This window comes from Photobacterium kishitanii, from assembly GCF_000613045.3.
GTDB classification, from domain to species: domain Bacteria; phylum Pseudomonadota; class Gammaproteobacteria; order Enterobacterales; family Vibrionaceae; genus Photobacterium; species Photobacterium kishitanii.
The window spans coordinates 457,837-1,380,582 of record NZ_LN794352.1 but is presented as its reverse complement, the minus strand read 5'-3'; the positions used below and the strand labels follow the sequence as shown (position 1 = coordinate 1,380,582).

Sequence of the window (922,746 nt, the reverse complement as noted above, 5' to 3'; positions counted from 1 at the left end):
GCATTATTTATCTTACTTACAACCCACTCTTTTCTCTAAATATTCATCAACAATAAAATATTTACTCGCATTTTATGGCTGATAACCGCAAAAAAAGCCTCTAATTACTATTTTGTACAATGTTTAATAACTTTTTTTGTCATTTTTATACTTTTTTTTCAAAGCCTAATTAATATGGTACTCACCAAAAATAGACCTTTCTCAAATTATGAGAATTAAGACTTTTTTTTATATTACATTCTCGACAACTAAATTTTCAATTTAACCTTTGCATTACAGCCTTTAAATAAAAGGAATGCTGTACCCTATACTGAAAAAAGGCTTAGAATAAAATATAACGCTTTGATTATAAAAAATTAACCTCACTAAAGAAGCAAAAAAACGCCCATTAAAAAATGTTTATATCGCCAATAAACACCAAAACATAATAAACACTAAAAACCAACAAAATAAATCAATTATTTAACAATAAACCATATAAAAAAACGACTACTCAATAATATCTAAATAGATAAGCTCTAAAAACAAGAAGTGGCTACCACAACAACATAATAATGGCAATATGGTAAGAATGTCTTTTTGGGGTTAAAATTAGCGTCAAAGAAGTAAAAAAGAAGATTTTAAATGACCACAACTATTCATGTTAATGAGCTCGAATCATTGCTCATCGCAATAATCGTGCTTTTTCTTGGCTACTTTATTAATAGTAAAGTCAAGATTTTAAGAAAGTATAATATTCCTGAGCCTATTGTTGGCGGACTTGTCGTTGCCTTTATTATTACCTTTTTCCATTTCCAAGGTTTTGACATTAGTTTCAAGCTAAGTATGCAAGACTCGTTAATGCAAATGTTCTTTGCTACCGTAGGTCTTGCTGCTAGCTATAAACTGCTAATGAAAGGCGGTTCACGTGTATTTCTATTTTTAGGAATAGCTACAGTCTTCATCATTATTCAAGATGCTGTTGGCGTAGGTATGAGTAAAGCTTTAGGCTTAGATCCATTACTTGGCCTTATTGTTGGTTCAATCACTCTTTCAGGCGGTCACGGCACTGGCGCGGCTTGGTCACAAACTTTTGCTACCGACTATGGTCTAAATACATTAGAACTATCAATGGCTGCAGCAACGTTTGGCTTGATCATGGGTGGTATTATCGGTGGGCCGATTGCCCAGCGTTTAATCAACAAACATAATCTAAAATCTGATTTTGGTGAAAGTGGCAATCATCATATTGAACACCCAGATCTGATCACTTATAGCGATCGTGAAGAAGACCGTATAACGTCTAAAAATACTATTGAAGTATTATTTATTCTATTGGTTTGTGTTGCCGGTGCATCACACTTTAAAGACTTTGTAGACGGTCTTGGTATCAGCGCATTACGTATTCCTGAATTTGTTTATGCGTTGTTTATTGGTGTGTTTATTACTAACGTCTGTGAAGGAACTAAGTGCTATAAAATCAACAAAGAGACAGTTGATGCTCTTGGTACCATATCATTGTCCTTATTCTTAGCAATGGCACTTATGAGCTTGCATCTATGGGAACTTATGGACTTGGCAATGCCAATGTTGATTATTCTCGCTGTTCAGACGGTTGTGTTAGGGCTGTTTACCTATTTTGTTACTTTCCGGGTTATGGGAAGCAACTATGATGCAGCTATCATTGCCGGTGGCCACTGTGGCTTTGGTATGGGCGCAACACCAACAGCGGTAATGAATATGGGTTCATTAGTGTCTCGAAATGGTCCATCACCACAAGCTTTTATGGTTGTACCAATTGTTGGCGCTTTCTTTATTGATATTACTAACCTGCTAGTTCTTCAGGGCTACATTAGTTTCCTTGGTCACTAACCGCTAGTTTTAATACCAAGCTACAAAGGGGAAGATACTTTACTATTTATAGTTAAAGCATATCTTCCCCTTTTTGTTTTAAACTTGTGAATCTCTATCTCGTTTATAAAAATTTTTCCTGACTTAATTGCTGTTTTGTAACAAGGAATGTCTGACCAATACCATATTTTTTTTATATTGTTACACTCCGCGCTCTTTCTAAAGTTTGACTTTAGTCATCATACTAAATCATTCACTTATCGTTGTTTGCCTTTGTATTTAGCATCAATGCTAAGAATAAATTAATTGAGTTCTCTATGAAAAAATTTGATCGAGCTATGCAGATCCTAGTAGCAGGTTTCTGTATCAACTTATGTATGGGTATCCTTTATGCTTGGAGTGTGTTTAAAAAAGCACTCGTTGTTGATTTAGGCTGGTCGAATGCTGACGCATCACTGCCTTATACTGTTGCAATTATTACTTTTGCTTTATCACTATTAGTCGCTGGTATTCTTCAAGATCGTATGGGCCCACGTCGCGTACTGATTCTTGGTACCGTAATGGTTGGTTTGGGCATGATCATCTCAAGTTTTGCAACTACACCAATGATGCTAGTACTAACATTTGGTGTCATGACAGGTAGTGGTATCGGTTTTGGCTACGCTTGTTTAAGCCCGTCAGCAATGAAATGGTTCCACCCATCAAAAAAAGGCTTGGTGAACGGCTTAATTGCAGCAGGTTTTGGACTTGCCGCAGTTTACTTAGCACCACTAACTTCAACGCTTATAGCTGAATATGGTATTAATACTAGCTTCCTTGTTTTAGGTCTTGCGGTACTGGTTATTGCAGTTCCATTAGCATTTACAATTAATAACCCACCAGCGAACTATGTACCTGAAACGCCTGCTGGTTATAAAGCAACATCAGCTAAACCTGTTGATATTAATTGGCGTGGAATGCTAAAGACACCACAGTTTTACTCACTGTGGGTAATGTACGCATTTGCTTCAGCTGCAGGTTTGATGATTATTGGCAACATTACTTCTATCGCTGCAACACAAGCAAATATTACTGATGCTGCTTATCTCGTTGTGATTCTAGCTATATTTAACTCAGGCGGCCGTGTTGTAGCTGGTATTCTGTCAGACAAGATTGGTGGTGTTAAAACACTGATGATCGCCTTTGTAATGCAAGGCATCAATATGGTGATGTTCGCAACATTTGAATCTGAGTTCACGTTGATTATCGGTGCTGCAGTTGCTGGTGTTGGCTACGGTACATTATTAGCGGTTTTCCCATCAATTATTGCTGACTTCTATGGCCTTAAAAACTATGGCGCTAACTATGGTGTACTTTATACAGCATGGGGCGTAAGTGGCTTTATCGGTCCTGTTGTTGCCGCATTTGCTGTTGATACTACTGGTACTTACACATTGGCTTATACAGTGTGTTCTGTAATGATCGCTGTTGCGGTTGTGTTATCCGTTATCACTAAGAAAGTAGATGCAGAAGCACTTGAGAAAAAACTTGCTACTGCATAATAACTCTTTAGCTTAAAAACAAGGCCCAGCACCACGCTGGGTTTTGTTTCCCATCTCTCTTCTCTCCTCGATAATATTCATTTTTACTCCCTTGTATTGCAAACTTAGTGGTCTTATCTCTCATAATCATCATCTGAATCAATTTATTTCCTACAAAACTAGACCTTTATATATATTTTCCTATACTTGTACTTGTTAATGTATTGTTAATAACTTATTAATAATTAAGTTATTGCGACATATCGCTTTAACTATTGACCAGACAAGGAAGGTACTAATGGCTAAAAAAATAACAGGGGTGTTGGCTGTACTTGCTGCATCTGCCACTCTATTTGCAGTTAATGCAAACGCCGCCGACAGCACACTCGATAAAGTAAAAAAACAGGGTTACGTCCAATGTGGCGTCAGTGCTGGCTTACCTGGGTTTTCAAACCCCAATGCAAAAGGTCAATGGGAAGGTCTTGATGTTGAATTCTGTCAAGCAGTTGCCGCTGCAACATTAGGAGATAAATCCAAAGTTAAATATATCCCTCTCACTGCCAAAGAACGTTTTACCGCCTTACAATCAGGTGAAATTGATATTTTATCGCGTAACACAACCTGGACACTACACCGTGACACCTCACTTGGCCTTAATTTTACTGGTGTAAACTACTACGATGGTCAAGGTTTTATGGTTAAAAAAGACATGGGTATAAAAAGTGCAAAAGAGCTCGATGGTGCTGCTGTTTGTGTGCAGTCAGGTACCACAACCGAGCTTAACTTAGCCGATTACTTCCGTGTTAATAACATGAAATATAAACCTGTCGTGTTCGATACAGCACCCCAAACATCCAAAGGTTTTGATTCTGGGCGTTGTGATGTACTCACCACAGACCAATCAGGCTTATATGCGCTGCGCTTAAATCTTAAAGATCCAACCTCAGCGATTGTTCTACCTGAAATCATTTCTAAAGAGCCTCTTGGTCCTGTCGTTCGCCAAGGTGATGATCAATGGTTCAATATTGTACGCTGGACACTGTTTACAATGATTAACGCCGAAGAATTCAATGTAACTTCGGCCAATGTCGACCAACTTAAAAAAGAATCAAAAGATCCTCATATTCGGCGCTTAATTGGTCTTGATGGACCAAAAGGTAAAGGACTAGGATTAAACGATGATTGGGGCTTCCAAATAATTAAGCAAGTCGGTAACTATGGTGAAAGCTTCCACCGTACCGTAGGCCTAGGTTCACCACTTAAAATTGAACGAGGTTTAAATGCTTTATGGAGTAACAGTGGTATTCAATATGCCCCACCTATTCGTTAATAACATCGTTTAATTACTATAAAAGGGAGCTGTTATGGCTCCCTCTGTACATCTCAATGGATATGAGGGTGTTGTATGGCATTACCCACTAATACGGATAGTTCACAGACAAGATCTAGTAATAAGAATCTGTTCTATAATCCCACTTTTCGCGCGGTAATATTTCAAATTATTGCGGTCGTTGCTCTCGTTTTTTTCTTTTATAGCATCATAAATAATGCATTAACCAATCTTGAAACCCGTGGCATTGCTACCGGTTTTGATTTTCTTAATCAAGAAGCTGGGTTTGGTATAGGTTTGACTCTTATCGATTACGATGAGACCTTTAGTTATGGTCGAACATTTTTGGTTGGTCTACTCAATACCGCATTAATTGCCGTCCTCGGTGTTATTCTCGCCACAATATTAGGATTTATAATTGGAGTCGCACGCTTATCTCCTAACTGGTTAGTTAGTCGTTTTGCTGCTTTTTATATTGAAATTTTTCGAAATATTCCACTATTACTGCAAATTTTCTTTTGGTACTTTGCTGTTTTACAGGTACTACCATCACCAAGGCAGAGTCTTCAATTTGGCGATAGTATTTTCCTTAATGTACGCGGATTATCGATACCTAGCCCTATCTTTGAACAAGGCTCGGGGTTTATTTTGATAGCACTGATTATTGCCTTTATCATTGCGATGAGTTACCAATATTACGCTAAGAAAAAACAACAAAATACAGGTCAACAATCTCCAGTACTTCTCGTTAGCCTCACAATTATTGTCTTACTACCATTAATGGCTTTTTTTATAAGTGGTAAACCGATTAGTATCGATTATCCCTCCCTTAAAGGTTTTAATTTCAGTGGTGGTATTACCGTATTACCTGAACTTGCAGCGCTTCTGCTAGCATTAAGTATTTATACTGCCGCGTTTATTGCTGAAATTGTCCGTTCAGGCATTAATGCGGTAAGTCATGGTCAAACTGAGGCCGCAGAAGCATTAGGATTAACCCGTAACAAAACCCTCCGTTTAATTGTGCTCCCCCAAGCGATGCGGATTATTATTCCTCCTCTTACGAGTCAATATTTAAACCTAACCAAAAACTCCTCCCTCGCAATGGCAATTGGTTATCCTGATCTTGTATCTGTATTTGCCGGTACAACCCTTAATCAAACAGGACAAGCTATTGAAATCATAGCGATGACAATGGCTGTTTATTTAAGCCTAAGTTTAATCACATCATTGCTAATGAATATCTATAACAAAAAAATGGCTCTGGTTGAGAGGTAAACATGAGTAAACATCAATTTCTTCCCGATTTACCGCCACCAGCTAACACAGTTGGTATGATTGGATGGTTACGACAACATCTTTTTTCTTCAGTCTTCAACACTATTATCACCCTTATTTTAGGCTACTTTGCCATTATAGGTATCTGGGGCATCCTTGATTGGGCGTTCATCAATGCCAACTGGCAAGGAGACTCTCGTGATGCCTGTACGCTAACAGGCGCATGTTGGACTTTTATTAAGGTACGCTTCGATCAGTTCATGTTTGGCTTCTATCCGAATACCGAATTATGGCGACCTAAATTATTTTATGCCACCTTAGCGATTTTTATTGCTTTATTAGCCTATGAAAAAACACCTTATCGCGGCTGGATTTGGTTATTTTTCGTTAATATTTATCCATTCATAGCTGGTTTTCTTTTATATGGTGGCATAGCAGGATTACCTATCGTCGAAACCCACTTATGGGGTGGATTACTAATTACCTTAATCATTGCTATTGTCGGCATCGTGGTATCGTTACCTATTGGTATTATTCTAGCGCTTGGACGACGCTCAGAAATGCCAATTATTCGCAGTATTTGTACGGTATACATTGAAATTTGGCGTGGTGTACCTTTAATTACAGTACTGTTTATGGCATCAGTAATGTTGCCGCTGTTTTTAAGCTCTGAGTTAGAAACCAATAAACTTATCAGGGCATTGATTGGGGTGGTAATGTTCAGTGCCGCCTATATGGCAGAGGTCATCCGTGGTGGTTTACAAGCTATCCCTAAAGGACAATATGAAGCAGCAGACTCATTAGGATTAAGTTATTGGCGTAAAACATACCTTATTGTATTACCACAAGCGTTAAAAATTACGATACCTTCAATTGTAAATACCTTTATTGGGTTATTTAAAGACACCAGTCTAGTGCTGATTATTGGTATGTTTGATGTTTTAGGTGTAGGACAAGCCGCTACAAGTGATCCTGAATGGTTAGGTTTTGCAACTGAAAGCTATGTCTTTGTCGCTTTCGTTTTCTGGATTTTTTGTTTTAGTATGTCTAGATACAGTATCTATCTAGAAAAAAAATTACATACTGGACATCAACATTAGCAAGGACTGCATAATGAAAAATACCAATGACACCACAGTTAATCATGATGATACCCCGTGGGTTATCGAATTAGTCGATGTAAACAAATGGTACGGTCAATTTCATGTACTTAAAAATATTAATTTGAAAGTACGTAAAGGTGAAAAGATAGTGATTTGTGGCCCTTCTGGATCAGGTAAATCAACCATGATTCGCTGTATCAATTATTTAGAAGAACACCAACAAGGAAAGATTTCAGTCGCAGGAAAAGATATTACCGGTGATTTGAAAAACATTGAGCTCATTCGTAAAGAAGTCGGCATGTGCTTTCAGCATTTTAATCTTTTCCCTCACCTCACCGTGTTAGAAAACTGTACCTTAGCGCCTATTTGGGTCAAAAAAATGCCCAAGAAAGAAGCCAATGCACTCGCGATGCAATATTTAGAACGGGTTAAAATTACAGATCAAGCCCACAAATACCCAGGTCAGCTTTCAGGGGGTCAACAACAACGAGTCGCGATTGCACGTTCGTTATGCATGAATCCACAAGTTATGTTATTTGATGAACCCACTTCCGCACTGGATCCTGAAATGGTACGTGAAGTGTTAGATGTGATGGTTGAACTTGCCAATGAAGGTATGACAATGCTATGCGTGAGTCATGAAATGGGATTTGCCCGCCAAGTAGCAGATAGGGTAATATTTATGGATGAAGGGGAAATTATTGAAGAGAATAACCCTCAAGATTTCTTTGATAATCCCAAATCTGATCGAACTCAACTTTTTTTACAACAAATATTGCACTAACAGCTAAAAATGCCACCATTAATGTAGATATAAGCTATGTAATATTTGGTTACAACTTAATGATAAATACTGATTGATGCTGTAAGTATTTTAATGTTCAAACACTTATAATGTGCTTCATGGCAAACAAATCAATCTAAAGCTTAAGGTTACGCTTGCAATTCATATTGTTTAGCCTCATATATAGCTTTAATAGAATTAACATAACTACCCTAAGGGGAATACTTATGAACGAACGTATAGTCAATCGTGACAACGGTTACGACGGCGTACTGTCAACCAATAAGGTTTTACGTAACACTTATTTCTTACTATCGCTAACGTTGTTGTTCTCTGCAGGTGTAGCTGGCGTAGCAATGGTTATGAATGTTCCACCTGTACACTGGATCATTCTTCTTGTTGGTTTTTACGGTTTAATTTTCTTAACTGAACGTAACCGTGATAGTAGCCTCGGCCTTGTGTTTGTATTCGCATTAACAGGCTTTATGGGTTATACCCTTGGCCCGATTTTAAATATGTATGTCGGTGCAGGCATGGGTCATGTGGTGATGACTGCTCTTGGCGGTACAGCACTAACCTTCTTTGCCTGTTCTGCTTACGCATTAACAACCAAGCGTGATTTATCGTTCCTTAACGGTATGTTGATGGCTGGTTTCATTGCGATTATCGTTGCAGTTGTAGCAAACATCTTCTTAAAGATGCCAATGCTATCATTAGCAATTAGCGGTATGTTTGTATTGTTCTCATCAGCAGCGATTTTATTGACAACTCAATCAATCGTACGTGGTGGTGAAACAAACTACATTTCAGCAACCGTTACTTTGTACGTTTCTATCTATAACCTATTCTTAAGCTTGCTTCAGATTCTAGGTGTAGTGAACAGCAACGACAACTAATCATCAGCGATTAATTAGCTCATGTTTAGTCATGGAAACGAAAAAAGCCTGCCTTGATGCAGGCTTTTTGTTTTTTACTTGCAGGCAGACCTATGAATCACTATTCTTGCTGCGTTAGTAATAAAGAGGTCTACTATGCTTGAATTTAACGGTGTGCAAATCGACACTGATGCCCAAGGTTATCTGAAAAATGTTGATGATTGGTCAGAAGATCTAGTCACACTACTTGCAGCAGAAGAAGCTATCGAATTGTCTGAAGCTCATTGGGAAGTCATTCGTTTTGTTCGAGGCTTTTATCTTGAATTTAATACTTCACCAGCAGTACGCATGCTTGTAAAAGCGATGGCAAAACAATACGGTGAAGAGAAAGGTAGCTCACGTTATCTATATCGCCTATTTCCAAAAGGTCCCGCAAAACAAGCAACTAAACTGGCTGGATTACCCAAACCAGTTAAGTGTATTTGAGGCTTAATAATGAAAACCAAACATAAGTAACTAATAACTTTATGTTTGGTTTTCCTTTGATGGCTATCAATTCATTTTAAACCCATTCAAATGTTGCCAAGCTAATGTCTCACTTGTTAGCCATTCAACAGTCGCGGTCTTAGGCCCATGTTGTAACCAAGCAATTAGCCTATCGATATTTTCTTGATCTCCACAAGCAAGAACTTCAACACTGCCATCAGCCAAATTTCTAGCATACCCCGTTAAATCAAGCATCAATCCTTGATGAGCAGTATGAAAACGAAAACCGACCCCTTGTACATGTCCTATTACTCGCGTTTTTACACAACATCGTGCCATGATGACCCCCATTGTTTTTATATTATCTACAGGATTATTTTAGCTAAATAATGGCAATAGACTGCTCGTTAACCCACAAAATCTCTCGATACTATTGCGAAGTAGCATAGTTTATTTAACATCCAATCGTGGTTTTATATGCTGACTTAGACTTTTTCATTTGATTTTACGTAGCCAGAGCAACATAATACGCCCCCACTCGAACTCCATACTGGGCATGTCATGACAGCTTCTATTTATTTGGTAAAAGGCCGTGAAAAATCACTACGCCGTCGCCACCCTTGGATTTTTTCTCGCGGTATTGATCGTGTTGAAGGAAAACCAGAACTAGGCGAAACCGTTGATGTTTACGATAACAAAGGCGAATGGCTAGCACGCGGAGCTTACTCTCCACAGTCTCAAATTCGCGTTCGCGTATGGACATTCAACAAAAATGAAGCCATTGACGTTAACTTCTTTGTTAACCGCCTTAATACAGCACAAAGTCTGCGTGATATTCTAGCAGCTCGCGATGGCCTTACAGGTTACCGTCTCATTGCTGCAGAGTCTGATGGTCTTCCTGGCATTACTATCGATCGCTACCAAGATTATTTAGTCTGCCAATTACTGAGTGCTGGTGCTGAAGCACAGCGCGATGTGCTTATTGAAGCATTAAAGCAGTGTTACCCAAGCTGTAATATTTATGAACGCTCAGATGTTTCTGTTCGTAAGAAAGAAGGTTTAAAACAACGCACAGGTGTTCTACACGGCGAAGAGCCACCTAAGTTTGTTACTATCGAAGAAAATGGCGTTAAAATTAACGTTGATATCGTTGGTGGTCACAAAACAGGTTTCTACCTTGACCAACGTGATAGTCGCGAAGCATCGGTTAAATATGTTAACGGTAAGCGTGTTCTAAACTGCTTCTGCTACACTGGTGGCTTTGGTTTATACGCTCTAAAAGGCGGTGCAAGTGAGGTTGTCAACGTTGATGTTTCTCAACCAGCGCTTGATACAGCACAACTTAACGCAGAAATTAACGGTTACCCAATTGAAAATGCACAGTTTGTAAATGCTGATGTGTTTAAATTACTGCGTGAATACCGTGAGCGTGGCGAACTATTTGATGTCGTTATCATGGATCCACCTAAATTTGCTGAATCTAAATCTCAGCTAGTGGGTGCTTGTCGTGGCTACAAAGATATCAACATGTTAGCCATGCAGATCCTAAAACCAGGTGGTATGTTATTAACATACTCTTGCTCAGGTTTGATGGATAACGGCTTATTCCAAAAAATCATTGCTGATGCCGCACTTGATGCTCACCGTGACGTACAGTTCATTGAGCGTTTTAGCCAAGCTGCTGATCACCCTCTAGATAGTGCTTATCCTGAAGGTTTCTATCTTAAAGGTTTTGCTTGTTACGTAAAGTAACCAGTCATCAAACTTAAATGCATATAAAACCCAGCCTACGCTGGGTTTTTTTATACCAACAAAACAGTTATTGGATAATAATTTCGATAGTTATTTGTCAATACAGTGATTATCAGAATACAATAGTGCCACTATACCTAATACACATTATTCACCCTACGCACTCAAAAGGAATCGACATGAAACTACGTACAGCCCTGCTCTCTTTAGCTATGTGTGGCATCAGCTTTCCATCATTTGCTGATGTAACACTTAACCTACCACAATCTGCTGAACTGGTTCTCGTCAATGGCGTTAATGCTCAAGGAAATGCGCCCCAAACATTAAATAACGGTAGTAACCAAATTGCTTTTCGTTATGATAAAAACTACCGCGAAAATGGCGATACTCACTTGTTTCATTCTGAAGTGGTTGTAATGACATTTTCAGGTAATGATGCGACATATACGCTACAGTTACCTAATATTTCAAGTGCTTACCAAGCTCAAAAATTCAACCGTCAACCGACAATGAGCTTATTAACTGCAAATGGTACAGAAGTACCTTTTAAACATGATGTATTGATTAAAGATGGCATTCAAATTAATCGTGATTTCCAGCAAGAAATCGCACAATACAACTTAAGCAAAGCACCAGCAGCACTAACAACAGCAATTGCTGCAAATGAAATGCAACGTGCGCAACAGCAAGTTAGCCCTGCAGAAAAAGACGGCCAAATAGATCAAGCCTATGTGACTAAAATGCTAAATTACTGGTATAACAAAGCTAATACAACGACTCAGCAACATTTTAAAGCCAGCATCAACAACTAATATTGTCTTTAATAAATATCGATTGATCATTAATCTACTTCCCTTATTATGCATATCAACATCTAGTAATAAGGGAAGTAATCATTACCCTCACCATAAGTACATGATCTCTTAACTGTTTTATCATCTTGCTAGCGCTACACCTACTCTGTCTCATTCAAATAATCTACAACGATATAATTTACAAAACGACAGGCCTACCACTCAATTCCAGAGCAGATACCAGTAAGAGTAAAGTTGGTAATATTTAATCTATAAAATAACGCAGATATTATTAATAATATCTGCGTGTTATTTGTCTTGAAAAAATATTAGTAGATAATATTTATTTTCCTTCATCTTATATTCAGGTTTATTTGTTTCTGTTTTACTTTCAGCCTAAATAAACTATCTTAATAGACCTATTTCATTATTATTTTCATGATATTTTAAATATTTAAAAATAAAAAACAAAAATAAAAATACAATTATAAATCAACACATTAAAAACAATCTTACCGCCCATAAGCGAGCTTTTTTTAGCTTCAGATTAATCTAACTTACTTTAGTTAATTAAATGATGTTCATATTAATAAGTCATTGTTATCCATAATTATATTGAACATTGCTTTAGCAAATATCATATTCGTAATGCTCATAAACAACTTATGCAATACCATTTAAATGTTCTTTTTTAATTCTTATTTATGATAAAGTGTATCCTCGCTTAATTGCTAATAACCTCTGCAACCTGTTTAAGAATAGAACGAATCAGATGAAAAAAGTTATTTACCTATTTCTATTAATGGTATGTCTTTTACCGTTAAGTGCGTCTGCGCATGTTGTCAATACTGAACGTAAAAATGCAGATATTGTTGCTGATTATGTATACCAAAAAGCCGATTTAAAAGGCAAAATTGATTACAATGTCTTCAAACAAGCATTTATTGCTTATAACAAAACTCGTGGAAAAAAGAAATCGCTACTAACCATTATTGATTACAGCATGCCTTCCACTGAAAAACGATTTTATGTTATTGACTTAAAATCAAATAAATTACTTTATCGCACCTATGTATCACATGGTGAAAATAGTGGTCGTTTAATTGCAGATGCGTTTTCTAACCGTGTGAATTCACATAAAACGTCATTAGGTACATTTTTAACAGAAGGTACATACAATGGCGGTAATGGTTACTCATTAAAACTTAATGGGCTAACTAGGGGTGAAAATGATAATGCTTTAAAACGTTTTATTGTGATTCATGGCGCTAAATATGTATCTGAATCATTCATAAAGCATTATGGTTATCTTGGTCGTAGTTGGGGTTGTCCAGCAATACCAACAAACTTAGCTAAATCGATTATTGATACAATTAAAGGCGGTAGTGTTATTTTTGCTTATGCTAAATAACCTCCTTGATAAAAAAGCTTTTAGTTGCAAGACTAAAAGCTTTTTTATATCTAAGATTTCATAATATTAAATTTTAAGGTTTGATCGTATGCTTATTAGCATCGGCTAAAAGTAACATCAGTTCTTAAAGGAAATAACATGACTAAAGCCTTAGTTATCATTGACTTCATTAATGATATTGTCGACAAAAATGGCAAAATACCTAGCTGTGCTGAACAAGTTAGTGCTCATCATGTCATTGACAATGCTAATATTGCCATTCAATGGGCAAAAAACAATAACTTGCCTTGTATCTTTGTCAAAGTAGGCTTTCAATCTAGCTATCTTGAATTACCGCACCATTCACCAATGTTTGGTAAAGCACAGCAATATCGTGCCTTAGAATTAGGCCAATGGGGAACAGAGTTTCACCCAAATCTTAATGTCACTACCGACGATATGGTAATTGTAAAATCACGGGTAAATCCATTTTATAACACCGCATTAGATAGCGTTTTACGAGCTAATGCCATTACAGATGTTTATTTTTGTGGTGTAAGTACTTGCTGGGCTATTCAATCTGCCGTTCGAGATGCCCATGATCGTGATTACTGCGTGCATATTGTTAGCGATGCTTGTACCTCAGCGACAGAACAAGATCACCAGCGTTCTTTAGCTATACTCGCAAGAATCGCAACCTTGCACCAAGCAAAAACACTCGCGAACGCTTAATTTATAAAGGCTTACTTAAGCCAATTATTATCTAGCCTTCGTACTCACTTATAGCGTGTTCTGCCGTTATATAAGGATAATCTAATGCTTGAGCAACACTATAATTAGTCACTTGGCCGTAATACACATTTAGGCCATTTAACAAATGCTTATTACTCATAAAGGCTATTTTATAACCGAGATCGGCTAATTGTAAAATATAAGGTAATGTTGCATTATTAAGCGCAAATGTCGATGTTCTAGCAACCGCACCAGGCATATTAGCAACACAATAATGTACGACATCATCAACAATATAAGTAGGGTTATCGTGAGTGGTTGGATGCGATGTTTCAATACATCCACCTTGATCAATCGCGACATCAACAATCGCACTACCAGATTTCATACGCTGAATCATATCTTTTGTAACTAATTTTGGCGTTTGTGCGCCAGCAATTAACACACTCCCAATCACGAGATCAGCAGCAAGCACATACTTTTCAATGCTATCACGAGTGGAATAAATACAGGTAATAGCTCCTGAAAATAGCTGGTCAAGACGACGTAGTACCTCTAGGCTACGATCGATAATCACTACATTAGCCCGTAAACCAACCGCCATCTGTGCTGCATTCAAGCCTACAACACCACCGCCGATAATCACGACATTCGCTGGCGCTACACCAGGGACACCGGCTAATAATACGCCGCCACCACCACGATAGTTTTCAAGTGCAAATGCTCCTGCTTGTAATGCCATTCTCCCTGCAACTTCTGACATAGGAGCAAGTAACGGTAAGTGGCCATTATCATCTGTTACTGTTTCATAGGCGATGCATACGGCTCCACTGTTAATCAAATCTTCAGTCTGTGCTCTATCAGGCGCTAAATGGAGATAAGTAAACAATATTTGTCCTTTACGTAACAACATCCGCTCTGTTGCTTGTGGCTCTTTAACTTTAACTATCATATCAGCTTGAGCGAAAACAGCTTCTGCGGAAGCAACAATACTCGCTCCTACTGCAATATAATCATCATCACTACAGCCAATACCCACACCAGCATTGGTCTCAACATAAACTGTATGACCATGTAATACCGCTTCTTTTACTGAAGCGGGAACCATGCCAACGCGATACTCGTGAATTTTAATTTCTTTAGGAATACCAATTTTCATCGTTACTTCCTTACCTATCTTCACCAGTCATATATAGACAATAGTTAACAACAATAGATATTTCTCACTATTTTTTATCATCAAGATAGACGTTAATACCCAATATAAACCGAGCAACCAAATAATAATTCGCAAACAATAGACATAAAAAAAACCGTGACCTTATATCACGGTTTTTTTATAGCTACGGACATGAATTAGATATCATCTTCCCAAGGCATATCAGGTAAAGCCACAAGGTTTTCACGATAACGTTTTAAGTCAAACTTACCGTCATTTTTCATTACATCAAAGACTTCAATAGATAAAGCACAAGCGATCATCTGAACTGCTTCGTCACGAGCTGTACCTGTCATCATTAAGCGCATTAAGGTTTCTTTAACCACTAATGGATTACCGTCAGCTAGCTGATTCTCCACTGTCTCAACTAGCATATCACCAGTCATGATTTCTTCGTTTTCCATCATAAACCTATTCGAGTTATTTCAATCAAGCGTAATTTAGCATAACGTATAACGACTGCAAAATAATTGCCTGCTCTATGCCAAACCAAACAATAATTTGTCTTTAAAAAGCAAATCTAACAGAGGTTTTGCAGCAACCATTGAAGCAAATGTATGATCAGCATCGGTATCTTTTAATGAAGGATGCTCATTAATCAGTAAGCAACAAATCTCAGCATTTTTCGCTGATTGCAATCCAGTACGACTGTCTTCAACAGCAACAACTTGATGTGATTGAACCTTCATTGCTTGGCAAGCATGTAAATACACGTCAGGGGATGGTTTATTATTTACCACCTCATAGCCACTAAACACCTGCTCAAATAAATCGAACCAACCATGTTGCTTTAATACGCCTTCAACATAATCACGCGGTGCACCTGTCACAACAGCCATTGGAACTTTTCCAAAAAAATCTTTAAGTAGCGCATCAACACCAGGCAATGCAGGAATTCCATACTGCCGAATCTTAGCTTCTGTTAAAGCTTCCATATCTGTTGTAATGGTCACAACATCAACACTCAGCTGGTAGCTATCAATAAAATGCTTAGCTATCTTTGGCCATGTAACACCAGCATAATATTCAATAAAATCAGCAGCTGTCAGCGTAACACCGTAGGTTGCTAAATAGGCACTCCAGTTATCAGCATGAAACGTTTCAGAATCAACTAATGTGCCGTCAAAATCAAAAAAAAGAGTTTGCATTACTTACCAAATAACGTTGTATAAAATAAAGAACTTCACTTATAACATTTCAATTTTACGAATAAAAGTAATGATAAATTTACTGTAGGAGCTTGGTATCGATATTATCTATACTTATATCGCCATTACGTGCTTTAAGTATCATAATAGCATCATCAATTGCGACTGCTGGACTATAATAATAACCTTGAATATAGTGACAAGACATTGATGACAAAATATCTAATTGTGCTTGTGTTTCAACCCCTTCAGCGACAACCTCAACATTTAATTTACAACTTAGGTCAATCACCAGTGATACCAACATTTGGCTTTCTTTACTATGCTCAATATCAACAATAAAACTGCGATCAATCTTAATAATGTCCGGTTTTATATCAATAATTGCAGCTAATGATGAATACCCCGTACCAAAATCATCTAATGAGATTGCAATCCCTCGCTCTCTAAATGCAGCTAGAATCTCAAGAATATTTTTACCATCATCAAGTGCTGTTGACTCGGTTATTTCAATCATAATTGCACTATAGGGTAAATTGTAGTTATTTATTATCTCAAAAATATATTCTTGATTATGTTGTGAAAACTCTTTCACCGAATGATTAATAGAAAAAATAACATCTCTAAAACCACAACGATGAATACGATCTAAATCGGCACAAGCTTTTTCAAAAACTTGCTGGCCTAACATACCAATTAAACCATAACGTTCAGCAATTGGAATAAAAACACTTGGAGGAATGAAACCATCGTGTTCATCATACCATCGCGCTAGTGCCTCAAATTTACACACTGTTCCCGTTTTATTATCAATAATCGGTTGATAATAAACTGATATTTTTTTGTCTTTGATAGCGTGTTTTAATTTATCGCGTAATTTTAACTTACGAATATATTCATGTTGTAATTGTTGGTCATAAACACAAACACCATTTCGACCTAACCACTTTTGCTCATACATTGCATAATCTGCATTTTTTAATAATGCTTGATGCGTCGTTCCACTTTCAGGATATGATGATATACCAATACTGATCGTTAGATTTATCTCAATATCATTACACTTTATTGGCTTTGATATGATATCGACCAATTTAGCTGCAATATTTTGGGCGTAATTAACATCTTTGCCTTTAATCAATACCGCATACTCATCGCCGCCATAGCGACAAATAATACTATGTTCACACACGGTATCTCTAAGAATAGAGGCAACTTCTTTTAAAACATTATCACCAAAGTCGTGGCCATAAAGATCATTAAATATTTTGAAATCGTCAAGATCAATGAATAACAGAGAACATACAGAAGTAGATGAAATATCTTCAATATTATTATTTATTTTTGCTATCTGTTTTTCAACTTTTTCAATAAATCGACGGCGGTTCATTAATCCCGTTAGCATATCGTTGTCAGCTAATAACCTTAATTTTTTCTCAGTTTGCTTTCTAGAACTAATATCATGAAATACACCGACATAATTAATAACATTATGATCATCTTCAATTTTATTAATCGTCATTTCTTCTGGATAAATAACACCGTCACTACGCCGATTATGTAGTTGTCCTTGCCATGCTCCAGTCGTTTCAAGGCTATGCCACATTTGCTGATAAAATTCTAAATTATGGTAGCCAGATGCTAATATACGAGGGTTTTTACCTATAATATCTGCTTGATTATAACCAGTAACAGTTTCAAAGGCTTTGTTAACTGATATTATATTATTATCTTGATCGGTAATAACAATACATTCAGAGGTATTATCAAACACTGTTTTTGCAAGTGTTAATTTTTGTGCCGCTAACACCGTAGCGGTTATATCAATCAATACACCAACAATACTATCACTACGATTACTATTATTTGATTCTATGATATTGCCTTTACAATTAAACCAACGGCATACTGTGTGCTTATTTTTTGGTTGTAATCTAAACTCTACATCGATGGATATTGCATCACCATTACGTAATTTTGAAAAAGACTCAATAACGGCTAGTCGATCATCTTTATGGACCATTGCCAACCAATCATTAAGATTATTAACACTACTTTTACTAACCGATAATATTTCCCAGAATTTAGGTGATGTTATTAACTTTTGCGTTTCTAAATTATATTCCCATATACCTTCAGCAACGGCATTATAAGTCATTGTTAATTTATTTGATGCTTGATTCAACTTATTAGAAATATGATAGAAATCAGTGATATCTTGTAAAATACCTTTAATTAATGTTGCCACACCATTTATATCTCGTAGAATATGGCAGTGCTCTCGCAGATATTTAACATCACCTTCAGGTAAAACAATACGATATATAATGCTATAACTCATATTCGTGCTATTTATCATTTCATCTTTTAGTTCAGAAACTCTGACACGATCATCTGGATGAATAAAATCATTAATAACGTCATTATTAGGTACAAAAGTATCAATATCGCATTGAAAAATACGATAAATTTCTCGACTCCAATAATAACAATTTATCACTAAGTCTAACTGCCAATTACCCAACTTAGCTTCTTGCTGACACTCTTCCATTTCCCGAAGTAATTTTTTCTGTGATGACAATAGTGCAAGATACTCTACGTCTGAACCAAGAATATCGCCAAGAACGTTACACCACTCTCCATGTAAGTCTTTAGAGAATAAACTGGAAGATTCAAATAAGCATCCAATAACACCAATGACCTCTCCTCGACGAGAAAATATGGGTAATCCTAAATAATATTGAAACAGCTGATGAGTAATTATTTGATTAAATGGGTATATCTGAGATATATTTTTAGAAAAATAGCAAGGCTTACCCGATAATATCATTTTCTTACAAAGAGTATTATCAATAGAGTAAGTAAATATTGTATTCGAAACATGACCATCAATATAATAGGCTAATGATGTCGCTTTGTGATGTATCTTATCGAAGTAAGCAATATAACAATGTGCAGGCTTAAACATATCGTAAACACTATGAAGAGCTTCTTGTATAAACTCACGACCATAGCTATTTCTTTTTAGGGCTTTTAGTGTTGTAACCATAAGTAATCAGCGGCCTAAGCAATATATCTAGACAAATAATTATCTTTGATACAATATTAAAATAAGGATTGTACAATATACCGTACATCATAGTTTAATTAAAGAACACCTCTATTGATAAATATCGTTATTGAATATCTTTTGATAAATATCACTTTCGCCCTAAAAGCCCCTATTAAATGAGTTTAAACCGACACAATTCTAGTATTTTTACGCGGTAACCATAATGAAATAATCGTCGTTAGTACAATAAAAGCAAACGCAATCCATATGCACATAGATAATCCATAAAGTTGATAAACCGCACCAGAAAGTAATGTTCCTATTAAGCGTCCCATAGCATTAGCCATATAATAAAAACCAACATCTAAACTTACACCATCGTCTTTAGCATAACTAACTATTAAATAAGAATGTAATGAAGAGTTAATAGCAAAAATAGCGCCAAAAATCATTAATCCAAGAATAATGATTAATTGAGGGTACCAATTAAGTTGTAATGCTAATGCAATTCCACCAGTCACAGCAGCTAATACACTGGCCCATAACAAAGCTGCCCGTCCATCAGGTATAATACCTTCAGCCTTACCGGTAATTTTAGGGGCAATGCTTTGCACTAAACCATAGCCAATAACCCAGACAGCCAGAAAGCTACCAACAAGTAAATAATCCCAACCAAAGACTTGGCCTAAGTACAAAGGTAACGCAATCACAAACCACACATCACGTGCACCAAAGAGAAACATTCTTGCTGCTGAAAGTATATTAATACTACGACTTTTTGAAAATATTTGACTAAATTTTATCTTATTCTTAGCCTTACCTAAGTCTTTATCAAGCCACAATAAACTGCAGATGAACACGCTACTCAATACACAAGCCATCGCGACAACCGCACCTTGGAACCCAATTAACGTTAATAATGCCCCACCTAAAAAGAACCCAACACCTTTTAGAGCATTCTTTGAACCCGTTAGCAATGCAATCCACTTATATAACGAACTTTGTTGATCATTAGGTACTAACGTTTTAATCGCACTTTTAGCACTCATCTTATTTAAATCTTTTGCAATACCAGATAATGCTTGTGCAAACATCACCCATATAACCGTTAAATTCGCTGATGGTACAGCAAGCATTAACAAAGCAATGACTTGCATGAATAAACCGATATTCATGGTGCGGTTCAAGCCTAATCGAGCTCCAAGCCAACCACCAATTAAATTAGTTACTACCCCAAAAAATTCATAAAACAGAAATAATGATGCGATTTCTAATGGGCTATAACCTAGTTGGTGAAAATGTAATACCACCAACATCCGCAATGCGCCGTCAGTCAAAGTAAAGTTCCAATAATTGAACGTCACTAACATATATTGACGCACGCCACTGGGTAGTTGACTCAGTTTCGCTAACATAAAATACTCACTTACCTACTAACAATATTGATTACCAAAGATTAACAACCAACTTTACGAATTAATTCCGCAGTTCGCGTGGCATAGCCCATTTCGTTGTCATACCACGCATAAATCTTCACCATTCGTTGATTAACCACCATCGTTGATAGCGCATCAATAATGGTTGAACGTTGATCTCCACGGTAATCAACTGACACTAAAGGCCTTACTTCAAAACCTAAAATACCCCTCAGTTCTGTTTCAGATGCTGTTTTCAATAATTGGTTAACTTCCTCAATAGACGTGTCACGCTCGACATCAAAAATAATATCCGTTAGTGATGCATTGGCTAAGGGGACACGCACAGCATGGCCATCAATTTTACCAGCTAGATCTGGGAAAATTTCTACAATCGCTTTAGCAGAACCCGTCGTTGTTGGTATTAAACTCATACCGCACGCGCGAGCACGACGTAAATCTTTATGCGGTGCATCTAAAATAGTTTGGGTATTGGTTAAATTATGAATAGTTGTAAATGAAGCCTGCTTAATACCAAGATGTTCATGAATGACTTTAACAACCGGTGCAATACAGTTGGTAGTACAAGATGCTGCAGTAACAATACGGTGTTTTTCAGCATTAAATAAATGATCATTAACACCAACGACAACATTCAATACTCCCTCTTCTTTCACTGGCGCAGAAACGACAACACGCTTTACGCCCTGTTGTAAGTATTGATTAAGATATTGAGTATCACGGTGAACACCCGTTGCTTCTAATACGACATCACAACCAGACCAATCAACATCTTCGATTTTCGATTGCTGACAATACTCAATAGATTGGCCATTAATCACTATTTGACCGTTATCAACAGTAACCGCATGTGACCAGCGTCCTTGAATAGAGTCAAATTCAAGTAGGTGAGCCAATGTATTAACATCACCGGCAACATCATTAATTAATACAAACTCAATTTCAGACCAATCAAATGCAGCCCGTAATGCTAAGCGACCAATTCGGCCAAATCCATTAATTCCAACTTTAATTGCCATCGTCATCTCCTTGTTGTGAACAGCCAATACATTCGATATTCCATATATATGGAATATCGAATGTATCAGCCACAAAAAAGAAAATAAACCTTTTTTCTATTAAATAATTTTAAGAGAGCCTAAAAGCAAAAAACCCCGCATCAGCGAGGTTCATAATAAATTCTTATTGGCAATTAACGCCCTGCAGTGTCATTCCACTGAGCAATATAATCGATATGAGGCTGACGCGTAAAAGCAGCTGGCCGCTGTGCCTGAATTGCTGCAATTGTCTCTTCAAAAGGCTTACCACGAGCAAGTAAAATACGTGCGGCTAATAATCCTGTACGACCTGATCCGCCCTTACAATGCGCAACGACAAACTCGCCATTATTAAGTGCTATTTGCGCCGCATCATTAGCGCGTTGCCACTTAGGTTCAAATTCAGCGGTAGGTGCACAGTCATCTTCAATAGGTACATGAAACCATTGCATACCTAATAATTTACACGCTTCGGCTAATAATTCGACACCTTGATCAGGTAAATCACCATCTTCTAATGCAGTTAATACTACCGTTGCTCCTGCTGCTTTCAGCTGACGCAAGCTCGTGATTGCATTAACTCCTTTTGTACCTGGGCATGGTGTTAATAGTAAACCACCTTTTGTAGGGGTAGCTTCATTTAATGGTAGTGTCCAAACGGGATGTTGATTATCCATAACTGTAACAACTCCTACTCTTTTATAACGTTAATTAATTGTGGTATTTTTCTATTTTTTATTGCACTTAAACGTATTTTTTCTTGATTAATCAATGCTGGTTGCCCATTACGTACCGTATCGAACGTATGGCGAATCCATAACGGTAAATCAGAAGGAAAATGATAAAAAATCCATACCCCTTCACGTTGATCATGTAATACACCACTGTCACGTAATAATGCTAAATGACGAGAAACTTTAGGCTGACTAACCTGCAATGCTTTGGTTAAATCTCCTACAGATAAAGCAAGTTCATCATGAATCAGCATCAAAATACGTAATCGTAATGGATCACTCATTATTTTAAATAATTCAACCGCACCAATAGTACCTGATTGGTTATCACCATTAAGCATTAAAAATAATGCTATCTTAGCTTTTAAACCATCAAAGACATCATAAAACCCTTGAGCCCCTGATTGTGGCTTAGGATCTTTAAAATCCCAGTGAATTAACGCATCAGAATCAGGAAAGAGCGCACATTCTTTACTGGCTTTATCGCACAACGTTATCACAACATCAAAATGTTGATTTTGTAAGCTTGATGCTGAAACACTGGTTAAATTATCCGCATTAACATTATGATAATTAAGTACTTCATATACTCGAGGATCAACACTTTCAGGTGCCATCCCCGCGCTCATTATTTCAAATTGGCCAATGGTGGCTGCACTGTCTCGGCACATATGACGCATCAAAGCTTCTGCAAGTTGCGAACGAGCGGAGTTACCAGTACAAAGAAACAAAATACGTTTCACAGTACACCTTCTGAATAACCGTTGGAAACAACATCATATACGACAAAGCATATATAACAACCTCAACTGTTAAAAAAGTGCCTCTTCTTGATTAGATTATTTATTTAACTCTATATTAACGAGCGATATCTAATTGATTACCACTCACACCGTTGGTTCTAAACCAACCAGCGATACTAAAACGTTGCTGTGTAACAGGTAGTACTTCATGTGGAAACAATTCAGATAAGAACACCACTAACCGACCCGCCTTCGGATCTAAAGTTGCTAATTCGTTATCGTCTAAATCATACATTTTAATACGACCACCATGTTCTGGTTGCCAATCATTATTGAGATAAAATACCGTCGTTAATTTACGGTTTTCTTGGCCACGGAAACAATCTAAATGCTTTTGATAAAAATCACCTTGCTCATATTTAGCAAAGTGCGCTTCATACTCAAATAAACCTAAGAAAAGATGACGATTAACTTCCATACGAATCTCGTCCATACGTTGTAAAAAGTCAGTAACAGGCTGGCCCATATCAGATGATAACCATTGAATTTTATCACTTCTAATCGCTTTTTTAGTCATATATTCATCATTACGACCGATACCAGCTTGACTCCAGTCAGCTGGAATACATGCTTTTAGTTCAATGACTTCATCCTGAGTTAAAAAGTCATCCCAAACAAACCACCCCTGGGTGAATAAAGCATCAATAAGTTTGCCGTCGTTCATAATCATTCTAATCCGAAAGAAAAAAACGTTATAAGGGCAGACACATCTTACGACAAATCACAAAAATCATCATAACTATGAAATTTTTTTCTTAAATAGACTATGACATATACAATATTAGATTCAGCTGTTGATTAATCCAAACAGATAGTGATTAATACGATATAAACATAAAGTTTATTAAACGCTCATCACGTATTCGACAAAAAATATTGATTAATACGTTAATTTACTGGTTTAAATTTATGGGAAACCTTTGTTATGAGCGATAAAAATCGCGGATTATTATTGGCTTTTATTGGCATAATGATACTGAGCTTTGATAGCTTATTTGTAAAATTATCCGACTCCAGTGCATGGAATGTACTTTTTTGGCGCGGCGCATTTCAATGTATCGTCCTTGTGATTGTTCAACTGCTTTATAATCGGAAGCAATTTACAGCTGAAATCTCACGTCCTTCTTTATCACTTTTAGGATTAGGCTTTATTTTTGCAGCCTCAACAGTCTGTTTTATTGAGTCATTACATTACACCCAAGTAGCAAGTACACTGGTTATTATCAATACTGCGCCTTTCTTTACTGCTATTTTAGGTTTCTTAATCTTAAAAGAAAAATTGAAATGGCCAACATTACTGGCTATCGGTGTCGCTACCAGTGGTATTTGGATTATCTTTGCTTTTGCTCCTGCTGGCGGACAATGGGTAGGTAATCTACTCGCATTAATTACCGCATTAGCAACCGCAATCTATTTAGTTGCTATGCGTAAAACTAAAGGTGAGCAAGCAGTAAATATATTGATTGTGGCCGGATTTATGATCGCTGTATTTGCTTACATCAAAGGGGCTCAACCTTTTTCGCTATCACACATTCAAATGATCTACCTGCTAATATTAGGCGGTGTCATCGTACCTGGTTCTTATCTATGTATCTCAAAGTCAACTGCCTATATTCCAGCAGCTCAAACAAGCTTAATTTTGCTGATGGAAATTTTATTAGGCCCTTTATATGTATTTTTAGTGATTGGAGAACAACCATCTTTAAATGATATTTTAGGTGGCGCAATTATCTTAGTGACACTGGGGATCTATACTATGTGGGATATTAAGCAGTCGGCGTAATATATAAAACACCGTAATCAAATTACCGCCGTTCGTATTTACAACGGCGATAATCTATCGGACTTTTTATAACAATATTATTTAACACTTACACGTAGGTTATTTTTATTATCACGATTTTGGCGAATATGTTCATCACTCTGTGTAATATTTTCTTGTTTTGCAAGACGATCATATAAAACAACATTTACTGATGCGGCTAAATTCATGCAACCTACAGTGGGTACATAAACAACATGATCGGCTCTATCTGCCACATCTTGTGAAATTGAACCATCTTCAGGTCCAAAAATATAAATCGCTTTTTCTGGATGTTGAAAATGTGGTAATAATGTTGCTCCTTCTGCAAAGTCAACACAAACAATCTTCATATCTTGTGGCAGATCATCAAGCATTGATTCAACACCAGACAACGGAATAGTCTGTGCTACTTTCTTAGTATCTGTCTGAAACTTTGCAGCTTTATCGTAACGGGTTCCCGTATAAATAACAGCATCGGCTTTATAACAACCAGCAGCTCTGAGCACAGCACCGATATTGGTTGGACTTTTAGGATTACTTAATCCAATGATGACTGATGCATCTTTCATGTCAGGAATACCTTATTTTTTTAGCTTAACCACAAATATAAAGAAGGGATCATTATACTGAAATTGCTACTTTACAGAAAGAAGTAACAAAACTTAGCGTTATGATAACCGTTAGATTAGGGCTTTATCGTGTATGAGCCTCAATAAAGGTAGTGTGCCTAACACCACCTTATACCATCAAAACTAACGGCTAAATTTCAGTATTATCTATCAACCGCTTAAACAGCCAGCCTTGTGCTAAGCTGTCTATTGTTTGTTGTATCGATTCATCTATAGCTTGGGCTTCTTCCCCACTATACATATCAAGGATGGTAGTAAAAAACGGCAGATATGGAATAATTGATACATAAAGTTTATTACTCTCAGGCTCTACTTTTACTTCAATATCATAAGCCTTTAAATTACGAGACTCTTTATCGATAATATGTACCAAATTAAAACGAATGGTATTAGGATCTTTGTCATCGATAGTCGCACGATACCCGACGAGTTTGTCACTATCTCCCATCGAATGATACTGTCCTTCAGCAAGATCTACCCCCTCTTCTATCAACATTGCTAACATGTCTGCCCGCTCGAAAGGCACATCCGTTACAAATGATGATTCGTCAGAAAAGTCTTCAATAGAACCATCTTCAATATCGTCATCAAATATAGATCGGGTATAAGTTGTTACGACATGATTTGTCATACTTGCAGTCCTAATGTTCGGTTTATTATAAATAAAGTAAGAGAGAAGATAGGGTTATACGGGATTACATTTTATCTGCAACACAAATTATAAAATCCATCAATAAACCCACTGATTCTTCTCTCTACATTATTTCAATATACCCTTTATTTTAAAGACTTACGGGTAGTATTTTTGTTTCATTTTCAGCGCAACATTCACTAAAGCAATTAACACAGGCACTTCAACCAAAGGACCTATTACACCCGCAAATGCTTGATCTGAATTCAATCCAAACACTGAGATAGATACCGCAATCGCTAACTCGAAATTGTTCCCTGTCGCTGTAAAAGCAATAGAGGCATTCTTGTCATAAGGAATACCCATTCTCTTACCAGCAAAGAAACTAATAAAAAACATTAAAACAAAGTAAATAACGAGTGGTACAGCAACACGAAAAACATCCATTGGTAAGGCTAAAATCATATCGCCTTTAAGACTGAACATCAGCACAATAGTTGCTAGTAGCGCAATGAGTGTTATCGGTGAAATACGAGGAATAAAGACCTCGTTATACCAACGCTCACCTTTCTTAGCGACAAGCCACTTACGGCTAACAAAACCAGCAAGAAAAGGAATACCAAGATAAATCAACACACTTTCTGCGATATCAATAATAGATATATTAATAGCAAAACCCTGATAACCAAATAATGGTGGCAATACAGTAATAAACAACCACGCCATAATACTGTAAGTCAAAATTTGAAATACACTGTTTAATGCAACCAATGTAGCGCCATACTCTTTATTTCCGCCACCAATATCATTCCAGACTAATACCATCGCAATACAACGAGCCAAACCAATCAAAATAATACCGACCATATAGCCAGGATGATCGCCGAGAAATATGAGTGCAAGGGTGAACATTAAGATCGGACCGATAATCCAATTCATAATCAAAGATAACGTAAGAGCTTGCTTATCTTTGGTCACACTCCCCATTAAGCTGTAATTCACTTTAGCAAGAGGAGGATACATCATAAGAATTAAACCAATCGCAAGGGGTACATTAGTACTACCAACAGACATCGCCTCATTCCATAGTGCTACTTCAGGGAAAACGGCCCCAATACCAACACCAATGATCATTGCAATAAAGATCCAGACCGTTAAGTAACGGTCGAGAAAACGTATTTTATTATTAGAACGCTTTAAAACTTCAGTCGCCATAGTAACTTTCCACCCCGTTAATCGTTAATCGTCGAATTACGATTAATATTCATAGCTTAGTCCAATTTTACTTACAAAACCTTTAATTAAAAATTAAGACAAGAAATCTGAGAATTTAGTGTTGAACTTGTTGAGCGCTTCACGATTAATGCGATAACACACTTTAGGAGGGTTTGGCTCTGCTGTAATGAAATTAGCTTGCTTTAATATACGTAAGTGTTCAGAAACAGTCGATTGCGCTAAACCCAACTCAGAAACAAAATCACTGTTCAAACAACCATCCATTGCGTCTAAAGTATGCAAAATATGCAGAATGCGCAAACGAGCTGGGTGTGATAATGCTTTAGCTTGAGCGGCTAAAATCTGTTCATCATTAAATTGTTGGTCTGTTGCTACAAAAGAAATACGGGAAGAATCAGAGCATTTATTATTCATTTGTTTACACCAAAATCGCTTATCGTCGATTTACGATACTATATGTTCGACTATGAAGCAAAATAAATTAACATCGAATCTTTCAAATTCGAACAGCCTTTAGTAAAAAACCGCCCATAAAAGCATACTCTCAACGGTATATTTAGCTAAAATACTAGCAATACTGTATTAAGATAATACTTACTTTATAGGATTAATTCATTGAATTTTGTTTTGGATAATATCGGCACAATAACGTTATTTTTATTAGTGTTTACTGTTGTTGTTAGTTGGTTATTTCACTCTAAAGAGTTTGCCATCATTAGAGGCGTTATTTTAACGGTTTATAGTTTAGTTTTTGTTACTATATTTGACACCTTGGTTAGTTTCATCCCTCCTTTGCTTATATTGTTGTTATATAGTTTAGTATTTATAGACACCTTGCTTCTTATTCGACCAAAGATGCAACCTTTTTGGGTTCGCGTTGTGATAAATTGGCCTGGACAATGGTTTTTAGGTGCAACAATAATCGCATTTCCTTGGGCACTATGGCTACTATTTTTTAACAGTGCTGATTTTTTGTATATCCCTTATATACTTGGTTTAATCGGTATATTACAAAATTTCCGTATTTCTGAAGAATGTATTGTTATCGATCTCAATGATAACGCACAGCCATCACAACTGAGTCGCTTAGAGTTAGCGCCACCAAGTTCAAATAATAACGACACACTGCAGATTATCCAGTTAACCGATCCGCATTTAGGCCCATATATGTCGGTTGCCCGTCTTCAACATATTTGTAAAAACGCAGTCAATAAACAACCGGATCTTATTTTATTAACGGGCGACTTTTTGACCATGGAGTCAAAAAGCTCACTACAAATACTGTCGCAATCACTCCAGCCATTAAAAGACTATAGCGGCAAAGTATTCGCTTGTATGGGTAACCATGATTACGAAGCACCAGAAATAGTAAAGACAGCCTTGGCTAACAATAATATTACTTTGTTGATAGATGAAGCGCAGATAGTACAAACTCAACTTGGCCCAGTTGAAGTTATTGGCTTTGATTCTCACGCTAAAGATAGAAAACTTAAACTCAGCAAAGCAATTAAAAGCTTACCGAATGAAAAGAATATCATCGCAAGTATTGCTATGCTGCATGATCCAACTCACCTTTCAGATCTACCTCTAATGAACCACCCTATTGATTTATACTTAAGTGGTCATACACATGGTGGTCTTATGGGATTAGTCAGTTTAGGATTAAAAACGACGGTAATTAGTCTATTTTCGAAGTCACCAGATCATGGCTTATGGGGAATTGATGATACCAAGTTATATGTCCATCGAGGTACAGGGCATTATGGCTTTCCTTTTCGATTAGGCGTACCAACAGAGCATAGTGTTATCAAGGTTAGATTAAAGAAATCAAAATAATAGTAATAGTACAGTGATAATTTAGGCTTCGATTCACTGTACTATTACTGCCATCAACTCATCACCATCAGATAAATTATTAGCATAAATATGAGTAGCAACAACCGTTTTACGAAGTCATTTTAACGGAATGGGACAGGAAGTTGACCAGAAAAAGACAGGATTAAGCTAATGAATAGAAACAAAAAAAGCCCCACTCTTTCGAATGAGGCTTTCTCTTGAAAATGGTGCCCGAGGACGGACTTGAACCGTCACTCCCGAAGGAAACGGATTTTGAATCCGTCGTGTATACCAATTTCACCACTCGGGCTTGTATTCTCATAAGAGAATGGAGGCGCGTCCCGGAGTCGAACCGAGGTACACGGATTTGCAATCCGCTGCATAGCCACTCTGCCAACGCGCCAATGTTGCTAGATTTCTCTAGGCTGTTGTTAATTACTTAACAACTAAATAGATGGTGCCCCGGGCCGGACTTGAACCGGCACAGCGCGAACGCCGAGGGATTTTAAATCCCTTGTGTCTACCAATTCCACCACCAGGGCACGCAATTTCTTGCGATGGGTAAGACACCATCTGTAAATACCGCCTAAGCCGTATCTTTTAATTTGNTGCCCGAGGACGGACTTGAACCGTCACTCCCGAAGGAAACGGATTTTGAATCCGTCGTGTATACCAATTTCACCACTCGGGCTTGTATTCTCATAAGAGAATGGAGGCGCGTCCCGGAGTCGAACCGAGGTACACGGATTTGCAATCCGCTGCATAGCCACTCTGCCAACGCGCCAACGTTGCTAGATTTCTCTAGGCTGTTGTTAATTACTTAACAACTAAATAGATGGTGCCCCGGGCCGGACTTGAACCGGCACAGCGCGAACGCCGAGGGATTTTAAATCCCTTGTGTCTACCAATTCCACCACCAGGGCACGCAATTTCTTGCGATGGGTAAGACACCATCTGTAAATACCGCCTAAGCTGTATCTTTTAATTTTGAGCAACACACGAGGTTCCCGATCTTGTAAACTCAGGCGTGACCTCAACATTGTTGAGTCACCTCTTGTATTGCTGAATACTGACAACATCAATATTCTTAAATTGGAGCGACACACGAGGTTCGAACTCGTGACCTCAACCTTGGCAAGGTTGCGCTCTACCAGCTGAGCTAGTGTCGCATATTCTCATAAGAGAATGGAGGCGCGTCCCGGAGTCGAACCGAGGTACACGGATTTGCAATCCGCTGCATAGCCACTCTGCCAACGCGCCAACGTTGCTAGATTTCTCTAGGCTGTTGTTAATTACTTAACAACTAAATAGATGGTGCCCCGGGCCGGACTTGAACCGGCACAGCGCGAACGCCGAGGGATTTTAAATCCCTTGTGTCTACCAATTCCACCACCAGGGCACGCAATTTCTTGCGATGGGTAAGACACCATCTGTAAATACCGCCTAAGCCGTATCTTTTAATTTGGAGCGACACACGAGGTTCCCGATCTTGTAAACTCAGGCGTGACCTCAACAATGTTGAGTCACCTCTTGTATTGCTGAATACTGACAACATCAATATTCTTAAATTGGAGCGACACACGAGGTTCGAACTCGTGACCTCAACCTTGGCAAGGTTGCGCTCTACCAGCTGAGCTAGTGTCGCATATTCTCATAAGAGAATGGAGGCGCGTCCCGGAGTCGAACCGAGGTACACGGATTTGCAATCCGCTGCATAGCCACTCTGCCAACGCGCCAACGTTGCTAGATTTCTCTAGGCTGTTGTTAATTACTTAACAACTAAATAGATGGTGCCCCGGGCCGGACTTGAACCGGCACAGCGCGAACGCCGAGGGATTTTAAATCCCTTGTGTCTACCAATTCCACCACCAGGGCACGCAATTTCTTGCGATGGGTAAGACACCATCTGTAAATACCGCCTAAGCCGTATCTTTTAATTTTGAGCAACACACGAGGTTCCCGATCTTATAAACTCAGGCGTGACCTCAACATTGTTGAGTCACCTCTTGTATTGCTGAATACTGACAACATCAATATTCTTAAATTGGAGCGACACACGAGGTTCGAACTCGTGACCTCAACCTTGGCAAGGTTGCGCTCTACCAGCTGAGCTAGTGTCGCATATTCTCATAAGAGAATGGAGGCGCGTCCCGGAGTCGAACCGAGGTACACGGATTTGCAATCCGCTGCATAGCCACTCTGCCAACGCGCCATATCGTAAAGAATTATATTCTTCACTAACCTTAGCGAGTAACCCGCTGCGGTATGTGGTGTAATTTACTGATTTTACGGACTGAGTCAACGAAAAATTATGACTTTTTATTTAAGTGGTCATTTTCCGTTACATCCACCTAAAAATCAGCCCATTTCTGATCAAAATCCACTCGCATCAAAATAATCACGATAAATTTAAAGGTTATCATCTCTTCTTAACTGCAATTGGTGTTTTATACTAAACCCCGATAATTATCTTTATTCCCACTTAAATTGCATCTTGCTATTCACTATACCTACTAAAAATAAAGCCACCACCGTATTACCCCTAAAAATACAATCTCTAAAACAAAGCCACCTACTATACATAAGACCAAACCAATAAGAGTTAATATTTACCTCTAATTATTTGATTTTAAAGCATACCCCTTTAGGGTTATTTAAAGTTGGATTTGATTTGCATCATATTTATTCTACTTAACTATCAATAAGATTATCGTAATTCACGATGTTGTTAAGAGGATTTATGAGCAAAGTCAAAATAGCGATTATTGGTAACGGTATGGTTGGTCACCGCTATATCGAAGAACTAATCGATAAAGCTGACATGGATAAATACGACGTTACTGTCTTTTGTGAAGAACCACGCGTTGCTTATGATAGAGTTCATCTCTCATCTTATTTCTCTCACCACACGGCAGAAGAGCTATCACTCGTCAAACACGGTTTTTATCAAAAACATGGCATTAATGTCTTATTAGGCGAACGCGCCATTACAATTAACCGTGATCAAAAACTCATTTACTCTAACAGTGGTCGTGAAGTTCATTACGATAAATTGATCCTAGCAACGGGTTCATACCCTTGGGTTCCACCCATTAAAGGTAATGAATCAAAAGACTGTTTTGTTTATCGCACCATTGAAGATCTTAAAGCCATCGAAGCTACCGCTAAACACAGTAAAAGTGGTGTTGTCGTGGGGGGTGGTCTACTCGGGTTAGAAGCTGCTGGCGCACTAAAAGCATTAGGGGTTGATACTCATGTGATTGAGTTTGCACCGGTACTTATGGCTGAACAGCTTGACCCACATGGCGGCGCACAACTTCGAAAAAAAATCGAACAACTTGGGGTTGTGGTTCATACAGGTAAAAACACTCAAGAAATTATTGCTAAAGGTGAACATGCCCGTAATACATTAGCATTTGCCGATGGTACCTCCCTTGAAGTCGACTTTATTGTTTTTTCTACTGGTATTCGGCCACAAGATAAGCTTGCCCACCATTGTGGTTTAGGATTAGGTAATCGTGGCGGTATTGCGATTAATGACCACTGCCAAACATCTGATAACGATATTTACGCTATTGGCGAGTGTGCCTCATGGAACGACACGTTTTTTGGCTTAGTCGCTCCTGGTTATAAAATGGCTCAAATTGCTGTTGGCCATTTACTTGGCGAATCTCACACCTTTGAAGGCGCTGATATGAGCGCTAAATTAAAATTACTCGGTGTTAAAGTCGGCAGCATTGGTGACGCTAATGGTCGTACCCCCAACAGCAAAAGCTATGTATACCTAAATGAGCAGCAAGATGTTTATAAACGTATTATTGTTTCAGAAGATGGCAAACAACTTTTAGGTGCTGTCTTAGTTGGTGATACCGCTGACTATGGTAATTTACTGCAACTTAAATTAAATAATATTGAGTTACCTAAAAACCCGGATAGCTTAATTTTACCAGCCCATGCAGGTGCAGATAAACCCGCAATGGGAGCAGATGCACTACCTGATAGTGCTGTAATGTGTTCATGCTTTGATGTAACCAAAGGCAAGATCGCAGCTGCGGTTGCGGAAGGCCATACAACACTTGGAGAGATAAAAGCCGTCACTAAAGCAGGAACGGGGTGTGGTGGTTGTGTACCGTTGATTACTCAAGTCCTCAACAGCGAACTTGCTAAAGCCGGTATTGAAGTTAAAAATCATCTTTGTGAACACTTTGAATATTCTCGCCAAGAATTACTTCACCTCATTCGCGTAGAAGAAATCACCTCGTTTGAGGCTTTGCTTACCAAATATGGTAAAGGCTATGGCTGTGAAGTTTGTAAGCCAACGATCGGTTCAATCCTTGCTTCGTGTTGGAATGAATACGCCCTCACCCCTCAAAATACACCATTGCAAGATACCAATGATATTTTCCTTGGCAATATGCAAAAAGACGGTACCTACTCAGTCATTCCTCGTATGGCTGGCGGTGAAGTCACTCCTGCGGGATTATTAGCCTTAGCACAAATCGCTAATGATTATCAGCTTTATACCAAGATCACAGGTGCACAGCGTATTGGCCTTTTTGGTGCTCAAAAAGATGATTTACCACAAATTTGGCAACGTTTGATTGATGCAGGGTTTGAGACTGGCCAAGCCTATGCCAAAGCACTACGCATGGCAAAAACATGTGTCGGCAGTACTTGGTGTCGTTTTGGTGTGCAAGATAGCGTCGGCTTAGGTGTCCAGCTTGAAAACCGTTACAAAGGTATTCGCACCCCACATAAGATGAAATTCGGCGTTTCAGGCTGTACTCGCGAATGTGCCGAAGCACAGGGTAAAGATTTAGGTATTATTGCTACCGATGCAGGTTGGAATATGTATGTCGGCGGTAATGGCGGTATGAAACCACGCCATGCTGATTTATTTGCAGCGGATCTTGATACTGCAACCTTAATTAAATACATCGATCGCTACTTAATGTTTTACATTCGCACAGCCGACAAATTACAACGTACTTCAACTTGGCTAACGAGCTTAGAAGGCGGCGTTGATTATCTTAAAGAAGTTATTATCAACGATAAGTTAGGCCTTAACCAACAACTTGAAGCGGATGCAGAAAGGCTAATTGCCAGTTACCACTGTGAGTGGAAAACCACCCTTAGCAATGAGCAGCAGCTAAAACGTTTTGCCCACTTTATTAATAGTACTAAGCGTGATGACAACGTTATTTTTGTGTCTGAACGTGAACAACATCGTCCCGCTACTATTCATGAAAAAGCAATCAGTAATAAACAAGAAACAACCGTTACTCTCTCATTGGAGGAAAAAGCATGAGTCAGTGGATTACTGTATGTAGCCTTGATGATTTAATTCCTGGCACTGGTATTTGTGCATTAATTGGCGATCAACAAGTAGCAATTTTCCGTCCAGATCATAGTGAACAACTTTTTGCTCTCAATAATAAAGATCCGTTTGCACAATCAAATGTCCTCTCTCGTGGAATTATTTGTCAACATCAAGATCAACTTTGGGTCGCAAGTCCACTCAAAAAACAACGCTTCTCGTTAATTGATGGTCATTGTTTAGAACAACCTGAAATCAAAATCACTTGTTATCAGATCCAAGTACAACAAGGTCAAGTACAAGTAAGTTTGTAATTAGAGCAGTAATGAGTTTGGCAGAAGTTGCCAAACTCTTTTGCCATAGGTTGAGGCGACAAACTGTCATTAACCTATGACAAACAGTTTTAATTATTACAGGGAAAACGTATGTACACTGATACCATCAAAAAATGTTCAGCAAATGCTGCTCGTATTGTTGAATTTGCACAAAAAGAAAAATTAGGCTTCTGGCTAAGTTCAGCGATGGCGGGCGCCTATGTCGGCTTAGGCATTATTTTAATTTTTACGCTAGGTAATATGGTTGATCCAAGTATTAGGCCTCTTGTTATGGGAGCCACATTTGGTATCGCCTTAACATTAGTCATTATCGCAGGATCTGAACTTTACACCGGACACACTATGTTTTTAACTTTTGGTGTAAAAACGGGTCAAATTACCGTTGCAGATACAATGCGTGTTTTACCTCAAACATGGATGGGTAACTTATTAGGATCTGTCGGTGTTGCGCTACTTTTCTTCTATGCTGGCGGTGGTAACCTTTTAAATGATAGTAACAGTCTATTAAACAATGTTGCGCTAGCAAAAACGACCGCTCCAGCTTCAGTATTACTGTTTAAAGGTATTCTTTGTAACTGGCTTGTTTGTTTAGCCATTTGGATGTGTCAACGAGTTGAAGGCTCTGCGAAATTCATCGCTATTTGGTGGTGTTTATTAGCCTTCATCGCTTCAGGCTATGAGCACTCTATCGCGAACATGACTATTTTTGCACTATCTTGGTTCGGTGTACATAAAGAGGAATTATCCCTTGCAGGTATTGGTCATAACCTCCTTTGGGTAACAATCGGTAATACTATCTCTGGCGTAGTATTTATGGGATTAGGTTATTGGTTCACCACACCAAAATCACAACGTCCGATCATTCAACCGACATCAACAGACACTCAACCGCAACCACAAACAGTGTAATCATACCGATAATAATGACACAGCCTTGGAGCAAATGTATGCCACAACAAGACGCCTTATATACTTTATCTACTTCAAAAAATATCGGTAAAGTGATCCTTGTAGGTGCTGGACCTGGTGATCCTGACTTGCTAACAGTAAAAGCAATGCGTTTGATTCAACAGGCTGATGTCATTGTTTATGATCGTTTAGTCTCTGATGAAATCGTTGCAATGTTCCCACCTCATAGCCATCTTATTTTTGTCGGTAAAGAAGCAGGAAATCACTGTGTTCCCCAGCAGCAAATAAATAGTTTATTGGTTGAGCATGCACTTGCAGGTAAACAGGTAATACGCCTAAAAGGTGGTGACCCGTTCATTTTTGGTCGTGGTGGTGAGGAATTAGAGGCATTACTGTCATTCAATATTCCTTTTGAAGTTGTACCAGGGATCACCGCAGCATCAGGTTGTGCCGCCTATGCTGGCATTCCATTAACCCATCGTGATCATGCCCAAAGTGTACAATTTATTACTGGGCATTTAAAACAAGGCCAAGATCAAATTGATTGGTTATCACTAGCGCGAGCTAAACATACGTTAGTGTTTTATATGGGATTAAATCAAAGCAGTATGATTCGCCATAAACTCAGTGCTTATGGTATGTCACTCACAACACCCATCGCAATTATTGAGCGTGGCACAACCGCCCACCAGCGAGTTTTAACGGGAGAATTAGCCCAAATAGAAACACTCGCAAAACAAGCTGCTAGCCCAGCTCTCATTATTATAGGTAGCGTAACCCAGTTATCACAACAACTGAATTGGTTTAATCAACAAACAGATTCAATCATCAATATTGAACAAACTATGCAACGTTACGGTTAATCAATACGAATTTATCTAATACTAGAAACAAAAATGGCGAGCTAATTAGCTCGCCATTTCTTTATCTGTTAACCAACCAAGATTTTGTTAGTGATTATCTGCATTTAACAAATCACCTTTAGCGGCTTTAAGATATTGCACCATTGACCAGTAAGTTAACACCATTGCAATATAAAGCGATGCATAACCTAACCACACAACATATTCATGCGGATGCCATAGTAGTAATAATAATGCGAACATTTGAGAGGCTGTTTTAACTTTACCCACCCATGAAACCGCTACACTTGCACGTTTACCTAGTTCAGCCATCCACTCACGCAGTGCTGAAATAATAATTTCACGTCCAATCATAGTAATCGCAGGTACTGTCACCCACAACGTATGATAATGTTCAACCACTAGCACCATTGCGGTTACGACCATTAATTTATCCGCAACAGGATCAATAAAGGCACCAAAACGGGTCGTTTGGTTGAGCTTACGCGCAAGATAACCATCAAACCAATCAGTTACACCTGCAATCCAAAAGATTAACGCAGTAGCAAACGCCGACCATTCATACGGTAAATAAAAGGTAATAACAAAAAATGGGATAAGAATGAGCCGGATAAAACTTAAAATATTTGGGATTGATAAACGCATAATTTTATTCTTATGTTCAAGATCTGGGCCTAACATACAATCTAGACTACTCTAAAAAAACTAAAAGAGTGTGCCTTTTCTGTAAATTCAACCAATTAAAGTACTGTAGCAATGATGACCTTCAAAGCGACAGACTAACCATGTTGCAATGCATCGACTATTTTTTCCGCTAAAGCTAAACTGATACCAGGCACTTTAGCAATTTCTTCTTTATTTGCTTTTTTCAGTTCTTGCATTCCACCCATGTATTTTAATAAAGCCTGACGTCGTTTAGGTCCAACTCCCTCGACATCTTCAAGTGTACTACGTTTTCTTACTTTTGCTCTCTGGGCACGGTGACCACTGATCGCATGATTATGACTTTCATCGCGAATATGTTGTATTAAATGTAACGCGGGAGAATCACTTGGCATAGAAAATTCTTCACCAGTCACGAAAATTAAAGTCTCAAGCCCTGGTTTTCGCGTGGTTCCCTTTGCAACACCAACTAACATTGGTCGTTTTGGCCACTCAGCAATATATGATTTTATAACATCATACGCTCTTGAGAGCTGACCTCTACCCCCATCTATGAAAATTATGTCTGGAATTTTATCTAATTCCATGTTTTTACTATATCTGCGCTCCAATACTTGTGCCATTGCAGCATAATCATCGCCACCAGTGATACCACTAATATTATACCGACGATATTCTTGCTTTAATGGGCCTTCGTGATTAAAGACCACACAAGATGCCACGGTTTTTTCGCCCATGGTATGACTAATATCAAAACATTCCATGCGTGAGATAGGTTTTAAATTTAAAGCTTGTTGTAGGGCAAAGAAACGTTCTTGAATCGTCATGCGATGATTCAATTTACTGGTTAGCGCCGTTGCAGCATTAGTTTGTGCTAATTTCAGATATTTTGCTCGCGTACCCCGAGGATGGTATTTAATCGTGATTTTGCGCCCAGCTAACTCTGACAGTGCAGTTAAAATTGCATCACTATCATCCCCTAGTTCCTCACTCAATAAAATAATACTCGGAATAACACGTCCTTCCGCCTGATTAAAATAAAACTGAGTTACAAAACTTGATAATACTTCTGTCAGCGAAGCATCTACTGGCATTTTAGGAAAATAACTGCGACTGCCTAAAATTTTACCCTGACGAATATATAAACCATGAATACACGCCATTCCATTTTGGTGAGCAATACCAATAACATCTAAATCGTCTTGATTATCTTGACTAACAAATTGTTGTTCTTGAATGCGACGTAAAGCTTGGATCTGATCGCGATAAACAGCTGCTCGTTCAAAATCGAGTGCCATACTGGCCTGCTCCATTTTTTCGACCATGGTGTTGATCACTTGGCGATCTTTACCTTGTAAGAATAAACGCACCCATTGTACTTGTTGCTGGTAATCCTCATCAGACACTAGACCGGCAACACAAGGGCCTGAACAACGACCAATTTGATACATTAAACAAGGACGACTACGGTTAGCATAAACCGAATCTTCACATTGACGGATAGGAAATATTTTTTGCATTAGATGCAAACTTTCACGCACAGCAGAAACATCAGGATAGGGACCAAAATATTCACCTTTACGACGCTTTACACCGCGATGAATAGATAGTCGAGGATGTTTACTAGCACTTAACAAAATATAAGGATAAGACTTATCATCACGTAATAAGACATTATATTTAGGTAAATACTGCTTAATATAATTGTGTTCGAGGATTAATGCTTCTGTTTCTGTATGGGTTACAGTCACATCAACTTTACAAATATTTTTAACTAACGCGCGCGTTTTTTCACCGCTAACATTAATACGGAAATAGCTGGATAAGCGTTTTTTAAGATCTTTTGCCTTACCAACATAAATTACATCACCGCTGGCGTCATACATACGGTAGACGCCAGGTTGGTGAGTGACTGTTTTGAGAAAACTTTGGGCATCAAAAACAGTACCATCATCCACATGCTCAGACACTACAAGGTCTCAGTATCAAGCATACCATGACGAATCGCTAGATGTGTTAATTCAACATCGCCACTAATATTTAACTTATTAAATAAACGATAACGATAACTATTCACAGTCTTAGGACTTAAACTCAATTGTTCTGATATATCGGTAACTTTTTGGCCTTTAGTGATCATCATCATGATCTGTAATTCACGCTCTGACAGTTCTTTAAATGGATTTTCTGAATCGGGCGCGAACTGACTTAAAGCCATTTGTTGAGCAATTTCAGATGAAATATATCGCTGACCACTGTTAACCATACGAATGGCGTTAACCATTTCATCTGGCCCAGCACCTTTAGTTAAATAACCCGAGGCGCCGGCTTGCATAACTTTAGTTGGAAACGGATTTTCCGTATGTACCGTTAATACAATAATTTTAACATCCGGGTTGAAGCGCAAAATTTTACGGGTAGCTTCAAGACCGCCGATGCCTGGCATATTCATATCCATAAGAATAATGTCTGCATGATTGCTACGACACCACTTTACGGCTTCCTCACCACTGATGGCTTCCCCTACCACTTTTATACCACGGACATCTTCAAGAAGACGTCGGATCCCTGTGCGAACCAGTTCGTGATCATCTACAAGGAATACATTAATCAAGCTGTATCTCCAATGATTTGGCTCTGCACCCTGCCACTATGGCGGGATAGCTAACTCACTAATACTTATAATTCTACCTCAACTTCAAGATTAACCTCATACTGATTCTGTGTCTCAGTGCAAAGTTTCACATAAAGTTAAGACTTGACAGTTTACGGTTATCTATTTTTTACACACTGCAAAATAATGACCGTTGTTCGATTATTGTCTATTTTATAATAAAAATAAAGCCCCAAAAAATGAGTATATTTATATGGTTAAAATACCATGATAAAAAATAACCAAATCAGCAAGCTATAACAGTTTATTAACCTAATTTTGGTAACAAAAACTAATGCTGATTATTCTTTAGCCGTCTAGATGTAAAGCATTCCTTTCCGAGAAAGATTACGTTATCATAGCGCCGCTTTTGGTTTTACATTTTACTATATACTACGTTTTCATACTGAAAAGACTTATAACGCTCTTACTTAATAATGGATTATTAGTGCTGAGTTGCCCTTGAAGATGGTTCCAACTATCACAGTGCACTCTGCTAATTGGCATGGCCTGTCTAATCTGTAACATGACGATTACAACCATAAGCATTTGTATATCCAATTATTGCATTTCATCGATGACTGAATGTCTCGATGGCTGAGTTAACAAGGTTAAGTTATGAGTCTTTCTGCTAAAACAGTTGTTGTTATTGCAATTGGTGCAGCCTTATATGGCATAGGTGGTTTACCTATGTTCGGTATTCCTGTTTTTGCCAATACTACCCTTAAACCTGCAATGGCTGTATTAGCCTTATTTGCAGTTCTCTTCGGCCCATTGGTTGGATTTCTGGTTGGTATTATTGGTCACTGGGTGACTGATCTCTTTGCAGGCTGGGGAGTATGGTTCACATGGGAACTTGGCTCTGGCATTGTTGGCTTAATTATTGGTCTCTATCCTATTCTCACTCGTGGCCGCTTAGAAATGGGACTATTTTCTAAACTTGATTTTAGTCTATTTGTGCTACTTGCATTCATTGCCAACGTTGTCGGCTATGGCTGCTCTGCTTTCCTTGATGCTGTACTTTATGCCGAACCTTTTACTAAGGTACTGGTGCAACTCGTTATTATTGCATTAAGTAATACCGTTATTATTGCCTTTGTCGGTCATTTAATTCTGACTTCGGTGGCTAAGCGTAAGCAGCAAAGCTTCAACCTAAAAGAGGCTTATTAATAATGAGTATCGTCTTTAATAACTTTTCGTTTAAGTATTGGGCTCTTGAAAACCCCACTCTCAAAAATATTAATCTAACCATCAATAAAGGCGAAAAAATTGCCATTATTGGTCCAAGTGGTTGTGGTAAATCGACCTTAGGCCAATGCCTGAATGGGCTTATTCCTCATGCGATTAAGGGAGATTGTAGTGGCGAGTTATACATTAATGGTAAAAACACCCGCACCTTAGATCTTGATCACTGTACCAGTATGGTCGGTACTGTATTGCAAGATACTGATGGTCAGTTTGTAGGATTAAGTGTCGGCGAAGATATTGCTTTTGCACTTGAAAACCAAATGATTCCGCAACAAAAGATGCGTGAAATTGTACAAGCCACCGCGAATATGGTCGATTTAAACAGTATTTTATATCACTCCCCTTTTGATTTAAGTGGCGGCCAAAAACAACGTGTATCCCTCGCTGGTGTGATGGTGGATGACGTTGATATTTTATTATTTGATGAGCCTCTTGCTAGCCTCGATCCTAAAACAGGTAAAGCAGCAATTGAAATCATTGATAATTTGCATAAAGATTCTGATAAAACGGTCATTCTTATTGAACACCGTTTAGAGGATGTATTACACCGCCCGATCGATCGTATTATTATGATGGAGCGTGGTGAAATCATTGCAGATATGACACCAGATGAGCTGTTAGCCAGTCCGTTATTACAACAACATGGTATTCGTGAGCCGTTATATATTTCCGCAATCAAAGCCGCGGGATGCACGATCACTGCTGAAGATAAGCCGGCTTATTTTTCCACGATTAAGCTTGATAAATTCAAACCTCAAATCGAAGATTGGTTCCATCAAGTTAAACAGCCACAAGTAGAACCAATAAACGATGTGCTACTAAGCGTTAACAACCTTAGCTATTCTTATGATGGTATTCGCAACACACTAGATGATGTCAGCTTTGATATTCATAAAGGTGAGTTTGTTGCCATTATGGGAAAAAATGGCTCTGGTAAATCAACCATCACCCGTTTGATTATGGGTGTATTAGAAGCCGATAACGGTACTATCACTCTCGATGGTAAAGATTTAGCTAACCAATCTATTTTTGAGCGTAGCCAGCATATTGGTGTCGTAATGCAAAACCCCAATCATATGATCTCACATCATATGATTTTTGATGAAGTTGCATCGGGTCTACGTAACCGTGGTATGGATGAGGCACAAATTAAGATAAAAGTAGAAGCGACGCTTAAACTTTGTGGTCTGGGTCGCTATCACCACTGGCCAGTCGATGCCTTAAGCTTTGGCCAGAAAAAGCGCGTCACCATTGCGACAATGTTAGTCCTTGAACCTGATTTGCTCATCCTAGATGAACCAACTGCAGGCCAAGATTACCATCACTACACTGCTATGATGGCCTTTATTCAAGAGCTAAATCAAAAGCTAGGACTTACGATTGTGATTATTTCACATGATATGCACTTAGTACTTGAATATACCCAGCGTGCTATTGTGATTGCCGATAATCGCTTACTTACCGATGATAAGGTCAATCATATTTTTAGCCAGCCAGCATTACTGGATCAAGCCAACTTAACCGTTACGAGCTTATATTCACTCGCTCAAGCAATCGGAATTGAGCAGATTGATCAATTTATTCGCTGTTTTATCGCCCACGAAGTAAAAAATAAATAACCATGAAAAGCAAAAATTTAAAATTTGGCATTAGTTATGTCAACACTAACTCTTGGCTACATGCCTTAAACGGTATTACCAAGTTTGTGTTATTTATGGCGTGGGTAACCATGGTGTTACTCACCTTTGATCTGCGTGTTATTTGTGGATTAATCATTGTTGGGTTATTGCTATTAAAAGCCACTAAAATTCCATTTGCTGTCTATAAACCACTATTAGTGGGTACCGCGGTGGTGTTACTCATGAATGCTTTATTTATGTTTTTGATTGCCCCTCAGCAAGGCACTGACTACATGCATTCAACCACCGTATTAGTACATCTTTTTGGCCACTATAATATTACTCTTGAAACGGTATTTTACTTACTTACCGTCACCCTTAAATATTTTAGTATGTTCCCGATTGCGTTAGTGTTTGTTTTCACGACTCATCCAACGGAATTTTCAGCCAGTTTAAATAAACTTGGTGTACCTTATCGTATTGCTTATGCGGTAAGTTTAACCTTGCGTTATTTACCTGAGGTAATGAAAGACTTCACCAACATTATGCATGCTCAACAAGCGCGTGGGGTTGATATTTCAAAGAAAGCACCAGTAATGACACGTATTCGTAATGTTGCCAAGATTCTGGGGCCGCTGATATTCTCAAGCTTAGATCGTGCAGATGTGATTTCTAATGCGATGACATTACGTGGTTTCGGACGTAATAAAAAGCGTACTTGGTATAGCTTAAAACCGATGACAAAAAATGATGTGATAGCTTTAGTCATTATCGCGCTCGTACTTGGACTCGGTATTCTGCATCGTTATCAATCAACGACTCTATTCTGGTACCCTTTTCATTAAGACTTCATAAAGCATAATTAAAAACCGTCATTTATTGGCGGTTTTTTCATTTAAGCCGCTGTAATTCCTACCTTCATTACTTTCTTATTAGCCTTATTTTCATTTTATCCCTCGTTAACAATATTAACTGCTTTCTCACACAACAAGAAAAGCAGTTTTTTACTCATTGTCACATTCATGATTTAACCGTACCTTGGGTTAACAAAAAATACACTTACTGTTTACTGGTTGAACAATTATTCGCATTTTGATAACTAAAAATCGTAAAAAACACCAGATAAATACTTACTGATACAAATACAACAGTAACTATATCGTGACCAAAGTAACACCAATTATCACTCTGTAATAATCATTGAAAGGATTTTAAAATGAAACTACTCGCTATTATTGTTAGTGCGCTGGGAGGTGTATTTTTCTCATCTTTCGCAACAGCGGCTAACAACTTTATTTCTATTGGTACAGGTGGCCAAACGGGCGTTTATTACATTGCTGGACAATCTATTTGTCGATTTGTAAATCGCACCACAGATACCCATCAAATAAAATGTAATGCCCCAACCAGTGGCGGTGGGGTTGCTAACGTCAATGGCCTACGCAGCCACGAATATAATTTTGGTATTATGCAGTCGGATCATCAATTTAAAGCCCTTAACGGCTTAGCCCCTTTTCAAGATCATGGCAAAATGTCCGATATTCGTGCGGTCTTTTCTCTTCAAAGTGAGGTATTTACTATCCTTGCTCGTGAAGACTCTGGAATTCACTCCTTTGACGATCTTAAAAACAAACGGGTGAATTTAGGTAACCCAGGTTCAGGTCAGCGTGATACTTTTGAACAAATTTTAGCAGTCAAAAACTGGAACAGTGATGTGTTTAGTCTGGTATCTGATCTTAAACCAGCAGAACAAGCGCCAGCGATGAGCGATAATAAAATTGATGCTATGAGCTATTTTGTCGGCCACCCTAATGGGGCAATTCAAGAGGCATCAACAACAACAGATACGCGCTTAATTCCTGTTGTTGGTCCTGAAATTGACGCGTTATTAAAAGAAAAAAGTTATTTTACTAAAGCGATTATTCCCGGTGGTATGTACCGCGGCAACCCCAATGATACCGTTTCTATTGGCGGTAAAGCAGTACTGTCTACCAATGCAGCAACAGATCCTGAAATGGTATATCAATTAGTGAAGTCAGTATTTACTAACATTGATCGTTTCAAGCGCCTACACCCAGCTTTTGCCGATCTAAAAGAAACTGACATGATAAAAACAGGCTTAACAGCACCATTGCACGATGGCGCTATTCGTTACTATAAAGAACGTGGTTGGATGTAACCGCACTGCCAAGCGAGATATATTGTTATCTCGCTTGCCCTCTTTTTTACTAATGAAAAGACACAACATCCTATTACTTTAATTACGTTTCCTGTTTTCATTAGTACCAATCTGTAAGTGAATACATATGGCTCAACAACATATAACGCTAGATACCCCTCTTTCTACAGAAGATCTAATAGCTAAAGATGTTGGTGCACGTTTACCAACAGGAATGATGGCCAAAATCATTACATTTTTAGCCATTTCATGGTCACTGTTTCAGCTATGGATAGCATCTCCGTTACCTTTTATTATTGGGATTGGGGTATTTAATGACACCGAGACTCGTGCAATCCATTTAGCTTTTGCTCTTATTCTTGCTTTTTTAGTTTTCCCTGCGAGACACTCTTCAGCTACCGATCGTGTCCCTTACAGCGATATCGCATTAGGTATGATTGCAGCAGCAACCTCATTGTATTTATTTGTCATGTACAATGAATTAGCTCAACGTCCAGGAAGCTTAACCCAATTCGATTTAGTCATCGCGTGTATTGGTTTACCATTACTTCTCGAAGCTGCTCGACGCGTATTAGGTCCAGCCTTGCCTCTCATTGCCCTTGGCTTTATTGGCTATAGTTTTGCAGGTCCTTGGATGCCGGGGCTACTTGCTCACCGTGGCGTCCAGTTTTCATCATTAGCTAACCATCAATGGATCACCACCGAAGGCGTATTTGGAATTGCCCTTGGTGTATCCACCAGCTTTGTATTTCTATTTGTACTTTTTGGTGCCTTACTTGAACGAGCCGGCGCAGGACATTATTTTATTCAATTAGCATTTAGTTTATTAGGCCATCTTCGAGGAGGACCGGCAAAAGCCGCGGTGGTCGCATCAGGGTTAACTGGCTTAATCTCTGGCTCATCAATTGCTAATGTCGTTACAACTGGCACATTTACCATTCCTATGATGCGTAAAGTCGGTTTTAGCAAAGAAAAAGCTGGTGCGATAGAAGTCGCTTCATCGGTGAACGGCCAAATTATGCCTCCAGTAATGGGCGCCGCTGCTTTTTTAATGGTTGAATATGTGGGTATTCCTTATATCGATATTATTAAACATGCGTTTTTACCGGCGGCAATTTCATACATCACCCTATTATATATTGTTCACTTAGAAGCCTTAAAACTAGGCATGGTGGCAATTGAGCCTAAGCACCACAAACCGTGGCTAGTACGCTTAACCAGTTTTAGCTTTGGCTGTTTATTAATTAGCGGCTTTTCTTTAGCTATCTATTATGGCTTAGGGTGGATCAAACCATTACTCGGTAATTATGCTGGGTATGTAATTGGAGGATTATTAGTCGCGGTATATATAGGGTTACTCAAAGTAGCGGCCACCCACCCACCACTACCAAATGATGATCCTGAAGCTCCACTGGATACATTACCCGAAACACACAGTGTCTTATTAGCAGGATTACATTTTATTCTGCCAGTCGTGGTCTTAGTATGGTGCTTAATGGTGGAGCGTCTATCTCCTGGATTATCTGCTTTTTGGGGATCAGTGATGCTGGTTGGCATTATTATTACTCAACGTCCATTACTGAGTTTATTACGTAAAGATGGGTATCATTACGGCAATTTTAGTGATGGAAAGAACGATCTGATTGAAGCTTTAATTGCGGGTTCACGCAATATGATAGGGATAGGTATCGCTACAGCGACAGCTGGTATTATTGTCGGTGCAGTATCTCAAACTGGCGTTGGCTTAATTTTGGCTGATTTAGTTGAAATGCTGTCAATGGGCAACCTGATGTTAATGCTAATTTTATCTGCATTACTCAGTCTTATTCTTGGTATGGGATTACCGACAACGGCTAATTATATTGTTGTTTCAAGCTTGCTCGCACCTGTAATTGTCACCCTCGGCCAACAAAATGGCTTAATTGTACCGCTAATAGCAGTGCATTTATTCGTATTCTATTTTGGTATTATGGCTGACGTAACGCCTCCAGTCGGATTAGCTTCCTTTGCTGCAGCGGCAGTATCAAAAGGCGATCCAATAAAAACGGGAATCACAGCGTTTTATTACAGTTTACGAACAGCAGCATTACCATTCTTATTTATCTTCAACACTGATTTACTACTCATCGATGTTAGTGCTACTCATGGAATTATTATTTTTATCATTGCAACCATTGCAATGCTTATTTTTGCGATGGCAACCCAAGGCTGGTTCATTACCCGCAATCGATGGTATGAAAATATTGCACTGTTATTGATTTCGTTTACTTTATTTCGACCGGGATTTTGGCAAGATTTAATCGTTGAACCTTATCAGAATATTGCACCAACGCACTTGGTGAGTACCCTTGATAACCTCCCTGCTGGTGATGTTATTCGAATGCGGATTGCTGGCGAAGATGCTATCGGTAAACATCGAGAGTTTAGCGTGCTATTTACGGTTCCTAAAGGAGAAAATGGTCAACAAAAACTCGCACAAATAGGTATTGAAACCTACCAAAGCCAAGGTAAAACACTCATTGATATGGTGACATTTGGAAGTCCAGCTGCCACCGAACAATTACAGTTTGACCAACAAATTGTAGATATTCGAGTTCCTGTTGAACGCTGGCGTAAAGAATGGTTATGGCTGCCCGCTATTTTAGCGTTTGGTATCATAATTCAAAACCAACGCCGCCGTTTACGATCAATATCGACACCGAAAACCACTGTCATCGCATAAATAAAAAAGCCGATCATCTGATCGGCTTTTTATTTTTATATCTCTATAATTATTGATTAATTATTTTTAGCTCGCTGTAAACTTCGCTCTCTTTGGCCTTTAATTACCAAATAAATACCAACCAAAATAAATGGGATACTTAATAACTGACCCGTATTAATTACCATATCGGTTGAGTAATCAGCTTGATGTACTTTAATAAACTCTAATAAGAATCTTACTGTCATCACTAATACTAAGAACCAACCAAGCAGTAACCCTTTATACTTACCAATATCGGTTTTACGGTATAAAGCAAACAATAAGAAGAATATTGCCAGATAAGAGAAACCTTCGTAAAGCATAACTGGATGACGTGGCACTAAATCAACACGTTCAAACACAACCGCCCATGGTAAGCTACTTGGAGTACCTAAAATTTCCGAGTTAAAGAAATTACCGAAACGAACAAAGAAACCAAAGAGTGCAGTTGCAATCGCTAAACGATCGAGTAGCCACATACGGTCAATAGCATACTTTTTACTGTAGTAGTAAACCGCAATGATTAAGCCTAAACCACCACCATGACTTGCTAATCCACCTTCCCATACAGCAAAGATTTTCGCAGGGTGTGCCCAGTAATAATCTGGATCATAGAACACTACATGAAATAATCGAGCACCAACAATGATACCAACAACAGCATACATAAGTAATGAATCTAAACTTTCAACAGGTTTATTTTCACGTTGATAAATTGACTTCATAACTTGGAAGCCAAACGTAATAGCGAGCGCAAATAGCACGCCATACCAATGTATCTTTAAACCAAAGAATGACACTAGTATTGGATTAACATCCCAAACAAAATGATTCAAACAAGATTACCTTCTGAGTGAACAATAGCTAAAACAATAGACGCTATCGATAATAGTCACAGATTAGCAAGAAAAACCAGTGGGGTGAATAAACAGCAGCTTAATTTATCAAACTATTTCTAATAAATACGGTTAATAATTCATCAAACAAAATCTATTTAGCAAGCTCTTAAACATATTAATGCATCATATTTGTAATTTTATGTCCTAATAAGACTTCACATAATAATTAATACTTGACGTCAAATAACAATAATTGCATATAATAGCCTCTAAATTTAATTAAAGGCTTAAGATGTATATCAAACGTCTTCGCACAATTTGGATTACAAGCTTTACACTTATAGCATTATTGTTATCAAGTGTTGCAGCCAGTGCGCCTTTAAGGTCAGTAAAAATGCTCGGTATGAATAATACGATGACGACAATGTCATCAACGATGGATTGTTGTGATGATGAATCTATGACTTCTCATCAACATCATCAAGCACCAAAATCTACTACCCATTGCGATAAAATGGGTGGAATCGACAAATGTTGCTCCGTCGCATGCTTTACGGGTGTTGCCTTTTTGCCCAGCCCGTTTAGTCGTATCTTCCAGCAATCAACCCGTACGTTAATTACCATAGAAAAAACACACCATTTAAATACCACCACGCCAACACTATATCGCCCTCCAATAGCGTAAATCCTTTTAATCTACTTTTACTCACGACACTTTTATTGTTCGTGATAGGTTAATTGCATCTTACGATCTGTATTTAATTATTTTGCAGCAGATCTAAGATCACCATAAGCCTTATCCAATTCAATCACTGAGCTATACCATTACTACTTAATTACATTAGTAATGGTCATTAGCTCATTGATAAAATTGGCCTATATGCTTATGGAAGATTGGATTACGTTATGAACGTTACAACTTCTATGCTAGCGCTAACTATCAGCGCAGTAGCCATCATGCCGTCAGCACTTTTCGCGGCACCCACAACAGCATCAGTTGAAAAAACCTCGCCACAACAATTGGCGCAATTGATCACAATGGCACTTAAGAGCGATGCCAATATCGCGCAAATTAAGGCTCAACAACATGCCATGCTAGAAACAAGTTTAGGGGCTAATAGCTTACCCGATCCTAAACTAAAGCTCGGTATTGGTGGTCTACCCACTGACAGCTTCTCTGTTAACAAAGATCCAATGACCACCTTATCTATTGGATTAATGCAGCAATTCGACCGCGGTAATACCCTTGATTTACAACAACAAAAAGGCAATATTCAAGCTAATGCTATTGGTATTCAACAAGCTGTGCGTGAACTGGATATCACGACGAAAATAACCCAATTATGGTTAGAGCTTGGTTATCAACAATATACTTATCGCACCTTGCAACGTAGCCATCGCCTAATCACTGAATTGGCTAACTTCACTAGCACTAACTACGGTATTGGTAGTGGTGAAGCTCAAGATCTCCTGCAAGTTAAACTCCAATTAGTAAAAATAGAAGATAAATTACAGGCTAACCAACAAACACAACGCCGTATCATGGCACAACTATCCGAATGGCTTGGCGCTGATTGGCTAACAAACCAAGTGATGATCCAAGCATCAAACCAGTTACCTTGGCAACAGCTAAATAAATTAATGCCACGTTTAACCGCTACAACGCAGCATTATCAACTACTTAAAAACCATCCGATGATACAGATAGCCAATGGCACTATCTCCGCAAATGAAACCCAAGTTGCCATCGCTCAACAAGCTTACAAACCTCAATTTGGTATTGAAGTCATGTATGCCTCTCGTCAAGCTAATGCAATGTCTGGTAAGCCTGCATCCGATCTTGTTAGTGCTTATCTGACAATGGATTTACCGCTGTTTACTGATAATCGTCAAGATCATCATGTTGCGGCAGCACAATATCAAGTGGGGGCCGCAAAGTCTCAACGTGACCTGCTATTGAATCAAATGAATGCCAAAGTAAATGCCCTACTGGTTGAACAGGATAATTTACGTCAACGTCTAGCACGCTATAAAAACACCCTACTTAACCAAGCAAAAGCACGTACTCAAGCAGTAGAACGTGGTTATCAAAACAATACCGCGCAATTTAATAATGTTATTGCAGCAGCAACTGATGAGCTCACATTAGACATCGAGCAAGCTCGTATAACCACAGATTTAAATATTACCAACGCGAACCTCGCAGCATTAGTTAATGGTTTTGATATTCAACCACTTTCGCTACAGCTTCAACCATCAATAAGTAGGTAAATCATGTCTTCAAAAAATACAGTTAAAATCGCCACCGTTGCGTTACTTATTGGTACGGCTATTGGTGTAGCAGCAACCCGTTATATCTCCAGTAACTCAACATCTATGACAGCTATTACAGCAACGGCGACAGACAAGGAACCGTTATATTGGGTGGCTCCGATGGATCCTAATTATCAGCGAGATAAACCAGGTAAATCACCAATGGGGATGGATTTAATTCCGGTCTATGCTGAAGATTCTCCAGCAACCACTGTTGCCGGCACAGTCACCATTAACGCTGCAGTAGAAAATAACCTAGGTGTAAAAACAGCAGCAGTTATTAAACAAAAGCTATCTCCGCAAATAGATACCATCGGCTATGTTGCTTTTGATGAAAGTCATCTGTGGCAAACGAATATTCGAGTCAGTGGTTGGGTGCAAAAATTGTATGTTAATGCTGTGGGCGAGCAAGTTCATAAAGGCGATGTACTATTTACACTATATTCACCTGAACTAGTTAAATCCCAACAAGAATTACTCAATGCCTATCGGACTGATCGCAGTGGCTTAATGCGAGGTGCGCGTGATCGCTTAATGGCTCTTGGAGTAGATAAACAGCAAATTGAACAAATCATTAAAACGGGCAAAGCGACTAAAACAATCGAAGTAAAAGCCATCGCCGATGGTGTTATTGCCAGTTTAAACGTGCGCGAAGGAGGATATTTATCTCCGGCACAAGTCGCTATAAGTGCAGGGCCTCTAAATGAAGTTTGGGTTAATGCCGAAATATTTGAACGCCAAGCACACTGGATAACCACGAACAGTAAAGCCACCATGGCATTAGATGCCATCCCTGGTCAGCAATGGCAAGGCAGCGTGGATTATGTTTATCCAATTTTAGACCCTAAAACGCGTACATTACGGATGCGGTTAAAATTTGCCAACCATAACGGTCAATTAAAACCGAATATGTTTGTCAACATCACTCTCACTCCTACCACTGATAAAGCTGTACTCACCGTGCCAACCCAAGCCGTTATCCGCTCTGGTGATATGACCCGTGTCGTATTAGCTGAAGATAATGGTAAATATCGATCAGCAAGGATCAAGATTGGTCGAGAAGCCAATAATCGAGTTGAAGTGTTAGCAGGATTAACAACAGCAGATCGTATTGTCACTTCTGCACAATTTTTACTTGATTCAGAGTCAAGTAAAAGTGCTGATCTGTCTCGCATTAATGGTGTCGACAATGTCGATAAAACCCCTATCGTCACTTGGGCCAAAGGTGAGATCACCGCGATCAATGCCGATCAGGGTGTACTAACAATCAACCACCAGCCCGTGAGTGCTTGGAATTGGCCTGCGATGACAATGGATTTCAACGTCAATAAAAAGCTGGCTATCAATACGTTAACTGTAGGTCAACCACTTAAATTTGAAATCAAAAAAACAGCCAACAATCAATATCAAATTATTGATTATAAGAAAGATACCAAGAAGGCTATTAATGAAGTTTGGGTCAATGGTGATATTTCAATGTTAATGGCTGATTTCAATATGATCACCGTTAACCACCAGCCTGTTCCTGCATGGCAATGGCCCGCAGGTGAAATGAACTTTACGGTTAATGACACCATTGCTTTAAACCATTTTAAACAAGGCCAGTCCGTTCGATTTAAACTGGTTAAAAATGGCAGTGATTACACGCTACAAGATCTTCAACCAATGGAGAGTACACTATGATCCCTGCTATTATCCGGTGGTCAATCAACAACCGTTTATTAGTCTTGATTGCCGCATTATTTTTAACGATTGGTGGTTTATACAGTGTTAAAAATACGCCAGTTGATGCCCTACCCGATCTTTCCGATGTTCAGGTAATTATTAAAACCAGCTATCCCGGTCAAGCACCACAAGTGGTTGAGGATCAAGTCACTTACCCATTAACAACCGCTATGTTAGCCGTACCAGGCGCCGAAACTGTACGTGGTTATTCCTTCTTTGGGGATTCTTATGTCTATATTATCTTTAATGATAATACCGATATGTATTGGGCTCGTTCACGAGTACTGGAATATTTAAGCCAAGTTGCGCCTAAATTACCCGCCAATGCAAAACCTACCTTAGGCCCAGATGCAACAGGGGTTGGCTGGATTTATAGCTACGTATTACAAGACAAAACCGGCAAACACGATCTAGCAGAACTACGTAGTTTACAAGATTGGTTTCTAAAATATGAACTCCAAACCGTCGCTGGCGTCTCTGAGGTCGCAACTGTTGGTGGTATGGTTAAACAATACCAAGTTCAAATAGATCCCTCCAAATTACGGGCATATAACCTGACGTTACAGCAAGTCAATATGGCGATTCAAAACGGTAACCAAGAAACAGGTGCCTCTGTTATTGAAATGGCTGAAGCTGAACATATGGTGCGTACCACTGGTTATTTAACCAATATTGAAGATATAAAATCATTACCGCTAAAAGTCACGGAAAATGGTACTCCATTATTATTAGGCGATATTGCAGATATTAACCTTGGCCCACAAATGCGACGTGGTATTTCTGAATTCAATGGCGAAGGTGAAGCCGTTGGTGGCGTGATTGTGATGCGCTTTGGTGAAAATGCCAGTCAAGTGATCACTAACCTCAAAACAAAACTGGCACAATTACAACGAGGATTACCTGAAGGGGTGGAAATTGTTGCCACCTATGATCGCTCAACGTTAATTGATCATGCTGTTAAAAATCTTTGGCAAAAACTTGCTGAAGAATTTCTAGTGGTAGCCATCGTTTGTGCCCTCTTTTTATTCCATATTCGTTCTTCATTAGTAATAGCGATTAGCTTACCCATTGGGATTTTATCGGCTTTTATCATCATGCATTGGCAAGGTATTAATGCCAATATCATGTCATTAGGTGGTATTGCAATTGCCATCGGTGCCATGGTTGATGGGGCTATCGTAATGATAGAAAATGTTCATAAGCATATTGAACGCACACCACTAACAGATAAAAATCGTTGGCAAGTGATTGGCAAAGCCGCTGAAGAAGTTGGTACCCCACTATTTTTCTCATTACTGATCATTACCTTAAGTTTTGTGCCAGTATTTGCTCTCGAAGGGCAAGAAGGAAAAATGTTCTCGCCATTGGCATTTACCAAAACCTATGCCATGGCGGCGGCGGCAGGTTTAGCGATAACGTTAGTACCCGTACTAATGGGCTATTTTGTTCGAGGTAAAATTCTACCTGAACATAAAAACCCAGTTAACCGAGCAGTGATAGCTCTTTATCGACCATTATTAAATTTAAGCCTCAAATTCCCAAAAACAATGATTATTGTGGCTATCTGCTTAATGGCTTCTTCGTTGTACCCATTAACCAAGCTTGGTAGTGAATTCATTCCACCGTTAGATGAAGGTGATTTGATGTACATGCCAACAACCTACCCCGGTATTTCGATTGGTAAAGCACGCCAGCTGTTGCAACAAACCAACAAACTGATCAAAACCGTTCCTGAGGTCGCTACCGTTTGGGGTAAAGTCGGCCGTGCAGATACTGCAACAGATCCAGCGCCTTTAACCATGATTGAAACGGTGATCCAATTAAAACCACGGGATCAATGGCGAGATGGTGTTACCACTGAATCTTTACGCCAGCAATTAGATCAGTTGATCCAATTTCCAGGGCTAACTAACGCTTGGGTAATGCCGATCAAAACTCGAATTGATATGTTAGCGACAGGCATTAAAACACCGATAGGGATCAAGATTGCAGGCCCCGATCTTAAAGTGATCGAAAAGATCGGTGCTGAGCTTGAACCTATCCTCAATAATATTTCAGGTACTACATCTGTCTATGCTGAGCGCGTCGCTGGTGGCCGCTATATCACGATTGATATTAATCGCCGTCAGGCTGCTCGTTATGGACTAGCAATTAAAGACGTTCAACAAATCGTATCTACCGCTGTAGGCGGAATGACTGTTGGGGAAACTATTGAAGGATTAGAACGTTATCCAATTAATGTCCGTTACCCGCAAGCTTATCGAGATTCAGCGGTTAAATTACAAAATTTACCGTTAATTACCCCTAATGGTGCACGTATTGCTTTGGCTGATATAGCTGATATTCGTTATGAAGATGGTCCACCGATGATCAAAACCGAAAATGCGCGTCCAAATGGATGGGTATTTGTCGATATTGAACTGCGAGATTTAGGTTCTTATGTTAGCGAAGCACAGCAAGTAGTTGCAGAACAATTACAGCTCCCAGCAGGGTATTCATTAGCATGGTCAGGTCAATATGAGTACATGGAACGAGCAAAAGCCCGTTTAAGCATTGTTACACCCATTACTCTTGCCATTATTATGCTGCTGCTCTATTTCAGTTTTCGCCGTCTACAGGAAGTGTTCATTATTATGGCGACACTTCCCTTAGCAATGGTCGGTGGTTTATGGCTGATGCTCATTCTTGGCTTCAATTTCTCTATTGCTGTTGGCGTGGGCTTTATCGCTCTCTCTGGTGTCGCTGTTGAAATTGGTGTGATTATGCTGGTGTACCTCAATCAGTCATGGGCATTTAAAAAACAAGATGCACAAAACCAACAACGCCAGTTAACTGCTGATGATTTACAGCAAGCGATTAGCGAAGGGGCTGGATTACGCGTACGCCCAGTAATGATGACCGTATTAACCGTTATTATTGGTTTGATCCCAATCATGTATGGCTCAGGTACTGGATCTGAAGTGATGCAGCGTATAGCTGCCCCTATGATTGGCGGTATGGCCTCCGCACTGTTACTTACCCTATTAGTACTTCCGGCAATTTTCAAACTTTGGAAAAGCCGTGAGCTTAAAACCACGACAACAACACCCGCAAATTAATCATCAATAACAAGGAATGAACCATGAAAAAAATACTGTTTACTTTAGTACTGGTCTTAACAACCCCCCATGCCATCGCTGCTATGGATCACTCAACGATGGATCATGCTGTAATGGATCATAGTACGATGGATCACTCACAAATGGATTCCAATAAAATGGACCATCAGATGATGAATATGAAAAGTATGTCTGATGTAGGGATGCCAGCAACAGGTTCAAAACCCGATAAAGTGGCTTATGTCATTCTTTCTGATGACATGAAAATCACCTTTAAAAAACCCGTCGATATCAAGCCTAACGACGTGGTGCAGTTTGTCATTATTAACCAAGGAAAGATGGCGCACGAGTTTTCAATTGGCTCTCCCCAAGAGCAAGCACAATACCGAACAATGACTAAAGAGCACCAAGCTGATAATGGTAATAGCGTTATAATAGCCCCTGGTACAGCGAAACAAGTATTATGGCATTTCCATGGTAGTAACAAAGTTGAACTTGCTTGTAATATGGCGGGTCACGCACAAGCTGGAATGACGAAAGAAATAACACTATAACGGAAAAAATAATCACCAGAGGTAGATAGTTTTATCTACCTCTTTCATCTGAAAATTAAATAGTTAAAAGTCAGAATAATAATAGGCTAATTTATCCATGATAATGTTATCTAATATATTAATATTGCTATAAACGTTAATATCTAACGCCAATAACTTTTGCTCAATATCTGTTGCTGATTCAGAAAAGAATAATGTTGGTAAATGGAAGTAACTGCCAGCAAGACACTGATTACGATCAGTTAAATAATCTACTGTATACTCAAAAATACGCTGCTGAATAAGTACGCTTTGGGCTAATGAGTTAACTTTAAAAGCCAGTGGTGTCGACCAATCTAAATATTGTCCTTGATAAGAGGCCAAAGGTTGGATTAATGGCTCGCTTGTTCCTTGATATGATACTAACGCTTGTGCCAAAGCCATCGACGCATCAATCACCTCAACGTTAGCAGGTAACATACCTTCTACTTTAAATCGCAGACAACTTGTCGCCGTTAATGCCAATGGTAATTCTGTACAACCTAATACGACTTTGGTGCATCCTTGTGTTGCAATTTCATCAGTGATCACTTCACATAACAATAACTCTGCTTGCTTGGTAATTTTAGCCGTTTTAATGCCAAAACTTGGATTGTAAATCGCTTCCATAATCTTCGCTTGATTAACGACTGATGGCTGAGTGGCTGTAATTCCCTTTGCTGTTAATGCCGTTTGATACAGTCCTGACTCGACTAAACTATTCACTCCCATCACTAAGACCGTATCTTGACAACCTTGTAATGAGGTTGCTGTTTGATTAATCATATCGACAAATGCTACAGGGATATTCGGTAATATACGCCGAAATAATTCATGGGCGCTATTACACGCTAAGCCAATATGATCAACGTCTAAATACTGCATTAATCGTAATGTATAAGCTGCGGTATCAAATTTACGTAATTCAGGTATATCAGTCGATAACCATTGTTGCATCACTTCTTGAGGCTTATAAGCTAAACGAGCATTTCCAAAAGCAACAAATTGATAGTCTCTATCCACTGCCAGCGAAGTCATTTTTAGCATCAAATCGACCATTGCCTCATTGCCCATACCACCAATGATACCAATACGTGGTTGTTTAAAATTATCCTTAATTTTCATAAGCTCACCGACTCAATATTTATGACTGAAGTTGATAGCTTACAAACTAACCAATTTTTTTCTTTGATTAGTACAATCAATACCACGAATAAATTGACAAATATGTTAGTAAATATTTCAAGAACTAACGCCTAAATATCTATTTACCAAACAGTAGCCAATAAAAAAGCAGCTTCAATAGAAGCTGCTCTTAATATTTCATTTCAACGAAGACGAATTACTTTTCGTCAGTTGTTTCTTCTAATGATTCTACACCACGAAGGTTAATCTGTAGTGCTTGTAAAAAGTTACGTAATACTTGATCTTTACACTCACGGTAGTGTTTATGATCCACTTTACGGAAGAAAGCACTTAATTCATGCTTGCTTAAACGAAAATCAACTAACTTCAACAAATCAAGCACATCTTCTGCTTTTAGATTTAGTGCAATCTGCAATTTTCTAAAAATAATATTATTTGTGATTTTTTGCTCTGGCGCAGGCTGTTCGCCTTCTTTTTTGCCACGCTTTTGATTAATAAAACCATTTAAAAAAATAGCAACTTGCTCATCAGAACAACTTTTATAACCTTCTGCATCGTCAGCTTTTAACCAACTGCACACTTGCTCACGCGTTACTTCACAGTCAGCCGCAGCAAAAATAGCGATCATCTCACTATCATTTAAATCAAAAGTATAGCGAACACGGCGCAAAACATCGTTATTAGTCACAATTTATCCAACTTAGTATGCTGTGGTTGCAATAATCACAGCGAAATTATCGATAAATAATAACAGATAATTCATTGCTATTCACCCGTATCTAGTAGCTTTTGTACATCAACCGTACCGATCATAGCTTTATTTAACGGATTTTTCTCAGCCGTAATTAATAATTTCCCAGCACCATACCAATGAATAGCTTCCCATTGCGAATAAATACCTAACCGCTTATAAATACCAGTCGACCAATCTGGCTTATTATTCTTCACTTTGACTAACCAAATGAATGAATATCCTAAATACAGATTTCGACGATATCCAAGGAACGCTAATGTCGCTGTTTTGGGATCATAATCAACACTAGTAATTAACCCTTTACTCGCATATTCAGCAATCGGTTTCACATGTTGAACTTGATCTACTTTTGATTTATTCAACTGATAAAGCTTTGTTTTTTCATTTTTCCAATTCTTGGTAAACAGCCAGATTTGATCACCAACCACTGTAATCGCTTCACTATCGAAATTGTGCTTATTAAACCAACCTTTCTTAAAATCAGTATATTGATATTTTAACGCCGCTGTCGGGGTTACTACTCGCTGTTGGTTAAGCTGGTTTCGATCTATTTTATAAATCACACCACCTTCACGGTTTGCTAGATTATTGCCAATGTCGCCAACATATAAAAATTGCTGATCTTCCGCTAAATCTTCCCAATCTCGATTACGACTCTTATCAACTTTTACAATTTGTGCCACCCCCTTAAAATCATGATCTAACCGATAAAGCTTATTTTGACCGTAGGTATCATTGTGAGTCCAAACATCACCATCAATAATGGCTAAACCCGATGTCTCGCTTAGATTTTTAGGCATATATGTCAAAACATCTACATAAAGAGTATTTCGCACAAAATATGTGGCTGCCATACTACATGATGACAGTAATAATATAGCTATCAACCCTGCTAGAATTCTCTTCATTATTAATTAGTTATCCATAAAATTCACAATAGAAAAAAGCACTAATTAACTATCATATCATTATCTTTAATATATGAAAAATCACTATAAATCATACAAAATCACGATATAAATAGGAAAATTTCTCCATTCACAGCCATAATTAGTTCCAAACATATTAATTTACGTTTCCTTCGGCATGGCAGACAAATAATGACGAATATTCCGCACCTCATTAAATATAAACGCAGACTCCTTGCTTTGTGTTTACTATTAATAAGTTTCCATGCCAATTCAATTCAGCTTACACCTCTAAGTGGAACTGAATATGTTGGCGATTTAGCGGAACTGGAAAAAAAGCGAGTACTGAGAGTACTCGTAGCTGCGGATCTAGGCTTCTATTACATCGAAGATGGTATCACCAAAGGAATTATTGCTGACTTATTGCAACACTTTGAAAAAGATATTCATAAGAAGCACCCTTCACTACACCTACAAATTATTCCTGTTCATCGTGATAACTTACTACCTTATGTCATTAATGGTTTAGGCGACTTAGCAGTTGCTAATATTACTATTACAGCCGAACGGAAAAAAAAGGTCGCCTTTAGCCAACCTGTACTGAGTAATATTTCAGAAATCCTTATTAATAATAAGAAACAGCCACCATTTACCAAAGTAACCGATTTAAGTGGTCAAACAATATGGATCAGAAAAAGTTCAAGTTACTATCAAAGTTTACTCAAACTTAATAATAAATTACGGATGCAAAACTTACCGTTAGCATCAATATTATTTATAGACGAAACTCTACAAGACTATGAATTACTAGAACTTATTAATTTAGACTTACTAAATGCAACTGTCATTGATGATCATAAAATAAAAATTTGGCAACCGATTTTAAAAAATATTCGTATAAATAATAGCTTTGTTTTACGTAACAATGGCCAAATTGCATGGGCAATGCGTAAAGATAGTCCTAAATTAATGGCATTAGTTAATCAATATATTAATACCGTAAAAGAAGGAACTTTAATCGGTAACATGATTTACAACAAATACCTTGAAAATCATCGTTGGCTTCATACCCTACTTGATCCTAATAATATCGATAGAATGGAAAAACTATCACATATTTTCTTTCGCTATTCAAAGCAATATGATTTTGATTACTTAATGTTAATGGCGCAAGGATTCCAAGAATCTGGCCTTAATCAACATAAAGTATCCAACAAAGGTGCTGTAGGAATCATGCAAATATTACCCAGTACTGCACGTGATCCTAATGTTGATATCCCTAACATTTATACCTCAACGAATAATATTCATGCTGGTATAAAATATATGCGTTACCTGCAAGATCAATATTTTAGTAGTGATGATATAGATTATGATAATAAAATCTATCTTTCATTAGCCGCTTATAATGCAGGCCCAGGAAATATTAATAAAATGCGTCGATATGCAAAAGAACAAGGCTATAACCCTGATGTTTGGTTTAATAATGTTGAACTTATTACTCGCAAACACATTGGGATACAGCCTATTGTCTATGTTAATAATATTAATCGTTACTTTATTGTTTATAAGCAAATAATGAAACTAAAACGCTTTCGCGATTCAGGTATTCGACCGTTTATTCCACCGTATCGATTTGATGCTTCAGTATTATTCAAATAACGACTATCACAGCAGTATCATATAAGTTATTAAAAGCATAACTTCACACTCAGTATTATATTATGCTTTTAAGTTAGGTGAAGATAAATGCTTCGTGCGACGATCTTGTTTCTGGAAATACCATAATTTACGGTTTTTAGATGACTTTTTCATTACGCTACCAATAAAAATATGAATAGAACAAATATCATCCTATTTTTTATCTTTAATGTAAATTACAGCTACTACTAATCAGCACTCACATTTCCAATATTAAATTGTAATATTAGTACTGTAAATCAATCCAACCCTGTGAAATAGCGCTATCACAATTTCAAACCCAACCCCTTAGTTACAACAAATATCACTCATAACCTACGATAATAATTAAACAAAATAGCTTAAAAACGACAATTAATGAGAATTAAGTCACAAAAACGTTCAGTTATAATAATTCACACAGACGATAAAAATCATTTTTTAACATTTTCAATAGTCAGATTCAAATAAATAGCAAGCGATTGCGTAAATTTGAGAAATTAGTTCTTGTCAATTACAAAAAAAACCACTGGATTAAAAGTGCGATATATATCACTTTATCTAAGAATGAAATCGTTCAGCATAACCGCATAAACAGATAATAATCACACTGAGCACAATCCAATATGGTCTATCTACACTTTATACTCGGGCTAGTCGTTATTGCAGTATTAGCTTTACTCGCCAGTAATGACCGAAAAAACATTAAATATCGATATATTATTCAACTGCTTATTATTGAATTAGCATTAGCTTACTTCCTACTTAATTCTTCAGCTGGTACAGGTATTGTTAAAGAGTTTGCTGATGCCTTTAATGGCTTGCTTGCATTTGCAGCAGAGGGTACTAATTTTGTGTTCGGTAATTTATCGAATAATAATGATTTTAACTTCTTCCTTAGTGTATTGATGCCAATTGTATTTATTTCTGCATTAATTGGTATTTTACAACATATAAAAGTATTGCCATATATCATCAAAGCTCTAGGCTTTTTACTCTCTAAAGTTAACGGTATGGGTAAACTAGAATCATTTAACGCGATCAGTGCATTAATGGTTGGACAGTCTGAAAACTTTATTACTTATAAGAATATTTTAGGCGGTATGTCTGAACGCCGTATGTATACCCTTGCAGCAACGGCAATGTCGACAGTTTCGATGTCTATCGTCGGCTCATACATGAAACTTATCGATCCTAAATATGTTGTAGCGGCATTGTTCCTTAACATGTTTAGCACCTTTATCATTCTTTCCATTATCAATCCTTATGATCATGAAGCTGAAATGGATATTGATGAGATGATGGCAGCAGAAAGTGGCGAAACATTAACTTTCTTTGAAATGCTAGGTGAATACATCTTAATGGGCTTTAAAGTTGCGGTTATTGTTGCAGCAATGCTTATTGGTTTCATTGCCTTAATCTCCATGATTAATGCTGGCTTTAGTGCTGCTTTTGGTATCAGTTTCCAAAACATAATCGGTTACTTGTTCTACCCTGTCGCATGGCTAATGGGCGTACCTGCTCATGAAGCATTACAAGCTGGTAGTATCATGGCGACCAAACTTGTTACTAATGAATTTGTTGCAATGATGGATCTACAAAAACAAATGGGTAGCTTATCAGCACACACTGTTGGTACTGTTTCTATCTTCCTTGTTTCATTCGCGAACTTTAGCTCTATTGGTATCATTGCCGGTGCAGTTAAAGGGGTAAACGAAGAAAAAGGTAATATGGTTGCTCGTTTTGGCTTACGTCTACTTTATGGTTCTACCTTAGTCAGTGTTTTATCAGCCTTGATTGCTAACATCATGCTATAACAACATTAATAAATTGCAGGGCCTCATTTGAGGTTCCTGCATTTTTGTTTATAGATAAATCGATACACTCCCCATCGCCCCCTAGTACATCCAGTTTCACTTCATTAAGCAATCAATCCCACCACCATCATTTAAATAAGTAATATTAACTTCCAGTTTTAGCCTCTTTAATTTGTATGATAAATAATTTATTTTTGTGCTACTCATCACATAAAATTCGATTTAGCGAAAAATGTTCTGAGCCGATTAATAATCATAACCATGAGGCTTATATGTCAAATAAAACCATTTCAGGTGCAGAGCTTGTCGTTGCAACCCTAAACGCACACGATGTTCCGCATATTTTCGGTATTCCGGGCGCTAAAATCGATTCAGTCTTTGATGCTGTATGTGATAACGGGCCTGAAATCATTATTTGTCACCATGAACAAAATGCAGCTTTTATGGCGGCAGCAACGGGACGTTTAACAGGAAAAGCAGGTGTTTGTCTGGCAACATCAGGACCTGGCGCATCTAACCTTGTTACAGGTGTTGCAACAGCAAACAGTGAAGGTGACCCTGTTGTTGCGCTGGCTGGTGCGGTCCCGCTTTCGATGTATTCTCATAATACGCACCAATCAATGGATACACGCTCTCTCTTTAATCCGATTAGTAAATTTTCCGCAGAAGTCATGGACAGTGCTTCTGTATCTGATGTGGTTCACAAAGCATTTCGTATTGCAGAGCAACCTACTCAAGGAGCAAGTTTTGTCAGCCTACCTCAAGATGTATTGACGAATCAGATCCCTTTTATTCAGGTACAGCAACCTAAACCAATTTTATTTGGTGGTGCTCATCCACAAGCCATTCGCCAAGCAGCCGATCTTATTAATGCCGCTAAAAACCCAGTCCTATTATTAGGTATGGATGCAAGCCAACCATTTGTTACTGCGTCTATTCGTCAGTTGCTAGAGCAAACTAAAATTGCAGTGGTTAATACATTTGCAGCTGCTGGTGTAATTTCACATGATTTATATGATTGTTTCCTAGGCCGTGTTGGTTTGTTTAAAAACCAGCCAGGTGATATTGCATTAAATAATGCTGACTTAATTATCACCATTGGTTACAGCCCAATTGAATACGATCCTATTTTATGGAACAAAGATGGTAAGACTCCGATTATTCATATTGGTTATCAACAAGCTGATTTAGAAGCCAGTTATAATCCTGTTGCAGAAGTTGTTGGTGATGTTGCGGTCTCTGTTAAGTCAATTTCAGCAGAATTAGATCAGCGAGAGCCTCTTGAGAATAATCAAAAACTTCAAGACTTACGCCAAGACTTACAACATATTATGCGCATGGGTATTAACAAAACATCGTCAATGGGTGTCCACCCACTACGTTTTGTGCATGACCTACGTCGTTTTGTAAGTGATGATACGACTGTATGTTGTGATGTAGGTTCCATCTACATTTGGATGGCGCGCTACTTCCACTCTTTTGAGCCTCGTCGCCTACTGTTCAGTAATGGCCAGCAAACACTTGGGGTAGCTTTGCCTTGGGCTATTGCTGCATCACTACTAACACCAAATGAAAAAGTTATCTCAATGTCAGGCGACGGTGGCTTCTTATTTTCATCAATGGAATTAGCAACAGCTGTACGTCATAAGTGTAATATTGTTCACTTTGTTTGGACAGATCACAGCTACGATATGGTTAAAATTCAGCAACTTAAGAAATATGGTCGTGAAAGTGCCGTGAGCTTTATGGGCCCAGATATCGTTAAGTACGCAGAAAGCTTTGGTGCGCATGGTCTAGCAATTAATACTGCCGATGATATTGAACCTGTACTACGAAAAGCAATGGCATTAAGTGGCCCAGTACTGGTGAACGTTAATGTCGATTACCGTGATAATAGTCGTCTACTTGATCAACTTCACCCTTGCCAACAAGATTAAGAGGAAAACATCATGAGCCATAAAAATAACGAAAAAACTTTCTACCAAACCTCAATGATGAGTGCCTTGATTGCAGGTTTATACCAAGGTGATTTTACAATTGGTCAATTGCTTAATCATGGTAATTTCGGTATCGGTACCTTTAATGATCTTGACGGTGAAATGATCGTTTTAGGCGATGACGTATATCAACTTACTAGTACTGGCGAAGTACATTTAGTTAATCATGATATTACGACGCCCTTTGCTTCAGTAGTCAACTTTGAGCCTACAGACAAAGTGAGTCTTATTGAGCTAACTAAAGCAGAATTTGAAGCATGCTTAGAAAAAGATTTTGTTGCCAACAACGCAATTAATGCAATCCGTCTAACGGGTAAGTTTTCATACGTTAAAACACGTACAGTGCCTGCACAGCATCGTCCTTATCCACCAATGGTAGAGGTGGTTAAACACCAACCTATCGCAGAAATGACCCATGTTTCAGGTGTAATGATTGGTTTCAAAATCCCAGAATACATGATCGGCATTAATGTACCTGGGTTCCACTTCCATTTTATCAGTGATGATCGTACTCAAGGTGGTCATGTTAGTGATTTTATTTTAACTGAAGGTACCGCTGAAGTTGAAATCTTCAAAGATTTCCACCTCCGTATGCCCGCTTCCCAAGAATTTGATCGCGCAGATTTAAACCCTGAAGATCTTAAAGCGGCCATTCATACTACAGAGAAATAATTTTAATTAAATATTCCCTCAAGCTCTACTCCTCATAAGGATAGAGCTTTTTTTTATGGTTTTTAAAAACATTATTGACAAAGCCAATAACTGCCTTTATTATCCGCGCCAACTAAAGCAATCGATTACATTTACAATTATCTTTTATATTGTAATGCCTTAAGCGAAAACATCCGCACTACAATGCAGCTGATCCCCATCAGTTGTCTTTCTATTTTTATAAGTATTAGAGACTTTGATTTTGGGATTGATTATGCAAACTAACACATTAAACACCACTAACCCTGCACGCCATTCTAATTGGCAAAATAAAGCAATTTTAAGTGTTGCTTTTTTAATGGCTACGACCTCTGTCGGCCCAGGCTTTTTAACGCAAACCGCGGTGTTTACCAATATCTATAATGTTGATATGGCTTTCCCTGTTTTCGCATCAATGTTTATTACTTTTGGGATAGTGATGAACTTATGGCGTATCGTTGCCGTTTCAGGGTTACGTATTCAAGATATTGCCAATAAAGTTGCACCAGGGATGGGATACTTCATTGGTATTCTATTAGCTCTGGGGGCTGTTGCTTTCAACTTTGGTAACGTCAGTGGCTCAGCACTTGGTATGAATGTTCTAATAGGATTGGATACTACTTGGGGGGCAATTTTTACTGGTGTTATTGGTAGCCTACTTTTTATTGTTCATAACGCTTCCAAGCGAATGGATCAAATGGCGCGTTACTTAGGTTTGCTAATGATAGTATTAATTGCCTATGTCGCCCTCACTAATTTACCGCCATTAGCACCCACAGTAATAGCAGCTATTGCCCCTTCTGATTTTTCAAACCTTTTATTACCAACGTTAACCATCGTCGGAGGTGCTGTTGGTGGCTATTATACTGGTGCGCAACGATTAATTGATGTGAAGTTAACGGGGAGTGAAAATATACACAATGTAACCAAAACGGCATGGGCGGGTATATCTATTGCTGTTATTATTCGAATCTTATTATTTTTCGCGGTATTAGGTGTTATTACCACAGGGGTAACATTAGATCCATCAAACCCGGCGGCAGATGCATTTCGTCATGGCGCAGGTGATATTGGTTACTTTATTTTCGGATTAGTATTATTTGTCGCTTCAATTACTTCTGTTGTTGGCAATTCATACATGGCTATATCATTAATAAAAACCCTTTTCCCTATTGTTGCCCGTAATGAAAAGTCATGGTGTGTAGGCTTTATAATACTAACTACTTTAGGCACGGTACTAATGAACATGCCGATCTTATTGCTTATGCTAGCAGGTCTAGTTAACAGTATCATTTTACCAATCGTACTCGCGACAGTACTTGCAGCCACACGCAAAAAAGATATTGTTGGCGACTACAAGCACCCACTTTATCTTACAACCATTGGGGGAATTATCGTGATTATAATGATTCTTGCGAGTATTTCTAATATCAGTGGCTTTGTTACTAAATTTATCGGGTAACATCGAAACTATGTCTACAAATATACCTTTAGCGACTGATTTATATGCGTGTTAAACAAAAACATTCATAATATAAAGAGTTATCTCTACATGTGGAAACTAGAAAATATAATAAATATCAATATAAAAACCACTAATAGTTGTCTTTAGGTATAGGTTTTAGTTATATTAGAGATACACCATTACAGTCATTCTTATGTAGAACGGTAGGATATGACCGACACTCATTATAATAAATAAGATGAATCGTTAAAAAATGAATATAAAGATTGAAACTCTTAGCTCATTTATTGCTGCTGCCGAATATGGTTCGTTTAGTGCAGCTGCACGACAGCTAAATAAAACACAAGCAGCAGTTAGCCTTACTATTCAAAATTTTGAAATTGATTTAGGATTTCAAGTATTTGATCGCTCAAGTAAATGCCCTCGTCTAACAGAAAAAGGCGAGCATGTACTCAAAAATGCCAAAATAATGATGGCGCAATATCAAACATTCCTTGAGCGCTCGTTATCTATCTACCACATGAATGATGTGAAAATCAAGGTAGGTATTGATCCTCTTGTCTGTAATGACAAAATACTATCAATAATCAAAGAGTTATCATCCGATTTACCTAATATTGAATTGTTTATTATGCAACAAAATAGTAAACGTTTAGCTGAAGAGATCAAAGCTAAAAATCTAGATATTGCACTGGGTATTTTCGACCACGAAAACAAAATTAATCTAGAGTACACTCAAGCATTCAATATCAATGTCAGTTGGGTCGCAACTCAATCTTATCTTGATAAGTTTAATGCTGGCGCAACAACGTTAAGTTATCAAGATTTTTGTCAACAGCGCCTATTAATCCCTGCTTCTTTAGATTCTTTACCCTTTGAAGAAGCAAAAGCAGCGTTGCAATTGTGGCATGTTGAAGATATCCATACTATTTTGTCTTTATGCCGTGAAGATATTGGTATTTGTTGCTTACCTGACTTCGTATTACAACATGACCTTAAAAATGAGATGGTAAAAAAACTAAACCTTTCATTCAGTAAAATCACTAGCAATGTATGGTCAGCATCACTTATTTATCCAATTGGATCTCAATTAAGTCCGGCTATTCACTGGCTTCAGGGACAATTTACTGATATCGAATCGTTTTAAATTATTATTTTTAGCATGAGCTTCCCAGTTCATGCTACCTCCTTCCTTTATAGTATTTCGAACATTCTTACCCTATAAGAAAGTAGCCATTCTCTAGGATAGCTATATCTGCTCATTTATATAGCCATAATTGTATACTTATTCATATCCCACAAAGACACATAACTTATAAGTTTACCAGTAAATTATTGTTACTAATTTTTACAAGTAGATTTTTATACCTCTTATTATTACCAGTCAGTAAAGGTTATTTGTTTTTTTACATCATTGTCCTTAAATGAGTTTGCAATATAATGGTCACCACTAGCACAACAGCGATATTTTAAAAAAAATACCCGTGTTGAGTTCACAGAACTTGAATTTTGATTGATTTAATTGTCTTATATCAAAGAAATTCATCACATATAAGATATCAGGTAGCCGCCCTGCGTGTTGTGGCTAATAAAAAGTCATTTTGTAGCAACGGATCAGCTCATAGATTTAATGATGGAAAGACCATCCCCTGAGAATGATGTCTAGGGTTCACTTTTTTGAGGTATTCGTTATGTCACGAATCGTTATTGTAGGTGGCGGTGCTGCCGGTATAGAACTATCAACTTTATTAGCAAAAGCTAATCGAAAAAAACATGAAATTATTCTGGTTGAACCAGAAACAGATCACTATTGGAAACCACGTTTGCATGAAATTGCTGCTGGTACCTTTGACCGCGAGCTAGATTCAGTTTGCTATTTCACCCATGGCGCAATCAATGGTTACCAACATTATCAAGCAGCAATGACTGATATTGATCGTGAAAACAAGATGCTTAGCGTTCGTCGTAATGATGGTACAGATGCTGCGGTTAAATATGATTACCTTGTTGTTGCCGTTGGCGCAGTGAGTAATGACTTTAATACTAGCGGTGCTCGTGATAATTGTATTTTCCTTGATTCAGCAAGCCAAGCTCGTCATGCATGGAACAAAATCAGTCAATTGCTACGCGAAGGCAGTGATCGTACCGTTAATATTGTAGGTGCTGGCGCAACGGGTGTTGAACTTGCAGCTGAACTTGCGCGAGTAAGTCACAAATTACAACGTTACAATGCAGCAAAATTGACAATCAACTTAATTGAAGCAGCAGATCGTGTGTTACCAAATAGCCCACAAAAAATGTCTGCTAAAGTATTAAAAGAGCTACAACGTACAAATATTAATGTGCTCTTAAATACACGCATCAGTGAAGTATCAGACCATGGCATGGTCACAGCTGATAATCAACCACTAGAGGCTGATATTCAATTTTGGGCTGCTGGTGTGAAAGCGCCTGAATGGCTAAATGGACTGGGTGGTTTAGAATATAACCGCATGAACCAAATTATCGTTAATGCTAATTTAACGACTACTATTGATGATAGTATTTTCGCTTTAGGTGATTGTGCGTCAATTCCACAAGCTGACGGTAGTTTTGTTCCACCAAAAGCACAAGCGGCTAACCGTGCTGCAGTACATTTAACCAAAAGTTTAACTGGGTTATTACGTGGCAAAGAATTGACTGATTTTGAATTTAAAGATGGTGGTATGGTTGTTGCTGTCGGGCATCACTTTGCCGTAGGCTCATTTGCACCTAATTCAAAAATGGCAAATAAATTAGTCTTTAAAGGGCGTCTTATTCGTCGTCTTTACGATACTATTTTCCGCCTTCATCAACGTACCGTTGAAGGAATGTTTACTGTATCGCGTTTAATTATTACTAAACGATTAAAGGCACTATTCCAGCCTAACGGAATGTAGTAAACCAACATAATATATTCGGTTAATATTATTAGCCGAATATAATTACCTAATACCTAATACCTAATACCTAATACCTAATACCTAATACCTAATACCTAATACCTAATACCTAATACCTAAATATATTACTGATAATATTTTTATCACAAGTATTTAATACTCTTACTCTACATATAATATAAGACTAATATAATGAAAAAATTCTTTGCTAAATTATTCGGTAATAATACTGAAGGTTCAACTACACATTTTATTAAATTACACCCTGCAATTGATAATGGAATTAAACCAACTAAAAATACATTTAAAGGTGGTTTAATTAGCTGTCATTGCCGAATAAATAAAGTAAATATTAAATTAAGCGGACAAACCGCTCATAACCATGCTTGTGGTTGTTCTAAATGTTGGAAGCCTAAAGGTGCATTATTTTCACAAGTAGCCGTAATTTCACGTGATAATGTTGAAATTATAGCGAATGCTAAAAAACTGATTGTCATCGATGAAACTGCAACTATTCAGCGTCATGCTTGTAAAGACTGTGGCGTTCATATGTATGGCCGTATTGAAGATACTAACCACCCATTCTACGGATTAGACTTTGTTCACACCGAGCTTTCTAATGAACAAGGCTGGTCTGCTCCTGCATTTGCTGCATTTGTATCGTCAGTAATTGAAACGGGTACCGATCCTAAATCAATGGCTGCAATTCGCGAACGCTTTGAATCATTAGGTTTAGAAGCTTATGATTGCTTATCTCCTGATTTAATGGATGCAATCGCAACTCATATTAGTAAAAACAAATAAAATATCCGTTATTTTATTTCATTGTAATGATGCCCTTTTAAGCTGTGCCTTATTAGGGCTATCCTTTATTTTTGATTGTTCCTATTTGGTAATAATCAATTACTGTATTCGTTATTGTGAAAAATAAAATTAAGCATAGAATATATTACACCAACACAATATATGTTTCGTTGATTCTTATTATAATTAATTTTTCATTTTGATCGCACTTGTACTACGTTAAATGTAGCACTTTAAAATGTCCTTTATAATTAATTATAATAAACCTACAAAATAAATATTATCTAATAACAATCCAATAAGAGAAACATTATGTCTATATCTCTACACCCTGCAATTGATAACGGTTTCGCTGCTACTAAAGAAAACTTCCAAGGTGGCGTATTAAACTGTAACTGTGAATCAAATACTGTGCGTGTAAAACTATCAGGTCAAACTGCACATAACCACGCTTGTGGTTGTTCTAAGTGCTGGAAACCAGAAGGTGCTGTATTCTCACAAATCGCTGTTATTTCACGTGACAACGTTGAAGTAATTGCAAATGCAGACAAGCTTGTAGTGATCGATGAATCTGCAGCAATTAAACGTCACGCTTGTAAAGAATGTGGTGTTCACATGTATGGTCGTATCGATAATACTAACCACCCTTTCTTTGGTTTAGATTTTGTTCATACTGAGCTATCAACTGATGAAGGCTGGTCAGCACCTGAATTTGCTGCTTTTGTTTCATCAATTATTGAAACAGGTACAGATCCTAAAGATATGACAGCAATCCGTGCTCGTCTAAATGAACTAGGTCTAAATACTTACGATTGCCTATCTCCAGCACTAATGGACGCAATCGCAACACATGTTTATGCTCAGAATCACCCACAAGCATAATACCTACACTTATTTAGTGTGAAACTCTAAAGCAATATCCTATTTGGGTATTGCTTTTTTTTTATTGGTATTTTAGATAATCGGATAATGAAAAATAACAAATGCGAGGGATATCACATTTAGATGATAACACCTCATATAATTAATGATATTAGTCTACCCTGACTACAAATTTTAGTAGCCATCTAATACTATATTTATTCCTAAAAAAGAAGTTATTGTTACACTGGTGTAATAATGATTTTCCATTTTTAGGGATTATCAATCTTTAAGAAATAAATATAATAGCTGCATCAAGTCACAATGACGATATCAAATCGGTGACTATAATTAACAACGAACACCATGTTTGAACATGGGTCATAACTATATTAAGAGAGCGAACGATGACTGACAAATTTATCAAATCAAAAGCTGCTATTGCTTGGGGTCCTAAACAACCACTTTCTGTTGAAGAAATTGATGTAATGTTACCTCGTGCTGGCGAAGTATTAGTTCGCATCGTTGCAACTGGCGTATGTCACACTGATGCATTCACATTATCAGGTGACGATCCAGAAGGTATCTTCCCTGCGATCCTTGGTCACGAAGGTGGCGGTATCGTTGAAATGGTTGGTGAAGGCGTTACAAGTGTTGAAGTTGGCGATCATGTTATCCCACTTTACACCGCTGAGTGTGGCAAGTGTAAATACTGCCTATCTGGTAAAACGAACCTTTGTCAGGCAGTACGTGAAACTCAAGGTAAAGGTCTAATGCCAGACGGCACGACCCGTTTCTACAAAGACGGTCAACCAATCTTCCATTACATGGGCTGTTCTACCTTCTCTGAGTACACTGTGCTACCAGAAATTTCTTTAGCTAAAATTAGCAAAGAAGCACCGCTTGAAGAAGTATGTCTATTAGGTTGTGGTGTAACAACCGGTATGGGCGCAGTACTTAACACAGCTAAAGTGCAAGAAGGCGACACTATCGCAGTCTTTGGTCTTGGCGGTATCGGTCTTGCAGCAATCATTGGTGGTACTATGGCTAAAGCAAGCCGTATTATTGCAATTGATATCAACGAAAGTAAGTTTGACCTAGCACGTAAACTAGGTGCAACTGAATGCATCAACCCAATGAACTACGATAAGCCAATTCAAGAAGTGATTGTTGAATTAACTGATGGCGGCGTAGACTACTCTTTTGAGTGTATCGGTAACGTTAACGTTATGCGTTCAGCACTTGAGTGTTGTCACAAAGGTTGGGGCGAATCAGTTATCATCGGTGTTGCTGGCGCTGGCCAAGAGATCTCTACCCGTCCATTCCAACTTGTGACTGGTCGTGTATGGCGTGGTTCTGCATTCGGTGGCGTTAAAGGCCGTTCAGAGCTTCCTGGTATCGTTGACCGTTACATGGCAGGTGAATTCAAGCTTGATGACTTCATCTCATTCAACATGGGCCTAGATGACATCAACAAGTCATTCGACCTATTACACGAAGGTAAGAGTATCCGTACGGTTATTCACTTCGATAAGTAATTACCAGCCTTAATAGGCTCTATTCCCAGCGCATAATAATATGCGTTGGGAATTATTTATTTTATGTTCACTTGTTCAATACCATACGCTAATGGATTAGCAATTAACTCATTAACGATATTATATTTTTGTTTTACCTAAACCTTATTTTAGATACTGATCTAAATCATCGTTAATTGAGAATGGCATTTGCCACGCTCTGGCATTCTGTGTCAGAGCGTTTTTTATTCTCCACCAATTAAATTTAACTACATATTATACTTCTTGGATAAGGCCACTCTAATTATTAATAAGCCTTTTTAATACCAAGTCTTTCTTTTTATATTCTCGTTACGAAACGAACACCGAACAGAGACCTTTTTCATGAACCGTCATCTATTCAAATCGTTACCTTTTCAATTAATGATCGCAGCCCTATTAGCTTGGAGTCTCGCCTCTTTTTTACCATTACAATCTGGTTTTGAGCACTCCACGACGTTCAAATTATTGATGTTAACTAAAACAACCTATATCGGCTTACTCAAAATGCTGGTTGGTGTGGTGGTATTATTATCATTGCTGCAAGGGATCACGAGTATTGGCTCAACTTCACGTTTAAAAACGTTGGGGTATAAAACAATAGCCTTCTATAGCCTTACTTCTACACTTGCAATCTGCTTAGGGTTAGGAGTCTCTCTAGCTATTCCTCAATGGCCACATTTAATTGATACTGCACAAGTAACTGTCGGTAGCCATGTTCAATTAATTGATAATAGTGCCTCTTCTGGTGGCGCTATTGCAGAAAAATTATTTAACATGGCATTAGTTAATCCTTTTCAAGCACTCGCAACAACAAACTTATTAGCTATTGTTGTTTTTGCACTGTTACTCGGCATTGCATTATTAGCCAGTTTACCGTCTAAACATCCTATTTTTGAACTTATTTCAGGACTTAATATTGCAATTAACCGAGTGGTGTCTGCGGTTATAAAATTAGCGCCTTTAGCTGTATTTGCCATTGTGTTTCAATTTACAGCTCAAAGTGGCAATAGTATTTTTGGCGAGTTAGCACTGTTTGCTTTATTAGTATTTTCGCTTACTTTGGTTCATGGTGGGGTTGTATTACCACTACTTGCTAAAATATTTACGGGTATTAAATATTCAACCTTATTTAGAGCACTATCCGCTCCCATGGCAATGGCATTTGCAACTTCATCAAGCTCCGCGACTTTGCCACTTTCACTGCAAACAGCTCAAGAAGATTTAGGTATATCACAACCAACCAGCAGTATGGTATTACCGTTAGGTTCAATCATGAATATGGATGGTACAGCACTGTTTGAAGGTGTGGCTGCGATTTTTCTCGCTCAACTTTATGGTATCGAACTTGGAACATCAGGACTGATCATGATTTTTATCATGGCAATGGTGTCATCAATTGGTGCTCCAGGCATGCCATCAGGTTCAATGTCAGGCATGCAACTGGTATTACTTGCGGTAGGTATTCCACTTGAAGCTATCGCGATATTGCTTATTATCGAGCGTCCATTGGACACTTTTCGTACCGCAGTCAATGTTGAAGGAGATTTAATCGCCGCTTTAGTCGTTGATAAATGGCAAAACCAGTCAACAAAAGTGTGATCTAAGTCTTTTTTAGCACGTTATCGCCTTCTACTATAGAAGCTTGATATTGCTTTGACAGCAATGAAACTGTGCCATAACATTACATACGAGCATAACGAATCAATATTAATTTATTCGTTATGCTTACCATACTTTTAACATCCTTTATATCAATATGGATACTGTGTACATTAGCAGCGATATAATGAAGCAATAGGAAGCTCAAAGATGATGTTAATTCACTAAAAATTAAATAATAATCAACCCGTGAAATGGCCGATCTATTATTTAACAATGAGTTAATAGGTCATATTATGGTCAGAAAATTATTGCAAGCATTAGGCTTCAAACATACTGAAACAAAATCTCGCCAATTGCGTGAGCGTCTTGAATTCGCAGTTCAACAAAATCTAGGCCAACGAGAAGCACGAGCTAATCGAAGTCATCAATAATAATCATTCAACGATACAAAGACTTAATTATATTTACGGGCCTTGGCACGAGCGACAACAATAAGACGATTGAGCAATACTTTCTGTTTTACTGCATCAGCTTGTTTCAATTCTCGTATAATACGTATTACTTCTGTTTCTAAATACTTCGCCGTTTTGGTTTGTACCATACTACGAATAAGTTTTTCTGCATTATCTGGTATTGGTTGCTGTAGTGCCCATTCATAGCTGTAAGCACACTTCCCTGTTTCATCTGGATCAGGTAGAGAAATAACAGCGGCTTTAGGTGGTGATTGCATATCATCAATACGTGCAAGACGACGATAATATCCCTGAACCACTGATGACTTGTGGTATGGTAATTCGCCATCATGATATAGCCTCGGCCCTATTTCCTGAGCAACATCCGCCTTTGATTCAATAATAAATTGGCTGGCATTTTTGTCCTTACGAACATACTGATCTTTCTTAGCTGCTTCAACCGTATAATATATTTTCGCGCTATGTTTAGCCCGAGTCATTGCTACATAAGCAAGTCGACGCTCTTCTTCGGTATCAGCTGAAATACCTAATGCCGAACGGTTCACATAAGGAAAAGCATCTTTATCCCAATAAGGTAAATGTACTTGGCTGTACTCACAACCTTTAGCTCTAAAAATAGTGGTTAATTGAACACTGTTATTATTATTTTGTGATTGATTTTCAGCCGCTGACTGTTGCGTATAATATTCAAAATACTGCAATGCTTTATCACAGTTTTGATCCATTGATTCCAATACCGTTTCAACACTGTCTAAACGTTCAACAGCCTCTTCTATTTCAGTCGCCGTCGCTTCTGTTTTCCAAATCCAAGTATCAAGCTCACTATCACGACGATACTGTCTATAAACAGCTAAGGCTTTAAAATTACCCTTACGTTGTAACATTAATAATAACTCAACCCGATCTTTAAACGTTTCTAAATTTAACGTCGGTTGAATTTTTTCAGTTTGCTTTATTAAGCTAAGCCATTCATTACTTGGTCGCTGAGCCAAAGTTTCACACAACGGACGTAAACTTTTATTAGGAACATAACAGTGTGGGAATGATAATAAATTAAATAATAAATTCGCTTTATCATTATCGGCTAACGTTAAAAATCGTCCAGTAGCTAACACCATGATATCCATTAGTAATTTAACTTCACGACTATGGGTGAGCACTGATCCTATCGGCATATGATAAGGTATTTTCTTGGTTAAAAACGCTAACTCAAATAACATCGCTTGTGACCAGCGTCTAACTAAAATAGCCACCTCAGCAGGTTGTCCACCTTGCTGAATAAAATCAGCGACTGATTGTGCTATTTCACCTACTTGACGTGACGTACCAACCACTTCAACGGCTGTATCCGCGATTGACTCATGAGCAATGGTCTGAAAATCATGAAAACGGTGCTTATTATTTGAGATTAAATGACTCGCGGCTAACGCTAAGCTATGACCAAATCGAAACGTATTTGACAAGGTATATGTCGTCGCTGGCGAAAAATCTTGCTCAAAATTAAGCATAAATTGTGGTGCACTACCGCGCCATTTATAAATACACTGATCAACATCCCCCACAGCCACTAATTGTGCTTGTGGTGACAACAGCAATTTTAATAACTGATATTGGGCAGTATTTATATCTTGAAACTCATCCACCATCATAAATTTAATCTGTTGATGGTAATAATTACGAAGCGCATGATCATTTTTTAATAACTGGATTGTTTCCACCAGCCAATCATCGAAAAACAATTGTTTACGCTCTTTACGTACGGTTTCAAAATTCCAAAACGCTTCAACAATAAAGGCATATTCGCTATTTATTTCAGATAGCTCAAACACTTCTTTCGGCGGCAACATATGCGCTTTTACAAGCCCAATAAAGCTTATTAGTAGCTCAATAGTACGCGGATCTTTAAACGTCTGTTGTTTTTGATAAGATTTTTCTTGGGATGCCATTTGTCGTAATACAAATTTGGCAATACTTTTATCGCTATCACCATTATTAAAATCAATTTGATAACCTGTCGTCGACAAATAGCCGGATTGTCTTAACAACTGAAAACAAAAACTATGAAAAGTATGAACGGGGATTCGCTCAGCTAACGGAATATGTACTAACTTTGTCTTAAAATCAGTACGAATATCGCGATTAAACATTAATACCAGCATATTATCAGCAGCTATAGTCTGTAATTTATATTCAACAACCCCCACTAAAGTCGTTGTTTTACCCGTCCCAGCGCCCGCCACGCACAGCGCATTGCCCGCCTGATGGTGAATAAAAGCAGTTTGTTCAGCAGTAAAACGGGTCATTAAAAATACTCAGTAAGACAATAAATGCATAGCAGGCGAGTATAACAATTGCCACCTTAAGTTTAAATCGTAAACCAACGATTACGGTGAGCTAACACAAATGTAGCGTTGGTCTGTTTCTATTGTTAGAATTTGGCTTAATTATGGGTAGCAAAACGCTATTTACTGACTCTATGACCGTGCCTATCGGTGTTATAACTACTAAGAACTACCACATGTTAAAAAACAAAAGCTTCATGACAAACGCCCTTTCTCTTCTACTTTTATTCATTGGTTATATTAGCGATCAGCATATTATTCTTTATTGTGGTTTATTTGCCTTTTCGGGAGCATTAACTAACTGGCTTGCCATTTATATGTTATTTGAAAAAGTACCCGGCCTTTATGGCTCAGGGGTTATACCGGCTCGCTTTGAGGCCTTTAAAGCCGCAATAAAAGCATTAATGATGGAACAATTTTTCACCGAACAAAATATCAGCCGATTTTTAAATCAAGATGATAACCAAGCCGCTGCATTAGATATGCAACCGATTATTAGTAAAATAGACTTTGCACCAACATTTGATTCATTATTAGATGTGATAATGAAGTCATCATTTGGTGGCATGATTACTATGATGGGTGGCGCAGAGGCGATGCAACCGTTACGAGAACCATTCATTGCAAAAATGCAAGAATCCGTAATAGATATTAGTCAGCAAGATAATTTTAAAACAGCGCTGAAACAACAATTAGTTCAGCCTGAAACATTACATGATATTGAAAATAAAATTGAAGATATTATCGACCAACGTTTAAATGAACTTACCCCAAAAATGGTTAAAGAGATGGTTCAAAAAATGATCAGTGAGCATCTTGGGTGGCTGGTTATTTGGGGAGGTGTCTTTGGTGGTGTTATCGGTATTATTTCAGCACTAATTACAGGCTAACATTTATCTACATTCAGTCGTATTTCTTGATATTAAAGCAATACGACTGTAACAACACTTTTCTCCTAATATTACCAAGAATCACAGCTCTTACCCCGCGTATATTTCTGCAATAGCAACTAAAATGATTCTTTTTCACTCAATTAATTTCATAAATTACACTAAAAGTGTGATAAATGTTGAACTATGATAACTAACAGTGATAAATACCTGTATATGTATCCAGTTGGAATTCATTTTTCTTGGCAAATTTCTCAACCCATTTCACGGTTGCAGCAATTGTTAGTGGCTTAACAGCAACCACACTTTTGTCTGCTGACCATATTAGCCCCAGCATCGCACTATGGATGACCTTTTTTGGCACCACTGGTGGGCTTCTTCCTGACATTGATTCAGACCATTCAACATCAATGAAAGCCTTATTCACACTCTTGGCTGGCTTTTGTTGCTTTATACTCGTCAGTCATATTTACACCCAAGTGGCAATGCTAGAACTGATTCTTTACGTTGTATCATTATTTGTCACCATACGTTATTTTGGAAAAACTGTTTTTGATCGCTGCACCGTACATAGAGGTGCATGTCATTCCATAGCATTTGTAACGCTAATTGCTTTATGTTGTGTACATATTTGCGTGTTACTTGGCCACACTGCAACTGATAGCTGGTTAGCTGGCGGATTTGTTTTACTCGGTGGCATCGTACATTTAGCATTAGATGAAATATATAGCGTCGATCTGTCAAATAAACGCTTAAAATCATCTTTTGGTACAGCACTCAAGCCATTTGCTTTTACAAAACCATTTATCAGTCTTGCTCAAGTTATAGCGATTGTTATTCTGTTTGATATTGCACCAAGTTATGATGGCGCTTTACAAGTCGTCACTAACTGGAATCATTTCAAATTTACTCCGGTATGGTTCAATATTGATGATGCAAAGCAATGGTTAATACATATGTTTTATATTACACCACGTGATTTGCATGCTTTTTATCAACGGTTTTAATCCCCACTAAATTTCTTACCGATAATGTAAAGTATGGTCTTTCACTACTGTACTTTACATTTATTACACCGACATGATCACAAGGCAATCGTTTGCTTTTTTGCTGGTAGTCCAAGAATGAACCTAGTATTATGCTCAATAAGATGAGTGATTAAGGTGACTTCTATCTAAAGCACTCTGTATTTCGATGTCTTCATTTTGAAATAGGAATTTCACCATGAGCCTTGCCGATCAAGTTCTTGCCGTCAATGACGACCTTCCAATTCGTACTGAAAAACCTGTTCACAGTGGTAAAGTACGCTCCGTTTATTGGTTAACAGAAGCAGACAGTCGTCGCCTTATTCAACAAAAAGGCTACAATGTTCAACCTGATGCCCCCTTAGCAATAATGATCATTAGCGATCGTATATCTGCATTTGATTGTATTTGGCATGGTGAAGGTGGCTTGAAAGGCGTTCCAGGTAAAGGAGCTGCACTCAATGCAATCTCAAACCATTGGTTTAAACTATTTAGTGATAATGGTTTAGCTGATAGTCATATTCTTGATATTCCCCACCCTTTCGTATGGATAGTACAAAAAGCCAAACCGGTAATGGTTGAAGCTATTTGTCGTCAATATATTACTGGCTCAATGTGGCGTGCATATAATCAAGGGGAACGTCAATTCTGTGGTATTCAACTGCCAGAAGGATTACAAAAAGATCAGAAGTTACCACAATTACTGATGACACCCTCAACGAAGGGTATTCTAAAAGGTATTCCTAATGTCCCTGAAGCTGATGATGTTAACGTCACTCGTGAAGATTTAATTAACAATTACCAAGCATTTAATTTCCGCAATATCGACGATATCAATTATTACGAAAAGCTATTAGCAGATGGATTTAATGTTATTAGTAACGAGCTATCAAAATTAGATCAAATTTTTGTCGATACTAAATTTGAATTTGGTTATGTCACAGATGCTAATGGTAATGAAAAACTAATTTACATGGATGAAGTTGGTACGCCCGATTCATCACGTATTTGGGATGGCGCAGCATACCGCGATGGACAGATTATTGAAAATTCCAAAGAAGATTTCCGTCAAGTTTTATTAAACTATTTCCCTGACCCAGATATTTTATTAAATAAAGAACGTATGCCTGAACGTTTTGCTCTAGCTGCAAATAACGATCTTCCTCAAGAGCTACTAATGCAGATATCTAAAATCTATACGAGCATTGCTGAAAAAATCACAGGTAAGCCAATTACACTAAGCCAAGATCCTAAAGCCGAAATTATTGATATTTTACAACGGAAATATCAGTTAATTGATTAATGAAATCCAGAGAGCTATTTAATTAGCTCTCCACCTTAAATGTGAGCATCTGTTCATATTTAAAACTTAAATATTACATAACAAGCCCCCCTTCTTCATATTATTCTTCAAAGGAATAACATCAAGCAAGCTTATTCCCCTCATAAAAATAAACATATAAAACAAATAAAGCCACACAAACCAACAATAACCTCAAAAGCACAAACAAAAAACCAACATAAAACTCATTTTACACCCATTGAATATTGACACATCTTGTTTTAAATATTCATTTAATTATATGTATCAATATTTACTGTTAATAATTAGGCGTAATCTCAAAAAGTCACAATTTTAATAGTGAAATAGTGCATTTATTAATTGAATAAGCACAGGGGTATAATTTATGATCACATCGCAATTAGAATTGATATAAATATTTATAAGAACTCATTTTTTACATTTAACAATCTCAGGAGGTTTTATGAGCAGTATTACTGATCCTACTGCCAAGAAAACACGCAGCCGCGAATGGAAAATGTTCCTTTTTATTACCATTTTTCTTTTCCCTATTTTAAGCGTCATTTTCGTTGGTGGTTATGGTTTCACCGTATGGATGTTGCAATTGTTTGTCTTTGGCCCTCCCGGTCACGGTGGTTGATTCCCTACTTCACGCTGCAAGCATCATTTAAAGAGAAACAATAATGAAAGCATTTTTAAAAAAAGCTTGGCTAACCCTATCACGCCCAAGCGTTCATATTAGCCTTGGTGTCCTAGCCCTTGGCGGCTTTGTTGCGGGTATTATTTTCTGGGGTGGGTTTAACACCGCACTTGAAAAAACCAATACCGAAGAATTTTGCGTAAGCTGCCACGCCGACAATGTCGTGCCTGAATACGTAAATACCATTCATGATAAAAACCGTTCAGGTGTTCGAGCAACGTGTCCAGATTGTCATGTACCCCATGATTGGACAGATAAGATCTCACGTAAAATACAAGCAAGTAAGGAAGTATTTGCTCACTTCGCTGGTTTTATTGATACCCCTGAAAAATTTGAAGATCGCCGTATTGTGCTTGCTCAGCATGAATGGGAACGCTTTAAAGCTAATGGCTCACAGGAATGTCGTGATTGTCACGACTACAAAGGCATGGATTTCGAAAAAATGTCTCCTGTTGCTCGTGTACAAATGAAAAATGCCGCAGAACGTGATCAAAGCTGTGTCGATTGTCATAAAGGTATTGCCCACCACTTACCAAAAAATATGGACACCAGTGGCGGCATGATTTCCGAACTTGTCCAACTATCGCATGGTACCGACTACAGCAAAGGCGAAGAAATCTATAGCGTCCGCTTCCTTCCTGTTTATGAAGATAAAGCGATGAAAGTTGAGGCAGGTATTTTAAATCCAGCTTCTGGCGTGAAAGTAATTGATGAAACTGATGATGCAGTAGAAGTTGAAATTGCAGGTTGGCGTAAAGACAAAGGTTACGGCCGCGTGATTCAGGAAGATTTTGGTATGAATATTCCGGTTGCTTCTCTACTGAAAGAATCTGCACAAAATGACAAAGTGGTTGATAAATACGAAGAGAAAGTCGATGACTTAACGGGTCTTCCTTGGCAACGTGTAACCGCAAAAGTATGGATGCCTAAAGATTCATTAATTAACGACATTAGTCCGGTTTGGGCACAAGCAAAAACAGCTTACACCACCAACTGTTCAGTGTGTCATACCCAACCAGCAGAAGGCCACTTTGATGCCAATACATGGCCTGGAATGTTTAACGGTATGTTGGCATTTGTAAACTTTGACCGTGATAGCGAAGCCATTGTGTTGAAGTACTTACAAAAGCACTCTTCTGACTTTTCTAATGGCCAACACTAAGCATTGATGGAGTAAATACTATGTCTGTATCAAGACGCTGTTTTCTAAAAGGCATTGCAACAACAAGTGCGGCTACTGTGATTGGTCCAAGTCTACTCGCCTCTGCAAAAGTATTTGCTAGCGATGAGATTGGTCAAGGTACTTGGCGTTATTCTGGTTCTCACTGGGGTGCTTTCCGCGCTCAGATCTATGCCGGAAAAGTGCAACAAATTGAAGCCATTGAAATAGATAAAAACCCAACTGAAATGCTAAAAGGCATTAAAGGTATTATCTATAACCCATCACGCGTTCGTTACCCAATGGTACGCCTAGACTGGCTCAAAAAGCATAAGTTTAGTGGCGAAACTCGTGGTAATAATCGCTTTGTGCGTGTGACATGGGATGAAGCATTAGATCTGTTCTACCGTGAACTTGAGCGTATTCAAAAAGACTACGGTCCATGGGCATTACACGCAGGTCAAACTGGCTGGCGTCAAACGGGTCAATTCCATAGCTGTACTAGCCACATGCAACGTGCTGTAGGTATGCATGGTAACTACATCACCAAAGTTGGCGACTATTCCACAGGTGCAGGTCAAACCATCATGCCTTATGTGCTTGGTTCGACAGAAGTGTATGCTCAAGGTACGTCATGGTCTGAAATTTTAGACAACAGTAAGAACATTATTTTATGGGCTAATGATCCCGTTAAAAACTTACAAGTTGGTTGGAACTGTGAAACCCACGAATCCTACCCTTACCTTGCACAGCTAAAAGAAAAAGTAGCTAAAGGTGAAATTAATGTTATTTCGGTTGATCCCGTTAAAAACAAGACTCAACGTTACTTAGAAAACACTCATCTTTACATTCATCCACAAACCGACGTGCCGTTTATGTTGGGTGTGGCACACACGCTTTACACTGAGAATCTTTATGATAAAGAATTCATCAAGATGTACTGCTTGGGCTTTGATGAATTTATTGGCTACGTAAAAGGCGAAACCAAAGATAACGTAGAGAAAACCCCAGAATGGGCAGCTGAAATTTGTGGCGTGCCTGCAGATCAAATCCGTGAATTTGCCCGTATGCTGGTTAAAGAGCGTACTCAAATTCTGTTTGGTTGGTGTATTCAACGTCAAGAACATGGTGAACAACCTTATTGGATGGGGGCAGTTATTGCAGCCATGGTTGGCCAAATTGGCTTACCTGGTGGTGGTATCTCTTACGGTCACCACTATTCTGGTATCGGCGTTCCTTCAACAGGTTTTGCTGCTCCAGGTGGTTTCCCACGTAACGTTGACGAAGGTCAAAAACCGAAGTGGGATAACAATGATTTTAACGGTTATAGCCGTACTATCCCTGTGGCACGCTTTGTTGACTGTATTTTAGAACCAGGTAAAGAAATTAAGTACAACGGTTCTAAAGTCATTTTGCCTGACTACAAAATGATGGTAATCAGTGGTAACAACCCTTGGCATCATCACCAAGATCGTAACCGTATGAAACAAGCATTCCAAAAATTGCAAACAGTGATCACTATTGATTTTGCATGGACTGCTACTTGTCGTTTCTCTGATATCGTACTGCCAGCATGTACTCAATTTGAACGAAATGATATTGACGTAATGGGTTCATACAGTGGTCGTGGTTTAATCGCGATGCAAAAATTGGTTGATCCGTTATACCAATCAAAAACTGACTTTGATATTTTCACTGAATTATCACGTCGTTTTGGTAAAAATAAAGAATACACTCGTGATATGGATGAAATGCAGTGGGTACAATCACTGTATAACGATTGTCGTAAAGCGAATGCTGGCAAATTCGATATGCCTGAGTTTGACGTATTCTGGCAACAAGGATTTTTAGATTTTGGTACGGGCAAACCTTGGGTTCGTCATGCTGATTTCCGTCAGGATCCTGAAATCAATGCACTTGGCACGCCTTCAGGTTTCATTGAAATATCAAGCCGTAAAATTGCGCGTTATGGATATGAACACTGTCAAGGCCACCCAATGTGGTTTGAAAAGACAGAACGTTCTCATGGTGGTCCAGGCTCTGATAAACACCCATTCTGGATGCAATCTTGTCACCCAGACAAACGTTTGCACTCACAAATGTGTGAATCAGATGAATTCCGCGCAACTTATACTGTTCAAGGTCGGGAGCCGGTATACATAAACCCTAAAGATGCTGCTGCTAAAGGCATCAAAAACGGTGATGTTGTACGTGTGTTTAACGATCGTGGTCAATTGCTTGCGGGTGCCGTACTGACAGATAGTTACCCACAAGGCGTGGTACGAATCGAAGAAGGCGCATGGTATGGCCCATTAAATGAAAAGATTGGTTCGATTGATACTTATGGCGATCCAAACACATTGACAATGGATATTCCAACCTCTGAATTAGCACAAGCAACCAGCGCCCAAACCTGCTTGGTTAGCATAGAGAAATTCAAAGGCGAGTTACCACCAGTGACAGCATTTGGTGGACCTATTGAGGTAAGTTAATCATATAATATTACCCAATATTTAAGCCCTCGTATTCTTAACCGATGCGAGGGCTTATTATTTTCGGCGACTAATTATATTGCTTAAGCGCAGAGTCATGCGGTAAAACCAAAAGCCTACATTGTGCAATCTTTGAGGGATATAGATAAAGATCCAAGCCACACAGATATTCACCATCAGCAGTATTTAACATGAACTGCAACTCATGCCCACTCCAACTAAAGCGCTCAAACCACGTATCCCCTATGTTATCTTTACTGACATCAATAATATGTTTATCTGCCATCAATACACGACAAAATTTATGTGAAGAGGTTAAAGAGCCACTAGTACCCTCTTTATAATTTTCTAAAATAAAACAAGGATCGTCTTCAGAATTAAAAACAATAACTCTAAATGTTCCTTTTGTATCGACCCATTTCGTTGATACAAAATCAATATTTTTAGAAATCGTTTCTAAACCTTTAGCTAATACAGGAAATGTCGTACATAACAACGCCCCTAAAAATAACAGTACCTTCAAGCTACCCTCTTACTATTTAGTGGCTAATCGCATTAATAATTAACGCTAATTATAGATTAGATCACGCTCTCTAGCTGCTTTGATACTTTCTAATAGCTAACTAAAAGCGACATTTGTTTGTTTTTTGTCAAACTTATTGTGCACATATTGATCAAATTAAACACATAAGCGAAAATTAACTTATAGGCACGGAGGTTTATAACAATTATATGATTATGGATATTTGACTTTAAAGGTACATTATATGTCAGGCTTCGCCTACCCTTACACTTGCCCATTAATTGATACACAAATAGGTCGAGCAAAAGGTGATTTAACGACTTATGCTCGCGATTTATTACGTTCTTACAACGTGGAAATCAGTGGTCAAGAAATGCTGCTCGCAGGTGAGGAATTATTTAGTGCGCTCAGTGATATTTTTGAAAAAACACGTACAGCAAATGAAGATATGCGCACAGCAGCTCACAAACAGATTGTGGCATTAGAAGCAGAAAATATGGAATTACGTGCATTACTATATTGCCAACGCATGGCGAGTTAAATTTAAATGAACCATAAAAAAAGCCACCAAAGACGGTGGCTTAGTAATATTTACAACTTACATATTAAACATCGTAAGTGGTAGAAGCTGTGTCACCACCAGTACCAGTCCAATTAGTATGGAAGAACTGTCCACGAGGCTGATCAATACGCTCATAAGTGTGAGCACCAAAGTAGTCACGTTGCGCTTGGATCATGTTCGCTGGTAGGTTTGCAGTGGTGTAACCATCGAGGAAGGTTAATGCAGACGTCATTGTTGGCATTGGTAAACCAATTTCCATCGCTTTTGATGCAACTTTACGCCATGCTGGCATGCTGCTTAGCAGAATATCTTTGAAGTATGTATCTGAACCAAGGAATTTAATCTCTGGGTTCGCCTCATATGCATCACGGATATTACCAAGGAATGCACTACGAATAATACAACCACCACGCCACATTAGCGCCACGTTGCCGTAGTTAAGATCCCAGTTAAATTCCTCTGAAGCTTCACGAATTAACATAAAGCCTTGTGCATAAGAGATGATCTTAGAAGCAAGTAGTGCTTGACGTAATGCATCAACCCACTCTTTTTTATCACCATCAATCTTAGCGATTGTTTTACCAAATAAGCTTTCTGCTTCAACACGTTGATCTTTCATTGAAGATACGCAACGAGCGAATACCGCTTCAGTGATCAGCGTTAGTGGAATGCCTAGATCAAGAGCATTAATACCTGTCCACTTACCTGTGCCTTTTTGGCCAGCAGTATCAAGGATTTTCTCAACTAATGGTTGACCATCTTCATCTTTATAGCCAAGGATATCAGCTGTAATTTCAACTAAGTAGCTATCTAGTTCAGTATTATTCCACTCTTGGAAAATCGCTTGCATCTCATCATGAGACAGCGCTAAGCCTGATTTCATAAAGTGGTATGCTTCACTGATTAACTGCATGTCACCATATTCGATGCCATTGTGAACCATTTTAACGAAGTGACCAGCACCATCTTTACCTACCCAATCACAACAAGGCTCACCAGCAGCTGTTTTAGCTGAGATCGCTTGGAAGATAGGTTTGATTGCAGGCCATGCTGCTTCAGAGCCACCAGGCATGATAGAAGGACCAAAACGCGCACCTTCTTCACCACCAGAAACGCCAGAACCTACGTATAATAAACCTTTAGCTTCAAGCTCAGCAACACGACGGTTAGTATCAGGATAGTTTGAGTTACCACCATCAATAATGATGTCACCTTTATCTAGCAGTGGTACAAGTTGATCGATAAATGCATCAACAACATCACCAGCACGGACCATTAACATGATTTTACGTGGTGCTTCTAACTTAGACACTAAATCTTCTAGTGATGTTGCACCGATAATATTAGTACCCTTTGCAGGTCCTTCTAAGAACTCTTCTACTTTAGAAACAGTACGGTTAAACGCAACAACTTTAAAGCCATGGTCATTCATATTAAGGATCAAGTTTTGACCCATAACAGCTAAACCAATTACACCGATATCGCCTTTCATATTATTCTCCTTGTGCAAGCAGTTTTGCTGCTGCTGCATCTAAATACCATTCTGTTTCGCCATGAGAGGCTTTAATTTTTGCCGCCGGATAAGCTAACTCTTCCGCCGGTGTACTATTTATTTCATGTAAGACTTCAGCCTTACCTTCACCCAATACCAAATAGGTAATACGATCAGCATTTTCAAGTAAACGTGCTGTTTTTGAAATGCGCTGTTGACCGCTTTGTGGTTGAGTCGCTATCACTGCTAATGCAGGATCATCAAAGTTGGTTTGATTTGGAAATAAAGAAGCAGTATGACCATCGCCACCCATACCTAATAAAATCCAATCAAACGCAGGCAAACCATGCTTGTGTGGAATCACTGCATCCATTTCTGCAGCAAAACGGGCACATTCAGCAACAGGTTCTGCTTCACCACGAATACGATGAATATTCGCAGCAGGAATCGCAACATGCTTGAATAATAACTCATTCGCTTCACCGAAATTACTTTCAGCATCAGTCGGTGCTACACATCGCTCATCACCCCACCAGAAGTGAAGGTTATTCCATTGAATACTGTTAGCAAAAGGGGCTTGCGCCAATGCTTTAAACAATAATTTAGGCGTACTCCCTCCTGACAATGAAATATGGACAGCTTGAGCTTGTAGGCTCATCGCTCGCATGGTTTCAGCTAGAGAAACGACCACATCCTGAGGGGTATCAAACACTTTATAATTAATCATGCTTATAACTCACAATAATCCGTATTGGCTAAGTTTTTACATGGGAAGCGCCATTGACGGCCATCATTAGTTAATAGCTCATCCGCTTCTTTAGGTCCCCAAGTACCAGCAGCGTAACCAAATAGGTGCTCTGGTTGCTCTTTATGATCAAGAATTGGCTGTACGAATTTCCAACATGCTTTCACTGCATCAGTACGCGCAAATAACGTTGCATCTTGTTTCATGCAATCTAATAATAAACGCTCATAAGCAGTTAGCATATTCATAGATTCAAGTTTATCGTAATGGAAATCCATTGATACTTCTTGAGTTTCAAAACCCGCTCCTGGCTTTTTCAAACCAAAGCTCATCAAGATACCTTCATCAGGTTGAATGCGAATAATCAACTTGTTCTCAGCCGATTTAGCTGCAAACACTGGGTGAGGTGTTTTCTTAAAATGAATAACGACTTCAGTAACACGAGTAGGCAATCGCTTACCGGTACGTACATAGAACGGTACACCATTCCAACGCCAGTTTTCGATAAACATCTTCATGCCCACGTACGTTTCAGTTCGTGATTCATCATTAACACCATGCTCTTGACGATAACCAGGTAAATGTTTACCACGAACATCAGATTCAGTGTATTGACCTAAAACTAAGTTTTTATGTAAATCTTCTTCTGATAAAGGTTTAAAGCTTTGCATCACTTTAACCACTTCATCACGAATAGAATCAGCATTAATTGCTGCTGGTGACTCCATACCAACCATTGCTAATACTTGTAGTAAATGGTTTTGGAACATGTCACGTACAGCGCCAGCACCATCGTAATAGCCGCCGCGATCTTCAACACCCAATGATTCAGATGCAGTGATTTCAACGAAATCAATAAAGTTACGGTTCCATAATGGCTCAAACATGCCGTTAGCAAAGCGGAAAACTAATAAGTTTTGTACCGTTTCTTTACCTAGGTAGTGGTCAATACGATAGATTTGATGTTCTTGGAAGCAAGCGTGAATTTGTTTATCTAAAGCAATTGCAGACTCAAGATCATAACCAAATGGCTTTTCAACAATCAGATTTTTCCAACCGTCAGCTTCATCATTAAGACCATGAGCAGCAAGGCATTCTGGAATTACACCATAAAGGCTAGGTGGTGTTGCAAGATAAAATACTGCATTACCACGAGTATGGTGAGTATCTTTAAATATATCTAAACGCTGCTTTAATACTGCATATTGTTCAGTATCAGAGGTGTTTAAGGCTTGATAATATAAGTGCTGACAAAACTTCGTCAATGTCGCTGCATCTGTTTTTTCATTTTCTTCTAATGCAGAACGAAGCTTGTCACGAAACTCCTGATCGCTATATGCCGTACGACTAACACCTAAAATTGCGAAATCTTCTGGCAATAAACCATTAGCGTATAAGTGATAGAACGCAGGGATTAATTTTCGATGAGTCAAATCGCCTGACGCACCAAAAATCACAATTGCGTTATTTTCTGGTTTAACCATGTAATGTTCCCATTTATTTACAGATCATTCGATCTGGTACAGCAATCAATTGCTTGGTATAACGAGCATTATTATGCCGTAATTTTAAATTTGTTATCTGCTTTTCGTGATAAAAATTGAAAATTTTTGTTATACCTTAATTATCATTTCAGTCGATTAGCGCATCAAATCTGTAGCATTTATCGCTAATACATTAACATACCAGATAATTTAGTGCTGTTTGCTATTTTCTATGCTGTGTATGTTAACAATTATTGACAACAGTGGTAGACGAAAAAACCTATTAGTTTGATAGGTTTTTCCATCAACATAATTGATTTTTGCAACTAACCATTACTCTACCAAGTTCTATTAAAACCGTCTAAGTGTGAAGATAAAATTCGACCAATGCAATCGATTACTTGACTACAACCAGAGAATCAAACACTGTCTGCTATATTTTTAATCATATTCTGTGGCTATTTTTATACCCCAGCATTAGCTCAACGCTTGATAAGCTACACGATGGCGGTTATTATGCCCGCAATTTCAGCCACCTAATTTTGGTGGTTTTTTCGTTATAAAGCGTATCCATTCAATAATGGTCACGCTAATATTTCATAGCAAACAGGTTATCCCATGTCTAAATTTTTCTATAAAGGTCGCATCGAAAAAAAGCCAAAACACAGCAGCTGTGGCTACAACACGAAGCGCGAAACTAAGCTTGGCACGGAAACCAACCCACTCACATTGATTGTGAACACAGAAGAACGTCAACAAGAACTAGAAGTACAACTTGCAGAACACCAGCTTTTTGCAACCATCACAGTAGATACTGACGCTGTAGAAGACATTGCAGAACTTACTGCAACATTAAATAAGCCAACCACGACAACATTTGATAAAACACCTAATCGAAATGATCCTTGCTCATGTGGTAGCGGTAAGAAATACAAAAAATGTTGCGGTAAATAATTTCACTAATAAAGAACAGGAGCTGAAGTTCCTGTTTTTCCCCTCGAATCACTATACCTACTGCAAAAATATTACTACTAGGTATACAATCTCGCCTCAATTTCTAAAGTAGATATCCATATGAGCAAAAAAAGTCAGGGTTACTCTTGCGTAGGCCTTTTCAATCCCAAAACACCTGAAAACGTCGGTTCTGTTATGCGTGCAGCTGGCTGTTATGGCGTGAACTCTGTCTTTTATACTGGTACTCGTTATGATCATGCTGCGCAATTTTGTACTGACACCAAAAATGTAGCGCTTGATATTCCTTTAATTGGCGTTGAAGATCTAAAAACAATCATTCCTGTCGGCTGTGTGCCGGTCGCAGTAGATTTAATTGATGATGCCAAACCATTACCAGAATATAAACACCCCCGACGTGCATTTTATATTTTTGGTCCTGAAGACGGTACATTAAAAAAAGACATCACTGATTTTTGTCGTGAAACAATTTACGTACCAACTAAAGGCTGTATGAATTTAGCCGCGGCTGTAAATGTGATTTTATATGATCGCATGGCGAAAGGTGATAACTACTCGAACCATAAATAGGCTCACTGCAGTTAAACCACTGCAATATCTATGACATTGCAGTGGCTCTATTTTTATCGTTTAAGGCCTGTTTTCTCATAGAAACGACGTTTATCTTTATACATCGCTTTATCTGCAATTAAGCAAACTTGATCGGCTGGGTTTTGATCAGTGCTAGCATAACCAACAGCAAAATGTACCTCAACTTGTTCACCATTCGGTAAACAAGCGTAATTGATTTTCTCTCGAACCTTTTCTAATCGGTGCCATAAAACAGCACAACTCTCTTGATCACCAGCTTCGAGAATAATAGCAAATTCATCTCCTCCTAAACGATAAACTTTATCGGTTATACGGCATGTTTCTACCAGAAGCTGACTGGTTTTAATTAATAAAGCATCGCCCATATGATGCCCATAATTATCATTCGCTCGTTTTAATCCATTAACATCTAACATAAATAAACCAAAATGACGTTTTGGATAACGATTGAATAATTGAATATGCTCTTCTAAATCATGATCAAACGCTTTTCTATTAGCAATTCCAGTAAGTGAATCTGTTATAGCAATACGAGCCAATTCACTATTTAATAATCGGCCTTCTAATTCAGCTGATAACTGTCGAATAAATAGTGAAATAACTTCAAAATCATCTCGCTTTAATTTGGCATATTGCATCACAATAATACCCACGATTTCATTCTGACTATTTTTTACTTTAAAACAATGTAAATATTCGTTACCATCCGGCAAGCAGTAATAATCACTATAATGTTCTTCTGGTCGTATTTCATTCTCTTCTAGGCGTGCTTTATCAATATTCTCGCATGCCCATTGATTTTTGTTATCGGCATAAGTTTTCATTGCCCACCCGGCAGTAGGATATAAAGCGACAACTTGCGTCATCACCGTCTCAATAATATCACCGGTTTGAAGATCATGACTGAATGATAACAATGACTGTAACATTGAGCGTCGATGTTCTTCTCTAAATAATGAATTGCTGAGTGCTAAGGTCTTTTCTGCAACCTTGCGCTCTAACTCATCATTAAAATTAACTAATTGTAAATTTGCTTTTTCTTTCTCTAAATATGCAGTATTCAATTCACTATTAGTAACGGCCAAATCAGCAACTTGAGCTTGAATCGTTTTAGCCATATTACGAATTAACCTGTCTACCATAAAGAACTCAGCAAAGCGCAATTCTCGTCCTGAACGCTGGTATTCTCCGCGTGAATATGCCCGTACAGTTTCCATTAATCCACCAAGAGGCCGAGCTATCCAGCGATATGTTAACCCTGCACTAAAAAAAGCCAATAAAACAATCATGACCCCAAAAAATGTAATATATTTCAATGATTTGATATATGGATTTACACCCAAATACTTATCCATATACACTTTCATGGTGTACTCAATCGGCTTTGAAATATATTTATTATCCAGTTTTATTTTTATAACTTTACTTATTGTTGGTACATGAAGGTCTACTTTGCTACTAGAGATAACAATATCATTCATTTCATTATTTTGAAAAACAACTCGTTCCCCGTTTTTCAAATAAGGCTGTAATACCTTAATAATATTTTCTATTGGAACAACTACAATTAAATATCCCAGCGGTACTCGCTTCAAGCCATTAGTCATAGATTGAAAAATAGGCACACCAATAACAATACCACGACGACTTGGGTTATACTTTAATGGCATCAGGTTTTCACCATTATAATAAAATACCCATTGGCGACCTTTCGCTTTATTTTTTGATATTCGATGAAGAAGTACATCTTTTAATTTAATAAAAGATGATAAACCATGAATACCGTTATAACTTTCAATTTCAGACCATTGATCATCAATTAAATAAGCAGCCTGAACTAAAGGTGTATTCTTAACTAACGATCCTAAAGAAGCATTAACATGACCCGCAAGAAAAAAGTTATCAATAGCTTGAACAAATAATCGATCACGTGATAATACATCTAAGCTTGTTGATAATAATGAAAAACGATAATCAAATTCTTGTTCAATAGTATTAGATAGTCTTGCAAGCATATCAATACGGTAATTAGCTTCAACATCTGACTGTTGTTTTAAAAGCAGTCCACCAACAATTGTAGCAGGTAAAACTGCTATTGTTAGCATTAGTAACGCTAACGAGGACTTTAAGCGTAACTTCATCATTTCTTATCCAACTTTTCAAGCTGTTCAATCGCCATATTCTGCATATGTGTTGCTGAATATTCAGCAGTGGCTCCTGCTTGATAGCGTTGAAATCCAATCGCAAGGGCTTGCCAAGCAATTGACATATTCAATACTGATGGCATCGGTTCTGTTAATGCCATTTGTTGAAACATAACCAAACTATCTCCCTTAGCTTTTTTGCTAAGTTCTTGAAAATATGCTCTGGAAATAGGTAGTAACTGTGTTTTCTCATACACTAACTGCTGATTATCTTGTTGTTGAACAAATTCGGAAAACTCTTTAATTAAATGCTGCATTATTTTCGCATGTTGCGTGTAATTAGGAAGAGCCAGTACAAATGTGCTTGACATCGGGTGCATGACTTTACCATCAACTTTCGGTAATAAAGCCACACCTAAGTCACTACCCAGCATATTTTTCAAATCATGATACGCCCAATCGCCATTGATAGAATAAGCACTTTTACCATTCACAAAATCCAATTGGGAACAACGATAGTCGCACTCTGGATTAACAATTCCTTGATCAGCTAAATAATGATAATACTTTAACGCTTGAATCATCGCTGGTGTATTAAGTGTGATTTTACCATTCGTGATAGGTTTTCCATCAAATGCAGATAAAAATGGCATAAAATAATACATATCATTGTAGTTCCACCCCATTGGCATAATATTTTTTTTAATAAATTGATTTTTAGCTAAAATAATATCGTTAAAATCGGTCGCTGGGTGTTGTACATATTTTTTATTATAATATAACAATAGAAAATTACCTTGAATAAGAGGTATTCCCCAGTAAGATCCTTGTAGTTTAACCGTATCCCTTACCGTTGGTGTAAGATTTTCGCGATACCACCGTTGAGGAATAGGATATAATTTCATCAACTTGTGCATACCCAAAAAATCAGAGGGAATAATAATAATATCAGGTAACCCTCCATCTTCAGCACTTAATAATATTTCAGCTTTTATCTCTGAGGGATCAAGCTGAATAACAGATATATTAACATCATGTTTTTTTTTAAATTTATTGGCCATTATCGTCATAAAGTCACGATTTTGATGAGATGACCAAATTGTTAGTGTTTGTGTTTGTGTCGCGAATATAGTTTTAGAAAATAGTAATATACTTAAGAGAATAACTCGATTAATAGTCTTTAATAGTTTGTCAGACATAGTATTAATTAAACCTAAATATTTTTATATTAATAATTTTTTGCTATAACATTGTCTATATGACAAACATAGATTGAATAACAATTGTCAACCTAATATTTTCTTCAAAAAAACTATCGTTTAAATATGATTTAAAATAGTATACCTCAAAAAGGTGTCACTAGTTGATATGAATCAATAATAATATTATTCAATATCCATTGTAAGCTAAAAATAAACAGTTATTATAAAATTAATTACCCATAAAGCTTAGCAAAACTGAAACATAAAGACCATGACTATAAAAACACACCTTAAACGCATTTTTCCGTTATCCTTTTTTCTATTAGTTGCTTGTGAAACACATGTTAATGCAGCACCACAAGTCACTAAAGAAATGATCAACAAACCGATGAGCTATTCTCAACAACACCCTGATATAAATCAATCTAAAGGAAATATAGAACAAAAGAAAATGGTTGATTTTGCTAGAAAGTATATTGGTACACGCTACGTTTGGGGAGGAATTACACCGAAAGGATTTGATTGTTCAGGATTTATTAAATATGTCTATAACCATTTTAATATTGCCATTCCAAGAACAACAGCACAGTATATACAACTATTTAAGCATTCAATAGCGTTGAAAGAGGCAAAAGTTGGTGATCTCATTGTTTTTACTGGCACCAATTTAAAAATAAGAAAACCAGGTCATGCCGGTATTATTACCGAAATAAAACCAGGGTTAGTGAAATTTATTCATAGTTCATCATCTAAAAAACACTTTGGCGTCACAGAAACGAGTTATTATCAAAGTGGTTACCCAAAACGTTATTTAACGGTTATACGAATGCCAAATCCATCAAAAAAGGAGTAATAATACTCCTATTAATTGTTATGTTTATGGCGCTACACATTCAGTGAGTAACCGTAAACAACCATAATCAACTAGCCAATCATGTTGTTGTTGATCTTTTACTAAAAAACAGCCTGAATAATTTAAAGCATTAGCAAAAATATCACCAACATGGTTAGTTAGCCGAGGGATCACTAGCATCCAATTTTGAGTTAATAGAATATTATAAGGTAGACATTCTATGGGCTCATTGATATTTAGTGTGACATTTTGAGGGGTTAGACCTAAATCATGCATTGCCGCTAAATAGCAAAAATAGGCTTTCTCACTATTAATACGATCAAACGTAAATAGCTTATGTCTGAATGGTAACTTACCAGACAAAATCATACTCTCTAACGGCACCGTCGTTTTCATTAACTGCATATGTCGGTGGCGCTGACTTGCTCCAGCTTCTGATGCTGAATTAAAAAAACCTAATACATCAGGGTAAGTAACACCTTGGATCCAAGCTGAAAAATCTTGCAAATCAAGTAGAGATGATTGGCTCACAAACGCTTTACTACAAATAAGTAAATGAGGCTCACCTACAGGATACTTATTTAATAAACACACATGATCATGACCTACAGTATCCACAAACATTTGCTCATCATAAGGCAAAAAAGGATTTTGCTGTATATGCCCTTGTTGCATTTTTTTATTAAGATTATCATTCATGATCTTAATAAAAAAATCAATTCCCTGCTCAGAGACGACTGAGCTCATGGTTGCTATTGGCAACAATACTTGCGCCTCACTTGCATTTTTAGCAACTGTTAAAGCTTTATCCCATAACATCTACAATACCTGCAACCATTATTATTACTAGAAAATAAAACAACAATAATCACTCACCTAACAAAAAAAAAGCAACATTAGATACCAAAAATGAGGTGTAATTTAAAGTTTACACTTTTAGCAAGAAATCACTATCGCTAAAAACAATGAGAGGATAGCCCTCACTGCTGAAAGTTTGTATTATCGTATCAGTTAATTCTATCGTTTACTTACAATATCAGTTCGTACTCCAAAGTAGATTATAGATTCTAATGATTAAACTTTATATTGGTCCTATAAAGTGCTTTAACAGGGTATTCCAGATCGGTCAATCTGTTACCCTACTCTCTTTTTATTTCTACTCTAATTAGTTAAAAGATAAAAAAAACGCCCATCGAAGATGAGCGTCCTATTTACACGTTTATCATACTAAATCAGCTGCGCACCTATTAAGAAACAGCCAAAAGCTAAACTCAATAGCATTGCGACAGATCCACCTGCCACTTGATAATCAGAACTTGTCGTTGCTGGAGCAGATTTTCTTATATTATGGATCATCCACATCGGTATAAACACTGCGATAAATACTAATATCAATCCTGCATAGCTCAAAACAGATAGGAATTGGTTTGCGGCAAAGATAGCCCCTAACAAAGGTAGAATAAATGTTAGCACATAAGTCACTGCACGATTTTTTCTAAATAAATCAATATTTTGATCAAACAGCGACATTGCCACGCCTAAGAACGACGTTAATAACGCTAAGCCAGTAAAAATAGAAAGAATAATATGTATGCCAGCAAAACGCGTACTCAATGCATCTATCAGTACAGAAACATTATCAAATTTAATTAATTGCTCTGCTGATAGACTACCAACAACAGCATATAGCCATAATAAGTAACAACCTAATGGAATCAATGAGCCTAATAGCACCATATTTCTTAATTGCTTATGGCTTGCTTTATCATTGTACGACACTAATGAAGGAATAACGGGAAAGAAACCGAAACTGGTGAACAATACTGCACTAGTTTTAATTAAATCAACTTGGCTGTTATTGCTCGCTTCAAAGAAATGATTAAAGCTCATACCCGGTATTAAGGCAAATAACGTAATAATTAGCACTGCAATCATGATTAAAAATAACACACGATTGAGCTTATCAACGACGCCTGTTCCAGCAGCAACAATACAACCAGCTAACACTGTAAAGATGATCTGACTGTGTAGCATTGATAACTCAAACCCAAACCCTGTTACCAATTTCTGTAGTAAATCGCCAGCACCGATGATGTAAGCCATTAATAAACAAACTAATAAAGCATAAAGCAATCCATTTGTTACTAATTGTCCCCCCTTACCTAATGTTTTTCGTGCGATGGTATTCATACCAAGACCACCGCCAACTTTGATACTTGCTTCTAATAACAATAAAGCGGCATATGTCGTACCACTCCAAATAAGCAGCATCAATAATGAGCCAGATAGTAAACCGAACTGTGCTAATACCATCGGGATGGCAAGCATGCCAGCACCCAATGCTGTGCCCGCAATAATCAGCGAACTTCCTAATAATTTAGTATTCATATTTCCCTTGTTCTTATTGTTAAATAATAGCAATCCATATATCTATTTATAGATATATTAGTAATAACATGTGATTTGTCGTCAATAACAGTACGGTTACAAAGAACCGTTACTAAATCGGAAGCTAAAATAAGAGGCAGAGGAAAAGGTCATTGCTATGCATACTGCATTAGCAAAAAAAGTATCTAGTACCAACGATGAGGGGGGTTGGTATTGTTTATTTCGAGGGTAATGCGTCATTATCGTACTCCAAAACGATGAATCCCAGTCTATTAGCTCTATTCGGTCAGAACTTGATTCCTGCTTCGGTCAAAACAGTTCACTCAGCTAATAGCATCATACTAAAACACATTTATCTGGAATGGAATGAATGATTCTATTTCTATTCAACAAATTTGATTGCTGAAATCAAGCTTAACTAACGTCAAGCAATTAAATGCTGTCGGCTTCACCGCAATAACGCTGCCATCAGCAAACTGTATACCATCATAATACTGACGCCCCCATTTCACGCGCTTGAAATGTGCGTAACCTACTTGCTCATAAATAGACTCCAAGACATTAACAGCACCATCTCGTTTTACTTGAGCTACTATATTTATATCCAATAATTTATCAGCAATCGACATAATGATCCTCACTTTACCTTTACTGCTTTTTGCTTTATTTACCTTTTCTATCAAATTACAGACAACAATCAAGGCTCAATAAGTAAAATGCGATCTTTATCACTATTCAATATAAAATTAATAAAAAAAACCCAATCCGAAGATTGGGTATTATTGATAACAAGAATAATCAACTAAAAATTATACATTAAACGTTGCATCACTGTGCTCTTTGGGATTCGTACCAAAACGGTTTACCCCTGATGTACTGTCCTGAATCATAAAGTAGAGCAGTACTAACATGCCAACAATAGGAATTAACATTATCAGTGCCCACCAACCCGTACGATCTTGATCATGCAAGCGTCGTACTGTCACAGCAACTGTTGGTATAAAAGCGAAAGCCGCATATAGCGCAGCTAATACACCATAACCTTCAACGAGCGTTGGTAACTGTAATGTACTATCCACTAGACCACAGGCCATACTGATAAGTGCGTTAATTAAAGTGAAATACCAAAATTCTTTTCTGCGTGAACGCCCTTGAAATTGAGCATATTTACGAAGAACAGCAAAGTACCAATTCATTATTTTTCCTTGTTAATGTTAATAACGTTTAATGCGGACTACTTTCATCATTTCAAATTCTAAACCAGCTACTGTAATCATATCAGCATAATAAGTCATATTTACTTTTGCACCAGTAAGGCTTTTATATTTTGATTTCCGTTTAAATTTAAAGGGCACATTATAGCCGTCGATCATCAATGAATGCTGTATCCACTCGCCATCATCTCGCTGAGTATGAGAACACACAGTTAAGCCTTCGCTGTGAATTAATTGTGCATGTTTAGCGATAAGTTTATCACTATCAGACTTCATTGATCATCCCCCATTATTAATGCTTTTTCTAGATACAAAAACAGAGAGCTGAGCTCTCTGTTTATTTTTAATCATTCAGCGTTAGTATACTACCTCTAAAGAGGAAGAAATAAACCAGCCAATGTCGCACTCATTAAATTAGCTAAAGTCGCTGCAAAAATAGCTTTCATCCCTAAACGCGCAATTTCAGGACGACGTTGAGGTACAATTCCACCTAACCCCCCCATTAACATGGCAATAGAGGTTAAATTAGCAAAACCACACAATGCAAATGTCACTATCGCTTGTGAGTGTTCACTAAGCTTAGCTATTGTTTCTGGTTTCATTAGTTCAGCAAACGCTATAAATTCATTCACAGCAATTTTAGTACCAATGAGGCTAGCCGCTGTTGTTGCTTCTGACCAAGGCACACCAATTAACCATGCAACAGGAGCAAATACGTAGCCAAAAATCATATTAAGGCTAAGATCATTAATTCCAATCCAATGACCAATATGGCCTAAACCACCATTTACCATTGCAATTAAACTAATAACAGCCAATAAACTTGCACCAACAGCCATTGCAATTTGTAAGCCACTCAATGCACCACGAGAAGCTGCATCGACTAAGTTAACGGGTTCATCTTCTTCACCGTCATCTTCCTCTTCCATGCTATGCACGCCTTCGGTTTGCGGCACGATCAATTTCGCCATCATCAATCCCGCAGGTGCTGACATAAAACTAGCAGCAATCAGATATTTCAACTGCACACCAAGTCCTGCATAACCAACCATAGTACCACCAGCAACAGAGGCTAATCCGCCAACCATTACTGCAAATAATTCTGAGCGTGTCATCTTTGCTAAGAACGGACGTACAACTAATGGTGCTTCTACAGAACCAACAAAAATATTAGCCGTTGCAGACATTGATTCAGTACGCGTAGTACCTAATAGGCGTTGTAATAAGCCACCAATACCACGGATAACCCATTTCATCACACCAACATAATAGAGTACGGAGATTAATGCCGAAAAGAAAACAATAGAAGGTAAGACATTAACCGCAAAAATAAAGCCTAGTTTAAATTGAGCTAGCTGGCCAAACAAAAATGATGTGCCTTCATGACCATAATCAATCACACCAGATACAGCACCAGAAACACTATTTAGCACTACCCGACCAATAGGCACATAAAGAATAAAGGCCGCAAACACAACTTGAATACAAAAAGCGCCTAAAACACTGCGCCAATTAACTGCTGAACGGTTTTCTGAAAATAAAAAACCTACTGCAAAAATAGTAATAATACCGAGCATGCCAACAAGATAATGCAAAGTCATTCCCCAATGTATGGTGTAGTAAACGATTGCGGAAAGAGTGTATTCATAAAAAAAAGTGTGACAAGGATCAAGTTGTTATTACGAACAACAACAATTTAACAAACTGACGCGATATTGGGTAATTTTTAGCCTAAGCAAACGAAAATCATCGGATTAGTTCCTATAGGGAATACTATTAACCCCTAGGGTTACAATTTGAAACACTTACCTCTCACTTTTAGCCAACCGTTTGCGTGTGATCGCTGTTTTTTACATCATTACCATTTGCACAAAATATTACCCGCTTCTATATGGCGGCGAATAAATTCAATAAATAGATTCACTTTATTAGGCAAAAATTTATGTCTTGGATAAACCGCATATAACGGCATATGCTGTGTTAACTGCCAATCTGGCATAAGTCGAATCAACTTACCTTGGCGGATTTCATCCGTTAACAAGTACGTCGCTAAATAGCCAATACCATTGCCTGCAATCGTAGCATCACGAATTGCATCAGCAGAATCGACGCGGTAATTACCCGTGACTTTAATATCCTGATTATCATTTTGCTGACTAAAGCTCCATACATTATCTTTACGCTCACGGCTAAAATAAATAATACAATTATGCGCAGTTAAATCACTGGGTTGATAAGGTACACCATGAGTCGCTAAATATTCAGGACTTGCCACCAGCACAAAATCACAATTACTCAAATGACGTGCAACAAAACCTTCTGGAGGCGAATCCATAAATCCAATCCAAAGATCGAGTTGCTCTGCAATCAAATCAACACGGTGATCAAACAAACTCAATTCTAAATTGAGTAATGGATATTGGGCATGAAACTCATTGATATAAGGTGCTACATGATTAGAAGCAAAAGATTGCGCAATCCCAACTCGCAGTAGACCTTGTGAGTTATCTTCATTTATCAATAATTCACTTTCTGCTTCATTTATTTCTTCCACCACTTTTTCACAATGCTTCGCAAACAAACGCCCCGCTTCTGTTAATGCAAATGATCGCGTTGTGCGTTGTACCAATTGCACCCCAAGGCGCTGTTCAAGTTGCTGAATCAATTTACTGACTTGAGTTCTAGAGATATCAAGTAGCTGTGCTGCCTTGGTAAAGCTTTGTTGTTTAGTGAGAGCATTAAAAACTATCATTTGCTGTGCTTTTTTTAACATCGACAACCTTTTATTTTTGATAGAAAAACAATTACAACTAAAAATACCTCAATACTGGTGCGATCGTAATATTATTTATCGTTGTAAGTATATGGCATCAAGGTATTTAGTGAGTATTCCATTACCATTTATGACAACAAATAATAAAAGAACCTTTTTATACATTCTTATTAAGCATTTGTTACAGCATTCATAGAGTGTTCAAACTTCTGAAATATTACTGTCACATAACTTTTTTAATCTTTGTCGTGTTCATTCAGACCTATTGGCATTTTGCCTAACAAGAAAGGATTATGAAAATGAAGACAAAGATTATCGGCGCAGTTGTTGTTGCAAGTTCACTTGCTGTTAGCTCTGCAGCGTTCGCTGGCGAGACTATCTCTGTTGTAGGTTCTAGCTCTGTTTCTCCCCTCATGGAAGTATTGGGTGAAACTTATGCAAAATCTAACGATGTAACGGTAGAAGTTCAAGGACCAGGATCATCAGCAGGTATCCGCGTTGCTCACGATGGTTCAGCGGATCTTGGTATGTCATCTCGTGCCTTAAAAACATCTGAAGAATCGCCACAAATAAAAGAAATCGTAGTTGCTCGCGATGGTATCGCCGTAGTGGTTAATAATAGCAACCCAGTAACTGATTTAACCAAAGAGCAAATTACTGAAATCTACAAAGGTAATGTGACTAACTGGAACCAGGTTGGTGGCGAAGATAAACCTATTGTTGTCGCAACCCGTGATACAGCATCAGGTACTCGTGGTGCATTTGAAGACATCATGTCGTTAAAGAAAAAAATTAACAATATCGAAGTCTCTGCAATATCGCAAAAAGCACAAGTTGCAAGTGGCAATGGCCAATTAAAAACAACCGTTGCAAATAACCCATTTGCTATCGGTTATATTTCACTGGGCTCAGTTGATAACACAGTGAAACCCCTAACTATTGATGGTCATAAACCATCCGTCGAAGCGATTAAAGCGGGTGATTATAGCGTTCAACGTCCATTTATTGTGGTTTACAAAGAAGGCCATCCATCAGCTGAAGCCTTGGAGTTCCTAACGTGGGTTCAATCACCAACAGCACAGAAAATCGTTGCCGATAAAGGCTTCATCTCAGTTAACTAATTTTTATTTTAGCGCTCAACTATTTGAGTTGAGCGTTTTTGACTTCTCAGAAATAGGTTACTCATTGGTAGCCTTTCTGGAGTGTAGATTATATGACCATCGCAAATATTGAGAAATCAACTAAGGATACTCCGTTGCTTAAGTCGAAAAAGCGTATCGACTGGCGCGAAATGTTCTTTAAATACCTATTTATGCTCAGTGCAGCAATCGGTATTTTATCGCTCGTTACTATTGGCTACTTTATTTTCCGTGAAGGCTATGCGGCCTTTGCCTACTCAGGTGTTACAGGGATTATACTTGGCACTGATTGGTTGCCACCTGCACTTTACGGTATTGCACCGATGATTGTTGCTTCACTTGTCTCAACAGCAGGTGCAGTAATGATTGGTGTGCCTATTGGCGTATTAACCGCTATATTTATCGCAGAAGTTGCACCAAGACCACTAGCCAGTTTTATTCGCCCAATGATTGAACTGTTAGCAGGTATTCCATCGGTTGTTTATGGCTTCTTTGGTTTAGTTATTATTGTTCCGTTGATCCAAGAAATATTCAATGTTCCTGCAGGTAATACAATTTTAGCTGGAATCATTGTCCTTGCAGTAATGATTTTACCTACCGTAATTACCATTTCTGAAACATCTATCCGTGCTGTACCACGTGCTTATAAAGAAGGTTCTTTAGCACTTGGCGCATCACCAATGTTTACTATTTTTAAACTTATCGTTCCTGCGGCACGCTCAGGCATTATGACGGGGGTTATTTTAGGTGTTGCACGAGCACTTGGGGAAACAATGGCAATCATTATGGTAATGGGTAACTCCCCAGCAATGCCAGAAGGTTTACTTGAGTCAGCTCGCACATTAACAGCCAATATCGCAATTGAAATGTCTTACGCAACAGGCATTCACGCAAGCGCATTGTATGCTACGGGTATTGTACTGCTGGTGTTTATTATGACACTAAACGGCGCGCTTCTTTATCTAAACCGTGAGCGGGCGAGGTAACTAACAATGACCACTAATAACTCTTTATCTACTCAAACTAGTCGATTAGAAAATGCGAACCCAGCAGCACAAAAACTAAAAGATCGCCTATCAGTCACTATTATTTGGTTATCTGCAGGTGTCACTGTTGGCTTTTTATTATGGGTAATATGGTACATTCTCAGCAATGGCCTCTCCCATGTCGATTGGTCTTTTATTAGTTCAAACTACACCACTATTGGCAAAGAATCTGGCATTTGGCCAATGATTGTTTCGACACTTTATATGGTGTTTGCATCAATCGCTGTAGCTGCACCATTAGGGATAATGACGGCAATTTATCTGACTGAATATGCCAAAGTTGGAAGTCGTTTAGTTAAAGTTATTCGTTTTTGTACTGAATCTTTAGCGGGTATCCCTTCGATTATTTATGGCCTTTTCGGTATGACCTTTTTTGTGGTTATTCTAGGCTTTGGTTACTCTATTTTATCAGGTGCATTAACCTTAAGTATTTTGATTCTTCCGGTGATTATTCGTACCACCGAAGAAGCATTAATGGCTGTACCACAAACTTACCGTGAAGGTTCATATGGTTTGGGTGCATCTAAAATTTATACCATCTGGCGACTCATTCTTCCTAGTGCAATGCCTGGAATTGTGACCGCTATTATCCTCAGCGTGGGTCGTGTTATTGGTGAATCAGCACCAGTATTTATGACAGCAGGCATGGTAGCGCGTATTCCTGACAGTGTCTTTGACTCAGGACGTACGCTTACTGTTCACCTGTACAAGCTAACGCAAGAACTCTACACCGTACATGAATGGAACCAAGCTTATGGTACGGCGACAGTACTTATCATTGTTGTTCTTGTAATTAACCTAATAACCAAGCTTATCGCTAGCCGTTTTAATACTGCGACTTACTAAATTCTGAGGATACATACATGAACAAATTTAACATTGAAAACCTAGATCTTTTTTACGGCAAAAACCAAGCACTAAAGAAAATTAATTTGTCGATCCCTAATCGTCAAGTCACTGCTCTAATTGGGCCGTCAGGATGTGGTAAATCAACGTTATTACGCTGCTTAAACCGCATGAATGACTTAATTGAAGGAGTAACGATCAAAGGATTACTTACTATCGATGATGAAAATGTCTACGGTAATATAGATGTTGCTCAATTACGGATTAAAGTTGGCATGGTATTTCAAAAACCAAATCCATTTCCGATGAGTATCTATGAGAATGTCGCTTATGGTTTACGTGCTCAAGGCATCAAAGATAAAAAAACGTTAGACACTATCGTAGAACAATCACTGCGTGGCGCAGCGTTATGGGATGAAGTCAAAGATCGTTTAAAGTCACATGCATTTGGTCTTTCTGGTGGTCAACAACAGCGTCTATGTATAGCACGTACCATTGCGATGAAACCTGAAGTGATCTTAATGGATGAACCGACATCAGCGCTTGATCCTATTGCCACTAAAAAGATTGAAGATTTGATGGAAACACTCAAAAAAGAATTTACGATTGTTATCGTTACTCACTCAATGCAACAGGCTCGCCGTATCTCAGATCGTACAGCGTTTTTCTTGATGGGCGAGTTAGTTGAGCATGATGAAACCCAAAACTTATTTAATAACCCAGCGGATGATCGCACCCGTGGTTATGTAAATGGTGACTTTGGTTAACCCCATATTTACAGAATAATAATAGCGATGGTACAACTTGCCTCTTCTTTGCGAAGGGGCTTTTTTTTAATTAAAATACTTTTATATCAATAAATAACATAAAATCACATGACAATATTAACAGAATTGATTGCGGCCCTACCATTAAACATGTATTTTATAGTTATGTTTAATGCAGTATCAGCAATTAAGGATATCATCATGGCAACCATTCCGAGTGATTATGTTAATTATAAATCTACCCCGATCTTTACGCCTGAAAATATTCCGAAGATGTTTCTTCACCTCCACAATACCCGTGTTGGCGTCTATGGAAAAATATGTGTCTTACAGGGGCAACTAAAATTTTATGGCTTTCGTGATCGTCGTGGAGAAGTTGAACAAGAAATTATTATCAATGCTGGTGATATAGCTATTAGCCCACCGCAATACTGGCATAAGGTTGAATTTTTAACTGAAGAAACACAATTTCAAGTACGCTTTTATGCTCAAAATAATAGTCAAATCGTACGTGAGAATCTCAACGAACGCTCATCAGAGTTATAGCAACACCAATAGCGCATACTCACAATCATTACCTTATAGTTACTAAATTAACTCTATAATGACAGTATTTAAAAGAGTATCAGATAGTCTTGGCCGCATTGACAACTAATCACTGATAATCAGTATTATGGGAGATGTGATAATGCGCTATAAACAACAAATTAGACAAGTTACATCATGGATAGACGTACTTACATCAACCAATATCCCGATAAAATCAGCTGCAGTATTAATTAATAACTCACCGCTTAAAAAGTTATTTGCATATCAACTTAATCACTGCAACATTAAAACATATAAATTAATCAAAGAAGTACCCCCAAAAATATTAATTAATGAAATAATTAACAGTGACTGTAATATCATTATTGCCGATAAATCTAGTTACATCCTGCTGCGACAAATAATTCCCTACCTACGACGCAATGTTGTCATCGTACTTACTCAAGAGTATTGGGTACCTGATTGGGCATGGGCTTTTACTCAATATTATTTTTTATGCCAGCAAGATTTACCATAAAATGATCACGGTCTTAGATACTGCAACAAATTGATAATTAAAAAGATAATTATTATCTAAACCGCTTTAGAAGCATTTGCTCTATTTTAAATTGAATATTTATAGCAGCGGACGCCAATTTAGATATAATCTGCGCACACTTGTCTAATGACAATAAATAGCTCGTTATCAATAGCCATTATAAATACTGATAACTTCATATTTTCTCATATCACCAGCAGGAGTTTATCGCAACATGCGCTTACTGGTATTAATGCTCATTTTCGTTTCTACGCTAAGTTTTGCTAACACAAAACCACAGCCTACAAACCCTCAACAAACAAATGTTGAGTATCAAAAACTTCAAAAACTTAACACTGAATTAAACGTATTAGCAAAAGAAGCGACATCAACAACAGGTTCATCGCTTGACGTTATTCGCTTACAACTACTCAATAAAAACAAAGAATTAAGAAGTACACTAACGGATTTAATTGACGATAAAAAAGCAGACAAAAAACTTTTATTAAAACAAGTTGAACAACAAATAAAATTTGCGGCTGAAGCTGAAAAGTTTTTACAAACCAAAGTTGAACGCGATCAAAAAGATCTTGATAACGCGAAAGACACTGACAAATTAGTGGCTTTAAAGGCGCTATCTGAAAGCCGTGATTTTATCATTCTGGTTCTTAATGAAGAATGGGAAAACTACCAATGGATGGAACGTTTAGGTAAACCTCAGCCTAATGCGATAAAAACACTCAAGAGTAATATTGAGCATCGCCTTGACTTCATGTCAGCATCACTCACTTTTGGTAGCCAAGCACTAGATTTAAACGATAAACAACTAAAGTCAGCAACAGGTGATGAACTAAAAACACTACAAGTCACCCAAGTTTTAGCCCAACGTCAAGTTGATAGTGACACTAAAAATCTAACTGATTTAGTCAAACTTGCAGATAATATGGGACTAGATACCGCTGAATATAAACGTTTACTATTTGAACAAACGGGTAATGTTACAGATGACCTACTAAATAGCAAAGTTATCTGGTCAATCGTTACATCATGGACGACTGAATTTGGATCGTGGTTGTTTGAAAATCTCCCACAGATGATCTTTAAAGTCTTTATCTTTATTTTTATTATCTTTGCCTTCAAAGCATTAAAGAATATTGTCCGTAAAATGGTAACACGAGCCGTATCGACAAAAAACTTGAAGATGTCGATGCTAATGCAAGAATTCTTTATTTCTATGTCGGGTAAGGTTGTGTTTGCAATCGGTATCTTAATCGCGCTCTCACAAGTAGGTTTAAATCTTGCTCCAATTTTAACCGGTTTTGGTGTTGCCGGTATTATTGTTGGTTTCGCACTACAAGACACACTATCTAACTTTGCCTCAGGCATGATGCTATTAATCTATCGTCCATTTGATGTCGGTGATTTAGTAGAAGCAGGCAGTATTACTGGCAAAGTAAGTCATATGAGCTTAGTTAATACGACAATCAAAACATTTAGTAATGAGATAATTATTGTACCTAACAGTAAAATTTGGGGCGATATAATTAAGAACGTTACTCACGAAAAAGTACGTCGTATTGATATGATTTTTGGTATTGGATACAGCGATGATATCGAAAAAACAGAACGAGTATTACACGATATCGTTGACTCTCACCCTTCTGTTTTACGTAGTCCTGAGCCAACAATCAAACTGCACACTTTAAACTCATCATCGGTTGATTTTATTGTGCGCCCTTGGGTTAAGACTGACGATTACTGGGATGTTTACTGGGATATTACTCGTGAAGTTAAAATGCGCTTTGATCGAGAAGGTATCTCTATCCCATTCCCACAACAAGACGTCCATTTACATATGGTTGAGAAAGCTATTGAATCAAAATAAATTCAATTAACAATACAGCCTTTTGAAAATTAATTCCCTTAAAGTCAGTGATTTTGAAAAATATTGCTGACTTTTATTTATCTAATGAAAATTTAACCTACTATTGTCATATTTTAACAAAATCAACCCAAAACAAACGCAGCAAGATCACAATAATCACTCAAACTGATTACTTTTTATAAAATTAACTATACTTTATAGATACAAGAGCTGACTTTGAATATTACTAATTCATATATGGTTAGATCTAAAAATAACTCGTTCTCAGCAAGTGTAAATAAAGGAAAACTCATGCGTTTAATCCTACCTCTCTTATTGATGTCTATTAACTGTTTTGCAGGAAATATAGGCAATAAGGATGATCTCCTTTTAATAACAGAGGAAAAAAATAGTCAATATAATAAAACAAAAAATACAACGTCGATAAGAAAAGAAGTAGAAGAAAGCATTAGTCATCTAAATATATTAAATGAAAGAATAGATGAATTGATGAAAGAGTCGATGACATTAACAGGCTCAAAACTAGATGTTATAGCGCTTCAGTTGATACATAAAAATCAAACACGAAGAAGCTTATTATCCTTTCTTATACAAAAAAACAATAAACCTTATGTAGATGAAACTTTTCTTTTAAATCAAGTTAATCAACAAATAAGCTTTATAGAAAAAGAAGAAAACTTTTATAATAAAAAGATTGAACGTGACTTAATTTCTTTAGATAAAGTAAAATCATCTGAAAAATTTAATGCATTAAAAGTACTCAATGATACACAAGTCAATATTATTAGAACTCTCAATAATGAGCTAATTAATTATCATTGGTTAAAAAAACTCAATCAACCCACATTACAAATAACTGATAAATTCGATAAAGATCTTAATAAACATTTAGAATTCACAAAAACATCACTCATATTAAATCATAAAACAAAAGAAATTAGCGAGCGTCAGTTTAAAAAAGCGACAGCAGATACTAGTAGTGACCTTGAATTACAAGCATTAGTCGCATCAAGAACTGCAGAAATATACACAAACCACCTTAATGAATTGATTTCACTCGCAGAAAAAACAAATATTGATACTACAGAATATAAAAAAATATTATTTGAATATACAGGTGTTTTTACTGACCAGTTACTTGATAAAAAAGTTATTATGTCAATGGCAACATCTTGGTTTAATAATTTAATACATTGGTTTGTTAATAATGGCCCACAATTATTATTTAAAATATTTATTATTTCTTTAATATTGATGCTATTTACTCATTTACGTAAACTTATAAGATTTATTATTAATCATATTGTATCTTCGAAAAATTTTAATATTTCAATGGTCATGCAGAATTTTTTAATTTCTATCTCTGGGAATATAATTTTAACGGTTGGGATTTTATTCTCACTATCCCAACTAGGAATAAATCTCACACCATTATTAACCAGCTTTGGTATTTTAGGTCTTATTATAGGTATTGGGCTGCAAAACATTTTAGCTAATTTTGCATCTGGTGTTATGTTACTAATTTATCGTCCATTTGATATAGGAGATTACGTACAAGCTGGACAAGTTATAGGGACAGTAAATAAAATGAGTCTAGTGAATACAACCATAAAAACGACTACAAATGAAATTATTATTATTCCCAATAATAATGTCTGGAATAATACAATAACCAACATTACTCAGGAAAAAGTTCGTCGTGTTGATCTTCTTTTTCATATTGAGCACTCTAATGACATCAGTAAAACTGAAAATATTCTGTATGAGATTACTAATAAACATAATTCTGTCCTCAAACTACCGGAAGTAAAGGTAAGATTAAATGCATTAACCTTGCACTCTACTGAATTTATTGTCCAAGCATGGGTCAAATCAGAGGATTATTGGGATGTTTATTGGGATATAACAAAAGAAGTGAAAATAAAGTTTGATGCGGAGAATATATCACTTCCATCAATTCCATCCATGCCTATACATAACTCAGCGACAGCTTAAACCAATAGCTGAGTATGAAATAAACAAAAAGTGGCTTCTCATATATTTATTTACAAATAACAATGATTTTTATGTCTATATTTATTGAATTTATACGCATTTTTACTCAATATAAGTAATCCAAAGATAATAGAAAAATTATCATGATTTCTATTCATCTGTTGCTAAGTTTTATTATCTTTAATTTAATGTTAGGAATAACTACAATGAAAAAGCGTCTATTATCAGCACTGGTACTTCCTATGATGTTAGCTGCATGTTCAACTACAGGTATCACCACTCAAACACCACACCAAGTAACAGGCAGTGAGCTTGCTAATGGTAGCTGGTCATTAGTGAAAATTGATAACCAAGATCTTTCTCAACCAGCACCAACACTAGAGTTAGCTACTGATCTTGCTGCAAATGGTCACGCTGGTTGTAACCGTTACTTTGGTCAAGCTGAAGTAAAAGACGGTCAATTCCGTATTGAAAAAATGGGTATGACGATGATGCTATGCCCAGATAATGAAATGAAGATTGAACAAACCTTTTCACAATCTCTTTCTGAGTGGAACAAAGTCAGCATTTCAGGCGATACCATGACAATGACTAACACCAACCATACCTTAACATTTGCACGTGATGTTGCGGCACCTAACGCACAATAATCGTTCATAGATTAACAAATAAAAGCGGCTACATTCTTTCAACGAGAAAGAGAAATATGTAGCCGCTTTTTTATTGATTGCTCATTATGCGGCGATAACCTTATGGTATTTTTCACGCAAAATATTGGCAGCCGTCACCATATTTGTTAATGCTGCTTCAGTTTCTTCCCAATTACGGGTTTTTAAACCACAATCGGGATTAATCCACAAACGTTCAATCGGAATCAGCGCCGCAGCTTTATCAATTAACGTTGTTATTGTGTCAACCTCAGGAATATTAGGTGAATGGATATCATACACACCAGGACCAATTTCATTCGGATAATCAAATGCCTCAAATGCTTTAAGTAATTCCATATCTGAACGTGATGTTTCAATGGTTATTACATCGGCATCTAACGCTGCCACAGACGCTATAATCTGATTAAACTCGCTATAACACATATGAGTATGAATTTGTGTCTGTGGCTCAGCCCCTGCTGCAGAGATCTTAAACGCCTTCACTGCCCAATCGAGATACGCTTGCCACTGACTCTGCTTTAACGGCAATCCTTCTCTTATTGCAGGCTCATCAATTTGAATAATACGAATCCCTGCAGCTTGTAAATCTGTCACTTCATCACGCAAAGCTAACGCAATTTGATTAGCAATATCTTCTCGCGATAAATCTTCACGAGCAAATGTCCACCCCAAGATAGTTACAGGTCCGGTCAGCATCCCTTTAACTAACTTAGTGGTTAATGATTGTGCATAACGGATCCATTCGACAGTCATAGGTTGAGCGCGATAAATATCTGCCACAATGATCGCTGGTTTTACACATCGAGAACCGTAACTTTGCACCCAACCATATTGAGTAACGGCAAACCCTTCTAACTGTTCAGCAAAATACTCCACCATATCATTTCGCTCAGGTTCACCATGTACTAACACATCAAGCCCCAAATTATGCTGACGCGTGATCGCCTCTTGAATGTGCGTTTGTAATGCTTGGTTATAATCAGACTCGGTTATGCGCCCAGCCTTAAAATCACTGCGCTGACTACGAATTGTTGCTGTTTGTGGAAATGAGCCTATGGTCGTTGTTGGCAATAATGGTAATTGCAACACACATTGCTGTTGAATAACACGCTCGGCATAAGGAAGCTCTCGCTCAGCCAATTCGAAAGTGATTGCCGCAGTACGTTGCTGTACTTGCAGATTATTCACTCGCTCACTGCTAAGGCGATCTTTGATGCTGGCACTGTAATCCTCACATTCAGAAATCGCATCCTGATCACCATCAAGAGCCTGTGCTAATAAGGTAACCTCACCACATTTTTGTTTGGCGAATGCTAACCATTGACGGACATCGGCATCAAATTCTGTTTCATGATCTAAATCTATTGGGCTATGCAATAATGAACATGAACTTGCCAACCATAACTTTGCGCCTAATTGTTGCTTAAGTGGCTGTAAGTTAACCAGCCATTCCGCGAGATCTGCCCGCCACACGTTACGTCCGTTAATCACGCCAGCTGATAATACCCAATGCTTAGGTATCGCCTCTGCAACAGCGGCCAATTGCGCTGGTGCTGCCGATAAATCAATATGTAAGCCATCGACATTAAGTTGAGAAATAATCTCTAATTGGTGGCTTATATCATCAAAATAGGTAGTCAGTAATAACTTTGGTCTACCATGCAGAACTTGATAGGCTAATTTAAAACTCGCTTTCCACTCGCTCGGTAATTCAAGTGCTAGCGCAGGCTCATCAATCTGTACCCACTCAACCCCTAATGCGGCTAATTTAGTTAATATTTGCTGATAAGCCGTAAGTAAGCGTGGTAATAATGTCAATCGATCAAACCCTTGCTGTTTCTCTTTACCTAACCATAAATAAGACACAGGCCCTAATAATACCGGCTTAACGTTATGACCCGCTTTTTTTGCCTCTGCTACTTCTTCAAACAATTGTTGCCAGCTGACATTAAAACTGTCTTCTGACGTAAACTCTGGCACGATGTAATGGTAATTAGTATTAAACCATTTAGTCATATCAGCAGCAGCACAAGCACACCCTGTCGGCGCTTTACCACGCGCAACGCTGAACAAGGTATCTAAGTCAGGAAAATCTTGTTGATGACGAGTTGGAATGTGACCAAGCAGCATACTGGTGCCTAATACATGGTCATACCAAGCAAAATCCCCTACTGCAACATAATCAAGTCCAGCGCTAACTTGGTCATTCCAATGGCGATGACGTAATCGCTCCCCAACCTGTTTAAGCTGTGCTTGATCGCTCTCACCACGCCAATAACGTTCTTGAGCAAACTTTAACTCACGCTGACTACCTATTCGTGGATAACCTAAAATATGGGTAACTGTTTTAGTTAAAGTCGTGGTTTTATCTGATAACGCTGTCATTGTCATATTCCTTTAATTCAATATGTTATCAATCATAAAGCCACTAAAAACAATGGCTAAAATGATTCAGGTTGAATAACACAGTGACGGACAACAACACCGACAACAAGATGATTTATCTCATAATGATCATGAATTTATTTCACGTTAAAATCCTAGTCATTCATAAAGTTAATAATTAAAATGGCCGTTTAGCCATCTGGATGTTTACAATTGCAACTTAACTGCGTAGATTAAAAAACAATCAACAGATACATCAGTGAGCCAAGGATGGAATATGATTGAACTGAAACATCTCAAAACATTAACTGTACTAAGAGCTACAGGCTCACTCACCGCAACAGCAAATAATTTGTATTTAACGCAATCCGCGCTGTCTCACCAATTAAAGGATCTTGAACAACGTCTAGGTAGCCCGCTTTTTTTACGTAAAACACGTCCGGTAAGGTTTACAACAGAGGGTAAAGTTCTACTGGATTTAGCTGATCAAGTATTACCAAGAATACAAGCAGCAGAACAAGAACTCGCCAATAGTAAACACCAAACTACGGGTAGATTACAGATGGCGATTGAGTGTCATTCTTGTTTTCAATGGCTAATGCCAGCACTAAAGCAATATCAAGCATTATGGCCAGACGTAACTGTCGACTTTTCATCAGGATTTAGTTTTGATCCAATCCCTGCACTTGCAAAAGGCGAATTAGACCTAGTGATTACAGCAGACATTCAACCACGTCATGAAATTCATTATGAACCATTATTTGATTTTGAAATGTGTTTGATCGTGGCGCCACAATCACTACTAGCGACTAAATCACATATTGTCGCGACCGATCTTATTGATCAAATCCTACTCAGTTATCCCATTCAACGAAATAGACTAGATGTTGTTAAACACTTTCTGCAACCAGCAGGTATTGAACCATTAGCATGGAAACAAGCAGATAATAGTTTAATGTTAATTCAAATGGTTTCTGCGGGGATGGGAGTTGCAGCATTACCTAATTGGGCTGTTGATAATTTCGTCCGTCAAGGATTAATTATCAGCAAGCCACTAGGTAAAGGATTATGGCGACGCCTCTTTGCTGCAGTACGGGCTTCTGAATACAAACATCATTATTTAAATGCTTTTTTTGCAACGGCGAAACAGCAGTGTCAGCAACATTTACAAGGCATTAAAACAGTTTAATGCCTTGCTAGAATTAAATGCGGATTTACTTAAACTGATTATTTAATGGATCGTAATAATAACCTTGCTGAGCCAGTTTTGTGGTCAGTTCAGTTTCACTTAATTCATACCGAGATGCTAACTCTGCCATAGAGTTACACTCTAATCGCAAACGCTCATTAACGATACCAATCACAATATGGGTATCCATACCAAGTAAGTTATTAATTTCCATTATTTCCCCCTTACTATTCAATGATCACAGTCATTAGTGTACGTAACTCATTAAGCATAGACGATATGTTATTAGTTCTCCTGTTAGTAATTTTCAGATATAAAAAAGCCTTTATCTCAAACAAGATAAAGGCTAACTAATATCTAAGCTAATGACTTAAAATAAGGTCAATTGCATTACGGCAGAAAATGTTAGTAACGCTGCAGCCGCTAATAACTGCCATTTATTTACCGTTTTATGTAATAAAATATGCCCTGACCATAGCAACATTGCAACGACTAAACACAATAACGAAATAACAATTTCTACGGTGTAAGGTGCTGTCGCCGCCTCACCCATGAAAATAATTTTCCAGACTAATAATAGTACCGAAACAATCGCACTTATAAAGCCAACAAACGGTAAAATGCGGTGAAAAGCCTGTAACCGAGTTCGTGAAAAAGTTAATAGAACATGGGCAAGTAAACCACCATACAGTGCCATTGCCACTAAGCTCAACAACACTTCAGGCATGTCCATCATCGGCAATAACATGATCCAACAAATCAAACCCAATAAATTAGCACCATAAAGGACTATTAGAGGTCCTGAATCTCGCGTTTTACTGGTTTTCACTTTGACAGTAAAAAACAGCAAACTCAGTAAAGGAAGCACTGCCCAAACTTGGCTAATCGCAGCTAGCAGCCACCCAACAAGCAATACTGGTAGCATCTTATGTACTCGACCTCGTTGACCAGGGCAAATCTCCCCTTTGGTAAGTACTAAAGTCAAAATACATTGCGCACCAAGCAGTGCTGGAATTAAAAATGCGAGATAGCCGATCATAATATGCATCATAAAAAATAAAGGGAGCACAATTATACTCAAGTCACGTCAAGATGCGAATTTGCCCCTCTATATTACAATTAATCACTCTTTAACATGATTAACCGACTTAATATTATCAAGACCATCTCGTTATGAACCAAAATGAACGTCAAAAATGTTCGTTCGCTCATTTATGTGCGTTCGCTCAACAAATATAGTCTAATTTAGTGGCATATTAACCCTACTATAATAGTGGGCGTTAGAAGCGCTAATACTGTAATCAATAACGATAAGCGAAACGAACATGACGACTTGGTTAGAAACAGAGGTTGTGATCATCGGTGGTGGCGCAACAGGTACAGGTATAATGCGTGATTGTGCCCTCCGTGGCATAAAATGCATCTTAATTGAAAAAGACGATTTAGCCTCTGGTACAACTGGTCGTAATCATGGCTTGCTTCATTCTGGTGCTCGTTATGCCGTTACTGATCCAGAATCAGCCAAAGAATGCATTATTGAAAATCGTATTCTTAAAAATATTGCTCGCCACTGTGTTGAAGACACACAGGGACTGTTTATTTCTCTACCCGATGACGATCTCCAATTTCAACAACAATTCATTGGTGCTTGCCAAGGGGCTGATATTGACGTTGAGCAATTAACCCCCCAACAAGCCCTACGATTAGAACCTAACTGTAACCCACAGTTAATTGGTGCAGTAAAAGTGCCCGACGGTACTATCGATCCTTTTCGCCTTGCCTCTTCTAATGCACTTGATGCTATCGAACACGGCGCACAACTTTTTAATCACACTTTTGTGACGGCCCTTATTCAAGAAAACGGCACTGTAAAAGGGGTTAAATGCTTAAACTTAAAAACTAATACCCACTTTGAGATTCGAGCACAGCAAGTTATTAATGCTGCAGGGATCTGGGGACAACAAATATGTCACTACGGCGATCTTAATATCACTATGTTCCCCGCTAAAGGATCATTATTGATCTTGGATTACCGAATTAATAACTTAGTGATCAATCGCTGTCGAAAACCTTCTGATGCGGATATTTTAGTACCTGGTGACACTATTTCACTGATCGGTACGACCTCTGAACGCATTGATTATAAAGATATTGACGATCTCCATGTCACCAGCAAAGAAATTGATATTTTATTAAAAGAAGGCGCCAAACTTGCGCCAATTATGGCAAACACACGCGTATTACGTGCTTATGCTGGCGTTAGGCCATTAGTCGCTGTCGATGGTGATACTAGCGGCCGTAATATTAGCCGTGGCATCGTGCTACTCGATCACGCTGAACGCGATAGTATGGACGGATTTATTACTATCACCGGCGGTAAGTTAATGACATACCGCATGATGGCAGAGTGGGCCACCGATCTTGTTGCAAAAAAACTCGGTAATACCAATCCTTGCATTACCCACCAGCAACCACTACCAGGCTCTGAACAACCAAAAGCAATTAAACACACAGCCAGCTTAGCCAAGCCTGTCTATCAATCGGCTTATTATCGACATGGTGAACGCGCTCAACAATTTTTAACTGACAGCAAAAAAAGCCAAGCGATTATTTGTGAATGTGAAATGGTAACTTGTGGCGAAGTTGAATATGCGATCAAGCAATTAGATGTCCATAACTTAGTCGATTTACGGCGTCGTACTCGTGTAGGAATGGGACCTTGCCAAGGTGAACTCTGTTCTTATCGTGCTGCTGGTTTATTTGCTGAATATGGCAACACTGATGGCAACAGTGCGAGTCATATTCTTAGTGATTTTCTTGAAGAACGTTGGAAAGGCATTAAACCGGTATTTTGGGGTGATGCGCTACGTGAAGGCGAGTTTTCTTATTGGATCTATGAGGGTCTATTTGGCGTAAGTGATATTCCACCAACATCTACCATTGCTATCAATCCAAGCTGCGAGGAAAAATAATGAAATTTGATAATATAATTATTGGTGGTGGTGTTGCAGGTTTAACGTGTGCTATTCGTTGCGCTCAAGCTGGACTTAAAACAGCCGTTATTGCCGCAGGTCAAAGTGCGCTCCATTTCTCTTCTGGCTCAATTGATGTGTTAAGCCGTTTACCTACAGGTGCTGTAACCCATTACCCTTTTAATGAATTTGAGACTTTAGCCAATCAATCCCCCGATCATCCTTATAGTAAATTAGGTGTTGATGTTACTCATCAAGCTATTGATTGGTATCAACAAACAATGAAAAATATTGGCATTGAACTACACCATCAACCTGATGACTGTAATCATTTACGTATTACACCAATGGGAACATTTAAGGCCACCTGGTTATCACAATCAACCGTCCACCCTTTTCCAATGTTTGAACCCGCTAAGGCATTACATAAAATAGCATTAGTAACCATTGATGGATTTCGTGATTTTCAACCGCAATTAGCTGCTGATAATTTACGTTTATTACCTCAGTTTGCCAATGTTGAAATCACAACCGCTGCGGTTGCATTACCTAACGTTGAATTAATGCAACGTAACCCTTGTGAATATCGCTCAATTGATATTTCCCGTGTATTAGCTGATGACAACAAACTGCAACGTTTCGCATCAGCAATGAAAAATGCCATTGGAGAAACCGATTTGGTGGTACTGCCAGCGGTATTTGGTAACGGCTCCGGTATCAAAGTCATTAAAAAATTAGAACAATTAACTGGCTACCAATTATGTGAAATTCCAACAATGCCACCATCATTACTCGGCATACGTTTAGAAGATGCGATGAAAAGCTATTATAAATCGTTAGGTGGACTGATTCTTGCGGGCGATGAAGTGACTCATGGTGAGTTTGAAAATAATCAACTCCAACGTATTTTTACTCGTCATCACGGCGACATGCCATTAATGGCTAATAATTATTTACTTGCCAGTGGCAGCTTCTTTAGTCGAGGCCTACATGCTGAACGTCACCATATTGAAGAGGCTATTTTTGGATTAGATATCGCGCCATTAATATCAACTAACCACCAGCATTGGTATCAATCACAATTTTTTAGTGAGCAACCACATCAATTCTTAGCCATGGGCGTTGAAACCAATCAACACTTTCAACCAAGCCTTAACGGCAACACCATCACTAACCTCTATTGCGCAGGGGCTATTTTAGCGCATTACAATCCTATTTTTGAAGGTAGTGGCAGTGGCGTTGCTATCAGTACTGGTTATCATGCTGCACAATCAATGATCGCATTACGCGATAACTACACATCAAGCGCTATTTTTCCATCATTAGCAGAGGGCAATATCTAATGCTCAAGCAAGATACCAGTTTTGACCAATGCATTAAATGCACCGTATGTACCGTTTATTGTCCTGTTGCTAAAGCAAACCCTAATTACCCCGGCCCAAAACAATGCGGCCCTGATGGCGAACGCTTACGGATTAAAAGTGCCGAATTTTATGATGATATGCTCAAGCTCTGCACTAACTGCAAACGCTGCGAAACCGCTTGTCCTTCAGGGGTAAAAATTGGTGATATGATTGCTGTTGCGCGCAGTAAGCATGCTAAACACGATATTAATATTAAAACAATTCGTGACTTTGTATTAAGCCATACTGATTTAATGGGAACTGTCGCGACACCTTTTGCTCCGATTGTAAACGCAGTAACAAGCATGAAACCCGTAAAAAAAATCATGCATAAGACCATTGGTGTCCATGATCATAAAAGTTTACCTAAATATTCTCACGGTACTTTCCGTCAATGGTATAAAAAACACTGTCAGCAACAAACTAAATATCCACAACAAGTGCATTACTTCCATGGCTGCTATGTTAATTATAACCATCCACAATTAGGTAAAGATTTCATTAAAGTCATGAATGCAATGAATATTGGAGTACAATTACTTAAAAAAGAAAAATGCTGCGGTGTACCGCTAATTGCTAATGGTTTCTTTGATAAAGCTAAGAAAAACGCGTTACTCAATACTCAAAATTTTGAAGCGGTTATTGAGCAATATAATTCAACTATTGTATCAACCTCTTCAACGTGCGCGTTTACTTTACGTGAGGAATATCCTCATGTTTTAAAAGTTGATAATGCCAAAGTTGCCGATAAAATCGAATATGTCACCCGTTTTTTACTCAAAACTTTTATGAATGGTAATACCCCTAAACTCAAGCCTCTTAATAAAAAAGTGGTCTACCATACTCCTTGTCATCTTGAGCGTACGGGAGGAAGTTTGTATACCATTGAATTACTCAAAATGATCCCAGGCTTAGAACTAGAAGTATTAGATAGCCAGTGTTGTGGCTTAGCGGGTACTTATGGCTTTAAAACTGAAAATTATGATACTTCAATGAAGATTGGTGAGGACTTATTTCAAAAAATACGCCATGCCAAAGCAGATTATGCGATAACTGATTGTGAAACGTGTAAATGGCAAATTGAAGAAAACGCTGATTTAACAACGATTCACCCAGTAAGTTTACTGGCAATGGCATTAGCAGACTAAACACAGCTTTACCAATCCGCTCTTTTTGATAATACTAATTAAAGTACGCAGTATTTCCCCCGATTAAATATTGCGTACTTTTAACTTGCTCAATAGCTAGCAAAATCGGTTTATCTAAAATTTGAGTCGTCGCATTATGTTATATATAAAACCACTAGGGTTACTTTTTGCCGCACTAATTTTAAGTAGTTGCTCTTTCATGGCAATAGCTGCAGATAGCAATGAAACTGTTCACTTTAAGACTGACACTAGCAGTAGTCAATATACGGCAACAGCTGCTAACTATGATGTCAATAATTATGTTTTTTATGCAAAAAAAGACCAGCATTTAAAAGTCACATTAGACACTAAAAGCACTAAGCTATGGGTGATTTTATTAAACTCAAAACTTGAGCGTATCGCTGATTTAAACCCTTTTTCTGCAGATATCAATGATAACGGTGAATATATATTACCTTATAGTGGTAAATACAGTATCCGTATCGGTCAATATCGTGCTTTTGCTCGTCGCGGCGAAAGTAGTCATTACACATTAACCATTGCGATCGATTAACCATTTTAAGTCAATATAACAATGTTGTTACTTTATAGCTTTCCATTATAAAACTAACACCATTGTTAAATAACGATTATTGACTTAATTCGGTTGTAAAACAGGCTGTTGTTTAGTCGATTTTATTAGGAAGCCGCACAATATAAACATAATCAAATATAATGCTGTTCCTCCCGCAACTACAGTATCCCAACCGCCATGCTGCCAACAATAAATTAATAAGAAACCACCTAAACTACCGCCAACATAATAATGAACTAAATAGAGCGCTGTTGCGGTAGCTTTAGCGACTTTGGCATGCTGGCTCACCCATGCATAAGCTAATGAATGAGTGAAAAATGCCCCTGAACTCAATAATAATAAACTTATTAAAATAGCAATGCGTGATTCAATTAACCCTAACCACATTCCCACAAGACTTAAAACACCGCCTAAAATCATACCTGATATTGGATTAAACTTACTTACCCAACGTCCGCTTAAACGTGATGTTACTGTACCACTCAAATAACAAAGAAAAATTAATGATGCCCAACTTAACGGTAAATTAAATGGGGCGGCAACTAATCTAAAACCCGTTACTGAATAAAGATTAATAAATAACGCAAAATTCAATCCACCAATTAGCATTGCTAGCCATAATACTGGTTGTTTCAGATGCGCGCATAACTGGCTACCATGTACTCGCAGTTGATGGTTATGACGAATAAAGTGTTGCTGTGGTGGGAGTAATTTAATCACCACAACAGCACCAATTAAACTCATTATAGCCATACCTAGCACAGCCCAATGCCAGCCTAATTGTTCTCCTATAATCCCACCATATAATCGCCCAGCAATCCCTCCTAATGAATTAGCACTAATATAACTACCCACCGCTAACATTAATGCTGTGTGGCTAAATTCCTCTGCCATATAAGCCACAGCGACAGCAACGTAACCTGCAACAGAAATCCCCATAACCGCTCGTGCTAAAGTTAAGGTCAATAAATCCTGAGTGAAAACCATCGCAATGCCAACAATGGGCATCAAACATAAACTGATCACCATGATTAACCGTCGCCCTACTATCTCTGATGCAATAGCCCATGGGATTAAACATAACGCGAGCATTAATGTTGTCGCCGCTAATACCCAATTAATTTGAGTCGCAGAAACAGCAAACTCAGTCGCCATCAGTGGCAACATCGGCTGAAATAAATACAAATTACAAAAAACGATAAATGACCCTAATGCCAATGCAAAACTGGTTTTCTTATAGGCTGATGTGTTTATTTCTATCATGATTTCACCATTAAAAAGATTCATGCTTAGCTAAAAGGGGAGCAATTATTATTTTTCGACACTAAACATAGCGTGACAAGACGATAGCAGTAGCCACATAATAATGAAAATATATAAATAATATCGCAGTGATAAACAAAAACTATACCTATGGATACTCGTCTACTTACTTACTTCACCAAATTAGCTGAAACAAAAAACTTCACTCGTGCAGCTGAGCAACTTCATATTGCGCAACCAGCACTCAGTGTTGCGATCAAAAAACTCGAACAACAATTAGATCTCACCCTCTTTTATCGTAATGAGCGCAAAGTCACCCTCACTCAAGAAGGTGAAGTATTGCTAATACACGCTAAGCAAATTTTACAGAAAATAGCAGATGCAACCTTAGCAATGAAAGAATTACGCGGATTAGAAAAAGGGGAAGTGCGGCTTGGTGTACCGAGTATGCTAGGGTCATATTTTTTCCCTCAAATACTAATGGGTTTTAAAAGTCACTACCCCAACCTTAAATTAACCATTGTTGAAGCAGGTACTCAATCTATTCGACAAATGTTACTTGATGGTGAATTAGATCTCGGAGTCATTATTAATCGTAAAGTCCCCTCAAGTTTACAAATCGAACACCTGTTGAGATCACAAATGGTGGCAGTAGTCAGTGAACAACATAACTTTGCTACAAAAAAAAGCTTAAGTTTTGAGGATTTTTTTGGACAAGAATTAGTGGCATTTAAACCAGGATACTTTCATCGAGAGATGTTAGATCACGTCTGTGAGCAACATAATTTAACCTCTAATATTTCATTTGAAACTAATTTATTACCAATGATTTTACAGATCGTTCGACATGATTTTGCCATCACCGCATTGCTTGAATTAGTCACAGAACATGAACCTCATCTTATTCCCATCCCTTTTACAAAACCGATTCAATTAGATCTTGCCATGGCATGGCGCAAACAAGGTTATCTATCACTTGCTGATAGAACATTTATTGAATATGTAAAACAGCAATGCCAACAATAAATCATTAAAAATAACACCACAACTCGCACGGGTAACAATTATTAAACATTTTAAAATCAACAATCATTAATAACAAAATCAAATCATTAACATTATCAATAAAAGCATGGGCAAGATCATATCTTTAACTGTTAATGGTCGTTCATAAGTTTATTTTTAGTTACATTACTCGCGTAATTTATGAAGAATATGCAGCAATAGATCATAAATGCATATTTATTTGATTTTAGGAGAGGACTTTCCATGACGGAATTATTAATTGGGTTGGTGATCACTGTTGCCGTTGGCTATTACATAGTAAAGGGATATAAAGCTGCGGGAGTACTTCTTGTTGCCGGTCTACTACTATTAATCTTAGCGGGCTTTTTAGGCCATACAGTATTACCCAAAGCAGTAGCATCAACCGGTAATTTACTGACAGACTCACTTGAATATATTAAATATATGCTGCAATACCGCAATGGAGGCCTAGGTCTACAAATTATGTTGCTATGTGGTTTCGCAACTTATATGACCCATATTGGCGCTAATAATGTTGTCGTAAAACAGTTTTCAAAACCTCTTTCTTTTATTAAATCACCTTATGTTTTATTAGTTGCTGCTTATATTGTTGCATGTTTAATGTCACTCGCTGTCAGTTCTGCCACAGGGCTTGGGGTGCTATTAATGGCAACGTTATTCCCAATGATGACGGCGATGGGTATTTCTCGTCCAGCAGCAGCCGCAGTATGTGCATCACCAGCAGCAATTATTTTATCACCGACTTCTGGTGATGTGATTGTAGCTGCTGAAAAATCAGGCTTACCTTTACACGTTTTCGCAGTAGAAACCGTACTACCCGTTTCTATCTGTGCAATTATCGTCATGGCAGTCGCTGCGTTTTTCTGGAACAAATACCTTGATAAGAAAAATAATACGCCAATGGAAAAGCTTGATATTTCAGAAATTGAAGTAAAAGCCCCTGCCTATTACGCTATTTTACCTTTCTTGCCGATTGTGGGTGTTTTCCTCTTCAACGGTGAAACTATTCCAGGCTTAACTCTAGATATTTATACTATCGTTGTACTTTCTATTGCCATTGGTGCTGTAGTTGATTTCCTTACTAGTCGCTTCAATGGTAAAGAAACCCTTGAAAATCTTGAAGCATGTTACGCGGGTATGGGCGATGCTTTCAAAGGCGTAGTGATGTTATTAGTCGCAGCTGGCGTATTCGCTCAAGGCCTAATGTCCATTGGTGCGATTGATAACCTACTTGCACTGGCTGATAAAGCAGGCGCTGGCGGTGTGGCATTAATGCTCTTACTAACAGCTCTAACAGTTGCTGCTGCAATAGCAACAGGCTCAGGTAATGCTCCTTTCTATGCCTTCGTTGAATTAGCACCACAGCTAGCGGTTAAACTTGGTTTAAGTCCTGCATTCTTAATTATTCCAATGCTACAAGCATCAAATTTAGGTCGTACTATTTCACCTGTTTCTGGTGTTATTGTTGCAACATCAGGTATGGCACAAATCAGTCCGTTTGAAGTAGTTAAACGTACGGTAGTTCCTGTGGTGTGTGGCTTGATTACCGTTATTATTGGTACTGTAGTATTAGTCCCTATGTACGCTTAATCATGCTATTGAGAGCATTGGCTACTTAAAAATCCCAAGCCCATTAAGAATAATAATCTTAGTGGGCTTTTTTTATGTCACGGTTCGCGGCACAATCATAGCCATTGATTCAAACCTTAATTATTCGTCTATGAACAAACAACAAGCTCTTCATCAAATATTAACCTTTGGTCCTCAGCGAGACTCTGCTTTTTCCGTGTACGTAAATGCTGATATTGAGCCTAATGAAACGCCATTTGAGGTTAATCACCAACATTTAATCATGGTGTTAGAAAAATACCTTGCTGATGAAATTGACGCCGATGATATTGAACAATGGGCAAATTTAATCGATTTTAGAGCAGATATTGATGGTAGCAGTATCGATGGATATTTATACGCCTTAGCTAATCCAGACATGATGGGCGATGGTGAAAATAAAACGAACATTTTACGAATGCTCGCTGTATTGACCCGAAACTAACCGTCTAACCTGCGCGAAGTGCAAGTAAAGCAGCTAAATCATAAGGCGGTTGGTATAAACAAAAATCGACGACTTTAGTATCGACCGCTAAAATAGACATTCGATCGGCTAATTCATTGCCTTCAATGCCAACATGACCATTAACATGGTGGATCACAACTTGCGACTTTAATGCTTGGTAACGCGTAAACATTTGTTGAATCAACGCTAAATTTTTAATTTCACCACCCGCTTTTTTCCAACCATTTTTCTGCCACGTTACAGCCCACTGGGTAATACATTGAATCGAATATTTCGAATCACAAAAAATAGCCACAGTCGTTGCTTGAGCTAATGCTTTTTCAGCTAATATCAGTGCTTGGTTAAGTGCATTTAACTCTGCGGTATTGTTAGTTCCCATTGGATCATACAAGCCATACCATAGTTCATTCAGTTGGTTATTTCGGTATAGTGCCAATCCCGATCCGGCTTTACCTGGATTAGGATCACACCCACCATCAGTAAAAATTTTTATTTCCGCTGTAAGTGCATGCACCTGCTCACTGGTCAATGATCCTTTGCTGGTTGTTGTACGTTTTGCTGACGTTTTATTAGCACTCGTGGATGAACGAACAGCTCGAGGCTGTTTACCAAAAGCTGCCATTGCTTCTGCTTGAGTTGGAAATGATTTATAGCGTGCTCCTGCAAATTTATCTACTTGCTGCTTACAACTTGCCCAGTCACTATAAATGCCAGGTTCACGACCTTGCCACACCACATAAAACTTTTTGGCCACCATCATCTCCATACTATCTTTAATATCGTATTTATCGTTCAAACAAATATACATACTTGGTATTCTAAGATTCTACCACTAATGTAGCTTTCTGATTATGCTAAGATAAACACCACTATTAAAATATACTCGCATTCACTGTCAATTGTGTCTCTAAACCAATGACGATATCGAGCAATCTACATTTATTTATTCACAGTGTGAGTTTGGAGTTCGATTTTGGGCCATCATAAAATACGCTTAGACATTGCTAATGGGATGTCACAACTGGGGATTAATGTTCAACCACAAGATAATATCTCAACCGCTATTTTTATGGTGCTTTGTTGTGGAGTAGCATTCCTATCTTATGTCTTTGTTCGCTGGGGATTACTCGCACTATTACGATCTGCAATTAAACGTTCCCAAGCTACATGGGGACACGTCATGGTACGACACAAAGTATTTGAAAAACTATCACTAACTATCCCCGCAATGGTGCTCAATCTACTTATACCGTTAGTATTAGATAAGCACGCTATTCTCAGCAGCTTTATAGATCGTACATTAAGCTTATGGCTGATTATAGTGTTAGTAAGAAGCTCCTATGCGTTTCTTGATGCTAGTAATGACATGGCCGATATTAATCAGATCAGTCGCAACCTACCGGTAAAAAGCTTTGTTCAGCTATCCAAACTAATTATCTTTTTTATTGGATTCATTATTGCAATTTCAGTACTTGCCAACCGTTCGCCTATTTTCTTCTTAAGCGGGTTAGGTGTTGCTACTGGTTTAGTGTTATTGGTTTTCCGCGATACCATTTTAGGCTTCGTGGCGGGTATTCAGCTATCAGCAAACCAAATGGTCAAGGTCGGCGATTGGATCCAAATGGATAAATACGGTGCTAATGGCAGTATTGACGAAGTTTCTTTAACAACCGTTAAAGTAAAAAACTGGGATAATACTGTGACCAATATTCCTGCTTATGCGTTGGTACAAGACTCCTTTATTAACTGGCGCCAAATGCAAGAATCTGGTGGGCGACGTATTAAACGTTCAGTATTAATTGATATTGAAACCATTAAATTTATCGATGAGCAGCAGCAGCAAAAATTAGCACAGATCCCTTATGTGGCTGATTTTATAACTAAAAGAAATGCAGAAATCGCCACAGGTGATGCGCATGCATTACAAATTACTAATATTACTGTATTTCGCGCCTATCTAGAGGCTTACCTAAAACAAAACAGTAAAATTCGTCAAGATATGACTTTTATTGTGCGTGAATTAGAACCAACAGCCCAAGGTCTACCCGTGCAAATTTACGTGTTTGCCAATGATACTCGCTGGGCTTTTTATGAAGCGATTCAATCAGACATTTTTGATCACGTGCTAGCGATTTTGCCTCAATTTGGTCTTGCGGTGTATCAAAGTCCTGACGGATCAGATTTACGTAGTTTGCAACCAACCATCACACAGTCTTAACTCATTTAACTATCGGCGTATTGAACGGTTATTTGTTAATCGTCAATACGTCATTTATTTAAAAATAATCCTCATTTACAGCTTCGTATCACCCAATACGCCACTATAGTTAAGAGTCCGATAACGATTCATTTAAAAACCCTGTTTTAGATCAGGGTTTATAATCACTAGCCAGCCTTTTTATGAGCCGCTATAATTCCCGCCTCAAAATATAGAGGTCAAAACATGCACACGAAAGTAACTCCTATTGATAGCTATCCTAAGTATTGGGCTGAATGCTATGGCACTTCCCCATTCTTGCCAACATCTAGAAAAGAAATGGATGCACTTGGCTGGGACAGCTGTGACATTATCATTGTTACTGGTGATGCCTATGTTGACCACCCAAGTTTTGGTATGGCCGTTATTGGCCGCTTACTTGAATCTCAAGGCTTTCGCGTTGGTATTATCGCGCAACCTAAGTGGGACAATAAAGACGACTTTATGGCACTGGGTAAGCCAAATCTTTATTTCGGTATCACATCCGGTAATATGGATTCGATGATCAACCGCTATACTGCTGACCGTAAACTTCGTAAAGATGATGCCTACACACCGAATAACGAAGGTGGTAAGCGTCCAGATCGCGCGGTGTTAGTTTATTCACAACGTTGTCGTGAGGCTTATAAAGAAGCGCCTATTGTACTTGGTGGTATTGAAGCTAGTTTACGTCGTCTCGCTCATTACGATTACTGGTCAGATAAAGTCCGTCGCTCAGTGTTAATGGATGCCAAAGCCGATATCCTACTATTTGGTAACGCTGAACGTGCGCTAGTCGAAGTATCACACCGTATTGCCAATGGCGAAGATATTAAGTCATTAACTGACATTGCTGGCACTGCGGTAATGATCAAGGACATTCCTGAGCGTTATCAAGAAATCGATTCGTCACGCATTGAAAAACCTGGTCGTCCGATGGTGATGCAAAATCCATATGCGACCGAAGAGACTTGTGCATCCAATAAAGAAGAAAAAGAAAAACAACCACAAGTTGTTCATGTTCGTCCGTCACGCCATGATGCTGAAAATACAGTCGTCCGTTTGCCATCATATGAAAAGCTAGCTAATGACCGTATTTTATATGCCCATGCAAGCCGAGTAATGCACTTAGAAACAAACCCATATTCTGGCCGCGCATTAATCCAAAAACATGCAGATCGTGAATTATGGATCAACCGTGCACCAATTCCATTATCGACTGAAGAAATGGATTTTGTGTTTGGATTACCTTTTGCTCGTGTACCTCACCCAAGTTACGGCAAAGCAAAAATTCCAGCTTATGACATGATTAAAACCTCGGTTAATATCATGCGTGGTTGTTTTGGTGGTTGTTCATTCTGTTCAATTACTGAACACGAAGGCCGTATTATCCAAAACCGCTCCAAAGAATCGATCCTTAATGAGCTGGAAGATATCCGTGATAAAGTACCAGGCTTTACCGGTACTATCTCTGATTTAGGTGGCCCAACAGCGAACATGTATCGTCTTGGTTGCTCAGATCCACGCGCAGAAGCGAACTGCCGCCGTCCATCATGTATCTTCCCTAAGATTTGTGAGAAGCTAAATACCGATCATCAACATCTGATTGATTTATACCGTAATGCTCGTAACGTTAAAGGCATTAAGAAGATCATGATTGCATCAGGTGTTCGCTATGATTTAGCGGTAGAGTCACCTGAATATGTGCGTGAGCTTGTTACTCACCATGTTGGTGGTTACTTAAAAATCGCACCTGAACACACAGAGAAAGGCACACTTGATCTGATGATGAAACCAGGTATGGGCACTTATGATCGTTTTAAATCAATGTTTGAGCAATACAGTCAAGAAGCAGGTAAAAAACAATACCTTATTCCTTACTTTATTTCAGCGCACCCAGGCTCAACGGATGAAGACATGTTGAACCTTGCACTATGGCTTAAGCAAAATGATTACCAATGTGATCAGGTACAAAACTTCTACCCATCACCGATGTGTAATGCAACAGCAATGTACCATTCTGAAACGAATCCGTTGAAGAAAGTAAAGTACAAAGGTCGAGAAGATTTATTTGTAGCTAAAGGTGAACGTCAACGTCGCCTGCATAAAGCACTATTGCGTTACCACGATCCTGTAAACTGGCCTCTTATCCGTGATGCTTTAATCACAATGGGCAAGAAATACTTAATTGGTAATCGCCCTAATTGTTTAGTACCAGAAGCGGGTAGCGAAGCTGAAATGACACCAGCCGAGCGTCGAGGTTCAGGACGTCATGGATCTAAACGTTTTGCGACTAAAAATCCAAGCCAACCAGATATTCGTACTGATGGTAAGCGCCCTCAAAGTAACCGTAACGGTAAACCAGTTGGGAATGGTAAACCACAACCTAATGGCTCACGTAACGGCAATACTACGAAAGCGAGTACAAACACTAATCGTAGTGGCAGTAATAACACGACTAGTGCTAATGGGAAACCAAATAGTCGCCCAACTAACCGTAATGGTAAGCCTAGTGGTCAACGACCTAATGGCAAACCAAACCGTAGTCGTGCCGGCGCGTAACTCACGCAGCATAGAACTCTGACTGTTAAACAATAAAAGGCCGTCTTATCTAAGACGGCCTTTTTTACAACTATTTGACTTAATATTAATAATATTGATAATTAATTAGATACACTCATGGCAATATAAAAACATACAAATAATAATTAGCCCCCTTTATTTTCACATCACTTTCAAGGATTATGAATTATTGTGAGATATATTTATACTTTTTGCCTTACAACATCAGTACTGATTTCTGGCACTGTTTTAGCAAATACACCTCAAGATTATGAGACTTGCCTACTTAATGCCGTTAAAACTCTGAGTGGTAACCTCACTCTTGAGGAGATACGTTCACACTGTAATGATACGGTTATTGCCACTAAACCAACGCCAGAAACAGCACATCCAGCTCTTATTTCTCAGCGCCTAAAATATGAACGTGAGACAGCTTTTCATCGCTTTGTCATAACTCCTCACCGAATGAATTACTTTCTACCAATAGTAATGACAGACAGTATTAATAACGCTGCTTACGAGGATAGTCCTTGGGCTGGTAAAATGAAAAATGCCGAAGCTGAATTTCAAATCAGCTTTAAAACACCATTAAACTATGGTGACCTACTGATCCATGATGATGGTTTATTTGTCGCCTTCACATTAGAATCATACTGGCAAGTATATGCTGCTGATATTTCTCGTCCGTTTAGAGAAACTAACTATCGTCCCGAAATATTTTATCTTGCACCAACACCATGGACGCCTTTGGGTACAAATACATGGATGACTGTTGGTATTGAGCATCAATCTAATGGCCGTACTCAAGGATTATCCCGTAGCTGGAACCGCATCTACACCGATATTATTTTTGAAAAAGGTAATTTCGCCTTCTCATTACGTCCATGGTGGCGTATTCCTGAAGATAAAAAACAAACACCATCATCACCTACTGGCGATGATAACCCAGATATCATTGATTACATGGGACACTATGAAGTCAATGCTGCATATAAATGGCAAGATTATGAGTTCACTTTTACTGGGCGCCATAATTTTGCCAGTCATAAAGGTTATGGAGAAATAGGTTTAACATTCCCGCTCTGGGGTAAATTACGCGGATATACTAAATACTCTACTGGCTATGGTGAAAACTTAGTTGATTACAATCACAAACAACAGCGACTAGGTGTCGGTATTGCATTAACCGATTTACTCTAACGGAATAATTCAATACCAATAAAAATGATCGCCGCAGAACCCAATACTGCGACCAAACCAGTCACTATCTGATTTTGTTGTGACTTTGATAAATAACGAATAACCCAATATGCAAAGGCTAATAGCCCAAAAATAATCAATAACTTTAACATTCGCACTCCTTTGACTTTTGTTAACAACGATATGCATATCGATACTAGTGATAATCTACAGACTTATGCGTATATCTTCTTTACCAAGTGTAGGTGGTAATACCAATAAAAATAGCACCCTTAAGTGCTATTTTTAACTATTGTTTATATTTTTCTGTCATTACATTTTAAACATAGGTATGTCTTGCAATTGTGGAATAATTTGTTGAAGTTGTTGTTCTTGTTTTGCTAACCCTTCAATTGAGCCACATAAATCATTGGCTTTCACTTTCATTTCACCGCTATGCTGAGTAACGGTATTAGTGATCTGAGTCTTTAATTGTGCAAATTTAGACTGCATCTGACTAAAATCCAGATCTCCATTTTTCATTTCCTCACCCAGTGCTGTTAATACACTCGATATTGACTCTACTGTTACTTGCTGCATTGCATTTTCAAATTCAGTTTTCCATGTCGTGTCCATACTGCTAAACACATCAGCTGGCATCACAAATTCGCCCTGCTGATTATAAAATTTATGTTGAGCTTGCTCACTTAATTGATTAACGAGAGTTTGAACTTTTAAAAACGCGGCTTGCGAATCAAAATTACTAGAAACATCTTTCAATACAGCCAATGCAAGTCCTGTCCCCTGTTGTGCTAAGGCTGCCATTTGTGGCAGATAGGTCTGCATATTGTCGCTATAAGCAGTTAATGCTTTTTGTTGGATCGTATTAAGATCAACCTGCTGACCATTAATGAATAAATTATTATTATCATCAATTAATAACTTCGGCTTTCCTGCCTCATAAACGGATACATTACCTTTATCAATATGAATAGGGTTAGGGATATCAACAGGGCAACTTTGCGCATATACAGCACTTGAACCTAATAAAAGAAGACTGCCAATTAGCCATTTTCTCATCATTCTTTCTCTTTCTATTTGATCTAAAAAAGCAGCTATCTAAAGCTGCTTTTTTAGTTTAATTATTTATCAATGCGTATTATCAACTTGAAATGCATTATGACTAAATAAGGATGACACAATGTCAGCAGAAGATGCTCCATCAGCTAAACCTAAGTCATTTTGTGGATTAACATTTTCTAACACAATATGCTGTGACTGTCCTTCACGGCTATTTACCTCAAGGTTTATATTGCCTTTACCATCAACATCAGCACTAACATGTTTTAATAAATCATCCATATTTAAGCTGCTGTTATCATCAGTCAGTAAATTACGGATATTAATTTGATCTTTATCCAATTCAAAATCAGTGATCGTGTCAGTATTACTTACGGTGGAAAGTGACGTTTCATGCCATGTGAACACATCATCACCGTTACCGCCCGTCAAAATATCATTGCCTTGTCCAGCAACAAGAATATCATTACCATCAAAACCAAATAGAGACTCGCCTTGATTATCAGCAACTAGCGTATTGCTCTGTTGATCACCAAAGTTATCACCTAACTCAAGATTGCCGCTATTAATCAACGAGTCCAACTTATCTTCGTTGCTCATGTTGAGCGCATTATCACCAAAGAGGTCATTATGACTCACACCTTCTAAAATAATATTTTGCACGACTTGATGCTGATCATCAAAGATTTGAATCTCAGTATTACCTTGTTGCTCAATAATATTTAGACGATTATTTAAATCATCTAATGACTGAATATTTTGACTATGAAGCGCATTACCAAGGCTAATGGTATCAATACCGACTTCAAAATCCATAATGGTATCCGTTGCTGGTGCATTAGCCGTACCAAAGTCGGCTTCAGACCATAAGAAAGTATCTTTAACGCCATCACCATGGCCATCCAGATCTCCTCCCCACAGAATATCATCACCTCGGCCACCGACTAAAATATCAGACGCTAATCCCCCAACAAGAATATCATTACCATCACCACCAAACAGGGTTGCTTCAGCAGTACTATCAATCACCAAATTAGCTTGGTCGGAAGCAGTATTCTGTCCAATAACATTCTTCGTTTCGGCAAGATTATCGACGATAACATTTACAGCTATTGGTTGTGACTCTGCTTGATCACCATCAGGTACTATTGATACCGCTTCAATATTGATCTTATGGGTACCTTGTTCTAAGCCTTTAATGTAAACATTATCCAAATCTTCTGCTGGGATTTGCCAATGCCCATTACCAAAATCAATACCTATCTGTTGACCATCCTTATTTACCACTTGCGCAGTACCTAAATCAGCCAAACGTATAAATAGCTTTTCTGATGCATTAGCATGTACTGATGCGGCTGCAATCAAACCAATTAATGGCAACATTGTACCTAATGAACTTTGAATTGCCGCTGTTTGTAAGTGCTCTGGACTTAATGTTAATGACGGCGCATCTGGTTTTGGCATCACCGTAATATCAACCTTATTGGTTGTTGTTTGGCTACCACCAGACCCAGTATTACCACCATCATTCGTCGTCATCGTTAACGTATCATTACCACTGAAATCAGCTGCGCCAGTATAGCTAACGCCACTATTTAATACCGCATCAATATCAGCCAATGAACCTTTAATCTCAACGTTACCGCTACCATTATTAATCACCTGAACGGTGCTGTTTTCAGGTAAGGTAATCAATAATGAGCCATGTTCTACCGATAAATTAACCGACATCGTTTCATTATTTTTAGCTTCATCAAAATCAACATCACTAACCCCTAAACCACGAATAACGGTTGCTGTATCTTCATCCGCATTAATCGATGTAGGCACTTCATTTATAGGCGCATCATTAACTGCAGCAACAGTAATATCAACCGTACTCACATCAGTTAATACACCACCACTGCCAACATTACCATTATCTGATGTTGTCATTGTTAGCTGATCGCTGCCATTAAAGTTTTCATCGCCAGTATATTTAATACCGCTATCTAACAGAGTATTAATCTTATCAAGATCGCCACTTATCACCAGTTTTCCATCACCATTATTCGTAATAGTTAACCCTTGTGTATCAGCCGCTATAATAGATAACAACCCATGGTCAACGCTTAGCTCAACGGTCATTTGCGCTGATGTACCACCTTCTTTGGCCTCAACATCCGCAATTTTCAATCCAGTAATAATATGACTACTGTCTTCATCTACATCAAACGCTGCTGGCACGGTATTAATCGGCGCATCGTTAACGGGTGTGACTGTAATATCAACCGTACTCACATCAGTCAATACACCGCCACTACCAACATTACCGTTATCTGATGTCGTCATCGTCAACTGATCACTACCGTTGAAATTTGCATCTCCGGTATATTTAATGCCGCCATCTAGCAAAGTGTTAATCTTATCAATATCACCACTGATCACGAGTTTACCATCACCATTATCAGTAATGGTTAACCCTTGTGTATCAGCCGCTATAATAGATAACACTCCATGCTCAACGCTTAACTCAACGGTCATTTGACTGGATGCACCACCTTCTTTAGCATCAACATCCGCAATTTTCAATCCAGTAATAATATGACTACTGTCTTCATCTACATCAAACGCTGCTGGCACGGTATTAATCGGCGCATCATTAACTGGCGTGACTGTAATATCAATGCTATCAGAGTCTGTTAATGCACCGCCAGCCCCTGAGTTACCATTATCATTAGTGGTCATCGTTAGGCTATCAGTGCCATTAAAATCTTTATCACCAGTATAATTAATGCCATGATCCAGTAACTGATTAATCAGGTTTAAATCACCTTTAATGACCAATTTACCGTCACCATTATCAGTAATAGTTAGCCCTGAAGTATCAACACCCGCAGCAAGAGCAAGTTGACCATGCTCAACACTTAACGTGACGGTCATATCCATGACGGCATTATGATCACTGCTATCAACATCAGTGATTTGCAGATCTTTAATCACTAAAGTGGCATCTTCATCTACTGTTAATTTATCTGAAGGCAAGTGGTTTACTGGTGCATCATTATCTGGTGTGATATCAACGTGAATTGTTTTATCAACCGCAACACTATCAGTACCAACAACACCGTTATCAACGGCACGAATATCTAGATTTAAATCGCCATTCCAAACATTACCATCAATTACCGTTTGATTATTTGCATCACCTGGATGGAAAATCAGCGTATCAAGATCAGAACCAGTAACCTTAATGATCCATGAACCATCGGCTTGTTTTTCAGCACTCCCGGCCACACCATCTGGCAAAGTAAATGAACTTGAATCTGGTACATTTGTAATGATGATTTGTAATGATTCAGCACCATTTTCGTGGACATTAACCCCCGGATTATTAATGGTGTTTTTGTCATCATAGGCTTTAATACCCAAATCAAGCGTTATGGTACTATTTTCATCACCAGCCGCATTTGGGTTAACATCTGTATCAACTTTATCAGCGATAGGTGTGACATCAATAGTGATCGTTTCACGATTTTCTGCTGGTTTATCTAATGATTCTTCTTTTGAATAAACTACAATATCAATATCAACTTTACCGCTAAAATCATGCGGTGGTTGCACTTTAACCGAGCTCAAATCAAATGATTCACCGGATGCGGCAATAGTCCACACACCATGACCATTATTAACCGCACCTTCAATAATAAAACCATCAGGTACATTTTCTAATTTAATCGATACAATATGCTCAGAACCATCAATATCTTCTAGAGAGCCACTAATACCAGCAAGTGAAATAGATGTATCTTCATCACCTACTATTGGTTTATCAACGCCTTGCCATTTAATTTCATCATTCACAGCAATAACATCAAAACTAACGCTACTATCAAATGATTTAGTATCAGTTACCGTCGCACCAGTCGTATCATCATAAATAGCGCTATCAACAACCGTTGTAGTAACGTTAATATCTACCTTACCGCTAAAGTCTTGTGCAGGACGGAAATGGATATTATCCAGCTGACTTTGATCAATCGTAATCGATGTTCCAAGCACGTTACCATGAGCATCAATGAACACCCCATCACTACTATCAGCCAATATCAGTGTCACTGATTGGACTGTTTCTTTACCACTCGTTTCAGAGGTATGAGAGTCCTTTAAACTAACAGACAGATCAAGTTTAATATTGCCATCTTCATAAGCAACATTATCGTAAACCTGCTCTTGTTTATCATCTGAGGTTGAAATTGGCTGTTTATCAGCATTCAAACCATCCGTTTCAACAACGGTAATAGCGACATCTTTAGGACCATCCACTTGTGGCGCAACTTGAACGGTAATGCTGTCCGTTTTAGTTACAACATCACCACTATCAGTATCTGTCGTAACATAAGTAACATCGAATTTAAAATCACCCGCATAGTCGGCAGGTAAATTTAATTTAATACCTGAAAGATCAACCGTACCATCAGCAGCGACTGGAACTTGTAACACATACTCGCCAGTTATATGGTCAAACGCCGCCCCTGAAATTGATGCGCCATCAGGTAAGTCCTTAGCACTTATTACTAAGGTAAAATCATCATGACTTTGGTTACCATTCGCAGTACTAACAGTAACGATATGATCCATCATCTGCTGGCCAAGATTGACACTATGATCTTCATTACCCGTTACGATATAACTCTCATCAACAATAATATCAGCGGCTTTTTCAGTATGACTTTCAGTATTCGCGCTGAAATCCAACGTGATTGTGCCTTGTTCTTTAACTTTCGCACTGACATCACCGTCATCACTCATATCTTGAACAAGCGCATTAATATTAAGCTTTAGCTCACCTTTAAAACCTTCTGGCGCAATAATTTTTAGATCATTTAAAGCAGATTGCGGTACGGTCCAACTACCATTACCATTATTAATACCACCAATAATGACAAATCCTTCAGGGATTGGCTCCAAAACTATCTGAGTGATCACTTCAGTGCTTGAACTATCATTGTTCTGCCACGTGATTTTACCGTCAGAACCAGCATCATTAGAAAAATCAATAACACCATCCGTGCCAGAGGCGATTGTGGTTACAAGTGTGCCATTATCATCAACAACTAAGTGGCCATTAGCTTCAACAACCGCAGTTATATCAACATCCAACGTACCAGTAATATCTTTAGTTACGGTTTCTTTATTACCGTCAACATCCGTTTGGGATATTGTTACTGTTGACGTTAACTGGATATCTTTATCTGAATCTTGTGGTGCAGTAACCGTTAATTTACCGCCATCTAATAATGTTTGTAGTTGTTGCGAGGTCAACTCAACGTTACCACTACTATCGGTATCAAGCAGAGCACCATTAATAAACAGCTGATAACCGGCAGGCAATCCAGCTAAGGCTAATCCTGTGATATGCTCTTGAGTATCCGTAATCATCGGTTTCCAATTAATAACGGTCGCCTGATCTTCTAAGCCTTCGGAAACAGTGCTGTAATTACCCGCATCAATTTCTGGCGTGATGTGAATAACTAACTCACTATTAAAACTTGCACTCGCACCATCATTTTCAGTCACCACCGTCCGTACATCAAGATGAATATCTTCAGTACTATTGTGTGGCGGCTTAATCGCAATATTCGTTAATGAATCAAGGTTAACTTGATAAATTGGCTGGCCGTTACTGTCTTCACCTGCATAAATTAATGTTTGCAGATTACCCTCGGAGTCATAAACTTCAGTACCTTTTGGTATCCCTGAAATAACAACACTTAATGTTTCTGAACCATCAGTTTTACCATCAGCATGAACATGTTCGCCTGAGATCACTTTAAAATCGAATTTTGCCTCACCATCTTCTTTAATCGTGGTTTGTAAACCATCTCGACCATCATCCAATGGTGTCCAATCTGAGTTTTCAGCCACAATTTCAGGACGATCAACCACGCCAGTAAGTGCAACATCAATCGTTTGAGGACCAATCACTTTTTCACTGGTTTCAGTTGTAACATTACCGTTAGCATCAGTAATTTGTGCCACATCACGAATAACGCCATTTACAGTAATACTAAAATCGACATTACTATCTAATGGCGGCTGTAGCGATAAACCGTTCAGATCTTGGTATGAAATTTCATACACACCATCAGCATTTGGGGTTAATAGTTGATCGTTAAGATACAACACGGCTCCGTCAGGCAACGCTGAAATTTGCAAGAATAAATGCTCAGAGTTATCCGTATTATCATCCAATGACGTTAAATCAATATGGCCTGATAAATCAATCCGCTGATCTTCATTTGCTTCAACACGCGTTACTTTAAGCACACCATCATCAGCATCAGGATTAACATTAATAATCACTGTCTTCTCTGCAGAATCAGCGGTTTGATGCCCATCAACAAAGTTCTTTTTCTCTTTGCTTTGTGCCTGAATAGTTAGCTTAATATCACCACTGAAGTTATCAACTGGATTAACTTCAACAGAACCCATCTGCTTCGCTGTCACTTTATAAACACCAGAACCTGGCGAAGTCTCAGTTAATAACTGTCCACCAATTTCTAAAGTACACTTGTCCTGATATTCTGCAGGTACCGTAATGAAATAGAACAACCTTTCTGAACCATCAGTATCTTGTAAATCAGCGACAACATTAAGTAATACATTATTCTGATCTTCTGTAGTGACATAATGATCAACTGAGCTTGCATTCCAAGTAGGCGTGTCAGCAATACCTTGAACATTAACTGAAAACTCACCATTCATTACTGGATGATTACCACCATCAGTGGTATTTACTTGTGCTGTTACATCAAATTTAATCCCAGCGGCTGAGGTTGAATAATCAGCATCAGGAACAAAAGTAACCCCCTGTAAGGTAAAGTTCTCATTCGCAGCATCGGCTTTAAATGCACCAGCAGGTAAGGTAATACTACCATCACTATTTACGGTTAATGGCTGACCGTTATACATAAATACGCCATGCGCTTGAGTCTGGGGCTGAATAGTTACCGTACCAATATGTTCGCCACGATCATTATCACCAACATCGATGGTCATATTAATTGCAATACCATCACGACTTGGATCAACATTATCTGTTGCGTCAGTTGAGTGACGGCCGTCGTCTTCTTCACCAATGCTATTTTCGGTATGAAGAATTGAATCTTGGTCTGATAACTCAATCGTGATCGTACCTTGAGCTGTATCACCATCGCCATCAGTGACCTCAAAACCAATTTGTTTAATAATTTCTTCTTGGCTATGAGTAAGATCAGCACTTGCTCTAAAGATTGTTTGGCCATCTGGTTTTATAAACAACTGACCTAATAATTGATTACCATCATAAATATTAAATTCATGGAAACCATCGTGACTTAAGTTTTGATCACTTAGCGCAACTTCTTTGCCATCAATGGTTACAGAAGTAACTTGTGCACCATCAGCACCTGTACTATCGATAACGTAGCCATAATTAGTATCACTTACATGATCAGTTGTACTTTCAACCGCAGTTAACACCACGTTTTCGACGGTAGGAATATCATCTTGAATAGTGACATCAATATTAACACTTGCACTCACGTCACCATCTTTATCGACAGCATAGACAGGGATTTCAACGGTTAGTTGATCTTCACCTTGAGTCGAATGATCAATTGTGCCGTGCAATTGGAAGATATAACGCCCTGTTGGTAGCAGGTAATAAGTAAAGACAACATTACCATTAGCAATACCTTGATAAGTACCTTCACTTGATTGCGATAACGTTATTTTATGACCTTGCGAGGTTATATCATTTTGTTGATTAAATGATTCAACATCAACTTTGAAATTTACCACATGATCACTGCCAGAATTAACAATAATGTCACCTAAAGCAGATTCACCATTACCGGACGGTGTAGTACCTGAAGCTAGATCACTTTCCTCTACTGTCAATGCCGGTGCCGCAATGATCACAGGTCCAGTACCGTCTTCTATGGTAATTTGAGCATTAACATCATTGTCTAATAAATCACCATCAGTATCTTTAACTTGTACAGGAACATCGATAACGATCTTATCGCCATCAACAGTCACTAATCCGCCATTAGCATTACCACTATGATCAAGTGGTGAGTACTGAGTAATTGATACTTTAATATCAGCATCATGACCATTAGTCGCTTGAGTAGCAGTTACTGTTACCGTAAGCACGACTTTTCCGTCAGCAGTACCCGTTAGTACGCCTGTATTATGATCATAAACAAAGCTAATCTTAGCGCCATCTGCCGTTAATTCTGATTGTAACTCATCAATTAATGCCGTCAGCTTAGCGTTATCGATTGTTGCCGAGGTTGGATCAAGACGATCGACACCAGCAGTAACTGCAATATCAGTATTACCTGATACTGGATATCCTTGCTGACCATCTGTTGGCGTTAAATCACCTTCGGTTATCGTAATCGTTCCACTTTCACCGCCAGCCGCATTAACACCATCATGAATATTAATCGTAATTTGACCAGGTTTACTCACATCACCATCATGATCTTGCGCATAAACATCTAAGTTGATTTTTTCATTATCTGCTGCTTTATCATCAACTTGATCAATCGGCAATTGCTGATTAATCGTATAATGACCATTAATATCAATGCTTACTTCCATCACCACTTGAGACGGATCGCTTTGTAGCACCACGATTACACTCGTGCCATCAGCACTTAAATGGTACGTCGTCGCATGACCATTACTGGTTAAGCCATTTAATGATGCTTGATCACTGCCAAAATACACTTTTTCTATTTGGTCACTGCCTGTATCAACACTAATCGTACCTGATGCCGTTGCTTGACCTGATGCTCCTTCGTTTAATGTTGCCGAAGTATCATGACCAAACGAAGGTAGTTGGCCATCGTTAATCGTAATATTGACATCAACAGGTTGTTGTAAACTATCACCGTCAGTATCTTGCATTTGAACAGGAACATTAATCGTGATATTGCCGCCATTAACATCAACATAAGTACCATCTGCACTCAAATGATCTAATGGTAACTGCTGGGTAATCGACATCTCGACACTGACATCACCATTCGCTTGCGCTGTTGGCGTTAAAGTAATAGTAACGGCTTCTTGCGCGCCCGTTGCTGTTATACCGGTAATCGTGATGACACCATTAGCATCAATATTAATGCTAAAGGTCAATGCTTCCCCATCGGAAGTAAGGCCATTTAACTCTTGTAATAATGTGGTTTTAACACTGTTAGTGATCGTTAATGAGTTTGCAACTAACGCATCATCTGTTGCATCAACAGTAAATTGTCCAGTACCTACAACAGGATAACCTTTTCCTGGTTGAGGATGCTCTAGATCGCCTTCCGTAATAGTGATACTGGCCTGAACACCTGCGCCGGTTGGGTCTAAACCATCTTTAATATGGATATCTAATTGACCAGTATTACTCGTATCACCATCATCATCAGTAGCAACAACAGATAACGCAATATCAACGCTATCACCCGCGGTATTGCTTTGCTCGATTGGTTGATGTTGATCAACCACATAACTACCATCATTACCAATAGTGATAGTTAGAACCATTTCGCCATCATTGGCGCCGCCATCAATCACTACACGAATTTCATTACCATCAACGATATAACGCGTGGCTTGGTTATTAGATACAATACCGTCAAGTGATGGTTGCGAAGCCAGAAAATGAATGTGGGCAATATCATCTGAACCAACATCTAATGCGATTTTACCGCTAGCAGTCGTGCCATTTTCAGTTTCAATAATGGTTGTGCCTTTATCTTGACCAAAGACAGGATTTTGACCATCAATAATATCAATATAAACATTGGCAGGATTAGTTAGACTATCACCATCAGTATCTTGCGCTTGAACTGGCACATTAATTGTTATCTTGCCATCATCTATAGTGACAAAACCTGATGAACTCTGTGACTGATGGTGATCTAAGGGTATATTTTGAGTGATTTTTATATCAATCGTAACATTATTGCCAGTTTGGGTTGCCGTCAAATCAACACGAATAGCGACCGTATCACTACCAGCAAGTTTACCGATTAAATTACCGTCACTATCGATACTAAATATCAGCGGCTGACCACCAGAAGTTAACTCTGCTGTCAGTTCATTAATCAAGGTTTGCTGTTGGCTTGGATCAATTTTTGCTGTTGATGCTAAAATACGATCGTCATCAGTACGTAAAATTAACTGACCTGATTGCTCAACAGGGTACGGTAGATCTCCAGCCCCTTGCATAGGGTCAAGGTCACCTTCCGTTAAGATGATTGTTACTCGATCAACATTGATAGAATCACCACCATCTTCAATAGTAATATTCAGTTCTCCTGAAGTACTATCACCATCATTATCGATCGCAGTGACATCTAATTTAATATCAACTAAATTATCTATTGGTTGATCAAAAGGTCCTGTGACTTCAACCGTGTAAGAGCCATCAATAGCAATCGTCACTACCATCAATGGCTTGTCGTTACTATCCATCACAGTTAACACGTTACCTGCCACAGTAAAGGTGGTGGCTTCGCCATTACTAGTGATAGTGCTTAAACTTGGCTGCTCAGCGTTGAAATCAATCTGATGAATCGCATCTGAACCAACATCTAGCGGTATGTCACCATGAATAATCTGACCTTTTTGACTTGATTCATTAATGGTCACCCCAGTATCGGTACCGAACTCTGGGTTAGCGCCATCTTTAATTGTGATATCAACATTGGCCGGTTTTTGCAGCCAGTCACCATCGGTATCTTGTACCTGAATTGGCACATCGATGGTGATCTTATCATTCACACTATCAACTAACCCTTGGTTACCGTTATCGGTATGATTTAACGGTTTTTCTTGAGTGATAGTGACATTAACCGCCACATCGTGACCATTCGCCGCTTGTACTGCTGACAATGATACCGTCACAACCTGCTCGCCATTGGCTGTTAAACCAATTAACTCACCCGTCGCACTGTCATAATGAAAACTGATCGCTTCATTATTACCAGTGGTTAACTCTGACTCTAACTCAGTGATTAGCGATGTCAGTTGTTTTGGATCGATGGTCACTTTTGTTGGATCGAGACGATCTGTACCAGCTTCAATCGCAATGGTGGTAGTGCCAGATACTGGGTAGCCGTGTTCGCTACCCTGCGGAGTTAAATCCCCTTCAGTGATCGTCACTTGACCCTGCTCATTACCTGCAGCATCGCTACCATCTTTAATGGTGATCACTACTTGGCCGCTGGCGGTATCGCCATCGTTATCAGTCGCCGCCACGCCCAAGCTAATATTGGCAATATCAGCCGCATCTTGGTCAATCGAACCGGTAACTTCAACCGTGTAAGAGCCATCGGTGGCAATCGTTACCACCATCACGGGCTTATCGTGGCTATCAACCACGGTTAGCACATTGCCTGCCACAGTAAAGGTGGTGGCTTCGCCATTGCTCGTTATACCATCAAGGCCTGGCTGCTCAGGATTGAAATCAATCTGATGAATCGCATCTGAGCCAACATCTAATGGCACTTCACCATGGATAATTTGACCTTGCTGGCTTGATTCATTAATCGTAGTGCCAGTATCAGTACCGAACTCTGGGTTAGCACCGTCTTTAATCGTGATATCAATATTGGCCGGTTTTTGCAGCCAGTCACCATCGGTATCTTGCACCTGAATCGGCACATCAATGGTGATCTTATCGTTCACACTATCAACTAAACCTTGGTTACCGTTATCGGTGTGATTTAATGGTTTTTCTTGAGTGATGGTGACATTAACTGCCACATCATGACCATTCGCCGCTTGTACTGCTGACAATGATACCGTTACAACCTGCTCGCCATTGGCTGTTAAACCAATTAACTCACCCGTTGTACTGTTATAATGAAAACTGATCGCTTGATGATCACCAGTGGTTAACTCTGATTCTAATTCAGTGATTAGCGATGTCAGTTGTTTTGGATCGATGGTCACTTTTGTTGGGTCGAGACGGTCTATACCGGCTTCAATCGCAATGGTGGTAGTGCCAGATACAGGGTAGCCGTGTTCGCTACCCTGCGGGGTTAAATCCCCTTCGGTGATCGTCACTTGCCCCTGCTCATTACCTGCAGCATCGCTACCATCTTTAATGGTGATCACAACTTGGCCGCTGGCGGTATCGCCATCGTTATCAGTCGCCGTCACGCCCAAGCTAATATTGGCAATATCAGCCGCGTTCTGGTCAATAGAACCGGTGACTTCAACCGTGTAAGAGCCATCGGTTGCAATCGTTACCACCATCACGGGCTTATCGTGGCTATCAACCACGGTTAGCACATTGCCTGCCACAGTAAAGGTGGTGGCTTCGCCATTACTGGTGATAGTGCTTAAACTTGGCTGCTCAGCGTTGAAATCAATCTGATGAATCGCATCTGAGCCAATATCTAATGGCACTTCACCATGGATAATCTGACCTTGTTGGCTTGATTCATTAATCGTAGTGCCAGTATCAGTACCAAACTCTGGGTTAGCACCGTCTTTAATCGTGATATCAACATTGGCCGGTTTTTGCAGCCAGTCACCATCGGTATCTTGCACCTGAATCGGTACATCGATAGTGATCTTATCATTCACACTATCAACTAACCCTTGGTTACCGTTATCGGTGTGATTTAACGGTTTTTCTTGAGTGATGGTGACATTAACCGCCACATCATGACCATTCGCCGCTTGTACTGCTGACAATGATACCGTCACAACCTGCTCGCCATTGGCTGTTAAACCAATTAACTCACCCGTTGCACTGTTATAATGAAAACTGATCGCTTGATGATCACCAGTGGTTAACTCTGATTCTAATTCAGTGATTAGCGATGTCAGTTGTTTTGGATCGATGGTCACTTTTGTTGGATCGAGACGGTCTGCACCGGCTTCAATCGCAATGGTGGTAGTGCCAGATACTGGGTAGCCGTGTTCGCTACCCTGCGGGGTTAAATCCCCTTCGGTGATCGTCACTTGACCCTGCTCATTACCTGCAGCATCGCTACCATCTTTAATGGTGATCACTACTTGGCCGCTGGCGGTATCGCCATCGTTATCAGTCGCCGTTACGCCTAAGCTAATATTGGCAATATCAGCCGCATCTTGGTCAATCGAACCGGTGACTTCAACCGTGTAAGAGCCATCGGTGGCAATCGTTACCACCATCACGGGCTTATCGTGGCTATCAACCACGGTTAGCACATTGCCTGCCACACTAAAGGTAGTGGCTTCGCCATTGCTCGTTATACCATCAAGGCCTGGCTGCTCAGCGTTGAAATCAATCTGATGAATCGCATCTGAGCCAACATCTAATGGCACTTCACCATGAATAATTTGACCTTGCTGGCTTGATTCATTAATCGTAGTGCCAGTATCAGTACCAAACTCTGGGTTAGCGCCGTCTTTAATCGTGATATCAACATTGGCTGGTTTTTGCAGCCAGTCACCATCGGTATCTTGCACCTGAATCGGCACATCGATGGTGATCTTATCATTCACACTATCAACTAACCCTTGGTTACCGTTATCGGTGTGATTTAACGGTTTTTCTTGAGTGATGGTGACATTAACTGCCACATCATGACCATTCGCCGCTTGTACCGCAGACAATGATACCGTCACAACCTGCTCGCCATTGGCTGTTAAACCAATTAACTCACCCGTCGCACTGTCATAATGAAAACTGATCGCTTCATTATTACCAGTGGTTAACTCTGACTCTAACTCAGTGATTAGCGATGTCAGTTGTTTTGGATCGATGGTCACTTTTGTTGGATCGAGACGATCTGTACCAGCTTCAATCGCAATGGTGGTAGTGCCAGATACTGGGTAGCCGTGTTCGCTACCCTGCGGAGTTAAATCCCCTTCAGTGATCGTCACTTGACCCTGCTCATTACCTGCAGCATCGCTACCATCTTTAATGGTGATCACTACTTGGCCGCTGGCGGTATCGCCATCGTTATCAGTCGCCGTCACGCCCAAGCTAATATTGGCAATATCAGCCGCATCTTGGTCAATCGAACCGGTGACTTCAACCGTGTAAGAGCCATCGGTGGCAATCGTTACCACCATCACGGGCTTATCGTGGCTATCAACCACGGTTAGCACATTGCCTGCCACAGTAAAGGTGGTGGCTTCGCCATTACTGGTGATAGTGCTTAAACTTGGCTGCTCAGCGTTGAAATCAATCTGATGAATCGCATCTGAGCCAATATCTAATGGCACTTCACCATGGATAATCTGACCTTGTTGGCTTGATTCATTAATCGTAGTGCCAGTATCAGTACCAAACTCTGGGTTAGCGCCGTCTTTAATCGTGATATCAACATTGGCTGGTTTTTGCAGCCAGTCACCATCGGTATCTTGCACCTGAATCGGCACATCGATGGTGATCTTATCATTCACACTATCAACTAACCCTTGGTTACCGTTATCGGTGTGATTTAACGGTTTTTCTTGAGTGATGGTGACATTAACTGCCACATCATGACCATTCGCCGCTTGTACCGCAGACAATGATACCGTCACAACCTGCTCGCCATTGGCTGTTAAACCAATTAACTCACCCGTCGCACTGTCATAATGAAAACTGATCGCTTCATTATTACCAGTGGTTAACTCTGATTCTAACTCAGTGATTAGCGATGTCAGTTGTTTCGGATCGATGGTCACTTTTGTTGGATCGAGACGGTCTATACCGGCTTCAATCGCAATGGTGGTAGTGCCAGATACTGGGTAGCCGTGTTCGCTACCCTGCGGGGTTAAATCCCCTTCGGTGATCGTCACTTGACCCTGCTCATTACCTGCAGCATCGCTACCATCTTTAATGGTGATCACTACTTGGCCGCTGGCGGTATCGCCATCGTTATCAGTCGCCGTTACGCCTAAGCTAATATTGGCAATATCAGCCGCGTTCTGGTCAATCGAACCGGTAACTTCAACCGTGTATGAACCATCGGTGGCAATAGTTACCACCATCACGGGCTTATCGTGGCTATCAACCACGGTTAGCACATTGCCTGCCACAGTAAAGGTAGTGGCTTCGCCATTGCTCGTTATACCATCAAGGCCTGGCTGCTCAGCGTTGAAATCAATCTGATGAATCGCATCTGAGCCAACATCTAATGGCACTTCACCATGAATAATTTGACCTTGCTGGCTTGATTCATTAATCGTAGTGCCAGTATCAGTACCAAACTCTGGGTTAGCGCCGTCTTTAATCGTGATATCAACATTGGCTGGTTTTTGCAGCCAGTCACCATCGGTATCTTGCACCTGAATCGGCACATCGATGGTGATCTTATCATTCACACTATCAACTAACCCTTGGTTACCGTTATCGGTGTGATTTAACGGTTTTTCTTGAGTGATGGTGACATTAACTGCCACATCATGACCATTCGCCGCTTGTACCGCAGACAATGATACCGTCACAACCTGCTCGCCATTGGCTGTTAAACCAATTAACTCACCCGTCGCACTGTCATAATGAAAACTGATCGCTTCATTATTACCAGTGGTTAACTCTGATTCTAACTCAGTGATTAGCGATGTCAGTTGTTTCGGATCGATGGTCACTTTTGTTGGGTCGAGACGATCTGCACCCGCTTCAATGGTAATGGTGGCGGTGCCAGNTTCACACTATCAACTAACCCTTGGTTACCGTTATCGGTGTGATTTAACGGTTTTTCTTGAGTGATGGTGACATTAACCGCCACATCATGACCATTCGCCGCTTGTACTGCTGACAATGATACCGTCACAACCTGCTCGCCATTGGCTGTTAAACCAATTAACTCACCCGTCGCACTGTCATAATGAAAACTGATCGCTTCATTATTACCAGTGGTTAACTCTGACTCTAACTCAGTGATTAGCGATGTCAGTTGTTTTGGATCGATGGTCACTTTTGTTGGGTCGAGACGGTCTGCACCGGCTTCAATCGCAATGGTGGTAGTGCCAGATACTGGGTAGCCGTGTTCGCTACCCTGCGGGGTTAAATCCCCTTCGGTGATCGTCACTTGACCCTGCTCATTACCTGCAGCATCGCTACCATCTTTAATGGTGATCACTACTTGGCCGCTGGCGGTATCGCCATCGTTATCAGTCGCCGTCACGCCCAAGCTAATATTGGCAATATCAGCCGCATCTTGGTCAATCGAACCGGTGACTTCAACCGTGTAAGAGCCATCGGTGGCAATCGTTACCACCATCACGGGCTTATCGTGGCTATCAACCACGGTTAGCACATTGCCTGCCACAGTAAAGGTGGTGGCTTCGCCATTACTGGTGATAGTGCTTAAACTTGGCTGCTCAGCGTTGAAATCAATCTGATGAATCGCATCTGAGCCAATATCTAATGGCACTTCACCATGGATAATCTGACCTTGTTGGCTTGATTCATTAATCGTAGTGCCAGTATCAGTACCAAACTCTGGGTTAGCGCCGTCTTTAATCGTGATATCAACATTGGCTGGTTTTTGCAGCCAGTCACCATCGGTATCTTGCACCTGAATCGGCACATCGATGGTGATCTTATCATTCACACTATCAACTAACCCTTGGTTACCGTTATCGGTGTGATTTAACGGTTTTTCTTGAGTGATGGTGACATTAACTGCCACATCATGACCATTCGCCGCTTGTACCGCAGACAATGATACCGTCACAACCTGCTCGCCATTGGCTGTTAAACCAATTAACTCACCCGTCGCACTGTCATAATGAAAACTGATCGCTTCATTATTACCAGTGGTTAACTCTGACTCTAACTCAGTGATTAGCGATGTCAGTTGTTTTGGATCGATGGTCACTTTTGTTGGATCGAGACGATCTGTACCAGCTTCAATCGCAATGGTGGTAGTGCCAGATACTGGGTAGCCGTGTTCGCTACCCTGCGGAGTTAAATCCCCTTCAGTGATCGTCACTTGACCCTGCTCATTACCTGCAGCATCGCTACCATCTTTAATGGTGATCACTACTTGGCCGCTGGCGGTATCGCCATCGTTATCAGTCGCCGTCACGCCCAAGCTAATATTGGCAATATCAGCCGCATCTTGGTCAATCGAACCGGTGACTTCAACCGTGTAAGAGCCATCGGTGGCAATCGTTACCACCATCACGGGCTTATCGTGGCTATCAACCACGGTTAGCACATTGCCTGCTACAGTAAAGGTGGTGGCTTCACCATTACTGGTGATAGTGCTTAAACTTGGCTGCTCTGCGTTGAAATCAATCTGATGAATCGCATCTGAGCCAATATCTAATGGCACTTCACCATGGATAATCTGACCTTGTTGGCTTGATTCATTAATCGTAGTGCCGGTATCAGTACCAAACTCTGGGTTAGCGCCGTCTTTAATCGTGATATCAGCATTGGCCGGTTTTTGCAGCCAGTCACCATCGGTATCTTGCACCTGAATCGGTACATCGATAGTGATCTTATCGTTCACACTATCAACTAACCCTTGGTTACCGTTATCGGTGTGATTTAACGGTTTTTCTTGAGTGATAGTGACATTAACCGCCACATCATGACCATTCGCCGCTTGTACCGCAGACAATGATACCGTCACAACCTGCTCGCCATTGGCTGTTAAACCAATTAACTCACCCGTCGCACTGTCATAATGAAAACTGATCGCTTCATTATTACCAGTGGTTAACTCTGATTCTAACTCAGTGATTAGCGATGTCAGTTGTTTCGGATCGATGGTCACTTTTGTTGGATCGAGACGGTCTATACCGGCTTCAATCGCAATGGTGGTAGTGCCAGATACTGGGTAGCCGTGTTCGCTACCCTGCGGGGTTAAATCACCTTCGGTGATCGTCACTTGCCCCTGCTCATTACCTGCAGCATCGCTACCATCTTTAATGGTGATCACTACTTGGCCGCTGGCGGTATCGCCATCGTTATCAGTCGCCGTCACGCCCAAGCTAATATTGGCAATATCAGCCGCATCTTGGTCAATCGAACCGGTGACTTCAACCGTGTAAGAGCCATCGGTGGCAATCGTTACCACCATCACGGGCTTATCGTGGCTATCAACCACGGTTAGCACATTGCCTGCCACAGTAAAGGTGGTGGCTTCGCCATTACTGGTGATAGTGCTTAAACTTGGCTGCTCAGCGTTGAAATCAATCTGATGAATCGCATCTGAGCCAATATCTAATGGCACTTCACCATGGATAATCTGACCTTGTTGGCTTGATTCATTAATCGTAGTGCCGGTATCAGTACCAAACTCTGGGTTAGCGCCGTCTTTAATCGTGATATCAACATTGGCCGGTTTTTGCAGCCAGTCACCATCGGTATCTTGCACCTGAATCGGCACATCGATAGTGATCTTATCGTTGACACTATCAACTAAACCTTGATTACCGTTATCGGTGTGATTTAACGGTTTTTCTTGAGTGATAGTGACATTAACCGCCACATCGTGACCATTCGCCGCTTGTACCGCAGACAATGATACCGTCACAACCTGCTCGCCATTGGCTGTTAAACCAATTAACTCACCCGTCGCACTGTCATAATGAAAACTGATCGCTTCATTATTACCAGTGGTTAACTCTGACTCTAACTCAGTGATTAGCGATGTCAGTTGTTTTGGATCGATGGTCACTTTTGTTGGATCGAGACGATCTGTACCAGCTTCAATCGCAATGGTGGTAGTGCCAGATACTGGGTAGCCGTGTTCGCTACCCTGCGGAGTTAAATCCCCTTCAGTGATCGTCACTTGACCCTGCTCATTACCTGCAGCATCGCTACCATCTTTAATGGTGATCACTACTTGGCCGCTGGCGGTATCGCCATCGTTATCAGTCGCCGTCACGCCCAAGCTAATATTAGCAATATCAGCCGCATTCTGATCAATAGGACCGATGACTTCAACGGTGTAAGAGCCATCAGTTGCAATCGTCACCACCATCACTGGCTTATCGTGGCTATCAACCACAGTTAACACATTGCCAGCCACAGTAAAGGTGGTGGCTTCGCCATTACTGGTAATGGTGCTTAAACTTGACTGCTCAGCGTTGAAATCAATCTGATGAATCGCATCTGAGCCAACATCTAATGGCACTTCACCATGGATAATTTGACCTTGTTGGCTTGATTCATTAATCGTAGTACCGGTATCAGTACCAAACTCAGGGTTAGCGCCATCTTTAATACTGATATCAACATTAATTGGCTTATCAAGTGGATTACCATTGGAATCAGCTCCTTGAATAGCAACATCAACCGTAATCGTATCGCCATCACGAGAAACTAAACCATTATCATTACCTTCAGCATGATCAATAGGCTGATTAATGGTTGTTGTCATACTAACAGTAACATCACGTCCATTATTCGACGAGGCATCAAGAGTAATTGACATTACTGTCTCACCATTGAGCCTGCCAATAATTGAATTAGTTTGCGTATCGTAAACAAAGCTGACAGCTTGGCCACCAGCAGTGATTTCATTATTTAATTCAGTAATCAATGCATTGACAGAAAGAGGATCAAAGACGAAAGAACCACTTTCAAGTGGTAATGTTGCCGCCTCAACAATAATTGATGTTGAGGTTTGAACAGGATAGCCATGTTCACCCGTTTGTGGAGATAAATCACCTTCCACAATCGTCATTGAGCCTGACTCACCGCCATCTGCCGCTAAAATTACGTTAGGATCGATAGCTTGCGTTGTACGATGAGGATTATAAGCGGTATCAAAACCAGCCTCAGCTAGTACAGAGTTATTATCATAATTAATCGTAATAAAACTTGCAGTGGCTGACGATCCATTCAACCCTACAGTGCCAGCTGCTGATTCATTACCAGCAGCAGGTGCTTCAAATAATGTGGTTGGATCTTGTCCTGCTAAAATAGCATTTTGAAGAGACTCAATATCATCAGCCGAAAATGAAGCATTATCTGTAGCCTCACCATTAAAAGTAACGCGATTATCTAATTCAACAGTTTCAATACCTTTTGGCGTTAATATAGAACAACTAGGACAAGAAAGATTAACAACTTGTTCTACACCATCTTTAATGAAAATAAATTTAGCATCGCTATTGGTAACAATAATCTCATTACCCTGAAGAGTGTGAGCATCTATTACAGGTATAGGCTGCTGATTAGGCTGGATAACAAAACTTTCGCCAGTAACAAGTTTAAACTCTTCAACGTTATTATTATCATTCTTAACCATTAGATCCCCAACCCTTCAACTTTTAGATAGCATAATAGCCAAACCGCATAATTAAAAATCGACATTACTATGTTTTAATTACTATTAATTATTCATATAACTAAACCAATCATATACTTAATGTATACGTCGATATTAAAAACAACTTTACCTCAATACTTCCGCAGCTTATCATTAGTCATAATTATAAACAAACAACTCATTAACATATAAATATGGTTGATATGTTGTATTGTTATTATTTATACTTTGATGCAGCACACACCAATATAAACATCCTTTATTATTATTTATGCCAAATATAACAATGGATTTTATTATTAATGCAGCTCACACCACCGAAATTAATACATTGTTTTTTATGAAGAAAATTAACATCTTTATAACTCGCACTTCTAGATACATAGGTTTTATATGAGTAAAAAAGCCATCTCGATATCAACCCATGATCTCGAATTTATTGATGATAAATCAGCTGCATTACTGCTTAACACTCCTAAAAGTGCCAGAGTGATTTTATGGGTAATGGTGCTATTTTTCTTTATAGCGTTTATTTGGGCTTATTTTGCAAAACTAGATAAAGTAACAACTGGTTCGGGAAAAGTCATTCCGTCATCACAACTACAAGTAGTACAAAATCTCGAAGGTGGTATTGTTAAGCAAGTTCTCGTAAAAGAAGGTCAACAAGTTAAAAAAGGCCAGACGTTACTACTTATAGATGACACTCAATTTAAATCTGACTTTGAAGAAAAGACCCAAAGTCTTGCAGCAATGCAAGCTGATTCGCTACGTCTTAACGCCCTACTTGAAAGCGTCACCGTTAATAAAAGTACTAACAAGACTGAATGGCGTCAGAGTGTTCATGTTACTAACACTCCTCCTGTTTTTACGGCTGCCTTTAAAGAAAAGCATCCTCAATTAGTACGTCGACAACTGAACCAATTTACAGGTAAATTAAATAATTTAGAAAACCAACTTTCGGTTGCGTCACAGCAGGCATCACAAAAAGAAAGAGAACTAACCGAAACTCAAGCACGAGTGACCAATATTAGAAATAGCTACAACATCGCATTGAAAGAATACAATATTACCAAGCCATTAGCTGATGAGGGTGTTGTTCCTCGTATTGAGTTATTAAAATTACAACGTTCACTTAATGATACTAAACGAGACCTAAACTCAGCCAAACTACAAATTCCGGTAACCCAAGCAGCTATTCAAGAAGCAGGCTTTAAATATATTGATATTGCTTTGCAATTTCGTTCAGAAATTCAATCTAAACTGAATGAAACCAGTGACAAATTGTCGAGTATGACAGAATCACAGGTAGGGCTTGAAGATCGCGTAAAACGTACTACGGTGGTATCACCAGTTAATGGCACCATTCAAACAATTTATGTCAATACCGTTGGTGGTGTTATTCAACCAGGCATGCCATTGGTAGAAATTGTACCTACTGAAGATACACTTTTAATCGAGGCAAAAATAGCGCCTCAAGATATTGGTTTTTTAAGACCTGGATTACCAACAATCATAAAATTTAGCGCCTATGATTTTACTAATTATGGGGGTTTAAAAGGAACATTAGAAACTATCAGTGCTGATACGATTCAAGATAAAGAAGGCAATAGTTTCTACCAAGTAAAAATTCGTACAGATGCAAGTAGTCTTAAAGGACCTAATGGCGAAGCATTACCTATCATTCCAGGAATGACAGCATCAGCAGATATCATTACAGGCAAACGTTCTGTACTTGATTACCTATTGAAACCTGTCCTCAGAGCGCGTCAAACGGCGTTAAGAGAATAATATAATGACAAAAAAACACATTTTAAAAAAAATCACGCTATTGATTGGCCTGCAATGTTTGGCTACTCCTGTAATGGCACAATCTTTAGAGCAAGCGATAGCAGAAACATTATCGACTAACCCTGATATAAAAAGTGCTTACAATGAGTTTCAAAGTAAGAACCAATTAATCAATGCTGCTAAAGGTGATTATTTACCCTCTGTTGATCTAGAAGCAGGTATTGGCCATGACGATTACAAAGCCAAAAGTCCTTCAGGTCAATATCGTCCGCAAAGTGCTCAAATAAATATTCGTCAATTGATTTGGGATGGATCGATTACCTATAACGATATTCAACGCAATAAATCAGAAACAGAAGCACAACGCTACCAACTATTATCCGACGCACAAGATAAAGCCCTTAAAGCAACGGAAGCTTATCTTAATGTGCTGCATGCGCAGGATGTGCTAACACTGTCTAAATCTAACCTCAAAGTGCATCAAAAAATGTACGTTGATATCAAAAAACGTGCTGATGCAGGGATTGGATCAACCGCTGATTTGGCTCAAGTTGATGGTCGTTTAGCTAGCTCCAACACTAACCTATTGGCAGCAGAAAGTAATCTTCAAGATAAAATCACTGCTTTTGTACGTATTGTTGGTGCTTATCCAACCGATCTTGTTAAACCTGAAGTTGATCGTAATTATCTGCCAACCTCTTTAGATGATGCTCTGGCAAAAGCAGAAAAAAACAATCCAGTGGTTTATATTGCATCAAATGATATAAATGCCGCTGAATATCAATACAAACAAGCAAAAGGCACCTTCTACCCTTCTTTTAGCATTGAAGCTTCACAAGAGTGGGGAGAAGATTTAAACGGCTCAGCGGGTGATACCGATGAACTTAAAGCCGTGCTAAAAATGCGCTATAACCTCTTTAATGGTGGTAGTGACGTTGCCAAATCCCGTCGTGCTGCATACCAAATCAATAAATCCAAAGATATTCGTGATCGTGCTCATCGCATGTTAGAAGAAGGAACTCGCCTTTCTTGGAGCGCATTATCGTTATCGAAAAAACAAAAAATATTTTTGCAAGAACACGTTGACGCATCTGCGCGCACTGTTATTGCCTATGAAAAACAATTTAAAATCGGTCAACGTTCTTTACTGGATGTATTAAACACTGAAAATGAATTGTTTGAAGCTCGTAAAGCATATTTAACCGCTGAATATGATGGCATTTTAGCTAAATATCGAGTGTTAAACGCCACTGGACTTATCCTCAGCGAAATGCGGGTTGAAGTACCTCAATCTTGGGCGCAGTCGGTTAAATAAAGGAACATAATATGAAATACGTAGTTACTGGTTTACTCGCACTATCATTATTTGGCTGCTCACTTTCAGTGCCTCAACCACCCGTTGCTAAACAAACCAAAAATCTATTTGATAATGATAGCGATGGCGTTATTAATCAACGTGACCATTGTCCAAAAACACCCATTGATGCTGTTGTCGATAATAATGGTTGTCCAACTTATGTTGATAGCTCAGAAGAAAATAAAATCCATGTTCTCTTTGCTAATGACTCTTCAGTAATCCCTGAAAGTTACATGCAAAATATCAGTGATATGAGTGCTTTTTTATCTAAATATCCAAAAACGCATATTGAACTCAAAGGCTATGCTAGCCCTGTTGGTAATGCCGCCTACAATGTTGCCTTATCAGAACGCCGAGCAAGCGCAATTCGCCAAGCATTAATCAATGACGGTGTTACGCCATCTCGGATTAAAACGGTTGGCTTTGGTGATACTGATCCCGTAAAAGCACCAGATGTTGAAGAGAGTAATACATTAAGTCGTCGAGTAGTAGCACAAGTTATTGGTTCTCAAGGTAATGTTGTGAAAGAATGGACTGTCTATACCGTCCGTGAAAACTAAGCAGAAAATTGCCCTTTGAAAAAGATAGCTTTTTGTCTACTTTGTTCATTACTAGCAGTAAATGTATTTGCTGCTAGTAGTGCTCAACAAATAGAAAAAATAACCCAATTTTATGGTGATCGCGCTGGCAAACGAGCAACAGCTTGGCGCGAACTCATCAAAAATTCGCAACATTTAACTGAGCCTAAAAAGCTCATGGTTGTTAATGATTTTTTTAATCAATTTATCTTTATTAGCGATCAGAAGCTATGGGGAAAAGAAGATTACTGGGCAACACCTTACGAGTTTGTTGGCGTCGGTGCAGGAGATTGTGAAGATTTTAGCATCGCCAAATATCAAGCGCTGATTGAGCTTGGTATTGATGATAGTAAGCTTAGGTTAGTGTATGTAAAAGCACTTGAACTTAATCAGTTCCACATGGTTGTTGCCTATTACTCTACACCATCAGCTATACCGCTTATTTTAGATAATCTTAAAGGTAGTATTTTACCTGCAACCGAGCGTCACGATTTATTACCGATATATAGTTTTAATGGTAGTAAGTTATGGTTAATGAAACAAAAAGGCCAAGGCCAAGTGGCTGGTAACGCTTCACGTCTAAGCCTTTGGAACGATCTACGTAATCGTTCACAAGATATAAAACTCAACCAACCACGAAACATTTTTTAATGAGTAAATTACAATGACTCTTTACCGACAACTACTTCTGTGGATGCTAGTCGTATTATTTTCACTGACCGGTGCTGTATTTGCGATTCAATTTAATACCACCAAAAGCTATTTAATTGAGCAGCAATCAACAGAACTTAATAATGTTGTCAGTTCAGTTGGGTTTGCGCTATCTCCATACTTAGAAGCAAAAGATCTTATTTCAGCTGAGTCAGTTATCAATGCTACCTTTGATTCTGGTTATTATAGCCAAGTAAAACTGGCTTTATTGGATTCTAAAAAAGAAATTATTCGCCAATATCCACAACTAGTACAAAGCGTTCCTAATTGGTTTCAATCCTTAGTTCACATTGAAGCAATTACTCAAACAAGAACATTGACCAGTGGTTGGTTACAACTTGCAGACCTTACTGTTACCAGTAGCCCTGCTTCAGCATATATCCAACTCTGGAAAGCAACTATTCAGCTAGTATTTGGTTTTATCACTTGCCTATTATTAGGCGCAATTGTGCTGTCACTGGTACTTAATAAAGTACTAAAACCATTAAAACAAATTCAAAAAAGTGCTCAAGAAATGGCCCTCAACCATTTCACGCCCTCACTACCAACACCTCATACTCGTGAATTAGCCGATCTAGTTACTGCTTTTAATTCAATGAATATTCAGTTACAACAGCACTTTGAACAACAAGCTCAGGAAGCTGACACATTACGAATTCGCGCTTATCAAGATCCGGTATCTGGCTTAGCTAACCGTAGTTACTTAATGACGAAGCTTTCATCATGGCTATCAAGTAAACCAAGCGGCGGTATCATCTTATTAAAGTCTGATGCGATTGAAGATAGCTATCAACAATCAGGCTACGAATCAGGCGACCAATTAGTCCTAAAACTTGCGGAGCGCTTAAAAGATCTTTCTGCTGATGACATTACGATCGCTCGCTTAAACCAATCTGAATTTATGCTTATCGCTCCTAATGTATCTGAGGATGACCTTCTTGATACTGGCCGTATTATGCTGGACATGACCTCAGAGCTAAATTCAGATCCACTTGGTATAGCACCGCTCCAGGCTGCTGTCGGCATTGTTATGTGTTCAGATACTCTAACGATAACCGCCCTACTCGCTCATGCTGACAATGCATTGAATAAAGCACGTCAACAAGTTAAAGAGCCCATTGCTTTATTAGAAACTAACGATAACAAAACAATACCAGCAATGGGTAAACAACACTGGAAAGCATTAGTTGATGAGGCTATTGCAAATAACCTTATTCATTTTACATTTCAAAATGCCATTAATACTGATAACGATATCATTCACAAAGAAATGTTCGCTTATATTGAAAAAGGACAACAACGATTTAATGCTGGTCAATTCTTATCAGCAATCGAAAAGCTTAATGAAGGCACAAAATTTGATTGCTATATTATTGAAACGATTTTTAATCAATTAACAAAACAAAAAAAATCAGTTCCTGTCGCAATAAACATTACTCAAAGTAGTATTAATGACACAGGCTTCATTCGTTGGCTCAACAGCAAGCTGCAGTCTTGCCCACAAATGAAACAACATATTTTATTCGAATTACCTGAAATTTGTTTTATTAAAAACATTGATAATACAAGCTTACTTTGTGAAATTATTCGCCAAAATGGATTCCAGTTTGGCATTGATAATTATGGCCACAATTTTAGTTCAACGGGTTACCTCAATAAATTACGCCCTAGCTATGTCAAACTAGACTTTGCTTATACATCACAACTAGATGATCAAGTAAAAATGGATGTTTTAGAATCGATAACACGCAGTGCCAATAACCTTTCAGTACTCACTATTGCATCTCGCGTAGAAACTATTGAACAAAAAGAAAAATTAACATTGCTAAAAGTTCAGGGTTTCCAGGGTTATGTCACGGCTCAGCTAGTTAATGGGAAATAACATGAAAGATCCATTGCTTCAATCACTTGTTTATATTAGCCGCTTCTATGGTCAAGCTAATTCACCTGATGCTTTAATTGCAGATTTACCGCTCACAGATGGTTTACTGACACCATTTTTATTACCTCGAGCAGCAGAAAAAGCAGGGCTTCAAGCTAAGCAAACGCAATTAGCATTCGATAAGTTATCGCCATTACTATTTCCAGTAATAGCCATACTAAAAGGAGGCGATGCGTGTGTTGTGCTTAGCCTTGATAAAGAGAAAGGCGAAGCTGAAGTTGTTCTGCCACAAAGCGATGGCTCAGAGCAATGGATCAATATTGATGAATTAAATACTCAATATAGTGGTTATTTATTCCTAATAAAAAAACGTTTTCGCTATGATGAGCGTTCTCCTGAAATTTTAAAAAATCGGGATGGGCATTGGTTTTGGAGTACATTATGGGAATCACGTAGTATTTATCGTGATGTCTTTATTGCTTCAATTTTAATTAACATGTTCGCCATAGCTGCGCCACTATTTACCCGCTTAGTGTATGATAAAATCGTACCGAACCTCGCATTTGATTCTTTATGGGTACTTGCAGTCGGTATTACTATTATTTTTATTTTTGATTTTATATTAAAAATATTACGTAGTTATTTTATTGATTTAGCAGGTAAAAAATCAGATCTCCTCATCTCAGCTAAAATATACAGTAAAGTGATGGGTATAAGAATGGAAGCTAAGCCAGCTTCTGTTGGTGCCTTTGCTCGTCATTTACAAGAATTCGAATCAATTCGTGAATTTTTCACATCAGCGACGGTTTCATCATTAATCGATTTACCGTTTGCACTACTTTTCTTATTTATAATCTATGTGATGGCAGGGCCTTTAGCTTTAGTGCCACTTATTGCGGTATTAATTTTAGTTATTTATAGCTATCTAATTCAACGACCATTACGTCGCACAATTGAAGAAGGCTCTCGCTTAGCATCTCAAAAACATGCCAACTTAATTGAAAGCTTATCCGGTTTAGAAACCATCAAAATGTTTGGTGCCCAAAGTCAGTTTCAATATCGCTGGGAAGAAGCCGTTACTCATATTTCAAACTGGGGATTAAAGTCTCGTCGCTTAACAGATTCGGTTCAAAATACCGCAGGATTCCTACAGCAATTTGTCTCTGTTGCGATGATTGTTGTCGGTGTATATTTAATTTCTAATGGTGATTTAACCATGGGCGGATTAATCGCATCAACCATGTTAAGTGGTCGTGCTGTCGGTCCTATGGTGCAACTTGCATTACTATCAACTCGCTATAATCAAGCTAAATCAGCCATGACCATTATTGAACAATTAATGGCGATGCCACTCGAGCAGGAAGACGGTAAACGTTATATTCATCGTCCAATTATTCGTGGCAAAATAGAATTTGATAATGTCACTTTTTCCTATCCTAATGCGACTCAACCAGCACTAAAGAATCTTAGTTTTACTATTAATCCCGGTGAAAAAGTTGCCATTATTGGCCGTATTGGTTCAGGTAAGACAAGTCTTGAGCGTATTTTAATGGGCTTATATCAGCCACAACAAGGCTCTGTCCGCATTGATGATACAGATATCAATCAACTGCATCATATCGACATTCGCCGTAATATTGGCTGTGTCCCACAAGATATTACGCTATTTTTTGGCTCTATTCGCGATAACATCATACTTGGACGCCCTTTAGCTACAGATAAAGAAATTTTATTGGCCGCTGAACGTGCAGGGGTAACTGCATTTACCCAACATGATGCCGCTGGTTTAGAAAAACAAATCGGGGAAGGTGGACATGCACTTTCTGGAGGCCAACGTCAAGCAATCGCTATTGCGCGTGCATTTCTAAGTCAGCCACCAGTACTGATTATGGATGAGCCAACAAGTAGTATGGATAATCGTTCAGAAATGTACATAAAACAGCAATTAAATAGAATGAATAAAGATGAAACACTCATTCTAATCACTCATAAAACAGGTATGCTTGATGTCGTTGATCGTTTGATCGTTATGGAACATGGCCATATTGTTGCTGATGGTCCTAAAGATCAGGTATTACAAACATTACGTAACGGTAATATTAATCAATCACCAACAAATAAATAATGGTTGTGATAACACGCATTATTATTTAATTAATAATAGTTGTAATATATCGCCAGTTTGTCCACCATAACAAACTGGTTATTTAACTATTTAGGATTCTCGTGGAAAAAGTTGCTATTTTTGTCGATGTCCAAAACATCTATTATACCGTCAAAGAAAAGTATCATTGTAATTTCGATTACAATGCTTTTTGGGCAGAAGTATCACAAGATCGTGAGATTGTTGCTGCTTATGCTTATGCCATTCATAAAGGCGATGAAAAACAGCGGCAATTCCAAAACATCCTGCGAGGGATTGGGTTTGAAGTCAAACTAAAGCCATTTATTCAACGTAGTGATGGCTCAGCAAAGGGTGACTGGGATGTTGGTATTACTATCGATGTACTAGAACATGCAGCTGATGTTGATCGTATTATTTTATTATCCGGTGATGGTGATTTTGATTTATTGGTTGATAAAGTACAAACCAAATATAACACTACCGTTGAAGTCTATGGTGTTCCAGGATTAACCGCGACTTCATTAATTAATACAGCGCAATATTATCGTGAAATTGAAAAAACCTTACTTCTTGGACGTTAGTGTTATAAAAAAAGGCCAACAATATATTGTTGGCCTTTTTTTGTTTATCTGATTTAATTTTTATTTTATATGCTGTGCATGAACAAGATCTGCATGACTATAAATATCTATTAGCTCACTTGCTGCTTGGCGTACCATTTTCACAGGAACAATAATGAAATAGATAGACGCTAAAATCACCATTGTAGGATCTGCATAAACAGCTAAATGTGAATATTGAGTCATCATCAAAATTTTCGCGACTACAAAGCCCATTAACACAGCAGCACTGATAACAGTATCCATTACCCACTGTTTAGCTTCAGCATCAGCCAATGCAGATGAAATATTTTGACTTTTGGCTTTGATATAACGATATGTGCCATAACAACCCACAACACTGATCATACCAAAGGCTAAAGCCACGCCTGCATTAATATCACGACCACCTGCTAAAATAGCTTCAATTGCTGAATAAAATGACCACATACACATTAAAGCAATCACTAAGCCTTTAACGGCAATAACAGCTGGAGCTATCATTGCTACTTGCGAACTATCTTTATCTATTTCAGGTTTATGAAGATAATGCGCAGCCCCTAAAGACAACATAGTTAACGCCAAGCTTACTAAAGAATATGCACCATCAAAAATAATCACTAAAGAACCAACAAGTGATCCAAGTACAATCCCCAAAATAGCAAAAGTAAACGATGACACGGTAGACAACAGGAGTAAACCGCGCTCTTGTTGCATTGAACTAGACATATAGACCTCAATCGACAAATTTTTCGTCGTTTTTTTGTTTAATTGTGAAACTAATGAGATGATACAACCACTTCTATTAATACTATAATCACTGAGCGTCAGGTTTATCGTCGCTAAAAAGTATTATTACACTTCATTGTGCTTTCACATTTAACCTATCGGTACCATCAATGAAAATAGCTCAAATTGAAATGTTTCTATCAACGTTAAAAACAGGCTCAATTGCCGAAGCAGCCCGTCGGCATGGTAAAAGTCGAACGACTGTTAGCGCATCATTAAGCGCATTAGAGGATAATTTAGGGGTTGAACTTCTGAACCGTAGCGGAAATCGCATTACACCAACGGTTATAGGTGAAGCAACTGTCAATGATTTCGAGCGCATCGTCTTAATTGCGAGAGATATCCATACTCGATGTGAACAATATAATGTTGGCGTTGAAGCGAGTATACGTATAGCACGAGATGATTCCTTACCAGAAGCATTATGGCGTCAATTATTACGTCAAATTCGCACTCAATTTCCACAAACAAGTGTCTCTATTTATAGTGCCCCAACTCAAGAACTTGAAGAAATGGTGGCACAAAATTTAGTTGATGTTGCTTATGGCTTATTACCTGATACCCATCTTTTTTCACGACTACAACAAACAGACTTAGGTCAAATACGTATGATGTCTGTCGCCCATAAAAATCACCCTCTTAGCCAACTTCGCAAAGTTAATGATGCTGATCTAGAGCGCTACACTGAGATAGCTGTTGCTTATTTTGATGAAGAAAGTTTACGTATTGTGACCCCTAAAGCTGGCAAATATATCGCGTTATCTTTTTATGAGCATTTACGGGATGCAGTACTTGATCAAACTGGTTGGTCATCTTTACCCGCCATCTTAATTAAGCAGCATTTACGAGAAGGAACGCTTAAAGTCATTAAGTACAATCGAGCAATGAATTGGCAATCATATGGTGAAGTTGTTGAAAATGAAGCTCGTCGCGGTACTGTCGTAAAATGGCTATCAGAGCAATTAGAAAATTACTTATTTGATGAAAGCGACTAAGATAAAAACAGTATCTTATTGATATTATTAAATTAATTAAATAAATTTAACTTAAAATTTAATTTATAAAATAATCACATTTTAATAATAATCCGTAAATTAACAGCAAATAGATCTGACAAATAGCCATTTGTTGCTAAACTTATTTTCATCTATGAAATAATTATTCAACTAACATCTAATATTCGTGAGAATAAATTATTATTTAGAAAAATAATTTATGGTTAAAGTTTTAGATGGAGGCTAGATTGCACAACGTTTTTAATTCAGTATATGCGCCACAAATTAGGAACGTCTAGCACCAGTTTGATGATGATAAATACAACTATTACAACAATGATTAAAAGTAATATTGTTATCAATAATCAACCAGGTATAAGCATTCAGCCATTACGAGAATAAATTAAAGAGTCTTATCAACTCATTATTGATACTTTCTAAACGTAATCTGGATCGCAATTTAAAAGGAAATAAGCTTTATGATGAGAAAATTAGTTGCTGAGTTTATTGGCACCGGTTGGTTAGTTTTAGGTGGTTGTGGTAGTGCGGTATTAGCTGCAGCATACCCAGATTTAGGTATTGGCTTTTTAGGTGTGGCGCTCGCATTTGGTTTAACCGTTGTTACTATGGCATACGCAATTGGTCATATCTCAGGTTGTCATTTAAACCCAGCAGTTACTGTTGGTCTATGGGCTGGCGGTCGTTTCCCTACAGGTGACGTTATCCCTTATATTGCATCACAGGTACTCGGCGGTATTGCTGGCGCTGGCGTGTTGTATATTATTGCAAGTGGTAATGCTAGCTTTGATCTTGCTAATGGTTTTGCTTCTAACGGTTACGGTGCCCATTCTCCTGGTCATTACTCACTACTGTCTTCATTTGTTACCGAAGTCGTAATGACGTTCATGTTCTTATTCGTAATTTTAGGTGCAACGCATAAGCTTTCTTCACCACAAATGGCTGGTCTTGCTATTGGTCTTGCACTAACACTTATCCACTTAATCAGTATTCCAGTAACAAATACGTCAGTTAACCCTGCTCGTAGTACTGGTCCTGCATTATTTGTTGGCGACTGGGCAACATCACAACTATGGATGTTCTGGGTCGCACCGCTTATTGGTGCTGTACTTGCAGGCCTTGTTTACCGCTGGTTATGTCCTGACAACGAATACCGTTCAGTAAGCTAAGCTACAGATTCAATGTCCCATATAAAAAAACGAGCTTAATTATTAAGCTCGTTTTTTATTGTTAATCACATAATCTTGCTTATCAATAATAAGCTATTGTATATCAACCAATTGCAATAAAGCCTGTACTGGATGTTTAAATTGGATATGTTCTAACCGCTTTACTTGACTACGACATGAATACCCGGTTGCCATACAACGTGCGGGATCATATTGCTCAACATTTGTTTTCCAGCTCAAATTATACACCTTTTTAGAGGCTTCAAACTTATCAGCTTCATGTCCAAAAGTCCCAGCCATTCCACAACAACCAACCGCTACTGATTCCATTACACCGCCAAAGTGACTAAAAATAGTCCCCCACTGCTTTTCAGCATTCGGCATTTTTGTTTTTTCTGTACAATGAGCAAATAAGTACCATGGATTATCATTCAACTGTTGTTTTTGAGGCAACTGCGGTAATAACGGTAATAGCCATTCATGTACGGCTAGCACTGTAAATTTACCTCGTCGTTGCTGTAATATTTCAGCATACTCATCGCGATAACACAGTACTAAAGCGGGATCTACGCCTACCATCGGAATATTTAACACGGCTAATTGATTTAAAAAATCGGCCGTTGACGTTGCTGTTTTCGCAAAGGCTTTTAAAAAACCTTTAACATGCTGTGCCTTACCGTTAGGTTTAAATGGCAATAAAATTGGCTTTTTACCTAGTTTTTCAATTAAATGAATAAAGTCACGTACAACCTGAGCATCATAAAAACTAGTAAACGGATCTTGCACAATTAATACATAATTTTGACGTTCGTTATCCGATAAAGCTTGCAACCACTGCATGTCAAAACACAATGCATGATGACCATCAAGGCTTTCTACTAAAGTGGGTACTGATAGTAATGGCATATCAACATAGCCAATGGTTTTTAATGTTAAATTTTTTGACCATTGTGGGCGAATAAGGCTATTAACTATTACTGGTGCTTTCACCATTAATGGTAAGACGTTTTCAACATAAGCGACTAAATAATCTTTTGCTGGGCGCTGATAACGACTGTAATACATATTCATAAACCGAGCACGAAAACTAGGAACATCAACTTTAATCGGACACTGACTAGCACAGGCCTTACACGCTAAACAGCCATTCATCGCATCCATCACTTCATGTGAAAAATCATATTGATGACGATTAGTGCCATACGTATTCTTTAAACGGTCAATAATCTGTTTTACTGTTGGCGATGTCGTTAATAGTCGCTGCTCTAGTTCATCAGCATTGATTCCCTGCTCAGCTAATTGTCTTAACCATTCACGTACCAACCCTGCTCTCCCTTTCGGTGAATGACGACGATCAGCCGAAATCTTCATCGATGGGCACATTGGTGAACTGGTATCATAGTTAAAACACAAGCCATTACCATTACACTCCATAGCTTGCTTAAAACTTTCTCGAGTAGTAATCGCTATCTGACGATCATAAAAACCCCTTTTAACACCATCAACTTTAACCAATTCACTATTATTACCAAGCGGTGTACAAATTTTACCCGGATTCATACGATTGTAAGGATCAAATGCGGCTTTAATACGACGTAACTCGGTAAATAATTCCTCGCCAAAAAATGCAGGTCCATATTCAGAGCGAAATCCTTTACCGTGCTCACCCCACATTAAACCGCCATATTTAGCGACTAATGTAACCACCTGATCAGACACCTGTTTCATTAGCAACTCTTGCTGAGGATCACACATATCTAATGCCGGACGCACATGTAATACGCCAGCATCGACATGACCAAACATGCCATAATTTAGTGATTTTTCGTCTAATAACTGTCTAAATTCAGCAATAAAATCTGCTAAATGTTCAGGTGGTACACAGGTATCTTCTGCAAACGCAATCGGCTTTTTAGTGCCTTTGGCTGCCCCTAATAAACCGACAGCTTTTTTACGCATAGTGTAAATTTTTTGAATGCTCGCTAAATCATTGCAGACTTGATAACCAATAATTCCTGCTTGTTGATCGGCAATCAGTTGATCGAGTCGCTGACAGAGTGCGGTAACCTGCTGTTGATTATCGGCAATATCATTACTAGCATACTCAACCATATTGATACCCAACATGGTTTTGCCAGGTACATCCATTAATAGATCTTCAACAGTATTCCAAACAATATCCTCTTTGGCTAAATTCAATACCTTAGAATCAATTGTTTCGACAGATAATGCATGCGCTTCAACCATCATCGGTGCATTACGTAATGCAGAATCAAAGCTATCATATTTAATATTAACGAGGGTGCGAGATTTAGGAATTGGGGTAATATTTAACTTAGCTTCCGCTATAAACGCTAATGATCCTTCAGCTCCACATAAGAGGCGTGCAATATCAAACTGTTGAAGTTGATCATCATAAACATTTTTTAAATCATAACCCGTAAGAAAGCGATTAAGTTGGGGGAATTTAGCCAGTATTGGTTGGCGCTTATCTCGACAAATTTGAGCTGTCGTTTGCAAGGCATTACCAACAAACGAAGTACTATTTAATCTCTCTAATTGTTCTGATGTGAGAGGTTCAGTATTTAATACTGAGCCATCAATCAATACTGCGGTAAGCGCCAAAACATGATCAGAGGTTTTACCATACTTTAATGATCCTTGACCAGAAGCATCAGTATTAATCATACCTCCGATAGTCGCTCGATTACTGGTTGAAAGATCTGGCGAGAAAAAATAGCCATGAGCACGTAACGCATCATTAAGTTGATCTTTAATCACACCACTTTGTACTCGAACCCAACCTTCTGTTGGGTTTACTTCAAGTATCTGATTAAAATAACGAGAGAGATCAACCACGATACCTGAGGTAAGTGACTGCCCATTAGTTCCTGTGCCACCACCACGAGCAGAAAAGGTGACAAGTTGAAACTCACCACGACTACCTATTTTTCCTAGCAAAGTTAAATCGTCAATATTACGCGGTAACACTACCGCCTGTGGTAGCTGTTGGTAAATACTATTATCCGTCGCTACAGCCAAACGGCTGGCATAGGTTTTTTCAATATCACCTTGAAAACCAGCGTTCGACAATGCTGCTAAATACGACAATACAACGTCATCAATACTGCTTTGATAGGTTAATGCTGGTAACATTATTTTAACTCCCTCTCCAGTCGCTACGCAATCATGCACTGCCGCTTCCCACGACAACTGGTTTACTATTTATAATTAATCGTTTTAACAATATGTTAAAAGTTTATCGTTTCACTTTACTCTACCTAGAAAATAAACAAAACTATTTCTAAGTTAATATCCCTGCATCTACGAAGCTATTAACATGTTAAAACGACTAATTATAATCGATATTAAATACCACCCATAAGGGTATATTTCATTTCGGTATACTCTTCTAAACCTTGATGTGCCCCCTCTCGACCTAACCCTGACTCTTTTACGCCACCAAATGGTGCCAGTTCAGTTGAAATAAGTCCTTCATTAACACCAACCATGCCATATTCTAATGCTTCACTAACATTAAATGCGCGCGAGAGTGATTGCGTATAAATATAAGCAGCCAAACCTGAATCAGTATTATTGGCGCGAGTAACCACCTCTTGATCATCACTAAAACTAAAAAGAGCCGCTAATGGTCCAAAGGTTTCTTCCGTTGCAACAAGCATGTCATCATTAACATCACGAATAATAGTCGGTGTAACAAAGCAGTCACTCGATGCTTGTTGGCGACCTAAAACTAAACGAGCACCTTTTAGTATCGCATCATGAATATGGCGTTCAACTTTTTCAACTGCAGCTCGGTTAATCAATGGTCCCATAGTAACGTCAGCATCAAGTCCATTACCGATCTTTAATAACGCTACCTGTTTCTTTAATCGCTCAACAAATTGTTCATAAATACTATCATGGACATAAATACGATTAGCACATACGCAAGTTTGACCAGCATTACGAAACTTAGCAATCATCACACCATCAATTGCACGATCAATATCAGCATCATCAAAAATAATAAACGGTGCATTTCCACCTAACTCTAATGAAACTTTTTTAACGGTGGTTGCCGCTTGTGCCATTAATAGTTTGCCTATCGCCGTAGAACCAGTGAAAGATATCTTTTTAACCTTCTTATTACCGGTTAATTCTGTACCAATCTTAACGGCATCACCTGTCACCACATTAAATAAACCATCAGGAATACCAGCCTCTTGAGCTAATGCTGCAAATGCAAGAGCTGTAAAAGGAGTATCAGGAGCAGGTTTCAATACCACTGCACAACCAGCTGCAAATGCAGGACCACATTTACGAGTAATCATTGCTGCTGGAAAATTCCATGGTGTAATAGCTGCCACGACACCAACAGCTTGGCGTGAAACTAAAATACGCGCATCAGCTTTATGGCTTGGAATTATTTCACCATTCATGCGCTTAGCTTCTTCAGCATACCATTCAATAAAGCTAGCAGCGTACGCAATCTCACCTTTCGCTTCATTAAGAGGCTTGCCTTGCTCTAAAGTTAAAATAGTTGCTAACTCAACGGTATGATCAATAATCAGCTGATACCATTGACGTAAAACAGTGGCTTTATATTTAGCTGTCGTTTTTGACCATTGTCGATACGCTCTATCTGCACCTTCTATCGCAACCCGTGTTTCTTCCACCCCCATCAAAGGCACATTGCCAATGACTTCAGTTGTGGCTGGATTAGTAACAACAGTAGATTTTCCTGAATAGGCATTTACCCACTCACCATTAATAAACGCTTGTTGCTTAAACAAACCACCTAGAGATAATGTCATTACGGTACCCTACTTTATTTTTTCAATGAATTAGGTATGAAAAGGCTAGAATAAAAACTACTCATTGAAATATATAACTGACTAATTGGATATTATATTACAAGCCTATCAATATAACAGCTTAGGTAGGCATTAGCTCCGACTCAGTAATTAGAAATAAAATCACAAAAATCATGCTATTCATCAGCAAATAATCGTTATTGCGACTACGCTTTAGATAATAAATGTATTAATAGTTATCTTAATGAGAACATAGGTAAAATTGAATCATTAAGCATAACCATAGCTTTACTTTCGTTTATAAAGTGGAAATAAATGTAGCTTATGCAGACAAGTAGACAGCTTATTCATATTCGCCATGGCATAAAAAAAGGCACTACCACTTCCTTTATCCATGAACAGCATTTTGCAACTACAAATCCATTTGTTTTATGGGAACACTTTACGTCAAAGATACCAACAAACCATAGCTTAGATTTTCATGGCCATTCAGGAATAGAAGCGATTAGCTACCCACTAACGGGGATTATTTCGCATCATGACTCAACACAACAGCATCATATGATTAATAGTGGCGATATTCATATAATGACCAGTGGCCAAGGTGTTATTCACAAATCAACCTTCTTACCCCAACAATCAACAAGAGAATCGATACAATTATGGACAGCGTTACCGACTACTGATAATCAAGAAATGTGTCAACCTATAAGCCAATTATTCCCTAAGGAACAATTACCCCTTGTTGAAGATAACCATTCAACAACTAAAGTACTCATTGGAAGCTATCACCAACATACTAGCCCTGTAATCAATCATTGCGAGTTAATTTTTCTCGATATTATAATGACCTCTTACAGCAGATGGTACTTTACCCCACCTAAGCAATATCTATCAGGCTTTATCTACTTAAAATCAGGAATTGCTTATAGTGCTAATAACAAACTAACACCATTTCAAATGGGGTTATTTGAGCCTACCTCTGCTCCTATAATCATTACGACAACAAATCAAAGCTCGCGTTTTTTTATCGTTTGTGCTGTTCCATTAAAACAACCATTAATAACTAACCAACATTCTGTTCATTCCAATGAAAATAACATCAAAAAAAGCAAAGCAACAATTGATCAATTAATATTAAGCATAAACGAATAAACTATAAAAGTAGATACAAATAAATAGTGATACATATATCAATAAGAAATACTTATAAGTTTGATATGCGCAATTAAGTTAATACCATGATATTATTTTCGACTATCCTTATACTAAAAATAAATCATTAAGGTGTAATAGACATTATGGCTAGTATTGTTATTACACCATTAGAATTAATGTCCAAAGGTGTTTTCCATGCTAACCTTAAAAGGGTTTTCTTCAAACTACTCAATATATAGAAATATCGCTCTTCAATTAACTGTTTGTTTCTCTTTAATTTACTTTATTTTTCAAATACTTATTGAGATACATTTCTTTGGCAAAGATACTTTGAATGCCATTCATAATCACAGCATAAAAATAAATATTCTATTTGTTTTTACTCTTTTATTTGTTTTTTGTTATCTTATAAATTGTATAAATAAATGGTTTATAAGCCCATTAAACCAATTAACAGAAGTGATCAATGATAGAAATAATATATCAAACAATACAATCATTCATGAGACTAATATAAATAACACCTTTGAATATTATTGTATGATGATAAAAGAGATTGCAGAGAAAGATTCTCAAATAGATTTAGAAATATCTATACTTACTAAAGAAAAACAAGCCGTCATGCGTCAAAAACAATTAACTTCAAGTATTTTCAATAATAGTCAGGATGTAATTATCATTATCGATAGTTATGGTATTATTAAGCAAGTTAACCCTAGCTTTTGCCAGTTAATTGGGGTTGAATATGAAAATATCATTCATCAACCTTTAATAAAATTTATCAACACAGCCGCATACAAAAACATTAAAGCCTCCCTTTCTCATGAGCTGAATAACTCTCATCAGTGGCAAGGTGAATTTAATGTTCAGCACGCTATTAACAAAAAAAACATTCCTGTATACGTAAAAATAAACAAATTCACCGATCATAATAAAAACAATAATATACAATATTCAATTATTGCAACCGATCTTACAACAATAAAAGAAATTGATCGCCTTATTCATATTAATCATCATGACCCATTAACAGGATTACCCAACAGAACAGCTCTTAATAACCGCTTAAACTGTGAACTTAAAATGCAACATACAGCACAGCATAAATTTGCCGTGCTGTTTATTGATCTAGATAACTTTAAACGAATAAATGATAATTACGGCCATCAAATGGGTGACCAAGTGCTCAAAATCACAGCAAATAAATTACGTAACTCTGTGAAAAAAAGCGATATGATAGCACGTCTTGCTGGTGATGAGTTTATCGCAATCATTAACCCCGCAGCTGGACATGACGATGTTCTCCAAACATGTGAGCGCATACTAAGCGTATTACAACAACCGATTATCATTGAGAAATACCGTTTAACGGTTAGTGCTAGCCTTGGCTGCTATTACGCTCATCCGAACAAACAACAAACAATTGATGAAATTTTATCTCAAGCAGATATTGCTATGTATAAAGCAAAAATAGCAGGAAAGGGATGTATTATAGAATGTAATTCATTTTAATAAAAATGCCGTCTAAGTAATTATTTAGACGGCATTTAAAATTAATTTACGGGCGAGTTGCTAATTGAAATGTACCATTTGATTGAAACCAAACTACTTGATTTTGTTTACGTCCAAGCAATAATGGGCCATCATCAAAAAACAAAAAATTCTTCCAGTTACGTTTAAATACGCCCCATTTAGTTTCAATGATATTGTATTTTTCATAGCAAAAGAAAATAGTGGTATTATCTTCCCACTTAATATCTGCCAACAATTCCGCAGGTAACTCAGGCTCATCACTGTCCCAAGCTTGTTGCCAATCTATCGCGTCTGACCAAATTTTTTTATCGAACGCCCAATCACCTTTTTCAAAATGATCAGCATCAGAACTTTGGCTACTCACGTGTTCACACCACAATTGCGCCGAACGAGCTTGAGTAAATGGTTTTATCTGTACTAAATCAGCTTCAGCAACAGGCATTGAAGCATGAGTGAAAATCCATTTACGTATGTAACTATCAAATTCGGTATAATTCATTTGTCAGCCTAAAAAAATAAAGACGACGCAATGTACATCAGTGCAGATATTTGTTCCAGTCTCTCACTAACAATTTTTATACTTCAGATTTAACAACAGCACAAAAGATACGAGTAATATCGTATCTTTTAAAATAAGATGACCCAATTAATCGCTATTATTTACTTATTTGGTTGCCACAGATCACTGACCCAGCCACCTATATGATCATCATAATGGTTATCCAAAAAAGTAGGCGTTGTTCTTATTGGTGCATCATGATGGCAATCAAGGAGTTCAGATATATGCCTCGCCATCGGATCATCGGTGGACTGCATTTGCCTTTTCTGGGCAATTTCCTTAATAATCTGTAATCGATATGACGAGTTCATCTTTTTCATTTCCAACTCCTCTCAGTAAAATACATAAATAACAACCAAATAAAAATAGGCCTCTCTACGGATTACGTCAAATGACTGACTTTAAACTGCCACATAATTAGGTTATGGCGAGTTAAATTTACTATTTTAAAAACAATAAGTTATCATATTTAATATTAATTTTTAAAATACACCATTCATAACGTCTTCTTAACCTACTGATTATAAGTAACTTTAAAAAAATTTATTTTTTTATTTAATTGTCAATTATTCACACTGTTATCTCAATATTGCAGCGTAATTAACAGCGTTAATTTTATGATACATCTGCTAGACTATTAACATTCATTATTAACATCGTTATTTTTAATTGCTTCAGGAGTGTTCGTGCGTTTATTGCCTATTATTACTTTTTCTTTGGTGAGTATATTTAGCTCCATCATTTATGCTAACGCAAACACATTAGCGACCCCATCCACTATGGATAATACTCCCACTCAATTATTACCTGACAAGCACAACCAATGTAATAAGACATTGAATTACAAGATTTTTTTCGAAGGTCATCATATTGGTAATTATCAACGAAATTTAGTTTGGAATGGTACTCAGGCTAATGTTTATACTAATAGCACAGTCAGCGTGTTAATTACTAAGGCAAAATTGAGCCAACATTCAAAATTTCATTGGTCACTACAACGTCAAAGTTTTGTGACTGATTCTTTTGAGCGTAATATAAAAGGTTTAATGACCGGTAAAGTATCAGCTACTTTTAGCGATAACGGCGCAAAATCAACAGTGATTGAAGATGGAAAATCACACCAATTCAGTGAAGCCTTATTACCAATACTTGATGGTGATACAATCAGTGCACAGATGCGATTGGATATTATGCTAGGTAAGAAAAATTTTGACTTTATTTTACAAAATAGCGATGACACCAGCCATTACTACTTTAAAGTTATCGGCGAAGAGACCATAGCGACTAATTTTGGTGAGCTAAAAGCAATTCGAGTTGACCAAATAAAGAAAAGTGATCGCCAACTTTCATTATGGTTTGCTCCTTCGATTGATTACCAACTAGTTCGTGCAACCTATAAGCGTAAGCTGCTAGATTTAAAGGCAGTATTAATCAGCAAAAAAATAAATTGTCCGCAGCCAATTGTACTTAAGTAATATAAATGGCATTAAACAATCATGAAAACAAATGCTGTTTAATGCCCTTTTATTTCGCTATCGCTTTACCGCCAATAATTTTATATGCCGGCGTCCCCCTCACCAAGGTTTCACGAGCAAATACCGTATTGCATTCGGGACAAGTGCACGCTTGGTGAGTAAAATCTTTACTAATCCTTTCCTTGAAACACTTCACTAGCGCTCCTTTACCACCTTTACGATATTTAAATAGCAGCGTTTTACAGCGACAACATAGCACATCAACCGTTTTAATCGGTCCTTTCTTATTGGGCTTGGCCATAATTCTATCTATTCTTATAACAACTGCTGAGATCGTATTATTGCCAATTGAACTAATTGGTCAATTACGTGCTTATCTTGCTCAAATACATGCGCTAAATTACCGTATTTTGGTTGATGTCGATCATTTTCATAAGCATGTTGCCATCCCTTTGTTGTTGACATAAACAGTTCTGCAAACTGGGGAGAAATAGCTAAACACCCAGCTAAAACAGTATCAACATAGCTTTGAATGATGGGTTTTTGACAACATGGAGAACAAAAATCGTCATTAACATATACCCATACAGGGCCTTTTAGTTCTAAAGACTGGTTACCTACACAAGTAATATTATCCCATTGGATTTCTACTCGCTGATAACCATGTTCACGCTTATCAAACTCAGCGAGTGCTAACGCATCAACCTTCACAAGTACACCATTGCACTGGCCTTTTTGTTGTACAACAACTAATGGCGAAATAGGATAACTACCTTCTATTTTTCCCCAATGCCGTTGTAAGCCATCAACGACAACAGGTATAGCTTCACCAGTATTACCTGTACGTTGACGTGAGTAAGCATTGATCAGACTTCCATAACCAAAGATATACATAACACTCCCTCTTATTATTATATTACTTATCTAGCCTATCATTTTCTAAAAAGGTAATGTGAAAAAATGGCAAAAATCCATCCATTGCTGTTGGTAATACTTCAATAATTGCGCATCTACGACTTTAAATTGTACTTTATCATTAGGCTTAGCTTGAGCAAGACGCAATAAATCCATTCGAGTAATACAGCCTAAAATAGGATATCCTCCTAATGTTTGACGATCATTCAGTAATATTATCGGTAACCCATCTGATGGAATTTGAATCGCACCAGCAGCAATAGGCTGTGAAATTAATTCCGTTGCTAGCCCTTTTATTCTCGTTCCCTGCAAGTGACACCCCATTCGATCTGACGTTGACATTACTTGATAAGGGTTATGATAAAAAAGCGTTTTTTGCTGAGGAGTAAAGCTCTCTGCTTGATAGCCTTCAATAACATGTAACACTATATCGGCACTATAATCAGGAATATATTCACTGGGTACGGTTGAATATGTCGTCAATAGCGGTGCATGATAACGATTAAGAACATCATTCTTCGCCAATGGCTGTCCAGGGATTAACCCACCTAATTGTTCCCGCATAACAGTCGCTGCACTACCTAATACTTTGGGAACATCAAAGCCACCTCGAATCGCAAGATAAGCGCGTAAACCATGTTTAGCCGCACCAAACTGTAATCGCTGGCCTTTATTAAGTGAAAATGCCTGCCATGGGGAAATTGGTTGACCATCAATTGTTGCAGCCATATCCGCACCAGTTAGCGCGCATTGGCAGTCATCAAGAGCTTCAAAACAAGCGAGACCAACAGTTAATTCTAATTGCGCTGCATTACTATCGTTAGATAATAGGTAATTCGCCCAACAAAAAGCATGTAAATCCATAGCCCCACCTTGAGTAACGCCTTGCTGAGCAACACCATAGCGACCAACATCTTGTATTAACGATAATATTCCTGGGTTTATTACTATCAAACTGGACATATCACTCCCCCAAGCTCCAAAAATCTCGAGCGACCAATAGGATCAAATTTCACTTTATCGCCAATGGCAAAAAAAGATTGTGGATAAGATTGCGCTTCAAATACTGACTGAGGACAATTACCAATAATATGCCAACCACCAGGACTTTTTTGAGGATAAATGGCCGTTTGTTGATCAGCAATACCCACGCTACCAGCAGGAACACATTGTCGAGGGGTCGAATGCCGAGGTACAGCAATAGCCTCATCAACGGCCGATAAAAATGCAAAGCCAGGAGCAAAGCCTATCGCGCCAACATCATAAAATTGGCGACTATGTAACTTAATCACAGCCTCAATACTTAACTGACGTAACCTTGCTAAAGCTTGTAAATCTGGACCAACCTCAGGATGATAATAAACCTCCAAATGGTGCACCTTAGCTGATATCGATTGCCGCTTAATATTATAACCTTGATACCATTTCAAACTAATTTGTTGCAATTGAGTAAAGTCACATTGACTCAACTTATATTGCAACATCACCTTGGTATATGAAGGCACAACTTCGACGATAAATGGGGCATATTGTTGCTGAATATAGTCGACAAAAGCCGCAATACATTGGGTTGTTTCAGCGCTAATAATCTCGCTAAATTCAACCATCAATATTCCTTCTGAAATTAGGGAAATTTTCATATTATTTCCCGCTATCAGAGCAATGTTTGGCTGGAGAAATTAACGTTGCTAACACTTTGACTAATTGAACAGCTTGCGGAGTATCACTATGTACACATACCGAATCAACTTCCAATAACAACCAATCCCCTGCTTGGGTTCTCACTTTTCCCTGCAGTAATTGCTGCATTTGTTGTTGGACTGCAGTTACAGTATTTAACACTGCATTTGGTTGATTACGAGGCACAAGCATACCTGAAGCTAAATAGGCACGATCGGCAAAAGCTTCAAGTATTAATGTTACATTATAGTCATCAGCAATAGCTTGATAGCGATAATTATCTTTCCGTGAAAGTACCATTAATGACAATGGTTGCTGGCGATAACGGTTTAGTTGATTTATTGTTTTTACAATAACAGTAAAGATCTGTTCATCCATCATCATATCGTGATAAAGCGCACCATGAGGTTTAACGTAATGCAGCGTTGAAGCCTGTAATTGACACAAACTTTCTAATGCCCCAATTTGATACGCAAGCAAATTAGCAATTGCGGTTAAAGAGTGATCAATATGACGTCGCCCAAAACCTAACTTATCATCATAGCTAGGATGTGCTCCTAACATTACTGCATGTTGATTAGCTAAACGAATTGTTTCCGCCATCGTATCAGGATCTGCGGCATGAAAGCCGCACGCAATATTCGCCATCGAAATTGAAGCCATCACATCGCTATCATTGCCCATTTTCCATTCGCCAAAACTTTCACCCATATCGCAATTTAATTTCATTCGCCCTCCTAGCACTAACAACATAGGTATAAATATAATGTCGTTATTCCTAACTGAGTGTAGTATTAAATAGCTAAGGTAATGATTTAAATTACCTTAGTTGTAATCATGATCAAATAATTACTCAACTTAATGCACGTAAAAAAAGGATTTAAATGAAAACAATTTTAATTTTATTAGGTGCTGTATTTTTATTATCAGCATGCTCACCAACTGTTGGTAGCGAAAAATGGTGCAAACAGCTAAAGGAAAAAGCTAAGGGAGAATGGACTGCAAATGAGGCTGTTGAGTTTACCAAGAACTGCATTATTCGCTTAGATGACGATAAGAAATAATGTTAACGCACTATTTTAATCAATATCAAATCAACAATTATATATTCAGTAATCATCAGACGAAAAAAAAGCTCATCTAATGATGAGCTTTTTTAAAAGATGGTGCCCCGGGCCGGACTTGAACCGGCACAGCGCGAACGCCGAGGGATTTTAAATCCCTTGTGTCTACCAATTCCACCACCAGGGCACGCAATTTCTTGCGATGGGTAAGACACCATCTGTAGATATCGCTATTAAAGCCATACCTTTTAATTTTTAATAACTATTTCATTTATAATTTACAAATGAAAAGATGGTGCCCCGGGCCGGACTTGAACCGGCACAGCGCGAACGCCGAGGGATTTTAAATCCCTTGTGTCTACCAATTCCACCACCAGGGCACGCAATTTCTTGCGATGGGTAAGACACCATCTATAAATACCGCTATTTAGCCATATTTTTTAATTTGGAGCGACACACGAGGTTCGAACTCGTGACCTCAACCTTGGCAAGGTTGCGCTCTACCAGCTGAGCTAGTGTCGCAAGAGGAAGTATGGAGGCGCGTCCCGGAGTCGAACCGAGGTACACGGATTTGCAATCCGCTGCATAGCCACTCTGCCAACGCGCCATATTTCCTAACCAGCAAGACGTTGATGTCTCGTGGTATGGGATGCATTGTACGGATTACAGGGGGGGAGTCAACCGCATTTTTTAATTTTCTGATTGTTTGCTTATTTTACATACAAAACAAACTGTTCCGACTATATGGCATACAACCTACTACATAATATCTCGCATTGAATCAGAAGGAATAATTGCATCAGAGCATGTTGTCACTCGATGGCTCAGTTTTTGTGCCAATAACAATGACTGTGTGATGGTTTGCTTATTCATCCTCTCAGCAAGATACCCCGCAACAAAAGCATTATCTGCAATATGATCGCCATATTGCACCGCCACTTTAATGCTTGTCACTCTTAAAAGAGAACTCGAAGTAATCACTAAGCTACATACTGTACATTCATTTTTTTTTGCTTGCTTAAACACAACTTCACGACAGCCCCATTTAATATAACGTTGGGTTAAATAACGAGAACTTCCCCAGATTCGCATTTCATCGTTTAAATCAACAAAAGCAATATCAACATAAGGAAAGATCTTTTCATACCAATATTGTGCCTGTCTTGTTGACCATAAATCATCTCGAAAACTATTGTCTAAATAAACCTTACCCCCTCTTTTTTTATGTGCATCAAGTAACGTTAACAGTAATGTTTTGTCGTCATCCGTTAACACTGCAATACAGCCACCGCTAATATAAATAGCACCATAGTCATTATTAATCAGAGCATGGTTTAATAATGCCGGACCATAAGAAAAATAATACCGCATCGCATTATCTTTATTCCAATAATGATAATGACGCTGACCATGATTATCCGTTTCAATAAAGCATAAATTAGGGAATTTAGTTGCAAGGCATTTCACTAAACTAGTATCGATGTTTTCTCGTTGCCAACACTGCAACATTTTCATCGATACCTTTTCAATACCTATGCAAGTTGCATAACTAACATTAATGGCACGAGAGCCGCCTAATCGCGCTAGGTATAAAGCACGATTAACAATATTACCGCCATATGTTTGATGCCGAGGCGAATGATTAAGCTCAACTAATGCTTCACCCAAAAATACAATCTTCATATCTTCCCTCGCTATAGATAGCGCTAGATGACAATACGCATATAGATACTGGCTAATTAAAAGCGTAATACATTCTGTTTTATCTCCATCCTTACAATGCTCTAGATTTTCACTTATTTCAGATTAAAATATTGTTTAACACCTAATAATAAAACATCACTAACTATCAATATTTTTACGCTATTTTATGCTGTCAATTTAACGATCTAGATCGCTTAAATCAACGCGAGTACTCATTGACAATAACCAATAACCATCAATCTATCTTCCCTATGAATATTATTATTAACACTTACACCTGTAATTGTTAATAACTAACAATATATGATTTCCATTCGAGCATGAGTTACAATTCCTCAAGTGATAGCTATTTATAATTACATGACATCTATCGCTCTCTAATTATTATCTGCGGAGCCTTGCTCCTGTTTTTTATTGATATGGAATGAGATATGGAAGCAGAACAAATAGAAATACTCAATTTTATCAGCCAATATCCACCTTTCGATTTGCTGCCTGAAGAGCAACTAAATGAATTAGCTATCGAGATTGAAGTGGCCTATCACCGTGCAGACAGCATGATCTTAAACTTAGGTGATAGTATTAATGATTTATTTCTCATTCGTAGTGGTGCAGTTGAAGTTTACCGCCGTAAAGGGGAATTATATAACCGTTTAGATGAAGGTGATATTTTTGGGCAAATGGGATTATTGATGAATAATCGCGTCAGAATGCCAGCAAAAGCCTTAGAAGATACTCTACTCTATTGTATTCCTGATAGCCTCTTTACCAAACTCTGCGACGACTACGATAGCTTTGCTGACTTTGTTGAAGTCGATGATGGTTCTCGTTTACGCCATGCCGTATCCCGCCAGAATGATGAAAATGATTTAACGACATCTAAAGTTCGTACATTACTCACTCGTGATGCCGTGATCCTTGATCAAAATGCAACTATTCAAGTAGCTGCTCAAACAATGGCAGAAGAAGGCATATCTGCATTGTTGATCAGTGATGAAACAAATATTGACGATGACGATGACAATGACTTAATAGTCGGTATTATAACCGATCGTGATTTATGTACTCGAGTATTAGCTCAAGGGGTTTCGACCTCAAATCCCGTCTCTGATGTTATGTCGGCAGAGCCGATTACACTCGATCATAATGCTTATGTGTTTGAAGCGATGCTAACCATGCTGCGTTATAACATTCATCATTTACCAGTATTACGTAACAAGCACCCTGTTGGAGTTATTAGCGTCTCTGATATTGTTCGTTATGAATCCCAAAATAGCCTATTACTCGTTAGTAGTATCTATCAGCAGCAATCAGTAGAGGAATTAACAGTACTATCCGCGCAGGTTAAAGACTGTTTTGTTCGAATGGTTAATGAAGATGCTAATTCTCATATGATAGGTAGTGCTATGGCTGAGATCGGCCGTAGCTTTAAGCAACGCCTACTTGAACTCGCCGAAGAAAAGTATGGTCCGCCTCCTGTACCTTACTGTTTCCTTGCCTTAGGCTCTATGGCCCGCGACGAACAACTTATTGTCACCGACCAAGATAATGCCATTATTCTTGATAATAATTTCAATCATGATAAACATAACGCCTACTTTGAAAATCTAGCCAAATTTGTCTGTGATGGCCTTGCTGAATGCGGCTACACCTACTGTACTGGCGATATTATGGCAACGAATCCAGAGTGGCGAAAAACACGCCAGCAGTGGGAAGACTGTTTCGCTGACTGGATTGATAACCCTAAACCCGTAGCATTACTTAACAGTTCAATATTCTTTGATCTTGGTGGTGTATGGGGTAAAACCAAATGGGCTAAACAACTCAACGGTTTTATTGTTCGTCGCGCACGTAACAGTCCTCGCTTTTTATCTTGCCTCGCGCGTAATGCTCTAAACCGTACTCCGCCATTAGGTTTTTTCAAAGATTTTGTAATGGAAAAAGATGGTCGACATAATAACTCGATTAATCTTAAACGCCGTGGTACAGCTCCCTTAGCTGATTTAATTCGCGTACATGCGCTTGCGGTTGGCTCACGTTCACAAAACTCTCTTGAGCGTCTTGATGATATTATAGATAGCGGCATTCTACCGCCAGGACGCGCCCAAGATTTACGTGATGCGATGGAGTATATTTCTTTAGTTCGTATTCGTCACCAGGCACTGGATATTGAAGCTGGCATTGAACCAGATAACAGTATAGAACCTGAAAATATGTCTGATTTTGAACGCCGTAACCTCAAAGATGCCTTCCAAATTTTGAGTAAAGCACAAAACTTTGTCAAATTTCGTTATCAGTCAGCACGCTAATAAAAAGAGCAGTTAATGTTTCATAATGAATCAAAACAATCAGCCTCTGCACATTTTGTTCGTAATATACCAGTACCAGACTGGCATTTACGTTTTAAAACATTGGCACTAGAAGCACAAGATAGACGTATAAAATCTTATTATCAGGCTGGCATTATTACCGAAGACACGCCACTGAGTAAGGTACCTTTTGTTGCACTTGATTTTGAAACAACAGGACTTAATCCGGACAGTGACGATATTGTCAGTATCGGCTTAGTTCCATTTGATCTTCATCGTATTTATTGCCGCGAATCACAACACTGGGTAGTAAAACCTAAGGTTAAATTAGAAGAAGATTCAGTGGTTATTCATGGCATTACTCACTCAGATGTTCAGCAAGCACCTGATTTACGCCGTATTCTTGAGGCCGTATTAGATGCACTAGCTGGAAAAGTTGTCGTTGTGCATTACAAAAATATCGAACGCCAATTTATGGATCGAGCTTTAAAAATTCGCTTAGGTGAAGGTATTCAATTTCCAGTTGTTGATACCTTAGCGATTGAAGCAACCATCCAACAACAACAATTTGGTGGTCTGTGGAATAAATTAAAAGGCAAACGTCCAGGTTCCGTACGACTAGGCAAGTGTCGTTCTCGTTATGGTCTGCCGGCCTATCAGCCACATCATGCTTTAACTGATTCTTTAGCAACTGCTGAATTACTACAAGCACAAATAGCTTACCACTTTAGTCCTGACACCCCGATTAGTCAGCTTTGGGAATAAAGTTACGGTTCTCAAAAAACGATGTAATAAAAAAGCAGCTATTCAGAGGTTATTCTGAAAGCTGCTTTTTATTACGCTAAATTTATTTCTATTAATTAACTGATGAGTTATTTATAACGCTCAGTTCTAAAGCCCATTAATAAGCTAATACACATAATAATCAAAATAAACGTAAACGGTAATGCTGTTGAAATAGTACCCGCTTGCAATGCTTGAATGGCTTGCGTACCGCCAACCCATAATAATGCAATCGCAATCAAACCCTCAATTGAAGCCCAAAAAACACGTTGTGGAATTGGAGCGTCAATTTTACCACCAGCAGTAATACTATCGATAACCAATGATCCTGAATCTGATGATGTTACAAAGAACACTAAAATCAGAATTACAGAGATAAACGATAAGATACTACCAAATGGTAATGCATCATACATTTGGAACATTGCTAGTGGTACTTCCGTAATACCCTTCGCACCTAGCGTACCGATATGATCCATAATTTGATGAATTGCTTGCCCACCAAAAACAGACATCCAAACTGATGTAACAACCGTTGGCGTAATAATAACCGCAATTAAGAATTCACGAACGGTACGACCTTTTGAGATACGAGCAATAAATGAACCAACAAATGGTGACCATGAAATCCACCATGCCCAATAAACAATTGTCCAAGCATGCATCCATTTTTCATCAGGACGATTATAAGGGTCACTTAATGGAATAAAGTTTTCAATATAACCCATAATTGTTTTTGGTAAGGTATCCATAGAAACGGAAAAACCAACCAAAGCCACAAAAACAAGTAACACTACCGCTACCAGCATATTAATGTTACTGAGTAATTTAACTCCTGAATCAATACCCTTAACCACTGAATAAATAGCAGCCATAGTAACAACAACGATAATTGTTATTTGAAGACCTAAACCACCATGCATCCCAAATACATGGTTAATACCACTTGCAGCTTGCTGAGCACCTAAACCCAATGAAGTAGCCAAACCAAACAATGTGGCTAAAACAGCAAGAATATCAATGATATGTCCAGCCCAACCCCATGTACGATCGCCTAAAATAGGGTAAAACACAGAGCGAATAGAAAGCGGCAACCCTTTGTTATAGCAGAAAAATGCCATAGACAGACCGACAACAGCATAAATTGACCATGGGTGTAAACCCCAGTGGTACATCGTCGCGCCCATAGCAACTTTAAATGCTTCTGGTGTACCCGGTGTTACGTTTAATGGTGTTGAGCCTCCCCAACCAGTGAAGTAAGCTGCAGGCTCGGCAACACTCCAGAACATTAAACCGATACCCATACCGGCAGCAAAAAGCATCGATAACCATGACAATGTTGAATGGTCTGCTTTTGCTTTTTGTCCACCAATACGAATACGACCATAAGGTGAAACAATTAACGCTAAACAAAAAAGGACAAAGAAGTTACCAGCCCATATAAATAAAGAAGCAAATTGATTAACAATCGCTCCTTTTACGCTGTCTAATGCTGCTTTTGCTGTTGCTGGATCTGAAACTAGAATCGCAACTAAAAAAATGATTATAAGTCCAGCACTCACACCAAAAACGGCGTTATGCACATCGAATCCCCACTTTTGGACATTATCTTGACCAATCGTGTAATCCGTATTATCTATACTATATTTATCGTGTTTACTCATTTATTACATCCTGTTAGATATCGCCTCAACTATAATATTTAGTCATGTAAACAAAAATTGAGACGCCATTATATAACCATTAGTAGACGAGAACTGTCAATAGAGAGACAAAACAGCCAGATAGCTGAAATTAACATTTCCCTGATATCAATATATTCACTGTTATTGATTGATTTTAATCACAACAATCTTCTTTTTATTTGTACTCTAACTATCCATTGCTACAACTTTAGTTCATTTGAAATTTTTAACTGTTTTTTATATGCAACGGTAATAAATTACATTTAATTTTATGATGTTTAATCAATAGATTAGAGACAATACTTACAAATAATACGAGAAGTCATATTTAGTATAAATAAAGAAGGAATAATTGCGATTATTTATCATATTACAGAGGTGAATAAGTCTTTATTTATTCATACCTTTTTATCGTGAATAAAAAAGCTTAGCAAGATATGCAAACCATAAAAAACGTTCTATAATTAATTATTAAGTTTGCATAAATCAAAGAAATCTGATTATTTTTCGCACAAAAAATTCAGAATATCAAAACTAAAAATCGATTAACCAAACTCAAGAGAGATAAAAGTACAGCCTTTTAAGCAACCAATACCTGGCTGCTCACTCTGTTCCGGCGTAATAAGAACCAAAGGTTGTTGGCATTGTTCGCAAGCAACAATTTTACCTTGCATAACCTTTTTAATTACAGCATGTTGATCACTAAATGACTTTTTAGTTTGCTTATTCAATTGCGAAAAATCTAATTTCATTGTCTGTATCTCTAGTATTAATACATAAAAAGGGCTATTCACCCTTTTTAGTTTATTTTTGGATCACTTTATAATTCAAAATCATCAAAATCATTATTATCAATTTGACGATCAAGATATGCGACTAAATCATCATGACCGCCAATATAGTGTCCAGCTAAAATAATCTGCGGTACAGTTCTTACATTTACATTGGCAATATGCTGAATAAAATCAACCATGACGGTTTTGGTTAGCTGTTGTCCTAGTACTAATGTTGAATACTCTGTGCCTTGTTGGTTAAGTAATGCTTTTGCTTTTACACAGTACGGACAATTAGGCTGCGTGATAACTACATTTTGGTATTCACTTAGCTGCTCTATTGTCAAACTTTGCTCACTGCTCATCGACTAATTTATCTTCTACATTAAAAATGGCATTAACGATAAAACAATCTGAGTTACGAGTAAAACCTATAACCAATACAATCTAAAAAATAGCGCTCAAAAGCACAAATATTACCCACATGATTCAGGTTACACATTCAAATAAAGAAAAATGACAAACTGTATAAATCTGACAAACAAGTTAACACTTTTTAGCCTAGCAAATGTTGAATAATCGTCAAAAATAGATGATATTAATCCTGACAGTGAAATAAGTTATTGCCAGTACAAGGTTTGTTATCACTAACGAAATCACTGACAAACATTTTATAAATACCTATTTTCGAACGCTTTCGTCATTCATTACCCATATACGGACGTATTGATACTTTATAATATTCAAAAAGGAGAGCACTGGTGGATATTTCAACTGTCACACATCAAACATATAATAAAGGTGAACTTACGCAGTTACTGGATATTGCCCGTGATGCAATTCGAGGCCATTTTTCAGAAAAAGCAATTTCTACCTCGGCACCTAAACTTGATCACTACACTCGTAAAATGCTACAACCTGCGGCATGTTTTGTGACTTTAGAAGTTAATGGTCAGCTACAAGGCTGCATTGGTTCAACCATTGCAACAAGACCTTTAATCTTAGAGATGCATAATAAAGCAATCGCCAGCGCTTATGAAGATCGCCGTTTTATGCCTCTTGCCGAAGATCAACTTGATGATTTAAGCATTGAGGTGGAAGTACTATCACCACTAGTTATCCAACCATTTAATACTGAAGCTGAGTTATTTGAATATTTATCTCACCATAAACAAGGCGTACTATTAACTGATAGACATGTACAAACTGTAGTATTACCAAGTGCATGGCGTCGAGGGTTATCAACGCCTCAGTTTATACAGCTACTCAAACAAAAAGCAGGATGGTCAACTAATTATTGGTCAGACACTATGGTAATTAAAACTTTTACCACCTGCGCGCTTAAAGAAAACTTCAATACTATTCGCGGTAAATATTTCTAATATCGCAATTAACTTTCCTCAGACAAAACAGCATATTCTCTGACGCTGTTTTGTCGACAAGTTAACATATCACTATCTCGCTCATGACATAGTCAGCAACGTCGAAAATCTAAGATGATTAAATCTTTCATTTATATAGTGATAACATCGAATGAATACCCTACTACGTTGTTGTGGTGTAATTGTATTGCTGTTTAGTTTAAACAGTTGTGGAATACTCACCACGAACAAATCCTCACCATGGGTGAGATTAACCACTCAAACTGCTAATTTTAATACTGATAACGACAATGTCACTCTGGATGGATTATCAGCAAAAAAATTCTATAACCATCTTCGTGTTACTTGCGCACGGGGAACAGTCAACATCAAAAAGATTAAAATAAATTATGAGAATGGCGAGTTCCAGCAATTTAGAACTGCTGGATTGATGACTAAAGATAGTATCAGCCCACCACAATTACTTGATTATGCTGATAGTAAAATTACTGCAATTGAAATCAACTATCATAGCTTAGGTAATAAAAAGTTATTAACCGCAGGTATAACCCCCAAAGCCATTATTGAAGTTTGGGGGAAAGAACAACAACCAATCGTATTCAGTTAATGTCTATGATCACAATAACGCGCCAACCGAGTTAGATTCATGACGTTACTATACTGCGCTTGGTGCGATATCAACCCATACTAAACGATGATCAGAACCCGCTATAGGCTTTTCTCGTCCTTTATCATCAAGCATTAAATGTCGTAATGGATGATCCTTCTCAGGCCAAAATACGCCCGTTTCTAGCGTAATTAGATTAGCTGATGGTAAAACATAATCTAAACGCATACCGCCTAAATGTGTCCACTCATTGCTGCGTCCTTTGCGTCTCTGCCATGGTCGATATTCACTGCCCCCCATACTTTTTGGTGTTAATGGCCCATGACTTACCTGCTGATTAATCCGTGTATGGCTAAGCAAATGTTTAATTGGTGCTTTCAATCCGTCACCATCAATCACATCAGCATTAAGATCACCCAAGACGATAAACGGTTGCTCATTACTCAAACCTCCCGTTTTTCCACTATCATCTTTTAAATACGCCGCATTATCGATAATGTCACAAACTAATTGAATTTCGTCATTATTACGCTTGGCATTTCGACGTTCAGGGCCATCAAATACTGGCGGCGTTGGATGACAGCACACAAGATTAATAACTTGCTGCTCAAATTGGATAGGTATAACAATATGATTTTTAGAGGATAATCGTAATATATTTACCGCTTCAGGGCTGTAAAAATCACGGGGAATTAATGACTTGGGCATATTATTCCACAGCATATGCTGCCATGAACGAATATTATGATCCTGTATCGGGTACTTAGATAATAATACAAAACCAAAATTACCATGAAAATGACCAAACCCCATTCCATCTGCTGGTAATGAAATTATACCGTCATTATTTAAATCAACCCCAGTAAGTAAACCGGTATTGGTAGCAGGACACAAACGATAGGGATATTCGATAGGAGCTTGATCATATTGAGATACAGATAAGTAATTAGCACAGAAATTGGCTAATGAGCCATCATCGCCACCAGCACCTAAATGATCAAATTCACACAACAAGATAACATCAGGAGCAACATGCTGAATAATGGCAGCTAGACGTTGTAAACGAGTAATATTAGGGTTAGCCGTTAATGCTAATATTTTTTCTGATTCGCTGTCAGACATCGAAATATTAAACATTGCGACGCGAAGTGATGGGTTACGACTAGACGCAGATTTCACACAAGATTCTCATATACTTATTACTTTGATAGCGCACATTGTAATCGGCATTGTCTATCCGACCAATAATAAACGCAATAATTATCCAGATATTAAACTTAGCGATTACCAACTAATGTATCAAGTGCCAAACGAATTTGTTTAGCATCATAACTTGCGCGATGTTTAACAGGACCTTGTCGCTCAAGTGCTAACTGAAAATGCACACGATCCATTCCATTATGTTGCTTTAGCCAACAACATACCTCAGTCAGCATAAAGGACGGCCGCATATGAGCAGCATGGTATAATCTTCCCAGCCAAAACAAATCCCATTCACTATCGCAAAAAACCAGTTCATATTGCCCCAAAATAGCATTAAGATGCCGACAAACATCAACCACTTGTTTTCCGTTATTTTCTAATTCATGACGGGTAATTTTATGAATATGAGACTCTGAAAAAGCATCCCAATACACCCACTCGTCACTTGCTGACAAAGGGTTAATTAGCAAACTATTATCGGTACCATTAGGCAATGAATACCCTACCTCAATCGGATAAGAAAATTCCGAGAGTCCTGATGCTTCAAAATCTAACGTTGCCCACATTACACACTCCCTGTTAGGAAAGATTGTATTAATCACCTGTATCTATAATTTTCACAGTCTTCATTAATGACAATAAACTCAATACAAACTAAATGTAGCCCGCTACATCATTATCATCAAAAAAATACGCGCACTATTTTTCACTCAGCACTTAAAATCAAGTTTACTTGAATAAACCCCTTATATATCAATAAATACGCACTGTAGATAGGTGTTCAGTTTTGTTAGGTATATAATAGCAAAAGAATCAATATCAACGGGTCTCATAATGATTACATCTCCTACACCGATACTGGGTTTCGCTGGATTTAGCGGTTCAGGAAAAACCACTCTTCTTGAGCAACTTATCCCTCTACTTAAACAACACAACTTACGGATAGGATTACTCAAGCACAGCCATCATGATATTGAGCCAGATACACCAGGAAAAGATAGCTACCGATTACGTCATGCTGGGTGTAGTCAAACGTTACTCGCAACAAAATCACGCCATATGCTGTATTTTGAATACCCGCAAACAGAGCGCCAAGATCCAGAATTAAATCATTGCCTAAGCCAGCTTAATCATGACTTACTTGATCTTATTTTAATTGAAGGGTTTCGTGATCAACCTTTCCCAAAGATAGAAATTCATCGCCCAAGTTACGGCAAACCATTGCTCTATCCAACAGATAAAACTATTTTAGCGTTTGCGAGTGATCAAGTTGCACCTAATGACTGTTCTTTACCACAATTAGATTTAAATAACCCACACGATATCTGCCAATTTATTATTGAGTGGTTACAACAATAATAATATTAATGCCATAAAAAACACCGCTACTTAATCTTGCTAAGTAGCGGTGTTTTAAATTTCATCGAATAATATTATTAACTAAACCTCATGGCTTAGTTTGTACTGCTGAAAAAATCATGACCCCCGTATAATGATTAAGCTGATAAGTCAGCGCCAATTTGCCAGCAAAATAAGTAAATTGAGTCACGCCAGCTAATTGTTCAAAATAACGCTTTTGACGGTGAGGAGCTAAAGGATCATCACATTTTCGTTCAGTAATCGCAGCATGTTGCTCTAATATATCAATAAAGCCAGGCTGTAATAACGGCTTCACTGTGACCGTATAATTATTACAGTCAACCATCCCAACAAAGTGCCCGTTAATATAGCGTAAATTAATATTGCTGCCATTCATAACAGGATCACCATAACGCCAGCTTTCAAGCTGCCATTCTGTATTTGCTAAAATAGCAGGAGTTAACCTAACAATCGCTTGATGACTAGGTATTTCAACCAATTTGTCTTGTTCTAAACGCCAAATATGACGAGCAACATCGCCAGGGCAACACGTAGAATCCCCCTTCCCTGGCTGAATAACATCTAATATTATTTGATGGTTTTTGATCACCAGCCCTTTAACACGCACTCTGTCACCAATATATTGGGTCGCAATATTGACGAGCTGATGGTGTCGATAAGCCATCACCGCAATATATAAATATTGTCCACTACCACCGGGAGAGTAATTTAACAGTACGACAGCCATCGGATCATTATCAGCATTCAATGTACCAATAACTTTCAAATCACTTAATAGCATCACTTGTGGCATCACATCGCCACCGGGTTGATAGGGATCTCCAGCCCACAGGCCTTGCTGTAAATGAATCGTGCTACCAATGTCATCAATCCCATGATAATAGGCTTGCTGTAGTGCAGATAGTGGGTAATCGTACCGGTGGGAATCCACAACGGGAGCGAGATGAATATCTTTGGGGCTTACAGGCAATAAGGATGATTGATCTTTATGTAATGAAGTTACATGAGGTGTTGTTATCTCTGCAGCCATTAACGTTGAACTACAGACCGTTAATAAGCTTATAAATACAAAGATAAAACGTTTCATAGATACTCCTCATTGAATGCTTTAACACGATATCTAATGGTTTGATCATGCCGTAATGTATTTCTGACACAAAAGTCTCACAATAGTTCCTCAATAAATACTAACGTGATATTTATTAAGTCATTATCAACAACAAACATATTATCAATTAAAAAAGTCAATTGTATTACCTTTCGAAACCGTTAGAATGCGCGCTTGTTTTTGACTATCACTAAGGTGATTAGGTTTCACTATGCTCATTAAAATAACCGCTATAGCTGTATTGTTACTAACATCAAGCATGTCATTTGCCAGCACTTCAGCGCCTTCAAAGACGGCAACATTTGAGCAGTTAGCTCAGCAACAATCACAAAAAGTCCCCCTACAAATTATTGATTGCCGCAACAGTAACTTCTATAACGGCTGGCCAGAACCTCAACAACAACTAGGTGGCCACATTGCCGGCGCGGTTAATATTGATTCAAGTTGGCTAAAAATGCTTGATAGTTCAGCTTTTGAAACACTATTACGAGATAAACACCTTAAACCTAACCTCCCTACTTATTTATATTGCTCCGCCGATAAAGCTCAGCAATTAACAACAGCCTTACAAGAGCAAGGTTATCACTCACTAATAACTATCAATCAGCCGCTTAATCACTATCATGGTCAACTCAGTGCTTTACCTGACTTTCAGCAATTAGTACCAGCATCATGGCTGTATGATCTGATTAACGGCAAACATCCCCGTTATGCGCCAACACACGGCTATAAAGTAGTTGAAGTTGAATGGGGACCACCTGCAAAATATTTACTGGATCATATTCCAGGTGCTTTATACGTTAATACCAATACGATTGAGTCAAAACCATGGTGGAATAAAGTCAGTAATCAAGCATTAACAAAGGTTATTGCTAATCTTGGTATTCGTTATGACACTACCGTAATATTGTATGCACGCAATAATATGTCTGCCGCACGTTTTGCCAATTTCTTAATGTATGCTGGTGTTAAAGATGTACGCTTATTAAATGGCGGTTGGACAGCATGGTCTAATGCCGATTACCCTACCGAACATTTACCAAACTATAATCAAGACCCAGTAGATTTTGGCAAGAAAATACCAGCAAACCCACAATATCTGATTGATACCAACCAAGTAAAAGCACTATTAAAGAAACCAGTTAATCAGCAATCAGTGGTAAGCGTGCGTACATGGCCAGAATATACCGGTGAAACCAGTGGCTATAGCTACATTAAGCCGAAAGGACGTATAGAGGGTGCAAAATGGGGTCATGCAGGCTCTGATTCTTACCACATGCAAGATTATCTCAACCCAGATCAAACCATGAAAAGTGGTAATGAAATTACAGCCCAATGGGCACAATGGAATATTAAACCGCATCAAGATGTGGCATTTTTCTGTGGTACGGGTTGGCGAGCATCGGAAGCCTTTTTCTTTGCGCATATTTTAGGCTGGAAAAACATTAGTGTTTACGATGGCGGTTGGTATCAATGGAGTGCCAATAAAAACAACCCAATAACAGAAGGGACTATTACTCCCGCTAGCGTCCACTAAACACAATAACGGCAGTGCAATACACCTTACTTGTTAAGGGTATTCCCTGCCGTTTTGAATGGTCTTAAAATATTAATACAATTTACGGCACACCATGACCTTTTGAGGCCACCCATACTCGATAAAATTGCTCACGTGATAACGTAAAATCAAGTGCAGCAACCGCAGATCTTACCCGCTCAATATTCCCCGACCCCATAATTGCAATCGGATTTGAAGGCAAACGACGAATCCATGCATAAATAACTTGATCGATACTGTCAGCACCAATCTCAGACGCTATCTCAGTTAACGTCGTACGCACTCGCACATGCTGTTCGCTATTACCACTAAAGATATCCCCACCAGCCAAACACGACCATGCCATCGGGTGAATACGCTTCATTTGTAATTGATCAAGCGTACCGTCATGAGCGACTTCAAAATGAAGCGGATTAATCTCAACTTGGTTAGTCACTAACGGCTGCTCAAGGCGAGATTGCAGTAAATCAAATTGCGCTGGCGCAAAATTTGAAACACCAAAATGATTCACTTTTCCTTGTTGCTTCAACTCGGTAAACGCCGCAGTTACTTCATCAGCATCCATAAGTACATCAGGACGGTGAATTAATAACAGATCGATATTATCAACCCGTAAATTTGCCAGTGAGTTATTTACAGAATCTATAATATGCGACTTACTCGTATCATAATGGTTAATATTACGTTGAGGATATTTAGGATTACAAAGATTAATATCGCACTTAGTCACTATCTGTAATTGCTGACGTAAACTTGGCTTTAACGCTAACGCTTCACCAAATAATGCTTCACATTGATAGCCACCATAAATATCCGCATGATCTACAGTTGTAATTCCTAATTCAAGATGCTGCTCTAAAAAAGCTAATCGTTGCTGTGCAGTCATACCCCATTCAGCTAAACGCCAATACCCTTGCACTAATTCTGAAAATTGTAATTGCTGTGCAACCATTGCGACTTGATTAACCATTGAACCATCCTTTGTCGAGTAATAGTAATTATCAACTATCCTAAAGCCTCAAATCACTGCCGCAAACGAATTAATTAAAAACAAAGTATGCAGACTAAAAACTATGACTTAGGCAGCAATTTATCAATAAACACCTTGCTAATTTAACGTTTAACACAAATAGCCGAACGAACGGGTTGTTGATTAATCGCAGCCATCACCCGTTGTGGGTTAGCACTATAGGCTTGATGTAATGATTTCACGGATAACTTATTTTTTAAATATTCGGTGTAATCATTGAATTTATAATGACTATAAGCCGTTGGGTACATTTTGCTACAACTGTCATACCATGCAACATAACGCTTAAAAAATAATGTTGCTTGAGCTGGCGTCATTTTGCTCATCGTTAACGCCATATCTTTAGTTAACTGAAAATGCTGATAATCAATTGGAGAATCCCAAAAACCGCCCCAATATTGAAAACCATTACGAGCAAATATATCAATCACAGCCTCAGCCATACCTCGACTATCAGGCTTACCATAACGATAAGTGGCTCGATTGGCATAGCGAGTACCCTGCACAGGGCTAAATTTGACATTGCCATTACCACTAAAGGTCACAAACGGATTTTGAAGAGGATTCAGATCTATTGCGGCACCATAAGCATGTAAAGACAAACTGCTAGTACCCGCAACCGGACGATAGTTAAATGCTGAAGTATTATTGGCCGTCATAGAGCGAGTATCATCACCACCATACACTTCGATGGGAACCGCTTTATGGATAGGAAAACCTTGCTGATATAGGGCGTCAAAAATATTACCAACATACGGCGCCACTGCATCCATCACCACAACTTGGCCATTTGAATGCGCTTTACCAGCAAAATCACGGTAATTAAAAGTGACTTTTTTTAGACGTTGACAAGGAACAGGTGCATCAGCAGCCATCACCCCGACTTTAGTCATGGCTTGGCATTCAGTTGCTGATAATGTATTAATTTGAGCAGCAGTGGCTGAAAATGCCACGCTACATGTCAAAACCAAAAACAACGGCATATACATATTACGAGAGTTGGTTATCATCCTGACACCTGTCTATAAAATGCGATAAAAAAGACGTGCTATAGCACGCCTATATATAGAACTAATCAATTAAAAACTTATCGGTTTACGACCAGTCGCAGTATCTGCTTTCTTATCCGCTTTTTCTGCTTCTTTTTTAGTTACAGAACGATTTTTACTGGTTGCTGGCGCTGCTTTATTTTTCTTTGCTTTTGGCGCTGATACTTTTTTATCTTTTTTGGTAACTTTAGCCGCAGACTCTACTTTATTTGCTTGCAGCTCTCGTGGCGGCGCTTCTTGCACTGGTTGGTCACAAATAACCACAAAATACTCACCATTAAACTCGATTACGTCACCATCATAGATTTTACAACGCTTACGCAATTCAATTTCACCATTTACAGCAACATAACCTTCGGATATAGCATATTTGGCTTCACCGCCCCCACTTACCAAATTAGCAATTTTAAGGACTTTATATAGTTCAATCGGTTGAACGGATACTTCAACTTCCAGAGCTTCTACTTCTATTTCTTCAGACATTTTGCATACTCAAATAATAAAACAGGAACTTATTTGAATTCTACCTCACTAATAAACAGAAAGTGAAACAAATGACAGATTCTAGTTTACTTACTATTTTTTCAAGTCTAACCCGTTAAAAATCGGTTTTGTCCATTTTTATGGACACTTTATCGCTGCTATCATTCATTCGAATAACATTAAAAGATCATAAAAATATCCTTTAATCGACTTACAATAATAATCAACCTCGACTAATCTTGGTTTTTATCAGCGTTATTTGCTCGGATCTTCGTCAACAGGTATGTCACCTAGGGCAAAAAGCAAGCGAATAACTATTTTATTACACATGGCTATGTTCTGATTAGCACAAGTAGTGCTATAATCCGCGACCTCACATGTGACAGTAATTGTTTATAGAGAAAAACAATGACAGATTTATCTAAATACAGAAACATTGGTATTTTCGCGCACGTTGATGCGGGCAAAACTACTACAACAGAGCGTATCCTTAAGCTAACTGGCCAAATCCACAAGATTGGTGAAGTTCATGACGGTGAGTCAACAACTGACTTCATGGAACAGGAAGCTGAGCGCGGTATTACTATCCAGTCTGCAGCAGTAAGCTGTTTCTGGAAAGATCACCGTTTCAACGTTATCGATACTCCTGGACACGTTGACTTCACAGTTGAAGTTTACCGTTCACTTAAAGTACTTGATGGCGGCATCGGTGTATTCTGTGGTTCTGGTGGTGTTGAACCACAATCAGAAACTAACTGGCGTTACGCTAACGAATCAGAAGTTGCTCGTATCATCTTCGTTAACAAACTAGACCGTATGGGCGCAGATTTCTTCCGCGTTACAGATCAAGTTAAGAAGGTACTAGGCGCTACTCCACTAATCATGACACTTCCAATCGGTCGTGAAGATGATTTCGTTGGTGTTGTTGACGTTCTAACTCGTCAAGCATTCGTATGGGATGACTCAGGTCTTCCAGAAAACTACGAGATCCTACCTGTTCCTGAAGATATGGTTGATGATCTTGAAGCTTACCGTGAAGAAATGATCGAAACTGCTCTTGAGCAAGACGACGATCTTCTAGAAGCTTACATGGAAGGTGTTGAACCTTCTATTGAAGAAATCAAGCGTTGTATCCGTGCTGGTACTCGTACTTGTGATTTCTTCCCAACGTTCTGTGGTTCAGCATTCAAAAACAAGGGTATGCAACTTGTTCTTGATGCGGTAATTGATTACCTACCTTCTCCAACAGAAGTAGACCCACAGCCGTTGACTGATCCAGAAACTGGTGAGCCAACTGGTGAAGTTGCAACAGTATCTGTTGACGAACCATTCAAAGCTCTTGCATTCAAAATCATGGATGACCGCTTTGGTGCTCTAACATTCGTTCGTATTTACTCTGGTAAGCTAAACAAGGGTGACACCATCCTTAACTCTGCTACAGGTAAAACTGAGCGTATCGGCCGTATGGTTGAGATGCAAGCGAACGACCGTAACGAACTTACTTCAGCACAAGCTGGTGATATCATCGCTATCGTTGGTATGAAGAACGTTCAAACTGGTCACACTCTTTGTGATGTTAAGCACGAGTGTACTCTTGAGCCAATGATCTTCCCAACTCCAGTAATCTCAATTGCTGTAACGCCTAAAGATAAAGGCGGTTCTGAGAAAATGGGTATCGCGATCGGTAAAATGGTTGCAGAAGATCCATCTTTCCAAGTTGAGACTGACGAAGAAACTGGCGAAACAATCCTTAAAGGTATGGGTGAACTTCACCTAGACATTAAGGTTGATATCCTTAAGCGTACATACGGCGTAGACCTAATTGTTGGTCAACCTCAAGTTGCTTACCGTGAAACAATCACGAAAGCAGTTGAAGATAGCTACACGCATAAGAAGCAATCTGGTGGTTCTGGTCAGTTCGGTAAGATCGACTACGTAATGAAGCCAGGTGAAGTAGGTTCAGGCTTTACGTTCACATCATCAGTAATTGGTGGTAACGTTCCTAAAGAATTCTGGCCTGCAATCGAGAAAGGCTTCAAGGGCATGATGAACACTGGTGTTCTAGCTGGTTTCCCTGTTCTTGACGTTGAAATCGAGCTTCTTGATGGTGCATTCCACGCAGTCGATTCATCTGCAGTAGCATTTGAAATCGCAGCGAAAGGCGCATTCCGTCAATCAATGCCTAAAGCTGGTGCGCAACTTCTTGAGCCTATCATGAACGTTGACGTATTTACTCCAGAAGATCACGTTGGTGATGTTATCGGTGACCTTAACCGTCGTCGTGGCATGATCAAAGACCAAACTGCTGGCGTAACTGGTTCTCGTATTAAAGCTGACGTACCACTTTCAGAAATGTTTGGTTACATCGGTACTCTACGTACTATGACATCAGGCCGTGGTCAGTTCTCTATGGAGTTCTCACACTACGCACCTTGTCCTGCTAACGTTTCTGAAAAAGTAATCGCTGAGCAGAAAGAACGCAACGCTAAGAAATAATTTTTAAATTACTCTAAGTGAATACGTTAACCCCGAGGACTTTGTTCTCGGGGTTATTTTTTATTTCTATGTTTGATGTTTGATGTTTGATCTTTTATTTTCCCCAACTACCCACGTTTCACTATCACATCCGCCATTAAAACTACTTGGTAAAATAGCCTCTACGCCGTAAAGTAATATTTTTATTCACGGCAATATCTATGAATATCATTATTGATGATTTACAGGGACAAGCAATCCAAGCATTACTACAAGCACACTTAGTCGATATGAATGCAACAGCACCCGCTGACAGCGTTCACGCATTAGATCTTACAGAGCTTCAACATCAGACTGTCACTTTTTGGTCTATTTGGGATCAACACCAACTAGCAGGTTGTGGTGCCATAAAACGTCTCGATGCAACCACCGCCGAAATAAAGTCGATGCGAACAACCAATGCATTTCGTGGGCAAGGTATTGCATCACAATTACTTCAGCACATCATCTCCCATGCCAAAGCACAAGGATATCAACAATTGAGCTTAGAAACAGGTTCAATGGCTTTTTTTATACCTTCACACGCGTTATATGCCAAACACGGTTTTATCGAATGTCCACCATTTGCTGACTACCAACCAGATCCTCACAGTATTTTTATGACCCTCAATCTACTCCCATAAAAAAAGAACGCCGAAGCGTTCTTTTTTATATTACTAAGAGTAAAGCGTTAATTATCAAGAAAGGTCGTTGCTAAAGCTGCTACAGAGGCATCAAACACTTGCTGCAATGGTGCTACATCAAGCCCAGCAATAGAACCTTCTTGGGCTGATTTTTCAAACACTAGGCATAACTGGTGCAATTGCATTAATCCCATCGTACCAGCAGCACCTTTAAGCGTATGCGCTTGCTTAGCAACTTCGGGGAAATCATTAGCTGCAATTGCTTGGTGTAACGTCACTAGTGTTTTACTTGCAGACTCACCAAATAAACTAATTAACTGCTTCACCTGCGCAGAACCAAGTACTTGTAAATCACTCCCCAATACAGATTCTTTTACTAAGGGTAATAACTCTTCACTCTCAGTAAGTTGCGGCTTTTCTTCACCAGCTCCTTTTTCAATAACCACTCGCTTATCTCCTTTTAAAATACTGTTCATAGTATCAATTAGTTGCTTCTCAACCAGAGGTTTAGGTAAGAAGCCAGCAAAGCCTGCATTTAAATAAATTTCAACTTCTTCCCTAAATACGTGAGCAGAAAAAGCTACCATAGGTGTCGGTTCTTGCCATGCTTGCTTATTGGTACTATCAATACGACGTAATTGATGCAGCAGTGTAATTCCATCAGTATCAGGTAAATTAATATCAAGTAACGCTAAATCAAACTGCTCTTTGCGATAACACGCTTCAGCTTGTGCACCATCTTCAGCAATAACTACCGTATGACCTAGTCGCTTGAGAAACCCTTCAGCAACCATACAGTTTACCGGGTTATCCTCAACCAAGAGAATATGCGCTGCCGGCACTATTATTTGATCAATATCCGTATTTAATGACGCTTGTCCTCGTTCTAAAGGTAAGGCAAACCAGAAGCAGCTACCAATACCGATAACCGAATCAACCCCTATCTCACCGTCCATCGCCGCAACAATATGTTTACTGATTGCTAAACCAAGTCCTGTACCTTCAATCGATTTACGTCCAGCTTCTGCTTGTTGAAATGCACTAAATAATATCGCGTGTTCAGTAGTATCAATGCCTATACCAGTATCTTGGACAGAAAACAGTATTTCATCAGGCATATCAGGGTGTGGTCGGACACTGATCGTTACTTTACCTTTATCTGTAAACTTAATCGCATTACCAACTAAGTTTACTAACACCTGCCGAATTCGGCTTTCATCGCCAACCCAAATAGCATCAACAGCAGGATCAATGTAATAGTCAAACCCAATACGCTTAGCCATTGCTCGTCCATAAAGCATATTAAATACATCGGCGACCATACGTTTTAACGCAAAATCGCTAGGTCTAATATCTAAATGTCCAGCTTCAATTTTAGAGTAATCCAAAATATCATTAAGAATATCGAGTAAGGTTTCACCACTGCGGTTAATCACATCTAAATAACGCTTTTGCTGCATACTTAACTCTGTATCAGCTAACAACGATGCTGTACCTAGTACACCATTCATAGGCGTTCTAATTTCATGACTCATGGTCGCCAAGAAAGCAGATTTAGCACGATTAGCTTTTTCAGCTTCATCACGGGCTTTATAATGGTTATATACTTCTTCGTTTAAACGACTATTAATGCGCTCTAACTCAGCTGTTCGTTTTGCGACTAAGCGCTCCAAACTTGCTTTGTGTTGTTGTAGTTCTTGCCGAATTTTAGCTTCCGTTTGTGCTAATCGATACCGTTCATTAGCCGTATCACGCGCGACTAAAATAGCACGCCCCATTTGGGCTAATTCATCATCACCATCAACATCTAATTGAATACATAAATCACCGCGAGTCAGTGACAATAATGCACGACTGTAGCGATTAATACGGCAAATAACCTGCATGTAAACAATGCGCCACATGATCAATACCAAGGCCAATAAACCAATTGCAGAAATCACAATTAGCGTATTACGCGCAACAGTCAATGTTTGATCAACTTGCTTAACTGCACGTTGAGTATTGTCATTAGCCGCAGCAATAATATCGTCAACAGTGTTATTTAATTGTTGAAATAATACTAAATTTTGTTGATCTAATCGCTGCACATCTTGCTTGGCATAAATCAATTGTTCACTAACACCAAACAATAAATTACCACGTTCGAGTTTTGCAGCTTGCTTCATCAATTGTTCAGAACGACTAGGATCTTCAACAGATTTAACTCGGTGACTGATAATATTAACCGCATTGTTAAACCGTGTTTTTAATGCCACCAACGATTTAATATCAATAATACGTTCAGAATCATCTAACATATTAATCACTTGCAATGATAAAAAACGCAATTCAAATAAACGTTCAGATAAGTCCATATCGACTTCAACTAAACTATCAAGGGCATTATAAACAGCAGGTTTATTATTTTCCGCCACGAGATCATAAATACGCGACACATTAGCCACTGCAATGGTATTTGCATTAGCCACTTGCGATTGTGATAAATTATCAATTTGGTGGGTCGCCTTAGTCATTGCTGCCGTTAATTCATCTAACTGACTTTGCAGATCTATTTGACGGCCAACTAACAATCCCAGTAAGGCTAAATTATCAACAATACGTTTTACATCACCTTCTAATTTCAGCATTAGCGGCTGATCAAACGAATACTGCTCTAACGCATACAAACTACGATTTAATGCTTCAATATGAATCGTTAATGCTCGCCCCTGCTGCATCCGTTCTGACTCAAGTTTCGATTTGGCCAAAACTTGAGCATTAAAAATAATTCGCGAACTCAAATCTGATAGCTTCCGCGCTTCAGCTAATGCTGGGACCGCAGAATTAATCACTGTACGCTCTGTTTTAGCAACTAACGAAAAGCCTGCCACACCAATCATAACCGCAATAATCATCAAACCAGCCATAGCAGAAAAGGCTAGTAACAGTTTGGCTCCGATACCTTTTCGGGTAAACGTCATAAATCGTCTCTATATCAATAATCTGGTTTAGAATAGTTAATAACCCGCATTAATATGCCTTGTTGGATACTGGCTATTTCACCAAACACAATAAAACGGTACTATTTTGCCAGCTATATGGCTTTAGACCTAAATAATGTTGGTAACAATGCGCATTTTATTTTTTATTTTGATGATTTTCTCTGCTCAATCTGCGTTTGCACTTGAGGTAATTTCCTATCAACCGCCTTTTCAAACGGACAAAAAACCGACAAAAATTCAATACTCTTTTCTAACCTCGGTGACTAAACCTTGGAAAGTATGTGCAGTGTACCCACATTTAAAAGATTCTTATTGGTTGTCGATCAATTATGGAATGGTTGAGCAAGCTAAAAAACTCGGTATCACGCTCAAAGTGCTTGAAGCTGGCGGTTATAGCAACCTTGATAAACAGCAAAGTCAATTAATTGCTTGTCGCCGTTGGGGAGCGGATGCCATTATTTTAGGTACTGTCGATGCGCAAGCTTATAACGGTAAACTATCAACATTAATTGGCAATATTCCTGTTTTTTTAATGACGAATAATATTGATTTTACAGATCCTGATATTCGTCAACATGTAAAAGCAAAAGTCGGGGTTAATTGGTATCAAATGGGGAAAGCTGCTGGCACTTACCTCGCTAAAAAACACCCGAAAGGTTCAGGTAAAGTGCGAATTGCATGGCTACCAGGGCCACAATTACGCGGTGGTACTAAACCTGTCACTAAAGGTTTTAAAGCTGCGATCGCCAATAGCGATGTTGAAATTGTGACGACATTATGGGATGACAACAGCAAAGAGCTACAACGAAATTTATTACAGCAATTATTTACCGACTATAAAAACATTGATTATATTGTTGGTGGTGCAGTTGCCGCTGAAGTGGCAATCAGTGAATTACGTACCAATCATATTACTGACATAAAAATTGTATCTACTTATTTAAGTCATGGGGTTTACCGTGGCTTACGTCGCGATAAAATATTATTTGCGCCAACAGATAAAATGGCAGAACAAGCTCGACTATCTGTCGATCAAACGGTGCGCTACCTTGAGAAAAAGCCAATGGTGCTAGATATATCACCATTAATTGTTGATTTAACCCCACAACATTTACCTTCGGCTGTCATTCGTAATTCATTATCGCCGGCAGAATTTAGACCGTCATTTTACGTTAATGATCACCAAATCAGTCGATAAGCATTAATTAATGTGGTGCCTATAAAGATGAATATCAATTATTTATGGGTTACCACAAAATTTTAGCCTAATCTGATTTACACTCTGTATAGTCTTTGCTACTTATAACCGTTATCGCCTAGCTTCATCAAGATTAACTTGATATTAAAAAGGAAGATCATGATTACCACAACACGCAAAATGGCAGCTAAAAAACACATCGCTCTCGTTGCTCATGATAATTGCAAAACAGCTTTACTTCGCTGGGTGAAAGAACACCAACATAAGTTAGCTAATCATGTACTTTATGCAACAGGTACGACTGGGCATTTACTAGCAAAAGAAACTGGATTACCAATCACCTGCTTAATCAGTGGTCCTATGGGTGGCGATCAACAACTAGGAGCATTAATTTCAGAAAGCAAAATTGATATTATGATTTTCTTCTGGGATCCACTTAATGCAGTACCACATGATCCTGATGTAAAAGCATTATTACGTATATCTGCTGTGTGGAATATTCCAGTAGCAACCAATCGTGCCAGTGCTAACTTTATTATTACTTCACCACTACTTGATAAAGAAATTGATATTGAAATTCCAGACTACGAAGCTTATCTCAAAGAGCGTCTAGATTAAGCACTCAAACGCTACAATTAATTCAATAAATAAGCCTTCATTAATATCGAAGGCTTTTTATTATCACTATTTACATAATAAATTTAAGGTAAAATAAATAATTCGTTATATGGTTATAAGTAGTGTATCAAGGAGTCGCTTATGCAAGCATGGATATTACAACAACCTGATGGGCTACAAGCCTTATCACTTATGACGACCGCTAAACCCGTTCCCGCCGCAGATGAAATTTGCGTAAAAGTCGCAGCTGTAGGACTAAACCCCATTGATTACAAACTGACCGAGTGGGGTTACGCAACATGGGATTATCCGCAAATAATCGGCCTCGATGTTGCCGGTAGCATTGATAGTGTCGGAACGAACGTACATCAGTTCAAAATTAATGAGAGAGTCATCTTTTTTGCCGATCCTCGCACTGCGAGTGGGTTTGCTGAATATGTCTGTGTTAAAGCCATTGCGGTTAGCCGTATTCCATTAACGTTATCATTTACCGATGCAGCTGCTTTACCCTGTGCAGGTTATAGTGCATGGGTAGCAGTACACGATAAATTACAAGTCGTTGCTGGGCAGCATATTGCAATTACAGGTGCAGGAGGTGGTGTGGGTGGGTTTGCAGCACAATTAGCAAAGCTTGCAGGTGCCCATGTCTATGCCATTGCAGAACGGCAACATCATCCTCGACTACTTAGCTATGGTATTGATGCCGTTATTTGCCCACAGCAAAATGTGGCACTTGAACTCATAAATCTAACTGAAGATAGGTTATTACATGGGGTTATTGATTGTATTTCCGCACAATCAGGCAGTATGATGAGCGCGTTAGTTCGTTATAATGGTCATATCGTCATGGTAGCCAATCAATTTGATCAAGTACCTCTACTTGCAACAACTAAAGCTCTCAGCATTCACGAAGTTGCCCTTCATGGAACCTATGCCCACGGTGGACCTGAACATATTACTCACCTCGCTGATATTGGTAACAATTTAAGTAATTTAGTGGCGGATGGGCGCTTATATAGTATGGTCGAGAAAATTGTGCCATTTGAAAAATTGGATCTTGCACTTACTAAATTAAAAAATCAGACCCATTCGGGAAAAATAGTCGTCCACATAAGTAAATAACATCATATTACTAATAATAAAAAACCCCGCTTTCATTTATCACTATAACTAATGATAATAGCGGGGCTTTCAGGTATTAATAATATTTATTTAGTCCGTTTTATTTTATTATTAACTGGATATTTATCTTCAATTAATTCATTAATAAACGGCGATGTTTTATCGGGGTCTGCACAAACCCAGACATGTTTTTTAGCTCGAGTTAATGCCACGTAGAATAACCGACGTTCTTCAGCATCATTATAAGTTTCAGTACGCGATTGCATTATTGCAGCTAAACCCGTTTCACGGTCTGGTGAAGGGAAAATACCCTTATTAACATCAACAATAAATACATAATCCGCCTCACGACCTTTGCTTGAATGACAAGTCATATATTCCAAGTTAAGTTGTGGCCACTGATTTTTCCAGGTTTCAAATTTCTCTGGTCTTTGCTTATTATTACGTCCAAGAATAAGTACTTTAGTCGTCTTATTTTCGTAATGTTTACTCAACCTAATTAATTCTTGTGGTAATAAGTCAGTTGCCAATAAAGTAACCGCCTTTTTACTCTGCTTAGTGAAACTCGTTAGTTGCTTCTTAATTTGACTTGGGTTTTGTTGAATAAATACGTTCGCTACTTCACCAATCATGCTATTAAAACGATAGGTAGTGGAAAGCTCAGTAGTACAACTATTACCAAAGCGACTTTCAAAGTCAGTGGTTAAATTAACATCTGCGCCGGCAAAATGATAAATAGCCTGCCAGTCGTCCCCAACAGCAAATAACGTTGGCGTAGTATGGCCTGCCACTTTTTGATGGCATAGTGCCTCAATTAACGCCAATCGCTGTGGTGATATATCTTGATATTCATCAACCATAATATAACGCCACGGAGAGATAAACTTACCGTCTTTAACATACTCCGTTGCTACTTCAATCATGCTATTAAAGTCAATTTGCTTTTTCACTTTTAAGTGCTGCAAATAAGCCTGATAACACGGCCATAACAATGTTAACTCACTTTTCATTCGCGGCCGCATTGCTGGGTTATTATTGTTTATAATCGCCTCAATCAACTCTTCTTTCTTCATCCCTGATTGGCCTAATAACTCAATGTGACGCCACACCCAAGCTTGTAATTGTTCATTTTCAGCTTGTTGTTCCATTGAGTTTTCTTTACTAAACCCGGGTACACGCCATTGTGTAAGGTGGCGCTGCCATTTATTAGCTGACGTTGAATTATTCCATTGTTCAATCAGCATGCGCGCCAACCATGCACTACGTGCACGGGTATCTAAAGTAATCGAAGCAACATTAGGCTTATCGTGTTCAACATCACGAATAATTTGTGAACCAAGGCTATGGAATGTCGCCACTTTAACCCGATCACTAACCTTTTCTTTTAGCCTATCAGTCATCTCTTCAGCCGCTTTACGCCCAAATGACAACATTAAAATATCTTCCGGCACTGCCGCTTGACTGGCAATAAGATAGCCCGCACGTGCGATCAATACACTGGTTTTTCCCGTACCCGCACCTGCAAGTACTAAGTTATAATCTTGATCAATTAGCGCTGCTGTACGTTGTGATTCATTTAATGGCGATTTCTCAAAGCTATCAAACCATGAACTCCATTTCTGTGATTGCTGAGTTAACCATTGCTGATTATGCTCTTCAACCCATGCCTGATGCTCACCTAGCCAAGGAGAAATTTTTTCGAAACTACGCGGTCTAAACGTTGCAGCAAGCTCAGGATTTAACTCTGAGTCTTTTAAGCCATCATTAAGAAACTGATGTAACTCATGATGCTCAGAACGACGTAAATAGCCTGATTTATTTGAAAACAATGCAATACGTTGCAACATTTCTGGCAACATTGCATCTAATTTATCAACTCGGTTTTGCGCCCAATCTTGATAACTACGAATTAAAAATGCAGCGAAAGATTTACATTCGTGCCAAGGCAAGCCATGAACGGTCCAACAGTATTGTTGGTTTGAAGACGTAAGCTCAAGCGCGCCCCATAATACACCACGATGGATTTCAATCGAACCATCCCAGTCATCAAAAGAGATAACGTCAGAAGTGGTCTGACTGTCTAATACCAAGCTATTACCGTCTAAAGCGATACTGTAATAATCACCTTGAACTAGCCATTGTGCTAGTCGACTGGCACTTAATTGCATTGTGATTCCACCAATTGTTCCATGCTTTAATTAGGCTGTAACACTCATTACTGGCTGGTAATCTTGTTACCAAACCTCAATTGAATCATTACTTGTCACCCGTTTATCGGGATAATGTCGCTTAGAGTATCAATAACTCTCGTGTAGCCATAGTATTGAAACGTCTATTTGGCTAAATATTATTCCACGAGGTAAAGTTAATTTTTTTGATCAGCAATAACAATATTTCTGTTATCTTTAGTGACGTTTTTATAACGTTAGATAATTCTATCGTTTTCTATACTCATTATTATCAGAAGATTGTTAATATCCATGCAAACTAAAGAGTTACATGTAAACTTCCGCAGCTACTGGGTCAATGATCGCATCAATTACTCAATTCGAGTATTCATTGCTTTAGTTGGTGCAGTGTTGCCATGTTGGTATCTTGGAGAAAACCACGCGGTCACGCCATTAGTGCTCGGTATTATTGCAGCAGCACTTGCTGAGTCTGATGATAATTTAACCGGTCGCATTAAAGGCCTTACTATTACACTCGTTTGTTTTTTGATTGCATCCCTTTCTATTGAAGTCTTATTTGACTACCCCATTTTATTTGCAATCGGTTTATTTTGTTCGACTTTTGGCTTTATTATGCTGGGAGCGATGGGGCCTCGTTATGCCAACATCGCTTTTGCCTCATTACTGCTTGCGGTTTACACCATGTTAGGTGCAAATAGTAGCTCTGAGCTTTGGTATCAGCCAATGCTACTTTTAGCTGGTGCGTGCTGGTATGGGATCTTATCGCTGCTATGGCATGTTTTATGGCCCAATCAACCCGTTCAACAAGGTCTAGCTAATGTATTCACTGAGTTTGGCTATTATCTCGATAATAAAAGCAAACTCTTTGAACCGGTAACTGATCTCACTTCACACCCAGTTCGCATTCAAGCCGCCAAGCAAAATGCCAAAGTGGTTAACGCCTTAAACGCGGTAAAAATGACCCTCCTGCATCGTGCGGGTCGTGGCCAAAGTGATAAATTTCTTAAAATTTATTTTATCGCACAAGATATTCATGAGCGTGCAAGTTCATCCCATTATCGTTACCGTGAACTCGCATCAGCCTTTCGGCGCAGTGATGTCTTGTTTCGCTTTCAACGCTTATTACATGTGCAAGCCATAGCCTGCCATGGCATCGCCGAAGCGCTCAAACAAGGTAAAGCTTATAACCATGGCTCTGACTCAATCAATGCCTTAGATGAACTGCAACAATCACTGAATTATCTAAAACAGCAAAATAACCCCCAATGGTGGCTTCTCCTTAATCAGCTTGATTATTTATTTAATAACCTTGCTACGGTAGAACGCCAATTACAAAATATTAACAATCCAGATGCTGAAAATGTTGAGCAGCATACGGATATTGAATTAGTTGACACCGAAGCGCACGGTATAAAAGAAATGTGGAAACGTATCTCTTCCCAGCTTAATACTGACTCGATGTTATTTCGCCATGCGATTCGATTAGGGATCACGCTGATTGTTGGCTATGGCTGTATTCAGGTATTTGATCTTCAACGTGGCTACTGGATCCTATTAACCACTCTATTTGTATGCCAACCTAACTACAGTGCAACCCGTCAGAAATTAGTACAACGGGTTATTGGTACTTTAGGCGGTTTACTTGCAGGTATACCGCTCTTGTACTTATTTCCAGGACAAGAAGGTCAATTAGTACTGATGGTCTTAATGGGAGTATTATTCTTCGCATTTCGAACCGTTAAATATGACTGGGCAACGGCTTTCATTACCCTGTTAGTGCTCTTTTGTTTTAATCAGCTAGGAGAAGGATTTGCGGTTATTTTACCGCGCCTTGGTGACACCTTGCTCGGCTGTTTATTAGCAGTACTTGCGGTAAGTTTTATTTTACCGGATTGGGAATCAAAGCGATTACATAAAGTAATGGCTGACGCGATTAGTGCCAATAAAGATTATTTAGCGCAGATTATTGCCCAATATCGCATCGGTAAAAGAGACAATATGAATTATCGTATCGCCCGTCGCGATGCCCATAACAAAGACGCGCAGCTAAGTACGGCTATCAATAATATGCTAGCGGAACCTGGAAAGTATCAAATAAATACTGATGATAGTTTTCGTTTTCTAACATTAAACCATGCCATGCTAAGTTATATATCAGCGTTAGGAGCACATCGCACTCAACTTCAAGATGATCAAACTCATCAATTAGTATCAGAGGCTCACCGCATTATTCATAATCATTTAGAATGTATTTCAGCGCAACTTAATGGTGCATTGGTCGAAACATCACCATCATTAAACCTCAACTTAGAACAACGATTAGGTCAATGGCGAGAAGAAGATTGCACCTCGATTAGAATGGTATTACAGCAACTTCATTTAATTCACTGTATGTTACCTGAGCTACATGGCTTAGGAGATAACCTTGCACCTAAAACGCACCCAACTGTAGCGGCTGTTTAATTACAGGATTTCACATAGTCATTAATGAGCAAGAAAACTAGATAGCTCAACTTGACGTTCAATTGTGGAATAAATGGGTCACAGATAAGTTTATTATTCACTTCCCGAGATGGCGTAATACAGGCTTCCATATTACGCCTTCATTTCGAGAGACTACATGCTACGCTCTCACTATTGTCACTCTCTAACAAACGCTTATACCACGACCATTGCTTACCAACACAGTCTTTTCCAGCGTTATTACAGCAAAGTTTCGAACCCAATTAAGAATCTATATGTGCTTATAAACTTAATCAACACTATGCTTTTTAATAACTAAAACTGACTCCCACAAAAAAGCCTGCGCTAAACGCAGGCTTTTTTAATCACTCAAATAATTGAGAGTTTATATATCAATGCTTATTGTGCAGTTTGTGGTGCTGCCACAGGTGCATCTTTTGCATTATCTTGAAGGTACTTCAACAAGGTACGCTCTTCATCTTTATTCAGCATGTAATATTGCTGCATTGCTTTTAGACCTTGAACCCAACCATTTGCAGTTAAGTGCTTCGGATCTGGAATTGCGTGACATTGACTACATGTAGCATCAAGAATTTCTTTACCGTAAGCCCAGATAGGTTTAATGCTTGCTAGCATATTACGTTGCGTAATCCATGCAGATACTTGTACTTGTTGCCATGTCTGACCATTGTCAGCTTTCACTGTATTTAAAATAGTCGCTGATTTTTGTAAATCGGCATTCAATGATACTGTTTGAATTTGCTTAGCCATATCTTGAACAAGCATACCTGTTGTTGAACCTTGTTGCTGCCAACCAGTCATTTGTACTTTAAGCATGTCGCCGCTAGTACCAAGTACTTGTACTTCTGATGCAGGGTATAACTGGCCTTGTTCATCGCCTGATGCTGAATCAGTGGTGTACAATTTCTTAGATGCTAATGTGTAAAGCGTCTTAGTTGCAGGTGCTTCACCAGCGTTAATTGTTAACTGTTTAAACGTCGCTTGGAAATCATTATTGATATGCGGCAACTGGTGCGCAATACCTTTATGACACTCAATACAGTTCATATTTTTTGCTGCTGCGCCAGTCATTGCTGCTGCTGCTGCTGGAGACTGTTTAGCGTGATCCATTGCAGTGTATGAGTGACAACTCTTACACGTTGCTGAGTTTGTTTCCGCCATCATGCGCCAAACATTTTGCGCCATGCGTAAACGGTTTGCTTCAAACTTCGCCGGCGTATCGATATCTTTACTGATAAATTCGCTGTAAATATCACCAACGCCACCCAATTTCGCTTTCATGAAAGCAATTGGATCGTTTTCTGGAATATGACAATCACGACATTCGGCACGTACGCCGTATGCATTTTTATAGTGGATACTGGTTTTATATTCGTTGTAGTTTTCTTTCATTGAGTGACATGAAGTACAAAACTCTGTAGTCGAACTAAACTTTATCGATTCGTGGAAGGTAAACACGCCTGCCAGTGTGATAATCACACAGACAACAGCAATCGCTAGAACAGAATAGCGACTACTTGGCTTTACTAAAAAACGCCATAGCTTCTTCATGGATGGTCCAAAATGAATTAAACGTCAAAACAACGTTAAAAAAAGTGTTGCGCACAAACTAACATTTGAATATGAACAGGGCAACGCGACAGATTCACATAAATAAATATATTAGACACAATTAGACATATTGACCTAATGCTATCGATATAAGCATACATTTATTTAGTACACTAAATATAGTTATTACGTAAACAGTGTTTTCCAATAAGAAACACAATCAACAATAATCAAAATTGAAAATTACAAATACATTATAAAACAAAAGCATACCCACACCAATACCGTTGACCATACTGTATAATATGCATGTAAATTTCAGTATCGATAATAGTTATCAGTTAGCATAATGATTATTGTGCTAATCATTATGCTATTTACATTGAACATTAAACATTAAACTTCTAAGTACTTTTTTGTGGTAACTTATTTTCCATTTAGCAACCTAATATATTTTATATTTACGTGTAGCCTATCAAGAAATAAGTCAAATAATAGATCACTATACCGACTAATATTTAGATGGTTATTATGCCGCTTAAATGCTTACTCATTCGGTTTGTCTTCGGAATATAAACATGACCCTATCACGTCGTAACTTTTTAAAAGGTTCAGTAGCAACGGCCATCGCTGCTAACGGACTCACCCTTTTCCCTGCTGGCAAAGTATTTGCTTCTGATACAATTACTATTCCATCAGCTACCCACTATGGTCCTTTTAAAGCAGTCGTTAAAAGCGGTACGTTAATCGGTGTTCAACCAATCAATGATGTTGACCCATTTCCAACAGAAATGTTAACTAAAGGCGTATTAAGCCGTACCTATAGCGATACTCGTATTAAATACCCAATGGTACGTAAATCACTATTAGAAGATCCATTAGGCAATCATAATCCTCACCTTCGCGGTAAAGAACCCTTTGTACGCGTCGATTGGGATACTGCGATTGCATTAACTGCTTTCTGTATTGCACGTACCGTTGAAAAACATGGTAATGAAGCACTATTCAGTTCTTCATATGGTGGTTGGTCACATTGTGGTGTTAACCGTCCTCAGACACTACAAGGTCGCTTCTTTAACCTTATTGGTGGTCAAAGTATCTGTGCAGGCGACTACTCTGCAGGTGCTTCAGAAGTTATCCTTCCACACGTTATTGGTGACATGGAAGTATATTCTCCACAAACCGCATGGGAAATTGTTGAAAAGAACACTGAAGCAGTGTTGTTTATTGGCTGTGATCCTTGGAAAACTAACCGTGTAGAATTCCGTGTAGCTGACCACTCAATGCAAAAGCACTGGGAAGCGTTTAAGGCGAAAGGGATTAAATTTATCTCTATTAACCCACAACAAACCCAAACAGATAAAGCTGTTGGCAGTGAAATGATTAATATCCGCCCTAACACGGATACTGCACTCTTTACTGCGATGTCTTACCACTTATGTAAGACTGGCCAAAACGATAAAGCTTACTTAGCAAAATATACCGTTGGCTTTGATAAATACCTTGCTTATTTAGACGGTACTGAAGACGGTGTTGAAAAAACACCTGAGTGGGCTGAAGAAATTACAGGTCTACCAGCGGCGAAAATCAAAGAATTAGCTGAATTGTGTGTGACAAAACGTACTCAAATTGCAGCGGGTTGGGCGCTACAGCGTGCAGATCACGGTGAAATGATCCACTGGTCTATTATCAACTTTGCGGCAATTGCTGGTAAAATTGGTAAGCCAGGCGAAGGTGCTGGCTTTAGCTGGCACTATGGTAACGGTGGTATGCCAGCATCTGGTAAACGTATGCCTATTGGTTTATCCCAAGGTCGTAACCCAATCACTAAGACGTGTCCTGTAGTCATGGTTTCAGACATGCTGAAAAACCCAGGCAAAGCATACACACGTGACGGTTCAAACCTAACCTTGCCAAAAGCAAAGCTTATCTACAACGCAGGTAATAACTTACTGTCTCACCAACAAGATACCAATGAGTTAATCAAAGCGATTAACGATAATATTGATACCATCATTTGTCATGAACCTTGGTGGTGTGCGACTGCAAAATACTCAGATATCGTACTACCAACTACAACAACTCTTGAGCGTGATGATATTTCATCTGGCGGTACTTACAGCAATAACAAAATCTACGCAATGCGTCAGGTTATTGAGCCTGTAGGTGAGAGCTTAGATGATTACGAAATCTTCTCACGCCTTGCTTTCATGTTTAACGTACATAAAGAATTTACCGAAGGTAAAACAATGTACCAACATGTTAAAACCTCTTACGAAGCATCTGATGCGACAGAAGATTTTAAAACATTCTGGCAAAATGGTATCACTCACGTTTCAACGCCTGACGTTGCTAACAGCTTTGTTCGTCACGGTGATTTTTATGCAGATCCTGATAAAAATCCATTGCATACACCAAGTGGTAAAATTGAGCTTTACAGTGAAACACTGGCTGGATTTAAAGCAAAAGATTGTCCACCGATGCCACAATGGATTCCACCATTTGAATGGCTAGGTAATGCTAAGAAAGGTCAAGTTCACGTACTAAGCCCACACCCATGGATGCGTCTACACTCACAAATGGCAAATGCTGATGTCAACAGCTATGAATCTGTTGACGGTCGTCAAATCGTTCTTATTAACAAAGACGATGCTAAAGAGCGTGGCGTAAAAGATGGCGATGTAGTCGAAGTATATAACGAGCGTGGTACTCTGCTTGCTGGTGCGCGTATCACTGATGAAGCAATGCCTGGTGTTATCTACATTCACGAAGGTGCATGGCTACAACTTGATAGCAAAGGCCGCTGTAACTCTGGCTCAATCAACATGCTAACAAGTAGTCAACCAACCAGTGGTTTAGCACAGGCAACCAGTGCAAATACTTGTTTGGCTTACTTTAAGAAATGTACTGACGCGGAAACTCCAAACCAAGCTTACATGCCACCTAAGATTGTAAAATCAGACTTTAAAGTTGATATCTGGTCACTACAACTTGGTAAGCGCTTGAAAGCTGTTGCCGCAGAACAAGGTCCAGCTCAAACGCCAGGTGAGAAATTATTCTATGGTAGCTGTACTCTTTGTCACGCAGCACCACATCCAAGTGATTTCACTTACAAGCAGTGGAAAGGTATTACTAACAGTATGTTCCCACGTGCAGGTCTAAATGAAAAAGATCGTCAACTTGTACTTGATTTCCTACAAAAGAATGCGAAAAAAGGCTAATAACTCATAGTTGTAGCCCACAAAAAAGCCCCGTAGGAAATATATCCTACGGGGCTTTTTATTGTCACAAGAATTGATTACAAGCCTTTGGTGTACTGATTACAGGTATGACCAATAATGGCAGCTTCAATTTCACTACGCGTAAGTTCATTATTACCCACAAGATACTGATTAAATAACGTCGTCAATTCCGCTTTAGTTACTGTCACTTGGGTATCAGTTTTAATATCGCGTAAATCCACCATAAAGCCAGTAAACTTATCTTTAACCTCAGCCACAATATCCAAGTTTAAAAAGTTCTCAGGGTTATATAACGCATTGTGATCACCACGCTGTTTATCAACCACAAACGACGCTTCAGTAAGATTAATGATCGATGCAGACTTATCACATTTGCGTAAGCATTTATCGTCAAAACGCTTCTTTTTACAGCCAACGGTTTGATGGAATAAACATTGACGGCTCATTAACAGCATCATTGGATGATAAATACTGTAATAGACCTCAAATCCAGTCGGTACTGTTATTGGTTTGATCTGAGAACGTTTGATCTCATTAGAAATAAACGCCCCGACACAACCAAATTCCTGCTGTAAACATTCAAGGCTCAAACCATTACTGATATTCATTTGTGGGCCAGCTACCCACTCTAAACCTAATTGATGTGCAGCATAACCGACACCACTATTGTTAGTCACAATACGTGATGGCTTTACTTGCTCTAGAAACGTCACTGCTGCTTGGTAATTGTCACCAATCAAAATTGCTGGGAACCAAGGGACCAAATGCGGATTTTGTTGGAACAAAGAAACTAACTTTAGCCCTTCCATCGCCATAGCTTCTGGCAACTGATAATACACCGCAGTATTTGGTTGGCTCACCGCGTCAATATCAGCAGGATTAGCAATCAACACTGATAGCGACGGTGTTAGTGCTGGTTGTGGCGCTCGCACAGCTTTTGGTAATTCAAACGGCTCCACTAGTGGTTGATCGCCATTTAATACACACGTAATCTGATCGCGCATCATCGTTAGTTCTTTAAACGGCACCACTACATTATCTGCTAACTGGGTTAAATTCATCGGTGTTAGCAAGTATTCGCCGTTATTTAAGCTACGGAAGCGTTTTTCAAAGCAATCACTATCAAGCACAGTATTCTCAGACTGTCGTAATAACGATATTGATGCTACTTCAAACTGCTGCAATGGCGTTGTTACGCGAATAACCAGCGGTTGTCCTACCTGACCTATAATCGTCAACTCTAAGGCTAATAAGCTAATGTCTAAATCGGCAATTCGCTCTTCAACAGTTTGGATGATAGTCGTTTTATCGTCATATAATTTTTGCTTAACCGCCTGAATTGCAGTCTCTGATTTAGCATCAGCAATCTGTGCAAAGTGATCGACAGAGTTATCTCGAGGATTATCAATAAACATCGCTTTATTGATATCACCCATTAAATATGAGTTTGAAAAGTCACGGTTAAATACCGTATATAACTCACGTGTATCTGCCAATAATGGTTTTTGATTACAATAGTTGTCTAACTGGCGGCTCCAATTATCAACCACAGTATACACATAGTGAGATTTTTTAATCCGCCCTTCGACCTTTAATGAATATACACCAGCATCTGCAAGTGCTTCTAAATTTGAAAATGCCGAGTTGTCTTTCATATTAAGCGGGTAATCTTTTCCCACCGCAGTTGTCTGATATTGATCACGACAAGGCTGACTACAACGACCACGGTTACCTGAATTACCATTTTTAGCCGAACTGATATAGCACAAGCCTGAGAAGCCAATACAATATGAACCATGCACAAACACTTCCATCAGTACGTTATGCTGATGACCAAACTGCGCTAAATGTTTTATTTCTTTAATATTAAGTTCACGCGATAAATTTACACGGCTCGCATTAAGCTGCCCCATAAATAAAATTTGGCCTTCATTATGGCTATTAACTTGAGTAGACGCATGAACATCAAGCGTTGGAAAATGCTGCTTGATTAAGTGAAATAGCCCTAAGTCCTGTAAAATAACACCATCAATTTTAGTATTAACCAGTTTATTCAATAACCGAATAACTGCCGGAATCTCACTTTCTAAAATCATAATATTTAGCGTAAGAAAGATCTTACAATCACGTTGATGCGCTACGCGAACAATACCGTTCAAATCTTCAAAAGTAATATTGGTTGCACGATTACGGGCATTAAAATTATCTAGGCCACAATAAATAGCATTCGCGCCAGCTACAATTGCCGCTTTAATCGACTCTATATCGCCACCTGGAGCTAACAACTCAAAGTTACTTCTCATCGCGTTATTACCCATTTATAACCGTGCCTTTAAAAACGTATCAATCTAATGGACGGTTATTCTACCCATGCGCACGATGAAGTCCAATTTTGAGAACTGAATCACACCTTATAATGCGCTTTAACCATTTTTATCTGTAAACAATTTTTGTAAATATTCCTTCTTTAAATAAATATCGATACTATGCATATATTGAAATATTTTACTAATCCATCGTAACCGTTAAGGATAAAAACAAAAATGACAACTCAACAACCACAGCTAACAGAAACACAAAAATCAGCCATCGAAGAAATGGTCATTAATCGCGTTAATGCCATGAACAATGATGCTGTTTTATGTGAAGCAATTGATAATAAAGTCCACAATATGGAAGAGCATTTAAAAGCTTACTTTCATGAGCGATTTCATTTTCACAGCAATAAAGCATAATAAAAAACAGTCAAGATAGATCAAAAAACAGCCATTAATTGATCACTCTATTGGGTTGCACCTTCGCTCATCAGTGATCAGTTTTCTAAACATTCATACCTCATTGTCCTCTTTTTACCTCCACAGCCCCTGCTTCAACCCGAGACTCTTACGACTAAACAACTAAAAACAGACAATTAATACACATAAACACCACAATGAAGCAAAAAACACCAGCTATTACTTATAAGCCATAGAATCAAACTTTTTATTGTGTAAAATATAGACTTCTACACTCCAATATTGTTTTTACCATGATTGATTTAAATATATTACCTCTCTACTTAACTGCTGTGATCGCCTTACTGCTTATCCCTGGGCCAGACATGCTGCTAATTGCAAGTTCAAGCTTAACTTATGGCCGTAAAGTCGGTATTTATGCGAGTCTAGGTAATGCTACATCCGGTATTTTATTAACTATTTTAGCTGCACTTGGGGTATCTGCTCTTATCGCAATGAACCCAATCGCATTACATGTTTTACGTTTAGTCGGTGGTGCTTACTTATTGAAAATGGGGTGGGACTGTATGCGCAGCCACCCTAGTGATGCACCTCAAGAACTAGAACAATCTAATAAAATGGCATCAACATTATATCGCCGCGCAGTATTTACTAACCTGCTCAACCCTAAAGCATTAATTTTCTTTGTACTGTTCTTACCACAATTTGTTTCAACTCATGTTGCGACTTCATCCGGTGAACAAATGCTTGTGCTTGGGTTACTGCTTAATGTTTTAGGGCTATTATTTAATCTATTTCTAGTGACGACCATTGGCGTTTTTGGTCAATCATTACTAAAAAGTGAAAAATTCCGTAATAACCAACATAAATTTATGGGATTAATCTTCTTCGTACTCGCTATTTGGCTGTTAGCTTCACAGCTACCAGCACCACCGAGCATGTAAGCCATTATTGATAACTATGTTTTCACCAAAAAAAATGCCATTAATTGCAATGGCATTTTAAAAAATCTCATTAATTATATAAAAAAAATGACTAAAAATAGTGTATTAAAGAAAATAAATGAATAGGTAACAATCCTAATTTATATGAGAATAATTAGTCTATAAATTTTGACTTGAATTTCACACTAAAAAACCTCATATACATACCTTATAGATGTGCTGCGCACGCTTACCTTTTCATTTCTTTTATTTAATGCGCATCACAACATTACGCCCCGTATGTAGGGCGCATTAAGGATTATTATGATTACTCACGTTGGCATTATTGATCAGGATCCAGTCCGCCTGATCACTCCATTATTAGACGAAGCAGTACCTGCCGATAAAATGGTATTTATTGGTACTGAAAAACAACAAAAACAATACGACCGACTTGCTTCTATTTTGATTCCACGTAACATTATTGTTGAATTTTTCGTTATTCCCGACATTATTAATGTCACTCAAATTCGACAACGTCTTAACCAGCTTGCTGACCAGTTAAAGCAAGACAGTCGTGATGTGTGGTTTAATGCAAGTTGTGGTTTGCGTCACCGTCTATTATCAGCTTATGAAGTCTTCCGCTCTTTCCATTGGCCTATCTATGTCATTGAACCTTTCAGTGATGAAATGTGTTGGTTATTCCCCAATGACCGCGAGCAACAACAAGTTCAAGATCGTATCCAAATTACTGACTACCTAACAATCTTTGGCGCCCGCTGTGAGTTATCTGATAATCCAATGCCAGAATCGCTTAACGACCAGCTATGGGAATTAGGCCAACGTTGGGCAAGCTCTGCATTAGAATTAGGCCCAGGTTTAGCCACCCTTAATTACCTCGCAACAACATGCCGTAAAGAGCAAATATTACATGTTGAGCTCAGTGAGAAACAACAAGGTTATAAAGAACTTGGTACGTTACTAACCGATCTAGAAGAAACAGGCCTTGCGACATACCACGATGGTATTTTGACATTCAAACATGAAGAAGCACGTCGATTTGCGAATGGTGAGTGGTTAGAAAGTTTAGTTCACAGTACAGTTCGTGCAATTCAAAACGAATTACCAACCATTCAGGATCACTCATTAGGCGTACAGGTTTACCGTAAAATTGGTGAGCGTGAGGTACGTAATGAGCTAGATGTAGCAACAATTGTAAATAATAAGCTCCATATCATCGAATGTAAGACCAAAGGTATGCGTGATGATGGCGATGATACCTTATATAAACTTGAATCATTACGTGACCTACTAGGTGGGCTACAAGCACGTGCAATGCTAGTCAGTTTCCGTCCTTTACGTCATCACGATTTAGTACGCGCACAAGATTTAGGCTTAGCGATTATTGGTCCAGATCAACTCGGTGATTTATATACTCACCTTTATGATTGGCTTAAAGGTGCCGGTGGTGAAGCACATAACCCAGCATAAGTATTAGCATTAAAAAAAGGCCTTCTATGAAGACCTTTTTTTTACTTAAATATTGATTATCGCTTAATGCTGTTTGACACCACTTATCCAAGCCGATTAAAAACAATCCCTGCAGCTTGTGGCTTCTGTGTATGATGCTGACCATCATCTAATACTAAAGTAACAGTAGTTGAATTTTCATTCACTGTGGCAATAATATCTCTTACAACAAACACATCATCTAAATAGGCAATTTTCATCTGTAATACAGGGTGAATAGGCAATGCCACGGTATCTTGACGTCCATTCGGAAATGTAATTTTATAATCAATCATATTTATAATTTCACTCAGCAAAACGAATCACTATTCTACATTAAATAGAAATGAATGGTTAAATTCCTAACTCATTAATATATTAGTAGTCAATTACTACTATAACAATATTTCTATTTCGATATTAACCATACCACCAGCGCTATTGATAAAACTGAACCACAAAAAAAGCCGATGCTCTTTATCATAAGCATCGGCTTTGTAAGCTATTGGTACTGTTAATTAAATACAGTACCAATACTGCCTTATTTAGTTAGCATCTGACGTGCAGCTTCAACCACAATCTTAATTGAACGAGCTTCTGTTTCTTTCAAGGTTGCATGATCAGGAATTTCTTTTTGTGTACGGTTAATAATAACACCAGCTACACAACCAGCACGTAAACCAGAACTTGCACACATAGTTAATAGTGTTGCTGACTCCATTTCGAAGTTTAGAACACCCATATCTTGCCACTCTTTCATTGAGCCTTGGAAGCGACGAACAACGCGACCAGAGAATGTGTCATAACGCTCTTGTCCAGGGTAGAAAGTATCACTTGAAGCAGTAACGCCAGTATGTACTGTTGCACCAGCATCATCACACGCTTGCTTCATTGCTGTTGCTACTGTGAAATCAGCAACTGCTGGGAATTCCATTGGAGCAAAGTGAAGACTTGCACCATCAAGACGAACAGAAGCGGTTGTTACAATCATATCGCCAGGATTGATATTCGGTTGGATAGCGCCTGTTGTACCTACACGAAGGAAAGTGTTAACACCAAGTTGTGCTAACTCTTCTACTGCGATAGATGTTGAAGGACCACCAATACCAGTAGAACAAATAACTACAGGCTTACCATCTAGTTGCGCACGGTATACTGTGTATTCACGCGCACTTGCTAGAAATTCAGGGTTTTCCATTAGGTTGGCAATTTTTTCTACACGAGCAGGATCACCAGGGATAATCGCTAATTCAGCGCCGTTAAGATCAGCTTTATTAACACCAAGGTGGAACACTTTATTGTCAGACATAATGATACCCTTTAAATTTAATCGCTCTGATTGTAGGAACAGAGATGGATAATTATCGTTAATTTTTGTGGTTTGACAGCAAACCTAATGCGCAACGTAACAATAACGTCGGTCAAAATATGCTGTAACGATAGCGGAAGCTGAAACTGTTTTTAGTGAGTTGAATCACATTAAATGAAAGCAATGAAATTTTTCGTTACAAATTAACAAGACGCAGATCACAACAAAACGTTTCCCTATCGACCGCATCACAAAAAAACAGCAACGTTACCCTAACGTTTAGCATACTGATTACCGTTTCAATATTGTTATAAATAAAAAAGCAGAATGGTGTTTAACCCATCCTGCTCATTATTGTTACGTTAATAATATGAGTTTATTAACTCAGTTATTTTTTTGGTTTAAAGCGTAATAACCGCAAAGCATTCAACGTTACTAAAGCTGTTGCCCCACTGTCAGCTAATACTGCGACCCATAACCCGGTCACACCAAGTATAGTTGTCACTAAGAAGATACCTTTTAAACCCAGTGCTAGACCAATATTCTGGCGGATATTATTTAAGGTTGCTCGTGATAATTCGATCATTACTGGCAATTCAGAAAGACGATTATGCGTAATTGCAGCATCTGCAGTTTCGAGTGCTACATCAGTACCGCCCCCCATCGCAATACCAATAGTCGCTGTTTTCATGGCTGGTGCATCGTTAATACCATCACCGACCATAGCAACGCTATGTACATCATTCAACTTTCGAATTTCAGTCACTTTATCTGCTGGTAATAAGCTAGCGCGGAAATCAATATCGATTTCTTTAGCAATCGCGGCGGCTGCGCGCGCATTATCACCAGTAAGCATCACTGATTTAATACCTAATTTATTAAGCTTTTCAATTGCAACTAATGCGTCTTCACGTAAATTATCACGCCATGCAACTAAACCCACTGGCTGTGCATTACGAACTGCAACCACCAAGGTTTTACCTTCATTTTCTAAATCTGTTGCTTGTTGCTGTTGCTCAGCAGTGAGTACAATATCTTGTGGCAAACGATCTGCGGCACATAATAAGAACTTATCACCTTCAGTTATGCCTTGAATACCCCGCCCAACTAAGGTTTCACGTTCGGTTGCTTCAACAATGGTAAGCTGCTTTTCTTGAGCACGATTAACAACTGCTTTTGCCAGTGGGTGTAACGAACCTGCTTCAATCGCAGCAGCTTGACGTAATAATTTATCGCCATCGTTATCCCAACAAACCATATCGGTAACAACAGGTTTACCTTCAGTTAGCGTACCTGTTTTATCAAACGCAACAACTTCAATATGACCCAGTTGTTCTAACGCTGCACCACCTTTAATCAATGCACCACGACGTGCAGCAGCTGCTAAGCCTGATGTAATCGCTGCGGGCGTTGAAATAACCAACGCACATGGACAAGCAATCAAGAGTAAAGCGAGGCCTTTATAAATCCATTCATCCCAAGATTGACCAAACACCAATGGTGGAATAACAACCACTAACGCCGCTAATAAAATCATGCTTGGTGTGTACCAACGGCTGAATTTATCCAGAAAACGCTCTAATGGTGCTTTGCGTGATTCTGCATCTTCAATCATATGTAAAATACGATCTATCGCATTATCACCTTGAGCTGAAATAATGGTTAAGCGCACCACTTTATCTGATGCCATACTACCCGCCATGACTTTTTCACCGGGAGTACGCTCAACAGGTACCGATTCACCTGTTAATGCACTTTCATCAAAACTAGCGATAACATCAAGTACTTGACCATCAGCAGGTAAACGCTCGCCTGGCACAACTTCAATCACATCGCCAGGTTTTAATTCAGAGGCTGATATTTTGGTTTTGGTACCATCAGCCAAAATAACCGTTGCTTCTTCTGGCACTAAATCCATTAATGCCTTTACGCCACTACGAGCACGTGAAGCAGCATACCCTTCGAGCTGTTCACCAATAAGGAACAGTAGAATAACCATCGCAGCTTCAGCTGTTTCACCAAGGTATAAAGCACCAATAGCAGCAACAGACATTAATGTTTCAATCGAAAACGGCGTTCCTGACTTAGCTAAAATAACCGCTTTTTTCAAAATAGGGAATAAACCGACAATCGTCGTCAGCGTAAAGGCTAACAAGCCTGCTTCTGCAGAAACCGTTTTATTTAATACAAAAGAGATCACCATCATCAAAGCAATAACAATTACTGATAGATGTTGAATAAAGAAAGATTGAGTCGGTATATCGGCGGCTTTCGTTGTAGTAGAAACTAACGTGAAACCGGTTTTTTTGGATTTATTTTCTATCTCAGACTTTATTTTTTCAGGATCAAGCTGTTGATTATCATTGATATTAACAATCAATTTTTCAGTCGCAAACATCACTTTTGCAGTATCTACGGCAGATAATGACATTATTGCTTTTTCAAGTTTAGCCGCACAGCTAGGACAGTCCATGCCTAACACTTTCCAGCTAAATGTTTTGCCATGAGCATTGTTTGTTAGAGAGGCTTCTAACGCTAATTCTTGTTCTTTGCTCATTGTTGGTGCAGAGCAACATTGTCCACTGTGCTCATGGTTACTGTGATCATGACCACTATGACCGTGATCATGCACATCATTCAAATCTGAATTGTGATCATTACCACCGCAATGGGTATCACCATGCTGATGGTTATTGTCTAATGCAGCTTTATCACTGGCTGAAACATGTGCACCAGTAATGGTAAAGGTACTTTTTTTTGTTACTGAATGGATAGCATTTTTTGCCGTGGCTGAACAACAACCACCGGCTGCGGGGCCTTCAGTATCATTATCATTCCCCCCTTCAGAATCTTTATTACTAGAACAACAATCAGCAGTTACACTTGAGCAACAATCAGTCGCTGCTGCAACCACGGTAACGGTCGCTTTATTAGCAACCGTTGATTTTGAAGTATGGATATGATCTTTTTTATTATTACATTGAGCACACATCATCGTTCTCCTTGGGTGCTATTTGGTTTTGCTAATGATAACTATAAACCTTTGAGTTAAGACCAAGGTCAAGAAAAATAGCAATAGATCCTTACTTACAACTGATAATAATTATCAAATATAAGTACACATCCCCTTACACCCTTAGAGATTAGTTAACGTAAACGTTGTAAAATAGTTGTGTTATCAAGCACATCGCCCCACTTCGTATAATCTAACCCCATATCGAAAATATATTCAGTAACTAATGTTCGCACACAGTTAGTGAGCACTTCGGCATCCCATGGTTTTTCAAAGTAACTTTCAATACGTGCTTGGTTGATTGCTGCAATAGTATCTTGATGAGTCGCCTGCCCTGTTAATAACACCTTTTTAGTATGGATAAAGCGGCTATCGTTTGCCACTAGCGTCAATAACTCAACCCCAGTTTTACCAGGCATCACATGATCTGAAATAATAAGGCCGATAAACTGGCCTTCAGCATCAAGTTCATCCATTAATGCGAGTGCTTCATCTGCTGATTCGCAATCTTCCAATAAAAAAGATGGCTCAAATTCCACTAAATCTTTTAATACTGCACTTAATACTTCGCGCTGATCATCAACGCAAATAATCGTGATTTTTTCCATCATAACCATCCTTTACGTTATCGGTAATTTGATTCTAAATGTCGTACGCTGATAATCACTTTTCACCGCAATCGTACCGCCATAGCTCGTCACAATACGTTGTACTATTGCTAACCCCAGCCCTAAACCAAACGATAATCCCCCTTTTTTAGTACTAAAATTAGGATTGAAAATTTTACGCCGCGTCGCTTCATCAATCATAGGACCATTATTAGTAATGGTGACTAATAATTTATTTTTTACACACCGCGTAACAATTTCAATTTGAGGTGACGAGGTGTTTTCCATTGCATCGCAGGCATTCTTAATCAGATTAACCCATATTTGCACCAATTCGGTAACACTTGCCGTTAATGGCGGTAAAATTGCAGGACGTAATACCACCTCAACGTAACGTAAATTACTTTGCAATAGCACCAAAGATTTATGTAAGGTGTCATTAATATCGACATCAGGTATACGTGCGTGATCTCCGCCCCCTAATTGCTTGACTGAACGAACAATACTAGCCGCATGCCGTGCTGCCAGTCGAATATCCCGCAAATCACGACCGCAATCCCAACAAATTAATGCAGCATCAATATCTTCCAACCAATTAGCTGCTATATCTCCCTCAGGTAATGCTCGTGCAAGAATTCGAGCTTGTTCACGACTCAAGCGATACTGTTGCTGTAGTACTTTGGTTCTCTCACGTACTTGCGCTGAACTGACTGTTTGTCCATGAACGATTCCATGCTGTAAAAATGGTGTCATTTGCGGCTGATTATCATCAATAAATTGACTGAATGCTGTTTGTATATTTTCGGTCTTACTGCTAATTACACCAATCGCATTATTGAGTTCATGTGCAATACCGGCAGCTAATTGACCTAAGGTTGTCATTTTTTCAGTGGCATACAATTTTTGAAGTGCTTTTTCTTTTTCTAATGCGGCAATCCCTGTTAGCATCTGGCGCGTTGCTAACTCATGCACCATTACTGGCATAAACTGCTCAGCTAATGATCCATAATGTTCGGGATCAATGGCTTTAGTCGATAAATCAATCCAAGCAATCTCACTGTTTTTTTCTGCTACCACAGTTGTTGAAGCAACGAGTGTTTGGGCAAAGAAGCTATGCACACCAAAAAACATCCCTTCTTTGACCACAAAGACCTGCGCACTCAAGCCATTCTCTTTACTTTTTAAGTAACCAGATAACTCTCCTTGCTTCACCCAATATAAACGATCGTTATATCCCCCTTGGCGTAATACTTCAGTGCCCGCAGCAACTGCAATCGTCGTGGCAGGATCTTGAAAATAAGTATTAATGATCCGTCTCAGTGCTTTAGGTTGATTCATAGCCTTATCCTCATTCACCCCTATTTGCTTAAATATGACCGATTAATTGTAATCCCCAAATCATCACAAAACTCAATGCAACACCAACCACGCCAACAATAACTCCAACCCGCGCCATTTGATTACTTTCAACATGACCCGTAGCATGCGCTAACGCATTTGGTGGCGTACTAATCGGTAATGACATCCCTAACGATGCAGCAAAAGTAACCACTAAGATCAACGTCACTTCCCCACCTAATGGCGTTAGTGACACCATCGAGGTGCCCAGAGCAGCCATGATAGGCATTAATAAGTTAGCAGTTGCAGTGTGCGACATAAAATTAGCCATTAATAAACACAGCAGAGCCGCACCCAATAAGACGACATACGGTGAAAACACATCAAATGGAATACTATGCACAACCAATTTAGCTAAACCGGTTTTATCTAAGGCCAAACCAAGCGCAATACCACCTGAAACTAGCCACAGTACATCCCAAGATATTTTCTTAAGATCTTCTTTATTAATGATCCCTGTTAACGAGAAGATTGCGACAGGAATTAATGCGACGGTATAAGAGTTCATGCCATGCATAGAACCCATTAGCCATAGAATAATGGTAATAGCGAATGTCACATAGACAGTGATCGCTTTAGGGGTTTTGAGAAACTTACCTTGAATTTCGAGTTTAATCGATTGCTGAGTTGCAGGGTAAAATGCATTAATTAACCACCATGCAAACACTAATAATACCGCTACAAATGGCACGCCAAAAAACACCCACTCACCAAAGGTGATCAAGTTTTCGCCAGTAAGATATTTTAATGCGATTGCATTTGGCGGCGTACCGATCGGTGTACCAATTCCGCCAATATTTGCTGCTACAGGAATACATAATGCAAATGCTATTTTACCGGGATCTTTAGCGCCAAATAAAGTGATCACTGGCGCTAAAATAGAAAGCATCATTGCCGTCGTCGCCGTGTTTGACATAAACATTGAGAAAATAGCGGTAATCAACATTAAACCAAACATCACATATTTAGGTTGATGCCCAAACGGTTTAAGTAACACCCGTGCTAAGTTAACATCTAAACGGTATTTCGTCGCAGCCATTGCTAAAAAGAAACCGCCTAAGAACAACATAATAATAGGACTAGCAAAGGTCGCCATTATCTCGCTATAACTCATTAAATTGCCAAAATGAGGTTGTCCTTGATCAAGCCTAAATAGATATAAACTTTTATCTGACAATAATAATAATTCCAGCACAATGATAACAACTGAGGTTGCGTAAATAGGAATAGGTTCCATTACCCAACATAACGCCGCCAATAAAAAAATAGCAATAACACGCTGCTGAATTACCGTTAACCCATCAATAGGGAAAGCTGATGCTGGTAATAACAAAATAATTAATGGGATCAGAATAGGTATGATGTAGCGAAGATTTTGACGCATAGAACATTATTCCCTTAAACAATAAATACGCCATCACCTTTATTTTCCTTAAACTAAAGGTGAAGTGAATGGCTAAACTAACACTACTCGCTGGTCGTTAATGACGATGGTTGCTATTAACACGCAGGCTTATGCTTATCAGTGGAATTATTGTCTATGGCTATTGATCTTATTTCATCGTGTTAGATCAATAAAGAAGTGAAATAATCGCTACTTAGATAAAATAGCGATCATAGTTCGACAAAAAGATTGTCGTTTGTCTGTCAGTTAACATTGATAAAGTGATAGACATCACATCAATTAATATCACTCAAGCGCTTACTCTTTGATCAGTCATTTTTAGTCGCTGTTATATTACTGCTGTGTTCAACGTCAACCGCTAAAGTTTCTTCCAACACATCTTCTGTCCCCATATAGGTGCGAGAAGAACAAAATGGTGCAACTGGTACTGATGGCGTTAATATTTCATGGCTCTCCAGCGATTGCTGCTCATGAGCCCGTCCCATTTTCTTAACTTGATAGATGACTAAACTAAAGCCAATAATACCAAATACCACCGAACCAACCGCTTGCCCAATTAATACCCCACTCGCCCCCGCTAGGTGGCCTCCTATCAATACAAATGGAATCGTACCTAAGGTTGCTTTACCCATATTTAAAGCTGTTGACCATGTTGGTCGGTTAAGATTATTAAATGCTGCATTGGCCACAAATAATGCGCCGTTGAAAATAAAGGTCACGGCAATCAAACTACAGAATACACCAACAATTTCAGCGGCATCACCAGTAAGGCTAAACATCGCTACCAATAAACCTTGTCCAAACCACAGTAATACCGATATGCCAACACAATATGCCGCCGTAAATAGCATTGCATCTCGTAATATTTGATTAATTCTATCCCAACGTTCAGCACCAAAATTTTGACCAATAATTGGCCCAACAGCCCCTGATAATGAAAAAACTAATGCAAAACAAACCGGCATTATTCGCCCAATCACCGCATAGCCAGCAACAAAGCTCTCACCAAACTGAGCAATATTACTGGTGACAACAGCATTACCAATAGGTGTGGCTGTATTGGTTAATATTGCTGGTAACGCAATTTTAGCAACTGTCGGGAGCGCCAATTTAAAGCTAGTTAAATCCGGTTTAGCAACCAATTGATGTTTATATACCACGGCATATAAAGAAAAACACATCACAGCTAATCGAGCAAAAACAGATGCAATCGCAGCACCTTGCATTCCCATTGATAGTCCAAAAATAAGTAATGGATCTAATACCGCATTTACACCACCGCCAATTAATGTTGCAACCATTGAACGGCGAGCATCACCCACTCCTCGCAATGCAGCACTCGCTGACATAGAAACTGCAATCAAAGGAGCACTCGGCAATAAAATCACTAAATATTGCGTTGCAGCCTCAGCAACCGCTCCCTTAGCACCTATCAAATCCAATAGTAATGGTAATTGCCATAACATTAGTCCGACAACAACGACACTAATTAATACCGCAAAAATCATCACATTGCTGGCCATAATACGTGCCTGTTGACGATCATTTTTACCCAAAGCACGTGATACTAGTGCTCCAGCAGCAATAGATGTGCCGATAGAAATTGAAGTAGAAAAAAAGACTAACGTTCCGGCAAAACCAATCGCTGCAGCAAGTTCTATTTGCCCCAACATACTAATAAAAAACATGTCAAGTAAATCGACTAAAAACAATGCCATTAGACCAATAGCACCGGTTCCTGACATCACAACAATGTGTCGCATTGTCGAACCAGTTAAGAATTTAGCCTGACTATTTTCAGCTGAATTTTCTTTATTCACAACATCTCCAAGCAGGCATTATCATGCGATTAAATATGAATATGATAACAAAAAATAAAGGCGCCCAAGGCGCCTTTCATTATCAATAAATTCAATAACTATTTTTATATCTTGATCATAATGGATGCTTAAAGCAAGCACCAATTTGATTACTGATTGCCGTTAATACATCCCGACGCGTAATCACTCCCACTAAGCGCCCATCATCAACAACAGGATAGATTTTTGGCTTTTGCCCTGTCATGGTTTCAGCTAGTACAATAATAGTGTCATCGCCTGAGACGGTTAATACATCAGATCGCATACACTCACTAACGGTATGACTATCTTGGCAGTGATAACCCACTTTAAGTAGTTTATGGATCATATCTTGTTCAGATATAAAGCCAACAACTTGTTTATGCTCATTAATTACCGGCCCACCAATCTGTTTTGCCGTTAACAGTTTATCTAGTGCCGCAGACAATGGCATACTTTCAGTAAATGTAACCGGACGAACATTCATATAGTCTTTTACTTTTAATGACTCCATAGCTTCCCCCAACGTACTTTATATTGTCGTCGATCAGGTTTAATCCATTGAAATCTTAATTAAAAAAAACCTGTTCCTATAATATTAAGTTAAGTCTAAATATTTAAATTTACTCAATATGAATCGTTAATTTGGAACATATCTATCATAAAAAAACATAACCACATGATAAATATTGCTTTTATTTGTTAAATTAAAAACGCTTGCTCAAATGACAAGCGTTTTATTATAACTTGCACATCACACTAAAATTAATGCAGTAATAGTGCCATCATTGCCAAAGGCAATTTTGCACCAGACGAAAATTCTAATTGATCAGCAACAATCTTAACCTGAAGTTGATAGTTACCATTTTGTTCAGTGATAATTTTTTGATTAACTAATACCGGTAACTTCGCCGCTAACAGTGGCTCTTTAGCCACTAATGCGGCAGGAATAACAATATTAATGTTACCACTCAATTGATCAGTAACAGCAGTAAGGTTAGTTGATGCATGCTCTAACCCTGGCTTAATATTTAGCAATACTTGAGCATTAACCGTTCCCTGTGGGGTCTTAACACTTAACTGTGATAAATCAACACTTGCACCATGAGCGATCAATAAATCCAACGCTAACATCGCTTGCTTAATTTGAGCAGGATCTTGCGCGGCTTGCGGAGATTGTTCCATCGCAGCTAACTGACTAATTGCTTTATAATTTAAGTCCTTAAGCGCTAACTTAAAGGCAATATCTTGATAATGTTGGCCATCAAGAGTCGTTAATTTCGCAACCTGAATAGTATTGGTATTAGTAACTTGTTGAGTCGCTTCGGTTGGATTTTTCTCACCAATAGGCTGACTTAATGCATTATTCATTGCCACGTTAACACCATTAATTGCAATAAATTGGTGCTGATCAGCTGCAGTGAATTTTGCATTCTCAAGACTAAATGTCTGATGCCCAATCCAAAAATTACCTTGCATTTGGCCTTGGCCTTCACCATTAATATTATTTACGACCATACTTTCTTTATCAGGTGTAGTAATCGTTAATATAGGTAAGCTGTAACTAAACTGACTCTTACTATTTTCAGGATCAAATTCACCCGTTATGACAAATTTATCGCTAATAGCAGTCACACCCTCTTTATGAGTGTAATCCATTGGGTTTACTGTCATAGTGAAATGAGTTGTTCCCGTAAAGCCGGAATCAGTCACAACTTGCATTGGTGCAACATTTTTACCCCAAATTTGATTCACCAACGGGGCAATTTGTTTATCAATCACAAACTCACTGGTTGATTTTACGCCTAAGAAACCATTATCAATATGATGTTTCACCAACCATACTGTTGGTAACCCTTGCTCTGCAAACTCAGCTTTCAATTGATTTTTAAGCTCAATACGAGAAACAGCATTAGAGGAAAAATACCCACGTTCAAAACTTTTTGTAGTAATAGACAGATAAGGGCTATGGTAATTTTTAACCGCTCCCGTATAAATACTCTGCCCAATTTGACCCGTTGCTAACGGTCCACAAGCAATGATTGCAACAGCACCAGCACTGGCAAGAATTTTTTTCAACATATTGAATCCCAAAAATAAAGTAAGTTGCAATAAACAATCTAAATCATAGCATGAACCACTTAGCCACAGCAGCACAACTATAACCGTTATTTTAGTGTGCTTATTTTGTCATACAATTTGTTTGCTATTTACAACAAAGTTGTTATCTTGATCACATAATAACCGTATAAGTTAGTCAGATATTAACGTCTTATACTTAATCATGACTGAATAACAGACTGTGTTTATGGAGTGATATTATGAAAATAGCTGTTTTTAGCACCAAAGGATATGACCAAAAATCATTTGCTCATACAAATAAAAAATTCCATCAGCAGCTTACTTATTTTGATTTTCAGCTCAATCACCACACAGCAAAAATGGCCGAAGGTTTTGACGCTATTTGTGCATTTGTTAATGATGATCTTAGCGAACCCGTACTCAAAATATTAGCCGAGCAAGGGGTAAAGATTATTGCCATGCGCTGTGCTGGTTTTGATCGCGTTGATCTTGATGTGGCAAAAGCCTTAAATATACAGGTTGTTACTGTTCCCGCTTATTCTCCAGAATCTATTGCCGAACATACTTTAGGCCTGATGCTAAGCCTTAACCGTCGCATTCACCGCGCATACCAACGGACTCGAGATGCAAATTTCTCATTGGAAGGTTTAACGGGTTATAACTTCCATGGCCGGACTGTAGGTGTCATCGGCACAGGTAAAATTGGTATTGCCACCATTCGAATTCTAAAAGGCTTAGGCATGACTATTCTTGCTTATGACCCTTATCCAAACCCAATAGCGCTAGAGCTAGGTGTTACTTACACCACTCTTGATGAAATTTATGCAAAATCAAATGTAATCACCCTCCATTGCCCTATGAGCAAAGAAAATTATCACATGCTTAACCGTAAAGCGTTTGCAAAAATGCGTAAAGGAATGATGATAATTAATACCAGTCGTGGTGGCTTACTTAACTCTAGTGATGCAGTCGAAGCACTTAAAAGTGGTATTATCAGTGCACTCGGAGTCGATGTTTACGAAAACGAAAAAGATTTATTCTTCCAAGATAAATCAAACGACATTATTCAAGATGATGTATTCCGTCGTTTATCGTCATGTCATAACGTACTATTTACAGGCCATCAAGCTTTTTTAACTGAAGAAGCACTTGGCAGTATTGCTCAAACTACCTTAGAAAATTTAGCCAGCTTTGAAAAAGGTGAGCTATCAGGTAATGAACTTATTAAATAAACCGAATGGTTAATAAGTAATGAAAGAAGGCGCACTAAGCGCCTTTTTTGATCATGACTGCACAGCTTATTCGCTATTAAGTATTGATCTCATTAAGAAGCCAATCTTTAAATGCTTTGATTTTTGGTGAGGTTTGCATATCTTTACGGCAAACAACGTAATAACTATGTGCCGAACTTACTATCATATCAAAAGGTGAAACCAAACGAGATGTCGCTAACTGTTCAGCAACAAATGACTGTCTTGCCATCGCCACCCCCATACCGGTAGTTGCCGCTTTAATAGCTAAATCAGCTCGATCAAAAGTACAGCCATTCTCAGGTAATACAACCTTAAAATGTTGTGCCCAAAATTGCCATTCATCATTACGCCCAGCTCTTGCCCACGGGGCTGCATCGTGCAGTAATAAACAATGAATTAAGTTTTCAGGCTGATGATAAAGCTGATGTTTAACCGCATACTCATGACTACATACTGGAAACATACTTTCTTCAAGTAGTTTATCTACAGCTAAATTAGGGTAGACACCATTACCAAAATAAATAGCACAATCATAACTTTCGGTTTGAAAATCGACGAGATCATTTCGCGTTCGTAAATGAATCCGTAAATTAGGATATTTATCAATAAAAGAAGCTAAACGAGGAACTAACCATGTTTGTGCAAAAGTTGGTGGCACTGATATTGTCAAATCACCGCTTAATTCAGCACTTTTCAAATCACGAATTTCATGAATAATATCACCGAAATTGGATGCTAATACTTGTTTTAAACGCAAGCCCTCATCAGTCAATACTAACTTGCGATGTTGTCGAATAAATAATTGGACGTCTAAAATATCTTCCAAATTTTTAATTTTATGACTTACAGCACTCTGGGTAAGGCATAAAATTTCAGCAGCACGAGTAAAACTCATTTGATCTGCTGCAATCAAAAAACAATGTAATCCCGAGAGAACAGAACCTGACAATTTAGATAATTGCATAATTGAGCCACAACAACATAATTGCTATCAGCATAACAAAAAAATCACTTCTTCTCAGCAACATCCCCTAAGTAGACTTATATTATCAATTAGCTATGCATTTAATGAACTTGCTGATGATATTCATCTAATAACTGTTGCTTATGATCTTCGCTTAATAACTGCCAATGCCCGCCATGAATAGCACCAGCAAATATCCATAATAATTTATGATCTAATTCTTGGCCATTATGTTCGCATACACGCCGAAATACATTAACAGCACCAACCTTAAAAAAAGTATCAACGTCTAGTACACCTGCTTTTTTTACCATACGTTCAAGTGTCAAACGCATATTGGGTAAATCACGCAAACGACGATTTGACTCGGAAGATTTAAAAGATTTATCGCGGCAGGAAAAAGCAATCGACGCTTTCACAAACCGATCACATTTAGATTGATCCGTTAAGAATAAATTTTTGATTTCATAATAATTAACCGTTGCTGTTTTACTTTTTTTTACATGTCTAAACTTTTCACAACCAGAGTTAGCTAATTCCTCATCAAGACTATCCCCTCCACGTATATACATTGAGGTTGGTGTTACGATAGCAAACATCGCGCAATTAATAAAAATGCCAGTGCCACCAAACATTGATCTTTTTTCTTGTCGGCCAAATTTATATAAATAATTTAAATAGTCATCTTTTATTGACGTCATAACTTATGCTCCAGATATTATCCATAACAACTAAAAACACATTAAAAACGGCTTATTTTCAGTGTCAATGATTTGACGAGCTATTTTATGCTCATAGCAATAATAGATGATACAGCTAGCATTCGAATATGAGATTATTCGCATATTTTTAGTCGAAAATTTATGAAACGAATTAACAATTAGCCGTTTTTTATACTTACTCTCAATTAAATATATCGTGCTAACCTTAGTAGGGTTTCTTATAAGCAGATCAAAAATGGCAAGGATAAAATATGAATACCATCGCATTATTACCTCATAGCAAACATTTATTGCCCGGTGGGCGACTAAAATTGGTAACTTCAAGAGTATGTGATGTTCGAATGGTAACAGAGGCAATGGCTAACAATGATCCATTCGCATTAGGGATGATCGCTCCAAATAGCTCACCAGAAACCATCACCAATATTCCCGCCATCGCCACAACGGTTACTATTATCGATTTTAATTGCTGTGATGGTGGATTATTAGAAATTATAGTTGAAGGCACTAATAAAATTTCAATTTCAACACTCTCAATGGCTTATGACAATTTACTTACCGCCACTTATGAACCTTGCTCCAATTGGCCAGCTATTGCGATGAGTCCAGATAACCAAATATTAGCTACTAAACTTAAACTCTTGTTTGCATCAATGCCAGAACTTAGTCAGCTTTATCAGCAACCTAACTATCAAGATGCGACATGGGTTAGCCAACGTTGGTTAGAAGTATTACCGATAAATATAAAACATAAACAATCTTTAATTTATTATCCAACCGCAGATATGACAATTAATTTTCTATTACAGTTGCTGCAAGATCACTACTTAATTAATAATTAAAAATAATGCCATTATTCAGCCACTCAAGCGTTAACTGTGTCAAAAAAACAACAGTTTACGCTTTGTACATTCACCAACAGTGAGTACACTCATAACACCTCTTACCACTGTAATTATTCGATGCCACATTTATCATTTTTTTGGCTGGAAGCTAATAACCACCATCATATTCGTGCTATTCAGTCAGATCTTTTCCATTCCATAAAAAAAGCAGCACGCTATAACAGGCTAACCTTACCATCCATTCCTGAGACACTATTAACCCTGAATAGATTGTGCGAAGATCCTGAAACAACAGTTCATGATGTTGCTAACTTATTAATAGATGATCCAGTATTAACAGCCAACATTATTCGAGCTGCCAACTCTGCAATATTTAATCGTCGTAATATTATCTGCCACGATATTCTTACTGCGGTATCACGCTTAGGCATCATTCGAATTAGAGATATCATTACAGCTCAAACAATATACTCATTAAAAAATACCACTATTGAAAACATTGAATGTAACCAATTACTTAAAAATAGTGCATTTCATTCGCGTCAATTTGCAACAACAATGGCACTTATTTGTCAAAAAATGCATATCTATAGTAATAAACCTCTCAAACTTGAACCAGAAAAAGCACTACTAACAGGCCTCTTGGCTGATATTGGTTTATTTGGATTAATTAATGAGTATTCTCATTTTATTGAGCAAGGTAATTATCTTGATTTTAATATTGCTAAATATATTTTCCAAGAGAGCTGCGCGCTAGCCAGTAAGATTGTCCTCAGTCAATGGGGATTTGATAGTGACTATATTGCCGTCGCTACTAATCCAATAACCACCAATCATGATAGTGATATTAGCTATTTAACTATCGCTCGCATGACACATCATTTTTTATTGTTTAAAACTAATAATGCCGCAGCAATGAATGAACATGAAGTTGAATTAGATCTTGCTGGAGCAGAAGTGATGTATGAATTAACTAATATGTCAGAACTTGAATTTAATAATCAATTAAAACAGATCACTCATAGCTATGGCATTTAATCCTCTGAGCACTTTTCTTGTTAAATGGCAGCGTTCGTCTAACTCCCCCCGTTAGACGATACGTTTTGACACATATATATACACTTTTTCCGCTAGTTTAATCAGTATCATTCCTATTGATATCTATATTCTTTCTACTACTTTATGTTATATTCGTCACAAATTTAATGCTTAATCTTTAATCACTTATGATGTTGTGAAGCTGCATTATATTAAGATATTTACAATTTCACTTTCACGCTGTTTATACATAATAGGGATAAATATGTTATCGGGGATTCTACTCATTTTTTTACCATTGGTACTGGGATATTTAATCCCGATAAAAAAAACCAATATTCTTGAGTTTATTAATACCCAAACCAGTCGCTTAGTACTAGTAATCTTAGCATTAATGGGATTAAGTTTGGCAGGGCTCGATAACCTTAGTCAGAATTTAGGCCAAATTCTGTTATATACCTTTACCTTTTTTATCTCAATTTCGGTATGTAACCTACTCGCTTTACCATGGCTAGATCGTTTATGGCCAACGCCCACATCACATGTACATCGTAAATTACCATTAGCTAAAATGTTACTGGAATCTGGAAAATTAGTCATTGTGGTTGCACTAGGATTAATTATCGGATTACTGTTAAACGTTGATCTGTCATGGGTAGAGCAAGCCAGCGAAAACATCTTATTATTACTGCTATTTTTTGTTGGTATTCAACTACGCAATAGTGGCATGACTCTTAAGCAAATTATACTCAATAAAAAAGGCGTCATTATTGCGGCAGTGATTTTGGTGACATCCTTACTTGGCGGTATTATTGCAGCATTATTACTCGATATTCCAATTAATAATGGCTTAGCAATGGCATCAGGGTTTGGGTGGTATTCATTAGCAGGAATATTAATTGGTGACGGCTTAGGCAGTATTTATGGTGGGGCTGCATTCTTAAATGAACTACTTCGTGAAATACTAGCACTGATCATGATTCCACTCTTTATTAATCGCTATCCAAACACCGCGATTGGTTATGCTGGTGCTACCGCTATGGACTTTACGTTACCCGTAATTCAAAATTGTGGCGGTATTCGTTGTGTACCGATTGCAATCGTTAGTGGCTTCATTTTAAGTTTATTAGTACCGGTTTTAATTCTGTTCTTTATCTCTTTATAACCCCCCTACTTCAGTCCTCATAGCCAGCCTAGTGCTGGCTTTTTACTCTCTAATAATTATATATCATTACTGCTAACGCTAATTGTTTATCTTACAGTGTGTAAATATTCTATCTATAGCTGCTATTACCTTATTTACTTCTTTCCACCATAAAAAAACCGCAGCACTATGGCTGCGGTTTCTACGTTCAATCTAAACCCAGACGGGATTAAATCAACCCTCAATAACAGTCGTATGATTAGTACGATCATGCATTGGTGGATTTGAAAAAGCTAAATATTGAGCACCACTATAAAGTGGATATAACCCCAACGTTGCGACACAAAGGTAAATTTTATTAAACTCACGCTTTAAGTAACGTTGCTTCGTTAATGACTTATCATCTGTCGAAACCACCTGCACACTCAATAAATAACGTGATAATGACGTTCCTAATAAGCGATAACAGATCCATTGATAACCCATAAAGACACCAATAAATAACAACATTAAACCAATAAACAATAACAATAATGCGGGTAACGCTATGCTATCGTTTAACGAAAGCGTCATTCCAGTACCATCAGAAATATAAGCAATCACTCCAAGGTAGATGTCGCGACCAACCATCGCGAACATCTGAACAATTGCCATATCAATCATGAAGGTACCGATACGCCGGTATTTCAATTTAAAGCCCATTCGTGTTCTTACTTACCTAGTTTAGCGTTAATCTGCGCTTTAAAGCCTGCAGCTTGTGCACCGTAGATAGCTTGAATACCTGTATTACCAATCTTCACTAAACCTTTTGCACCTAAATGCTCTGTCCAGTATTTATTGTCTTTTACTAAATCGCCATTTTTAACAGTGATACGTAAACGAGTAATACATGCATCTACATCAACAATATTATCTTTGCCACCTAGAGCGTTAATCATCTCATCAGCTTGGGAGTCATTTGCACCGCCAGCAGCTTTTGATGCGTGGTAATCTTGCTTGCGAACAACAGCAACAGCACTACCCTTACGGCCTGGAGTTTTAATGTCATACTTCAGAATGAACCAACGGAACAATAAGAAGTATACTGGACCATAAATTAGGCCTAGTAGTGGAATATAGTACCAATGGTTTTCAGTACCCGTTAGACCTGGCAACATACCAAACAATGAGAAGTCAATGAAGCCACCACTGAATGTCATACCAACTTTTACGTTTAACAAGTCCATTAGCATAAATGATAGACCTGCTAGTGGCACGTGAATAAAGTAGTAAAGAGGTGCAGACAAGAATAAGAACGTAAATTCAATTGGTTCTGTAATACCAGTTAGGAACGCTGTTAGTGCAACAGAGAACAATAAACCACCAACTTCTTTCTTATTTTCTTTATCAGCAACAGTGTACATTGCGTAAGCTGCAGCAGGTAAACCAAACATCATGAATGTAAATTTACCGCTCATGAAGTTAGTTGAAGAGAATTGCGAGTAATCGCCGTTAGCTAGAGAGCCAAAGAAAATGTTCTGAGTACCCTTGTATACATGACCTGCGATTTCAGCTGTACCACCAATCTCTGTCTGCCATAGTGGAAGATAGAACACATGGTGTAGACCAACAGGGATCAATGCACGTTCAATAATACCAAAGATAAACGAAGCAATGTAACCGTGACCAGAAGCTGTCATTTCACCTAGCATTGCACCGATAGAACCAAATGCTGCACCAATGTAAGGCCATACAAATACTAGTACAATACCGTAGAATAATGCTGAGAATGCACTAATAATCGGTACGAAACGAGCGCCACCAAAGAAGCCTAAGAATTCAGGTAACTTAATATCATGGTATTTATTGTGAAGTATAACAGTGATACCACCAGCAATAAGACCACCAAACACACCCATACTCAGCGTATTATGAATGCCAAGTACATCCGCAAGTACGCCCGCATAATGATTGCCCATTAGTACAACAGTGTTGTTGGTAGTATCAACCATACCCGCAACAGTCAGTGTTTTGGCAATAGCAACGTTCATTACAAGGTATGCAATCGTAGCAGCAAGTGCAGCAGCACCCTTTTCTGCACGCGCAAAACCAATAGCAATAGCAAGTGCGAACATTAATGGTAAGTTTGCAAAGACGATACCGCCAGCTGCGGTCATAACCTGTAGGAAACTATTTAAAAGTGTTCCGTCTTGCAAAATACCAATTTGGTACGCATCAATCATACTTTGGTTAGTAAAACTACCACCAAGCCCTAGCATAATACCAGCAGCTGGTAGCAAGGCTATCGGTAGCATTACCGCCTGAGATAACTTACTAAAAAAGGCTTTCATTACCTTCTCTCCTTGAGATGGACTCTAAACTTGTCAATGAAATAAATATAAGACTTTAATTACGTCTTTTTTCTAAATCATTTTTAAAAACAAATAAGCATTTGGTGAACACTTTCGCAGTTAGAGACCAGCTCCAATTACCAATGGTAATTGCGTTAGTGAACATTGCTTGCTCCTGAGTATAAAAATTCAAAATAAGACTAAGTATTAGCGACATACCCCCGTAGTCATTTGCTAACACTTCTTTAATGTCTATTTCGAGCATTAGTATAAAATGCGGTGGATAATATAACTTGATGGCTGTCAAAGTTACAAATAAGTAATTAATTATAATTTCAAATTATAATACAGATCACAATGAAACAAATGTATTTAACCATAACAAAGAAAAGATAACGCAATGATAACAAAGGATAAAAACAACAAAATCGCACCATTTTAAACAATTTATTTAATCTCTAATAAGTAACCTTTGTAACCTATGTAACATGAAAAACAAGTGATATTTGTTAATCAGTTGTAATATTAATATAATATTTAACTTTGAATAGAATAAATCGGACAAACTACACGCTTAATTTATAAATTATAATAAACGATAAAACCCATCCTCTAATTAAAAAGTCCTAAACCATAATTAATATTTCTATTAAAATAATCCCTAAGTAATACTTTCGTTTGGCCATTTACTAAGATTGTTTATACTCAACTTTTGATAACCTATAAAAATAGCAGTCATCTCGAACAGAAAATAATCTCAAAAGATAATAACAAAAATTAAGCACTCGCTATTTTATAGATAAAAAAATCCCGCGATTTTCATCACGGGATTTTTGGATTAATGAATAAAAATAAACTTATTCTTTATGCTCTGCTTTTTCTTCTGCTGTTCGATAATCAAACAGAACAATCAGTACCATTGGCACTACAAAAGCAACCGCGATTGAAATTGCGTAAATCCACATTGGGTGGAACACAGGAATCGTTAATAGTGACGTAAATGCAAACGCTTGAGTTTTAACACTACCATACATTGAGCTAAGAACAGCTAGCGTTACACCACCGGCTAAACAACCTGCAAGTAAACGTGGGTAGACTTTCTTAAAGCGTAAGTGAATACCGTATAATGATGGCTCTGAGATACCACCAAATAAACCGGCAGCTAAAGCACCAGAAGCGGTCTGACGCATTGTTGCATCTTTTTCACGAAGAGAAATCAGCAACACACCTGCCGTTGCACCGAAACAAGCGAAGTTCCACACACCCATAGGGCCTTGAATGAAGTCGTAACCTAATGTTTGAATGTTCATTAACATTAGTGCGTTTAGCGGCCAGTGTAGACCCAATGGAACAAGGAATGGGTACAATAACGGGATTAGAATCGCGAACACAAACGGTGCATGCGTATTTAACCAAGCTAAACCAAGACCTAAATAAGTACCAATCCATACACCTAGTGGACCAATCAAGAACGCTGTTAGCGGAATCATGATGATCAAAGAAAGGAATGGTACAAATACCATGTGTAGGTTTTCAGGAATAATTTTCTTTAAGAAGCGATAAACAAGCGCTAATACAGCAACCATGATCAACGGTACGAATACGTTACCAGAGTAATCATTAAGCTGCATTGGTAAACCAAACACGTGAGCGACGTGAGAGACAGTACCTAGTGTTGCATCTTTAATTGATGATGTAGATGCTAGCGATGTTAGCTTTTGGAAATCAGGTGTCATTAATGCACCCATGATCGCCGCACCTAACCAAGGGTCAACCTTAAGTTTTTTCGATGCGTTGTAAGCAACCATGATTGGCAAGAAGTAGAATACAGAATGCCACATTGAATCGACAAAAACCCAACCTGCAGACTTATCACCACGGAAATCAACAATGTGTAGCGCATCTAATACCGCACATAATGCAATAATTAATGATGCACCAAGTAAAATACCTAAAATGGGACGGAACGAATCTGAAAGGTACTCAAAGAAACCATCAACCCAAGCTACTTTACCTCGAACACCACTTGAACGTAGCGAGGCTTTTACATCATCATTTGATGCCGCTGCTTTAGTTTCAGTTTTGGTGTTATCAGCACTACCACTTGCTTTGCTCTGTTCCAGTAATTGTTGCAGTGCACTATGCATCGTCGCAACACCGCCACCAACAACAATTTGGTAGCGCTCACCACTTTGAGGAACACAACCCATTACTTCAGGAATAGCATCTAATGCGGCTTTATCTACAATTGAATTATCGTTTAATTCAAAACGTAAACGCGTTGCACAGCACGTCAGAAACTTAATGTTACCAGCACCGCCAATCCCTTCAAGGATCTTTTCTGCTGAAGATTTATTGCCATTCGACATGATTTTTACCCTTTATATCCAAACAAATACCAGTGAATATAATCTCCCCTCACTGGTACATATATAATAAGTTATTAATTTAATTGGTATAATTTAGGATTTATATAACGTGTTTATCTACTTTAATAAATTTAACTTGAGCTAATTGTAATAATAAATTGATTAAAGCATTCCCAACAAGTATATCCCCGATAGTAATATTGCTCGCTTTTGACCGATTTTTCCAGAATATACTTAAATAACATGCAAAATATAGAACATTGATCACATAGATCGAACTACGAGCCGTAAATTACTGATAATAAAACCAAAAAAAAGTAATTCTAATAAAACTTTCATTACAGTAAAGAAACTTAAGTAACACAATGTAACTCAAATAATTTAATTAATAATACAAGTTGGGCTACAGCGTAATATTTAACGTAGTTAAAACAACAAATACTCTTTTCTTATTAGTTGGAATCGCGAATACAACTATCGACCACGTTCAAAAAACAATCAAACTGTTGAGTTTATATTTGTTTAACAAACCAAAATTAATTCACTAACAGTTATAAATAAAAGAGTCGGTCACTTACCTAATGATAGTTTTATAAATTAACGCTCAATTTTTTTCTCGTTCAATGTTGATGTTATTTTCAGGTTTATTAATTGTGGCTTGTTAAATGCAGCAATGCGGATTGAGGGGTATCAAAACCCTATTATATTGAGTGAACAATATGAATATCTTGTTTAGAAATAATTTTATCGGCCTCAGACTCTGGAATCCAATACTGAAGTTTTTGCATCAGTTGTTGGCGAGTAATGGGTTTCATCAAATGCGCATTCATGTATTGACTGATTTCTTTCGTTACTTCATTACAGCATTCACCTGACAGGGCAATAATCGGTATGTTACAGCCTCTTTGACGAAGAATTCGAGTCACTTCCAGTCCATCCATTTCTGGCATGTGAATATCCATCAAGATGAGATCCGGTCGTTCTTGTTCAGCGATACACAATGCAACACTTCCATTGTGAGCCTGTAGCACGGTGATCCCTTCTTGGGCCAGATAGCTCTGTACCAGCATACGGTTAATTTGCATATCGTCGACAACTAATACACGCTTTCCAATCAAGTGCCCAAGAGGTTTGAGCGATCCACTATCGATCAGTAATTTTAGTGATTGAGCAAATAACGGTAGGCTATCACTGATCCTAAACTCGCCCTGAAAGACGTTAGTATCAAAGCGGGTACTTCTTGTGTTTTCATTAGACAAGGCAATCAATGGGATTTTCTGTGCGTTAGCGCCAAAATCACCCGAACGGATCTTCTTCAATGCTTCAAACTGGGTTGGAGATAAAGAAAGATCATAAAAAGCAAAATCTACGTTGTTATTACCGATATATTTGGCAGCACTCTTCCCGTTGTCGACGGTAGATACAATAATATTAAAACCAGAAAGTAGAGATGAAATGAGTGTGGTATTCTCTTTGGGGCCAATCACAAGAACTTGTTTTCCGGTCAATGCTTCTTTTAGTTCATTGAACAAGTTATTTGGGATGTGTTCTTCATTGATGATAGGAAAAGTTAATGTGAAACGAGTATAACTGCCGTATTTTGATTGGCAGTGAATGTTGCCCCCAAACGCATTAATTACGCGACGGCAGTATGCCAGCCCGAGTCCACTACCATCACTTTTTCCTAATGTATAAAACTCATCAAAAATATGTGGGATGACATTGTCAGCAATGCCAGGCCCCGTATCGGTAACAATGATGCAGTTTTCTGATTCGCCTCGTTCAAGGTGGATAGAAAGTGTGCTCTGTGGATATTGTGAAAAATAATGCAGCGCATTTTTGACCAGATTGAACATCACAAAGCTGAATAGGGTCTCATTTCCCCAAAATTGAAAATCATTTTGGGTATTGGCTATTATTCTGGCTTGGTAAGTATTTCCAACGAAGCCATATTCACTCAGTGCTTGTTCTGTTAATCGACCAGCTGAGTGCGAACTGAATGTCTGCGAGTTAATGCTATTACCTTTGATCTCATCAATAATAATATCGATAAATCGGGTACCGAGCTGGACAGCTTTTTTACTTTCAGTTAGTTCTTTATACAAACCTTTCATTTGTTCGCTGAGAAAAGGATGCGCAGAGTTGTTATTGACATCAAACAAATCAGCATCGATACGCTCAAAGTGGTATTGGATTTTTGACAGTGGATTTCTGATCTCATGGGCGATAGAACCCGCTAATACTTGTGATTTCCTAACCTGTTCTTCTGAGCGGATGTATTGGTTGGCTTGTTCAAACAATACTTGTAGCGCATCAATTTCCTCACTGGAGAACAAACCGTCACGATCCTTTTTCGACACCATAAAAAGGTGAGATATATCGCCATTTTTGCTCACGATAGGTAAAACCAACGCAGAATTGTTAGCATCCATGTTTTTCTTGAGCCAGCTGATGTTACTGAGCTCTGTATGGGTTTCATACTGGATCTGAAATTCCAGCTCATCTTTTACCAGTACGGAGTGTTTACCTTCGAAATAGATCTTTAGCGCGGCAAGATCAGAATGGGTATTAATATTGAGGATCTGTCCACTGCGAGTATTGAGCAATTCATTCAGTTTACCAAGACCGTATTCTGTTGAGTACTGAAAATGACCAATAACACGTTGAATATTTTCCGATGGACTGCCATTTTTCCCATAGAGTAGTCGATTAGTCCCCCGCTTAATTTGAATCAGCGATGATTTCCAGCCAAGTCCGATCAGAGCGATCCAAAGTCCAATTAGCAGAGGGTTATCTTCATAGCCAATGGCTATTATCAATAAGTAGGGTGACAGATAAAGCGTCACATTAACCAGGTGACTGATAAATTGGGAAATGATATATCGCGGCGAGTAAAACCGATTGAACAACAAAGCATAACCAATTAACAGTGTCTCAAAAATTGCCAGTGCCGGTGGAACCCACGTCAGAGAAAAGTCATCCAGCATGAATGGGATGATCAAATGAACGATAAGCGTAGATAGCATAAAGATGATCACGCCCAATATCATATACTGAGATTTTTTCTGAATAAGCGGTGAGCCTGCTTTTTTGTATATTAAAAAATTGTGGAATGTAAGAAATACCGCCGACATCAAGCACAGAAAAAACCACGATGTTTGCGGGCCAAATATAATGACAAAGTCACCCGGTGCCACAATATCTACATGCTTAACGGTTAGACCTGGAGAGCTGTTTATAATCAAAGCATAGAGCGATATGATGCTAATGAACAGTTTCTGGTATAGCGATAAATTAGAATCTGGCTGTGTTGAAATTAAGCGGCATGAAAAACTGTATGCGCTAATAAATGCACAAAAAGAGACTAGATTGGCGAACAGCGCCATGGTAACTGCAGTTGATTCACTATAGTAAGTGAGCAGTGGCGACTGAAAATATGCGTTAGACAGTATCCATAAAAAGATTGATACCGAGTAGGCTAAGTAGGGGTAATACACATTTCGGTTTGCTCCCGGTCGAGATGTGAACAAAGTAAAGCTGAAATACCCTAACCAAGCTAAAATAATCCCAGCCGCGAAAAACAGTAATGCTCCCCGTGGTTCGGAAAACAAAAGGAGAGGTAAATCAGGCATTAGTTGTTTCTCTTACTGCTCTACGCATGCCGATAACTTTCTTTTTATAGTCTTTAAAACTATTCTGTTTGAAAAGTTCGCTGAGATGCTTAGTCAGCCAGAATCCCTTGTAAGTGACCAGTCCACTTGCGTTAACATCTTGATACGCAGTGTTGATGTAAGGGAGTTCAGTATGACTGTCACGATTTAGTGCTTGATAAAATAAGATCATTGAAGGTTGTTCAATGATCGTGAATACGATGGGCTTACCCTGCTCATGCAGTATTTTCATGAGCATTTTCTGGCTCTGATATAAGAAAAATTGACGTTTGGCCGAAGGTCCACTAACCGTCAATCGTAACACTTCACAAATGGCTTTATCATCAATTAATGTATCTGCTAATTGAGTTTCAAATTCCAAAATACTAAAAGGGTGGTAGGTAAAACTAAGCGCGTCAGAAAAAATTCCGGTCTGGCGTAGTGCATTTAGTTTCTTTTCATTTACATCAACCTGCCAGTGGCTATTTTGGAAGAACGGATTAAATGTTAGCCAATTATCTCTCAGTTCCCAACCTTGAATCAATGCTGTCGAAGTGATGGTTGCTAAACCGTCTTCATCACCTTGTAGCATAATGAAATGCTGACCTTTTTGCGATAGGTTTAAATAGTACAACATTTCATACCAATGCTGTTCTTTTATGAACGTTTCAATATTTGTTAAGACAATCGCATCAGATAGCAGCATAGGTTTATTATAATGATGAGTCATAAACAGACGTTCATCTTTTTCAATATGCATGACAATTTCTGAAATAAACTCATTTGGCGCACATGTATGTACTCTATTTAGAGCCGCCATATGGTTATTTTGATAATGTTGTACTCGTCCAAGAATTTTATACGACTCATATTCAGCCCAGCAGGATAAAATATTACCAAATAAAGAAATAGCGAGTTTCTCTATATCAAGATAAATTTCAGGTAGCCCATCTAAAAGGCTATGACCGCAGATTTGATTAGCTATATCACTGGTGAATGTTTGGTGTAAATTTCCGCGATAATTCTCGCAGGTTTGGATTTGCGCTATACGATGAGATATTATTTTCGAGAAAATATCGTATTCACCATGTTGATGAATATAAGTATGAATAAAATTTAATCCTCGCTGCTTTTGAGACAACGAAGGATAATCAGCTGATCTTTTCGGAAAAGAAGTAATTAAATCATCAAGACAATTCATAATTGATATATATAATGTAGTAAAAATATGCATCAATTCTATTAGTGTTTTCTCTTTTGACAATCTTATTTATTAACCATTAGTGGTATTTATTAAGCAGTTTAATTTTATGTGACTCAGATCACCAAATATGAACACTATTGCATCGCTATGTTTCTACATTTTTATCTTTATGAACTTGCATAACGTTGAATCTAATTAATTTCACACAATATCTGCTATATAAATTTATAGTTCTCCCTCTTGCCACCAACAAAAAAGAGAAGCCGAAGCTTCTCTTTAATGTCATATCAACAATAGCTGTTACTGTTTCGCTAATGAAAACAACGTAAAGAAGTTTTTAGTGGTTGCTTGCTCCACTTCCTCAACAGATATGCCTTTTAATAACGCAATATATTGAGCAACTTCACGAGTATAAGCTGGTTGATTTTGCTTACCACGGTAGGGAATTGGGGCTAAGAATGGTGAATCTGTTTCAACTAATAAGCGATCTAGCGGTAACTTACTTACTACATTCTTCAAATCACTCGCAGTATTGAACGTCACAATACCTGAAATTGAGATATAGAAGCCTAGCTCAATTGCCGCTAATGCCATATCTAAATCTTCAGTAAAGCAGTGTAATACACCGCCACACTTCTCAGCACCTTCTTCACGTAAAATACGCATTGTATCTTCACGCGCCATACGAGTGTGGATAATCAACGGCTTATTTAATTCCACCGCAACACGCGCTTGCTCACGAAACAATTTTTGCTGTAATTCAGCAGTCTCAGGCTGATAGTGGTAGTCAAGACCCGTTTCACCAATCGCGACCACTTTTTCATGGCGAGCATAGGCTTTAAATTGCTCAGAGTCATAACCTGACTCAACATCTAATGGATGAATACCACATGATGCAAATACGTTATCGTAAGGTGCAATCATTTCCATCATTTTAGGAAAGGCGGCTAATGTAACCCCTACTGACAGAAAATATTCAACGCCACGTTCCTTGGCCTTATTTAATACATCATCAATCCCTGTATGTAATTTGTCATAATCAAGTTTATCAAGATGACAATGTGAATCGACTAACACAGGCTTTCCTCTTGTTTATTCTAATTCTTCATTTCATAACTGCGATGGAACATCGTTATTGACTAAGATCACTTACCAATAAACCCAGTTAACCATTCAACAACTAACAACTCAATATTTAGCCCTGTATGTTTGGCTAATTGACGATGTAAGTTATTAATATTACGTATTTGTTCTAACAGCAGCGCTGTTGGTATTGTAGCTGCAATAGCTTCAACTGCTGGCAACGACTCTTGGTGAACAAGATACTGGGTTACCCCTTGCTGCCATTTTAAGCAATCAACTAAAAAGTAACTTAATAATTGCAACGTCACAATACCATCGGCGCTACACATCGCCGCCACATCATAAATACCGATATGGGGCGGTTGCACAAACGCTGTAAATGCAGTTACCAAATGGCCATAACGTATATCTAACCCACTTTCAATAAAAGCTAAGGTTGCTAAGGGTGCGCCATTATTAAGTCGTACACTTTCTAATAAAATAGACTGCTGCAGCTGACTTTCAACCCAATTTTTGACATTTGCTTCATCGGGTGGATTTAACCGCCATTTATTACAACGGCTCACCACCGTCGGTAATAACCGATCTAAGCTTTGTGCTGTCAGAATAAACTGACATCCAGCAGGCGGCTCTTCTAATGTTTTTAGTATCGCATTCGCACCAGCTTCACCCAATGCATCAGCGTGTTCAATTAAAATAACCCGTTGACCATTTAAGTGTGAGGTTTCTACTGCCCAACGATTACATTGTCGTACAGCATCAACACCAATTTGCTTACCATCTTGTTCGGGCTTAATGACATGAAAATCTGGATGGTTTTCTGCATCAAATAATTTACAGCTATGACAAACATCACAAGGTTCAACTTGTGAATTTTGGCAAAGTACGGTTTTAGATAATTGTCGAGCTAGTACACCACGTCCACTACCCTTTGCCGCTAATAACAAAATAGCATGGTGTAAACGTCGTTGCTCAAGCAACTGCTGCCAGTTGTGCCACAAAGTTTGTTGCCATGGATATATCATTATTATTGTTGCTCCAACCAAGACTGCAATGCTTGGGTTAAATCGGCGGTAACTTGTGTCAATGTTTGGCTAGCATCAATAATAATCACATTAGGTTGATTATTACATAATGCTAAAAATCGCTCACGGGCACGCTCAAAAAAAGCGATATCCATTTGCTCTATACGATCTAACTCACCACGGCCACGGGCACGCTGTAAGCCTAGTACCGGATCAATATCCATATAAATAGTCAGATCAGGACGAAAATCGCCAAGTACGGTATCACGTAAATTTTCCATTAATGCTTGATCAAAACCACGACCACCACCTTGGTAGGCTTGTGATGACATATCATGGCGATCGCCTACCACCCACCGTCCTTCGGCAAGGGCTGGCTTAATCACATTATCGACTAATTGGATTCTTGCCGCATAAAGCAATAGCAATTCAGCCATATCCGTTAAAGGCTCATCTGGATGTCCTTGCTTAACCAAAGCGCGCATTTGCTCTGCTAGCGGGGTACCGCCAGGTTCGCGTGTCGATTGTGGATTTTCAATACCATGCTGAGCTAGTGTCGCTATAACTTGTGCAATCGCTGTACTTTTACCAGCCCCTTCAAGGCCTTCGATGACAATAAATTTACCGATCATTTCTGTGTTCTTAATATTTTAAGGTAGGCACGAACCGCGCGGTTGTGCTCGACTAACGTAGTTGAAAATTTGTGGCCGCCTTTGCCATCTGCAACAAAATAATAATAATCACTGTCATCAGGATCAACAGCAGCCATAATAGATGCCTTACTTGGCATAGCTATCGGTGTTGGCGGTAAACCACGCATGGTATAAGTGTTGTAAGCCGTTGGCGTACGCAAATCTTTTTTAGTGATATTACCATCATACTTATCACCCATGCCGTAAATAACTGTAGGATCAGTCTGTAACGGCATATTAGCCCGTAAACGATTCATAAAGACTGATGCAACTAAACCACGTTCACTCGCAACTGCAGTTTCTTTTTCAATGATCGATGCCATGATCAGGACTTGATAAGGGGTCTTTAATGGCAAATCTTTTTCACGTTGCTGCCATGCGATATCTAATTCTTTCATCATCGCAGTATGAGCACGCTTTAAGATACTGATATCGCTCGTTCCAGCGGTAAAATGATAGGTATTAGGTAAGAAATAACCTTCAATCTTATCATTATCAATCCCAACCGCTGTACCAATTTGCTGCTGAGTCATATCATCAGTGGTATGAGTTAAATTCGGATTTGTTTGTAGTAACTGACGCCACTCACTAAAACGCTCACCGTCGACAAGCGTGATCGCATATTGGTATTCTTTACCTTCGGTGATCATTTCCAACACTGAATGCAATGTTTCTTGAGGTTTTATCGCATAAGTGCCCGCTTTAATATCTGTTAATGTCGGTTCTAAATACCCCACCCACCGTAGCCATGGTGATAAAGTAATAATTTTTTTATTACTTAACTGGGCTAATAATCCACGGAAAGATGTTCCTGACTTCACAGTAATAAACGTTTGTTGTTCAATAAGTACCGGTTTATCAAGCGTAGATTTAACTTGAAAAAAGCCCCACCCTGCAGCACTTGCTGTTAACAAGCCCAACATGAACATCACAATAATCAACTTCTTTAGCACGAATGTAACCTCTTCCATAGTGTTTTGAACATTGTACGTTCACAATATTGTGCGGTGTATATTTGATTTACAGGCACTAACGTCATCAGTGCATTAGTAATAAAAACTTCATCAGCAGCTAGTAACGAAACAAGCTCAAAATCTCCTACCTGATAATCATAATTAAGCTCATCAAGCAGATTAAGAACATGCTGCCGCATAACCCCCGCAACACCAGCACGCTGTAGAGCAGGAGTATATACAGTATTGCCGTGACGCCAAAACAGATTTGCAACCGTAGTTTCAATTACGCGCTCATCGCAATCTAATGCAATCGCATCCACCCAGCCTGCAGTTTCAATTTCTTGTTTCAACAATACTTGTTCAAGGCGATTTAAGTGCTTCATTCCTGCAAGCATCGGACTATTACCCATTCGCTGCTGGCACACCCCTAATATAATCCCTTGTTGTTGCCATTGCTGATAATGTAATGGCCACTCAAAATGGGTAATAATAACTTGAGTATCATTGCAGCCAATAGGATTATAACCTCGACCACCACTACCACGGCTGACTAATATTTTAATACCGCCTTTGTGCGGATATTTCAGTGCTAGTGCTGCGGCATCAGTATATACCTGCTGCCAATCTGGTGCAGCAATCGCCAACCGCTGTAAACTCAGTTCTAAACGGGCTAAATGTAATGGCCACAGTTGGATCTGTTGTTGCTCAACCAACATCGTAGTAAAACAACCATCACCGTATTGCGTTGCTCTATCTGTAATAGCAAGTCTCTGTTGCTCACAACCATTGACTGAAGCCATTATAATTCCCTTTTTCATAGCTAAAAAAATAGCCCGATATCGAAATATCAGGCTATCTAATTGTATCAGGTTATAGCACTTATTACTCAAGACACAAGAATCGAATTAAATCTTCTTAAACAATAGCGAGCCGTTAGTGCCGCCAAAACCGAATGAGTTACATAATGCATATTCTAGGTTAGCTTGACGCGCTTCACCTGGAACATAATCAAGATCACAACCTTCACCTGGATTATCCAAGTTAATTGTCGGCGGTACGACTTGATCAACCAAGCTTAGAATAGTAATGATTGATTCAACAGAACCTGCTGCACCTAACAAGTGACCAGTCATTGATTTAGTTGATGACACCATAACATTATCAACAGCCGCACCCATAGCGCGTTTAATACCTAATGTTTCAGCTTTATCACCAGCTGGGGTTGATGTGCCGTGAGCGTTAATATAGCCAATCAGATCAGCATTGATACCCGCATCGCGAATACATGCTTCCATTGCTAACGCACCACCAGAGCCATCAGCACTTGGTGAAGTCATGTGGTAAGCGTCACCACTCATACCAAAGCCAACAAGCTCAGCATAAATCTTAGCGCCACGTGCTTTTGCGTGTTCGTACTCTTCTAGCATGATTACGCCAGCGCCATCGCCTAATACGAAACCATCGCGATCTTTATCCCATGGACGAGAAGCGGCTTGAGGATCATCATTACGGGTTGATAATGCTTTCGCAGCAGCAAAGCCGCCCATGCCTAGCTCTGTTGATGCTTTTTCTGCACCACCAGCTAGCATTGCGTCAGCATCGCCGTACGCAATCATACGTGCAGCATGGCCAATGTTATGAAGGCCTGTCGTACACGCTGTTGAAATAGCGATATTTGGACCACGTAGACCATACATGATTGACATGTGGCCAGCGATCATATTAACAATTGTTGATGGTACAAAGAACGGACTGATTTTACGTGGTCCTTTGTCGATCAAAGTTTGATGGCCAACTTCAATTAAGCCTAAACCACCAATACCAGAACCAATAGCAACACCGATACGTGGTGCATTTTCTTCAGTAACTTCAAAACCAGAATCTTTGAATGCTTGTACGCCAGCTGCAACGCCGTATTGGATAAATAAATCCATTTTGCGTGCATCTTTCTTAGACATGGAATCTTCGCAATTGAAGTCTTTGATCATTCCGGCAAATTGAGTAGCAAATGCGCTTGCATCAAAATGTTGGATGGTACTGATACCACTAATGCCAGACTGTAAAGCTTTCCAAGAAGATTCAACAGAATTACCAACCGGGGTAAGCATACCCATGCCAGTTACAACTACACGACGCTTAGACACGATTAATTTCTCCGGGAATTGAGGATAAAACAGGAAGTGAAAAAAAACAGGCGGTCATAATGACCGCCTGGAGATATTAAATTTTTATATTACTGTGCGCTGTTTACGTAGTCGATTGCAGCTTGAACAGTAGTAATTTTTTCAGCTTCTTCGTCAGGGATTTCTGTATCGAATTCTTCTTCAAGAGCCATTACTAGTTCAACTGTATCTAGTGAATCAGCACCTAGATCGTCAACGAAAGATGCTTCGTTCTTAACTTCTGCTTCGTCTACGCCTAGTTGCTCAACGATGATTTTTTTTACGCGTTCTTCGATGTTGCTCATACTAATATATTTCCTTTAACAAGAATTCGCTAATGCGATTTGTTGTAGTTTATTCATTACAGCAAAAGTTGCAACACTCATAATGCTGGTCAAACCACGATTTAACCAGAAAAATTGTTCAATTTGACTTGAATCATGAAGTATTACAAAGAATTTGCTTAAATCATATACATGCCGCCGTTAACGTGCAATGTTTCGCCTGTTATATAAGCAGCTTCATCAGAGGCTAAAAAAGCAACAGCCGCTGCTATTTCACGCGGATCGCCTAAACGACCAGCAGGAACATTTGCTAGTGTTGCAGCGCGTTGATCATCATTTAACGCTTTTGTCATATCAGTTTCAATGAAACCTGGCGCAACAGCGTTGACTGTGATTCCACGAGAAGCAACTTCACGTGCCATCGATTTTGTAAAACCAAGCAAACCAGCTTTAGCCGCTGCATAATTTGTCTGACCTGCGTTACCCATAGTACCGACAACAGAACCGATGCTAATGATACGACCATGACGTTTTTTCATCATCGCGCGCAATACCGCTTTAGACAGACGGAAAACCGAAGTCAGGTTGGTATCCATGATATCTTGCCATTCGTCATCTTTCATACGCATAAGTAGATTATCACGAGTAATACCAGCGTTATTGACTAAGATGTCAATATCGCCATATTGTTCTTTAATTTGCTTTAGTGTGGTTTCAATTGACTCTGGCGAGGTCACGTTTAACGCAAAACCTTTACCATGATCGCCAAGATACGCACTAATCGCATCAGCACCACTCTCTGATGTTGCTGTACCAATAACGGTTGCGCCACGCTCAACCAAAATCTCAGCAATTGCACGACCAATACCGCGACTCGCACCTGTAACTAGTGCAATTTTACCTTCCAGACTCATTGTAAATCCTCTTTGTAAGCTTCATTATTTCGCTAGTGCTGCGGTTAATGATGCAACATCATTCACTGCTACGCTGCTAAGTTCACGATCAATACGCTTTGTAAGACCCGTTAATACTTTACCAGGACCCATTTCTAGCAACTCTTCAACGCCTTCAGCTGCCATACGCTCTACAGACTCAGTCCAACGAACTGGATTGTATAGCTGCTTAACAAGAGCAAGTTTAATTGCCACAGGATCGATTTCAGTCGCCACATCAGCGTTATTGATCACTGGGATAGCAGGAGCGTTAAATGCTAAACCTTCTAATGCAATTGCTAATTTATCAGCTGCAGGCTTCATTAACGCACAATGTGAAGGAACAGACACTGGTAATGGTAATGCACGCTTAGCGCCTGCTTCTTTACACAATACATTTGCACGCTCTACCGCTTCTTTATTACCCGCAATAACCACTTGGCCTGGCGAGTTAAAGTTAACTGGAGAACATACTTGATCTTCCGCTGCTTGTGCACATGCAGTCGCAATTGCATCATTATCTAAGCCGATAATTGCAGACATTGCGCCAACACCAGCAGGCACGGCTTCTTGCATTAACTTGCCACGTAGTTCAACTAACTTAACCGCTGCTTGAAAATCAATCACACCTGCACAAACAAGCGCAGAGTATTCACCTAGGCTATGTCCCGCTAAAACAGCTGGCTGTTCACTGCCCTGTTGTTGCCATACACGCCAAATCGCCACAGATGCTGTTAATAGTGCAGGTTGTGTACGTTGGGTTTGGTTTAGATCTTCAACAGGACCATTTTGTACTAGAGCCCATAGGTCATAACCTAGAGCATCAGAGGCTTCAGCAAACGTCTGCTTAACCACATCAAATTGCTCAGCTAAATCAGCAAGCATGCCAACAGTTTGAGAACCCTGTCCAGGGAAAACAATCGCGAACTTAGACATTTGAGAATCCTTATTCTTTATATACTGATAGTTCAGTAAATTAATAGGCTAACAAGACAGCGTTAACTATATTCAACCTTCTGTCTTATCGCAAAATTCTTTTAGCAAGTAAAACTAAACCATAATTTGATTTAGCTTAAAATTTCACGAGTGCAGAGCCCCAAGTGAAACCGCCACCAAACGCTTCTAATAATAGCGTTTGACCGCGTTGAATACGGCCATCACGTACCGCTTCATCTAATGCTGTTGGTACTGTTGCCGCAGAGGTATTACCATGGCGATCAAGTGTTACAACCACTTGATCCATCGACATTGATAATTTTTTCGCTGTCGCTGAAATAATCCGCATATTCGCTTGATGTGGCACCAGCCAATCAAGTTCAGACTTATCCATATTATTAGTCGCTAGCGTGTTTTTAACCAAGTTAGACAGTTGAGTCACTGCAACTTTAAACACCTCATTACCAGCCATGTAAAGCCATGTATTAGCATCAAAATCTTTACCGCGCTCTGGCACAGCAAGGCTTAATAAACCACCAAAATGGCCGTCAGCATACAAATGCGTTGAAATGATCCCTTGCTCTTCACTTGCGCCAAGAACCACCGCACCGGCTGCATCACCAAATAAGATAATGGTTGAGCGATCTTGTGGATCACAACAGTGAGAAAGCGCATCAGAGCCAATCACTAGTACATTTTTCGCCATACCAGTTTTGATATGTTGATCAGCGACACTTAAGGCATAAACAAAGCCAGTACATGCAGCAGATAAATCAAAAGCGGGACAGCCTTTAATGTCTAACATACCTTGTACTTGGCAAGCAGCTGATGGAAATGAATGGCTTGTACTAGATGTCGCAACAATAATAAGATCGATATCTTCTTTATTGATACCCGCCATTTCGATAGCGTTTAAAGATGCATGATAACCCATTACTGCTACAGTTTCGTCAGCGGATGAAATACGACGCTCACGAATACCAGTACGAGCAACGATCCATTCATCGCTAGTCTCTATCATTTTTTCTAAATCCGCATTGGTGCGAACTTGAGTTGGCAAATAGCTGCCAGTTCCTAAAATTTTGCTATACATGAAGACTAATAATGCCTCTCTAGTAAGACCTCTTCCAGACGGTCACTGATTTTCATCGGTATTTGGCGTTTAATCTCATAAACCGCTTGGCTTATGGCATTCTCCAAAGCTGTGGTGTCTGCACTGCCATGGCTTTTCACTACAATACCACGTAATCCTAACAGACTTGCGCCATTATACTGGTCGGGGTTCAATTGCTGTAAGCTATTAAATAGCTCACGAAACAACCATTTAGCAATCAACCGCTTAAATGGGTTACGACCAATATTACGCTTAATACAGTCAATGAATAGGTTAGCCACCCCTTCACTGGTTTTTAAACTCACATTCCCGACGAAACCATCACATACAATCACATCCGCTTTATCTGAATACAATTGATGGCCTTCAATATAGCCAATGTAATTAATATCGGGAGATTGACTCAACATTTCAGCACAACGTTTAACCAGATCATTACCTTTAATGGATTCTTCACCAATATTAAGTAATGCTACTCGTGGTGCAGAGCCTAATGTTTGTTCGGCAACAACTGAGCCCATGACAGCAAATTGAAATAGAGTATCGGCATCACACGAAACATTGGCACCTAAATCTAATAACCAAGTATGGTTGGCATTACGATTAGGTATTTCTGAAATTAATGCAGGACGTTCAACACCAGGAAGTTGTTTAAGCACATAACGAGATAAAGCCATTAGCGCTCCCGTATTACCGGCGCTAACACAGGCATCGGCATCACCGATGGCAACAGCATCTAATGCCATGCGCATTGAAGAACCTTTGCTATGACGTAATGCTTGTGATGGACGTGTTTCATTGGCTATAACATTATCGCAATGAACGATAGACAGCCGAGGATGGTTGAGCTTATTGAGAAGAGTTAGCTGGGTAGTGATAGCACTAATATCACCAAAAAGAATGAGTTTGAGCTCAGGCGAATGCAACAGTGCCTGCACGGCGGCAGGCACTGTTACTTGAGGACCGAAATCCCCGCCCATTGCATCAAGTGCAACGGTAAGACCCATCAAGGTTCAACCTTACTTGTTGATAACCTTACGGCCACGGTAGAAACCGTCAGCTGTCACGTGGTGACGTAGGTGAGTTTCACCTGATGCTGAATCTACAGATACTGCTGCTGTAGTTAGCGCATCATGTGAACGACGCATACCACGTGCTGCACGTGATTTTTTGCTCTTTTGTACGGCCATTAACCCTACTCCTGTTAAATTTAACTTTTAAGATTTTTCAATACTGCAAACGGATTCGGACGCTCATCAGCAACGGGGATATCACCAAAAGACAAGTTATGTGTGCCGATCTTGCAATCGTCATCATCATGTCTTGCTACTTGCGGTAACTCTAACATCAATTCATCTTCGATGATTTCAATTAGATTAATATCACCATTTTCGTCGACAATTGTCGGCTCATAGGCTTCCGGTAACTTGTCAATAGCCTCTTCATCACGAACCGGACTATAACAGAATTCAACACTAATTGTGTGTGGAAATTCTTCCTGGCATCTCTGACAGGTCAACATCACATCTACACTTGCGTTTCCGCGCATGAAAGGAATACGACGTTGGTCAAGGTCAAAAGACAAGTTGACGTTTGCATCACTTATTACGCTCTGGGTTGAACCAGCGAGACGAGACAGAAGATCCGCTTTGATGATGCCATCATAGTCGAGTCTTTTCTGTGCAGTGCGTACTGGATCTACCTTTAGCGGCAATTTTACCTTTTGCATAGGGCGCGAATATTAGCCTTATAGTCTGGTTGAGTCAAAGGAAATGTGCCTGAATTAACGGCTTTTGAGTAATTCTCATGCTGCCATGAAAATTCATTCCCCCTCCTCATTAAAAAGTTTTTATTTCTCCGTCACTCAATCACTTGATGATTGCTGATAAAATGACAAGAGATCACTTAATCATCGTTTAAATGATAGCCAATAATGGTTCCATTTAAATTAAAATCAATGATTGCCGCTTATAATACCATTGTGCTGTAACGATGACATCGTCTGTCTGCATTGAAACTCAAACAATCACAAAACTATGCTCACTAGCATTGAACCTCAGTGATGGTTACACTCATACTACTTCTTCATTTAGATAAATAAATAGCCTATGAACCAGTCACTTATTCTTGCATCTACCTCTCCATTCCGTAAAAGCCTACTGGAAAAATTACAGCTGCCTTTTACAGCGGCCAATCCAAATGTGGATGAGGCGATACTCATTAATGAATCAGCGCCAGCGTTGGTGATGCGATTAGCACAAGCGAAAGCACTTGCCTGTGCCGAAGATTATCCTCACCATCTGATTATAGGTTCAGACCAAGTGTGTGTCATTGACGATAAGATTTTAGGCAAACCCCATACCGAAGCGAACGCTTGCGCCCAGCTTCGAGCGGCAAGTGGCAAGGTGGTTACTTTTTACACGGGCTTGTGCTTATATAATGCGCGCACCGAAACGACTCAAGTTATTTGCGAGCCGTTTCATGTCCATTTTAGAACGCTAACCGAAAATGAGATTGTACATTATGTTACTAAAGAGCAGCCGCTTTACTGTGCCGGCAGTTTTAAAAGTGAAGGCTTAGGGATTGCGTTATTTGATAAGTTAGAGGGACGAGATCCAAATACATTAGTCGGATTACCCCTTATCGCATTACGTGAAATGCTCGCTAATGAACAGGTCTCCGTTCTGTAAACCAGAATCAGCATGATAAAAAATAAACGACTTCTTATAAAAAAGGCGAGCTCAATGCTCGCCTTAATATTTACACTACGATTAAAATGTTCGAAGTTTTGCTAAGCAACGCTCTAGCACTGGTTCCATCGGCGCACTAATATCCATTAACTCATCAGTATTTGGATGGGTAAATTTAATATTCGCAGCATGTAAGAACAAGCGACTTAAACCCGTTTTTTTAGTGTAAGCATCAAAACGTGGATCGCCATAACGATCATCCCAAGCAATAGGATGGCCTTCATATTGACAATGCACACGAATTTGGTGAGTACGGCCTGTTACTGGGCTTGCTTGTACTAGTGTCGCCTGCGCAAAGCGCTCCAGAACTTTAAAACGCGTATCTGATGCTTTACCTTGCGGGTTAACCCGTACAATGCTATTTATTTCATTTTTCAATAACGGTGCAGTCACTCTCTTACAACTTGCCTTCCATTCCCCCATCACTAAGGCAAAATAATATTTCTGAACCGTTTTTTCTCTAAATTGCTCTTGTAGTTTACGTAACGCTGAGCGTTTCTTAGCAACTAACAAAATACCAGATGTATCTCGGTCAATACGGTGGACTAATTCAAGATATCTAGCATCAGGTCGTAATGCACGTAGCGCTTCAATCGCACCAAACTTCAACCCACTACCGCCATGGACAGCTGTACCTGATGGCTTATTTAAAATCAAAACATGATCATCTTCATAGATTATGCATGATTCAAGTTCAGCCACTTTATTAAGCTTGGTGCTAATCGGCGCTTGTTCATCCTTTTCAGGAACAAACACCGGCGGGACACGTACAAGATCACCATCCTGCAATTTATATTCAGGTTTAATACGTTTTTTGTTTACTCGCACCTCGCCTTTACGCAAAATACGGTAAATCATACTTTTTGGTACATTTTTAAGCCTAGCACGGAGAAAATTATCGATCCGTTGGCCAGCAAAATCATCGGTAATATCGATGAATTGCACTTTAGGTTTATCTTCTGTCATAAGTTTGATTGTACCATGCAAATAAAGCAGATTGCCGCAAAAAAGTGAGCCTGCTATGATTGCATTCTAGAATAAGTTTTTTTGCTTATTTTACTGACAAGGTGAGCAAGCTCTCACCGTTTCGGCTATTTTATATACAACTCAGGTGATAAACGCAGCACGTGGCGTAAGACGTTATGGTCATCGGAGTTTTTTTTAGCGCGTCAGATTACAGATTTTTTTGATGTAACAGATACAACCACACCTCGATGTGGTGATACCAGCTGTGTGTTTCAGATCTAACCATCTCTACACAGTTGGCTAATACGTGTGGCCATAGAGCACTCCTGCATTCCAACCGTGAGGTTGCACCCGTACATCAGACTTGGAGTCAGGCACCATCAAAAAATTGATGTAATTAGCTGTGCTAATACAACAACAATAATGAGTACAATATAATGAAGAGAATGTTGATTAACGCGACTCAGAAGGAAGAGTTGCGCGTCGCATTAGTTGATGGCCAAAAGCTATTTGATCTTGATATCGAAAGCCCTGGTCACGAATCTAAAAAAGCAAATATCTACAAAGGCCGCATCACTCGTATCGAACCAAGCCTGGAAGCTGCGTTCGTTGATTACGGTGCTGAACGCCATGGCTTCCTCCCTTTAAAAGAAGTTGCCAAAGATTACTTCCCGTCAAATTATTCTTATCAAGGTCGTCCTAACATTAAGGAAGTCTTGAAAGAAGGCCAAGAAGTTATCGTCCAGGTTGATAAAGAAGAGCGTGGCAACAAAGGTGCTGCACTTACAACCTTTATCTCATTGGCTGGTAGTTACTTAGTGTTAATGCCTAATAACCCTCGTGCTGGCGGTATTTCTCGTCGTATCGAAGGTGAAGAGCGTACACAACTTAAAGCTGCATTAAGCACATTAGAACTACCTCACGGTATGGGACTAATTGTACGTACTGCTGGTGTGGGTAAATCAGGTGAAGAACTCGAGTGGGATTTAAACGTTCTTCTTAATCACTGGAGTGCAGTGAAAGAAGCCGCTGAATCTCAAGCAGCTCCATTCTTGATCCACCAAGAAAGTAATGTTATTGCACGTGCTATTCGCGATTATCTTCGTCGTGACATCGGTGAAATTCTTATCGATAGTCCACAAGTATTTGACCGCGCACGTGATCATATCAAATTAATTCGCCCTGATTTCCTATCGCGTATTAAGCGTTATGAAGGTGAAGTACCACTATTTAGTCACTACCAAATTGAAAGCCAAATTGACTCTGCGTTCCAGCGTGAAGTTCGTTTACCTTCAGGTGGCTCGGTAGTTATCGATCCAACAGAAGCATTAACCTCGATTGATATCAACTCAGCGCGTGCAACGAAAGGCGGCGATATTGAAGAAACGGCACTGCAAACTAACCTAGAAGCAGCAGATGAAATTGCACGTCAATTACGTCTTCGAGATCTTGGTGGTCTTGTGGTTATTGATTTCATTGATATGACACCTGTTCGTCACCAGCGTGAAGTAGAAAACCGTTTACGTGAAGCTGTTCGTGTTGACCGCGCTCGTGTACAAATTGGTCGTATATCTCGCTTCGGTTTGCTTGAAATGTCGCGTCAACGTTTAAGCCCTTCTTTAGCAGAAGCAAGCCATCACGTTTGTCCACGTTGTACAGGTACAGGCGTTATCCGTGATAATGAATCACTGTCACTGTCAATCCTACGTTTAATCGAAGAAGAAGCACTAAAAGATAACAGCTCACAAGTTGTTGCAATTGTACCTGTTCCTGTTGCCTCTTACTTACTAAACGAAAAACGACCAGCAGTACAGCATATTGAAAAATACCACGATGTGCGTGTTGTTATTGTGCCAAACGCTGATATGGAAACGCCACACTTTGAAGTGTTACGTATCCGTGAAGGTGAAGAACAAGATACACTTTCATACCATCTTCCAAGCACTATTGATGCATTGAGAGAAGCAGAAGCAACTGAAACGCCACAACAAGAGCGTACCGCTAAAAAACGTGAAGAACCTGTTCTACACGGTTTTGCAGCACCAAAACAACCCGCTCCTGTAGCTAAAGCGCCAGAAGTTCAACCTGTAGCGAAACCACAAACAATTATTGCTCAAGCACCAAGTATCTTTAGTCGTATTTTTGCTGCAATATCATCTTTCTTCAATAACACTACCGAGCAACCGGCTGCAGTTAAGCAAGAAGTTGAAACACCAGTAAAAGAGCAAACAAATAACAATAATCGTCGTAACAACAATAACCGTCGTCCTGATAATCGTCGCAATGACCGTCAAGGTAATCGTGATAACACTCGTCGTAATACCCAAGAGAGTGATCAAGACAGCAACGCTGAACAACAAGATCGCAACAACGAGCAGCGTCAACCTCGTCGTCGTAATGAACGTACGGATAAGAACCGTCAATCTCAAGATCGTCCAGCGAAACAACCGCGCCAACCTCGTTCTGAAGAAGCGAAAGAGCAGCAACGCCAATCTCGTAAAGAAGAGATTCAAGCGCAAAAGCAACAACGCCAACAAGCAGACGAAGTGAAAGCAAAAACAAATGATACCGTTGCTGTTGAAGCACCAGTAGAAGACAAAAACGTTAAGGTGAAACAACGTCGTCAACGTCGTCAGTTACAGAAAAAAATCCGTTTCACTGATAACGTAGAAGCTGCTGTTGAAAGCCAACCGATTGTTGAAGCTGTTGCTGATGTTATCGAAAAAAACCCATCACCATTAATGGAAATAGGTACAACGATAGCGAAAGAAGCACAAACAACTCAAGCTCAGCCTGCTACTGATGAGCAAGCTGAAAACAATGAGCAGGATAACAATCAACGTCGTAACCGTCGTTCACCACGTCACCTACGCGCTAGCGGTCAACGCCGTCGTCGCATTCGTGACACTCGAGTTGAAAAACAAGAGTATGAACAGCATGAAGATCCAAGCTGTTACAACGTGGCAGATGCGGTTGAGCAAGCAGCAGTTGATGATGCTACAGATACAATTAGCGATATGGTTAATGTTGTTTCTATTGTCGAGAAACCAAAAGCACTACGTCCAGCATCAGGTGTAGCAGCACCAGAAATGGCGATGGGTAAAGTATGGTCTCGTATCAAGCCAACAATTGAAGTACCAGTAGTCGCAGCGGTAACTGAGTCAGCATCTGAAAATAACGATGATATTGTCATTGTTAATCACTCAGCAATCGCTCAAGCATTACCAAAGGTAGCGTCACAACCCGCTTTAGGTGGTGTTGCGATGCCTGAACTTGCAATGGGTAAAGCTTTCCCATTACGTAATGCAATGCCAGTTGTTGAAGCACCTGTTATTGAAACGCCAGTTGTTGAAGCACCGATTGTTGAAACGCCAGTTGTTAAAGCACCTGTTGTTGAAACGCCAGTTGTTGAAGCACCTGTTGTTGAAACGCCAGTTGTTGAAGCACCTGTTGTTGAAACGCCAGTTGTTGAAGCACCTGTTGTTAAAACAGCATCAGCACCAATGACAAAGATTGTCACTGAAGCTATGCCGGTAACAGCAACGTCTCCACGTGGTTTCCATGCGGTTGCGGCAATGACTAAAGCACCAGCGCCTGTTGAAACAGTAGCAAAAACTCATGTTGAAGCTGCACCATTACGTGAACGTGCAACGGCACGTGCCGCGGGTAGCCAAACAGCAACCAATAGTGCAGTAGCACCAATGACTAAGCCATCTTTTGACTAAGTTGTTATAAACTGCCAATAAAAAGCCATGCTTCTGCATGGCTTTTTTATTACTCTTTTTTGAGTCAAAAACAACCACAAAATTTAACAATCTTATTGCCTAACTTAATTAATATACCCAAAAAGCACATATTTACACCATTTAGCGGGTTAAGTTGATGCACTGTAAATCTTTCGGTAACATTCTGTTAATCAATATCTTTAATTATCCATTCATTTTAGCGAAGAGAAGAACGCCTAATATATGTCTGAATTTCCTCAAGTATCAAAACAATCAGTCAAAAACGACATCCTCTCTGGATTAACTGTAGCGCTTGCTCTAGTACCAGAAGCTGTTGCTTTTGCCTTTGTCGCAGGTGTAGATCCTATGGTTGGTCTATACGCTGCATTTATTGTCGGTTTAATAACGGCTATTTTTGGCGGACGCCCGGGTATGATTTCTGGTGCTACTGGAGCAATGGCCGTCGTTATGGTCAGCCTTGTAGCCCAACATGGTATTCAGTATCTATTTGCTGCCGTCATGTTAGCTGGTGTATTTCAAATATTGGCTGGTATCTTCCGTCTCGGTAAATTTATTCGCATGGTACCGCACCCTGTTATGATAGGTTTTGTGAACGGTTTAGCGATTGTTATTTTTCTCGCTCAATTAGGTCAATTTAAGGTGCCATCACTAACTGGCGGCCTTGAATGGATGCATGGTACTCAGCTATATATCATGCTGGGATTAGTGCTGTTAACCATGGCTATCATTTTCTTTTTACCTAAACTCACCAAAGCGGTCCCCTCTTCGTTAGTTGCCATTTTAACCGTAACAGCGTTGGTGCATGTATTAGGCCTTGATTCACGTACCGTGGTTGATTTTGTTCGTACCATGAGTGGTGACGCTAACGCAACATTGGCAGGATCTCTGCCAACATTTGCATTACCAGATGTTGGCTTTAATCTAGCCACCCTTAAAATCATTTTACCTTACTCTCTTATTCTTGCTGCTGTCGGCCTCATTGAGTCATTACTGACATTGACCGTTATTGATGAGATGACCAATACTCGTGGTCACGGTAATCGTGAATGTGTCGGCCAAGGTATGGCAAATATAACCTGTTCAGTGTTTGGTGCTATGGGTGGTTGTGCAATGATTGGTCAATCAATGATCAACATTAACTCCGGCGGTCGTGGGCGTTTATCCGGTATTACAGCAGCAATAGGTTTATTAGTATTTATTCTGTTTGGATCGGCATTCATTGAAATGATCCCATTAGCAGCATTAGTTGGTGTGATGTTTATGGTGGTTATCGGTACCTTTGAGTGGGCCAGTTTACGCATGATCCGTAAAGTCCCTAAACATGACTTCTTTACCATTATTCTTGTTACCTGTGTGACGGTTGCTGCCGATCTTGCTGTGGCGGTGTTTGTTGGTGTTATTTACTCGGCATTAGTCTTTGCTTGGAATCACGCCAAACAAATTTATGCGAGTTCGCATATTGATAACGATGGCACCAAAGTTTACCAAGTTAATGGTCCACTATTTTTTGGCTCTGCATCGCATTTTCTTGAGCTATTTGACGCGACCAATGATCCAAAAACAGTCATTATTGATTTTGCACATTCTCGAGTCGCTGATCATTCTGCTATTGAAGCAATTGATACGCTTGCAGAACGCTATGCAAGCCGTAATAAAACCCTTCATATTCGCCACTTAAGCCCTGAGTGTCGTCGATTACTGCAAAAAGCAGGTAATTTAGTCGAAGTGAATATGTTAGAGGATCCAACTTACAAGGTCGCAACAGACGTTCTAGGTTAATAATTTCAACAATATAAAATAAAAGCCCGTGTTGTCCTTTGACTACACGGGCTTTCGTTTATAATCACTGCTGAGCTATATTACCAATACGACAATGCTTTCTAAGAGGAAATTATGGTTGATAAAACCACCAAGGATGATCGCCACCAAGCTCGTCAACAACGTCTAAAACAACAGGTTGATAATAAAATCAATGCCGCCCAACAAGAACGAGGACTGGTGCTGGTTATTACGGGAAACGGGAAAGGCAAATCAACCTCAGGCTTTGGAATGATCGCTCGTGCAGTCGGTCATGGACAGCAATGTGGTGTAGGACAATTTATTAAAGGTACTTGGGATTGCGGCGAACGTAACCTTTTACAACAACACGGCGTTAAATTTTCCATTATGGCAACAGGCTTTACATGGGAAACTCAAAATAAAACCGCAGATACACTCGCAGCACAAACAACATGGGCTGATTGTAAAGCGATGCTAGCCGATGAACAATTAGATGTGGTTCTACTTGATGAGCTCACTTATATGGTGACTTACGACTATATTGATTTAGATGAAATTATCAATGCAATCAATTCTCGACCACCACAGCAAACGGTAATAATTACGGGTCGTGCTGCCCATCGCCAATTAATTGAAATTGCAGACACTGTCTCTGAAGTTCGCAATGTTAAACATGCATTTGAACAAGGAATAAAAGCACGTAAAGGTATTGATTGGTAAAACAGCGCCACAAATAACGTGCTCAATAACCACTCAAACAGTACAATAAAGTAACACTCATTTAAATTAAATGAAATTTTACTATTAGAATAAGCATTACATCTTACAATAAAGAAATGCTTAATAAGAATACGAACAGCGTTAAAGCTGGAGAAAATATGCCTTCCCATTTACCCCGCTCATTTAGTAAGCCTTTTCTAAAAGTATTTCATCTTTTAGAAGCGGTATTATTAACTGCCATTACCTTAGCTACCGTTGTCGCAATGGTAAATGAATTTATCCATGTCTTTGTTAACCGTAATATTCAGTTAACAGACATATTATTAATGTTCATCTATCTCGAAATTCTAGCGATGGTGCAGCAATTTGTCGCCCACGGTAAGATCCCTGTACGGTATCCTCTTTATATTGCCATTATGGCTATTGCTCGCTATATCACCCTCGGAATGAAAGAACTCGATGGTACATTTATTATTTGGTTATCACTCGCAGCGTTCATTCTCGCAGCAGCTACTGTAATGATCCGTATTGGCCATCACTACTGGCCTTATGAAGATCCAGAAGCACCAGAACTACCTAAAATAAAGAAATCCGACAATTAATCACAATCGACTAACCATAAAAAAGGCGAATCAAATGATTCGCCTTTTTGAGCATAATAATAGCTAACGTTTAAATGAAACTTGTTCTACTTCATTCAAATGAATCTGAGTTATTGCTGGTTGAGTTGTCGCAATAACTTTACCGTGACGAATAGAGTAACGGACAGGCACTTGACGACGAACCGCATCAAAACCATTTTCTGCTGGTAAAATTAATAAGCTTCCTGGCTTACCTTGCTCAATACCATAACGATGTTGAATATTTAGCGTACGAGCTGAATTTTTGCTGATCAAATCCAATGAATTATTAATTTGATCATAGCCCATCACTTGGCATACATGCAGCCCCATATGCAGTACTTGAAGCATATTCGCCGTACCCAATGGATACCATGGGTCAAATACATCATCATGACCAAAACAAACATTGATATTAGCATTAAGCATTTCTTTTACGCGAGTTACACCTCGACGTTTAGGGTAGTCATCAAAACGCCCTTGCAGATGAATATTAACCAAAGGGTTAGCAACAAAGTTAATACCTGACATACGTAATAATCGGAATAAACGCGATGCATAAGCACCATTGTACGATCCCATTGCCGTGGTATGACTAGCAGTAACCTTTTCACCTATCTCATATTTATGAGCTAATGCTGCTACTGTTTCAACAAAGCGTGATTGCTCATCATCAATTTCATCACAATGAACGTCAATCAAACAATCGTACTTACGTGCAAGTTCAAACACGTAATGTAATGATTCAACCCCATACTCACGAGTAAATTCAAAGTGAGGAATAGCACCAATAACATCGGCCCCCAATTGAACGGCTTGTTCTAATAATTGCTTACCATTAGGGTACGACAAAATACCTTCTTGAGGAAAAGCAACAATTTGGATATCAACCCATTGCTTCATTTCTTCACGCACTTCTACCATGGCTTTCAATGCCACCAGCGTTGGATCTGACACGTCAACATGAGTACGTACATGTTGTACGCCATTAGCAATTTGCCACTTCAGCGTCTGTTTCGCACGTGATTTTACATCTTCAATCGATAGTGTTTGCTTACGTTCAGCCCAGCGTTCAATACCTTCAAATAAAGTACCTGAAATATTCCAACTTGGCTCACCTGCTGTTTGGGTTGTATCTAGGTGAATGTGAGGTTCACAAAAAGGGGCTACAGCCAAGCCACCTTCTGCATCAAGGATCTCACCACAGTAATCAAAATCAACGTTATTATCTTCAATACGTTTAAATTGGCCATCTTCAATGAAAATTTGCTTTAAGGAGCTCTCACCTTGCAGCATGGCATTTTTAATCAATAAAGTTGTCATGATATATCCTTACGCCGGCTGAACGTTAGCCACGCGCTTTTTATTAAGAATGGGATTAATAATTAAATAACTTAATGCGCCGCCTAAAACAGCATTTAGAGGTACAACCCCTGGTAGGAAATGTCCGCAAGCAACACCAATAGCAACAGCTATAATTCCAGCCCAATTTACAGTTTTAAATTCAGCTTTTGCAAAATCTTTATAACGATTTCGGTTAACCATAAAATCAGCAATGATCACCCCGCCAATCGGTGGAATAGCCAAAGAAAGAAAAGTTAACCAACCAACAAAGTTATTGTATAACCACAATGCGCACAACGTACCAATGACACCATTAACCATTGAAATGTATTTACTTGGTAAGCCAGTAATATTAGAAAATCCCAGCCCGGAAGCATATAAAGCGTTATCGTTGGTCGTCCAAATATTTAATCCCAACACAATAATCGCTGGGATCAGTAGCCCTTGTGCAATCATTACTTCTGAAATATCAGCTTGACCAGTAGCTGCCGCGCCTGCAGCACCAAAAATAAACATCAATGAGTTACCGATGAAGAATGCGACCATCGTGACTAAAACTGCATTCGCTGGCTTTTTACCAAAGCGAACAAAATCAGCCGTTAAGGTTCCGGCACTAACAAAAGATCCTACCACCATTGCCACAGCAACAGAGAAATCAATTGTCACTTCAGGCTCTACCGCTTTAATCGCAGTAACACCGCCAACACTGGCGATAGCATCAATAACCGAATAGCCTCCCAATATGGCAATAGCAGGGACAGCAATGGCAGATAAAATCATTAATGCTGACATACCAAAATATACCGTTACCGTCATTAATAGGCCAGAGACAACAATCAGTATATTGGTATCAATACCTGTGGCTTTATGAACTGGAATCGCGAACATCGCTACCCCAACACCAAACCAACCAACTTGGGTACCACCTAATAATGCTGATGGTAACCAAGAGCCTTTAACACCAAAAGAGAAACGAGCAAGAAGATGTGTAGAAAGACCAGTTGAAGCGCCAATGTAACCTAGAAATGAAGTGTAAATACCGAGGATAAGATTGCCGATGACCACAGCAAGGAAAAAGTCATCAAAGGAGAGCCCAATACCTAAAGAGCCGCCAGTCCACATGCTTGCAGAAAAGAACGTCAACCCCAGCATGACCATAGTTAACGATACCACGCCTTTTCTTGCTGCCATTGGAACAGGCCCAAGACTATAATTATTATCTGCTGCCATTTTTACCACCACAATCTAATACAAACATTAAAATTAAGCTCGATGCTATGGATAAACGGCGCGTATTATGATTGTAAAAAAAAGATAGTCAACAACATATAATTAAAGCAAACGTTAATATTTAAATTTAATAAAAATAAACATTACAAAACAAAGGAATAAAAAATAATAATTACCATAAAGATCACATTTTGAAACAAATTATCACAAGAAAATACCATCAACAATCAACTCTAACCAATATATTCAAGTAGATGCTTATTAATCTCATCTATCTCTATTTTTACAATAAAAAAGGCACTAAATGTGCCTTTTTTATTTACAATGATCTGTTCGTTAAATGATAATTTGTGCAAGTGTATAACCAATACAGCACGCAGAGATAACACCAATCAAACCTGGCATCATAAAGCTATGGTTAAAATACCACTTACCTATTTTAGTGGTACCTGTCACATCAAAGTTAACTGTCGCAATATCTGATGGGTAATTAGGTATAAAGAAGTAACCGTATGTTGCTGGCATTAAACCAATTAATAATGCAGGGTTTAATCCCATTGCTAAGCCTACTGGTAACATCATCCGTGCGGTTGCAGCTTGTGAGTTTACCACCACTGAAACGGTGAATAGAGCTAACGCAAAAGTCCATGGATAGCCTTGTACCATCTCTGTAATACCAGATTTAAATGATGGCATTGCATATTGAAAATAGGTATCACTCATCCACGCAATACCAAAAATAGCGATTGCCGCTACCATACCAGATTTAAAAACCACCCCTTCCGGCACTTTCTGCACATTAGTACGCGTAACTAATAAAATTAAACCACCAAAACCAAGCATCATCATTTGAATAATCAATGACATCGAAATAGGTTTAGCATCACCAATGGTACGAATTTCTGGCACCATTGCCACAATGACAATCGTCACTAACGCAAGTACAAACAACATAACCGCATGCATTGCTGAGCGAGGTAATTGTTCGTTGAGTGAGGTTTTAGTGGTGTGGAGAATTTGGTCACGCCACACAGGATCTTGTAAGCGGCGTTGGTATTCAGGATCATCGGCTAATTCTTTACCACGACGTAAGCTATACAGTGATAATAATAAAGTGCCGCCTAAGGTTGCTGGAATAGTCACCATTAAAATCGACAGCAAATGAATAGATTCAGTGATCGTCGACAACTGAGCGAGATAATACACCACTGCAGCTGAAATTGGGCTGGCAGTAATCGCAAGTTGCGACGCCACAGATGAGGCTGCCATTGGTCGTTCAGGGCGAATACCATTTTTAAGCGCAACATCGCCAATAATCGGCATAATTGAATACACCGCATGGCCAGTCCCGAGCATAAATGTCATCACATAAGTCACTAACGGACCAACAATAGTGACACGTTTAGGATTACTACGTAAAATACGCTCCGCAACTTGCAGCATGTATTTTAAGCCACCAGCAGCTTCTAAAATTGAGGCGCATGTGACAACGGCAAGAATAATCAACATCACGGTGATCGGCGGTGAAGTTGGTGGCATACGGAAGATAAATACTTCTACCAATAAGCCTAGCCCCGAAACAACCCCTAGCCCAATACCACCAAAACGACTACCTGCATACAGCACCAATAACAGGAATAAAAACTCCAAATACAACATGACTTACCTCCCTATATATCACTGATACTTTGGTGACCAAAGTACCTATCATTGAGAGTAAAGTGCCCGTTATATCAACATGTCATCTTGATAAATATCAAACTAATTAATAGCAATAAAAGCCTTATTCCACTAATGAGAACAACGGCTAATAATCACCATTACAACAAAACAATAACACTACCATTTCAACCAAAATAAATTACATTTCAGCATCAAATAATAAACAACACCTCATTAATGATGACTAATTGATCGACGAGTTGTTTTAAGCAACACAAATATACTCACCATCTTGCATTTAATAAATGAGTCTCAAGTGCTTTATCACCAACAACTATAATTACATTGTTGTAAATAAGTTAACGCGTAGCATTTATCTATATTGCTATAACAAACTCAGCGTTATATATTGCCGCTACTACAAAAAAGGGCAGCAATAATGCTACCCTTTCTAAGAACCAATCCAATTGATGATGCTATCTGATATTATTCTTCTATATCATCATCAGCAACGACACCATAATCAGGACGATTTTCTTTAGCGGTGGCTATCCACGCAGCGCAAAACAAAGTTAAACGCGCAAAGAAATAGAAGAAAGCCATCAAACCTATAATAGAACCAAACGCAGCGCCAGATGGTGAAGTCGCTAATTTAGGCAATAAAAATGTCATTGCAAACTTAATTGCTTCAAAACCAATCGCTGCTAATAAAGTTCCTTGCATCAGTGTCTTACGATTAAAGCGACGGCGTGGCAACATCCAGAATATCCATAAAAACATCAGATAATTTGCCAAAATAGAAATTGTTAATGCGATAGTTGTTAATACTGGACGTAACCAAGTGATACCGCCAAGCCCTAACGCATCGACAATGGTTGCCTGCGCCGAACCTGCGACAGAAGTTAACACTACGGTGAAAATCAATGCCGCAACCAAGCCTGTTAAGCCAATAAAATCTTTACCGTATTGCAATAATATATGCTCTTTGTCTTCAGGTTTACGTTCCCACACATCACGAGTTTGTGCTCGTACAGCCTCACGTAAGTTCCCCATCCAACTAATGCCAGAATAAAGTGCAATGGCTAAACCACTTAAACCAACCGTAGTACGCTGACTAATCGCTGTTTTTACCATATCCTTTAACGTCTTGGCTAAACTCGGATCAGTTACACCAGCAACAATTTTATCAATAATATTGGTCAACAACGCTTGATTTGATGCCAAGATAAAACCAGCAGCAGCAAATAACACCATTAAAATAGGGATAAGTGATAAAAATGAAAAATAGGTAATTGCTGCACCAAACTGACTGCCTAAACGATCGTTAAAGCGATCTGCAGCACGTATAAAATGATCAATCGGGGGTAACGCTTTAATTGCATTACCAACGGTGGTTAATATCCCCATCATTTTAGAGATTAACGTCGATTTTTCAGAAGATGTTGTTTTGTTAGTCATAATTTTATTGATGCGTCATGAAAATACTCAACAATATTAGCAATGGATAAAAAATAAACCCAATCTAATAATAACAAAGCACTAAATGCCTGCTACTTAATTGATTATATAGTTAAAAAATAAAAGGTTTGCCGATAACAGCAAACCTTTTTTATCATAATTTACGTTAGTAATGCCACTAGATAGTAAATGTTAATTAAACAATCCTTTCAGTAACTTATCTGCCGCATTTTTAATATTGTCATCTTTTGCTTTATCACCAAAGAGTTTTTCTAAACCACGATTGATTTCTTTCTTGGCTTTGCTCTCTAGTGCTGCATTATTTTTAAATAAATCTTTAATATTTAAGCGGTATTTAGGCTGCTGCCAATATCCACTCACATGGATAGGAACACTAATACCTTTAATTTCATCAAGCCCTTTACCACTGGCAACAATCTTTGTATTAATTGTCAGATCAATACCTTCATCAATTAGGTTAGTTTGGCCTTGACCATTAATAGCCAGCAGTGGTGAAGCTAACTGGAAATTATTGGTTGATGCAATCCCTTTACCTAACATTAAGGTTGTAGTTAAGGCTGAAAAATCAGTCTTCTTCGCAGTGTCAGTTCCGCTATCTGCTTGGCCTTTTAATTTAGCTTTCGCATTGCGTAGCATATCGGCAATATTAACCCCATACACTGCACCATCTGAGATATTTACTTTAATAGAGCCTGCAATATTATGACGAATATTGGCTTCTGATAATCCACGTCCATTTAGATCAGCGGTGATATTAGCTTTACCTGCGAGTTGTTGATTATTCGCTACCGCTTTTAATAGCGGTAACATAGCCACATTTGAAATAGTATTTTTTAAGCGATAACTTGGTAATGCACTATTAACATTCACAGAAGCACTACCAGTGATCTTACCGTCATATAGAGAAGCTTCAAAACGATTAATTGTCGCAATGCCCTGCTTAATCGACGTAACTATTTTAACATTTGATACTTCAGCATTGGCTACTTTTAACTGTTTAATCGCAATCACACCAGCGACATTGATATTTTTCAGCGCACTAAGATCAGGTTCTTGGGCTGAAATATCACTCTCAGCTTTTGCGGCTGAGGTATTTGTTGTAGGTGTTACTGTGGTATTTGTAGAATCCGTTGAGGCTTTTTTCTTAGGTAACCAACTGTCGAGATCAATATTATCACTTGATAGCGCAAAACGAATATCAGGGATTGTCGCCGCTAAATATGAACCAGAACCCGATACTTTAGTACCATCCGCATTAATATTAATACTACTCACTAAAGCAAGCTTTTGGCTAATATCATAACTAGCATCAGTATTAACCACGATGTTCATGTTTGAACGAGGTAAGGCTTTACCCGCTAAATCATTAGTGATCTTTAGCCCTTGCACAGTAACAACATTATGATCTGTAGCTAGTTTTACTTTAGCTGTACCATGAGTATCAAAACTTAAATCAGGTACTTGTCCGTTAACAGCAAAAGTGACATTTGACCACTGACCAAGGGTAAACTGATCAAGCCCTAGTTGAGCATTTTTAATCTCAGTGTCACCATCTTTCATGGTCATTTTAGCAGTGAACGCTTTTAACTTAACATTGTTATAATTAGCAGCAAGATTAATATCCGTACTACCTTGAGCACTAAAGGTTAATGTATTCACTTTACCTTGAACATCAAAGGTCGCTTTAGTCCATGTTTGCGGCTTAAAACTATCAAGGGTGAAATTAATGTGATTAAGTTGTGCTGTCATCTTAGTCTGATCATTAAGTATTTCAGCACTTGCATTAACTAATTCAATTCCTGCAACGGATACTTTCCAATGCGATTTTTTAGCACCATTATCATGATGTTGTGCTGGTGTATCTGTCGCTGTTTTGTCTGCAATGGCTTTTTTACCCGTCAGACCATCAAGGTTAGTAACACCATCTTTTAACGTTTGAACAAAAACATGCGCCCCTTCTAAACGCATATCACCAATATCAAGTTGTTGTGATAACAACGGTAAAACTGATACTGATAAATCTGCTTGCTTAAATTGGACTAAATTAGGTTGTGCAAATCCTACTGGATTGCGAAATGCTGTTTCGCCAACACTTAACCCCAGTGTAGGGAAAAAACGCCAGCTAATATCACCCTTAATGACTAAATCACGCCCAGTCATTTTTTTAACTTGTTCAGTTAGCAGTGGCTTAAACTGATTGGGGTTAACAAAGGTTACCAGTGCACCAATACCAATCACGACTAATAAAATCAGCCCGAGTAAGATATAAAGTATTTTTTTCATTATGTCCTCGGCTATGCATATAACACCACAATTGATCGAGCGTTATGCAAAAATAATTTGTTGAGAATTAACCTTAAAAATCAATGTTATTAAGACCATTAACTCCAAGATTAGTTCACCAGAAACGTAATAGCTAAACAAAAGGCAACCCGAAGGCTGCCTTTAATGGTTCTTAAGCAATAACAACCGCTCTAGCATCTAACAAGATTAACTTTGCTTGTCATCTTCATTAATACGACTAGCTACTGCACCTTGCTGATTTTTATATTTTGCATCAACACGCTTGTTATAGGGTTTTTCCGCAGGGCCTGATAAGGTTTCAAAACTTAACGCACCTATTGGCATATGTGGACGTAATGCTAACGGTAAACGGCCCGAGTTATAAAACTCAAGTACAATACGTCCTGACCAACCGGGATCAATACGATGTGCCGTTACATGTACCATTAAGCCTAGGCGAGCTAATGATGAACGTCCGTCAAGCCAACCAACGATATTATCAGGTAATGTTACTGACTCATGAGTAACCGCTAATGCTAATTGACCAGGATGAAGAAAAAATGCTTCATCTTCCGCAACTACAATCTCATCACTCATTACTTTATCAAGCTGAGCGGCAACATCTTCTTTCTTACCTGATAAATCAATAAATGGTGCACCATGATCATTAAAGACTCGGAAATTATTCCCAAGGCTTACATCAATGGTTAAGCCGCTAATACAATCATCAGATGGTCGCGGTTCAATGCTGATTTTACCTTCATCAAGGTAAGCTCTGATATCTCTATCACAAAGTCTCATTCAAGCTCTCTCCTGCGTAATACGCACTCTATCCTATCAGTGCCCAGCACATGAGAGTGGTATAATAAAACACATCAATAAGACTCAGTGTCGTTGATGGGTCAGCAACGGTTAATGGGGAATCCCCAACAATAATAGCCATAAAAATAAGGCTGACATATTGTCAGCCTTATTCATTTTAAATCATTATGAACGCAGCAATTTAGCGATATGTGCTTTTAACACATCGATTGCAATACGATTCTTACCACCACGAGGAACAATAATATCTGCATATTGTTTTGATGGTTCAATAAACTGCATAAACATTGGACGTACCGTTTTTTGGTACTGAACCAAAACTGATTCCATAGTACGGCCACGTTCTGCAACATCACGCTGCAAACGGCGTAGCAGACAGATATCAAGTGGAGTATCCATAAATACGCTAGCGTGCATAATTTCACGTAGGCGAGGATCTGTTAACAATAAGATACCTTCTAAAATGATCACTTTTTTCGGTGTCATCGTTGTACTTTCTTGTAAACGAGTATGCTCACTGTAGCTATATTGTGGTACTTCTACTGCTTCACCTTTCATTAACTGCTCTAAGTGATCACACAATAAATTATGATCAAGCGCGTTTGGATGATCGTAGTTAGTTTTAACGCGATCCTCCATTGTTAGGTGACTTTGATCGTTATAGTAACAATCTTCCGTGATTACACCGATCTGGTGATCGCCTACTTTTTCTTTTAACTCTTTATAAACTGTACTGGCAATCAGACTTTTACCGGAAGCAGAAGCGCCTGCAATACCGATAATAACGCATTGGTGTGAAGTTTCAGACATATCAGAAAGTACCTATTAGACCACGTAGCAAGGCGAATATGGATAAATTAAACCCTCTGATTATAAGCAGTTGCTATGGCAGATACCAGCAAAAATGAGGTATCTGACATATATGGTTATAATCTCAGCGAATTTTGTTTTATGAATAACTACATTGTACGAATAGTAATCTGCTCTGCCACTGTTTCACCCTGCCAATATAATCGGCTGGCAATATTTGCAGCTAACATAATGTATGCTGTAGCTTGTTCTGATTCCGGTGATGTAATAACTGTTGGGGTACCATTATCAATATCTTCTCGAATCTTGATATCTAGTGGTAATTGAGCCAATAGTGGTACTGCATAATCTTGGGCCATTTTCGCCGCGCCGCCAGTACCAAAAATATGCTCCTGATGACCACAATTACTACAAATGTGATAACTCATATTTTCAACAATACCCAACACTGGCACATCGACTTTATTAAACATACTGATGCCTTTAATCGCATCAGCTAAAGCGAGATCTTGCGGTGTTGTCACCACGATCGCGCCTGTCACTGGAATTTGCTGCGATAAGGTTAATTGAATATCACCAGTACCAGGTGGCATATCAATGACTAAGTAATCAAGATCTGGCCACCAAGTTTCACTGATAATTTGTGCCAATGCTTTAGATGCCATTGGCCCACGCCAAATAGTTGCACTTTCAGCTGGAACTAAATAGCCAACTGAGTTGGTGTATAAACCATGTGCCTCAATAGGCAACATCATTTTACCATCGGGAGATTGAGGCTTTTGATCCATTGTACCTAACATCATTGGTACTGAAGGACCATAAATATCAGCATCTAATAGCCCAACTTTCGCTCCTTGTTGTTGTAAACCAAGTGCTAAGTTAACTGATGTTGTTGATTTACCCACACCACCTTTAGCAGAACTCACTACGATGATGTTTTTGACACCATTAAGGGGTTGCTTATCAGCAACAGCGAGTGTTGCTACTCGACAGCGAACATCAAACTTTAAACCACCATTTACGAGGCCTTGTTGCTGTTGATCTGCAATCCATACTCGTAATTGTTGGGCTAGTTCATTGGCCGCAAATGGGATCGTGATAATGATAACGCCTTCTGCCGACACCGAGACAAAGTGAGGGACATCAGCCCATCCCGCACTCAAAAGCGGATGTTCAAACTGATTCAGCCATTGGCTAATATCACCAACACTGTCGAAATGGTTTGTTGTTGTTGCCATAAATTAGCGCTCCACATAAATGTCATAGCCTATTAGCAACATCTGCGTCACAGTATTAGTATAGAAAACAACCAGTAACGTTGATGTTGCAGGGTAATATCTACCTCTTTTTCCTAATGCTACCACCAAAGTGCCCTTCCTGCCCGATTTCCCCAGTCCAAAAACGGATTAATCAGTATCCGATGCTAGTCAATATGCTGTCCATCAGGTAGTATTTGCAGCTATGTTTTTTTACCCATCATGAGCGAAAGAAGTAATTATGGCTGCTAATCCAAGAAAAATTCTGGTGACCTGCGCCCTGCCGTACGCTAACGGTTCTATCCACTTAGGTCACATGCTAGAACATGTTCAAGCGGATATTTGGGTGCGCTATCAGCGCCTTCGTGGTAACGAAGTTCATTTCATCTGTGCAGACGACGCACACGGTACTCCAATTATGCTTAAGGCCCAGCAGATGGGTATGGAACCTGAGCAAATGATTGCAGAAGTGAGCAAAGAGCACCAAGCTGATTTTGCTGGCTTTGATATTGATTTTAGCAATTACCACAGCACACATTCACCTGAAAACCGTGAACTTGCTTCTTTTGTTTACACCCAACTAAAAGACAAAGGCTTTATTACTAGCCGTACTATTTCTCAGTTATTTGATCCTGAGAAAGAAATGTTCTTACCTGATCGCTTTGTAAAAGGCACCTGCCCTAAGTGTAAAGCAGAAGACCAATACGGCGATAACTGTGATAACTGTGGTGAAACCTATAGCCCGACAGATCTGATTAATCCAAAATCAGCAGTGTCTGGTGCAACACCAATCATGAAAGATTCAGAGCACTTCTTCTTTGATCTGCCACAGTTTGAGGACATGTTAAAAGCATGGACTAAATCTGGTGCGCTTCAAGACGAAACATCAAACAAGATGCAAGAATGGTTCGAATCTGGCTTACAGCAGTGGGACATTTCTCGTGATGCACCTTACTTCGGATTTGAAATTCCAGGTGAACCAGGCAAATTCTTCTACGTATGGTTAGATGCACCAATCGGCTACATGGGTTCATTTAAGAATCTATGTGATAAGCGTGATGATCTTGATTTTGACGAGTTTTGGAACAAAGACAGCTCAACAGAGCTTTACCACTTTATCGGTAAAGACATTGTTTACTTCCACAGCTTATTTTGGCCAGCAATGCTAGATGGCGCTGGTTTCCGTAAGCCAAATAACGTGTTCGTACATGGTTACGTAACAGTTAATGGCGCGAAAATGTCAAAGTCAAAAGGCACATTCATCAAGGCGGGAACTTACTTAAACCACCTTGATCCAGAATGCCTACGTTACTACTACGCAGCAAAGCTGAATAACCGCATTGATGATCTCGACCTTAACCTTGAAGATTTCACTCAACGTGTAAACAGCGATGTTGTGAACAAGATTGTTAACCTAGCATCACGTAATGCTGGCTTTATTGCTAAGCGTTTCGACGGCATGTTATCTGAAAATTTTGCTGAGCCTGAGCTTTATGCTGAATTTGTAGCAGCGGCAACACGTATTGGCGATCTTTATGAGAGCCGTGAATACAGCCGTGCTATTCGTGAAATCACCGCTCTAGCTGACAAAGCTAACCAGTATGTTGATGAAAAAGCACCTTGGGTTGTTGCTAAACAAGAAGGTAAAGATCAAGAGCTACAGGAAATCTGTACTGTTGGTATCAACCTATTCCGTGTATTAATGGCATACCTAAAGCCTGTAATGCCAAAACTTACCGAGCGTACTGAAGCTTTCTTAAATGAAACGCTAACATGGGAAGGAATCGAGACACCATTAACAAACCATGAAGTTACTAAGTTCAAGGCATTGTTTAATCGTATCGATCCTGCGCACGTTGCTGCTATGGTTGAAGCATCAAAAGAAGAAGCTGCTGCTGATAAAGCGGCACTTGAAGCTGCACAACCTGCCGTTAGCCCATTAACAGCTGAGCCTATTGAAGCTGAAATCGAGTTTGATGATTTCGCTAAAATCGATATGCGTATCGCTAAAATTGTTTCTTGCGAAGCGGTGCCAAAAGCAGACAAGCTATTGAAGTTCCAATTGGATATCGGTGGTGAAATGCGTCAAGTATTCTCTGGTATTAAATCTGCTTATACACCAGAAGAATTGGTTGGCAAAATGACTGTAATGGTTGCTAACCTGAAACCACGCAAAATGAAATTTGGCATGTCTGAAGGTATGATCCTTGCAGCGGGCCCTGGCGGTAAAGATCTTTGGATCTTAGAACCCCATGAAGGTGCTCAACCAGGTATGCGTGTAATGTAATTTACACCACGTCTTAATTTCAAATGCCGATAACGTTGTTGTCGGTATTTTTTTGACTTTTTTTTATTTATTTCCGCGTAAATCATCCTTTATATATCAGCTTATTATTATTTGTTAATGGGTTGTTGAATATTGATCCAAATCCGCAGCTAACTCTAATTTTACCGTTAAATATTCATCTCATATTCATAATTAGCGATCTTGATCGTTTTTACGGGTTTCAATATCCCTTACATTAAATGCGTTAATTTGCTCTTAACTGATAATTAAACCAGCAAAATTTAACGTTCAATATATAGGAACGATAAAAATTTCCCGCTTTTTTATTTGATATGAAGGATTCATGATGACCTTAGGTATTGTAACGAACCTCGCCATATTTGTTGGCTTGATTGCCTTTCTTTATCACATGCAAAATAAACATTATAGCTTTACTAAGCGTGTGTTTGCCGGCTTAGGTTTAGGCATTGCATTTGGCGCAGCTCTGCAAATTTTCTATGGTGCAGGCTCTGAGGTTATCAAAACATCAATTGAATATTTTGATATTGTGGGCGTAGGTTATGTCCGTTTGCTACAAATGATCATCATTCCATTAGTAATGGTGTCAATCATTTCAGCCATTCTAAAACTTAATGGTGGGACTTCATTAGGTAAAATTAGTAGCCTAACCCTAGGTGTACTTATTGTTACCACCATGATTGCTGCTTGTGTTGGTATTCTAATGGCGCAACTGTTTGGTCTTACTGCTGAAGGATTAACCTCTGGTGCGGCTGAGATGGCACGAGCGAAAAGCCTTGAATCAACCCTATCAAATGTTGAAGCAATGTCGTTTGCTAAATTAATGATCGAGTTTATTCCTGCTAACCCATTCTTAGATATGACCGGATCTCGTCGTACTTCTACCATTGCAGTGGTTATCTTCTCTATCTTTATTGGTCTATCTGCAACGGGGATTGCCAACAAAAAACCTGAAATTTTTGCCCAATTTGCAAGTTTCATTAAAGTTGCTCAAACCATCGTTATGCGTATGGTGACATTAGTTTTACGCTTGACACCATTTGGTGTTCTAGCACTAATGACAAAAGTCATTTCAGGCTCTAACTATACTGATATTGTTAATCTTGCGAACTTTGTTTTTGCATCATACGCTGCGTTAATTTTAATGTTTATCATTCACTTATTACTTGTTGCGATGGTAGGTATTAACCCATTACGCCACTTAAAAAAGATTATTCCTGTTTTAGCTTTTGCCTTTACCTCACGTACTAGCGCAGGTTCAATTCCAATGAACGTGCAGACCCAAGAAAAGTGCCTTGGTATTCCATCTGGTATCGCTAACTTTGCCGCATCTTTTGGTTCAACCATTGGTCAAAATGGCTGTGCGGGTATTTATCCTGCGATGCTGGCGGTAATGATTGCACCAACAGTGGGTATTAACCCTATGGATATTGGCTTCTTATGTACCTTAATCGCTATTATTACGGTGAGCTCTTTTGGCGTCGCAGGTATTGGTGGTGGTGCAACATTTGCGGCACTGATTGTACTGTCAGCAATGGATATGCCAGTAGCCCTTGCTGGTTTATTAATCTCAATTGAACCCTTAATTGATATGGGACGTACTGCACTAAACGTATCAGGTTCAATTACCGCTGGTACGATTACCAGTAAAGTAATGGGCGAGACAGACATGACTATTTTTAACAGCAATGATGTTGTTAACTTAGATGGTGAAGAATCTGCCGCCTAAGCTGTATTAAACACCAAATTAAGGGAGGCCTATGATTACCTCCCTATTACTTTTCAAGGATATAGACAAAAGTATGAAAATTATCATTATTGGCGGTGAAGCCGCAGGTATGAGCGCTGCAGCAAAAGCTAAACGCATTGATCCCACCGCTGAAATTGTTGTTTATGAAGCTTCCGAAGTGATCTCTTTTGGTGCCTGTGGCCTACCTTATTACATTGGTGATGAATTTTCTGATCATAACTTTATGGCGGAATTTACGCCGGCGCAATTTGCCGAGAAAGGTATTACCGTTCTCACTCACCATCGCGTAATACAACTTAATACTGAGCAACAGCAACTCACGGTTGAGCATCAAGGTGAAACACACACGGTTAATTATGATCGTTTAATGATAGCAACAGGCGCAAAAGAAGTATTACCGCCAATTAAAGGGTTAGACAAACGAGGCGTTTATTCATTACGTCGTATGCAAGATGGGTTGAATATTAAAACGGCATTAGCCGATCCACTCTGTCACCATGTCACAATTATTGGATCGGGCTTTATCGGCCTAGAAGTCGCTGAAGCGATGATTCATCAAGGAAAAACGGTACGTCTGATTGAACGTGCTAAATGCTTAATTCCTGATGCATTTGATGCTGAAATTAGCCAACATATTCAACCCGAACTTGAACGTGCTGGTGTACAGATCCACCTACAAGAATCGGTGTGTGAAATTATTGGTGATGGACATGTTACTAGCATCAAAACCGACAAAGAAATATATACCACTAACATGGTAATCTGTTGCACGGGCGTAAAACCAAATACTCATTTTATTGCTGAAACAGGCATTGAACGGTTAGCTAATGGTGCAATTATCATTGATCAGCAAGGAAAAACATCCATCGATAACATCTGGGCAGCAGGTGATTGTGCCACTATTTGGCATGCACAATTACAGCAACCGGCTTATATTCCACTCGCAACGGGTGCTAATAAAATGGGTCGCTTAGTTGGTGAGAATATCGCAGGGAAAAATCTAAGTTATGACGGCACATTAGGCACAAGTTGTGTCAAAATTTTAGGATTAGAAGCTGGTCGTACAGGGCTATCTGAACGTGAAGCTCAGCAAGCGAATATCGATTATCGCACCGTTTATATCAGTGATAAATGCCACACCAATTACTGTGAAGGCCAATCACCACTATATATTAAATTGATTTATCGTGCAGATAACAAAAAATTACTGGGTGGCCAATTAATTGGTAATAAAGGTGCAGTACACCGTGTGGATGCGTTAGCTGTTGCGATCAGTCTTGGCGCGACTACCGAGCAATTAGGCATGATGGATTTTGCCTACGCTCCGCCATTTGCTCGTACATGGGATATTATGAATGTTGCTGGTAATGTCGCTAAATAAATCCAGCGGTAATTAATACATAACCGCAGGCCACGTATTTTCAATCACAATAAGAGTACGTGGCTTTGCTCTCTCATACCGCCCAACAATGTTTATTCCTGACTCATTCATCAAACGATCATTTATCGAAAATTCCGACAATACACCTCGTAAAAATCACAATTAACAAACTATTTATGATTTTAAAACGCATAAAATGTTAATTAACAGTTAAAAATAAACATCCCAAACATGAAATCAGTATAAAATTTGTGAGTTAACTCAAGCTTTAGCCATTAACAATAATTATTACTTCGCATTAACAGACGAATAACTGCTACTCTCCGAATGCACTCTGATTACTGAAGGACAGAGTGAATAAACATAAGGATAAGTTTTGATGACCACAGAAAAGAAAAAAATGTCACTAACTGGCCGAGTCATTCTTGGTATGGTTTTAGGTATTCTGACAGGATTTATGATCCGTTCCCTTTTTGCTGATATTGCTTTTATTCATGACTATATCGTAAATGGCCTGTTTGATGTCGGTGGTAAAATCTTTATTGCCAGCTTAAAAATGTTAGTTGTTCCTCTTGTTTTTGTATCACTAGTTTGTGGTACTAGTTCACTAAAAGATTTAGCAACACTGGGCCGTTTAGGTGGTAAAACTTTAGCTTTTTACCTAACGACCACAGCCTTAGCAATTACCCTTGCGTTAACAATGGCCAATATCTTCCAGCCAGGAACCGGTGCCGATTTAACTGCAGCAACAACCTTTGCATCGAAAGAAGCGCCATCGCTAGGTAGCGTTATTGTTGGCATGTTCCCAACGAACCCAATCAGTGCAATGGCAAGTGGCAATACACTCCAGATTATTGTGTTTGCAGTATTATTTGGTATTGCAATCAGTGCAGCTGGTAAGCCAGGAGAACGTCTAGCTGGAGTATTTGCAGACTTAAATGAAGTGATCATGAAACTGGTGGCTTTATTGATGAACATTGCTCCATACGGTGTGTTCTTCTTGATGGCTAAATTGTTTACAGGTTTAGGCATTGATGCGATCTTTAGTCTCATTAACTACTTCTTAGTACTCGTTGCAGCACTATTAATCCATGCCCTAGTAACCTACAGCGTGATGCTAAAAGCATTTACTGGCCTAAGTCCAATTACATTCCTGAAAAAAATGGAAGACGCGGTGATGTTTGCTTTCTCAACAGCATCGTCAAATGCGACTATTCCTGTAACGATGGAAACAGCAACGAAGCGTTTAGGGGTAAATAATAAAATTGCTTCATTTACGGTACCACTCGGCGCAACCATTAACATGGATGGCACTGCAATTATGCAGGGTGTGGCTACGGTATTTATTGCCCAAGCGTTTAATATTGACCTAACCATGACTGATTACCTCATGGTTATTCTAACTGCGACCTTAGCATCAGTCGGTACTGCGGGTGTTCCTGGCGTTGGTCTCATCATGCTAGCAATGGTACTTAACCAAGTTGGTCTACCCGTTGAAGGTATCGCACTAATCATGGGTGTTGACCGTCTACTTGATATGGTACGTACTGCAGTTAACATTACGGGTGATAGCGTCGTAACCTGTATTGTTGCGAAATCAGAAGGTGAAATGGATGTTGAACGTTTCAACGATCCACTAGCAGCGACAGAAGATGAAGTCGTTCGCTTCCACCCTCTGCCTCAACAACAGAAATCATAACAGCGAGTAAAAACTTGCGAACACAACATAATTCAAGGGCACATCATGTGCCCTTTTTTTGGTTTAGAAAAAAGTATAAATGGACGAGGTATTAGGGACGAGGAACTGCTACTTCCTGATTGATGGTTGTGCTGCTGATATAAAAATACCGCCCCCGATGGGTGGTATTTAACATCACAGGTTTTATGTGATCCGATACGCTGTAACGCCCAGATGAAACAAAGGTCGCCTAAGCGACCTTAACGAACATTATGTTTAATGCGGATTATTTTAATGATCGGCAACTAGGATCAAGCCCCATTAGCCTCAAAATCCAATTAACTAGAAAACCAGCAGCTAACGGCCACCATTGGACTAAAACAATTGCGGTAAGACTAAACCCTATAGATACCAAAGACGATAATAACAATCCTATATGTTTTGAATCTCGATAAGCTTGAAAACCACCTAAAGATAGAAGTATAGAAATACCCGCAAGTGCATATATTATATAATTCACATTCTACCTCTTATACTGGAAGATCGCCTTTCTTACTAAAATATGCCAACTGATTACTAAACAAATCCATTAGTTCAGTATCAATCTCAGCAGCAGCTCCTACCCACATCTTAAATAGACTAAAACCTAAAAGAGTATGATGGTCTCCCTTTTCAGCTAATTTATTCTCCATGTCAGTTAGTTTTCTTATATACAAAACTCGTTCATTTTTTGGTAACTGTTGAAATTCACTTAAACTAGAATATCTTTTCACAAAAATGCTATTAGCAATATTAATTGAATGACCAACAGCCATTTGAACTAAGTCATCAGTAGCCCTCAAAGCTGTAGTGGTAGCCTCAAATTGTTCGCGTAAAATTTTACGATTAGGATCTTCTTTCTTATTAAAAAAACCAAACATATGAATACCTTGTTATTTTCATTAACTATATAGCTATCATTGATTATTTTTTGTGATTTCCTTTAAGAAATTTAGGTAGTCATGCTTAGAATTATATTTTTTATGTATAGAGAGGGGAAATATAAGCCCAAATTAAAGCGACGGGAGTTTCCCATAAACACATTTCTTTGAAAAGAAAATATGCACCTTTATTAATATATGATAACAAAACATAATTAATGAGAGTTGATACTCATCTTTTAGTAAAATAGCCCGTATTTAACAGTATGCATCTAATCCGTACTATACGATCTCTATTTATATAAAAAGTATCGCTTAGGTCTTGTTTTGATAAGTTTTATTCAAAATAATTAATCAAAACATGGTGTGTTTAATTTGTTGCTGATGTTAACAACAATGAAAATACCTAGTTGGCGATGCTTAACGGTCATAAGCCCTAAAATAGATAAAATTAACCCTACAACACGTAGCGAGTAGATTCCCTATCGCGTTCGTAACCTCACTGTAAGGAATGACGGGGGTTGGAGGTTTGGCATTCATGATAGAGAATCGCGATCGTTAGGCTTGGGGCATTTACTTAGCCGAATATCCATCATCTCGGAAGTTGAGGAACGAAGCTATCCGTGATCTACTCACCGCGTGATTGAGCCTAAAAGACACCAGTGAAAATAGAAATTCCACAGTGTGCGGAAAGTAGATTCCCTTTCGCGTCCGTAACCTCACTGTAGGGAATGACTGGTTGAAGGTTAGCATTCACTGGAGGGAATAACTGGAATGGTTGGCGTATTGACGATAAAACAAGACCGCTATAAAGCGGCCTTGTGTGATAGCGAGAAAAGACAGATTAACAACTACAATCTACTTCTTTTTCACCACAATTATCACAAGTTACACATGCGCAGTCTGCTGCTGTTTTATTACAAACAGCACAATTAACACAAGTACATTCATTCTGTGGCAGCGCACAATATTGACATTTCTTATCCATGAAATTCTCCATAAAACCAAGAGTAAATATAACGCCCAATCATTATATAAATAAATGAATAATAGAGATAATACCCACTGTCTCAAAAGTGCTTCACATTGTTAAATAATATTGAATATTTTTAACAAACATTACACAGAACATAATAAACACAACTCATTATCTACCATTTCGAACCTCAACACTCGCTAGCTAAACCCTCGCCTCTTTAAAGCTCTCTACCTTCCACCCATAAAAAAACCCAGCCGATAGACTGGGTTTTTAAACTAACTGCTTATCGCAATATCAGTGATTAACCGATGTGCGTTTCGTTACGCATGTACTTACGTAGTACTTCAGGGATCATAATACGGCCATCTGCTTCTTGGTTATTTTCAAGAATAGCAACCATAGTACGACCAACAGCAAGACCAGAGCCGTTTAGAGTATGTAGTAGCTCAGGCTTCTTCTCACCTTTACGACGGAAACGTGCTTGCATACGACGCGCTTGGAAATCCCACATATTTGAACATGAAGAAATTTCACGGTAAGTTTCTTGAGCAGGAACCCACACTTCTAAGTCGTAAGTTTTGCAAGAACCAAAGCCCATATCGCCAGTACAAAGTACCACTTTACGGTATGGAAGCTCTAGAAGTTGTAGTACTTTCTCAGCGTGACCTGTTAGTTCTTCAAGTGCTGCCATTGAATCTTCTGGGCGCGTGATCTGAACTAGCTCAACTTTGTCGAACTGGTGCATACGAATAAGACCACGAGTATCACGACCGTAAGAACCCGCTTCAGAACGGAAACATGGTGTGTGAGCCGTCATCTTGATTGGCAAATCTGCTTCATCAGTGATGGTATCACGCATCATGTTAGTAACAGGCACTTCTGCTGTTGGAATCAATGAAAGCACACGAGGCTCTTCATCGTTCACTTTTTCAGTTAGCGGCTGAGTGTGGAACAGATCTTCACCAAACTTCGGTAATTGACCAGTGCCAAATAGGCTGTCAGCGTTTACTAGGTACGGTACATACATTTCAGTGTAACCGTGCTCTTCGGTGTGAAGATCTAGCATGAATTGTGCAATTGCGCGGTGTAGACGTGCAAATTGACCTTTCATTACGATGAAACGTGCGCCAGTAATTTTAACCGCACTTGCGAAATCTAGACCACCAGCCATTTCGCCAAGATCAACGTGATCTTTTACTTCAAAGTCGTAAGCTTTTGGCTGACCCCAACGTAAAACTTCCACGTTTTCTGACTCATCTTTACCTGTTGGTACTGACTCATCAGCAATGTTTGGTAGCATTTGAGTGATAGTATCAAGTTGACCTTGAAGCTCAACTAATGCAGTTTTCGCTTCATCAAGCTCAGAACCTAGGTTGCCGACTTCAGCCATAATACGTTCAGCTTCAGCGTGATCACCTTTCGCTTTTGCCTGACCAATCGACTTCGATCGCGAGTTACGCTGTGCTTGTAGCTCTTCTGTTTTTACTTGAAGAGATTTACGTTGCTCTTCTAAGTTGCGTAAAGTTTCTACATCAAGGTTAAAACCACGACGCGCGAGTTTTGCAGCTGTTTCATCCAGCTCAGTTCGAAGTAATTTAGAATCTAGCATGCTAATCCTGTGCTCTTAATAGTCTGAAATGCACGTTATTTAGGCATTTCTTATTAAAATAGTTGTAGTTGGGAGGCAATAATAACGAATTGTTGCCAATCACTTAACGATACCCAAAAAGCCTTATTATTGGTAGCGCTTTAGCGGGCTTTTTGCATCTAAAGAAGCCAGATAATCCAACTTTTCTGATATTTTTATCTCTAAGCCCCGTTTTGATGGCTGATAATAAACGCGATCACGAATTTCACGCGGTAAATACACCTCACCGGGAGCATAAGCACCTGGTTCATCATGAGCATAACGATAACCGTCGCCATAACCTAACTCTTTCATTAGTTTGGTCGGTGCATTACGCAAGTGCGGCGGAACTTCAAAATCAGGAAATTCACGTGCATCGGCTTTAGCTAGATTAAACGCCACATACACAGCATTACTTTTAGCAGCACACGCTAAATAGACTATCGCTTGAGCAATAGCACGTTCACCTTCATACGCACCCACACGGGTATAACAATCCCATGCTGACACCGCAACTTGCATCGCTCGTGGATCAGCATTACCAATATCTTCTGAAGCTATCGCTAATAATCGGCGGGCAATATAAAGTGGATCACACCCAGCTTGGAGCATACGTGCAAACCAATACAAAGCACCATCTGGATTTGAACCACGAATAGACTTATGTACTGCTGAGATCATGTCGTACCAAAGATCACCTTTGTTATCAAAACGAGCAACCTTCTCACCGGTGACTTCCGCTAATAATTCAACTGTGATTTGTTTGATACCTTGATCATCTTCTTCAGCCATATCAATCAGCTGTTCGAGATAATTAAGTGACATCCGCGCATCACCACGCACAAACTCGGCTAACTGCTGTTTCACTTCATCAACAAATACAAAGTTGGTTTCGTTAATACCGCGTTCTTTATCTGTTAGAGCTTGATCTATCACTTCAAGAATTTCATCATCCTCAAGTGATTTTAATTTATATACTCGTGCTCGTGATAATAGTGCGTTATTAAGCTCAAACGACGGATTTTCAGTGGTTGCCCCAATAAAAGTTACCGTACCATCTTCAATATGCGGCAAAAAAGCATCTTGCTGACTTTTATTAAATCGATGGACCTCATCGACAAATAAAATAGTCCTTCTGCCAGCCATTTTATTATCACGCGCTTTATCTATCGCCGCTCGAATATCTTTAATACCTGAAGTTACTGCTGATACACGCTCAACTTCAGCATTAGCATAATTAGCGGCGACTTCGGCTAAGGTTGTTTTTCCGGTACCAGGAGGGCCCCACAGAATCATCGAGTGCAGTTGACCGGCTTTTAATGCTCGACGTAGTGGCTTACCTTCACCAAGAATATGTTGTTGACCAATGTATTCCTCTACCGTACGTGGCCGCATTCTTGCCGCCAATGGTCTAAAATCCGAGGAAAAATCTAGGCTGAAATTATTCAATATAATGACTCCCCTAAGACAGAAAAAGGTGGCTTATTCGCCACCTTTTCATGAAAATAAAATAGAATAACAATTAGTTACGTTGGTCATCTAACTCCACACCTTTAGGCGGTGTAAAGGTAAATAAACTCGCAGCTGGTGTAGTACGTTTAAAATCACTTAATACGTATTTACTGCGTTGACCATCGGTTTCAATCACCGAGAAATTACGTACAGCACCCGCTTTAGATACTGTTACAACAAACTTATCCATCGATGACGTTTTATCTTTTGGTGTTAGCGTAAACGTATCGGCTAATTGAGCAACATTATACTTCGACCAATCGCTAGCACTATTGCGAGTTAATAATACAAATGGCGTTTGTTCAGTCGCATCTTTCAGCCACATTGCGGTCACTTGTTCAACAAAAGGACTGTAATACCATACAGTTTTGCCATCTGAAACCAATAGGCTTTCATCTGGTGTTGCTGTTTTCCAGCGGAATAAGTTAGGGCGTTTAATCGATAAATCACCAGTACCATTCACTAAAACTTCACCATCTGGACTGGTGACTTTTTGAGTAAAGTTAGCGCTAAATGCATTCACTTTATCGAGACGACTGCTTAATGCTTGTTGCGGCGTTGCAGCCCATGCACTTGACGCTACCAACATTGGAGCGGCAACCAACATGCTCATCACTAGTTTCTTCATCATATTCGCTAACCTCTTTGGTATTAAACTGCTGTGACAATCACTACCACAGCAGTTTTTAGTTTCACTTTAGCGTTTCATAGCAAGTGAGTCGTTATTTATTGCTATTTATTAATCATGATTTTGTACAGGTGGTGGTGCTAATACTTCACGATTAGCATTGTGTCCTGGGGCACTCACAATGCCATGCGCTTGCAATTGATCCACAATACGCGCAGCACGGTTATAGCCAATCTTAAAGCGACGTTGTACGCCAGAAATAGAAGCACGACGCGTTTCTGCCACAAAGGCTGCAACTTCATCAAATAACTGGTCTAAATCATCATCACCTGCTGGTGCTTCACCAGGTAGCAAGCTATCTGCACCTTGATCGGTATTAAGAATGCTGTCTATATATTGTGGTCTACCACGCGCTTTCCAATCATTAACCACATTATGAACGTCATCATCTGAGGCAAATGCGCCATGCACACGAATAGTATGACTTTGACCTGATGGTAAGTACAACATATCACCCATACCTAATAACGTTTCAGCACCACCTTGATCCAGAATAGTCCGTGAATCTGTTTTGGTAGATACCGTAAATGCCATACGAGTAGGAATATTAGCTTTAATTAAACCAGTGATAACATCAACCGAAGGACGCTGAGTTGCTAATACTAAGTGAATACCTGCAGCACGCGCTTTTTGAGCCAAACGGGCAATCAGTTCTTCCACTTTTTTACCAACGACCATCATCAAGTCAGCAAATTCATCGACAATAACCACAATACTTGGCATTTTTTCCAATAATGGTGGGTATTCATCCATGGTATCGCCTGGTTTCCACAATGGATCGTGGATAGGATGACCCGCATCTGCTGCTTCTTTAAGTTTAGCGTTATAACCTGCAAGGTTACGTACACCACAAGCGGCTAACACTTTATAACGACGTTCCATTTCTCCAACACACCAACGCAATGCATTACCTGCGTCTTTCATGTCAGTAACAACTTCTGTTAATAGGTGCGGAATACCTTCATAAATCGATAATTCCAACATCTTTGGATCGATCATAATAAAACGACAATCTTCAGGTTTACACTTATACAGTAAACTTAAAATCATCACGTTAACACCAACAGATTTACCTGAACCAGTAGTACCTGCGACTAATAAATGCGGCATCTTACTCAGATCAGCGACCACTGCATCACCGGCGATATCATTACCAAGCACGATAGGTAACGCTCCACCGACATTTTGGAATTGTTCACTGGCAACCACTTCAGACATATATACTGTTTCGCGGCTTTTATTCGGCAGTTCTAAACCAATATATGGTTTACCCGGAATCACTTCCACGACACGAACAGATGTCGTTGATAACGCACGTGCTAAGTCTTTTGATAGCCCTGAAATACGGCTTACTTTCACTCCAGGTGCTAAATCTAATTCATAACGGGTGATAACAGGCCCTGGATAAATGCCTTTAACTTGTACTTTAATTTTATAATCTGCAAGTTTTGACTCAATCAAAGCGGCAGTTGCTTGTAACTCTTCATCAGATGCCTTTTCAACCGTTTTACGCGCTGGCTGTAATAGATCTAATGTTGGCATAGGTGATGTCGGCACTGGAAGATCAGGCTCTTTCTGCATTAAGAACGGATTATCTAACCCTGCAAGGTGTGCTTGTTCTTTTTGCTTATCACGAATACGTTTTAAAAATATTTCATCATCAGTTAAGCCATCTTCTGAGCTATCAACTTCCGCGGCAGGCGTAACTGCTGCTGCATATGATTGTGGCATCTCAGGCTGTTGGCTTACTGCAGCATCAATCACCGTCTGTGTTTGTTGATCAACAGCAACAGTAAAATCTTCATTTTTTTCAAGCTCACGCTCAAGCGCTGAAACAGACAAGCCCTGCATAGCCGCTGTAGGTTCAGCAGAATAAGAGTGCGACTCTTGTTGCGGTTGAGCATGTTCAACAGGTGCTACGTACGATTGAGACTCTACTTGCGGTGCAACATGTTCAACTGGTGCGACATACGGTTGAGGCTCTACTTGTGGCGCAACATGTTCAACTGGTGCTACATACAGTTGAGGCTCTACTTGTGGCGCAACATGTTCAACCGGTGATACATACGGTTGAGACTCTACTTGCGGCGTAACTTGTTCAACAGGTGCGACATACGGTTGAGACTCTACTTGCGGTGCAACATGTTCAACAGGTGCTACATACGGTTGAGGCTCTACTTGTGGCGCAACATGTTCAACAGGTGCTACATACGGTTGAGGATCTACTTGCGGCGCAACATGTTCAATCGGTGCTACATATGGTTGAGGCTCTACTTGCGGTGTAACATGTTCAACAGGTGCTACATACGGTTGAGGCTCTACTTGCGGCGCAACATGTTCAACCGGTGCGACATATGGTTGAGGTTCAACTGGTAATGAAGTTGCGGTATCCATTAATGGATCAATAGTCGCTGCAGTTGAAGCTGAACGAATAATCGGTGTTGAATTTGCTGCTGTATAAACTGGATCTTTACGTTCAAACGCGGGTGTATGCGACCGTTCTAAATGTGAGGAATCTTTATAAGATGATAGTAACAAATCATCTTGATCATCATTATGAAGATGTTCAGCATAAGGCATATCAGATTCAGCAACGATCTCAGTAGCAAATGGACGCATGATTTCGTGTTTATCTGAACGCAGTTTATTTAATATCCAGGTCAAACTTGATAAGGTTTTTTCACCTAATTTATCGACAATCGTTGCCCATGAAACACCAGTAAATAGTGTAAAACCAATCGCCCATGAGAACATGAGTAGCAACGTTGCGCCTAATACATTCAGCAGTGGTAACGCTATATTAGCAACAACATCACCAATCACACCACCAGAAGAGAAATACCAAATATCATCAAAGTTAAGATCAGCCAAACCGCAGCTACTTAGAATTAATAACATTAATCCCAACCAACGCGTGCCGTAAACCATATAATCCAGTGACAGTATCTTTGATCGGCGATGATAAATAAACCAACCTAATGACACTAAAATAACCGGAATGATGTAAGCCAGTGACCCAAAAATAAAGAACAGAGTATCTGCCACCAAAGCGCCAAATGAGCCCGCTTTATTCTGAACAACACCTTCCCAGGCGGTCTGCGACCAAGATGGATCGGCAGGATTAAATGTGACTAGCGCAACCATCATATAAATGGCAACTAAAATACTGATGATCAAAAAACCTTCAATAATGCGTTGCCCACCTGATAAACGCATTTTGGGCAGTTTTTTACCTTTAAACTTCCTCAAGAATAACTCCGGTGTTTCTATCAAATTCGAATATTTTACCAAAATGCTGATATTTTCAGCGACCAAAGCTAATACTTTGCTGCTAATAGCAACGCAGCATCAAATACCAAGCGATATCGTTGGCAAACTCACAAATATAAAGTAAATGTCTTAATGCCATCATTCTATACTAAAAGACCACATTGTCTGTGTTCGTCGCCCTTTAAAACAAAAATTTTTTTAATGGTAAGCAATAAAAGCTAACTATCTCAAACGGCTAGTCATTACTTATTTTAGACGTTCAGTTATGAAATAAATTCATCATTATGTCAATTCATGAACTCATTTGAGTGATTAAGCAGCAATTATCAATTTTACAGTACATAAACAAATACACCCTGAATAACAATAACGTCATTCAGGGTGTATATTTTACAATTCTACATCGATTAAGACGTGAATCTTTATCGAGTCTTGATAACCAAGTTATTGCTTTGCTTAACTTCTTCCATAACAACATAGGTCCGAGTATCATTAACACCCGGAAGACGTAGTAAAGTTTCGCCAAGCAATTTACGATAAGCTGACATATCTGATACGCGTGTTTTCAATAAGTAATCAAAATCACCAGAAACTAAGTGACACTCTTGAATGTCTTCTAATTCTTGTACTGACTTATTAAACTGCTCAAAAACATCAGGGGCGCCACGGTTCAACGTGATCTCAACAAATACTAATAATGAGGCATCAAGAAACTGTGGATTCAATAGTGCTGTATAACCACTAATATAGCCTTGGCGCTCTAAACGACGTACACGTTCTAGACACGGTGTTGGCGATAAACCAACGCGCTTTGAAAGCTCTACGTTTGAAATTCGACCATCTTTTTGAAGTTCATTCAAAATATTACGGTCAATGCGATCCAATTCCTTGGATGGTTTCTTTTTGGTATCTACCATTTTTTATTCCACCTTCTCACTTCCTTGCAAAAAAATATACTACATCTTATCTATTTTTAGAATCAAATACTCTAATAGTCAAACAATCAGTGATAAAGATCAGACGATAATGCTATTTATTCTCAAAAATTGTTTGATTCTATTTCAGAACAGTGACAATTATTACACTCAAATATCCGATGATTGTCCTAAAAGCAGTCAATCAAAAACAAATATTTAACTATTTGTACCAAAACAAAGCGGATTATCAAAGTAAATTAATCACATCAACACAAATATATTAACACAATTTAACAAACTCGCATTTTTGGTATATCAACCGGTTAAACCCATCGCCATCCCCCCGTTATCCGCAAAATTAAAATGAGACTTATTAGGTGTTTTTCTTGATGAAGCTTGTGCTAGATCAAAAAAACACGATCTGACTTTTCACTTTTAGCGCTTCAAAAAAAACCACTGCTACGGTACTTTTGTGATCAATGTAACATCTATCGTTTAATGCCATTCAAGCGCTATTAAACCTTTGTTGGTCAGATTCAACAGCGCTAACAAATTATTGATTGTCTTACATCCTCTTCCTTTACGACTGCAATTTACCTACAATCAGTCTTCCATAATAATAATATTCAGCCTGGAGAAAAAATGAGTAACGTAAAACATTGTGAACTACTCATCCTTGGTTCTGGACCTGCAGGTTACACCGCGGCTGTTTATGCTGCGCGTGCAAACCTCTCACCAGTAATGATCACTGGTATGCAGCAAGGTGGTCAACTTACCACTACCACAGAAATTGAAAATTGGCCGGGCGATGCAGATGAGCTAACAGGCCCTGCATTAATGGATCGCATGAAGGCGCATGCAGAAAAGTTTGATACTGAAATTATCACGGACTTCATTAGCGAAACTGATTTCAGCCAACGCCCATTCCGTCTTAAAGGTGAAAATCACGAATACACTTGTGATGCGCTGATTATCTCAACTGGAGCGTCTGCTAAATATATTGGCTTAGACTCTGAAGAAGCGTTTAAAGGCCGTGGCGTATCAGCTTGTGCTACTTGTGACGGTTTCTTCTATCGAAACCAAAAAGTAGCGGTTATTGGTGGCGGTAATACCGCTGTTGAAGAAGCGCTATATCTGTCAAATATCGCAGCTGAAGTACACCTTGTTCACCGTCGTGACAGTTTCCGTTCAGAGAAGATTTTAATCAATCGCCTGATGGATAAAGTGGCAAATGGCAACATTATTTTGCACACTGATCGTACTCTTGATGAAGTATTAGGTGATGAAATGGGCGTAACGGGTTTACGTCTTAAAGATACTCAATCAGATGCTACTGAAGAACTTGAAGTGATGGGCGTATTTATTGCTATTGGTCACCAACCAAATACAGCAATATTCAACGGTCAACTTGATATGGAAAATGGCTATATTAAAGTCCAATCAGGCATTCACGGCAATGCAACTCAAACCAGTGTTGAGGGTGTTTTTGCCGCTGGTGATGTTATGGATCATACTTATCGTCAAGCCATCACTTCTGCAGGAACAGGTTGCATGGCAGCACTCGATGCAGAACGTTATTTAGATGCATTAGCAGATCAAAAATAAATAACATAAAGCTACTGTTTAGGCAGTGGCTTTTTTTCCTTACAGCAATGTGAATCTCAACCATAAAGCTGTAAGAGCGACTCACCATAAATACCGTAATGAAACCTTATTTATATGGATAAAGAATTACAACGCGATTTGACCAAATGGTTAAAATCTCAGAGTAAACTCGCCAAACGCTGGATGATGTTCAGTATTGGTTTAGGATTTATTTCTGGATTATTGCTTATCGGGCAAGCGGCTTTATTAGCCAATATTCTGCACCAACTGATCATCGAGCACACCGATAAATACCAACTCGTAAATCAGTTTGTTGGCCTCATTGTTATTATTGGTTTACGTGCATTATGTAGCTGGGGGCGAGAAGTTTGCGGCTATCGTTGCGGTGAACAAATTCGACTCCACATTCGCCAATTAATACTCAACCGCTTACAAAACCTTGGTCCGGCCTATATTAAAGGCAAACCAGCGGGTGTATGGGCAAGTTTAGTGCTTGAACAAGTGGAAGAAATGCAGGATTTCTTTGCTCGTTACTTACCACAAATGTCACTCGCGGTGTTAATTCCGGTGGTTATTTTAGTGGTGGTATTCCCACTTAACTGGGCCGCAGGCCTAATATTCCTGATCACTGCCCCTTTAGTTCCCTTTTTTATGGCGTTAGTTGGTTTAGGTGCTGCTGATGCTAACCGTCGTAACTTTAAGGCCTTACAACGTTTATCTGGTCACTTTTATGACCGTTTGCAAGGTTTATCAACCCTACGCTTATTCAATCGTGTTGATGCTGAAGCTGAAAACCTCGATGCCGCTTCACATGTTTTACGTAAGCGCACCATGGAAGTACTACGCTTAGCCTTTTTATCATCGGCAGTATTAGAATTCTTCTCCGCAATTTCGGTTGCGATTGTTGCGGTCTATTTTGGTTTCGCATTCATTGGCGAACTCAACTTTGGTAACTACGGTGTACCTGTTTCGCTATTTACAGGTTTATTTGTATTAGTACTTGCACCTGAGTTTTATCAACCATTGCGAGATCTTGGTACTTTCTACCATGCAAAAGCCCAAGCCATTGGTGCCGCTGAGTCGATTGTTGAGTTCTTAAACATTGAAGCAGATGAGATGAGTAGTGGCGAAAAGCCGTTACCTACCCCTAATGCGATTCACATTACCGTTACTGATCTCGAAGTCCTTAGTCCTGAAGGGCAAGTGTTAGCTGGACCATTAAGCTTTACCATTAACACCAATGAACATGTGGCGTTAATCGGTCCTAGTGGTGCAGGTAAAACCAGTTTACTCAATGCCCTACTCGGATTTTTACCCTACCGCGGTAGTATTAAAATTAACGATGTTGAACTCAATGAACTTAAACATGATCAATGGCGACAAGCAATCAGTTGGGTCGGTCAAAATCCGTTATTAGTCCATGGTACGGTGCGCGATAACATTACGCTCGGAAACCCAAGTGCCAGTAATAATGATGTCGATCAAGTCGCTCGCCAAGCTTATGCAGATGAATTTATTCAACGTCTTGAGAAAGGCTATGAGCATCATGTCGGTGATCGCTCTGGTGGTTTATCCGTTGGCCAAGCACAACGTATTGCTGTTGCTCGTGCAATGCTACAAAACGGGGCTTTTTGGCTGCTCGATGAACCTACCGCTAGCCTTGATGCTAACAGTGAACGCTTAGTACTTGAAAGTTTAGCTCAAGCTGTCACTAACCGTACCACATTAATGGTTAGCCACCGCCTTGATCAACTGCATGCGATGCATCGTATTTTGGTTATGGATAACGGTAAATTAGTCCAGAACGGTAACTTTGAGACTATTAGTCATCAAGGTTTACTCGCTGATATGCTCACTCATACTGATAAGAGGGATCTCGATGCGTGATTTAATCCCTTACCTTAAACTCTACCGTAAGCACTGGTTCGGTTTAACCTTAGGCATGATTTTAGGTTTATTAACACTATTGTCTGCGATTAGCCTACTGACCTTATCCGGTTGGTTTATTGCCGCTTCTGCGGTTGCAGGCCTCAGTGTTATTACTCGTCAAACCTTTAATTACATGTTACCTGGCGCAGGTGTACGTGGCTTTTCAATGTCACGAACAGCTGGGCGTTGGGGTGAGCGGGTGGTTAGCCACAATGCCACCTTTAAGCTACTGGCTGATTTACGATTATTCTTTTTCCGTAAGCTAACACCGTTAATTCCTGGCCGCCATGCTAATTTACGTGATGCCGATTTACTCAATCGCTTAGTCGCTGATGTTGATGCGATGGATCATATTTATTTACGTTTAGTCAGCCCGCTGGTGATCGGTATCTTAGGCATTACCATTGTCACCGGTTTTCTGGCTTGGTTTGATCCCACGATTGGTTTTACCCTTGGTGGCATTTTACTGGCGTTAATGATTATCTTGCCGATTGTGTTTTACCGTTTAGGTAAGCGCAATGGTGAAACACTTACGCACGCTAAAGCCAACTACCGTATCACGCTGTTAGACTGGATTCAGGGACACGCTGAATTATTACTGTTTAATGCCGAACAACGTTACCGTCAACAAGCTGAAGCAGAGCAAGATAAACTGCTTGATGCGCAGCGGAAAATGGCGAGCTTAACCGGTATTGCTAATGGTCTATTAATGGCAGCAACAGGCTGGACATTAGTACTGATTATGTGGATTGCAGCCAACGGTATTGCGGGTAACGCACCCGATCCTTTCGTGGCAATGGTCGCATTTACCACAATGGCTAGTTTTGAAATGATGATGCCAGTAGCCGGTGCTTTCCAATACTTAGGTCAAACATTATCGTCAGCAAAACGTCTTAATGAAATTATTGACGCAACCCCTGACACGGTATTCGATCCTAACGGTCATACCGCGGTTGCTAACGGTGATATTAGCCTTAATGATATTAGCTACACCTATTATGGCAGTGATCAACCGGTTGTTAAGCACTTATCGCTTGAGATTAAACGCGGTGAAAAGCTAGCGCTACTTGGCCGTACTGGCTGTGGTAAATCAACGTTACTGCAATTACTAACACGTAGCTGGGATCCTCAACAAGGCCAAATCCTACTTGACGGGGTTGATCTTACTCGTTGGAGTGAACCCGCACTGCGTAAGGCCATTACCGTTGTAAGCCAACGGGTTGATGTCTTTAATGGCTCATTACGTGAGAATTTAATTTTGGCTAAAGCTGATGCTAGCGATGAACAATTAGTCGCAGCACTGGATAAAGTGGGTCTTAAGAGCTTACTTGATGATAAAGGCTTAGATACTTGGCTTGGTGATGGTGGTCGTCATATTTCTGGTGGTGAGCGTCGCCGTATTGGTATCGCTCGTGCCCTACTTCATGACGCACCGATTCTATTATTAGATGAACCAACTGAAGGGCTTGATCGTCGAACTGAACAGCAAATACTGAACTTATTACTTAAGTTTGCCAAAAATAAAACGGTGTTATTTATTACTCACCGTCTTGTTGGTCTCGATAGTATGGATCAAATTTGCTTAATGGATGAAGGTGAGATCATTGAACGTGGCCAGCACCAACAATTGTTAGCACAAAATGGTCGATACGCTGAATTATGTCGTCGCATTTAACGACAGATTAATTCACTAACACAAGTATAACGCCAATAATCAGTTGTGATTATTGGCGTTTTTTTTGTCGGTTGTTAAATGTTATATTGGCACCAATAGCCTTTTGACCCGTGTGTATTGATAGAAAATGACGATTTATATAGCTGAAATTGATCCATCATCATTACAATTTCCTAATCCTAATAGCGCCCAAATTGATCCAAATGGTCTACTGGCTTTTGGTGGTGATCTCAGCCCACAACGCCTGCGCCAAGCATATCGGCATGGTATTTTTCCATGGTACTCACAAGGTGAACCTATTTTATGGTGGAGCCCAAATCCACGTGGTGTCTTTATTCCACAACAATTTTCACCAAGTAAAAGTTTACGTAAATTTATGCGTAAATCGTCCTATTCTGTTACGCTCAATTATGCATGCCATGCAGTGATCCGCCAATGTGCTGAATCTCGAGGCCCAGAGCAAACATGGATCACTGAAGCAATGATTAACGCTTATCAAAAATTACATGATGAGGGAGATTGTCACTCAGTCGAGGTATGGCAAGATCAACAATTAGTCGGTGGATTCTATGGTGTCGCCGTCGGCAGTATTTTTTGTGGTGAATCAATGTTTTCTCTGGCAGATAACGCCTCGAAAATTGCCTTATGGTATTTCTGTCATCATTTCAATCGACATGGTGGCCAGTTAATTGATTGCCAAATGATGAACCCGCATCTAGCTTCTTTAGGTGCTAGTGAATTAGGACGGCAGACCTTTTTAACACAACTACATCAACAGCGAGATACTGCATTAGCTGCGGCGTGCTATCACCCTCAAACTTTAGTGCTATAAACGAATTGATGATGAAAGAATTAACCTTACAACTGGGTCTTACACCTGAAAGTGACTGTAATTATTTACCACACCAACGTGATCAACTTGGTATAGTGATGGACCAACCATGGTTAAATCCAAATGGTTATGATTTATTAATTAGTTCAGGGTATCGCCGAAGTGGTAGCGTGATCTATAAGCCGATGTGTAAACATTGCAATGCCTGTACTCCATTACGGATTGATTGCAGCCAATTCACCCCTTCTAAAAGTCAAAAACGCCAACAAAACCAACTCAAAAAACTGCAGTGGCAATTTAAACAACAATTAGACCCAGATTGGTTTGATTTGTATGAGCGTTATATTAATGTCCGTCATGCTAGTGGCTCAATGTTTCCCGCGAATAAACAACAGTTCTTTGATTTTATTAGCGCACCATGGATGAACACCGCATTCTTACATTTATATCAAGATAATCAATTGATTGCGGTTGCGATTACTGATGTTTTCCCAGACTCACTCAGCGCTGTTTATAGCTTTTTTGAACCAGAACATAAGTTATCATTAGGAACATTATGCGTCCTATTACAAATTGAAGTTTGCCGTCAGACACAACGTCAATGGCTCTATCCTGGCTATCAAATAGATCAATGCCGTGAGATGAATTACAAAGTTCGCTTTACACCACATCAGAAATTAATTAACGGTGAGTGGATCAGTGAAACAGTAAAAAACACCCAAAACGGTTAAATTCAACGCAACACAAGAACGCTTTGCATTAGCTTTTGTTAATTTACTGAGAAAAAATGGATTAATCGCGAACAATAGCTGACAAAAACGACTAGCGAGGGTAAAATTACGTCCTAAACTTTACACTCAGATAGTTTCAAGGCATTATCCAGCCCGATCAAGATGAATGGCTGGTAGCCTAAGAGGATTCAATGGCAAAAGAAGACGTAATTGAAATGGCTGGTACTGTACTAGATACACTACCAAATACTATGTTCCGTGTTGAGCTGGAAAACGGTCACGTTGTTACTGCTCACATCTCTGGTAAGATGCGTAAAAACTACATCCGTATCCTTACTGGCGACAAAGTAACAGTGGAACTGACTCCTTACGATCTAACTAAAGGTCGCATCGTCTTCCGCGCACGTTAATCTTTCTCTAAAAGATTAGTGCTGCAAATAAAACCCAGCCTCTTTGCTGGGTTTTATTTTAGCGAAGATAATAACAAGTAGTCACCACATAAAAACGCCGCAGATAGTTGTTACTATCTACGGCGTTTTTGTTTATTGCGATAAAGCTAACACATTAGCCTTAATGGGCGGCTTCCATCTCACTGCTGAATTGGAAATCTAACTCGCCATTAATATAATCAACGCGTACTGAACCGCCATTAACTAAAGAACCGAACAACAATTCATTCGCAAGTGGCTTTTTAAGGTTCTCTTGAATCACACGAGCCATTGGACGTGCGCCCATCGACTTATCATAGCCTTTGTCTGACATCCACTCACGTGCCCGCTCAGACACTTCCATAGAGACACCACGTGCATCTAGTTGTGCTTGTAGTTCTACAATAAACTTATCAACCACTTGGCCAATAATGTCTTTCTCAAGATGATTAAACCAAATGATATTATCAAGACGGTTACGGAATTCTGGCGTAAATACTCGTTTGATCTCTGCCATCGCATCATGGCTATGATCTTGTTGAATAAGACCAATTGATTTACGTACTGTTTCCGTTACCCCGGCATTGGTTGTCATTACAAAAATAACATTTCGGAAATCAGCTTTACGACCATTGTTATCAGTTAGCGTACCGTTATCCATTACTTGTAGTAGCAAGTTAAACACATCAGGGTGTGCTTTTTCGATTTCATCAAGCAATACAACTGAATGAGGGTTTTTAATAACTGCATCTGTCAATAATCCGCCTTGGTCATAACCTACATAACCAGGAGGTGCACCAATCAAACGACTGACGGTATGACGCTCCATATATTCAGACATATCAAAACGTAGTAACTCAATACCCATCGTACGGGCTAACTGCACCGTAACTTCCGTTTTACCCACGCCTGTAGGTCCTGCAAATAAGAACGAACCTACCGGTTTATTATCAGCACTTAACCCTGCACGGCTTAACTTGATTGCTTCAGTTAATACATCAATCGCGCTATCTTGACCAAAGACTAACATCTTTAATCTACTATCAAGACTTTGTAATACGTCACGATCACTACTTGATATTGATTTCTCCGGAATACGTGCCATTTTAGCGATCATAGCTTCAATATCACCAACATTTACCGTTTTTTTACGACGACTTGCAGGTGCTAAACGACAACGTGCGCCAGCTTCATCAATAACATCAATCGCTTTATCAGGTAAATGACGTTCATTAATGTATTTTGCAGATAATTCAACTGCTGCGCGAATAGCTTTATTAGTAAAACGTACTTCGTGGTGAGCTTCGTATTTTGATTTTAACCCCATCAAAATTTTGGTGGTGTCGTCTAACGATGGTTCAACAACATCAATTTTTTGGAATCGGCGTGATAGTGCGCGCTCCTTCTCAAAAATATTACTGTATTCTTGATAGGTTGTTGAGCCCATGCAACGCAACTTACCACTACTCAATAATGGCTTAAGTAAGTTGGCAGCATCAACTTGCCCACCAGATGCAGCACCAGCACCAATGATGGTATGGATTTCATCGATGAACAAAATCGCATGTTCTTCTTTTTCAAGCTGCTTTAAAATACCTTTAAAACGCTTCTCAAAATCACCACGGTACTTAGTACCCGCTAGCAATGAACCAATATCCAGAGAATAAATTACGCAGTCTTGAATAATTTCAGGCACTTGACCTTCAACAATACGCCACGCAAGCCCCTCTGCAATAGCCGTTTTACCGACACCAGCTTCACCCACTAATAACGGGTTATTTTTACGACGACGACAAAGAACTTGTACTGTACGCTCAAGTTCTTTATCTCGACCAATCAGGGGATCAATACCACCTGATTTCGCTAATTGATTAAGGTTAGTTGCAAAGTTCTCAAGTTTATCTTCAGAACCTTGTTCAGTACGTTGTTCTTCTGTATTACCAATCTCAGATGGGTTAACGTCATCATTATCACTGCCTTTAACAGTGCCATGAGAAATAAAATTCACCACATCAAGACGGCTAATATCACTTTTCTTCAGTAGATATGCAGCATGCGACTCTTGCTCGCTAAAAATAGCAACCAATACATTAGCACCAGTTACTTCGCTACGGCCAGAAGACTGCACATGGAACACAGCACGTTGCAGCACTCGTTGAAAACTCAATGTTGGTTGAGTTTCACGGCTCTCATCATCCACTGGAATTAAGGGTGTTGTCTGTTCAATAAAAGAATCTAGCTCTTTACGCAATACATCAAGATCAGCGCGACACGCTAATAATGCTTCTTGCGTGGCTACATTATCTAACAGAGCCATCAATAAATGTTCTACCGTCATAAACTCATGACGCTTTTCTCTTGCGCGTGCAAATGCACCGTTCAGGCTCGCTTCAAGTTCTTTATTTAGCATAAGGCACCTCCCCTAAAAACCACTCAATATGGCGTGCCGGAAAAAGATTATGCTTTTTCCATCGTACATAACAACGGGTGTTCATTTTCCCGTGCGTACATCATTACTTGCGCAACTTTCGTTTCTGCTACTTCTGCGGTGAAAGTGCCACAAATAGCTTTACCTTCATAATGTACCGCAAGCATCAACTGAGAAGCTTTCTCCAGATCCATGGAAAAAAAAGTTTGTAACACATCAATCACAAAATCCATCGGTGTGTAATCATCATTGTTTAAAATTACTTTATACATCGATGGCGGCTTAACTTGGATTTCTTCCTTATCCAGTACATCAGATTCAGGATTCATCCATTCGTATAACTTACTCATAGTTTTATCTTAGTTCATTCATTCGTGAGCTGGCTATAGCCAAGTTAATAAAAGATTTTATCAAAATGTTACAAACAATACTTGACTGACTAGTTTATTTTACTACATTGTAAATTGTAGTAGATATAATCTGCATCAAAATCGCATTAGTATGCAATCAACATTACTGAATGAGCAGCTAATGTCAAATGGAACTTGAATGCAAAAAGGATGTATAAGCATGGCAACAGGTACAGTAAAATGGTTCAATAACGCCAAAGGATTTGGCTTCATCTGCCCCGAAGAAGGTGAGGACGATATTTTCGCTCACTATTCAACGATTCAGATGGATGGTTACCGAACACTTAAAGCAGGTCAACAAGTGAACTACGAGGTTCAAACTGGCCCTAAAGGTTACCATGCAAGTGCTATTGTTCCCGCAGAGGGCGATGAAGCCAAATAAGTGGATCCAATATTAATAGCACATTAAAAGGTGAGATTATCTCACCTTTTATTTGAGAAATCGAAACCAAATTTTTAATAACTGATACAATATACCAATTACCTACCGACTTCGACAGTCATCTGAGGTTATTAGTTGCCCGCGTCTAAATTTTATCTAGTGATACTCATCCGCAACAAAAAAAACTTCTTTCCCTTCAGCTAAAGATGAATAAAATACGCATAAAAAAAACACAGTTAATCATTCTTTAAAATGCGACAACAAAACGTATAATAATTAACAAAAAATACACATTTGTTTTATTAAACTATCCTATGCCAAATTTAATTCACTGCCTATATCTAGATAGTTTTCTTCTTCTATGTTTGAGAGTTAGCGCACGAGAGTATGATGCAGTTGATTACTTTACCTACATTTATGCTCCCTTTGTCGAATATAGTTTAATTTTTATTACCCTCTTATACTCAACAATAAAAAAGGCCCAGCGAATGCTGAGCCTTAAGATATTTATTATATTTATCTAATAGTTACATTTGCTCAATCATATCATCAGCAAATTCAGAACATTTTCGCAAGTTAGCACCGTCCATTTGACGCTCAAAATCATACGTTACTGTTTTATTACTAATAGCAGCTTCCATTGAGCTAATAATTAAATCGGCCGCTTCTGTCCAGCCCATATGGCGTAACATCATTTCAGCAGAAAGGATTAATGAGCCAGGGTTTACTTTATCTTGGCCTGCGTATTTAGGTGCCGTACCGTGAGTTGCTTCAAACAATGCCACACCGTCACCAATATTCGCACCAGGTGCAATACCAATACCGCCAACTTGTGCTGCTAATGCATCTGAAATGTAATCACCATTAAGGTTCATGGTTGCAATCACATCATATTCTTCTGGACGTAGTAGAATCTGCTGTAAGAAGGCATCTGCAATACAATCTTTAATCACAATCTCTTTGCCCGTTTTTGGATTCTTTAATGTCATCCAAGGGCCGCCATCAAGTAATTCAGCACCGAATTCTTGTAGCGCAACATCGTAACCCCAATCTTTAAACGCACCTTCAGTAAATTTCATGATGTTACCTTTATGCACTAAGGTTAACGAATCACGGTCATTATCAATGGTGTACTGAATTGCAGCACGTACTAGACGTTTAGTTCCCGCTTCTGATACTGGTTTAATACCAATACCACATTGTTGTGGGAAGCGAATTTTAGTCGCGCCCATTTCTTGTTGTAGGAACTGAATCACTTTATCAGCTTCTGCAGTACCCGCTTGGAATTCAACGCCAGCATAAATATCTTCTGAGTTTTCACGGTAAATGACCATGTCAGTTAACTCAGGACGTTTAACTGGGCTTGGTACGCCATCAAAATAACGTACAGGACGAACACAGATATAAAGATCAAGCTCTTGACGCAATGCTACGTTAAGAGAACGAATGCCGCCACCAACTGGGGTAGTTAACGGGCCTTTAATTGCAACTTTATATTCACGAATAAAATCAAGAGTTTCTTGTGGAAGCCATGCGTCATCGCCGTAGACTTGGGTTGATTTCTCACCGGTGTAGATTTCCATCCACTCAATTTTACGATCGCCGGCATACGCTTTCTTAACAGCAGCATCCACAACTTTAATCATTGCTGGACTTACATCGATACCGATACCGTCACCTTCGATGTACGGAATAATCGGGGTATTAGGAACAATCAATTTACCTTCAGCGTCTACTGTGATTTTCTGACCCGCTGTTGGTACAATTACTTTACTATCCATTTTAAATCTCCTGGCATCCATTTGTTATCATTTTGTAAGAGGCGAGCAAATCATACTTTAAATTTTATCAATACGTCAATTATGTAATTTTTCACGTATAATATGTCTGTCTAAATCATCAACTCTTACAACAGCACGTATTTATGAATCCAAACACCACAAATCGTCAACCTCTTCGTGCCAATAATGAGCGTAGAGCGTCAAGAAAAATAAATAAACCAAAGCGTCCCCGTGGCCCACAAAAAGTTATTTTATTTAACAAACCTTATAACACCTTAACCCAATTTTCAGGTGAACCAGGCGACAGTACTTTAGCTGATTTTATTCCAGTGAAAGATGTCTATCCTGCTGGACGATTAGATAAAGACAGTGAAGGATTACTGGTACTAACCAATGACGGTATTTTGCAAGCTCGACTGACACAGCCTCAATCAAAGCAAGCCAAAGTCTATTGGGTGCAAGTTGAAGGAATCCCGACAGCAGAAGATTTACAGCAACTACGTGATGGAGTGACGTTAAAAGATGGCCCAACATTACCTGCTGGAGTCGAAGTCATCGAATCACCACAAATATGGGATCGCACCCCACCCATTCGAGAGCGTAAAAATATTCCAACAACATGGTTAGCGATTACCTTACGTGAAGGTCGAAATCGTCAAGTTCGTCGTATGACCGCCCATATTGGTTTTCCGACATTACGTTTGATTCGCTATCAAATGGCGCAATGGACTGTTGCAGATTTAGCGCCAGGCGAGTGGAAAGAAATTACCCTTCCAGCGCCAATTCAAGCTTAATTTAGCCAGCATCCTATCAGCGCTCTATGGTTAACATCAGAGCGCATTATTACCTTCAGTACAGTAAAACTATTTTCCCCAACAAAAAACTACACATTTTTAGCTACATCCTCTATCATTGCGACAAATAGCAAACGTTTGCTATTTGATTTAATCTAGACGATAATTATAAAAAACATTGCTATTTTTTATCTATATTTCAGTTTTTAAATACTTTTTTTAATAACTCTTGTATTTATTTACACCATCGCTACCGTTAATGACTATTTATTGGAGTGTGATTCTGCTCCCGATCTGTTTCAGGCGCTGGGTTTCTGTTAGAATTACGCTCTTAACACTAAATTAGCGACAGTAGAGAAATATGTCTGATAACAGCCAAAAGAAAGTCATTGTCGGCATGTCCGGCGGTGTAGATTCATCGGTATCCGCTTACCTGCTCCTTCAACAAGGTTATCAAGTTGAAGGCTTATTTATGAAAAACTGGGAAGAAGACGATAACGACGAATACTGCTCTGCTGCAGAAGATCTCGCTGATGCACAAGCGGTATGTGACAAACTTGGTATTACACTGCATACCATCAATTTTGCAGCTGAATACTGGGATAACGTGTTTGAATACTTCCTTGCTGAATATAAAGCGGGTCGTACGCCAAACCCAGATATTTTGTGCAACAAAGAAATCAAATTTAAAGCCTTCCTTGAATTTGCCGACGAAGTACTTGCAGCCGACTATATTGCAATGGGTCACTATACTCGTCGCAGTTTCCCGACAATTGAAGGTGAAAAACCTCAAATGCTGCGCGGTGTCGATAACAACAAAGATCAAAGCTACTTCTTGTACACCTTAGGCCACGAGCAGATTGCACGTAGTTTATTCCCTGTTGGTGAACTAGAAAAACCAGAAGTTCGTCGTATTGCTGAAGAGCAAGGTTTGATCACGGCAAAGAAAAAAGATTCAACGGGTATTTGTTTCATCGGTGAACGTAAATTTACTGAGTTTTTAGGTAAATACCTACCCGCTCAACCAGGTAAAATTGAAGTTGCTGATACCGGTCTCGTTATCGGCGAACACCAAGGCTTGATGTATCACACACTAGGTCAACGTAAAGGCTTACACATTGGAGGCCAAAAAGGCGGTAATGGTCTTGAAGACGCATGGTATGTCGTTGATAAAGATTTAGAACGCAATGTGCTTATTGTTGGCCAAGGTAAAGATCATCCACGTCTAAAATCAAACGGTCTGATTGCCTCTCAACTACATTGGGTTGATCGTCAACCGATCCGTGAAACAATGGCGTGCACGGTAAAAACACGTTACCGTCAGCAAGATCTTCCTTGTACTATCATCCCAATGGATGATGAAACTATTAAAGTAATTTTTGATGAGCCTCAAATTGCAGTAACGCCAGGACAATCAGCTGTGTTCTATAACGGTGAAATCTGTCTTGGTGGCGGCATTATTGAAGAGCGAATTTAAAGGAGTTTTTGCGCGTGGCTTACTCTATTTATGATCGAACGATTGCGTTTGCAGGCATGTGCCAAGCAGTCAAATTAGTTCAAGACGTTGCCCGTAATGGCAATTGCGACTCAGCAGCATTAACCACAATGCTTAATAGCATTATGGCAACAGATCCAAGCAATACTGTAGGCGTCTACGGCAGCGAAGCTGATTTACGTGTCGGTTTAGAATCGATGGTGCGCGATATTGATGGTTCATCATCAGGCAGTGAAATCACTCGCTATCTTGTTGGCGTAATGGCACTTGAACGTAAATTATCAGCGCGTCGCGATAGCATGGCACAACTTAGTGATCGAGTTGACACATTGAAGCGTCAAACAACTCACTTTGAAATACTTGATGAACAAATGTTGAGTAATATTGCCAGTATTTACTTGGATATTATCAGTCCATTAGGACCACGGATTCAAGTATCAGGTACGCCAGCGCAATTACAACTGCCCCATGTTCAGCATCGAGTGCGGGCATTATTACTTGCAGCTGTTCGCAGTGCCGTACTTTGGAGCCAAGTCGGCGGTAAACGTCGCCATTTATTATTTGGTCGTAAGCAAATGCTAGAACAAGCAAAAATTCTGCTCGCTCGAAACTAAATTAACGCATTGCTAACTCCAATTCAGCCTGAAAAATCAGGCTGAATATCAATTTTGTTTTAACCCTCATAAACCAGGAGAGATCAACATGGAACTGTCAGCACTGACAGCTGTTTCCCCAGTAGATGGCCGCTACGGAAGCAAAACAAGCGTACTACGCAGTATTTTTAGTGAGTTCGGTTTACTAAAATACCGTACTATCGTTGAAATCCGTTGGTTACAAAAATTAGCCGCTACTGATGCTATCGTGGAAGTTCCTGCATTCAGCGCAGAAGCGAATGCTTTTCTAGATCGTATTGCTACTGAGTTTAGCGAGCAAGATGCACTTCGTATTAAAACAATCGAACGCACAACTAACCACGATGTAAAGGCAGTTGAATACTTCCTGAAAGAAAAAGTGGCAGAGATACCTGAATTACATGCAGTAAATGAATTTATTCACTTTGCATGTACATCAGAAGATATTAATAACCTATCACATGCATTAATGCTAACAGAAGCACGTAAAAACGTAATGCTGCCTGAAGTGCGTAATGTTATTGATGCCATTAAAGCACTAGCAAACGAATACCGTGATATGCCAATGCTAACCCGTACTCACGGTCAGCCAGCTTCTCCATCAACAATGGGTAAAGAAATGGCAAACGTAGCGTACCGTATGGAACGTCAATACAAGCAAATCGAAAACGTTGAAATTCTTGGTAAGATCAATGGTGCTGTAGGTAACTACAACGCTCACCTATCAGCTTACCCTGATATTGATTGGCACCAATACAGTGAAGAATTTGTGACATCATTAGGGATTACATTTAACCCTTACACAACCCAAATTGAACCACATGATTATATTGCAGAATTGTTTGATGCCTTTGCGCGTTTCAATACTATTTTGCTTGATTTTGATCGTGATATTTGGGGTTACATTGCTTTAGGTCACTTTAAGCAAAAAACAATTGCTGGCGAAATTGGCTCTTCAACGATGCCACACAAAGTTAACCCAATCGACTTTGAAAATTCAGAAGGCAACCTAGGCCTTGCTAATGCAATCTTCAATCACCTAGCACAGAAACTGCCTGTTTCTCGCTGGCAGCGTGACCTAACAGATTCAACCGTACTACGTAACTTAGGTGTTGGTTGTGGTTATGCAATTATTGCTTACACATCAACCCTAAAAGGCATCAGCAAGCTTGAACTAAACCAAGCAGCACTAGAAGCTGAATTAGACCGCAACTGGGAAGTACTTGCAGAGCCAGTACAAACAGTAATGCGCCGTTACGGCATTGAAAAACCTTATGAGAAGCTAAAAGAGCTAACTCGTGGTAAGCGTGTTGATGGCGAAGGTATGCGTACATTCATTGATGGCCTAGAATTACCAGAACATGAAAAAACACGCCTTAAAATGTTGACACCAGCTAACTATATTGGTGACGCTGTAAAGCTAACTGATCAGCTATAATATCCTCAGATATAGAGCCAGTTAACGATAAAGGACGTTATTTATATAACGTCCTTTTTTATTAACCTGAAACTGACAATTTATTGACGCTTCAATGACGATACAAATAGAACTATCTCTTATACTTTTAACGACTAACTAAAGACATTATGATGATCGTAATCGGAATATTGAAAGGATGCTTTCCTGAAATATACATAAAAATAGTAAATAAAAACCTACCGGAGTCAATCCTCTTAATAAACAAAAACCAACACATTCCTCCTGCGAATATATAACCTATTTCATATTCACTTTGTTATAAAACAATGACCTGTAACTATATAAAAAATAATAAATCAAGCCTGATTTAATTTTTTATTGTTTTCATAACTCTTCAGAAGCATCTCTGATTTGTTTTTGCTATCTTAAATACGACAATTGGCAAATAAAAATAAGAGTAGAGTTATTCCATCGTGACTATCAGACGTCCTTCAATTTCATTATATAGTATTGCATTAGTGATTTTACTTATCGCTATAGGTTTAGTGACGTTAGCACTTACTTCACAAACCGTTGGGCGTCAGCTGTTTAAATATAATCTCGAATCGTTTGAACACCAACGGTCAGAAAACTATTTACAAAGCATCCAATCTACTTCTATTTTACTTGATAACCTTCAATATCATCTTTCTTATACCTGTGATAAAGAGGATATTTCAGAACTCGAGCGTGTAAGCTATTATTCATCACATATCCGTAGCATTAGCTTAGAAACCAACTCAGGTAAGGTTTGTGGTGATCACACTAACCTCAATCAACTTTATGGCTCACCAACAAATAAAATACCGTTAAATAATGAAGTTGTCGTTGTGGCAAATACCGATAATAGTGAATCAATTATTCAATACCGTAAAAAGGTTGTTGGCGGCACTATTACTGTTGATATAGCAAAACAACCAACTAACGCCTTGCTAGCAGAAGCTTGTGATGAATGCTGGTTACAGGTTATCGAAGGTAATGGAGTATCGCTATATACCGGTAATACTGAAAATGCTTCAAAGACTATCTTTTCACGTCCATTTACACAGAACCATGCCCTAAATAATATGGTTAAGCCTATTTTATCAATGCCATTCCATAATAAGGCTTGGATAAAATATTACGTTACTCCAAGTGTAGTTGCTGACTATCGGGCTCATATTAAGCCTTTTTTACTGCTTATTTTAAGTGGCTTAATTTTTATTATATTAGTGATGTTGTATCGTCGTTATCACAGTACCAGTATCATTAAGTTCTTAATGCTCAATGCAATAAAACAAAACCATTTAGTGCCTTATTACCAACCTATTATTGATGCAGAAAAGAACATTACCTGCGGTTATGAGGTACTCATTCGTTGGGAAACTAAAAAAGGTAAAGTTATTCTACCTGATGAGTTTATACCTCAATGTGAAGCTAATGGTGTCATTACACCATTAACATTCCAATTAATTAATACTGTTGCACGTGATATTCGCAAACTAGAAATGCAACATGGTAAAGTACTACCCTATTATTTCAGTATCAATATTAGTGCTAGTGTACTTCAAGACCCTGAGTTGATTGATATTACACGTTCAGCGTTGGCTCACTATCATATTGCTCCGCATAATATTGCATTTGAATTAACTGAACGTTCACCCATTGATAATATTGAGCAAGCAGAGCATAACTGTGCAAAACTAAATGCGATGGGTATTCAAATTAAATTAGACGATGTTGGTAATGGCTACTGTGATTTCTTAGCATTACAAAAACTACAAGCTACAACGATTAAAATAGATAAGGTTTTCATTGATGATATTAACTCTTTAGCGGCAAACACTATCGTTAAATCATTAATTGCATTCGCCGAGAAGGCCGAGGTAGAAGTTATTGCTGAAGGTGTTGAAACAGAACAACAAGCTAAAATATTGACTGAGTTAGGTATTCGCTATCACCAAGGATTTTTGTATAGCAAACCAATGCCGTTTGATTCATTAGCCAATGATAAAAACTTTAATGTCTAAACCTGAACAACATATATTGAAAAGTCGTAGTTCAAAATGGCAAACTGATCATATCCTGTGCAAACATGATACGATCAGACGCTGCTTAATTCTTTTTTTTAATTTACTTATACTAACATTAATCGTTGGTTTTAGTTTACGTCAAGAAATAAACGAAACACGTTCATACGTGCAAGCAAACCTAAATCAAATAAAAAAATCAACAGATTCATTAGCATATAGAAACAAACGTTATGCGAAAACAGCAACTAAAGCCATTGCTAATTTTGATAATCGATATCAAAAGCTACATGTCCTTGCTGACATTCATTATTACCCTAAATTAAGAGAATTTGGGTTTAATCGCGGCATTTATCCAAATAACTTATTCAATGGTAGTTTAGTTGGTCCAGGATTTCCTAACCAGTTAATCCAAAAAGATACCCATTTATTTGCGGTATTAGATGAACTATGGGCTGAACAACAAACTCATCCGATTGTTTATAATTACTACTATGTTTCTCACGCATTAAAATACTTCTATCTATCATCTAAACTGCCATCAGATCAATTTAACACTACCAAAGAATTTTTTTCGACAGATCTTTACCGTAATCAACGCTCAACATCTCAACCACTAAACGAATTACAAAAAGGAATGTATTACACCTATCCTTATTTAGATTTTTTCTCTAAGGAAATGGTTGTCACTATTAAATCTCCAGTTTATAAAAATAATAAAATAGTAGGCGATATCGGTGTTGATATTCCAGTAAAATCCCTTATTAAATCAATTACATTACCGCCTAAATTAAAATCATCACTCAATTTCTATCTTTATGATAGTAATACAGAACAAAAATTTGAAATCTATAATGGCTATAGCAACTATCTATTACCATCGATTCCTGTACATACTAGTTTAAATAAACATACATTAATTTTTGCTGATATCTCACCATGGTTTTTTGTTAGCTTTGCGATAAAAATTATGATGTTAAGCATTTTGCTACTCATCACCTTAAATTACATGAATGTAATATTAAAACGGCATAAATTTCAAAAACAACGTTATCAATTAGAAGCTTATACTGATTTACTCACTGGATTATTTAATCGGCGCGTGATGGATAGTATTGTTAAAGATATCGTTACTGAAAATAATAAAAATGCACAGTCCACTGCGATAATTGTGTTTGATGCCAATGATTTTAAAATAATTAATGATACTTATGGCCATGACATTGGCGACTTAGCATTAAAACATATTTCATCAACAATCAACGACATGACACGAGACAGTGATGTTTGTATTCGACTGGGCGGGGATGAATTCTGTATTGTTTTACCTAGTGCCGATTTAGAACAGGCATTATTAATGGCCGATCGATTAGAGTTAGCTATTTTTAGCGGATATTTTTGTCATTATAATATTAAAGTTTCAATTTCAACAGGTTGCACTGTTATTGAAGCAAACGAAAACTTACATGATGCTTTAGTGCGTGCCGATCAAATTCTGTATAAAAATAAAGAAAATAAAGCTGAAAATAAAAAAGCGCTACAACAACAACTAAAAAATTATATTTTCAAATCACCGCCAAACTTTCCTAAAAATGAATAACGCACAGTTAATCGCTGTACGTTATTCATACTTCAATATTAAACCTCTAAGCATGCAACAGCATGTTGATAGGTACCCTGTAGATCTGGCTTTTGCTCGGCACAAATAGCAACAGCTTTAGGGCAACGAGTACGGAATACGCATCCCGATGGTGGATTCATCGGCGAAGGTAAATCCCCTTCTAACAACTCAATATGTTTATTCCGTTCCAACTTCGGATCAGGAATAGGAACTGCCGACATTAATGCTTTAGTGTAAGGATGCTGAGGATTAGCAAACAGTGCCTTACTGTCCCCCATTTCAACTGCATTGCCTAAATACATTACCAAAACACGATCAGAAATATGTTTAACAACAGATAAATCGTGGGCAATAAAAATCAAACTTAATCCCATTTCTTTTTGTAATGATTTAAGCAAATTCACCACTTGTGCTTGAATCGATACATCCAAGGCAGATACTGGTTCATCACAAATAATCATCTTAGGCTTTAAAATCAGCGCCCGCGCAATCCCAATTCGCTGACATTGACCACCTGAAAACTCATGCGGATAACGATTGATAACGTTCGGTAATAATCCGACTTTAGTCATCATCGCTTGCACTTGTTGTTTCACTTCATCAGCAGTTAATTGGCTATAAAATGCCTTTAATGGCTCAGCAATAATTTCCCCCACAGTCATACGCGGGTTTAACGATGCTAATGGATCTTGAAAAATCATCTGAATTTGTTTACGTTTTTCACGTAACGCACTGTGATTAAGTTTAGTTAGATCTTGTCCTAGCCATACCACTTTCCCATCAGTTGCTTCCACTAAGCCAATGATCGCACGCGCAAACGTCGATTTACCGCAGCCAGACTCGCCAACAACACCTAAAGTTTCACCTTCATAAACACAGACATTGATCCCATCAACGGCTTTTAATTTTGAAGGTTGGCTCCAAGGCCATGCCGATTTAGAAGCAATATTAAAGTGTACTTTGAGGTTAGTAATATCTAATAATAATTTCTTTTCAGTCTGCATGACTACGCTCCCATATCAGCAAAACAAGCACGTAATCTATCTTGTGCAAACGGCATTAATATTGGTGATTCTTGCTTACATTGAGACAATACACGATGGCATCGCTCTTGATATGGACACCCAACAGGCAGACGTAATAAATTAGGTGGATTACCTGGAATCGTCGGTAGATCTTCACCTTCAGTATCTAAGCGTGGAATCGCACGTAACAATCCTTCAGTGTATGGATGGCTAGGACGATAAAAAATATCATTAATATCGCCATATTCCATGGTACGTCCAGCGTACATCACCAATACTTTGTCACAACTTCCCGCCACCACACCTAGATCATGAGTGATCATAATGATCGAAGTATTAAAGTCCGATTTAAGATCATTTAATAACTCCATGATCTGTGCTTGCACAGTAACATCAAGTGCCGTTGTCGGTTCATCAGCAATTAACAACTTTGGTCGACATAATAATGCCATAGCAATCATTACACGTTGACGCATACCGCCTGAAAACTCATGGGGATACATTGTCATCCGCTGACGTGCTTCTGGAATTTTAACCGCATCCAGCATTCTTACTGATTCTTCAAATGCTTGAGATCTGCTCATACCTTTATGTAACATCAGCACTTCCATCAATTGCTCGCTGACCTTCATATAAGGGTTTAATGACGTCATTGGATCTTGGAAAATCATCGCTATTTGTTCAGCACGAATACGATTTAATTCTTTTTCCGATAAATTTAAAATCTCACGGCCTTCAAATTTAGCACTACCACTAATAATGCCGTTCTTGGCTAATAAACCCATAATCGCAAACACGGTTTGACTCTTACCTGAGCCTGATTCCCCAACAATACCTAAGGTTTGGCCTTGTTCTAATGAGAAATTTAAATCATTTACCGCAGTAACATTGCCATCAGGAGTGGTAAATTCAACTCGTAAGTCTTTAACTTCTAATAAACTCATACTACTTCCTTGTTCTCAACAATAAGCACCGTACATTCGCTTCGGTTATTATTTATTATCAAGTGAATGATGTTGGCGATACCCATTCTATTACTATAATTAACAATAAAATGGGTCGCTGCTTATTTCTATCTATCTTTAGGATCTAACGCATCACGCAAACCATCACCGACATAGTTAAAACAGAACAACGTGATGACCATAAATCCAGCAGGAAATAATAGCTGCCAAATCGCAACTTCCATCGTTTGTGAGCCTTCATGTAGTAGTGCCCCCCAGCTTGTCATCGGCTCTTGTACCCCTAATCCAAGGAAGCTTAAGAAGGATTCAGTTAAAATCATAGCGGGTACAAGTAAGGTGGAATAAACGGCAACAATACCTAAAACATTTGGCACAATATGACGGGTAATGATTCGCCAGCGACTAACACCACACACATGCGCTGCTTCAATAAACTCTTTACCGCGTAACGACAAAGTTTGACCGCGAACAATACGCGCCATATCAAGCCAAGAAATAGCGCCGATAGCGATAAATATCAGCATGATATTACGACCAAAAAAGGTCACTAATACAATCACAAAAAACATAAATGGAATCGAGTACAGAATTTCCAATATCCGCATCATTATTCGATCAGTTTTACCACCAATAAAGCCAGATGCTGCACCATAAAGTGTGCCGATAACCACCGCAACTAAAGCGCCTAATAAACCAACCATCAGTGAAATTCGACCACCGACTAATGTACGGGTATAAAGATCTCGCCCCAGACTATCAGTACCGAAAAAGTGCCCCTCAGCCCCTAATGATGGTGCGGCATGCAACGCATACCAATCGGTATCATCAAATGCATATTGGCTCACCATTGGACCAAAAATCACTGCCAGTGTAATCAATCCTAAAATGACTAACGACACCATCGCTGCTTTGTTACGAAAAAAACGTGAACGCGCATCTTGCCATAAACTACGTCCTTCAATTTCAAGGCTTTCTGAAAATTTCTCAAGCGCTTCAACATTATCTTTTTTTGTTAAAATCATAATTATCAGCCTCTTAATAACGAATTTTAGGATCGATCATCGCTAACACAATATCGACAATGGCATTGAAGATAATCGTTAACGAACCAATCAAAATCGTAATTCCAAGCACTAACGAGTAATCACGATTAAAGGCCGCATTGACAAATAGCTTACCGATACCAGGTAAACCAAAAATAGTTTCAATAACAACAGAGCCAGTAATAATACCGACGAAAGCCGGCCCCATGTATGACACCACGGGTAAGAGTGCTGGACGTAAAGCATGCTTTAAAATAATGTGTCGATAACTCAACCCTTTTGCTCGCGCAGTGCGAATAAAGTTACTGTTTAAGGTTTCAATCATGCTGCCACGAGTAATACGCGCAAACGTAGCGACATACAGTAAAGCCATACCTAACATTGGCAGAATAACAAATTTTAATGATCCATCTTGCCAACCACCTGCGGGAAGCCACTGTAAGTTAATCGCAAAAATATAAATCAATACTGGTGCGAGGATAAAAGAAGGCATAACCACCCCCGCCATCGCGGTAGACATAATGGTATAGTCAAGCCAAGTATTTTGTTTTAATGCGGCAATTGTGCCAACCGTTACTCCCATCACCAATGCAAAGATAAACGCAAAAAATCCAATTTTGGCAGAAACAGGTAAAGCTTTAGAAACTAATTCGTTAACTGTGAAATCTTTATATTTAAATGAAGGGCCAAAATCTCCTTGAACAATGTTACCTAAATAGGTGGTGTATTGTTCAAACACTGGTTTATCTAAGCCATATTTTGCTTCAATATTGGCAAGTACTTCCGGTGGTAAAGGGCGATCTGAAGTAAAAGGGTTACCAGGGGCGAAGCGCATTAAAAAAAATGAGATGGTGATCAATACCAAAAGTGTCGGTATCGCTTCAAAAATCCTTTTAGCAATGAATTTAATCATATAAAGCTACCGTATTTGCTGTGCATGCGAGTGCTGCCTTCATGATAGAAGGCAGCTAATTATTATTATGAAAGGTGTACTATTTAGCGATGAAGTACATATCTTTAGAATAGATATTATCTTCAGGGTTTTTCATTGGGTAACCGCCTAATTGAGGGTTAACCAAACGCGCATTTACATAGTGATAGATAGGCATTATTGGCATATCTTGCGCTAGGCTAGCTTCTGCACGTTTATAATCTGCGGCACGCTCAGCAGCTGTTGGAGCAAGAATTGCGTCATCAATTGCTTTGTCGTAATCAGCGCTAGCGTATTTAGGATAATTCTGTGTGTGACCTGTACGCATAATCGCAAGGAATGTTGACGCTTCATTATAATCGCCACACCAACCAGCACGAGACACATCAAAGTTACCTTGACGCTTACTGTCTAAATAGCTCTTCCACTCTTGGTTTTCTAATTGTGCTTCAACACCCAAACTTTTTTTCCACATAGATGCAATTGCAACAGCAATCTTCTTATGGTTTTCAGAGGTGTTGTACAACACTTTAAACGTCAGCGGGTTATCTTTGCTATATCCGGCAGCTGCTAATAATGCTTTCGCTTTTTCTAAGCGCTGCTTTTGATTTAATTGCGCATACTCAGGCATATCAACATCAAGCCCGTTAGTTGCTAATGGGGTAAAGTTATATGCAGGAGTTTCACCTTTACCTACAATAAATTTCGCCAGTACATCACGATCAATCGCGTAAGATAATGCTTTACGTACATCACTATTATCAAATGGCTTACGCGCTGTATTAAATTCATAGTAGTAAGAACATAAGTAAGGCGTCACTTTCACATCTTGCGGATATTCTTTAGTTAAACGCTTGAAATGCTCATTTGGCATTTCATAAGTCATATCCACTTCACCGGCAAGGAAACGGTTCATTGCAGCAACTTGGTTTTCAATCGGTAAAAATGTCACTTTATTGATAACCGTATCTTTATTATTCCAGTAATTATTATTACGGGTTAATACAATACGTTCATTTACAACCCAGTTATCTAATTTATAAGCACCATTGGAAACATAATTACCAACCTTGGTCCACTGATCACCAAATTTTTCAATGGCATTTTTATTAACTGGTTTCATTGATGTATGTGCAAGCATTGCCGCAAAATAAGATAATGGCTTATCTAATGTTACTTTTAAGGTATGAGCATCAACAGCTTCAACACCTAATTTCTCCGATGATTGTTTACCTGCAATAATATCTGTGGCATTTGCCATGGTGGTCATTTCAAGATATGACGCATAAGGAGAAGCTGTTTTTGGATCAGCCAGACGACGCCATGTATAGACGAAATCATCAGCTGTTACTGCATCGCCATTCGACCACTTAGCATCATCACGTAGATGAAAAATCCACGTTTTGTTATCCGTTGTTTGCCACGATTTAGCCACACCAGCAACCAAGTTACCTTCAGCATCTTGATTAACTAATCCTTCAAGCAAATCACGAATAACATTAGATTCAGGAACCCCTGATACTTTTTGTGGATCAAGAGATTCTGGCTCAGTGCCATTAGCACGTACCAACTCTTGTTTATCAGCTAATTTAATATCTGCGGGAACTTGCGCTGCAAAGGTTGAAAAAGAAGGAAGAGCAACAACTAAACCTACACCGAGTAACAAAGCTTGAGTAATTTTATTCTTATACATGCATTAACTCCAATACATCAATTTATAACATCCATGACATTCTCAGCAGGTCATATTAATTAATAACAAAATAGTTGTTCTCAATCCTAGAGAACAGCCATCAAACCGAAGAATTATCTAAAACATTAACAGGAGTTATATTAATTTGCCACAAACAGACAAATAAAACACATTTCATACTAAACATTTAGTTAACAACAGCTAACATTGACTAGATCAATGTCACATTCATAGGTTTTTACACCTATTATCAGTAAGGTTAAAGCTATTAATATTATCAAAAAATGCTCAGAAGTAGTTTTTTACGGTTATAATTTACGCATCGACACTAAATCAGAATATAAAACCAGTAAAACCCTGCATAACCAAACACAATCTAAACGATATCGTTACAAATTAGACACAAAAAAGGCACTACCTAAGTAATGCCTTCTTATATGATGTCGCATAATGTTTACTTACTTTCGCTATCTAGTTTAATTAACTGCTTATCTTGACTCACAGCTTGCTCTTTTTGTTCCAGTAATAACTGTTCTTCATTGTCATGGTTATTATCATTAATTCCAATATCAGCCATCATCTGTTTGATTCTTTTGCAAGGTATACGTTTATGCATTGCCAACCTCTCCGCTGTTAAATGATGCCAGCAGACCTTCCGCTATCACTTCAACTACTTGGCCTTATACCAGCTAAAATACGTTACTTTTTAAATATGGCACATCAACCGTAATCTCACCGCGTAATTAACCATAATTTCTCGCATTAATAACAAAAGGATCTTAAAAAGATAACAGATAGATTATTTTAGCAAACAACATCATAAGCTAGTAAAGATCCTATAACTTAGCCAATAAGCTCGCTACTATTTAGCCACTAAGAAATATATCCTGTAATAAGGCATATTTATTAGTAATACCTCTGTCATTTCATACGGTGAGAATAAGAGTACATTTATGAGACCCACAGGCTGCATTTCACGACCAAGTCCATCCCGTTTTCGCACGAGTTACGTTCCGACTACAACGGCAAATCGAGATAAGAATAAAAATAAAAAATAGTATTTATCGTTAATGTTTACCTATAAAAAAAGGAGCTAATACTAGCTCCTTTTTTATATAAATCATTACGTTATTATGACCATCTATCCGCGGCAGAATTATCGGTTTCACGAGCATCCACCCACCGACTTTCCAACGGCGTCTGTTCTTTCTTCCAAAACGGTGCGCGTGTTTTTAAATAATCCATGATAAATTCGCAAGCTTCAAATGCAGCACCACGATGAGCACTTGTTACACCAACAAAAACTATTTGGTCACCTAAATCGAGATCACCTACGCGATGAATCACCCGTGTTTGCAATAACGGCCAACGGCTACGCGCTTGAACAACAATTTCTTGTAAGGCTTTTTCTGTCATACCAGGATAATGCTCTAACGATAAACCTGTAACAGTATCACCTTGATTAAAATCGCGAACTTTACCAATAAATGTAACGACTGCCCCTGCTTCATTACCTTGACTAAGCTTGGCATATTCGTCAGCAACAGAGAAATCGTCATGCTGTACTGAAATCATATTAACCCCCAGTTACTGGCGGGAAAAAAGCAACTTCATCACCGTCTTTAATGGCTGTGTCTAAACGACAAATAGTTTGATTAACGGCAACCAGTAATTTTCCAGACTCTAATGCTAACTGCCATTTATCACCACGAGCTAATAACGCTTGACGTAGATCATCAGCCGTTGCAAATTCCGCTGCGACCTCAAGTTCGGCCACACCGACTAACTCTTTAATTTGAGCGAAAAATAATACTTTAATCATGCTTCAACCTTAAAGTGGCCAGATTTACCGCCTGTTTTCTCAAGTAATCTTACTTGGCTAATGATCATATCTTTTTGAACGGCTTTACACATATCATAAATAGTTAATGCTGCAACAGATGCCGCAGTTAACGCTTCCATTTCAACACCTGTTTTACCCGTTAGCTTACAGCAAGATTCAATCCGAACTTTATTTTCAGCAGGAATTGCTTCTAATTGAACTTCTACTTTAGTCAGTAGTAATGGATGGCATAGCGGAATTAAATCCCATGTTTTCTTCGCCGCTTGAATGCCTGCAATACGTGCTGTTGCAAACACATCACCTTTATGATGCTGACCTGAGACGATTAATGCTAATGTTGCAGGTGCCATATGCACAAATGCTTCTGCGCGTGCTTCGCGTACAGTCTCAACTTTTGCGGATACATCAACCATGTTAGCTTCGCCTGAAGCATTAATATGGGTAAACTGATTCATTTTTTATTCCCAATAAAAGCGATAATTTAAGCACAATCGATAATTATTTCTCGACTGCTAATTTATTATTTCTCATCGTTCTTCGTACAATCTAGCCGCCGATGGATGCAAGATTTGGTGTCATTCCTGTTTTACCTTCATCTAAGAAGTGGCTGACGGCTTTAGTATTTAAACTCGCTTGAATACGCTCAATAAGCTGTGGTTGTTGGCTATCATCAGCCAGTAAGTCACGTAATTCGACACCATCCTCACCAAAGAGACATAGATGTAACTTACCTTTCGCCGAGATACGAAGACGATTGCAGCTTTCACAAAAATTCTTTTCATACGGCATAATCAGCCCTATTTCACCAATATAATCAGGGTGATAAAAAACTTGTGCCGGGCCGTCATTATTGCTTTTTACTTTTAGTAGCCATCCATTAGCAATGAGATGGTTACGAATGCTCACACCAGAGACATGATGCTTACTGAAAAGGCTATCCATTTCACCAGTTTGCATTAACTCGATAAAACGAAGCTGAATCGGACGCGTTTTAATCCACTCTAAAAACTTAGGCAGTTCTTGAGAGTTCAAATCTTTAAGTAAAACAGTGTTGATCTTTACTTGTTCAAAACCTGCATCAAAAGCAGCGTCAATGCCTTCCATTACCTGATGAAACATATTTTCACCGGTAATTTGATAAAACATTTTAGGGTCTAAGCTATCAACACTGACATTAATGTGAGTTAATCCAGCTTGACGCCATTCATGAACATGCTTTGCCATGCGGTAGCCATTGGTGGTTGTCGCCACCTTGGTGATACCAGGCTGGCTCGCAACAGTACGAATAATATCGGTAAAATCACGACGTAAACTAGGCTCACCACCTGTAATACGTACTTTAGTTGTACCACAATCAGCAAAAGCAGCCGTAACCCGATGAATTTCATCCAAAGTTAAAAAAGAAGGTTTCTTTTTTTCTGTTGGTTGGTAGCCATCAGGCAGACAATAAGTACATTTGAAGTTACACACATCGGTAACTGAGAGTCGTAAATAATAAAATTTACGATGAAAACTATCTTCTAATTGTTTGGCCATGGAACACCTTTCCAAATACGGGAGGCCAGTTCATTTCTAAACCAACCCTGGTGACATTATGTCACTGGCGTTAATCACTTATTGACTATTGATTCTTCCCTTATGGATCAATCAAACAGCGCGTAGCAACTTAGTGAAAAAAGCTCGGAGTTATGGCAGTTATGCACATCAGTCGTTGATGAACTATTAATGTTACACAACGGCATTTCTTATTTAAAAGTATCAGAGTTTTTCGAAAATTGACAAATAACTGAAAAAAACAGGCTGACATTCTACCTTTCGAGCAGAAACACGACAATACTAGTTAGGTATTTAACGTTAAAATGATCTCAATAGTGGAGGATTTATGTCCAATATAATCGAATCTGCGACATTGAATGATATTGCACTTTATCTGCAACGAGAAGAAAGTCTTGATTCAGATTCTGCTCAGGCAGCAGCTCAACAAGTATTAACTAACTTCATCGAAATGCGCAATAAAGGCTTAATTAAGGGATGGTACTTTGATGATTTAGGCCATTTAGAATTATTGCCCACCGACAGTATTCAATCGTGGATTGATCAAACTAAGTAGTCAACTAAGCATAATGGTTTTTATTTTGCGCATAAATATGGTCGAGGAGTGATCACTTTTTAGCAAGAATAATCAAATTATGATTGTTTAATTATGTACAATCAGTTAGTTGATTCATTCATGGGTTTTTTATACGACTTCGGCACCAGACTTGCTCGCCTACAAAAGAAGACATCTAATAAAATAGTGCCCATGACAACTTTAAATATCCCTTTGTTATTTCAAAAACGTCATATCCTTCCTACAGGGCGGATGCCGCTTTATTTATCTACAATTACGCACTCAACGACACTGAAAGCCATTTTATTATCAAAAATAGGCATCGGTATCTGCATGTTTAGCAATAAATCATCGCAGCAAAGATTATATCATATAGGCACTAGGGTTACGATTGAAGACTTTAATCATGAACCTAGTAACCACTTAATTACATTGCATGTTTACGGACAAGATCCCTTTAAAATTGCGACAATTGAACAAGATAACAACGATATTATATGGGGAAAATGCCAACAACTACCTCGATGGCCCCAACAAGAAATAACCATTGAACAACAGTTACTATCAACACGATTACAACTTATGTTTCACAAGCACCCAGATCTACACAAATTACATCATCAACAAGAATTTGATAATTTAAGTTGGTTATGTCAGCGTTGGCTTGAAATATTACCCGTGCCAACACAAGAAAAACAAACCTTACTCAACCGTCCTGATTGCCTTCATGCCAGTGACTACCTAATGAGTATGATTAAAACCCACCATTAACTCACCCCGTCAATAATTAATCACATTACTCATGTTTAAATGAATATTAACCAATAAATGCACTAACGCGTATCATTTGTTAAAATATATTCATAAAATAATAATTAGAACAAATATTATGTCTACAAAGAGTACAACAACACGTATTGTTGCTATTGGTGGCGGTCATGGACTAGGTCGTGTTTTATCATCCCTATCCGATTATGGTTCACAAGTAACAGGCGTAGTAACAACAACGGATAACGGTGGCTCTACGGGTCGTATTCGCGCTTGTCAGGGAGGAATTGCATGGGGAGATATGCGTAATTGCATTAATCAATTAATTACAGAACCATCAATTGGCTCCATGATTTTTGAATATCGTTTTCGAGGTAATGGCGAACTTAATGGCCATAACTTAGGTAACTTGATGCTGACAGCACTTGATAATCTTTGTATTCGCCCTCTTGATGCCATTAATCTTATTCGCGATATGCTGCACGTGAAGCCGCATATTATTCCGATGTCTGAGCACCCTTCTGATTTAGCAGCAATCACTTACGATGGTAAAATCATTAATGGTGAAACCAGTGTTGATGAATTAGCTGAAATTCCGAAACGACTTTATTTAGAACCAGCCGTACCTGCAACTAAAGAAGCAGTAAATGCTATTATGGAAGCAGATATCATCCTCTTAGGTCCTGGCAGTTTTTTAACCAGCATTATGCCAGTATTACTGCTGCGTGAGATCGAGCAAGCATTGAAAGTAAGTACGGCAAAGATTGCTTTTATTACCAATCTAGATAAAGAAAAAGGCCCAGCCGGAGAGATGAGCCTTGAAACCATGTTACATTGGTGCGAACGTGCAATGGCTGGAAGAATAATTGATACTATTATTACTGATGAACATCAGCCACAGCTCGCACCTCATTATCAACAAATGGTATTAGATTTAGCCTCTAATAATCATGAATGGCGCCATGACCGTAACAAATTAAAGCATGCGGTTGATCGTCTCATTACTACCTGCTAATTGCTTATATTCTACTGCCATCCCTTCGACCATTTGTCTAAATTGAGGCAAATGGTCAATCATCCAGTCATCTTGACCTTGTCTAACTCGGTATTCACATTCTTGTGCCATTAATGCCAAATTATCTGCGCCAAAACTTGCTGCACTACTTTTAATAGCGTGACTAATTTCTCCGATTTGATTTACTGATGGCTGACTTGATAGTTTTTGAAAATACTGCTCAAGTTCATCACTAAATACATTCAGTAGTATCACTACTGTTTCTGCACCGACCTCATCAGCCAATCTTTTCAATGTTTCAGCATTTATATTGGTTGCCATTAATCAATCTCCCTACTACCCGCAGTCTCTTGCCAAGTTTGTAACTTACGATAAATTGTCGATGGACTGACTTCTAATAATCCAGCAGCGCGAGGAATATTACCGTCACAAGCATCAATTGCCCATTGAATAGCGCGTTTTTCTACTATCCAAAGTGGTTCAATCTTATCTTTCTGTATTTCATCAACAAATGACGTACTCACTGTCGATGTTAACGTATTCAACTGTGGATAGATCGACATAGGAGATGCAAGTTCTGCACCAAAGATAGCATTTATTGGAGGGGGTACCATCTCTTTAGTCACTTCTTCTGCAGTATTTAATACGACAATATTACGAATAATATTTTGCAGTTCACGTACGTTACCAGGCCAAGAGTAGGACTCAAGTAATTGTAAGACCTCTTTTGAGAAACGACTAAAATTTTTACCTTCCTCTAACGACATTAACCCAAGCAATGCATGGGCAATTTCTATTATATCGTCACCACGATCACGCAAAGGTGGTAACGTAATCGGTATTACATGCAGCCGATAATAAAGATCCTCTCGAAAGCGTCCCTCTTGTACTTCTTGCCATGGATTCCTGTTCGTGGCACAAACAAAACGTACATCGACTCGAGATGTTTTTGATGAACCGACTTTTTGGTATGTTCCTGTTTGAATAAAGCGCAACAATTTACTTTGTAAGTCCAAATCCATTTCACAAAGCTCATCCAACATTAAGGTGCCATGATGTGCCATTTCTACCGCACCTTGACGCTCTGTAGATGCACCAGTAAATGCGCCTTTTACATGACCAAATAATTCACTTTCAATCAACTCTTTAGGGATCGCAGCACAATTTAAAGCAATAAATGGTTTATCGTGTCTAGGACTCGCGGCATGAATAGCCTCTGCACATACTTCTTTACCCGTTCCACTTTCACCCGTAATAAATACCGTGGCTTTACTTGATGCTGCTGATTCAATAACACGATAAACGGCTTGCATGGGTAAACTGTTACCAATAAACCCTTGATATTGCGCGCCATCAGATTGTTTAGAAGGAGTATTAGGCGATGATTTAGTATTACCTTTAAATACATTATTAACTGTTATTCGTAGGCGATCAGCTTCACAAGGTTTAATTAAAAAATCTTGAGCTCCTTGTCGAATAGCATCAACTGCAATATCGATTGACCCGTGGGCTGTCATAATAACGATAGGAATATTGCCGTGTTGTTGTCGAACTTGTTGTAATACCTCCATGCCTGTCATGTCTGGTAAACGAAGATCTAATAAAATTAAATCTGGAATAATATCTTTTACAAAACTAAGTGCTTCTTTACCTGTCCCCACAATACTAACATTGAGTCCGAGGGGGTTTAGATAAGATTTATATAAGGCAGCCACTGACGCAGTATCTTCAACCATTAACACTTGGCGTTGTCGTGTAATGCTTTCCATCGCTCCTCCAAAAACGAACCCCTTAAACTAATTGTAATCAATACAACAGAAACTGGGTTCCTAATTTGTATTTTTTATATTATGCCAGATAGCCTTGCATAATGATTCGCATTTTGCGAAACCATTCGTTTTATGCACATCTAAAACGATAAATAAAGACAACAAATTCAGTATAACTCCACAAAAAAAGCCTAATATATGGACTTGAAAAAGTTGGCACAGAGTATGCTATATAAATAGTGACTCTTATCTTAGGGGTCAACCTAGCCAACTGACGTTGTTTGTGGATTCTTTCACGTAACAATGAAGCCAACCGAACCTCTTTATCGGCTGGCTTTTTTTTTATCTCAACATTCAATCTAAAGACATTTGATTAACTATTAGCAATAAACTGTTGCCTTAATTGATGAATTTTGTCTCGCGTATCAGCAGCTTGTTCAAACTCTAAGTTTTGTGCAAAATCATACATCTGTTTTTCTAAACGCTGAATTTCAAGCTCTAATTGCTGTGGTGTTAATACCGAATAGGTCCCTTTCGATTCAGCCACTTTGTGCAAATCAGCCGCTTTATTACGTGATTTTGAACGTCCACTTGGTGCACCGAGTTCTAATAAATCACCAATTTTCTTATTCAATTTTTGAGGAATGATATTGTGTTCTAAATTATAAATAATTTGCTTTTCACGACGACGTTGAGTTTCATTAATTGCACGTTCCATGGAGCCAGTAATACGGTCACCATATAAAATAGCTTTACCTTCAATATTACGTGCAGCACGCCCCATCGTCTGAATCAAAGATCGTTCTGAACGTAAAAAGCCTTCTTTATCCGCATCTAAAATAGCCACTAAAGAGACTTCTGGTATATCTAACCCTTCCCGCAATAGGTTAATCCCCACCAGCACATCAAACTTACCTAAACGTAAATCACGAATAATTTCAACTCGTTCAACTGTATCAATATCAGAATGAAGATAACGTACTTTCACGCCATGTTCGGTTAAATATTCAGTCAAATCTTCTGACATCCGCTTAGTCAGTGTCGTCACTAATACCCGTTCTTGTTTTGCCGAACGAATATGAATTTCAGATAATAAATCATCAACTTGGGTTGCAACGGGTCTTACTTCAATTTCAGGATCGAGCAAACCTGTCGGACGTACTACTTGCTCTGCAATATCGCCACCCGACTTTTCAATTTCATAATTACCTGGTGTCGCAGAAACATAGATAGTTTGTGGTGCTAAAGACTCAAACTCCTCAAACTTCATTGGTCGATTATCAAGAGCCGAAGGTAATCGAAAACCATATTCAACCAAATTTTCTTTACGCGAACGATCGCCGCGGAACATCGCACCAATTTGAGAAACAGTAACGTGTGATTCATCAATAATTAATAAACCATCAGCGGGAAGATAATCAAACAATGTTGGTGGTGGCTCACCCTCGGTACGTCCACTCAAATAACGTGAATAGTTTTCAATACCAGAACAAAAACCGAGTTCATTCATCATTTCAATATCGAACTGAGTCCGCTGAGAAATGCGTTGTTCTTCAACTAATTTATTATTATCCAATAATTGTTGCTTACGCTGGGTTAGCTCCAACTTAATCCCCTCGATAGCGTCTAATATTTTTTCTCTTGGCGTTACATAGTGAGTTTTAGGATAAATAGTTGTACGTGCTAAATTACGTTGAATTATGGCACCGGTAAGCGGATCAAATGATGAAATAACTTCCACTTCGCCATCAAACAACTCAAGTCGAATAGCTTCTTTTTCTGATTCTGCCGGAAAAATATCAATAACTTCCCCACGAACACGGAACGTACCACGTTCAAAAACAGCATCATTACGTTTATATTGAAGTTCAGCTAAACGGCGTAGAATATCACGTTGATCAAGCACATCACCTCGACGTACGTGGAGCATCATTTTCAAATAGGATTCAGGATCACCTAAACCATATATAGCGGAAACTGAGGCGATAATAATAACATCACGTCGTTCCATTAATGCTTTAGTTGCTGATAGCCGCATTTGTTCGATATGAGCATTTACCGACGCATCTTTTTCAATAAAAGTATCAGTGGTAGGTACATAAGCTTCAGGTTGGTAATAATCGTAATAAGAGACAAAATACTCAACCGCATTATCGGGGAAAAAATCCCTCATTTCGCCATATAACTGCGCAGCTAAGGTTTTATTAGGCGCCATAATAAGAGTGGGACGATTGGCTTGAGCAATGACATTTGCAATCGTAAATGTTTTCCCAGATCCCGTAACCCCAAGCAACGTTTGTTGTGCGAGACCAGAATCTAATCCATCCATTAATTGTTCTATTGCTGTGGGTTGATCACCCGCTGGAGAATAATCAGATACAAGGTTAAACAGCTTACTCATTACATATATCCGTAATAACAATACTGTCTATCATTGTGAGCACCCACTCAATAATGTCAATACTGGTTTGGATAAGTTAGCGCATACTGAAGGTGTGGCTTGTTACACAAAAAACACTTTTTAATTATATTACGTTATAAATATTCAACAGATCTCATCACCTTTATCACCAGATGCGTATTTTTTGCTTCTTTAATTGCGCTACCTTATTAGTAAGATTCATTAGTAAAACGTTAATATCATCCACAGCTTTTCCAAAAGCATATAGTCTTTAACATCACCCTACAGATAGTTATTTTCATTCATTATTGGTCACAAAATTATATTTATTTCCTCTAATAACACTTTATTAGCGTTACTTATAGAGTCACGGCTATCATTAGAAACCTTATCAACATCAATCTAAAAAATAACTCACCCCAGTATAGTTATCCACAGAAATTGTGGACAACAGCCAAAAAGCCTTGTCATTAGGCGCTTCTTAAAAATCAAGTCTTTTTTATCTAAATTAAAAAAAAGCCAACCAAAATGGCCAGCCTTTTATTTGTATCAATTGTTACCATCAAAAGCTTAGTAATTAAGATCCATTAAGAACTGCACATCATCTCCTGGTTGGTAATACATTGGTTCATTACCATATCTGAAGAACTTTAATGGTTTACCGTTAGCTGCATGATAACTAATGTTATTATCCGTTATAGCTAACCATGTACCTTCAGGAATACCTATCACTGGCTCATGTTTATTTACTTCAAGAAACTCTTCAATACGTTCATCTCGGGTTTCGCCCATATGACCTTCAACAGATGCTTCTAAGTAATGGGGATTTATTTGGAACGGCACAAAATTTAATGACGATAAAATAGCGCCTGTGACAATTGGCATATCATTCGTTGTACGAATAGTTGGGCAGGCAATATTAGTACCTGCACTCCAACCAATATAAGCCGTACCTTGTTTTAATACCGCTTTACGAATTGGCCCGACTAAACCTAAATCATGTAAGGTTTTATTTAAAACCCACGTATTACCACCACTCACAATAATACCGTCAGCTTGTTCGATTGCCGCTACCGGATCATCTGCACGGTGAAGACCTGTCGCGATACAATCAAGTCCTAATTTATCAAATGTTGCTTGAACTAATGCAACACGATCATCATGGCTTGAACGAATAACAGCGTATGGGATCACGACAAAATGCTTAGCCCCAGTACGTTTTACTTGCTCAATAATTGCATCAGCTGCAAATTCCATTACATGGGTATTACCTGCAATTTTACCGTTACTAAGTAATAAAATATCCATTGTTCCATCCTATAAACTTATGTTTATTCTTTATACGTGTCATCACTAACACTATTTATATTTAATTCGGTTACATCAAACGCATAATTAGCTAAATTTACAACCGACAAAATCACAATTTAAAAAACTCTAACAAAAAGTAACTATCAATTGATGACTTTCACCAGATTGATTACCTAATTAAAACACCTACCACACAATAGCAGTTCAAAACAAACACATTTAATCAACAACTCAATCTTAAAAATAAGGCTAAAATAAGAATTACATTTAACTAAAATCTTATTTTTCAATCAACTAGCAAAATTAAATACTATTAATAGGTAAAACCCTACCCTGGAGGAGTTGTTATAGGACACACAAAATCAGATAATGTGAAGATCTCTTGCAATGATAATGAACTCGGTATGACTGAATACCTGTTACTCCTCATCGGGACAGTGTTGGTTAACAACTTTGTACTCGTTAAATTCTTAGGTTTATGTCCTTTTATGGGCGTGTCTAAGAAACTAGAAACAGCAATCGGAATGGGCTTAGCAACAACATTTGTGCTAACCCTTGCTTCTGTGTGCGCGTATCTTGTCGAAACCTACATTTTGGTACCATTAGGTATCCAATATCTACGCACTCTTAGTTTTATACTCGTGATAGCGGTTGTAGTGCAATTTACCGAAATGGTCGTGCATAAAACTAGCCCAACCCTTTATCGTTTATTGGGTATTTTCCTGCCTTTAATTACCACTAACTGTGCAGTATTGGGTGTCGCTTTATTAAATACCAATGAGCACCATAACTTCATTCAATCCGTTATTTATGGCTTTGGTGCTGCAGTGGGCTTCTCATTGGTATTAGTATTGTTCGCTTCTATGCGTGAACGTATTGCTGCTGCTGATGTACCAGCACCGTTTAAAGGTGCATCGATTGCAATGATCACAGCAGGGCTTATGTCTCTTGCCTTTATGGGCTTTACTGGATTGGTGAAATTGTAATGAGCGGAATCTTAATTGCTGCCATTGTGCTCGCGGTTTTAGCTGCAATATTTGGCATTATTTTAGGTTTTGCTTCAGTACGTTTCAAAGTTGAAGCCGATCCGATTGTTGAGCAAATTGATGCTATTTTACCGCAAACACAATGTGGTCAATGTGGCTATCCTGGTTGCCGCCCTTATGCCGAAGCAATAGCGAATGGTGAAATCATTAATAAATGCCCACCTGGCGGCCAAGCAACCATTGAAAAACTGGCTGATTTGATGGGTGTCGAAGTGCCTCAGGCTTCTGACGAAGTAACCAACAGCATTAAGAAAGTTGCTTTTATTCATGAAGATATGTGTATTGGATGCACTAAGTGTATTCAAGCATGTCCGGTTGATGCAATTGTTGGTGGCACAAAAGCAATGCACACGGTAATAAAAGACGAATGTACAGGCTGCGACCTTTGTGTTTCTCCTTGTCCTACAGACTGTATTGAAATGATCCCAGTTGAAGAAACACCAGATAACTGGAAATGGCAACTCAACCAAATACCGGTTGTTAATATTGCTGCGACAGCGAATGTAGAAAAGGTTAAGCCGTAGTCATGCTCTCAATTATTGAACAAATTAAACAAGGTAAGCTATGGGATTTCCATGGCGGTATTCATCCAGCTGAAAACAAAGAATTGTCAAGTAAGCAGCCAATCAAAGCCGCGGGCATTCCTCATGAATTAGTCTTACCTTTAAAACAACATATCGGCTCTCGTGGCGACATTATCGTCAATATCGGTGATCACGTACTGAAAGGTCAACCACTAACGCAAGGTGATATTGCGATGTGTGTGCCTATTCACGCGCCGAGCTCGGGTACTATCACTGCGATAGAGCAACGTACCACCGCTCACCCTTCTGGTTTAACTGATCTGGCTATTGTTATCTCAACCGACAATCAAGATACTTGGTGTCGTGGCAAACAATATCCTGATTATCAAGATCGTGATCCTGCTGAACTTATTGAAGCTATTCGTCTTGCTGGTATTGCAGGCTTAGGCGGCGCAGGTTTTCCTACTGCACGTAAACTTCAAGGTGGTTTAGGTAACGTTGATATTTTAATTATCAATGCAGCTGAATGTGAACCTTATATCACCGCTGATGACAGATTAATGCAAGACTATGCCGATGAAGTCATTGAAGGTATTCGTATTTTACGTCATATCATCGCGCCTAAATTAACCATCATTGGTATTGAAGATAATAAACCTGACGCCATTAAGGCATTAGAAGCCTGTGTCAGCGACGATGATAATATTATTATTCGCGTGATTCCGACCAAATATCCATCAGGCAGCTCCAAACAATTAGTTAAGATCTTAACTGGCCGCGAAGTACCAAGCCAAGCACGTTCAACCTCAATTGGGGTTATTATGCAAAACGTAGGTACCGCTTTTGCTATTAAACGTGCGATTGTGAACGGTGAGCCATTAATTGAACGCGTAGTAACATTAACGGGGGAAGCTTTTAAACAACGCGGCAATGTGTTTGCGTTACTAGGAACCCCAATTGCGTACTTGCTTGAGAAATTTGGCTATCAAGCCGATAAAAAATATCCGCGAGTAATTATTGGTGGCTCATTAATGGGCTTTACTCTGCCACATGCAAATGTCCCAATAACTAAAATTACTAACTGTATTTTAACGCCTAAACGTAAAGAATTACCGTTACATACCTATGAAATGGCTTGTATTCGCTGCTCTGCATGTGCTGATGCTTGTCCTGCTTCATTATTACCGCAACAATTACAATGGTATGCCAAAGATAAAAACTACGACAAATGTGAAGAATATAATTTAAGTGACTGCATTGAATGCGGCGCTTGTGCTTATGTTTGTCCGAGTGAAATTCCGTTAGTACAGTATTACCGCCAAGCTAAAGCTGAAATTTGGGAACGTAAACAAGACGAAATGAGCGCGGAACGTGCTCGGCAGCGTTTCGAAGCCAAACAACAGCGGATGGAACGCGATAAAGCTGAACGTGAAAACCGCTTTGCTAAAGCAGCAACCGATCGTCGCCAGCAAATGGCAACAACAGGTGGTGACGATGCCGTTGCAGCGGCTATCGCCCGTGTTAAAGCTAAACAAGCAGCCGCAACCGACACTGCACCTGCAGCGGTTAAACCCGCGGTAGCCGCAGCGATAGCAAAAGCAAAAGCCAGACAAGCAGCTTCTGTATCAGAAGCAAATGCAGTACCAGATAACAGCGAGATGGCAGCACTGCGAAAACAACGTAAACTGCAAGCTCGCGAACAAAAAGCGGCTAAACATGCAGAGTTAATGCAGCAACAAACTGATGCTGATCAACCTGCAGAGCAAGTAACAGATAAAAAAGATGCTGTCGCCGCAGCCGTTACACGTGCTAAAGCTCGTAAAGCTGCTCAGCAAGCACAATCAACACCAGACGCTCAGCCTACCGCTGAAGTGAACACTGACGTTGAAAGCGATCCTAAAAAAGCCGCGGTCGCCGCAGCCGTCGCACGTGCTAAAGCACGTAAAGCTACCCAGCAAGCACAATCAACACCAGACGCTCAGCCTACCGCTGAAGTGAACACTGACGTTGAAAGCGATCCTAAAAAAGCGGCGGTTGCCGCAGCAGTAGCACGCGCTAAAGCTCGTAAAGCGGCTCAGCAAGCACAATCAGCGCCAGACACTCAGCCTACCGCTGAAGTGAACACTGACGTTGAAAGCGATCCTAAAAAAGCCGCGGTTGCCGCAGCCGTCGCTCGTGCTAAAGCTCGTAAAGCGGCTCAGCAAGCACAATCAGCGCCAGACACTCAACCTACCGCTGAAGTGAACACTGACGTTGAAAGCGATCCTAAAAAAGCCGCCGTTGCCGCAGCCGTCGCTCGTGCTAAAGCTCGTAAAGCTGCCCAGCAAGCACAATCAACACCAGATGCTCAGCCTACCGCTGAAATGAACACTGATGTTGAAAGCGATCCTAAAAAAGCCGCGGTCGCCGCAGCAGTCGCTCGTGCTAAAGCTCGTAAAGCGGCCCAGCAAGCACAATCAACACCAGACGCTCAGCCTACAGTTGAAGTGAACACTGACGTTGAAAGCGATCCTAAAAAAGCCGCGGTCGCCGCAGCAGTCGCTCGTGCTAAAGCCCGTAAAGCGGCCCAGCAAGCACAATCAGCGCCAGACACTCAGCCTACCGCTGAAATGAACACTGCCGTTGAAAGCGATCCTAAAAAAGCCGCAGTTGCCGCAGCAGTGGCACGTGCTAAAGCCCGTAAAGCGGCTCAGCAAGCACAATCAGCGCCAGACGCTCAGCCTACCGCTGAAATGAACACTGCCGTTGAAAGCGATCCTAAAAAAGCCGCAGTTGCCGCAGCAGTGGCACGTGCTAAAGCCCGTAAAGCGGCTCAACAAGCACAATCAGCGCCAGACGCTCAGCCTACAGCTGAAGTGAACACTGCCGTTGAAAGCGATCCCAAAAAAGCCGCGGTTGCCGCAGCAGTGGCACGCGCTAAAGCACGTAAAGCTGCCCAGCTTGCGAATAAAGTACAACCTAACATCGAGGAAGAATAATCGTGGCTTTTAATATTGCCAGTTCACCCCATGCACATAACCGTCGTAGTACGAGTGCAATCATGCGTACGGTTATTTTATGTGCGATTTTTGGTGTTATTGCTCAATGCTATTTTTTTGGTCTCGGCACGCTGATCCAAATTGTTTTCGCATCAATATGCGCGATTGTATTTGAAGCTATTGTATTAAAATTACGCAAGCGTCCATTAGCGCCCTACTTACGTGACAATACCGCATTGTTAACTGGCGTATTGATTGGTATTTCAATTCCACCATTAGCACCATGGTGGATCACCGTGATTGGAGTATTCTTCGCTATCGTGATTGCAAAACACCTCTATGGTGGCATGGGACAAAACTTGTTTAACCCAGCCATGGTTGCTTATGTGGTGTTACTAATATCCTTCCCTGTTCAGATGACAACCTGGTTACCACCAATATCATTAAGTGCTAATCCAGTTACCTTTATGGATAGTCTATCGGCCATTTTCACTGGCTTCACGCCTGATGGTTTCAGCGTCCAACAACTAAAAATGTCAGTCGATGGCTATACGATGGCAACACCATTAGATACGCTAAAAACATCGTTAAAAACAGGTATGACAGTTGCGGAAGCAATGAAGCAACCGGTGTATGGTACGCTGGCTGGTGTGGGTTGGGAGTGGGTTAATATCGGCTTTTTATTAGGTGGTTTACTACTGCTAAAATTACGCGTGATTCAATGGCATATCCCTGTTGCAATGTTAGCGTCATTATTCATTATTAGCAGTATCATCTATGTTATGGATCCAAGTGTTGCAGCCTCACCGTTATTACATATGTTTTCTGGTGCAACTATGCTTGGGGCATTCTTTATTGCAACGGATCCAGTAACTGCATCAACAACCATAAAAGGTCGGCTGATCTTTGGTGCTTTTATCGGGATAATGATCTATCTGATTCGTACTTGGGGCGGCTTCCCTGACGGTGTCGCTTTTGCGGTGTTATTGGGTAACTTATGCGTACCTATTATTGATTACTACACCCGTCCACGCACTTATGGACACTAATAATGAGTATGCCCATGTTTAAATCAATGAAAAAAAACGGTCTGATTCTAGCCGTTTTTGCTTTGCTATCAACAGCACTAGTTTCTCTGACTCACTATTTCACTGCCGATCGTATTTTTGAACAACAGCAGCAACAATTACTGGATACTCTCAACCAAGTTATTCCGGTTACTAGCCATGACAACTTGCTCTATAAAAGCTGTACTTTAGTAAAAAATCTACAATATATCGGCACTAAAACAGCTATGCCTGCTTATATCGCGACTAAAGATGGCAAACCAACAGGGATTGCTATTGAAGGTATTGCACCCGATGGTTATAGCGGTGCGATTAAACTGATTGTCGGACTTGATACGAAAGGCGTTATAACAGGTGTGCGTATTTTAGAGCAGCATGAAACACCAGGACTTGGTGATAAAATTGAAACCTCTGTCAGTGATTGGATCTATAGTTTTACTGGTAAACGCGTTAATGGTGCTAATGATCCTAAATTTCATGTACGTAAAGATGGCGGTGAATTTGATCAATTCACAGGCGCGACTATTACCCCGCGTGCTGTTGTAAAAGCAGTGAAAAATATCTCGTTGTACTGGCAAGATAATCAACAGCAAATTCTGAGCCAGCCACTAGACTGTCCGAGTGAGTAATTATGACCACATCCTATAAAGAGTTGATGAAAAATGGCTTATGGTACAACAACCCAACAGTGGTACAACTGTTAGGTTTATGTCCATTATTAGCGGTATCCTCAACTGCAACTAACGCGCTAGGGTTAGGGCTTGCCACTACTATGGTATTGGTAATGTCTAACTTTACTATTTCTGTCATTCGAAAATGGGTGCCGTCAGAAATACGTATTCCTGTATTCGTAATGATCATTGCCTCATTGGTAACCTGCGTGCAGTTATTGATGAATGCGTATGTTTACGGCTTGTATAAGTCATTAGGTATCTTCATTCCTTTGATTGTAACTAACTGTATTATTATCGGTCGAGCTGAAGCCTTTGCATCTAAAAATAAGCCATTACCTGCTGTTTTAGACGGCTTATGGATGGGGCTAGGCATGACATCAGCCCTGTTTTTACTGGGTGCGATGCGTGAGATTTTAAGTAAAGGCTCATTGTTTGATGGTGCAAACCGCTTATTAGGTGATTGGGCATCAGTACTGCATATTCAAATATTTCATTTTGACAGTAGCTTTTTACTGGCGATGTTACCACCAGGTGCTTTCCTTGGTGTCGGCTTCATGATTGCTGTGAAAAATGTTATTGATAAACATAAAGCCGATAAACAATCAGCGTTAGAACAGCAACAGCCAAAAGTAGAACGTGCTCGTATTACTGATGTTAAGTAATATTGCTGTTGTCATGTACAAATAATAAAACTGGCTTTCGGGCCAGTTTTTACTATTGATATATCTATAATTATAATTGTAACTATTACCGTTCGGTGCTCACCCTCAACAATCATGGTGATATTTACACTACGTTTTGTCAGGAAAGACTATGAATAATCAAAAACGGGTTCAGATATTAGAACGATTACAAGCTGAAAATCCACACCCACAAACTGAACTTCATTGGACAACACCGTTTGAGCTATTAATCTCGGTGTTGCTATCAGCCCAAGCGACTGACGTCAGTGTCAACAAAGCCACAGATAAGCTTTACCCTATCGCTAATACGCCCCAAGCTATCTTTGATCTTGGGGTTGATGGTGTTAAACAATATATAAAAACCATTGGGTTATTTAATTCTAAAGCTGAAAACGTCATCAAAACTTGCCGTATTTTACTCGATAAACATCAGGGTGAAATTCCTGAAAATCGCGAAGCATTAGAAGCGTTACCCGGTGTCGGACGTAAGACTGCAAATGTGGTATTAAACACTGCTTTTGGTTGGCCAACAATTGCTGTTGATACCCATATTTTTCGTGTTTGTAATCGCACCAAATTTGCTATGGGAAAAAATGTTGAACAAGTAGAAGAAAAACTGCTAAAAGTAGTACCCGCTGCGTTTAAAGTTGATGTCCACCACTGGCTTATTTTGCATGGACGCTATACTTGTATTGCACGTAAACCCCGCTGTGGTAGCTGTATTATTGAAGACTTGTGTGAATATAAAGACAAAGTAGAAATCTAAAATTAACACAGTCAGTTAAGAGTAATAAATGTCACGACAATAAAAAAGGAGCATCAATATGCTCCTTTTTTTAATATTTATTATCAATTAATTACAATGGCTGACAGTCAATATTAAAGCCGTTTTGTTTACGCTTAGCTGCTAGCTCTGCCGCACCTTTCGCTAACCCTTGCAATAATTCATCACGCTGTTGAGGTGATATTTTTTTACCACTGGCATCTAACGATTGTTGTAATTCTATTTGTGCTTTTTGCTTATCGTCTTGCAAATAACTTTCTTGGGCTAATGCGATATAGGCCATACTTCGTGCTAAAGGCTGACCTTCATGTCCAAGTGCTTGTAATGCGGTAGCAGCCCCAGGCTTACACTGTTGCTGATTCTTTATCGCTTCCGCAACTGGTTTCAAATTAGCTTTAACTACTTTGTTTAACACCTCTTTAGTGGTATCTGTCGCCGCTTTTTCAACACCCGTTGTACACATTTTAATGCCAAGAATAGCAACGATAATAATCACGATACCAATGAGCAAACGCTTATTCATACCCAAGTCCTTATTCAATAATTAACTTCACCATCATAAAACGTTATCAGTAATATAATGTCAACGGAGGATTAACATTGCAATAATAAACAACTTATACTTCACTACGTCCTAACGAAATAACGACTCGACGGTTTTGATTGCGACCAACAGGGGTTGAATTATCAGCAATCGGACGCCGCTTACCGTGCGCCTCTACTTGAATTCGGTTTTCGGGCAAACCTAAGCCTTTAAAGTAACTTTCGATTTTAGCGGCTCGTTGCTCAGATAAACGTAATCCTTCCGTTGTACCCTGTGCTGAATCACTATAGGCAGCCACTAATACTAAATCTATATCATCAGAATAACGCACATAATCCGCAATTTGCGCCAATCGCTTTTGCGACATATTATTCAATTCATCACTGTCGGACTTATAGTGCAAAATAGTAAATGCTATATCATCAAAGCTAAATGGCATTAAATTATTCAGACATTGACTAAAGAGTTGATACGATTTATTAAAATTCACCGCTGACAAACCAACTTCTAACTGACGTTGCTGCTGCACTGGCCAATTTTTATAGTTAAAAGTAGGATTACGTCCATTTTCTAATTCAGCTAACATTCTCCAAGCGGTATTACCTTCAATATAACCATCGAATTGCTTAAAAAACTTTAAATTAACCATCGCATAAGCCGCATCCCCCGGCATCCATGATGGAGGCATCGATGTGAGCTTAACATTACGTGTAGCCCCTAGCTGACGATTCATTTTCAACTCAAAATGAAGGTTTATTTTTTTACTGGAAAAGGCTGAAAATTGCGCATTACCGTAGCCTGGAATGACATGGTTTAGACGACACTCTAAAGGGCTATCAACAACCAACTGCCACTGTGATTGATTTGGTAATGCTAGATAGTTTTTAGCCACCGCTGTCGGCATTATGCACAGCAGGCTCATCACCAATCCAATTCGTAACCAAGGTGTTAGTAATTCAATTGAATTCATTTTATAACCAAACTAAAAGAAAATAATACAACGACGATTACAATGTTATACCTCTATATCGGCATAAATGATGTGAGCTTTAGACTTCTCTTAACCTATCGAATTATCGACTCATCAAATCGAACTTCAGTGGTTTAACAGCAATGAAATTAGGTCGTTAATCTGCCATAATATCTAATCCTATTATTTTGACAGCAGTACTATGAGCCAAGATAACCAATTCAATACCTTAAAAAGTCGCTTTCGCGGCTACTTTCCTGTCGTCATTGACGTTGAAACTGCAGGTTTTAATTCAAAAACAGATGCCTTATTAGAAATTTGTGCTGTCACTTTACAAATGGATGAAGATGGTTGGTTAAAGCCGGCAACGACCATTCACTTTCATGTCGCCCCTTTTGAAGGTGCTATTTTACATAAAGAAGCACTAGAATTTAATGGTATCCGTGACCCATTTAGCCCATTACGCGGTGCGGTATCAGAAGAAGTTGCACTCAAAGAAATTTATAAGCAAATAAGAAAAGAACAAAAAAACACTGACTGTACACGAGCTATCATGGTGGCACATAACGCTACCTTTGATCATAGCTTTGTGATGGCAGCCTCAGAGCGCGCTAAATTGAAACGCAATCCATTCCATCCGTTTGCGACCTTTGATACTGCAGCATTAAGTGGGTTGGCATTTGGACAAACAGTACTTGCCAAAGCTTGCCAAACAGCAGAAATTCCATTTGATAATCGTGAAGCGCACTCTGCTTTATACGACACTGAACGTACTGCAGAACTATTTTGCAAAATCGTCAATAAATGGAAACAGTTAGGTGGTTGGCCACTGTGCACACCTCACACTGAAGAGAATGACGCTGAGTAAACACAGTAACGCCTCACTGTAATGGCAAGCATAAAAGCCCATCATAAATGGGCTTCTTACCAAAATAACAACAAATACTCATAAAATTTAACACATTGCCAATATGGACTTATACTTTCTCTACATAATATTTTTATATTCATACATAGAATATTTTTATTTTGAGAGAGGCAATGTAAATGTTAATAAACAAAACACACCTTACCCTCACAATCATCGCAACCCTTACTTCTCTACACCTACACGCAGCTGGATTTCAATTAAACTCACAATCAGCCACAGGATTAGGACGCGCATTTTCTGGTGATGCGGTTATTGCAGATAATGCATCTGTGATGGCAAAAAACCCAGCCGCCATGACTTTGTTTACCACCCCGGCTTTATCTTTAGGCCTCATTGCTATTAATTCAGATATCAATATTCAAAACACCAGTATCACAACCCCAACACCGGCAGGAATAATGTCATTTCCCGTTGAAAATGCATCTATCGGTGATGTTAGCTATGTACCTAATATTTACTATATCCATCCTGTAAATGAAAATATTGCGCTCGGTGCATCACTCTATTCAAACTTTGGAACCCTAACTAAATTTCCCAATAATTATGGAGGGAATTTACCTGGTACATTGAAAAATAGCGCTGATATTTATGGTGGAACGACAGAAGTTAAAAGTATTAATTTAGGTTTAAGTGCAGCTTATCGGTTTAATACTCAATTTAGTATCGGAGCGGGGATTGATGTTATCTATGGGCACGGTAAATTTACTCGAGGACGTGATTTATCGCCATTGCCTAGTGCACTAACAGGTACAACTAATCTCGTAGACATTGATGCTGATGGCTTTGCCGTCGGTTTCAATCTCGGTACGGTGTATGAAATAAACCAGAACCACCGCTTTGGTTTAAGTTATCGCTATAGCCCAACATTAGAAGCCGACGGTGATATCACTTATATTCCTAATGCATCCCAAGGTAAGCCTTTTAATTTAAACAATGAAAAATTGAAAATCCCATTACCTGATATCATCGAGTTTTCAGGCTTCCACCAACTCACGAATAAATTTGCTTTGCATTACAGTATTCAATGGATAGGTTGGGATAGCTTCACCCAGTTAGAAACGACTGGCAATACCACTATTAAAGAATATCAATGGCAAAATGGTTGGCACTATGCTGTTGGTGGAACTTACGCTTTAAATGAAAAATGGGTTCTACGTGCAGGTTATATGTATGATACCAGTGCTCAAGATCAACTAACTTCAATCTCAGTACCTGATTCGGATCGTAATTGGTTTTCCAGTGGTTTCAGTTACCATCTTAATCCACACGCCAATATCGATTTTGGGATCACTTATTTAACGGGTAAAGATGTTAATGTCACCGAATTGTCTACTGGAGCCCCACAACTGAATGCCACCACCCATGCCGATGCATGGCTATATGGCCTGCAATATAGTCTCACTTTTTAAGTTCCCCCTTTTATACTCTGATTATAAAAGCCGGATGTTAAGCGTAACGTCTGGCTTTTATTTTATAAGTATTTGATAAAAACCGTAAAAGAACGATTATTTTTTAAATAACATCACTTCAATTATAAAGTATTAAAAAATCATTAAAACAACCATAGAGGATTGCTGTCTTAGTGCATTTATTCCTCGACAAATACAAAAAATCAAGCAAACTGTGATTATTGAGATATAGATCTCATTTACCTTATGTTGAATGTTTCATTGATTTTAATAGTAACAACAGAAGCAGCAACACAACCAAACACAACAGACGGATAAAATGTTTTATGAACCCTGTCGTTATAGCAGTATGTATCATGCTTGTACTCGCCTTAATGCGAGTCAATGTTGTGGTCGCACTTACATTTAGTGCCATTATTGGCGGTCTCATCGGTGGTTTATCTCTTACCGATGCTATTTCTGCTTTTGAAGGTGGATTAGGTGGTGGTGCAACAACAGCATTAAGCTACGCCATGTTAGGTGCTTTTGCCGTCGCAATTTCGCGTTCAGGCATTACTGATGTCCTTGCTCAAAAAGTTATTAAACGCATCAGCGGCCATGAAAATATCGCGGCGGCTACAGGTGTAAAATATAGCGTTCTTATCATTTTAGTATTGCTTGCCATTTCTTCTCAGAACGTTATCCCTGTCCATATCGCCTTTATTCCGATTGTTATTCCACCGCTATTACATGTCTTTGCCAAGCTTAAACTTGATCGTCGTTTAATTGCCTGTGTATTAACCTTTGGTTTAGTGACACCTTACATGGTACTACCTATCGGTTTTGGTGGAATATTCTTAAATAATATCTTACTTAAAAACTTACATGACAATGGCTTAGATGTTGTCGCAAGCCAAGTGCCTGTAGCAATGATATTACCTGCTTGTGGCATGGTATTCGGTTTATTAACTGCTATTTTTGTAAGCTACCGCAAGCCACGTGAATATTCAGTAGCAAAAATTCTTGCCAGTGAGCCAGAGAAAAAAGTCATCGATATGCGCCATGTTTATGTCGCTATCGGTGCAATTTTTGCTGCATTAGGGGCACAACTTTACAGTGGTTCAATGATTGTCGGTGGTCTAGTCGGTTTTATGGTGTTTACCTTTACTGGCGTTATCAAGTGGAAAGAAACCCACGATGTGTTCACTAAAGGTGTCCACATGATGGCGATGATTGGCTTTATTATGATTGCAGCGGCAGGTTTTGCGGCAGTAATGAAAGCCACCGGTGGCGTTGAAACCTTAGTTAACTCACTTGAAGCAATTATTGGGAACAACAAACCTTTAGCATCATTATTAATGTTAGTCGTAGGTCTATTAGTCACCATGGGGATTGGTTCGTCATTCTCGACTATTCCAATCTTAGCCACGATTTATGTACCATTATGTTTATCTTTTGGTTTCTCACCAATGGCAACCATTGCTATCGTTGGTACTGCTGCAGCCCTTGGTGATGCCGGCTCTCCAGCTTCTGATTCAACCTTAGGTCCAACTTCAGGTCTGAACGCAGATGGTCAACATGATCATATTTGGGATTCTGTAGTACCTACGTTTATCCACTACAACTTGCCATTGATTGCCTTTGGTTGGTTAGCCTCAATGGTTCTATAACTATTTACGGCTAAAAATTAAAACAAAAAAAACCGCCAACTTAAAAAGTGGCGGTTTTTTTATAAGTGCTAAATAACACACTTAAAGGACAAACTTACTCAGCTGCTTGCGCATCACGACGAGCTGCAGATTCTTTAATTAAAGCCTGCAACTCACCTTTTTGGAACATTTCCAAAATAATGTCACAACCACCAATTAGCTCACCGTCAATCCATAATTGTGGGAATGTTGGCCACTGTGCGTAGACTGGTAATTCTGCACGAATATCAGGATTTTGAAGAATATCTACAAACGCAAATTTTTCACCACAATTCATTAACGCTTGTGATGCTTGTGATGAGAAGCCACAGCTTGGCAATTTTGGAGAGCCTTTCATGTACAACAAAATAGCATTATCTGTAATTTGTTGTTTAATTTTATCGATAGTTTCCATAGCTTCCTCGTTCGATTCTAATAATCATTTGTTATAAACCCTACCATTCTACTTGGTTATCGTCACCAATAAAAATACTTTCAAATTATGTTGAGCAACTCTTTTAAGCAATAAAGCGCAATCTTAGTTATATTGATATCTATTAAGTGGTTATTGACGTTGCCAATAACGAGGTATAGGGTATTTTTTTAAGCTTAATGCTTTTAATAAACTAAAAACTTGCTAAAATAAAACGGTCAGATTCAAATAATAAGTAGCCGTCAACGTCTACTAGAAGTAATGTCGTGGGTATAAGCCCAAACAACTAAAATTAAAATGGAGAATTGAGCAATGGCATTTGAATTACCAGCTCTACCGTACGCAATCAACGCTCTTGAGCCACATATCTCTCAAGAAACGCTAGAATACCACTACGGTAAGCATCACAACACTTACGTTGTTAAGCTAAACGGTCTTGTAGAAGGTACTGACCTTGCTGAAAAATCTCTTGAAGAAATCGTACAGACTTCTACTGGTGGTGTTTTCAACAACGCAGCTCAAGTATGGAACCATACATTCTACTGGCATTGCCTAAGTCCAAATGGTGGCGGTGAGCCAACTGGCGAATTAGCAGATGCAATCGTTAAAGCATTTGGTTCTTTCGCAGAATTCAAAGCTAAATTCACCGACTCTGCAATCAATAACTTTGGTTCAGGCTGGACATGGTTAGTTAAAACTGAAGATGGTTCATTAGAAATCATTAACACTTCAAATGCGGGTTGCCCTATTGCAGAAGAAGGTCTAAAAATGACTCCACTTCTAACAGTAGATGTTTGGGAACACGCTTACTACATTGATTACCGTAATGTTCGCCCTGATTACATGGCTGCATTCTGGGCACTTGTTAACTGGGATTTCGCAGCTAAAAATCTAGCAGCGTAATATCTTAGATTAACAAAAAACCCGTTTCATTATTGAAGCGGGTTTTTTTATAGCATCATGATCATAAATATATATCAGTCACTCCAGCAGTAACATTTCCTCTCATAATGAAACATATAAAACACCAATACTTTACTTATAATACATTTAGTTGTTCATACTTTTAAACAATTAACTCAACTTTGACATGCTTATTATTGCTTCTCTGTATGATTGTTCATCACTCATAATCCAAGCGAGAGTTACTAAGCGTGTATTATAAAACGTTCCCCATCGCAGCACTCACCGTCGCCATCTTAACTTTCAGTGGTATTGCTTATGCTAAAAACGAAACAACTAAACCGCAAGCAATCCCTGTCACTGTTGAGCCTATTTCGACTAAAGAGTTCGTAACGACCCTTGATGAAGTGGGTAAAATTAATGCCACAGAGTCAGCAGAACTCACGTTTAGTACCGCTGGAAAACTGATTGAAATTAATTACCAAGATGGTGATACCGTTACTAAAGGTCAGCAAATAGCTAAACTTGATAGCAGTAAACCCAAAGCCGATCTCGATAAAGCCCGTAGCTCATTAAATACCGCCCGTAATAAGGTAAAACGAGCGCTAGCATTAGAGAAGAAGCAACCTGGAGCACTATCAAAACAAGATATTGAAGGCTTGCAAGACGAAGCGAATCTTGCCGCTGCAGACTATCGTCAACAACAAGCAATACTAAAAGATTTTATTATTAGCGCTCCCTTTGATGGCCAACTCACTACCTTCTCCCGTTCAGCGGGCAGTATGATTGATCCAGCCACAACCTTAGTCAGCCTCTATAATTTAGATCCGGTCGAAGTTACCTATACCATTAGTCAAAATGATCTTGGTAAAGCCGTAAAAGGCCAGCCTGTAACGATTACGGTTGAAGCCTATAAAAATATGAGCTTCCCTGGTGTGGTTGATTACGTCGCCCCTGCCGTTAATAAAAGCTCAGGTCGAGTCGCTATTCACGCCTTAATTAAAAACCCTAACCATGTTCTCGCACCAGGAATGTTTGCCAAAATCAGTCAAATGGTAAATGGTCGTACTGAACGCATTGTCGCACCACAAAATGCAATTATGGCACACAACGACGAGCGCTATGTGTGGCTAGTTGATGATAACAATATCGCAACCAAGCATTATATTACTCTTGGTGACAATATTAATAACGGTTATGTCGTCGTAGAAAAAGGCCTTAACGTTGATGATAAAGTTATCGTTACTGGGCAACAAAAATTAGATAACGAAGCCTTAGTCAATATAATCAAAACTCAACAATCTACTGCTGATGCTCCGGCACAACCACCCAAAAAGAAGGTCACTGATCCTTCAAAACCTATCACTCCAGTAGTAGAAGCAACAGATAAACAAGCAACGGACAAGCCAGTAACGGAGTCTAACAATGAAACTACCTGAGGTTTGTATTAGGCACCCTGTTTTTGCTTCGGTGCTCAGTATTGCGATTGTACTCATTGGTCTATTTTCATTCCAAAAATTAGCGATTCAATATTTTCCTGAACATAATTCGCCACAAGCAACTGTCAGCGCAAAAATTGATGGGGCTAGTGCTGATTTTATGTCGCGTAACGTCGCTACACGCTTGATCAACTCGGCAACAGGATTAGAAAATGTTGAGACCATGACCACTGATTGTGTTCAAGGTGGCTGTACGCTAAAAGTAAAATTTGATGACAGCATTAGTGATGTAGATTACGCCAACTTAATGAATAAATTGCGTAGTAGCATTGAGTCTATTGTTGATTTCCCACCAAGTATGGTCGATAAACCCACCGTCACTGATGACTCATCAGATAAAAGTTCAGCCAGTAATATTATTACCTTTATCAATAAAGGCGATATGACCCCCCAGCAAATGTTTGACTACATTAGCCAACAAATTAAACCTCAATTTCGCCACGTCGAAGGTGTCGGTGCAGTATATGGGCCTTATGGTGGAGCATCTAAGGCGGTGCGTGTTTGGCTCAATCCCGATCGTATGATGGCACTCAATGTCAAAGCTGCCGATGTTGTCACCACGCTCAGCTCTTACAGTTCATCATTTACTGTCGGTCAAATTATTGGTGAGGCGCGTAATTTCCAAATTAACCCAGTCACTCAGGTTAAAAGTGTTAAAGATGTGCAAGATCTAGTGATTCGAGTTGATGATGGCAATATCATTCGAATTAAGGATATTGCTGATGTCAAAATGGGTGAAAATAGTCTAACGCCAAGTGTGCTGAAAGTGAATGGCGAAACCGCAATGTCACTGCAAATTTTGCCACTCAAAAGTGAAAATCCGGTTGATGTAGCAGCACGAGTAAAAGCTGAAATTACCAAAATGCAGCAACATTTACCGCAAGGTTTAACCATGGAGATGGTGTATAACCAAGCCGACTTCATTCAAGCTGCAATTGATGAAGGTTTTCATACCTTAATTGAAGCGGTGTTTTTAGTATCAATTATTGTGGTGCTCTTTTTAGGTTCGCTGCGCATTGCATCTATTCCAATAATTACTATTCCAGTATGTATTATTGGTGTATTTGCGGTGATGTCATACCTTGGCTTTACCATTAACGTATTAACTATTCTCGCCATTATTTTAGCTATCGGCTTAGTGGTCGATGATGCCATTGTGGTAGTTGAAAACTGTTATCGTCATATTGAAGAAGGTGACACTCCATTTAATGCCGCCATTAAAGGCAGTCAGGAAATCATCTTCCCAGTTATCGCAATGACGATGACGTTGGCTGCGGTTTACTTACCTATCGGTTTAATGTCAGGCATGACCGCCGATTTATTCCGTCAATTTGCCTTCACGTTAGCAGCCTCAGTCATCATTTCAGGCATTGTCGCGCTAACACTATCACCAATGATGTGTGCTTATTTAATTAAGCCTATCGCTCAACAGCCTAAATGGTTTGTTAAAGTTGATACCAAGCTCCACCAGCTTTCAGAAGCTTATGTCAAACAATTAGCGAAGTGGTTTGAACGTAAAAAAATCATGGCAGCAATGGCATTAGCATTAATTGCACTCTCAGGAGCTGCTATTTGGTCAATGCCACAAGTGTTATTACCCACTGAAGATACAGGTTTTATTGATGGCAGCTCAGAATCACCAACCGGTGTAGGTCGTCGTTACCATGTTAAGCATAATGCCGAGCTAAATACGGTTATGGAAGGTAATGACAGCGTTGCCGCGAATTTATCTTATATTGAAGCACAGCCAACGAACCATATCTTGTTAAAGCCGTGGGGAGAGCGCACTAAAACCGCAGCGGAAGTGGTGGCAGAGCTAACGGATAAAGCATCTAAAACATTATCAGCATATAGCATGTCATTTAGTGTTCGTTCTGCTGATGGTTTAAATGCTGCTACCAACTTAGTATTAGAAATAAAAACAGTTGATCGTGATAAAAAGCAGCTAACCGATACAGCAAATACGATTGTGAAAAAGCTTAATGATTACCCAGGTTTAACCAAGGTTAAGAGTTCATTATTACGAGATCAGCTTCGCTATGATCTGACCATTAACCGTAATGCGATTATTCTATCAGGTGTCGCATATACGGACGTTACCAATGCACTATCAACCTTCCTTGGTTCATTAAAAGCGGCTGACTTACAAGCAGATGATGGTTATACCTACCCGATTAGAGTGCAGGTAAATCGTAAAGACTTAGGTAACTTTGATATTATTGATAAGTTATATGTTGCTTCAGAATCTGGTCAGAATATTCCGCTGTCAGAATTTGTTTCTATCAAACAAGTCACATCTGAATCGACCTTTAAAACTTATATGGGACAAGATAGCGCCGAGATCACAGCCACCCTAATGCCGGGGGTGACCGCTGGTGAAGTACGCGATTTTGTTGATGCTAATATTCCGTCGTTACTGCAAGACTCACAAAGCTATGCTTATGCTGGAATAGTAAAAGAACTCACTGACTCTCAAGCTGGAACCCAAACCCTGTTCTTGATGGCATTGGTGTTCATTTATCTAATATTAGCAGCGCAATTTGAAAGCTTTGTTGATCCATTGGTGATCTTATTAACAGTTCCTTTGTGTATTGTCGGTGCGGTTTTAACCTTGTGGGCATTTGGGCAAAGTCTTAATATTTATTCACAAATAGGCTTATTAACCTTAGTCGGATTAGTCACCAAACACGGTATTTTATTAGTAGAATTTGCTAACGAACAACGCAAGCTGGGCAAATCAGCAATTGAATCTGCTTGTCATAGTGCACAATCCCGTTTACGGCCGATACTGATGACATCACTGACAATGATCTTAGGAGCATTACCGCTAGCGTTTGCTTCCGGTCCTGGTTCATTAGGTCGAATTAATATTGGCTTAGTGTTAGTCGGAGGCTTAATCGCAGGTACTTTCTTCTCATTGTTTGTCGTACCCGTGGCTTATGTTGGTATGAGCAAATTAAGAGAGAAAGATGTCCTAAACTCACTACTATCGGGTCGAGGTTGGCGTAAGAAAAACCATTAAGAGGCGCGAATAAAATAACCTCTTACTCATAAAAACGCCTGCATCATTGCAGGCGTTTTTTTATCTCTTAATTAGAGCTCAATAATAACTAACCTTTTTCGGCCAGTAAAATACGCAACGTTCGACGTAATGGCTCCGCAGCCCCCCAAAGTAACTGATCGCCGACAGTAAATGCATTCAGGTATTCATCACCCATTGCTAATTTACGCAAGCGACCAACTGGGACTGATAATGTTCCTGTTACTTTTGCTGGACTTAATTCTTGAACGGTAATCTCACGCTCATTAGGGATCACTTTTACCCAATCATTATGGGATGCAATAATCGCTTCAACTTCATCAAGTGGTACATTTTTCTTGAGCTTTAATGTTAACGCTTGGCTATGACAACGCATCGCGCCAATACGCACACAAGTACCATCAATTGGAATCGGACTATCTTGCAACCCTAAAATTTTATTGGTTTCAACAGATGCTTTCCATTCTTCTTTGCTTTGACCATTATCACGCTTCACATCAATCCATGGAATCAATGAACCAGCCAATGGCGCACCAAATTCTTGAGCAGGAAAATCTGCAGCACGCAATGTTTGCGCGACTTTACGATCAATATCTAAAATCGATGTGGCGGGATTAGCTAACTCGCTAGCAACAGAATCATTAATCACCCCCATCTGGCTAATTAGCTCACGCATATTCTTAGCGCCAGCACCTGATGCTGCTTGATAAGTTTGTGATGTCATCCACTCAACCAGTCCGGCTTTATATAAGCCACCAACAGCCATCAACATCAAACTCACAGTACAATTACCGCCAACATAAGTATTGGTACCGGTATGAATACCTTGCTGGATCTGATCAAAGTTAACCGGATCAAGAGTAATAATTGAATCTGGCTGCATACGTAGTGTCGATGCTGCATCAATCCAATAGCCTTTCCAACCCGCTTGACGTAATGCTGGATACACTTTTTCAGTATAACTACCGCCTTGACATGTAATCACAACATCAAGTCGCTTTAATGCTTCAATATCAAACGCATCTTGTAGTACACCAGCATCTTTACCAAAATTAGGGGCTGCTAAACCGACCTGTGATGTAGTAAAAAATACCGGATCAATAACAGCAAAATCACCTTCCTCTACCATGCGCTGCATTAATACTGAACCGACCATGCCGCGCCAACCAACTAAACCTACTGTCATCATTTGCAACTACACTCCCTGTGGTATTGAAATTTCTTTATCCATCTATAGAGATTAATGGGATTAAAAACAAGCATAATTTTCAATTATAAATAAAAAAATATCGATGCTTAAACCTAACCATATTTTATCGTTTGATTATCATTTGAGTTTCTTATCAGTCACATTAGGTTTTATTATCATGGTCTAAGCCTTAAATAAACGCACAAAAAACAACCAAAAACCATTCAAAAACAAGCTTTAATGTATAATTAAAGAGCTTATTTCTAAAATATGCAATCAAACTAGTAAAAAGTTAGTGTTGGCATAACTTTGAAAAAAAAGCCTTTCCCTGATAATCTTCACCATCGTGAGTAAGTGGTTAGATAATTCGTAACTATTATAATTAATAGATTTTTGTACTTTATCTATCGCTTTTTGTGAGATTTTTATAGATACACTACGACTTTACAAAAAACATAAAACACAACATATGAACCATCAATTAACACGAAAAGAACAACTAAAGTCAGTGTTTTACGAAAGATCTGTAGCAAAAAGACTTAGATCACAGAAAGAAACATTATTTATCACGGTGATAAATCAATTTGCTAAAGTAACGCCGCTTCAGTCGCTGTCTTTTTCAATCCGATTTAAAAACCAATGATAAATAGTATTGATTGGTTGGGTTGGACCCAATTTCAACAAGCTCGATAAAACAAGGTTAGAAGTATGGAAAAACAGACAATAGTGAAACTACCCTCAGTAATGCAAGTCATTATTGCCCTAGGTATTTTCCTTGCCCTTGCATTCTCTTTTACCTCAAAATTGAATTTGCCAATCCAACTGGCGCTGTACATCGGTTGGTTTGTGATTATTGCATTAGGTATTAAACTCGGACACGATTATAAGTCGTTAGAAAAAGCAGCAACAAAAGGCATTGCTAACGGTTTAGGTGCGGTACTGATCTTATTAGCCGTTGGTTCACTCGTCGGTACTTGGATTGCTGGCGGCATTGTACCAACCATTATTTACTATGGCCTTGAAGCTATCCACCCTTCCATTTTCTTGCTTGCAACAATGATCATCTGTTCATTAACGGCATTAGCAACAGGCACATCTTGGGGAGCTGCAGGTACTGCTGGTATAGCAATGATGGGGATTGGCCAAGGTCTTGGTATTCCAGCACCAATGACTGCAGGTGCGGTACTTTCAGGCTGTTATTTTGGTGATAAAATGTCACCACTCTCTGATTCAGTGATCCTTGCTTCTTCAATGTCTAACGTTGAAATCATGGAACATATCAAAGGTATGTTACCAATAGCACTGATCAGCTATATCATCACTGCTATTTTATTTACTGCTGTTGGTTTCCACTACGCTGGCAGTATTGATATGTCACAAGTAGATTCTGTGATTGCGGCAATGGATAAACAATTTGTTATTTCACCATTATCGTTTATCCCTGTCATTATCGTACTCGTATTATTAGCTTTCCGTTTACCGTCTTTCCCTGTGATTTCATTTGGCTCACTACTAGGTATTGTATGGGCGGTTATGGTGCAAGGTATGGATCCGCTTAAAGCTATCAACGCAGCTTGGGCGCCATTCTCTATTAGCTCTGGGGTTGAGTTTATTGATGCAATCTTGAACCGTGGTGGCATGTCATCAATGCTAGGTTCAGTAGCGGTAATTATTTTTGGTCTAGGTTTTGGTGGCTTACTTGATAAAGTCGGCGTATTGCAAACCATCGCACGCTTATTTGAACGTAAAGTAAAATCTGCAGGTAGTCTTGCAGTATCAACCATTGCGACCGCTTTCTTAGGTAACGTATTTGGTTCAGCAATGTACGTATCATTAATTCTAACGCCTAAGATTTGTGCTAAGAACTATGACCGTTTAGGTTATCAGCGTAAAAACCTATCGCGTAATGCTGAGTTTGGTGGCACGCTCACCTCAGGCATGGTGCCGTGGAGTGATAACGGTATCTACATGGCAAGTATCTTAGGTGTTGCTACCTTCTCTTACGCACCATTCATGTGGCTAAGCTTTGTATGTATTATCGTGACGATTGTAACGTCTTACATGGGCTGGTTTGTGGATCGCTGCCCACCAGCAACCGCAGAACAATTAGCACAAGATGACGAAGATGAATTAATGACCGTGAAGAAACTCACCTCATAATTAATTATTCAAGCTAAACAATATAACGAACCCCTTTATTTTATCTAGAGTAACTTAAAGGGGTTCTTTTTTATTTCTGCAAGGTCAACATTCCCTGAGTCAGAATAAAATCAATAATAGTATCGAGGCCTTGAGCTTGTTTAAGGTTAGTAAATACATAAGGTTTTGTAGGTCGCATTCTTTGAGTATCGGCTTCCATAACCTCAAGTGATGCACCAACATAAGGCGCTAGATCTATTTTATTAATCACTAATAAATCGGAACGGGTGATCCCGGGCCCACCTTTGCGAGGGATTTTTTCGCCCTCAGCAACATCGATAACATAAATCGTTAAATCAGCCAGTTCAGGGCTAAATGTCGCACTTAAATTATCACCACCACTTTCAATAAATACCACATCTAAGTTCTGATGCCGCTGGGCCAGTTCTTCCACTGCGGCTAGATTCATTGATGCATCTTCACGAATAGCAGTATGCGGACAGCCCCCTGTTTCAACACCGATGATCCTATCTGGTGCCAATGCTTGAGCTCGAGTTAATATCTTGGCATCCTCTTGGGTATAAATATCATTGGTCACCACCGCTATATGTAATTTATCACGAATGGCTTTACATAATACTTCTAGCAACGCTGTTTTCCCTGAGCCTACAGGCCCACCGACACCAATACGTAATGGTTGTTTATATTCCATCATCATCTTCTCCCTAAGATTATTATCACCACATAAATAACAACTATGAACGAAATAAACGGGTATATTGAGTTTCATGGCGACTACTTGCAATGGCACCAGCTGGTAGATAGCTGCCAATATCATCATCTTTAATTTTTTCGGCTTGCTGTAAAGCTAAAGGAAAATGATCGGTTAACAGTAATAATGTTCGTTGCCCTGCCGTCTGCCCTAATGGCACTAACTTAACCCCTGCCATCACCATGTTTTCTGCCCAGCTCCACATATATCCTTGTAATAACTTATCCAACGGTATATGCCAGTAAACAGCAGCAATAGCTAATCCTAATAATTGATTCGTATGAGTTAATTGATATTGTAATGGCACGCTTTGTAATACATCGAGTTGCTTTAGCAAGGTAAATAATGCCTGACCTCGCTGTCGTTCTTCTGCTCGTAACTCTTTGGTTTCTCGACATGAATAAAAATAATCATTCCAACGCTCAATAGCCTTAATATCGCCACCGGTTACCGCTTGATAATATCGGCACAATAATGGCAGTTCTAAGGTTGTAATACTTTGTTCAAGCACGACAACCAACCAATCAACTAAACTCTGTTGTGAGTTAACCCATTGCGCTTCAACTGCCCACTCAAGCCCTTGAGAGTAAGTAAAACCACCAATCGGTAGCGACGGACTCATTAGCTGAAATAAGCGGTACTGAGCTAAAGAGTCATTTATTAGTGCTTTATTTTTTAACATAGGCATATACCGAGTAGCCAACGAGCATCATTAGCAAAATACTCAATATTAATAAATTGGTATGACTCAAAAACGAATAATGTTGCACTTCTGCCGCCAATGAGTAGCTATGAGGATTAGATACAATATTATGCCCACTATGGGCTAAAGCTGATGGCGAGATAAATAACATTACAATAAGCAACATGCTAATTTTCATAATTAATATCCTTATTTTTCAAATAAACATTTTATTAATGATTATGATGTTCAGTCATCACAGCACCATAAGCTCCTGCTTCTGGCTCAAATGGTTTAATTTCTTTTTTTACATTACCTCCTAATCCAAATACCATTTGATCTAAAACATGGTCATGCTGATAACGCAGCCACTGCAGTGTAATTTGTAAGGGCACATGACGATTTCCTAAATGGTAAGCAATTCGACTCAATAACAATGGATCACGACAATAAACCGTTGATACAGATTCAGGAGCTGCTTTTATTTCAACAGTTAATCCACATCGACTCAGTAATTGTTGCCCATCACGTAATATATGTCCTCGCGGTAACAACACCCCACCAGAACGGCCATCATCTAGCGTGACTTTTAAGCGGCTTTTAATTCTACTATCAATGGGTAAACTCAAATAAGCATGAGGCTTACCGATGCTATTAACTTTAATTGCAACTAATTCAATCATATTTATCTCCTTTAATATGACGATAAATAACAATATCTAATGCATTAAAATAAAAAATACCGTTGTGCCATTGGTAATATTTCTGCGGGTTGGCAAACTAATAACTCGCCATCAGCACGTACTTGATAAGTCTGAGAATCAACTTCTATACGTGGCTGCCAACTATTTAAACGCATATCAGTTTTAGAAATAGACCGGCACTGACTAACTGTGCCAATTAAGCTCTCTAAACCTAACTCTTGAGCTAATTGTTGTTGGTGGGCTTGTTGCGAAATAAATAACATCGAAGTCTGTTTATTCGCTTTACCGTAACTACCAAACATTGGTCGGTAATGCACGGGTTGTGGCGTTGGTATCGAAGCATTAGCATCACCCATTGATGCCATTGCAATCATGCCACCTTTTATGATCAAACTCGGTTTTACGCCAAAAAAGGCTGGCTTCCATAAGACTAAATCGGCTAATTTGCCGACCTCTATTGAGCCGACTTCATGTGCCATACCATGGGTAATTGCCGGATTTATCGTATATTTAGCGATATAACGTTTCAGACGGAAATTGTCATTATCATCACTGTCTTCAGCTAAAGGTCCTCGCTGGATCTTCATTTTATGTGCTGTTTGCCAAGTACGTAAGATCACTTCTCCCACACGTCCCATAGCCTGAGAATCAGAAGCGATCATCGAGAAAGCACCCAAATCATGCAAAATATCTTCAGCTGCAATGGTCTCACGTCGTATTCTTGATTCGGCAAATGCAACATCCTCAGCAATCGACGGTGACAAATGATGACAGACCATCAACATATCAAGATGTTCATCAACGGTATTGATAGTGTAAGGGCGAGTAGGATTTGTCGAGGAAGGTAAAATATTGGCAGAGCCGCACGCACGAATAATATCAGGAGCATGACCGCCCCCCGCCCCCTCAGTGTGATAAGTGTGGATCACTCGATTACCAATAGCATCAAGGGTCGATTCAACAAAACCAGATTCATTAAGGGTGTCAGTATGAATAGCGACTTGAACGTCCATTTCATCAGCAACAGATAGACAAGTATCAATGGCCGCAGGGGTTGTGCCCCAATCCTCATGGAGTTTTAACCCGACAGCACCCGCCACGACTTGCTCGCGTAGCCCTTGTGGTTGACTGCTGTTACCTTTACCTAATAATCCAAAATTCATAGGAAAATGATCAAGGGATTGCAACATTCGATGCAAATTCCATGGCCCCGGAGTACAGGTGGTTGCATTTGTTCCTGTTGCAGGTCCTGTTCCACCACCTATCATGGTTGTTATTCCTGAAGCCAACGCCTCTTCAATTTGTTGCGGGCAAATGAAATGAATATGTGAATCAATTCCTCCTGCGGTAAGAATATTTCCTTCACCTGCGATGATCTCAGTTCCAGGACCAATAACAATCGTTACTTCTGGTTGAATATCAGGATTACCTGCTTTTCCTATCGCAGTAATACGGCCATTTTTTACCGCAACATCCGCTTTAACGATCCCGCAATAATCTAAAATAACGGCATTGGTGATCACTAAATCTGGGGTTTCTGCACTCGGTCGTTGGCTTTGTCCCATTCCATCCCGAATCACTTTCCCACCACCGAACTTAACCTCATCACCATAAACGGTATAGTCATGTTCCACGCTAAGCCATAAATCGGTATCTGCTAAACGCATTTTATCGCCAACGGTGGGACCAAACATTTCTGCATATGCTTGTCTTGATATACTCGCCATCACTCATCCTTAAGGCACGCTACATCACCCATTATTTTTCCTTGAAAACCAAAGATCTGTTTTGTTCCAGCATAAGCCACTAATTCAATCGTTCGTTTTTGTCCTGGTTCAAAACGAACAGCAGTCCCTGCAGCTATATTTAATCGGTATCCGAGAGTTGTTTCACGGGTAAAAACCAACGCATCATTCACTTCATAAAAATGATAATGAGAGCCAATCTGAATCGGTCTATCGCCGATATTAATCACACTAACTTTGACCGTATCACGATGTTGATTTATTTCAATTTCCCCCGCAGCAACACAAATTTCACCCGGGATCATTGCTCTCTTTTCAATCGCCATCACTCACCTCACACTATCGGCTCATGGACGGTAACGAGTTTAGTGCCATCGGGAAATGTAGCTTCAACTTGAACATCTGGAATCATGGCTGGAATACCCTCCATAACATCAGTCGCCGTTAAAATGGTTCGTCCATAATCCATTAATTCTGCAACAGTTTTACCAGCCCGTGCGCCTTCCATTATTTCAACGCTGATCAAAGCTACCGCCTCTGGATAATTAAGTTTAACGCCATGTCGTAACCGCTGTTTAGCGACTAATCCAGCACAAAAAATAAATAGTTTATCTTTTTCTCTCGGGGTCAATTCCATAATGATCTCCTGATTTAATTAACAACTATATAAAATGATAATCTGCACTATGTCGCCCAAATGCGCGGAACAACAGGCGTATAACCGAGCCATTGTTCACGGACTTGCTGCCAAACTTTAACAAAAACAGCCATGATCGTTTCACTCCAATGAGCTAATGCTCTAACAACAAGGATGCCCTCTATTTGAGTAACCGCGACAATTAACTGTTGCGATGAATAATACTGTTGTTGTTGATCCAGCAAGGCCTGTACCAAAGCTAAAAGTTCAGGAGAATCACTGGTAATAAAAAAACTAGCCGTTAAACTGAATTTTTGTAAGCCATTAATAAAAAAGCGTTTATCTTGACCATTAACAGCCAACCTCTCAGTTAAAATTGGTTTATTTGCGATCCATATTTCTGTTTTCCCCGTAACGCTACCATCACCTAAGCCCTCATTCAGTGCAGGTCGTCCAAAACAGTGCAGCTCCCATCCCATAAATCGCGCTGTTGATGCCAGTTCAATCCGTGTCGTTAGAGACACCTTCGCGTCAGTAAAAAAAATATTTTCTTGAGGTAACCACTCTAAATAACTATTTTCTTCAACCACTAATGTCTGGCTCTGCTGCGCAATTTTTCCTTCACCGCTACGGTAAAATTTCGTCGCACCAGGGGTCGTTATTAAACTATGAGCGCAAGGTGCTACTCGCGTAGAAATCGTTAAGCTATCACCACCAACAACCCCGCCAGGAGGGTGCAATAAGTAAGCATGACAAATATTGCCTTCCGGATAAAACGGCCGCTGAACAGCCAGTGGACCTTGTTGTTTTTTATGTAATAAAATGGTTTTATTGCCGCGCGGATAGAAACTTAAATTGAGTTGAGCTTGCCAGCCTTGAGTCATCGCCGTGGCTAATGGTGAAAAGGAAGTCCTTTGAGGTAACTGAGGATTTATCATACTGTGAGATACTCCGTAATCAGCGCTTTATTCAATGTTGCCATTGCTCCTGTAGCCACATTACGACCACGATCCAACAAACAAAAATGATCCCCAACCTTACGAGCAAACGGTAGTTTTTGCTCAACTAATAACACCGTCAAACCATACTGTTGGTTGAGCATTTGAATAATATCGCCAATTTCATGCACAACATTAGGCTGAATGCCTTCGGTGGGTTCATCAAGAATGAGTAGACTAGGATTAACAACTAATGCTCTAGCAATCGCTAATTGCTGCTGTTGACCACCAGATAAGTCGCCACCATAACGAGATTGCATTTGATGCAAAACAGGGAACAGTTCATAGATAAAGTCAGGTACCGTACGATCACCTTTCGTTCTCGCTGGTAATCCTATCGCTAAATTTTCCCATACCGTTAACATTGGAAATATCTGTCGACCTTGAGGTACATAACCTATCCCTAAATGTACCCGCTCTTCTGCTCGACAATGACTAATGTCTTTTCCACTCAGTTGGATATGACCATTTTTTGTGGCTAACAATCCCATAATACATTGTAATAGCGTGGTTTTTCCTACACCATTACGCCCCATAAGCACAGTACATTCCCCTTTCGGCACATGAAGATCAATATCCCATAAGGTGTGACTTTCTGCATAATATTGATTTAAGCACTTAATTGTCAGCATCATGATCCTCCAAGGTAAACATCAATAACCTGAGGGTGTTGCTGAATTTTACTCATTGTTCCTTCAGCTAATACATGCCCTTGATGCATCACCGTCACTTGACTATCAATCGAACGTACAAAATCCATATCATGTTCAACCACCACCACGGAGTGTTTTCCGGCTAACCCTATTAGTAATTCTGCGGTACGATCCATTTCTTGATGGGTCATTCCCGCCACGGGTTCATCAACCAATAATAATTTCGGATTTTGCATCAATAACATACCGATTTCTAACCACTGCTTTTGCCCATGCGATAAATTACCAGCTGCAATATTGGCATGATCGTGTAATTGAATAAGAGTTAGAATTGAAGCCAGTTTGTCTTTCTGTTCGCCGGTTAATTTGGCACGGAATGTCGCCCAGACAGAACGGGGGCCTGCCATTGCTAATTCTAAATTGTGCCATACTGATAAACAGCCAATCACTGTGGGTTTTTGAAACTTACGTCCAACACCAGCATTCGCAATCTGCGCTTCAGTCATGGTCAATAAATTTAACCGAGAACCAAGCCAAACCTGTCCAGAGTCAGGACGTGTTTTACCGGTAATAATATCCATCATGGTTGTTTTCCCAGCCCCATTAGGGCCAATAATGCAGCGCAATTCCCCTTCTTTGATATAGAGATTAAAATCATCAATTGCTTTAAAACCATCAAAGGTTTTATTTACCCCTTCAAGATAAAGTAAAATATTATGTCGAGTATCAATTAACGGATGTTGCTGAGGTTGCATAAAACCAAAAACTTTATCTCTGGCAATTAATTCTTTAATTGGCAATCTAAATTTAAATTGATTGGTAATAATAGTCATTGGGTTAACTCCTTTATATTTACGTTTTAAACCCTCGCTTTAGCCATCCTTTTACTATTTTTGGTGAATGATTAAATAAACCAGTTACACCGTGTGGTAAATATAAAGTCGATAAAACAAATAAACTACCAAGAGCAAATAACCAAACTTCTGGTAATGCTACTGTAAACCAACTTTTAGCATAATTAATAATAACGGCGCCAATAATAGCGCCAAATAAAGTCGCTCTTCCTCCTAATGCCACCCAAACTACCACTTCAATAGAATTTAATGGCGAAAATTCACCTGGATTAATAATCCCTACTTGAGGAACATAAAGAGCACCCGCAATTCCCGCAATAACAGCAGATAAAACAAATATCCATAATTTAATATTATCAACGTCATAACCCATAAATCGGGTGCGTAATTCTGTATCTCTAATCGCGACAGCCACTCGACCTAATCGACTATTAATCACCGTTTTACATCCTATATAAGCGATAATTAAAGCAACTGCAGAGCACACAAATAGCATTACTTTGGTAGTATCATTTTGCAAACTAAACCCAAGAATTTCTTTAAAATCAGTTAAACCATTATTACCACCAAAACCCATTTCATTACGAAAGAAAGCTAACATTAAAGCGTAAGTTAATGCTTGAGTCATAATCGATAAATACACACCAGAAACTCGAGATCGAAAAGCTAATCGTCCAAACAAATATGCTAATGCTCCTGGAATAAGAATAACCATTAGACAAGCAAACCAAAATTGATCAAAGCCATGCCAAAACCACGGTAATGATTGCCAATTGAGAAAGACCATAAAATCCGTCAATACTGGATCGCCATAAACACCACGATCACCAATTTGACGCATTAAATACATTCCCATCGCATAGCCGCCGAGTGCAAAGAAAGCACCATGCCCTAAACTAAGAATCCCTAAATATCCCCAAACTAAATCGACTGCTAACGCCAATAAAGCATAACTTAAATATTTTCCTAATAATGAAACTGTAAATGTATCAATATGTAATGGATGGTGATTGGGAATAACTAGATTACAAAATGGTACAATAACAGCGATGAAGAATAAGACACTCAGAGTAATCGTTCCTCCTCGGTCTTTAGTCAATATCGAACGAAAAAACATAACTACTCCTTAGTTTATTAACTATCGGCAGCTCGACCACGTTGGGGAAATAAACCTTTTGGCTTTTTTTGAATAAATAAAATAATAAAAATAAGTACCATTATTTTGGCTAATACCGCCCCAAACCATGGTTCTAAGAATTTGTTAAATATACCTAAACTTAATCCTGCAACTAACGTTCCCCATAAATTACCAACCCCACCAAAGACAACGACCATAAAGGAATCAATAATATAACTTTGTCCCATATTGGGGCCCACATTTGTCAACTGGGATAATGCCACTCCTGCAATCCCTGCAATCCCTGAACCTAAACCAAACGTTAAAGCATCAACACGTTGCGAATGAATCCCCATGGCCCTTGCCATCGGTCTATTTTGAGATACAGCACGAACTTGTAAACCTAGTGATGTTTTCTTCAAAATAGTAAGTAAGACTAAAAACACCGCTAAACAAAAGAAAATAATATAAAGACGATTATAAGTAAGGAGTAGCATCGGATTTAACGTCAATGAACCTGACATAAATTCGGGTGTTATTACCGAACGATTTAGCGGCGAAAATACCGAGCGTACAGCTTGTTGTAAAATCAAACTAATACCAAATGTCGCTAATAATGTTTCTAATGGTCGTCCATATAAATGCCTAATAACACCTTGCTCTATCATTATTCCAACACAACCTGAAACAATAAACGCTGCAGGTATAGATAAAATTAAGGCAGCAGCTAAATGATCTGGCATTAATTGCTGTAAAACATAAGTGGTATAAGCGCCAAGCATAATCAACTCACCATGCGCCATATTAATTACGCCCATAACACCAAACGTAATTGCTAAACCAATACCGGCTAGAGCCAATACTGAGCCTAAACTCAAGCCAAAAAATACAGTTTCTATACCAGCATAAATACGTTGTTGTTGTTTATAAGCATCTAAACCATATTGGGCAGCTGCAATCACTTGTGGATTTTGGCTTGCCGTTACAATTTTGGTTAAAGTTTGATAGACAATTGGATGTTTATTTTTACCTAAAATAGCAATGGCATGAAGTTGTTCTTCACCACTGCTATTGCGCGCCTGATAGTTAGCAAAAGCTAATTGATATTGTTGTTTAACCTTATCATTACTTTCTTCTTCAGCATGCTTTTTCATTAAGGAATATAACGGAAAGTCTATTTTATCAATTAATACTGTTATCGCTTTATCACGTAACGCTGGATTATTATTAGTTAAATCTATAATTGCGATTTGTTTTTTTATTTCATTCCGTAAATTATTATTAACGCGTATTTTTTTAAAGTGACGTTTATTAGCAATCGTTATGATTTTTCCATCATCAATTGCAAAGCCATTTAGATCTGGCTTTAATTTTTCAATTCTATATAAAATCTTGTCTTTTTTATTTATATATAATTTTCCGTTTATCCAACTCGTAAATATCGCTTGCTTACGTTCAATATTATCGGTATTAGATAGCCATTTAATGGCATTGATTTTTTCTGTATTATTTTTACCAGAAATTGTAGAAACAAAAGAACTATAAGAATTAATTTCAGTAGCGTGTACCTTTATGCTTATTAAACAAATAAACAAACTAATATATAAAATGACTTTCATGGCATAGCTCCATTGCAAAGTGAAATAACTAAGCCTCCCGAAAGAGGCTAGGTCATTCTATTAATGGGTATTGCCAGCACATTTCTTATCGATCACATTATAACTACCGCAAGCAAAAGGCTTACTCCAACTAGAAAATAAATCACGAGAGCCGGGTAAATAGTTCGACCACGCATCACCATTTACAAGTCCCGTCGTTTCCCATACCACTTCAAACTGACCATCATCTTGTATTTCACCAATTAATACTGGTTTAGTTATATGATGATTGGGCAACATCGTTGAAAGACCACCAGAAAGGTTCGGTACAGATACCCCAATTAACGCATCTTGAACGGCTTCAGGATCAGTTGTCCCAGCATTAGTTACCGCCTGTGCCCACATATTAAAGCCAATATAATGCGCTTCCATAGGATCATTGGTGACACGTTTTTCATTTTTAATATACTTTTGCCAAGTCTCTACAAATTCAGAATTTTTCACGGTATCAACACTCATGAAATAATTCCATGCCGCTAAATGCCCAACCAGCGGTGATGTATCCATACCTGATAATTCTTCTTCACCGACAGAAAAAGCAATAACAGGTATATCATCAGATTCAACCCCTTGAGCGCCTAATTCTTTATAGAAAGGAACATTTGCGTCGCCATTAACAGTTGAAATAACTGCAGTTTTTTTACCTTGCGCACCAAACTTTTTAATATCAGACACGATTGATTGCCAATCTGAATGACCAAATGGCGTATAGTTAATCATTATATCTTCAGCTTTTACGCCTTTCGCTTTTAAATAAGCCGCTAATATCTTATTCGTTGTTCGAGGATAAACATAATCAGTCCCCGCCAGTACCCAACGCTTAACGCCTAACTCATTCATTAAATAGTCAACGGCTGGAACGGCCTGCTGATTAGGCGCAGCTCCGGTATAAAAGACATTTTTTGATGATTCTTCACCCTCATATTGTACGGGGTAGAATAAAATACTATTAAACTCTTCAAATACTGGCAGCATCGATTTTCGAGAAACAGATGTCCACCCACCAAACACAACATCTACTTTTTCTTTTTCAATTAACTCTCGAGCTTTTTCTGCAAATAACGGCCAATTAGATGCCGGATCAACCACAACGGCCTCTAACTTTTTACCTAACAAGCCTCCTTTCTTATTTTGCTCATCAATTAACATTAATACTGTATCTTTCAAGGTTGTCTCACTGATTGCCATCGTGCCTGACAATGAATGTAATACCCCAACTTTAATTGTATCTTCTGCTGCAATGGTGATCTGAGAGAAGCATGTAAGAACAGATAGTACACTCAGCTTTATCAGCTTAGATTTGATTTGCATCTTTTACTCTCCTTGTTGTGAATAATTATTTAATCCAATATGCATACCATAAATAAGAAACAATCAAATAATTCTCAAACCACTAATTTATAATGATATATTTTTTCATCGTTAGATTTTCTTATATTAAAACTGATAGAAGATGGTGCAACTTTCTGTTGATATCACACTAATGGTGCAGTCTTTTATTTATTAATAAACAACTAAATACCAGTAACTCCCTTCACTGACTCATTCATAGCAGGTATAGATTGACCCAAAATATCGGCCAATATCGATATCGGTCACAAATACGAAACTTCGATTTCATCAAACTAACTTTTCAATCCAAGACCTTGACCCCAATCAATATTGCAAATTCATTTTTAATGAAAATACCGCTATTACCGAATTAATCACTACACGCACAATTTGAAAACATAGCCACAAAATAATCATCGGCATTCATTTGGTGAAACCATTTTTTATTTTATAAGGATATATCTATGAGCAACAACGCAATAGAAGGTCGTAAAGTTACCATTGGCAGCTACCTTGCCCTCGCTTTTGCTGTCATTTTCTTTTCAGGGGCGCTGCAATCTAATCAATGGTATGGCGTATTTGACTTCACGACGCTAAACGGATCATTTGGTAATGTGGTTTATTCGGTAAACGATACTGCAGAAGGTGTTGAAGCTGCTTCAACCTCATTTCGTGGTAAAGGCGGTAATGGTGCACGTGATGGCTTTATTTTTGCGTTAACGTTAATCCCAACCGTAATGTTTGCCTTAGGTATGATCAATGTACTTGAGCATTACGGTGCGCTAGATGCAGCTCGCAAATTATTAACCCCATTACTGCGCCCATTAATGGGTATTCCTGGTAACTCAGGCTTAGCCTTAATTGCATCGCTACAAAGTACCGATGCCGGAGCAGCAATGACCCGTCAATTAAATGATGAAGGTCATTTAACCAAACGAGAGACAGATATTTTCACCATGTTCCAATTCTCAGCGGGTGCTGCCATTGTTAACTTTTTCTCATCCGGTGCCGTGCTGTTCACATTAACCACAGCATCAGGTGAACCCGCAGTAAGTTCTTCTATCGGTCTTGCCGTTGCGATTATGTTTATCTTCAAATTTGTCGGGGCTAACATTTTCCGCGTGTATTTAAATATCACCGAAGGCAAAGAAAATAAAGACCCTAAACCAACGACTGCTGCTCAGGAAAACGCATAATGACTATTACAAAAAAACCAATGGTTACTGATATTTTTGTTGAAGGCGCAAAGAAAGGTTGGGTAATTGCAACAACCTCAACCGTTCCTAACGTATTAATGGCTTTCGTGATTATCAAAGCGCTGCAAATCACTGGCGCACTTGATGCTATGGGCACCCTATTTTCACCTATCATGGCGATATTTGGACTTCCTGGTGAAGCCGCAGCAGTATTGATTGGTGCATGGATGTCAATGGGCGGTGCTGTAGGCGTGGTAATTACTCTGTTTGACCAAGGTATTCTTACTGGCGAACACATTGCTATTCTAGCGCCTGCGATTTACTTAATGGGCTCACAGGTTCAATACATGGGTCGTATTATGGGTCCTATCCGTACTGAAGGTCGTTATATTCCAGTAATGATTGCAATTTCAGTACTCAATGCCTTTGCCGCAATGTTCGTAATGAATGTATTAGTGTAATAATTTAACGCACTACAACGTCTTAGTTGTAGTGCGTACTCTGTGTTTATTATCACTGAGCCATAAACAGCTCTGGAGTCATTAAAATGTCTTTTTCTCTTAATAATTATCTTGAAGAACTACGTCCTCTTATTAATCTCGATTGTGGCACATTAACCGTTGATGGCATCGAAGTCGTTGCTTCGATCATGGCACAAAAATACCTTGATTTAGGTTGGGATGTTAAACGTATTGATTGTGGTATTGCTGGCACGGGTTTAGAAGTACGTAATAAACCACAAGCAGATCATATTGATGTGATGCTCATTGGTCATATGGATACCGTTTTCCCTGTCGGTACTGCGGCAGCTCGCCCGATGACACACGATAATGAGCGTGCTTATGGCCCTGGTGTTTCAGATATGAAATCAGGCCTGTTAAGTGTTGTTTATGCACTGCGTGATCTTGATTCGACAACATTAGATACTTTATCTATTTGTGTGTGCATGAACCCAGATGAAGAAATAGGCTCACTGCACTCCGAATCATGGCTAAAAAGCGTTGCGATTAATGCTAAACATGTTTTAGTCGCAGAAGCAGCACGTGCTGATGGTTCATTGGTTAAAGCACGTAAAGGCATGGCACGTTACCGTCTAAACTTCCACGGTAAAGCAGCCCATGCAGGTAATGAACCACAAAATGGTCGCAGTGCTATCACTGAAATGGCACATTGGATTTTAGCGATCAACACGATGACTGATTTTGAATCAGGCACCACCTTAAATGCAGGTGTTGTAAGTGGCGGCGCTGGCGCAAATATTGTCCCTGATTTTGCAGAAGTAGTGGTTGATGTTCGTTTCTGGGATAACGATGAGTATGCAGCCGTTGATGCGAAAATTCGCGCATTAACAGAAACACCGTTTGTTGATGGTGTCGTTATCACTGCTGAGCGAGAAGCACATAAGCCGTCCATGACACCAAGCCCACAAACTAAAGTGTTAATGGCGCAAATAGAAGCAGTCGGTAAAGAATTAGGGATTGATATTACTTGGCAAGCTGTTGGTGGTGGTTCAGATGCAAACCTAACCGCAGTATTAGGTATTCCAACGCTTGATGGTTTAGGGCCTATTGGTGCTGGTTTTCATAGTGAAGATGAATGGTTAGATTTAGCATCTATTGAGCCTCGTATCCGTTTATTGCAACAAGTACTCGTGAAAATTGCTCAGTAATAACCAATAAAAAACATTAAAAAAGGCTGCATTTCTGCAGCCTTTTTCCTTTTAAATAATGCTCATAGCATTACCAAAGGAAGGACAATCTATTTCAGTTGTTAGGTTAAATCAATATCGGTTTAACTCAATAAATAGAGATTTAACTCGTTTTTGCGATAATATTAGCTTTATCGGCTGACATTTGGACACTACGTAAATTGTCTAACTTAAATTGTATAGCCCGAAATGGATGACGCCAAAAATAACGCGGATATGTCCAGCGTAAAACATGGATCATCTGAAGACGCTTGGCAGATTGATAGCAATGCCCAATACAATGCATACAACTTGGCTTCTCTTCACCAAGACGACAACCTGTTACTCTCTCTTCAACATACTCGATAAGACTTTCACATTCAGAGCACATTACGGCTCCACGGTGCAACGTTTTACAATATAGGCGAATCATCGCTTTCACTGTATTCAGTTCACGCTGCGAACGAACTGAATGATTGTTAATAACTATCATAGTTGCGCCATTATCCATCCATCTTGCGCAGTGCCAATGATAAAGATCAAATTTACACCCAAATCAGAACCTAATGGGCAAAAATCATAATAGCGCTCATACTGATGGTTATTAATTACACTTTAATACATTGTTCGAATAAATTTAGAACAATGTACAAATAAACTTAAGCAATAATAATGTCAGTTGTTGATCACTAAATAACAAAAAGCCACCGTCAAATATACCTCATCACAGAGTGCATACTTCACAGTGGCCTTATAAGATCATCAATCACGCAGCTCATCAGCTGCTAGCATTAATTATCGCTATTTAAACGACGTAATAGCTGGTCTTTCAAATTAGGTGGCGTACCTTTAATCGTCAGAGTATCGGTTTCCGCATCATAGAAAATACGCTCACCTAACAGCATGCTGTCAAAATTAAGCGTCATACCACCGCCAGAACCAACAAACTTGGTCAATTTACGCATTGCTGTACGATCAGCTGGAAAACTTTCTTCTAATTCATAACCTTGTTTAGAGGTAAAATCATAGAAATTAGTGCCATCATCAGCAGCGGGTAGTTCACCAGACAATTCTTTTACAGTAACTTCATCACCCGCTTGAAGTTGGCCATTACAATAGTCATAAACTTGTTTACGATATTGCTGCTTTTCTTCTTTATCTAAGCGCGAATCTGCACAGAAATCTTCTACTGCTTGCATCAGTACTTGGTTCTGAACTTTTACGTCTAAACCTACTTCCGCTTGCATAAAATCAAGGAAGAAATCAGCAATTTTACGGCCAACTCGTCCTTTAGCAAAAGTTAGGTAGCGTGTTGATTCAGGATTAGTTTCCCATGATGACAAATCAATCCGCGCCACAATATCCATCTTATTAATATCAAGATAATCGGTAGCGCTAATGCCTAGCTGATCGGTCACTTTCATACTGTGGCAAGTCGGTAACATACCAATAAACAAATAATCGGTCGCTAATGACTGATATTCAGCCATCACTAATGTACCCGCTTCAGCAAACGGATATTTTGCTAATTCAGCTTGTAAACGTTGCACTGACTGGTTAGAAAATGTCAGGAAATCTAGCTCTCCTTGACGGAATTGTTTTAACCAGTGCGCAAACTCACTATCTACAGCAAAATGAGCAAAGCCTTTTGTGCCCTTACTGCTATAAATTCGATGTAATTCAGCAACGAGATCCTCAGTCGCAGAATCATTATCAAGGGTTTGATTTCTAAGATGAATTTCTAGCTCATCTTGGTCGTTTTTTACTAATTGGTGTAGAATGACGTTCGAAAGTGTAAGACTCATAATGGAAAAGGTTTTCAGGAAAACTGAACTCTAGGTTATCATAAGTCGTTATCCTAAACATTAAACAAGATTTCTTATGCCAATTACCTCAAAATACAGCACTAAAAAAGTTGAACAAATCATTGATGATGTGTTCGATGTTCTTGACAAACATAATACATCACCAGAATTAGCCCTTATGGTTGTTGGTGATATTGCTACTAATATTATCAATGCTAATGTGCCTGTTGCACAACGTGAAGTTCTTGCACAAAAATTTGCAAAAGCACTACAGGCCTCAATTAAAAAAGATTAAGTTTGACTTGTTAAAGTTAGACATAGCATTGAAGACTGAGAAGAATTGACATTTATGGTCGCCAGCACATACAAAGACAAAGTTTCCCAGCTTATTAGTTGGGGACACTGGTTTAGCTTTTTCAATATCATCGCTGCCATGCTACTTGGCACGCGTTATATTATCTATTCAGAATGGCCGACGACAACGATCGGACAACTGTATCTAGGATTAAGCTGGATCGGACATTTTGGTTTTCTTGTCTTTGGTATTTATATACTAATCCTCTTTCCTGCAAGTTTTCTTATCCCTTCACAGCGCTTAATGCGAGTGTTTGCGGTATTAGTTTCAACCGTAGGACTGACCACGCTACTGCTCGATACTTATGCATACCAAAGTGTTGACTTACATTTAAGTCCACTGGTATGGGATTTATTATTAAGTGGCGAAAAAACAGAGTTAAATACACGCTGGCAATACCTCTTTATTGTCGTTCCCGTCATATTCCTCATAGAGATGATATTCTCAGAATGGATCTGGCGTAAACTTAGAAAGCTAACCCGTAAGAATGTTGGTGGCCCTATCGCTATCATGTTTGGCTTATGCTTTCTAAGTAGCCACATTATTTATATCTGGGCGGATGCTAATCTTTATCGCCCAGTTACAATGCAGCGCTCAAATTTTCCATTGTCGTACCCTATGACAGCAAAAACCTTTATGGAAAAACATGGCCTATTAGATCGTCAAGAATATGCCAAGCGTCAAGTCCAGCAAGGTATTAATAATAGTGAAATGATGCGCTACCCAATTGATAAAATTAGTTTTATTGATAAAGGAACCAAGCAAAATCTGATGATTATTATGGTCGATAGTTTACGTAGCGATATGGTAAACACCGACACGATGCCGAACCTTACCGCTTTTGCTAATAATAATATTAATTTTACTGATAACTACAGTACCAGTAATAATAATAGCGGTGTGTTTGGCTTACTGTATGGTCTGCCTAGTGGATATGCCAACAGTATTCGAGCAGAAAGTAAATCACCATTACTATTAGACACTTTGCAAAATCGTGACTATCACTTTGGTTTATTTAGTGGCGAAGGTTTCGAACAGCCAATTTATCGCGATGCTATTTTTTCTAAAACTCAACTGGCCACAATTGATAACCTCGATAACGGCAAACGCACACCGAGCGATCGCTTAGCCTTTAATGATTGGCACCGTTGGCTAGAAAAACAAAAAGTTAATGACCCATGGTTTAGCTTGCTTGAACTAACGTCAGTTGACCAATATGAAGAAAGTAGTGATTACCCAACCAAATTCACACCATCTTTGGGCAGTAATCTACTCCATGATAAAAAAGTAAATTCCAGTATATTACTCAAAAATAGCTACCGTAATGCGGCTTATCATATTGACGGTATTTTAGGTAAGGTGTTTGCACAGCTAAAAGCTCAAGGCATGATGGATAATACGATTATCGTTGTGACCTCAAATCATGGCACTGAGTTTAATGAAACGGGTAATAATAGTTGGGGTTCTGACAGCAATTACAGCCAATATCAAATAAAAGTACCAATGATTATTCATTGGCCACAGCATGAGGCTCAAGTTGTAACCCGTCCTACGAGTAATCTTGATTTAGTACCAACATTGATGGAATCATTATTCAATGTCGCTTCTAAACCATCAAATTACAGTTCAGGAATTAGTCTGTTTGATAATGACAGTGATCGCCGTTGGATCTTAGCTGGTAATAATAATGATATTGTTGTGATTCAAAAAGGTACCACAACTGTCGTCGATAAATATGGTAACTATCGTGTTTATAATGATAACTATCAATTAATGGATCAAGATAAGCCTAAGCTTTCAACATTAATGCAAGTTATGCACGAGTTAAAACGTTTTTACGTACCTAATAGTAATAACGATTAATCGCTAATAGTATTTATCAAAAAAGCAGCTTTCGAGCTGCTTTTTATTTATCAGGGCTAATTAAAGGCTATCTAAATTAAAGATAGTTATCACGATCAGCATAGCAATGTTCAAATCCATCCTGCCAGCCTCGGCGATATTTATTCACTGTTATTGAGCGTTCAGGATCACGTCGAAACCCTTCTTGATGAGTGGTACCTGCCACAGAGCGGCTATAGCAACCATCTTGATAACCATCGAGATAAGCTCGTTCAAAACCCAGTTCAGCTAATTGTTGATGGCGACTACTACACCCGCTCAATAGACTAAGATAAATCATCACCATTAATATTGTTATCTTCATCTTCGCGCCCCCTTATATAGCACGAATACTATGTCGCTCGATTTTGATTCAATATAATAAAAATAGGTAATTTCCATTAGACTAAACTGTAAAATTAATGGGAATAACGACTATAATTAATATGCGTCAGATCTCACTTTTTAGTGTAAAAAAGAAGATATCACTAACTTGTGGTATATATCCTGCTAATTTTTAAAGGAATAGTTAACAATAGCCACGCCACTCGCAAACAGACTCATGGAATAGAGTATTAATGAACGAACAGGTTGCACTTTTCTACCAAACAATCGCTAAACAATGTAGTAATGCTCACGGTCTCAGAACTATTTGTGAATTAATCTGCCGCAATCTTATTCAGTTTTTTAGCGTTAATCATCTCCAACTCATTATTAAATATAACAATGAGTGGAAATTATTATTAGATCTCAACTCAAAAGGGATCCAATATCATTTTCCGCCAATAGCAACAACGCAAAAAAATGAACACTACTATAAGAATATTCATTATTACGCTAATAAAACAACCGCTTCTATTGATATATTACCCAATTATCGCTATATCTTAATACCACTGAAACACCGCTCAGTCATTATTGGGCATCTGACCGTTGCGGTGTCATTAACATCTCATCTCGCCCCTAAACACCTCGCAATATTGGCATCATTACTTGCTACTGAAATTAAAACTGGCTTAGAAAAACAGACAAACAAGCATCATAACCTCAGTCTAATAAATACAGAAAAAGAATTACTCTCAACTAAAGAGCAGCAACAAGCTCTATTGAACCAACTCCAAAGTATGCATGATATTTCTTTTCAATTATGGCGCTGCAGTTCAATGAGAGACATGCTATTTATCGCTATTGATGAAGGTAAGAAACAACTTCATATCGATAGAATGGCTATTTTTTTATTTGATGAACAACAAAACATGCATGGGACATTTGGCACCGATATTCATGGTGAGACCGTGGATGAATTTTATTTTAGCTCACCTATTCCTAATCAATGGTATGCATCTAAAACGTTAAAAGATAAAGAATATATTGCGTTCCAAGAAAATACACCATTATTTCATGATTTAAAACAAATCGGCTTTGGTTGGAGTGCCTATATTGCTTTATGGGACGAAGATACTCCGATAGGATGGATTGCTTGTGATAATTTACTGACAGGACAACCCTTGCGTAATTATCACCACCAACTCCTAAAGCAATATGGTTTTATTGTTTCCCAACATATTTTGCGACTGCAAGCAGCAGATAACCTAATAAAACTCAATCATGATTTAGAACAACGCGTACAAAGTCGTACTGAAGCACTCAATAAAGCCAATGAACAACTGCAAAAATTATCGCGTATCGACTCTTTAACTAATATAGCTAATCGACGAGTATTTGATGAAACAGTCGTTACAGAATGGCGACGAGCGAGTCGACTCGCTCTGCCTGTATCATTACTTATACTCGATATTGATAACTTTAAAACTTATAACGATAAACTCGGCCATGCCGCCGGTGATCAATGCTTAAAAACCATTGCAACTGCGCTTTCGAAAGTTGAACGTCGAGCAGGAGCATTATTTGCACGCTATGGCGGTGAAGAGTTTGTACTCTTACTGCCAGGACAAGATCAACAAGCAGCTATTGAGAATGCAAAACGTCTGATTGATGCCATTCATCAACTGGCTCTGCCTTTTCCAAGTTTGACATCTGATGATAACCTCCCCGCGATTGTCACTATTAGTATTGGTGTTAGTACCGTTATCCCATCGAAAAAAACCACCTATTGTGATTTTTTCCAACAGGTGGATACCGCACTTTACCAAGCTAAAGCCGACGGTAAAAATTGTTATCGCGTACTTTAACTATAATATAAAACAATAAATTATCGATTAACGATAATTTATTATTGTAAATAATGATTCTATCCTCTATTCTAACCTTCTTAAATTAGAGGGATAATCTCAATGCAAAAGATTCAACAGCAAAGTCATAGAGTAAGAGTTCTATTACAACTATTATTAATTTTAACGCCTGTTTTAGTCGGTTATTTTTGGTTAACGGTTGAAACACCCTATGACTTTTTAAGAAATACCGGCATCGTACAAACATCTTTTGATATCAATCAATTAGCAGAAACACCATTAACATTAAGTACTCGCTTACTCGCAATGTTAACCAGCATGATCTATTGCTCGATAATTATGTATGCGTTGAAAATTCTAATCCAACTCTTCCGTAACTATGAAAATAGACAAATATTTACTTTGGAAAATGCAACTTGCTATCAAAAACTCGGCTATAGTGTTTTTTATTGGGTTGGAGGATCTATTTTCTATCAAGCATTAATGACACTTATATTAACTTTTAATAATCCGCCTAATCACCACATGATTGCGTTTGGCTTTGAAGGTATTGATTTTTTAACCTTATTAATAGGCGCGATTATTGTTATAATTTCGTGGATTATGAAAGAAGGTTATCTCCTCGCCGATGAACAAAATTACACCATTTAAGAGTTTATTATGACTATTGTTATTAATTTAGACGTAATAATGGCGAAAAGAAAAATACGCTTAAAAACATTAGCTCAAGCAATGGATATGACAGAAGCAAATTTATCTATACTGAAAAATGGAAAAGCGAAAGCGGTTCGATTTTCGACTCTTGATAAACTTTGCGAGACACTGAATTGTCAGCCAGCGGATATTCTTGAATTTCAAAAAAATGATGATAATTAATTTAGTATCTGATTTTTATAATAAATATCGCTTTAAGTCATAAAAAAGCAGCATTTAAGCTGCTTTTTTGTCGCCTCTAATTATCAATGAGATTATTGCTAACTCTTACTTTTTGGTACTGATTTCGTTTTAGCTGAGGCGCCTTTCTTGGCATAACTGCGCTTTTTAGCTCGCGGTTTAAATTCCGGTGAGGTTAGTGAGCGCAAACTTGGTGGTACTTCACTCACTTTTACCTGCTCCATCAATGCCGTTACTTGTTGTTCTAGTGCTGCCATAAACGGTTGATAGGCACATTTTCTCTCTGCCATATCATGCAGTTGGTGTTCCCAGTGGGCGGTCATATCAGGATAAGTTGATGTATTAGGTAGCGCATAAATCAATCCTTTACCTGCTTCAGAGGCGTGAATCGCTTTACCTTGACGTTGCAATAGCTGACGCTTAAACAACATTTCTAAAATTCCAGCACGAGTCGCTTCAGTGCCTAAACCATCGGTATCACGCAAAATTTTCTTAAGTGAGGCATCAGAGACAAAACGTGCGATGCCTGTCATTGCCTGTAATAGTGTCGCTTCCGTAAATGCTTTTGGTGGCTCAGTCATCTTATCTTTGATTTCACCGTCACGGCACACTAATACAGTCCCCTTATCTAACGGTGGTACTTTATCCGCTAAATCATTGTCCTCTTTTTTATCATCACGCCCAAGTAATGCTCGCCAACCCGGTGACATTAATTGTCGTCCTTTAGCGATAAATAGGCCATTAGCAATAGTGAACACTAACTTAGCATCTGCATATTCAGCCGCGGGGTAAAATTGCATTAAGTACTGCCGCGCAATTAACTGATATATTTTAACTTCATAGCCAGTTAATGCTGATGATGATTTAGGGGTAGGTATAATAGCGTGGTGGGCATCAACCTTTTTATCATTCCATGCTTTTGATTTTAAGGAAGTATTAGCATTATCTACCGCAGTTGCTAACTGATTATCTGTTGCTGCAATTGAGCGACACACATCATTCGCTTGTTTGAAATGATCTAACGGTAAATGACGGCTATCAGAACGAGGGTAAGTGATCACTTTATGTTTTTCATACAGTGACTGACAAGTCGATAAAACATCAGCCGCACTCATTCCAAACCGTTTAGCAGCATCAATCTGTAACGCTGACAAAGAGTATGGCAACGGCGGCGCTTGTTTCGTTTGCTTACGTTCAGATTCAGTCACTTCCGCTGGCTGGCCTTTAATACGTTCAACTACGTTTTCACACAATTTACGGTGTAGTACGCGTCCTTCTGAATCTTGAAATGGCTCACACGATTTACTCGGTTGCCATTTGGCATAAATAATCTGTTCGCCATAAGCGATAAGCGCCAGTACCTCATAAAAAGGTTTAGCGACAAAATTGGCAATTTCATCATCACGTCTGACAACTAACCCTAAAATTGGGGTTTGTACACGCCCAACGGATAGCACCCCTCGATAGCCACCCTTTTGACCTAATAAAGTATAAGCTCGAGTCATATTCATGCCATATAACCAGTCGGCACGTGAACGCGCTAATGCAGATACTGACAACGGAATAAAATCGCGGTTACTACGCATAGTTGCCAAGGCTTTTTTAACTGCGGCAGGGTTTAGATCAGAGATCAATAATCGTTGCGCAGATTCTTTTTTAGCTTTTGAGATTTTAACGTAATCAATCACTTCATCGACTAGCAATTGCCCTTCTCGATTAACATGTGATATGGAATATTGACCGATTACATGCATAAATTAAGATTGACACTATAATTTATAAAAAGGAAAACTTTTATGATTCTAGAAAAAAAAAGGCGAATAGTTTCAATAGAGAATTTTGCTTATCAAAGTAAAATTATAAGTTCAGATAAATTGATCTCTGAAACCCAACAAGGACTCCTAAAGGATTACAAATTTTATACTACACAGCAAATAGATGACTATTCAGTCGACGATGAACCTTTTTACTATTTTTCTGTATTACTAAATAATGATCGCTCCCCATGGTACGAAGCTAATCTGTTTTTATTACATATAGCCAATTCACCAGAATTTGAATATACGGCAGCAAAGATTGCTAGAAAAGCATCACAACTTTTAGACTATAAATTATGGTGTGAACAGAACAACATTAATATGTTTGATTTTACAGCCAGACGCCCTAAAAATAGACCAACCTATTGCTATTTTACATATCTACACGAAAGTGGTATTTCAGCTGGAAATCTAAATCAAAGAACATCTCTAATCTATAAGTTCACCCGATATTTTAGTAAAAAACACCAAATAGACACGAATAGAATCGATCAAGTCACAACTGCATTTATTCATTTTAAAAACAAACAGGGCTATTCAACTACACTCAAAGTTAACAAGCGAAAATTAACTAAGTCAGTACCTAAGTTATCTAAACATATAATAGGTAAAGTTATAGATGAAGGAGAATATTTACGTCCATTAATAAAATCGGAACAAGAATTACTTATTAATGCACTTAAAAATCCACGCTATAAAAATGACGAACAGTTGATTTTTAATATCGCAATAGATACAGGGGTTAGAAAACAAACAATATTAACGTTACGGTTAAAACACATAAAATTATTTACTAAAAATAATTTATCACCTGATGGTAGCTACAAGATATCAGCTGGTCCCGGCACAGGTATAGACACTAAATTTAATAAAATATTGACTATATCAATACCAGAGTCTCTAGGTGAGAAGTTAAAGATGTATGCGTTCAGTAAAATCGCGCAGCAGAGACGAGAAATTTTCACAAAAAGATTCGGAAACATATTCAAATATAAAGACGACATTTATCTTTTCTTATCCTCTAGAGGCGATTGCCGCTATATGGCAAAAAGTGATCCTAGATTCACAAAGACTAAGATACCTCCTACTGGAGGCTCAATTCAAACTATCGTAAAAAAACTATTCACATTTGATTTACCTGACACATTCCCCAAGGACTATACATTTCATTGGAACAGAGCCTCTTATGCATTTAATTATTATTTATTTCTAAAGCCTTTAGTTGATAACAATAAAATTTCACATCAAGACCTAATCGCATTTATTCAACATGCCCTTAGTCATGAACATCCTGAGACTACAGAAAAATATTTAAACTTATTCACTGATCATAAGAAATTATACGAAATGCAATCTCAATGGGAAAACAATTTTTTCAATCGCTCTATTTTTGATACATATTCCAATAGGATAATTTAATGGAAATGATATTGAGGAAAACTACAGTGCTTTCTATTGATGAATTTACTAAATTAGATGTTATGGACTTTTCAACATTAAGGTTACAGCACCCTACTAAGCCTAATACCGGACGTCCAATAGATCTTGGTGCAGTCGCTTATAGTGACAGACAAAGAACCTCAACTATTAGCTCAAAAGATGGTATTAACCCAACACTTGTTAACAAAGCTTCATATAGAAAAGAAAGGCTTTTCTGTATCTCAAATTTTGCCACGGAAATAGCAAATAAAAAGCCTGATGGTGTTAAAACTATCTTAAAAGAAATACTTCCAATATTTGATTGGATGGATATGAATAATCATGAAGATTTTCTAATTAGCCCACAACACTTCCGCGAAGCATATTTATCATATACAAATCATTTAATAGAAAGGCTAAAAGCTAAAATTAAACCGATCAAACCTCGAGTGGCTAAAGATAAACAGTGGATGTGTCGAAAACTGATCGGTATTGCGTTTCCAGATAACGTAAATTCGATCATTGCTGGAATTATCACTTTGAAAAGCACGGTTGAAAGACCAGAGCCCATATTAGATAGTTACCTCGGTGAATATTGGGATATTAATCTTGAAATATTCACGAAATTTTCAAATCAATGCTATTCAACATCAAATCTTTCACCTATACGTATAAAAACACATGCAGTCGATATCTACTACAGCCCACGCAGAGCTAAGACTAATATCCATTTATTAGAGAACTCACCACCAAATCCAAGAGATTCACATCGTATAAATTTAGCAATGAGAGCACAGTCTGCTTTCATTCAACTCTTTAGGATCCTAACAAAATGCAATAATGCCGAATTAAGAAAACTAGGATATTCAGAACTATTTACCAAAGAACGAGATAAATTATCTAAAGAGTTTTATGAAGTAAAGTTTAGAGCGAATAATCGCCCTATAGTATTACGCATAGAGAAAAACGGGTACAAAATATTTAAACAATTCTTAACATTAAGATCATGGATTTTAGATAATCAATCTTGTCAATTTCTATTTTTTTCACTTGGTCAAAATCATGCCGAAATACCACAGCAAATAAGCCGTCAACAAACAGATATACATCATAATTTTTTAAAAAAAGCCAAGTTTCTTCCTTCATCATCATCAGCACTGAAAGATCAGCAGATACGAAGCGCTAACACCCATTTCTTACGTAAAGCAGGTCATTCATCAAAGCACGTTGCGGATAATAACAATCATACAGTTGCAGTATCAGAAGCTATTTATTCCACGCCACCTATTGAACAACAAATTAGTGAGCTGGATAATTTTTGGAATGCTTGTGAAAATGCTATCAATACAATCGTGGAAACACGAACTAAACAAGACCAAATGAATACAATAATATCAGGGTCTTGTAGTACAAATAACGATATTCCTATATCGATAATCGATGAACCGCCTATAACCCCTGACTGTAACACTCCTCAGGGATGTCTATTTTGCATTTATTATGTTTGTCATGCCGATGAAGAAGATTTGAGAAAATTATTGAGCCTATTATTTGTCATTCAAATGATAATGGATAAAGCTATTGATTTTGAATTTGCAGATCAAACATATAGCTTATTGATAGTAAGAATTGAATATATTTTAGATAAAGTCAGCACAATCTCAACATTCCACAACAAGCTAGTAGATCAGCTCAAGATCGAAATCTTGAATGATGGAGTACTAACTGAATTTTGGGATCAGCGACTTGATTATTACGAAACAATGGGGCTAATTAATAAATGAAATCAACATACCAATCAATTTATTATCAATACATTATAAATAATAATTTACCTAAGATAGATACTTACCTCTTTAATAATAGTACAAAGAATATCATGCCAAATGATAATTTTGTATTGTGCCGTAATCAAAAGGGTGAAGCGACTGCTATTTATGGGAAAATGACGTGGAACTTTAAACCCTATGCAACATCAAAAAATGCTTCTTACATTTTTAATTTTAATTTTTTTAATGACAGCGCTGTATTGGAAAACAGTGAAAATTTATCTATTATTCATGATATAAAAAAAACATTATTTTTATTACTTTATTTTTTACCAGACGCTGGCAGAACAGGAACTATATCAGTAAAAATATTAGGTAATAGATTTCAAATTCTGAAGAGTATTGCACTGTACGCAAAAAACACACAAAATAAATTATCGCAAGGTAATATCACATTACGCGATATTCTATCAAATGAAATGCTCTTAATTGGCTACATTAATACATTATCCGAGCATAAGAAAAGTGAACTTTCCAATTTACTTGAAAACCTCCAACGAGTTGACCCAAAACATCTCGGATATAAATTAGTTCAATATCATAAAGCTAGACCAGATTCACAGCAAACGTCAATAATCCCTTTTCGTATCTACCTACAAACATTTTCCATATTAAAAGAGGAAGTCGATCGGTTTTGGACAATAAAAGACAACCTTACGAGATTAATCAAAGAATTTACTAATAAAGATGTAGGCAACAAAAAAATAACCCAAGAAAAACAAGGAAAAATTAACCATTTTCAGCCAGAACTAACAACTCTAATAATAAAACATAAGCTGAATGATTTTTTTAAAGGCGATTATTCCTTAAAGGATAAGCGTACCTTAATTACAGTACTCATTAATATTCAAATCACCTGTAAGTATTATATCCACCAATACACTGCGATGAGAGATAATGAAGTGCTACAAATAAGATATCAGTGCATTAACAAGATTGATCTCAATACCAAGAAAAAAGAACAATTAAACGATCTCTTACCTAAAAGGTTTATAAACGTTATTTCAAGTACAACTAAGTTAGCAGGTTATCATCAAAAAGTCGGTTGGCTAGCACCAGAAGCCATTAATAAGGGAATTGAAGTACTTCAAGCAATAACAAAGGGAATAGCTTTTTTATTAAATACCCCATTTAAAGATCTGCCTTTATTTCAAAACGTAAGCATTATTACGCGTGCTAAAAATAATTCTGAAGAGATATCTAATTTTGGTAAACATATACCTGTATGTTTGAAAAACATCGTGATAACAAAGGCGGATAGGCAAGAGTTAATAAATTCTGATCCCAATAGAACTTTTGATGAATTAGAATTTCAAGTCGGGCAATCTTGGAAATTTAAAAGCCATCAATTCAGGCGAAGTCTGGCCTTTTTTGGTGCTAATTCTAATCTAATATCTGAATCTACTGGTGCGGTACTTTTCAAACACCTTAATAATGAAATGCAGAGATACTATCGAAAAGGATTTAATAAAATAATTAGCGTTCTCGGATATTTAAATAAGGAAACAGGTGAAATTGAACTACCTAAAGATCATTTTATGATTGAATTTCAAACAGGAATATCTATCGAACAAGCCAGAGAAATCATTAACTTATTATTTAAAGATAATGATATTTTATATGGTAAGAAAGGTAGTTACATTGATAGACAAAGGGCAGATCTAAAAGGTGATGAAACAAAAATATTAAAGGAAAAAATCAGCACTCAACGTAAAGTCTTACAGGGAGAGCTTAGTTATAAAAAAACCCTATTAGGTGGGTGCATGAAGAACTCTCGATGTACTGATTATATGTTAGGAAACTTCACCGCATGCATTGACTGTGAAGACGCAGTTATTGAACCTAACAAGTTAAATCACGTAGTAAAAACGATGGAAAGTGAATTAACTAAATACGATGCTGAATCTGGTGAATATCAATTTACAAAATCTGAATTAGATAAATTGATTATTTTTCAAACTAAAGAAAAGGTTAAGTTAGATTATGACAAATAAGAGTGGTATTGAGCTTTGTAAACAAGCTTTTCAGCGTTTAAAAGCAGGTAAGCCTAATGATCAACGCTTAATAGGAAAACTGATAACACCGTCGCTCGTTTCACGAGAAGCTGGATTTGATAATGGCTATCTAAAACCTTTACGCCCAGCACACAGATCATTAGTCGATGAAATAAATCAATACAAAGAAAATGCGCAGGCTGGTAGTTTAAAATCACAAATAGCAGCACTAGAAAGCAAAGTTAAAAAATTAACGATTGAAAAAAATGAATATAAAAAAGAACGCGATAACGGGTTAATAAGAGAATTACAGCTATTCAAAGAGCTAAGTAAATTGCAGAAAATACTCAACGATAATGTTATCTCACTTAATAACAAATGATAGCTAAAGTTATCATTAACTTCATAACTAAAAGGTTAAGCTTACCCTCGTAATCCGCAGATAATATGACTTTGATATCATAACGCAAACTACATATACAAAATGCTGAATAATTACATTATTTGTCCATTATTCTATTCAAGCACTTCAATATATGCAATGAAAGATAGATTAGATTTTCTTTTCATCATTTCATGATGAATTATGGTGAAAATAAAAAAAATAAGACTCAAGCAACTGATAAATATTGCAAAAAAAACATAATATCAAATTCACTACATTAGTTTTTGTAAGGTTAGAGTAGAGCACCCTTGAAATTAGATCAATTTTTATATCAGCTCTACTAGAACCAAGTGAAAAATTCACCAATAGCCAGTAACACAAATAAGATTATTAATATTGGAGGATTTTAATGTATTAAAAATATAACATTAAAGGTAAATAATATACTTAATGTGATGTTTTTAATACATTAAACAATAAATGCTACGGGTTTTATTACTTTCAATATATAGAGTGAAGCGTTATAAATACCTATTATTCTATTATTGATGACGGTAATCGTATGATTAATCTAATAGTTCGTAGACAAAACAATGGTATTACATACATTTCAAAACTAGATTTCATTCTAGCCGTATCAAAAAAACTTGGAGAGAAACAAGCGGCTGTAATTTGGTCTAAATTTGAAAAAATAATGATCGGTTCAGCAATTCCAACGATTTTAGAATGCCCATTAGATCTCGCCATCTACCCTATTGATATGTATACAGCAACAAAACGCTTAGATCTGTCTATACGGTTTATAGATGATTCTGGTGTAGAAATTAGAGTTGTCAAATAGCTTGAGAACTTCTTTAGCCATGGCAAACTTCATCAAATATTGATGAAGTCGCCATCGACATGACATCTAACTCATCTAAAAGCCACTGCTATATAGTAAATATGATGCTTATCAACTTCGTTAACTTTTACTATCTTATCCCTTACTTTTTATCTTTAGTTGGCAAAGGCTAGTTCAATTGTAATATCATGAAGGTAAGCGTTATGTAGCCACACTTGAAAAGAGTTAAGACTGTAGTCCGTGAGGCACCTCGTAGCTAACAAGCTTTGGGGCATTTTTTAGTTAGCCGTCCTGACTAACTAAAAAGTGGACAATTATTAGCTACCTCATAATCACAAATAACACCTCAATACATGAGCATTTCTAATGATACATACGATTTCTAATTGAACTGATAGAAAAAAGGCAAGGTATCAAACCTTGCCTTTATACTTAAACCTTACTTATACCAACCGTCAGCCAATACTTCTGCTTGCTCAAGAATGAGCTTAATAGCTTCGTCTGCTTTATCTGGCGGGTACTTCCAGCGACGTAGCAGACGACGAACAAGGTTGCGCATTCTTGCTCGAACGCTTTCTCGTTTTTGCCAGTCTACTGTTGCTGACTTACGTAATTGTTGCGTTAACTCAATAGCTAGATTACGTAAAATATCATCCCCCAGTTCACGTACAGAGGCTTCATTCACCACTAACGCTCGATAGAAAGCGATTTCATCAGGAGAGAGGTTTAACCCAGATGCCATTTCGGCATCAGCAGCCATCTCTTTCGCCCACTTGATCAACTCTTCGATTACCTGAGCCGTTTCAATACTACGGTTATGATACTTTTGCAGTGTGGTCATAATGCGATCTGAATATTTCTTTTCTTGAACTACATCGTTCTTCATTCGTGCTTTAACTTCATCACGCAAAAGCTTTTCAAGTAGTTCAACCGCAAGGTTTTTCTCTTTCATGTTCTTCATGTCTTCCAAGAACTCATCAGAGAGTAAACCAATATTGGGTTTATCAAGCCCAACCATAGAGAATATATCATCTACACCATCAGCAATAATGGCATTATCCAGAATCTGCTTTAACGCACTATTTCGCTGTTCATCACTACGTTTTTTATCAACCGTTGAGTGTTTAACAAATGCCGTCTTAATTGCTGAATAAAAGGCTATTTCGTTTTTATAACCTTGAGTTTCATCCATCGTATTGCAAAGTGAAAAAGCTTTGGTCATCGCCGCCATTACATCTAAGAAACGACGCTTACCATCGCGTTCTTCTTTACCATTGTTATTGGTATGAGATAAACCCGATAAGTGGTTTACCGCGCCCGGTAACAAACGCAGAGCATTGGTTTCAAAATCAGGTCGATAGTTAAAGACATTTCCATCAACTGGCGTTGCAAACATACCTCGAACAATATCAATTTTTTCCATTAATACAGCAAAGGCTTCGGCGGTATCGACGGTTGGCTGTCCTTTACCTTGACTGCTGGTATAGGTTTTAAGGGCTTTTTTAAGCTCACTCGCAATACCAATATAATCAACAACCAAACCACCGGGTTTATCTTTGAAAACACGGTTAACACGGGCAATCGCCTGCATTAAGTTATGACCTTTCATTGGTTTGTCGATATACATGGTATGACAACATGGTGCATCAAAACCTGTTAGCCACATATCACGTACAATCACCAACTTCAGTTCATCGTTAGTGTCTTTATAACGTTTCTCAAATAGCTTTTTGGTCTTCTTATCATGAATATGGGGCTGCATCTTCGCTTTATCAGACGCTGATCCCGTCATTACTATTTTAATTGCGCCCTTATCGGGATCGTCATGATGCCATTCTGGTTTGATCGCAATAATTGCGTTATACAGATCGACACAAATCTCTCGGCTCATCGCTACAATCATAGCTTTGCCGGGAAATGTTTCAGTACGAGTGGTGAAATGTGTAACAAAATCTTGTGCCACTTGAGCAATGCGCGGTTCAGAACCAACCAACTTTTCTAATGTTGCCCATTGCGATTTAATTTTCTCACGAGTATCAGTTTCATCTTCCTCGCTAATTTCGTCGTCAACCAGATCATTAAGTTCTTCAATTTCATCTTGGTTGATGTTTAATTTTGCTAAGCGAGATTCATAATAGATGGGTACTGTTGCACCATCATCGACGGCATCTTGAATATCGTAAACAGAAACATACTCACCAAATACGCCACGGGTGTCTTTATCATCCATAGCAATGGGTGTGCCTGTAAAACCAATAAAAGATGCATTAGGCAGCGCATCACGCATGTATTTCGAATACCCAAACACATACTTAGAACCCGTAATATTGCCCTCAGCATCTTTTACGGAGACTAACTTAGATTTATTACCATATTGGCTGCGGTGTGCTTCATCTGATACCACAACAATATTGGCGCGTTCAGATAAAATAGGATGCTCTGTTTCTTCTGCTAATAACGCAAACTTCTGAATCGTGGTAAAAATAATCCCACCAGATTGACGACCTAATAACAGTTCTCGTAATTCATCTCTATCATCTGCTTGCTGAGGAATTTGCTTTAATGTGCCACTTGCCATACCAAAGGTATTAAACAGTTGGCTATCTAAATCATTTCGATCGGTCACAACAACAATGGTTGGGTTATTCATCGCAGGCTGTTGCAGCAGTTTACTGGCGTAACACACCATTGAAATACTCTTACCACTGCCTTGGGTATGCCAAACTACGCCTGCTTTGCCGCTACCAGCTTTGATCTTATCCAGTCCCTTCGTTGCTTGAACTTGATATTTTCCCATGCTTTCAGCCACCATAGGCAGATCAGCATCAGCCTGTTTAGCTTTCACCGTAGCCTCTACTGCCGCACGAACGGCATGGAATTGGTGATAACCCGCAATCTTCTTAATAATGCTGTCGTGGTCAGTTTCAAACAAAATAAAATAGCGAATGTAATCAAGCAATAAATCAGGTTTGAAGAAGCCGCGAACCATGGTTTCTAATTGAAACTCTAGCAATGGCTTATCATCTTCACCTGTTACGGTTTTCCATGGTAAGAAACGTTCTTTATTCGCCGTTAGAGAACCGACACGCGCTGTCCAACCATCACTGACTACCAAGGCTTCATTAAATACAAACAGGTCTGAGATTTCTTCTTTGTAGGTTTGAAGCTGGTTATACGCATTCCAAATATCAGCATGTTCATCGGCTGGATTTTTCAGTTCAATCACAGATATAGGTAAACCATTAATAAATACCACCACATCTGGGCGTCGATTGCCTTTTTTACCCGTAATAGTGAATTGATTAACTACCAAAAATTCGTTGTTATCAGGTTCGTTAAAATCCATCAAACGAGCGTGAGTATGCTTGGTTTTGGTTTCACCATCTTCAAACACGCTGTAATCAACAGGTACACCTTCGATCAGATATTTGTGAAATGCTTGGTTACTTTTAATCAGTACAGGCGTATCTGGCGTACTGACAGTATTTACAACCACACTTAGGCTGTCAGACGGTAAATCTGGATTGAGAATTTCTAACCGTTCAAGTAAGCGCTGTTTAAGCACAACTTGGTGATAATCATTACGCTCAGGCGAGTCACCATCAGGGGCAATGTCGTAGCCATTTTTATAGAGGTAGCCTTGGTCTGCAAACCAATCAAGGCAGAGCTGTTCTAGTTGGTCTTCTGTGATCATGACCACTATCTTCCTTATTATTTATTCCAAGCACTATGAATCAAGCGACCAGTCTGGTTATAGATCCCGACCTGTTCGATGTAGTGGTGAAAATCACGGTTCTCCGCGACAATCCTATTAGCCGACTGCCAATCCACGTTATTGCGTTCTTGAGCTGGAATGAGAATTTGGCTATCAAAAAGTGACTCGGTGTCGAGAATAAGCACACCAATGCCATGTAAGCTTGATAACATTTGGAGTTCTGCTTCGACATCACTGTTTAAGCCAGTTGCAACTAAATAACCAAAGTTTGCCCAGCTAGAATTTGAAACGGCTTGAAAGAAGTATTTGCGCACGTTTCCTTTAGTAAGGTGTTTTTTGACTTCAAACGACCATAAACGAACCGAGCTATGATTGCCGCTACGTACACAACTGCGCACTATTTCGTCCCAACCTTGGTCGAGAGGCTCAAGTGCCACCACATCAGGATGCAACCAATGGTTGCCGCCATTTCCATGTGAGTTTTTCGACTTTCGTTCATCAATGCGTTGACAATACAGCCCAAGATCTTTATTCAAAAATTCGATTAACAATGGATACAAATCATATTCATTGAAGTTTTGAACAACGAGAGGCGAATTCACTTCTGGAATATCAGCATCTTCACTATCCGTCAATAAGCAGACCGTGTCCAGCTCAGGATTATCATTCCAAAAATAAATACGAGGTCTCGGTTTATCCCGTGTTGCCACATTCGGACAAACTTTTTTTGCTGCAACTGTGCGTTCACCACCTATTTCTGCCGCAAGTTGTGCGATTAACTTTTCAGTGGTGTCATATCTTGGGTTAGTTTGCTTTTCTGCCATCTCGGTTGGATAGTGTTCAATGAATACTTTAGCTAAATCCCGAGCAGTAAATTTTTGCTCAGGATGCGCCTTAAGCGTTTCTATAATCATTTCTACTCGGGTAGCCATTAGATTGCCTCAACCAACTCTTCGCTTGTCCCTAACTCGATTTCGCCGGAAAGCAATTTAGGAAGCAAGGTGTCTCGTAGTTCTGATAACGTTGTATTCTCTAGTTGATTCGCCAACATTTTCTCCATTAAACCACCTACGGTTTTGTGAAATGCTTCAAGCACATCAGCCGTTGGGCGAACTAGAGCCACCTTAGAAAAGGTACTTGTGTTCATGTTTAATGTTGCGCTACCACCACTAGCCAAATCATGGAAGTGTTTATTCAAACCCTTGAATTTAAAAAGTAGGTAGTAGAGCGAGTTCTGATCGTAAGGAACAACAGAGTTAATTTGTTGATTTGTATGGCTTGGTTTCGTTGTTATAAAAACTTGTCCAACAGTAGCAATACAGCTCACACAGATACTATTTTCTGGTATACGTTTCTTCGGTTGTGATTCATCCCCAGCCTTCGTCAATGTATCCGAAGTTTCAGTGATAAATACCTTGCCATGCGTATCAGGAATCTTGATAAATGGAACATCACCACCGTAAAAATCAGCATTTTTCTTTGATGGTGTTTTTCCACAGATAACGTTACCAAAATCTTTAATTGACTCGATATTCCAACCATCAGGAATCAAGCCTAACTCAGACTCAACGAGCTTTTCTGGGAATAGCGAGGCAGTCACCGTATCCATACCCTCTGGTTGCTCACCATTCATCTTGGCTTTGACTGGATCGAAATCGACAAACCACGACTTGAAGATCGCTTGCGCCATTTGCTCTAATGATTGGTTTATCGAGGTATTAATAGCAACTTTATCATCAATACTAATCGCTTGTTTCGCGATTAAAGATTGCTCATTAAGTGGAGGGACTGGCACTTCAAGTTTTGCTAAATCTGACCCTGTAATACCAGATACAGCCACTTGCCTTAGGATTGTTCCTAATAACCACTTACCAAATGGAGAGTTAAATAGATAATAGAAATACTCTGGATCAGCCTTAGTCTGATCTAGTCTAGCTCTAATGATGGATGACTCAAATCCAGTTGGTTCACTTAGTTTCCTTATTATTGAACATTTACCTGCACCCTCAGCAGTAAGAGAGCGTCGTGCAAAAATCAAATCGCCACAAACCAACTGGTTTTTATCCAATTCTTTTTCTGTCAGCTCTACTCTTTTAAGTTCACAAGAACCATCAAAGCGCGGATATCCAAAAAGCTCCCCCATATTTATAATGGGAGTCCCTCTACCATGAAACTCCTTCTTTTTGTATATTCCGTTCCTTAAAGGCTCCGATAATAAACTTTCAAACGGAAGCCATTTCCAGTGATGTGGGATTTTAGATCTCATAACCCAACCCCGCTAGGTTGTTCTTGATCTCAGCCTCTAGCGTTGCTGATTCTGCAAACTGCTCGCTCAATTTAGTCGTTAGCGTTGCCATTTTCTCGCCAAATGGAATGCCATCGTCTAGCTCTTCAGTCGCACCTACATAACGCCCCGGAGTTAGCACAAAATCGTGTTTAGTGATTTCTGCTAGCGTTGCTGATTTACAAAAACCAGCTTGGTCTTCATAAGCGATACCATTTACTTCAGCGCCTGTTTTCCATGCATGGTAAAGGTCTGCTACTTTCTCGATATCATCACGAGTAAAGTCACGTAATACACGGTCTTTCATGTAACCCAAGTTACGTGCATCAATAAACAGCACTTCACCTTTGCGATCACGTAGTTTACGACCAGCTTTATCTGTGCGCGCAGTTTTGTTCTTAGTTAGGAACCAAATACACGCGGGGATCTGGGTGTTGGTAAACAGTTGACCCGGTAGTGCCACCATACATTCAATCAAATCATTCTCGATTAATGCCTGACGGATAGTACCTTCGTTGTTGGTACTTGAACTCATTGAACCATTAGCTAATAACAGCGCTTGAGAGCCATCAGCAGACAGGTGATGAAGCATGTGCTGCATCCACGCAAAGTTAGCGTTACCTGCTGGCGGTTGACCGTATTTGAAACGTGGATCGTTATCATCAACGCCCGTATTCCACTCTTTCATGTTGAATGGTGGGTTAGCCATGATGAAGTCAGCACGTAAATCAGGATGCTGAACGTTGGTATAAGTGCTTGCTGGCTCTTTACCGAAATCGTAATCCAAACCACGGATCGCCATGTTCATCGCAGCAAGTTGCCATGTGGTGTGGTTGTATTCCTGACCGTAGATAGAGATCTTTTGCTTTTGAGTGATTGGATCAATCTCGTTTTTACCCGCGTAACGCTCGATAAATTTGTCTGATTGAACAAAGAAACCACCAGAACCCATCGCAGGGTCATACACACGACCTTCAAATGGTTCAATCATTTCAACGATAAGCGTTACGATAGAGGCTGGCGTGTAGAACTGACCACCTTTTTTACCTTCAGCCAGTGCAAATTGACCCAGCATGTATTCATATACGTGACCAAGGATATCTTTACTGTTTAGATCAGCATGAACAAACGGAATAGTCGCAATTAAGTTGATTAGCTCATTTAACTTAGCTTGGTCAATTTGTAAGCCAGAGTATGACTTGTTAAGTGCACCTTTAATCTTTGTATTATCACGCTCAATAGCCTCAAGCGCGTTATCGATTAAGTGACCTACAGAGGTGATCTTCTTAGTTTTCCCACCAATATCGAGATCGGCACCACCAATAACAACAGGGCCATTGTCTTGCAAGAACTGCCAACGTGACTCAATTGGTAACCAGAACACGTTTTTCTCAGTGTAATAATCACGTTGCTCAAGCTCGATAGCTATTTCTTCTGCTAACGCTTCTTCTGAAAAATCAGCAGGATCTAAATAATATTCATGATCAGGATTAGCTAGGTCAGCTTTGATTTCTTCTTGACGTAATTTGAATGCATCAGAAACGTATTTAACGAAGATTAAGCCAAGTACAGCGTGTTTGTACTGTGAAGCATCAAGCGATGAACGTAGCTTGTCTGCCGCATTCCACAGCTTGCTTTCAAGCTCTTTTAAGAATTGTTGTTCTGTTTGTTTCATGGTGGGTTTCTTAATTACGAAATATTGCGCATATTCTACCAGTAATTACGTAGTTTTCATTATTCTCTGCCTTACTTAATAATGAATTTATGACGTAAGGAGCACATTATGAGTGCTTGGAATAAAGGTAAGCGTGTTGGGCAGAAGAAAGCGTTTAAATTGGAGGATATTTGGCGTATCCGTATTCGCTTAGAACTTGAGGAACGTTTGTTTGAATTAGCTCTGTTTAATCTAGCCATTGACTGTAAATTAAGAGCATGTGATTTACGAAACTTAAAAGTTCAAGACGTTAGTCGTAGTGGTTGCGTGATGTCTCGAACCATTGTTAAACAGCAGAAAACACAGCAAGAAGTTCATTTTGAGATCACACCAAAAACGCAGCAAACACTGTCACAGTGGATCATTCAAAATGCGTTGGCACCAACAGACTTCCTATTTCCAAGCCCACGCCGTGAGGGACAACCGATTTCGTACCATTACTACACCACACTGGTTAATCGTTGGGTGACCGATATTGGGTTAGATAAAACCCAATATGGCACACATTCCCTACGTAGAACGAAAGCTTCTTTGATCTACGCCAAAACCAAGAATCTTCGCGCTATTCAGTTACTTCTGGGTCATGCTAAGCTCGAAAGCACGATTGAATACCTTGGTGTTGAGATTGAAGATGCACTAAGGATTTCAGAGAGTTGTGAGACGTGAGGAACAACCATGCAATGCCCTGAATGTGAGAACCACTTTGGTTGGGATTGGACTGAAGATGAATGCATTGAGCCAAATGAAGAATTTGATTGCCCAAGTTGTGGTGTGACACTGCGTTATACCATTGATGAGGGCACCTATTATGGCGCTCAGCACAAGACCGTTGAGGTTGTTGATAATTGATACGAACAGTTGAACGCCAAGCCTCACCTAATTAGCCAATTTGAAAGAGAATTTAAATGCAAGAACATCAGCAAAAAATCTACGCTCTCAGAAAGCGTATAGTTGCAATCGAAGGGTTTGACCAAGCAGATTGGGTCACTATTGGAGATGCAACTGATTGCCAGCACATAATTGAACGCCATCCTCGCTTACTGCGAGCACTGAGTTTTGGTGATTCTGACTATCCTGCTGCTGTAGGTAACGTTCTGAAAAGTATGTTTACCTATCATAGGGATTCTCTTGATGATATATCGAACTTCTTAGATAGGAACTACCCGTTAACAAACAACGTGTCAGTTTCTACAGCTCCAACAGAGTCAACAAAGTCTATTGTTTTTACTCCAAATATTTTTCAAATACCGGGCACTGAAGTTGAAAATGATCTAGTGTCAATAATGATGCCATTTGCTGGTTTTGACGATGTTCACCAAGGTATTGTTCGAGCATGTAAACAGGCAGGTTACCGCTGTCAGAGAGCTGATGACATTTGGGAAAATTCGACAATTCTTCAAGACATCTTTTCCTTAATCTATCGCTCTAAGATTGTCATTGCCGACTTCTCTGGACGTAATCCTAATGTGATGTACGAGGTCGGAATTGCACACACTTTAGGCAAGATAGTAATACCTATCAGCCAAACATTAGAGCATATCCCGTCAGATCTTCACGGACACAGAATTCAAACATATTTAAAAAATGGGGAAGGTATAGATAAATTAGAAACAGCTTTAGTAGCTAAGTTAAAAATTATCTAAACAAAACAATCTAGAGAGCGCCGAATACCCTAAGGCGCTTTTGTCCCAAACTTATTCTAGGTTCGTTATTAAGCTTTCTAATTCAGAAATACTTTTACCTTCATATCTGGTGTATAACTGCTTCGTATTAATTGATGCATTTGAGGTATTGTTTATACCTGCAACAGACTTGTAATTACATATTTTCGCAATAACATTACCAACCTCAAGTCCAGACTTTTGAGAAATTTCACGAGAAAGTTCACTTTGCTTTCCTCTAGGAAAACCTAATTGTTCCAACTTTTTTAATGCTAGTAAGCAACGTAATTCGTTAAGTTCATTCCAAAGAGAGGTTTCACGGTAAGACATAGGAGTCTCCTTGTTTTTTATTAAATGCAGTTCATTGAGTCGCTTTTTGTCCCAAAACGAGCGAGTCATTTTGGCTAGCTTATGTCTTGGCAACTTATATATTATGGCTAGCTTACTGATATCTGTATTGGAATTGAGATTAGTCTCACTTTTCTTTTAAATCACGCGCGCATTCCCGGCAGCCCTATTCTTGTAGGATGGAGCTCAGTTTCGTTCATCTGTTCCAATTAGGCAATGTGGCTAATTTCGGTTATTGCGGTAATAGCCAGTAGCCCTTGTTCGTTAAATTTGCTTTATTCCATTTATTGGAGTAATTACCTGTGGCACAGAATAACTACTTAAACTGATGGAAGTACATACAGAACGTTTGAAGTTTTTGAGTGGAGTATCATTTTTGTCTAGAAAGTTAGACTAAAATCACTTCGATTCGCTAATGTGCCATTAACTAAGTTATACGGATAACAATAATGAATATTCAAAATTTGAAGATTCACAATTTCAGAAGTATTTCAAAGCTTGACTTGAGCTTGGACACTGAAAACAGAGTTGTGTGTTTTGTTGGTGAGAATGGGAGTGCTAAGACGTCGGTTTTGAGTCTTATTGCAGAGGCGGTAGTATCTCAGACAAAATTAACGTTTCCTAACTTTAAGCCAAACGATGGCAAAAGATATCGATCGCTTAATACCTCTGAAATAAATATAGCCAGCAGTTTTTATTCGGTAGAGCTACACTATTCAAGCATAGACAACCGCTCTTACCAGTTTAAAAAACTTTTAGGGCGTCAGAAAAACCTTCCTATAACTGAATATCAGGAAATAATTCAGGGGATAAACTTAACTAGAGAACATTATTCAGAATACTCGAATCTATCTAGCTTAGAGGCTAGTCAGGATTATCTTGTATCAAATGTATTTCTTATCAGGCCAAGCATAAGATACGAGATGGATGGCTTGGAAGTTTCTAAAATTGGTACTAAAACACCTGAGTATTCTGTACGTGAGCGATATTTAAATGAAATGCCATATCCGTTTACAGTAGCGCATATAGGCGAAAGCATTCAGTCAATCGTTCTTGACATGATTATCGATGCAACAATTGGTTATGAAGATGCTGGTAAGGCTTTCAATGCAATTACTCTTATATTAAACAGAATTACAGGCAAGGAATTCGGTCAATTACAGGTATCACAGTCACCTTATAGAGAGGTTGTGTCTTCAAGTATGGGGCCAATAAGAACCTTCTCTCAAGGTGAGCTCGATCTACTTGTTACAGTGTCTTCGATTCTTTCTAGGCAAATATTTCATTTTAAAAGTTATACCGAGGACCAAAAGAGAAATTTAGGATTAAATAGTTTATTTGATGTCCCCGGTATCGTTTTGGTTGATGAGATAGATCTACATCTTCACCCAAGAGCCCAAGAAAATTACATAAAAAGACTCACAGAAATATTTCCTAATATTCAATTTATTATTACCACTCATAGTCCCTTTGTGGTTCGAGGGCTTCCAAAACATTCAAAAGTTGTCAATTTACCATCAGGTAGAGTATTTGAAGAGAACTTCGAAGCAATGGATATCGATAGCATTACCAATATCATTTTTGGCTACGATGGTGGTTTTTCCGAAGTAGTAAAAGATAAGCTAAGTCAGTTTAAGAAAGCGCTAGTGTCAGAAGAGCCGAATATTCATTTTTTGCAACAGTTATATCGTGAGTTAGCTTCATCAGACTCAGCAAAAGAGGAATTGGTGTTATATCTTGCTTCGTATGCCGATGAGGAGTTAATTAGTATAGTAAAAGGGGGGGAAGATGCGGAAAGTCGATAGAGCCTCTGTTCCTATTCCAAATAGGCTGCAAAATCTGACGGACGATAATTTATCCCATTTAGAAAACTATAAACAGATTAGCGGGAGCATCTACGGTCATCAAGATGTCAAAGATAGCTTACAAATGCTATATTTTGAAAAGTGCTATATCTGTGAGGGCGATATCAGTTCTGGTGATTATGACGTTGAGCACTATCTTCCTAAAAAGCATTTTCCACAACTAGGCTACACTTGGCAAAATCTTCACAAAGCATGTGCTGGCTGCAATTTAGCAAAAGAAAATAAGAGCTTTTTCGTTACTGATGAGGAAGGTAATGTAACTGATATCAAATTGCTAGATCCATCAAGTGAGAACTATGATGTCGCTGATTATGTATGTTTTGATATAGACTCAAAGGCAGAACTAGTAAGTCGTGGTACAAATCCGACCGTTATTATGAAAGCTCAAAATACAGTTCATTACTTAAATGGTAACTATAAATCTGATTACGGAAAAGAACTTTGCTACTTGCGAAGTAATAAGACGTCTGGCTTTCTTCGTTTCTGTAGCAACAATCTAGTTGAACACCGAAATAGACTAAGACAAATTAAGCTTACTATCGAAAATTATCAAATTCCAGAAGACTCTGAGCTGCTAGAAATGGATCAAAATATCTGTCAAAGCCTTATAAATGCTGATAATCATTACTTATCTGATAAAGCGCCATTTAGCACTTCTACCAGAGTTCAACTATTCCCTACGTTAAAGATAACTTATGCTGAATTGGTAAGGATAAAGAATCATATGAAGCAGATTCTTGGTATGTAAATATGAAGGGGACTAAAGCCCCTTTTATTTATGGTAATGGTTGTTATTAGATCATTAACACCTAACAAGCTTTTGTCCCTTACTTAACATTAGAAGTTCTCACTAGATAGCCTCTCAAGTAATTCATTCTGTCCACTAAGCCGCACGCAATGTATCCATTGGCTACCAACAATAGCGAAGACCACAACAGCACAGCCATCATTGATAAAGTCTTCATCGGGTATATATTGTGCTTTGAGATTTCCGGAAGAAAAGGAGATGCTAGGGTCTATTCCATGAATAGCGTATTTCCTTAAAAGCTTTTTTGCGTCACTTAAATCAACCAAAAGGTCTTCCACGCAACACCAGCGGTCACCTTGATGAAAATAATGATTGTCTTGTGCTGTAGGGGTTGTGATTAGCCTCTCGATGAATCGATGATCAAGGGCGTCATTCGCTAATGTTTCCAAAAATTCAATAAAAGTCATAACTTCCCCAAATACAATCTCAAAAAAGATACACACTGCCTAGTATGGAGATATAGTGGATTGTAAGTAAAGGAGTTTGTACCACACGCACTGAATTGCTTTTGACCGAGAGCATTTTATTACTTGTTTTTTGGTCGTATATTACTAGATCATAAATAATACTTAATCATCTAAATAATAATGAAAATAATATCTAACATAACTGGTTCTCACCATTATGAGTTACAAAAATTACTCACCAAAGGCGGAGATCGACTACTGATAACGTCTCCATTCTTAGCATCTAATATAACTGAGTTTCTAGCTAGTTTTAACTTCAAAGGTATAAAGTGCATAGAGTTAGTAACCACATTTAAAGCAAACAACCCAGAGCAGCTAACTAAACCGAAACAGTTATTAGATTTCCTTGAGTATTTCCACGTAAATCTTCCAACAGTAAAAGTAAAGGTACACATCGATAACAGTCTTCACGGAAAACTCTATATCGTTACCAACTCCCAAGAGCATCAAGCAATAATAACATCAGCTAATTTCACGAATAACGGTCTAAAGCACAACCATGAATGGGGTTTACTATCTGACCATAGCGAACACTTAATCAACCTTATTGATGAGATCTACGAAGCAATCGAGTATAGAGAGTTAACACTAACTCAACTAAGAAAAGCAGTAATATTTGCCGAACATTATCAGTCTTCCAATGTATGGGAAACGAATCAGCCTCAAGCGGATATTGATATACTGCCACGAGTTTACTCATCTGAATGTGAAGTAGACAAGGAACCTCTTTACTTTCTAAAGCCTATTGGTACGAGTGAAGATCCAATACTCGTTGAAGATCGTCATGACTTCTCTGATCTCCACCAAAACTTACACTTTTCCAAGAAAAAGCCTAAAGGCGTAACAAAAGGCGATATAGTTATTACAACAGGAGTTGGGTCCGGTTCTTTACTTAGTTACTTTAAAGTCACAGGAAGTTTATTTGAGGTTACTGAGGAAGAAATAAAACAAGAGTCATGGAAAGAACGATGGCCTTGGTATATGGAAGGACAAAATCGTAGTTGCTCTTTTGGCAGTTCTTGGTGGGAATATGATATTAAGCGTAATGATGTATTAGAAGAATTCCGACAATTATACCCGGACACACCAGTAACCACATCAGGAAACTTTAGCCTTGGCACACTTAATTTTGGCAACGATAAGGTACAGATAACCAAAGAATTTGGAGAGTTTCTAATTAACAAAATAGAGACCTGTATAGAGCAATCATCTTAAGTCGCTTTTGTCCCAAAGCCTGTCACATAAACAGATTGCATTACTTGCCCATGTCTTGATATTAAGTGTTGGTAAAGGGATTCACTAGTAATTCCTTCTACATCTGGTTTTATTCGAACAATAGCAAATACTTACTTATAAGTACCAATGGGAAATTTACAAAAATTCAACTCATTGATATTTAGGTGAATTATAATGGTTAAATTCCCGATAACTTATTCATAAGTACTTAATAACGCTGCCAGCATTATTCACCGATGGAAGATCTTTGAGTCAAGAGTATATCCCTTGGACTTTTCCCTCGCCATTTTGCTACGTAAAAAGTAAATGGATGCTCTCAAGCGTAAGCAGATATCAGGCATTTCAACTAAACAAACAGAAGCTAGATGTAAGAGGCGAGATATAAACGGTAATTATGGTTGAGAGAGTCATTTTGCGTGGTTAATATGATGAAGATTAAACGCTTTTAGATACTAAAATACACCAGTAACCACATTAGTAAATTTCATCCTTAGTACGCTTAATTTTAAATTATTTACCGTCTAATTACATTTCACACCACGGATCTCAGGTAAAAGCTCACTTAAAGGACAATCCAATGCTGCTGCTAATGCGTATACTTTATCTAAGGTTAATTTGTTTTTTCCGCGTTCAACTCTACTCAAATAACTTCTGTCCAAGTTAGCCATAGCGCATAAATCTTCTTGTTTAATGTTCCTTTTTAACCGAGCCATCTTTAAATTCAGACCAAAAAGTTTCGCTAAATCATCCTCTAACACTGCATACAACCTTTTTAGCAAAAGCTTGTATGATCCCACGTTGTTAAGATTTACTGTATAGCGTATAATCCCCTTAATTGGCATATAATCCTCAAAGATGATATTGTATCTCTCACTTGATAACGAGTTTGGTTAGTAATGATTAATAAATTTGTAGGTCACATAATATCTCTTAGTAATATTAACTATTTTTCGGCGGTAGAAATCAGAACCGCATACATAGCAATTAAACGAAATGAACAATTAGACGCTTCAGAAGTAAGACGTTTTGTTTATGAAGAACTATTAAAACTTGTTAATAAAGGCTGGTTAAGAACTCGAAAATCAAAGAAGAAATCAATCACTCGGTATATTAAAACAGATTTATTTGATCGTGATTATTTCTTAAATCCACTTGAATTCGATTGTGGTGCAACCGCTAGCAAAACTATTCCATGCGATATACAGCAGACATTTACAATGCGAATCAATCAATACAACAGTGAGCTTTTAGAAGGTTTGGGGGCCATAAAGGAATATGATGCACTCAAAGAAATCAATCCCAAATTACATGCATCATTTAAGCAGCGATATTTATCATTAGAAGAAAATAATCATATTTTAAAAGGCAAAATTACAGCCCTCAATGAATTTATCGCATCAGATAAATGAAAATATATTAGCTTGTTCTAAATGGTGATAAGTATCAATAAACAAGTTATCGGGAATTTTTAAGTTTGTGTTAATTAAACATCAATAACTTAGTTATAAATAATTTACCGTTAACTACTTACAAAGCCTAATACTGGTTAAGAATCTTTTATCTTTCATAACAAAGTACTTTTCCATGAATTCAAATATCATTAAAAGACAGCTAAAAATATTACAAGAACTCACAAAACAGGAATCAAACGGCTTTTTTGGTGACCGAAGATATCAGGAGTTAATCAGTCTGAGTCACCAACTTCAGGCCGCAGATAATAAAACGGTATTCACATTGAACACCATTAAAAATTTAATTATTAGTGCACTTATCAGAAAAAGTAAATTATCAAGCTCTAATTCATTGACATTTTAATAAACACAAACTAAAAAAACCCTCTATAACTTATTTATTAGTACTTAGCTCAGATTATAAATATTGAAATAAACAATAAAGCATGTTGAAATTTAATTGTTCTGGCTGGCGCTGTTCTTTAACGCACAGCCAGCTAAAATTATTATTTTTTTACTACTCTAGGTTTAGCTTTTCTTTGATATACCTTTTTACTCGTTTGAGTTGGTAACCCAATAAAATTGATATTTTTAACCTCATCAATAAGCAGTTCTAAGCTTCCTTTAACACCATCTATAAATGATTGATAGCTCATAGATCTCATAGAGATAGATTCTAGCTGAGACTCCCACATAGCGGTCATATCAGGTTGAGATATTTGCAAAGGGAGCGCTGTTATTAATTTCACCCCCACATCACTTGCATGTATCTCTTTGCCTTTTCTTATTAAATATTCACGCTTAAACAAAAGTTCAATAATACCAGCCCTCGTTGCCTCCGTGCCCAAACCATCAGTTTCTCTTAATGCTTTTTTGATTTCAACATCAGTAACAAATCTAGCAATACCTGTTAATGCTCCTAATAACGTAGCATCAGTAAAGTTCTTAGGTGCTGATGTGTTTTTTTCAATTAAATCCCCACTCAAACACTGAACTAAATCTCCTACTTTAACTTCGGGTAAATTAACAACCGAGAACTCAGATTGATTTTTACTTTTACTTGATGAAGGAAATAAATTTTTCCATCCATTATTTATAATATCTTTTTGTTTACTAATAAAAAGACCTGAAGATATTTCAGTGTTAATTTGTTTATCCAAAAATTCAAAAGTAGGATAAAATTGTGCTATATATTGACGAGCAACTAGTTCATAAACTTTTTCTTCGTCTACTGACAATACACCTGTCGGTTTATTTTTTGATGTCGGAATAATTGCATGGTGCGCACCAACCTTATTATCATTCCATACCCTACTTTTCATTTTCAAATCAGCATGTTTAAGCATATCGGCGGATTTTCTTGATACAGCACTAATGGCCTTAGTAACAGCTAGAACATCATTTAAATGTTCTTTAGGTAAATACTGACAATCTGATCTTGGGTAAGTGATCAGTTTATGTTTTTCATAAAGCTGCTGACAGATATCAAGAACCTTTTGTGCACTCATACCATAAGCTTTAGCCGCTGCAATTTGTAAGTCAGATAAGCTGTATAATAGAGGGGCCGGTTGTTGTTTTTTATTCTGAGTAACTTTGACAACCTTCCCTGATTGGCCATTTATACGTTCAATAACCTTCATGGCTAACTCCCTCAATACAACTCTATTCTCGTCATCCATATATGGCAGACAAGCTTCACTAGGCTTCCACTTTCCTTTATATTTTTCACCACTGTTTGTTTCTAAATTCGCGATGACTTCATAAAATGGTTTAGACATGAAGTTTTTTATTTCAAGATCTCGATTAACCACTAATCCTAATATTGGCGTTTGCACACGACCAATAGACAGAACACCTTGATAACCTGATTTTTGTCCTTGTAACGTACAAAGCCGAGTCATATTTAATCCATATAACCAATCAGCTCTTGCTCTTGCGAGAGCTGATATCGCCAATGGAATATAATCTCGATTCGGTTTCAAGTTATTTACAGCTTTTTTAACCGCAGCTATATTCATATCGCTAATGAGACAGCGCTGAGCATTCGCAATCTTCGATTTAGAAGCCCCACAATAAGCAACAACCTCGTCAACCAAAATTTGACCTTCACGATCAATATCACCTGCATTAACAATTGTAGTAGCTTGTTTAACTAGCTTTTTAATAACAGCAAGCTGTTTTTTGGTTTTTGTCTTAGGTTTTAACTGCCATTGACTAGGTATAATAGGTAAATGTTCAATCGTCCATTTTTTATATTTTTCATCATATACTTCTGGCTCAGCCTGTTCCAACAGGTGCCCCACACACCAAGTAACAATATCACCATTACCAGCTTCAATATAACCATCATTAGTTTTAAGTGGTTTTGGAAGAGCTTCAGCTAAAGCTCTTGCTAAACTAGGTTTTTCTGCAATAAATAGTTTCATGATGACAGTCCTCTGAAGTCATTGACATTAAGAGGGCTGAAATATAAAAAATTATGATCCCTCCTTATAAAAAGAGTTATTCGTTTGATGGCTGAACAGTCAAGAGTGATCAATATTGAGTCAATAAAACACCTTAATTTTGTCAAACATCTACCCATTTTTACACTGTCAAATAGTTTACAAGAATAACAATCTAAGTCATTTGAATTATAAGTAATAAATATATTGTCAAACTGTTGACAATTAATTGTTACCGCATCAGGATCGCCTGCATGTACCACTGAGGTCGCCGTTTTTGCTAATTTTTTGATTACTGCCAATTGTTGCTTTGCGGCTTTACGGGGAATTAATTGCCATTGCTGAGGCACAATAGGTAAATCTTCTAAGTGCCATTTTTTATAACGAGCATCATAAGCATCAGGTTCGACTTGCTCTAACAAATGGCCAATACACCAAGTAACAATATCGCCATTACCTACTTCAATATAGCCAGTATTATTTTTATGTGGACGAGGTAGCACAGCCGCAATTGCTCGACCTAAGCTTGGTTTTTCAGCTATATATAAGCAGCTCATGGGGATCTTTATCTGAAATAATTAATGCTATGACTGTACCGAAAACTGATGCTAACGGCAAGATTACACTGGATATAAAACCAGTAATGATGGCGTATAATTGCTCACACTTAACAATCAGGTTACCATTATAGACTGTATTGAATACTAAACATTAGAGGTTAAATGATTAATAAACATCAAATAATTAGCCTAATCGTTATACTTTCATTGGTTACCATTGGATATAAATTCTTTTATAATCAATCTGATAAAGTAAAACCACCGATTACTATTACTAAACCTGATTTTAATAAAATTATCGATACCAATGATAAGAAAACCGCTTTTTTCGCTTACTTATCGCCTTATATTGATTACATTAATCGCCAGATCTTGGCGGATCGACAACAGCTCCTCACCCTTGCCAATGATCCATCCAAGATCAATCCGAATAGCAAATTGATCCAACGTTTAGTCTCCCAATATCAATGGCCAATACCTAAAACAGGAATAAATAACGCATGGTTATCACAACTATTGCAACGAGTTAATATACTTCCACTACCAATGGTACTTGCTCAGGCGGCAATGGAATCATCATGGGGGACTTCGCGTTTTGCCACAGCAGGTAATAGCTACTTTGGTCAATGGTGCTTTACCAAAGGCTGCGGTATTGTTCCGCTTAAACCTGATCCTCAAAATTATCATGAGGTGCAAAAATTCCCATCAACTCAAGCTGCGATACAAGCCTATTTTGATAATATCAATACCAACCAAGCTTATGCTGGCTTACGTGCCACACGCGCAAAACTCCAGCAACAACAGCAGCCAATCAGCGCGCAATCTTTAGTACAGGGCTTAGACCAATATTCACAGATTGGCCATCAATATATTCGCCAGTTACTTGAACTGATTAAGACGAATAAACAGTTTATGCCACAGCAATATTTTACACATAACGAACCATAATCAACAAAAAAGCCGATTTAACAATCACTGTTAAATCGGCTTTTTTATTTAGACGGGTATTATAATAACCCCATGATCCATTACTCTATTATCGAGCAGCTAACCACGCTTGTACTTGGTGGTAATCACCTCTAAATACAATTCGATCAGCTTTTTTATCTAATTGATAAGTATACATAGGATCATAATACTGCTCTAATAACGGTGCTAACCAAGCATCATGCTCAACTAATGAACCGCTAGCTTGCATCATTTTCACTGCATGTTGCTGCGCTTTAAGCATCACTTCATAACGTTCAAAACCGAGACGTTTACGAATATTAAACATGCCCTTTTCTAAATACTCAGCAAATAAAATCCAACCCTGTTCCTCACCATAATGAGCCACATAATCGCGTTGCATCTTAATCACATAATCATCCAATAGACGCGCTAAACGCACATCAACAGGATCATCAATCACGGCAATATCTGCTTCTTGCATGGCTCGGTTAATAGAGAGAGGTACAGTTGCACAACCAATATTTTTACCTTCATCTTCAAACACAAAGTGTTCAATACCACGATCTAATTTCTTGAGCATTTGAATAGCAAGATCATTTTCAAATGCAATCTGAGTTCGCTGCGGTGTTACATAACGACCAAATGATGAACCTCGATGGTGAGCGGCACCTTCTAGATCGAGGCCATTAGCAAGTACGTTAACCATAATGGTTTTACCGCTACCTGTATTACCAGCAACAATTGACATTGGCTTAGTGGCAACATCATCAATCGTATCGACTAAATAACGACGTAATGCTTTATATCCACCAGTAATAAACGGATAATCAATTCCCGCTTCTTTTAACCACTGCTGAGTAACTTGTGAACGCAAACCACCACGGAAACAATATAAATAACCATTAGGATTAGCTTCACAAAATGCTTTCCATTGCGCTACACGCTCTGCTTTTATTTCGCCATTTACCAACGAGTTCCCTAATTCGATCGCAGCTGCTTGACCTTTATTTTTATAGCAAGTACCTACAGCAGCGCGCTCATCATCGGTCATTAATGGCTGACTCGTTGATGTAGGGAAAGCACCTTGTTGAAACTCAATCGGTGCTCGCATATCCATTAATGGCGTATCATTGACAAACAAAGAACGAAAATCATCGCAATTGGGACGTTGCATTAACAAACCTCAATAAAGGTATCGCCATCCATCGGCACAAGTTCACCAATCGCTTCCAGCAAAATGTTATGTTTTTTAGCAATAGCTTGTACTTCGGCATCACTACTTGGATCAACCGCTAATAATAAGCCGCCAGATGTTTGAGGATCGCACAATAAGGCTTTTTGAAGATCAGTCATTTGACCAACTTTATGACCATAGCTCATAAAGTTACGCTCAGTACCACCAGGTACACAACCTTGAGCGATATAATCATACACGCCAGGTAGTGTTGGGATCTTATCAAACCAAATGTTAGCTTTCAGGTTACTACCTTCACAGATCTCAGTTAAGTGACCCATCAAACCAAAACCTGTCACATCAGTTAATGCTTTCACACCTTCAACATCAGCAAAATCTGCACCGGGTTTATTGAGCTTACACATCCAATCACGTGCCAAACCTTTATGCTCATCAGCCAACTTAGATTGTTTTTCAGCTGTAGTTAACACGCCGATACCTAATGGTTTAGTTAGGTATAAATGACAACCTGCTTCTGCACTGTCATTACGCTTAACACGATCAGTACTTACTAACCCTGTTACTGCAAGTCCGAAAATTGGCTCAGGAGCATCAATAGAGTGACCACCAGCAAGAGAAATACCCGCTTCACGGCACACAGAACGGCCACCATCAATAACTTTTTGAGCAATTTCAGGGGCTAAAACATTTACTGGCCAACCTAAAATAGCAATTGCCATAATCGGTTTACCGCCCATAGCATAAATATCACTAATCGCGTTAGTTGCCGCAATACGACCAAAATCAAATGGGTCATCAACAATTGGCATAAAGAAGTCAGTGGTACTGATCACAGCTTGGCCATTACCGATATCATAAACGGCAGCGTCATCTTTACTCTCATTACCAACCAGTAAATTAGGATCAGCAAAAGGTGCTAATTGAGTACGAAGAATAGTATCAAGTACTTGGGGAGAAATTTTACAACCACATCCGGCACCGTGGCTGTATTGTGTTAGGCGAACATTTTCCATGACACGCTCCAAAATATAGAAAGAACCAGCGATTCTACTCCTGCCCTCGACAACTGTCATCTTTCCAACTAAAAAGCCGCTATTTTCCGTTGATACAAATCAACATTGGCAGAAAAAGTCATCAATTTACGACAAAAAAGGTGACGTCATTCACGGTTTAAAACCATAAAACAACTATCACCTTGTATTTTTAACTGCTGATTTACATCTATTTAGACTAAAACACGAGTTAACGTTACATCTGTTGTGATGCTACCGTTACAAATACTCAACGAATTGTGTAAGATCACGCTCATGGACTTTCGCCTCACGACAACCGATCGAACCTAGATATAAAAAGCCAACAATCATATCTTCATCTTTGACACCTAATGCTTCACGCACAACAGGATGATATGCCCAAGAGCCTGTGCGCCAAAAACCAGAATATCCTTGTGCTACCGCCGCCATTTGCATCGCTTGTACAGCACAACCCGCAGAAAGATGTTGTTCGATAACTGGCACTTTATGATCTGATGTTACTTTACTCACAACCGTGATCACCATCGGTGCTCGAAAAGGTGCTTTTGAAGCTTTCTCAATCACAAAATCATCTAAATTATCAGCTTTAGCTGCAGCAACCAGAATATTGGCAAGCTTCGTTAAACTCTCACCTTGAGACACAATAAAACGCCACGGAGTTAAACCGCCATGATCGGGAGCACGTAACCCGGCACGAAAGATATTCTCAAGAACATCCCCTGCTGGTGCAGGCTCTACCAATTTAGGTAATGAGCGACGATTAAGCAGAAGTGATAGCGCGTCCATAACAACCTCAAAATGAAAATAATTATTGTTTAGCGTATAATAAGATAGTTAAAGCAACGAACACAAGCGACAGCTGTTATAACTTCGCAGCTAGCTCAACCCCTTGACGGATCACCCGTTTGGCATCAACCTCTCCTGCTTCTTCTGCTCCACCAATGACATGTACAGAAATATCTTGCGCTGTTAATTGTTGTGATAGGTTATCGACCGAGGTTTGACCTGTACAAATGACAATATTATCAACATCAAGCGTATAAGCTTGCCCATCAACAATAAGATGTAATCCTTGATCGTCGATAGCTTGATACTGCACACCGGCCCATAATTTAACCCCACGTTTTTCTAAAGTTCGACGATGGATCCACCCCGTTGTGCGACCTGGTCCTTTACCAACTTTTCCTTGCCGGCGTTGCATTAGCCATACTTGGCGAGGGCTAATATAATCATCACTCGGTAACAAGCCACCACTGTAATTCAAGCTTTTATCGATATCCCATTCACGTAACCAACTATCAAGATCGTTTTCAACTGGCTCTGTTAGCATGGTTGCGACATCAACCCCAATTCCACCAGCACCAATAATGGCCACTTTTTGCCCAAGTGACACCTTATTGCTAATCAAGGTTTGATAATCAATAACTTTAGGGTGTTCAATACCCGCAATTGGTGGTATTCGTGGTTGAACACCCGTTGCAATAACCACTTCATCATAATCCAATAATTGATCAATCTTCGCCTCAACACCTAATCGTACCTTAACCCCCGTTTGTGCTAATCGGCGCGTAAAATAACGAATAGTTTCTTTGAATTCTTCTTTGCCCGGGATCTGCATTGCCAAATTAAACTGGCCGCCAACATGGTTATTTTTTTCAAATAAATCAACCTTAAAACCACGCTCCGCAGCAGCAACGGCGCATGCCATTCCAGCAGGGCCACCACCAATTACTGCCACTTTTCGCGATGTCGAAACCGCCGTTAGCACCAATTCAGTTTCATAGCAGGCTTGAGGATTAACTAAACAACTCGCGCGCTTACCAACAAAAACATGATCCAAACATGCCTGATTACATCCAATACAGGTATTAATATCATCAGCTCGATTTTGCTCAGCTTTTAAGACAAACTCTGGATCAGCTAAGAATGGCCTTGCCATCGATACCATATCAGCTTGTCCTTGAGATAAAATATTTTCAGCCACTTGCGGGGTATTAATACGATTACAGGTCACAATCGGAATCGACACCTGTTGCTTAATTTTTTCAGTTACCCAAGCAAACGCCGCCCGTGGTACTTGAGTTGCAATAGTGGGTATTCGCGTCTCATGCCAACCAATGCCTGTATTTAAAATTGTCACTCCTGCAGCTTCTAATTCAGTCGCGAGCTGTACCACTTCATCATAGGTGCTACCTTGCTCAACTAAATCCAACATCGACAATCTAAAAATAATAATAAAATCACGACCAACACTTGCCCGTACAGCACGTACTATCTCAACTGCAAATCGAATTCGATTGTCATAACTTCCCCCCCAATCATCGTAACGCTGATTAGATCGCTGACAAATAAATTGATTAATGAGATAACCTTCAGAACCCATCAATTCAACGCCGTCGTAACCCGCCTCACGTGCAAGTTCAGCACTATGCGCAAAATCATTAATGGTATTCTTAATCTGACGATGACTCATTTTAGAGGGAGTAAATTTAGAAATAGGAGAACGAATAGCAGAAGCACTCACTGCAAATGGTGACATTGCATAGCGCCCAGCATGCAATAGTTGCAATGCAATTTTACCGCCTTGCTGATGCACAGCAGTCGTAATAATTTGGTGTTTACGCACATGACGACTATTACTAAACTCAGCGCTTAATGGATGTAGTCGACCGCGAAAATTAGGTGAGAAACCACCAGTAACAATTAACCCAACCCCAGCCTGAGCTCTAGTGGCATAAAACGTGGCCAGTTTATGAAAACCACCGCGTTCTTCTTCTAATCCAGTATGCATTGAGCCCATCAATACACGGTTACGTAATTGAGTAAAACCAAGATCCAGCGGTGCCAATAAAAATGGATATATTTTATCGTCCATGAGCTGCTCCTAACCGTTATGGTCTGACCAGTATATTTCAGCTTACTGAATAACACCACTACCATTTAACAGATCAGCAACATTTACATGATCCGACTCACTATTTATAATCAATCGCATACTTTTATTTTATCCTTGCTAACAATAACACCCTAAAAAAACTGTATTTCAGTAGTGACTACGCTACGATATCGCAATCATCATTATCAGGAATTTTCATGAAAGCCATATTCTCAAGGATTGGAAAATTCGTCCTTGCTATCGGGAAGTTAATTAACTTTACTCGCAAATTTGTCCTCAACATTTTGTTCGTTTTTATTATTGGCGCGATCATTTTTGCATTAACAGATGAAGATAAAGCTACCGATACCACTGAACCCTCAGCATTAGTACTCAACCTATCAGGCCCGATTGTTGAACAAAAGAACTATGACAATCCACTTGATAGCGTTATGAGTGAGGCACTAGGCAAACCCGAAGTACAGCAAAATGTATTATTTGATGTTGTCGAAACTATTCGTGCAGCCGCAACAGATAAAGACATCACCGGCTTAGTACTCAATCTCAAAGGCATGTCTGAAACCAGCTTAACTAAAATGCGATACATTGCGAAAGCAATCGAAGAGTTTAAAGCCACAGGTAAACCAGTTTATGCTTATGGTGATAATTACAGCCAAAGCCAATACTACCTTGCAAGTTACGCCGATAAGGTATTTTTATCACCCGATGGTGGTGTAATGCTAACAGGCTATGGTACTTACACTCTGTATTATAAGAGCTTATTAGCTAAATTAGACGTCACAACCCACGTTTTCCGTGTCGGTACCTATAAGTCATTTGTTGAACCTTATATTCGTGATGGCATGTCAGCGGCAGCGAAAGAAGCCAATACAGTATGGTTAACCCAATTATGGAGCGCATTTAGTGACGATATCGCTAACAACCGCGATATTAAGCCACAAACTCTAACCCCAAATATTGATGAATTTGTTACCCAACTAGAATCTGTCCATGGTGATTTTGCTCAGTTAAGTAAAAAGTTAGGCTTAGTTGATTCACTGGTTACCCGTGATCAAATGACGCAATTTTTGATCAAAAAATTCGGCGCTAACGACAAGCATAGCTTTAAACAAATTAGCTATTACGATTACCTACCACTCTTAGTCGATAATCAGCAACCATCGACAAATAAAGTGGCCGTTGTTATAGCAAGTGGCGCGATTGTTGATGGCAAAAGCAGCCAAGGCTCAGCTGGCGGTGACACTATTGCGGCACTATTACGTAAAGCACGCTTTGATAAACAAGTGAAATCAGTGATCCTACGCGTTGATAGCCCAGGAGGCAGTGCTTTTGCTTCGGAGATTATTCGTAATGAAGTTGATGCACTGAAAAAAGCAGGCAAACCCGTCGTGGTTTCAATGTCAAGTGTAGCCGCATCTGGTGGTTACTGGATCTCATCCAGCGCCAGCGAAATCATTGCTCAACCAACAACAATTACTGGCTCAATTGGTATCTTTGCCATTTTAACAACATTTGAAAAAGGCTTAGAGAAACTAGGCGTTTACAGTGATGGTGTCGGTACGACTCCCTTCTCTGGGGTTGGTGTCACCCGTGCACTGCCAGAAGGCGTTGCGAAAGTGTTCCAACTTGGAGTTGATAATGGCTATCAACGTTTTATTGGCTTAGTCAGTAAATACCGTCATATGTCATTAGCTCAAGCTGATAAAATTGCCCAAGGCCGTGTATGGACAGGTAAAGATGCCCAACAACGTGGTTTAGTGGATAAATTAGGTGATTTTGACACTGCAATAACGGCAGCGGTTGAATTAGCAAAACTAAAAGATTACCAACTCGTGTGGATGCAACAACCACTATCACCAGTACAACAATTCTTTAAAGAACTGTCAGGTGAAGTGAAAGTTCAAATTGCGAGCATGGTATTTGGTGATATGCCATCAACCTTAGCGCCAGTGACTAAAGTAGCAAAAGATCTAACCTCACTGACCAATTTTAATGATCCCAATGGCCGCTATGCCTTCTGCTTAAACTGCAGTACGGTTAATTAACCATAATAGTGCATACTAACCCGACCATGTTTATTGGTCGGGTTGTTTGCTTTGTCATTACTTCCATTTAGAGTAAAAGCAGTAATTTACACCATCACAGCTCAATTAATCAGCACAGTTAACTACGATCACATTTTAACTCACACAATCGCACTACAAATCTAACTAACCTCGCATCTTCATATAGTTTGCGTATAATACGCGCACTCATTCGTTCATTCTGAGCTTCAAAATGGAAAGAAAACACATTTACATCGCTTACACTGGCGGCACTATTGGTATGCAAAAATCGGATCATGGCTATGTTCCTGTTGCTGGTTTTATGCAGAAGCAATTGGCAAGCATGCCAGAATTCCATCGTTCAGAAATGCCAGAATTTACTATCAATGAGTATACTCCGCTCATCGATTCGTCAGATATGACACCGATGGATTGGCAACGAATTGCTGATGATATTAAAGCTAATTATGATAAATACGATGGCTTTGTTATTTTACATGGTACCGATACCATGGCTTACACCGCATCGGCATTATCATTCATGTTTGAAAATTTAGATAAACCCGTGATTGTGACTGGCTCACAAATTCCACTGGTTGAATTACGCTCTGACGGCCAAAGTAATTTACTTAATGCGCTTCATATTGCGGCTAATTATCCAATCAATGAAGTCACAGTGTTTTTCAATAATCAATTGATCCGTGGTAATCGCAGTACTAAAGCACATGCTGATGGTTTTGGAGCATTTATTTCACCAAACTTACCACCACTGTTAGAAGCTGGCATTAATATTAGCGTTAATAGCATTGCTCAAATAGATAAAAAGCCCGAAGGTGCTTTTAAAGTTCATACGATTACACCTCAACCTATTGGGGTCATCACTATGTACCCTGGTATTTCTTCTGAAGTGATTCGTAATACTTTACGCCAACCAGTCAATGCCATGATATTACTAACATTTGGTGTTGGTAATGCGCCACAAAATAAACAACTACTTGAACAATTGAAAGCTGCAACAGATCGCGGTGTTATTGTTATGAACTTAACCCAATGTCTATCAGGCAAAGTGAATATGGGTGGTTATGCGACAGGCTGTGCCCTTGCAGAGGCTGGAGTATTAAGTGGTTATGATATGACGCCTGAAGCGGCACTGGCTAAATTACATTATCTATTAAGCCAAAATCTCTCTACAGAAACTATCCGTAGCATGATGCAGCAAGATTTACGTGGTGAGCTAACCCATTAATGGGCTCTAAATCATCCATTCAGCAGTATTACTAAAAAGAGCCCTATGGCTCTTTTTTAATCATGACTTTCTATTACTGATAGCAACAAAGCAACTACACTTATTGCAATACTATCGCTCATTGAGCCAAGCAATAAGTAATCATTATGATTTTACACGGCACATCAATCTCACCTTCCGTACGCAAAATAATGTTAGCGCTCAATTACAAAGGTATTCGTTACGAGCTGCAACCACTCAATCCCTATATCGAAAAAGAACTCGCGCACAAACGCCATCCTATGGGAAAGGTCCCTGTACTTGAACATGAAAAGCTAACCATTCTCGATTCTACCGTTATTGCGCATTATTTAGATGATGTCTACCCGATTCCACCGTTGTATCCCGGTAATGCACACCAACGCGCTCAAATACGCTGGCTCGAATCATACGCTGCAACCCGAGTAACCTCTTTAATTGGCGGCGTGTTATTTTATCAAAAAATATTACGTCAAAAAATGCAGGATAAAACCTGTGATGAAGAAGCCGTTAATCAATGTTTAACTCACCACCTGCCTGACGTATTGCACTACCTCAACCAGCAAGTCCCACCGCAAGGCTATGTAAGTGATCATTTTTCAATAGCAGAAATCAGTTTATGGAGTGTATTTCGTAGTGGCTGGATGAGTGGGCTACGTCTACAGCCACACTATCCACAGTTACATGCTTATCTACAACGGATAGAGCTTGAACCATGGATTGCAAATTTTATTGCAGAAGAAGATCATCAATTACAAGATTTTTATTGTGAACCAATGATTTTGCCGCACTCATCAACACAACATAATGATTACAACTGATCATGCTCAAAACGGGCAATATCATTATCACTAATGGCGGTATCAGCATTACAAGTTGTCGCGGAGGAGTTAACTGCAAAATCCCGTTTCAATTCAGCTTTAGATTTAAATTTAATCTCACCACCAGCGGCTACCGTCATATGATCAGCATTAATATTATGTCGTGATTGGTATAGCATCACGGCTTGCATCGCACTATCACGTAATTGTGGCGTCAAGACTGAGCCATCGAGCCACTTTCCTGTTTCAACCGCAGTTAAAATACGCTGATAAACCTCAGGCGTCATCGCTGTTAATAACTGACTAATATCCATATTATTACCTCCTACCATAATGATTATGATCATATTTACTACTAGCATACAAAAAAATGTGCTGCTGAATTGCGTTGGTGTCACGCTAACTTAAGTTACTAAAAACAAGTCATTTACAAAACAAAATATAATGTTAAATTTAAGCTTCTATCTTTTAATGAGTTCATATTTTGGCCATCGTCTCATTACCAGCGGCTACCACGCCTCGTTATAATGTATATAACATTAAGGTAATAATATTACTGCCACTATTACTTAGTGGTTGCTTTGATCGTTACCGTACAACAGATAGCTTATGTAATGATAACCCTAGTCTATGCCAACCATTAAATCTTAATGATGGACAATGTCGAATTCAACGTACTAACCTCATATGGCAACGTTATAACACGTTACAAATGCCCACCGATGAACACAAATTTAAAGAGTTAAAAGCAACGAAAGAATACCAATTCTGTCTTGAATATGCCGCGCGCATTGAACCAACAGAATTAAAGCAGCGTAAAACTAAGCGGATGCAAGCGCTCTATCATAGCTATGAAAGTATTGAGCGACTTAACCAAGAATTACTGTCATCTCAAGACCCCCATATTATTTATTATCGTTGGGGTCAGGGAGACAAAAAAGCTAAACAACAATTTCTCGCCCTTGAAGGTAATAAAAAACTTGAACACCCTGAATTGCAGTTAGCGCTTGCTAGTTATTATATCGGAAAAAACACCGTTAAAACGTTGGATATATTGCATCACAGTCTTAGTCTTTATAAACCCAATGATGAGGTCAATATCAATATATTACACTCACTTGCGACATTATATTATCAACAAAAAGACATCTCTGCGGCATATGTATGGACAAGCGTAGCGAGTAATCATAACCAGAATAAAAAACAAAAAATGGCAAGTCCATTAATTAAAAATCAATTTATTTTAACGAGTAAAGAACGACAGCGGTTAGATAAAATTGCACTCAATATAATCGCTGCATTAGAAAATGGGCAATATACTCGAATAGAATCACTGCCCAATATTAATAACTGATACAACTATTAGTAAATTTATATTTAAGTATACCCATCACTATCAATCGTGATGGGTACAAACCATAGCCACCGATATTAATCATCTTTTGAGAAAAGTAGTGAGATTGAATTTACACAAAACCGTTCACCCGTTGACGGCGGGCCATCGGGAAAAATGTGACCTAAATGGCTATCACATTCAGAACAGCGGATCTCAGTACGCACCATACCGTGACTATTATCATTCAAATAGCGGATACATTCTTTGGTAATTGGAGCATCAAAACTTGGCCAACCACATCCAGAATCATATTTATTAGTAGAAGCAAATAAAGACTGACCGCAACAGGTACATGAATAGATACCCGTTTCACGATTGTGTAGCAATGTACCACTAAATGGTGCTTCAGTTGCTTGCTCACGACAAACTTGATAAGCATCAGTAGATAACTTATCCCGCCAATATGCATTATCTTTTTTATTCATTCTTTGTTGCCTTTTGTTGTGTTTTAAGTAAACCGAATAAATATATTTGCTATTTAGGTCCACTGTACCACATACTTCCTGTGCAAAAAGTCACATAGACTCAAAAACAGATTTTTGTTTTTGTAAATATGATTAAAAGTTAACAATTACTGTGACGGTAATTTAAACAATATTTGTACAAATTACCGTCGTTGTAGTGTAAATGTAAAAAAGATCCGAACTTTTTTTTGACCTTAAGCAATTTAAACGATTTTTTTGCTTGCAGGCTTACAAAGGATTCTGTAATTTTACTACCAGTTATATTTCATTAGAAATTAAGTTGTGGAGCAACTGTAATGACAATTAAAGTAGGTATTAACGGTTTTGGCCGTATCGGTCGTTTTGTTTTCCGTGCAGCGCAAGAGCGCACTGACATCGAAGTTGTTGGTATCAACGACCTAATCGACGTTGAATACATGGCATACATGCTTAAGTACGACTCAACTCACGGCCGTTTCAACGGTACCGTTGAAGTTGAAGGCGGTAACTTAATCGTTAACGGTAAAACTGTACGTGTAACTGCTGAGCGTAACCCTGAAGATCTTAAGTGGGATGCAATCAACGTTGACGTAGTAGCTGAAGCAACTGGCCTGTTCCTAACAGACGAGACTGCACGTAAGCACATCACAGCTGGCGCTAAGAAAGTTGTTCTTACTGGCCCATCTAAAGATGCTACTCCTATGTTCGTAATGGGTGTTAACGACTCAACTTACGCTGGTCAAGATATCGTTTCTAACGCTTCTTGTACTACTAACTGTCTAGCGCCTATCGCTAAAGTTCTTAACGACAACTTCGGTATCGTTTCTGGTCTTATGACAACAGTTCACGCTACTACAGCAACTCAAAAAACTGTAGATGGTCCTTCAGCTAAAGACTGGCGTGGCGGTCGTGGTGCTTCTCAGAACATCATCCCATCATCAACTGGTGCTGCTAAAGCAGTAGGCGTTGTTCTTCCAGAGATCAACGGCAAACTAACTGGTATGGCTTTCCGCGTACCAACTGCTAACGTTTCTGTAGTTGACCTAACAGTTAACCTAGAGAAAGGCGCTTCTTACGAAGCTATCTGTGCTGCAATGAAAGCTGCATCAGAAGGCGAACTAAAAGGCATTCTTGGTTACACTGAAGATGCAGTTGTTTCTACTGACTTCAACGGCGACACTCGCACTTCAATCTTTGATGCTGCAGCTGGTATCGCACTTAACGATAACTTCGTTAAAGTTGTATCTTGGTACGACAACGAAATCGGTTACTCAAACAAAGTTCTAGACCTAATCGCTCACATCTCTAAGTAATGTAAGCAATTAACTGACTTTCTTTGAAAGCTGATAGTAAGAGGCGACGCTTAAGGGTGTCGCCTTTTTTATACCTAAAATATATCAACTCACTAATAATGCCGTACTTTATCTCTTTGCCGTAAGTCAGCATGTTATAAAACAAGCAACCAAACACGTTTAAACTATAAATCATGAAATATCTCGATCAAATCCGTTACAAAAATAACAAATAAATTTTTATATTCTTTGATATTTTAAAACGAAAAATAAGTTTCCATTGTTTATATTTTTGGACTAAATACACGCGAAAACATAAAAATGGGCGCTTTCGCCACCTAACATTAAGGAAAAGAAGATGGATTTACGTCAACTTTCGACAATCAATGCATTATCTGATGCTGTTACCGTATGCGAATATCAAGGTGTGAAGATTATTCGTATCATTCATCCGATGGTAGAAGCGGGTATTTCTCTCCATGGTGGTCATTTACTTTGGTTTAAACCCGCAGGCGAAAAAGACGTTATTTGGTTAAGCGAAAAAGCTGAATTTGATCTAACAAAAGCGGTTCGAGGCGGAATTCCAGTTTGTTGGCCATGGTTTGGCAAAGCTGCAACACCATCACATGGATTCGCACGTACTAGTGAATGGACGCTATCACAACACCGTGAAAATGATAACGGCGTTATTGTCACTTTAACGCTCGAAGATAATCAAGATACACGTGCAATTTGGCCGCATAAATTCCATAACCAAATGACATTTGAAATGAGTTCAGAGCTCAATGTAAGCCTAACCTCAACCAATACAGATACTCAGCCTTGGTCATACGGCGGCGCATTACATACCTACTTTGATATTGCTGATATCAATAACACTTCAGTTACAGGTATGGGTAGCGAATATTTAGATAGTACCCAAGCAGGAAAAGAGTGCCATGGCACAGATGTGTTAACTTTCGAAGCTGAAACAGATCGTGTTTATACTCATCCCTTAGCAACAATTACTATTGATGATAAAAATAATCAGCGGGCTATTTTAGTAACAAATCAAGGCCATAACGCTGCAGTTATTTGGAATCCTTGGCAAGAATTATCGATTAATATGGCTGATATGGCAGATAACAGCTATGAAACAATGGTGTGTGTTGAATCAACTATTCATATTCCAACCATTGAATTACAACCAGGTCAAACACATACGCTTTCAACTCGTATTGCCGTTCAACGCTAATTTTAAAAACTCATCACTAGCAAGGTAACTATCTTGCTAGTGATTTATGCCAACATCGTACCCGTTGATTCAATAAGTACCCAGCCATTACCATCAGGATCATTAAAAGTCGCAAATCGCCCTTCCATCATGGTAATAATTTCAGATAACGCCACCCCTCGACCACTCAGCTCCTGATGTGTTGATTGAATATCATATGTTTGAACCACTAATCCCTGAACACCCCCCGCTTCCATTCCCGCAAAGGGTTTGACTAAGCTAATCGTTGTTTCTGCACCTTTAGGCACAAGTTGTACCCATCGTGTTTGTTGGCTCTCAGTATGATCTCTAATCAATTCAAAACCTAAAACATCACGATAAAATTGCAGTGCTTGATTTTGATCAGAGACTGGAATCGATACTGTATCAACACGACAAATAGACATAAGATCTTACTCCATACTCTAAACAACAATCATTACTTATTGAGGTTAAATCAGCAGCAACACTTTTGTGTTAAAAAGTAAGTTCAGTAACGTAAATTCTTACAATTTGTCATTTACTCCTAATCCTGAGACAGGATAAAAAACACTCGATAACAAAAAAACACAATAAAACTGGCATCAACTTAATACTCAATTATTTAATTCAAATTAAAATCAATAACCAGATATAAAAACTGACAAGATCATAATATTAAGCATTTTAACTCAACTGACAGAATTGTTACTTACAATCACAAAAAATACACATATGCAATAACTTTGTAGCATTTTAACTTGCGAAAGCCTTTTAATTAAAGGATAGTGGTCAATATCGGTTATTTAATCAGCAATTACATCCTATTTATTAACAAAAAATTTATTTACCAATCAGTGACTCTGCAATACAAAATGATGAGTTCAGACTAGGCTTAAATAAGTAAGCAATGTAGAAACACTCTGTTTTTCATTAATTACTCTTAAATATAAGAACGATTGAGGGGGCATACTATGAGTATTTTTGACCACTATCGTCAGCGCTACGAAGAAGCTAAGGACGAAGAGCTTTCATTACAACAATTCCTTGATATCTGTAAAGACGACCGTAGTTCTTACGTCAACGCAGCAGAGCGTCTTCTAATGGCCATTGGCGAGCCAGAAATGATAGATACCGCGCAAGATCCACATCTTAGCCGCTTATTTTCAAACCGCGTAATATCACGCTATGACACGTTTAAAGATTTTTATGGCATGGAAGAGGCCATTGAGCAAATCGTGTCCTATCTTAAACACGCGGCGCAAGGGCTCGAAGAGCGTAAACAAATTCTGTATTTATTAGGCCCAGTTGGTGGTGGTAAATCATCATTAGCTGAAAAACTAAAAAGTTTAATGCAAAAAGTACCTATTTATATTCTTACTGCCAATGGTGAACGTAGCCCCGTCAACGATCATCCTTTTTGCTTATTTGATAAACAAGAAGATGGTAGCTTGCTTAAAAATGAATATGGTATTCCAAGCCGTTACCTTAATACTATTATGTCACCGTGGGCTGCAAAACGATTACATGAATTTGGCGGCGATATTACCCAATTTAAAGTAATTAAAATTCGCCCATCAATTATTGATCAAATCGCAATTGCAAAAACGGAGCCCGGTGATGAAAACAACCAAGATATTTCATCATTAGTAGGTAAAGTCGATATTCGTCAGCTTGAGCATTTTTCTCAAGACGATCCAGATGCATATAGCTATTCAGGTGCCTTATGTAAAGCTAACCAAGGTGTAATGGAATTCGTCGAGATGTTTAAAGCACCACTAAAAGTGCTACATCCCTTATTAACAGCGACACAGGAAGGTAACTATAACGGTACGGAAGGGTTATCAGCCTTACCTTTTGACGGTATGATTTTAGCGCACTCAAACGAATCTGAGTGGCAAACATTCCGTAATAATAAAACGAATGAGGCCTTCCTTGATCGGGTCTATATCGTTAAAGTTCCTTATTGTTTACGCGTATCGGAAGAAATGCGAATTTACGAAAAATTACTACAAAACAGTGAGTTATCATCCGCACCATGTTCACCAAGCACGCTCGAAATTCTAGCACGTTTCACTGTGTTATCTCGTCTTAAAGAGCCTGAAAACTCCAGTGTATATTCAAAAATGCGTGTTTATGATGGTGAAACACTTAAAGATACCGATCCTAAAGCAAAATCATATCAAGAGTACCGTGATTATGCTGGTGTTGATGAAGGTATGAATGGGCTCTCAACCCGTTTCGCCTTTAAAATCCTCTCGCGAGTATTTAACTTTGATCATGCTGAAGTTGCTGCAAACCCAGTTCACCTTTTCTACGTTCTTGAACAACAAATTGAGCGTGAACAATTTCCACAAGACATCGCCGAGAAATATCTTGAGCACCTTAAGGGGTTCTTAACGCCTAAATATGTCGAATTTATTGGTAAAGAAATTCAAACCGCTTACCTTGAGTCTTATTCAGAATATGGCCAAAACATCTTTGACCGCTATGTAAGTTATGCTGACTTCTGGATTCAAGATCAGGAATACCGCGATCCTGATACTGGCCAATTATTTGACCGTTCGGCTCTCAATAACGAACTAGAAAAAATTGAGAAGCCAGCTGGCATCAGTAATCCAAAAGATTTTCGTAATGAAATCGTCAATTTTGTACTTCGTGCTCGTGCTAATAATGCAGGTAAAAATCCAAATTGGACTAGCTATGAAAAACTACGCACCGTGATTGAGAAAAAAATGTTCTCTAACACCGAAGAACTACTACCGGTTATTTCCTTTAATGCCAAAACCTCAACCGATGAGCAGAAAAAGCACGATGATTTTGTCGCTCGTATGATGGAAAAAGGCTATACCCGTAAACAAGTGCGTTTATTGTCTGAATGGTACTTACGCGTACGTAAGTCGTCGTAACCGACTGACAACGAAGGGGGGAGCTATGGCACATTTTATTGATCGAAGGCTCAACGGTAAAAATAAGAGCACCGTCAATCGCCAACGTTTTTTACGCCGTCATAAACAGCAAATAAAAGAGTCTATTGCTGATGCGGTAAATAAACGTTCGATTACTGATGTCGATAGTGGTGAGGATATAACCATCCCCTCTCGCGACATTAGCGAACCAGTATTTCATCAAGGTAAAGGGGGACAACGAGAAGTCGTCCACCCCGGTAATGACCAATTTATCCCAGGAGATCGTATTGAACGTCCACAAGGAGGTGGCGGTCAAGGTGGTGCAGGCGAAGGTCAGGCAAGTCCTGATGGTGATGGTCAGGACGATTTTGTCTTTCAAATATCGAAAGATGAATATCTAGATTTATTATTTGAAGATTTAGAGCTGCCTAATCTACAGAAAAATGCCATTAGTCAGATCGTAGAATGGAAAACATTTCGTGCAGGTTATAAATCACAAGGCGTACCGTCAAATATTGCGATTGTAAAATCATTACAAAATTCGCTCGCAAGACGAACAGCAATGACCGCAGGTAAACGCCGAAAAGTACGTGAACTTGAACAAGCCCTTGAATTACTGTTCACAACCGAACCTGCTCAACCTTTTGAAGAGGAACGCATTAAACAAGAAATTACCGTGTTAAAGAAAAAAATTAATAGTACGCCTTTTATTGATACTTTTGACTTACGTTACAAAAACTATGAGCGTCGTCCACAACCATCAAGTCAGGCTGTCATGTTCTGCTTAATGGATGTATCAGGCTCGATGGATCAAGCCACTAAAGATATTGCTAAACGGTTTTATATACTGCTGTATTTATTTTTAAATCGTACTTACAAAAATGTTGAAGTGGTGTTTATTCGCCATCACACCCAAGCTAAAGAAGTTGATGAACATGAGTTTTTCTATTCTCAAGAAACTGGCGGCACTATAGTTTCAAGCGCATTAAAAATGATGCATGACATCGTTAAACAACGTTATCGCCCAGAAGAATGGAACATTTATGCAGCACAAGCTTCTGATGGTGATAATTGGGCGGATGACTCCCCTGGTTGCCGTGAATTACTTGATAAGCACATACTGCCAGTAACACGCTATTACTCATATATTGAGATCACTCGTCGCGCACATCAAACTCTGTGGCGAGAGTATGAATCCTTACATAGCGGCCATGAAAATTTCGCAATGCAAAATATTAAAACAGTCGATGATATTTTCCCGGTGTTTAGGGAGCTATTTAAAAAACAAGTCAGTTAAATTAACGCTATTCCACGGTACTAAATATAATCGGTACAATCGTAAACCTGTGCCGATTATGATTATTTATTCGTTAAATAGTGAATAACATGGGGAGATTGAGTGATGGCAATAATGACAACAACAAAACCACTCAGTGATGGACCAGATTGGACTTTTGATTTGCTTGAACAATATCATGTCGAAATCAAACGTGTAGCTGCACACTATCGGCTTGATACCTACCCAAATCAAATTGAAGTTATCACTGCCGAACAAATGATGGATGCTTATTCCAGTATCGGAATGCCAATCAACTATCACCATTGGTCATTTGGTAAACGTTTCATTGAAACTGAGCGGGGTTACAAACATGGGCAAATGGGTTTAGCCTACGAGATTGTTATTAATTCGAACCCTTGTATCTCTTATCTGATGGAAGAAAATACCATTACCATGCAAGCATTAGTGATGGCGCACGCATGTTATGGGCATAACTCTTTCTTTAAAAGTAATTATCTTTTTAAAACTTGGACTGATGCCAGTTCGATTATTGACTACCTATTATTCGCTCGCAAATATATAACTGAGTGCGAAGAAAAATATGGTGTTGATGATGTAGAAAAACTTCTCGACTCTTGTCATGCGCTAATGAATTACGGCGTTGATCGCTATAAACGTCCACAAAAAATATCCTTAGTCGAAGAAACTGCACGCCAAAAAGCGCGTGAAGATTACCTTCAGTCTCAAGTAAACTCTCTATGGCGAACCATTCCACAACACCACACAAAAGAAACTGTTATTGAAGAAGAGCGTTTCCCTACTGAGCCTCAAGAAAATATTCTGTATTTCTTTGAAAAACACGCCCCATTACTTGAGCCTTGGCAACGAGAGCTCGTTCGTATTGTACGTAAAGTTAGCCAATATTTTTATCCACAAAAACAAACCCAAGTAATGAACGAAGGTTGGGCCACATTTTGGCATTACACTATTTTGAATCATCTTTATGATGACGGTTTAGTGACTGATAGATTCATTATGGAATTTCTGCATAGCCATACTAATGTTGTCGCACAGCCTGAATATAATAGCCCTTACTATAGCGGAATTAATCCTTATGCATTAGGCTTTGCAATGTTCCAAGACATACGTCGTATTTGCGAAAATCCTACTGCCGAAGATAAGTATTGGTTTCCAGATATTGCCGGCTCGGATTGGCTTGAAACGCTACATTTTGCGATGGAAAATTTTAAAGATGAAAGTTTTATTAGCCAATTTTTATCACCAAAATTAATGCGTGACTTTAAATTCTTTGCTGTTGACGATGATGATCGTCATAACTATGTCGAAGTCAGTGCAATACATAATGAAGAAGGCTATCGCGCTATCCGTGAGAAATTATCATCACAATATAATCTCAGTAATAATGAGCCAAATTTACAAATATGGAATGTGGCTTTACGCGGGGATCGTTCATTAACGTTACGCTATATTCCTCATAATCGTATTCCTCTCGCAGAGAGTCATACTGAGGTCATTAAGCACTTACATCGATTATGGGGATTTAACGTAACCCTAGAAGAAGAATTGCCTGATGGTCGTGGGAAAATTATTGCAACCTGCCCTGCCAATACACAATATAATACCGATATATAATTAATAAAAACCGCCTTGTTTGTTATATCAAGGCGGTTTTATTATATTATGATAAATTTAATAATTTAGAATTTATATGTAGTACCAACATACCAGCTACCAACTGATTGATCATAATCTTTATTATTATATTTATCTTCAAGAGTATAGAAGTCTGCCTCATAAGCCACACGCATACCTAAGCCTGGAACTTGTTTAATTTGATACTCTAAACCTGCACCTAAACGAACTAAACCACCATCATCATTAATCATTGGTGATTTAACGGAAATTTGACCTAGACCAGCGGTTACAAAAGGACGTAAACCATTATCAAACGTATAACCAATATTCGCTGCAATACTGTATGACTGTTGTTTAACCGTCATATTCGCTTTCTGATCATTCTTTATGGCACTATATTTAGTATCACCATAAGAAGTATATTGAGCTTCAATAGAAACAATACGGTTAAATTGGTAACCCGTAATTAGTTTATATGCTGTATCCGATTTACTTGAAATACCGATATCAGTTCTCTTAGAAGCTTCTGACATTAGATCATCATGAAAATCTGTTGTACCTACACCGCCACCAACATAAAAACCTTGATACTTATTTGTGGCTATACTATTTTCGCCAGCTACTGCATATGAAGATAATAATGAACACATCACTGCCGCTACTGCTAATTTTTTCATGAGATATAAATCCAAATTGGGTGTAAAAAAGAGGTGACAGAATACAAATTTATATCGAAAAAAAACAAACCAAAAAAAAACCATCACCAAATAAAATACAAAGTGATTAAAAATTAAAACAAAAAGTTTCAAATAAATTTAATAAAAACAATAAAAATAATTTTATACATCCAATATTATCAAAATTAAATCGTTAAAACATTAAAATATCGATTCTTTTTAATCGATTTATAAAATACAGCCAGACTAATTTTTATAACAAACCATATCAAAAACATCATTTTTACTCATTGAGTATAAGTACATTTTATTACCCAATTGCTTATAAGCGTACGATATACTATAGCCTTGATAATCTTGATAACTCTTATTTATATTACTGTCTTGATATTTTTTAAGTAATCTCACTCGCTCAAATTTTAACGTTAATTCATTCTTTCTTTGGTTGTATTTACCCTCATAAAACACCTCAATTGGAGATCTATTACCATTATTTTTCTCTACTGTAATATATTCATGAATCATAAAGCTATCTTCAGAACTAAAGGTAAAAATCATATGTTCAGTAAAAGTACGATATTCAGAGTATGCTTTAGATATAAAGCTATTTTTTGATTGATCACAATACCACCGCGTTGTAACAAGGCGATCATCTTTAACATTGAAAATAAACAACCCAAGCAATACAATAATAACAATTATCGATAAAGTAATATTTACGATCTTTAACATGCAACACTTTTCCCCATCAAATAATAATTCAACCTCTCACCTAAATCATCATTTGTATATTCAGACATTCTAAAATTAAAAGCCCTCCCATCGTTGGTAATAATAAAGATAACTAACCCTACATGGTTCTTTATTCTCGTATTATTATAAAACCTCACATAAACCTCAGCATTACAGATTGAAGATATTCCTTGTTTTATCTCTTCGATAATTTTACTCGAATCTAATTCAGCGTTATTTACTGTATGGATATAAACAATATTATTACGTATATTAACTGCTTCAGAATAACTCGATTTATTAATAAAATAAGGTCGTGATTTTATTTCATAATAGCTATAAGTAATTAAAACTAGTAATACACCTAAAAAAAAGATCAATAAAATAGTTATTCTATTACTACTTAACCAACTCGCTTTAGCTCGGTCACTCTCGAAAGGTATAGCAGCAGTACTATTATTAATAGTTTGCTCTTTAACAATAAACGCAGTAACGTCATAATCATTAATATCGTCTTCTTTTTGTACACTACCAACAACCTCAAGCAAATAACCTGATTTACTTACGGTGGTGATAGTTAAAATATCTGGACAATTTTTATGCAGTATCTTTCTTAATTTAGAAATAACATTCGTCAGCGCCTGCTCAGAAACAATAACATTCCCCCAGCATTGAGATAATAATAAATCTTTCTCAACACATTGTCCTTGATACTCTAACAATAATAAAAAGACATCACTCACTCTCGGCGTAAAATACTCGGTATAGCCATTTTTATGTGTCAACACTCGCGTTGAACTATCGTAGTGAATAGGGCCAATTTGATATATTTTACTGCTGATCATTTTAATATTTACTTTTAACATAACGTATAACTAATTATTAGTTATGTTAACATCTTTATCCAATAAGATACGATGTTTATAAAAAAAGAGAGCTAATAAGCTCTCTTTTTTATTTTTATATTAGCAATGTATTTACTGCTCTTCTTCATATAAATATTTAGAGATTTTAACGCGATGGGTATACCAAATCGCACCACTTTCTCGGCCATATTTTTTAATACGATCAGCAACTAACTCTGCTTGATGACCATCACAATATGCTTGCAGGTCACTATAAAAATTCAGCGCTAATTGGCATGCTTCCGGATTCATAAAATAATAACCACCAACGCGGGTATAAATTTTACGCAGTCCATTGATTGTCAGCACATAAAGCGTGTTACCTGATTTTCCCGCCATTCCTTGGAACAAACGGTAATCATAATAATTAAAAGCGCGTGCACGACAAATTTCCTCGCATAGCTGAGGATCATTTTTACCGTATTTATCGACGATTTTCTTTACTTCTTGGAGTAAGTTTAATCGGTCATCACTATTTTCAATAAACTCAGCAAAACTCTCTGCAGCTAATAATCGCTGACATGATTCAATAACATGTTGAATTAATTCGCTGGAGTTTTCTGGATTACCTTTGACAGCATAGCGCATAAAAACACTACTAATATCCGTACGAGCAGCTAATAAATCAGCTAATACTCGTTGGACATCCTGTCCATCTAGTGTGATTAACGTATCTAAAATGCTTAAACCAGATGTATCCATGTAATTATTTACACGGGTCGGTTTACCATGTTGAATCGTTAACCAGCCATCTCGTGCTAAACGCTGCAATACTTCACGTAATGTTGTTCGAGTTACGCCAATCAGTTCCGAAAGTTCACGCTCAGCAGGAAGAATAGAGCCCTGAGGAAAGTGATTATTCCAGATACTTTCAATAATGTATTTCTCAGCAAACGTCGCTGGGCTATCTGCCTTAATAACCATCTAAGTTCAATCCAATTCGCTTCTTGCTTATGTTATTTATTAACACTCATCATACCACTAGTTCTTCAATAGCTGAAATCTAGTACACAAGTCTGACACTAAGCAGATAGATATGTACAAAAATAAACCATCTATACCTTCAAAGATTGCCTTAGTTGCATTATTTTATCAGCTTGCGATATTTTGCCTGCAATATTCTGTATATTGTAGCGCTAATATCTAAGGTACCAGCCTCAATTTGTGATGAAAACGTTACAATTTATTTGCATGTATGTGTATGCGGTTGACTAATAAAATTCAATCGGTAGAGTTATCATTAACAAACTGGGAGCAAATGGACGTTGCTGCCTGCTTTAAGTTAAATGTCATTATTTATGATGTTTATCTTAAAGAACTCAATCACTCCTGAAAATTTTTAGCATGATGCGATTAATTATCAGCTGATTAGTCCTCGCACGCATTCGTACCATTTCATACCTTCAAACTTGCACTAATTTAAGAGATTTAAACATGGCTATATCGCTAGGGAATGCTTTTATAAAAAACTTTTTAGGTAAGGCACCTGACTGGTACAAAATTGCAATCATTTCTTTTCTTATCATTAATCCATTGGTTTTCTTTCTCGTCGATCCTTTTGTTGCTGGGTGGTTACTGGTAGTAGAGTTTATCTTTACTCTTGCAATGGCACTTAAATGTTATCCTCTTCAGCCTGGCGGTTTGCTCGCCATTGAAGCTGTTGCAATTGGCATGACCAGTGCAGAACAAGTGAAGCATGAGCTGGTAGCAAATATCGAAGTACTATTACTATTAGTCTTTATGGTTGCTGGCATCTACTTCATGAAGCAGCTGCTACTGTTTATTTTCACCAAAATATTAATCAGCATTAAATCTAAGATACTGCTTTCTCTTGCTTTTTGCATCATGGCCGCTTTCCTATCAGCATTTCTTGATGCACTAACCGTTATTGCGGTGGTTATCAGCGTTACTGTTGGTTTCTATAGCATTTATCACAAAGTCGCTTCAGGACAAGATCCTAATGCTCATCATGATCATACTGACGATGATCATGTCCAAGAACTAAGCCGTGATGATCTTGAAAACTATCGTGCTTTTTTACGCAGCTTATTAATGCATGCAGGTGTCGGTACTGCACTTGGCGGTGTAATGACGATGGTCGGTGAACCACAAAACTTAATCATTGCCGACCAAGCTGGCTGGCAGTTTGGTGAATTTATTATTCGTATGTCACCAGTCACTATTCCGGTGTTCATTTGTGGTCTTTGTACTTGTGTTCTGGTTGAGAAATTCAAAATTTGTGGTTATGGAGCGCAATTGCCAGAAAATGTTCGTGCCATTTTGGTAGACCTCGATAACGAAGAACGTAAACGCCGCACTAATGTTGATTATGCAAAGTTTATCGTACAAGGCATTATTGCTGTTTGGCTGATTGTTGGTCTAGCAATGCACTTAGCGGCTGTTGGATTAATTGGTCTAACCGTTATCATTTTTGCGACGGCATTTACGGGAATCACGGAAGAGCATGCCTTAGGAAAAGCGTTTGAGGAAGCATTACCCTTCACCGCATTATTAGCAGTATTTTTCTCTGTAGTTGCTGTGATTATTGATCAACAGTTATTTACACCAATTATCGGTTGGGTATTAACACTTGAAGGTAGCTCTCAATTAACCATGTTCTATATTGCCAATGGTTTATTGTCGATGGTATCGGATAATGTTTTTGTCGGTACGGTATACATTAACGAAGTTAAAGCTGCATTAGTCAATGGTGTCATCGATCGTAATCAGTTTGATATGTTAGCCGTTGCTATCAATACAGGTACCAACTTACCTTCAGTTGCAACGCCTAATGGCCAAGCAGCATTCTTATTCGTACTCACATCTGCGCTTGCTCCTCTAATTCGTCTTTCTTACGGACGTATGGTCTATATGGCCTTACCTTATACTATCGTTTTAACCTTTGTTGGTTTAGCGGGTATTGAATTGTTACTCGTACCAATGACGGATTGGTTCTACAGCATGAACTGGTTAACTCAAGCAACAATAGACGCAGCTGCATCAGTTCCTGCGGTAGGTCATTAAAATAACACAACGGACTTATATGAAGATTTACTTATCTTTAGAGCTATGCTTGAATAACGAATCGTAATAAATGCCATATATCTTTTCAACGCCCTGATGTTCAGGACGTTGTTTTGTCCAGTTAGTTATTAGAGTACCGATAATGCAAGTGCTTAATTCTTTTTCAAAAACACGTTTAGCTTGGTTGCTACTACTACTCTCAATTATTTTCTTTGAAAGTTCGGCGCTCTTTTTCGAACACGTCATGAACCTTGCACCTTGTGTGATGTGCGTTTATGAACGTGTCGCAATGATGGGGATTGGTATTGCAGCTCTAATTGGTTTAATGGCACCTAAAAATGGTCTATTACGCTGGTTAGGTTTAGCTGGCTGGGGTTATGGTGCATACCGTGGCTTAGAGCTGGCATATCAACACGTTGGTTTTCAATTTAATCCATCGCCATTTGCAACCTGTGATTTATTCGTCAAATTCCCATCATGGGCTCCCCTTAACCACTGGGCACCATGGATGTTTGAAGCTTATGGTGATTGCGCTAAAATCGTATGGGGATTCCTTGGCCTTTCAATGCCACAATGGCTAGTAATTATTTTTGCAGCCAATCTTATCGTATGGGCTATTATGGTTATCGCACAATTTTTTGGTAATAAGCGTTAAGCTGATACGCCAATACATAAAAAAGCGAAGCACTATGCTTCGCTTTTTTGATCTGCCAATTTAATATACAACTATATATTTACCCTTTGGCGTTACTCATCTGCGTCATATGATTATGTAAGGCAGTGATAATTGGATAGTCGGCCGCACAAAAACGATAATTATCTAATTGTGATAATGAAACCCACGCCATTTGTTGATGACTATTTAATTGGATCTCACCTTGCTGCCAGTGACTTAAATAACCTTTAAGTTCAACGATTTTATCACCATAATCAAAGACACTATCAGCCAGCCATACTCCTGTTGTCGTACCAATAGACAACTCTTCACGCAATTCACGTTCGAGAGCTTGTGCTGGCGTTTCATCAACTTCAACTTTACCGCCAGGAAATTCCCACAAACCACCCTGACTTGCACTCTCTAACCGCTGTGCAATGAAATAATAACCTTGTTTTTCAATCACGCCGGCAACGACAATCAAACGTGGTTTATTCACTAACATTACAGTGTCTTACCACAGCATTGTTTAAATTTCTTACCACTTTCGCACGGACATGGATCATTGCGTCCAATACCTTTAAACGGATTAATTGCCTGTGCGCCAGAACCTATCTGCAATTGATCTGCTGCCATCATCACTTCGGTTAGCATTAATGGTAATTGTGCATATAACTCACTCGCCGCAGGCATGCCCGTTACACCCGCTTGTTCCATTTGAGCTAACGTTTCAGCTTCATCCACCAGCAACATTAATGTCGTTAATAACGCAGATAACATCCGCATGGTGCCATCTGATACTGTTTGTTGCTGCCAGTTAGGCTCAATGAATACCCATACAGCTAAAAAGCCTTGAGCAAATTCACGCAATGCAACCTCTGTACTGCCATCTTGTTGCCACAACAAACACTCAGGTAATTGATATTCACCCGCCTTTACCATTCGATATTGCATTTCAAAATGATTAAGAATAGGCATTTTATCAGCCTCATCGACCATCACTACTGCTACTTCATCGCCGCCGCCATTTATTAACACAGGTAACCATACTTCTGGCTCCATTGGCTTAGGGTTAGCATTTGCTGCAAATAAAGCGCCTTCAATAAAAGCGGCCGACATACCTTGCCAATGTGGAGGCAACATGATTAATGTGTTCATAGGGTGTCCTAGTTAATTCTTTTGATTCACTTTAACGCTATTATACGTCGAATATGAGTGATGATAGCCATAACTGCACCATAAATAGCCCCTAATGAGTGAAATTTGATGCACTTAAAAGCAAATTAGATAAAAATACGCTATCTATAGCCCTCGACTTATTATGATGGATACACTTATGTCACCCCATTCACTGAATGCGATTATTGCTGGAGCCAGCGGCTTAATAGGTACTGAGCTATTACATCAATTACTCGATCACCCTCGTTTTAATCACATCTACGCCCTGACTCGTCGACCATTACCTTTTCATAGTAAGAGATTACATCAAATTATAGACAGTCAATTACGTATTATTACTTGGGAAAACGATCAACCCATACCTGAATATGGCTTTATCTGTTTAGGCACCACTAAAAAAGAAGCCGGTAGCAATCAGGCTCTTGAAGCTATTGATGTCGATTTAGTCAAAAATGTTGCTATTACCATGAAGAACCTCGGCGTAAAACACCTTGTCGTTGTATCAAGCTTAGGTGCATGCCAACATTCTCCTGCTCATTATTTACGCTGTAAAGGTAAGATGGAACAAGCATTAACAGCGCTTGCGTTTGAACATTGTGTTTTTGTTCGCCCAGGACCACTTAAAGGGGAGCGTAATAAACCTCGTAAAAATGAATTAGCCATTCAACGTATTTTTGAAATTATTCATCCAATAATGATTGGCCCCCTAAAACACTTCACTCCAATTCCAGCAGAAGATGTTGCGACTAGCATGTTAAAAATGGCAATCGCATGTGATAAGCATCACTTACAACCAACCACCATTATTTCAGGCCATCATCTACGTTCAATATAAAAACAAAGATGACAAACTAGCCAACTCGCACTAGACTCTTGCCCCTTAGCGTATTTACTGAGTAGAGCAACCACCCCTATGCGAGTTATTTTAGGCCCGATGGAAGGCGTATTAGATCACCTAATGCGCGAGATGCTAACCGAAATTAATGACTATGATCTTTGTGTCACTGAATTTGTACGTATCATTGATAGCCTATTACCTAATAGTGTTTTCTATCGTTTATGTCCTGAATTGCACCAAGGCGGTAAAACACGCTCAGGTACCCCCGTTCGTGTGCAATTGCTAGGTCAATATCCACAATGGATGGCTGAAAATGCCCATCGTGCTTGTAATCTTGGTTCAGCAGGCATAGATATTAACTTTGGTTGTCCAGCCAAAGCAGTTAATAAAAGTCGCGGTGGCGCAGTATTGCTCAAAGAGCCTGAATTAATCTATCAAATTGTTAAAGCAACACGGGAAGCTGTAAATCCGACTAAACCTGTAACGGCAAAAGTACGCTTAGGCTGGGATGACCCACAACAATGTTTTGAAATTGCAGATGCCATTGCTCAAGCGGGTGCTGACGAAATGGTGATCCATGCGCGGACTAAAGATGATGGCTATAAAGCAGAGACCATAAAATGGGATTACATTCGCCAACTTCGCCAGCATGTTAAATTACCAATTATTGCCAATGGTGAGGTTTGGAACCATGCTGATGGCCAAGCCTGTTTAGCTGCAACGAATACTGATGCGTTAATGGTTTGTCGTGGCGCATTGAACCTACCCAACTTAGGTAATGTAGTAAAACATAACCAAGATCCAATGACTTGGGAGCAAGTATTAGCACTGCTACTTACTTATTCTCAATTCGAAATTAAAGGCGATAAAGGCTTATATTATCCTAATCGGGTTAAACAATGGTTTGCTTACCTGCGCCATCAGTACCCACAGGCTAAAATGCTCTTTACTGATATTCGCTGTCTCAATAAAGCCGCACCGATTATTGAGCGTTTAGAACAAGCCCAACAGCAATTGTAATATCGCTTCATCTCCCCTTTACTGGTTATAGTACGAGGGGAGATAAATTTCTCACGACCACACACTCTAATAATCCTCGTTGAAGAAAAAGATCCCACGCGTCCCAAATTTTGAGCCATTATTGAATCATCGACTACCCATAATGAAGGAATGATAATGCGTTGGAAGAACTCTCGCCAAAGCTCAAACATTGAAGATCGACGTGGCGATAGCCCGACTCAAGCAAGAACACCCATTGCAGGATTATTACGCTTCGTTCCATTACTGATGCGCAGTAAAATAGGACGAATTATCTTAGTGGTTGGTGGATTATTCTTTGCCTATCAATATTTTACTGGCGGTGGCACCTCACTCGGAATCCAGCAATCACACGCCCCCACAACAGCGCCTTTACAACTCAATGATGAGAATAAACAATTTGTAGCCGCTATTCTTGGCTCAACAGAAAGTGTATGGGATAAACAACTAGCGGGAAAATACCAACCGCCAACATTAGTATTATATAACGATATTACTCACACAGGTTGTGGCACAGGATCAGCCCAGTCAGGACCTTTTTATTGCCCCGCAGATCAAAAAATCTATCTTGATCTGGGCTTTATTAACGAACTAAACAAATTAGGCGCATCGGGTGATTTTGCATTTGCATATGTCATTGCCCATGAAGTTGGTCACCATGTTCAAAAACTACTTGGAACCAGTGATAAAGTTCATCAACTACAACAGCGTAGCGATGAGATCACCGCCAATAAACTCAGTGTAAACTTGGAGCTTCAAGCTGACTGTTACGCCGGCGTATGGGGCTATTATGTGAATCAGCAAGGCATGCTTGAGGCTGGCGATATTGAAGAAGGAATTAATGCCGCCAGTGCTGTCGGTGATGACAGATTGCAAAAACTCGCAGGTAAAGCAGTCCAACCGGATGCGTTTACTCATGGTAGTTCACAGCAACGTATCGCATGGTTTCAAAAAGGATTTAAAACAGGTAACCCTAGTGTCTGCGATACATTTACTCGTCCATAATCAAGACGAATAGCCTCCCTAGCAATAGAATAATGTCGGATCATATATAGCTATAAGGTCCGTTTTTATTCCGATTGCCCACAAATAACATTTTTTTACAATTATACGTATTCTCTAGCGCAACAATCCGTTATAACGTCGTATTATTCAGCAAAACAATCAAATATGAACGCTATTGCTGTTATTTCTATAGGGAAAATAGAATGTTCAAAAAAAGTCTTTTAGTCTTACTATGCTCTTTTTCAGCTTATGCGCAAGCTGGATTTGATGTTATCACTTTAGGCAGTAAGGGAGGCATTCAGGATGGTAATTTAACCGCATTTCTTATCAAAGACACTCATGACACTAATTATGTCACCCTTGATGCAGGAACCGTGGTTAATGGCCTTATTGTGGCCGATGAAAAGCAAGCTTTTAAAGACATTAAACTCCCCAAAGACTCGCCTTATACTAAAGTTGGTTATGTGCTACGTGAGAAAATTAAAGGTTATTTAATCAGTCACGCACACCTAGATCATCTCGCTGGAATGATCATTACCTCACCGGATGATAGTCGTAAATATATCTATGGTTTACCGTCAGTCAATGGAACCATTACCGAGACTTATTTTAATTGGCAAGCTTGGCCTAACTTTGGTAATCGTGGCCAAGGTTATCAATTAGGTAAATACCAATATCGTGATTTATCGGCTCAAAAGTGGCTGCCAATTAAAGACACTTATTTACACGCTAAAGCACTACCATTAAGCCATGCTGGTATTGAATCCTCGGCATTTCTTATTAAGAATAATCATAAACAAGTGATGGTCTATCTTGGTGATACCGGTGCTGACAGCGTTGAGCAAAGCGACCATCTAAATAGTTTATGGTCGACATTGGCACCTTATATTAAAAACAAACAATTAAAAGGGATCATGATTGAAACGTCCTTCACCAATAAAGTACCTGAACGCTCGTTATATGGCCATTTAACGCCTAAATTATTATTAGAGGAATTAGCTGTACTTGAATATAAAGCTGGCGGTAAGGGAAGTTTAACTGGACTGCCTATTGTTATCACTCATATAAAATACAGCTTGCTTAAAAATATCGATCCACAATCGATTATTAAGCAGCAACTTAATGCAGGTAATACCTTTGGGGTGACATTCCATTTCCCTGTTCAGGGTGAACGTTTTATCTTATAACGTGTTACTGGTTATAAACAACAACGCCTCCGTTTCGTAACGGAGGCGTTATTTATTCAACAACCACAAGTTAATCGTTATTATTCACTAATACGATTAGGGTGATTCAAAATGTGATCTTCCCAATCAATCACATCGATTTCATACACAATCTTATTACGTACTGATTCATCCGCTTTGTGCATAGCCTCTTTAGAGCCGGTGAGCAAAGGATGCCACTCAGGTAACGGTTTACCTTCCGCAAGTAAACGGTAAGCACATGTTTCAGGTAACCATGCAAACTCTTCAATTCGCTCACGAGTCAGCTTAAGACACTCTTCACCAGACTCAAATCGATTAGGATAATCTTTACATGAACATGTTTGGTTATCGAGTAAGCTACAAGCGACATTGGTGTAATAGATATCGTCAGTATCATCATCAATTAACTTATGTAGACAACATTTTCCACAGCCATCACAAAGTGATTCCCACTCTTGATCTGTCATTGTCGTTAAGTCTTTCTGTTGCCAAAAATGGGTCATGATACTTACACCAGTATTGTTATTTGTGTCGCTCAATACGCCACAATAATGAATGAGCTTATCAAAAAATAAAGCAGGCGGTTTTTATAGCGATCAATACGGTAAACTGCAAATTAAAAATACCTATTAATCGTTAATATCGACAGAAATAATAGCCATTATCATTTAGCGTAGAAATAAAGAGCCGATCTGTAAATGATCACGACGAATAAAGTCGATAACTAAATTTGGCTTTTAGGATTAACAATGGTAATTTGCGCAACCGATTTACAAAGCAAAAAGAGAGAAGAGTGATGGAATGTCGTTTAGGTTGTGGAGCATGTTGTATTGCCCCAAGTATATCATCATCCATTCCAGGAATGGTTAACGGTAAGCCTGCAGGTGTTCGTTGTATTCAACTAAATGAAAACAATCTCTGCCAATTATTTGGTAAGCCAGAGCGCCCTGCTGTATGCCACAATTTTAAAGCTTGCTCTGATATTTGTGGTAATACCAATGAGCAAGCCTTAACAATTATTACCGAACTTGAGCAAATAACATAATCGTTATTGCCGTTCGTTTACTGGAGAATAGAACTATTCTTTGACTGCGCCAGTAAGGATACGTAATGCACTTTTAGCATTTTCTACAACTTGATGGCCAGAATATGTCAAGTATCCTCCATCCTCTTCAGTCACTAATCCTTTCGCATACAAACGTTGCGCTGCAGAGATAACAGCAGGACTTGCATCGCTATGAACCTTAATGCCTTCCATATTGCTATGCATAGGGAATTTTACCAGTAGATTCATTTCATCAACGATATCGGGAGTGTACGGCATAGTCACCTCTTTATGGAAAATTCCAACGGGATAAATAATCTATTATTAATATTAGCGTTTGTTGGTAAGAAAACTAGGTGCAGAGATCAATATCTGAAGATCTTTCTCTATCAGGGTGAGATCTGTGTCAAAAATTTGAACATCTATCAGTCATTCAGTTTCAAAACTGTATAAAAAACGACCCAAGCTATTGAGAGATATAAAAAAGCCGCTTAGAAAAGAGTTCACATAATATGAAATCTTTTGCTATTAGCGGCTTTTTTGACTGCGATTTATCGCGATTATGCTTGAATACCAACAATTAACCATGGCGCATTAGGTTTACGTAAATCACGCTCCAAATGCCATACATCATTAATGTCTTCTTCCACACCTTCAGCGCTATCTTTATAACGGCCACTAAACTTAATACTTAGTTGTGCCATATTAGCGTCATAATCTGCACGTACTAGTTCAGCATCAACATACATCACTTCAGTATGCTGTTCACCGACCAGTTTTGCACGCTCAGCGGTTAAATCAGCCATCAACGCTGGCGACACATACTCACGAATTTTTTCCAATTCGTTATGATTCCAAGCGCCTTGAATAACACGGTAATGATCACGAGAACCATTTAAAAATGCATTCATATTAAAGTTTGGCGGCAAGTTAAACGGCACATCACTGTCTGTTGATTCATAACCAGACGATTGCTGCTGTTGTGCTGCTCCTTGACGAAACTGCTGTTGCTGACGTTGCTGTTGCTGAGACTGACGAGGGGAATTGCCCGCATAAGACTCACGGTGCCCCATAGGAGTACCTTTATTAGCACGCATTGCTTTAAATAGCTTAAACAATACAAAGGCAATGATACCGATGATAAGAATATCCATAAATTGGATACCATCAAATGCACCACCAAAGAAAGCAGCTAACAGACCACCAGCAAGAAGACCACCTAACAAACCACCCATTAGGCCTTTTTTCGCTGATGACGCTGCGGTAGGATTTTGTTTACGGATAGTATCAGTCTGTTGCGGTTGCTGCTTACGAACCGGAGCGGTTTTAAAGCTTTTACCAAACGACTTACCACCACCGAATTTTTTTGCTTCTGCATGTGGTGCTGTAAACGACACCGCCACAATAAGAGCAAATACGGTAAAAAAGCGTTTCATGATAATAGATATACCTTTGTCATTAACTCTAAGCATCGTAGCCATTCGCTACAGAATGTCAATTTAATCACCCATCAAAATTGTTACTAACGTTTAACATTGTTGTAATTATCTAATATAACAAATTAAAAGCCTAACAATCATACATCTAACACTAACAATATAGACATTAACAATTGTGATTCTCTATATAATTAAACATAAATAGCTTTAATATGCATGTTTATGTGTAATAAATTGAACTAATACAACCTAAAAGGTGAAAATTATCAGATCATTCCATATATTATCCGCAGTAAACGTTTATTATTATATACTGTTTTTTATGCCATCAACGAAAGTGAACAATACCGGCTCAAAAGCGGGACTTTCCTTGATTATTATCATATTTCTCAATGGGGATATCTATGCAAGAGAACAATACACATAGTAAATTTGTGGGTTATCTATTGTGGATTTTTGGTTTTACCGGTGCTCACCGTTTTTATTATGGTAAACCTGTCACAGGGACAATTTGGTTTTTAACGTTAGGTTTACTCGGCATCGGCTGGTTAATCGATTTATTTTTGATCCCATCAATGAACCGTGAATCTGATTTACGTTTCGCTAGTGGTGAAATCGATTACAACATTGCATGGCTATTACTGACTTTCCTTGGAATATTTGGTGTTCACCGCATGTATATGGGGAAATGGCTCACTGGTATCCTTTACTTATGTACGTGTGGTTTCTTCCTCATCGGTATTCTTATCGATTTTTGGACACTAAATGATCAAGTATCATTAGAAAATACCAAGAAACGAAACGCTTAACATATCAATTTATGGATTCGTATTATGTCTGATTTATGTTATGCATAATGCCTCATGGATGATAATTATTAAAATAATTAAAAAAGCGGCCTATAGCTAGGCTAATTACGACAATTGCAAACATATTTAAAAGAGTATAACTCCATGGCAAGAAGAAATGACCACACCCGCGAAGAATTGGTAAATATGACTCTTGAGCAAGTAAAAAACTTTCTCGATGAGCACCCACATCATGAACTGAGCTTACGTAAAGTCGCAGCGATGATTGGCTATGTACCAAGTACTTTAGTTAATGTGTTCGGTAACTATAATCTATTACTCCTTCATGCCGTTGCTCAAACACTTGACGAATTATTCCAACAAGCTGAACTTTGTGTCCGTGATTCAACGTCCTCACAACAAGCATTGCGTAATCTTGCTTTCTGCTATCTTGATTTTGCAACAGCACATCCTTACCGTTGGCAGTTAATTTTCCAACATACAATGAATGGTGAAGATCTTCCTGAATGGCAAACAGATCGTATTGATAATATGACAGGCATGCTAGAAGCATTAATTGGTCAAATTAATAGTGATATGAGTGATGAGCAAGTACTTGAAGCAAGCCGTGTTATTTGGGCTGGTGTACACGGTATTACCTTACTAACAGTAGATGATAAATTGTTTACCTCATCCCCAGTTGACGGAAAAGCATTGATCAATAATTTATTAGATACCTACTTAAATTCATGGCACAAGTAATTTAACGAGAACAACAGAATGTCCCCTAAGTCTCAATCAAGCCTGTTAACTAAACGCCGGTTTTTACCTTATTTTCTTACACAGGCCTTAGGGGCATTTAACGATAATGTTTATAAGAACATTCTACTTATTTTTATTGCTTATGCCTCAGTACATACGCTTCCACTTAACGCTGATTTATTAATTAATTTAGCTGCTGGATTATTTATCCTTCCGTTTTTCTTATTTTCAGCCTCTGCCGGTATTCTTGCTGATATTTATGATAAAGCTAAAATCATGCGTATGGTTAAACTGGCAGAAGTCATTATTATGTCTTGTGCGGCCATCGCCTTTATTTACCAAAGCTATTTATCATTACTGTTTTTACTGTTTCTAATGGGCACTCAATCTGCTTTCTTTGGGCCGGCTAAATATGCTTTATTACCGCAACACCTTAAAAAAAGCGAATTAGTCTCTGGTAATGCACTGGTTGAAACAGGTACATTCCTTGCCATTTTGCTAGGTACAATTATCGCTGGCGTGATCGCTAATAGTGATAATGGGCGTTATATTGCCGCCATTAGTGTCATTATCTTTGCTATTTTAGGCTATCTCGCATCGCTAGCTATTCCAGCGGCACCACCAAGTCAACCGCACCTTAAATTTCATTGGCGTCCATGGCAGCAAACACGCCACACCATGAAAATTGCTCAACAAGATAAAATCATTTTCCAATGTATTCTTGGTATTAGTTGGTTTTGGTTCCTTGGCGCTTGTTACTTAACCCAATTCCCAAATTTTGCGCGCACCAATTTAGGCGGCCAAGCATCATCTGTCTCTTTTTTATTAACCTTGTTCTCTATCGGCATCGCTATTGGATCAATGCTATGTGACCGTCTATCACAGCACCGAGTTGATCCAGGGATTGTACCTATTGGCTGTTTTGGGATCAGTTTTTTCGGTTTGGGGTTATACGTTATGACACCCAATGTGATTCCCGTCAGCAACTCAATAATGACATTCATTGCCCAACCATCATTATGGCCGGTCTTTATCTCGTTATTATTGCTTGGCGTGGCCGGTGGTATTTTCATTGTGCCGCTATATACCCTTATGCAGCAACGGGCTAAAGAAGATCAACGCGCTCAAATTATAGCCGCCAATAATATTTGGAATGCGGTCTTTATGGTGATTAGTGCCATTGCAGCAATTGTTTGCTTATCTTTATTACAATTATCTATTCCACAATTTTTCTTATTACTGGCAGGATTAAACGGACTTGTCTTAGTTTATATCTATTTCCAAGCTCCTGACTTTTTCTGGCGCTTTATCGTATGGATTGTGACTCACACCATGTATCGTGTCCGTCATAAAAACCTAAACAATCTGCCTCAGCGTGGCGGAACGTTATTAGTGTGTAATCATGTTAGTTATATGGATGCGCTATTATTAGCTGGCGCTTGTCCCCGCCCAATTCGATTTTTAATGGATAAAGATATTTACAATCTCCCCGTTATCAATGCCTTTTGTCGTGCTTGCAAAGCAATACCTGTCGATGCCAATGATCGTAAATCAGTACGAACGGCATTTGCTCAAGTGGCAACATATTTAGAAAATGGCGATATTGTGTGTGTATTCCCTGAAGGTCACCTAACTCAAGATGGCGAAATTGCTCCCTTTATGCGTGGTATTGATTTAATTATTAAACGCTCAAACGTTCAGGTTATTCCAGTAGCTTTACAAGGCTTATGGGGCAGTTATTTTAGTCGTGAGGGTGGGCATGCTTTACTTAAATGTCCTACTCGTTTTTGGTCTAAAGTAACCATAGTTGCAGGTAATTGTGTACCTTCAGAGGAAACTAATAGTCAATTACTGCGCCAGCAAGTGATAACATTACGTGGTGACCTGCGCTAGTCAATAAACAGCCCAATGGGGTTTAACCGATAATAAAAAGGCGAAGCTATTATGCTTCGCCTTTTTATTAATATTAGCATTGCTTTTATGCTTGTGTCGCTAACCACTGCGCTAACTCTGTGCGTGAAATTTTCACACTTTGCGTAAAGCTCTCAGGTAATTCAATATAGCGAATTGGGCGCTTATAAGGTGCCACGTTTTGCGATATATAAGTGACTAATTGATCTATCAAATAATTATCTAACGGTTGAGCGGTTGTTAATATAGCTACTGGTCTAGCACCAAAATCATGATCCGCAACCGGTAACACAATCACTTGGTTAACCGCAGGATGTTGTAATAATACCTGTTCAATATCTTCTGGCTGTACATTTTCACCACCAGAAATAAACATATTATCAGCTCGACCACGAATAAATAACTCGTCATCATGCCACTCACCTAAATCTTTGGTTGCAAACCACTCATCGTCGTCATTACATCCTACCAAAGAGAAAATAGTACGATTACGGTAATACCCCAAACATAACACTTTACCACTCACCCAAATTTCACCATCACGTAAAATAAGCTTGCGGTAAGGTAAAACGGTACCGACACCAGGACTACTATTAGCGCGTTTAGCCGTTATCGTCGACGCCATTTCTGTCATCCCATAGCCGCTCCAACATTCAATACCGACTTGTTCAGCTGCCGTAGTTAAACTGACTGGAATCGTCGCGCCACCTAATAATACCTGCTGTAGTTGATGTTGCTGTGCGTATTCAGAATCAAGAAAACGTTGCAGCTGTGTCGGCACTAATGACGCATGACTGACCCATTGCAAGGCTTGTTGTTGCAATTCTGGCTCAACCACGACAATTCTTGCACCACGGTATAACCACCGCCAAACAATGGCTAAGCCTGAAATATGGAATAACGGTAATGACAGTAACCAGCTGTCATCAGCGGTAAATGTCATTTGTTTTAATAATCCACTCGCACTAGCTAAATGTGACTGCGCATGATGTACCACAGCTTTAGGAGCGCCCGTCGAACCCGATGTTAATGTCAACGTAACTGGACGATGCTCTTGCCACATAACAGGAATAAGACGATTAGACGTCGTATCCATCATTAATGAGATCACTTTCCCTGGTAATTGTTCAGCAAGCTCCGCGCTTGAGCACCAAAGATAATCATTACCTAATAGTGCTAATTGCTCCGTAAGTGCTTTGGAGGGCAATTTAGGATTAAGGCCCACATAACGCGCACCAACACGAATTATTGCCAGTAATAGCCATAGTAAATCAATACTATTCGGTGCAACGACTGCAACTAATTGATCGCGCTTTACACCTTGAGCAACTAACCGTTGCGCATATTTTTCAATATTCGCTGTAACTTCAATCCAATTCCACGAAACAGCGTCTGCATTTACATCACCTAATGCAATCGCAACCTCTGTTGGTCGTTGCTCGGCCCAATATTGCCAAGGCCACATCTGAAATGCTGCTTTTATTTGTGCCATACTACGTCTAATTCAGATAAAGGGATCACCGGCAGTTCACAGCCCGGCCATGACTGCATTAATTGAGCTTGAAATAATTGCATTGTATCTAACCCAGGGATCACATTAGGGGTTTGCCATTGTGCTAAACGTGCCAACTGATTTAAACCTAAACTTGATTCAATACTTGAGCTAATTACAGCAATTAATCCGGCAGCATGTGCTTGCTCGATCAATGAAATACAACGTTCAAGCGAACCTATCAATGTCGGTTTAATAATAATAGCTGCAACACCTGGCTCTGCTTTTACTTCAAACCCAGCATCGCGTACTGTTTCATCCCAAGCAATATTAATTCCAGTTTGTTGTGCAAATGCCAAACTATCGCTAGGTTCACGACAAGGTTCTTCTAAAAAGGCAATACCAGCGCGGTGTTCAGGTTTAACATATTTAGCAAATTGTTGCGCTTTTAACGGCGTCCATTGGCGATTAGCATCTAGTCGTAATCGCATATCGGGAATGGCTTCAAGAAGCATATTGGCAACAATACCATCACGTACTGCTTCATACATTCCGACTTTAATCTTAGCGACTTTATCACCAGGCATTTGGTTCAAACGTACCACCAAATCATCAGGATCCCCTGAACATAATGGTGCAACCAAATAATTACCAGTAACGGGAAGTTCAGCCGCTAACTCCGCCATTGCACAACTAATACCAAAAGCGACTGATGGAAATGCAGTATCAAGCTCAAGCGCTTCACCCGCAACCCATTGTGAAAGTAACTGTTGTGCTTGCGCCCCCGCTTCTGCGGTCGTCTCAATACTAAATTCAGGTAATGGCGCAATTTCACCATAAGCCCGTTGTTGATCTTGGCATAACTCAATCACCCAACCTTCGCGTGTAACCAAACGTTGATCACGCAAAATAACCCCAGAATCCATTGGGAGTTGGTATTGAAATAACTTAGCGCTACGCATTACATTTCCCTTATAATTCACTATCACTTTGCGACGACATTACTTATCAATAAACGCTAATAACGCCGTTGTAAAAGCAATAGGTTGTTCAATATGAATATTATGACCAGCATTATCTATAACAGTAACATTTAACCCACAAGCCGATGCTAATTGACAAAACTTAGTATCACGCTCACCACATAGATAATGTATAGGTAAAGAAAGCTGTTGTAATTGAGGCAATAACTGTGGCTGTTTAGCAAGTGAAGTTGCTAACATCATTTGTGCAATACCAGAACCTAAATTATCACTCCGTTTCACCACTAATGCTTGTTGTTGCGCCACCGTCAATGAACTAAAAACAGGTTGTTGATACCAGTCTTGTAGTACCTCAACTAATGGCTGTTGCGCAAAGCGAGCAGCCCAGCGCTGATCATGCTGATAACGGGATTCACGTTCGGTAACAGGCAACCCAAAATGGCCGCCTTCAAGTAACACTTTCATTAATCGTGGTGAATTAACCGATGATATTGAGTGATTTGCCAACGCACAAGCATGATACATAGCCAATCGTGCGCCCATTGAATAGCCAATCAGCACATAATCACCCACCCCACGCTGCTTTAATGTTGCAATTAACGCTTGATGAATAGCCTCAAAACCACCATCAATTGCCTCAGTTGTCATTTCAGCATTAACAAAAGCACTCAAACCATGGCCTGGTAAATCGATAGTAATACATTGTTGAGTGGCTGCTAATTGACTAATCACATACCGCCAATCACGGCCATTACCTAGTAAGCCATGTAGAAAAACCAGTGTCGGCTGGGAAACGCTAGTTTTAACGCCAAAGGTTTCAGAATAAAGTAGCATGCTCTACCTCAGCAAATAACACTTTAAGCATCTCACCTGCTTCACCCGCTGGTGTTTTGATCTCAACTAATGTGGTACCAACTTCAAGTTGACCGTCACGAATTGCAGTTTCAGCCGCCATCAATGATGTTGGTGCACAATAATTTAACCCAAACATCGCTGCAGCATGACTAAATTCAAAACCATGAGGCATACGATAAAAATCATCTTTTTGCTGAGCAGGTACCGGTAACATATCAAAAATACCGCCACCATCATTATTCGTTACAATAACAACCAGCGGATATTGTTGTTGCTTCAATAATGCCAATGAATTGAGGTCATAAAGTAACGAGGTATCACCAATTAAGCACACTAAAGGTGCTTTTCGAGCTCGTTGCACACCCGCCGTTGTCGCGATTAAGCCATCAATACCAGATGCACCACGATTAGCAAATGTCGCTGTTGGTGGTAATTTAGCGCACATATCCAATAAGCGAACAATCATACTATTGCCCAAAAACAATTCAGTTTGAGGTGTAATCCAATTCATGACGTGCGCAGCTAAACCTAGTTCTGAAAAATGTCTACTGTGGCTCATCACAATATCAAAATAACGCTCAGAGGCCTCAGTCAATGGTTGTGCCCATTGTGAATGAGGAGAATCAAGCGTTAATGACAGTGCAGTTTGTGCCCACAGTTCAATATTTGCTTGAATACGTTGACTACGACGGTGATTAGGATCTAATCGACCAGCTAGTGGGTCTATCAATAAAAAAGACTGCCATGTCTGATTGCTAATCAAGTGTAATAAACGTTTGGAAACTAAACGGCCACCAAATTGCAATAAGACCTGTGCTTGTTGAAGATACTGCTGACTGGCGCTATTTTGTAACCAACCGTCAAAACCTGCATAGTCACTACTGCCACCCGCTTGCGGATCCACCAGCAATGGCCAGCCTAACGCAGTCGCTAATTGTTGCACGGCATTAAGTTCATTCGCGGCGAGTCGACCTGCAACAATCACCCCTTTTTGCGCACATAATGCTTGCCACTGCAAATGGTTAATATCGGCAGTAGTTGCAGAAAGTAAAGCCTGATGCTGACAATACGGGCTATGATCCTGTTGCCACTGTAAAATAGGCATCAAATAGTCGCTAAAATCGACATCATCGCCATATAACGGCTCAGGATAATGACAATTAAAATGAACCGAACCACCACGAAGTTGCTGTTGCTGCATCACATCATCAACAGCACACAATAACCAATTCGGGCTAATGTCTAAACTTGGGCTCGGTATATCTAAAAAGTGGCTAACATGATCAGAAAAGATACCATGTTGTCGAATCGCTTGGTTGGCACCACATTGAATCAATTCTGCAGGACGATCAGAGGTTAATAACACCAGCTTCTCACCAGTAAGTCCTGTTTCTGCCACCGCTGGTAATAAATTCGCAACAGCCGTACCAGAGGTCACTATAACGGCAACTGGAGATTGGGATGCTTTGGCTATCCCTAACGCTAAAAAACCTAGCCCTCGTTCATCAAAATGAGTATGAATAGTGAGTTGGGTTAATTTTGCTGCCGCCAAAGTCAGTGGTGTAGAACGAGAGCCAGGCGCAATACAGACATGCTGAACCCCAAGTCTCACTAACTCTTCAAGTATTAAACTAGCCCAGCAGCCATTCAATGCTGCACGGTAGGATTGGCTAGTTATTAATGATGGCTGCATCATGCGCTTTTGTATCCCATATTATCCATAACTTTACTATTATCAAAATCAGGCTGCTCAAACAAACTACATAAAGTTGACGTTTTACGGTCAAGCTCTTTCCATTCACTATCGGCAACCGATCCCGGCACAATACCTGCACCAGCAAATAAATGTAAATCATCACCGCTAATCATGGCACTACGAATTGCAACACAAAACTCACTGTGTTTTTGACCAATATAACCAACAGCGCCACTATACCAACCACGCGCAAAAGGTTCATGATCAGCAATAAAGTTTAACGCTGCATCGCGGGGTAAACCGGCAATAGCTGCCGTTGGCTGTAAACTATCAAGCAAATTAGCACTAAACACATCATTATTAAGTTGACCATCAATGCTACGTTTCAAATGCTGCACTTTACGCAACTGCACTAATTCAGGCACAGGGGCAACATTCATAGATTCACATTGCGGCACTAAACGTTCAACAATATCATCAACAACTAAACGATTTTCATAACGATTTTTAGTATCTGCTAATAGCCATTGAGCCAATTGTTGGTCTTCTTGGCTATCGACTCCACGACCAATCGTGCCCGCAAGCGCTTCCGTTTGTAAAACACGATCATGGCGCTGAAATAACCGTTCAGGCGTTGAACCGATAAAGCAATGTTCAGCATCTAATGCCATCAAAAAATGAAAGCTATTACTGTTACTTGCACGACTTGCTTTAAGTAATTGTGCTGGTAATACTGGATGATCAAGCTGTAACGTTGTCCGTCGAGCTAGCACTACTTTTTCAAACTCATCATTAGCAATGCCTGTTAATGCTTGTTCAATCATCGTTGACCAGCCCGCAAAATCAGGACTATAGCTGCGACTTAAAATACGGCTATCAATATCCGTCACCACTTCAGGTTTAGTCGCTATTTTTTTCAACATATTTAACATCAATGACTTATCATCACTCATGTTCGCTGCAAGATGCCATTCACCATCAAAACGAATGATTTCAAGCAGTGGCAAAAAGAAAAAAGAGGATAGACAACGACGATTACGATCGGTGCGACCATCAAACGAGCGTCCTCCCCATACGCGCTGATCATCACTAATGACTTTTTCAGCCGTTAATGGATCAGTAAACGTTCGAATTTGCCCTAATGCCACTACTTCCTCACGACAATCTCGGGATTGCCAGTAAAATTTAGGAAATAAAGGTTGTGCATCCATCCAATCAATTAAATCAGTATTTGCAGGTAATTCTAGTTTCACTAGTAATCGTTGTGTTGTTACTGATGCTTGTTTAATTTTAGCAACCAATAATTCAACAGCTTGTTGTAACGCAGTCAAGATAACCTCGCTCAGCTCAATATCACCAATACGGCTCATCCCTGGCTGAAAGATAAAAATATGCCAATCATGGACATACTTGATTCTTTGCTAAAAATAGTCATTATTTCAACGCTTACCTAATGAGGCAAATCATTGATTATCAGCAAAGAAGAATGATCCGTGTATTCTACCTCACTCAATAGCATCTGACTAATGAAGTAAACATCATTCCTTTTGGGGATATTTCAGCACAAATAGCTAAACCTTAATGGTAACTCTAGTTAATACCGCAGCTACTATGGGTTCTTAATAACACAAAACACTATTTTTCCAAATATTGTGCTAAAAGGTGTTCCTTTAAACCAGTTTTATAGTGTAATTTGTGGGTATACCAAAAATTATCATCAGGAAAGTATTATATGCAAAATTTCGGGATGTCATCCAAGCTCAATAATGTTTGTTATGACATACGTGGTCCCGTTCTTAAGCATGCTAAGCGCATGGAAGAAGAAGGCCAAAAAATACTTAAACTTAATATTGGCAACCCTGCCCCATTTGGGTTTGATGCCCCTGATGAAATTCTGGTTGATGTGATCCGTAACTTGCCAACCTCGCAAGGTTACTGTGATTCAAAAGGTATTTACTCTGCGCGTAAAGCCGTTGTCCAGCATTACCAAAAATGTGGCTTATTAGATATTGATGTTGAAGATGTTTTTATTGGTAATGGCGTATCAGAATTGATTGTGATGGCGATGCAAGCATTGCTCAATCATAAAGATGAAATTTTAGTGCCTTCGCCTGATTATCCATTATGGACAGCCGCTGTGTCACTCTCTGGTGGTACCGCAGTACACTATACCTGTGACGAGCAATCTGATTGGTATCCTGATCTTAATGATATCAAGAAAAAAATTGGCCCACATACCCGCGGTATCGTGCTGATCAATCCCAATAACCCAACAGGTGCAGTTTACAGTCGTGAATTTCTATTAGAAGTCGTTGAAATCGCCCGTCAGCATAATCTGATTATTTTTGCCGATGAGATCTACGATAAAATTCTTTATGATGGTGCTAAACACACCTCGATTGCGCCGCTAGCACCAGATGTATTCTGTATTACCTTCAACGGTCTCTCTAAATCATACCGCGTTTGTGGCTTCCGCGCTGGCTGGATGGTGTTATCTGGTGCCACACATAAAGCCAAAGGCTACATTGAAGGCTTAGAAATGCTTTCTTCAATGCGTTTATGCGCCAATGTACCAATGCAGCATGCGATTCAAACCGCACTTGGTGGCTATCAAAGTATCAATGAATTGATCTTACCTGGCGGACGCTTATTAGAACAACGCGATAAAGCTTATGATTTATTAACTCAAATTCCGGGGATTTCATGTGTAAAGCCAAAAGGGGCGTTATACCTATTTCCGAAATTAGATCAGAAAAAATTCAAAATTGTCGATGACCAGCGCTTTGCAATGGACTTCTTACTTCAAGAAAAAGTATTAGTAGTTCATGGTACTGGCTTTAACTGGAAAAAGCCGGATCACTTCAGAATTGTAACGCTACCTCGAGTAGATGATTTGGAACAAGCAATGACCCGCTTGGAACGCTTCCTGCATACTTATCGTCAATAACGACTAAGTCAATAACAGCACTGAGCAGTAAAATATACTCAGCCTCGGTTCCCCCGAGGCTTTTATTTATCTGCACTAAAATGCTTACCAAGTAATTCCCCTATCATCCCCACACACTTGGTATACTCAATCCATCAATATTTCGCTATGAGGGACCATCCCATGGAAAAAAGCCACTTTTTTGCTCATTTAGCACGAATGCGTTTAATTCAACGCTGGCCATTAATGCGCAGTGTTGAAACTGAAAACATTTCAGAACACAGTCTGCAAGTTGCTTTTGTCGCCCATGCGCTAGCATTAATTAAAAACCGCAAATTTGCAGGTAATGTCAATCCTGAACGCATTGCTCTATTAGGTATGTTTCATGATGTCAGTGAAGTCATTACTGGTGATATGCCAACGCCGATAAAATACTTCAACCCAACGATTGCTGAAGAATACAAAAAGATCGAGCTTGCCGCCGAGCAAAAACTGCTGTCGATGTTACCGCAAGAATTTCATGATGATTATGCGCCGCTCCTTGATAGCCATAAGCTCGATCCTGAAAATGCAGCTATCGTCAAACAAGCTGATACCTTGTGCGCTTACCTTAAATGTTTAGAAGAATTAAGTGCAGGCAATCATGAATTCACTAAAGCAAAAAAACGCCTTGAAGAAACCTTAGCTGAGCGTAGAACACCAGAGATGGATTATTTTCTGGCCACTTTTGCCGATAGTTTTAATCTAACACTCGATGAGATCAGCTAATGGAAAACTTTACTCTTGATCCTCGTTGGCAGCAGCGTCATAGCAACGAGCAAAAAATGCGTCGAGATGATCACCGTTCAGCCTACCAACGTGACCGAGCTCGAATCCTACACTCGGCAGCATTTCGTCGCCTGCAAGCAAAAACCCAAGTCCACGGCGCAGGTAACCATGACTTCTATCGTACCCGTTTAACTCACTCGCTTGAGGCCTCACAAATCGGCACTGGCATTGTGGCACAATTAAAATTAAAACAGCCCCAATTCCATTCGCTATTATCATCAACCAGCCTGATGGAAAGTATCTGTTTAGCCCACGATATTGGTCATCCGCCATTTGGTCATGGTGGTGAAATCGCACTTAACTATATGATGCGTAATCACGGTGGTTTTGAAGGTAATGCGCAAACATTTCGTATCGTAACGCTATTAGAACCTTATACCGAACATTACGGAATGAACCTCTCACGACGGACCTTATTAGGGTTACTAAAATACCCCGCATTATTGAGTCAAACTACTGCTACAAAGCGAGCGGATGACGTTACTAACTTTCGCCATTTAAAAGCCAAGCTATGGTATCCCGCCAAAGGTATCTACGATGATGATAAAACTGTCTTTGATTGGGTATTAGCGCCACTTTCAGAACATGATCGCCAGTTATTTAAACAAATGCGTAGTCACAGCCATTTACCTCAGCAACACCATAAAACACGCTTTAAATCACTTGATTGTTCAATCATGGAATTGGCTGATGATATTGCTTACGGTGTCCATGATCTTGAAGACGCTATCGTGATGGGCATCGTTAATCGTGATCAATGGCAAGAAGCCGTTGCATCAAAAATCGCCGAATGTGGTGATCCTTGGCTAGAACAGCGAATTGGTGAGATCAGTGAGCATATGTTTGCCAGTCATCACCAACGTAAAGATGCTATCGGCGCGCTCGTTAATGCCTTACTGACTTCAATTAAAATCGCTCCGACACTGCAAGACGGTATCCATAGTTTTGAAGAACCACTATTAAAATGGAACGCATACCTGTCACAACCAATGGAAAATGCACTTAATGTGCTGAAGCAATTTGTCAGCGATTATGTGGTTAAAAAACCTGAGATTCAGTTATTGGAATATAAAGGTCAGCAATTAATCATGGAATTATTTGATGCTTTTGCATCAGATCCTGAACGCTTATTACCGGAAGCAACTCGTAGACATTGGCAAAGCGCGGTTGATAAAGGTGACAATGAAATGCGAATTATTGCAGATTATATTTCAGGCATGACTGATGGTTTCTCGCAGCGACTGTACAATACCCTATTTCAGCCATCGATTACGCTGGAAATAGGTAATGAAGGGCATGGAGTGTAGAGGTTCGAGGGGTCGAGGGTTCGAGGGTTCGAGGGTTCGAGGGTTCGAGGGTTCGAGGGTTCGAGGGTTCGACATTCTCAATACCCTCAACTCATAGTCAAGTATCAATAATAAATTCTCGTTACTTACTGTTGCAAACTCGTTCCTACTCTTCCTCGCCACTCGCAAACTTATCCCTGTTCTGCTCTTCCCTTCCTTCTCACAAATAATTCTTCTCAAACACCCCTTGCGGCATTTGCTTAATTTGAAAATCTATCATGTGATTAAAAGTCGTCAACAAGGGACTAAATTTATCATTATCGGCCTCAAAAGCAGACAAGGCTAAATAACCGGCTTCTACTGTTGATACTCCCTGCTCTTTAGGGGATTTACGAATACGATAATTACCACTATCAGCATTATCTAGATTCACCAAAGGCAGATGGTGTAAGTTAGTTGCCAATTGCCACATTTTATAAGCTTTTTTCCAAGTACCATCTAATACAATAACCGTTTGCAAACGATCATTACTTGCTGTTGCAGCAACACTTGATATTGGCACCGCCCCCTCTCCTGGGTAAACGATATACACATCACGTTCAGGCTCAGCAAGTAAGCGATTGAGCTCATCATTAGTAGAAAAATCTTCTCCTACCCAAAGTCGGCTATTTGGTAGAGAAAGTGATAATATTCTTGCGGTACCTATCGCACGTTTAATTTCTGATGGGTGCTGTAAGATCCAAATTTCAGTTGTTGCTGTGATGGTTTCAATCCAGTGACAGATACAGGCTTTTTTTGCCTTACCACAGTATTCACAATACCGACTCATTGAGGTTGCCTTGTCTATTCGCAATTACATTATTATCGCATTAATTGTAGGAATTATTGCCCAAATTCCACAACTTCAGCCAGTGCTAGTTTGGGATCGCCAAGCAATTCTAAATGGTGAAGTATGGCGGATCCTAACAGGAAATATCACCCATACCAATTGGATTCATCTTTCCATGAATGCTGGTGCATTTATTATTATCAGCTTTATTTTTCGAGCCCACTTTAATGCGACCCGCTATAGTTTATTAATCATCACGATTAGCCTGATTATTGGGCTAGGTCTTTTTGCGACTCATATCGGCTGGTACGCGGGCTTTTCAGGCGTATTACACGGCTTATTTGGTTGGGGAGCTATTCGTGATATTCAGACCAAAACTAAAGGTGGTTGGTTATTACTATTGGGATTAATCGCTAAGATAAGCTGGGAACAATGTTTTGGTGGCTCAGTTAGTTCAGCTGAACTAATTGGAGTACAAGTCGCAACGCAAGCACATTTAATTGGGGCTGTCTCAGGAGTAATTATTGCTCTTAGCATTACCCCTAAAAAAATAAACGCACTCTAATATGCAAAAAACGACAGGCTAAAGCCTGTCGTGATAGATAAAACCCAAACCATTAATGACTACAATTTAATTCTATTACGATTTTTATCCACCGTTGACGCCCCAATACCTTTCACTTTGGCAAGATCATCAACTGATACAAATTTGCCATACTTAGTTCTATATTGAATAATATTTTCTGCCTTGTCAGGTCCAATCCCTACCAATAAGTTATCAAGCTGCTCGGCATTAGCATCATTAATATTTACTATAATATCAATGCCTTTATGTTGGTCTGAATTTGCATAAACCGCAGGTGCTAACACTAGCGTACCGGCAACAACGATAGCTTTAAACAGCTGATATTTTACTGTCATTTTCATTCCCTTAATAATTAACTAGAGCACAAATGATATGCAACAACGAACCATTAATGACAGCAACCAAGACTATTTTAAGCAAAAAAAAAGACGAGCCGCACAAGACGGCTCGTCTTTTTACATTACCGTTTCAATTAATCTTTCGATGAGTCTTGCATTGGGTAGCTAATCTCTGCTGATTCACGCAATGTTTTCAACGTGGCAGCAAGATCTTCTTGAGCAAACATTTGCCCAATTTGCTCTTCAAACTGACTATTTACTTTATCGCCAGCCAACTTCATATTTACAACTTTATCCAGTGCAATGATTTCAACATTACCGTTGTTATCACGTGCCATACCGTAAGTTGCTTTACCTGCTGTTGGCTTAGGTAAGCTAAACGCTACATTTGAAATATTAGCGTCTGGGCCTGAACGATTAATTGTTTGTTCACCAGAGAAGCTTAAGCCATCTTTAGCGACAATATCGTCCTTACCTTTACGTAAGTCTGCAATAATCTCATCAGCTTTCGCTTGTGCTTGCTGCTCACCTTTTTGGCTAGCAACCATCGCATTTACTTTCGCTGTTACATCTTTAAATGGCAGTACTGCTTGTGCACGAGCATCATCAACACGTACAACAATTACATGTTCAGGACCTAACTCAATCACATCTGAGTTCATACCATCATCATGAACTTCTGGACTTTGCAGTGTCTCTTGAACTTGCTTATTCGCCAATACACCTTTTTCTGCTGCAGGTGTGATGTAATCAGTATGAACAATTTTTGCATTTACAGCTTTAGCTGCTGCATCTAACGAATCAGGTGATTCAAAAGCAACTTCTGCTAACTTACTTTTCAGCTTATAGAACTCATCTGCTGATTGTTGTTGCTGTAATTCGGCAACAATTTTTGCTTTCACATCAGCAAATGGTTGTACTTTTCCAGGTTTAATACCATCAAGTAAAATGATGTGGTAACCAAATGATGACTTCACTAGACCTGACATATCACCCGGTTTTGCAAGAGCAAAAGCTTCTTGTTCAAACGCTGGGTCCATCATACCTTTCGTGAACCATTCTAGTTTACCGCCATCTTTCGCACTGAATGTGTCGTCAGATGATTGCTTAGCAACTTCAGCAAAATTAGCGCCATTTTGTAGCTTCGCCAGTAATGCTTCTGCTTTAGCTTTCGCAGCTGCTGTATCGCCTTTCACTAATATATGGCTAACTTCACGCTCTTCTGCAGTGCTGAACTTAGCTTGATTATCTTTATAGTATGTTTCAGCAGCTTGCTCTGAGATTTTAATATCTTTGGTTAAGCCTTTACCTGATAGCTCAATGTAAGACACTTTGATTTGTGCAGGTCGAGTGAACAAGTTCGGATTTTGGTCGTAAAAATCTTGCGCTTCTTTATCTGTCACTTTCACTTTTTGAGTAAAATCAGCTAAATTCAGCGTTAAAGTACGTACAACACGTTGCTGTGATTCAAGTTTACGTAACTCGTCAGCTTCATCACTCAGTACAAAATCACTACCTTGTAATGCTGATAAGAACTGTTGACGCAGCATGTCTTTACGGATTGTTTCAGCAAACTGATCCGGTGTAAAGCCCGCACGGCGTAGTGCCATGTTGTATTGCTCGTTATTAAATACACCATCAACGGCAAATGCTGGCATCGCAAGAATTTCTTGTTTAACTTGGGCATCACTAACACTAAGGCCAAGCTTATCAGCACGTTGTTGAATCAGTTCATCATTGACCATACGATCTAATACACTTTGACGGAATTGCTTCACATAAGCAGGATCGCTCATCAAAGTTGAAAAGTAATCGCCCATACGCTGTTGCATACGGTTACGTTCATTTTGGTAAACTTGCTCAAACTGACGTTGGCTAATTTCTTTACCATTAATCTTTGCTGCAACTTGCTCATTACCACTCGCCAGATAACTGCCGACGCCAGCAAATACAAAAGATAAAATAATTAGGCTTAGAATAATCTTAACCCAGATGCTGTTAGCGCCTTCGCGCAATCGCTCCATCATAATCTGCCGTCTCTCCTACTGTTCGATCTGGCTCGGTTTCGAACTACTATCAAATTTATGCATAATGCTACCGGCATCACCATGATGACCGCACCATACTATTTACTACATGTTATATAACAACAACTGAATAGCTACTGCTATATCGATAACCAAGTCTTAATTAACCTAGTCTTATCAATATAGATAACCTGCGACCGATAAGCCACACACAGCACAGAGAATTGTTACATAAACTCAATTAAACAACATTATAATGAATATCACATTTAATATCCGTCATAATACGTTGTCTATCAGGCTCTTTTATAAGTAAAAAAAGCGCATCAACCGATGCGCCTTTATCGTACCGAAATAAGTATACTCTTTCCGGTAGCAATTTTTAAGCCATGCAAACATGACAAAACAATGGGCTTACACCCATTACTTTTAGTTTACAGAATCTTTAAGCGCTTTACCTGGCTTGAAACCAGGAACTTTTGCTGCTGCAATTTGAATCTCAGCACCTGTTTGTGGGTTACGGCCTGTACGTGCAGCACGCTCACGAACAGAGAAAGTACCAAAACCAACTAATGCAACCTGATCACCCTTTTGTAGGGTCTCAGTAACAGTTTCAATGAATGCATCAAGAGCACGGCCAGCAGAAGCTTTAGAAATATCAGCACTTTCTGCGATTTTATCAACTAGTTGAGTTTTGTTCACAATTAGATCCTCTTAATGAACCTTGATTACAACGCTATGTTTAGATAGATACGTCACGTAATAGTAATCAAATAGAAAAACATTATTGCCTTAATAGCCCACTATAAATGGCTATCAACGCTTAAAATCAGTTCGCATGATGCGGATTAGATGTACCTTATAGCCACACAAAAAAACGCTGACAAGGTTTTTAGCCTTGAAAGCGTTTTTTCTTTAACTAATTTTGCTATAGGTCACTATTTTGCGCATTGACTAACTCAATACCTGCTGGATTATTCTGCAATGCTATCGTTAGCACTTCATCAATCCAACGTACAGGTCGCACTTCCAAGTCAGCAATCACATTCTCTGGAATTTCTTCTAGATCACGCTCATTTTCTTTGGGAATTAACACCGTCTTAATACCACCACGGTGAGCTGCTAATAGCTTCTCTTTTAAGCCGCCAATCGGTAATACTTCACCACGTAATGTGATTTCACCTGTCATAGCAACATCAGCACGTACTGGATTTCCCGTTAAGCTAGATACCAAGGCAGTACACATTGCAATACCTGCACTTGGGCCATCTTTTGGCGTTGCACCTTCAGGAACGTGAACATGAATATCGCGTTTTTCGTAAAAATCGCTCGCAATGCCCAAACGTTCAGCACGACTACGTACTACTGTCATTGCCGCCTGAATAGACTCTTGCATCACATCGCCCAAAGAGCCAGTGTATGTCAGTTTACCCTTGCCTGGCATAGATTCAGTTTCGATAGTTAATAAATCACCACCGACTTCAGTCCACGCAAGACCGGTTACTTGACCAACACGGTTACTTTCATCAGCTTTACCATAATCGCAACGCTGTACACCTAAATAATCTTTAAGGTTATCTTGGCTAATAGAAACGTGCTTGATGTCTTTGTTCAATAAAATTTCTTTTACTGCTTTACGGCATAGCTTAGAAATTTCACGCTCAAGACTACGTACACCCGCTTCACGAGTGTAGTAACGAATAATGCCAATTAATGCTGAATCTTCAATCGTCAACTCGCTAGGCTTTAATCCATTACGCTGGATTTGCTTATCAAGTAAATGATTTTTAGCGATGTTCAGTTTTTCATCTTCGGTATAGCCAGAAAGACGAATAACTTCCATACGATCAAGCAATGGACCTGGAATATTCATTGAGTTCGACGTTGCCACAAACATCACATCAGATAAGTCATAATCAACTTCTAAGTAATGATCGTTAAACGAACTATTTTGCTCAGGGTCTAATACTTCCAATAATGCTGATGCTGGATCGCCACGCATATCGGAAGACATTTTATCAATTTCATCTAATAGGAATAGTGGGTTTTTCACTTCCACTTTTGCCATTTTCTGAATTAACTTACCTGGCATAGAACCAATGTAAGTACGACGATGACCACGAATTTCCGCTTCATCACGCACACCACCTAATGCCATGCGCACGTACTTACGTCCGGTTGCAGCAGCAATAGATTGACCTAGAGAGGTTTTACCCACACCAGGAGGACCCACAAGACAAAGGATTGGACCCTTAAGCTTATTAACTCGACTTTGAACGGCTAAATATTCAAGAATACGTTCTTTAACACGCTCTAAACCATAGTGATCAGCGTTAAGAATTTCTTCCGCTTTAGCGAGGTTCTTTTTAACTTTAGAGCGTTTATGCCAAGGCACACTTAGCATCCAATCAATGTAGCCACGAACTACCGTTGCTTCAGCTGACATCGGTGACATCATCTTCAGTTTCTGTAATTCTTGCTCGGTTTTCTCACGAGCTTCAGTAGGCATCTTAGATTCTTCAATCTTCAGCTTTAACGCTTCAAATTCATCAGGTGCATCATCAAGCTCACCCAGTTCTTTCTGGATAGCTTTCATTTGTTCGTTAAGATAGTACTCGCGCTGACTCTTCTCCATCTGCTTTTTAACGCGTCCACGGATACGTTTTTCAACTTGCAGTAGATCAATTTCAGATTCCATCATCGCCATCAAGAACTCTAATCGTTCTGTGATATCAACAATTTCTAGTACTTTTTGCTTATCGGCTAATTTCAGAGGCATGTGCGCTGCGATAGTATCTGCAAGGCGCGCTGCATCATCAATGCCATTAAGGGATGTTAATACTTCTGGTGGGATCTTTTTATTAAGTTTAATAAAGCCTTCAAACTGACTAATTGCAGTTCGAACTAAAACTTCCTGCTCACGCTCATCCATTGTTGGCGTAACCAAAAATTCAGCATTAGCAGTAAAAAACTCATCATCAGCAAGATCTTCAACTTTTGCTCGTTGCTGGCCTTCAACCAACACTTTTACCGTACCATCCGGTAATTTCAATAGTTGAAGAATCGTTGCAACAGTACCAACATCATAAAGATCAGTGATCGACGGTTCATCTGTGGAAGCTTCTTTTTGAGCAACCAGCAGGATCTGTTTATTGTTTTCCATTGCCGACTCAAGGCAACGAATTGATTTTTCCCGGCCCACAAACAATGGAATAACCATATGAGGGTATACCACTACATCACGTAGAGGTAGAACCGGGATCTCAAGGCGCTCAGAACGCTCCAGGTTCATATTCTTCTCTCTTCCTGTCCATACTAATCGTATTAAATAACCCAACTGGATACAGTACAGTTACTTAATACGATTAGAGTTAGCTTATATTGAGTATATGGGGGTGAAGCATCAAGTTTCAATGTATGAAATGTCAGAAAATAGAAAAGGAGGCAAAAGCCTCCCTTTTTTAGCTTTTATGTGCAGATATTAAGCACTTACTCAGCACTTGCCGCTTCTTGTGTTTCTGTATTTTCGAAAATCAGTAATGGTTCTGACTCACCGTTAATTACAGACTCATCAATAACAACTTTACTAATACCTTCTAGAGACGGAAGCTCATACATGGTATCAAGTAACACTGCTTCAACAATAGAACGTAGGCCACGAGCGCCTGTTTTACGATCCATTGCTTTTTTAGCAATTGCAATCAAAGCATCATCGCGGAATTCTAACTCAACGTTTTCAAGTGCTAGTAATGCTGCATACTGTTTAGTAAGGGCATTCTTAGGCTCACGTAGAATTTGAACTAGCGCTTCTTGATCAAGTTCACCAAGCGTTGCTGTAACAGGTAGACGACCGATGAATTCAGGAATTAAACCGTACTTCACCAAATCTTGTGGTTCAACTTTCTTAAACAAATCACTTAATGTATCTGTTTGGTCTTTTGAACGTACATCAGCAGCAAAACCGATGCCAGTACCTGTTGCTACACGTTGCTCAACAACTTTATCTAGACCGGCAAATGCACCACCACAGATAAATAGGATCTTAGAAGTATCAACTTGCAAGAACTCTTGTTGAGGATGCTTACGACCACCTTGTGGCGGAACAGAAGCAACAGTACCTTCGATCAGTTTCAGCAATGCCTGCTGAACACCTTCACCTGATACATCACGTGTAATTGATGGATTATCTGACTTACGTGAGATTTTATCGATCTCATCGATGTACACAATGCCGCGCTCGGCTTTGGCTACGTCATAATCACATTTTTGTAGCAGCTTTTGAATGATGTTTTCAACGTCTTCACCAACATAACCAGCTTCAGTTAAGGTGGTTGCATCAGCCATTGTAAACGGTACATCAAGCATACGCGCTAATGTCTCTGCTAATAATGTTTTACCACTACCAGTAGGACCAATAAGTAGGATATTACTCTTACCTAATTCAACGCCATCACTATTCTTGTCGCCATTACGTAGACGCTTATAGTGATTGTATACAGCAACAGCCAACACTTTTTTAGCGTGTGATTGGCCGATGACATAATCATCTAAGTTGTTACGAATTTGTTGTGGAGTAGGCAGCTCGTCGCTATCGCTTTTCGTCATCACTTCTTTGATTTCTTCGCGAATAATGTCGTTGCATAAATCAACGCACTCATCACAAATATAAACAGAAGGACCGGCGATTAGCTTGCGAACTTCATGCTGACTTTTGCCACAGAAAGAGCAGTAAAGTAGCTTGCTACTACTTCCCTCTTTTCGCTTATCTGTCATTCGCTAACCTCTTTATTGGGGTATCCCATCATTGTCTTGTCTTGAGTGTATAACAAGTCGACTTATTTTGCTTTACTAAACCCGCATCGCGAATTGCAAAATAAAACTGTTTTAGTCGCGCTTACTCAATACCGCATCAACAAGACCATACTCTACTGCCTGATCTGCAGACATAAAGTTATCACGATCTGTATCACGCTCAACAATTTCTAATGGTTGGCCAGTATGTTCAGCCAGTAACCCATTTAAACGTTGTTTAATTGTTAAAATTTCTTGTGCATGGATTTGAATATCCGATGCTTGGCCCTGGAAGCCACCAAGAGGTTGGTGAATCATAACGCGTGAATTAGGTAGACAGTAACGTTTACCCTTAGCGCCGCCAGCCAATAGGAATGCACCCATTGAACATGCTTGACCCATACATACTGTACTTACATTTGGTTTAATGAACTGCATGGTGTCATAAATTGACATACCTGCAGTTACAGAACCGCCTGGAGAGTTAATGTAAAGGAAGATGTCTTTGTCTGGGTTCTCAGACTCCAAAAATAGCAACTGGGCTACAACTAAGTTAGCCATATGATCTTCAACCTGACCGGTTAAAAAGATCACGCGCTCTTTTAGGAGACGGGAATAAATATCGTAAGAACGCTCACCACGAGAAGTCTGCTCGACCACCATAGGTACCAGCGCATCCATAATCGGTGACATGCCGTTTTGTGCTTGGTAGCTCATAATCTTATTTCCCTAAAATAAATGGCCCGAATGAAAGTATTCACACGGACCATTGTTAGCAGAAGACTTGAGAGAATGTCAAATCTCTACAGTAATTTCAGTAAATTAAGCAGCAGGATTCATTAGATCGTTGAAGCTAACTTCTTTATCTGAAACCTGAGCTTTAGCTAGAAGTGCGTCAATTGCTTGCTCTTCTAGAGCAACGTTGCGCATATTATTCATTAGCTGCTCGTTGCTTTCGTAGTATTTAACTACTTCTGTTGGATCTTCGTATGCAGAAGCCATTTCAGCGATGATTGCGTTAACACGCTCTTCGTCTGCTTTTAGCTCTTCTGCTTTAATTACTTCACCAACTAGTAGGCCAACAACTACACGACGCTTAGCTTGCTCTTCGAACAATTCACGTGGTAGTTCAGGCATGTTCTTAGCATCGCCGCCAAAACGTTGTGCAGCTTGCTTACGTAGTGCTTCGATTTCTTGATCGATAAGCGCTGTAGGAACTGCGATATCGTTCTGCTCAACAAGACCGTTAAGAACTTGATCTTTGATGCGACCTTTAACAGCTTGCTTAAGCTCACGTTCCATGTTCTTACGAACTTCAGTCTTAAGACCTTCAACAGAACCGTCTTCAACGCCGAACTTAGCAACGAACTCTTCAGTTAGTTCAGGTAGCTGTTGTGCTTCAACTTTATGAAGAGTGATAGCAAACGCTGCAGATTTACCTTTTAGGTTTTCTGCGTGGTATTCTTCAGGGAAAGTTACTTCTACAGTAAACTCGTCGCCTGCTTTATGACCAACAACGCCTTCTTCGAAACCAGGGATCATACGACCTTGGCCCATAGCAAGTGCGAAACCTTCAGCTTTACCGCCTTCGAATTCTTCGCCATCGATAGTACCAACGAAATCGATAGTTACACGGCTATCTGCTTCAGCTGCTGCTTCAACATCAGTCCAAGTTGCTTGCTGCTTGCGTAGTGTATCTAGCATGCCGTCAACGTCAGCATCAGTTACAGTTACAACTGGCTTCTCAACAACAACTTTATCTAGACCCGCTAGTTCGATCTCAGGGAAAACTTCAAAAGAAGCTTTAAACACTAAATCTTTACCTTCAGCAATTTCTACTGGAGTGAAAGTTGGTGCGCCTGCTGGATTGATCTGCTCTTTAACGATAGCTTCGATAAAATGACGGTGCATTACTTCACCTAGGATGTCTTGACGTACAGAAGCGCCAAACATTTTAGCAACCATCTTCATTGGTGCTTTACCTGGGCGGAAACCGTCGAAACGACGAGTTTTAGCAATTTTACGTAGTTCAGCAGCAACTGCATCTTCGATGTTTGCAGCAGGAACTGTAATAGTTAGGTGGCGTTCTAGACCTTCAGTGGTTTCAACGGTAACTTGCATTATATTTAACCTCAAAACTTAACTCAGCGTTTTCTGAGTGGTGTTGCCGAACAGCCATTTACTGACGGTGGCATCCTTTCGTGTTACAGCTCGAAAACCATAACGCCTAAATTCTTTCTTAAAGAGTCTGATACGTAGAGTACCTACTTATCAGAGCGCGCTATTATAACGGCACGCAAGCGCGGCGTCGAGGTAGATACCTTACAACGCGAACAATCTCTTTAATAACTGCATTACAAGATAGGGCCTAGAAATATCATTTCAAGGGGAAAAATGAAAAAAATCGCCTTTAGACGTTTTTTTTTAGTTTAAATGTTGGAAAAACGAGCTAATTAGAAAAATTTTCAGCAGTCGTGTATTAGAAAAATGGGCTTGGAATAATAGTAATAGTAGAAAAAGGGAGTTTTATTAATTAGGAAAATTACAGCAAGAGAAAGGAAAAGATGGTACGCCCTGCAGGATTCGAACCTGCGACCACATCCTTAGAAGGGACGTGCTCTATCCAGCTGAGCTAAGGGCGCATCATGGTGTAACTGAGGTTATGAGGCAAGATTATACGTAGCTATAAGGTAAGGTCAATCCCTTTACTTCATTTTTCATGCTTCAAACAACTGACTGGTTAAAGATACAACAAAAAATACATTTTTAAGGATATTTTTAAGATAAACAAAGGCTCAGTACGACTATTTAACCTAATTACTACCACTGTATTTTTATCGTTGAGCGCCACTTAGGTCGCCAAGTCATAGCAATGCCATAACATAAAATAAAATAGCAATCGTTTGCTTAATAGCTATTCCATTTATAATCTGCCACAATATTGGCGTTGATACGTTCAACCAACACAACAAGGATCACCATGAGCGCTCAAATTATTGATGGGAAAATCATCTCCCAAACTGTACGACAGGAAGTTGCCGCGAGAGTAAAAGCTCGCACCGATGCCGGATTACGCGCACCTGGATTAGCTGTTGTTCTTGTAGGTCAGGATCCAGCCTCGCAGATCTACGTTGGTAGTAAACGCAAAGCGTGTGAAGAAGTTGGCTTTATTTCAAAATCATTTGATCTACCAAGCTCTGCATCTGAACAGCAACTACTCGATTTAATTGATGAACTAAATCAAGATCCGACCATGGATGGCATTTTAGTTCAATTACCATTACCTGCGGGTATGGACTGTACGCGTATTCTTGAACGCATCGATCCAGAAAAAGATGTTGATGGCTTTCATCCTTACAATGTCGGTCGCCTTAGCCAGCGTATTCCCAAGTTACGTTCATGTACACCTAAAGGCATTATTACGCTACTTGAGCGATATAATATTGAAGTACGTGGTAAACATGCGGTTATTGTTGGTGCGTCAAATATTGTCGGACGTCCGATGACACTCGAGTTATTATTAGCTGGGGCAACGACAACAACCTGCCACCGCTTCACACAAGATCTTGAGGGTCATATTCGCCAAGCTGATATTTTAGTGGTTGCCGTTGGCAAACCTAATTTTATTCCAGGAAGCTGGATTAAAGAGGGAGCGACTGTTATTGATGTGGGCATTAACCGTCTTGAAAATGGCAAATTATGCGGAGATGTTGAATTTGACGTGGCTTGTCAGCGCGCAAAATATATAACGCCAGTACCTGGAGGCGTTGGGCCAATGACAGTAGCCAGTTTAATTGAAAATACCTTGCTTGCCTGTGAGCAATACCATTCAGCATAAACCAAACGTATATAATTAATAAATACCGTTAATGAAAATTCAAAAGCGAGTAATGGCATACTCGCTTTTTTATTGAACTAAGCTTTATTTTTAACTAAATCTGTATTCTCAACACTGACCTTCACTTGTTTACCAAGCAAATTAATCAGCATAAATGAACGTTTTTCGCCATCAGGCTCCTGATAAATAGCATCAAGACCTTTAAATTCACCTTGTTCTAAGATTAATTTATCACCTTGCTGAGGTAATGACTCAAACATATGATCATATGAGTTATTAGCTTCATTGGTCATCAAATTATAGATAAGTTCTTCACTAACAATTTGCGGCATCGCTCCCTGACGAATAAAGTCAGCCACTCCGCGAGTTGAACGCACAGTCGTAAAGCTCAATTGTTCAGGATCAAACGTCACAAAAACATAGCTAGGAAATAACGGCTCATAGCATTCACAACGTTTGCCGCGCACAATTTTTTCGACTACGACCTGAGGGTAATAACATTCGGCCCCTTGACGATCAAGATTGATCACTGCGCGCTCTTGTTCACTACGCTTACAATAAAGTAAATACCAATCTTTCATCATCGACCCCAATAAAATCTTACCTTTAGTTAGTATATACAAAATTAACCGTGATTTATATCTTTGCCTAACCGCTCTATTTTTAATACTGAGATCTATTTTTATATTCTACAGTTATAGGTTTTAGCAATACTATTGACCAATATACTGCTTAGAATTTGTAACATGTATGAATATTCTCAAGGAGTGATATAAGCAACTAACATGAACTTCAAGAACAATATAAAAAACCAAATAAGAGCTAATAAATAGTGTAAGATATACTACAGAGTGATGAAATTTGATTTTTCATAATTGATCAAAAAAAACACAAACTCTTACTTATCAGTTGTTTATAATGTTTTATCATTGTTTGTTAAATGTAAAAACTTGCAGTTAAATATATTGTGCTTTATAAACCTACATGAATGAGCAAACACACAAATTAAAATAAAATAGAGAATCCTATGAGTCATAATAGTAGTGGTACCCTTCTGGGCCACCCAAAAGGCTTGTTCCTTTTATTTGGAACTGAGCTATGGGAACGCTTTTCTTATTACGCGATGCGAGCTATCTTGGTTTTATATTTAACAGATAAAACCATTAACGGCGGCCTCGGCTGGACCACAGAAGAAGCACTTAACTTATACGGTATCTACACTGGCTTAGTTTACTTTACTCCTCTTATTGGTGGTTGGATTGCCGACAACATTTTAGGTCAACGTCGCTCAATTATTATTGGTGGCGTATTAATGGCTATAGGTCAATTTACGCTAGCCTTGCCTCACAGTGTCGTTGATCCACATGCTGTTAGTGCTTTTTATATCGGTTTAGCCTTCCTTATTGTAGGTAACGGTCTATTTAAACCAAACATTTCAACCATGGTAGGAGACTTATACCCAGACGGTGATAATCGTCGTGACGGTGCATTCACTATTTTCTACATGGGTATTAATATCGGTTCATTACTTGCGGGTGTTATCGCGGGAACAGCATCAGCAGTTTATGGCTGGAAAGCAGGTTTCCTATGTGCCGGTGTTGGCATGTTAATGAGCTTACTTATCCAAGTATTCTTCGCCCAACGTTATTTAGGTGATATTGGTACTGTACCTGCTGCTGTGCGTGATGCGGAAAACAATGCCAGCGGTAAGAAAGAACCATTAACTAAAATTGAGCGTGATCGCTTAAAAGTAATTTTAGTAATGTGTACTTTTGTTATCGTATTCTGGGCAGGCTTTGAGCAAGCCGGTGGCCTAATGAATATTTACTCTCAAGAATATACCAACCGCATGATCGGTAATTTTGAAGTACCAGCAGCATGGTTCCAATCTTTGAACCCATTCTTCATTATTATCTGTGCACCAATTTTGGCAGCACTTTGGGTTCGTATGGGTAAAAGTGAGCCTAACTCACCGGTTAAATTTGCTTTAGCGATGTTCTCTCTTGCACTTGGTTTTGCTTGTATGATCGGTGCCGCTTTAGAACAAAACGGCGATGTAACAGTGAAAACATCAATGATGTGGCTGGTCGGTGCCTACTTCTTCCATACTATTGGTGAGCTATGCTTATCACCTATTGGTCTATCGATGGTAACCAAATTAGCGCCGCTACGCCTAGCGTCACTAATGATGGGTGCATGGTTCGGTGCCAACGCTATTGCAAACTACATTGCAGGTGTTGTTGGTGCAAGTATTGGTGAAGCTGGTCCATTAGCTATCTTCTCAGGTATTGCCATTACTGCAGTTATCGCGGGTGTATTACTACTGTTGTTCTCAAACAAATTAATTTCGTGGATGCACGGTGCTGAAGGCGCTGTCGATAACAATGATAGTGATACCAAACCACAACCAGCAAACGCTTAATTGTGGCTTAAAATAAACGAAGGGGATGCAGTGTATGCATCCCCTTTTTATCTCTCTCGTCTTAATATAATACTTATATCACTGTTTCAAAATTAACACTAAAATTAGCATGATTGATATCACTGAGTGATAACCGCCCACCATCATCAGACATAGGTAAAATGACTAATGGGTTATTACATGCATCATCACCAAGCCATTGCCCTGCGGTTATCATTGCACATTGCTCACTAACTTGTAGTTTACCGCCAATACCAGCAGCAATCAGATGTAGTTGCCTCTCTGCAAGATTAAATACCCCAAATAGCCCCTTCACTGGGGTGGCATAGCCTGAATACTTTAAACCTAATTCTATTTGCGCCACTAAATGTTGAACACTGCTTAAGTAATTGCCTTGGCGACGTAAAAAGTCATTAAAACATGCTCTGATCAATAATGCTGTTGCAGTACTATTTTCGCCACCAGAGCTAGTATCAACCATATAGAATGCTAATTGGCCATCGATTAACCAGATGTAATCAAAGATAACCGGTGACATATCTGCCGACTGTAAAGCACGGTAGCTGAGTTTCCAACGCCCGCAACGTGATTGGAGATCTGGCATTAACCCCATCAATAACTCGCGTGCGGCTTGAGGGTCATTTTTTAATTCTGAAATGTGCCATTGTAGCTCTTCTTCGACTAAGCCTGAATCATCACCGTCCGTTACCCATCGCTGAGAAAAGTCTTGTTGTTTCTGCTGAGCACTATCTTGCATTTTTAGCACTGATACAATCGCAGATTTAAGCGTCATAATGTTATCAATTGGCTTAATTAAGAAGTCTTTAACACCTAAGCGTAATGCTTGAGCGACATCAGTCATGTTTCCAGTGCCAGAAATGACAATCACAGGGATCATTGGATACTGTAAGGCAACCTCTTCAACAAACTCCATTCCCGTCATGATCGGCATCGCCAAATCACATAGTAATAAATCTGGAATATCGTCTTTTAAGGCTTTTAATCCAGCCAAGCCATCTTCCGCCTCTCTCACCTGACAACCTTGGCTATTTAAAAAGCCAACAATCATGGTTCGGAACACAGGATCATCTTCTACGATAAGTATATTTTTCCCTGCAAGCAAAAGTCTCTCCTTTTCATAACTACGTCTATGAGTGTATAAGCTAAAATTAGCAAGACCAACTCTAGATCACCAAACTTTGTTGTCACAAGGTGATTTAAAGCTGTGGCACCACTAAGCATAGATAAATAATGACAGCTAATAATTCTTTTCTAGGTAATATCAAAAAATCTGTTCTATAAATATAGACGAGTTCAAACTCTTCTAATATTTATAGAGAAATAGAGCCTAGCTCAATAAATATTAGGCCTAACATATTTTTATTTTAAATTCATAACAAAAAGGGGTGATTTTGACTCGTTTTGTTATACAATTACCCATTATCAGTTTTCACAAATGACTTTGATATGAAACTTGACGATCTAAACCTATTCCGCATGGTTGTGGAAAATGGTAGTTATACTGCCGCATCACGAAAAACGCAGGTACCTGTTGCAACGCTAACACGTCGTATCCAGGCACTCGAAGAAGGCCTTAACATTCGCCTTTTAAATCGTCATGCTCGTAAACTGTCTCTGACTGAAGCCGGTCAGAAGTTTTATCAGGATTGCGCGCCGTTATTACAGCAGCTACTTGATACGACTGAACACATCAGTGAAGAGTGTAAAGGCGCTGCAGGTAAATTGCGTATTGCTGCACCGACAAACATTACTAAAGTAATGTTACAGCCGTTGCTAACTGCATTTATGCAAGAACACCCTGCAATTAGCATTCAGTTGTACATGAGCAATGAACCCGATCAACTTGATCCAACAGATTGGGACGTTATGTTCCGTGTTGGCCCTCAACGAGATTCAACACTTATTGCACGTCGTATTAATGAAGTAAAAGATATTTTGGTCGCAAGCCCTGATTATCTAAAGAAAAACCCAGAACCTAAGCATGCTCAGGATCTACATGAACATACGCTATTAAAAGGTAATCCACTTTTACGCTGGCGTTTAACCAATCAAAATGGCGAAACAGTTACGATTAATGAACGCGCCCGTTTTGAAGCTAGCGAACTTAATGTAATTCGTAAAGCATGTACCGCTGGTCTTGGTATCACATTAATGCCCAATGTAATGTTAGAAAAATACATTGCAGCAGGTGACGTGGTACAAGTGCTTAAAAATTGGTCGGCAAACCCGCGTGATGTATATTTGATTTACAACCACCGTGATTACCAACCAGAAAAACTACGTCTATTTATTGATTTTGCAAGTCATTACTTTGATCTTGAAAAACACTAATTAGTTTAGAACAAAAACAGAGAAAAATGCCGCCAAATAAATTAGGAGCGGCATTTTCATTTATCCTCGCTACAACTTACCTTATTCAGTCAAACCTCTCATCACAGTAACTCACATGACTTTAGCCCACCGATAAACTGCCCTTTTAATACACCACCCAAGCTAACGAACGTCATGCTATCCATTATCGATACCAATAAAAAAGCGGCAGGTATCAACCTATCGCTTTAGTCGTTAATTAGTCAGTCCTTGCAATTACATCCCTTCGTTATACAACTCAAGGTTAGCTAAATCTTGCTGTAATTCCACCTGTAACTTTGAATCTTCATTGCGTAATGCATCGAGGTAATCGAGATATTGTTGATCAACATCACCAGTAACATAATTACCATTGAACACCGAGGTTTCAAATAAGGTTATATCAGGGTTACCTTCAGCAACCGCTGCCACCAAATCAGTCAGATCTTGGAAAATCAGACCATCGGCACCAATCAATTTGCCAATTTCATCCACTTCACGGCCATGAGCAATCAACTCATTAGCACTTGGCATATCAATGCCATACACATTAGGGAAGCGAACCTCAGGAGCAGCAGAAGCTAAGTAGACTTTATTTGCGCCAGCATCACGTGCCATCTCAATAATTTGCTCAGAGGTAGTACCACGGACAATAGAATCATCCACCAGCAATACATTCTTGCCTTTAAATTCAGAACGAATCGCATTCAATTTGCGGCGAACTGATTTACGGCGCATTTGCTGACCGGGCATGATAAAAGTACGGCCAACATAACGGTTCTTAACAAAACCTTGGCGATAAGGCTTATTTAGCGTACGTGCAATTTCAAGTGCACTATCGCATGAGGTTTCAGGAATCGGGATCACCACATCAATATCAATATCAGCCCACTCACGCTTGATCTTTTCACCAAGTTTTGTGCCCATCGCTAAACGTGCGCCATAAACCGAGACTTTATCAATAAATGAATCTGGGCGTGCAAAGTATACAAATTCAAATATACATGGATTTAGCTGTGGATTAAGGGCGCATTGCTGAGTGTAAAGCTCACCATCAAAGGTAATATAAACCGCTTCACCAGGTAATACATCGCGCATAAAGTCGAAACCAACAGCATCTAATGCCACAGATTCTGACGCTACCATGTATTCGATTTTGCCGTTTTCTTCACGTTTACCTAAACATAATGGACGAATGCCATTAGGATCACGGAAAGCAATTAGACCGTGGCCAATCACCAAAGCAACGACAGCATAAGCACCTTTAACAATGTTATGTACTTCGCTAACCGCTTTGAAAATATCGTTAGGACTGATTGGATAACTTTGACTATGTGCAAGTTGGTTAGCAAGCACATTCAATAAAACTTCCGAATCAGAGGTAGTATTTACATGACGCTTTGTTTGTTCAAATAAGGTTTCTCGAATATCAGCCGCATTGGTTAAATTACCGTTATGCGCTAAAGAAATACCGTAAGGAGAGTTAACATAAAACGGCTGGGCTTCTGAAACACTTGAGCTTCCTGCCGTTGGGTAACGTACATGTCCAATACCCACATTACCCTGTAAGCGCTGCATATGTTTAGCTTCAAAGACATCACGTACTAAACCATTCGCTTTACGCAGACGGAAACGATTGCTTTCTAAGGTGCAAATACCAGCGGCATCTTGGCCGCGATGCTGTAACACTGTAAGTGCATCATAGATAGACTGGTTTACCGGGGTTGAGCCCACGATTCCAACAATACCACACATTTCCTAAGTCCTCGTCCTGCATAAAATAACAGCTGCTAACGTCACTATTATGAACAATAACGCTAGCAACCGCGGTTAATCTTGCACTATTTAATGCTATGTAAAAAACTAGAGCTCTCTTTGATGTATTCGAAGAACCATTCTATTACAGCACCAAATTGAGGTATCAACTCAGACTTCTTCCACCATTCTGAGTCCGACAAACCCGTAAAGGTATCAATAAAGAACAATACCGCAGCAACAATAAGCACGCCACGAACCGCACCAAAAACAACTCCTAAAACACGATCTGTACCAGACAAACCGGTCTTCTGCACTAATTGACCAATAACGTAGTTTACTACTGCGCCAACAATCAATGTCGCTACAAACAGTACTGCGATAGCACTACCATTACGTAACATTTTGTCATTAAAATTGGTAAAATAAACCGCCAATTCCGTATAAAAGTTACTAGCAATAAAAAATGCTGTGAACCAAATCACTAATGACAGTGCTTCTTTAACAAAACCACGGACCAAACTTACCATTGCTGAGAAGCAGATCACGCCCAGTATTACATAATCAATCCAGATCATTTTTGTTATTGCTCGTTTTGTTGATGGGTATTCTAACAGAAAAAATTCTAACGCAAACGTTTACCTAAGGATTTATTGCATCAAATCGGTTCAATTTGCCGTTTAAGCCAGTAATTTTTTTCAATTCTGCAATTTGCCCCGTTAGCTTATCTTTTGATACATCAGGCCCAACAACAACCTTTACGTATTGACCAGGTTTAGCATTACGTGGAATTAATTGTGCCTGATAACCGTTCAATCGTAATTTTGCGACTAACGCATTAGCATTATCGAAATTCCCAAAAGTCCCCATTTTAATTACCCATGCTGAACTTGTTGTTGCTGGCACTGGTTTTTTAACCGCAGGCGTTGGTACATTTGGTTTTACCACCGGTTGAGCAACTACAGGTTTTGCAGCAACGGGGTGGGGTTTAACAACAGGCTCAGCCGTTGCACTATGATCAGCTTCAATAGTGTATGTTTCATCACCCGTTGATGTTGATGCTTGGCTATCTGTCGTCGCCGTCACAGGCTCTTTAGGTAACACAACGTCGGCATTTTCAGGTTCAGGAATTGTTTTAGCTTCACTTTGTCCGTCCATCTTTGGCTGCAACGGAATACTCGCAAACTCTTCCTTATAATGTTCTTTCTTACCATCGAAAAAATCGGGTAGAAAAATCACCCCTATCGCGACTAAAATAATGGTTCCAATTAGTCGGTTTTGAAATTGACTAGCCACAATGACTCCTGTTGATATCTAAAACGAAAACGGCACAATATGTGCTCTGTTTAACGTTCTACAGCTTTAAATGAGTGGTTATTTGGCCAACAGTGTAAAACGAGCCAAACACGATTACCACATCGTCAGCACTTGCTTGTGTTAAGGCTTGGTCAAAAGCTAATTCCGGACTATCAAAACCACTGCAACCTGTTGGTAAATGCAGCAATATCTCTGCAGCAACAGCAGCACGCGGGCCTTGTAGCGAAGCCGGATACCAACAATCAACACTATCACGCATCGCAGCAACGGTTGCTGCGATATCTTTATCATGCAGCATTGCCACCACGGCATGGACTTTGTTTTTCCCTTCTTGGGCTTTTATTTTGGCAAGCTGAGTCGCAAAATATTGAGCTGAATGTGGATTATGTGCCACATCCATAATAATTAATGGTTGCTCACTCACTCGTTGCATTCGCCCCGGTAAGCGTGCATTACGCAGACCTTCAACAATGTCTTTATCACTAATATCAAGCTCAGCAACAGATAATGCCATCAATGCAGTTGCAGCATTTGGTAACGGTAAGCTCGGCAAAGGTAAATCACTCAGCGCAAAGGCACCTGCTTGCCAATGCCAGCAGTCAGCCTCTACTTGATAATCAAACTGATAACCGACTTGATAAAGCTCGGCACCAATATCATCGGCATGCGCTGGTACAGTCGCTGGCGGGTGTGGTTGACCACAAATGGCTGGTTTACCACTACGGAAAATCCCTGCCTTCTCATAGCCAATAACATCGATGTTATCGCCTAACCAGTCAACATGATCAATGGCTAAACTGGTGATAACACACACATCATGATCAACTATATTCGTCGCATCTAAACGTCCGCCTAAACCGACCTCTAATACCACCACATCAACCTGATGCTGCTTAAACAATGTCAACGCAGCTAAGGTGCCGAATTCAAATAGACTTAAACTGGTTTCACCACGAGCAACTTCCACACTTGCGAAAGCACCACAGTGCTCACTATCATCAAGTTCTTGGTTATTAATGCGTACTCGCTCGTTATAACGTACTAAATGAGGAGAACTATACACACCCACTTTATAGCCAGCAGCCAATAAAATAGCTTCAAGCATGGCGCAGGTCGAGCCTTTACCATTTGTGCCCGCTACCGTAATAACACATGGCGCAGGTTTAAGCAGATCTGCTTGTTCAGCCACCAGCCGAACCCGATCGAGTCCTAAATCAATAGCACTAGTATGGAGTTGTTCAAGATATTTCAGCCATGTTGAAAGCGCGGCTGTCGCTTGCGGAGAGGTCAATCCTGACATTAAAAATCATTCACTTGTAGTAACAAACTGAATCATTAATTTACCACTGAATGACCAATAACTTAATCATCAAGCACAATAAATTCGTGATTCGGTCTAGAAAACAAAAAATGCCACCCTAATTAAATCAATTAGAATGGCATTTATTAACATTAATCGTAGTAACTACCACCGGTAAATACACTCGATTAAAGATTACGTTTTTAGTCTAGCTTTGCTGCTTCAGGTTGTGGCTCTACTTCAGGCTTACTATCAACAGAAACAACCAATGGTGATGCTTGGTTGGTCATTTTTGCCATTAAACCAGCAATACGTTGACGCATTTCACGACGATCAACAATCATGTCAATCGCACCGTGTTCAAGTAAAAACTCACTACGCTGGAAACCTTCTGGTAGTTTCTCACGCACAGTTTGTTCAATAACACGTTGACCAGCAAAACCGATAAGTGCTTTTGGCTCACCGATATTAATATCACCAAGCATTGCGAGTGATGCCGATACACCACCCATAGTTGGATCCGTCAGTACAGAGAAGAACGGCAAACCTTTAGCAGATAAACGCTCTAAAGCAGCACTGGTTTTCGCCATTTGCATTAGTGACATTAATGCTTCTTGCATACGGGCACCGCCACTAGCAGAGAAACAAATCAGTGGGCAGTTATTCTCAATCGCAGAGTCAACCGCACGCACAAATTTAGCGCCAACAACTGACCCCATAGAGCCGCCCATAAAAGAGAATTCAAAGGCGCAGGCAACGACAGGCAGACCAAGCAGCTCACCATTCATAGCAATTAAGGCATCTTTCTCACCGGTTGCTTTTTGGGCTGCGTATAAACGATCTTTATATTTCTTAGAGTCGCGGAATTTAAGCTTGTCTTGTGGCTCTAGCTCAGCGGCAATTTCCACTTGCGTACCAGCATCAAGAAATGTTTCAAGACGACGACGTGCTTTCATACGCATGTGGTGGTCACATTTAGGACAAACTTCAAGATTGCGTTCGAGATCTGCGTGATACAGTACCTGATCACAGGACGTACATTTCGTCCATACACCTTCAGGAATAGATACCTTACGCGAAGATACGATGTTACTTTTTGTTAGAATCTTTTCAAGCCAGCTCATGAATGACCTTTCTTTTTTATTCTTCCGCCAATAGACCGAAGAGACAAATTCATTAAATATTATTTAAGATTAAAACATAATCTTATTAATCTGTAGATAAAAAACTGGTATTACCTTTGTCAGTCATTAGGGTGTTTTTAAACAAAAATACCAGTACACGTTAAAAACAGTCATAATCGCGATCATTTAAACGTAAGTTTTTACCTGTACAAAAAAAATGACTTACAAAAATAATGGACCAAGTACCGAACGAGGCAAATTATGTTCCGCAGGATAATCAACATCAACTAAATAAAGACCCGCAGATTTTGCTGTTGGACCAGCAATACGACGATCTTTTTGCTCAAGTACCCACTTAATCCAATCAGGTTGCTTTTCACCTTTACCAACTTTAATCAGGCTACCTGCAATATTACGCACCATATGGTGTACAAATGCATTGGCCTTAATATCAATCACAACAAAGTCACCTTTACGAGTAACCGTTAAATGCTCAAGACGACGCCATGGACTCCGTGATTGACATTGGGTTGCACGAAATGAAGTATAGTCGTGTTCACCAATTAAATGTTGAGCGGCTTCATGCATTTTTTGCTCATCAAGGTGACCATGGTAATGGCTAACACCATGTTGAAAAATAGCCGGACGCACCGCATGATTGTAAATCACATAACGGTAACGACGCGCTGTTGCTGAAAAACGCGCATGAAAATCTTCACTCACTTCATGTGCCCAACGTACAGCAATATCTTTAGGAAGATAGGCATTTACACCCATTGTCCATGCTGCCATTTTACGCTCAATATCAACATCGAAGTGAACCACTTGTCCTGTACCGTGAACCCCTGTATCGGTACGTCCGGCACAAAAAACAGCAATGGGTTTATTCGCAATATGTGACAGTGCTTTTTCTAAGCGTTCTTGAACACTATCTACATCTACTTGACGTTGCCAACCACAATATTTAGCACCATCGTACTCGATACCTAAAGCTATTCGCATAATCTCACTTCGACTTAATTCAGCATAGACACACAGGCGATGTTATTAAAGCGCCTGTTCAAAACAGAGGGGAAGTATAGGGGATGGCGCAACAAAGGGGAAGAGGAGGGATTTCGAGGAGCGAGGAAAAGCAGTGCGAGGGGCGAGAAAAAACGGGGCGAGTTTCGAGATTATTAGTGTCGAGACAGCCTAATATACGTCATCTCAGAAGTTGAGGCACGAAGCTATCCGTGATCTACTCAACGCGTGATTGAGCCTTAAAGAAGCCAGTGACTCCACAACGCGCGAATAGTAGATTCCCTATCGCCCTCGCGGGCATTCACTGTAGGGAATGACGGGAGTTGGATACAAAAAAGCGACAGGCTTTCACCCATCGCTTCTTATTTATACTGTGAACTCTCAAAGCACGAAATCTCGCTACTCGAAACCCCGCCTCTAGAAACTTCCCTATTTCTGCGCTTTAAACTTCTCAAGTAAGGCCTTTGCTTCAGCTTGGGTCTCACCCTCACCTTTTAAGGCTATATCCTGCAGTAAGTCGACTGCGCCGCCAATGTCATTCATTTCAAGGTACGCTTTAGCCAAATCCAATTGGCCTGCATATTCACCAGCACTATCAACATCAAATTGACGAATATTAGCAAACATATCAGGGAATTCCTTTAAACCAACATCAAGGTTTAATGGCTTCTCATCAGGATCTTCTTGATGATAATTAGGATCATCGGCTAATAACTCATCGATACTAATGTAAGTCGATGATGTCGTCGTTGCCGCTTTAACATCAGCTTGTGCAAGATCCGGTTGTTTAGACCAATCTTCCTGCTCAAGTTCAGGCTCTGCAACGACTCCTCGCCATACCGCCGCTTCATCTTCTGCTAATACATCTTCGTTATCAGCAATAGAACTATCATCGGCTGTTGAAGCTAATAACTGCTCACGCTCATCATTATTAAGACCACGTTGAGGCGTTACTGTTGTTGGTTGTGAGTCATCAAACAGTAATGCATCCATATCTAAGCCCGCAGAATCAACCCGATCTTGCTCAGCTTCTGGGGAACGATCAACCGTGGTAATACCCGGAGACGATGGTTGCGGTTTAAGACCTTGTTCAATGGCGTATTGCTCTAACTCATGCTGCTCTTCAAATGATGCAAATAAAGCTTCATCTTCATCAAACTCAGGTAAAGCTCTGACATCAATATTATCAAACGCATATTCTAAATGACGCGCTGTATCAAACGGCGAGTAATCAGGCTCAACATTGGCACTCGCATTATCAACCGCTGCTGGCTGACGTTGCTCTGCTGCTTGGGCCGCTTGTTGTAATTGACGAGTAACATTATCAATCGCAACTTGCTCATCAATTTCTGAACGCTCATCCATCTGTTCTAAGGGTGATGCTTGCGGATCATCCAATGCTGAATTTTCATCAAACTCAGGCAAATCATCAAGGCTTAAAGGCTTATCATGGACCGCATCCGCTGCTGGTAGAGCTGACATTTCATCGTCATAATGATCAAATGCTGCTTGCTCATCAAACTCAGGCAGGTCATCAACACTAAAGGTTGTCGGTGCCTGATCATCAGCCATTAGCTCATCCAATAACGCAGTACTATTTTCGTCCAGCTTAATATCAGAGGTTGTTGCTAAATTATCATTTTCATCCGCAAGCAATTCATCTAATAAATCAGTACTATTTTCAGCTAATTCAATCTCGCTACCCAATGCGTTATCGGCATCATCTGCGACTAAATCATCTAATAATTCAGTACTATCTTCAGCAAATAATGATTCATCATCATTCGTATCTGTTTGAGTCGTCGCAGGCGTTATCTCAGGTAAGTCATGATTAAACTGAGAAAACAATTCATCAAGTTCATCTTGAGAGTTTACGTTGCTATCCTCTAACGTCGGCTCAGTAACCTTTTCCTGATCAGAAGTCTCTGAGGTTGATGCTTGAGCTTGTTGTAGGATCTCATCTAATAGCGCTTGGTCAGATAACTGTGTTTCAGCATCTTTGTCATTTTCTGTTGTTGCTGTTGCTGAAGGAGTCGCTTCATCATATTCAGACAAGTCAAAATTAGCTTTATCTTCTTCGCTAAGAGATTTTTCCCACAACGCCGCTAATGCTTCATCAGCACTTGGCTCAGCTTTTGTGTCAAGCTCATCTAACGCACGCTCCATGTCCTCAAGACCGATAGCATCATCGTGAGTGACCGAAATAGTGCTAAGACTATTATCAAAGCTGCTATCATCAAAATCAGTATCAGACAATGTCACTAACGCATTATGCTCATTACTCTGTGGTGATTTATCTTCTTCAACGGCAGAGTTAAGCTTTGGGTCTTGATTTTTATCTGTCGATTTAAGCTGATCTATATCCGCAAACAAATCATCGTCTGCAAATAAATCATCAAGATCGTCATCATGTTCACTACCCACCAAGTCAACTGGCGGCGTAACAGTGACATTATTATCATCATCAGCCACAGGAGCTGGTAACGATTGTGGTTCAGGATCATTTTTCTTACGGCGGAACAGTAGTAGTGCTAATAATGCGGCAATTAAACCACCAGGAATAATACCTGCCGCAGCTAATGCCCACGGATTATTGGTTAGACGTTCCAACCATGTTTCAGGAACAGGGTCTGCAACTTGCTTTTGTTGTTCTAAAAACGACACCATTTGTTGACGAATGCTATCACTTTCAGTGACTTGATTTTTCAATGCAGCCATATCTTGCTGCATCTCAGATAACCGTAACCGTAAAGCATGGTTACTTTCTACCAATGCATTCATCTTTACATGAGTAACATCAACCTGTGGCTGTACTGGTTTCGCTGGAATAATTGTATTGTTATCACCATCAACCACCTCTGCTGATAGCGCTTTTTTTACTGCCGCCGCTACTGCTGTTGGTGCCGTTGCAGGCTCAATAGTCGCTGCAACATCAGTATTTGATGTTTCTGTAGGCGCGACATCAGCCGCTGGTGTGTTTTTAGTCGCTGGTGATGATTCTGTTGCTGTTGGCTGTGGCGAGGTTTTTTTTGCCTCTATCGGAGCAGCAGCCGTTGTTGCCTGTTGCTCAGCCAACCGTCGTTTTTCTAATTCAGTCGCATAAGGAGCACGTAATTGATCAGCCGCTAATTTTCGACTAACAGCGCTAATACGTTGCTGCTCAATTTGATCCATTGTCGGCAGTTTTAAATAACTTCCAGGCAATAGTGAGTGAATATTATTATTTTCAAAGGCATCATGGTTGAGATTATAAATAGCACCTATGACTTTAAAAATAGACACATTTTTATTGGGTAAATGACGAGACGCAATAGCCCACAACGTTTCGCTTTCATACGTCGGGCCATAGCTACGTGCCATCAATGATGATGTCGAAAACTGTTTTGTAGGTACGTTCAACTGGCTCGTGGCTGGCTCTCGATTAAGCGTCACGTACGAGCTGTCTTCATTCGCTGGGCCGACGATACGTATAGTATTTGCATGCACTACCGGTAAGTAGGAAGAAATAGTAACGAAAGCCACCGGAAGTACCATACGTTTTAGTATTTTTGGGATGTCAGACACTGCCTACATTCCTCTTTGGCAGAGATAAAATTGCCCGAAATCGTCGCATCGCAACAATTTCGAAATAATAACTTCTTTGTTATAACGACTAATATAAGCAAAGCTTGAATGGTTATATTCAATCACAATAAGCAGCATATTATGTCAAGTTATCAGCAAAAGAAAAGCTAGTCGCTAACGAAATAAAAAAGCGACAGGCTTTCACCCATCGCTTTGTTATTTTGTTAGCAAGTTTACTCGTACTATTGTGCCACTAGACACTAATAGCGCGATCTAATCCTTACTTTAAATAAGGTTGATTACAAATAATCTGCAATCAATTTTTCCGCAATTTGAATACTGTTAGTTGCTGCGCCTTTACGAACGTTATCAGCAACAATCCACATGTTAAGCCCACATGGATGACTAATATCCTCACGGATACGACCAATCATTACATGATCTTTACCCACTGCATCAGTAACTTGAGTTGGATATTCATTACCAGGGAACACTTCAAGACCATCAGTGTTTTCAAGCAAGTTGATCACATCTTCTAATACAATCGGTTGATGCGTTTCAACATGCACCGCTTCGCCATGACCAAAGAATGATGACACACGAACACAGGTTGGATTCACACGAATAGTTGAATCGCCCAAAATCTTCTGTGTTTCCCACACCATTTTCATTTCTTCTTTGGTGTAGCCGTTATCCATAAACTCATCAATCTGCGGAATACAGTTAAATGCAATCTGCTTATCGTAAGCTTTTTTCTCAATCGGTAGACCATTAAGCAGTTTTGCTGTCTGTCCAGCTAACTCATCAATACCTTTACGGCCTGAACCTGATACTGACTGGTAAGTTGCCACATTAATGCGATCAATACCGTAGGCATCTTGAATCGGCTTAAGTGCAACTAACATTTGAATCGTTGAGCAGTTAGGATTGGCGATAATGTTACGGTTACGGTAATCCGCAATCGCTTCTGGGTTCACTTCAGGAATAACCAACGGCACATCATATTCGTAACGGAATTCAGAAGTATTATCGATAACCACCACACCCTGCTCGGTAGCAATTGGCGCCCAATGGCGTGATGCTTCAGCACCAGCAGAGAACAAAGCAATTTGCACTTGGCTCCAATCGAAATCTTCAACATCACGAACGCGCGTTGATTTACCTTTAAAACGTAACGCTTTTCCTGCGCTACGATCACTTGCTAACAAGTAAAGATTGCGAACAGGAAAATTGCGAGCTTCTAGTACTTCAACCATGGCTTCGCCCACTGCGCCTGTTGCGCCGAGTATTGCGATATCATATTCCTGAGTCATTGTGTAACCTCTACTACTGTAAAACCTAATTTAGCCAGCGACTCTACCGCAAACTCGGCCTTCGCCGCTACTGTAATCGCACTATATTCACGTCGATCCCAGTAATTTTTACGCATTAGATCAAAAGCGGTCGCCATTTTGCTGTTATCGTCACCAGCGACTAACATTTTACGGCGGAAAATAGCATCATCTTTGCGAACATCATAAATCAACTGCGTCAGACTAAATAAGCTCGCTTCATCCCATTGCTGGCTTAATTGTACTAATGGAATCGGCGCGATGGGTAATAAATCACTTGCCTGTACTTGCTGATCATTATTCAAGAATTGGCAATAACGGTTAAATACCATCGTTGTACCGCGCGCTTTACCTTCGAGACCGTAACCTGCAATATGCGGCGTCGCAAAAGCTAACAACGGCAATAACGCTAGATCAACCACTGGCTCTTGTTCAAACACATCTAATACTGCAGTTAACGCTTTACCTGAGCCATTAGCAGCTGCTTGTAGTGCCTGTTTTAACGCTTGATTATCGACCACAGGGCCACGGGCAGCATTAATTAAAATCGCATTAGGCTGCATTGCTGCGATAAAATCGGCATCAATTAAATGGTGAGTTGGGTAATCACCCGTACGTGTAATTGGCGTATGCGCGCTGATCACATCACATTCTGCCAATAAGGTTTCAAGAGAATGAAACTCACGGGTATCACCTTCAGCTTGTTTTAAGGGATCGTTGAGCAAATAACGGATCCCTAACGCATCAAGGCATTTAGCTAAATAAGTACCCACATTACCAGCACCAATGATCCCCACAGTACGATCAAAGATAGAAAAATCGTGAAGCTGCCCTAACACCATTAAACTACTTAATACATACTCAGCAACACCGACCTTATTACATCCAGGAGCTGAGGTAAAAGTGATTCCGCGCTCACTTAACAATGGTTGATCAACATGATCTTGACCCGCAGTGGCAGTACCAACAAATTTTAATTTATTCGCTTTCGTCAATAATTCTGCATTCACTTTAGTTACCGAGCGAATCATCAAAGCATCAATATCTACTAAATCATCAGCAGTCAATGTTCGCCCAGGCTTAGCAATTACCTCACCGAGTTGGCTAAATAATTGTTGCGCGTAAGGCATGTTTTCATCGATAAGAATTTTCATATACGTCCTGTAGAGAGAATAAAAAATAAAGGATCGTGCTGATAAATATTATATAGGAGAACAATACAAGAGAGTAGTAAGGAGGATTTAACTCACCATTCACAAAAACAAGGCTATCTTCGTTCTCTCGAAAGTAAAACTATCCTCGTCATCCCGGAAGTGAGACACGAACTATCCGGGATCTACTCACCACCTGATAGAGTACAAAAGATATCAGTGGAATTATTAGCTCTACAACCCGCGGATAATAGATTCACTATCTCGTTCGTAACCTCACTGTAGGGAATAACTGGGTCGTGTATTCGTTGTGGAAATTACAAAATAACGCTTCAACTAGTAACTATTTAATGCCACACATATGTGATAAACCTCTTATTTATTCACTTTATCAATATATTTAGTTACACAAATAGAGCTATATCCTGTTTTTCTCTGATTGTTGGAGCTAGTGTGCCTACCTCAGTTTTTACTCGATGGACATTTTTATATGCAAAAGACAGCGATTGCAGTGAATACAAAAAAGACCAGATGGGCCTATAAAGATTTCACATGGGCGCTATCATTATTTGGTACCGCCGTGGGTGCTGGTATTCTTTTTCTACCCATAACAGCTGGCGCAGGTGGCTTTTGGCCATTGGTTATTTTGGCATTGATTGCCTTTCCAATGACATGGTTTGCACATAAAAGTTTGGCACGCTTTGTCCTTTCTTCATCAAAAAAAGATGCAGATATCACAGATGCTGTTGCAGAGCACTTTGGAAAAACAGGAACGAACATAATCACTGTTGCTTATTTCTTTGCTATTTTCCCGATTGTTTTAATTTACGGTGTAGGTATTACCAATACGGTCGATTCCTTTATGATCCACCAATTGGGGATGGAATCAATTCCACGGTGGTTACTATCCGGCATCCTGATTGGGTTAATGACCGCCAGTGTTATCTTTGGTAAAGAACTAATGTTAAAAGTAACATCAGTGCTAGTTTACCCCTTGGTTATTATTCTATTAGTACTTTCCATCTACCTAATTCCAGACTGGAATATGTCAATGATCCATACTAATACTGATTGGTCATCAATGCCTCTCATTGTTTGGTTAGCTATTCCAATCATTGTGTTTTCGTTTAACCACAGTCCAATTATCAGTCAATTTTCTAAAGAGCAGCGTCGTGTCTATGGTGACGAGGCAATGAATAAAACCGATATGATCACTGGCGGTGCCGCGATGATGCTAATGGTGTTTGTGATGTTCTTTGTATTCTCGGTAGTATTATCGATGACACCAGAACAATTAAGCACAGCAAAATCAGAAAATATTTCAGTTTTATCGTACTTAGCTAACATCAAAGCCTCACCGATCATTTCATACTTAGGGCCACTAATTGCTTTAGCTGCGATCATGTCAAGCTACTTTGGCCACTTTTTAGGCGCTCATGAAGGTCTTACTGGTTTAATAAAATCTCGCTCTAAAATGCCAGTTAAAACCATCGAAAAATTTTCACTTGCTTTCATCGTTATCGTCACTTGGATTGTCGCTATTATTAACCCAAGTATTCTAGACATGATTGAAAGTATCGGCTCACCAATGATTGCTGCAATTTTATTCTTATTACCAGTATTCGCAATGCAATTTGTTCCAGCAATGGCGAAATACAAAACATCACCAATAGCACGGATCTTCACAGCTATATGTGGTATTGCAGCCATCACTTCTGTCATTTACGGTACGTTTTTTTCTTAGGGGATATAGGGAATGGCGAGTGGCGAGACTTGATACTCCTAAGTCCAATACCCGTCATCTCGGAAGTGAGGTACGAGCTATCCGTGATCTACTCACCACATGCTTGAGCCCTAAAGACACCAGTGAAATTATTAGATCTACAACGCGCGGATAATAGATTCCCTATCTCGCTCGTCCCTCGCTGTAGGGAATGACGGGGGTTAGCTACAAAAAAGCGATAGGCTCTCACCTATCGCTTTCTATTACGCAGTGGACTTTCAGGCGCGAAATCTCGTTACTCGAAACCTCGCCCCTGCTCTTCCTCAATTACGCTTCGTATTTCTTAATCACTAGCGTTGCGTTAGTGCCACCGAAACCAAAGCTGTTAGACATAACAGTCTTAAGTTCAACATCACGCTTCTCAGTCACGATATCAAGGCCTTTAGCTGCTTCATCAAGGTTATCAATGTTGATACTTGGCGCAACAAAACCGTGCTCTAGCATTAGTGTTGAGTAGATAGCTTCGTGAACACCAGCTGCACCTAGAGCGTGACCTGTCATCGCTTTAGTTGCAGAAATTGCTGGGCAGTTTTCGCTAAATAGTTCTTGAATAGCACCAAGCTCTTTCACATCACCTACAGGTGTCGATGTGCCGTGGGTGTTGATGTAGTCAACTGGACCATCAAGATCTTTCATTGCCATCTTCATACAACGCACAGCGCCTTCACCTGATGGTGCTACCATGTCGTAGCCGTCAGATGTTGCGCCATAACCTACGATCTCACCGTAAATTTTTGCGCCACGTGCTAATGCATGCTCAAGTTCTTCAACAACAACCATGCCGCCGCCACCAGAGATAACGAAACCGTCACGGTTAGCATCATATGTACGTGATGCTTTTGATGGATCATCATTGTACTTAGTAGACAATGCACCCATAGCATCAAACATCATGGTTAGTGACCAATCAAGTTCTTCACCGCCACCAGCAAAAACAACATCTTGCTTGCCTAGTTGAATAAGCTCAACTGCGTGACCGATACAGTGTGCTGAAGTCGCACATGCAGAACTCATGGTGTAGTTAACACCGCGAATTTTAAATGGTGTTGCTAAACATGCAGAAACTGTTGAAGACATAGTACGCGGTACCATGTAAGGACCAACACGCTTAACGCCTTTTTCACGCAATGTATCGACTGCATGATATTGGTTATATGATGACGCACCACCAGAACCAGCAACTAAACCAGTACGCTCATTTGATACTTGGTCTTCTGCTAGACCAGAATCGGCAACCGCTTGCTCCATTGATAGATAAGCAAACGCAGCAGCATCACCCATGAAACGCATTTTCTTACGATCAATATGCTCAGAAGGATTGATTTTTAGATCGCCCCAAACATTTGAACGCAATTTCATTTCTGCGAATTGCTCAGAGTAATTGATACCTGATTTACCTGTTTTTAGGGATTCTAATACTTCAGCAACGTTGTTACCGATACTAGATACAATACCCATGCCTGTAATTACGGCTCGTTTCATGATGAATTCCTACTGATATTAATGGAAATACCTACCCATTTTATAGAACAACCAAGGCTCTATTTCAATGACTAGAATACGTCCCAAACGGCTTTAAAATCTGCGCTCACATCCACTCTTCGTTTGCTATAGCGAACGAAAACACGCGATATTAAAGATGTTTGGGCCGACATTAGTGCTTAATCTAACCTTTTTATTAAGAAAAAAACAAAAAAGTTAACGATTATTTAGTACGAGAACTATAACGGCTTTGTTCCTGAAAAGTGGTCAGCTTTCCTGTATTTCAGGTACAATCGAGTAAAAATCACCATACAATCGCATTTAAAGCTCACAATTGATGCATTATCATGCATAAAGTGGTGGCAAAATGCTCAGCAGCTAAGCAAGAGGTTCGTTTTGTCTCGTCCAACTCCCGTAAAGTCTACTCCACGGATTGAAAATGCCGTCCTTGATTGGAACAACGTCGGCTGCCCATTATCCCATGACTTTAATGATATTTACTTCTCAAATGACAATGGACTGGAAGAAACACATTATGTGTTCATCAAACAAAATGGTCTGCCTGAGCGCTGGCATGACTTTAATCGACGTCGATTTGTCGTTGCCGAAACCGGTTTTGGCACCGGACTTAACTTTCTAACACTATGGCAAACGTTTAAAGCTTTCCGCGAACAACACCCGCATGCTGCGACCAAAGAATTACACTATATTAGCTTTGAAAAATATCCGCTGACCAAACCAGATCTCATCAAAGCCCATCTCGCTTGGCCTGAACTGGCTGAACTCACAGAACAGCTGCACGCACATTATCCGCCTGCTGTTGCTGATTGTCACCGTATTGTGCTTGAAGATGGCATGATCACTCTTGATTTATGGTTTGGCGATATTCACGAGTGTATGCCTCAGGTATGGGTAGGCAATAACGGTATTGTTGATGCATGGTTTTTAGATGGTTTTGCACCTAAAAAGAATCCCGAAATGTGGAGTCAGGACCTGTTTAATGGCATGGCTAACATGGCACGACCAGAGTGTAGTATTGCCACATTTACTGCTGCTGGATTTGTACGCCGAGGCTTAAGTGATGCCGGCTTTGATATCAAAAAAGCCAAAGGATTTGGTGTCAAACGTCATATGACCGTAGGCACAATAACCAATCGCCACCCGCAAGCTAATTTTAAACCATGGTTTGCACGTAGCCCACAGCAAACACAGCAAAGCGATATTGCAATTATTGGCGGCGGTGTCGCTTCAGCCACTACCGCACTTGCGCTGATCCGTCGTGGTCAATCGGTAAGCTTATATTGTGCTGATAGCGAATTAGCACAAGGAGCATCAGGTAATCGTCAAGGAGCGGTATATCCACTGCTTAATGGTAAACATGATCCACTATCACGCTTTTTCGGCCCAGGCTTTATTTATGCACGCCAATTTGTCGAACAAGCTGCACAACAATGCCAGTTCGATCATGATTGGTGTGGCGTTACCCAATTAGCATGGGATGAAAATGGTAAAAACCTTACCGAAGCCGAAAAACAACTCGCACTTGCAACCAATGATAAAAAGCTCGGTCGTCAAACTAAGAAGCTAGATTGCATACTAAGCGGTGGTTTTCCTGAAGAACTGGTTCGCGCATTAGATATCGAACAAACGCGTGCAATAACAGGTGTTGAAACCGATTGTCGTAGCATTAACTACCCACTTGGTGGTTGGCTATGCCCACAACAGTTAACTCAAGCATTAATAGAATCAGCCGTTAACACAGGCAAGCTCAGCTTACACCTCAATAGTGACGTCACTGAACTTGAACAAATTAAATCGAATGATAACAGCGACCAATGGCAATTAACCTTCGCTGACGGCACCACGGTAAATCACACTACCGTTGTCGTTGCCAGTGGTCATCGCTTTAATCATTATCCACAAACAGCACCAATCCCAACCTCTTCCGTACGGGGTCAAGTAAGCCATGTACCAACCAATGATACATTAGCAGAACTTGAAACAGTGTTATGTTATGACGGTTATCTAACCCCTGCCAACATTCATACCAAGAGCCATTGTGTAGGCGCCAGTTATGCTCGTCGTAATTGCGATCTTGATTACAATGAGGCGGATCAACAACAAAATAAACAACGTTTACTTGATAGCGTCCCAGCCACTGCCTCATGGATAGATGCGATTGATGTTGACGAGTTTGATCCCCAACAACGTGCTCGTGTCGGTGTCCGTTGTGCTAGCCGTGATCATTTACCCTTTGTCGGTAATGTCTGTCGCTATGATGAGTTAATTAAGCAGTATCAGGATCTAAAAGATAATCAGCTTTATGCTCAAAATGTGCCAGTCTATAAAAACTTATTTGCCATTGTCGGCTTAGGCTCACGCGGATTAAGTTCAGCGCCACTATTAGGCGAATTACTGGCTTCACAAATTTGTGGCGATCCGCTACCACTGCCACACACAGTACTTGATGCCCTCCACCCCGGACGGATGTGGGTAAGGAAATTAGTGCGCGGCAAAGAGCTGAAGTCATAAGGTTTCGAGGGGCGAGGAAAAAGCTGAGACGAGGAAAATAAGAGTTAAAGATGGCGAGTTTCGAGAGATTTAGTTTCGAGACTCGCAATTCCCCCGTTCTTCCCTATCTTTTTCTCCCCCTCGCTACTCGTAACCTCTCAATCTCGAGACTCGCCCTTACTCACTCGCCGCGACTATAATCTCAGCCTCTGGCTTCACTTTTTGTAATTCAATAGCTAATGCTGTTTGCGCTTTCAGATCACCATGAACCACTTTAATTACTTGTGGGCCTTGCTCAATATCAGCCACAAAACTGACTAAATCTTGCTGTGCGGCATGAGCTGAATAACCTGATAATTGATGGATCTGCGCCGCGACATCAATGACTTGATCATCAATTTTAATCACCTTTTCACCATCAACTAATGCCCGTCCAGTAGTACCTTGAGCCTGATAACCAGCAAAAATCACGTCAGTACGTTTATCGGCTAATAACGCTTTTAAATAATTAACGACTCGTCCACCGGAGCACATACCACTGGCTGCAACAATAATTGCAGGCTCACCTGAGTGTTGAAGCCGATTAACCAATTCAAGATGATCAGCATGATTATCAATAGTAATACATTGATCAAATGCTAATGGATGACGTCCCATATAACGCCGCTGCTTAGCTTCTTTTGCCCATAGTTCATGAAAATAACGATATTGCTCAGTCACCTTTTGTGCCAATGGCGAATCAAGTATCACTGGTAAACTTTGCCAAATCCGCTTGCTCGCTTCATCAGGATCAACATCAGCTTCTGAGATAATATTTTCAAGATCAAACAGTAATTCTTGGGTTCGACCAACGCTAAAGGCCGGAATAACAATTGCGCCGCCATCTTGTAAAGAACGCTCAATAATTTGCTTTAATACTTGCTGGCGCTGCTTAAATTGATGCTGTGGTTTATCGCCGTAAGTACTCTCGATAACCAAAGTATGGGCCGTTGTAGGGGCGATAGGATCAGTTAATAATGGCGTATCTTTAGGCCCAAGATCGCCACTAAAAACCACAATTTCATTCGTTGGCAATTGAATTTCAATATAGGCTGAACCCAGAATATGCCCTGCGGGTCGAAAGCGAATTTTAATTAACTCCCCCGTTGGCAATACAATTTGAGCCCAACAATCATAAGGCACAGGGCGAATTCGCTGATGAATTAATGCCAATGCTTTTTGACATTGTTCGCTATTTAATCCTAACTGAATTTTAAGTCCATCTTCCAACATTAACGGTACCAACGCAGCAGTTGCTTCAGTGGCATAAATAGGCCCCGAAAAACCCGCGGCAAGTAGCCACGGCAACCGTCCAATATGGTCGATATGGCTGTGAGTCAGTAATAATGCAGCAATATTGTTAATATCAAATTCAATATCTAATGTCTCACGCGTTTCTTTTCCCTGAAATAAACCACAATCAATTAATAAGCTATTTTTACCGACAATAAGCTCGTGACATGATCCCGTTACTCCTGTTTTTGCGCCGTGATGAACAATATTCACTGCTATCTCCTCTGCTAATAATGAATAAGCCACCTATAATGACAGCGCACTAATATTGTTAGAAATATTAACAGGTAGAACGAGTAAACATTCGCTTTTACGAACTTAATGTAATGTAACGACCACTAAGGAATTCTTAATGGATCACAAAAAAACACCTTTAAATATACAACCACACACATAATAAATTTAATAGCACTCTAATAATCTATCAGAGAGCTTACCCATTATGTATCCAATCATTATTGCGATTCATGGCAGAGGCAATAAACTTCCAACCACCACCTTGAGTGCCCAGTGGCAGCAAGCACTGAAACACGGCTTACAATGCTACAACCAGTCGCAATTACATCCGCAAATTGATTTTAAGATGGCCTATTATGCTGATCATTTTTATCAACAACCATTAGTCCTGTCAGCAGCGACAAAAACCGCTATTCGACATATTTACTCAGTTAAACAATTACCGCCTCAACATCATCAGCCGCTATTACTCTCCACCAGCGCGCCTCGTTGGGGAACTAAAATCGCAGAATGGATAGAGGATAAATTAAGCGTATTCTCTTTTATTGCTAAGCCATTTCTAAAATCACTACTACCCGATATTCATCACTATTTTCATGATGCAAACTATCAACACGCCGTCGAACAACCATTAGTAAAACTCCTTAATCAATATCAGCATCGACCAATTATTTTACTTAGTCACTCAATGGGAACAGTGATCGCTTATAACGTTCTGCACCAACTTAGTCGCCAAACTACGCCACCACAAATTAGTACTTGGTTTACGTTTGGATCTCCTCTTGGCCTTACTAGCGTTAAAGGTTTTTTACCGAAGATAACCCAACAGCCAAGCGTTAAAAAATTAGCGACTCCTGATTGTGTTACCGAGCAATGGATCAATGTCAGCGATAAGCGTGATATCGTGTGTATCGATCATGATTTAAGTGATGATTACCTTGCTAATCGCCATCAAATAAAACCCAAAGATTGTTATATCACTAACGATTATCCCGGTAATTCACATAAATCTTACGGTTACTTATGGAGCCATGTTATCGCTAAATATGGCATTCCAAAGGTGACGCTATGAAACCATTAATTTTATTAGATCCAGGCCATGGCGGTATTATTAATAATATCTACCAAACCCCCGGCAAGCGTTCACCAATATGGTCCAATGGTAGCCAATTGTTTGAAGGGGAATTTAATCGTGCAATTACGCAAGGAATCAGCCAAGTATTAACTCTACATGGGATTGAAAATAAAATTATCGTACCTGAAAGAGAAGATATAAGCCTTCAAACCCGCGTCAATCGCGCTAATCATTTAGCGTCTCAATATCCCAATCATCGCTGTGTATTAATTTCAGTACATGCAAATGCTGGCGGGGGTAGCGGCTTTGAAATTTATACTAGTCGTGGTCAAACTCACAGTGACATTGTTGCTGATCATCTCACTCGCGCTTTTAGGCACGAATTTCCCAATAAACCTCTGCGCAGTGATTATAGTGATGGCGACAGCGATAAAGAATGCGACTTTTATATACTTCGTAAAACCAAAATGGCAGCAGTATTAACCGAAAACTTTTTTATGGATAATGAAATCGAATGTTGCTTGATTTTAATGCAACCCCAAGGCCGTCAAAAGATCATTGATTATCATGTGCAAGGGATTTTAGCATGGGTGCAGGGAGGAAAATAAAGGACAAGATTTCGAGGAAGAGCAGATAAAGCATCCAGCCCAATGAATACTTTTTCTCGATACTCAAATTCTCGATACTCAAACTAACGTAGATCAAAATAGCTTAGAATTTAGTTTTTATTTACATCACTGACAAGATGAATCCGTCAAAACCTGCTGCCACCAGCATGTGTTATTTAAGTACCATAATACGGTTTTACGTAACCCCGATTCAAAGGTTTCAGCAGGATACCAACCGAGTTCACGCGTAATTTTGGAAGCATCAATCGCGTAACGAATATCATGTCCAGGCCTATCCGCCACATAAGTAATTAAATCGCAATAATGGCTAACGTTTTGAGGTTTATTAGGTACAAACTCTTCAAGTAACAGACATATTGCTTGAATAACATCAATATTGGTTTTTTCATTATAGCCACCAATATTATACGTTTCAGCAATCTGCCCTTGCATTAAAACACAATATAAAGCGCGTGCATGATCATCAACATATAACCAATCACGCACCTGTAAGCCATTACCAAAAACCGGTAACGGCTTACCCGCAAGAGCATTCAATATTATTCGAGGGATTAGTTTTTCAGGATGATGATATGGGCCATAATTATTAGAACAATTTGTCACGATAACAGGTAAACCATAAGTACGAGACCATGCTCGAACTAAATGATCACTTGAAGCTTTCGATGCCGAATATGGGCTAGAGGGATCATAAGCGGTATTTTCATTAAATAATAAATCCTGATCCGCTAAGTCACCATAAACCTCATCGGTTGATATATGGTGAAATACAAAGGATTGCTGATCTTGATAAGATAAAGACTGCCAGTAATCACGAGCAGCCTCCAGCAATGTGTAAGTACCTATAATATTAGTTGTTATAAATTCTGCTGGTCCAGCAATAGAGCGATCAACATGACTTTCTGCTGCCAAGTGCATTACAACATCTGGTTGATAATCAGAAAAAATACGATCTAACTCACCGCGATCACAAATATCAACCAACTCAAAGGCATAACGTGAATTTAATGCAATAGAATCCAATGACGATAAATTACCAGCATAAGTTAATTTATCTACATTAATAATACTATCTTGAGTATTATTAATAATATGTCGAATAACGGCAGAGCCAATAAAACCAGCGCCACCTGTCACCAATATTTTCACACTTTAGCCCTTGATAACTCTATATTCACGCTTCGTGTACTGTTGGTATACCGAACAAACGTTTAACGACGGCAGTAATACGCCAAATATGGTTGATCATCATAAAGTAACCACCAAACATCACTAAGAAAGCGATAAACATGGTTGATTCTTTCACCCCAAGTCTTTCACACCAAATACCAATCGCCGCACAACAGATAGCCAAGACACAAATCACCACTAACGTCATTCGTGAAGATAAACCAATTCGTTGACAAATATGGTGTAAGTGCTCGCGATCGGGCTTAAACGGTGATTGGCCTTTGCGTACGCGGCGAATCATAATCGTCGCCATATCCATTAATGGAATAGCAATCAGCCACAGTGCTGTCACCGGTTGAAATGCAACCACATCCGCTTCTTGAGTACCACGAACGAGTAACCACACCACGGTAAAGCCAATAAATACACTGCCCGCATCACCCATAAAGACTTTAAACCGACGTCCAAAAGGTAATCCTAGATTAAGCATAATATACGGCAACATAGCTGCGACTAATAAACCACAAAACAGAGCTAAATCTGAATTGTCATTAGTATAAAATACATAGCCCATTGCTGTGAACGTTACTGAAGCTAATCCCCCCAGTAATCCATCAATACCGTCAACCATATTAAAGGCATTGATTGCCCCAATAAACGCAACCACAGTAACAATGCCACCAATAAATGGCGATAACTGTAAGGTTTCACTGCCCATTAAGTAACCAAGATTATCTAATGAATGGCCGCCGACACTGATGATAGCCAATGCAATCCCTGCTTGTACCACTAACCGTATCTTAAAGCTAATATCAAGGTAATCATCAATTACCCCCACCGCCAATAAAATTAATCCACAGCCGAGATAAAGTAAAATAGTGACATTAACAGGTAAAAACAATAACGCGGCAATAGCAAAAGCAATAAAGACTGCAATCCCACCCACTAAAGGTATAACGCCTTGATGGTGTTTACGTGCATTGGGCTTATCGACTAAACCAACTTTTTTTGCAACCTTACGCATAATGAATAAGCTTACAAATGACAGCACAAAAACAAAGATATATGAATATTCCATAATTAAATACGTACCTGTAATTTAAAGAATAGTTCGTTATCAATTAAAGCAAAGATATTCATTTAAATGATAACCTTACAATTAACTTACTAACGGAAACTACAGCCACAATATTACACAGCAATTAATTGCTAAAGGAATAAACACTCAAAATAAAAGAAAGCAGAACATTTAAGATAAATTAATCATAATAAATAATAAATACAATTCAAAATAAAAAACAAAACCCTACTATTCAACACATTACAATATTTTAACTCATACAAGAGATAGCGATATACAATCAACACAAATACATTAAAAATACAAATATTATCAACAAGACAAATAACAACAAGCTTATATATGATAGCTAAATATACAATACAAAATACTTTTAGTAATGCTATTTAAATAACAACTATAAAAAAGCCGCAACCATTCAATTAAGATATGTATTGCAGCTTCATTCTAATTATATATTCGAGTAGTACCGTTGCTATTATTTCATTATCTAAATTACATATTGTGGCATAGCGACTATTTTTTTGTTTTTATAGACTCGGTACTGTAATCATATTCACCAAGACGATCTTCACGACGCATTTGCTTTGCTTGCTTATCATACTCATCAAGTTTGCTTAGCCACGCCTTAAATTTCTTAAACAGTTGCATATTATTTCACTCTTAAATATATAAATATGTTGAGCAGTATCTAGCTCTATTGATAATTATATGCAGAGCATCGTTCTCAATCTATAAAAAGAATACATTTGAGGTATATTTGTGATAAAAAACATAAGCGCCAAAGATATGACGACAAATTAAATGATATAGTACAAGTTATTCTTATATAAAGCATTTTACTGCTAACTATTGAGTCAATTGTGGAATACTTTAATCTATGATTTTCACAACCCTTTTATATTCAAACACACATTCACTACATCAAATATGGCAACCTCATATCACTCTCTATAACAAATGCGAGCGACTCCCCGTCATTCCCTACAGCGAGGGACGAGCGATATAGGGAATCTACCGTTCACGCGTTGTAGAGTAAGTGTCTTCACTAAAAACTTTTAACGTATTTCCACGTAGCGTATTTTCACGGGTATTTCTTAAGCCCAAATGTGTATTAAGTAGATCCCAGATAGTTCGTCCCTCACTTCCGGGATGACGGGGATGTTCACTTCCGAGATAACAGGGATACTCACTTTCGGGATGACGAAGATATCCACTTCAGGATAATGAAGATGACTTAACTTCGAGATAGCTCAAGCCAAATCATTACAGTATTATTCATGGAAATAAATAATGAGTATTTTATATGCAACTTAAGCCACTACAAAAAGGCCGTTTTCAACAATCTTGGGTAGATGAATATGCCAAGATAGAAAAAATAGTATTAGCCTGTATTAGCGAAAAAAAATTCGTCGATGAAGGACAATTAGTCATGCAACAAGGACAACAGCTGGGATCACTAATCTTAGTTAAACAAGGTCGGATTGCATTGAAATATAGCACCCGCAGTGGACGTAACTTTCAATTAGGATCGATTTATTGCGATCACCAAATTTTTGGTGAAATGGAGTTCTTTTCTAATTACCGTTGCCAGATGGATATTATCGCATCCGAAGCGCTTGAAGTATGGATAATTAATCGTGATAAGCTCCAACATGCGCTCAATCAAGACCCACAATTAGCGTTATTTTTTGCCAGCGCGATAGCTATTGATTATCAAGATACTGTTGAAATTCTAACTCGACGCTTGCTCTACCCGATTGCCTATAATATTGCCTACGATCTTTATCACCAGCATCTGCATGATCAGCCAGTAGATGGCTTTACTAAAGGCTACTTAGAAGCCGAACGCTTTGGTACATCAGATAGAGTATATCGCCGTTCAGTACAGCAATTAATTACCTTAGGATTAATTATTAAACAAAAGAAAAAATTAGAAATTGTTGATATGAGTAAGCTAAAAGCCTACCTAGATGCAGAAGAGTAAGCACCTTACGTCCTTACTCTTCATTAGTGAGAAATGTTGGTTAAGTTAGATTAACGACATAACATCGCTTGGCGAACTTGGTAACGCTGGCATAGTAGTAACATCACCAACACAACTGCGTAAATAACCGGAATCGCGTACATTACCGTTTGTAAACCAACCACACCTTCAAATACGGAACTAATTGCTGGACTAAACATAGCGCCAGCACTACCACTCACTAAGATGTACGACACATTTTTACTGCTCGCATTGCGTACAAACGACACCCCGTAAGCAATAAAGGCATTATAAAGCGCGGCACACACAAAACCGTAGCCATAAGTTAAGTAAGATAACCATGACATCTTATCTGTAGTAACGATAACGGCAGTGATCACCATTGCTAATGAAATCACACTCAATAAGAAATATTGGATTTTCATCCGCGATACAATCACGGTAGACACCAATGCACCCACTAAAGCCGCTGACCAATATTGCGTGATAATGCTACCAGCATCTTCAAAGGGAATACCGAACTTATCTTTAACAAAAATAGGAGCCCAAGTTAAAAACGTATAAAGCGCAAGCATGCCAAGGAATAAACCAATACCACCACTAATAATACCGAAATTCCATTCTGACTGTTCTTTTTCGCCATTAGTACCCGTCGATTCACAGGCTTTAAAATTGGTGAATACCGCGATAATTGCCGTTGCAACCGCCACCATACCCACAGCTAAATAACTGTAGCTCCAAGATAGACCTTGAGTTAGTGCATAAGTGGTGATCAGCGGGAAAATTACTCCAGCAATATTAAAGGTTGCGTCTTGCACCACCAACATTGTGCTCTGAATTTTATCTTTCCACACTGCCACCACAATAGTACCAGCGATACATAAACCAACACCGCCACAAAAGCCGACAACAGTCATCGCCATCATCACAACGGTTAAACTGCTAGTAAAGTGAAGAATAACAGCAGCAATGGCAATCAATGAATAACATCCCATTGTCATACGTTTAATTCCGATTTTTTCAATCAGGAAAAACGCTGCAATCGTACCAGCTAATGCACCACCATTTAGTAATGAAAATATAGACGCAACTTCGTTAACGTTAGCAGCAAACTTAGTGGCTATAGGTTCAATTAACATACCAAATTGAGTTGCAAACCCTGCCATAATAAAATTGGCAAGAAAACTAAGTGCAGTAAGGGTTATTTTATTATTCATTGATTCCACTCCATGAGTCAGCAGCGAAGCAAAGGCTCTTTAATTTAATAAAAAAGAGCCAATCGCGAGGTGATTAAGGCTGTAATGCTGTTTCCAACGCTAACTCAATCATATTATTGAAAGACAATTGACGTTCTTCTGCTGTTGTTTCTTCACCGGTTAAGCAATGATCTGAAACAGTTAGGATAGCGAGGGTTTCAATATTAAAGTGATGCCCAAGGCCATATAGACCCGCCACTTCCATATCAATCCCTAATACCCCAAAACGCTCTAATGCTGGAATTAAATCTTCATCAGGATCGTAATACATATCACCAGTAAAGATATTGCCCACTTTGACATCAATATTTTTATCTTTCGCTGTCATATAAGCATTATGCAGCAAACCAAAACTGGCTGAGGTTGCCATTTGATAACCGCTACTGCGCTTAGCATTGGTTGGAGAGTCAGTACCCGCTGCTTGCGCTAAAATAATATCGCGCATATGAACATCTTTTTGAGTTGCGCCAATACTACCAATACGAATAATGCGCTTAACCCCAAAATCATGAATCAACTCATGGCCATACAGCACCATTGAGGGAATACCCATACCGTGCCCCATTACTGACACTCGCTGACCTTTGTAATAACCGGTATAACCCAACATATTACGAACATCAGTGACTAACTTGGCATCGGTTAAATACGTTTCAGCGATAAACTTAGCGCGGAGTGGATCGCCTGGCATAATCACAGTTTCAGAAAAATCACCAGGTTGAGCATTAATATGTGCAGTCATGATATAAACCTTCAAGTGTTTGTATGCGCTCATAGTAATCAAACATCAACTCAATATTTCAGGACTAATGTCCGCTTTTCCAGTTTGATATCTCAATTTTATTATTCTTATTTGCAATGAACTTTTGCATAAATACATCACAAACCTCATTACAAAAATACCAATATCAAATACTTAAGCTTAATGACCAATCTGGGCTATTGATCCACTCTCGCCTCTAAATTCGAACAAAAAAAAACGAGCCATAACTTAACTTTGCAGTCAGTCATAACTCGTTTCTATGCTTGCTATTATCTAGCTGATTACTTTGCGTTCAGTGAGTGAATATAAGCAGTAAAAGCTTCACCTAATACTTTGTCACGCATCGCATATTCCACAAATGCCTTTGCATAACCTAACTTATCACCACAATCATGCGATTGACCGCTCATATGAAATGCTTCTACTGTTTCATCTTGCATTAACATATCAATCGCATCAGTTAGCTGAATTTCATCGCCAGCACCAGGAGGTGTCATCGCTAGTTTATTCCAAATATTATGCGATAAAACATAACGTCCAACCACGGCAAGGTTTGATGGTGCATCTTCAATCGCAGGCTTTTCAACCATACGTGTCATTGGACAAGACTCACCCGCTTTAAGCTCAATACCGTTGCAATCAACCACACCATACTTAGACACATCACTCATCGGCACTGGCTCAACCATAATTTGGCTAGCCCCTGTTTGCTCAAAGCGGGTAATCATTGCAGCTAAGTTTTCTGTACGTTGGTCAGCAGTGTATTCATCTAAAATCACATCGGGTAACACAACCACAAACGGCTCATCACCAACGAGTGGTTTAGCACACAGCACCGCATGCCCTAAACCTTTTGCTTGCCCCTGACGCACATGCATAATTGTCACGTCTTTTGGACAAATCGCTTGTACTTCATCTAACAACTGACGCTTAACGCGTGCTTCCAAAGTTGCTTCTAATTCAAACGAAGTATCAAAGTGATTTTCAATGGCGTTTTTAGAAGAATGGGTCACCAACACAATTTCTTTAATGCCCGCATTCACGCACTCATTAACGATATATTGAATAAGTGGCTTATCAACCACAGGCAACATTTCTTTAGGAATGGCTTTGGTTGCAGGAAGCATACGAGTGCCAAGACCAGCAACAGGGATAACGGCTTTTTTTATTTTGTTCATGAAAATAGTCCTTCAAAGACTCGTATTAACGATAATAATTAAGTAGAGAATTACATGCTATATAAACGAAAAAACGGCGATACTGCAAAGCAATACCGCCGTTAATTTATTTTATAGATTAAAATTACGCACTGATAGGCTGATTCGGTATCACTTCAGCCAATTGCGGCCGCGGTTTGATATTCCACACAATGTCACAAATACCATCGGTTGGCACAAATCCTGTTGGTGCTTCTAATAAGATATTACGTACCACTTCATGCTCAAAATCATGACACGCAGCATCTAAACGCTGTAATAACGGCTCTAACTGTGCCCACGGCAAGTAAATCTCATCCGCAGTCATAATTCGTTCATGCTTAGTTTTACCAACATTATCGCCAATCAGTAATTCTTCATACAATTTCTCACCTGGGCGTAAACCGGTGTATTGTATTTCAACATCACCGTTAGGATTTGAAGCATCTTTCACTTCCAAACCTGATAGCTTAATTAACTTCGCGGCTAACTCTGCAATTTTAACTGGCTCGCCCATATCCAATACGAATACATCGCCACCTTTACCCATTGCGCCTGCTTGGATAACCAACTGCGCCGCTTCTGGAATGGTCATAAAGTAACGAATAATATTAGGATCAGTTACCGTAACAGGGCCACCTTCGGCAATTTGACGCTTAAACAGTGGAATAACCGAGCCAGATGAACCCAATACATTACCAAAGCGCACCATACAAAAACGGGTATTAACCGATGTTTCAGCTAATGCTTGTAAAGAAAGTTCTGCCATGCGCTTAGTAGTACCCATCACATTGGTTGGGCGCACCGCTTTATCAGTCGAAATCAAGACAAAGGTTTCAACTCCAGCATTGATTGCTGCTTGAGCAGTATATAATGTACCGAAGACGTTATTACGCACCCCTTCGACCACATTAAACTCAACCATCGGCACATGCTTATAAGCCGCAGCATGGTATAAGGTTTGAACTTGAAACGCTTCCATCACTGCTTGCAAACGATTTTCACGCTGAACACTGCCCAGTAAAGGATAAATCTCAACCGTTAAGCCTTCTTTTTTAACCTTTTCGACGAGCTCTTTTTCAATTATATAAAGGCTATATTCAGATACTTCGAATAATATTAATTTTGACGGTTGTTGATTTAAAATTTGTCGACAAAGCTCAGAGCCAATCGACCCACCTGCACCTGTTACCATGACGACTTTATCAGTAATATTGGCAGTAAATAACTCAGCCACAGGCTCTACCGGATCACGACCTAATAGATCTTCAATTGGTACTTCACGCAATTCATCAATTTTTGATTTACCACTGACAATATCTTCAATATCAGGCACGGTGCGTACTTCAATCGATAAATGCTGTAAATGATTTAATACAGCTTTACGCTCAGAGCGACTCGCATTTGGCAAAGCTAATAACACTTGCTCTGCATGATATTTATCAAGTACTGCGGCAATTTTATTTGCTGGATAAACACGTAATCCCATCATCGTGGTATTACGCAAGCTTTCATCGCTATCGACAAACGCCACTGGCTTATAATCATTGCTTTGACGTAAGGCTAAACATAACTGACGCCCCGTTGTGCCGGCGCCATAAATAACCACCGATTTACGTTGGCTTTTAGGATAATTAAAATTAGCGATATAAGTGCGCATAATCAAACGCGCACCACCAGCTAATAATGCTAAGAAGGCACCATAAATAATAGGTACAGTACGTGGAATACCAGCATCAAGATAGAAACCTAACCCAGAGAATGCAATCGCAGAAAAAATAGCCCCCGCACTAACAACCACTAAGGCTTGAAAGGTTAAATAACGTAATATCGCGCGGTATAAACCCAGTTGGACAAATATAAATAATGTCGTGATCGTGAGAATCACTAAACATTCCCATAATGCGACATTAAGAAAATAATCATAGTGACCAAAACGAACACCAAATGCGCCCCAAAAAGCCACAAAAATAAATAATACATCACAAGCTAAACTCACAATGCGCTTGTTACTGCGAGACAGTGAAAAAATAAACTGTTCCACTTTCATAGAGGAGCCTATAGATTTAAAAGGGTTAACTAAAGAGGGAATACGAGATAATGACGTATTTATGGTGTAACAAATCTAACCAACAACATTAGGTTACCAGTTAAATTAAAATTGATAGTTTTTAATAATAACGTTGATATTTATTCAATTAATCATACAGATATTTTATCGTGATGTAACAACGCAGCAATACACCAATTGCATATTGCTGTGCTGTAATGTGACATGAATATAACTATTTGAACAAAGGCATCTAGAAATGGGCTTAATCAGCACCAAAGAAAATTAATAAACAACTAGGGTTTAACTGCATCACCACTACCACTGCCAGTGGCTGTCATTAAAATATATTTAAAATAATCTTTTAACGTTAAGCTATCAATCATTCTCTTATCGGTTTCAGCTAATAATAAAGGTGTCGACATATCAATATTTTGAACTTGAGCTAAACCAGTCACACCAGGTAAAACATTATAAACACCTAGCTTATCACGTTCAGCTATCAACTCTTCTTGATTAAATAAATTAGGGCGAGGGCCAACTAAACTCATCTCACCTTTTAATACATTAATTAACTGCGGTAGTTCGTCAATTTTTGTTTTACGAAGAAAAGCACCTAATTTAGTAATCGATGCATTACTAGCTAAGTGGCTGGCAACTGATTGTGTATCAACCGCCATCGTACGAAACTTTATAAGTTTAAAAGGTTGTTTATTTTTACCTACACGAGTTTGAATGAAAACAGGTGAGCCTGTATCAAATAAACCAATAACAACTACAATTAATAATATCGGCCATAAAAATAATAAGCCGAAAAATGCAGCAAGAAAATCAATTATTCGAATCATTACTATTAGACCTTTAATTTGCCTTGAAGAAAAGCATCCGCTGTTTGTTTAAAACCATCTTCAATAGTTTGAGGTGGCATCCATTCTAACGTCTCTTTAGTATGTGTAATATCTACTTGAAGAGAACCTAGTAAACGATTTATTACATCCTCTTTACTCATAATCTTTCCAGCAAATCGATAACAAACTTTAGGTACTGGTAATTGCCATTGCGACTTACCTAAAGCTTTTGCCATCTGCTGAACCATTTCATGGGTAGAAACGTCATTATCATCAGAAACAAGAAAAACTTGATTAACTGCCTTTGGGTGATCAATACAGGTAACAATTAAATCGACTAGGTTATCAACCGAAACTAAACTACGCTTATTATCCTTAATACATCCAAAAGGTAGTGGTAATCCTTTTGATACTAAATTCATTAAAGAAGCAAAGTTAGCTTTAACACCTGGCCCATAAACCAATGTCGGGCGAATAATAACAACCTCTAGCCCCGTTTCTTTCGCGAGTTGCAATAACTGCTCTTCCGCTTCTGATTTAGACTGCCCATAGAAGTCTTCAGGCGCTCTCTGATCATCAGATTTAAAAGGCTGATCTAATTGAGTAGATTCACCATTTACTTTAATTGAACTGATAAAAATAAATCGCTTAACGCCAGCTTTAACTGCTTGCTCAGCAAGATTTAATGTACCTCTAGTATTAACTTCACGATAGTCATCAAGAGGATTAGTAGATGTATCATCCATAATATGTACGCGAGCAGCACAATGGATAATACAGGTAACATTATCTAAAGCATCAATATATTTTTCTGTACTATTAATTTCTTTTTTAAAATAATTACCGTTAAAATCACAGTCATTTCTATCTAATAAATTTAATTTATTATTTTCTGTTAGCTTAGGTATAAGGTTCTTAGATAAAAACCCATTAGCTCCTGTTATTAATATCATTTTAAAAGTCCAACAATTTTTTTCTGGATACTTAGATAAAAAAGAAAACCAAGAGCATCGAACATTATTGTTCCTACATGATTCTAGTATTTCTTTATTTAATGTTATATTTGAAGATATACTAGAAGTACTTACACCTCCAATCCTCATTTTTACAACTTCTTGATTGATATAATTAAATTTAATATTTGGCAAATTAAAAAATCTTAATACAATATCAAAATCCGCAGCTATCTTGTAATTAAGATTATACTCACCAACAGTTTTATAATGTTCCTTTCTTACATAAAAAGAAGGATAAGCAGGCATAGACCCTATTGAAAATTTTTCTTTCATAAAATTATCAGAAGAATAGTTCGTGTTTTTTTAACTAAATCTTGTTCATAAAATCCAACATCGGCATAAATATCATCATAATCGCCAATATTGAGTACAACATTCTCTATTACGTTATTATCGTATAAAACATCATTAGATGTTTTATACACTAACAAGATCACCTGTTGCTAATTTTATGCCTTTGTTCATTGCATCATATAAACTATTATCTGGCTTACTAATATGTATAGAAACAATATCTCTATATTTATTATGTCATTAGTAGTGTCTTTAGAGCCACCATATATAATAATATATTAAATATTTTTATATGTTTGTTTTGCAATAGATTTAATCGTATATTCTATTGTCTTTTCTAAGTTATAATAGACTGTAATTATTGATATTTTCCTAGCAAACATCATATCGTTATACATGACTTTTTTACAGTTAAATAGCGATTATTTTATGTAATGCTTGTTTTACTAAATATTGTGCTTGTTCATTACAATTCGATTCAGCATAACAACGAAGTTCAGGTGCATTACCTGATGGACGAAAATGAATAATATCTCCACAAACTAGAATAATACGTAAACCGTCAGTTTCATCAATATATTCAACCTTAGAATTTTTCAATTCTAACTGCTGTAAAAAGATATCAGGTTGCTGCTTAGCTATAGCTAAAATCGCTATACTTTTTTCAGTAGCAAAATTTTGAATACGATCACTAAAAGTAAATCGTTGCGGTAATTTATTAACTAATGATGATATAGGCTTTTGTTTTGCAGCACTTAGTAACATTAGTGCGGGAAGTACAGCATCACGAGTTGACAATGCTTTAATTAAACGACCGTTAATTTCAACATCAGAGCCTAATAAAAAACCACCATTAGCTTCAAAACCAGCAATTAAAGAATAAGTCTTTGTTAAATTTTCAAATTCAGCAATCACATAAGGAGAACCAATTTTTGTGCGACTAACGTGCTTGAATAAATTACAGCTTTCAATTGCTGTATTACAGCTAACAGGTACTGCTAATGCTTCAATATTCATAGCATCAGCACAAAGTAAACCTAAGACATCACCACGTAACCAATTGCCTTGTTCGTCAGCAACTAATGGGCGATCACCATCACCATCAGTAGAGAAAATCAAATCAAAATTATATTGCTGTGACCATAACTTTGCTCTTTCAATATCAACCATAGTAACAGCTTCAGTATCTATTGGCACAAATTTATCACTACGTTCAAGCGCAATAACTTCGGCACCCAATGCTTCAAATAATGGAACATATAAATCACGTCCAGCACTTGAATGTTCATAAATACCAATACGTTTACCAGTCAACATCTTGCTATCAAATAGCGAGGTATAACGTTCTATATATTGAACAGCCGCTTTATCATTAACAATTAACTCAGGTAAATCAGTAACAGCTTCAAATACAGATATTGCCTCTAAAATTGCTAGCTCATCAGCCTTATTTATTTCACCATCAGGACGATAAAATTTTAAGCCATTACGATCAAATGGGATATGACTACCCGTTACCATAATTGCTGGCATATTATCTTGCATAGCAAGATAGGCTAATGCTGGCGTAGGTACGACACCATAATAAATAGCCTCAAGCCCTAACTTCTGTATTGCTTGTGCACAAGCCTGCGCCATTTTATAACTACTAGGTCGGTTATCAATTGCAATTGCGACTTGTTTAAAAGAAAAATTTTCGACCATACTTTCAATAAAAGCATAAGTAAATGCAGCACACACATCTGCAGTAAACTGAGTCACTAAACCTCGAGCACCACTAGTTCCAAACTTTATTCCTGATCTCTTTATTACTTGGCAAGCTAACAACGTATCCATCATTAATACCCCTCCCCATCAGTACCAATACGCTCAATATCATCTTCTTCTAAATAAATACCTGTACGTACTTCTATTAACTCTAGATTAACTTTACCTGGATTCTCAAATGAATGGGCAGCACCAACAGGAATATAAGTTGACTGATTTTCAGTTACTAAATAAATACGATCACCATTAGTTACTTTTGCTGTACCAGATACAACAATCCAATGTTCAGCTCGATGATAATGAATTTGTTTTGCTGTTCTTTCTCCTGGCCTAACAACTACTTGCTTAACGTGATAACGATCCCCTTCAGCTATCTGATCGTGTTTACCCCAAGGTCGATAGACTTCTCTATGTTGTAAATACTCAGACCTATTCTGACTTTTTAATTCATCAACAATATTTTTAACATTTTGAACCTTATCTTTATGAGCAACAAGAATTGCATCTTGTGTTTCAATAATGATTAAATCCTCTACACCAACGCTTGCAACTAGTTTATTCTGTGCGTAAATATAACTGTTTGAGGTCGAATCTAAAATAACATCTCCTCGAACAGCATTCCCATTAATATCTTTAGTCTCTATATTCCATAACGCAGACCATGACCCGACATCACTCCACCCAGAATCCATTGGAATTACAACAGCTTTATCTGTTTTTTCCATAACAGCGTAATCAATAGACTCATCTGGGCACTCACTAAATATATCTTCAGGTATACGAATAAAATCAAGATCTAAGTAAGCTGATTCAAATGCTTTTTTACAGACATCATAAATATTTTTATTATGTTTTTTTAATTCAGATAAATATATAGACGCTTTCATAATAAACATACCACTATTCCAGCAGTAACATTTATCCTGTATATATTTATATGCTATTTCTAAGTTCGGTTTTTCAATAAAAGAATCTACTTTATAAATACCATCTTTATATAATTCACCTTGTTTAATATATCCATATCCAGTTTCAGGATGTGTTGGAACAATACCAAATGTGACTAACAAATCATTTTCAGCTGCTTTTATCGCCTGCTCAATAGAATTAATAAAAACTGGATTATTTTTGATAACGTGATCTGCTGCAAGAATAAGTAATAGAGGATCCTCGCCATTAGAAACAGCTTGAAAAGCCGATAACGCTATAGCGGGAGCTGTATTTCTTCCAACAGGCTCAAGAATCACTCCTTCGGGATTTATATTTATCTCTCGAAGTTGTTCTGCAACCATAAAACGATGCTCATTATTACAAATAACTATTGGATTGAGTGTTTCCAAATTAGATATTCTCAATAATGTATTTTGAAGCATAGAGTTATCATTAACTAATGATATAAATTGCTTTGGATAATGAGTTCGAGATAATGGCCACAAGCGAGATCCAGAACCTCCTGCCATAATAATAGGAATAATTTTTGACATATTACTTTCTAAAAAACTCTGTTCGTAATTTTGAGTTATATATTATTTCTACAAGAGATGATGGTAATAATCTAAATAGAAATCTGAGAGTACAAAAAAACAGTGATTTTTTTTTCGATTTTGCTATTGTGGAAAAAATATTAAACTCACTTACAGCTCTCTTAAAATTACGCCTCTTATAAGCACCATCCATCCGTACTAAGACTAAGAACTCATCGATATTTTCACCAACAGCACCTTGATTAAAAGCTTTAAACCAATAAGCAATATCTTCACTCAGAGGGTAGTTAACTGGATAATCACCAAACCTGTCAAAAAAACACCGTCTAAAACAGACTGTAACATGAGCAAAAGGAGAGCCTTTAAATAGGATTTCTGCTAAATCTTTTGATGGATAAGTTCGAGTAGCAACAATATTATCTATATCACCAATAAATTCTTTTATATAGCCACCAGAAAAATCAATATTTTTGTTTTTATCCATAAAATTAATTTGCTTTATAAATCTATCCGTTAGACAAATATCATCTGCATCCATTCTAAATACATAATCTTCATCCTCTAAATTACTAATTAATTTATTTAATCCTTTTGCTAATCCTAAATTTAATGAGCTGTCGATTCGTTTATATATCTCATACTTAGATAATACATTTTCATGTAGCTCAGATAATACACCGTCAACATGCAAATAAAATCTCATCTTTATATTTTCAGGTAAAGAAGCAGAAAAAACAGATTGAAGCATTTGATCTAGTTGAGATGGTGAATCTTTAATATATGTACATGATATAACAGCTATATTTCTCATCAATACCCTCTATTAATAAAAGTAAAAACATATTGTAGAATAAATAAATTTATATTATTCTATGTGAATTTAGATAAATAACACTTCTAATTATAAAACTGTTGCTATCTAAATATAGATATAAATTGATACAAAATCGCTATTTATTATAAATCCTTATATAATCTAATATATTTTAAAATCCAATCTTCAAATTTGAACTTTTCTTGAAATGATTTACTCGCTGATATTACATATGAAGAATAATTTAATATTATTTTATTAATAGCGTATTCCAATTGAGACGGATTGACATCACTAATAAATATAGTCTCATCAGAACTAAAAACACCATTATAATTTTCGAGATCCATTAATATTAGAGGTATATTTCTTGAGAGTGCTTCTATAGCAACCAATGGGACCCCCTCAGCAAAGGATGGTAATATAAGAATATCAATTTCATTCCAAAAAACATCTAAATCGTCTAAGTGACCGAGCAATTTTATATTATCAATATTATTTTCAATAATGTGTTTATTAATACTTCCTTGTAAATTTCCATCTCCAGCAATAAGAAGATTATACTTTCCTATTTCTGAAAAGTTTTTTACTAATGAATAAATATTTTTCCGTTCAATTAAAGCACCGCAAAATCCAATAGTTTCAATTTTATTTTTTAAATTATTACTAATATTATTATTAATTAAAAAACGACTATTATGAATAAATACTTTATTTTTAATATTTTGCTTATTACATATGTATTTTGTCAAAAATACAACTTTATCTGCATGTCTTAAAATATAAAGCCAAAAATAACAAATTACTTTATACATTTTAGGATATATAAACTTAAGATCTTCTTCAGGATCATTATGAACCGTCGATATCCATCTAATATTTAGAGTCTTAGATAAAATATAACAAAAAACATCTGATATAATAGCGTGAGAATGAAGTATTATATTATCTTGTGATTTAACATATTTATAAAAAACAAAAATATTATAAAAAAAGTTATTTATTTTAGTATCTCTTATACTATAAATCTCAGAGTCAATTCCTGATAAAATAAGCCCTTTAGATATGTCTTTAGCTACATTAACAGGTCCTGAATTTATGTTTTTTGGTATAACATGTATTATTTTATATTTCATAATTAATCAAATTAAATAATGTGTGTTTATTGGGTTTACTATTAATAAATTAATAATAAGAAGTAGAATTGATAATAATAAAATAGAAATTCTTATCATTATGCTTTTATCTTTATATGAATAAATTAAATGACTGAATAAAACACCTTCTAAAACAGAAAATATAGATGCAGGTCTACCAGCCAAAGTACCAAAATCGGAGAAAACTAATATCCATATAGGGGCGATCATATAAATAGATAAAACAAATTCGAACGTCGGTATATATGATAATCTATTTCTTATTAAATAAAAGAAAATAGCAATAACAATATATTTCAATGTTGTTGGGTTAAAGGTTCCTAATGATTTTGCAAAACCGTTACTATCTAATATATAAGTATTATAAGCACCTTCATGTAAAAAAACTTTAAAAACTATATCGTAAAGAGGATTTAAAATACCAGTTGCAGATATAAATAATGCAATAAAAATAAGATAAAAAAGTTTGTTCAATCCTATTTTTACCGCAAAAAAACTAAGAACACCTATAATTGCACTGATATGGAAAAAACATGCACAAAAAATAGAGAAAAAGAACATTTTCAATCGATTTTTATATAAATAGTAAAATCCGACTAAAACTATAGAATATGCAATAGCACTTCTAAATTGCGTTAAATCTTTATAAAAGAAATAATGAGACAAATACCAAAGTAATGATATTGAAATAATTGGAGATAATTTATAGAATGAAAAAGAATATAATGTATATGAAATAGTAAAAACTAATATTACTAAAATATTGAATTGAACATCATCAAAATAAGATGCTATTTCAACAAGAATTATAAATCCTTTTTCCCAATTATAGGGATTAAATGTATTGCAGTCTAAAGACTCGCATTGCGAATTAACCACATAATAATAATTATGATCATCAAAACCAACCCCCATGGGCTTGAGGAAAATGAAAAAACACAACAAAATGAAAACTATAATTATAAATGATAATTTCAATAATTTATCTTGACTATTTTTATTAGTTTCAACAAGTGAAAATATACCACAAAAGAAGTATGCAGCAAAAAAAAAATATATCATAATAAGTATTCTTTTATCTGTTTAAATGTGTCGTTTTCGTTAAATTTTAAAAAAAAGTCTTCAGAACATGTTTGTTTAAACTCAATATCGTAGTTTAAATAAAACTCATCTAAAATATCCTTCCATTTATTAAAACTATCTTCAAATAATATTATCTTATAATACTTATTATCTACTTCTTCTAGTCCTTTAATTCCATTTGAAGATGTAATAATAGGAACCCCATACGAAAGTGATTCTGCATTTTTTGTTTTGAAACCTGAACCAGAAAAAACTGGATTTACTGATACATGAATAGATGAGTAGAAATCTAAAACATCATCAACTAAGCCTAATACTTCAAATTTTCCTTTAATTAAAACATTCTCAGATATTAATCTTTTGCACACACTACCAGCAATAACTAGACAGTAATTATTAAGAAAAAGACCTTTATTCCATATCTCATTTATAAAATAACTCACAGTAATAAAGTTAAATTCCGCAGCACTCCCTATAAAACCTATATTCATTGTTTTTAAGATCGGAGTAACTATCTTTTTTTTCTCAAACGAGGGTAAACCTCTTTTACATAAAATAATTTTAGAGCTAACATCATTTCTTTCTAAAAATTCTTTTTCACTATTTTCAATAGCAATAATTGCATTAAACTTATTTATTAATTTGAGCTCTTCATCTAATGTAATATTTAAATTTTCCTAATATGGACTTTCACCTGATGCAATAAATGACTCTTTTCTTATTGTCATAATATCATGTAAGTCACAAATAGTTAGACACTGGTGCTTTTCACAAATATCGACTAAATGATGATTCTCTAAATATTGAATAATAACAACATCATAATTATTTTTTTTTAAAACTGAGTTTAATAAAAACTTTCTGAAATAAGATTTTTTATAATCCATCAATTTAGAATCGACTTTTAATTTTTTTAATAACTTCCTAAATAACAAGTTGATATAATCAGGATAATTAATAAGATTAAAACTTATATTTTTAGACGGTTTTTGATGCGAAAAATTTAAAACATCTAATTTATTATTATATTCTAAATTTAAAAAATTACATAACGATAATAATACATTTTTATTTCCTGCATTATATTTATCAGATAATGATATATCAGTGACAATAAGAATTTTTTTCATTATATTATAAACCTGTAAGCGTCATGAAATAAAATTAACTTAAGTGCTTAGCAATAAAATCAAAAGATTCATTCCTTTTTTCATTTAATATTTTATTTACATTTATATAATCTATTTTAGAATTTGCTATTATTTTCAAATTATCAATACTTAACTGATCCTCATTTATTAATCTATCAGTTAAATTAAATACTTTTAATATACTTTTAAATCTAGCTAATCCCCGATCAGAGTTACCAATTGCAATAAATTCTTTATTAAAGATAATTGAAAAAACCACACCGTGAAACGAATCCGTTATAACAAGATTACAATCTCTTATTCCTTTTAACCAGCAACCGATGCTATCTTTATCTTTCGATTTTAATCCATGATTAATCACATAAGGATGATTAAACGCCTTATTAATATAATCCATTTTACTTTTATTTGGATCTAGAATATAACAAAAAAAATCAGATGCTAATTTTTTTTCAGAATATTTATCAATTAGGTTATTATAAACATTAACATTGACTAATAATGTTGGGTCTAATACTAACTCACTACTTGATAGTAACTTATCTTTGCACTTATCAATCCCATCAAACTCTCTTACTGAAACACCTTTAAAATCAGATAATAAAATAGAACATTTTTTATATTCATCGTTAGAATACTCAAAGTCATCAGTTCCAAATGATGCTGCATATGATATTTTAATCTTGTCATTTTTAACAAAATCCAAAAAATAACGGCCAATATTCATAACATACTTTGGCCTCCAAACCTGATCACTACCAACAATATAAGCATCAAAATTCTGTATATCATTTCGCATAAAATCTTTTTGAAATTTTATTTTTTTTGTTAATGCTATTTCATTTTCAATAAATTTTTTGAATTTTTTGTTACCATAGTTATAATTATCTAGAACCTCTCCTTTTGTAACAATCCCTTTGATTCTAGATAAAGAATATTTAAATAACGGTCTTAAAGATCTTCTATCTATATCCAATGAATATACATCGTGACCAAAAGACTTCAAAGTTACCTGTAATGCATATGCCTGTAGTACTGCACCATAGTTAGCATGGAATGGTAGTGTTAATGTTGCAACTCTCAAAACTCACCTACTTATTAAAGGCCTAACTTAATAAAAAATCGATCAATAAAATATATTCGACCAACCAAGTATTTAAATAAAAATTTCACATTATAAATTATATGTGAAGGTCTTCTATTTAATATTCTGTCAATTCTACCACTTACTCTTACCGGATATTGTTGTAGTATTTTTTTCTCTCTATTCAAAGATAATTCTTTATTTAACCCATCTTCTAAAGACATGATATCGTCTTTATTTATTCCTGTAATATCTAAAATTTTTTTATTATCACAAAGCCTATTAAACATCCGATCATATTTAAATTGCCATGGATTTGTTACTATGGGTAAAAAGTCATCTAATTCAACTTCAACAACCTCAAGTCCTATAATTTTATTATAAAACTGTGCAACCTCTCTCCAGGTATAATTCTTATGAGTCAAAACATTGAAACTATCTGAAAATGATTTATCTTTTAATATTAAACCTTCAATCATAATAGCGACATCACCAGCCCAAGTCATCGTTGTATATTTATCCATAAGCGATCTTGGTAAAACTACTGGTTCATTACGTATCGCTCTAGACAAAAGTAAATCTGTTTCAAATATACCAAGTTGAAATCTATTTGTTGAGTAAGTAATTGATGGTCTAACAATTGTCCAATTTTTTCTTATTGATTTTGATAATAAATCCTCCTGTCTAGCTTTAGATAACGCATATTCATCAGTCTTTAAATATTCATTATCATTTATAACATCTAATAACCTTGATGATTCTTCATTTATTAATGAATAATTATAATCAGAAAAAACTCTATATGTAGATACAAATATATAATGTCTTGTTCTTGACAATAACAAATCAATCCTTTCTGAAAATTCTTTTGTAGTATAAAGCATTAAATCTATAATACAGTCATAATTTTTACGACTTGATATATCATCAAAAAACTTTATATTTTTTCCATCACCAACAATATAATTAAAATTATTTCTTCTAGATTTATTATGCTTTCTTGATGTAATATCTACGCTATATCCGCTTTCTAATAATACATCAACAAGATAAACACCTATAGCTCCAGTTCCTCCCAGAACTAATACATTTAAATTATTCAATAAACCCTCGCAATATATTATTTAATTACTTTTTTCACTTGATTAATTACTGCCTCTGGTAATATTTTTTTTATTTTATTAATTGCTTTAGATTTTCTTGAATCATTAAAAGTCGTCATTAACTTTAATGCTAAATCCTCATCATCAGTATCAGTAAAGCACTCAAATATCATAGAGCATTTAGTATCGTTATTTATGAAAGCAGAGTAATTATTATTAAATTCGTCTTTAGATGTTGACGATATATATATAAAACCTAAAGTATCAGCCCATGATTTAGCTAAAGAATATTTCTTTCTCTCATTTTTAGATACAATCCCACTTTTATTTAATTCTCCCGAACAAAAATGTCCTCCTGCTGCAATATATTTATCAGTATCCTCTCCAAACTGTGAACCAATATGAGAAGATATTTTAAATTCGGAGCCACACCCATTATTAACCAGCATTATTCTAATATTGTTACCAACATGTCTATTCGCTATAACATTGATATCATAGAAGAAAGCTAAATCACCAATAACCCCAAAATATAACTTATCGGGATTGATTAAAGATGCCCCCACTAATGTTGACATACAACCATCAATGCCAAAACCTCCAACATTAGAACTGCAATTAATACTTTTATCTACTTCGAAAAAATTCCAACTACGTAAAGTATTTAATATTGCTAAATTCAAATAACTATTATTAGGCAATTTGTGTGATAGTTCTGATGCTATCCATAGATTAGAAAATGGTAATGTGGGTAAATTTGAACGTAATTTGTTATCTTTATCCATCCAAGTAGAGTAATAATTGTTTTCCTCCTCCCCTTCACCAAATCCTTCGAAAAAGGATAATTCTGTACCCTGGTATACATACCTTAAATTCCCTCCCCTATCTCTCAACTCTCCATCTTCAGAGATCCTCCATACTTCTGTTTTTTCCTCTAATACTCTCATACTCGCATAATCACCAGAAGTCTCACCAAGGTGAAAAACCACATCAGGTTTTATTTTTTTCCACTCTGGATCTATACGACTATAATTACTACATATTAATGAAGACAGTATTCTGTATTCACCTGTATAAGAACTTGAGTGATCACATAATACAACTGCTTGCCTTTTTTTACAGAAAGCTTCAATAGATAAAATTTCATCTTTTGTGAATTTCTTATGTGCCCCAATAAAAATAGCGATTTTTTTATTTTTTAATTCCGGTAACTTTTTTATATCAATTAAACGATTTATCACTCTAACACTAGGTAATGTTATCGTATTAAATGTTCCCTTATATGTTGTCGTTAAATTAATATGTACAGGCCCACAACCATTTCTCGTTGACTCAAGAATTGCTTTATTAACTAATAAAGAACAATAATCAAAATCACTTTCATCTTTAACAACTGGTAGCTGTACTGATAATTTAGCAACATCATTAGGGAGAACAGTACGGTCAATATTTTGTGGCATTAAATTACCAATATACTTATTACCATTGAATGAGGTAATTGCAATAATTGGTAACTTCCTATAATACGCCTCAGTTAATCCTGACATATAATTTCTAGATGCTGTTGCTCCTGTACAAGAAAGAGCGACACATTCCCCTGACTCTTCAGATAAACCACATGCCATATATACAGCAGATCTTTCATCTACAGATGAATATACTTCAAAAAATGAATCATTTTGAACACTTGCTACTATCGGTATATTTGTTGCTCCAGGACTTACTACTATTTTCCTAATATTATGAGCTTTAAGTAATGCAATAACTATCTGTGCTTGAGGCTCATCAGTATATCTATTTGTCATTTTAACATCTCTCAAAAATACTCATTTAATACTCCACATAGTATCTATATATTTCCTTTTCACTAAAATGTAATATAAAGAAACTAAAACTATTTCACATATTATTGATGAAACAATCACACCTAAAACACCTAAGATAGGTATAAATATTAAATTAAGCACTATGTTCAACAATGCAACAAAACCCATTACTTTAATTTTTTGTTTCATATGTTCATTAACAACTAATAATGAACCAATACTATGACCAACAAACCTAACAGGAAGTATTACTGACAATAACATCAACAATGAAATTGATTCTTTATATTCATCACCAAATGCAAGTAAAATAAACCACTTAGAAAAAAGCAATATTAATAACATCGATAATAAACCAAATAAAAACATTGTTTTATTTCCAATGATAAATATTTTCCTTAATTGATTTAAATCATTTTTTTCCCATCGATGTATTTTAGGCAATAAATATTTTGTATATATAACTGTAGGTAAGATACAAATAGCATTTATAATTAAAACAATAACGCTATAAATTCCAGCATCATGATCACTAACCATATATTTTAAAATAATTACATTACTTTGACTCCAAACGATATAAAACATACCTGAGAGTCCAAAAACCCAGCATCCACTTATTAGTTCACTTATATTTTTTTTATTTTTTTTATTTTTAACAAGGGGTGAAATACCATGCCCTTTAAGTTTAAAGTTTCCTAGATATATTTTATTTAGATGGTAAACAGATATAATAAGAACAATAAAAGAAAGCAATGTATATGAAATTGCAATATTTGTTACATTAATCACTCCTATGAAATAAAAAATGCAAATGACCAATAATCTTAAAAGTGGAGTAATTAATTGCCAAAATGTATATTGACCAAAAGCTTCTTCTAATTGTAGTTTTGCGAAAAAAAGTTCTTGTACTGACAAACCAAATATCATAAATGATAATATGAGTAATACATTTCTAGTTGAAATACCATTTGGGCCATAAAAAGCCCAAAGACTTAAACATACAACTAGTAAAACCGACGATGAAAATATAAATTTAAAAGATGCAGATAACCATCTTGTTCCATTCCATCCCTCCTGACCAAATGCTTTTAACCAAAAAGCAGCAACCCCAAATCCAGCAAGGGGCATTAACATATTAACGGTACCTAAAGAAGCAGAAAAAACCCCATAGGATTCTGTTCCTAAATTTCGAGCTAATATAGCTTGACTAATAAAACTAAAACCAGCACCTAATATTGACCCTAACCATAAGAGTGAAATATTTTTAAATAAACTAAAATTCATTTAATTTACCAACATGATATATAATTTCACGGAAATTTTATATTAATATAAATAATAAATTTAATACAATACGCTATTTTTTCGTATATCTGTTTTAATACGAAATCTATATCGAGATTAATTGGATAATTACTATATTACTTTCTATTTGGGAACAATAGCTATACGAAATATAAAATATACGATTATTGATATAATCAAACCTTTAACATCAATAAAATTCAAGCATAAAAAACACTAATCATAATAATGACTAGTACTTTTTTGTCTATTTTAGAGACTAAGACAAATTTATCTAGTCCTAGCCCCTAAATATATCTTTCCTTGATTCAACTTACTTATTATCACTCACGTAACTATAGTTGTAATAACCATAGTTGCCGCCATAAGTTGAGCTTGCTTTGCGCACCACGGCGTTAAGAATACAACCTTTAACTTCAATACCATTTTGTTCAAAACGATGTTTAGTCACTTCAATTTCTTTGACTGGGTTTAAGCCAAAACGCGCCACAATCATGGTTGTACCAGCATGAGCGCCAACAATTGCAGGGTCTGTTACTGCCAAAATTGGCGGTGTATCAACTAACACTAAGTCATAGTTTTCAGAAGCCCAATCCAATAGAGTTTTTAAACGCGGATGCATTAATAACTCAGATGGGTTAGGTGGTACTGCGCCACGAGCGATAAAATCTAGATTTTCAACACCTGGTGATTTAATCACTTGCTCTAATGTTTGTTGACCACTTAAGTAATCCGCTAAGCCAGGCTTACTATCGACACACATTTGACGTTCCATGCGGCCTTTACGCATATCGGCATCAATCACTAATACTCGCTGACCGCCTTTCGCCATTACAGCCGCCATATTAGCAGACACAAATGACTTACCGATACCTGGGCTAGGACCTGAAATCATCACTATATTGTTACGTGCTTCCATCATCGCAAAGTGCAAACTAGTACGTAAGCTGCGTAGTGCCTCAATCGATAAATCAGCAGGGTTTGAAACAGCCAATAACGCTTGGCTAATCTGTAATTGTTGCTTTGATTTAGATTTCTTTTCTAAATCGGTTTGCCAATCTGATAATGGAATAGAGGCATAAACCGGTAATCCTAATGCTTCGATCTCATCTGGGCTTTCAACCCCACGATGCAATGCAGCACGCAAAAATGCTATCGCAACACTTAACATGCCACCCAATAAAGTTGCCAATACCACGATCAATGCTTTCTTAGGCTTAACCGCATTAGTATAAACTTGGGCAGCATCTAGAATACGCACGTTACCGACAGTACTGGCTTTAACAATATTAAGCTCTTGAACTTTATTCAATAATTGTACGTAAATTTGTTGGTTAACTTCAACATCACGGGTTAAACGTAAAATTTCACGTTGAGTCGCTGGTAAAGTTTCAATACGCTTATTTAAACGCGTTTGCTCTTTCAATAATGTTTTGCGCTTATCCATTAATGAAATATAAGCAGGATGCTCTTTAGTAAAACGTTGTGAAATATCAGTTTCTTTAAAAGTTAACTGGTTTAATTGCGACTCAAGCGCCACCATTGTTTCAAGTGCCGATTTAGCTTCTAGACTTAAGTCAACTGACTCGTTCTTTTGACGGTAACTATTTAATTTATCTTCTGCCGCCATTAATTGAATTTTAATTTCAGGTAAATGTTGCTTTAAAAATGCGAGACTGTTTTCAGCTTCTGCAGAATTACGCTCTACGTTTTGTAGAAAGTAGTTCTTACTGATGTCATCAACAATTGCTTTAATATCAGCGCGGTTTTCACCAAGCATTGATAATTGTAAAATACCGGTTTGTTTACCTTGCTCTGCTACAGATAAATTACGTTGTAAATGTTGAATTGCATCAATGCGAGTAATTTTCGCTAACGAAAACTCATCGCCTTTAGCCGCTTGTAAATCAGTAATAAATAGTTGGTAACCATTTTCTTGGGCTAATTCCCCCACTTTACCAACTAGAACCTTGCGGCCATCGCTATCATTAAGTTGGTACTCACCTTTATCTGCGTTAATAACAACTATTTGATAACCGCCTTGTTCACGACCATCGGCAACCGTAAAACGCGAGACATTAATAAATTGCTGCTCACCCATTAAGCGGGCTAAGCCTTTACCTACAATCGGGAAATATTCAGGGCTAACGACTGTAGTCAGGTTTAACTTATCAACGGTTTCACCTAATACCATCCGTGATTTGATGATTTCAGTTTCTGTGGTTGAACTTGATTCACTACCACCAAACATTTCAGCCATGTCGCCACCGAGAGCTGGCATACCTGAACTTTTTGCTTCAATTTGAATTAACGCATCCGCTTTATAAATGGGGGTCGCAAGTAAAGCATAACCGATGCCGACAACAGCAAAGATAAAGGTGGTGATAATAATCAGCCAACGGTTATCAATTAAAATACCAAACAGTTTACCAATATCGACTTCGTCCGTTCCTGGCGAAGAATTAGCTTGGGTGTTTTGAGTCGCAGTCATAAAAATCCATAGGAATATAAGGGACGAGGTTTAAGGGATGAATTAGCTTAAACATCATCGAGAATAAAACAGTTTCGAGTTTCGAGTTTCGAGTTTCGAGTTTCGAGTTTCGAGGTAATTATGATATTTGCTGTGAACGATAACGAATAAATCCACCAATCATCTTACTGATATCATAAAGTTCAGTAATCAGCAGATTTGCACTTTTCTCTTCTATATAGTTAAGATCACGAGCTAACATTATTTGAGTTAATAATTCACCACACGATCCTTTTGCTATATATAAGAACTTTACGTTATCTTTTGCTGTTTTCCTTTCAGCGCCTTCTGCAATATTTGATGGTATTGATATTGCAGACCGTGAAATTTGATCTTTTAAGGCATAGTTATTACAAGACTTAATTAAGGTGCAGGATTTTAATGCTGCTTGATAACTCCGTTGCCAAACAATTAACTTCATATATTGCATCACTTCTCCATAAGTTATTTTGCAATATTTTAGTCACGTTTATCAGAGCTTTATCCTTAAGACTCATAATCTCGATACTCGTAAACTAAGTTATAACTTCTTTGCCCAAGCTGTAGCGGCTTGATCAATTAAATCATATGCATGATCAAACGCTTCTTTGCTTAAACGATATGGATCAGGGATATCTTGCTGGCCAATCCATTGTCCAAACAGCATCGTTTTGCCACGAGCTTCAGGGGCGATATTAGTAACTGCATCGATATGGCCTTTTTCCATCACTAAAATCAGATCATAATCACGACATAAATCACTGGTTAGTTGCTGAGCTTGGTGACCTTCAAGAGAATAACCATGAGCAAGTGCCACTTCAGCTGCCATTTTGTCGGCAGGTTTGCCGACTAAACCACTTTTCGCAGTACCAACGCCAGCCGAAGCAATATGTTTATTGGGTAATTTTGCTTTAAGAATGCGTTCGCCTGATGGTGAACGACAAATATTGCCTACACAAACAACAAGAATTTTATTGAACATAGTAAATAGCTTTCGAGGGATGATATTGCGAGGTTCGATATTCGAGGTTCTAAACTATCATCCGTCTACATAATTAAAAATTAGACACAAAAAAGACGAGTAATGCGGTTGTCGCTTTACTCGCCATTTAAATATGGGTTATTAAATTGTTACTGTATGAATTACTTTAAGTTCAAATAGTAGTTCATGCCTTCAGATAACTGATTAAAGCTACCAATGGTTGGCACAAGTTGTTGGATCACACGGTTCCAACGCGCAATCGGTGCAGCGGTGACATACACGACATCATAAGGCTGTAATTCAAACTCGGTACCGATCACTAATGCAGTCGCATCTTTGATATTTAATTGGTAAATATTCGCAGCGGGTGCATGCGGTGTTTTGGTTAAATCCGGATGATTAGCACGAATAACAAACACGCCAGTTGCATCAGCTTGCAGTTCATTAATGCCACCTACGCCGCTTAAGGCTTCGGTTAAACTCATGCCTGCACGGTCAATTTTAAGTAGCTTAGGCTCTTTAACTTCGCCCAGCACAAACACTTTTTGAGCGTCATTACGTGGCACATGGACAATATCGCCGTTACGTAACAGACGGTTTTGGGTTAAATCACCACGTTGCATTAGCGCATATAACGATAAGGTTTGATCCTTACCATTGCGGGTCAATGTGACATTGCGCCAATCCGCATCAGCTGCTAAACCGCCTGATTTATTAATCGCATCAAGTAAGGTTAAAGGCACATTGGTAATCGGCTGTTGGGCTGGATTTTTCACTTCACCAGTAACATAGGCTTTTTGAGCACGGAACGCCGCCACGTTAACATCAACTTGTGGTTTTTCAACATATTCAGCTAATCGCTGCGCGATATCAGTTCGAATCTGCGATACCGTTTTACCCGCAACCTGTACTTTTCCTATGTAAGGATAAAAGATTGTACCGTCAGCATGAACCCAGTTACCGGCTTCACTCGCACTACGGTAAGAACCTGCAGGAATAGTCAGTTCGGGGTGATCCCAAATGGTAATATTTAAGATATCGCCAGGGCCGACATGATATTCATAACCAGCAACTTCTTGTTCAAGCTTAGTGTTTACCTGTGCTGCAATTTTCGCCACTTTAAATTGGCTAATATTATTAACAGTTAACGGAAAAACATTCACTTGTTGATCAAGTGTAGGTTGTTCCTGATTGACTTCAGTAACGTGCTTACCATCAAGGCTAAGATGCGATCCCGGCATACTACAGCCAGCTAACATTACAGAAGCAACTGCTGTGACAAGCAATTTTTTTGATAATTCCATGAGATTAAGTTCATTTCAGCATTGATGGATGGGGATTCATTGCAAATAAGCATGCTACCGCCCGAAGGTTACAGCTCCTCACTTGCTTTAAAAAGTATAATTTTTTTATTGACAAAAAAACATAAACACCACAAATATATAACAGCAATAATTAACAGTTAATCTGCATATATATATTTAAAAAATAACACCTAATATTGACAGCGTTTATATTGCTAACGAATTCTACTTAATTTACATATAAAATGAAATATAAAAATCAGCCCAATTAGTATCCATATATTACTTAATAAAAATATGTAACTAATTGTAATTTAAGGCAATCATAAAAAGTAAAAATTTGCAACCCATCAATTTAAATAATGCCACATTGCATCCAATAACAGTGATGAATATCACACTTTACACACTCAGGCGCATAAAAGCCAAAAAAACCTTACGTGGTTATATGTAATTATTCGGTATAATTATTAATTCAGTGCACTAATAATTCACTATAAGAAATGTCATTTTTTTGACAACCTATATATTATTTTTATCGATAAGGATTTACATCATGAAAAAGAATGCGTTCGTTCTTCTAGCAGCTATGGCTATGTCTTCATCAGCATTCGCTGGCGGTTATGTTGCAGATGATGCAGCACCAGTAGAAGCTGCACCAGCACCAACCGGTCAAGCTGCTGGTGTTCCAGCTGCATCAACGACTGCTGCTGGTACAACTGTTGCTGTTGCTGTTGGCGGCGCTGCAGCAGTAGCGGCAATCGCACTAGCTGCATCAGATTCAGGCAACACTAACTCAACAACTACTTCTACTTCTACTTCTGTTAGCGCAGCTAAGTAATTGATCAGATTTGACCTGATAAAAATTTAGGTTAATAAAAAAATAACCGTGCTTGCCACGGTTATTCTATTTTGTAAGCTATTCGATTATCGCAATCTATAGCTCTATTTGGATAGCCGATCGGAAGCACTGCCCATGCTTAAAAATATCACTCACCTCCCTATTTCAAAGCTGTTGCTGATATCGACAGCAGCTTTATTGCTTTCAGGCTGTAGCCAAAAAATAACCAGTGTTAACGATACTGTTCGCCTTGCCGTACGAGGCACCGCCGATATTCATAAATCGGCTTATACCGTTGCAGCATTACCTTATGCCAGCACTTATGTTCGTATCGATAATCAAGCGCAGCTATTTATGGTGCTAGCACTAGCTGAATCAGCCACAGGTGAAACAGTAACGAATACGTCCTCAAAAGCGTCACCGCCACAACTTAAATGGCTTGCCAGTGATAACGGCATGCTGGTCACCCAAAGTGGACGAATTATAAAAACCGTTAACTTGAGCACTGGTAATTTATTAGCGACTCAAAGTAATACCCCCGATCCATTAGCTCTCGGTTTACATTTGGCATCAACACCCACAACTTGGCAGCGCACGATTGATTGGCAACCGGGTTACCACATCGGTTATCAACTCGACTCACAGTTTGTGTTTGAACAGCCAGAAGTATTAACCATTAATGGCAACTCAGTGCCTGTGCTGCGCTTTCGTGAAAATGTCACCGTAAAACAGCTTGATCGCCACTACAGTAATACTTTTTGGGTTGATCAAACGACGGGGAAAGTAGTAAAGAGCCAGCAATATTTAGCCCCCTCTTTACCTAGTGTTGAAATGACTATTCTTAAACCTTTTGGCTAACGGTAGTATCTTTTATGTCTTGTTCAGTTTTCACTACAACAGCTCGCCACTCGATTTACTCTGCGCTAGCAAGTCTATGCTTATTGGCTTCAATGCCAACCGTGGCACAAAACCTCATCACTCTCCATGCTAACGGTAATTCAGCGGCAGCAGTAAGTTTACAATACGCCGAGCCGGTACGGTTGGCACAAGTTGTTAGCGATAGCCTTAAACTTCGTACTGTTATTGCGACACCATATTGGCTTGGTAGTAGCTTAACCACCACCACCGAACCAGCAACTAAATCGGCGTTGATAAAGCAGCTAACCCAATTAAGTCAACACCACAGCGACGATGTAGCTATTAGCCATAGTTTTGCTAATACCGCGCAGTGGTTACAACAACAGATTAAGACCCAACGCTTAGCTGTGGCTATTGATATCGATAAAGTACGTTTGAACCAAACCGATAACCCATTATTAACGGGTAACTATCAGTTACAACTGGCTAATCGTCCAACTTCGGTCACCGTTATTGGCGCAATTGAAAAACCGCAACAACTTGATTGGCAGCCTCGAATGGCAGCTAAAGATTATTTAGCCCAAGTGACGCCAATTGATATTGCTGCCAACAGTTACGTAACTGTGATTCAACCTGATGGGGCAATACAACAACATTCGATTGCGTATTGGAATAACAACCACGCCGATATTGCACCAGGGGCAATTATCTACCTTGGTTACCAGTCTTTATTTCATGATTACAGTGGCTTAAACCACGATATTTCTTCAATGCTAACCAACAGGACGTTGTAATGAACTCTGTCACATCGGCTTCTACTCGCCGCAACCTATATCAACGTCCTTTATTTACTTTATCTGCATTAGCTATCGCGTTACTGCCATTGTGTAATGCGCAGGCAGATGAGTTTAGCTACCCTGAAATGCGCTATTCCAACAATGATTTTGGTGGTGTGGGCTTAATGCAGATGCCAACCGCTCGTATGCATACTGAAGGTGAGTTTACCTTTGGTACCACTATTAGCAGTGATTACCACCATTACTGGGCATCATTACAACTGTTGCCATGGCTAGAAACCACCATTCGTTATACTCAGGTCCCTGATCTTTATTACAGTAGTAGTCAAAGCTTTAGTGGCGATACGCTCTATACCGACAAAGGTATTGATGCAAAACTACGTTTATGGCAAGAATCTTATTGGTTACCGGAAGTGGCGGTAGGTATTCGTGATATTGGTGGCACCGGCTTATTTGATGGCGAATTTATTGCCGCTAACAAACGACTTGGACCATTAGATTTCACCCTTGGTTTAGGTTGGGGTTATATCGGCCAGCGTGGCAATATCACTAACCCATTATGTAAACTAAGTGATACTTTCTGCGATCGTAACAATGGCTTTAAAGGTAATGGCGGTAGTTTTGATACACAACGTTGGTTTAAGGGCAATGCAGCCCTTTATGGTGGGGTGGAATACCAAACGCCATGGCAACCATTACAGCTAAAGTTAGAGTATGACGGTAACGATTACACTGATGATTTTCGTGCCAATCGTGGCCATGATATGACGCCTAAATCACCCTTCAATATTGGTGCTGTCTATCAATTAACCGATTGGGCAACCGCTAATATCAGTTATGAGCGTGGCACTACCGTTAGCTTCGGTTTAAGCGTTAATACTAATTTTAACCAACTTAAAGCGAGTTGGTTAGATGAGCCAATGCCAACGGTAACAACACCGACAACAAATAATTTAACCACCGAGCAATGGCAACAATTAGCCCAAGATGTTGAGAAAATTGCGGGCTACAAAAATCCAACCATTTATCAGAATGGTGACAGTAGCATTACTGTGGTTGCCGAGCAGGTTAAATATCGCGATCGTGATCAAGCTCAGTTACGTGCGGGAATATTACTTAATAATCAGGCCCCAAAAGTAGAACAATTCCATATTGTTGAAACGGTTGCTAATCAGCCAATCACTGAAACAGTGCTTAACCGTCAGCAACTGCTACAAGTCGCAAACAATGATTATATCGGCAGTAATATTGCTGATAGTCGTACTACTGCTGCACCTACAGATATTCAAGGTCAACAAATGGTTGATCTGAATCAGAACTGGAATATCGGTATTGCACCAACCCTCCAGCAATCATTAGGTGGCTCAGAAGGCTTCTACATGTTTAATGTCGGTGTCACTGCCAGTGCTGATTATTGGTTTAATAACCACTTTACAATCGGCGGCTCGGTTTATTTAAACCTTTACGATACTTACGACAAATTTAAATATGATGTGCCGCCAGATGGCACTCATAATAAACGTGTGCGTACTTTGGTACGTCAGTACATTACTGATAACACATTACGAATGAATAACTTACAGCTAACGTGGTTGGATCAAGTATCAAGTAATTGGTATGCACAAGCGTATGCGGGTTATTTAGAAGTGATGTTTGGTGGTGTGGGTAGCGAGGTGCTTTACCGCCCTGTTGGCAGTAATTGGGCTCTGGGATTAGATGTCAATTATGTTAAGCAGCGTGATCCACATTCGGCATTTGGATTCTTTAAAGATCAGAATCAATACGATGATCATTTAGGTCGCCCATACGAAGTCCAAACAGGCACTACAACGGGTAATTTAACCGCGTATTACCAACCACAATGGCAATGGTTACCGAATACACTATTAAAAGTCAGTGCTGGACGTTATTTAGCTGAAGATACTGGCGTAACTATCGACTTCTCGAAGCAATTTGATAGCGGCATCATTGCTGGTGCTTTTATCACTAAAACGAGTATGTCAGCAGCAGAATACGGTGAAGGTAGCTTTAATAAAGGCTTCTATATCTCGATTCCATTCGACATTCTAACTGTTAAACCAAGCACTAGCCGTGCCCATATCTCATGGTTACCAATGAACCGTGATGGTGGTCAAATGTTAGGTCGTCAATATCACCTTTATGACTTAACCGATGGGCGTCAACCATGGAGCGGACGTAAAGCTTTTAATAACTAAATTGTGTTAATAAATTGGTAACTCATTCTTTGGGTTACCGATTTTCGTCACTATTCGACTCATTTTTGTAAATACGCACTTTTTGAACTTGCGGTAAAAGCAAATAACATCAAATAATATACCTTTTTGGTATTAAATAATTCTTTATTAACAGTTTGTTACACTCTAAATAGCAAAATAAATGAAACACCGTTTAATTGCTATGTCATTCAAAAAAAATGCATTATTATATATGAAAAATATATCCCAATCGCGTTTGTTATTGTAGGGTATAGACAAGCACTTTCATATAAATAGTGCGAAAATTACCGGCTTAAGTCGGATCTATTACAATTAGGAAAATACGGCAAATATTATGAAAAAAACTTTTCTAGTACTACCTCTTGCTCTTCTTGTATCTGGCGCGGTAAATGCTGCAACAGATAACCCTTTTTATGCTGGTGCTCGTTTAGGTAATAGCTTCTACGACATCAAAGACAGCACTACCAACATCGATCTTGATAACAAAAACCTTTCAGGCGGTGTTTTTGCTGGTTACCAGATCACACCATGGTTCGCTGGTGAAGTTGGTTACACTAACCTAGGTAGCGCAAGTGTTGAGAATGGCCTAGGCAAATTTACAGCTCAAGGTGCAGATCTTGTTGGTAAATTCTCTTACGCTATCAACGATAAAATCGACATTTTTGGTAAGCTAGGTGCTTTCTACTACGATTGGAACGCGAAGAACGGCGCAACTCACGATGACAACGGCTGGGCTTCAACAGCTGGTGTTGGTGCTGAGTACTACATCAACAACAACGTTTCTACACGTGTTGAATACCAATACTACAAAGATGTTGGCGGTGCTGACATTCAATTCGCTGGCGTTTCTCTAGCATACCACTGGGGCGCTCCAGCACCTGTAGTTGCTCCTGAAGTTGTTTATGTAGATCAAGTATCTGTAGCAACTATCGAAGAGCTAAAGCTAACTGTACCGTTTGCATTCGATAGCGCTGAAATTACTGCTGGCGATGCTGCACACCTAGTGCCTTTCGAAGAGCGTCTAAACCAATACCCAGATGCAACAATTACTGTTGTTGGTCACACTGATAGCACTGGTCCTGAAGCATACAACCAAAAGCTTTCTGAAGAGCGTGCTGCAACTGTTGCTAAAGAACTACGCGCACACCTAAACATGGGTGAAGATCGTATTCTTAGCGAAGGCCGTGGTGAGCTAGATCCAGTAGCTTCTAACGATACTGCTGAAGGTCGTGCTGAAAACCGTCGTGTTGACATCATCATTCCTGAGCTAAACATCGAGACAGTTACTCAAGTTGTTGCTCAGTAATTATTACTGACACAATAGCTTAGTACGACGTATTTATTACGTAACCAGTACTCGCTAATAATCCGCCATAACTTCACGGTTATGGCGGATTTTTTATGGGTGTTCAATTCCGTCCCCCCAGAAGAGAGGCACGAATTATCCAGGATCTACTCACCATGCCATTGAGCCTGAAAGACACCAGCGAATGCATTTACTCTACAACGCGTGGATAGTAGCTCGTGATACCAAACTATAAGCAAAAAAAAACCCAACTCATTATGTAAGTTGGGTTTTCTTTAAGTCACACTTTAGTTATTGAGCACCAAAGCCAGTAAGCATGGTTCGAATAGTTTTAAATACGATATTAATATCTAACCAAAAAGAAAGATTTTTTATATAGTATAAATCATGTGCTAACTTCTCTGATGTCGATTCAGTATCATCAGCATAACCTTGAACCACTTGAGCCCAGCCAGTAATTCCTGGTTTAACCATATGACGATAGCCATAAAATGGAATTTCTTGCTCAAACTGTTTCACAAAGCTATCTTGTTCAGGACGAGGACCAATTAACGCCATATCGCCTTTCAACACATTGAAAAACTGCGGTAGTTCATCAATTCGAAACTTACGAATAAACTTACCAACTCTAGTCACTCGTGCTTGCTCTGCCGTAGCAAACTTATCTTCAGCACCAGCTTCCTTGATAGTCATACTACGAAACTTATAGATTCGAAATAACTTACCACCTTGTCCAACTCGCTCTTGTATAAACATAGCAGGACCAGGATTTTCAAGCTTAATTAAGATAGCCGTAATAGCCATTATTGGTAATGTAATCGGAAATGTCACGATGATAATAAATGATTCCCAAATACGCTTAAAAGTCATGTAAAGCGGATTAGGCTGCAATGAACCAATCGCATTTTCCATCAAATGCTTAGTTTGTACTTTACCTTCAAGCATCTCGCGAATACTTTCAGCATGGAAAACAGCAATATTATTCAAGCTACAATCAGCTATAAACTTTTCAGCTTCAGGAGAAAGATTACGATGTAAATCAACAACTAAACTACCTTTAATATTTGCAATATCATAAGGTGCTTTTAGTTCAATGACACGCACTCTACCCCTTTGATTTAAAGAGTTTATATCGAAGTTAGGAATAGCAAAAAGAACTAAACGTTGGCTTTCTTGGCGTAGAAATGCAGTAAAAAATAACCAAGAAAAACTCAATATCCAGCCATAAAAAACAATACTACGAGAATACTCAATACGAGTCATAAACATTATAGTTATTGCAACAATAAAAATACTTGATAGTACTGGTAAAATATAATATTTACGCTCAACTAATAAATAACTAGTTATACGAGGAAGCGTCATCGCAGCAGCTAAATAACAGATCCCTACCATCCACATGGAATTTGAAACTGTTTCAGCTCTTTCTTCCGAGAATAAATTAAGTGTACCTAAAACTATAAATAATCCTATGCTATGACATAGGTAAGAATTAGATAATATCTGTTTAACTTTTTTAATAAACATCAAAAAATCTCTTCGATACAAAGTGTATTATTATAAAATCAAGCGATACTATAATAATACATGACACTAAAAATATTATTGAAATTTTTGAATATTTTTCAATGCTTTTTTAACTAAAAAATACGACTGTTCTAACATATCAGACTCAGCATAACACCGAAGTTCAGGAGCATTACCAGAAGGACGAAAATGAATAATATCATTATTTGTTAATGTTAGCCTTAGACCATCTGTCATATTTATTGACTTTACAATATAACCATTAAAACCCAAACGCTCTAAAAATTCTTGCTGTGACATTTTAGCATCATCAAGAATAGCTATACTTTTTTCTGTTGCAAAGTTTTGAATACGATCGCTATGTGTAAATCGCTGAGGTAATACTTTAATTAACTCAGAAATAGGTCCTTGTTTTGCTTTCGATAATAACATTAAGGCAGGTAAAACAGCATCTCTAGTTGGTAATGCTTTAATAAATATACCATTAACTTCTGTATCAGAACCTAATAAAAAACCACCATTAGCTTCAAAGCCTGCTACTGAATTATATTTTTCACCAAGAGCATTAAATTCTGCAATAACATAAGGTGAACCAATTTTAGTTCTTTTTACAAAACTAAATAGTTCGCAACTTTCAATCGCAGTATTACAACTAACAGGTACAACTAATGCTTCAATACACATAGCATCTGCACACAGTAAACCTAGTATATCACCACGAATCCAATCACCATTTTCATCTGCAACTAACGGACGATCACCATCACCATCAGTAGAAAATATAAAATCAAGATTATGCTGCTTTGACCATAACTTGGCTTTTTGTTTGTCTTCGTCCGACACCGCTTCAGTATCAATTGGCACAAATTCATCACTTCGTTCTATTGAAATAACTTCTGCACCTAACTCTTCAAAAAGTGGAACATATAAATCACGTCCAGCACTTGAATGTTCATAAATACCGATACGTTTACCTGCTAACATTTTATTATTAAATAATGATGTATAACGCTCAATATATCTTTCAGATGCTTTATTACTAGCAATTAATTTCGGTAATTCAGTGATCTCATTAAATTCAGCGGTAGCATTTAAAATAAATTGCTCATCACTTTTACTAATTTCACCATCTGGACGATAAAACTTAAGTCCATTACGATCAAACGGAATATGGCTACCTGTAACCATAATACAAGGTATATTATCTTGCATAGATACATAGGCTAATGCTGGTGTTGGTACTACACCATAATACACAACCTCTAGTCCTAATTGCTCAATCGCTTTTGCGCAAGCTTGAGCCATTGCTGGACTACTTGGACGATTATCTATAGCAATAGCTACTTGTTTAAAGTCAAAATCCTTTTTTATACAAGTAATAAATGCATGTGTAAATGCAGCACATACATTAGCTGTGAATTGCTCTACTAAACCACGTGCACCACTTGTACCAAACTGAATACCAGACTCTTTTATAACATCAATACTTTTTAGCATATTATTCACCAATACTTACATCATCTATACGAACAATATCTTTTTCAGATAAATACGCACCAGATCTAACTTCAATCAACTCGAGAGGTATAAGGCCCGGATTTTCAATAGAATGAGCAACTCCAATTGGAATATAAGTTGACTCGTTCTCAGTCAAAAAGTACGTTTTATCATTATATGTTACTTTAGCAGTACCCTTAACAACAACCCAGTGCTCAGCCCGATGATAGTGCATTTGCAGCGCTGTTTTTTCGCCAGGATTAACGATTACATGCTCAACTAAATATCTATCACCTTTAGCTATTTCATCATAACTTCCCCACGGGCGAAATACTTCACGATGTTGTAGATATTCATATCTATTTTCTTGTTTAAGACGTTCAACAATATTTTTTACACTTTGAACTTTATCTTTGTCAGCAATTAATATGGCGTCTTTCGTCTCAACAACGATTAAATTATCCACCCCAACCGTCGCAACTAATTTATTTTGGGAATAAATATAACTATTAGAGGTATCCTCTGCTAATACGTCACCACGTATAGCATTATTATTCTCATCCTTATTACTAATTTCCCATAGTGAAGACCATGAGCCAACGTCACTCCATTTTGCATCCATAGGAACAACTACAGCATCTTGGGTCTGTTCCATAACAGCATAATCAATAGAGTCATCAGGACAATCTATAAATTCTTTTTTATCTACCCTTATAAAATCAAGATCTTTCTTTGATTTATTAAGAGATTTTTCGCAAGAAGATAATATATTTGGAGCATATTTTTTCAATTCTGATATATAGCGTGAAGCCTTAAAAAGGAACATCCCACTATTCCAATAGTATTCACCGCTTGCTACATATTTCTCTGCGGTTTCAAGTTTTGGCTTTTCAACAAAAGCATCAACAACAAATGTTTCATCTCCTAATTTTTCACCACGTTTAATATAGCCATACCCAATTTCAGGATGAGAAGGAATTATACCAAATGTAACAAGCTTCCCTTTTTCAGCTTCATCAACAGCATGCTTAATTGATGATAGAAATGCATCAACATCCTGAATAATATGATCAGCCGCGAGTACTAGTAACAATGGATCTTGCTTTTTCTCTAACATATTAAGAGCAGCTAAAGCAATAGCCGGCGCTGTATTTCTTCCAACAGGCTCCAGTATTATATCGCTATTATCTATATTAACTTTCCGTAATTGCTCTGCAACAATAAATCGATGTTCCTCATTACAAATAACTAAAGGTGCCTGATGATCTAATTTATCTAAACGCTTCACAGTTTCCTGTAACATCGTAGCATTAGAAATTAGTTCTAAAAATTGCTTAGGATATAACGTTCGAGACATAGGCCAGAGACGACTTCCCGCTCCTCCAGCCATAATTACTGGCAATATTTTATTATTAATCATTATAGCCACCTGCTTACTTCCTTTTCTAAATCGACATGATATGTATTAATAAATGGCACTTCAGCATTATCTTTTAATGCTGAGTTAAACATTTCTAAAAAATCAGAAGTATTATCTAAATTATATAAATAAATATGCTGATCTTTATGTTCTCTAAACGCGGATATATTAGTTGCTAGTATAGGACGAGCGCACATTCGCCCTTCAATAAGCGGTCGACCAAATCCTTCTGCAGTTGAATGAGCCCATACAAATGATGAATTATAAATTTGTTTTAATAACTCATGATCAGATATCAGAGGTAATAATTCAACATTATCACAATCAACCTCAGAGATAATATCTTTTGCTAATTTATTATCATTGCCAAACCCTAAAACTTTCAAATGTACTTTATCAGAAACATTTTTATATAATTTTAGTGCTTTTTTAAACTCTTTATTTTCACCGCTACCACTAATTAAAAAAACATATTTCCCTTTATCATGTTCATCAAAACAATCATGCTTAATAATGTTATCTAACAAATAAAAACTATTAGGAAAATAATATAAATCACAACCTTTAATTGCTGCAACATTCTTAGCTAATCTCATTGTTGTTTTGGATACAAATGCAACATCACGATTCATAAGCTCATGAAAATACTGACTAAACAATATATACAACGCAGATAATGATTTCTTTTCTTTATATTTTTTATTCGGTATAAAATCATGTATTATTAATAAGCTATTGCCAAATATAGATGATAATATTGAACATGAATTATATGGGTAGATAACTTTTTCATATCCACCTAACAACCCAATTATAGGTGTTATTATTTGCTCATATAAAACAAAGAAAAAATCTATAATATATCGAGGCTTATTTAAAATCCACTGAGGAGCTTTAATAACTTTAACTTCATTTTCTTTTTTTAATAACTCAAGTAAATTATTAGTATAAATTGGGATTCCTCTTTTTAAAATCCCGTCATAAAAATTAAAAATTAAAATTTTTTTCATATTCACCACTTAAAAAATATTATTTATCGTATTCCACGAATATTCATTTTCGACTAAATCTTTAGCATTATTCACTAACGATTTTCTTAAATTTATATCAACATTTAACTTATTGATCATCTCAATAAATGAATTAGCATTATTTGCTATTGCAATAGTACTTTCCCACTTATTGATAGCACATGCTACATTTTCAGAGGCAATAACAGGAATTCCCATTGCAAAAGACTCTAATACTTTATTTTGTAATCCAGAACCATAAAACATTGGGAAAATAGCTAAATCCATATTTTCACAAAACTTTTCGATATCATCTATAAAACCATGAACAATGATATTTTCATATTTATTATAATTCAAAATTTTATTTGTAGGATTGACCCCCACAATATGAAAAACATACTTCCCTATAACTTTTGGTGCAATATTTTCAACAATAAAGTCTACGGCCTTCTGGTTAGGATAATATGATAAATTTCCAAAAAATATTATATTTTTAATATCATTATCCATACATCTATTATAAAAAACACGTTCCACTCCATTAGGAATTATTTTAATATTCTTAGAGCAAATAATATCCGCATCTCTTTGACTAATAGCAATAAATGTATTTTTGTTATCAATGAGTTTATGCTCTAAATTTTCAAGAAGCTTGGCCTCCCGTCTTAAAAGGAGCTTATTTAAAATATTTTCAGATGTCGATCTTTGCTTCATATTAAATGAAAGAGCATCAACAAAGTCTAAAGTCACATTATAATCATTTGAAAAATCTCTTATTATTTCGAAATAATCACTTAATCTTACAAGTTGAATAAACACTTCATCATAATGATTCAAATCTAATATTTTTTTTAATTTATTTTTATACTCAATATTACTATACATTGAAACTTGAAGTGGTTTAGATAAACTAAAATCCTTCAATATATTAAAAATTTTATCTTTCTTTGTTGCACCACATATATATTTATTATTAATTTTAGATAAAAAATCTGTAGGTTCTTCCTTTAATTGAGCTTCTATACTAAAAACATCTATAAGATACTCATCAGATAATTTTTCTATCTGTTTATAAGCTCTTAATGCATCACCATTATAAATAGGATATGGATAACGACCAGTAATAAATAACATTTTCTTTTTCAAAACAAACTCCAACTTCTAAATAACAATTATCATATTATTTAGAACGCTTAATTTCTCTTATTAAATATGGTGATATTATTATGATGGGTAATGATTTAATAATTACTACAAACACCTGAACTAACTCAGCTCTAGTTGAGAAAAATAACCCCGGTAACATACACATACCTATTAAAATTAAATATATCTTATTGCTCGATAATAATTTACTAATTAATAGAATAACCCCCACACTATAAACAAATAGAATAATAAAAAAATATTCATGCCCTAAAAGTATGGACTCTAAAACACTTGAAGAAGATAAGTTTATGCCACCAGTTCTTGTTCCAAGAGCTAAGTTAGAATATGTCTGAGATACTTGAACTGCCTCACCACCAAATCCAACTAAGTTTTGAAGTTGTAAAAAAATATTTTTTATATCAAAGTAATGTATAAAACTAAATGTATCATGTGAAACTACAAATAGTTTATTTAGCCCACTCAGTGTTGATGCTAATGAATCTAGAACTACCAAAATATAATTGAAAAAATTTATACTATATCCTTCTCTAAAATATGAAATAGCACTAAACACAATAAAGACAATAAGCACTGGTCGTATATTAGTTATCTTAGTAAAGATACTTACTGCTAATTTTTTATTTTGATATGCATAAAGAATTAAAATAGATAGCATAGAAAAGAAGAATTTATTTCTAATGCCTATCAATAAATCAGATGATAAAACAACAACTGCTAATATTTTACTATATTTATTTGACGGAAAGAAAAATACCATTAATGATGTAATATAAGATAAACTTGATATTAATCTTACAATTGATGGCACAGATTGATGTAATTTCGCACTTTCAGTATATATTGCTAGATGGCCATCACCAGAAGCAATTATAAACTTAAGATACATAGCTATCTTTAATAATTGACAAAGTGCAGATATCACAAAAACAACATAAAACAATGGTGTTAATAACATCTTGTTATTACTTTTCACTCTACCTATATATGGTGAAATTATATAAAGAATAATATTCACCAATAATACCATTACTAATACATAATAAAACTTATCCTCAAACCCTCCTTTAATCATCATATATAAGGAAGGTATACCTAATATTAATGAAAATATAAAACTATATACAACACCTAATGAAAATGCACTACTTCTTAAAAAATAAACCAAACAAAACGTTGCAACTGATACAATAAAAAAGATAGCATTAATCCACTCATTATATCCTGAAAAATATGTAGAAAATGCTACTATTATCAATAAGCTTATATATATACATACATACCCATTTATTTTCAGACCTATATTCTGACCATTGCTATTTTTATTGATCTCCACGTTTTGTCCTGTAAAAAGTTAGTAGTAAAATTAAGAAAATAAGTGATACACTCTCAATAACAATCAGTGCATATCCTGTACCAAGAATATTATATTTAATTGTAAAGCTATATATAACTGGAATAGAAAAAGTACAACATAACATTGCAGAAAAAAAGGAAACTTTAAATAAACCTTTTGACAAAATTAATGCTGTCACCATTCCATTAATACACTTTATAATGGCTAAAATCATCAAAATAATAATTAACTTTTCACCTAACAAACTTTCAACTTTTATTGCTGGAATAATTATAGGAATTATATATGATACTCCCCACCAATAAACACTGCCAGCAATAACTAGTACTGCGATTATGCAACAGAAAAATACAGCTAAATAGCCTCTACTTATACTTTTTCTCGATAAATTTGCATAAAGGACAGTAGAAAAAACAGAGAAAACCATTACAAACGGATCTACAATTCTAAAAATAGATGCATACAGACCCATATTAGAATTATGAAGATAGCCTAATATAAAAGTATCAGCGCGAGAATAAAATATAACTAATGTTGCTGTTAATCCTATATATAATGTTCCTTTATACAATTTAAACAAATCATAAAATGAAAAATTAAAACTCCATTTCAATATTTTATATTTAAATAAAACAGAAACAGCTAGAATGGAAAATATAATTTCATTTATTATATATAGAAATAATGTAATATTATCTCCCTTAAAAAATAAATAACTAATCATTACAAATGAACCAGAGATCACAGATGCAACAACAACTCTCCCTGTTATTTTTCTACTATCACTTATAGCCTGAAAAAATGAAATAGGAAGATTAAACAGTAATGAAAATGGGACTGCTCCTAAAACAACAAATACAACTGCGTTTCTATATATACAGTACAATATTAAAGATGATATGACCGAAGCAAAAAAACCAAATATTATTTTTTGTCTAAATACAATATTAGCATATTTAACTTTATCCTCTATTGTACTTCTCGCAAAATTCCTTACACTATAAGTATCAACACCAAAATCAACTATAATCCTTAATATTTCACTTGTGCTCACACACAAAACAAAAATAACCATATACTCTTTTGGTGAAAAATTTATAACCAATAAAATAGTTAATGTCTTAAACAAGAAATAGCATATTTTATTAATTAACGAGTAAAAACTATCATTAACTACTGCTTTTATCATATTTTAAATAGTATATCGAATACTATTTCCTTTTTCTATTATCTCGAATTAAAGCAACACCAACACCAACAATTAATCCTATAAACATACCAAATAAAACAAACATTGCCTTATTAAAAGTCACAGGATAGTCTGTACCTTGATACTTACCTTTTTGTTGATAAGACATAAAATTTATCATCTTTGGTATATTTGAACTTTTTATTGAACTCAGCTTTAAGTTGAGATTATTCAATCTTTTTGATATTAATATTAACTCATTACTTCTTTTTATTTCTTTTAATTGCTTAATTTCTTCTTCTATTCCTTTATATCCTAATGATGTATCAAATATATCGTTTTTTGTATGAATTAGTAATGGCTTTTCTTGTCCAGCCGCTAAAGCAACTTTATAGGAGAGTTCACTTTTCATTATTATCAAATCAAGTTTATTTTTAGCTTTATTTTTCTCTATTGAAATATCTTCATTCAATTCATTTACTACTATATTTTTATAACTATTTGCCTTTTTATATAATTCATTCTTAACTTCTTTATTGACAAATATTAAATATGCCTCAAGTATACTTTTTGACTTATCTGCAGAATCACTTTTAAAAGATACAATATAACTATTATTATCTTTAGTTATAATTAATCTTTTACTCCACTGATTGATATCTTCATTATCAAAACGATTATCATTATAAAATGAATGTTTACTTTCAGGTAAATTAAACATTTCATAAAAACTTTCAAACCAAACAGCAGAACTACCTAGATCAGATAAACTATTAATATTTTCTATTTTTTTTAGTCTTGAAATATAATTAGTAAAATCACTACCACTAGATGATTTCACTAACTTTGTTGAAACAACCCAATAAGGCTTATTATATACAGCCCACCCAGCAGATAAAATCATAAAGGTTAATATTGATATTACAATCACCTTAACATTTCTATTACACAATGATAAAAGGTTATTCAATTCCAGTGAATAATCACTATTAATATTCATTCTAATCCTTAAAATAAACACGCTACCGCCCTTGGGATCTGCTATATACCCACAAAGCACTAGTTATAATTTTTAATTTACTCATAATTGCATGCTACAACATACAATTATGCCATTAATTTATCGCTATATTGCTGAACCAATTGCCAATCACTTGGGCTTAACTCACTTTTTGCATCTAATAAGCTTTGTTTTACTTTCTGCTGCATCTGCATGATATCAGTAATACCTTGCTGCTCACAATCTGCTGCAGCAAGTGAGATATGCCCACGTAAATAGCCACCAGCAAACAGTTCGTCATCCGTTGCACTGTCAATATTGTCATCAATAAGCTGCAATAGCTTTTGTTCGTAATCGTGGATCATCTTCTATCCTTGCTGTTAAGCGCAATCAGTTAATGGAATAGGCTTGGGAAAATCAGCTATTGTTAGTGGTGCAATGCCATAAAAGGCACGAAATGCATCAGATAACATTTTGGCACGTTCTGGAATACCGTGAGTCAAATAATTGAAAACTTGCTGACGTACTTTTAAGGTGAAGCCCACCCTATCAGGCTCACAGCTACCACTCAAATTATCGCAACTTACTTGATACTTAAACCCACAACTTGCTGATAAAATCCACTCAATAGCTTGGGGTTTAATTTCAACCACTTCAAATTCTGCTTGTACTTCAGCACTGCGACCATCGGGCTGGTACCAGTAACCATAATCTTCTAATAACCGCCTTGCTTCTCCGGCAATACACCAATGTCCGAGTTCATGCATCGCTGAGGCATAATAGCCACGTGCAAATATAATTTGATGGTGGTTACGTTCCTCTGAAGCAGGAAGATAAATTGGCTCATCACCACCTAATAATAGTTCAGTATTTAAACGATCTAAAAAGACCGAGTTAAACAAACGAATAAGATCGTTATAGTCATGTTTTATATGTGTTTTCATTTAATTATAATTAACGTGTCATGATTATTTAACGCACGAAGTATATAGGTTTTCATAACTGAGCGCGAACTCTCACTTTAAATTATCAGTCATAGTCAATATTTCTATTGTTACTATAAATATTCTTTTTACATGAGCTCAATTAATCCCAAAAACAATTATTTTCATTAGAAGTTGAGATGCGTCACTAATACAATATTGTTATTCCCATGATTAACTACAGGCATCACAGTTATTATGCTTCTTTCTATTTTATACATTATCGGAATTACTGCTGAGGCGATGACTGGTGCGTTAGCGGCGGGTAAACGCCATATGGATTGGTTTGGGGTAATGGTAGTAGCAAGTGCAACCGCTATTGGTGGCGGTACGGTACGTGATATTTTATTAGGTCACTATCCACTTGGTTGGGTGGCTCATCCGCAATATTTAGTCATTACCTGTGTTGCAGGCTTACTCACCACCGTATTAGGTAAATGGGTAGTACGGTTCCATAAGATTTTTATCATTCTTGATGCGATTGGTTTGATTGTATTTAGTATTATTGGCTGCCAAGTCGCGATCACCATGGGGCTATCGCCAATTATTTGCGTGGTTGCTGCAGTAGTAACTGGTGTATTTGGTGGGTTGTTACGCGATATGATCACTCGTCGTAGACCAATGGTACTACATAAAGAACTTTATGCATCGGTGTCATTTCTAGCCGGTATTATGTATATCACTATGCTGCACTTTAATGTACCAGCCGATATTACTACACTGGTTACATTAACTGTTGGGTTTAGCTTACGCATGGCAGCAGTATTCTTTAGCTGGAGCTTACCAGTATTTAAGTTTGAGGAAGCAAAAGCTTAAAAGCAGGGAAAGCAAGAACGAGGAAAGGCAGTAGCGAGTGACGAGTTATTAATACACTCGTAATCTCGAAACCTATTTCCTCGTTACTAATACACTCGTAATCTCGAAACCTATTTTCCTCGCCTCTATATCTTCGGGGTTGTTGTTACCACATCGGCATTTTGACCACGGTTACGTAGTAAGTGATCCATGAGAGTGATTGCTAACATCGCTTCTGCAATCGGCACGGCACGAATACCCACACACGGATCATGGCGGCCTTTAGTAATCACCTCTGCCGACTCACCTTGTTTAGTAATCGTTTCTCCAGGAACACTGATACTAGACGTCGGTTTTAAGGCGATATGAGCAATGATATCTTGTCCTGATGAAATACCACCAAGAATGCCACCAGCATGATTGGTTTTAAAACCTTGTAATGTCATCGCATCACGGTGCTCACTACCACGTTGCTCAACCACATCAAAGCCATCACCAATCTCAACCCCTTTAACAGCATTGATGCTCATTAATGAATGGGCAATATCAGCATCTAGGCGATCAAACACCGGCTCACCTAAACCAACAGGTACATTCTGTGCAACGACGGTAATTTTAGCGCCAATAGAATCACCATCTTTTTTAAGATTACGGATCAACTCATCAAATGCGTCAACTTTATCCACATCCGGACAGAAAAAGGCATTTTGTTCGATTTGTTGCCAATCAACCTTATCAATTTTAACCGCCCCCATTTGTGACAGGTAAGCGCGTACTTCGATGCCATGTACTTGTTTTAAGTATTTTTTAGCAACAGCACCTGCGGCAACACGCATTGCAGTTTCACGTGCCGATGAACGGCCACCGCCACGATAATCACGTACCCCATACTTTTGATGGTAAGTATAATCAGCATGGCCAGGACGGAATAAATCTTGAATATTAGAGTAGTCTTTTGAACGTTGATCGGTATTTTCTATCAACAGCCCAATTGATGTACCTGTAGTTTGACCTTCAAACACACCTGATAGAATTTTAACTTCATCAGCTTCACGGCGTTGAGTGGTATATTTTGAGGTACCAGGTCGACGACGATCAAGATCGTGTTGCATGTCAGCTTCTGTGAGTGCTAATCCTGGTGGGCAACCATCAATAATACACCCCAATGCGACTCCATGACTTTCGCCAAAAGTGGTGACACGAAACAATTGCCCTATAGTATTTCCAGCCATGACTTCCCCTGTAATATTTCTATGCTTACATGCATTTTTAATTATGGTAATCAATACATACTGCAAAGATGTGATTTGAAAAGCAAGCAATAAAGTAAAGGCGAGTTTCGAGGTTTCGAGGTTTCGAGGTTTCGAGGAATAGCAGTGCTAAAGGTAGCGAGTGTCGAGATGTTAGTAACGAGAATAACTTAGCCTAATATCCGTGAGCCTTAAAGAAGCCAGTGGAACTCTATAATACAACCACTATAACTCCACAACGCGTGGTCAGTAGATTCCCTATCGCCCTCGCGGGCATTCACTGTAGAGAATGACGGGCTGGATTTGATAACAAAAAAAGCGACAGGCTTTCACCCATCGCTTTCTAATCAATCTCGGTACTCGAAATCTAGTTCCTATGCTACTGCTAACACTTTATCCGCTTTTGCTTTACGGAATTTCTTCAGTGATACCGCAACCAGTGCCGTTACAACCATACCAGTAGCCATACATAGTAGTGCTAATAATGGTTTGTTCATTGCACCCAGTAATGCGACAACAGGGCCACCGTGAGCAACACTGTTAGTAATACCAAATGAGAACGCCATTACTGCCGCAACCATACTACCTAATACGTTAGCTGGAATAACAGAGATTGGGTCTTGTGCTGCAAATGGAATCGCACCTTCAGAGATACCCACTAAGCCCATTGCGCCAGCTGCTTTACCTGCTTCAATTTCTGATTGCTCAAAGATATTTAGTTTACGACCAATCACAGTCGCTAGCCCCATACCCAATGGCGCCACAGGAATTGCACATGCCATCGCTCCCATAAATTGAGTTTGACCATTAGCAATCATACCGACAGAGAACAAGAACGCGACTTTGTTAAATGGACCACCCATATCAAAGCCAGCCATACCACCCAGCACTATACCTAGCAATATTACGTTACCAGTACTCATTTCAGTTAGGACGGTATTCATGGTATGCATTAGGCCAGCAATCGGCGCACCAATAACAAAGATAAACGCGCCTGCAATAAATAATGTACCTGTAATTGGTGCAATAAGAATCGGCACTAATGGTTGTAATAATTTGTGGTAATTACGTGTTGCCACCCAACGCACAAAGTAACCCACTAATAGACCCGCGATAATGGCACCAATAAAGCCAGTACCCGCATCTGCACCATAGAATGAACCGTTATTTGCAATCCAGCCACCAATGAAACCTGGAGCTAATGCTGGACGATCACCAATGGCATACGCTATGTAACCCGCAAGTACTGGGATCATTAAGGTAAAGGCGACTACACCAACATCGAGCACTTTTTGCCACATGCTGCCGACTGGAATTTGCATGCCTGAATCAGTCGGTTGTCCGCCAATCGCTAATGCGAGTGCGATTAACAAACCACCTGTCACTACAAATGGAATCATGTGTGACACGCCATTCATCAAAAAGCGGTATAGATCTGAACGCGCTTTGGATACTTTGCTTTCACCGTCTTCTAACCCATCACCATTAGCATCAAACGGTTTCGCCACTAACGCTTGTTGAATAACGCCCTTACCGTCTTTTATCGGTGCTTTAACGCCCGTTTTAATTAATTTTTTACCTGCAAAACGTGCCATGTCGACTTGCTTGTCACAGCTAACCACAATTGCTTCAGCACGGGCAATTTCTTCGGCTGTCGGGGAATTTTTAACCCCAATAGAACCATTAGTTTCAACTTTAATTTCATAGCCTAATTCAGCCGCTGCTTTTTCTAATGCTTCAGCAGCAAGATAGGTATGTGCTACACCAGCAGGACAACCAGTGACGCCGATTAATAAGCCTTTATCTTGTGGTAATGTCGTTACGGTTTGTTTTTCAGCTAACAACAATGCTAATGCATCAGCTGGCGATTTCGCAGCTAAAAATGCATCGATAAAACCATCTTCAATTAACTTTGATGACAACTCCGCCAGCACTTCAATATGGTGATTATCGCCACCATCTGGAGAAGCAATCATAAAAAATAGTTTTGATGGCAAGCCGTCTTCTGCGCCATACTCAATCCCGTTACGACTGACACCAATCGCAACTGCAGGTTGAATAACAGCAACACTTTTAGCATGGGGTAGTGCCACACCATCTTCAAAACCAGTATTTCCTAGTTCTTCACGAGCTTTAACATCGATTAAAAATTGGGTTTTATCCGCAACGCGACCTTGTTGAACTAAAATATCTGCCATTTCAGCAAACACTTCATCTTTGGTGGTTGCTTTGAGGTTGAGGTTAATCAACTGCTCATTGATGAGAGTGGTAATCATGTTTTATCCCCGATGATTTATTTATGGACTCGATGACATCGCATCGGCCATCAGCATGGGAATATTGTCGGATTTTTCAGGTAGATAAAGTAGAGTACAAAAAAGGCTTTAACTGGAAATTTGTAACATTGAATCATCAGTGTGAGCTATCACTCATATTTCAAATCAGATATAAAACAAGTTGATAACCAATTTTAAAACTTACAAATCAAAAAGTTAAATAAAACACACAGCAAGAATTAATCATTTAATTTAACTGGATAATATTTTAATGACTATCTAAATAAGGCTTTAACTTGGCAGAGCATGGGGGTTTTTAGTGCGATAGATCACAGAAAGAAGGGGCGAAGTTTCGAGGAAGAGTAGTAGCGAGGGAAACGAGTGACGCGATCTCTGGGTTTGGCATTCACTTAGCCCATTATCCGTGATCTACTCAATGCGTGATCGAGCTTCAAAGACACCAGAGAATAAAGTGACTCTACAACGCGTGGATAATTCCCACAAAAAAAGCGATAGGTTTTCACCCATCGCTCAATCTCGTAATCTTAAAAACTCGAAACTCGTTACTTAGTTATACGCCCGCGCAAACATACCATCACAATGGGCTGAGTATGCTTTCGCATATGCTGGAATAAACACTGACTGACCTTTTTCAAGCGTCAATGTTTCACCGTTATGGTGGGTCACAGTCAATGGCGCATCAATAGCAAACAAAATTTCGGCACTGGTATTTTGTAAAGCAATATCATGAACTTGCTTATAAACACTGAATTTAAAATCAGGCACTGGCACGTGATAATGTAAACCGCCTTCAGCCACTGCCGGTGCCAGCAATAGCTTATCGACCGCCATACTAGTAAATTCTGTATTCGCCACCAGCTCGGGTACGTCCATAAATTTCGGTGTAAGGCCTGCGCGCAACACATTATCAGAGTTAGCCATGATTTCTAGACCTGTGCCTTTAATGTAAGCATGTGGCGTACACGCACTTAAAAACATCGCTTCACCGGGCTGTAATGTCAGAACATTTAACATCAGTGGTGCAAACAGACCAATATCACCAGGGTATTGCTCAGCTAGTTCTAACAATAACGCAAATAATGGCTGCTCTTGATTTGCGTTACAGAAAGCTAATAGTGCATTAACTGCCGCGTCTTTGTGTTCACCTTCCAGTGATAGTATCGCTTCAAAGAAAGCACCTAAACCCGCTTCAGTTTGATTCGCCGCCAGTTTCGCAACAAGATCGCTAATTACCTCAATATTTAAGGTTTGGAACAATGTCACGATCTCTGCAATTTGACGAAAACCATTCATTGCTTGATAAGGCGTTAACGCAAACACAAGTTCTGGTTTATGGTTAGGATCTTTATAGTTACGGTTCGCCGCATTACGCGCAATACCACTTTTTTCTTCCTTCGCATAACCGATCTCAGCTTGATGCTTACTGGGATGAACCTGGACTGATAATGCTTTCTCTGCCGCTAACACTTTAAACAAATAAGGTAATTCAGCAAATTTAGCTTGAGTTTCTGCGCCAATAATTGCATCTGGATCTGTGGCAATAAAATCGGCTAAGAGAACAGTTTCACCATTAACAACAATTGTTGAGCAGCCATTTGCATGTGCACCCATCCACATTTCTGCTTGCGGTTTTTGCTGTGGATTTGGAATAGCAAACAGTTGTTCAATTGATGTTACACTGCCCCAAGCATAATCTTGGATCACGTTACCCATCTTATAAAAGACAGCACGGGTAGAGTCAGTCATTTTCAGGTCCTATTGTTATTATTGCTCAAAATGTTGATGGCATAGCATTAACCATTATGATTAACGTTATGCGCTAACTGGCTGCACTATAGCAAAACTTAAACTGTTTATTCAGCACAAACTAACAATCCTGCTACTGCCACTGCAAATATAAAGTGAATACTATGGACAATGTTTTCTTTAGTTTAATCGACTCAATCTTAACGGAACGAGAAAGTTTTAATCGGATTTGGTTTGCAGGCGGTAAAACTCAACCACCGCAATTTAGTTATCAAGTCAACTTTCCACGGCTAGAACTAGTGCTTAAAGGTGAATATGTTAACCAACTTGATGATGGTGATAATGGTATTTGCCAAATTAGTTTAATGGCTGGCGATGCTATCTATATTCCCCCCAACAGTTGGAATCAACCGAGTTGGAATACCGAATGTTCAGTACTGAGTTTATTATTTGGTAAGCGTCAATTAGGCTTTAGTTTGGTCAGTAAAACTAAAGATAGCCCTAAATTTTATGATGTTCAAAAGCATTCGATTCAAGCATGGACCGGACATGCGATTGATCCGATCTTAACCGCTCTCAACATGCTAGCAACCGAGCCTCAACAACAACCGATGGATGAACATTTACTGCAAGCATTGCTAAGCTACACCCGTAACATGCTGCATGTACCACTGCATCAATCAAAAAACCGTACTGAAGATCTCTATCAAGGAATCTGTATTTATATCCAAGAGAATTTTCACCGTACAATTAGTCGCGATACCATTGCTAATCGATTCAATATTACCCCTAACCATCTGTCACGCTTATTCCGTCAGCAAGGACACATGCGGCTAGCTGACTATATTTGCTGGGTTCGCATTGAGCGCGCCAAATTTATGTTACGTCAATATCCGTTTCGATTAACCGAAGTTGCCAGCCGCTGCGGCTTTATTGATGTAAATTATTTTTGTCGCGTATTTAAAAATAAAACCGGTCGAACACCATCAGAATATAGAGCGGTAGCATAAGCCACTATCTCAACGCTTCAATCACTAATGCTTTAAGTTCTTGTGGCTGTTGAGCGAATTTTAACGCTGCGCAATAATCATCATTTAATAAGCATTTTGAAAACTGTGCAAATGCCATGATCACCGCTTTAGGCGGTGGTTTAGGTAGTATCATCGCAATAGCTCGAGTGATATTGCCTCGAGATGAGCCCCAATCAATAGACTGTTGATGGCACACAATCGCTATTGCTGGTGTGGCTATCATCTCATGCATAATATGAGGCAGTGCAATACTTGGTCCCATAACCGTTGCAGAAATAGTTTCTCGAACTAATAACGCTTGCCGTAATGCGGGTTGTTGTTCTGAAGAAATAACTTGTTGTGCCACCAGCATTTGGCTTAATTGTGCAATCGTATCGGCTTTATCACTACAATGTCTGGCGCTACAATCGTCATAACTAATGCTGGCTAATGGGAAACTGATCTTAAAGGGTAATGATGGCGACAATTGTGATAGTGATAACGCGTATTGGCCAATAAAGTCAGTTAACACTAAGTTAGCTAATTCAGCATCATTGCCTTTGATGATTAATTGGCATAAAGCGTGCGGTTTATTGGCTAATGACAATATTTTTAAGGGCTGTGATATTGGCGCGCGAGTAAGTTGACTGACGTTAAACAACTCAACCTTTGATTGAAAGTAAGTGGTTAACTTTTTAAGTTGATTAAGTTGATAAGAAGGTAGCCCTGCTTCACCACAATAGAATGTGATCCGTCTTTCTAACATCATTATTCCTTTAGTCGAGCTGTGACGTAATCACAATTATTGGCACAATTGCTGACAGCGTTCAATTACCGCTATTGCATCAACTAATACTTCCTCAATCGTCACACAATGAATACGACTACCAGTAAAGCGAGCCCGTTGTTCAACTTCAATATCAGAGGCAATTAAGACAATATCTGCGTTGGCAATATCTTTCGCTGTGAGAAAATTCTCGATGCCCATTGCACCTTGAGTTTCCACTTGGATCTTTATCCCCATTTGATGCGCGGTTTTATTAAGAACATCCGCAGCCATATAGGTGTGTGCTATACCCGTTGGGCAGGCTGTTACCGCGACAATTTTCATTTTTAATCCTTAAATAAATAGTAACGAAGGGTGAGGGAAAAAAGGGATGAGGTTTCGAGGGGAGAGGAAAGAGCAGTAACGAGTAGCGAAAAAATAAGGTTCAAAAAAACGAGGAAAGTTAAGCAGCTTTTATTGCCTTCACTTTTCCTCGTTTCTATTTTATCTCACTCCTCGAGATCTAAGCTCTTCCCTGCTCTTCCTCAAGACTCGAAACCTCGAACCTCAAGATCTACGCTCTTACTCTTCGCGTTTAGATTTCCACTTTTTAATACCGCTGCTCTTACCGCCAAAGCTTGGTTTACTATCACGGCTTGGCGCTGAAGTACGCGCAGGGCGATCATCATTATTACGACGAGGTGAATCAGTACGACCGCCACGACTTTCATTGTGACCATTACGATCTTCATTACGATTACGACTACTGCGGTTAGCACCATCTGGACGACGATTGAAATCACCAGTACCACTGTAGGTTTTAAACTGCTTTTCAGCCGCATGGCGTTCGTTACGTGCTTCTTGCTGGCGATGATCATACAACTTAGCATCAGTTGCTTTTGCAATAGTACGACCTTCAGCATCGGTTTTTGATGCTTCTTCAGTACCGCTTGATTGAGCGATCAACTGCTGAATTTCATTAATTTCAGCATCAGTTAAATAACGCCACTTACCGTTTGGTAGACCATCAATCGTAATGTTCATGATACGTACGCGACGAAGTTTATACACTTCATAACCTAACGCTTCACACATACGACGAATTTGACGGTTTAAGCCTTGAGTCAATACGATGCGGAATGAGAAATTCGTTTCTTTAGTGACTTTACATGGCAAGGTCACTGTATCTAAGATCTCAACCCCAGAAGACATTTTTTCAATAAACTCAGGAGTGATCGCTTGGTCAACACGGACGACATATTCTTTTTCATGCGAATTACCCGCACGTAGAATTTTATTAACGATATCGCCGTCATTGGTTAAGAAAATAAGACCATCAGAAGGCTTATCTAAACGACCAATCGGGAAAATACGCTTACGGTGACCAATGAAGTCAATCACGTTGCCTTCAATATGACGTTCTGTAGTACAAGTAATACCTGTTGGCTTATTCAGCGCAATATAGATTGGACGTTCTTTGCTACGTAGCGGTTTATCATCAACCAATACCTCGTCGTTATCCATTACGCGCATTCCCATTTCTGGCACAGTGCCATTGATGGTTACACGTCCCTGATCAATCAGCTTGTCCGCCTCACGGCGTGAGCAATAGCCTGTATCACTGATAAATTTATTAAGTCGAACCCCTTTCGGGCTCTGCTGGTCAGTAGAATTTTGTGACATGGTTTTCTTCTATAAAGGGCTTTAGGTCGATCAGGGCAATAAACCACTTAATTGTAGTTTACTTGCTCGATAGTTGTTATGAGGGGAAGTTTAACTGATTGTGAGACGAGTAGCGAGTAGCGAGTTTTTAACCTTTCGCAAACTCGCTACTCATATTATTTACTTCGGTAAATCACCGTGGCTAATACGGCCGACATAATCATGCTGCAATTCTTTTTCTAATTGCGCTTCAATATATCCTGGAGATTTCGTTTTCGCTGACAATAAACGGTACATAGCAGGGATCACTAATAGTGTTACTAAAGTGGCAAATGCCATTCCAAAGAACACCACAGTACCGACTGAAATACGACTTTCAGCACCAGCCCCCGTTGATAGAATCAAAGGTAATGCACCAAATAAAGTCGTGAAAGCTGTCATTAGAATTGGCCGTAGACGACGTACCGAGGCATCGATAATCGCTTGCTCAAACTCTATCCCTTTATCACGCAGCTGGTTAGCAAATTCAACGATAAGAATACCGTTTTTAGTTACCATACCAATCAACATAATCATGCCTATCTGACTATAAATATTGAGCCCTTGTCCCATTACCCATAATCCAGCAAGACCACCAAAAATTCCCATCGGCACCGTTAGCATTACCACCAGCGGGTTGATAAAGCTTTCAAACTGCGCTGCAAGCACTAAATAAGCTACCAATAACGCCAAGCCAAATACCACGAATATACTGCTTTGGTTATCACGAAAATCTTGTGATTCACCGGCATAGTTAACGGTAATGTCTGACGGCAACGTATCAATCGCTTGTTGATCAAGAAAATCAAGCGCATCACCTAGCGTGTAACCTTCAGAAAGGCTTGCTTTTAAGGTGATCGATTTCTGCTTTTGGTTGTGGCTTAACTTTTGTGCTGATGCCACTTCATCAATTGAAGCGACGGTATCAAGCGTGACTAGCTTGCCATTTTTCGCCCGTAAATAAATCTGACTTAAATCGGTTGAGCTGTTAAAACTATTTTCATCACCACGCAGATAAACATCATATTCTTCACCGCGATCAACAAAGGTTGTTTCACTGCGTCCACCAAGCATCACTTCTAATGTTTCGGCAATTTCAGTCACTGGAATGCCTAATTCAGCCGCACGCTCACGGTTAACATTCACCAGTAACTCTGGGGTTGTTTCCGCGTAATCTAAATCAGCACCTTCCATTAACGGGCTATCTTCAGCAATGTGTTTAAGCTTAGTCGCCCACTTAAACAGTTCTTGGTAATCCGCACCACCCAATACAAATTGCACGGGTTCAGATGATCCACCACGAAAGCCTGGCATCATTGGCATTACGCGTACATCAGGAATACCAGCCAATGTTTTACTGATCAGACCCAAGGCTTGTTGAGCACTAACAGAACGATCATTCCAATCTTCTAATTGCATGATCACAAAGCCAGTCTGATCCCCTGCTCGACCACCAAATGCTGGTGATTGAATACTGACAGATTTCAGTACACCTTTACCGAGTAATGGTAATAAGCGTGCTTCAACTTGATCCATGTTGCCAATCATACGATTATAACTGGTACCTTCTGCACCTTTCACAAATGCAAAGAGTACTCCACGATCTTCTTGTGGTGCGAGTTGAGCGGGGATCACTTTCATTAACCCTGCACTGGCGGCAATACACGCTAATACCACAATCGGTGCCACGAAACGTTTTTTTACCGCAACAGTAACAATACTGCGATAACCATTTTCTAATTTATCAAATTGACGATTAACCCACAGATTAAACCGATTTGGTTTCACATTCGCTTTAAGTAATTTACTGCACATTACTGGGGTTAACGTTAATGCGATTAAAGATGAGAAGATCACCGCCATTGCAAGTAACACTGAAAATTCAGTAAATAATCGCCCAACCATACCTTCCATAAAAGATATCGGTAAGAACACCATCACCAATACTGCTGTGGTTGCAATAACCGCAAATCCTACTTCGCGAGTACCTTTATAAGCGGCTAATAATGGTGACTCGCCTCGTTGTAAATGATGGAAAACGTTTTCAACCACCACAATGGCATCATCGACCACCAATCCTATCGCCAGAATTAACGCCATTAGTGTCAGCAAGTTAATTGAAAAGCCAAAGAAATAAGCCGTAATAAATGCCGAGATTAATGACACTGGTACCGTTACTGCAGGAATTAAGGTTGCACGCACTTGACCAATAAAAATATACAGCACCAGAATCACTAACGCACCCGTGACTAACAGGGTGTTATAAACTTCATTAATCGAACGTTCGATAAACACCGTTGCATCGTAATCAATCGTCAGCGACGCCCCTTGCGGCAAAAACTTTTGCATCTTCGCCACTTCAGCACGCACTTCTTTAGCAACATCGAGCGGATTAGCATCAGACATCGTTACAATGCCTAAACTTAAATTGACTACGCCATTGCTTTTAAAGGTCGAGTTTTCGTTTTCAGCACCAATCGCGACATTAGCAACATCTTTAAGATAAATAGGTGCTCCTGTTGCCGTTTTGCGGATCACTAAATACTTAAAATCATCAACGGTTTTATATAAGCGCGCGGTACGTACTGACATCACCGTTTGATCGTTACGGACTTCACCACCGGGTAATTCAACGTTTTCATCTTTAAGCGCGTTAACAATATCTTTGGTGGTGATACCGCGTCCTGCCATTAAGACAGGTTGTAACTTGATATACATTACCTTGTATAAAGCACCACTCAAGCTTACTGAACTAACACCATCAAGCAGACTAAAACGATCTTCTAATACTCGCTGCGCATAGTCAGTCAGCTGAGTACGATCCATCTCTGATGAAGATAAATTAATATAGATCGCGGGCTCACCAGAACCGTTATCTTTTGAAACAATAGGATCATTGGCATCATCAGGTAATCGACGTTGAGCACGAGCAACCGCATCTCGAATGTCACTTACCCCTTCGGTCAGATCCCAGTCCATATTAAATTCAACGGTGATCCGCGACATACCATTACGAGTGATCGAGGTAATATTCTCGATACCACTGATACCTGACAGTTCATCTTCTATCGGCGTGGTAACTTGGCTTTCCATTACCGTTGCTGATGTGCCTTCATAAGTGGTCATGATGGTCACCACTGGACTTTCTACATCTGGCATCTCACGTACAGCCAGTTTAGAAAAAGACACAATACCAAATACGCACAACAACAAACTTAATACGATAGCAACCACAGGCCGCTTTACTGAAATATCAGATAACCACATTAGCTCGTCACTCCAGCAGCAGGCGTTATGTCTTTAATGGTGATGCCATCGCGCATATTGACTAATCCTTGTACAACAATACGCTCACCTATTTTAATACCCTTTTGTATCACTACGTTATTATCAATACGCTCGCCAAGCTCAACCAAAGTGCGATGAACTTTTTGTTGATCGTCAACAATATAGACATAACGTTTAGTGCCTGAATATTCTAATGCTTGCACAGGAATAATCGCCTGCTGATATGGAATAAAGTCAATATCGGTAGCGAGTAGCATTCCCGGTTTTAGCGCGTGATCTTTATTTTCAAATACCACCCGTACTTTAATATTGAGTGAATCAGGTTGAACACGTGAATCAATGGCTTGGATCTTACCTACGAAAGCACGATCGCCCCATGCTTGGCTTCTAGCAGTAACGTTAATTCCAACCTTTAAAGAGGAGATATATTGTTCTGGTACTTCAATATCCAGACGCATAGAAGAAAGGTCATCAAAATTAAACAGCTCACCACCCGCAGCAACCATATGCCCCGGGCTAAAATCATATAATCCGATAGTGCCATTAAACGGTGCTCGAATAGCATGATCGTTAAGGTTAGCTAATGCGGCTTTTAAACGTGCATTAGCAATGCTGACACTGGCAGCTTGAGCATCAATTTCTGTTTTAGTAATAGCGCCACGAACAAGCAAGCGTTTAAATTCAGTTAATTTACGTTGCTCATCATTACGATATGCCAATGCTTCATCGTAGGCCGCTGCGGCTTTATCGTCATCAAGTTGGATCAGTAATTGTCCTTTGGTAACCGTTGTATTAACAGGGACAGCAATCGTTTTTATTTTAGCTGACACTTCAGCAGCAACATTAACCGCATGTTCTGCATTCAATTTACCGACTAATGATAACGATTGAGCAACGGCTACCGAAGCAACCTCATCCGTTGTTACAGAAACAACACGTTGCGATCGCTCGGGCGGTGATTTTTTTTGCGCAGCATGTGACGTTCCTTGAAAGTAAAAGTAACTACCTGATAATACTGCGGCGACTAATACTGCTACGGCCATTTTTTTCATTTGCTAAAACCATCATAAAAATACTCGCCGAATAATATCTGAACTAGGGCAGGAGTAACGTCAAGAAATGTAAAGTTAAGCAAAAATTAGCTTAGTGATGAAAAATCAAGCAAGTATTCGATAAATATAACAAAAAGGGTTTACAGCGCTGAAATGTTTGTTATTATCCGCTCCGCACTTGTGGTGGGGTTCCCGAGTGGCCAAAGGGAGCAGATTGTAAATCTGCCGGCACTGCCTTCGAAGGTTCGAATCCTTCCCCCACCACCATTAATTTTGAAGGGTTGTTATATAACAGCTTTTCGGTGATTAAAGTGGCCTTTAATCACAATAGCAACATCCCGTGGTGGGATTCCCGAGTGGCCAAAGGGAGCAGATTGTAAATCTGCCGGCACTGCCTTCGAAGGTTCGAATCCTTCTCCCACCACCATCATTTTGAAGGGTTGTTTATAACAACTTTTCGGTTATTGAAGTGGCCTTTAATAACCTAGCAACATCCCGTGGTGGGATTCCCGAGTGGCCAAAGGGAGCAGATTGTAAATCTGCCGGCACTGCCTTCGAAGGTTCGAATCCTTCTCCCACCACCATCATTTTGAAGGGTTGTTTATAACAACTTTTCGGTTATTGACGTGGCCTTTAATAACCTAGTAACATCCCGTGGTGGGATTCCCGAGTGGCCAAAGGGAGCAGATTGTAAATCTGCCGGCACTGCCTTCGAAGGTTCGAATCCTTCTCCCACCACCATCATTTTGAAGGGTTGTTTATAACGACTTTTCGGTTATTAAAGTGGCCTTTAATAACCTAGTAACATCCCGTGGTGGGATTCCCGAGTGGCCAAAGGGAGCAGATTGTAAATCTGCCGGCACTGCCTTCGAAGGTTCGAATCCTTCTCCCACCACCATCATTTAGAAAGGTTGTTTATAACAACTTTTCGGTAATTAAAGTGAGCTTTAATTATAACAGTAACATCCCGTGGTGGGATTCCCGAGTGGCCAAAGGGAGCAGATTGTAAATCTGCCGGCACTGCCTTCGAAGGTTCGAATCCTTCTCCCACCACCATCATTCAACCAGTTGCCTTGCAGCTGGTTTTTTTATACCTATAAAATAATCCCGCACTTAAGCGTTTAATTTCGACTATCATTGAGATAACGTTAGATCTATACAATACATATTTCGTAGCCTTTCTGTTTCAGTATATGGATATTTATGACAGAAGAATTTACTAAAGCACCATCACATAATACCCATGATATTCGCGTCCTCATTATTGATGATCAACTTTCCTCTGGCGCACTGATTAAAAATATTTTAGACAGTATCAATATCACTACTGTGGATATCGCGACCGATAGCGATAGTGCTTTTCAGTTATGTAAAAATACCCGTTATGATCTAATGATAATCGACTTCCACCTTGAACCAAATCTCAATGGCAGTGAATTACTGGCAGCAATTAGAAAAAGAAATCACATCAGTTCACATTGTGGTGTAGTATTTATTTCTGGCGACCGCACACCTGAAGTCATTGTCACATCAATGAGCATCCATGCTGACAGTTTTCTCACTAAGCCGCTTAATATTGGCAAACTTAAAAAACGTGTCATCGCTATATATCAAGCTTGTCTATTACGCCAACCTATCTACATCGCACTAGATAATCATCAAACCTCACACGCTATTGAGCTATGCCGACAATTACTGCTATATAAGGGCCATAATCTTGAAATAGAAATACTATTGATTGATCTATTAATAGAACAACAAGATTGGCAACAAGCAACTCAGTTACTGACAACCTTTAGTCAGCAGACCAATAACCATAAACTCATTTTACGTCAAGCAAAGCTCAAGCACCGGTTAAATGAAACACAAGCTGCTATTCATTGCCTGCACAGTTTGATCAAACAAGTACCACTATATGTGGAAGCTTATGATGAATTAGCCACCTTATTACAGCAACAGCACCGCTACAATGATGCCAAAGTTATTGCTCAACAGGCGATGGTATTAACACCAGGGATCTGTCATCGCTCACTACTTGTGGCACAATTAGCTGCCGATACCAATGATCTGCCGTTATTTTTCAAAGCAGGAAAAGTACTTGCGACCCACTTACCAATTATTGGTAATGATTGGATTGCTAGTTTTGCTGAATTTACGGCTATATTTGAACAGCTTGTCAGCCAACAATTATCGTTACCACAGAAGTTATTAATTTCACTGAAGACGATTCAGCAACATGCAAAGCGACGTTTAACCTATAAGCAGCAAGCAACCTTAGCTGACTTTAGTCATATCACTTTAGCGCGATTTGCTTTTTCAACTCAGCAGCCCTTAAAAGCCAAACGCCGACTATTACATGGCTTAGCCCGTTATTATGGTAAAATGTCGCAAGCACCTACTGCAATTATGATTGATGCACTACCATTACTTATTCATTTCGGTGAGACACGCTTAATAGGTGAAATTTACCAAGCATTAATGAGTGGTGATTTATTAGATGACTATAGTTACCGCCGTCTCGCTCAATTAGGTGGCAATAAGTTCCTAATAGCAAACATTAGATTATTAATCTCGCAGCTTGTTACAGCAAAATCGATGCTTAACCATGATCCTCATAGAGCATACTGTATTTACCAAACTATTCTTCGAGATTATCCATATTGCACTGAAGCTCACCTTGGTCGTATTACGTGTTTATTACCCCAGCCTCAGTTTACTGACAACCACATTAATGACAGTCTATATTTGATCAAAAAAATGCCACTGCCACCGCCTTTAAGTGGATGGTTTACACAACTGCAGCAGCAAATTAAAGATGAAAAAACGATCATTAACGTTTAGTTCTCGCCATCATCATCATGAGTAGTTGGCTTATCAGATGCACCCTGTGCATATTTTTGATTGCGGTGTTGTTGTGCTTTTTCTTTTCTTAGTCGAGTATTGCGTTCATCCTCTGACTCAGAGCCGAACAACCGCTTAATAAAATCAAACATTATTATGCTCCATGATTATCGTTATATAACACCGTTATTAGCGAATAAAACGATTATAGATAAACAATAATATCAATGCGCCAGCGGTAGCAATAATAATACTACCAAGGTTAATTCCTCCAGCAGCGCCAATACCAATCAATGAGCCAATCCATCCACCCGCTAAAGATCCAGCAATACCTAAACCACAAGTTGCAATCCAACCACCACCATCATTACCTGGCATTAACCATTTAGCTAATGCCCCAGCGATAAGACCCAAAATAATCCAAGAAATGATGCCCATATTACAGTTTCCTTCTATTAGTAAATAAAGATAACACCCGCTCATGGCTATAGTGTTTGAGCTGATCATTTAAAAACAATAGCTTGTCATAAATAATATCTGCACCTCTATCATAGACCTGCAATAATCATCATGCCCAAATAAAACAGCCATTTACTTATGCTCATATTCTCAATGGCGTGATCATATATTGAAGTGATGGGTTGATGTGCTAGTATCTGTAACCAATAATTATTCGCAGTTATGGATACTAAATATGAAAGTTATTTCGTTTAACATCAATGGGCTACGAGCTCGTTTACATCAACTTCAGGCTATTATAGATAAACACCAGCCTGATGTTATCGGTTTACAAGAGATTAAAGTTCATGACGAAGCCTTTCCATTAGCTGATGTGGAAGCAATGGGATACAAGGTTTACTTTCATGGCCAAAAAGCCCATTACGGCGTGGCAATGCTATGCAAGCAAGAACCTATTAGTGTTCAGAAAGGCTTTCCAAGCGATGATGACGAAGCTCAACGTCGAATGATCATGGCTACTTTTGCTCAACAAAACGGCACTACCATTACCGTAATGAACGGCTATTTCCCACAAGGTGATAATGTTAGCCACGAAACAAAATTTCCCGCGAAAGAAAAGTTTTATGCGGATCTAATGCACTACCTTAATGATAGCCATAGCGTTGATAATGAACTAATCATCATGGGCGATATCAATATAAGTCCAACGGATTTAGACATTGGTATTGGTCCGGTTAATGCTAAGCGATGGCTAAAAACGGGGAAATGTTCATTCCAGCCGATTGAGCGACAATGGTTAAAGACATTACTTGATTGGGGCTTTATTGATACGTTCCGTCAACTACACCCAACGGTAGATGATCAATTTTCATGGTTTGATTATCGTTCTAAAGGCTTTGTTGATAACAGAGGACTACGGATTGATGTGATCTTAGCAACACCAACATTAGCTAATCGTTGTATTGAATCAGGGATTGATTACGAACTACGCGGTATTGAAAAACCGTCAGATCATGCGCCAATTTGGTCAACTTTCAACGATTAATTTATTGGTTGTACAACGATAATCATTGTTTACATCAACAGATTTACATCGAAAAAGCCGATTATCATTGATAGCGGCTTTTTGTTAATTTTACATATATATTCATCACCACGCTTACACCATACCCACCTAGCATAAGTAATAAAAATACATCCCCAGAAAACACATTGATAACATCAATATAAAAAAAGTTGAATGAATATTCTTTTAGCGGCATAAATACGTTAAAAAAAAAACCATGAACAACTAACCCATTGATTTTAAAGGATGCGTAATTTTGTAACCATAGCTGTAAAATTATGAAACAAAATTACATTAAAATTTTTTTTAGTTTTTTCAAAAAAATTATACCGTTTAAATTCAACTGATTACATTATTTTGCAATGTAATATTATGTCTAATTTTGTTATAAATTTTCACCGCAATGATCCAGATCAAATTTATGATTCACAACCTTTGCTATTATTCTTGCAGCCTAACTTAAACCATAAAGAGCACCCCTGTGAAAATGGAAACTAATCCTTTTGACTCGCTGATGCCACCAGCTATGGCACATAAGGCCGAAGAAGTCGGCGTTTATAAAGCGACAAAACATCCGCTACAGTCATTCTTTTTAGCGATAACTGCTGGTGTTTTTATTTCAATTGCTTTTGTGTTTTACACAACAGTAACTACTGGCGCTGGTGATATGCCTTGGGGTATGTCTAAATTTGTTGGTGGGCTTGCATTTAGTTTAGGTTTAATCCTAGTAGTTATATGTGGCGGTGAGCTATTTACCTCTTCTGTATTAACCACGGTTGCTCGAGCAAGTGGACGTATTACTACTGGCCAGTTAATGAAGAACTGGGGCATTGTTTACTTCGGTAACTTTGTTGGCGCAATATTCTTTGTTGTGTGTATTTGGATTGCAAAACAACACCTTGGTGCCGATGGCCAATGGGGTATTAACGCAATGAAAATCGCACAACATAAGCTTCATCATAATTTTGGACAAGCTGTTGTTTTAGGTATTTTATGTAACCTAATGGTTTGTCTTGCAACTTGGATGACTTTTTCATGCCGTAGTGCGACTGATAAAGTTATGGTAATGTTGCTACCTGTTGCGATGTTTGTTGCAAGTGGTTTTGAGCACTGTATTGCAAATATGTTTATGATTCCAATGGGTATTGTAATTCACAGTTTCGCAAGTCCAGAATTCTGGGCAATGACAGGTGTAAATCCGGCTCAATTTGCAGATTTAACCATACATAATTTTATTGTAAACAACCTAATTCCCGTTACCATTGGTAATATTCTTGGTGGTGGTGTATTGGTTGGTATGACGTATTGGGTTATTCATCGCCGTCCAGAACTTAAAGGCAATAGCCACCACTAAGTTTTGACGCGAGAACACTTATTTTTTTCTACTGAATAGTATAGGTAGGTATACAATGGCAGAGCAATTTGCTGCATGGGAAGGCTTCACAGCTGGTGATTGGCAGAACGAAGTAAACGTTCGTGACTTTATCCAAAAGAACTACACTCCTTTCGAGGGTGACGGCTCTTTCCTTGAAACAGAAGCAACTCCAGCTACAGCTAAACTTTGGGAAGCTGTAATGGTAGGCATCAAACAGGAAAACGCGACTCACGCACCTGTTGATTTCGATACTGACGTTGTTTCTACTATCACTGCACACGACGCTGGTTACATCGACCAAGAACTTGAAACTATCGTAGGTCTTCAAACTGACGCGCCTCTTAAGCGTGGTTTGATCCCTAACGGTGGTATCCGCATGATCGAAAACTCATGCAAAGTATACGGTCGTGAACTAGATCCTACTATCAAGAAGGTTTACTCAGAGCTTCGTAAAACACACAACCAAGGTGTTTTCGATATCTACACTCCTTCTATCATCAAATGTCGTAAGTCTGGTGTTCTAACTGGTCTTCCTGATGCATACGGCCGTGGTCGTATCATTGGTGACTACCGTCGTATCGCACTTTACGGTATTGACAAGCTAATGGCTGACAAGCTAGCTCAATTCAAATCTCTAGAAGAAATGTTTGAGAACGGCGAAGATCTTCAAATGACTATGCAACGTCGTGAAGAGATCTGTGAGCAACACCGTGCGCTTGGTCAAATCAAGACTATGGCTGCTAAATACGGTTGTGATATCTCTCTTCCTGCTGCAACTGCACAAGAAGCTGTACAGTGGACTTACTTCGGCTACCTAGCTGCTGTTAAATCACAAAACGGTGCTGCAATGTCTCTAGGTCGTACTTCGACTTTCCTAGACATCTTCATCGAGCGTGATATTGCCGCTGGTAAGATCACTGAAGCACAAGCACAAGAAATGATCGACCACTTCGTAATGAAGCTACGTATGGTTCGTTTCCTACGTACGCCTGAATACGATGAGCTATTCTCTGGTGACCCAATCTGGGCAACAGAATCAATGGGTGGTATGGGTCTTGACGGTCGTACACTAGTTACACGTACTAACTTCCGTTTCCTAAACAGCCTATACACAATGGGTCCTTCTCCAGAGCCAAACATCACTGTTCTTTGGTCTGAGAAACTACCTGTAGGCTTCAAGAAGTTCTGTGCGAAGGTATCTATCGATACATCTTCTATCCAGTACGAAAACGATGACCTAATGCGTCCAGACATGAACTCTGACGATTACGCTATCGCTTGTTGTGTATCGCCAATGGTTGTTGGTAAGCAAATGCAGTTCTTCGGTGCACGTGCTAACCTTGCTAAAACTATGCTTTACGCAATCAACGGCGGTGTAGATGAGAAGCTTAAGATCCAAGTGGGTCCTAAGACTGACAAAGTAACTGCTGAAGTTCTTGACTACACAGATACTATGGATCGTCTAGATCACTTCATGGATTGGTTAGCAACGACTTACGTTTCTGCACTAAACGCTATCCACTGGAGCCACGACAAGTACAGCTACGAAGCATCGCTAATGGCTCTACACGATCGTGACATCAAGCGTACAATGGCTTGTGGTATCGCTGGTCTTTCTGTTGCTGCTGACTCACTATCAGCGATTAAATACGCAACTGTTAAGCCTATCCGTGACGAAGATGGCATCGCTATCGATTTCGAAATCGAAGGTGACTATCCTAAGTTCGGTAACAATGACGCACGCGTTGATGACATCGCATGTGACCTTGTTGAGCGCTTCATGAACAAGATCCGCACTCACAAAATGTACCGTGATGCGATTCCAACTCAGTCTATCCTAACTATCACATCTAACGTTGTGTACGGTAAGAAGACAGGTAACACTCCAGACGGTCGTCGTGCAGGTGCTCCTTTCGCACCAGGTGCAAACCCAATGCACGGTCGTGATGAAAAAGGTGCTGTAGCTTCACTTACTTCTGTAGGTAAACTACCGTTTGCACACGCTAAAGATGGTATCTCATACACATTCTCTATCGTTCCAAACGCACTAGGTAAAGATCTTGATACTCAAGAGAATAACCTTGCAGGCCTAATGGATGGTTACTTCCACCATGAGACTGGCATCGAAGGTGGTCAACACCTTAACGTTAACGTTCTTAACCGCGAAACGCTAGAAGACGCAGTTAAGCACCCAGAGAACTACCCACAGTTAACTATCCGTGTATCGGGTTACGCTGTGCGTTTTAACTCTCTAACTGCTGAACAGCAGGCTGACGTTATTGCTCGTACTTTCACAGCTTCTCTATAATATAGAATCTCTGTGTAGGAAGTTCGCTTCCTAATAAAAAACCGGCTTATATAGCCGGTTTTTTTATGCGTCAAATTTTATACACAAAGATACATACTGTTACATTATTTGTATTGTTCATATCACACTTTATAGCTACCCTGCGCGAAAAACACTCACAAAACGTAATTATTTAATTTTATGCTTAAGGATACGACTTTCTCATGCGCAGAACTCAATCAGTATTGATTGTCGACGACAGTAGTATTATCCAACAAACAACCAAGTTAATTTTAGTTAATGGTCAATTTCAAAGCGCTAATATCTTTTGCGCCTCTAATGCATCTGAAGCAATAAAATATTGCCAACAACAAGACTTTGATATTTTATTTCTAGATTTCAACCTTGGCTTTGGTAGCACTGGCTTACAATTACTTGAACGCCTCCACCACAATGGTTTATTGCAACATTCACCACTCATTTTTATTCTTACTGCAGATGACTCCCCTGCGGTATTGATGGGTTTTTCTGAATACCAACCCGACGATTACCTCGTTAAACCTCTACGTTTAAATACTTTAAAGCAGCGCTTAGAATATAGTTTTGAACAGCGCGTGATAAATGATCATGCTTTTGAGCGTTACTTACATTCAGGTATTAGTGGGATTAAAGCTATATGTACAAAATCTAGTTCGCCGCAGAGCACTCACAGCACAATGATAACGGCAGTGGCAAAACGCTTATTTAACCAAAAAAAGCCTCACCTTGATGCCGATATAGAAGCGCTATTAACTCTAATCCAATACCAAGAACAAAGCTTACCTGCCCAGCTACTATTGGCAAAACTATGGTTACGACAACAAAAATTTCAAGCGCTTGAACCACTATTAGTGAAATTACGCCGCCTATATCCTGATCATTTAATGCTACTTGAATACAGTGCATGCCTAGCACTATTACAAAATAAAATCACTCAGGGTTATGATTTTTGGTTGCAAGCCCATAATGTTAGTAAAAATAATTTGCATCGCTTATTTGGTTTATTATGGATCGAATGTCATTTTCATAACCATAGTGCAATGCAGCAACACTTACGTGAAGCTATCTCATATCTTCGCCATTCAGTATGGGATAAGCCTTGCTACCACGCTTTTATTATTTGGCTACAACTGCAACACAGCGATAAAAAGAGCTTACCCATTGAGCGTTTATGGCGCACAATCAGTCAGCAAAAAACCATCACTAAAAATGAGCGTCCATTTATTTATTTACTGCAAGCATGGCAATATTTAGACAGCGATAACACACTTAATGCTTACAAAAGCTACATTGCTGCGCTAGATATGATCCAACAAACATCCCCAGAACATCATAGTTTTGAGTTTGATGCTATCGCCCTCTGTATTAGCAACCGCTTAGCAATGACACGTCATCAAATAACATGCTACCAACGATTACAACATAATCTCAATCAGCATAGTAATGAGCCACATTCTATTATAAAAAACATGTGGTTAGAGACAATGCAGCCGACATCAAGTAACCAGGATGACGAAAAATATCGTTATGCTCTTAGGTTAGTAAAACAAAAATATTATATTGAAGCTGGACAGGCTATTTTACAATTATGGCCTCACTATCGTTTTGATGAGGTATTAGCACGCTGTTTAGTCGAATTATCTTCACGCGGGTATGTAGACGGCGATCCACAACACCAATTATGGATAAAAGAAGCTAGATGGACCTTTGAGTCACAAGATTTTAAACCAGATTGGTATTTGAAACTAAAAGCACAATATCGCAGCCTGCAACGGCCTCTATATTAGCCCATTGATTTATTATTTTAGGTATTTTTTCATGCGTAATATAATGCTGTTGCTAACATTAATCTTTAGCCTCGCCATACATGCCTCTCCAACGAATGAAGCAACAACTAAACCTATTTTAACTGTGGGCTATACCTCGTTTAATTGGGCACCACTAGCCTTTAAAAATAACGATAAAATTATTGGCTTATTACCTTCTTTAATGGACGCTATTGCAGATAAAGCTGGCTACCAAGTCAAAAATATCGCTTACTCGAGTTTTGATGAGATGTTGTCAGCATTTAAGCGTAATGAGGTCGATCTCTTAATTGGTGTTGCGTCAACATTTGATCGCCAAAAATATATGGTCTTTAGCGATCCTATTTTAAGTACCTCATTCGCGATGATCAGTCGTTCACCACAACATACCAAGATAGCCGATCTAAATGATGTCATCGTTAGTGTTGAAAATGGCTTTGCGATAGAACAAAAAATAAAAGATCTACAAATTAAAGGCCAAATCCTCGCAATGCCATCAAGCACAGTGGCACTTAATGCCGTCGAGACGGGATTAGCGGATGTATATATTGGTAATGGTCTTATATTGCAAAATTTATATACTTTTGGCGATTTTCAGCGATCATTATATTTTTCACCGTTAACAGAACTTCCTTTTGAACGCTTATATATCACTGCAACTAAAAATAATCGTGCCATTATTGATAAAATCAACAACGCTTATAATCAACTTCCTGAATCAGCGCTAACTGAAATTTATGATAATTGGTTAACAAACACACAAAAGAAAATGTTAGGTGATCCTCATGCGCTACACCTGACCACTACAGAAACTCACTATTTACAACAGCATCAAAATATTCGTATTGGTTATCAATTTCCGATATCTAAAGAATTAAATCAAAACGATATTACTTTGCATCAACTTAACGACACTTTAGAGCATATAAAAAATAAGCTTCATTTCACGACGACTATCGTCCCTATCCGTGATTATCAAGACGCCAAACAGAAATTAGCCAATAATGAAATTGATATTATTGCCGCGATAGCAATGACAAAAAAACGCCATAGAGAACTCGCATTTACAGCTCCTTACGGCAACGATAAATGGGTCATGGTCGATCGTATTAATCATCGAAAATTAATAGGTATTAATAAGACTGATATCATTGGTGTTCTGACTTCTGGCTTTGGTGCTAGCCTTGTAAAAGAACATTATCCAACAGCCAAGATCCATCAATTTAAAACCAAACTAGATATTTTACATGCTTTAGCCAATGGCGAGATTAATTATGCGGTTATTTCACTCTCAGCAGCTCATGTGCTATTACAAAAAAACTTTTTAGGTCAATTTAAAATTGTCTCAAGCCATATCGATGATCACAATCGCAAAGTGTCGTTTGCTGTTAAAAAAGACAACTTGCCGTTACGTGATATTTTTAATAAAGCCATGGACTCTTTGCCTCCGAGCACCTTAATCGATATTCAAAAAAAGTGGCATACTGTTACTCTGAAAGCAGATGGTAATTATCATCGATTAATTACCTTCATCATCATATTTGGGTTAGTGATCAGCGCTATTATGGGGGCTATTACGGTCTGGAATCGTCGTTTAACAAATGAGATCAAGCACCGTAAAGCCGTTGAGGATAAATTAACCTATTTAACCAACAACTTTGATGGCGTATTGATTCAGCATCACCAAAAAAGTGATGATCCAATGGATATTGATATTCTGTTTATGAGTGAAAAGATTGCCGATTTCACAGGTATATCTGCGAGCAAATTTTATTTTTTTCCACATTTACTCCAAGATCGTATCGCTCAACGTGAGGATTATCAAAATCTACTTACGGCAATGCGTAATGCGGTAAAACAAGGTTATTGGCGTACAGAATTACAAATTAATACTCAAGACTCCACGAGTTCACGTTGGATTGAAGTACGCAGCCAGATAACACCAGCAGCAATAGGTTGGCAGTGGAATAGTATTTTGATTGATATCACTCAATTAAAGCACCAGCAATTAGCACTAACAACTGCTAAACAAAAATCTCAAGCGGCAACCACGGCAAAATCACGCTTTTTAGCCATGATGAGTCACGAAATTCGCACTCCAATCAGTGGGATTATTTGTTTATTAGATTTAATGAAACCTTACGCACAACAACCTGAATTGCGTCAAATTCATCAAAACTTAGCACTCTCAAGCGAAAATTTATTAAATATTGTCAATGATGTATTGGATTTTTCTAAACTTGAATCAAAAAAACTCAAGCTCGATATTCGTGAAAAAACATTAACTAAAATTGCGACTATTTTAGTTCAACCCCATGCTATTCATGCTGCACAAAAAGGGCTTGATTTTAAGTTATGGCTTGATCCTAATATCGCTCAAAGTTTACGCTTTGATAGTATGCGTCTTAAACAGGTTCTCAATAACTTACTAAATAATGCGATTAAATTTACCTCTCAAGGATCAATTTATCTAGATATTAGCCTGTTATCACAACAAGATAACCAACAGATAATTGCATTTAAAGTAACTGATACTGGAATTGGTATTTCCCCACAAGATATTAATAAGTTATTTCAACCTTTTGAGCAGATAGACCAAGACAGCGCTCGTCGTTATGACGGCACGGGATTAGGGCTATCTATTTGTCACCAATTAATCCAGCTCATGGGTGGCACTATCACGGTATCAAGTCAACTTGCTCAAGGTACAAGTTTTACCATTATACTAACGTTTGATATTTGTCAGCCGACTAAAATTAAGCCATTAAACAAACACTGTGGCTTATTAGCGATGGTGGATGATCCTATTTTGGTGAATTACTTAGCGGCTTGGCAATGTACAATTACAACATTAAACCCAACGACTAAAGAACAACTAGCAGCTGCCGTATCTACACAATGTATTGATACACTTTTTATACCTCAATCATGGGCCACTGAGCATAATATCGACCTTAATTGGATCGCAATTAACTTACCATCGGTAAATTGGATCACCATTACTTCAGCGAATGTGATGCTAACGTCAAATATTAATGCGCGTAATATTTCTCTGAGCCCATTATTACCTCAGCAACTTTACCGTGCATTAACGCAACCATTCCAACCTTATAATAATGATAGTCAATACCAATATACGTTACCTGTAACCTTAACCCGTGAGCAGGCCATTGCGAATAATCGTTATATTTTGGTCGCAGAAGATCATCCAATAAACCAACAAATACTTAAGCAGCAATTGGAACAACTTAATTATGCGGTTGATATTGTTGATAACGGAAAACAGGCTTTAATTGCGTTAGCTGACAATCACTACAATATTCTATTAACTGATTGTCATATGCCCGAAATGGACGGCTATGAGTTAGCTAAAACAATTCGAGAGCAAGAACAACAAACTGCAACTATCGCACTACCAATTATTGCTATTACAGCTAACGCCCTAACTAATACTGAGCGTTTTAAGACGATGGGATTTAGCGATTATTTAATTAAACCGCTAAAACAGCAGCAGCTAAAAGAAGTATTAGCTCAATGGTTACAGCCTGTAAACGTAACCAATAACGTCCCAAATTTAACACAAGTAGGCACTAAACAAGTAACAACATCAAATATATCAACAGCAGCTATTGCTATGATTGATATCAATGAGTTATTACCAATATTCGGTGATAACGAGCTTTGTCAGACGCTACTTCAACAATATTTAGCTTCTTGTGTTGATGATTTAACTCAACTTAACACTGCAATAGCACAACAAAACAATGATAGTATATTTATGATTAGTCATCGAATGAAAGGAGCAGCACGGATGATGGCTTTTCATCAATTAGCACAAGCTACCCATGATCTTGAGTTATGCTCGCAGCAAGTTCAAATAAATACTACCGACTTACAGCGTAACTATTTACATATTGAACAATTAATCGAACAATTATCACTGCAAATTCATAGCACATAGGATCGACATATGAATATATTATTGATTGAAGATCATGACTTTCAACGTCAAGTTCTTGCAACCCAATTAGCTCATTTGATCGATCCAAATCACGATCATATACATTGTGCTACCAATGGTATTGATGCCTTAGCGGCAATGAAAACTTATCAACCACAATTATTACTCTGTGATCTCAATATGCCACAAATGGATGGCATTAGTTTTCTCGGTCATCTTGCTGAACAGCAGTTTACTGGCGCGATTATTATTACCAGTGCTTTAGATAAAGGGGTACTCAATAGTGTCAATAAAATGTGTAAAAACTATGGTCTTAACCTATTAGGGACTTTAGTTAAACCAACTCATCTTGATCAATTAAAACAATTATTGACACTTGCGACTAATAATCTACAACCTGTAGCGATAACGCATCCATTACAACTAGACATTAAAGAACAAGATATTCTCGATGCGTTTACTGCTGGTTATCTCACACCTTACTACCAACCTATTGTAAATCTAACAACGGGTGAGTGGGTTGCCAGTGAGGCATTAATTCGCTTTATACATCCTAATCATGGCATTGTACCAGCAGTAAAATTCATTAAACATTTAGCCAATATTGGTAAAGATAGTCAGCTAGCATTACTGATTATTAACCATATCATTAGTCATCAAGATATTTTTTGCGGACGTAAAGTAGCAGTTAATATATCAGCGAAAACATTGGTCGAACGTAGTTTTATTAATAGTGTATTAGCGTTACACCATCAATATCCACAACTGCATCATTGGTTGTATTTTGAATTAACTGAATCTGAACTTTTTGAATCCGCCGGAAAGGCACTAGAAGCTGCGGCTCGGTTAGGCATGCATGGCTTTAATCTCTCAATTGACGATTTTGGCACCGGTTATTCATCACTCAAACAACTTGATATTTTACCGTTCAAGTCATTAAAGTTAGACATTGGTTTTGTCCAAGCAATGCCAACTAGCTACACCGCAAAAGTAATTATTGAAACATGCTTATTATTAGCTCAACGCCTCAAATTAACCACCATCGCTGAGGGTGTTGAGGATATTACCTTGTGGTTAAAACTGCAAAAAATGGATTGTGAATTAGCACAAGGGTATTTTATTTCACCGCCACTGCCCTTTAGTCAAATCCCAATTTGGCATACTCAATGGCAACAGCGTAGTCAACAACTGCTTAATAATTCACCGCCAAAAGATATCACTACATAAACACAAGTTGTATGAATATCAACCACAACTAAATGGTCATGTTGATTAACAATCCTGAGTTTTCGCTATATTCAGACATCGTTTTGTAATAAAATAACATGCAAATAAAACGCAGTATGCGGAGAAATAGAACAATGTCAGTAACAGGTCGTATTCACTCTTTCGAATCTTGCGGAACCGTCGATGGGCCAGGAATTCGGTTTATTGTATTCCTGCAAGGTTGCTTAATGCGCTGCAAATACTGTCACAACCGTGATACATGGGATACCCATGATGGTCGTGAAGCTACCGTTGAAGAATTAATGCATGAAGCGAGATCATACCGTCACTTCATGAATGCTTCTGGTGGCGGTGTTACCGCTTCTGGTGGCGAAGCTATGCTACAACCAGAATTTGTCCGCGATTTCTTCCGTGCTGCACAAGCAGAAGGTATCCATACTTGCCTTGATACTAATGGCTACATTCGTAAACATACTGATGTGGTTGATGAAGTATTGGACGCAACGGATCTGGTCATGCTTGATCTTAAACAAATGGATGATGCCATCCACCAAGATCTCGTTGGTGTTGCTAATAAACGTGTGCTTGATTTTGCACGCTACCTACACCAACGTGGTCAAAAAACCTGGATTCGTTATGTCGTCGTCCCAGGCTATACAGATGATGAACATTCAGCACACTTGTTGGGTGAATTCATTAAAGACATGGACAATATCGAAAAAATTGAGCTGCTGCCCTACCACCAGCTTGGTGAACATAAATGGGAAGCACTTGGCTTTGAATACCCACTAAAAGGGGTTCAACCACCAAAGAAAGAAACCATGGAAAAAATTAAAGACATTCTTGCTAGTTATGGCAAGAAAGTAATGTATTAGTATTTAATCATTAGCTGATTATTACAAATACAAAAAGAGCGGCTTATCTTTACCTTTAAGGAAATAAGATAAGTCGCTCTTTTCTGTTTAATACTTAAATAAAAACCGTTTATTTATCGGGACAGCGGTAAAATAACAACAAGAAAAGAAATTAACGCCACCATAATAAATAATGAAATAGGTAAGGTGTATTGCCACTTCGTTACAGGTTCTTGTTCTTGCATAATCACTTCCTTTACTAAATTTACACCCTAATTGATCAGGGTCATTTTTTTATGTACTATCTACTTTAAAGGCAGAGCAAAAAACAACCAACAACTAATATTGAAATAATACATTCCATTATCGTAAAAAAATAAAAACATCCTCTCTTTATTTATTCTTACGTGGCAATAAACTCTTAAAAAGTCCAAAAAACCATAAAATGATACTTATTCATGATAAAATTATGATATAAACAAAAAGCAAACGTTTGCGCTAATGAAAAAGCATCGATCTACCTTTATAATAGCGCCCAATACCAGTATTCGTATTATTCTCTCTGCCTATGAGGAAATTAGCACTCATGAAAAGCGACATCGAAATTTGCCGTGCAACGCTACTCACTCCCATTGATCGCATTGCCTTAAATGCCGGCATTGAAGCACAAGATCTTACGCCTCAAGGCAGCTTAAAAGCAAAAGTTAAACCCGCTATTTTAAAACGCTTACTCAATAAGCCCGAAGGTAAACTCATACTGGTAACGGCAATTACTCCCACCCCTCTGGGTGAAGGTAAAACAGTAACAACTATTGGCTTAGCACAAGGCCTAGCTAAGATTGAACGTTCAGTATTTGCTTGTATCCGTCAACCATCAATGGGACCAGTATTTGGCGTTAAAGGTGGCGCAGCCGGTGGTGGTTATAGCCAAGTAGCACCAATGGAAAAGCTCAACTTGCACTTAACCGGTGACATTCATGCGGTCACTGCTGCCCACAATCTTGCAGCAGCAGCACTAGATGCACGTCTCTATCATGAAGCACGCTTAGGTTATGATGCTTTTAATGCGCATACCGGCTTACCAGCACTACGAATTGATATTAATAATATTAGCTGGAAGCGTGTTATGGACCATAATGATCGTGCGCTACGTATGATCACTGTCGGTCAAAATGAACCAGGAAAAACCATTAATGGACTTGAGCGTCATGATGGATTTGATATTTCAGCCGCTTCTGAATTAATGGCTATTTTAGCTCTAGCGACTGATTTAGCGGATATGCGCCAACGAATCGGTAAAATCGTCGTGGCCTATAACCTCGATGGCGAACCGGTTACCACAGAAGATCTGCAAGTAGCTGGTGCAATGGCGGTCACCATGTGTGAAGCAATTGAACCAACATTAATGCAAACCTTAGAGGGTGTGCCAACCCTTATTCATGCGGGACCATTTGCAAATATTGCCCACGGTAATTCATCAATCATTGCTGATAAAATTGCACTTAAATTAAGTGAGTTTACCGTTACTGAAGGCGGTTTTGGCTCAGATATGGGGTTTGAAAAAGCCTGTAATATAAAAGCACAACAAGCACAACGTGGGCCTGATTGTGCTGTGGTGGTTGCCACCCTACGCGGCCTCAAAGCTAATTCAGGACTTTATGACTTACGACCAGGGCAACCCTTACCCGACACTATTTTTGAACCAGATACTAAAGCGTTACTTGCTGGCTTTGAAAATTTACGTTGGCATATCAATAATGCAGCCAAATATGGAGTACCTGTTGTGGTTGCGATTAACCGTTTTCCACAAGATACCGATCAAGAACTTGAACAGCTAAAACAATTAATTTTAGACTCCACCTTCAATGTGCATGTTGATGTTGCCTTAAGTGAAGCATTTGCAAAAGGAGGCAATGGTGCGATTGAACTTGCCCATGCCGTCGTTAATGCTTGTAAAACGCCCGCTAACTTCAAACCGCTTTACACGTTAGATCAAACGATTGAAGAGAAATTAATGGCGGTTGCTGAAGTCGGTTATGGTGCTAAAAATATTGAACTTTCACCTTTAGCAACCCAACAATTAGCCCAATTAAAAGCACAAGGTTTTAATAATTTAGCTATCTGTATGGCAAAAACGCCATTATCGATTACGACCGAGCCACATATTAAAGGGGCGCCAACGGATTTTACCGTTCCAGTTAGAGAGTTAAAACTGTGCGCAGGTGCTGGCTTTATCTATGCATTATGCGGCAATGTTATGACCATGCCTGGCTTACCTGAAAAACCAGCATTTATGAATCTTGATCTTGATGCTGATGGTAATATCATCGGTCTGAGTTAACCTCTTAACATCAGCAATTACAGTATCAGTAGCGTTTATTTGCTACTGATACTATTTGATATATCCGCTACTGCCATTCACATTATAATGAACTTATAAGACCACAAAAAATAGTTTTCAATTAAAATCAAGAAGATAAAATTTTCACCAACATATCAAACAGATAACATCCATTAACAAAAAATAATCCTATTCGTGGTGTCAGATCATTTTATTTTACACCCAACCTGCTAATCTCAGCTTCATAACAACTATTCCTTGCATTCACTACAGCGACACAATAAACACTGAGTGAAAGCAATCTATAAAAAATTTGAGGTTTACCAGCTATGGAAATGACTAACGCTCAACGTCTAATTCTATCAAATCAATACTACATCATGGCAAAACTTACGCCTGAAAATTCTGAAAAGTACCGCCGCCTACAAATGATTGTAGAGCGTGGCTATTGTTTACAAATGCGTGAACTTGATAAAGATTTTGGCGAAGTATCAGAAGACGAATGTAAACAAGTCATTGAAATAATGGAAATGTACCATGCACTACAAGAATCATTCAATTTAGAAGACTGTCGTTGTGATGGCGCAAAAGATATTGATCAACGTCGCCTACAATTCTTAGGCTTCGATGTTAGCACTGAAGCTAAATTAGTAAATTACGTTCGCTTCCTGACCAATGATGAAGGCCTATACCCACAGTTTCCTAAAAATGAACATCAATTTAATAGCCACGTACCGATGCTTGAAAAGTATCTACGAATGCTAAATATTTGGCGCGCATGCCCACGTCACTATCATTTATCATGTAGTGAAATCCAACGAATTATTACGGCATAGTTTTAATCTGCTGCGCAATAAAACCGAGTGAATATACTCGGTTTTATTTCATTACTCTTATTATCATCTAATAAAAACAAACACCAAAATCGCAACCATTAAGTTACGTTATAGTAACTTAACAACCACGCATTAATATATAGTCTTTGTTTTGTTATAAAAACCGTTAGTGATCACTTCAATCACTACGTATAATCATTTCACTTCTTCGCTCTTAATTAGCGACCAAATAGCGTCACTTTTTATTAGCAAATGCCATTATAAATGGAATGAAAAATAACAATGTTTCGTTGCGTAAAAAATAATACTATCGGTAATCGTCTGACCTCAGCCATTATCTTAATGGCATTTTTAACTATCAGTGTCAGTGTTATTGCGGCATTAACATGGCAAAAACTTAGCCAGCAAATAGGGACGATTGCCAATGACAATATGCCAACCTTACGTGCTAGCTATCGCTTAGAGCGAAGTACTGCAGAATTACAAGCAGCGCTAACCGCATTAGATATAAATATTAACCCGCTAAAACACAAAGCCATTAAGAAAAATATTGCTTCTATTTTAACGGATATTCATCAATCAATAGATAATATCTCGAGTTTATATTACTACCCCAAAATAAAATCAGGTCAACAGCTATTAGTGGCAAACATTGATAGTTATATCGCCTTATTACAACAACGAAATACGCATCAATTTGCTCTCAAACAAACAGAAAATACGATTAAGTGGCTTCATCAAGATTTAATTGATGAGTTACAACCATTGCGACTGGAGATTGAATGGCAAATGGTGAGACTACTGAATAATCCTCAGCAATCACCGCTTAAACACGATACTAATATCAAAAATGTTATGACTGAATTTTCAGTTATTCAAGCTATTACGGTTAATGAAAATGAATTACATCAACTTATTGAAGATATTATTCAACACCGCCAGCATAATGATATTAATACAGCCTTTGATACAATTGGTCAGAAAATAGTTCAACTCAATAAAATTAGTAAGCAACTAAATAATTATCCATCGACAATTACCTATCGCCAATTACAGCAAGAATTTACTCACTTAGTTGCTCCTAATGGTAAGCTTCAAAAATTATTAATCCAAGACAATATAAATAATATAAACATCAATAAAGCACAGAGTAATATTCGGAATCAACTAACACAGCAAGAAAATATAATTCAAACCTTAGTTAATCATGCCGATAATGCTTTAGCTAAACTCAATGGTGAAACACGACACTCAATTTGGATCAGTAATTTAGTTTTATTTGGAGTGGTCTTTATTACCATTATCCTTAGTATTATTTTATCTATTTATGTCGTCGGACGTGGTGTGGTCAAACGCTTAAATCTACTTGGTAAAGATTTACAAGCTATTGCTAGTGGCGATCTTAATGCTCATATACAAACAACAGGTATTGATGAGATTGGTATTTTAGGTGACAATTTACGCTATTTTTGTCAACAAATGCAAGAAATTCAAAATTCAAATGCACTGAATCTAATCAATAATACTCAAGCTAGCATAATTACTTGCGATCTCAATGGCGCCGTGGAATCTGTTAATCCTCAAGCATTAACGCAATTAAACTTCTGTAATGTCACCAAAAAGCATCAAGTTTGGGATTTATTTAATAATTCAGTCATAACAAAATTAAAGCATTTGTTCACTATCAATGGGCCATTAATGATCAATGGCGCATACAATATGACAGTTAAATTAGTCACCAAGCACAATCAAAGTTTATATTTACGGCTAGATTTTCGTACTTTTACTCAAGGTAATGATGGCAAAGTTATTATTACTATGACGGATATTACCGAGCAAGAAAATACTGCACGCTGGTTAGAAAATACCGTTGCTGAAAAAACGCAATCATTAACGATTAGAAATCAGCAGCTGCGGGATGAAATAGAAGATCGTAAACGGATTGAAGGTGACTTGATCGAAACTCAAGATGAATTAATTCAAGCTGCAAAAATGGCGGTTGTTGGTCAGACTATGACATCACTTGCACACGAACTTAATCAACCTTTATCTGCGATTTCTACGCGGATCTTCAGCGCCAAACTTGCACTTGATCACAAAAAATACGAAAATCTACCCGAAAATCTGACAAAAATTGACGATCTTGTTACTCGAATGAGTAAACTAATCATAAGCTTTAGAAACTTTGCTAAAAAACAATCAGCAACCAAGCCATTAAGCAAAGTTGATATTCAAGATTCAATCAAACAAGCATTAACATTGGTTGAAAGTCGTGCCAAAGTTCAAAAAATAACAATGGTAAACACAATTTACCAGTCACTGTATGCACTTGCCGATCAAGTTCAGTTAGAACAGATTTTGGTAAACTTATTGGTCAATAGTTGTGATGCTGTTGCTCATTGTGAACAACGTAAAATAGAAATTATTCAACTAGATAGTCCATCGGATAAAATCCGTTTGGCTGTCTATGATAGTGGTGATGGTTTTGATGCCAGCATCATAGAAAAATTATTCATTCCCTTTACCACCACTAAAGACGTTGGGTTAGGCCTTGGGTTAAGTATTTGTGGTTCAATTATGACGCGACTAAAGGGTGAAATCTTCCTTGCCTCTAGCTTATCAGGTGGAGCAATGGTCGTACTGGAGTTAAATAAATATGATAAGTGATGATATTGAAGTACTGATTGTGGATGACGATCATGATGTTGTCGAAGCCTATCAAGAACTACTTGAAATAGCTGGATTTAAAGCAAAAGCCGTAACTGATTCAACCTTAGTATTGGGAATGCTAAAACGTAATTGGCCAGGCGTTATTGTCTCTGATATGTACATGCCAGGTTTAGATGGTATGGAACTATTGGCTAAAATCCAACAGTTTGATCATGAGCTACCAGTAATTATTATTACTGGTCATGGTGATATTCCAATGGCTGTTGGAGCGCTTAAAAAAGGTGCCGTCGACTTTTTGCAAAAGCCATTACAGCCAAAAGAACTGATTACGCTACTTGAGAAATATTTACCTCAACGTCGACAAATCATTGAGCAACGCAACACATTACACACCACCACTGCGGAAGTATTATTGGGAGAAAGCCCATTAATTATTAAAATTCGTGACCAATTAAAAACCATCGCTCTAACAACCAAAGATGTTTTAATTGAAGGTGAAAGTGGTACCGGTCGGCATACTGTAGCGAAATTACTTCATCAAAATAGCCAATTAAGTAATGGTCCTTTTGTTGAAGTCAATGCGGCGAATATTACCCGTACCCCAGATTTACAACGCAGCATGATTTCAGCTCGTAGTGGATGTTTATGTTTATGTAACCCACACCACATGCCGATTGAAACCCAACAATGGTTATGTCGTTTTTTACTTGAACAAGAGCGCCAAGGTAAAAAGGAAGTACGAGTGATCGCTTTATTTGATGGCGACCCGACTGAATCTGTTGAGACCGAACAATTTTTACCTGAATTATTCTACTTTTTAAGTCAAGTACGGTTTAATTTACCAACATTGCGTCAGCGTAGTAGTGATATAACGTTGATATTTAAACACTATATTAAGCAAAGTTGTAAAAAGCTCAATAAAGCAATCCCTGCGATTGATAAAGCCTACCTCGCTATTTTGAATCGTTATGAATGGCCAGGAAATGTATTAGAGCTTAAAAACGTTGCTGAATTGTATGCCATCGGCATCGTCAAGCTAGCAGGGCAAGAGCGATCTAAACCTTTAGATCAAATGAGTAGCCCACTTGATGATCTGGTTGATGGCTATGAAAAACAAGTAATTGAAGATGCATTATATTTGTTTTCTGGTCGCATCAATGAAGTGTCATCATACTTACAAATACCGCGTAAAAAGCTGTATTTGAGAATGAAAAAACACGGACTCGATAAAGCTGAATATAAAGTACGCACTACGAGTTAAGAATATATAACATCGCAAGCCTTCAGTGATGAAGGCTTGATTTTATTATCCTCAAAATCTGTTAGCGACAACCGCTAATAACCATTACACTCTACGGCTGTTTTTCAGCTTTGGTCTATATTACATGTCTTATCAATGCCCTTTATGTCACCTGCCACTTACTATGGACGCTAACAGCACATCATATCGCTGTAGTAATAATCACCAGTTTGATCAGGCCAAAGAAGGCTATGTAAACCTGATGCCAGCCCATCATAAAAGTTCGAAAAATCCAGGTGATAATAAAGAAATGATGCAAGCGCGACGCTTGTTTCTTAATACTGACCATTACCAACCATTGCGTGATGCAGTTATGGCACAGTTACGTCAGCACTTACCTCAGGATGCCACTCAACTGCTTGATATCGGTTGTGGTGAAGGGTATTACACTTCCGAGTTTGTACAATTACGCCAGCAATTTCCTGAGATCACTGTCCACGGTTTAGATATTTCAAAAATTGCAGTTAAGTATGCCGCTAAACGCTACCATGATTGTGATTTCTGTGTCGCATCGAGTCACCGCTTACCGTTTGCTGATCACTTTTTTGATGGTGTCGTTCGTATTTATGCACCCTGTAAAGGTGAAGAATTATATCGCGCGATAAAATCCGGTGGCATCTTAGTTGCAGTAACACCTGCCCCACGTCATTTATATCAGCTTAAAGAATTGATCTATGATGGTGTCAACTTACATGATGTTCCAGTAGAAAATATTGATGGTTTTGAGTTAGTGACTGATGAACAGCTGCACTATGACATGACATTAAGTGGTGAAGAAGCAACTGCATTAATGCAAATGACTCCTTTTGCATGGAAAACCTCAGATCAAGTTTGGCAACAACTTACTCAAACTCAAAACTTTGACTGTGAAGCTGATTTTGCTATTCGTGTCTATCGCCGTCAGTAAGTTATTTTAAAACAAATTATCCCACAGCACAGATAAGATTGATTATCATTTACTGTTGATAATCAATCTCGTTACATTTATTATTTATCATTTCTTCTTTTCGGTATAATAATAATGAAGTCATTGATTTATGTTGGTCTAGCGAGTTTACTGGTTGGCTGTGTATCTCCACCACAAGCAAACATTCCCTCACCAGCCACTAGCCCCGCAGCAACAATGTATGATTACACCATCGCTACTCCTCAAGGCGAACCTCTTTCTATTTCCCAATTAGCACAAGCCTTACAGCAAGCCGATATTGTTTTAGTCGGTGAATGGCATAGCCACCCTGCTGCCCACCTTTTGCAAGCTCAATTAATGGCGGCACTTTACCAACAAAACCCACATTTAACGTTATCGATGGAACAATTTACCCGCGATAAGCAAACCGTCATTAATCGCTACTTGGCTGGCGAAATCGGTGAAAAAACCTTAGTCAAAGAAGCGAATGCATGGCCAAATTACGACAGTGATTATCGCCCATTAGTCGAATTTGCTAAACACAATCACTTAGATGTTCTCGCCGCCAATGCACCGAAATCGATTGTGCGTTGTGTTGGTCGTCAAGGGGCGGATTATCTTGATAAACTACCGACTAATGAGCGGTTATGGGTCGCACGTTCATTAACATTAACCCTTGACGATTATCAGCAAACATTTATCGCCTCAATGCACCATGGCAATGAAGCACAAACAAAACGTCAGTTTGCAGCCCAAACGACTTGGGATGACACTATGGCTGAAACAATGGTCGACTATTTAAAACAGCATCCTCAGCAACAAATCATCCATGTTGCTGGACGGTTTCATACTGCGGAAGGACTTGGTACAGCGTCACGCATCAAAGCCCGTAACCCCAAGCTGAAAGTGATGATGGTAACTCCAATTTCAGATCAAGTATCACTACATGCTGGCGCACAAGATTTCACCGTAAAGATGCAGCCACTGCCACAACGGTATGTACAAAAAGATAAAATGATGGCGGCAATGAAGGCCATGGGACAAAGAAATAGTGATTTGAAATGTTACAAATAACGCAATAATTCGAAATTATTAACGCTAGAAAGAGGAGAACCCCATCGGCGGCCAAGCAGTTGGGGTTCTTAGAGAGATAACAGCTATACCTCTAGTTGCCAAGTAATTATACCTCAACAACCTGTTTATTGCCTGAATAGCTAACTAGTATTGAGGAAATAACCCCTTTCAATACCGATAAAGAATAACGTTACTGCTATGCTATAACGCTTTTTTACTACCCAGATATAGATAAGACCACAGTTGCTATAATTAGTTGCAAAAAAGAGTCTGATAACTGAATATTTTTTTATCGCATCAATTTCAGCCTTACCCCATCGCTACCCACGACAATTTGCAGTAAAATAAATACAGAGCTCTTTTCTTTGAGCCAAATTAATTAGGAAAACAATGAAAAAAACATTTGCTTTAACTCATCCCAAAAAAGCGGCTGCTCGTGTTGTGGAATCAATTAAACACGATGTGAAGAAATACATCCGTCGTGAGCGTAACAAAACACTACCTGCTGGTACTGATTTTTGGGATTTTGATTGCAAGTTTGGTCATACCGAGCAAGAAGCAAAAGTTATTCACGTAAAAGAAATCAACAAGTACATTGATGAAGCTGAAAAGCTAGAACTACCATCATTATACTTAGAGATCCTGGCAAAGCCTGCAACACGTGCATCACGTCCAGATTTTGATTTCGACGAAGAATAATCGCTCATTAGCCATTGTTTAATGTGCTATTAAGAACCAAACAAAAAAGAGTCGTATTATCGACTCTTTTTTATTACCTCAAAAACACCATTAACCACCTAAAACCAACGATCTAATGCATGCCTATCTAATTGCTTAAATGCGCGATTTAATACATCAGCTAATTCTTGATAGCGCGGCTGAGATTTCTTAGGCTGCATCGCATGGCCTTCACTGACTATCTTTTGATAAATTTCGCTATACCACTTTGCTAATGATGGCGGCAACGTCGTTTGGCTACGCTTACCTAACCACCACAAGCCTTGCAGTGGCATCGATATTGCCAGTAACGCAATCGCAATCGCTTGCGGCATCGCATCATAATTATGAAATGCCATTTGAGTCAGAATACTGATCGCAGCGACTGCGGGCATCACTTTAGTCGCAAATTGGGTGGCCTTAATATACCGTTGCTCTGGGAACACAGCCGCTAGCTCTTTACGCATAGGCCATGTCGTCATGTAATGCTGACCATTCTGAAAGTGTTTCCACATTGTATGTTGAGCCATAATGCACCACTCATCAAAAAAAATTATAACATTTAAAAAAAATACACAACAAACTTGATTCAAATTAAAAATTTCTAAAAATCTTTTTGTTATATTGCGTAACAATCGGTTATTCTAGGCAAGCCTAAATGTAATTGTTGCCGTTAATGACCTTAACTGCAAGCTAGGCTCTGTCAAGGATGACCCAGAATTAGAGGTAACTCAATTCTATTTCTCAGGAAAGAGCGTGATTTTCTCCTCTAGTAAGACGATCAATAAAAACTCGTCTATTCTAGGGGTACTTTTTTATTCAAAAATGAATATCAACTTTCAGACAGATTATAGGTAGTCACTCTCATGTCTAAGCTGGTTTTAGTTCTAAACTGCGGTAGTTCATCTCTTAAGTTCGCAATCATTGATCCAGTATCAGGTGAAGAACATCTTTCAGGTCTAGCAGAATGTCTAGGTCTTCCTGAAGCTCGTATCAAGTGGAAACTTGATGGTAAGCACGAAGCTCAACTAGGTGACGGCGCTGCTCATGAAGAAGCTCTAGCATTCATGGTTGACACTATTCTTGCTTCTAAGCCAGAGCTTAAAGAAGCACTAGGTGCAATCGGTCACCGTATCGTTCATGGTGGCGAGCAGTTCTCTGCATCAGCACTTATTGATGATGTTGTACTTCAAGGTATCGTTGATGCGTCTGATTTCGCACCACTGCATAACCCTGCACACGTTATCGGTATCGAAGCAGCTAAGCACAACTTTGCTGGTCTGAAAAACGTTGCAGTATTTGACACAGCTTTCCATCAGACAATGCCTGAAGAAGCGTTCTTATATGCAATTCCTTACCGTCTATACAAAGAAAACGGTATCCGTCGTTACGGCGCACACGGTACTTCTCACCGTTTCATCGCTCGTGAAACAGCGATCCTTCTAGACAAGCCTCTTGATGAACTAAACATCATCAACTGTCACCTAGGTAACGGCGCATCTGTATGTGCAATCAAAGGCGGTAAATCTGTAGATATCTCTATGGGTCTTACTCCTCTTGAAGGTCTAGTAATGGGCACTCGTTGTGGTGACCTTGACCCAGCTGTTATGTTCCACCTACACGATCGTCTAGGTATGAGCGTTGCTGAAATCAACACTATGTTCACTAAAGAGTCTGGCCTACTAGGTCTTACTGGTGTGACTTCTGACTGTCGTTTCGTTGAAGAAAACTACGGCACTAAAGAAGAAGCTACACGTGCAATGGACGTATTCTGTCACCGTCTAGCTAAGTATGTTGCAAGCTACGCAGCAACAATGGAAGGCCGTCTAGATGCAATCGTATTCACTGGTGGTATCGGTGAAAACTCTGCACCAATCCGTGAGATGGTTCTTAACCGTCTAGCTATCTTCGGTATCGAAGTAGACAACGAAGCAAACCTTAAAGCACGTTTCGGCGGCGAAGGTGTTATCACTACTGCAAACAGCCGCATTCCTGCAATGGTTGTTTCAACTAACGAAGAATTAGTAATCGCAGAAGACACAGCGCTTCTAGCTGAGATCTAATCTTACGATTTATAAAACGGCTGGCCTTTTAGTCAGCCGTTTCTCCATGACATTTTGTCATATTTTACTGTGGTGCTGCTCTATGATTATTCTGCTTTAAGCAATTAAAGTCGAATTGTTATTGAACAGTGCTGTATCGATTCAATAGTTAGAGGAATCTATAGTGTCTCGTACTATTATGCTTATCCCAGTTGGCGCTGGTGTTGGTCTAACAAGTGTTAGTCTTGGTGTACTTCGTGCAATGGAGCGCAAAGGCGTTCGTGTTTCTTTCTTCAAGCCAATCGCTCAACCACGTCATGGTGACGATCAACCTGATTTAACAACCACGATCATTCGTGCAAATAGCACCATGGAATTGGCTGATCCATTCTCAATGGCAAGCGCTGAAGAATTGATCCGTAACGATAAAACTGACGTTCTACTTGAAGATATCGTTGCTCGTTTCAAGGCAGCAACAGCTAACGCTGAAGTGGCTCTTATTGAAGGTCTCGTACCAACACGTAAGCACCCATTTGCTAACCAGATCAACTACGAAATTGCTAAAACATTAGATGCAGAAATCGTATTTGTTGTTTCTCCTGGTACAGATAACCCAGCACAACTTAAAGAGCGTATCGAAGTAGCATGTTCTAACTTCGGCGGTATTAAGAACAAGCAAATCTCTGGCGTTATTGTTAACAAACTAAACGCACCAGTTGATGCTGAAGGTCGTACTCGTCCAGATCTTTCTGAGATCTTTGACGATGTTGAAGGCACTGTTCCTTCAAATGTTGAAATCATGCAAGTGTTCAACTCTAGCCCTATTCGTGTACTTGGTTGTGCACCTTGGAGCGCAGAGTTAATCGCTACACGTGCAACTGATATTGCTCAGCACCTAAACGCTGAAATCATCAACGCTGGTGACATCGAAACTCGTCGTATTAAGAGCATCACTTTCTGTGCACGCTCTATCCCTAATATGGTTGAGCACTTCCGTCCAGGTTCATTATTAGTAACTTCAGCTGACCGTCCAGACGTTATTGTTGCTGCATGTCTTGCTGCAATGAACGGCGTTGAAATCGGTGCACTATTACTGACTGGTGGTTACGATCTACCTAAACCAGTAATGGATCTATGTGAGCGTGCATTCGCAACTGGCCTACCTGTAATGACTGCGCTAGGTAACACTTGGCAGACATCGCTTAATCTACAGAGCTTCACGCTAGAAGTACCTGCAGATGATAAAGAGCGCGTAGAGCTAGTTAACGAGTACATGGCAAGCCACATCGATGGTAACTGGATTGAGTCTCTATCTGAAGGTTCAACTCGTGAGCGTCGTCTAAGCCCACCAGCATTCCGTTACCAGTTAACTGAACTTGCTCGTAAAGCTGCTAAGCGTATCGTTCTTCCTGAAGGTGATGAGCCACGTACAGTTAAAGCTGCGGCTATCTGTGCTGAGCGCGGTATCGCTGAATGTGTGCTTCTAGGTAACCCAGAACAAATCCGTCGTGTTGCAGAGCAACAAGGTGTGGTTCTAGGTGCTGGCGTAACGATTATCAACTCTGATGAAGTACGTGAGAACTATGTTGCTCGTTTAGTTGAGCTTCGTGGCGCAAAAGGTATGACTGATGTTGTAGCACGTGAGAAACTACAAGATTCAGTATTCCTTGGCACAATGATGCTTGAGAATGGCGAAGTTGACGGTCTTGTTTCAGGTGCGGTTCACACCACAGCGAACACTATCGTTCCTCCATTCCAAATCATCAAGACTGCACCTGATGCGTCTATCGTATCTTCTGTATTCTTCATGCTACTACCTGACCAAGTATTGGTTTACGGTGACTGTGCGATCAACCCAGATCCAACAGCTGAGCAACTTGCTGAAATCGCTATCCAATCTGCAGATTCTGCAAAAGCATTTGGTATCGAACCACGCGTAGCAATGATCTCTTACTCTACTGGTACTTCTGGTAAAGGCGCAGACGTTGATAAAGTACGTGAAGCAACTAAACTTGCTCAAGAGAAGCGTCCAGATCTAATCATCGACGGTCCTCTACAGTACGATGCCGCTATCATGGAAAACGTTGCAGCTTCTAAAGCACCAAACTCTCCAGTAGCTGGTAAAGCAACTGTGTTTGTATTCCCAGACCTAAACACTGGTAACACAACGTACAAAGCAGTACAACGTTCTGCAGATCTAGTATCTATCGGTCCAATGCTTCAAGGCATGCGTAAGCCAGTTAACGACCTTTCTCGTGGCGCACTAGTAGACGATATCGTTTACACAGTTGCACTTACTGCGATTCAGGCTGAACAAGCTAACGCTAAGTAAGTTATTGCTTACTTAACCGTTCTAACGCCCCAGCACGAAAATTTTGTGCTGGGGCGTTTTTTATTGCTGGCAACTGCTAATTTAAGCCTTTATGCTAATTGTCTACTTTATGGTTAAGGACAACCACATAGCATGGATGCACTCAATACATTAGGGCTTTTTGTTGGCTCTTTAATTGCAAATACTCTCGCCTCGCTCTCTGGTGGTGGTGCAGGATTAATCCAATTTCCACTACTTATTTTTCTCGGCCTTCCCTTTAGTATTGCCCTCGCAACCCATAAAATAGCCAGCGTTGCCTTAGGCATTGGTGCCACCGTTAACCATATTCGTAATGGCAACTTGGCATGGAAACTCACCCTTTATGTCATTGTCGTTGGTACATTTGGCGTCATACTTGGGGCTAACCTCATCCTTTTGATTCCGGTTAAATTTGCCGAAGCTGCATTAGGCGCACTGATCATTAGTCTTGGTATTTATTCAGTTACCAGCAAAGACCTTGGGCAAATATCAGCCCCACAACACCGTAATAGCATTGGGTTTATAATTGGCGCAATTGCCTTATTTATCATCGGTATTATCAACGGTTCACTGACTGCTGGCAGTGGTTTATTTGTGACCTTATTCTTAGTGCGCTGGTTTGGGTGCGACTACAAACAAGCGGTTGCTATAACACTCGTCAGTGTCGGCTTATGCTGGAATGCTATCGGGGCCGTAGCTATCTACCAAGCAGGCGCAACAATTTACTGGCCATGGCTACCGGTGTTATTAATCGGCTCATTATGCGGTGGTTATCTCGGCGCGCATCTTGCCCATCAACGCAGTAATCAATTAATTAAACGTTGCTTTGAAGCCTTAACCTTTGTGATTGGCTTTAAATTATTACTCGATCTTTAATAACCGCCATTAGCTCAAGCAGGAATAATCATGAATAAAGCCACTATTGATATTTATTATTGTCGCCAGTGTAATTGGATGCTGCGAGCAACATGGATGACCCAAGAATTACTCCATACTTTTAGCGAAGAAATTACCACCATTAGTCTTCATCCAGACACTGGGGGGCGATTTGAAATCCACTGTAATGGTCAGCTTATTTGGGAACGCAAACGCGATGGTGGTTTTCCTGATACGAAACAACTTAAACAAGGTATTCGCGATGTGATTGATCCTGAGCGAGATTTAGGCCATATCGATAGATAACGGTTACCAACAAAAAAGCACATATTCGAATTATCGAGCATGCGCTTTTTTAGCTATTAGTGACACTCTAGCTCAGTACTGTCTGCGCTAAAACTTCATCATCAAAACTTACAACAGCTAAATCATTACCATCAAGCAAACCATAACTCGCAGGTAAACCATTACGTGGGATCGCGACTGAACCAGGATTAAACACATAGTAATCCCCTTTTAGCTCAGCGACAGGAATATGGGTATGCCCCGAGACAATCACATCACCCGCCATTAACTGAGGATGCTTATCGGCATTGTAAATGTGACCATGGGTTAAAAACAATCGGCGTCCATCGGCTAACATTACCAAGTTATAATCAGCCATCATCGGAAAATCCAACAGCATTTGATCAACTTCACTGTCGCAATTACCTCGTACTGCTGTAATGCAAGCAGCATATTGATTAAGTAATTCAGCGACTTTAATCGGATCATAACCGTCAGGTAACGCATTTCGTGGGCCATGATTAAGAATATCACCAAGTAAAATAAGATACTTAGCGCCACTTTTTTCAAAAGCCGCAATTGCTTTCTCGGCGCTGGCTAAGCTACCGTGAATATCTGATGCAAAAAATAATTTCATTATTAAGCCCAGCCCAAATCATAAATATATCGACTCAGTCTACGTGAGCATTTACCAAAAAACCATGCTCGTTCCTAATAGAACATCACAATATCTCTGTCCATGCTATCGTATTAATCCACATCATTTATACTGTGAAGTAACAATCATAGGAGAGCATTATCTTTGACTCTTACTTGCTTCCCTACCACGTTAATTTAAGATGATAGACTAATAGCATAAGGGAGTAGCTCGATGAATATCTTAGTGACAGGCGCAACAGGACTGATTGGCAAAGCATTACTGCCACATTTAAATCACGATGCAATTACGGTACTTAGCCGTAACCCAACGCGCGCCTATCAAAGCTTGGGTCATCATATTCATGCTATTGATTCACTTGATAATCTCGAAAACTTAGATCAATTTGATGTGGTAATTAATCTCGCTGGCGAACCAATTATGGGCAAACGTTGGAGTGATAACCAAAAAAGTATCATTCAACATAGCCGCTGGGATCTCACTCAACAATTGGTTGATAAAATAAATAATGGCACCAATCCTCCCCACACTTTCATCAGTGGTTCTGCTGTTGGCATTTATGGTGATAATCAAGATAAGTCGATTGATGAAACAACCCCGATTACGGTTAACGATAATGATTTTTCCCAACAAGTCTGTTTACGCTGGGAGCAAATAGCCTTACAAGCGCAATCAACTCAAACTCGAGTATGTATTCTAAGAACTGGTATAGTACTAACAAAACAAGGTGGCGCATTAGCAAAAATGCTGTTGCCTTACCAACTAGGGCTTGGCGGAAAAATCGGCGCAGGTAACCAATATTTTCCTTGGATCCACCTCCACGATATGATCAAAGGCATTTTATTTGTGCTCAATCATGCTGACGCACAAGGGGTGTTTAACTTTACAGCACCTAACCCTGTGACCAATAAAGCCTTTAGCCAAACACTCGCGACTACCCTTAAAAGACCGCACTTTTTATGTACCCCTGCATGGGTATTAAAATTAGGGTTAGGGGAATCATCACAACTATTACTTGATAGCCAACGAGCATTGCCAAATAAGCTTCTGGCCGAAGGGTTTCATTTTAGCTTCCCAAGTATTGAGCAAGCATTGAAACAAACCTTGTGTGATTGATTAAATATGTTAGTACAAGCAAAGTAGGACTGATTAACAGCCCTATCGAGTAATAAATCTATAATAAATTCATCAAATATTAGGCCTAAAGATCTTGCCATAATTGCTTTCAACCAATAACATGCATAACAAATACAACATTTGAGTTTATTATGTTAGATCTAACCAATCCTACCGTTATTAAATCCCTTATATTTTTAAGTATTGAATCTATCGTTTTGATTTTAATGGTATCACTACCTATTTTATTAACATCAGCACTAATTATTAAAAATATTCGATCTTTTTTAATTCAAACAAATAAATAAGTCTCACCAACTTAATCACCGCAACGGCAACAGCAACTTCTTAATCTGCGACCGTGACACCAGATACACCAGCCCAATAGCAAGCATAGGTAAACCAAACCACATCAGTGGGTGCAAGCTAAACGGTAACTCAAAACCTTTGACCACCAGCAAGCCCACCACAAATTCAGCCCCAACTGCAGCTATCACACCAGCGAGTAATGCGATAATGCCGTATTCAAACCACAAGGTCGCAGCAATACGTTTTCGACTGGCACCTAACGTTCGGTATAACTGAATTTCCGTTTGGCGATCTGAAATACTCAGTCGTAATAGAGTCATAATCAGCAATAAACCACTGACAACGCCTAAGCCTGCAAGCACCGTCAACGACCAGCTCACTTGGGCTAATAAGCCTTGAATACGGGTTGCCATCATCCGTAAATCAAGCACACTCACGGTTGGGTACTGGCTAGCTAAAGTATTTAATAATTCGCTTTGTTGCTCGCTAACACGGAAACTCACTAACCCTGTCGCAGGGAATGTCTGCAACACATCTGGCGTGAATATGAAATAAAAATTTGGCTTCATGTTACGCCATTCGACATCACGAATACTGTTAGCAATAGCAGTAAACTCTAACCCGCCGACCATAAATGTTAGCTTATCGCCGACGTTAATATGTAGACGTTTGGCAATTCCAGATTCCACTGATACGCCAGCTTTATCACCCCATTGCCCTTCAGTCACCACATTATGGCTTGGCAGTTCATCTGCCCAAGTGAAGTTAAGCTCACGCCTTAATGCTGGATCTTTTTGTTCATTGTTAATCTCACTGTTTGTTTCGACTTGATCGGTTGCTGTTGGTGAAGAGTAAAAATGTTTATCATTAATTGCCACTAACCGCCCACGCGTCACCGGATAAGCTTCAGAGCGGGTTAATTTGGCATTATCTAAATAAGTTAAATAGCCTTGCTGTTGCTCTGGAGCAATATTAAGCGCAAACACATTTGGTGCATAAGCAGGTAAAGTATTTTTCCAATCTGTGAGTAACTCATTACGTAATAGCCCAATCACAGCAAGCAACATCAATGAGCAAGTTAACGCTACCAACTGAGTCGCAGTTTTAGCTTTACTGCGATTGACACGGCTTAGCGCTAAGCTATAAGCGGCACCTAATTTCAATTTTTGTAATAAAACGATAGCAGCGCCCCCCACTAACGTTAACACCACCAGTAACGCCACGATGCCACCTAGGGTTAACCACACAAACACATTACTGCCGATCCATAATATTGCCGCCAATACAGGAAAAAGTAGTAATAACCACGGTAAACGAATCGATGTAGACTCGATGGTTGATGCTTGTATTGAATTATTCGCCGATGTTTGCACTAACCGTGACAACGGTATCCCTAATGCAGGTAATGCAATTAACAGCGCCACCGATAAACTGATCCCTAATGGCGCAAATCCCATTGTTGGTAACTGCTCCGGCAATAGATTTTGTAAGGGGTAACGCAATAACCACTCTAGCCCAACTCCTAACGTTAAACCGATAACTATCGCCACCATAAACACCAACCCGATTTGAGTTAACAACCAGCGCCATAAAAAACCTTTCGTCGCACCAAGGCTTTTCATCATTGCCACCGCAGTTTTACGAGTAACAGCATAATGTTGACAAGTAAGCACTAAGGTCGCCGCAGCCATTAACACCACTAGCACTAAGGTAAGCGATAAATATTGACGCGCACGCTCAATAAAATCCCCACTGCGTCCTGCATCATTTTCAGTTAACCACCGTTGGCTTGGGGTTAGAGTGAACCGCTGACGAATATTCTCTAATGCCTTATCTGAACCAGAGAAATAATAACGATAGCTGATTCGACTACCGAGCTGAATTCCCCCCACGGCTGCGATATCTTGCTGATGGATCAAAACAGTTGGCATTTGACTAAAAGGATTAAACGATAACTCAGGATCTTGACGAATACGTCCACTTACTTTGAGCTCCGCATCACCTAACATCAACACATCGCCAATATTAATATCTAATAGTGAAAATAACCGTTCCTCCAGCCATAATTCATTTGGGTTAACATACTGCGGTAATAATTTTTTAGTGGCAGGTTGAAGGGTTAATTGACCTCGTAATGGAAAACTCGAATCGATGGCTTTTACACTGACTAATTGCATACCATTATCACTAAATGCCATGGTGCCAAAACGGATTTGCTGTGACATCTGTACTGCATCGGTTTGGATCGCTTTAAACTGTGAGCTATCAACGGGCTCAGAGGAAACTAACACCATATCAGCAGCCAGCGCTGATCGTCCTTGATCGACAATGATCGCTTCAACTCGACTAACTAAAGCTGATAACGCAAACACACAAGCAATAATTAAGCTCAAAGCTAAAGTAACTAACCACAATTGACCTTGGCTAATTTCACGCCACGCCCAACGTACAATAAATGATCTTTTGGTGGCCATAATTGAAAGATTAGACATGGCTTGCTTCTCTATTTAATACGCCGTTATCTAACCGCATGACCTGATCACAACGTGCAGCTAACACATCATCATGGGTTACTAATACGAGTGTAGTACCACTGTCTCGATTCAGTTCAAACAACAACTCAATGATCATCGCCGCAGTTTGCTGATCTAAATTACCCGTGGGTTCATCAGCAAACAGAATTTTAGGTTTGATCATAAATGCTCGCGCTAATGCCACCCGTTGTTGCTCGCCACCGGATAATTGGCTTGGCAAATGGGTTTCTCGTCCTTGCAAGCCGACCACGGCTAACAATTGTTTACCGCGTTCAATATCAATATCCTGATTTTTAATTAAACACGGTAAAGTGACATTTTCTAATGCGGTTAAGGTTGGCAGCAATAAGAAGTTTTGAAATACAAATCCAATTGATTCACTACGTAATTGTGCTCGTTGCTCATCATTCAATTGATTAAGACGATGACCTAATAATTCAATCTCTCCCGTTGTCGCAATATCTAACCCCGCCAGTAAAGTCATCAGGGTTGATTTACCAGCGCCAGATACTCCCACTAACGCAATTGACTCTCCTTGCTCGACCTCAAGTGAAACATCCTGCAGAATAGTTATAGACGACAAGGCTGTCGTAACCTGTTTAGAGACAGAATGTGCTTTTATTACGGAGATTGACATGATACGAATCCTTTCATTAATAATGCTGTTATTTTCCTCGACAGCATTTAGTCAAACACTATTAGTCTTAGGCGATAGCTTAAGTGCTGGCTATCAAATGCCAGCGGATAAAAGTTGGCCGACACTACTACCTGAAATATTAGCCCAACAATCCCAACCGACTACAGTCATCAATGCCAGTATCTCCGGCGATACCAGTGGTAACGGTCTAGCGCGTCTTCCCCAGTTACTCACGCAATATAAACCAGATGTAGTATTAATCGAATTAGGGGCCAATGATGGTTTACGCGGCTTTGCACCTAAAATATTACGCAATAATTTAAGCCAAATAATCACTTTAATTAAAAAAGTGGGATCACAGCCGTTATTAATGCAAATTGAAATCCCACCGAACTATGGCAAACGCTATACCGAATTATTTAGTAATACTTACCCTAACCTGAGCCAATCGTTTAATGTACCGCTATTACCTTTTTTTCTTATCGATATCATTGTTAAACCTCAGTTGATGATGAAAGATGGACTTCATCCAACAGCTGAAGCACAACCACTTATTGCACAATTTATGGCTCAACAACTTAAACCCTATCTCAACAAGGAAAGCGTACAGTGACACAATCTATTTTAATTACAGGCTGTAGTTCTGGTATTGGCTATTACTGCGCTGCCGAACTCAATAAGCTAGGTTATAACGTGATCGCCAGTTGCCGCCAACTACGTGATGTTGAACGGTTAAATAATCAAGGAATCAATTGTATTCAACTTGATCTTAACTGCTCTGAATCCATTGATCGCGGTCTAAAACAAGCATTAGTGTTGGCTAATGGCCAATTGGATATATTATTTAACAACGCAGCTTACGGGCAACCGGGAGCATTAGAGGATTTACCAACAGACGCATTACGCGCTCAATTTGAAACTAACTTTTTCGGGTGGCATCAACTTACTCGGCTGGTGATCCCACTGATGCTGCAACAAGGCCACGGCAAAATCATTCAAAATAGTTCAGTACTAGGTTTAGTCGCGATGAAATATCGTGGCGCATATAACGCCAGTAAATTTGCCCTTGAAGGTTATACTGATACTCTCCGATTAGAACTTGCCAACACTCCAATAAAGATTGCCTTAATAGAACCAGGGCCAATTGAAAGCCATTTTCGACAAAATGCTAAGCAACAATTTGAACAACATATTGATATTAACCACTCACGCCATCAAGCCGCTTATCAACAAACATTACATCGATTAGGCTCATCTAGCCCTAATAATAAGTTCACTTTAGGCCCTGAAGCTGTATTTAAGCAAGTGTTAGCTATAATTAACAGCCAGCACCCAAAAGCACGTTATTACGTTACTCAACCAACTCATGTTTTTGGTTTTCTTCGCCGTATATTACCAACAAAGTGGTTAGATAAACTGCTAATAAAGAGTAATTAGTCAAATATAGGTCATAATAGCAGCGTTTATTATGGCTTATTTTTTCAGTCAGTCTCAAATTAGATGGTGATAAAATCAACAACAAAAAATTCAATGTCGGTATATCTCCCTAATTTAAGCTCTTAAAGTTAAATAAATAGCCTTTAAATCGATATAACCTAGTCTCCACTACAAAAACAATAATAACGTCACATTAATGTCACAATAAAGCGCTACAGTAGTTTTAAGTCAAAAGACTCATATCATCGTAAACATTCTTAGTCTGAGGTGTAGTATGTCGTTGCGCCAAATTAATATTATCTGTGTCTGTATCACGCTTGCGGTTATGCTTACCTTTAATAATTAATGTCATTTGTTGCTATTTTCTTGATTCGTCTCGATTCATCCCCATATATTTGATATAGCCTTTCAAATAGCCAACGGATATCAGCACATGTATCAAAATGTCGCTCTTGAATTAAACGAGCAGAATCTTCAGCAGATCATCGATCAATCAATGCAGGCACCTGTGGCAATCAGTTTCTGGGCGCCTTCAATGCCAGAAACCCTTGAAGTAAATGCAACTCTTGAAAAAATTGCGCGTGAATATCAAGGTCAATTTACGCTAGCGACAGTGAACTGTGAAACTCAACAAATGGTTGCTTCTCAATTTGGTGTCCGAGGTTTACCCACTGTTGCCTTATTTAAAGATGGCCAACCGGTTGATGGTTCTGCTGGTCCACAAACAGAGCAAAGCTTACGTGAGATGCTAGCTCGCCATTTACCGACTCCTGAAGAGCTACAGCTGCAACATGCATTAGCATTAGTAGAAAGCCAAGATTACAATCAAGCGCTGGCGTTACTACGCCAACTCGCACACAAATTCCCTAAAAATAGCCTCATCGAATTGTCGATTGCTGAGTGTTTGGTCGCCGCTGGATTATTTGACGAAGCAGAATTAATTCTCGCAACCATTCCAATGCAAGATCAAGATGCAAAGTATAAAGGGCTGATTGCTAAACTTGAATTACATAAACAAGCAGGCAACTCTCCTGAAATTCAGCAGTTAGAACAAAAATTAGCCGCTGAACCAAATGATAGTAATGTTGCCTTTGAGCTTGCGGTTCAATACAGCCAAGTCAATCGCAATGAAGAAGCATTAGCACTCTTATTAAATATTCTTCGTGGTGATCTTAATTTTGCCGATGGCAATGCTAAAAAAACCATGATGGATATTTTAGCGGCATTAGGTCAAGGCAACCCAATTGCAGCTACATACCGTCGTCAATTATATTCATTACTATACTGATCGACCCTACAACATAAAAAGGCCCGTCAGCATAATGCTAACGGGCCTTTTTATATGCGTCATCTCGAACTAAAAGTTAACGAGCGTTAGTTTTTTCAAATACTAAAAACTTATTACCAGAATCAACCACCAACGTATTATTAATCACTTCAATACTGGTCGCACTACGTAGAACATTCAGCATATTTTCTTCTTGAGTAACAAGCTCTGGTAAACAAATTCTACGGCTAACCACTGGTAAGGTAAAACTACCATCAGCAGCAATTAGACGGCCTTTAAATTGGTTACAGCCAGTGAAACCAGAAACCTTCATATCAGCATTAATATTTAATTTAGGTTTATGTTTGGTTACGCCGGGAATGTAGACCCCGCCTTTCAGTGTCCATTCCCCTACCAATTGCGTTGACTTCTTCAATTGCTGGTTAGAAAAACAGCCTGTTAATGAAATTGCTAATAATATTAATAAACAGAATCTACTCTTTTTCATCATTACTCTATAACTCAATCTTAATCTCGATAGATTGCTTTAGTTATACCTAAACAGGCTATTGAGATAACAATCGAATAAAATAATGCCGATGATCTCTCACCGGCATTAAATTCAAACTAGTTAAAAACTAAACAGTTTGTACAATCGTCTTAATTACTTAAGGATGATTTGTACTGAACGCTGAACGTAGTCAGTGCTGTCTGCTTTATCAGTTTTGATTGGGTTAGTGTTAGCAACGTGAGAAACAGTTAAGCGAGTTGCGCTAATACCGTTTGCTTCTAGGAAGCTAGCAACGTTTGCTGCACGCTCAGAAGAAACTTTATCGTTGATTGCTTGGCTACCAACATTATCGGTACGACCGATAATTTGAGCGTTAACTTCTGGGTTAGCTTGCATAGTTGCAGCAATCTCACCTAGGTTGTAACGACCGTAAGCGTTTAACTTAGTTTCGCCATTTTGGTATGGAAGAACGTAAGAAGAACGTGTTGGGATTTGTGCTTCAACAGCAACTTCTTTAACAACTTCTACATTGTTTGTGATAACCATAGGTGTAGCTGGTTGACCAAACTTGTATGTCATACCCCAGTACGCTTGAGTTAGATCAGCGTGACCGTGTGAAGTACGTAGGTTCTGGTAGTAATCAGCACCGATTTGAGTAGATAGCGCGTGAGTGATTTGGTAAGAAAGACCTAGACCACCAGTTGCAGAGAAGCTATCTGACTTCATGTGGAATACTTGGTCAGCATTTTTGTCATCAGCGTAGATGTAAGTTGCACCTAACTTAGCAAATGCAGATAGTTTCTGTGTAAGAGGTAGATTACCTTTAACACCAACAGTCGCTAGGTTTAGATTTGAATCACCTAGGTTGTACATGAAGTCGTAGCTACCGTAAACACCAACATATTGGTTGAAGTCGTAACCAGCGTCTAGCTTAACGCTAGGTGCATTAGTTTGACCACCAAAGATTTGAGAGTCAGCGCTACCAACATAACCCATACCTAGTGCACCACCAACCCAGAAGCCGTGGCCTTGACCAGCGTACCAGTTACCAGTCGCTGCTGATTGACCTAGTGCAGTGTTATTTGTAGTTGTTGCAGGCGCATCAGCAGCCATTGCAGATGTAGCAACACCTAGAGATAAGGCTGCTACTACAGCTAGAGATAGAGATTTCAATTTCATGTTTAACTCCATTGGTTAAATGCTTTAAAACTTTTCTAATTGTCTGTCCATATAAGTGCGTACTATCTATTTTTTTAAGTGTGTATCGCAGGACAGTCTTTGTCAGGAACCCACTCATTCTGTGACTGAGTTTGTATTAAGGCAAATAATAAAAAATGATGTTCACAATTAATTGGTGTTTTTTCACACGCGTCAAAAAAATGGCTTCTGAAAAATAAATGTTTCAGAAAAAATTTAGATAAATAAAAAAAACAGTTTTTTTTAACGATTATATTCATATAAAAAAAGATAAAATCATTAAGATAGCGTAAACTTTCCAATTAAATACAATGAATTATGTAACAATAGTTTTATCTCCAAGCTATAAAAAAAAATGTGAAAAACATACTTTTTTATACTACACATAATGTGATAAATAATCATATCTCGCCTTTTAAGGGGAGAATTATCCTTTATCATCTCTTCCATAAATATTTTTTTTTGTTAGCATTTGCTTTGAAAATAAAGATCAGAGATGTGTGATGGACTTTCTTAGAGCAAGAAGAGTAGAAGTAACTCCCTTGTTACCCTCTTATATCCTCTAAAGAAATAAAGATTTTATGTCGCAATCAACACCCACGCGCTTTGATATTGAAAGCAATAACAATAAAAAAAAGCAGTCGTTTTTAAGAATGTACTGCGAAAAACAGATACTAAGATAGGTAGTTAACGCCATGATCATATATAAATACGGTAAGGATGTTTTTGAGCCGCAAAAGAGTGCTTATACCAATCAAGAGGCAACCACTAAACTCAGTGCAAGCGAGACAAAGATCCTCCAATTTTTAATTGATAACAGCGGCGAAATTATCAGTCGAGAAAAACTGCTTGAAATCGGTTGGCCAGACAAAGTTGTTGTACCCAACTCATTAAACGTTGCCATTGCTAACTTACGTAAAGCGTTTAAGAGTAAGAGTGAAATTATCATCACGATTAAAGGGGCTGGTTTTACTATTGCCAATAACACCTTTATCCAACAACAATTTCAGCCTGAAATTGTGGTCGATAATGAACAACATAATACTGAACAGCAACAACCCATCGATCATCATGGTGATAACAATAGTACAGGGACTGATGCAAATAGCACCAAGCAGGCATCAACTACTAACTCATTTCCGACTATGGCAAAAATTGGCTACAGCATTTGTTTAACAGCAATGTTTGCTTGGATTATGTTATGGGCTAGCAGTTGGCAGTCTCCACCTTGTGTTACCGTTAATAGTCAAAAGATTTGTGGTAACATTGAATTGCTCAATCTGCAAAAAATGCCACAAAACTTGAGCGGTAAAGGCACGGTTTACATTGATACCACTGGAAAAATGTATGAAAAAATTTAAATATCTTGTCATAGCATTATTAGTTTTAATGCTATACCCCGTTATTAACGGCATGGGGTGTGACTTTAACTATAAATACGTAACTTCCAACCATGAACAATTCGGTAGCTGTAAATTTGGTCAATATACGCTCATTGACTATCCAGACCCTAAAAAAGATAACGGCTATACGGTATTAAAAGGACTCTATTTTTATGCCTTTGGTAATGCTGCCGTATTGGTAGTCGATACTGAAGATCACACTAAAAAAATCACTGATGCTGCAATTGAAAGCCTTAATTGGACCCATGAGAGTTTTTGGCATCAATTTAATCTCAAGCGATTAGATAAAAATACTATGGTTAGCTATAGCTCATCACCAACAAAGCAATTACGAGTCATTCCTTATGATGGTACGTTGTCTATGACAGATAGTGGTCACTAACCAACTTGCGGCTAAATAACCTTTATTTATACGGTTATTTAGCCTCTTTTAGTTAAACTATCGAGAATCGGACATTGTGCGCTTTTATCCCCAGGGCACTGCTCAGTCAATGCCGCTAGCGTCAATTTAATTTGCTTTAACTCCTCGATTTTATGATCTATTTCAACCAGCTTTTGCTGCGCTTTTTGCTTAACGTCACGACTATGACGATCTGGATTAGTCGATAATGCTAATAATTGTTGGCATTCATCTAAAGAAAACCCAATCATTCGAGAGCGCTTAATTAATAATAACTCTGCGATATGATCAGCATTGTAATATCGATAACCATTAGCACCTCGAGGCGCAGCACTTATAATCCCTTTACTTTCGTAAAAACGGATCGTTTTAGCGGTTAATCCTGTTTGTTTTGCAACATCACTAATACTCATCATCACTTATTTACTCTACTGTATAAAAAAATAGCCTTGACATTATAGTTACTGGAAGGATTATGCTAGCAACATTATTTCATCTAAGCATAAAAAGGCGAGCACATGAATACCATTACTCTTCCTCTTGCCAATGTACGCTGTATGCGTTGCGTTAATAAAATTCGTGATGCTCTTAGCCTACTACCTGATACCCAAATTATAGATATTAATACTGAACAATTAACTGTCTCTGCTGATACTCCTTTAAATGCATTATTTGACGCTATTACTGCATTAGGTTACCAAGTTGGCTATCACTATCAATTACCACTTACTGGTTTATCTTGTGGTCGCTGTGTCGCTAAAATTGAACAGGCCCTAAGTGAACGTCATGATATTGCACATTTTAATATTAGCAAGCAGCTTGCTGATGTATCTGGCTCTATCAGTGAGCAAGCACTAACAGACATAATAATTACATTAGGCTATCAAGTAGTAACAACGCCAACACAACACCATTATGATTTCATATTAACTGGCCTATCATGCGGTAAATGCGTTGCTAAATTAACTACCGCATTAACCCTAGATAATATCGCTATTATTACGATTGATAAAAATAATCTCAGTGTTGATACATCACTGAGTGATAGCGAGATTATCGCAATCGTAACAGCGACAGGCTATCAAGCAACAGCGACAACAATATCGCAACCGCAGCCAATACCCTTAATCGATCAACCTCTTGCATCGGAGTCTATCGCAGCAAATCCCGAACCTATTATCTCGCCTCAAGAAAACTCAATCCAACTACTGCTATCAGGACTAACCTGTGCGAGTTGCGTTGCATCTGTAGAGAAAGCAATTAAGGCGGTAGACGGTGTTGATAGTGTTAATGTTAACCTCGCTGAACGTACTGCCTTAATTTATGGGCAGGCGTCATCACAGGCGGTTATAGAGGCTATTCAACAAGCAGGTTACGGTGCAGAGCAAAGCGAAGATGATCAAACACGTCGTATTCGCCAACAACAGCAAAACCAACAAACAGTAAAGACTCATATGCGTAATGCCATTATTGCCCTTGCTTTAGGGGTACCAATGATGGCTTGGGGAGTATTTGGCGGTAGCATGGTAATTGACTCAACAACCAGCCAAATAAGTTGGGGAATTGTCGGTCTTATTACTTTGGCATTACTCGTCACAGCCGGTAAAGATTTTTATATCAATAGTTGGAAAGCTTTCCGTCATCATCGTGCCACCATGGATACACTCGTTGCCTTAGGTACAGGTGCAGCGTGGCTATTTTCAATGGCTGTGGTTATCGCACCAGATATGTTCCCGTTAGCTGCTCGTCATGTCTATTTTGAAGCATCAGCAATGATCATCGGTCTGATCACCCTTGGTCACGCATTAGAAGCACGAGCACGTAGCCGTACTTCAAAAGCCTTAGAACGCTTAATTGATCTTCAGCCCCAAACCGCCATTGTGGTTGAAAATGATCAAGAAATTGAACGTCCACTAAGTGATGTTATTGCTGGTATGACGTTACGTTTAAAACCGGGTGCTAAAGTCGCCGTTGACGGCTGTGTGATTGATGGTAATAGTTACCTTGATGAATCGATGCTAACTGGTGAACCCTTAGCTGTACATAAAAAAAGCGGTGATCACGTTCGTGCAGGTACGATTAACCAACAAGGTAGTTTATTGTTTAAAGCTGAGCATATTGGTAGTGATACTATGCTCGCACGTATAATTCAATTGGTCCGCCAAGCCCAAAGTAGTAAACCTGCACTTGCACGATTAGCCGATACTATCTCTAGTATTTTCGTACCAAGTGTGATGATTATTGCCATATTAACTGCAATGGCTTGGTATTATTTTGGCCCGCAGCCTGCATCTGTTTATATGCTTGTGGCCGCAACCACAGTACTTATTATTGCTTGCCCATGTGCACTCGGTCTAGCCACACCAATGTCAGTGACGGTTGGTGTCGGGCGCGCAGCAGAGCTAGGTATTTTAATTAAAGATGCTGAAGCGATGCAGCAGGCGGCTAGCATTGATACTGTGGTATTAGATAAAACCGGTACTTTAACCGAAGGCAAACCACAAGTTGTTGATTATAAAATTTATAATACGTTAAGTCGTGAACAACTCATTCAATTAGCCGCGAGTTTAGAGCAAGGCTCTGAACATCCATTAGCCAACGCAATTGTTGAATCAGCGCAACAACAACAGCTACAACTCTACCCACATAGCAACTTTATGGCGTATTCAGGATTAGGTGTATCAGGCACAATAGAGCAACAACAACTGCTACTAGGTAATGCCAAGTTCATGAATCAAAATGAGATTAATATATCTCAGGCTGAAACTGATTTCGATTTCATTGCTAACCAAGGTGCTACTCCCGTTTATTTAGCTCAAAATGGTATTTTAGCGGGAATTATTGGAATTAGTGATCCATTACGTAAAGATTCATATTCTGCAGTTAAACGCATGCAAGATATGGGGCTAAATGTCGTTATGCTTACAGGTGATAGCGTCAAGACTGCTCAAGTTATTGCCGCTAAACTCGGTATTTCAGATGTGGTTGCAGAGGTATTACCCGACGGTAAAGCGGCACAGATTACCTTATTACAACAACAAGGTAAGCGAGTCGCTATGGTTGGTGATGGTATTAATGATGCACCAGCACTCGCGTTAGCAGAGGTTGGTGTCGCAATGGGAAGCGGTACTGATGTTGCGATTGAAAGTGCGCAATTTACCTTGATGCGTCATTCACTACATGGTGTCGCTGATGCATTAGAATTATCAAAAGCGACCCTAAGAAATATCAAAGAAAACTTATTTGGTGCCTTTATTTACAATACATTAGGTATTCCAATTGCTGCTGGAGTGTTATTCCCACTAACAGGAACACTCCTTAGCCCTGTAATTGCAGGGGCAGCAATGGCACTATCATCAATTACAGTAGTAAGTAATGCTAACCGGTTACGTTTATTCAAGCCAAGCCAACAACATCAGGAGAAATAATATGTGTTTTTTATTAGGCGCAGCTGCTATTGGATTTATTGTGTGGTGGTTCTGGCTTCATCCAAGTATCCGTAACTCAAAATAATAGTATTCCGATAATTAAATAATCGCATTAAGGCTACTTCGGTGGCCTTTTTTGATCTCACTCAGCTCCAATATTTGTTATAACTTAATCACTCCTACATAATCAGCGGTAACCTATGTTCAAATCTATCTTATCAAAAGCATTATTATTACTGCCTTTTATTTCCCAACCAGCATTAGCTACACCAATTGTATGGAAAATTTATGACAATCAGCGAGAGTTTTATGTTTTAGGATCTATTCATGCAGGTAAAGAAGCGATGTTTCCATTGCCTGATGTGTTTCTTGAACAATGGCAACAAGCCGATGCGCTAATTGTAGAAGCTAATATCCTTCAACAATCAAGCGTAACCCCAAAACTTGCGCCACCGTTTACTCATCAAGCGCTACCTGAAACGGCACTCAATCAATTAAAACATATCAGTAAGAAATTAAATATTTCATTTGAGCAATTACTCCAGCAACCGCCTTGGTTAACTGCCGTTACTCTCCAACTCGCTCTTGCCGATCAGCTCGAACTAAAATCTGATTATGGTATCGACTACGTGCTTTTACAGCGCGCTCAGCAACAACAGTTACCAATCCTCGAATTAGAAAGTGTTAGCCAACAATTCAATATGTTAGAAAACCTCCCCGACAATGGCGCCCCAATGTTAATTGAGACCATTAATGAATGGGATAAAACCCAATCTTCATTACGTTGCTTAGTTAAAGTCTGGCAACACGGAGATGGCGATAAACTTGAACAGCTGTTTCAGGAAAGCCAATTTGATCCAACAACTGATGATGCCTTAATTTTTAATCGTAACCAGCGCTGGGCTGAAACCTTAGCTAAAGCATCGCCATACCAATCAGGGAAGTTTATGGTCGTGGTCGGCGCATTTCATTTAATTGGCGAGCAAGGATTACCCAATTTAATGAAACAACAAGGCTTTAAAATTGAGAAGATAACCTCAGGTACAAAAGCTGACTGCAAGTAAGAGTGGAGCAATAGTAGCTGAAGAGCTAGATTCTAATATCAGTGAACCCCCGACTCTCTGGTCATCTAAACCACGGTTCATTTTATACAGGCGAAAAAAAAACTGAATCTTTCGACTCAGGTTTCTTAATAGTGGTCAGTGAAGAGCTAGATTCTAATATCAGTGAACCCCCGACTCTCTGGCCATCTAAACTACGGTTCATTTTATACAGGCGAAAAAAAACCTGAATCTTTCGACTCAGGTTTTCTTAATAGTGGTCAGTGAAGAGCTAGATTCTAATATCAGTGAACCCCCGACTCTCTGGTCATATAAACTACGGTTCATTTTATACAGGCGAAAAAAAACCTGAATCTTTCGACTCAGGTTTCTTAATAGTGGTCGGTGAAGAGGGATTCGAACCCCCGACCCTCTGGTCCCAAACCAGATGCGCTACCAAACTGCGCTATTCACCGACTTTGTTCTTTTTCAGGAACACTACTCAAAGGGTTAACCCTCTGGTCCGCTATTCCTAACATCAGAGATGCGCGACTAAACTGCGCTATTCGCCGACTTAATTCTTTCTAAGAACCGCATTATACTGCGTGTTCTCTAATAATAATGGTTTTAATCAACCACTACTTTTTAAATAGTGGTCGGTGAAGAGGGATTCGAACCCCCGACCCTCTGGTCCCAAACCAGATGCGCTACCAAACTGCGCTATTCACCGACTAAATTCTTTTCTAGGAACGCTGCTAGAAGGGTCAACCCTCTGCTCCGCTATTCCTAACATCAGAGATGCGCTACCAAACTGCGCTATTCACCGATATTGTTTAGGCTTATAAGGCCAAGGTCTCTAATAAAAAGCTAACCTAAAAATGGGGTGGCTAACGAGGCTTGAACTCGCGACAACCGGAATCACAATCCGGGACTCTACCAACTGAGCTATAGCCACCATTGTAAGTGGTCGGTGAAGAGGGATTCGAACCCCCGACCCTCTGGTCCCAAACCAGATGCGCTACCAAACTGCGCTATTCACCGACTTTGTTCTTTTTCAGGAACGCTACTCAAAGGGTTAACCCTCTGGTCCGCTATTCCTAACATCAGAGATGCGCGACTAAACTGCGCTATTCACCGACTTTGTTCTTGGTTGAGAAATGCAATTAAACTGCATCATCTCTAATAATGGTTTTAATCAACCACTACTTTAATAGTGGTCGGTGAAGAGGGATTCGAACCCCCGACCCTCTGGTCCCAAACCAGATGCGCTACCAAACTGCGCTATTCACCGACTAAATTCTTTTCTAGGAACGCTGCTAGAAGGGGCAACCCTCTGGTCCGCTATTCCTAACATCAGAGATGCGCGACTAAACTGCGCTATTCACCGATCTTGTTTAGGCTTACAAGGCCAAGGTCTCTAATAAAAAGATAACCTGAAAATGGGGTGGCTAACGAGGCTTGAACTCGCGACAACCGGAATCACAATCCGGGACTCTACCAACTGAGCTATAGCCACCATTGTAAGTGGTCGGTGAAGAGGGATTCGAACCCCCGACCCTCTGGTCCCAAACCAGATGCGCTACCAAACTGCGCTATTCACCGACTTTGTTCTTTCTGAGAACCACATTATGCTGCGTGTTCTCTAATAGTAATGGTTTTAATCAACCACTACTTTTTAAATAGTGGTCGGTGAAGAGGGATTCGAACCCCCGACCCTCTGGTCCCAAACCAGATGCGCTACCAAACTGCGCTATTCACCGACTAATTTTCTAGGAATACAGCGAGAAGGATCACCCTCAAGTCCGTAATTCCTAAATCAGAGATGCACTCTATAAACTGTGCTATTCACCGATTTTTCAACACGCTGTACGTTGTTGAGGTCGCTATAATACTCGCCATTTTTATTTTAGCAACCCCTATACGATATTTTTTTTGTAACTAAAACAACTGTTCACTAAACCAACAACTTCAGGGACTATTAGGGACTTAATCTGGTTAAAATACAATCAAGTACCAACTTTTATAGCAATTATAAAAACTTAATGGCAAACGACATTACACCGCATAGTTAATATTAAATAACTTTCAATAAATAAATGGCTTAAATATCTCTCTTTACCTTTCCAATTTATTGGCTTTTGTTTCAATTAAGCGCGAGTATAATTAAATTATCGCTTACTTATAGTGAACCTTTATGTCTAATAATGAGTTAGATCTCTTTAAAGAGATGATGGCCGATGTAGCGCCAATAAAACAAGATACTATTTTAATCCAACAAAAATACCAAGTATCTGAAGCACAACTCGCTCGGCGACTTGCAGCACAAACTTTAGCAAATAGTAATATAGATTATTTATCACTTGATCATGCCAACATGATCAAACCAGATGACATGATTGAATTTAAGCGTGACGGTGTGCAGTTAGCTGTATTTAAAAAAATGCGCCAAGGTAAATATGATATTCATGCCCGTTTAGATCTACATAAAAAGACCTTATCTCAAGCACGTGATGAAGTACTCACTTTTTTAAAACAAGCTCAACGGTTAGATATTCGTACGGTTATGATTATTCACGGTAAAGGAGAGCACGCTAACCCACCAGCCTTAATGAAGAGTTTTGTTGCCACATGGCTTGAGCAAATTTCAGATGTACTTTGTTTCCATTCAGCTATGCGCCAGCATGGTGGAACTGGTGCGCTTTACGTTATGATCAAAAAAAGTGCAGAAAAGAAACAACAAACACGTGATCGACATTTAAACCATCGCGATGCTTAATAATAAGCCTCATCAATACAACCCAAGTCATTGATAAAAATAATGAATATTTATTACCGTATATAAATCCACGCCATTAACCACATGGTAAAATAAATAGATCCTAGGGTTAAATTGTTTTGAATTTATTTATCATACAATTAAAGTAAAGTCGCCGCCCTAGGAGATTATTACTAATGAATTCAGAAATACGCCCAATGCTGCTAATGCTAGTGTCTACATTTAGCTTATCAGTAACAGGATTGTTAGCAAAATGGCTAACCCACAGCTTTGACCCTGCATGGCTATGCTTTTTCCGGTTACTGTTTCCAGCAATCCTGGCATTTTGGCTAATGATGATCACTCAATGGTCACAACCTAATAAACAAGCTTGGAGTGGTTTATTGGTTCGTGGCTTTTGTATTACAGCTTGTCAATTATGCTTCTTAGCCTCAATTAAGCATTTAAGTCTAGTTGAAGCAGTCGTTTTATTTGGTACCAGCCCTTTATTTGTTCCTATTCTAGAACGCATATTTTTTAAGACGCCAATAAAACGATTAATTATTATTAACTTAGGAATAACCTTTACCGGCTTACTTTTCATTGCAGGAAATCTGGAGCAAATGAAATTTGGTGGAAGTTTATTATTAGGCTTAGCAGGTGGCATTTTTAATGCGGGTTCACAAGTGGCAATGTATCGCTCAAGCAAGAGTAATTTAACGCCTTTAGGTGTAAGTGCATGGAGCTTTATTGTTGCTTCTTTGTTTTTAGTACCCTTGTTAATTTTTTCCCCCGTTACAACAGCTGTAGAATGGCACACCCTGACAGGATGGCAGCACCCTTTATTATTGCTACTGCTATTTATGGCAGTATGTACGGTCAATACACAGGTTTTCCGAGCTAAAGCTTATCAGTTAGCAGAATCAGGATCGCAGTTAGCACCGATTATTTTTACTAATTTAATATTCTCTGCTATCTGGCAATTTATGTTCTTTAATCATCCTATGTCATGGAATAAAATTGTTGGTGTTAGTTTAATTATATTAGCAACGCTTCTAAATACGTTTGTTCCGATTTGGCTACGTAAAAAAAGATGCCAACCTAATTGCTAATATAAATGGCCGAACACAGTTCGGCCATTTTTACAATTAAGCCAGCCACACAACTCGAAACGCTAATCCTAATAGAACAATTCCAGAGAGACGATCAATTATTTGTGCTTTAGTTCTTAATAAAGTGAGTACCGCTGGATAAGATAAAACACAAGCAATTAGCGTATACCATAATCCATCAACTAACAGCGGTGTTGCGACAATAATGATCTTTGATGATACTTCATTGCCGACCGCAACAAACTGACTAAATAAAGCCAAAAAAAACAGCGCTAATTTAGGATTAAATAATGAAATCATCACCCCATCGCGAGCCGCTTCAAGCAATGTACTTGCTTCTCCTTGAGCTAATTTTGCCGCTACACCACCCTTAGAACGTAATGCGTTAATGCCTAGATACGCTAAATACCCTGCACCGACATAACTAACACTGGTAAATAACAGTGGCGATTGATGCAGTATTGCCGCTAAACCAACTAGCGTTAGCAAAGCATAAAATCCAACCCCACAGGCATGCGCCCATGCAGTCACGATCCCATGCCAACGTCCTCCCGATAAGCTATGTTTAGCAACTACGGCTAAACTCGGCCCCGGTGACATTGCCCCCAGTAAACAAATAACTAATAAAGACAGCCAAATGCTGATTGTCATCGCTAATTTCCTTTTATCAATGCACACATCGAGGGATTAATTACTATTGGTTTAGATACTGTAATAACAGCAATATGCTAACGACAATACGAATATATTTTATTCACTAATCTTGCTTAGCAATAGCTGCAAATTTACCTGACGTTAAGATCACTAAATCTTGAGCCGCAAGTTCTATTTCCAAACCACGACGTCCAGCACTAACGCAAATAGTCTCAAATTGCTCGGCACTACTATCAACAAAGGTTGGTAACCGTTTTTTCTGTCCAAGAGGGCTAATACCGCCAACAATATAACCCGTGACTTTTTCTGCCAATTTAGGATCGGCCATTTCCGCTTTTTTACCACCAGCAGCTTTAGCTGCAGCTTTTAGATCTAGCATTCCAGCGACAGGAACGACGGCAACCGCTAAGTTTTTAGGATCACCATTTAATGCAAATAATAACGTTTTAAACACGCGGTGAGGATCTAAGCCTAATATTTCAGCAGCTTCGTGACCGAAATTATTATTAGCTGGATCATGTTCATATTGGTGTACTTGAAATTCAATTTTATTTTTTTTTGCTAATTTAATTGCCGGTGTCATACGTTTTTCTCTTGCAAAGTTTTGCTACCCAAACAGCTGTCATTAGCTCCCCTTTGATTTAAAGAATATCCGCCAAAGAAGCTAACAACATCTGTTTACCAAAACAGAACTATATACCGAGAGGTATTTTTTAAAAAGTACAAAAAAAACGGCGCTGAATAGTCAGCGCCGCAGATAAAGCATACCGATAACAACGGCCACTTATTTATAAATAATCTCACCCTTTGGCGCGTAACTGTTTACATCAATCGGGCTATTATTTTGTAAGAACTCTTTTAACACTTCAGCGTCAACAAACCCAGTATTCACATAACCGGAGTGCTTATTGACTTTAGGATAACCATCACCACCAGCAGCATTAAAACTTGGTACTGTAAAACGGTACGTTTTGTCCATTAATAATGGTTTGCCATCAATATTAACATCGCTCACTTTGCCATTAGCTACCGTCATGCTGATACCATAAAACTGTGCATAAGAACCAGAATCAATTGGTTTAGTCGCAACCACATTCAGGTAATCCAGAATTTCTTTACCCGACATATCAATGTAAGTCACGATATTGCCAAACGGCTGCACGATCAGCACATCTTTATAGGTAATATCGCCACCGTCAATCGAGTCACGTACACCACCTGAATTCATCACTGCAAAATCAGCCTTCGCTCGTTGCATATGTGATGCTGCAATTAAGCGACCTAAATTAGTTTGCTTAAAACGTACTACATTACGATCACCTTCTAACTTACCATTAGACTCTGCGATCTTAACCGTTAATTGCTCTTGGCCTTTTTCTTGGTATGGGGTTAAAAATGATAATACTTCAGCATTCTGTTGGATCTCATCCTGAATAAACACCCGCTGCTGGCTACCATCGTCTAATTTTATTTTTTTCTTTAAGTTCACAGGGATAAGATCATAACTAATAAGATTTAGCTCACCATTTTGGAACTCAAAGTCAGCACGCCCGACATACTTACCCCATTCATAAGCTTGTACAATCCAAGTACCATTTTGTTGATCTGGAGTACACTTATCACCGGGTTTAAAGTTGCTATTGTTCTTATTCGGCCCTTCCATACATACAGGTTCTTGCGAGTGACCACCAACAATCATATCAAGATCGCCAGGTTGCATGTAACGTGCTAATGCCACATCACCAGGGGCATTAATGCCGCGTTGACCATCTTCGTAATGGCCCATATGGGTTGCCGCGATAATAACATCTGGCTTTTCATTGGTTTCAAGTTCAGCAATAACTTGTTTAGCTTCTGCTTTAGGATCACGGAACTCAATCCCACCAATATATTCTGGATTACCTATTTTAGCGGTATCTTCAGTCGTTAAGCCAATGACAGCAATTTTAATTCCTTGCTGCTCAAAGATTTGGTATGGTTGAAATAAACGTTTGCCAGTATTTTTATCGTAAATATTGGCTGATAACATTGGGAACTTAGCCCATTGCTGCTGCTTGCGTAATACCTCAAGTGGGTTATCAAACTCATGGTTACCTAATGCCATTGCATCGTAACCTAGCATATTCATACCTTTAAAATCAGGCTCAGCATCTTGTAAATCAGACTCAGGCACACCAGTATTAATATCACCACCAGAAAGCAATAATGTTGTACCACCTTCAGCTTTTACTTCTGCACGAATAGTATCTAGCAAGGTTTTTCGTGCCGCCATACCATACTCACCATTTTGATTTTGCCAAAAACGGCCATGGTTATCATTGGTATGTAAAATAGTAATACGATAGGTTTTATCTGCATTCCACTTAGTGGAGGTATCATCTGTCGGTGTTGCACAACCAGAAAGTACAGCCAGAAGAGCAGCAGTTAATGCTGTCTTAGCAAATAAACGTTGCTTCATGTTATCCACCTTAACGATTTTAATAGACGATACCCACCATTTTTAGATGGCTTGAGTCGAGTCAAATTAATGCAAAAATAATCGCGTTATTTAATTAAATAGTAATAATAAATAACAGCTTAAAAATAATCGCGCTCAGTGTAAGTGAATCGAAAATTAGCACCTATTTAGTGTCACTATTCTGCTAGCAAGATCACTTTTACAACATTAAAAACGGATACTAGATCACAAACAATAAAAAAAGCTCGGTCACTGCCGAGCTTTTTGAAAAACGTTTAATAAATTCAAACGCTAAATATGATCATTTCTTGATTAAAATACTTTTTCAAATTTAGTCGCTGAACGACGAACAAAAATCGCAATTAATGCTGAAATAGCTAAAAAGAAACAATAATATGAATGAGATACTATTTCTAATGGCGACAGCTTAAACACCGAACCTAATAACAGTGCCTGAGCACCGTAAGGTAATACACCTTGAATAACACACGAGAAGATATCTAATAAACTCGCCGAACGACGTGCAGTAACACCATTTTCTTGTGCTAACTCACGTGCTACACCACCAGATACAATAATCGCAACGGTATTATTAGCAGTACAGCAGTTAGTTAAACTCACTAACGTGGCAATACCCAGTTCACTTGCTCGCGAGTTTTCTGACGAACTATGCTTTGAACTAAATTTACCAATCACACGACTAATAAGCTGAGTTAAAAAAGCTAGCCCACCTTGTTGACGCATTAATTCACTCACACCGCCAATTAACATAGAGAGCAAGAAGATTTCTTGCATATTGCCAAAGCCACTATAAATATCTTTACCAAATGTAGTTAGGCTATAACTATCAATCGAAAATAAACCAACGCCACCAGCAAGTACAATACCTAGTGTCAGTACTACAAATACATTTACTCCTGAAACAGCAAGGATCAAAATAGTGATATAAGGCATCACCTTAAGCCATTCAATTGGGTTTGCTGCTGGTAACGTGGTGACTGAACTACTAAAAGCAAATAACACCATAGTGACTAACGCTGCTGGTATCGCAATTTTAACATTCTCACGGAATTTATCTTTCATCTGACATCCCTGAGAACGCGTTGCTGCAATCGTCGTATCAGAAATAATAGATAAATTATCACCGAACATTGCCCCACTCAGTACCACACCTGCGGTTAGTGCAACATCCATCCCAGCAGCATGAGCAATACCTAATGCCACCGGTGCAACAGCTGCAATAGTACCCATTGACGTACCCATTGAGGTTGCAATAAATGCTGAAATAATAAAAATACCCGGCAAAATCATACTTGCAGGCAATATCGCCATACCTAGATTTACCGTTGCATCAACCCCACCAGATGCTTTAGCTACGGCTGCAAATGCACCAGCCAGAAGATAAATCATACACATTGCAATGATATCGCTATGGCCGACACCACGGATAAACTGTTCAATGGCTTTATTAAGCTTCTCTTTACTGAGAATAATAGCCACAATAACAGCAGGTAATGCTGCTACAGGTGATGGCAATTGGTAAAACGCGAAGTCGACCCCTTGGTAAGTAAGGTAACTACCGACACCAATAAATAAGGCGAGAAAGATCCCCAACGGCAGCAATGCCAATGCTGAAGGTGTAATTGATGATGTGTTGGTTGAGTTTGACATGCTGATAGTGAATATCTATTTTAGAATTTCCCTTAGGTTAATGGGATGTGTCACCACTGTCAACATCTAGACGTCTAAACATCCATATGCACATCACTTAATGACTATCACATATCACCCAAACAGCCATAATCGTCAAGCCATTGACACCCAACCTCGCATTGAGCGTCAATAAAAAGTCACAAAATATCAATATGTTAATTACTTAAAAATAAAGTAAGTAATCATCAATGAATCAATTGTAATGGCAGTTATAATTTGCTCTCATAGAGCATATTTTGACTCATGAGATGGACCTATGCAGTTTTCACTCAAACAAAAACTGATCATGGCTAGCGTATCGGCAGTAGTCGTCATGGCAACGGCGTTAACATGGCTTGCCGCCAAACAACTTAGTAACGAAACACATGCGAATACCAACGAGCGTGCTCACAGTATTGCTTCAACAGCCACAGTGGGTATTTCTGACTGGATGAATATTCGCCGTGCAATTACTCTGTCATTTGAAAATTATTATAACCAACCTAATAACGTGATGTTTTTAGAACAAGCACGTAAAAGTGGTGGCTTTGATGATATTTATTTCGGCACAATTGATGGTGCGATGCACCGTTCACACCCCGATCGTAATCGTGCTGGCTACGATCCACGCACACGCCCTTGGTACCGTGACGCACAAACAGCGACTAAACAAATAATTACCACTGCCTATCAAGATGCCATCACGAATGCATTACTCGTTACCATAGCGCAACCATTAATTAATAATGGTCAAATGATCGGTGTTGTTGGTGCTGACGTATTAATAGATCAACTTATTGATGATGTGATCAGCCTTGATGTTGGTCAAAATGCTTTTGCAATGTTAATCAATAAACAAGACGGCAGCTTTTTAGCACATCCTAATAAACAATTATTGCTCAAGCCACTATCCCAATACAGTAATCAACTGACCATGGCTAATATTGAACAGCAAATTGCGACCAATAAATCGCAACTGCTGACAATTAATGGTCAACAAAAAATCCTTTATTTCGCTAATGTCCCAAATACTGAGTGGATTTTAGCGTTAGAAATGGATCTCGCCACAGAAGAAGCCAGTTATCATACGGCACTACAACAATTAATTATCACTGCTATCATCATTACCTTATTAGTGATCGCTACCCTAACAATATTAGTCAACTTCTTATTCCGCGATCTAAACCGAGTTTCTGCAGCCCTAGCTGAAATTGCTAGCGGTGAAGGTGATCTAACTCGTCGCCTTGAACCTCATAGTAATGATGAAGTGGGTCAACTTGCACATAACTTCAATTTATTTGTTAGTAACTTACATAGCATGCTCACCCGTTTAAGTCATGTTTCTAGCACTTTAAGCCAACAATCTCATATCACAGCTTCTCAAGCAGAGGAGCGCAGTACTCGTATTCAATTTCAACAAGATGAAATTAATATGGTTGCAACTGCAATTAATGAAATGGCCGCCGCAACCCATGAGATTGCTTCAAATGCAGAAAATACTGCTCGCACCTCAGAAGAAACGGTTATCGCTTCTGGCCATGGCAGCACTCAAGTAAACCAAAGCCAACAATCAATCGCTAGCCTTGCCCAAGAAGTAGAAACGGCAACAGCGGTTATTAGTGCGTTAAACAGTCATGCACAAAGTATTAATACTATCCTCTCGACCATTCAAGGCATTGCCGAACAAACCAATTTACTCGCACTTAATGCCGCTATTGAAGCTGCGCGTGCTGGTGAACAAGGACGCGGGTTTGCCGTGGTTGCCGATGAAGTACGAGTATTAAGCCAACGTACTCACGCTTCAACCCAAGAAATTCAACAAATGATTGAGACGCTGCAACAAACCACAGGTCAAGCGGTAGGGATCATGGAGGACAGTCGTCATTTAGCAGAAACCAGCGTTGATGATGCAAACTCAGCCTCTGCAAGCTTGTCGCAAATCACTACTGCTGTGAATAATATCAGTGATATGGCCACTCAAATCGCCTCTGCCGCTGAAGAACAATCATCAGTAACATCTGAAATTACCCGTAATACCGAGGGAATTCGTGATGTATCAAATGAGTTGGCAATAGAGGCTACAGAAGCGGCCAAACAAGCAGCAGAGTTATCAACCTTGTCTTATGAATTACAACAAGAAATTAATCGCTTCAAGCTGTAAGTTTTGACTTTATTGTTAATTTAAAACCAATAAGGCTTGCGACTCTTTCTCGTTAAAACGATAGAAAAGTAGCAAGCCTTATTTTTTATGCTTTCATTTGGTTTATTTCACCAAATTAAACACAATCGCGCCAACAGCTAAACATCCCATCAATAAAATAAAGTAAGTGCTTATTTTACCACGATAGATTTTCAAACTTTCAATGTGATATACCGCCAGCATTGGCATTAAAAATAAAATCATCGCAATAACAGGACCTGAAAAGGCCTCCATCATTCCCAGAATACTCGGATTAATAACCGCAGCAAACCAGATACAAACAAACATTAATACAACACCAATCTTATCAATGGTTTTAATCGATAATGATGTTTGCTTCGCCACTAAACCATTAAAGCTTTCACGCGCTCCCATAAAATGACCTAAGAATGACGAGGTAATCGCAATAAAGGCAATTAATGGTCCAAGTATCATAATAAAGTGACTATCTTCAACATTGGCTAAATAAGACAGTACTGAAACATTATCCACTTTAGCTTGTTGCAGCTGCTCTGGGGTTAAACTCAGCACACATGAAAAAACAAAAAACAATACAAACGCAATTAACATCACTGAGGTACGTTTAAGAATAGTTTCTGATTTTGTATGGGCTTGATTGCCATATTGACGACGCTGAGCATTCACAAACCCAGAGACTACAGGCGTATAACTAAATGCAAACACGACCACAGGAATCGCTAGCCATAGTGAAGCACTTAAATCTCCAATACTTTGGTTAAGACTCAAATTAGGCATATGCCAACTTGGGATCAAATAAATTGAAATACCCGCTAAAATGAACGTTAACGGATAAACAATCATACCAAATACGCGCAGCATGGTTTTTTCACCGGCCAACATAACCGCGATCATGCCAAACACTAAACAACCAGATAGCAGCACTCGAGACGGTGCAGCCATGCCGAGTTGATGCACCATAAAACTATCAACGGTATTGGTTAGACCGACACCATAAATCAACAAAATGGGAAAAATAGATAAGAAGTATAATAAAGAGATTAAACGGCCATAACGCTGACCAAAGTGTTCTTCAACCACATCAGTAAAATCAGCATCTTTTTGGGTAGATGATAAAACAAACCGAGCCAATCCACGGTGAGCCCAAAAAGTCATCGGTCCTGCAAGTAGTGCCATAATAACTAATGACCAAAAACCACCAGAACCAATATTAATCGGTAAAAATAAAATACCAGCACCAACGGATGTACCAAATAGACTCAACATCCAACTGGTGTCATGCTTAGTCCAGCTTGAAGAGATGGTTTTAGCTTCAGGTGCGGAAAGATCTTGCGATATTGACACGGTAACTCACTACTACTAATAAAACTGGTCATCAGTATGAAACGAGCACTACAAAGACTCAAAAAAAAGGTGACACAGATCACCCTAAAATACTCTTAGCTAATAAAGCACAAAGACTAAAAAAATCAAATATTGCAGTTAATAACACTGAAAATTAACTTTAAAACCAGCATAAAAAACCAAATTTATTAATTAAACAATTTTTTACCCATCGCATGTTTTTCACACAAAAAAGCCCTATAAATAAAATTCATAGGGCTACATATGCATCAATAGTAATTATTAGTTAATTTCAATCGGTGCAAAACTTTTGATTAAATCATCGAGTTGTTTAATCTGAGCTAAGAATGGCTCTAACTTATCAAGTGGGAAAGCCGAAGGACCATCACAACGCGCAAGATCTGGTGTTGGGTGGGCTTCCATAAACAAACCAGCAATACCTGTTGCAATACCTGAACGCGCAAGATCAATCGTCTGCTCACGACGACCACCAGATGCCGCACCTAGTGGATCGCGGCATTGAAGTGCATGAGTCACATCAAAAATGATTGGGCTACCATTTGACGCTTTTTTCATTACATCAAAACCAAGCATATCAACCACAAGATTATCGTAACCGTGTAATACGCCACGCTCACATAAAATCACATTATGATTATCACACTCAGCAAATTTCTCAACAATGTTACCCACTTGGCCAGGGCTCATAAATTGTGGTTTTTTCACATTGATCACAGCACCGGTTTTAGCCATCGCTTCAACAAGATCAGTTTGGCGAGCAAGAAAAGCAGGTAATTGAATCACATCAACCACGTCAGCAACAACTTGAGCTTGTTCTTTTTCATGAATATCGGTGATGATTTTCACGCCAAATGTGTCTTTCAATTCTTGGAAGATTTTTAAACCTTCTTCTAAGCCAGGACCACGGTACGAATGTACAGATGAGCGGTTAGCTTTATCAAAAGAAGCTTTAAATACGAAAGGAATCCCCAATTTAGTGGTGACTTCTACGTAGTGCTCACACATTTTCATCGCTAGATCGCGAGATTCAAGCACATTCATACCACCAAACAGTACAAATGGCTTATCGTTAGCAACATCAATATCACCAACACGAACAATTTTTTGTTGCATCATATTTATCTTCTCATCTAGTGCAAAGTAAGAGGCTCTTCATACAGAGCATCCACTTGAAGTTTAAGCAAATCTGCAGCAGGATCTTCTGGGCATTGCTCAATGAAATAAGAATAATCAACCGCAGCAGCATGGAGGCAATCAAGTTGCTGGTAAATATAGCCACGATCACGAATTTCATGGGGATCGCCAGGGCTTAATGCTAATGCTAAATCACTACAACGCAATGCGTCAGTAAACAACTCTTCACGTAATAGCGCACTTTTCATCACCGTTAGCCAACGTGATAAAATGATATTATTTTTCTGAGCATCAAGATATTCAGGTTTAAATTCAGCAAAAGGACCACGATGACCAATCAACCACCCACGCAAAATATGGGTACTAACAAACTCACCATCAAAAGGGTTGATATATTGAATATCATCTGGCGACCACATAACTTTCAGTAAAAACTGGGTCGGAAAGCCAACATTTTCAACTGGCAATTCAAGGTGCTTAGCCAAATAAAGAAAAATAGCCCCTAAACTAACGGGAATTCCTTTACGACGCTCTAATACTTTATCTAAAAAGGCATTATCTGATGAAAAATACTGCTGTTGATCCCCCTGAAACCCCCACTCACGATAAAAAAGTCGTAACAAACCGTCTAAACGAACGCGAGGATTAACCTCATCCATTAACGTTTGTTCTGCTTCTTGTGCCAGTTGGGTCAAACGTAATTGCACCCACGTTGCTGGAAAATCAGTATCGACTTCAGCCATGAAAGCAATCGCTCCATCAACCAACGGCATCTGATTCAGATCTTGTTCATTAAATGGCATCATGATGTTACCTACTACGCTAGCCTAAGATAGGTGTTTTAGTGATCGCTAATTGTGCTGCTAATACAAGCCACCCAATCGCCCCTAAGAAGGCAAATGTCTTAAATACTTTATTTTTACCATGATGGAGCGTGAAATAACCGAGTGCGATATAAGCAAGAACACAGGTTAATTTTTCGGTCAGCCAACCATTTCCGGCAGTAAAGGGGATAAAACCAGTAATAAAAATTAGCGCGACACCTGAAGCCAGCATGATGGTATCAATAACATGAGGAGTAATTTTAAAGAATTTTTTATTTATCATTGATGAGTTTGCCATCACCATAATATAGCGCGTGACAAACAGTAATACACTTAACGCAATTGCGGTAAGATGAATGTGTTTCATTGCCATGTACATCATTACTAACGATCTCCTAGCCAGCAACCCATCGTTACCCGATCGAGCCCAGCATAATCCTGACTTGTTGACACCTGCACATAGCCAAATTGCTCAAGAATAGTTCGAACGGCTGCACCTTGTTCAAAACCATGCTCCATGAGTAACCAGCCACCAGGTAATAAATATTGGCGTCCATCTTGACTAATAATACGAATATCGGCGAGTCCGTTATCAGTGGCAACTAACGCACTTTTAGGTTCAAAGCGAACATCGCCTTCAACAAGATGCGGATCCGCTTCATCAATATAAGGCGGGTTACTAACAATAACGGCAAATTGTGGTTGTTGCTCAAGAGGGCTATACCAACTACCAGCTAAAAAATGACTATTAGTAATGCTTAGTCGGTGACTATTTTCAGTCGCTAACGCCACCGCTTCTGGACGCACATCAATCCCAGTCACAGTAATATCATTGCGTTCTGATGCAATCGCTAATGCTATCGCACCAGTGCCAGTACCTAAATCAAGTACCTGACATGCTGTCTCGGGGATTTTCTCAAGGGCTAATTCAACCAATCTCTCAGTATCTGGACGGGGAATTAACGTCGAGGGTGATACTTTTAACGGTAATGACCAAAACTCACGTTCACCAACAATATAGGCGATCGGCTCACCCGCGATTCGACGCGCTAGCAATGCTGAAAAAGCCGTAAATTGAGCCTCATCCAGCTGCTTTTCAGGCCATGTTAGCAAGTAACTACGCGGCTTATCTAATACATGACATAACAATACAATACTGTCTAACTGCGGGCTATTAGAGCCCGCAGTCGCAAGTTGTGCATTGGTCTGTTGTAATAAACATTCAATGCTACGTGACATTAGTTTTGCTCAGCCATCGCGGCAAGTTGGTCTGCTTGATACTCGGTAAATACCGGTTGGATCAGGGCGTCTAAATCACCTTCCATCACTTCATTCAAACGATAAAGTGTTAGTGTAATACGATGATCTGAAACACGACCCTGCGGGTAGTTATAAGTACGAATACGATCTGAACGGTCGCCAGAACCTAACAAGTCACGACGTGTCGTTGCTTCTGCTTCATGACGACGCATTTCTTCTGCTTTAATAATACGAGCAGCTAGTACTGACATCGCTTTAGCTTTGTTCTTGTGCTGTGAACGCTCATCCTGACATTCAACCACAATACCTGTCGGTAAGTGAGTAATACGAATAGCTGAGTCAGTGGTGTTAACGTGCTGACCACCAGCACCAGATGAACGGAAAGTATCGATTCTTAAATCACCGGCATTAATTTCAGGAATTTCAGCTTCTGGAATTTCAGGCAAAATAGCGATAGTACAAGCCGAAGTATGTACACGACCTTGAGATTCAGTTGCTGGAACACGCTGTACTCGGTGACCGCCTGACTCAAACTTTAATACGCCATAAGCGCCATCGCCATTTACTTTAGCGATCATTTCTTTGTAACCGCCTTGCTCTGAACGGTTTTCACTGATGATCTCAATACGCCAACCGCGGCGCTCAGCATATTTGCTGTACATGCGGAATAAATCACCCGCAAAAATACCAGCTTCATCACCACCAGCACCAGCACGAATTTCGACAAAACAATTACGATCATCATTAGGATCTTTAGGAATCAATAATAGTTGTAACTCATCAGCTAAACGTTCAATTTCAGCCTTAGCTTCTTTGATTTCTTCCTGCGCCATTTCACGCATTTCAGCATCGTCTTCTTGTGCCATTTCTTCAGCAGCTTCAAGATTTTCTTTCGCTTGTTGATAAGCTTGAAAACACTTAGTCACTTCTTCAAGCTGAGAATATTCTTTTGATAGTGCACGAAATCGGTTTTGATCACTAAGAACGCTGGGATCGCCCAGTAGGTGTTGAACTTCTTCGTAACGTTCAACCAGAGTTTCTAATTTAACTAAAATTGATTGCTTCATAATCTTCTAATTAGGGTGCGGAGTGAAGGCCTGAGCCATCAACTGCTAATCGTTATAGGAATCCAGCCCAAGTGCTTCACGGATCACGACCAATTTGTCAGATTCACCATTTTTGGCAACCTGCTGCATGGCTTTTGTCGGAGCATGGATAAGCTTATTGGTTAGTTTATTACTCAATTCTACCAAGGCTCGTTCAGGATCGGTGCCATTGGCGATTGCTTGTAAGCTGCGTTGTAGCAGCTCATGTTTTATTGCTTCGGCATATTGACGATAGTCACGGATACTATCGACCGCTTCCAGTGAGCGTAACCATTGCATAAAGGTAATACTTTCTTCAGCGATGATCGCCTCAGCTTGAATCGCAGCGACTTTACGTTGCTCACGATTTTTCTCGACAATCGAATACAGATCATCAACAGAATATAAATATACATCATTAAGATCGCCAACCTGTGATTCAATATCACGTGGTACAGCAATATCAACAAATAACATCGGCTGATTACGACGTTGTTTCAACGCAGTTTCTACCATGCCTTTACCAACAATCGGCAATGGACTTGCGGTAGAGCTAATCACAATATCGGCACAATGAAGATGCTCAGGTATATCTTCTAAACCTATCACTTCAGCGCCAAACTCACGTGCAAGATTAGCTGCACGTTCACGGGTTCTATTGGCAACAATTAAACGGTTACATCCTTGCTCAGCAGCATGACGAGCAACCAATTCAATGGTTTCTCCGGCTCCTATGAGCAACATTGTCACACCTGATAAAGCTTCAAAAATTTGTCTTGCCAATGAACACGCTGCATAAGCAACAGAAACAGCATTGCCACCAATATCAGTTTCAGTACGAACCCGCTTGGCAACCGTAAATGTTTTTTGAAACAACTTTTCTAAGGTACCAACCACAGTTCCATTGTCTTTTGATTCCGAATAAGATTGCTTTACCTGTCCTAGGATTTGCGGCTCACCTAATACCAATGAATCTAAACCACACGCCACACGCATTAAATGTCGCGCAGCAGCTTGTTGTTCATGAAAGTACAGGCTTGGCATCAATTCTTCGGCTGTGATCTGATGAAATTTGGTCAACCAGTCAATAATCACACCCGGTCCTGACTGCAGTAATTCACAGTAAACTTCGGTACGGTTGCATGTAGATACAATAACCGCACTCGATACCTCAGGATGGTTTTTAAGCTCCTGCAGTGCCAAAGACAGTTTTTCAGGAGAAAAAGCTACCTTCTCACGCAAATCAACAGAAGCTGTTTTGTGGTTGATTCCTAATGCAAGCAAGGTCATGGAAACAGTATACCTACTTCGGCAATGAAAAAATCTAAGGTGAAGATTTTACTTGATGCCATGTCTTAATAAAAGGCAACAGACGTAATCAATCAGTAATGACACCATTTTTATCGTTTTTTAGCCACCTTATTCGTCTCGTTAGTGGTTATAATTTGGCTTTCGATTAAATTATCGCTATTGTTTTCGCTCATTCTGATAGAGACCCCCTACGATGATATTGCGTAATCTTGCTAAAAATCTCACTTCAGCCACAGTGACATCCACCCCCATAAAAGCGCTAACAGCTCACAAAAAAAAATGGCTATTGTCTTTTTTCGCAGTCTCGTTATCACTTCTTTCTGGCTGTGCACAACAACCTACAATTACCCATAAAGCGGATTGGACACTCCATCAGGCTCAGTTACAACAGTTGACCACCTACCATGCTCAAGGTGTGTTTGGTTATATCAGCCCACAGCAACGGGTAACACTCACCTTTAATTGGCAAAACCAACCTGGTGATTATCAACTTATTTTAACCAAAATGTATAAAACAATTCTCAAATTAGATGCCCGTCCTCATGCCGTTACGCTCACCGATCCCGATGGTAAAATCTATCATGGCAGCGATGCCGCACAGTTAGTACAACAACTGACAGGCATTAACTTACCGCTACAACAAATGCGCGATTGGTTAATCGGCCTTCCAACGGGTGCCAATCATTATTTGCTCAACAAAAATAACCAAGTTGCTTTTCTGACCAAAAAAATTGATGGTCGTACTTGGGAGATGCATTACAGCAGTTACGACAACACCAAAGTACCATCCCTGCCGATATTGATGACCTTAAAACAAGGTGATTTAACCATCAAAATAAAAGTATCCACTTGGCAAATAAAATAATAGTCCGCTGTTTATTGATCTTGTAAATTTACCAAATAATGAGTCATTTCCATGAACCACGAAGCTAAATTTGATATTGCCACTCAGTGGCCTGCTCCTGCAAAGCTCAATCTTTTTCTCTACATCACAGGTCAGCGAGACAATGGTTATCACGACCTACAAACGTTATTTCAGTTTGTTGATTACGGTGATACGTTAACGATTACAGCCCGTAAAGATCATCATATCAGCCTAACACCTGCAATTACTGGCGTAGCGACTGAAGATAATTTAATTTACCGTGCAGCCGTTGCACTACGTCAAGCGGCACAAGTTAATTTTGGGGCTGACATCCATATTGATAAAATTCTTCCTATGGGGGGCGGCTTAGGTGGTGGATCATCGAATGCTGCAACAACATTAGTTGCATTGAATTATTTATGGCAAACCCAACTATCTGTTGATGAGCTTGCTGCAATAGGGTTGAAACTTGGAGCTGATGTGCCTGTTTTTGTTCGGGGTCACAGTGCTTTTGCAGAAGGTATTGGTGAAAAATTGCAGCCAGCAGCACCACAAGAAAAGTGGTATTTAGTCGCAAAACCCGATATTAGCATTGCAACTGCTGAAATTTTCAACCATCCGCAATTACCTCGAAATACTAAAAAACGTAGCTTAGATGCCCTGTTACGTGGAGTTTACGAAAACGATTGCGAGAAAATTGTAAGAAGTCTTAATCCTGAGGTTGATCAGGCGCTTTCATGGCTGTTAGAATATGCGCCGTCAAGATTAACTGGTACTGGCGCTTGTGTGTTTGCAGAATTTGACACCGAGCAAAGTGCTAATGATGTTTTGAATAATTTACCTGACTGGCTCCAGGGATTTGTCGCAAAAGGTGTTAACGTATCTCCTTTGATGACAACGCTAGCCACATATTCTATGGATTGTCAGTAATTACAACTTGGACGCAACCTGAGGTTTACACCGTGCCTGATATGAAGCTGTTTGCTGGTAACGCTACACCAGAACTAGCCCAACGCATCGCTGATCGTCTTTATATTTCATTAGGAGACGCAACGGTTGACCGTTTCTCCGATGGTGAAGTATGTGTGCAAATTAATGAAAACGTTCGTGGTAGCGACGTATTTATTATTCAATCAACTTGTGCACCAACTAACGACAACCTAATGGAACTGGTTGTTATGATCGATGCCTTACGTCGTGCTTCTGCAGGTCGTATTACTGCTGTGATTCCGTACTTCGGTTATGCTCGTCAAGATCGTCGTGTACGTTCTGCTCGTGTGCCTATCACTGCCAAAGTTGTTGCTGACTTCCTTTCTAATGTAGGTGTTGACCGCGTATTAACGGTTGATCTACATGCTGAACAAATCCAAGGTTTCTTCGATGTTCCTGTCGATAACGTATTTGGTAGCCCTGTACTACTAGAAGATATGTTAGCGAAAGACCTACAAGATCCAGTGGTTGTTTCTCCTGATATTGGTGGTGTTGTACGTGCTCGTGCAATTGCTAAGCTATTAGATGATACTGATATCGCAATCATCGATAAGCGTCGTCCACGCGCTAACGTTTCTCAAGTTATGCACCTAATCGGAGATGTTGAAGGTCGCGATTGTATTATCGTTGACGACATGATCGATACTGGCGGCACACTGTGCAAAGCAGCTGAAGCACTAAAAGAACGCGGTGCTAAGCGTGTATTTGCTTACGCAACTCACCCTGTATTCTCTGGCAGCGCACTGCAAAACATCACTGAATCAGTGATTGATGAAATCATTGTTACTGACTCTATCCCACTAACAAAAGAAATTGCTGCAACAGGAAAAGTATCAGTACTTACCCTGTCTGGTATGCTAGCTGAAGCGATTCGTCGTATCAGTAACGAAGAGTCAATTTCTGCAATGTTTGAGCACTAATCTCACGCTACTAGCATGATTTATTTCTCGAATAAATAAATATCAACGCCTCGCTTTTGCGGGGCGTTTTATTTTTTGCAAATTGTCACAAAGGCTGATCACTGCAGAAACGTATCAATTTCCCTTGATTTGGTATAATATAGCGCGCGTTTTGAACCCGACTATTGCTCGGTTTAACCATCACAGTGGTCATCACAAAACGCTATCACTACTGCTATATGACAAGAGAGACAAGCGTGAGTAATAATATTCGGTTACTTGTTGGCCTGGCAAATCCTGGTCAAGAGTATGCAAAAACCCGTCATAATGCTGGTGCATGGGTCGTTGAAGAACTAGCTCGAGCCCATAACGTTACCCTACGTCTAGATCCAAAATATTTTGGTCTAACCGGCAGGATCACAACTAATGGTCAAGATCTTCGCTTGTTGATCCCAACCACATTCATGAATTTATCAGGTAAGTCAGTTTCAGCTTTGGCTAATTTTTTCCAAATTAAACCGGAAGAAATTTTAGTCGCGCACGATGAACTCGACTTACCTCCTGGTGTTGCCAAATTTAAAAAAGGCGGTGGACACGGTGGTCATAATGGCCTACGTGATATCATTAGCAAAATAGGTAACAACAAAGATTTCTATCGTCTCAGGATTGCCATTGGCCACCCTGGTGATAAAAACAAAGTCGCTGGTTACGTGCTAGGAAAAGCACCGACCAAAGAACAAGAGCTGATTGACGCAGCAGTTGATGAATCAGTTCGCTGTATTGATGTGCTTCTAAAAGATGGCCTGAGTAAGGCACAAAATCGTCTTCATTCATTCAAGGCAGAGTAGCGCACTGGCAACAGTAGTACTTTGTCATTATGGGCTCAGTGTTGAGCACTATAATTGAGTTGTTACAAAATAATCACCAAAAGGGTTACAAGCCATGGGTTTTAAATGCGGTATCGTAGGTCTACCAAACGTTGGTAAGTCAACACTGTTCAATGCCTTAACAAAAGCAGGCATCGAAGCAGCTAACTTCCCATTCTGTACTATCGAACCAAATACAGGTGTTGTTCCTGTGCCGGATCCACGTATGGATGCATTAGCAGTATTCGTTAAACCACAACGTATTCTGCCTACCACAATGGAATTTGTAGACATTGCAGGCCTTGTTGCTGGCGCATCTAAAGGTGAAGGTCTTGGTAACAAGTTCCTAGCTAACATTCGTGAAACTGATGCTATTGGTCACGTTGTTCGTTGTTTTGAAAATGACAACATCGTTCACGTTGCTGGCCGTATTAACCCTCTTGAAGATATCGATATCATCAACCTAGAACTAGCTATGGCTGATCTTGATACGTGTGAGCGTGCTATTTTCCGCTTAGCAAAGCGTGCTAAAGGCGGCGATAACGATGCTAAATTCGAAATCAAAGTATTAGAAAAAATGCTGCCAGTGTTAACTGATGGCGCAATGCTACGTTCAATGGAACTAAGCAAAGAAGAGAAGGCAGCTGTCGATTACCTACACTTCTTAACGCTAAAACCAACGATGTACATTGCTAACGTTAGCGAAGATGGTTTTGAAAACAATCCATTCTTAGACCTTGTTATTGAACGTGCAGCAACAGAAAACGCGATTGTTGTACCTATTTGTGCAGCAATGGAATCTGAAATCGCAGAGCTTGATGACGAAGATCGTGAAGAGTTCTTAGCTGACATGGGTATCGAAGAACCTGGTCTTAACCGCGTTATTCGTTCTGGCTATGAGTTACTTTCACTACAAACGTATTTCACTGCTGGTGTTAAAGAAGTACGTGCATGGACAATCCCTGTCGGTGCAACTGCACCTAAAGCAGCGGGTGTTATTCACACTGACTTTGAGAAAGGCTTCATTCGCGCTGAAGTTATTGGCTACAATGATTATATCGAGTTTGGTGGCGAATCAGGTGCTAAAGACGCAGGTAAATGGCGTCTAGAAGGTAAAGATTACATCGTTAAAGATGGCGATGTTGTCCACTTCCGCTTCAACGTATAATATATTTTATTCAGTTATCATTGAGATAACGATGAGTAAATAAAATAAGCCAGCCTCGTGCTGGCTTATTTTTTATCTGCTTAAGCATAAAATAAAATCGTGTTGCATCACAATTTTGATCATTAATAGCAGACAAATCAGATATCAGTTTGTGATTCGCCCAGTTCGCCCAAATAACCGCCGAACAAACGAATTTTCGCCATTTATCAAAAAAAACTATTGACGGTTTTAACTGGTATGAGCATAATGCGCCCCGTTCCCAACGAAGCGGCTCGCTAAGAGCAGTGGCAGTTGGAGGCAAAATGGCTACGTAGCTCAGTTGGTTAGAGCACATCACTCATAATGATGGGGTCACAGGTTCGAATCCCGTCGTAGCCACCATTTCAATTTTATTATAAGATTGAAAATCAATGTTAAACATTGATAAAATGCGGAAGTGGCGGAATTGGTAGACGCACTAGATTTAGGTTCTAGCGCCGTAAGGTGTGAGAGTTCAAGTCTCTCCTTCCGCACCATTCTCTCAATAGAGTTGAGAGATAGCTTGAAAAAGCAAACTGTAGGTCTATCGCCAAGCGGTAAGGCAACGGCTTTTGATGCCGTCATTCCCTGGTTCGAATCCAGGTAGACCTGCCACTCTTTAAGAGTATTGATTAATTTCAGTATTCTATGTTGGCTACGTAGCTCAGTTGGTTAGAGCACATCACTCATAATGATGGGGTCACAGGTTCGAATCCCGTCGTAGCCACCATTTATTCTTCAATTAAGTATTTACCTATACTTAAATTGAAAAATACGATCAGAGAACAACAGTTATTCGTAACTGATAATATGCGGAAGTGGCGGAATTGGTAGACGCACTAGATTTAGGTTCTAGCGCCGCAAGGTGTGAGAGTTCAAGTCTCTCCTTCCGCACCATTCTCTCTGATTTTAAAGTCTTGTTACTACCCAACAAGCAACGGTTACTTGAAAAAGTAAACCAGTAGGTCTATCGCCAAGCGGTAAGGCAACGGCTTTTGATGCCGTCATACCCTGGTTCGAATCCAGGTAGACCTGCCATATTTAGATTAATTGTTGCGACAGTTAATCATGCGGAAGTGGCGGAATTGGTAGACGCACTAGATTTAGGTTCTAGCGCCGTAAGGTGTGAGAGTTCAAGTCTCTCCTTCCGCACCATTATTCTTCATCTTAACTGCGGTTAATGTGAAAAATACCATCAGAGAAACAACAGTTATTCGTAACTGACAATATGCGGAAGTGGCGGAATTGGTAGACGCACTAGATTTAGGTTCTAGCGCCGCAAGGTGTGAGAGTTCAAGTCTCTCCTTCCGCACCATTCTCTCTGATTTGAAAAGTCTTGTTACTACCCAACAAGCAAAGGTTACTTGGAAAAGTAAACCAGTAGGTCTATCGCCAAGCGGTAAGGCAACGGCTTTTGATGCCGTCATACCCTGGTTCGAATCCAGGTAGACCTGCCATATTTAGATTAATTGTTGCGACAGTTAATCATGCGGAAGTGGCGGAATTGGTAGACGCACTAGATTTAGGTTCTAGCGCCGTAAGGTGTGAGAGTTCAAGTCTCTCCTTCCGCACCATTCTCTCAATAGAGTTGAGAGATAGCTTGAAAAAGCAAACTGTAGGTCTATCGCCAAGCGGTAAGGCAACGGCTTTTGATGCCGTCATTCCCTGGTTCGAATCCAGGTAGACCTGCCATAATTTAAAAGTAACGATAAACATTTATGGTTATCGGTATTTTAAATCGGCTACGTAGCTCAGTTGGTTAGAGCACATCACTCATAATGATGGGGTCACAGGTTCGAATCCCGTCGTAGCCACCATTTATTCTTCAATTAAGTATTTACCTATACTTAAATTGAAAAATACGATCAGAGAACAACAGTTATTCGTAACTGATAATATGCGGAAGTGGCGGAATTGGTAGACGCACTAGATTTAGGTTCTAGCGCCGCAAGGTGTGAGAGTTCAAGTCTCTCCTTCCGCACCATTCTCTCTGATTTAAAAAGTCTTGTTACTACCCAACAAGCAAAGGTTACTTGAAAGAGTAAACCAGTAGGTCTATCGCCAAGCGGTAAGGCAACGGCTTTTGATGCCGTCATTCCCTGGTTCGAATCCAGGTAGACCTGCCACTCTTTAAGAGTATTGATTAACTTCAGTATTCTATGTTGGCTACGTAGCTCAGTTGGTTAGAGCACATCACTCATAATGATGGGGTCACAGGTTCGAATCCCGTCGTAGCCACCATTTCTTTCTGATCTTTCAGTAAGAATAAAATTTGCGGAAGTGGCGGAATTGGTAGACGCACTAGATTTAGGTTCTAGCGCCGTAAGGTGTGAGAGTTCAAGTCTCTCCTTCCGCACCACTATTCTTTAAATCAGATTTTTACCAATTACTGATTTAATTAATACAACTAGAGAAACAACAGTTAGTCGTAACTGACAACATGCGGAAGTGGCGGAATTGGTAGACGCACCAGATTTAGGTTCTGGCGCCGCAAGGTGTGAGAGTTCAAGTCTCTCCTTCCGCACCATTCTCTCTAGTTTGTGAAAAGTCTTATGAAAATAAGCACTGTAGGTCTATCGCCAAGCGGTAAGGCAACGGCTTTTGATGTCGTCATTCCCTGGTTCGAATCCAGGTAGACCTGCCACTCTTTAAGAGTATTGATAAATGTCGGTACTCTATGATGGCTACGTAGCTCAGTTGGTTAGAGCACATCACTCATAATGATGGGGTCACAGGTTCGAATCCCGTCGTAGCCACCATTTCTTTCTGATCTTTCAGTAAGAATAAAATTTGCGGAAGTGGCGGAATTGGTAGACGCACTAGATTTAGGTTCTAGCGCCGTAAGGTGTGAGAGTTCAAGTCTCTCCTTCCGCACCATATTAGAGACCTACTCTTTGAGTAGGTTTTCTTTTATCTGCTGAATGGTAATTACAACCATCACCAGTAATAAAAAAGCCGCCAACTTTCGTTGGCGGCTTTTTTATTACCTTAATATCTAGATTGACAGATTAAATCAGTTCACTGCCATTCTTTAATTGATGCATATGTTTTAGTGTTGCAGCTGAGAGCATGATTACCGCCCTTACTGTCATTTGATCGGTAGATAAACTATCATCTTGTAACTCGGTATTTAAATCATCAATATAAGGAAAAGTAGTGTCCGTACCATCCCGTAGTTGTATCACCAAAGCTTGAATTCCAGCTTCAATAGGCGCTTGATAATCAACAATAGCAGGCAATACAACCCCCTTGCGTAGCATAGAAACCAAAATGCAAAGATAATGTACTAACTGGTGATATTGTTCTAATAATTGCTGCTGATAATCACTATCTTGATGAGTCCGTTTAGGCTCTTGCTGCATTTCATTAAAGACTAACTCCCAATCATGCTCTGCCATCAATACATTTTTACGATAACCCATCAATGTTTGTCGTGCTTGTTCATCAACAAAAAAGTCGGCTTTATTGTCCCCTTTTAGCTGAGAGAAAGCGTAACTGAGTAACACTCCGGCATTGATTATTCCCTGAGTTGCTTTGTTATTGATATCATGACTGCGCCATTGCGGCCACAGAAATGTCATCCCTAACAACACCACTATCGCCCCCACAAAACAATCAATTAATCGCGGCAAAATCAAGGCTAACCCTTGATGAGAAAGTAACTCTAACGCCAATATCAATACTGCACAAAAACCACCAACAGCCACCACGTAATAACGTAAAATAAGCGTTAATGATATCGGAATTAACATCAACGTAATCAGCTGCATTGCGCCAACGGGTAACCCTGATTTAATCACAATAACAGCAAAAACTAATCCACCGATAGTACCAATACAACGCTGCCAAACACGGCTTTTAGTTGCAACAAATCCAGGCTGTAATACCAACACCATTGTGAGTACCACCCACTCAGGTCGCAACAATTGGAAATATTGTGCAATCCCAGACCCGACAGCAAAAATTATTCCCATTCGTGCGACATAACGCCAAATAGGGTGCCCAAATGACGGCCACCGCCAAGTTAATTCAAATGGCTGAACTTGAAACTCTCGTTGATATAATGGTTTATTATTTTCAATCACTTGAGAGATACGAATAATTGCTCGCCCCCAAAGTCGTAATTGGGGATGAGCATCATCAGCGGTATTCGCCACTAAAGGTTGGGCTAATGCAGAAAGTTGATGCTTACAATGGTAACTACCACCACTTTGAATGGCTTTGGCTTGACGACGTAATATCTGTTGCGCATGTTGGCTCCATAAAATCAATTGCTGTCGACGAATAGGATCATCAAATCGAGCCAGAAGTGACTGATTAGTTGAATGACCAATAATAGCAAGTTCAAAAATATCACTCGCCACTTGTAAACTCGCTAGCAGTGATTGTCGCTTTGGCGTCGCAGCATCGTTCGAGATACTCGATTGAATAGTTTGACTAAATAAGTCAACTAAGTGGTGTTTTTGATTTGATAATATCGACAGTAGATCGGCTTCTCCCAACACAATCCGTTGCCTCAGTGCAATATAGTGGGCTAACGCATTGTAAATAGCGGCTAAACTCGATCGTAACGCTAAATTTTGCCATACCACAAACCACAACCAACTAAACAGCGCAAAAATAGCCGGACCAACTAATAAAACGGGGAAATTCTGGAGTGGCGTTTGTTGATTAAATAAAGAAAAACAAACAGCGGCCAAATATAGTGAAGAAATACCTAATCGAGTCCAGAATGGACCATTGACAGCAGGAGAGGCAAGCAACATCGCGATGATAGCAAAGCTTAACCATAGGGGTAATGGGCTGTAAAAAAGCCCCAATGAAACCGTGACAGCGAGTCCCCACATGGCGAGTGAGATTCCGAGCCGTTGCCATCGTTTAGGCCCGGGTTGATCTAAACCACTCAGTAATGCCGCAGGCATTGCGACTATGGCATAAGAGGCTAAATCTAATCGATGTCCAATCATGCCGAGAGCAAAGATCAGAATAATTCCTGCCGAGCCTCTTAAGCCCATATTTAATGAGGGGTAATACCAAAGTCGCGTTAAAAACTGACTAATTTTAGTGATATACAATGCTTCCTCCTGTAAGTCCATCCCAGTACAATAAAGATGTCACAAACAGCAAGCACTATCCAATAAACTTCTACGCAAGCAAAGAAAGAAACTCTTTCCTTAAATACCCATTGCGTATTTGAGTACTTGTTTTTTTATACCACCAGTGTGATCTGCAACTCGTAAACCAACATTACGCAGTAACTTTAATGGCCCAATATTATTACTGAAAGTACTGTAGAAAAAATCCATTCCCGTTTGCATAATCAAATTATCAGGACGACGACAACGTTCATAATTAGCAAGAACTTGCGGCCGTTGCCAATCATTACCGGCCTGACTGATTTTTTCTAATAAGCAACCAACGTCTTTAAAGCCTAAATTGACCCCTTGGCCAGCTAATGGATTAATGGTATGGGCAGCATCGCCTAACAGCACCACATTCGGCTTATAATACGTTTGTGCATGGCGGCGCGTTAACGGAAAACTGCCATGGTTAAGTACCTTAAACTCACCTAACTCAGCAGGGAAAGCTGCCGTTATCTCAGCCTGTAATTGCATTGCAGGCATTGCTGATAATTGTCGAATCCGTGCAGGAGTGTCATACCAAACTAGCGATCCTTGATGACCGGGCAAGGGTAAAAATGAGCGTGGACCTACAGGTGTAAACTGCTGCCAAGTAATATCTTGTTGTGGTAACACTGTCGCAATATTAATCAGCATACAATGTTGGCGATAATCCCATGCTGTAATACCTATATTGACTTGGTGGCGTACTTGAGAGTTTGCGCCATCAGCACCAACCAATAAGCCACAATTAATCAATGAACCATCATTCAATTCAACTTGATAACCCTCATCAATTGCTGTCGCTGCTACCATCGTTGCGGGACACAATAAGGTAATATTGTCGTATTGTTCAAATTGCTGCCATAGCGCTAATTGGATCACGCGATTTTCAACGATATAACCTAATTGTTGCAGCTGCATCTCATCAGCACTGAATCGAGTTCTGCATTCTGGGTGCTCCCAGGTTTCAAGACGTTTAAAAGGACAGAGGCGCATAGCCATCACTGCTTGCCATGCACCGAGTTGTTCTAATAACGCCACTGAATGTGGTGAAATAGCTGACACGCGTAAATCCATCGCCTGCTCAGTAACAAAAGGGGACGGTGCATAACCTTCAATCACTGCGACATCAAGCCCTTGCTGAGCTAACCCAATCGCAGCAGCCGCACCAACCATACCGCCACCAGCAACAATGACATCATATTGTTCCATATCTTCACCTACCTATTATGTCCTGGCTTGTTATTTGGTTATAATCTTTCAAACCATCGTGTTAGATGATTGTATAAGAAAACACGCTTAACGGGGTACTACGATAACGTATTCGCCGCTAATCACCCATTAGCCACTGTCTCTCACCGCTGAAAGGAATCAAATCACTATGCTGGCAGGCTTTAGACGTTTTATTGTTAAATTTATTTTATGTGCGCTTATTGCTCCTATCGTTTTAGTCGTTATTTTCAAATTCATTAATCCTCCATTTTGGGGATGGGAAATTAGTCGTGCGATATTCCCCCCTAAAGATTACCCCGAGCAAACACATCACCAATGGGTTAATTTGGATAAAATTTCAAAAAATATGCAATTAGCAGTTATTGCCTCTGAAGATCAAACCTTTCCTGAACATCATGGCATCGATCTCAGCGCGACCCTATCAGTGCTTCAACACAGTGGTAAAAATGGCCCTGATCGTGGCGCGAGTACTATCACTCAACAAACAGCCAAGAATGTATTTTTGTTTCCTAGCCACTCTTTCATTCGTAAAGGCATAGAATTATATTTCGCATTGTGGATGGAGATCATTTGGGGCAAGGATCGTATTTTAGAAACCTATTTAAACGTGATTGAATTTGGCCCCGGGATCTATGGTGTCCAAGCTGCTAGTGAGCACTTTTTCCATATTCCAGCGAGTAGACTCAGTGCTCAACAAGCGGCACAGCTGGCCGCAGTATTACCTAACCCTTATAAAATAAAAGCCAGTCCAATGAGCAATTATGTTTATCAGCGCACATTATGGATTCGCAAACAAATGCGCCAACTAGGAATGGTAACGCTTGATAAAGTCTATGATGAACAATCACTTTTTAAATCGTTTCATCTCTATCGTTAGTTGTGTTCAAAAGACCACAATTTTTTCGGGGTGGTGATGATCTAGTCAGACCGAGTTTAAAGCAGTACAATACGCGGCTTGCTACAGGGCATTACTCTAAACTGAAGTAATACAACCTGTCAGCCCGTAATCTGAATGTAATGAATCAACACTACGAGCGAAGAGAGATGGCGAAGAAACTGCTGATTAAAACCTGGGGCTGCCAGATGAACGAATACGATTCATCAAAAATGGCCGATCTTCTTAATGCTGCTAATGGCTTCGAGTTAACAGAAATCCCAGAAGAAGCAGATGTTCTGCTACTTAACACCTGTTCGATCCGTGAAAAAGCACAAGAAAAAGTTTTCCATCAGCTAGGCCGCTGGAAAAAACTAAAAGATAAAAAGCCAGATCTAGTGATCGGCGTTGGTGGCTGTGTAGCGACTCAAGAAGGTGATTCGATTCGTAAGCGCGCACCTTACGTTGACGTTATCTTTGGCCCACAAACCCTACACCGTTTGCCAGAAATGATTAAACGTTCTCAAGCAAATGAAAAAACCGTTATGGATATTTCATTCCCAGAGATTGAGAAGTTCGATAGCTTACCAGAGCCACGTGCTGATGGTGCAACGGCATTTGTTTCTATCATGGAAGGCTGTTCTAAGTACTGTACTTACTGTGTGGTGCCCTACACCCGTGGTGAAGAAGTTAGCCGCCCGATTGATGATGTTTTATTTGAGATCGCGCAACTGGCTGATCAAGGCGTACGTGAAGTTAATCTTCTTGGCCAAAATGTTAACGCATTCCGTGGTCCAACGTATGATGGTGAGTTAGCAAGCTTTGCTGAATTGCTACGTTTAGTCGCTGCTATCGATGGTATTGACCGTGTACGTTACACAACCAGTCATCCGATTGAATTTACTGATGACATTATTGACGTTTACAAAGATACCCCTGAACTGGTTAACTACTTACACCTACCAGTACAAAGTGGCTCAGATCGCATTCTGACGATGATGAAGCGTCCTCACACTGTGCTTGAATATAAGTCAAAAATCCGTAAATTACGTAAAGTACGTCCAGATATCACCATGAGTTCAGACTTTATTGTCGCGTTCCCTGGCGAGTCAGATCAAGATTTCGAAGATACCATGAAACTGATTCGTGATATCGATTTTGATATTAGTTACAGCTTTATCTTCTCACCACGTCCAGGTACGCCTGCCGCTGATTACCCTTGTGATCTGACAGAAGAAGTGAAGAAAGAGCGTCTGTACGCCCTACAACAGCAACTTAATAGCCAAGCAATGCGCCACGCACGTCAAATGCTAGGCACTGAGCAGCGTATTTTAGTTGAAGGCCCATCGCGTAAGAATGTAATGGAACTGCGTGGTCGTACTGAAAACAACCGTATTGTAAACTTTGAAGGTTCTGCTGAACTGATTGGTCAATTTGTTGATGTGAAAATCGTCGACGTATTTACTAACTCATTGCGTGGCGAGCTTGTTCGCACTGAAGCAGAGATGGATCTTCGCGTTGCAATGTCACCGGCAGCTATGATGGCAAAAACGCGTCGTGAAGATGATTTAGGTGTAGGCGTATATACTCCAGAATAACGCGAAATTATTACAGGCTAACCACGTACTGTTATACGCATTATTTAAAGTAACTCGCATGCCCTGAAAACATGGTCGCCTACTAATAGGCGACCTCAATGAGAGGCAAACCTTGAGCAAAATAATTACTGTAGAATTTGATCTAGAGCCCGCTAATAATCAGCGACTTTCCAGCCTTTGTGGTCCTTTCGACGACAACATCAAACAGCTAGAACGTCGTCTAGGTGTTGAAATCAATCATCGCAGCAACCATTTTAGCGTTGTTGGTCAACCACACACCGCTGAAACTGCCACCAATATCATAAAAGATTTATACGTTGATACGGCTCCCGTACATAACAATATTCCTGATATTGAACCTGACCATATTCATCTAGCGATTAAAGCATCCGGCGTATTAGAGCAAACCGTAGAAACCACCATCCCTTTTGGTAAAGAAGTTCATATTAAAACCAAAAAAGGGATCATTAAACCGCGCACACCTAACCAATCCCAATACATCGCCAATATTGTGACTCATGATATTACCTTTGGTGTCGGTCCTGCAGGTACGGGTAAAACTTACCTTGCTGTTGCGGCAGCGGTTGATGCCCTTGAGCGTCAAGAAGTTCGTCGTATTCTACTAACGCGTCCAGCGGTTGAAGCGGGTGAAAAATTAGGTTTCTTACCCGGTGATTTAAGCCAGAAAGTCGATCCATATTTACGTCCACTTTATGATGCTTTATTTGAAATGCTCGGTTTTGAACGCGTAGAAAAGCTCATTGAGCGCAATGTGATTGAAGTTGCACCACTGGCTTATATGCGTGGCCGTACCCTTAATGATGCCTTTATCATTTTGGATGAAAGCCAAAATACCACTGTTGAACAGATGAAAATGTTCTTAACTCGAATTGGCTTTAATTCTCGAGCAGTAATCACTGGTGACGTAACTCAGATAGATTTACCGCGTGGTGCTCGTTCAGGCTTACGTCATGCAATTGAAGTATTATCAAACGTTGATGATATTAGCTTTAACTTCTTCCTAGCCAACGATGTTGTACGCCACCCTGTGGTTGCTCGTATCGTTCAAGCTTATGAAGTGTGGGAAAGTGAAGACCAAAAACAACGTAAACAAGCAGAACAACGCCGTCGCACCGAACAAGAAGCTAAAGAAGCTGTCTTATTCGCAGCGGCAACTGCTGCTAAAATCGAATCACAAAAGAGTAACTAATGGCGATTTATCTTGATCTACAGCTTGCAACAGCAGACGAAGCTGGATTACCGACTGAAGCTGAATTCCAACAATGGTTAGATGCAGCGGTCACACCGTTTCAAGCCGATGCTGAAGTCACTATTCGATTAGTTGACGAGCAAGAAAGCCACGCCCTTAACCTTGAGTACCGTGGTAAAGATCGACCAACAAATGTCCTATCTTTTCCGTTTGAAGCACCACCAGGAATCGAAATCGATTTACTGGGTGATTTAATTATTTGTCGCCAGGTTGTCGAAGCAGAAGCACTTGAGCAACAAAAGCCGCTTAATGCGCATTGGGCACATATGGTTGTACACGGTAGCCTGCATCTGCTAGGTTATGATCATATCGAAGACGATGAAGCTGAAGAAATGGAAACATTAGAGACTGAAATAATGCAAAACATGGGCTTTGTCGACCCTTACATTTCTGAAAAGTAGTAACATATTAATAAATATTCCGCGGCTTAATAAACCAAGCCGCATTTCCGTGGCAATATCCACTTAGTTGATAAAAGTAAATAATGAACGAAGATAACTCTCCAACAACTGAAGGTCCGAGTAGAAAGTCCTTCTTTGAACGTATTGGCCAACTTTTCCAAGGCGACCCACAAAACCGCGAGGAATTAGTTGAAGTATTCCGTGATTCGGAAGAAAACGATTTGATAGATCATGACACTCGCGACATGCTCGAAGGTGTAATGGAAATAGCCGAAATGCGAGTGCGAGACATTATGATCCCACGCTCACAAATGACTACTGTCGAGCGTTCTCAGAAGCTAGAAGATCTGATTGATTTAATTGTTGAAGCCCAACACTCTCGCTACCCTGTTATTAGTGATGATAAAGACCATGTCGAAGGTATTTTATTAGCCAAAGACTTACTGCGTTATTTATTACCTGATAGCGAGCCTTTTGATATCGATAAAGTATTACGTCCAGCGGTTGTAGTACCGGAAAGTAAGCGCGTAGATCGACTATTAAAAGAATTCCGCGAAGAACGCTACCACATGGCAATTGTGGTTGATGAGTTTGGTGGTGTATCTGGTGTTATTACTATTGAAGATATTCTTGAACAAATCGTTGGTGAAATCGAAGATGAATTCGACGACGAAGAAGAGCAAGAAGTTCGTCAATTAAGTAAGCATACTTACGCAGTAAAAGCGCTAACAACCATTGAAGATTTCAATGAACTATTCCAGACGTCATTCTGTGATGAGGAAGTCGATACTGTCGGCGGCCTTGTAATGATGAATTTTGGTCACCTGCCATCGCGCGGTGAAGTTGTTGAAGTTAATGGTTATTCATTTAAAGTGACATCATCTGATAACCGCCGCGTTATCCAGTTACAAGTAACTGTTCCAGATGAAGCATTTCAACCGACCATTACTCCGTAAATGATGACAAAAAAAACATTAACCTTGTTGGGACAGCTGCTTGCAGCTGTCCCTGCAGGTGCAATTGCGACTCTATCTTTTGCACCTTATAACTACGCATTTATTGCCCCATTAACACTAATTCTGTTTTTCTTTTTACTACAGAAACAATCACCTAAACGTTCTGCACTGATTGGCTTTTTTTATGGTCTAGGCATGTTTGGTACAGGCATCAGCTGGGTACATGTCAGCATTGATACCTTTGGTGGTATGCCTAAAATCGCCAGTATGTTCTTAATGTGCTTACTAATTAGTTATTTAGCGCTTTATCCTGCGTTATTTGGCTACTTATTTAATCGCTTTAACCGTCAGCGCCCTTTCCATCAATTATTGCTTTCAGGGCCTGTTATTTGGCTGGTGCTTGATTGGATCCGTGGTTGGCTATTTACTGGTTTCCCTTGGTTATGGATGGGCTACAGTCAGCTCAATACACCATTGGCACACTTTGCACCGATCTTTGGTGTCGAAGGTATAACCCTTGCTCTCGTACTGATCTCTGGATCAATTGTCGCAACCCTTTATTACCGTAACTGGCGCCCATTACTGGTGGCGATTTTGGTGGCGATATTAGCCGTATTAGCCGGTATTCCGCAGTGGGTAAAACCCGATCCTAAACACAGTGTGACTGTTGCTCTTATTCAAGGCAATATTTCTCAAGAAGAGAAATGGCTACCAAGTCATCGTTGGCCAACCTTGATGAAATACATGGATCTTACCCGTGATAATTGGGGTGCAGATCTCATCATTTGGCCAGAAGCGGCCATCCCTGCACTTGAAGAAGAAATTCCAACCTTCTTACAAAATCTTGATGCCGCCGCACGTGCCAATAACAGCACTGTGATCACTGGCATTTTAGATCAAAAAGCAGACGGTGAGTTTTTCAATAATATTTTGACACTGGGTGTCGATGCCGATGGTCCGTATAACTACAACACCGCGACTCGCTACACTAAACACCATCTATTACCTTTTGGTGAATTTGTACCGTTTGCGAGTATTTTACGCCCATTAGCGCCATTCTTTAATCTACCGATGTCATCGTTTAGCCGTGGCGCCTATATTCAACCGAATATTCAAGCTCATGGTTATTCAATTGCACCCGCACTGTGTTATGAGATTGCATTTGGTGAACAAATTCGTGAAAACGTCACTAAAAAAACTGAGTTACTACTCACGCTTTCTAATGATGCATGGTTTGGTCACTCTATTGGACCGTTCCAACACATGCAAATTGCCCAAATGCGAGCGCTAGAACTTGGCAAGCCGCTATTACGTGGAACAAATACCGGTATTACAGCAGTTGTTGACCATAATGGTCATATCACTAAAGAATTACCGCAATTTGTCACTGGCGTATTAAAAGATAAAGTTATTCCAACCATTGGAATGACACCCTATACCACATTAGGCAGTTGGCCATTATACGGCTACTGTTTATGGGCATTAGCACTATCTTGGATCCTTATTCGACGTAAACGCGGACATTTTCGTGACTTACGCTCAGCGGAAAAAGCATAAACTCTAAGGTGAAGCTAATAACTTCACCTTTTTTTACGGTTAGTTTATTGTAGTTTCATTGTCCAATAACAACAGCCATCCCGCAGGCTTCAATTGCCAACGGCGAGATAAGGAACAACAGATGAAAACAACGACTAAAATTTTTACCACTTTGTGTTCATTATTAATGCTGATGCTATCAACACAGGTACTTGCTCAAGAGCAACAAAATGACACCAAAGATGCATTAGCACATTTTTACAAATCCCCACAAACACAACCTTTTTTCCATTCGGCTTATGGATATGCTGTTTTTCCATCTGTGGGTAAAGGTGGCTTCTGGGTTGGTGGCGCTTACGGCTCTGGCGTGGTATTTAAAGCAAATAAAGCGATGGGGTTTGCTAAGTTATACCAACTATCGATTGGATTACAATTTGGTGGTCAAGCCTTTAGCGAAATATTGTTCTTCCAAGATAAGCGTGCTTACGATCGCTTTATTGATGGTGGCTTAGAATTAGATGCCCAAGCATCAGCTGTAGCCTTAAATGAAGGCGCATCGGCTAAAGTCGGTACCGCAGGCGCTGGTATGAATGCTGGCAGTGACTACATGACTAAAAGCTATATCAATGGTGTTGCTATCTTTACCCGCACTAAAGGTGGCGCAATGATTGAAGCGTCATTAGCTGGTCAAAAATTCACTTATGAACCAATGACAGCAGCTACGCGTGAAATCAAAGGCTATGATCAGGTACTACCTGAATTTAATCATGATAACCAGCCCACTCAAACAGCTCCTCAGCAGCAACAACTGCAAAAGCCGGCCAATACCATTAAAGCCGCAGATTCAGCAGTGGTGGTTGATACGATTGAACAACCTGACTATTAATCGTTTACTTTTAGAAAATATAAATAAAAACGCAGCGTTTATAGCGCTGCGTTTTTTTATTGATATAAGTAACGCACAAACCATTATGGGTTTAATGGCAAACGTGAAAAGTGCTTACAGCCACATTTTACACACGGCTCAATACGCGTAACATGAGTGATCATTTCAGAATGACCACATTGCTCACACACAAGATTACCTAATCCAACCAGTTCACCGGCTTGGTAAACACCTTTATGTTGAATATCTTCCATTACTTCAATCCACTCTAATTGAGTCTTATCGGTAATTTCGGCTAAATTCTTCCAAATACTTTCACTAACTAATTTGTAAAATGGACTTTCACTGAATGGTTCGGAGCTACTTTTTACTTCTTCAGTAAAAGTTTTTAAATCACTTTTGACATAAGCTTCAATTAATGACAACTCATCTTTCGTCATATCACTAGCAGCTTTGCCGTAAAGCTCAGTCGTTTTAAGATCACTTTTGATATATGCTTCAATCAATGCCAGCTCATCTTTCGTCATATCGCTGGCCGCTTTACCATAAAGCTCAGTCATCTTAAAAAACTTCTTTAGCTCTTCTGGACTATGCTTAAGCGCTTCAGTTACTTTTTCTAATACTGCTTCATACTGCTTTTGTTGCTTAGTCATGGGATTAATCCTCCGCCAATGTGCGAAATAATTACGTAATTACGTCCAAATACAAGATTAAGGTCGCCGAATCGCTATCAGCTATTGTTGACACCTTTACCTTTGGTTATCCTATGTCGATTACAATGAATGTGTTTGTATTAAACTCACAAAATTCTGGATGTCATCGATGCAAGAACAATATCGTCCACAGGACATTGAACAAAAAGTTCAAGAACATTGGGATAACAATAAGACCTTTGTTGTTAGTGAAGACCCTAATAAAGAAAAATTCTACTGTCTCTCCATGTTCCCGTACCCAAGTGGTCGCTTGCACATGGGTCACGTGCGTAACTACACTATCGGTGATGTTATCTCTCGCTACCAACGCTTACAAGGCAAAAATGTCATGCAGCCAATTGGTTGGGATGCATTTGGTCTACCAGCAGAGAATGCAGCGGTTAAAAATAACACTGCACCAGCGCCTTGGACTTACGAAAACATCGAATACATGAAGAACCAACTTAAGCTATTAGGCTTTGGTTACGATTGGAGCCGTGAATTCGCAACGTGTACTCCAGAGTACTACCGTTGGGAACAAGAGTTCTTCACTAAACTGTACAACAAAGGCCTGGTTTACAAGAAGACATCTTCTGTAAACTGGTGTCCTAATGACCAAACTGTACTTGCAAATGAGCAAGTAGAAGATGGTTGTTGCTGGCGTTGTGATACCCCTGTTGAACAAAAAGAGATTCCACAGTGGTTCATTAAAATTACTGAGTACGCACAAGAGCTACTTGATGATCTTGATACCCTTGATGGCTGGCCTGAAATGGTTAAAACCATGCAACGTAACTGGATTGGTCGCTCTGAAGGTGTAGAGCTAACTTTTAAAGTTAAAGGTCAAGACGATCTCGAAGTTTACACAACTCGTCCTGATACCCTAATGGGTGTAACATTTGTTAGCATTGCAGCGGGTCATCCTCTAGCAGCAAAAGCAGCAGAAAATAACCCAGCATTAGCAACCTTTATCGATGAGTGCCGTAACACCAAAGTTGCAGAAGCTGAACTTGCAACGATGGAAAAGAAAGGCATGGATACAGGCTTAACCGCTATCCATCCACTGGATGGTCGTGAAGTACCAGTATACGTTGCTAACTTCGTATTAATGGATTACGGCACAGGTGCGGTAATGGCAGTTCCAGCTCACGATCAACGTGACTTTGAATTTGCAACTAAGTACAACATCGATATCATGGCGGTTATTAAGCCAGAAGATGGTAGCGAGTTTGATATTTCTGAAGCGGCATACACCGAAAAAGGTGTGCTATTCAATTCAGGTGAATTCGACGGTCTAAACTTCCAACAAGCTTTCGATGCGATTGCAGCGAAACTTGAAGCTGACGCTAAAGGCAAGAAAACCGTTAACTTCCGTCTACGTGACTGGGGTGTTTCTCGTCAACGTTACTGGGGTGCTCCAATTCCAATGGTAACGACTGAAGACGGTCAGGTTCACCCTGTAGCCGCTGACCAGTTACCTGTTCTACTACCAGAAGATGTAGTAATGGATGGTGTAACTAGCCCAATTAAAGCTGATAAAGAGTGGGCAAAAACCACCTTTAATGGCGAACCAGCATTACGTGAAACTGATACCTTTGACACATTTATGGAGTCATCTTGGTACTACGCACGTTACTGTTCACCACAAGCTGACGATATTCTTGATCCAGCAAAGGCGAACTACTGGCTACCCGTTGATCAATATGTTGGTGGTATTGAGCACGCTTGTATGCACCTATTATACTCACGTTTCTTCCACAAATTACTTCGTGATGCTGGTTACGTAACCTCTGATGAACCATTTAAGCAACTACTATGTCAAGGTATGGTATTGGCTGATGCGTTCTTCTACACTACCGAAAAAGGTGGTAAAGAGTGGGTTGCGCCAACAGATGTAACGGTTGAACGTGACGGTAAAGGTCGCATTACAACAGCCGTTGACTCTCAAGGTCACAATGTTGAACACTCAGGCATGATCAAAATGTCTAAGTCTAAGAACAACGGTATCGACCCACAAGAAATGGTAGACAAGTACGGTGCTGATACAGTACGTCTATTTATGATGTTTGCATCACCAGCCGATATGACCCTTGAATGGCAAGAGTCAGGTGTTGAAGGTGCTAACCGTTTCCTTAAGCGTGTTTGGAAATTAGTGCGTGAACATGCTGGCAAAGGTGTAGCAGAAGCGGTTGATACAGCAACACTAAACAGCGATCAAAAAGCACTTCGTCGTGATATCCATAAAACTATTGCTAAAGTAAGCGATGATATTGGTCGTCGTCAGACATTCAATACTGCTATTGCTGCAATTATGGAATTAATGAACAAGCTAGCTAAAGCACCACAAGAATCAGCACAAGATCGTGCTATTCTTGATGAAGCACTAAAAGCTATTGTTACTATGCTTTACCCAATGACACCACATATCTGTTTTGAAATGTGGCAAGCACTAGGTCAAACAGACATTGACCATGCAGTATGGCCACAAGCTGATGCAGCTGCATTAGTTGAAGATGAAAAACTGATCATTGTGCAGGTTAACGGTAAACTACGTGCTAAATTAACGGTAGCGGCAGACGCAACCAAAGAGCAAGTAGAAGCACTCGCTATGGCTGAAGAAGGCGTAACACGCTTTACTGATGGCAATACCGTACGTAAAGTTATTTATGTACCAGGTAAACTGCTGAACATCGTAGCAAACTAATCAAGGTTACTTTACTTTGTTAGCTAGTCTAACATTGACAATAACCTCAAGATCCCCGCTTTTGCGGGGATCTTTATAATTACGGTCATATTTAATTTTGCGCCCCGCGCACCTTCTTTTATTTCAAGGAGCTGACTTTCGTGAAAAGTTTTTTCTCGGCCAACAGCCTAACTCGACTACTTATCATCACTCTTCTCGCGCTTACAACAGCTTCTTGTAGCTTTCACCTTCGTGGTAACTACATGCTACCAGAAGGGATTGCTAAGCTATCGTTAACCAGTTTTGACCCCTACGGTAAATTAACCCGTATGGTAAAATACCAATTTAAACTGCATGGTATTGAAGAAGTAAAACCTGCAGCAACAGTACCAAATCTTAATATCACCAGTGAATCAACGGGCGACAGTACGTTATCTCTGTATCAAAATAATGGTAAAGCAGAATACGACTTAACCTTAACCGTAAACTACACCGTGACAATTCCGAATCAAGGTATTGAGCAGTTTAGTACTAAAGTAACTCGTACTTTCTTAGATAACCCACTTTCAGCATTAGCAAAATCAGTAGAACGTGATGAGTTAATTAATGTTATGCGTGAACAAGCAGCGCAACAAATCATGCGTAAACTTGCGCGTCTAACGACTGTCTTTAATAAGATGGAAGAAGATAAGTTAAACGCTGAATTAAACCAAATTTTGCATAACCAAAAAGTATCAATTAAAGATGGCAGTACTACTACCATCACTACCACTCCAGCGGTTATACATAAAAAACAAGATCACAGCGCGCAATGAGAGTCTACCCTGAACAACTGACGCAGCAACTAACAAAGGGCCTGCGTCAGGCTTATTTACTATTTGGTAATGAGCTATTATTAAAACAAGAAGCGGGCGATAGCATCAAGCACATCGCCCAGCAACAAGGCTTTCTAGAACGCCATGCCTTCACTATCGATAATAGTATTGATTGGAATGCAGTTTTAGATTGCTGCCATGCAATGAGCTTATTTTCAGCCCAACAAATTATCGAGCTTGAAATTGCAGAAACAGGCTTAAATGCCAATCAAGCCAAAGCATTACTTGAAGTAATTGGCGCACTTAATCCTGATATTTTATTAATTATTACCGGGCCAAGAATTAATAAAAAGCAAGAAAGTACCAAGTGGTTTAAAGCCCTCGATATCATTGGGCTATATGTACCTTGTAATACCCCTGATCCGCGCCAAATGCCACGCTTTATTCAAAGCCGTTGTCAGCTATTAGGCTTAAAACCAGATCATGAGTCGGTACAAATGTTAGCGCAATGGCACGAAGGTAATTTACTGGCGCTATCTCAAAGCTTACATAAATTAGTGCTACTTTATCCTGATGGTATTTTAACTATCGTACGGTTACAAGAAGCATTAAGTCGTCATAATCACTACACCCCCTTTCAATTAATTGACGCGCTATTAGCCGGGCAAGCTAAACGTAGCCAACGAATATTGCGTCAATTACAAGCGGAAGGTGTTGAGGCAACGATTTTATTACGAACTTTACAACGTGAATTAACCCAACTGTATAAAATGCAAGAAATGGGAAAGAAAGGTACGCCTTTAAACCTCATTTTTGAACAATTTAGAATATGGCAAAACCGCCGTGAAATATATGTTGGAGCACTACATCGACTACCGCTCACAACCTTAGTCATGATTCTTCGACAACTGACATTATTAGAAATCCAAGTCAAAACGGACTATGACACTCAACCATGGCCAGCCTTAAGCTGCCTATGTGCTGAAATGTGTGGTATTCCAACCCATTTACAACCGTTGAATTAGTCTCAATACAGGTCAAAATCGCGACTTTTTGCCCATTTGAACTAAATCACCAAACAAACATGTGAAAAAATACCGTCTGAACCTTGTCCGCTTATCGCTGTCTGATAAGAGCATGGTATACTGCGGCACAATTCAAGGTCAGTATGTCTATTTGACATTACCGATGCTACTTATAGCGTCATTCGGCCAATACTATACTAACACTCAAGTGAGGGAATCCCTTTGCAGGTTCAAGAACTACACGATTTCATCGTTGATAAAATTGACGACATTAAAGCACAAGATATCGTAACTATTGATGTTCGCGGTAAATCAAGCATCACCGATTTTATGGTTATCTGTACTGGTACATCTAACCGTCACGTGGCATCTGTTGCAGATCACGTAAATAAAGAATCTAAATTAATTGATTTTCCTCCATTTGGCATCAGTGGCGAAAAAGAAGGTCAATGGGTTATCGTTGATATGGGCAATGTTATGCTACATATCATGCAAGAGGATGCACGTGAGCTATACCAACTGGAGAAGCTTTGGAGCTAATTGACCATGAAGCTTCAACTGATTGCTGTTGGTACTAAAATGCCAAAATGGGTTGAGGAGGGTTATAAAGAATATAGCCGCCGCTTCCCTAAAGATATGCCACTGGAATTAATTGAAATTTCAGCGGGAAAGCGTGGTAAAAATGCTGATATTGCTCGAATTCTACAAAAAGAAGGCGAAGCGATGTTAGCAGCGGTAGCTAAAGGTAACCGCATCGTCACGCTAGATATTCCAGGAAAACGCTGGGATACCGGAGAATTGGCACAACAATTGGATGCATGGAAGCTAGATGGACGTGATGTATCAATTTTGATCGGCGGACCAGAAGGACTTTCTCCTGCATGCAAGGCAGCGGCAGAACAAAGCTGGTCATTATCACCCTTGACTTTACCACACCCATTGGTGCGCGTGGTAATGGCAGAAAGCTTATACCGGGCATGGAGTGTCACGGCTAACCATCCGTACCACAGGGAATAATCATAAATGAGACAAAAGCGAACCCAGATCCGCGATCATCGCGCTGAGTCGGCACTTTTTTTTCGTCGAGCTCTTGTCTCATTTATTGGTATTGCAATACTTGTAGGCCTGCTGCTGTTTAATCTGTTTCACATTCAGGTTGAACAACATCAGGACTATCAAACCCGCTCTAATGATAATCGTATTAAAATCGTTCCTGTCTCTCCTAATCGCGGCTTAATTTACGACCGTAACGGGGTGATATTGGCTGAAAACAGGCCGATATATAGTCTTGAAATCACGCTAGAAAAAGTATCTGAACTCGATCAGACCTTTGCCGATCTTAAACAGATCATGGGCATCACTGATGAAGACATTGCTAATTTCCAAAAAGAGCGCCGTCGTACCCGTCGTTTTAAATCTGTGCCTATTCTTGATCACCTCAATGAAAAGCAGGTCGCATTATTTTCTGTCAATCAACATCGTCTTCCTGGCGTTGAAGTTAAAGCACATTTAAAACGTTACTATCCTTATGGCGATACGCTGACCCACGTTTTAGGTTATGTCGCTAAAATTAACGATCGCGACCTTAAAAAACTCGATAAAGCAGGAAAACTCAGTAATTATAAAGCGACTCGAGACATGGGAAAATTGGGTGTTGAACGTTATTACGAAGATCTGTTACACGGCACATCTGGCTATCAAGAAGTGGAAGTTAATAGTCGTGGGCGTGTCATTCGTACTCTAAAATATATTCCGCCAATTCCTGGCAAAGATATCAAAATTAATATTGATATTAAGTTACAGCAATATGTTCAAAATCTATTAACTGAGCGTAAAATCGATCCTAAAACAGGTAAAGAGATCATTAAACACAAACGTGGTTCGATCGTGGTGTTAGATCCTAAAGATGACGCTATTTTAGCGATGGTCTCAAGCCCAAGTTATGATCCAAATTTATTTGTGCGTGGTATATCAAGCAAAAAATACCGTGCATTATTGAATAACCCAGATCGGCCACTGGTGAATCGCGTTACGCTTGGCATTTACCCACCAGCATCGACCGTTAAGCCATTAATAGCAGTAGCAGCATTAACCGAAGGGGTTATTACACCTAATACCACCCGTAATGATCCCGGTTGGTGGCAAATACCTAATTCTACCAGTCGTAAATTCCGTGACTGGTTACGTTGGGGTCATGGCCGAGTCAATATTTATAAAGCAATTGAAGAATCAGTAGATACTTATTTCTATCAAGTAGCCTATGATCTCGGTATTGATCGTCTATCTACGTGGATGAACAAGTTTGGTTATGGCGAATACACTGGGATTGATATTCACGAAGAAAGCAGAGCTAATATGCCGACCCGTGAATGGAAACAAACTCGTCATAAGCGTCCTTGGTATCAAGGTGACACCATTCCTGTAGGCATTGGCCAAGGTTATTGGACTGCAACCCCATTACAGATAGCTAAAGCAACATCTGTATTAGTGAATAGTGGTGTTGTACATCGCCCGCACCTGCTTAAAAATATTATTGATGACAAAGTAGAAGTACCGGCAGAATTTGAAGATTTCCCACCTATTACTGGGGTTAGTCCTAAAACATGGGAAATTGCACGTGAAGGTATGCACCGCGTACTATATGGCAACCGTGGTACAGCGCGTAAAGCATTTTACGACACGCCTTATCAAGCCGGTGGCAAATCAGGTTCAGCTCAAGTTTTTGGTTTAGCTGAAAACCAAAAATATAATGCAGATGAATTAGAAGAACATTTACGTGACCATGCTTTATTTACCGCTTTTGCGCCATTTGAAAAACCACAAGTTGTAGTGGCAATGGTATTAGAAAATGCTGGCGGAGGTTCAAGTAATGGTGGACCGATTGCACGCAAGATATTCGATCATATGCTAATCGAATCTCCTGCTGACATATCGCCACCTTTGGTGACACCGATTAAAGCCACAGCAGAGGTACATTAATGAGCATCATGGCAACAACCGGCGAAAAACCTAGCATAAGTGATCGCTTACATATCGATATCCCATTGATACTGGGACTATTAGCGATTATGAGTTTTTCATTAGTAATCATGTACAGTGCCAGTGGCCAAAGTATACCTATGATGGAACGTCAAGCGATGCGAATGCTATTATCGCTGGGCGTGATGTTGCTATTAGCCCAAATTTCACCACGTCACTATGAAGCATGGGCGCCTTATTTATTTGGTATTGGCTTAGTCATGTTGATAAGCGTGCTCTCATTCGGCGAAGTATCTAAAGGGGCACAACGGTGGCTTAATTTAGGCTTTGTTCGTTTTCAACCCTCAGAGCTAATAAAACTAGCAGTGCCATTGATGGTGGCACGATTTATAGGTAACCGCCCACTACCACCAACATTTGCCAATATCTTTATCGCATTAGTGTTGATTTTTACTCCAACGATTTTAATTGCTAAGCAACCAGACCTTGGAACCTCCATTTTGATCGCCGCATCGGGGATATTTGTTCTGTTTCTGTCAGGAATTAGCTGGCGAGTGATAATTGGTGCATTGATATTACTCGGAGCCTTTATTCCTGTGTTATGGTTCTTCCTGATGCATGACTATCAACGCACTCGAGTAATGACCTTATTTAATCCTGAGTCTGACCCTTTAGGTGCGGGATACCATATCATCCAATCAAAGATAGCTATTGGTTCCGGAGGAATCACTGGTAAAGGCTGGCTCCATGGTACTCAATCACAATTAGAGTTTGTTCCTGAACGTAATACTGACTTCATTTTTTCGGTGATCGCCGAAGAATGGGGATTAGCTGGTGTTATTGGTTTATTAGCAATGTATCTATTTGTGCTTGGACGTGGATTACTACTTGCAAGTCGAGCTCAAACCGCATTTGGACGGATGATGGCGGGCAGTATTGTGCTGAGTTTCTTTGTTTATATTTTTGTTAATATCGGAATGGTGAGTGGACTATTACCTGTCGTGGGTGTACCGCTCCCCCTAGTCAGTTATGGTGGTACCTCGATGGTTACTCTTATGGCTGGTTTTGGTATTCTGATGTCTATCCATACTCATCGAAAAATGTTGTCTAAGGCGACCTAATAAATGCGTTCACTATTTGTAATTTTTTTCCTAATTCTTGCTGGGTGTAGTTCTTCGCCTGAACAAACCCAACAACCACAAACGAAGCCAGATACAACCACCAAAACCACTCAAGTAATTAAACCGAATACCGATGATCCCAATGCTGGACGGTATTCTCTTAAAGATGATCGTGCGCCTAAGGTTGTTCCTGATTTTTCAAAAGTAAAATTGATCACTCCCCACTACGAACCCTATAGCCGTGGCGGTAATAAAGACTACACATTACGTGGTAAACGCTATCATATTATAAAAAATCCTAAGGGTTATACCGAGACTGGGTTTGCTTCGTGGTACGGCGAAAAATTTCATGGTCATAAAACAGCTAACGGCGAAGTCTATAATATGTTCGCTATGACAGCGGCCCATAAAACCTTACCGTTACCGAGCTTTGTACGTGTAACTAATACTCTTAATCACAAATCAGTGATTGTCCGTGTTAACGATCGTGGTCCCTTCCATGATGGTCGTATTATTGATTTAAGCATGGCAGCAGCATCTAAATTAGGCGTGATCAGTTATGGCACCGCACCTGTAAAAATTGAAGTAATAACGGTACCTAAGCCGTCAACTAAAGCTGAGATAAAAAAAGCACCAATCCCAATCCAATATTTCATCCAATTAGCGGCGGTTAATAGCCAGCAAAAAGCGGATCAAATGCAACGAGAAGTAAAGAAACTTTATAGTACTAGCGTTGATATTGAAAAAATCACTGATCGCACTATTTTTCGAATTCGATTAGGACCTTTTTTAGACCATAAAGATGCTGAATTATTGCTCAACCGAGTGAAAAGTAAGCATTATCCACAAGCTTTTATGATCACTGAAAAACGATAATTGAACCTTATCGATATTTTTTAATCATACCCCGAGCCTATAGTTTGTTATTGAAATCATAAAACTATAGGCTTCTTATTGCTCTACTGAATAACAATATCATCACTGTGAATCTTAATTGCCTAATGTCAGAACTGTGGAAACTTCAGTTCGGGCACTGATTGCCAATGTGTTATCTGTTATAGTGAGCCCACTTTTTAGCCACAGATTAATTAAAGTTAGATATATCATGAAGAAAACAGCTGTGCTTTTCCGTTCTGTAGCCATCTCTGCCACTCTGCTGGCTTCAGCAACTGTTGCTGCATCACCAGCAGTAGTACCTGAAGCTCCACAAATTGCGGCTAAGGGTTATGTTCTTATTGACTACAACTCAGGCAAAATCATTGCTGGTCATAACCAAAATGAAAAATTAGCTCCTGCCAGCCTAACCAAAATGATGACCAGTTATGTAATTGGTCAAGAAATTAAAAATGGCAACATCTCTCCTGATGATAATGTCGTTATTAGTAAAAATGCTTGGGCTAAAAACTTCCCAGGATCATCAAAGATGTTCTTAGAAGTAGGTAAAACCGTTAAAGTCTCTGATCTTAACCGCGGTATTATTGTTGACTCAGGTAACGATGCTTGTGTGGCAATGGCTGAGCACGTTGCAGGTTCACAGAAAGCGTTTGTTGAGCTGATGAATGGCTGGGCAAAAAATCTGGGGATGAAATCAACTCACTTTACTAATGTCCATGGCTTAGATAACCCAGACCTATACACCACCCCAGTCGATCTTTCTATTCTTGCGCGCGCACTTATTCACGATCTTCCCAATGAATTTAAGATCTATGATGAAAAATCATTTACTTATAACGGCATTACCCAATATAACCGTAATGGTTTATTGTGGGATCAAAGCATGCATGTTGACGGCTTAAAAACCGGTCATACTGATAATGCGGGTTATAGCCTAGTCAGTACTGCGACTGAAGGCAACATGCGTCTTATTTCAGTCATTATGGGAACTGCAAGCAAACATGCGCGTCTTGCTGAAAGTAAAAAGCTATTAAATTATGGCTTCCGCTTCTTCACTACCCTGACACCATATAAAAAAGATCAAACATTTGTGACCGAAAAAGTATGGATGGGCAATACTGATAAAGTCAATCTTGGTGTTAATGAGAATACGTACGTTACGATCCCTCGTAGCCAAGCTAAAGATTTAAAAGCAAGCTTCGTGTTAACTAAAGAGCTTAAAGCACCGATTCAAAAAGGTGAGGTAATGGGTACGCTTTATTACCGTTTAGGTGATAACGATATTGCTCAATATCCTTTAGTTGCATTGACTGAAGTAAAGCAAGGTAGCTTCTTTAGCCGCTTGGTTGATTATGTAATGATGCTAGTACAGAGCTGGTTTTAATCGCTCGTTATAACATCAATCAAACCAAATAAAGAAGCTGCCATTTGGCCGCTTCTTTTGGTTTACAGGCCTGCATACACATTTTCCAATAACCGATATCCATCGCTTCTATTACACGCTTGTTTTCCAGCTAATGACGCATTAAGATGCCAGCATACCTCGTGTTTTGTGATCCACAACACGGTCTAAATTTGAATAAACGCAACCTTGGAGTTCTATATGCAAGAACAAGAGCAACCAAAACTAAAAGATCTACTGGAGTTTCCTTGTAGCTTTGCTTTCAAAGTCATGGGTGAAAATAAACCAGAATTAGCTGATCGTATCGTTGAAGTTATTCAGAAAACTATTCCTGGTGATTACGTACCAACATTAAAGCCAAGCAGTAAAGGAACTTATACCGCTGTCTCTGTCACTGTTAACGCGACCAATGTTGAACAAATTGAAACGCTATACAAAGAACTTGGCGCTATCGATATCGTACGCGTAGTACTATAGCCGTTCTATACCAATACCAATGGCGACTACACATTAGTCGCCATCTTTTTCCCGTTTCACTCCCATTCAGCAGTTTTTACCCTCGCAATATAACTATCAAATATATTAATAATAAGTGAATAACTGGTTAATCATGCATCTTTGAACAGTTTAGGTATAATAGCTCAGTTCACAGCCATTAAATGGCGCTTTGCGTTATATCAATAAATAGGCACAAATTTGCAAACATCTCTTATTATTAGAAATCTGGGCCGTTGTGATTATCAAGCCACCTTTGATGCCATGCATCAATTCACTAATGACCGCACCGACATGTCGGCTGATGAAGTATGGTTGGTTGAACATCACCCCGTCTTTACTCAAGGCCAAGCTGGAAAAATAGAACATCTGCTCAATACAGGTGATATTCCAGTTGTCCAAAGTGATCGTGGTGGCCAAGTGACTTATCATGGTCCTGGTCAGCAAGTCGCTTATATATTGATTAACTTACGCAGAAAAAAACTGAGTGTTCGTGACCTAGTCAGCCACATCGAAAACACAATTATTAATACCCTATCTCAATTTGGGATTAAATCTAATGCTCGCCCTGATGCACCCGGTGTATATGTCGACAATCGCAAGATATGTTCATTAGGATTACGAATCAGGCGCGGCTGCTCTTTTCATGGTCTGGCACTTAATATAAATATGGATTTGGCCCCATTTCAACGTATTAACCCTTGTGGTTATGCTGGAATGGAAATGACGCAAACAGCGTTACTAAATGGCCCAAATGAACTGATGGAAGTTCAGCCGGTACTCATTGAAGAATTAACAAAATTACTCGACTACTCACACGTCGAGTGGATGACGGAAAGCAATCAACTATGAGCAAACCAATTAAAATTGAACAAGGCGTTAAATACCGTGATGCTGATAAAATGGCATTAATTCCGGTACGTAATGTTGCCCAAGAAGAAGCACCAAAAGAAGTGTTACGTAAACCTTCATGGATGAAAATAAAACTGCCATCAGACAGTAAACGTATTCAAGAAATCAAATCAGCACTACGAAAAAACAATCTCCACTCGGTATGTGAAGAAGCATCATGTCCGAATTTGGCAGAATGTTTTAACCATGGCACAGCCACCTTTATGATTTTAGGTGCGATTTGTACTCGTCGTTGTCCATTTTGTGATGTTGCCCATGGCCGCCCATTACCACCCAACGCAGAAGAACCAAGTCATTTAGCACAAACAATTGCTGATATGAAGTTACGTTATGTAGTAGTAACATCAGTCGACCGTGACGATCTTCGTGATGGTGGCGCACAGCATTTTGTTGACTGTATTAATGATATTCGCGCTAAAAGTCCACAAATTCACATTGAAACCTTAGTGCCAGATTTCCGTGGCCGTATGGATCGTGCGTTAGATATTTTCCGTGATACTGCACCGGATGTATTTAACCATAACCTTGAAACGGCACCACGCTTATACCGCAAGGCACGCCCTGGAGCAAACTACCAGTGGTCATTGGATCTATTAAAGAAATTTAAAGAAATTCATCCAACAGTACCAACAAAATCTGGTGTCATGATGGGGCTAGGTGAAACCAAAGAAGAGATCATTCAAGTATTAAAGGATCTACGTGCTCATGGCGTAACCATGCTAACACTGGGCCAATACTTAGCACCAAGTCGTCACCACTTACCAGTTGAACGTTATGTGCCACCAGAAGAGTTTGATGAGTTAAAACAAATCGCACTCGAGCTTGGCTTTACGCACGCAGCTTGTGGTCCATTTGTCCGTTCGTCTTATCACGCAGACTTACAAGCTCAAGGTGTTGAAATTAAGTAATTCACTTTTTGTCATTACTTAATCCTCATAAAAAAACCGCTTTAGTTAATAACTAAAGCGGTTTTTTTTATCTCTAAACAGGTCAATTATTTAGCAAAAGCTGCGCCAAATACTGGTGCAATTGAAGCTAGTACTGATTCTGTCACTGGCTTACCATCATTATCAGTAATATTTAATGAGGTACGATTACCTAAATCACCCACCAAAATACGATACTTATCATTGGTTAAGTTAATTGGCTTAGTACCAAGCTTAGTCCAGAAGGCATCATCAGGTTGACGATATTTTACATCAATCAAACCTTGCGAACGGTTACGATCTTCAACCGTAAAGCCTAACTTTTGCAGCATTATAGGTAAACGGTCCCACATATCATCATATGACGCACGCGCAATAATAATTGGCAAGCCACTGCGATCAGTACCCATCATGATCGGCACATTTTTCATTTGTTCAGCGGCAGCAATACGTGCTTGCTCACGAGACATATTATCGTATTTCGCCATCACTAAATTGGTCATTAAAATGCTATAGCGACGTTTGTTATCTACGCTTACAGGCTTAACTTTACCGTCTTCACGCCAATCTGTTAACGTAATACGGTAACTGTTGATGTTAGGTGATTTTTCAATCGTATAACGGCTACTTATCTTGGTATCTTCATCTTCATTAGTCCAAGAAACCCAATCAGTATCAATACGATCAGCACTTTGTTTTACAATACCGACTTTATTATTAGCAATCAGCTGTTGTGTTACGCGCCAAATCTTCGCTAACTCATTCGACGACGGCATAAACAGCGTTACACCTTGTTGATCAACGGCAGAAGTTACGCCAGGAATCAACTCTAGCACCTGCAGTGGTGGACGAATATCAACCTTAGTACCTATTTCTCCCTGATAAACACGGTGTGGAATCGTATAATCAGTATTACTAAAAGGTTGAGCACCTGCCGGCAACGTCCAACTTTCAAGTGATGGCGTATTAAGATAATTAAAATCTTGTGCTGCCTGTCGGCGACTATCTGCACCACTAGAACATGCTGTAATGCTTGTCACTACGACGGCGGCTAGTGCTAGCCGGTATTTATAATTCATTTATGCTCCTGCGCTCCTATATTGTTACCGCTGCTTATTAGCGACTAAGTATTATAATACGTTAGCGTCAATGAGTGCTTGCTTAACAATAGGTTGCTGTGATTCGCTTAAAACAGTAAGCGGAAGTCGTAAGTTATCGTGTTCAATTAATCCCATTTGGTAAGCAGCCCATTTCACTGGAATTGGATTAGCTTCAACAAACAGTTTGGTATGTAATGGCATTAAGCGTTGATTTATTTCTTGGGCAGCTTCAATCTTACCGTCTAAGGCTAGATTAAACATCGTCGCCATTGCTGCTGCTGCAATATTGGCTGTCACAGAAATGACACCATGGCCACCTTCAGCAACAAAATCAACACCCGTTGCATCATCACCGCTTAATTGGATAAAATCTGCGCCACAAAGTTCCCGTGTTTTTTTAACGCGAGTAATATCACCAGTCGCATCTTTAATACCAATAATATTGTCAAGTTTAGCTAACCGAGCAACAGTTTCTGGTAGTAAATCAACGGCGGTGCGGCCTGGCACATTGTATAAAATTTGTGGTATGTCAGTCGCTTCTGCAATTGCTTTATAATGTTGGTATAAACCTTCTTGCGTCGGTTTATTATAGTATGGTGTCACACTAAGGCAGGCCGCAATTCCGGTACCTGAAAACAGTTTGGTAATCGTTACTGCTTCATGGGTTGCATTTGCACCAGTACCAGCAATAACAGGAATACGTCCATCAACATACTCTAGCGTTTTTAAAACAACTTTAATGTGCTCATCAACTGTTAGTGTGGTTGATTCACCCGTTGTTCCAACTGCAATAATAGCCGTCGTACCCGCTTTAATATGGTAATCAACTAGCTTCTGTAAGCCGATGTAATCAACTTCACCTGAAGGATCAAATGGCGTTAATAGTGCTACCATGCTTCCTGAAAACATGTCCGTCTCCCCTATTTTATATATCGCAACGATTCTAAACTAACAACATTAACAACCAATCAATAAAAAATGGTTACGGTATATAGCTAGTTATAAGTCATGGTACTTTTGCATGACTATAAACTCAAGCAAAGGGTGACTGAAAACAGTTAACTGACGTGCTTTATCGTATTCATTTGAAGCGAGTCGGTAATGTTTAACGCTTCTAGCACCAAAAACGAATCTTTTTAAGCAATTATTATTGCTAACCGTACAATTATAATAAAAAAAATTGTGATTATTGGTGCTAATTTGCGCTCTTTTGAATAATCAGTCTGTGCTAACATGCTAATAATGATCACGAAAAAATGGCGCTAAATATGGAACATTACCTCGTAATAACCGCAGTAGGTACTGACCGCCCAGGTATCACCGATGAGATCACCCATCTTGTCGCACACAGTGGCTGTAACATCATTGATAGTCGAATTGCTCTTTTTGGTTCTGAGTTCACGCTGATTATGTTGCTCTCTGGTAATAGCAATGCTATCTCAAGGATTGAATCGACATTGCCACTTAAAGGCCAAGAACATGATTTAATTACCGTGATGAAACGCACCAACAAGCATATTGCTCGTTTCTTTCCATATACTGCTGATTTTCATATTGAAGCAAAAGACAGTCCTGGACTTATTAAACATTTCACCCATTTCATGGCCAGTCGTAAAATTGACATTTCAACACTGAGTGCCAATACCATTGAAAATGGCCATGCTAATATCGACAACCAATTAGTGCTTCAAATCAGTACCAACTTACCAGAAGATTGTAATTTAGTGAGCTTACAAGAAGAATATGAAATACTTTGTAATGAACTCAATGCTCACGGTACTGTAAACTTTATTGGCCACCATTAATTAATATAGCCCTTCAAAACCACCATAACAGCATGTGTTATATTTGCCGTTTATGACTTATTAAAAGGACAGCTGCATGAATACCCTAACCGCAGGAATGCTCGCCCCAACCTTTACTTTACTCAATCAAGACAACCAACCCGTCAGTCTAAGTGACTTCAAAGGTAAAAAAGTACTGGCTTATTTCTATCCTAAAGCGATGACCCCAGGCTGTACTGTTCAAGCTTGCGGCTTACGCGACAGTAAAGCAGAACTTGAAGCACATAACGTAGTTGTGTTAGGTATCAGTATTGATCCAGTTAAGCGCCTACCTAAATTTATTGAGCGTGACAATCTTAACTTCACATTATTATCTGATGAAGATCATGCTGTTGCAGATCAATTTGGTGTGTGGGGTGAAAAAAAATTCATGGGTAAAATTTACGATGGTTTGCACCGCATCAGTTTCTTAATTGATGAGCAAGGCAAAATTGAGCATGTATTTGATAAATTCAAAACCAAAGATCACCATCAAGTGGTACTTGATTATCTTAATCAGTAATACTCTTTCAAACGACGACCACAAAAAAAGGCCATATAGGCCTTTTTTGTTCGTGATTATTTCACTATAAATTATCGATATTAGTAGCTCACCGGTGGCGTACTTTCTTTCATCACTAAAGCCCCCCATACCGCTTTAACTAAGGTTGCTAATGGAATTGCAAAAAACACGCCCCAGAATCCCCATAGACCGCCAAACACTAACACTGCAACGATAATCGCCACTGGATGTAAGTTAACCGCCTCAGAAAACAATACTGGAACCAATACATTACCATCTAATGCTTGCACAATACCGTAGGCAGCCAGTAACCACCAAAAATCAGGTGTCCAACCCCATTGAAATAAACCGACCATCGCAACAGGTACTGTTACAGCTGCGGCACCTATATAAGGAATTAATACCGATAACCCCACTAACACGCCGAGTAATGCCGCGTACTGAAGTCCCATTACCACAAAGACAATATAACTTGCGATTCCAACAATAAAAATCTCAATCACTTTGCCGCGAATATAATTAGAGATTTGCTGGTTCATTTCGGTGCTAACCTTACTGGCTAAACGACGATTCTTAGGTAATACACCAATAAATGAACGCAGAATGGTATCTTTATCTTTAAGCAAAAAGAAAATTAATAAAGGCACTAAAATTAAATATACGCCTAACGTTGCCAAGCTAACCAATGATGATAATGAGCCTTTAACAACGCTGCCACCTAAAGCCAATACTTTTTCGCGCAACGTATTGGTTAACACTGTGACTTGATGCGGCTGCACAAAATCAGGGTAGCGTTCAGGTAAGCTTGATACATAAATCTGCAAGTCATTAAGCATTTTAGGTACATCAGCACTTAAATTAGTAATTTGATGCCAAATAGTCGGCACTAAACCAAATAAAGCTAATACCATTAAGCCTGCAAAAATAATTAAGACTATCGCAACAGATATTGTTCGCGGTATCCCCCACAGGGTCAAACGAGCGACGGGTGATTCAAGTAAATAAGCTAAAACAATCGCAACTAATAGCGGTGTGATTAATCCACCAAAGAAATATAAGGTTAAGAAAGCACCTGCTAAAATGATCATTAAACTCACGGCATGAGGATCAGAGAATCGGCGTTGATACCAACTTTTAAACATATCCAGCATGAAGTTACTGTCCTTTTTTTACAATAATCACCAGCTGATCAATACCATCAGCCTGTATATCAATAATAAATCCATTATTTTGTAAATAACGAACAATATCCGTTTTTGCCGTGGGTTGTGAAACCTTAATTACAAGTTTCTGGGTCGGCGATAAGCCTCTACAGCTTCGCTTTACCATCAATAATGCTAACGGGCAACGGGATGCCATAAGATCAAGCGTTAGGATTTCCATTCCAATAGAGTGACAGTGATTATCCATTGTCGTATTGTAACCTTAACCGCAAGGAATAAGCGAGATAACCACAAAACGAATATCACAATAGCGAACCTAAGCTAAAATTAGCTGTCATAACAACGCAGCAGGTTATCGTTCATTATCCCGTTATCCTATATTAATCGACATGGTGGTTGTATTATTAATATGTTCCAATTAGCTAAAGTGCCAGCCTATCTTTTACTATCAGCATTGCTAACGACTAGCTTATCCGCTGTTGCAAGTAATGCCACATCACTACCAGATATCGGTACCACAGCGGCATCGACACTAACCATTGATAAAGAAATCAAATATGGCGACATGTATATGCGAATGATGCATGCCAGTAGCCCAATCATTAATGACCCTGTATTATCCGAATATATTCAAGATCTCGGGCATAAGTTAGTTGCTAATGCTGACGGTGTTAAAACCCCATTTAATTTTTTCTTAATCCAAAATTATGAAATAAACGCATTTGCATTATTTGGCGGAAATATTGGTGTTCATTCAGGATTATTTTTACATGCTAAAACAGAAAGTGAATTAGCCTCTGTTATTGCTCATGAAATAGCCCACGTCACTCAACGACACCTTGCACGAACTTTAGAAGACCGAGCAAAGAAAAAGTCAGCAACAATGGCTGCAATGATAGGCTCATTGTTATTAGTCGTTGCCGCACCAGAAGCTGGCATTGCGGCATTACACACCACCACTGCCGTCTCGATACAAGGTATGCTCAATCACACCCGTAGCAATGAAAAAGAAGCCGATAGAATTGGAATCGCCACTCTTGCTAGAGCCGGCTTTAATCCACAAGCAATGCCACATTTCTTTGGCCGCTTAGCTGAAAAGTACCGCTATACCTCCAAATTACCGCCGATGTTACTGAGCCACCCGTTGCCTGAATCGCGTATAGCTGATAGTCGTATGCGTGCCGATAACTATCCAAGTGTGAGGTTACCACCTTCTGAGCGTTACCTATTAGCAAAATCACGGATCGTGGCGCGTAACCTGGGTTTTAGTCAAACTTCCGCCCTAAACTGGTTTAATACGGAACTCAAAAAAGCCGCTCCTAACCAACGTAATGAATTAAATTATGGTAAAAGTTTGGTTTATCTCGATAACGGTCAATATGCCAAAGCCCAACAACTACTGTTGCCATTGATCGCATCTGAACCCAATAATTTGTTTTATATTGATGCGATAACTGATTTAAATTTATATCAAAAGCACTATGATAAAGCGATTACACGGTTAGAAAAAGCGTTGCAATATCAACCAGAAAGTAGTGTATTACAACTTAATCTTGCTAATATATTACTGGAAGCTAAGCAGTATAAGCAAAGCCTTAGCATACTCAATCGTTATAGCTATCAACACCCTAATGATATCAATGGCTGGGCATTATTAGCTCAAAATTATGCTAAACAAAACCAACGTGCAGGTGAGCTCGCGGCGATGGGTGAGTTAGCGGCATTACGCGCCCAATGGAAACTTGCAATCAGTAACTATACTCAGGCGGCCCAAAAAGCAAAATTAGGCTCTCTCGATCAGGCCCGCTATGATGCGCGATTAGATCAACTTCGAATTCAACAATCACAATTTGAAGCTTTACGTTCTTCTTTTTAATTTCTACTGATTCAAAAAGGATTCAATATGACAGTTGCTATTTACCACAATCCACGATGCTCAAAAAGTCGTGAAACATTAGCTTTGCTCACTGAGCATGGTATTACACCTACGATTATCCACTATTTAGACACGCCACCAACGGTTAAGCAACTACAACAACTTTACCGCCAATTAGGCTACACCAGTGTGCGAGATATGATGCGAACTAAAGAGCAACAATACCAAGAGTTACAACTTGGTGATCAAACTCTGACTGATCTGGCATTATTTGAAGCGATAGCATCACAGCCTAAATTACTCGAACGACCTATTGTCGTTAATAATGATAAAGCCGCTATTGGGCGTCCACCAGAGCGGGTTTTGAGTATTTTATAATGACAAAAATCTTAGTGCTCTATTACAGCCTTCATGGTAATACTCGCCAATTAGCGCGTCATATTAGTCGTGGTATCGAACAAGTTGATGGCTGTGAAGCAGTGCTAAGAACCGTTGCAGAGATAGCAACTACGCAAACCGTAACCGCGATCAAGACAACCGATCCCATTGTTAGCCATCACGATCTTAAGCAATGTGCAGCAATGGCGATGGGGAGTCCGGTTAGATTTGGGAATATGGCGGCGCCACTTAAACATTTTTTGGATACAACCAGTGGTGAATGGTTATCGGGAACATTGATAGGTAAGCCAGCCTGTGTGTTCACATCATCATCATCTTTGCATGGCGGCCAAGAAACTACGCTACAATCAATGATGTTACCGCTGTTACATCACGGCATGTTAATTGTGGGGATTCCCTACTCTGAACCCCTATTACATACCACCAGCCATGGTGGAACACCTTATGGTGCATCGCATATTAATCATGGTATTAGTAAGCAGTTACACCCAGATGAAATAGCACTTGCTCAAGCCATCGGACGGCGTTTAGCAACCATTGCATGTAAATTAAATGGCTAAAAAAGGATCATTTCATGCCCAAAATGCAACCTTTAACATATTTTGCGCGTCAATCTGCATTAATCAGTCATTGCGGTTTAATCGTTTTTATTGCCATGTGGCAGCTATACCTATCTCCCCATCAACACTTATCAGCTACAGCCATTAGTCTGTTGTGGATCACACCATTATTATTTCCCCTACTTGGTATGTTAGCTGCAAAACCTTATACCCATGCATGGGCAAATTTTATTTTAATGTTTTATTTTCTACATGCAGCAACCCTAATTACGCTCAACGATGGTGAACGAGCCCTCGCAACCATAGAGTTAGCAATAGTGACACTTTGCTTTGTAAGTAATATTATTTTTGCCCGTTTACGCGCTAAAGAATTAGGGATTAAATTAAAGCGATTATCACACGTTGAACGTGAGGAACATGCCCGCTATAACAGCTGCTCCTCTATAAAAATGGATAAGTATAAAAAAGCCTCAGTACACAGGTACTGAGGCTTTTTCTTTCACAAATAACGCTTCATCTAATCACTTTGTAACAGAGTAAAATTAGCTATTCCAATAATAAATATTTTGCGGTGTTACCGTTAAAGCATTAACCACTGGAACCGAAGATGTTGTGATTGCTGGAGCTGTTGATGTCGAGGTAGATGCTCCAACGGGTGCTGTCGCTGTTGGTAATACAGGATCGGCTGCAAAAGCCACTGCTGATTGGGTCTGGTGAACCTGATCGTCATGGCTAATTTCTTGACGGAATGCCTGCTCAGAGCCTTGAAGATTTAATTGAAAAATAACGCTATTGCCTTTAATTCTCATGGCATTAGCACTACCAACTGTAGTTAAGTTATTTAGCATTTTCTCTAATGCAAAAAAGTCTTCTGTTGACTGAATATTATCTACTTCAATATTAATCTGACCACCAGCAACACCGCCCAACACTACTGCATATTTATGAGCTAAATAATCAGTAACTTGATTAATCATCTTGGTTGATGTTTGTGCCAACGTCCCCGATGTTGTGCCAGTAATCGGTTGAGTATCAGCTGAGGCAATCTTACTTGGTTGTTGTGGGTAAAATTGCCAATTTAAGCTTACATTACCATTTGGTTGCTGTAGTGCTTTGACCAGTAATACACCATCAGCATGATAACGTGTACTTGCAGCAGCAATAGGATCAATAAAATTCCCCCATAAATCTGAAACATTGACTGCCGTTGCATCTGTTATATCCCCGACAGGGAATGTTAATGGCAGACCACGACTATCAGCCGCTTGCTTCGTATCATTAATCAAAGCATTGGTTGATTGATCCCACAAAATATTGCGCTGTTGGCCATCGCTATCAACCATCCACACTAGAATATTAGGGCGTTGATCTTTCCAAATACTGGCTTTTGACTGAATCAGTAATTGTTTAATTTGGTTTTTATCAAAGCTCAGATCAATCGCACGTTGACCATCCACTTGGCTATAACCAAATTGACTAATATAGCTACCACTGTTAGTGATTGCCGTCTTAATCGCTGGGTTATTAAGAATATCAGTATTGCCTGATATTTTGACCAACACATTTGCCAATCCCTGCTCGCGTGCAGCTTGATCGGCTTGTTGATCGTTTCCAATCAAGGTGACCTGGGTTTGATAAAGATCATTCACCGTCGCAGCTTGTATCGGCAATGCCAATACTGCTAAAAATAATAATGCAAATCGCAACATAGTAAGACTCATGGTTAATTCAAAAAATAGACCTAGTAAGACAGACAACTGGTTTTATCATCGGTGCCGTATCATAGCGCACAGTATGTAAATTTCATTCGACAATTTCGACAATATAATTTTATAACGCACATTTTTAACTGCGTGATAGCTATTTTCATGCAAATAAAGCGCCACTCGGTCTAAATTCGAACAATTAAAAGTGTTTTTTGGCTTTTATTCATAAAGCTTATCGTTTGCTTCCATGCTAGGATTGCGCGATTTTTTTACTTAGGAATACATATCATGATGCAGGTTCTTCAAGGTGCGCAAATGCTATTTGTCGCATTTGGGGCTTTGGTTCTAGTGCCGTTACTGACAGGCTTAGATCCTAATGTTGCTTTATTTGGCGCAGGTGCTGGCACACTTTTATTTCAGGTCGTCACCAAACGTTCTGTACCCATTTTTCTGGCCTCATCTTTCGCTTTTATTGCCCCAATGATGTATGGCATTCAAACATGGGGCGTTGCAAGTACCATGGGCGGATTAATGATGGCAGGTGTGGTCTATGTCATTATGGGCGGCATCATCAAAGTGCGTGGGGTTGGCTTTATTCATCGTCTATTACCCCCTGTCGTCGTCGGTCCAGTGATTATGGTTATTGGTTTAGGGCTCGCTCCTGCTGCTGTAAATATGGCAGTAGGTAAAACAGGTGGCGGTGACATTCAATTAATCGCCCATGATACTGCACTATGGATTTCAGCGATTTCGCTTACTGTAACGATTATCTTAAGTGTGTTTGCTAAAGGCATTTTAAAATTAATTCCTATCGTAGGAGGCATTACTGCTGGCTACATTACTAGCCTTGGTTTTGGTGTGATTGATTTCACACCAGTCATACAAGCTAGTTGGCTTGCTGTACCAAACTTTACCCTTCCCGAATTCAATATCAACGCCATTCTATTTATGATCCCTGTCGCAATTGCACCTGCAGTAGAACATGTTGGTGATATTTTAGCGATTTCAAATGTTACCGGTAAAGACTACCTTAAAAAACCAGGTTTACACCGTACAATGGCGGGTGATGGTATTGCCACTATCGCGGCATCTCTTGTTGGCGCCCCCCCAAATACCACCTATTCAGAAGTAACCGGTGCGGTAATGTTAACCAAAGCATTTAATCCGGTGATCATGACTTGGGCCGCTGTAACCGCTATCGTATTAGCATTTGTCGGTAAACTTGGTGCGATATTACAAACCATTCCCGTTCCTGTAATGGGCGGTATTATGATTTTATTATTTGGTTCGATTGCAACCGTTGGCTTAAATACTCTAATTAGAAACCAAGTTGATTTACATAAAGCTCGCAATCTAGTTATCGTTGCTGTGACCTTAGTGTTCGGCATCGGAGGTATGGCATTTGGCATTGGGGAGTTTAGTTTACAAGGTGTCAGCTTATGTGGCATCGTGGCTATTTTATTAAACCTTATTCTGCCTCAAGATTTAGGCGAAACGAACATGGTTGATAATGCACAAATTGAAGATACTGAGCATCTCTAATTATTGGTAGTTCACAAATAACAGTTAAAAAAAACCGGACTATATCAGTCCGGTTTTTTATATCAGTGCTAAACAATATAATTATTATTTAGTACCGAAAATTTTATCGCCTGCATCGCCAAGACCAGGAACAATATAGCCCTTGTCATTTAGCTTCTCATCAATAGCCGCTGTGTATAGCTCTACATCTGGGTGGGCTTTTTCTAGTGCAGCAATACCTTCAGGGGCAGCAACAAGTACTAGAACTTTAAACTGAGTACAACCATGTTCTTTTAATAGATCAAGCGTTGCGATCATTGAACCGCCAGTTGCTAGCATAGGATCAACAACTAATGCGATACGCTCATCAATATGTGATGCTAATTTATTAAAGTATGGTACTGGCTCTAACGTTTCTTCATCACGATAGATACCAACAACACTAATACGTGCACTTGGCATATGCTCTAATACACCATCCATCATGCCTAAACCAGCACGAAGAATTGGTACTACAGTCACTTTTTTACCCTTTAGCTGATCGACTTCAACTGGACCATTCCAGCCTTCAATCATCACTTTTTCTGTTTCGAAGTCTGAAGTCGCTTCATACGTTAGTAGGCTACCAACTTCGGTTGCCAATTCACGAAAACGCTTAGTGCTGATATCACCTTCACGCATAAGACCGATCTTATGTTTAACCAGTGGGTGTTTCACCTCAACGACTTTCATTTTGACTCCTGGGCAATAAATTAAAAAAATCGCATTATTATATACCATGCCAATCGATTGCCGATAGTATCAAATGTTTAATTGACTGAAATTTAAGCGTCGCAACAAATTAACGCAAACGTTTGCTCTAATGTAATGACTACTGTTATCATACTGTGGTTTTTTACTTTAATACGTTTGAGGGATCATCTGTGAGCAACAAAAACTCTTCTCTTAGTTACAAAGATGCTGGTGTTGATATTGATGCTGGTAATGCATTAGTTGACCGTATTAAAGGCGTTGTTAAACGCACTCATCGTCCTGAAGTAATGGGCGGTATTGGTGGTTTTGGCGCTTTATGTGCTCTTCCTACCAAATACAAAGAGCCTATTTTAGTATCAGGAACAGATGGTGTCGGCACCAAACTTCGCCTAGCGATGGACCTGAAGCAGCATGACACTATTGGTATTGATCTCGTCGCTATGTGTGTTAACGATCTAATTGTACAAGGTGCTGAACCTTTGTTTTTCCTAGATTATTACGCAACAGGTAAACTTGATATTGATACAGCAGCAAGCGTTGTGGCTGGTATTGGTGAAGGTTGTATTCAATCAGGTTGTGCACTAATTGGTGGCGAAACTGCTGAGATGCCTGGCATGTACCATGGTGAAGATTACGACGTTGCTGGTTTCTGTGTCGGTGTAGTTGAAAAAGCGGACATCATTGATGGTTCAAAAGTAACTGCAGGCGATGCACTTATTGCTGTCGGCTCAAGTGGCCCACACTCAAACGGTTATTCATTGGTACGTAAGATTCTAGAAGTTTCTCAAGCCGATCTTGATCAAGATCTTGACGGTAAAAAACTGTCTGAGCACTTATTAACCCCAACTAAAATTTATGTAAAATCAGCGCTAAAAATGATTGAAAGCTGTGATGTTCACGCAATTTCTCATATTACTGGCGGTGGTTTCTGGGAAAATATCCCACGCGTATTACCACAAGGTACTAAAGCAGTCGTTGATGGTAACAGCTGGCAATGGCCGACTATTTTTAATTGGCTGCAACAAGCCGGTAATGTCGATACTTATGAAATGTACCGTACATTCAACTGTGGTGTAGGTTTAGTGATCGCACTACCACAAGCCCAAGCAGCACTTGCAATTGAAATTTTACAAGCAGAAGGCGAAAACGCATGGCTGCTAGGTAAAATTGCAACAGCGGCAGCAGGTGAAGAGCAAGTAGAGATTAACTAAATCCATGCATAATATCGTTGTCTTAATCTCAGGAAATGGCAGTAACTTACAAGCGATTATTGATGGTTGTACTAACGGCATCATCAAAAATAGTCGAGTTGCAGCTGTGATCTCAAATAAAGCCGATGCTTATGGTCTTAAACGAGCTCAACTTGCCAAGATAGATAGCCTTTATATTGCGGCAACTGACTACGAAAACCGTCAAGACTATGATCAAGCACTAATTGAAAAAATAGATGCTTATCAACCTGATGTAATTATTCTTGCAGGTTTTATGCGGATATTATCAGCAAAATTTGTCAACCATTACCAAGGAAGAATGCTTAATATCCATCCTTCCTTATTACCTAAATATTCGGGATTAAATACTCACCAACGCGCCATGGATGCCGGTGATAAAGAACATGGAACCAGTGTCCATTTCGTTACCGAAGAGCTTGATGGTGGGCCTGTTATTCTACAGGCCAAAGTGCCGATTTTTGCAACTGACAGTGTTGATGAAGTAATAGAGCGTGTTCAGCAACAAGAACATAATATCTATCCGTTAGTGACTCAATGGCTGCTTAGTCAACGATTATCAATGCAAAATGGACATGCTGTGCTAGATGGTAACAAACTACCACCACAAGGCTATGCAGCACAGTAACGAATAATAAACTCATATAAAAAAAGGCGATCTTATTCAGATCGCCTTTTTATTATATGCAGTTAATACAGAAAATTAAGATTAGCGAGTACTAACATCCGTCGTTATCGCATGATAAACCGTTTCACCGAAATGGAATACGCGAAACTCACCACTTGCCATCTTCTGCCAACTTTCATCATTCGTTAATGGCTGGGTTGCAATCACAGTCACCACATCATTCGCCGTTGTCTCACGTTGAAAATCGATGGTAACGTCTTCATCGATTAATGAAGCTTTACCAAACGGTGCCCGACGAGTGATCCAATGTAAGTTATTAGTACAATAAGTGAGGACGTACTCACCATTACTAAGCAGCATGTTATACACACCCAATTGGCGTAATGTGTCACAACACTCAGCAAAGTAACCAAACACCGGCGTCATATCAGCAGGTAATACTGGAAAACGAATTTCCAATTGATTCATCAACCAACAAAACGCAATCTCACTATCAGTATCACCAACAGCTTGATTACGCCCTGTCGCTAATTGCTCATAGCCAGTCAATTGGCCATTATGAGCAAAAGTCCAATAATTACCCCATAACTCGCGCGTAAAAGGATGAGTATTTTCTAAACTCACCCCACCACGATTAGCCTGACGAATATGGCTCACAACAGCCCGACTTTTTATTGGATATTGTTGCACCAACTCGGCGATACGTGATTGACAGCTTGGATTAGGATCTTTGAAGGTTCGAAATCCTTTACCTTCATAAAAGGTAATTCCCCATCCATCACGGTGTGGTCCTGTATTACCGCCACGCTGCATCAAGCCGGTAAAGCTAAAACAAATATCTGTTGGCACATTGGCACTCATGCCTAATAATTCACACATTTTTATTTCTGCTCTTTACGCTGAGTTATGCTCATTTAAACATTAACAATCGTTGCTATTGCTTTATTAATGAGCAATAGCCGGACGATTATTTTTCCATTTCTTTTTCAACTAACATAATTAAAATATGAATAATTTTAATATGAATTTCCTGAATTCGATCGGCATAACCAAAATGCGGTACTCGAATTTCCACATCGGCTAACCCTGCCATTTTACCGCCATCTTTACCCGTTAAAGCAATAGTTTTCATACCCTTAGCTTGGGCTGCTTCAATAGCTTTAAGAATATTAGCAGAGTTGCCTGAAGTTGAGAGTCCAAACAACACATCACCTTTAGAGCCAACGGCTTCTAAATAGCGAGAAAATACATATTCGTAACCGAAATCATTACTCACACAAGATAGGTGACTAGGATCCGAAATTGCAATCCCTGGGTAACCTGGACGATCATCACGATAACGACCCGTTAATTCTTCGGCAAAATGCATCGCATCACAATGAGAACCACCATTACCACATGACAATACTTTACCGCCTTGCTTGAATGAGTCAGCTAATAATTTAGCCGCAGCTTCAATATCAGCCAAATTTTTATCATCATTTAAAAAACGGTTAAGGACGTCAGCGGCATCAGTTAGTTCGCTGCGGATCAGATCTCTATACATAAGCTGCTCTCTCAATGTTTTCCATTAAATACAAATCAAGCGAGCAACGTGCTCGCTTGATGCTGCAATACATCGTTAATCGCAGTTTACATACAAATAACTTACAGTGTCGACTCTTGATGTGACGCAATGCCAGAATTAACCACTAATATTTGCTGTAATTGCGTAATTGAATGCACTAGATGAAGATTCGCTAGTTCAAATACCCCTGCATGTTCCAATTTACGCTCAACATGTGGTAATACCCCTAACAAATATACAGGTAACGCAGATAATCGATCTAATGCTAATTCAAAAGCATGGATCGCGGTAATATCAATGGTTGATACATCACTGAAATCAAGCACCACCGCTCGCGTTTCCATATTTGTCTGTTCAATGACAGAAAATGCTTTTTCACTGGCAGCAAAAAATAATGGTCCATTAATATCGTATACCACCACATCATTACCAAAATTAAGATGAGGATGTTTATCATGGGTAATGGTAACCGTGGTTAAGCTAGCAATACGTTGAATAAACAGCACCCCAGCTAATAACAGCCCCACAATCACCGCAACAACCATATCAAATGCAATAGTCAAAATAAAACAGGTCATTAACACAGCTACATCACGCCGTGGGGCAACTTTTAGAGTATGTACAAAATGTGGGGCTTCCGACATATTCCAAGCCACCATGATTAACAAGCCAGCTAAAGCACTCATCGGCACGTAAGACAACGCTGGTGCTAAAACCATCATTGCAGCCAACACAAACAGCGCATGAATAATGCCCGATAACGGTGAAAAAGCACCAGAACGAATATTAGTCGCTGTGCGAGCAATTGCAGCCGTTGCTGGTATACCGCCAAAAAAAGGCACCACAATATTAGCTAAACCTTGCCCAACTAATTCCGCATTGGGATTATGTTTGGTACTCGTCATACCATCGGCAACAACGGCACATAGTAACGATTCAATGCAACCTAACATCGCAATCGTTAACGCTGATGGCATCAATTCAATCACTGTGGCCCAATTAAAATTATTAGATTGCCATAATGGTAAAAATTGCGGCGCTTCTTGTGGAATACCGTGACCGATAATATTACCAATAGTGTAGGTGAATTTTTCACCTAATAATGTCACATGTTCAAGGCTGAAATGATTTAAAACCAACGCTAAAACTGTACCCACAAACAAAGAAACTAAATGAGGTGGAATTCGGGTTTTTAGTTTAGCCCAACCGATAAAGGTCATAATGGTAATAATACCCACCAGAGCATCAGCATAGTTGGTGGTCGATATTGCATGTGAATAAGCCATCACTTTTTCAGGAAAATGAATCGGGCTACCTAATACATGTAAACCAAGCAAATCTTTTAGTTGTAAAAAAGCAATCACAAATCCAATTCCGGCAGTAAAACCAGTTGTAACTGGATAAGGTACATATGCCACCAGCTGTCCTAGCCTAAAAACACCCATCAGTAATAAAATAATGCCTGACATCATGGTCGCTAACATTAATCCCGACAAACCATATTTCTGCGTTATCGGTAACAATATCACCACAAAAGCTGCAGTCGGCCCAGTAATATTAAACCGTGACCCGCCTAAGAGTGCAGCCAAAAAACCCGCGACGATAACCGTATATAAACCATGCTGTGGTGGCACACCTACTGCAATAGCTAATGCCATACCTAGCGGAATAGCGACAATACCAACGGTAATACCAGAGACTAAATCGGCACGAAACTTGGAAAGGGAGTACCCCTGTTTCCACGATTGAGAGAGAGCTTGAAAAATCAACACAACAAAACCCCTGCGCTTATTTGCACATAAAAAATAGGTATTGATGTCAACCCGAAAGAGGGTCCGGCGGGCAACTGTCAGTCGGAAATCGGGAAAGGCAACAAACGGAAATACGGCTCACTTATCAAGTGTATAAAAAAAACACAGATTCAATAACGTGAACAGTATCACAATAGTGCTACATGTTAACGTTTGATAAAGAATTGGCAAGTGAAAATAAACTCGTACCTGATTTCGATCAATGCCAGTAAAAACGTAGCATTAGTGTTTTTACTTCCTTCTTTAGCTCCCATTTTTAAACAAAATATTTTACATTTCTTTAAAAAATAAATTACAATAAATAAATGGTGGTTAGACCTCTTACCTTGTTTTTTAAATCACCTTACTCTAAAACACGTAGCGTAATATTGCCTCTAAAAATATCAACCATGAGTTCAATGAAATTTTTAGCTGCAATCTATAGTGCTGCTATATGATTACGGAGAATCGCCATGCTGACATTTATATATTTAACTGGCTTTATCTGTGTACTTGCTATTCTTGCCTATCACCGAACATCTCGTCCTAAGTTTACTGTCGCTATTGCTGCATTATTAGTCTTAGGTACCCTGTTAAATGTTACAGGAATTATCAGTTGGCTAATTTTCACCGGCGTGGCTTTAGTACTAAATACCCCCACATTACGTAAAAAATTTATTACTCATTACGCGCTCAATAGCTTTAAAAAAGTCATGCCAAAAATGTCACAAACAGAGCAGGAAGCCATTGATGCAGGTACTGTATGGTGGGAAGCAGATCTTTTTAGTGGCAAGCCTGATTGGAACAAACTACATGCCATTCAAGCCCCGACTCTAACCCCCGCAGAACAAGCTTTTTTAGATGGGCCTGTGGATGATGTTTGCCGTATGGTCAATGACTTTCATGTCACTCATGATCTTGCCGATTTACCACCTGAAGTTTGGCAACAACTCAAGCAGCATAAATTTTTTGCGATGATCATAAAAAAGAAATATGGCGGTTTAGAATTTTCAGCCTATGCACAATCGCTTGTTTTACAAAAACTTACCGGTGTATCAACGGTATTATCATCAACAGTTGGGGTACCGAACTCTTTAGGTCCTGGTGAGTTACTACAACACTACGGTACTGAAGAGCAAAAAAATTATTATTTACCCCGTTTAGCAGCAGGTAAAGAAATTCCTTGTTTTGCACTCACAAGTCCTGAGGCTGGATCTGATGCAGGCTCTATTCCTGATTTTGGCATAGTCAAAAAAGGTATTTGGCAAGGAAAAGAAGTACTTGGAATGGAGTTAACGTGGAATAAGCGTTATATCACCTTAGCGCCTATCGCAACAGTATTAGGATTAGCATTTAAGTTATTCGATCCCGATCATTTACTCGGCGATAAGGATGATCTTGGCATTACTTGTGCGCTAATTCCTACCGATGTTGATGGCGTTGAAATTGGTCGTCGTCATTTTCCTCTTAATATTCCATTCCAAAACGGCCCAACTCGAGGCGATAAAATATTTGTTCCTATCGATTTCATCATTGGTGGCCAAGCCATGGCTGGACAAGGATGGCGCATGCTCGTTGAATGCCTCTCTGTTGGTCGTGGAATAACATTACCTTCAAATGCAACTGGTGGTTTAAAAACCGCGGCAATGGCAACCGGTGCTTATGCTCGTATTCGTCGGCAGTTTAAATTACCCATCGGTAAAATGGAGGGGATAGAAGAGCCACTCGCACGTATTGTTGGTAATGCTTATGTCACTGATGCTGCAACTACACTCACTGTCACGGGAATAGATTTAGGGGAAAAACCAGCGGTTATCTCTGCCATTGTAAAATACCACTGCACCCATCGCAGTCAGCAAAGTATCATTGATGCTATGGACATCGCAGGCGGTAAAGGTATTTGTATGGGGCCACGCAACTTCCTAGCACGAGGTTATCAAGGCGCTCCCATTGCCGTCACCGTTGAGGGCGCTAATATTCTAACCCGCTCCATGATCATCTTTGGCCAAGGGGCTATTCGGTGCCATCCATATGTACTGGATGAAATCAATGCCGCTTATAACGACAATCCACACCATGCTATTGATCAGTTTGATACTGCGTTATTTAGTCACATCGGTTTTGTGATCAGTAATATGAGCCGTAGTTTATGGTTAGGGTTAACCGATGGTCGAGGTTCACCTACACCACATCACAACGCAACCCAACGCTATTATCAACAAATAAACCGTTACAGTGCTAACTTGGCACTATTAGCAGATATTTCAATGGTAACGCTAGGTGGCACACTCAAACGTAAAGAACGCTTATCCGCCCGTTTAGGTGATGTGTTAAGCCAATTATACTTAGCCTCTGCCACTCTAAAACGCTATACCGATGAAGGTCAGCAGCAAGAGGATATTGCGTTAGTACATTGGGGACTACAAGATGCGCTTTATCAAACCGAAGTTGCCATTGATAACTTTTTAGCTAACTTTCCAAATAAGGCCATTGCCAGTGGATTACGATTATTGATATTGCCAACTGGATTACGTCGTCGTAAACCAACTGATGAGCTTGATCATCAACTGGCACGTTTAATTCAAACTCCATCCGCAACGAGGAATCGTATTGGCCGCGGTCAATTTTTAGAAGCCACTGAAAATAATACAGTCGGTATGATGGAAATGGCGCTGCTTGATATTCTCGCTGCCGAGCCTATTTATGATCGAGTCTGCCTCGCTGCCAACACTCAATTACCTTTCATGCAATTAGGTAAAGTTGCAGCTAAAGGCTTAGAGCTAGGTGTTATTACCACAGCAGAAGCTGAATTACTCCAGCGCGCAGAAACTGGACGGTTATATACAATTAATGTTGATGATTTTGATCCACAGCAGTTAGCCGTCAACCCACCTCAAACTGCACCACAGATCCATAGTGCAGCTTAAACACCAAGTATTATTACTACAAATAGGGGAAGCATCATGCTCCCCTTTTTATTATAACTCATTAGGCAACATCAAATCATGTTTTGACGTTCGTTTACGACGCCACAGTAATAACAATGTAATCGCGCTAATAACGACAATAATATTTGTAATAGCTATCCATAATAACCGTTGTTGGCGCTGCTCAGCCTTACGTGCAGCTAACTGCTGCTCCAACCGTTGTTGAGCCAATGGTGAAGTTAAACTCGGGGTTACAATTGCCACCTGAGTATAATTTTGTTTTGGCAACCTAAATACTAACTCTCTCTGCGTCAAAGCATCTGTAACATAAGCCCAACCACGCCACCATGCTTTACCAACATGACTATCATTGAGCCATGTCAATTCTAATTGTGACTGTGGTGCCGTAGTACTACGTTGAAGAATTTGTGGTTTAGTCTGTGGTTGCTTAACAACTAAATAAGCCGCTAATGAACCCGCAACAATTTGCTCAGGCTTGGTTTCAATATTAACCACATGGGATATTAATGACCGATGACTCTGCGTGAACGTGGTTGTTATTGGGGTCGGATAAACTAACACTGTTTGTTCTACTGCGCGTTCAAAAACACCGTTCGTTGACGCGATTTTTACTCGATACTTACCAGGCACAACATCAATATTAAGTGCTACAGTAAATACACCGTCACCAGCAACTTCATCATATTCATGACCATTATCAGCAAATGTACCGACTTCTATTGCTGTCGATTCATCAACTGTATCATTGGATAAATCAGAAGTTATAGGATAAAAAATTACTTTTAACTGCACTCGATCTAAAAAATCACGGAGCAATAATGGCTGTTGATTTTGGGTTAATCGGGCGCTAAATTTTAGCACTTCGGTTTGATACAATTGCGCCGGTAATTGATGAGCGTCAAGTTGGATATTAGAAATTATTCTAATGCCATTATTAGTCGATACTTTCCCTAATGCTTGCCAAGGCCCAGCCATCGGATGATTAATCGAAATAATATCCATCCCCTTATCGCTGTACCATGACATAGCTTTAGAATGACGATCGGCATAATACTTACGCCCATCAGGTGCAACTAATACCACCGACTGACTAGGCTGCTTACGCGTCACAACAAATGTGATTTGTTCTATTTCAGGATCAACTCGAAAACGATTATCAAGCCAAGTTAATCTCGTCTCAGTTTGTGCCCAAGCACAAAGTGGAACATAGAAAAGAAGTAACCATAATCGCCGCAACATAATGCCCCTAAAGACGCCAAATAACGTCAGCCTTTTTACCAATCAGATCAAGCCTATCTTGATGTGCTGTTAGTTCATCGGCAGCTGCATGAATAACCTTTAATACTTTTCGACCGCTCGCTAAACGGCGAATAGTGGTTTCTGTTGCAGAATCATCGTTACCACTACTTAAACGTAATGATGTTTGACCACCGGTCATCATCAAATAAACGTCAGCTAGAATCTCAGCATCGAGTAATGCGCCGTGCAAAGTACGATGAGAATTATCAATGCCATAACGTGAACATAAAATATCAAGGTTATTACGTTTACCTGGAAACAGCCTTTTTGCCATTTCTAAGGTATCGGTTACCTGACAGATATCTTCTATTTTCGCAATTGACGCGCCCATTTTATGGAATTCATAATCCATAAAACCGGTATCGAACGATGCATTATGTGCGACGAGTTCAGCGCCATCAATAAAATCAATAAACTCTTGATGAATTTCAGCATACACGGGTTTATCACGCAAAAATTCATCAGTAATACCATGGACAGCAATCGCTTCTGGATCGATATTTCGATCAGGTTTTATATAAACATGAAACGTATTACCGGTTAATTTACGATTAATGATTTCAACAGCACCAATTTCAACAATGCCGTGACCTTCATAATGAGGGCCGGTCATGTTCATACCGGTTGTTTCTGTATCAAATACAATAATGCGTTGGTTAGTGGCTTTCATAGTAGTTAATGTGTCAGACTTAAGTTTTTATAATAGAAGGTAAAGCTACCCACAATGATGAAGCAGGTAGAAATTTTCACCGATGGATCGTGTTTAGGAAATCCAGGTCCTGGCGGTTATGGCACAGTACTAAGATACAAACAACACGAAAAAGAGCTCAGTGGCGGCTATTTAATGACCACCAATAACCGCATGGAGCTTCTTGCTGCCATTATGGGACTGGCAAGTCTAAAACAGCCATGCTCAGTAGATCTTACCACTGACAGCCAATATGTGCGCCAAGGAATTACTCAATGGATCCATAATTGGAAAAAACGTGGTTGGCAAACTGCGGATAAAAAACCAGTCAAAAATGCTGACTTATGGCAGCAACTGGATCTAGAAACTCAGCGTCATCAAGTGCAATGGCATTGGGTTAAAGGCCATGCTGGTCACCCAGAAAATGAACGTTGTGATGTCTTGGCCCGTACCGCAGCTGAAAACCCAACCCAAGCTGATACTGGTTATCAACCAAGCTAAGCTTAGTTTACGTACGCGGTGGGGATTTAGGTAACGTTTTTTCAACTTGAGTACGACAGTTAATCCGCAATGGTGCTAATTGACGACGTAATTTCCATGTCGGTTTAATTGGCTTAAGTGGACAAGTGCGTTTACGCGCCACAATAAAATACAAGCTACCTACTGCCGATAAAGGTTCTGAGAGGACATGCTCAAGCCACTCCGCACAAGCTAGATGACGGGTTGCGGGTACGATTGCAAACGTTTCTTGATACACCACTTCATAATTAAGTAATCGCAGCCAATCATTAATACGAAATGGTAAATACATTCTTCCGGTCCACGGTGCTTGGTGACGATTCCACGGTAATAACCCTCGTAAACCTAAGAGGCTCAGCGGGTTGTTACCACTTAATACCAAGTAGCCATCGTCAACCATCACTCGATCAATTTCCCGTAATAATCGATGAGGATCAATAGAATAATCCAACTGATGCATTAACAAGCAAGCATCAAATGACTTTTCAATGAAGGGTAACTCTAACGCATCAGCCACAATAGTGCGCTTAGGACTGAGCTTATCGACGCTGATTTGATGTTGAATATTACAATGGCTACTGGTCAGCTCTGCACTTAAGCCACCAAGCTTTAACATATGGTAGCCAAACAATTTAGGGCACCACTCATCGAGGCGTGCCTGTAATAATTCTGCTACCCATTCACCATTGATCACATTCGACCATGTATAAGGAACTTCAATGTGTGTTACTGTACGCGCTGGCTTCATAAGATACTGCTCAACACCTGATAAGGCTGGAGACAAAATTCATGTTAACTGTTAAAAGCATACCCGCATTTAAAGACAATTACATCTGGCTAATTCAAAACCCAGACAATCATTGTGTCGTTGTTGATCCAGGGGATGCCACGCCGGTTCTTGAGGCAATAGATAAAGATAATTTAATTCTAGACGCGATCCTGATCACTCATCATCATCATGACCATGTGGGTGGTATCAGTGAATTAAAACGTCGCTTCCCTACCATCAAAGTTGTTGGTCCTAATGATGAGCCAATTCCAGGTATCACTCGTCCAGTCGAAGATGGCGATCAAGTCGATATTTTTGGTGAACGCTTTATGGTACTTAGCGTACCAGGACACACCCTTGGGCATATTGCATATGTCGGTGATGAAAAGCTATTTTGTGGCGATACATTATTCTCTGCAGGCTGTGGTCGCATTTTTGAAGGTACACCAGCCCAAATGTTTAATTCATTACAAAAAATCGCCTCATTACCAGATGAAACAAAGATTTATTGTGCTCATGAATACACTGCCGGAAATCTTGCGTTCGCATTAGTGGCAGAACAGGATAACGCTCATCTACAACGTTATCGTGATCAAGTTAATCGACTGCGTGCCAACGGTCAAAGTACTCTGCCGACGACCCTCAATAATGAAAAGCTTATTAACCCTTTTTTACGTTGTGATCAGCCAAGTATTAAGCGCTCTGTTGCTGATAAAGCGTACGATAACTCAGATATTGAGACATTTGCAGCACTTCGACGTTGGAAAGATGAGTTTTAATGCATCTTCCCTTGTAACCAAGGTGGTTGGGCAAGTATTATCACCAACCATTTTGGCTACAAACGACTGTCATGAAATTCAAAATCCTTTTAGCAAGTGTACTTGTTATCGCAGGTTGTCAAACTACCAAAGAGACAACACAGGTCGATACTAACCAACAAAATACTGTCGTTGAGCAACCTACTAATACTTCTGTTGTACCTGTGGCACCTATTGTCAAAAAACCACTGCCTGTGGTCGCTAAACTGACACCACAACAACAACAGGATGTATGGGATCGCATTGCGATGCAGATTAAGACCAAGATCCCTAATAACAAACGCGTACAATACTACCGTAACTGGTATCTAGATAATCCGCGTAATCTTGAAATCATAGCCCAACGCGCTCAACCGTTCTTATATTACATCACAGAGCAAGTCGAAAAACGAGGCATGCCACTTGAATTAGCCTTATTACCGATAGTAGAAAGTTCATTTGATCCCCATGCTTATTCAAGTATGGCAGCGGCTGGCCTATGGCAAATTATTCCAGATACTGGACGTCGTTTTGGCTTAAAACAAAATAGCTGGTATGACGGTCGCCGTGATGTGGTTAAATCAACCACTGCCGCGCTTAATTTACTTGAATACTTAAATAATAAATTTGATGGCAACTGGCAACAAGCACTAGCCGCTTATAACACTGGTGAAGGACGTGTTTTTAGTGCCATTCGTAAAAACCGCGCGGCAGGAAAACCCACTGATTATTGGGCGCTAGACTTACCGAAAGAAACCAGCAGTTATGTACCTAAACTTTATGCCGTTGCTGATATTATCATGCACCCGAAAAAGTATGGTTTTCACCTTGCTCCAATTAGTAACAAGCCCGTTATCGAAATTGTTAAACCTGGCGTACAAATGGATCTTACGATTGCTGCAAAATTTGCAGGTATCAGTATCAGTGAGCTTAAAGATCTTAATCCAGCATACCGCCGTGGTGTAACCGCACCGAATGGGCTTAATCAGCTATTATTACCAATCGATAAAGTTAAACGTTTTAAGCGTGAATTAGCCCAGAATCGTAATGCAAGCATGGTTACCCACCATCACCGCGTAAAAGCAGGTGAAAGCCTAGGATTAATCGCTGAGCGTTACCACAGCAATATTAAAGCGATTCAAAAGATAAATAAACTCAAAACGACTAATCTTCGTATTGGACAGTCACTGACAATTCCAACGTCACCTATTTCATTAGTTAATCGTCAACACCGTGCCGCTATCAAGGTAGAAGCGCAACATTATGTTGTCCAGTCAGGTGATAGCCTATGGAGTATCGCACGCAATCATAAAACCAGTATCACCAAACTCAAGCAACTTAACCGCCTGAGTAAAAATGCAGTACTGCAAAAAGGCCAACGATTAAAAGTATCAACAACTGCCGTAGCTAAAAAAACCACAGCGGGTCGCAAAACGATCAGTTACACAATTCGCAGTGGTGATAGTTTAAGTGTTATCGCGCAGCGTTATGATGTCTCTGTCGCTGAAATCAAAAAATGGAATAATTTGGCTAACAGCAAATACATTAAGCAAGGCCAACAGCTAAAATTAATTATTGATAATCGTAAGGTTAAAGCATGACACCATCAAAAAACCCAGTCATCGCTATCATCGATCTCTTTCGCTCACCGATAGAATGCTTTGCCGCGATCTATGAGCGTCCCAAGTGGGCAATTTTACCCTACTTGATGATTATTTTAGGCTCCTTCATTGTCTGGGGAGGTTACTTTAATCATGTCGATATGCCATGGCTACAACAAGCAATTCAAGCTCAGTTAGGCGATATTGGGGAAAATGTACAACAGTCATGGCTAACACGAGAAGTGCTACTTGCTGGTGAGGTATTTAGCGATATCACTGGCCGCACTGTAGTGATTTTTGTACTGGCTTTATGGTTAAAATTAGCAACCAAAGGTAGTCAGCATCAACACAGCTATGGTAAATGGCTTGCTGCGGCCTGCTTTATTATGCTGCCATCTTTTATTGGTGACATTGCTAGCTATATTAATATTGTTTTCAACCATAATAATATTCTGCCTAATGCCGCTGATTTAAACAGTTTTAATGGTTTGTTAAAATTACCAATGAATAATCGCTGGGCAGCAATCGCGACAACCATGCCGTTATTAGCGCCATGGTACATCGCTTTAACCTACGCAGCAGTAAGTGCATGGACAGATCTCGATCGCGCCAAAGCAATCATTGTTGCGGTACTCCCTTGGGTACTGACCATTATTGTATGGCCATTACTGATTATTTCAGCTTAATGAACTATCGGTGGCACTAACTTAAACGTCGCTAATAATGGATTATGATCAGAAGCATCTGTTTTAGGTGCTTCTGCTGTTACCAAGCGTAAATCGCGGTAATAAAGGTGATCTAATGGTTTACCTAATACCCTAACTCGCTGGTCATTATGATAATGCACTTCTTTTAATCCCAACGAATGTGCAAAAGCTCGTACAACTTTAATCCGCGCTTTACGCCATGTATTAAAGTCACCAGCTAATATAATCGGTCCTTGATGCAACTCTAAGACCGCTTTTAAGCTATCCAATTGCTGTCTATATTCATTTAAGCCAATCGCAAAATTAACACCATGTAGATTAACCACGGCTAATGTTTGTCCATCGGACAATGAAAATTGTGACAGTAATGCTGATTTAGGCAACCGTAACCACGGCTCCATGGCAAGATAAGCGCAGGTTTGACGCGATGATACTCGCGATAAATTCATGACTCCAGCTGGAGTATCAAGAAATCGAAACGCATTCGCCATCCTAACTTGCCAATGACTGCTATCTAGATAGGTTTGTAACTCAGTATTTAAACTTGCCTCTTGTAATAATACTAAATCACTTTTTTGAGTAAATGATGCTAATGCTGAACGCCAATTTGGTCGTTGCTGCTTATAAATATTCCATACAGCTACTGTCAACATGCCATTATTATCAAGTGGTGGCGCAATTTCACTTTCAATACAATGATAGCTAAAGTGAGGTGCAAACACTTCGTTAGTAACTTCAGGTTGCATCGAGACATCAAATGAAGAATTAAATGCTCCTAGGCCCAATGCGCCTGCTACGACCCCTAAGCCAGCAACCACTTTTGTTTTTGTTCTACGCGCCATAATACCAGCCTACAAAGACAACTCAGCCCATTACGTTAATGGGCTGATATCATCGTAAAATTAGAAATAACAACATCAGTATAAGAATAGAGATGGCTTAATAATGTTTACCATTATCATAATAAGCAGAAGGTGTCAGCGCGGTAAAAATAACAGCGACATCTTGCTGTGGATCTTCAACTGCTGCTCTAACGACCGCAGTAATTGTATCAGCAACGAGATCTTGGGTTTGTTGTCCACGATCAAACCAAAAGACTTCAACAAAGGGGTAAGCATCTGACACTTCCCCGTCAAATATAAATGATGCAGGAATATGCTCAACGGTAAAATCTTCACGAGGGCAAGCCATTAAAGGCTGTAAATCATCAACCAATTTTGTTGATAGCTGCTTTACTGTATCAAATGCAATAGCACGAAAGCGAAGGTGTGGCATAAAAACTCCCGATAAATGACTAGTTACGCGACTACATTACCACTTAATATGATTCGATCTCGAGTTTTTATTATGCCAATTATTACATCAGCCTTAACTCACACCGATGTAATTGATGAAATCGATATTAACAACTATATTTATACCTATATTAATTAGACATTATACATATGACCTTTTTTTCTTAACCATCACAAGAATTTAGGTATTTCAATATGTTATCAATAAAATCTTTAATATTACTATTCAAAAAAACATTGATAATAATAGCTAAGTTATTAATAACAGGGCTATTACTACCGATATCAGTTATGGCTCATGCTGAAAATTATAAAGCGGTTTATGATTATATCGTTGTTGGTGCAGGAGCCGGTGGTGGTCCATTGGCTTCAAGCTTAGCTGAGCGAGGATTTAAAGTACTACTGGTTGAAGCTGGAGATCTCAATCCTGCAGACAAAGATTTGATGGACGCCCCCGCTCTGCATGTTAAAGCCAGTGAGCATCCAAGACTATCGTGGCAATATTTCATCAATCATTATAGTGATCCCAACCGAAATAAATTAGATAGTAAACATTGTCCGCAAAAATCAGGATGCCCAGATAACTCAACCGGCATTTTTTACCCTCGAGGATCAACTATCGGTGGCTCAACTGCCGTCAATGCCATGATTTCGGTTATCCCACACAACAGTGATTGGGATAATATCGCCAAAATGACTGGTGATGACTCTTGGTCTGCAAGTAATATGCGACACTATCTCACTAAAGTTGAACGTAACCTTTATGGTAAAAATGAATCCACAGGTCATGGACGTCAAGGTTGGCAACCTATCAATCATAATGCCCTCTTAGCACCAAATAAAAATGGGCAGTTATATTCTCCTCTTTCTCCTGCGGTCAAATTTAGTTATTTAGATATTTTTGCTGGAGCCGTAAAACAAGCGGATCGCGGACAAGCAGATCATCCTAGTTTTTTATTTCCATTTAAAGATATAAATAAACTCCGTAGCGACAATGAACCCGAAGGTTTATATCAAGTGCCCGTTGCCGTTGATGAACAAGGACGTCGTTCTGGAGTGGCTGGTCGCATTACTTCTACTATTGAAGCTGGATACCCACTAACGCTAAAAACGCATACATTAGCAACGAAAGTCGTCATGGTTAAACACCACAATACACTTCCAAAAGCTGAAGGTATCGAAGTTTTACATGGCGCACATTTATATCGAGCAGATCGAAACTCCGCAGCTAGCATTGCTCCAACCCCAACCTACTATAGAGCGAGCAAAGAAGTTATTTTATCCGCAGGGGCATTTAACACCCCACAACTACTGATGCTATCAGGTATTGGAGACAAAAAAGAACTCCAAAAACATGGTATTACTGTCAACGTCAATCTACCGGGAGTAGGAAAAAACCTTCAAGATCGTTACGAAATACCTTTAGTTTTTGAAAAAAGACATCGCTTTTGGATTTTTGATTTTGGACCTAAAAACTTCCCGGCTTTAACAAACTGTAATTTTGACCCATACAATAAGGATAACTGTCATCATGATTGGGAAAATCAACAAAAAGGAGTCTATACACAACCAGGCGCACTAATCAGTATGGTAACGAAATCCCAACGCTATGATTTACACGGTAATAAAAAAGCGATAACTAATGAAATTAATCAATTAGATCCAGATTTATATATATTTGCTATTGGAGGAACATTCAAAGGTTACTACCCAGGCTACAGCGAAGATACTTTTGATCCAGACAACCAATACACTTGGTTACTATTAAAAGGCCATAGTAACAATCGAGGCGTCGTATCACTAAGAAGTGCAGATCCTCTAGATACACCAATCATCAATTTTAAATATTTTGGCGATCCTCAAGCTGGTGTAACGCCTAGTAATGAGCATTACGATGATCTTGAAGCAATAATGAAAGGGGTAAAATTAATAAGAAAAACTGCACGCTACTCAACTAAAGCAACCTTTAATAAGGTCTTTCATAAAGAAGTATGGCCAGGAAACCATATTAATACCGATCGAGAAATTCAGAATTTTATTATGAATGAATCATGGGGACATCACGCTTCTTGTACCGCAAAAATTGGATCTATCGATGATCCAATGGCTGTATTAGATAGTAATTTTAAAGTCTATGGTACCGATGGACTCCGTGTCGTGGATGCCAGTGTTTTCCCTAATATTCCAGGTTTCTTTCCTACAATCGCTATTTATATGTTAAGTGAGAAAGCTGCAGATGTTATTGCTCAGGATGCCTTTAACTAAAATCCATCACAATGATACAGATGTAAAAAATCCTCACATTACTGTCGAGACTTTCTTGAAGATGGCTAAGATAACGAGATTCAAGCTTCCAACACGCGCTGATTTTCGATATCGCTGAATCTGCTGCGCTGCCAGTTGAAGCTACACCGATCTATCACAATGATACAGATGTAAAAAAGCCCCGACATTACTGTCGAGGCTTTCTTGAAGATGGCAGGGGTGGAAAGATTCGAACTTCCAACACGCGCTGATTTTCGGTATCACTGAATCCGCTGCGCTGCCAGTTGAAGCTACCCCCTATCTATCACAATGATACAGATGTAAAAAATCCTCACATTACTGTCGAGGCTTTCTTGAAGATGGCAAGGGTTACAAGTTTCAAACGCCCAACAGGCGCTGATTTTCGGTATCGCTGAATCCGCGGCGCTGCCAGTTGAAGCTACACCCTATCTATCACAATGATACAGACGTAAAAAAGCCCCGACATTGCTGTCGAGGCTTTCTTGAAGATGGCAGGGGTGGAGAGATTCGAACTCCCAACACGCGCTGATTTTCGGTATGGCGGAAGCTGCTGCGCTGCCAGTTTGAGCTCTATCATAATGATACAGACGTAAAAAAGCCCCGACATTGCTGTCGAGGCTTTCTTGAAGATGGCAGGGGTGGAGAGATTCGAACTCCCAACACGCGGATTTGGAATCCGCTGCTCTGCCAGTTGGAGCTACACCCCTGTAGTTATTTTAAAGACTTAACTATGTCTTTAGTAATGGCGGAGTGGACGGGACTCGAACCCGCGACCCCCGGCGTGACAGGCCGGTATTCTAACCAACTGAACTACCACTCCGCAGTGTCTATTCAGCATTTAAGCAATTTGAAGCCTGGCGATGTCCTACTCTCACATGGGGAGACCCCACACTACCATCGGCGCTATTACGTTTCACTACTGAGTTCGGCAAGGGATCAGGTGGGTCCATAACGCTATGGTCGCCAAGCAAATTCTGTTTTATTTATCGCCTTATGGCAATAAATAGCAATCTGGGAAAATCTAACTAGTTGTTCTCAACACGCATTCAAGCATTTGTAGAGTCCGTCTCTTCTCTTAGAGAAGAAAAACCCCTTAGGTGTTGTATGGTTAAGCCTCACGGGCAATTAGTATCAGTTAGCTCAATGCCTCGCAGCACTTACACACCTGACCTATCAACGTTGTAGTCTTCAACAACCCTTTAGAGACCTTAAAGGTCTAGGGATGACTCATCTTGAGGCTCGCTTCCCGCTTAGATGCTTTCAGCGGTTATCGATTCCGAACTTAGCTACCGGGCAATGCATCTGGCGATACAACCCGAACACCAGCGGTTCGTCCACTCCGGTCCTCTCGTACTAGGAGCAGCCCCTCTCAATCATCCAACGCCCACGGCAGATAGGGACCGAACTGTCTCACGACGTTCTAAACCCAGCTCGCGTACCACTTTAAATGGCGAACAGCCATACCCTTGGGACCGACTTCAGCCCCAGGATGTGATGAGCCGACATCGAGGTGCCAAACACCGCCGTCGATATGAACTCTTGGGCGGTATCAGCCTGTTATCCCCGGAGTACCTTTTATCCGTTGAGCGATGGCCCTTCCATTCAGAACCACCGGATCACTATGACCTGCTTTCGCACCTGCTCGAATTGTCATTCTCGCAGTCAAGCGGGCTTATGCCATTGCACTAACCTCACGATGTCCGACCGTGATTAGCCCACCTTCGTGCTCCTCCGTTACTCTTTGGGAGGAGACCGCCCCAGTCAAACTACCCACCAGGCACTGTCCGTAACCCCGATAAGGGGCCAACGTTAGAACATCAAGCATACAAGGGTGGTATTTCAAGATTGACTCCACAACCACTGGCGCGGTTGCTTCAACGTCTCCCACCTATCCTACACATGTAGGGTCAATGTTCAGTGCCAAGCTATAGTAAAGGTTCACGGGGTCTTTCCGTCTAGCCGCGGGTACACAGCATCTTCACTGCGATTTCAATTTCACTGAGTCTCGGGTGGAGACAGCGTGGCCATCATTACGCCATTCGTGCAGGTCGGAACTTACCCGACAAGGAATTTCGCTACCTTAGGACCGTTATAGTTACGGCCGCCGTTTACCGGGGCTTCGATCAAGAGCTTCGACCGAAGTCTAACCCCATCAATTAACCTTCCGGCACCGGGCAGGCGTCACACCGTATACGTCATCTTTCGATTTTGCACAGTGCTGTGTTTTTAATAAACAGTTGCAGCCACCTGGTATCTGCGACTCCCGGCAGCTTAGAGAGCAAGTCTCATCACCGCTAGGAGCGTACCTTCTCCCGAAGTTACGGTACCATTTTGCCTAGTTCCTTCACCCGAGTTCTCTCAAGCGCCTTGGTATTCTCTACCTGATCACCTGTGTCGGTTTGGGGTACGATTTCTTATAATCTGAAGCTTAGAAGCTTTTCCCGGAAGCATGGCATCAATGACTTCACTACCGTAGTAGCTCGACATCGTATCTCAGCCTTAAGATGGTCCGGATTTGCCTAAACCATCAGCCTACATACTTGGACCTGGACAACCGTCGCCAGGCTCACCTAGCCTTCTCCGTCCCTCCATCGCAATTATAAGAAGTACGGGAATATTAACCCGTTTCCCATCGACTACGCCTTTCGGCCTCGCCTTAGGGGTCGACTTACCCTGCCCCGATTAACGTTGGACAGGAACCCTTGATCTTCCGGCGAGGGAGTTTTTCACTCCCTTTATCGTTACTCATGTCAGCATTCGCACTTCTGATACCTCCAGCACACTTTACAATGCACCTTCAACGGCTTACAGAACGCTCCCCTACCCAATGTGAATAAATTCACATTGCCGCAGCTTCGGTGTATAGCTTAGCCCCGTTAAATCTTCCGCGCAGGCCGACTCGACCAGTGAGCTATTACGCTTTCTTTAAATGATGGCTGCTTCTAAGCCAACATCCTGGCTGTCTGAGCCTTCCCACATCGTTTCCCACTTAGCTATAACTTTGGGACCTTAGCTGGCGGTCTGGGTTGTTTCCCTCTTCACGACGGACGTTAGCACCCGCCGTGTGTCTCCCGGATAGTACTTACTGGTATTCGGAGTTTGCAAAGGGTTGGTAAGTCGGGATGACCCCCTAGCCTTAACAGTGCTCTACCCCCAGTAGTATTCGTCCGAGGCGCTACCTAAATAGCTTTCGGGGAGAACCAGCTATCTCCGAGTTTGATTGGCCTTTCACCCCTAGCCACAAGTCATCCGCTAATTTTTCAACATTAGTCGGTTCGGTCCTCCAGTAAGTGTTACCTCACCTTCAACCTGCCCATGGCTAGATCACTCGGTTTCGGGTCTAATCCTAGCAACTATGACGCCCAGTTAAGACTCGGTTTCCCTACGGCTCCCCTAAACGGTTAACCTTGCTACTAAAATTAAGTCGCTGACCCATTATACAAAAGGTACGCAGTCACCCAACAAGTGGGCTCCTACTGCTTGTACGTACACGGTTTCAGGTTCTATTTCACTCCCCTCACAGGGGTTCTTTTCGCCTTTCCCTCACGGTACTGGTTCACTATCGGTCAGTCAGGAGTATTTAGCCTTGGAGGATGGTCCCCCCATGTTCAAACAGGATATCACGTGTCCCGTCCTACTCGATTTCACTAAGACTGCATTTTTGGTTACGGGGCTATCACCCTGTATCGCGGTCCTTTCCAGAACCTTCACCTAACGCAGAACTAGCTTAAGGGCTAATCCGGTTTCGCTCGCCGCTACTACCGGAATCTCGGTTGATTTCTCTTCCTCGGGGTACTTAGATGTTTCAGTTCCCCCGGTTCGCTTCATTAACCTATGTATTCAGTTAATGATACTAGCTTATGCTAGTGGGTTTCCCCATTCGGAAATCCCAGACTCAAGTGGCTTTTACTGCCTAATCTGGGCTTATCGCAAGTTAATACGTCCTTCATCGCCTCTGACTGCCAAGGCATCCACCGTGTACGCTTAGTCACTTAACCATACAACCCCAAGAGGTCTTGTATGTTCAAACAACCAAGGTTTGCGTTTAATAATCCGATCAAGAAAATATTAAACATTGGTTTTTCGCCGGACTCATTTATTTGTCTTCACTTTAAAAAGTGAAACCAAACACAGACACTTGAATGTGTATGTTTTGAGAACTCGTTTTTATCCGAAGATAAAAACATTTTTTAAAATCAATCTTTCGATTGAATTTACTAGTCAGCTTTCCAGATTGTTAAAGAACATGTAATCATCGTTAGATAACCACTTTTTAAAAACACTAAACTCTCTGTCTTTCAAGAGAAGTGCGTTTAAAGAGTGGTGGAGCTATGCGGGATCGAACCGCAGACCTCCTGCGTGCAAGGCAGGCGCTCTCCCAGCTGAGCTATAACCCCAACGATGTAAAAGACTTTACCGCCACTTTTTCTGGGAGAAAAAGTGGTGGGTCTGAGTGGACTCGAACCACCGACCTCACCCTTATCAGGGGTGCGCTCTAACCACCTGAGCTACAGACCCAAGTCTTTTTACGTTCTACATTTCGACCAAGCAATCTGTGTGGACACTGCATAAAACAGCATAAGTCTTTAGGTAAGGAGGTGATCCAGCCCCAGGTTCCCCTAGGGCTACCTTGTTACGACTTCACCCCAGTCATGAACCACACCGTGGTAAACGCCCTCCCGAAGGTTAAGCTATCTACTTCTGGTGCAGCCCACTCCCATGGTGTGACGGGCGGTGTGTACAAGGCCCGGGAACGTATTCACCGTGACATTCTGATTCACGATTACTAGCGATTCCGACTTCATGGAGTCGAGTTGCAGACTCCAATCCGGACTACGACGTACTTTGTGGGATTCGCTCACTATCGCTAGCTTGCAGCCCTCTGTATACGCCATTGTAGCACGTGTGTAGCCCTACTCGTAAGGGCCATGATGACTTGACGTCGTCCCCACCTTCCTCCGGTTTATCACCGGCAGTCTCCCTGGAGTTCCCACCATTACGTGCTGGCAAACAAGGATAAGGGTTGCGCTCGTTGCGGGACTTAACCCAACATTTCACAACACGAGCTGACGACAGCCATGCAGCACCTGTCTCAGAGTTCCCGAAGGCACTAAGCTATCTCTAGCGAATTCTCTGGATGTCAAGAGTAGGTAAGGTTCTTCGCGTTGCATCGAATTAAACCACATGCTCCACCGCTTGTGCGGGCCCCCGTCAATTCATTTGAGTTTTAATCTTGCGACCGTACTCCCCAGGCGGTCTACTTAACGCGTTAGCTCCGAAAGCCACGGCTCAAGGCCACAACCTTCAAGTAGACATCGTTTACGGCGTGGACTACCAGGGTATCTAATCCTGTTTGCTCCCCACGCTTTCGCATCTGAGCGTCAGTCTTTGTCCAGGGGGCCGCCTTCGCCACCGGTATTCCTTCAGATCTCTACGCATTTCACCGCTACACCTGAAATTCTACCCCCCTCTACAAGACTCTAGTCTGCCAGTTCAAAATGCTGTTCCGAGGTTGAGCCCCGGGCTTTCACATCTTGCTTAACAGACCGCCTGCATGCGCTTTACGCCCAGTAATTCCGATTAACGCTCGCACCCTCCGTATTACCGCGGCTGCTGGCACGGAGTTAGCCGGTGCTTCTTCTGTTGCTAACGTCAAACGCTAAAGCTATTAACTCCAACGCCTTCCTCACAACTGAAAGTACTTTACAACCCGAAGGCCTTCTTCATACACGCGGCATGGCTGCATCAGGGTTTCCCCCATTGTGCAATATTCCCCACTGCTGCCTCCCGTAGGAGTCTGGACCGTGTCTCAGTTCCAGTGTGGCTGATCATCCTCTCAGACCAGCTAGGGATCGTCGCCTTGGTGAGCCATTACCCCACCAACTAGCTAATCCCACCTGGGCTAATCCTGACGCGAGAGGCCCGAAGGTCCCCCTCTTTGCTCCGAAGAGATTATGCGGTATTAGCTATCGTTTCCAATAGTTATCCCCCAACATCAGGGTATATTCCCAGGCATTACTCACCCGTCCGCCGCTCGTCAGCAAAAGAAGCAAGCTTCTTTTCTGTTACCGCTCGACTTGCATGTGTTAGGCCTGCCGCCAGCGTTCAATCTGAGCCATGATCAAACTCTTCAATTAAAGTTTTGTTGTTTCTTTCGAAACGGCTCAATAAATACTGACTTTAATACCAATTCTTTATAAATAAAGAATGTAATTTTAAAGCTTTTTATCATTTAAAAAATGATAATTAAATAACTGTGCCAAAATAATCGTCTCTATAAATAGATTGGGTCATTTTGTTTTGGTCACTCAGTTTATTGATAAATCTTTCGACTTAACTATTCAGTGAGTGCCCACACAGATTGCATGGTCAAATTGTTAAAGAACGTACTGACTTTCGGTAACCGCTTGCGCCGTTGTCCGTGTCAGTGAGGTCGCATTATAGGGAGATTTTTGATGCTGACAATAGTTTTTTTACACCCACACAATCAACTGATTACTTTTAAAGCAACTATGGTTGTTTTATCTATTTTTCAACCATGCTTAGCAATAATTGATGAGCGGATTGCTTCACTACCAGTGAAAATAGTTAACTATTAAACATCATTATATTTAAATTTACGGATTAATGACTCAATCTAAAAAGATCAATAGTATTTAAGTGGTGATTTTGAAGGTAAAACTAAAGTGGGAAGATTGTAGTCGTAGCGAGTTGTACACTATATAGTAGCCTTAATAAATTATCAGTCTTACTGATAAGCTTTATTATTAGCTATAGCTACAATTATAGGAGCAGCAGTATAACTACTGCTCTTTATATAGCATTACAATTATGCTTGTTCTGCTAGCCATATTGGAACATTTTTAATGCCGTCAAAAACAGCATCAGCTAAAGCTTCACCTTCTTCAGTAATAGCTTTACCTGTACGTACTAATACTTTTAAAGCGACACCAGCAGCTATTGCTGCTTTCATGTCATCCGCTTTATCGCCAATCATCACAGATTTTGACATATCAATATCTAAATGACTCTCAGCTGATAGCAACATACCTGGATTAGGTTTACGGCAATCACAATCTTGTAAATATTCACCCTTACCCTCTGTTGCATGGTGTGGGCAATAATAAATACCATCAAGTTCAATACCTTGATCTTCGAAATTCCAATCCATCCATTCCGTCAAAGTAATAAACTCGTCTTCACTAAAGAAACCACGAGCAATGCCTGATTGATTAGTGACTAAAACAAGTAAGTAACCCATTTCTTTGAATTTTTTACATGCACCAAAAACACCATCAATGTATTCAAAATCATCAACAGTATGTACATAGCCACGATCAACGTTTATTACGCCATCACGATCAATAAAGACAGCAGGTTTGGCCACAAGAAAGCCCTCAAAAATTAGATATTATGCTGATTATGTCACGAGTTGACATCGAAAAGTATTAGTTATCACGCTTGTGAAGATGATCATGATGACGGCAGACGATATTATAAATCACAATATCCATTTAGACGTCTAGACGTAAAAATAGCTATTGACTTAAAAACCGATTCACCATAGCATCAGTTTAACAGTGGTTAAGATGATTTAACTACAATAACCAATATTTAACAATAAATGCAATATAACATCACTTTCATATAATCATTTCATCTAAGAATCAGGAAGTTCAATGATAGAAATAAAGCAAGTCAACAAAGTGTTCTATCAAGGTGAGAAAGCGATAAATGCGCTAAAAGATATTAATCTCACCATTGAACAAGGAACGATTTTTGGCGTGATTGGTTCATCAGGAGCAGGGAAAAGCACCCTAATCCGTTGTGTGAATTTATTAGAAAAGCCAACCTCAGGTAATGTCATCGTTGATGGTATTGATTTAACACAGCTAGCATCCAGAGACTTAACCTTAGCTCGTCGTAAAATTGGCATGATTTTCCAACATTTTAATTTACTCTCGTCTCGCACCGTATTTGCCAATATTGCATTACCGTTAGAACTTGCTGGCGCTTCAGAACAAGCAATAAAGACTAAAGTGACTGAATTGCTATCACTCGTAGGTTTAGAAGATAAACGTAATAGTTACCCTTCAAATTTAAGTGGTGGTCAAAAACAACGGGTGGCTATTGCACGCGCTTTAGCTTCTGATCCAAAAGTACTCCTATGTGATGAGGCCACCAGCGCCCTCGATCCAGCAACAACACAATCAATCCTAACTTTATTACGTAAAATTAATCAGCAACTTAATTTAACTATTTTATTAATCACTCATGAAATGGATGTGGTTAAACGTATTTGTCATCAAGTTGCAATCATCGGTGATGGTGAGTTGGTTGAACAAGGCCTAGTCGGCGATATTTTTGCACACCCTAAAACAGAATTAGCGAAAGCATTTATTCGCTCAACATTAGATTTATCTATCCCTGAAGATTATCAATTACGCATGACCCCAACTCCTATAAAAGGAAGCTACCCATTAATTCGACTCGAATTTACTGGTGACTCTGTTGATGCGCCTTTAATTAGCCAAGTGGCACGTGAGTTTAATCTAGACATCAGTATTCTAAGTTCTGATATGGATTATGCTGGCGGGGTTAAATTTGGGCTGATGCTAGCGGAGTTCTTTGGTACTCAAACCGCTATTGATGATGCCATTTCTTTTTTACGTGATCATAAATTAAATGTTGAGGTGCTAGGTTATGTCGCTTGATTCAATAACAACATGGTGGCAGAGCAATCAACGCCTCACTGAATTACTTATCGATGCGCTGGGACAAACATTAACCATGGTGTTAGTTTCAGGTTTGATTGGTTTTCTCATCGGTATTCCACTTGGCGTTGCACTGCACCTAACTAAGAAAAATGGTTTATGGCAAAACCCAATTTTAAATAAAGTACTTGGCATTGTGGTCAATATCGGCCGTTCGATCCCTTTCATTATTTTATTAGTCGCGATTATTCCTTTTACTCGGTTTGTAGTTGGCAGTTCAATCGGAACAGCTGCTGCTATTGTGCCACTGACGGTGGGGGCGATTCCTTTTATTGCTCGTCTCGTTGAAGGAGCATTACTAGAAATTCCTGCGGGATTAATTGAAGCAGCACAAGCAATGGGCGCTACCCCAATGCAGATCATTACCAAAGTACTGCTACCAGAGGCACTACCTGGAATTATTAATGCTGTCACTATTACCTTAGTAACCTTAATCAGTTACTCCGCAATGGCAGGCACTGTTGGTGGCGGCGGTTTAGGCGATGTCGGTATTCGTTATGGCTATCAACGCTTTGATGGCACAGTTATGGCAATCACCGTCATCATGTTAGTTATTTTAGTACAACTTATTCAATCTATTGGTGATCACTTAGTTAAACGTGTTGATCATCGCTAATAACGCAAGTCGTTATTTATAATTACATCATTATGGAAAGCCCATTTAAGGAGAAATACTATGGCGTTCAATCTTAAACATCTTTTTGCCATTGCTGGCGTCGCTGCTGCTATCACGCTGACGGGTTGTAGTGATCAAGAAGCACCCGTTGTTGATAACAATAAAGTGAAAATTGGCGTTATGGCTGGCGCAGAAGAACAAGTTGCAGAAGTTGCAGCTAAACAAGCCAAAGATAAATATGGACTTGATGTTGAATTAGTCACTTTTACTGATTACGTGTCACCCAATGCTGCACTAGCTGAAGGCTCTATTGACGCTAACGCTTTTCAACACAAACCTTATCTTGAGCAGCAAATTAAAGATCGTGGTTATAAATTTGCGATTGCTGGAAATACCTTCGTTTACCCTATTGCAGGCTACTCGAATAAAATTAAATCGGTTGATGAATTAAAAGATGGCGATCAAATTTCGGTTCCCAATGATCCGACTAACCTTGGCCGTTCATTATTATTATTACAGCAACAAGGTTTAATTACTCTCAAACCAGATGCGGGTTTGACGGCAACGGTATTAGATATTGTTAACAATCCTAAAAACCTCAAAATCGTTGAATTAGAAGCAGCACAACTGCCGCGTTCATTAGATGATGTTGCCTTAGCGATTATTAATACTACTTATGCGAGTAGCTTAAATCTAACCCCAGAAAAAGACGGCGTGTTTGTTGAAGATAAACAATCACCTTATGTCAATATTATCGTGGCGCGTGAAGACAACGTCAAAGCTGAAAATGTCCAAAAGTTCATTCAGGCTTACCAATCAGACGATGTCTATAATTCAGCCCAAACCATCTTCAATGGCGGTGCCGTTAAAGGCTGGTAATCACAACGATTAGCTATACTGCCATCAAGAGTAGGCCTCATCGCCTGCTCTTTTTTTTATGTTATATTATAGGATTATTTTCAGCTTATAATTGGCTTAATTTGATGGCTTATAGCATTGAACCTATCGGTATTATTCACTCTCCTTATAAAGAAAAATTCGCGGTTCCTCGTCAACCAGGATTAGTGCCTAGCGCTCGCTGTGAAGTTGTTTTACAAGATCAAGCTAATTCATTAGACGCAGTACGAGGCATTGAACAATTTAGCCACGTATGGTTACTGTTTTTATTTGATCAAAACTTAGACGCAGGTTGGCGGCCGACGGTACGTCCACCTCGCCTTGGTGGTAATGAACGCATTGGTGTATTTGCCAGTCGTGCTACTTTTCGTCCCAATGGTATCGGCATGTCAGCCGTTAAGTTGCAAGGCGTTCGTCATCACAACGGCCAAGTCATTATTGATATTGCCGGAGCAGATCTGGTTGATGGCACCCCAATTATTGATATTAAACCTTATATTCCCTACTCCGACAGCTTGCCTGATGCGTTAGGTGGATTTGCTACCAGCCAACCATCGACGCTAGAAGTACAATTTACACCACAGGCACAACAACAATTAGTCGGTAAACAAGCCGATTATCATCGGGCCGTTATTACTGAAGTGCTAGCTCAAGATCCACGTCCTGCGTATAAAAAAGGTAAAACAGACACCAAACACTATGCTGTAAATTTATTTGATTTTAATGTTCAGTTTACAGTTACAGAACCTATCATTAGCGTCATTAGTATCGATCCTCTTGTTCAATAATCGCTCCAATGCAGTTATCTTTGGCGAATAGCGCCGAGGCTGGTAATATAACGGACTATCGTCATCAAACTGACGGGTGGAACATCAGTTCCTTCTCTTTCCTTTTATCAATAACGGATACCATCAATGCGTACCAGTAAATATCTTCTTTCTACCCTGAAGGAGACGCCAAACGACGCAGAAGTCATTAGTCATCAACTAATGCTACGTGCAGGTATGATCCGTAAGTTGGCCTCAGGTCTATACACCTGGCTACCTACCGGTCTACGTGTTCTGCGTAAAGTCGAAAACATCGTTCGCCAAGAAATCGATAATGCGGGCGCAATCGAAACGTTGATGCCCGTTGTTCAACCGTTTGAACTATGGGAAGAGACAGGCCGCTCTGAAAAAATGGGGCCTGAACTACTGCGCTTTACTGACCGTCATATGCGTCCGTTTGTACTTAGCCCTACAGCAGAAGAGGTTATCACTAGCCTTGTGCGTAACGAAGTAAGCTCTTACAAGCAACTTCCGCTAAACCTGTACCAAATCCAGACTAAATTCCGCGATGAACGCCGCCCTCGCTTTGGCGTAATGCGTGCACGTGAATTCTGCATGATGGATGCTTACAGCTTTGATATCGATAAAGACGGCTTACAAAAGTCTTTCGATACAATGCACGCAGCTTACTGTAAAGCCTTCGATCGTATGGGTCTTGAATACCGTCCAGTATTAGCAGACTCAGGTGCTATCGGTGGTAATGGCTCGCAAGAGTTCCACGTACTAGCAGAAAGTGGCGAAGATTTAATCGCATTCTCTACTGAATCTGATTACGCTGCTAACATCGAAAAAGCCGAAGCAATTGCACCAGCTGTTGAGCGTGCAGAGCCAACGCAAGCAATGACTGTTGTTGATACACCAAATGCGAAAACTATCGCTGAATTAGTTGAGCAACACGGTATTGCTATCGAGAAAACAGTTAAGACACTATTCGTTAAAGCGTCTGATGAAATCGATGCGCCTATCGTGGCATTAATCATTCGTGGTGATCACGAGCTTAACGAAATCAAAGCCGAAAACCTGGCAGAAGTTGCTTCTCCATTAGAGATGGCTACCGAAGAACAAATGCGTGAACTGATCGGTGCAGGCGCGGGTTCTCTAGGTCCTGTTGGTCTAGATCTGCCTATTATCGTTGACCACAGTGTTGCGGTAATGAGTGACTTTGCTGCGGGTGCGAATATCGATGGCAAACACAACTTCGGTATAAACTGGGGTCGTGACGTTGAGCTAGGTCGCGTTGATGATCTACGTAACGTAGTAGAAGGCGATCCAAGCCCATGTGGTCAAGGTACGCTAATGCTAAAACGTGGTATCGAAGTGGGTCATATCTTCCAGTTAGGTACCACCTACTCTGATAAGATGAACTGTAGCGTTCTAGATTCAAACGGTAAAAGCTCTATCCTAGAGATGGGTTGTTACGGTATCGGTGTATCGCGTGTGGTAGCCTCAGCTATCGAACAAAACAACGATAAATACGGCATTATCTGGCCTGACGCACTAGCGCCTTTCCAAGTTGCAATCGTACCAATGAACATGCACAAATCAGAGCGCGTTCAAGAAGCAGCAGAAAAGCTATATGCTGATCTTACTGCAATGGGTATCGAAGTATTATTTGATGATCGTAAAGAACGTCCAGGCGTCATGTTCTCTGATATGGAACTAATCGGTATTCCTCACACTATCGTGATTGGTGATCGTAGCCTTGAAAACGGTGAGATGGAATATAAGAACCGTCGTACTGGTACTAAAGAAGCAGTTATTGCTGCTGATATCATGGACTTTCTTAAGCAAAAAATGGCTTAATTAAAAATCCTGTTATTTTAAAAAGCTGCCGATTATGGCGGCTTTTTTTATAGCTAAATAATCACAAACGTTTTTTATCTCGATTAACGCTATGCTAATATTTAGCCCAATAACAGCCTAAGTATCTTCACGTAAGATCATTCTATTGTGATCTTATGTGAATATTTTTAGCAAAGGAAAGACCATGCAAGTTTATCAATGCTGCGAGTTAATTCGAATTACTTACTCCCAAATCGGCAGCGGTGATCAAGGCTATATTCCAACCGCGATCAAGTGTGCAATTAAAACCTTGGATGATATTGCTGCTAATACTGAGCTACCACTCGCTGTACGAGAGCAAGCTGCTTTTGCTGCGGCCAACCTACTGATTAGCGATCACGAGGATTAAGAGATGGATTTATCAAAATTTGAAACCATGGACACTGTGATGCTGATGAGTATTGTCAATATGAAAATTCGCGATGAATTTAATACTCTTGATGATCTAGTCAAATTCTTTGATATCAACCGTGACCAATTAATCGCAAAATTAGCAACGGGCGGATTTGATTTCTTACCTGAAGTCCAACAGTTTCGTTAATGGATACTCATCAATAACAGATAAATAAAAACGGCACTTATAGTGCCGTTTTTTTATGTCCATTAAACAAGATCTATTCTGTTTAGCGACTCAATTATCCTTTTAATATAGGCAATACATCCGCCATCGCTAATAGATGAAAACAAGCAGTTAATACGCCAAATATCATCACAGCGTACACAGTAACATTACCGCCAGGTACCACAAATCCTTGCAATTCAGGCTGACGTTGTCGAAGTTTTTTCGCTAATAATGCTGGAATAATGCAAGTCCAAATCGTTGCCGCAGCCCCTGCTAATCCAATTGCCGCCACAAAACCAAATGGAGCAAATAATGAAAACACTAATGGTGGAATAAAAGTAACGCCCCAAGCTTTAAAACGCCCTTGCTTAGTGTCTTCAAAACCAAATAAATCAGCTAGGTAATCAAATACCCCTAAGCCAACCCCTATGAACGATGACACTACTGCCGCAATTGAGAAAATATTAAGTGCCTGTTTAACACTGTTAGAGTTCACCACTCCACCTAAAGCTGTCATTAAAGCATCGACACTACCACCAGCTGCAACAATCGGCCCAAATTGAGTACGTGGTAAATTACCAAAAATACATACCACCCAAATTACATAAAAAGTTAATGCTATTAAGGTACCGCCTAAAATGGCATTTTTAGCTCGATTTTCATCACGGTAATAATCACGCATCGTACTTACAGAGTGATGATACCCAAAAGAGGTTAATGCAACAGGCAAGATCGCCAGTGCATAGGGAGAAAGGTCAGCTTGTGAATCGATACTATCAAGTAAAGTAGGCAATTGGATATTGGTAGCAAGGCCTGAAATGCCAATCACAAAGCTGATGATCATAAATAAGATCAATAAAACTGAAATGCGATCAACGGCACGGGTTGAGTGAAGTACAAACACAGAAGAAGCGATCACAAACAATACCGAAGCCAATTTAGCATTGATATCAAGTAAGCCGCCAAAAATCATACCTGATGAAGAGATATAAGCATAAAGCAGAATACCGCCAACAAAATACAATGACAAGTTATTGATTACATTTACTTTGCCTTTGAGTACATCTTTAGTGATAGTGTTAAATGAAACTTTAAACTCATAATGCTTTAATGCTTCAAGTAATAACCACCCAGATAATGTCATCATTACCATCGTTACTGAGATCGCAAGCACTGTCCATAATGTCCATGCTCCAGCACCAGCACTTGGTAATCCAAGCATACCTGCGCCTACGCATACACTCGCTATAATGCATGCACCTCCAAGTGTCGATGGTTTACTCATATTCTATCCTTCATTGCCATTACTATGTATCAGTGAACTAGTACAATAATATGCATCGAACATTTTAGCAACAAAAGAATATCCATCTGAATAAATATTTATTTAATAGCTGCATATGTTAAAAAAATTAACATCTGCAGCCTAATAGCTAAAGGTAATTCCAGTCAACTAAGCGCTTATGAACGCTGCCATTCAAACTGGACTGCCGTCGTTGTTGCCGCAGGGACAACAAACTCTTCAACCACAAACACGCCAGCTATCGCAACCAATTGCTCGCCATAAAATAACATCGGTGTACGCCGACGCAACCAACTCGGCACCTGATATTCTTGGAGTAATTTTTTAAATTTGCGCTTACCACTGCGCCCTTGAGGTTTTATTTCTGGGCCAGAGTAATCAAATCTCACTGAAACTAATTCATCAGCTTTAGGAGGCCGTAAAGTTGCTGAGGGAGTCTCTTTTAAACAAACCTGACCGAGATCCTGTGGTAATTGACATGCTTGATTGGTGATCAACGTTTGCTGCCAATGACTAATATCAGGCCATTGTTGCAATAAATGCAACTGCTGTTGATAACGACGTAATTGATATTGCTGCCAACACACTTGCGGATTAGCATCATTTTTTGCCTGTACGAGGTTAAACCAAATTTGTTCAAGCTGGGCCAGTGAAGGCATAATCACAGCTTGTTGTTTTAACCACTGTCGAATCAAAGCCATTCCTAAACGGGCACTAATATTATCAGTAATCAATAAACTGCCATCGGTTTGCACAGCTTGGTGTAAATGAAAGCTCAGCAACTCTTCTAACAACCCTTCTTGTTCACCGCATAAATGTGCACTTCGAGTGACAGCTTTACGTATACCTGGCCAACGATCGTTGAGCAGTGGTGTTATTTGATGGCGAATGAAGTTGCGATCATAACGCTGATCTTGATTACTTTCATCTTCAACCCACTGTAACTTATGTTGTGCGCCATAAGCTTCTATCTCGGCACGACTAATCGTTAGTAACGGTCGTAAATGTTGTCCGGTGGCAAAGGTAGTTAACATCGGCATTGCTGCCAACCCCGCAGGACCACTACCGCGTTTTAATGCTAATAATACCGTTTCAATTTGATCATCAGCATGTTGTGCTGTCAGCAATGTATCACCGCATTGAATATGCTTGGCTAATGCTTGATAACGCACCTCACGAGCGGCTTGCTCAACACTGATCCCACGACCTAATTCACACTGTACTCGTTCAATATTACAACTGACACCGCAGCTTGCAGCCCAAGTAACACATTGTTGAGCCCACGTATCAGCATTAGTACTAAGCCCATGATGAACATAAACAGCATGAGCACAATAATCACGATGATCACTAATAAATCGGGCTAATAAATCCAGCATTACCCGTGAATCTAACCCACCACTTAACGCTAGCACTAGCCGTTTAGTCTTAGGGGGATTGGCGAGTATTTGATGACAAAAATGAGAATACAACATCGGCTTATATCTTCAAAAAACAGATTATCTAGTCTATACCAGCAATGCATTAACCAACACCGACAAACAGCAATGATTGATATAAACATATAAAAAAAGGCCAGCATGCATGCTGACCTTCTTTAGGCGTATAACCAACAATGATTAACAGTAACCGTAGCTCATTAAACGCTGGTAACGACGTTCAAGTAGTGCTTCAGTATCAAGCTGATCTAACTCTTCTAATGTCGCTTTAATTTGGGCTTTTAACGTATTAGCCATTAATGGCACATTACGATGTGCGCCACCCAATGGTTCTTCGATAATATTATCGATCAACTCAAGCTCTTTCAAACGCGGAGCTGTAAGTCCCATTGCTTCAGCAGCTTGTGGGGCTTTATCAGCATCACGCCATAAGATTGATGCGCAACCTTCAGGTGAAATAACTGAATAAGTAGAATATTGCAGCATGTTAACGCAATCACCAACACCAATTGCTAACGCACCACCAGAACCGCCTTCACCAACCACATTACAAATAACAGGTACAGTTAGACCAGCCATTGCTTTTAAGTTAGCAGCAATCGCTTCTGATTGGCCGCGTTCTTCAGCACCGACACCAGGATAGGCACCAGCAGTATCAATAAAAGTAACAACCGGCATTTTAAAACGCTCAGCCATTTTCATGAGGCGTAACGCTTTACGATAACCTTCAGGTTTTGGCATGCCAAAGTTACGCTTAACTTTTTCAGTCGTACCGCGACCTTTTTGATGACCAATAACCATAATTGGACGACCATCAATACGTGCAATGCCGCCAACTAACGCTTTGTCGTCAGCAAAAGCACGATCACCGGCTAATTCATCAAACTCTTCGAACATGTGCTCGACATAATCAAAAGTATATGGGCGCTGAGGATGGCGTGCGAGTTGCGCAACCTGCCAGGCACCAAGATCACCAAAGATTTTCTTAGTTAATTCGAGGCTTTTCTTTTCTAGTTGCTCAATTTCTTTTTCAAGATCAACCGAATTAGATTCATCACGACGTGAAACATCACGTAGCGCTTCAATCTTTGCTTCTAATTCTGCAATCGGCTGTTCAAACTCGAGGAAGTTCAGGCTCATACCACTTAAAATCCTTTTGCTTATTTTAATGATAGGGTTTTGTTATACCCTACCACAAATAATAAGCTAACTTAATTAAACTCAAGCTCGACCTGCTTATCACCTAAGAGCATTTTTAAATCCGATAATAATTTATCGGCAGGCGTTACGCGCCACTCTGTTCCTAGGGTAAACTTGGCCCGAGCATTCGAGCGCTGATAATACATATGTACAGGCACAGTACCTGCTCTATGCGGTTCCAGCACTTGGCTGAAACGGGAAAAAAATTGTTCGTCGATTTGCTCTTCTGTTACTGAAATAGCGACCCCACGAAGATGTTTTTCTCGTGCTTCTGAAATATCGAGTACTTCACGTGCTGACATTCTAAGGCCACCATTGAAATCATCAAAGCTGACCTGTCCAGATACGACCACTATTTTATCTTTTTCGAGCAAATCAATGTAACGATCGAGAGCATCGGTGAATAACATCACTTCCATGCGGCCCGAACGATCATCTAGTGTCATTAAACCAATTCGGCTGCCACGCTTAGTGGTCATAACACGAGCAGCAATAACCAGTCCAGCAACAGAAGCGACTTTATCACGTCCTGTTTGCTGAGCATCTTTTAAACGCCAAGTAGTGTAATGCTTTAATTCTGAGATATAGGCATTAATCGGGTGACCTGTTAAGTATAACCCTAATGTTTCACGCTCACCTTCAAGCCAAACACTTTCAGGCGCTTCTGCAATATTAGCATAAGCATGTTCAACTTCTTCAGGTGCAGCGGTTAAAACACCAAACAAATCCTCTTGACCTGATGCTTCTGCTTTATGATGTTGACTTGCCGCTTTAATTGCATCATCAAGGGTCGCTAACATTGCTGCTCGATTAGGCCCTAAACGATCTAATGCCCCCGATTTAATTAATTTCTCAAGCACACGCTTATTAACTTTTTTAGTATCAATACGCGCACAAAAATCAAATAAATCTTTAAAGTGACCATCTTTTTCACGGGCACTAATTATATTTTCAATTGGGCCTTCACCAACACCTTTTACAGCACCGATACCATAAACGACCGCACCTTCATCATCAACGTTGAATCGATACAGACCTTTATTCACATCAGGCGGTAATAATTTAAGATTCATACGGTGACATTCATCAACCAAACTAATGATCTTATCGGTATTATCCATATCTGCCGTCATTACCGCAGCCATAAACTCAGCAGGATAATGGGCTTTTAGCCATAAGGTTTGGTACGAAACTAAAGCATAAGCAGCAGAGTGTGATTTGTTAAAACCATAACCGGCAAATTTCTCTACCAAGTCAAAGATTTTCATCGATAACTCGCCATCAACACCGTTATCGATAGCACCTTGTTCAAACACTGCCCGCTGCTTAGCCATTTCAGAAGGCTTTTTCTTACCCATAGCACGACGCAACATATCTGCGCCACCCAAGGTGTAACCAGCAAGTACCTGCGCTATCTGCATGACCTGTTCTTGATACAGAATAATGCCGTAAGTGGGATCAAGAATTTCTTTTAACGACTCATGTTGCCATTTTTCATCAGGGTAAGATACCGCTTCGCGGCCATGCTTACGGTCGATGAAGTTATCTACCATGCCTGATTGCAACGGACCTGGGCGAAACAATGCCACCAAGGCGATCATATCTTCAAAACAGTCAGGTTGCAGACGTTTGATCAAATCCTTCATACCACGGGATTCGAGCTGGAATACCGCTGTGGATTCAGAGCGTTGTAACATATCAAATGACTTTTTATCAGCCATTGGAATTGCAGCAATATTGATTGGATCTAATCCCTGCGCTTCAAGCCGAGGGTTAATCATCCCTAACGCCCAATCAATGATGGTTAACGTACGCAGACCCAAGAAGTCAAATTTCACTAATCCCGCAGTTTCAACATCATTTTTATCAAATTGAGTAACGGGGTTATTACCTTCCGCATCACAATATAATGGGGAGAAATCAGTAATGGTTGTGGGTGAAATTACCACACCACCAGCATGCTTACCTGCATTACGTGTCACACCTTCTAGAATGCGACACATGTCAATCAGATCACGAATCTCTTCATCAGCTTCATAGGCCTGACCAAGTTGTGGCTCTGCATCAAAAGCTTTTTCGAGCGTCATTCCAGGTTCTGCTGGAATTAATTTAGAAATGCGATCGACAAAACCATATGGATGTCCAAGCACACGACCAACGTCACGAATAACCGCTTTAGCTGCCATGGTACCAAAGGTAATGATCTGTGATACCGCATTACGGCCATACATCTCCGCTACGTGATCGATCACTAAATCACGCTTATCCATACAAAAATCGATATCGAAATCGGGCATCGATACACGTTCAGGGTTCAAGAATCGTTCGAAAAGCAAGTCAAATTCTAGCGGATCGAGATCGGTGATTTTTAACGCATAAGCCACTAATGAACCAGCACCTGACCCTCGACCAGGTCCTACAGGCACATCATTATCTTTTGACCACTGAATAAACTCCATAACAATCAAGAAGTAACCAGGAAAACCCATTTGGTTAACTACTTTTAATTCGATATCGAGACGTTCATCATATTCAGGGCGACGCTGAGCACGCACTTCAGGATCTGGAAACAGAAACTCAAGTCGCTCTTCAAGACCTTGTTGAGATTTAGTCACCAAAAAGTCTTCGATACTCATATCACCGGTAGGGAAATTCGGCAGGAAATATTCCCCTAAACGAACGGTAACATTACACCGCTTAGCGATTTCTACCGAGTTTTGCAATGCCTCAGGAATATCAGCAAACAGCTCACACATTTCGTCTTCACTGCGCAAATACTGCTGATTACTATAAAGCTTAGGTCGGTTAGGATCGACCATCGTATAGCCATCATGGATAGCCACTCGAATCTCATGCGCATCAAATTGATCAGCATTCAATAATCGCACATCATTAGTAGCAACTACCGGTAAATCATATTTTTCTGCTAATTCAATTGCAAAATGAAGATAAGCATCTTCATCGACACGGCCAGTACGCACCAACTCTAAATAATAGTTGTCTCGGAAATAAGTTTGATAAAAAGCAACACAAGCATCCGTCAGCTGTTGATTACCTTTTAGTAATGCACGCCCGACATCCCCCGTTCTACCACCAGATAAAATAATTAACCCTTCACGGTGCTTAATGAGCCATTCTTTATCAATCACAGGCTGATGTTGAACATGGCCACGCTGATAAGCTTCTGAAATTAATAATGTCAGGTTTTTATAACCTTCATTATTAGCAGCGAGAATGGTGAGTTCAAATAGTTCATCGCCCATTTCTTGGCTTTGTACTTTAAAATCAGCACCAATAATCGGCTTGATACCCTCATCGTGGGCAGCAAAATAAAACTTCACCAAACCACATAGGTTAGTGAAATCGGTGAGAGCCAATGCTGGCATGCCAAGTTCAGCAGCGCGCTTAACGATAGGTTTCACTTTCGCCAAGCCATCGATCATTGAATAATCACTATGAACTCGAAGGTGGATAAAACGTGGTTCTGCCATGACAACCTAATTCATTACATTACTTAATTAACAAAAATTATACCCGATCGAGCAGCAATTCGTCGTATAAAAAAAGGCGAGACCAAATGGTTCGCCTTTTTATCACGCAATCAGGACGACTTAATCAAGACCCAATACGCGCTTAACTGGTTTAAAACTTTTTCGATGTTGTTCAATCGCACCATATTGCTCTAATGCTGCAAAATGGGCTTTGGTTGGATAACCTTTGTGCTTCGCAAAACCATACTGCGGAAATTCAGCATCAAGAGCTTCCATTTCACGATCACGAGTAACTTTAGCAATAATTGACGCAGCACTGATCTCTGCAACCCGTAAATCCCCTTTCACTACCGCTTGTGCCGCCATCGGTAATGCTGGAGTTTTATTACCATCAATCAATACAAAATCAGGCTCAATGTTAAGCCCAGCAACTGCTCGCTGCATGGCAACCATGGTAGCTTGTAGAATATTAAGCTGGTCAATTTCATCAGCTTCACAACGGCCAAGTGACCACGCTAGTGCTTTTTGCTTAATTTCATCAAACAACAAATTACGTTTTTTTTCACTGAGCTTTTTAGAATCGGTTAGTCCAACAATAGGATTATTAGGATCTAAAATCACCGCCGCCGTCACTACAGCACCCACTAATGGGCCACGACCAACTTCATCAACTCCCGCAATACATTCTGCTTGCGGATATACAAAAGGAGGATATTCTTGCTTTTCAGCCATTACAACTATGCCTTATCGATTAATGCTAATACAGCCTGTGCCGCTTGCTCATCAGCATTACAACGAATGGTTTTATGCATTTTTTCAAACTGCGCCATCAATGCTGTGGTATCGCCATAAAGGATTTTATCAACTTCGTGATACAGCTTTTCGGGGGTACAATCATCCTGAAGTAGCTCGGTTACTAATTCACGATCAGCCATAATATTAGGTAATGACACATACTTAGTCTTTAACATCCGCTTAGCTATCCAAGCAGTTAATGGCTTCACTTTATAGCCAACAACCATTGGTCGCTTAACAAGCATACATTCTAAAGCCACCGTACCTGAGGCTAATAGTACCGCATCAGCGGCAATCATCACATTACGGGCAGTATCATCAACTAACACAAAATCTAATTCAGGTGCAACCTGCTGCCATGTTTGTTCAAATTGAGCACGGCGTTTTTGATTAACCAACGCCACCACAAAACCTAGCTCAGAATGTTTCGCTTTAAGTTTTTTGCAGGTCTCAATAAACGGCTCTGCTAGCATTGCCATTTCACTGCCACGACTACCAGGTAGCACAGCTAACCAACGTTTTGTCGGGTCTAATCCAAGTAATTCACGTGCCGCAGCTTGATCGGTTTGCAATGGAATAGCATCTGCCATGGTATGACCCACAAACTGACACGGTACATTAAACTTATCGTAAAATGCTTTTTCAAATGGCAGAAAAGCCAGTACTAAGTTAGTTGCCGCTTCAATTTTAAAGATCCGCTTTTGACGCCATGCCCATACTGACGGACTGACATAATGCACGGTTTTAATGCCACGATCTTTTAAATCTTTTTCAAGCCTTAAATTAAAATCAGGCGCATCAATACCCACAAAGACATCAGGAGGGTTATCACTAAAGTATTGCACTAACTCAGCTTTAACTTTAAATAACCGCGGTAGCCGTCCAAGGACCTCGACGATCCCCATTACAGCTAACTCTTCCATATCAAACAGCGCTTCACAGCCTTGAGCTTGCATGCGAGGACCCGCAACACCGATAAATTCAGCATCGGGGTATTGCGCTTTTACGGCTTTAATAAAACCGGCACCTAAAATATCGCCAGAAATTTCTCCGGCGACAATAGCTATTCGAAGAGGCTTCGTCATTAGCGAATAATACCGCGTTCTGAATTATCGAGTAATTCAGAAAAACGTCCAACTGACGGCCAATCTTTAGCCATTTCAGCGAGTACGGGCTTCACTTCTGCCAAAGTTTTACCTGAACGATAAATCTCTTTATAAGCACGGCGAATAGCATGTAACTCTGGTTTTTCAAACCCATTACGCTGTAAACCAACAATATTTAGTCCAAATGGCTTGGCGTGGTTACCTTGTGCTAACACATAGGGTGGTACATCTTGTACTACCGCAGAACAACCGCCAATATAGCTATATGCACCAACTGTACAGAATGGATGAATAGCAGATAACGCCATTACGCCAGCATAATCACCAACAGTAACATGACCACCTAAAATAGAGTTGTTACCAATATGAGTATGATTGCCAACAACCACATCATGGGCAATATGGGCATTCACACACAGCAAGTTGTCGTTACCAACAACAGTAATGCCTTTATCTTGGGTCGTACCACGGTGGATCTGTACACTTTCACGGATCACGTTACGATCGCCAATCTCTAAGCGTGTCGCTTCACCGCTAAACTTCTTGTCTTGACACTCTTCACCAACAACAGCAAATGGGAAAATACGATTATCTTTACCGATAACCGTTGGTCCTTTGATAACGACATGAGACATCACCTCTGTGCCTTCACCAATCTCAACCCCTGTTGCAATATAGGTAAATGGGCCAACAGTAACGTTAGCGCCAATGATCACTCCATCTTCAATTACTGCAGATGGATGAATTTTCGCACTTTCATGAATCATGAGAATACTCGTCTCGCACACTTAAGTTCAGCTGAACACACAGTTTCGCCATCAACTTTAGCGATACCATTAAATAACGCGATACCACGACGTTCTTTAATAAATTCAACTTCTAGAATCAGTTGATCGCCTGGAACAACTGGCTTACGAAACTTTGCTTTATCAATACTTGCAAAGTAGTACAGCTCGTTTTCCTCTGGCGCACCAAAGGTTTTAAATGCTAACAAACCTGTTGCTTGTGCCATCGCTTCTAAAATCAATACGCCAGGAAATACCGGCATCTTAGGGAAATGACCCGTAAACTGAGGTTCATTGACAGAAACATTTTTGATGGCTGTTAAGGTTTTACCTTCATCATAATTCGTTACACGGTCAATCATAAGAAATGGGTAACGGTGAGGAAGAAGTTCCTGAATTTCGGTGATGTTTAACGTCTTATTTTCGGTCGTCAAAACTAAATTCCTGTCTTAAAAACATTTAAAAAAAATATGCGATGAAAATGAAAATGGCCTACACAAAGGCAGGCCAATCAATACTGATGAATAATTATTCGTCTTTAGCAGCCAGTTGTTTTTCAACCGCCTTAAGACGTTTATTCATATCATCAATACGATGAACCCGGGTAGCTGTTCGGCGCCACTCTTTATTGGGTTGTAGCGGAATACCTGAAGAATACATGCCTTTTTCTTCAATACTACGCATCACCATTCCCATGCCAGTGATTGTTACGCCATCAGCAATCTTAATATGACCATTAAGTACAGAAGCGCCACCAATAATACAATACTTACCGATTGTAGTACTGCCAGCAACAATAGTACCACCTGCCATCGCCGTACCATATCCGATCTGCACGTTATGAGCGATTTGCATTTGATTATCAATAATTACGTTATCAGCAATAATAGTATCTTCTAATGCACCACGGTCAATAGTCGTACATGCACCAATTTCAACGCGATCGCCAATGCGCACTGAACCAAGCTGTGGAATCTTAACCCACTCGCCTTTATCATTAGCATAACCGAAACCATCGGCACCAATAACAGTACTTGACTGCACTAAGCAGTGAGCACCTAGTACTACGTTATGATAAATAGTTACATTAGCCCAAAGTTTGGTGTTATTACCAATAATGGCATTTTTACCAATAAAACAACCCGCACCAATTTGAACGTTATCGCCCAACTGCACACCGGCTTCAATCACGGCATTGTGACCAATAGCAACATTACTACCAAGAGTTACTGTTGGATCAACATAGGCTGAAGCAGCAATATCCGTCGCAGCAACTGGAGTCGTATCTAGAAGTTGAGCCACTAATGCGTAACTAAGATAAGGGTCTTTTACAACTAACATATTGCCGTTGAAAAACTCAACATCCGCTTCTCGTAGCATTACTGCATCCGCTTGACACTCACTAAGCTGTTGACGGTACTTGCTATCAGAAAGGAACGTTATTTGCCCTGTAGCAGCCTTGCCCATCGCAGCAATAGAGTGAACTTCAGTTGTGCCATCGCCATGCAGCTCAGCACCTAATTTATCCGCTAATTCAGCAAGAGTAATTACAGCCATTTTATTCTATCTCTCTTGTAACAACAGCCACACAAGGTGGCTGTTAGATCAAAAGTTGTAGCTGAACCTATCAGCTACAACGTTTACCACAGAGCTACTGTTTTACTTTACGGCAGCAATAACTTTAGATGATAAGTCATCGCTCTTACTTGCAAACAATACCGCTTGTGCATCAAGTACAACATTATAGCCATTTTTCTTCGCTACAGTGTCGATAGCTGTACGGATTTTCTTAACTAGCTTCTGCTCTTCTTCCATGCCACGACGGCGCTGATCTTCAGAAAGTGCTTGTGCTTTTAGTTTGTAATCAGAGTCAAGTTGCGCAAGCTCACGTTGTAGCTTTTGACGATTTTCGGGAGTCATTAACTCACCATCACGCTTCAATTTATCGATTTTGGTCTTCATTTTACCTTCAATCGAACGTAAAGCTGCCACACGGCCACTAAACTCTTTTTGCAGTTTTTCTTGTACATTGTAACGTGCTGCTAGCTCAGACATTGCCTGACCTGTCGACACATAACCAATTTTTTGTGCTGCTTCTGCTGCATTAGCATACATAGATGAAGATAAAATCACTAAACCTAAACTTGCTGCTTTAATCCACTGTTTCAAAAGATTCTCCTTAAAATTAGAATGACTGACCAATGGTGAATGTGAAGAACTCTTCATCATCCCCTTCATATTTCTTGATTGGTTTAGCAACCGAGAATACAAGTGGACCCATTGGGGACATCCACTGTAATGCAGCACCGTAAGACGCTCGAATCATACCAGGATCAGAATAATCAGGTAATGAACTTGCATTGGTATAATTAGGGTGGAATTCAGTATCCCACACCGAACCAGCGTCAACAAAGAAACTAGTACGTACTTGATTTTTCACTTCTTGAGAAGCAAACGGAGTCGGAACAATCAATTCCATACTCGCAAGTGCAATCGCGTTACCACCGGTTGACTCATCACTAACAACACCTGTTTGGTTATTGCCTTGGCCAGTACCATAAACAGCTTTAGGACCAACAGTGTTAGAACGGAAACCACGAATAGTGGTAAAACCACCCGCATAGTAGTTCTCATAAAATGGCATCAATTGATCGCTGCCATTATCTGTTTTACCGTAACCGTTACCGTAGCCTAACTTACCACGTAGCAATAAGGTGTAGTCTTGTTTTTCCGTTAATGGAATGTATTGACGTACATCATATTGGGTCTTGAAGTATTGTGAATCAGAACCTGGAATGGTCATCTTAAATGACGCACTCTGGTAATTACCCGAAGTAGGGAAATAACCACGGTTTAAGTTGTTACGCGTCCAGGCAACAGTCCAGCTGTAGTCATCGAGTTCAATCGCGTTATCACTATCTTCGTCAAATCCATGAATCTTTTTAAATTGCTGGATCTGATAGTAATCTTGGATATTAGAGATCTTGTTATGATCATAACCTAGACTAAAATCGAAGTAGTTCAATTCATTGTATGGGAAACCCCAAGTTAAACTTGCGCCATAACTTTGGTTGGTATAATCCGAGATATTGGCATCTGATGCTTCAAACTCGTTGTAGTAAACTTTCCCACCAAGACTAACGTTATTGATTGTAAAGTACGGATCTTTGTATTCAAGACTAATATTCTTAGAGTAATCATTTGTCATCGCATTGATGCCAAATAAATTACCAGTACCTAAGAAGTTTTTCTGGGTTAAACCCGCCTGAAAACTAACACCTGATTCTGTACCGTAACCAACACCAAAGTTCACACTGCCAGAGTTAGCTTCTTTAACCTTGTACTTAACATCAACTTGATCATCAGATCCTGGAACACGCACGGTTTGAACATCAACATTTTCAAAGAAACCAGTACGGTTTAGACGCTGCTTACCAGTATCAATCGATTTACTGTTAAGCCATGTGCCTTCCATTTGACGCATTTCACGACGTAATACTTCATCTTTAGTCGTATTGTTACCACTAAATTCAATGTTACGTACATATACACGCTTGCCTTGTTCAACATTAACAATCAAAGACACTTGATGTGCTGCATCGTCAAACTCAGGCATAATAGTTACTTGAGGATAAGCATAACCGGCTTTACCTAGTTCAGCCTTAACCGCTTCTTCTAACGCAGTTACTTCAGCGCCATTGTAAACAGTATCAGGTTTAAACGTTACCAGCTTATCAAACGCAGCAATACGCCCAGCAACATCACCTTGGAACTTAACGTTTTTAACTTTGTATTGCTCACCTTCGTGAACTTTTAAAGTAATGTACACGCCTTTTTTATCAGGAGAAATAGCAACATGCGTTGATTCTAGGCGGTACTTTAAGTAGCCATTATTTAAATACTGAGAGCGTAATGTTTCTAAATCGCCTTGCAATACTTGTTTTTGATACTTTTCATTCGCCATAAAGTCCCACCAAGGCACACTGTCCTTAAGTTTGAACTTACTGATCAAATCAGCATCACTGAAAACATGATTACCGAGAATATTAATCTGCTTGATTTTAGCGGACACACCCTCAGTAAATACAAATTTAATATCAACACGATTACGAGGTAAAGGCGTAACAACGGCTTCTACAGTGGCATTATATTTACCAACACTGTAATAGAAATCCTCTAGACCTTTATCGATCTTAGATAACGTTGTTCTATCTAGTGCTTCACCAACACGTAAGCCTGATGCTTCAAGGTTCTCTTTTAGCTGCTCATCTTTGATGGCTTTATTACCAGCAAAGGTAATATCTGCAATAGTTGGACGCTCTTTTACATCGACCAGTAACGTATTACCGTCTCGATATACCTTAATATCTTCAAAATTGCCGGAAGAATAAAGAGATTTGATCAGCGTTGAAATATCCTGCGGATCAACAGTGTCGCCAACTCGAACCGGCATTTTTAACAATGCTGCGCCCATAGTGACTCGCTGAAGACCTTCAAAACGAATGTTATCAACTACAAATTTATTTTCCGCGCTATGCGCAACGCTACTTGTCAAAAGCAGCGATGCGACTAACAGTTTTTTAATCGCCATTACTGTACTGATTATTCCTTGCTAAATACGCATTTATTAAAGTCGGGTAAAATCATTGAATAGCGCAACCGCCATTAACGCAACCAAAACGGCTGATCCCACTCTATAGCCAATATCCTGAATTCGTTCAGATACAGGACGACGAGTTACCGCCTCGATAGCAAAGAACATTAAATGTCCGCCATCAAGCACAGGTAAAGGTAATAAGTTTACAATGCCTAAGTTAACACTGATCAACGCTAAGAAACCAAGGAAATACACCAAGCCAAACTCGGCAGTCATTCCAGCTCCTTTCGCGATAGAGATCGGTCCGCTAAGGTTTTTCATTGCAACATCACCAGTAACAAGCTTAGTGACCATATCAAACGTTAGTGACACTAATTGACCCGTTTTTTCGGTCGCTTTTATCGCCGCATCAATTGGACCAAACTGCAAATTAACTTTGTACGATGCTGGCCAAGGTTCAATACTTGGTGCCAATCCTACATAGCCAACTTCTTTGCCGTCAGCTTCTACTTTTACACGAGGGGTCAATGATAACATCACTGGTTCCTCATCACGTAAAACTTCAACTTGTAGCGTTGTCCCCGGATGCATACGAACAGCATCAACAAATTGCTGCCACTGTGTTACTGATTTATTATCTACTGCGACAATCTTATCATTTAATTTAAATCCTGCATCAATTGCTGCACTATTATCAACAAGTTGTGAAACAGTTAGCGTAATTGGCGGCGTAAATGGAGTAATCCCCAGTGTCGTCAATACTCGCTGCGATTCAGGATCAAATGACCAATGTGTTAAATCAAGTGTACGTGAAACGACAACAGAACTGTCAGGTTCTTGTGCCGTTACTACCACTTGTTTATCACCAATCTGGGAAATCAACGCCATATTGGCAGATTCCCAATCAGATGTTTCGAGTCCAGAAACTGATTTTAGTTCCATTCCTGGAATAATTCCCGCTTTTGCAGCAATTGATTGTGGGGCAACTTCACCGATCATAGGCTTTAATGCAGGTACCCCAATTAAATAAACGACCCAATAAGCAAAAATAGCAAACAAAAAGTTTGCCATCGGCCCTGCAGCAACAATAGCACTTCGTTGCCATATTTTCTTATTATTAAACGCCATATGACGCTTCTCGGGAGGAACTTCAGCTACCCGCTCATCAAGCATTTTAACGTAACCACCAAGTGGTATCATGGCTAATGTGTATTCAGTGCCATCTTTGCCAACGCGACTAAACAAGGCTTTACCAAAACCAATAGAGAAACGTTCAACATATACACCACAACGACGAGCAACCCAAAAATGGCCAAACTCGTGGACTGCGATCAGAATACCAAGAGCAACTAAAAAAGCGCTTAAATTACGGATAAATTCAATCATGCAAATTCCTTCGCAATAATGTCTAGTGCAAGCTCACGAGCTTGTTTGTCTAGCACCATTACGGCATCAATATCATTAGGTTCAGTTAATACAGCTATTTCTAACACCGATTTATTTACTTTTGCAATATCAGTGAAACGGATCTGATTAGTTAAAAATGCTGCAACTGCTATTTCATTCGCAGCATTCAAGGTCGTGGTGGCTGCTTGACCTTGATAACAAGCATCAATAGCTAATTTCAGGCATGGGTAACGCTCAAAATCGGGTTCCATAAAGGTAAACTCACCGACTTTACTAAAATCCAGCGCCGCCACACTAGACTCAACTCGTTGTGGATAAGCCATCGCACACGCAATCGGGGTACACATATCAGGTAAGCCCATTTGTGCAATTACTGAGCCGTCTTTATATTGCACCATCGAATGAATCACAGACTGCGGATGAATAATGACTTGCATTTGATCGCGGCTGGCATTGAATAACCACCGAGCTTCAATATATTCCAAACCTTTATTCATCATCGTTGCTGAATCAACCGATATTTTAGGCCCCATCGACCAGTTTGGATGTGCAATCGCCATCGCTGGTGTTACTGCATCTAAAGCACTAATATCAGTATAGCGGAATGGGCCACCAGAACCGGTTAGTAGTACCTTACTTATTCCATGCGCGGCTAAATCACAGCGTCCCATACGACATTGAATTTCTGCGGGTAACGCCTGAAAAATAGCATTATGCTCACTATCAACGGGTAATAGTTCTGCACCATACTTTTCACAAGCATCAATAAACATTTGACCAGTCATTACTAGCGCTTCTTTATTGGCTAATAAAATACGCTTGCCTTGTTTCACCGCCGCCATGGTCGGTAATAAACCCGCTGCACCAACGATTGCAGCCATCACTGTATCGACTTCATCTAGTGCTGCAACGTGACAAATACCTTCCTCACCGCCAAGCACCGTGATATTTAAACCCGCTAGCTGAACTAACTCATTAAGTTGAGCAGCTGCGGTTACACACGCCATCGCGGCAAATTTTGGTTGCCACTGCTGACATAGCACAAACATTTTATCAACATTAGAACCAGCAGCTAGTGCGGTGACCTCAAATGAATCTGGGTTTTGAGCGATTACCGCTAAAGTGCTACTACCAATCGAACCTGTCGCACCAAGAATCGTTAACTTACGCATAAAATCACTTACAGTTACAAAAAAGGCAGCGAAATAGCTGCCTTTAGAAAAGATGGCTGTTATTAATTATATTAGCCACAGATAGAGCAATGCAAATACGGGAATTGCTGCGGTTAAACTGTCAATACGATCAAGAATACCACCATGTCCAGGTAATATATTACCACTATCTTTAATGCCAGAAACACGCTTAAACATACTTTCAACTAAGTCGCCTAAGACAGAAATTATCACAGTGACAATAGCAATAAAGAATAATTGGCCTAACGATGAAAACTCAATTGACAGTATATGCGATCCTAGCCAAGTAACAAAAATAGCTAAACAAGCCCCGCCAACTAAACCTTCAATGGTTTTATTTGGACTCACTGCTGGTGCCATCTTATGCTTACCAAAACGCTTGCCAGAGAAATAAGCACCAGTATCGGCAGCCCATACTAATAAGCACACTAGTAAAACTAAGCAAGCTCCATGATAAGGATTATTGTCATAATTCACGGCGCGGAGCATTAAAATACTCCAAAAAAAAGGCAATAATGTGAGCAAGCCAAAAATTTGCTTTAGAAACGGTTTCTTTGACCAAAAATCAGCACTTTTAGGATAACTAATGGCTAAAGCCGATGCGATTAACCACCACAGGCCGCCAATAAGCAATATTGCGCGATAAATTCCAGTAGGATGAGAGAGAGAAGCTGGATCGGTTGGTAATAGCGCAATGCTTGCCCCCAACGTGATCGTCGGTAAAATCATCGTATTAATACGTGATGATGCATTAACAAACTGCGTCCACTCCCAGAAACCAACTAAGGTTATCGCAGCCATAGCAATAATAAAAGCAGGCAACGGCAGAAAAAATATTCCTGCAATGACAAGTGGCGCGAGGATTAACGCGGTAATAATTCGTTGCTTGAGCAAACTACGTCCTCTTTTATATTGAAAATATTTAGTATCGGAAAAACCCGTTACTAAAACAATAACGCCAACACACAACACTGCGCATTGGCGAAAATAATGTCTTTTATTTTAACAAAGCTTGTATCTGCTCGCCAGTACAACCAAAGCGGCGCTCACGGTTTACAAACCATGCAACAGCATTCATCAAACTTTGTTCATCAAAATCAGGCCAATGTTGTTCAGTGAAATACAATTCAGCATAAGCCGTTTGCCATAGCATAAAGTTACTAATACGGCACTCGCCACTGGTGCGGATTAACAGATCAACATTCGGTAAACCTTGAGTCACTAAACCCTGTTCTAAATCTTGTTCAGTCAAAGATTCAATATCAAGTTGTTGATCCATTGCACGTTGCATCATTTGCTTAGCTGCTTGAAGAATATCCCATTGACCACCATAGTTCGCTGCCACATTTAACACTAGCCCAGTGTTATTTTCAGTTAGCTGCTCTGCTGCAGTAATTTTTTTCTGCAATCGAGCACTGAAGCGACTTTTGTCTCCGATAATACATAATCGAATATTATTTTTATGTAGTCTTTTTACTTCACGGCCCAAAACGGTCATGAATAATTCCATTAGCAATGAAACCTCATCCTCAGGACGACGCCAATTTTCACTACTAAAAGCAAACAATGTAACGACTTTAATTCCAAGTCGATTTGCAGTAGAAACTGTTTTACGTACCGCTTCTACGCCTGCTTTATGGCCAAATACTCGCGCTTTACCTTTGGCTTTAGCCCAACGGCCATTACCATCCATAATCACTGCGATGTGTTGTGGAAGATAGTCGGCTGAAAGAACAGCGTCTATTGAAGGTTGTGCCATATTTATCCCTCAAAAAAAAAGCGCCGTGCTGCCGCACAGCGCCTTAACTTTGTCAGCTAAATTAAGACAATAATGTCTTAAACTTCCATTAGCTCTTTTTCTTTTACTTCAAGAACTGCTTCAATATTCTTGATAGCTTCATCTGTTAGCTTCTGAATTTCGTCTTGTGCGCGACGATCATCATCTTCAGAGATATCTTTATCTTTTAATAAAGATTTAACTGTTGCATTAGCATCACGACGAATATTACGTACAGCAACACGGCCCTGCTCAGCTTCAGCGCGTACAATCTTCACAAGATCGCGACGACGCTCTTCTGTTAGCGGTGGCAATGGCACACGAATTACCGTACCTGCTGACATTGGATTTAAACCCAAGTCAGACATCATAATTGCTTTTTCAACTTTTGCTGACAATTCACGGTCAAATACAGTAATAGCCAATGTACGTGAATCTTCAGCAACCACGTTAGCAACTTGCTTTAGTGGTGTGCTTGCGCCGTAATACTCAACATAGATAGTATCAAGTAGGCTTGGATGTGCACGGCCAGTACGAATTTTTACTAATTGACCTTTCAGTGCATCAACACTTTTTTCCATGCGCGTTTGCGCGTCTTGTTTGATTTCGTTAATCACGATAAATACCTTAAATTATGTTGTCATCATAACGCTGATTTTCAGCGCTATATTAAATTCACAAGGCTTAAGCGTTAGTGATCAGCGTACCTTCTTGCTCACCCATCACAACACGGCGCAATGCACCAGGCTTATTCATGTTAAATACACGAATTGGCATATTGTGGTCACGAGCAAGAGTAAATGCAGCCAAATCCATTACCTTAAGTTCTTTTTCAAGTACATCTTGGTAGCTCAGCTGTTCACAAAGCGTTGCATCTGGATTTTTAACTGGATCATCCGTGAACACGCCTTCAACTTTTGTTGCTTTTAATACTACATCAGCTTCGATTTCGATACCACGAAGACATGCAGCAGAATCTGTTGTGAAGAACGGATTACCTGTACCTGCAGAGAAAATAACAACACGGCCTTGACGTAACTGGCTGATCGCATCAGCCCAGTTATAATTGTCACATACGCCGTTTAAAGGAATAGCAGACATTACTCGCGCGTTCACATAGGCACGGTGCAGCGCATCACGCATTGCTAAGCCGTTCATTACTGTTGCTAGCATACCCATGTGGTCGCCCACAACTCGGTTCATACCTGCTTCAGCCAGACCAGCGCCACGGAATAGGTTACCGCCACCAATAACAAGGCCGACTTGAACACCTAATTCAACGAGTTCTTTTACTTCTTGTGCCATACGGTCAAGAACTTGAGCGTCAATACCAAATCCTTCTTTACCTTGTAGTGCTTCACCACTTAGTTTAAGAAGAATACGTTGATAAGTTGGTTTAGGGTTTGTGGTCATGTTTTTTTACCTTCCAAGCTGATTTTGAGATATGGAGTTGTAAAAAGACCGCAACGTCGGTTGCGGTCTTTGATATTCTGATTAAAAAGGATTAACCTTTTTGAACAGCTGCTACTTCTTCAGCAAAGCTCATTTCTTGAGCTTTCTCGATACCTTCACCAACTTCTAGACGTACGAAGTTAGTTACTGTAGCGCCTGTTTCTTTCAAGATATCGCCAACAGTTTTCTTTGGTTCCATAATGAAAGCTTGGCCAGTTAGAGAAACTTCGCCAGTGAACTTCTTCATACGACCTTCAACCATCTTCTCTGCGATAGCTTGAGGCTTGCCTTCGTTCATTGCGATTTCAACTTGAACTTCACGCTCTTTAGCAACTACGTCAGCTGGTACGTCAGATGGGTTAACGTATTCAGGCTTAGATGCTGCAACGTGCATTGCAATGTGCTTAAGAGTTTCTTCGTCGCCGTTACCAGCAACAACTACTGCGATACGAGTACCGTGAGTGTAAGCAGAAACTTTATCACCAGCAATGTATGCTACGCGACGGATTGAGATGTTCTCACCAATCTTAGCTACTAGCTCAATACGTTGCTCTTCAAATTGTGCTTGAAGCTCTTCAACTGTAGCGTGGCTAGCAAGTGCTGCATCAGCAACCATGTTAGCGAATGCAAGGAAGCTACCGTCTTTAGCAACGAAGTCAGTCTGGCAGTTTACTTCAACAAGAGCTGCTTTACCTTCAGCATCTTTGATGATGATAGTACCTTCAGCTGCTACGTTACCTGCTTTTTTAGCAGCCTTAGCAGCACCGCTCTTACGCATGTTTTCGATTGCTAGCTCAATATCAGCGTTAGCTTCTACTAGTGCTTTCTTACAATCCATCATACCTGCGCCAGTACGTTCACGCAGTTCTTTAACTAGGGCAGCTGTAACTGTTGCCATGTGATAATCCTCAGATTTGAATTCGTTGAGTAAAAATCAGGGGCCATTATCGGCCCCTGGTAACCATTCTTAGTTTACGCAAGGTAACTTAAGATGCTTTATGTAAAGCAGCAGGCTATTAAGCTTCAGCTACGAAACCGTCTTCTTCTGCTTGAACAGCGATATCTTGGTTACGAGCTTCTTTAACAGTTTGAGCTACAGCACCAGTGTAAAGCTGAATCGCGCGGATTGCGTCATCGTTACCTGGGATAACGAAGTCAACGCCGTCTGGATCAGAGTTAGTATCAACAACAGCAAATACTGGGATACCTAGGTTGTTAGCTTCTTTGATTGCGATGTGCTCACAATCAGCGCCGATTACGAACATTGCGTCTGGTAGGCCGCCCATGTTCTTAATACCACCTAGTGATTTCTCAAGCTTTTCCATTTCACGAGTACGCATTAGCGCTTCTTTCTTGGTTAGCTTTTCGAAAGTACCATCAATAGATTGAGCTTCAAGTTCTTTAAGACGCTTGATTGATTGACGAACAGTTTTCCAGTTAGTCAACATACCACCCAACCAACGGTTGTTTACGTAGTACTGGTCACAGCTGATTGCTGCTTCTTTGATTGATTCGCTAGCTGCGCGCTTAGTACCAACAAAAAGAACTTTACCCTTACGAGCTGCAATTTTTTCAATTTCAGCTAGTGCTGCATTGAACATTGGTACAGTTTTTTCTAGGTTGATGATGTGTACACGGTTACGAGCGCCGAAAATGAATGGCTTCATTTTTGGGTTCCAGTAACGAGTTTGGTGACCAAAGTGTACACCAGCCTGAAGCATGTCGCGCATTGATACAGTTGCCATTGAATAATCCTCTATGGGGTTAGGCGTCCACATATCCCATCTTAAAACCGACCCTATGATAGCGTATCGCTATCGTTACCTAAAATAGATAACTGAGCACCCCGGCAGATGTGTCGATATGTGTGAATAATAAATAAAAGTATGTGTAATCCAATCAAGTTGCACCGTTACATATATTAATTCATCATCTAATGATTAAATTATTACTTATAACAGAAACAAAATCACTGTTTACGGCGCGCTTTATACCATAGAACAGTCAATAAAATCCAGTCAAAATTGGATATGAGAACTAATCTTATCTTCCCTTTAACCCCTTGCGACTGGTAATATAGAACCATACAGAAACATACAGATTGAGACGATTTTATGAGCATTAAGATCAAAACGGCTGAAGAAATTGAAAAAATGCGAATTGCTGGCCGTTTGGCTGCAGACGTATTAGAAATGATCGAACCGCATGTAAAGGCGGGTGTGACGACAGAAGAACTAGACCAAATTTGTCATGACTACATCACACAAGTTCAGCAAGCGATTCCAGCACCGTTGAACTACCACGGCTTCCCTAAATCTGTGTGTACTTCAATTAACCACGTTGTTTGCCACGGTATTCCTGCCTCTAAAGATGAAGTTGTATTAGAAGCCGGTGGTAAATATAACAAGCCAGCAGTATTAAAAGATGGCGACATCATTAATATTGACGTGACAGTGATTAAAGATGGTTACCACGGTGATACTTCAAAAATGTTTGAAGTAGGTGAAGTATCTCTTGAAGACAAACGCCTTTGTCGTGTTGCTCAAGAAAGCCTTTATCTGGCAATTAAAAAAGTAAAACCTGGCGCGAAAATTGGCGATTTAGGTACAGCTATTCAGAAATTCATCAAAGCCGGTAGCAGTCGTTTTTCTATCGTGAAAGATTACTGTGGTCATGGGATTGGTAATGAATTCCATGAAGAGCCACAAGTAGTTCACTACAAAAATAATGATCGCACGGTAATGAAAGAAGGCATGTGTTTCACTATCGAGCCAATGATTAACGCTGGTAAATTTAGCTGTGAATCAGACGAGCAAGATGGTTGGACTGTGTACACTATAGATGGTAAAAAATCTGCACAGTGGGAACACACATTACTGGTAACTAAAGATGGCTGTGAAATCTTAACGCTACGTAAAGAAGAGACATTGCCGCGTCTAATGCATAACGCATAATTCGTCATCTGCTGTTGCGGGCATATAGCGCAAATCAAAAAAACCGACCTCCTGTGTCGGTTTTTTTATATCTAGCGATACAGTTCACCATGTGAAATGGTTATAGTAATCCTAGAATATCATTACCGCACGGACAGCAATGACAGACATTTTAGCAACTCAGCTTTCTGATTACCTCGACGATGCCATTACTCTCGACAGCTTGCGCAGTGCTCTTAACCATTTTGCTGAAGAGCAGAAACTTCAATTTAAACAGCAAAAATCAATTGTCGATTTAGTCACCCAACGTAGTCAATTTATCGACCAATTACTGATTCGATTATGGCGTTTTTATGGTTTTGAACAACAGCCAGATTTAGCATTGGTTGCTGTGGGTGGTTATGGCCGCGGAGAATTACATCCATTATCTGATGTCGACCTACTAATATTAAGTCAGAAGCCATTAACTGAAGAGGTCGCCACCAATGTTAGCGCCCTTGTCACCTTGTTATGGGATTTACGGTTAGAGGTTGGTCAAAGTGTTCGTACTGTCGATGAGTGTATCGAAGTAGGCAAAGATGACCTTACTGTTGCAACCAACTTAACTGAATCACGTTTTTTATGTGGAAATCAACAAACCTTTCATCAATTAACTGTCGCAATTAACTCACCTCAATTTTGGCCAAGTGAAACCTTTTTTCAAGCCAAATTAGAAGAACAACGAATTCGACATGCCCGCTACCATGACACCACTTATAACCTTGAACCAGATATCAAATCTAGCCCGGGTGGTTTACGTGACATTCATACCCTTAGTTGGGTTGCACGGCGTCACTTTGGTGCCACCAGCTTATTAGAAATGAGTCATCATGGCTTTTTAACTGATGCCGAATACCGTGAATTGGTTGAATGTCAAAATGCGCTGTGGCGAATTCGATTTGCGTTACATATTGAACTACGCCGCTATGATAATCGACTCACTTTTGATCACCAAACATCAGTCGCTGAACATCTCGATTATCATGGTGAAGGTAATCAAGCCGTCGAAATGATGATGAAAGCATTCTATCGCATTTTACGGCGGGTAGCTGAACTGAATAAAATGCTCTTACAGCTATTTAATGAAGCGATTATTCAACCCAATGCTCGCCTAGCCCCCATCGTACTCAATGATGATTTTCAATTACGTGGCAATTTAATTGAAGCCACTAAGCCAGCATTATTTCAAGCTCGGCCTGAAACTATTCTCGATATGTTTCTTCATATCGCGCAAAACTCTAATATCGAGGGTATTGCAGCACCGACATTGCGTCAATTACGCACCGCTCGTCGGCGACTCAACCGATTTCTTATTGAAATTCCAGCCGCCCGTGAAAAATTCATGGAATTGGTGCGCCAACCCAATGCACTTCAAAAAGCATTTCGACTCATGCACCGCCATGGTGTCATTGCAGCCTATCTGCCCCAATGGAGCCATATTGTTGGTCAAATGCAATTCGATTTATTTCATGTTTATACCGTCGATGAGCACAGTATTCGCGTAATTAAAAATCTGCATAAATTCAACGATCCCAATAATCATTCGCAACACCCTATTTGTTGTGAAGTTTATCCGCGTTTAATCAAGAAAGAGATCTTAATCTTAGCGGCAATATTCCACGATATAGCTAAAGGTCGAGGTGGCGATCATTCTGAATTAGGTGCTGTTGACGCCTATGATTTTTGTATCGAACATGGACTTTCCCACCCTGATGCTGAAACCGTATCATGGTTAGTGCAAAAGCACTTATTAATGTCGGTCACCGCTCAACGGCGTGATATTTACGATCCTGAAGTGGTAGCAGAGTTTGCCAAGCAAGTTGGTGATGAGGAACATTTAGATTATTTAGTCTGTTTAACTGTGGCAGATATTTGTGCCACTAACCAAGATCTATGGAATAGTTGGAAGCGTACTTTACTGGCAGAGCTTTACTACTCAACCCAAAAAGCACTGCGCCGCGGGCTAGAAAAAACCCCAGATATGCGCGGTCGTATTCGTCACAATCAACAGTTAGCGTCGGCAATATTACGTAGCAAAGGCTTTATGCCGCGTGATATTGAAGTGTTATGGCGTCGATTTAAAGCTGATTACTTCTTACGTCATACCCATAAGCAACTCGCATGGCATGCACAAGCATTACTGAATCATACTGGCGATAAACCGATTATATTAATGAGCAAAAAAGCCACCCGTGGCGGTACTGAGGTGTTTATCTATAGTAAAGATAAAGCCAAACTGTTTGCGATTGTAGTGTCTGAATTGGATAAGAAAAATCTCAGTATTCATGATGCCCAGATCATGAACAGTAAAGATGGCTACACCCTCGATACATTTATGGTACTGGATCCTAATGGTAAAGCGATCAATGAAAATCGTCATATCGGTATCATTCGCAACTTAACCAAAGCATTAACGGCAATGAAATCTGAACGTAAAATCCGCCGTGCACCACGTAAATTACTCCATTTTAATGTGCCGACAAAAGTTGAATTTTTAGCAACCAAAACTGGCCGTAAAACTATGATGGAATTAGTTGCACTAGATATGCCGGGGTTATTGGCAAAAATAGGCGCGGTATTTGCAGAACTTAATATCAGTTTACAGGCAGCAAAGATCACCACTATTGGCGAACGTGCTGAAGACTTTTTTATTATTGTTAATGAAACCGGCGGGCGTTTAACTCAACAACAGCAACAGCAACTGCGTGAAACACTGATTATCACTATCAATAAGCACGCTTAAGTAACGACTGAAACAACACCGTATTTAACTACGGTGTTGTTACTTTTCATAATAGTTATAAACTAATCATCTTATGCGGCAGCTTGTTCAGCACTCGCAACAAATTGACTAAACCACACTTCAGCAACCTCTAGCGGTTCAAAATGCACCCCAGCATCAATATCTAACCGAGGTTGAACTCGCTGAGAATTCAATTCTGATAGTAATGCATCAAATTGACGTCCAGCACCACAAAAACGATCTTCACCATAACTAGAATCACCCAATGCAATGACACCATAATGTTGCTTAGGTAATAATGGGAATTGATCTTTCAGTGCAACGTATAACGGTAATAGATTCTCAGGGATCTCGCCTTGCCCCGTTGTCGAGCAAATAACTAAAACCGTATCAGCTTCATAGGCCATAAAATCATCTAACGTTGAGTCAAAAAAAATCTCAACGGGTACGGATGTTAACTTAGCAGCCAATGTTTCTGCTAACTCTTCTGCTCCACCATATACAGAGCCTACAAATATGCCTAACTTGTTCATTGTCCGCTCTCCTTTGCTGTAAGACGCCCTCAATAAGGGACTATTACCAATCTGGCTACTACCGCTAAGAAAAGCAAGTACTGGTGTGAATTTAAACTAAGAAATTTGCACTATAGCTCATTCATTACAGTTCGTGGTTATTCTACATTACACATCTAACAATAATGTCGGCGACCAATTAAAACGAGTCATGACACGCTGCCAGACTTCGTCCACATCAGCTCGAATATCAATTGCAGCACCAGTAAGAGGGTGGTTAAATTGTAATCTTGATGCATGTAACATTAATCGGTGACAATCAAAATTTTCACGGAACATACGATTATGTTTACCATCACCATAATTAACATCACCAATCATATGATGATCTAAATGATGCATATGACGACGTAATTGGTGTTTACGTCCAGTTTCTGGTTGCAGTTCTATTAAGCTATAACGACTGGTCGCATAACGACCAACAGCAATATCTGTTTCTACTGTTGCTAATGGGGCATAAGCTGTAATAGCCGATTGGGGCTCTTTATCTTCCGTTGCTTTTTTATCTGCAATTTTATCTAACATGATTTTAAGCGGATAATCTAACACTGCCGCTTCTTTAATCCAGCCTCTAACAATTGCATGATAGGTTTTATGCATCTCTCTACCAGCAAATACAGGCATCATCATTGCAGCTATTTCACTGGATAATCCAAATAAAATCACCCCTGACGTTGGTCGATCTAACCGATGTAATGGAAATACATGCTGACCAATTTGATCGCGTAATGTTTGCATTACAAACACGGTTTCATGGCTGTCTAACCATGAACGGTGCACTAACATACCAGCCGGTTTATTAACCGCAATTAACGCTTCATCTTGGTATAAAATTTCCAGTTCCATTATTGCTCACTTAATGTTTAACAGTTGATCGATTGCACGTACAGTCACCACAATATCCTCCACCCCAACCTGATTCTTCATTGCTTCTTCAACATAAGGGGAAATAACAAACTGAGTCGGTAACGGTAAGCGTTGTAATATTAAATAACGTAATTTAGGAATAAAAATCCATTGTAACCATTGATGGCAAGCCAAACTATCAATCGCAAATGGTTCAGTACTCGCCAAAGCTTGTGGATCAGGAGTAATCATTTCCCAATATTGATGCTGCTGTAAAATATTTTCTAATTGAGTGAGTAATTGCTGACTTTGATGATACTTATCCACCGTAACCCCTCTTTGTTGACCGTAAAAACGGCGCAGAATAGCATTTCAGTTACTACGCCCCAACTATATTATGGTGATTAGCTGCCTATTCACAGGTATGCTGAGTTAATGCTACTAATTATACTGACGAGCTAATTGAAGGAGCTTTATTTATTATGTCCATGGAAACGTTTCATACTTTAACTCAATTACTTGATAACGCAGGTTGTCGTTATAATATTTTTGATTTGGGTCGTCGTGTTAATGAAATTAATAGCGACCAATTTAAAGCCGTTGAGGAAAATCGCCAGCCTTACCCATGGCCACTTCAGCAACATGCTCATATTGCTATTTCATTTTGGCAACATCAACAGCCACCTTGGGTATGGTTCTTACGATTACCACTTGATGAGCGAGGCCTACTTAAACAAGCCGCAGTGGGTGATTTTATTAAGTATGTTATTGAAGCGATGGGGGCAAGTTTAAATAGTACGCCAACAGAAGAAGAACAACAAAAACTCGCTAATAACCCTTACACATTTAAGCCGAATGACGACAAAATGGCTATTTTTAATGCCCAGCTACGAGTATTACTCTCTTTGCCACCAAGTCAATATTATGCGGATGCGCAAGCTTATTTATCAGGCCAACAAGATTGGCAGCAATGGCAACATATTGGGTTACAAGGATTAGCGGATATCTGTGCCCGTATATCGCAACACAATAATGCCACTTATTTGCGCAAAGCACTTAACCATCTGCCAATGACACCGTTGTATGCATTATTAGGCTGCCTTGAGCACTGTTCGATACCTGAACCCCTTGCGCAACGTATCACCGAGCGCTTAACCCTAGAATGCCAACAACCTCAACCCGATTTATTTTTGATTGCAGCCTTAATTCGTGCTCTTGCTGGTAGTTCACCACAACAATTACAACAAACACTGCTTACGATCTTAAATCAACAGCCATTGTGTCATCGCGAGGTATTGATCGCTATCGCTGGCCGCTGCTGGAGTGGTTTTACTGATTCAAATATCGCATCATTGTTTTTATTACGATTAGCCGAAATACAAGATCAAACCTTGTTTAATCAATTATTTACCGATCTAGTCATGCAGCCATTATTGCGTGGGATCATGCTACAAATACTCCATGGACAAGCGGATCCTGCACTGATCACTGCGATTCAGAAACTACAACAACATGCTAAAAAACACTGATAATATTTATCGTCTATAAGGGCTTTTTATTATATGGATAATCTGTTCGGCATTTTAATTATTGCCATTATCGGCTTCTTATTTTGGCAGCAACGGCGTCAAACTGAATTAGCACAGTATTATATTGAACAACGTTGCAAAAATATGGGCCTACAGATGTTAAGCTTTGCTCGTGGTGAACATAAACTCAAAGATCATCATGGTGAATGGGGCTGGCGTACGGTATTCGTATTTGAATTTTCAGCCGATGGGGTCGATGTGTATCAAGGTTATATAGAAATGAAACGACTGCGTGCCAGCTATTTTTATTTACCGCCGCATCGTATTCCAGAAAGTAGTGATTATTAATAGGGATCGCCCTAAAAAGAATGGGCGCGACAATAATTATTGTCACGCCCTTAGATATTACTTATAGCAATCCAGCTACTATAGTGCTCCCTGCTATCAATCCTTGATATGCTTTAATCCCCTGGTAAATCTTAACTTCATCCTAGAAGTCACTCTTCGGTAATCCTTGACCCATCAGCATATCCAACACTGACTCTCTCTCCATTAGGAGGTGTCCTTAGCTTCATTAGAAGTTGTTCCTGACTTCGTTTTGAAGTAATTCCCTATCCCATCCTTGAATATTGCCATCCTGGCTAATAGATATCCTATCTATGGCCTCTATCCCAGAGAATCCTTGCATCCTGCTAGATGATAATCCTCATCACCTATTTGCTCTTCCTGAGCGACCACTTCCATGACTATTCCTAAATCCTTGTCAGCTCCAGCTGATGACAATATATTACCTTACAGGAAAAATGACGCAATATTAAACATTCTATTAATTATTACAAACAATTATTAATATTACAGATATTTATCGTAATCTATTGATAATTAATATGATTAAATTTTATCAGTAACTATTAATGACAACAAATAAAGAAATAATCCCACACTTTTGTAAGATATATCTCACAAGCAAAGTAGAAAACAGCCATTACAGATTACGATATGATCATTAACAGACTAAGTATAGAACTGTGCGAGGTGCGAGGTGCGAGGTGCGAGGTGCGAGGTGCGAGGTGCGAAATAAACCCGATGTTATTTAATCCGTCAAATAAAAACGCATTAAGCTTATCGCACAAAAAAGAGCGGGCGCGACTTTCGTCGCGCCCTTAGGTCTTACTTGCAGCTATCCCGCTACTATGTTGCTCCCTGCATCCATCCGTTGACTGCTGTGTTCCGTCAGCATTATCCTTTAGATTTCACCCTGAAATTGTTCCTGTGGTCATCCTAACCCGTCATCACATCCTGTTCTGACTCTCCTCTCCTTCCTGGAGGTGTCCTTTACTTCATCCTGAAGTGATCCTTTATGCCTCAATCCTAGAGGTGTTCCCTACTTCATCCTGAAGTTATCCTAGTGTCATCCTGACCAGTAAACATCCTGTTTACTTTTTACCGCATCCTACGCTATTCCCTTCACATTCCATGTCCGATAAACCATCCTAGTTTACCAGTATCTCATCCTGAGACTGCCTCAATCCGTGGCACTTTCCTGTTCCGTTATGTCAGTTCCTTCCGACACCATTAATACTATGTGAATTACTGTATAAATCCTATATATCTCAAAATCTCTTTTTTATTTATTATCAAAAAATAATACCCACTCCAGAACAAAGCACTATAAAACAAAATGTTAAATATACAGATGTAGATATGTAGCTACTCTTTCATGCTTATCTCCCACGCATTTGTAAGAGATCTCGCACACAGAAGTGAGCCAATAACTATTCATCATTTATCATATCCTGTTATAAATCGTAAAATGCCGTTCTTAATAACGTGCGAGGTGCGAGGTGCGAGGTGCGAGGTGCGAGGTGCGAGGTGCGAAATAAAACCGATGTTATTTAATCCGTCAAATAAAAACGCATTAAGCTTATCGCACAAAAAAGAGAGGGCGTGACTTTCGTCACGCCCTTAGGTCTTACTTGCAGCTATCCCGCTACTATGTTGCTCCCTGCATCCATCCGTTGACTGCTGTGTTCCGTCAGCATTGTCCTTTAGATTTCACCCTGAAATTGTTCCTGTGGTCATCCTAACCCGTCATTACATCCTGCCTGACTCTCCTCTCCTTCCTGGAGGTGTCCTTTACTTCATCCTGAAGTGATCCTTTATGCCTCAATCCTAGAGGTGTTCCCTACTTCATCCTGAAGTTATCCTAGTGTCATCCTGACCAGTAAACATCCTGTTTACTTTTTATCGCATCCTACGCTATTCCCTTCACATTCCATGTCCGATAAACCATCCTAGCTTACCAGTATCTCATCCTGAGACTGCCTCAATCCGTGGCACTTTCCTGTTCCGTTATGTCAGTTCCTTCCGACACCATTAATACTATGTGAATTACTGTATAAATCCTATATATCTCAAAATCTCTTTTTTGATTTATTATCAAAAAAGAATACCCGCCCCAGAACAAAGCACTATAAAACAAAAGGTTAAACATACAGATGTAGATATGTAGCTACTCTTTCATGCTTATCTCCCACGCATTTGTAAGAGATCTCGCACACAGAAGGCAGCCAATAACTATTCATTATTTATCATATCCTGTTATAAACCGTAAAATGCCGTTCTTATAACAGGTAAATATGAAGTGCGAGGTGCGAGGTGCGAGGTGCGAGGTGCGAGGTGCGAGGTGCGAGGTGCGAGGTGCGAAATAAAACCGATGTTATTTAATCCGTCAAATAAAAACCCACTTAAGCTTATCGCACAAAAAAGAGCGGGCGTGACTTTCGTCACGCCCTGAGGTCTTGCTTGCAGCTATCCCGCTACTATGTTGCTCCCTGCATCCATCCGTTGACTGCTGTGTTCCGTCAGCATTGTCCTTTATACTTCATCCTGAAGTTGTTCCTGTGGTCATCCTAACCCGTCATCACATCCTGTTCTGACTCTCCTCTCCTTCCTGGAGGTGTCCTTTACTTCATCCTGAAGTGATCCTTTATGCCTCAATCCTAGAGGTGTTCCCTACTTCATCCTGAAGTTATCCTAGTGTCATCCTGACCAGTAAACATCCTGTTTACTTTTTATCGCATCCTACGCTATTCCCTTCACATTCCATGTCCGATAAACCATCCTAGTTTACCAGTATCTCATCCAGAGACTGCCTGCATCCGTGGCACTTTCCTGTTCCGTAATATCAGTTCCTTCCGACGCTGATAAGATTACGCTTTTCATTATTATCCACAATATATGTTTAAACATTTTCTGATATTTATTTTCATCCCACCCGTAGAGTAAAAACAAAAAACAACTAATATCAATTAGTTATTAAAAAACAAATAGTCATATCTACTAAAAATAAACTCAATATCTTACATCCGCGTAAGAGATCTCTTACAACGATATTGGCTATTTGAGTAAAATAACTATTTAAGTAGATATCCACTATACTCACTCAGAGGAAAATAGTGCACAGTAAGGAGTCAACATGGAAGCATTCAACCACGACTTAGCTAACTTATTCAGTCAATTAGGGTTAGATAATTCAACTGAATCTATTGAGCATTTTTTACAAACCCATGGATTAGAACAACAACAAAAATTAGCTGAAGCACCATTTTTAGTTCCTGCTCAGCAACAATTTATTATTGAGGCACAACAGCAAGACGCTGATTGGTGCGAAGTCATCGATCAATTAGATGCTTTACTTAGAAAATAATAACTACTTTTACATTAGGAATGATAATGTCGACCATCACCCAAGAAATAGAACAGGTTATTAAACAGTTAGTTACTGAAAAAAAACAGCCATCAGTTGCATTAATTAAAGCACGACTAACAACATCTCTGCCTATTCCGGTGATAATAAAAGCACTGCAAGCATGGCAAAAAAACGCCAAAGTCCCTCATATAGAGAAGCAACATCGAGTATTAACCGCCGAACAACGTATAGAGCAACTAGAGCAACAAGTGCTTGCACTCTCAACCCGTTTGGCTCGATTAGAAGCTGATCGCTAGTAATAAAAAAGCACCTAAATTTAAAGGTGCTTTTTTATATTACTGAAAATTCCACGACATATTTGATACGATTCGACATCGATCGCATTTGAAATGAAACAAACCATGTAAGGCTTCTGATTGTCGCCATTCACCATCACAACTAGGACATCGACGAGCTAGCTCTGTGGCTTTATCTTTACCACCAACACGGTATTGATAATAATACGTTGGGACTTCTGTTGTTACTTCTATATGACGACACAACTCACGCCCACGTACAAAAAGCTCGCTATCTATATCGCCAATCTCCGCTAATGCCATACTAACTGCTGTTTGGCTTCTTATCGCCATCTGAATTTCATCAAATGCTTGCCATTCAGTCTGCCACTTAACAACCGCTTTATAATCACCATCAATTGTTGCCCCGGTCTGATATAGTGGTATTGGTAGCAACGTATCACCGCTACGAAGTGGTGAGCAACTGTGAACATACGTGGTATAAAGCACTTGCCACGATGGTGAAAAGTTTTCCGCTACAGAATCAGAATTAAGATCAACCCCTAATACTTTTATTTTAGGGGTTAGTAAGCACGATAACGTTAATTGCTCATAACATGCACACACTTGAGGGCTATTATAGCGTGAATGCAAACTCTCCTTTTCAGGACACACAACTCGTACTCGAAAGACACCGTCATCGATCACAACCGGAAATTCACGCCCCAGTACTTGACCGTTATAACGCAAAGCATCCATCAAGCCATTTATCGCACTATCGACTTGCGATAAAGTTGTGTTATCAAAACATTCAAATTGCAGCTCAACAACAAACACTATCTACACCTCAATCACTAGTGGCTGTAATTGCTGCAAGAACGTCGTAACATCAGCCGCTAACACTTGGCGAATATCTTTCCCGAGAGTTTCTAACACCACTTGACCGGTTAAATTACAAATAGAAATCACTTTTGATTCATCATCCAATACTGCAATAAACACTGTTGGTTTAAGCTTCATACGGCGTTGAGTAACTAAGTGTCCTAAAATATTTTGCTGTAAACGATCAATATCGTCATCATTAAATGCTTGCAATAAATCAAGTGATAAATCACCAAACATAGCGCTCATATCACCGCTAAATTGCGATCCATAAAAAGCGTTAATATCACTATGAAGTGATAAATCCATGCCTTTTTCAACCCCATCTAAAGTGATCGTAGGTTGACGCTCAATCGGTTTCCAGGTCACATTTTGACCATCATCATCGACAACACAAGGTGAAATAAGCCCAACTAAATGCTCACTTACAGGAAAACCGCGATCTGCATCACACCATGCTTGTAAATAACGAGCAGAAAAATCAGATAAAGCGCAGGTAACAGGATGATTCATTCGCAACCTCATAAAAGATTCAGTAAACTTTAGGTTTAAACCGTTTCGACGGACATCTATTCTAATCCAAGAGTGTCATAGACAGTATGAGTAAATATAAAGACGCTAAAGAATTAGCCGGTTTAACCCTTGGCCAAAAGACAGAGTATAAAGATCAGTATGATCCATCGCTACTGCAACCTGTACCAAGAAGCCTGAACCGTACCGATCTTAATATCAGCGATGATGCACTGCCATTTACTGGCTATGATATTTGGACATTATACGAATTATCTTGGCTCAATAAAAAAGGCTTACCACAAGTTGCCATTGGTGAAGTGCGTTTACCCGCATCAAGCCCAAACCTTATTGAATCAAAATCTTTTAAACTGTACCTTAACAGCTTCAATCAAACACGCTTTGATGGTTGGCAAGATATTGCAGATACTCTGCAAATCGATTTATCACGTTGTGCAGGCGCAGAGGTTGATGTCACCATTCAGCCGCTTACGGATTTTAATGAGCAACAGATTGTTAATTTCTTTGGCGAATGTATTGACGATCAAGATATTGAAATTAATGACTATACTTTCAAGCCTGAATATCTTGAAGGTGCCGCTGATAATAATGATATCGTGGAAGAAATTGTTCATAGCCATTTGTTAAAATCAAACTGCTTAATCACGAATCAGCCTGATTGGGGAAGTGTACGTATTGCTTATAAAGGCAATCGTATCGATCGTGAACAATTACTGCGTTACATTGTATCATTCCGTAACCATAATGAATTTCACGAACAATGTGTTGAGCGTATCTTTAACGATATTATGCGTTTTTGTCAGCCTGAATTACTGACTGTTTATGCTCGTTATACCCGTCGTGGTGGTTTAGATATCAACCCATATCGTACAAACATGGGAAAAACCCCAAGCGATAATTTCCGTCTTGCGCGTCAGTAATTAGATCCTCACGACGAATTCAACATTAAGTCCGGTAAAAAGCTTTACTTTGCTGGACTTGATGCTTTAACCCAGTAAAATTAATCTCATCTTGTGTGTTATTCTGCTGTTTTGAGATTATATGAATTTTCGCGGCCTATTTCTTTCTGGGTTAGTATTACTAACAACTTCATTTGATCTTCAAGCAAAAATTTATAGCTCGCCGATCCTCACTGAAGCTCATAATTTATTAGTTAATCAACCAGAGCGTACGCTTACAATCACCCAAAGCTACCTCGAACAACGTCGTCTAAGCCAGCCACAAGATCCATCACGAGTCCATCTTAGCGGTGAAACAGATCATTCTACCCGTACCCCACTTAATACTATCAATGCATTGCAACTCCAAGCGCAAGCTTTATCTCTTCTACAACGGCCAGAACAAGCAATTAGCGTTATCAAAAAAGCTGAAAAAAAAGCACTTGATAATAAACTTATGTTCAATGTCTTTGAAAGTCGGATTTTATTAGCTCAATTTTACTGGGTTAACTTAAGTAACAGTGCCACCGCACTAAAAATGCTCAATACGCTTAGCGCTGATATGAAGCATGCACAGCCAATAAAAGTTACCCGCCAACTACAAGAATTAAAATATCAATCACTGATGCTACGAGCGCTGATTGAATCAAGTATTGGTAAAGATGAAGCAGCAGAAAAACTGTTTATCAAAGCTAAAGGTTATTTAGTCGCATTTGACGATAAAGATGAAATCATTAACTATCAACTCACATTAGGTCAGCATTATTTACGTCATGATCATTATGATATGGCACTTGATCGCTTATTAAGTGGTTATTGGTTAGCAGTTGAAAATGATGATCAACCACAAATTGCACGGGCTAATTATGAATTAGCTCAACTCTTTGAAAAACGGCATGTGTTTGATAAAGCATTAGAACATGCGACTCAAGCTGGGGAATTTTTTGAACGTTATAAACGTACTCAACAGTTAGCGAGAACATTAACCCTAATTGCCTCTATCTATGAACAACAAGGGCGTTATAACCTTGCTCTCGTGCATTACTTTAATGCCCTTGACCAAGAGAATCAGCTTAAACATGATGTTCGCTCAGCGAATTTACGGCTCAATATTGCGCGAGTTTACTTACATCTATATAACTATCCCAAAACAGAACAATACATTGTTCAAGCTCGTAATCTTGCCCTACAAAGTGGTAATGAGAACATTGTCGCTGAAAGCCAGATCCTCCAAGGGCAATTAGAGTTAGAAAAAGGCGAATTAGATGATGCAATTACATCATTACAAGCCGGCTTAATTTCAGCTAGTCGTATTGGCGCCACAAGTTTGCAATTAATGGGTGAGTCCATTTTATCTGAGGCATTTGAAAAGCAAAATGATTACTACAATGCCCTCCTCAGTCAGCGCCGCTATGAACAGCTATATGCTGGCAAACAAAAAAGTGCAAATAAAAGCAATACTGAAGTATTTAAGCAACAACAAAAAATGATGGAGCGTTCACTCAGACTGGAAGAGATGGAGCGAGAGCAATTCATTAATCAAAATGCATTATATAAACAGCAGCAAATATCTTTAGCCCTAATTGGGGTGTTAGTTATTATGTTATTACTGTTATGGCGCCGCCAGCACATTAATAAACAATTAAAGCAGCAACTCACTAAGTTAACCACAGATTACTATACTCATCCTCGTAGTGGATTACGTAATCTACGGATGCTCAATGCCCGTTTAGCCAATTCACTCCAACAGAGTAGTGCTAACTTTGAACAATGGCATCTGGGTGAGATTATTAATGAACCTCTAAGTGATCGGCTACGATTTGCACTATTTGAAGTCTCATTCTTAAAGCGTATTTATCTAGAAAAAGGCTATCAACAAGGACTTACCGCAGAAAAAGAATTTGGCAATTATTTACAACAGCAAGTATTAGAACCTGCTCGTATTTATCATTTTTCTGATGCTATGTTTTTATATATCGAGCCCAATGCACGTTTAAGCTGTGATCCAAAACAACTTGCAGACTCGATGCAGCAATTAATTGATAATTATACCTTACCGTTAAACATCGATAATTCATTACAAATAGGTATGGCCGAGTACCCTTTCTTACCTCGAGCGTATACTGCAATTAATGATCAAGAGTTAATTGACATATTACTAATGACCGTCAATGTTGGTGTAAGACTCAATGATAAACAACCAGGTAGCAACTGGGTTCATATATGCGCGATTGATGCTGCCCCTGCTGCCAGTTTTGTTGGTGATAATATCCGCCGTTCTTGTATTGAAGGGATAGATAAAGGGTTAGTAAAAGTTCGTAGTTCAACCAATAATGAAATAATCTGGAACTACGATCACAATCTTAACAAAGATATCAATTAAATATATAAATGATACGAAACTCTGACAAATAGCGCTAACTATCAGGTTTTATTTTTGGTAGCATGTTACGATTATTACAGTAACATTATGAATTAAATGGATTTAATCGTATTAGTGCAGATGCATAACCAATGACAGATATTAATGCCATTGTTGCCGAAATCAGTGTTCTAAAGCAGCAGTTAGACCTTGCCCAACTTTCTTACCGTGATTCTAATCTAAAATCGCGACGCGAGACTGTAATATTAAAACGCCTTATTACTCGATTAGCGGTTGCCTGCCGAGGTCTTGATAACGATCTTGATAGTACGTTACACACAATAACCCATGATCTCGAACAACCATTAGAAATTAGTCGACTCATTCCTCGGTTAGCTATTGTGGAACGTCTGGTTATCCAGCAAGCTGATGTAATCCAACGCCAAAGCAAACAGTTACAAAGTCACGTTAATCAACGCGGACGCACTCTGTCACATTACCAAGGTTTACCTGCATCATTGCAACGAGATCTACGCGGTCTTTTCAACCAGCCATCGACAACATTATTAGAGAATCATCAGCGTATATTACGTTTACTAGAACTGTATGAACGCAGTATAAAATTAATTGCAGCGAATAATAACGGCACAACGCTATCTAGTGATAATCAGCAAAATTTTGAAATTGAGTTAGTTGCTGAATTACAACGCCTTATCACAGAGATAGATTTTACCAATGAGCAAGGTGAACAACTATTTACTATTCGTAATCAATTAGCACAAAGCGTCGATCAAAAAACATTACAGACGTTATTATTACAAGTATTAGGTCTTATTGTCACAGGGACTCATGCTGAACGTCATGCCTCGCAGCGGTTTCTAAATACACTCAATAGTGATTTAGCTTCGTTACAAAAAAATACATCGAAAACAGCCAGTTCTTTTTCAGTATTACATCAACATCGACGTGACTTTAACACTCGCATCTCAACAATAGTGACGAATATTAACCAAGAGCTGAAGACTAAAAATACGATAGAAACAGCACCTGAATCATTATTGAAGATTGCGCATGAATTACAACAATTAGCGCAACGTAATAGCCAACTAGAGCAACGAGAGCAAGCGCTACTAGAACAGTTAAGTCACAATGATAATAAAGTGCTGAATTTACAAGAACAGACTTACAGCTACCACCAACGTTTGAGCCAACAGCAACAAAATATCTTCCGTGATAAATTAACCCAGACCTACAACCGTAATGCGTTTGATGATCGTCTTGAACATGAATATCAACGTTGGTTACGTTACCAAAATCCATTACTGTTAATGCTGGTTGATATTGATAATCTCAGCCATATCAATAATAATTATGGTCATCATGCTGGAGATAAAGCACTTAAAATTATCGCCCAAACCATTAGCCAGCAACTCAATCCAACCGACTTTATTGCGCGTTTTAGTGACGATGCCTTTATGTTATTGATCACTGACATTAATCAGCAACAGCGACACCAAACAGTACAAACCATTCGCACGGCTGTCACTCAACTGCCATTACACTTTAAAGGTCAAAGTGTATCGATGTCAGTCTCTATTAGTAGCTCATTTTTTACCAATAACGACATCCCCAAGAATGTGATTGAACGTCTTGAAACAACATTACTTCATACTCAGCACCAGCACGGTAACATTGTCACTCACCATAATTAGCCTCCCACCGACGCCAATACGCACATCCATTCGGCTCGCTTATATTATTACTATCATTTACTGGTCAAAGATAAAATCACTGTGTATGGTAACAATAGAAAAGTAAATTATATTACTGTCAACTTCCTGTTCTTTATTTGATTTTAGCACCAGTCCCTTGGTGATTACGCCTTGCGTCACTGCCTTATATCAATAAATGAACATGCTTTTCATCATTACCAGGGAGGTTATTATGATAACGCATATCAGCCCTATCGGCGCTATGAACCTATTATCACAAATAGAAGCCGACAGCTTAAAAGCAACAGCATCCAGCGATTTATATCGTCTCTATCGCAACTGCTCACTCGCCGTTCTAAATTCAGGCAGCCATACCGATAACTCGAAAGAAATCCTAGAAAAACACCTCGATTTTGCGATTAATTTATTACGTCGAGAACGAGGTATTAAAATAGAGCTCGTCAATCCACCTGAACATGCCTTTGTAGATGGGCGTATTATTCGTGGTATTCAAGAACACATGTTTTCAGTTTTACGCGACATTATTTATGTTGATATGCATATAGCACGTCGTAACGATATCGATCTTGCCAGCGCACCGCATATTACTGACTTTGTATTTAGCCTATTACGTAACGCACGTACGCTGCATGCAGGCGAAGACCCAAATATTATCGTGTGCTGGGGCGGACACTCGATCAACCCGGTTGAGTACCAATATACCCGTGAAGTAGGCAATGAATTAGGCTTACGCGAACTCAATATTTGTACGGGTTGTGGTCCTGGCGCAATGGAAGGCCCAATGAAGGGGGCTGCCATTGGTCATGCTAAACAACGCTACTCTGAGAGTCGTTTTATTGGCTTAACTGAGCCATCAATTATTGCCGCTGAGCCACCAAACCCTATCGTCAATGAGTTAGTTATTTTGCCCGATATTGAAAAACGTTTAGAAGCGTTTGTTCGAATTGGTCATGGAATTATCATTTTCCCAGGAGGAGCAGGGACTGCTGAAGAATTACTGTACATTCTGGGGATTTTAATGCACCCCGACAATGCAGAACAACCATTACCCTTAATCCTTACAGGTCCTAAAGAAAGTGAAGCTTACTTCCGTACTTTAGATGATTTTATTCGCGATACCTTAGGTGAGGCCGCCACCCAGCATTATCAAATTATTATCGGCGATCCGGCTGAAGTAGCACAGGTAATGAAAGCTGCCATGGCTCGCGTAAAAGAACATCGTTTAGCCACGGGTGATGCTTATTGTTTTAACTGGTCACTGACGATTCCAGAAGATTTCCAAATGCCATTTGCCCCGACTCATAAAGCAATGGCAAGCTTAGATTTACACATGGATCAACCGAAAGAAAAACTGGCAGCTAATTTACGCCGAGCTTTCTCTGGTATCGTTGCCGGTAATGTCAAAGAAGAAGGCATTCATGAAATCGAGCAATATGGCCGGTTTAAGATTGATGGCGATAAAGTGTTGATGCAACGAATGGATAAGCTGTTGAAAAATTTTGTGGAACAGCAGCGCATGAAATTACCAGGCAGTAAATATGATCCTTGTTATGAAATTGTAAACTCTCACGACCAAACGAAATAAGTTCGTTATTTGATTACAGTTTTGCGTACAATAAGGAGCCTAAGCGCTCCTTTTATTCATCTAAATAGAATTTATTTATGGCTATTCACCTTGTTGTTATTGATGCATTAAATCTTATTCGTCGCGTTCATGCAGCGCAACCGGGGCAACCCGATGTAGACAACACTGCTAGAGTTTGTTGTCAGGCATTACAGAAAATCATTAGTAGCACCAAACCGAGTCATATAGTGGCGGTGTTTGATCATAATAGTGATGATCGCGGCTGGCGAGCAGAGCTACTGCCACACTATAAAGAAGGCCGTAAACCGATGCCGCCAGAGCTACTAACAGGCATGGATAGCATTCAAGATGCGTTTATGGCGATTGGTATTGATTCATTATTATCAGACGGTGATGAAGCCGATGACTTAGTAGCAACCTTAGCCTTAAAAGTTGCTTCTCGTAACGAACAGGTCACTATCGTTTCAACCGACAAAGGGTATTGTCAGTTATTACAGCCAACATTACGTATTCGTGATTACTTTCAACAACGTTGGCTTGATAGCCCGTTTATTGAAAAAGAATATGGCGTTAAGCCGCAATTATTAACGGACTACTGGGGATTAGCGGGGATCAGCTCCAGTAAAATACCTGGCATTGCAGGGATTGGTCCCAAAGCCGCGGTTGAGTTATTAAGCCTCTACCCTAGTCTTGAGTCTGTGCTGACCGCCACTGATCTTGCCCCTAAATGGCACAAGAAAATCAGTGGCAATGAAGATATAGCACGCGCATCCAAAGCCGTTGCAAGCTTAAAAACTGATTTAGTACTTGGATTTAATTTGCAAGATATCCGTTATCACGAAGCTAATTAGAATTAATTCAACGCATATTCTAGCAATAAAAAAACGCCACCCTCGTAAGGATGGCGTTCATAATAATTCGCTACGCTATATGCAAATTAATACGCAGAGCGATTATCTAAACGTTGAATATGGACGGTGATTTCTTCGCGGTCATGGTATAAATGTTTTGCTTGAAGCTTAAACTTCACACCATTTTTAATCAGTAGTACTTTTAGATTTTCAATATCTTGCAGCACTTCATCATAACGACCTTTCATTGGCAGTTTAAGATTGAAAATAGCTTCTTTTGCCCATGCTTTAATCAGCCATTCACCCATAAGGTGCGCTACACGAGCAGGCTTTTCAATCATGTCACAGACAATCCAAGTAATATTTTTACGTGCTGGTTCATATTTAAAGCCATCAACAGCATGATATTTAACTTGGCCAGTATCCATTAAGCTTTGTGCCATAGTGCCGTTGTCAATCGCATGAACGAACATCGAACGTTTCACTAATTGATACGTCCAACCACCAGGACAAGCACCTAAATCAACACTCCACATACCAGGGGCTAAACGTTCATCCCACTCTTCACGTGGAATAAACACATGGAAAGCTTCTTCTAATTTCAATGTTGAACGACTTGGCGCATCAGCAGGGAATTTAAGACGCGGAATACCCATAAAAAATTGGGAGTTATTTTGCGGGTAAGAATAACCAACAAAGCAACAGCCAGGAGCAATGAAGCACACGTGTAATACTGGTTTTTTATGGTTATCTTTAACGTATAAAATATTACGCTTACGCATTGCTTGGCGTAATGGCACCGTAAATTTACGGCAGAACTTCAATAGCTCTTTCGCTTCATTGGTATCAGGTGTTTCAATACGTAAATCGCCACAGATAGGGAAATTTTCACCAATAGCTTCTAAAATAGGTGAAATACGATCTTCTGATGGTAGACCTGTTAGCATTGCTGAAGCAGCAAACATTTGACGAGCAAAAATCAACTGCGAAAATGGCTGCAATTGAATAAACTTATTTGCATCACCCGCTTGGTAAAACTCAAATAACACATAACCTGAATTGTTTTTCGCCCGAGGGAAACCAAACAATTCCAGCGTATTTGCTTTGTCTTGAACCTCTCCGGCACATTCTTTTTCAAAGCCAGGACGACAGTACAATAAAACTTGATTCACGTTGGAACCCTCAAGCTGAACGCCAGGCTGCTATTGCGAGCATCACCCAGCCAATAATAAAACATATTCCGCCCATCGGAGTGATAGGACCAAACCACTTAATGCCAGTTAATGCCAATGCATATAAACTGCCGCTAAAGCAAATTATACCGAGGCCAAAAAACAGCGCCGCGTATGATAACGCTTTTGATGGCAAAAAGCGTGACAATATTCCACAAGCTAATAATGCCAATGTATGCCAGGCCTGATATTGGACCCCGACTTTAAACACATCAAGTAAATAAGGGGCTAATCTATGACTTAAACCATGAGCTGCAAACGCGCCGAGGGCCACCATTATCACACCACTACATGCAGCAAACACCAACATTAACCGCGATTGTTGACCTTGTTTAGAAGTTAACTCAACACTCACTGACACAATCCTTAATAAAAGTTGCTAATGCAGCAATCGCAATTGCTATATTTTCTGCTTCAGTATGACCAGAGACTTTACGTGGTTTAAAACCATGATCACCATCCACTAAAAATTGACAATGTACTTGCGGCGAAAATGGCCATTGCTCAACTTCACTACGAATACCAAAAGTGTCGCGTTCACCTTGTAGAATCAGGGTTGGTACTGTGATCGTTGCCAGATGATCACCGCGATAATTTTCAGGCTTTGCTGGCGGATGAAAAGGAAAACCAAGACAAGCAACACCGCGTACTTTCGAGGCACAATTATTAACCTGTGGTGTTTCAGCGGCAATATCAGTCACCATCAAACTTGCCATTCTCCCCCCCATCGATTTACCACCAATGACTAACTTGCCATTATCAAACTGCTCGATGTGAGTTTGAAAATCGAGTAATAATTTAGGTTGACGATCTGGCGGACGCTTTTTACCGTCTTCAGCCCGCTTAACCATATACGGAAAATTAAACCGTACCACTTGAATATTGTGTACTGCTAAACCTGCCGCGACGGTGGTCATAAAGGCATGATCCATTCCAGCGCCAGCACCATGAGCAAATAAAAACGTTGCTATGGCATCTTCAGCATCAGGACCATCAATCAGATAGTCACACTTCTTCGATAACATCAGGCATATCCTCTTGCTCTTTACGGGCTTTATTTAAAATCCAATCACGGAAAATTTGAATACGGCCGGTATCTGCTTGTTTTTCCTGACATACAAAATAAAAAGCATTTTTACTAACCAAAATTTCATCAAACGGACACACCAGTCTTCCGGCTTCTAATTCAGGCTGGGCTAAAACATTATTACCTAATGCGATGCCCTGTCCGTGAGCTGCGGCTTGTAGCACCATCGTTGAATGACTAAAGATAGGTCCTTGATTAACATTGACCCCCTTCACATCATAATGGCGGACATAGTTCTTCCACTCTTTACGAGAAGTATCATGTAATAAGGTGTGTAATTTTAAATCTTCGATAGTACGTAATGGCTTACTACCAACCAATAACATTGGCGAACACACTGGCATCATAAACTCTTGGTATAGCTTATCTGCACGTAAACCTGACCAATTACCACGACCATAATAAATCGCCACATCAACATCATCTGTCAATGAGCCTTCATCAAGATCAACGGCTTTAATACGGACGTCAATTTCAGGGTGTTGTTCATTAAAATCAGTTAATCTTGGTACCAACCATTGAATTGCAAAACTAGGAGGTAAACTAATGGTTAATGCACCTTTTGAGCCTCTTTCTAGTACCTTATCTGTCGCATCTGAAATCGATGAAAAGATATCTTTAATATCAAGAAAGTAGCTTTGCCCTTCTTCGGTTAATAGCAACGAACGATTGCGACGACGGAATAACTTTAACCCCAAAAATTCCTCTAAGGCTTTAATTTGATGGCTAACTGCGGCTTGAGTAACAAACAATTCTTCGGCTGCTCGAGTAAAACTTAAATGCCTCGCAGCGGCTTCAAACACCTTTAATGAGTTAAGCGGAGGTAAACGTCTAGACATACTTTTCGATGCTCTCTAATGCATTAGTTTTTTTCATCTCAAACATTATAAATTGTCCATTGTTTAAGTGCTATATAAACCCTATTATTCGCCCCGTAATGTTGATGAACATTTTGTGTTTTGCCCTCTGGCTAACCGCTAAATCAACATTACGATGTTGTGTTTGCATATTGTCCGGATCCTGCCGGATAGGTAGTTATCTACCGCTTTACTTCCTGTATTTTGACCTTGGTGTCAAAATAATTGTTAGCACTGCGCCCCAACGCAGTGCTATTTTTTTATTGCTCAAAAATCATCGCAACACTTGCTCTTCCTTGCATTTATTAGCATCATCGATAATTCAAATTTCTGTAATGTGACCCGCTATGACCATACCATTCGATATCAAGCAAATTCAAACCCAATTTCCAGCACTGCAACATTCAGATGTCGCACCGCGAGCGGTTTATTTAGACAGCGCGGCGACAGCTCAAAAGCCCGCGATTGTTATCGATACTCTAAGTCACTATTACCGCGGCTATAATGCCAATGTGCATCGAGGCAGCCATAGTTTAACGGCTAACGCTACCTTAGCTTTTGAACAAGCACGAGCAACAGTACAAAAATTTATTGGCGCAGCTAGCCACAAAGAAATCATTTGGACTCGTGGTGCCACTGAAGCATTAAATCTGATCGCCCAAACCTATGCTCGCACCCACTTACAAGCAGATGATGAAATTTTAGTTAGTGAAATGGAACACCATGCCAATATTGTGCCTTGGCAGATGGTCGCTGAACAAACTGGTGCAAAAGTAGTTAAAATTCCAATGTGCAGTAATTGCACATTAGATATCGACGCCTATCACCATCTATTGTCAGCCAAAACAAAAATTGTTGCGATTGCTCATATCACCAATGTTACCGGCACTCGCAACCCGATAGAGTCAATGATAGCGGCAGCCCATCAATATGGTGCTGTAGTGGTGGTTGATGGCGCTCAAGGTATAGCTCATGAACAAGTTAATGTTCAAACACTTGATGCCGATTTCTATGTATTCTCTGGCCATAAAATTTATGCACCAGCAGGTATTGGCGTACTCTATGGCAAACAAGCCCTGCTAGAAGCGATGCCACCATGGCACGGTGGCGGTAAGATGGTCGAAAAAGTGTCTTTTGCCGGTACTCATTATGCAGGTTTACCGGGTAAATTTGAGGCCGGTACGCCCAATGTTGCGGGTAGTTTAGCCCTTGCAGCAGCAATTGAATGGCTACAAAGTATCGATCGCCAAGGCGCGGAACAACATATTGCGCGTTTACGTCAACAAGCTTTAGACGGTATTCAGAATATTGATGGCTTGAGAGTTATCGGTCTTCAACCGAATGCGAGCTTATTTTCTTTTGTGGTCGATGGTGTCCATCATCAAGATATTGCGACCTTGCTTGATCAACAGCATATTGCACTACGCGCAGGCCACCACTGTGCACATCCAATGCTTGATGCGCTAGGATTAACAGGAACATTACGGGTATCATTAGCTCTTTATAATGATCAACAAGATGTCGCGCGTTTTATTACAGCGCTACATAAAGCCTGCGATTTATTGTAGTTGCAGCCAAGGAAAAAAGATGACCACCACTATAACACTACCTCAGCACCCATTTGGGACAGAGATCACCACTGCCGATATCATTGCGCAAATGCAAGCTGCGACGGGATGGGAAGATCGCTATCGCAACGTTATTCAGCTAGGTAAAAAGCTGCCACAATTGAATGACAGTTATAAACAAGATCAACTTAAAATTAGTGGCTGTGAATCACAAGTTTGGCTACACCATCAAATTATTGATGATCGTTATTACTTTATTGCCGATTCAGATGCACGTATTGTGCGAGGCTTAATTACGCTAGTGCTCACTGCTTATCATGGTAAAACTGCTGCAGAAATTAACAGCTTTGATATCGATACTTATTTTGAAAACTTAGGACTTATCGCTCATTTAAGTCCTTCGCGAGGTAATGGCTTAAAAGCAATTGTTGAACAAATAAAGCAACTCGCACAGCAATAATACTCGCTAGCAACCACAAAAAAGCGGATTCAAACGATCCGCTTTTTACTACTACTTATCACCAACGTTATGACTTATTGACGATATTTTTCAATTAGTTTCTTAATAACGTGGGCTACTGCTACAAAACCAAAACTAGCAGTTACCACCGTTGCAGCGCCAAAACCACTGGCACAATCCATTCGCTTTGGCCCTTCCGCCGTTGCTTTTATCGCACACGCAGAACCATCAGCTTGTGGGTATTTCAAATGCTCAGTGGAATAAACACAATCAATACCAAATTTACGCTTAGGATTTTTAGTAAAATTATGCTGGCGACGCAATGTTTCACGCAATTTTCTAGCCAATGGATCTTGAATTGTTTTAGTCAAATCGGTGACTTGTATTTGGGTTGGATCGGTTTGTCCACCAGCACCACCAATAGTAACAACTTTAATTTTATTACTTTTACAATATGCCAGTAATGCCGCTTTAGCTTTTAGACTATCAATCGCATCAATCACATAATCAAATTGTGTTGATAAATATTGGGCTTGATTTTCAGGACTAATAAAATCATCAATTAAATTAACTTTACACTCAGGGTTAATTAATTGAATACGTGCAGCCATTACTTCAATTTTACTTTGACCAACCGTACCTGTCATTGCATGAATTTGACGGTTAATGTTAGTCACGCACACATCATCCATATCAATTAAGGTTAATTCACCAATCCCTGAACGTGCTAATGCTTCTGCCGCCCATGAGCCTACGCCACCAATACCAATCACACACACGTGTGCAGCGCGAAGGATTTCAACTTCACTATTGCCATATAAACGACGAGTGCCGCCAAAACGCTGGTTATAACTATCGGATGCTGGGGTGTCTAATTCACGCATACTGGTTCTACACTGCTTGAGGTGGATAAACAAAGAGTGCGTTTTTATACGCACTCTGAGAACAATTGTCTAGTAACAGCCAATGATAACCATGGTAGTTACATTCGCTTAAACCGCATTATTTAGGCATCAACCAAGGATCTTGAGTGGCAGAGCCTTTAAGTCCTAAACGCCATACACGACCAAAATGCTTATAATGACCCGCATCTGTGCCCGCTAGCTTACCCATGCCATGATACAAATCGAGGTGGTTACGCTTAACAGCACCGCCAGTGTCTAGAGCTAATAATAGTCGTAATACATGCTTACCAGTCCAATTACCTTGAGCATCTAATTGTGGTACTTCTGCCAATAACACCGATCCCATAGGAATATATTTACGATCAGCAGCCACTGCTGCATTCGCTAATAACGGAATACCTGCACTGCCTTTAACATCTAACGTTTTACGTGGTGAGAAAAACACAAATGATGGATTTTGCTCTAATAATTCACGCACTTCACTTTCACTGTGATGCGCAACCCAGTTTTGAATCGCTTGCAATGACATCTTAGCTTTAGGCACTTCACCACGATCAATCAACACTCGACCAATACTGACGTAACGATGACCATTCTTACCTGCATAACCAAAATATTGCAGCTGGTTATTATCTTCAAAATGAACAAAGCCACTACCTTGTACTTCCATCATAAACACATCAAGCATTGATTTACTGTAACCCAGCACTAAACCTTGACCCGCTAATGCACCATCATAGATTTGTTCACGTGAAGGACAGCTGCCTTTACAGTTTGGCATCGCATAAATTGGGTAACGGAATACATTGGTGGGTTTATGACGTAACTCAATCACTGGCGAATAATAACCTGTAAACATCACATTACCTTCACCATTAGCACCGCCCATTTGTGCAGCTTGAATACCATATTTAGCTAATGTGCTTGGATCACCACTATGACTAGCCCAGTTTTCTACTTGGCTATATAAGGGTTCAAATTTACGTGCCATTGATGGTGAACGTGAAGTAACCATTTTAGCTTGTGGAGCAAAAGTGCTGTAATCATGAGGCTTATTTGATTCAACGTTAGCAACTTTATTTAAAACATGATCAAAATGCTGCCCTAAATATTGGTGTGCTAACGGGTTACCGATGGCGGCTAAACTAGGTTTTTCCGTTGTTGTACCTTCTGGTGATGAACATCCCACCAAACTGAAAAGAATAATTGCAACTGTTGCTTTACGTAACACGATAGATAAGCCTATAAAAGTTTTATAAAATGTAAAAATGATAGCTCGCTTAATTTTGTCAAAGCAGTAAATAGGTGACAATACTAACAAACACCATCTAAAAAGAAGTAACTATTTCAAATAATCTACCGATAACTGACATAACACTATCGAAATGTTTAAGACTGATCTGCGGTCACTAAAGTTCCATAAAAAATTAAATATACTATTGGCGATCAAACGTAGCGAAATAATGTGTTGGTTGCTGACGAATAAACGCACCATCCTCATAAAGATAAATATAAAGCTGCTGGCCAAAGTTATAACGTAATTGAACCCCATCCCAAAAATAATTAGATGTTAATAGCCGCCCCTGACGATAAATACCTTGTCGACGAACTTCAAATATTTCAACTTTATAAGGAGCAACATCCCGTTCTTTCCACACTCCGATAGCTTGCTGCATTAACTGTTGCCGCTGATCAATTGCCGTCTCAAATTTAAACACGCTGATACCAATAGCGACTAAGGCTATAACCCAAATAATTATCCAACGCCTATATCGACGCACATAAAAGAAAAAACAGTCGCTTGTCATCCTATCGCCCGCCCATCAACTCACCACCAATGGCATAAATATATAGCGGCCTTCAACACCAATACTTAATCAATCACTGAAGTAATTAATGATTTAGGCTTAATTACATTTAAATGCTGCACTGAACCAATAATTGCTTTAATTTATTGGCTATAAATTAAACATAAATACAGATATGGATATCGCTTGTGAATACACGAAAGACCCCACTGGTAAAAGGATTCCGTCAATCAGCCCCTTACTTAAACGCCCATGTAGGTAAAACCATGGTGATCATGGTCGGTGGAGAGGCTATTGCAGATCCCAACTTTGCCAACATTGTCAGTGATATTGCTTTGCTACACAGCTTAGGTATTCATATCGTGATGGTGTATGGTGCGCGACCACAAATAACCGCCTTACTACAACAACAGCATTATGATAGCCCTTACCATAAGGGAATAAGAATCACCGATGAGCATAGTTTAGAACTCGCTAAACAAGCCGCAGGACAAGTACAACTTGATATTACTGCCCGCTTTTCGATGGGACTCAATAATACCCCAATGGCGGGATCACAAATTAATGTCATTAGCGGTAACTTTATTATTGCCCAGCCACTAGGCATCGATGAAGGTATCGATTTTTGTCATAGTGGGAAAATTCGTCGTATCAACAGTAATGCTATAACCAGCCAGCTAGAACAAGGATCGATTGTATTACTCGGCCCCATTGCTAGCTCAGTAACGGGTGAATGTTTTAATCTCACATCAGAAGAAATCGCCACTCAAGTCGCAATACGATTACGGGCTGATAAACTAATTGGCTTTTGTTCCGAACAAGGGGTTGTTGATAGCAATAATGACATCATCTCCGAATTATTACCCCATGAAGCCGAACAAGCATTGCAACAGCTTATCGATAACGATAATCAACAAAGTGGTACTGGTCGTTTTCTACGTGGCGCAATTGCTGCTTGTCGAGCGGGCATACCTCGTAGTCACTTATTGAGCTATAAACAAGATGGTGCCTTGATCCAAGAACTATTTTCATTAGATGGAATAGGTACTCAAATTGTAATGTCGAGTGCTGAAAAGATTCGCCGAGCGGATATCAATGACATCGGTGGTATTTTAGATTTAATTCAACCGTTAGAAAGCGAAGGTATTTTAGTTCGTCGATCGCGAGAACAACTAGAACGTGAAATTACCCTTTTTAGTGTGATTGAACTTGATAACCTCATTATTGGCTGTGCCGCGCTTTACCCTTACCCAGATGAAAAAATGGCAGAGATGGCTTGCGTTGCTATTCACCCTGACTTTAGAGACGGTGATCGCGGCGTGTTATTACTAAATAAATTATGCCAACAAGCCCGTGAAGCAGATCTCGATAAAATATTTGTCCTCACAACGCGTAGTGTGCATTGGTTTCGTGAGCAAGGATTTTATGAATGTGATATCGAACAATTACCACTGCTTAAAAAAGATCTCTACAACTACCAGCGTCGCTCAAAAATACTTATAACGCCAACCAGTTAAAAATAGAACAACAATGTAACAAAGTGTTAATTTATAAGTTTATAATGTATGATGAAGTCTAAAGTTAGTCACTTTAAAATAATAAATTTAATAATTATAAATAACATACATACAAAAGAAAGGTTAAATAATCGCTTATGATGAGTTTACTGTTTCTACTAGTATTTGTTGCAATGCTCTGCGCATTTACTGGAAAAAAAGGTGCAAGTTATATTGTTTTTGCCATCACTGTTGTTTTGGGGCTGTATTGGTTCCATCACCATGCAACAGATTCTCTATCTATTTTACTCTAGGGAGAAAGTATGAATAATAAAAATGTAGCACTACTTAATGCCTTAGGTCTATTAGGGATCACCTTCGTTCTATTGATGGCATCAGTCCTTCAAGTTGTACTCAATGAACTACCTTGCCCATTGTGTTTATTACAGCGCTTAGGCTTTATGCTGGTAATGTTTGGTTTTATGCTCAATGTAGTTTACGGGCCACAACAGCGCCATTATGGCATCTTAATTATCGGCGCACTCTTTGGCGCAGCTACCGCATTACGTCAAGTATCATTACATGTCATTCCAGGTACACCAGGATTTGGTAGCCCTGTCTTTGGTATTCATTATTATACTTGGGCCTTTATTCTATTTAGTCTTACCATTGTAGGTGTTGCTGTATTGCAACTGCTATGGAACAAAGACTGGAATAATAATGATTACAAAATGAATCGCTTTGGCAAGTTTGTGTGCCTAGTAGCTATTTTTGCTGTCGTGGTTAACGTAGTATCGACCTTCATTGAATGTGGTCCTTACCAATGTCCAGATAACCCAGTTACTTATTGGCTATTTAATTAGCCATAAAAATAGCGACACTATAACGCCAGCATTGTTGCTGGCGTTTTTATTTATCTATGTCACTACATTAAACCAACAATTACACTAAACTAGCAGCTGCGCCAGACCACTAGCTCGCTCAGTTCGCACCTGCACACTCTTGGTAATAATATCCAGTGGCGCATACAAATACAGTCGTGACTTAGCGCGGGTAATACCGGTATAAATTAATTCACGGGTTAAAATCGGTGTGTAGTCAGCAGGTAGCACCATTACTGTATCAGCAAACTCTGAGCCCTGTGATTTATGAATCGTCATCGCATATACCACTTCATGCTCAGGAATACGGCTCGGTAAAATACCGCGAATAGTGCCATCTGGCATTTCAAAATACACCCGTAATCGTCGGCGTCCAGTTTCTGGATCAATCTCAGGCTCAAGCATGGTCATACCAATATCGCCGTTGAATAACCCTAAGGCATGATCATTACGAGTGATCATAATCGGACGGCCAACATACCAAGTTTCATCATTCGGTGAAATACGACCACGATGAGTGAGCTCTTTTTCGATACGTTGATTTAACCCCACCACGCCAAAATCACCTTCACGCAGTGCACATAATAAACGCACATTTGAAAATGCTTTTAATACCTCGACGGGTGTTTTGTCGGTTTTAATCGCATCAAGATAATCGAGATAAAAAGTGACTATCTGGTTAACCATCGACGCATAAGTTTCACTGTTTAACGGATAATGATGAATATCTTTAAACCCTTGTTGCCACACTTTATTCACCAACGCAGGTTTCCCCTGATTGATCGCTTTGGCTAATTGGCCAATCCCCGACAACGCATGGAAACGGTAACTCTTTTGCAGCATACATAAACAATCAGTCACGACACTTAAACCGATATTATTTGAGTGCAAGTCAAACCCAGTTAACTGGCTTAATAACTGCCCTTGTTGAGCACTGTAACCTTGACTAGAGAACGAACAAATATCACCCAGTACAGCCCCCGCCTCAACGGAAGCTAATTGATCTCTATCACCCAATAAGATCAATTTAGCCCCTTGCGGCATCGCTTCTAATAACCGCGCCATCATCGGTAAATCAACCATGGAAGCTTCATCGACCACCAATACGTCCAGATGGAGTGGGTTATCTTTATGGTGGCGAAATTCAACGCGATGAGGGATCGAACCCAACAAACGGTGCAAGGTGCTTGATTGCGTGGGAATTAAATCTTTAATTGCTTGTGGCACCGCCAATGATTTTATCGCCGAGCCAATCGATTCGGTTAAGCGTGCTGCCGCCTTACCCGTTGGTGCCACCAGCATAATATTGGGTTTATGCTCACCATTCGTTTGCATCACCAACGCGGCTAACAATTTAGCGACAGTGGTCGTTTTCCCCGTACCTGGACCACCAGAAATCACAGCAAACTGGCGAGTTAATGCCATCGCCGCAGCAACTTTTTGCCAATTTAAACACGCACCAGCAGGCACTAAACTATCTAATGGCTGTAAATCTGTTATTTGGTTTGCTTGTTGTAATACGCTATCGATCGTCGCCCAATCAAGCTGTTGTGGTTTTACTATATCTAAAAAATCACAAGTCAATTGCTGCCGTTGCTGGCTATCCGTAACACCTTGCAGAGCATGATATAAATGGCCATAAGTAGGCTGAAATAGATCATTCAACGCTTGATGCATCACGGTTAATTGTTGCCCTTGCCAATGCTGATTATCAGTGACTTGACCTTGATTTGTTGCCATCAGTATAATTCGCTCAGCAACCGTTTGTTCAAATTGCCAATAACGATTGAGGTATAAACGTCCATGATCAAGCACTAATGGACATGCTTGCAACCCCTTAGATTGCACATTAGCAACCACATCAAATTGATTTAGTAATGCTGCCCACTGGCTTGGATCGGGCAAGCCATCAATTAATGCCACTGATAGTCGAGTTGATAGCCCAAACAAATGTTGGATCTGTAGTTGATCAAGGCGCACACAAACATGGCCTTTACCTAATTCATAGCTCACTAACGCCGCCATCAATGCTGCCAAATCTTGTTGCGATTGAGGGCTATGCAGCGCTACAAATTTAGCAAACTGATAATCAAGCTGACGTAATCCACCCTGCTGAGTGAGTTTTTGTAAACGCTTAAGCATGTGGCAATGCTCCATTCATAACTAAATCCAATTCATCAAGTAATATTTCGCTTGGGCGGGCGTAAAAAATACCACTGTCGCTACCCGCTTGAACACCCCGCAAAAATAAGTAATACACCCCACCAAAATGGGTTTCATAACTATAATTTGGAATACGACTACGTAAGAAACGTTGCAATGCCAGTGCATAGATTTGATACTGCAAATCATAACGGTGTTCACGCATCGCCGTTTGCAATTGCTCGCCACGATACACCTGCGGATCATCACCAAGATAATTCGATTTCCAGTCTAAAACGTAATACTTACCTTGATGTTCAAACACTAAATCGATAAAGCCTTTTAGCATTCCACTCACGGTTGCAAAGCCTAATTCGCCCGCTTTGGCTGATAACGGATCATGTTTAGCAATAACTTTATTTAATGTCACCGCTTGTAAAATCTCAATCGGTAATAAAAATTCCATTTCCGTTAATCGTTGTGAAGCTGTTTTGTCAGCCAAGCGCAACATATCACCATCAAGCGGGCAGGTTAATACATCGCGAATTAATTGCTGCAATACAGGCAACCACGCTAACTCATAGTTTTCTAATTGCAGCAGTTCGGTTAATTTCGCTACCGTTTCATCACAATCGACAGCCGCGGTAAAATCAATTTCTTCAAAGACAGTATGCAAAAATGTACCGGGACGCGCGCCACGAGGGAAAGTATAAATCGAGTATTGTGGCTCTAATTCCAGCTCACTGTCATCAACCTCTTCCGTCGCATTTTGTACAGAATCAATATCAAACCCAGGTAAATCTAAACTGCTATCATGGGCCGTTTGGTGTCCTTGTTTGACCAAATTAGAATAACTGGTCATCCACCAATTACGCTCCAATGATGCAGCAAATGGCCGCTTAACCAGTGCTTCAGTTACTTCATCTTGTGGTTGCCATTGACTATCAAGTAGTTGCGGTGGCGCAGTAACGGTAATCGCGATTTGAGCTTCACTTAACTTCGCTAAGGCTAATTCAAGTGCTGCCACACCGCCTGCTTGACCATTCTGCACCAAATGCCCCATTGCTGAACGATGCAAACCCGTTGGCTCTTTGGTACTACGGCCATTACGAATTGGAGCCATACCGACATAACAACCATAAACAGCGCGAGTTAAAGCAACATAAATTAAGCGTAAATCTTCTGCTAATCGTTCTTGGTCGGCTTTTTCTATCGCTGCGGCTTGTTTAGCAATATCAAGCACAGTGATGTTATCAACCTCATCGTGATATTTAACTTCACCTTTGCTATCAACCTCACGGTAACTACATACAAAGGGCATAAACACCAAATCATATTCCAAGCCTTTAGATTTATGGATCGTGACAATCTGCACCAAATTACGCTCTGATTCTAACCGCATCACTTGATCATCAGCATTACCATCAGGCTCGGCAACATGCTCAGCTAACCAACGTAACAACGCATAATCACTATCGAGTGTTTGACTTGCCTGTTGCAGTAATTCACCAATATGAAGTAGATCAGTTAACTTACGTTCACCACCATCTTCCGCCAGTAACCGTTCAGCAATTTGATTTTTTGCCATCACACTACGCAGCATTGGCATTACACCGCGCTTTAACCATTGCTGGCGATATTGCTTAAAACTGTTAACCGCAATTTCCCACTCATTCTCATCATTATTGAGTTGATCGAGTTCGATCGCAGTACGAGCAAACAATCCCGAAGCTAAAGCCGCACGTAATATACGATCATCTTCAGGGGTTAACACTGCTTGTAATAACCGTTGAATATCTGCCGCTTCAGAGGTTGAAAACACACTATCACGGTTAGATAAATAAACACTGGCGATGCCTTGCTTTGAAAGTACTTCTCGTACTAATCGCCCTTCAGTACCGGTGCGTACCAACACCGCAATATCACCCGCGGCAATCGCATGCTGCTGCTCACCATCTAAAAAATAGGCTTGCTGTTGCTGTGACTGAGTCAGAATATGTTGGATTTGTGCCGCTGTTGCCGCCGCCATTGTCGCTTGATAATTGCCCTTAGTGATCGGCTTACCATCAGCACTCTCTTGCAACCAAAACGTCAAGGCATGTTGCGCTTCCCCTTCTAACCACCAGCTACGTTGCGCCGCTTTAGGACTATGATCAACCGCTAAAAACTCAATATCTTGATCATAAATAAACGGGCTATCTGGCTGTTGGAACACGCCGTTAACCGCAGCAATCATATTCGCTGTCGAGCGCCAGTTAGTGGCTAAGGTATAATGATCACTGACTTGGCGACGCGCTTGAATATAAGTGAAAATATCGGCGCCACGAAATGCATAAATCGCCTGTTTAGGATCACCAATCATAAACAAACCACATTCAGGGTGATGGCGATAAACATCACTAAAAATACCGTATTGCAGTGGATCGGTATCTTGGAATTCATCAATCATCGCCACCGGATATTGCGCTCGAATCTTTCCAGCAAGCAGTTCATCAACATCATTATCAATCGCGGCCCCTAATTGAGTTAGCAAGTCATCGAATGATAACCAACCTTTACGCGCTTTAGCATCAGCCAATAATTGGCGACAATGTTCAATCGCATGGGCTAATAAAGGTTCACGTAAGTTAGCCGGGTTATCTAGCAGTTCAGCAATAGCACTAAACACTGCATGCTCAGGCGCATCACCTTTGGCGGTTTTTTCAATTAACGTTTGCTGATGAAAACGGATCAAATTATCAGGTAATTCATAGCCTACTGTTGGTTGAGCAGCCCACCCACTCACTTGCTCTAACCAATTGGGTAAACTTTTTTTAGTGTAACTGCGCTTATTAATGCCAGAGCTCGCAATCAAGGCCTCAAGATCGGCTTGATGCGCACGCCATAACGCTTTTACTTCATCAATTCGCACAATATTTTGCTGATGTAATTGTGCTAACGATTCAGTCATTGCCGCCACCGACAATCGCACTGGCGCCCCCGTTAAACTGTTACCAATTTCTTTTAATAATGCGGTTGGTGATGACCAAATTTCACGGACTTCATGAGCAAGTGCTGGCGGTAAATGATAAAAATTACTACGCCAATAATCGGCAACCACCAGCTTTTTCAATTGGCTTTCATCGGTCACAAATTCATTATTAAACCGAGATCCTGATTCAAATGCATTTTGGGTTAACATTCGCTGACAAAAACCATGAATAGTATAGATTGCAGCTTCATCCATCTGCCGTTCGGCTTGCAATAAAATGGTGGCGGCTAATTTATGGTCTTGATGTTCATTTAACAGGGGAGCAATCACAGGATCGTGACTAACACCGCGACTAAACGCCAATCGCGCGTCATGAATACGAGCACGAATACGATCGCGTAATTCAGCGGTAGCGGCTTCAGTAAAAGTTACCACTAAAATTTGATCAACCGTTAACTGCTGTTGATGACGATTATTATCATTGCCGTGGCCTAACAATAGTCGTAAATACAAACTCGCAATAGTAAAGGTTTTTCCCGTCCCCGCAGACGCTTCAATCAGACGGGTACCATGCAATGGAAACGTCATTGGTTGCAGAATATTAGTTAGTACTTCGGTTGTTAGTACTTCAGTCGCCATTATGTCACTCATCCCATGGTTGCTATATGTAACAACAGTACTCGCCCGTGGTTGATCAATATCAACGATCAAGCTCATTATTATGTGAGCCAACACTTAGAAGTAAATATTGGCGTTCAAATTTCTGTTGTATTCCTATAATGTGAGAACTTACTCACGGTTTGTACTGCGGTGGTTAGTTAGTATCAGCGCCAGAAACTTGGTCACCTCTGGACCTGTGGTCGTACAGCAAACACCCTACAACTAATAATGATTTGCTGACGACCACACTACTTAACTCTGCTTTAACTATTTATTCTGGCTTAATTTCTTTACTGTTTATCACTACGGCTTGTAACACTAACGCCGCTAATTGATTTGCCTCTTGTGCCAATTGATCTTGCCATTGTGGCCATACGCGCTTGATATAATCATCGCTACCTTCACCAGCAAACAAATAGCCATCATTAAAACATTCCGCCATCTTCGTCAGTGCTTTTTGCTCGGTCTCATCATCATCTTTCCAACTACCATCACGACCAATATGAGCTTGTATCGCAGCCATCGCTGTTTTAGGGAAATACGCTAATGGTTGATTTAAACCTTGGTAGTACAACTCAATCAACTGCTGTAAATAAGCCAGTGCTTGTTGTGACTCAAGAGGCTGTAATTCAAGATGCTTATCCGTTCCTATAATATGAGTGACTTGTCGCGTTTCAGGTACCGACACCGCTAAACACAAGTGATCAAACCATGCTGTGAGTAGATCTTGTGGGCGAATTTTACCGGTGCGGTAGCGTAATAATCCAGATTGATAACGTTTCTTCAACCAGCCTTGTAACAATATTTTATGCCCTGCCACCATTACCGTGATCGCAACTTCTTGATCCGCTAGCGGTGCATGAATTAAAGGCTCAATAAGATCAGTTAAATTTGCGACGGCTTGACGGCTTGTGGCTAAATCAAGATCACCAAATGCAGCGACGGGTAAGTTACCTGCCGCCCGTTGCTCGGCTGCAAACTGGTTATAAGTCACCTCAGGATCAGCATTTTTAAGCTTAGCGTCTAACAATAACTCCAGTAACTGGTCGCGAATAAGATAACTTTCAAGACCATTAAGCACGAATGGCTCATCATCTTCTAATAATCCCATTGGCGGTTCAAAATAGACTTTCAGACGACGATTAAAAAAGTAACGTACTGGTAATCGCCAAAAACGTTGGAGTTCAGCTAACTCTAAAACTAAAACTTGCTCATCAGCAATAGGGTCAGCGACTAACGCATTAAGTTGAAACGGCGCACTTGCTTGACCATCACGGTTAGCTGCTGGTAACCATTCAATGGCAAAACTGGCATCGTCACCAATAAACGCACTTGGGCTAAATGGCACTAACGGGTGATGTTGAATTAACTGTTGCTTGATATTGTCAGCAGAAACATCAACGGCTAACGGTTGATCACCTTCACAACAATAACCTTGCTGGCAATACTCCACCAGCTCACTGACTAATACTGAGGGCACCTTTTGTGCATTATCTTGAATCGAACGACCAACATAGCTGATATATAATGTTTGCTGGGCTGATAACAAGGCTTCTAAAAATAAGTAACGGTCATCATCACGGCGAGAACGATCACCCGCTTTGGTGCGACCATTCATTAAGTCAAACCCTTCAGGGGCAATATTGCGAGGATAAGCACCATCATTCATTCCCAATAGACACACCACATTAAAGGGAATCGAACGCATTGGCATTAGGGTACAGAAATTCACTTGCCCTGCTAAGAAACGCTGACTGACACGTTCGCCAGAGAGTTTATCTTGCAAGTATTGAGTTAATACCGCTGGTGTGATCTGGCCTTGGTAACCCGCATCTTGTAACTGCTGATGCAAACGCTGCAGGTTATCGCGAATTGATTTTAAAATTAGCTCGCCTTCTAACTCAACCGCAAAAAAATCATCGAGCAATTGATATAATAAATCAGCCCATTGATTAACGGTTTGTGATTGTGCCAATGCGCTTCGATATTCAATTAAACTATCAATAAACCCCGCTAATTGACCCGCTAATTCAGCATCTAAACCTTGTACTTGCTCATAAGCTGAGATCCCCGCAAATAACCCGGTATCATGTGGCATCGCATAGCCAAGTAGCATGCGTTGAATCCCAAATAACCACGTGTTTTGCAGTTGTTCCGGTAAGTCAAACTGACTCGCAGTGTGTTGATCAAGCCCCCAGCGAATCCCAACTTCTTCAATCCATTTTTTGATTTTTTCAAAGCTAGTACTATCAAAACCAAATTTTTCCATTACCGCTGGAACTTCTAATAGCTCTAATAATTCAGAAGCATGACAGCGACTTTCAGGTAAGGTTAGTAAGCGTAAAAATGCGAGTAGAATTGGATTTTCTTGCTCAGCAGTACGGTCAGAAATAGAGAATGGAATATAACGATTACCGGGCGCATTACCAAATACCGCTTGAATAGCAGGACTATAGGCATTGATATCAGCCACCATCACAATTATATCGCGCGGTTTTAGGTTGGGGTTAGCTGCAAACATTGCCAGTAATTTGTCATGCAACACTTCAACTTCACGCATTGGACTATGGCAAGCATGAATTGTTACAGAGTGATCATCACTCGCAATCGGAAATTTATGTTGGCTCGAATCAAGTTGAGTATCGTCTTGGCGATCTTGCAGGTTTAAAATATCAGCTTGAATAGCATGTAATAAGGTATCTGGCTCTATATCAACAAAGCCAGCGTCAACTTCATTGACTTCCATTGCCGATAACAAATAAATATTATCCCGCCCCAATTTACCCATCGACGCTAATAAACTATTACCGACAACATCATTGTGCATATCATCGTCATAGTTATTTTGATCGCTATCTTTAAGTACAGATAGCAACGCATCAAGATCATCATCGTTAGCAATGTTTTGTAATTGAACTCGTTGGCTAGCCGCTAAGCGCGCTAAATGCTTACGATCACGAATATCACCCCAGTAATATTTACACGGGTTAGTAAACATTAAATGAACATCAATATGTTCACCAATCGCCGCTAACGCATCTAAATAACGTGGCGGCAATGATGATATACCAAACACAAACAATCGTTGTGGCAACCCTGCCGCTAATAAAGCCGCTTTACCTTCACTACCAGAGTAATTATTCAGCGTTTCAATAAAGTGATCATACAAATTAGCACGATGGTAAGGTGATTGTTCTAATGCCAAAGTTTGATCGTAAAGGGCTTGCCATAAGATTGGCTGCCATGGGTGCTCATCATTAAGCTCAGCAACTGTTTCACCTGCTTCCCACTGCTGAATCCATTCCGGACGATACACCAAATATTGGTCAAAAATATCAGCTATTTTTTCGGAAAGTTGGTAACACTTAAGCTGGTCAGTATCATTATCTAAATAGCGCTTTAGCGGTTCAAATTCAGATTGCTCAAACTGCTGTGGTAACACCTGCATTAATTTCCACGTCATGGCTTCTTTATTAAATGCGCTCCGCTCTGGTACATCAGCCAAAACTTGAGTAAACATTTTCCAGATAAAGGTCGCCGGTAATGGAAAATCAATATTAGCAGCAACCCCAAACGAAGTGGCTAGTTCCATTTTTAACCATTGTGACATACCTGGGCTTTGCACCAGTATTTGCTCTTTTTCAAACGGATTCGCTAATGGTTGCAAGCGGATCAACTCCACTAATAACGATTTAAGCAGATCGAGCTGATTTGAATGATAGACAGTGAACACGCAGATATCTCACAGCAGAAGAATAGTAATCAAATTGTCTACCATCACTGAGATACTGTAAATAAATACAGCTTAAAAATATAAATAAAGCGCCGTAATAAATCAGCAGCAATAAAAAAGCCCAGCCAAATTAGCTGGGCAACGCACTTAACATTTATTGGTACAACAATCCACTCGTGAAATTATTACACCATCGCTATCAAATGTTCTGTGGGCAGATTTCACTGCGTTGAAATAATCGACTCATTGGACGATAAAAAGCTAAATATCGAATTGCGACATAACCAATAATGATAGTTGCAACATATAATTCAATCATAGCTAAGCCATGAACTTGGGCGACATAATGGGCATCAAAACCGTAACTCTTCATCCAAGCCGCAGTCTTAAATAGAGCGGTTGCACCAATAGCCATTGGGAAAGTAAACGCCGCATAACCAGGACTAAACTCTAAGCGTAATAAACGGAAAAACGCTAAATAAATGACTGCTGTCATCAAGACCGCAATACCGCCAAGAACAGCAACAATCACTGGTGAAGGAGTTGCAGTAATAGTTAAATAACCGGCTAATGATAGGCTTGCTGGTGCTGCCATTATTGCGATTGTTGGTTTAGCTGCATCTGGCACTTCATCACGGAACATAAACCGATAAATCATCATCGGTAACATCACCGCATAAGCAAGTATGCCAAACATCAGTAATCCATACGCTAAAGGATGTAACGCTGCAACACCTGGAAATGAAACATCGGCAACAATAATCCCGATTGGCGGAACAAACCAACTTGGCACCATATGATGTAAATGAAAATCACGAGCACGATGAAATAGAAATAAACCTAAAAATATCGCGTGTAATCCCACTGCAAATAACCACATATAAACGCCGATAGTAATTGAACCGTAAACACTCACGGCTTTTGATACCACCATTAATGCCATTGCAAATGTAGGTACCACACTACCAACAACGTGATGTGATAAATCACCCCATAATAACTTTGGATGCACTAAAAATTTAGCAATCAAAATAAGTAGCATCAATGCTGCGATAACAGCACCCGTTATCTGTGCATAACCATGAAGTTGGGCACCATTCTCCCACGACCATAAAATACTCCCAATACCTAACGCTAAACCAGCCATTGGTGTTGGTGCGCCTGCAAGTTTTCGTTTTGTTGCTGCAATCATTTTTTTTCTCCGCTTAGATAGCAATAGCGAATTATTGTTTTGTTAGCAGCAGTATACTGCCTCACCAGTGTTTGTGATAATTGAATATATTTAAAATAGTGTTAATATTAACTGAACAAAAGGTGAGTAACGATTCATCTTATATTTTTTAATGAGGTGATGATGAATATCGCACTAAAACAGCTCAAAGTTTTTGTTACCGTGGCACAAGAAAAAACAATTACCGCAGCTGCAGAGAAATTATTTTTATCTAAACCCGCAGTCAGTATGGCGTTATCTGAATTAGAGAAACAACTTGATCATAAATTATTTGATCGCAACAACAATCGCTTAATTATCAATGAACAAGGCAAGCGATTATTACCCCTTGCCGATGAGCTTTTAGCCCGTTCTAACGCTATTGAAAATTTATTTGATCAAGCGGGACCACTAACTGGCAAATTAAAGGTGGGATCAAGTGATACCGTGGGAAACCAAGTAACACCTTTTTTATTGCGTGATTTTCGACTGGAATCCCAACATCGAGATCAAACATTATTTATCTCAAATACGGCTCAGATCTGTCATAAGTTAACGGAATTTGAATTAGATGTGGGTTTAGTTGAAGGTAAAGTTCAGCACTCAGATCTTGTCATGCAACCATGGTTATGTGATCAAATGGTTGTCGCCTGTCATCCTCAGCATCCATTAACAAAAATTGAAAATTTACAGCTATCAGATCTCGAAAATTCAGAGTGGGTTTTAAGAGAGACAGGATCAGGTACACGGGAGTTTTTTCTTAACCGTATCTCACCGCGGTTAGATAAGTGGACCACCTCATTTGAATTAAATACCACTGAGGCGATCATTAATTGCGTAAGTGCCGACTTAGGCATCACTTGTATGTCTCAACGGGCAATATCACACGCGGTTAAAGAACAACGCGTCGCAATACTGACACTACCCCTCGATATGAGTCGTCAATATTGGCTACTGTACCATCAAGAAAAATATCAAAGTCCGTTATTAAAATTATTTTTAGAGTTTTGCCAAAAGTGGCAATTTGATTAAACGCGGTTATCCCCAACACTAAACGCAATAATTTGGCTGATCTGGGTTAATGGTCGGCCTGATTGTTGTTGCCAGTGATTAAATGCATCTTGGGCTGCACGCAATGATTTTAACGTATCACGACCACCATCAATAACACCGGTATGACGCAAATAAGCCTCTACATCTTGAGTAAATAGAAAGGTATCTTTACCTAACCCACGTAAACTATAAGCCCCAGTTTTACCACCTAAGCGACAACCATGCTTTTTTAAATATAGCCACAAGCCAACAATATCTTGTTCAGGCCAATCTGCCACCATCGCCGCAAATGAACCATACTCCAATGCCGCACGATGGATCATGTTAGCATTTTCAGGGATCGTCATTACCTTTTTCAAATCGCGAATAATAGTCGCGTCTTGCGCTTTCCGTTCCCACATTTCGGTCGGCATTAACCCCATTTTTTCAATATCAAACTGAAAGAACGCCTCCTCAAATGCAGGCCATTTATTACGCACGACCTGCCATCGAATTCCACACTGAAACACTTTTTGAGTGAATTCAGCCAGCCAACGATGATCGGGAATCAATCGTAATTGATCATTACTCAATGGCATCGTTAATAACTTGGTTAAATTTGATTCACCGCCTTTTCTTTCTGCAGCACGATGATATATTTGGTTAAATTTTTCTCGAGTCATCACATTCACACGCTTAGCACTAGACTCATTCACCATACTACTGTATAAGCGTCCAGTAAATAAATTTTAGGAGAGGATGACCATGGCAGTTATCGTCAAGTATGTAGTAGAGCGCAACGGAGTAGAAAAGATGACTTTTACCTCTAAATCCGAAGCCGACGCATATGACAAAATGCTTGATATGGCAGATGAGATGTTTGCTTTATTAAGTGAAAGTGATTTATTCGAAGATGAAGCTAAGCAAGAAGAACTATCAATGTTCTTAGCGCAAAAACGCGAACAAGTTTTAGTTGCTCTAGGCGCTAAAAAAGCGAAGCCCGCTCCAAAAGCGAAAGCTATAAAACCTGAAGTTGTTGCCGATGAGCAACAACAAGACGCCGCATAATTTAGATATTATCCAGTTTGTCGTCGAAAGCCTCCTAATGGAGGTTTTTTTTCGTCTTGTTTTCGGCAACACCATTAAATAGTGGCCTTTCGTTATCTATTATCAATAAATGACAGCCCTTCATATCGTTTACAATGGTCATTTTTAGTTAATAAACCATCATTTTGTACTGATTATTGGTTCAGCTCTTCTATATTTTTATAACTGTCTTTATGATGGTTTTAATCGGCGGTAAATCACCTGTTAACTCAAGATGTAACAGCTGTCTTATGTTATTGGTAAACTAATTATTTTAATTACCGCATCGTATTAATTTATTTGAATGGAGAACAGGTAATCATGTCTAGCTTTTCACTTGCCTTAGGTACTGCAACTAAAAACCGTGATGGAAAAATTATTGAAGCGTTTTTTCCAACTCCAACGCTACACCCATCAGAGCAACTAGTAAAAGACATCGCAGCAATTGTTAATTACCGCGGTGGCAACCAAGCTATCGAGGTAACGCCTGAGCAATGTGCGGCTATTGCTTCTGCATTTGAAGATGCAAACGACGAAACAAGTGCGCAGTTTGCAGCTAAAGCGACATTATCTTCACAACCTCTGGTTATGGTGATGCTAAAGACAGACATCTCACCAGTATCAGTTGCTGAAGGTTTCTTAAAACTGCAACTTATCTCCCACCGTTTAGTTAAGCCTCATGGCGTGGTTCTTGATGGTATCTTTGGTCTATTGCACAACATAGCATGGACGAATAAAGGCCCTATCGATTTACCAGAGCTTGCTGAGCGTCAGATGGATGCGCGTCTTAATGGCGAAACCATCACCGTTGATTGTGTCGATAAATTTCCTAAAATGGTTGATTACATCGTTCCAACGGGTGTTCGTATTGCTGATACTTCACGAGTACGTTTAGGTGCGCATGTGGGTGAAGGCACAACGGTTATGCATGAGGGTTTCATTAACTTTAATGCTGGTACAACTGGCGTAAGCATGGTTGAAGGTCGTATATCAGCAGGTGTTGTGGTTGGCAATGGATCAGATATCGGTGGTGGTGCTTCAATTATGGGGACATTATCAGGTGGTGGTAAAGTTGTAGTATCTATTGGTGAAAATAGCCTTTTAGGTGCAAACGCAGGTCTAGGTTTCCCACTCGGTGATCGTTGTACTATCGAATCAGGTTTATATGTAACCGCAGGTTCAAAAGTACAAATGTTAGATGCTGATGGTAAAGCCGTTGAGACAGCAAAAGCGCGTGATCTTGCAGGCAAAGCTGATTTACTGTTCCGTCGTAATTCAATGACAGGACAAATTGAATGTTTAACCAATAAAACAGCAATTGAATTAAACAGCGAGCTACATAGCAATAACTAATATTGACGACTGCTCAATAATCGCAAACAGCCGCTACGCTGCTATAGCATAGCGGCTGTTTTTAATTATGCTTCAGGTTCAGACTGTGACTTTTTCTTAATAATATAAATAAACGGATTTGCAAACGAAAACTTACTTCCTTGAGTGGTTAATCGCTTATCACGCATCGCCACTAACACTTCTTTCTGCACTTTCACTAAAGCAAAGAAACGCAACATCATAAAACCAATTAATATCGGTAAAAATACTGAGCCCGCTTCATTTGATTGCAAAATAAAACTAATTGCCATCCAACCAACAATCATCGCCACTAACAAATAAAATGATGCTGTTTTCAGTTCAATTCTAATTTCTGAATCCGTTTCATTACGCTGGAAAAAAAATTTCACTGGTTGTTCCCTAAAAAAATCAGTCTGTTGAATTTCATTTTTACACAAATTTTACCGCAATAATATTATCAAATAAATCTGTATCAATATTTCGCCTTCAAGTATGAAAATATTTTATTAACTCGATTAAATATACAAATTGAATGCATAAAGCAAAATTATGCGCAACACGCATATTTGAAACTTAAACAATTCTTTTTATAAATTTGCATAACTATCCCTTGGTGCTATTTTTATGCAGTGAGTTTATTAAAACAGTACAAAATGTTCTGTTATTCAACCACACAACCTAAAAATAAAAAATTTTAATCCCATTTTAAAATTAAGTTGGTTAATGATGACTATTACAAATAAAGCAAAAAAAGGGGGGATCAGCATATTCGCTTTGGCGATGTTAAACATCGTTGCAGTAGTGAGTTTGCGTGGCCTTCCAGCGGAAGCGGAATACGGATTAAGCTCCATTTTTTATTATATTTTTGCCGCCGTGGTATTTCTGGTTCCGGTATCACTTGTAGCAGCTGAACTTGCTACAGGCTGGTCTGAAAAAGGTGGTGTATTCCGCTGGGTTGGTGAAGCTTTTGGGCCACGATTAGCATTAGTGGCTATTTTCATGTTATGGATAGAAGTTACCGTTTGGTTCCCAACCGCACTAACTTTTGGTTCAGTTTCACTCGCATTTATGGGTCCCCATCAATCATGGGACCAAGCATTATCACAAAATAAATTCTTCGTACTTAGCGTTGTATTAGCTATTTACTGGTTAGCGACGTTCATCGCTTTACGTGGTACAGCAGCATTCTCTAAAGTGGCTAAATGGGGTGGTTTAATTGGTACCGTTATTCCTGGTATCGTATTAATCGTTTTAGGTTTCTCTTACCTATTCTTCTCTGGTCGTCCACCACAAGTTCAATTATCTTGGCACGATGTCATTCCCGACTTTTCTAACTTTAATAATGTTGTTTTAGCGGCAAGTATCTTCTTGTTTTATGCCGGTATGGAAATGAACGCTATTCACGTTAAAGAAGTTGATGATGCCCCACGTAACTATCCAATTGCGATTGCGATTGCTGCGATTGGTACCGTATGTGTATTCGTATTAGGTACACTTGCAATTGCATTTGTTATTCCACAAAAAGACATTAGTTTAACTCAAAGCTTATTAGTTGCTTACGATGATATGTTTGCTTGGGCAGGCATCAGCTGGGCCGCGCCAATTATGGCAGCATGTTTAGCCCTTGGTGTGCTAGCAGGGGTTGTTGGTTGGGTTGCAGGTCCTTCATCAGCATTACTTGTAGTTGCTAAAGGTGGTTATTTACCTCGTTTTTGGCAGTACACCAACAAAAATGGTATGGCAACGCATATCATGATGGCTCAAGCATTCTTGGTTACCATGATTTCAGTTGTGTTTGTAGTATTACCTTCTGTTCAAGCTGCTTACCAAATCCTCAGCCAATTAACGGTTGTGCTTTACCTCATCATGTACTTATTAATGTTCGCTGCAGCTATTCACTTACGTTACAGCCAACCTAATCGTCCGCGTCCGTACAAAATCCCTGGTGGTGATATGGGTATGTGGATCATTGCTGGTGTCGGTTTTTCTGGTTCACTATTAGCATTCATTTTCTCTTTCATCCCACCAAGTCAAATAGCCGTGGGTAGCCCTGAAGAATATGTTGGCTTCTTAGTGGTTTTAACCGTGATTTTCGTATCAGTACCATTGTTTATTTACAAAGCCCGTCAACCTCACTGGAAAGATCCAGCAGTTACTGACTTTGCGCCATTTACTTGGGAAATTGAAAAAGTTCACCCAGGCGTTATTAACCCATCAGACAAAATAACTCATACATTGAATCAATAAGAGTTAAGGATGCGTCAATGTCACAACTAAATGAAAAGCTTGCTGTTGTTATGCAGCAAGCGCTGGATGAAGCAAAAACAAATATGAATGGCGAAAATGCCTCATATATTCCATTTTTAGCTTCAGTACCATCAGAGCTAACAGGGCTTGCCTTTGTGTCGGTTACTGGTGAAATTATTCAATTACAAGATGCCGATTATAAATTTGCAATTGAATCGATTTCAAAAATTATGACGCTTGGCCTAGTACTTGAACAATCTGGCGCTGATGCACTACACAGCAAAGTCGGCGCAGAACCAACGGGAATGCCATTCAATTCAGTACTCGCTCTTGAACTACATCAAGGTAAGCCATTAACACCACTCGTCAATGCAGGTGCAATGGCAACGGTAAGTTTAGTTAAAGCGACGGATAAAGAACAACGTTGGCAACAGATTTTAAATTTCCAATCACAATTAGCAAATAGTGACATTACATTATCGGATGAAGTGAACCAATCAGAACAAACCACCAACACTCATAATCGTGCCATTGCATTGTTATTAGAGTCCTCTGGTCGTATGTACTCTGAACCACTTGAAGCCTGTGATGTTTATACTCGCCAATGTTCAACCTTATTTAATGCGGTTGAACTAGCAACTGTTGGCGCAACACTGGCTAATGGTGGTAAGAATCCATGCTCTGGTAAACAATTAATTCAACAGCAGAATATTCCTCACATCCTCGCTGAAATGGCGATGGAAGGTCTTTACGATACGTCTGGTGATTGGGCTTATGATGTTGGTCTTCCAGGTAAAAGTGGTGTTGGTGGTGGTTTGTTAACTGTTATTCCAAACATTGGTGCACTCGCTGCATTCTCACCACGACTAGACCAATTTGGCAACAGTATCCGTGGCCAACAAATGATTAAGCATGTTACTCAAGCAATGGCTTGGAACTTATTTAGTAGTAAGCAACATTAAGGTAGGAAGAAAATTATGGCTCTTCATGAAGTAAACCGTCAATCAGAAAATGATCCAATCTTTGGTTCAGAAGCGATTAATAACGTTGCGGCAACTACCAAGCTACCACAGCAAGAACAAGCACCAAATGTGATCTATCAAATGATCCGTGATGAACTTTACCTTGATGGTAATTCTCGTCAGAACCTCGCAACATTTTGCCAAACATGGGAAGAAGATGAAGTTCATAAATTAATGGATCTTTCCATTGATAAGAACATGATAGATAAAGATGAATACCCTCAATCCGCTGAAATTGAAGGACGTTGTGTCCATATGCTAGCGGATTTATGGAATTCACCTGACTCAGTCACAACGGTAGGTACATCAACAACAGGTTCAAGTGAAGCTTGCATGTTAGGTGGTTTGGCTGCGCTATGGCGTTGGCGTGAAAAGCGTCGTGCGCTAGGTCAACCTACAGATAAACCCAATATGGTTTGTGGTCCAGTTCAAGTATGTTGGGAAAAATTTGCCCGCTACTGGGACGTAGAAATGCGTGAAACCAAAATGGACGACGGTCATTACTTTATGACTCCAGAAGACATGCTAGAGTTGGTTGATGCTAACACTATTATGGTTGTGCCAACATTTGGTCAAACATTTACAGGTCTATATGAGACCGTGAAACCATTATCTGATGCGTTAGATACCTATGAGCATGATACTGGTAACTCTATTGATATCCACGTTGATGGCGCAAGTGGTGCGATGCTTGCACCCTTCTGTGCTCCAAATATCGAACTTTGGGACTTCCGCCTCGAACGTGTGAAATCAATTAGTACTTCAGGCCATAAATTTGGTTTAGCACCATTAGGTTGTGGTTGGGTTGTATGGCGTAGCAAAGAAGATCTACCTGAAGGGTTAGTGTTCCATGTTAACTACCTTGGTGGTGACATGCCAACCTTCGCTTTGAACTTCTCTCGTCCTGCAGGTCAAATTATTGCGCAATACTATAATTTCCTTCGTTTAGGCTTTGAAGGCTACCAACGTATTCATAATGCAAGCTATGATGTGTGTGAATATTTAGTTAAAGAACTTAATAAATTCAATCTGTTTGAATTTATCTTTGATGGTAATCGTGAAAAAGGTATCCCTGCTATTTCATGGCGTTTAAAAGCGGATGCGAATGTTCCATTCTCACTATATGACCTTGCTGATCGTTTACGTACTCGTGGTTGGTTAGTACCTGCTTATACACTACCAGCAAATGCGCAACAGATTATTGTGCAACGTATTCTAGTTAAACAAGGCCTAACCATTGATCTTGCTAACCTATTGATTGCTGACTTCCAACGTTCAATTGATTTCCTTACTTCTCATGCAAATCCAAACTGTACTGCAGAAGATGTGAAAACATTTGATCATAGTGGCCGTTAATCAACAATAAGCATTTAAATAAAGGTCGGTTTAATACCGACCTTTGTTATTTTTGCAAACACTAAGTTCACTATTACCCGCTCCTATATATCCACTAACATGCTAATATTTTTTAAAATCATCTACTGTATTACAACGTTATAGGCGCCTAGATGTTTGTTCACACTATTGAAATCATCTGTATTATTGCCTTTGCTCTCAGCGCTGTAATCAGCGAAACCAATCGAGGCAAAGATATTATTAGTGTCTTAGTCTTAGGCTGGGTAACCGCACTCGGTGGTGGTACTGTTCGCGATGTTATTTTATCAACTGATCAAGTTTTTTGGATCAAAGATCCATCTTACTTTTGGACCGCATTATTCGCTTCTATCTTCGGCTTTTTCTTTGCCCCTTATTTACGAAGAATTCGTGCCGAACGTTTAATTGTCATTCTTGATGCTATTGGTATTTCAATGTTTTCGGTATTAGTTACCAAGAAAATGATCTCACAAGATTATGCCGCCTATGTTGCGATTACAATGGGGATGATCACTGCTATTTTTGGTGGGGTTGTACGTGATATTATCGCTAGTCGCCCAACGATGTTTAATAATACTGAATTTTATGCAACCCCAGTTATCATTGGCTGTTCATTATATGTGGTAATGGCGCGCTGCAACATAAACTCAGAAATTGCGACATTAGTCAGTATCGCTTTTATCTTTATTCTTCGCATGTATATCGTGATCAAGAAAAAAACTTTCCCCCATTACCTCATTTTAAAATAGTTTCATTCATTGTAATTAACAATTACGCTGCTGACATAACCCTTACAATAATTTTACTTTTTACTGTCATTTTTTTGCTTCCAAAGCCTTATAGTGAACACTGTATAATTAGGAGCATCCAATGAATAAAAGTCTCATTATTAGTCTTAGCACCATTATTGCCTTATCAAGTGTTGCCCTTACCGGTTGTTATGACAACGGTAAAAGCGATTCCAATCAAGCTGATATTCTCTCGGTAAAAGCGGTAACCAAAACCGTATCGATACCTCATAAAGTTTGTGAGCAAGTTGCTGTTACTCATCATGCAGCAGTAAAAGACGAAAATAAATTGGTTGGCACTGGATTAGGTGGTGCTATTGGCGGAGTATTGGGGCATCAGGTTGGCGGTGGTAAAGGTAAAACGCTTGCTACAGTTGCAGGAGCGGTTGCAGGAGCCGTTGCAGGCCGTGCCGTTCAGGATAAATACCAAGCTGAAAATACCACGACCTCAATGGAACAGCGTTGCCATAATGAATACACCAAAAGCGATAAGATCGTTGGTTATGATGTAACCTATAAAATTGGCGATAAGCAAGATACTATCCGTATGGAAAAAGAACCTGCTGGTGATACTTTACCCGTTAAGAATGGTCACCTTGCCATTTAAAAAATGGCTTAGCCTAAGGGGAGTTATTGACTACAAAGTCCCCCTTAGGATCATCTAAAATTAACATCCCTCGGCTTCTGCTTAAACTATCATTTCCCCTACTAATCTTTCGATTCAGGTTTCTTAAATAATGTGAAGTGGACAGGAGTTGCCATATCTAATATGACAACCAAAGCATCAGCGCGCCCTTTTTCCATCACATAATAACCGTGGCAGGCTGCTAAGCTTCCTCATCGAAACGAACTTATGACTTAATCCTCTGCCGTCATTCCCTACAGTGAGGTTACGAACGAGATAGGGAATCTATTATTAGCACGTTGTAGAGTTATTGTTTTAGCTGCTTTTTTTATTGGTTTCTTTAATGCTCAAACACGTGATGAGCAGATCACGGATAGCTCGTGCCTCCCTTTCGAGATGACAGATGATAGCCCGCGCTATCATTACCATTTTCTACATACGAAAAAAACCTCAATCATTAGATTCAGGTCTCTTCAATAATATGATGTGGACGGGACTTACCATTCCGAACATCAGCACGCCCTCGACATGACAGGCCGCTAAGCTTCCTAATAAAGAGCCTAACCAACTGAACTACCACGTAACATAATCATTTTCTACAGACGAAAAAAAACCTGAATCATTAGATTCAGGTCTCTTTAATAATGGCGGAGTGGACGGGACTTACCATTCCGAACATCAGCACGACCCTCGACATGACAGGCCGCTAAGCTTCCTAATAAAGAGCCTAACCAACTGAACTACCACGTAACATAATCATTTTCTACAGACGAAAAAAAACCTGAATCGTTAGATTCAGGTCTCTTAAATAATGGCGGAGTGGATGGGACTTACCATTCCGAACATCAGCACGACCCTCGACATGACAGGCCGCTAAGCTTCCCAATAAAGAGCCTAACCAACTGAACTACCACGTAACATAATCATTTTCTACAGACGAAAAAAAACTGAATCATTAGATTCAGGTCTCTTTAATAATGGCGGAGTGGACGGGACTTACCATTCCGAACATCAGCAGGCCCCTCGACATGACAGGCCGCTAAGCTTCCCAATAAAGAGCCTAACCAACTGAACTACCACGTAACATAATCATTTTCTACAGACGAAAAAAAAACCTGAATCATTAGATTCAGGTCTCTTTAATAATGGCGGAGTGGATGGGACTTACCATTCCGAACATCAGCAGGCCCCTCGACATGACAGGCCGCTAAGCTTCCTAATAAAGAGCCTAACCAACTGAACTACCACGTAACATAATCATTTTCTACAGACGAAAAAAAACCTGAATCATTAGATTCAGGTCTCTTTAGTAATGGCGGAGTGGACGGGACTCGAACCCGCGACCCCCGGCGTGACAGGCCGGTATTCTAACCAACTGAACTACCACTCCGCAGTGTCTATTCAGCATTTAAGCAATTTGAAGCCTGGCGATGTCCTACTCTCACATGGGGAGACCCCACACTACCATCGGCGCTATTACGTTTCACTACTGAGTTCGGCAAGGGATCAGGTGGGTCCATAACGCTATGGTCGCCAAGCAAATTCTGTTTTATTTACCGCCTTATGGCAATAAATAGCAATCTTGGAAAATCTAACTAGTTGTTCTCAACACGCATTCAAGCGTTTGCAGAGTCCGTCTCTTCTCTTTGAGAAGAAAAACCCCTTGGGTGTTGTATGGTTAAGCCTCACGGGCAATTAGTATCAGTTAGCTCAATGCCTCGCAGCACTTACACACCTGACCTATCAACGTTGTAGTCTTCAACAACCCTTTAGAGACCTTAAAGGTCTAGGGATGACTCATCTTGAGGCTCGCTTCCCGCTTAGATGCTTTCAGCGGTTATCGATTCCGAACTTAGCTACCGGGCAATGCATCTGGCGATACAACCCGAACACCAGCGGTTCGTCCACTCCGGTCCTCTCGTACTAGGAGCAGCCCCTCTCAATCATCCAACGCCCACGGCAGATAGGGACCGAACTGTCTCACGACGTTCTAAACCCAGCTCGCGTACCACTTTAAATGGCGAACAGCCATACCCTTGGGACCGACTTCAGCCCCAGGATGTGATGAGCCGACATCGAGGTGCCAAACACCGCCGTCGATATGAACTCTTGGGCGGTATCAGCCTGTTATCCCCGGAGTACCTTTTATCCGTTGAGCGATGGCCCTTCCATTCAGAACCACCGGATCACTATGACCTGCTTTCGCACCTGCTCGAATTGTCATTCTCGCAGTCAAGCGGGCTTATGCCATTGCACTAACCTCACGATGTCCGACCGTGATTAGCCCACCTTCGTGCTCCTCCGTTACTCTTTGGGAGGAGACCGCCCCAGTCAAACTACCCACCAGGCACTGTCCGTAACCCCGATAAGGGGCCAACGTTAGAACATCAAGCATACAAGGGTGGTATTTCAAGATTGACTCCACAACCACTGGCGCGGTTGCTTCAACGTCTCCCACCTATCCTACACATGTAGGGTCAATGTTCAGTGCCAAGCTATAGTAAAGGTTCACGGGGTCTTTCCGTCTAGCCGCGGGTACACAGCATCTTCACTGCGATTTCAATTTCACTGAGTCTCGGGTGGAGACAGCGTGGCCATCATTACGCCATTCGTGCAGGTCGGAACTTACCCGACAAGGAATTTCGCTACCTTAGGACCGTTATAGTTACGGCCGCCGTTTACCGGGGCTTCGATCAAGAGCTTCGACCGAAGTCTAACCCCATCAATTAACCTTCCGGCACCGGGCAGGCGTCACACCGTATACGTCATCTTTCGATTTTGCACAGTGCTGTGTTTTTAATAAACAGTTGCAGCCACCTGGTATCTGCGACTCCCGGCAGCTTAGAGAGCAAGTCTCATCACCGCTAGGAGCGTACCTTCTCCCGAAGTTACGGTACCATTTTGCCTAGTTCCTTCACCCGAGTTCTCTCAAGCGCCTTGGTATTCTCTACCTGATCACCTGTGTCGGTTTGGGGTACGATTTCTTATAATCTGAAGCTTAGAAGCTTTTCCCGGAAGCATGGCATCAATGACTTCACTACCGTAGTAGCTCGACATCGTATCTCAGCCTTAAGATGGTCCGGATTTGCCTAAACCATCAGCCTACATACTTGGACCTGGACAACCGTCGCCAGGCTCACCTAGCCTTCTCCGTCCCTCCATCGCAATTATAAGAAGTACGGGAATATTAACCCGTTTCCCATCGACTACGCCTTTCGGCCTCGCCTTAGGGGTCGACTTACCCTGCCCCGATTAACGTTGGACAGGAACCCTTGATCTTCCGGCGAGGGAGTTTTTCACTCCCTTTATCGTTACTCATGTCAGCATTCGCACTTCTGATACCTCCAGCACACTTTACAATGCACCTTCAACGGCTTACAGAACGCTCCCCTACCCAATGTGAATAAATTCACATTGCCGCAGCTTCGGTGTATAGCTTAGCCCCGTTAAATCTTCCGCGCAGGCCGACTCGACCAGTGAGCTATTACGCTTTCTTTAAATGATGGCTGCTTCTAAGCCAACATCCTGGCTGTCTGAGCCTTCCCACATCGTTTCCCACTTAGCTATAACTTTGGGACCTTAGCTGGCGGTCTGGGTTGTTTCCCTCTTCACGACGGACGTTAGCACCCGCCGTGTGTCTCCCGGATAGTACTTACTGGTATTCGGAGTTTGCAAAGGGTTGGTAAGTCGGGATGACCCCCTAGCCTTAACAGTGCTCTACCCCCAGTAGTATTCGTCCGAGGCGCTACCTAAATAGCTTTCGGGGAGAACCAGCTATCTCCGAGTTTGATTGGCCTTTCACCCCTAGCCACAAGTCATCCGCTAATTTTTCAACATTAGTCGGTTCGGTCCTCCAGTAAGTGTTACCTCACCTTCAACCTGCCCATGGCTAGATCACTCGGTTTCGGGTCTAATCCTAGCAACTATGACGCCCAGTTAAGACTCGGTTTCCCTACGGCTCCCCTAAACGGTTAACCTTGCTACTAAAATTAAGTCGCTGACCCATTATACAAAAGGTACGCAGTCACCCAACAAGTGGGCTCCTACTGCTTGTACGTACACGGTTTCAGGTTCTATTTCACTCCCCTCACAGGGGTTCTTTTCGCCTTTCCCTCACGGTACTGGTTCACTATCGGTCAGTCAGGAGTATTTAGCCTTGGAGGATGGTCCCCCCATGTTCAAACAGGATATCACGTGTCCCGTCCTACTCGATTTCACTAAGACTGCATTTTTGGTTACGGGGCTATCACCCTGTATCGCGGTCCTTTCCAGAACCTTCACCTAACGCAGAACTAGCTTAAGGGCTAATCCGGTTTCGCTCGCCGCTACTACCGGAATCTCGGTTGATTTCTCTTCCTCGGGGTACTTAGATGTTTCAGTTCCCCCGGTTCGCTTCATTAACCTATGTATTCAGTTAATGATACTAGCTTATGCTAGTGGGTTTCCCCATTCGGAAATCCCAGACTCAAGTGGCTTTTACTGCCTAATCTGGGCTTATCGCAAGTTAATACGTCCTTCATCGCCTCTGACTGCCAAGGCATCCACCGTGTACGCTTAGTCACTTAACCATACAACCCCAAGAGGTCTTGTATGTTCAACTAACCAAGGTTTGCGTTTAATAATCCGATCAAGAAAATATTAAACATTGGTTTTTCGCCGGACTCATTTATTTGTCTTCACTTTAAAAAGTGAAACCAAACACAGACACTTGAATGTGTATGTTTTGAGAACTCGTTTTTATCCGAAGATAAAAACATTTTTTAAAATCAATCTTTCGATTGAATTTACTAGTCAGCTTTCCAGATTGTTAAAGAACATGTAATCATCGTTAGATAACCACTTTTTAAAAACACTGAACTCTCTGTCTTTCAAGAGAAGTGCGTTTAAAGAGTGGTGGAGCTATGCGGGATCGAACCGCAGACCTCCTGCGTGCAAGGCAGGCGCTCTCCCAGCTGAGCTATAACCCCAACGATGTAAAAGACTTTACCGCCACTTTTTCTGGGAGAAAAAGTGGTGGGTCTGAGTGGACTCGAACCACCGACCTCACCCTTATCAGGGGTGCGCTCTAACCACCTGAGCTACAGACCCAAGTCTTTTTACGTTCTACATTTCGACCAAGCAATCTGTGTGGACACTGCATAAAACAGCATAAGTCTTTAGGTAAGGAGGTGATCCAGCCCCAGGTTCCCCTAGGGCTACCTTGTTACGACTTCACCCCAGTCATGAACCACACCGTGGTAAACGCCCTCCCGAAGGTTAAGCTATCTACTTCTGGTGCAGCCCACTCCCATGGTGTGACGGGCGGTGTGTACAAGGCCCGGGAACGTATTCACCGTGACATTCTGATTCACGATTACTAGCGATTCCGACTTCATGGAGTCGAGTTGCAGACTCCAATCCGGACTACGACGTACTTTGTGGGATTCGCTCACTATCGCTAGCTTGCAGCCCTCTGTATACGCCATTGTAGCACGTGTGTAGCCCTACTCGTAAGGGCCATGATGACTTGACGTCGTCCCCACCTTCCTCCGGTTTATCACCGGCAGTCTCCCTGGAGTTCCCACCATTACGTGCTGGCAAACAAGGATAAGGGTTGCGCTCGTTGCGGGACTTAACCCAACATTTCACAACACGAGCTGACGACAGCCATGCAGCACCTGTCTCAGAGTTCCCGAAGGCACTAAGCTATCTCTAGCGAATTCTCTGGATGTCAAGAGTAGGTAAGGTTCTTCGCGTTGCATCGAATTAAACCACATGCTCCACCGCTTGTGCGGGCCCCCGTCAATTCATTTGAGTTTTAATCTTGCGACCGTACTCCCCAGGCGGTCTACTTAACGCGTTAGCTCCGAAAGCCACGGCTCAAGGCCACAACCTTCAAGTAGACATCGTTTACGGCGTGGACTACCAGGGTATCTAATCCTGTTTGCTCCCCACGCTTTCGCATCTGAGCGTCAGTCTTTGTCCAGGGGGCCGCCTTCGCCACCGGTATTCCTTCAGATCTCTACGCATTTCACCGCTACACCTGAAATTCTACCCCCCTCTACAAGACTCTAGTCTGCCAGTTCAAAATGCTGTTCCGAGGTTGAGCCCCGGGCTTTCACATCTTGCTTAACAGACCGCCTGCATGCGCTTTACGCCCAGTAATTCCGATTAACGCTCGCACCCTCCGTATTACCGCGGCTGCTGGCACGGAGTTAGCCGGTGCTTCTTCTGTTGCTAACGTCAAACGCTAAAGCTATTAACTCCAACGCCTTCCTCACAACTGAAAGTACTTTACAACCCGAAGGCCTTCTTCATACACGCGGCATGGCTGCATCAGGGTTTCCCCCATTGTGCAATATTCCCCACTGCTGCCTCCCGTAGGAGTCTGGACCGTGTCTCAGTTCCAGTGTGGCTGATCATCCTCTCAGACCAGCTAGGGATCGTCGCCTTGGTGAGCCATTACCCCACCAACTAGCTAATCCCACCTGGGCTAATCCTGACGCGAGAGGCCCGAAGGTCCCCCTCTTTGCTCCGAAGAGATTATGCGGTATTAGCTATCGTTTCCAATAGTTATCCCCCAACATCAGGGTATATTCCCAGGCATTACTCACCCGTCCGCCGCTCGTCAGCAAAAGAAGCAAGCTTCTTTTCTGTTACCGCTCGACTTGCATGTGTTAGGCCTGCCGCCAGCGTTCAATCTGAGCCATGATCAAACTCTTCAATTAAAGTTTTGTTGGTCTTTCGACCGGCTCAATAAATACTGACTTTAAATACCTTTTCTTTATAAATAAAGAATGTAAATTAAAGCTTTTTATCATTTAAAAATGATAATTAAATAACTGTGCCAAAATAATCTTCTCTATAAATAGATAGGGTCATTTTGTTTTGGTCACTCAGTTTATTGATAAATCTTTCGACTTAACTATTCAGTGAGTGCCCACACAGATTGCATGGTCAAATTGTTAAAGAACGTACTGACTTTCGGTAACCGCTTGCGCCGTTGTCCGTGTCAGTGAGGTCGCATTATAGGGAGATTTTTGATGCTGACAACCTTATTTTTATCATTTTTTTCTGTTCGCTCAATCATTAACCCATAACTCCATTTTGTGACAAATAAAACAGCTTTCATTATAAATACGTGTTAGCTAAGGCTGATTTCACCCACAAAAAAACGCCTTAGCTCATTACAGCTAAGGCGTTTATTGGTTATTTTAGAACGCTATTTCTGATTAATCTTGTTTAGCAACAATCTTATCGTCGACTACAGATAAGATAATTGGTTTACCTGGCATAAATTTACCGGATAACAAATCTTGTGCTAATGGATTCTCAATATATTGCTGTATTGCGCGTTTTAATGGACGAGCACCAAACACAGGATCGAACCCCGCTTCTGAAATCAATTCTAAAGCACTCTCTTCTACATCTAACTCAAAATCTTTTTCTGCTAGACGTTTTTCTAAGCGCGCAATCTGAATAGAAGCAATATGCTTAATGTTCTCTTTACCCAATGGGTGGAACACTACTGTCTCATCAACGCGGTTAATAAACTCAGGACGGAAATGTTGACCAACCACTTCCATCACTAATGCTTTAATGCCTTCGTAATCCAAACTGCCGAAATGTTCTTGAATACGATCTGAGCCTAAATTCGAGGTCATAATGATCACCGTATTACGGAAATCAACCGTGCGACCTTGACCATCAGTCAAACGACCATCATCTAATACCTGCAACAGAATATTAAATACATCCGGATGCGCTTTTTCTACTTCATCAAGCAAAATAACTGAATATGGACGACGGCGCACAGCTTCGGTTAAATAACCACCTTCTTCATAACCAACATAGCCTGGAGGCGCACCCACTAAACGTGCCACTGAGTGTTTTTCCATAAACTCAGACATATCAATTCGAACCATTGCATCTTCGCTATCAAACATAAAGTTTGCGAGTGACTTACATAGCTCTGTTTTACCAACACCCGTTGGGCCTAAGAATAAGAACGAACCAATTGGTCGTTGTGGATCAGATAAACCTGCACGACTACGACGGATAGCATTTGCAACGGCTTCAACGGCTTCTTCTTGACCAATTACACGATTATGCAATTCATCTTCCATCCGCATTAACTTATCACGCTCACCTTCAAGCATCTTCGCTACTGGAATACCTGTTGCTTTAGAAAGTACATCAGCAATTTCAACATCCGTTACTTTATTTTTAAGTAATGTCATATCTTGCATTTCAGCTTGAGCAGCTAAATCAAGTTGCTTTTCAAGTTCAGGGATACGACCATACTGTAATTCTGACATTCGATTTAAATCGCCAGCACGACGTGCGATTTCAACATCAGTACGTGCTTGCTCAAGCTCAGTTTTAATATGCTGAGTACCTGACAATGACGCTTTTTCTGCATTCCAAACTTCTTCAAGTTCAGAATATTCACGCTCTTTAATATCTAACTCTTCAAGTAAGTTACTTAGGCGTTTTTGACTTGCATCATCACTTTCTTTTTCTAATGCTTGCTGTTCAATCTTTAATTGAATAATTCGGCGTTCTAAACGATCCATTGATTCTGGTTTAGAATCGATTTGCATACGAATACTTGAAGCCGCTTCATCGATCAAATCAATTGCTTTATCTGGTAATTGACGATCTGAAATATAACGATGTGATAGCGTCGCCGCTGCAACAATCGCAGGATCAGTAATTTCTACATGATGATGAAGCTCATAACGCTCTTTTAAACCACGTAAAATGGCAATGGTATCTTCAACGCTTGGCTCATCCACCAGCACTTTTTGGAAGCGACGTTCCAATGCGGCATCTTTTTCTAAATATTGACGGTATTCATTTAAGGTTGTCGCACCAACACAATGAAGTTCACCACGTGCTAAAGCAGGCTTAAGCATGTTACCCGCATCCATTGAGCCTTCGCCTTTACCAGCACCGACCATGGTATGGATTTCATCAATAAATAGAATCACGCGACCATCTTCTTGAGATAGCTCATTCAATACTGCTTTTAGGCGCTCTTCAAATTCACCTCGGAATTTAGCACCAGCAATCAATGACCCCATATCTAATGATAAAACGCGCTTATCGCGTAAACCTTCTGGTACTTCACCATTAACGATACGTTGTGCTAAACCTTCAACAATTGCAGTTTTACCAACCCCAGGTTCACCAATGATCACTGGGTTATTTTTAGTTCGGCGTTGCAATACTTGAATAGTACGACGAATTTCATCATCACGGCCAATCACAGGATCTAACCGACCTTGTTCTGCACGCTCAGTTAAATCAATGGTGTATTTACTTAATGCTTGACGATTTTCTTCGGCATTTTGATCATCAACTTTCTGACCACCACGAATTTGATCAATCGCTTTACCAATCTGATCCGCTTTTAAGCCTAGTTCACGTAATAAATCCCCTAAAGGGCCTTTATCGTTATCAACGGCAGCTAAGATAAATAATTCAGAGGAAATAAATTTATCATTACGTTTCTGTGCCAGCTTGTCACACATATTAAGTAATGTACCCATACTATTGGATAACTGAACCTCACCACCAATACCGGTCACTTTTGGAATACGCTCTAATATCTCACCCAAGCGTGAACGCAACTGAGTAGAATCTACATTCAAAAGGGTTAGTAAAGGACGTACGGTGCTGCCTTCTTGGTTTAATAACGCCACCATTAGATGAGCAGGTTCGATATATTGATGATCACGCCCTAATGCTAATGACTGTGCATCAGAAATTGCTGCTTGGAATTTACTCGTAAATCGGTCAAGACGCATAGGTCCCCCAATAATAAATTTAATAACCTGTTACTAGTTATATGGTAGTTGGTGGTGGTTTTTCAAGGCTATTAAAGCGCAAAATAATGCTGCAAAAAAAGCGGGTATATTATTAACTAATATACCCGCTTATTATTTGTGACGATCACTATAAAATTAACGCAACCAAATCAATGAAGCTTGGCGTCCGGTAACCGCTTGACGACGATAAGAATAAAATAATTTATCATCATTAAAGGTACAGTGTTCGCCACCATAAATAGCGTCAATACCGTGCTGTTGTAATCGTTGGCGTGCCAATAAATATAAATCCGCTAACCACTTATCACCTTGAGCGACAAATGCATCCACGGCACTGGCGTCAACATCAATAAATTGTTGACGAACTTCACTACCAACTTCAAACGCCGTTGGACCAATTGCAGGTCCCATCCACGCCATAATATCAGCCGCAGGACAGGTAAACTTAGCAATAGCATTATCAATCACTCCAGCAGCAAGTCCTCGCCACCCAGCATGAACAGCTGCCACTTCGGTACCTTGCTTATTACACAAGAGAACAGGCAAACAGTCAGCCGTCATGATGGCACAGGCTAAGCCAGGCACACGAGTAAAACTACCATCAGCGTCAATAGCCTCGGTTAACGGTGCAGTTAAATCAATCACAATAGGGCTGTGAATTTGATTTAACCATGCAGGTTCTGCCGTTAACCAACAATGCTGTTTCAGCAATTGGCGATTTGTCAGCACGGAACTTACATCATCCCCAACATGCAATCCCAAATTAAGTGCATCGTAGGGTGCTGAACTGACACCGCCAAAACGGGTCGTACTGACCGTTAATACATTTTCTGGAGCTGGCCAGTTAGGAATAATGGTTCGCATTAATAGATATCTTCGTTATTTTCAGCGTTGTCTTTACGTAGAATATCAATCATCGCTACCATGTCGTTAGGTAATGGCGCATGCCATTCCATTAACTCACCCGTTATTGGATGTGATAGACGCAACATACGAGCGTGCAATGCTTGACGATCAAATGAACGTAATGCATGAATAAATTCATCAGATGCATTACGCGGCGGACGCGGACGACCACCATAAATCACATCACCAATCAACGGATGGCTCATGTATGACATATGCACACGGATTTGGTGAGTACGACCAGTTTCTAGACGTAACACAATACGAGTATGTTCACGGAAGCGTTCAGCTACACGGTAGTGAGTGATCGCATCTTTGCCCAATTCATGAACGGCCATACAAATACGTTTGGTTGCATGACGGCCAATTGGTTTCTCAATCGTACCACCACCGGTCATTTGACCAATTGCAATGGCTTCATATTCACGAGTGATTTTACGTTTTTGTAGTGCGCGTACTAAACGTGTTTGTGCCTGAATAGTTTTAGCCACTACCATTAAACCTGTAGTGTCTTTATCTAAACGGTGCACGATACCTGCACGTGGCACTTCAGCCAATGCTGGGTAATGATGTAATAGTGCATTTAACACTGTACCATCAGGTGTACCAGCTCCTGGGTGAACCACAAAATCACGTGGTTTATTGATTACGAGAATATCATTATCTTCGTAAACAATATCAAGTGGGATATCTTGCGCGATCCAACGAACTTCATCTTCAATTTCAGCTTGAATGAAAAGTTCTTCGCCACCCATCATTTTTGAACGTGGTTTATTGTCAATTTTACCGTTGACTGAAACCATGTCTTTTAGGATCCACTCTTTGATGCGAGAGCGGGAATAATCGGGATATAATTCAGCAATAACCTGATCAAGGCGCTTACCTAGTTGGCTTTCGCTAACTGTATTTGTTAATTCTATTTGCTGTGCCATAACGAACTTTTTTAAAAAGCGTGAGACTAATTGCCATACGCTGCGTAAAATGTACCAAGCTTAATAAAACGATGCTTGATGTAAACTAATATAATGTCATTGTATCTGTTAACGGCTCAGTCCGTAATGGATCGAGCAAAATAAAATTTTTATCAAGGAAACTGACGCCGTAATGAAACGCCTGACAATATCGACTTTTCTTGCTGTAGCCTTGCTTTCAGGCTGTTCCAGTACTGAGAAAGTCATTCCTGATGTTCCACCATCAGACTTATATTCTACTGCCCAGCAAGCACTGCAGAGCGGTAATTGGAATAATGCTATAGAGCGCCTAGAAGCAATGGATTCACGTTATCCATTTGGTGCTTACTCAGATCAAGTGCAATTAGATTTGATCTATGCCTACTATAAAAATGATGATTTAGCGTTATCGCAAGCAACAATTGAACGTTTTCTACGCTTAAATCCAACCAGCCCACAAGCTGATTGGGTTATCTATATGCGTGGGTTAACGCATATGGCACAAGATCGTAGCTTTATGCATGACATGTTCAATATTGATCGTTTTGATCGTGATCCAACCCCTTCACGCCAAGCATTCCGCGATTTTAAGTACTTACTTGAGCGCTTCCCTAATAGTCAGTATGACGCAGATGCGAAAGCACGCATGGTTTTTTTGAAAAACCAACTTGCTGAATATGATCTTGCTGTTGCTGACTTCTATGTCCGCCGTGAAGCATGGATTGCAGCTATCAACCGTTGCCAACAAGTACAACGTTTATACCCAGACACAAGTGCTGCGCGTAAATCACTACTACTTGAAAAAACAGCTTATGCTAAATTAAAACTGGATAAAGAAGTTTCACGTACTGAAGCGATGATTAAACTTAACCCAGTAAAATAACATCGTTGAAATACAGTAATAAAAAAATGGCAGCTCATTGAGCTGCCATTTTTATGAATTATGTTAACGACAATTATTTACTTCAATGAATAGCACCTTGAAAGCAATAACTACTCTCACGAACAAAAAACGCTCAACAACTTGAAATAAAACGTATTTATTCCCTAGTTAGCACCAGCCACCAGCAATTATCTTTTTCCATACTGCCTTAATTAATGAGTAAAGCTCAAGCATTTTTTAGAAACTTTTTTGCAACAAACCCACTTTGGTCACATTTTTTTTGTTCAAAAATCACTAACAGCAATAGTGTGATACAGATCACATTATAAGTTGGTATTTTTAGTAATCTGAACTTAACCCAACGAAGGGTAGCAAACGAGGAAGATAAATATGACATTAGAAATCACTGGCAAGAACATCGATATCACCCCGGCTATCCGTGAGCGTTTTGAATTTAAATTCAATAAGTTAGAGAAACTTCAGGTACCACTAATCAAAAAACACATTATGATTAGTAAAGAACCAAGCAAGCTATTTAAAATTGAAGCTTCTGTTAGCATTGCTGGAGGACAACTTGTTGCTTCTGCAGAGCATGAAGACTTGTTTGGTGCGATCACTGACCTTTATCAAAAATTAGATCGCCAACTGAAGAAACAAGCTCATAAACCAAATGCACGTCGTGCTAGTCATAGTGAGAAACCAACACAGGCAGAAGCTGAAGATGCCGCTGAATATGATGACGAAGTAGAATTTGATGAAGTTTAATCGTTAACGATTAAGAGGATTTAAAACAGCCCTGCCGATGCAGGGCTGTTTGCTTTGTGCTTGACAAAAAAACACACCCTGCCTAATGTGGATTGCAATGCCAACACGATAATATGCTGCTTTCATATTCAAGAAAGCCGATCATAATAGGGATCGCTATGACCGATAACACACCTTACTCATTAGATGATATTCGTCGTAATGTCACTCGTATCGACAATACACTGTTAGCTCTTTTAGCTGAGCGCCGCACGTTAAGCCTTGAAGTCGCAAAGAGTAAAATAAGTACCGCTAAACCCGTACGCGATCAAGCCCGTGAACAAGCATTGCTGTTACGTCTTATTGATACAGGTAAAGAGCATCAACTTGATCCGTCATACGTTACCCAACTTTTTCACACCATTATTGAAGATTCAGTCCTATATCAACAAGCTTATTTACAGCGATTAGTTAATCCAGAAAATGCCTTGCCGACAGCACGTGTTTCATTTTTAGGTTCCAAAGGATCTTATTCACACCTTGCCAGCCGCAATTATTTTAGTCGTAAACAAACCCAGTTAGTTGAAATAAGCTGTTCTTCATTTCGAGATATTGTGAATGAGGTCGAAACAGGCCATGCTGATTATGGTGTATTACCCATAGAAAACACCAGTTCAGGCTCAATCAATGAAGTCTACGACCTATTGCAACACACCAGTTTATCGATTGTAGGGGAAATTACTCAACCAATAGAGCATTGCTTATTAACCGCAGTAGATACCCAACTCGAACAGATTGATACCCTTTACTCACACCCACAACCTCACCAACAATGCAGTGAGTTCTTACACGGTATGGGAAAAATTAATCAGCAATATTGCTCAAGTACCGCCGATGCAATGTTGACTGTCGCAGAACTTAAACAGCCCAATATTGCCGCAATTGGTAATGCTTCTAGCGGTGAAATCTATGGTTTAACCCCAATAAAAACCAATATTGCTAATCAACAAGAAAATTTCACTCGCTTTATCGTCGTTGCTCGTAAACCGGTTAGCGTCACTTCGCTTATTCCTGCTAAAACAACATTAATCATGTCAACAGCGCAAGCTGCAGGCTCATTAGTCGAGTGTTTATTAGTGCTGCGTAATGCCAACATCAATATGACTAAACTTGAATCTCGCCCAGTTATCGGTAATCCATGGGAAGAAATGTTTTATGTCGATGTCGAAATTAATTTAAAAGATCCAGTCATGCAGCAAGTATTAGACGAACTCACCCGCTTAACCCGCTTTATTAAAGTACTAGGCTGCTATCCTAGTGAAAATGTCACTCCTACTGAAGTTGAGTTCATTGACTAACATCAGCGACAACAATCGTTTATGACACCAATTAAAAAGCCCACTACCATTAATTGATAGTGGGCTTTTTATCATCAGCTTATCGAGCTTAAAATGCTTTATTTTCGTTGCGTTGAATCATTCGCCTGTCTCAATAGTCCCTGGCTCTCGACTAAAAAATATTGGGCATAATCACCAAACCAACTTTCTACCTGACCAAAAGCTTGTTTAAAGGCCTCTTTATCTTGGCGCTCTAACATTTCAATCGCCTCACCAAACCGGTGATGAAAACGTTTAATCATCGCTAAATTCTGAGGTGCAGACATAATAATATCGGCATATAACTGTGCATCTTGGGCAAATAGACGCCCAACCATCGCTAATTCTAACCGATAAATCGGTGAACTTAATGACATTAGCTGTTCTATTTGGGGATCCTCTTCAGCTAAATGAACCCCATAAACAAACGAAGTAAAGTGACGTAAAGCCTGAATTAAGGTCATACCTTGATCATGCTCAATCGCACTAATACGATTTAATGATGCCCCCCAAATCTGAAACTGCTCTAATAGCCATTGATAACTTTCAGGATTACGGCCATCAGTATAAACAATCACTTGCTTGGCTAAGCTTGGAATATTAGGACCAAACATCGGATGTAAACCCACGACTGGCCCCTGATGAACCTCTAACATGGCTTGCAATGGACCACTTTTAACTGAGGTAAGATCGGTCAGGATACAATCACTAGGCAGTTGATCTAGCTTAGCAATGATTGCTTCTGTCATATGGATTGGTACAGAAACAACCACCATACCAGCATCATGCAATATCTCATCAGCACGATGCCAATCATCACGGCCTAAAATACGCACCTGATAGCCTGATAACTCAAACATCCGTTGGAATAGCTGTCCTAATTGCCCGTGACCACCAACAATGACGATTGGGCGTAATTGAGGATTAAGACACTTAAAACCTGAATCATTTTCACTCGAATACGACTCTCGCATCGTTCGTCTTAATACATCTTCAATTAAATCTGCTGGAACACCTTTTGATTCCGCTTCTTGACGACGAGAGGCCAACATCGCAGCTTCACGCTCAGGGGCATAAATAGGTAATCCATGCTGACTTTTAACCACCCCAACTTGTTCAACTAACGCTAAACGGCGCGCTAATAAATCCACCATTTGACGATCAACATCGTCGATTTGATCTCTTAATATGCTTAACTCAGCAACCATGACTTTTGACACCCGTATTTATCCAACTGCAACTATAGTGCAAAGGGCTATTTAATTCTATTTTGTAAAAATGGCACTAATTCTTGGTGAGCTTTACGTAATAATTGTTCAGTGGTGTCCCAACTAATGCACGCATCAGTAATTGACACTCCGTATGCCATATCTTGCAACGGTAAATCTGCACTTTGATTACCTTCATTAAGATGACTTTCAATCATTAAACCGATAATAGAACGGTTACCTTCTCGAATCTGATGAATAGCGTCCGTTGCCACTAATGGCTGACGACGATAATCTTTCAAAGAGTTAGCATGACTACAGTCAATCATCAACGAAGGTGTAAGACCGGATGCAACCATTTCGTTCTCACACTCTGTAACTGATACTGAATCATAATTAGTGTGTTTACCGCCACGCAAAATAACATGACCATCAGGGTTGCCTTGCGTCGCGAGCAATGCCACTTGGCCATCAGGATTTATTCCCATAAATTTATGCCCAGAAGCTGCAGCCTGCATCGCATTAATAGCCGTTGCTAAGCTACCATCAGTACCATTTTTAAAGCCAACAGGTACTGATAGTCCACTCGCCATCTCACGATGAGTTTGTGATTCGGTCGTGCGCGCGCCAATAGCTGCCCAACTAAATAAATCCCCCAAATATTGAGGACTAATAGGATCGAGGGCTTCAGTCGCAACAGGAATACCCGCTTCAACCAAATCAATCAGTAATTGCCGACCAATATGTAAACCTTCTTCAACTTCAAACGAACCATCAAGGTAAGGATCATTGATTAACCCTTTCCAACCCACCGTCGTACGCGGTTTTTCAAAATAAACCCGCATCACGATATAAAGTTGATCATCAAGCTCAGTGGCAAGTTGTTTTAATTTTTTAGCATACGCTTTAGCTTGTTCAACATCATGGATGGAACAAGGTCCACACACGACTAATAAACGGTGATCCCGTTGATGAATGATGTCAGCGATTGTTTGACGTGACTGCTCAATAAATGCCAATGCTGTTTTTGATACTGCCATTTTTTGTTTCAGTTGCGCTGGCGTGATTAATACTGATTCTTCTGCAATATGAATATTGTTTAAGCCATCTTTTTCCATGGGTCATCCCTGCAAGTAATAGATATTCCTTCATCAACATAACAATTGCACCGCCACTATTGCAACAACTTGTAAACATAAAATTCCATTTGTAAAAAATAGTTTACAAACTTCATTTTATAGCAATAGCACTATCAATAAGGCTTTATTAATCATTCGCATCTCTTGTTAAAAATCACATCAATATCTATACCACATTAAAAGTGTGCTTATATTAACAAATATCGATAGAAGTTATTATTGAACACTAATGCATATCACATATGTAACATTATCTTAAGAAGCAAAAAATTGAAACTACTACACTAGCCGCCAATTGAAATAATGCGATTCTTTTTAAATCATAATATTGCATAGCGAGAATATAAATGGCGTGGTTTTTACTCTGTGTAGCAGCCTTAATTGGTGGTTATTTTATTTATGGGCGTTTTGTTGAAAAAGTATTTGGTATTAATACCAATCGCCAAACTCCTGCTTATACCAAACAAGATGGTGTTGATTACGTACCAATGTCCAACAGCAAGGTCTATTTGGTTCAATTATTAAATATTGCTGGGGTTGGACCGATCTTTGGTCCAATTATGGGGGCACTATACGGTCCAGCAGCAATGCTATGGATTGTATTAGGCTGTATTTTTGCAGGAGCAGTACACGATTACTTCTCTGGCATGCTTTCTGTTCGTAACGGCGGAGCATCAGTACCAACATTGACTGGGCGCTACTTGGGTAACGGTGCAAAACATTTTATGAACATCTTTGCTATCGTACTGTTACTACTGGTTGGGGTTGTATTCGTATCAGCACCAGCGGGAATGATCACTAACCTAATTAATGATCAAACGAGCCTCAACGTATCAATGACCACCATGGTAGTGATTATTTTTGGTTACTATATTCTGGCAACCATTGTTCCCGTTGACAAAATCATTGGTCGTTTTTACCCATTCTTTGGCGCATTACTGATTTTCATGTCAGTAGGGCTCATTACTGCCATTGGCATTTCAGATGAACACCAATTATTAGGCGGTTTTGAGATGAGTCATATGTTCACTAACATGAACCCTAATGACTTACCATTATGGCCAGCACTATTTATTACCATTGCATGTGGCGCTATTTCAGGCTTCCATGCCACTCAATCACCATTAATGGCTCGTTGCATTGAAAACGAACAAAACGGCCGCTTTATCTTTTATGGAGCGATGATTGGGGAAGGCATTATTGCCTTAATCTGGTGTGCATTGGCTTTATCATTCTTTGGCTCAATTGAAGCGTTATCTGAAGCAGTAGCCAACGGTGGCCCTGGTAATGTGGTGTACAGCTCATCATTTGGATTATTAGGCGTCTTTGGTGGCATTATTGCCTTCCTTGGCGTCGTTATTTTACCGATTACCTCAGGAGACACCGCTTTCCGTTCAAGTCGCTTAATTTTGGCTGAATATTTCAATATGGATCAAAAACCATTACGTAATCGCCTATTAATGGCAATGCCACTGTTTGTTTTAGGTGCCATTCTTACTCAGGTCGATTTCGCAATTATTTGGCGTTACTTTGGTTTTGCAAACCAAACGACGGCGGTAATGATGTTATGGACAGCATCTGCTTATTTACTACGTCTTGATAAATTACATTGGGTAGCCACCATTCCAGCAATGTTTATGACCACGGTTTGTATCTGTTTCATTCTTAATAATGATCAACTGGGATTTGGTTTACCGATGACGGTATCGACAATTGTAGCAATGATTGCGACCGGATTTATCACCATAATGATCATCAAAAAATCACAAGGTAAAGGCGTGATTGATATTGATGCCGATGAGGAAGCTCAAACCAAGACCCCGCTATCATCAAAAAGCTAAGATAAAATTATCACCGATAAAAACCAACATTCGTGTTGGTTTTTATTTGACCATTTATTGATGTTAATCAAACCAAAACCAAACAACTTTTCGGTTAAAAATAATCTAACTAGATAGTCAAAAATAATGAATTTCTAAACATTCAATCATTCTTTAACCTATAAAAATAACGTTCTTTTTATAGAGCTTAATAATGGAAAAAACACCTACAAATAATATTGTACCTCACAATATTAACGAAAATGATACCGCAATAGTGTCGTTAGTCGGAGCTGGCCCTGGTGATCCTGAGCTACTAACAATCAAAGCACTCAATGTCATTAATCATGCTGATGTTATTTTATATGACCACTTAGTCTCTCCAGAAATTGTGGCATTATTCCCCACCCATGCGAATACCATTGCAGTGGGTAAACGCTTTAATTGTTGCTCTACCCCACAAAAGACAATTAATCAGTTAATGATTGATTTTGCACTAAAAGGTCAGTCCGTTTGCCGTTTAAAAGGCGGGGATCCGTTCATCTTTGGTCGCGGCGGCGAAGAAGCGCTTTATCTAGAGCAACATCATATTCGTTATCAAGTTATTCCAGGCATCACTGCTGCTATGGGATGCTGTGCTTATAGTGGTATTCCAATCACTCATCGTAACGTATCTCGTGGATTCACGGTTATCACTGCCCATGGTAACGACTACGATATTGATTGGCCGACATTGGCACAACTCCAACACACAATAATTTTTTATATGGGATTGCATAAAGTCGCATGGATTGCCCAACAACTTATTGCAGCAGGGGTTTCAAGTCAGACACCAATGGCCATTATTAGCCAAGGAACAACCCCACAGCATACTCACCTTATCTCAACACTTATCGAACTACCGCAGCAACTTGCCTTAAACCCACTAGCTAGCCCGGCATTGATTGTCGTCGGTGATGTCGTTCGTTTTGCCAACCAAATCCATTCAATACCCGATTCTGTTAATAACGTCTTAGCGTTATAAGGACATCCACCATGGAAAAATATCTCGATAGTAATGAACTCAATCAGGTGTTCTGCGCACTTGCTCCTGAGTTTAGAATAATGGCACCCGCCTATGAGCATTTGGGAGGCCGTTTTGCCCATACGGATAATCTGCTCTATCAACCGATTAGTCAGATAGATCAAATTGTCTGGAATAAAAAGTCACACTTTTCTCCCAAAGAAGTGGTACTACCGATAACTGAAACACTGTTTTATTTCAATGCGAATGAACTTAGGGAGTCAAAGGTAGAAGCAAGGCCAACCTTATTATTCTTACGCGCTTGTGATATTCATGCCCTTGAACGCTTAGATTACATGTACCTTCAAAATGGCGGTAATGCCGATTATTACTACCAAGCTAAGCGTAAAAAATTAAAGCTGGTATTACTTGAATGCCAATCCAGTTTTGAAAACTGCTTTTGTGTCTCTATGGGTACCAATGAGACTGACCAATTTGATGCCGCTATTCGGTTTGATGGGAATAATGGTGCTTACCTTAATATCAAAGATACCAGCTTACAGCCTTATTTTGACTCGCTTGGCATACATTGTGATTATCAACCTCAATTTGTACAGTCCAATCCCACCAGCGTTCGAACCCCCGATCAAGTCTGTGATGATCCCGCGCTAATTCGCCAAATACTACAAAATGACCCCAGTTGGGGCGAATATAATAGCCGTTGTATTGGTTGTGGCCGCTGTACAACCTCTTGCCCAACATGCAGCTGTTATAACGTGTTTGATATTGCTTACGATGAAAACCCTCAAATGGGTGAACGTCGACGTCAGCAAGCAAGTTGTATGACAGATAATTTTACTGATATGGCAGGTGGGCATAAATTTCGTCAAAAAACAGGTGAGCGCCTACGCTATCGTGCCCTACACAAAGTTAACGATTACAAAGCACGTCAAGGAAACCATCACATGTGTGTCGGTTGTGGCCGCTGTGATGATCGCTGTCCACAATATATTTCATTCACCAATATCATTAACCGTATGACAGATATTGTCGAACACCACATCGCAACCCAGCATCAGGAGCAAGAAAATGCCTGAACACCATCATGATTGCCATTCACACGACAATATTTTAATGCCGAATGCTTATCCTATCCTCGATATCATTAAATACACTGACAATGAATGGAATTTCCGCGTAGCAAAAAATTTCGAGACTAAACTGGGTCAATTTGTTGAAGTTTCATTACCCATGGTTGGTGAAGCCCCTATTTCAGTATCCGACTGTGGTGACAACTATATTGATTTATTAATTCGTAATGTCGGTAAAGTGACACAGCAGTTATTTCAATTAAAAATCGGTGACAATATTTGGATGCGCGGTGTACATGGTAATGGTTATCCAATTGAATCCTATCATGATAACCATTTAATCATCATCGCTGGAGGCACTGGAGTCGCCCCAGTTAAAGGCTTAATTCGTCACTTTGTCGAAGCGCCAGAAAAAATTAAAGGTATGGATATGATCTTAGGGTTTAAAAACCAAGATGCCGTACTTTATCGTGATGAAATGCCGCAATGGCGTCAATGCCAACATTTAATCACCACCTTAGATCAAGGTGAAGCAAATGATGAATTTGAAGTAGGTGTCGTTACTGAGCATATAGATAAACTGGATCTCTCAGATCTAGCTAATACACAAGCGATAGTGGTAGGCCCACCTATTATGATCAAATTTGCAGTACAAGCGCTGCTTCAGCAAGGACTGACCAAACAACAAATCTGGGTCGATTATGAACGCCGTATGGCATGTGCTGTTGGTAAATGTGGCCACTGCCGAATGGGTGAAAAATACGTTTGTATTGATGGCCCTGTATTTCGTTTTGATGAAGCTGAATATTTGATCGACTAGGAGGCTATGATGGGATTAGATGTAGATATAATTAAAACACGTGCTCAAGGTGACTATCGTCTTTCAAAAGTACGCGGTGAGTGCATGATCAGTGTCCGTATCCCTGGCGGAATTATGCCTGCATATTTACTCGCAGTGGCACAGCATATCGCAGAAAAATACGGTAATGGCACGATCCATTTAACGACTCGCCAAAAACTAGCAATGCCAGGTATTCGCTACCAAAATATTTCCAAAGTTAATGCTGCATTAGAGCCGTTTCTTAAAGATATTACGGTTGAGTTATGTGGTATTGATGTCAAAGATACTAAAGCAGGTTATCAAAGTATTGCAGGACGAAACATTGTTGCTTGCCAAGGTAGTCGTATCTGTCAAAAAGCCAACACCGACACAACCGGTTTAGCACAACGACTAGAACACCATATTTATCCGCAACCTTACCACTTAAAGTTAGTGCTCGCAGGTTGTCCAAATGATTGTGCTAAAGCGAATATGGCTGACTTTGGCATAATAGGCATCGCACAAGTTAACTTTAATTCTGCGCGCTGTATTGGCTGTGGTGCATGTGTTAAAGCTTGCAAACATCATGCGGTTAATTGCCTATCACTTAAAAATGGTAAAGCAACCAAAGAGATCAGTAAATGCATTGGCTGTGGTGAGTGCGTACTTGCGTGTCCAACTTTAGCTTGGCAACGTGATCCTAAGCAATTGTACATGGTCAAACTCGGCGGTCGTACTTCGAAAAAAACACCTCGTGTCGGTAAAACATTTCTTAACTGGGTAACAGAAGATGTACTGCATCAGGTTATCAGTAACTTACTTGAATTTGAAAAAGAAATGCTTGAAGGTACGCCCATTTATCTGCATATGGGACATCTGATTGATCGTGCGGGTTATCATAAATTTAAGCAACGAGTATTACGCGACGTTGAACTTAACCCTGAGGCACAAGTTGCTGAGCGCATATACTGGAATGAGGAAGAATATGTCGCCAATATTCATCTCACCTCAAGCAACCATTGAGGTTTCGATTCTATAAGCAAAAAAAAGCCCACCAAAAGGTGGGCTTTTCGATAAACGTCAGACGCTTATTATTTCTTAGTAAGCTTCTCGCGGATACGTGCTGATTTACCAGAACGCTCACGTAGGTAGTACAACTTGGCACGACGTACTGCACCACGACGTTTAACAGTAATGCTGTCAACTACTGGAGAGTGAGTTTGGAACGCACGCTCAACGCCTTCACCGTTCGAGATTTTACGAACAGTGAATGCTGAATGTAGACCACGGTTACGGATTGCGATTACAACGCCTTCGAAAGCCTGTAGACGCTCACGATCACCTTCTTTTACCTTAACTTGTACAACAACAGTGTCACCTGGTGCGAAAGTTGGTAGGTCTGTTTTTAGCTGCTCTTGCTCAAGAGCTTTAATGATGTTACTCATTTGGTATATACCCTAGAATAAACTGATACTAATTTAATTAAATGCTTGCTTTATGTTCGCGGATAAATTCCGCTAGCAAGAATTCCTGATCGTCAGTCAGAGCTAGGTTTTCCAGGAGCTCTGGTCTTCTCAGCCATGTACGGCCCAACGATTGCTTTAATCGCCAGCGACTAATCTCTTTATGATTGCCAGACATTAATACCGCAGGTACTTCATGTCCGTCCAACAATTCAGGTCGAGTGTAATGAGGACAATCTAGCCAACCATTTGCAAAAGAATCTTCTTCTGCTGACGCAAAATCACCCAGTACGCCCGGAACAAACCGAACCACCGCATCAATTAGCGTCATGGCAGGTAACTCGCCACCCGTTAACACAAAATCACCGATAGACCATTCTTCGTCTACCTCTTGCTGGATAATGCGCTCATCAACCCCTTCATAGCGACCACAGATAAGAATCAGATTCTCATTCTGCGCTAACTCCTCAACACCAGCTTGATCCAGCTTACGGCCTTGAGGGGAAAGGTAGATTACTTTAGCCTGACCTTTTGCAGATTGTTTGGCAGTGTGAATAGCATCGCGCAAAGGCTGTACCATCATTAACATACCAGGTCCACCACCATACGGTCGATCATCCACCGTACGATGTTTGTCATGCGTAAAATCACGAGGATTCCACGTATCGACACTCAAAAGGCCTTTTTTTACCGCCTGGCCTGTTACCCCATAATTGGTAATGGAAGAGAACATTTCAGGAAAAAGACTGATTACTCCAACCCACATATGCTCACTCACTTATTTACCAGGGATTAAAACTCAGGATCCCAGTCAACTTCGATCCGCTGAGCAGTGCGATCAATCAACTTGATGACCTGCTCATCGAGGAACGGGATTAGACGTTCCTTCTGTCCGAAAGCATCTTTGAGATTCGCCTTAACAACTAACACATCATTTGAACCTGTTTCCAGGATATCAGTGACTTTACCTAGGTCGTAACCTTCGGTAGTGACAACTGACATACCAAACAATTCACGCCAGTAGAATTCTTCATCTGACAGTGCGGGTAGTTGATCAGCCAAAACTGCTACTTCTGCATTAGTGAAAACTTGAGCATCCTCGCGGATATCCATGCCTTCTAGCTTAGCAACAAGACCTTGGCCGTGGCGTTTCCATGATTCAACATGGATTTCCGTCCACTCACCTTTGATTTTAATCATCCAAGGGGTATAGGAAAAAATACTTTCAGATTGTTCGGTGTAGGAAAAAACTTTGAGCCAACCCTTGATACCGTAGGTGGCACCCAGTTTACCGACAATAATGTGGTCTTGGTTTTTTACACTCATCGTTTTTCTCTGTACCTAATAGTACTAATTAAGCTGCTGCTTTAGCTGCATCTTTGATTAGTTTAGCTACACGATCAGTCGCCGCAGCGCCTTGACCTAACCAGTGGTTTACGCGATCTAGATCTAAACGTAAACGCTCTTCTTGACCCTTAGCTAGTGGGTTGAAGAAACCGATTTGCTCGATGTTTGCGCCGTCACGTGGAGCACGTGCGTCAGCAACAACGATTTGATAGAATGGACGCTTCTTAGCGCCGTGACGTGCCAAACGAATGGTTACCATATCGTCCTCTTTGCATTACTGTAAAATAAATGACCCCGCTATAATAACGAGGTCCGTGCCAAAATAAAGCCTCGGAATTTTACCCTTTGGAGCGGCGAATGCAACTGCTTTAGTTACTTTTTCGCCGTTTAAGTAGAATAAAATCTTCAAAAGCATTAAAAATCAAACTATTAGCGACCTGGGAACATGCCACCGCCAGGCATCATGCCTTTCATTTGGCGCATCATATTCTTCATTCCACCCTTTTGCATCTTTTTCATCATCTTTTGCATCTGGGTAAATTGCTTCAATAATCGATTTACATCTTGTACTTGAGTACCAGAACCAGCAGCAATACGCTTCTTTCGTGAGCCTTTAATTAGCTCAGGTCGAGCACGTTCGCCCTTAGTCATTGAATTGATAATAGCTTCCATTTGCATGAATATTTTATCATCAACTTTATCTTTCATATCACCTGGCAACTGCGACATACCCGGAAGTTTGTCGAGCATGCCCATCATGCCACCCATGTTTTTCATTTGCTGAAGCTGGCTACGGAAATCTTCAAGATCAAAACCTTTTTTATCTTTAAATTTCTTAGCTAATTTTTCTGCTTCTTTCTTATCAACGTTACGTTCTAGATCTTCAATTAGCGATAAAACATCGCCCATACCTAAAATACGCGACGCAACACGATCAGGGTGGAACGGTTCTAAGGCATCAGTTTTTTCACCAACACCTAAAAATTTAATTGGCTTACCAGTAATGTGGCGTACAGATAACGCCGCACCACCACGAGCATCACCATCAACCTTGGTCAAAATAACACCGGTTAGAGGCAATGCATCATTAAATGCTTTCGCTGTATTAGCCGCATCTTGACCTGTCATGGCATCAACCACAAACAAGGTTTCAACTGGATTTAATGCTTTATGGACGTCTTTTATTTCATCCATCATTTCTTCATCGACATGCAAACGACCTGCAGTATCGACAATCACTACATCATAGAACTTGGTTTTACCGTGTTCTAAAGCAGCTTTTACAATCGCTAATGGTTTTTGCTCAACGGATGATGGGAAGAAATCTACCCCCACATCAGCAGCCAGCGTTTCTAGTTGCTTAATTGCCGCTGGACGGTAAACGTCGGCAGAAACAACCAATACTTTCTTTTTATCACGCTCTTTTAATAGCTTACCCAGTTTACCAACACTGGTAGTTTTACCTGCACCTTGTAAGCCTGCCATCAAAATAACGGCTGGCGGCTGGCAACTTAAATCAAGCGCTTCATTGCCATCACCCATTACTGCTTCAAGTTCAGATTGAACAATCTTAATGAACTCTTGGCCTGGCGTTAGACTTTTTGATACTTCGGTACCAACAGCACGCTCTTTTACACGCTTAACAAATTCACGAACAACAGGTAGCGCAACGTCGGCTTCGAGTAATGCCATCCGAACTTCACGCAAGGTATCCTTTATATTGTCATCCGTAAGACGACCACGGCCGCTGACATTTTTAAGCGTTCGCGATAAACGCTCGGTTAAATTTTCGAACATGTGGTGCTACTCGCTCGTTACGCAACTCAATCAAAAATTGCAAAATTATCAAAATTGCTACAAGTATACCGCAAAAAAGCTTGGTCTTTCATGTAAACCCACTGCTCTTTTTGGGATTACATTGGCGACTAAGGTTTGAGCAGGGTATAATTGCTGCTTCTACATATTAAAAATAGCTATTCGTTACTAAGGAGCTATCTGGTTGACTATGGACATGTTAATTGCCATCCCGGCAGTATGCTTTTATATCATTGCATTACTGCTTGTTGTCCCAGGGCTTGCTAACAATAACGGCATTAAAACTCAACCGGTTTTTATTACCGCCATTATTGCAATTGCCTTGCATCTGCTATTGCTTAAGGATCTTATCCTTGGTGCATCAGGTCAAAATCTCAGCATCCTTAACGTTGCATCGCTAATAAGCGTTATTGTTGCCAGTTTAACTACAGTTGCAATGTTAAAAATGCGGATCTGGTTTTTACTACCCGTCGTTTACAGTTTCGCTGCCATTAACTTGTTTGCCGCAACTATACTGCCCGGTACTTTTATTACTCATTTAGAGGCACAACCGCAAGCTTTAGTACATATTTCTCTGGCATTGTTCTCATATTCAACCTTAATGATTGCCACTTTGTACGCACTGCAACTGGCTTGGCTTGATCATAAATTAAAGCATAAAAAAAGCTTACAGATTAATCCTAACATTCCACCATTAATGATGGTAGAACGCCAACTTTTCAAGATCATTGTCGTCGGCTATAGCTTATTAACCGTCACTTTAATCAGCGGTTACTTTTTTATTGGTGACATTATTGCTCAAGGCAAAGCCCATAAGGCCATCCTATCCTTGCTTGCTTGGCTAATTTACAGCGTATTATTATGGGGTCATTACCGTCAAGGTTGGCGTGGACGTAAAGTGGTTTGGTTTAGTTTAGCCGGCGCTTTTTTACTAACACTAGCCTATTTTGGTAGCCGGTTTGTCAAAGAAATTATCATTGGTAGCTAGTTAACGCACATCAGCTTAAATTATTGCTACACTTGTTTTTATAATAGCTACTGTTCTATATATTATTGTTCGTTTATTCAATAACTAACAATATTTGCTTAATCTGTTAAGGACTGCCCCTTTTGGACCAAATTTCCACAGGCTTATTATTTGCTTTACTCGCTCTTATGATCATCATTTCAGCTTACTTTTCAAGTTCTGAAACGGGAATGATGACGCTCAATCGTTATAAACTGCGCCACCTTGCCAGCCAAGGACATAAAGGGGCTCAGCGGGTTGAGAAACTTCTTTCACGTACCGATCGTTTACTTGGTTTAATTCTGATCGGTAATAATCTGGTTAATATTATCGCATCAGCCATTGCAACGATTATCGGTATGCGCCTCTATGGTGATGCCGGTGTTGCTATCGCAACCGCTATCTTAACCATTGTTATTCTTGTTTTTGCTGAAGTTACTCCAAAAACAGTCGCAGCGCTTTATCCAGAAAAAGTCTCTTACACCAGTAGTATCTTACTCAATATTTTAATGAAGTTACTCTACCCATTAGTATGGTTTGTTAATGGGATTACTAACGGCTTCTTGTTTATCCTTGGTGTAAAAAAAGATACTAACAGTGCCTCAAACATTAACTCTGAAGAATTACGTACCATCGTTAATGAAGCGGGTTCACTGATCCCGCGCCGCCATCAAAATATGTTGCTCTCGATTCTTGATTTAGAAAATGTCACCGTTGAAGAATTGATGATCCCACGTAATGAAATTGCAGCCATCAACGTTAATGATGATTGGAAATCTATTGTGCGTCAGCTAAGTCATTCAGCGCATGGGCGAATTGTCTTATACCGCGATAATATTGACGAAGTGGTCGGTATGTTACGTGTTCGTGAAGCCTACCGTTTAATGATGGATAAGAATGATTTTAGTAAAGAGAATCTACTTCGTGCTGCTGATGAAGTGTATTTCATTCCAGAAGGCACACCGTTAAATATTCAATTATTAAAATTCCAACGCAATAAAGAACGTATTGGTCTAATTGTCGATGAATACGGCGATATTCAAGGCTTGATCACTGTCGAAGATATTCTTGAAGAGATTGTTGGTGAATTTACCACCTCAATTGCACCAACACTGGCGGAAGAAATTACCCCACAGAAAGATGGTAGTTTATTAATTGAAGGTAGCGCCAATATTCGCGATCTTAATAAGAGTTTAAATTGGCAGTTACCAACAGATGGACCACGCACATTAAACGGTTTTATTCTCGAGCATTTAGAATATATTCCAGAAGAAAATATCAAAGTTGATATTAGTGGCCACAAAATGGAAATCATTGAAGTTTCAGGCAATATGATTAAATTAGTTAAAGTGTTACCCATGCACAGCGCAGCAACAATAGACACTGAAACTAACACCGATACCGAACAAGAATCAAAGACGCCTTAACGCTAATAGCTACATAAAAAATAGCGACAATAAAAAAGCCACTCGATGATTGTTCACACCGAGTGGCTTTTTTTATGCTTAAATCGTAGTCGTTATTTAACTTGTAACTGTTGTAGCATCGCATCTGGTAGAGCAAGCGCATCATTTTTATTAACTTCAATACCAGCACTAATGATCGCTTCTGCAATCAATTTTGCTTCAGCGAGCGAATGCATATTATAGGTACCACATTGATATTCATTGAGCTCAGGTATTTGCTCTTGGGTTTCTACCGCCAACACATCTCTCATCGCAGCTAGCCAAGCAGTTACGACTTGCTGCTCAGTTGGCGTACCAATTAAGCTCATATAGAAACCGGTACGACACCCCATAGGTGAAATATCAATAATTTCAACCGTGCTAGAGTTTAAATGCTGACGCATAAACCCTGCGTACAAATGCTCTAACGTATGAATACCACGTTCACTGAGAATATCAGCATTAGGACGACAAAAACGTAAATCAAATACGGTAATGGTATCGCCTTTAGGGGTTTGCATGGTCTTTGCTATCCGTACTGCGGGAGCATGCATTTTGGTATGATCGACAGTAAAGCTATCAAGTAATGGCATTGCTTACTTCTCCTTGTCTAAATAAAAATAAATCTTAGCAGTTAATTTTTATAGTGCTTATAACAATTAACTTACCACCAGCTTTTATTGGCATCGAGCTCTTTGCGGCATTGTTTCAGTTGCCAGCCATAATTTTTCGATTGCTGTTCGACTTTACGCGCCACTTTCATTAACCACGGTTTTCGACGATAAGTTCCGCGCTTATAGCCACCACGACCATCGTGATAAGCTAAATATTGAGCATACGCATTCCATTTAGAAATACCTAACTGACGTTGGGTTTCATGGGTATACCAACCAATAAACTGCATAGCATCAGCAAAATCACTGCGTGAACCACCATGCCCGGTATGCTTTTGAAAGTCTGACCATGCCGGATCTTGCGCTTGAGCGTACCCATAGGCACTGCTTACTCGACCCCATGGAATAAAACCAAGCACGTAATCTTTAGGAGGTAGTGCATCGTGACGGTAACTACTTTCTTGTTTCATAATCGCCATAGCAACATTAATAGGCGTTCCCCATTGCTGCTGCATGTCGAGTGCATCTTCATACCAATCAGGGTATTGACGGAAAATACTACACAGATTTGATTGGTTGCTTGGCGGCGGCGTCGCACAGCCGCTAACAATTAAGGCCACCACTGTTAGCAACAATAATCGTACACGTAATCGCATTTTTTATCCTATTCGTTAACCACTAAAATCGATCAAAAAAAAGCTGACATCCAAAGAAGTCAGCTTGATACGATTAATTATTTAGCGTCGGTATTTCTACATCAACGTCAGCGAAATAATCTGCTAAGAAATCATCAAACGAAAGTGTGTCACTTTGCTCAATTTGACGCTGTTTAATCACTGATGCCGCTACTTCTTGCTCAAATGTTGCTTGATCATAAAAGCGGAAATCTTGTTGCGCTAATTGTTTTGCATGGGCTGTCGCATAAAAATCACCAAGAGCACTAATACCTTGATACGTTTTAATTTGCTCTAATAATCTCGCTGAAAACGTTAGCTGTGGATCGTTAATCCAAGTTAATAATCGCTGACAAGTTTGCTGATATTTCTTATCGCCATGTAAAGCATCGATTGTGATTGCAACTTGTTCAAGTTCAGCAAACACTCGTTGTCCCCATGTCTTTAGAAGTAACTCTTCACCATCGCAACCAATTTTCAGTTCCAATAGCGGATTACGACCATCAACAACAACTTTATTCCAATTATCACGCCAACAGGCTAATTCGCAATCGGTCATCGCTGGTGATGGCGTTAAAACAGCCCAAGTTAAAAACAGATCAAGGAAACGCACCTGATCTTCATCAATACCAATTGGACTAAATGGGTTAACGTCTAACGAGCGTACTTCAATGTATTCCACCCCAGCACGCTTCAATGCTTCTGATGGCTTTTCACCACTTTTAGCTACACGCTTAGGTCTAATAGGAGCATATAGTTCATTTTCGATCTGTAATACATTGCTATTTAACTGCTGACGTTTACCATCAACAACTACACCTAATTGAGAAAACTCCTCTGACGGTGTATGAATTGCACTGTTTAAACCGGTCAAATATTGTTCAATACTATTAAAACCAATTTTTAACGAACTTTGGGCGTTATTGGTATAACCTAAATCACTTAATCGTAATGCGGTGGCATTTTCTAAAAAGTAGGTACCTTTGCCTACTTTCCCAAATGAAGCTTTAAGCGCTTCATTTTGAATAAATGAACCACACATTGCAGGAGAAGAACCGAATAAATACGGAATTAACCACCCAAAACGGTAATAATTTCGAATCAATGCAAAATAGGCATCAGAAACTGAATCTTGTCGTTGTTGCTCTGTTTGCTCACCAAACAAACTATCCCAAAAAGTATCAGGAAAAGAAAAGTTAAAATGCACGCCTGAAATAATCTGCATCACGCTGCCGTAACGACGCTTGAGACCTTCACGATAAAGAGTTTTCATTTGGCCAGTATTTGAACTGCCATATTGCGCTAGCTCGATCTCATCCTGATCGCCAACAAAACACGGCATAGACATCGGCCATAAGCGCTCGCCAGCCATATGGCTTAAAGAAAACTTATGAATATCGTCTAATTGTGCTAACAGTTGGTCAACATCACGTGAGACAGGGGTAATAAACTCTAATAAGGATTCAGCGAAATCAGTAGTGATCCATTTATTCGTTAGTGCCGAACCTAAAGCACTTGGGTGTGGTAATGAAGATACTTTTAAATCTTCTGTTATGCGCAAAGATTCACGCTCAAGACCACGCCCTAGCTGTGTTAATGCCTCAGGGTTATTGGCAACCTGTTGCAACCTTTCGAAAAAAGTCATGAAGGCCATTCTCATTTTTATCCAATTGAAGAAACAGGGTAATCATTATTAACCACGATTACCATGCTTTATAGTATTAATAATTGTGAAACATATTTACTACACAGTAACAGCCTCTAGCTTAATAAAGGCTGTTACCGCTATTATATTTTACTGATTAAGCACTAATTGATGAACCGGTAAACCTAAGGTCTTTAATTGCGGTAGTAATGTTTTAGCGTCACCAACAATAATAATTTGATAGTCTTTAGGGTTAAACCATTTATGAGCCAACTTATCCATTTCAGCTTTAGTAATTGTTGCGACAATATGATTGCGCTCAGCAACAAAACTCGGGGCTAAGTCATAACTTAAAATGGTACCGAGTAAAGAGGCCTTTTTAGACGGTGTTTCATAACTTAGTGCATCTTGTTGACCCACAGCTAACCGCATAAATTTAACTTCTTTATCCGTTAACCCTGTGGTACTCATGCGCTTTAACTCTGCTATAAATTCTTTTATTGCTGGTAACGTCGCATTGGCACGTACTTGAGCATAAAAACTTGCCATACCAATTTCACGACCACCAGTTAAATAACCACCAGCACCATAGGTATAGCCTTTGTCTTCACGTAAGTTTAAATTTAAACGACTATTAAAGTTACCGGCTAAATTGAAGTTAGCGAGTTGGGTTTTAAATAATTCTCCCGTAGCATCATAAGCCATGCCTTGGCGCACTAGCCGTATTACTGTTTGCGGCGCATGGGGTTTATTCACTAACCAAATTGCTTGTTGTGATAAATGCGGTAGTGTTGGTGTAATAAAGGTTGGTTTAGGCGCACCTCGCCAAGTGGCTAATGGAGCGAGATCAGCACTTAGATTTGCTTGTTTAATATCGCCAACAACCACAATATCGGCACCATTTGGGGTGTAGTAACGCTGGTAGAAATCTTTAACATCTTGCAATGTGATGGCATTAATTGATGCTTGAGTTCCCTCTGCTGGGCGACTAAATAGTGTGCCTTTAAACAACACATCACGAGTCGCTTGGCTTGCTAACCATTCTGCGCTTTGATGTTCATAAACAATGCCTTCTAACATTTGTTTTTTCAAACGCTTGAAATCAGACTCAGTGAATTTAGGTTGCAACAACCGTTGCTCAAATAATGCGAGGGTCTGAGGTAGATTCTTAGTCAAACTATTTAATGATACGGTAGAGTTATAAAGCCCTGCATTCACGGTAATACTACTGCCCAAAGTATCAAGTTTGGACGCCATCGCTTCAGCGGTTAATTTAGCAGTACCTTCATTCATCATTGCCGCAGTTAATTGTGCTAACCCTGCTTTACCTTCAGGCTCAACCCGACGTCCAGCAGGTACACTTAACTGTAAGGTAATGGTTGGGGTTTCTTTATATTCAGTACCAATAACTTTAATGCCATTAGCTAATTTAAACTCATACAAGCTTGGCATCACCGCTTTAACTGGTGTCGATGCTTGTGGCATCACAGCACGATCAAAGTTATCAGTGACAGTTCGGTAAGCAAGATCTTGTTCTTTGATCTTGTGGTGTGGCGGTAAATGGCGCGGTGCAGGTGTAAAGTTTGGCTTCGCAGCCTCTAACTGCAATTGTCCTTTCGGTACCACACTTAAACTAACACTTGGCTGCTGATATAAATATTTATTGTAAACAGCCATCACACTATTGGTGGTTACTCGATTAACATTAGCAAGCTCAGTCGGTAAATAGTTAGGATCACCAAAAAATGTTTGGTAAGCCGCTAACTGAGATACTTTACCAGCAACACTTTGCAAACCATAAATTGCGCTTGCAGCTACTGAGCCTTTAATTTCATTTAACTGTTGTTGGTTAATACCTTGAGCTTCAATACCATTAACCACGTTCATCACTTTAGTGCGCAATTGGCTTAGATTGCCTTTATTACCACTTGGAGCCATCGCATATACATACATAGTACAAGCTAGCTCAGCGCAATCTTGAAAAGCACCTGCGTCAACAGCTTCACCAGTCTTAACTAACTTTTGATACAGTAAACTATTGGTACCACTACCAATAATTTGTCCAAGCATATCAAGTGATGATTGATCTTTAGCCCCAAGATAAGCTGTCGGCCATGCCATCATTAGCATTGGTTGTTGAATATTATCTTCAAGAGTAATAAAACGATTATGCGTTAAGGTGGCCGGCTGTTTAGGTGCATTTTTTACTTCTGGACCACGAGGGATCGAGCCGAAGTATTTATTGATCCATGCTAGCGTCTGCGCTTTATTGATGTCGCCACCAATAGTTAAAGTGGCGTTATTAGGCCCATACCAACGTAGGAAAAAGGCTTTAAGATCATTAACATCAACCCGATCAAGATCTTCAACATAACCAATTGTTTGCCATGAATACGGATGGCTACGTGGATATAACGCCTCAGCCATCTTTTCATAAATCATCCCATAAGGGCGATTTTCAAAATTTTGAGCGCGCTCATTTTTAACCGTTGAACGCTGAATTTCAAATTTACGCTGTGACACAGCATCGAGTAAGAAACCCATTCGATCTGATTCTAACCACAATACTTTTTGGAGCTGATTAGCCGGAACCGTTTCATAATAATTGGTACGGTCACGATTAGTGCTACCATTAAGGCTGCCTCCCGCTTCTGTAATTAGTCGAAAATGTTGCTGATCACCAACATGTTTTGACCCTTGAAACATCATATGCTCAAAGAAGTGGGCAAAACCAGATTTTCCCTGCTGTTCTCGCGCCGATCCAACATGATAAGTCACATCGACATTAACCAAAGGATCGGAATCATCAGGCGATAAAATAACCGTTAACCCATTGGCTAGTTGATATTTACTGTAAGGTATTACCGCCTTTCCAGGTACGGCTTTCACCTGTTCGATAAACTTAACGCCTTGCGGTAAGTTATCATTTACAGCAGCATGTTCACTCCATTGACTACAACCAGCTAATGACAGTAATGCAGCACTTAAGACCCACTTTTGCACGTTAATATATTCCTTACACTGATAATCCGGGAAATAGCCCTAACACAATCACGGCTAAAGCAACATAGCGGATCATTTTCCCAATAAAAATGGCGGTAGCACACCACCAAAAACGCATACGTAACCATCCAGCAGCTAAGCATAATGGATCACCAATAAGTGGCATCCAACTTAATAATAAACTCCAGTAACCATATTTCTTTAGCCACAATAATGCTTTATTACTTTGCTTATTCTCTGCCGTTTTATCTGGCAGCAACAAGCCAAGCCAATAATTAGTCAGCCCACCAAGAGTATTGCCTATTGTCACCACCGCCACAATTTGCCAAACAGGGTTATCACCCATTTTTAAAGCGGCAATGAAATTAGCCTCAGAACCACCAGGTAATAAAGTCGCGCTTAAAAAACCAGTCGCAAATAATACCCATAATCCAAGATCGCCGTTCATTAATTCTGTCATCAAGCTGTTATCTCATAAATTGATGCTTTAAAGCCGTAATGCAGCTCGAAACCCTAGCTACAATAGTACAAATTATTCGGTTTTGATAATAATACCAAGCCTGTTAATAATCTGTTATTTAATCTTTTATTTAACACTGAGAATAGTTACGACGAGGAAATTAAAAACAACATATTGATGTTATAGGCAGGAGAATTATGATCAAACAACAAAGAAATGGAATCGAGACTAAAATGGGGATATAAAAAAAGCCCAGCTTAAGCTGAGCTTTTAAATGATGGTGCGCGCGGGAGGATTCGAACCTCCGACCGCCTGGTTCGTAGCCAAGTACTCTATCCAGCTGAGCTACGCGCGCACTAAATTTGTTATAACAACAGACATTAAGGTCTATTGCTTTAAATGATGGTGCGCGCGGGAGGATTCGAACCTCCGACCGCCTGGTTCGTAGCCAAGTACTCTATCCAGCTGAGCTACGCGCGCACTAAATTTGTTATAACAACAGACATTAAGGTCTATTACTTTAAATGATGGTGCGCGCGGGAGGATTCGAACCTCCGACCGCCTGGTTCGTAGCCAGGTACTCTATCCAGCTGAGCTACGCGCGCACTAAATTTGTTACAACAACAGACATTGAGGTCTATTACTTTAAATGATGGTGCGCGCGGGAGGATTCGAACCTCCGACCGCCTGGTTCGTAGCCAGGTACTCTATCCAGCTGAGCTACGCGCGCACTAAATTTTGTTGCAACAACAGACATTGAGGTCTATTACTTTAAATGATGGTGCGCGCGGGAGGATTCGAACCTCCGACCGCCTGGTTCGTAGCCAGGTACTCTATCCAGCTGAGCTACGCGCGCACTAAATTTGTTACAACAACAGACATTGAGGTCTATTACTTTAAATGATGGTGCGCGCGGGAGGATTCGAACCTCCGACCGCCTGGTTCGTAGCCAGGTACTCTATCCAGCTGAGCTACGCGCGCACTGTGTTTCTTTTAAGACAATATCTTGCTAGAAACAATTCCTTTTAGCTATAAAAAGGAATAGTGCAATCGTCAAACCTTACCTTGCGGTAATTTTTAACAACTTGCAAAAGAATGGCGGTGAAGGAGGGATTCGAACCCTCGATACGGGATAAACCGTATACTCCCTTAGCAGGGGAGCGCCTTCAGCCTCTCGGCCACCTCACCACACAAATTGGTATAAGTAACAAGTTAACTATTACAATTAACTCATCGCTTAAATAATGGTGCGCGCGGGAGGATTCGAACCTCCGACCGCCTGGTTCGTAGCCAGGTACTCTATCCAGCTGAGCTACGCGCGCACTGGGTGTTTCTTGCTAAAGAAAACACCATATTGATATCAACATCGTTGCCATCAATAAAGAATGGCGGTGAAGGAGGGATTCGAACCCTCGATACGGGATAAACCGTATACTCCCTTAGCAGGGGAGCGCCTTCAGCCTCTCGGCCACCTCACCACACAATTCGGTGCAAGTAATAAGTTATACTAGCGGCTAAAGCTAACATGACTCATTGCTTAAATAATGGTGCGCGCGGGAGGATTCGAACCTCCGACCGCCTGGTTCGTAGCCAGGTACTCTATCCAGCTGAGCTACGCGCGCACTGTGCTTTACTACCGTTCTATTATCCCAAATTAAGATAATTAAATCAATAAGAAAGCGTTCACAATATCCATTAAAAAATAATGGCGGTGAAGGAGGGATTCGAACCCTCGATACGGGATAAACCGTATACTCCCTTAGCAGGGGAGCGCCTTCAGCCTCTCGGCCACCTCACCACGTTGTGGAGGCACATATTACTGTTAGCCAAAAATAAGTCAAACACTTTATTGATAAAAACCAACACTCGCCGCACGAATGCACACTTAGTAAGCAATGCGATAATTAATACAACGTAAGTGATGAAATATTCATTTTTCGAGACAGATCATCGTCTCTGAAGCTTACAAAAAATATGAGCTTTGATCTGCATTTAATCGTAACGACCAAGGTGTCGCTTTTCTACAGACACAAAAAAGGCCAGGATAATTATCCTAGCCCTCTTCGAATTAGTAGTTACCAGTACTCGGAGTACCAGCTTCTTTTTCTGCTTGAATTCGCATATAAATTTCTTCACGGTGAACAGATACTTCTTTAGGTGCATTAACACCAATACGTACCTGATTTCCCTTAACCCCAAGAACAGTAACCGTTACTTCGTCACCGATCATTAGAGTTTCACCTACACGACGTGTTAAAATTAGCATTCGAGTGCTCCTTGAGTAATCTCAGTCTTATAAGAATTTAACGTTTTTTATCCAATAAAATTCACAATTTCGTAAATAGCCGTGGCTCAAGAAACAGCAAGATGCGATAGATTACCTAAATACTGGCTATCGACCACAAATTTTTCATGGATTAAATCAACAGCTGCGAGATGATCATCTTCATTAATCAATAAAGACAAACATTTCTTATCGCCCTGATATGTATGCACTGTAATGCCAGCCTCTTGCAGTACCATTTGAATATACTTCAAATGTTGCTGAATATCCTTTCCTATCAAAGAAAGTATAGAGACCATACCAATATGGCGCATTTTACTATCAAACACTAGCCTTAAACGCGCTAAATCATCATTAGAAATAACGATTTGTGATGTGTCATCACTAGAATTAGTTGATAAATTCCAAGCTGTCAAACCATATAGGTCCAACTGCTCATTAAGAACAGTTGCTGGTAGTGCAATATTAACTAAAATTTGCTGCCTTTGGAGCGCAACGCCAATGATGCTCTGATTACTCATTACATCGAAATTCACTAACGTTCCCTGCCCTTCTTCAAACGAAGAAAGAACACGTAATGGAACGCGATGTTGGCACGCATACTCTACAGACTGTAATTGTAGCACTTTTGCCCCTAGGCGCGCCATGCAAGTCATGTAATCAAAATGAATAACATCCAAACGGGCTGCAGTTGGTACAATTCTTGGATCGGTAGAATACACTCCATCAACATCAGTAAAGATCTGGCACTCATCGGCCTTAAGTGCACTAGCAATAGCAACCGCAGTAGTATCTGACCCACCACGTCCTAAGGTTGTGACATTGCCATCAATGTCACGTCCTTGGAAACCGGCCACGACAACAATGTTGCCTTGGCCAAGTAATGTGGTCATATGCTGGGTTTCAACTTCATCGATAGTGGCATTATTGAAGTTGCTATCAGTGTGGATAACAACTTGATCTGCCGTCAATGAAATTGCGCTATAGCCCCGTTTATTCAACGCCATAGCCAACAAGGCAATTGACACCTGCTCACCCGCTGCAAGTAAAACATCAAGCTCACGTGGAGTAGGTACAGCATCAATCTGCTTAGCTAAGCCTAACAAACGATTAGTCTCACCAGCCATTGCAGACAAGACAACAACAACTTGGTGGCCACACTGGCTGGCTTTTATTACTCGCTCAGCAACAGCTTCTATTCGCTCAATACTACCGACCGATGTACCACCAAATTTCTGCACTAATAGTGCCACATTACCTCTCCAGTGATTACAGTTTGTCAGCAAGCCATGGTGCAACAGTGTCTAATGCTGCAGGCAATGCTGCTGCGTCAGTACCACCAGCTTGCGCCATATCTGGACGACCACCGCCCTTACCGCCAACTTGCAGTGCAACTAAATTAACTAGTTCACCTGCTTTTACTTTGCCAATTAAATCTTTGGTTACACCAGCGATTAAGCCCACTTTGCCATCGCTAACATTACCTAATAGCACCACACCGCTACCTAATTGATTTTTCAATTCATCAACCATGCCACGAAGTGCTTTGTTATCAGCACCATCAAGCTTAGCGATTAATACGTTAACGCCATTGATTTGTTGTGCTTTATTGATCAAGCTCGCACCTTCTTGTGCGGCAAGCTTATCTTTTAACTGCTGAATTTCTTTTTCTAGTTGTTTGCTGTGTGATACTAGTGCATCAACCTTGCTAACCACAGAAGCTACATCAGATTTCACTAAACGCGCTGTTTTCGCTAGCATCATATCTTCAGTGTGCATCGCAGCAATTGCGCCAGCGCCTGTCACCGCTTCAATACGACGAATACCAGCAGCAATACCACTTTCAGATAAAATCTTAAATAAACCGATATCACCAGTACGTGTTGCGTGCACACCACCACAAAGTTCAGTTGAGAAATCACCCATGCTTAATACGCGCACTTGGTCATCATACTTCTCACCAAATAATGCCATCGCGCCTTTTGCTTTCGCAGCTTCGATATCCATGATGTTAGTATCGATACTATGGTTAGCACGAATTTGATCGTTCACCATATTCTCAACAGCACGTAATTGCTCAGGTTTAACTGCTTCTAAGTTTGAGAAGTCAAAACGAAGGCTATCCGCTTTTACTAATGAACCTTTCTGAGAAACATGATCACCTAAAATAGTACGCAGTGCTGCATGCATTAAGTGTGTCGCTGAGTGGTTAAGGCTAATCGCTTGACGACGCTCAGAATCAACAGCTGCTGTTAATTGCTGACCTACTGTTAGCGAACCTTCAACTAGTTGGCCTTTATGACCGGTTGCAGCGCCAAACTTTTGCGTATCAGCAACGTTAAACACTACACCTTCAGCTGTTAGTAAACCGCTATCGCCACATTGACCACCTGATTCTGCGTAGAATGGTGTGTTTGATAATACAACTAATGCGTTTTCACCAGCATTGATGCTATCAACAGCGTTACCATCACGGTATAACGCCACAATCACACCTTCGCCATCAGTCGAACTGTAGCCACAGAATTCTGTTTCAGCATCAACTTTAATGGCGTCATTGTAGTCAACACCAAAGTTACCCGCGTCACGTGCACGTTGACGTTGCGCTGCCATTGCTGTTTCAAAACCATCTTCATCGATTGAGAAACCACGCTCTCGAGCAACGTCATTAGTTAAATCAGCTGGGAAACCGTAAGTATCATAAAGTTTAAATACCGTTTCACCGTCAAGTACATTGCCGTCGATATTATCTAACGCTTCATTAAGAATAGTCAGACCACGCTCAAGGGTGCGGCTAAAGTTATCTTCTTCAATCTTTAATACTTTCTCTACAAGTTCTTGTTGTGCTTTAAGCTCAACACCTGCGGTGCCCATGATCTCAGCTAATGGACCTACAAGTTTGTAGAAGAACACGCCTTGTGCACCTAACTTGTTTCCGTGGCGTACTGCACGACGAATAATACGACGTAATACATAACCACGGCCTTCGTTTGATGGCATCACACCATCAGCAATAAGGAAAGCACAAGAACGGATATGGTCAGCTACAACGCGTAGTGATTGATTAGACAAATCGTCATAACCAATAACAGCAGCAGCTTCTTTAATTAGCGTTTGGAAAATATCGATTTCGTAGTTTGAGTGTACGCCTTGCATGATTGCAGCAATACGCTCAATACCCATACCTGTATCTACAGATGGCTTAGGTAGCGGTTCCATTGTGCCGTCAGCCTGACGGTTGAACTGCATAAATACGTTATTCCAGATCTCAATGAAACGGTCACCATCTTCTTCTGGCGTACCAGGACGGCCACCCCAGATATGATCGCCGTGATCATAGAAAATTTCAGTACATGGACCACAAGGACCAGTGTCACCCATTTGCCAGAAGTTATCTGAAGCAAACGGAGCTCCTTTATTGTCACCAATACGAACGATGCGATCAGCTGGAATACCAATTTCTTTATTCCAAATTTCAAACGCTTCATCATCGCTTTCATAGATAGTAACCACTAAACGATCTTCAGGCAGTTGAAGCTCTTTAGTTAGAAACTCCCACGCATAACCAATCGCATCATGCTTGAAGTAATCGCCGAAGCTGAAGTTACCTAGCATTTCAAAGAAAGTATGGTGACGGGCTGTAAAGCCTACATTTTCAAGGTCGTTATGTTTACCACCCGCACGAACACAACGCTGAGCGCTTGTCGCACGTGTATAGTTACGCTTTTCAAGACCTAGGAATGTATCTTTAAACTGGTTCATACCTGCGTTAGTGAATAACAACGTTGGGTCATTCGCAGGTACAAGAGATGAGCTTTCCACGATCTGGTGGCCTTTGCTCTCGAAAAACGCAAGATACGCGCAGCGAATCTCATCAGTGCTCATGTACATTGGCAAATCCTGAATTAATGCTTGAAATAGAAAGACAGAAAAGCACCTCGAGGTGATTTTCTTCGGTAACCGTTGACGCCTTAAACCACAAGGCTTTGTGAACAATTACCATCTAGTAATAAAGCTAAGATAAATTTTTTGGGGGCTATTGTAAAACAACGGTAGCTATTACGGGAAATGATATGTGGCAAAATGTATCAAATAATCATCCTTTATATAGCCAATGAAAGCTCAACCCCCTTGTAAACTATTCATATAACATATGAACTATCGTCAATGATGGCGATTAATTAAAATTTAGTTGCCACCGATGCGCACAACATTGGTGGCTTTTTTGAACAAATGCATCAATATTATTTATTAATTTCTTTATCTGATAGCCCTTGTACGGAATGTAATAGCGACGCCACTATAGAATCACTATCTATACTCTCACCGTTTAATACTCGCGCTAGAATATCACTCGCAAATTGCTGCGGTGAAATAACAATGTCAGGATTAACACTTTTTACTTTATTGATATTTTTGCTTTCATTCACCAGTGCTACAGTACGGGCAGAGCTGGCTAATTCAATTGCTGATAACACAATAAATGCATTATCGGCATCATCATCACTAAGAGCCAAGACAGCTTTGGCATTCATTACCCCAGCTTGAGTTAAGATGGAGCCATCACTGTAGTCACCAACAACAACATCTAGTCCTTCTAATTGGTCTTTAGCCACTTGCTGTATTCGCGGTGAAACAATAACCGTAATCGGCTGCTTGCGCTCCGTTAGTTGCTTGATGGTATTAACGGCTAGGCTTGATAAGCCACAAATTATAAAGTGATTAGTACGATCCATTTTTTTGCTATTACCTTTAACAAGTCGTTCAAAACCACTATGAACAACAGGGCCTAACACTGACGTTGCCGAAGTGGCAAAGACTGTGATGCCTGACACAATAACCGAAATAGTAAACAATCGAGCGGGTTCAGACACTGGAACAATATCACCATATCCAACGGTAGACATGGTTTCTATCGCATAATAAAACGCTGTTAATAAACTAGTTATTTTAGGATTAAATCCATCACCAAAATATAATGCGCCATAAGTTGATGTTAATAATAAAGTAATAACACTAATTAACGCAAAGATACTACCTGCGGCAACACTGCTTTTCGAAAAGTATTTACGCACCATAAATAACAACACTAATGATGCGATACCATAGTGAATATTATGGGTTTGCTGAGGGTGAATATGAGCGGTATAAAATATATTGATCAGCATTAACGTAAAACTGATCATCCATGAAATTCTGGCTCTAAAAAAAAGCCCTACCGAACTCATAACAATAAACACCCCCAACATAAAGTAAGGAGCATTGGTTAAAAAGCTGGTATTAATTTGCTCGTAATCTCGAACATTGAACAACGTAAACAGATCAATCGGCAAACCATAAATCGTATGAAAAATAAGTCCGCTGTTACCTAAGACAAACAAAGCCACAAAAATATGACGCAGAGTATAAAGCCACTTGGTAAACCGTCGAATGGTGTTCGCCATCCAATGTATAAACGAATAATGTTCTTTCATTACAGTATGATTAACCTAAGTATGTGCTTATTCCATGACGATAAAACTAAGCCCTTAACTCTGATTGACTGACTAAAGGAAAGCGACCGATAGCGCGGGGAGTTAGAATAATTCTATCAAGTACCTTAGCATTTTACTAAGAAAGCCACTTCATCGCATTGTTAATATTCACATACAAAACAATATATCAGGCTATGAGGAAATAATAATAAGAGGAAGAAAAAGATTTACCACCCAAGCACAACCCATGCCCGTTATCATTCCAGCAAAAATTTCTAACCGAGTGTGCCCGATCTGCTCTCGTAACTGAGGGGAAGCAGTTCCTCGGTTCAATAGATTAATCATCACTGCATGTTGAGCCATTTTCTGCCGCAAGCCGTTTGCATCAAGCATAACAATAAATGCTAAACCAACCGCCACCCCAAAGGCTGGAGTATCAATGCCATCTTTTAATGCAATAAGAGCAGCCACACTACAAACAATACTAGTATGATTACTCGGTAACCCGCCATAACCAATTAATTTAAAGGCTAATTGCCTAGATTTTATTGAGTTAATTAAAAACTTACTACAGCCAGCAACTAGCCATGTAAAAAATGGCGTAATCAAATAACTAAAATCCATTAATCCCTCTTTAGATCCATATTATATAAATACAAGATGCAACCCATAACAGAATAGATAATTGTAATTGATAGTCCTCAAATAAAACATCTGCTGGCGATTCCCCTCTCCCATTACCTTCGACGACAAACCAATATCGATATAATCCAAAAATAACAAAAGGAATAGTAATAACCATCTCAGTATTTACTGATATAACAAACAAACTATAAAATAGTAATGCACAAATAGATGACATCTCAGCATATCGGTTCATCAACGGCACGGTATAAAAACGTAAAACATTACGGCTTATAGCATTACTTTTAAGGATCTCTTGACGGCGCTTAATCGAAGCAAGAAATAAAGCTAATGAGAAGGTTGTTATAAACATCCATGCCGATAATGGAACCTGGATTGCAACAGCTCCTGCATAAACACGTAAAACAAAGCCAATAGCAATCGTAAAAATATCAAGAACGGGTTGATGTTTAAGATATAGACTATAAGCTATATTTAATAAAATATAGCTAACAACAACACTAAAAACATTTTTGTTAAACATCCCTAAGACAATAATAACACTATATAATATACAGATTAAAATAATCGCAGCTTGTTTTGAAACATCACCAGAAGCTAAAGGTCTTTGGGATTTAATTGGATGCTGACGATCGCTTTCAATATCCATATAATCATTAAAAACATAAGTAACAGATGACGCTATACAAAATAATACCATTGCCAAAAATGCATCAACTATTGCAACTTTACTATCTAATAATCCAGAAAAAATAACAGGCGCGAGAACAAAAAAATTCTTAACCCAATGCTTAGGCCTCATTAACTTTATAAATTTAAAAAATGAGAATTGTCTAAAAAGTAAAATTATCTTATTGATCACATTCATTTAAAAACCCAATAATACGATATATTAATCAAACAACATTAATGGGGATGTTATTAAAACAATGAGACTAATGCTCACTTAAACATAGCAACAGCCATTTATTTATATGAAACAAATAAAACTGTAAAATCAAGTGTAGCCTACAAGATATAATTTAATGTCTCACTTATATGAAAATTAACGCTTTCATATATATATAATAAAATATCAATCTTAATACAATTATTCTTTAATCAATAACTATATTCAATAAACGATAGTTTAAAGCAGTACCTGTATTAAAGATTTTTAATCACATTGGTTTTAGGTGAGACTATTTTATATATGGAAAACACTCGTCATGAACATAACCAGTTGGGGTAAATATCCTTATATTGATGCCACGGTTAATTACCTACAATTTAAATCTCAAACAATCGCGCTTCAACCTCATACTATTGCTCGAGGTTTAGGCCGTAGCTATGGCGATAGTGCATTATCTGCTCATATAATAGACTGTCATAAATTAGACTATTTTCAGTCTTTTGACTCCGAAACGGGACTACTGACCTGTAATGCAGGTGTCTCACTTGAGGCTATTTTGCAATACTTTGTCCCCAAAGGCTGGTTTCTACCAGTCACACCTGGCACTAAATTTGTAACAGTTGGCGGAGCAATTGCAAGTGATGTGCATGGCAAAAATCACCATATTTCAGGTTGCTTTAGCGACCATGTACAATCTTTCGAACTATTAACGGTCAACTCAGGCATTTTAAAATGCTCTCGTAGCAACTATTCCAACTTGTTTTACGCAACCTGTGGCGGAATGGGGCTAACAGGCATTATTTTATCGGTTTCTTTTCACTTACTCCCAATAAAAAGTGCCTATATCAAACAAAAAACCATAAAATCCAATAACCTAAAACAACTTTTGAGCTTATTTGAAACGAATAAACATTATACCTATTCTGTAGCATGGATTGATTGTTCTGCAACAGGCGAAAGTTTAGGCCGCTCTTTATTAATCTTGGGGGAACACGCAGAAACAGGTCCATTAACTACCCATCAAAAAAGTAAATTCACCATTCCCTTTTATTTCCCTACTACGTTGTTAAATCCACATACAATTAAAATATTTAACGCACTCTATTTTCGACGAGTTCGCCATCAAGAAACCACCGCAACAGTACACTACGACCCATTTTTTTATCCATTAGATAGTATTCGTAATTGGAACAACATCTATGGAAAAAAAGGATTTACGCAATATCAATTTGTGATCCCAAAGTCGGCAGGTATTAATGGATTAACCGAAATATTAACGACAGTGTCCAACTCAAAGCAAAACTCATTACTGGCGGTACTAAAACTATTTGGTAAAAAAAATGCCAACTATCTCTCTTTTCCAATAGAAGGCTACACGTTGGCATTAGATTTTAAGCTAACCCCCAAAGTACTAGCATTACTCGATGAATTAGATGCAATCGTCACCAAACTTAACGGGAGGTTATATTTATCAAAAGATGTCCGCATGTCAGAAAAGATGTTTAAAGCCGGCTACCCCCAATGGACGTCTTTTCAAGCAATACGCCAACACTACCAAGCCGACAAGGTGTTCCAATCTCTACAATCTCTGCGTATAGGGCTATAAGCCGTGAAAAACATTGTTATTTTTGGTGCTACTTCAACAATTGCCCAACACGTTGCGCGGCTACATGCCAATGACGGTGATAACTTATATTTACTTGCTCGTGATCAACAAAAACTATCGATTATTGCTCAAGACTTACAGATCCGTGGTGCTCAATCTGTATCAACCGCTCTATTTGCTGCTGAAAAGATCACCTCTCACCATCAACTTATCAATGATATCTTTAAATATTTTAACCATATTGATTGTATCTTTATTGCTCATGGCAGTTTATCAAATCAAGCCGAATGTCAATCTTCAGCCTCACAAACACTACAACAACTCACAATCAACGCAAGTAGTATAATCTCCATCTTAACCCCGATCGCGAATAAGATGGAAAAACAACAAGACGGTAATATCACCGTGATCAGCAGCGTGGCTGGAGATAGAGGACGCCAATCTAACTATGTTTATGGAGCGGCTAAAAGTTTAGTTTCCACCTTCTTACAAGGGCTAGCGCAACGATTATCCAAATCAAATGTTCATGTACTAGATATAAAGCCCGGTTTTGTCGATACTCAAATGACTACCGAATTGACCAAAAGTATCTTATGGTCATCGCCTGAATATGTTGCCAAAATCATAAAAAAACGCATTGAATCAAAATCCTTATTTTCTTACGTACCTTGGTTCTGGTTTATCATCATGGCTATTATTAAGTCCATTCCGACTAAGCTCTTTAATCGGAGTCGCTTATGAGCAAACTACAAACTGGGCTGGCTTTATGTTTTTCAGGGCTTTTTTTTATAATCAGTTTACTGTTTATTCATCCTGCTGAAGATGCTGTAATTCTCTATGAATATTCAAACACCTTAGCGAATACTGGTGTCATCTCATACGGTAATATAGGCACTCCAATTGAAGGAGCAACTGATTTTCTATGGATGGTCGCAATAAGCTTATTTCATCTTGTCGGTATAAATGAGTACACGGCATCATTAATGATTAGCTCATTATCACTCTATTTACTTATAAAATTACTCTGTAAACATAATCATTTATTTTTCATTCTCATCGCAATGACTATTACGTCATTTATTTATTCTGCAGCATTTGGGTTTAGTAGTATTGTTTTTTCAACTATATATCTATATTGCTTACAGTTTTATTTACAAAAAAAATATAAAAACATGCACTTATGTATACTGCTGCTATGCTTATTTAGGCCTGATGGTGTGGTGTGGGGAGCATCTTTAGTATTACTTTATCAATTTGAAAATAGGTTTTCTTTGAGTAAAGAGCGTCTATTAGTCAGTTTAAAATATTTAATTATACCCGGTGGGGTTTATTTTTTATGGCGAATGTATTATTTCAACGAGCTATTACCATTACCTTTTTATATTAAGCAACACGGAATAAAAGAACTCCTACTATTTTCATATTCATCATTAAAAGATGTGGCAATAGTTGCTATCCCGATGCTTATTGTTATAAGCATGTCAAAAAATAAAGCTACAATCATTCTTATAACAATTATACCTATTTTATTTTATTCATCGATGATGTTATCTCAGAATATAGGCAATCGTTTTATCGCCCCATTATTCTTTGGCGTCTTATATTTATTAAATAAGGAAGGAAATATAAAGAAGTATATCTATGTACTTTTTGTTTCCATCCTATCCGCGGCTATAACTCATAGAGTAATCAATCAAATTATCTATTCTAAAAATGAAAATATCTTCGCTTTATCCAAAAACCTAAATGGTATCAATGGCCGCATGCTCGTTACTGAATCAGGACGTTTAGCATATTATAGTGACTGGACCGTTCATGATAGCTGGGGATTAAATACTCCTCAGTTTTCAAAAAAGCTCATCCAGCCTATAGATATAAAAAATGGAAATTATGACCTCATTGTTTCTCATTGTTATATGGATAAAATAAAAAACAGCATCCAGGAAAAAAGATCATGGAATAATCAATGCACTAATATATTAATAGCGATAAAAGAAATGAATTATAATATGTATCTAGTTCCTTTCTATACCAATAGTGGTAGTTTACTCTATAAGTTCAAACAGCTAATTTCCCCACCTAAAACCAATTGTAATAGATATGATATATATTCAATCAACCCACGTTCAGAAAAATATCAAGCAATAAAAACAGTACTGTTACAGCATCAAGCAATCATTTATAACGACACTTTGAACTTTAAAGGTGGGGATACACTTTGCTTCTAAAGCTGAATATATCCTATCTAATGGTAGCCATTGATATACAAAAAACCCAGCGCAAAGGCTGGGTTGATATCTATTATTTATATAACGGTAATAAATAATGCGTTAATTAAAAAGCATCACCGTCTTCAACATCTGCTTTTACTGCATCTTTTTCATCAGTTTCAACTACAGCTGGTGATAATAGTAAATCACGTAATTTCTTTTCGATCTCAGTTGCAATCTCAGGATTTTCAACTAGGTATTTACAAGAGTTTGCTTTACCTTGACCAATTTTATTACCTTGGTAACTATACCAAGCACCCGCTTTTTCAACTAATTTATGCTTCACACCAAGATCAATTAATTCACCGTTACGGTTAAAACCTTGGCCATACAAAATTTGAGTTTCCGCTTGTTTAAACGGTGCCGCAATTTTATTTTTAACGACTTTAATACGGGTTTCGTTACCAACAACTTCATCGCCTTCTTTGATAGCGCCAGTACGACGAATATCAAGACGAACAGAAGCATAAAACTTTAATGCATTACCACCAGTCGTGGTTTCTGGGTTACCAAACATCACACCAATCTTCATACGAATTTGGTTAATGAAGATACACATACAGTTAGATTGCTTAAGGTTACCAGTTAATTTACGCATTGCTTGCGACAGCATACGAGCTTGAAGACCCATATGGGAATCACCCATTTCACCTTCAATTTCAGCTTTTGGTGTTAGAGCAGCCACTGAATCGACAACGATAACATCTACAGCACCTGAACGAGCTAATGCATCAACAATTTCTAATGCTTGCTCACCAGTATCTGGTTGAGAAACAAGAAGTTGATTAATATCAACACCCAGTTTTTCTGCATAAATTGGATCGAGTGCGTGTTCTGCATCAATAAATGCACACGTCTTACCTGCTTTTTGAGCCGCGGCAATAGTTTCTAGTGTTAGGGTTGTTTTACCTGATGATTCTGGACCATAGATTTCTACGATACGTCCCATTGGTAAACCACCAGCACCTAATGCTATATCAAGTGATAATGAGCCGGTTGAGATAGTTTCGATATCCATAGTACGGTTATCGCCCAATTTCATAATTGAACCTTTACCGAACTGCTTCTCAATCTGGCCTAACGCTGCGGCAAGAGCCTTTTGCTTATTATCGTCCATTCGACTCTCCAACGGATGCTAAAATAAAGTTACTTAACTGGGTATGAGACTTAGTATACTGTCTATTCATACAGTGTCTAGTTCTGGTTTAATTTTTTTTGTTAAATACATTTTTTTAAGGATTAGATCACTCTTCTATCACACTCTTTACGCGTTCAATCAACCCTGAGAGCGCTTCAGCTATTGCTTGTTGTCTTACTTGTTGGCGTGAACCACTAAATAAACAGCTACGTGTTTGTTGCCAACCTGTCGCATCAGCCCAAGCAAACCATACTGTTCCGACGGGTTTTTCGTCACTGCCACCATCAGGACCAGCAATACCACTGATCGCGACACTAATATCTGCTCGAGAAGCCGCTAAAGCACCACAGGCCATTTCAAATACCACCGCCTCACTTACTGCACCGAATTCAACCAAAGCTTGATCGGTAACACTGAGCATCTGTTTCTTTGCTTCATTGCTATAAGTAATAAAAGCACGATTAAACCATACTGAGCTTCCCGGAATATCAGTAATAGCAAACGAAACACCACCACCAGTACAAGATTCTGCAGTGGTTACTACCCACTGTTTAGCCTTTAATGCTTGACCGAGTTCATCAGCCAACTGTTCGATATCTACCATGAGTGCCTCCAAGCCTGTTATTACTTTCTGTGTTTAATATATTGAAACGCTGGCATTAACTTTACGCCTGTTAATCACCATTGCAAAGATGATAAAAAAAGTCCAATGGCTACTTTGCCCGATCCGCTGATTCACGTATCCTTAGGGCTCATTATTTTTGGTCGAGCTACCTTAAGTGGCCGACGTCGAACCAGCAAGAGTAGGCAATATCGTGACGATAAAAGGCTTAGAAAAACATACTCCTATGATGCAGCAGTTCCTTCGGATCAAAGCTGAAAACCCTGATATTCTATTGTTCTACCGCATGGGCGACTTCTATGAGATGTTTTTTGATGATGCCAAGCGAGCTTCACAACTACTTGATATCTCTCTGACAAAACGTGGCGCGACCAATGGTGAACCCATTCCAATGGCTGGTGTGCCTTACCATGCCGTAGAGGGCTACCTAGCTAAATTAGTTCAGCAAGGGGTATCCGTTGCAATCTGTGAACAGATCGGCGATCCCGCTACCAGCAAAGGCCCTGTTGAACGCAAAGTTGTGCGTATCGTAACTCCAGGTACAGTCAGTGATGAAGCCTTGCTTAATGAACGTCGTGATAACTTAATTGCGGCGATTTATACCGCAAATAATAAATTTGGCTACGCAACACTTGATATTACCTCGGGTCGTTTCATGTTAACCGAGCCTAATACCGAAGAAGAAATGCAGGCCGAACTACAACGTACTAGCCCGGCTGAATTGCTTTACCCTGAAGATTTCACCTCTTTACATTTAGTTGAACCGTTTAAGGGTAAACGTCGTCGTCCTATTTGGGAATTTGAACTAGAAACCGCACGCCAACAACTGACGTTGCAATTTGGTACGCGTGATTTAGTCGGCTTTGGGGTTGAAAAAGCGAACCTTGGCTTATGTGCTGCGGGTTGTTTGATGCAATATGTCAAAGATACTCAGCGCACTGCACTACCTCATATTCGCGCGATCACGCTTGATACTCAAGATCACGCCGTTATTTTAGATGCCGCGACTCGCCGTAATTTAGAGTTAACCCAAAATTTAGCCGGTGGTTTTGATAACACTCTTGCTGCTGTATTAGATCATACCGCGACCCCAATGGGTAGCCGCTTACTTAAACGCTGGTTACACCAACCCATTCGCGATCAACACCAATTAAATGGTCGTTTAGATGCGATTGAAGCCTTTAAAGATAGCGGAATGTTTGTTGATGCTGCTGGTGTGCTGCGTCATATGGGTGATTTAGAGCGTATTCTAGCGCGATTAGCTTTACGTTCTGCTCGACCACGTGATTTAGCCCGTATGCGTACTGCAATGCAATATTTGCCTGAACTGGCACAATTATTAGCAGAGATTCCACAGGCTCGTATTGGCGAGTTAGCCCAACATTCAGCGCCAATGGATGATCTGTGCCAATTGCTTGAGCACGCAATTATTGAAAACCCACCGGTGATTATTCGTGATGGTGGCGTATTAGCACCAGGCTATAATGCCGAATTGGATGAATGGCGTGATTTAGCCGATGGCGCTAAACAATATTTAACCGACCTTGAAACCCGTGAGCGTGAACGTCACGACATTGATAGTCTGAAAGTTGGCTTTAATCAGGTTCATGGTTTCTTTATTCAAGTCAGTCGAGGCCAAAGTCACTTAGTTCCGGATCACTATATTCGTCGCCAAACATTAAAAAATGCTGAGCGCTATATTATTCCTGAATTAAAAGAACACGAAGATAAAGTGCTAAATTCAAAATCAAAAGCTTTAGCACTTGAGAAAAAACTGTGGGAGGAACTGTTTGATCAACTGTTACCTCACTTAGAACGACTACAGTTAGCGGCAAGTGCATTATCAGAATTAGATGTATTAGCCAACTTAGCCGAACGTGCTGACAGCTTAAACTACTGTCGTCCACAATTGACCACCACCACCGGCATTAATATTACCGCTGGTCGTCATCCTGTGGTTGAGCAAGTGTTAAGTGAACCATTTATCGCCAACCCAATTGCATTACATCAAGATCGTCGTATGTTGATTATTACGGGCCCTAATATGGGCGGTAAATCGACCTATATGCGTCAAACGGCTTTAATCGCATTACTGGCACATGTGGGCTCATTTGTGCCAGCGGAAGCCGTTACCATTGGTCCTCTAGATCGTATTTTCACCCGTATTGGAGCATCCGATGATCTCGCCTCTGGCCGCTCAACCTTTATGGTAGAAATGACAGAAACGGCCAATATTCTCCACAATGCCACTAAGCACAGTCTAGTGTTAATGGATGAAATTGGTCGTGGCACCAGTACCTATGATGGTTTATCTCTGGCTTGGGCAAGTGCGGAATGGCTAGCAGATAAAATTGCCGCAATGACACTGTTTGCAACCCATTATTTTGAATTGACCGAGTTACCATCATTACTCTCTGGTTTAGCAAATGTTCATCTTGATGCGGTTGAACACGGCGACAATATTGCCTTTATGCATAGCGTTCAAGAAGGAGCTGCGAGTAAATCGTATGGTTTAGCCGTTGCTAGCCTTGCTGGTGTACCTAAGGCTGTTATTAAACGCGCTAAAATAAAGCTCAAGCAATTAGAAGCACTTGGTCATCAAAAAGCCCAACAACCAACTATTGCAGGACAACCGCCACGCGAAGAACATCAGCTGAGCTTGATTCCAGAGCCAAGTGAAGTCGAAGAAGCACTGGCAAATGTTAACCCTGATGAGTTAACCCCTCGCCAAGCATTAGATGAGCTATATCGTCTTAAAGCGTTATTGCAGTAATAGTTAGCAACGCATACTTCATTTGAAGCACATAAAAAAAGGACGCCTTAGCGTCCTTTTTTATTCAATGCGATTGATATTTGCTTGCGTAAAAGTAAGTTCAAAAAAAGACCGCGAGCATTGATATTCAAGCTTACATTTCTTGATTAAATAACGATTCAATACTTAACCCTTGATGAGTCAACATATCGCGTAAACGGCGTAGACCTTCAACTTGAATTTGACGTACCCGCTCACGAGTTAAACCAATTTCACGTCCAACATCTTCTAATGTCGATGCCTCATAACCTAATAAGCCAAATCGACGTGCCAGCACTTCTCGCTGCTTAGGATTAAGATCTTGAAGCCAATCAACAATCGAGTTCTTAATATCATCATCTTGAGTCGATGTTTCCGGGCTACCGCCTTTTTCATCTGGAATAATGTCTAACAATGCCTTGTCAGAATCACCACCGATAGGGTTATCGACCGAACTTACGCGCTCATTAAGGCGCAGCATGCGATTGACATCATCAACCGATTTTTCAAGTTGCAGCGCAATATCTTCAGCGGTTGGCTCATGATCGAGTTTTTGGGCTAATTCACGTGCGGTACGTAAATAAACATTAAGCTCTTTGACAACATGGATCGGTAACCGAATCGTTCGAGTCTGATTCATGATCGCTCGCTCAATGGTTTGACGAATCCACCATGTCGCATAAGTCGAAAAACGAAAGCCACGTTCAGGATCAAATTTTTCAACCGCACGAATAAGCCCTAAATTGCCTTCTTCAACCAGATCAAGTAAAGCTAAACCACGATTACTATAACGACGTGATATTTTGACCACTAAACGGAGATTACTTTCTATCATCCGTTTACGAGAGACTTCATCGCCACGTAACGCGCGCCGTGCATACAACACTTCTTCTTCAGCGGTGAGTAACGGAGAATATCCAATTTCACCAAGGTAAAGTTGAGTTGCATCAAGTGCTTTAGCACTAGTCTCATATTTGGAGATATCAGCACCTTCTGTCGATGCTGACGTATCAGAATTATTATCAGTTGGCACCACTAAACTATTAAGTTCAATGCTGTCATCTAATGTCAATGATTCAAGTTTTTTGGCTGTGCTGCTTCTACTCATAGCGCCTCCCAGATGGCGAGTTAAAGACATTACAACGTCATGATGTCATTTCTAATTTATACGTTTCTCTCTATTTTTATTATGGCTTGCTACTTAGGAAGAAAGCGCATTGGATCAACTGACTTACCTTTATAGCGAATTTCAAAGTGCAACCTAACGCTTGATGCACCAGAACTACCCATAGTAGCGATTTCCTGGCCAGCTTTAACTGATTGTTGTTCTTTAACCAAGATTTTATCGTTATGCGCATAAGCACTAAGATAATCTTCACTGTGTTTGATGATCACTAAGTTACCGTATCCTCGTAACGCATCACCAGCATAAACCACTTTACCAGCAGCTGTTGCTCGAATAGGTGTGCCGCGAGCAGCTGTAATATCAATACCTTTATTGCCATTATCAGCGTTAGAGAACCCTGTAATCACTTTACCTTTCACCGGCCAAGACCAGCCTGAACTTGAAACTTGTGCTGTCGGTTTAGTTACTGGTTTAGCTGGCGCTTTAGTTACCGACTTGGTTGTTACAGGTTTGTTAACTTTTGAATTTCCAGAGTACTCTTTTGCTTCTTGCTTCGCAACTGGTTTGTTGGTTGTTTTTTGTGCAGCAGGTTTGACGACAACGGCAGGTTGTACTGGTTTAGTTACGGTCTGGGTTACCGTTTTAGTTGCCGATGGAGCTACCAGTGGCGTTACCACTACATTATTTGTTCGTGTCGGTGCGGTGGCTTGACTATCTGAAGTTGGAATAGCTAACGTTTGTCCTGGATAAATCGTATAAGGATAAGGCAAACGGTTTAGCTTCACGATATCTTTAACATCGCGGCCCGTCATATAAGAAATAAAATACAGCGTATCGCCTTTTTGAACGGTGTAGTAGCGGCCATGGAAGCTACCACGTTGTAATTGTGAATAATCTTTAGCAAGATTTGAAACAGGAGCAGGCGTATGACTACTACATGCAGACAGCAGAACGACACAGGTTACTGCTAGCACAGAAGGTTGAATTATTTTTTTTATCATACGCTCAATACTCATGGTTTACGCCAAATCTCCAGCCACTAACGGCACAAATTTAACAGGTTCGATATCCGTTTCAATAAACTGCTCACCATTGCGAACAATCAATCTTAACACTTGTTCAGAATAACCTACGGGTAATATTAATCGACCGCCATCGGCAAGTTGGTTTAATAGGCTCTGGGGAACCTCACTTGGCGCAGCGGTAACAATAATAGCATCAAATGGGCCTTTACTTTCCCAGCCCTGCCATCCATCACCATGTTTGGTTGAAATATTATACAATTCTAATTGCTTAAACCGTCGTTTAGCTTGCCATTGCAAGCCTTTAATTCGCTCAACAGAATAAACATGATCAACTAATTGTGCTAACACTGAAGCCTGATAACCAGATCCAGTACCAATTTCTAGCACGGATGATTGCGGGGTTAACTTTAATAACGACGTCATTTTAGCGACAATATACGGCTGTGAAATCGTCTGACCACTACCAATAGGTAACGCATTATTCTCATAAGCTTGATAAGAAAATGCTTCATCAACGAAAAATTCGCGTGGGATTGTTGCGATAGCGCGCAATACCCGTTGATCCGTAATTCCTCTACTTACTAATAACGCAATTAAGTTATCAACTTGGCTCTGATAACGCATAGTTATCGGATCTCCACAGCATGCATCCAGCTTTCTAACCCGGCTATTGCATCATGCGCAGTCAGGTCGACTTGCAACGGAGTAATCGAAACCTCTCCGTGTTCAATCGCAAAAAAATCAGTTCCCTCAGCAGCATCTTGTGTGTCACCAGGAGGACCTAACCAATACAAGGGATTACCACGAGGATCGGTTTTTTTAATCATGCTGACAGCTCGATGCCGAGCGCCTAAACGGGTTGTTTTCCAACCCTTTAATTGCTCAAAAGGCACATCGGGAACATTAACATTAATAATCTTCTGAGTAGATAATGGCTGCATGACCATTTTTTCAATCAGAATTTTTACCACTTGGGCTGCCGTTTCAAAATGAGTGTCACCCACTAATGAAACCGCTATCGCAGGCACACCTAAAAAATAGCCTTCAGTTGCAGCAGCAACAGTGCCAGAATACAGCACGTCATCACCTAAATTGGCACCATGATTAATGCCTGCCACTACAATATCAGGTTGCTCATCTAACCATTCAGTTAGTGCAAAGTGGACACAATCAACCGGTGTACCTTGGACTGCTACCCTGTTATTACTTTGCTGACGAATACGTAGTGGGTAATCAATAGTTAACGAATTAGACGCTCCTGATCGATTACGATCAGGAGCTACGACTATTACCTCACCCAAGTCAGCTAAGACCTGAGCTAACGTATTTATGCCCTCAGCAAAAATACCATCATCATTGCTGATCAGTATTCTCATCATTCATACCTTCTGATTCTAGCGGCATGATCAACTCACGCACTACCGAAGTCGCAAAACTGCCAGCAGGTAAAGCAAAAGAAAGGATCACACCGTTATCATCAAACTGCCATTGCATATTCTGTGGCAATAAAAGTAATGGACGACGATCATGACGCATACGGTTATCACGTACCAATGCCACTAACGCAGGTTCTTGCTCAACAATCGCAAGTTCAAATGCTTGCGCATCAGCAGTTGTTGGTAAGGCATTATCACCCAGTAATGGGCCAGTAATTAACACCTCACCTTGCATAACTTGCTGTTGCAATTCTGGCGTAATAGTATCGACAATAAACGTGCGCTCATCACCAGCAGCTTGCAGGCAATCGCCTAACATAATTTCACGGGTAAGGTTTTGCTCAATACGAGCTGACAATACTTGGTTAAACATCCATGAACGTGCTGCCGATAAATAAAAACTACGCTTGCTCTTATCACGAACACGGAATTCATTATTACCCCAAGCACGCGCTTTAACGACATTATTACCACCATGCCCAAAACGTTGTTGACCAAAGTAGTTCGCAACGCCTTGCTGTTTAACTAACTCTAAACGCTCAGCTAACACTTGTGGCTGATCTAAATCAGTTAAACGCAATTGGAACCAGTTACCTTGTAGATCTCCTGGGCGTAATTTTTTGTCATGGCGAGTCGTTTCAAGGATCTCAATACCTGGATGTTCTGCTTCAAACTGCGTTAAATCAGGATCGGCTTTACCCGGTAAATGAACACTTATCCATTGCTCAGTCACTGCGTGGCGATCTTTAAGACCAGCCCAGCTAACATCACGTGATTTAACGCCACAAGCTTTGGCTAATTCATTAACAACATATTTAGTGTTTTCACCCGTTTTACGAACTTTAACCATCAAGTGTTCGCCAGTACCACTAAAGGTAAAACCTAACTGCTCATTAACGATAAAATCTTGGGGATTTGCCTTAATACTTCCTTGGCAAATTGGCTGCTCATGAAGCCATTTAAAACAATCCATTACGTTTGCTGAGGTGTTATTTGTCGACATGGTGTGATTATACCTTTTTAATTAAAACAACTGCTTCACAGGCAATACCTTCTTTACGTCCCGTAAAACCTAAACGTTCAGAAGTGGTTGCTTTAACATTAATGTTAGTTATATCTGTTTCAAGATCTTCAGCAATTGCTTGGCACATAGCGTCAATATAAGGCGCCATTTTCGGTGCTTGAGCAATAATAGTGACGTCTACATTACCAAGGCAATAACCTGCAGTTTTAACCTTGTTATAAACATCACGCAGTAAGAATCGACTATCCGCTCCAGCCCATTCAGCATCTGTATCAGGGAAGTGACGGCCAATATCACCGGCACCAATTGCCCCTAATAACGCATCGCATACAGCATGCAACGCAACATCACCATCAGAATGTGCTATTAAGCCTTGTTCATAAGGAACCGCAACACCACCAATAATAACCGGACCGGTACCACCAAATTTATGCACATCAAACCCATGACCAATACGCATTAATGTTGTTCCTTTAATAAAAGTTGTAAATAAAATTCAGCTAAAGCCAAATCTTCTGGCTGTGTCACCTTGAGGTTATCGCTGCGCCCTGCTACCAGCAGTGGCGTATAACCACAAAACTCTAGTGCTGATGCTTCATCAGTAATCGTCGCACCTTGTGCTAATGCCGCAGTTAATGCATCACGTAATTGCCCTACCCGAAACATTTGCGGTGTCAGCGCATGCCATAAGTTTTCACGATCTACCGTATGACTAATCTGAGGCTGAGTTAACGTATTCTGGCCGCGCTTCATCGTATCGCGCACAGGTGCAGCTAAAATTGCGCCATATTCACTACTAACAGCAGCAGTAATCAATGCTTGTAAATCAGTTTGACGGACACAGGGGCGTGCTGCATCATGCACCAACACCCACGCATTATCATTGTCAATCGCAGCTAAACCGGCAAACACTGAATCAGCCCGTTCAGCACCACCATCAACGACGGTAATTCGTGGATCAGTCGCTAACGGTAACAATGGGAAATAAGGATCATCAGCACTAATTGCAATCACTACCCGTGTAATCTCAGCTAAGCTCAACAGCCGATCAACGGTATGCTCTAAAATGGTTTTACCTGCAATATGAAGATATTGCTTTGGACGATCGGCAGCCATTCGACTCCCCACTCCTGCCGCAGGTACTACGGCAATAAATTCTTTAGCTATCATCCGCTTTATCACTCACAACAAAAAACGCGAATCCTTAGTTATTATCACCCAGAACTCGAACAAAGGTTTCACCGGGTTTAATTAAACCTAAATCATTACGCGCGCGTTCTTCTACTGCTTCTTTACCACCGTGAAGATCTTTAATTTCCGCATACATTTGTTGGTTTCGTTGTTGTAATTCAGTATTAGCAGCTTGTTGCAACGCAACGCTTTCTTTTACTGCGGTATACTCATTCATACCGTTTTTACCATCCCAGAAATCGTACTGCAGCCATGCTAAAACCACTAGCAGGATAATGATAAACAGACGCATGGTTCCCCTTCAAAATCAGCCTAAATGTCAATGCCAACAATATACATGCCAATCAGCCACTGATTGTGAGTAATTGGAATACATACTGTGGAGGAGTAATAATCCCATAATCAGCTTATTGTGACCACTATTATGGTCATAGAGTTGGTACTGTGCTAATTGCGTGTCATTTTTGCTGATAAATCAAACAAAAAACCATTTATTTAGCGATATTTGTAGCACTACTATTTTTTACTAAAAAAAAACCGCCTCCTAAGAGACGGTTCGATTTAGGCTAATTGAGCAAGCTCAATTATAGGCTTAAAAGAATTAAGCTTGGCCTTTAACTTCTTTAAGACCGTTAAAGATAGCACGCTCACCTAGTGCTTCTTCGATACGGATAAGTTGGTTGTACTTAGCAACACGGTCAGAACGGCTCATAGAACCAGTTTTGATTTGGCCTGCAGCAGTACCTACCGCTAGATCAGCGATAGTTGCGTCTTCTGTCTCGCCTGAACGGTGAGAGATAACTGCAGTGTAACCAGCATCTTTAGCCATCTTGATACAAGCTAGTGTTTCAGTTAGAGAACCGATTTGGTTAAGCTTGATAAGGATTGAGTTAGTGATACCTTTCTCAATACCTTCAGCAAAGATCTTAGTGTTTGTAACGAATAGATCGTCACCTACTAGTTGAATTTTATCACCTAGTAGTTCAGTTTGGTGCTTGAAGCCAGCCCAATCTGATTCGTCTAGACCATCTTCGATAGAAACGATAGCTGGGAACTTATCAACAAGATCTTTAAGGAAGAAGTTAAACTCTTCTGAAGTGAATTGCTTACCTTCACCTTTAAGGTCGTAGATACCTTGTTCTTTGTTGTAGAACTCAGAAGCAGCACAGTCCATAGCTAGAGTAATATCTGTACCTAGCTCGTAACCTGCAGCTTCAACAGCTTCTTTGATTGCTTTAAGAGCCGCTTCGTTTGACTCAAGGTTTGGTGCGAAACCACCTTCATCACCAACTGCAGTGCTCATGCCCTTAGACTTAAGAACTTTAGCTAGGCTGTGGAATACTTCAGAACCCATACGTACAGCTTCACGAAGAGACTTAGCACCTACTGGCTGAATCATGAACTCTTGAATATCAACAGTGTTATCTGCGTGCTCACCACCATTGATGATGTTCATCATAGGTAGAGGCATAGAGAACTGACCAGCAGTACCGTTTAGCTCAGCAATGTGCTCGTATAAAGGCATGCCTTTAGATGCAGCAGCAGCTTTAGCGTTAGCTAGAGAAACAGCTAGGATTGCGTTAGCACCAAAGTTAGATTTGTTTTCAGTACCATCAAGGTCGATCATAAGTTGGTCGATTGCAGCTTGATCAGTCGCGTCTTTACCCATAAGTACTTCAGCGATTGGACCGTTTGCAGCAGCAACAGCTTTAAGAACACCTTTACCTAGGAAACGAGATTTGTCGCCATCACGTAGCTCAAGAGCTTCACGAGAACCCGTAGAAGCACCAGACGGTGCAGCAGCCATACCAACGAAACCACCTTCTAGGTGAACTTCAGCTTCAATTGTTGGGTTGCCACGTGAGTCAATGATTTCACGAGCTAGAACTTTAACGATCTTAGACATTGTGTTTCCTCTGCTTTATCTTCAAATTAAAAGCGAAATAAAATAGCTGCAGCGATAACTGCTACAGCTATCAGTAATCCTTACTTATCAGATTCACCGCGGTGGTGTGCACCAGCTGCTTTTACAAAACCTTCAAATAATGGGTGACCATCACGAGGTGTTGAAGTGAATTCTGGGTGGAACTGTGCAGCAACGAACCAAGGATGATTCGGAATTTCAATAATTTCAACTAGCTTCTTATCAGCAGATAAACCTGATACTTTTAGACCAGCTTTCTCTAACTTAGGTAGCAAGTTGTTATTAACTTCGTAACGGTGACGGTGACGCTCATGGATTGACGCTTGTGCGTACAATTCACGTGCTTTTGAACCTTCTTGAAGATGACATAACTGAGAACCAAGGCGCATAGTACCGCCTAGATCAGATTTTTCAGTACGCTCTTCTACGTTACCTTCGCCATCAACCCACTCAGTGATTAAACCAACTACTGGGTGTTTAGTTTCAGCGTTAAATTCAGTTGAATGTGCATCCGCCATGTTTGCTACATTACGAGCAAACTCAATTAATGCGACTTGCATACCCAAACAAATACCTAAATAAGGGATTTTGTTTTCACGTGCATATTGAGCCGTCAGAATCTTACCTTCGATACCACGATGACCAAAGCCACCAGGTACTAGGATAGCATCAAGATCTGCAAGTACTTCAGTACCTTTAGACTCAACATCTTGAGAATCGATGTATTTAATTTGTACTGAAATACGATTTTTCAAACCAGCGTGCTTAAGCGCTTCGTTGACTGACTTATATGCGTCAGGTAATTCAATGTACTTACCAACCATACCGATAGTGACTTCAGCAGTAGGGTTAGCTTCTTCGTAAATAACTTGTTCCCACTCAGATAAGTCAGCTTCTGGTGCAGTAATACCAAAACGCTTACATACCAAGTCATCAAGGCCTTGTGCCTTAATAAGCTGTGGAATTTTGTAGATTGAATCTACATCTTTCATTGAGATAACCGCTTTTTCTTGCACATTACAGAACAACGCAATTTTTGCGCGCTCATTAGCAGGAATAACACGATCACTACGGCAAACCAAAATATCTGGTTGAATACCGATAGAAAGTAATTCTTTCACTGAGTGTTGAGTTGGCTTAGTTTTAACTTCACCAGCAGCAGCTAGGTAAGGAACTAATGTCAAGTGCATAAACATGGTGTTTTCACGACCTTGTTGAACTGCAAGCTGACGAATAGCTTCCATAAATGGTAGTGATTCAATATCACCTACTGTGCCACCGACTTCAACAATCGCGATATCATGACCCGCAGCACCTGCAATCACACGATCTTTAATTTCGTTCGTGATATGTGGAATAACCTGAATCGTTGCACCTAGGTAATCACCACGACGCTCTTTGCGTAATACGTCAGCGTACACACGACCAGCAGTAAAGTTATTACGCTTTGTCATTTTGGTACGAATAAAACGTTCGTAGTGACCTAAGTCAAGATCAGTCTCTGCACCGTCTTCCGTAACGAATACTTCACCATGCTGAGTTGGGCTCATTGTGCCTGGATCAACGTTAATGTAAGGGTCTAATTTCATCATGGTCACATTCAGACCACGCGCTTCTAGAATAGCTGCCAAAGATGCTGCAGCAATGCCTTTACCTAGAGAGGATACTACTCCGCCCGTAACAAAAATATAATTCGTTGTCATGTTAAACCTGGAAGATTGGTGTAGAGGATAAAGTGTATCTGGACGGGAAATTAGTATACCAGACACCATTTATCGCCACAACGTGAAAACTATCACACACCCCTAAGATTTTTTTTGTCTCAAATCAAGGAAGTGATATGCGCCGTGTTTTCACCCCATTTCACTACTTTTAGCCACTAAGTCACTATACCTTTATAGCATAACAATTCTAGATGGGAATAATTATTTTTTACATTCATGCTGTTTTACTCTATCCCATTCAAGATCTAGCTCAGTTAGTGAACATTGGCTTAAAGACTTACCTTGTTCTAGCACATTTTTTTCAACTTGGCGAAAACGTCGCTCAAATTTTTTATTTGCTTGTTGCAGTGCATGTTCGGGCTTTACATTGAGATGACGACTTAAATTTACCACCGAAAATAGCAAATCGCCCATTTCTTCAGCGATCTTATGTTGCTGCTGTGGCGTTTGAATGACTTCTGCCATCACTTCATCTAACTCTTCTGTGACTTTATCAACCACCGGTCCCAACGTATCCCAATCAAAACCTTGACTCGCACAGCGTTGTTGAATTTTATGGGCTCGACTAAGTGCAGGTAATGCCAGCGGAATATTCGCTAACAAACTGTCATCTTGCGCTTTTTTAGCACGCTCTTTTGCTTTTTCAGCTTCCCAATTTTGTTTTACAGCGGCTTCATCGGCAAATTCAGTATCACCAAAAACATGCGGATGACGACGCGTTAGCTTCTCACTGATACCAGCAACCACATCATTAAAATCAAACAAGCCCTGTTCTGTCGCGAGTTGACTATAAAAGACTACTTGAAATAATAGATCGCCGAGTTCTTCTTTAACATCAGTCCAGTTTTTTTGCTCAATCGCATCAGCAACTTCATAAGCTTCCTCAATGGTATAAGGTACGATTGAATCAAAATCTTGTTTTAAATCCCATGGACAACCAGCTTGGGGATCCCGTAACTGGGCCATTATTGCCAATAACTTATCGATATCAACTGTGGTTTTATTGCTCATCATTATCTCCCGAAATAAAAAAATAGGTAGCCGAAGCTACCTATTTCTATGTTCGATATTATCTATCACAACTAACCGTATAAACGCTTAGCTTGTGCAACATCTTTTACTTGTTCAATTCGGTTTAAAACTCGACCTAATACTTCGAGATCGGTTAACTCCAGTTCAAAGTCCATAATCGACATTTGCTTTTTATAATCAACTCGACTCTTCATGCCCGCCACTTTGACTTTCTCGTTCATCAAAGTATTGGTTAACTCTTTAAGCAAGCCATTACGCTCTGAAGCAGTGACGCGAACGGTAATAGTATAGTTCCCAATAAAACCGCCTCCCCAAACAGTATCAATGATACGCTCAGGTGCATGATGACGCAGCTCTTCTAACTGCTCACAATCATGACGATGGACAGAAATACCACGGCCTTGGGTCACAAAGCCTTGAATATCATCCCCAGGAATAGGCTGACAACAACGCGCTAAGTGGGTCATTAAGTTATCAACCCCTTCCACTACAACTGAATCACGTTGTGGTTTCTTCGCCGTATGTGAGGCTTTATCACTCGCTTCAGACAACTTATTTAACAGTTGCTGATCTTCTTCTTCCGCAGTGGGCTTATTAATCAAAGCATTAATGTGATTAATAATTTGGTTTATACGTAAATCACCACTACCAATACCGGCATATAACTCTTCAGGCGAATTAACATTAAAACGTTTACTCGCGTAAGAATGCGCATCTTTTAGTGTCGCATGGATCTTACTTAGCTCAGCTTCAAGGATTTCTTTACCTGCAATAATATTTTTATCGCGATCCTGTTTACGGAACCACGCATGTACTTTGGCACGAGCACGGCTTGAGGTCACAAAACCTTGATTTGGATTTAACCAATCACGTGAAGGATTTGGCTCTTTTTGAGTGATAATCTCAACCTGATCCCCCATTTGTAAATGGTAAGTAAATGGCACAATTCTGCCTTCTACTTTCGCACCAATACAGCGATGGCCAACCTCTGAGTGAATATGGTAAGCAAAATCTAACGGGGTCGCATTTGATGGTAAATCAACTACGTCACCTTTAGGCGTAAACGCATACACACGATCATCAAACACTTGGCTACGAAGCTCATCGAGCATTTCGCCAGAATCTGACATCTCTTCTTGCCAAACGAGTAACTTACGCAACCAGTTTATTTTTTCATCATACGCCGACTGAGCGCCGCCAGAAGCCGCTGGGCCTTCCTTATATTTCCAGTGTGCTGCAACCCCTAATTCAGATTCTTCGTGCATTTGCTTAGTACGAATTTGAATCTCAATGGTTTTACCTTCAGGACCAAGCACTACGGTGTGGATTGATTGATAGCCATTAGGTTTAGGGTTAGCAACATAATCATCAAACTCTTTCGGTAAATGACGATATTTAGTGTGCACCACCCCTAAAGCGGCATAACAATCTTGCAATTCTTCGGCAACAATACGTACTGCACGCACATCAAAGAGCTCATCAAACTCTAAGCTCTTCTTCTGCATTTTGCGCCAAATACTATAAATATGCTTTGGTCGACCTTGCACTTCAGCACGAATATTTGATGCTTTCATCGCATCAGATAAGTCATCAACAAAGTGGGTAATATAGCCTTCACGATCAATTCGACGTTCTGAAAGCTGTTTCGCTATTTGCTTGTACACCTCAGGATGTTGATAACGGAAGGCATAATCTTCAATTTCCCATTTCAACTGTCCAATACCAAGCCGATTGGCTAAGGGTGCATAAATATTGGCACATTCTTGCGCAGCAACTCGACGTACAGCATCCGGCTCATTTTTAACTTCACGTAAATTACAAATTCGCTCAGCCAACTTAATGACGACACAACGGAAGTCATCAACCATCGATAACAACATGCGACGAATGCTATCAACTTGCGCTGATTGTGCCGCCTCTTCCGCAGTCGATTTAAGTTGGCTAATAGCGTACATCTGCTCAACACCTTGCACTAGATGCAAAATATTACCGTTGTAGTCTTCTTTTACTTGTTCATGGCTATAACAACCCGCTTCAACTAATGGATATAGCATTGCCGATATTAGCGTATCGGTATCCATGCTTAACGTCACCAGAATCTCAACCATTTCACGACCGCGCCATAACAGCAACGAACCGTTCTCTTGATCAACAACTAGCTCCTGACAACGCAGATAAGTTCCTTCTAAACGTCCAAACGTTTTTGCATCCAAACGTAAACTTTCAACCCATGAGGCAAGCTCAAACGTCGTGTTTTCTTTTAGATGTGCTCCGCGTACTGCGACCATGTCTCTGTCCTGTTTGCTATTTAATGGCAATATCTGTAATTGCTGTAGCTATTTTTTCTGCTTTTTTTGAACCTTTACAAATAGTGCCATCGATTCTAAATGCCCAGTATGTGGAAACATATCCAACATACCAAGATGCCCTAACCGGTAACCTTGTTGTAGTAATACTTGACTGTCACGAGCCAGTGTTGCTGGATTACACGAAACATAAACCACTTTATTAGGCGCCAGCTTAACCACGTGATCCATCACTCCAGCAGCACCTGCACGTGCAGGGTCTAATAAGATTTTATCAAATTGCTCTTGTGCCCACACTAATTTCGTAACGTCTTGTTCTAAATTAGCCTGATAAAAAGTGGCATTATATTGGTTGTTTGCCTGAGCATTGTCTGTTGCGCGTAAAACCATATCATCAATACCCTCCACGCCAACCACGGCTTTAGCGCGCTTGGCGAGCGGTAAACTAAAGTTACCTAAGCCACAGAATAAATCTAATACCCTATCCTGAGGCTGAACATCTAACCATTCGATAGCTTGTGCGACCATTTTAGCGTTTACATCACCATTAACCTGAATAAAATCTTTCGGTGAAAAAGTCAGCTTCAAACCATCAACCTCATAATATGGTTGGTCACCATAAGTCTGGATTAGTTCATCAGTTTCTGGCGCTAAAAACAGCATTACATTATGTTTAACAGCAAACGCTTGAATTAAAGCACTGTCATCGGCATTAAAAGGCGCTAAATGGCGAATCAACACCACGCAGCCATTATCAGCATTAGTCAATTCAAGGTGACCAATGAATCGACGCCCTTTTAAGCTTTGTAATAAATCGCGTAATGGCGGCAATAAATCATTCAATGGTTGTGCTAATACTGGGCACACGTTGACATCAACAATGTCATTACTTTGCTTTTTGCGGAAACCAAACTGTAACTGACCATTATTTTCAACCCGCACCGCAAAACGTGCACAGCGACGATAATGTAACGATTCACTGATGATCGGTGGTTGTTGAACGCAATCAGCTTGATCAACAACGGCGAACTTTGCCATCAGTTCACTTAGCACTTGTTGCTTTGCGATAACTTGGCCTTGATGAGATAAATGCTGCAAATTACAACCGCCACACTGGTCATAGATCGCACAATGGGGTTTAATACGGGCATTACTGTCTGAAAGGCGTTTAATTACTCTAGCACGAGCGTAATTTTTTTTATCTTCCGTTAACTGCACCACTGCGGTTTCAGTGGGAAGTAACCCATCCACAAAGATAGATTTACCGTTTAAGTGACCAATACCAGCGCCCTGGTGATCTAAGCGGTCAATAGTGATTTCTTTATGTTTGGTGTCAGTTTTACGTTTTTGAGGCTTAAAAAAGCGTGCCATAGTGTTTTGCTCACCGTTCAGACATTGAGTATTTGTTGCATATCCCTGTTTTATTTAAACTAGGAATATAGATAGGTACTAATTCTCCCACAGAATCGCTTGCTTGTAATTAAGAGAACCATGACCAAATATGGACTTCGTGCCAGGGTCTTTACCCTGACATTAGCACCAACACTGATAATCGGCCTGTTATTGAGCGCTTTTTTTACCATGAGCCGCTATCAAGATCTTGAGCATCAATTGATTTCGACTGGCACGAGTATTATTGAGCCATTAGCGATTTCAGCTGAATATGGTATGACCGAAAAAAATCGGGAGGCTATTCGCCGTCTGATTGGTTACACCCACCGTAAGCATTCCGATATTATTCGTAGCATTGCGGTATTCACTGATCACAATAAAATTTTTGCGACCTCTAATTTCCATCGCAACTTTGCCTCATTTATGTATCCCGATGATAAGCCGATTCCACGCTTACTCGACACACAACTTAACGATAACACCCTAATTCTCCGCACCCCTATTTTGACTGAAGGCCAATTTGGTACCAATACCAGTGCCAGTTCATTAGGTAAACCATTAGGTTATATTGCGATAGAGCTCGATTTAAGTTCATTGCGACTGCAACAATACCAAGAAGTTTTCACGGCATTAATGGTGCTATTACTCGGCTTAAGTTTATCTTCACTGTTTGCCTACCGTTTGATGCAAGATGTTACTCGCCCTATTTCCCATATGATCAGTGTCGTTGACAGGATCCGTCGGGGTCATCTTGATATCCGTATTGAAGGTCAACTTTTAGGTGAACTTGATACCCTTAAAAACGGCATCAACGCGATGGCTATCTCGTTGTCTGAATATCACATTGAAATGCAACAAAGTATTGATCAGGCAACTTCGGATTTACGTGAAACCCTTGAGCAACTTGAAATTCAAAACGTAGAATTAGATATTGCTAAAAAACGCGCTCAAGAAGCGGCGCGAGTTAAATCTGAATTCTTAGCCAATATGTCACATGAACTACGGACACCACTTAATGGTGTGATTGGCTTCACCCGTCAAATGCTCAAAACTAAACTTAATTCCAACCAACAAGATTATCTGCTGACGATTGAAAACTCAGCCAATAATCTTCTAACCATCATCAATGATATTTTGGACTTCTCAAAATTAGAAGCTGGTAAATTATTACTGGAAAATATTCCATTTGATTTCACCGATGCGCTTGATGATGTGATGCGCTTACTTGCTCCAAGTGCGCATGAAAAAGGCTTGGAGTTAACCCTTAAAATAGATACCCGTATTCCACCGGGCTTAATTGGCGATCCACTTCGAATTCAGCAAGTAGTAACCAACTTAATTGGTAATGCAGTAAAGTTCACTGAAACAGGTAATATTGATGTTTCTGTCGAGCTTAAATCTGAACATGAAAATAATATTGAATTGCAATTTATGGTGCGTGATACCGGTATTGGTATTTCAGAGCGCCAGCAAGCACAATTATTCCAAGCCTTCAGTCAAGCTGATGCCAGTATCTCACGCCGTTATGGTGGTACTGGCTTAGGATTAGTGATCACGCAGAAGTTGGTAAGCCAAATGGGTGGCCAAGTAAGCCTTACCAGTCGCCTCCATCAAGGTTCAACTTTCTGGTTTAGCATTCACATGAACAAAACCGATTTACCAGTATCACAGCTAATCGATACCTCATCATTAACCGGTAAAAAATTGCTACTAATTGAACCCAACATGCAAGCGGCCTCTGTCGTACAGCAACGGTTAATTAATGCCGGTGTGCATGTGACCTACCGTTCTACCATGCCAGATGATGTCGAACACCATGACTTTGCGCTATTGTGTTTATCGCCAAGCGAACAACCACCAACAGCAGTGTTGTTTGATCATGTATTTAAAGCCGAACAGATGGCTGATAAGGTACTGGTTTGCCTACCAACAACTGAACTCGCATTATCTGAAAAACTCGCCAATACTGGGGTTGATATCTGTCTTGGAAAACCAATTGCCTCACGTAAATTATTTGAAGCTTTATGCGATAACAGTGATGACAATAGTGAACCGGAACTGCCAGTACTCGCCACACCGCAGGAGCCAATTCAACCATTAACTGTGATGGCGGTCGATGATAATCCAGCCAACCTAAAGTTAATTTCTGCGCTATTAGGCGAGCGTGTTGAAACCGTCATTACCGCCACTGGTGGTAAAAAAGCAGTCGAATATGCTCATCATAAAGCCTTTGATTTAATCTTTATGGATATTCAAATGCCAGAAATGGATGGCGTTACTGCTTGCCAAGAAATACACAAAACTACCCTTAACCACAATACACCGATAATTGCTGTCACTGCCCATGCAATGGCTGGCGAACGTGAACGACTGATCAATGCCGGTATGGATGATTACCTTACCAAACCAATTGAAGAACATATTCTGCAGCAAATTCTGGCAAAGTGGATCACGCCGACCGATCATAACGGGGTGGTATTAACTGCACCACAAACCGTGGCGATCAACGAGACACCACCACAGAACGTGGCCCCAACCATCGATAATAGCATTAGCTTTGATTGGTCATTAGCACTCAAACAGGCAGCAGGTAAACAAGATCTTGCCCGTGATATGTTGCAGATGTTACTGGATTACATGCCAGAGGTAGAATTATTAGTCAATGAAGCCTTAGATGGAAAGTCTGTCGAATTATGGCCATCAATCCACAAACTACATGGTAGCTGTGCTTACAGTGGTGTACCGCGTCTGAAATACCTTTGTCACACCATTGAAACTGAATTAAAAGCCAATGCAATGATGGTTGATATTGAACCTGAACTGCTAGAGTTAATTGATGAAATGGATAATGTTGTTAAGGCTTCAAAGCAATATCGCCATTAATGACCACCGTTTTAACCATAAAAAAAGCGCGAGCCTTATCAGCTCGCGCTTTTTTATATTATCGATGATATTAACTTTCAATGATCACCGTTGCGACGGCATAACGACGCTCATCGGCAATAGTAAGATGTACATGCTGGCCACCGATTGCAGTCAGCAATGCTAATGCTTGACCGGAGAAGGTAACCAATGGTTTACCGCGAACATCATTAGTAACACTAAAGTCTTGAAAAGAGACGCCGCACGCAATCCCAGTCCCTAACGCTTTAGAGGCTGCCTCTTTAACCGCAAATCGTTTGGCGACAAAGCGGGCTCGTAATTTTAAACCATAATATTGTTCGAGTTCAGAGGCTGATAACACTCGCTCGGCAAAGCCATCGCCTGTACGAGCAAGTACTTTTTCAATCCGTTCAATTTCAACGATATCAGTCCCTAAACCTAAAATAGCCATTAGCCACGCGCTTCCTGCATCAATAAACGCATATCCGCTACCGCTTTTTCAAGACCATCAAACATTGCTCGTCCCATAATAGAATGACCAATATTGAGCTCATACAGCTCAGGTAATGCCGCAATAGCCTTAACGTTATGGTAGGTTAAACCATGACCAGCATTAACTTTAATTCCAAGGCTTGCAGCATAAGTTGCAGCAACGGCAATTTTTTCAAGTTCAGCCGCTTGTACTTCTTCAGTAGTTGCATCTGCATAATGACCAGTATGCAATTCAATAAACGGGGCACCAGTCACTAGTGCTGCATCAATCTGGCGCTTGTCTGCATCAATAAACAGTGACACTTTAATCCCTGCAGCGGCTAGTTTAGCCGTTGCTGCTTTGATTTTTTCACATTGGCCCGCCACATCCAAGCCACCTTCAGTTGTCAGCTCAGCCCGTTTTTCTGGTACTAAACATACATATTCAGGTTGGGTCTCTAAAGCAATTGCGACCATTTCATCAGTAACCGCCATTTCTAGATTCATTCGCGTCTGCAATGTTTCTCGTAAAATTCGAACATCACGATCATTAATATGACGACGATCTTCACGTAAATGAACCGTGATACCATCAGCACCTGCGCGCTCAGCTACTTCTGCAGCATGAACGGGATCAGGATACCGTGTACCGCGGGCATTACGTAATGTTGCAATATGGTCGATATTGACGCCGAGTAGAATGTTGCTCATTTTCCGATACTCCTTGCTCGTGGGATAAACAATTCCCGACTTTTTAATGGCTTTGAACCAAGATACGGCTTTAAGGCTATCCGTGTAAAGCGTTTCGCCGCCCGAAGTTGGGCGGGCGTTTCAAAACACCTCGCTGCAATGGCTTTTAATTCATCACCACGAAAAGTAAGTTGAGTTATTTTTATAGAGGCAATAAACCCTAACTGTTCGCGGTAATTGTAAGTCATATGATCATCGACAGCTAAGCCACTACCGGCACAATGAAGAAAGTCGATACCATAGCCAAGATGGTGTAATAAGGCGAGTTCAAAACGGCGCAATGCTGGCTCTGGATTATCCGCTTGTGCAAGCTCACGTAACACATTCAAATAATCAAGAAACAACACCGGATAAGGGGTATGATTTTCTAATACCCGCGCTAAAACTTCATTAACGTACATCGCGGAATATAAAATATAACTGCGCAACGGCAGTCCAATACTGATAGGTTCGGCATGAGTGAGAACGGGCATGCTACCTTTACCACTCCATTTCATAAATAATGGCGTGAATGGCTGCAAGGTTCCTCGAAGATTAGAACGCTTACGTCGCGCTCCTTTTGCAAGTAGGGTAAGACGGCCATAATCCTCGCTAAACACATCAAGGATCAGGCTCGTCTCACTATAATGACGATAATGAAGGACGAAACAACGCTGTAGGCCCTCCATTACTTTCCTTATAGATCGTCAATGTAACCTAAGCTACGCAGTGCACGTTCGTCATCTGCCCAACCTGATTTCACTTTAACCCAAAGTTCTAAATACACTTTACGTTCAAATAAGTCTTCCATATCTAAACGGGCTTCACGGCCAATAACTTTGATCTTATCGCCGCCTTTACCGATTACCATTTTCTTCTGGCCTTTACGCTCAACCAGAATCAAACCGTTGATATCAAAACCATTCGTTTCAGGGTTGAAATCAAAACGCTCAATTTCAACAGTCACTGAATACGGTAATTCTTCACCGGTAAAGCGCATTAGTTTTTCACGAATAATTTCTGACGCCATAAAGCGCTGGGAACGATCCGTTACATACTCTTCAGGAAAGTAGTATTCACACTCAGGCAAATACTCACGAACAATTTTTTCAACCGCATCAACGTTAGTCCCTTTCTTCGCAGAAATTGGTACAACATCAACAAATGGCATTTTGTTCGCTAGTTCCTGCAAATGCGGGAATAACTCATGTTTTTCTTTAATATTATCGACTTTGTTGATCAACAGTACTGTTGGTAGCTCACTTTTTATAAGCTTATTCAGTACCATCTCATCATCAGCAGTCCACATAGTGCCATCCACAAGGAATAACACTAGCTCAACATCAGTTAATGAACTACTTGCAGCACGGTTCATTAAACGGTTAATCACACGCTTTTCTTCAATGTGCAAACCCGGGGTGTCTATATAGACAGCCTGATACCCATCACGAGTATCAACACCCATAATGCGGTGACGTGTAGTTTGCGGTTTACGTGAAGTGATAGACAGTTTCTGCCCCACTAAACGGTTAAGCAAGGTTGATTTTCCGACATTCGGTCGACCAACGATGGCAATAAAGCCACAGTGTTGTTTATCTGTCATGATTCCAACTGATTAAGTGCAATTTCTGCTGCTGCCTGCTCTGCCTTGCGCCGACTGCCGCCCTTACCGATAACAGGTTCATCCAAACCTGAAACATCACACTGTACGGTGAACTCTTGGTTATGAGCTTCACCTTGTACCTTAATTACAGTATATGCTGGTAATGGTAAACGGCGACCTTGAAGACACTCTTGCAAGCGTGTTTTAGGATCTTTTTGGTTGATGCCTGGTTCAATCGTATCAAGACGTGATTTATACCAAGCCAATACGACTTGACGCACTGTCTCAACATCACTATCTAGATAAACCGCGCCAATGATTGCTTCAACACAGTCAGCCAGAATCGAATCACGACGGAAGCCGCCGCTTTTCAACTCGCCAGGGCCTAATAGTAAGTAGTCACCAAGTTCGAACTCACGTCCTAACTCAGCTAATGTCTTACCACGGACTAGTGTTGCGCGCATTCGGCTCATATCACCTTCATCCACAGAAGGAAAACGGTGATATAAGTCATCAGCAACAACAAAACTTAAAATAGAATCGCCTAGAAATTCTAGGCGCTCATTGTGGGTGCCATTAGCACTGCGATGTGTCAGTGCTAATGTCATCAACTCACAATTGTTAAATTGGTAGCCCAGCTTGCGCTGAAGCCTATTCGCTGGAGTTGTCATTTTCTCTCGATTATTTAATGCTACCGATACGGTCAAAGCGTACACCGGTAGGGATCCAAGATGGAAGTAAACTATCAGGCTTGCGATCGAAATCAAAGCTCATCCAAATAGCTACCGCCTTGCCGACTAGATTCGCTTCTGGAACAAAGCCCCAGTAACGACTATCAGCACTATTGTCACGGTTGTCACCCATAACAAAATACTCACCTTTTGGTACAATCCACTCACCGATCCCTGGGCGAGGTACGTAAGCCATACGGTTATCACGTCGCAATGGATTGATCAAAATATGATGATTTACATCACCAAGGTGTTCGTTAAACTCAATCAGACGCGCCATACCTTGAGTAAAATCGCTGTCTTTCATATCCGTTAACTTAACTGGCTTACAAACAGAAGTACCTTGCGGCTGAATGCATAACTGTTTATCTGCACTATAACGAATCATATCACCAGGTAAACCAACAACACGTTTAATGTAGTCAATTTTTGGATTTGGCGGGTAACGAAATACAATTACATCACCACGTTTAGGCTCACCTAAATCTAAAAACTTATGGTCAAATACTGGATCGCGTAATCCGTAATCAAATTTATTTACCAAAATAAAATCACCAACATATAAGGTTGGTAGCATTGATTTTGATGGAATTTGAAACGGTTCATAAATAAATGAACGGAATATCATGATCAGTGCAATCACAGGGAACATTGAGCTTGCTGACTCAATCCAACTTGGCTGAGGCGCAACACGTGCAAGTACTTCAGCATCAACTTGACCACCGGCTTTTTCAGCTGCGGCTGCAATTTTTAATTGTCGCTTAGGTGCCCAGAGAAATTTATCTAGAGCCCAAATAATACCGGTAAAAATTGTTGCTAAGACCAGTATTATTGAAAATGTATTTGCCATGTTATTCCTTAGGTTTAACGCAACTAACCCCGACAGTTAGCTGATTGGGTCTAATTTAAAACGCCTAAGTAAAAGAAAGTGCTATTTAACAGGTTAAATAAGCACTTTCTAATCATATCTAGACTGTTATAAACAAAGAAAGGTTACTTATCTTTGCCCACATGAAGAATCGCTAAGAAGGCTTCTTGTGGTAATTCTACATTACCAATTTGCTTCATGCGTTTCTTACCGTCTTTCTGTTTCTGTAGTAGCTTCTTCTTACGGCTAATATCGCCACCATAACATTTCGCGATTACGTTTTTACGTAATTGCTTCACGGTTGAACGTGCAATGATATGACCACCAATCGCCGCTTGAATAGCGATATCAAACATTTGACGAGGAATGAATTCTTTCATTTTCTCAACAACATCACGACCGCGAGTCTGTGAGTTTTCTTTATGAGTAATGATAGCTAGCGCATCAACACGCTCACCATTTAGCAGAATATCAACTCGTACCATGTCTGATTCTTGGTAACGTTGGAAATTATAATCTAGCGATGCATAACCGCGCGAAGTTGATTTCAAACGATCGAAGAAATCCAGTACTACTTCTGACATTGGAATATCATACGTTAGTGCGACTTGATTACCGTGATAAACCATATCAACCTGCATACCACGCTTTTCAATACATAGCGTAATAACATTACCTAAGTATTCGCTTGGTACTAGAATATTACAGCGAGCAATAGGCTCACCCATAATTTCAATATCATTAACCGCAGGTAATTTTGCAGGGCTATCAACGTACAGCATCGTGCCGTCATTTTTCTTAACTTCATACACTACTGTCGGTGCAGTAGTAATCAAATTAAGATCGTATTCACGCTCTAGACGCTCTTGAATAATCTCCATGTGGAGCATACCCAAGAAACCACAACGGAAACCGAAACCAAGTGCAGATGAACTTTCTGGCTCATAAAACAATGAGGCGTCATTAAGACTTAATTTGCCCAATGCATCACGGAAGTTCTCATAATCATCAGATGATACAGGGAACAAACCTGCATATACCTGTGGTTTTACTTTTTTAAAGCCAGGTAATGCAACTTCACAACCGCCTTTTGCTAATGTTAGTGTATCACCAACAGGAGCACCAAGGATGTCTTTAATACCACATACTACCCAGCCTACTTCGCCAGTATTTAATTCAGTAGTATCAACTCGTTTTGGCGTGAAAATACCAAGACGATCAACACCCCAAATTTGACCTGTAGTCATTACTTTGATTTTGTCGTTTTTCTTTAGCTTTCCGTTTTTAACACGAACTAAAGACACTACACCTAAATAATTATCAAACCATGAGTCAATAATTAGTGCTTGTAGGGGCGCATCCGGATCACCTTCAGGTGCAGGAATAGCTTCAACGATTTTCTCTAGAACCTCGTCAACACCAACGCCAGTTTTTGCTGAACAACGCACAGCATCAATAGCATCAATACCAACGATGTCTTCAATTTCTTCAGCTACACGCTCAGGATCAGCGGCTGGAAGGTCGATTTTATTTAAAATCGGCACCACTTCCAAATCCATTTCCATAGCGGTATAACAGTTTGCTAAAGTCTGAGCTTCTACGCCCTGGCCCGCATCGACTACCAATAATGCACCTTCACAGGCTGCAAGTGAACGCGATACTTCATACGAGAAGTCAACGTGCCCAGGGGTGTCGATAAAGTTTAATTGATAAGTTTCACCATCTTTAGCCGTGTAATCGAGCGTCACGCTCTGGGCTTTAATGGTGATACCGCGTTCGCGTTCAAGATCCATTGAATCTAAAACCTGCGCAGCCATTTCTCGATCAGAAAGGCCGCCACAGACTTGAATTAGACGGTCGGATAAGGTCGACTTACCATGGTCGATATGTGCGATAATCGAAAAGTTACGAATGTGCTTCATGAATGGCGTGACTAGCTCGTGATTAAAATGAATGGGATCTTAAGATCAAGTTGACGGATTCTACCGAATTTAAACGCTACTCGCTATCTTTCGATGCGGCATTTATCAGCTTATCTGCTGAAATGGGTAGCCCTAGCACTCGAATAAGGCTTGGTTTGTAGGCTGAATCCCCATCTAATCTCTTGGCATAATACCGAGCAATCATTAATCCTATCGTTGTAGCAACCGCGGCTGATACAATAACACCTAGCTGATTACTGCCCGCTAAATCAATAAATAGATACTGACCGATTAAACTACCACCAATTAAAAACAGTAACGGCAGCATATAAACCAGCAAGGCTGAACTCAGCATACTACGCTCAGACAAGCCAATTTCAACCACTTGTCCAAGGGTTATTTTTTCATCAGTCGCGATATTTATCTGATGAGAACGCCCAGGCATAGCTTTACTGACTATACCTGTGCCACAACTATCGCGTGAAGCACAATGACCACAACTGGTTTCTTGCTGACAACTCACGGTTATATGGCCGCTATCAACGGCGACAACCGTTGCTAATGTTCGCATCATGATTATTTACTCGTTGAGGTAACCTCTGCTTTAATTTTATCAAAGGTTACGTTTTCTGCAATTTGTCGTGCTGTTTCTGGCGGAATATCACCAACGACAGTAATTTCTTTATTACCATCAACTCGAGTGATTAACGTACGACGTCCTTGGCGAACCAATTGTCCTCGTCCAACAAAATTATCGGCATCAGAAACATAAACAGAAAAACTAAATAAACCATCACTGTACATTCGGCTTTCAACCGCACGCTCAGTTAATAGTAGTCGATGTCGATTACCGGCTATTAATGTAAAACCATTCGGTAACCAATTTACCGACCATTCCAGTTTTTTCTGTGGCTGTTGTGGTAATTGTACCACGGCCGGCAGTTTAACTTGATCGAGCTTACTGAGCATTTCAGCAACTTTAGGATTCACGACAAATGACACAACACGGAATTGTTCCAGTAAGTCACCATCACGCCCCAATAAATCAGCGCGCATAACAAGGTGAGTCGCTTGATCTATCCACAATAAATAAGAATAACGATTACCGTCTTTAGGTGCGATACGAATAACATTACAGGCGACACCTGCTTCACGTGCGCGTCCCATAGCGATAAATTCATAATACTTGGACAGTTTATCTATATTGGCTTTCATTAACGGTAATATTGGCGCGACCATTTTATTACTTTTAATCGTAAAAGGATCGAGCCCTGGTTCAAAGTAACTCACCTCATCACCACGTTGAATCACCTCTTGTGGTGGACCACTGAGGAACAACAGATGACCATAACTTTGACCATTCTCTAATGCATGCCGATACCGCAATGTATCAATGCTATTTTTCTTAACCCAAATGTAAGACATCTCATAACTAAGATCTCGACTGGCTTGGCCCATTTGATGCAACAAAGCCTCTGTTGAAGGTTGAACCGCTTCAGCAGAGGCTTGGAGTGGCAACAATAGGCTGACCAATGCAAGTGCACCGACCAGAGTTTTTTTCATTAATCCGCCACAGAATTATTAGTATGTAATCGTGAATTATCAATACTACCATCTTCAGCATTAAACCGAAGTTGAAGTTCATAATCTTGTAACATCGAGTTAATTCGACGTCGTTGTTCCATTAACTGTGACTCAGATGGTGTCTGATTATCATTAACCATATTGGTATTTAGACTCACAGGCTCAGCTTTACCAACAAATGGAATGGTTTGCAGCACTGGCACATCATTACTGGTTGTGGTCGTAAGATTACTACCATTACCGTCATATTGTTGGACACCAACAATCACTGCCAGCGAAACACATGCAGCCACAGCAACCTGACCAAACTGGGATAGCCAAGCGGGTAAGGTCCGCTTCGCTTTAAATGGGGTCGGTTGTTCTTCAGTAATAATCGGCTTAGCAACGGCCTCAATATTAGTGGCCGTAGCACCAGTATGAGCAGGTTCAGCCTCTAGCGCTAACGCGACATTTTCTGCAATATTCCATTGTTTGCATTGCGGTACATCACCACGCATGACATCACCGATAAGGTTAAAATCATGCCAGCTTTGCTCGCTATTTTTGTCAACAGTCAGCGCATTAATAATGCTCTGATCCAAATCTTCGCCATCAAGTAATGCCGAAATTTTTTCTTTATCAGCCATTTTTTCCACCGTTTGGTGCAACATTGTTATTGCTGCATAAGAGGACGAATACGTTTTTCAACCGTCTCTCGTGCACGGAATATACGTGAGCGAACTGTGCCTACCGGACATCCCATTATTTCAGCGATTTCTTCATAGCTTAGACCATCCAGTTCACGCAATGAGATCGCTGTTTTAAGATCGTCAGGTAGTGATTCAATCGTACTAAAAACAACCCGCTTCAATTCTTCAGACAACATTTGGTTCTCAGGGTTCGAAATTTCTTTAAGCGCATTTCCACTTTCATAATATTCCGCGTCTTCGGCATCAACATCGGATGCTGGCGGACGACGTCCCTGAGCAACTAAATAATTTTTTGCGGTATTAACAGCTATACGATAAAGCCATGTATAAAATGCACTTTCACCACGAAATGAGGGTAAGGCACGATACGCTTTAATAAATGCTTCTTGAGCAACATCTGGCACATCACCAGAATTGCTAACATAACGTGAAACAAGGTTACAAACTTTATTCTGGTACTTAATAACCAGAAGGTTGAATGCTTGCTTATCTCCCCGCTGTACTCGCTCAATTAATACCTGATCAGTTTGCTGCTCGCTCATTCGAGCGTTTACTCCCATGTCTAACTGTTAGTAATATTGCATTCATCTCACGAGAACTAGTACCGATAATGGCTGTAATTCGTTATTGATGCACAATGGTTTATTTAGATTATCCTGCCACTATAAGCGTTAGTCTCACCGTAAATAAAACACTGACTTATGAAATATTTATGAGCATGAGCACTACGTAAGACCGATGGATAATGGCAAAGTTCCACCGTCAGTAAAATAATTTTATGTTTTCGTTACCGTTAGGTTATTACCTGTAACAAAGTTAAACAAAGGTAGGATTAATAACTTTAGTCATTTTACCTGAAATAATAATACTAACGAGGATCTACAACTGAAAAAAGTAAAATAATCACCAAAGTAGACGGTTGTTACTTAGCTAACATTTAACAATAATACTGCTAAAGTACCGTATATTAATGATATTTGCGCTACTCAAACCCAAACAAACATGCGTTTTAATAACAATTTTGGTAGCATGAAATAAGATTATCACATGGACATGCAATCACTATGAATCAATTTCATCAACACGATAGCGACATTTTAGTCATTGGTAGTGGCGCAGCAGGACTGTCACTAGCACTACATTTAGCCCACCTAGGTAAAGTGACTATTTTATGCAAAGGGCCACTGAGTGAAGGATCAACCTTTTATGCTCAAGGAGGTATTGCTGCCGTTTTTGATGAATCAGACAGTATCGCATCCCACGTTGAAGATACTTTGATTGCAGGAGCCCATCTGTGTGACCAAGACGTGGTGCAGTTTATCGCTGAAAATGCCAAGCAATGTGTACAATGGTTAATTGATGGTGGGGTGCCATTTGATCGAGAAGATACAGACACTGATGACGACCCCCGCTACCATCTAACATTAGAAGGGGGACACAGTCATCGGCGCATCCTTCATGCTGCAGATGCCACCGGAATGGCAATGCAAACCTCGCTCCAAGAACAAGCCCGTAATCATCCTAACATCACCATTCTTGAACGCCATAATGCCCTCGATTTAATCACTGAGAAAAAAATCAATCCCCAAGCTGTGACCAATCGTGCCTTAGGTGCTTATGTTTGGAATCGAGACAAAGAATGTGTTGAAACCCTAGCGGCTAAGTTTGTGGTTTTAGCCACAGGTGGCGCCTCAAAAGTGTATCAATATACCTCAAACCCAGATGTATCATCCGGCGATGGCATTGCTATGGCATGGCGCGCAGGCTGTCGAGTCGCCAATCTAGAATTTAATCAATTTCATCCCACTTGCTTATTCCATCCCAAAGCACAGACCTTTTTATTAAGCGAAGCATTACGTGGCGAAGGGGCATATTTACGCCGTCCTGATGGCAGCCGTTTTATGCCAGAGTTTCACGAGAGTGCTGAACTGGCGCCACGCGATGTGGTTGCACGTGCGATCGATTACGAAATGAAGCGTTTAGGCGCCGATTGTATGTATCTCGATATTAGCCACAAACCCGCTGATTTCGTTAAAAGTCACTTTCCAACCATTGCTGAAAAATTGCAGGGTTACGGCATTGATATCACCCAAGATATGATTCCAATTGTCCCTGCCGCACACTATACCTGTGGTGGTGTGGTGGTGGATAAATCAGGCAAAACGGATATTGATGGTTTATATGCCATTGGTGAAGTGAGCTATACCGGTCTTCATGGTGCTAACCGCATGGCATCAAACTCACTGCTTGAGTGCGTAGTTTATGCATGGTCTGCTTCACAAGATATTGAGCGTCAATTTAAGACTATCTTACAGCCACAACAGCTGCCGTTTTGGGATGACAGTAAAGTGACTAATTCCGATGAAGAAGTGGTGATTCAACATAACTGGCATGAACTACGATTATTTATGTGGGATTACGTCGGTATTGTTCGTTCAACCAAACGTTTAGAGCGTGCAATGCACCGAATTGAATTACTTAAACACGAAATTGATGAATATTACTGTCATTTCCGAGTTTCAAATAATCTGCTCGAACTGCGTAATTTATTACAAGTTGCAGAACTGATAGTACGTTGTGCGATGGAACGTAAAGAAAGCCGAGGACTACACTATACTCTTGATTATCCAGAGCTTGATGAGCAAGCTACAGCAACTATTTTAGTGCCTGATAATTACTAGCCGCAATACGCTATAACTCATCAATACTATGGTGCTAACCATAATATTAGCATCATGGTTTATTTACTGAGGAAGCCGGCTTTAATAGCCCTAAATGAAGCCACATTTTTAGTTGCCGATAGCGCAGCTCATCGCAACTATCATAGCAGATAATGAGCCACTGATTTCGAGGATGTGACACCGACAAGACCACCAGCCAGCGGGTAACTAATTTCACCGCGATCATCTCACCCCTTTGATTATGCCAGCGAATATTACCATCACTATAAAGCCGTAACGGCCCCTGTTGGCGTAAATAATATTGATACATTCGTTGCCATTCAAATAATAATGCTTCGGCAAAAAAATAACTCAACGGCCAAAAAATAGGTGGAACGACAAATAGCAATAGCACTGCACCAAGATAACATCGACTCAGTGCAGTGTTCAGTAGCGGGGATAAGTTAAGCTTTAAATCAACATAACTTGCTGTTGTTGTGAGCAACAATCTTATCAACCATCATCGCATGAGCAGCGTTATCACTGCGGCCATGCTGCATCATCCATTTAAATAAATCAGGATCATCACATGTCAGTAGAGAAATAAAATCACGCTGTTGCTGCTCTGATAAATCATCAAAACACTCTTCAAAAAATGGCATCACCAACACGTCTAACTCTAACATGCCACGACGACATGCCCATTTTACGCGGGCTCTCTCTTCTGCAACTAACATACATAACCTCTATGTGCGTGCCTAATGGCTCACTGATAATCGAATACTTAGTGTATTTCCGTTATAACGATATTAACAGTCGTGCTCAATAACGACCATGCACCAACGCAAACAATCGCTCAAGATGAGACCTAGCCCACCATAATGACAACTAATGAAAACAGCTAATTAACCCATCATGTAACCATGGTTAATTATTTTGTTCAGTTGGTATAACATAGCGCAATCATTACTGCATTTGTGGATACCATTATGAACACTTGGTCAACTCAACATAGTTTTACCCCACTCGCTTTAAGCACCACCGATTCTTTGCCTGATTTAGCCATAATCAACCTCAGCGATTGGGGCATGGTGACACTCGTTGGCCCAGACAGTAAATCATATTTACAAGGTCAATTAACCTGTGATGTAGTGTCACTAGCCGCAGATGCCTCGACCTTTGCCGGCCACTGTGACGCTAAAGGAAAATTACGTACGATTATGCGTGTTTTTCACTATCAGAATGGTTATGGCTTAGTGCAACGCCAAAGCGTGATGGCAAACCAATTACCCGAATTAAAAAAATATGCCGTATTTTCTAAAACAGAAATAACCCAAGCTGAAGTGGTTATTTTGGCGCTGGTTGGTAGTCAAGCTCAAACAACCATTGATCATCATTTCAGTGGTGATGCTGATGTACGTCATAACGACACCGCGACGGTAGTAAAAGTAGATAATGCACGTTGGTTAGTCATTACCACTGCGGAGCAAGCTGACTCAGTGATCACCACCTTGGCACCAACGGCAATTTTAGCAACCACTGAACTGTGGGATTTATATGATATAAAAGCTGCCATGCCGCGAATTGATAGCACCATCGAACTTGAGTTCATTCCACAAGCAGTTAACTTACAAGCCGTTAACGGTATTAGCTTTAAAAAAGGCTGTTATACCGGTCAAGAAACTGTCGCACGCGCTAAGTACCGTGGCATCAATAAACGCGCTATGTATATCGTTGCAGGCACAGCAACCCAGTGCCCACAAGCAGGTGATGCATTAGAGCGTAGCGTGGGTGAAAATTGGCGTAAAGGTGGCACCGTAATTTGTGGTTATCAATACAGTGACAATCAAGCATTGGCACTCGTGGTATTACCTAATGATCTCGATGCTGATAGTCAATTCCGGTTTGCAGCTAACCCAGATGCACTATGGCACAAACTCGCTCTACCGTATGATCTTAATGCTGAATAATCAGATTGATACGCCAGTAACGCGGTTACTGGCTAGCGAAGGGGTTGATTACCGTTTACTGCCGCATACTAAACCGGCCAAAACCATTGCCGAAGCAGCAGCAGAACGTGGGGTTGATCCACAGCATATGGTTAAATCAATATTGCTCAAAGATATGTCTGGTTTTCATGTATTGGCATGTGTACCTGGACTGCAATCAGTTGATCCTAAAAAAGTACGGGCATTATTTGGTTGTCAGCGTATGACCTGCGCTGATGCTACCGAAGTTGAGAAAGTGACCGGCTTAGTCATCGGGACTGTTGCACCTCTGGGGCTAAAGCGCCCACTTGCGGTTGTGTTTGATGCCGCGATTGCAGCGATTGAACACGTTAATATCAGCAGCGGTGATCGTATGGCTGGCATTGAGATCGCCACTGAAGACTTATTGATCCTGTGCGATCCCATCTTAGGCAATATTTGCCGCGATCAATCTTGATTGGCAATAACACATCGTTAAACTAGCGGTATTGATTAAAGTGCCGTTGGTTTAGTGAGATAATAAAGGAATAGACAATGGCGAGCCATCATCACGATATCAATTGGCGCGGTGTCGATCTGAATTTATTGATTGCCTTTGCGGCATTAATAGAAACCCGCAGTGTCACTAAAGCAGCCAATAAACTTGCCATTGGTCAATCAGCAATGAGCCATAATTTATCGCGTTTACGCAGTTTATTAAATGACCCATTGTTTGAGCGTCATGGTCACCAAATGCTGCCAACTCAAACCGCGTTAGATCATGCCGCCACAGTTGATACTATCCTGTCACTGATCACCAATGAACTCCTACGCCCAAGTGTCTTTATTCCAGCAGATTTCTGTGGCACTTTTAAAATCGGCTTAACCGATTATGCCGAGCTGCTCTTTGCGCCAGCCTTATATGATGCGATTCACCACCAAGCACCACAATGCCAACTGAGTTTCTTTAATGTTGATCGGCACAGTTATCACACAGACTTTAATCAGCACCGAATTGATGTGGTGATTGGATCCATGACTGACATGGGTAAAGATATTGAACATCAATATTTATACACTGAAGATCATGTTTGTCTTTACGATCAACAAGCCACAGGTCTCAATCAACACGTTAGTCTCGATCAATACAGTCACCATCCACATGCGTTAGTTAGCCCTGATGGTAAATTAACCACGCAAGTCGATGACCAATTACAACAACAGGGATTTCAACGTCAAGTTGCGGTGGGATCACATAACTTTCTAACCATTAGACATTTACTTAGTGGCCGCGATTTAATCTGTGTGGTATCACGATTAATGGCACAACTGGATATTTTTAACGACCAACTCACTCAATGCCCACCGCCTGTTGCCATTGCTGATTTTGATATTCGATTATTATGGCTCCATCGCAACAGCAACCACCCTCGCAACCAATGGTTACGTCAAATCGTTGCCAATACAGTAATAGCCCAAGTTGAGCAACTTCGCACTGGTGTATAGATCGCTATGGCAGAGCATAGTGGCTCTGCCAATATTATTCCTAGGCGCGGCTATTCGGTTCTTGAATCTGGTAAAGTTTGTGTTCATCGCAAGGCTCATCACAATGACACTCTTTATTGACACCAACGTTAGCAAGACCGCCACAACTGCCACTGATCGTTTGTCGTTTGACAAACCAACCAATTGCCATCGCCAATATCACTGCCACAAAAATCCCTAAGGTTAATAAAAAAGTGGTCATAGCTTGAGACCGCCTATCTTACCGAGACCATTAGCGATTGGAGTTAGCATGCCAACTTTTACCGCTGCTGGCGCTGATTTCTTAGAACCACAACCGCAGCCACATGCGCCTTTTTCTCGTTTACAGGCACGCCCCTGTTCTGCGCTCAGTAAGGCTTCTTTAGTCACCCCACCAGCTAAAAAATCCACTAATGATGTTCGTGGAGCAACACGACTAACACTAAATCCTGCTTGTAATAAGCGCGCTAAAGATCGAGTACCAATATTACCTAATACAATTTCAGTCACATTAAGTGCCGCTAGTTGGCGTTGCAGAATTTTTTTATGCTTACATCCCAATTCACGACTACCACTATTTTCAAGCCGTTCAATTAGTTGACCTTGTTGATCATAAATAGCAAACGTTGCTGCTTTACCAAAATGGCCCGCTATTTGATTTCTGGGAGTCAATGCGATTGCTATTAACATAAATTAATCCTCGATAGTCTGTATGCTGTCTGATGCTAACTCTAATGCCATGCCCATCACTAACGCCTGTGCTACTTTGTGTCGCCCTCGAGCAATAATATTGCCAAGGGTTTGACGTGACACACCCAACTGTTGCGCAGCTTCAAGCTGTTGCAAACCTAACATATCGACCAATCTCAACGCCTCTAATTCATCACTTGCTAATGCAAGTTTCGGTAATTGCTTCATTGGTACACCATTAGGCTTAAAACAGCTATAAGCAGGACGGCAAGCTATCTTTCTTACAATTTTAGGTCTTGCCATGATGATCATAACTCCTGTTCATTGACGGTTATTATTGGCATACGCCAAAAACACCGCATTGATCTAGGATCATAAATCATCATCTAAGTACCAATTTCAATCAATAACCCCCCAACGCAAATAACATCGTTTTTAAAATATCAGCACAATATATCGTAATCGGGTCTAATTCATTGCTCATGATGGCGCTTAGAAATCACACTTCTAGAACAAAAACCAACCACCGACGATTAATTTAACGCTAACATCGCTAAACAGGTTGATATCATCGTAAATAAATCAGCTAGAGCTAAAAATACCACTCTCGATAATAAATTATAAAAAAGCCAAAATTCAGAGTATTACTCTAAATATTAGATTTGTTATTACATAATACGCCGACAAATTAAACTTATCGTTAAATTTATGCTGATAATGTCACAGAAGTGTCATCACCCTTAACGTATACTTAGCACGTTAATCGCCAGGATGGTCGGAGTTAAACTGTATTATGCGGATGTTCAAACGCTACTTGCCTAAATTAATCGCCAAGCATGTTAGTCGTATATTTAATGGAAGAATTTATATTGATGGCCGTGGCGGCTATCATTTTGAGAAAGGAATATTGTTGGTACCACTAAAGGCCCAGCAGCATCATTATGATACGGTTAACGAGGTTAACCTAGAAATTAAGCGCTTACGTGAAGTTTATTAAAGACGATATTTATTAAAAATAAACTATTAGCTAAATAAACAACATCAAGCCCACTACATTGGGTGGGCTTTAATCGTCAACTACTCATCGTCAGCAATGGATGCTAAATAATCTTCAGCATCAAGCAACTCATCTAAATCCTCTTCAACATCAATTCGAATTTGAAATAGCCACCCATCACCATAAGGATCGCTATTGACCAACTCTGGTGCAACATCAAGATCATCATTGATTGTTATGATCGTGCCAGTACACGGAGCATAAATATCCGATGCAGCTTTTACCGATTCAATAACCGCACACTCTTCTCCAGCATCAACAGCAACCCCGCTATCAGGCAAATCAATAAAAACCATATCACCTAATAGCGCTTGAGCGTGATCACTAATACCAACGGTGTAAATTCCATCACCTTCATCACGCAACCATTCATGAGTATGAGTAAATTTTAATTCAGAGGGTACATAGCTCATTCACACATCCTTTTTAATCTCACCATTAATCGGTAACTATCACTCCATTTATTACTGTAGGTGAAAAAAAATTTTTTGCTCAATTTAGACATAAAAAAACCACAACAAAAAATGCTGTGGCTTCATAAGTTATCACTGGAATAGTTACTTAATTAGAACCTATTTATAACGCGCTAACTCAGGCAATTCACCACTTAACCCTAAAGCACGTCGCATAAACTCATCTTTGACCCCTGGTGCTTTATTAGCGAATAGCATTCCAAGATCTCGCACTAATTTCTTGGCTGGATGTGCACCATCAAACAGGGTCTTAAAGCCTTGCATTGCAGTGATCATTTTTGCAGCTTCGGCTTTACGCCAGCGTTCGTAATGACGTAAATTGACCTGCTTACCAATGTCTTTATCTGCTTGCCATAAACCAATAATTTCTTGCGCTAATGCCGCTGCATCTAGTAGCCCCAAGTTAACACCTTGGCCTGCAAGAGGATGAATGGTATGCGCTGCATCTCCCACTAACGCCACTCGTTCACGCACAAAATCTTGGGCATAACGCATTTTAAGTGGAAATGCTTGGCGCTCTCCCTCTACACGACACAAGCCTAAACGATGATCAAACGCAGCGGTTAAGTGTTGATTAAATACCTCATCACTGACATCACATAAGGTTAATGCTTGCTCTGGCGGTAGTGACCATACAATTGAACATAGATCTTTTTCAGCTAACGGAAGAAAGGCTAATGGACCATCTGGGCGGAAAATTTGACGTGCTGTTTGCAAGTGAGACTCATCACAACGAATATTTGCCACCAACGCACTATGACCATAATCCCAATGGGTCAACGGAATATCAACATGTTGACGTAACCATGAATTAGCACCATCAGCACCAACCACTAATTTAGCCGTTAGATTTTTACCTGATTCCAATGTGAGCCAGGCTTCGGTTTCACCAAAAGCAATATTTTGACACCTATCTGGAGCCATTAAAATCACATTTTGCTGCTTGCTAACCCGATCAAGTAACGCTAATTGAATCACGCGATTCTCAACAATATGGCCTAAATCAGGTTGCGCTAGTCGTTCAGCATCAAAATCAATACGAGCAAAACTGTCTTGCTCCCATACTTCCATTTTACTGTAAGGGCTCATACGACGGTCGCAAATTCCCTCCCAAGCCCCAACACCACGTAATATTCTCTCACTAGCACGGCTTAGTGCCGACACGCGTACATCAGGTAAGGCTGCCAACTTAGGATCAGGTAACTGACCTTCAATCACTGCTACTCGTAATTCGGTATCGGCTAACGCTGCTGCCAGCGTTAAACCCACCATTCCACCACCGATAATGGCGACATCAACATTTTGCATCATAGCTATCGTTTTACCTGTCCCATGGCACGGCGTAACAGCGGTGCTTGAAGTGTGTTAGAAAGGCTCATTGTCATCAAGCCCAGATTACGCCCAGCAACGAGCGCAGGATTATCATTGGCAAACAAGCTAACCAAGCCTGCTGTCATCGCAATAGTTGCCTGTCGATCAGGCAACCGTCGTTCACGATAACGACCTAATACTGTCGGTAAACCAATATCGGCATTGCATTTAACCCCCGCTGTAATTTCCTCTGCTAAGGTCATTACATCACGAAGTCCAAGGTTAAACCCTTGACCTGCAATAGGATGGAGCGTTTGCGCAGCATTACCAATTATCGCCACTCGATGTGACACTAGCCGTTGTGCTTGGCGTAATATTAATGGATAACAATTACGCTCACCGACCATAGTTAATGCCCCTAATCGCCACCCAAATAGCGCCTGTAATTCCGCTAAGAATTGCTGATCAGTTAATGACATGATTCGAGCTTGTTGCTGTGGCTCAATACACCAAACTAGTGAACTACGTCCCTGAGACATGGGTAACAATGCGACGGGTCCATGTTTAGTAAAGCGTTCAAAAGCTTGGCCCTGATGAGGTTCTGAGGTGGTGATATTAGCAATGATCGCCACTTGCTCAAAATCATGCTCACTGCGACCGATATTTAATAAATCACAGCAATGGGATACAGCACCATCAGCCGCAACCACTAACTTAGTCCGTAACCGTTTACCGTTATTTAAACGCACTAACGCTTCTGATTGAGTACGCTCTATATGCTCAACTTTTGCGGGACAAAACAGATCAATGTGTGGACGAGTGGCTAACTGGTGGTGAAATATCGCCCCTGCAGCCGCTAACTCAATGACATAACCTAAGGCATCAACAGCCAGTTGTTGAGCTGATAATTCAACCATACCGGCATGACCTCGATCAGACACATGAATGTGCTTGATCGCCGTCGCAACAGTAGCCAATGCTGGCCAAAGCTGAATCGAGTCTAATAACCGGCTAGATCCATGAGAAACAGCAATACTACGGGCATCATAACCGGGATGTTGCTGATCATCTGTCGCCACAGCTTCAACCACAGCGATATGTAATTGATGCTGAGTTAATTCATCAAGTGCGATAGCTAAACACGCACCAACCATTGCGCCACCCGCAATAACCACATCATATTGCTTCACATTTTGTCCCTTTCGCAATAGAAATTATTAGTGAACGGTTGGCTGCTCATCAGCATCATCATTCACTAGTCGTTGACCTAATTCAGAATGACAACTCAACACACACATACGTACATGTTCAACCACTTGCTCAAATAATGCCGCTTGTTCTTCAAGATCGTCATCCTCATCAATACCAAGTTGAGAAATCTCTTGTAGATCAGCCAGCGCTTCGGTGATTTCCTCAGACAATTGATTTTTTTGTAAATCCATTAGCCCTAAGCCCGAAATAAAACTATTTACCCACTCTGTTAATGCTTCTGCGCGATCAGATAACGGTTCATCATCATCAGGCATTAACAATGAAAATTCAAATCCACCACTGATTAACTCTTCAGCGGTAGTCGTAAATAATGTCCGTACCATCATCTTAGCGCCATCAGTCATTGGCTCGCCTTCATTAGCGTAGTCACATACTGGACCCGCCCAGCTCTCATCATCAACAGCGAGACCACCACAAATCATCCCACTGAGTAAACCATGTAACTCAGCAGGTACCGCTGCTAGGCCTTGCTCTTTTAAAGCCGCTTCAACAGCTGAGTACGTCGGTAGGGTTATTTCACTCATGGTTTATCACCTTTGTAGTTGACACAATTTAAGATAAATTTTTTATAGGTATGACATAACAATCACGTTAGTCATTAAGATTACACTGTTTGAAATTGTACCAAACAATAATCACGCTTACGGCTTAGTTGATATAATAAATAGCAATGAGCGAATGACGGCACTGTGTTATGCTAACATTTAAGCCTAATTCGGCAAATAATAACACTGGTGATAACGTTCAATCCTTAATCAACTCCTTGACGAGTCTGATTAATATCTGTTTAGTCAGAACATATTGAACCGAAACCGCGATATAGCCGCTTGCATCTTGTGTAGGGTTTTCCTATATTGACTCTCGTCGCAAGCGGAATGAATACCCATTCTGGCACGGAGCAAATCGAAGGTTTATGAGTACTCAGGCTGTAGAAATTCAAGTATTGGGCCGAAAATTAAAAGTTAATTGTCCAACGGGTCAAGAAGATGCATTACGTGCCGCGGCGGCAGATTTTGACCAACGCTTGAAAGATATGTCTGCGCGTAGTAACGTATCCGTAGAACAATTATTAATCTTTACTGGCCTCAACATCAGTAACGAGTTGCATTTAGAGCGACAAGAACACAATCGCAATGCTGAATTAATATCCAATAAAATCAATTCAATAGAAGAAAATCTGGATAAAGTATTGCAATATCAGCCAAAGCGTTGATAATGAATTAACCCTGGGGTGTACGTCAGTGAATGAATGTCCCCGAGCCGATAAGCAAATACCCAGGATTGGCTTTTTTATTAGCTATTGTGCATGCTCAGCCTGACTGAGAAGCCTGCGGTTAATGTTGCCAGTCCACCTTGAACATCTGGTTCAAGGGCCTTATTTCGCAACGGCACCTTGGGGTCTCCCTTTTGCATCCACTTTATTTCTCAGCATTAGCACTTTACAATCCCTAAACACCCACAGTTCATGGATTGGATACTTAAGTGATGACACCCTCCATTGCAGCTACCCAACAGTTACGCCATCAACTTCGACAGCAAATTCGTCACGCTAGACGACAATTATCTGCTCAACAGCAACAACATGCAGCGCAACAACTATCCCTGCGCTTACAAACCTTAGATCATATCCAACATAGCCAGCATATTGCCGTTTACATTGCCAATGACGGTGAAATTGATCCGCAACCATTTATAGAATGGCTATGGCAGCAAGGTAAGTCGGTTTATCTACCAGTATTGCACCCTTTCAGTAAGGGCCATCTGTTGTTTTTACACTATGATGCAACGACTCCGATGACGACCAATCGTTATCAAATTCATGAGCCTAAATTAGATGTGCGTCGTGTTAAGCCCATTGCTGAACTGGATGTTATTTGTACCCCGTTAGTTGCCTTTGATAATAATGGCCAACGACTTGGTATGGGAGGGGGCTATTATGATCGCACCTTAAGCCAATGGCACCAGCACCGTCGCGGGCCTTATCCAATCGGTATTGGTCATGATTGCCAATATATTCCCCAGTTACCAAATCAACAATGGGATGTGCCACTACCAATAATCATCACTCCTAACCACCAATTTATAGAAGCCTAACACCATCACGCAAACGATTGGCTTTTCGTTAAAAAAAACTGAATATAATTGTATGTTATTCAAAAAGTTATATTTTTAGTTTTAAGTTTGCACTGTTTAACCATAGAATCCAACTGACGAAATCACTTCGGTTAGCTATAATCACCTTTCGCATAATTGAGGTCATTACGAGGAGAACGGCATGACACAAGATGAAATGAAAAAAGCAGCGGGCTGGGCAGCACTTGAGTACGTAACGAAAAACAGTATTGTTGGTGTAGGTACTGGTTCGACCGTTAATCACTTCATCGATGCCTTGGCAACTCGTAAAGAAGAAATCAAAGGAGCGGTTTCAAGCTCTATTGCTTCAACTGAGCGCCTAGAGCAAATTGGTATCAAAGTCTTTGATGCTAACGAAGTGGCAAGCCTTGATATTTATGTTGATGGCGCAGATGAAATCAATGCCCAATTTGACATGATCAAAGGTGGTGGCGCAGCATTAACCCGCGAAAAAATCGTCGCTGCAATTGCAGAGAAATTTATCTGTATTGTTGATAGCACCAAACAAGTTGATGTACTTGGTCAATTCCCATTACCAGTAGAAGTTATTCCAATGGCACGCTCTTTCATCGGTCGTGAATTAGTCAAGCTAGGTGGTGATCCGGTATACCGTGAAGGGGTGATCACAGATAACGGCAATATCATTCTTGATGTTTACAATATGGCGATCACCGATCCTAAAGCAATGGAAGATAGTATCAACGCCTTACCAGGTGTAGTTACTGTTGGTCTATTTGCTCACCGTGGCGCAGATGTGTTAGTTGTCGGCTCACCTGAAGGAACTAAAATCATCGAAAAATAATGATTAATTCGTTATTTGATTACAAAACGGCAGTCATTGATCGCTCGCGAATCATTGGCTGCCGTTTTTTATTGGCTTTTTTGTAATATTCTTACCCTTAATGGTTAAATTTTGATACTTTATTAAACAGCATGTAGCAAACATTTAACCATTTAGCTACTGAGATGTAATCCCCTTTAGTTTCACTACTGTGGCGTTATTATCATTAGTCGCTACGTTTTTAAGGATAAGAACCTATGGCAACAGTGTCACTCAATAAAGAAAAAATTAAAATCCTTCTATTAGAAGGCCTCCATCCATCAACACTCGAGGTATTACAGCAAGCGGGTTATAGCAATATTGAATACCACAAAGGCTCTTTAGTCGGTGATGAGCTATTAGAAGCCGTAAAAGATGTTCATTTCATTGGTATTAGATCTCGCACTCAACTGACACCAGAAGTGTTTGCTGCTGCAAAAAAACTTACCGCGATAGGTTGTTTCTGTATTGGTACTAACCAAGTTGATTTAGATGAAGCAGTAAGACGTGGTATCCCTGTTTTCAATGCCCCTTTTTCCAATACCCGCAGTGTTGCTGAACTTGTTCTGGGTGAAATTCTATTATTATTACGCGGTATTCCAGAGAAAAATGCCAAAGCCCATCGTGGTGAATGGTTCAAATCAGCGGATAACTCATTTGAAGCACGCGGTAAAACATTAGGTATTATTGGTTACGGTCATATTGGTACTCAACTTGGTATTTTGGCTGAAAACCTTGGTATGCGAGTATGTTTTTATGATGTTGAAACCAAACTGTCATTAGGTAATGCCACTCAGATACATAATCTATCTGAATTACTGAATAAATCAGATGTGGTGAGCTTGCATGTACCAGAAACCAAAGGTACTGCTAACCTCATGGGAGTAGAAGAATTTGCCCGCATGAAACCAGGAGCGATCTTCATTAACGCTGCTCGGGGCACAGTCGTCGATATTGATGCGCTATGTAGCGCCTTAGAAAGTAAGCATATTGCAGGTGCTGCAATTGATGTGTTCCCAATTGAGCCAAAAACCAACAACGACCCATTTGAGTCACCATTAATGCAGTTTGATAACGTAATTTTAACCCCTCATATTGGTGGTTCAACTCACGAAGCTCAAGAAAATATCGGTATTGAAGTTGCTGGAAAACTGGTTAAGTACTCAGATAATGGTTCAACATTATCTGCAGTTGGTTTCCCAGAGGTATCCTTACCTGAACATCATGGCTGTTCACGTCTACTGCATATTCACCACAACCGCCCTGGAGTATTAAATCAAATCACCACTATTTTTGCTTCAGAAGGCATTAATATTGCAGCCCAATTCTTACAAACCGGCGCAGAAGTAGGTTATGTGGTAATAGATGTTGAAACTGAGCGTTCTAAAGAAGCCCTGCAACAACTTAAATCCATTGAAGGCACGATTCGCGCCCGGATTTTGCATTAAGTTGAACACTTAACAACGACAAAGGAGAGCATATCGCTCTCCTTTTTTATTGTACTTAATGATTATTTTTATTATTTTTCAGCTAATTTAAATATAACATTCACACTGTCTTTAATCACAATGTTGTTATCGGTATAACTTTGATCAATGGCGCTTTGTGGTGCACTGCCAACCATGTAGGTATTAGTGCGCATATATGGCATCGGCAAACCATCTGTATTGTAATCTATCTGCCATACACCATCGATTTTATTACCAAAGCCTTGGGCCAGTGATGCAGCAACTTGCTTAGCATTCTCGATCGCTTTTTGACGAGCTTGCTGTTGATACTTCTCAGTATCAGCCACTTTTAATTCAATGTTATTAATTTGGTTAATACCATCACCAAGGGCGTCATCTAAATAGCTATTTAGCTTAGTCAGTTGATGTACCGTCACCTCAACATTACGATTAGCTCTAAAGCCGACTAACTCTGGCTTATGATCTTTAGGGTAATTATATTGTGCCGACAAGGCAATATTTGCACTATTGATGTCTTTTTTATTCACACCAGCTGCTTGTAAACGCTCAATAAACTTGGTTACTGCTTGATCAACCGCTAACTTAGCATCAACTGCATTTTTTTTGGTTTCAACCACACTGACGGAAAATACTGCCATATCAGGCTTAACCACAATTTCGCCACGACCCGTTGTTTCTAAGTGAGGAAATGGAATATCTGCCGCCATTGCAGCAGTTGAAACAAACGCACTAGCGCCAAGTACCATCATCGCTAAACATTTCTTATTCATTATTCATCCTTTTATTTGTCGCACAAGATTGTTATTTATTCTCTGTTACAGCAATAAATATATTATCTTTTCTCATCAATTATGCCGTTATGCTAACAAACCCCCAATATAACGAACACTGTTTTTTAATTATCATTCAGAAATCATTCAGGAATATTATCGTTATAACGTCATAATTATTGCGAACCATCTCTTTATCTGGATAAAAAAAAGAAGCCCGTAGGCTTCTTTTTTTAGTGTCATATAATTAAAACTTGAGCAAATTAAGCACCAACTTTATTTACATGCACATCCATCTGTGGGAATGGAATTTCGATACCTTCTTTATCAAGCTCTTCTTTAATAGCTTGGTTTAGATCGAAATATACACTCCAATAATCAGGCGTATTAACCCATGGGCGTACCACAAAGTTAACAGAAGAATCAGCAAGTGCAACCACACCAATTGTTGGTTCTGGATCTTTAAGCACACGTTCGTCAGCTGTTACTACGCGACGTAATACTTCTTTGGTTTTTTGTAAATCAGCATTGTAAGAAACACCAATCACTAAATCGATACGACGAGTGTCATTACGAGAGTAGTTAGTAATTGGATTACCAATGATGTGAGCGTTTGGTACGATAACTGTTTTGTTATCAGGCGTACGTAATTCAGTAGAGAAGATCTGAATAGATTCAACAGCACCAGCAACACCAGCAACTTCAACATAATCGCCAGATTTGAATGGGCGGAAACCAACAATCAATACACCTGCTGCAAAGTTTGATAATGACCCTTGAAGTGCAAGACCAATTGCCAAACCTGCCGCACCAATAACAGCAACCACTGATGCAGTTTGAACACCAATACGACTTAATGCTGCAATTAAAACAATCACGAATAGCACATAACGTACTAAGCCATGAATAAACTCAACAACTGCATTGTCCATCTCTTTTTTGCGTAAAACTTTCGCAATTGAACCAGCAATGAGTTTAACAATGATATTACCAATAAATAAAATCAGTAAGGCTGAAACGATATTAACTGCATATTGGACTAATAGATCTTGGTTTTTAGTGATCCAGTCTCCAGCGTGTAATACACCGTTAGTCAATGAGTTATCAGATATATGTTCAACAACCTTGTCAGTAACGCTCTCTGTCATGAAGGTATCTCTCTAAAAAATATAAGAATAATAACAAAATGCCGCTTAATGAGTAAATCATACAGTAAACAGTAAAAAATAACACCTCAGCAACAAATATGATGTTAGATGGTGACAACTGACCATGCTGTAATTGATATAATAATTAGCATGATGCACTCCAACATCAAAGAAACGGTGCATTATTAATCCTTTACTAGATAAATGGCTAGTAAAAAAAATCGAACAATCATAAAAAAATATAAATTATCTATTGTAATAAAGTAGCGCTAACTGCTTATGATATACAAAAAAAAAGCCCACCAAAGTGGGCTTTTTCACATTTTATGTGGCTGATATTCTATTAAAGAACGTCAACTGCATTTAGGTCAGAGAATGCTTTCTCTAGACGCTCAACCATTGATACTTGACCTGCACGTAACCAAACGCGTGGATCGTAGTATTTCTTGTTAGGCGCTGACTCACCTGTTGGGTTGCCAATTTGACCTTGTAGGTAATCGTGGTTTTCAGCTTCGTAACGACGGATACCGTCCCATGCAGCCCACTGTGTATCAGTATCGATGTTCATTTTGATAACACCGTAACCGATTGACTCTTGGATTTCAGCTTCAGAAGAACCTGAACCGCCGTGGAATACGAAGTTTAGAGAGTTAGCTGGTAGGCCAAACTTCTCTGAAACGTATGTTTGAGAATCACGTAGGATAGTCGGAGTAAGTACAACGTTACCTGCTTGGTAAACACCGTGTACGTTACCGAAAGATGCTGCGATAGTGAAACGAGGGCTAACTGCATTTAGTTGCTCGTATGCATATGCAACATCTTCAGGAGAAGTGTATAGCTCAGAAGAATCCATATCTGAGTTATCAACACCGTCTTCTTCGCCACCAGTACAACCTAGTTCGATTTCTAGTGTCATATTCATCTTAGCCATACGCTCAAGGTATTTAGCTGAGATTGCGATGTTCTCTTCTAGAGACTCTTCAGAAAGGTCAATCATGTGAGAAGAGAAAAGAGGCTTACCAGTTTGAGCGAAGAACTCTTCACCCGCGTCTAGTAGACCGTCGATCCAAGGAAGTAGTTTCTTAGCAGCGTGGTCAGTATGAAGAATAACTGGCACACCGTAAGCTTCTGCTACTGCGTGAACATATTTAGCACCAGCGATAGCACCAAGAATTTGAGGGCCTTGACCTTCAAGCTTAAGACCTTTACCACCGAAGAATGCAGCACCGCCGTTAGAGAACTGAACGATAACTGGCGCTTTAGCTTTAGCAGCAGCTTCAAGAACAGCGTTTACTGAATCAGTACCGATACAGTTAACAGCAGGTAGAGCAAAATTGTTTTCTTTTGCTACAGCAAAAACTTTCTGTAGGTCGTCGCCAGAAATAACACCAGGTTTTACAAAATCGAAGATCTTAGACATAACAATAGTCCTATATTTACTTTGTTGTCTGTGGAAAAATTCTTGTGCAAACGTTTGCGATAAGCTTCTATTTTACTGAAATATAACGGCTATCACAAACATTTAAACGTGGAAACTAAGACTATTATTATAAATATCCCAGTCTCCACGCCAAATAAATTATGCTTTAGCGCGTGCTTCTAGCATTTCAACTGCTGGCAATTTATTGCCTTCAACGAACTCAAGGAAAGCACCGCCACCAGTAGAGATGTAAGATACTTTATCTTTGATGCCGTATTTGTCGATAGCTGCTAGTGTGTCACCACCGCCCGCAACAGAGAAACCAGCAGATGCTGCGATTGCGTTAGCAACAACTTCAGTACCTTTACCGAATTGCTCAATTTCAAATACGCCAACTGGACCATTCCAAAGAATAGTTTTTGCGTTCATGATGATGTCAGCAAGCGCTTGAGCTGAATCTGGACCAAGGTCAAGAACCATGTCGTCAGCAGCAATATCAGTTGCAGCTTTAATCGTTGCTTCAGCTGAGTCAGAGAACTCTTTTGCACATACAACATCAGTTGCAACTGGAATGTCAGTGTGTGCCATTAGCGCTTTAGCTGTTGGGATAAGATCAGCTTCATAAAGAGACTTACCTACATCGTTGCCTTCAGCTGCGATGAAAGTGTTAGCAATACCACCACCAACAACGATTTGGTCAGCAATCTTAGATAGTGACTCAAGAACTGTTAGTTTAGTTGATACTTTAGAACCACCAACGATAGCAACCATTGGACGTGCTGGGTTATCCATTACTTTACCTAGCGCTTCTAATTCGCCAGCAAGTAGTGGGCCTGCACATGCTACAGGTGCAAACATACCTACACCGTAAGTAGATGCTTGTGCACGGTGAGCCGTACCGAATGCATCCATTACGAATACGTCACAAAGTGCAGCGTATTTCTTAGATAGTTCGTCTTCGTTCTTCTTCTCGCCCTTGTTGAAACGTACGTTCTCAAGAACAACAAGCTCACCTGCATTTAGCTCAAGACCATCAAGGTAATCTTTTGCTAATTTAACGTCACAATCTAGTGCATCGTTTAAGTAGTTAACTACAGGTTGTAGAGAGAATTCTTCTGCGTATTCGCCTTCCGTTGGACGACCTAGGTGAGAAGTAACCATTACTTTAGCACCCGCTTCTAAGCAGCGCTGAATAGTAGGTAAAGATGCAAGGATACGTGCATCTGAAGTTACTTTACCGTCTTTTACTGGCACGTTTAGGTCAGCACGAATAAATACACGCTTACCAGCTAGATCCAGATCAGTCATCTTGATTACAGACATGTTTTGCCCTCTCAACATTATATAAAATAAAAGTTCATAAATTTCACGGCTCGGCTTCACTGCCAAACCCAAGAATTCTTACTCGTTATTTTTGCGGCGTTGCAGCAGAGTTATCTGTTGCCGCCATTGCTAACGCAGTATCTAACATGCGATTAGCAAATCCCCATTCATTATCACACCACACCAGCATTTTAATTAAATGCTTACCACTGACTCGAGTTTGAGTGCCATCAACAATCGCGCTATGGGGATCATGATTGAAGTCAATTGACACTAATGGTGCTTCGGTATAAGCCACTATACCCTTTAATGTACAACGAGACGCATTTAATAATGCTTGATTTACGTCATTAACTTTCACGTTTGTTGTAACAGTAACCGTTAAATCCATGGCAGTGACGTTTATTGTGGGCACCCTCACAGAAATAGCTTCAAATTTGTCAGAAAACTTCGGAAATATACGACCGATACCTAAATGCAATTTGGTATCTACTGGAATAATGGATTGGCTAGCAGCACGCGTTCGGCGTAAATCGGGGTGATAAGCATCAATAACTTGCTGATCATTCATTGCAGAGTGAATTGAGGTTATGGTGCCAGTTTCAATACCGAAACTATCATCCAACACTTGAATGATGGGCACGATGCAATTCGTCGTACAAGAGCCATTGGAAACAATCGTATGCTGCGGAGTTAACTGTTGATGATTAACGCCATATATCACAGTAAAATCGATATCTTTGGCTGCAGGATGGGAAAATAACACTTTGTTAGCGCCAGCATATATGTGAGCTAAACCATCATCACGAGAACCTAAATGACCAGTACAATCAAGGACGATATCGACATCCAAATCGTGCCAAGGCAACAGTTTAGGATCGGGTTGATGAAGTAGGCGAATTTGATCGCGGTGACCATTTTCATGGGCAATAAAAAGATGCTCCTGGTCATGACTGACAGGCTTACCGAAACGTCCATGGCTAGAATCATACTGAAGCAAGTGAGCCATTGCTTCTGGCTCAGCCAATTCATTGATGGCCACGACGTTAATTTGGTGATGTTTACCACTCTCGTACAATGCGCGGAGCACACTGCGACCGATGCGGCCGAATCCATTTATTGCGACTTTTAGTGTCATATCCGTGCTACAAAAAAACCAAACGGCGTTAGTGTATACCAACCAAGTTTGAGAATCACCATAATTGTGACAACTCTCACTGCGTTTAATTAAATACTTACATAATCAAACACATAATCACACAAAGCTGGATGGTTAAAAATGAAAATATGAATATCCAACCACTATCATCCACTATAAATGTCAATTTCTTGTCATTCAGACAGGCTTTTTTTTGCTTATTTTAGATGCAAATCAACACTGTACAAAATTCACAAAAGCAATAATTTATTCGTAGTATAATTATACAAAATGACATATTTATCTACATTTCAAACTCGTAATGTCACATCAATATGCTTACATTCACGTCTTTAACAGCCATTATTTTTACTGCTAAACATTCGTTACATCCGCAATGAGGTTATTATGAACACCAAAAAAATTGTTATCGGGGGAGCTCTCGCGGTCTTACTTGGCTACGCAGTTTCAGTCTATTGGTCTTTCGAGCCCGACACATTTTCGCCGAGTAAATATGCCGCTCAACAAGCGACATTAAACCATCAACAACAAGTTATTGGTTACGAAACCACGACGACTTTAATCCACATTAATCAGCTATTATTGGATAAGCCGGGTGGTTTCCTAACTAATGACCGTTTACCGCCAAGTGTATTGATGGATAACATGCCTTCCTGGGAAGCCGGTGTGTTAACTCAAGTGCGTGATATGGTGTTAATACTAAAAGATCGTATTAGCCGATCTCAAAATGAAAGCCATATTGATCCGGATCTAAAAGAAGCTCAACCCGCACTTAACATTAATAGTCATAGTTGGAACTTCCCTAGCGCTGAATCACAGTATCAAGAAGCCATTGATTCATTAATCAGCTACCGTGATCGCCTTACTGCGCCCAAAAAACCAAGTCAACAAGCGACATTTTATGCCCGCGATGACGGTTTAGTGGCATGGCTAGAAGTGGTGCAAAACCGTCTTGGTAGTATTTCACAAGATCTCGGTTCATCTGTGGGTGAAGCACACTTAAATATCGATCACGATCAACTAGCTGAAAGCAATGGTGTGATGCGAGAACTCAAAGTCGATAACACTCAAACACCATGGTTAAAAATTGATAATGTCTTTTATGAATCTCGTGGTTCAACATGGGCACTGCTGCTATTAATGCAATCAATGCGAGATGATTTTAAGGAAGTATTAGAAGAATCAAAAGCAATGGTAGTGATGGATCAGATCATTAATGAGCTTGAAGCTACTCAAGAAACTGTGTGGAGCCCAATGATTTTAAATGGTAATGGATTTGGGCTTATTGCTAACCACTCATTGATCATGGCTAACTATGTTTCACGTGCACAAGCAGGTACAGTCGATTTGATTAATATTCTTGAAAAACGTTAATCATCTTTCTCTTTATATACTGAATTAAGACCGCATTAATGCGGTCTTTTTTATCGATTCTGGAGTCGAAATAATTGATTTAACAATATTGAAGAGAATATTAGCGATAAAGTATATTGACTAATACGCCCCCCACTCTGCTAAAGGTCGCCACATATTGCCCTTTACAAGCCTGCGTTTTACATAAATAATCAGCCCATTCTGTTGCTCAGCGTTATTAATGAAACATCAAGTAAAGTAAACCCCTTAGAATATCTTCATTGATGTTGTCATCCTCGGTGTTTCCCTTAGCTTCATCGTCGCATTTAATAATTCACGCTTATTTAGCAACATCGTTTATTCATATTTTACAGTAAGGGTTACACATGTCGCATAAAGCAACGGGTTTAGTGAAGTGGTTTAGCAAAGAAAAAGGCTTTGGCTTTCTAACTCAAGATACCGGTAATGCCGATGTGTTTGTCCACAGCAGTGGCATTGCAGATAAAACCTTAACGACCCTACCTGAAGGTAAAAAAGTTTCTTTTGATGTTGAGCAAGGTCAAAAAGGTCTGCAAGCAATCAATGTTGTGGTTTTATAGTCATAATTTTATCACCTCCCCAAAAAGGCCGCTGATTGATCAGCGGCCTTTTTTTCAAGTGCTAAATTATTGTACGTCAGGATTAGTCTCACATAAGTTTACAAAAATGTAATCTACAGGAAAGGTAGCCGTATAGATCGTTAGGTATTATCTCTACATCAAAACACAGCTAAGGTTTTTACCATGTTTACTAAACCATTTATTATGCTTCTTCCTGCGATTCTATTATCAACATCTGTATGCGCAGCTACGGCTCAAGGGTTCACAGGTACTACAACTCAACAAGGTTTTAACGGCCCAAGCCTTGGTCTAAATACAGTAAAGACGGTTCTTAATTCCGGTATGTTTAGTGATGATACGCCAGTCACATTAACAGGTAATATCACTAGTTCATTAGGGGGTGATCATTACACATTTACCGATGGGACAGGCTCAATTACGGTTGAGATTGATCATGATAAATGGTTTGGGGTGCAGGTTACGCCACAAACAAAAATTACTATCCATGGTGAAATTGATAAAGAATTTAATCATACCGCTATTGATGTTGATCATCTGCGTGTGGTTAGCTAAACGATTCCATCTATATGTAGCTTTGAGGACTAGCTAAAATTTCTTAAAGCTACATATATTTCAAGTGTTAAATACATAAAGCCATGTACTCACCACCCATCGTCATATAGCGATTTAACCTAACTGCCCCCTCATCAACACTCTACACCCATTAATTTCTGTCATTTTTTATATACCAGCTAATAGCTCCTATTAATAATCGGCTCATAGATACTAACAATAGAGCGGTTGTTTGATTTTGTAACACTTATATTTAAGCCTATTTAAATAATTCATATATTGTGCCGTAAATATTTTATAGACATATAAATACATTTAATTTCACTGAAGGCCGTAATTATGCAAATACTGCTTGTAGAAGACGATATTAGCTTGAGTCGTTATATTGAAAAAGGACTCACAGAGGCTGGCCATCATGTGCAGTCGATTGACAATGGAAAGTATGCACTTTCGATATGTATGTCTGAACAATTTGATATCGCGATTGTCGATCGAATGCTACCGGGGTTAGATGGATTATCTTTTGTGAAGGCACTGCGAGCATCAAAAATATCTATGCCGATCTTATTCCTCACCTCATTGGGTGGTATTGATGATCGTGTTGATGGTTTAGAGGCTGGCGGGGATGATTATTTAACGAAGCCGTTCGCATTTTCAGAATTACTCGCACGATTATCAGCCTTATCGCGCCGTTCTAATACCTTAGCAATGACGCCAACAAGCGAACTCATTTACGGTGATCTCAAATTGAATTTATTTGATCATACTGCAATACGACAAGGCACAACCTTGAATCTCCAGCCCAAAGAATTTCGCATTCTGGAGCTATTTCTTCGCCATCCGAGACGCGTTATCACTCGTACGATGTTATTAGAACATGTTTGGGATATCTATTTCGATCCTCAAACTAGCGTCGTTGAAACCCACATTAGCCGTTTACGGAATAAGCTAGAAAAACCATTTGGTGATCAACTTATTCATACCGTTCGAGGTGCAGGTTATAAATTAGAACATAAACATGGGAAATGTAATTGATGCATCTATTAATAGAGCGAGTTCAACAACGGTTTCCTCCGCCAATTTGGTTACGAAGTTCAGCAATGCAACAAGGACTGATGTTTATCATGATGTCAGTAGTGAGCTTAATTTTGATGTCCAGCCTCACGATTGCTTATGTTGATTACCATCTTGACGAAGTCAATAACGATATTGAACACAATATTGAAGCATTTATGCTTGGTATCACCTCCGAGATCGACAAGGAGCCGATTGATGAAGATGATGTCATCGATGTATTAGTGACTGGGTTTACCTTATCCGGCATTTTAGTGGTTCTTTTTAGCTCAGCTATCGTTATTTATATGACAAGGCGCAATCAGTCAAAAATCGATCGTATTGAAGCGGTATTACGTGCAGCAGCAGATGGTGAGTTATCGGCAAGAACAATGATGTCGACTCAAGGTAATGATTTAACTCGTATTGGTCATACTGTTGATGAGATGCTTTCACGCTTACAAAGCGTCGTTGCTGCAATGAGTGATATTTCAGCTAATATTGCCCATGAGTTAAAAACCCCGATTACTCGATTGCAGTATAACTTATTAACACTCAATGAGATGGCAGAATCACACAGCAATAATATTGACGATAGCTTTTATGAGCAGTTGGAGTTATCACTCAAAGAGTCGAGCCGTTTAGCGGAAATTTTTGATGCTTTGCTACGTATATCTCAAATAGAATCAGGAAACAGACGCCAACGTTTTGAGCAAATAGATATTGTCGAAGTAGTGACAACAATTGCAGATATATATACTTATGTTGCAGAAGACGCGGGAATGATATTAAAAATAGACACCCCAATAGAGCCTATTTTCATTCAAGGCGATCGAGAATTACTTATTCAGCAGTTGGCTAATCTAGTCGAAAACTCGCTACGATATTGCCCGCCCGAGAGTCAACTTTGCTTATCATGTTCCACAGACAAAGATAACGTCATTATCACTATGGCAGACAATGGACCAGGTATTAATGACCAAGAAAAAAATCGAGTATTTGAACGCCTTTATCGCATTAATAAATCACGCAATGATGGCGGATTAGGGATTGGACTTACATTAGTTAAAGCGGTAACAGAATTACACCAAGGAAAGATTAAGCTTTATGATTGTAATCCAGGACTTGGAGTAGCGATTAATTATAGTCGCAACTAGCAGCTCAATGCGTTGTCACCTAGCGAAAAGACTCAAATAAAAAAAGGCCACTGATTTCTCAGCGGCCTTTTATCTAAGCGTAATTACTGATAGTCAGAGTAATTACATCCGTGCTTTGAAGATATTTACGATTTCTTCTAGGCTTGCTTGGCGTGGGTTAGTTAAAGAACAGGCATCATTTAGGGCATTTTGTGCCATGAATGCGAGCTTGTCTTCTGTTACGCCCAAATCTGTTAAACGTTGCTTAGTACCCACCTTTTCAGAGAGTACATCAATCGCTTCTAGAGCGGCATTCACTGCTTGCTCTTGCGTCATCGCTGCAGTATCGAGCCCCATTGCTTTCGCAATATCAACAAAACGCTCTGGTACTTGTTGTGCATTAAAGCGCGATACTTCAGCAAGTAGGATGGCGTTACATAGACCGTGTGACAAGTCGTAAACACCACCCAATTGGTGCGCCATTGAGTGTACGTAACCTAAAGAAGCATTTGAGAATGCCATCCCTGCTAAGTACTCGCCGTACTGCATTGCATCACGTGCTGCGCGGTCTTGACCATTAGCTACCACTGCTTCTAAGTTATTAACAATCAACTCAATCGCTTTGATTGCAGCTGCATCAGTGATTGGTGTCGCTGCTGTTGAAACATACGCTTCAACTGCGTGCGTTAATGCGTCCATACCTGTAGTTGCAGTAAGGAACTTAGGCATTGCGACCATTAGCTCTGAATCGTTAACCGCAATAATAGGCGTGAAGTGCTTATCAACCACTGGGTATTTAGTTTCATCGTCTTGGTTAGTGATAATCGCAAATACAGTCATTTCTGATGCCGTACCCGCCGTTGTGTTCACGGTTACCAATGGCAATTGTGGCTTCTTAGAAAGGTGCACACCTTTAGAGTAATCACGGATATGACCCCCGTTAGCAGCAACTAATGCGATACCTTTCGCTGTATCGTGAGAAGAACCACCACCGAATGAAATCACAAAATCAGCGTTGCTTTGTGCAAGTAGAGTAAGACCATCTTCGATGTTTTTCTCGGTTGGGTTTGGCTGCACACCATCATAGATTGCGTAATCAATACCGTGAGCGGTTAGCTCATCAGTAAGCTTGCTAACAAGACCCACTTCAACTAACACACCGTCAGTGACGATAAACGCTTTTTTCAATTCTTTTGACGCTAATTCAGCCCCTAAAGATTGAATAGCATTAGGACCCATTAACGTTACAGGTGGCATGTAAAATACATTGCTCATAGTAAAACTCCGATAATTTTAATTAATTTATAGTGACTTACCGCATTAGCCATAAGTCTGAATTTATTTGATAGCGCGTTATAAATGGGTGATAGCGTAAGAAGCTATATCGAGCTTATTTGTTATTGTTAGTGTCGATGTGATCATTCTACACCCCACCCATTTGGTAACAATAGAGATAAAACCAAAACACTTTTACTTAAATGTAATAATAAAAAGATGTAATAAGCGTTTGTTTACCATAACAGTAAAATATTACTTATCAGCGGCTGATAACAGTTTTTCATTAAAACTCATGTGGGTATTTTTGTTGGTAACTACAATGCCTGAATGCGATTTATCAGCGCTACCATTGACTGCATAGTGGCATGCAACCACAGCATTGTTAGCTTGGTTATTGAAACTAACGTTACCGGTAAATGCGCCGTCACGTGCAGAGGCAGTGTAAGATGTGGCGATGATAGCGGTAGCGATAATTGCTTTAATAACTGTTTTCATGAGTTGTGTAACCTTATCTTTATAATTGTTTGTCAACGCAGTCTGCGTTTCGATGGAGCTATATTAACAATTACAAAAAAACACACAATACAAGAAAACCACAAAAGATTATTACCACACAGGAATAATAGTTATGATGACGATTTAAAGTAGGAGCTCCTTACTGTACGGAGCAAGATCTAGTTTTAAAGTGGCGAAAGTCAAAAATACTTTATAAGCAGAATTAGCAAAGTCTATTAAAACCGAGCTTATGTTTTTTCAATACTGCGTGATCGTATAGTAAATAGATAAGCATGATTATAAAACGATTTTATTAAAGATATTTATTGGTCATATTTTTACTGAATCTTAACTTTCCTACGATACTAATTTAAATATAAAGTATATTTTCTAATTTTCCATATAATACTAATCATCTCTTTTTTTTGTGATCTTAGTATTATTTATAGAAATTTAAAATTTATTTAAACAATACTATTTTTAGATGATGATAATATCTTTAGATAATTCTAAAAATTTTATCTTATTTATACTTGATAGATATATTTATAAAATATAACCACGACAGATACATATGATTTAATATTTGCATCAATAGGAATATTGTATACCTATATCACACTTTCATGATGAGCGGGGTGATATCGTTATAGCTCAACTTCTTAACGACAAATAAAAATGCCTACATTAATTGCTCACCGTGGAATGTCTTCACTTGCTCCTGAAAATACATTATCTGCATTCTCATTATGTAAAGATTCTAAAGTACGATGGTTTGAATGTGATGTTGATATATTACAAGATGGAACAGTTATTATTTCACATGATGATTGCTTAGATAGATGTACAGATAAAAAAGGACGATTGTATGATATTAGTCATAATGATTTATCAACAATAGATGCTGGTAGTTGGTTTAGTGATGACTATATTGGAGAAAGATTACCAACAATCCAGCAGTTGATTTCATTGATTAATGAGAAAGAACTAAATGTAAATATAGAAATAAAATCTTGTGCAGAGAGCGCAAAATTAAGTCATCTTTTAATAGATAATTTAATTTTAGCTCTTGAAAAACTAGATCCTCAAAGAGAATTAATTGTGTCTAGTTTTAATTTCTTAGCCTTATCTGAATTTAAAAATAAAAGACCTCAAACTAAAGTTGCCTGTTTATTTGAAAATAATAATATATGGGATGATTGGCATTCTATTATAGAATGGTGTAAAGCCGAATATATTCATCCAGAAGATAAAGGATTAACACGAGAGATGGTTAATAAATTTAAAGCATCTGGTGTTAAAATTAATGTTTGGACAGTAAATAGTTTATCTCGTGCCAATGAACTATTTAATTGGGGAGTGGATGGGATTTTCACTGATATTGCGCATAAATTCCCTTCTAAATACAAATATTAAAAAACAGGTCTTGATATGAATCTCTTTGAAAAAATAGGGTTTTCAGGAAAAAAACAAGTCCTCGGATTTTTCTCTGTTGTTCTATCAGGGCAAATTATATATTCTGGATTTGAAGCATTTAAAGGTACGTTTTATGACCTCTTACTTGAAGTTCTAAAAATAAACAATACACAGATGGGTATATTGTTTACATTGATAGGCTCTGCAATTTTCTTTTACATACCTGCCGGATGGATTAATAATCGTTTCCCTGTTAAATCAATATTAATAACTAGTTTATTAATAAGGTTTATCACTATGATGGGTGTTATTTTTTTATCTCCAAGTTTTCATATGTTAATGGTTATTGCAGGTATCTGGGGATTAGTTGACTCTGCATTTTGGCCTGCCGTTGTAAATGGTGTGACATTAATGTCTGGCGATAATAATAAAGGTATGGCATTTGGTTTACTTGAATCAGTACGTCGCGCCTCTGAAATGGGGATGAATGCTATTATTGTAGGAATAATGGCATTATTAGGCGGTTCTATTTTAGTTTTCCAAAGTGCTATTATCATTTATACATTACTTATTTTACCCATGATTTTTTGTGTTTGGAAATTTGTACCTAATAATAGAATGGAGATAATAAAAGGAGAAAGTAAAAATAAAGAAGCTCTTAATGGCTTACTACATGTATTAAAAATGCCAACAGTGTGGCTAGCAGCTATTACTTCTTTAACTGTATATTGGATATACATCACTCTAATTTATACAGTTCCTTACTTACAGGCTGTTTTTGGATTATCAACAGAACAAGCCGCATTGTTTGGTATTATTAATACAGGTGCTATGGGTGTAATTTCCGGATTAATATCTGGTTCAATCGCTGATTTTATTTTTAAATCTTCAATTAAAATGATGTTTTTTGCACTATTCTTAACAATTATATCTTTATCTATTACGATATTTTTGCCTAAAGAACAAAATATGTTATTCATTAATATAATTTTATTAATGTGCTTTTCGTTTAGTATTTTTTTAGCTAAAGGAATTATTCTGGCTCCAGTAGCAGAAGCCGGCGTTCCTAAAAGTTATACCGGTTCAGCGATGAGTATTGGATCATTTGCTGCATATTCTTCTGTATTTTGGGCTTATGCATTAAATGGTTGGATTATTGATACATATCCAGCAATCAAAGCATATCAAATCATTTTTGGAATAGGTTTAATCGTTGCTATTATTGGTATGATTACATCATTTGCACTGATAATAATGAAAAAACGAACTAATGAAATATTAGTCATTAAGCATAATTAATATTTAATACACTCGTTCGTTAATGCTCAAAAGGCTACCGCTTAGGTAGCCTTTTTATGTACAGCGGTTACGCATATATTAAATCGCATAAATATCCATACTGTTCAATAGTGTTCTTTAACCACTATTTACTTTGGGAGCAACAACCTTATATGCAACTATTTTAACCATACTGCTATTGTTGTGATCTATAGCTAATTTAACTATTCAGCTAAGGTATAAACTAACACTAACTTAAGCTAAAAGATAAATTAAAACCTTGTATATTCAGTTGATTACGTATAGTTACGTTTATCTTTGTGCTTAATAAACTTAATAAATTTATGATTTGGAGAGACAAATGAAAGCTGTTTTTTCTGGTAAAGATCGTAATAACGAAAGCGCGACATACTGGTTTGATGTTTCAATCAACGTCACGGGTGAAGCGGATGGAATGGTGCTCGGGGTAGTTGAAAATAATAACAAAGATATTTGCATTGTTGACAGTGAATCACACTGTATTAAAGGCTCTTGGTTTGCACCTTATGTAACCAACTTGCCAGATTATGTATCTACTGCAGAAAGAGCACTTTAGATAATAAAATGATCGTTGCTATGGGTAGTCTGAGACTGCCCTTTTTTAGCTATGTATCAATATAACAAGGCCGTTAGACGGCCTTATATTAAGCATATTCTTAAATATAATTTACCACGTTAAACCACATGCGCTCGCTTTTGCTTTCGCTAAACTGTAGTACTTACGCTTAACTAAATAATTACCGTCGTTTTTAAGCCCTTCAATATGTAGCCACTTATTTTTACCGAAACGTGCTTTAACTGGTACGCCAACAGCAAAGCGTTTGCCTGATTGATATTTTGCAACGTAAAAAGAATCTCGTACTTTAAAAATATAACCATTATTACCACAGATTCTAGCGCTCTCAACACGACCTTTTTTAGTCTCGCCCCAAGAACCCCAATCATTAGCCTGTGCTGGTACTGAAGTTATCGCCACTAAACCAACTAATAATCCTAAAATAGTTTTTTTCATAACACCACCAAAAGTAAACTTGAGAGTTTATTTTAATGGTTATCTCTATAAACAAAAGCAAAATAACGCTTAAAAATCAAAAATTGACAAACGTCAGCGAAATGCATCTCTAGCGGTATTGGGAAACATTTAAATATATCGTTAAGACATATAACAACTGTTTATTACGCCACTTATAGTGCATGTTTTATTGGTAATATCCTAGCTCATGAATTAACAGCTCATAATAAAAGCCTTAGGTTCCCTACTATCTTTACGTGCATTTACTGGAATGGAATAAAATCGACGATTAGATCAGAAAATTTTCATGTTTGGCATAAACGCAAAAAAGGCTTTGAACAATAAGTTCAAAGCCTTCTTAACAAATATTTTTAATGGTTAAGGCTGAGCCTTAACACTGACTTTACTTAGTCATGTTGCCGCTTTTGTACATAGTAGCGAATACAGGAGTGTAAAGTGCGATAATTTTATTAACGATACCAGTCATTTCTTTTTCCTCAATAAACTAAGCTTTAAATAATACAACCATAGCCTAACCATTGACTCTATAAGGCTTGCGGTCGTGTTTCGATGGAGGCCATTATAGATATTTTAATGGCCTTGAAAAATGATAAAAACAGCTACTTCAGATTAGTTTTAGTAATGATTAATGCGGTTGAATTACGATTTTATTTTTATAAAAAAACACAGATCATCGCCACAAAAAAAGACCGCTATCTGCGGTCTTTTTCAAACTTAGTTATTAGGAAATAATAAAATATTATCCAAGTAACTCATTAGCATTATTAACAATATTTTCTACTGTAAAACCAAACATCTTAAATAGTTCATCTGCAGGCGCTGATTCACCAAAAGTTGTCATACCAATAATACGACCGTTAAGGCCAACATACTTATACCAGTAATCGGCAATACCCGCTTCAATAGCAATACGTGCTGTTACATTAGCTGGCAATACACTTTCACGGTAAGCAGCATCTTGTTTATCAAATAAATCAGTTGCAGGCATAGAAACCAAACGAACTTGACGACCTGCAGCCGTTAATTCTGCATAAGCTTGCGCAGCAATACCAACTTCAGATCCCGTCGCAATAAGAATAAGCTCTGGCTCAGCAGTACAATCTTTAAGAATGTAACCACCTTTAGTGATATTAGTGACTTGCTCAGCATTACGATCTTGCTGATCAAGATTTTGGCGTGAGAAGATCAATGCTGTCGGACCATCTTTACGCTCTATCGCATATTTCCACGCCACAGCAGATTCAACCTGATCACAAGGACGCCAAGTACTCATATTTGGTGTTAAGCGCAGTGATGCGACTTGCTCAACCGGTTGGTGAGTTGGACCATCTTCACCTAAGCCAATTGAATCGTGAGTATAGACCTGAATGTTTTGCACTTTCATTAATGCTGCCATCCGCAATGCATTACGCGCGTATTCCATAAACATTAGGAAAGTTGCACCATAAGGAACAAAACCACCATGTAATGCAATACCATTAATGATGGCTGTCATACCAAACTCACGCACACCGTAATGAATATAGTTACCAGAAGCATCAGTCGGTGTCAGTGATTTAGAACCAGACCACATGGTTAAATTAGAGGGTGCTAAATCGGCTGAGCCTCCCATAAATTCAGGCAGTAATTGACCATAAGCTTCTAACGCATTTTGTGAAGCTTTACGTGAGGCGATATTGGCAGGATTGGCTTGTAAATCAGCAATAATGTTCGACGTTGCAACTTCCCAATTAACAGGTAAGTCGCCATTCATACGACGGGTAAATTCAGCGGCTAATTCAGGAAAAGCAGCGCTGTAGGCGGCAAACTTTTTATTCCATGCAGCTTCTTTAGCATTACCCGCTGCTGTTGCATCCCAATTAGTAGCAATATTAGCTGGAATTTCAAATGGGCCATGGTTCCAACCTAAGAACTCACGTGCTGCAGCTATTTCTTCCGTACCCAATGGTGCACCATGACAATCATGCGAACCGGCTTTATTAGGTGCACCAAAACCGATGATGGTTTGGCAACAAATAAGAGTTGGCTTGGTTGTTTCAGCTTTCGCCGCTTCAATCGCTGCATTAATCGCTTCAGCATCATGGCCATCAACAGTTGAAATGACATGCCAACCGTAAGCTTCAAAACGTTTTGCAGTATCGTCGGAGAACCAACCTTCTACTTCACCATCAATAGAAATACCGTTGTCATCCCAAAAAGTAATTAACTTACCTAGGCCTAATGTGCCAGCAAGTGAACACGCTTCATGAGAGATACCTTCCATCATGCAACCATCACCCATAAAAGCATAAGTGTAGTGGTCAACAATATCATGACCTGGCTGGTTAAATTGCTCAGCCATCGATTTCTCAGCTAATGCCATACCAACTGCATTAGTTATGCCTTGGCCGAGAGGGCCGGTTGTGGTTTCAATGCCTGGAGCATACCCATATTCCGGATGACCTGGCGTTTTTGAATGTAATTGACGGAAATTTTTAAGATCATCAATCGATAAATCATAACCTGTTAAATGAAGCAGAGAGTAAATAAGCATTGAGCCATGACCATTTGATAAAATAAAACGATCACGATCAACCCAGTTTGGGTTATGGGGGTTATGGTTCAAATGACCACGCCACAATACTTCAGCAATATCTGCCATTCCCATTGGTGCACCAGGGTGACCTGAATTCGCTTGTTGCACACCATCCATACTAAGTGCACGAATTGCATTGGCTAGTTCTTTACGCGACACCGCATTACTAGAAGACATATCTGCTCCAAATAGTCATAAAATAATAATTTACGAATAAATAATGACGCCATTTATTAGCGATCACTTGATTTCGGTTGAATATTGTCTCAAAGAGGCACCACCAACTGCAATCGTTTTCGTTTTTAAAAAAGTTAATTTATTCAATAATATGCAACCAATGTTAATTTAAGTTTTTACATTTAAAATAGTCACAATAAAAAGCTTAGTATTTAATAGGTTGGGATTTTGACTAAATCCTTACATATTACATTGTTGATTTTATAACTAGTCGGGGTATTATGGACGTCTAGACGGAGGTAGCTCCATACATGTAAACGTATGGAATGCAATGTAGTATCAGTATTACCGCTACCGTTCTAATAAATTTATGAATATAAGTGAGATCACCAATGGCTAAACACTTGTTTACTTCTGAGTCGGTATCGGAAGGACATCCAGATAAAATTGCAGACCAAATTTCAGATGCAGTCTTGGATGCAATTCTAGAGCAAGACCCGAAAGCGCGTGTTGCTTGTGAAACTTACGTAAAAACTGGCATGGTAATGGTCGGTGGTGAAGTAACCACATCAGCTTGGGTTGATATCGAAGAAATCACCCGTGAGACAGTACGTGAAATTGGTTATGTTCACTCTGATATGGGCTTTGATGCTAATTCTTGTGCTGTGTTAAATACCATTGGTAAGCAATCACCAGACATCAACCAAGGCGTTGATAAAACTGACCCTAAAGAACAGGGTGCTGGTGACCAAGGTATTATGTTTGGCTACGCAACCAACGAAACTAAAGAATTGATGCCTGCACCAATTACTTATGCTCATCGTCTTGTTCAACGTCAAGCGCTTGTACGTAAGAATGGTAGCCTACCTTGGTTACGTCCTGATGCTAAATCTCAAGTAACGTTTGAATACGATCAAGGTAAGATTGTTGGTATTGATGCAGTTGTGCTATCAACTCAACACAGTGATTCAATCTCAACAGCAGATCTACGTGAAGCTGTAATGGAAGAAATCATCAAGCCAGTATTACCAGAAGAGTGGCTACGTAAAGAGACTAAATTCTTTATCAACCCAACCGGTCGTTTTGTTATTGGTGGCCCAATGGGTGACTGTGGTCTAACTGGCCGTAAAATTATCGTTGATACCTACGGCGGCGCAGCGCGTCACGGCGGCGGTGCATTCTCAGGTAAAGATCCATCAAAAGTTGACCGTTCAGCAGCATACGCAGCACGTTACGTAGCGAAAAATATCGTTGCCGCTGGTATGGCTGACCGTTGTGAAATTCAACTTTCATACGCAATCGGTGTTGCTGATCCAACATCTATCATGATTGAAACGTTTGGTACTGAGAAAGTACACCCAGAAATTATTATTGAGTCGGTTCGTCAGCACTTCGACCTACGCCCATACGGCCTACAAGAAATGCTAAACTTACTGCAGCCTATCTATAAAAAGACTGCTGCATATGGTCACTTTGGTCGTGATGAATTCCCTTGGGAAAAAACTGACAAAGTAGACGCACTACGCGACTTCGCTAAACTTAAATAATAATAAATTTAAGTTTATCAAAAACTAAGGGACGATAATTCGTCCCTTTTTTTATTCCTAAAATAAAATAATCGTTAATATTTATCCTCCAGTGTATAGTCAGCAGTGTTTATTCTCCGCTCTGTAACACGTTAATCTAGGATATTTCAAGTTATGACTCCGCTACAAAAGCAAGTGCTTACTCACGTAGAGTGCTGTATCAAACATGCCAATCAACGCCTCAACAAACGACTACAAATACCAACCGTCAACTTTAATCAGCGTGGCAAAATTGCTGGTACTGCCCATCTACAAAAATGGGAATTACGTTTTAATCCAATACTACTGGCTGAAAATCCTGATGCCTTTCTTAATGAAGTCGTTGCCCATGAAGTCGCCCATTTAGTGGTATTTAAATTATTTGGTCGCGTGCGCCCTCATGGTCGTGAATGGCAACTAATCATGACTGAAGTATTTAATGTAACGCCTAAAACCACCCATAACTTTAATGTTAGTTCAGTCGCTGGCACCCGCTATATTTACCTTTGCCCTTGTAGTGAATACCCACTAACAATTCGACGCCATAATAAAGTAAAACGAGGCCAAGCTAGTTATTACTGCCGTAAATGCAAACAACCATTACAGTTTAAGACTGACATTCAATAATAATGTTGAAGCATAGTAATAACGTCAATTAACCGTTACCAAATAACGCTACTAACATGCCCAAAAGATAACTATCAGTAAGCTAATCCCCTTCCGCAGTCTCTGTGGCTAAACCAGACAACCACAATTATTTCGTTGTCGCAGCATCTCAAAAAGCTAATTTATCAACCTCGTATTAGCAGATGATAATAGTCATCATCAAACATGACCATTATTGTTTACTTTGATCTATTTACTCTATTTCAGTAATTAACTTTTGCCCTCAATCTGCCGCTAACCGTGGTAATATCTGGTATTACTCAACCATTACTGCAGATGACCGCATCATGAGAATTCCACGAATTTACCATCCACAACCTTTACCAAGCCAAGGTATGGTTATGCTTAGCGACGATGCGGCTAACCATGTTGGTCGTGTTATGCGAATGCAAGTTGGGCAACAAGTATTACTGTTTGATGGCAGTAATGCTGAGTTCCCAGCTGTGATTAGCAGCGCTAGCAAAAAAAGTGTTGAAGTTGAGATTCAAGCGCGCGTTGAACATAGTATTGAATCACCACTGGATATTCACTTAGGCCAAGTAATTTCACGTGGCGATAAAATGGAGTTCACGATTCAAAAATCAGTTGAACTTGGCGTTAATACTATTACGCCTCTGATTTCAGAGCGTTGCGGCGTTAAACTAAATGCAGAACGATTTGAGAAGAAACTTGAGCAGTGGCAAAAAATAGCTATCGCAGCCTGTGAACAATGTGGCCGTAATGTTGTACCAACTATTCGCCCAGTAATGAAACTAGAGCAATGGTGTGCTGAAGAATATGACGGTCTAAAACTAAATTTACACCCTCGAGCACATTATTCAATTAACACCCTTCCGACCCCAGTAACTAAAGTACGGTTATTGATCGGTCCAGAAGGTGGCTTATCTGCTGAAGAAATCAGTATGACTGAGCAATATAAATTTGACGAAATTTTATTAGGCCCACGTGTATTACGCACTGAGACTACCGCAATGACAGCCATTACCGCACTACAAGTTCGCTTTGGTGATCTAGGCTAAGTAATCAGGAGAAAACAATGATCAAGCTAGGTATAGTGATGGACCCTATCGAGTCTATCAATATCAAAAAAGATTCGACCTTTGCCATGATGATGGAAGCACAACGTCGTGGTTGGGAATTACACTACATGGAAATGAGTGATCTTTCTTTAGAGCAAGGTGTCGCGATTGCACGTACTCGCACTGTAACTGTAAAAAAAGATCCAAACGACTGGTTTGAATTCCATAATGAACAAGAGATCCCGCTGGCGGATCTTGATGCGGTATTAATGCGTAAAGATCCTCCTTTTGATACTGAATACATTTATGCAACTTACATTCTTGAGCGTGCAGAAGATAACGGTGCCTTAATCGTTAATAAACCGCAAAGCCTACGTGATTGTAATGAAAAATTATTTACGGCATGGTTTCCAGAACTAACGCCAACCACGCTTGTTACTCGTCGTGCTGACAAACTGAAAGCTTTCCACCAACAGCACGGTGATGTGATCTTAAAACCACTTGATGGTATGGGTGGCTCATCGATCTTCCGAGTGATGAAAAATGATCCTAACGTATCAGTGATCATTGAGACACTAACAGCAATGGGTGAAAACTACTGCATGGCACAAACTTTCGTGCCTGATATCAGTAACGGTGATAAGCGTATTTTAGTGGTTGACGGCGAACCAATGCCATACTGCCTAGCACGTATTCCAGCTAAAGGTGAAACGCGCGGTAACCTTGCTGCAGGCGGTCGTGGTGAAGCACGCCCAATTAGCGACACCGATCGTAAAATTGCCGAAACAGTAGCGCCTATTTTAAAAGAGAAAGGCTTAATCTTTGTAGGTCTTGATGTGATTGGCGACAAGCTAACTGAAATTAACGTTACTAGCCCAACTTGTATTTGTGAAATTGAAGCCGCGTTTGATATTTCAATCACGGGTAAATTAATGGATGCGATTGAGCGCCGTATTAACGCTAACTAAGATCACCTAAGCGCTAAACATCAGCCATAATCAAACCAAGAACGCAGCGATTATATTTTATCGCTGCTTTTTACTATCAACACCATCATCGGTGCTGACGTGTATTTAATGGTGTTGTAAATGAATCTGACTAATCACTTTTTAGTGGCGATGCCCACTATGCAAGATCCAAATTTCAAACGCAGTGTGATTTATCTTTGTGAGCATAATGATGAAGGTGCAATGGGCATTATCATTAATCAACCAATTGAAATCTCAATTGCCGATATGCTTGAGCAAATTGAGATCGAACGCACACAGCCTTTAATTGACCCTTTGAGTATTGAATATCCGGTTCTCAATGGTGGTCCAGTGGCCGAAGATCGCGGCTTTGTATTACACACTATTCAAGCTGATTATAACTCTAGTATTACTATCACTCCTCAACTTGCTGTCACCACATCCTTAGATATTTTAGCCCAACTCGGCACTCAGCAAGCGCCACAACAATTTATTGTCGCGCTCGGTTATGCAGGTTGGGATGTGGGTCAACTGGAGCAAGAATTAGCCAATAATAATTGGCTCACTATTGAAGCTGATAGCAACATAATTTTTTCCACTCCGATAGATCAGCGCTGGCAACAAGCCATGGCAATATTGGGTATTAGCCCCGCGAATCTGTCTTCAGATATAGGTCATGCATGAGTCAATCTCGCAGCGTATTAAGCTTTGATTACGGCACCAAAAGTATTGGTGTTGCTATCGGCCAAGAACTCACAGGCACAGCCAGTCCGCTGGCTGCTTTAAAAGCCAAAGATGGCATTCCTAATTGGGATGATATTGAAAAAATCCTTAAAGAGTGGCAGCCAGATTTAATCGTCGTCGGCTTACCATTAGATCTCGAAGGCAAAGAGCTAGAAACCATAGCGCCACGTGCCAAAAAATTTGCTAACCGTATTCATGGTCGATTTGGTTATGCAGTCGAATTACACGATGAACGTTTAAGTACTGTTGAAGCCAAAGCTGACTTATTTGAACGTGGTGGTTATCGCTCATTAAGTAAAGGTAATATTGATTCACAATCTGCGGTAGTGATTTTAGAAAGCTGGTTTGAACGTCAATACGGCGCTTAATAAACAACTTTTTTCCATCACCACCGCAACTAAAAAACAATAATAAAAAAGACAAGCTCCCGCTGGAAGCTTGTCTTTTTTTTTGCTGTACAGCTTTCAATCATAAGATCATCATAAAGCTGACGCTACTTTTCTGTAAGCGTTTCGTCTTGTTATCAAGCCGCATTATCTCTCTCTTGATCAGCTTGTACAGCTTTTGGATCATTTAAACCCAAAAACTCACCCTTCTAATTTTGTTTATTCCCTTAAAAATAAAAAACCTAAAAAACCAATCAGTTACAATATTATTATTAATTAGCATTAATGATTGGCAATTTTACTATGATGATCCTTTTGCAAAAGGATCATCATGGTCTTTATTATTTATCTAACGTTACACCCGCTAAACTATTTAATGGTTTAGCCGCTGGATCACCGACCTTGATCATCAATCGTAAGTCATTAGCAGAGTCGGCATGATGAAGCGCATCTTGCTCTCTGATTTTACCTTCACTAAATAACGCATACAGTGATTGATCAAAAGTTATCATTCCCGCCTGTGCCGATTTTGCCATCACATCTTTAATTTCATGCAGATCGCCACGTCGAATAAGATCAGCAACTCGCGGCGTATTAAGCAATAATTCATAGACTCCATGACGGCCGATACCATTAGCATCGGCAACCAACTGCTGCGCCAAAATACATTTAAGATTCAGTGATAAATCAAACAAAAATTGCTCACGGCGATCTTTGGGGACTAAATGCAAAATACGCTCTAATGCCTGATTAGCATTATTAGCATGCAAGGTTGCTATGCATAAATGTCCTGTTTCAGCAAAATTCATCGCGTATTCCATCGTTTCAGATGTACGAATTTCACCGATCACAATCATGTCTGGTGCTTGGCGTAATGAATTTTTTAATGCCACTTCATAACTGGCAGTATCAAGCCCAACTTCACGCTGGGTGATAATGCATTTGTCATGTTTATGAACAAACTCAATCGGATCTTCAACCGTTAAAATGTGGCCACTACGGTGCTGATTACGGTAACCTATCATTGCAGCCATCGAGGTTGATTTACCCGAACCAGTAGCTCCGACAATTAATACTAAGCCACGTTTTGATAACGCTAGCCGCTCCATATCAATCGGTAACTGTAAATCATTCATTTGTGGGATTTGAGTTTCAATGCGACGGATCACCATCCCGGGTAATTCTCGTTGCCAAAACGCACTGACACGAAACCGAAACGCATTACGTACGAGGGCAAAGTTGGCTTCTTTAGTACTGATAAATTCTTGTCGCAAGCTGGCATCCATTGCTTGATCAAACAAACTATCAACCCGATGACGAGTTAACGTTTCTCCAACGTCATGCAGATTGCCATCAATTTTTAATAAACACGCAGCATCAACCGTGATATATAAATCAGAGGCTTTTTTAGCAACCATTTGCTCAAGGATGTCATCTAAAGTCATGCAATTATCCTTTTCTTTAAAAGCCACGTTTGCTGCTATCAAGAATACGCCGCCCTTCTTCTGCCTCAACCATACCTTGTGCCACCAGCATTTTTACGCTTTGCTCCATGGTTTGCATTCCAACTGATGAGCCGGTTTGGATCATCGAATACATCTGAGCAATTTTATCCTCACGAATTAAATTTCGAATCGCAGGGGTTGCCATCATCACTTCATGGCATGCTACTCGCCCACCTGAAGTGCATTTCAAAAGATGTTGTGCCACCACAGCGCGCAATGATTCCGATAACATTGAACGCACCATCGATTTATCACTTCCAGGAAAAACATCAATAATGCGATCAACCGTTTTCGCCGCTGAACTGGTATGTAATGTCCCTAATACCAGATGGCCAGTTTCAGCTGCGGTTAACGCTAAACTAATGGTTTCTTGATCGCGTAACTCCCCGACGACTATCACATCTGGATCTTCGCGTAATGATGAGCGCAATGCATTTTGAAAGCTCAACGTATCGCGATGTACTTCACGTTGGTTAATCAAACAGCTTTTACTGGTATGTACAAATTCGATTGGATCTTCAATGGTCAAGATATGGCGTTGATAGTTACTATTGATGTAATCTACTAAAGCGGCGATGGTGGTTGATTTACCTGAGCCGGTCGCGCCAGTAACCAGCACCAATCCACGATTCAGCTGAGCAATATCATAAAAAACTTCTGGTACATTTAGTGATGCTAAAGTAGGTATCTGAACGGGAATGGTTCGTAGCACAGCAGAACAACCACGCGACTGATGAAAGGCATTAACCCTGAAGCGACCCGTGCCGGGTAATTCAAAAGAAAAATCGACTTCTAATTTTTCTTCATACTCTCGACGCTGAGCATCGTTCATAATATCAAATATTAGTCGATGCACTTCGCTATGATCTAAAGCTGGTAAACTGAGCTTTCTCACATCACCATCAACTCTTATCATTGGTGGAACGCCCGCAGATAGGTGCAGATCTGATGCGTTATGCTTTACACTAAAATCGAGTAATTCGGTGATATCCATACATTTTCCTCAAGAATCAATTATGAACAGTATTAAGCAAAATATTACACAGGTCATCAATGAGATGGCACTAGCAACAAAAAAATGCGGCAGAGCCACCGATTCAGTGCAACTGTTAGCTGTCAGCAAAACCAAGCCCGTCGCCGCGATCGAACAAGCGATTGATGCAGGCCTCTTTGCTTTTGGTGAAAACTATGTTCAGGAAGGGGTAGATAAAGTTAATTATTTTGCGAACCACCCTGCCGCAAAACAATTAGTGTGGCATTTTATTGGACCAATCCAGTCCAATAAAACGCGCCCAATTGCCGAGCATTTTGATTGGGTTCATTCGATTGATCGCCTTAAAACTGCCACTCGCTTAAATGAACAACGCCCAACAACAATGGCACCACTAAATGTGTTATTGCAAGTCAACACCAGTGGTGAAGCGAGTAAATCAGGAGTTAATGCTGATGAAGTTGTCGAGCTAGCAGCAGCAATTGCGACCATGCCGCAATTAGTTTTACGTGGATTAATGTCGATCCCACAACCCGAAACCGATTATGATAGCCAATTCGCGGCTTTTAAGAAGCTGGCGGATTTACACGCACTACTTAAACCACACCACCCTCAACTTGATACGTTATCGATGGGAATGAGTGGTGATATGGAAGCCGCTATTGCAGCAGGTAGTACTATGGTGCGCATTGGTACAGCACTGTTTGGTGCGCGAAACTATGGCAGCCAAGCTTAATAATAATTTAAAATAACGGTCCACGACTCAGCGACCTATTTGCGTGTCGTACCAACAGCAAAGGATATTACATGGAACAGCGTTCTATCGCCTTTATCGGTGCCGGTAATATGGCACGTTCAATTATCGCTGGACTAATAGCCAGCGGTTATGATGCCAATAAAATTACTGCGACAGCTCCCAGTGAAACCCGTCTAGCACCGCTAAAGCATGATTTTGGAATTCATACCGACAGTGACAACCTACGTGCAGCTCAACAAGCAGATGTCGTGGTACTCGCGGTGAAACCACAATTAATGGCCGAAGTATGTTTACCATTGCAAGCGATCGATTTCAGTAATAAATTAGTGATCTCCATTGCTGCTGGTATTAGCTGTGCTCGATTAGCAACCATGCTTGATAGCCAACTGCACTTAGTACGAGTAATGCCAAATACACCAGCATTAATCGGTAAAGGCATGAGTGGATTATATGCAGATTCAACATTAGCACCGCAAGATCATCATTTTGCCAGCCAGTTATTACAAGCCGTTGGTGAAATTTGCTGGGTTAAACAAGAAGCAGATATCAATGGTATCATTGCCGCAGCAGGCAGTGCGCCCGCTTACTTCTTCTTGTTTATGGAAGCAATCCAACAACAAGCAATGGCGCAAGGTTTTGATGAACAAACAGCACGATTGTTAGTTCAACAAACTGCATTAGGCGCGGCGGAAATGGTGCAAGCAAATCCTGAAACGGATCTTGCCACATTACGCCAGCAAGTGACTTCTAAAGGCGGTACTACCGCAGAAGCGATTAATACGTTCAACAACCATCATTTAACAGAAATAGTCGCTAAAGCAATGCAAGCTGCGGTTGCTCGTGCTCAAGAAATGGAACAATTGTTTTAAGGTTTAATTATGAATTCACTGGCTTTTTTAATCTCCACAGTTTTTGATCTGTACATCATGATTGTGTTACTCCGTGTATGGCTTCAATGGTCACGCGCAGATTTTTACAACCCGTTCTCACAGTTTATTGTTAAAGCAACCCAACCGGTTGTAGCGCCATTACGTCGTGTGATCCCATCAATTGGCTCTGTCGATATGGCAACCATTTTATTTGGTTACCTATTGTGTGTCGCTAAATTTATTCTGCTACAACTGGCGTTAACGGGTGGTGCTTTTGCCTTTAGCCCAAGTTTCTTACTTCTAGGTTTACTGGCACTCGTTAAAGCAGCTGGCGGATTATTATTCTGGGTGCTATTGATTCGTGCCATTCTAAGTTGGGTAAGCCAAGGCCGTAGCCCAATGGAATATGTCATGCATCAATTAACTGAACCACTAATGGCACCGATTCGTCGCGTTCTACCAGCGATGGGTGGCTTAGATTTAAGTATTCTGGTTATCTTCTTAGGATTACAGTTTGCTAATTACTTGATGGGTGATTTAATTGGGCCGATTTGGTTCCAATTATGAGTACCAACGCTGTCTGTCGCCAAGGGGATGATGTCGTGATTAGACTGTACATCCAACCTAAAGCCAGTCGCGATCAAATTGTTGGCTTACATGGCGATGAAGTAAAAATTGCCATTACAGCTCCCCCTGTTGACGGTAAAGCTAATGCTCATTTAGCTAAATTTTTGGCGAAACAGTTCAAAGTTGCTAAAGGTTTAGTGCATGTCGAAAAAGGCTTTCAAGGCCGTCACAAGCAAATACGGATTGAGGATCCTAAACAGATCCCCGAACCGATTGCGAGCCTAATGCAATAACTTCAACCAACAACTGTCAACTTAAAAAGCGAATATCCTACCGATATTCGCTTTTTTTTATATGCAAGAATCCCCAATAAAATAGCCTCACTGAGTGCGCTAGTTTGTTATTATTCCCACAACGGCTATCATAGCGATCATTAACGCATTAACGTTTTCAAAAGGCATTCAATATGAGCAAACTGGTACTGGCTACAGGTAATCAAGGCAAAGTAAAAGAAATGGCTTCCCTACTTGCTGACTTTGGGTTTGATGTCGTCGCTCAAAGCGATTTTAACGTTTCAGAAGTGGCAGAAACGGGGACCACTTTCATTGAAAATGCAATCATCAAAGCGCGTCATGCTGCTAAAGAAACGGGCTGCGCTGCGATTGCTGATGATTCTGGTCTTGAAGTTGATTTCCTTAACGGTGCTCCTGGTATCTACTCGGCACGATTTGCCGGTGAAGGTGCTACTGATGCGGAAAATATTGATAAGCTATTAGCAGCAATGGACGGCGTTCCTGAAGCACAACGCAGCGCCCGTTTCCATTGTGTATTAGTGATGATGCGCCATGAAAATGATCCAACACCGTTAGTGTGTCATGGTTCATGGGAAGGCAGCATTTTAACTGAACGTCATGGTGATAATGGTTTTGGCTATGATCCAATTTTCTGGGTACCTGAAGATCAATGTGCTTCAGCACAGTTAGATCCGAGTCGCAAAAAGCAACTGTCACACCGTGGTAAAGCGCTCCAACAACTTTTCAGTGCACTAAAGGCTAACTAATGCTTGTTCCTCCACCACTCAGCTTATATGTTCACATTCCTTGGTGTGTCCAAAAATGCCCCTATTGCGACTTTAATTCGCACGCGCTAAAAACTGAATTGCCAGAACTGGATTATATTGATGCATTAATTGACGATCTAGAAACAGATCTGATGGCATACCAATTAATCAACGGTCAACGACCACTGCATTCAATTTTTATTGGTGGTGGTACGCCAAGTTTAATCTCACCCTCTGAAATTGGTCGCTTATTAACGGCAATTGAAGCGCGCATTCCATTTAGTGACAATATTGAAATCACTATGGAAGCTAACCCTGGCACTGTTGAAGCAGGACGTTTTGAGGGTTATCGCCAAGCAGGTGTCAACCGAATTTCGATTGGTATTCAAAGTTTCCAAAATGACAAATTACAGCGTTTAGGCCGTATTCATGGTAGCCAAGAAGCAATTAAAGCAATTGAACTGGCTAAATCAGCCGGATTAAACAGTTTTAATACTGATCTCATGCATGGACTACCCGATCAATCTATCGCTGATGCGATCAGTGATCTCAAGCAAGCGATCGCACTTGATCCCCCGCATTTATCTTGGTATCAACTGACCATTGAACCGAATACTCTCTATTACTCAAAACCACCAACATTGCCTGATGACGATGATTTATGGGATATTTTTGAGCAGGGTCATGCACTATTAACCGCCGCTGGTTATCAACAATATGAAATATCTGGCTACAGCAAACCCGATAAGCAATGCCAACATAATCTTAATTATTGGCGTTTTGGTGATTACTTAGGTATTGGCTGTGGTGCCCATGGCAAGATCAGCTTTGATGATGGTCGTATCATTCGCACCGTCAAAGTGAAACATCCGCGTGGATATTTACAAGCTGATAAACCCTATTTAAGCCAGCAAATAGCTGTTGCCGATAATGAACGACCGTTTGAGTTTTTCATGAATAGATTTCGATTATTAGAAGCCTGTCCAAAACAAGACTTCATCGATCGTACAGGCCTACCTCTATCGACAATTGAAGCTAATATCGATTGGGCAATCGAGCAAAATTATTTACTCGATAATGGCGATCAATGGCAGATCACTGAACACGGAAAATTATTTTTAAATGACTTATTGGCGGCTTTTGTTGAAGATGATGAGTAATTAAGCCCTATTATTGGTTATCAAAACCCAGCCTCAAAAAAAGCGATCTCACCACTGTGAATCGCTTTTTTACTGTCTACCATCAAATTATGTTCCATCAAAAAATCGCAGCATTATTCTAAACTAACGCTATGCCAATTTTTCAATGCTGGAATATGTTGTCGAATTTGATTTTCTTGATCAATACGTACCGCAGCAAAATCACATAACTGAGTATCAATTCGCTGACCATGAGATAATACATACGGTAAATCAGTAGCGATTATTTGATAATATTGCGCCAATAGGTGGCTTTGCTCAGGATTCAAATTTACTTTATGAATATCAAAATAAAGCTGACCATTATCTTTAATCGTAAACGTCTGCGTTTCGTGCTCTAAAATTAATTTTTCATCGGTAAAACTCAGGTTGTTATGCCATAACGGCTGACACTCAACCGCTGCAACTGCTGAGCTGATACTTAGTCCGATTAATAATCCACACCCATTTTTTATATAAAGTTTAATCTTCATCAACAATACCCCACTTCCCTGTCCATAGTGGGTAGCGACATATTGCCTCAACAGATACCCACTAAAAAATAGACCGTCCAATCCGAGCTGATAATTTTTCTAATGCCGCAGTGCCTACCAAAGAATTACCCGATTGATCTAATTCTGGTGACCATACAGCAATGGTCATTTCTCCTGGTACAATCGCAACAATGCCACCACCAACTCCTGATTTCCCCGGCATACCAACGCGATAAGCGAACTCCCCGGCGCCATCATATAGCCCACATGTCGCAAGCAATGCATTTATATGCTTACTTTGAGTTTGGCTAATAATTGGCGTTTTTGCACCTAAAGGCTGACCTTTATTTGCTAAATAAGAAAATGTCCGAGCAAGATCGACACAACTCATCTTTAAGGCACAGTAGCTAAAGTAGTTATTAAGCACCGGCATAACTTCATTATTAAAATTGCCGAATGAACGCATTAAATAGGCAATTGAGGCATTACGATCACTGTGCTGCATTTCAGAGTTAGCCACAATTTTGTCGTATACAATCTGTGGGTTACAGGATAATTCACGCACTAATTCCAGCATTCGATATTGCGGTGCACACAACCGACTATAAAGCATGTCAGAAATAACTATTGCGCCAGGGTTAATAAACGGATTACGCGGAATACCGTTTTCTAATTCAAGCTGAATCATTGAATTAAACGCCTGACCAGACGGCTCTTTACCGACTCGAGCCCATAATTCATCCGGCTCATAGAGTGCCATTGCTAAAGTTAGCGATAATACTTTGGAGATCGATTGAATAGAAAAGCTTTCTTGGCTATCGCCAGCTTGAATGATTTCACCATCGTTATAACACACAGCGATGCCTAATTTGCTGGCAGGCACTTCAGCTAAAGCAGGAATATAATTAGCCACTTTTCCTTGACCAATCAAAGGTCTAACTTCATCTAAAATGCCATTGAGCAAGGTTTCTGTTGGCTTCATATACTTCATCTCCAATAACAAAAAAGCCAACAAAAGTTGGCTTTCTAAATAGATAACGCAATAACTGCTGTCACCCTAATCGATTGTCACAGCAATGTCTGCAATTATTCAGTACGCATATACTTCATATCCCATACGCCATGACCTAGGCGATGACCACGTGCTTCAAACTTAGTTAAAGGACGATCTTCTGGGCGTGCAATGTAAGCACCATCAGTTGCTGTATTTTTATAACCAGGCGCAGCATCCATCACTTCTACCATATGCTCTGCGTAATTTTCCCAATCCGTTGCCATATGGAAAATACCACCAATTTTAAGTTTCTTACGTAGCATTTGAGCAAATTCTGGTTGAACAATACGACGCTTATGGTGACGCGCTTTATGCCATGGGTCAGGGAAGAACAATTGCACCATATCAAGGCTGCCATCAGGGATCATGTGTTCAAACACTTCAACACCGTCATGACACATTACGCGAAGGTTGGTTAAATTAGCCGCTTCTGCGCCCATCAAACAATGACCAACTACCTGGTGTATGTACTTCAATACCAACATAGTTTTTCTGTGGCGCAGCTTGTGCCATTTCAACCAATGATGCACCCATGCCAAAACCAATTTCTAATACAACTGGCGCTTCACGATTAAAGACTTGTGTCCAGTCCAGCATTTCAGTGGCGAAATCAATACCCATAGCTGGCCAGTTCTTTTCGATCGCATGCTCTTGACCTTTGGTTAAACGGCCTTCACGACGAACAAAACTGCGGATCTTACGAACCATTTTGCCTTCATCGGTAAATTCAGTCAGGGTTACGTCACCTGACTTTTTTGAAACTTCGCTCATGCTAACTATCCAAACAAAAAAAGAAACGGAGTGGCATTATCCAAAGTTATAGACTCAATTCAAGTCTATCAATTGTGACAATAGCCAATTTATGATGCAATCATAGTCAATAACGTCATTATAGACGCCATTACATCGATGGCTTGCAGTATAAGGGATCGTCCCCACGGACTCCAACTTTCCGCAAGCTCATTCCATAATAAAGCGCAACATGACATTTTTTAATGTCTATAGAGTAAAGTGAGCCCACCGTGAGTACAGCTTTTTCCGACGCTATTTTAGCGTGGTATGATAAATTTGGCCGTAAAACCCTACCATGGCAGCACCAAAAGACCCCTTACAAAGTATGGTTATCAGAAATCATGTTGCAACAAACCCAAGTTGCCACCGTGATCCCTTACTTTGAACGCTTTATGACTCGCTTCCCGACGGTGGCAGATCTTGCCGCCGCAGAACAAGATGAAGTACTCCATTTATGGACGGGGTTAGGCTATTACGCGCGCGCTCGTAACCTTCACAAAGCTGCACAATTAATTGTAGCTCAACATAATGGTGAATTTCCTACCACGATTGAAGAAGTAGAAGCACTGCCAGGCATCGGACGTTCAACTGCTGGCGCGGTATTATCGCTATCATTAAAACAACACCACCCGATTTTAGATGGCAATGTTAAACGTACTCTTGCCCGCTGCTATGCAATTGAAGGTTGGCCTGGTAAAAAACCGGTTGAAAATGCCTTATGGGAAATCGCCACTGCAAATACTCCCGCACTTGGTGTTGAACGTTATAACCAAGCGATGATGGATATGGGCGCTATGATTTGTACTCGTAGCAAACCTAAATGCGATTTATGCCCAATTGAAGCTCAATGCCTTGCCAAAGCGCAACAACGCCAAACAGAATTTCCAGGTAAGAAACCCAAAAAAGTGATGCCAGAAAAACAAACTTGGTTCGCCATTTTACGTTATGGCGACAAAGTCTGGTTAGAACAACGACCACAAAGCGGTATTTGGGGCGGCTTATGGTGCTTTCCACAACATGACACTGATGATCTTGAAGATTTGTTGTTGCAGCAACTGGGGCAGCCACAAACAATGATCACCAACCAACAGCAATTGATCGCGTTTCGGCACACATTTAGCCATTACCACCTTGATATCGTACCGATATTGTTCACCTTGAACCAAATGCCTGATGTTATCCATCAACGTCAAGGACAATGGTATGATCTGCATGATCCAGCCAAGATTGGCCTTGCAGCCCCTGTGCAAAAGATCCTTGAGAGTTTGCTATACCCCCAATAATAAATAGGTTTATCACTAGTTACATTTTTATGCTCACAATACACCATTTGTAGTGTCATTTTAAAATGTAACTAGTTACTATCGCGGCCTTCTAATATTCTTATTTATTCACTTACCTTATGAAAAAAATCGCATATTTATTCGCTGCCGTTCTAGCTAGTTGCTCTTTTTTTGCCTCCGCCACGCAAACGATTGCTATCGTTGGGGCAATGGATGCTGAAATCACCAATTTACTGCCACACATTAAAAATAAACAAACTATCACCATCGGCCAACATCGCTATTATCAAGGTAATATTGGCTCACATTCAGTCATTGTGACCCGTTCAGGAGTCGGTAAAGTCAATGCCGCAGTAACCACGACAACCCTAATTCGTGAGTTTAAGGTTGATAAGTTAATTTTTACAGGCATTGCTGGGGCAGCTGCGCCTCAACTGTCACCAACAGATGTCGTGATCTCAACCGCCTTGGTTCAACATGATGTTGATTTAACTGTATTTGGTCAAAAGCCTGGTCACATGGACGGGTTTGATGACCGCTATTTTTATGCCAATAGTGAACTAACAACTCAAGCATTTACAGCTGCACAGCAAGTGATTGGCCAACAAAAAGTTTTTAAAGGTATTATTGCTACCGGCGATCAATTTATTGCTAATAAACAAAAAGTGAACTTTATTCATAATGAATTCAATGCGATGGCCATTGAAATGGAAGGAGCAGCAGTCGCACAAGTCGCCTTTATGTTTAATAAACCATTTGTTGTAATTCGCACTATTTCAGATAAAGCTGATGGCTCGGCACATTTTGATTACCCTAAATTAAAACAAATAACGGCAGATAATTCAGTGGCTATCACCTTAGCGATGTTAAACGCCCATTAATCCTTTTTTAGCGCGTAATCCATAGTGATTACGCGGTTTTTATTCCATTTTCGACCCTAGCCGCTACTTGCCTACTCTGGTATAACTATTGTTATAAATACAGCAATTATAAGTTACGACGACTGTTGTCGTAGCTTAAATAATCAATGCATAAGGAATATCCCATGAGCCGTACTGTTTTTTGTGTCCGTCTACAGCAAGATGCTGAAGGTCTAGATTTTCAATTATACCCAGGCGAACTTGGTCAACGTATTTTTGATACTGTGTCAAAGCAAGCATGGGCACAGTGGCAAGCAAAACAAACTATGCTGATTAATGAAAAAAAACTTAATATGATGAACCCAGAACATCGCCAATTACTTGAGACTGAAATGGTGAATTTTTTGTTTGAAGGTAAAGATGTGGTGATTGATGGTTATACACCACCAACAAAATAATATTGAGATCAAAGAGATATTCCGCCGTAACTCAAACGGCGGAAAACATTAAAAAAAGTAAAAAATCACACCATAACGAACAAAAAGCCAACATTCGAACATAATAATCATTTTTTATTAAAAAAAGGGTTGACGAAAAGGCTCAAAACCCTTTTAATAGCGCCCCGTTGCCTCGATAGCTCAGTCGGTAGAGCAGAGGATTGAAAATCCTCGTGTCGGTGGTTCGATTCCGCCTCGAGGCACCATTTCTTCTCTTTCTGAAGTGTGGTGCCAAGCAACGATAAAATCTATTCCCTCTTAGTTCAGTTGGTAGAACGCCGGACTGTTAATCCGTATGTCACTGGTTCAAGTCCAGTAGAGGGAGCCAAATAAGAAAGCCCGCAAGCAATTGCGGGCTTTTTTACGTCTGGATTTTGGCAAAACAAAACTGCATTGATCAGGCTCTTATACCCTCTCAATAATTCCCTCTTCGTTCAGTTGGCGACACTTTATGAGAAGCTTGGCGGACAGCTAATCCGTATGTCACTGGTTCAAGTCCAGTAGAGGGAACCAAATAAGAATAACACGGCCTATTATCCGTCATCTCGGAAGCTGAGGTACGAGGGCTATCCGTGATCTATTCACAGCGTTATTGAGCCTAAAAGACATCAGCTAAAATAATCAATCTACAACACGCGAATAGTAGATTCCCTATCGCCCTCGTGGGCATTCACTGTAGGGAATGACGATAAATTAGACTTGTATACCACCACTAATTTTTATCAAATATTATTTTCGTAAAACTTTCACCTCATCATGAACGCCTCTCGTAGTGACGGACAAATACCGGAAAAACCAACAATTAAGTGCAAAATAACAGCAATCAGTGCAAAAAAGATAATCTTGATAACTATTTGAAAAAAAACCATTGACGACAAGGCTAAAAACCTTTTTAATGCGCTCCGTTGCCTCGATAGCTCAGTCGGTAGAGCAGAGGATTGAAAATCCTCGTGTCGGTGGTTCGATTCCGCCTCGAGGCACCATATTAAAGATAATGAGTTATCTCATTATTTAAAAAGAATTTAGCGTGCCGACTTAGCTCAGTAGGTAGAGCAACTGACTTGTAATCAGTAGGTCACCAGTTCGACTCCGGTAGTCGGCACCATCTTTTGAAAGCCTCATCTTTGATGAGGCTTTTTTTCGTCTGAATAAAAGGTTCGAGGGTTCGAGGGTTCGAGGGTTCGAGGGTTCGAGGGTTCGAAATTTTTCAACACCCTCAACACGTTGTCAACAGTCATCTCATTACTTACAACTGCTCTTCCTCACTCCCCGTAACCTCGTCCTTGTTCTAGCCTATCTTTTGCTTCAGATCTTCCTCGCCCCTCGAAAACTCGCTTCTACTCTTTAACCCGCAAACATATGTTTAATCCACGTTGCAGGCTGACTATCCTGGCATTTCGCTTTTAAATCGCCATTGTTATCCCACGCTGGCAGTGAAACATTACCATCACAGTCAAACTGTAAACTACCATTGGCTGTCCGTTGGTACTTAACCGTCGTGATATAAGGCGGCCAGCCGATATTTAACGGTAACGGTTGACGACGAGCAAGGTAATCAGCATAAACCCGTAGCGCGCCGCTAGAGCCAGTTAAACGCACTGGAGTGTTATCATCACGCCCAACCCAAACCACACCAACTTCTCGTCCATCAGCGCCTGCAAACCAACTATCACGGTTATTATCGGTGGTACCAGTTTTACCTGCCAGTTTAGCGGCGCTAAATTTACTCTGTAAAAAACGCGCAGTACCTTGGCTAACCACTTTTTTCATATCATAAGTTGTTAACCAAGCGGCTTGCTCTGGAACAACTTGTTCGATGTCAGACTGATGTTGGTATAGCACTCGCCCTTTACTATCAACCACCGCATCAAGGCTATATAACGGCGCTTTGCGGCCATTATTGGTAATGCTCTGGAACATTTGTGCAACTTCAAACGGTGATAAACTAAATGCCCCTAATAATATCGATGGTAAACGTGGCACTTCATCACGATTAACCCCTAACTTAGCCATCGTATTAATCACAGTGCCCAGTCCAACCTTTAATCCTAAGTTCACTGTTGGTACATTTAACGAATGCGCTAATGCATAATATAACGGTACCTGACCGCGGAACTTACGATCATAGTTTCTTGGCCGCCACGACGTGCCTTTGCTACCTTTTAACACAATCGCCTGATCGCTAAGTGTGGTTGCTAAGCTAAATTTTTGTGGTTGACTCAGCGCCGCTAAATAAACTGCCGGTTTAGCTAACGAGCCAATTTGACGACTGGCATCCAGAGCGCGATTAAAACCGGCATAACCTGGACGACTACCGCCAATCAGCGCGCGTACAGCACCGTATTGACGATCAACCACTACCATCGCGGTTTCAACTTTAACGCCAGCCTTTTTATTTAACCGTGGCACCATTGCTGCAATAGCTTTTTCAGCTGCTTGTTGAGAAACAGGATCAAGAGTACTGAAAATACGTAGCCCTTTGCCTGATTTGTAAATATCACCAACGTCTTGCTGTAATTCACGCTGTAACTGTTGAAAGTAAGCCGGTTGACGGCTGGCTATCTTAGCTGTTTTTTGAATACCTAATGGTTCTGAAACGGCTTGTTCATATTCAGCTCCAGTAAGGTAGTTATTTTTTAACAACAACATCAACACGAGATCACGACGTTTCAAGGTTCGTTCTGGATGACGCCACGGATTAAATTGCGAGGGTCCCTTCACCATTCCAACTAACATTGCCAGTTGATCAACGCGCAATTCCTCTAATGGACGCCCAAAATAAAATCGCGCCGCCAATGGAAAACCATGCACTTCTTTAGCGCCATTTTGACCAAGGTAAATTTCATTTAAATACGCTTCTAACACTCGGTCTTTACTGTAACGATGATCAATAATTACCGCGATATATGCTTCACGTACTTTTCGCCACAAACTACGCTCACGACTTAAAAATAAATTTTTCGCCAATTGCTGAGTCAAAGTACTGCCCCCTTGTACGGTATGACCCGCTTTAAGGTTCACTACCATCGCTCGCAAAATTGCCAACGGCGATACACCATCATGCTGATAAAAATCACGATCTTCTGTGGTTAACAAGGCGTCAATCAACAATGGAGGAAATTGATCTCGCGCCATGAAAATCCGTTGCTCATTACCCGTAAGACCCAACATACCAAGTAACTTCGGCTCAATTTTTAAGGTTGTTAATTGTTGTTTAGTCGTAACATCAACAATAGAGATTAATTGAGTGCCGGCAAAAGTCAGCATCACATGTCGTTGTGGTTGCGGATCATCAACAAATTTAAATGGGCGTCGAATTAACTCGATTCGAGTTGAAGAGGCAGAGTACTCACCCATCCGTTGTGGGCTCCGTACTTTATGATATTGCAGTACATCTAACTCTCGTCGCACATCACTGATAGCGATCGCTTGGCCTGGATGTAAGGTTAATACTCGGCCATACACAACAGAGGGTAAATCCCAAATTGGGCCATCCATTTTATTACGCACCACGGTATCTAAATAAATACCGATCATTAATAAAATAGCCACTACCACTAAGGTCATTTTAAATACTAAACCGCCAAGCTTGCGTAGCCATGGATGAGAGCCAACGGATTTTTTAGTGGCACTTTTTTTAGATGCGGCTTTTTTGGGCGCCGATTTTTTAGCAGGCTGTTTTTTAGCAGTTGGTTTTACAGCGGCCTTTTTGCGTGCAGCGGCAGGTTTCTTCTGCTGTGGTTTAGGGGGCTGTGGCAACTTACTCATAATGCATCAACTACCGTCATTCCTATATTTAAGCAGAGACCATAATCTGGCTCTGCTTTTATAATTCAAATTAGTAAAATCTTAACAACTATAACTGATTATATATACAGGTATCTGTCTTGTTTAGCGTTGCTAAAGGTATTTTTTAATTTTGCGGGTTGGAAGGTGATTAGCTGGATCATCAGGCCAAGGATGTTTGGGATAACGACCTTTCATCTCTTTTTGGACATCTTTATATGAACCTTGCCAAAATCCAGCTAAATCTTGAGTGATCTGCAACGGACGTTGGGCTGGAGATAACAATTCTAAGACTAACTTTACTTTGCCATTGGCGATAGTTGGCGTGGTTGGCTCACCAAACATTTCTTGTAACTTTACCGCTAATACTGGCTGCTGTTGAGTTTGATAACGAATACTAATTTTAGAACCTGTCGGCACCTGATAATGGGTTGGCAATAATTGATCGAGCTGTTGTTTTTTAGTCCAACCTAGATACGCTTCCAATACTGCAACTAAATTAACTTTTTGGAGGCCTTTTAAAGTGGTTATACCGCTGAGATACGGCAATAACCACTGTTCAGCATTAGCTAATAAGCTCGCCTCATCCAATGCCGGAAAATCGATTTCAGGTAGCCACTCGCAGCCACAACGACCACGAGTAAGTAACATCGTTGCGGCAGGAGTCCAATTTAACACTGCCAGCCCTTTACGCTTAACCGCATTTAACAATGCTTCACTGGCTAATGCTGTATCAGGCGTTGCCGCGAGGCTACGTGCAACAATTAACTTGCCGCAATAGGTACGATGCTCGGCACTTAAACGGCCTTTTTTATCGTCCCAGTCAAGCCACTCACATTGATTAAATAATTCTGGCAATGCGTGTTGTAAGTCGTTTAAATCAGCACTGATTGCCGAAAAGATTCGACTATCACCTTGGCGGGTTTTAACCACATCAGCCACCACTAATAATGGTTGGTTGGCTAACCCTTGGCTGCTATCAAGCATTACCCCTTGGCCATTAGCTAACTGATAGCGACCATCATCAGGGCGAGATTGTGCGATTCGATCCGGAAAACCTACCGCTAACACTATCGCGGCCCACTGATTATTAACCTTTAACTCACTATTTTTAGCCGTCCCTAAAGTCGCAAGATGTTGTTGAGATCGTTGTATATAAGCATGGCTTTTAGCGAGTTTTTTGGTTTCCAGTAAATGTAACTGAAACGCCAAATCGGGGTTATCGATACCACGTGGTGGGTCTTCAAGTAATGCCACCAACATCGCCGCTGTGGTTAAAATTGTCGTATCAGTTTGCTGCTGTACAGCATGTTTAGCAAACGCTAACATTGCGCCATGGCGAGGATCGGCACCTAAAGTTTGCATCAATTGGCCGCGTTGGGTTTGTTGACCACGCTCATCAATCGCACCTAATTGGCGCAATAATTGGCGCGACTGCTGTAAAGCAATCGCTGGCGGTATATCTAACCACTGTAAGTCTTGTGGATCATTACAGCCCCATTGAACTAAATCCATTGCCAACGCGGTTAAATCACTACGTAGTATTTCTGGTTGTGGTGTTGCTGGTTGACGCTGTAGTAATTCTTCACTGTACATTCGTAAACAAATACCCGCTTCTAAGCGTCCTGCACGCCCTGCTCGCTGTTCGGCAGATGATTGGGCTATCCTAACTTGCTGTAAGCGGCTAATGCCTGTTTTGGGCTCCCACTGCGCGATTCGTTCAAAGCCACTATCAACCACCAATCGAATACCCTCAATGGTTAAACTGGTTTCAGCAATATTAGTCGCTAATACTACTTTACGCTGTCCAACTGGTGCGGGATTAATCGCTTGCTGTTGTTGCTCAATCGGTAACTGACCATATAACGGACAAATTTTGATATGGGTATCAGCCGCTGTTAAACGAGTCGCTAATGCTTGTGCTAAACGTTTTATTTCACCGACCCCGGGTAAAAATGCTAACACTGATCCTGATTCTTGGCTAAGCAACTGGCTAATCGCTACAGCCATTTGCTCAATCACATCTCGAGGATCATTTACATGCTGATAGCGATACTCTACAGGGAAACAACGACCTTGAGATTCAACATAAGCCGCCTGTGGCAGCAATTGTGCCAATGTTGCGTGATCAAGTGTGGCTGACATAACCAACAATTGCAGATCATCACGCAGGGCTTGTTGGACTTCAATCGCTAACGCTAACGCGGTATCGGCGTGAATACTACGCTCATGAAATTCATCAAAAATAATCAGTCCGATTCCAGATAGTTCAGGATCATGCTGCAACATTCGAGTCATCACCCCTTCAGTGACAATCTCTAATCGCGTTTGAGCACTGACTTTGGTTTCGCCTCGAACTCGTAAACCTATGGTTTGACCAACACGCTCCCCCAATTGCTGCGCGAGATACCCAGCAATATTTCTTGCCGCTAATCGTCGCGGCTCAAGCATGATAATCCGCCCTTGTATGAGCGCTTGATCTAATAGTGCTAATGGCAACCGAGTTGATTTACCCGCTCCCGGTGGTGCTTTTAAAATCACTTGGGTATGGCGCGTTAAGGCGCTAAACAAGGTCGCTAAAACCTCGTCAATAGGGAGTTGTGACAATGGCGTCACCTTATGTCATGATCAAACGAAATCACATTGTAACGAAAGCCTAGTCACAACTAAAAATAATAATCTGCACACGAGGCCATAAATGAAATTTTCTCCACCACTTCAAGCGGCTATTTTGCTCAAACGCTACAAACGTTTCTTAGCTGATATCAAACTCAGTAATGGTGAAGTCCGTACCATTCATTGTGCCAATACTGGTGCCATGACTGGCTGCGCAGAACCTGGAACCACAGTATGGTATTCAACCTCGGATAATAAAAAACGTAAATACCCCAATAGCTGGCAACTTGCACACACTGCCGCTAATGACTGGATTTGTGTTAACACTATTCAAGCCAACCATCTCGTTAAAGAAGCGATTGAACAGCAACGTATACCTGAGCTCGAAAATTACGATAGCTTACGGACAGAAGTAAAATACGGCACTGAAAATAGCCGCATAGATCTATTACTTGAATCACAAAATCGTCCCTGCTGCTATATTGAAGTAAAAAGCGTGACCTTATTAGCAGATAATGGTCAAGGTTACTTTCCAGATGCGGTGACCATTCGAGGTCAAAAACATCTGCGTGAGCTAACCCAAATGGCACAACAAGGATCACGGGCTGTGCTATTTTTTGCGGTGTTACATACTGGGATTAATAAGGTTAATGTGGCACAGCATATCGATGCTGAATACGCACAATTATTACAACAAGCAGTCAACGCTGGGGTTGAAATAATTTGCTATCGCGCCACGATTAATGCTGATGAAATAAAACTCAAAGACTGTATACAATTTCAGCACTCAACATAAAAAATGCCGTTTTCTTCACATTGACGTAGAATTGAAGTAATACAGTAATTGCCACATGGTAACCTTTCTGGTATAGATACCGCCCAAAATTAACCAGTGACGGTTATTAGGTACATTAGGAGATGCTATATGCCAGAGACCAACGTTAAAAAATCACTAGGCATCCTGGCTATTGCTGGGGTTGAACCTTATCAGGAAAAAGCTGGCGAAGAATACATGGGTGAAGCTCAATTAGAGCATTTCCATAAAATTCTATCAGCATGGCGTAACCAACTTCGCGTTGAGGTTGATCGCACCGTAAACCACATGCAAGATGAAGCCGCTAACTTCCCCGATCCAGTGGATCGTGCCGCACAAGAAGAAGAGTTCAGTCTTGAACTTCGTAATCGTGACCGCGAACGTAAACTGATCAAGAAAATTGACAAAACACTGAAGCGTATCGAAGAAGATGATTTCGGCTTCTGCGATTCTTGTGGTGTTGAGATTGGTATTCGTCGTCTTGAAGCTCGTCCAACTGCAGATCTTTGCATCGACTGTAAAACACTTGCAGAGATCAAAGAAAAGCAAATGGCTGGCTAATTACGTCTTTATCAGGTTAAGCTAATTTTAGAGGGAGCGTAAGCTCCCTCTTTCGTTTACACTAGCGCTCGAAATAACACACAGTAACGAACCTGATGGTTACTTACTTACCGATGTCGCACGAGCTCTGCCGGTTTAGTCATAACTTTGCGTTATAGATAAATAGGCACCAAACTGAATAGTGCTCTCATAAACTGAGAGCCTTATTCAGTTTGGAGGGAATATATCTTGTCATATTTACCCCTGACTCTGGGCGACATTTACGCTGCCGTACCAAGTTAGATAATAATCAACTTGGATTTTATAACCGTTCATTAATGTATGACTAACACGAATCAATATGTCGGTCGTTTTGCACCGTCGCCCTCAGGGCCATTGCATTTCGGATCGTTAATTGCTGCTCTCGGTAGCTACCTGCAAGCAAAATCTCAGCAAGGAAAATGGATAGTTAGGATCGAAGATCTTGATCCACCTCGCGAAATGCTAGGGGCCGCTGATGATATTCTGCGCACACTAGAAGCTTTTGGCTTTATGTGGGATGGCAATATCATGTATCAGAGTTTACGCCATGACGCTTATCACGCTCAAATTGAAGCTTGGTTAGCACAAGGTAATGCCTACTATTGTCAGTGCAGTCGAAAAGACATTAAACAAGCGGGCGGCTTTTACCCTGGTACCTGTCGTACCCTCAATCAACGGCACAGCAATGGTGCGGTTCGATTACAAGTAGACACACCAATAACCCATTTCGATGACCTATTACATGGTCGTATCGAATTGCCATTAGCATTGGCGAGTGAAGATTTTATCATTCGTCGCCGCGATGGCTTATTTGCTTATAATCTTGCTGTAGTGCTAGATGATATCGAACAAGGGATCACCGAGGTTGTACGTGGTGCAGATTTAATTGAGCCTACTGGGCGCCAAATAGGTCTTTATCATCAGCTCGGGCATCCTAAAGTCAGTTATTTACACTTACCGCTCGCCATTACTGACAATGGTAATAAATTGTCGAAACAAAACCATGCTCCAGCGATTGATAAACACAATCCTCGGCCAGCATTAATGGCAGCGCTACGCTTTTTAGGTTTATCGCCACCGACAGAGCTTGTCATAGAAAGCGTAGAACAAATTTTACAGTGGGGCATCACTCATTGGCAGCTTAAGCAGCTACCAAAGACAACTGCTATCACACTAGCATTCTAAAATAGTCTGCCGTGATATATTATACACGGCTGTTTGTTGAACTAAGTGCACAAAATGGGGTGTATTATCTTTAATCGAGTAGCCAGCTTTTGCCGTAAAGTATTGAATCGCGACAGTAGTACTCGCGTTCCAGAGGAACAAACTTTGCAAGTTTACCAACGCCCAGAGCACGGCATTTCACGAAAAGATATCAGCGAAAATGCGCTGAAAGTACTATATCGTCTAAACAAAGCCGGTTACGACGCTTACCTTGTAGGTGGCGGCGTCCGCGATTTATTGCTCCACAAACAGCCAAAAGATTTCGATATTGCAACCAATGCAACCCCCGAAGAAATCAAAAAACTGTTTCGTAACTGTCGTTTAATCGGCCGTCGCTTTCGTCTAGCACACATTCTTTTTGGACGTGACATTATTGAAGTCGCTACGTTTCGTGGCCATCATTCAGACGCGCCAGTACAAGTCGTTGCGCCTAAAGACAATAAGCAAAAGCCACAAATATCATCTCGCAGTGAAGAAGGTATGTTGCTACGTGATAACGTTTACGGCAACATCGAAGAAGATGCCCAACGTCGTGACTTTACCATTAATGCGTTGTACTACAGTGTCAAAGACTTCACCGTAACTGACTATGCACAAGGCATTGAAGATCTTAATAATCGCGTAGTGCGTCTAATGGGTGATCCAGAAACGCGTTACCGCGAAGATCCAGTCCGTATGCTGCGAGCAGTACGCTTTGCCGTCAAGCTTGATATGGATATTGAACCAGTAACTGCGGCACCGATCCGTGAATTAGCGTCACTGATGCAAGATATTCCAGCTGCACGTTTGTTTGAAGAAAGCCTCAAGTTATTACAATCGGGCCAAGGTTTAGAAACCTACCGAATGCTGCGTGAATACAACCTATTCCAGCAGTTATTCCCAATTTTGTCTGACCATTTTACTGAGAATAACAGCAGCAAAACTGAAAAAATGATCGAGCATATTCTAGCCTCGACTGACAAGCGTATTGCTGAAGATAAGCGTGTCAATCCAGCCTTCATTTATGCTGCAATGCTATGGTATCCAATGATGATTCGTGCCGAAGAAGTTTCTTTTGCAAGCGGCTTATCATTCTACGATGCCTTTATGGTAGCAAGTAATGACATTCTTGATGAACAAGTGCGCTCGATTGCTATCCCTCGCCGTCATACCACCACTGTACGTGATATCTGGCAGCAACAGTTACGCTTTAGTCGTCGCAGTGGCAAACGTGCCTTTAAGACCATGGAGCACCCTAAGTTTAGAGCTGCTTATGATTTCTTAGAAATGCGCAGTTTATTTGAAGGCAGCGACATCAAAGAATTAGCCCAATGGTGGAGTGAATTCCAAGATGCCGATTATAACCAACGCGGTCAGATGGTAACGCACATTAATGATGGTGGCACTCGCCGTCCTCGTCGTCGTCGCCCACAGCAACAACGCCGTAAAAAACCGCAAGTTAAGTCATGATTCGCACTTATATTGCTATCGGTAGTAACTTGGGCGATCCTGTCGCCCAAGCTCAAGCTGCGATTGAAGCACTACAAAATTTACCACAAAGTCAGGTTGTTAGCGTATCCTCGTTGTACAGCAGTACCCCGATGGGACCACAAAACCAACCTGACTATATTAATGCGGTTGTCGCTATCGATACCACATTAGCTCCACTTGAGTTACTCAACCATACTCAAGCGATTGAGCTTGAACAAGGACGTGTTCGCAAAGATGAACGCTGGGGTCCAAGGACGTTAGATCTCGATATTATTTTATATGGTGATCTGCAACACCAATGTGAGCGCCTTACGGTGCCACACTATGGAATGAAAGTACGGGAGTTCGTACTGTATCCACTTGCCGAAATTAACCCTGATTTAGTTTTACCTGATCACACTTCTTTACGCACGTTATTGACTCAGGTTAACCGTAATGGCTTAGCTATTTGGCAAGCATAAATTCATCAGGGCGAGGAAGAAGCTATGAAAAAAATCACTATCAACGATCTACTGACATGGAAGCAAGAAGGTCGTAAATTTGCATCAGTAACAGCATATGACGCTAGTTTTGCCCAATTATTTGAGCAACAGAATATGCCGGTTATGTTAGTAGGCGACTCATTAGGCATGGTACTCCAAGGCCGAAACGATACCTTACCCGTAACCATTGATGATATCGCCTACCATACGCGTAGTGTTCGTGCAGGCAGCCCTAACGCACTGCTCATGGCTGACATGCCATTCATGACCTTCGCAACCCCAGCACAAGCTTGTGATAATGCCGCTAAATTGATGCGCGCAGGGGCTAACATGGTAAAAATCGAAGGTGGCGCTTGGGTTGCTGAAACAATTACAACCCTTACAGAACGTGCAGTTCCTGTATGTGCTCACCTTGGTTTAACGCCTCAGTCTGTCAATATTTTTGGCGGCTATAAAGTTCAAGGCCGCAATTTGGATCAAGCAGAGACTATGGTTAAAGATGCCATAACTCTCGCAAAAGCTGGTGCCCAAATCATCGTATTGGAATGTGTTCCGGCAAGTCTTGCTGAACGTATTACCAAAGCGGTGGATGTGCCTGTAATTGGTATCGGTGCGGGTAATGCGACTGATGGCCAAATACTGGTTATGCACGACATGTTTGGTATTTCTGCGAACTACATGCCGAGGTTCTCTAAGAACTTCCTTGCAGAAACTGGTGATATGCGTGCTGCGGTTACTAAATACATTGAAGATGTTGAGTCTGGTGCATTTCCAGGGTCTCAACATACCTTTGAATAAGGAATAAGAGATGCAAACATTCGCCGAGATTGCCCAGTTAAGAGAACAGATTACGACGTGGCGCCGCGCAGGCCGTCGTATTGCCTTTGTTCCAACCATGGGTAACTTACATGAAGGTCATCTTACGTTAATGCGTAAAGCACGTAAGCATGCTGATGTTGTTGTCGCGAGTATTTTTGTTAATCCGATGCAGTTTGAAAAAACTGACGATTTAACCAATTATCCCCGTACACTTGAACAAGATATAGCTAAATTACAACAACAGAATATGGTGGATGTGGTCTTTACCCCAACTCCAGAAGTTATGTATCCAGCCGGTATTAATAACCAAACCTTCATCGATGTTCCTGGATTATCAACCATTTTAGAAGGCGAATTACGTCCAGGTCATTTCCGTGGCGTAGCAACTATCGTTAATAAACTGTTTAATATCGTTCAGCCAGATGTGGCATGTTTTGGTGAAAAAGATTATCAACAATTGGCACTTATTCGCCAGATGGTAATTGATTTAAGTATGGATATTAAAATTGTTGGCGTACCGACAGTACGTGAAATGGATGGCTTAGCCATGAGTTCGCGTAACAGCAACCTAACGGTAGATGAACGTCAACGTGCACCTGTTTTAGCGCGTACAATGCGTTGGATCAGCAGTCAAATGCGTGGTGGCCGTACTGACTATGACGAATTAATTGTTGATGCTAACGATCAATTACGTGCAGCAGGCTTACAACCAGATAAAAGTTTTATTCGTGATGCAGTAACCTTGTTACCTATCACAGACGCAACCCAACAAGCGGTTATTTTAATGTCTGCACAATTGGGTAAAGCGCGCTTAATTGACAATCAAGTAGTCGATTTTGCCGCAGTTACGCCACCAGAAGAAGACGTAGCAGAAGCAAATTAATCAGCTTTGATTGCTAAAAAAATACCGCTCGTTAGCCATTAACGCGCGGTATTTTTTTAGCTCTATTTTCTTAGTCGACGCGTTTTAACCACCTTCAAGGTGTAACTAACCACTTATGAACGCAAACCGATACCACGTGAAATTAGATAGTAAGCCACACCGTACAATGCGATAACAAACAAGCTTAATACCGCAAACGAAGTCCCAATACCAACATCAGACACCCCTAAGAAGCCATAGCGGAAGGCGTTAACCATATACACAATCGGGTTGACCTTTGATACGATTTGCCACCCTTCTGGCAGTAAATTAATTGAATAAAATACCCCGCCGAGGTAGGTTAGCGGCGTTAATACAAAAGTCGGAATAATACTAATATCATCAAAAGTGCGCGCAAAAATGGCGTTAATCAGCCCGCCGAGAGAAAACACTATCGAGGTCATAACGACAGTTGCAATAATTATCCCTAAATGGGCGATATTGAGTGATACAAATAGCAACGATACCACTGATACAATCAAACCTACGCCTAAACCTCGCAATACACCACCGCCAACATAACCAGCAATAATAATATAATTAGGTACAGGAGCGACTAATAATTCTTCGATATTATGTTGAAATTTGGCACTAAAAAATGAAGAAGCAACATTCGAATAAGAGTTAGTGATCACCGACATCATGATTAATCCCGGCACAATATATTCCATGTAGCTAAAGCCTTCCATGTCACCAATACGCTTACCAATAAGGTTACCAAAAATAATAAAATACAGCGTCATGGTAATGGCTGGCGGCACTAGAGTTTGCACCCAAATTCGAGTAAACCGATGAATTTCTTTGGTAATTAAACTTTTGAATGCAATCCAATATTGTTTTTTCATTGTTTATCACCTACTGCAATAGCGGATTGGGCTTTATTAACTAAGTTCACAAATAACTCTTCTAAACGATTACTCTTATTTCGCATAGAGCGTACTACGACACCTTGTGCTGTCAGTGCGCTAAAGACACGGTTTAAGTCATCCCCCTTATTGAGATCAACTTCCAGGGTGGTACTATCAATTAAGCGACATAAACCAACATCAAGAGTCGGCGTTGCTGTTATAGCATCAATATCTAAAATAAAGGTTTCTAATTCTAATTGGCTTAATAGCGCTTTCATTGAGGTATGCTCAACTAACTCACCATGATTAATGATACCAATATTGCGACACAACATTTCCGCTTCTTCAAGGTAATGAGTAGTTAAGATAATCGTTACCCCTTCGCGATTAATACGTTGTAAAAAAGTCCACATTGAACGACGTAATTCAATATCAACCCCAGCGGTTGGCTCATCTAGAATCAATAATTTGGGTTCATGCATTAACGCTCGAGCGATCATTAATCGGCGTTTCATACCACCTGAAAGATTACGAGCACGATCATGACGTTTGCCCCATAAATCCAATTGGGTTAAATATTTTTGAGCTCGTTGTTTAGCCAGTGAACGTTCAACCCCATAAAATCCTGCTTGGTTGACAACAATTTGTTCAACGGTTTCAAAGGGATTAAAATTAAATTCTTGTGGTACTAAACCTAGTTGGTTTTTAGCATCCACCTTTTGAGTATCTAGGTCATAACCAAAAATACTGACCGCACCCGAGGTTTTATTTACTAATGAGCTAATAATACCAATGGTGGTCGACTTACCTGCACCATTAGGCCCTAGCAAAGCAAAAAAATCCCCTTGCTCGACATTTAGACTCATATTTTTCAGCGCCTTGACGCCGCCTTTGTAAGTTTTGCTTACATTTTTTATTTCTAAAGCATTCATTATATGCAATCTTTCTGTTAAATATTTATAGGCTAGTGACAAAACGCTAACAACTAATCCGATTTGCTATCAGCGTAGCTTGTGTATAGTAAGGAACATATTAATATAAGGCATTATCATGGCAGATATAAAGCAGCTCTTCGCAAACAACCTCTCGTGGTCAGAAAACATTAAGGATGAAGATCCAGAATTTTTCTCTCACCTCGCAGAAGCACAACATCCACAATACCTTTGGATAGGCTGTTCCGACAGTCGCGTACCAGCAGAACGCCTTACAGGCTTAACCTCTGGTGAATTATTTGTGCACCGTAATGTGGCCAACCAAGTTATCCATACCGACTTAAACTGCTTATCTGTAGTTCAATATGCGGTTGATGTCCTTAAGGTTAAACATGTCATCATTTGTGGACACTATGGCTGTGGTGGTGTAACTGCGGCAATAGAAAACCCACCATTAGGGCTTATCAATAACTGGTTATTACACATTCGCGATCTTTATCTTAAACATCGCTCAGATCTTGGTAGCTTGCCACGTGAAAAATGGGATGACAAACTATGTGAGATTAATGTCGCCTCTCAAGTTTATCATCTTGGCAATTCCACTATCATGCAACAAGCATGGGAACGCGGCCAAGATGTCAAAATTCACGGTTGGATTTATGGTACCAGCAATGGCATTCTAAAAGACCTTGGCGTAACAGCTACCAGTCGTGAAAGCCTTGAAGTCGCTTATCAAGCTGCGATGTCATCATTATTACCCCCGCTTGAAGAACAATTAAAGCAGCTAGAAAATCATAAATAGCAGCCATAAAAAAAGCGACCGTGAAGGTCGCTTTTTGTTTTATTCTGCGTCTGGAATAACTTTACCAATAAACGGTAAGTGACGATATTTTTGCGCGTAATCGATACCAACACCAACCACAAACTCATCAGGAATAATAAAGCCGTACCAATCAACCTTCACATCTACTTCACGACGCTCTGGCTTATCTAATAACGTACAAATGCTGATAGATTTAGGGCCACGTAGTGATAAAATCTCGCACACTTTACTTAACGTATTACCAGTATCGATAATATCCTCGACCAATAACACATCTTTACCTTTGATGTCGTCATCTAAGTCTTTCAAAATACGAACATCACGGCTGCTATGCATAGTATTGCCATAGCTTGATGCAGTCATGAAATCAACTTCATGAGGGATATCAATCGCACGTGCTAAATCTGCCATAAAGACAAATGAGCCACGTAGTAAGCCAACCATTACTAGGTCAGTCGAATCTTTATAATGCTCCGTGATCTGCTTTCCTAGCTCTTTGATGCGTTCCTGAACATCCTGCTCAGAAATCATTACTTCGATAGTGTGCTTCATTTTATTCTCCATCAACGCGACTGCGTTAGCCGACTGAGGCTATATATTCCAAAGGTCGTTATTGTAGCATTCATTCAACTTAAGCGTTATTTAATCAATAGTGTCCAGAATCCGAAACACTTATTGATAGTTTAGTTTGAACCAACCTTGTTGCTGTTGTAGTGTTTATATGAAAACCGTTAAATATAAACAGAACAAATATAAATAGGGTTAGGGAATTAATAATTATGGATACGATTACTAAAAAACCACGTACACGCTTATCTCCAGAAAAAAGAAAGCAGCAACTACTTGATTACTCAATTGAAGTTTTTTCTCGTCGTGGTATTGGTCGCGCAGGTCATGCCGATATTGCAGATATGGCCAATGTTTCAGTCGCGACTGTTTTTAACTATTTTCCCACTCGGGAAGCATTAGTTGAACAAGTATTAATGGAAGTCGCTACCCAATTTAATGAGCTACTCACAGAATGCATTGGGGCGCCAAATAAAGCCTTACATGCGCGCTTAACCTGTATCAGCAATAACTTAATTGATACCGTGTTAGAACAACAAGATTGGATAAAAGTGTGGTTTGAGTGGAGTACATCAGTCCGTGATGAAGTATGGCCACAATTTATTGAAAGCAACCAAAAAAACCTCAAGCAAGTACAACAAGCATTTACTCAGGCCATTGATAATAAAGAAATAACTACAGATCAAACCCCAGAGAATTTAGCGAAAATGTTGCATGGCATGTGTTATGTGATTTACATGCAAGCTAACCAACATCCAGATCAAGATATGCTTCGTGAACAAGCTCAAATTTATCTACAGGTATTAACCCAAAAGAACTAAATACACACCGAGTTCAAACAATCAGGCTTATATTTATATACAAGCCTGATTGTATTTATACACTCGCGAAAATAACGGGCTGATGAGGAGTAACACTGACTGTTACTCGCTCGCCGACATCCAAAAGTAAATTAGAATTAATCACTAATTTATGTCCTTCAAATTCTACGATATAACGACAATTATCCCCCATAAACTGCTGTTCAATAATAACCGCTAAGCCTTCATCTTGTGGCGTTACCGTTAAGTGTTGTGGTCTTAATAGCCAATCAACATTCGTCGTCGCAGCAAGCTTTTGTTGGGCAGCTAACGCTAACTCGCCAAATGGAGTGTCTAACTGCTGGCTAGCAGTAACTGTTGCGGGTAAATAAGATCCTACTCCTAAAAATTCAGCCACAAAGCGACTACTCGGCTGATAGTAAAGCTCAGTCGCGGTACCAAATTGTTCAATTACACCATTATTCATTACGGCCATTTTATCTGCAAAGGCAAAGGCTTCTTCACGACTGTGAGTCACGAAAATTGCGGTCACACCTTGGTCTTTAAATATTTGTCGAATATCACGAATCAAACTATGACGAACTTGGGTATCAATATTAGAAAAAGGTTCATCTAATAGAATTAAATCAGGCTCATTAGCCAAGGCGCGCGCAATTGCAACCCGCTGCTGCTGACCGCCAGATAATTGATGCGGATAACGATCATCAAGTTCAGTTAAATGTACCAACGCCAACATTTGCTTAATTTTTGCAACCACTCGTGGTTTATCCCAATGACGCAAGCCAAAGGCAATATTTTCAGCCACGGTTAAATGTGGAAATAACGCGTAATCTTGAAATATCATCCCGATATTTCGTTGCTCAGGTGGCAAACATAATTGGTGATCAACAATCGTGCGCTCATTAATTGCCATTGTACCTTGGGTCAATGGTAACAATCCCGCAATCGCTTTTAGTAACGTGGTTTTTCCGCAACCGCTGGCGCCAAGCAAACACACAATTTCACCACGTTCAACCGCCAACGATAAATCTTGTAATATCGGCTGACCATAGTAGCTACAAGTAAGATCAGTTACAGATAATGCATGTTTCATCAATGTTTTTGCTCCAAAGAACGGTTCACCATTACCAACGGAATCAATCCGACTATCACCAATAAAATGGCAGGTAGAGCAGCCACTTCTAACTGCTCATCAGAGGCAAAATTAAACACATAAGTCGCTAACGTTTCAAAATTAAACGGCCGTAATAATATTGCTGCATTAAGCTCTTTCATTGATTCAATAAACACCAGCAAACCAGCAATTAAGCAACCACGACGAATTAATGGCAAATGCACTTTGCGTAGCATTGCTGTCGACGCATAGCCCATGGTTTTAGCAGCCATATCTAATGACGGCGGTATTTTCACTAAGCTACTTTCAATACTACCGATAGCGACAGCAGCAAATCGCACCACAAAAGCAAAAATAATCGCAAACATAGTGCCAGAGAAAATAAGTCCTGGGCGCCCTAAATCGAAGCTTCGAGCTATGTCATTAACTAAATGGTCAGCACTGGTCAAAGGGATCATGACTCCAATCGCCAATACAGTTCCAGGCACCGCATAACCTAATGAGGCTAATCGCATCGGCACAGTACTGATACCTCGGCCATCTAAACGCTGATAAAAATTAACTATCAATGCTAATAATACTGCAAATATGGCGGCAGCAAATGACACCATCAAACTATTAAAGCTGTAGTTCTTAAATTGCTCAGTCCAGCTTTGCTCAAAATAATCAATTGCGTAAGAACCCAATTGCAGCATTGGTAAAATAAAAGCACACCCGACTAACCCCCAACACCAGCTAACTGCAAGCCATTTTTTCCAGCCTGTCAGTTGGTATTTAGTATGGCCATCGTTACCACATTGCTGCTGAAACATTTTTTGTTTGCGACGACTAAAACGTTCACTGCTAATCAGTAAGAAAATCACCATTAGCATAATCGCAGAAATTTTGGCGGCTGCATTAAGATTAGAATAGCCAAGCCAAGTATCGTATACCGCCGTTGTGAGGGTATTTAAAGCAAAATAGCTCACCGTACCAAAATCACCTAACGCTTCCATCGCCACTAATGACACTCCAACCGCAATCGCTGGACGTGCTAATGGTAATGAAATACGCCGAAAACTTTGCCACGGTGAACAACCAAGCAAACGCGCCGATTGCAATAGGTTATTACTTTGCTCCATAAAAGCAGCACGCACTAATAAGTACACATACGGATACAGCACTAATGCTAATACAAAACATGCTCCCCATAATGAGCGTAAATCAGGAAACCAGTAGTCGCTAACATGTTGCCAACCAAATAATTCGCGCAGCCAAATTTGAATTGGACCCGCGTAGTCAAACCAATGAGTATAAAGGTAGCCAACGATATAGCCGGGCATTGCAAGAGGTAAGATAAGTGCCCATTGAAGTATTTTTTCACCCGGTAAACGGCACATCGCCATTAACCATGCGCAAGGAAGCCCAAACACTAAAGTCAGTAACACGGTACCAACCACCAGCCCCAGGGTATTTAAAGCGTAGGTAGACATCACTGTATCCATCAAGTGCGAGAACACTTGATCAGAGTTACCCATAGCGGTAATGAATATAGCGATAATAGGCAATACTAACAATGATCCTAAGAACCAACTGCTAATCCGCCAAAATAAAAATTTTTCTTTCATTTACTACTACTTAGTACGTTTTTCAATATATTTAAGCCTGCAACATCAGACCACTTTGTCAGTAAATACATTCACTGTAAGCAAGCATCAGAAGCTACCACAACTTATTGTAAAAGAGACTAAGTTAAACTGAAAAATGGGGCTTAACACCCCATTTATTTTGTAACTAATTACAGATCAAACTTCACTTCATCTAGCAATTTTATTGCTGTTTGATGGTATTGTGCCACTTGATCGAGTGATACATCATCAGCTTTAAATTCACCCCAAGATGCCACTAACTCTGAACGTTTAACACCTTCTTTAACTGGGTATTCATAATTCACTTCAGCATACATTTGCTGAGCCGTGGTTGCCGTTAAGAATTCCATTAACTTAAGCGCATTATCTTTGTTTGGTGCGTACTTCGCCATTGCCATACCACTGACGTTAACGTGAGTGCCGTTACCTTGCTGTCCTGGAAAATTAATCTCAACCGCTTCAGCCCATGCTTGTTGGTTTGGATCATTAACCATTTTGCCTAAGTAGTAGCTGTTACCAATTGCAATATCACATAAGCCTTCTTTAACCGCTTGTACTTGGCCGCGATCATTACCTTGAGGCTTACGAGCTAAGTTAGCTTTAACACCTTCTAGCCATGTTTTCGTTTCTGCTTCGCCATTATGAGCAATCATGGCTGAAACCAGTGAGACATTATATGGGTGCTTACCTGAACGCGTACAAAGTTTACCTTTCCACTCTGGCTTAGCTAAATCACTGTAATCAAAAGATGCTGGTAATTTACCTACACGATCTTTTGATGAAAATACATTACGAGAACGCAGCGTTAGTGCAAACCACTCGTCTTCATTATCACGAAATTGTGCAGGAATGTTCGCATCAATAACTTTGCTATCAACAGGCTGAACTAGCTTCTTATCAGATAATTCAACCAAGCGACTAATATCGGTAGTTAACACTACGTCAGCTGGGCTGTATTCGCCTTCTTGCTGTAATTTTTCTGCAATGCCCGCTTTCGCGAATTTAACATTAACCTTAATACCTGTTTCTTTAGTGAACTCATTAAACATCGGTTCAACAAGGAAAGGTTGACGGTATGAGTAGACATTGACTTCTTCAGCAGCAGTAGCGACTTGAGGCGCAGATAAACCCAATAATACCGCGGTAGCTAAAAGTTTCTTCATTGCTAAATCCCTTAATGCAAAATGTAATGATAATGTTTCTCAATTAGATTAATGCAGATTATACGTTTTTCATCTTCGAACACAATCAGCCTGTAACACTTCATTACAAAAAAACGTCACCGTTGCCGGTGACGTTTTTTTTACCTTTTATAGCAGCCAAATAACGCTATTATTACTATTTTACACTAACAAATTCAGGATAAGCATCAACTCCACAGTCATGTGAGTCCATACCTTCCACCTCTTCATCTTCACTAACACGAATACCGATAGTGAATTTTAGAATCCCCCATACAGCAAGACTGGCACCAAATACCCATCCAAAAATAACCGCGGCACCAAATAACTGAGTCATAAATGAAGCATCAGGATTACTCAATGGCACCATCATTAGGCCAAATAAACCACATACACCATGGACTGAAATAGCACCTACCGGATCATCAATCTTGATCTTATCGAAACCGATAATACTAAATACCACTAGTGCACCTGAGATACCACCAATAGCAACAGAGGCTAATGGCGATGGTGATAATGGATCGGCGGTAATTGCCACCAAACCCGCTAATGCACCATTGAGGATCATGGTTAGATCTGCCTTACCCCACATAGTTTTACAAACAAGCAGTGCAACAATCGCTCCAGCAGCAGCAGCGGCATTAGTGTTTAAAAATATTTGTCCAACCGCTGAGGCATTCTCAAAGTCTGACAACATTAACTGTGAACCACCGTTAAAGCCAAACCAACCGAACCACAAAATGAACGTACCTAAAGTGGCTAATGGCATATTTGAACCTGGGATCGGATGAACTTCACCGTTTTTACCGTATTTACCTTTTCGTGCCCCAAGGAGTAACACTCCCGCAAATGCAGCAGCAGCACCAGCCATGTGGACAATACCTGAACCTGCGAAGTCACTAAAACCAGCTTCGGCAAGGAAACCACCGCCCCATGTCCAATAACCTTCAATCGGGTAAATAAGTCCTGTTAGTACTACTGAAAATAATAAAAATGACCATAACTTCATTCGCTCAGCAACTGCACCTGATACCACTGACATTGCGGTAGCAACAAAGACAACCTGAAAAAAGAAATCTGATTCTAAAGAGTGGTCGGCGCCTTCGGCTTGGGTTCCAATCAGTGCACCAAACGACGGTAACCAGCCGCCAGCACTGTTGTCGACATACATAATGTTATAACCGACCAGTAAAAACGTGGTACACGCTATCGCATATAAACAAAAGTTTTTGGTTAATATTTCAGTGGTATTCTTTGAGCGTACGAGGCCAGCTTCTAACATTGCAAAACCAGCTGCCATCCACATCACTAATGCACCTGAAATCAAAAAGAAAAATGTATCGAGTGCATAGCGTAATTCAATTACTGTCGTTGATAATTCCATGGTTACCTTCCCTTAATACCTTGCATTAATTATCTTGATTTTCATTGTTGTTAAAGTGCTTCTCTATCGACCTCTCCGGTACGAATACGCACAGCATGTTCAAGGTCATAAACAAAAATTTTACCATCGCCGATTTTTCCGGTTTGAGCGGCTTTGCTGATCGCATCAACAATGTCATCCAAGTTCTCAGCTTGAGTCGCAATTTCTAATTTTACTTTTGGCAAGAAATCAACTTGATATTCAGCACCACGATAAAGTTCAGTATGTCCTTTTTGACGTCCAAATCCTTTAACCTCTGATACTGTCATCCCTTCAACACCGACATCCGCTAATGCTTCGCGCACATCATCTAATTTAAATGGCTTAATAATCGCATTAATTATTTTCATGATTTACCCCTTAGCCTCAATATCTGTTCCCGTTATGATTAAACAACAAACAATCATCATGCCAAGTATTTAAGTAACTGTTTAATATTGTCATTTTAAAAACCATCACCGTAGAACGAAAAAAGGCTGCACCATATAGGTGCAGCCTTTTCACTGTAATGTGGCATTTAAGTGCTACTGATAAATAACCCGATTAAAAACGGATCACAAATGCTCGCCAAGCAGCCAATGCTTGTGCTAAATCTTCAAAACCACATACCGACATACTTTCTTCATCATAAAAATGCAGATCTTCTTCAAAATCTTCATCTTCTTCAGAAAACAAACAGTTAGCTTGAACTAAAGCCTCGTTATCTTGTAAACATAACGTCAGCTCTTCACCCATTAAGCGCCACTCTTTAGTACTATTTTTCAATGTACTAAGTTGCTCCATTACCATATCTATTTTTTCGACATCCTTGCCTAGCTCGTCAATGATCCAATGGCCTAATACTTCATGTCCCATTGAAAAAATGGCATGATAACTACCGTCCAAGGTATTTTTTTTAAATTCGTAATCCATACCTTTAGTACCCCATCTATGATCATCTTAGTTGTTAACTGCTACACTGCCAGCAGAATGCGCTTGGCGCCCATTGTCAGGATCTCTCACTAAAATGCAACTCAATACCACTATTGCTCGACAAATCGTCGCTCGTACCATGAAAATAATTAAGCATTCAGTGAATGTGATGGATAGTGATGGCCGGATTATTGGTTCTGGCGATCCAAAGCGTCTCAATCAAAAACATGATGGTGCTATTTTGGCGCTTAACAATCACCATGTTATAGAAATAGATCACGCCACTGCGCAGCAATTACAAGGGGTCAAACCAGGGATCAACCTACCGATTATATTTCAACAACAAGCAATCGGCGTGGTTGGGATCTCAGGTGATCCCGATGAAGTGCGCAACTATGGCGAATTAGTCAAAATGACCGCTGAGCTCATTATCGAGCAAGCGGCTTTAATGACCCAAGTTGAATGGCATAAACGGCACCGTGAAGAACTGGTGATGCAGTTAATCAATGACACCAATTTAGATGATATCCAATTGATAACCATTGCTGAACGACTAGAAATACAGCTAGAACAACCGCGAATTGCAACTATCATCAAAGTGTTACCTCAAGATGGCGAAGCTTTTTCTTTAGAAAACTTACAGCATTTAGTCCACCTACTAGAATATCCAGAACGGGATAACTTAGTCGCAATTAGTTCAGTGTCTCGCAATGAAGTAGTGGTACTCAAACCGATCACCATCAATAGCCAGGGTTGGTCACGGGATCTCGAACAAAAACGGGTTTATAAACTGCTTAAACGCATCGGCAAAGACGCTAACTACAGTATTAAGATCGCTCTTGGTGATTATTTCCCTACTATTCACGGCCTCGCACAATCTTATTTAACCGCCACTGCCACTATGGAAGCCGCTCTCAATAGCAATCAATATGCTCAACAGCAGGTATTCTTTTACCAAGATCATATTCTGCCGGTGTTACTCAATAAAATAAAAGCAGAGCCTTGGCGTTATCAACAATTACAATCTCCGCTTAATAAACTGAAGCAACACGATCCCCGTGGCACCTTAGTTAAAACTCTCACTGCATTTTTTGATCAGAATTGTGATTTAGCTCAAACATGCCAAGTACTACATATTCACCGTAATACGCTTCGATACCGACTCGATAAAATAGAGCAACAAACAAACCTAGAAATCAATAAGATAAGTGATATCACGCGCTTATATTTAGCGATAATTAGTCAGTCATAATTCACTAACTTTGTGCATTTGCACAATTTACAACCGCAATAACAACTCTTTATTTGTTAATTTGCCTAAAGCTTCTACTTTCAAAATTCACTACAGTGCAGCCATCTTAACTTTTCACTGGAATGGAACATGGTTGAAGTATCCACCCTTGGTGCACTTACGGCACTGATCGTCGCAATCGGACTGATCTTAAAACGCGTACCACCCGCTTATGGCATGATCGTCGGCGCTCTGGTTGGTGGTATTGTCGGTGGTATATCTTTAACCGATACCGTGACCATGATGATTGGTGGTGCACAAGGCATTGTCACCGCAGTATTACGAATTTTAGCTGCTGGTGTCTTAGCTGGCGTGTTAATTGAATCTGGTGCCGCCACCTCTATTGCTGAAACGATTGTTAAAAAAGTCGGTGAAACACGAGCATTACTCGCCCTTGCTATTGCGACCATGATCCTTACTGCGGTAGGGGTATTTGTTGACGTTGCCGTTATTACTGTCGCTCCGATTGCTTTAGCAATTGCCCGTCGCGCTGATCTATCAAAAATGGCGATCTTGCTCGCCATGGTTGGCGGCGGTAAAGCGGGTAACGTAATGTCACCCAATCCAAACTCAATTGCAGCAGCAGATGCGTTTCATGTACCACTGACATCGGTTATGGCCGCTGGTGTTATTCCAGGTCTATGTGGAATGCTATTTGCCTACTTTATTGCTAAAAAATTAGTGAATAAAGGCAGTAAAGTTCAAGCTCATGAAGTGATTGATGTTGATTTAAGCCGCTTACCCTCTTTTGCTACCGCGATTGTCGCACCACTGGTTGCGATCGCATTATTAGCCCTACGTCCAATTGCTGGTATTAATGTTGATCCACTGATTGCGTTACCTTTAGGTGGCTTGATGGGAGCGATTGCAATGAAGCGTTTCCGTGATACTAACCACTTTGCGGTATCGGGATTAAATCGTATGGCGCCAGTGGCAGTAATGTTACTTGGTACTGGTACTCTAGCCGGCATTATTGCCAACTCAGGTTTAAAAACAGGCTTAATTGACGTTCTAACAGCATCCGGTTTACCGTCTTACTTACTTGCGCCAATTTCAGGTGCGATGATGTCGTTAGCAACAGCATCAACTACCGCCGGTACTGCAGTAGCATCAAGTGTCTTTAGTCACACTATTTTAGAATTAGGTGTACCAGCAATTGCAGGTGCTGCAATGATCCATGCCGGTGCGACAGTGTTTGACCATATGCCGCATGGTAGCTTCTTCCACGCAACTGGTGGTTCGGTTCACATGGACATGCATGAACGCTTAAAACTGATCCCTTATGAAACAGCCGTCGGCTTAATGATAGCGACAGTATCAACCCTTATCTTTGGTGTATTTGGCTTCACAATTTAACAAGGCTGATTGATTATGAAAATTATTATTGCTCCTGACTCATACAAAGAAAGCCTGACCGCAATGGAAGTGGCTACCGCGATTGAAGCCGGTTTTCGTCAAGTAATGCCGAATGCTGAATACATTAAGCTACCAATGGCTGACGGCGGTGAAGGTACAGTCCAATCCTTGATTGATGCCAGTAACGGCACAATTATTCATCATCCAGTGACCGGGCCTTTAGGCGAACAAGTACAAGGCTTTTTCGGCATTATGGGTGACGGTAAAACGGCAGTAATAGAAATGGCAGCAGCATCAGGATTACACCTTGTTAGTCCTGAGCAACGTAACCCAATGCTTACCACCAGCTATGGTACTGGTGAGTTGATCTTAGCTGCCCTTGAGCAAGGGGTTGAACACATTATTGTCGGTATCGGTGGCAGCGCCACTAATGACGGTGGTATCGGTATGGCACAGGCACTTGGCGTGCAACTGTTAGACAATAACGGCCAATCTTTGGGTTTTGGTGGTCAAGCTCTAGCACAGCTAGCAACGATAGATATCAGCCACATCGATCCGCGTCTAGCAACCATCAAACTTGAAGTAGCATGCGATGTTGATAACCCTCTTTGTGGTGCAAAGGGAGCCTCTGCAGTATTTGGCCCCCAGAAAGGTGCGACGCCTGCAATGGTTACCGAACTCGATCAAAATTTAGCTCACTATGCCGCTATTATTGAACGCGATTTAGCGATTGATGTTAAGCATATGGCGGGTGCGGGTGCCGCTGGCGGTATGGGTGCGGCGCTATTAGGTTTATTTAAAGCCCAATTACGCTCAGGGATCGAGATAGTGATCGATGCGGTTAAGTTAGACGCGATAGTAAAAGATGCAGATCTAGTGATCACTGGCGAAGGCCGTATTGATAGCCAAACTATTCACGGTAAAACGCCCATTGGTGTCGCTCGCGCAGCCAAGAAATTTAATAAGCCAGTGATCGGTATTGCTGGTTGTTTAAGCCAAGATTGTGGTGTGGTTTATGAGCATGGAATTGATGCCGTATTTAGCGTTGTTCCAGCTGCAATTAGCCTAGAACAAGCCTTTAAAGACGCTGCGATCAATGTTGAATTAACCGCACGTAATGTCGCTGCAATGTATTGTTTAGGCCGTTAATCGACATATTCGCTAATATTTACATTCAGCCAATAAAAACGCCGCGAATATTCACGGCGTTTTTTATAACACTAATAGCAACGTCAATTAGACCGGCTGCTGAATAATGACCTCATCAGCTTTATTAGTGTAATCAGCCATGCGATCAAAATTTAGATAGCGATAAGTATCAGCGGCAGTTGCATCAATTTGCTTAGCATAAGTTAGGTATTCATCCATGGTTGGAATACGACCTAAAATGGCACCTACAGCTGCTAATTCCGCTGATGATAAGTACACATTAGCGCCATTACCGAGACGGTTAGGGAAGTTACGGGTTGAAGTCGACATCACCGTTGCTTTGTCTTTTACGCGTGCTTGGTTACCCATACACAATGAACACCCTGGTGTTTCAACTCGCACCCCTGCACGACCAAAAATACCGTAATAACCTTCTTCGATCAGTTGATCACGATCCATCTTAGTTGGCGGTGCAACCCATAACCGAGTATCTAATTGACCACCAAATTTCTCTAACAATTTACCCGCGGCACGGAAATGACCAATGTTCGTCATACACGAGCCAATAAAGACTTCATCAATCGCAGTACCTGCAACATCAGAAAGTAAACGCGCATCATCAGGATCGTTTGGCGCACATAAAATAGGCTCTTTAATATCCGCCAGATCAATCTCAATCACATGCGCATATTCAGCATCTTTATCTGCGCTCATTGGCTCAGGATTAGCTAACCACTCTTGCATCGCTGTAACACGGCGCTCAATGGTACGACGATCACCATAGCCTTCAGCGATCATCCATTTCAGCATCACGATATTTGAATTTAAATATTCAGTGATTGATTCAGGTGACAATTTCACCGTACAACCAGCGGCACTACGCTCCGCCGATGCATCAGAAAGTTCAAATGCTTGCTCAACGGATAGATGCTCGACCCCTTCGATCTCAAGTACACGCCCTGAGAATTCATTGATCTTGCCAGATTTTTCAACCGTTAATAGCCCTTGCTGAATCGCAAAATAAGGAATTGCATGCACTAAATCACGTAGCGTGATCCCTGCTTGCATCTCACCTTTAAAGCGCACCAAAATAGATTCTGGCATATCCAGCGGCATCACTCCTGTTGCAGCAGCAAACGCCACCAAACCAGAACCGGCAGGGAATGAAATACCTAATGGGAAACGGGTATGTGAATCACCGCCAGTACCAACAGTATCAGGCAGTAACATGCGGTTAAGCCATGAATGGATCACACCATCTTTAGGACGCAACGCCACGCCACCACGATTCATAATAAAATCAGGCAAGGTATGGTGAGTATTAACATCAATCGGTTTTGGGTAAGCCGAAGTGTGACAAAAAGATTGCATGGTGAGATCGGCAGAGAAACCTAAACACGCTAAGTCTTTAAGTTCATCACGGGTCATTGGGCCGGTAGTATCTTGCGAACCAACCGTGGTCATTTTAGGCTCACAGTAAGTGCCAGGGCGAACGCCTTCAACACCACAGGCTTTACCTACCATCTTCTGGGCTAAGGTATACCCTTTACCGCTGTCTTTAACCGCAACGGGGCGACGGAACACATCAGAGGCAGCGAGACCCAACGCTTGACGAGCACGATCCGTTAAGCCACGACCGATGATCAATGGAATACGGCCACCAGCACGCACTTCATCAATCAATACATCCGTTTTTAATTTAAATGTTGCAACTAATTCATCGTTATCGTGACGACGTACTTCACCTTTAAATGGATACACATCAATCACATCACCCATCGCAAGCTTAGTAACATCAACTTCAATCGGCAGCGCACCAGCATCTTCCATAGTATTAAAGAAAATCGGCGCGATCTTACCGCCAAGCACATAGCCACCAGCACGCTTATTAGGTACATAAGGGATATCATCCCCCATAAACCACAGTACTGAGTTTGTGGCTGACTTACGCGAAGAGCCTGTACCAACCACATCACCAACATAAACTAATTGATGACCTAGTTGTTTTAGAGTTTCAATTTGAGTAATTGGACCAATGGTGCCAGCTTGATCTGGAGTGATCCCTTCACGCTCAATTTTCAACATTGCTAATGCGTGCAGTGGAATATCTGGTCGCGACCATGCATCCGGCGCAGGAGATAAGTCATCGGTATTGGTTTCACCGGTGACTTTAAATACGGTTAGAGTGGTTTTTTCTGCCAGTGCTGGTTTGGATAGGAACCACTCTGCATCAGCCCAAGACTGCATCACTTGTGCGGCAAAAATATTGCCCGCTTTCGCTTTTTGCTCGACATCATAAAAAGAATCGAACATTAACAAGGTATGTGATAGCGCTGTTACTGCAATTGGAGCAAGCTCAGCATCCTCTAATAATGCCACCAATGGCTCAATATTATAGCCACCTTGCATAGTACCCAATAATTGCGCAGCCTTAGCTTTACTGACCAATGGCGATTGTGCTTCACCAGTTGTGATCGCTGCTAGAAAACCCGCTTTAACATAAGCGGCTTCATCGACTCCCGGTGGAATACGGTTTTCTAATAAATCCAATAATACCGCTTCCTCACCTTGAGGCGGATTTTTTAATAACTCAATCAGAGCGGCAACCTGTTCAGCATTTAGCGGCTGGGCAACAACCCCTTCAGCCGCACGTTCTTCGACGTGTTTACGGTAGGCTTCAAGCACGACATATTCCTCTTATATTGGCTCGACTATAGCGTCGAACATCCTTGGAAGTTGAATGATCTCTCACTGATCAATGATTGACGTTTAATCCATACCTTACGTCTTCGCTGTTAATCAGAGATCAAAACTGTTAAATACCATATCACTTTTAACCTAATTTTAAAATGAGTCGATGTTTTACAACATTCACAAATTTGTAAGTTTGTTGCATTCGTCGCGGTTAATTTTTCATCATTATCAAATCTCAGCCACAAAAAAAGCGCCTATCAGGCGCTTTTTAATTAACCGAGCAAGTTAAGCGAGAATTACTTCTTACGCTTTACTGCTTTTGCATTTGGAAGGTCAGTGATTGAACCTTCAAATACTTCTGCTGCAAGGCCAATTGACTCATGCAATGTTGGGTGAGCGTGAATAGTTAATGCAATATCTTCTGCATCACAACCCATCTCGATCGCTAGACCGATTTCACCTAGTAATTCACCACCGTTAGTACCAACGATAGCACCACCGATAACGCGGTGAGTGTCTTTATCGAAGATCATCTTAGTCATACCATCAGCACAATCAGATGCGATTGCACGACCAGACGCAGCCCATGGGAATGTTGCAACTTCGTAGTTAATACCTTCAGCTTTTGCTTCTTTCTCAGTCTTACCTACCCACGCAACTTCTGGCTCAGTGTACGCAATTGAAGGAATTACTTTAGGATCGAAGTAGTGCTTCTTACCAGAAATAACTTCTGCAGCTACGTGACCTTCATGCACACCTTTATGAGCAAGCATAGGTTGACCAACAACGTCACCAATCGCGTGAATGTGCGCTACGTTAGTACGTAGTTGCTTATCTACATTGATAAAGCCGCGCTCATCAACATTGATACCCGCTTTCTCAGCGTCAATGAGTTTACCATTTGGTACACGGCCGATAGCCACTAGCACTGCATCATAACGAACAGGCTCAGCAGGTGCTTTCTTGCCTTCCATTGATACGTAGATACCGTCTTCTTTCGCTTCAACTGCTGTTACTTTCGTTTCCAGCATTAAGTTGAATTTCTTAGAAATACGCTTAGTGAAAACTTTAATGATATCTTTATCAGCAGCAGGAATAACTTGATCGAACATTTCAACAACGTCGACATCAGAACCTAGTGCGTGATAAACCGTACCCATTTCAAGACCAATGATACCACCGCCCATAACAAGTAACTTTTCAGGTACTTCTTTCAGCTCTAGCGCATCTGTTGAATCCCAAATACGTGGGTCTTCATGTGGAATGAAAGGTAGCTTAATTGGGCGTGAACCCGCAGCAATAATTGCATTGTCGAATGTTACTGTCGTTTGACCGTCAGCACCTTCAACAACGATTGAATTAGGACCAGTAAATTTACCGTAACCGTTAACCACGTTAACTTTACGCATCTTAGCCATACCGCCAAGACCGCCAGTAAGTTGGGTAATTACTTTATCTTTCCATAGACGGATTTTATTAATATCGGTTTGTGGCTCACCGAAAATCACACCATGTTCAGCCATCGCTTTTGCTTCTTCAATAACTTTCGCTACATGAAGTAGAGCTTTTGATGGAATACAGCCGACGTTAAGACATACGCCGCCTAGAGTATTGTATTTTTCGATTAGAACCGTATCTAGACCTAAGTCTGCACAACGGAATGCCGCAGAATAACCTGCAGGGCCTGAACCCAACACCACTACCTGGGCTTTAATTTCTTTGCTCATCATGACCTCGTTGTAAGTCTTTTATCCCTAACAGGCTATCAGCTATGCTGTACTTTTTTAATACTAAATTTA

760 protein-coding genes, 76 tRNA genes, 6 rRNA genes, 1 other RNA gene, 3 pseudogenes and 1 riboswitch are annotated in these 922,746 nt (G+C 39.6%); of the genes and pseudogenes, 393 read left to right on the top strand and 453 right to left on the bottom strand.

The genetic code is table 11. The features are described 5' to 3' along the window. The first annotated feature begins 624 nt into the window (after positions 1-624). The 8 genes from gltS to tusE all read left to right on the top strand — a co-directional run bounded on the left by gltS (position 625) and on the right by tusE (position 9,203). Positions 625-1,851, top strand: a complete 1,227-nt coding sequence (gltS, locus tag PPBDW_RS06600; protein WP_036794211.1) for a sodium/glutamate symporter — start codon at positions 625-627, stop codon at positions 1,849-1,851. 296 nt (positions 1,852-2,147) lie between these two features. Continuing rightward, complete coding sequence (locus tag PPBDW_RS06595) at positions 2,148-3,371, top strand: L-lactate MFS transporter (RefSeq protein ID WP_036794210.1); 1,224 nt, start codon at positions 2,148-2,150, stop codon at positions 3,369-3,371. A gap of 277 nt (positions 3,372-3,648) precedes the next feature. Continuing rightward, complete coding sequence (locus tag PPBDW_RS06590) at positions 3,649-4,680, top strand: amino acid ABC transporter substrate-binding protein (RefSeq protein ID WP_036794209.1); 1,032 nt, start codon at positions 3,649-3,651, stop codon at positions 4,678-4,680. Between the two features lie 75 nt (positions 4,681-4,755). Beyond that, positions 4,756-5,955: an amino acid ABC transporter permease gene (locus PPBDW_RS06585; RefSeq protein ID WP_036794208.1), complete on the top strand. Its 1,200-nt coding sequence runs from the start codon at positions 4,756-4,758 to the stop codon at positions 5,953-5,955. 2 nt (positions 5,956-5,957) lie between these two features. After that, positions 5,958-7,055, top strand: coding sequence for an amino acid ABC transporter permease (locus PPBDW_RS06580; RefSeq protein ID WP_036794206.1), 1,098 nt, complete (start codon positions 5,958-5,960; stop codon positions 7,053-7,055). A 13-nt stretch (positions 7,056-7,068) separates the two neighbouring features. Further along, positions 7,069-7,842 carry an amino acid ABC transporter ATP-binding protein gene (locus PPBDW_RS06575; protein WP_045041832.1) on the top strand — a complete coding sequence of 258 codons (774 nt, stop codon included), beginning with the start codon at positions 7,069-7,071 and terminating at the stop codon, positions 7,840-7,842. 227 nt (positions 7,843-8,069) lie between these two features. Further along, positions 8,070-8,738 (top strand): Bax inhibitor-1/YccA family protein, encoded by a 669-nt coding sequence (locus PPBDW_RS06570; protein ID WP_036794204.1) that lies wholly within the window; start codon positions 8,070-8,072, stop codon positions 8,736-8,738. Between the two features lie 135 nt (positions 8,739-8,873). Beyond that, a complete protein-coding gene (gene tusE, locus PPBDW_RS06565; protein WP_036794202.1) occupies positions 8,874-9,203 on the top strand; it encodes a sulfurtransferase TusE in 330 nt (109 codons plus the stop codon). A gap of 66 nt (positions 9,204-9,269) precedes the next feature. Here tusE and yccX read toward each other — a convergent pair whose 3' ends face one another. Then, positions 9,270-9,542 (bottom strand): acylphosphatase, encoded by a 273-nt coding sequence (yccX, locus tag PPBDW_RS06560; protein WP_036794200.1) that lies wholly within the window; start codon positions 9,540-9,542, stop codon positions 9,270-9,272. Between the two features lie 222 nt (positions 9,543-9,764). On the opposite strand from yccX, the gene PPBDW_RS06555 reads away from it, so the two are divergent. The 4 genes from PPBDW_RS06555 (at position 9,765) to PPBDW_RS06540 (ending at position 13,871) form a co-directional block, all read left to right on the top strand. Then, positions 9,765-10,955, top strand: a complete 1,191-nt coding sequence (locus PPBDW_RS06555) for a class I SAM-dependent methyltransferase (protein ID WP_036794199.1) — start codon at positions 9,765-9,767, stop codon at positions 10,953-10,955. Positions 10,956-11,134: 179 nt separating this feature from the next. Further along, the gene (locus tag PPBDW_RS06550; protein ID WP_036794197.1) at positions 11,135-11,767 is read left to right on the top strand and encodes a YccT family protein; all 633 of its coding nucleotides are present in this window, start codon (positions 11,135-11,137) and stop codon (positions 11,765-11,767) included. Between the two features lie 754 nt (positions 11,768-12,521). Then, positions 12,522-13,160 carry a murein L,D-transpeptidase catalytic domain family protein gene (locus PPBDW_RS06545; RefSeq protein WP_054262004.1) on the top strand — a complete coding sequence of 213 codons (639 nt, stop codon included), beginning with the start codon at positions 12,522-12,524 and terminating at the stop codon, positions 13,158-13,160. 138 nt (positions 13,161-13,298) lie between these two features. Further along, positions 13,299-13,871 carry a cysteine hydrolase family protein gene (locus PPBDW_RS06540; RefSeq protein ID WP_036794195.1) on the top strand — a complete coding sequence of 191 codons (573 nt, stop codon included), beginning with the start codon at positions 13,299-13,301 and terminating at the stop codon, positions 13,869-13,871. A 31-nt stretch (positions 13,872-13,902) separates the two neighbouring features. Here PPBDW_RS06540 and ald read toward each other — a convergent pair whose 3' ends face one another. The 9 genes from ald to PPBDW_RS06495 all read right to left on the bottom strand — a co-directional run bounded on the left by ald (position 13,903) and on the right by PPBDW_RS06495 (position 23,964). Beyond that, on the bottom strand, positions 13,903-15,030 hold the full coding sequence (gene ald / locus PPBDW_RS06535; RefSeq protein WP_036794194.1) for an alanine dehydrogenase: 1,128 nt from the start codon (positions 15,028-15,030) through the stop codon (positions 13,903-13,905). Positions 15,031-15,227: 197 nt separating this feature from the next. Then, positions 15,228-15,494, bottom strand: a complete 267-nt coding sequence (locus PPBDW_RS06530) for a hypothetical protein (RefSeq protein WP_036794193.1) — start codon at positions 15,492-15,494, stop codon at positions 15,228-15,230. Positions 15,495-15,569: 75 nt separating this feature from the next. Next, on the bottom strand, positions 15,570-16,238 hold the full coding sequence (locus PPBDW_RS06525) for an HAD family hydrolase (RefSeq protein WP_036794192.1): 669 nt from the start codon (positions 16,236-16,238) through the stop codon (positions 15,570-15,572). A gap of 79 nt (positions 16,239-16,317) precedes the next feature. After that, entirely contained in the window at positions 16,318-19,287 is a 2,970-nt protein-coding gene (locus PPBDW_RS06520; protein ID WP_054262003.1) for a bifunctional diguanylate cyclase/phosphodiesterase, read from the bottom strand. Between the two features lie 185 nt (positions 19,288-19,472). After that, a complete protein-coding gene (arsJ, locus tag PPBDW_RS06515; RefSeq protein WP_036794191.1) occupies positions 19,473-20,705 on the bottom strand; it encodes an organoarsenical effux MFS transporter ArsJ in 1,233 nt (410 codons plus the stop codon). A gap of 41 nt (positions 20,706-20,746) precedes the next feature. Beyond that, complete coding sequence (locus PPBDW_RS06510; RefSeq protein WP_036794190.1) at positions 20,747-21,745, bottom strand: ArsJ-associated glyceraldehyde-3-phosphate dehydrogenase; 999 nt, start codon at positions 21,743-21,745, stop codon at positions 20,747-20,749. Between the two features lie 173 nt (positions 21,746-21,918). Then, positions 21,919-22,440, bottom strand: a complete 522-nt coding sequence (locus PPBDW_RS06505) for a phosphatase domain-containing putative toxin (protein WP_036794189.1) — start codon at positions 22,438-22,440, stop codon at positions 21,919-21,921. Positions 22,441-22,454: 14 nt separating this feature from the next. Next, positions 22,455-23,240, bottom strand: a complete 786-nt coding sequence (locus PPBDW_RS06500) for a metalloregulator ArsR/SmtB family transcription factor (RefSeq protein WP_036794188.1) — start codon at positions 23,238-23,240, stop codon at positions 22,455-22,457. A gap of 115 nt (positions 23,241-23,355) precedes the next feature. Continuing rightward, positions 23,356-23,964, bottom strand: coding sequence for a 2OG-Fe(II) oxygenase (locus PPBDW_RS06495; RefSeq protein ID WP_036796323.1), 609 nt, complete (start codon positions 23,962-23,964; stop codon positions 23,356-23,358). A 261-nt stretch (positions 23,965-24,225) separates the two neighbouring features. Here PPBDW_RS06495 and PPBDW_RS06490 point away from each other — a divergent pair, with 261 nt between their 5' ends. After that, positions 24,226-25,083 (top strand): DMT family transporter, encoded by an 858-nt coding sequence (locus PPBDW_RS06490; protein WP_036794187.1) that lies wholly within the window; start codon positions 24,226-24,228, stop codon positions 25,081-25,083. 77 nt (positions 25,084-25,160) lie between these two features. On the opposite strand, the gene PPBDW_RS06485 is transcribed toward PPBDW_RS06490, so the two are convergent. The 4 genes from PPBDW_RS06485 to PPBDW_RS06470 all read right to left on the bottom strand — a co-directional run bounded on the left by PPBDW_RS06485 (position 25,161) and on the right by PPBDW_RS06470 (position 28,014). Further along, positions 25,161-25,673 carry an RNA methyltransferase gene (locus PPBDW_RS06485; RefSeq protein WP_036794184.1) on the bottom strand — a complete coding sequence of 171 codons (513 nt, stop codon included), beginning with the start codon at positions 25,671-25,673 and terminating at the stop codon, positions 25,161-25,163. A gap of 190 nt (positions 25,674-25,863) precedes the next feature. Beyond that, positions 25,864-26,364 carry a hypothetical protein gene (locus tag PPBDW_RS06480; RefSeq protein WP_036794182.1) on the bottom strand — a complete coding sequence of 167 codons (501 nt, stop codon included), beginning with the start codon at positions 26,362-26,364 and terminating at the stop codon, positions 25,864-25,866. A 159-nt stretch (positions 26,365-26,523) separates the two neighbouring features. Beyond that, complete coding sequence (gene arsB / locus PPBDW_RS06475; RefSeq protein ID WP_036794180.1) at positions 26,524-27,579, bottom strand: ACR3 family arsenite efflux transporter; 1,056 nt, start codon at positions 27,577-27,579, stop codon at positions 26,524-26,526. 93 nt (positions 27,580-27,672) lie between these two features. Then, positions 27,673-28,014, bottom strand: coding sequence for an ArsR/SmtB family transcription factor (locus PPBDW_RS06470; protein WP_036794179.1), 342 nt, complete (start codon positions 28,012-28,014; stop codon positions 27,673-27,675). A gap of 465 nt (positions 28,015-28,479) precedes the next feature. Here PPBDW_RS06470 and PPBDW_RS06465 point away from each other — a divergent pair, with 465 nt between their 5' ends. Beyond that, positions 28,480-29,436, top strand: coding sequence for a metallophosphoesterase (locus PPBDW_RS06465; protein WP_181950641.1), 957 nt, complete (start codon positions 28,480-28,482; stop codon positions 29,434-29,436). Positions 29,437-29,661: 225 nt separating this feature from the next. On the opposite strand, the gene PPBDW_RS06460 is transcribed toward PPBDW_RS06465, so the two are convergent. The 14 genes from PPBDW_RS06460 to PPBDW_RS06395 form a co-directional block, all read right to left on the bottom strand. After that, positions 29,662-29,746 (bottom strand) — tRNA-Leu (locus PPBDW_RS06460). 19 nt (positions 29,747-29,765) lie between these two features. Beyond that, positions 29,766-29,839, bottom strand: a tRNA-Cys gene (locus PPBDW_RS06455). Positions 29,840-29,891: 52 nt separating this feature from the next. Further along, positions 29,892-29,978: transfer RNA gene (locus PPBDW_RS06450), tRNA-Leu, on the bottom strand. Between the two features lie 67 nt (positions 29,979-30,045). Next, positions 30,046-30,127, bottom strand: a tRNA-Leu gene (locus PPBDW_RS06445). A gap of 19 nt (positions 30,128-30,146) precedes the next feature. Beyond that, positions 30,147-30,220 (bottom strand) — tRNA-Cys (locus PPBDW_RS06440). Between the two features lie 52 nt (positions 30,221-30,272). Next, positions 30,273-30,359 (bottom strand) — tRNA-Leu (locus PPBDW_RS06435). Between the two features lie 170 nt (positions 30,360-30,529). Then, a tRNA-Gly gene (locus PPBDW_RS06430) sits at positions 30,530-30,605 on the bottom strand. Between the two features lie 17 nt (positions 30,606-30,622). Further along, positions 30,623-30,696: transfer RNA gene (locus tag PPBDW_RS06425), tRNA-Cys, on the bottom strand. Between the two features lie 52 nt (positions 30,697-30,748). Next, positions 30,749-30,835 (bottom strand) — tRNA-Leu (locus PPBDW_RS06420). 170 nt (positions 30,836-31,005) lie between these two features. Continuing rightward, positions 31,006-31,081 (bottom strand) — tRNA-Gly (locus tag PPBDW_RS06415). A 17-nt stretch (positions 31,082-31,098) separates the two neighbouring features. Next, a tRNA-Cys gene (locus tag PPBDW_RS06410) sits at positions 31,099-31,172 on the bottom strand. A gap of 52 nt (positions 31,173-31,224) precedes the next feature. Further along, positions 31,225-31,311 (bottom strand) — tRNA-Leu (locus PPBDW_RS06405). A gap of 170 nt (positions 31,312-31,481) precedes the next feature. After that, positions 31,482-31,557, bottom strand: a tRNA-Gly gene (locus PPBDW_RS06400). A gap of 17 nt (positions 31,558-31,574) precedes the next feature. Further along, a tRNA-Cys gene (locus tag PPBDW_RS06395) sits at positions 31,575-31,648 on the bottom strand. 528 nt (positions 31,649-32,176) lie between these two features. Here PPBDW_RS06395 and nirB point away from each other — a divergent pair. The 4 genes from nirB to cobA (PPBDW_RS06375) all read left to right on the top strand — a co-directional run bounded on the left by nirB (position 32,177) and on the right by cobA (PPBDW_RS06375) (position 36,860). Continuing rightward, positions 32,177-34,744: a nitrite reductase large subunit NirB gene (nirB, locus tag PPBDW_RS06390; protein WP_036794175.1), complete on the top strand. Its 2,568-nt coding sequence runs from the start codon at positions 32,177-32,179 to the stop codon at positions 34,742-34,744. Next, entirely contained in the window at positions 34,741-35,067 is a 327-nt protein-coding gene (nirD, locus tag PPBDW_RS06385; protein ID WP_036794174.1) for a nitrite reductase small subunit NirD, read from the top strand. The genes nirB and nirD overlap by 4 nt, the downstream gene beginning before the upstream one ends. A 111-nt stretch (positions 35,068-35,178) precedes the next feature. Next, complete coding sequence (gene nirC / locus PPBDW_RS06380; RefSeq protein WP_036794172.1) at positions 35,179-35,997, top strand: nitrite transporter NirC; 819 nt, start codon at positions 35,179-35,181, stop codon at positions 35,995-35,997. Between the two features lie 38 nt (positions 35,998-36,035). Continuing rightward, on the top strand, positions 36,036-36,860 hold the full coding sequence (cobA, locus tag PPBDW_RS06375; RefSeq protein WP_036794170.1) for a uroporphyrinogen-III C-methyltransferase: 825 nt from the start codon (positions 36,036-36,038) through the stop codon (positions 36,858-36,860). A gap of 87 nt (positions 36,861-36,947) precedes the next feature. Here the strand turns inward: cobA (PPBDW_RS06375) and pgsA are convergent, their stop codons facing one another. From pgsA to uvrY, 3 genes are all read right to left on the bottom strand, one after another. Continuing rightward, complete coding sequence (pgsA, locus tag PPBDW_RS06370; protein WP_036796322.1) at positions 36,948-37,505, bottom strand: CDP-diacylglycerol--glycerol-3-phosphate 3-phosphatidyltransferase; 558 nt, start codon at positions 37,503-37,505, stop codon at positions 36,948-36,950. A 134-nt stretch (positions 37,506-37,639) separates the two neighbouring features. Then, positions 37,640-39,493, bottom strand: a complete 1,854-nt coding sequence (gene uvrC, locus PPBDW_RS06365) for an excinuclease ABC subunit UvrC (RefSeq protein WP_156312881.1) — start codon at positions 39,491-39,493, stop codon at positions 37,640-37,642. Beyond that, a complete protein-coding gene (gene uvrY / locus PPBDW_RS06360) occupies positions 39,493-40,137 on the bottom strand; it encodes a UvrY/SirA/GacA family response regulator transcription factor (protein ID WP_036794168.1) in 645 nt (214 codons plus the stop codon). The genes uvrC and uvrY overlap by 1 nt, the downstream gene beginning before the upstream one ends. Before the next feature lie 657 nt (positions 40,138-40,794). Here uvrY and PPBDW_RS06355 point away from each other — a divergent pair. The 5 genes from PPBDW_RS06355 (at position 40,795) to PPBDW_RS06335 (ending at position 47,944) form a co-directional block, all read left to right on the top strand. After that, positions 40,795-41,346: an ECF-type riboflavin transporter substrate-binding protein gene (locus PPBDW_RS06355; RefSeq protein ID WP_036794166.1), complete on the top strand. Its 552-nt coding sequence runs from the start codon at positions 40,795-40,797 to the stop codon at positions 41,344-41,346. 2 nt (positions 41,347-41,348) lie between these two features. Next, positions 41,349-43,043 (top strand): ABC transporter ATP-binding protein, encoded by a 1,695-nt coding sequence (locus tag PPBDW_RS06350; protein ID WP_036794164.1) that lies wholly within the window; start codon positions 41,349-41,351, stop codon positions 43,041-43,043. A gap of 2 nt (positions 43,044-43,045) precedes the next feature. Continuing rightward, positions 43,046-43,888 (top strand): energy-coupling factor transporter transmembrane component T family protein, encoded by an 843-nt coding sequence (locus tag PPBDW_RS06345; RefSeq protein ID WP_036794162.1) that lies wholly within the window; start codon positions 43,046-43,048, stop codon positions 43,886-43,888. A 371-nt stretch (positions 43,889-44,259) separates the two neighbouring features. Then, positions 44,260-45,222, top strand: a complete 963-nt coding sequence (locus PPBDW_RS06340) for a TAXI family TRAP transporter solute-binding subunit (RefSeq protein WP_036794160.1) — start codon at positions 44,260-44,262, stop codon at positions 45,220-45,222. Between the two features lie 127 nt (positions 45,223-45,349). Next, entirely contained in the window at positions 45,350-47,944 is a 2,595-nt protein-coding gene (locus tag PPBDW_RS06335; protein ID WP_036794159.1) for a TRAP transporter permease, read from the top strand. Between the two features lie 56 nt (positions 47,945-48,000). On the opposite strand, the gene lgt is transcribed toward PPBDW_RS06335, so the two are convergent. Further along, positions 48,001-48,801, bottom strand: a complete 801-nt coding sequence (lgt, locus tag PPBDW_RS06330; RefSeq protein WP_036794157.1) for a prolipoprotein diacylglyceryl transferase — start codon at positions 48,799-48,801, stop codon at positions 48,001-48,003. A 295-nt stretch (positions 48,802-49,096) separates the two neighbouring features. Here lgt and PPBDW_RS06325 point away from each other — a divergent pair, with 295 nt between their 5' ends. From PPBDW_RS06325 to copI, 5 genes are all read left to right on the top strand, one after another. Further along, positions 49,097-49,489, top strand: a complete 393-nt coding sequence (locus PPBDW_RS06325; RefSeq protein ID WP_036794156.1) for a hypothetical protein — start codon at positions 49,097-49,099, stop codon at positions 49,487-49,489. A gap of 239 nt (positions 49,490-49,728) precedes the next feature. Continuing rightward, positions 49,729-51,075 carry a TolC family protein gene (locus PPBDW_RS06320; protein ID WP_243423018.1) on the top strand — a complete coding sequence of 449 codons (1,347 nt, stop codon included), beginning with the start codon at positions 49,729-49,731 and terminating at the stop codon, positions 51,073-51,075. A gap of 3 nt (positions 51,076-51,078) precedes the next feature. Then, positions 51,079-52,800 (top strand): efflux RND transporter periplasmic adaptor subunit, encoded by a 1,722-nt coding sequence (locus PPBDW_RS06315; RefSeq protein WP_036794152.1) that lies wholly within the window; start codon positions 51,079-51,081, stop codon positions 52,798-52,800. Next, a complete protein-coding gene (locus PPBDW_RS06310) occupies positions 52,797-55,940 on the top strand; it encodes an efflux RND transporter permease subunit (protein WP_036794150.1) in 3,144 nt (1,047 codons plus the stop codon). The genes PPBDW_RS06315 and PPBDW_RS06310 overlap by 4 nt, the downstream gene beginning before the upstream one ends. 23 nt (positions 55,941-55,963) lie before the next feature. Then, positions 55,964-56,494 carry a copper-resistant cuproprotein CopI gene (copI, locus tag PPBDW_RS06305; RefSeq protein WP_036794148.1) on the top strand — a complete coding sequence of 177 codons (531 nt, stop codon included), beginning with the start codon at positions 55,964-55,966 and terminating at the stop codon, positions 56,492-56,494. Between the two features lie 63 nt (positions 56,495-56,557). On the opposite strand, the gene PPBDW_RS06300 is transcribed toward copI, so the two are convergent. The 3 genes from PPBDW_RS06300 to PPBDW_RS06290 all read right to left on the bottom strand — a co-directional run bounded on the left by PPBDW_RS06300 (position 56,558) and on the right by PPBDW_RS06290 (position 59,320). Beyond that, positions 56,558-57,637, bottom strand: a complete 1,080-nt coding sequence (locus tag PPBDW_RS06300) for an aspartate/glutamate racemase family protein (RefSeq protein WP_036794147.1) — start codon at positions 57,635-57,637, stop codon at positions 56,558-56,560. 217 nt (positions 57,638-57,854) lie between these two features. Next, positions 57,855-58,346, bottom strand: coding sequence for a YehS family protein (locus tag PPBDW_RS06295; RefSeq protein ID WP_036794146.1), 492 nt, complete (start codon positions 58,344-58,346; stop codon positions 57,855-57,857). 77 nt (positions 58,347-58,423) lie between these two features. After that, positions 58,424-59,320, bottom strand: coding sequence for a hypothetical protein (locus tag PPBDW_RS06290; RefSeq protein WP_036794145.1), 897 nt, complete (start codon positions 59,318-59,320; stop codon positions 58,424-58,426). A 192-nt stretch (positions 59,321-59,512) separates the two neighbouring features. On the opposite strand from PPBDW_RS06290, the gene PPBDW_RS06285 reads away from it, so the two are divergent. The 12 genes from PPBDW_RS06285 to PPBDW_RS06230 all read left to right on the top strand — a co-directional run bounded on the left by PPBDW_RS06285 (position 59,513) and on the right by PPBDW_RS06230 (position 75,147). After that, on the top strand, positions 59,513-60,982 hold the full coding sequence (locus PPBDW_RS06285) for an MltF family protein (protein WP_036794144.1): 1,470 nt from the start codon (positions 59,513-59,515) through the stop codon (positions 60,980-60,982). Positions 60,983-61,626: 644 nt separating this feature from the next. Beyond that, the gene (locus tag PPBDW_RS06280; protein ID WP_036794143.1) at positions 61,627-62,817 is read left to right on the top strand and encodes a NupC/NupG family nucleoside CNT transporter; all 1,191 of its coding nucleotides are present in this window, start codon (positions 61,627-61,629) and stop codon (positions 62,815-62,817) included. 272 nt (positions 62,818-63,089) lie between these two features. Beyond that, complete coding sequence (gene alsS, locus PPBDW_RS06275) at positions 63,090-64,754, top strand: acetolactate synthase AlsS (RefSeq protein WP_036794142.1); 1,665 nt, start codon at positions 63,090-63,092, stop codon at positions 64,752-64,754. Between the two features lie 12 nt (positions 64,755-64,766). Beyond that, a complete protein-coding gene (gene budA / locus PPBDW_RS06270) occupies positions 64,767-65,486 on the top strand; it encodes an acetolactate decarboxylase (protein WP_036794141.1) in 720 nt (239 codons plus the stop codon). Between the two features lie 253 nt (positions 65,487-65,739). After that, positions 65,740-66,966, top strand: coding sequence for an NRAMP family divalent metal transporter (locus PPBDW_RS06265; RefSeq protein WP_036794140.1), 1,227 nt, complete (start codon positions 65,740-65,742; stop codon positions 66,964-66,966). Positions 66,967-67,222: 256 nt separating this feature from the next. Continuing rightward, the gene (locus tag PPBDW_RS06260; protein ID WP_036794137.1) at positions 67,223-68,116 is read left to right on the top strand and encodes a LysR family transcriptional regulator; all 894 of its coding nucleotides are present in this window, start codon (positions 67,223-67,225) and stop codon (positions 68,114-68,116) included. A 544-nt stretch (positions 68,117-68,660) separates the two neighbouring features. Further along, on the top strand, positions 68,661-69,887 hold the full coding sequence (locus tag PPBDW_RS06255; RefSeq protein WP_036794135.1) for an NAD(P)/FAD-dependent oxidoreductase: 1,227 nt from the start codon (positions 68,661-68,663) through the stop codon (positions 69,885-69,887). A 195-nt stretch (positions 69,888-70,082) separates the two neighbouring features. Then, positions 70,083-70,694: an S-(hydroxymethyl)glutathione synthase gene (gene gfa, locus PPBDW_RS06250; RefSeq protein WP_080888950.1), complete on the top strand. Its 612-nt coding sequence runs from the start codon at positions 70,083-70,085 to the stop codon at positions 70,692-70,694. 312 nt (positions 70,695-71,006) lie between these two features. Continuing rightward, entirely contained in the window at positions 71,007-71,576 is a 570-nt protein-coding gene (gene gfa / locus PPBDW_RS06245) for an S-(hydroxymethyl)glutathione synthase (RefSeq protein ID WP_036794134.1), read from the top strand. A gap of 386 nt (positions 71,577-71,962) precedes the next feature. Beyond that, positions 71,963-73,093 (top strand): S-(hydroxymethyl)glutathione dehydrogenase/class III alcohol dehydrogenase, encoded by a 1,131-nt coding sequence (locus tag PPBDW_RS06240; protein WP_036794131.1) that lies wholly within the window; start codon positions 71,963-71,965, stop codon positions 73,091-73,093. Positions 73,094-73,456: 363 nt separating this feature from the next. Then, entirely contained in the window at positions 73,457-74,713 is a 1,257-nt protein-coding gene (locus PPBDW_RS06235) for a dicarboxylate/amino acid:cation symporter (protein ID WP_036794129.1), read from the top strand. 296 nt (positions 74,714-75,009) lie between these two features. Continuing rightward, entirely contained in the window at positions 75,010-75,147 is a 138-nt protein-coding gene (locus PPBDW_RS06230) for a hypothetical protein (RefSeq protein WP_162836323.1), read from the top strand. Positions 75,148-75,170: 23 nt separating this feature from the next. Here PPBDW_RS06230 and PPBDW_RS06225 read toward each other — a convergent pair whose 3' ends face one another. After that, complete coding sequence (locus PPBDW_RS06225) at positions 75,171-77,492, bottom strand: ATP-dependent helicase (protein WP_036794125.1); 2,322 nt, start codon at positions 77,490-77,492, stop codon at positions 75,171-75,173. A 215-nt stretch (positions 77,493-77,707) separates the two neighbouring features. Here PPBDW_RS06225 and PPBDW_RS06220 point away from each other — a divergent pair, with 215 nt between their 5' ends. The 6 genes from PPBDW_RS06220 to torA all read left to right on the top strand — a co-directional run bounded on the left by PPBDW_RS06220 (position 77,708) and on the right by torA (position 85,100). Further along, positions 77,708-78,421: a DUF445 domain-containing protein gene (locus PPBDW_RS06220; RefSeq protein ID WP_036796318.1), complete on the top strand. Its 714-nt coding sequence runs from the start codon at positions 77,708-77,710 to the stop codon at positions 78,419-78,421. Between the two features lie 242 nt (positions 78,422-78,663). Then, the gene (locus PPBDW_RS06215; protein WP_036794123.1) at positions 78,664-79,428 is read left to right on the top strand and encodes a metal-dependent hydrolase; all 765 of its coding nucleotides are present in this window, start codon (positions 78,664-78,666) and stop codon (positions 79,426-79,428) included. A gap of 217 nt (positions 79,429-79,645) precedes the next feature. Further along, positions 79,646-80,749, top strand: a complete 1,104-nt coding sequence (locus tag PPBDW_RS06210; RefSeq protein ID WP_036794122.1) for a phosphoribosylaminoimidazolesuccinocarboxamide synthase — start codon at positions 79,646-79,648, stop codon at positions 80,747-80,749. Positions 80,750-81,212: 463 nt separating this feature from the next. Next, a complete protein-coding gene (gene torE / locus PPBDW_RS06205; RefSeq protein ID WP_036794120.1) occupies positions 81,213-81,389 on the top strand; it encodes a trimethylamine N-oxide reductase system protein TorE in 177 nt (58 codons plus the stop codon). A gap of 43 nt (positions 81,390-81,432) precedes the next feature. Then, positions 81,433-82,611, top strand: coding sequence for a pentaheme c-type cytochrome TorC (gene torC / locus PPBDW_RS06200; protein ID WP_036794118.1), 1,179 nt, complete (start codon positions 81,433-81,435; stop codon positions 82,609-82,611). Between the two features lie 20 nt (positions 82,612-82,631). Further along, positions 82,632-85,100 (top strand): trimethylamine-N-oxide reductase TorA, encoded by a 2,469-nt coding sequence (gene torA, locus PPBDW_RS06195; RefSeq protein ID WP_036794116.1) that lies wholly within the window; start codon positions 82,632-82,634, stop codon positions 85,098-85,100. Positions 85,101-85,170: 70 nt separating this feature from the next. On the opposite strand, the gene PPBDW_RS06190 is transcribed toward torA, so the two are convergent. Then, on the bottom strand, positions 85,171-85,623 hold the full coding sequence (locus tag PPBDW_RS06190; RefSeq protein WP_036794114.1) for a hypothetical protein: 453 nt from the start codon (positions 85,621-85,623) through the stop codon (positions 85,171-85,173). 244 nt (positions 85,624-85,867) lie between these two features. Between PPBDW_RS06190 and PPBDW_RS06185 the strand changes: the two genes are divergently transcribed. Continuing rightward, entirely contained in the window at positions 85,868-86,164 is a 297-nt protein-coding gene (locus tag PPBDW_RS06185; RefSeq protein ID WP_036794112.1) for a hypothetical protein, read from the top strand. Positions 86,165-86,228: 64 nt separating this feature from the next. Here the strand turns inward: PPBDW_RS06185 and gnd are convergent, their stop codons facing one another. The 3 genes from gnd to zwf are packed head-to-tail and all read right to left on the bottom strand — an operon-like array spanning position 86,229 to position 89,906. After that, the gene (gene gnd, locus PPBDW_RS06180; RefSeq protein ID WP_036794110.1) at positions 86,229-87,677 is read right to left on the bottom strand and encodes a decarboxylating NADP(+)-dependent phosphogluconate dehydrogenase; all 1,449 of its coding nucleotides are present in this window, start codon (positions 87,675-87,677) and stop codon (positions 86,229-86,231) included. 1 nt (position 87,678) lies between these two features. Beyond that, positions 87,679-88,404: a 6-phosphogluconolactonase gene (pgl, locus tag PPBDW_RS06175; RefSeq protein ID WP_036794108.1), complete on the bottom strand. Its 726-nt coding sequence runs from the start codon at positions 88,402-88,404 to the stop codon at positions 87,679-87,681. A gap of 2 nt (positions 88,405-88,406) precedes the next feature. After that, on the bottom strand, positions 88,407-89,906 hold the full coding sequence (zwf, locus tag PPBDW_RS06170) for a glucose-6-phosphate dehydrogenase (RefSeq protein ID WP_036794107.1): 1,500 nt from the start codon (positions 89,904-89,906) through the stop codon (positions 88,407-88,409). Positions 89,907-90,524: 618 nt separating this feature from the next. Between zwf and PPBDW_RS06165 the strand changes: the two genes are divergently transcribed. After that, on the top strand, positions 90,525-90,860 hold the full coding sequence (locus PPBDW_RS06165; protein ID WP_036794106.1) for a PBPRA1643 family SWIM/SEC-C metal-binding motif protein: 336 nt from the start codon (positions 90,525-90,527) through the stop codon (positions 90,858-90,860). Between the two features lie 120 nt (positions 90,861-90,980). Then, positions 90,981-91,448, top strand: a complete 468-nt coding sequence (locus tag PPBDW_RS06160; RefSeq protein ID WP_036794105.1) for an RNA methyltransferase — start codon at positions 90,981-90,983, stop codon at positions 91,446-91,448. Positions 91,449-91,501: 53 nt separating this feature from the next. On the opposite strand, the gene PPBDW_RS06155 is transcribed toward PPBDW_RS06160, so the two are convergent. Further along, positions 91,502-93,613 carry a diguanylate cyclase domain-containing protein gene (locus PPBDW_RS06155; protein ID WP_036794104.1) on the bottom strand — a complete coding sequence of 704 codons (2,112 nt, stop codon included), beginning with the start codon at positions 93,611-93,613 and terminating at the stop codon, positions 91,502-91,504. Continuing rightward, the gene (locus PPBDW_RS06150) at positions 93,610-94,674 is read right to left on the bottom strand and encodes a sugar ABC transporter substrate-binding protein (RefSeq protein ID WP_230850462.1); all 1,065 of its coding nucleotides are present in this window, start codon (positions 94,672-94,674) and stop codon (positions 93,610-93,612) included. The genes PPBDW_RS06155 and PPBDW_RS06150 overlap by 4 nt, the downstream gene beginning before the upstream one ends. A 412-nt stretch (positions 94,675-95,086) precedes the next feature. Here PPBDW_RS06150 and PPBDW_RS06145 point away from each other — a divergent pair, with 412 nt between their 5' ends. Continuing rightward, positions 95,087-95,668 (top strand): C40 family peptidase, encoded by a 582-nt coding sequence (locus PPBDW_RS06145; protein ID WP_054262001.1) that lies wholly within the window; start codon positions 95,087-95,089, stop codon positions 95,666-95,668. Positions 95,669-95,692: 24 nt separating this feature from the next. Here PPBDW_RS06145 and PPBDW_RS06140 read toward each other — a convergent pair whose 3' ends face one another. From PPBDW_RS06140 to PPBDW_RS06110, 7 genes are all read right to left on the bottom strand, one after another. Then, positions 95,693-96,487 (bottom strand): ATP adenylyltransferase family protein, encoded by a 795-nt coding sequence (locus PPBDW_RS06140; RefSeq protein ID WP_036794103.1) that lies wholly within the window; start codon positions 96,485-96,487, stop codon positions 95,693-95,695. A gap of 408 nt (positions 96,488-96,895) precedes the next feature. After that, positions 96,896-98,056 carry an amino acid permease gene (locus tag PPBDW_RS06135; protein ID WP_036794101.1) on the bottom strand — a complete coding sequence of 387 codons (1,161 nt, stop codon included), beginning with the start codon at positions 98,054-98,056 and terminating at the stop codon, positions 96,896-96,898. Between the two features lie 386 nt (positions 98,057-98,442). Continuing rightward, complete coding sequence (locus PPBDW_RS06130; RefSeq protein ID WP_036794100.1) at positions 98,443-98,685, bottom strand: hypothetical protein; 243 nt, start codon at positions 98,683-98,685, stop codon at positions 98,443-98,445. Between the two features lie 180 nt (positions 98,686-98,865). Next, on the bottom strand, positions 98,866-99,252 hold the full coding sequence (locus PPBDW_RS06125) for a DUF805 domain-containing protein (protein WP_036794098.1): 387 nt from the start codon (positions 99,250-99,252) through the stop codon (positions 98,866-98,868). A gap of 18 nt (positions 99,253-99,270) precedes the next feature. Beyond that, the gene (locus PPBDW_RS06120) at positions 99,271-99,546 is read right to left on the bottom strand and encodes a hypothetical protein (protein WP_036794097.1); all 276 of its coding nucleotides are present in this window, start codon (positions 99,544-99,546) and stop codon (positions 99,271-99,273) included. A 95-nt stretch (positions 99,547-99,641) separates the two neighbouring features. Next, complete coding sequence (locus PPBDW_RS06115) at positions 99,642-100,871, bottom strand: NupC/NupG family nucleoside CNT transporter (protein ID WP_373455528.1); 1,230 nt, start codon at positions 100,869-100,871, stop codon at positions 99,642-99,644. A gap of 257 nt (positions 100,872-101,128) precedes the next feature. Then, positions 101,129-102,043 (bottom strand): LysR family transcriptional regulator, encoded by a 915-nt coding sequence (locus PPBDW_RS06110; protein ID WP_036794095.1) that lies wholly within the window; start codon positions 102,041-102,043, stop codon positions 101,129-101,131. A 299-nt stretch (positions 102,044-102,342) separates the two neighbouring features. Here PPBDW_RS06110 and PPBDW_RS06105 point away from each other — a divergent pair, with 299 nt between their 5' ends. The 9 genes from PPBDW_RS06105 to PPBDW_RS06065 all read left to right on the top strand — a co-directional run bounded on the left by PPBDW_RS06105 (position 102,343) and on the right by PPBDW_RS06065 (position 111,437). Further along, the gene (locus PPBDW_RS06105) at positions 102,343-103,164 is read left to right on the top strand and encodes a phosphate ABC transporter substrate-binding protein (protein ID WP_036794093.1); all 822 of its coding nucleotides are present in this window, start codon (positions 102,343-102,345) and stop codon (positions 103,162-103,164) included. 92 nt (positions 103,165-103,256) lie between these two features. After that, positions 103,257-104,168 carry a phosphate ABC transporter permease subunit PstC gene (gene pstC / locus PPBDW_RS06100; RefSeq protein ID WP_036794091.1) on the top strand — a complete coding sequence of 304 codons (912 nt, stop codon included), beginning with the start codon at positions 103,257-103,259 and terminating at the stop codon, positions 104,166-104,168. A 6-nt stretch (positions 104,169-104,174) separates the two neighbouring features. Next, entirely contained in the window at positions 104,175-105,074 is a 900-nt protein-coding gene (gene pstA, locus PPBDW_RS06095; RefSeq protein WP_036794089.1) for a phosphate ABC transporter permease PstA, read from the top strand. 17 nt (positions 105,075-105,091) lie between these two features. After that, a complete protein-coding gene (gene pstB / locus PPBDW_RS06090; RefSeq protein WP_036794087.1) occupies positions 105,092-105,841 on the top strand; it encodes a phosphate ABC transporter ATP-binding protein PstB in 750 nt (249 codons plus the stop codon). Positions 105,842-106,042: 201 nt separating this feature from the next. After that, positions 106,043-106,387, top strand: coding sequence for a TehB family protein (locus PPBDW_RS06085; protein WP_036794085.1), 345 nt, complete (start codon positions 106,043-106,045; stop codon positions 106,385-106,387). A 142-nt stretch (positions 106,388-106,529) separates the two neighbouring features. Further along, on the top strand, positions 106,530-106,907 hold the full coding sequence (locus PPBDW_RS06080) for a hypothetical protein (protein ID WP_036794082.1): 378 nt from the start codon (positions 106,530-106,532) through the stop codon (positions 106,905-106,907). Between the two features lie 235 nt (positions 106,908-107,142). Beyond that, positions 107,143-108,792: a mechanosensitive ion channel family protein gene (locus tag PPBDW_RS06075; RefSeq protein WP_036794080.1), complete on the top strand. Its 1,650-nt coding sequence runs from the start codon at positions 107,143-107,145 to the stop codon at positions 108,790-108,792. A 291-nt stretch (positions 108,793-109,083) separates the two neighbouring features. After that, positions 109,084-110,787, top strand: coding sequence for a mechanosensitive ion channel family protein (locus tag PPBDW_RS06070; RefSeq protein WP_054262000.1), 1,704 nt, complete (start codon positions 109,084-109,086; stop codon positions 110,785-110,787). A 206-nt stretch (positions 110,788-110,993) separates the two neighbouring features. Next, positions 110,994-111,437, top strand: coding sequence for an META domain-containing protein (locus PPBDW_RS06065; protein WP_036794078.1), 444 nt, complete (start codon positions 110,994-110,996; stop codon positions 111,435-111,437). 84 nt (positions 111,438-111,521) lie between these two features. On the opposite strand, the gene metE is transcribed toward PPBDW_RS06065, so the two are convergent. Continuing rightward, positions 111,522-113,843, bottom strand: a complete 2,322-nt coding sequence (gene metE, locus PPBDW_RS06060; protein ID WP_054261999.1) for a 5-methyltetrahydropteroyltriglutamate--homocysteine S-methyltransferase — start codon at positions 113,841-113,843, stop codon at positions 111,522-111,524. A gap of 277 nt (positions 113,844-114,120) precedes the next feature. Between metE and metR the strand changes: the two genes are divergently transcribed. After that, the gene (gene metR / locus PPBDW_RS06055) at positions 114,121-115,032 is read left to right on the top strand and encodes an HTH-type transcriptional regulator MetR (RefSeq protein WP_036794076.1); all 912 of its coding nucleotides are present in this window, start codon (positions 114,121-114,123) and stop codon (positions 115,030-115,032) included. Between the two features lie 25 nt (positions 115,033-115,057). Here metR and PPBDW_RS06050 read toward each other — a convergent pair whose 3' ends face one another. Continuing rightward, positions 115,058-115,246, bottom strand: coding sequence for a DUF4250 domain-containing protein (locus PPBDW_RS06050; RefSeq protein ID WP_036794074.1), 189 nt, complete (start codon positions 115,244-115,246; stop codon positions 115,058-115,060). Positions 115,247-115,402: 156 nt separating this feature from the next. Then, positions 115,403-116,071 carry a hypothetical protein gene (locus PPBDW_RS06045; RefSeq protein WP_036794073.1) on the bottom strand — a complete coding sequence of 223 codons (669 nt, stop codon included), beginning with the start codon at positions 116,069-116,071 and terminating at the stop codon, positions 115,403-115,405. Positions 116,072-116,357: 286 nt separating this feature from the next. On the opposite strand from PPBDW_RS06045, the gene glpA reads away from it, so the two are divergent. From glpA to PPBDW_RS06025, 4 genes are all read left to right on the top strand, one after another. Next, the gene (gene glpA, locus PPBDW_RS06040) at positions 116,358-118,004 is read left to right on the top strand and encodes an anaerobic glycerol-3-phosphate dehydrogenase subunit A (RefSeq protein WP_036794071.1); all 1,647 of its coding nucleotides are present in this window, start codon (positions 116,358-116,360) and stop codon (positions 118,002-118,004) included. After that, entirely contained in the window at positions 118,004-119,347 is a 1,344-nt protein-coding gene (glpB, locus tag PPBDW_RS06035) for a glycerol-3-phosphate dehydrogenase subunit GlpB (protein WP_036794068.1), read from the top strand. Before glpA ends, glpB begins: the two co-directional genes overlap by 1 nt. Further along, positions 119,347-120,555, top strand: coding sequence for an anaerobic glycerol-3-phosphate dehydrogenase subunit GlpC (glpC, locus tag PPBDW_RS06030; RefSeq protein ID WP_036794066.1), 1,209 nt, complete (start codon positions 119,347-119,349; stop codon positions 120,553-120,555). The genes glpB and glpC overlap by 1 nt, the downstream gene beginning before the upstream one ends. Positions 120,556-120,691: 136 nt before the next feature. Then, positions 120,692-121,108: a hypothetical protein gene (locus PPBDW_RS06025; RefSeq protein WP_054261998.1), complete on the top strand. Its 417-nt coding sequence runs from the start codon at positions 120,692-120,694 to the stop codon at positions 121,106-121,108. A gap of 84 nt (positions 121,109-121,192) precedes the next feature. Here PPBDW_RS06025 and PPBDW_RS06020 read toward each other — a convergent pair whose 3' ends face one another. Beyond that, positions 121,193-122,392: an MFS transporter gene (locus PPBDW_RS06020; protein ID WP_036794064.1), complete on the bottom strand. Its 1,200-nt coding sequence runs from the start codon at positions 122,390-122,392 to the stop codon at positions 121,193-121,195. 150 nt (positions 122,393-122,542) lie between these two features. Here PPBDW_RS06020 and PPBDW_RS06015 point away from each other — a divergent pair, with 150 nt between their 5' ends. The 3 genes from PPBDW_RS06015 (at position 122,543) to PPBDW_RS06005 (ending at position 125,492) form a co-directional block, all read left to right on the top strand. Further along, a complete protein-coding gene (locus PPBDW_RS06015; protein WP_036794062.1) occupies positions 122,543-123,418 on the top strand; it encodes a LysR family transcriptional regulator in 876 nt (291 codons plus the stop codon). Positions 123,419-123,661: 243 nt separating this feature from the next. Beyond that, positions 123,662-125,029 (top strand): anaerobic C4-dicarboxylate transporter DcuC, encoded by a 1,368-nt coding sequence (gene dcuC, locus PPBDW_RS06010; RefSeq protein ID WP_036794060.1) that lies wholly within the window; start codon positions 123,662-123,664, stop codon positions 125,027-125,029. A 130-nt stretch (positions 125,030-125,159) separates the two neighbouring features. Then, positions 125,160-125,492 (top strand): hypothetical protein, encoded by a 333-nt coding sequence (locus PPBDW_RS06005; protein ID WP_036796311.1) that lies wholly within the window; start codon positions 125,160-125,162, stop codon positions 125,490-125,492. Positions 125,493-125,496: 4 nt separating this feature from the next. Here the strand turns inward: PPBDW_RS06005 and PPBDW_RS06000 are convergent, their stop codons facing one another. Beyond that, positions 125,497-126,267, bottom strand: coding sequence for a ribonuclease H family protein (locus PPBDW_RS06000; RefSeq protein ID WP_036796310.1), 771 nt, complete (start codon positions 126,265-126,267; stop codon positions 125,497-125,499). Between the two features lie 258 nt (positions 126,268-126,525). On the opposite strand from PPBDW_RS06000, the gene PPBDW_RS05995 reads away from it, so the two are divergent. The 3 genes from PPBDW_RS05995 to PPBDW_RS05985 all read left to right on the top strand — a co-directional run bounded on the left by PPBDW_RS05995 (position 126,526) and on the right by PPBDW_RS05985 (position 131,511). Beyond that, positions 126,526-127,731 carry a mechanosensitive ion channel family protein gene (locus tag PPBDW_RS05995; RefSeq protein ID WP_045043660.1) on the top strand — a complete coding sequence of 402 codons (1,206 nt, stop codon included), beginning with the start codon at positions 126,526-126,528 and terminating at the stop codon, positions 127,729-127,731. A 225-nt stretch (positions 127,732-127,956) separates the two neighbouring features. After that, positions 127,957-130,311 (top strand): YgiQ family radical SAM protein, encoded by a 2,355-nt coding sequence (locus PPBDW_RS05990; RefSeq protein WP_036794057.1) that lies wholly within the window; start codon positions 127,957-127,959, stop codon positions 130,309-130,311. Between the two features lie 192 nt (positions 130,312-130,503). Then, positions 130,504-131,511 (top strand): phospholipase A, encoded by a 1,008-nt coding sequence (locus PPBDW_RS05985; RefSeq protein ID WP_036794056.1) that lies wholly within the window; start codon positions 130,504-130,506, stop codon positions 131,509-131,511. Here PPBDW_RS05985 and PPBDW_RS05980 read toward each other — a convergent pair. The 4 genes from PPBDW_RS05980 to PPBDW_RS05965 all read right to left on the bottom strand — a co-directional run bounded on the left by PPBDW_RS05980 (position 131,508) and on the right by PPBDW_RS05965 (position 152,804). Continuing rightward, the gene (locus tag PPBDW_RS05980) at positions 131,508-131,663 is read right to left on the bottom strand and encodes a hypothetical protein (protein ID WP_036794055.1); all 156 of its coding nucleotides are present in this window, start codon (positions 131,661-131,663) and stop codon (positions 131,508-131,510) included. The genes PPBDW_RS05985 and PPBDW_RS05980 overlap by 4 nt on opposite strands. A gap of 160 nt (positions 131,664-131,823) precedes the next feature. Next, entirely contained in the window at positions 131,824-132,573 is a 750-nt protein-coding gene (locus PPBDW_RS05975; RefSeq protein ID WP_243423002.1) for a DUF2884 family protein, read from the bottom strand. Positions 132,574-132,639: 66 nt separating this feature from the next. Then, complete coding sequence (locus tag PPBDW_RS05970; RefSeq protein ID WP_054261997.1) at positions 132,640-148,179, bottom strand: T1SS-143 repeat domain-containing protein; 15,540 nt, start codon at positions 148,177-148,179, stop codon at positions 132,640-132,642. Further along, positions 148,176-152,804 (bottom strand): retention module-containing protein, encoded by a 4,629-nt coding sequence (locus tag PPBDW_RS05965; RefSeq protein WP_054261996.1) that lies wholly within the window; start codon positions 152,802-152,804, stop codon positions 148,176-148,178. The genes PPBDW_RS05970 and PPBDW_RS05965 overlap by 4 nt, the downstream gene beginning before the upstream one ends. 414 nt (positions 152,805-153,218) lie before the next feature. Here PPBDW_RS05965 and PPBDW_RS05960 point away from each other — a divergent pair, with 414 nt between their 5' ends. The 7 genes from PPBDW_RS05960 (at position 153,219) to PPBDW_RS05930 (ending at position 161,847) form a co-directional block, all read left to right on the top strand. Next, positions 153,219-154,613, top strand: a complete 1,395-nt coding sequence (locus PPBDW_RS05960; protein ID WP_036794049.1) for an HlyD family type I secretion periplasmic adaptor subunit — start codon at positions 153,219-153,221, stop codon at positions 154,611-154,613. Between the two features lie 4 nt (positions 154,614-154,617). Continuing rightward, positions 154,618-155,928, top strand: coding sequence for a TolC family outer membrane protein (locus PPBDW_RS05955; RefSeq protein WP_036794048.1), 1,311 nt, complete (start codon positions 154,618-154,620; stop codon positions 155,926-155,928). 11 nt (positions 155,929-155,939) lie between these two features. Beyond that, positions 155,940-156,530 carry an OmpA family protein gene (locus PPBDW_RS05950; RefSeq protein WP_036794046.1) on the top strand — a complete coding sequence of 197 codons (591 nt, stop codon included), beginning with the start codon at positions 155,940-155,942 and terminating at the stop codon, positions 156,528-156,530. Positions 156,531-156,545: 15 nt separating this feature from the next. Continuing rightward, the gene (locus tag PPBDW_RS05945; protein ID WP_036794045.1) at positions 156,546-157,199 is read left to right on the top strand and encodes a transglutaminase-like cysteine peptidase; all 654 of its coding nucleotides are present in this window, start codon (positions 156,546-156,548) and stop codon (positions 157,197-157,199) included. 13 nt (positions 157,200-157,212) lie between these two features. Next, complete coding sequence (locus PPBDW_RS05940) at positions 157,213-159,141, top strand: EAL domain-containing protein (protein WP_036794044.1); 1,929 nt, start codon at positions 157,213-157,215, stop codon at positions 159,139-159,141. Position 159,142: 1 nt separating this feature from the next. Beyond that, complete coding sequence (locus PPBDW_RS05935) at positions 159,143-161,266, top strand: type I secretion system permease/ATPase (protein ID WP_036794043.1); 2,124 nt, start codon at positions 159,143-159,145, stop codon at positions 161,264-161,266. Positions 161,267-161,367: 101 nt separating this feature from the next. After that, positions 161,368-161,847 carry a LabA-like NYN domain-containing protein gene (locus PPBDW_RS05930; RefSeq protein WP_036794042.1) on the top strand — a complete coding sequence of 160 codons (480 nt, stop codon included), beginning with the start codon at positions 161,368-161,370 and terminating at the stop codon, positions 161,845-161,847. Positions 161,848-161,907: 60 nt separating this feature from the next. On the opposite strand, the gene PPBDW_RS05925 is transcribed toward PPBDW_RS05930, so the two are convergent. Next, positions 161,908-162,594, bottom strand: a complete 687-nt coding sequence (locus PPBDW_RS05925) for a cation efflux transmembrane domain-containing protein (protein WP_036794041.1) — start codon at positions 162,592-162,594, stop codon at positions 161,908-161,910. 170 nt (positions 162,595-162,764) lie between these two features. On the opposite strand from PPBDW_RS05925, the gene PPBDW_RS05920 reads away from it, so the two are divergent. Beyond that, a complete protein-coding gene (locus tag PPBDW_RS05920; protein WP_036794039.1) occupies positions 162,765-163,649 on the top strand; it encodes a LysR family transcriptional regulator in 885 nt (294 codons plus the stop codon). A 482-nt stretch (positions 163,650-164,131) separates the two neighbouring features. Beyond that, positions 164,132-164,836 (top strand): aquaporin Z, encoded by a 705-nt coding sequence (gene aqpZ, locus PPBDW_RS05915; RefSeq protein ID WP_201257791.1) that lies wholly within the window; start codon positions 164,132-164,134, stop codon positions 164,834-164,836. A 93-nt stretch (positions 164,837-164,929) separates the two neighbouring features. Here the strand turns inward: aqpZ and ydiJ are convergent, their stop codons facing one another. Together ydiJ and PPBDW_RS05905 are read right to left on the bottom strand one after the other, a co-directional pair. Continuing rightward, entirely contained in the window at positions 164,930-167,992 is a 3,063-nt protein-coding gene (ydiJ, locus tag PPBDW_RS05910; RefSeq protein WP_036794036.1) for a D-2-hydroxyglutarate dehydrogenase YdiJ, read from the bottom strand. Positions 167,993-168,204: 212 nt separating this feature from the next. After that, entirely contained in the window at positions 168,205-169,653 is a 1,449-nt protein-coding gene (locus tag PPBDW_RS05905) for an NAD-dependent succinate-semialdehyde dehydrogenase (protein WP_036794035.1), read from the bottom strand. 324 nt (positions 169,654-169,977) lie between these two features. On the opposite strand from PPBDW_RS05905, the gene PPBDW_RS05900 reads away from it, so the two are divergent. Continuing rightward, on the top strand, positions 169,978-170,808 hold the full coding sequence (locus PPBDW_RS05900) for a pirin family protein (RefSeq protein ID WP_054261995.1): 831 nt from the start codon (positions 169,978-169,980) through the stop codon (positions 170,806-170,808). 198 nt (positions 170,809-171,006) lie between these two features. Next, the gene (locus PPBDW_RS05895) at positions 171,007-172,323 is read left to right on the top strand and encodes a GGDEF domain-containing protein (protein WP_082386816.1); all 1,317 of its coding nucleotides are present in this window, start codon (positions 171,007-171,009) and stop codon (positions 172,321-172,323) included. Between the two features lie 46 nt (positions 172,324-172,369). Here PPBDW_RS05895 and PPBDW_RS05890 read toward each other — a convergent pair whose 3' ends face one another. Next, the gene (locus tag PPBDW_RS05890) at positions 172,370-172,843 is read right to left on the bottom strand and encodes a DUF2947 domain-containing protein (RefSeq protein ID WP_036794033.1); all 474 of its coding nucleotides are present in this window, start codon (positions 172,841-172,843) and stop codon (positions 172,370-172,372) included. Positions 172,844-173,004: 161 nt separating this feature from the next. Further along, positions 173,005-173,223 (bottom strand): hypothetical protein, encoded by a 219-nt coding sequence (locus PPBDW_RS05885; RefSeq protein WP_036794031.1) that lies wholly within the window; start codon positions 173,221-173,223, stop codon positions 173,005-173,007. 366 nt (positions 173,224-173,589) lie between these two features. Between PPBDW_RS05885 and PPBDW_RS05880 the strand changes: the two genes are divergently transcribed. Next, positions 173,590-174,378: a DUF3108 domain-containing protein gene (locus tag PPBDW_RS05880; RefSeq protein WP_036794029.1), complete on the top strand. Its 789-nt coding sequence runs from the start codon at positions 173,590-173,592 to the stop codon at positions 174,376-174,378. Positions 174,379-174,427: 49 nt separating this feature from the next. Here PPBDW_RS05880 and PPBDW_RS05875 read toward each other — a convergent pair whose 3' ends face one another. From PPBDW_RS05875 to PPBDW_RS05855, 5 genes are read right to left on the bottom strand one after another with little or no spacing between them, the layout of a single operon-like run. After that, on the bottom strand, positions 174,428-174,679 hold the full coding sequence (locus PPBDW_RS05875) for a hypothetical protein (protein ID WP_036794027.1): 252 nt from the start codon (positions 174,677-174,679) through the stop codon (positions 174,428-174,430). Between the two features lie 14 nt (positions 174,680-174,693). Further along, complete coding sequence (locus tag PPBDW_RS05870; protein ID WP_036794026.1) at positions 174,694-175,272, bottom strand: gamma-glutamylcyclotransferase family protein; 579 nt, start codon at positions 175,270-175,272, stop codon at positions 174,694-174,696. 45 nt (positions 175,273-175,317) lie between these two features. Beyond that, positions 175,318-176,256, bottom strand: a complete 939-nt coding sequence (locus PPBDW_RS05865) for a 5-oxoprolinase subunit C family protein (protein ID WP_036794024.1) — start codon at positions 176,254-176,256, stop codon at positions 175,318-175,320. Then, the gene (gene pxpB / locus PPBDW_RS05860; protein WP_036794023.1) at positions 176,244-176,933 is read right to left on the bottom strand and encodes a 5-oxoprolinase subunit PxpB; all 690 of its coding nucleotides are present in this window, start codon (positions 176,931-176,933) and stop codon (positions 176,244-176,246) included. Before pxpB ends, PPBDW_RS05865 begins: the two co-directional genes overlap by 13 nt. A 1-nt stretch (position 176,934) precedes the next feature. Continuing rightward, a complete protein-coding gene (locus PPBDW_RS05855; protein ID WP_036794022.1) occupies positions 176,935-177,702 on the bottom strand; it encodes a 5-oxoprolinase subunit PxpA in 768 nt (255 codons plus the stop codon). A gap of 155 nt (positions 177,703-177,857) precedes the next feature. Here PPBDW_RS05855 and PPBDW_RS05850 point away from each other — a divergent pair, with 155 nt between their 5' ends. Further along, positions 177,858-178,037, top strand: a complete 180-nt coding sequence (locus PPBDW_RS05850) for a DUF3012 domain-containing protein (RefSeq protein ID WP_036794021.1) — start codon at positions 177,858-177,860, stop codon at positions 178,035-178,037. Positions 178,038-178,137: 100 nt separating this feature from the next. Here the strand turns inward: PPBDW_RS05850 and PPBDW_RS05845 are convergent. The 5 genes from PPBDW_RS05845 to PPBDW_RS05825 form a co-directional block, all read right to left on the bottom strand. Then, positions 178,138-178,224 (bottom strand) — tRNA-Leu (locus PPBDW_RS05845). Positions 178,225-178,330: 106 nt separating this feature from the next. Beyond that, a tRNA-Leu gene (locus PPBDW_RS05840) sits at positions 178,331-178,417 on the bottom strand. Positions 178,418-178,483: 66 nt separating this feature from the next. Further along, positions 178,484-178,559 (bottom strand) — tRNA-Gly (locus PPBDW_RS05835). Between the two features lie 11 nt (positions 178,560-178,570). Then, a tRNA-Cys gene (locus PPBDW_RS05830) sits at positions 178,571-178,644 on the bottom strand. 152 nt (positions 178,645-178,796) lie between these two features. After that, positions 178,797-179,720, bottom strand: coding sequence for a PfkB family carbohydrate kinase (locus PPBDW_RS05825; protein ID WP_036794020.1), 924 nt, complete (start codon positions 179,718-179,720; stop codon positions 178,797-178,799). Positions 179,721-180,172: 452 nt separating this feature from the next. On the opposite strand from PPBDW_RS05825, the gene PPBDW_RS05820 reads away from it, so the two are divergent. Beyond that, positions 180,173-182,050 carry a DUF294 nucleotidyltransferase-like domain-containing protein gene (locus PPBDW_RS05820; RefSeq protein ID WP_036794019.1) on the top strand — a complete coding sequence of 626 codons (1,878 nt, stop codon included), beginning with the start codon at positions 180,173-180,175 and terminating at the stop codon, positions 182,048-182,050. Positions 182,051-182,065: 15 nt separating this feature from the next. Continuing rightward, positions 182,066-182,815, top strand: a complete 750-nt coding sequence (locus tag PPBDW_RS05815; protein ID WP_036794018.1) for a 3'-5' exonuclease — start codon at positions 182,066-182,068, stop codon at positions 182,813-182,815. A 107-nt stretch (positions 182,816-182,922) separates the two neighbouring features. On the opposite strand, the gene PPBDW_RS05810 is transcribed toward PPBDW_RS05815, so the two are convergent. From PPBDW_RS05810 to PPBDW_RS05800, 3 genes are all read right to left on the bottom strand, one after another. Beyond that, complete coding sequence (locus PPBDW_RS05810; RefSeq protein ID WP_036794017.1) at positions 182,923-184,497, bottom strand: BCCT family transporter; 1,575 nt, start codon at positions 184,495-184,497, stop codon at positions 182,923-182,925. Positions 184,498-185,063: 566 nt separating this feature from the next. After that, on the bottom strand, positions 185,064-185,270 hold the full coding sequence (locus tag PPBDW_RS05805) for a hypothetical protein (RefSeq protein ID WP_036794015.1): 207 nt from the start codon (positions 185,268-185,270) through the stop codon (positions 185,064-185,066). A 68-nt stretch (positions 185,271-185,338) separates the two neighbouring features. Beyond that, positions 185,339-185,656 (bottom strand): glutaredoxin domain-containing protein, encoded by a 318-nt coding sequence (locus tag PPBDW_RS05800; protein ID WP_036794013.1) that lies wholly within the window; start codon positions 185,654-185,656, stop codon positions 185,339-185,341. 396 nt (positions 185,657-186,052) lie between these two features. Here PPBDW_RS05800 and amrA point away from each other — a divergent pair, with 396 nt between their 5' ends. Both amrA and PPBDW_RS05790 read left to right on the top strand, forming a co-directional pair. Then, complete coding sequence (gene amrA, locus PPBDW_RS05795) at positions 186,053-186,673, top strand: AmmeMemoRadiSam system protein A (protein ID WP_036794011.1); 621 nt, start codon at positions 186,053-186,055, stop codon at positions 186,671-186,673. A gap of 151 nt (positions 186,674-186,824) precedes the next feature. Further along, a complete protein-coding gene (locus tag PPBDW_RS05790; protein ID WP_036794009.1) occupies positions 186,825-187,280 on the top strand; it encodes a hypothetical protein in 456 nt (151 codons plus the stop codon). Between the two features lie 48 nt (positions 187,281-187,328). On the opposite strand, the gene PPBDW_RS05785 is transcribed toward PPBDW_RS05790, so the two are convergent. Both PPBDW_RS05785 and PPBDW_RS05780 read right to left on the bottom strand, forming a co-directional pair. Then, on the bottom strand, positions 187,329-188,459 hold the full coding sequence (locus PPBDW_RS05785; protein ID WP_036794007.1) for an endonuclease/exonuclease/phosphatase family protein: 1,131 nt from the start codon (positions 188,457-188,459) through the stop codon (positions 187,329-187,331). Between the two features lie 98 nt (positions 188,460-188,557). Then, a complete protein-coding gene (locus PPBDW_RS05780) occupies positions 188,558-189,049 on the bottom strand; it encodes a hypothetical protein (protein ID WP_036794005.1) in 492 nt (163 codons plus the stop codon). A gap of 268 nt (positions 189,050-189,317) precedes the next feature. Here PPBDW_RS05780 and mobB point away from each other — a divergent pair, with 268 nt between their 5' ends. Further along, positions 189,318-189,842: a molybdopterin-guanine dinucleotide biosynthesis protein B gene (gene mobB / locus PPBDW_RS05775; protein ID WP_036794002.1), complete on the top strand. Its 525-nt coding sequence runs from the start codon at positions 189,318-189,320 to the stop codon at positions 189,840-189,842. 88 nt (positions 189,843-189,930) lie between these two features. Here the strand turns inward: mobB and PPBDW_RS05770 are convergent, their stop codons facing one another. Further along, positions 189,931-190,950 (bottom strand): META domain-containing protein, encoded by a 1,020-nt coding sequence (locus PPBDW_RS05770; RefSeq protein WP_054261993.1) that lies wholly within the window; start codon positions 190,948-190,950, stop codon positions 189,931-189,933. Between the two features lie 232 nt (positions 190,951-191,182). Between PPBDW_RS05770 and PPBDW_RS05765 the strand changes: the two genes are divergently transcribed. Then, a complete protein-coding gene (locus tag PPBDW_RS05765; RefSeq protein WP_036793999.1) occupies positions 191,183-192,508 on the top strand; it encodes a rhodanese-like domain-containing protein in 1,326 nt (441 codons plus the stop codon). 82 nt (positions 192,509-192,590) lie between these two features. Here the strand turns inward: PPBDW_RS05765 and PPBDW_RS05760 are convergent, their stop codons facing one another. From PPBDW_RS05760 to PPBDW_RS05750, 3 genes are all read right to left on the bottom strand, one after another. Then, positions 192,591-193,499, bottom strand: coding sequence for an aldo/keto reductase (locus PPBDW_RS05760; protein ID WP_036793997.1), 909 nt, complete (start codon positions 193,497-193,499; stop codon positions 192,591-192,593). A 143-nt stretch (positions 193,500-193,642) separates the two neighbouring features. Further along, positions 193,643-194,569 carry a M15 family metallopeptidase gene (locus PPBDW_RS05755; protein ID WP_419675026.1) on the bottom strand — a complete coding sequence of 309 codons (927 nt, stop codon included), beginning with the start codon at positions 194,567-194,569 and terminating at the stop codon, positions 193,643-193,645. Between the two features lie 69 nt (positions 194,570-194,638). Beyond that, positions 194,639-195,091: an RNA-binding S4 domain-containing protein gene (locus PPBDW_RS05750; RefSeq protein ID WP_036793995.1), complete on the bottom strand. Its 453-nt coding sequence runs from the start codon at positions 195,089-195,091 to the stop codon at positions 194,639-194,641. Positions 195,092-195,499: 408 nt separating this feature from the next. On the opposite strand from PPBDW_RS05750, the gene fusA reads away from it, so the two are divergent. Together fusA and PPBDW_RS05740 are read left to right on the top strand one after the other, a co-directional pair. After that, positions 195,500-197,587 (top strand): elongation factor G, encoded by a 2,088-nt coding sequence (fusA, locus tag PPBDW_RS05745; RefSeq protein WP_036793992.1) that lies wholly within the window; start codon positions 195,500-195,502, stop codon positions 197,585-197,587. A gap of 200 nt (positions 197,588-197,787) precedes the next feature. Beyond that, positions 197,788-198,249 (top strand): GNAT family N-acetyltransferase, encoded by a 462-nt coding sequence (locus tag PPBDW_RS05740; protein ID WP_036793990.1) that lies wholly within the window; start codon positions 197,788-197,790, stop codon positions 198,247-198,249. A gap of 47 nt (positions 198,250-198,296) precedes the next feature. On the opposite strand, the gene torS is transcribed toward PPBDW_RS05740, so the two are convergent. Continuing rightward, positions 198,297-201,212, bottom strand: a complete 2,916-nt coding sequence (gene torS / locus PPBDW_RS05735) for a TMAO reductase system sensor histidine kinase/response regulator TorS (RefSeq protein ID WP_036793988.1) — start codon at positions 201,210-201,212, stop codon at positions 198,297-198,299. A 148-nt stretch (positions 201,213-201,360) separates the two neighbouring features. On the opposite strand from torS, the gene torT reads away from it, so the two are divergent. The 3 genes from torT (at position 201,361) to PPBDW_RS05720 (ending at position 204,171) form a co-directional block, all read left to right on the top strand. After that, positions 201,361-202,431 (top strand): TMAO reductase system periplasmic protein TorT, encoded by a 1,071-nt coding sequence (gene torT, locus PPBDW_RS05730; RefSeq protein WP_036793986.1) that lies wholly within the window; start codon positions 201,361-201,363, stop codon positions 202,429-202,431. A 159-nt stretch (positions 202,432-202,590) separates the two neighbouring features. Continuing rightward, on the top strand, positions 202,591-203,049 hold the full coding sequence (locus PPBDW_RS05725) for a methylglyoxal synthase (RefSeq protein ID WP_036793984.1): 459 nt from the start codon (positions 202,591-202,593) through the stop codon (positions 203,047-203,049). 141 nt (positions 203,050-203,190) lie between these two features. Further along, positions 203,191-204,171, top strand: coding sequence for a zinc-binding dehydrogenase (locus PPBDW_RS05720; protein ID WP_036793982.1), 981 nt, complete (start codon positions 203,191-203,193; stop codon positions 204,169-204,171). An 86-nt stretch (positions 204,172-204,257) separates the two neighbouring features. On the opposite strand, the gene helD is transcribed toward PPBDW_RS05720, so the two are convergent. After that, the gene (gene helD / locus PPBDW_RS05715; protein ID WP_036793980.1) at positions 204,258-206,339 is read right to left on the bottom strand and encodes a DNA helicase IV; all 2,082 of its coding nucleotides are present in this window, start codon (positions 206,337-206,339) and stop codon (positions 204,258-204,260) included. 312 nt (positions 206,340-206,651) lie between these two features. On the opposite strand from helD, the gene yccS reads away from it, so the two are divergent. Next, positions 206,652-208,823, top strand: coding sequence for a YccS family putative transporter (yccS, locus tag PPBDW_RS05710; RefSeq protein ID WP_036793979.1), 2,172 nt, complete (start codon positions 206,652-206,654; stop codon positions 208,821-208,823). 399 nt (positions 208,824-209,222) lie between these two features. Here the strand turns inward: yccS and torC (PPBDW_RS05705) are convergent, their stop codons facing one another. Beyond that, a complete protein-coding gene (torC, locus tag PPBDW_RS05705; protein WP_036793978.1) occupies positions 209,223-210,395 on the bottom strand; it encodes a pentaheme c-type cytochrome TorC in 1,173 nt (390 codons plus the stop codon). A 578-nt stretch (positions 210,396-210,973) separates the two neighbouring features. On the opposite strand from torC (PPBDW_RS05705), the gene PPBDW_RS05700 reads away from it, so the two are divergent. After that, positions 210,974-213,616: a molybdopterin-dependent oxidoreductase gene (locus tag PPBDW_RS05700; RefSeq protein WP_036793977.1), complete on the top strand. Its 2,643-nt coding sequence runs from the start codon at positions 210,974-210,976 to the stop codon at positions 213,614-213,616. A gap of 77 nt (positions 213,617-213,693) precedes the next feature. Here PPBDW_RS05700 and PPBDW_RS05695 read toward each other — a convergent pair whose 3' ends face one another. Further along, positions 213,694-215,940, bottom strand: a complete 2,247-nt coding sequence (locus PPBDW_RS05695; RefSeq protein ID WP_036796303.1) for a peptidase U32 family protein — start codon at positions 215,938-215,940, stop codon at positions 213,694-213,696. 240 nt (positions 215,941-216,180) lie between these two features. Between PPBDW_RS05695 and PPBDW_RS05690 the strand changes: the two genes are divergently transcribed. The 3 genes from PPBDW_RS05690 to PPBDW_RS05680 all read left to right on the top strand — a co-directional run bounded on the left by PPBDW_RS05690 (position 216,181) and on the right by PPBDW_RS05680 (position 218,786). Next, a complete protein-coding gene (locus PPBDW_RS05690; protein WP_036793976.1) occupies positions 216,181-216,372 on the top strand; it encodes a hypothetical protein in 192 nt (63 codons plus the stop codon). 293 nt (positions 216,373-216,665) lie between these two features. Further along, on the top strand, positions 216,666-217,316 hold the full coding sequence (locus PPBDW_RS05685) for a LysE family translocator (RefSeq protein WP_036793975.1): 651 nt from the start codon (positions 216,666-216,668) through the stop codon (positions 217,314-217,316). 303 nt (positions 217,317-217,619) lie between these two features. Then, entirely contained in the window at positions 217,620-218,786 is a 1,167-nt protein-coding gene (locus PPBDW_RS05680; RefSeq protein ID WP_036793974.1) for a Card1-like endonuclease domain-containing protein, read from the top strand. Positions 218,787-218,869: 83 nt separating this feature from the next. On the opposite strand, the gene PPBDW_RS05675 is transcribed toward PPBDW_RS05680, so the two are convergent. The 9 genes from PPBDW_RS05675 to PPBDW_RS05635 all read right to left on the bottom strand — a co-directional run bounded on the left by PPBDW_RS05675 (position 218,870) and on the right by PPBDW_RS05635 (position 230,457). Beyond that, entirely contained in the window at positions 218,870-219,100 is a 231-nt protein-coding gene (locus PPBDW_RS05675) for a hypothetical protein (RefSeq protein ID WP_036793972.1), read from the bottom strand. 245 nt (positions 219,101-219,345) lie between these two features. After that, a complete protein-coding gene (gene udp / locus PPBDW_RS05670; protein ID WP_036793970.1) occupies positions 219,346-220,113 on the bottom strand; it encodes a uridine phosphorylase in 768 nt (255 codons plus the stop codon). A gap of 388 nt (positions 220,114-220,501) precedes the next feature. After that, positions 220,502-223,105 (bottom strand): zinc/cadmium/mercury/lead-transporting ATPase, encoded by a 2,604-nt coding sequence (locus PPBDW_RS05665; RefSeq protein ID WP_036793969.1) that lies wholly within the window; start codon positions 223,103-223,105, stop codon positions 220,502-220,504. Positions 223,106-223,260: 155 nt separating this feature from the next. Then, the gene (locus PPBDW_RS05660) at positions 223,261-223,734 is read right to left on the bottom strand and encodes a response regulator (protein WP_036793968.1); all 474 of its coding nucleotides are present in this window, start codon (positions 223,732-223,734) and stop codon (positions 223,261-223,263) included. A gap of 12 nt (positions 223,735-223,746) precedes the next feature. Then, complete coding sequence (locus PPBDW_RS05655) at positions 223,747-225,072, bottom strand: ATP-binding protein (protein ID WP_036793967.1); 1,326 nt, start codon at positions 225,070-225,072, stop codon at positions 223,747-223,749. A gap of 28 nt (positions 225,073-225,100) precedes the next feature. Continuing rightward, the gene (locus PPBDW_RS05650) at positions 225,101-226,516 is read right to left on the bottom strand and encodes an SLC13 family permease (RefSeq protein ID WP_036793966.1); all 1,416 of its coding nucleotides are present in this window, start codon (positions 226,514-226,516) and stop codon (positions 225,101-225,103) included. A 329-nt stretch (positions 226,517-226,845) separates the two neighbouring features. Then, positions 226,846-228,282, bottom strand: coding sequence for an MATE family efflux transporter (locus PPBDW_RS05645; RefSeq protein ID WP_413771874.1), 1,437 nt, complete (start codon positions 228,280-228,282; stop codon positions 226,846-226,848). Between the two features lie 190 nt (positions 228,283-228,472). Continuing rightward, a complete protein-coding gene (locus PPBDW_RS05640) occupies positions 228,473-228,889 on the bottom strand; it encodes a CBS domain-containing protein (RefSeq protein ID WP_036793962.1) in 417 nt (138 codons plus the stop codon). A 251-nt stretch (positions 228,890-229,140) separates the two neighbouring features. Continuing rightward, positions 229,141-230,457 carry a DUF945 family protein gene (locus tag PPBDW_RS05635; protein WP_036793961.1) on the bottom strand — a complete coding sequence of 439 codons (1,317 nt, stop codon included), beginning with the start codon at positions 230,455-230,457 and terminating at the stop codon, positions 229,141-229,143. Between the two features lie 239 nt (positions 230,458-230,696). Between PPBDW_RS05635 and PPBDW_RS05630 the strand changes: the two genes are divergently transcribed. Beyond that, complete coding sequence (locus PPBDW_RS05630; RefSeq protein ID WP_036793959.1) at positions 230,697-231,689, top strand: 2-hydroxyacid dehydrogenase; 993 nt, start codon at positions 230,697-230,699, stop codon at positions 231,687-231,689. Positions 231,690-231,765: 76 nt separating this feature from the next. Here PPBDW_RS05630 and dsdC read toward each other — a convergent pair whose 3' ends face one another. Continuing rightward, the gene (gene dsdC, locus PPBDW_RS05625; RefSeq protein ID WP_036793957.1) at positions 231,766-232,674 is read right to left on the bottom strand and encodes a DNA-binding transcriptional regulator DsdC; all 909 of its coding nucleotides are present in this window, start codon (positions 232,672-232,674) and stop codon (positions 231,766-231,768) included. A 101-nt stretch (positions 232,675-232,775) separates the two neighbouring features. Beyond that, entirely contained in the window at positions 232,776-233,375 is a 600-nt protein-coding gene (locus PPBDW_RS05620) for a TfoX/Sxy family DNA transformation protein (protein WP_036793955.1), read from the bottom strand. Between the two features lie 272 nt (positions 233,376-233,647). Here PPBDW_RS05620 and PPBDW_RS05615 point away from each other — a divergent pair, with 272 nt between their 5' ends. From PPBDW_RS05615 to PPBDW_RS05605, 3 genes are all read left to right on the top strand, one after another. Further along, positions 233,648-234,238 (top strand): LON peptidase substrate-binding domain-containing protein, encoded by a 591-nt coding sequence (locus PPBDW_RS05615; protein WP_036793953.1) that lies wholly within the window; start codon positions 233,648-233,650, stop codon positions 234,236-234,238. A 36-nt stretch (positions 234,239-234,274) separates the two neighbouring features. Then, a complete protein-coding gene (locus tag PPBDW_RS05610) occupies positions 234,275-235,279 on the top strand; it encodes an HDOD domain-containing protein (protein ID WP_237043587.1) in 1,005 nt (334 codons plus the stop codon). Between the two features lie 265 nt (positions 235,280-235,544). Continuing rightward, a complete protein-coding gene (locus tag PPBDW_RS05605) occupies positions 235,545-236,444 on the top strand; it encodes a LysO family transporter (RefSeq protein WP_036793950.1) in 900 nt (299 codons plus the stop codon). Between the two features lie 213 nt (positions 236,445-236,657). Here PPBDW_RS05605 and PPBDW_RS05600 read toward each other — a convergent pair whose 3' ends face one another. The 18 genes from PPBDW_RS05600 to yceD form a co-directional block, all read right to left on the bottom strand. Continuing rightward, entirely contained in the window at positions 236,658-237,125 is a 468-nt protein-coding gene (locus tag PPBDW_RS05600; RefSeq protein WP_036793947.1) for an RDD family protein, read from the bottom strand. Positions 237,126-237,133: 8 nt separating this feature from the next. After that, positions 237,134-238,753, bottom strand: a complete 1,620-nt coding sequence (locus PPBDW_RS05595) for a PTS transporter subunit EIIC (protein WP_036793945.1) — start codon at positions 238,751-238,753, stop codon at positions 237,134-237,136. Positions 238,754-239,610: 857 nt separating this feature from the next. Next, a complete protein-coding gene (locus tag PPBDW_RS05590) occupies positions 239,611-241,122 on the bottom strand; it encodes a PTS transporter subunit EIIC (protein ID WP_036793943.1) in 1,512 nt (503 codons plus the stop codon). A 701-nt stretch (positions 241,123-241,823) separates the two neighbouring features. Beyond that, positions 241,824-244,754 (bottom strand): hybrid sensor histidine kinase/response regulator, encoded by a 2,931-nt coding sequence (locus tag PPBDW_RS05585; protein ID WP_054261992.1) that lies wholly within the window; start codon positions 244,752-244,754, stop codon positions 241,824-241,826. Next, on the bottom strand, positions 244,747-246,006 hold the full coding sequence (locus PPBDW_RS05580; RefSeq protein ID WP_036793941.1) for an acyl-homoserine-lactone synthase: 1,260 nt from the start codon (positions 246,004-246,006) through the stop codon (positions 244,747-244,749). The genes PPBDW_RS05585 and PPBDW_RS05580 overlap by 8 nt, the downstream gene beginning before the upstream one ends. Positions 246,007-246,276: 270 nt before the next feature. Further along, positions 246,277-247,053 (bottom strand): TatD family hydrolase, encoded by a 777-nt coding sequence (locus PPBDW_RS05575; RefSeq protein ID WP_036793940.1) that lies wholly within the window; start codon positions 247,051-247,053, stop codon positions 246,277-246,279. Between the two features lie 68 nt (positions 247,054-247,121). Beyond that, entirely contained in the window at positions 247,122-248,084 is a 963-nt protein-coding gene (gene holB, locus PPBDW_RS05570; protein WP_036793939.1) for a DNA polymerase III subunit delta', read from the bottom strand. A 2-nt stretch (positions 248,085-248,086) separates the two neighbouring features. Beyond that, the gene (gene tmk, locus PPBDW_RS05565; protein WP_036793938.1) at positions 248,087-248,716 is read right to left on the bottom strand and encodes a dTMP kinase; all 630 of its coding nucleotides are present in this window, start codon (positions 248,714-248,716) and stop codon (positions 248,087-248,089) included. After that, positions 248,713-249,729 (bottom strand): endolytic transglycosylase MltG, encoded by a 1,017-nt coding sequence (mltG, locus tag PPBDW_RS05560; protein WP_036796300.1) that lies wholly within the window; start codon positions 249,727-249,729, stop codon positions 248,713-248,715. The genes tmk and mltG overlap by 4 nt, the downstream gene beginning before the upstream one ends. Continuing rightward, complete coding sequence (gene pabC / locus PPBDW_RS05555; RefSeq protein WP_036793937.1) at positions 249,723-250,532, bottom strand: aminodeoxychorismate lyase; 810 nt, start codon at positions 250,530-250,532, stop codon at positions 249,723-249,725. Before pabC ends, mltG begins: the two co-directional genes overlap by 7 nt. A gap of 105 nt (positions 250,533-250,637) precedes the next feature. Continuing rightward, the gene (fabF, locus tag PPBDW_RS05550; RefSeq protein ID WP_036793936.1) at positions 250,638-251,876 is read right to left on the bottom strand and encodes a beta-ketoacyl-ACP synthase II; all 1,239 of its coding nucleotides are present in this window, start codon (positions 251,874-251,876) and stop codon (positions 250,638-250,640) included. Positions 251,877-251,965: 89 nt separating this feature from the next. Further along, a complete protein-coding gene (acpP, locus tag PPBDW_RS05545) occupies positions 251,966-252,199 on the bottom strand; it encodes an acyl carrier protein (RefSeq protein ID WP_004406112.1) in 234 nt (77 codons plus the stop codon). Positions 252,200-252,357: 158 nt separating this feature from the next. Beyond that, positions 252,358-253,092, bottom strand: coding sequence for a 3-oxoacyl-ACP reductase FabG (gene fabG / locus PPBDW_RS05540; protein ID WP_036793933.1), 735 nt, complete (start codon positions 253,090-253,092; stop codon positions 252,358-252,360). A 24-nt stretch (positions 253,093-253,116) separates the two neighbouring features. Next, positions 253,117-254,046, bottom strand: coding sequence for an ACP S-malonyltransferase (gene fabD, locus PPBDW_RS05535; protein ID WP_036793932.1), 930 nt, complete (start codon positions 254,044-254,046; stop codon positions 253,117-253,119). A gap of 136 nt (positions 254,047-254,182) precedes the next feature. Beyond that, a complete protein-coding gene (locus tag PPBDW_RS05530; RefSeq protein WP_036793931.1) occupies positions 254,183-255,139 on the bottom strand; it encodes a beta-ketoacyl-ACP synthase III in 957 nt (318 codons plus the stop codon). Between the two features lie 5 nt (positions 255,140-255,144). Continuing rightward, entirely contained in the window at positions 255,145-256,170 is a 1,026-nt protein-coding gene (plsX, locus tag PPBDW_RS05525; protein ID WP_161793705.1) for a phosphate acyltransferase PlsX, read from the bottom strand. A 9-nt stretch (positions 256,171-256,179) separates the two neighbouring features. Then, on the bottom strand, positions 256,180-256,350 hold the full coding sequence (rpmF, locus tag PPBDW_RS05520) for a 50S ribosomal protein L32 (protein WP_006231206.1): 171 nt from the start codon (positions 256,348-256,350) through the stop codon (positions 256,180-256,182). A gap of 20 nt (positions 256,351-256,370) precedes the next feature. Beyond that, positions 256,371-256,889: a 23S rRNA accumulation protein YceD gene (gene yceD, locus PPBDW_RS05515; protein ID WP_036793929.1), complete on the bottom strand. Its 519-nt coding sequence runs from the start codon at positions 256,887-256,889 to the stop codon at positions 256,371-256,373. A gap of 379 nt (positions 256,890-257,268) precedes the next feature. On the opposite strand from yceD, the gene PPBDW_RS05510 reads away from it, so the two are divergent. Then, positions 257,269-257,850, top strand: a complete 582-nt coding sequence (locus tag PPBDW_RS05510) for a Maf family protein (protein WP_036793928.1) — start codon at positions 257,269-257,271, stop codon at positions 257,848-257,850. An 81-nt stretch (positions 257,851-257,931) separates the two neighbouring features. On the opposite strand, the gene rluC is transcribed toward PPBDW_RS05510, so the two are convergent. After that, positions 257,932-258,876, bottom strand: coding sequence for a 23S rRNA pseudouridine(955/2504/2580) synthase RluC (gene rluC / locus PPBDW_RS05505; RefSeq protein ID WP_036793927.1), 945 nt, complete (start codon positions 258,874-258,876; stop codon positions 257,932-257,934). 437 nt (positions 258,877-259,313) lie between these two features. Here rluC and rne point away from each other — a divergent pair, with 437 nt between their 5' ends. From rne to PPBDW_RS05485, 4 genes are all read left to right on the top strand, one after another. Next, entirely contained in the window at positions 259,314-262,601 is a 3,288-nt protein-coding gene (rne, locus tag PPBDW_RS05500) for a ribonuclease E (protein WP_036793925.1), read from the top strand. Positions 262,602-262,844: 243 nt separating this feature from the next. Next, complete coding sequence (locus tag PPBDW_RS05495; protein WP_036793923.1) at positions 262,845-264,401, top strand: SulP family inorganic anion transporter; 1,557 nt, start codon at positions 262,845-262,847, stop codon at positions 264,399-264,401. A 114-nt stretch (positions 264,402-264,515) separates the two neighbouring features. Next, entirely contained in the window at positions 264,516-265,121 is a 606-nt protein-coding gene (cobO, locus tag PPBDW_RS05490) for a cob(I)yrinic acid a,c-diamide adenosyltransferase (protein ID WP_036793921.1), read from the top strand. Between the two features lie 158 nt (positions 265,122-265,279). Further along, positions 265,280-265,723: a phosphate-starvation-inducible protein PsiE gene (locus tag PPBDW_RS05485; protein ID WP_036793920.1), complete on the top strand. Its 444-nt coding sequence runs from the start codon at positions 265,280-265,282 to the stop codon at positions 265,721-265,723. A gap of 63 nt (positions 265,724-265,786) precedes the next feature. Here PPBDW_RS05485 and PPBDW_RS05480 read toward each other — a convergent pair whose 3' ends face one another. The 8 genes from PPBDW_RS05480 to apbC form a co-directional block, all read right to left on the bottom strand. Continuing rightward, a complete protein-coding gene (locus tag PPBDW_RS05480) occupies positions 265,787-267,064 on the bottom strand; it encodes a cytosine deaminase (RefSeq protein ID WP_036793918.1) in 1,278 nt (425 codons plus the stop codon). Positions 267,065-267,073: 9 nt separating this feature from the next. After that, positions 267,074-268,315, bottom strand: a complete 1,242-nt coding sequence (codB, locus tag PPBDW_RS05475; protein WP_036793916.1) for a cytosine permease — start codon at positions 268,313-268,315, stop codon at positions 267,074-267,076. A 336-nt stretch (positions 268,316-268,651) separates the two neighbouring features. Beyond that, positions 268,652-269,974 carry an anaerobic C4-dicarboxylate transporter gene (locus PPBDW_RS05470; RefSeq protein WP_036793914.1) on the bottom strand — a complete coding sequence of 441 codons (1,323 nt, stop codon included), beginning with the start codon at positions 269,972-269,974 and terminating at the stop codon, positions 268,652-268,654. A 489-nt stretch (positions 269,975-270,463) separates the two neighbouring features. After that, positions 270,464-271,435: an inner membrane protein YhjD gene (yhjD, locus tag PPBDW_RS05465; RefSeq protein ID WP_036793912.1), complete on the bottom strand. Its 972-nt coding sequence runs from the start codon at positions 271,433-271,435 to the stop codon at positions 270,464-270,466. 192 nt (positions 271,436-271,627) lie between these two features. Then, a complete protein-coding gene (locus tag PPBDW_RS05460) occupies positions 271,628-273,739 on the bottom strand; it encodes an AsmA family protein (protein ID WP_036793910.1) in 2,112 nt (703 codons plus the stop codon). 207 nt (positions 273,740-273,946) lie between these two features. Further along, positions 273,947-274,540 (bottom strand): dCTP deaminase, encoded by a 594-nt coding sequence (dcd, locus tag PPBDW_RS05455; RefSeq protein WP_036793909.1) that lies wholly within the window; start codon positions 274,538-274,540, stop codon positions 273,947-273,949. A gap of 186 nt (positions 274,541-274,726) precedes the next feature. Next, positions 274,727-275,371 (bottom strand): uridine kinase, encoded by a 645-nt coding sequence (gene udk / locus PPBDW_RS05450; protein ID WP_036793907.1) that lies wholly within the window; start codon positions 275,369-275,371, stop codon positions 274,727-274,729. 149 nt (positions 275,372-275,520) lie between these two features. Next, entirely contained in the window at positions 275,521-276,609 is a 1,089-nt protein-coding gene (gene apbC, locus PPBDW_RS05445) for an iron-sulfur cluster carrier protein ApbC (RefSeq protein ID WP_036793905.1), read from the bottom strand. 259 nt (positions 276,610-276,868) lie between these two features. On the opposite strand from apbC, the gene metG reads away from it, so the two are divergent. The 4 genes from metG to PPBDW_RS05425 all read left to right on the top strand — a co-directional run bounded on the left by metG (position 276,869) and on the right by PPBDW_RS05425 (position 283,762). Further along, positions 276,869-278,914, top strand: coding sequence for a methionine--tRNA ligase (metG, locus tag PPBDW_RS05440; protein ID WP_036793903.1), 2,046 nt, complete (start codon positions 276,869-276,871; stop codon positions 278,912-278,914). Between the two features lie 346 nt (positions 278,915-279,260). Continuing rightward, positions 279,261-280,661, top strand: a complete 1,401-nt coding sequence (locus PPBDW_RS05435) for an L-cystine transporter (protein ID WP_036793901.1) — start codon at positions 279,261-279,263, stop codon at positions 280,659-280,661. Between the two features lie 73 nt (positions 280,662-280,734). Continuing rightward, positions 280,735-282,063 (top strand): CoA-disulfide reductase, encoded by a 1,329-nt coding sequence (locus tag PPBDW_RS05430; RefSeq protein ID WP_036793900.1) that lies wholly within the window; start codon positions 280,735-280,737, stop codon positions 282,061-282,063. 379 nt (positions 282,064-282,442) lie between these two features. Beyond that, on the top strand, positions 282,443-283,762 hold the full coding sequence (locus PPBDW_RS05425; protein WP_036793899.1) for a dicarboxylate/amino acid:cation symporter: 1,320 nt from the start codon (positions 282,443-282,445) through the stop codon (positions 283,760-283,762). Positions 283,763-284,271: 509 nt separating this feature from the next. Here PPBDW_RS05425 and PPBDW_RS05420 read toward each other — a convergent pair. The 7 genes from PPBDW_RS05420 to lrp all read right to left on the bottom strand — a co-directional run bounded on the left by PPBDW_RS05420 (position 284,272) and on the right by lrp (position 293,654). After that, a complete protein-coding gene (locus PPBDW_RS05420; RefSeq protein WP_036793898.1) occupies positions 284,272-284,661 on the bottom strand; it encodes a hypothetical protein in 390 nt (129 codons plus the stop codon). A gap of 844 nt (positions 284,662-285,505) precedes the next feature. Further along, the gene (locus PPBDW_RS05415) at positions 285,506-285,649 is read right to left on the bottom strand and encodes a hypothetical protein (protein ID WP_155521673.1); all 144 of its coding nucleotides are present in this window, start codon (positions 285,647-285,649) and stop codon (positions 285,506-285,508) included. A 292-nt stretch (positions 285,650-285,941) separates the two neighbouring features. Next, on the bottom strand, positions 285,942-287,249 hold the full coding sequence (gene serS / locus PPBDW_RS05410; protein ID WP_036793897.1) for a serine--tRNA ligase: 1,308 nt from the start codon (positions 287,247-287,249) through the stop codon (positions 285,942-285,944). Between the two features lie 126 nt (positions 287,250-287,375). Next, positions 287,376-288,716, bottom strand: coding sequence for a replication-associated recombination protein A (locus PPBDW_RS05405; RefSeq protein WP_036793896.1), 1,341 nt, complete (start codon positions 288,714-288,716; stop codon positions 287,376-287,378). Positions 288,717-288,789: 73 nt separating this feature from the next. Further along, the gene (gene lolA, locus PPBDW_RS05400) at positions 288,790-289,407 is read right to left on the bottom strand and encodes an outer membrane lipoprotein periplasmic chaperone LolA (RefSeq protein ID WP_036796298.1); all 618 of its coding nucleotides are present in this window, start codon (positions 289,405-289,407) and stop codon (positions 288,790-288,792) included. 111 nt (positions 289,408-289,518) lie between these two features. Then, positions 289,519-292,683, bottom strand: a complete 3,165-nt coding sequence (locus PPBDW_RS05395; protein ID WP_036793895.1) for a DNA translocase FtsK — start codon at positions 292,681-292,683, stop codon at positions 289,519-289,521. A gap of 476 nt (positions 292,684-293,159) precedes the next feature. Then, a complete protein-coding gene (gene lrp / locus PPBDW_RS05390) occupies positions 293,160-293,654 on the bottom strand; it encodes a leucine-responsive transcriptional regulator Lrp (RefSeq protein ID WP_005368765.1) in 495 nt (164 codons plus the stop codon). 642 nt (positions 293,655-294,296) lie between these two features. Between lrp and trxB the strand changes: the two genes are divergently transcribed. From trxB to infA, 6 genes are all read left to right on the top strand, one after another. Then, positions 294,297-295,259: a thioredoxin-disulfide reductase gene (trxB, locus tag PPBDW_RS05385; RefSeq protein WP_036793894.1), complete on the top strand. Its 963-nt coding sequence runs from the start codon at positions 294,297-294,299 to the stop codon at positions 295,257-295,259. Between the two features lie 114 nt (positions 295,260-295,373). After that, positions 295,374-297,146: a heme ABC transporter permease/ATP-binding protein CydD gene (gene cydD, locus PPBDW_RS05380; RefSeq protein WP_036793892.1), complete on the top strand. Its 1,773-nt coding sequence runs from the start codon at positions 295,374-295,376 to the stop codon at positions 297,144-297,146. Further along, positions 297,139-298,863: a heme ABC transporter ATP-binding protein/permease CydC gene (cydC, locus tag PPBDW_RS05375; protein WP_036793891.1), complete on the top strand. Its 1,725-nt coding sequence runs from the start codon at positions 297,139-297,141 to the stop codon at positions 298,861-298,863. Before cydD ends, cydC begins: the two co-directional genes overlap by 8 nt. Positions 298,864-298,990: 127 nt before the next feature. Beyond that, positions 298,991-299,695, top strand: a complete 705-nt coding sequence (gene aat / locus PPBDW_RS05370) for a leucyl/phenylalanyl-tRNA--protein transferase (RefSeq protein ID WP_036793890.1) — start codon at positions 298,991-298,993, stop codon at positions 299,693-299,695. Between the two features lie 11 nt (positions 299,696-299,706). Beyond that, positions 299,707-300,426, top strand: a complete 720-nt coding sequence (locus tag PPBDW_RS05365; RefSeq protein ID WP_045042851.1) for an arginyltransferase — start codon at positions 299,707-299,709, stop codon at positions 300,424-300,426. Between the two features lie 191 nt (positions 300,427-300,617). Then, positions 300,618-300,836, top strand: coding sequence for a translation initiation factor IF-1 (gene infA, locus PPBDW_RS05360; protein ID WP_005368778.1), 219 nt, complete (start codon positions 300,618-300,620; stop codon positions 300,834-300,836). 160 nt (positions 300,837-300,996) lie between these two features. Here infA and clpA read toward each other — a convergent pair whose 3' ends face one another. Together clpA and clpS are read right to left on the bottom strand one after the other, a co-directional pair. After that, positions 300,997-303,264 carry an ATP-dependent Clp protease ATP-binding subunit ClpA gene (clpA, locus tag PPBDW_RS05355; RefSeq protein WP_036793889.1) on the bottom strand — a complete coding sequence of 756 codons (2,268 nt, stop codon included), beginning with the start codon at positions 303,262-303,264 and terminating at the stop codon, positions 300,997-300,999. Between the two features lie 47 nt (positions 303,265-303,311). Beyond that, positions 303,312-303,632: an ATP-dependent Clp protease adapter ClpS gene (gene clpS / locus PPBDW_RS05350; RefSeq protein WP_036793886.1), complete on the bottom strand. Its 321-nt coding sequence runs from the start codon at positions 303,630-303,632 to the stop codon at positions 303,312-303,314. A gap of 220 nt (positions 303,633-303,852) precedes the next feature. Between clpS and cspD the strand changes: the two genes are divergently transcribed. Beyond that, the gene (gene cspD, locus PPBDW_RS05345) at positions 303,853-304,074 is read left to right on the top strand and encodes a cold shock domain-containing protein CspD (protein WP_036793884.1); all 222 of its coding nucleotides are present in this window, start codon (positions 303,853-303,855) and stop codon (positions 304,072-304,074) included. A gap of 527 nt (positions 304,075-304,601) precedes the next feature. Here the strand turns inward: cspD and icd are convergent. Continuing rightward, a complete protein-coding gene (gene icd / locus PPBDW_RS05340) occupies positions 304,602-305,855 on the bottom strand; it encodes an NADP-dependent isocitrate dehydrogenase (protein ID WP_036793883.1) in 1,254 nt (417 codons plus the stop codon). 143 nt (positions 305,856-305,998) lie between these two features. Between icd and rluE the strand changes: the two genes are divergently transcribed. From rluE to PPBDW_RS05310, 6 genes are all read left to right on the top strand, one after another. Next, positions 305,999-306,649, top strand: coding sequence for a 23S rRNA pseudouridine(2457) synthase RluE (rluE, locus tag PPBDW_RS05335; protein WP_036793882.1), 651 nt, complete (start codon positions 305,999-306,001; stop codon positions 306,647-306,649). A gap of 361 nt (positions 306,650-307,010) precedes the next feature. Beyond that, the gene (mnmA, locus tag PPBDW_RS05330; protein WP_036793880.1) at positions 307,011-308,126 is read left to right on the top strand and encodes a tRNA 2-thiouridine(34) synthase MnmA; all 1,116 of its coding nucleotides are present in this window, start codon (positions 307,011-307,013) and stop codon (positions 308,124-308,126) included. A gap of 14 nt (positions 308,127-308,140) precedes the next feature. Then, entirely contained in the window at positions 308,141-308,758 is a 618-nt protein-coding gene (hflD, locus tag PPBDW_RS05325; protein WP_036793878.1) for a high frequency lysogenization protein HflD, read from the top strand. Between the two features lie 88 nt (positions 308,759-308,846). Next, positions 308,847-310,214, top strand: a complete 1,368-nt coding sequence (gene purB, locus PPBDW_RS05320) for an adenylosuccinate lyase (protein ID WP_036793875.1) — start codon at positions 308,847-308,849, stop codon at positions 310,212-310,214. 455 nt (positions 310,215-310,669) lie between these two features. Beyond that, on the top strand, positions 310,670-312,244 hold the full coding sequence (locus PPBDW_RS05315) for an EAL domain-containing protein (RefSeq protein ID WP_036793873.1): 1,575 nt from the start codon (positions 310,670-310,672) through the stop codon (positions 312,242-312,244). Then, on the top strand, positions 312,237-313,844 hold the full coding sequence (locus PPBDW_RS05310; RefSeq protein WP_036793872.1) for a sensor domain-containing diguanylate cyclase: 1,608 nt from the start codon (positions 312,237-312,239) through the stop codon (positions 313,842-313,844). Before PPBDW_RS05315 ends, PPBDW_RS05310 begins: the two co-directional genes overlap by 8 nt. 38 nt (positions 313,845-313,882) lie before the next feature. Here the strand turns inward: PPBDW_RS05310 and oppF are convergent, their stop codons facing one another. The 10 genes from oppF to moaA all read right to left on the bottom strand — a co-directional run bounded on the left by oppF (position 313,883) and on the right by moaA (position 322,901). Continuing rightward, complete coding sequence (gene oppF / locus PPBDW_RS05305) at positions 313,883-314,869, bottom strand: murein tripeptide/oligopeptide ABC transporter ATP binding protein OppF (protein ID WP_036793871.1); 987 nt, start codon at positions 314,867-314,869, stop codon at positions 313,883-313,885. Positions 314,870-314,871: 2 nt separating this feature from the next. Continuing rightward, positions 314,872-315,834 (bottom strand): ABC transporter ATP-binding protein, encoded by a 963-nt coding sequence (gene oppD / locus PPBDW_RS05300; protein WP_036793869.1) that lies wholly within the window; start codon positions 315,832-315,834, stop codon positions 314,872-314,874. Positions 315,835-315,962: 128 nt separating this feature from the next. After that, a complete protein-coding gene (gene oppC / locus PPBDW_RS05295; RefSeq protein ID WP_036796295.1) occupies positions 315,963-316,874 on the bottom strand; it encodes an oligopeptide ABC transporter permease OppC in 912 nt (303 codons plus the stop codon). 16 nt (positions 316,875-316,890) lie between these two features. Then, on the bottom strand, positions 316,891-317,811 hold the full coding sequence (oppB, locus tag PPBDW_RS05290; RefSeq protein ID WP_036793867.1) for an oligopeptide ABC transporter permease OppB: 921 nt from the start codon (positions 317,809-317,811) through the stop codon (positions 316,891-316,893). Between the two features lie 79 nt (positions 317,812-317,890). Next, the gene (locus PPBDW_RS05285; protein ID WP_036793865.1) at positions 317,891-319,522 is read right to left on the bottom strand and encodes an ABC transporter substrate-binding protein; all 1,632 of its coding nucleotides are present in this window, start codon (positions 319,520-319,522) and stop codon (positions 317,891-317,893) included. Positions 319,523-319,976: 454 nt separating this feature from the next. Further along, the gene (locus tag PPBDW_RS05280; RefSeq protein WP_162836322.1) at positions 319,977-320,138 is read right to left on the bottom strand and encodes a hypothetical protein; all 162 of its coding nucleotides are present in this window, start codon (positions 320,136-320,138) and stop codon (positions 319,977-319,979) included. Between the two features lie 515 nt (positions 320,139-320,653). Further along, entirely contained in the window at positions 320,654-321,097 is a 444-nt protein-coding gene (gene moaE, locus PPBDW_RS05275; protein ID WP_036793863.1) for a molybdopterin synthase catalytic subunit MoaE, read from the bottom strand. A gap of 1 nt (position 321,098) precedes the next feature. Continuing rightward, on the bottom strand, positions 321,099-321,344 hold the full coding sequence (moaD, locus tag PPBDW_RS05270) for a molybdopterin synthase sulfur carrier subunit (RefSeq protein ID WP_036793860.1): 246 nt from the start codon (positions 321,342-321,344) through the stop codon (positions 321,099-321,101). Next, positions 321,341-321,820, bottom strand: coding sequence for a cyclic pyranopterin monophosphate synthase MoaC (moaC, locus tag PPBDW_RS05265; protein WP_036793859.1), 480 nt, complete (start codon positions 321,818-321,820; stop codon positions 321,341-321,343). The genes moaD and moaC overlap by 4 nt, the downstream gene beginning before the upstream one ends. A gap of 91 nt (positions 321,821-321,911) precedes the next feature. Next, the gene (gene moaA, locus PPBDW_RS05260; RefSeq protein WP_036793857.1) at positions 321,912-322,901 is read right to left on the bottom strand and encodes a GTP 3',8-cyclase MoaA; all 990 of its coding nucleotides are present in this window, start codon (positions 322,899-322,901) and stop codon (positions 321,912-321,914) included. Continuing rightward, a riboswitch (molybdenum cofactor riboswitch) is annotated at positions 322,890-323,063 on the bottom strand. (Overlaps the previous gene by 12 nt.) Before the next feature lie 184 nt (positions 323,064-323,247). On the opposite strand from moaA, the gene PPBDW_RS05255 reads away from it, so the two are divergent. The 3 genes from PPBDW_RS05255 (at position 323,248) to yvcK (ending at position 325,258) form a co-directional block, all read left to right on the top strand. After that, the gene (locus tag PPBDW_RS05255; protein WP_036793855.1) at positions 323,248-323,475 is read left to right on the top strand and encodes a hypothetical protein; all 228 of its coding nucleotides are present in this window, start codon (positions 323,248-323,250) and stop codon (positions 323,473-323,475) included. Positions 323,476-323,667: 192 nt separating this feature from the next. Continuing rightward, positions 323,668-324,246, top strand: a complete 579-nt coding sequence (locus PPBDW_RS05250) for an LON peptidase substrate-binding domain-containing protein (RefSeq protein WP_036796294.1) — start codon at positions 323,668-323,670, stop codon at positions 324,244-324,246. Positions 324,247-324,364: 118 nt separating this feature from the next. Next, positions 324,365-325,258, top strand: a complete 894-nt coding sequence (gene yvcK, locus PPBDW_RS05245; protein WP_036793853.1) for a uridine diphosphate-N-acetylglucosamine-binding protein YvcK — start codon at positions 324,365-324,367, stop codon at positions 325,256-325,258. Here the strand turns inward: yvcK and PPBDW_RS05240 are convergent. The 4 genes from PPBDW_RS05240 to pepE all read right to left on the bottom strand — a co-directional run bounded on the left by PPBDW_RS05240 (position 325,220) and on the right by pepE (position 330,736). Then, positions 325,220-325,579: an Hpt domain-containing protein gene (locus tag PPBDW_RS05240; RefSeq protein WP_036793852.1), complete on the bottom strand. Its 360-nt coding sequence runs from the start codon at positions 325,577-325,579 to the stop codon at positions 325,220-325,222. The two genes, yvcK and PPBDW_RS05240, sit on opposite strands and share 39 nt — an antisense overlap. Beyond that, positions 325,579-327,027, bottom strand: coding sequence for a quorum-sensing sigma-54 dependent transcriptional regulator LuxO (gene luxO / locus PPBDW_RS05235; protein WP_036793851.1), 1,449 nt, complete (start codon positions 327,025-327,027; stop codon positions 325,579-325,581). The genes PPBDW_RS05240 and luxO overlap by 1 nt, the downstream gene beginning before the upstream one ends. Positions 327,028-327,400: 373 nt before the next feature. Continuing rightward, complete coding sequence (gene uvrB / locus PPBDW_RS05230) at positions 327,401-329,428, bottom strand: excinuclease ABC subunit UvrB (RefSeq protein ID WP_036793850.1); 2,028 nt, start codon at positions 329,426-329,428, stop codon at positions 327,401-327,403. Between the two features lie 570 nt (positions 329,429-329,998). Then, positions 329,999-330,736: a dipeptidase PepE gene (pepE, locus tag PPBDW_RS05225; RefSeq protein WP_036793849.1), complete on the bottom strand. Its 738-nt coding sequence runs from the start codon at positions 330,734-330,736 to the stop codon at positions 329,999-330,001. Between the two features lie 407 nt (positions 330,737-331,143). Here pepE and rsxA point away from each other — a divergent pair, with 407 nt between their 5' ends. From rsxA to nth, 7 genes are all read left to right on the top strand, one after another. Further along, the gene (gene rsxA / locus PPBDW_RS05220) at positions 331,144-331,725 is read left to right on the top strand and encodes an electron transport complex subunit RsxA (protein WP_036793848.1); all 582 of its coding nucleotides are present in this window, start codon (positions 331,144-331,146) and stop codon (positions 331,723-331,725) included. Further along, positions 331,725-332,309 (top strand): electron transport complex subunit RsxB, encoded by a 585-nt coding sequence (gene rsxB / locus PPBDW_RS05215; protein WP_036793847.1) that lies wholly within the window; start codon positions 331,725-331,727, stop codon positions 332,307-332,309. Before rsxA ends, rsxB begins: the two co-directional genes overlap by 1 nt. Before the next feature lie 2 nt (positions 332,310-332,311). Then, entirely contained in the window at positions 332,312-335,287 is a 2,976-nt protein-coding gene (gene rsxC, locus PPBDW_RS05210; protein ID WP_036793846.1) for an electron transport complex subunit RsxC, read from the top strand. 2 nt (positions 335,288-335,289) lie between these two features. Then, on the top strand, positions 335,290-336,336 hold the full coding sequence (gene rsxD / locus PPBDW_RS05205) for an electron transport complex subunit RsxD (protein WP_036793844.1): 1,047 nt from the start codon (positions 335,290-335,292) through the stop codon (positions 336,334-336,336). Between the two features lie 14 nt (positions 336,337-336,350). Then, on the top strand, positions 336,351-336,983 hold the full coding sequence (gene rsxG, locus PPBDW_RS05200) for an electron transport complex subunit RsxG (protein ID WP_036796293.1): 633 nt from the start codon (positions 336,351-336,353) through the stop codon (positions 336,981-336,983). A gap of 2 nt (positions 336,984-336,985) precedes the next feature. Then, on the top strand, positions 336,986-337,690 hold the full coding sequence (locus PPBDW_RS05195) for an electron transport complex subunit E (protein ID WP_036793842.1): 705 nt from the start codon (positions 336,986-336,988) through the stop codon (positions 337,688-337,690). A 151-nt stretch (positions 337,691-337,841) separates the two neighbouring features. After that, the gene (gene nth, locus PPBDW_RS05190; RefSeq protein ID WP_036793840.1) at positions 337,842-338,477 is read left to right on the top strand and encodes an endonuclease III; all 636 of its coding nucleotides are present in this window, start codon (positions 337,842-337,844) and stop codon (positions 338,475-338,477) included. Between the two features lie 91 nt (positions 338,478-338,568). On the opposite strand, the gene PPBDW_RS05185 is transcribed toward nth, so the two are convergent. Beyond that, positions 338,569-339,018 carry a hypothetical protein gene (locus PPBDW_RS05185; RefSeq protein WP_036793837.1) on the bottom strand — a complete coding sequence of 150 codons (450 nt, stop codon included), beginning with the start codon at positions 339,016-339,018 and terminating at the stop codon, positions 338,569-338,571. Between the two features lie 94 nt (positions 339,019-339,112). After that, positions 339,113-340,009, bottom strand: coding sequence for a flagellar protein MotY (motY, locus tag PPBDW_RS05180; protein ID WP_054261991.1), 897 nt, complete (start codon positions 340,007-340,009; stop codon positions 339,113-339,115). A gap of 202 nt (positions 340,010-340,211) precedes the next feature. On the opposite strand from motY, the gene rnt reads away from it, so the two are divergent. The 3 genes from rnt (at position 340,212) to PPBDW_RS05165 (ending at position 343,998) form a co-directional block, all read left to right on the top strand. Beyond that, complete coding sequence (gene rnt / locus PPBDW_RS05175; protein WP_036793834.1) at positions 340,212-340,877, top strand: ribonuclease T; 666 nt, start codon at positions 340,212-340,214, stop codon at positions 340,875-340,877. A 179-nt stretch (positions 340,878-341,056) separates the two neighbouring features. After that, positions 341,057-342,349, top strand: coding sequence for an outer membrane protein transport protein (locus PPBDW_RS05170; RefSeq protein ID WP_036793832.1), 1,293 nt, complete (start codon positions 341,057-341,059; stop codon positions 342,347-342,349). Positions 342,350-342,675: 326 nt separating this feature from the next. Next, on the top strand, positions 342,676-343,998 hold the full coding sequence (locus tag PPBDW_RS05165; protein WP_036793829.1) for a Na+/H+ antiporter family protein: 1,323 nt from the start codon (positions 342,676-342,678) through the stop codon (positions 343,996-343,998). Positions 343,999-344,092: 94 nt separating this feature from the next. On the opposite strand, the gene grxD is transcribed toward PPBDW_RS05165, so the two are convergent. Continuing rightward, the gene (grxD, locus tag PPBDW_RS05160; protein WP_036793828.1) at positions 344,093-344,431 is read right to left on the bottom strand and encodes a Grx4 family monothiol glutaredoxin; all 339 of its coding nucleotides are present in this window, start codon (positions 344,429-344,431) and stop codon (positions 344,093-344,095) included. Positions 344,432-344,761: 330 nt separating this feature from the next. On the opposite strand from grxD, the gene sodB reads away from it, so the two are divergent. The 3 genes from sodB (at position 344,762) to PPBDW_RS05145 (ending at position 349,873) form a co-directional block, all read left to right on the top strand. Beyond that, the gene (gene sodB, locus PPBDW_RS05155; RefSeq protein WP_036793827.1) at positions 344,762-345,352 is read left to right on the top strand and encodes a superoxide dismutase [Fe]; all 591 of its coding nucleotides are present in this window, start codon (positions 344,762-344,764) and stop codon (positions 345,350-345,352) included. 251 nt (positions 345,353-345,603) lie between these two features. Further along, positions 345,604-346,791, top strand: a complete 1,188-nt coding sequence (locus tag PPBDW_RS05150; protein ID WP_036793826.1) for an efflux RND transporter periplasmic adaptor subunit — start codon at positions 345,604-345,606, stop codon at positions 346,789-346,791. Next, the gene (locus PPBDW_RS05145) at positions 346,778-349,873 is read left to right on the top strand and encodes an efflux RND transporter permease subunit (RefSeq protein WP_036793825.1); all 3,096 of its coding nucleotides are present in this window, start codon (positions 346,778-346,780) and stop codon (positions 349,871-349,873) included. The genes PPBDW_RS05150 and PPBDW_RS05145 overlap by 14 nt, the downstream gene beginning before the upstream one ends. Before the next feature lie 88 nt (positions 349,874-349,961). On the opposite strand, the gene asd is transcribed toward PPBDW_RS05145, so the two are convergent. Continuing rightward, positions 349,962-351,077 (bottom strand): aspartate-semialdehyde dehydrogenase, encoded by a 1,116-nt coding sequence (gene asd, locus PPBDW_RS05140; protein ID WP_156312898.1) that lies wholly within the window; start codon positions 351,075-351,077, stop codon positions 349,962-349,964. Between the two features lie 711 nt (positions 351,078-351,788). Between asd and nhaC the strand changes: the two genes are divergently transcribed. Next, the gene (gene nhaC, locus PPBDW_RS05135) at positions 351,789-353,240 is read left to right on the top strand and encodes a Na+/H+ antiporter NhaC (protein WP_036793822.1); all 1,452 of its coding nucleotides are present in this window, start codon (positions 351,789-351,791) and stop codon (positions 353,238-353,240) included. A 70-nt stretch (positions 353,241-353,310) separates the two neighbouring features. On the opposite strand, the gene ureG is transcribed toward nhaC, so the two are convergent. The 13 genes from ureG to urtA are packed head-to-tail and all read right to left on the bottom strand — an operon-like array spanning position 353,311 to position 364,350. Next, positions 353,311-353,934, bottom strand: a complete 624-nt coding sequence (ureG, locus tag PPBDW_RS05130; RefSeq protein WP_036793820.1) for an urease accessory protein UreG — start codon at positions 353,932-353,934, stop codon at positions 353,311-353,313. 40 nt (positions 353,935-353,974) lie between these two features. After that, entirely contained in the window at positions 353,975-354,673 is a 699-nt protein-coding gene (locus PPBDW_RS05125; protein WP_036793819.1) for an urease accessory protein UreF, read from the bottom strand. Next, entirely contained in the window at positions 354,660-354,872 is a 213-nt protein-coding gene (locus tag PPBDW_RS05120) for a hypothetical protein (RefSeq protein ID WP_036793816.1), read from the bottom strand. The genes PPBDW_RS05125 and PPBDW_RS05120 overlap by 14 nt, the downstream gene beginning before the upstream one ends. A gap of 34 nt (positions 354,873-354,906) precedes the next feature. Then, entirely contained in the window at positions 354,907-355,356 is a 450-nt protein-coding gene (ureE, locus tag PPBDW_RS05115) for an urease accessory protein UreE (RefSeq protein WP_036793815.1), read from the bottom strand. A 44-nt stretch (positions 355,357-355,400) separates the two neighbouring features. Further along, the gene (ureC, locus tag PPBDW_RS05110) at positions 355,401-357,104 is read right to left on the bottom strand and encodes an urease subunit alpha (RefSeq protein WP_036793814.1); all 1,704 of its coding nucleotides are present in this window, start codon (positions 357,102-357,104) and stop codon (positions 355,401-355,403) included. Then, positions 357,104-357,448, bottom strand: coding sequence for an urease subunit beta (locus PPBDW_RS05105; RefSeq protein ID WP_201774553.1), 345 nt, complete (start codon positions 357,446-357,448; stop codon positions 357,104-357,106). The genes ureC and PPBDW_RS05105 overlap by 1 nt, the downstream gene beginning before the upstream one ends. An 8-nt stretch (positions 357,449-357,456) precedes the next feature. Then, positions 357,457-357,759 carry an urease subunit gamma gene (gene ureA / locus PPBDW_RS05100; RefSeq protein WP_036793813.1) on the bottom strand — a complete coding sequence of 101 codons (303 nt, stop codon included), beginning with the start codon at positions 357,757-357,759 and terminating at the stop codon, positions 357,457-357,459. 47 nt (positions 357,760-357,806) lie between these two features. Further along, positions 357,807-358,697: an urease accessory protein UreD gene (locus tag PPBDW_RS05095; protein ID WP_054261990.1), complete on the bottom strand. Its 891-nt coding sequence runs from the start codon at positions 358,695-358,697 to the stop codon at positions 357,807-357,809. Further along, a complete protein-coding gene (urtE, locus tag PPBDW_RS05090) occupies positions 358,694-359,389 on the bottom strand; it encodes an urea ABC transporter ATP-binding subunit UrtE (RefSeq protein ID WP_036793811.1) in 696 nt (231 codons plus the stop codon). Before urtE ends, PPBDW_RS05095 begins: the two co-directional genes overlap by 4 nt. Beyond that, on the bottom strand, positions 359,389-360,243 hold the full coding sequence (gene urtD, locus PPBDW_RS05085) for an urea ABC transporter ATP-binding protein UrtD (RefSeq protein ID WP_045042824.1): 855 nt from the start codon (positions 360,241-360,243) through the stop codon (positions 359,389-359,391). Before urtD ends, urtE begins: the two co-directional genes overlap by 1 nt. Positions 360,244-360,262: 19 nt before the next feature. Then, positions 360,263-361,381, bottom strand: coding sequence for an urea ABC transporter permease subunit UrtC (gene urtC, locus PPBDW_RS05080; RefSeq protein WP_045044897.1), 1,119 nt, complete (start codon positions 361,379-361,381; stop codon positions 360,263-360,265). Between the two features lie 17 nt (positions 361,382-361,398). After that, a complete protein-coding gene (gene urtB, locus PPBDW_RS05075; protein ID WP_036793809.1) occupies positions 361,399-363,000 on the bottom strand; it encodes an urea ABC transporter permease subunit UrtB in 1,602 nt (533 codons plus the stop codon). A 60-nt stretch (positions 363,001-363,060) separates the two neighbouring features. Beyond that, complete coding sequence (urtA, locus tag PPBDW_RS05070; protein WP_036793807.1) at positions 363,061-364,350, bottom strand: urea ABC transporter substrate-binding protein; 1,290 nt, start codon at positions 364,348-364,350, stop codon at positions 363,061-363,063. Positions 364,351-364,835: 485 nt separating this feature from the next. Between urtA and PPBDW_RS05065 the strand changes: the two genes are divergently transcribed. From PPBDW_RS05065 to PPBDW_RS05055, 3 genes are all read left to right on the top strand, one after another. After that, entirely contained in the window at positions 364,836-365,567 is a 732-nt protein-coding gene (locus tag PPBDW_RS05065; protein ID WP_036793805.1) for a nucleoside recognition domain-containing protein, read from the top strand. Further along, positions 365,567-366,028 (top strand): YjiG family protein, encoded by a 462-nt coding sequence (locus PPBDW_RS05060; protein ID WP_036793804.1) that lies wholly within the window; start codon positions 365,567-365,569, stop codon positions 366,026-366,028. Before PPBDW_RS05065 ends, PPBDW_RS05060 begins: the two co-directional genes overlap by 1 nt. Positions 366,029-366,114: 86 nt before the next feature. Beyond that, positions 366,115-367,236, top strand: coding sequence for a M20 family metallopeptidase (locus tag PPBDW_RS05055; protein ID WP_036793802.1), 1,122 nt, complete (start codon positions 366,115-366,117; stop codon positions 367,234-367,236). 142 nt (positions 367,237-367,378) lie between these two features. On the opposite strand, the gene PPBDW_RS05050 is transcribed toward PPBDW_RS05055, so the two are convergent. Together PPBDW_RS05050 and yejK are read right to left on the bottom strand one after the other, a co-directional pair. After that, the gene (locus tag PPBDW_RS05050) at positions 367,379-367,747 is read right to left on the bottom strand and encodes a nitrous oxide-stimulated promoter family protein (protein WP_036796285.1); all 369 of its coding nucleotides are present in this window, start codon (positions 367,745-367,747) and stop codon (positions 367,379-367,381) included. A 298-nt stretch (positions 367,748-368,045) separates the two neighbouring features. Further along, the gene (gene yejK / locus PPBDW_RS05045) at positions 368,046-369,059 is read right to left on the bottom strand and encodes a nucleoid-associated protein YejK (RefSeq protein WP_036793800.1); all 1,014 of its coding nucleotides are present in this window, start codon (positions 369,057-369,059) and stop codon (positions 368,046-368,048) included. A gap of 76 nt (positions 369,060-369,135) precedes the next feature. Here yejK and PPBDW_RS05040 point away from each other — a divergent pair, with 76 nt between their 5' ends. Together PPBDW_RS05040 and PPBDW_RS05035 are read left to right on the top strand one after the other, a co-directional pair. Next, complete coding sequence (locus tag PPBDW_RS05040; RefSeq protein WP_036793798.1) at positions 369,136-369,354, top strand: YejL family protein; 219 nt, start codon at positions 369,136-369,138, stop codon at positions 369,352-369,354. A 54-nt stretch (positions 369,355-369,408) separates the two neighbouring features. Continuing rightward, positions 369,409-371,277, top strand: coding sequence for a DUF3413 domain-containing protein (locus PPBDW_RS05035; protein WP_036793796.1), 1,869 nt, complete (start codon positions 369,409-369,411; stop codon positions 371,275-371,277). 76 nt (positions 371,278-371,353) lie between these two features. Here PPBDW_RS05035 and PPBDW_RS05030 read toward each other — a convergent pair whose 3' ends face one another. Next, a complete protein-coding gene (locus PPBDW_RS05030; RefSeq protein ID WP_036793794.1) occupies positions 371,354-371,620 on the bottom strand; it encodes a hypothetical protein in 267 nt (88 codons plus the stop codon). 253 nt (positions 371,621-371,873) lie between these two features. Between PPBDW_RS05030 and PPBDW_RS05025 the strand changes: the two genes are divergently transcribed. The 3 genes from PPBDW_RS05025 to PPBDW_RS05015 all read left to right on the top strand — a co-directional run bounded on the left by PPBDW_RS05025 (position 371,874) and on the right by PPBDW_RS05015 (position 374,363). Next, positions 371,874-373,487, top strand: coding sequence for a GGDEF domain-containing protein (locus PPBDW_RS05025; protein ID WP_036793792.1), 1,614 nt, complete (start codon positions 371,874-371,876; stop codon positions 373,485-373,487). Between the two features lie 102 nt (positions 373,488-373,589). Further along, the gene (locus PPBDW_RS05020; RefSeq protein ID WP_036793790.1) at positions 373,590-374,138 is read left to right on the top strand and encodes a DUF2975 domain-containing protein; all 549 of its coding nucleotides are present in this window, start codon (positions 373,590-373,592) and stop codon (positions 374,136-374,138) included. A 9-nt stretch (positions 374,139-374,147) separates the two neighbouring features. Further along, positions 374,148-374,363 (top strand): helix-turn-helix domain-containing protein, encoded by a 216-nt coding sequence (locus PPBDW_RS05015; RefSeq protein ID WP_036793789.1) that lies wholly within the window; start codon positions 374,148-374,150, stop codon positions 374,361-374,363. A gap of 98 nt (positions 374,364-374,461) precedes the next feature. Here PPBDW_RS05015 and PPBDW_RS05010 read toward each other — a convergent pair. After that, positions 374,462-376,099, bottom strand: a pseudogene (locus PPBDW_RS05010) (DNA topoisomerase III); the annotation flags it as partial. 78 nt (positions 376,100-376,177) lie between these two features. Here PPBDW_RS05010 and PPBDW_RS05005 point away from each other — a divergent pair. The 5 genes from PPBDW_RS05005 to PPBDW_RS04985 all read left to right on the top strand — a co-directional run bounded on the left by PPBDW_RS05005 (position 376,178) and on the right by PPBDW_RS04985 (position 382,666). Further along, positions 376,178-377,617, top strand: a complete 1,440-nt coding sequence (locus tag PPBDW_RS05005; RefSeq protein WP_054261989.1) for a site-specific integrase — start codon at positions 376,178-376,180, stop codon at positions 377,615-377,617. After that, a complete protein-coding gene (locus tag PPBDW_RS05000; RefSeq protein ID WP_036793787.1) occupies positions 377,617-379,401 on the top strand; it encodes a hypothetical protein in 1,785 nt (594 codons plus the stop codon). Before PPBDW_RS05005 ends, PPBDW_RS05000 begins: the two co-directional genes overlap by 1 nt. Further along, positions 379,398-381,440: a hypothetical protein gene (locus PPBDW_RS04995; RefSeq protein ID WP_036793786.1), complete on the top strand. Its 2,043-nt coding sequence runs from the start codon at positions 379,398-379,400 to the stop codon at positions 381,438-381,440. The genes PPBDW_RS05000 and PPBDW_RS04995 overlap by 4 nt, the downstream gene beginning before the upstream one ends. Further along, complete coding sequence (locus PPBDW_RS04990) at positions 381,430-381,822, top strand: hypothetical protein (protein ID WP_054261988.1); 393 nt, start codon at positions 381,430-381,432, stop codon at positions 381,820-381,822. The genes PPBDW_RS04995 and PPBDW_RS04990 overlap by 11 nt, the downstream gene beginning before the upstream one ends. Positions 381,823-382,387: 565 nt before the next feature. Beyond that, on the top strand, positions 382,388-382,666 hold the full coding sequence (locus tag PPBDW_RS04985) for a hypothetical protein (protein ID WP_036793785.1): 279 nt from the start codon (positions 382,388-382,390) through the stop codon (positions 382,664-382,666). Positions 382,667-383,105: 439 nt separating this feature from the next. Here PPBDW_RS04985 and PPBDW_RS04980 read toward each other — a convergent pair whose 3' ends face one another. Genes PPBDW_RS04980 through PPBDW_RS04965 form a run of 4 tightly spaced genes read right to left on the bottom strand, consistent with a single transcriptional unit; the run spans position 383,106 to position 390,340 of the window. Then, positions 383,106-386,360, bottom strand: coding sequence for a type I restriction endonuclease subunit R (locus PPBDW_RS04980; protein ID WP_036793784.1), 3,255 nt, complete (start codon positions 386,358-386,360; stop codon positions 383,106-383,108). 17 nt (positions 386,361-386,377) lie between these two features. Beyond that, positions 386,378-387,313 carry a COG2958 family protein gene (locus PPBDW_RS04975; protein WP_036793782.1) on the bottom strand — a complete coding sequence of 312 codons (936 nt, stop codon included), beginning with the start codon at positions 387,311-387,313 and terminating at the stop codon, positions 386,378-386,380. Further along, positions 387,313-388,647: a restriction endonuclease subunit S gene (locus tag PPBDW_RS04970; protein ID WP_054261987.1), complete on the bottom strand. Its 1,335-nt coding sequence runs from the start codon at positions 388,645-388,647 to the stop codon at positions 387,313-387,315. The genes PPBDW_RS04975 and PPBDW_RS04970 overlap by 1 nt, the downstream gene beginning before the upstream one ends. Next, complete coding sequence (locus PPBDW_RS04965) at positions 388,637-390,340, bottom strand: type I restriction-modification system subunit M (RefSeq protein ID WP_036793781.1); 1,704 nt, start codon at positions 390,338-390,340, stop codon at positions 388,637-388,639. The genes PPBDW_RS04970 and PPBDW_RS04965 overlap by 11 nt, the downstream gene beginning before the upstream one ends. Positions 390,341-390,448: 108 nt before the next feature. Here PPBDW_RS04965 and PPBDW_RS04960 point away from each other — a divergent pair, with 108 nt between their 5' ends. Genes PPBDW_RS04960 through PPBDW_RS04950 form a run of 3 tightly spaced genes read left to right on the top strand, consistent with a single transcriptional unit; the run spans position 390,449 to position 392,022 of the window. Then, on the top strand, positions 390,449-391,045 hold the full coding sequence (locus tag PPBDW_RS04960; protein ID WP_036793779.1) for a tyrosine-type recombinase/integrase: 597 nt from the start codon (positions 390,449-390,451) through the stop codon (positions 391,043-391,045). Between the two features lie 9 nt (positions 391,046-391,054). Further along, entirely contained in the window at positions 391,055-391,228 is a 174-nt protein-coding gene (locus PPBDW_RS04955; RefSeq protein ID WP_181950640.1) for a hypothetical protein, read from the top strand. Between the two features lie 56 nt (positions 391,229-391,284). Further along, complete coding sequence (locus PPBDW_RS04950; protein ID WP_036793778.1) at positions 391,285-392,022, top strand: hypothetical protein; 738 nt, start codon at positions 391,285-391,287, stop codon at positions 392,020-392,022. A gap of 51 nt (positions 392,023-392,073) precedes the next feature. Here the strand turns inward: PPBDW_RS04950 and PPBDW_RS04945 are convergent, their stop codons facing one another. Beyond that, on the bottom strand, positions 392,074-392,370 hold the full coding sequence (locus PPBDW_RS04945) for a hypothetical protein (protein ID WP_036793777.1): 297 nt from the start codon (positions 392,368-392,370) through the stop codon (positions 392,074-392,076). A gap of 467 nt (positions 392,371-392,837) precedes the next feature. Here PPBDW_RS04945 and PPBDW_RS04940 point away from each other — a divergent pair, with 467 nt between their 5' ends. Then, complete coding sequence (locus PPBDW_RS04940; protein ID WP_054261986.1) at positions 392,838-394,193, top strand: AAA family ATPase; 1,356 nt, start codon at positions 392,838-392,840, stop codon at positions 394,191-394,193. Further along, positions 394,177-395,001, top strand: coding sequence for an HNH endonuclease family protein (locus PPBDW_RS04935; protein WP_036793776.1), 825 nt, complete (start codon positions 394,177-394,179; stop codon positions 394,999-395,001). The genes PPBDW_RS04940 and PPBDW_RS04935 overlap by 17 nt, the downstream gene beginning before the upstream one ends. A gap of 89 nt (positions 395,002-395,090) precedes the next feature. Here PPBDW_RS04935 and PPBDW_RS04930 read toward each other — a convergent pair whose 3' ends face one another. After that, complete coding sequence (locus PPBDW_RS04930) at positions 395,091-395,468, bottom strand: hypothetical protein (RefSeq protein WP_036793775.1); 378 nt, start codon at positions 395,466-395,468, stop codon at positions 395,091-395,093. A 180-nt stretch (positions 395,469-395,648) separates the two neighbouring features. On the opposite strand from PPBDW_RS04930, the gene PPBDW_RS04925 reads away from it, so the two are divergent. Then, the gene (locus PPBDW_RS04925) at positions 395,649-396,743 is read left to right on the top strand and encodes a phospholipase D-like domain-containing protein (RefSeq protein ID WP_036793774.1); all 1,095 of its coding nucleotides are present in this window, start codon (positions 395,649-395,651) and stop codon (positions 396,741-396,743) included. Positions 396,744-397,285: 542 nt separating this feature from the next. Here the strand turns inward: PPBDW_RS04925 and PPBDW_RS04920 are convergent. Next, entirely contained in the window at positions 397,286-397,522 is a 237-nt protein-coding gene (locus PPBDW_RS04920; protein WP_036796278.1) for a helix-turn-helix domain-containing protein, read from the bottom strand. Positions 397,523-397,660: 138 nt separating this feature from the next. Here PPBDW_RS04920 and PPBDW_RS04915 point away from each other — a divergent pair, with 138 nt between their 5' ends. Beyond that, complete coding sequence (locus PPBDW_RS04915) at positions 397,661-398,173, top strand: hypothetical protein (protein WP_036793771.1); 513 nt, start codon at positions 397,661-397,663, stop codon at positions 398,171-398,173. Between the two features lie 548 nt (positions 398,174-398,721). Here the strand turns inward: PPBDW_RS04915 and PPBDW_RS04910 are convergent. Together PPBDW_RS04910 and PPBDW_RS04905 are read right to left on the bottom strand one after the other, a co-directional pair. Beyond that, a complete protein-coding gene (locus PPBDW_RS04910; protein ID WP_201798457.1) occupies positions 398,722-400,644 on the bottom strand; it encodes a DNA topoisomerase III in 1,923 nt (640 codons plus the stop codon). A 254-nt stretch (positions 400,645-400,898) separates the two neighbouring features. Next, positions 400,899-401,216, bottom strand: a pseudogene (locus tag PPBDW_RS04905) (toprim domain-containing protein); the annotation flags it as partial. Positions 401,217-401,381: 165 nt separating this feature from the next. Between PPBDW_RS04905 and PPBDW_RS04900 the strand changes: the two are divergent. Then, positions 401,382-402,167: a glucosaminidase domain-containing protein gene (locus PPBDW_RS04900; protein ID WP_036793768.1), complete on the top strand. Its 786-nt coding sequence runs from the start codon at positions 401,382-401,384 to the stop codon at positions 402,165-402,167. Positions 402,168-402,255: 88 nt separating this feature from the next. Here the strand turns inward: PPBDW_RS04900 and mnmH are convergent, their stop codons facing one another. From mnmH to PPBDW_RS04880, 4 genes are all read right to left on the bottom strand, one after another. Then, positions 402,256-403,344: a tRNA 2-selenouridine(34) synthase MnmH gene (gene mnmH, locus PPBDW_RS04895; protein WP_036793764.1), complete on the bottom strand. Its 1,089-nt coding sequence runs from the start codon at positions 403,342-403,344 to the stop codon at positions 402,256-402,258. Then, positions 403,344-404,378: a selenide, water dikinase SelD gene (gene selD, locus PPBDW_RS04890; protein WP_036793762.1), complete on the bottom strand. Its 1,035-nt coding sequence runs from the start codon at positions 404,376-404,378 to the stop codon at positions 403,344-403,346. Before selD ends, mnmH begins: the two co-directional genes overlap by 1 nt. A 258-nt stretch (positions 404,379-404,636) precedes the next feature. Next, a complete protein-coding gene (locus PPBDW_RS04885) occupies positions 404,637-405,185 on the bottom strand; it encodes an NAD(P)H nitroreductase (RefSeq protein WP_036793760.1) in 549 nt (182 codons plus the stop codon). Positions 405,186-405,261: 76 nt separating this feature from the next. After that, positions 405,262-407,274: an NADPH-dependent 2,4-dienoyl-CoA reductase gene (locus tag PPBDW_RS04880; RefSeq protein WP_036793759.1), complete on the bottom strand. Its 2,013-nt coding sequence runs from the start codon at positions 407,272-407,274 to the stop codon at positions 405,262-405,264. A 218-nt stretch (positions 407,275-407,492) separates the two neighbouring features. Here PPBDW_RS04880 and sppA point away from each other — a divergent pair, with 218 nt between their 5' ends. The 3 genes from sppA (at position 407,493) to PPBDW_RS04865 (ending at position 411,425) form a co-directional block, all read left to right on the top strand. Continuing rightward, entirely contained in the window at positions 407,493-409,340 is a 1,848-nt protein-coding gene (gene sppA, locus PPBDW_RS04875) for a signal peptide peptidase SppA (protein WP_036793757.1), read from the top strand. 232 nt (positions 409,341-409,572) lie between these two features. After that, positions 409,573-410,586, top strand: coding sequence for an asparaginase (ansA, locus tag PPBDW_RS04870; protein ID WP_036793755.1), 1,014 nt, complete (start codon positions 409,573-409,575; stop codon positions 410,584-410,586). A gap of 146 nt (positions 410,587-410,732) precedes the next feature. Next, positions 410,733-411,425 (top strand): glutathione S-transferase family protein, encoded by a 693-nt coding sequence (locus tag PPBDW_RS04865; protein ID WP_036793754.1) that lies wholly within the window; start codon positions 410,733-410,735, stop codon positions 411,423-411,425. On the opposite strand, the gene PPBDW_RS04860 is transcribed toward PPBDW_RS04865, so the two are convergent. Further along, positions 411,416-411,739 (bottom strand): YeaC family protein, encoded by a 324-nt coding sequence (locus tag PPBDW_RS04860; protein WP_036793751.1) that lies wholly within the window; start codon positions 411,737-411,739, stop codon positions 411,416-411,418. The genes PPBDW_RS04865 and PPBDW_RS04860 overlap by 10 nt on opposite strands. A 170-nt stretch (positions 411,740-411,909) precedes the next feature. Here PPBDW_RS04860 and PPBDW_RS04855 point away from each other — a divergent pair, with 170 nt between their 5' ends. Then, a complete protein-coding gene (locus tag PPBDW_RS04855) occupies positions 411,910-412,779 on the top strand; it encodes a DUF2989 domain-containing protein (protein ID WP_230850405.1) in 870 nt (289 codons plus the stop codon). Between the two features lie 77 nt (positions 412,780-412,856). Here the strand turns inward: PPBDW_RS04855 and msrB are convergent, their stop codons facing one another. Next, positions 412,857-413,246, bottom strand: a complete 390-nt coding sequence (msrB, locus tag PPBDW_RS04850) for a peptide-methionine (R)-S-oxide reductase MsrB (protein ID WP_036793749.1) — start codon at positions 413,244-413,246, stop codon at positions 412,857-412,859. A gap of 335 nt (positions 413,247-413,581) precedes the next feature. Between msrB and gap the strand changes: the two genes are divergently transcribed. After that, positions 413,582-414,577, top strand: coding sequence for a type I glyceraldehyde-3-phosphate dehydrogenase (gap, locus tag PPBDW_RS04845; protein ID WP_036793748.1), 996 nt, complete (start codon positions 413,582-413,584; stop codon positions 414,575-414,577). Positions 414,578-414,914: 337 nt separating this feature from the next. Then, positions 414,915-415,790 (top strand): D-hexose-6-phosphate mutarotase, encoded by an 876-nt coding sequence (locus PPBDW_RS04840; protein ID WP_036793745.1) that lies wholly within the window; start codon positions 414,915-414,917, stop codon positions 415,788-415,790. A 44-nt stretch (positions 415,791-415,834) separates the two neighbouring features. On the opposite strand, the gene PPBDW_RS04835 is transcribed toward PPBDW_RS04840, so the two are convergent. Beyond that, positions 415,835-416,215: a VOC family protein gene (locus PPBDW_RS04835; RefSeq protein ID WP_036793744.1), complete on the bottom strand. Its 381-nt coding sequence runs from the start codon at positions 416,213-416,215 to the stop codon at positions 415,835-415,837. Between the two features lie 546 nt (positions 416,216-416,761). On the opposite strand from PPBDW_RS04835, the gene PPBDW_RS04830 reads away from it, so the two are divergent. The 3 genes from PPBDW_RS04830 to PPBDW_RS04820 all read left to right on the top strand — a co-directional run bounded on the left by PPBDW_RS04830 (position 416,762) and on the right by PPBDW_RS04820 (position 421,628). Then, the gene (locus tag PPBDW_RS04830) at positions 416,762-418,696 is read left to right on the top strand and encodes a PrkA family serine protein kinase (protein ID WP_036793742.1); all 1,935 of its coding nucleotides are present in this window, start codon (positions 416,762-416,764) and stop codon (positions 418,694-418,696) included. A gap of 25 nt (positions 418,697-418,721) precedes the next feature. Continuing rightward, entirely contained in the window at positions 418,722-419,993 is a 1,272-nt protein-coding gene (locus PPBDW_RS04825) for a YeaH/YhbH family protein (RefSeq protein WP_036793741.1), read from the top strand. Between the two features lie 105 nt (positions 419,994-420,098). Then, positions 420,099-421,628 carry a SpoVR family protein gene (locus PPBDW_RS04820; RefSeq protein WP_036793740.1) on the top strand — a complete coding sequence of 510 codons (1,530 nt, stop codon included), beginning with the start codon at positions 420,099-420,101 and terminating at the stop codon, positions 421,626-421,628. Positions 421,629-421,693: 65 nt separating this feature from the next. On the opposite strand, the gene PPBDW_RS04815 is transcribed toward PPBDW_RS04820, so the two are convergent. The 4 genes from PPBDW_RS04815 to fadR all read right to left on the bottom strand — a co-directional run bounded on the left by PPBDW_RS04815 (position 421,694) and on the right by fadR (position 424,869). Beyond that, positions 421,694-422,308 carry a porin family protein gene (locus tag PPBDW_RS04815; RefSeq protein ID WP_036793739.1) on the bottom strand — a complete coding sequence of 205 codons (615 nt, stop codon included), beginning with the start codon at positions 422,306-422,308 and terminating at the stop codon, positions 421,694-421,696. A 246-nt stretch (positions 422,309-422,554) separates the two neighbouring features. Then, a complete protein-coding gene (locus PPBDW_RS04810) occupies positions 422,555-423,040 on the bottom strand; it encodes a hypothetical protein (protein ID WP_036793738.1) in 486 nt (161 codons plus the stop codon). Then, the gene (locus tag PPBDW_RS04805; protein WP_036793736.1) at positions 423,034-423,906 is read right to left on the bottom strand and encodes a winged helix-turn-helix domain-containing protein; all 873 of its coding nucleotides are present in this window, start codon (positions 423,904-423,906) and stop codon (positions 423,034-423,036) included. The genes PPBDW_RS04810 and PPBDW_RS04805 overlap by 7 nt, the downstream gene beginning before the upstream one ends. A gap of 111 nt (positions 423,907-424,017) precedes the next feature. Then, the gene (gene fadR, locus PPBDW_RS04800; protein ID WP_036793734.1) at positions 424,018-424,869 is read right to left on the bottom strand and encodes a fatty acid metabolism transcriptional regulator FadR; all 852 of its coding nucleotides are present in this window, start codon (positions 424,867-424,869) and stop codon (positions 424,018-424,020) included. 510 nt (positions 424,870-425,379) lie between these two features. Here fadR and nhaB point away from each other — a divergent pair. Together nhaB and dsbB are read left to right on the top strand one after the other, a co-directional pair. After that, positions 425,380-426,969 (top strand): Na(+)/H(+) antiporter NhaB, encoded by a 1,590-nt coding sequence (gene nhaB / locus PPBDW_RS04795; protein WP_036793733.1) that lies wholly within the window; start codon positions 425,380-425,382, stop codon positions 426,967-426,969. Positions 426,970-427,111: 142 nt separating this feature from the next. After that, entirely contained in the window at positions 427,112-427,624 is a 513-nt protein-coding gene (gene dsbB, locus PPBDW_RS04790; RefSeq protein ID WP_036793732.1) for a disulfide bond formation protein DsbB, read from the top strand. 79 nt (positions 427,625-427,703) lie between these two features. Here the strand turns inward: dsbB and PPBDW_RS04785 are convergent, their stop codons facing one another. Both PPBDW_RS04785 and PPBDW_RS04780 read right to left on the bottom strand, forming a co-directional pair. Beyond that, on the bottom strand, positions 427,704-428,129 hold the full coding sequence (locus PPBDW_RS04785) for a (deoxy)nucleoside triphosphate pyrophosphohydrolase (protein WP_036793731.1): 426 nt from the start codon (positions 428,127-428,129) through the stop codon (positions 427,704-427,706). Further along, the gene (locus PPBDW_RS04780; RefSeq protein ID WP_036793729.1) at positions 428,129-428,782 is read right to left on the bottom strand and encodes a YecA/YgfB family protein; all 654 of its coding nucleotides are present in this window, start codon (positions 428,780-428,782) and stop codon (positions 428,129-428,131) included. The genes PPBDW_RS04785 and PPBDW_RS04780 overlap by 1 nt, the downstream gene beginning before the upstream one ends. A gap of 178 nt (positions 428,783-428,960) precedes the next feature. Here PPBDW_RS04780 and PPBDW_RS04775 point away from each other — a divergent pair, with 178 nt between their 5' ends. The 4 genes from PPBDW_RS04775 (at position 428,961) to PPBDW_RS04760 (ending at position 432,871) form a co-directional block, all read left to right on the top strand. Beyond that, positions 428,961-429,638 carry an NAD(P)H-binding protein gene (locus PPBDW_RS04775; protein WP_036793728.1) on the top strand — a complete coding sequence of 226 codons (678 nt, stop codon included), beginning with the start codon at positions 428,961-428,963 and terminating at the stop codon, positions 429,636-429,638. A gap of 78 nt (positions 429,639-429,716) precedes the next feature. Beyond that, a complete protein-coding gene (gene dusC / locus PPBDW_RS04770) occupies positions 429,717-430,661 on the top strand; it encodes a tRNA dihydrouridine(16) synthase DusC (RefSeq protein ID WP_036793727.1) in 945 nt (314 codons plus the stop codon). Positions 430,662-430,817: 156 nt separating this feature from the next. Continuing rightward, positions 430,818-431,684 (top strand): KPN_02809 family neutral zinc metallopeptidase, encoded by an 867-nt coding sequence (ypfJ, locus tag PPBDW_RS04765; protein WP_036793725.1) that lies wholly within the window; start codon positions 430,818-430,820, stop codon positions 431,682-431,684. 203 nt (positions 431,685-431,887) lie between these two features. Beyond that, positions 431,888-432,871 (top strand): MBL fold metallo-hydrolase, encoded by a 984-nt coding sequence (locus tag PPBDW_RS04760; RefSeq protein WP_036793724.1) that lies wholly within the window; start codon positions 431,888-431,890, stop codon positions 432,869-432,871. An 80-nt stretch (positions 432,872-432,951) separates the two neighbouring features. On the opposite strand, the gene PPBDW_RS04755 is transcribed toward PPBDW_RS04760, so the two are convergent. Next, positions 432,952-433,395, bottom strand: a complete 444-nt coding sequence (locus PPBDW_RS04755) for a YcgN family cysteine cluster protein (RefSeq protein ID WP_080888916.1) — start codon at positions 433,393-433,395, stop codon at positions 432,952-432,954. Positions 433,396-433,688: 293 nt separating this feature from the next. On the opposite strand from PPBDW_RS04755, the gene PPBDW_RS04750 reads away from it, so the two are divergent. After that, positions 433,689-433,937, top strand: a complete 249-nt coding sequence (locus PPBDW_RS04750; RefSeq protein WP_036793723.1) for a YkgJ family cysteine cluster protein — start codon at positions 433,689-433,691, stop codon at positions 433,935-433,937. A gap of 33 nt (positions 433,938-433,970) precedes the next feature. Here PPBDW_RS04750 and PPBDW_RS04745 read toward each other — a convergent pair whose 3' ends face one another. Together PPBDW_RS04745 and PPBDW_RS04740 are read right to left on the bottom strand one after the other, a co-directional pair. Further along, a complete protein-coding gene (locus tag PPBDW_RS04745; RefSeq protein ID WP_036793722.1) occupies positions 433,971-434,216 on the bottom strand; it encodes a TIGR02647 family protein in 246 nt (81 codons plus the stop codon). A gap of 281 nt (positions 434,217-434,497) precedes the next feature. Then, entirely contained in the window at positions 434,498-435,373 is an 876-nt protein-coding gene (locus PPBDW_RS04740) for a Tim44 domain-containing protein (protein ID WP_036793720.1), read from the bottom strand. A 407-nt stretch (positions 435,374-435,780) separates the two neighbouring features. On the opposite strand from PPBDW_RS04740, the gene PPBDW_RS04735 reads away from it, so the two are divergent. From PPBDW_RS04735 to PPBDW_RS04725, 3 genes are all read left to right on the top strand, one after another. Then, entirely contained in the window at positions 435,781-436,185 is a 405-nt protein-coding gene (locus PPBDW_RS04735; protein WP_036793718.1) for an NINE protein, read from the top strand. Positions 436,186-436,329: 144 nt separating this feature from the next. After that, on the top strand, positions 436,330-436,926 hold the full coding sequence (locus tag PPBDW_RS04730; RefSeq protein WP_036793716.1) for a TetR/AcrR family transcriptional regulator: 597 nt from the start codon (positions 436,330-436,332) through the stop codon (positions 436,924-436,926). 18 nt (positions 436,927-436,944) lie between these two features. Next, positions 436,945-438,819 (top strand): MFS transporter, encoded by a 1,875-nt coding sequence (locus PPBDW_RS04725; RefSeq protein WP_036793715.1) that lies wholly within the window; start codon positions 436,945-436,947, stop codon positions 438,817-438,819. An 85-nt stretch (positions 438,820-438,904) separates the two neighbouring features. Here the strand turns inward: PPBDW_RS04725 and menE are convergent, their stop codons facing one another. The 5 genes from menE to PPBDW_RS04700 are packed head-to-tail and all read right to left on the bottom strand — an operon-like array spanning position 438,905 to position 445,233. Further along, complete coding sequence (menE, locus tag PPBDW_RS04720; protein WP_036793714.1) at positions 438,905-440,329, bottom strand: o-succinylbenzoate--CoA ligase; 1,425 nt, start codon at positions 440,327-440,329, stop codon at positions 438,905-438,907. Next, complete coding sequence (gene menC / locus PPBDW_RS04715) at positions 440,317-441,291, bottom strand: o-succinylbenzoate synthase (protein ID WP_036793712.1); 975 nt, start codon at positions 441,289-441,291, stop codon at positions 440,317-440,319. Before menC ends, menE begins: the two co-directional genes overlap by 13 nt. 39 nt (positions 441,292-441,330) lie before the next feature. After that, positions 441,331-442,146, bottom strand: coding sequence for a 2-succinyl-6-hydroxy-2,4-cyclohexadiene-1-carboxylate synthase (menH, locus tag PPBDW_RS04710; RefSeq protein WP_036793709.1), 816 nt, complete (start codon positions 442,144-442,146; stop codon positions 441,331-441,333). Further along, entirely contained in the window at positions 442,130-443,863 is a 1,734-nt protein-coding gene (gene menD, locus PPBDW_RS04705; RefSeq protein WP_424022318.1) for a 2-succinyl-5-enolpyruvyl-6-hydroxy-3-cyclohexene-1-carboxylic-acid synthase, read from the bottom strand. The genes menH and menD overlap by 17 nt, the downstream gene beginning before the upstream one ends. Beyond that, positions 443,860-445,233 (bottom strand): isochorismate synthase, encoded by a 1,374-nt coding sequence (locus tag PPBDW_RS04700; RefSeq protein WP_081045087.1) that lies wholly within the window; start codon positions 445,231-445,233, stop codon positions 443,860-443,862. Before PPBDW_RS04700 ends, menD begins: the two co-directional genes overlap by 4 nt. 362 nt (positions 445,234-445,595) lie before the next feature. On the opposite strand from PPBDW_RS04700, the gene PPBDW_RS04695 reads away from it, so the two are divergent. The 3 genes from PPBDW_RS04695 (at position 445,596) to PPBDW_RS04685 (ending at position 448,924) form a co-directional block, all read left to right on the top strand. After that, positions 445,596-446,810, top strand: coding sequence for a pyridoxal phosphate-dependent aminotransferase (locus tag PPBDW_RS04695; RefSeq protein WP_036793708.1), 1,215 nt, complete (start codon positions 445,596-445,598; stop codon positions 446,808-446,810). A 162-nt stretch (positions 446,811-446,972) separates the two neighbouring features. Then, the gene (gene yfbR / locus PPBDW_RS04690; RefSeq protein WP_036793705.1) at positions 446,973-447,557 is read left to right on the top strand and encodes a 5'-deoxynucleotidase; all 585 of its coding nucleotides are present in this window, start codon (positions 446,973-446,975) and stop codon (positions 447,555-447,557) included. Next, positions 447,557-448,924: an anti-phage deoxyguanosine triphosphatase gene (locus PPBDW_RS04685; RefSeq protein WP_036793703.1), complete on the top strand. Its 1,368-nt coding sequence runs from the start codon at positions 447,557-447,559 to the stop codon at positions 448,922-448,924. Before yfbR ends, PPBDW_RS04685 begins: the two co-directional genes overlap by 1 nt. Before the next feature lie 199 nt (positions 448,925-449,123). On the opposite strand, the gene PPBDW_RS04680 is transcribed toward PPBDW_RS04685, so the two are convergent. Continuing rightward, a complete protein-coding gene (locus PPBDW_RS04680) occupies positions 449,124-449,732 on the bottom strand; it encodes a tRNA-uridine aminocarboxypropyltransferase (protein ID WP_036793702.1) in 609 nt (202 codons plus the stop codon). 10 nt (positions 449,733-449,742) lie between these two features. On the opposite strand from PPBDW_RS04680, the gene rrtA reads away from it, so the two are divergent. After that, the gene (rrtA, locus tag PPBDW_RS04675) at positions 449,743-450,297 is read left to right on the top strand and encodes a rhombosortase (protein WP_054261985.1); all 555 of its coding nucleotides are present in this window, start codon (positions 449,743-449,745) and stop codon (positions 450,295-450,297) included. A gap of 59 nt (positions 450,298-450,356) precedes the next feature. Here the strand turns inward: rrtA and PPBDW_RS04670 are convergent, their stop codons facing one another. From PPBDW_RS04670 to PPBDW_RS04635, 8 genes are all read right to left on the bottom strand, one after another. Further along, positions 450,357-450,653 (bottom strand): ComEA family DNA-binding protein, encoded by a 297-nt coding sequence (locus tag PPBDW_RS04670; RefSeq protein WP_107174176.1) that lies wholly within the window; start codon positions 450,651-450,653, stop codon positions 450,357-450,359. Between the two features lie 137 nt (positions 450,654-450,790). Beyond that, the gene (gene ppiD / locus PPBDW_RS04665) at positions 450,791-452,683 is read right to left on the bottom strand and encodes a peptidylprolyl isomerase (RefSeq protein ID WP_036793700.1); all 1,893 of its coding nucleotides are present in this window, start codon (positions 452,681-452,683) and stop codon (positions 450,791-450,793) included. Positions 452,684-453,112: 429 nt separating this feature from the next. After that, a complete protein-coding gene (gene hupB, locus PPBDW_RS04660; protein ID WP_036793698.1) occupies positions 453,113-453,385 on the bottom strand; it encodes a nucleoid-associated protein HU-beta in 273 nt (90 codons plus the stop codon). A gap of 226 nt (positions 453,386-453,611) precedes the next feature. After that, positions 453,612-455,975: an endopeptidase La gene (lon, locus tag PPBDW_RS04655; RefSeq protein WP_036793695.1), complete on the bottom strand. Its 2,364-nt coding sequence runs from the start codon at positions 455,973-455,975 to the stop codon at positions 453,612-453,614. Positions 455,976-456,172: 197 nt separating this feature from the next. After that, positions 456,173-457,456 carry an ATP-dependent protease ATP-binding subunit ClpX gene (gene clpX, locus PPBDW_RS04650; RefSeq protein WP_036793693.1) on the bottom strand — a complete coding sequence of 428 codons (1,284 nt, stop codon included), beginning with the start codon at positions 457,454-457,456 and terminating at the stop codon, positions 456,173-456,175. Between the two features lie 111 nt (positions 457,457-457,567). Continuing rightward, positions 457,568-458,191 (bottom strand): ATP-dependent Clp endopeptidase proteolytic subunit ClpP, encoded by a 624-nt coding sequence (gene clpP / locus PPBDW_RS04645; RefSeq protein WP_036793692.1) that lies wholly within the window; start codon positions 458,189-458,191, stop codon positions 457,568-457,570. Between the two features lie 105 nt (positions 458,192-458,296). Further along, the gene (gene tig, locus PPBDW_RS04640; RefSeq protein WP_036793690.1) at positions 458,297-459,595 is read right to left on the bottom strand and encodes a trigger factor; all 1,299 of its coding nucleotides are present in this window, start codon (positions 459,593-459,595) and stop codon (positions 458,297-458,299) included. Between the two features lie 444 nt (positions 459,596-460,039). Further along, a tRNA-Arg gene (locus PPBDW_RS04635) sits at positions 460,040-460,116 on the bottom strand. Between the two features lie 338 nt (positions 460,117-460,454). Here PPBDW_RS04635 and folD point away from each other — a divergent pair. Then, a complete protein-coding gene (gene folD, locus PPBDW_RS04630; protein WP_036793689.1) occupies positions 460,455-461,312 on the top strand; it encodes a bifunctional methylenetetrahydrofolate dehydrogenase/methenyltetrahydrofolate cyclohydrolase FolD in 858 nt (285 codons plus the stop codon). Positions 461,313-461,389: 77 nt separating this feature from the next. Here the strand turns inward: folD and rfaH are convergent, their stop codons facing one another. Next, positions 461,390-461,893, bottom strand: a complete 504-nt coding sequence (gene rfaH / locus PPBDW_RS04625) for a transcription/translation regulatory transformer protein RfaH (RefSeq protein ID WP_036793688.1) — start codon at positions 461,891-461,893, stop codon at positions 461,390-461,392. Positions 461,894-462,339: 446 nt separating this feature from the next. Between rfaH and PPBDW_RS04620 the strand changes: the two genes are divergently transcribed. Then, the gene (locus PPBDW_RS04620; RefSeq protein ID WP_036793687.1) at positions 462,340-463,734 is read left to right on the top strand and encodes a peptide MFS transporter; all 1,395 of its coding nucleotides are present in this window, start codon (positions 462,340-462,342) and stop codon (positions 463,732-463,734) included. Between the two features lie 73 nt (positions 463,735-463,807). Here PPBDW_RS04620 and PPBDW_RS04615 read toward each other — a convergent pair whose 3' ends face one another. After that, positions 463,808-464,857 (bottom strand): response regulator, encoded by a 1,050-nt coding sequence (locus PPBDW_RS04615; RefSeq protein WP_036793686.1) that lies wholly within the window; start codon positions 464,855-464,857, stop codon positions 463,808-463,810. Positions 464,858-465,201: 344 nt separating this feature from the next. Here PPBDW_RS04615 and PPBDW_RS04610 point away from each other — a divergent pair, with 344 nt between their 5' ends. Beyond that, entirely contained in the window at positions 465,202-466,086 is an 885-nt protein-coding gene (locus PPBDW_RS04610) for a LysR family transcriptional regulator (RefSeq protein WP_036793685.1), read from the top strand. 255 nt (positions 466,087-466,341) lie between these two features. Here the strand turns inward: PPBDW_RS04610 and purF are convergent, their stop codons facing one another. From purF to PPBDW_RS04565, 9 genes are all read right to left on the bottom strand, one after another. Continuing rightward, a complete protein-coding gene (gene purF / locus PPBDW_RS04605) occupies positions 466,342-467,859 on the bottom strand; it encodes an amidophosphoribosyltransferase (RefSeq protein ID WP_036793684.1) in 1,518 nt (505 codons plus the stop codon). Between the two features lie 86 nt (positions 467,860-467,945). Beyond that, on the bottom strand, positions 467,946-468,437 hold the full coding sequence (gene cvpA / locus PPBDW_RS04600; RefSeq protein WP_036793683.1) for a colicin V production protein: 492 nt from the start codon (positions 468,435-468,437) through the stop codon (positions 467,946-467,948). 64 nt (positions 468,438-468,501) lie between these two features. Further along, a complete protein-coding gene (dedD, locus tag PPBDW_RS04595) occupies positions 468,502-469,155 on the bottom strand; it encodes a cell division protein DedD (RefSeq protein ID WP_036793682.1) in 654 nt (217 codons plus the stop codon). Positions 469,156-469,213: 58 nt separating this feature from the next. Continuing rightward, the gene (gene folC / locus PPBDW_RS04590) at positions 469,214-470,476 is read right to left on the bottom strand and encodes a bifunctional tetrahydrofolate synthase/dihydrofolate synthase (protein ID WP_036793681.1); all 1,263 of its coding nucleotides are present in this window, start codon (positions 470,474-470,476) and stop codon (positions 469,214-469,216) included. Between the two features lie 203 nt (positions 470,477-470,679). Further along, positions 470,680-471,600 carry an acetyl-CoA carboxylase, carboxyltransferase subunit beta gene (gene accD, locus PPBDW_RS04585; RefSeq protein WP_036793680.1) on the bottom strand — a complete coding sequence of 307 codons (921 nt, stop codon included), beginning with the start codon at positions 471,598-471,600 and terminating at the stop codon, positions 470,680-470,682. Positions 471,601-471,822: 222 nt separating this feature from the next. Beyond that, a complete protein-coding gene (gene truA, locus PPBDW_RS04580) occupies positions 471,823-472,602 on the bottom strand; it encodes a tRNA pseudouridine(38-40) synthase TruA (RefSeq protein WP_036793679.1) in 780 nt (259 codons plus the stop codon). A gap of 447 nt (positions 472,603-473,049) precedes the next feature. Beyond that, positions 473,050-476,184 carry a FimV/HubP family polar landmark protein gene (locus tag PPBDW_RS04575; protein ID WP_036793678.1) on the bottom strand — a complete coding sequence of 1,045 codons (3,135 nt, stop codon included), beginning with the start codon at positions 476,182-476,184 and terminating at the stop codon, positions 473,050-473,052. A 299-nt stretch (positions 476,185-476,483) separates the two neighbouring features. Next, positions 476,484-477,497: an aspartate-semialdehyde dehydrogenase gene (locus PPBDW_RS04570; protein ID WP_036793675.1), complete on the bottom strand. Its 1,014-nt coding sequence runs from the start codon at positions 477,495-477,497 to the stop codon at positions 476,484-476,486. Then, positions 477,494-478,669 carry a 4-phosphoerythronate dehydrogenase gene (locus PPBDW_RS04565; protein ID WP_036793674.1) on the bottom strand — a complete coding sequence of 392 codons (1,176 nt, stop codon included), beginning with the start codon at positions 478,667-478,669 and terminating at the stop codon, positions 477,494-477,496. Before PPBDW_RS04565 ends, PPBDW_RS04570 begins: the two co-directional genes overlap by 4 nt. Positions 478,670-479,156: 487 nt before the next feature. Between PPBDW_RS04565 and PPBDW_RS04560 the strand changes: the two genes are divergently transcribed. Beyond that, positions 479,157-480,410, top strand: coding sequence for an aromatic amino acid transport family protein (locus tag PPBDW_RS04560; RefSeq protein WP_036793672.1), 1,254 nt, complete (start codon positions 479,157-479,159; stop codon positions 480,408-480,410). A gap of 306 nt (positions 480,411-480,716) precedes the next feature. Here PPBDW_RS04560 and fabB read toward each other — a convergent pair whose 3' ends face one another. After that, positions 480,717-481,931 (bottom strand): beta-ketoacyl-ACP synthase I, encoded by a 1,215-nt coding sequence (fabB, locus tag PPBDW_RS04555; RefSeq protein ID WP_036793670.1) that lies wholly within the window; start codon positions 481,929-481,931, stop codon positions 480,717-480,719. Between the two features lie 396 nt (positions 481,932-482,327). Here fabB and mnmC1 point away from each other — a divergent pair, with 396 nt between their 5' ends. Next, on the top strand, positions 482,328-484,463 hold the full coding sequence (gene mnmC1 / locus PPBDW_RS04550; protein ID WP_054261984.1) for an FAD-dependent 5-carboxymethylaminomethyl-2-thiouridine(34) oxidoreductase MnmC1: 2,136 nt from the start codon (positions 482,328-482,330) through the stop codon (positions 484,461-484,463). Between the two features lie 156 nt (positions 484,464-484,619). Here mnmC1 and PPBDW_RS04545 read toward each other — a convergent pair whose 3' ends face one another. After that, the gene (locus PPBDW_RS04545) at positions 484,620-485,987 is read right to left on the bottom strand and encodes an MBL fold metallo-hydrolase (RefSeq protein WP_036793668.1); all 1,368 of its coding nucleotides are present in this window, start codon (positions 485,985-485,987) and stop codon (positions 484,620-484,622) included. A gap of 229 nt (positions 485,988-486,216) precedes the next feature. On the opposite strand from PPBDW_RS04545, the gene PPBDW_RS04540 reads away from it, so the two are divergent. Beyond that, complete coding sequence (locus PPBDW_RS04540; protein ID WP_054261983.1) at positions 486,217-487,083, top strand: lipase family protein; 867 nt, start codon at positions 486,217-486,219, stop codon at positions 487,081-487,083. Then, positions 487,080-487,694 (top strand): N-acetylmuramoyl-L-alanine amidase, encoded by a 615-nt coding sequence (locus PPBDW_RS04535; RefSeq protein ID WP_036793666.1) that lies wholly within the window; start codon positions 487,080-487,082, stop codon positions 487,692-487,694. The genes PPBDW_RS04540 and PPBDW_RS04535 overlap by 4 nt, the downstream gene beginning before the upstream one ends. Positions 487,695-487,820: 126 nt before the next feature. Here the strand turns inward: PPBDW_RS04535 and rfbB are convergent, their stop codons facing one another. The 3 genes from rfbB to PPBDW_RS22855 form a co-directional block, all read right to left on the bottom strand. Further along, positions 487,821-488,864 carry a dTDP-glucose 4,6-dehydratase gene (gene rfbB / locus PPBDW_RS04530; RefSeq protein WP_036793664.1) on the bottom strand — a complete coding sequence of 348 codons (1,044 nt, stop codon included), beginning with the start codon at positions 488,862-488,864 and terminating at the stop codon, positions 487,821-487,823. Positions 488,865-488,889: 25 nt separating this feature from the next. After that, positions 488,890-489,963, bottom strand: a complete 1,074-nt coding sequence (wecA, locus tag PPBDW_RS04525) for a UDP-N-acetylglucosamine--undecaprenyl-phosphate N-acetylglucosaminephosphotransferase (RefSeq protein WP_036793662.1) — start codon at positions 489,961-489,963, stop codon at positions 488,890-488,892. Between the two features lie 519 nt (positions 489,964-490,482). Then, positions 490,483-490,617 carry a hypothetical protein gene (locus tag PPBDW_RS22855; RefSeq protein WP_269059480.1) on the bottom strand — a complete coding sequence of 45 codons (135 nt, stop codon included), beginning with the start codon at positions 490,615-490,617 and terminating at the stop codon, positions 490,483-490,485. A gap of 655 nt (positions 490,618-491,272) precedes the next feature. Between PPBDW_RS22855 and PPBDW_RS04520 the strand changes: the two genes are divergently transcribed. Next, on the top strand, positions 491,273-491,953 hold the full coding sequence (locus PPBDW_RS04520) for a Crp/Fnr family transcriptional regulator (protein ID WP_036793660.1): 681 nt from the start codon (positions 491,273-491,275) through the stop codon (positions 491,951-491,953). Between the two features lie 50 nt (positions 491,954-492,003). Here the strand turns inward: PPBDW_RS04520 and tsgA are convergent, their stop codons facing one another. The 21 genes from tsgA to PPBDW_RS04415 all read right to left on the bottom strand — a co-directional run bounded on the left by tsgA (position 492,004) and on the right by PPBDW_RS04415 (position 516,948). Next, a complete protein-coding gene (gene tsgA / locus PPBDW_RS04515; protein WP_036793658.1) occupies positions 492,004-493,170 on the bottom strand; it encodes an MFS transporter TsgA in 1,167 nt (388 codons plus the stop codon). A gap of 73 nt (positions 493,171-493,243) precedes the next feature. Further along, positions 493,244-493,954 (bottom strand): purine-nucleoside phosphorylase, encoded by a 711-nt coding sequence (gene deoD, locus PPBDW_RS04510; protein WP_207860794.1) that lies wholly within the window; start codon positions 493,952-493,954, stop codon positions 493,244-493,246. Positions 493,955-494,253: 299 nt separating this feature from the next. Then, the gene (gene galU, locus PPBDW_RS04505; RefSeq protein WP_036793654.1) at positions 494,254-495,150 is read right to left on the bottom strand and encodes a UTP--glucose-1-phosphate uridylyltransferase GalU; all 897 of its coding nucleotides are present in this window, start codon (positions 495,148-495,150) and stop codon (positions 494,254-494,256) included. 124 nt (positions 495,151-495,274) lie between these two features. Beyond that, positions 495,275-497,218: a nucleoside-diphosphate sugar epimerase/dehydratase gene (locus PPBDW_RS04500; protein ID WP_036793652.1), complete on the bottom strand. Its 1,944-nt coding sequence runs from the start codon at positions 497,216-497,218 to the stop codon at positions 495,275-495,277. A gap of 296 nt (positions 497,219-497,514) precedes the next feature. Then, the gene (locus tag PPBDW_RS04495; protein ID WP_036793650.1) at positions 497,515-498,066 is read right to left on the bottom strand and encodes a sugar transferase; all 552 of its coding nucleotides are present in this window, start codon (positions 498,064-498,066) and stop codon (positions 497,515-497,517) included. Positions 498,067-498,071: 5 nt separating this feature from the next. Then, positions 498,072-499,019 (bottom strand): UDP-glucose 4-epimerase family protein, encoded by a 948-nt coding sequence (locus PPBDW_RS04490; protein WP_036793647.1) that lies wholly within the window; start codon positions 499,017-499,019, stop codon positions 498,072-498,074. Positions 499,020-499,787: 768 nt separating this feature from the next. Beyond that, positions 499,788-501,212, bottom strand: coding sequence for a phosphomannomutase (locus PPBDW_RS04485; protein WP_036796266.1), 1,425 nt, complete (start codon positions 501,210-501,212; stop codon positions 499,788-499,790). A gap of 2 nt (positions 501,213-501,214) precedes the next feature. Then, on the bottom strand, positions 501,215-502,627 hold the full coding sequence (locus tag PPBDW_RS04480) for a mannose-1-phosphate guanylyltransferase/mannose-6-phosphate isomerase (protein ID WP_036793645.1): 1,413 nt from the start codon (positions 502,625-502,627) through the stop codon (positions 501,215-501,217). Position 502,628: 1 nt separating this feature from the next. Beyond that, positions 502,629-503,438 (bottom strand): glycosyltransferase, encoded by an 810-nt coding sequence (locus PPBDW_RS04475; RefSeq protein ID WP_036793643.1) that lies wholly within the window; start codon positions 503,436-503,438, stop codon positions 502,629-502,631. Positions 503,439-503,584: 146 nt separating this feature from the next. Then, positions 503,585-504,577: a glycosyltransferase family 4 protein gene (locus PPBDW_RS04470; protein ID WP_036793642.1), complete on the bottom strand. Its 993-nt coding sequence runs from the start codon at positions 504,575-504,577 to the stop codon at positions 503,585-503,587. Positions 504,578-504,583: 6 nt separating this feature from the next. Next, positions 504,584-505,660 (bottom strand): EpsG family protein, encoded by a 1,077-nt coding sequence (locus PPBDW_RS04465; protein ID WP_036793640.1) that lies wholly within the window; start codon positions 505,658-505,660, stop codon positions 504,584-504,586. Further along, positions 505,657-506,172 (bottom strand): glycosyltransferase family 4 protein, encoded by a 516-nt coding sequence (locus PPBDW_RS04460; RefSeq protein ID WP_036793638.1) that lies wholly within the window; start codon positions 506,170-506,172, stop codon positions 505,657-505,659. The genes PPBDW_RS04465 and PPBDW_RS04460 overlap by 4 nt, the downstream gene beginning before the upstream one ends. Positions 506,173-506,358: 186 nt before the next feature. Next, positions 506,359-506,811: a hypothetical protein gene (locus PPBDW_RS04455; RefSeq protein WP_036793636.1), complete on the bottom strand. Its 453-nt coding sequence runs from the start codon at positions 506,809-506,811 to the stop codon at positions 506,359-506,361. A gap of 34 nt (positions 506,812-506,845) precedes the next feature. Next, entirely contained in the window at positions 506,846-507,916 is a 1,071-nt protein-coding gene (locus tag PPBDW_RS04450) for a polysaccharide pyruvyl transferase family protein (protein ID WP_054261981.1), read from the bottom strand. 14 nt (positions 507,917-507,930) lie between these two features. Further along, positions 507,931-509,019 carry an NAD-dependent epimerase/dehydratase family protein gene (locus tag PPBDW_RS04445; RefSeq protein WP_054261980.1) on the bottom strand — a complete coding sequence of 363 codons (1,089 nt, stop codon included), beginning with the start codon at positions 509,017-509,019 and terminating at the stop codon, positions 507,931-507,933. Between the two features lie 17 nt (positions 509,020-509,036). Beyond that, complete coding sequence (locus tag PPBDW_RS04440) at positions 509,037-510,824, bottom strand: thiamine pyrophosphate-binding protein (RefSeq protein WP_036793634.1); 1,788 nt, start codon at positions 510,822-510,824, stop codon at positions 509,037-509,039. A 21-nt stretch (positions 510,825-510,845) separates the two neighbouring features. After that, positions 510,846-512,132 carry an oligosaccharide flippase family protein gene (locus PPBDW_RS04435; protein WP_054261979.1) on the bottom strand — a complete coding sequence of 429 codons (1,287 nt, stop codon included), beginning with the start codon at positions 512,130-512,132 and terminating at the stop codon, positions 510,846-510,848. A gap of 334 nt (positions 512,133-512,466) precedes the next feature. After that, complete coding sequence (locus PPBDW_RS04430) at positions 512,467-514,644, bottom strand: polysaccharide biosynthesis tyrosine autokinase (RefSeq protein ID WP_036793631.1); 2,178 nt, start codon at positions 514,642-514,644, stop codon at positions 512,467-512,469. 118 nt (positions 514,645-514,762) lie between these two features. Further along, positions 514,763-515,113: a four helix bundle protein gene (locus tag PPBDW_RS04425; RefSeq protein ID WP_036793628.1), complete on the bottom strand. Its 351-nt coding sequence runs from the start codon at positions 515,111-515,113 to the stop codon at positions 514,763-514,765. A gap of 90 nt (positions 515,114-515,203) precedes the next feature. Further along, on the bottom strand, positions 515,204-515,644 hold the full coding sequence (locus PPBDW_RS04420; RefSeq protein ID WP_036793626.1) for an arsenate reductase/protein-tyrosine-phosphatase family protein: 441 nt from the start codon (positions 515,642-515,644) through the stop codon (positions 515,204-515,206). A gap of 161 nt (positions 515,645-515,805) precedes the next feature. Then, positions 515,806-516,948 (bottom strand): polysaccharide export protein, encoded by a 1,143-nt coding sequence (locus PPBDW_RS04415; RefSeq protein ID WP_036793624.1) that lies wholly within the window; start codon positions 516,946-516,948, stop codon positions 515,806-515,808. A 556-nt stretch (positions 516,949-517,504) separates the two neighbouring features. Here PPBDW_RS04415 and PPBDW_RS04410 point away from each other — a divergent pair. From PPBDW_RS04410 to PPBDW_RS04390, 5 genes are all read left to right on the top strand, one after another. Beyond that, on the top strand, positions 517,505-517,789 hold the full coding sequence (locus tag PPBDW_RS04410) for a hypothetical protein (RefSeq protein ID WP_036793622.1): 285 nt from the start codon (positions 517,505-517,507) through the stop codon (positions 517,787-517,789). Positions 517,790-517,924: 135 nt separating this feature from the next. Continuing rightward, entirely contained in the window at positions 517,925-518,647 is a 723-nt protein-coding gene (locus tag PPBDW_RS04405; RefSeq protein WP_036793619.1) for a YjbF family lipoprotein, read from the top strand. Between the two features lie 14 nt (positions 518,648-518,661). Next, positions 518,662-519,441, top strand: a complete 780-nt coding sequence (locus PPBDW_RS04400) for a capsule biosynthesis GfcC family protein (RefSeq protein ID WP_054261978.1) — start codon at positions 518,662-518,664, stop codon at positions 519,439-519,441. Then, a complete protein-coding gene (locus PPBDW_RS04395; RefSeq protein ID WP_036793617.1) occupies positions 519,441-521,660 on the top strand; it encodes a YjbH domain-containing protein in 2,220 nt (739 codons plus the stop codon). The genes PPBDW_RS04400 and PPBDW_RS04395 overlap by 1 nt, the downstream gene beginning before the upstream one ends. 355 nt (positions 521,661-522,015) lie before the next feature. Then, the gene (locus PPBDW_RS04390) at positions 522,016-522,987 is read left to right on the top strand and encodes an OmpA family protein (protein ID WP_036793616.1); all 972 of its coding nucleotides are present in this window, start codon (positions 522,016-522,018) and stop codon (positions 522,985-522,987) included. Between the two features lie 291 nt (positions 522,988-523,278). Here PPBDW_RS04390 and PPBDW_RS04385 read toward each other — a convergent pair whose 3' ends face one another. From PPBDW_RS04385 to PPBDW_RS04340, 10 genes are all read right to left on the bottom strand, one after another. Continuing rightward, a complete protein-coding gene (locus PPBDW_RS04385) occupies positions 523,279-524,514 on the bottom strand; it encodes an exopolysaccharide biosynthesis polyprenyl glycosylphosphotransferase (RefSeq protein WP_082386810.1) in 1,236 nt (411 codons plus the stop codon). A gap of 75 nt (positions 524,515-524,589) precedes the next feature. After that, entirely contained in the window at positions 524,590-526,011 is a 1,422-nt protein-coding gene (locus PPBDW_RS04380; RefSeq protein WP_036793614.1) for a phosphomannomutase, read from the bottom strand. A gap of 1 nt (position 526,012) precedes the next feature. After that, positions 526,013-527,431 (bottom strand): mannose-1-phosphate guanylyltransferase/mannose-6-phosphate isomerase, encoded by a 1,419-nt coding sequence (locus PPBDW_RS04375; protein WP_036793613.1) that lies wholly within the window; start codon positions 527,429-527,431, stop codon positions 526,013-526,015. Further along, complete coding sequence (locus PPBDW_RS04370; RefSeq protein WP_036793612.1) at positions 527,431-528,441, bottom strand: glycosyltransferase; 1,011 nt, start codon at positions 528,439-528,441, stop codon at positions 527,431-527,433. The genes PPBDW_RS04375 and PPBDW_RS04370 overlap by 1 nt, the downstream gene beginning before the upstream one ends. A gap of 9 nt (positions 528,442-528,450) precedes the next feature. Next, positions 528,451-529,590: a glycosyltransferase gene (locus PPBDW_RS04365; protein ID WP_036793611.1), complete on the bottom strand. Its 1,140-nt coding sequence runs from the start codon at positions 529,588-529,590 to the stop codon at positions 528,451-528,453. Positions 529,591-529,624: 34 nt separating this feature from the next. Further along, positions 529,625-530,947 carry an O-antigen polymerase gene (locus PPBDW_RS04360; RefSeq protein WP_054261977.1) on the bottom strand — a complete coding sequence of 441 codons (1,323 nt, stop codon included), beginning with the start codon at positions 530,945-530,947 and terminating at the stop codon, positions 529,625-529,627. Further along, entirely contained in the window at positions 530,934-532,022 is a 1,089-nt protein-coding gene (locus tag PPBDW_RS04355; RefSeq protein WP_156312879.1) for an MATE family efflux transporter, read from the bottom strand. The genes PPBDW_RS04360 and PPBDW_RS04355 overlap by 14 nt, the downstream gene beginning before the upstream one ends. Before the next feature lie 157 nt (positions 532,023-532,179). Beyond that, complete coding sequence (locus PPBDW_RS04350) at positions 532,180-533,157, bottom strand: hypothetical protein (RefSeq protein ID WP_036793609.1); 978 nt, start codon at positions 533,155-533,157, stop codon at positions 532,180-532,182. A 107-nt stretch (positions 533,158-533,264) separates the two neighbouring features. Then, entirely contained in the window at positions 533,265-533,522 is a 258-nt protein-coding gene (locus PPBDW_RS04345; RefSeq protein ID WP_036793608.1) for a YfcL family protein, read from the bottom strand. 15 nt (positions 533,523-533,537) lie between these two features. After that, positions 533,538-534,089, bottom strand: coding sequence for an elongation factor P hydroxylase (locus tag PPBDW_RS04340; protein ID WP_036796256.1), 552 nt, complete (start codon positions 534,087-534,089; stop codon positions 533,538-533,540). Between the two features lie 249 nt (positions 534,090-534,338). Between PPBDW_RS04340 and PPBDW_RS04335 the strand changes: the two genes are divergently transcribed. Then, complete coding sequence (locus PPBDW_RS04335; protein WP_036793607.1) at positions 534,339-534,956, top strand: trimeric intracellular cation channel family protein; 618 nt, start codon at positions 534,339-534,341, stop codon at positions 534,954-534,956. A 125-nt stretch (positions 534,957-535,081) separates the two neighbouring features. Here PPBDW_RS04335 and aroC read toward each other — a convergent pair whose 3' ends face one another. The 3 genes from aroC to manA form a co-directional block, all read right to left on the bottom strand. Next, positions 535,082-536,167 carry a chorismate synthase gene (aroC, locus tag PPBDW_RS04330; protein ID WP_036793606.1) on the bottom strand — a complete coding sequence of 362 codons (1,086 nt, stop codon included), beginning with the start codon at positions 536,165-536,167 and terminating at the stop codon, positions 535,082-535,084. Positions 536,168-536,559: 392 nt separating this feature from the next. Then, positions 536,560-538,461: a PTS fructose transporter subunit IIABC gene (locus tag PPBDW_RS04325; protein ID WP_036793605.1), complete on the bottom strand. Its 1,902-nt coding sequence runs from the start codon at positions 538,459-538,461 to the stop codon at positions 536,560-536,562. Positions 538,462-539,028: 567 nt separating this feature from the next. After that, on the bottom strand, positions 539,029-540,228 hold the full coding sequence (gene manA / locus PPBDW_RS04320; RefSeq protein ID WP_036793604.1) for a mannose-6-phosphate isomerase, class I: 1,200 nt from the start codon (positions 540,226-540,228) through the stop codon (positions 539,029-539,031). 164 nt (positions 540,229-540,392) lie between these two features. Between manA and PPBDW_RS04315 the strand changes: the two genes are divergently transcribed. After that, the gene (locus PPBDW_RS04315) at positions 540,393-541,238 is read left to right on the top strand and encodes a helix-turn-helix transcriptional regulator (RefSeq protein ID WP_036793603.1); all 846 of its coding nucleotides are present in this window, start codon (positions 540,393-540,395) and stop codon (positions 541,236-541,238) included. Positions 541,239-541,242: 4 nt separating this feature from the next. Here the strand turns inward: PPBDW_RS04315 and PPBDW_RS04310 are convergent, their stop codons facing one another. The 5 genes from PPBDW_RS04310 to PPBDW_RS04290 form a co-directional block, all read right to left on the bottom strand. Beyond that, a complete protein-coding gene (locus PPBDW_RS04310) occupies positions 541,243-542,004 on the bottom strand; it encodes a PTS sugar transporter subunit IIA (protein ID WP_036793602.1) in 762 nt (253 codons plus the stop codon). A gap of 36 nt (positions 542,005-542,040) precedes the next feature. After that, complete coding sequence (locus PPBDW_RS04305) at positions 542,041-542,349, bottom strand: PTS fructose transporter subunit IIB (RefSeq protein ID WP_036793601.1); 309 nt, start codon at positions 542,347-542,349, stop codon at positions 542,041-542,043. A gap of 237 nt (positions 542,350-542,586) precedes the next feature. After that, positions 542,587-543,687 carry a 23S rRNA pseudouridine(2604) synthase RluF gene (rluF, locus tag PPBDW_RS04300; RefSeq protein ID WP_036793600.1) on the bottom strand — a complete coding sequence of 367 codons (1,101 nt, stop codon included), beginning with the start codon at positions 543,685-543,687 and terminating at the stop codon, positions 542,587-542,589. A gap of 159 nt (positions 543,688-543,846) precedes the next feature. Next, positions 543,847-546,972 carry a multidrug efflux RND transporter permease subunit gene (locus PPBDW_RS04295; protein WP_036793598.1) on the bottom strand — a complete coding sequence of 1,042 codons (3,126 nt, stop codon included), beginning with the start codon at positions 546,970-546,972 and terminating at the stop codon, positions 543,847-543,849. Continuing rightward, positions 546,972-548,045, bottom strand: a complete 1,074-nt coding sequence (locus tag PPBDW_RS04290) for an efflux RND transporter periplasmic adaptor subunit (protein WP_036793596.1) — start codon at positions 548,043-548,045, stop codon at positions 546,972-546,974. Before PPBDW_RS04290 ends, PPBDW_RS04295 begins: the two co-directional genes overlap by 1 nt. 182 nt (positions 548,046-548,227) lie before the next feature. On the opposite strand from PPBDW_RS04290, the gene PPBDW_RS04285 reads away from it, so the two are divergent. From PPBDW_RS04285 to PPBDW_RS04255, 7 genes are all read left to right on the top strand, one after another. Further along, positions 548,228-548,312 (top strand) — tRNA-Tyr (locus PPBDW_RS04285). 75 nt (positions 548,313-548,387) lie between these two features. Continuing rightward, a tRNA-Tyr gene (locus PPBDW_RS04280) sits at positions 548,388-548,472 on the top strand. A 72-nt stretch (positions 548,473-548,544) separates the two neighbouring features. Continuing rightward, positions 548,545-548,629, top strand: a tRNA-Tyr gene (locus PPBDW_RS04275). Positions 548,630-548,701: 72 nt separating this feature from the next. Next, positions 548,702-548,786: transfer RNA gene (locus PPBDW_RS04270), tRNA-Tyr, on the top strand. Positions 548,787-548,858: 72 nt separating this feature from the next. Continuing rightward, positions 548,859-548,943, top strand: a tRNA-Tyr gene (locus tag PPBDW_RS04265). A 73-nt stretch (positions 548,944-549,016) separates the two neighbouring features. Beyond that, positions 549,017-549,101 (top strand) — tRNA-Tyr (locus PPBDW_RS04260). 147 nt (positions 549,102-549,248) lie between these two features. Continuing rightward, a complete protein-coding gene (locus tag PPBDW_RS04255) occupies positions 549,249-550,886 on the top strand; it encodes a response regulator (RefSeq protein ID WP_036793595.1) in 1,638 nt (545 codons plus the stop codon). Here PPBDW_RS04255 and PPBDW_RS04250 read toward each other — a convergent pair. Both PPBDW_RS04250 and PPBDW_RS04245 read right to left on the bottom strand, forming a co-directional pair. After that, complete coding sequence (locus PPBDW_RS04250; RefSeq protein ID WP_155395136.1) at positions 550,883-551,038, bottom strand: hypothetical protein; 156 nt, start codon at positions 551,036-551,038, stop codon at positions 550,883-550,885. The genes PPBDW_RS04255 and PPBDW_RS04250 overlap by 4 nt on opposite strands. Before the next feature lie 37 nt (positions 551,039-551,075). Next, on the bottom strand, positions 551,076-551,324 hold the full coding sequence (locus PPBDW_RS04245; RefSeq protein ID WP_036793593.1) for a GlsB/YeaQ/YmgE family stress response membrane protein: 249 nt from the start codon (positions 551,322-551,324) through the stop codon (positions 551,076-551,078). A 256-nt stretch (positions 551,325-551,580) separates the two neighbouring features. Between PPBDW_RS04245 and xthA the strand changes: the two genes are divergently transcribed. The 14 genes from xthA (at position 551,581) to PPBDW_RS04175 (ending at position 573,786) form a co-directional block, all read left to right on the top strand. Further along, positions 551,581-552,390, top strand: a complete 810-nt coding sequence (gene xthA, locus PPBDW_RS04240) for an exodeoxyribonuclease III (protein ID WP_036793590.1) — start codon at positions 551,581-551,583, stop codon at positions 552,388-552,390. 508 nt (positions 552,391-552,898) lie between these two features. Next, a complete protein-coding gene (gene focA / locus PPBDW_RS04235) occupies positions 552,899-553,765 on the top strand; it encodes a formate transporter FocA (protein ID WP_036793588.1) in 867 nt (288 codons plus the stop codon). 55 nt (positions 553,766-553,820) lie between these two features. Next, positions 553,821-556,094, top strand: coding sequence for a formate C-acetyltransferase (gene pflB, locus PPBDW_RS04230; RefSeq protein WP_036793586.1), 2,274 nt, complete (start codon positions 553,821-553,823; stop codon positions 556,092-556,094). 203 nt (positions 556,095-556,297) lie between these two features. Beyond that, on the top strand, positions 556,298-557,899 hold the full coding sequence (locus tag PPBDW_RS04225; protein ID WP_036793584.1) for a response regulator: 1,602 nt from the start codon (positions 556,298-556,300) through the stop codon (positions 557,897-557,899). Between the two features lie 31 nt (positions 557,900-557,930). Beyond that, on the top strand, positions 557,931-561,878 hold the full coding sequence (locus PPBDW_RS04220; RefSeq protein ID WP_036793582.1) for a transporter substrate-binding domain-containing protein: 3,948 nt from the start codon (positions 557,931-557,933) through the stop codon (positions 561,876-561,878). Positions 561,879-561,887: 9 nt separating this feature from the next. Next, positions 561,888-563,105 (top strand): EAL domain-containing response regulator, encoded by a 1,218-nt coding sequence (locus tag PPBDW_RS04215; protein WP_036793580.1) that lies wholly within the window; start codon positions 561,888-561,890, stop codon positions 563,103-563,105. A 134-nt stretch (positions 563,106-563,239) separates the two neighbouring features. After that, entirely contained in the window at positions 563,240-563,980 is a 741-nt protein-coding gene (pflA, locus tag PPBDW_RS04210) for a pyruvate formate lyase 1-activating protein (protein ID WP_036793578.1), read from the top strand. Positions 563,981-564,545: 565 nt separating this feature from the next. After that, on the top strand, positions 564,546-566,300 hold the full coding sequence (locus PPBDW_RS04205) for a formate--tetrahydrofolate ligase (RefSeq protein WP_036793576.1): 1,755 nt from the start codon (positions 564,546-564,548) through the stop codon (positions 566,298-566,300). Positions 566,301-566,629: 329 nt separating this feature from the next. Beyond that, entirely contained in the window at positions 566,630-567,136 is a 507-nt protein-coding gene (locus tag PPBDW_RS04200) for a YfbU family protein (RefSeq protein WP_036793574.1), read from the top strand. 282 nt (positions 567,137-567,418) lie between these two features. Continuing rightward, entirely contained in the window at positions 567,419-569,803 is a 2,385-nt protein-coding gene (locus PPBDW_RS04195) for an ATP-binding protein (protein WP_036793572.1), read from the top strand. Further along, the gene (locus tag PPBDW_RS04190) at positions 569,793-571,067 is read left to right on the top strand and encodes a sigma-54-dependent transcriptional regulator (RefSeq protein WP_036793570.1); all 1,275 of its coding nucleotides are present in this window, start codon (positions 569,793-569,795) and stop codon (positions 571,065-571,067) included. The genes PPBDW_RS04195 and PPBDW_RS04190 overlap by 11 nt, the downstream gene beginning before the upstream one ends. Before the next feature lie 124 nt (positions 571,068-571,191). Continuing rightward, entirely contained in the window at positions 571,192-572,013 is an 822-nt protein-coding gene (rlmA, locus tag PPBDW_RS04185) for a 23S rRNA (guanine(745)-N(1))-methyltransferase (RefSeq protein WP_036793569.1), read from the top strand. 114 nt (positions 572,014-572,127) lie between these two features. After that, positions 572,128-573,087, top strand: coding sequence for a ChaN family lipoprotein (locus PPBDW_RS04180; protein ID WP_036793567.1), 960 nt, complete (start codon positions 572,128-572,130; stop codon positions 573,085-573,087). Positions 573,088-573,477: 390 nt separating this feature from the next. Beyond that, positions 573,478-573,786 (top strand): DUF6172 family protein, encoded by a 309-nt coding sequence (locus PPBDW_RS04175; RefSeq protein WP_036793565.1) that lies wholly within the window; start codon positions 573,478-573,480, stop codon positions 573,784-573,786. A gap of 98 nt (positions 573,787-573,884) precedes the next feature. Here PPBDW_RS04175 and yfbV read toward each other — a convergent pair whose 3' ends face one another. Then, positions 573,885-574,334 carry a terminus macrodomain insulation protein YfbV gene (yfbV, locus tag PPBDW_RS04170; RefSeq protein ID WP_036793563.1) on the bottom strand — a complete coding sequence of 150 codons (450 nt, stop codon included), beginning with the start codon at positions 574,332-574,334 and terminating at the stop codon, positions 573,885-573,887. A 336-nt stretch (positions 574,335-574,670) separates the two neighbouring features. Here yfbV and PPBDW_RS04165 point away from each other — a divergent pair, with 336 nt between their 5' ends. From PPBDW_RS04165 to PPBDW_RS04150, 4 genes are all read left to right on the top strand, one after another. Further along, the gene (locus tag PPBDW_RS04165; RefSeq protein ID WP_036793561.1) at positions 574,671-575,867 is read left to right on the top strand and encodes an acetate kinase; all 1,197 of its coding nucleotides are present in this window, start codon (positions 574,671-574,673) and stop codon (positions 575,865-575,867) included. A 178-nt stretch (positions 575,868-576,045) separates the two neighbouring features. Beyond that, positions 576,046-578,178 carry a phosphate acetyltransferase gene (gene pta / locus PPBDW_RS04160; RefSeq protein ID WP_036796255.1) on the top strand — a complete coding sequence of 711 codons (2,133 nt, stop codon included), beginning with the start codon at positions 576,046-576,048 and terminating at the stop codon, positions 578,176-578,178. A gap of 132 nt (positions 578,179-578,310) precedes the next feature. Then, positions 578,311-579,072 (top strand): sulfite exporter TauE/SafE family protein, encoded by a 762-nt coding sequence (locus PPBDW_RS04155; RefSeq protein ID WP_036793559.1) that lies wholly within the window; start codon positions 578,311-578,313, stop codon positions 579,070-579,072. Positions 579,073-579,102: 30 nt separating this feature from the next. Continuing rightward, on the top strand, positions 579,103-579,378 hold the full coding sequence (locus PPBDW_RS04150) for an Rdx family protein (protein ID WP_036793557.1): 276 nt from the start codon (positions 579,103-579,105) through the stop codon (positions 579,376-579,378). A gap of 67 nt (positions 579,379-579,445) precedes the next feature. On the opposite strand, the gene yfcE is transcribed toward PPBDW_RS04150, so the two are convergent. Then, entirely contained in the window at positions 579,446-579,994 is a 549-nt protein-coding gene (gene yfcE, locus PPBDW_RS04145; protein ID WP_036793555.1) for a phosphodiesterase, read from the bottom strand. Positions 579,995-580,228: 234 nt separating this feature from the next. Here yfcE and PPBDW_RS04140 point away from each other — a divergent pair, with 234 nt between their 5' ends. Then, the gene (locus tag PPBDW_RS04140; RefSeq protein WP_036793553.1) at positions 580,229-581,131 is read left to right on the top strand and encodes a TIGR01777 family oxidoreductase; all 903 of its coding nucleotides are present in this window, start codon (positions 580,229-580,231) and stop codon (positions 581,129-581,131) included. 323 nt (positions 581,132-581,454) lie between these two features. Here the strand turns inward: PPBDW_RS04140 and PPBDW_RS04135 are convergent, their stop codons facing one another. Together PPBDW_RS04135 and PPBDW_RS04130 are read right to left on the bottom strand one after the other, a co-directional pair. Then, positions 581,455-583,932 carry an ABC transporter permease gene (locus PPBDW_RS04135; RefSeq protein WP_036793552.1) on the bottom strand — a complete coding sequence of 826 codons (2,478 nt, stop codon included), beginning with the start codon at positions 583,930-583,932 and terminating at the stop codon, positions 581,455-581,457. Next, positions 583,925-584,611, bottom strand: coding sequence for an ABC transporter ATP-binding protein (locus PPBDW_RS04130; protein WP_036793550.1), 687 nt, complete (start codon positions 584,609-584,611; stop codon positions 583,925-583,927). Before PPBDW_RS04130 ends, PPBDW_RS04135 begins: the two co-directional genes overlap by 8 nt. Here PPBDW_RS04130 and tesA point away from each other — a divergent pair. The 3 genes from tesA to PPBDW_RS04115 all read left to right on the top strand — a co-directional run bounded on the left by tesA (position 584,610) and on the right by PPBDW_RS04115 (position 587,336). Next, positions 584,610-585,224, top strand: a complete 615-nt coding sequence (tesA, locus tag PPBDW_RS04125; RefSeq protein ID WP_036793549.1) for a multifunctional acyl-CoA thioesterase I/protease I/lysophospholipase L1 — start codon at positions 584,610-584,612, stop codon at positions 585,222-585,224. The genes PPBDW_RS04130 and tesA overlap by 2 nt on opposite strands. Next, on the top strand, positions 585,221-586,048 hold the full coding sequence (locus PPBDW_RS04120) for an SDR family oxidoreductase (RefSeq protein WP_036793547.1): 828 nt from the start codon (positions 585,221-585,223) through the stop codon (positions 586,046-586,048). The genes tesA and PPBDW_RS04120 overlap by 4 nt, the downstream gene beginning before the upstream one ends. A 433-nt stretch (positions 586,049-586,481) precedes the next feature. Then, positions 586,482-587,336, top strand: a complete 855-nt coding sequence (locus PPBDW_RS04115; RefSeq protein WP_036793545.1) for a co-chaperone YbbN — start codon at positions 586,482-586,484, stop codon at positions 587,334-587,336. A gap of 76 nt (positions 587,337-587,412) precedes the next feature. On the opposite strand, the gene PPBDW_RS04110 is transcribed toward PPBDW_RS04115, so the two are convergent. Continuing rightward, entirely contained in the window at positions 587,413-587,823 is a 411-nt protein-coding gene (locus PPBDW_RS04110) for an META domain-containing protein (protein WP_036793543.1), read from the bottom strand. 156 nt (positions 587,824-587,979) lie between these two features. Then, positions 587,980-589,005 carry an OmpA family protein gene (locus PPBDW_RS04105; protein ID WP_036793541.1) on the bottom strand — a complete coding sequence of 342 codons (1,026 nt, stop codon included), beginning with the start codon at positions 589,003-589,005 and terminating at the stop codon, positions 587,980-587,982. 713 nt (positions 589,006-589,718) lie between these two features. Here PPBDW_RS04105 and PPBDW_RS04100 point away from each other — a divergent pair. Together PPBDW_RS04100 and PPBDW_RS04095 are read left to right on the top strand one after the other, a co-directional pair. After that, positions 589,719-590,384 (top strand): winged helix-turn-helix domain-containing protein, encoded by a 666-nt coding sequence (locus tag PPBDW_RS04100; protein WP_036793540.1) that lies wholly within the window; start codon positions 589,719-589,721, stop codon positions 590,382-590,384. After that, complete coding sequence (locus PPBDW_RS04095; protein WP_036793538.1) at positions 590,371-590,808, top strand: hypothetical protein; 438 nt, start codon at positions 590,371-590,373, stop codon at positions 590,806-590,808. The genes PPBDW_RS04100 and PPBDW_RS04095 overlap by 14 nt, the downstream gene beginning before the upstream one ends. A 38-nt stretch (positions 590,809-590,846) precedes the next feature. On the opposite strand, the gene cueR is transcribed toward PPBDW_RS04095, so the two are convergent. Further along, on the bottom strand, positions 590,847-591,239 hold the full coding sequence (gene cueR / locus PPBDW_RS04090) for a Cu(I)-responsive transcriptional regulator (protein ID WP_036793537.1): 393 nt from the start codon (positions 591,237-591,239) through the stop codon (positions 590,847-590,849). A 105-nt stretch (positions 591,240-591,344) separates the two neighbouring features. Here cueR and PPBDW_RS04085 point away from each other — a divergent pair, with 105 nt between their 5' ends. Then, on the top strand, positions 591,345-594,254 hold the full coding sequence (locus PPBDW_RS04085) for a cation transporter (RefSeq protein WP_036793536.1): 2,910 nt from the start codon (positions 591,345-591,347) through the stop codon (positions 594,252-594,254). Between the two features lie 200 nt (positions 594,255-594,454). Next, the gene (locus tag PPBDW_RS04080) at positions 594,455-595,318 is read left to right on the top strand and encodes a TraB/GumN family protein (protein ID WP_036793535.1); all 864 of its coding nucleotides are present in this window, start codon (positions 594,455-594,457) and stop codon (positions 595,316-595,318) included. A gap of 375 nt (positions 595,319-595,693) precedes the next feature. Here the strand turns inward: PPBDW_RS04080 and PPBDW_RS04075 are convergent. The 8 genes from PPBDW_RS04075 to PPBDW_RS04040 form a co-directional block, all read right to left on the bottom strand. Further along, positions 595,694-595,770 (bottom strand) — tRNA-Pro (locus PPBDW_RS04075). 177 nt (positions 595,771-595,947) lie between these two features. Next, positions 595,948-596,024 (bottom strand) — tRNA-Pro (locus PPBDW_RS04070). A 149-nt stretch (positions 596,025-596,173) separates the two neighbouring features. Continuing rightward, positions 596,174-596,249 (bottom strand) — tRNA-His (locus PPBDW_RS04065). Between the two features lie 9 nt (positions 596,250-596,258). Then, positions 596,259-596,335: transfer RNA gene (locus PPBDW_RS04060), tRNA-Pro, on the bottom strand. A gap of 173 nt (positions 596,336-596,508) precedes the next feature. Further along, positions 596,509-596,585 (bottom strand) — tRNA-Pro (locus PPBDW_RS04055). A 149-nt stretch (positions 596,586-596,734) separates the two neighbouring features. After that, a tRNA-His gene (locus tag PPBDW_RS04050) sits at positions 596,735-596,810 on the bottom strand. A 9-nt stretch (positions 596,811-596,819) separates the two neighbouring features. Further along, positions 596,820-596,896: transfer RNA gene (locus PPBDW_RS04045), tRNA-Pro, on the bottom strand. An 81-nt stretch (positions 596,897-596,977) separates the two neighbouring features. Further along, positions 596,978-597,054, bottom strand: a tRNA-Pro gene (locus PPBDW_RS04040). 434 nt (positions 597,055-597,488) lie between these two features. Here PPBDW_RS04040 and smrA point away from each other — a divergent pair. Together smrA and PPBDW_RS04030 are read left to right on the top strand one after the other, a co-directional pair. Further along, the gene (gene smrA, locus PPBDW_RS04035; RefSeq protein ID WP_036793534.1) at positions 597,489-598,070 is read left to right on the top strand and encodes a DNA endonuclease SmrA; all 582 of its coding nucleotides are present in this window, start codon (positions 597,489-597,491) and stop codon (positions 598,068-598,070) included. A gap of 176 nt (positions 598,071-598,246) precedes the next feature. Further along, entirely contained in the window at positions 598,247-599,161 is a 915-nt protein-coding gene (locus tag PPBDW_RS04030; protein ID WP_036793532.1) for a DMT family transporter, read from the top strand. Between the two features lie 36 nt (positions 599,162-599,197). Here the strand turns inward: PPBDW_RS04030 and PPBDW_RS04025 are convergent, their stop codons facing one another. The 4 genes from PPBDW_RS04025 to PPBDW_RS04010 form a co-directional block, all read right to left on the bottom strand. Further along, the gene (locus tag PPBDW_RS04025; RefSeq protein WP_036793531.1) at positions 599,198-599,812 is read right to left on the bottom strand and encodes a LysE family translocator; all 615 of its coding nucleotides are present in this window, start codon (positions 599,810-599,812) and stop codon (positions 599,198-599,200) included. 106 nt (positions 599,813-599,918) lie between these two features. After that, on the bottom strand, positions 599,919-600,398 hold the full coding sequence (gene ybaK / locus PPBDW_RS04020) for a Cys-tRNA(Pro) deacylase (protein WP_036793530.1): 480 nt from the start codon (positions 600,396-600,398) through the stop codon (positions 599,919-599,921). A 201-nt stretch (positions 600,399-600,599) separates the two neighbouring features. Then, complete coding sequence (gene ushA / locus PPBDW_RS04015; RefSeq protein ID WP_036793529.1) at positions 600,600-602,273, bottom strand: bifunctional UDP-sugar hydrolase/5'-nucleotidase UshA; 1,674 nt, start codon at positions 602,271-602,273, stop codon at positions 600,600-600,602. A gap of 312 nt (positions 602,274-602,585) precedes the next feature. Beyond that, positions 602,586-603,944, bottom strand: a complete 1,359-nt coding sequence (locus tag PPBDW_RS04010; protein ID WP_036793528.1) for a Na+/H+ antiporter NhaC family protein — start codon at positions 603,942-603,944, stop codon at positions 602,586-602,588. A 298-nt stretch (positions 603,945-604,242) separates the two neighbouring features. On the opposite strand from PPBDW_RS04010, the gene PPBDW_RS04005 reads away from it, so the two are divergent. Then, positions 604,243-606,126: a methyl-accepting chemotaxis protein gene (locus PPBDW_RS04005; RefSeq protein ID WP_036793527.1), complete on the top strand. Its 1,884-nt coding sequence runs from the start codon at positions 604,243-604,245 to the stop codon at positions 606,124-606,126. Between the two features lie 102 nt (positions 606,127-606,228). Here PPBDW_RS04005 and PPBDW_RS04000 read toward each other — a convergent pair whose 3' ends face one another. The 7 genes from PPBDW_RS04000 to hemA form a co-directional block, all read right to left on the bottom strand. Next, the gene (locus PPBDW_RS04000; protein WP_036793526.1) at positions 606,229-607,488 is read right to left on the bottom strand and encodes an SLC5/6 family protein; all 1,260 of its coding nucleotides are present in this window, start codon (positions 607,486-607,488) and stop codon (positions 606,229-606,231) included. Between the two features lie 282 nt (positions 607,489-607,770). Beyond that, complete coding sequence (kdsA, locus tag PPBDW_RS03995) at positions 607,771-608,625, bottom strand: 3-deoxy-8-phosphooctulonate synthase (protein ID WP_036793525.1); 855 nt, start codon at positions 608,623-608,625, stop codon at positions 607,771-607,773. 14 nt (positions 608,626-608,639) lie between these two features. After that, positions 608,640-609,449, bottom strand: a complete 810-nt coding sequence (locus PPBDW_RS03990) for a SirB1 family protein (protein WP_036793524.1) — start codon at positions 609,447-609,449, stop codon at positions 608,640-608,642. 16 nt (positions 609,450-609,465) lie between these two features. Beyond that, positions 609,466-609,846: a SirB2 family protein gene (locus PPBDW_RS03985; RefSeq protein WP_036796254.1), complete on the bottom strand. Its 381-nt coding sequence runs from the start codon at positions 609,844-609,846 to the stop codon at positions 609,466-609,468. A 5-nt stretch (positions 609,847-609,851) separates the two neighbouring features. Continuing rightward, positions 609,852-610,706 carry a peptide chain release factor N(5)-glutamine methyltransferase gene (gene prmC, locus PPBDW_RS03980; protein WP_036793523.1) on the bottom strand — a complete coding sequence of 285 codons (855 nt, stop codon included), beginning with the start codon at positions 610,704-610,706 and terminating at the stop codon, positions 609,852-609,854. Continuing rightward, positions 610,706-611,794: a peptide chain release factor 1 gene (gene prfA, locus PPBDW_RS03975; protein ID WP_036793522.1), complete on the bottom strand. Its 1,089-nt coding sequence runs from the start codon at positions 611,792-611,794 to the stop codon at positions 610,706-610,708. The genes prmC and prfA overlap by 1 nt, the downstream gene beginning before the upstream one ends. 45 nt (positions 611,795-611,839) lie before the next feature. Next, positions 611,840-613,102: a glutamyl-tRNA reductase gene (hemA, locus tag PPBDW_RS03970; protein ID WP_036793521.1), complete on the bottom strand. Its 1,263-nt coding sequence runs from the start codon at positions 613,100-613,102 to the stop codon at positions 611,840-611,842. 214 nt (positions 613,103-613,316) lie between these two features. On the opposite strand from hemA, the gene lolB reads away from it, so the two are divergent. From lolB to PPBDW_RS03845, 25 genes are all read left to right on the top strand, one after another. Then, positions 613,317-613,988: a lipoprotein insertase outer membrane protein LolB gene (lolB, locus tag PPBDW_RS03965; protein ID WP_081045178.1), complete on the top strand. Its 672-nt coding sequence runs from the start codon at positions 613,317-613,319 to the stop codon at positions 613,986-613,988. Positions 613,989-614,039: 51 nt separating this feature from the next. Beyond that, entirely contained in the window at positions 614,040-614,918 is an 879-nt protein-coding gene (gene ispE, locus PPBDW_RS03960) for a 4-(cytidine 5'-diphospho)-2-C-methyl-D-erythritol kinase (RefSeq protein WP_036793519.1), read from the top strand. A 32-nt stretch (positions 614,919-614,950) separates the two neighbouring features. Next, positions 614,951-615,898 (top strand): ribose-phosphate pyrophosphokinase, encoded by a 948-nt coding sequence (locus tag PPBDW_RS03955; protein ID WP_036793517.1) that lies wholly within the window; start codon positions 614,951-614,953, stop codon positions 615,896-615,898. 236 nt (positions 615,899-616,134) lie between these two features. Next, positions 616,135-616,725, top strand: a complete 591-nt coding sequence (gene pth, locus PPBDW_RS03950; RefSeq protein WP_036793515.1) for an aminoacyl-tRNA hydrolase — start codon at positions 616,135-616,137, stop codon at positions 616,723-616,725. Between the two features lie 94 nt (positions 616,726-616,819). Beyond that, complete coding sequence (gene ychF / locus PPBDW_RS03945) at positions 616,820-617,911, top strand: redox-regulated ATPase YchF (protein ID WP_036793514.1); 1,092 nt, start codon at positions 616,820-616,822, stop codon at positions 617,909-617,911. A 304-nt stretch (positions 617,912-618,215) separates the two neighbouring features. Beyond that, positions 618,216-618,292 (top strand) — tRNA-Met (locus PPBDW_RS03940). A 49-nt stretch (positions 618,293-618,341) separates the two neighbouring features. Next, positions 618,342-618,426, top strand: a tRNA-Leu gene (locus PPBDW_RS03935). 43 nt (positions 618,427-618,469) lie between these two features. After that, positions 618,470-618,544 (top strand) — tRNA-Gln (locus PPBDW_RS03930). 38 nt (positions 618,545-618,582) lie between these two features. After that, positions 618,583-618,659, top strand: a tRNA-Met gene (locus PPBDW_RS03925). An 82-nt stretch (positions 618,660-618,741) separates the two neighbouring features. Further along, a tRNA-Leu gene (locus PPBDW_RS03920) sits at positions 618,742-618,826 on the top strand. A 66-nt stretch (positions 618,827-618,892) separates the two neighbouring features. Further along, positions 618,893-618,967 (top strand) — tRNA-Gln (locus PPBDW_RS03915). A gap of 32 nt (positions 618,968-618,999) precedes the next feature. After that, positions 619,000-619,084: transfer RNA gene (locus PPBDW_RS03910), tRNA-Leu, on the top strand. Positions 619,085-619,159: 75 nt separating this feature from the next. Continuing rightward, positions 619,160-619,244, top strand: a tRNA-Leu gene (locus tag PPBDW_RS03905). A 67-nt stretch (positions 619,245-619,311) separates the two neighbouring features. Next, positions 619,312-619,386 (top strand) — tRNA-Gln (locus PPBDW_RS03900). A gap of 32 nt (positions 619,387-619,418) precedes the next feature. Beyond that, a tRNA-Leu gene (locus tag PPBDW_RS03895) sits at positions 619,419-619,503 on the top strand. Between the two features lie 43 nt (positions 619,504-619,546). Then, positions 619,547-619,621: transfer RNA gene (locus tag PPBDW_RS03890), tRNA-Gln, on the top strand. Between the two features lie 48 nt (positions 619,622-619,669). Continuing rightward, a tRNA-Met gene (locus PPBDW_RS03885) sits at positions 619,670-619,746 on the top strand. An 82-nt stretch (positions 619,747-619,828) separates the two neighbouring features. Then, positions 619,829-619,913 (top strand) — tRNA-Leu (locus PPBDW_RS03880). Positions 619,914-619,980: 67 nt separating this feature from the next. Continuing rightward, a tRNA-Gln gene (locus PPBDW_RS03875) sits at positions 619,981-620,055 on the top strand. 38 nt (positions 620,056-620,093) lie between these two features. Beyond that, positions 620,094-620,170 (top strand) — tRNA-Met (locus tag PPBDW_RS03870). Between the two features lie 33 nt (positions 620,171-620,203). Continuing rightward, positions 620,204-620,288: transfer RNA gene (locus tag PPBDW_RS03865), tRNA-Leu, on the top strand. Between the two features lie 83 nt (positions 620,289-620,371). Continuing rightward, positions 620,372-620,456: transfer RNA gene (locus PPBDW_RS03860), tRNA-Leu, on the top strand. Positions 620,457-620,498: 42 nt separating this feature from the next. Then, a tRNA-Gln gene (locus PPBDW_RS03855) sits at positions 620,499-620,573 on the top strand. A gap of 38 nt (positions 620,574-620,611) precedes the next feature. Then, a tRNA-Met gene (locus tag PPBDW_RS03850) sits at positions 620,612-620,688 on the top strand. A 33-nt stretch (positions 620,689-620,721) separates the two neighbouring features. Beyond that, positions 620,722-620,806 (top strand) — tRNA-Leu (locus tag PPBDW_RS03845). Between the two features lie 131 nt (positions 620,807-620,937). Here the strand turns inward: PPBDW_RS03845 and PPBDW_RS03840 are convergent. Both PPBDW_RS03840 and PPBDW_RS03835 read right to left on the bottom strand, forming a co-directional pair. Next, positions 620,938-623,004 carry an FUSC family protein gene (locus PPBDW_RS03840; RefSeq protein ID WP_054261976.1) on the bottom strand — a complete coding sequence of 689 codons (2,067 nt, stop codon included), beginning with the start codon at positions 623,002-623,004 and terminating at the stop codon, positions 620,938-620,940. Positions 623,005-623,103: 99 nt separating this feature from the next. Then, complete coding sequence (locus tag PPBDW_RS03835) at positions 623,104-624,264, bottom strand: 2-octaprenyl-3-methyl-6-methoxy-1,4-benzoquinol hydroxylase (protein ID WP_036793512.1); 1,161 nt, start codon at positions 624,262-624,264, stop codon at positions 623,104-623,106. 169 nt (positions 624,265-624,433) lie between these two features. Between PPBDW_RS03835 and mtgA the strand changes: the two genes are divergently transcribed. The 7 genes from mtgA to PPBDW_RS03800 all read left to right on the top strand — a co-directional run bounded on the left by mtgA (position 624,434) and on the right by PPBDW_RS03800 (position 631,806). Further along, entirely contained in the window at positions 624,434-625,162 is a 729-nt protein-coding gene (gene mtgA, locus PPBDW_RS03830; protein WP_036793511.1) for a monofunctional biosynthetic peptidoglycan transglycosylase, read from the top strand. Positions 625,163-625,329: 167 nt separating this feature from the next. Next, positions 625,330-626,757, top strand: a complete 1,428-nt coding sequence (gene miaB, locus PPBDW_RS03825; RefSeq protein ID WP_036793510.1) for a tRNA (N6-isopentenyl adenosine(37)-C2)-methylthiotransferase MiaB — start codon at positions 625,330-625,332, stop codon at positions 626,755-626,757. 112 nt (positions 626,758-626,869) lie between these two features. Further along, on the top strand, positions 626,870-627,967 hold the full coding sequence (locus PPBDW_RS03820) for a PhoH family protein (RefSeq protein WP_036793509.1): 1,098 nt from the start codon (positions 626,870-626,872) through the stop codon (positions 627,965-627,967). Further along, on the top strand, positions 627,967-628,428 hold the full coding sequence (ybeY, locus tag PPBDW_RS03815) for an rRNA maturation RNase YbeY (protein WP_036793508.1): 462 nt from the start codon (positions 627,967-627,969) through the stop codon (positions 628,426-628,428). The genes PPBDW_RS03820 and ybeY overlap by 1 nt, the downstream gene beginning before the upstream one ends. 83 nt (positions 628,429-628,511) lie before the next feature. Continuing rightward, positions 628,512-629,384, top strand: a complete 873-nt coding sequence (corC, locus tag PPBDW_RS03810; RefSeq protein WP_036793506.1) for a CNNM family magnesium/cobalt transport protein CorC — start codon at positions 628,512-628,514, stop codon at positions 629,382-629,384. A 3-nt stretch (positions 629,385-629,387) separates the two neighbouring features. After that, complete coding sequence (lnt, locus tag PPBDW_RS03805; protein WP_036796250.1) at positions 629,388-630,941, top strand: apolipoprotein N-acyltransferase; 1,554 nt, start codon at positions 629,388-629,390, stop codon at positions 630,939-630,941. A 121-nt stretch (positions 630,942-631,062) separates the two neighbouring features. After that, positions 631,063-631,806 carry a lipid-binding SYLF domain-containing protein gene (locus PPBDW_RS03800; protein WP_036793504.1) on the top strand — a complete coding sequence of 248 codons (744 nt, stop codon included), beginning with the start codon at positions 631,063-631,065 and terminating at the stop codon, positions 631,804-631,806. Positions 631,807-631,889: 83 nt separating this feature from the next. Here PPBDW_RS03800 and PPBDW_RS03795 read toward each other — a convergent pair whose 3' ends face one another. After that, the gene (locus tag PPBDW_RS03795) at positions 631,890-632,459 is read right to left on the bottom strand and encodes a zinc ribbon-containing protein (protein WP_036793502.1); all 570 of its coding nucleotides are present in this window, start codon (positions 632,457-632,459) and stop codon (positions 631,890-631,892) included. Positions 632,460-632,628: 169 nt separating this feature from the next. On the opposite strand from PPBDW_RS03795, the gene leuS reads away from it, so the two are divergent. From leuS to lipA, 12 genes are all read left to right on the top strand, one after another. Then, the gene (gene leuS / locus PPBDW_RS03790) at positions 632,629-635,202 is read left to right on the top strand and encodes a leucine--tRNA ligase (RefSeq protein ID WP_036793500.1); all 2,574 of its coding nucleotides are present in this window, start codon (positions 632,629-632,631) and stop codon (positions 635,200-635,202) included. Positions 635,203-635,342: 140 nt separating this feature from the next. After that, complete coding sequence (locus PPBDW_RS03785) at positions 635,343-635,996, top strand: LPS-assembly lipoprotein LptE (RefSeq protein WP_036793498.1); 654 nt, start codon at positions 635,343-635,345, stop codon at positions 635,994-635,996. Further along, the gene (gene holA / locus PPBDW_RS03780) at positions 635,993-637,021 is read left to right on the top strand and encodes a DNA polymerase III subunit delta (protein WP_036793495.1); all 1,029 of its coding nucleotides are present in this window, start codon (positions 635,993-635,995) and stop codon (positions 637,019-637,021) included. Before PPBDW_RS03785 ends, holA begins: the two co-directional genes overlap by 4 nt. A 222-nt stretch (positions 637,022-637,243) precedes the next feature. Then, complete coding sequence (gene rsfS / locus PPBDW_RS03775) at positions 637,244-637,561, top strand: ribosome silencing factor (RefSeq protein ID WP_036793494.1); 318 nt, start codon at positions 637,244-637,246, stop codon at positions 637,559-637,561. Positions 637,562-637,567: 6 nt separating this feature from the next. Further along, positions 637,568-638,038 (top strand): 23S rRNA (pseudouridine(1915)-N(3))-methyltransferase RlmH, encoded by a 471-nt coding sequence (gene rlmH / locus PPBDW_RS03770; RefSeq protein ID WP_036793492.1) that lies wholly within the window; start codon positions 637,568-637,570, stop codon positions 638,036-638,038. Between the two features lie 6 nt (positions 638,039-638,044). Next, entirely contained in the window at positions 638,045-640,000 is a 1,956-nt protein-coding gene (gene mrdA / locus PPBDW_RS03765) for a penicillin-binding protein 2 (RefSeq protein WP_036793490.1), read from the top strand. Next, positions 640,000-641,121 (top strand): rod shape-determining protein RodA, encoded by a 1,122-nt coding sequence (gene rodA, locus PPBDW_RS03760; RefSeq protein ID WP_036793488.1) that lies wholly within the window; start codon positions 640,000-640,002, stop codon positions 641,119-641,121. Before mrdA ends, rodA begins: the two co-directional genes overlap by 1 nt. Before the next feature lie 3 nt (positions 641,122-641,124). Further along, complete coding sequence (locus PPBDW_RS03755; protein ID WP_036793486.1) at positions 641,125-641,997, top strand: septal ring lytic transglycosylase RlpA family protein; 873 nt, start codon at positions 641,125-641,127, stop codon at positions 641,995-641,997. A gap of 229 nt (positions 641,998-642,226) precedes the next feature. Beyond that, on the top strand, positions 642,227-643,399 hold the full coding sequence (locus PPBDW_RS03750; protein WP_036793485.1) for a serine hydrolase: 1,173 nt from the start codon (positions 642,227-642,229) through the stop codon (positions 643,397-643,399). Positions 643,400-643,618: 219 nt separating this feature from the next. Then, on the top strand, positions 643,619-643,894 hold the full coding sequence (gene ybeD, locus PPBDW_RS03745; protein WP_036793484.1) for a DUF493 family protein YbeD: 276 nt from the start codon (positions 643,619-643,621) through the stop codon (positions 643,892-643,894). A gap of 219 nt (positions 643,895-644,113) precedes the next feature. After that, positions 644,114-644,764, top strand: coding sequence for a lipoyl(octanoyl) transferase LipB (gene lipB, locus PPBDW_RS03740; RefSeq protein ID WP_036793483.1), 651 nt, complete (start codon positions 644,114-644,116; stop codon positions 644,762-644,764). Further along, entirely contained in the window at positions 644,761-645,732 is a 972-nt protein-coding gene (gene lipA / locus PPBDW_RS03735; protein ID WP_036793481.1) for a lipoyl synthase, read from the top strand. The genes lipB and lipA overlap by 4 nt, the downstream gene beginning before the upstream one ends. Positions 645,733-645,818: 86 nt before the next feature. Here lipA and bamC read toward each other — a convergent pair whose 3' ends face one another. Both bamC and dapA read right to left on the bottom strand, forming a co-directional pair. After that, on the bottom strand, positions 645,819-646,829 hold the full coding sequence (gene bamC / locus PPBDW_RS03730; protein ID WP_036793480.1) for an outer membrane protein assembly factor BamC: 1,011 nt from the start codon (positions 646,827-646,829) through the stop codon (positions 645,819-645,821). Positions 646,830-646,880: 51 nt separating this feature from the next. Beyond that, entirely contained in the window at positions 646,881-647,759 is an 879-nt protein-coding gene (dapA, locus tag PPBDW_RS03725; protein WP_036793479.1) for a 4-hydroxy-tetrahydrodipicolinate synthase, read from the bottom strand. Between the two features lie 359 nt (positions 647,760-648,118). Here dapA and PPBDW_RS03720 point away from each other — a divergent pair, with 359 nt between their 5' ends. Together PPBDW_RS03720 and bcp are read left to right on the top strand one after the other, a co-directional pair. Continuing rightward, positions 648,119-648,655: an ACT domain-containing protein gene (locus tag PPBDW_RS03720; RefSeq protein WP_036793478.1), complete on the top strand. Its 537-nt coding sequence runs from the start codon at positions 648,119-648,121 to the stop codon at positions 648,653-648,655. 76 nt (positions 648,656-648,731) lie between these two features. Next, entirely contained in the window at positions 648,732-649,196 is a 465-nt protein-coding gene (bcp, locus tag PPBDW_RS03715; RefSeq protein WP_036793477.1) for a thioredoxin-dependent thiol peroxidase, read from the top strand. 80 nt (positions 649,197-649,276) lie between these two features. On the opposite strand, the gene PPBDW_RS03710 is transcribed toward bcp, so the two are convergent. Beyond that, positions 649,277-650,347: an AI-2E family transporter gene (locus PPBDW_RS03710; protein WP_036793476.1), complete on the bottom strand. Its 1,071-nt coding sequence runs from the start codon at positions 650,345-650,347 to the stop codon at positions 649,277-649,279. A 4-nt stretch (positions 650,348-650,351) separates the two neighbouring features. After that, positions 650,352-650,606, bottom strand: a complete 255-nt coding sequence (locus PPBDW_RS03705) for a sulfurtransferase TusA family protein (RefSeq protein WP_243423001.1) — start codon at positions 650,604-650,606, stop codon at positions 650,352-650,354. Positions 650,607-650,768: 162 nt separating this feature from the next. On the opposite strand from PPBDW_RS03705, the gene bepA reads away from it, so the two are divergent. From bepA to PPBDW_RS03685, 4 genes are read left to right on the top strand one after another with little or no spacing between them, the layout of a single operon-like run. Next, a complete protein-coding gene (gene bepA / locus PPBDW_RS03700) occupies positions 650,769-652,235 on the top strand; it encodes a beta-barrel assembly-enhancing protease (RefSeq protein ID WP_036793475.1) in 1,467 nt (488 codons plus the stop codon). Between the two features lie 27 nt (positions 652,236-652,262). Beyond that, complete coding sequence (arsC, locus tag PPBDW_RS03695) at positions 652,263-652,613, top strand: arsenate reductase (glutaredoxin) (protein WP_036793474.1); 351 nt, start codon at positions 652,263-652,265, stop codon at positions 652,611-652,613. Then, positions 652,613-653,194: an NAD(P)H:quinone oxidoreductase gene (gene wrbA, locus PPBDW_RS03690; RefSeq protein ID WP_036793473.1), complete on the top strand. Its 582-nt coding sequence runs from the start codon at positions 652,613-652,615 to the stop codon at positions 653,192-653,194. The genes arsC and wrbA overlap by 1 nt, the downstream gene beginning before the upstream one ends. Positions 653,195-653,208: 14 nt before the next feature. Beyond that, on the top strand, positions 653,209-653,682 hold the full coding sequence (locus tag PPBDW_RS03685; protein WP_054261975.1) for a DUF2069 domain-containing protein: 474 nt from the start codon (positions 653,209-653,211) through the stop codon (positions 653,680-653,682). Positions 653,683-653,736: 54 nt separating this feature from the next. Here the strand turns inward: PPBDW_RS03685 and PPBDW_RS03680 are convergent, their stop codons facing one another. Next, complete coding sequence (locus tag PPBDW_RS03680; protein WP_237043632.1) at positions 653,737-654,915, bottom strand: DUF2066 domain-containing protein; 1,179 nt, start codon at positions 654,913-654,915, stop codon at positions 653,737-653,739. Between the two features lie 273 nt (positions 654,916-655,188). Here PPBDW_RS03680 and PPBDW_RS03675 point away from each other — a divergent pair, with 273 nt between their 5' ends. Beyond that, positions 655,189-656,442, top strand: a complete 1,254-nt coding sequence (locus PPBDW_RS03675) for a uracil-xanthine permease family protein (protein ID WP_036793471.1) — start codon at positions 655,189-655,191, stop codon at positions 656,440-656,442. A gap of 84 nt (positions 656,443-656,526) precedes the next feature. Here the strand turns inward: PPBDW_RS03675 and upp are convergent, their stop codons facing one another. Further along, positions 656,527-657,153 carry a uracil phosphoribosyltransferase gene (gene upp / locus PPBDW_RS03670; RefSeq protein ID WP_036793470.1) on the bottom strand — a complete coding sequence of 209 codons (627 nt, stop codon included), beginning with the start codon at positions 657,151-657,153 and terminating at the stop codon, positions 656,527-656,529. A 191-nt stretch (positions 657,154-657,344) separates the two neighbouring features. Between upp and purM the strand changes: the two genes are divergently transcribed. Beyond that, complete coding sequence (purM, locus tag PPBDW_RS03665) at positions 657,345-658,385, top strand: phosphoribosylformylglycinamidine cyclo-ligase (RefSeq protein WP_036793469.1); 1,041 nt, start codon at positions 657,345-657,347, stop codon at positions 658,383-658,385. A 4-nt stretch (positions 658,386-658,389) separates the two neighbouring features. Further along, positions 658,390-659,031, top strand: coding sequence for a phosphoribosylglycinamide formyltransferase (purN, locus tag PPBDW_RS03660; RefSeq protein WP_036793468.1), 642 nt, complete (start codon positions 658,390-658,392; stop codon positions 659,029-659,031). Between the two features lie 81 nt (positions 659,032-659,112). Here the strand turns inward: purN and PPBDW_RS03655 are convergent, their stop codons facing one another. The 3 genes from PPBDW_RS03655 to dauA form a co-directional block, all read right to left on the bottom strand. Then, entirely contained in the window at positions 659,113-659,910 is a 798-nt protein-coding gene (locus PPBDW_RS03655) for a class II glutamine amidotransferase (protein WP_036793467.1), read from the bottom strand. A gap of 88 nt (positions 659,911-659,998) precedes the next feature. Next, complete coding sequence (gene lpcA, locus PPBDW_RS03650; protein WP_036793466.1) at positions 659,999-660,577, bottom strand: D-sedoheptulose 7-phosphate isomerase; 579 nt, start codon at positions 660,575-660,577, stop codon at positions 659,999-660,001. A gap of 101 nt (positions 660,578-660,678) precedes the next feature. Next, a complete protein-coding gene (gene dauA, locus PPBDW_RS03645; protein WP_036793465.1) occupies positions 660,679-662,370 on the bottom strand; it encodes a C4-dicarboxylic acid transporter DauA in 1,692 nt (563 codons plus the stop codon). A gap of 491 nt (positions 662,371-662,861) precedes the next feature. Between dauA and fadE the strand changes: the two genes are divergently transcribed. Further along, on the top strand, positions 662,862-665,315 hold the full coding sequence (fadE, locus tag PPBDW_RS03640) for an acyl-CoA dehydrogenase FadE (RefSeq protein WP_036793464.1): 2,454 nt from the start codon (positions 662,862-662,864) through the stop codon (positions 665,313-665,315). A gap of 51 nt (positions 665,316-665,366) precedes the next feature. On the opposite strand, the gene PPBDW_RS03635 is transcribed toward fadE, so the two are convergent. Then, a complete protein-coding gene (locus tag PPBDW_RS03635) occupies positions 665,367-666,575 on the bottom strand; it encodes a TIGR03503 family protein (protein WP_036793463.1) in 1,209 nt (402 codons plus the stop codon). Positions 666,576-666,582: 7 nt separating this feature from the next. Then, complete coding sequence (gene dnaQ / locus PPBDW_RS03630; protein WP_036793462.1) at positions 666,583-667,305, bottom strand: DNA polymerase III subunit epsilon; 723 nt, start codon at positions 667,303-667,305, stop codon at positions 666,583-666,585. Positions 667,306-667,359: 54 nt separating this feature from the next. On the opposite strand from dnaQ, the gene rnhA reads away from it, so the two are divergent. Beyond that, entirely contained in the window at positions 667,360-667,824 is a 465-nt protein-coding gene (gene rnhA, locus PPBDW_RS03625; RefSeq protein WP_036793461.1) for a ribonuclease HI, read from the top strand. Positions 667,825-667,831: 7 nt separating this feature from the next. On the opposite strand, the gene PPBDW_RS03620 is transcribed toward rnhA, so the two are convergent. Beyond that, positions 667,832-668,590, bottom strand: a complete 759-nt coding sequence (locus PPBDW_RS03620; RefSeq protein WP_036793460.1) for a class I SAM-dependent methyltransferase — start codon at positions 668,588-668,590, stop codon at positions 667,832-667,834. A 41-nt stretch (positions 668,591-668,631) separates the two neighbouring features. On the opposite strand from PPBDW_RS03620, the gene gloB reads away from it, so the two are divergent. From gloB to PPBDW_RS03605, 3 genes are all read left to right on the top strand, one after another. Beyond that, positions 668,632-669,390: a hydroxyacylglutathione hydrolase gene (gene gloB / locus PPBDW_RS03615; protein WP_036793459.1), complete on the top strand. Its 759-nt coding sequence runs from the start codon at positions 668,632-668,634 to the stop codon at positions 669,388-669,390. A 71-nt stretch (positions 669,391-669,461) separates the two neighbouring features. Continuing rightward, positions 669,462-671,009 (top strand): LysM peptidoglycan-binding domain-containing protein, encoded by a 1,548-nt coding sequence (locus PPBDW_RS03610; protein ID WP_036796246.1) that lies wholly within the window; start codon positions 669,462-669,464, stop codon positions 671,007-671,009. Then, positions 671,006-671,695 (top strand): Yip1 family protein, encoded by a 690-nt coding sequence (locus tag PPBDW_RS03605; RefSeq protein WP_036793457.1) that lies wholly within the window; start codon positions 671,006-671,008, stop codon positions 671,693-671,695. Before PPBDW_RS03610 ends, PPBDW_RS03605 begins: the two co-directional genes overlap by 4 nt. Here PPBDW_RS03605 and PPBDW_RS03600 read toward each other — a convergent pair. After that, the gene (locus tag PPBDW_RS03600; protein WP_036793455.1) at positions 671,692-672,558 is read right to left on the bottom strand and encodes an endonuclease/exonuclease/phosphatase family protein; all 867 of its coding nucleotides are present in this window, start codon (positions 672,556-672,558) and stop codon (positions 671,692-671,694) included. The two genes, PPBDW_RS03605 and PPBDW_RS03600, sit on opposite strands and share 4 nt — an antisense overlap. A 97-nt stretch (positions 672,559-672,655) precedes the next feature. Next, complete coding sequence (locus PPBDW_RS03595) at positions 672,656-672,991, bottom strand: DUF1904 domain-containing protein (protein WP_036793454.1); 336 nt, start codon at positions 672,989-672,991, stop codon at positions 672,656-672,658. A 311-nt stretch (positions 672,992-673,302) separates the two neighbouring features. Between PPBDW_RS03595 and PPBDW_RS03590 the strand changes: the two genes are divergently transcribed. After that, on the top strand, positions 673,303-675,276 hold the full coding sequence (locus PPBDW_RS03590) for a GMC family oxidoreductase (RefSeq protein WP_036796245.1): 1,974 nt from the start codon (positions 673,303-673,305) through the stop codon (positions 675,274-675,276). Positions 675,277-675,927: 651 nt separating this feature from the next. On the opposite strand, the gene PPBDW_RS03585 is transcribed toward PPBDW_RS03590, so the two are convergent. From PPBDW_RS03585 to PPBDW_RS03555, 7 genes are all read right to left on the bottom strand, one after another. Continuing rightward, positions 675,928-676,004 (bottom strand) — tRNA-Trp (locus PPBDW_RS03585). A gap of 36 nt (positions 676,005-676,040) precedes the next feature. Beyond that, a tRNA-Asp gene (locus PPBDW_RS03580) sits at positions 676,041-676,117 on the bottom strand. Between the two features lie 32 nt (positions 676,118-676,149). After that, positions 676,150-676,265 (bottom strand): 5S ribosomal RNA (gene rrf, locus PPBDW_RS03575). 136 nt (positions 676,266-676,401) lie between these two features. Then, positions 676,402-679,295: ribosomal RNA gene (locus tag PPBDW_RS03570) — 23S ribosomal RNA — on the bottom strand. Between the two features lie 323 nt (positions 679,296-679,618). Continuing rightward, positions 679,619-679,694: transfer RNA gene (locus PPBDW_RS03565), tRNA-Ala, on the bottom strand. 44 nt (positions 679,695-679,738) lie between these two features. Continuing rightward, positions 679,739-679,815: transfer RNA gene (locus PPBDW_RS03560), tRNA-Ile, on the bottom strand. Between the two features lie 73 nt (positions 679,816-679,888). Continuing rightward, positions 679,889-681,434: ribosomal RNA gene (locus PPBDW_RS03555) — 16S ribosomal RNA — on the bottom strand. The 16S, 23S and 5S rRNA genes sit together here with 4 tRNA genes alongside, the layout of an rRNA operon. A 318-nt stretch (positions 681,435-681,752) precedes the next feature. Between PPBDW_RS03555 and PPBDW_RS03550 the strand changes: the two genes are divergently transcribed. Then, positions 681,753-681,896, top strand: a complete 144-nt coding sequence (locus PPBDW_RS03550) for a hypothetical protein (protein ID WP_155521711.1) — start codon at positions 681,753-681,755, stop codon at positions 681,894-681,896. Between the two features lie 230 nt (positions 681,897-682,126). Here PPBDW_RS03550 and gmhB read toward each other — a convergent pair whose 3' ends face one another. Continuing rightward, positions 682,127-682,684 (bottom strand): D-glycero-beta-D-manno-heptose 1,7-bisphosphate 7-phosphatase, encoded by a 558-nt coding sequence (gene gmhB / locus PPBDW_RS03545; protein WP_036793453.1) that lies wholly within the window; start codon positions 682,682-682,684, stop codon positions 682,127-682,129. Between the two features lie 292 nt (positions 682,685-682,976). Here gmhB and metN point away from each other — a divergent pair, with 292 nt between their 5' ends. The 7 genes from metN to PPBDW_RS03510 all read left to right on the top strand — a co-directional run bounded on the left by metN (position 682,977) and on the right by PPBDW_RS03510 (position 688,794). Beyond that, positions 682,977-684,011, top strand: a complete 1,035-nt coding sequence (gene metN, locus PPBDW_RS03540) for a methionine ABC transporter ATP-binding protein MetN (protein ID WP_036793451.1) — start codon at positions 682,977-682,979, stop codon at positions 684,009-684,011. Then, positions 684,001-684,687 carry a methionine ABC transporter permease gene (locus tag PPBDW_RS03535; RefSeq protein ID WP_036793449.1) on the top strand — a complete coding sequence of 229 codons (687 nt, stop codon included), beginning with the start codon at positions 684,001-684,003 and terminating at the stop codon, positions 684,685-684,687. Before metN ends, PPBDW_RS03535 begins: the two co-directional genes overlap by 11 nt. Before the next feature lie 60 nt (positions 684,688-684,747). After that, on the top strand, positions 684,748-685,566 hold the full coding sequence (locus PPBDW_RS03530; RefSeq protein ID WP_036793447.1) for a MetQ/NlpA family lipoprotein: 819 nt from the start codon (positions 684,748-684,750) through the stop codon (positions 685,564-685,566). Between the two features lie 104 nt (positions 685,567-685,670). Then, positions 685,671-686,372, top strand: coding sequence for a tRNA (N6-threonylcarbamoyladenosine(37)-N6)-methyltransferase TrmO (gene tsaA, locus PPBDW_RS03525; protein WP_036793446.1), 702 nt, complete (start codon positions 685,671-685,673; stop codon positions 686,370-686,372). Between the two features lie 126 nt (positions 686,373-686,498). Beyond that, positions 686,499-688,214 carry a proline--tRNA ligase gene (locus PPBDW_RS03520; RefSeq protein ID WP_036793445.1) on the top strand — a complete coding sequence of 572 codons (1,716 nt, stop codon included), beginning with the start codon at positions 686,499-686,501 and terminating at the stop codon, positions 688,212-688,214. 184 nt (positions 688,215-688,398) lie between these two features. Beyond that, the gene (locus PPBDW_RS03515; RefSeq protein WP_036793444.1) at positions 688,399-688,602 is read left to right on the top strand and encodes a YaeP family protein; all 204 of its coding nucleotides are present in this window, start codon (positions 688,399-688,401) and stop codon (positions 688,600-688,602) included. A gap of 3 nt (positions 688,603-688,605) precedes the next feature. Next, positions 688,606-688,794, top strand: a complete 189-nt coding sequence (locus PPBDW_RS03510) for a DUF4250 domain-containing protein (protein WP_036793442.1) — start codon at positions 688,606-688,608, stop codon at positions 688,792-688,794. A 94-nt stretch (positions 688,795-688,888) separates the two neighbouring features. On the opposite strand, the gene PPBDW_RS03505 is transcribed toward PPBDW_RS03510, so the two are convergent. From PPBDW_RS03505 to rpsB, 19 genes are all read right to left on the bottom strand, one after another. After that, entirely contained in the window at positions 688,889-690,100 is a 1,212-nt protein-coding gene (locus tag PPBDW_RS03505; RefSeq protein WP_036793440.1) for an aromatic amino acid transport family protein, read from the bottom strand. A gap of 176 nt (positions 690,101-690,276) precedes the next feature. Beyond that, complete coding sequence (gene tilS, locus PPBDW_RS03500) at positions 690,277-691,593, bottom strand: tRNA lysidine(34) synthetase TilS (protein WP_054261973.1); 1,317 nt, start codon at positions 691,591-691,593, stop codon at positions 690,277-690,279. A 144-nt stretch (positions 691,594-691,737) separates the two neighbouring features. Next, a complete protein-coding gene (gene accA, locus PPBDW_RS03495) occupies positions 691,738-692,697 on the bottom strand; it encodes an acetyl-CoA carboxylase carboxyl transferase subunit alpha (protein WP_036793438.1) in 960 nt (319 codons plus the stop codon). Between the two features lie 71 nt (positions 692,698-692,768). After that, positions 692,769-696,248: a DNA polymerase III subunit alpha gene (gene dnaE / locus PPBDW_RS03490; protein WP_036793436.1), complete on the bottom strand. Its 3,480-nt coding sequence runs from the start codon at positions 696,246-696,248 to the stop codon at positions 692,769-692,771. A 120-nt stretch (positions 696,249-696,368) separates the two neighbouring features. Beyond that, a complete protein-coding gene (gene rnhB, locus PPBDW_RS03485; protein ID WP_036793434.1) occupies positions 696,369-696,980 on the bottom strand; it encodes a ribonuclease HII in 612 nt (203 codons plus the stop codon). A gap of 5 nt (positions 696,981-696,985) precedes the next feature. Continuing rightward, positions 696,986-698,128 carry a lipid-A-disaccharide synthase gene (lpxB, locus tag PPBDW_RS03480; RefSeq protein WP_036793432.1) on the bottom strand — a complete coding sequence of 381 codons (1,143 nt, stop codon included), beginning with the start codon at positions 698,126-698,128 and terminating at the stop codon, positions 696,986-696,988. Next, positions 698,128-698,916 (bottom strand): acyl-ACP--UDP-N-acetylglucosamine O-acyltransferase, encoded by a 789-nt coding sequence (gene lpxA, locus PPBDW_RS03475; protein WP_036793430.1) that lies wholly within the window; start codon positions 698,914-698,916, stop codon positions 698,128-698,130. Before lpxA ends, lpxB begins: the two co-directional genes overlap by 1 nt. Continuing rightward, positions 698,913-699,368 carry a 3-hydroxyacyl-ACP dehydratase FabZ gene (fabZ, locus tag PPBDW_RS03470; protein WP_036793428.1) on the bottom strand — a complete coding sequence of 152 codons (456 nt, stop codon included), beginning with the start codon at positions 699,366-699,368 and terminating at the stop codon, positions 698,913-698,915. Before fabZ ends, lpxA begins: the two co-directional genes overlap by 4 nt. 94 nt (positions 699,369-699,462) lie before the next feature. Next, positions 699,463-700,491 carry a UDP-3-O-(3-hydroxymyristoyl)glucosamine N-acyltransferase gene (gene lpxD, locus PPBDW_RS03465; protein WP_036793426.1) on the bottom strand — a complete coding sequence of 343 codons (1,029 nt, stop codon included), beginning with the start codon at positions 700,489-700,491 and terminating at the stop codon, positions 699,463-699,465. 102 nt (positions 700,492-700,593) lie between these two features. Continuing rightward, positions 700,594-701,103 (bottom strand): OmpH/Skp family outer membrane protein, encoded by a 510-nt coding sequence (locus tag PPBDW_RS03460; protein ID WP_036793424.1) that lies wholly within the window; start codon positions 701,101-701,103, stop codon positions 700,594-700,596. Between the two features lie 16 nt (positions 701,104-701,119). Beyond that, positions 701,120-703,525: an outer membrane protein assembly factor BamA gene (gene bamA, locus PPBDW_RS03455; RefSeq protein ID WP_036793422.1), complete on the bottom strand. Its 2,406-nt coding sequence runs from the start codon at positions 703,523-703,525 to the stop codon at positions 701,120-701,122. A gap of 36 nt (positions 703,526-703,561) precedes the next feature. Beyond that, the gene (gene rseP / locus PPBDW_RS03450) at positions 703,562-704,917 is read right to left on the bottom strand and encodes a sigma E protease regulator RseP (RefSeq protein WP_036793420.1); all 1,356 of its coding nucleotides are present in this window, start codon (positions 704,915-704,917) and stop codon (positions 703,562-703,564) included. Next, on the bottom strand, positions 704,914-706,110 hold the full coding sequence (ispC, locus tag PPBDW_RS03445) for a 1-deoxy-D-xylulose-5-phosphate reductoisomerase (protein ID WP_036793419.1): 1,197 nt from the start codon (positions 706,108-706,110) through the stop codon (positions 704,914-704,916). Before ispC ends, rseP begins: the two co-directional genes overlap by 4 nt. 66 nt (positions 706,111-706,176) lie before the next feature. After that, on the bottom strand, positions 706,177-707,025 hold the full coding sequence (locus tag PPBDW_RS03440; RefSeq protein WP_036793417.1) for a phosphatidate cytidylyltransferase: 849 nt from the start codon (positions 707,023-707,025) through the stop codon (positions 706,177-706,179). A 103-nt stretch (positions 707,026-707,128) separates the two neighbouring features. Further along, positions 707,129-707,890, bottom strand: coding sequence for an isoprenyl transferase (locus PPBDW_RS03435; RefSeq protein WP_036793415.1), 762 nt, complete (start codon positions 707,888-707,890; stop codon positions 707,129-707,131). 77 nt (positions 707,891-707,967) lie between these two features. Beyond that, positions 707,968-708,525, bottom strand: coding sequence for a ribosome recycling factor (gene frr, locus PPBDW_RS03430; RefSeq protein WP_036793412.1), 558 nt, complete (start codon positions 708,523-708,525; stop codon positions 707,968-707,970). Positions 708,526-708,592: 67 nt separating this feature from the next. Then, positions 708,593-709,321, bottom strand: coding sequence for a UMP kinase (gene pyrH / locus PPBDW_RS03425; RefSeq protein WP_036793410.1), 729 nt, complete (start codon positions 709,319-709,321; stop codon positions 708,593-708,595). Positions 709,322-709,412: 91 nt separating this feature from the next. Then, complete coding sequence (tsf, locus tag PPBDW_RS03420; protein WP_036793408.1) at positions 709,413-710,258, bottom strand: translation elongation factor Ts; 846 nt, start codon at positions 710,256-710,258, stop codon at positions 709,413-709,415. A gap of 118 nt (positions 710,259-710,376) precedes the next feature. Beyond that, on the bottom strand, positions 710,377-711,105 hold the full coding sequence (rpsB, locus tag PPBDW_RS03415) for a 30S ribosomal protein S2 (protein WP_036793406.1): 729 nt from the start codon (positions 711,103-711,105) through the stop codon (positions 710,377-710,379). 369 nt (positions 711,106-711,474) lie between these two features. On the opposite strand from rpsB, the gene map reads away from it, so the two are divergent. After that, entirely contained in the window at positions 711,475-712,314 is an 840-nt protein-coding gene (map, locus tag PPBDW_RS03410; protein WP_036793405.1) for a type I methionyl aminopeptidase, read from the top strand. A gap of 139 nt (positions 712,315-712,453) precedes the next feature. Beyond that, positions 712,454-715,075 (top strand): bifunctional uridylyltransferase/uridylyl-removing protein GlnD, encoded by a 2,622-nt coding sequence (glnD, locus tag PPBDW_RS03405; RefSeq protein WP_036793404.1) that lies wholly within the window; start codon positions 712,454-712,456, stop codon positions 715,073-715,075. Positions 715,076-715,146: 71 nt separating this feature from the next. Here glnD and PPBDW_RS03400 read toward each other — a convergent pair whose 3' ends face one another. The 3 genes from PPBDW_RS03400 to PPBDW_RS03390 form a co-directional block, all read right to left on the bottom strand. Continuing rightward, positions 715,147-715,608 (bottom strand): flavodoxin, encoded by a 462-nt coding sequence (locus PPBDW_RS03400; RefSeq protein WP_036793403.1) that lies wholly within the window; start codon positions 715,606-715,608, stop codon positions 715,147-715,149. Positions 715,609-715,755: 147 nt separating this feature from the next. Beyond that, the gene (truC, locus tag PPBDW_RS03395; protein WP_036793402.1) at positions 715,756-716,493 is read right to left on the bottom strand and encodes a tRNA pseudouridine(65) synthase TruC; all 738 of its coding nucleotides are present in this window, start codon (positions 716,491-716,493) and stop codon (positions 715,756-715,758) included. Between the two features lie 6 nt (positions 716,494-716,499). Then, positions 716,500-716,820, bottom strand: a complete 321-nt coding sequence (locus PPBDW_RS03390) for a YqcC family protein (RefSeq protein WP_036793401.1) — start codon at positions 716,818-716,820, stop codon at positions 716,500-716,502. Positions 716,821-716,975: 155 nt separating this feature from the next. Between PPBDW_RS03390 and PPBDW_RS03385 the strand changes: the two genes are divergently transcribed. From PPBDW_RS03385 to PPBDW_RS03370, 4 genes are all read left to right on the top strand, one after another. Then, on the top strand, positions 716,976-718,022 hold the full coding sequence (locus PPBDW_RS03385) for a DUF3549 family protein (RefSeq protein ID WP_080895476.1): 1,047 nt from the start codon (positions 716,976-716,978) through the stop codon (positions 718,020-718,022). A gap of 33 nt (positions 718,023-718,055) precedes the next feature. Next, positions 718,056-718,370 (top strand): DUF3301 domain-containing protein, encoded by a 315-nt coding sequence (locus PPBDW_RS03380; protein ID WP_036793399.1) that lies wholly within the window; start codon positions 718,056-718,058, stop codon positions 718,368-718,370. A gap of 3,130 nt (positions 718,371-721,500) precedes the next feature. Then, complete coding sequence (locus PPBDW_RS03375; protein ID WP_036793398.1) at positions 721,501-721,731, top strand: DUF2789 family protein; 231 nt, start codon at positions 721,501-721,503, stop codon at positions 721,729-721,731. Between the two features lie 26 nt (positions 721,732-721,757). Continuing rightward, a complete protein-coding gene (locus PPBDW_RS03370; protein WP_036793397.1) occupies positions 721,758-722,030 on the top strand; it encodes a hypothetical protein in 273 nt (90 codons plus the stop codon). A gap of 39 nt (positions 722,031-722,069) precedes the next feature. Here the strand turns inward: PPBDW_RS03370 and PPBDW_RS03365 are convergent, their stop codons facing one another. Together PPBDW_RS03365 and syd are read right to left on the bottom strand one after the other, a co-directional pair. Then, positions 722,070-722,846, bottom strand: a complete 777-nt coding sequence (locus tag PPBDW_RS03365) for a Zn-ribbon-containing protein (protein WP_036793395.1) — start codon at positions 722,844-722,846, stop codon at positions 722,070-722,072. A gap of 3 nt (positions 722,847-722,849) precedes the next feature. Further along, entirely contained in the window at positions 722,850-723,404 is a 555-nt protein-coding gene (gene syd, locus PPBDW_RS03360) for a SecY-interacting protein (protein WP_036793394.1), read from the bottom strand. A gap of 86 nt (positions 723,405-723,490) precedes the next feature. Here syd and queF point away from each other — a divergent pair, with 86 nt between their 5' ends. From queF to xni, 5 genes are all read left to right on the top strand, one after another. Beyond that, a complete protein-coding gene (queF, locus tag PPBDW_RS03355) occupies positions 723,491-724,342 on the top strand; it encodes an NADPH-dependent 7-cyano-7-deazaguanine reductase QueF (protein ID WP_036793392.1) in 852 nt (283 codons plus the stop codon). A 121-nt stretch (positions 724,343-724,463) separates the two neighbouring features. Next, positions 724,464-726,743 carry a tetratricopeptide repeat protein gene (locus PPBDW_RS03350; protein ID WP_036793391.1) on the top strand — a complete coding sequence of 760 codons (2,280 nt, stop codon included), beginning with the start codon at positions 724,464-724,466 and terminating at the stop codon, positions 726,741-726,743. 131 nt (positions 726,744-726,874) lie between these two features. Continuing rightward, on the top strand, positions 726,875-728,434 hold the full coding sequence (locus PPBDW_RS03345; protein WP_036793390.1) for a GGDEF domain-containing protein: 1,560 nt from the start codon (positions 726,875-726,877) through the stop codon (positions 728,432-728,434). A 232-nt stretch (positions 728,435-728,666) separates the two neighbouring features. Further along, on the top strand, positions 728,667-730,040 hold the full coding sequence (ppnN, locus tag PPBDW_RS03340) for a nucleotide 5'-monophosphate nucleosidase PpnN (RefSeq protein ID WP_036793388.1): 1,374 nt from the start codon (positions 728,667-728,669) through the stop codon (positions 730,038-730,040). Between the two features lie 77 nt (positions 730,041-730,117). After that, positions 730,118-730,891 (top strand): flap endonuclease Xni, encoded by a 774-nt coding sequence (xni, locus tag PPBDW_RS03335; protein WP_036793387.1) that lies wholly within the window; start codon positions 730,118-730,120, stop codon positions 730,889-730,891. An 86-nt stretch (positions 730,892-730,977) separates the two neighbouring features. On the opposite strand, the gene rlmM is transcribed toward xni, so the two are convergent. The 4 genes from rlmM to PPBDW_RS03315 are packed head-to-tail and all read right to left on the bottom strand — an operon-like array spanning position 730,978 to position 734,049. Continuing rightward, the gene (rlmM, locus tag PPBDW_RS03330; protein ID WP_036793386.1) at positions 730,978-732,063 is read right to left on the bottom strand and encodes a 23S rRNA (cytidine(2498)-2'-O)-methyltransferase RlmM; all 1,086 of its coding nucleotides are present in this window, start codon (positions 732,061-732,063) and stop codon (positions 730,978-730,980) included. A gap of 10 nt (positions 732,064-732,073) precedes the next feature. Further along, the gene (locus tag PPBDW_RS03325; protein ID WP_036796242.1) at positions 732,074-732,433 is read right to left on the bottom strand and encodes a DUF423 domain-containing protein; all 360 of its coding nucleotides are present in this window, start codon (positions 732,431-732,433) and stop codon (positions 732,074-732,076) included. Positions 732,434-732,467: 34 nt separating this feature from the next. Next, positions 732,468-733,148: an alpha/beta family hydrolase gene (locus tag PPBDW_RS03320; RefSeq protein ID WP_036793385.1), complete on the bottom strand. Its 681-nt coding sequence runs from the start codon at positions 733,146-733,148 to the stop codon at positions 732,468-732,470. Then, positions 733,129-734,049 carry a transcriptional regulator GcvA gene (locus tag PPBDW_RS03315; protein WP_036793384.1) on the bottom strand — a complete coding sequence of 307 codons (921 nt, stop codon included), beginning with the start codon at positions 734,047-734,049 and terminating at the stop codon, positions 733,129-733,131. Before PPBDW_RS03315 ends, PPBDW_RS03320 begins: the two co-directional genes overlap by 20 nt. A gap of 365 nt (positions 734,050-734,414) precedes the next feature. Here PPBDW_RS03315 and csdA point away from each other — a divergent pair, with 365 nt between their 5' ends. Together csdA and csdE are read left to right on the top strand one after the other, a co-directional pair. Then, the gene (csdA, locus tag PPBDW_RS03310) at positions 734,415-735,635 is read left to right on the top strand and encodes a cysteine desulfurase CsdA (RefSeq protein ID WP_036793383.1); all 1,221 of its coding nucleotides are present in this window, start codon (positions 734,415-734,417) and stop codon (positions 735,633-735,635) included. A 19-nt stretch (positions 735,636-735,654) separates the two neighbouring features. Beyond that, positions 735,655-736,095 (top strand): cysteine desulfurase sulfur acceptor subunit CsdE, encoded by a 441-nt coding sequence (gene csdE / locus PPBDW_RS03305; protein ID WP_036793382.1) that lies wholly within the window; start codon positions 735,655-735,657, stop codon positions 736,093-736,095. Positions 736,096-736,169: 74 nt separating this feature from the next. Here the strand turns inward: csdE and tcdA are convergent, their stop codons facing one another. From tcdA to PPBDW_RS03290, 3 genes are all read right to left on the bottom strand, one after another. Beyond that, positions 736,170-736,979 carry a tRNA cyclic N6-threonylcarbamoyladenosine(37) synthase TcdA gene (gene tcdA, locus PPBDW_RS03300; RefSeq protein ID WP_036793381.1) on the bottom strand — a complete coding sequence of 270 codons (810 nt, stop codon included), beginning with the start codon at positions 736,977-736,979 and terminating at the stop codon, positions 736,170-736,172. Positions 736,980-737,097: 118 nt separating this feature from the next. Then, a complete protein-coding gene (gene mltA / locus PPBDW_RS03295) occupies positions 737,098-738,231 on the bottom strand; it encodes a murein transglycosylase A (protein WP_036796240.1) in 1,134 nt (377 codons plus the stop codon). 205 nt (positions 738,232-738,436) lie between these two features. Beyond that, positions 738,437-738,718, bottom strand: a complete 282-nt coding sequence (locus tag PPBDW_RS03290; protein WP_162271185.1) for a DUF2850 domain-containing protein — start codon at positions 738,716-738,718, stop codon at positions 738,437-738,439. 278 nt (positions 738,719-738,996) lie between these two features. Between PPBDW_RS03290 and argA the strand changes: the two genes are divergently transcribed. From argA to PPBDW_RS03280, 3 genes are all read left to right on the top strand, one after another. Further along, positions 738,997-740,325, top strand: coding sequence for an amino-acid N-acetyltransferase (gene argA, locus PPBDW_RS03285; RefSeq protein WP_036793380.1), 1,329 nt, complete (start codon positions 738,997-738,999; stop codon positions 740,323-740,325). A 137-nt stretch (positions 740,326-740,462) separates the two neighbouring features. Beyond that, positions 740,463-740,618 (top strand): DUF5993 family protein, encoded by a 156-nt coding sequence (locus PPBDW_RS22765; RefSeq protein WP_219906112.1) that lies wholly within the window; start codon positions 740,463-740,465, stop codon positions 740,616-740,618. A gap of 9 nt (positions 740,619-740,627) precedes the next feature. Beyond that, positions 740,628-741,167: a disulfide bond formation protein B gene (locus PPBDW_RS03280; RefSeq protein ID WP_036793379.1), complete on the top strand. Its 540-nt coding sequence runs from the start codon at positions 740,628-740,630 to the stop codon at positions 741,165-741,167. Between the two features lie 84 nt (positions 741,168-741,251). Here PPBDW_RS03280 and recD read toward each other — a convergent pair whose 3' ends face one another. The 4 genes from recD to PPBDW_RS03260 all read right to left on the bottom strand — a co-directional run bounded on the left by recD (position 741,252) and on the right by PPBDW_RS03260 (position 751,883). Beyond that, the gene (recD, locus tag PPBDW_RS03275; protein WP_036793378.1) at positions 741,252-743,327 is read right to left on the bottom strand and encodes an exodeoxyribonuclease V subunit alpha; all 2,076 of its coding nucleotides are present in this window, start codon (positions 743,325-743,327) and stop codon (positions 741,252-741,254) included. Then, positions 743,320-746,937, bottom strand: a complete 3,618-nt coding sequence (recB, locus tag PPBDW_RS03270; protein ID WP_054262090.1) for an exodeoxyribonuclease V subunit beta — start codon at positions 746,935-746,937, stop codon at positions 743,320-743,322. Before recB ends, recD begins: the two co-directional genes overlap by 8 nt. A gap of 292 nt (positions 746,938-747,229) precedes the next feature. Continuing rightward, the gene (recC, locus tag PPBDW_RS03265; protein WP_036793377.1) at positions 747,230-750,691 is read right to left on the bottom strand and encodes an exodeoxyribonuclease V subunit gamma; all 3,462 of its coding nucleotides are present in this window, start codon (positions 750,689-750,691) and stop codon (positions 747,230-747,232) included. Between the two features lie 199 nt (positions 750,692-750,890). After that, a complete protein-coding gene (locus PPBDW_RS03260; protein ID WP_036793376.1) occupies positions 750,891-751,883 on the bottom strand; it encodes a TDT family transporter in 993 nt (330 codons plus the stop codon). Between the two features lie 162 nt (positions 751,884-752,045). On the opposite strand from PPBDW_RS03260, the gene PPBDW_RS03255 reads away from it, so the two are divergent. Beyond that, on the top strand, positions 752,046-752,933 hold the full coding sequence (locus PPBDW_RS03255; RefSeq protein ID WP_036793375.1) for a LysR substrate-binding domain-containing protein: 888 nt from the start codon (positions 752,046-752,048) through the stop codon (positions 752,931-752,933). Here PPBDW_RS03255 and PPBDW_RS03250 read toward each other — a convergent pair. Next, positions 752,930-753,616, bottom strand: coding sequence for a DNA-3-methyladenine glycosylase I (locus PPBDW_RS03250; RefSeq protein WP_036796235.1), 687 nt, complete (start codon positions 753,614-753,616; stop codon positions 752,930-752,932). The genes PPBDW_RS03255 and PPBDW_RS03250 overlap by 4 nt on opposite strands. Before the next feature lie 82 nt (positions 753,617-753,698). Here PPBDW_RS03250 and PPBDW_RS03245 point away from each other — a divergent pair, with 82 nt between their 5' ends. Continuing rightward, entirely contained in the window at positions 753,699-754,001 is a 303-nt protein-coding gene (locus tag PPBDW_RS03245; protein ID WP_036793374.1) for a YebG family protein, read from the top strand. Between the two features lie 339 nt (positions 754,002-754,340). Then, positions 754,341-755,372, top strand: coding sequence for a 2,3,4,5-tetrahydropyridine-2,6-dicarboxylate N-succinyltransferase (dapD, locus tag PPBDW_RS03240; RefSeq protein WP_036793373.1), 1,032 nt, complete (start codon positions 754,341-754,343; stop codon positions 755,370-755,372). Between the two features lie 65 nt (positions 755,373-755,437). Here dapD and PPBDW_RS03235 read toward each other — a convergent pair whose 3' ends face one another. Next, positions 755,438-755,761 carry a hypothetical protein gene (locus PPBDW_RS03235; RefSeq protein WP_036793372.1) on the bottom strand — a complete coding sequence of 108 codons (324 nt, stop codon included), beginning with the start codon at positions 755,759-755,761 and terminating at the stop codon, positions 755,438-755,440. 334 nt (positions 755,762-756,095) lie between these two features. On the opposite strand from PPBDW_RS03235, the gene gadC reads away from it, so the two are divergent. The 5 genes from gadC (at position 756,096) to PPBDW_RS03210 (ending at position 761,410) form a co-directional block, all read left to right on the top strand. Then, positions 756,096-757,619 (top strand): glutamine/gamma-aminobutyrate antiporter GadC, encoded by a 1,524-nt coding sequence (gene gadC, locus PPBDW_RS03230; RefSeq protein ID WP_412457858.1) that lies wholly within the window; start codon positions 756,096-756,098, stop codon positions 757,617-757,619. A gap of 17 nt (positions 757,620-757,636) precedes the next feature. Next, the gene (gene glsA / locus PPBDW_RS03225; RefSeq protein ID WP_036793371.1) at positions 757,637-758,581 is read left to right on the top strand and encodes a glutaminase A; all 945 of its coding nucleotides are present in this window, start codon (positions 757,637-757,639) and stop codon (positions 758,579-758,581) included. Between the two features lie 15 nt (positions 758,582-758,596). After that, positions 758,597-759,997, top strand: a complete 1,401-nt coding sequence (gene gad, locus PPBDW_RS03220) for a glutamate decarboxylase (RefSeq protein WP_036793370.1) — start codon at positions 758,597-758,599, stop codon at positions 759,995-759,997. A 152-nt stretch (positions 759,998-760,149) separates the two neighbouring features. After that, complete coding sequence (locus PPBDW_RS03215; protein WP_036793369.1) at positions 760,150-760,764, top strand: trimeric intracellular cation channel family protein; 615 nt, start codon at positions 760,150-760,152, stop codon at positions 760,762-760,764. A 121-nt stretch (positions 760,765-760,885) separates the two neighbouring features. Then, positions 760,886-761,410 carry a glycine zipper 2TM domain-containing protein gene (locus PPBDW_RS03210; RefSeq protein WP_036793368.1) on the top strand — a complete coding sequence of 175 codons (525 nt, stop codon included), beginning with the start codon at positions 760,886-760,888 and terminating at the stop codon, positions 761,408-761,410. A 1,331-nt stretch (positions 761,411-762,741) separates the two neighbouring features. Here the strand turns inward: PPBDW_RS03210 and PPBDW_RS03205 are convergent. From PPBDW_RS03205 to rluD, 9 genes are all read right to left on the bottom strand, one after another. Continuing rightward, positions 762,742-762,818 (bottom strand) — tRNA-Asp (locus PPBDW_RS03205). 32 nt (positions 762,819-762,850) lie between these two features. Next, positions 762,851-762,966, bottom strand: a 5S ribosomal RNA gene (rrf, locus tag PPBDW_RS03200). Between the two features lie 136 nt (positions 762,967-763,102). After that, positions 763,103-765,996, bottom strand: a 23S ribosomal RNA gene (locus PPBDW_RS03195). A 323-nt stretch (positions 765,997-766,319) separates the two neighbouring features. Next, positions 766,320-766,395 (bottom strand) — tRNA-Ala (locus tag PPBDW_RS03190). A gap of 44 nt (positions 766,396-766,439) precedes the next feature. Beyond that, positions 766,440-766,516, bottom strand: a tRNA-Ile gene (locus PPBDW_RS03185). A gap of 73 nt (positions 766,517-766,589) precedes the next feature. Beyond that, a 16S ribosomal RNA gene (locus PPBDW_RS03180) occupies positions 766,590-768,135 on the bottom strand. Positions 768,136-768,639: 504 nt separating this feature from the next. Further along, a complete protein-coding gene (gene clpB, locus PPBDW_RS03175; protein ID WP_036793367.1) occupies positions 768,640-771,219 on the bottom strand; it encodes an ATP-dependent chaperone ClpB in 2,580 nt (859 codons plus the stop codon). A 156-nt stretch (positions 771,220-771,375) separates the two neighbouring features. Beyond that, positions 771,376-772,104 carry a peptidoglycan editing factor PgeF gene (gene pgeF / locus PPBDW_RS03170; RefSeq protein ID WP_036793366.1) on the bottom strand — a complete coding sequence of 243 codons (729 nt, stop codon included), beginning with the start codon at positions 772,102-772,104 and terminating at the stop codon, positions 771,376-771,378. Next, positions 772,104-773,078, bottom strand: a complete 975-nt coding sequence (gene rluD / locus PPBDW_RS03165) for a 23S rRNA pseudouridine(1911/1915/1917) synthase RluD (RefSeq protein ID WP_036793365.1) — start codon at positions 773,076-773,078, stop codon at positions 772,104-772,106. Before rluD ends, pgeF begins: the two co-directional genes overlap by 1 nt. A gap of 172 nt (positions 773,079-773,250) precedes the next feature. Between rluD and bamD the strand changes: the two genes are divergently transcribed. The 3 genes from bamD (at position 773,251) to pheA (ending at position 776,081) form a co-directional block, all read left to right on the top strand. After that, positions 773,251-773,979: an outer membrane protein assembly factor BamD gene (bamD, locus tag PPBDW_RS03160; RefSeq protein ID WP_036793364.1), complete on the top strand. Its 729-nt coding sequence runs from the start codon at positions 773,251-773,253 to the stop codon at positions 773,977-773,979. A 390-nt stretch (positions 773,980-774,369) separates the two neighbouring features. Further along, the gene (hpf, locus tag PPBDW_RS03155; RefSeq protein WP_036793363.1) at positions 774,370-774,744 is read left to right on the top strand and encodes a ribosome hibernation-promoting factor, HPF/YfiA family; all 375 of its coding nucleotides are present in this window, start codon (positions 774,370-774,372) and stop codon (positions 774,742-774,744) included. 158 nt (positions 774,745-774,902) lie between these two features. Next, the gene (gene pheA / locus PPBDW_RS03150) at positions 774,903-776,081 is read left to right on the top strand and encodes a prephenate dehydratase (protein WP_036793362.1); all 1,179 of its coding nucleotides are present in this window, start codon (positions 774,903-774,905) and stop codon (positions 776,079-776,081) included. Positions 776,082-776,179: 98 nt separating this feature from the next. Here pheA and tyrA read toward each other — a convergent pair whose 3' ends face one another. Together tyrA and PPBDW_RS03140 are read right to left on the bottom strand one after the other, a co-directional pair. Then, a complete protein-coding gene (tyrA, locus tag PPBDW_RS03145) occupies positions 776,180-777,307 on the bottom strand; it encodes a bifunctional chorismate mutase/prephenate dehydrogenase (protein ID WP_036796233.1) in 1,128 nt (375 codons plus the stop codon). 47 nt (positions 777,308-777,354) lie between these two features. Then, positions 777,355-778,425, bottom strand: coding sequence for a 3-deoxy-7-phosphoheptulonate synthase (locus tag PPBDW_RS03140; protein WP_036793361.1), 1,071 nt, complete (start codon positions 778,423-778,425; stop codon positions 777,355-777,357). A 368-nt stretch (positions 778,426-778,793) separates the two neighbouring features. Here PPBDW_RS03140 and PPBDW_RS03135 point away from each other — a divergent pair, with 368 nt between their 5' ends. From PPBDW_RS03135 to asrC, 5 genes are all read left to right on the top strand, one after another. Next, a complete protein-coding gene (locus PPBDW_RS03135) occupies positions 778,794-780,287 on the top strand; it encodes a carbon starvation CstA family protein (RefSeq protein WP_036793360.1) in 1,494 nt (497 codons plus the stop codon). A gap of 193 nt (positions 780,288-780,480) precedes the next feature. Next, entirely contained in the window at positions 780,481-781,290 is an 810-nt protein-coding gene (cobA, locus tag PPBDW_RS03130) for a uroporphyrinogen-III C-methyltransferase (protein ID WP_080888958.1), read from the top strand. An 11-nt stretch (positions 781,291-781,301) separates the two neighbouring features. Beyond that, positions 781,302-782,366: an anaerobic sulfite reductase subunit AsrA gene (gene asrA, locus PPBDW_RS03125; RefSeq protein ID WP_036793359.1), complete on the top strand. Its 1,065-nt coding sequence runs from the start codon at positions 781,302-781,304 to the stop codon at positions 782,364-782,366. Continuing rightward, complete coding sequence (gene asrB, locus PPBDW_RS03120; RefSeq protein ID WP_036793358.1) at positions 782,359-783,180, top strand: anaerobic sulfite reductase subunit AsrB; 822 nt, start codon at positions 782,359-782,361, stop codon at positions 783,178-783,180. The genes asrA and asrB overlap by 8 nt, the downstream gene beginning before the upstream one ends. 9 nt (positions 783,181-783,189) lie before the next feature. Continuing rightward, positions 783,190-784,203, top strand: a complete 1,014-nt coding sequence (asrC, locus tag PPBDW_RS03115) for a sulfite reductase subunit C (protein WP_036793357.1) — start codon at positions 783,190-783,192, stop codon at positions 784,201-784,203. A 68-nt stretch (positions 784,204-784,271) separates the two neighbouring features. Here asrC and rplS read toward each other — a convergent pair whose 3' ends face one another. From rplS to ffh, 5 genes are all read right to left on the bottom strand, one after another. Beyond that, complete coding sequence (gene rplS, locus PPBDW_RS03110) at positions 784,272-784,625, bottom strand: 50S ribosomal protein L19 (RefSeq protein WP_036793356.1); 354 nt, start codon at positions 784,623-784,625, stop codon at positions 784,272-784,274. 37 nt (positions 784,626-784,662) lie between these two features. After that, positions 784,663-785,409 (bottom strand): tRNA (guanosine(37)-N1)-methyltransferase TrmD, encoded by a 747-nt coding sequence (gene trmD / locus PPBDW_RS03105; RefSeq protein ID WP_036793355.1) that lies wholly within the window; start codon positions 785,407-785,409, stop codon positions 784,663-784,665. A 26-nt stretch (positions 785,410-785,435) separates the two neighbouring features. After that, positions 785,436-785,969 (bottom strand): ribosome maturation factor RimM, encoded by a 534-nt coding sequence (gene rimM / locus PPBDW_RS03100; RefSeq protein ID WP_036793354.1) that lies wholly within the window; start codon positions 785,967-785,969, stop codon positions 785,436-785,438. Positions 785,970-785,997: 28 nt separating this feature from the next. After that, on the bottom strand, positions 785,998-786,249 hold the full coding sequence (gene rpsP / locus PPBDW_RS03095) for a 30S ribosomal protein S16 (protein WP_036793353.1): 252 nt from the start codon (positions 786,247-786,249) through the stop codon (positions 785,998-786,000). 170 nt (positions 786,250-786,419) lie between these two features. Then, complete coding sequence (gene ffh, locus PPBDW_RS03090) at positions 786,420-787,787, bottom strand: signal recognition particle protein (protein WP_036793352.1); 1,368 nt, start codon at positions 787,785-787,787, stop codon at positions 786,420-786,422. A 208-nt stretch (positions 787,788-787,995) separates the two neighbouring features. Between ffh and PPBDW_RS03085 the strand changes: the two genes are divergently transcribed. Then, positions 787,996-788,793: a cytochrome C assembly family protein gene (locus PPBDW_RS03085; RefSeq protein WP_036793351.1), complete on the top strand. Its 798-nt coding sequence runs from the start codon at positions 787,996-787,998 to the stop codon at positions 788,791-788,793. Between the two features lie 122 nt (positions 788,794-788,915). Next, entirely contained in the window at positions 788,916-790,238 is a 1,323-nt protein-coding gene (locus PPBDW_RS03080) for an HlyC/CorC family transporter (RefSeq protein ID WP_054261971.1), read from the top strand. A 92-nt stretch (positions 790,239-790,330) separates the two neighbouring features. On the opposite strand, the gene luxS is transcribed toward PPBDW_RS03080, so the two are convergent. From luxS to PPBDW_RS02970, 22 genes are all read right to left on the bottom strand, one after another. After that, positions 790,331-790,849, bottom strand: coding sequence for an S-ribosylhomocysteine lyase (gene luxS / locus PPBDW_RS03075; protein ID WP_036793350.1), 519 nt, complete (start codon positions 790,847-790,849; stop codon positions 790,331-790,333). A 71-nt stretch (positions 790,850-790,920) separates the two neighbouring features. Next, positions 790,921-791,526 carry a transglycosylase SLT domain-containing protein gene (locus PPBDW_RS03070; RefSeq protein ID WP_036793349.1) on the bottom strand — a complete coding sequence of 202 codons (606 nt, stop codon included), beginning with the start codon at positions 791,524-791,526 and terminating at the stop codon, positions 790,921-790,923. A 73-nt stretch (positions 791,527-791,599) separates the two neighbouring features. Continuing rightward, positions 791,600-793,189 carry a glutamate--cysteine ligase gene (gene gshA, locus PPBDW_RS03065; protein ID WP_036793348.1) on the bottom strand — a complete coding sequence of 530 codons (1,590 nt, stop codon included), beginning with the start codon at positions 793,187-793,189 and terminating at the stop codon, positions 791,600-791,602. Between the two features lie 150 nt (positions 793,190-793,339). Beyond that, entirely contained in the window at positions 793,340-796,192 is a 2,853-nt protein-coding gene (locus tag PPBDW_RS03060; RefSeq protein ID WP_036793347.1) for a M16 family metallopeptidase, read from the bottom strand. Positions 796,193-796,205: 13 nt separating this feature from the next. Beyond that, a complete protein-coding gene (locus tag PPBDW_RS03055) occupies positions 796,206-796,652 on the bottom strand; it encodes a YqaA family protein (RefSeq protein WP_036793346.1) in 447 nt (148 codons plus the stop codon). A 278-nt stretch (positions 796,653-796,930) separates the two neighbouring features. Then, positions 796,931-797,007, bottom strand: a tRNA-Arg gene (locus PPBDW_RS03050). 48 nt (positions 797,008-797,055) lie between these two features. Beyond that, positions 797,056-797,132 (bottom strand) — tRNA-Arg (locus tag PPBDW_RS03045). Between the two features lie 48 nt (positions 797,133-797,180). Next, positions 797,181-797,257: transfer RNA gene (locus tag PPBDW_RS03040), tRNA-Arg, on the bottom strand. A gap of 48 nt (positions 797,258-797,305) precedes the next feature. After that, positions 797,306-797,382 (bottom strand) — tRNA-Arg (locus PPBDW_RS03035). A 49-nt stretch (positions 797,383-797,431) separates the two neighbouring features. Continuing rightward, a tRNA-Arg gene (locus PPBDW_RS03030) sits at positions 797,432-797,508 on the bottom strand. 48 nt (positions 797,509-797,556) lie between these two features. Next, positions 797,557-797,633, bottom strand: a tRNA-Arg gene (locus PPBDW_RS03025). 115 nt (positions 797,634-797,748) lie between these two features. Next, positions 797,749-797,840, bottom strand: a tRNA-Ser gene (locus PPBDW_RS03020). 57 nt (positions 797,841-797,897) lie between these two features. Further along, positions 797,898-797,974 (bottom strand) — tRNA-Arg (locus PPBDW_RS03015). 64 nt (positions 797,975-798,038) lie between these two features. Beyond that, positions 798,039-798,130: transfer RNA gene (locus PPBDW_RS03010), tRNA-Ser, on the bottom strand. 67 nt (positions 798,131-798,197) lie between these two features. Next, positions 798,198-798,274, bottom strand: a tRNA-Arg gene (locus tag PPBDW_RS03005). Between the two features lie 84 nt (positions 798,275-798,358). Next, positions 798,359-798,450 (bottom strand) — tRNA-Ser (locus PPBDW_RS03000). Between the two features lie 270 nt (positions 798,451-798,720). Next, a complete protein-coding gene (csrA, locus tag PPBDW_RS02995; RefSeq protein WP_036793345.1) occupies positions 798,721-798,918 on the bottom strand; it encodes a carbon storage regulator CsrA in 198 nt (65 codons plus the stop codon). Between the two features lie 86 nt (positions 798,919-799,004). Next, positions 799,005-800,189, bottom strand: a complete 1,185-nt coding sequence (locus PPBDW_RS02990; protein WP_036793344.1) for an aspartate kinase — start codon at positions 800,187-800,189, stop codon at positions 799,005-799,007. A gap of 16 nt (positions 800,190-800,205) precedes the next feature. Next, positions 800,206-802,827 carry an alanine--tRNA ligase gene (gene alaS / locus PPBDW_RS02985; RefSeq protein WP_036793343.1) on the bottom strand — a complete coding sequence of 874 codons (2,622 nt, stop codon included), beginning with the start codon at positions 802,825-802,827 and terminating at the stop codon, positions 800,206-800,208. Positions 802,828-803,180: 353 nt separating this feature from the next. Beyond that, positions 803,181-804,410, bottom strand: a complete 1,230-nt coding sequence (gene kch / locus PPBDW_RS02980; protein WP_036793342.1) for a voltage-gated potassium channel protein — start codon at positions 804,408-804,410, stop codon at positions 803,181-803,183. 192 nt (positions 804,411-804,602) lie between these two features. After that, positions 804,603-805,034, bottom strand: a complete 432-nt coding sequence (locus tag PPBDW_RS02975; RefSeq protein ID WP_036793341.1) for a divergent PAP2 family protein — start codon at positions 805,032-805,034, stop codon at positions 804,603-804,605. A 10-nt stretch (positions 805,035-805,044) separates the two neighbouring features. Continuing rightward, on the bottom strand, positions 805,045-805,923 hold the full coding sequence (locus PPBDW_RS02970; protein ID WP_054261970.1) for a decaprenyl-phosphate phosphoribosyltransferase: 879 nt from the start codon (positions 805,921-805,923) through the stop codon (positions 805,045-805,047). A 340-nt stretch (positions 805,924-806,263) separates the two neighbouring features. Between PPBDW_RS02970 and PPBDW_RS02965 the strand changes: the two genes are divergently transcribed. From PPBDW_RS02965 to PPBDW_RS02955, 3 genes are read left to right on the top strand one after another with little or no spacing between them, the layout of a single operon-like run. After that, positions 806,264-807,553 carry an FAD-binding oxidoreductase gene (locus PPBDW_RS02965; protein ID WP_036793340.1) on the top strand — a complete coding sequence of 430 codons (1,290 nt, stop codon included), beginning with the start codon at positions 806,264-806,266 and terminating at the stop codon, positions 807,551-807,553. A gap of 3 nt (positions 807,554-807,556) precedes the next feature. Continuing rightward, a complete protein-coding gene (locus PPBDW_RS02960) occupies positions 807,557-808,294 on the top strand; it encodes an SDR family oxidoreductase (RefSeq protein WP_036793339.1) in 738 nt (245 codons plus the stop codon). Continuing rightward, positions 808,291-809,781, top strand: coding sequence for a hypothetical protein (locus tag PPBDW_RS02955; RefSeq protein ID WP_036793338.1), 1,491 nt, complete (start codon positions 808,291-808,293; stop codon positions 809,779-809,781). Before PPBDW_RS02960 ends, PPBDW_RS02955 begins: the two co-directional genes overlap by 4 nt. A 106-nt stretch (positions 809,782-809,887) precedes the next feature. On the opposite strand, the gene recA is transcribed toward PPBDW_RS02955, so the two are convergent. Further along, positions 809,888-810,940, bottom strand: coding sequence for a recombinase RecA (gene recA / locus PPBDW_RS02950; RefSeq protein WP_036793337.1), 1,053 nt, complete (start codon positions 810,938-810,940; stop codon positions 809,888-809,890). Between the two features lie 127 nt (positions 810,941-811,067). Beyond that, on the bottom strand, positions 811,068-811,565 hold the full coding sequence (pncC, locus tag PPBDW_RS02945; protein ID WP_036793336.1) for a nicotinamide-nucleotide amidase: 498 nt from the start codon (positions 811,563-811,565) through the stop codon (positions 811,068-811,070). A 211-nt stretch (positions 811,566-811,776) separates the two neighbouring features. On the opposite strand from pncC, the gene mutS reads away from it, so the two are divergent. Continuing rightward, positions 811,777-814,356 (top strand): DNA mismatch repair protein MutS, encoded by a 2,580-nt coding sequence (gene mutS, locus PPBDW_RS02940; RefSeq protein ID WP_036793335.1) that lies wholly within the window; start codon positions 811,777-811,779, stop codon positions 814,354-814,356. A gap of 133 nt (positions 814,357-814,489) precedes the next feature. Here mutS and rpoS read toward each other — a convergent pair whose 3' ends face one another. The 13 genes from rpoS to rlmD all read right to left on the bottom strand — a co-directional run bounded on the left by rpoS (position 814,490) and on the right by rlmD (position 828,533). After that, on the bottom strand, positions 814,490-815,482 hold the full coding sequence (rpoS, locus tag PPBDW_RS02935; protein ID WP_036793334.1) for an RNA polymerase sigma factor RpoS: 993 nt from the start codon (positions 815,480-815,482) through the stop codon (positions 814,490-814,492). Between the two features lie 89 nt (positions 815,483-815,571). Beyond that, complete coding sequence (locus PPBDW_RS02930; RefSeq protein WP_181950647.1) at positions 815,572-816,501, bottom strand: peptidoglycan DD-metalloendopeptidase family protein; 930 nt, start codon at positions 816,499-816,501, stop codon at positions 815,572-815,574. An 18-nt stretch (positions 816,502-816,519) separates the two neighbouring features. Then, positions 816,520-817,149: a protein-L-isoaspartate(D-aspartate) O-methyltransferase gene (locus PPBDW_RS02925; RefSeq protein ID WP_036793333.1), complete on the bottom strand. Its 630-nt coding sequence runs from the start codon at positions 817,147-817,149 to the stop codon at positions 816,520-816,522. Positions 817,150-817,151: 2 nt separating this feature from the next. Continuing rightward, the gene (gene surE / locus PPBDW_RS02920) at positions 817,152-817,901 is read right to left on the bottom strand and encodes a 5'/3'-nucleotidase SurE (protein ID WP_036793332.1); all 750 of its coding nucleotides are present in this window, start codon (positions 817,899-817,901) and stop codon (positions 817,152-817,154) included. After that, positions 817,879-818,934 carry a tRNA pseudouridine(13) synthase TruD gene (gene truD, locus PPBDW_RS02915; RefSeq protein ID WP_036796226.1) on the bottom strand — a complete coding sequence of 352 codons (1,056 nt, stop codon included), beginning with the start codon at positions 818,932-818,934 and terminating at the stop codon, positions 817,879-817,881. Before truD ends, surE begins: the two co-directional genes overlap by 23 nt. A gap of 37 nt (positions 818,935-818,971) precedes the next feature. Further along, a complete protein-coding gene (ispF, locus tag PPBDW_RS02910; RefSeq protein ID WP_036793331.1) occupies positions 818,972-819,445 on the bottom strand; it encodes a 2-C-methyl-D-erythritol 2,4-cyclodiphosphate synthase in 474 nt (157 codons plus the stop codon). Further along, the gene (gene ispD / locus PPBDW_RS02905; protein ID WP_036793330.1) at positions 819,445-820,155 is read right to left on the bottom strand and encodes a 2-C-methyl-D-erythritol 4-phosphate cytidylyltransferase; all 711 of its coding nucleotides are present in this window, start codon (positions 820,153-820,155) and stop codon (positions 819,445-819,447) included. Before ispD ends, ispF begins: the two co-directional genes overlap by 1 nt. A gap of 34 nt (positions 820,156-820,189) precedes the next feature. Continuing rightward, the gene (ftsB, locus tag PPBDW_RS02900) at positions 820,190-820,468 is read right to left on the bottom strand and encodes a cell division protein FtsB (protein ID WP_036793329.1); all 279 of its coding nucleotides are present in this window, start codon (positions 820,466-820,468) and stop codon (positions 820,190-820,192) included. Positions 820,469-820,777: 309 nt separating this feature from the next. Then, complete coding sequence (gene eno / locus PPBDW_RS02895; protein WP_036793328.1) at positions 820,778-822,082, bottom strand: phosphopyruvate hydratase; 1,305 nt, start codon at positions 822,080-822,082, stop codon at positions 820,778-820,780. Between the two features lie 80 nt (positions 822,083-822,162). Then, positions 822,163-823,803 (bottom strand): CTP synthase, encoded by a 1,641-nt coding sequence (locus PPBDW_RS02890; RefSeq protein ID WP_036793327.1) that lies wholly within the window; start codon positions 823,801-823,803, stop codon positions 822,163-822,165. A 222-nt stretch (positions 823,804-824,025) separates the two neighbouring features. Next, positions 824,026-824,835 (bottom strand): nucleoside triphosphate pyrophosphohydrolase, encoded by an 810-nt coding sequence (gene mazG / locus PPBDW_RS02885; RefSeq protein ID WP_036793326.1) that lies wholly within the window; start codon positions 824,833-824,835, stop codon positions 824,026-824,028. Between the two features lie 71 nt (positions 824,836-824,906). Continuing rightward, on the bottom strand, positions 824,907-827,144 hold the full coding sequence (relA, locus tag PPBDW_RS02880; RefSeq protein WP_036793325.1) for a GTP diphosphokinase: 2,238 nt from the start codon (positions 827,142-827,144) through the stop codon (positions 824,907-824,909). Between the two features lie 48 nt (positions 827,145-827,192). After that, the gene (gene rlmD / locus PPBDW_RS02875; RefSeq protein WP_036793324.1) at positions 827,193-828,533 is read right to left on the bottom strand and encodes a 23S rRNA (uracil(1939)-C(5))-methyltransferase RlmD; all 1,341 of its coding nucleotides are present in this window, start codon (positions 828,531-828,533) and stop codon (positions 827,193-827,195) included. A gap of 120 nt (positions 828,534-828,653) precedes the next feature. On the opposite strand from rlmD, the gene barA reads away from it, so the two are divergent. Further along, positions 828,654-831,437, top strand: a complete 2,784-nt coding sequence (gene barA, locus PPBDW_RS02870) for a two-component sensor histidine kinase BarA (protein ID WP_036793323.1) — start codon at positions 828,654-828,656, stop codon at positions 831,435-831,437. 70 nt (positions 831,438-831,507) lie between these two features. On the opposite strand, the gene acpS is transcribed toward barA, so the two are convergent. From acpS to rpoE, 11 genes are all read right to left on the bottom strand, one after another. Further along, complete coding sequence (gene acpS, locus PPBDW_RS02865) at positions 831,508-831,888, bottom strand: holo-ACP synthase (protein ID WP_036793322.1); 381 nt, start codon at positions 831,886-831,888, stop codon at positions 831,508-831,510. Beyond that, the gene (pdxJ, locus tag PPBDW_RS02860; protein ID WP_036793321.1) at positions 831,888-832,619 is read right to left on the bottom strand and encodes a pyridoxine 5'-phosphate synthase; all 732 of its coding nucleotides are present in this window, start codon (positions 832,617-832,619) and stop codon (positions 831,888-831,890) included. The genes acpS and pdxJ overlap by 1 nt, the downstream gene beginning before the upstream one ends. Beyond that, a complete protein-coding gene (gene recO / locus PPBDW_RS02855) occupies positions 832,616-833,326 on the bottom strand; it encodes a DNA repair protein RecO (protein WP_036793320.1) in 711 nt (236 codons plus the stop codon). The genes pdxJ and recO overlap by 4 nt, the downstream gene beginning before the upstream one ends. A gap of 8 nt (positions 833,327-833,334) precedes the next feature. Then, positions 833,335-834,240, bottom strand: coding sequence for a GTPase Era (era, locus tag PPBDW_RS02850; protein WP_036793319.1), 906 nt, complete (start codon positions 834,238-834,240; stop codon positions 833,335-833,337). Continuing rightward, positions 834,237-834,911, bottom strand: a complete 675-nt coding sequence (gene rnc / locus PPBDW_RS02845; RefSeq protein WP_036793318.1) for a ribonuclease III — start codon at positions 834,909-834,911, stop codon at positions 834,237-834,239. Before rnc ends, era begins: the two co-directional genes overlap by 4 nt. 10 nt (positions 834,912-834,921) lie before the next feature. Next, positions 834,922-835,821 carry a signal peptidase I gene (gene lepB, locus PPBDW_RS02840; protein WP_036793317.1) on the bottom strand — a complete coding sequence of 300 codons (900 nt, stop codon included), beginning with the start codon at positions 835,819-835,821 and terminating at the stop codon, positions 834,922-834,924. Positions 835,822-835,964: 143 nt separating this feature from the next. Continuing rightward, on the bottom strand, positions 835,965-837,761 hold the full coding sequence (gene lepA / locus PPBDW_RS02835; RefSeq protein WP_036793316.1) for a translation elongation factor 4: 1,797 nt from the start codon (positions 837,759-837,761) through the stop codon (positions 835,965-835,967). A 76-nt stretch (positions 837,762-837,837) separates the two neighbouring features. Further along, the gene (locus PPBDW_RS02830) at positions 837,838-838,335 is read right to left on the bottom strand and encodes a SoxR reducing system RseC family protein (RefSeq protein ID WP_036793315.1); all 498 of its coding nucleotides are present in this window, start codon (positions 838,333-838,335) and stop codon (positions 837,838-837,840) included. A gap of 2 nt (positions 838,336-838,337) precedes the next feature. Next, positions 838,338-839,324 (bottom strand): sigma-E factor regulatory protein RseB, encoded by a 987-nt coding sequence (rseB, locus tag PPBDW_RS02825; RefSeq protein ID WP_036793314.1) that lies wholly within the window; start codon positions 839,322-839,324, stop codon positions 838,338-838,340. Further along, complete coding sequence (locus PPBDW_RS02820; protein ID WP_036793313.1) at positions 839,324-839,971, bottom strand: RseA family anti-sigma factor; 648 nt, start codon at positions 839,969-839,971, stop codon at positions 839,324-839,326. The genes rseB and PPBDW_RS02820 overlap by 1 nt, the downstream gene beginning before the upstream one ends. Positions 839,972-839,997: 26 nt before the next feature. Next, positions 839,998-840,576, bottom strand: coding sequence for an RNA polymerase sigma factor RpoE (rpoE, locus tag PPBDW_RS02815; protein ID WP_036793312.1), 579 nt, complete (start codon positions 840,574-840,576; stop codon positions 839,998-840,000). 522 nt (positions 840,577-841,098) lie between these two features. Here rpoE and nadB point away from each other — a divergent pair. Then, complete coding sequence (gene nadB / locus PPBDW_RS02810; RefSeq protein ID WP_036793311.1) at positions 841,099-842,715, top strand: L-aspartate oxidase; 1,617 nt, start codon at positions 841,099-841,101, stop codon at positions 842,713-842,715. Between the two features lie 52 nt (positions 842,716-842,767). Here nadB and PPBDW_RS02805 read toward each other — a convergent pair whose 3' ends face one another. Both PPBDW_RS02805 and PPBDW_RS02800 read right to left on the bottom strand, forming a co-directional pair. Continuing rightward, positions 842,768-843,202, bottom strand: coding sequence for a protein YgfX (locus tag PPBDW_RS02805; protein ID WP_036793310.1), 435 nt, complete (start codon positions 843,200-843,202; stop codon positions 842,768-842,770). Then, on the bottom strand, positions 843,171-843,431 hold the full coding sequence (locus PPBDW_RS02800) for an FAD assembly factor SdhE (protein ID WP_036793309.1): 261 nt from the start codon (positions 843,429-843,431) through the stop codon (positions 843,171-843,173). Before PPBDW_RS02800 ends, PPBDW_RS02805 begins: the two co-directional genes overlap by 32 nt. A 252-nt stretch (positions 843,432-843,683) precedes the next feature. Between PPBDW_RS02800 and ygfZ the strand changes: the two genes are divergently transcribed. The 3 genes from ygfZ (at position 843,684) to PPBDW_RS02785 (ending at position 846,167) form a co-directional block, all read left to right on the top strand. Further along, complete coding sequence (ygfZ, locus tag PPBDW_RS02795) at positions 843,684-844,664, top strand: tRNA-modifying protein YgfZ (protein WP_036793308.1); 981 nt, start codon at positions 843,684-843,686, stop codon at positions 844,662-844,664. Next, positions 844,654-845,139: an aminoacyl-tRNA deacylase gene (locus tag PPBDW_RS02790; RefSeq protein WP_054262088.1), complete on the top strand. Its 486-nt coding sequence runs from the start codon at positions 844,654-844,656 to the stop codon at positions 845,137-845,139. Before ygfZ ends, PPBDW_RS02790 begins: the two co-directional genes overlap by 11 nt. 77 nt (positions 845,140-845,216) lie before the next feature. Further along, the gene (locus PPBDW_RS02785; RefSeq protein ID WP_036793307.1) at positions 845,217-846,167 is read left to right on the top strand and encodes a LysR family transcriptional regulator; all 951 of its coding nucleotides are present in this window, start codon (positions 845,217-845,219) and stop codon (positions 846,165-846,167) included. 40 nt (positions 846,168-846,207) lie between these two features. On the opposite strand, the gene nqrM is transcribed toward PPBDW_RS02785, so the two are convergent. Genes nqrM through PPBDW_RS02770 form a run of 3 tightly spaced genes read right to left on the bottom strand, consistent with a single transcriptional unit; the run spans position 846,208 to position 847,178 of the window. Further along, positions 846,208-846,408: a (Na+)-NQR maturation NqrM gene (gene nqrM / locus PPBDW_RS02780; RefSeq protein ID WP_036793306.1), complete on the bottom strand. Its 201-nt coding sequence runs from the start codon at positions 846,406-846,408 to the stop codon at positions 846,208-846,210. Beyond that, a complete protein-coding gene (locus PPBDW_RS02775; RefSeq protein ID WP_036793305.1) occupies positions 846,405-846,875 on the bottom strand; it encodes a NifB/NifX family molybdenum-iron cluster-binding protein in 471 nt (156 codons plus the stop codon). Before PPBDW_RS02775 ends, nqrM begins: the two co-directional genes overlap by 4 nt. Before the next feature lie 3 nt (positions 846,876-846,878). Continuing rightward, on the bottom strand, positions 846,879-847,178 hold the full coding sequence (locus PPBDW_RS02770) for a DUF134 domain-containing protein (protein WP_036793304.1): 300 nt from the start codon (positions 847,176-847,178) through the stop codon (positions 846,879-846,881). A 490-nt stretch (positions 847,179-847,668) separates the two neighbouring features. On the opposite strand from PPBDW_RS02770, the gene PPBDW_RS02765 reads away from it, so the two are divergent. Beyond that, positions 847,669-847,872, top strand: a complete 204-nt coding sequence (locus tag PPBDW_RS02765; RefSeq protein ID WP_036793303.1) for a DUF1107 domain-containing protein — start codon at positions 847,669-847,671, stop codon at positions 847,870-847,872. An 80-nt stretch (positions 847,873-847,952) separates the two neighbouring features. On the opposite strand, the gene gcvH is transcribed toward PPBDW_RS02765, so the two are convergent. The 4 genes from gcvH to PPBDW_RS02745 all read right to left on the bottom strand — a co-directional run bounded on the left by gcvH (position 847,953) and on the right by PPBDW_RS02745 (position 851,512). Continuing rightward, positions 847,953-848,345 carry a glycine cleavage system protein GcvH gene (gene gcvH / locus PPBDW_RS02760; RefSeq protein ID WP_036793302.1) on the bottom strand — a complete coding sequence of 131 codons (393 nt, stop codon included), beginning with the start codon at positions 848,343-848,345 and terminating at the stop codon, positions 847,953-847,955. Positions 848,346-848,504: 159 nt separating this feature from the next. Then, on the bottom strand, positions 848,505-849,716 hold the full coding sequence (locus PPBDW_RS02755; RefSeq protein WP_036793301.1) for an FAD-dependent 2-octaprenylphenol hydroxylase: 1,212 nt from the start codon (positions 849,714-849,716) through the stop codon (positions 848,505-848,507). A 2-nt stretch (positions 849,717-849,718) separates the two neighbouring features. Further along, the gene (ubiH, locus tag PPBDW_RS02750) at positions 849,719-850,906 is read right to left on the bottom strand and encodes a 2-octaprenyl-6-methoxyphenyl hydroxylase (RefSeq protein ID WP_081045163.1); all 1,188 of its coding nucleotides are present in this window, start codon (positions 850,904-850,906) and stop codon (positions 849,719-849,721) included. Positions 850,907-850,933: 27 nt separating this feature from the next. Next, positions 850,934-851,512 (bottom strand): YecA/YgfB family protein, encoded by a 579-nt coding sequence (locus PPBDW_RS02745; protein ID WP_036793299.1) that lies wholly within the window; start codon positions 851,510-851,512, stop codon positions 850,934-850,936. A 389-nt stretch (positions 851,513-851,901) separates the two neighbouring features. Here PPBDW_RS02745 and PPBDW_RS02740 point away from each other — a divergent pair, with 389 nt between their 5' ends. The 5 genes from PPBDW_RS02740 (at position 851,902) to serA (ending at position 855,389) form a co-directional block, all read left to right on the top strand. Further along, on the top strand, positions 851,902-852,201 hold the full coding sequence (locus PPBDW_RS02740) for a cell division protein ZapA (protein ID WP_036793298.1): 300 nt from the start codon (positions 851,902-851,904) through the stop codon (positions 852,199-852,201). Between the two features lie 7 nt (positions 852,202-852,208). Continuing rightward, a non-coding RNA gene (gene ssrS, locus PPBDW_RS02735) (6S RNA) lies at positions 852,209-852,392 on the top strand. Between the two features lie 81 nt (positions 852,393-852,473). Next, on the top strand, positions 852,474-853,082 hold the full coding sequence (locus PPBDW_RS02730; protein ID WP_045043429.1) for a 5-formyltetrahydrofolate cyclo-ligase: 609 nt from the start codon (positions 852,474-852,476) through the stop codon (positions 853,080-853,082). Positions 853,083-853,263: 181 nt separating this feature from the next. Beyond that, complete coding sequence (rpiA, locus tag PPBDW_RS02725) at positions 853,264-853,923, top strand: ribose-5-phosphate isomerase RpiA (protein WP_036793297.1); 660 nt, start codon at positions 853,264-853,266, stop codon at positions 853,921-853,923. Positions 853,924-854,159: 236 nt separating this feature from the next. Further along, entirely contained in the window at positions 854,160-855,389 is a 1,230-nt protein-coding gene (gene serA, locus PPBDW_RS02720) for a phosphoglycerate dehydrogenase (protein ID WP_036793296.1), read from the top strand. A gap of 71 nt (positions 855,390-855,460) precedes the next feature. Here serA and PPBDW_RS02715 read toward each other — a convergent pair whose 3' ends face one another. The 5 genes from PPBDW_RS02715 to epd all read right to left on the bottom strand — a co-directional run bounded on the left by PPBDW_RS02715 (position 855,461) and on the right by epd (position 861,209). Then, entirely contained in the window at positions 855,461-856,180 is a 720-nt protein-coding gene (locus tag PPBDW_RS02715) for an oxidative stress defense protein (RefSeq protein WP_036793295.1), read from the bottom strand. Between the two features lie 263 nt (positions 856,181-856,443). Next, positions 856,444-857,328, bottom strand: a complete 885-nt coding sequence (gene mscS, locus PPBDW_RS02710) for a small-conductance mechanosensitive channel MscS (RefSeq protein ID WP_036793294.1) — start codon at positions 857,326-857,328, stop codon at positions 856,444-856,446. A 343-nt stretch (positions 857,329-857,671) separates the two neighbouring features. Then, positions 857,672-858,748 (bottom strand): class II fructose-bisphosphate aldolase, encoded by a 1,077-nt coding sequence (gene fbaA / locus PPBDW_RS02705; protein ID WP_036793293.1) that lies wholly within the window; start codon positions 858,746-858,748, stop codon positions 857,672-857,674. Between the two features lie 159 nt (positions 858,749-858,907). After that, positions 858,908-860,071, bottom strand: a complete 1,164-nt coding sequence (locus PPBDW_RS02700) for a phosphoglycerate kinase (RefSeq protein WP_036793292.1) — start codon at positions 860,069-860,071, stop codon at positions 858,908-858,910. An 85-nt stretch (positions 860,072-860,156) separates the two neighbouring features. Further along, positions 860,157-861,209, bottom strand: coding sequence for an erythrose-4-phosphate dehydrogenase (gene epd, locus PPBDW_RS02695; RefSeq protein WP_036793291.1), 1,053 nt, complete (start codon positions 861,207-861,209; stop codon positions 860,157-860,159). A gap of 408 nt (positions 861,210-861,617) precedes the next feature. Here epd and PPBDW_RS02690 point away from each other — a divergent pair, with 408 nt between their 5' ends. From PPBDW_RS02690 to PPBDW_RS02670, 5 genes are all read left to right on the top strand, one after another. Further along, the gene (locus tag PPBDW_RS02690) at positions 861,618-862,604 is read left to right on the top strand and encodes a DUF2333 family protein (RefSeq protein ID WP_036793290.1); all 987 of its coding nucleotides are present in this window, start codon (positions 861,618-861,620) and stop codon (positions 862,602-862,604) included. Positions 862,605-862,969: 365 nt separating this feature from the next. Next, the gene (locus tag PPBDW_RS02685; protein WP_036793289.1) at positions 862,970-863,182 is read left to right on the top strand and encodes a cold-shock protein; all 213 of its coding nucleotides are present in this window, start codon (positions 862,970-862,972) and stop codon (positions 863,180-863,182) included. A gap of 183 nt (positions 863,183-863,365) precedes the next feature. Then, positions 863,366-863,755 (top strand): NirD/YgiW/YdeI family stress tolerance protein, encoded by a 390-nt coding sequence (locus PPBDW_RS02680; RefSeq protein WP_036793288.1) that lies wholly within the window; start codon positions 863,366-863,368, stop codon positions 863,753-863,755. 339 nt (positions 863,756-864,094) lie between these two features. Then, complete coding sequence (locus PPBDW_RS02675; protein WP_036793287.1) at positions 864,095-864,790, top strand: response regulator transcription factor; 696 nt, start codon at positions 864,095-864,097, stop codon at positions 864,788-864,790. Continuing rightward, positions 864,790-865,965, top strand: coding sequence for a sensor histidine kinase (locus PPBDW_RS02670; RefSeq protein ID WP_036793286.1), 1,176 nt, complete (start codon positions 864,790-864,792; stop codon positions 865,963-865,965). Before PPBDW_RS02675 ends, PPBDW_RS02670 begins: the two co-directional genes overlap by 1 nt. A gap of 102 nt (positions 865,966-866,067) precedes the next feature. On the opposite strand, the gene PPBDW_RS02665 is transcribed toward PPBDW_RS02670, so the two are convergent. Further along, positions 866,068-867,219: an iron-containing alcohol dehydrogenase gene (locus tag PPBDW_RS02665; RefSeq protein WP_036793285.1), complete on the bottom strand. Its 1,152-nt coding sequence runs from the start codon at positions 867,217-867,219 to the stop codon at positions 866,068-866,070. A 255-nt stretch (positions 867,220-867,474) separates the two neighbouring features. Beyond that, entirely contained in the window at positions 867,475-867,717 is a 243-nt protein-coding gene (locus PPBDW_RS02660; protein ID WP_036793284.1) for a hypothetical protein, read from the bottom strand. A 678-nt stretch (positions 867,718-868,395) separates the two neighbouring features. On the opposite strand from PPBDW_RS02660, the gene PPBDW_RS02655 reads away from it, so the two are divergent. From PPBDW_RS02655 to PPBDW_RS02645, 3 genes are all read left to right on the top strand, one after another. Then, positions 868,396-869,133, top strand: a complete 738-nt coding sequence (locus PPBDW_RS02655) for a glycerophosphodiester phosphodiesterase family protein (RefSeq protein ID WP_036793283.1) — start codon at positions 868,396-868,398, stop codon at positions 869,131-869,133. A 15-nt stretch (positions 869,134-869,148) separates the two neighbouring features. Beyond that, positions 869,149-870,432: an MFS transporter gene (locus PPBDW_RS02650; protein WP_036793282.1), complete on the top strand. Its 1,284-nt coding sequence runs from the start codon at positions 869,149-869,151 to the stop codon at positions 870,430-870,432. 340 nt (positions 870,433-870,772) lie between these two features. Next, positions 870,773-871,006 carry a hypothetical protein gene (locus tag PPBDW_RS02645; protein ID WP_036793281.1) on the top strand — a complete coding sequence of 78 codons (234 nt, stop codon included), beginning with the start codon at positions 870,773-870,775 and terminating at the stop codon, positions 871,004-871,006. Between the two features lie 111 nt (positions 871,007-871,117). Here PPBDW_RS02645 and PPBDW_RS02640 read toward each other — a convergent pair whose 3' ends face one another. Together PPBDW_RS02640 and tkt are read right to left on the bottom strand one after the other, a co-directional pair. Beyond that, entirely contained in the window at positions 871,118-871,462 is a 345-nt protein-coding gene (locus tag PPBDW_RS02640; protein ID WP_036793280.1) for a hypothetical protein, read from the bottom strand. A gap of 760 nt (positions 871,463-872,222) precedes the next feature. Beyond that, complete coding sequence (gene tkt, locus PPBDW_RS02635; RefSeq protein WP_036793279.1) at positions 872,223-874,235, bottom strand: transketolase; 2,013 nt, start codon at positions 874,233-874,235, stop codon at positions 872,223-872,225. 392 nt (positions 874,236-874,627) lie between these two features. Between tkt and metK the strand changes: the two genes are divergently transcribed. The 6 genes from metK to ruvX all read left to right on the top strand — a co-directional run bounded on the left by metK (position 874,628) and on the right by ruvX (position 879,565). Next, positions 874,628-875,782, top strand: a complete 1,155-nt coding sequence (gene metK / locus PPBDW_RS02630; RefSeq protein ID WP_036793278.1) for a methionine adenosyltransferase — start codon at positions 874,628-874,630, stop codon at positions 875,780-875,782. 153 nt (positions 875,783-875,935) lie between these two features. Continuing rightward, positions 875,936-876,427 carry a SprT family zinc-dependent metalloprotease gene (locus PPBDW_RS02625; protein WP_036793277.1) on the top strand — a complete coding sequence of 164 codons (492 nt, stop codon included), beginning with the start codon at positions 875,936-875,938 and terminating at the stop codon, positions 876,425-876,427. A gap of 326 nt (positions 876,428-876,753) precedes the next feature. Continuing rightward, positions 876,754-877,485, top strand: a complete 732-nt coding sequence (gene rsmE / locus PPBDW_RS02620; RefSeq protein WP_036793276.1) for a 16S rRNA (uracil(1498)-N(3))-methyltransferase — start codon at positions 876,754-876,756, stop codon at positions 877,483-877,485. A 17-nt stretch (positions 877,486-877,502) separates the two neighbouring features. Continuing rightward, positions 877,503-878,453: a glutathione synthase gene (gshB, locus tag PPBDW_RS02615; protein WP_036793275.1), complete on the top strand. Its 951-nt coding sequence runs from the start codon at positions 877,503-877,505 to the stop codon at positions 878,451-878,453. A 120-nt stretch (positions 878,454-878,573) separates the two neighbouring features. Further along, positions 878,574-879,137 (top strand): YqgE/AlgH family protein, encoded by a 564-nt coding sequence (locus PPBDW_RS02610; RefSeq protein WP_036793274.1) that lies wholly within the window; start codon positions 878,574-878,576, stop codon positions 879,135-879,137. Continuing rightward, positions 879,134-879,565, top strand: coding sequence for a Holliday junction resolvase RuvX (ruvX, locus tag PPBDW_RS02605; protein WP_036793273.1), 432 nt, complete (start codon positions 879,134-879,136; stop codon positions 879,563-879,565). The genes PPBDW_RS02610 and ruvX overlap by 4 nt, the downstream gene beginning before the upstream one ends. 359 nt (positions 879,566-879,924) lie before the next feature. Here ruvX and PPBDW_RS02600 read toward each other — a convergent pair whose 3' ends face one another. Next, complete coding sequence (locus tag PPBDW_RS02600) at positions 879,925-881,028, bottom strand: PilT/PilU family type 4a pilus ATPase (RefSeq protein WP_036793272.1); 1,104 nt, start codon at positions 881,026-881,028, stop codon at positions 879,925-879,927. Between the two features lie 16 nt (positions 881,029-881,044). Next, positions 881,045-882,082: a type IV pilus twitching motility protein PilT gene (locus PPBDW_RS02595; protein ID WP_036793271.1), complete on the bottom strand. Its 1,038-nt coding sequence runs from the start codon at positions 882,080-882,082 to the stop codon at positions 881,045-881,047. Between the two features lie 22 nt (positions 882,083-882,104). On the opposite strand from PPBDW_RS02595, the gene PPBDW_RS02590 reads away from it, so the two are divergent. From PPBDW_RS02590 to hemW, 6 genes are all read left to right on the top strand, one after another. Further along, positions 882,105-882,815: a YggS family pyridoxal phosphate-dependent enzyme gene (locus PPBDW_RS02590; RefSeq protein ID WP_036793270.1), complete on the top strand. Its 711-nt coding sequence runs from the start codon at positions 882,105-882,107 to the stop codon at positions 882,813-882,815. Between the two features lie 71 nt (positions 882,816-882,886). Further along, a complete protein-coding gene (gene proC / locus PPBDW_RS02585) occupies positions 882,887-883,705 on the top strand; it encodes a pyrroline-5-carboxylate reductase (protein ID WP_036793269.1) in 819 nt (272 codons plus the stop codon). A 9-nt stretch (positions 883,706-883,714) separates the two neighbouring features. Further along, positions 883,715-884,272 carry a YggT family protein gene (locus tag PPBDW_RS02580; protein WP_036793268.1) on the top strand — a complete coding sequence of 186 codons (558 nt, stop codon included), beginning with the start codon at positions 883,715-883,717 and terminating at the stop codon, positions 884,270-884,272. Next, positions 884,269-884,565: a DUF167 family protein YggU gene (yggU, locus tag PPBDW_RS02575; protein ID WP_036793267.1), complete on the top strand. Its 297-nt coding sequence runs from the start codon at positions 884,269-884,271 to the stop codon at positions 884,563-884,565. The genes PPBDW_RS02580 and yggU overlap by 4 nt, the downstream gene beginning before the upstream one ends. Positions 884,566-884,738: 173 nt before the next feature. After that, a complete protein-coding gene (locus PPBDW_RS02570; RefSeq protein WP_036793266.1) occupies positions 884,739-885,332 on the top strand; it encodes an XTP/dITP diphosphatase in 594 nt (197 codons plus the stop codon). Next, entirely contained in the window at positions 885,332-886,492 is a 1,161-nt protein-coding gene (gene hemW, locus PPBDW_RS02565) for a radical SAM family heme chaperone HemW (protein ID WP_036793265.1), read from the top strand. The genes PPBDW_RS02570 and hemW overlap by 1 nt, the downstream gene beginning before the upstream one ends. 113 nt (positions 886,493-886,605) lie before the next feature. Here hemW and PPBDW_RS02560 read toward each other — a convergent pair whose 3' ends face one another. From PPBDW_RS02560 to trmB, 3 genes and pseudogenes are all read right to left on the bottom strand, one after another. Continuing rightward, a complete protein-coding gene (locus PPBDW_RS02560) occupies positions 886,606-887,004 on the bottom strand; it encodes a YggN family protein (protein ID WP_052671733.1) in 399 nt (132 codons plus the stop codon). Between the two features lie 61 nt (positions 887,005-887,065). Then, the gene (gene glsB / locus PPBDW_RS02555; RefSeq protein ID WP_036793264.1) at positions 887,066-887,986 is read right to left on the bottom strand and encodes a glutaminase B; all 921 of its coding nucleotides are present in this window, start codon (positions 887,984-887,986) and stop codon (positions 887,066-887,068) included. A 104-nt stretch (positions 887,987-888,090) separates the two neighbouring features. Further along, positions 888,091-888,829: pseudogene (trmB, locus tag PPBDW_RS02550) on the bottom strand (tRNA (guanosine(46)-N7)-methyltransferase TrmB). A gap of 251 nt (positions 888,830-889,080) precedes the next feature. Between trmB and mutY the strand changes: the two are divergent. The 8 genes from mutY to PPBDW_RS02510 all read left to right on the top strand — a co-directional run bounded on the left by mutY (position 889,081) and on the right by PPBDW_RS02510 (position 892,595). Further along, a complete protein-coding gene (gene mutY / locus PPBDW_RS02545; RefSeq protein ID WP_036793262.1) occupies positions 889,081-890,133 on the top strand; it encodes an A/G-specific adenine glycosylase in 1,053 nt (350 codons plus the stop codon). Positions 890,134-890,252: 119 nt separating this feature from the next. Beyond that, positions 890,253-891,014 (top strand): 5'-methylthioadenosine/adenosylhomocysteine nucleosidase, encoded by a 762-nt coding sequence (locus PPBDW_RS02540; RefSeq protein WP_036793261.1) that lies wholly within the window; start codon positions 890,253-890,255, stop codon positions 891,012-891,014. A 164-nt stretch (positions 891,015-891,178) separates the two neighbouring features. Then, on the top strand, positions 891,179-891,451 hold the full coding sequence (locus PPBDW_RS02535; protein ID WP_036793260.1) for an oxidative damage protection protein: 273 nt from the start codon (positions 891,179-891,181) through the stop codon (positions 891,449-891,451). Positions 891,452-891,620: 169 nt separating this feature from the next. Continuing rightward, a tRNA-Phe gene (locus PPBDW_RS02530) sits at positions 891,621-891,696 on the top strand. A gap of 46 nt (positions 891,697-891,742) precedes the next feature. After that, positions 891,743-891,818 (top strand) — tRNA-Asn (locus PPBDW_RS02525). Positions 891,819-891,913: 95 nt separating this feature from the next. Continuing rightward, positions 891,914-892,003: transfer RNA gene (locus PPBDW_RS02520), tRNA-Ser, on the top strand. Positions 892,004-892,397: 394 nt separating this feature from the next. After that, positions 892,398-892,473 (top strand) — tRNA-Phe (locus PPBDW_RS02515). A 46-nt stretch (positions 892,474-892,519) separates the two neighbouring features. Beyond that, positions 892,520-892,595: transfer RNA gene (locus tag PPBDW_RS02510), tRNA-Thr, on the top strand. A 239-nt stretch (positions 892,596-892,834) separates the two neighbouring features. Here the strand turns inward: PPBDW_RS02510 and mrcB are convergent. Together mrcB and hrpB are read right to left on the bottom strand one after the other, a co-directional pair. Next, positions 892,835-895,261: a penicillin-binding protein 1B gene (gene mrcB, locus PPBDW_RS02505; RefSeq protein ID WP_230850445.1), complete on the bottom strand. Its 2,427-nt coding sequence runs from the start codon at positions 895,259-895,261 to the stop codon at positions 892,835-892,837. 129 nt (positions 895,262-895,390) lie between these two features. After that, positions 895,391-897,883: an ATP-dependent helicase HrpB gene (gene hrpB, locus PPBDW_RS02500; protein WP_036793258.1), complete on the bottom strand. Its 2,493-nt coding sequence runs from the start codon at positions 897,881-897,883 to the stop codon at positions 895,391-895,393. Positions 897,884-897,974: 91 nt separating this feature from the next. Here hrpB and sfsA point away from each other — a divergent pair, with 91 nt between their 5' ends. The 7 genes from sfsA (at position 897,975) to panC (ending at position 904,166) form a co-directional block, all read left to right on the top strand. Then, a complete protein-coding gene (gene sfsA / locus PPBDW_RS02495; protein WP_036793257.1) occupies positions 897,975-898,688 on the top strand; it encodes a DNA/RNA nuclease SfsA in 714 nt (237 codons plus the stop codon). A gap of 129 nt (positions 898,689-898,817) precedes the next feature. Continuing rightward, a complete protein-coding gene (dksA, locus tag PPBDW_RS02490; RefSeq protein ID WP_036793256.1) occupies positions 898,818-899,267 on the top strand; it encodes an RNA polymerase-binding protein DksA in 450 nt (149 codons plus the stop codon). Positions 899,268-899,588: 321 nt separating this feature from the next. Beyond that, a complete protein-coding gene (gene gluQRS, locus PPBDW_RS02485) occupies positions 899,589-900,473 on the top strand; it encodes a tRNA glutamyl-Q(34) synthetase GluQRS (RefSeq protein WP_036793255.1) in 885 nt (294 codons plus the stop codon). A 54-nt stretch (positions 900,474-900,527) separates the two neighbouring features. Then, positions 900,528-901,961 carry a polynucleotide adenylyltransferase PcnB gene (gene pcnB, locus PPBDW_RS02480; RefSeq protein ID WP_080888872.1) on the top strand — a complete coding sequence of 478 codons (1,434 nt, stop codon included), beginning with the start codon at positions 900,528-900,530 and terminating at the stop codon, positions 901,959-901,961. Further along, positions 901,958-902,443: a 2-amino-4-hydroxy-6-hydroxymethyldihydropteridine diphosphokinase gene (gene folK, locus PPBDW_RS02475; RefSeq protein WP_036793254.1), complete on the top strand. Its 486-nt coding sequence runs from the start codon at positions 901,958-901,960 to the stop codon at positions 902,441-902,443. The genes pcnB and folK overlap by 4 nt, the downstream gene beginning before the upstream one ends. A 24-nt stretch (positions 902,444-902,467) precedes the next feature. Then, positions 902,468-903,262 carry a 3-methyl-2-oxobutanoate hydroxymethyltransferase gene (panB, locus tag PPBDW_RS02470; RefSeq protein ID WP_036793253.1) on the top strand — a complete coding sequence of 265 codons (795 nt, stop codon included), beginning with the start codon at positions 902,468-902,470 and terminating at the stop codon, positions 903,260-903,262. 10 nt (positions 903,263-903,272) lie between these two features. Beyond that, positions 903,273-904,166, top strand: a complete 894-nt coding sequence (gene panC, locus PPBDW_RS02465) for a pantoate--beta-alanine ligase (RefSeq protein WP_036793252.1) — start codon at positions 903,273-903,275, stop codon at positions 904,164-904,166. A gap of 113 nt (positions 904,167-904,279) precedes the next feature. Here panC and PPBDW_RS02460 read toward each other — a convergent pair whose 3' ends face one another. Next, positions 904,280-905,050: an ABC transporter permease gene (locus PPBDW_RS02460; RefSeq protein WP_036793251.1), complete on the bottom strand. Its 771-nt coding sequence runs from the start codon at positions 905,048-905,050 to the stop codon at positions 904,280-904,282. Further along, on the bottom strand, positions 905,047-905,985 hold the full coding sequence (locus PPBDW_RS02455; RefSeq protein ID WP_036793250.1) for an ABC transporter ATP-binding protein: 939 nt from the start codon (positions 905,983-905,985) through the stop codon (positions 905,047-905,049). The genes PPBDW_RS02460 and PPBDW_RS02455 overlap by 4 nt, the downstream gene beginning before the upstream one ends. A 118-nt stretch (positions 905,986-906,103) precedes the next feature. On the opposite strand from PPBDW_RS02455, the gene can reads away from it, so the two are divergent. Next, on the top strand, positions 906,104-906,787 hold the full coding sequence (gene can, locus PPBDW_RS02450) for a carbonate dehydratase (protein ID WP_036793249.1): 684 nt from the start codon (positions 906,104-906,106) through the stop codon (positions 906,785-906,787). Positions 906,788-906,826: 39 nt separating this feature from the next. On the opposite strand, the gene hpt is transcribed toward can, so the two are convergent. Then, entirely contained in the window at positions 906,827-907,360 is a 534-nt protein-coding gene (gene hpt, locus PPBDW_RS02445) for a hypoxanthine phosphoribosyltransferase (protein ID WP_036793248.1), read from the bottom strand. A 227-nt stretch (positions 907,361-907,587) separates the two neighbouring features. Here hpt and PPBDW_RS02440 point away from each other — a divergent pair, with 227 nt between their 5' ends. Continuing rightward, positions 907,588-908,196: a TetR/AcrR family transcriptional regulator gene (locus tag PPBDW_RS02440; RefSeq protein WP_036793247.1), complete on the top strand. Its 609-nt coding sequence runs from the start codon at positions 907,588-907,590 to the stop codon at positions 908,194-908,196. 55 nt (positions 908,197-908,251) lie between these two features. Here PPBDW_RS02440 and PPBDW_RS02435 read toward each other — a convergent pair whose 3' ends face one another. The 6 genes from PPBDW_RS02435 to PPBDW_RS02410 form a co-directional block, all read right to left on the bottom strand. Next, entirely contained in the window at positions 908,252-909,289 is a 1,038-nt protein-coding gene (locus PPBDW_RS02435; RefSeq protein ID WP_036793246.1) for an ABC transporter ATP-binding protein, read from the bottom strand. Beyond that, positions 909,289-910,917, bottom strand: a complete 1,629-nt coding sequence (locus tag PPBDW_RS02430; RefSeq protein ID WP_036793245.1) for an ABC transporter permease — start codon at positions 910,915-910,917, stop codon at positions 909,289-909,291. The genes PPBDW_RS02435 and PPBDW_RS02430 overlap by 1 nt, the downstream gene beginning before the upstream one ends. 170 nt (positions 910,918-911,087) lie before the next feature. After that, positions 911,088-912,101, bottom strand: coding sequence for a Fe(3+) ABC transporter substrate-binding protein (locus PPBDW_RS02425; RefSeq protein WP_036793244.1), 1,014 nt, complete (start codon positions 912,099-912,101; stop codon positions 911,088-911,090). 175 nt (positions 912,102-912,276) lie between these two features. Next, positions 912,277-913,506, bottom strand: coding sequence for an ammonium transporter (locus PPBDW_RS02420; RefSeq protein WP_036793243.1), 1,230 nt, complete (start codon positions 913,504-913,506; stop codon positions 912,277-912,279). Positions 913,507-913,556: 50 nt separating this feature from the next. Continuing rightward, complete coding sequence (locus PPBDW_RS02415; RefSeq protein WP_036793242.1) at positions 913,557-913,895, bottom strand: P-II family nitrogen regulator; 339 nt, start codon at positions 913,893-913,895, stop codon at positions 913,557-913,559. A 193-nt stretch (positions 913,896-914,088) separates the two neighbouring features. Continuing rightward, positions 914,089-914,457: a YacL family protein gene (locus tag PPBDW_RS02410; protein WP_036793241.1), complete on the bottom strand. Its 369-nt coding sequence runs from the start codon at positions 914,455-914,457 to the stop codon at positions 914,089-914,091. Positions 914,458-914,551: 94 nt separating this feature from the next. On the opposite strand from PPBDW_RS02410, the gene PPBDW_RS02405 reads away from it, so the two are divergent. The 3 genes from PPBDW_RS02405 (at position 914,552) to PPBDW_RS02395 (ending at position 918,253) form a co-directional block, all read left to right on the top strand. Beyond that, on the top strand, positions 914,552-915,709 hold the full coding sequence (locus PPBDW_RS02405) for a sugar diacid recognition domain-containing protein (RefSeq protein ID WP_036793240.1): 1,158 nt from the start codon (positions 914,552-914,554) through the stop codon (positions 915,707-915,709). A 129-nt stretch (positions 915,710-915,838) separates the two neighbouring features. Beyond that, on the top strand, positions 915,839-917,104 hold the full coding sequence (locus tag PPBDW_RS02400) for a GntP family permease (protein ID WP_036793239.1): 1,266 nt from the start codon (positions 915,839-915,841) through the stop codon (positions 917,102-917,104). A gap of 15 nt (positions 917,105-917,119) precedes the next feature. Next, entirely contained in the window at positions 917,120-918,253 is a 1,134-nt protein-coding gene (locus tag PPBDW_RS02395; protein ID WP_036793238.1) for a glycerate kinase, read from the top strand. 87 nt (positions 918,254-918,340) lie between these two features. On the opposite strand, the gene acnB is transcribed toward PPBDW_RS02395, so the two are convergent. Beyond that, positions 918,341-920,938, bottom strand: a complete 2,598-nt coding sequence (gene acnB / locus PPBDW_RS02390; protein WP_036793237.1) for a bifunctional aconitate hydratase 2/2-methylisocitrate dehydratase — start codon at positions 920,936-920,938, stop codon at positions 918,341-918,343. A 305-nt stretch (positions 920,939-921,243) separates the two neighbouring features. Beyond that, the gene (gene lpdA / locus PPBDW_RS02385) at positions 921,244-922,674 is read right to left on the bottom strand and encodes a dihydrolipoyl dehydrogenase (protein ID WP_036793236.1); all 1,431 of its coding nucleotides are present in this window, start codon (positions 922,672-922,674) and stop codon (positions 921,244-921,246) included. Positions 922,675-922,746: the final 72 nt, after the last annotated feature.

Bases quoted from the DNA above. Each gene is read 5' to 3' on its own strand.
- glpA (WP_036794071.1), top strand. From the start codon at position 116,358: ATGACGACTTGGTTAGAAACAGAGGTTGTGATCATCGGTGGTGGCGCA.
- PPBDW_RS05195 (WP_036793842.1), top strand. From the start codon at position 336,986: ATGACCACATCCTATAAAGAGTTGATGAAAAATGGCTTATGGTACAAC.
- PPBDW_RS06185 (WP_036794112.1), top strand. From the start codon at position 85,868: ATGTCAGGCTTCGCCTACCCTTACACTTGCCCATTAATTGATACACAA.
- PPBDW_RS05660 (WP_036793968.1), bottom strand. From the start codon at position 223,734: ATGGAAAAAATCACGATTATTTGCGTTGATGATCAGCGCGAAGTATTA.
- PPBDW_RS06015 (WP_036794062.1), top strand. From the start codon at position 122,543: ATGGATACTCGTCTACTTACTTACTTCACCAAATTAGCTGAAACAAAA.
- rfaH (WP_036793688.1), bottom strand. From the start codon at position 461,893: ATGAAAGATTGGTATTTACTTTATTGTAAGCGTAGTGAACAAGAGCGC.
- tkt (WP_036793279.1), bottom strand. From the start codon at position 874,235: ATGTCTTCTAGTAATGCGGTGTCGCGTAAAGAACTAGCCAATGCAATT.
- PPBDW_RS03320 (WP_036793385.1), bottom strand. From the start codon at position 733,148: ATGTTATCGAAGAAGTGTGACTATCTGATTGATGGTCCTGATGCTGAA.
- torS (WP_036793988.1), bottom strand. From the start codon at position 201,212: ATGACGTTTACCCGAAAAGGTATCGGAGCCAAACTGTTACTAGCCTTT.
- PPBDW_RS05890 (WP_036794033.1), bottom strand. From the start codon at position 172,843: ATGAATTATACCGAATTTGATAGTTACATACGTAAATGGATTTTCACT.
- recO (WP_036793320.1), bottom strand. From the start codon at position 833,326: ATGGAGGGCCTACAGCGTTGTTTCGTCCTTCATTATCGTCATTATAGT.
- PPBDW_RS02925 (WP_036793333.1), bottom strand. From the start codon at position 817,149: ATGCGTTATCAGAGCCAAGTTGATAACTTAATTGCGTTATTAGTAAGT.
- pflA (WP_036793578.1), top strand. From the start codon at position 563,240: ATGTCAGTAACAGGTCGTATTCACTCTTTCGAATCTTGCGGAACCGTC.
- pncC (WP_036793336.1), bottom strand. From the start codon at position 811,565: ATGGTAGATATCGAACAGTTGGCTGATGAACTCGGTCAAGCATTAAAG.
- PPBDW_RS02590 (WP_036793270.1), top strand. From the start codon at position 882,105: ATGAACAGTATTAAGCAAAATATTACACAGGTCATCAATGAGATGGCA.
- kch (WP_036793342.1), bottom strand. From the start codon at position 804,410: ATGAAAGAACATTATTCGTTTATACATTGGATGGCGAACACCATTCGA.
- PPBDW_RS02540 (WP_036793261.1), top strand. From the start codon at position 890,253: ATGAAAAAAATCGCATATTTATTCGCTGCCGTTCTAGCTAGTTGCTCT.
- PPBDW_RS03510 (WP_036793442.1), top strand. From the start codon at position 688,606: ATGGATTTATCAAAATTTGAAACCATGGACACTGTGATGCTGATGAGT.
- rsmE (WP_036793276.1), top strand. From the start codon at position 876,754: ATGAGAATTCCACGAATTTACCATCCACAACCTTTACCAAGCCAAGGT.
- menC (WP_036793712.1), bottom strand. From the start codon at position 441,291: ATGCGTAGCGCTAAGTTATTTCAATACCAACTCCCAATGGATTCTGGG.
- PPBDW_RS03800 (WP_036793504.1), top strand. From the start codon at position 631,063: ATGAAAACAACGACTAAAATTTTTACCACTTTGTGTTCATTATTAATG.
- PPBDW_RS04135 (WP_036793552.1), bottom strand. From the start codon at position 583,932: ATGTCTAATCTTTCAATTATGGCCACCAAAAGATCATTTATTGTACGT.
- lolA (WP_036796298.1), bottom strand. From the start codon at position 289,407: ATGAAGAAACTAGTGATGAGCATGTTGGTTGCCGCTCCAATGTTGGTA.
- accA (WP_036793438.1), bottom strand. From the start codon at position 692,697: ATGAGCCTGAACTTCCTCGAGTTTGAACAGCCGATTGCAGAATTAGAA.
- panC (WP_036793252.1), top strand. From the start codon at position 903,273: ATGCAAACATTCGCCGAGATTGCCCAGTTAAGAGAACAGATTACGACG.
- ybeD (WP_036793484.1), top strand. From the start codon at position 643,619: ATGCAAGAACAAGAGCAACCAAAACTAAAAGATCTACTGGAGTTTCCT.
- pepE (WP_036793849.1), bottom strand. From the start codon at position 330,736: ATGGATATTTTATTACTTAGTAACGGTAAAATTGCAGGTAATACCCAT.
- yggU (WP_036793267.1), top strand. From the start codon at position 884,269: ATGAGTACCAACGCTGTCTGTCGCCAAGGGGATGATGTCGTGATTAGA.
- PPBDW_RS02890 (WP_036793327.1), bottom strand. From the start codon at position 823,803: ATGACAACGAATTATATTTTTGTTACGGGCGGAGTAGTATCCTCTCTA.
- PPBDW_RS06300 (WP_036794147.1), bottom strand. From the start codon at position 57,637: ATGAAAATTAAGGATAATTTTAAACAACCACGTATTGGTATCATTGGT.
- trxB (WP_036793894.1), top strand. From the start codon at position 294,297: ATGAGTAACGTAAAACATTGTGAACTACTCATCCTTGGTTCTGGACCT.
- lpxA (WP_036793430.1), bottom strand. From the start codon at position 698,916: ATGATTCATGAAAGTGCGAAAATTCATCCATCTGCAGTAATTGAAGAT.
- PPBDW_RS03280 (WP_036793379.1), top strand. From the start codon at position 740,628: ATGAATAATAAAAATGTAGCACTACTTAATGCCTTAGGTCTATTAGGG.
- torA (WP_036794116.1), top strand. From the start codon at position 82,632: ATGTCTGTATCAAGACGCTGTTTTCTAAAAGGCATTGCAACAACAAGT.
- mrdA (WP_036793490.1), top strand. From the start codon at position 638,045: ATGAGACAAAAGCGAACCCAGATCCGCGATCATCGCGCTGAGTCGGCA.
- metK (WP_036793278.1), top strand. From the start codon at position 874,628: ATGGCTAAACACTTGTTTACTTCTGAGTCGGTATCGGAAGGACATCCA.
- PPBDW_RS02700 (WP_036793292.1), bottom strand. From the start codon at position 860,071: ATGTCTGTAATCAAGATGACTGATCTGGATCTAGCTGGTAAGCGTGTA.
- ispE (WP_036793519.1), top strand. From the start codon at position 614,040: ATGAACCACGAAGCTAAATTTGATATTGCCACTCAGTGGCCTGCTCCT.
- PPBDW_RS05310 (WP_036793872.1), top strand. From the start codon at position 312,237: ATGTCTAAACCTGAACAACATATATTGAAAAGTCGTAGTTCAAAATGG.
- PPBDW_RS02610 (WP_036793274.1), top strand. From the start codon at position 878,574: ATGAATCTGACTAATCACTTTTTAGTGGCGATGCCCACTATGCAAGAT.
- clpS (WP_036793886.1), bottom strand. From the start codon at position 303,632: ATGAGTAAGTTATACGAATGGATGAATCCTGAATCTGATGTACTGGAT.
- lpxB (WP_036793432.1), bottom strand. From the start codon at position 698,128: ATGACGAAGCCTCTTCGAATAGCTATTGTCGCCGGAGAAATTTCTGGC.
- gloB (WP_036793459.1), top strand. From the start codon at position 668,632: ATGTTAACTGTTAAAAGCATACCCGCATTTAAAGACAATTACATCTGG.
- tcdA (WP_036793381.1), bottom strand. From the start codon at position 736,979: ATGCGTGAATTAGACACCCCAGCATCCGATAGTTATAACCAGCGTTTT.
- bamC (WP_036793480.1), bottom strand. From the start codon at position 646,829: ATGAATTATAAATACCGGCTAGCACTAGCCGCCGTCGTAGTGACAAGC.
- pta (WP_036796255.1), top strand. From the start codon at position 576,046: ATGCTTATCCCAGTTGGCGCTGGTGTTGGTCTAACAAGTGTTAGTCTT.
- PPBDW_RS03435 (WP_036793415.1), bottom strand. From the start codon at position 707,890: ATGGCACAACCTTCAATAGACGCTGTTCTTTCAGCCGACTATCTTCCA.
- PPBDW_RS04565 (WP_036793674.1), bottom strand. From the start codon at position 478,669: ATGAAAATTCTTATCGATGAAAACATGCCTTACGCGCAACAATTATTT.
- PPBDW_RS04175 (WP_036793565.1), top strand. From the start codon at position 573,478: ATGAAAAAAACATTTGCTTTAACTCATCCCAAAAAAGCGGCTGCTCGT.
- PPBDW_RS05480 (WP_036793918.1), bottom strand. From the start codon at position 267,064: ATGACAACTTTATTGATTAAAAATGCCATGCTGCAAGGTGAGAGCTCC.
- pstB (WP_036794087.1), top strand. From the start codon at position 105,092: ATGAACAAATTTAACATTGAAAACCTAGATCTTTTTTACGGCAAAAAC.
- apbC (WP_036793905.1), bottom strand. From the start codon at position 276,609: ATGGCAACAACAACAAACCATTTCGACAGTGTTGGTGATATTAGCCAA.
- glnD (WP_036793404.1), top strand. From the start codon at position 712,454: ATGACAGACATTTTAGCAACTCAGCTTTCTGATTACCTCGACGATGCC.
- trmD (WP_036793355.1), bottom strand. From the start codon at position 785,409: ATGTGGGTTGGAGTAATCAGTCTTTTTCCTGAAATGTTCTCTTCCATT.
- PPBDW_RS05060 (WP_036793804.1), top strand. From the start codon at position 365,567: ATGACTATTACAAAAAAACCAATGGTTACTGATATTTTTGTTGAAGGC.
- PPBDW_RS04405 (WP_036793619.1), top strand. From the start codon at position 517,925: ATGCTTAAAAATATCACTCACCTCCCTATTTCAAAGCTGTTGCTGATA.
- PPBDW_RS03315 (WP_036793384.1), bottom strand. From the start codon at position 734,049: ATGTCTAGACGTTTACCTCCGCTTAACTCATTAAAGGTGTTTGAAGCC.
- ybaK (WP_036793530.1), bottom strand. From the start codon at position 600,398: ATGACACCGGCAATTAAATTAGCAAAAAAAAATAAAATTGAATTTCAA.
- rodA (WP_036793488.1), top strand. From the start codon at position 640,000: ATGAGCATCATGGCAACAACCGGCGAAAAACCTAGCATAAGTGATCGC.
- clpP (WP_036793692.1), bottom strand. From the start codon at position 458,191: ATGAGCTACCAAGCACAAAACGGCATGTCACCGATTATGGATGCGCTG.
- leuS (WP_036793500.1), top strand. From the start codon at position 632,629: ATGCAAGAACAATATCGTCCACAGGACATTGAACAAAAAGTTCAAGAA.
- PPBDW_RS06150 (WP_230850462.1), bottom strand. From the start codon at position 94,674: ATGGCCAATAAATTTAAAAAAAAACATGATGTTAATATATCTGTTATT.
- PPBDW_RS05665 (WP_036793969.1), bottom strand. From the start codon at position 223,105: ATGTGTGCTCAATGTAATAATAAAAAAGATCATATCCATACTTCAAAA.
- PPBDW_RS05980 (WP_036794055.1), bottom strand. From the start codon at position 131,663: ATGTTAAAGTTATTGATTATTTTTGGGCTATTAGCCTTTGCATATTGG.
- asrA (WP_036793359.1), top strand. From the start codon at position 781,302: ATGGAAAAATATCTCGATAGTAATGAACTCAATCAGGTGTTCTGCGCA.
- PPBDW_RS05790 (WP_036794009.1), top strand. From the start codon at position 186,825: ATGAATACCCTACTACGTTGTTGTGGTGTAATTGTATTGCTGTTTAGT.
- PPBDW_RS03600 (WP_036793455.1), bottom strand. From the start codon at position 672,558: ATGGCGCGTAGAACAAAAACAAAAGTGGTTGCTGGCTTAGGGGTCGTA.
- PPBDW_RS04470 (WP_036793642.1), bottom strand. From the start codon at position 504,577: ATGAAATATAAAATAATACATGTTATACCAAAAAACATAAATTCAGGA.
- PPBDW_RS04935 (WP_036793776.1), top strand. From the start codon at position 394,177: ATGCGGAAAGTCGATAGAGCCTCTGTTCCTATTCCAAATAGGCTGCAA.
- PPBDW_RS02535 (WP_036793260.1), top strand. From the start codon at position 891,179: ATGAGCCGTACTGTTTTTTGTGTCCGTCTACAGCAAGATGCTGAAGGT.
- PPBDW_RS03400 (WP_036793403.1), bottom strand. From the start codon at position 715,608: ATGAACAAGTTAGGCATATTTGTAGGCTCTGTATATGGTGGAGCAGAA.
- PPBDW_RS06155 (WP_036794104.1), bottom strand. From the start codon at position 93,613: ATGATGAAGTTACGCTTAAAGTCCTCGTTAGCGTTACTAATGCTAACA.
- PPBDW_RS05510 (WP_036793928.1), top strand. From the start codon at position 257,269: ATGAACCAGTCACTTATTCTTGCATCTACCTCTCCATTCCGTAAAAGC.
- surE (WP_036793332.1), bottom strand. From the start codon at position 817,901: ATGAGAATACTGATCAGCAATGATGATGGTATTTTTGCTGAGGGCATA.
- PPBDW_RS06075 (WP_036794080.1), top strand. From the start codon at position 107,143: ATGCGCTTACTGGTATTAATGCTCATTTTCGTTTCTACGCTAAGTTTT.
- ureA (WP_036793813.1), bottom strand. From the start codon at position 357,759: ATGGAATTGACCCCGAGAGAAAAAGATAAACTATTTATTTTTTGTGCT.
- PPBDW_RS03680 (WP_237043632.1), bottom strand. From the start codon at position 654,915: ATGAGTCTTACTATGTTGCGATTTGCATTATTATTTTTAGCAGTATTG.
- gluQRS (WP_036793255.1), top strand. From the start codon at position 899,589: ATGACTAACACGAATCAATATGTCGGTCGTTTTGCACCGTCGCCCTCA.
- PPBDW_RS06550 (WP_036794197.1), top strand. From the start codon at position 11,135: ATGAAACTACGTACAGCCCTGCTCTCTTTAGCTATGTGTGGCATCAGC.
- gshB (WP_036793275.1), top strand. From the start codon at position 877,503: ATGATCAAGCTAGGTATAGTGATGGACCCTATCGAGTCTATCAATATC.
- yfcE (WP_036793555.1), bottom strand. From the start codon at position 579,994: ATGAAATTATTTTTTGCATCAGATATTCACGGTAGCTTAGCCAGCGCC.
- oppB (WP_036793867.1), bottom strand. From the start codon at position 317,811: ATGATTAAATTCATTGCTAAAAGGATTTTTGAAGCGATACCGACACTT.
- PPBDW_RS05025 (WP_036793792.1), top strand. From the start codon at position 371,874: ATGAACGAACAGGTTGCACTTTTCTACCAAACAATCGCTAAACAATGT.
- PPBDW_RS06120 (WP_036794097.1), bottom strand. From the start codon at position 99,546: ATGAAGTCTGATAGTGATAAACTTATCGCTAAACATGCACAATTAATT.
- PPBDW_RS04760 (WP_036793724.1), top strand. From the start codon at position 431,888: ATGTTCAAAAAAAGTCTTTTAGTCTTACTATGCTCTTTTTCAGCTTAT.
- PPBDW_RS04465 (WP_036793640.1), bottom strand. From the start codon at position 505,660: ATGATATATTTTTTTTTTGCTGCATACTTCTTTTGTGGTATATTTTCA.
- PPBDW_RS06285 (WP_036794144.1), top strand. From the start codon at position 59,513: ATGACGAATATTCCGCACCTCATTAAATATAAACGCAGACTCCTTGCT.
- PPBDW_RS03620 (WP_036793460.1), bottom strand. From the start codon at position 668,590: ATGAAGCCAGCGCGTACAGTAACACACATTGAAGTTCCTTATACATGG.
- PPBDW_RS05280 (WP_162836322.1), bottom strand. From the start codon at position 320,138: ATGCATAAACGTATACCTTGCAAAAGAATCAAACAGATGATGGCTGAT.
- PPBDW_RS03345 (WP_036793390.1), top strand. From the start codon at position 726,875: ATGACAGATATTAATGCCATTGTTGCCGAAATCAGTGTTCTAAAGCAG.
- PPBDW_RS03655 (WP_036793467.1), bottom strand. From the start codon at position 659,910: ATGTGTGAATTATTAGGCATGAGTGCCAATGTGCCAACAGATATTTGT.
- PPBDW_RS05960 (WP_036794049.1), top strand. From the start codon at position 153,219: ATGAGTAAAAAAGCCATCTCGATATCAACCCATGATCTCGAATTTATT.
- PPBDW_RS02745 (WP_036793299.1), bottom strand. From the start codon at position 851,512: ATGAGTGAAATAACCCTACCGACGTACTCAGCTGTTGAAGCGGCTTTA.
- PPBDW_RS05695 (WP_036796303.1), bottom strand. From the start codon at position 215,940: ATGAGAAGTAACTTTGAGTTGTTAGCTCCAGGTGGCGATATAGAGTCG.
- tyrA (WP_036796233.1), bottom strand. From the start codon at position 777,307: ATGGTTGCTGAGTTAAGCATATTAAGAGATCAAATCGACGATGTTGAT.
- PPBDW_RS05365 (WP_045042851.1), top strand. From the start codon at position 299,707: ATGAAAGAATTAACCTTACAACTGGGTCTTACACCTGAAAGTGACTGT.
- PPBDW_RS06265 (WP_036794140.1), top strand. From the start codon at position 65,740: ATGCAAACTAACACATTAAACACCACTAACCCTGCACGCCATTCTAAT.
- PPBDW_RS06315 (WP_036794152.1), top strand. From the start codon at position 51,079: ATGTCTTCAAAAAATACAGTTAAAATCGCCACCGTTGCGTTACTTATT.
- rne (WP_036793925.1), top strand. From the start codon at position 259,314: ATGAAGAGAATGTTGATTAACGCGACTCAGAAGGAAGAGTTGCGCGTC.
- moaC (WP_036793859.1), bottom strand. From the start codon at position 321,820: ATGAATCAGTTTACCCATATTAATGCTTCAGGCGAAGCTAACATGGTT.
- PPBDW_RS02460 (WP_036793251.1), bottom strand. From the start codon at position 905,050: ATGAAAAAACAATATTGGATTGCATTCAAAAGTTTAATTACCAAAGAA.
- PPBDW_RS05645 (WP_413771874.1), bottom strand. From the start codon at position 228,282: ATGTCAGGAACCGGTGCTATTGGTCTAATGGCATTGTTTTTAGTCGAT.
- PPBDW_RS04840 (WP_036793745.1), top strand. From the start codon at position 414,915: ATGGATTTACGTCAACTTTCGACAATCAATGCATTATCTGATGCTGTT.
- PPBDW_RS02580 (WP_036793268.1), top strand. From the start codon at position 883,715: ATGAATTCACTGGCTTTTTTAATCTCCACAGTTTTTGATCTGTACATC.
- PPBDW_RS04860 (WP_036793751.1), bottom strand. From the start codon at position 411,739: ATGGATATTAGTCAGTTATTAACAGCGATGACGCCTGAGGTTTATCAG.
- menH (WP_036793709.1), bottom strand. From the start codon at position 442,146: ATGCTACTTTATTCTGAAACCTTTGGCGTTAAAACTAGCGTTTCCCAG.
- dcuC (WP_036794060.1), top strand. From the start codon at position 123,662: ATGACGGAATTATTAATTGGGTTGGTGATCACTGTTGCCGTTGGCTAT.
- rsxC (WP_036793846.1), top strand. From the start codon at position 332,312: ATGCTCTCAATTATTGAACAAATTAAACAAGGTAAGCTATGGGATTTC.
- menE (WP_036793714.1), bottom strand. From the start codon at position 440,329: ATGGCACAAATAAAAGCAGCATTTCAGATGTGGCCTTGGCAATATTGG.
- cydC (WP_036793891.1), top strand. From the start codon at position 297,139: ATGCGTGATTTAATCCCTTACCTTAAACTCTACCGTAAGCACTGGTTC.
- PPBDW_RS03610 (WP_036796246.1), top strand. From the start codon at position 669,462: ATGAAATTCAAAATCCTTTTAGCAAGTGTACTTGTTATCGCAGGTTGT.
- arsJ (WP_036794191.1), bottom strand. From the start codon at position 20,705: ATGTTAGCGAAACTGAGTCAACTACCCAGTGGCGTGCGTCAATATATG.
- aat (WP_036793890.1), top strand. From the start codon at position 298,991: ATGACGATTTATATAGCTGAAATTGATCCATCATCATTACAATTTCCT.
- clpB (WP_036793367.1), bottom strand. From the start codon at position 771,219: ATGCGTCTTGACCGATTTACGAGTAAATTCCAAGCAGCAATTTCTGAT.
- PPBDW_RS06045 (WP_036794073.1), bottom strand. From the start codon at position 116,071: ATGATCGGCTATCTCGCATTTTTAATTCCAGCACTGCTTGGTGCGCAA.
- nirC (WP_036794172.1), top strand. From the start codon at position 35,179: ATGTACACTGATACCATCAAAAAATGTTCAGCAAATGCTGCTCGTATT.
- PPBDW_RS04195 (WP_036793572.1), top strand. From the start codon at position 567,419: ATGTTTCGTTGCGTAAAAAATAATACTATCGGTAATCGTCTGACCTCA.
- purN (WP_036793468.1), top strand. From the start codon at position 658,390: ATGCATAATATCGTTGTCTTAATCTCAGGAAATGGCAGTAACTTACAA.
- mscS (WP_036793294.1), bottom strand. From the start codon at position 857,328: ATGACAGAGAGCGTTACTGACAAGGTTGTTGAACATATATCTGATAAC.
- PPBDW_RS06595 (WP_036794210.1), top strand. From the start codon at position 2,148: ATGAAAAAATTTGATCGAGCTATGCAGATCCTAGTAGCAGGTTTCTGT.
- PPBDW_RS04735 (WP_036793718.1), top strand. From the start codon at position 435,781: ATGCAAGAGAACAATACACATAGTAAATTTGTGGGTTATCTATTGTGG.
- PPBDW_RS05675 (WP_036793972.1), bottom strand. From the start codon at position 219,100: ATGATTGATTATAAAATTACATTTCCGAATGGACGTCAAGATACCGTG.
- PPBDW_RS06520 (WP_054262003.1), bottom strand. From the start codon at position 19,287: ATGGTTACAACACTAAAAGCCCTAAAAAGAAATAGCTATGGTCGTGAG.
- PPBDW_RS06510 (WP_036794190.1), bottom strand. From the start codon at position 21,745: ATGGCAATTAAAGTTGGAATTAATGGATTTGGCCGAATTGGTCGCTTA.
- gadC (WP_412457858.1), top strand. From the start codon at position 756,096: ATGATGACTATTACAAATAAAGCAAAAAAAGGGGGGATCAGCATATTC.
- sfsA (WP_036793257.1), top strand. From the start codon at position 897,975: ATGAAATTTTCTCCACCACTTCAAGCGGCTATTTTGCTCAAACGCTAC.
- cobA (WP_080888958.1), top strand. From the start codon at position 780,481: ATGGAAAAAACACCTACAAATAATATTGTACCTCACAATATTAACGAA.
- folD (WP_036793689.1), top strand. From the start codon at position 460,455: ATGAGCGCTCAAATTATTGATGGGAAAATCATCTCCCAAACTGTACGA.
- dsdC (WP_036793957.1), bottom strand. From the start codon at position 232,674: ATGCAATTATCTAAATTGTCAGGTTCTGTTCTCTCGGGATTACATTGT.
- udp (WP_036793970.1), bottom strand. From the start codon at position 220,113: ATGTCTGACAATAAAGTGTTCCACCTTGGTGTTAATAAAGCTGATCTT.
- rimM (WP_036793354.1), bottom strand. From the start codon at position 785,969: ATGAGTGTAAAAAACCAAGACCACATTATTGTCGGTAAACTGGGTGCC.
- PPBDW_RS04350 (WP_036793609.1), bottom strand. From the start codon at position 533,157: ATGAATATTAATAGTGATTATTCACTGGAATTGAATAACCTTTTATCA.
- recA (WP_036793337.1), bottom strand. From the start codon at position 810,940: ATGGACGATAATAAGCAAAAGGCTCTTGCCGCAGCGTTAGGCCAGATT.
- gap (WP_036793748.1), top strand. From the start codon at position 413,582: ATGACAATTAAAGTAGGTATTAACGGTTTTGGCCGTATCGGTCGTTTT.
- PPBDW_RS04455 (WP_036793636.1), bottom strand. From the start codon at position 506,811: ATGAAAAAAATTCTTATTGTCACTGATATATCATTATCTGATAAATAT.
- PPBDW_RS02965 (WP_036793340.1), top strand. From the start codon at position 806,264: ATGAACATAACCAGTTGGGGTAAATATCCTTATATTGATGCCACGGTT.
- PPBDW_RS04750 (WP_036793723.1), top strand. From the start codon at position 433,689: ATGGAATGTCGTTTAGGTTGTGGAGCATGTTGTATTGCCCCAAGTATA.
- yvcK (WP_036793853.1), top strand. From the start codon at position 324,365: ATGTCTACAAAGAGTACAACAACACGTATTGTTGCTATTGGTGGCGGT.
- PPBDW_RS06125 (WP_036794098.1), bottom strand. From the start codon at position 99,252: ATGAATTGGTACTTTGCTGTTCTTCGTAAATATGCTCAATTTCAAGGG.
- PPBDW_RS06065 (WP_036794078.1), top strand. From the start codon at position 110,994: ATGAAAAAGCGTCTATTATCAGCACTGGTACTTCCTATGATGTTAGCT.
- PPBDW_RS05020 (WP_036793790.1), top strand. From the start codon at position 373,590: ATGCAAAAGATTCAACAGCAAAGTCATAGAGTAAGAGTTCTATTACAA.
- PPBDW_RS02680 (WP_036793288.1), top strand. From the start codon at position 863,366: ATGTTTACTAAACCATTTATTATGCTTCTTCCTGCGATTCTATTATCA.
- fbaA (WP_036793293.1), bottom strand. From the start codon at position 858,748: ATGTCTAAGATCTTCGATTTTGTAAAACCTGGTGTTATTTCTGGCGAC.
- yccS (WP_036793979.1), top strand. From the start codon at position 206,652: ATGCAAACTAAAGAGTTACATGTAAACTTCCGCAGCTACTGGGTCAAT.
- PPBDW_RS04835 (WP_036793744.1), bottom strand. From the start codon at position 416,215: ATGTCTATTTGTCGTGTTGATACAGTATCGATTCCAGTCTCTGATCAA.
- PPBDW_RS04315 (WP_036793603.1), top strand. From the start codon at position 540,393: ATGGACAATGTTTTCTTTAGTTTAATCGACTCAATCTTAACGGAACGA.
- PPBDW_RS04390 (WP_036793616.1), top strand. From the start codon at position 522,016: ATGAAAAAAACTTTTCTAGTACTACCTCTTGCTCTTCTTGTATCTGGC.
- PPBDW_RS05165 (WP_036793829.1), top strand. From the start codon at position 342,676: ATGAACCCTGTCGTTATAGCAGTATGTATCATGCTTGTACTCGCCTTA.
- PPBDW_RS06110 (WP_036794095.1), bottom strand. From the start codon at position 102,043: ATGTTAAAAAAAGCACAGCAAATGATAGTTTTTAATGCTCTCACTAAA.
- PPBDW_RS03215 (WP_036793369.1), top strand. From the start codon at position 760,150: ATGTTTGTTCACACTATTGAAATCATCTGTATTATTGCCTTTGCTCTC.
- PPBDW_RS04880 (WP_036793759.1), bottom strand. From the start codon at position 407,274: ATGGACGATAAAATATATCCATTTTTATTGGCACCGCTGGATCTTGGT.
- PPBDW_RS05030 (WP_036793794.1), bottom strand. From the start codon at position 371,620: ATGAAGATAACAATATTAATGGTGATGATTTATCTTAGTCTATTGAGC.
- rlmH (WP_036793492.1), top strand. From the start codon at position 637,568: ATGAAGCTTCAACTGATTGCTGTTGGTACTAAAATGCCAAAATGGGTT.
- lepA (WP_036793316.1), bottom strand. From the start codon at position 837,761: ATGAAGCACATTCGTAACTTTTCGATTATCGCACATATCGACCATGGT.
- PPBDW_RS06335 (WP_036794159.1), top strand. From the start codon at position 45,350: ATGGCTCAACAACATATAACGCTAGATACCCCTCTTTCTACAGAAGAT.
- mtgA (WP_036793511.1), top strand. From the start codon at position 624,434: ATGCTGGCAGGCTTTAGACGTTTTATTGTTAAATTTATTTTATGTGCG.
- dksA (WP_036793256.1), top strand. From the start codon at position 898,818: ATGCCAGAGACCAACGTTAAAAAATCACTAGGCATCCTGGCTATTGCT.
- PPBDW_RS03350 (WP_036793391.1), top strand. From the start codon at position 724,464: ATGAATTTTCGCGGCCTATTTCTTTCTGGGTTAGTATTACTAACAACT.
- PPBDW_RS06240 (WP_036794131.1), top strand. From the start codon at position 71,963: ATGACTGACAAATTTATCAAATCAAAAGCTGCTATTGCTTGGGGTCCT.
- PPBDW_RS06280 (WP_036794143.1), top strand. From the start codon at position 61,627: ATGGTCTATCTACACTTTATACTCGGGCTAGTCGTTATTGCAGTATTA.
- PPBDW_RS05470 (WP_036793914.1), bottom strand. From the start codon at position 269,974: ATGTTGTATTTGGAGTTTTTATTCCTGTTATTGGTGCTGTATGCAGGT.
- PPBDW_RS04785 (WP_036793731.1), bottom strand. From the start codon at position 428,129: ATGTTAGTGAATAAACCACGTTTGATTGTCGTTGCCGGCGTGATTGAA.
- PPBDW_RS02690 (WP_036793290.1), top strand. From the start codon at position 861,618: ATGAACACCAAAAAAATTGTTATCGGGGGAGCTCTCGCGGTCTTACTT.
- PPBDW_RS02790 (WP_054262088.1), top strand. From the start codon at position 844,654: ATGCTGAATAATCAGATTGATACGCCAGTAACGCGGTTACTGGCTAGC.
- PPBDW_RS04180 (WP_036793567.1), top strand. From the start codon at position 572,128: ATGAAGTCATTGATTTATGTTGGTCTAGCGAGTTTACTGGTTGGCTGT.
- PPBDW_RS04680 (WP_036793702.1), bottom strand. From the start codon at position 449,732: ATGAGTCGGTATTGTGAATACTGTGGTAAGGCAAAAAAAGCCTGTATC.
- bcp (WP_036793477.1), top strand. From the start codon at position 648,732: ATGAATACCCTAACCGCAGGAATGCTCGCCCCAACCTTTACTTTACTC.
- PPBDW_RS05600 (WP_036793947.1), bottom strand. From the start codon at position 237,125: ATGGGCTTTAAATTGAAATACCGGCGTATCGGTACCTTCATGATTGAT.
- pgl (WP_036794108.1), bottom strand. From the start codon at position 88,404: ATGATTAATTATAAAGTGTTTGATACCCCTCAGGATGTGGTCGTTTCT.
- PPBDW_RS05605 (WP_036793950.1), top strand. From the start codon at position 235,545: ATGTTATCGGGGATTCTACTCATTTTTTTACCATTGGTACTGGGATAT.
- PPBDW_RS04725 (WP_036793715.1), top strand. From the start codon at position 436,945: ATGTCCCCTAAGTCTCAATCAAGCCTGTTAACTAAACGCCGGTTTTTA.
- aroC (WP_036793606.1), bottom strand. From the start codon at position 536,167: ATGGCTGGAAATACTATAGGGCAATTGTTTCGTGTCACCACTTTTGGC.
- asrB (WP_036793358.1), top strand. From the start codon at position 782,359: ATGCCTGAACACCATCATGATTGCCATTCACACGACAATATTTTAATG.
- PPBDW_RS05065 (WP_036793805.1), top strand. From the start codon at position 364,836: ATGAGCAACAACGCAATAGAAGGTCGTAAAGTTACCATTGGCAGCTAC.
- PPBDW_RS06580 (WP_036794206.1), top strand. From the start codon at position 5,958: ATGAGTAAACATCAATTTCTTCCCGATTTACCGCCACCAGCTAACACA.
- PPBDW_RS03755 (WP_036793486.1), top strand. From the start codon at position 641,125: ATGCGTTCACTATTTGTAATTTTTTTCCTAATTCTTGCTGGGTGTAGT.
- PPBDW_RS04810 (WP_036793738.1), bottom strand. From the start codon at position 423,040: ATGTTAAAGATCGTAAATATTACTTTATCGATAATTGTTATTATTGTA.
- PPBDW_RS06210 (WP_036794122.1), top strand. From the start codon at position 79,646: ATGAGCCTTGCCGATCAAGTTCTTGCCGTCAATGACGACCTTCCAATT.
- PPBDW_RS03530 (WP_036793447.1), top strand. From the start codon at position 684,748: ATGGCGTTCAATCTTAAACATCTTTTTGCCATTGCTGGCGTCGCTGCT.
- PPBDW_RS02625 (WP_036793277.1), top strand. From the start codon at position 875,936: ATGACTCCGCTACAAAAGCAAGTGCTTACTCACGTAGAGTGCTGTATC.
- hpf (WP_036793363.1), top strand. From the start codon at position 774,370: ATGACATTAGAAATCACTGGCAAGAACATCGATATCACCCCGGCTATC.
- hemA (WP_036793521.1), bottom strand. From the start codon at position 613,102: ATGACCTTGCTTGCATTAGGAATCAACCACAAAACAGCTTCTGTTGAT.
- pdxJ (WP_036793321.1), bottom strand. From the start codon at position 832,619: ATGAGCAACATTCTACTCGGCGTCAATATCGACCATATTGCAACATTA.
- cspD (WP_036793884.1), top strand. From the start codon at position 303,853: ATGGCAACAGGTACAGTAAAATGGTTCAATAACGCCAAAGGATTTGGC.
- dnaE (WP_036793436.1), bottom strand. From the start codon at position 696,248: ATGGCAGAACCACGTTTTATCCACCTTCGAGTTCATAGTGATTATTCA.
- manA (WP_036793604.1), bottom strand. From the start codon at position 540,228: ATGACTGACTCTACCCGTGCTGTCTTTTATAAGATGGGTAACGTGATC.
- PPBDW_RS02425 (WP_036793244.1), bottom strand. From the start codon at position 912,101: ATGAAGAAACTTTTAGCTACCGCGGTATTATTGGGTTTATCTGCGCCT.
- PPBDW_RS03385 (WP_080895476.1), top strand. From the start codon at position 716,976: ATGTCCATGGAAACGTTTCATACTTTAACTCAATTACTTGATAACGCA.
- glpB (WP_036794068.1), top strand. From the start codon at position 118,004: ATGAAATTTGATAATATAATTATTGGTGGTGGTGTTGCAGGTTTAACG.
- PPBDW_RS06485 (WP_036794184.1), bottom strand. From the start codon at position 25,673: ATGAAAGATGCATCAGTCATCATTGGATTAAGTAATCCTAAAAGTCCA.
- PPBDW_RS04975 (WP_036793782.1), bottom strand. From the start codon at position 387,313: ATGGCTACCCGAGTAGAAATGATTATAGAAACGCTTAAGGCGCATCCT.
- PPBDW_RS04990 (WP_054261988.1), top strand. From the start codon at position 381,430: ATGACAAATAAGAGTGGTATTGAGCTTTGTAAACAAGCTTTTCAGCGT.
- PPBDW_RS04980 (WP_036793784.1), bottom strand. From the start codon at position 386,360: ATGATCACAGAAGACCAACTAGAACAGCTCTGCCTTGATTGGTTTGCA.
- alaS (WP_036793343.1), bottom strand. From the start codon at position 802,827: ATGTACATGAGCACTGATGAGATTCGCTGCGCGTATCTTGCGTTTTTC.
- ureG (WP_036793820.1), bottom strand. From the start codon at position 353,934: ATGATGGAATATAAACAACCATTACGTATTGGTGTCGGTGGGCCTGTA.
- PPBDW_RS03515 (WP_036793444.1), top strand. From the start codon at position 688,399: ATGCAAGTTTATCAATGCTGCGAGTTAATTCGAATTACTTACTCCCAA.
- PPBDW_RS04475 (WP_036793643.1), bottom strand. From the start codon at position 503,438: ATGAGAAATATAGCTGTTATATCATGTACATATATTAAAGATTCACCA.
- selD (WP_036793762.1), bottom strand. From the start codon at position 404,378: ATGGAAAATGTTCGCCTAACACAATACAGCCACGGTGCCGGATGTGGT.
- PPBDW_RS03245 (WP_036793374.1), top strand. From the start codon at position 753,699: ATGGCAGTTATCGTCAAGTATGTAGTAGAGCGCAACGGAGTAGAAAAG.
- PPBDW_RS03055 (WP_036793346.1), bottom strand. From the start codon at position 796,652: ATGACAGAATTAATGAACGGCGATCTTGGATTATGGGTATTATTTGCG.
- cvpA (WP_036793683.1), bottom strand. From the start codon at position 468,437: ATGATCTGGATTGATTATGTAATACTGGGCGTGATCTGCTTCTCAGCA.
- PPBDW_RS04005 (WP_036793527.1), top strand. From the start codon at position 604,243: ATGCAGTTTTCACTCAAACAAAAACTGATCATGGCTAGCGTATCGGCA.
- PPBDW_RS02800 (WP_036793309.1), bottom strand. From the start codon at position 843,431: ATGTTAGTTGCAGAAGAGAGAGCCCGCGTAAAATGGGCATGTCGTCGT.
- PPBDW_RS06505 (WP_036794189.1), bottom strand. From the start codon at position 22,440: ATGGATAATCAACATCCCGTTTGGACACTACCATTAAATGAAGCTACC.
- PPBDW_RS04165 (WP_036793561.1), top strand. From the start codon at position 574,671: ATGTCTAAGCTGGTTTTAGTTCTAAACTGCGGTAGTTCATCTCTTAAG.
- PPBDW_RS02775 (WP_036793305.1), bottom strand. From the start codon at position 846,875: ATGTTAATAGCAATCGCATTGACTCCCAGAAATCAAATAGCGGGCCAT.
- PPBDW_RS04700 (WP_081045087.1), bottom strand. From the start codon at position 445,233: ATGAGCCGTATTGGTGATATTGAGCTGAGCGAGGTTATCTTGACTGCG.
- ppiD (WP_036793700.1), bottom strand. From the start codon at position 452,683: ATGATGGAGCGATTGCGCGAAGGCGCTAACAGCATCTGGGTTAAGATT.
- csrA (WP_036793345.1), bottom strand. From the start codon at position 798,918: ATGCTAATTTTAACACGTCGTGTAGGTGAAACTCTAATGATCGGTGAC.
- PPBDW_RS02430 (WP_036793245.1), bottom strand. From the start codon at position 910,917: ATGAAAGAAAAATTTTTATTTTGGCGGATTAGCAGTTGGTTCTTAGGA.
- PPBDW_RS04155 (WP_036793559.1), top strand. From the start codon at position 578,311: ATGGATGCACTCAATACATTAGGGCTTTTTGTTGGCTCTTTAATTGCA.
- corC (WP_036793506.1), top strand. From the start codon at position 628,512: ATGAACGAAGATAACTCTCCAACAACTGAAGGTCCGAGTAGAAAGTCC.
- PPBDW_RS05430 (WP_036793900.1), top strand. From the start codon at position 280,735: ATGAAAATTATCATTATTGGCGGTGAAGCCGCAGGTATGAGCGCTGCA.
- PPBDW_RS05255 (WP_036793855.1), top strand. From the start codon at position 323,248: ATGTCCAATATAATCGAATCTGCGACATTGAATGATATTGCACTTTAT.
- PPBDW_RS02930 (WP_181950647.1), bottom strand. From the start codon at position 816,501: ATGATAAAAAAAATAATTCAACCTTCTGTGCTAGCAGTAACCTGTGTC.
- lrp (WP_005368765.1), bottom strand. From the start codon at position 293,654: ATGGTAGATACCAAAAAGAAACCATCCAAGGAATTGGATCGCATTGAC.
- folK (WP_036793254.1), top strand. From the start codon at position 901,958: ATGATTCGCACTTATATTGCTATCGGTAGTAACTTGGGCGATCCTGTC.
- PPBDW_RS06530 (WP_036794193.1), bottom strand. From the start codon at position 15,494: ATGGAAAACGAAGAAATCATGACTGGTGATATGCTAGTTGAGACAGTG.
- PPBDW_RS02410 (WP_036793241.1), bottom strand. From the start codon at position 914,457: ATGGATTACGAATTTAAAAAAAATACCTTGGACGGTAGTTATCATGCC.
- ypfJ (WP_036793725.1), top strand. From the start codon at position 430,818: ATGCGTTGGAAGAACTCTCGCCAAAGCTCAAACATTGAAGATCGACGT.
- PPBDW_RS05015 (WP_036793789.1), top strand. From the start codon at position 374,148: ATGACTATTGTTATTAATTTAGACGTAATAATGGCGAAAAGAAAAATA.
- PPBDW_RS04395 (WP_036793617.1), top strand. From the start codon at position 519,441: ATGAACTCTGTCACATCGGCTTCTACTCGCCGCAACCTATATCAACGT.
- arsC (WP_036793474.1), top strand. From the start codon at position 652,263: ATGACAGTTGCTATTTACCACAATCCACGATGCTCAAAAAGTCGTGAA.
- PPBDW_RS04830 (WP_036793742.1), top strand. From the start codon at position 416,762: ATGAGTATTTTTGACCACTATCGTCAGCGCTACGAAGAAGCTAAGGAC.
- pyrH (WP_036793410.1), bottom strand. From the start codon at position 709,321: ATGACCACAAACCCTAAACCAACTTATCAACGTATTCTTCTTAAACTA.
- PPBDW_RS04190 (WP_036793570.1), top strand. From the start codon at position 569,793: ATGATAAGTGATGATATTGAAGTACTGATTGTGGATGACGATCATGAT.
- PPBDW_RS06260 (WP_036794137.1), top strand. From the start codon at position 67,223: ATGAATATAAAGATTGAAACTCTTAGCTCATTTATTGCTGCTGCCGAA.
- PPBDW_RS04375 (WP_036793613.1), bottom strand. From the start codon at position 527,431: ATGATTAATAATAAAATATTGCCAGTAATTATGGCTGGAGGAGCGGGA.
- fadR (WP_036793734.1), bottom strand. From the start codon at position 424,869: ATGGTTATTAAGGCAGATAGCCCAGCGACGTTTGCTGAGAAATACATT.
- PPBDW_RS03550 (WP_155521711.1), top strand. From the start codon at position 681,753: ATGCTGACAATAGTTTTTTTACACCCACACAATCAACTGATTACTTTT.
- PPBDW_RS02715 (WP_036793295.1), bottom strand. From the start codon at position 856,180: ATGAATAAGAAATGTTTAGCGATGATGGTACTTGGCGCTAGTGCGTTT.
- miaB (WP_036793510.1), top strand. From the start codon at position 625,330: ATGGCGAAGAAACTGCTGATTAAAACCTGGGGCTGCCAGATGAACGAA.
- ftsB (WP_036793329.1), bottom strand. From the start codon at position 820,468: ATGCGTCTGTTTATCATTATCCTGCTAGTGGTTTTAGCATGGCTGCAG.
- PPBDW_RS06220 (WP_036796318.1), top strand. From the start codon at position 77,708: ATGTTAAAAAACAAAAGCTTCATGACAAACGCCCTTTCTCTTCTACTT.
- gltS (WP_036794211.1), top strand. From the start codon at position 625: ATGACCACAACTATTCATGTTAATGAGCTCGAATCATTGCTCATCGCA.
- truC (WP_036793402.1), bottom strand. From the start codon at position 716,493: ATGGAACTGGAAATTTTATACCAAGATGAAGCGTTAATTGCGGTTAAT.
- mobB (WP_036794002.1), top strand. From the start codon at position 189,318: ATGATTACATCTCCTACACCGATACTGGGTTTCGCTGGATTTAGCGGT.
- serA (WP_036793296.1), top strand. From the start codon at position 854,160: ATGGCAACAGTGTCACTCAATAAAGAAAAAATTAAAATCCTTCTATTA.
- PPBDW_RS03260 (WP_036793376.1), bottom strand. From the start codon at position 751,883: ATGATTGCAGCAACAAAACGAAAACTTGCAGGCGCACCAACACCAATG.
- PPBDW_RS22765 (WP_219906112.1), top strand. From the start codon at position 740,463: ATGATGAGTTTACTGTTTCTACTAGTATTTGTTGCAATGCTCTGCGCA.
- PPBDW_RS05420 (WP_036793898.1), bottom strand. From the start codon at position 284,661: ATGTTTGGTTTTTTTAATAAGAAAGAAGATCCTAATCGTAAAATTTTA.
- metG (WP_036793903.1), top strand. From the start codon at position 276,869: ATGGCTGCTAATCCAAGAAAAATTCTGGTGACCTGCGCCCTGCCGTAC.
- PPBDW_RS06325 (WP_036794156.1), top strand. From the start codon at position 49,097: ATGTATATCAAACGTCTTCGCACAATTTGGATTACAAGCTTTACACTT.
- PPBDW_RS04740 (WP_036793720.1), bottom strand. From the start codon at position 435,373: ATGAAACGCTTTTTTACCGTATTTGCTCTTATTGTGGCGGTGTCGTTT.
- PPBDW_RS02785 (WP_036793307.1), top strand. From the start codon at position 845,217: ATGGCGAGCCATCATCACGATATCAATTGGCGCGGTGTCGATCTGAAT.
- PPBDW_RS05810 (WP_036794017.1), bottom strand. From the start codon at position 184,497: ATGAGTAAACACGATAAATATAGTATAGATAATACGGATTACACGATT.
- tilS (WP_054261973.1), bottom strand. From the start codon at position 691,593: ATGTTGTATTCTCATTTTTGTCATCAAATACTCGCCAATCCCCCTAAG.
- PPBDW_RS05700 (WP_036793977.1), top strand. From the start codon at position 210,974: ATGACCCTATCACGTCGTAACTTTTTAAAAGGTTCAGTAGCAACGGCC.
- PPBDW_RS04030 (WP_036793532.1), top strand. From the start codon at position 598,247: ATGAATTCAGAAATACGCCCAATGCTGCTAATGCTAGTGTCTACATTT.
- PPBDW_RS02660 (WP_036793284.1), bottom strand. From the start codon at position 867,717: ATGAAAACAGTTATTAAAGCAATTATCGCTACCGCTATCATCGCCACA.
- torE (WP_036794120.1), top strand. From the start codon at position 81,213: ATGAGCAGTATTACTGATCCTACTGCCAAGAAAACACGCAGCCGCGAA.
- PPBDW_RS05485 (WP_036793920.1), top strand. From the start codon at position 265,280: ATGCCTTCCCATTTACCCCGCTCATTTAGTAAGCCTTTTCTAAAAGTA.
- PPBDW_RS04775 (WP_036793728.1), top strand. From the start codon at position 428,961: ATGTCACCCCATTCACTGAATGCGATTATTGCTGGAGCCAGCGGCTTA.
- PPBDW_RS06355 (WP_036794166.1), top strand. From the start codon at position 40,795: ATGAGTCTTTCTGCTAAAACAGTTGTTGTTATTGCAATTGGTGCAGCC.
- PPBDW_RS04945 (WP_036793777.1), bottom strand. From the start codon at position 392,370: ATGTCTTACCGTGAAACCTCTCTTTGGAATGAACTTAACGAATTACGT.
- acpS (WP_036793322.1), bottom strand. From the start codon at position 831,888: ATGGCTATTTTAGGTTTAGGGACTGATATCGTTGAAATTGAACGGATT.
- PPBDW_RS06165 (WP_036794106.1), top strand. From the start codon at position 90,525: ATGTCTAAATTTTTCTATAAAGGTCGCATCGAAAAAAAGCCAAAACAC.
- map (WP_036793405.1), top strand. From the start codon at position 711,475: ATGAGCATTAAGATCAAAACGGCTGAAGAAATTGAAAAAATGCGAATT.
- focA (WP_036793588.1), top strand. From the start codon at position 552,899: ATGGAAACTAATCCTTTTGACTCGCTGATGCCACCAGCTATGGCACAT.
- uvrB (WP_036793850.1), bottom strand. From the start codon at position 329,428: ATGAGTAAGCTGTTTAACCTTGTATCTGATTATTCTCCAGCGGGTGAT.
- PPBDW_RS04110 (WP_036793543.1), bottom strand. From the start codon at position 587,823: ATGAAAAAGAGTAGATTCTGTTTATTAATATTATTAGCAATTTCATTA.
- fabD (WP_036793932.1), bottom strand. From the start codon at position 254,046: ATGTCTAAGTTCGCGATTGTTTTCCCTGGACAGGGTTCTCAAACTGTT.
- PPBDW_RS04420 (WP_036793626.1), bottom strand. From the start codon at position 515,644: ATGTTCAATAAAATTCTTGTTGTTTGTGTAGGCAATATTTGTCGTTCA.
- PPBDW_RS04140 (WP_036793553.1), top strand. From the start codon at position 580,229: ATGAATATCTTAGTGACAGGCGCAACAGGACTGATTGGCAAAGCATTA.
- PPBDW_RS04430 (WP_036793631.1), bottom strand. From the start codon at position 514,644: ATGACTGCGACTCAAAACACCCAAGCTAATTCTTCGCCAGGAACGGAC.
- gfa (WP_036794134.1), top strand. From the start codon at position 71,007: ATGTCTATATCTCTACACCCTGCAATTGATAACGGTTTCGCTGCTACT.
- truA (WP_036793679.1), bottom strand. From the start codon at position 472,602: ATGCGAATAGCTTTAGGTATCGAGTACGATGGTGCTAAATATTGTGGT.
- PPBDW_RS04685 (WP_036793703.1), top strand. From the start codon at position 447,557: ATGGAAAACTTTACTCTTGATCCTCGTTGGCAGCAGCGTCATAGCAAC.
- motY (WP_054261991.1), bottom strand. From the start codon at position 340,009: ATGAATTCAATTGAATTACTAACACCTTGGTTACGAATTGGATTGGTG.
- PPBDW_RS04970 (WP_054261987.1), bottom strand. From the start codon at position 388,647: ATGAGATCTAAAATCCCACATCACTGGAAATGGCTTCCGTTTGAAAGT.
- PPBDW_RS02645 (WP_036793281.1), top strand. From the start codon at position 870,773: ATGAAAGCTGTTTTTTCTGGTAAAGATCGTAATAACGAAAGCGCGACA.
- rpoE (WP_036793312.1), bottom strand. From the start codon at position 840,576: ATGAGCGAGCAGCAAACTGATCAGGTATTAATTGAGCGAGTACAGCGG.
- cydD (WP_036793892.1), top strand. From the start codon at position 295,374: ATGGATAAAGAATTACAACGCGATTTGACCAAATGGTTAAAATCTCAG.
- tsgA (WP_036793658.1), bottom strand. From the start codon at position 493,170: ATGAATAATAAAATAACCCTTACTGCACTTAGTTTTCTTGCCAATTTT.
- ffh (WP_036793352.1), bottom strand. From the start codon at position 787,787: ATGTTCGAAAATTTAACCGAGCGTTTATCGCGAACGCTTAAAAATGTC.
- PPBDW_RS02570 (WP_036793266.1), top strand. From the start codon at position 884,739: ATGAGCAAACTGGTACTGGCTACAGGTAATCAAGGCAAAGTAAAAGAA.
- barA (WP_036793323.1), top strand. From the start codon at position 828,654: ATGACCAAATATGGACTTCGTGCCAGGGTCTTTACCCTGACATTAGCA.
- PPBDW_RS05935 (WP_036794043.1), top strand. From the start codon at position 159,143: ATGAAAGATCCATTGCTTCAATCACTTGTTTATATTAGCCGCTTCTAT.
- nirB (WP_036794175.1), top strand. From the start codon at position 32,177: ATGAGCAAAGTCAAAATAGCGATTATTGGTAACGGTATGGTTGGTCAC.
- can (WP_036793249.1), top strand. From the start codon at position 906,104: ATGGCAGATATAAAGCAGCTCTTCGCAAACAACCTCTCGTGGTCAGAA.
- torT (WP_036793986.1), top strand. From the start codon at position 201,361: ATGCGCATTTTATTTTTTATTTTGATGATTTTCTCTGCTCAATCTGCG.
- PPBDW_RS02970 (WP_054261970.1), bottom strand. From the start codon at position 805,923: ATGAATGTGATCAATAAGATAATTTTACTTTTTAGACAATTCTCATTT.
- PPBDW_RS04215 (WP_036793580.1), top strand. From the start codon at position 561,888: ATGAATATATTATTGATTGAAGATCATGACTTTCAACGTCAAGTTCTT.
- PPBDW_RS02600 (WP_036793272.1), bottom strand. From the start codon at position 881,028: ATGACTTTAGATGACATCCTTGAGCAAATGGTTGCTAAAAAAGCCTCT.
- ald (WP_036794194.1), bottom strand. From the start codon at position 15,030: ATGAAAATTGGTATTCCTAAAGAAATTAAAATTCACGAGTATCGCGTT.
- ureE (WP_036793815.1), bottom strand. From the start codon at position 355,356: ATGATTGAATTAGTTGCAATTAAAGTTAATAGCATCGGTAAGCCTCAT.
- PPBDW_RS04490 (WP_036793647.1), bottom strand. From the start codon at position 499,019: ATGATATTAATAACAGGAGCTAATGGGTTTTTATCTAAGAACCTTATA.
- PPBDW_RS06080 (WP_036794082.1), top strand. From the start codon at position 106,530: ATGCGCTATAAACAACAAATTAGACAAGTTACATCATGGATAGACGTA.
- lepB (WP_036793317.1), bottom strand. From the start codon at position 835,821: ATGGCAAATACATTTTCAATAATACTGGTCTTAGCAACAATTTTTACC.
- dcd (WP_036793909.1), bottom strand. From the start codon at position 274,540: ATGAGACTTTGTGATAGAGATATCAGAGCTTACCTTGATGAAGGTAAA.
- wrbA (WP_036793473.1), top strand. From the start codon at position 652,613: ATGACAAAAATCTTAGTGCTCTATTACAGCCTTCATGGTAATACTCGC.
- lpxD (WP_036793426.1), bottom strand. From the start codon at position 700,491: ATGGCTGTAATTACTCTTGCTGAATTAGCGGATAAATTAGGTGCTGAG.
- urtE (WP_036793811.1), bottom strand. From the start codon at position 359,389: ATGCTGACAATTAAGTGCTTAAATCAATATTATGCAGAAAGTCACACC.
- nqrM (WP_036793306.1), bottom strand. From the start codon at position 846,408: ATGACCACTTTTTTATTAACCTTAGGGATTTTTGTGGCAGTGATATTG.
- PPBDW_RS05895 (WP_082386816.1), top strand. From the start codon at position 171,007: ATGCTAACCTTAAAAGGGTTTTCTTCAAACTACTCAATATATAGAAAT.
- urtC (WP_045044897.1), bottom strand. From the start codon at position 361,381: ATGTTTTTTCGTTCGATATTGACTAAAGACCGAGGAGGAACGATTACT.
- fadE (WP_036793464.1), top strand. From the start codon at position 662,862: ATGCTGACATTTATATATTTAACTGGCTTTATCTGTGTACTTGCTATT.
- PPBDW_RS06160 (WP_036794105.1), top strand. From the start codon at position 90,981: ATGAGCAAAAAAAGTCAGGGTTACTCTTGCGTAGGCCTTTTCAATCCC.
- PPBDW_RS04915 (WP_036793771.1), top strand. From the start codon at position 397,661: ATGATTAATAAATTTGTAGGTCACATAATATCTCTTAGTAATATTAAC.
- ispC (WP_036793419.1), bottom strand. From the start codon at position 706,110: ATGCGTAAGTTAACGATTCTTGGTGCGACAGGTTCGATTGGTAGTAGC.
- rplS (WP_036793356.1), bottom strand. From the start codon at position 784,625: ATGAGTAACATCATTAAAGCTCTTGAGCAAGAGCAGCTAAAAACAGAC.
- PPBDW_RS05885 (WP_036794031.1), bottom strand. From the start codon at position 173,223: ATGAAAAAGATGAACTCGTCATATCGATTACAGATTATTAAGGAAATT.
- pxpB (WP_036794023.1), bottom strand. From the start codon at position 176,933: ATGAAAATTTCCCTAATTTCAGAAGGAATATTGATGGTTGAATTTAGC.
- PPBDW_RS06130 (WP_036794100.1), bottom strand. From the start codon at position 98,685: ATGTCGATTGCTGATAAATTATTGGATATAAATATAGTAGCTCAAGTA.
- syd (WP_036793394.1), bottom strand. From the start codon at position 723,404: ATGAATCATCCTGTTACCTGCGCTTTATCTGATTTTTCTGCTCGTTAT.
- prfA (WP_036793522.1), bottom strand. From the start codon at position 611,794: ATGAAGCAATCAATTTTAGTTAAATTAGAAACTCTGGTTGAACGTTAC.
- PPBDW_RS04245 (WP_036793593.1), bottom strand. From the start codon at position 551,324: ATGGGCATCATTTCTTGGATTATTTTGGGTCTTATCGCTGGGGCATTA.
- PPBDW_RS05105 (WP_201774553.1), bottom strand. From the start codon at position 357,448: ATGGCGATTGAAAAGAGAGCAATGATCCCGGGTGAAATTTGTGTTGCT.
- lipA (WP_036793481.1), top strand. From the start codon at position 644,761: ATGAGCAAACCAATTAAAATTGAACAAGGCGTTAAATACCGTGATGCT.
- PPBDW_RS04250 (WP_155395136.1), bottom strand. From the start codon at position 551,038: ATGTTTGATTTTATTAAGCGGTTGTTCGGCTCTGAGTCAGAGGATGAA.
- PPBDW_RS02640 (WP_036793280.1), bottom strand. From the start codon at position 871,462: ATGAAAAAAACTATTTTAGGATTATTAGTTGGTTTAGTGGCGATAACT.
- PPBDW_RS04225 (WP_036793584.1), top strand. From the start codon at position 556,298: ATGCGCAGAACTCAATCAGTATTGATTGTCGACGACAGTAGTATTATC.
- mnmH (WP_036793764.1), bottom strand. From the start codon at position 403,344: ATGCAACGTCCCAATTGCGATGATTTTCGTTCTTTGTTTGTCAATGAT.
- urtA (WP_036793807.1), bottom strand. From the start codon at position 364,350: ATGCAAATCAAATCTAAGCTGATAAAGCTGAGTGTACTATCTGTTCTT.
- PPBDW_RS05095 (WP_054261990.1), bottom strand. From the start codon at position 358,697: ATGATAAATCCTCAGTTACCTCAAAGGACTTCCTTTTCACCATTAGCC.
- PPBDW_RS02820 (WP_036793313.1), bottom strand. From the start codon at position 839,971: ATGGCTGATAAAGAAAAAATTTCGGCATTACTTGATGGCGAAGATTTG.
- oppF (WP_036793871.1), bottom strand. From the start codon at position 314,869: ATGCAGACTGAAAAGAAATTATTATTAGATATTACTAACCTCAAAGTA.
- rsxB (WP_036793847.1), top strand. From the start codon at position 331,725: ATGAGCGGAATCTTAATTGCTGCCATTGTGCTCGCGGTTTTAGCTGCA.
- PPBDW_RS04805 (WP_036793736.1), bottom strand. From the start codon at position 423,906: ATGTTAAAAGTAAATATTAAAATGATCAGCAGTAAAATATATCAAATT.
- PPBDW_RS02740 (WP_036793298.1), top strand. From the start codon at position 851,902: ATGAGTACTCAGGCTGTAGAAATTCAAGTATTGGGCCGAAAATTAAAA.
- metE (WP_054261999.1), bottom strand. From the start codon at position 113,843: ATGACAGCGTTATCAGATAAAACCACGACTTTAACTAAAACAGTTACC.
- PPBDW_RS04955 (WP_181950640.1), top strand. From the start codon at position 391,055: ATGCAATGCCCTGAATGTGAGAACCACTTTGGTTGGGATTGGACTGAA.
- PPBDW_RS05820 (WP_036794019.1), top strand. From the start codon at position 180,173: ATGGAAGCAGAACAAATAGAAATACTCAATTTTATCAGCCAATATCCA.
- pstC (WP_036794091.1), top strand. From the start codon at position 103,257: ATGACCATCGCAAATATTGAGAAATCAACTAAGGATACTCCGTTGCTT.
- zwf (WP_036794107.1), bottom strand. From the start codon at position 89,906: ATGGTTAAACCAGAAAATAACGCAATTGTGATTTTTGGTGCGTCAGGC.
- PPBDW_RS05120 (WP_036793816.1), bottom strand. From the start codon at position 354,872: ATGAAAATTAGCATGTTGCTTATTGTAATGTTATTTATCTCGCCATCA.
- dnaQ (WP_036793462.1), bottom strand. From the start codon at position 667,305: ATGAAAGCCACTAACCAACGCATTATTGTATTTGATACAGAAACAACC.
- nhaC (WP_036793822.1), top strand. From the start codon at position 351,789: ATGGAAAAACAGACAATAGTGAAACTACCCTCAGTAATGCAAGTCATT.
- PPBDW_RS03325 (WP_036796242.1), bottom strand. From the start codon at position 732,433: ATGTTGGTGTTTGCTGCATGTAGTGGTGTGATAATGGTGGCCCTCGGC.
- asrC (WP_036793357.1), top strand. From the start codon at position 783,190: ATGGGATTAGATGTAGATATAATTAAAACACGTGCTCAAGGTGACTAT.
- cobA (WP_036794170.1), top strand. From the start codon at position 36,036: ATGCCACAACAAGACGCCTTATATACTTTATCTACTTCAAAAAATATC.
- PPBDW_RS03255 (WP_036793375.1), top strand. From the start codon at position 752,046: ATGAATATCGCACTAAAACAGCTCAAAGTTTTTGTTACCGTGGCACAA.
- hemW (WP_036793265.1), top strand. From the start codon at position 885,332: ATGCTTGTTCCTCCACCACTCAGCTTATATGTTCACATTCCTTGGTGT.
- PPBDW_RS04100 (WP_036793540.1), top strand. From the start codon at position 589,719: ATGATCATATATAAATACGGTAAGGATGTTTTTGAGCCGCAAAAGAGT.
- PPBDW_RS04435 (WP_054261979.1), bottom strand. From the start codon at position 512,132: ATGAATTTTAGTTTATTTAAAAATATTTCACTCTTATGGTTAGGGTCA.
- holB (WP_036793939.1), bottom strand. From the start codon at position 248,084: ATGATATATCCATGGCAACAAACTTTGTGGCACAACTGGCAGCAGTTG.
- PPBDW_RS02955 (WP_036793338.1), top strand. From the start codon at position 808,291: ATGAGCAAACTACAAACTGGGCTGGCTTTATGTTTTTCAGGGCTTTTT.
- PPBDW_RS02415 (WP_036793242.1), bottom strand. From the start codon at position 913,895: ATGAAAATAATTAATGCGATTATTAAGCCATTTAAATTAGATGATGTG.
- accD (WP_036793680.1), bottom strand. From the start codon at position 471,600: ATGAGCTGGCTTGAAAAGATTCTAACAAAAAGTAACATCGTATCTTCG.
- PPBDW_RS06470 (WP_036794179.1), bottom strand. From the start codon at position 28,014: ATGAATAATAAATGCTCTGATTCTTCCCGTATTTCTTTTGTAGCAACA.
- PPBDW_RS06070 (WP_054262000.1), top strand. From the start codon at position 109,084: ATGCGTTTAATCCTACCTCTCTTATTGATGTCTATTAACTGTTTTGCA.
- PPBDW_RS04080 (WP_036793535.1), top strand. From the start codon at position 594,455: ATGTTCAAATCTATCTTATCAAAAGCATTATTATTACTGCCTTTTATT.
- acpP (WP_004406112.1), bottom strand. From the start codon at position 252,199: ATGAGCAACATCGAAGAACGCGTAAAAAAAATCATCGTTGAGCAACTA.
- lnt (WP_036796250.1), top strand. From the start codon at position 629,388: ATGACAAAAAAAACATTAACCTTGTTGGGACAGCTGCTTGCAGCTGTC.
- csdA (WP_036793383.1), top strand. From the start codon at position 734,415: ATGACCATACCATTCGATATCAAGCAAATTCAAACCCAATTTCCAGCA.
- PPBDW_RS04305 (WP_036793601.1), bottom strand. From the start codon at position 542,349: ATGAAAATTGTCGCGGTAACAGCCTGCCCAACGGGTATAGCACACACC.
- torC (WP_036793978.1), bottom strand. From the start codon at position 210,395: ATGAAGAAGCTATGGCGTTTTTTAGTAAAGCCAAGTAGTCGCTATTCT.
- PPBDW_RS04995 (WP_036793786.1), top strand. From the start codon at position 379,398: ATGAAATCAACATACCAATCAATTTATTATCAATACATTATAAATAAT.
- yejK (WP_036793800.1), bottom strand. From the start codon at position 369,059: ATGAGTCTTACACTTTCGAACGTCATTCTACACCAATTAGTAAAAAAC.
- PPBDW_RS03210 (WP_036793368.1), top strand. From the start codon at position 760,886: ATGAATAAAAGTCTCATTATTAGTCTTAGCACCATTATTGCCTTATCA.
- PPBDW_RS04540 (WP_054261983.1), top strand. From the start codon at position 486,217: ATGTATCCAATCATTATTGCGATTCATGGCAGAGGCAATAAACTTCCA.
- PPBDW_RS04950 (WP_036793778.1), top strand. From the start codon at position 391,285: ATGCAAGAACATCAGCAAAAAATCTACGCTCTCAGAAAGCGTATAGTT.
- PPBDW_RS04105 (WP_036793541.1), bottom strand. From the start codon at position 589,005: ATGAAATTGAAATCTCTATCTCTAGCTGTAGTAGCAGCCTTATCTCTA.
- oppD (WP_036793869.1), bottom strand. From the start codon at position 315,834: ATGAGTTTATTAGAAGTTAAAGACTTACGAGTTGAATTTACCACTCCT.
- cueR (WP_036793537.1), bottom strand. From the start codon at position 591,239: ATGAGTATTAGTGATGTTGCAAAACAAACAGGATTAACCGCTAAAACG.
- PPBDW_RS02670 (WP_036793286.1), top strand. From the start codon at position 864,790: ATGCATCTATTAATAGAGCGAGTTCAACAACGGTTTCCTCCGCCAATT.
- PPBDW_RS04425 (WP_036793628.1), bottom strand. From the start codon at position 515,113: ATGCAATATATGAAGTTAATTGTTTGGCAACGGAGTTATCAAGCAGCA.
- PPBDW_RS05250 (WP_036796294.1), top strand. From the start codon at position 323,668: ATGACAACTTTAAATATCCCTTTGTTATTTCAAAAACGTCATATCCTT.
- queF (WP_036793392.1), top strand. From the start codon at position 723,491: ATGAGTAAATATAAAGACGCTAAAGAATTAGCCGGTTTAACCCTTGGC.
- PPBDW_RS02435 (WP_036793246.1), bottom strand. From the start codon at position 909,289: ATGAAACATGCATTATCTGTAACTGATCTTACTTGTAGCTACTATGGT.
- PPBDW_RS05240 (WP_036793852.1), bottom strand. From the start codon at position 325,579: ATGGCAACCAATATAAATGCTGAAACATTGAAAAGATTGGCTGATGAG.
- ureC (WP_036793814.1), bottom strand. From the start codon at position 357,104: ATGGCGAGTATATCAAGACAAGCATATGCAGAAATGTTTGGTCCCACC.
- yccX (WP_036794200.1), bottom strand. From the start codon at position 9,542: ATGGCACGATGTTGTGTAAAAACGCGAGTAATAGGACATGTACAAGGG.
- fusA (WP_036793992.1), top strand. From the start codon at position 195,500: ATGACAGATTTATCTAAATACAGAAACATTGGTATTTTCGCGCACGTT.
- moaA (WP_036793857.1), bottom strand. From the start codon at position 322,901: ATGGCCAAACAATTAGAAGATAGTTTTCATCGTAAATTTTATTATTTA.
- moaD (WP_036793860.1), bottom strand. From the start codon at position 321,344: ATGATTAAAGTATTATTTTTCGCTCAAATTAAAGAGTTAGTCGGTGTG.
- PPBDW_RS05870 (WP_036794026.1), bottom strand. From the start codon at position 175,272: ATGTATATCTTTGGTTATGGAAGTCTGATCAATGCTTACTCACGTCAA.
- PPBDW_RS02830 (WP_036793315.1), bottom strand. From the start codon at position 838,335: ATGATGCGAACATTAGCAACGGTTGTCGCCGTTGATAGCGGCCATATA.
- PPBDW_RS04865 (WP_036793754.1), top strand. From the start codon at position 410,733: ATGATTTTACACGGCACATCAATCTCACCTTCCGTACGCAAAATAATG.
- PPBDW_RS05875 (WP_036794027.1), bottom strand. From the start codon at position 174,679: ATGGCCAAGCCCAATAAGAAAGGACCGATTAAAACGGTTGATGTGCTA.
- PPBDW_RS03380 (WP_036793399.1), top strand. From the start codon at position 718,056: ATGGATAATCTGTTCGGCATTTTAATTATTGCCATTATCGGCTTCTTA.
- PPBDW_RS05005 (WP_054261989.1), top strand. From the start codon at position 376,178: ATGATTCTAGAAAAAAAAAGGCGAATAGTTTCAATAGAGAATTTTGCT.
- PPBDW_RS05770 (WP_054261993.1), bottom strand. From the start codon at position 190,950: ATGAAACGTTTTATCTTTGTATTTATAAGCTTATTAACGGTCTGTAGT.
- epd (WP_036793291.1), bottom strand. From the start codon at position 861,209: ATGACACTAAAAGTCGCAATAAATGGATTCGGCCGCATCGGTCGCAGT.
- gnd (WP_036794110.1), bottom strand. From the start codon at position 87,677: ATGAAAGGCGATATCGGTGTAATTGGTTTAGCTGTTATGGGTCAAAAC.
- PPBDW_RS04925 (WP_036793774.1), top strand. From the start codon at position 395,649: ATGAAAATAATATCTAACATAACTGGTTCTCACCATTATGAGTTACAA.
- PPBDW_RS06570 (WP_036794204.1), top strand. From the start codon at position 8,070: ATGAACGAACGTATAGTCAATCGTGACAACGGTTACGACGGCGTACTG.
- PPBDW_RS04220 (WP_036793582.1), top strand. From the start codon at position 557,931: ATGCGTAATATAATGCTGTTGCTAACATTAATCTTTAGCCTCGCCATA.
- tusE (WP_036794202.1), top strand. From the start codon at position 8,874: ATGCTTGAATTTAACGGTGTGCAAATCGACACTGATGCCCAAGGTTAT.
- PPBDW_RS04755 (WP_080888916.1), bottom strand. From the start codon at position 433,395: ATGACCCATTTTTGGCAACAGAAAGACTTAACGACAATGACAGATCAA.
- rpoS (WP_036793334.1), bottom strand. From the start codon at position 815,482: ATGAGTAGAAGCAGCACAGCCAAAAAACTTGAATCATTGACATTAGAT.
- udk (WP_036793907.1), bottom strand. From the start codon at position 275,371: ATGTCTGAAACTTCACACCAATGCGTTATTATCGGTATTGCAGGCGCT.
- PPBDW_RS04460 (WP_036793638.1), bottom strand. From the start codon at position 506,172: ATGAATATAGGTTTTATAGGGAGTGCTGCGGAATTTAACTTTATTACT.
- PPBDW_RS04535 (WP_036793666.1), top strand. From the start codon at position 487,080: ATGAAACCATTAATTTTATTAGATCCAGGCCATGGCGGTATTATTAAT.
- PPBDW_RS06320 (WP_243423018.1), top strand. From the start codon at position 49,729: ATGCTAGCGCTAACTATCAGCGCAGTAGCCATCATGCCGTCAGCACTT.
- rluD (WP_036793365.1), bottom strand. From the start codon at position 773,078: ATGGCACAGCAAATAGAATTAACAAATACAGTTAGCGAAAGCCAACTA.
- PPBDW_RS05170 (WP_036793832.1), top strand. From the start codon at position 341,057: ATGTTAATAAACAAAACACACCTTACCCTCACAATCATCGCAACCCTT.
- PPBDW_RS05590 (WP_036793943.1), bottom strand. From the start codon at position 241,122: ATGTCGAATGGCAATAAATCTTCAGCAGAAAAGATCCTTGAAGGGATT.
- PPBDW_RS04310 (WP_036793602.1), bottom strand. From the start codon at position 542,004: ATGTTAGAAAGACGGATCACATTCTATTGTGGTGAAGCAGGGCTACCT.
- rlmD (WP_036793324.1), bottom strand. From the start codon at position 828,533: ATGGCACGCTTTTTTAAGCCTCAAAAACGTAAAACTGACACCAAACAT.
- PPBDW_RS06225 (WP_036794125.1), bottom strand. From the start codon at position 77,492: ATGACCCGTTTTACTGCTGAACAAACTGCTTTTATTCACCATCAGGCG.
- nadB (WP_036793311.1), top strand. From the start codon at position 841,099: ATGAATCAATTTCATCAACACGATAGCGACATTTTAGTCATTGGTAGT.
- msrB (WP_036793749.1), bottom strand. From the start codon at position 413,246: ATGAATAAAAAAGATAATGCATATTGGCGGGATAAGTTATCTACTGAT.
- proC (WP_036793269.1), top strand. From the start codon at position 882,887: ATGGAACAGCGTTCTATCGCCTTTATCGGTGCCGGTAATATGGCACGT.
- PPBDW_RS03635 (WP_036793463.1), bottom strand. From the start codon at position 666,575: ATGTTGCGGCGATTATGGTTACTTCTTTTCTATGTTCCACTTTGTGCT.
- PPBDW_RS03605 (WP_036793457.1), top strand. From the start codon at position 671,006: ATGACACCATCAAAAAACCCAGTCATCGCTATCATCGATCTCTTTCGC.
- pgsA (WP_036796322.1), bottom strand. From the start codon at position 37,505: ATGCGTTTATCAATCCCAAATATTTTAAGTTTTATCCGGCTCATTCTT.
- PPBDW_RS04610 (WP_036793685.1), top strand. From the start codon at position 465,202: ATGAAACTTGACGATCTAAACCTATTCCGCATGGTTGTGGAAAATGGT.
- PPBDW_RS05750 (WP_036793995.1), bottom strand. From the start codon at position 195,091: ATGTCTGAAGAAATAGAAGTAGAAGCTCTGGAAGTTGAAGTATCCGTT.
- ushA (WP_036793529.1), bottom strand. From the start codon at position 602,273: ATGAAGCAACGTTTATTTGCTAAGACAGCATTAACTGCTGCTCTTCTG.
- PPBDW_RS04745 (WP_036793722.1), bottom strand. From the start codon at position 434,216: ATGCCGTACACTCCCGATATCGTTGATGAAATGAATCTACTGGTAAAA.
- bamA (WP_036793422.1), bottom strand. From the start codon at position 703,525: ATGGCGATTAAAAAACTGTTAGTCGCATCGCTGCTTTTGACAAGTAGC.
- mazG (WP_036793326.1), bottom strand. From the start codon at position 824,835: ATGAGCAATAAAACCACAGTTGATATCGATAAGTTATTGGCAATAATG.
- PPBDW_RS03705 (WP_243423001.1), bottom strand. From the start codon at position 650,606: ATGGATAATCACTGTCACTCTATTGGAATGGAAATCCTAACGCTTGAT.
- PPBDW_RS04815 (WP_036793739.1), bottom strand. From the start codon at position 422,308: ATGAAAAAATTAGCAGTAGCGGCAGTGATGTGTTCATTATTATCTTCA.
- PPBDW_RS05765 (WP_036793999.1), top strand. From the start codon at position 191,183: ATGCTCATTAAAATAACCGCTATAGCTGTATTGTTACTAACATCAAGC.
- rluF (WP_036793600.1), bottom strand. From the start codon at position 543,687: ATGTCACAAAATTCTACTGACCAGCAGAGCCCGAAAGGGGTTCGACTT.
- PPBDW_RS06025 (WP_054261998.1), top strand. From the start codon at position 120,692: ATGTTATATATAAAACCACTAGGGTTACTTTTTGCCGCACTAATTTTA.
- PPBDW_RS05865 (WP_036794024.1), bottom strand. From the start codon at position 176,256: ATGTCCAGTTTGATAGTAATAAACCCAGGAATATTATCGTTAATACAA.
- PPBDW_RS02560 (WP_052671733.1), bottom strand. From the start codon at position 887,004: ATGAAGATTAAACTTTATATAAAAAATGGGTGTGGATTATTAATCGGA.
- PPBDW_RS03250 (WP_036796235.1), bottom strand. From the start codon at position 753,616: ATGACTCGAGAAAAATTTAACCAAATATATCATCGTGCTGCAGAAAGA.
- PPBDW_RS06135 (WP_036794101.1), bottom strand. From the start codon at position 98,056: ATGAATACTAAATTATTAGGAAGTTCGCTGATTATTGCGGGCACAGCA.
- ydiJ (WP_036794036.1), bottom strand. From the start codon at position 167,992: ATGTTACCAGCATTAACCTATCAAAGCAGTATTGATGACGTTGTATTG.
- PPBDW_RS02395 (WP_036793238.1), top strand. From the start codon at position 917,120: ATGAAAATTATTATTGCTCCTGACTCATACAAAGAAAGCCTGACCGCA.
- rnt (WP_036793834.1), top strand. From the start codon at position 340,212: ATGAGCCAAGATAACCAATTCAATACCTTAAAAAGTCGCTTTCGCGGC.
- PPBDW_RS04150 (WP_036793557.1), top strand. From the start codon at position 579,103: ATGAATAAAGCCACTATTGATATTTATTATTGTCGCCAGTGTAATTGG.
- PPBDW_RS04730 (WP_036793716.1), top strand. From the start codon at position 436,330: ATGGCAAGAAGAAATGACCACACCCGCGAAGAATTGGTAAATATGACT.
- PPBDW_RS05780 (WP_036794005.1), bottom strand. From the start codon at position 189,049: ATGTGGGCAACGTTAGATTTTGAAGCATCAGGACTCTCGGAATTTTCT.
- PPBDW_RS05530 (WP_036793931.1), bottom strand. From the start codon at position 255,139: ATGTATAGCAAAATTTTAGGAACTGGCAGCTATTTGCCAACTCAAGTT.
- rluC (WP_036793927.1), bottom strand. From the start codon at position 258,876: ATGACAGAAGATAAACCTAAAGTGCAATTCATCGATATTACCGATGAT.
- PPBDW_RS03835 (WP_036793512.1), bottom strand. From the start codon at position 624,264: ATGGAACAATATGATGTCATTGTTGCTGGTGGCGGTATGGTTGGTGCG.
- moaE (WP_036793863.1), bottom strand. From the start codon at position 321,097: ATGATTTCAGTACAGCATGACGATTTCTCTGTTGCTGACGAATATGCC.
- nhaB (WP_036793733.1), top strand. From the start codon at position 425,380: ATGGCTATATCGCTAGGGAATGCTTTTATAAAAAACTTTTTAGGTAAG.
- PPBDW_RS03590 (WP_036796245.1), top strand. From the start codon at position 673,303: ATGGCTCATGCTGAAAATTATAAAGCGGTTTATGATTATATCGTTGTT.
- tig (WP_036793690.1), bottom strand. From the start codon at position 459,595: ATGCAAGTTACCGTTGAAACCACTGAAGGTCTAGAACGCCACCTAACT.
- PPBDW_RS03535 (WP_036793449.1), top strand. From the start codon at position 684,001: ATGTCGCTTGATTCAATAACAACATGGTGGCAGAGCAATCAACGCCTC.
- PPBDW_RS04085 (WP_036793536.1), top strand. From the start codon at position 591,345: ATGAATACCATTACTCTTCCTCTTGCCAATGTACGCTGTATGCGTTGC.
- torC (WP_036794118.1), top strand. From the start codon at position 81,433: ATGAAAGCATTTTTAAAAAAAGCTTGGCTAACCCTATCACGCCCAAGC.
- PPBDW_RS05585 (WP_054261992.1), bottom strand. From the start codon at position 244,754: ATGCCTGATTTACCTCTCCTTTTGTTTTCCGAACCACGGGGAGCATTA.
- purF (WP_036793684.1), bottom strand. From the start codon at position 467,859: ATGTGTGGTATTGTTGGAATCGTGGGCTCAACCCCGGTAAACCAGTCT.
- PPBDW_RS05595 (WP_036793945.1), bottom strand. From the start codon at position 238,753: ATGAAAGCCTTTTTTAGTAAGTTATCTCAGGCGGTAATGCTACCGATA.
- relA (WP_036793325.1), bottom strand. From the start codon at position 827,144: ATGGTCGCAGTACGCGGAGCACATCTAAAAGAAAACACGACGTTTGAG.
- bepA (WP_036793475.1), top strand. From the start codon at position 650,769: ATGTTCCAATTAGCTAAAGTGCCAGCCTATCTTTTACTATCAGCATTG.
- nth (WP_036793840.1), top strand. From the start codon at position 337,842: ATGAATAATCAAAAACGGGTTCAGATATTAGAACGATTACAAGCTGAA.
- PPBDW_RS05955 (WP_036794048.1), top strand. From the start codon at position 154,618: ATGACAAAAAAACACATTTTAAAAAAAATCACGCTATTGATTGGCCTG.
- PPBDW_RS04965 (WP_036793781.1), bottom strand. From the start codon at position 390,340: ATGAAACAAACAGAACAACAATTCTTAAAAGAGCTTGAAAGCAAGCTG.
- csdE (WP_036793382.1), top strand. From the start codon at position 735,655: ATGACCACCACTATAACACTACCTCAGCACCCATTTGGGACAGAGATC.
- PPBDW_RS02975 (WP_036793341.1), bottom strand. From the start codon at position 805,034: ATGGATTTTAGTTATTTGATTACGCCATTTTTTACATGGCTAGTTGCT.
- urtD (WP_045042824.1), bottom strand. From the start codon at position 360,243: ATGACTATTATTACCAATCAATTTAAATTTAGATTGCCAATTAAAGAA.
- PPBDW_RS05185 (WP_036793837.1), bottom strand. From the start codon at position 339,018: ATGAATAAGCGTTTGCTCATTGGTATCGTGATTATTATCGTTGCTATT.
- PPBDW_RS05725 (WP_036793984.1), top strand. From the start codon at position 202,591: ATGATTACCACAACACGCAAAATGGCAGCTAAAAAACACATCGCTCTC.
- wecA (WP_036793662.1), bottom strand. From the start codon at position 489,963: ATGGAATATTCATATATCTTTGTTTTTGTGCTGTCATTTGTAAGCTTA.
- PPBDW_RS06540 (WP_036794195.1), top strand. From the start codon at position 13,299: ATGACTAAAGCCTTAGTTATCATTGACTTCATTAATGATATTGTCGAC.
- PPBDW_RS02665 (WP_036793285.1), bottom strand. From the start codon at position 867,219: ATGAGCAATGTATTTTACATGCCACCTGTAACGTTAATGGGTCCTAAT.
- pcnB (WP_080888872.1), top strand. From the start codon at position 900,528: ATGGGGTGTATTATCTTTAATCGAGTAGCCAGCTTTTGCCGTAAAGTA.
- PPBDW_RS05920 (WP_036794039.1), top strand. From the start codon at position 162,765: ATGAAAATAGCTCAAATTGAAATGTTTCTATCAACGTTAAAAACAGGC.
- dapA (WP_036793479.1), bottom strand. From the start codon at position 647,759: ATGTTTTCAGGAAGCATGGTAGCACTATTAACGCCATTTGATCCTTCA.
- PPBDW_RS05720 (WP_036793982.1), top strand. From the start codon at position 203,191: ATGCAAGCATGGATATTACAACAACCTGATGGGCTACAAGCCTTATCA.
- smrA (WP_036793534.1), top strand. From the start codon at position 597,489: ATGTCTAATAATGAGTTAGATCTCTTTAAAGAGATGATGGCCGATGTA.
- xthA (WP_036793590.1), top strand. From the start codon at position 551,581: ATGAAAGTTATTTCGTTTAACATCAATGGGCTACGAGCTCGTTTACAT.
- infA (WP_005368778.1), top strand. From the start codon at position 300,618: ATGGCAAAAGAAGACGTAATTGAAATGGCTGGTACTGTACTAGATACA.
- PPBDW_RS02440 (WP_036793247.1), top strand. From the start codon at position 907,588: ATGGATACGATTACTAAAAAACCACGTACACGCTTATCTCCAGAAAAA.
- PPBDW_RS06545 (WP_054262004.1), top strand. From the start codon at position 12,522: ATGAAAAAAGTTATTTACCTATTTCTATTAATGGTATGTCTTTTACCG.
- rlmA (WP_036793569.1), top strand. From the start codon at position 571,192: ATGTCTTATCAATGCCCTTTATGTCACCTGCCACTTACTATGGACGCT.
- PPBDW_RS05685 (WP_036793975.1), top strand. From the start codon at position 216,666: ATGATTGATTTAAATATATTACCTCTCTACTTAACTGCTGTGATCGCC.
- PPBDW_RS04485 (WP_036796266.1), bottom strand. From the start codon at position 501,212: ATGGATACGTTGTTAGCTTGCCAAGTAATAAAGAGATCAGGAATAAAG.
- PPBDW_RS05815 (WP_036794018.1), top strand. From the start codon at position 182,066: ATGTTTCATAATGAATCAAAACAATCAGCCTCTGCACATTTTGTTCGT.
- PPBDW_RS05925 (WP_036794041.1), bottom strand. From the start codon at position 162,594: ATGTCTAGTTCAATGCAACAAGAGCGCGGTTTACTCCTGTTGTCTACC.
- PPBDW_RS05850 (WP_036794021.1), top strand. From the start codon at position 177,858: ATGAAAACAATTTTAATTTTATTAGGTGCTGTATTTTTATTATCAGCA.
- PPBDW_RS03685 (WP_054261975.1), top strand. From the start codon at position 653,209: ATGCCCAAAATGCAACCTTTAACATATTTTGCGCGTCAATCTGCATTA.
- PPBDW_RS03375 (WP_036793398.1), top strand. From the start codon at position 721,501: ATGGAAGCATTCAACCACGACTTAGCTAACTTATTCAGTCAATTAGGG.
- PPBDW_RS04325 (WP_036793605.1), bottom strand. From the start codon at position 538,461: ATGATTACCACTCTCATCAATGAGCAGTTGATTAACCTCAACCTCAAA.
- bamD (WP_036793364.1), top strand. From the start codon at position 773,251: ATGAAACGCCTGACAATATCGACTTTTCTTGCTGTAGCCTTGCTTTCA.
- glpC (WP_036794066.1), top strand. From the start codon at position 119,347: ATGCTCAAGCAAGATACCAGTTTTGACCAATGCATTAAATGCACCGTA.
- sppA (WP_036793757.1), top strand. From the start codon at position 407,493: ATGAAAGCCATATTCTCAAGGATTGGAAAATTCGTCCTTGCTATCGGG.
- PPBDW_RS05755 (WP_419675026.1), bottom strand. From the start codon at position 194,569: ATGATAACCAACTCTCGTAATATGTATATGCCGTTGTTTTTGGTTTTG.
- PPBDW_RS05460 (WP_036793910.1), bottom strand. From the start codon at position 273,739: ATGAAAAAAATACTTTATATCTTACTCGGGCTGATTTTATTAGTCGTG.
- PPBDW_RS05630 (WP_036793959.1), top strand. From the start codon at position 230,697: ATGAAAATAGCTGTTTTTAGCACCAAAGGATATGACCAAAAATCATTT.
- yhjD (WP_036793912.1), bottom strand. From the start codon at position 271,435: ATGACTAACAAAACAACATCTTCTGAAAAATCGACGTTAATCTCTAAA.
- glsB (WP_036793264.1), bottom strand. From the start codon at position 887,986: ATGAAGCCAACAGAAACCTTGCTCAATGGCATTTTAGATGAAGTTAGA.
- PPBDW_RS02765 (WP_036793303.1), top strand. From the start codon at position 847,669: ATGCGGATGTTCAAACGCTACTTGCCTAAATTAATCGCCAAGCATGTT.
- gad (WP_036793370.1), top strand. From the start codon at position 758,597: ATGGCTCTTCATGAAGTAAACCGTCAATCAGAAAATGATCCAATCTTT.
- truD (WP_036796226.1), bottom strand. From the start codon at position 818,934: ATGGATTGTTTTAAATGGCTTCATGAGCAGCCAATTTGCCAAGGAAGT.
- PPBDW_RS04670 (WP_107174176.1), bottom strand. From the start codon at position 450,653: ATGACAGTAAAATATCAGCTGTTTAAAGCTATCGTTGTTGCCGGTACG.
- PPBDW_RS02405 (WP_036793240.1), top strand. From the start codon at position 914,552: ATGCAACTCAATACCACTATTGCTCGACAAATCGTCGCTCGTACCATG.
- PPBDW_RS05580 (WP_036793941.1), bottom strand. From the start codon at position 246,006: ATGCATATTTTTACTACATTATATATATCAATTATGAATTGTCTTGAT.
- PPBDW_RS04410 (WP_036793622.1), top strand. From the start codon at position 517,505: ATGAAAAAGAATGCGTTCGTTCTTCTAGCAGCTATGGCTATGTCTTCA.
- PPBDW_RS05800 (WP_036794013.1), bottom strand. From the start codon at position 185,656: ATGAGCAGTGAGCAAAGTTTGACAATAGAGCAGCTAAGTGAATACCAA.
- PPBDW_RS05125 (WP_036793819.1), bottom strand. From the start codon at position 354,673: ATGTTAAAAAATAAAGCACTAATAAATGACTCTTTAGCTCAGTACCGC.
- PPBDW_RS06115 (WP_373455528.1), bottom strand. From the start codon at position 100,871: ATGACTTTGCATTATCTTGTTGGCATGCTCGGTATTATTACTATTTTT.
- PPBDW_RS04825 (WP_036793741.1), top strand. From the start codon at position 418,722: ATGGCACATTTTATTGATCGAAGGCTCAACGGTAAAAATAAGAGCACC.
- tsaA (WP_036793446.1), top strand. From the start codon at position 685,671: ATGGCTTATAGCATTGAACCTATCGGTATTATTCACTCTCCTTATAAA.
- PPBDW_RS05650 (WP_036793966.1), bottom strand. From the start codon at position 226,516: ATGCGTCAAAATCTTCGCTACATCATACCTATTCTGATCCCATTAATT.
- PPBDW_RS04560 (WP_036793672.1), top strand. From the start codon at position 479,157: ATGCAAAAGACAGCGATTGCAGTGAATACAAAAAAGACCAGATGGGCC.
- panB (WP_036793253.1), top strand. From the start codon at position 902,468: ATGAAAAAAATCACTATCAACGATCTACTGACATGGAAGCAAGAAGGT.
- PPBDW_RS06050 (WP_036794074.1), bottom strand. From the start codon at position 115,246: ATGGAAATTAATAACTTACTTGGTATGGATACCCATATTGTGATTGGT.
- PPBDW_RS04255 (WP_036793595.1), top strand. From the start codon at position 549,249: ATGACAGAAGAATTTACTAAAGCACCATCACATAATACCCATGATATT.
- PPBDW_RS02685 (WP_036793289.1), top strand. From the start codon at position 862,970: ATGTCGCATAAAGCAACGGGTTTAGTGAAGTGGTTTAGCAAAGAAAAA.
- mnmA (WP_036793880.1), top strand. From the start codon at position 307,011: ATGTCTGATAACAGCCAAAAGAAAGTCATTGTCGGCATGTCCGGCGGT.
- helD (WP_036793980.1), bottom strand. From the start codon at position 206,339: ATGCAATTAAGTGCCAGTCGACTAGCACAATGGCTAGTTCAAGGTGAT.
- rpsP (WP_036793353.1), bottom strand. From the start codon at position 786,249: ATGGTAACCATTCGTTTGGCACGTCACGGCGCTAAGAAGCGTCCATTC.
- xni (WP_036793387.1), top strand. From the start codon at position 730,118: ATGGCTATTCACCTTGTTGTTATTGATGCATTAAATCTTATTCGTCGC.
- PPBDW_RS06555 (WP_036794199.1), top strand. From the start codon at position 9,765: ATGACAGCTTCTATTTATTTGGTAAAAGGCCGTGAAAAATCACTACGC.
- tsf (WP_036793408.1), bottom strand. From the start codon at position 710,258: ATGGCAACAGTTACAGCTGCCCTAGTTAAAGAACTGCGTGAACGTACT.
- PPBDW_RS04115 (WP_036793545.1), top strand. From the start codon at position 586,482: ATGTATCAAAATGTCGCTCTTGAATTAAACGAGCAGAATCTTCAGCAG.
- arsB (WP_036794180.1), bottom strand. From the start codon at position 27,579: ATGGCGACTGAAGTTTTAAAGCGTTCTAATAATAAAATACGTTTTCTC.
- PPBDW_RS05975 (WP_243423002.1), bottom strand. From the start codon at position 132,573: ATGATGAGAAAATGGCTAATTGGCAGTCTTCTTTTATTAGGTTCAAGT.
- codB (WP_036793916.1), bottom strand. From the start codon at position 268,315: ATGGCAGCAGATAATAATTATAGTCTTGGGCCTGTTCCAATGGCAGCA.
- PPBDW_RS06105 (WP_036794093.1), top strand. From the start codon at position 102,343: ATGAAGACAAAGATTATCGGCGCAGTTGTTGTTGCAAGTTCACTTGCT.
- ansA (WP_036793755.1), top strand. From the start codon at position 409,573: ATGGAAAGAAAACACATTTACATCGCTTACACTGGCGGCACTATTGGT.
- PPBDW_RS06575 (WP_045041832.1), top strand. From the start codon at position 7,069: ATGAAAAATACCAATGACACCACAGTTAATCATGATGATACCCCGTGG.
- PPBDW_RS06590 (WP_036794209.1), top strand. From the start codon at position 3,649: ATGGCTAAAAAAATAACAGGGGTGTTGGCTGTACTTGCTGCATCTGCC.
- PPBDW_RS03990 (WP_036793524.1), bottom strand. From the start codon at position 609,449: ATGATGCCATTTAATGAACAAGATCTGAATCAGATGCCGTTGGTTGAT.
- PPBDW_RS04095 (WP_036793538.1), top strand. From the start codon at position 590,371: ATGAAAAAATTTAAATATCTTGTCATAGCATTATTAGTTTTAATGCTA.
- budA (WP_036794141.1), top strand. From the start codon at position 64,767: ATGAGCCATAAAAATAACGAAAAAACTTTCTACCAAACCTCAATGATG.
- clpX (WP_036793693.1), bottom strand. From the start codon at position 457,456: ATGACAGATAAGCGAAAAGAGGGAAGTAGTAGCAAGCTACTTTACTGC.
- PPBDW_RS03070 (WP_036793349.1), bottom strand. From the start codon at position 791,526: ATGCGATTACGTGTACGATTATTGTTGCTAACAGTGGTGGCCTTAATT.
- PPBDW_RS04415 (WP_036793624.1), bottom strand. From the start codon at position 516,948: ATGGAATTATCAAAAAAATTGCTTGTCACAGCAGTTGCTTCTGTAATG.
- PPBDW_RS06525 (WP_036794192.1), bottom strand. From the start codon at position 16,238: ATGCAAACTCTTTTTTTTGATTTTGACGGCACATTAGTTGATTCTGAA.
- PPBDW_RS04695 (WP_036793708.1), top strand. From the start codon at position 445,596: ATGCAAAATTTCGGGATGTCATCCAAGCTCAATAATGTTTGTTATGAC.
- pabC (WP_036793937.1), bottom strand. From the start codon at position 250,532: ATGGCTTCAGTCAATGGTTGTGAGCAACAGAGACTTGCTATTACAGAT.
- PPBDW_RS05655 (WP_036793967.1), bottom strand. From the start codon at position 225,072: ATGAATCAACCTAAAGCACTGAGACGGATCATTAATACTTATTTTCAA.
- PPBDW_RS05680 (WP_036793974.1), top strand. From the start codon at position 217,620: ATGATTACTCACGTTGGCATTATTGATCAGGATCCAGTCCGCCTGATC.
- PPBDW_RS05990 (WP_036794057.1), top strand. From the start codon at position 127,957: ATGCACACGAAAGTAACTCCTATTGATAGCTATCCTAAGTATTGGGCT.
- PPBDW_RS02400 (WP_036793239.1), top strand. From the start codon at position 915,839: ATGGTTGAAGTATCCACCCTTGGTGCACTTACGGCACTGATCGTCGCA.
- prmC (WP_036793523.1), bottom strand. From the start codon at position 610,706: ATGTCACGTAGCATTGAATGTTTATTACAACAGACCAATGCACAACTT.
- rsxA (WP_036793848.1), top strand. From the start codon at position 331,144: ATGACTGAATACCTGTTACTCCTCATCGGGACAGTGTTGGTTAACAAC.
- PPBDW_RS03085 (WP_036793351.1), top strand. From the start codon at position 787,996: ATGGACATGTTAATTGCCATCCCGGCAGTATGCTTTTATATCATTGCA.
- PPBDW_RS05415 (WP_155521673.1), bottom strand. From the start codon at position 285,649: ATGGATAAGAAATGTCAATATTGTGCGCTGCCACAGAATGAATGTACT.
- era (WP_036793319.1), bottom strand. From the start codon at position 834,240: ATGACAGATAAACAACACTGTGGCTTTATTGCCATCGTTGGTCGACCG.
- PPBDW_RS04335 (WP_036793607.1), top strand. From the start codon at position 534,339: ATGCTTCTTTCTATTTTATACATTATCGGAATTACTGCTGAGGCGATG.
- PPBDW_RS05760 (WP_036793997.1), bottom strand. From the start codon at position 193,499: ATGGTTAATCAAGTCGCAATGGTTGCACAGCAATTACAATTTTCAGAA.
- rnhB (WP_036793434.1), bottom strand. From the start codon at position 696,980: ATGGCTGAAAAGCAAGAATATCCTCCTTTTGTATATCCGCAAGCAGAA.
- PPBDW_RS04205 (WP_036793576.1), top strand. From the start codon at position 564,546: ATGAAAAGCGACATCGAAATTTGCCGTGCAACGCTACTCACTCCCATT.
- PPBDW_RS04495 (WP_036793650.1), bottom strand. From the start codon at position 498,066: ATGATTCGAATAATTGATTTTCTTGCTGCATTTTTCGGCTTATTATTT.
- PPBDW_RS03675 (WP_036793471.1), top strand. From the start codon at position 655,189: ATGATGCAGGTTCTTCAAGGTGCGCAAATGCTATTTGTCGCATTTGGG.
- PPBDW_RS06480 (WP_036794182.1), bottom strand. From the start codon at position 26,364: ATGACAAATCATGTCGTAACAACTTATACCCGATCTATATTTGATGAC.
- pstA (WP_036794089.1), top strand. From the start codon at position 104,175: ATGACCACTAATAACTCTTTATCTACTCAAACTAGTCGATTAGAAAAT.
- dapD (WP_036793373.1), top strand. From the start codon at position 754,341: ATGTCTAGCTTTTCACTTGCCTTAGGTACTGCAACTAAAAACCGTGAT.
- recD (WP_036793378.1), bottom strand. From the start codon at position 743,327: ATGCTTAAGCGTTTACAAAAACTCACTCAGCAGGGTGGATTACGTCAG.
- PPBDW_RS22855 (WP_269059480.1), bottom strand. From the start codon at position 490,617: ATGCAACTGTTTAAGAAATTTAAGGCGTGGCTAAGCAAACTTGATGAG.
- PPBDW_RS04345 (WP_036793608.1), bottom strand. From the start codon at position 533,522: ATGATCCACGATTACGAACAAAAGCTATTGCAGCTTATTGATGACAAT.
- ybeY (WP_036793508.1), top strand. From the start codon at position 627,967: ATGGCGATTTATCTTGATCTACAGCTTGCAACAGCAGACGAAGCTGGA.
- PPBDW_RS04385 (WP_082386810.1), bottom strand. From the start codon at position 524,514: ATGTTTATTAAAAAAGTTAAACAGATATTATCTAATTCTTACCTATGT.
- rnhA (WP_036793461.1), top strand. From the start codon at position 667,360: ATGATGAAGCAGGTAGAAATTTTCACCGATGGATCGTGTTTAGGAAAT.
- gcvH (WP_036793302.1), bottom strand. From the start codon at position 848,345: ATGAGCTATGTACCCTCTGAATTAAAATTTACTCATACTCATGAATGG.
- PPBDW_RS03505 (WP_036793440.1), bottom strand. From the start codon at position 690,100: ATGAGTAAACCATCGACACTTGGAGGTGCATGCATTATAGCGAGTGTA.
- menD (WP_424022318.1), bottom strand. From the start codon at position 443,863: ATGATGCAGCCATCATTAATAACTAGCCAATCCTACCGTGCAGCATTG.
- PPBDW_RS02675 (WP_036793287.1), top strand. From the start codon at position 864,095: ATGCAAATACTGCTTGTAGAAGACGATATTAGCTTGAGTCGTTATATT.
- PPBDW_RS06020 (WP_036794064.1), bottom strand. From the start codon at position 122,392: ATGATAGAAATAAACACATCAGCCTATAAGAAAACCAGTTTTGCATTG.
- icd (WP_036793883.1), bottom strand. From the start codon at position 305,855: ATGGATAGTAAAGTAATTGTACCAACAGCGGGTCAGAAAATCACAGTA.
- urtB (WP_036793809.1), bottom strand. From the start codon at position 363,000: ATGAAAGTCATTTTATATATTAGTTTGTTTATTTGTTTAATAAGCATA.
- PPBDW_RS04400 (WP_054261978.1), top strand. From the start codon at position 518,662: ATGTCTTGTTCAGTTTTCACTACAACAGCTCGCCACTCGATTTACTCT.
- PPBDW_RS03985 (WP_036796254.1), bottom strand. From the start codon at position 609,846: ATGTACATGGCAATGAAACACATTCATCTTACCGCAATTGCGTTAAGT.
- PPBDW_RS06490 (WP_036794187.1), top strand. From the start codon at position 24,226: ATGAGCGATAAAAATCGCGGATTATTATTGGCTTTTATTGGCATAATG.
- ygfZ (WP_036793308.1), top strand. From the start codon at position 843,684: ATGAACACTTGGTCAACTCAACATAGTTTTACCCCACTCGCTTTAAGC.
- cobO (WP_036793921.1), top strand. From the start codon at position 264,516: ATGGTTGATAAAACCACCAAGGATGATCGCCACCAAGCTCGTCAACAA.
- PPBDW_RS04780 (WP_036793729.1), bottom strand. From the start codon at position 428,782: ATGAACACATTAATCATGTTGCCTCCACATTGGCAAGGTATGTCGGCC.
- asd (WP_156312898.1), bottom strand. From the start codon at position 351,077: ATGACAGTAGGTTTAGTTGGTTGGCGCGGCATGGTCGGTTCAGTATTA.
- PPBDW_RS06255 (WP_036794135.1), top strand. From the start codon at position 68,661: ATGTCACGAATCGTTATTGTAGGTGGCGGTGCTGCCGGTATAGAACTA.
- upp (WP_036793470.1), bottom strand. From the start codon at position 657,153: ATGAAAGTCGTTGAGGTGAAACACCCACTGGTTAAACATAAGATCGGT.
- PPBDW_RS05690 (WP_036793976.1), top strand. From the start codon at position 216,181: ATGACAACTCAACAACCACAGCTAACAGAAACACAAAAATCAGCCATC.
- PPBDW_RS06085 (WP_036794085.1), top strand. From the start codon at position 106,043: ATGGCAACCATTCCGAGTGATTATGTTAATTATAAATCTACCCCGATC.
- PPBDW_RS06230 (WP_162836323.1), top strand. From the start codon at position 75,010: ATGGTCAGAAAATTATTGCAAGCATTAGGCTTCAAACATACTGAAACA.
- lpdA (WP_036793236.1), bottom strand. From the start codon at position 922,674: ATGAGCAAAGAAATTAAAGCCCAGGTAGTGGTGTTGGGTTCAGGCCCT.
- holA (WP_036793495.1), top strand. From the start codon at position 635,993: ATGAGAGTCTACCCTGAACAACTGACGCAGCAACTAACAAAGGGCCTG.
- PPBDW_RS06345 (WP_036794162.1), top strand. From the start codon at position 43,046: ATGAAAAGCAAAAATTTAAAATTTGGCATTAGTTATGTCAACACTAAC.
- dsbB (WP_036793732.1), top strand. From the start codon at position 427,112: ATGCAAGTGCTTAATTCTTTTTCAAAAACACGTTTAGCTTGGTTGCTA.
- PPBDW_RS05435 (WP_036793901.1), top strand. From the start codon at position 279,261: ATGACCTTAGGTATTGTAACGAACCTCGCCATATTTGTTGGCTTGATT.
- ppnN (WP_036793388.1), top strand. From the start codon at position 728,667: ATGATAACGCATATCAGCCCTATCGGCGCTATGAACCTATTATCACAA.
- PPBDW_RS06145 (WP_054262001.1), top strand. From the start codon at position 95,087: ATGACTATAAAAACACACCTTAAACGCATTTTTCCGTTATCCTTTTTT.
- PPBDW_RS05905 (WP_036794035.1), bottom strand. From the start codon at position 169,653: ATGACATTATCTCTAGGTGGTTTGTTTAAGCAACAAGCGTTTATTAAT.
- pflB (WP_036793586.1), top strand. From the start codon at position 553,821: ATGGCAGAGCAATTTGCTGCATGGGAAGGCTTCACAGCTGGTGATTGG.
- tmk (WP_036793938.1), bottom strand. From the start codon at position 248,716: ATGATCGGTAAATTTATTGTCATCGAAGGCCTTGAAGGGGCTGGTAAA.
- gshA (WP_036793348.1), bottom strand. From the start codon at position 793,189: ATGACTTTTTTCGAAAGGTTGCAACAGGTTGCCAATAACCCTGAGGCA.
- PPBDW_RS03520 (WP_036793445.1), top strand. From the start codon at position 686,499: ATGCGTACCAGTAAATATCTTCTTTCTACCCTGAAGGAGACGCCAAAC.
- PPBDW_RS04130 (WP_036793550.1), bottom strand. From the start codon at position 584,611: ATGTCAATCTCCGTAATAAAAGCACATTCTGTCTCTAAACAGGTTACG.
- PPBDW_RS04500 (WP_036793652.1), bottom strand. From the start codon at position 497,218: ATGAAAGTGGAACAGTTTATTTTTTCACTGTCTCGCAGTAACAAGCGC.
- ychF (WP_036793514.1), top strand. From the start codon at position 616,820: ATGGGTTTTAAATGCGGTATCGTAGGTCTACCAAACGTTGGTAAGTCA.
- copI (WP_036794148.1), top strand. From the start codon at position 55,964: ATGAAAAAAATACTGTTTACTTTAGTACTGGTCTTAACAACCCCCCAT.
- lolB (WP_081045178.1), top strand. From the start codon at position 613,317: ATGATATTGCGTAATCTTGCTAAAAATCTCACTTCAGCCACAGTGACA.
- PPBDW_RS02730 (WP_045043429.1), top strand. From the start codon at position 852,474: ATGACACCCTCCATTGCAGCTACCCAACAGTTACGCCATCAACTTCGA.
- metN (WP_036793451.1), top strand. From the start codon at position 682,977: ATGATAGAAATAAAGCAAGTCAACAAAGTGTTCTATCAAGGTGAGAAA.
- PPBDW_RS02655 (WP_036793283.1), top strand. From the start codon at position 868,396: ATGCCTACATTAATTGCTCACCGTGGAATGTCTTCACTTGCTCCTGAA.
- rpmF (WP_006231206.1), bottom strand. From the start codon at position 256,350: ATGGCCGTACAAAAGAGCAAAAAATCACGTGCAGCACGTGGTATGCGT.
- alsS (WP_036794142.1), top strand. From the start codon at position 63,090: ATGTCAAATAAAACCATTTCAGGTGCAGAGCTTGTCGTTGCAACCCTA.
- PPBDW_RS05805 (WP_036794015.1), bottom strand. From the start codon at position 185,270: ATGAAATTAGATTTTTCGCAATTGAATAAGCAAACTAAAAAGTCATTT.
- luxO (WP_036793851.1), bottom strand. From the start codon at position 327,027: ATGGAAAGCATTACACGACAACGCCAAGTGTTAATGGTTGAAGATACT.
- PPBDW_RS04900 (WP_036793768.1), top strand. From the start codon at position 401,382: ATGATTAATAAACATCAAATAATTAGCCTAATCGTTATACTTTCATTG.
- fabB (WP_036793670.1), bottom strand. From the start codon at position 481,931: ATGAAACGAGCCGTAATTACAGGCATGGGTATTGTATCTAGTATCGGT.
- PPBDW_RS05495 (WP_036793923.1), top strand. From the start codon at position 262,845: ATGTCTGAATTTCCTCAAGTATCAAAACAATCAGTCAAAAACGACATC.
- PPBDW_RS05615 (WP_036793953.1), top strand. From the start codon at position 233,648: ATGAATACCATCGCATTATTACCTCATAGCAAACATTTATTGCCCGGT.
- purB (WP_036793875.1), top strand. From the start codon at position 308,847: ATGGAACTGTCAGCACTGACAGCTGTTTCCCCAGTAGATGGCCGCTAC.
- recB (WP_054262090.1), bottom strand. From the start codon at position 746,937: ATGGCGACTGAAGTACTAACAACCGAAGTACTAACTAATATTCTGCAA.
- ispD (WP_036793330.1), bottom strand. From the start codon at position 820,155: ATGATAGCTAAAGAATTTATTGCCGTAGTACCTGCGGCAGGAGTGGGG.
- PPBDW_RS02755 (WP_036793301.1), bottom strand. From the start codon at position 849,716: ATGATGCAAAATGTTGATGTCGCCATTATCGGTGGTGGAATGGTGGGT.
- sodB (WP_036793827.1), top strand. From the start codon at position 344,762: ATGGCATTTGAATTACCAGCTCTACCGTACGCAATCAACGCTCTTGAG.
- rsxG (WP_036796293.1), top strand. From the start codon at position 336,351: ATGTTTAAATCAATGAAAAAAAACGGTCTGATTCTAGCCGTTTTTGCT.
- PPBDW_RS04480 (WP_036793645.1), bottom strand. From the start codon at position 502,627: ATGTCAAAAATTATTCCTATTATTATGGCAGGAGGTTCTGGATCTCGC.
- galU (WP_036793654.1), bottom strand. From the start codon at position 495,150: ATGAACAAAATAAAAAAAGCCGTTATCCCTGTTGCTGGTCTTGGCACT.
- PPBDW_RS04440 (WP_036793634.1), bottom strand. From the start codon at position 510,824: ATGACAAATAGATATACTGATGAGCCTCAAGCACAGATAGTTATTGCA.
- PPBDW_RS04885 (WP_036793760.1), bottom strand. From the start codon at position 405,185: ATGGACGCGCTATCACTTCTGCTTAATCGTCGCTCATTACCTAAATTG.
- PPBDW_RS03140 (WP_036793361.1), bottom strand. From the start codon at position 778,425: ATGGAAAAAGATGGCTTAAACAATATTCATATTGCAGAAGAATCAGTA.
- PPBDW_RS04200 (WP_036793574.1), top strand. From the start codon at position 566,630: ATGGAAATGACTAACGCTCAACGTCTAATTCTATCAAATCAATACTAC.
- PPBDW_RS04380 (WP_036793614.1), bottom strand. From the start codon at position 526,011: ATGCTAAAAAGTATTGATGTTATAAAAGAGTCTGGTATTCAGTTTGGT.
- fabG (WP_036793933.1), bottom strand. From the start codon at position 253,092: ATGAGTCTGGAAGGTAAAATTGCACTAGTTACAGGTGCGAGTCGCGGT.
- PPBDW_RS05425 (WP_036793899.1), top strand. From the start codon at position 282,443: ATGACCACAGAAAAGAAAAAAATGTCACTAACTGGCCGAGTCATTCTT.
- PPBDW_RS05950 (WP_036794046.1), top strand. From the start codon at position 155,940: ATGAAATACGTAGTTACTGGTTTACTCGCACTATCATTATTTGGCTGC.
- PPBDW_RS05000 (WP_036793787.1), top strand. From the start codon at position 377,617: ATGGAAATGATATTGAGGAAAACTACAGTGCTTTCTATTGATGAATTT.
- ruvX (WP_036793273.1), top strand. From the start codon at position 879,134: ATGAGTCAATCTCGCAGCGTATTAAGCTTTGATTACGGCACCAAAAGT.
- PPBDW_RS02455 (WP_036793250.1), bottom strand. From the start codon at position 905,985: ATGAATGCTTTAGAAATAAAAAATGTAAGCAAAACTTACAAAGGCGGC.
- PPBDW_RS05740 (WP_036793990.1), top strand. From the start codon at position 197,788: ATGAATATCATTATTGATGATTTACAGGGACAAGCAATCCAAGCATTA.
- PPBDW_RS05940 (WP_036794044.1), top strand. From the start codon at position 157,213: ATGACTCTTTACCGACAACTACTTCTGTGGATGCTAGTCGTATTATTT.
- PPBDW_RS04985 (WP_036793785.1), top strand. From the start codon at position 382,388: ATGATTAATCTAATAGTTCGTAGACAAAACAATGGTATTACATACATT.
- PPBDW_RS04930 (WP_036793775.1), bottom strand. From the start codon at position 395,468: ATGACTTTTATTGAATTTTTGGAAACATTAGCGAATGACGCCCTTGAT.
- PPBDW_RS04960 (WP_036793779.1), top strand. From the start codon at position 390,449: ATGAGTGCTTGGAATAAAGGTAAGCGTGTTGGGCAGAAGAAAGCGTTT.
- serS (WP_036793897.1), bottom strand. From the start codon at position 287,249: ATGCTAGATTCTAAATTACTTCGAACTGAGCTGGATGAAACAGCTGCA.
- PPBDW_RS05995 (WP_045043660.1), top strand. From the start codon at position 126,526: ATGTCACAACTGGGGATTAATGTTCAACCACAAGATAATATCTCAACC.
- PPBDW_RS02595 (WP_036793271.1), bottom strand. From the start codon at position 882,082: ATGGATATCACCGAATTACTCGATTTTAGTGTAAAGCATAACGCATCA.
- luxS (WP_036793350.1), bottom strand. From the start codon at position 790,849: ATGCCATTACTTGATAGCTTTACTGTCGATCATACCAAAATGCATGCT.
- PPBDW_RS02420 (WP_036793243.1), bottom strand. From the start codon at position 913,506: ATGGAATTATCAACGACAGTAATTGAATTACGCTATGCACTCGATACA.
- PPBDW_RS05825 (WP_036794020.1), bottom strand. From the start codon at position 179,720: ATGAAGATTGTATTTTTGGGTGAAGCATTAGTTGAGCTTAATCATTCG.
- PPBDW_RS06005 (WP_036796311.1), top strand. From the start codon at position 125,160: ATGAACAAACAACAAGCTCTTCATCAAATATTAACCTTTGGTCCTCAG.
- rseP (WP_036793420.1), bottom strand. From the start codon at position 704,917: ATGATTGAATTTATCCGTAATTTAAGCGCTTTTTTAGTTGCTCTTGGT.
- glsA (WP_036793371.1), top strand. From the start codon at position 757,637: ATGTCACAACTAAATGAAAAGCTTGCTGTTGTTATGCAGCAAGCGCTG.
- nirD (WP_036794174.1), top strand. From the start codon at position 34,741: ATGAGTCAGTGGATTACTGTATGTAGCCTTGATGATTTAATTCCTGGC.
- PPBDW_RS06140 (WP_036794103.1), bottom strand. From the start codon at position 96,487: ATGTTATGGGATAAAGCTTTAACAGTTGCTAAAAATGCAAGTGAGGCG.
- PPBDW_RS05145 (WP_036793825.1), top strand. From the start codon at position 346,778: ATGAAACTACCTGAGGTTTGTATTAGGCACCCTGTTTTTGCTTCGGTG.
- rnc (WP_036793318.1), bottom strand. From the start codon at position 834,911: ATGACAACTCCAGCGAATAGGCTTCAGCGCAAGCTGGGCTACCAATTT.
- kdsA (WP_036793525.1), bottom strand. From the start codon at position 608,625: ATGATGCAACAAAAAATTGTTCGTGTTGGTGATATTGATGTTGCTAAC.
- rpsB (WP_036793406.1), bottom strand. From the start codon at position 711,105: ATGGCAACTGTATCAATGCGCGACATGCTTCAGGCTGGTGTACACTTT.
- PPBDW_RS06310 (WP_036794150.1), top strand. From the start codon at position 52,797: ATGATCCCTGCTATTATCCGGTGGTCAATCAACAACCGTTTATTAGTC.
- lon (WP_036793695.1), bottom strand. From the start codon at position 455,975: ATGAACCTGGAGCGTTCTGAGCGCCTTGAGATCCCGGTTCTACCTCTA.
- PPBDW_RS06235 (WP_036794129.1), top strand. From the start codon at position 73,457: ATGAACCGTCATCTATTCAAATCGTTACCTTTTCAATTAATGATCGCA.
- yfbR (WP_036793705.1), top strand. From the start codon at position 446,973: ATGGAAAAAAGCCACTTTTTTGCTCATTTAGCACGAATGCGTTTAATT.
- PPBDW_RS02650 (WP_036793282.1), top strand. From the start codon at position 869,149: ATGAATCTCTTTGAAAAAATAGGGTTTTCAGGAAAAAAACAAGTCCTC.
- PPBDW_RS04370 (WP_036793612.1), bottom strand. From the start codon at position 528,441: ATGAAAAAAATTTTAATTTTTAATTTTTATGACGGGATTTTAAAAAGA.
- PPBDW_RS06290 (WP_036794145.1), bottom strand. From the start codon at position 59,320: ATGAAGAGAATTCTAGCAGGGTTGATAGCTATATTATTACTGTCATCA.
- PPBDW_RS06585 (WP_036794208.1), top strand. From the start codon at position 4,756: ATGGCATTACCCACTAATACGGATAGTTCACAGACAAGATCTAGTAAT.
- folC (WP_036793681.1), bottom strand. From the start codon at position 470,476: ATGTCAGGATTGACCTCTCCGCAAGCGACAGCCGCGCTTTCAACATGG.
- yfbV (WP_036793563.1), bottom strand. From the start codon at position 574,334: ATGGCTCAACATACAATGTGGAAACACTTTCAGAATGGTCAGCATTAC.
- PPBDW_RS06495 (WP_036796323.1), bottom strand. From the start codon at position 23,964: ATGAACGACGGCAAACTTATTGATGCTTTATTCACCCAGGGGTGGTTT.
- PPBDW_RS04010 (WP_036793528.1), bottom strand. From the start codon at position 603,944: ATGTCAAACTCAACCAACACATCATCAATTACACCTTCAGCATTGGCA.
- PPBDW_RS04570 (WP_036793675.1), bottom strand. From the start codon at position 477,497: ATGACTCAGGAATATGATATCGCAATACTCGGCGCAACAGGCGCAGTG.
- PPBDW_RS05055 (WP_036793802.1), top strand. From the start codon at position 366,115: ATGTCTTTTTCTCTTAATAATTATCTTGAAGAACTACGTCCTCTTATT.
- tesA (WP_036793549.1), top strand. From the start codon at position 584,610: ATGATACGAATCCTTTCATTAATAATGCTGTTATTTTCCTCGACAGCA.
- PPBDW_RS05855 (WP_036794022.1), bottom strand. From the start codon at position 177,702: ATGAAATTAAATTGCGATATGGGTGAAAGTTTTGGCGAATGGAAAATG.
- PPBDW_RS05035 (WP_036793796.1), top strand. From the start codon at position 369,409: ATGGTCGCCAGCACATACAAAGACAAAGTTTCCCAGCTTATTAGTTGG.
- metR (WP_036794076.1), top strand. From the start codon at position 114,121: ATGATTGAACTGAAACATCTCAAAACATTAACTGTACTAAGAGCTACA.
- PPBDW_RS05900 (WP_054261995.1), top strand. From the start codon at position 169,978: ATGCAGACAAGTAGACAGCTTATTCATATTCGCCATGGCATAAAAAAA.
- PPBDW_RS03720 (WP_036793478.1), top strand. From the start codon at position 648,119: ATGGAACATTACCTCGTAATAACCGCAGTAGGTACTGACCGCCCAGGT.
- rseB (WP_036793314.1), bottom strand. From the start codon at position 839,324: ATGAAAAAAACTCTGGTCGGTGCACTTGCATTGGTCAGCCTATTGTTG.
- PPBDW_RS04940 (WP_054261986.1), top strand. From the start codon at position 392,838: ATGAATATTCAAAATTTGAAGATTCACAATTTCAGAAGTATTTCAAAG.
- PPBDW_RS05640 (WP_036793962.1), bottom strand. From the start codon at position 228,889: ATGGAGTCATTAAAAGTAAAAGACTATATGAATGTTCGTCCGGTTACA.
- ispF (WP_036793331.1), bottom strand. From the start codon at position 819,445: ATGCGTATTGGTCATGGGTTTGATGTGCATAAATTTGGTGGTACCGGT.
- PPBDW_RS02770 (WP_036793304.1), bottom strand. From the start codon at position 847,178: ATGGCAAGACCTAAAATTGTAAGAAAGATAGCTTGCCGTCCTGCTTAT.
- PPBDW_RS04620 (WP_036793687.1), top strand. From the start codon at position 462,340: ATGAGTCATAATAGTAGTGGTACCCTTCTGGGCCACCCAAAAGGCTTG.
- PPBDW_RS03795 (WP_036793502.1), bottom strand. From the start codon at position 632,459: ATGACTAAGCAACAAAAGCAGTATGAAGCAGTATTAGAAAAAGTAACT.
- PPBDW_RS06340 (WP_036794160.1), top strand. From the start codon at position 44,260: ATGAAACTACTCGCTATTATTGTTAGTGCGCTGGGAGGTGTATTTTTC.
- gfa (WP_080888950.1), top strand. From the start codon at position 70,083: ATGAAAAAATTCTTTGCTAAATTATTCGGTAATAATACTGAAGGTTCA.
- PPBDW_RS03750 (WP_036793485.1), top strand. From the start codon at position 642,227: ATGAAGAAAACAGCTGTGCTTTTCCGTTCTGTAGCCATCTCTGCCACT.
- PPBDW_RS03710 (WP_036793476.1), bottom strand. From the start codon at position 650,347: ATGCTGGATATGTTTAAAAGTTGGTATCAACGCCGATTCTCTGATCCT.
- pgeF (WP_036793366.1), bottom strand. From the start codon at position 772,104: ATGCGAACCATTATTCCTAACTGGCCAGCTCCAGAAAATGTATTAACG.
- grxD (WP_036793828.1), bottom strand. From the start codon at position 344,431: ATGGAAACTATCGATAAAATTAAACAACAAATTACAGATAATGCTATT.
- pheA (WP_036793362.1), top strand. From the start codon at position 774,903: ATGACCGATAACACACCTTACTCATTAGATGATATTCGTCGTAATGTC.
- PPBDW_RS04290 (WP_036793596.1), bottom strand. From the start codon at position 548,045: ATGAAAAAAATGGCCGTAGCAGTATTAGTCGCCGCAGTATTATCAGGT.
- PPBDW_RS05620 (WP_036793955.1), bottom strand. From the start codon at position 233,375: ATGACGTCAATAAAAGATGACTATTTAAATTATTTATATAAATTTGGC.
- PPBDW_RS03135 (WP_036793360.1), top strand. From the start codon at position 778,794: ATGGCGTGGTTTTTACTCTGTGTAGCAGCCTTAATTGGTGGTTATTTT.
- clpA (WP_036793889.1), bottom strand. From the start codon at position 303,264: ATGCTAAATAAAGAACTTGAAGCGAGCCTGAACGGTGCATTTGCACGC.
- aqpZ (WP_201257791.1), top strand. From the start codon at position 164,132: ATGAGAAAATTAGTTGCTGAGTTTATTGGCACCGGTTGGTTAGTTTTA.
- yceD (WP_036793929.1), bottom strand. From the start codon at position 256,889: ATGCAAAAGGTAAAATTGCCGCTAAAGGTAGATCCAGTACGCACTGCA.
- PPBDW_RS04025 (WP_036793531.1), bottom strand. From the start codon at position 599,812: ATGACAATCAGCATTTGGCTGTCTTTATTAGTTATTTGTTTACTGGGG.
- PPBDW_RS06350 (WP_036794164.1), top strand. From the start codon at position 41,349: ATGAGTATCGTCTTTAATAACTTTTCGTTTAAGTATTGGGCTCTTGAA.
- eno (WP_036793328.1), bottom strand. From the start codon at position 822,082: ATGTCTAAGATCGTTAAAGTTCTAGCTCGTGAAATCATTGACTCACGT.
- PPBDW_RS05040 (WP_036793798.1), top strand. From the start codon at position 369,136: ATGCCAATTACCTCAAAATACAGCACTAAAAAAGTTGAACAAATCATT.
- hpt (WP_036793248.1), bottom strand. From the start codon at position 907,360: ATGAAGCACACTATCGAAGTAATGATTTCTGAGCAGGATGTTCAGGAA.
- PPBDW_RS05395 (WP_036793895.1), bottom strand. From the start codon at position 292,683: ATGCGTTTATCAGGTGGGCAACGCATTATTGAAGGTTTTTTGATCATC.
- rluE (WP_036793882.1), top strand. From the start codon at position 305,999: ATGAATCCAAACACCACAAATCGTCAACCTCTTCGTGCCAATAATGAG.
- lpcA (WP_036793466.1), bottom strand. From the start codon at position 660,577: ATGTATAGAGATCTGATCCGCAGCGAACTAACTGATGCCGCTGACGTC.
- PPBDW_RS04295 (WP_036793598.1), bottom strand. From the start codon at position 546,972: ATGTGGTTATCTGATATTTCAGTAAAGCGGCCTGTGGTTGCTATCGTA.
- PPBDW_RS05285 (WP_036793865.1), bottom strand. From the start codon at position 319,522: ATGTATAAGAATAAAATTACTCAAGCTTTGTTACTCGGTGTAGGTTTA.
- PPBDW_RS03595 (WP_036793454.1), bottom strand. From the start codon at position 672,991: ATGCCACACCTTCGCTTTCGTGCTATTGCATTTGATACAGTAAAGCAG.
- PPBDW_RS05635 (WP_036793961.1), bottom strand. From the start codon at position 230,457: ATGTTGAAAAAAATTCTTGCCAGTGCTGGTGCTGTTGCAATCATTGCT.
- PPBDW_RS04820 (WP_036793740.1), top strand. From the start codon at position 420,099: ATGGCAATAATGACAACAACAAAACCACTCAGTGATGGACCAGATTGG.
- dusC (WP_036793727.1), top strand. From the start codon at position 429,717: ATGCGAGTTATTTTAGGCCCGATGGAAGGCGTATTAGATCACCTAATG.
- PPBDW_RS04520 (WP_036793660.1), top strand. From the start codon at position 491,273: ATGCAACTTAAGCCACTACAAAAAGGCCGTTTTCAACAATCTTGGGTA.
- PPBDW_RS05050 (WP_036796285.1), bottom strand. From the start codon at position 367,747: ATGATAGTTATTAACAATCATTCAGTTCGTTCGCAGCGTGAACTGAAT.
- PPBDW_RS03370 (WP_036793397.1), top strand. From the start codon at position 721,758: ATGTCGACCATCACCCAAGAAATAGAACAGGTTATTAAACAGTTAGTT.
- rpiA (WP_036793297.1), top strand. From the start codon at position 853,264: ATGACACAAGATGAAATGAAAAAAGCAGCGGGCTGGGCAGCACTTGAG.